Origin of the sequence: Thermobispora bispora DSM 43833, assembly GCF_000092645.1 — a bacterium.
Classification (GTDB): domain Bacteria; phylum Actinomycetota; class Actinomycetes; order Streptosporangiales; family Streptosporangiaceae; genus Thermobispora; species Thermobispora bispora.
On sequence record NC_014165.1, the window covers coordinates 2,864,900 to 3,787,645 of the forward strand.

Annotated in this window: 770 protein-coding genes, 16 tRNA genes, 2 rRNA genes, 6 pseudogenes and 2 riboswitches (1 of these 796 running past the window's edge); of the genes and pseudogenes, 336 read left to right on the top strand and 458 right to left on the bottom strand. The window is 72.6% G+C overall.

The genetic code is table 11. The features are described 5' to 3' along the window. Positions 1 to 23: 23 nt before the first annotated feature. From TBIS_RS12130 to nadD, 6 genes are all read right to left on the bottom strand, one after another. A tRNA-Ala gene (locus TBIS_RS12130) sits at positions 24 to 96 on the bottom strand. A gap of 76 nt (positions 97 to 172) precedes the next feature. Beyond that, the gene (locus tag TBIS_RS12135) at positions 173 to 568 is read right to left on the bottom strand and encodes a hypothetical protein (protein WP_013132684.1); all 396 of its coding nucleotides are present in this window, start codon (positions 566 to 568) and stop codon (positions 173 to 175) included. Continuing rightward, on the bottom strand, positions 565 to 915 hold the full coding sequence (locus TBIS_RS12140; protein WP_013132685.1) for a hypothetical protein: 351 nt from the start codon (positions 913 to 915) through the stop codon (positions 565 to 567). Before TBIS_RS12140 ends, TBIS_RS12135 begins: the two co-directional genes overlap by 4 nt. A 657-nt stretch (positions 916 to 1,572) precedes the next feature. Beyond that, on the bottom strand, positions 1,573 to 2,196 hold the full coding sequence (locus TBIS_RS12145; protein ID WP_013132687.1) for a histidine phosphatase family protein: 624 nt from the start codon (positions 2,194 to 2,196) through the stop codon (positions 1,573 to 1,575). 22 nt (positions 2,197 to 2,218) lie between these two features. Next, complete coding sequence (gene rsfS, locus TBIS_RS12150) at positions 2,219 to 2,623, bottom strand: ribosome silencing factor (RefSeq protein WP_013132688.1); 405 nt, start codon at positions 2,621 to 2,623, stop codon at positions 2,219 to 2,221. 195 nt (positions 2,624 to 2,818) lie between these two features. Continuing rightward, positions 2,819 to 3,436: a nicotinate-nucleotide adenylyltransferase gene (gene nadD, locus TBIS_RS12155; protein WP_013132689.1), complete on the bottom strand. Its 618-nt coding sequence runs from the start codon at positions 3,434 to 3,436 to the stop codon at positions 2,819 to 2,821. A gap of 89 nt (positions 3,437 to 3,525) precedes the next feature. Here nadD and TBIS_RS12160 point away from each other — a divergent pair, with 89 nt between their 5' ends. Further along, positions 3,526 to 4,536: a M48 family metallopeptidase gene (locus TBIS_RS12160; RefSeq protein ID WP_013132690.1), complete on the top strand. Its 1,011-nt coding sequence runs from the start codon at positions 3,526 to 3,528 to the stop codon at positions 4,534 to 4,536. 44 nt (positions 4,537 to 4,580) lie between these two features. Here the strand turns inward: TBIS_RS12160 and TBIS_RS18250 are convergent, their stop codons facing one another. The 25 genes from TBIS_RS18250 to TBIS_RS12285 all read right to left on the bottom strand — a co-directional run bounded on the left by TBIS_RS18250 (position 4,581) and on the right by TBIS_RS12285 (position 39,044). Next, positions 4,581 to 6,182, bottom strand: a complete 1,602-nt coding sequence (locus TBIS_RS18250) for a serine/threonine-protein kinase (RefSeq protein WP_013132691.1) — start codon at positions 6,180 to 6,182, stop codon at positions 4,581 to 4,583. A gap of 142 nt (positions 6,183 to 6,324) precedes the next feature. Then, complete coding sequence (locus tag TBIS_RS12170) at positions 6,325 to 7,581, bottom strand: glutamate-5-semialdehyde dehydrogenase (RefSeq protein ID WP_013132692.1); 1,257 nt, start codon at positions 7,579 to 7,581, stop codon at positions 6,325 to 6,327. A gap of 14 nt (positions 7,582 to 7,595) precedes the next feature. After that, positions 7,596 to 8,720: a glutamate 5-kinase gene (gene proB / locus TBIS_RS12175; protein WP_013132693.1), complete on the bottom strand. Its 1,125-nt coding sequence runs from the start codon at positions 8,718 to 8,720 to the stop codon at positions 7,596 to 7,598. Between the two features lie 10 nt (positions 8,721 to 8,730). Further along, positions 8,731 to 10,083: a GTPase ObgE gene (gene obgE / locus TBIS_RS12180; RefSeq protein WP_013132694.1), complete on the bottom strand. Its 1,353-nt coding sequence runs from the start codon at positions 10,081 to 10,083 to the stop codon at positions 8,731 to 8,733. An 84-nt stretch (positions 10,084 to 10,167) separates the two neighbouring features. Further along, on the bottom strand, positions 10,168 to 10,425 hold the full coding sequence (gene rpmA / locus TBIS_RS12185) for a 50S ribosomal protein L27 (protein WP_013132695.1): 258 nt from the start codon (positions 10,423 to 10,425) through the stop codon (positions 10,168 to 10,170). Positions 10,426 to 10,474: 49 nt separating this feature from the next. Further along, positions 10,475 to 10,789, bottom strand: coding sequence for a 50S ribosomal protein L21 (gene rplU / locus TBIS_RS12190; protein WP_013132696.1), 315 nt, complete (start codon positions 10,787 to 10,789; stop codon positions 10,475 to 10,477). 181 nt (positions 10,790 to 10,970) lie between these two features. Then, positions 10,971 to 13,943 carry a ribonuclease E/G gene (locus tag TBIS_RS12195; RefSeq protein ID WP_013132697.1) on the bottom strand — a complete coding sequence of 991 codons (2,973 nt, stop codon included), beginning with the start codon at positions 13,941 to 13,943 and terminating at the stop codon, positions 10,971 to 10,973. A 174-nt stretch (positions 13,944 to 14,117) separates the two neighbouring features. Then, positions 14,118 to 14,843, bottom strand: coding sequence for a TIGR03936 family radical SAM-associated protein (locus TBIS_RS12200; RefSeq protein ID WP_013132698.1), 726 nt, complete (start codon positions 14,841 to 14,843; stop codon positions 14,118 to 14,120). Between the two features lie 93 nt (positions 14,844 to 14,936). Next, positions 14,937 to 16,859, bottom strand: coding sequence for a TIGR03960 family B12-binding radical SAM protein (locus tag TBIS_RS12205; RefSeq protein ID WP_013132699.1), 1,923 nt, complete (start codon positions 16,857 to 16,859; stop codon positions 14,937 to 14,939). A gap of 381 nt (positions 16,860 to 17,240) precedes the next feature. After that, the gene (gene rodA, locus TBIS_RS12210) at positions 17,241 to 18,401 is read right to left on the bottom strand and encodes a rod shape-determining protein RodA (RefSeq protein ID WP_013132700.1); all 1,161 of its coding nucleotides are present in this window, start codon (positions 18,399 to 18,401) and stop codon (positions 17,241 to 17,243) included. Positions 18,402 to 18,407: 6 nt separating this feature from the next. After that, a complete protein-coding gene (gene mrdA / locus TBIS_RS12215; RefSeq protein ID WP_013132701.1) occupies positions 18,408 to 20,468 on the bottom strand; it encodes a penicillin-binding protein 2 in 2,061 nt (686 codons plus the stop codon). Further along, the gene (gene mreD / locus TBIS_RS12220) at positions 20,465 to 20,977 is read right to left on the bottom strand and encodes a rod shape-determining protein MreD (RefSeq protein WP_013132702.1); all 513 of its coding nucleotides are present in this window, start codon (positions 20,975 to 20,977) and stop codon (positions 20,465 to 20,467) included. Before mreD ends, mrdA begins: the two co-directional genes overlap by 4 nt. Next, positions 20,978 to 22,078: a rod shape-determining protein MreC gene (gene mreC, locus TBIS_RS12225; protein WP_013132703.1), complete on the bottom strand. Its 1,101-nt coding sequence runs from the start codon at positions 22,076 to 22,078 to the stop codon at positions 20,978 to 20,980. Positions 22,079 to 22,301: 223 nt separating this feature from the next. Beyond that, a complete protein-coding gene (gene mreB / locus TBIS_RS12230) occupies positions 22,302 to 23,333 on the bottom strand; it encodes a rod shape-determining protein (protein WP_013132704.1) in 1,032 nt (343 codons plus the stop codon). Between the two features lie 198 nt (positions 23,334 to 23,531). Continuing rightward, entirely contained in the window at positions 23,532 to 23,942 is a 411-nt protein-coding gene (ndk, locus tag TBIS_RS12235) for a nucleoside-diphosphate kinase (RefSeq protein WP_013132705.1), read from the bottom strand. Between the two features lie 119 nt (positions 23,943 to 24,061). Further along, a complete protein-coding gene (locus TBIS_RS12240; RefSeq protein WP_013132706.1) occupies positions 24,062 to 25,621 on the bottom strand; it encodes a hypothetical protein in 1,560 nt (519 codons plus the stop codon). Between the two features lie 11 nt (positions 25,622 to 25,632). Then, entirely contained in the window at positions 25,633 to 25,989 is a 357-nt protein-coding gene (locus TBIS_RS12245; protein WP_013132707.1) for a DUF4233 domain-containing protein, read from the bottom strand. Next, the gene (locus TBIS_RS12250) at positions 25,986 to 27,332 is read right to left on the bottom strand and encodes a bifunctional folylpolyglutamate synthase/dihydrofolate synthase (RefSeq protein ID WP_013132708.1); all 1,347 of its coding nucleotides are present in this window, start codon (positions 27,330 to 27,332) and stop codon (positions 25,986 to 25,988) included. Before TBIS_RS12250 ends, TBIS_RS12245 begins: the two co-directional genes overlap by 4 nt. 1,059 nt (positions 27,333 to 28,391) lie before the next feature. Further along, positions 28,392 to 29,934, bottom strand: a 16S ribosomal RNA gene (locus tag TBIS_RS12255). A gap of 661 nt (positions 29,935 to 30,595) precedes the next feature. Beyond that, positions 30,596 to 33,271, bottom strand: a complete 2,676-nt coding sequence (locus tag TBIS_RS12260) for a valine--tRNA ligase (protein WP_013132710.1) — start codon at positions 33,269 to 33,271, stop codon at positions 30,596 to 30,598. Positions 33,272 to 33,455: 184 nt separating this feature from the next. Continuing rightward, positions 33,456 to 34,739 carry an ATP-dependent Clp protease ATP-binding subunit ClpX gene (gene clpX, locus TBIS_RS12265; protein ID WP_013132711.1) on the bottom strand — a complete coding sequence of 428 codons (1,284 nt, stop codon included), beginning with the start codon at positions 34,737 to 34,739 and terminating at the stop codon, positions 33,456 to 33,458. A 194-nt stretch (positions 34,740 to 34,933) separates the two neighbouring features. Next, complete coding sequence (locus TBIS_RS12270) at positions 34,934 to 35,599, bottom strand: ATP-dependent Clp protease proteolytic subunit (RefSeq protein ID WP_050760517.1); 666 nt, start codon at positions 35,597 to 35,599, stop codon at positions 34,934 to 34,936. Next, on the bottom strand, positions 35,596 to 36,249 hold the full coding sequence (locus TBIS_RS12275) for a ClpP family protease (protein WP_013132713.1): 654 nt from the start codon (positions 36,247 to 36,249) through the stop codon (positions 35,596 to 35,598). Before TBIS_RS12275 ends, TBIS_RS12270 begins: the two co-directional genes overlap by 4 nt. A gap of 351 nt (positions 36,250 to 36,600) precedes the next feature. After that, complete coding sequence (gene tig, locus TBIS_RS12280; RefSeq protein ID WP_013132714.1) at positions 36,601 to 37,992, bottom strand: trigger factor; 1,392 nt, start codon at positions 37,990 to 37,992, stop codon at positions 36,601 to 36,603. Positions 37,993 to 38,186: 194 nt separating this feature from the next. Next, positions 38,187 to 39,044: a helix-turn-helix domain-containing protein gene (locus TBIS_RS12285; RefSeq protein ID WP_013132715.1), complete on the bottom strand. Its 858-nt coding sequence runs from the start codon at positions 39,042 to 39,044 to the stop codon at positions 38,187 to 38,189. A 363-nt stretch (positions 39,045 to 39,407) separates the two neighbouring features. On the opposite strand from TBIS_RS12285, the gene TBIS_RS12290 reads away from it, so the two are divergent. Then, entirely contained in the window at positions 39,408 to 39,800 is a 393-nt protein-coding gene (locus tag TBIS_RS12290; RefSeq protein WP_273368335.1) for an ATP-binding protein, read from the top strand. Between the two features lie 152 nt (positions 39,801 to 39,952). Here the strand turns inward: TBIS_RS12290 and TBIS_RS12295 are convergent, their stop codons facing one another. The 3 genes from TBIS_RS12295 to TBIS_RS20170 all read right to left on the bottom strand — a co-directional run bounded on the left by TBIS_RS12295 (position 39,953) and on the right by TBIS_RS20170 (position 43,290). Then, on the bottom strand, positions 39,953 to 40,165 hold the full coding sequence (locus tag TBIS_RS12295; RefSeq protein ID WP_013132717.1) for a hypothetical protein: 213 nt from the start codon (positions 40,163 to 40,165) through the stop codon (positions 39,953 to 39,955). 583 nt (positions 40,166 to 40,748) lie between these two features. Next, positions 40,749 to 41,405 carry a YdcF family protein gene (locus TBIS_RS12300; protein ID WP_013132718.1) on the bottom strand — a complete coding sequence of 219 codons (657 nt, stop codon included), beginning with the start codon at positions 41,403 to 41,405 and terminating at the stop codon, positions 40,749 to 40,751. Positions 41,406 to 41,658: 253 nt separating this feature from the next. Further along, positions 41,659 to 43,290 (bottom strand): LLM class flavin-dependent oxidoreductase, encoded by a 1,632-nt coding sequence (locus TBIS_RS20170; RefSeq protein ID WP_013132719.1) that lies wholly within the window; start codon positions 43,288 to 43,290, stop codon positions 41,659 to 41,661. Between the two features lie 115 nt (positions 43,291 to 43,405). Between TBIS_RS20170 and TBIS_RS12310 the strand changes: the two genes are divergently transcribed. Continuing rightward, positions 43,406 to 43,912: a MarR family winged helix-turn-helix transcriptional regulator gene (locus TBIS_RS12310; protein WP_013132720.1), complete on the top strand. Its 507-nt coding sequence runs from the start codon at positions 43,406 to 43,408 to the stop codon at positions 43,910 to 43,912. A gap of 1,184 nt (positions 43,913 to 45,096) precedes the next feature. On the opposite strand, the gene TBIS_RS12315 is transcribed toward TBIS_RS12310, so the two are convergent. Next, on the bottom strand, positions 45,097 to 45,300 hold the full coding sequence (locus TBIS_RS12315) for a hypothetical protein (RefSeq protein ID WP_013132722.1): 204 nt from the start codon (positions 45,298 to 45,300) through the stop codon (positions 45,097 to 45,099). A gap of 179 nt (positions 45,301 to 45,479) precedes the next feature. Then, a riboswitch (adenosylcobalamin (AdoCbl) riboswitch) is annotated at positions 45,480 to 45,628 on the top strand. Positions 45,629 to 45,631: 3 nt separating this feature from the next. Between TBIS_RS12315 and TBIS_RS12320 the strand changes: the two genes are divergently transcribed. The 6 genes from TBIS_RS12320 to TBIS_RS12345 all read left to right on the top strand — a co-directional run bounded on the left by TBIS_RS12320 (position 45,632) and on the right by TBIS_RS12345 (position 51,732). After that, positions 45,632 to 45,844, top strand: coding sequence for a CbtB domain-containing protein (locus TBIS_RS12320; RefSeq protein WP_041431547.1), 213 nt, complete (start codon positions 45,632 to 45,634; stop codon positions 45,842 to 45,844). 9 nt (positions 45,845 to 45,853) lie between these two features. After that, positions 45,854 to 46,633 carry a CbtA family protein gene (locus TBIS_RS12325; RefSeq protein ID WP_013132724.1) on the top strand — a complete coding sequence of 260 codons (780 nt, stop codon included), beginning with the start codon at positions 45,854 to 45,856 and terminating at the stop codon, positions 46,631 to 46,633. A 172-nt stretch (positions 46,634 to 46,805) separates the two neighbouring features. Continuing rightward, on the top strand, positions 46,806 to 48,878 hold the full coding sequence (locus tag TBIS_RS12330; protein WP_013132725.1) for a VWA domain-containing protein: 2,073 nt from the start codon (positions 46,806 to 46,808) through the stop codon (positions 48,876 to 48,878). Between the two features lies 1 nt (position 48,879). Then, positions 48,880 to 49,482: a cob(I)yrinic acid a,c-diamide adenosyltransferase gene (gene cobO, locus TBIS_RS12335; RefSeq protein WP_013132726.1), complete on the top strand. Its 603-nt coding sequence runs from the start codon at positions 48,880 to 48,882 to the stop codon at positions 49,480 to 49,482. Between the two features lie 59 nt (positions 49,483 to 49,541). Continuing rightward, positions 49,542 to 50,903, top strand: a complete 1,362-nt coding sequence (locus tag TBIS_RS12340; protein ID WP_206771204.1) for a cobyrinic acid a,c-diamide synthase CobB — start codon at positions 49,542 to 49,544, stop codon at positions 50,901 to 50,903. Positions 50,904 to 51,468: 565 nt separating this feature from the next. Beyond that, positions 51,469 to 51,732 carry a cell division protein SepF gene (locus TBIS_RS12345; protein WP_050760519.1) on the top strand — a complete coding sequence of 88 codons (264 nt, stop codon included), beginning with the start codon at positions 51,469 to 51,471 and terminating at the stop codon, positions 51,730 to 51,732. A gap of 177 nt (positions 51,733 to 51,909) precedes the next feature. On the opposite strand, the gene TBIS_RS12350 is transcribed toward TBIS_RS12345, so the two are convergent. Then, positions 51,910 to 52,551, bottom strand: coding sequence for a precorrin-8X methylmutase (locus TBIS_RS12350; RefSeq protein WP_013132729.1), 642 nt, complete (start codon positions 52,549 to 52,551; stop codon positions 51,910 to 51,912). Beyond that, positions 52,548 to 53,651 (bottom strand): nitrate/sulfite reductase, encoded by a 1,104-nt coding sequence (locus TBIS_RS12355; protein WP_013132730.1) that lies wholly within the window; start codon positions 53,649 to 53,651, stop codon positions 52,548 to 52,550. Before TBIS_RS12355 ends, TBIS_RS12350 begins: the two co-directional genes overlap by 4 nt. 58 nt (positions 53,652 to 53,709) lie before the next feature. Next, positions 53,710 to 53,831, top strand: a riboswitch (cobalamin riboswitch). A gap of 57 nt (positions 53,832 to 53,888) precedes the next feature. Here TBIS_RS12355 and cobN point away from each other — a divergent pair. Both cobN and TBIS_RS12365 read left to right on the top strand, forming a co-directional pair. Then, a complete protein-coding gene (gene cobN, locus TBIS_RS12360; RefSeq protein ID WP_013132731.1) occupies positions 53,889 to 57,479 on the top strand; it encodes a cobaltochelatase subunit CobN in 3,591 nt (1,196 codons plus the stop codon). Between the two features lie 65 nt (positions 57,480 to 57,544). After that, positions 57,545 to 59,023, top strand: coding sequence for a precorrin-2 C(20)-methyltransferase (locus tag TBIS_RS12365; RefSeq protein ID WP_050760685.1), 1,479 nt, complete (start codon positions 57,545 to 57,547; stop codon positions 59,021 to 59,023). On the opposite strand, the gene TBIS_RS12370 is transcribed toward TBIS_RS12365, so the two are convergent. Together TBIS_RS12370 and TBIS_RS12375 are read right to left on the bottom strand one after the other, a co-directional pair. Next, positions 59,014 to 59,586, bottom strand: coding sequence for a GNAT family N-acetyltransferase (locus TBIS_RS12370; RefSeq protein ID WP_013132733.1), 573 nt, complete (start codon positions 59,584 to 59,586; stop codon positions 59,014 to 59,016). The two genes, TBIS_RS12365 and TBIS_RS12370, sit on opposite strands and share 10 nt — an antisense overlap. Beyond that, the gene (locus TBIS_RS12375; RefSeq protein WP_013132734.1) at positions 59,567 to 60,991 is read right to left on the bottom strand and encodes a helix-turn-helix transcriptional regulator; all 1,425 of its coding nucleotides are present in this window, start codon (positions 60,989 to 60,991) and stop codon (positions 59,567 to 59,569) included. The genes TBIS_RS12370 and TBIS_RS12375 overlap by 20 nt, the downstream gene beginning before the upstream one ends. A 449-nt stretch (positions 60,992 to 61,440) precedes the next feature. Between TBIS_RS12375 and TBIS_RS12380 the strand changes: the two genes are divergently transcribed. Then, complete coding sequence (locus tag TBIS_RS12380; RefSeq protein WP_148231522.1) at positions 61,441 to 61,749, top strand: ATP-binding protein; 309 nt, start codon at positions 61,441 to 61,443, stop codon at positions 61,747 to 61,749. A gap of 51 nt (positions 61,750 to 61,800) precedes the next feature. Here TBIS_RS12380 and TBIS_RS12385 read toward each other — a convergent pair whose 3' ends face one another. The 4 genes from TBIS_RS12385 to TBIS_RS12400 form a co-directional block, all read right to left on the bottom strand. Further along, entirely contained in the window at positions 61,801 to 62,535 is a 735-nt protein-coding gene (locus tag TBIS_RS12385) for a cobalt-precorrin-6A reductase (protein WP_013132736.1), read from the bottom strand. Continuing rightward, positions 62,520 to 63,275: a precorrin-4 C(11)-methyltransferase gene (gene cobM, locus TBIS_RS12390; RefSeq protein WP_013132737.1), complete on the bottom strand. Its 756-nt coding sequence runs from the start codon at positions 63,273 to 63,275 to the stop codon at positions 62,520 to 62,522. Before cobM ends, TBIS_RS12385 begins: the two co-directional genes overlap by 16 nt. A 289-nt stretch (positions 63,276 to 63,564) precedes the next feature. Continuing rightward, positions 63,565 to 64,803, bottom strand: coding sequence for a bifunctional cobalt-precorrin-7 (C(5))-methyltransferase/cobalt-precorrin-6B (C(15))-methyltransferase (locus TBIS_RS12395; protein ID WP_013132738.1), 1,239 nt, complete (start codon positions 64,801 to 64,803; stop codon positions 63,565 to 63,567). Continuing rightward, on the bottom strand, positions 64,800 to 65,186 hold the full coding sequence (locus TBIS_RS12400) for a pyridoxamine 5'-phosphate oxidase family protein (protein WP_013132739.1): 387 nt from the start codon (positions 65,184 to 65,186) through the stop codon (positions 64,800 to 64,802). Before TBIS_RS12400 ends, TBIS_RS12395 begins: the two co-directional genes overlap by 4 nt. 107 nt (positions 65,187 to 65,293) lie before the next feature. Between TBIS_RS12400 and cobF the strand changes: the two genes are divergently transcribed. Then, a complete protein-coding gene (gene cobF / locus TBIS_RS12405; RefSeq protein WP_050760686.1) occupies positions 65,294 to 66,022 on the top strand; it encodes a precorrin-6A synthase (deacetylating) in 729 nt (242 codons plus the stop codon). A 1,424-nt stretch (positions 66,023 to 67,446) separates the two neighbouring features. Further along, positions 67,447 to 68,070, top strand: a complete 624-nt coding sequence (locus TBIS_RS18255; protein ID WP_050760520.1) for a site-specific integrase — start codon at positions 67,447 to 67,449, stop codon at positions 68,068 to 68,070. A 1,168-nt stretch (positions 68,071 to 69,238) separates the two neighbouring features. Here TBIS_RS18255 and TBIS_RS12415 read toward each other — a convergent pair. The 6 genes from TBIS_RS12415 to TBIS_RS20240 form a co-directional block, all read right to left on the bottom strand. Continuing rightward, positions 69,239 to 69,568 (bottom strand): hypothetical protein, encoded by a 330-nt coding sequence (locus TBIS_RS12415; RefSeq protein ID WP_013132742.1) that lies wholly within the window; start codon positions 69,566 to 69,568, stop codon positions 69,239 to 69,241. A 351-nt stretch (positions 69,569 to 69,919) separates the two neighbouring features. Then, the gene (locus TBIS_RS12420; RefSeq protein ID WP_013132743.1) at positions 69,920 to 73,126 is read right to left on the bottom strand and encodes a type I restriction endonuclease subunit R; all 3,207 of its coding nucleotides are present in this window, start codon (positions 73,124 to 73,126) and stop codon (positions 69,920 to 69,922) included. Continuing rightward, positions 73,123 to 74,328, bottom strand: coding sequence for a restriction endonuclease subunit S (locus tag TBIS_RS12425; RefSeq protein WP_013132744.1), 1,206 nt, complete (start codon positions 74,326 to 74,328; stop codon positions 73,123 to 73,125). The genes TBIS_RS12420 and TBIS_RS12425 overlap by 4 nt, the downstream gene beginning before the upstream one ends. Next, positions 74,321 to 75,943, bottom strand: coding sequence for a class I SAM-dependent DNA methyltransferase (locus tag TBIS_RS12430; protein ID WP_013132745.1), 1,623 nt, complete (start codon positions 75,941 to 75,943; stop codon positions 74,321 to 74,323). The genes TBIS_RS12425 and TBIS_RS12430 overlap by 8 nt, the downstream gene beginning before the upstream one ends. A gap of 11 nt (positions 75,944 to 75,954) precedes the next feature. Next, on the bottom strand, positions 75,955 to 77,877 hold the full coding sequence (locus tag TBIS_RS12435; RefSeq protein ID WP_050760522.1) for a DNA methyltransferase family protein: 1,923 nt from the start codon (positions 77,875 to 77,877) through the stop codon (positions 75,955 to 75,957). A gap of 272 nt (positions 77,878 to 78,149) precedes the next feature. Continuing rightward, on the bottom strand, positions 78,150 to 78,431 hold the full coding sequence (locus tag TBIS_RS20240) for a transposase (RefSeq protein WP_148231684.1): 282 nt from the start codon (positions 78,429 to 78,431) through the stop codon (positions 78,150 to 78,152). Between the two features lie 411 nt (positions 78,432 to 78,842). Between TBIS_RS20240 and TBIS_RS20105 the strand changes: the two genes are divergently transcribed. Continuing rightward, on the top strand, positions 78,843 to 78,974 hold the full coding sequence (locus TBIS_RS20105) for a hypothetical protein (protein ID WP_013132747.1): 132 nt from the start codon (positions 78,843 to 78,845) through the stop codon (positions 78,972 to 78,974). Between the two features lie 54 nt (positions 78,975 to 79,028). Here the strand turns inward: TBIS_RS20105 and TBIS_RS12440 are convergent. Beyond that, positions 79,029 to 79,099, bottom strand: a tRNA-Gly gene (locus TBIS_RS12440). A gap of 90 nt (positions 79,100 to 79,189) precedes the next feature. Here TBIS_RS12440 and TBIS_RS12445 point away from each other — a divergent pair. Next, a tRNA-Pro gene (locus TBIS_RS12445) sits at positions 79,190 to 79,263 on the top strand. Positions 79,264 to 79,487: 224 nt separating this feature from the next. Here the strand turns inward: TBIS_RS12445 and TBIS_RS12450 are convergent. The 4 genes from TBIS_RS12450 to TBIS_RS12465 form a co-directional block, all read right to left on the bottom strand. Further along, positions 79,488 to 79,904, bottom strand: coding sequence for a VOC family protein (locus TBIS_RS12450; protein ID WP_013132748.1), 417 nt, complete (start codon positions 79,902 to 79,904; stop codon positions 79,488 to 79,490). 91 nt (positions 79,905 to 79,995) lie between these two features. Next, positions 79,996 to 81,042, bottom strand: coding sequence for a phosphotransferase family protein (locus tag TBIS_RS12455; protein ID WP_050760523.1), 1,047 nt, complete (start codon positions 81,040 to 81,042; stop codon positions 79,996 to 79,998). Between the two features lie 469 nt (positions 81,043 to 81,511). Beyond that, positions 81,512 to 83,095: a long-chain fatty acid--CoA ligase gene (locus tag TBIS_RS12460; protein WP_013132750.1), complete on the bottom strand. Its 1,584-nt coding sequence runs from the start codon at positions 83,093 to 83,095 to the stop codon at positions 81,512 to 81,514. A gap of 175 nt (positions 83,096 to 83,270) precedes the next feature. After that, the gene (locus TBIS_RS12465) at positions 83,271 to 85,223 is read right to left on the bottom strand and encodes a helix-turn-helix domain-containing protein (RefSeq protein ID WP_013132751.1); all 1,953 of its coding nucleotides are present in this window, start codon (positions 85,221 to 85,223) and stop codon (positions 83,271 to 83,273) included. Between the two features lie 1,418 nt (positions 85,224 to 86,641). On the opposite strand from TBIS_RS12465, the gene TBIS_RS12470 reads away from it, so the two are divergent. The 10 genes from TBIS_RS12470 (at position 86,642) to TBIS_RS12515 (ending at position 96,148) form a co-directional block, all read left to right on the top strand. Continuing rightward, positions 86,642 to 87,166 (top strand): flavin reductase family protein, encoded by a 525-nt coding sequence (locus tag TBIS_RS12470; RefSeq protein WP_013132752.1) that lies wholly within the window; start codon positions 86,642 to 86,644, stop codon positions 87,164 to 87,166. 25 nt (positions 87,167 to 87,191) lie between these two features. Continuing rightward, complete coding sequence (locus tag TBIS_RS12475; protein WP_013132753.1) at positions 87,192 to 88,472, top strand: acyl-CoA dehydrogenase family protein; 1,281 nt, start codon at positions 87,192 to 87,194, stop codon at positions 88,470 to 88,472. After that, entirely contained in the window at positions 88,469 to 89,518 is a 1,050-nt protein-coding gene (locus TBIS_RS12480) for a phosphotransferase family protein (RefSeq protein WP_013132754.1), read from the top strand. Before TBIS_RS12475 ends, TBIS_RS12480 begins: the two co-directional genes overlap by 4 nt. 45 nt (positions 89,519 to 89,563) lie before the next feature. Continuing rightward, positions 89,564 to 89,908 carry a hypothetical protein gene (locus TBIS_RS12485; protein WP_013132755.1) on the top strand — a complete coding sequence of 115 codons (345 nt, stop codon included), beginning with the start codon at positions 89,564 to 89,566 and terminating at the stop codon, positions 89,906 to 89,908. Positions 89,909 to 90,238: 330 nt separating this feature from the next. After that, complete coding sequence (locus TBIS_RS12490) at positions 90,239 to 91,333, top strand: LLM class flavin-dependent oxidoreductase (protein ID WP_013132756.1); 1,095 nt, start codon at positions 90,239 to 90,241, stop codon at positions 91,331 to 91,333. A 390-nt stretch (positions 91,334 to 91,723) separates the two neighbouring features. Further along, on the top strand, positions 91,724 to 92,848 hold the full coding sequence (locus tag TBIS_RS12495; RefSeq protein ID WP_013132757.1) for an LLM class flavin-dependent oxidoreductase: 1,125 nt from the start codon (positions 91,724 to 91,726) through the stop codon (positions 92,846 to 92,848). A 48-nt stretch (positions 92,849 to 92,896) separates the two neighbouring features. Then, the gene (locus tag TBIS_RS12500) at positions 92,897 to 93,706 is read left to right on the top strand and encodes an alpha/beta fold hydrolase (RefSeq protein WP_013132758.1); all 810 of its coding nucleotides are present in this window, start codon (positions 92,897 to 92,899) and stop codon (positions 93,704 to 93,706) included. A 99-nt stretch (positions 93,707 to 93,805) separates the two neighbouring features. Continuing rightward, positions 93,806 to 94,570 carry an SDR family oxidoreductase gene (locus tag TBIS_RS12505; protein WP_013132759.1) on the top strand — a complete coding sequence of 255 codons (765 nt, stop codon included), beginning with the start codon at positions 93,806 to 93,808 and terminating at the stop codon, positions 94,568 to 94,570. 132 nt (positions 94,571 to 94,702) lie between these two features. Beyond that, the gene (locus TBIS_RS12510) at positions 94,703 to 95,182 is read left to right on the top strand and encodes a nuclear transport factor 2 family protein (RefSeq protein ID WP_013132760.1); all 480 of its coding nucleotides are present in this window, start codon (positions 94,703 to 94,705) and stop codon (positions 95,180 to 95,182) included. 357 nt (positions 95,183 to 95,539) lie between these two features. Continuing rightward, entirely contained in the window at positions 95,540 to 96,148 is a 609-nt protein-coding gene (locus TBIS_RS12515) for a TIGR03086 family metal-binding protein (RefSeq protein ID WP_013132761.1), read from the top strand. Between the two features lie 73 nt (positions 96,149 to 96,221). Here the strand turns inward: TBIS_RS12515 and TBIS_RS20245 are convergent, their stop codons facing one another. Further along, entirely contained in the window at positions 96,222 to 96,299 is a 78-nt protein-coding gene (locus TBIS_RS20245) for a 50S ribosomal protein bL37 (protein ID WP_420883181.1), read from the bottom strand. A gap of 562 nt (positions 96,300 to 96,861) precedes the next feature. Here TBIS_RS20245 and TBIS_RS12520 point away from each other — a divergent pair. Continuing rightward, complete coding sequence (locus tag TBIS_RS12520; RefSeq protein ID WP_050760524.1) at positions 96,862 to 97,878, top strand: VldE C-terminal domain-containing protein; 1,017 nt, start codon at positions 96,862 to 96,864, stop codon at positions 97,876 to 97,878. A 268-nt stretch (positions 97,879 to 98,146) separates the two neighbouring features. On the opposite strand, the gene TBIS_RS12525 is transcribed toward TBIS_RS12520, so the two are convergent. After that, on the bottom strand, positions 98,147 to 99,451 hold the full coding sequence (locus TBIS_RS12525; RefSeq protein ID WP_013132763.1) for a M50 family metallopeptidase: 1,305 nt from the start codon (positions 99,449 to 99,451) through the stop codon (positions 98,147 to 98,149). Positions 99,452 to 99,660: 209 nt separating this feature from the next. Continuing rightward, entirely contained in the window at positions 99,661 to 100,767 is a 1,107-nt protein-coding gene (locus TBIS_RS12530; protein WP_013132764.1) for a PP2C family protein-serine/threonine phosphatase, read from the bottom strand. A gap of 431 nt (positions 100,768 to 101,198) precedes the next feature. On the opposite strand from TBIS_RS12530, the gene TBIS_RS12535 reads away from it, so the two are divergent. Then, positions 101,199 to 101,435, top strand: a complete 237-nt coding sequence (locus TBIS_RS12535) for a hypothetical protein (RefSeq protein ID WP_013132765.1) — start codon at positions 101,199 to 101,201, stop codon at positions 101,433 to 101,435. Here TBIS_RS12535 and TBIS_RS12540 read toward each other — a convergent pair. After that, entirely contained in the window at positions 101,399 to 101,866 is a 468-nt protein-coding gene (locus tag TBIS_RS12540) for a ribose-5-phosphate isomerase (RefSeq protein ID WP_013132766.1), read from the bottom strand. The genes TBIS_RS12535 and TBIS_RS12540 overlap by 37 nt on opposite strands. A gap of 122 nt (positions 101,867 to 101,988) precedes the next feature. On the opposite strand from TBIS_RS12540, the gene def reads away from it, so the two are divergent. Further along, the gene (def, locus tag TBIS_RS12545) at positions 101,989 to 102,477 is read left to right on the top strand and encodes a peptide deformylase (RefSeq protein ID WP_013132767.1); all 489 of its coding nucleotides are present in this window, start codon (positions 101,989 to 101,991) and stop codon (positions 102,475 to 102,477) included. Positions 102,478 to 102,483: 6 nt separating this feature from the next. Here the strand turns inward: def and TBIS_RS12550 are convergent, their stop codons facing one another. Continuing rightward, positions 102,484 to 103,890, bottom strand: a complete 1,407-nt coding sequence (locus TBIS_RS12550) for an aldehyde dehydrogenase family protein (protein WP_013132768.1) — start codon at positions 103,888 to 103,890, stop codon at positions 102,484 to 102,486. Between the two features lie 388 nt (positions 103,891 to 104,278). Here TBIS_RS12550 and pepN point away from each other — a divergent pair, with 388 nt between their 5' ends. Both pepN and TBIS_RS12560 read left to right on the top strand, forming a co-directional pair. Further along, a complete protein-coding gene (gene pepN / locus TBIS_RS12555) occupies positions 104,279 to 106,846 on the top strand; it encodes an aminopeptidase N (protein ID WP_013132769.1) in 2,568 nt (855 codons plus the stop codon). 126 nt (positions 106,847 to 106,972) lie between these two features. After that, positions 106,973 to 107,944 carry a hypothetical protein gene (locus TBIS_RS12560; RefSeq protein WP_013132770.1) on the top strand — a complete coding sequence of 324 codons (972 nt, stop codon included), beginning with the start codon at positions 106,973 to 106,975 and terminating at the stop codon, positions 107,942 to 107,944. 15 nt (positions 107,945 to 107,959) lie between these two features. Here the strand turns inward: TBIS_RS12560 and TBIS_RS12565 are convergent, their stop codons facing one another. Then, positions 107,960 to 109,387 carry an amidase gene (locus tag TBIS_RS12565; protein ID WP_013132771.1) on the bottom strand — a complete coding sequence of 476 codons (1,428 nt, stop codon included), beginning with the start codon at positions 109,385 to 109,387 and terminating at the stop codon, positions 107,960 to 107,962. A 169-nt stretch (positions 109,388 to 109,556) separates the two neighbouring features. On the opposite strand from TBIS_RS12565, the gene TBIS_RS12570 reads away from it, so the two are divergent. From TBIS_RS12570 to TBIS_RS12580, 3 genes are all read left to right on the top strand, one after another. Further along, positions 109,557 to 110,420 (top strand): nuclease-related domain-containing protein, encoded by an 864-nt coding sequence (locus TBIS_RS12570; RefSeq protein WP_241019701.1) that lies wholly within the window; start codon positions 109,557 to 109,559, stop codon positions 110,418 to 110,420. 57 nt (positions 110,421 to 110,477) lie between these two features. After that, positions 110,478 to 112,316 carry a dihydroxy-acid dehydratase gene (gene ilvD / locus TBIS_RS12575; protein WP_013132773.1) on the top strand — a complete coding sequence of 613 codons (1,839 nt, stop codon included), beginning with the start codon at positions 110,478 to 110,480 and terminating at the stop codon, positions 112,314 to 112,316. 348 nt (positions 112,317 to 112,664) lie between these two features. Then, positions 112,665 to 113,156 carry a helix-turn-helix transcriptional regulator gene (locus tag TBIS_RS12580; protein ID WP_013132774.1) on the top strand — a complete coding sequence of 164 codons (492 nt, stop codon included), beginning with the start codon at positions 112,665 to 112,667 and terminating at the stop codon, positions 113,154 to 113,156. A gap of 335 nt (positions 113,157 to 113,491) precedes the next feature. On the opposite strand, the gene TBIS_RS18720 is transcribed toward TBIS_RS12580, so the two are convergent. From TBIS_RS18720 to TBIS_RS12595, 3 genes are all read right to left on the bottom strand, one after another. Next, positions 113,492 to 113,704: an FmdB family zinc ribbon protein gene (locus TBIS_RS18720; protein WP_013132775.1), complete on the bottom strand. Its 213-nt coding sequence runs from the start codon at positions 113,702 to 113,704 to the stop codon at positions 113,492 to 113,494. Between the two features lie 155 nt (positions 113,705 to 113,859). Next, the gene (locus TBIS_RS12590; RefSeq protein WP_013132776.1) at positions 113,860 to 114,681 is read right to left on the bottom strand and encodes a GNAT family N-acetyltransferase; all 822 of its coding nucleotides are present in this window, start codon (positions 114,679 to 114,681) and stop codon (positions 113,860 to 113,862) included. A gap of 19 nt (positions 114,682 to 114,700) precedes the next feature. Continuing rightward, complete coding sequence (locus TBIS_RS12595; RefSeq protein ID WP_013132777.1) at positions 114,701 to 115,210, bottom strand: HNH endonuclease; 510 nt, start codon at positions 115,208 to 115,210, stop codon at positions 114,701 to 114,703. 309 nt (positions 115,211 to 115,519) lie between these two features. On the opposite strand from TBIS_RS12595, the gene TBIS_RS12600 reads away from it, so the two are divergent. Beyond that, entirely contained in the window at positions 115,520 to 117,592 is a 2,073-nt protein-coding gene (locus TBIS_RS12600) for a prolyl oligopeptidase family serine peptidase (RefSeq protein WP_013132778.1), read from the top strand. Here TBIS_RS12600 and purU read toward each other — a convergent pair. The 4 genes from purU to TBIS_RS12620 form a co-directional block, all read right to left on the bottom strand. Beyond that, on the bottom strand, positions 117,576 to 118,424 hold the full coding sequence (gene purU / locus TBIS_RS12605; protein WP_013132779.1) for a formyltetrahydrofolate deformylase: 849 nt from the start codon (positions 118,422 to 118,424) through the stop codon (positions 117,576 to 117,578). The genes TBIS_RS12600 and purU overlap by 17 nt on opposite strands. Positions 118,425 to 118,840: 416 nt before the next feature. Continuing rightward, positions 118,841 to 120,859: a tetratricopeptide repeat protein gene (locus tag TBIS_RS12610; protein WP_013132780.1), complete on the bottom strand. Its 2,019-nt coding sequence runs from the start codon at positions 120,857 to 120,859 to the stop codon at positions 118,841 to 118,843. Between the two features lie 151 nt (positions 120,860 to 121,010). Further along, the gene (locus TBIS_RS12615; protein WP_013132781.1) at positions 121,011 to 121,517 is read right to left on the bottom strand and encodes a GNAT family N-acetyltransferase; all 507 of its coding nucleotides are present in this window, start codon (positions 121,515 to 121,517) and stop codon (positions 121,011 to 121,013) included. Between the two features lie 25 nt (positions 121,518 to 121,542). Further along, entirely contained in the window at positions 121,543 to 123,054 is a 1,512-nt protein-coding gene (locus tag TBIS_RS12620) for an NsdA family TPR-like regulatory protein (RefSeq protein WP_482255527.1), read from the bottom strand. 440 nt (positions 123,055 to 123,494) lie between these two features. Between TBIS_RS12620 and TBIS_RS12625 the strand changes: the two genes are divergently transcribed. From TBIS_RS12625 to TBIS_RS12635, 3 genes are all read left to right on the top strand, one after another. Beyond that, entirely contained in the window at positions 123,495 to 123,755 is a 261-nt protein-coding gene (locus tag TBIS_RS12625; protein ID WP_013132783.1) for a hypothetical protein, read from the top strand. Between the two features lie 433 nt (positions 123,756 to 124,188). Then, on the top strand, positions 124,189 to 125,202 hold the full coding sequence (locus tag TBIS_RS12630; RefSeq protein WP_148231523.1) for a mechanosensitive ion channel family protein: 1,014 nt from the start codon (positions 124,189 to 124,191) through the stop codon (positions 125,200 to 125,202). Between the two features lie 493 nt (positions 125,203 to 125,695). Next, on the top strand, positions 125,696 to 126,085 hold the full coding sequence (locus TBIS_RS12635) for a globin (protein ID WP_013132785.1): 390 nt from the start codon (positions 125,696 to 125,698) through the stop codon (positions 126,083 to 126,085). Positions 126,086 to 126,493: 408 nt separating this feature from the next. On the opposite strand, the gene TBIS_RS12640 is transcribed toward TBIS_RS12635, so the two are convergent. The 5 genes from TBIS_RS12640 to TBIS_RS12660 form a co-directional block, all read right to left on the bottom strand. Further along, positions 126,494 to 126,931 carry an acyl-CoA thioesterase gene (locus tag TBIS_RS12640; RefSeq protein ID WP_013132786.1) on the bottom strand — a complete coding sequence of 146 codons (438 nt, stop codon included), beginning with the start codon at positions 126,929 to 126,931 and terminating at the stop codon, positions 126,494 to 126,496. A gap of 71 nt (positions 126,932 to 127,002) precedes the next feature. Next, entirely contained in the window at positions 127,003 to 128,667 is a 1,665-nt protein-coding gene (gene ettA, locus TBIS_RS12645) for an energy-dependent translational throttle protein EttA (protein WP_013132787.1), read from the bottom strand. Between the two features lie 10 nt (positions 128,668 to 128,677). Continuing rightward, positions 128,678 to 129,979: a GGDEF domain-containing protein gene (locus tag TBIS_RS12650; RefSeq protein WP_148231524.1), complete on the bottom strand. Its 1,302-nt coding sequence runs from the start codon at positions 129,977 to 129,979 to the stop codon at positions 128,678 to 128,680. A gap of 608 nt (positions 129,980 to 130,587) precedes the next feature. After that, positions 130,588 to 131,229 carry a nucleoside/nucleotide kinase family protein gene (locus tag TBIS_RS12655; RefSeq protein ID WP_013132789.1) on the bottom strand — a complete coding sequence of 214 codons (642 nt, stop codon included), beginning with the start codon at positions 131,227 to 131,229 and terminating at the stop codon, positions 130,588 to 130,590. A 97-nt stretch (positions 131,230 to 131,326) separates the two neighbouring features. Continuing rightward, complete coding sequence (locus TBIS_RS12660) at positions 131,327 to 132,901, bottom strand: PucR family transcriptional regulator (protein ID WP_013132790.1); 1,575 nt, start codon at positions 132,899 to 132,901, stop codon at positions 131,327 to 131,329. Between the two features lie 287 nt (positions 132,902 to 133,188). Between TBIS_RS12660 and TBIS_RS12665 the strand changes: the two genes are divergently transcribed. Together TBIS_RS12665 and TBIS_RS12670 are read left to right on the top strand one after the other, a co-directional pair. Continuing rightward, on the top strand, positions 133,189 to 133,638 hold the full coding sequence (locus TBIS_RS12665) for a nucleoside deaminase (RefSeq protein WP_013132791.1): 450 nt from the start codon (positions 133,189 to 133,191) through the stop codon (positions 133,636 to 133,638). Between the two features lie 85 nt (positions 133,639 to 133,723). After that, entirely contained in the window at positions 133,724 to 135,118 is a 1,395-nt protein-coding gene (locus tag TBIS_RS12670; protein ID WP_273371950.1) for a purine-cytosine permease family protein, read from the top strand. 133 nt (positions 135,119 to 135,251) lie between these two features. Here the strand turns inward: TBIS_RS12670 and TBIS_RS12675 are convergent, their stop codons facing one another. The 7 genes from TBIS_RS12675 to TBIS_RS12705 form a co-directional block, all read right to left on the bottom strand. Continuing rightward, entirely contained in the window at positions 135,252 to 135,824 is a 573-nt protein-coding gene (locus TBIS_RS12675) for a single-stranded DNA-binding protein (RefSeq protein WP_013132793.1), read from the bottom strand. 369 nt (positions 135,825 to 136,193) lie between these two features. Beyond that, positions 136,194 to 137,822, bottom strand: a complete 1,629-nt coding sequence (locus TBIS_RS12680) for a GTPase family protein (protein WP_013132794.1) — start codon at positions 137,820 to 137,822, stop codon at positions 136,194 to 136,196. 73 nt (positions 137,823 to 137,895) lie between these two features. Next, positions 137,896 to 139,959 carry a GTPase gene (locus tag TBIS_RS12685; RefSeq protein ID WP_013132795.1) on the bottom strand — a complete coding sequence of 688 codons (2,064 nt, stop codon included), beginning with the start codon at positions 139,957 to 139,959 and terminating at the stop codon, positions 137,896 to 137,898. Positions 139,960 to 140,018: 59 nt separating this feature from the next. Next, positions 140,019 to 141,251: a uroporphyrinogen-III C-methyltransferase gene (gene cobA, locus TBIS_RS12690; RefSeq protein ID WP_013132796.1), complete on the bottom strand. Its 1,233-nt coding sequence runs from the start codon at positions 141,249 to 141,251 to the stop codon at positions 140,019 to 140,021. A gap of 99 nt (positions 141,252 to 141,350) precedes the next feature. Then, on the bottom strand, positions 141,351 to 142,433 hold the full coding sequence (gene cobT, locus TBIS_RS12695) for a nicotinate-nucleotide--dimethylbenzimidazole phosphoribosyltransferase (RefSeq protein ID WP_013132797.1): 1,083 nt from the start codon (positions 142,431 to 142,433) through the stop codon (positions 141,351 to 141,353). A 9-nt stretch (positions 142,434 to 142,442) separates the two neighbouring features. Further along, complete coding sequence (locus TBIS_RS12700; RefSeq protein WP_013132798.1) at positions 142,443 to 143,357, bottom strand: sirohydrochlorin chelatase; 915 nt, start codon at positions 143,355 to 143,357, stop codon at positions 142,443 to 142,445. A 586-nt stretch (positions 143,358 to 143,943) separates the two neighbouring features. Continuing rightward, complete coding sequence (locus TBIS_RS12705; protein ID WP_083785270.1) at positions 143,944 to 144,402, bottom strand: GNAT family N-acetyltransferase; 459 nt, start codon at positions 144,400 to 144,402, stop codon at positions 143,944 to 143,946. A gap of 208 nt (positions 144,403 to 144,610) precedes the next feature. Between TBIS_RS12705 and TBIS_RS12710 the strand changes: the two genes are divergently transcribed. Next, positions 144,611 to 145,030: a DUF2795 domain-containing protein gene (locus TBIS_RS12710; protein ID WP_013132800.1), complete on the top strand. Its 420-nt coding sequence runs from the start codon at positions 144,611 to 144,613 to the stop codon at positions 145,028 to 145,030. Positions 145,031 to 145,235: 205 nt separating this feature from the next. Next, positions 145,236 to 146,306, top strand: a complete 1,071-nt coding sequence (locus TBIS_RS12715) for a baeRF2 domain-containing protein (RefSeq protein WP_013132801.1) — start codon at positions 145,236 to 145,238, stop codon at positions 146,304 to 146,306. Here TBIS_RS12715 and TBIS_RS12720 read toward each other — a convergent pair. Further along, positions 146,271 to 147,287 (bottom strand): LysR family transcriptional regulator, encoded by a 1,017-nt coding sequence (locus tag TBIS_RS12720; protein WP_013132802.1) that lies wholly within the window; start codon positions 147,285 to 147,287, stop codon positions 146,271 to 146,273. The genes TBIS_RS12715 and TBIS_RS12720 overlap by 36 nt on opposite strands. Before the next feature lie 98 nt (positions 147,288 to 147,385). Here TBIS_RS12720 and TBIS_RS12725 point away from each other — a divergent pair, with 98 nt between their 5' ends. After that, entirely contained in the window at positions 147,386 to 148,594 is a 1,209-nt protein-coding gene (locus TBIS_RS12725) for a pyridoxal phosphate-dependent aminotransferase (RefSeq protein WP_013132803.1), read from the top strand. Positions 148,595 to 148,692: 98 nt separating this feature from the next. Continuing rightward, entirely contained in the window at positions 148,693 to 149,409 is a 717-nt protein-coding gene (locus TBIS_RS12730; protein ID WP_013132804.1) for a DUF4328 domain-containing protein, read from the top strand. A gap of 12 nt (positions 149,410 to 149,421) precedes the next feature. Here TBIS_RS12730 and TBIS_RS12735 read toward each other — a convergent pair whose 3' ends face one another. Both TBIS_RS12735 and TBIS_RS12740 read right to left on the bottom strand, forming a co-directional pair. Then, positions 149,422 to 152,889: a DNA polymerase III subunit alpha gene (locus TBIS_RS12735; protein ID WP_013132805.1), complete on the bottom strand. Its 3,468-nt coding sequence runs from the start codon at positions 152,887 to 152,889 to the stop codon at positions 149,422 to 149,424. Between the two features lie 58 nt (positions 152,890 to 152,947). Further along, positions 152,948 to 153,214 (bottom strand): DUF6504 family protein, encoded by a 267-nt coding sequence (locus TBIS_RS12740; RefSeq protein ID WP_013132806.1) that lies wholly within the window; start codon positions 153,212 to 153,214, stop codon positions 152,948 to 152,950. Between the two features lie 347 nt (positions 153,215 to 153,561). On the opposite strand from TBIS_RS12740, the gene TBIS_RS12745 reads away from it, so the two are divergent. The 3 genes from TBIS_RS12745 to TBIS_RS12755 all read left to right on the top strand — a co-directional run bounded on the left by TBIS_RS12745 (position 153,562) and on the right by TBIS_RS12755 (position 158,348). After that, positions 153,562 to 154,521 carry a quinone oxidoreductase family protein gene (locus tag TBIS_RS12745; protein ID WP_013132807.1) on the top strand — a complete coding sequence of 320 codons (960 nt, stop codon included), beginning with the start codon at positions 153,562 to 153,564 and terminating at the stop codon, positions 154,519 to 154,521. Between the two features lie 681 nt (positions 154,522 to 155,202). After that, positions 155,203 to 157,710 carry a PEP/pyruvate-binding domain-containing protein gene (locus TBIS_RS12750; RefSeq protein WP_013132808.1) on the top strand — a complete coding sequence of 836 codons (2,508 nt, stop codon included), beginning with the start codon at positions 155,203 to 155,205 and terminating at the stop codon, positions 157,708 to 157,710. Further along, a complete protein-coding gene (locus TBIS_RS12755) occupies positions 157,707 to 158,348 on the top strand; it encodes a TetR/AcrR family transcriptional regulator (RefSeq protein ID WP_013132809.1) in 642 nt (213 codons plus the stop codon). Before TBIS_RS12750 ends, TBIS_RS12755 begins: the two co-directional genes overlap by 4 nt. A 253-nt stretch (positions 158,349 to 158,601) precedes the next feature. Here the strand turns inward: TBIS_RS12755 and TBIS_RS12760 are convergent, their stop codons facing one another. Both TBIS_RS12760 and TBIS_RS12765 read right to left on the bottom strand, forming a co-directional pair. After that, positions 158,602 to 158,973 (bottom strand): thiol-disulfide oxidoreductase DCC family protein, encoded by a 372-nt coding sequence (locus TBIS_RS12760; RefSeq protein WP_013132810.1) that lies wholly within the window; start codon positions 158,971 to 158,973, stop codon positions 158,602 to 158,604. Between the two features lie 9 nt (positions 158,974 to 158,982). Beyond that, on the bottom strand, positions 158,983 to 159,936 hold the full coding sequence (locus TBIS_RS12765) for a cobalamin biosynthesis protein (protein WP_013132811.1): 954 nt from the start codon (positions 159,934 to 159,936) through the stop codon (positions 158,983 to 158,985). A 140-nt stretch (positions 159,937 to 160,076) separates the two neighbouring features. Between TBIS_RS12765 and TBIS_RS12770 the strand changes: the two genes are divergently transcribed. After that, positions 160,077 to 161,798 (top strand): serine/threonine-protein kinase, encoded by a 1,722-nt coding sequence (locus TBIS_RS12770; protein ID WP_013132812.1) that lies wholly within the window; start codon positions 160,077 to 160,079, stop codon positions 161,796 to 161,798. Positions 161,799 to 161,992: 194 nt separating this feature from the next. Beyond that, positions 161,993 to 162,066: transfer RNA gene (locus TBIS_RS12775), tRNA-Arg, on the top strand. A 441-nt stretch (positions 162,067 to 162,507) separates the two neighbouring features. Here the strand turns inward: TBIS_RS12775 and TBIS_RS12780 are convergent. From TBIS_RS12780 to TBIS_RS12795, 4 genes are all read right to left on the bottom strand, one after another. Then, complete coding sequence (locus TBIS_RS12780; RefSeq protein WP_013132813.1) at positions 162,508 to 163,161, bottom strand: DUF3800 domain-containing protein; 654 nt, start codon at positions 163,159 to 163,161, stop codon at positions 162,508 to 162,510. A gap of 567 nt (positions 163,162 to 163,728) precedes the next feature. Further along, on the bottom strand, positions 163,729 to 164,337 hold the full coding sequence (locus tag TBIS_RS12785; RefSeq protein ID WP_013132814.1) for a DUF305 domain-containing protein: 609 nt from the start codon (positions 164,335 to 164,337) through the stop codon (positions 163,729 to 163,731). A gap of 451 nt (positions 164,338 to 164,788) precedes the next feature. After that, on the bottom strand, positions 164,789 to 165,862 hold the full coding sequence (locus TBIS_RS12790; protein WP_013132815.1) for a M20 family metallopeptidase: 1,074 nt from the start codon (positions 165,860 to 165,862) through the stop codon (positions 164,789 to 164,791). A 2-nt stretch (positions 165,863 to 165,864) separates the two neighbouring features. Next, positions 165,865 to 166,860, bottom strand: coding sequence for a LacI family DNA-binding transcriptional regulator (locus tag TBIS_RS12795; RefSeq protein WP_013132816.1), 996 nt, complete (start codon positions 166,858 to 166,860; stop codon positions 165,865 to 165,867). A 211-nt stretch (positions 166,861 to 167,071) separates the two neighbouring features. Between TBIS_RS12795 and TBIS_RS12800 the strand changes: the two genes are divergently transcribed. The 7 genes from TBIS_RS12800 to TBIS_RS12830 are packed head-to-tail and all read left to right on the top strand — an operon-like array spanning position 167,072 to position 173,489. Next, complete coding sequence (locus TBIS_RS12800; protein ID WP_013132817.1) at positions 167,072 to 168,040, top strand: ABC transporter substrate-binding protein; 969 nt, start codon at positions 167,072 to 167,074, stop codon at positions 168,038 to 168,040. 4 nt (positions 168,041 to 168,044) lie between these two features. Beyond that, on the top strand, positions 168,045 to 168,809 hold the full coding sequence (locus TBIS_RS12805) for an ATP-binding cassette domain-containing protein (RefSeq protein WP_013132818.1): 765 nt from the start codon (positions 168,045 to 168,047) through the stop codon (positions 168,807 to 168,809). Continuing rightward, positions 168,806 to 169,822, top strand: coding sequence for an ABC transporter permease (locus TBIS_RS12810; RefSeq protein WP_013132819.1), 1,017 nt, complete (start codon positions 168,806 to 168,808; stop codon positions 169,820 to 169,822). The genes TBIS_RS12805 and TBIS_RS12810 overlap by 4 nt, the downstream gene beginning before the upstream one ends. After that, complete coding sequence (locus TBIS_RS12815) at positions 169,792 to 170,868, top strand: phosphotriesterase family protein (RefSeq protein WP_242384272.1); 1,077 nt, start codon at positions 169,792 to 169,794, stop codon at positions 170,866 to 170,868. Before TBIS_RS12810 ends, TBIS_RS12815 begins: the two co-directional genes overlap by 31 nt. Beyond that, positions 170,865 to 171,614 (top strand): glutamine amidotransferase, encoded by a 750-nt coding sequence (locus tag TBIS_RS12820; protein ID WP_013132821.1) that lies wholly within the window; start codon positions 170,865 to 170,867, stop codon positions 171,612 to 171,614. Before TBIS_RS12815 ends, TBIS_RS12820 begins: the two co-directional genes overlap by 4 nt. Position 171,615: 1 nt before the next feature. After that, entirely contained in the window at positions 171,616 to 172,557 is a 942-nt protein-coding gene (locus TBIS_RS12825) for a nucleoside hydrolase (RefSeq protein WP_013132822.1), read from the top strand. Further along, on the top strand, positions 172,554 to 173,489 hold the full coding sequence (locus tag TBIS_RS12830) for a ribokinase (RefSeq protein ID WP_013132823.1): 936 nt from the start codon (positions 172,554 to 172,556) through the stop codon (positions 173,487 to 173,489). Before TBIS_RS12825 ends, TBIS_RS12830 begins: the two co-directional genes overlap by 4 nt. 182 nt (positions 173,490 to 173,671) lie before the next feature. On the opposite strand, the gene alc is transcribed toward TBIS_RS12830, so the two are convergent. From alc to TBIS_RS12865, 7 genes are all read right to left on the bottom strand, one after another. After that, the gene (gene alc, locus TBIS_RS12835; RefSeq protein ID WP_013132824.1) at positions 173,672 to 174,817 is read right to left on the bottom strand and encodes an allantoicase; all 1,146 of its coding nucleotides are present in this window, start codon (positions 174,815 to 174,817) and stop codon (positions 173,672 to 173,674) included. After that, positions 174,814 to 176,244, bottom strand: a complete 1,431-nt coding sequence (allB, locus tag TBIS_RS12840) for an allantoinase AllB (RefSeq protein WP_013132825.1) — start codon at positions 176,242 to 176,244, stop codon at positions 174,814 to 174,816. The genes alc and allB overlap by 4 nt, the downstream gene beginning before the upstream one ends. A 52-nt stretch (positions 176,245 to 176,296) precedes the next feature. Beyond that, positions 176,297 to 177,424, bottom strand: a complete 1,128-nt coding sequence (locus TBIS_RS12845; RefSeq protein WP_013132826.1) for a glycerate kinase — start codon at positions 177,422 to 177,424, stop codon at positions 176,297 to 176,299. Between the two features lie 57 nt (positions 177,425 to 177,481). Then, a complete protein-coding gene (gene pucL, locus TBIS_RS12850; protein WP_013132827.1) occupies positions 177,482 to 178,387 on the bottom strand; it encodes a factor-independent urate hydroxylase in 906 nt (301 codons plus the stop codon). A 479-nt stretch (positions 178,388 to 178,866) separates the two neighbouring features. Next, positions 178,867 to 179,232 carry a helix-turn-helix domain-containing protein gene (locus tag TBIS_RS12855; protein ID WP_013132828.1) on the bottom strand — a complete coding sequence of 122 codons (366 nt, stop codon included), beginning with the start codon at positions 179,230 to 179,232 and terminating at the stop codon, positions 178,867 to 178,869. Next, a complete protein-coding gene (locus tag TBIS_RS12860) occupies positions 179,225 to 179,470 on the bottom strand; it encodes a thiamine-binding protein (protein ID WP_013132829.1) in 246 nt (81 codons plus the stop codon). Before TBIS_RS12860 ends, TBIS_RS12855 begins: the two co-directional genes overlap by 8 nt. Then, on the bottom strand, positions 179,467 to 180,804 hold the full coding sequence (locus TBIS_RS12865) for a DUF6986 family protein (protein ID WP_013132830.1): 1,338 nt from the start codon (positions 180,802 to 180,804) through the stop codon (positions 179,467 to 179,469). The genes TBIS_RS12860 and TBIS_RS12865 overlap by 4 nt, the downstream gene beginning before the upstream one ends. 249 nt (positions 180,805 to 181,053) lie before the next feature. Between TBIS_RS12865 and TBIS_RS12870 the strand changes: the two genes are divergently transcribed. Then, a complete protein-coding gene (locus TBIS_RS12870) occupies positions 181,054 to 181,824 on the top strand; it encodes an IclR family transcriptional regulator (protein ID WP_013132831.1) in 771 nt (256 codons plus the stop codon). Between the two features lie 275 nt (positions 181,825 to 182,099). Here the strand turns inward: TBIS_RS12870 and TBIS_RS12875 are convergent, their stop codons facing one another. The 3 genes from TBIS_RS12875 to TBIS_RS12885 all read right to left on the bottom strand — a co-directional run bounded on the left by TBIS_RS12875 (position 182,100) and on the right by TBIS_RS12885 (position 186,641). Next, positions 182,100 to 183,377 carry an NAD(P)/FAD-dependent oxidoreductase gene (locus TBIS_RS12875; protein ID WP_341849550.1) on the bottom strand — a complete coding sequence of 426 codons (1,278 nt, stop codon included), beginning with the start codon at positions 183,375 to 183,377 and terminating at the stop codon, positions 182,100 to 182,102. 91 nt (positions 183,378 to 183,468) lie between these two features. Beyond that, positions 183,469 to 185,004, bottom strand: a complete 1,536-nt coding sequence (locus TBIS_RS12880; protein ID WP_013132833.1) for a PucR family transcriptional regulator — start codon at positions 185,002 to 185,004, stop codon at positions 183,469 to 183,471. 188 nt (positions 185,005 to 185,192) lie between these two features. Beyond that, positions 185,193 to 186,641, bottom strand: a complete 1,449-nt coding sequence (locus tag TBIS_RS12885; protein ID WP_206771177.1) for a B12-binding domain-containing radical SAM protein — start codon at positions 186,639 to 186,641, stop codon at positions 185,193 to 185,195. A 1,010-nt stretch (positions 186,642 to 187,651) separates the two neighbouring features. Between TBIS_RS12885 and TBIS_RS12890 the strand changes: the two genes are divergently transcribed. Beyond that, entirely contained in the window at positions 187,652 to 188,266 is a 615-nt protein-coding gene (locus tag TBIS_RS12890) for a 5-oxoprolinase subunit B family protein (protein ID WP_013132835.1), read from the top strand. After that, on the top strand, positions 188,259 to 189,197 hold the full coding sequence (locus TBIS_RS12895; RefSeq protein WP_013132836.1) for a 5-oxoprolinase subunit C family protein: 939 nt from the start codon (positions 188,259 to 188,261) through the stop codon (positions 189,195 to 189,197). The genes TBIS_RS12890 and TBIS_RS12895 overlap by 8 nt, the downstream gene beginning before the upstream one ends. A 90-nt stretch (positions 189,198 to 189,287) precedes the next feature. On the opposite strand, the gene TBIS_RS12900 is transcribed toward TBIS_RS12895, so the two are convergent. Together TBIS_RS12900 and TBIS_RS12905 are read right to left on the bottom strand one after the other, a co-directional pair. Next, complete coding sequence (locus TBIS_RS12900) at positions 189,288 to 189,833, bottom strand: hypothetical protein (RefSeq protein WP_013132837.1); 546 nt, start codon at positions 189,831 to 189,833, stop codon at positions 189,288 to 189,290. Positions 189,834 to 189,975: 142 nt separating this feature from the next. After that, positions 189,976 to 191,349: an L-serine ammonia-lyase gene (locus TBIS_RS12905; RefSeq protein ID WP_041431560.1), complete on the bottom strand. Its 1,374-nt coding sequence runs from the start codon at positions 191,347 to 191,349 to the stop codon at positions 189,976 to 189,978. Positions 191,350 to 192,007: 658 nt separating this feature from the next. On the opposite strand from TBIS_RS12905, the gene TBIS_RS19445 reads away from it, so the two are divergent. Beyond that, on the top strand, positions 192,008 to 192,148 hold the full coding sequence (locus TBIS_RS19445; protein WP_013132839.1) for a hypothetical protein: 141 nt from the start codon (positions 192,008 to 192,010) through the stop codon (positions 192,146 to 192,148). Here the strand turns inward: TBIS_RS19445 and TBIS_RS12910 are convergent. From TBIS_RS12910 to TBIS_RS12940, 7 genes are all read right to left on the bottom strand, one after another. Then, positions 192,115 to 193,533, bottom strand: coding sequence for a GH1 family beta-glucosidase (locus TBIS_RS12910; RefSeq protein ID WP_013132840.1), 1,419 nt, complete (start codon positions 193,531 to 193,533; stop codon positions 192,115 to 192,117). The two genes, TBIS_RS19445 and TBIS_RS12910, sit on opposite strands and share 34 nt — an antisense overlap. A 145-nt stretch (positions 193,534 to 193,678) precedes the next feature. Next, positions 193,679 to 195,052: an aminobutyraldehyde dehydrogenase gene (locus tag TBIS_RS12915; RefSeq protein ID WP_013132841.1), complete on the bottom strand. Its 1,374-nt coding sequence runs from the start codon at positions 195,050 to 195,052 to the stop codon at positions 193,679 to 193,681. Further along, positions 195,049 to 196,725, bottom strand: a complete 1,677-nt coding sequence (locus TBIS_RS12920; RefSeq protein WP_013132842.1) for a thiamine pyrophosphate-dependent enzyme — start codon at positions 196,723 to 196,725, stop codon at positions 195,049 to 195,051. Before TBIS_RS12920 ends, TBIS_RS12915 begins: the two co-directional genes overlap by 4 nt. Further along, complete coding sequence (locus TBIS_RS12925) at positions 196,722 to 198,047, bottom strand: MFS transporter (protein ID WP_013132843.1); 1,326 nt, start codon at positions 198,045 to 198,047, stop codon at positions 196,722 to 196,724. Before TBIS_RS12925 ends, TBIS_RS12920 begins: the two co-directional genes overlap by 4 nt. 13 nt (positions 198,048 to 198,060) lie before the next feature. After that, positions 198,061 to 199,707, bottom strand: coding sequence for an amidohydrolase (locus TBIS_RS12930; RefSeq protein ID WP_013132844.1), 1,647 nt, complete (start codon positions 199,705 to 199,707; stop codon positions 198,061 to 198,063). 14 nt (positions 199,708 to 199,721) lie between these two features. After that, positions 199,722 to 201,410: an urease subunit alpha gene (locus TBIS_RS12935; RefSeq protein ID WP_013132845.1), complete on the bottom strand. Its 1,689-nt coding sequence runs from the start codon at positions 201,408 to 201,410 to the stop codon at positions 199,722 to 199,724. Continuing rightward, complete coding sequence (locus TBIS_RS12940; protein ID WP_013132846.1) at positions 201,407 to 202,009, bottom strand: urease subunit gamma; 603 nt, start codon at positions 202,007 to 202,009, stop codon at positions 201,407 to 201,409. Before TBIS_RS12940 ends, TBIS_RS12935 begins: the two co-directional genes overlap by 4 nt. A gap of 120 nt (positions 202,010 to 202,129) precedes the next feature. Here TBIS_RS12940 and TBIS_RS12945 point away from each other — a divergent pair, with 120 nt between their 5' ends. After that, the gene (locus TBIS_RS12945) at positions 202,130 to 203,512 is read left to right on the top strand and encodes an RsbRD N-terminal domain-containing protein (RefSeq protein WP_148231526.1); all 1,383 of its coding nucleotides are present in this window, start codon (positions 202,130 to 202,132) and stop codon (positions 203,510 to 203,512) included. Here TBIS_RS12945 and TBIS_RS12950 read toward each other — a convergent pair. Both TBIS_RS12950 and TBIS_RS18260 read right to left on the bottom strand, forming a co-directional pair. After that, positions 203,509 to 204,249 (bottom strand): acetoacetate decarboxylase family protein, encoded by a 741-nt coding sequence (locus TBIS_RS12950; RefSeq protein WP_013132848.1) that lies wholly within the window; start codon positions 204,247 to 204,249, stop codon positions 203,509 to 203,511. The genes TBIS_RS12945 and TBIS_RS12950 overlap by 4 nt on opposite strands. Positions 204,250 to 204,360: 111 nt before the next feature. Beyond that, complete coding sequence (locus tag TBIS_RS18260) at positions 204,361 to 206,127, bottom strand: serine/threonine protein kinase (protein ID WP_158306186.1); 1,767 nt, start codon at positions 206,125 to 206,127, stop codon at positions 204,361 to 204,363. A 165-nt stretch (positions 206,128 to 206,292) separates the two neighbouring features. Here TBIS_RS18260 and TBIS_RS12960 point away from each other — a divergent pair, with 165 nt between their 5' ends. The 3 genes from TBIS_RS12960 (at position 206,293) to TBIS_RS12970 (ending at position 208,719) form a co-directional block, all read left to right on the top strand. Next, positions 206,293 to 206,832, top strand: a complete 540-nt coding sequence (locus TBIS_RS12960) for an XdhC family protein (protein WP_013132850.1) — start codon at positions 206,293 to 206,295, stop codon at positions 206,830 to 206,832. Between the two features lie 580 nt (positions 206,833 to 207,412). Continuing rightward, positions 207,413 to 208,066 (top strand): SIS domain-containing protein, encoded by a 654-nt coding sequence (locus TBIS_RS12965; protein ID WP_013132851.1) that lies wholly within the window; start codon positions 207,413 to 207,415, stop codon positions 208,064 to 208,066. After that, positions 208,063 to 208,719, top strand: coding sequence for a D-sedoheptulose-7-phosphate isomerase (locus TBIS_RS12970; RefSeq protein WP_013132852.1), 657 nt, complete (start codon positions 208,063 to 208,065; stop codon positions 208,717 to 208,719). Before TBIS_RS12965 ends, TBIS_RS12970 begins: the two co-directional genes overlap by 4 nt. A gap of 229 nt (positions 208,720 to 208,948) precedes the next feature. Here the strand turns inward: TBIS_RS12970 and TBIS_RS12975 are convergent, their stop codons facing one another. The 10 genes from TBIS_RS12975 to TBIS_RS13015 all read right to left on the bottom strand — a co-directional run bounded on the left by TBIS_RS12975 (position 208,949) and on the right by TBIS_RS13015 (position 216,721). Beyond that, positions 208,949 to 209,218, bottom strand: a complete 270-nt coding sequence (locus TBIS_RS12975; protein ID WP_013132853.1) for a HypC/HybG/HupF family hydrogenase formation chaperone — start codon at positions 209,216 to 209,218, stop codon at positions 208,949 to 208,951. Next, positions 209,196 to 209,609 (bottom strand): hydrogenase maturation nickel metallochaperone HypA, encoded by a 414-nt coding sequence (locus TBIS_RS12980; protein WP_013132854.1) that lies wholly within the window; start codon positions 209,607 to 209,609, stop codon positions 209,196 to 209,198. Before TBIS_RS12980 ends, TBIS_RS12975 begins: the two co-directional genes overlap by 23 nt. A gap of 3 nt (positions 209,610 to 209,612) precedes the next feature. Continuing rightward, positions 209,613 to 209,720, bottom strand: a complete 108-nt coding sequence (locus TBIS_RS20250; protein ID WP_013132855.1) for a DUF6893 family small protein — start codon at positions 209,718 to 209,720, stop codon at positions 209,613 to 209,615. A 5-nt stretch (positions 209,721 to 209,725) separates the two neighbouring features. Continuing rightward, the gene (locus tag TBIS_RS19375) at positions 209,726 to 210,586 is read right to left on the bottom strand and encodes a hydrogenase maturation protease (protein WP_206771178.1); all 861 of its coding nucleotides are present in this window, start codon (positions 210,584 to 210,586) and stop codon (positions 209,726 to 209,728) included. 3 nt (positions 210,587 to 210,589) lie between these two features. After that, positions 210,590 to 211,621, bottom strand: a complete 1,032-nt coding sequence (locus TBIS_RS12990) for a hypothetical protein (RefSeq protein WP_050760529.1) — start codon at positions 211,619 to 211,621, stop codon at positions 210,590 to 210,592. Between the two features lie 2 nt (positions 211,622 to 211,623). Continuing rightward, the gene (locus tag TBIS_RS12995; RefSeq protein ID WP_013132856.1) at positions 211,624 to 212,280 is read right to left on the bottom strand and encodes a DUF6084 family protein; all 657 of its coding nucleotides are present in this window, start codon (positions 212,278 to 212,280) and stop codon (positions 211,624 to 211,626) included. An 82-nt stretch (positions 212,281 to 212,362) separates the two neighbouring features. Continuing rightward, positions 212,363 to 212,599: a hypothetical protein gene (locus TBIS_RS13000; protein ID WP_013132857.1), complete on the bottom strand. Its 237-nt coding sequence runs from the start codon at positions 212,597 to 212,599 to the stop codon at positions 212,363 to 212,365. Then, the gene (locus tag TBIS_RS19545; RefSeq protein WP_013132858.1) at positions 212,596 to 213,834 is read right to left on the bottom strand and encodes a DUF5947 family protein; all 1,239 of its coding nucleotides are present in this window, start codon (positions 213,832 to 213,834) and stop codon (positions 212,596 to 212,598) included. Before TBIS_RS19545 ends, TBIS_RS13000 begins: the two co-directional genes overlap by 4 nt. 15 nt (positions 213,835 to 213,849) lie before the next feature. Continuing rightward, positions 213,850 to 215,646 (bottom strand): nickel-dependent hydrogenase large subunit, encoded by a 1,797-nt coding sequence (locus TBIS_RS13010; RefSeq protein WP_041432289.1) that lies wholly within the window; start codon positions 215,644 to 215,646, stop codon positions 213,850 to 213,852. Between the two features lie 19 nt (positions 215,647 to 215,665). Further along, positions 215,666 to 216,721: an NADH-quinone oxidoreductase subunit B family protein gene (locus TBIS_RS13015; RefSeq protein ID WP_013132860.1), complete on the bottom strand. Its 1,056-nt coding sequence runs from the start codon at positions 216,719 to 216,721 to the stop codon at positions 215,666 to 215,668. A 643-nt stretch (positions 216,722 to 217,364) separates the two neighbouring features. On the opposite strand from TBIS_RS13015, the gene TBIS_RS13020 reads away from it, so the two are divergent. The 5 genes from TBIS_RS13020 to TBIS_RS19910 all read left to right on the top strand — a co-directional run bounded on the left by TBIS_RS13020 (position 217,365) and on the right by TBIS_RS19910 (position 225,252). Next, on the top strand, positions 217,365 to 218,582 hold the full coding sequence (locus TBIS_RS13020) for a site-2 protease family protein (RefSeq protein WP_013132861.1): 1,218 nt from the start codon (positions 217,365 to 217,367) through the stop codon (positions 218,580 to 218,582). A gap of 333 nt (positions 218,583 to 218,915) precedes the next feature. Continuing rightward, positions 218,916 to 219,503 carry a sigma-70 family RNA polymerase sigma factor gene (locus TBIS_RS13025; protein WP_050760530.1) on the top strand — a complete coding sequence of 196 codons (588 nt, stop codon included), beginning with the start codon at positions 218,916 to 218,918 and terminating at the stop codon, positions 219,501 to 219,503. 278 nt (positions 219,504 to 219,781) lie between these two features. Continuing rightward, positions 219,782 to 220,948, top strand: a complete 1,167-nt coding sequence (locus TBIS_RS13030; protein WP_013132863.1) for an endonuclease domain-containing protein — start codon at positions 219,782 to 219,784, stop codon at positions 220,946 to 220,948. 681 nt (positions 220,949 to 221,629) lie between these two features. Further along, a complete protein-coding gene (locus tag TBIS_RS19905) occupies positions 221,630 to 224,296 on the top strand; it encodes a helicase HerA domain-containing protein (RefSeq protein ID WP_050760531.1) in 2,667 nt (888 codons plus the stop codon). Further along, positions 224,221 to 225,252 carry an ATP-binding protein gene (locus TBIS_RS19910; protein WP_050760532.1) on the top strand — a complete coding sequence of 344 codons (1,032 nt, stop codon included), beginning with the start codon at positions 224,221 to 224,223 and terminating at the stop codon, positions 225,250 to 225,252. The genes TBIS_RS19905 and TBIS_RS19910 overlap by 76 nt, the downstream gene beginning before the upstream one ends. A gap of 336 nt (positions 225,253 to 225,588) precedes the next feature. Here TBIS_RS19910 and TBIS_RS13055 read toward each other — a convergent pair whose 3' ends face one another. Further along, the gene (locus tag TBIS_RS13055) at positions 225,589 to 226,857 is read right to left on the bottom strand and encodes an extracellular catalytic domain type 1 short-chain-length polyhydroxyalkanoate depolymerase (protein WP_013132867.1); all 1,269 of its coding nucleotides are present in this window, start codon (positions 226,855 to 226,857) and stop codon (positions 225,589 to 225,591) included. Positions 226,858 to 227,652: 795 nt separating this feature from the next. Between TBIS_RS13055 and TBIS_RS13060 the strand changes: the two genes are divergently transcribed. Continuing rightward, positions 227,653 to 229,146: an endo-1,4-beta-xylanase gene (locus TBIS_RS13060; RefSeq protein ID WP_013132868.1), complete on the top strand. Its 1,494-nt coding sequence runs from the start codon at positions 227,653 to 227,655 to the stop codon at positions 229,144 to 229,146. Positions 229,147 to 229,715: 569 nt separating this feature from the next. Further along, entirely contained in the window at positions 229,716 to 230,063 is a 348-nt protein-coding gene (locus TBIS_RS13065) for an SPW repeat domain-containing protein (protein ID WP_013132869.1), read from the top strand. Positions 230,064 to 230,203: 140 nt separating this feature from the next. Here the strand turns inward: TBIS_RS13065 and TBIS_RS13070 are convergent, their stop codons facing one another. The 9 genes from TBIS_RS13070 to TBIS_RS13110 are packed head-to-tail and all read right to left on the bottom strand — an operon-like array spanning position 230,204 to position 239,648. Continuing rightward, a complete protein-coding gene (locus tag TBIS_RS13070) occupies positions 230,204 to 231,193 on the bottom strand; it encodes a UDP-glucuronic acid decarboxylase family protein (protein WP_013132870.1) in 990 nt (329 codons plus the stop codon). Continuing rightward, positions 231,190 to 232,182 (bottom strand): glycosyltransferase family 9 protein, encoded by a 993-nt coding sequence (locus TBIS_RS13075; RefSeq protein WP_013132871.1) that lies wholly within the window; start codon positions 232,180 to 232,182, stop codon positions 231,190 to 231,192. Before TBIS_RS13075 ends, TBIS_RS13070 begins: the two co-directional genes overlap by 4 nt. Then, positions 232,173 to 232,853, bottom strand: a complete 681-nt coding sequence (locus TBIS_RS13080) for an SDR family oxidoreductase (protein ID WP_013132872.1) — start codon at positions 232,851 to 232,853, stop codon at positions 232,173 to 232,175. Before TBIS_RS13080 ends, TBIS_RS13075 begins: the two co-directional genes overlap by 10 nt. A gap of 39 nt (positions 232,854 to 232,892) precedes the next feature. After that, positions 232,893 to 234,278, bottom strand: coding sequence for a D-glycero-beta-D-manno-heptose 1-phosphate adenylyltransferase (gene rfaE2, locus TBIS_RS13085; RefSeq protein WP_013132873.1), 1,386 nt, complete (start codon positions 234,276 to 234,278; stop codon positions 232,893 to 232,895). After that, positions 234,275 to 234,826 (bottom strand): D-sedoheptulose-7-phosphate isomerase, encoded by a 552-nt coding sequence (locus TBIS_RS13090; protein WP_013132874.1) that lies wholly within the window; start codon positions 234,824 to 234,826, stop codon positions 234,275 to 234,277. Before TBIS_RS13090 ends, rfaE2 begins: the two co-directional genes overlap by 4 nt. Before the next feature lies 1 nt (position 234,827). Continuing rightward, complete coding sequence (locus TBIS_RS13095) at positions 234,828 to 236,021, bottom strand: glycosyltransferase (RefSeq protein ID WP_013132875.1); 1,194 nt, start codon at positions 236,019 to 236,021, stop codon at positions 234,828 to 234,830. Next, positions 236,018 to 237,049: a glycosyltransferase family 9 protein gene (locus tag TBIS_RS13100; protein WP_013132876.1), complete on the bottom strand. Its 1,032-nt coding sequence runs from the start codon at positions 237,047 to 237,049 to the stop codon at positions 236,018 to 236,020. Before TBIS_RS13100 ends, TBIS_RS13095 begins: the two co-directional genes overlap by 4 nt. Beyond that, on the bottom strand, positions 237,046 to 238,011 hold the full coding sequence (locus tag TBIS_RS13105) for a glycosyltransferase family 2 protein (protein WP_013132877.1): 966 nt from the start codon (positions 238,009 to 238,011) through the stop codon (positions 237,046 to 237,048). Before TBIS_RS13105 ends, TBIS_RS13100 begins: the two co-directional genes overlap by 4 nt. Further along, the gene (locus TBIS_RS13110; RefSeq protein ID WP_013132878.1) at positions 238,011 to 239,648 is read right to left on the bottom strand and encodes a carbamoyltransferase family protein; all 1,638 of its coding nucleotides are present in this window, start codon (positions 239,646 to 239,648) and stop codon (positions 238,011 to 238,013) included. Before TBIS_RS13110 ends, TBIS_RS13105 begins: the two co-directional genes overlap by 1 nt. 227 nt (positions 239,649 to 239,875) lie before the next feature. Between TBIS_RS13110 and TBIS_RS13115 the strand changes: the two genes are divergently transcribed. The 3 genes from TBIS_RS13115 (at position 239,876) to TBIS_RS13125 (ending at position 241,921) form a co-directional block, all read left to right on the top strand. After that, positions 239,876 to 240,406 carry a D-glycero-alpha-D-manno-heptose-1,7-bisphosphate 7-phosphatase gene (locus tag TBIS_RS13115; protein WP_148231527.1) on the top strand — a complete coding sequence of 177 codons (531 nt, stop codon included), beginning with the start codon at positions 239,876 to 239,878 and terminating at the stop codon, positions 240,404 to 240,406. 28 nt (positions 240,407 to 240,434) lie between these two features. Then, the gene (locus tag TBIS_RS13120) at positions 240,435 to 241,394 is read left to right on the top strand and encodes a glycosyltransferase (protein WP_013132880.1); all 960 of its coding nucleotides are present in this window, start codon (positions 240,435 to 240,437) and stop codon (positions 241,392 to 241,394) included. Between the two features lie 98 nt (positions 241,395 to 241,492). Beyond that, positions 241,493 to 241,921: a hypothetical protein gene (locus tag TBIS_RS13125; protein WP_013132881.1), complete on the top strand. Its 429-nt coding sequence runs from the start codon at positions 241,493 to 241,495 to the stop codon at positions 241,919 to 241,921. 27 nt (positions 241,922 to 241,948) lie between these two features. Here the strand turns inward: TBIS_RS13125 and egtD are convergent, their stop codons facing one another. From egtD to TBIS_RS13145, 4 genes are read right to left on the bottom strand one after another with little or no spacing between them, the layout of a single operon-like run. Beyond that, complete coding sequence (gene egtD, locus TBIS_RS13130) at positions 241,949 to 242,908, bottom strand: L-histidine N(alpha)-methyltransferase (RefSeq protein ID WP_013132882.1); 960 nt, start codon at positions 242,906 to 242,908, stop codon at positions 241,949 to 241,951. Then, positions 242,905 to 243,636 (bottom strand): ergothioneine biosynthesis protein EgtC, encoded by a 732-nt coding sequence (gene egtC, locus TBIS_RS13135; protein WP_013132883.1) that lies wholly within the window; start codon positions 243,634 to 243,636, stop codon positions 242,905 to 242,907. Before egtC ends, egtD begins: the two co-directional genes overlap by 4 nt. Beyond that, entirely contained in the window at positions 243,637 to 244,956 is a 1,320-nt protein-coding gene (egtB, locus tag TBIS_RS13140) for an ergothioneine biosynthesis protein EgtB (RefSeq protein ID WP_013132884.1), read from the bottom strand. Next, entirely contained in the window at positions 244,953 to 246,011 is a 1,059-nt protein-coding gene (locus tag TBIS_RS13145; RefSeq protein WP_241019715.1) for a glutamate-cysteine ligase family protein, read from the bottom strand. Before TBIS_RS13145 ends, egtB begins: the two co-directional genes overlap by 4 nt. A 470-nt stretch (positions 246,012 to 246,481) precedes the next feature. Between TBIS_RS13145 and dapD the strand changes: the two genes are divergently transcribed. The 4 genes from dapD to TBIS_RS13165 all read left to right on the top strand — a co-directional run bounded on the left by dapD (position 246,482) and on the right by TBIS_RS13165 (position 249,197). After that, positions 246,482 to 247,450 carry a 2,3,4,5-tetrahydropyridine-2,6-dicarboxylate N-succinyltransferase gene (dapD, locus tag TBIS_RS13150; RefSeq protein ID WP_050760533.1) on the top strand — a complete coding sequence of 323 codons (969 nt, stop codon included), beginning with the start codon at positions 246,482 to 246,484 and terminating at the stop codon, positions 247,448 to 247,450. Between the two features lie 104 nt (positions 247,451 to 247,554). After that, on the top strand, positions 247,555 to 247,737 hold the full coding sequence (locus tag TBIS_RS13155; protein WP_013132887.1) for a hypothetical protein: 183 nt from the start codon (positions 247,555 to 247,557) through the stop codon (positions 247,735 to 247,737). Between the two features lie 136 nt (positions 247,738 to 247,873). Continuing rightward, positions 247,874 to 248,203 carry an ArsR/SmtB family transcription factor gene (locus tag TBIS_RS13160; RefSeq protein ID WP_013132888.1) on the top strand — a complete coding sequence of 110 codons (330 nt, stop codon included), beginning with the start codon at positions 247,874 to 247,876 and terminating at the stop codon, positions 248,201 to 248,203. Continuing rightward, positions 248,196 to 249,197: a cation diffusion facilitator family transporter gene (locus tag TBIS_RS13165; protein WP_013132889.1), complete on the top strand. Its 1,002-nt coding sequence runs from the start codon at positions 248,196 to 248,198 to the stop codon at positions 249,195 to 249,197. Before TBIS_RS13160 ends, TBIS_RS13165 begins: the two co-directional genes overlap by 8 nt. A gap of 170 nt (positions 249,198 to 249,367) precedes the next feature. Here TBIS_RS13165 and TBIS_RS13170 read toward each other — a convergent pair whose 3' ends face one another. Together TBIS_RS13170 and TBIS_RS13175 are read right to left on the bottom strand one after the other, a co-directional pair. Then, positions 249,368 to 251,203 (bottom strand): glycoside hydrolase family 6 protein, encoded by a 1,836-nt coding sequence (locus TBIS_RS13170; protein ID WP_013132890.1) that lies wholly within the window; start codon positions 251,201 to 251,203, stop codon positions 249,368 to 249,370. 247 nt (positions 251,204 to 251,450) lie between these two features. After that, positions 251,451 to 251,702: a hypothetical protein gene (locus tag TBIS_RS13175; protein WP_013132891.1), complete on the bottom strand. Its 252-nt coding sequence runs from the start codon at positions 251,700 to 251,702 to the stop codon at positions 251,451 to 251,453. 446 nt (positions 251,703 to 252,148) lie between these two features. Here TBIS_RS13175 and TBIS_RS19915 point away from each other — a divergent pair, with 446 nt between their 5' ends. Together TBIS_RS19915 and TBIS_RS13185 are read left to right on the top strand one after the other, a co-directional pair. Then, entirely contained in the window at positions 252,149 to 254,431 is a 2,283-nt protein-coding gene (locus TBIS_RS19915; RefSeq protein ID WP_013132892.1) for a fatty acid desaturase, read from the top strand. 86 nt (positions 254,432 to 254,517) lie between these two features. Next, positions 254,518 to 255,495, top strand: a complete 978-nt coding sequence (locus TBIS_RS13185; RefSeq protein ID WP_013132893.1) for a malate dehydrogenase — start codon at positions 254,518 to 254,520, stop codon at positions 255,493 to 255,495. A gap of 302 nt (positions 255,496 to 255,797) precedes the next feature. On the opposite strand, the gene TBIS_RS13195 is transcribed toward TBIS_RS13185, so the two are convergent. Together TBIS_RS13195 and TBIS_RS13200 are read right to left on the bottom strand one after the other, a co-directional pair. Beyond that, positions 255,798 to 256,709: a phosphotransferase enzyme family protein gene (locus TBIS_RS13195; RefSeq protein ID WP_013132895.1), complete on the bottom strand. Its 912-nt coding sequence runs from the start codon at positions 256,707 to 256,709 to the stop codon at positions 255,798 to 255,800. Continuing rightward, entirely contained in the window at positions 256,706 to 258,154 is a 1,449-nt protein-coding gene (locus TBIS_RS13200) for a helix-turn-helix domain-containing protein (RefSeq protein WP_013132896.1), read from the bottom strand. Before TBIS_RS13200 ends, TBIS_RS13195 begins: the two co-directional genes overlap by 4 nt. Positions 258,155 to 258,406: 252 nt before the next feature. On the opposite strand from TBIS_RS13200, the gene TBIS_RS13205 reads away from it, so the two are divergent. Continuing rightward, positions 258,407 to 258,691 carry a hypothetical protein gene (locus TBIS_RS13205; protein WP_013132897.1) on the top strand — a complete coding sequence of 95 codons (285 nt, stop codon included), beginning with the start codon at positions 258,407 to 258,409 and terminating at the stop codon, positions 258,689 to 258,691. A gap of 263 nt (positions 258,692 to 258,954) precedes the next feature. After that, positions 258,955 to 260,310 (top strand): cysteine--tRNA ligase, encoded by a 1,356-nt coding sequence (gene cysS, locus TBIS_RS13210; RefSeq protein WP_013132898.1) that lies wholly within the window; start codon positions 258,955 to 258,957, stop codon positions 260,308 to 260,310. A gap of 291 nt (positions 260,311 to 260,601) precedes the next feature. Here the strand turns inward: cysS and TBIS_RS13215 are convergent, their stop codons facing one another. Beyond that, positions 260,602 to 261,705 carry a glycosyltransferase family 4 protein gene (locus TBIS_RS13215; RefSeq protein ID WP_013132900.1) on the bottom strand — a complete coding sequence of 368 codons (1,104 nt, stop codon included), beginning with the start codon at positions 261,703 to 261,705 and terminating at the stop codon, positions 260,602 to 260,604. Positions 261,706 to 261,854: 149 nt separating this feature from the next. On the opposite strand from TBIS_RS13215, the gene TBIS_RS13220 reads away from it, so the two are divergent. The 3 genes from TBIS_RS13220 to TBIS_RS13230 all read left to right on the top strand — a co-directional run bounded on the left by TBIS_RS13220 (position 261,855) and on the right by TBIS_RS13230 (position 267,642). After that, positions 261,855 to 262,673 carry a PIG-L deacetylase family protein gene (locus TBIS_RS13220; RefSeq protein ID WP_013132901.1) on the top strand — a complete coding sequence of 273 codons (819 nt, stop codon included), beginning with the start codon at positions 261,855 to 261,857 and terminating at the stop codon, positions 262,671 to 262,673. A gap of 138 nt (positions 262,674 to 262,811) precedes the next feature. Continuing rightward, the gene (locus TBIS_RS13225; protein ID WP_013132902.1) at positions 262,812 to 263,882 is read left to right on the top strand and encodes a lysylphosphatidylglycerol synthase transmembrane domain-containing protein; all 1,071 of its coding nucleotides are present in this window, start codon (positions 262,812 to 262,814) and stop codon (positions 263,880 to 263,882) included. Between the two features lie 388 nt (positions 263,883 to 264,270). After that, positions 264,271 to 267,642 carry an ATP-binding protein gene (locus tag TBIS_RS13230; RefSeq protein WP_013132903.1) on the top strand — a complete coding sequence of 1,124 codons (3,372 nt, stop codon included), beginning with the start codon at positions 264,271 to 264,273 and terminating at the stop codon, positions 267,640 to 267,642. Between the two features lie 381 nt (positions 267,643 to 268,023). Here TBIS_RS13230 and TBIS_RS13235 read toward each other — a convergent pair whose 3' ends face one another. Together TBIS_RS13235 and TBIS_RS13240 are read right to left on the bottom strand one after the other, a co-directional pair. Next, the gene (locus TBIS_RS13235; RefSeq protein ID WP_013132904.1) at positions 268,024 to 268,548 is read right to left on the bottom strand and encodes a DUF1349 domain-containing protein; all 525 of its coding nucleotides are present in this window, start codon (positions 268,546 to 268,548) and stop codon (positions 268,024 to 268,026) included. A gap of 503 nt (positions 268,549 to 269,051) precedes the next feature. Then, complete coding sequence (locus TBIS_RS13240) at positions 269,052 to 269,879, bottom strand: TrmH family RNA methyltransferase (protein WP_013132905.1); 828 nt, start codon at positions 269,877 to 269,879, stop codon at positions 269,052 to 269,054. Positions 269,880 to 270,215: 336 nt separating this feature from the next. On the opposite strand from TBIS_RS13240, the gene TBIS_RS13245 reads away from it, so the two are divergent. The 11 genes from TBIS_RS13245 to TBIS_RS13295 all read left to right on the top strand — a co-directional run bounded on the left by TBIS_RS13245 (position 270,216) and on the right by TBIS_RS13295 (position 280,259). Continuing rightward, a complete protein-coding gene (locus TBIS_RS13245; RefSeq protein WP_241019717.1) occupies positions 270,216 to 271,898 on the top strand; it encodes a substrate-binding and VWA domain-containing protein in 1,683 nt (560 codons plus the stop codon). A gap of 297 nt (positions 271,899 to 272,195) precedes the next feature. Then, positions 272,196 to 272,552, top strand: coding sequence for a hypothetical protein (locus TBIS_RS13250; RefSeq protein ID WP_013132907.1), 357 nt, complete (start codon positions 272,196 to 272,198; stop codon positions 272,550 to 272,552). 359 nt (positions 272,553 to 272,911) lie between these two features. Continuing rightward, a complete protein-coding gene (locus TBIS_RS13255; RefSeq protein WP_241019718.1) occupies positions 272,912 to 273,646 on the top strand; it encodes a glycosyltransferase family 2 protein in 735 nt (244 codons plus the stop codon). Beyond that, positions 273,643 to 274,590, top strand: coding sequence for a glycosyltransferase family 2 protein (locus TBIS_RS13260; RefSeq protein ID WP_013132909.1), 948 nt, complete (start codon positions 273,643 to 273,645; stop codon positions 274,588 to 274,590). Before TBIS_RS13255 ends, TBIS_RS13260 begins: the two co-directional genes overlap by 4 nt. Positions 274,591 to 274,853: 263 nt before the next feature. Next, positions 274,854 to 275,681: a polysaccharide deacetylase family protein gene (locus tag TBIS_RS13265; RefSeq protein WP_041431576.1), complete on the top strand. Its 828-nt coding sequence runs from the start codon at positions 274,854 to 274,856 to the stop codon at positions 275,679 to 275,681. Between the two features lie 134 nt (positions 275,682 to 275,815). Beyond that, positions 275,816 to 276,358, top strand: coding sequence for a hypothetical protein (locus tag TBIS_RS13270; RefSeq protein WP_013132911.1), 543 nt, complete (start codon positions 275,816 to 275,818; stop codon positions 276,356 to 276,358). A gap of 166 nt (positions 276,359 to 276,524) precedes the next feature. Continuing rightward, entirely contained in the window at positions 276,525 to 278,012 is a 1,488-nt protein-coding gene (locus tag TBIS_RS13275) for a serine/threonine-protein kinase (RefSeq protein WP_013132912.1), read from the top strand. 130 nt (positions 278,013 to 278,142) lie between these two features. Then, entirely contained in the window at positions 278,143 to 279,111 is a 969-nt protein-coding gene (locus TBIS_RS19550) for a DUF2510 domain-containing protein (protein WP_013132913.1), read from the top strand. Positions 279,112 to 279,131: 20 nt separating this feature from the next. Continuing rightward, positions 279,132 to 279,728, top strand: coding sequence for an oligoribonuclease (gene orn, locus TBIS_RS13285; RefSeq protein ID WP_013132914.1), 597 nt, complete (start codon positions 279,132 to 279,134; stop codon positions 279,726 to 279,728). Between the two features lie 71 nt (positions 279,729 to 279,799). Next, positions 279,800 to 279,875: transfer RNA gene (locus TBIS_RS13290), tRNA-His, on the top strand. Positions 279,876 to 280,034: 159 nt separating this feature from the next. After that, the gene (locus TBIS_RS13295) at positions 280,035 to 280,259 is read left to right on the top strand and encodes a helix-turn-helix domain-containing protein (RefSeq protein WP_013132915.1); all 225 of its coding nucleotides are present in this window, start codon (positions 280,035 to 280,037) and stop codon (positions 280,257 to 280,259) included. Between the two features lie 71 nt (positions 280,260 to 280,330). Here the strand turns inward: TBIS_RS13295 and lat are convergent, their stop codons facing one another. Further along, entirely contained in the window at positions 280,331 to 281,605 is a 1,275-nt protein-coding gene (gene lat, locus TBIS_RS13300) for an L-lysine 6-transaminase (protein WP_013132916.1), read from the bottom strand. Between the two features lie 324 nt (positions 281,606 to 281,929). Here lat and TBIS_RS13305 point away from each other — a divergent pair, with 324 nt between their 5' ends. After that, the gene (locus TBIS_RS13305) at positions 281,930 to 282,775 is read left to right on the top strand and encodes a spermidine synthase (protein WP_013132917.1); all 846 of its coding nucleotides are present in this window, start codon (positions 281,930 to 281,932) and stop codon (positions 282,773 to 282,775) included. A gap of 332 nt (positions 282,776 to 283,107) precedes the next feature. On the opposite strand, the gene TBIS_RS13310 is transcribed toward TBIS_RS13305, so the two are convergent. After that, entirely contained in the window at positions 283,108 to 283,377 is a 270-nt protein-coding gene (locus TBIS_RS13310; RefSeq protein WP_013132918.1) for a 4a-hydroxytetrahydrobiopterin dehydratase, read from the bottom strand. Between the two features lie 128 nt (positions 283,378 to 283,505). Here TBIS_RS13310 and TBIS_RS13315 point away from each other — a divergent pair, with 128 nt between their 5' ends. Continuing rightward, complete coding sequence (locus tag TBIS_RS13315; RefSeq protein WP_013132919.1) at positions 283,506 to 284,762, top strand: DUF4032 domain-containing protein; 1,257 nt, start codon at positions 283,506 to 283,508, stop codon at positions 284,760 to 284,762. Here TBIS_RS13315 and TBIS_RS13320 read toward each other — a convergent pair. Continuing rightward, the gene (locus TBIS_RS13320) at positions 284,734 to 285,267 is read right to left on the bottom strand and encodes a 2-thiouracil desulfurase family protein (protein WP_013132920.1); all 534 of its coding nucleotides are present in this window, start codon (positions 285,265 to 285,267) and stop codon (positions 284,734 to 284,736) included. The two genes, TBIS_RS13315 and TBIS_RS13320, sit on opposite strands and share 29 nt — an antisense overlap. A 288-nt stretch (positions 285,268 to 285,555) precedes the next feature. Here TBIS_RS13320 and TBIS_RS13325 point away from each other — a divergent pair, with 288 nt between their 5' ends. Continuing rightward, positions 285,556 to 286,980 carry an MFS transporter gene (locus TBIS_RS13325; protein WP_206771179.1) on the top strand — a complete coding sequence of 475 codons (1,425 nt, stop codon included), beginning with the start codon at positions 285,556 to 285,558 and terminating at the stop codon, positions 286,978 to 286,980. Positions 286,981 to 287,018: 38 nt separating this feature from the next. Here the strand turns inward: TBIS_RS13325 and TBIS_RS13330 are convergent, their stop codons facing one another. The 4 genes from TBIS_RS13330 to TBIS_RS13345 are packed head-to-tail and all read right to left on the bottom strand — an operon-like array spanning position 287,019 to position 290,091. Beyond that, positions 287,019 to 288,080 (bottom strand): ABC transporter ATP-binding protein, encoded by a 1,062-nt coding sequence (locus TBIS_RS13330; RefSeq protein ID WP_206206608.1) that lies wholly within the window; start codon positions 288,078 to 288,080, stop codon positions 287,019 to 287,021. Next, positions 288,077 to 288,886, bottom strand: a complete 810-nt coding sequence (locus TBIS_RS13335; RefSeq protein ID WP_013132923.1) for an ABC transporter permease — start codon at positions 288,884 to 288,886, stop codon at positions 288,077 to 288,079. Before TBIS_RS13335 ends, TBIS_RS13330 begins: the two co-directional genes overlap by 4 nt. Before the next feature lie 24 nt (positions 288,887 to 288,910). Then, positions 288,911 to 289,675 carry a molybdate ABC transporter substrate-binding protein gene (modA, locus tag TBIS_RS13340; protein ID WP_013132924.1) on the bottom strand — a complete coding sequence of 255 codons (765 nt, stop codon included), beginning with the start codon at positions 289,673 to 289,675 and terminating at the stop codon, positions 288,911 to 288,913. A 32-nt stretch (positions 289,676 to 289,707) separates the two neighbouring features. Continuing rightward, positions 289,708 to 290,091, bottom strand: coding sequence for a TOBE domain-containing protein (locus TBIS_RS13345; protein ID WP_013132925.1), 384 nt, complete (start codon positions 290,089 to 290,091; stop codon positions 289,708 to 289,710). A 418-nt stretch (positions 290,092 to 290,509) separates the two neighbouring features. Between TBIS_RS13345 and TBIS_RS13350 the strand changes: the two genes are divergently transcribed. After that, a complete protein-coding gene (locus TBIS_RS13350; RefSeq protein WP_050760535.1) occupies positions 290,510 to 291,100 on the top strand; it encodes a Dps family protein in 591 nt (196 codons plus the stop codon). 341 nt (positions 291,101 to 291,441) lie between these two features. Here TBIS_RS13350 and TBIS_RS13355 read toward each other — a convergent pair whose 3' ends face one another. Continuing rightward, positions 291,442 to 291,678, bottom strand: coding sequence for a hypothetical protein (locus tag TBIS_RS13355; protein WP_013132927.1), 237 nt, complete (start codon positions 291,676 to 291,678; stop codon positions 291,442 to 291,444). 176 nt (positions 291,679 to 291,854) lie between these two features. On the opposite strand from TBIS_RS13355, the gene TBIS_RS13360 reads away from it, so the two are divergent. Further along, positions 291,855 to 292,604: a DUF998 domain-containing protein gene (locus TBIS_RS13360; RefSeq protein ID WP_158306187.1), complete on the top strand. Its 750-nt coding sequence runs from the start codon at positions 291,855 to 291,857 to the stop codon at positions 292,602 to 292,604. A 207-nt stretch (positions 292,605 to 292,811) separates the two neighbouring features. Here the strand turns inward: TBIS_RS13360 and TBIS_RS13365 are convergent. Further along, positions 292,812 to 292,884 (bottom strand) — tRNA-Lys (locus tag TBIS_RS13365). 596 nt (positions 292,885 to 293,480) lie between these two features. Next, positions 293,481 to 294,248, bottom strand: coding sequence for a nuclease-related domain-containing protein (locus TBIS_RS13370; protein WP_013132929.1), 768 nt, complete (start codon positions 294,246 to 294,248; stop codon positions 293,481 to 293,483). Between the two features lie 152 nt (positions 294,249 to 294,400). Here TBIS_RS13370 and TBIS_RS13375 point away from each other — a divergent pair, with 152 nt between their 5' ends. Further along, entirely contained in the window at positions 294,401 to 294,991 is a 591-nt protein-coding gene (locus TBIS_RS13375; RefSeq protein WP_013132930.1) for a TetR/AcrR family transcriptional regulator, read from the top strand. A 90-nt stretch (positions 294,992 to 295,081) separates the two neighbouring features. Here the strand turns inward: TBIS_RS13375 and TBIS_RS13380 are convergent, their stop codons facing one another. The 4 genes from TBIS_RS13380 to TBIS_RS13395 are packed head-to-tail and all read right to left on the bottom strand — an operon-like array spanning position 295,082 to position 299,601. After that, complete coding sequence (locus TBIS_RS13380; RefSeq protein ID WP_013132931.1) at positions 295,082 to 296,236, bottom strand: acyl-CoA dehydrogenase family protein; 1,155 nt, start codon at positions 296,234 to 296,236, stop codon at positions 295,082 to 295,084. Next, on the bottom strand, positions 296,233 to 297,405 hold the full coding sequence (locus TBIS_RS13385; protein WP_013132932.1) for an acyl-CoA dehydrogenase family protein: 1,173 nt from the start codon (positions 297,403 to 297,405) through the stop codon (positions 296,233 to 296,235). Before TBIS_RS13385 ends, TBIS_RS13380 begins: the two co-directional genes overlap by 4 nt. Before the next feature lie 27 nt (positions 297,406 to 297,432). Beyond that, positions 297,433 to 298,647, bottom strand: a complete 1,215-nt coding sequence (locus tag TBIS_RS13390) for an acyl-CoA dehydrogenase family protein (protein WP_013132933.1) — start codon at positions 298,645 to 298,647, stop codon at positions 297,433 to 297,435. Next, positions 298,648 to 299,601 carry a phosphotransferase family protein gene (locus TBIS_RS13395; RefSeq protein ID WP_050760536.1) on the bottom strand — a complete coding sequence of 318 codons (954 nt, stop codon included), beginning with the start codon at positions 299,599 to 299,601 and terminating at the stop codon, positions 298,648 to 298,650. A 360-nt stretch (positions 299,602 to 299,961) separates the two neighbouring features. On the opposite strand from TBIS_RS13395, the gene TBIS_RS13400 reads away from it, so the two are divergent. After that, positions 299,962 to 301,095, top strand: coding sequence for an FAD-dependent oxidoreductase (locus tag TBIS_RS13400; protein WP_013132935.1), 1,134 nt, complete (start codon positions 299,962 to 299,964; stop codon positions 301,093 to 301,095). A 200-nt stretch (positions 301,096 to 301,295) separates the two neighbouring features. Here TBIS_RS13400 and TBIS_RS13405 read toward each other — a convergent pair whose 3' ends face one another. Further along, complete coding sequence (locus TBIS_RS13405; protein ID WP_013132936.1) at positions 301,296 to 302,132, bottom strand: DMT family protein; 837 nt, start codon at positions 302,130 to 302,132, stop codon at positions 301,296 to 301,298. Between the two features lie 403 nt (positions 302,133 to 302,535). Here TBIS_RS13405 and secA2 point away from each other — a divergent pair, with 403 nt between their 5' ends. Then, positions 302,536 to 304,791, top strand: a complete 2,256-nt coding sequence (secA2, locus tag TBIS_RS13410) for an accessory Sec system translocase SecA2 (RefSeq protein ID WP_204251939.1) — start codon at positions 302,536 to 302,538, stop codon at positions 304,789 to 304,791. Positions 304,792 to 304,927: 136 nt separating this feature from the next. Here the strand turns inward: secA2 and TBIS_RS19920 are convergent, their stop codons facing one another. Continuing rightward, positions 304,928 to 305,563: a hypothetical protein gene (locus TBIS_RS19920; RefSeq protein WP_013132938.1), complete on the bottom strand. Its 636-nt coding sequence runs from the start codon at positions 305,561 to 305,563 to the stop codon at positions 304,928 to 304,930. 375 nt (positions 305,564 to 305,938) lie between these two features. On the opposite strand from TBIS_RS19920, the gene TBIS_RS13420 reads away from it, so the two are divergent. Continuing rightward, a complete protein-coding gene (locus tag TBIS_RS13420) occupies positions 305,939 to 306,679 on the top strand; it encodes a ribonuclease HII (protein ID WP_050760690.1) in 741 nt (246 codons plus the stop codon). Between the two features lie 308 nt (positions 306,680 to 306,987). Here the strand turns inward: TBIS_RS13420 and TBIS_RS13425 are convergent, their stop codons facing one another. Beyond that, entirely contained in the window at positions 306,988 to 307,176 is a 189-nt protein-coding gene (locus TBIS_RS13425; protein ID WP_013132940.1) for a hypothetical protein, read from the bottom strand. Between the two features lie 72 nt (positions 307,177 to 307,248). Next, the gene (locus TBIS_RS13430) at positions 307,249 to 307,656 is read right to left on the bottom strand and encodes a VOC family protein (RefSeq protein ID WP_013132941.1); all 408 of its coding nucleotides are present in this window, start codon (positions 307,654 to 307,656) and stop codon (positions 307,249 to 307,251) included. Positions 307,657 to 307,887: 231 nt separating this feature from the next. Between TBIS_RS13430 and TBIS_RS20110 the strand changes: the two are divergent. The 3 genes and pseudogenes from TBIS_RS20110 to TBIS_RS13440 form a co-directional block, all read left to right on the top strand. After that, positions 307,888 to 308,061 (top strand): annotated as a pseudogene (locus TBIS_RS20110) (pyridoxamine 5'-phosphate oxidase family protein); the annotation flags it as partial. Positions 308,062 to 308,186: 125 nt separating this feature from the next. Next, entirely contained in the window at positions 308,187 to 308,342 is a 156-nt protein-coding gene (locus TBIS_RS20115; RefSeq protein WP_280938080.1) for a hypothetical protein, read from the top strand. Further along, on the top strand, positions 308,342 to 309,343 hold the full coding sequence (locus TBIS_RS13440; protein ID WP_041431587.1) for a zinc-dependent alcohol dehydrogenase family protein: 1,002 nt from the start codon (positions 308,342 to 308,344) through the stop codon (positions 309,341 to 309,343). Before TBIS_RS20115 ends, TBIS_RS13440 begins: the two co-directional genes overlap by 1 nt. Positions 309,344 to 309,491: 148 nt before the next feature. Here TBIS_RS13440 and TBIS_RS13445 read toward each other — a convergent pair whose 3' ends face one another. The 3 genes from TBIS_RS13445 to TBIS_RS13455 form a co-directional block, all read right to left on the bottom strand. Then, positions 309,492 to 309,965: a CBS domain-containing protein gene (locus TBIS_RS13445; RefSeq protein ID WP_013132943.1), complete on the bottom strand. Its 474-nt coding sequence runs from the start codon at positions 309,963 to 309,965 to the stop codon at positions 309,492 to 309,494. A gap of 40 nt (positions 309,966 to 310,005) precedes the next feature. Next, a complete protein-coding gene (locus TBIS_RS13450) occupies positions 310,006 to 310,659 on the bottom strand; it encodes a CBS domain-containing protein (RefSeq protein ID WP_013132944.1) in 654 nt (217 codons plus the stop codon). Positions 310,660 to 310,957: 298 nt separating this feature from the next. Next, on the bottom strand, positions 310,958 to 311,176 hold the full coding sequence (locus TBIS_RS13455; protein ID WP_086014807.1) for a hypothetical protein: 219 nt from the start codon (positions 311,174 to 311,176) through the stop codon (positions 310,958 to 310,960). Positions 311,177 to 312,005: 829 nt separating this feature from the next. Between TBIS_RS13455 and TBIS_RS13460 the strand changes: the two genes are divergently transcribed. Genes TBIS_RS13460 through TBIS_RS13470 form a run of 3 tightly spaced genes read left to right on the top strand, consistent with a single transcriptional unit; the run spans position 312,006 to position 315,208 of the window. Then, positions 312,006 to 313,250 carry a sugar ABC transporter substrate-binding protein gene (locus tag TBIS_RS13460; RefSeq protein ID WP_013132947.1) on the top strand — a complete coding sequence of 415 codons (1,245 nt, stop codon included), beginning with the start codon at positions 312,006 to 312,008 and terminating at the stop codon, positions 313,248 to 313,250. A gap of 22 nt (positions 313,251 to 313,272) precedes the next feature. Continuing rightward, positions 313,273 to 314,325 carry a carbohydrate ABC transporter permease gene (locus tag TBIS_RS13465; RefSeq protein WP_013132948.1) on the top strand — a complete coding sequence of 351 codons (1,053 nt, stop codon included), beginning with the start codon at positions 313,273 to 313,275 and terminating at the stop codon, positions 314,323 to 314,325. A 1-nt stretch (position 314,326) separates the two neighbouring features. Beyond that, positions 314,327 to 315,208, top strand: a complete 882-nt coding sequence (locus tag TBIS_RS13470; RefSeq protein WP_013132949.1) for a carbohydrate ABC transporter permease — start codon at positions 314,327 to 314,329, stop codon at positions 315,206 to 315,208. Positions 315,209 to 315,417: 209 nt separating this feature from the next. Here the strand turns inward: TBIS_RS13470 and TBIS_RS13475 are convergent, their stop codons facing one another. Continuing rightward, positions 315,418 to 315,642, bottom strand: coding sequence for a hypothetical protein (locus tag TBIS_RS13475; RefSeq protein ID WP_013132950.1), 225 nt, complete (start codon positions 315,640 to 315,642; stop codon positions 315,418 to 315,420). Positions 315,643 to 315,820: 178 nt separating this feature from the next. Here TBIS_RS13475 and TBIS_RS13480 point away from each other — a divergent pair, with 178 nt between their 5' ends. The 3 genes from TBIS_RS13480 to TBIS_RS13490 all read left to right on the top strand — a co-directional run bounded on the left by TBIS_RS13480 (position 315,821) and on the right by TBIS_RS13490 (position 318,852). Next, positions 315,821 to 317,179: a helix-turn-helix domain-containing protein gene (locus TBIS_RS13480; RefSeq protein WP_013132951.1), complete on the top strand. Its 1,359-nt coding sequence runs from the start codon at positions 315,821 to 315,823 to the stop codon at positions 317,177 to 317,179. Positions 317,180 to 317,318: 139 nt separating this feature from the next. After that, positions 317,319 to 317,954, top strand: a complete 636-nt coding sequence (locus TBIS_RS13485) for an FMN-binding negative transcriptional regulator (protein WP_013132952.1) — start codon at positions 317,319 to 317,321, stop codon at positions 317,952 to 317,954. A gap of 211 nt (positions 317,955 to 318,165) precedes the next feature. Then, on the top strand, positions 318,166 to 318,852 hold the full coding sequence (locus TBIS_RS13490; RefSeq protein WP_013132953.1) for a hypothetical protein: 687 nt from the start codon (positions 318,166 to 318,168) through the stop codon (positions 318,850 to 318,852). 645 nt (positions 318,853 to 319,497) lie between these two features. Here TBIS_RS13490 and TBIS_RS13495 read toward each other — a convergent pair. The 6 genes from TBIS_RS13495 to TBIS_RS13520 all read right to left on the bottom strand — a co-directional run bounded on the left by TBIS_RS13495 (position 319,498) and on the right by TBIS_RS13520 (position 326,891). Next, positions 319,498 to 320,004 (bottom strand): hypothetical protein, encoded by a 507-nt coding sequence (locus TBIS_RS13495; protein WP_013132954.1) that lies wholly within the window; start codon positions 320,002 to 320,004, stop codon positions 319,498 to 319,500. 1,050 nt (positions 320,005 to 321,054) lie between these two features. Further along, the gene (locus TBIS_RS13500; protein WP_013132956.1) at positions 321,055 to 321,558 is read right to left on the bottom strand and encodes a hypothetical protein; all 504 of its coding nucleotides are present in this window, start codon (positions 321,556 to 321,558) and stop codon (positions 321,055 to 321,057) included. A gap of 328 nt (positions 321,559 to 321,886) precedes the next feature. After that, positions 321,887 to 322,411 carry a hypothetical protein gene (locus tag TBIS_RS13505; protein ID WP_013132957.1) on the bottom strand — a complete coding sequence of 175 codons (525 nt, stop codon included), beginning with the start codon at positions 322,409 to 322,411 and terminating at the stop codon, positions 321,887 to 321,889. Between the two features lie 506 nt (positions 322,412 to 322,917). Then, positions 322,918 to 323,592: an HAD family hydrolase gene (locus TBIS_RS13510; protein WP_013132958.1), complete on the bottom strand. Its 675-nt coding sequence runs from the start codon at positions 323,590 to 323,592 to the stop codon at positions 322,918 to 322,920. 173 nt (positions 323,593 to 323,765) lie between these two features. Next, the gene (locus TBIS_RS13515) at positions 323,766 to 324,509 is read right to left on the bottom strand and encodes a dienelactone hydrolase family protein (RefSeq protein WP_013132959.1); all 744 of its coding nucleotides are present in this window, start codon (positions 324,507 to 324,509) and stop codon (positions 323,766 to 323,768) included. Positions 324,510 to 324,791: 282 nt separating this feature from the next. Further along, positions 324,792 to 326,891: a UvrD-helicase domain-containing protein gene (locus TBIS_RS13520; protein ID WP_013132961.1), complete on the bottom strand. Its 2,100-nt coding sequence runs from the start codon at positions 326,889 to 326,891 to the stop codon at positions 324,792 to 324,794. Positions 326,892 to 327,088: 197 nt separating this feature from the next. Between TBIS_RS13520 and TBIS_RS13525 the strand changes: the two genes are divergently transcribed. From TBIS_RS13525 to TBIS_RS13535, 3 genes are read left to right on the top strand one after another with little or no spacing between them, the layout of a single operon-like run. Continuing rightward, positions 327,089 to 332,257, top strand: a complete 5,169-nt coding sequence (locus TBIS_RS13525) for a DEAD/DEAH box helicase (protein WP_013132962.1) — start codon at positions 327,089 to 327,091, stop codon at positions 332,255 to 332,257. Then, the gene (locus TBIS_RS13530; RefSeq protein ID WP_013132963.1) at positions 332,254 to 335,091 is read left to right on the top strand and encodes a helicase-related protein; all 2,838 of its coding nucleotides are present in this window, start codon (positions 332,254 to 332,256) and stop codon (positions 335,089 to 335,091) included. The genes TBIS_RS13525 and TBIS_RS13530 overlap by 4 nt, the downstream gene beginning before the upstream one ends. After that, positions 335,088 to 339,104 carry an Eco57I restriction-modification methylase domain-containing protein gene (locus tag TBIS_RS13535; RefSeq protein ID WP_013132964.1) on the top strand — a complete coding sequence of 1,339 codons (4,017 nt, stop codon included), beginning with the start codon at positions 335,088 to 335,090 and terminating at the stop codon, positions 339,102 to 339,104. The genes TBIS_RS13530 and TBIS_RS13535 overlap by 4 nt, the downstream gene beginning before the upstream one ends. Positions 339,105 to 339,528: 424 nt before the next feature. Here TBIS_RS13535 and TBIS_RS13540 read toward each other — a convergent pair whose 3' ends face one another. From TBIS_RS13540 to TBIS_RS13550, 3 genes are all read right to left on the bottom strand, one after another. Continuing rightward, positions 339,529 to 340,710: an MFS transporter gene (locus TBIS_RS13540; RefSeq protein WP_013132965.1), complete on the bottom strand. Its 1,182-nt coding sequence runs from the start codon at positions 340,708 to 340,710 to the stop codon at positions 339,529 to 339,531. 54 nt (positions 340,711 to 340,764) lie between these two features. Next, on the bottom strand, positions 340,765 to 341,202 hold the full coding sequence (locus tag TBIS_RS13545) for a MarR family winged helix-turn-helix transcriptional regulator (protein ID WP_041431591.1): 438 nt from the start codon (positions 341,200 to 341,202) through the stop codon (positions 340,765 to 340,767). Positions 341,203 to 341,544: 342 nt separating this feature from the next. Beyond that, entirely contained in the window at positions 341,545 to 342,087 is a 543-nt protein-coding gene (locus TBIS_RS13550; RefSeq protein ID WP_013132967.1) for an RNA 2'-phosphotransferase, read from the bottom strand. A gap of 152 nt (positions 342,088 to 342,239) precedes the next feature. Here TBIS_RS13550 and TBIS_RS13555 point away from each other — a divergent pair, with 152 nt between their 5' ends. The 3 genes from TBIS_RS13555 to TBIS_RS13565 all read left to right on the top strand — a co-directional run bounded on the left by TBIS_RS13555 (position 342,240) and on the right by TBIS_RS13565 (position 344,360). Continuing rightward, positions 342,240 to 342,767, top strand: coding sequence for an EVE domain-containing protein (locus TBIS_RS13555; RefSeq protein WP_148231530.1), 528 nt, complete (start codon positions 342,240 to 342,242; stop codon positions 342,765 to 342,767). A gap of 225 nt (positions 342,768 to 342,992) precedes the next feature. Then, positions 342,993 to 343,760 carry a VOC family protein gene (locus TBIS_RS13560; protein ID WP_013132969.1) on the top strand — a complete coding sequence of 256 codons (768 nt, stop codon included), beginning with the start codon at positions 342,993 to 342,995 and terminating at the stop codon, positions 343,758 to 343,760. A gap of 222 nt (positions 343,761 to 343,982) precedes the next feature. Beyond that, positions 343,983 to 344,360: a rhodanese-like domain-containing protein gene (locus TBIS_RS13565; RefSeq protein ID WP_013132970.1), complete on the top strand. Its 378-nt coding sequence runs from the start codon at positions 343,983 to 343,985 to the stop codon at positions 344,358 to 344,360. A gap of 430 nt (positions 344,361 to 344,790) precedes the next feature. On the opposite strand, the gene TBIS_RS13570 is transcribed toward TBIS_RS13565, so the two are convergent. Beyond that, the gene (locus TBIS_RS13570; RefSeq protein ID WP_013132971.1) at positions 344,791 to 345,387 is read right to left on the bottom strand and encodes a nucleotidyltransferase family protein; all 597 of its coding nucleotides are present in this window, start codon (positions 345,385 to 345,387) and stop codon (positions 344,791 to 344,793) included. Between the two features lie 219 nt (positions 345,388 to 345,606). Here TBIS_RS13570 and TBIS_RS19450 point away from each other — a divergent pair, with 219 nt between their 5' ends. Continuing rightward, a complete protein-coding gene (locus tag TBIS_RS19450) occupies positions 345,607 to 345,756 on the top strand; it encodes a GPGG-motif small membrane protein (RefSeq protein ID WP_013132972.1) in 150 nt (49 codons plus the stop codon). 120 nt (positions 345,757 to 345,876) lie between these two features. On the opposite strand, the gene TBIS_RS13575 is transcribed toward TBIS_RS19450, so the two are convergent. The 3 genes from TBIS_RS13575 to TBIS_RS13585 form a co-directional block, all read right to left on the bottom strand. Next, entirely contained in the window at positions 345,877 to 346,605 is a 729-nt protein-coding gene (locus TBIS_RS13575) for a metallophosphoesterase family protein (protein ID WP_013132973.1), read from the bottom strand. Continuing rightward, positions 346,602 to 346,850 carry a BON domain-containing protein gene (locus TBIS_RS13580; protein ID WP_013132974.1) on the bottom strand — a complete coding sequence of 83 codons (249 nt, stop codon included), beginning with the start codon at positions 346,848 to 346,850 and terminating at the stop codon, positions 346,602 to 346,604. The genes TBIS_RS13575 and TBIS_RS13580 overlap by 4 nt, the downstream gene beginning before the upstream one ends. Before the next feature lie 248 nt (positions 346,851 to 347,098). Continuing rightward, on the bottom strand, positions 347,099 to 347,494 hold the full coding sequence (locus tag TBIS_RS13585; RefSeq protein WP_013132975.1) for a ChaB family protein: 396 nt from the start codon (positions 347,492 to 347,494) through the stop codon (positions 347,099 to 347,101). A gap of 88 nt (positions 347,495 to 347,582) precedes the next feature. Here TBIS_RS13585 and TBIS_RS13590 point away from each other — a divergent pair, with 88 nt between their 5' ends. Next, on the top strand, positions 347,583 to 348,095 hold the full coding sequence (locus tag TBIS_RS13590) for a shikimate kinase (protein WP_242384273.1): 513 nt from the start codon (positions 347,583 to 347,585) through the stop codon (positions 348,093 to 348,095). A gap of 12 nt (positions 348,096 to 348,107) precedes the next feature. Here TBIS_RS13590 and TBIS_RS13595 read toward each other — a convergent pair whose 3' ends face one another. Both TBIS_RS13595 and TBIS_RS13600 read right to left on the bottom strand, forming a co-directional pair. Next, the gene (locus TBIS_RS13595) at positions 348,108 to 348,575 is read right to left on the bottom strand and encodes an ATP-binding protein (protein ID WP_013132977.1); all 468 of its coding nucleotides are present in this window, start codon (positions 348,573 to 348,575) and stop codon (positions 348,108 to 348,110) included. A 335-nt stretch (positions 348,576 to 348,910) separates the two neighbouring features. Further along, positions 348,911 to 349,126, bottom strand: a complete 216-nt coding sequence (locus tag TBIS_RS13600; protein WP_013132978.1) for a hypothetical protein — start codon at positions 349,124 to 349,126, stop codon at positions 348,911 to 348,913. A gap of 383 nt (positions 349,127 to 349,509) precedes the next feature. On the opposite strand from TBIS_RS13600, the gene TBIS_RS13605 reads away from it, so the two are divergent. Beyond that, positions 349,510 to 350,685: a cytochrome P450 gene (locus TBIS_RS13605; protein WP_013132979.1), complete on the top strand. Its 1,176-nt coding sequence runs from the start codon at positions 349,510 to 349,512 to the stop codon at positions 350,683 to 350,685. A 127-nt stretch (positions 350,686 to 350,812) separates the two neighbouring features. Here TBIS_RS13605 and cydC read toward each other — a convergent pair whose 3' ends face one another. The 8 genes from cydC to TBIS_RS13640 form a co-directional block, all read right to left on the bottom strand. Further along, positions 350,813 to 352,552 (bottom strand): thiol reductant ABC exporter subunit CydC, encoded by a 1,740-nt coding sequence (cydC, locus tag TBIS_RS19555; RefSeq protein ID WP_013132980.1) that lies wholly within the window; start codon positions 352,550 to 352,552, stop codon positions 350,813 to 350,815. After that, positions 352,549 to 354,207, bottom strand: coding sequence for a thiol reductant ABC exporter subunit CydD (cydD, locus tag TBIS_RS19560; RefSeq protein WP_013132981.1), 1,659 nt, complete (start codon positions 354,205 to 354,207; stop codon positions 352,549 to 352,551). Before cydD ends, cydC begins: the two co-directional genes overlap by 4 nt. Continuing rightward, positions 354,204 to 355,220, bottom strand: a complete 1,017-nt coding sequence (gene cydB, locus TBIS_RS13615) for a cytochrome d ubiquinol oxidase subunit II (protein WP_013132982.1) — start codon at positions 355,218 to 355,220, stop codon at positions 354,204 to 354,206. Before cydB ends, cydD begins: the two co-directional genes overlap by 4 nt. Before the next feature lie 14 nt (positions 355,221 to 355,234). Beyond that, on the bottom strand, positions 355,235 to 356,644 hold the full coding sequence (locus TBIS_RS13620; protein WP_013132983.1) for a cytochrome ubiquinol oxidase subunit I: 1,410 nt from the start codon (positions 356,642 to 356,644) through the stop codon (positions 355,235 to 355,237). 841 nt (positions 356,645 to 357,485) lie between these two features. Continuing rightward, positions 357,486 to 357,558, bottom strand: a tRNA-Lys gene (locus TBIS_RS13625). Positions 357,559 to 357,758: 200 nt separating this feature from the next. Further along, a complete protein-coding gene (locus tag TBIS_RS13630; RefSeq protein WP_013132984.1) occupies positions 357,759 to 358,331 on the bottom strand; it encodes a hypothetical protein in 573 nt (190 codons plus the stop codon). Positions 358,332 to 359,799: 1,468 nt separating this feature from the next. Continuing rightward, positions 359,800 to 360,075: a hypothetical protein gene (locus tag TBIS_RS13635; RefSeq protein WP_013132986.1), complete on the bottom strand. Its 276-nt coding sequence runs from the start codon at positions 360,073 to 360,075 to the stop codon at positions 359,800 to 359,802. Positions 360,076 to 360,137: 62 nt separating this feature from the next. Further along, complete coding sequence (locus TBIS_RS13640) at positions 360,138 to 361,139, bottom strand: NADP-dependent oxidoreductase (protein ID WP_013132987.1); 1,002 nt, start codon at positions 361,137 to 361,139, stop codon at positions 360,138 to 360,140. Between the two features lie 135 nt (positions 361,140 to 361,274). Here TBIS_RS13640 and TBIS_RS13645 point away from each other — a divergent pair, with 135 nt between their 5' ends. Then, a complete protein-coding gene (locus TBIS_RS13645) occupies positions 361,275 to 361,646 on the top strand; it encodes a phage holin family protein (protein ID WP_013132988.1) in 372 nt (123 codons plus the stop codon). Between the two features lie 302 nt (positions 361,647 to 361,948). Here the strand turns inward: TBIS_RS13645 and TBIS_RS13650 are convergent, their stop codons facing one another. The 4 genes from TBIS_RS13650 to TBIS_RS18860 form a co-directional block, all read right to left on the bottom strand. After that, on the bottom strand, positions 361,949 to 362,659 hold the full coding sequence (locus tag TBIS_RS13650) for a hypothetical protein (RefSeq protein WP_013132989.1): 711 nt from the start codon (positions 362,657 to 362,659) through the stop codon (positions 361,949 to 361,951). Between the two features lie 352 nt (positions 362,660 to 363,011). After that, a complete protein-coding gene (locus TBIS_RS13655) occupies positions 363,012 to 364,178 on the bottom strand; it encodes a CynX/NimT family MFS transporter (protein WP_013132990.1) in 1,167 nt (388 codons plus the stop codon). A gap of 377 nt (positions 364,179 to 364,555) precedes the next feature. Next, complete coding sequence (locus TBIS_RS13660; protein ID WP_013132991.1) at positions 364,556 to 366,178, bottom strand: thiamine pyrophosphate-binding protein; 1,623 nt, start codon at positions 366,176 to 366,178, stop codon at positions 364,556 to 364,558. After that, positions 366,175 to 366,468: a hypothetical protein gene (locus TBIS_RS18860; RefSeq protein ID WP_050760539.1), complete on the bottom strand. Its 294-nt coding sequence runs from the start codon at positions 366,466 to 366,468 to the stop codon at positions 366,175 to 366,177. Before TBIS_RS18860 ends, TBIS_RS13660 begins: the two co-directional genes overlap by 4 nt. A 166-nt stretch (positions 366,469 to 366,634) precedes the next feature. Between TBIS_RS18860 and TBIS_RS13670 the strand changes: the two genes are divergently transcribed. Continuing rightward, a complete protein-coding gene (locus TBIS_RS13670; protein ID WP_013132992.1) occupies positions 366,635 to 367,420 on the top strand; it encodes an IclR family transcriptional regulator in 786 nt (261 codons plus the stop codon). 297 nt (positions 367,421 to 367,717) lie between these two features. Next, the gene (locus TBIS_RS13675) at positions 367,718 to 368,629 is read left to right on the top strand and encodes an aldo/keto reductase (protein WP_013132993.1); all 912 of its coding nucleotides are present in this window, start codon (positions 367,718 to 367,720) and stop codon (positions 368,627 to 368,629) included. Between the two features lie 208 nt (positions 368,630 to 368,837). On the opposite strand, the gene TBIS_RS13680 is transcribed toward TBIS_RS13675, so the two are convergent. Then, positions 368,838 to 369,509 (bottom strand): TetR/AcrR family transcriptional regulator, encoded by a 672-nt coding sequence (locus tag TBIS_RS13680; protein ID WP_013132994.1) that lies wholly within the window; start codon positions 369,507 to 369,509, stop codon positions 368,838 to 368,840. A gap of 416 nt (positions 369,510 to 369,925) precedes the next feature. Here TBIS_RS13680 and TBIS_RS13685 point away from each other — a divergent pair, with 416 nt between their 5' ends. Next, the gene (locus TBIS_RS13685; protein ID WP_013132995.1) at positions 369,926 to 371,236 is read left to right on the top strand and encodes a GH1 family beta-glucosidase; all 1,311 of its coding nucleotides are present in this window, start codon (positions 369,926 to 369,928) and stop codon (positions 371,234 to 371,236) included. Here the strand turns inward: TBIS_RS13685 and TBIS_RS13690 are convergent. Both TBIS_RS13690 and TBIS_RS13695 read right to left on the bottom strand, forming a co-directional pair. Next, positions 371,225 to 372,109, bottom strand: coding sequence for a coiled-coil domain-containing protein (locus TBIS_RS13690; RefSeq protein ID WP_013132996.1), 885 nt, complete (start codon positions 372,107 to 372,109; stop codon positions 371,225 to 371,227). The two genes, TBIS_RS13685 and TBIS_RS13690, sit on opposite strands and share 12 nt — an antisense overlap. A gap of 475 nt (positions 372,110 to 372,584) precedes the next feature. Next, complete coding sequence (locus tag TBIS_RS13695; protein WP_013132997.1) at positions 372,585 to 373,349, bottom strand: alpha/beta hydrolase; 765 nt, start codon at positions 373,347 to 373,349, stop codon at positions 372,585 to 372,587. Positions 373,350 to 373,582: 233 nt separating this feature from the next. Between TBIS_RS13695 and typA the strand changes: the two genes are divergently transcribed. Both typA and TBIS_RS13705 read left to right on the top strand, forming a co-directional pair. Next, positions 373,583 to 375,436, top strand: coding sequence for a translational GTPase TypA (gene typA / locus TBIS_RS13700; protein ID WP_013132998.1), 1,854 nt, complete (start codon positions 373,583 to 373,585; stop codon positions 375,434 to 375,436). Positions 375,437 to 375,898: 462 nt separating this feature from the next. Further along, entirely contained in the window at positions 375,899 to 376,513 is a 615-nt protein-coding gene (locus TBIS_RS13705) for a superoxide dismutase family protein (protein WP_013132999.1), read from the top strand. 214 nt (positions 376,514 to 376,727) lie between these two features. On the opposite strand, the gene TBIS_RS13710 is transcribed toward TBIS_RS13705, so the two are convergent. From TBIS_RS13710 to TBIS_RS13720, 3 genes are all read right to left on the bottom strand, one after another. Beyond that, positions 376,728 to 378,254: a helicase HerA-like domain-containing protein gene (locus tag TBIS_RS13710; RefSeq protein WP_013133000.1), complete on the bottom strand. Its 1,527-nt coding sequence runs from the start codon at positions 378,252 to 378,254 to the stop codon at positions 376,728 to 376,730. Further along, a complete protein-coding gene (locus TBIS_RS13715; RefSeq protein ID WP_013133001.1) occupies positions 378,251 to 379,072 on the bottom strand; it encodes a polysaccharide deacetylase family protein in 822 nt (273 codons plus the stop codon). The genes TBIS_RS13710 and TBIS_RS13715 overlap by 4 nt, the downstream gene beginning before the upstream one ends. A gap of 357 nt (positions 379,073 to 379,429) precedes the next feature. Further along, positions 379,430 to 380,008 carry a helix-turn-helix domain-containing protein gene (locus TBIS_RS13720; protein WP_013133002.1) on the bottom strand — a complete coding sequence of 193 codons (579 nt, stop codon included), beginning with the start codon at positions 380,006 to 380,008 and terminating at the stop codon, positions 379,430 to 379,432. An 84-nt stretch (positions 380,009 to 380,092) separates the two neighbouring features. Here TBIS_RS13720 and TBIS_RS13725 point away from each other — a divergent pair, with 84 nt between their 5' ends. Next, the gene (locus TBIS_RS13725) at positions 380,093 to 380,929 is read left to right on the top strand and encodes a DMT family transporter (protein WP_013133003.1); all 837 of its coding nucleotides are present in this window, start codon (positions 380,093 to 380,095) and stop codon (positions 380,927 to 380,929) included. A gap of 286 nt (positions 380,930 to 381,215) precedes the next feature. On the opposite strand, the gene TBIS_RS13730 is transcribed toward TBIS_RS13725, so the two are convergent. Beyond that, on the bottom strand, positions 381,216 to 381,812 hold the full coding sequence (locus TBIS_RS13730; RefSeq protein ID WP_050760540.1) for a sigma-70 family RNA polymerase sigma factor: 597 nt from the start codon (positions 381,810 to 381,812) through the stop codon (positions 381,216 to 381,218). Positions 381,813 to 382,518: 706 nt separating this feature from the next. On the opposite strand from TBIS_RS13730, the gene TBIS_RS19925 reads away from it, so the two are divergent. Further along, a complete protein-coding gene (locus tag TBIS_RS19925) occupies positions 382,519 to 383,868 on the top strand; it encodes a glucuronyl esterase domain-containing protein (RefSeq protein WP_013133005.1) in 1,350 nt (449 codons plus the stop codon). Continuing rightward, positions 383,865 to 384,134, top strand: coding sequence for a cellulose binding domain-containing protein (locus TBIS_RS19930; RefSeq protein ID WP_013133006.1), 270 nt, complete (start codon positions 383,865 to 383,867; stop codon positions 384,132 to 384,134). Before TBIS_RS19925 ends, TBIS_RS19930 begins: the two co-directional genes overlap by 4 nt. A gap of 97 nt (positions 384,135 to 384,231) precedes the next feature. Here TBIS_RS19930 and ftsY read toward each other — a convergent pair whose 3' ends face one another. The 11 genes from ftsY to recG form a co-directional block, all read right to left on the bottom strand. Further along, positions 384,232 to 385,407 (bottom strand): signal recognition particle-docking protein FtsY, encoded by a 1,176-nt coding sequence (gene ftsY, locus TBIS_RS13740; RefSeq protein ID WP_013133007.1) that lies wholly within the window; start codon positions 385,405 to 385,407, stop codon positions 384,232 to 384,234. Positions 385,408 to 385,979: 572 nt separating this feature from the next. Continuing rightward, positions 385,980 to 389,684 carry a chromosome segregation protein SMC gene (gene smc, locus TBIS_RS13745; RefSeq protein ID WP_013133008.1) on the bottom strand — a complete coding sequence of 1,235 codons (3,705 nt, stop codon included), beginning with the start codon at positions 389,682 to 389,684 and terminating at the stop codon, positions 385,980 to 385,982. A 310-nt stretch (positions 389,685 to 389,994) separates the two neighbouring features. Continuing rightward, on the bottom strand, positions 389,995 to 390,189 hold the full coding sequence (locus tag TBIS_RS13750; protein ID WP_013133009.1) for a hypothetical protein: 195 nt from the start codon (positions 390,187 to 390,189) through the stop codon (positions 389,995 to 389,997). A gap of 186 nt (positions 390,190 to 390,375) precedes the next feature. Then, positions 390,376 to 390,645: an acylphosphatase gene (locus TBIS_RS13755; RefSeq protein ID WP_013133010.1), complete on the bottom strand. Its 270-nt coding sequence runs from the start codon at positions 390,643 to 390,645 to the stop codon at positions 390,376 to 390,378. Between the two features lie 286 nt (positions 390,646 to 390,931). Then, on the bottom strand, positions 390,932 to 391,816 hold the full coding sequence (gene mutM / locus TBIS_RS13760) for a bifunctional DNA-formamidopyrimidine glycosylase/DNA-(apurinic or apyrimidinic site) lyase (RefSeq protein ID WP_013133011.1): 885 nt from the start codon (positions 391,814 to 391,816) through the stop codon (positions 390,932 to 390,934). A gap of 12 nt (positions 391,817 to 391,828) precedes the next feature. Next, positions 391,829 to 392,608 (bottom strand): ribonuclease III, encoded by a 780-nt coding sequence (rnc, locus tag TBIS_RS13765; protein WP_050760541.1) that lies wholly within the window; start codon positions 392,606 to 392,608, stop codon positions 391,829 to 391,831. 281 nt (positions 392,609 to 392,889) lie between these two features. Further along, a complete protein-coding gene (gene rpmF / locus TBIS_RS13770) occupies positions 392,890 to 393,069 on the bottom strand; it encodes a 50S ribosomal protein L32 (RefSeq protein WP_013133013.1) in 180 nt (59 codons plus the stop codon). A 1-nt stretch (position 393,070) separates the two neighbouring features. Further along, positions 393,071 to 393,643, bottom strand: coding sequence for a YceD family protein (locus TBIS_RS13775; protein ID WP_148231532.1), 573 nt, complete (start codon positions 393,641 to 393,643; stop codon positions 393,071 to 393,073). 51 nt (positions 393,644 to 393,694) lie between these two features. Continuing rightward, entirely contained in the window at positions 393,695 to 394,171 is a 477-nt protein-coding gene (gene coaD, locus TBIS_RS13780; RefSeq protein WP_013133015.1) for a pantetheine-phosphate adenylyltransferase, read from the bottom strand. A gap of 16 nt (positions 394,172 to 394,187) precedes the next feature. After that, positions 394,188 to 394,757, bottom strand: a complete 570-nt coding sequence (gene rsmD, locus TBIS_RS13785) for a 16S rRNA (guanine(966)-N(2))-methyltransferase RsmD (RefSeq protein WP_013133016.1) — start codon at positions 394,755 to 394,757, stop codon at positions 394,188 to 394,190. Between the two features lie 234 nt (positions 394,758 to 394,991). After that, on the bottom strand, positions 394,992 to 397,160 hold the full coding sequence (gene recG / locus TBIS_RS13790; RefSeq protein ID WP_206206635.1) for an ATP-dependent DNA helicase RecG: 2,169 nt from the start codon (positions 397,158 to 397,160) through the stop codon (positions 394,992 to 394,994). Positions 397,161 to 397,424: 264 nt separating this feature from the next. Here recG and rpmB point away from each other — a divergent pair, with 264 nt between their 5' ends. Further along, positions 397,425 to 397,610, top strand: a complete 186-nt coding sequence (rpmB, locus tag TBIS_RS13795; RefSeq protein ID WP_013133018.1) for a 50S ribosomal protein L28 — start codon at positions 397,425 to 397,427, stop codon at positions 397,608 to 397,610. A 452-nt stretch (positions 397,611 to 398,062) separates the two neighbouring features. Here the strand turns inward: rpmB and thiD are convergent, their stop codons facing one another. The 3 genes from thiD to TBIS_RS13810 form a co-directional block, all read right to left on the bottom strand. Further along, positions 398,063 to 398,869, bottom strand: coding sequence for a bifunctional hydroxymethylpyrimidine kinase/phosphomethylpyrimidine kinase (gene thiD / locus TBIS_RS13800; protein ID WP_013133019.1), 807 nt, complete (start codon positions 398,867 to 398,869; stop codon positions 398,063 to 398,065). 166 nt (positions 398,870 to 399,035) lie between these two features. Continuing rightward, the gene (locus TBIS_RS13805; protein WP_041431596.1) at positions 399,036 to 400,202 is read right to left on the bottom strand and encodes a hypothetical protein; all 1,167 of its coding nucleotides are present in this window, start codon (positions 400,200 to 400,202) and stop codon (positions 399,036 to 399,038) included. Between the two features lie 146 nt (positions 400,203 to 400,348). Next, positions 400,349 to 401,308: a thiamine-phosphate kinase gene (locus tag TBIS_RS13810; RefSeq protein ID WP_083785275.1), complete on the bottom strand. Its 960-nt coding sequence runs from the start codon at positions 401,306 to 401,308 to the stop codon at positions 400,349 to 400,351. A gap of 62 nt (positions 401,309 to 401,370) precedes the next feature. Here TBIS_RS13810 and TBIS_RS13815 point away from each other — a divergent pair, with 62 nt between their 5' ends. Both TBIS_RS13815 and TBIS_RS13820 read left to right on the top strand, forming a co-directional pair. Then, entirely contained in the window at positions 401,371 to 401,604 is a 234-nt protein-coding gene (locus TBIS_RS13815) for an Lrp/AsnC family transcriptional regulator (RefSeq protein WP_013133022.1), read from the top strand. A gap of 45 nt (positions 401,605 to 401,649) precedes the next feature. Beyond that, entirely contained in the window at positions 401,650 to 402,069 is a 420-nt protein-coding gene (locus TBIS_RS13820; RefSeq protein WP_241019728.1) for a DUF3515 domain-containing protein, read from the top strand. A gap of 23 nt (positions 402,070 to 402,092) precedes the next feature. Here the strand turns inward: TBIS_RS13820 and TBIS_RS13825 are convergent, their stop codons facing one another. The 3 genes from TBIS_RS13825 to TBIS_RS13835 all read right to left on the bottom strand — a co-directional run bounded on the left by TBIS_RS13825 (position 402,093) and on the right by TBIS_RS13835 (position 405,200). After that, positions 402,093 to 403,208, bottom strand: coding sequence for a D-alanine--D-alanine ligase family protein (locus TBIS_RS13825; protein WP_041431602.1), 1,116 nt, complete (start codon positions 403,206 to 403,208; stop codon positions 402,093 to 402,095). Between the two features lie 89 nt (positions 403,209 to 403,297). After that, on the bottom strand, positions 403,298 to 404,305 hold the full coding sequence (locus TBIS_RS13830) for an NAD(P)H-dependent glycerol-3-phosphate dehydrogenase (protein WP_041431604.1): 1,008 nt from the start codon (positions 404,303 to 404,305) through the stop codon (positions 403,298 to 403,300). Between the two features lie 40 nt (positions 404,306 to 404,345). After that, positions 404,346 to 405,200, bottom strand: coding sequence for a lysophospholipid acyltransferase family protein (locus TBIS_RS13835; RefSeq protein WP_013133026.1), 855 nt, complete (start codon positions 405,198 to 405,200; stop codon positions 404,346 to 404,348). Positions 405,201 to 405,280: 80 nt separating this feature from the next. Between TBIS_RS13835 and cofC the strand changes: the two genes are divergently transcribed. Further along, the gene (gene cofC / locus TBIS_RS13840) at positions 405,281 to 405,940 is read left to right on the top strand and encodes a 2-phospho-L-lactate guanylyltransferase (protein ID WP_013133027.1); all 660 of its coding nucleotides are present in this window, start codon (positions 405,281 to 405,283) and stop codon (positions 405,938 to 405,940) included. Positions 405,941 to 406,043: 103 nt separating this feature from the next. On the opposite strand, the gene TBIS_RS13845 is transcribed toward cofC, so the two are convergent. Further along, the gene (locus tag TBIS_RS13845) at positions 406,044 to 407,525 is read right to left on the bottom strand and encodes an MFS transporter (RefSeq protein ID WP_013133028.1); all 1,482 of its coding nucleotides are present in this window, start codon (positions 407,523 to 407,525) and stop codon (positions 406,044 to 406,046) included. A gap of 191 nt (positions 407,526 to 407,716) precedes the next feature. On the opposite strand from TBIS_RS13845, the gene TBIS_RS13850 reads away from it, so the two are divergent. Next, positions 407,717 to 408,445, top strand: a complete 729-nt coding sequence (locus TBIS_RS13850; RefSeq protein ID WP_013133029.1) for a TetR/AcrR family transcriptional regulator — start codon at positions 407,717 to 407,719, stop codon at positions 408,443 to 408,445. A 70-nt stretch (positions 408,446 to 408,515) separates the two neighbouring features. After that, positions 408,516 to 408,734, top strand: a complete 219-nt coding sequence (locus TBIS_RS13855; protein ID WP_013133030.1) for a hypothetical protein — start codon at positions 408,516 to 408,518, stop codon at positions 408,732 to 408,734. A 541-nt stretch (positions 408,735 to 409,275) separates the two neighbouring features. Here TBIS_RS13855 and TBIS_RS13860 read toward each other — a convergent pair. From TBIS_RS13860 to leuC, 3 genes are all read right to left on the bottom strand, one after another. Further along, positions 409,276 to 409,572 carry an HU family DNA-binding protein gene (locus tag TBIS_RS13860; protein WP_013133032.1) on the bottom strand — a complete coding sequence of 99 codons (297 nt, stop codon included), beginning with the start codon at positions 409,570 to 409,572 and terminating at the stop codon, positions 409,276 to 409,278. A gap of 292 nt (positions 409,573 to 409,864) precedes the next feature. Further along, entirely contained in the window at positions 409,865 to 410,452 is a 588-nt protein-coding gene (gene leuD, locus TBIS_RS13865) for a 3-isopropylmalate dehydratase small subunit (protein WP_013133033.1), read from the bottom strand. A 71-nt stretch (positions 410,453 to 410,523) separates the two neighbouring features. Continuing rightward, positions 410,524 to 411,912 (bottom strand): 3-isopropylmalate dehydratase large subunit, encoded by a 1,389-nt coding sequence (gene leuC, locus TBIS_RS13870; protein WP_013133034.1) that lies wholly within the window; start codon positions 411,910 to 411,912, stop codon positions 410,524 to 410,526. Between the two features lie 135 nt (positions 411,913 to 412,047). Between leuC and TBIS_RS13875 the strand changes: the two genes are divergently transcribed. Together TBIS_RS13875 and TBIS_RS13880 are read left to right on the top strand one after the other, a co-directional pair. Further along, on the top strand, positions 412,048 to 412,773 hold the full coding sequence (locus TBIS_RS13875) for an IclR family transcriptional regulator (protein WP_013133035.1): 726 nt from the start codon (positions 412,048 to 412,050) through the stop codon (positions 412,771 to 412,773). Positions 412,774 to 412,825: 52 nt separating this feature from the next. After that, positions 412,826 to 414,598, top strand: coding sequence for a hypothetical protein (locus TBIS_RS13880; protein ID WP_013133036.1), 1,773 nt, complete (start codon positions 412,826 to 412,828; stop codon positions 414,596 to 414,598). A 613-nt stretch (positions 414,599 to 415,211) separates the two neighbouring features. On the opposite strand, the gene TBIS_RS13885 is transcribed toward TBIS_RS13880, so the two are convergent. The 5 genes from TBIS_RS13885 to TBIS_RS13905 all read right to left on the bottom strand — a co-directional run bounded on the left by TBIS_RS13885 (position 415,212) and on the right by TBIS_RS13905 (position 418,202). Beyond that, positions 415,212 to 415,287: transfer RNA gene (locus tag TBIS_RS13885), tRNA-Glu, on the bottom strand. 15 nt (positions 415,288 to 415,302) lie between these two features. Next, positions 415,303 to 415,378 (bottom strand) — tRNA-Glu (locus tag TBIS_RS13890). 46 nt (positions 415,379 to 415,424) lie between these two features. Then, positions 415,425 to 415,496 (bottom strand) — tRNA-Gln (locus TBIS_RS13895). 569 nt (positions 415,497 to 416,065) lie between these two features. Further along, complete coding sequence (gene gltX / locus TBIS_RS13900) at positions 416,066 to 417,397, bottom strand: glutamate--tRNA ligase (RefSeq protein WP_050760694.1); 1,332 nt, start codon at positions 417,395 to 417,397, stop codon at positions 416,066 to 416,068. Between the two features lie 28 nt (positions 417,398 to 417,425). Beyond that, positions 417,426 to 418,202 carry a fumarylacetoacetate hydrolase family protein gene (locus tag TBIS_RS13905; RefSeq protein WP_013133038.1) on the bottom strand — a complete coding sequence of 259 codons (777 nt, stop codon included), beginning with the start codon at positions 418,200 to 418,202 and terminating at the stop codon, positions 417,426 to 417,428. A 150-nt stretch (positions 418,203 to 418,352) separates the two neighbouring features. Here TBIS_RS13905 and TBIS_RS13910 point away from each other — a divergent pair, with 150 nt between their 5' ends. Continuing rightward, a complete protein-coding gene (locus TBIS_RS13910) occupies positions 418,353 to 418,697 on the top strand; it encodes an antibiotic biosynthesis monooxygenase family protein (protein ID WP_013133039.1) in 345 nt (114 codons plus the stop codon). A gap of 366 nt (positions 418,698 to 419,063) precedes the next feature. Beyond that, positions 419,064 to 420,578 carry a heparinase II/III domain-containing protein gene (locus TBIS_RS13915; RefSeq protein ID WP_013133040.1) on the top strand — a complete coding sequence of 505 codons (1,515 nt, stop codon included), beginning with the start codon at positions 419,064 to 419,066 and terminating at the stop codon, positions 420,576 to 420,578. Positions 420,579 to 420,597: 19 nt separating this feature from the next. Here TBIS_RS13915 and cimA read toward each other — a convergent pair whose 3' ends face one another. Further along, positions 420,598 to 422,178 carry a citramalate synthase gene (gene cimA, locus TBIS_RS13920; RefSeq protein ID WP_013133041.1) on the bottom strand — a complete coding sequence of 527 codons (1,581 nt, stop codon included), beginning with the start codon at positions 422,176 to 422,178 and terminating at the stop codon, positions 420,598 to 420,600. Between the two features lie 255 nt (positions 422,179 to 422,433). Between cimA and TBIS_RS13925 the strand changes: the two genes are divergently transcribed. Beyond that, on the top strand, positions 422,434 to 423,084 hold the full coding sequence (locus tag TBIS_RS13925) for an O-methyltransferase (RefSeq protein ID WP_013133042.1): 651 nt from the start codon (positions 422,434 to 422,436) through the stop codon (positions 423,082 to 423,084). A gap of 12 nt (positions 423,085 to 423,096) precedes the next feature. On the opposite strand, the gene TBIS_RS13930 is transcribed toward TBIS_RS13925, so the two are convergent. The 3 genes from TBIS_RS13930 to serA form a co-directional block, all read right to left on the bottom strand. Next, a complete protein-coding gene (locus tag TBIS_RS13930; RefSeq protein WP_013133043.1) occupies positions 423,097 to 424,188 on the bottom strand; it encodes a branched-chain amino acid aminotransferase in 1,092 nt (363 codons plus the stop codon). A gap of 137 nt (positions 424,189 to 424,325) precedes the next feature. Further along, positions 424,326 to 425,372: a 3-isopropylmalate dehydrogenase gene (locus TBIS_RS13935; RefSeq protein ID WP_013133044.1), complete on the bottom strand. Its 1,047-nt coding sequence runs from the start codon at positions 425,370 to 425,372 to the stop codon at positions 424,326 to 424,328. A 1,004-nt stretch (positions 425,373 to 426,376) separates the two neighbouring features. Next, on the bottom strand, positions 426,377 to 427,966 hold the full coding sequence (gene serA, locus TBIS_RS13940) for a phosphoglycerate dehydrogenase (protein WP_013133046.1): 1,590 nt from the start codon (positions 427,964 to 427,966) through the stop codon (positions 426,377 to 426,379). Between the two features lie 320 nt (positions 427,967 to 428,286). Between serA and TBIS_RS13945 the strand changes: the two genes are divergently transcribed. The 4 genes from TBIS_RS13945 (at position 428,287) to TBIS_RS13960 (ending at position 432,414) form a co-directional block, all read left to right on the top strand. Further along, complete coding sequence (locus tag TBIS_RS13945) at positions 428,287 to 429,225, top strand: hypothetical protein (protein ID WP_013133047.1); 939 nt, start codon at positions 428,287 to 428,289, stop codon at positions 429,223 to 429,225. Between the two features lie 300 nt (positions 429,226 to 429,525). After that, positions 429,526 to 430,896 (top strand): MFS transporter, encoded by a 1,371-nt coding sequence (locus TBIS_RS13950; RefSeq protein ID WP_050760695.1) that lies wholly within the window; start codon positions 429,526 to 429,528, stop codon positions 430,894 to 430,896. A 115-nt stretch (positions 430,897 to 431,011) separates the two neighbouring features. Continuing rightward, on the top strand, positions 431,012 to 431,761 hold the full coding sequence (locus TBIS_RS19160) for a CAP domain-containing protein (RefSeq protein ID WP_013133049.1): 750 nt from the start codon (positions 431,012 to 431,014) through the stop codon (positions 431,759 to 431,761). 116 nt (positions 431,762 to 431,877) lie between these two features. Next, positions 431,878 to 432,414, top strand: coding sequence for a DUF1707 and FHA domain-containing protein (locus TBIS_RS13960; protein ID WP_013133050.1), 537 nt, complete (start codon positions 431,878 to 431,880; stop codon positions 432,412 to 432,414). A 351-nt stretch (positions 432,415 to 432,765) separates the two neighbouring features. On the opposite strand, the gene ilvC is transcribed toward TBIS_RS13960, so the two are convergent. The 5 genes and pseudogenes from ilvC to TBIS_RS13985 all read right to left on the bottom strand — a co-directional run bounded on the left by ilvC (position 432,766) and on the right by TBIS_RS13985 (position 440,235). Beyond that, positions 432,766 to 433,758, bottom strand: a complete 993-nt coding sequence (gene ilvC, locus TBIS_RS13965; protein ID WP_050760696.1) for a ketol-acid reductoisomerase — start codon at positions 433,756 to 433,758, stop codon at positions 432,766 to 432,768. Positions 433,759 to 433,807: 49 nt separating this feature from the next. Then, complete coding sequence (ilvN, locus tag TBIS_RS13970; RefSeq protein WP_013133052.1) at positions 433,808 to 434,332, bottom strand: acetolactate synthase small subunit; 525 nt, start codon at positions 434,330 to 434,332, stop codon at positions 433,808 to 433,810. Between the two features lie 40 nt (positions 434,333 to 434,372). Beyond that, positions 434,373 to 436,136 (bottom strand): annotated as a pseudogene (locus TBIS_RS13975) (acetolactate synthase large subunit); the annotation flags it as partial. Between the two features lie 300 nt (positions 436,137 to 436,436). Further along, a complete protein-coding gene (locus TBIS_RS13980; RefSeq protein WP_013133054.1) occupies positions 436,437 to 439,124 on the bottom strand; it encodes a putative bifunctional diguanylate cyclase/phosphodiesterase in 2,688 nt (895 codons plus the stop codon). A 184-nt stretch (positions 439,125 to 439,308) separates the two neighbouring features. Continuing rightward, the gene (locus TBIS_RS13985) at positions 439,309 to 440,235 is read right to left on the bottom strand and encodes a 2-hydroxyacid dehydrogenase (RefSeq protein WP_013133055.1); all 927 of its coding nucleotides are present in this window, start codon (positions 440,233 to 440,235) and stop codon (positions 439,309 to 439,311) included. Positions 440,236 to 440,294: 59 nt separating this feature from the next. Here TBIS_RS13985 and TBIS_RS13990 point away from each other — a divergent pair, with 59 nt between their 5' ends. After that, positions 440,295 to 441,491: a PQQ-dependent sugar dehydrogenase gene (locus tag TBIS_RS13990; RefSeq protein ID WP_148231533.1), complete on the top strand. Its 1,197-nt coding sequence runs from the start codon at positions 440,295 to 440,297 to the stop codon at positions 441,489 to 441,491. Between the two features lie 11 nt (positions 441,492 to 441,502). On the opposite strand, the gene TBIS_RS13995 is transcribed toward TBIS_RS13990, so the two are convergent. The 5 genes from TBIS_RS13995 to TBIS_RS14015 all read right to left on the bottom strand — a co-directional run bounded on the left by TBIS_RS13995 (position 441,503) and on the right by TBIS_RS14015 (position 449,226). Continuing rightward, positions 441,503 to 443,461, bottom strand: a complete 1,959-nt coding sequence (locus TBIS_RS13995; RefSeq protein ID WP_013133057.1) for a VanW family protein — start codon at positions 443,459 to 443,461, stop codon at positions 441,503 to 441,505. A gap of 143 nt (positions 443,462 to 443,604) precedes the next feature. Beyond that, positions 443,605 to 445,110 (bottom strand): Asp-tRNA(Asn)/Glu-tRNA(Gln) amidotransferase subunit GatB, encoded by a 1,506-nt coding sequence (gene gatB / locus TBIS_RS14000; protein ID WP_013133058.1) that lies wholly within the window; start codon positions 445,108 to 445,110, stop codon positions 443,605 to 443,607. Positions 445,111 to 445,277: 167 nt separating this feature from the next. Further along, on the bottom strand, positions 445,278 to 446,777 hold the full coding sequence (gene gatA / locus TBIS_RS14005; RefSeq protein ID WP_013133059.1) for an Asp-tRNA(Asn)/Glu-tRNA(Gln) amidotransferase subunit GatA: 1,500 nt from the start codon (positions 446,775 to 446,777) through the stop codon (positions 445,278 to 445,280). Continuing rightward, positions 446,774 to 447,073: an Asp-tRNA(Asn)/Glu-tRNA(Gln) amidotransferase subunit GatC gene (gatC, locus tag TBIS_RS14010; protein ID WP_013133060.1), complete on the bottom strand. Its 300-nt coding sequence runs from the start codon at positions 447,071 to 447,073 to the stop codon at positions 446,774 to 446,776. Before gatC ends, gatA begins: the two co-directional genes overlap by 4 nt. A gap of 92 nt (positions 447,074 to 447,165) precedes the next feature. After that, positions 447,166 to 449,226 (bottom strand): putative bifunctional diguanylate cyclase/phosphodiesterase, encoded by a 2,061-nt coding sequence (locus TBIS_RS14015; protein ID WP_041432346.1) that lies wholly within the window; start codon positions 449,224 to 449,226, stop codon positions 447,166 to 447,168. A gap of 397 nt (positions 449,227 to 449,623) precedes the next feature. Here TBIS_RS14015 and TBIS_RS14020 point away from each other — a divergent pair, with 397 nt between their 5' ends. Next, on the top strand, positions 449,624 to 450,994 hold the full coding sequence (locus tag TBIS_RS14020) for a glycoside hydrolase family 6 protein (protein ID WP_013133062.1): 1,371 nt from the start codon (positions 449,624 to 449,626) through the stop codon (positions 450,992 to 450,994). 1,433 nt (positions 450,995 to 452,427) lie between these two features. Here the strand turns inward: TBIS_RS14020 and TBIS_RS14025 are convergent. The 7 genes from TBIS_RS14025 to TBIS_RS14055 form a co-directional block, all read right to left on the bottom strand. Further along, positions 452,428 to 453,600, bottom strand: a complete 1,173-nt coding sequence (locus TBIS_RS14025) for a 4-hydroxybenzoate 3-monooxygenase (protein ID WP_041432351.1) — start codon at positions 453,598 to 453,600, stop codon at positions 452,428 to 452,430. Beyond that, a complete protein-coding gene (gene pcaDC / locus TBIS_RS14030) occupies positions 453,600 to 454,781 on the bottom strand; it encodes a bifunctional 3-oxoadipate enol-lactonase/4-carboxymuconolactone decarboxylase PcaDC (protein ID WP_013133064.1) in 1,182 nt (393 codons plus the stop codon). The genes TBIS_RS14025 and pcaDC overlap by 1 nt, the downstream gene beginning before the upstream one ends. Next, entirely contained in the window at positions 454,768 to 456,162 is a 1,395-nt protein-coding gene (pcaB, locus tag TBIS_RS14035; RefSeq protein WP_013133065.1) for a 3-carboxy-cis,cis-muconate cycloisomerase, read from the bottom strand. The genes pcaDC and pcaB overlap by 14 nt, the downstream gene beginning before the upstream one ends. Beyond that, positions 456,149 to 456,721 carry a protocatechuate 3,4-dioxygenase subunit alpha gene (gene pcaG / locus TBIS_RS14040; protein ID WP_013133066.1) on the bottom strand — a complete coding sequence of 191 codons (573 nt, stop codon included), beginning with the start codon at positions 456,719 to 456,721 and terminating at the stop codon, positions 456,149 to 456,151. The genes pcaB and pcaG overlap by 14 nt, the downstream gene beginning before the upstream one ends. After that, positions 456,718 to 457,494, bottom strand: coding sequence for a protocatechuate 3,4-dioxygenase subunit beta (gene pcaH, locus TBIS_RS14045; protein WP_013133067.1), 777 nt, complete (start codon positions 457,492 to 457,494; stop codon positions 456,718 to 456,720). Before pcaH ends, pcaG begins: the two co-directional genes overlap by 4 nt. Positions 457,495 to 457,649: 155 nt before the next feature. After that, positions 457,650 to 458,405, bottom strand: coding sequence for a CoA-transferase subunit beta (locus TBIS_RS14050; protein ID WP_013133068.1), 756 nt, complete (start codon positions 458,403 to 458,405; stop codon positions 457,650 to 457,652). Continuing rightward, positions 458,402 to 459,217 carry a CoA transferase subunit A gene (locus tag TBIS_RS14055; RefSeq protein WP_013133069.1) on the bottom strand — a complete coding sequence of 272 codons (816 nt, stop codon included), beginning with the start codon at positions 459,215 to 459,217 and terminating at the stop codon, positions 458,402 to 458,404. The genes TBIS_RS14050 and TBIS_RS14055 overlap by 4 nt, the downstream gene beginning before the upstream one ends. A gap of 218 nt (positions 459,218 to 459,435) precedes the next feature. Between TBIS_RS14055 and TBIS_RS20175 the strand changes: the two genes are divergently transcribed. Beyond that, positions 459,436 to 461,241, top strand: a complete 1,806-nt coding sequence (locus TBIS_RS20175) for an IclR family transcriptional regulator domain-containing protein (protein WP_013133070.1) — start codon at positions 459,436 to 459,438, stop codon at positions 461,239 to 461,241. 186 nt (positions 461,242 to 461,427) lie between these two features. Here the strand turns inward: TBIS_RS20175 and ligA are convergent, their stop codons facing one another. Both ligA and TBIS_RS14070 read right to left on the bottom strand, forming a co-directional pair. Beyond that, positions 461,428 to 463,626, bottom strand: coding sequence for an NAD-dependent DNA ligase LigA (gene ligA / locus TBIS_RS14065; RefSeq protein WP_013133071.1), 2,199 nt, complete (start codon positions 463,624 to 463,626; stop codon positions 461,428 to 461,430). Between the two features lie 69 nt (positions 463,627 to 463,695). Then, on the bottom strand, positions 463,696 to 464,703 hold the full coding sequence (locus tag TBIS_RS14070; RefSeq protein ID WP_013133072.1) for a methionine synthase: 1,008 nt from the start codon (positions 464,701 to 464,703) through the stop codon (positions 463,696 to 463,698). Positions 464,704 to 464,722: 19 nt separating this feature from the next. On the opposite strand from TBIS_RS14070, the gene TBIS_RS14075 reads away from it, so the two are divergent. Further along, positions 464,723 to 465,355, top strand: coding sequence for an MBL fold metallo-hydrolase (locus tag TBIS_RS14075; protein WP_013133073.1), 633 nt, complete (start codon positions 464,723 to 464,725; stop codon positions 465,353 to 465,355). Positions 465,356 to 465,404: 49 nt separating this feature from the next. On the opposite strand, the gene mnmA is transcribed toward TBIS_RS14075, so the two are convergent. After that, a complete protein-coding gene (gene mnmA / locus TBIS_RS14080) occupies positions 465,405 to 466,493 on the bottom strand; it encodes a tRNA 2-thiouridine(34) synthase MnmA (protein WP_013133074.1) in 1,089 nt (362 codons plus the stop codon). 98 nt (positions 466,494 to 466,591) lie between these two features. Here mnmA and TBIS_RS14085 point away from each other — a divergent pair, with 98 nt between their 5' ends. After that, entirely contained in the window at positions 466,592 to 467,632 is a 1,041-nt protein-coding gene (locus tag TBIS_RS14085; protein ID WP_013133075.1) for a DUF695 domain-containing protein, read from the top strand. A gap of 77 nt (positions 467,633 to 467,709) precedes the next feature. Here TBIS_RS14085 and TBIS_RS14090 read toward each other — a convergent pair whose 3' ends face one another. The 14 genes from TBIS_RS14090 to glgP all read right to left on the bottom strand — a co-directional run bounded on the left by TBIS_RS14090 (position 467,710) and on the right by glgP (position 486,985). Next, a complete protein-coding gene (locus TBIS_RS14090; protein ID WP_050760698.1) occupies positions 467,710 to 468,858 on the bottom strand; it encodes a cysteine desulfurase family protein in 1,149 nt (382 codons plus the stop codon). Positions 468,859 to 469,444: 586 nt separating this feature from the next. Beyond that, positions 469,445 to 470,398: an electron transfer flavoprotein subunit alpha/FixB family protein gene (locus tag TBIS_RS14095; RefSeq protein WP_013133077.1), complete on the bottom strand. Its 954-nt coding sequence runs from the start codon at positions 470,396 to 470,398 to the stop codon at positions 469,445 to 469,447. A gap of 16 nt (positions 470,399 to 470,414) precedes the next feature. Beyond that, complete coding sequence (locus TBIS_RS14100; RefSeq protein ID WP_013133078.1) at positions 470,415 to 471,194, bottom strand: electron transfer flavoprotein subunit beta/FixA family protein; 780 nt, start codon at positions 471,192 to 471,194, stop codon at positions 470,415 to 470,417. A 581-nt stretch (positions 471,195 to 471,775) separates the two neighbouring features. Continuing rightward, positions 471,776 to 473,026, bottom strand: coding sequence for a serine/threonine-protein kinase (locus tag TBIS_RS14105; RefSeq protein WP_013133079.1), 1,251 nt, complete (start codon positions 473,024 to 473,026; stop codon positions 471,776 to 471,778). A 43-nt stretch (positions 473,027 to 473,069) separates the two neighbouring features. Continuing rightward, positions 473,070 to 474,923 (bottom strand): serine/threonine-protein kinase, encoded by a 1,854-nt coding sequence (locus tag TBIS_RS14110; protein ID WP_013133080.1) that lies wholly within the window; start codon positions 474,921 to 474,923, stop codon positions 473,070 to 473,072. Further along, entirely contained in the window at positions 474,910 to 477,039 is a 2,130-nt protein-coding gene (locus tag TBIS_RS19935) for a serine/threonine-protein kinase (protein WP_013133081.1), read from the bottom strand. The genes TBIS_RS14110 and TBIS_RS19935 overlap by 14 nt, the downstream gene beginning before the upstream one ends. A 96-nt stretch (positions 477,040 to 477,135) precedes the next feature. After that, the gene (locus TBIS_RS14125; protein WP_013133082.1) at positions 477,136 to 477,651 is read right to left on the bottom strand and encodes a YbaK/EbsC family protein; all 516 of its coding nucleotides are present in this window, start codon (positions 477,649 to 477,651) and stop codon (positions 477,136 to 477,138) included. Between the two features lie 97 nt (positions 477,652 to 477,748). Next, positions 477,749 to 478,603, bottom strand: coding sequence for a M55 family metallopeptidase (locus tag TBIS_RS14130; protein WP_013133083.1), 855 nt, complete (start codon positions 478,601 to 478,603; stop codon positions 477,749 to 477,751). Further along, a complete protein-coding gene (locus TBIS_RS14135) occupies positions 478,588 to 479,814 on the bottom strand; it encodes a DUF6395 domain-containing protein (RefSeq protein ID WP_013133084.1) in 1,227 nt (408 codons plus the stop codon). The genes TBIS_RS14130 and TBIS_RS14135 overlap by 16 nt, the downstream gene beginning before the upstream one ends. A 6-nt stretch (positions 479,815 to 479,820) precedes the next feature. Continuing rightward, the gene (locus TBIS_RS14140; protein WP_013133085.1) at positions 479,821 to 480,183 is read right to left on the bottom strand and encodes a hypothetical protein; all 363 of its coding nucleotides are present in this window, start codon (positions 480,181 to 480,183) and stop codon (positions 479,821 to 479,823) included. A gap of 47 nt (positions 480,184 to 480,230) precedes the next feature. After that, entirely contained in the window at positions 480,231 to 481,004 is a 774-nt protein-coding gene (locus TBIS_RS14145) for an enoyl-CoA hydratase/isomerase family protein (protein ID WP_013133086.1), read from the bottom strand. Positions 481,005 to 481,055: 51 nt separating this feature from the next. After that, positions 481,056 to 482,093 carry a glycosyltransferase family 4 protein gene (locus TBIS_RS14150; protein ID WP_148231534.1) on the bottom strand — a complete coding sequence of 346 codons (1,038 nt, stop codon included), beginning with the start codon at positions 482,091 to 482,093 and terminating at the stop codon, positions 481,056 to 481,058. Positions 482,094 to 482,118: 25 nt separating this feature from the next. Next, complete coding sequence (locus TBIS_RS14155) at positions 482,119 to 484,332, bottom strand: amylo-alpha-1,6-glucosidase (RefSeq protein WP_013133088.1); 2,214 nt, start codon at positions 484,330 to 484,332, stop codon at positions 482,119 to 482,121. Between the two features lie 61 nt (positions 484,333 to 484,393). Then, positions 484,394 to 486,985: an alpha-glucan family phosphorylase gene (gene glgP, locus TBIS_RS14160; protein WP_013133089.1), complete on the bottom strand. Its 2,592-nt coding sequence runs from the start codon at positions 486,983 to 486,985 to the stop codon at positions 484,394 to 484,396. Positions 486,986 to 487,391: 406 nt separating this feature from the next. On the opposite strand from glgP, the gene TBIS_RS14165 reads away from it, so the two are divergent. From TBIS_RS14165 to TBIS_RS14200, 8 genes are all read left to right on the top strand, one after another. After that, entirely contained in the window at positions 487,392 to 489,437 is a 2,046-nt protein-coding gene (locus TBIS_RS14165) for an alpha-1,4-glucan--maltose-1-phosphate maltosyltransferase (RefSeq protein ID WP_013133090.1), read from the top strand. A 26-nt stretch (positions 489,438 to 489,463) separates the two neighbouring features. Further along, complete coding sequence (gene treS / locus TBIS_RS14170; protein ID WP_013133091.1) at positions 489,464 to 491,197, top strand: maltose alpha-D-glucosyltransferase; 1,734 nt, start codon at positions 489,464 to 489,466, stop codon at positions 491,195 to 491,197. After that, a complete protein-coding gene (locus TBIS_RS14175) occupies positions 491,194 to 492,561 on the top strand; it encodes a maltokinase N-terminal cap-like domain-containing protein (RefSeq protein WP_013133092.1) in 1,368 nt (455 codons plus the stop codon). The genes treS and TBIS_RS14175 overlap by 4 nt, the downstream gene beginning before the upstream one ends. 49 nt (positions 492,562 to 492,610) lie before the next feature. Next, the gene (gene glgB / locus TBIS_RS14180; RefSeq protein ID WP_013133093.1) at positions 492,611 to 494,791 is read left to right on the top strand and encodes a 1,4-alpha-glucan branching protein GlgB; all 2,181 of its coding nucleotides are present in this window, start codon (positions 492,611 to 492,613) and stop codon (positions 494,789 to 494,791) included. Positions 494,792 to 495,174: 383 nt separating this feature from the next. Continuing rightward, on the top strand, positions 495,175 to 496,803 hold the full coding sequence (locus TBIS_RS14185; protein WP_013133094.1) for a glycosyl hydrolase family 18 protein: 1,629 nt from the start codon (positions 495,175 to 495,177) through the stop codon (positions 496,801 to 496,803). Positions 496,804 to 497,276: 473 nt separating this feature from the next. Further along, the gene (sppA, locus tag TBIS_RS14190) at positions 497,277 to 498,968 is read left to right on the top strand and encodes a signal peptide peptidase SppA (RefSeq protein WP_013133095.1); all 1,692 of its coding nucleotides are present in this window, start codon (positions 497,277 to 497,279) and stop codon (positions 498,966 to 498,968) included. A gap of 316 nt (positions 498,969 to 499,284) precedes the next feature. Continuing rightward, positions 499,285 to 499,701, top strand: a complete 417-nt coding sequence (locus tag TBIS_RS14195) for a hypothetical protein (RefSeq protein ID WP_041431616.1) — start codon at positions 499,285 to 499,287, stop codon at positions 499,699 to 499,701. Beyond that, positions 499,698 to 502,415: a KGGVGR-motif variant AAA ATPase gene (locus tag TBIS_RS14200; RefSeq protein ID WP_013133096.1), complete on the top strand. Its 2,718-nt coding sequence runs from the start codon at positions 499,698 to 499,700 to the stop codon at positions 502,413 to 502,415. The genes TBIS_RS14195 and TBIS_RS14200 overlap by 4 nt, the downstream gene beginning before the upstream one ends. A gap of 411 nt (positions 502,416 to 502,826) precedes the next feature. Here TBIS_RS14200 and TBIS_RS14205 read toward each other — a convergent pair whose 3' ends face one another. From TBIS_RS14205 to TBIS_RS14220, 4 genes are all read right to left on the bottom strand, one after another. Continuing rightward, positions 502,827 to 503,318 carry a flavin reductase family protein gene (locus TBIS_RS14205; RefSeq protein WP_013133097.1) on the bottom strand — a complete coding sequence of 164 codons (492 nt, stop codon included), beginning with the start codon at positions 503,316 to 503,318 and terminating at the stop codon, positions 502,827 to 502,829. 106 nt (positions 503,319 to 503,424) lie between these two features. Further along, positions 503,425 to 504,630, bottom strand: a complete 1,206-nt coding sequence (locus tag TBIS_RS14210; RefSeq protein WP_013133098.1) for an acyl-CoA dehydrogenase family protein — start codon at positions 504,628 to 504,630, stop codon at positions 503,425 to 503,427. Between the two features lie 249 nt (positions 504,631 to 504,879). Continuing rightward, positions 504,880 to 506,538, bottom strand: coding sequence for a class I adenylate-forming enzyme family protein (locus TBIS_RS14215; protein ID WP_013133099.1), 1,659 nt, complete (start codon positions 506,536 to 506,538; stop codon positions 504,880 to 504,882). Next, the gene (locus TBIS_RS14220) at positions 506,535 to 507,488 is read right to left on the bottom strand and encodes a cyclase family protein (RefSeq protein ID WP_013133100.1); all 954 of its coding nucleotides are present in this window, start codon (positions 507,486 to 507,488) and stop codon (positions 506,535 to 506,537) included. Before TBIS_RS14220 ends, TBIS_RS14215 begins: the two co-directional genes overlap by 4 nt. A gap of 157 nt (positions 507,489 to 507,645) precedes the next feature. On the opposite strand from TBIS_RS14220, the gene TBIS_RS14225 reads away from it, so the two are divergent. From TBIS_RS14225 to TBIS_RS14235, 3 genes are all read left to right on the top strand, one after another. Beyond that, positions 507,646 to 508,503 (top strand): TetR-type transcription factor C-terminal domain-containing protein, encoded by an 858-nt coding sequence (locus TBIS_RS14225; protein WP_013133101.1) that lies wholly within the window; start codon positions 507,646 to 507,648, stop codon positions 508,501 to 508,503. A gap of 144 nt (positions 508,504 to 508,647) precedes the next feature. After that, positions 508,648 to 510,252, top strand: coding sequence for a sigma factor-like helix-turn-helix DNA-binding protein (locus TBIS_RS14230; protein ID WP_013133102.1), 1,605 nt, complete (start codon positions 508,648 to 508,650; stop codon positions 510,250 to 510,252). 424 nt (positions 510,253 to 510,676) lie between these two features. Continuing rightward, positions 510,677 to 511,318 (top strand): TetR family transcriptional regulator, encoded by a 642-nt coding sequence (locus TBIS_RS14235; protein WP_013133103.1) that lies wholly within the window; start codon positions 510,677 to 510,679, stop codon positions 511,316 to 511,318. Between the two features lie 486 nt (positions 511,319 to 511,804). On the opposite strand, the gene TBIS_RS14240 is transcribed toward TBIS_RS14235, so the two are convergent. Continuing rightward, positions 511,805 to 512,827, bottom strand: coding sequence for a GDP-mannose 4,6-dehydratase (locus TBIS_RS14240; protein ID WP_013133104.1), 1,023 nt, complete (start codon positions 512,825 to 512,827; stop codon positions 511,805 to 511,807). 251 nt (positions 512,828 to 513,078) lie between these two features. On the opposite strand from TBIS_RS14240, the gene TBIS_RS14245 reads away from it, so the two are divergent. The 3 genes from TBIS_RS14245 to TBIS_RS14255 are packed head-to-tail and all read left to right on the top strand — an operon-like array spanning position 513,079 to position 516,130. After that, a complete protein-coding gene (locus TBIS_RS14245) occupies positions 513,079 to 514,317 on the top strand; it encodes a glycosyltransferase family 4 protein (RefSeq protein WP_041431621.1) in 1,239 nt (412 codons plus the stop codon). Positions 514,318 to 514,358: 41 nt separating this feature from the next. Then, on the top strand, positions 514,359 to 515,072 hold the full coding sequence (locus TBIS_RS14250; protein ID WP_013133106.1) for a class I SAM-dependent methyltransferase: 714 nt from the start codon (positions 514,359 to 514,361) through the stop codon (positions 515,070 to 515,072). Continuing rightward, positions 515,069 to 516,130 (top strand): glycoside hydrolase family 15 protein, encoded by a 1,062-nt coding sequence (locus TBIS_RS14255; RefSeq protein ID WP_013133107.1) that lies wholly within the window; start codon positions 515,069 to 515,071, stop codon positions 516,128 to 516,130. The genes TBIS_RS14250 and TBIS_RS14255 overlap by 4 nt, the downstream gene beginning before the upstream one ends. 81 nt (positions 516,131 to 516,211) lie before the next feature. Here the strand turns inward: TBIS_RS14255 and TBIS_RS14260 are convergent, their stop codons facing one another. Further along, on the bottom strand, positions 516,212 to 516,844 hold the full coding sequence (locus TBIS_RS14260; protein WP_013133108.1) for a class I SAM-dependent methyltransferase: 633 nt from the start codon (positions 516,842 to 516,844) through the stop codon (positions 516,212 to 516,214). Between the two features lie 207 nt (positions 516,845 to 517,051). Here TBIS_RS14260 and TBIS_RS14265 point away from each other — a divergent pair, with 207 nt between their 5' ends. The 3 genes from TBIS_RS14265 (at position 517,052) to TBIS_RS14275 (ending at position 518,967) form a co-directional block, all read left to right on the top strand. Then, positions 517,052 to 517,240 (top strand): ferredoxin, encoded by a 189-nt coding sequence (locus TBIS_RS14265; protein ID WP_013133109.1) that lies wholly within the window; start codon positions 517,052 to 517,054, stop codon positions 517,238 to 517,240. 77 nt (positions 517,241 to 517,317) lie between these two features. After that, positions 517,318 to 518,403: an alcohol dehydrogenase catalytic domain-containing protein gene (locus tag TBIS_RS14270; protein ID WP_013133110.1), complete on the top strand. Its 1,086-nt coding sequence runs from the start codon at positions 517,318 to 517,320 to the stop codon at positions 518,401 to 518,403. 75 nt (positions 518,404 to 518,478) lie between these two features. Further along, the gene (locus tag TBIS_RS14275) at positions 518,479 to 518,967 is read left to right on the top strand and encodes an MSMEG_6728 family protein (RefSeq protein WP_013133111.1); all 489 of its coding nucleotides are present in this window, start codon (positions 518,479 to 518,481) and stop codon (positions 518,965 to 518,967) included. Between the two features lie 454 nt (positions 518,968 to 519,421). On the opposite strand, the gene TBIS_RS14280 is transcribed toward TBIS_RS14275, so the two are convergent. From TBIS_RS14280 to TBIS_RS14305, 6 genes are all read right to left on the bottom strand, one after another. Continuing rightward, a complete protein-coding gene (locus TBIS_RS14280; protein WP_013133112.1) occupies positions 519,422 to 520,429 on the bottom strand; it encodes a sugar phosphate isomerase/epimerase family protein in 1,008 nt (335 codons plus the stop codon). A 33-nt stretch (positions 520,430 to 520,462) separates the two neighbouring features. Beyond that, positions 520,463 to 521,629 (bottom strand): Gfo/Idh/MocA family protein, encoded by a 1,167-nt coding sequence (locus TBIS_RS14285; RefSeq protein WP_013133113.1) that lies wholly within the window; start codon positions 521,627 to 521,629, stop codon positions 520,463 to 520,465. 18 nt (positions 521,630 to 521,647) lie between these two features. After that, positions 521,648 to 522,712 carry an ABC transporter substrate-binding protein gene (locus tag TBIS_RS14290; RefSeq protein WP_013133114.1) on the bottom strand — a complete coding sequence of 355 codons (1,065 nt, stop codon included), beginning with the start codon at positions 522,710 to 522,712 and terminating at the stop codon, positions 521,648 to 521,650. Positions 522,713 to 522,841: 129 nt separating this feature from the next. Further along, positions 522,842 to 523,888: an ABC transporter permease gene (locus TBIS_RS14295; protein ID WP_013133115.1), complete on the bottom strand. Its 1,047-nt coding sequence runs from the start codon at positions 523,886 to 523,888 to the stop codon at positions 522,842 to 522,844. Further along, entirely contained in the window at positions 523,885 to 525,393 is a 1,509-nt protein-coding gene (locus TBIS_RS14300) for a sugar ABC transporter ATP-binding protein (RefSeq protein WP_013133116.1), read from the bottom strand. Before TBIS_RS14300 ends, TBIS_RS14295 begins: the two co-directional genes overlap by 4 nt. Beyond that, complete coding sequence (locus TBIS_RS14305) at positions 525,390 to 526,619, bottom strand: ROK family transcriptional regulator (protein ID WP_013133117.1); 1,230 nt, start codon at positions 526,617 to 526,619, stop codon at positions 525,390 to 525,392. The genes TBIS_RS14300 and TBIS_RS14305 overlap by 4 nt, the downstream gene beginning before the upstream one ends. Positions 526,620 to 526,868: 249 nt before the next feature. Between TBIS_RS14305 and TBIS_RS14310 the strand changes: the two genes are divergently transcribed. Then, a complete protein-coding gene (locus tag TBIS_RS14310) occupies positions 526,869 to 527,615 on the top strand; it encodes a beta-phosphoglucomutase family hydrolase (RefSeq protein ID WP_013133118.1) in 747 nt (248 codons plus the stop codon). Beyond that, positions 527,612 to 530,086 carry a glycoside hydrolase family 65 protein gene (locus tag TBIS_RS14315; protein ID WP_013133119.1) on the top strand — a complete coding sequence of 825 codons (2,475 nt, stop codon included), beginning with the start codon at positions 527,612 to 527,614 and terminating at the stop codon, positions 530,084 to 530,086. The genes TBIS_RS14310 and TBIS_RS14315 overlap by 4 nt, the downstream gene beginning before the upstream one ends. 240 nt (positions 530,087 to 530,326) lie before the next feature. On the opposite strand, the gene TBIS_RS14320 is transcribed toward TBIS_RS14315, so the two are convergent. After that, positions 530,327 to 531,433 carry an MBL fold metallo-hydrolase gene (locus tag TBIS_RS14320; RefSeq protein WP_013133120.1) on the bottom strand — a complete coding sequence of 369 codons (1,107 nt, stop codon included), beginning with the start codon at positions 531,431 to 531,433 and terminating at the stop codon, positions 530,327 to 530,329. Positions 531,434 to 531,587: 154 nt separating this feature from the next. On the opposite strand from TBIS_RS14320, the gene TBIS_RS14325 reads away from it, so the two are divergent. The 4 genes from TBIS_RS14325 (at position 531,588) to TBIS_RS20120 (ending at position 537,379) form a co-directional block, all read left to right on the top strand. Then, positions 531,588 to 532,244 (top strand): B3/B4 domain-containing protein, encoded by a 657-nt coding sequence (locus tag TBIS_RS14325; RefSeq protein WP_013133121.1) that lies wholly within the window; start codon positions 531,588 to 531,590, stop codon positions 532,242 to 532,244. Positions 532,245 to 532,426: 182 nt separating this feature from the next. After that, a complete protein-coding gene (locus TBIS_RS14330) occupies positions 532,427 to 536,086 on the top strand; it encodes a multifunctional oxoglutarate decarboxylase/oxoglutarate dehydrogenase thiamine pyrophosphate-binding subunit/dihydrolipoyllysine-residue succinyltransferase subunit (protein ID WP_013133122.1) in 3,660 nt (1,219 codons plus the stop codon). Positions 536,087 to 536,197: 111 nt separating this feature from the next. Next, entirely contained in the window at positions 536,198 to 536,374 is a 177-nt protein-coding gene (locus tag TBIS_RS19460; protein WP_013133123.1) for a DUF6104 family protein, read from the top strand. Positions 536,375 to 536,635: 261 nt separating this feature from the next. Beyond that, positions 536,636 to 537,379, top strand: coding sequence for a PadR family transcriptional regulator (locus TBIS_RS20120; RefSeq protein ID WP_013133124.1), 744 nt, complete (start codon positions 536,636 to 536,638; stop codon positions 537,377 to 537,379). Between the two features lie 42 nt (positions 537,380 to 537,421). On the opposite strand, the gene TBIS_RS14345 is transcribed toward TBIS_RS20120, so the two are convergent. Both TBIS_RS14345 and TBIS_RS18275 read right to left on the bottom strand, forming a co-directional pair. Beyond that, the gene (locus tag TBIS_RS14345; protein WP_013133125.1) at positions 537,422 to 538,381 is read right to left on the bottom strand and encodes a zinc-binding dehydrogenase; all 960 of its coding nucleotides are present in this window, start codon (positions 538,379 to 538,381) and stop codon (positions 537,422 to 537,424) included. Between the two features lie 222 nt (positions 538,382 to 538,603). After that, a complete protein-coding gene (locus tag TBIS_RS18275; protein ID WP_013133126.1) occupies positions 538,604 to 539,047 on the bottom strand; it encodes an SSI family serine proteinase inhibitor in 444 nt (147 codons plus the stop codon). Positions 539,048 to 539,256: 209 nt separating this feature from the next. Here TBIS_RS18275 and TBIS_RS14355 point away from each other — a divergent pair, with 209 nt between their 5' ends. The 4 genes from TBIS_RS14355 (at position 539,257) to TBIS_RS18875 (ending at position 545,568) form a co-directional block, all read left to right on the top strand. Further along, the gene (locus TBIS_RS14355; RefSeq protein WP_013133127.1) at positions 539,257 to 540,363 is read left to right on the top strand and encodes a trypsin-like serine peptidase; all 1,107 of its coding nucleotides are present in this window, start codon (positions 539,257 to 539,259) and stop codon (positions 540,361 to 540,363) included. A gap of 348 nt (positions 540,364 to 540,711) precedes the next feature. Then, entirely contained in the window at positions 540,712 to 542,361 is a 1,650-nt protein-coding gene (locus tag TBIS_RS14360; protein WP_013133128.1) for an ABC-F family ATP-binding cassette domain-containing protein, read from the top strand. A gap of 697 nt (positions 542,362 to 543,058) precedes the next feature. Beyond that, positions 543,059 to 544,144, top strand: a complete 1,086-nt coding sequence (locus TBIS_RS14365) for a trypsin-like serine peptidase (RefSeq protein WP_013133129.1) — start codon at positions 543,059 to 543,061, stop codon at positions 544,142 to 544,144. Positions 544,145 to 544,446: 302 nt separating this feature from the next. Then, positions 544,447 to 545,568, top strand: a complete 1,122-nt coding sequence (locus tag TBIS_RS18875; RefSeq protein WP_148231535.1) for a trypsin-like serine peptidase — start codon at positions 544,447 to 544,449, stop codon at positions 545,566 to 545,568. A 51-nt stretch (positions 545,569 to 545,619) separates the two neighbouring features. Here the strand turns inward: TBIS_RS18875 and TBIS_RS14380 are convergent, their stop codons facing one another. Further along, the gene (locus TBIS_RS14380; RefSeq protein WP_013133131.1) at positions 545,620 to 547,023 is read right to left on the bottom strand and encodes an NsdA family TPR-like regulatory protein; all 1,404 of its coding nucleotides are present in this window, start codon (positions 547,021 to 547,023) and stop codon (positions 545,620 to 545,622) included. A gap of 225 nt (positions 547,024 to 547,248) precedes the next feature. Then, positions 547,249 to 548,433, bottom strand: a complete 1,185-nt coding sequence (locus TBIS_RS14385) for an NAD(P)-dependent malic enzyme (RefSeq protein ID WP_013133132.1) — start codon at positions 548,431 to 548,433, stop codon at positions 547,249 to 547,251. A gap of 262 nt (positions 548,434 to 548,695) precedes the next feature. Here TBIS_RS14385 and TBIS_RS14390 point away from each other — a divergent pair, with 262 nt between their 5' ends. Beyond that, positions 548,696 to 549,223, top strand: a complete 528-nt coding sequence (locus TBIS_RS14390) for a CGNR zinc finger domain-containing protein (RefSeq protein WP_013133133.1) — start codon at positions 548,696 to 548,698, stop codon at positions 549,221 to 549,223. Between the two features lie 153 nt (positions 549,224 to 549,376). Here TBIS_RS14390 and TBIS_RS14395 read toward each other — a convergent pair whose 3' ends face one another. Then, a complete protein-coding gene (locus tag TBIS_RS14395; protein WP_013133134.1) occupies positions 549,377 to 549,700 on the bottom strand; it encodes a S24 family peptidase in 324 nt (107 codons plus the stop codon). 83 nt (positions 549,701 to 549,783) lie between these two features. Here TBIS_RS14395 and sodN point away from each other — a divergent pair, with 83 nt between their 5' ends. From sodN to TBIS_RS14410, 3 genes are all read left to right on the top strand, one after another. Beyond that, positions 549,784 to 550,188 carry a superoxide dismutase, Ni gene (sodN, locus tag TBIS_RS14400; RefSeq protein WP_013133135.1) on the top strand — a complete coding sequence of 135 codons (405 nt, stop codon included), beginning with the start codon at positions 549,784 to 549,786 and terminating at the stop codon, positions 550,186 to 550,188. Positions 550,189 to 551,047: 859 nt separating this feature from the next. Next, positions 551,048 to 551,473: an ATP-binding protein gene (locus TBIS_RS14405; protein WP_013133136.1), complete on the top strand. Its 426-nt coding sequence runs from the start codon at positions 551,048 to 551,050 to the stop codon at positions 551,471 to 551,473. Beyond that, positions 551,470 to 552,270: an RNA polymerase sigma factor SigF gene (locus TBIS_RS14410; RefSeq protein WP_041431628.1), complete on the top strand. Its 801-nt coding sequence runs from the start codon at positions 551,470 to 551,472 to the stop codon at positions 552,268 to 552,270. Before TBIS_RS14405 ends, TBIS_RS14410 begins: the two co-directional genes overlap by 4 nt. A 19-nt stretch (positions 552,271 to 552,289) precedes the next feature. On the opposite strand, the gene TBIS_RS14415 is transcribed toward TBIS_RS14410, so the two are convergent. Next, positions 552,290 to 552,718: a hypothetical protein gene (locus TBIS_RS14415; RefSeq protein ID WP_013133138.1), complete on the bottom strand. Its 429-nt coding sequence runs from the start codon at positions 552,716 to 552,718 to the stop codon at positions 552,290 to 552,292. Positions 552,719 to 552,802: 84 nt separating this feature from the next. Here TBIS_RS14415 and TBIS_RS14420 point away from each other — a divergent pair, with 84 nt between their 5' ends. Both TBIS_RS14420 and TBIS_RS14425 read left to right on the top strand, forming a co-directional pair. Beyond that, positions 552,803 to 553,771 carry a diacylglycerol/lipid kinase family protein gene (locus tag TBIS_RS14420; RefSeq protein ID WP_013133139.1) on the top strand — a complete coding sequence of 323 codons (969 nt, stop codon included), beginning with the start codon at positions 552,803 to 552,805 and terminating at the stop codon, positions 553,769 to 553,771. Between the two features lie 288 nt (positions 553,772 to 554,059). Next, complete coding sequence (locus tag TBIS_RS14425; protein ID WP_013133140.1) at positions 554,060 to 554,314, top strand: WhiB family transcriptional regulator; 255 nt, start codon at positions 554,060 to 554,062, stop codon at positions 554,312 to 554,314. A 60-nt stretch (positions 554,315 to 554,374) separates the two neighbouring features. Here TBIS_RS14425 and TBIS_RS14430 read toward each other — a convergent pair whose 3' ends face one another. After that, positions 554,375 to 555,838: a sensor histidine kinase gene (locus TBIS_RS14430; RefSeq protein ID WP_013133141.1), complete on the bottom strand. Its 1,464-nt coding sequence runs from the start codon at positions 555,836 to 555,838 to the stop codon at positions 554,375 to 554,377. 464 nt (positions 555,839 to 556,302) lie between these two features. On the opposite strand from TBIS_RS14430, the gene TBIS_RS14435 reads away from it, so the two are divergent. From TBIS_RS14435 to TBIS_RS14445, 3 genes are all read left to right on the top strand, one after another. Further along, positions 556,303 to 557,031 carry a GntR family transcriptional regulator gene (locus TBIS_RS14435; RefSeq protein ID WP_013133142.1) on the top strand — a complete coding sequence of 243 codons (729 nt, stop codon included), beginning with the start codon at positions 556,303 to 556,305 and terminating at the stop codon, positions 557,029 to 557,031. 266 nt (positions 557,032 to 557,297) lie between these two features. Further along, the gene (locus TBIS_RS14440) at positions 557,298 to 557,711 is read left to right on the top strand and encodes a protein-tyrosine phosphatase family protein (protein ID WP_041432374.1); all 414 of its coding nucleotides are present in this window, start codon (positions 557,298 to 557,300) and stop codon (positions 557,709 to 557,711) included. A 154-nt stretch (positions 557,712 to 557,865) separates the two neighbouring features. Then, positions 557,866 to 559,512 (top strand): acetolactate synthase, encoded by a 1,647-nt coding sequence (locus TBIS_RS14445; protein ID WP_013133145.1) that lies wholly within the window; start codon positions 557,866 to 557,868, stop codon positions 559,510 to 559,512. A 3-nt stretch (positions 559,513 to 559,515) separates the two neighbouring features. Here the strand turns inward: TBIS_RS14445 and TBIS_RS18280 are convergent, their stop codons facing one another. Further along, complete coding sequence (locus tag TBIS_RS18280) at positions 559,516 to 561,117, bottom strand: serine/threonine-protein kinase (protein WP_013133146.1); 1,602 nt, start codon at positions 561,115 to 561,117, stop codon at positions 559,516 to 559,518. A gap of 326 nt (positions 561,118 to 561,443) precedes the next feature. Here TBIS_RS18280 and TBIS_RS14455 point away from each other — a divergent pair, with 326 nt between their 5' ends. Continuing rightward, positions 561,444 to 561,821, top strand: coding sequence for a thioesterase family protein (locus TBIS_RS14455; protein ID WP_013133147.1), 378 nt, complete (start codon positions 561,444 to 561,446; stop codon positions 561,819 to 561,821). A 12-nt stretch (positions 561,822 to 561,833) separates the two neighbouring features. On the opposite strand, the gene TBIS_RS14460 is transcribed toward TBIS_RS14455, so the two are convergent. The 7 genes from TBIS_RS14460 to TBIS_RS14485 all read right to left on the bottom strand — a co-directional run bounded on the left by TBIS_RS14460 (position 561,834) and on the right by TBIS_RS14485 (position 567,271). Beyond that, positions 561,834 to 562,046: a biotin/lipoyl-binding carrier protein gene (locus tag TBIS_RS14460; RefSeq protein ID WP_013133148.1), complete on the bottom strand. Its 213-nt coding sequence runs from the start codon at positions 562,044 to 562,046 to the stop codon at positions 561,834 to 561,836. A gap of 380 nt (positions 562,047 to 562,426) precedes the next feature. Beyond that, positions 562,427 to 563,710, bottom strand: coding sequence for an HD-GYP domain-containing protein (locus TBIS_RS14465; protein ID WP_013133149.1), 1,284 nt, complete (start codon positions 563,708 to 563,710; stop codon positions 562,427 to 562,429). Continuing rightward, positions 563,707 to 565,062: an HD-GYP domain-containing protein gene (locus tag TBIS_RS14470; RefSeq protein ID WP_013133150.1), complete on the bottom strand. Its 1,356-nt coding sequence runs from the start codon at positions 565,060 to 565,062 to the stop codon at positions 563,707 to 563,709. The genes TBIS_RS14465 and TBIS_RS14470 overlap by 4 nt, the downstream gene beginning before the upstream one ends. A 63-nt stretch (positions 565,063 to 565,125) precedes the next feature. Beyond that, a complete protein-coding gene (locus TBIS_RS19330) occupies positions 565,126 to 565,263 on the bottom strand; it encodes a hypothetical protein (protein ID WP_158306188.1) in 138 nt (45 codons plus the stop codon). Between the two features lie 104 nt (positions 565,264 to 565,367). Then, a complete protein-coding gene (locus TBIS_RS14475) occupies positions 565,368 to 566,279 on the bottom strand; it encodes an NAD-dependent epimerase/dehydratase family protein (RefSeq protein WP_013133152.1) in 912 nt (303 codons plus the stop codon). Between the two features lie 81 nt (positions 566,280 to 566,360). Next, positions 566,361 to 566,627 (bottom strand): mycothiol system anti-sigma-R factor, encoded by a 267-nt coding sequence (gene rsrA, locus TBIS_RS14480; RefSeq protein WP_013133153.1) that lies wholly within the window; start codon positions 566,625 to 566,627, stop codon positions 566,361 to 566,363. Further along, on the bottom strand, positions 566,624 to 567,271 hold the full coding sequence (locus TBIS_RS14485; protein ID WP_083785280.1) for a sigma-70 family RNA polymerase sigma factor: 648 nt from the start codon (positions 567,269 to 567,271) through the stop codon (positions 566,624 to 566,626). Before TBIS_RS14485 ends, rsrA begins: the two co-directional genes overlap by 4 nt. A 219-nt stretch (positions 567,272 to 567,490) precedes the next feature. Between TBIS_RS14485 and TBIS_RS14490 the strand changes: the two genes are divergently transcribed. Next, positions 567,491 to 568,231, top strand: a complete 741-nt coding sequence (locus TBIS_RS14490; protein WP_013133155.1) for a class I SAM-dependent methyltransferase — start codon at positions 567,491 to 567,493, stop codon at positions 568,229 to 568,231. A gap of 25 nt (positions 568,232 to 568,256) precedes the next feature. Here TBIS_RS14490 and TBIS_RS14495 read toward each other — a convergent pair whose 3' ends face one another. Beyond that, positions 568,257 to 568,589, bottom strand: coding sequence for a TraR/DksA family transcriptional regulator (locus tag TBIS_RS14495; protein WP_013133156.1), 333 nt, complete (start codon positions 568,587 to 568,589; stop codon positions 568,257 to 568,259). Between the two features lie 208 nt (positions 568,590 to 568,797). Further along, a complete protein-coding gene (locus tag TBIS_RS14500) occupies positions 568,798 to 569,559 on the bottom strand; it encodes an SOS response-associated peptidase (protein WP_013133157.1) in 762 nt (253 codons plus the stop codon). A gap of 259 nt (positions 569,560 to 569,818) precedes the next feature. Between TBIS_RS14500 and aroA the strand changes: the two genes are divergently transcribed. From aroA to TBIS_RS14520, 4 genes are all read left to right on the top strand, one after another. Beyond that, complete coding sequence (aroA, locus tag TBIS_RS14505; protein WP_013133158.1) at positions 569,819 to 571,168, top strand: 3-phosphoshikimate 1-carboxyvinyltransferase; 1,350 nt, start codon at positions 569,819 to 569,821, stop codon at positions 571,166 to 571,168. Between the two features lie 22 nt (positions 571,169 to 571,190). After that, positions 571,191 to 572,246 carry a ribosome small subunit-dependent GTPase A gene (gene rsgA, locus TBIS_RS14510; RefSeq protein ID WP_013133159.1) on the top strand — a complete coding sequence of 352 codons (1,056 nt, stop codon included), beginning with the start codon at positions 571,191 to 571,193 and terminating at the stop codon, positions 572,244 to 572,246. A gap of 428 nt (positions 572,247 to 572,674) precedes the next feature. Beyond that, positions 572,675 to 573,460 (top strand): histidinol-phosphatase, encoded by a 786-nt coding sequence (gene hisN / locus TBIS_RS14515; protein ID WP_086014830.1) that lies wholly within the window; start codon positions 572,675 to 572,677, stop codon positions 573,458 to 573,460. A gap of 382 nt (positions 573,461 to 573,842) precedes the next feature. Next, positions 573,843 to 574,697: an NAD(P)H-binding protein gene (locus TBIS_RS14520; RefSeq protein WP_013133161.1), complete on the top strand. Its 855-nt coding sequence runs from the start codon at positions 573,843 to 573,845 to the stop codon at positions 574,695 to 574,697. 44 nt (positions 574,698 to 574,741) lie between these two features. On the opposite strand, the gene TBIS_RS14525 is transcribed toward TBIS_RS14520, so the two are convergent. Together TBIS_RS14525 and TBIS_RS14530 are read right to left on the bottom strand one after the other, a co-directional pair. Further along, positions 574,742 to 575,536, bottom strand: coding sequence for a fructosamine kinase family protein (locus TBIS_RS14525; protein ID WP_013133162.1), 795 nt, complete (start codon positions 575,534 to 575,536; stop codon positions 574,742 to 574,744). Beyond that, complete coding sequence (locus TBIS_RS14530) at positions 575,523 to 575,981, bottom strand: low molecular weight protein-tyrosine-phosphatase (protein WP_013133163.1); 459 nt, start codon at positions 575,979 to 575,981, stop codon at positions 575,523 to 575,525. The genes TBIS_RS14525 and TBIS_RS14530 overlap by 14 nt, the downstream gene beginning before the upstream one ends. A gap of 180 nt (positions 575,982 to 576,161) precedes the next feature. On the opposite strand from TBIS_RS14530, the gene pstS reads away from it, so the two are divergent. The 4 genes from pstS to pstB are packed head-to-tail and all read left to right on the top strand — an operon-like array spanning position 576,162 to position 579,909. Beyond that, positions 576,162 to 577,256 carry a phosphate ABC transporter substrate-binding protein PstS gene (pstS, locus tag TBIS_RS14535; protein ID WP_013133164.1) on the top strand — a complete coding sequence of 365 codons (1,095 nt, stop codon included), beginning with the start codon at positions 576,162 to 576,164 and terminating at the stop codon, positions 577,254 to 577,256. A 3-nt stretch (positions 577,257 to 577,259) separates the two neighbouring features. Continuing rightward, a complete protein-coding gene (gene pstC / locus TBIS_RS14540; protein WP_013133165.1) occupies positions 577,260 to 578,240 on the top strand; it encodes a phosphate ABC transporter permease subunit PstC in 981 nt (326 codons plus the stop codon). Continuing rightward, the gene (gene pstA / locus TBIS_RS14545; protein WP_013133166.1) at positions 578,237 to 579,130 is read left to right on the top strand and encodes a phosphate ABC transporter permease PstA; all 894 of its coding nucleotides are present in this window, start codon (positions 578,237 to 578,239) and stop codon (positions 579,128 to 579,130) included. Before pstC ends, pstA begins: the two co-directional genes overlap by 4 nt. Before the next feature lie 2 nt (positions 579,131 to 579,132). Further along, a complete protein-coding gene (pstB, locus tag TBIS_RS14550) occupies positions 579,133 to 579,909 on the top strand; it encodes a phosphate ABC transporter ATP-binding protein PstB (protein ID WP_013133167.1) in 777 nt (258 codons plus the stop codon). A 449-nt stretch (positions 579,910 to 580,358) separates the two neighbouring features. Here pstB and rrf read toward each other — a convergent pair. Continuing rightward, positions 580,359 to 580,475, bottom strand: a 5S ribosomal RNA gene (gene rrf, locus TBIS_RS14560). 373 nt (positions 580,476 to 580,848) lie between these two features. Between rrf and TBIS_RS14565 the strand changes: the two genes are divergently transcribed. After that, positions 580,849 to 581,247 (top strand): hypothetical protein, encoded by a 399-nt coding sequence (locus TBIS_RS14565; protein ID WP_013133168.1) that lies wholly within the window; start codon positions 580,849 to 580,851, stop codon positions 581,245 to 581,247. Between the two features lie 73 nt (positions 581,248 to 581,320). Here the strand turns inward: TBIS_RS14565 and TBIS_RS14570 are convergent, their stop codons facing one another. Next, entirely contained in the window at positions 581,321 to 582,913 is a 1,593-nt protein-coding gene (locus TBIS_RS14570) for an ABC transporter substrate-binding protein (RefSeq protein WP_013133169.1), read from the bottom strand. Between the two features lie 191 nt (positions 582,914 to 583,104). Between TBIS_RS14570 and TBIS_RS14575 the strand changes: the two genes are divergently transcribed. Both TBIS_RS14575 and TBIS_RS14580 read left to right on the top strand, forming a co-directional pair. Beyond that, positions 583,105 to 585,114 carry a sensor histidine kinase gene (locus TBIS_RS14575; protein WP_013133170.1) on the top strand — a complete coding sequence of 670 codons (2,010 nt, stop codon included), beginning with the start codon at positions 583,105 to 583,107 and terminating at the stop codon, positions 585,112 to 585,114. Beyond that, positions 585,111 to 585,485 (top strand): DUF742 domain-containing protein, encoded by a 375-nt coding sequence (locus TBIS_RS14580; RefSeq protein ID WP_013133171.1) that lies wholly within the window; start codon positions 585,111 to 585,113, stop codon positions 585,483 to 585,485. Before TBIS_RS14575 ends, TBIS_RS14580 begins: the two co-directional genes overlap by 4 nt. Positions 585,486 to 585,515: 30 nt before the next feature. Here the strand turns inward: TBIS_RS14580 and TBIS_RS14585 are convergent, their stop codons facing one another. From TBIS_RS14585 to TBIS_RS14665, 17 genes are all read right to left on the bottom strand, one after another. Beyond that, positions 585,516 to 587,255: a hydantoinase B/oxoprolinase family protein gene (locus tag TBIS_RS14585; protein WP_013133172.1), complete on the bottom strand. Its 1,740-nt coding sequence runs from the start codon at positions 587,253 to 587,255 to the stop codon at positions 585,516 to 585,518. Continuing rightward, entirely contained in the window at positions 587,252 to 589,261 is a 2,010-nt protein-coding gene (locus tag TBIS_RS14590) for a hydantoinase/oxoprolinase family protein (protein WP_013133173.1), read from the bottom strand. Before TBIS_RS14590 ends, TBIS_RS14585 begins: the two co-directional genes overlap by 4 nt. A gap of 44 nt (positions 589,262 to 589,305) precedes the next feature. Continuing rightward, positions 589,306 to 590,712 (bottom strand): PucR family transcriptional regulator, encoded by a 1,407-nt coding sequence (locus TBIS_RS14595; RefSeq protein ID WP_013133174.1) that lies wholly within the window; start codon positions 590,710 to 590,712, stop codon positions 589,306 to 589,308. Between the two features lie 20 nt (positions 590,713 to 590,732). Next, complete coding sequence (locus TBIS_RS14600; RefSeq protein ID WP_013133175.1) at positions 590,733 to 591,779, bottom strand: ABC transporter ATP-binding protein; 1,047 nt, start codon at positions 591,777 to 591,779, stop codon at positions 590,733 to 590,735. Then, positions 591,776 to 592,564: an ATP-binding cassette domain-containing protein gene (locus tag TBIS_RS14605; protein ID WP_013133176.1), complete on the bottom strand. Its 789-nt coding sequence runs from the start codon at positions 592,562 to 592,564 to the stop codon at positions 591,776 to 591,778. The genes TBIS_RS14600 and TBIS_RS14605 overlap by 4 nt, the downstream gene beginning before the upstream one ends. Further along, positions 592,561 to 593,424 (bottom strand): ABC transporter permease, encoded by an 864-nt coding sequence (locus TBIS_RS14610; protein ID WP_013133177.1) that lies wholly within the window; start codon positions 593,422 to 593,424, stop codon positions 592,561 to 592,563. The genes TBIS_RS14605 and TBIS_RS14610 overlap by 4 nt, the downstream gene beginning before the upstream one ends. Continuing rightward, positions 593,421 to 594,437 (bottom strand): ABC transporter permease, encoded by a 1,017-nt coding sequence (locus TBIS_RS14615; RefSeq protein WP_013133178.1) that lies wholly within the window; start codon positions 594,435 to 594,437, stop codon positions 593,421 to 593,423. The genes TBIS_RS14610 and TBIS_RS14615 overlap by 4 nt, the downstream gene beginning before the upstream one ends. A gap of 3 nt (positions 594,438 to 594,440) precedes the next feature. Beyond that, complete coding sequence (locus tag TBIS_RS14620; protein WP_242384350.1) at positions 594,441 to 596,021, bottom strand: ABC transporter substrate-binding protein; 1,581 nt, start codon at positions 596,019 to 596,021, stop codon at positions 594,441 to 594,443. Between the two features lie 80 nt (positions 596,022 to 596,101). Then, complete coding sequence (locus TBIS_RS14625; protein WP_013133180.1) at positions 596,102 to 597,661, bottom strand: hydantoinase/oxoprolinase N-terminal domain-containing protein; 1,560 nt, start codon at positions 597,659 to 597,661, stop codon at positions 596,102 to 596,104. Then, positions 597,658 to 598,728: a DUF917 domain-containing protein gene (locus TBIS_RS14630; protein WP_013133181.1), complete on the bottom strand. Its 1,071-nt coding sequence runs from the start codon at positions 598,726 to 598,728 to the stop codon at positions 597,658 to 597,660. The genes TBIS_RS14625 and TBIS_RS14630 overlap by 4 nt, the downstream gene beginning before the upstream one ends. Positions 598,729 to 599,154: 426 nt before the next feature. After that, positions 599,155 to 599,231: transfer RNA gene (locus TBIS_RS14635), tRNA-Met, on the bottom strand. Between the two features lie 101 nt (positions 599,232 to 599,332). After that, the gene (locus TBIS_RS14640; protein ID WP_013133182.1) at positions 599,333 to 600,169 is read right to left on the bottom strand and encodes a PhzF family phenazine biosynthesis protein; all 837 of its coding nucleotides are present in this window, start codon (positions 600,167 to 600,169) and stop codon (positions 599,333 to 599,335) included. Between the two features lie 93 nt (positions 600,170 to 600,262). Continuing rightward, positions 600,263 to 600,336: transfer RNA gene (locus TBIS_RS14645), tRNA-Met, on the bottom strand. 291 nt (positions 600,337 to 600,627) lie between these two features. After that, complete coding sequence (locus TBIS_RS14650) at positions 600,628 to 603,546, bottom strand: UPF0182 family protein (protein WP_013133183.1); 2,919 nt, start codon at positions 603,544 to 603,546, stop codon at positions 600,628 to 600,630. A gap of 203 nt (positions 603,547 to 603,749) precedes the next feature. Then, positions 603,750 to 604,796, bottom strand: a complete 1,047-nt coding sequence (locus tag TBIS_RS14655) for a YlbL family protein (protein WP_013133184.1) — start codon at positions 604,794 to 604,796, stop codon at positions 603,750 to 603,752. A 30-nt stretch (positions 604,797 to 604,826) separates the two neighbouring features. Continuing rightward, a complete protein-coding gene (locus tag TBIS_RS14660) occupies positions 604,827 to 605,252 on the bottom strand; it encodes a molybdenum cofactor biosynthesis protein MoaE (protein ID WP_013133185.1) in 426 nt (141 codons plus the stop codon). Between the two features lie 46 nt (positions 605,253 to 605,298). After that, positions 605,299 to 606,369, bottom strand: a complete 1,071-nt coding sequence (locus tag TBIS_RS14665) for an NAD-dependent epimerase/dehydratase family protein (RefSeq protein ID WP_041431641.1) — start codon at positions 606,367 to 606,369, stop codon at positions 605,299 to 605,301. 82 nt (positions 606,370 to 606,451) lie between these two features. Here TBIS_RS14665 and TBIS_RS14670 point away from each other — a divergent pair, with 82 nt between their 5' ends. From TBIS_RS14670 to TBIS_RS14680, 3 genes are all read left to right on the top strand, one after another. Then, a complete protein-coding gene (locus tag TBIS_RS14670; RefSeq protein WP_013133187.1) occupies positions 606,452 to 607,762 on the top strand; it encodes a zinc-dependent metalloprotease in 1,311 nt (436 codons plus the stop codon). A gap of 137 nt (positions 607,763 to 607,899) precedes the next feature. Next, positions 607,900 to 608,466, top strand: a complete 567-nt coding sequence (locus TBIS_RS14675) for an NUDIX hydrolase (protein WP_013133188.1) — start codon at positions 607,900 to 607,902, stop codon at positions 608,464 to 608,466. Further along, positions 608,463 to 609,458, top strand: coding sequence for an endonuclease/exonuclease/phosphatase family protein (locus TBIS_RS14680; protein ID WP_013133189.1), 996 nt, complete (start codon positions 608,463 to 608,465; stop codon positions 609,456 to 609,458). Before TBIS_RS14675 ends, TBIS_RS14680 begins: the two co-directional genes overlap by 4 nt. A 44-nt stretch (positions 609,459 to 609,502) precedes the next feature. On the opposite strand, the gene TBIS_RS14685 is transcribed toward TBIS_RS14680, so the two are convergent. Continuing rightward, positions 609,503 to 610,015 carry a M48 metallopeptidase family protein gene (locus tag TBIS_RS14685; RefSeq protein ID WP_050760549.1) on the bottom strand — a complete coding sequence of 171 codons (513 nt, stop codon included), beginning with the start codon at positions 610,013 to 610,015 and terminating at the stop codon, positions 609,503 to 609,505. 198 nt (positions 610,016 to 610,213) lie between these two features. On the opposite strand from TBIS_RS14685, the gene TBIS_RS14690 reads away from it, so the two are divergent. Beyond that, positions 610,214 to 611,278 (top strand): ThiF family adenylyltransferase, encoded by a 1,065-nt coding sequence (locus TBIS_RS14690; protein WP_013133191.1) that lies wholly within the window; start codon positions 610,214 to 610,216, stop codon positions 611,276 to 611,278. Further along, a complete protein-coding gene (locus tag TBIS_RS14695) occupies positions 611,275 to 612,588 on the top strand; it encodes an ABC1 kinase family protein (RefSeq protein ID WP_013133192.1) in 1,314 nt (437 codons plus the stop codon). The genes TBIS_RS14690 and TBIS_RS14695 overlap by 4 nt, the downstream gene beginning before the upstream one ends. Before the next feature lie 125 nt (positions 612,589 to 612,713). On the opposite strand, the gene TBIS_RS14700 is transcribed toward TBIS_RS14695, so the two are convergent. The 5 genes from TBIS_RS14700 to TBIS_RS14720 all read right to left on the bottom strand — a co-directional run bounded on the left by TBIS_RS14700 (position 612,714) and on the right by TBIS_RS14720 (position 616,695). After that, complete coding sequence (locus TBIS_RS14700; RefSeq protein ID WP_013133193.1) at positions 612,714 to 612,896, bottom strand: hypothetical protein; 183 nt, start codon at positions 612,894 to 612,896, stop codon at positions 612,714 to 612,716. Between the two features lie 32 nt (positions 612,897 to 612,928). Next, on the bottom strand, positions 612,929 to 613,192 hold the full coding sequence (locus TBIS_RS14705; RefSeq protein WP_013133194.1) for a WhiB family transcriptional regulator: 264 nt from the start codon (positions 613,190 to 613,192) through the stop codon (positions 612,929 to 612,931). Positions 613,193 to 613,313: 121 nt separating this feature from the next. Continuing rightward, a complete protein-coding gene (locus tag TBIS_RS14710; protein ID WP_148231539.1) occupies positions 613,314 to 613,622 on the bottom strand; it encodes a hypothetical protein in 309 nt (102 codons plus the stop codon). A 119-nt stretch (positions 613,623 to 613,741) separates the two neighbouring features. Then, entirely contained in the window at positions 613,742 to 614,623 is an 882-nt protein-coding gene (locus tag TBIS_RS14715) for an acyl-CoA thioesterase (protein ID WP_013133195.1), read from the bottom strand. Between the two features lie 23 nt (positions 614,624 to 614,646). After that, the gene (locus tag TBIS_RS14720) at positions 614,647 to 616,695 is read right to left on the bottom strand and encodes an ATP-dependent DNA helicase UvrD2 (RefSeq protein WP_013133196.1); all 2,049 of its coding nucleotides are present in this window, start codon (positions 616,693 to 616,695) and stop codon (positions 614,647 to 614,649) included. 367 nt (positions 616,696 to 617,062) lie between these two features. Here TBIS_RS14720 and TBIS_RS14725 point away from each other — a divergent pair, with 367 nt between their 5' ends. Together TBIS_RS14725 and TBIS_RS14730 are read left to right on the top strand one after the other, a co-directional pair. Continuing rightward, positions 617,063 to 617,791, top strand: coding sequence for an alpha/beta hydrolase (locus TBIS_RS14725; protein ID WP_158306189.1), 729 nt, complete (start codon positions 617,063 to 617,065; stop codon positions 617,789 to 617,791). 376 nt (positions 617,792 to 618,167) lie between these two features. Beyond that, on the top strand, positions 618,168 to 618,416 hold the full coding sequence (locus TBIS_RS14730) for a mycoredoxin (protein ID WP_013133198.1): 249 nt from the start codon (positions 618,168 to 618,170) through the stop codon (positions 618,414 to 618,416). Positions 618,417 to 618,840: 424 nt separating this feature from the next. Here the strand turns inward: TBIS_RS14730 and nudC are convergent, their stop codons facing one another. Continuing rightward, on the bottom strand, positions 618,841 to 619,752 hold the full coding sequence (nudC, locus tag TBIS_RS14735; protein ID WP_013133199.1) for an NAD(+) diphosphatase: 912 nt from the start codon (positions 619,750 to 619,752) through the stop codon (positions 618,841 to 618,843). 120 nt (positions 619,753 to 619,872) lie between these two features. Here nudC and TBIS_RS14740 point away from each other — a divergent pair, with 120 nt between their 5' ends. The 4 genes from TBIS_RS14740 to TBIS_RS14755 are packed head-to-tail and all read left to right on the top strand — an operon-like array spanning position 619,873 to position 625,509. Next, positions 619,873 to 621,081 (top strand): ATP-grasp domain-containing protein, encoded by a 1,209-nt coding sequence (locus TBIS_RS14740; RefSeq protein ID WP_013133200.1) that lies wholly within the window; start codon positions 619,873 to 619,875, stop codon positions 621,079 to 621,081. Continuing rightward, complete coding sequence (locus TBIS_RS14745) at positions 621,078 to 622,718, top strand: IucA/IucC family protein (RefSeq protein ID WP_013133201.1); 1,641 nt, start codon at positions 621,078 to 621,080, stop codon at positions 622,716 to 622,718. The genes TBIS_RS14740 and TBIS_RS14745 overlap by 4 nt, the downstream gene beginning before the upstream one ends. A 22-nt stretch (positions 622,719 to 622,740) precedes the next feature. Continuing rightward, a complete protein-coding gene (locus tag TBIS_RS14750; RefSeq protein ID WP_013133202.1) occupies positions 622,741 to 624,408 on the top strand; it encodes an IucA/IucC family protein in 1,668 nt (555 codons plus the stop codon). A 6-nt stretch (positions 624,409 to 624,414) separates the two neighbouring features. Then, entirely contained in the window at positions 624,415 to 625,509 is a 1,095-nt protein-coding gene (locus TBIS_RS14755) for a type III PLP-dependent enzyme domain-containing protein (RefSeq protein WP_041431650.1), read from the top strand. Between the two features lie 62 nt (positions 625,510 to 625,571). Here the strand turns inward: TBIS_RS14755 and TBIS_RS14760 are convergent, their stop codons facing one another. The 11 genes from TBIS_RS14760 to TBIS_RS14810 all read right to left on the bottom strand — a co-directional run bounded on the left by TBIS_RS14760 (position 625,572) and on the right by TBIS_RS14810 (position 642,867). Further along, entirely contained in the window at positions 625,572 to 628,958 is a 3,387-nt protein-coding gene (locus tag TBIS_RS14760) for an ATP-dependent helicase (protein WP_013133204.1), read from the bottom strand. Continuing rightward, a complete protein-coding gene (locus TBIS_RS14765) occupies positions 628,952 to 632,176 on the bottom strand; it encodes an ATP-dependent helicase (protein WP_013133205.1) in 3,225 nt (1,074 codons plus the stop codon). Before TBIS_RS14765 ends, TBIS_RS14760 begins: the two co-directional genes overlap by 7 nt. Before the next feature lie 424 nt (positions 632,177 to 632,600). Next, positions 632,601 to 635,498 carry a CDP-glycerol glycerophosphotransferase family protein gene (locus tag TBIS_RS14770; protein WP_013133206.1) on the bottom strand — a complete coding sequence of 966 codons (2,898 nt, stop codon included), beginning with the start codon at positions 635,496 to 635,498 and terminating at the stop codon, positions 632,601 to 632,603. Beyond that, positions 635,495 to 635,872: an MGMT family protein gene (locus TBIS_RS14775; protein ID WP_013133207.1), complete on the bottom strand. Its 378-nt coding sequence runs from the start codon at positions 635,870 to 635,872 to the stop codon at positions 635,495 to 635,497. The genes TBIS_RS14770 and TBIS_RS14775 overlap by 4 nt, the downstream gene beginning before the upstream one ends. After that, entirely contained in the window at positions 635,860 to 636,231 is a 372-nt protein-coding gene (locus tag TBIS_RS14780) for a hypothetical protein (RefSeq protein ID WP_013133208.1), read from the bottom strand. The genes TBIS_RS14775 and TBIS_RS14780 overlap by 13 nt, the downstream gene beginning before the upstream one ends. A gap of 102 nt (positions 636,232 to 636,333) precedes the next feature. Further along, on the bottom strand, positions 636,334 to 637,554 hold the full coding sequence (locus TBIS_RS14785) for a S8 family serine peptidase (RefSeq protein WP_013133209.1): 1,221 nt from the start codon (positions 637,552 to 637,554) through the stop codon (positions 636,334 to 636,336). Continuing rightward, complete coding sequence (locus TBIS_RS14790) at positions 637,548 to 638,369, bottom strand: hypothetical protein (RefSeq protein ID WP_242384275.1); 822 nt, start codon at positions 638,367 to 638,369, stop codon at positions 637,548 to 637,550. The genes TBIS_RS14785 and TBIS_RS14790 overlap by 7 nt, the downstream gene beginning before the upstream one ends. A 57-nt stretch (positions 638,370 to 638,426) precedes the next feature. Continuing rightward, positions 638,427 to 639,662 (bottom strand): S8 family peptidase, encoded by a 1,236-nt coding sequence (locus TBIS_RS14795; RefSeq protein ID WP_013133211.1) that lies wholly within the window; start codon positions 639,660 to 639,662, stop codon positions 638,427 to 638,429. Further along, on the bottom strand, positions 639,656 to 640,360 hold the full coding sequence (locus TBIS_RS19335; protein WP_158306190.1) for a hypothetical protein: 705 nt from the start codon (positions 640,358 to 640,360) through the stop codon (positions 639,656 to 639,658). The genes TBIS_RS14795 and TBIS_RS19335 overlap by 7 nt, the downstream gene beginning before the upstream one ends. A 298-nt stretch (positions 640,361 to 640,658) precedes the next feature. After that, on the bottom strand, positions 640,659 to 641,837 hold the full coding sequence (gene moeZ / locus TBIS_RS14805; protein WP_013133213.1) for an adenylyltransferase/sulfurtransferase MoeZ: 1,179 nt from the start codon (positions 641,835 to 641,837) through the stop codon (positions 640,659 to 640,661). A gap of 127 nt (positions 641,838 to 641,964) precedes the next feature. Further along, complete coding sequence (locus TBIS_RS14810; RefSeq protein ID WP_242384351.1) at positions 641,965 to 642,867, bottom strand: alpha/beta fold hydrolase; 903 nt, start codon at positions 642,865 to 642,867, stop codon at positions 641,965 to 641,967. A 357-nt stretch (positions 642,868 to 643,224) separates the two neighbouring features. On the opposite strand from TBIS_RS14810, the gene TBIS_RS14815 reads away from it, so the two are divergent. The 5 genes from TBIS_RS14815 to TBIS_RS14835 all read left to right on the top strand — a co-directional run bounded on the left by TBIS_RS14815 (position 643,225) and on the right by TBIS_RS14835 (position 649,370). Then, positions 643,225 to 643,743, top strand: coding sequence for a hypothetical protein (locus TBIS_RS14815; RefSeq protein ID WP_013133215.1), 519 nt, complete (start codon positions 643,225 to 643,227; stop codon positions 643,741 to 643,743). A gap of 293 nt (positions 643,744 to 644,036) precedes the next feature. Next, on the top strand, positions 644,037 to 644,600 hold the full coding sequence (locus TBIS_RS14820; protein WP_013133216.1) for a hypothetical protein: 564 nt from the start codon (positions 644,037 to 644,039) through the stop codon (positions 644,598 to 644,600). A gap of 297 nt (positions 644,601 to 644,897) precedes the next feature. Continuing rightward, complete coding sequence (locus TBIS_RS14825; RefSeq protein ID WP_013133217.1) at positions 644,898 to 645,428, top strand: hypothetical protein; 531 nt, start codon at positions 644,898 to 644,900, stop codon at positions 645,426 to 645,428. A gap of 2,235 nt (positions 645,429 to 647,663) precedes the next feature. Next, entirely contained in the window at positions 647,664 to 648,110 is a 447-nt protein-coding gene (locus TBIS_RS19340; RefSeq protein ID WP_013133219.1) for a hypothetical protein, read from the top strand. Between the two features lie 927 nt (positions 648,111 to 649,037). Beyond that, positions 649,038 to 649,370 carry a hypothetical protein gene (locus tag TBIS_RS14835; RefSeq protein ID WP_013133220.1) on the top strand — a complete coding sequence of 111 codons (333 nt, stop codon included), beginning with the start codon at positions 649,038 to 649,040 and terminating at the stop codon, positions 649,368 to 649,370. 463 nt (positions 649,371 to 649,833) lie between these two features. Here TBIS_RS14835 and ku read toward each other — a convergent pair whose 3' ends face one another. Then, the gene (gene ku / locus TBIS_RS14845) at positions 649,834 to 650,694 is read right to left on the bottom strand and encodes a non-homologous end joining protein Ku (RefSeq protein ID WP_013133221.1); all 861 of its coding nucleotides are present in this window, start codon (positions 650,692 to 650,694) and stop codon (positions 649,834 to 649,836) included. A gap of 162 nt (positions 650,695 to 650,856) precedes the next feature. Between ku and ligD the strand changes: the two genes are divergently transcribed. The 4 genes from ligD to TBIS_RS14865 all read left to right on the top strand — a co-directional run bounded on the left by ligD (position 650,857) and on the right by TBIS_RS14865 (position 653,026). Then, positions 650,857 to 651,738, top strand: a complete 882-nt coding sequence (ligD, locus tag TBIS_RS14850; protein ID WP_013133222.1) for a non-homologous end-joining DNA ligase — start codon at positions 650,857 to 650,859, stop codon at positions 651,736 to 651,738. Between the two features lie 68 nt (positions 651,739 to 651,806). Beyond that, positions 651,807 to 652,007 (top strand): hypothetical protein, encoded by a 201-nt coding sequence (locus TBIS_RS14855; RefSeq protein ID WP_013133223.1) that lies wholly within the window; start codon positions 651,807 to 651,809, stop codon positions 652,005 to 652,007. A gap of 73 nt (positions 652,008 to 652,080) precedes the next feature. Beyond that, a complete protein-coding gene (locus tag TBIS_RS14860) occupies positions 652,081 to 652,701 on the top strand; it encodes a TetR/AcrR family transcriptional regulator (protein ID WP_013133224.1) in 621 nt (206 codons plus the stop codon). Between the two features lie 94 nt (positions 652,702 to 652,795). Next, positions 652,796 to 653,026 carry a DUF3107 domain-containing protein gene (locus tag TBIS_RS14865; RefSeq protein ID WP_013133225.1) on the top strand — a complete coding sequence of 77 codons (231 nt, stop codon included), beginning with the start codon at positions 652,796 to 652,798 and terminating at the stop codon, positions 653,024 to 653,026. A 241-nt stretch (positions 653,027 to 653,267) separates the two neighbouring features. On the opposite strand, the gene TBIS_RS14870 is transcribed toward TBIS_RS14865, so the two are convergent. After that, positions 653,268 to 653,927, bottom strand: coding sequence for a ferritin-like fold-containing protein (locus TBIS_RS14870; RefSeq protein WP_041431659.1), 660 nt, complete (start codon positions 653,925 to 653,927; stop codon positions 653,268 to 653,270). Between the two features lie 316 nt (positions 653,928 to 654,243). On the opposite strand from TBIS_RS14870, the gene TBIS_RS14875 reads away from it, so the two are divergent. Continuing rightward, positions 654,244 to 656,100 (top strand): DEAD/DEAH box helicase, encoded by a 1,857-nt coding sequence (locus TBIS_RS14875; RefSeq protein WP_013133227.1) that lies wholly within the window; start codon positions 654,244 to 654,246, stop codon positions 656,098 to 656,100. Positions 656,101 to 656,521: 421 nt separating this feature from the next. Continuing rightward, positions 656,522 to 657,400 (top strand): alpha/beta fold hydrolase, encoded by an 879-nt coding sequence (locus tag TBIS_RS14880; RefSeq protein ID WP_013133228.1) that lies wholly within the window; start codon positions 656,522 to 656,524, stop codon positions 657,398 to 657,400. Between the two features lie 9 nt (positions 657,401 to 657,409). Here TBIS_RS14880 and TBIS_RS14885 read toward each other — a convergent pair whose 3' ends face one another. From TBIS_RS14885 to TBIS_RS14895, 3 genes are all read right to left on the bottom strand, one after another. Continuing rightward, the gene (locus TBIS_RS14885) at positions 657,410 to 658,330 is read right to left on the bottom strand and encodes a RecB family exonuclease (protein WP_013133229.1); all 921 of its coding nucleotides are present in this window, start codon (positions 658,328 to 658,330) and stop codon (positions 657,410 to 657,412) included. A gap of 9 nt (positions 658,331 to 658,339) precedes the next feature. Next, on the bottom strand, positions 658,340 to 659,047 hold the full coding sequence (locus TBIS_RS14890; protein WP_013133230.1) for an MBL fold metallo-hydrolase: 708 nt from the start codon (positions 659,045 to 659,047) through the stop codon (positions 658,340 to 658,342). Between the two features lie 117 nt (positions 659,048 to 659,164). Next, on the bottom strand, positions 659,165 to 659,812 hold the full coding sequence (locus TBIS_RS14895; protein ID WP_013133231.1) for a DUF6758 family protein: 648 nt from the start codon (positions 659,810 to 659,812) through the stop codon (positions 659,165 to 659,167). A gap of 73 nt (positions 659,813 to 659,885) precedes the next feature. Here TBIS_RS14895 and TBIS_RS14900 point away from each other — a divergent pair, with 73 nt between their 5' ends. Then, on the top strand, positions 659,886 to 660,290 hold the full coding sequence (locus tag TBIS_RS14900) for an NUDIX hydrolase (protein ID WP_013133232.1): 405 nt from the start codon (positions 659,886 to 659,888) through the stop codon (positions 660,288 to 660,290). Positions 660,291 to 660,583: 293 nt separating this feature from the next. Here the strand turns inward: TBIS_RS14900 and TBIS_RS14905 are convergent, their stop codons facing one another. From TBIS_RS14905 to TBIS_RS14915, 3 genes are all read right to left on the bottom strand, one after another. Continuing rightward, on the bottom strand, positions 660,584 to 663,445 hold the full coding sequence (locus TBIS_RS14905; RefSeq protein WP_013133233.1) for a hypothetical protein: 2,862 nt from the start codon (positions 663,443 to 663,445) through the stop codon (positions 660,584 to 660,586). Positions 663,446 to 663,569: 124 nt separating this feature from the next. Next, complete coding sequence (locus TBIS_RS14910) at positions 663,570 to 664,475, bottom strand: CPBP family intramembrane glutamic endopeptidase (RefSeq protein WP_013133234.1); 906 nt, start codon at positions 664,473 to 664,475, stop codon at positions 663,570 to 663,572. A 307-nt stretch (positions 664,476 to 664,782) separates the two neighbouring features. Continuing rightward, positions 664,783 to 665,721: an HpcH/HpaI aldolase/citrate lyase family protein gene (locus TBIS_RS14915; RefSeq protein ID WP_013133235.1), complete on the bottom strand. Its 939-nt coding sequence runs from the start codon at positions 665,719 to 665,721 to the stop codon at positions 664,783 to 664,785. A 299-nt stretch (positions 665,722 to 666,020) separates the two neighbouring features. Between TBIS_RS14915 and TBIS_RS14920 the strand changes: the two genes are divergently transcribed. The 3 genes from TBIS_RS14920 (at position 666,021) to TBIS_RS14930 (ending at position 667,731) form a co-directional block, all read left to right on the top strand. Then, the gene (locus TBIS_RS14920) at positions 666,021 to 666,623 is read left to right on the top strand and encodes a biotin transporter BioY (RefSeq protein ID WP_013133236.1); all 603 of its coding nucleotides are present in this window, start codon (positions 666,021 to 666,023) and stop codon (positions 666,621 to 666,623) included. A 219-nt stretch (positions 666,624 to 666,842) separates the two neighbouring features. Further along, on the top strand, positions 666,843 to 667,172 hold the full coding sequence (locus TBIS_RS14925) for a hypothetical protein (RefSeq protein WP_013133237.1): 330 nt from the start codon (positions 666,843 to 666,845) through the stop codon (positions 667,170 to 667,172). Positions 667,173 to 667,335: 163 nt separating this feature from the next. Next, positions 667,336 to 667,731, top strand: coding sequence for a hypothetical protein (locus TBIS_RS14930; RefSeq protein WP_013133238.1), 396 nt, complete (start codon positions 667,336 to 667,338; stop codon positions 667,729 to 667,731). A gap of 199 nt (positions 667,732 to 667,930) precedes the next feature. On the opposite strand, the gene TBIS_RS14935 is transcribed toward TBIS_RS14930, so the two are convergent. After that, the gene (locus TBIS_RS14935) at positions 667,931 to 668,932 is read right to left on the bottom strand and encodes an EamA family transporter (protein WP_013133239.1); all 1,002 of its coding nucleotides are present in this window, start codon (positions 668,930 to 668,932) and stop codon (positions 667,931 to 667,933) included. Positions 668,933 to 669,018: 86 nt separating this feature from the next. Between TBIS_RS14935 and TBIS_RS14940 the strand changes: the two genes are divergently transcribed. The 3 genes from TBIS_RS14940 to TBIS_RS14950 are packed head-to-tail and all read left to right on the top strand — an operon-like array spanning position 669,019 to position 671,874. Next, complete coding sequence (locus TBIS_RS14940; protein ID WP_013133240.1) at positions 669,019 to 670,227, top strand: magnesium transporter MgtE N-terminal domain-containing protein; 1,209 nt, start codon at positions 669,019 to 669,021, stop codon at positions 670,225 to 670,227. Further along, the gene (locus TBIS_RS14945) at positions 670,220 to 670,690 is read left to right on the top strand and encodes a DUF1003 domain-containing protein (RefSeq protein ID WP_013133241.1); all 471 of its coding nucleotides are present in this window, start codon (positions 670,220 to 670,222) and stop codon (positions 670,688 to 670,690) included. Before TBIS_RS14940 ends, TBIS_RS14945 begins: the two co-directional genes overlap by 8 nt. A 47-nt stretch (positions 670,691 to 670,737) precedes the next feature. Then, positions 670,738 to 671,874 (top strand): Mrp/NBP35 family ATP-binding protein, encoded by a 1,137-nt coding sequence (locus TBIS_RS14950; protein WP_013133242.1) that lies wholly within the window; start codon positions 670,738 to 670,740, stop codon positions 671,872 to 671,874. 546 nt (positions 671,875 to 672,420) lie between these two features. Here TBIS_RS14950 and TBIS_RS14955 read toward each other — a convergent pair. From TBIS_RS14955 to sigE, 3 genes are all read right to left on the bottom strand, one after another. Next, positions 672,421 to 672,783: a sec-independent translocase gene (locus TBIS_RS14955; RefSeq protein ID WP_013133243.1), complete on the bottom strand. Its 363-nt coding sequence runs from the start codon at positions 672,781 to 672,783 to the stop codon at positions 672,421 to 672,423. A 137-nt stretch (positions 672,784 to 672,920) separates the two neighbouring features. Then, entirely contained in the window at positions 672,921 to 673,499 is a 579-nt protein-coding gene (locus TBIS_RS14960; protein ID WP_013133244.1) for an anti-sigma factor family protein, read from the bottom strand. Then, complete coding sequence (sigE, locus tag TBIS_RS14965; RefSeq protein WP_050760706.1) at positions 673,496 to 674,101, bottom strand: RNA polymerase sigma factor SigE; 606 nt, start codon at positions 674,099 to 674,101, stop codon at positions 673,496 to 673,498. Before sigE ends, TBIS_RS14960 begins: the two co-directional genes overlap by 4 nt. A 186-nt stretch (positions 674,102 to 674,287) precedes the next feature. Here sigE and TBIS_RS14970 point away from each other — a divergent pair, with 186 nt between their 5' ends. Beyond that, a complete protein-coding gene (locus TBIS_RS14970) occupies positions 674,288 to 674,917 on the top strand; it encodes an O-methyltransferase (RefSeq protein ID WP_013133246.1) in 630 nt (209 codons plus the stop codon). Positions 674,918 to 674,952: 35 nt separating this feature from the next. Here the strand turns inward: TBIS_RS14970 and TBIS_RS14975 are convergent, their stop codons facing one another. Together TBIS_RS14975 and TBIS_RS18755 are read right to left on the bottom strand one after the other, a co-directional pair. Beyond that, positions 674,953 to 676,392: a leucyl aminopeptidase family protein gene (locus TBIS_RS14975; RefSeq protein WP_013133247.1), complete on the bottom strand. Its 1,440-nt coding sequence runs from the start codon at positions 676,390 to 676,392 to the stop codon at positions 674,953 to 674,955. An 84-nt stretch (positions 676,393 to 676,476) separates the two neighbouring features. Further along, positions 676,477 to 676,644 carry a DUF3117 domain-containing protein gene (locus TBIS_RS18755; protein WP_013133248.1) on the bottom strand — a complete coding sequence of 56 codons (168 nt, stop codon included), beginning with the start codon at positions 676,642 to 676,644 and terminating at the stop codon, positions 676,477 to 676,479. A 243-nt stretch (positions 676,645 to 676,887) separates the two neighbouring features. On the opposite strand from TBIS_RS18755, the gene TBIS_RS14985 reads away from it, so the two are divergent. Next, a complete protein-coding gene (locus TBIS_RS14985) occupies positions 676,888 to 677,709 on the top strand; it encodes an enoyl-CoA hydratase/isomerase family protein (protein ID WP_013133249.1) in 822 nt (273 codons plus the stop codon). Here TBIS_RS14985 and TBIS_RS14990 read toward each other — a convergent pair. Continuing rightward, the gene (locus TBIS_RS14990; protein WP_013133250.1) at positions 677,675 to 678,250 is read right to left on the bottom strand and encodes a DNA-3-methyladenine glycosylase I; all 576 of its coding nucleotides are present in this window, start codon (positions 678,248 to 678,250) and stop codon (positions 677,675 to 677,677) included. The two genes, TBIS_RS14985 and TBIS_RS14990, sit on opposite strands and share 35 nt — an antisense overlap. Beyond that, positions 678,244 to 678,654, bottom strand: coding sequence for a hypothetical protein (locus TBIS_RS14995; RefSeq protein WP_013133251.1), 411 nt, complete (start codon positions 678,652 to 678,654; stop codon positions 678,244 to 678,246). The genes TBIS_RS14990 and TBIS_RS14995 overlap by 7 nt, the downstream gene beginning before the upstream one ends. A gap of 45 nt (positions 678,655 to 678,699) precedes the next feature. Here TBIS_RS14995 and TBIS_RS15000 point away from each other — a divergent pair, with 45 nt between their 5' ends. The 4 genes from TBIS_RS15000 to TBIS_RS15015 all read left to right on the top strand — a co-directional run bounded on the left by TBIS_RS15000 (position 678,700) and on the right by TBIS_RS15015 (position 681,886). Beyond that, positions 678,700 to 678,975, top strand: a complete 276-nt coding sequence (locus tag TBIS_RS15000; RefSeq protein ID WP_041431664.1) for a hypothetical protein — start codon at positions 678,700 to 678,702, stop codon at positions 678,973 to 678,975. A gap of 214 nt (positions 678,976 to 679,189) precedes the next feature. Beyond that, on the top strand, positions 679,190 to 680,245 hold the full coding sequence (dapE, locus tag TBIS_RS15005; RefSeq protein WP_013133252.1) for a succinyl-diaminopimelate desuccinylase: 1,056 nt from the start codon (positions 679,190 to 679,192) through the stop codon (positions 680,243 to 680,245). A 309-nt stretch (positions 680,246 to 680,554) separates the two neighbouring features. After that, positions 680,555 to 681,301: an LOG family protein gene (locus tag TBIS_RS15010; protein ID WP_013133253.1), complete on the top strand. Its 747-nt coding sequence runs from the start codon at positions 680,555 to 680,557 to the stop codon at positions 681,299 to 681,301. Between the two features lie 9 nt (positions 681,302 to 681,310). Next, positions 681,311 to 681,886, top strand: coding sequence for an LOG family protein (locus TBIS_RS15015; protein WP_013133254.1), 576 nt, complete (start codon positions 681,311 to 681,313; stop codon positions 681,884 to 681,886). A 318-nt stretch (positions 681,887 to 682,204) separates the two neighbouring features. Here the strand turns inward: TBIS_RS15015 and TBIS_RS15020 are convergent, their stop codons facing one another. The 4 genes from TBIS_RS15020 to fdxA form a co-directional block, all read right to left on the bottom strand. Then, positions 682,205 to 682,981 (bottom strand): hypothetical protein, encoded by a 777-nt coding sequence (locus tag TBIS_RS15020; protein WP_013133255.1) that lies wholly within the window; start codon positions 682,979 to 682,981, stop codon positions 682,205 to 682,207. Positions 682,982 to 683,019: 38 nt separating this feature from the next. Beyond that, a complete protein-coding gene (locus TBIS_RS15025) occupies positions 683,020 to 683,670 on the bottom strand; it encodes a DUF4178 domain-containing protein (protein ID WP_013133256.1) in 651 nt (216 codons plus the stop codon). Positions 683,671 to 683,681: 11 nt separating this feature from the next. After that, positions 683,682 to 684,761 carry a succinyldiaminopimelate transaminase gene (dapC, locus tag TBIS_RS15030; RefSeq protein ID WP_013133257.1) on the bottom strand — a complete coding sequence of 360 codons (1,080 nt, stop codon included), beginning with the start codon at positions 684,759 to 684,761 and terminating at the stop codon, positions 683,682 to 683,684. A gap of 119 nt (positions 684,762 to 684,880) precedes the next feature. Next, on the bottom strand, positions 684,881 to 685,207 hold the full coding sequence (gene fdxA, locus TBIS_RS15035; protein ID WP_013133258.1) for a ferredoxin: 327 nt from the start codon (positions 685,205 to 685,207) through the stop codon (positions 684,881 to 684,883). Positions 685,208 to 685,825: 618 nt separating this feature from the next. On the opposite strand from fdxA, the gene TBIS_RS15040 reads away from it, so the two are divergent. The 6 genes from TBIS_RS15040 to TBIS_RS15065 all read left to right on the top strand — a co-directional run bounded on the left by TBIS_RS15040 (position 685,826) and on the right by TBIS_RS15065 (position 695,119). Then, positions 685,826 to 686,908, top strand: a complete 1,083-nt coding sequence (locus tag TBIS_RS15040; RefSeq protein WP_013133259.1) for an ABC transporter substrate-binding protein — start codon at positions 685,826 to 685,828, stop codon at positions 686,906 to 686,908. Positions 686,909 to 687,020: 112 nt separating this feature from the next. Then, the gene (locus tag TBIS_RS15045) at positions 687,021 to 687,797 is read left to right on the top strand and encodes a class I SAM-dependent methyltransferase (protein WP_013133260.1); all 777 of its coding nucleotides are present in this window, start codon (positions 687,021 to 687,023) and stop codon (positions 687,795 to 687,797) included. Positions 687,798 to 687,898: 101 nt separating this feature from the next. Next, positions 687,899 to 690,412, top strand: a complete 2,514-nt coding sequence (locus TBIS_RS15050) for a hypothetical protein (RefSeq protein WP_013133261.1) — start codon at positions 687,899 to 687,901, stop codon at positions 690,410 to 690,412. 3 nt (positions 690,413 to 690,415) lie between these two features. Continuing rightward, on the top strand, positions 690,416 to 692,479 hold the full coding sequence (locus TBIS_RS15055) for a UvrD-helicase domain-containing protein (protein ID WP_013133262.1): 2,064 nt from the start codon (positions 690,416 to 690,418) through the stop codon (positions 692,477 to 692,479). A gap of 49 nt (positions 692,480 to 692,528) precedes the next feature. Then, positions 692,529 to 694,394 (top strand): sigma factor-like helix-turn-helix DNA-binding protein, encoded by a 1,866-nt coding sequence (locus tag TBIS_RS15060; RefSeq protein WP_013133263.1) that lies wholly within the window; start codon positions 692,529 to 692,531, stop codon positions 694,392 to 694,394. An 11-nt stretch (positions 694,395 to 694,405) separates the two neighbouring features. Next, on the top strand, positions 694,406 to 695,119 hold the full coding sequence (locus tag TBIS_RS15065; protein WP_013133264.1) for a cysteine--tRNA ligase: 714 nt from the start codon (positions 694,406 to 694,408) through the stop codon (positions 695,117 to 695,119). Between the two features lie 6 nt (positions 695,120 to 695,125). Here TBIS_RS15065 and TBIS_RS15070 read toward each other — a convergent pair whose 3' ends face one another. Further along, positions 695,126 to 695,569 carry a DUF6113 family protein gene (locus TBIS_RS15070; protein ID WP_013133265.1) on the bottom strand — a complete coding sequence of 148 codons (444 nt, stop codon included), beginning with the start codon at positions 695,567 to 695,569 and terminating at the stop codon, positions 695,126 to 695,128. A gap of 10 nt (positions 695,570 to 695,579) precedes the next feature. Next, a complete protein-coding gene (mshB, locus tag TBIS_RS15075; RefSeq protein WP_013133266.1) occupies positions 695,580 to 696,488 on the bottom strand; it encodes an N-acetyl-1-D-myo-inositol-2-amino-2-deoxy-alpha-D-glucopyranoside deacetylase in 909 nt (302 codons plus the stop codon). Positions 696,489 to 697,000: 512 nt separating this feature from the next. Here mshB and TBIS_RS15080 point away from each other — a divergent pair. The 4 genes from TBIS_RS15080 (at position 697,001) to TBIS_RS19590 (ending at position 700,103) form a co-directional block, all read left to right on the top strand. After that, positions 697,001 to 699,058, top strand: coding sequence for a S9 family peptidase (locus tag TBIS_RS15080; protein WP_013133267.1), 2,058 nt, complete (start codon positions 697,001 to 697,003; stop codon positions 699,056 to 699,058). A 236-nt stretch (positions 699,059 to 699,294) separates the two neighbouring features. Further along, positions 699,295 to 699,528, top strand: coding sequence for a helix-turn-helix domain-containing protein (locus tag TBIS_RS15085; protein ID WP_013133268.1), 234 nt, complete (start codon positions 699,295 to 699,297; stop codon positions 699,526 to 699,528). Then, positions 699,529 to 699,762, top strand: a complete 234-nt coding sequence (locus tag TBIS_RS19585) for a Clp protease N-terminal domain-containing protein (protein ID WP_206771180.1) — start codon at positions 699,529 to 699,531, stop codon at positions 699,760 to 699,762. A gap of 125 nt (positions 699,763 to 699,887) precedes the next feature. Beyond that, complete coding sequence (locus TBIS_RS19590) at positions 699,888 to 700,103, top strand: Clp protease N-terminal domain-containing protein (protein ID WP_206206719.1); 216 nt, start codon at positions 699,888 to 699,890, stop codon at positions 700,101 to 700,103. Positions 700,104 to 700,272: 169 nt separating this feature from the next. Here the strand turns inward: TBIS_RS19590 and TBIS_RS15095 are convergent, their stop codons facing one another. The 3 genes from TBIS_RS15095 to TBIS_RS20255 all read right to left on the bottom strand — a co-directional run bounded on the left by TBIS_RS15095 (position 700,273) and on the right by TBIS_RS20255 (position 702,425). Continuing rightward, complete coding sequence (locus TBIS_RS15095; RefSeq protein WP_013133269.1) at positions 700,273 to 701,142, bottom strand: hypothetical protein; 870 nt, start codon at positions 701,140 to 701,142, stop codon at positions 700,273 to 700,275. After that, positions 701,130 to 701,813: a hypothetical protein gene (locus tag TBIS_RS15100; RefSeq protein WP_013133270.1), complete on the bottom strand. Its 684-nt coding sequence runs from the start codon at positions 701,811 to 701,813 to the stop codon at positions 701,130 to 701,132. The genes TBIS_RS15095 and TBIS_RS15100 overlap by 13 nt, the downstream gene beginning before the upstream one ends. A 330-nt stretch (positions 701,814 to 702,143) precedes the next feature. Then, complete coding sequence (locus TBIS_RS20255) at positions 702,144 to 702,425, bottom strand: Arc family DNA-binding protein (RefSeq protein ID WP_148231542.1); 282 nt, start codon at positions 702,423 to 702,425, stop codon at positions 702,144 to 702,146. A 129-nt stretch (positions 702,426 to 702,554) separates the two neighbouring features. Between TBIS_RS20255 and TBIS_RS19180 the strand changes: the two genes are divergently transcribed. From TBIS_RS19180 to TBIS_RS15145, 9 genes and pseudogenes are all read left to right on the top strand, one after another. Then, on the top strand, positions 702,555 to 702,827 hold the full coding sequence (locus TBIS_RS19180; protein WP_013133272.1) for a hypothetical protein: 273 nt from the start codon (positions 702,555 to 702,557) through the stop codon (positions 702,825 to 702,827). Continuing rightward, on the top strand, positions 702,824 to 703,261 hold the full coding sequence (locus TBIS_RS18285) for a hypothetical protein (protein WP_013133273.1): 438 nt from the start codon (positions 702,824 to 702,826) through the stop codon (positions 703,259 to 703,261). The genes TBIS_RS19180 and TBIS_RS18285 overlap by 4 nt, the downstream gene beginning before the upstream one ends. A gap of 23 nt (positions 703,262 to 703,284) precedes the next feature. Beyond that, a complete protein-coding gene (locus TBIS_RS15115) occupies positions 703,285 to 704,505 on the top strand; it encodes a helix-turn-helix domain-containing protein (RefSeq protein WP_013133274.1) in 1,221 nt (406 codons plus the stop codon). 392 nt (positions 704,506 to 704,897) lie between these two features. Then, a complete protein-coding gene (locus TBIS_RS15120; protein WP_148231543.1) occupies positions 704,898 to 705,185 on the top strand; it encodes a hypothetical protein in 288 nt (95 codons plus the stop codon). 89 nt (positions 705,186 to 705,274) lie between these two features. After that, positions 705,275 to 705,460, top strand: coding sequence for a hypothetical protein (locus TBIS_RS15125; protein ID WP_041431675.1), 186 nt, complete (start codon positions 705,275 to 705,277; stop codon positions 705,458 to 705,460). A 19-nt stretch (positions 705,461 to 705,479) separates the two neighbouring features. Beyond that, positions 705,480 to 705,941: pseudogene (locus TBIS_RS15130) on the top strand (RNA-guided endonuclease TnpB family protein); the annotation flags it as partial. A 1,132-nt stretch (positions 705,942 to 707,073) separates the two neighbouring features. Continuing rightward, positions 707,074 to 707,874: a hypothetical protein gene (locus tag TBIS_RS15135; RefSeq protein WP_013133277.1), complete on the top strand. Its 801-nt coding sequence runs from the start codon at positions 707,074 to 707,076 to the stop codon at positions 707,872 to 707,874. A gap of 9 nt (positions 707,875 to 707,883) precedes the next feature. Further along, positions 707,884 to 709,785, top strand: a complete 1,902-nt coding sequence (locus TBIS_RS15140) for a fumarate reductase/succinate dehydrogenase flavoprotein subunit (protein ID WP_013133278.1) — start codon at positions 707,884 to 707,886, stop codon at positions 709,783 to 709,785. Further along, on the top strand, positions 709,785 to 710,540 hold the full coding sequence (locus TBIS_RS15145) for a succinate dehydrogenase/fumarate reductase iron-sulfur subunit (RefSeq protein WP_013133279.1): 756 nt from the start codon (positions 709,785 to 709,787) through the stop codon (positions 710,538 to 710,540). Before TBIS_RS15140 ends, TBIS_RS15145 begins: the two co-directional genes overlap by 1 nt. Positions 710,541 to 711,225: 685 nt before the next feature. Here the strand turns inward: TBIS_RS15145 and TBIS_RS15150 are convergent. The 10 genes from TBIS_RS15150 to ychF all read right to left on the bottom strand — a co-directional run bounded on the left by TBIS_RS15150 (position 711,226) and on the right by ychF (position 726,075). Continuing rightward, positions 711,226 to 712,182: a hypothetical protein gene (locus TBIS_RS15150; protein WP_013133280.1), complete on the bottom strand. Its 957-nt coding sequence runs from the start codon at positions 712,180 to 712,182 to the stop codon at positions 711,226 to 711,228. A 90-nt stretch (positions 712,183 to 712,272) separates the two neighbouring features. Beyond that, positions 712,273 to 712,659: a (deoxy)nucleoside triphosphate pyrophosphohydrolase gene (locus tag TBIS_RS15155; protein WP_013133281.1), complete on the bottom strand. Its 387-nt coding sequence runs from the start codon at positions 712,657 to 712,659 to the stop codon at positions 712,273 to 712,275. Between the two features lie 12 nt (positions 712,660 to 712,671). Beyond that, complete coding sequence (locus TBIS_RS15160; protein WP_013133282.1) at positions 712,672 to 713,817, bottom strand: C40 family peptidase; 1,146 nt, start codon at positions 713,815 to 713,817, stop codon at positions 712,672 to 712,674. Continuing rightward, entirely contained in the window at positions 713,814 to 714,461 is a 648-nt protein-coding gene (locus TBIS_RS15165) for a hypothetical protein (protein WP_013133283.1), read from the bottom strand. Before TBIS_RS15165 ends, TBIS_RS15160 begins: the two co-directional genes overlap by 4 nt. A gap of 21 nt (positions 714,462 to 714,482) precedes the next feature. Next, the gene (locus tag TBIS_RS15170) at positions 714,483 to 716,450 is read right to left on the bottom strand and encodes a type IV secretion system protein (RefSeq protein WP_242384352.1); all 1,968 of its coding nucleotides are present in this window, start codon (positions 716,448 to 716,450) and stop codon (positions 714,483 to 714,485) included. A 2-nt stretch (positions 716,451 to 716,452) separates the two neighbouring features. Next, positions 716,453 to 718,930: an ATP-binding protein gene (locus TBIS_RS15175; RefSeq protein ID WP_050760553.1), complete on the bottom strand. Its 2,478-nt coding sequence runs from the start codon at positions 718,928 to 718,930 to the stop codon at positions 716,453 to 716,455. A gap of 112 nt (positions 718,931 to 719,042) precedes the next feature. After that, on the bottom strand, positions 719,043 to 721,823 hold the full coding sequence (locus tag TBIS_RS15180; protein ID WP_013133286.1) for a conjugal transfer protein: 2,781 nt from the start codon (positions 721,821 to 721,823) through the stop codon (positions 719,043 to 719,045). A gap of 21 nt (positions 721,824 to 721,844) precedes the next feature. Beyond that, entirely contained in the window at positions 721,845 to 722,135 is a 291-nt protein-coding gene (locus tag TBIS_RS15185; protein WP_013133287.1) for a hypothetical protein, read from the bottom strand. Between the two features lie 50 nt (positions 722,136 to 722,185). After that, a complete protein-coding gene (locus TBIS_RS15190) occupies positions 722,186 to 723,202 on the bottom strand; it encodes a conjugal transfer protein (RefSeq protein ID WP_013133288.1) in 1,017 nt (338 codons plus the stop codon). Between the two features lie 1,784 nt (positions 723,203 to 724,986). Then, complete coding sequence (gene ychF, locus TBIS_RS15205) at positions 724,987 to 726,075, bottom strand: redox-regulated ATPase YchF (RefSeq protein WP_013133290.1); 1,089 nt, start codon at positions 726,073 to 726,075, stop codon at positions 724,987 to 724,989. Between the two features lie 211 nt (positions 726,076 to 726,286). On the opposite strand from ychF, the gene TBIS_RS15210 reads away from it, so the two are divergent. Both TBIS_RS15210 and TBIS_RS15215 read left to right on the top strand, forming a co-directional pair. Then, positions 726,287 to 727,618 (top strand): DNA recombination protein RmuC, encoded by a 1,332-nt coding sequence (locus tag TBIS_RS15210; protein WP_013133291.1) that lies wholly within the window; start codon positions 726,287 to 726,289, stop codon positions 727,616 to 727,618. A gap of 9 nt (positions 727,619 to 727,627) precedes the next feature. Beyond that, positions 727,628 to 728,140: a DUF6542 domain-containing protein gene (locus tag TBIS_RS15215; protein WP_013133292.1), complete on the top strand. Its 513-nt coding sequence runs from the start codon at positions 727,628 to 727,630 to the stop codon at positions 728,138 to 728,140. 305 nt (positions 728,141 to 728,445) lie between these two features. On the opposite strand, the gene TBIS_RS15220 is transcribed toward TBIS_RS15215, so the two are convergent. Next, entirely contained in the window at positions 728,446 to 729,417 is a 972-nt protein-coding gene (locus tag TBIS_RS15220; RefSeq protein ID WP_013133293.1) for a 4-hydroxy-3-methylbut-2-enyl diphosphate reductase, read from the bottom strand. A gap of 107 nt (positions 729,418 to 729,524) precedes the next feature. On the opposite strand from TBIS_RS15220, the gene TBIS_RS15225 reads away from it, so the two are divergent. Continuing rightward, positions 729,525 to 730,175 carry a DUF8129 domain-containing protein gene (locus tag TBIS_RS15225; RefSeq protein WP_013133294.1) on the top strand — a complete coding sequence of 217 codons (651 nt, stop codon included), beginning with the start codon at positions 729,525 to 729,527 and terminating at the stop codon, positions 730,173 to 730,175. Between the two features lie 87 nt (positions 730,176 to 730,262). Beyond that, positions 730,263 to 731,471: an exodeoxyribonuclease VII large subunit gene (xseA, locus tag TBIS_RS15230; RefSeq protein WP_013133295.1), complete on the top strand. Its 1,209-nt coding sequence runs from the start codon at positions 730,263 to 730,265 to the stop codon at positions 731,469 to 731,471. 243 nt (positions 731,472 to 731,714) lie between these two features. On the opposite strand, the gene asnB is transcribed toward xseA, so the two are convergent. Next, positions 731,715 to 733,550 (bottom strand): asparagine synthase (glutamine-hydrolyzing), encoded by a 1,836-nt coding sequence (gene asnB, locus TBIS_RS15235; protein WP_013133296.1) that lies wholly within the window; start codon positions 733,548 to 733,550, stop codon positions 731,715 to 731,717. Positions 733,551 to 733,703: 153 nt separating this feature from the next. Here asnB and TBIS_RS15240 point away from each other — a divergent pair, with 153 nt between their 5' ends. After that, complete coding sequence (locus TBIS_RS15240; RefSeq protein WP_041431682.1) at positions 733,704 to 733,943, top strand: exodeoxyribonuclease VII small subunit; 240 nt, start codon at positions 733,704 to 733,706, stop codon at positions 733,941 to 733,943. 201 nt (positions 733,944 to 734,144) lie between these two features. Here the strand turns inward: TBIS_RS15240 and TBIS_RS15245 are convergent, their stop codons facing one another. Further along, positions 734,145 to 734,738: a DUF4245 domain-containing protein gene (locus tag TBIS_RS15245; protein WP_013133298.1), complete on the bottom strand. Its 594-nt coding sequence runs from the start codon at positions 734,736 to 734,738 to the stop codon at positions 734,145 to 734,147. A 120-nt stretch (positions 734,739 to 734,858) separates the two neighbouring features. Beyond that, complete coding sequence (locus tag TBIS_RS15250) at positions 734,859 to 735,491, bottom strand: TetR/AcrR family transcriptional regulator (RefSeq protein WP_013133299.1); 633 nt, start codon at positions 735,489 to 735,491, stop codon at positions 734,859 to 734,861. A 151-nt stretch (positions 735,492 to 735,642) separates the two neighbouring features. Here TBIS_RS15250 and glpX point away from each other — a divergent pair, with 151 nt between their 5' ends. After that, positions 735,643 to 736,683 carry a class II fructose-bisphosphatase gene (glpX, locus tag TBIS_RS15255; protein ID WP_013133300.1) on the top strand — a complete coding sequence of 347 codons (1,041 nt, stop codon included), beginning with the start codon at positions 735,643 to 735,645 and terminating at the stop codon, positions 736,681 to 736,683. Between the two features lie 214 nt (positions 736,684 to 736,897). Here glpX and TBIS_RS15260 read toward each other — a convergent pair whose 3' ends face one another. Continuing rightward, a complete protein-coding gene (locus tag TBIS_RS15260; protein WP_241019751.1) occupies positions 736,898 to 737,545 on the bottom strand; it encodes a DUF1707 SHOCT-like domain-containing protein in 648 nt (215 codons plus the stop codon). A gap of 106 nt (positions 737,546 to 737,651) precedes the next feature. Between TBIS_RS15260 and TBIS_RS15265 the strand changes: the two genes are divergently transcribed. Next, positions 737,652 to 738,893 carry an MFS transporter gene (locus TBIS_RS15265; protein WP_013133302.1) on the top strand — a complete coding sequence of 414 codons (1,242 nt, stop codon included), beginning with the start codon at positions 737,652 to 737,654 and terminating at the stop codon, positions 738,891 to 738,893. Here the strand turns inward: TBIS_RS15265 and iolD are convergent. From iolD to TBIS_RS19185, 7 genes are all read right to left on the bottom strand, one after another. Next, positions 738,857 to 740,728 (bottom strand): 3D-(3,5/4)-trihydroxycyclohexane-1,2-dione acylhydrolase (decyclizing), encoded by a 1,872-nt coding sequence (gene iolD / locus TBIS_RS15270; RefSeq protein WP_013133303.1) that lies wholly within the window; start codon positions 740,726 to 740,728, stop codon positions 738,857 to 738,859. The genes TBIS_RS15265 and iolD overlap by 37 nt on opposite strands. 46 nt (positions 740,729 to 740,774) lie before the next feature. Then, on the bottom strand, positions 740,775 to 741,587 hold the full coding sequence (gene iolB, locus TBIS_RS15275; protein ID WP_013133304.1) for a 5-deoxy-glucuronate isomerase: 813 nt from the start codon (positions 741,585 to 741,587) through the stop codon (positions 740,775 to 740,777). Further along, complete coding sequence (locus tag TBIS_RS15280) at positions 741,584 to 742,471, bottom strand: class I fructose-bisphosphate aldolase (protein ID WP_013133305.1); 888 nt, start codon at positions 742,469 to 742,471, stop codon at positions 741,584 to 741,586. The genes iolB and TBIS_RS15280 overlap by 4 nt, the downstream gene beginning before the upstream one ends. Further along, positions 742,464 to 743,408, bottom strand: coding sequence for a 5-dehydro-2-deoxygluconokinase (gene iolC, locus TBIS_RS15285; RefSeq protein ID WP_013133306.1), 945 nt, complete (start codon positions 743,406 to 743,408; stop codon positions 742,464 to 742,466). The genes TBIS_RS15280 and iolC overlap by 8 nt, the downstream gene beginning before the upstream one ends. Continuing rightward, the gene (locus tag TBIS_RS15290) at positions 743,405 to 744,268 is read right to left on the bottom strand and encodes a TIM barrel protein (protein ID WP_013133307.1); all 864 of its coding nucleotides are present in this window, start codon (positions 744,266 to 744,268) and stop codon (positions 743,405 to 743,407) included. Before TBIS_RS15290 ends, iolC begins: the two co-directional genes overlap by 4 nt. Continuing rightward, on the bottom strand, positions 744,265 to 745,251 hold the full coding sequence (locus tag TBIS_RS15295) for a Gfo/Idh/MocA family protein (protein WP_013133308.1): 987 nt from the start codon (positions 745,249 to 745,251) through the stop codon (positions 744,265 to 744,267). Before TBIS_RS15295 ends, TBIS_RS15290 begins: the two co-directional genes overlap by 4 nt. A gap of 1,052 nt (positions 745,252 to 746,303) precedes the next feature. After that, positions 746,304 to 746,492, bottom strand: a complete 189-nt coding sequence (locus TBIS_RS19185) for a hypothetical protein (protein WP_013133309.1) — start codon at positions 746,490 to 746,492, stop codon at positions 746,304 to 746,306. A 228-nt stretch (positions 746,493 to 746,720) separates the two neighbouring features. Here TBIS_RS19185 and TBIS_RS15300 point away from each other — a divergent pair, with 228 nt between their 5' ends. The 4 genes from TBIS_RS15300 (at position 746,721) to TBIS_RS15315 (ending at position 753,583) form a co-directional block, all read left to right on the top strand. Next, entirely contained in the window at positions 746,721 to 748,376 is a 1,656-nt protein-coding gene (locus tag TBIS_RS15300; RefSeq protein WP_013133310.1) for a fumarate hydratase, read from the top strand. Positions 748,377 to 748,448: 72 nt separating this feature from the next. Continuing rightward, positions 748,449 to 749,834: a serine/threonine-protein kinase gene (locus tag TBIS_RS18290; protein ID WP_013133311.1), complete on the top strand. Its 1,386-nt coding sequence runs from the start codon at positions 748,449 to 748,451 to the stop codon at positions 749,832 to 749,834. A 41-nt stretch (positions 749,835 to 749,875) separates the two neighbouring features. Next, complete coding sequence (locus tag TBIS_RS20125) at positions 749,876 to 752,176, top strand: serine/threonine-protein kinase (RefSeq protein ID WP_013133312.1); 2,301 nt, start codon at positions 749,876 to 749,878, stop codon at positions 752,174 to 752,176. Positions 752,177 to 752,188: 12 nt separating this feature from the next. Next, on the top strand, positions 752,189 to 753,583 hold the full coding sequence (locus TBIS_RS15315; protein ID WP_013133313.1) for a class II fumarate hydratase: 1,395 nt from the start codon (positions 752,189 to 752,191) through the stop codon (positions 753,581 to 753,583). 148 nt (positions 753,584 to 753,731) lie between these two features. Here the strand turns inward: TBIS_RS15315 and TBIS_RS19190 are convergent, their stop codons facing one another. From TBIS_RS19190 to TBIS_RS19955, 3 genes are all read right to left on the bottom strand, one after another. After that, positions 753,732 to 754,508: a hypothetical protein gene (locus TBIS_RS19190; RefSeq protein WP_148231545.1), complete on the bottom strand. Its 777-nt coding sequence runs from the start codon at positions 754,506 to 754,508 to the stop codon at positions 753,732 to 753,734. 667 nt (positions 754,509 to 755,175) lie between these two features. After that, entirely contained in the window at positions 755,176 to 757,128 is a 1,953-nt protein-coding gene (locus TBIS_RS15325) for a glycosyltransferase family 2 protein (protein WP_013133315.1), read from the bottom strand. Between the two features lie 85 nt (positions 757,129 to 757,213). Continuing rightward, positions 757,214 to 757,930, bottom strand: coding sequence for an aggregation-promoting factor C-terminal-like domain-containing protein (locus TBIS_RS19955; protein ID WP_013133316.1), 717 nt, complete (start codon positions 757,928 to 757,930; stop codon positions 757,214 to 757,216). Positions 757,931 to 758,181: 251 nt separating this feature from the next. Here TBIS_RS19955 and TBIS_RS15335 point away from each other — a divergent pair, with 251 nt between their 5' ends. Genes TBIS_RS15335 through TBIS_RS15345 form a run of 3 tightly spaced genes read left to right on the top strand, consistent with a single transcriptional unit; the run spans position 758,182 to position 760,843 of the window. Then, entirely contained in the window at positions 758,182 to 758,856 is a 675-nt protein-coding gene (locus TBIS_RS15335; protein WP_013133317.1) for a response regulator transcription factor, read from the top strand. Beyond that, positions 758,853 to 760,301 (top strand): sensor histidine kinase, encoded by a 1,449-nt coding sequence (locus TBIS_RS15340; RefSeq protein ID WP_013133318.1) that lies wholly within the window; start codon positions 758,853 to 758,855, stop codon positions 760,299 to 760,301. Before TBIS_RS15335 ends, TBIS_RS15340 begins: the two co-directional genes overlap by 4 nt. Beyond that, complete coding sequence (locus tag TBIS_RS15345; protein WP_013133319.1) at positions 760,298 to 760,843, top strand: hypothetical protein; 546 nt, start codon at positions 760,298 to 760,300, stop codon at positions 760,841 to 760,843. The genes TBIS_RS15340 and TBIS_RS15345 overlap by 4 nt, the downstream gene beginning before the upstream one ends. A gap of 4 nt (positions 760,844 to 760,847) precedes the next feature. Here TBIS_RS15345 and TBIS_RS15350 read toward each other — a convergent pair whose 3' ends face one another. From TBIS_RS15350 to TBIS_RS15375, 6 genes are all read right to left on the bottom strand, one after another. Then, positions 760,848 to 762,158 (bottom strand): RNA 5'-3' helicase PhoH2, encoded by a 1,311-nt coding sequence (locus TBIS_RS15350; RefSeq protein ID WP_013133320.1) that lies wholly within the window; start codon positions 762,156 to 762,158, stop codon positions 760,848 to 760,850. Between the two features lie 249 nt (positions 762,159 to 762,407). Next, a complete protein-coding gene (locus TBIS_RS15355) occupies positions 762,408 to 763,169 on the bottom strand; it encodes an isoprenyl transferase (RefSeq protein ID WP_013133321.1) in 762 nt (253 codons plus the stop codon). 621 nt (positions 763,170 to 763,790) lie between these two features. Next, on the bottom strand, positions 763,791 to 765,587 hold the full coding sequence (locus TBIS_RS15360; RefSeq protein WP_013133322.1) for a phosphoenolpyruvate carboxykinase (GTP): 1,797 nt from the start codon (positions 765,585 to 765,587) through the stop codon (positions 763,791 to 763,793). A gap of 767 nt (positions 765,588 to 766,354) precedes the next feature. After that, the gene (locus tag TBIS_RS15365) at positions 766,355 to 767,713 is read right to left on the bottom strand and encodes a C40 family peptidase (RefSeq protein ID WP_013133323.1); all 1,359 of its coding nucleotides are present in this window, start codon (positions 767,711 to 767,713) and stop codon (positions 766,355 to 766,357) included. 123 nt (positions 767,714 to 767,836) lie between these two features. Further along, the gene (greA, locus tag TBIS_RS15370) at positions 767,837 to 768,340 is read right to left on the bottom strand and encodes a transcription elongation factor GreA (RefSeq protein WP_013133324.1); all 504 of its coding nucleotides are present in this window, start codon (positions 768,338 to 768,340) and stop codon (positions 767,837 to 767,839) included. Positions 768,341 to 768,416: 76 nt separating this feature from the next. Next, entirely contained in the window at positions 768,417 to 768,854 is a 438-nt protein-coding gene (locus tag TBIS_RS15375) for a DUF4307 domain-containing protein (RefSeq protein WP_013133325.1), read from the bottom strand. Positions 768,855 to 769,011: 157 nt separating this feature from the next. Between TBIS_RS15375 and mca the strand changes: the two genes are divergently transcribed. From mca to TBIS_RS15390, 3 genes are read left to right on the top strand one after another with little or no spacing between them, the layout of a single operon-like run. Next, on the top strand, positions 769,012 to 769,872 hold the full coding sequence (gene mca, locus TBIS_RS15380) for a mycothiol conjugate amidase Mca (protein ID WP_204251893.1): 861 nt from the start codon (positions 769,012 to 769,014) through the stop codon (positions 769,870 to 769,872). Between the two features lie 9 nt (positions 769,873 to 769,881). Next, positions 769,882 to 770,079 carry a hypothetical protein gene (locus TBIS_RS15385; RefSeq protein ID WP_013133327.1) on the top strand — a complete coding sequence of 66 codons (198 nt, stop codon included), beginning with the start codon at positions 769,882 to 769,884 and terminating at the stop codon, positions 770,077 to 770,079. Further along, the gene (locus TBIS_RS15390) at positions 770,076 to 770,375 is read left to right on the top strand and encodes a GNAT family N-acetyltransferase (RefSeq protein ID WP_013133328.1); all 300 of its coding nucleotides are present in this window, start codon (positions 770,076 to 770,078) and stop codon (positions 770,373 to 770,375) included. Before TBIS_RS15385 ends, TBIS_RS15390 begins: the two co-directional genes overlap by 4 nt. A 12-nt stretch (positions 770,376 to 770,387) precedes the next feature. Here the strand turns inward: TBIS_RS15390 and TBIS_RS15395 are convergent, their stop codons facing one another. Beyond that, positions 770,388 to 771,530: a hypothetical protein gene (locus TBIS_RS15395; protein ID WP_013133329.1), complete on the bottom strand. Its 1,143-nt coding sequence runs from the start codon at positions 771,528 to 771,530 to the stop codon at positions 770,388 to 770,390. Positions 771,531 to 771,888: 358 nt separating this feature from the next. On the opposite strand from TBIS_RS15395, the gene TBIS_RS15400 reads away from it, so the two are divergent. Next, positions 771,889 to 774,993: an ATP-binding protein gene (locus TBIS_RS15400; protein WP_013133330.1), complete on the top strand. Its 3,105-nt coding sequence runs from the start codon at positions 771,889 to 771,891 to the stop codon at positions 774,991 to 774,993. Between the two features lie 32 nt (positions 774,994 to 775,025). On the opposite strand, the gene TBIS_RS15405 is transcribed toward TBIS_RS15400, so the two are convergent. Both TBIS_RS15405 and TBIS_RS15410 read right to left on the bottom strand, forming a co-directional pair. Continuing rightward, on the bottom strand, positions 775,026 to 775,868 hold the full coding sequence (locus tag TBIS_RS15405) for an ABC transporter permease (RefSeq protein ID WP_013133331.1): 843 nt from the start codon (positions 775,866 to 775,868) through the stop codon (positions 775,026 to 775,028). Continuing rightward, on the bottom strand, positions 775,868 to 776,839 hold the full coding sequence (locus TBIS_RS15410; RefSeq protein ID WP_013133332.1) for a daunorubicin resistance protein DrrA family ABC transporter ATP-binding protein: 972 nt from the start codon (positions 776,837 to 776,839) through the stop codon (positions 775,868 to 775,870). The genes TBIS_RS15405 and TBIS_RS15410 overlap by 1 nt, the downstream gene beginning before the upstream one ends. 377 nt (positions 776,840 to 777,216) lie before the next feature. On the opposite strand from TBIS_RS15410, the pseudogene TBIS_RS15415 reads away from it, so the two are divergent. Then, positions 777,217 to 779,209 (top strand): annotated as a pseudogene (locus TBIS_RS15415) (thioredoxin domain-containing protein). 87 nt (positions 779,210 to 779,296) lie between these two features. Here TBIS_RS15415 and TBIS_RS15420 read toward each other — a convergent pair. Then, positions 779,297 to 781,456 carry a transglycosylase domain-containing protein gene (locus TBIS_RS15420; protein ID WP_013133333.1) on the bottom strand — a complete coding sequence of 720 codons (2,160 nt, stop codon included), beginning with the start codon at positions 781,454 to 781,456 and terminating at the stop codon, positions 779,297 to 779,299. A gap of 167 nt (positions 781,457 to 781,623) precedes the next feature. Then, positions 781,624 to 782,088, bottom strand: coding sequence for an Lrp/AsnC family transcriptional regulator (locus TBIS_RS15425; RefSeq protein ID WP_013133334.1), 465 nt, complete (start codon positions 782,086 to 782,088; stop codon positions 781,624 to 781,626). A 99-nt stretch (positions 782,089 to 782,187) separates the two neighbouring features. Between TBIS_RS15425 and hppD the strand changes: the two genes are divergently transcribed. The 3 genes from hppD (at position 782,188) to trpS (ending at position 786,485) form a co-directional block, all read left to right on the top strand. After that, complete coding sequence (gene hppD / locus TBIS_RS15430; protein WP_013133335.1) at positions 782,188 to 783,291, top strand: 4-hydroxyphenylpyruvate dioxygenase; 1,104 nt, start codon at positions 782,188 to 782,190, stop codon at positions 783,289 to 783,291. A 439-nt stretch (positions 783,292 to 783,730) separates the two neighbouring features. Beyond that, positions 783,731 to 785,230 carry a M1 family metallopeptidase gene (locus TBIS_RS15440; RefSeq protein WP_013133337.1) on the top strand — a complete coding sequence of 500 codons (1,500 nt, stop codon included), beginning with the start codon at positions 783,731 to 783,733 and terminating at the stop codon, positions 785,228 to 785,230. Between the two features lie 274 nt (positions 785,231 to 785,504). Then, positions 785,505 to 786,485, top strand: coding sequence for a tryptophan--tRNA ligase (gene trpS / locus TBIS_RS15445; RefSeq protein WP_013133338.1), 981 nt, complete (start codon positions 785,505 to 785,507; stop codon positions 786,483 to 786,485). A 92-nt stretch (positions 786,486 to 786,577) separates the two neighbouring features. Here trpS and ilvA read toward each other — a convergent pair whose 3' ends face one another. Both ilvA and TBIS_RS15455 read right to left on the bottom strand, forming a co-directional pair. Continuing rightward, complete coding sequence (gene ilvA, locus TBIS_RS15450; protein ID WP_013133339.1) at positions 786,578 to 787,792, bottom strand: threonine ammonia-lyase; 1,215 nt, start codon at positions 787,790 to 787,792, stop codon at positions 786,578 to 786,580. Between the two features lie 120 nt (positions 787,793 to 787,912). Beyond that, entirely contained in the window at positions 787,913 to 789,106 is a 1,194-nt protein-coding gene (locus tag TBIS_RS15455; protein WP_013133340.1) for an FIST signal transduction protein, read from the bottom strand. A gap of 164 nt (positions 789,107 to 789,270) precedes the next feature. On the opposite strand from TBIS_RS15455, the gene TBIS_RS15460 reads away from it, so the two are divergent. From TBIS_RS15460 to TBIS_RS15470, 3 genes are all read left to right on the top strand, one after another. Next, entirely contained in the window at positions 789,271 to 790,680 is a 1,410-nt protein-coding gene (locus tag TBIS_RS15460; RefSeq protein ID WP_013133341.1) for a sigma 54-interacting transcriptional regulator, read from the top strand. Then, entirely contained in the window at positions 790,677 to 792,638 is a 1,962-nt protein-coding gene (locus TBIS_RS15465) for a vWA domain-containing protein (protein ID WP_013133342.1), read from the top strand. The genes TBIS_RS15460 and TBIS_RS15465 overlap by 4 nt, the downstream gene beginning before the upstream one ends. A 169-nt stretch (positions 792,639 to 792,807) precedes the next feature. Beyond that, positions 792,808 to 793,233, top strand: a complete 426-nt coding sequence (locus tag TBIS_RS15470) for a hypothetical protein (protein ID WP_041431692.1) — start codon at positions 792,808 to 792,810, stop codon at positions 793,231 to 793,233. Here the strand turns inward: TBIS_RS15470 and TBIS_RS15475 are convergent, their stop codons facing one another. Then, positions 793,234 to 794,373 carry a cystathionine gamma-synthase gene (locus tag TBIS_RS15475; protein WP_013133344.1) on the bottom strand — a complete coding sequence of 380 codons (1,140 nt, stop codon included), beginning with the start codon at positions 794,371 to 794,373 and terminating at the stop codon, positions 793,234 to 793,236. It abuts the gene before it with no gap. Between the two features lie 25 nt (positions 794,374 to 794,398). Then, a complete protein-coding gene (locus tag TBIS_RS15480) occupies positions 794,399 to 795,769 on the bottom strand; it encodes a cystathionine beta-synthase (protein WP_013133345.1) in 1,371 nt (456 codons plus the stop codon). A gap of 115 nt (positions 795,770 to 795,884) precedes the next feature. Here TBIS_RS15480 and TBIS_RS15485 point away from each other — a divergent pair, with 115 nt between their 5' ends. The 3 genes from TBIS_RS15485 (at position 795,885) to TBIS_RS15495 (ending at position 799,659) form a co-directional block, all read left to right on the top strand. Then, entirely contained in the window at positions 795,885 to 796,874 is a 990-nt protein-coding gene (locus TBIS_RS15485) for an SGNH/GDSL hydrolase family protein (protein ID WP_013133346.1), read from the top strand. A 47-nt stretch (positions 796,875 to 796,921) separates the two neighbouring features. Next, a complete protein-coding gene (locus TBIS_RS15490; RefSeq protein ID WP_013133347.1) occupies positions 796,922 to 798,286 on the top strand; it encodes an outer membrane protein assembly factor BamB family protein in 1,365 nt (454 codons plus the stop codon). A gap of 152 nt (positions 798,287 to 798,438) precedes the next feature. Beyond that, entirely contained in the window at positions 798,439 to 799,659 is a 1,221-nt protein-coding gene (locus TBIS_RS15495; protein ID WP_013133348.1) for an acetyl-CoA C-acetyltransferase, read from the top strand. Between the two features lie 393 nt (positions 799,660 to 800,052). Here TBIS_RS15495 and TBIS_RS15500 read toward each other — a convergent pair whose 3' ends face one another. The 3 genes from TBIS_RS15500 to TBIS_RS15510 form a co-directional block, all read right to left on the bottom strand. Further along, the gene (locus TBIS_RS15500) at positions 800,053 to 800,463 is read right to left on the bottom strand and encodes a PPOX class F420-dependent oxidoreductase (protein WP_013133349.1); all 411 of its coding nucleotides are present in this window, start codon (positions 800,461 to 800,463) and stop codon (positions 800,053 to 800,055) included. A gap of 141 nt (positions 800,464 to 800,604) precedes the next feature. Continuing rightward, positions 800,605 to 800,826: a DUF4287 domain-containing protein gene (locus tag TBIS_RS15505; RefSeq protein WP_013133350.1), complete on the bottom strand. Its 222-nt coding sequence runs from the start codon at positions 800,824 to 800,826 to the stop codon at positions 800,605 to 800,607. A 190-nt stretch (positions 800,827 to 801,016) separates the two neighbouring features. Further along, positions 801,017 to 801,862 (bottom strand): Bax inhibitor-1/YccA family membrane protein, encoded by an 846-nt coding sequence (locus TBIS_RS15510; RefSeq protein ID WP_013133351.1) that lies wholly within the window; start codon positions 801,860 to 801,862, stop codon positions 801,017 to 801,019. A 597-nt stretch (positions 801,863 to 802,459) separates the two neighbouring features. On the opposite strand from TBIS_RS15510, the gene TBIS_RS15515 reads away from it, so the two are divergent. Beyond that, on the top strand, positions 802,460 to 803,932 hold the full coding sequence (locus TBIS_RS15515) for a sensor histidine kinase (protein ID WP_013133352.1): 1,473 nt from the start codon (positions 802,460 to 802,462) through the stop codon (positions 803,930 to 803,932). Between the two features lie 350 nt (positions 803,933 to 804,282). On the opposite strand, the gene TBIS_RS15520 is transcribed toward TBIS_RS15515, so the two are convergent. The 11 genes from TBIS_RS15520 to mfd all read right to left on the bottom strand — a co-directional run bounded on the left by TBIS_RS15520 (position 804,283) and on the right by mfd (position 818,514). Continuing rightward, positions 804,283 to 805,563, bottom strand: a complete 1,281-nt coding sequence (locus TBIS_RS15520) for an MFS transporter (protein ID WP_013133353.1) — start codon at positions 805,561 to 805,563, stop codon at positions 804,283 to 804,285. A gap of 243 nt (positions 805,564 to 805,806) precedes the next feature. After that, positions 805,807 to 805,882, bottom strand: a tRNA-Leu gene (locus tag TBIS_RS15525). A gap of 1,209 nt (positions 805,883 to 807,091) precedes the next feature. After that, on the bottom strand, positions 807,092 to 808,456 hold the full coding sequence (locus TBIS_RS15530; protein WP_013133354.1) for an NAD(P)/FAD-dependent oxidoreductase: 1,365 nt from the start codon (positions 808,454 to 808,456) through the stop codon (positions 807,092 to 807,094). A gap of 246 nt (positions 808,457 to 808,702) precedes the next feature. Beyond that, on the bottom strand, positions 808,703 to 809,509 hold the full coding sequence (locus TBIS_RS15535) for a uracil-DNA glycosylase (protein ID WP_013133355.1): 807 nt from the start codon (positions 809,507 to 809,509) through the stop codon (positions 808,703 to 808,705). A 470-nt stretch (positions 809,510 to 809,979) separates the two neighbouring features. Next, a complete protein-coding gene (locus TBIS_RS15540) occupies positions 809,980 to 810,915 on the bottom strand; it encodes a Ppx/GppA phosphatase family protein (protein WP_013133356.1) in 936 nt (311 codons plus the stop codon). Continuing rightward, on the bottom strand, positions 810,912 to 811,427 hold the full coding sequence (locus tag TBIS_RS15545) for a DUF501 domain-containing protein (RefSeq protein WP_013133357.1): 516 nt from the start codon (positions 811,425 to 811,427) through the stop codon (positions 810,912 to 810,914). The genes TBIS_RS15540 and TBIS_RS15545 overlap by 4 nt, the downstream gene beginning before the upstream one ends. Positions 811,428 to 811,443: 16 nt before the next feature. Next, entirely contained in the window at positions 811,444 to 811,848 is a 405-nt protein-coding gene (locus TBIS_RS15550) for a septum formation initiator family protein (RefSeq protein ID WP_013133358.1), read from the bottom strand. 69 nt (positions 811,849 to 811,917) lie between these two features. Further along, the gene (eno, locus tag TBIS_RS15555) at positions 811,918 to 813,198 is read right to left on the bottom strand and encodes a phosphopyruvate hydratase (protein WP_013133359.1); all 1,281 of its coding nucleotides are present in this window, start codon (positions 813,196 to 813,198) and stop codon (positions 811,918 to 811,920) included. A 139-nt stretch (positions 813,199 to 813,337) separates the two neighbouring features. Further along, a complete protein-coding gene (locus TBIS_RS15560) occupies positions 813,338 to 814,333 on the bottom strand; it encodes a nucleoside triphosphate pyrophosphohydrolase (RefSeq protein WP_013133360.1) in 996 nt (331 codons plus the stop codon). A gap of 21 nt (positions 814,334 to 814,354) precedes the next feature. Beyond that, positions 814,355 to 814,960 carry a SurA N-terminal domain-containing protein gene (locus tag TBIS_RS15565; RefSeq protein ID WP_013133361.1) on the bottom strand — a complete coding sequence of 202 codons (606 nt, stop codon included), beginning with the start codon at positions 814,958 to 814,960 and terminating at the stop codon, positions 814,355 to 814,357. A gap of 59 nt (positions 814,961 to 815,019) precedes the next feature. After that, positions 815,020 to 818,514: a transcription-repair coupling factor gene (gene mfd, locus TBIS_RS15570; RefSeq protein ID WP_013133362.1), complete on the bottom strand. Its 3,495-nt coding sequence runs from the start codon at positions 818,512 to 818,514 to the stop codon at positions 815,020 to 815,022. Positions 818,515 to 818,679: 165 nt separating this feature from the next. Here mfd and TBIS_RS15575 point away from each other — a divergent pair, with 165 nt between their 5' ends. Both TBIS_RS15575 and cysC read left to right on the top strand, forming a co-directional pair. After that, complete coding sequence (locus TBIS_RS15575) at positions 818,680 to 819,417, top strand: methyltransferase domain-containing protein (RefSeq protein WP_041431696.1); 738 nt, start codon at positions 818,680 to 818,682, stop codon at positions 819,415 to 819,417. A 306-nt stretch (positions 819,418 to 819,723) separates the two neighbouring features. Then, the gene (gene cysC / locus TBIS_RS15580) at positions 819,724 to 820,941 is read left to right on the top strand and encodes an adenylyl-sulfate kinase (protein ID WP_013133364.1); all 1,218 of its coding nucleotides are present in this window, start codon (positions 819,724 to 819,726) and stop codon (positions 820,939 to 820,941) included. Between the two features lie 97 nt (positions 820,942 to 821,038). Here the strand turns inward: cysC and TBIS_RS15585 are convergent, their stop codons facing one another. Next, positions 821,039 to 822,073 carry a glycoside hydrolase family 26 protein gene (locus TBIS_RS15585; protein WP_013133365.1) on the bottom strand — a complete coding sequence of 345 codons (1,035 nt, stop codon included), beginning with the start codon at positions 822,071 to 822,073 and terminating at the stop codon, positions 821,039 to 821,041. A gap of 447 nt (positions 822,074 to 822,520) precedes the next feature. On the opposite strand from TBIS_RS15585, the gene TBIS_RS19350 reads away from it, so the two are divergent. From TBIS_RS19350 to TBIS_RS15610, 3 genes are read left to right on the top strand one after another with little or no spacing between them, the layout of a single operon-like run. Beyond that, positions 822,521 to 822,826: a hypothetical protein gene (locus TBIS_RS19350; protein WP_158306192.1), complete on the top strand. Its 306-nt coding sequence runs from the start codon at positions 822,521 to 822,523 to the stop codon at positions 822,824 to 822,826. Further along, on the top strand, positions 822,823 to 823,725 hold the full coding sequence (locus TBIS_RS18300; RefSeq protein WP_013133367.1) for a hypothetical protein: 903 nt from the start codon (positions 822,823 to 822,825) through the stop codon (positions 823,723 to 823,725). Before TBIS_RS19350 ends, TBIS_RS18300 begins: the two co-directional genes overlap by 4 nt. Continuing rightward, the gene (locus TBIS_RS15610) at positions 823,722 to 824,576 is read left to right on the top strand and encodes a sulfotransferase domain-containing protein (RefSeq protein WP_013133368.1); all 855 of its coding nucleotides are present in this window, start codon (positions 823,722 to 823,724) and stop codon (positions 824,574 to 824,576) included. Before TBIS_RS18300 ends, TBIS_RS15610 begins: the two co-directional genes overlap by 4 nt. Positions 824,577 to 824,707: 131 nt before the next feature. Here the strand turns inward: TBIS_RS15610 and TBIS_RS15615 are convergent, their stop codons facing one another. Beyond that, on the bottom strand, positions 824,708 to 826,207 hold the full coding sequence (locus TBIS_RS15615; RefSeq protein WP_013133369.1) for a serine/threonine-protein kinase: 1,500 nt from the start codon (positions 826,205 to 826,207) through the stop codon (positions 824,708 to 824,710). A gap of 313 nt (positions 826,208 to 826,520) precedes the next feature. On the opposite strand from TBIS_RS15615, the gene TBIS_RS15620 reads away from it, so the two are divergent. The 4 genes from TBIS_RS15620 to TBIS_RS15635 all read left to right on the top strand — a co-directional run bounded on the left by TBIS_RS15620 (position 826,521) and on the right by TBIS_RS15635 (position 829,508). Further along, on the top strand, positions 826,521 to 827,309 hold the full coding sequence (locus tag TBIS_RS15620; protein WP_013133370.1) for a hypothetical protein: 789 nt from the start codon (positions 826,521 to 826,523) through the stop codon (positions 827,307 to 827,309). A 101-nt stretch (positions 827,310 to 827,410) separates the two neighbouring features. Continuing rightward, on the top strand, positions 827,411 to 827,911 hold the full coding sequence (locus TBIS_RS15625) for a hypothetical protein (protein WP_013133371.1): 501 nt from the start codon (positions 827,411 to 827,413) through the stop codon (positions 827,909 to 827,911). 154 nt (positions 827,912 to 828,065) lie between these two features. Continuing rightward, the gene (locus TBIS_RS18305) at positions 828,066 to 828,593 is read left to right on the top strand and encodes a hypothetical protein (RefSeq protein ID WP_050760558.1); all 528 of its coding nucleotides are present in this window, start codon (positions 828,066 to 828,068) and stop codon (positions 828,591 to 828,593) included. 378 nt (positions 828,594 to 828,971) lie between these two features. Next, positions 828,972 to 829,508, top strand: a complete 537-nt coding sequence (locus tag TBIS_RS15635) for an NUDIX hydrolase family protein (protein ID WP_041431700.1) — start codon at positions 828,972 to 828,974, stop codon at positions 829,506 to 829,508. Positions 829,509 to 829,756: 248 nt separating this feature from the next. Here TBIS_RS15635 and TBIS_RS15640 read toward each other — a convergent pair whose 3' ends face one another. From TBIS_RS15640 to TBIS_RS15685, 10 genes are all read right to left on the bottom strand, one after another. Continuing rightward, positions 829,757 to 831,100, bottom strand: a complete 1,344-nt coding sequence (locus TBIS_RS15640) for a sulfotransferase (protein WP_013133374.1) — start codon at positions 831,098 to 831,100, stop codon at positions 829,757 to 829,759. 110 nt (positions 831,101 to 831,210) lie between these two features. Next, positions 831,211 to 832,470, bottom strand: a complete 1,260-nt coding sequence (cysN, locus tag TBIS_RS15645; RefSeq protein ID WP_013133375.1) for a sulfate adenylyltransferase subunit CysN — start codon at positions 832,468 to 832,470, stop codon at positions 831,211 to 831,213. A gap of 94 nt (positions 832,471 to 832,564) precedes the next feature. Then, complete coding sequence (gene cysD / locus TBIS_RS15650) at positions 832,565 to 833,479, bottom strand: sulfate adenylyltransferase subunit CysD (protein ID WP_013133376.1); 915 nt, start codon at positions 833,477 to 833,479, stop codon at positions 832,565 to 832,567. A gap of 10 nt (positions 833,480 to 833,489) precedes the next feature. Then, on the bottom strand, positions 833,490 to 834,266 hold the full coding sequence (locus tag TBIS_RS15655) for a 3'(2'),5'-bisphosphate nucleotidase CysQ (protein ID WP_013133377.1): 777 nt from the start codon (positions 834,264 to 834,266) through the stop codon (positions 833,490 to 833,492). Continuing rightward, positions 834,263 to 835,690, bottom strand: a complete 1,428-nt coding sequence (locus TBIS_RS15660; protein WP_050760711.1) for an exopolysaccharide biosynthesis polyprenyl glycosylphosphotransferase — start codon at positions 835,688 to 835,690, stop codon at positions 834,263 to 834,265. Before TBIS_RS15660 ends, TBIS_RS15655 begins: the two co-directional genes overlap by 4 nt. Before the next feature lie 274 nt (positions 835,691 to 835,964). Next, entirely contained in the window at positions 835,965 to 836,594 is a 630-nt protein-coding gene (pth, locus tag TBIS_RS15665) for an aminoacyl-tRNA hydrolase (protein ID WP_013133379.1), read from the bottom strand. 78 nt (positions 836,595 to 836,672) lie between these two features. Next, a complete protein-coding gene (locus TBIS_RS15670; protein ID WP_013133380.1) occupies positions 836,673 to 837,245 on the bottom strand; it encodes a 50S ribosomal protein L25/general stress protein Ctc in 573 nt (190 codons plus the stop codon). A 121-nt stretch (positions 837,246 to 837,366) separates the two neighbouring features. Beyond that, positions 837,367 to 838,347, bottom strand: coding sequence for a ribose-phosphate diphosphokinase (locus tag TBIS_RS15675; protein ID WP_013133381.1), 981 nt, complete (start codon positions 838,345 to 838,347; stop codon positions 837,367 to 837,369). 183 nt (positions 838,348 to 838,530) lie between these two features. Further along, positions 838,531 to 840,009 (bottom strand): bifunctional UDP-N-acetylglucosamine diphosphorylase/glucosamine-1-phosphate N-acetyltransferase GlmU, encoded by a 1,479-nt coding sequence (gene glmU, locus TBIS_RS15680; protein ID WP_013133382.1) that lies wholly within the window; start codon positions 840,007 to 840,009, stop codon positions 838,531 to 838,533. 191 nt (positions 840,010 to 840,200) lie between these two features. Next, a tRNA-Gln gene (locus TBIS_RS15685) sits at positions 840,201 to 840,271 on the bottom strand. Positions 840,272 to 840,657: 386 nt separating this feature from the next. Here TBIS_RS15685 and TBIS_RS15690 point away from each other — a divergent pair. Next, on the top strand, positions 840,658 to 841,596 hold the full coding sequence (locus TBIS_RS15690) for an acyl-CoA desaturase (protein ID WP_013133383.1): 939 nt from the start codon (positions 840,658 to 840,660) through the stop codon (positions 841,594 to 841,596). A 157-nt stretch (positions 841,597 to 841,753) separates the two neighbouring features. Then, positions 841,754 to 842,707: a TetR/AcrR family transcriptional regulator gene (locus tag TBIS_RS15695; protein ID WP_204251894.1), complete on the top strand. Its 954-nt coding sequence runs from the start codon at positions 841,754 to 841,756 to the stop codon at positions 842,705 to 842,707. A 119-nt stretch (positions 842,708 to 842,826) separates the two neighbouring features. Here the strand turns inward: TBIS_RS15695 and TBIS_RS15700 are convergent, their stop codons facing one another. After that, the gene (locus tag TBIS_RS15700; RefSeq protein WP_013133385.1) at positions 842,827 to 843,585 is read right to left on the bottom strand and encodes a trans-aconitate 2-methyltransferase; all 759 of its coding nucleotides are present in this window, start codon (positions 843,583 to 843,585) and stop codon (positions 842,827 to 842,829) included. Positions 843,586 to 843,654: 69 nt separating this feature from the next. On the opposite strand from TBIS_RS15700, the gene TBIS_RS15705 reads away from it, so the two are divergent. From TBIS_RS15705 to TBIS_RS15715, 3 genes are all read left to right on the top strand, one after another. After that, complete coding sequence (locus tag TBIS_RS15705; protein WP_041432443.1) at positions 843,655 to 844,173, top strand: MarR family winged helix-turn-helix transcriptional regulator; 519 nt, start codon at positions 843,655 to 843,657, stop codon at positions 844,171 to 844,173. Positions 844,174 to 844,505: 332 nt separating this feature from the next. Continuing rightward, on the top strand, positions 844,506 to 845,594 hold the full coding sequence (locus TBIS_RS15710) for a trypsin-like serine peptidase (RefSeq protein WP_242384353.1): 1,089 nt from the start codon (positions 844,506 to 844,508) through the stop codon (positions 845,592 to 845,594). 438 nt (positions 845,595 to 846,032) lie between these two features. Beyond that, on the top strand, positions 846,033 to 847,859 hold the full coding sequence (locus tag TBIS_RS15715; protein ID WP_013133388.1) for an ABC-F family ATP-binding cassette domain-containing protein: 1,827 nt from the start codon (positions 846,033 to 846,035) through the stop codon (positions 847,857 to 847,859). 119 nt (positions 847,860 to 847,978) lie between these two features. Here TBIS_RS15715 and TBIS_RS15720 read toward each other — a convergent pair whose 3' ends face one another. Then, the gene (locus TBIS_RS15720) at positions 847,979 to 848,179 is read right to left on the bottom strand and encodes a hypothetical protein (protein WP_013133389.1); all 201 of its coding nucleotides are present in this window, start codon (positions 848,177 to 848,179) and stop codon (positions 847,979 to 847,981) included. Between the two features lie 346 nt (positions 848,180 to 848,525). Between TBIS_RS15720 and TBIS_RS19200 the strand changes: the two genes are divergently transcribed. Next, positions 848,526 to 849,086 (top strand): hypothetical protein, encoded by a 561-nt coding sequence (locus TBIS_RS19200; RefSeq protein ID WP_148231546.1) that lies wholly within the window; start codon positions 848,526 to 848,528, stop codon positions 849,084 to 849,086. Positions 849,087 to 849,550: 464 nt separating this feature from the next. On the opposite strand, the gene TBIS_RS19960 is transcribed toward TBIS_RS19200, so the two are convergent. Continuing rightward, positions 849,551 to 851,113, bottom strand: a complete 1,563-nt coding sequence (locus TBIS_RS19960; RefSeq protein WP_013133391.1) for a trypsin-like serine peptidase — start codon at positions 851,111 to 851,113, stop codon at positions 849,551 to 849,553. Between the two features lie 20 nt (positions 851,114 to 851,133). On the opposite strand from TBIS_RS19960, the gene TBIS_RS19205 reads away from it, so the two are divergent. After that, on the top strand, positions 851,134 to 851,433 hold the full coding sequence (locus TBIS_RS19205) for a hypothetical protein (RefSeq protein ID WP_148231547.1): 300 nt from the start codon (positions 851,134 to 851,136) through the stop codon (positions 851,431 to 851,433). Positions 851,434 to 851,978: 545 nt separating this feature from the next. Here TBIS_RS19205 and TBIS_RS15735 read toward each other — a convergent pair. The 3 genes from TBIS_RS15735 to TBIS_RS15745 form a co-directional block, all read right to left on the bottom strand. After that, the gene (locus tag TBIS_RS15735; protein WP_013133392.1) at positions 851,979 to 852,950 is read right to left on the bottom strand and encodes a 4-(cytidine 5'-diphospho)-2-C-methyl-D-erythritol kinase; all 972 of its coding nucleotides are present in this window, start codon (positions 852,948 to 852,950) and stop codon (positions 851,979 to 851,981) included. Positions 852,951 to 853,136: 186 nt separating this feature from the next. Next, the gene (gene rsmA, locus TBIS_RS15740; RefSeq protein ID WP_013133393.1) at positions 853,137 to 854,003 is read right to left on the bottom strand and encodes a 16S rRNA (adenine(1518)-N(6)/adenine(1519)-N(6))-dimethyltransferase RsmA; all 867 of its coding nucleotides are present in this window, start codon (positions 854,001 to 854,003) and stop codon (positions 853,137 to 853,139) included. A 35-nt stretch (positions 854,004 to 854,038) separates the two neighbouring features. Then, the gene (locus TBIS_RS15745; RefSeq protein WP_013133394.1) at positions 854,039 to 854,896 is read right to left on the bottom strand and encodes a TatD family hydrolase; all 858 of its coding nucleotides are present in this window, start codon (positions 854,894 to 854,896) and stop codon (positions 854,039 to 854,041) included. 309 nt (positions 854,897 to 855,205) lie between these two features. Between TBIS_RS15745 and TBIS_RS15750 the strand changes: the two genes are divergently transcribed. From TBIS_RS15750 to TBIS_RS15760, 3 genes are all read left to right on the top strand, one after another. Next, a complete protein-coding gene (locus TBIS_RS15750) occupies positions 855,206 to 855,652 on the top strand; it encodes a hypothetical protein (RefSeq protein WP_013133395.1) in 447 nt (148 codons plus the stop codon). A 92-nt stretch (positions 855,653 to 855,744) separates the two neighbouring features. Continuing rightward, a complete protein-coding gene (locus TBIS_RS15755; RefSeq protein ID WP_013133396.1) occupies positions 855,745 to 857,286 on the top strand; it encodes a multicopper oxidase family protein in 1,542 nt (513 codons plus the stop codon). Between the two features lie 14 nt (positions 857,287 to 857,300). Then, positions 857,301 to 858,167, top strand: coding sequence for a F510_1955 family glycosylhydrolase (locus TBIS_RS15760; protein WP_013133397.1), 867 nt, complete (start codon positions 857,301 to 857,303; stop codon positions 858,165 to 858,167). A gap of 72 nt (positions 858,168 to 858,239) precedes the next feature. On the opposite strand, the gene metG is transcribed toward TBIS_RS15760, so the two are convergent. Together metG and TBIS_RS15770 are read right to left on the bottom strand one after the other, a co-directional pair. Beyond that, a complete protein-coding gene (gene metG / locus TBIS_RS15765) occupies positions 858,240 to 859,832 on the bottom strand; it encodes a methionine--tRNA ligase (RefSeq protein ID WP_013133398.1) in 1,593 nt (530 codons plus the stop codon). Between the two features lie 214 nt (positions 859,833 to 860,046). Next, on the bottom strand, positions 860,047 to 861,285 hold the full coding sequence (locus TBIS_RS15770; RefSeq protein ID WP_013133399.1) for a glycosyltransferase family 2 protein: 1,239 nt from the start codon (positions 861,283 to 861,285) through the stop codon (positions 860,047 to 860,049). A 96-nt stretch (positions 861,286 to 861,381) separates the two neighbouring features. Between TBIS_RS15770 and TBIS_RS15775 the strand changes: the two genes are divergently transcribed. Then, positions 861,382 to 862,875, top strand: coding sequence for a hypothetical protein (locus TBIS_RS15775; RefSeq protein WP_013133400.1), 1,494 nt, complete (start codon positions 861,382 to 861,384; stop codon positions 862,873 to 862,875). Here the strand turns inward: TBIS_RS15775 and rsmI are convergent. After that, on the bottom strand, positions 862,851 to 863,675 hold the full coding sequence (gene rsmI / locus TBIS_RS15780) for a 16S rRNA (cytidine(1402)-2'-O)-methyltransferase (protein ID WP_013133401.1): 825 nt from the start codon (positions 863,673 to 863,675) through the stop codon (positions 862,851 to 862,853). The two genes, TBIS_RS15775 and rsmI, sit on opposite strands and share 25 nt — an antisense overlap. 205 nt (positions 863,676 to 863,880) lie before the next feature. Between rsmI and TBIS_RS15785 the strand changes: the two genes are divergently transcribed. Both TBIS_RS15785 and TBIS_RS15790 read left to right on the top strand, forming a co-directional pair. Next, a complete protein-coding gene (locus TBIS_RS15785; protein WP_148231719.1) occupies positions 863,881 to 865,389 on the top strand; it encodes a dolichyl-phosphate-mannose--protein mannosyltransferase in 1,509 nt (502 codons plus the stop codon). Between the two features lie 236 nt (positions 865,390 to 865,625). Continuing rightward, entirely contained in the window at positions 865,626 to 866,942 is a 1,317-nt protein-coding gene (locus tag TBIS_RS15790; protein ID WP_013133403.1) for a hypothetical protein, read from the top strand. A gap of 171 nt (positions 866,943 to 867,113) precedes the next feature. Here the strand turns inward: TBIS_RS15790 and TBIS_RS20260 are convergent. Next, positions 867,114 to 867,627, bottom strand: a pseudogene (locus TBIS_RS20260) (DUF4188 domain-containing protein). Between the two features lie 85 nt (positions 867,628 to 867,712). Here TBIS_RS20260 and TBIS_RS15800 point away from each other — a divergent pair. Continuing rightward, complete coding sequence (locus tag TBIS_RS15800; protein WP_013133406.1) at positions 867,713 to 868,420, top strand: MerR family transcriptional regulator; 708 nt, start codon at positions 867,713 to 867,715, stop codon at positions 868,418 to 868,420. A 17-nt stretch (positions 868,421 to 868,437) separates the two neighbouring features. On the opposite strand, the gene TBIS_RS15805 is transcribed toward TBIS_RS15800, so the two are convergent. From TBIS_RS15805 to galU, 9 genes are all read right to left on the bottom strand, one after another. Beyond that, a complete protein-coding gene (locus TBIS_RS15805) occupies positions 868,438 to 868,746 on the bottom strand; it encodes an RpnC/YadD family protein (protein ID WP_013133407.1) in 309 nt (102 codons plus the stop codon). A gap of 104 nt (positions 868,747 to 868,850) precedes the next feature. Beyond that, positions 868,851 to 869,774: an RpnC/YadD family protein gene (locus TBIS_RS15810; protein ID WP_013133408.1), complete on the bottom strand. Its 924-nt coding sequence runs from the start codon at positions 869,772 to 869,774 to the stop codon at positions 868,851 to 868,853. Positions 869,775 to 870,518: 744 nt separating this feature from the next. After that, a tRNA-Ala gene (locus tag TBIS_RS15815) sits at positions 870,519 to 870,592 on the bottom strand. Between the two features lie 47 nt (positions 870,593 to 870,639). After that, positions 870,640 to 871,299, bottom strand: a complete 660-nt coding sequence (sepX, locus tag TBIS_RS15820) for a divisome protein SepX/GlpR (protein ID WP_013133409.1) — start codon at positions 871,297 to 871,299, stop codon at positions 870,640 to 870,642. A gap of 283 nt (positions 871,300 to 871,582) precedes the next feature. Further along, positions 871,583 to 872,245: a GNAT family N-acetyltransferase gene (locus tag TBIS_RS15825; protein WP_013133410.1), complete on the bottom strand. Its 663-nt coding sequence runs from the start codon at positions 872,243 to 872,245 to the stop codon at positions 871,583 to 871,585. A gap of 63 nt (positions 872,246 to 872,308) precedes the next feature. Beyond that, positions 872,309 to 872,803 (bottom strand): MogA/MoaB family molybdenum cofactor biosynthesis protein, encoded by a 495-nt coding sequence (locus TBIS_RS15830; protein WP_013133411.1) that lies wholly within the window; start codon positions 872,801 to 872,803, stop codon positions 872,309 to 872,311. Between the two features lie 44 nt (positions 872,804 to 872,847). Continuing rightward, positions 872,848 to 873,324, bottom strand: coding sequence for a cyclic pyranopterin monophosphate synthase MoaC (moaC, locus tag TBIS_RS15835; RefSeq protein ID WP_013133412.1), 477 nt, complete (start codon positions 873,322 to 873,324; stop codon positions 872,848 to 872,850). Then, positions 873,321 to 874,505, bottom strand: a complete 1,185-nt coding sequence (gene glp / locus TBIS_RS15840; protein WP_013133413.1) for a molybdotransferase-like divisome protein Glp — start codon at positions 874,503 to 874,505, stop codon at positions 873,321 to 873,323. The genes moaC and glp overlap by 4 nt, the downstream gene beginning before the upstream one ends. Positions 874,506 to 874,510: 5 nt before the next feature. Continuing rightward, positions 874,511 to 875,416, bottom strand: a complete 906-nt coding sequence (gene galU, locus TBIS_RS15845) for a UTP--glucose-1-phosphate uridylyltransferase GalU (protein WP_013133414.1) — start codon at positions 875,414 to 875,416, stop codon at positions 874,511 to 874,513. A gap of 24 nt (positions 875,417 to 875,440) precedes the next feature. Here galU and TBIS_RS15850 point away from each other — a divergent pair, with 24 nt between their 5' ends. The 5 genes from TBIS_RS15850 to cpaB all read left to right on the top strand — a co-directional run bounded on the left by TBIS_RS15850 (position 875,441) and on the right by cpaB (position 879,655). Beyond that, entirely contained in the window at positions 875,441 to 876,016 is a 576-nt protein-coding gene (locus tag TBIS_RS15850; protein WP_013133415.1) for a 5-formyltetrahydrofolate cyclo-ligase, read from the top strand. 40 nt (positions 876,017 to 876,056) lie between these two features. Beyond that, on the top strand, positions 876,057 to 877,553 hold the full coding sequence (locus TBIS_RS15855; protein WP_013133416.1) for a potassium/proton antiporter: 1,497 nt from the start codon (positions 876,057 to 876,059) through the stop codon (positions 877,551 to 877,553). Positions 877,554 to 877,669: 116 nt separating this feature from the next. Further along, positions 877,670 to 877,945, top strand: coding sequence for an FmdB family zinc ribbon protein (locus TBIS_RS15860; protein ID WP_013133417.1), 276 nt, complete (start codon positions 877,670 to 877,672; stop codon positions 877,943 to 877,945). Positions 877,946 to 878,219: 274 nt separating this feature from the next. Next, positions 878,220 to 879,014 (top strand): S-methyl-5'-thioadenosine phosphorylase, encoded by a 795-nt coding sequence (locus TBIS_RS15865; protein WP_013133418.1) that lies wholly within the window; start codon positions 878,220 to 878,222, stop codon positions 879,012 to 879,014. Between the two features lie 2 nt (positions 879,015 to 879,016). Continuing rightward, positions 879,017 to 879,655, top strand: a complete 639-nt coding sequence (gene cpaB, locus TBIS_RS15870; RefSeq protein WP_013133419.1) for a Flp pilus assembly protein CpaB — start codon at positions 879,017 to 879,019, stop codon at positions 879,653 to 879,655. A gap of 423 nt (positions 879,656 to 880,078) precedes the next feature. Here cpaB and TBIS_RS15875 read toward each other — a convergent pair whose 3' ends face one another. Together TBIS_RS15875 and TBIS_RS15880 are read right to left on the bottom strand one after the other, a co-directional pair. Continuing rightward, complete coding sequence (locus tag TBIS_RS15875; protein ID WP_013133420.1) at positions 880,079 to 881,155, bottom strand: D-alanyl-D-alanine carboxypeptidase family protein; 1,077 nt, start codon at positions 881,153 to 881,155, stop codon at positions 880,079 to 880,081. An 89-nt stretch (positions 881,156 to 881,244) separates the two neighbouring features. Next, on the bottom strand, positions 881,245 to 882,192 hold the full coding sequence (locus tag TBIS_RS15880; protein ID WP_148231548.1) for a hypothetical protein: 948 nt from the start codon (positions 882,190 to 882,192) through the stop codon (positions 881,245 to 881,247). A gap of 145 nt (positions 882,193 to 882,337) precedes the next feature. Here TBIS_RS15880 and TBIS_RS15885 point away from each other — a divergent pair. Further along, a tRNA-Arg gene (locus TBIS_RS15885) sits at positions 882,338 to 882,410 on the top strand. 352 nt (positions 882,411 to 882,762) lie between these two features. On the opposite strand, the gene TBIS_RS15890 is transcribed toward TBIS_RS15885, so the two are convergent. After that, on the bottom strand, positions 882,763 to 883,254 hold the full coding sequence (locus TBIS_RS15890) for a hypothetical protein (RefSeq protein ID WP_013133422.1): 492 nt from the start codon (positions 883,252 to 883,254) through the stop codon (positions 882,763 to 882,765). Between the two features lie 238 nt (positions 883,255 to 883,492). Between TBIS_RS15890 and TBIS_RS15895 the strand changes: the two genes are divergently transcribed. Further along, on the top strand, positions 883,493 to 883,750 hold the full coding sequence (locus tag TBIS_RS15895) for a hypothetical protein (protein WP_041431708.1): 258 nt from the start codon (positions 883,493 to 883,495) through the stop codon (positions 883,748 to 883,750). A gap of 113 nt (positions 883,751 to 883,863) precedes the next feature. Next, complete coding sequence (locus TBIS_RS15900) at positions 883,864 to 885,054, top strand: NAD(P)/FAD-dependent oxidoreductase (protein ID WP_013133423.1); 1,191 nt, start codon at positions 883,864 to 883,866, stop codon at positions 885,052 to 885,054. On the opposite strand, the gene TBIS_RS15905 is transcribed toward TBIS_RS15900, so the two are convergent. Then, positions 885,029 to 885,895, bottom strand: a complete 867-nt coding sequence (locus TBIS_RS15905; protein WP_013133424.1) for an RNA polymerase sigma-70 factor — start codon at positions 885,893 to 885,895, stop codon at positions 885,029 to 885,031. The two genes, TBIS_RS15900 and TBIS_RS15905, sit on opposite strands and share 26 nt — an antisense overlap. Positions 885,896 to 886,256: 361 nt before the next feature. Between TBIS_RS15905 and TBIS_RS15910 the strand changes: the two genes are divergently transcribed. From TBIS_RS15910 to TBIS_RS15920, 3 genes are read left to right on the top strand one after another with little or no spacing between them, the layout of a single operon-like run. After that, positions 886,257 to 886,970 carry a TetR/AcrR family transcriptional regulator gene (locus tag TBIS_RS15910; protein WP_013133425.1) on the top strand — a complete coding sequence of 238 codons (714 nt, stop codon included), beginning with the start codon at positions 886,257 to 886,259 and terminating at the stop codon, positions 886,968 to 886,970. Continuing rightward, a complete protein-coding gene (locus TBIS_RS15915) occupies positions 886,967 to 887,896 on the top strand; it encodes an ABC transporter ATP-binding protein (RefSeq protein ID WP_013133426.1) in 930 nt (309 codons plus the stop codon). The genes TBIS_RS15910 and TBIS_RS15915 overlap by 4 nt, the downstream gene beginning before the upstream one ends. Further along, complete coding sequence (locus TBIS_RS15920) at positions 887,893 to 889,545, top strand: ABC transporter permease (RefSeq protein ID WP_013133427.1); 1,653 nt, start codon at positions 887,893 to 887,895, stop codon at positions 889,543 to 889,545. The genes TBIS_RS15915 and TBIS_RS15920 overlap by 4 nt, the downstream gene beginning before the upstream one ends. 488 nt (positions 889,546 to 890,033) lie before the next feature. On the opposite strand, the gene TBIS_RS15925 is transcribed toward TBIS_RS15920, so the two are convergent. The 10 genes and pseudogenes from TBIS_RS15925 to TBIS_RS15965 all read right to left on the bottom strand — a co-directional run bounded on the left by TBIS_RS15925 (position 890,034) and on the right by TBIS_RS15965 (position 899,924). Further along, positions 890,034 to 891,179: an acyl-CoA dehydrogenase family protein gene (locus tag TBIS_RS15925; RefSeq protein ID WP_013133428.1), complete on the bottom strand. Its 1,146-nt coding sequence runs from the start codon at positions 891,177 to 891,179 to the stop codon at positions 890,034 to 890,036. A 94-nt stretch (positions 891,180 to 891,273) separates the two neighbouring features. Continuing rightward, positions 891,274 to 892,563 (bottom strand): MFS transporter, encoded by a 1,290-nt coding sequence (locus TBIS_RS15930; RefSeq protein WP_013133429.1) that lies wholly within the window; start codon positions 892,561 to 892,563, stop codon positions 891,274 to 891,276. A 100-nt stretch (positions 892,564 to 892,663) separates the two neighbouring features. After that, the gene (locus TBIS_RS19605; RefSeq protein WP_206771182.1) at positions 892,664 to 893,005 is read right to left on the bottom strand and encodes a MaoC/PaaZ C-terminal domain-containing protein; all 342 of its coding nucleotides are present in this window, start codon (positions 893,003 to 893,005) and stop codon (positions 892,664 to 892,666) included. 4 nt (positions 893,006 to 893,009) lie between these two features. Further along, entirely contained in the window at positions 893,010 to 893,447 is a 438-nt protein-coding gene (locus TBIS_RS19610) for a MaoC family protein (protein WP_206771183.1), read from the bottom strand. Next, positions 893,444 to 894,610 (bottom strand): acyl-CoA dehydrogenase family protein, encoded by a 1,167-nt coding sequence (locus tag TBIS_RS15940; RefSeq protein WP_041431709.1) that lies wholly within the window; start codon positions 894,608 to 894,610, stop codon positions 893,444 to 893,446. The genes TBIS_RS19610 and TBIS_RS15940 overlap by 4 nt, the downstream gene beginning before the upstream one ends. Positions 894,611 to 894,636: 26 nt before the next feature. Next, positions 894,637 to 895,404, bottom strand: coding sequence for an enoyl-CoA hydratase/isomerase family protein (locus TBIS_RS15945; RefSeq protein WP_013133431.1), 768 nt, complete (start codon positions 895,402 to 895,404; stop codon positions 894,637 to 894,639). Further along, the gene (locus TBIS_RS15950) at positions 895,401 to 896,789 is read right to left on the bottom strand and encodes an amidase (RefSeq protein ID WP_013133432.1); all 1,389 of its coding nucleotides are present in this window, start codon (positions 896,787 to 896,789) and stop codon (positions 895,401 to 895,403) included. The genes TBIS_RS15945 and TBIS_RS15950 overlap by 4 nt, the downstream gene beginning before the upstream one ends. Next, a pseudogene (locus tag TBIS_RS19965) lies at positions 896,782 to 897,467 on the bottom strand (SDR family NAD(P)-dependent oxidoreductase). The gene TBIS_RS15950 and the pseudogene TBIS_RS19965 overlap by 8 nt, the downstream one beginning before the upstream one ends. A gap of 40 nt (positions 897,468 to 897,507) precedes the next feature. Continuing rightward, positions 897,508 to 898,323, bottom strand: coding sequence for an alpha/beta fold hydrolase (locus tag TBIS_RS15960; RefSeq protein WP_013133433.1), 816 nt, complete (start codon positions 898,321 to 898,323; stop codon positions 897,508 to 897,510). After that, positions 898,320 to 899,924: an AMP-binding protein gene (locus TBIS_RS15965; RefSeq protein WP_013133434.1), complete on the bottom strand. Its 1,605-nt coding sequence runs from the start codon at positions 899,922 to 899,924 to the stop codon at positions 898,320 to 898,322. The genes TBIS_RS15960 and TBIS_RS15965 overlap by 4 nt, the downstream gene beginning before the upstream one ends. Before the next feature lie 160 nt (positions 899,925 to 900,084). Between TBIS_RS15965 and TBIS_RS15970 the strand changes: the two genes are divergently transcribed. Both TBIS_RS15970 and TBIS_RS15975 read left to right on the top strand, forming a co-directional pair. Then, positions 900,085 to 900,756, top strand: coding sequence for a TetR/AcrR family transcriptional regulator (locus TBIS_RS15970; protein WP_013133435.1), 672 nt, complete (start codon positions 900,085 to 900,087; stop codon positions 900,754 to 900,756). Positions 900,757 to 901,873: 1,117 nt separating this feature from the next. Next, positions 901,874 to 902,542: a DUF4328 domain-containing protein gene (locus TBIS_RS15975; RefSeq protein WP_158306194.1), complete on the top strand. Its 669-nt coding sequence runs from the start codon at positions 901,874 to 901,876 to the stop codon at positions 902,540 to 902,542. Between the two features lie 381 nt (positions 902,543 to 902,923). Here TBIS_RS15975 and TBIS_RS18330 read toward each other — a convergent pair whose 3' ends face one another. Together TBIS_RS18330 and TBIS_RS19355 are read right to left on the bottom strand one after the other, a co-directional pair. Next, positions 902,924 to 904,012: a hypothetical protein gene (locus TBIS_RS18330; RefSeq protein ID WP_013133437.1), complete on the bottom strand. Its 1,089-nt coding sequence runs from the start codon at positions 904,010 to 904,012 to the stop codon at positions 902,924 to 902,926. 303 nt (positions 904,013 to 904,315) lie between these two features. Continuing rightward, on the bottom strand, positions 904,316 to 904,456 hold the full coding sequence (locus TBIS_RS19355; protein ID WP_158306195.1) for a hypothetical protein: 141 nt from the start codon (positions 904,454 to 904,456) through the stop codon (positions 904,316 to 904,318). 76 nt (positions 904,457 to 904,532) lie between these two features. On the opposite strand from TBIS_RS19355, the gene TBIS_RS15990 reads away from it, so the two are divergent. The 4 genes from TBIS_RS15990 (at position 904,533) to TBIS_RS16005 (ending at position 908,092) form a co-directional block, all read left to right on the top strand. Beyond that, positions 904,533 to 905,183 (top strand): hypothetical protein, encoded by a 651-nt coding sequence (locus TBIS_RS15990; protein WP_013133438.1) that lies wholly within the window; start codon positions 904,533 to 904,535, stop codon positions 905,181 to 905,183. Next, on the top strand, positions 905,183 to 905,713 hold the full coding sequence (locus tag TBIS_RS15995; protein WP_013133439.1) for an OmpA family protein: 531 nt from the start codon (positions 905,183 to 905,185) through the stop codon (positions 905,711 to 905,713). Before TBIS_RS15990 ends, TBIS_RS15995 begins: the two co-directional genes overlap by 1 nt. A 236-nt stretch (positions 905,714 to 905,949) precedes the next feature. Further along, complete coding sequence (locus TBIS_RS16000; protein ID WP_013133440.1) at positions 905,950 to 906,423, top strand: carboxymuconolactone decarboxylase family protein; 474 nt, start codon at positions 905,950 to 905,952, stop codon at positions 906,421 to 906,423. 340 nt (positions 906,424 to 906,763) lie between these two features. Further along, positions 906,764 to 908,092 (top strand): TrpB-like pyridoxal phosphate-dependent enzyme, encoded by a 1,329-nt coding sequence (locus tag TBIS_RS16005; protein ID WP_013133441.1) that lies wholly within the window; start codon positions 906,764 to 906,766, stop codon positions 908,090 to 908,092. Positions 908,093 to 908,444: 352 nt separating this feature from the next. Here the strand turns inward: TBIS_RS16005 and hypB are convergent, their stop codons facing one another. From hypB to TBIS_RS16020, 3 genes are all read right to left on the bottom strand, one after another. Then, positions 908,445 to 909,230 carry a hydrogenase nickel incorporation protein HypB gene (gene hypB, locus TBIS_RS16010; RefSeq protein ID WP_013133442.1) on the bottom strand — a complete coding sequence of 262 codons (786 nt, stop codon included), beginning with the start codon at positions 909,228 to 909,230 and terminating at the stop codon, positions 908,445 to 908,447. A gap of 6 nt (positions 909,231 to 909,236) precedes the next feature. Continuing rightward, positions 909,237 to 909,575, bottom strand: a complete 339-nt coding sequence (locus TBIS_RS16015; RefSeq protein ID WP_013133443.1) for a hydrogenase maturation nickel metallochaperone HypA — start codon at positions 909,573 to 909,575, stop codon at positions 909,237 to 909,239. A gap of 222 nt (positions 909,576 to 909,797) precedes the next feature. Continuing rightward, entirely contained in the window at positions 909,798 to 910,856 is a 1,059-nt protein-coding gene (locus TBIS_RS16020; RefSeq protein WP_013133444.1) for an AraC family transcriptional regulator, read from the bottom strand. Between the two features lie 285 nt (positions 910,857 to 911,141). Between TBIS_RS16020 and TBIS_RS16025 the strand changes: the two genes are divergently transcribed. From TBIS_RS16025 to TBIS_RS16080, 12 genes are all read left to right on the top strand, one after another. Beyond that, positions 911,142 to 911,678 (top strand): DUF1641 domain-containing protein, encoded by a 537-nt coding sequence (locus tag TBIS_RS16025; protein ID WP_013133445.1) that lies wholly within the window; start codon positions 911,142 to 911,144, stop codon positions 911,676 to 911,678. A gap of 79 nt (positions 911,679 to 911,757) precedes the next feature. Then, entirely contained in the window at positions 911,758 to 912,729 is a 972-nt protein-coding gene (locus TBIS_RS16030) for an NADH-quinone oxidoreductase subunit B family protein (protein WP_013133446.1), read from the top strand. Between the two features lie 60 nt (positions 912,730 to 912,789). Next, positions 912,790 to 914,388 (top strand): nickel-dependent hydrogenase large subunit, encoded by a 1,599-nt coding sequence (locus TBIS_RS16035; RefSeq protein WP_206206781.1) that lies wholly within the window; start codon positions 912,790 to 912,792, stop codon positions 914,386 to 914,388. 124 nt (positions 914,389 to 914,512) lie between these two features. Next, positions 914,513 to 915,328 (top strand): hydrogenase maturation protease, encoded by an 816-nt coding sequence (locus TBIS_RS16040; RefSeq protein WP_013133448.1) that lies wholly within the window; start codon positions 914,513 to 914,515, stop codon positions 915,326 to 915,328. Further along, a complete protein-coding gene (locus TBIS_RS19210; RefSeq protein WP_013133449.1) occupies positions 915,328 to 915,591 on the top strand; it encodes a hypothetical protein in 264 nt (87 codons plus the stop codon). The genes TBIS_RS16040 and TBIS_RS19210 overlap by 1 nt, the downstream gene beginning before the upstream one ends. Before the next feature lies 1 nt (position 915,592). Continuing rightward, positions 915,593 to 916,843 carry a tetratricopeptide repeat protein gene (locus tag TBIS_RS16050; RefSeq protein WP_206206783.1) on the top strand — a complete coding sequence of 417 codons (1,251 nt, stop codon included), beginning with the start codon at positions 915,593 to 915,595 and terminating at the stop codon, positions 916,841 to 916,843. A gap of 325 nt (positions 916,844 to 917,168) precedes the next feature. Beyond that, on the top strand, positions 917,169 to 918,038 hold the full coding sequence (locus TBIS_RS16055) for a NifU family protein (RefSeq protein ID WP_013133451.1): 870 nt from the start codon (positions 917,169 to 917,171) through the stop codon (positions 918,036 to 918,038). Next, the gene (locus tag TBIS_RS16060) at positions 918,035 to 919,177 is read left to right on the top strand and encodes an NHL repeat-containing protein (RefSeq protein WP_013133452.1); all 1,143 of its coding nucleotides are present in this window, start codon (positions 918,035 to 918,037) and stop codon (positions 919,175 to 919,177) included. The genes TBIS_RS16055 and TBIS_RS16060 overlap by 4 nt, the downstream gene beginning before the upstream one ends. Beyond that, positions 919,174 to 921,525, top strand: coding sequence for a carbamoyltransferase HypF (hypF, locus tag TBIS_RS16065; protein ID WP_013133453.1), 2,352 nt, complete (start codon positions 919,174 to 919,176; stop codon positions 921,523 to 921,525). Before TBIS_RS16060 ends, hypF begins: the two co-directional genes overlap by 4 nt. A gap of 2 nt (positions 921,526 to 921,527) precedes the next feature. Beyond that, positions 921,528 to 921,812 carry a HypC/HybG/HupF family hydrogenase formation chaperone gene (locus TBIS_RS16070; RefSeq protein ID WP_013133454.1) on the top strand — a complete coding sequence of 95 codons (285 nt, stop codon included), beginning with the start codon at positions 921,528 to 921,530 and terminating at the stop codon, positions 921,810 to 921,812. Further along, a complete protein-coding gene (locus TBIS_RS16075) occupies positions 921,809 to 922,543 on the top strand; it encodes a HypC/HybG/HupF family hydrogenase formation chaperone (protein ID WP_013133455.1) in 735 nt (244 codons plus the stop codon). The genes TBIS_RS16070 and TBIS_RS16075 overlap by 4 nt, the downstream gene beginning before the upstream one ends. After that, on the top strand, positions 922,540 to 922,746 hold the 5' end (the start) of the coding sequence (locus TBIS_RS16080) for a D-sedoheptulose-7-phosphate isomerase (protein WP_013133456.1). It continues 465 nt past the right edge of the window; the window shows 207 of its 672 coding nt (coding positions 1-207); its start codon is at positions 922,540 to 922,542; its stop codon lies beyond the right edge, outside the window. Before TBIS_RS16075 ends, TBIS_RS16080 begins: the two co-directional genes overlap by 4 nt.

Below are 922,746 nucleotides of genomic sequence, written 5' to 3' on the forward strand. Positions count from 1 at the left end.
CGATCAGGGGTGGCCTCCGCCGGTGGAGCTATGGGGACTCGAACCCCAGACCCCCTCCATGCCATGGAGGTGCGCTACCAGCTGCGCTATAGCCCCGGAAGTCGCGTTCAGTTTACTGGAAACCCGGCGTAGCCGGTAATCGGCGCCGCCGCCCGGGCACGGCCACCGGCCGTCAGCCGGAGGACCGCTTCTTGAACAGCCAGTACAGGCCGATCACCGGCAGCACGAGGGGCACGAAGCCATAGCCGCTGCCGTACCCGGACCAGACCGTCGCGCGCGGGAACGCCTCGGGCTGGGTGAGGCTCAGCGTGCCGATGATCAGCACCCCGGCCAGCTCGATCAGGCATGCGGCGAGCGCGACCTTCCGCGCGCCGGTCGCGAGCGCGACGGTGAGCACGATGTAGACCACCGCGGCGAAGGCCGAGAGCAGGTACGCGACCGGCGCCTCGGCGAAGCGGGTGGCGATCTGCACGGCGGCACGGGCGGAGGCGGCGAGGGCGAACACCGCGTAGACCGCGACGAGCACCCGCCCGGGCCCCGAGCGCACGGCGTGTTCCACCTGACTCATCCGGCATCCCAGATCTGCAGCAGTCTTCCGAGCATGACCGCGACGGTGAACGCGCCGACCGCGATGACCCCCGGGCCCCAGCGAGTGCGCTCCGCCCGCCCCCACCACACGGCGGCCGGCGGGATCACCAGGACGGCGAACAGGTAACCGAGGAAGGTCGCCTTCTCGGTCACCCGCCCGAGGCCGGACAGGGCCATGGCCGCCTGCACGAGGAGCGAGAGCTCCAGCAGCACGAGAGCCGCCATGAGCACGACACCCATGGGACGGTTCCTGATGGCGGTGATCAACGCGATCAGGGCGACCAGCAACGAGGCGCCGATGAGAGCGCCCGAAAACGCACCGTTCATGATGCGCCATCCGTCGGGGACATGACCTGTAGCGTACCGGCCGGGCGCGGCGCCCCGTGATCGAGGGGAAGGCCGGACAGGACCGGCCGGGTGATGCGGCACCCGGCGGCCGGCGGCCCCGAGGGGCTCGGCACACACGCCGAGGGCCGGCTTTCCCGGCTCTGTGTCCTCACCGGCGGGGCCGGCGACGCCTCGCGAGCCATCCCGAGAGCCGGCGTCCCGTCCGGGCGGGCAGAGCGCGCCGTCCTCGCCGGTGCTCGTTGAGCCGTCCCGCGGGTCGATGCTCCGGTTCAGCGGGCGATTACGGCACCCGGCCCGGCAAGGCAGGCACCACCTCGCGAGCCATCCCGAGAGCCGGCGTCCCGTCCGGGCGGAAGAGCGCGCCGTCCTCGCCGGTGCTCGTTGAGCCGTCCGGCGGGCCGATGTCCCGGCCCGGAGGAAAGGCACGGCGCACGGCCGGGCAAGGCCGGCGGCGCCTGATGAGCCACCCTGCCGGCCGGTGTCCCGGCCCATGCGGGCGAGCGCGGTGGCCGGTCCGCCAGAGCAGGCGGCACCGCGTGAACCGCCCCGGCGAGAGCAAGGCCTGGGCCTGGCGGCCGGTCCGGCAGCGCCGGCAGGACGGGGCGGGCGGCGCCGCGAACCGCCTCCGCGGCCCGGTCAGCCGTTCGGGGTGTCGTCGCTGCTGACCGGTTCGGGCAGGGTGCCCGCGTTGTGCTCCAGGAGGCGCCAGCCCTTGGCGTCCTCCTCGAGGACCGACCAGGAGCAGTTCCCCAGGCCGCCGAGCACCGACCAGAGCTCCTGGGGCAGGCCGAGCAGCCGCGCGATGCCGAGCCGGATCGCCGCACCGTGCGAGACCACGACGAGCAGGCCGCCGTCGTCGAGCTTCGCCCGCCACCGCAGGATCGCCCCGGCGACCCGTTCGGCCACGTCGGCCGGGTCCTCTCCCCCGGGGGCCTCCCACTTCTCGTACTCGACCGGCCAGCCGGCCTTGATCTCCTCGCGGGTCAGCCCTTCCCACGCGCCGCCGCCGCGCTCGCGCAGGTCCTTGTCCACGAAGATCTCGAGGTTGGTGAGCCGGGCGAGCGGCACGGCTGTGTCGTACGCGCGGCGCAGATCCGATGAAACGATCATCGTCGGCCGCAGTGCGGCGAGCAGGGACGCGGCGCGCTCGGCCTGGGCGACGCCGACCTCGTTGAGGGCGATGTCCGAGTGCCCTTGGAAGCGATGCTCGACGTTCCACACCGTCTGCCCGTGCCGGAGGCAGACCACCCGGCGGCTCATGCCGCCTCCTCACGGACCCGGCTCACGCCTCGGCTCCATGCGCGCGCTGGGCGGCCGCCAGGGCGACGCTCTCCGGCAGCTGGATGGGCGGGCAGTCCTTCCACAGGCGCTCCAGGGCGTAGAAGCGGCGGTCCTGCTCGTGCTGGACGTGCACGACGATGTCGAGGTAGTCGAGCAGCACCCAGCGGCCCTCGCGCTCGCCCTCCCGCCGGACCGGCTTGGCGTCGGCCTGCACCCGCAGGCGCTCCTCGATCTCGTCCACCACGGCGCGGACCTGGCGGTCGTTCGAGGCCGAGCAGAGCAGGAACGCGTCGGTGATGACGAGCCGGTCGCTCACGTCGTACGCGATGATGTCGTCGGCCAGCTTCTCCGCGGCCGCCTCGGCGGCGATGCGGATGAGCTGGAGCGATCTCTCAGATGCGGTCACGATACGGTTCTGTCCTCCATTGACGGCTCTATCAGAGTGCCCGGTCGGTGCCCACCGGACAACCGTCTTTCCCGGACTTGACCCTATCGGGGGTTATGGGAGCTCCAGTTCGGCCGCGCTCGCCGCGCCGCCCGGGAACGCGCCGCGCCCGCTCGGCCGGCCGTACGCGCCCCGCGGAGCCCACCGGAACGCGCATCAGGGGTCCCGGTAGAGGCCGCGCTTGTTGATGTACTGCACGATGCCGTCGGGCACGAGGTACCAGATCGGCTCCCCGGCCGCGACCCGCTTGCGGCACTCCGACGAGGAGATGGCGAGCGCGGGGACCTCGATCAGGGTGACCTTATCTCTGGGCAGCCCCGGGTTGCGGAGCGTGTGCCCCGGGCGGGTGCACCCGACGAAGTGCGCCAGCTCCAGCAGCTCCTCGGTGTTGCGCCAGCTCAGGATCTGCGCGAGCGCGTCGGCCCCAGTGATGAAGTACAGCTCCACGTCCGGCCCGTAGATGGCCGAGATGTCGCGCAGCGTGTCGATCGTGTAGGTCGGCCCCGGCCGGTCGATGTCCACCCGGCTCACCGAGAACCGGGGGTTCGAGGCCGTCGCGATCACCGTCATGAGGTAGCGGTCCTCGCGGGACGACACGGTCCGGTCGGCCTTCTGCCACGGTTGCCCGGTCGGGACGAACACCACCTCGTCGAGATTGAAATGGTGCGCCACCTCGCTCGCCGCCACCAGGTGACCATGGTGGATCGGGTCAAAGGTGCCGCCCATGATGCCCAATCGACGGGTAATGCCCCCATTCTTCATGCGACGGACCATAACGTGTCCACTCAAATCACCCGAAAACCGCCCCATCTTGATCACTAGAGCGCCGCGCGCCTCCGGGCGATGGGACATAGCATGCGGGCATGACCACTCCCGACCGCAAGCGCGTACAGCTCCCCGATATCAGCCCGCGGGCCTACGAGCACCCGGCCGACCGCTCCGCACTGGTGGCGATGCGCTCGCTCAGCGGGTTCGACTCGGTGCTCAAGCGGATGTCCGGGCTGTTCAGTGAGCGCCGCCTGCGCCTCATGTTCCTGGCATCCGCCGTCCGCTGCACCGATACCCAGTTCCGCGCGCTCCACGACATCGGCCGGGATTGCGCCTACATCCTCGACCTGCCCAAGGTCCCGGAGATCTACGTCCAGCAGGACCCCGTGGCCCGCGCGCAGGCGATCGGCTTCGACGAGCCGTTCATCGTCGTCTCGACCGGGATGCTCGACCTGATGGACCAGGAGGAGCTGCGGTTCGTGGTCGGGCACGAGACCTCGCACATCCTCTCCGGGCACGCGGTCTACGGCACCATGCTCGCCCTGCTCACCCGGATGGCCGCCCGCGTCGCCTGGATCCCGCTCGGCTACATCGGCCTGCGGGCGATCGTCGCGGCGCTCGAGGAGTGGCAGCGCAAGGCCGAGATGTCGGCCGACCGGGGCGGCCTGCTCGCCGGGCAGGACCCCGACGCCGCGCTGCGCGCCCTGATGAAGATCGCGGGCGGGTCGCGCCTCCACGAGATGAACATCGAGGCCTTCCTCGACCAGGCCCGGGAGTACGACACCGCCGGCGACGTGCGCGACGGCCTGCTGAAGGTGCTCAACCTGCTCGGGACCACCCACCCGTTCGCGGTCACCCGGGTGGCGGAGCTCGACCGGTGGCGGCGCAGCGGGCAGTACGCCGCGATCCTCTCCGGCGACTACCCGCGGCGGCGGGACGACGGGCACGTCAGCGTCACCGAGGAGATCAAGGCGGCGGCCGAGTCCTACCGCCGGGCGTGGACGGAGTCGCAGGACCCCTTCGTCGGCCTGCTCCGGGACGTCGCCGAGGGCGCGGTCCACGCGGGCGAGCGCATCTTCAACCGGTTCGCCCGCCGGAGCGGCTGAACACCGGGGAGAGCCCGATGCCCGGCCGCCCCGGCGGCCGGGCCCTAGACGACCAGCGACACCGCCTGCACGGCCAGCGAGCAGAGCGCGACGAAGCCGCCGAGCAGCGCGAGCGTCCGCAGGTCGGTACGGCGCAGCGCGGGGAGCGAGGCGCCGGCCCGCTCCACCTCCCGCCCGATGATCAACGCGCTCACCGCGCCGAACGCGAACCCGGCGATCGTGACCGGCATCACCTGGGTCCACCACTCGGGCGGGAGCTGCCCGGTCCCGGTCACCGCCCACAGCGTCGCGAACCCGGCGATCGCGGCCGGCAGCCCCGGCCAGCAGACCACCGTGACCAGGGACCCGGCCAGAAGCAGCGGGAACGTCAGCGCGCGGAGCACCAGGCGGGTCCGCGGCGAGGAGCGCCTGCGCACCAGCCAGTGCCCCACCCACAGGGCCCGCACCACGGCCGAGGACGCCGCCGTGATCGCGAACGTGGCGAGCGGGTAGATCACGGAGACCACCACGCCGGGCACCGCGAGCAGCGCGAGCACGGCGAGGGCGGCGTGGCCGCCCGGGCGGCGCAGCCGCTTGGTGGGCTCCACCGGCTCCGCCGCCGTCGCCTCCTGCGCCACCGCCTCGGCCGGGCTCTCGCCCGCCCTGGCCCGGCGATCGGCAGGATCCCGCGGCCTGGCGAGCGCCACCGCGCCCCCTTCGGCCCGGAGCGCGCGCTCCTCGGCCGCCTGGCCCGCCCCCTCCGGCTGCCGCTCCCGCGCCGCCGGTACGGTCGGCCGTACCGGAACGCGCACCGGCCGGTGCGGCCGGGCGGGCCGGACCGCCGCGGGGCCGATACGGCGCTGAGGATCGCCGACCGCCCTGGCGAGCCGGGCGAGCCGGTCGGCGAGCACGGCCGCGGTCGGGCGGCGGGCCGGGTCACGGTGCAGCGCCGCGCGGATGAGCGGCAGCAGCGCCGGCGGGACCCCGGCGAGGTCCGCCTTGCCGTTGAGGATCGCGTACATCTGGGCCTCCGCCGAGCCCTCCCCGAACGTGGGGCGCCCGGTCGCGGCGAACGCCACGGTGGCGGCCCAGGCGTGCACGTCGGCCGGCTGCCCGGCCGGCTGGTTCGCGAACAGCTCGGGCGCGCTGTAGCCGGGGGTGCCGAGGAAGGTCCCGGTCTCGGTGACCCGGGTCGCGTCGACCACCTGGGCGATACCGAAGTCGATCAGCACCGGCCCCCGCTCGGCGAGCAGCACGTTCGCCGGCTTGACGTCCCGGTGCACGATGCCGGCCGCGTGGATGACCGCGAGCGCGGCGGCGAGCCGCTGGGCGAGCCGGATGAGCTCCGGTTCCGGGAGCGGGCCGCCCCGCCGCACCGCCTCGAGGAGGGTCTCCCCCTCGATGTACTCCATCACCAGGTACGGCCGGTCGCCCGAGAGGTGGGCGTCGAGCACCTTGGCGACGTGTAAGCTGTTCACCCTCCGCAGCGCGCGCACCTCGCGCTCTAGCCGTAACCGCGCCGCCGGATCGTCGACCGGGTCCCGGAGCAGCTTGAGGGCGACGCGTTCGCCACGGCGGCTCGCGGCGAGGTAGACCTCGCCCATCCCACCCCGGCCCAGGCGCTCGAGGAGCACATACGGACCGACCCGTCCCAGACGTCCAGCCATAGGTGCGCTAACCCTAGTGGGCGTTGCGGGCGAATCGGCGGAGGCGCGCCGGCGGCCGGCGGGGAATTCCCGGCCGCGCCCGCCACCGCGCGGTTCCGCCGGCCGCCGATCCGGCCTCGGCGGCGCGCCGGGTCGCCGTGGCTCAGCCCCGGACCTGCCCCTCACCCGTGTAGATCCACTTGGTGGAGGTGAGCTCGGGCAGGCCCATCGGGCCGCGGGCGTGCAGCTTCTGCGTGGAGATGCCGATCTCGGCGCCGAACCCGAACTCGCCGCCGTCGGTGAACCGGGTGGACGCGTTCACCGCGATGGCCGCCGAGTCGACCAGGGCCGCGAACCGGCGGGCCGCCTCCAGGGAACGGGTCACGATGGCGTCCGTGTGCCGCGAGCCGTACTTGCGGATGTGCGCGATCGCGTCGTCGAGCGAGTCGACCACCGCGGCCGCGATGTCGAGCGACAGGTACTCGGCGTAGAAGTCATCCTCGGTGGCGGGCACCACATCGGCGCTGTAGGCGCGCACCCGCTCGTCCCCGTGGACGGTCACCCCGGCGTCCTTGAGCGCGGCCAGCGCCCTGGGGAGGAACTCGGGGGCGACGGCCGCGTGCACGAGCAGGGTCTCGGCCGCGTTGCACACCGACGGGCGCTGGGTCTTGGCGTTGATCAGGATCCGCAGCGCCATGTCGAGGTCGGCGTCGGCGTCCACGTAGACGTGGCAGTTGCCCACGCCGGTCTCGATCACGGGGACGGTGGACTCCTCCACCACGCTGTTGATCAGCGACGCGCCGCCGCGGGGGATCAGCACGTCGACGTACTCGCGGGCCCGCATGAGCCACCGCGCCGACTCCCGGGTCTGCCCCGGGACGAGCTGCACGGCCCGCTCCGGCACCTCGGATCCGGCGAGCGCCCGCTGCATGATCCGCACCAGCGCGGTGTTCGAGGCGTACGCGCTCGACGAGCCGCGGAGCAGCACGGCGTTGCCGCTCTTGAGGCAGAGGGCGGCCGCGTCCACGGTCACGTTGGGCCGCCCCTCATAGATGATCCCGATGACGCCGAGCGGTACCCGGACCTGGCGGAGCTCCAGCCCGTTCGGGAGGGTCGTGCCGCGCACCACCTCGCCCACCGGGTCGGGCAGATCGGCGATCTGGCGGACGGCGGCGGCGATGGCCTCGATCCGGCCGGCGTCGAGCCGGAGGCGGTCGATCATCGCCGCGGAGGTCCCGCTCTCCTCCGCCCGGGCCACGTCCTCGGCGTTCGCCTCGATGATCTCGTCGGTGGCCGCGACCAGCGCGTCGGCGATCCTCCGCAGCGCCGCGTCCTTCGGGGCGCGGGGCAGCGGCGCCAGCTCCGCGGCGGCCTCCCGCGCCGCCTGCGCGACCTTCACCAAGTCCTCTGCCTCAGACATGCCTCGCGCTCCCGTCACTCGTCGTGTGGATCCAGTATGACGATGTCGTCCCGGTGGATCAGCTCACGCTGGTACTCGGGGCCGAGCGCGCGCGCCAGCTCCCGCGTGGACCGGCCGAGCAACTCGGGGATCTCGGCCGCATCGTAGTTCACCAGCCCTCGCGCCACCCGGGTACCGGACAGATCGCACAGATCGACCGGATCACCGGCGGCGAAGTCGCCCTCGACCTTGACCACGCCGGCGGGCAGCAGGGACTTGCGGCGCAGGACCACGGCGGCCACCGCGCCGTCGTCGAGGTAGAGCCGGCCGCGGCCGGTGGTGGCGTGGGCGAGCCAGAGCAGCCGGGTGCCCGGGCGCCGGCCGCTCGGGTGGAAGAACGTTCCGACCTCGGCGCCGGCGAGGGCCTGGGCCGCGTACGCGGCCGCGGTGAGCACCACGGGCACCCCCGCACCGGTGGCGATCCGCGCCGCCTGCACCTTCGTGATCATCCCGCCGGTGCCGACGCGGCCGGAGGTGCCGAGCTCCACGCCCTTCAGGTCCTCCGGCCCCCGGACCTCGGTGATCCGGCGGGCGCCGGGACGCCGGGGATCGCCGTCGTAGAGGGCGTCGACGTCGGAGAGCAGCACCATCCCGTCGGCGTGGACGAGGTGGGCCACGAGCGCGGCGAGCCGGTCGTTGTCCCCGAACCGGATCTCGTCGGTGGCGACCGTGTCGTTCTCGTTCACGATCGGGACGATGCCGAGCTCGAGCAGCTTGGTGAGGGTCCGCTGGGCGTTGCGGTGGTGGGACCTGCGCATCATGTCGAAGGCGGTGAGCAGCACCTGCCCCACGCGCAGGCCGTACCGGGCGAACGACGAGGTGTACCGGGCGACGAGCAGCCCCTGCCCGACCGAGGCGGCCGCCTGCTGGAGCGCGAGGTCCTTCGGCCGGTCCTTCAGCCCCAGCGGGCCGAGGCCGGCCGCGATGGCGCCGGACGAGACGAGCACGATCTGGGTGCCGTCCAGCCTGCGGCGGGCGAGCACGTCGACGAGCGCGTCGATCCGGTCGACATCGATGGTGCCCTGGTCGGTCGTGAGCGAGGACGACCCGACCTTGACGACGAGCCGTTGGGCCGTGCCGATCCGACTCCTGTCCGCCATCACGCCCCCGTTAGCTGATCCTGCTGTCCGTACCCCGGGGTCCCAGGACACGCGGCGGCCCGCTCTCCGACGGATGCCAGTCGAACACGTAGCCGCCCTCCAGCGGGCCGATGATCACTTCGGCGCCGGGGCGCGCCCCGGCCTTCTCCAGCGCCTCGTCGACGCCGAGCCGCTCCAGGCGGTCGGCGAGGTAGCCGACGGCCTCGTCGTTGCCGAAGTCGGTCTGCCGGATCCACCGCTCCGGCTTCTCCCCGGTCACCTGGAACACGTTGTCGCCGATCTGCCGCACGGTGAAGCCGGGATCGCCGAGCGGCTTGGGGCGGATGATCTGCCGCGTCGGCTCCTCGGGCGGCCGGCTCGCCCGCGCCTGCTCGACCATCTCGGCCATCGCGAACGCCAGCGGCCTGAGCCCCTCCCGGCTGACCGCGGAGACCGCGAAGACCCGCAAGCCCCGCTCCTCGAACATGGGCCGGACGAACTCGGCGAGCTCCCGCGCCTCGGGCACGTCGACCTTGTTGAGCACGACCATGCGCGGCCGGTCCTGCAGCCTGCCGTACGCGGCGAGCTCGGCCTCGATCACCTCGAAGTCGCTCACCGGGTCGCGGTCCGGCTCCATCGTGGCGCAGTCGAGCACGTGCACGATCGTGGAGCAGCGCTCGATGTGGCGGAGGAAGTCGTGGCCCAGGCCCTTGCCCTGGGAGGCTCCGGGGATCAGCCCGGGCACGTCGGCGACGGTGAACACCGACTCACCGGCGGTCACCACGCCGAGGTTGGGGACGAGCGTGGTGAACGGGTAGTCCGCGATCTTCGGCCGGGCGGCGGAGAGCGAGGCGATGAGGGAGGACTTGCCGGCGTTGGGGAACCCCACCAGCGCCACGTCGGCGACGGTCTTCAGCTCCAGGAGGAGCTCGGCCTCCTCGCCGGGCTCGCCGAGCAGCGCGAACCCGGGCGCCTTGCGCTTCGGGCCGGCCAGGGCGGCGTTGCCGAGCCCGCCGGCGCCGCCCCGGGCGGCCACGTACCGGGTGCCGATACCGACGAGGTCGACCAGGACCTCGCCGGTCTTGGCGTCCTTGACCACGGTGCCGTTCGGGACCGGGAGGACGAGGTCCTCACCGCGCGCCCCGTCCTTGTGCGATCCCATGCCCGGCCGGCCGTTGCCGGCCCGCCGGTGCGGGCGGCGGTGGTAGTCGAGCAGGGTGGACGTGCTCGCGTCCACCTCGAAGATCACGTCACCGCCGCGGCCGCCGTTGCCGCCGTCGGGCCCGCCGAACGGCCGGTACTTCTCCCGGTGGATGGAGGCGCAGCCGTTGCCGCCGTCACCCGCCTTGACGTACACCACGACGCGGTCCACGAATTCGGCCATCAGCTGCTTTCCCTCCAGCGAAAAACGATGAGGCGGATCGAAAGGCCGATCCGCCTCATCGGTACGCGTCAGCTTCCGGGCGGATCACTCCGCGACCGGGATGATGCTCACGGCACGACGGCCGCGCTTGCGGCCGAACTGCACGTGACCGGCTACCAGCGCGAACAGCGTGTCGTCGCCGCCGCGCCCGACGTTGTCACCCGGGTGGAAGTGCGTGCCACGCTGGCGCACGAGGATCTCACCGGCGTTCACGAACTGACCACCGAAGCGCTTCACACCGAGGCGCTTGGAGATCGAATCGCGGCCGTTCCGGGTGGACGATGCGCCCTTCTTGTGTGCCATGACTCACTCCCTATCGGGGGTAATCGGGGGTCTCGTCCCCCGGGGATACCTACTGTCCGGGGTTGATGGCCGTGACCTTCAGCCTGGTGTAGCGCTGGCGGTGGCCCTGCCGCTTCTTGTACCCGGTCTTGCTCTTGTACTTGAGAATGCGGATCTTGGGACCCTTGACCTCGCCGAGGATCTCGGCCGTCACCTGGTACTTGCTCAGCGTGGCGGCGTCGGTGGTGACATCGCCGTCGTTGACGACGAGCACCGCCGGCAGCGACACCGTGGAGCCCACCTCGCCGGCGATCCTGTCTACCTCGAGGACGTCCCCGACGGAGACCTTCTCCTGCCTGCCGCCGCAACGAACGATCGCGTACACCGCGAAACCCTTCTCCTGGCTAACTGCTGAGATGCCGCGCCCCGCATCCAGCTGTCGGTAACACGACCGGCGATCCGGGCAGGCGCGCGAAACCAAGCGCGCCACTCAGGCGCGCCGGTTGCCTAGGGTACCGGATGACCGGCTCCTAGGTCGAACCGGGCGGAGCGCCGGGGTGGTTTCCTTACTCCGCCGCCTTTCCGCGGGAGCGCCGCCCCTCACGGGCGCGCCCGGCCGCGGCACCGTCATCGACGGGGATGGAATCGGTGACGGTCTCCCGCACGGTGCTGGTGGCCGCGACCACCGACGTGCTCTTGTTCTCGGCGGCGGCGGCGAGCTTCTCGGCCACGGCCTTCTCGATCGCCATCTTGCCCTGCGTGCCGCGCGGCTCCGGCTTCTCGACCGGCTCGGACGAGATGATGATGCCCCGGCCGTTGCAGCACTCGCAGGGCGTCGAGAACGCCTCGAGCAGGCCCTGCCCGACCCGCTTCCGGGTCATCTGGACCAGGCCGAGCGAAGTGACCTCCGCGACCTGGTGCTTGGTCCGGTCACGGGACAGGCACTCGAGCAGCCGCCGGAGCACCAGCTCGCGGTTGCTCTCGAGCACCATGTCGATGAAGTCGATGACGATGATGCCGCCGATGTCCCGGAGCCGGAGCTGGCGGACGATCTCCTCCGCCGCCTCCAGGTTGTTCCGGGTGACGGTCTCCTCGAGGTTGCCGCCCTGGCCGGTGAACTTGCCGGTGTTGACGTCGATGACCGTCATCGCCTCGGTCTGGTCGATCACCAGCGAACCACCGGAGGGCAGCCAGACCTTCCGCTCCAGCGCCTTGGCGATCTGCTCGTCGATCCGGTAGGCGGTGAAGACGTCGGTCTCCTCGTCCCACTTCTTCAGCCGATCGAGCAGGTGCGGCGCGACGTAGCGGACGTACTCCTCGACCGTGTTCCACGCCTCGTCGCCCTGGACGATCAGCGTGCTGAAGTCCTCGTTGAAGATGTCCCGGACCACCCGGATCATCAGGTCGGGCTCGCCGAGCAGCAGCTCCGGCGGGCTGGCCGTCTTCGCCTTGCGCTGGATGCTCTCCCATTGCGCGGCGAGCCGGGCCACGTCGCGGCTGAGCTCCTCCTCGGTGGCGCCCTCGGCCGCGGTACGGACGATCACCCCGGCGTTCTCCGGCATCACCTTGCGGAGGATCTGCTTGAGCCTGGCCCGCTCCTTGTCCGGGAGCTTCCGGGAGATCCCGGTCATCGAGCCGTCCGGCACGTAGACGAGGTACCGGCCGGGCAGGGTGATCTGCGACGTGAGCCTGGCCCCCTTGTGGCCGATGGGGTCCTTGGTGACCTGGACCAGCACCGACTGGCCGGACTTCAGCGCCGCCTCGATCCGCTTGGGCTGGCCCTCCAGGCCCGCGGAGTCGAAGTTCACCTCGCCGGCGTACAGCACCGCGTTGCGCCCCTTGCCGATGTCGACGAAGGCCGCCTCCATCGAGGGGAGCACGTTCTGCACCTTGCCCAGGTACACGTTGCCGACGTATGACCGGTTCGACTCACGGTCCACGTAGTGCTCGACGAGCACGCCGTCCTCGAGCACCGCGACCTGGGTCCGGCCGGCATTGCGGCGGATGATCATGATGCGCTCGACGGACTCCCGCCGGGCGAGGAACTCCGACTCGGTGAGGATCAGCGGGCGCCGGCGGCCGAGCTCCCGGCCCTCCCGGCGGCGCTGCTTCTTCGCCTCGAGCCGGGTGGACCCGCGGACGCCCTGCACCTCGTCGAGCAGGCTCGAGCTCGGCTTGGCCGTACGGGGCGCCCGGATGCGGATCACCGTGTTCGGCGGATCGTCGGGCGTCGGCTCGATCTCCTCGGTGGACCGGCGGCGGCGGCGACGGCGGCGGCGCGACGTCCCGGTGGCCTGCTCCGCTTGCGCGGCCTGCTGCTCGGTGGCGGTCTCAGAGGTGGTCTCGGCCGGCTGCTCCTCGGCCTCGGCCTGCTCAGTGGAGGTCTGCTCAACGGAGGTCTGCTCGGCGGCGGGCTCCTCCTCCGCCGGCCGCTCCTCCTCGGCGGCCGCCCCGGAGCGTCCGGCGGCCTCGGCCGATGTCTTCTCCGGCTCGGGCTCCGGCTCCTGGGCCTCGGTCTCGGCCGCCTCCTTGGCCCGGGACCGGCCCCGGCCGCCACGGCGGCGGCGCCGGCGGCGCGGCGTGGCGGTCTCCTCGCCTGCCTCCTCCGCGCGCTCGGCCTCGGCGTGGTCCTCGGCCTCCTCCGGCTCGTCCGACGCGGCCCGGCGCGAGAGCGGTATGGCGGCCGCCGGGTCGGGCGGCTGGAAGATCGGCTGGAACAGCGACGCCGGTGACTGGAACGTCACCTTGGGGACCGCCGGGCGCTCCGCGGAGTTGTTGAAGCCGAACGGATCGGTCACCACGTCGGGCCGGACCACACCGGTGGACCGCTCCGCGGCCGGCTCGCCCTCCCGGGCCTCGGTGGCCGCGGCCCCGGGCTCGGCAGGCTCCTCACCGTGGGCGTCCTCCGCCGGGCCGATCCGCAGGGCGGTCGCGACCTCCTCCACGGCGGCGGTCATCACGCTCGGCACGGCCTGGCCGGACCGGGTTCTCCTTCTGATCCGGCGCCGCCTGGTCGGCGAGGCCCCCGATTCGGTCCGCTCACCCGCGAGGGCCGGCTGCGCGGACTCCGCGCGGTCGTCCTCCGGCTCCGCGGTCCCGGCCTCCGGCTCGGCCGATGCCGCCCGGGCCGCCTCATCGGCCACGGGCTCGGGTCTTGCGCTCTGCTCCGCCGCCCCGCCGGCGGTCTTCTCCGCCGGCTCGGTGGCGGGCCGCTCGGCGGCCGGTGCGCTCTCCTCGTCCTCGACCGCTCCAGCGCTGCGCCGGGCGCCCTTGATCGGGCGCGCGACCGGCTCACTCACCTTGTGGTCCGCCCCGGCGGGCACCGTGGTCACCTGTACCGGCGGCGGCACGTCCTCGGGCTCGGGCGGCGGCCCGGCCGGTCGGCTCGCGGCCCGCCGGCGCGGCCTCGCCGCACGCGCCTCCGGCTCGGACGGAGCCTCGCTCGCCCCCGAGCCGTTGTCACGGTCTTCTGTTGTGGCGTCTGTTATCGCGTCACGATCAGAGCTCACAGCCCTGTCGAAGGGCTCGTTTTCGAGCATGCGGGCGTTCTCCCGTCAGCCTCCGGGCGCATCCGGGCGCCGCACGGAGGCTCTCGTCTCTCGAATCCGCCGGGCTCCCCAGCGGGGCCGCGGCGGCAAGTCTTCCCGTACGGTCGTGTCCGGTGGATCGGGGCACTGAGCACGGCGCCTCGAGACAAATCCACCCAACACTCCTTAATCAGATCCGGCACGATCGCTCGCGAACGGGTCGGCGGGCTCACCGGTCACCTCGTCGAGCGGCCCCTGCGCCAGCCTGGTCACCTCCGGGGGCGACGGCGGCTCGAAGCCGGCCACCAGACGCAGCCCAGTGAGCACATCGTCGGGCCGGACGGCGGGTGTGTCGTGCCGAACAACCATACGAAGTATGACACAGACAGGAACAGTCTCCTGGCCTGCTGTATTTCCCGGGTTGCCAAGGGTGAGCGACAGAACGGCCTGACGGGCGTCGAAGCGGCGCATCCCCTTTTTCGTCATGCGCTCGACCTCGACCCGGTCGGCGGTGAGGAACTCCTTCACCGCCCGCTCGGCCGCGGCCGGATCGGCGTCCGGAAGCCGGACCTCCCACACCGAGGCCTCCAGCCGATCGGCGAGGTTGCCGCCCCGCGCCTCGACGACCTCGATCACGTCGATCCCCGCGGGCAGGGAGGCATCGAGATCGTCACGGACCCGCCGTGGGTCGCACGGCTCGCTGACCGCGATCTCGAGGTACTCCGCCTCACTCGCCACCGCGGTGGGGGCTGCGCTGGCGTACGAGATCCTCGGGTGCGGGGTGAACCCACCGCTGTACGCCACCGGGATCCCGGCCCGCCGTACGGCTCTCTCCATGGCACGCGAGATGTCCCGGTGGCTCGCGAAGCGCATGCGGCCCCGCTTCGCGTACCGCACCCTCAAGCGCTGCACCACCGGCTCGGCCGGCCCATCGGGAACTGGTCTCAGGGTCTCGCCGTCCTTCCGGTCCGTCGGCTGTCTTTCACGTCGCCGCCGTCGCGCCGATCAGCGCACGATCAGCGGCAGCAGTTTCTTCCCGGTCGGGCCGATCTGGATCTCCGTCCCCATGGTGGGGCAGACACCGCAGTCGTAGCACGGCGTCCAGCGGCAGTCCTCGACCTCGCGCTCGTTGAGCGCGTCCTGCCAGTCCTGCCAGAGCCACTCACGATCCAGACCGGCGTCGAGGTGGTCCCAGGGGAGCACCTCGTGCTGGTCGCGCTCGCGCGTCGTGTACCACGCGACGTCGACCGGCTCGTCCGCGAGCGCCCGCTCCGCGGCCTTCATCCACCGCTCGAAGGAGAAGTGCTCGCTCCACCCGTCGAAGCGGCCGCCGTCCTCCCACACCGCGCGGATGACCTTGCCGACCCGGCGGTCACCGCGGGAGAGCAGGCCTTCGATGATCGAGGGCTTGCCGTCGTGGTAGCGGTAGCCGATCGCCCGGCCGTACTCCTTGTCGGCGCGGAGCGCGTCGCGGAGGGCGCGCAGGCGGCGATCCACGGTCTCGTGGTCGCACTGCGCGGCCCACTGGAAGGGAGTGTGCGGCTTGGGCACGAACCCGCCGATCGACACCGTGCAGCGGATGTCCTTGGACCCGGTGACCTCCCGGCCCGCCTTGATCACCTTCCGGGCGAGGTCGGCGATGGCGAGCACGTCCTCGTCCGTCTCGGTGGGCAGCCCGCACATGAAGTAGAGCTTCACGTGCCGCCACCCCTGGGCGTACGCCGTGGTGACCGTGCGGATCAGGTCCTCCTCGGTGACCATCTTGTTGATCACCTTGCGCATCCGCTCGGTCCCGCCCTCCGGGGCGAAGGTGAGCCCGGAACGGCGCCCGTTCCGCGAGAGCTCGTTGGCCAGGTCGATGTTGAACGCGTCCACGCGGGTGGACGGGAGCGACAGGCCGACGTGCGTGCCCTCGTACCGGTCGGCGAGGCCCTTGGTGATGTCCCGGATCTCCGAGTGGTCCGCGCTCGAGAGCGAGAGCAGGCCCACCTCGCTGAAACCGGACTCCTCAAGGCCGACCCGGACCATCTCGCCGATCGTGGTGATCGACCGCTCCCGCACCGGCCGGGTGATCATGCCGGCCTGGCAGAAGCGGCATCCCCGGGTGCACCCGCGGAAGATCTCCACGCTGTAGCGCTCGTGCACTGTCTCGGCCAGCGGGACGAGCGGCTTCTTCGGGTAGGGCCACTCGTCGAGGTTCATGACCGTGTGCTTGTACACGCGCGACGGCACGCCGGGGCGGTTCGGGACGACCCGCTTGATCCGGCCGTCCGGGTGGTACTCGACGTCGTAGAACTTGGGGACGTACACCCCGCCGGTGGAGGCGAGCCGCATCAGCAGCTCGTCGCGGCCGCCTGGCGAGCCCTCGCTCTTCCACTCGCGCACGATCTCGGTGATCGCGATGACGATCTGCTCGCCGTCGCCGAGCACTGCGGCGTCGATGAAGTCGGCGATGGGCTCGGGGTTGAACGCGGCGTGGCCCCCGGCCAGCACGATCGGGTCCTCGTCGGTCCGCTCCACCGCGTTGAGCGGGATCCCCGCCAGGTCGAGCGCGGTGAGCAGGTTCGTGAAGCAGAGCTCGGAGGCGAACGACACGCCGAGGATGTCGAAGGCGCGGACCGGCCGGTGCGCGTCGACCGTGAACTGCGGGAGGCCCTCGGCCCGCATGAGCGCCTCAAGGTCGGGCCAGACGGCGTAGGTCCGCTCGGCCAGCGTCCCGGGCAGCTCGTTCAGGATCTCGTAAAGAATCTGAATACCCTGGTTGGGCAGGCCGACCTCGTACGCGTCCGGGTACATGAGCACCCACCGCACGGTCGCCTCGTCCCAGTCCTTGACGGTCGAGTTCAGCTCGCCACCGACGTACTGAATGGGCTTCTGCACCTTGGGCAGGAGCCGTTCCAGGCGGTTGTAGAGCGACTCGACTGACATGACTTCAGGGTATCGGCTCTCCGCCGGAGAACATGCCGTCCAGGCCGCACACCTGACCGGATCGCCCGCATTTGCCCTGCCTGCGGCATGGAAAATTCCGCGCGGCCAGGTCGCGAGCGCGCCGACGTGTTCCCGCATGCCGGCCGCGAGCGTGCCGCGGTATTCCGCGCAGCCCGGCGGCGCGCCGCTGGATTCCGCCGAGGCCGGCCGCCAGCGCCCCGCCCTCGTAGGCTCCGCAAGCCGGCCGCGAGCACCTCACCGCCGCATCCCACCACAGGCCGACAGCGGACGGCCGCGCCTCCGGGTGGCGCGCGGCACGCCGTACCCGGACGCGCCGGTCCGCCGCCGGATCCGGCGCGGCGCCCGCTTCGGGACCGCGGGCTACAGCGGGCGGCGCACGTGGATGGCCTGCAGCAGGCCCACCGCGATCATGTTCGCGAAGGTGGCCGTGCCACCGTACGAGACGAACGGCAGCGGTACCCCGGTGATCGGCATGATCCCGATGGTCATGCCGATGTTCACCAGGGACTGGAACGCCAGCCAGGCGACCAGGCCGCCGGCGACGAGCGCGGCGAACCGGTCGTTGCACTCCCGGGCGATCCGCACGCCGCGGAGCAGCACCACGCCGAGCAGGAGCACCAGGGTGACCGAGCCGACGAAGCCGAGCTCCTCTCCGGCCACCGTGAAGATGAAGTCGGTGTGCTGCTCGGGCACGAACCGGCCGGTCGTCTGCCCGCCGTGGAACAGCCCCTTGCCGAACAGCTCCCCGGACCCCACCGCGAGCAGCGCCTGCGTGCTGTTGTAGCCGATGCCGCGCGGGTCGGTGGAGGGGTCCATCAGCGCGGTGAACCGCGCCATCTGGTACGGCTTGAGCAAGTTGAGGTGCCAGACCGCCACCGCGGTGAGCACGCCCGCGGCCAGCCCGGCGAAGATGAACCGTTTGCGCAGACCGGAGAACACGATCATCGCGCCCATGGTCGCGGTCAGCATGATCGTGGTACCGAGGTCGGGCTGGCACATGACGAGGAACGCCGTGACGCCCCAGACCGCGATGCAGTACGCGACGTTGACGTAGCGCGGGCGGTCCTTGGTCCCCTCGGCCGTGGGGGTGAGCAGGCTCGCCGCCATCACCACGAGCGCCGGCTTCGCCAGCTCGGCGGGCTGTACGGCGAAGCCCCCGCCGAGCTGGATCCACGACCGGGTGTTGTTGATCGTCGCCCCGAGCGGGGTGAGGACCAGCACCAGACCGGCGAGGGCGACGCCGTAGATCAGCGGCGCCCACCGGCGCAGCCAGCGGTAGTCGACCACCGACACCACGCTGTAGAGGGCGAGGCCGGCGCACACGTTGATCACGTGCTTCTTGGCGAGCGCGGTCGGCTCGGCCGAGTCCCAGGTCCGGGTGGACGACCAGACCAGGAGCGTGCCGAGCACGCTCAGCGCGAGGACCGCGCCGAAGAGCACTCCGTCCATCCGCCGGAGCGGCGAGCTCCGGCCCACGGCCCGCCGGACGAACGACGAGCGCGCCCGCAGGGTCTCAGCCATGGCACCTCACTGAACGGCCGCCCCGTCCTTGATCACCGGAAGCCGGGCCGGGGGCTGCCCGCCCGGCAGCGCCGGCTTGCGCGGCTTGCCGTTCTCGTCCTTGCCGATGCCGTAGATGCCCTCCCAGATCCGCCGCGCCGCGGGGGCCGCGGTCGACGCGCCCCAGCCGCCCTGGGAGACCACGACCACGGTCACCAGGCGCGGGTCCTCGGCCGGTGCGAACGAGGCGAACCACGACGTGTCCGCCTTGCCCCAGACCTCGGCCGTGCCGGTCTTCCCGCCGACGTTCACCTGGTCGAACGGGAAGCCGCGGAACGCGCCGGCGGCCGTTCCGTCGGAGGCGACCTCGCTCAGGGCCTTGCGGATGTAGTTGCGCACCTCGTCGCTGATCGGCAGCTTGCCCTCGACGGGAACCGGGATCTCCCGGACGAGCGTGCCGTCCGGCCGGAAGAGCGCCCAGCCGACGCGCGGGCTGCGCAGCTTCCCGTCGCCGACCAGCGCGGCGTACGCCCGGGCGAGCTGGAGCGGGGTGACGAGCACGTCACCCTGCCCGATGGAGAAGTTCACCGCCTCGTAGGCGTGGAAGATGTGGCCCTCGACGCAGTTCTCGTGGGCGAGGCGCTTGGCGAAGGCGGCACGGGCCTTGTCCTTCATCTCCGGGTAGCCGGTCTTCGCCCGCCGGCACATCTCGTCCCGGGTCGACCGCCACAGGTCGAGCTTCCACCGCCGGTCCGGGATCAGGCCCGCGGCCTCGCCGGGCAGGTCGATGCCGGTGCGGCGGCCGAACCCGAAGGCGCGCGCCATGTTCGCCATGGTCTCCTTGGCGCCGGGCTTGGCCGTGTTGCCGCCGTCCTTGCGCCACATCTCGTGGCCCGCCCGGTAGAACACGGTGTCGCACGACTTGACCAGGGCGGTGTGCAGGGTGATGGACCCGAGGCTCATCCCGCCCGCGTTGCTGTACGCGCGGCCCTCCGCGGTGTACGAGCTCGGGCACGGGTAGGTGCCGTGCAGCGGGTACCCGTCGGCCACCATCGCCGCGACCGAGCTGATCTTGAAGGTGGAGCCGGGGGCGTACTCACCGCGGATCGCCCGGGAGATGAGCGGCTTGCCCGACTTCTCGGACAGCAGCCGCTGGTACTCCTTCTCGGAGATGCCACCGGTCCACACCGCGGGGTCGTAGGTGGGCCGGCTCGCCATGGCGATCACCCGGCCGGTCTTCACGTCGAGCACCACGGCCGCGGCCCCGTCGGCCTGCGGCGCGTCCCGCATCGCCTGGTCGAGCGACTTCTCCACGATGGACTGGACCCGCGCGTCGATGCTGGTGACCAGGATGTCGCCGGGCACGGGCGCGACCCGCTCCTGCTCCGCGATGACCTTGCCCATCCGGTCCACCTGGACCCGGCGCAGGCCGGGCTTGCCGCGCAGCTCCGCGTCGTAGGTGGCCTCGAGGCCGTCACGGCCGGTGAGGTCCACGCCGGAGAAGCTCGCCTTGAGGCCTTCGCGCTGCTCGAGCTCCTTCTGGGTGACGGGCTGCAGGTAGCCGAGGAGCTGGGCGGCGTCCTTGCCGTTCGGGTAGTCGCGGACCGCCTGGATCTCCGCGGTCACCCCGGGGAACTCCTCCTGGCGCTCCAGGATCTGCATCGCCTGGCGCGGGTTCACCCGGTCGGTGATCGGGATCGGGGTGTACGGCGACCCCGGCCAGCAGGGCTTGGACACGCCGGGACCGCACGCCCGGATGCGCTCCTTGATCCGCTCGTACGGCATGCCGATGACGGACGAGAGCTTCCGGAGCACCGCCTCCCCGCCGTCCGGCATGCGCTCCAGCCGGGACCGGTCGACCGAGACCACCAGGGTGGTGCGGTTGCGGACCAGCGGGCGGCCGGACGAGTCGAGGATGGCCCCGCGGAGGGCGGGCGTCCGCACCTCACGGGTCCGGACCTCGGCCGCCAGCGTCACGTACCGTGGCCCCTGCACCACCTGGACCTGCCAGAGCCGGACCACCAGCACCACGAGCATGGCGATGATCAGCACCTGCAGGCCGAAGAGCCGTCCCCGCAACCGTGTCATGCGGTCCCCCGTCTCCAGTTCGTGACCAACCGGGTGCCGCCGCTCCGCCTCCGGCCCTGGTGGAGGCCGCCCACCGCCCACAGCACGGCGGGGAGCACGATGAGATCGCACAGGGCCTCCCGTGGCCATGCGGTGCGGAGCGTCTCCCACGTCGCCCCGGGGGTGCCGAGGAGCGCGCCCACCCCGAGGACCAGGGCGGGCGCGGCCACGGTGCACAGCGCCACCGTGACGAGCGGGAGCTGCCCGCCCACCCGGCCGGCCACGTAGCCCAGCGCGCACAGCACCAGGGCGTACTGGCCGAGCGTGTGGTCGGAGGGCGGGAGCAGGTCGTAGGCGAGCCCGCCGAAGAAGCCGATCACCGCGCCGGCCACCGGATCGCGGAACACGGCGAGGGAGAGGACGACGAGGATCACCAGGTCGGGCGCGAACCTGCCGAACAGCGGGTTCACCACGCTCACCTGGAGCACCAGCGCGGCGAAGAGGAGCAGCGCAGCGGTCAGGTTCCTCATTCAGGCCCTCCCGTCCTCACGCCGGTCGCCGGACGGTGCGCCGCGGCGCGCCGCCGGCCGGGCGTCCTCGTCCGCCGATTCCTCGTCGCCGAGCGGCCCGAGGTCCCCGGCCTCGCCGTCGCGGCCGCGCCGGTCGGCCAGGGCGTCGTCCGCGGACGCGGCGGCCTCCCGCCGCCGTTCCCGCTCCCGGGCCTCCGCGCGCCGGTCCGCGGCGTCGTCCCGCCGGGGCTCCGGCGGGAGCACGGCGTCGCGCGGATCGCGCTTGGGTCCCTCGACCACCACCCCCACCACGTCGAGGGTGGAGAAGTCGGTGAACGGCCGGACGTAGGCGGTCCTGACGAGATCCCCCGGTGTGTTCTCCACCCGCTCGATCACACCGATCGGCACGCCGGCGACGTACGGCCGGCTGCGCAGCGACCCCATGGACACGAGCCGGCGGCCGGCGCTGAGCGACACGGTCGAGTCGAGGGCGCGGAACTTCACGAAGTTGTCGCCGCCCCCGGCCTCGCCGAGGCCGCTCACCACCCCGATCTCGTTGCCGCCCTCCAGCCGGGCCCCCACGGAGACGGACGGGTCGGTGAGCAGCGCGACCGTGGACATGTCCGCACCGGCGCGGACCACGCGGCCGACCAGACCGTGCTCGGAGAGCACCGTCATGTCGGCGCGCACCCCGTCCTTCGTCCCCGCGTCGATCTCGACGGTCTCCGCGAATCCGGGGATGGACCGCCGGGCGATCACCACGGCGGGGACGACGCGGTAGCGGCCGAGACCGGCGAGCCCGAGCATCCGGTCGAGCTTCGCGGCTCGGCTGCCGTCCAGGCGCTGCGCCGCCAGTTCACTCCTGAGCCGGGCGTTCTCCTTGCGCAGATCGGCGATGGCCTGCCGCGCTCCCGGTGCGTCGCGGACCATGCCGACGAACTCGGTGATCGGCCTGGCGACCGCCGCGCCGGCCCGCTCGAACGGCCCGAAGAGCGCGGCCACCGTCTCACGTACGGGACCGAGGACGTGCCCCTGCCCGGCCCGTCGGTCGACCGTGATCAGGACCAGCGCGGCGACGATGAGCAGGCCGAGCGCCAGACGGGCACGTCGGGTCTCTCTCATGACCGCTCCTTACTCATTGGGCTCGGTGTGCGGGCCCGCTCGCCATGGCGGCGCGGAGCGGGCCCGGCCCTGGTCGCTGTCTGTCGATGCCGGCGCCCGCCGATACCGGCGTCGGCGGACGCCCGAAACGGGCGAGCCCGGCCGGCCCGCGCACCGGTGCCGGCGAACGGCCGCGGCCCGGCGCGCCGGCGGGCACGGGCGCCCTCGCGCGTGCCCGGCCGGGTTAAGTGGCGGGCTCCTGGATGAGCACCTGCCGGAGCGCTTCGAAGTCCTCGACGCACCGCCCCGAGCCCAGGGCCACCGAATCGAGCGCGTTGTCGGCGAGGTGCACCGGCATCCCGGTCTCCTCGCGCAGCCGGTCGACCATGCCGTGCAGCAGGGCGCCCCCGCCGGTGAGCGCGATCCCGCGGTCCATGAGGTCGCCCGAGAGCTCGGGCGGGCACTTGTCCAGCGTGGTCTTGACCGTGTCGATGATCAGGTTGATCGGCTCGGCCAGGGCGCGGCTGATCTCCTCGGCGGAGACGACGACCGTCTTCGGCAGCCCGGTGACCAGGTCCCGGCCGCGGATCTCGGCGTGCATCTCCCTGCCGTTCGGGTGCGCCGACCCGATGGCGATCTTGATCTCCTCCGCCGTGCGGTCTCCCAGCATGAGGGAGTACTCCTTCTTGGCGAAGGCGATGACCGCCTGATCCAGCTCATCGCCGGCGACCCGGATCGACTGGCTGGTCACGATGCCGCCCATGGAGATGATGGCGACCTCGGTGGTGCCGCCGCCGATGTCGACCACCATGTTCCCGGTCGGCTCGTGGACGGGCAGCCCCGCCCCGATCGCGGCCGCCATCGGCTCCTCGATGATGTAGACCCGCCGGGCGCCGGCCTGATAGCCCGCCTCCTTCACCGCGCGCTGCTCGACCGCGGTGATCCCGCTGGGCACGGCGATGACGATCCTGGGGCGGAGCAGGCGCTGACGCCGATGCACCTTTTGGATGAAGTACCTGAGCATCCGTTCGGTGACATCGAAGTCAGCGATGACTCCGTCCTTCAGCGGCTGGACGACCTCGATGTTGGTGGGCGTCCGGCCGATCATCCGTTTCGCCTCTATCCCAACCGCGACGATCTTGCCGGTCTGGACGTTGATCGCGACGACGGAGGGCTCGTTCAGGACGATTCCGCGTCCTCGCGCGTAGACGAGTGTGTTCGCCGTGCCGAGGTCAACCGCCAGGTCACGGCCCAGGAGTGAAAGCTTGCTGCCCATGCGGAAGGAAGCCTTCCTTGCAGGTGGTTAGCCGGGATAACGCATCGCACTCGAATCGTAACCTCGCGTAATCATGACTTGGCACATCGCTCTCTCAGGCCCTGGGAAAATCGCCGGGACCCGGTCCAGGGATCAGTCACCTGTCCGGAAAACTACGAAAGGCCCCGGTTTGAACCGGGGCCTTCGCCATGGCAAGGGCTAGAAACGGTCAGGAAAGAAGATCTTGATTTCCCGGGCCGCGGACTCCGGCGAGTCCGAGCCGTGGACCACGTTCTCGCCGATGCTGAGGGCGAAGTCGCCGCGGATGGTGCCCGGAGCCGCCTTCACCGGATCGGTGGCGCCGGCCAGGGCGCGGAAGGCCTCGATCGCCCGCGGTCCCTCGACGACGAGCGCCACGAGCGGACCGGAGGTGATGAACTCCACGAGCTCGTTGAAGAACGGGCGCTCGGCGTGCTCGGCGTAGTGCGCCTTGGCCGTCTCGGCATCGAGCGTGCGCAGGTCCATCGCCACGATCTTCAGGCCCTTGCGTTCGATGCGGCTGATGACCTCTCCGATGAGACCGCGACGGACCCCGTCCGGCTTGATCAGGACAAGCGTACGCTCGGACACGGCTCTCTCCTTGTTCTCGAACTGCAAAGTCACGATCGCCCCAGCCGCGTCGCGCCCGGCGCCGAACGCGAGCGGACCGCGGGAGCGAGCGGGCTCCGGGAGCCCCAACGCACCGCAGCTTACCGGTCCGAGATCGGCCCTCCGGCCAGACCGCCGCCTTCCTCCGGGGAGCGGGTGGGCGCCGGGATGACCACCTCGCCGTCTCCCCGCGCCGGTTCCGGCCCGGCGGCGGCCGCCGTGGCGGCGCCGCTCCGGCGCGCGAGGAGCGCGGCGAGCACGATGATCGCGACCACCACGAAGCCGGTGGCGAGCGCCCACAGGTGCAGCGCCTCGACGAACCGGTTCACCACCATGAGCTTGGTGGGCACCGCCTCCCCGAGGCCCATGAGCTGGTAGACCTGGGCGGCCGTGCCGAGCAGGAAGCCCGCGAGCACCCCGCCGAGGCAGAGCGCCAGGGCCGCCAGGGCCGAGCCGGGCCGCGCGAGCCGGAACGCGCCGAGCAGCGTCACCGCCGCCCCGGCGGCGAGGAGCGCGAACGGCAGGGTGAGCGGCGCGCCGGACGGCGAGGGCACGATGATCCGGATCGCGGCGAGGCCGGCGACCACCGCCACCAGGCCGAGGGACGGTGCCTTCTCCGCCAGGCTCTCGGGCGCGAGGGCGGTGCCGATGGCCGCGCCGAGCGCCACCACCGCGGCCACCGCGAACGGGATCCACAGCTCCTTCAGCCCCGGGCCGCCGACCCCGCGCAGCTCGATGATGGTGACCTGCGCGGTCGCCGGGAGGATGACCAGCCCGGTCCCGAGGGCGGCGAACGCGGGCGTGCGCCCGCCCCGCGGCTCGGGCGGGAGCAGGGCGCCGAAGGCGAGCAGCACGATCACCGCGGCCACGGCGCCGGCGATCACCAGGTACCAGGGCCAGCCGAAGCTCATGCCGACGCTCAGCGCGGCGACCACGACCCCGAGCAGGCACACCACCACCAGCCGCCGCCGCGCCGCGGCCGGATCCTCGCCGGCCGAGCCGCTGTCCGCGGCGGCGCCGTCCTCGTCGTCCCGGCGGGCGTCACCGGCGATGAGCCAGAGCACGAGGTAGGCGGCGGCGAGCACCAGCGCCACCCCGGTGAGCAGCGGGTACGGCTGGAGCGTGATCCGCCAGGAATCGGCGCCGTCGAGCGGCCACAGCGCGAGCGCCTGAGCGGTGACCATGCTGGCCGCGAGCGCCGCTCCCCAGATCGCGAGCAGGATCCGCCACCGCGGGCGCTCGTAGACCGCGGCGAGGGTGGCGGTGACCAGCACCCCCGCCCCCACCCCGTGGAGGGCCCGGAGCACGCCCACGGTCGCCACGGAGTTCGCGTAGCCGCCGGCGACGTCGGCGAGCGCGAGGACGATGAGCCCGGCCACGGCCATCGGCGCCGCGCGGAACCGGCGTACCGCGAGCATGGCGAGCGGCACGGTCAGCAGCATCGCCGGGAGCGCCAGGCCGTGCATCCGCATCATGTCGATGTGCGAGATGCCGGGCGGAAGTAAGGTCGCCACCAGCGAGATCGTGTTCGGGATCGCCACGACCGCGAGCGGGAGCGCGGCCGCGATGAGCAACCCGATGACGATGTCGAGCAGCAACGGTACGCGTGCGGCACGGACCGCCGTTGCGGTCCGCGACTGCGGAACGGGAGGGACGGCCATGCCTGCCGACTCTAGCGCTTTGTCGCCGTCTCGACACGGTGAGCGACAAATATGGCAGCAATCCACAGGCCGGCGAAGATCGCGCCGAGGACGAACATGACCGGGACGACGAACCCCAGCAGGAACGCGAGCACCTGAACGACGCTCCCGGCGACGTACGCCCAGGGATACCTGAGGAGCCCGGCCACGATCGCGCACCCGAGCGCGAGCCCGATCCCGACCGTCACCGCGAGCGCCGGCTCCACCTTGTTGATCATGATGGCGACCGGGGTGGAGAGGGCGACGACGATCGCCTCCATGCCGAGCACGCTCGCCCCGAGCCGGCGCATGCCCGGGGTCACGGTGAACCGCGTCCTCTTGCCGGTCATCGGCCCGCCTTCAGCAGGATGCCGGCCTCACCGACGGTCACCACGGAACCGGTGACCACCACGCCGGAGTCGAGGGGGTCCCCCTCGTCGGCGAGCGCGACGGCGAGGTCGATCGCCTCGTCGAGCCGGGCCGCCCGGCGGACGCGATCCTCCCCGAAGACCTGCTCCGCCCGCTCGGCGAGTTCCTCCACGCTCATCGAGCGCGGGGAGGAGTTCCGGGTGACCACCAGCACCTCCACGACCGGTTCCATGAGGTCGAGGACCGCGTCGACGTCCTTGTCCCGCATCATCGCGAGCACGGCGATGATCCGGGAGAAGCCGAACGACTCGGTCAGCCCTTCCAGCATGGCCGTCATGCCGTGCGGGTTGTGCGCCGCGTCCAGGATCACGGTGGGGCTGCGGCGCGCCACCTCCAGCCGGCCGGGGCTCTGCACCTCGGCGAAGGCCTGCTGGACCACCTCGCCGCCGAGCGGCTCGTCCCCGCCGGTGAGCGCCTCGACCGCGGCGAGCGCCGTGGCCGCGTTCCCCGCCTGGTGCGCGCCGTACAGCGCGAGGAAGACGTCCTCGTAGACGCCCTTCAGCCCTTGGAGCTGGAGGAGCTGGCCGCCCATCGCGAGGTCGCGGCGGCGGACCCCGAACTCCATCTCCTCGCGCGCGACCGTGGCGCGGACCTCGGCCACGCGCCGCATGAGCACCTCGGCCGCGGGGAGCTGCTGCTTGGCGAGGATGGCCGTCGCGCCCGGCTTGATGATCCCGGCCTTCTCCTTGGCGATCGAGGCGAGGTCGGGTCCGAGGTAGTCGGTGTGGTCGAGCGCGATCGGGGTGATCACCGCGACCGCCGCGTCGGCCACGTTGGTCGCGTCCCAGGCGCCGCCCATGCCCGCTTCGATCACCGCCACGTCGACGGGGGCGTCGGCGAAGGCGGCGTACGCCATCGCGGTGAGCACCTCGAAGAAGCTGAGCTTGCCCACCTTGGCGTCGACCATCTCGATGTAGGGCTCGATGTCGCGGTACACCTCGACGAACCGCTGCGGGCTGAGGGGTTCGCCGTCGACCGCGATGCGTTCGCGCATGGTGATGAGGTGCGGGCTGGTATACCGGCCGACGCGAAGGTTGCGCGCGCGCAACAGCGACTCGATCAGGCGGGCGGTACTGGTCTTGCCGTTGGTCCCCGCGATGTGAATCACCGGGTAGGCCTTGTGCGGATCGCCTAGGAGGTCCATCAACGCCGCGATCCGCTCCAGAGTGGGATCGAACGCCCACTCCACCCCGCGGGCCATGATCGCTTGCTCAACGGCACGGTATTCCACGCCATCAGCGTACGGGCTCGCGGGGAGCGCCATGACCAGGGCCGCGTCCGGGAACCCCGGTGCGCCCTTGGGATTCCCAGGGCGTGCCGACGTCGCCGCGCCTCCCGGAGCCGGGTTCGGGCCGGTACGGCCGCCCGCCGGGCGATCCGGCCCGGCTCCGCTGATGGGCGTGTCCGTGCCGCATGAACGGCACGTTCGGGCCGTGGGAAGGGCACGTCTGGGACGCCCGCGAGACGAGCCCGGCTCAGGCGTCCGGCGATGAAGGCGTGGCTACGGCCTCTTGCTCGCGATCGGAGCGCTTCATCAGAACATTTCCAGATCAGAGCGCTTCCGGCCGGGAGGTGAGCACGTAGATGACGGACCGACGTCAGATCACCGGCCATGAGAACACGGTTCCCCGCCCGAATACGGAACAGAGCCGTCCCAGCCGCGCCGACGATGAAGGCCCAGCGGTGAAGGCATGGTTCCGGCCTCGCCCGTGAACAGAGCGGTTCCGAAGCAGAGCGCTTCCGGCCGGGAGGTGAGCACGTCAGGTCACGGACCGACGTCAGGTCACCGGCCGTGAGAACACGGTTCCCCGCCCGAATACGGAACAGAGCCGTCCCGGCCGCGCCGACGAGGAAGGCCCAGCGGTAAGGGCATGGTTCCGCCCTCGCCCGTGAACAGAGCGGTTCCGAAGCAGAGCACTACCGGCCAGGATGTGAACACGTCAGGTCAAAGACTGAAGTTAAGGTCACGTTTCGTGAGAACGGTCTCCCAGCCGAATCCGGAAAGGAGCGATCCCGTACCGCGCCGGCGATGAAGCGGCGGCGGAGGCGGATGGGCAGATTCGGGAAATGCGACGCCGTGCCCGTTCCCTCAAAACCCGACAGTGTGCCCGACCAGACCACAAACCCCGAAACCGGCTTCCCCACCAGCGGCGGCCGCATAACGACCGCCACAGAAAATGGTCATCACCAGCCCAGGCTCGTGTGCCCGGCCGACTAACCAGCGCTCCACATTCACCCACAAACTCAGCCCCAACTCCAGCCGCCCACCGGTCACAGTGAGCCGGCCCTTTTATCACACAGGGGCTTAAGGGGTGCACCTTAGAAAGGAGGTGATCCAGCCGCACCTTCCGGTACGGCTACCTTGTTACGACTTCGTCCCAATCACCGACCCCACCTTCGACGGCTCCCTCCCCAAGGGGTTGGGCCACCGGCTTCGGGTGTTGCCGACTTTCAGGACGTGACGGGCGGTGTGTACAAGGCCCGGGAACGTATTCACCGCGGCATTGCTGATCCGCGATTACTAGCGACTCCGACTTCATGGGGTCGAGTTGCAGACCCCAATCCGAACTGAGATCGGCTTTCTAAGGATTGGCTCACCCTCACGGGATCGCGACCCGTTGTACCGACCATTGTAGCATGTTTGCAGCCCAAGGCATAAGGGGCATGATGACTTGACGTCATCCCCGCCTTCCTCCGGGTTGACCCCGGCAGTCTCCCATGAGTCCCCACCACCCACAAGGGGCGTGCTGGCAACACAGGATGGGGGTTACGCTCGTTGCGGGACTTAACCCAACATCTCACGACACGAGCTGACGACAGCCATGCACCACCTGTGCCAGGCGCCCGAAGGCACCCCGCATCTCTGCGGGATTTCCCGGCATGTCAAACCTTGGTAAGGTTCTTCGCGTTGCATCGAATTAAGCAACATGCTCCGCCGCTTGTGCGGGCCCCCGTCAATTCCTTTGAGTTTTAGCCTTGCGGCCGTACTCCCCAGGCGGGGCGCTTAACGCGTTAGCTACGGCACGGGAACCGTGGAAAGCCCCCACACCCAGCGCCCAACGTTTACGGCGTGGACTACCAGGGTATCTAATCCTGTTCGCTCCCCACGCTTTCGCTCCTCAGCGTCAGGACTGGCCCAGCAAGCCGCCTTCGCCACCGGTGTTCCTCCTGATATCTGCGCATTTCACCGCTACACCAGGAATTCCGCTTGCCCCTACCAGCCTCAAGCCCGCCCGTATCCGCCGCAGACCCACGGTTGAGCCGTGGGCTTTCACGGCAGACGCGGCAGGCCGCCTACGAGCTCTTTACGCCCAATGAATCCGGACAACGCTCGCGCCCTACGTATTACCGCGGCTGCTGGCACGTAGTTGGCCGGCGCTTCTTCTGCAGGTACACGTCAACTTCGTCCCTGCTGAAAGAGGTTTACAACCCGAAGGCCTTCATCCCCCACGCGGCGTCGCTGCGTCAGGCTTCCGCCCATTGCGCAATATTCCCCACTGCTGCCTCCCGTAGGAGTCTGGGCCGTGTCTCAGTCCCAGTGTGGCCGACCACCCTCTCAGGCCGGCTACCCGTCATCGCCTTGGTAGGCCGTCACCCCACCAACAAGCTGATAGGCCGCGAGCCCATCCCCGGCCGGAACCCCACAAGGGGGAACCTTTCCACCACCACCCATGCGAGCAGCGGTCATATCCGGTATTAATCCCGGTTTCCCAGGGCTATCCCAGAGCCAGGGGCAGGTTGCTCACGTGTTACTCACCCGTTCGCCGCTCGGCTCCACACCCAAAAGAGTGCGGTCCTCGCTCGACTTGCATGTGTTAAGCACGCCGCCAGCGTTCGTCCTGAGCCAGGATCAAACTCTCCACCGATAAACCTCAAACACACGGGAAGAAAATCCCGGCGACACCACCACGGCACCGCCCACCGACACAGCGAGCGGCACACCATGGCAGCCACAATCACCCACCACGACAACACCAGATCACGGCGTCATCGCGACAGCGCCCAATGCACTGGCTTTTGACACACTGTCGAGTTCTCAAGAAACGGGCCCCGGCACCACGACCCGAAACCCCGAAGCCCCGAACCTGGAACCCACCGGGATTTCACGCCCTGGCCCGAAACAGCCCTCCGATTCTCACCAGACCCGAAACCGGTGTCAAACCGACCCAACCGCGGCGGCACTTGACACCAACCCCGACACCGGCAGGAATCAAACGGCCGAACCTCGCCCGAGGCAGCCCTTTGAACTTACCGCAGATCGCGAATTCCGTCGAATCGGATCACCGGCGCAGGAAAACCGGCGCCGGAAACCCGTGGCGAGAGCCGGGTGGCCGCCCTCGATGGCGATGTCGATCCTCGGCCGCGGCCGCGGTCTCCTCGCCGCCGAAGCCGGCCATCCGCTCCTCGTCGCCGGCCGCGGGGAGCCGCCCCGGACAGCGGCGGGCCGGCCCGCTCACCGTACCGCCCAAGACGCCTCGCCTCTCGCCGCGTCCCAGGCCGCGCGGACCGGCACGGATACCCCGGCCGTCACCCGGACAGCGCGGCGAGCCGGGCCTCCAGCCGGGCGATCTCCTCCTGCGCCTGGGCGGCGCGCCGCCGGACCTTCTCGACGGCCTCGGCCGGCGCCTTGGCGAGGAACTGCTCGTTGGCGAGCTTCCCGCTGGCCTGCGCGTACTCCTTCCGCGCCGCGGCGAGGTCCTTCTCCAGCCGCCTCCGCTCCGCCGCCAGGTCGATGGCGCCCGCGGTGTCGATCTCCACGGTGACGGCCCCCACCTCGAGCCGGGCGGTCGGGGTGAACCCCTCCCCCGGCGGGTCCAGCCGGACCAGCGAGCGGATCGCCGGCTCGTGCGGGGCGAGAGCCGTACCCGCGAGGTTCAGCCGGGCCGCCACCCGGCTGCTGGGCTTGAGGCCCTGGTCGGCGCGGAACCGGCGGACCTGCGTGACCAGCTCCTGGAGCTCGGCGATCTCCTGCTCGGCGGCCGGGTCGGCGAGCTCCGGCGACGCGGCCGGCCACGGGGCGATCATGATCGATTCGCGCCCGGTGAGGGCGCGCCACAGCTCCTCGGTCACGAACGGGATCAGCGGGTGGAGCAGGCGAAGGAGGGCGTCGAGCACGTGGCCCAGCACCCGCTTGGTGTTCTCGGCCACCTCCCCGCCCGCGGCAAGCTGGGTCTTGGCGAGCTCGACGTACCAGTCGCAGACCTCGTCCCAGGCGAAGTGGTACAGGGCGTCGCAGACCTTGGCGAACTCGAACTCCTCGAACGCGGCGTCCACCGCCGCGATCACGGTCTGCAGGCGGGAGAGGATCCAGCGGTCCGCGGTGGTGAGCCGCTCCCGCTCCGGCAGCCCGGTGGAGACCGCGCCGTTCAGCAGCGCGAACCGGGTGGCGTTCCAGATCTTGTTGCAGAAGTTCCGGGACCCGGCCGCCCACTCCTCACTGATCGCCACGTCCGAGCCCGGGTGGGCGCCCCGGAGCAGCGTGAACCGGGTGGCGTCGGCCCCGTAGCGCGCGATCCAGTCGAGCGGGTCGACCACGTTGCCGAAGAACTTCGACATCTTCTTGCCGAACTGGTCGCGCACCATGCCGTGCAGGACCACGGTCCGGAACGGCGGCCGCCCGTCCATCGCGTACAGGCCGAACATCATCATCCGGGCGACCCAGAAGAACAGGATGTCGTACCCGGTGACGAGCACGGTCGTCGGGTAGAACCGGGCCAGGTCGGGCGTCTCGTCCGGCCAGCCGAGCGTGGAGAACGGCCACAGCGCGGAGGAGAACCACGTGTCGAGCACGTCCGGGTCCTGCGTGTAGCCGGCCGGCGGCTCCTCGTCCGGGCCCACGCACACCATGTCGCCGTCCGGGCCGTACCAGACCGGGATCCGGTGCCCCCACCAGAGCTGCCGCGAGATGCACCAGTCGTGCATGTCGTCGACCCAGTCGAAGTAGCGCTTCGCCATGTCCGGCGGGTGGATGCGCGTCCGTCCGTCGCGCACCGCGTCACCCGCGGCCTTGGCGAGCGGCGCCACCTTGACGAACCACTGGAGCGACAGCCTGGGCTCCACCACGGTGCCGCACCGGGAGCAGTGGCCCACGGCGTGCAGGTAGGGGCGCTGCTCGCGGACGATCCGGCCCTGCTCGCGCAGCGCGGCCACCACGGCCGGCCGCGCCTCGAACCGGTCGAGGCCGAAGAAGGGGCCGTGCGCGGTGATCGTGCCGCGCTCGTCCATGATGACGATCGACTCCAGCGAGTGGCGGCGCCCGATCTCGAAGTCGTTGGGGTCGTGCGCGGGGGTCACCTTGACCGCGCCGGTGCCGAACTCCGGGTCGACGTGCTCGTCGGCCACGATGGGGATCTGCCGGCCGGTGAGCGGGAGCTCGATCCGCTTGCCCACCAGATGGGCGTAGCGCTCGTCCTCCGGGTGGACGGCGACCGCGGTGTCCCCGAGCATGGTCTCCGGCCGGGTGGTGGCCACCACGATCTCGGTGTCGCCCGAGCCGTACCGGATGTAGACGAGCTCGCCCTCGTCCTCGGTGTGGGTGACCTCGATGTCGGACAGCGCGGTGAGGCAGCGCGGGCACCAGTTGATGATCCGCTCCGCGCGGTAGATGAGCCCGTCGTCGAAGAGGCGCTTGAAGATCGTCTGCACCGCCCGGGAGAGGCCCGGGTCCATGGTGAACCGCTCGCGGGTCCAGTCGACGCTGTCCCCGAGCTTGCGCATCTGCGCGAGGATCTTGCCGCCGGACTCCTCCTTCCACCGCCAGACGCGCTCGACGAACGCCTCCCGGCCGAGGTCGTGGCGGGACAGGCCCTCCTTGGCGATCTCCCGTTCGACCACGTTCTGGGTGGCGATGCCGGCGTGGTCCAGGCCCGGCAGCCAGAGCGTCTCGAAGCCCCGCATGCGCGCCCGCCGGACCAGGGCGTCCTGGATCGAGTGGTCGAGCGCGTGCCCGACGTGGAGGGACCCGGTCACGTTGGGCGGGGGAAGGACGATGCAGTACGGCTCACGCCCGCTGCCCGGGTCCGCGGTGAAATACCCGTTCGATACCCAGCGCTCGTAGGTCTTGGTCTCGACGTCGGCGGGCGAGTACTGGGTGGGCAGGTCAGGCGTGGTCACGATGACCAATTCTATGGCCGGGCACGGCGGCGGAGGCCGCCACGGATCGTGGCCGGGCGCGGCGGCGCCCCATCCGGTGGCGCTCCCCATCCGGCGGGGTGGCCCGGTGGCGAGGTGGGCCCGGCCTCGCCCGGGGTACGGCCCACGGCCGGCCGGAGACGTGCGGGTGGTCACGCGGCGGCCGGCACCGCGATGGGCCGGTCACGGCGGTGCGTTCCCGACCCCCGGTCGACACGGCCCGGCCCGGGTGGCGGACCGGACCGGCGGGAGCGCGTCAGGCGGACTTCTCCCGCGGCGTGCGCTGCTGCTTCACCTGGTACTGGTCGCGCGGCACCAGCGTCGGGTTGACGTTCTCGAGCACGACCTCCCGGGTGATCACCACCCGGGCGATGTCCTGCCGCGACGGCACCTCGTACATCACGGAGAGGAGGACCTCCTCCATGATGGCGCGCAGCCCGCGGGCGCCCGTGCCGCGCAGGATCGCCTGGTCGGCGATCGCCTCCAGGGCGTCGTCGGTGAACTCGAGCTCGACGTTGTCAAGCTCGAAGAGGCGGCGGTACTGCTTGACGAGCGCGTTCTTCGGCTTGGTGAGGATCTGGATCAGGGCGTTCCGGTCGAGGTTGTGGACCGACGTGATCACCGGCAGCCGGCCGACGAACTCCGGGATCATGCCGTACTTGAGCAGGTCCTCCGGCATGACCTCGGCGAAGATGTCCGAGGAGTCCATCTCCTCCCGGGAGCGGAGCACGGCGTTGAAGCCGATGCCCTTCTTGCCGATCCGCTGCTCGATGATCTTCTCGAGCCCGGCGAACGCACCGCCGCAGATGAACAGGACGTTGGTGGTGTCGATCTGGATGAACTCCTGGTGGGGGTGCTTCCGCCCGCCCTGCGGCGGCACGCTGGCGGTGGTCCCCTCCAGGATCTTCAGCAGCGCCTGCTGGACGCCCTCACCGGAGACGTCGCGGGTGATCGACGGGTTCTCGCTCTTCCGAGCGATCTTGTCGACCTCGTCGATGTAGATGATGCCGGTCTCGGCCTTCTTGACGTCGTAGTCGGCGGCCTGGATGAGCTTGAGGAGGATGTTCTCCACGTCCTCGCCGACGTACCCGGCCTCGGTCAGCGCCGTCGCGTCCGCGATGGCGAACGGGACGTTGAGCATCTTGGCCAGGGTCTGCGCGAGGAGCGTCTTCCCCGACCCGGTCGGGCCGAGCAGCAGGATGTTGGACTTGGCGAGCTCCAGGCCGTCGTCCCGGGCGCGGTTGCCGGACTGGATGCGCTTGTAGTGGTTGTAGACCGCTACCGAGAGCGCCTTCTTCGCCTTGTCCTGGCCGACGACGTACGAGTCCAGGAATTCGTAGATCTCACGCGGCTTGGGGAGGTTATCCCACTTGGGCTCGGAGGATTCCGCGAGCTCCTCCTCGATGATCTCGTTGCAGAGCTCGATGCACTCATCGCAGATATAGACGCCTGGTCCAGCGATGAGCTTCTTGACCTGCTTCTGGCTTTTCCCGCAGAACGAGCACTTCAGCAGGTCTCCCCCGTCGCCGATGCGTGCCACCCCAGATTCTCCTTTGCGTGGGACCGTCCCTGCTGCCGCGGTGGGTACTTCGTCCCCGGCCGGGTGACCGGTGCGACGACGTATCCCGCTCAGCTTTCGACGTTACCGCCTTCAGAGCCCTCCGGAAGCCCTCCGGCGGTGAGTCGCACCGGAACGCGCCCGGGGTTCGGACACTGTTCCGGTGCGGCAACCTCTCAGGACGCAGCGATCGCCGCCGGGCGCTTCTTACGGGACGGGATGATATCGTCCACCAGACCGTATTCCTTCGCCTCCTGGGCGGTGAGGATCTTGTCCCGCTCGATGTCCTTGCGGATCTGCTCGGGCGACTTGCCGGTGTGCTTGGCGATGATCTCCTCGAGCAGGGACCGCATCCGGAGGATCTCGCGGGCCTGGATCTCGATGTCACTGCCCTGACCGCCGCCCTCGGTGTACGGCTGGTGGATCAGCACCCGGGCGTTCGGCAGCGCGAACCGCTTGCCCGGCGTCCCACCGGCGAGCAGCACCGCGGCGGCCGAGGCGGCCTGGCCGAGGCAGACCGTCTGGATGTCGGGCCGGACGAACTGCATCGTGTCGTAGATCGCCGTCATGGCGGTGAACGAGCCGCCCGGCGAGTTGATGTAGATGCTGATGTCGCGGTCCGGGTCCAACGACTCCAGGGTCAGCAGCTGGGCCATGACGTCGTTGGCGGACGCGTCGTCGATCTGGACGCCAAGGAAGATGATCCGGTCCTCGAACAGCTTGTTGTACGGATTCATCTCCTTGACGCCGTACGACGTGCGTTCGACGAAGGAGGGAAGGACGTAGCGGCCGTTGATCTCTCCCGGCCGGTACAGCGCACTCACTTGAGAAGCTCCACTCATGAGACGGGGCCCTGCGAGGGCACCTGACGCGCACTACGGACGACGTGGTCGATGAAACCGTAGGCCTTTGCCTCTTCGGCCGTGAACCAGCGGTCGCGGTCCGAGTCACGCTCGATCTGCTCGACCGTCTGGCCGGTGTGGTAGGCGATCCGCTCGGCGAGGGTCTTCTTCACGTACAGCATCTGCTCGGCCTGGATCGCCACATCAGCCGCGGTACCGCCGATGCCGCCCGACGGCTGGTGCATCATGATCCGGGCGTGCGGCAGGGCGTAGCGCTTGCCGCGGGTGCCGGCGCACAGCAGGAACTGTCCCATCGAGGCGGCGAGGCCCATCGCGACCGTGCAGACGTCGTTCGGCACGTACTGCATCATGTCGTAGATGGCCATGCCGGACGTGACCGAGCCACCCGGCGAGTTGATGTACATCCAGATGTCGCGCTCTTCGTCCTCGGCGGCGAGGAGCAGCAGCTGAGCGCAGATGCGGTTGGCCACCTCGTCGGTCACCTGGGAGCCGAGCACCACGATCCGCTCGCGCAGCAGCCACTGGTAGAGCTGATCTTCGAGGCGGCTCGGGAAGTCGTCCCGGCTCCGGGCTTCGATGCCCGAGAAGCCCGAGCCGAGCGGCGGGAACAAGGTCGGCGGGCTGCTCACAGCGTCACCTTCCGATGCGTCGAATGATTGGCCTTGCTTGCGACCTTAACGCGCAGGGCAGCCGGCTCACGCCCTCTCCGGGTGCTGTTCGCTGTCGGCGCAGGTGGCCGCGGCCGGGTCACCGCACCGTGGCCTGCACCGCCGTACCGGCACCCCGCGCGGCAGTGCCGTCCGGCGAAGGCCGGCGGTCGCTCCGCTAGGCATTTCCCAATTTTGTCGGGACTTATCCGGACTTATGACTGAAGACCCCCGGCACGCCGATCAGGCGGCGGGGGTCTTTCCCGTTCCGGTACGGCCGGGCGGCTCCGGCCCGGAGAACCGGGTCTCCGGCGGCGCGAGGCGCCGCGGAGATCAGCTCTCCGAGCCCTTGTCGTCCTTGTCTTCCTTGTCCTGCTCGCCCTCGGCCTGCTCCTGCTGGGGGTTGAGCTCGGCGTAGATCGCCTTGAGGTCGACGTCGTTGCCGTCCTCGTCCTTGACCTTGGCCGCGTCGCCGAGGAGGGTCTTCGCCTTCTCCCGGGCGATCTCCATCATGGCGAGCGTGAGCTGGTTGGTGTCGGCCAGCTGCTTGGCGAGCGTGTTCGGCGCGACGCCCATCTGCATGGCCTGGCGGACCACGAAGTCGGTGAGCTCCTGCTCGCTGACGCCGAGCTCCTCGGACTTCACGATCTTGTCAAGGACGAAGCCGGCCTTGAGCGCCCGGGCGGCGGTCTTCTCGATCTCGGCCAGGCGCTCCTCCTCCGTGGTCTGGTAGAGGCGGAAGAACGCCTCCCGGCTCAGCCCGCTCTGGGCGATCTGCTGGTCGAGGTACTGCTTCCGGGCCTCGATCTCGACCTTGAGCGCGCTCTCCGGCAGCGGAATGTCGATCTTCTCGAGCAGCGCGTCCAGGGCCTTCTCCCGGGCCTGCCGGACCTGCTCGATCAGCTTGTTCCGGCGCACCTGGGCGCGGATGCTCTCCTTGAGCTCGTCCAGGGTGTCGAACTCGCTGGAGAGCTGCGCGAACTCGTCGTCGAGCTCCGGCAGGACCTTCTCCTTCACCGACTTGACCTTGACGATCACGTCGGCTTCCTGGCCGGCGTGCTCACCGCCGACGAGCGTGGTGCGGAAGGTCTTCTCCTCGCCCGCCGACATCCCCCGGAGGGCGTCGTCGAGCCCCTGGAGGATGGAACCGGCTCCCACCTCGTAGGAGACGTCCGATGCCTGCTGCTCGTCGAGGTTCTCGCCGTTGATCTCGGCGCGCATGTCCATCACGACGTAGTCGCCGTCCTTGGCCGGACGGTCCACGCCGGTGAGGGTGGCGAAGCGCTGGCGGAGCGCGTCGAGCTGGGCGTCGACGTCCTCATCGGTGACCTTGGCGCTGCTCACCACGACCTCGGTGCCCTCGAAGTCGGGCACCTCGAAGGCCGGCCGGACGTCCACCTCGGCGGTGAACTCGACCTGCTCCCCGTCCTCGATCTTGGTGACCTCGATCTGCGGCTGGCTGACCGGGAACAGGTCCTGCTCGTCGACGGCCTTGCTGTACAGCTTGGGGATGGCGTCGTTCAGCGTCTCCTCGAGAACCACCGCGCGGCCGAAACGCTGTTCGATGATCCGGGCCGGCACCTTGCCTGGGCGGAAGCCCGGCACCCGCACCTGCTTCGCGACCTTCTTGTACGCGGCCTGCAGGCTCGACTCGAGCTCCTGGAACGGCACCTCGACGGTGAGCTTGACCCGGGTAGGGCTGAGCTCCTCGACAGCGGTCTTCACGGGGTGGTCTCCTTGATCCGGCATCTGGCATCGCGGACGCGTCTGCACGGCGCTCCGGCGAGACGCGCACCGCGCCCACCTTGAGGGGCGCACGCGTCAACCGCCTCGGTACGACCGATTCGGGCACGCTCGACCGCGACGGACGTCCTGCGCCAGACGCAGTCTAGAACAGTCGGGAGCCTGGGAGCGACAGCTCACAGCTCCGCCATCAACCGGTGGAGCATGTCGACGGTCTCCGACGGCGTCGTGCTCACCGCGCAGAGCCGCTCCATGACCTCGGTGTAGCGGTCGAGCTCCTCGGGTTTGTCCAGGTAGAGCGCGCTGGCGAGCTGCTCGACGTACACGATGTCGGGCAGCTCGGGGTCGGCGAACCTGAGGATGCTGAAGGCCCCGCCCTCGGCCGCGTGTCCCCCGGAGCTGAATGGAACGATCTGAATCGTGATGTTGGGGCGTTCCATCATCTCGATGAGGTGCCGGAGCTGGCCGCGCATCACGTCGGCGCCGCCGATGGGCCGGCGGAGCGCCGCCTCGTCGATCACCGCCCAGAGCATGGGCGGGTTCTCCCGCTCCAGGATCAGCTGCCGCTCCAGGCGCATCTGCACCCGCCGGGCGATCTCCTCGGGCCGCGCGCCCGCCATGATGACCGCCCGCGCGTACTCCTTCGTCTGGAGCAGCCCGGGGACGAACTGCACCTCATACGTGCGGATGCGCGACGCCGCCTCCTCCAGGCCGACGTATGCCTGGAACCACGAGGGGAGCAGGTCGTTGTAGCGGTACCACCATCCCGGCTCGTTCGCCCGGTTGACGAGGTCCATGATCTGGTTGCGCGTCGCCTCGTCCTCGACGCCGTACAGGGTGAGCAAGTCGGAGACGTCGCGCTCCTTGAAGCCGACCCGCCCTCGCTCCATCCTGCTGATCTTCGATTCGGAAGCGCGGATCCACTTCCCCGCCTCCTCACGGCTGATGCCCCGGTTCTCACGGAGCTTGCGGAGCTGGGAGCCGAGGAGAATGCGGAGGGCGGTGGGACCCGATCCGGAATGGATCTGTGTCACGGCGTCTCCCTCATTGCAGATCTCAGATCGCGCCCCTCATCGCGGCAGTCAGGCGCAGCCCGCACGACACCCAGCCCACACAGTTTCGCCAGATCCGGCCGCTCTGACAAGGTCTCCGCTCGGTAATTTTCGCCTCGGTGCAAAAGTCCTTCCGCGACCCGCTGATGCACGTGCATCCGCTCTTGCCGTCAACCGAGAACGTATTCCATCATGTCCAAGGCGCATATCCATCCGACGACGAACTGACCACCCGCCAGGGCAGGAGGTACGGGCGACATGCCGAAACGGCCCATATCGGCCTGCCCGGCGGTCGGTGAAGCCGATTTCACCTCCCTCTCCGCACGCGCCAACGAATCCGACAAACTGACGTATCACTTACGGAGTCAGCCGGAGTCTGTGGCCGAAGCCCGGGCGCTCACCCGGGCGGCGCTGCTGCGCTGGGGGCACCCTGAACTCATCGAGGACGCCACGCTCATCGTCTCCGAGCTGGTGACGAACGCGATCCGCTACGCCCACGCCCCGGGCCGCGGCCGCACCGGCGATCCGCTCACCCTCGTGCTGCTCCGGGTCGCCTCGCACGTCCTGCTGGCCGTCGGCGACCCGAGCCCGCGGATCCCCGCGCGGGCGGAGCTCGACGACGCCTCGGAGCACGGCCGCGGGCTGCACATCGTCGACACCCTGAGCAAGGCCTGGGGCTGGGAGCCGCGCCCCGGCGGCGGCAAGGCGGTGTGGGCGCTGCTGTCCGCCGAAGCCTGAGCGCCTGGCCGCCTCAAGGCCGGCCGGGTGCCGGCGTACGGCACCGCGACGCCGTCCCACGGGGCTTCCCCATCCCCGGCTCGCCGGCGGCACCCGCGGCCGATGAAGGTGGGGCGTCCCCGGGAGGGCCACCGTTCTCCTGTCTCACTCCCTCACTCCGGCGTGCCCTCGTTCTCCCGATCGCGAGGTCTGCGGCGCTGGAAGGAGGCCACCGGGAAGCCGTTGACCCGCAAAGTGATCTTGCCGCCCAGGAGATAGTAGACGAAGAGGAGCACGCAGACGAGGAGGATGAACAGCACGGCGAGCCCCGCTACCAGGAGGAACTCGCGCTGATCAGGGGTGAGCTCGAGCGGCACGAGATACATGGCGTCCCTCATTCCGCCGTACCGTTCAGGGCATTCCGCCGTACCTTGCGGCGCATCGGAAAAGCCTCAGGCCGGTGCCGGATTCCGCGGCGCCGATCCGGCGGGCGCGGCAGGGAGTTCCGCCGGGCGGGATATCCGATCTCCGCACGACGATGACTCCGACGGGGCGATGGCCCAGGCCATCGCCCGTTCCACCCGCGCGCGACCGCTAGCGCGCCCGCGCACCGGCCGGGCACAGGCGACCGCCTTACCGGACAAAGGTTGCGATCGCGGCCGAAAAACTCAGCGAAATGATAGCCGAACTCAGGCGGGCGATACGGGCAATTCGCCTTTCGCCGAGGTTCACATCTCTCAGCCCGCATCCGGTTTCATCGCTGAGGCAATATATTTCATTTGTTGTTAGGTGATTACGCATTCATCCGTACAATTGAGAAACCGCACCCTGCGGTCCCGTATCCGCCGCTCGATCATGCCGAACGCCACCGCCCGTCACCCGTACGCCGGTTGACCGCCACGGCGAGGCCTCGGCGGAGCGACGAACGGGGTGAGCGGACTCAGGCCGCGGGAGGCGGCCGGCGACGCGTCAGCCGATGAGCCGCCGCGTGTATCCGGCGGCCACCAGCCGCCGGTACGCCGCGAGCACCTCCGTGGGCACCTCCTGCGGGATGGCGAAGCCGCGCCCGGGATACTCGATGATCCGCTGGGTGTCCCCCACGATCATGTTGATCACCCGGTCCGCGTCCCCGATCGCCCGGAGGTACTCCGCGAGCGACACGGGTTGCGAGGCGCAGACCACCTCGACCTCGGGCCACAGCCTCCGGCACGTCGCGTACGCCCTGCGCTCCTGGTAGGGCCGCGAGATGAGGGTGACCGACCTGACCTCGATCCCCAGCTCGGCGAGCAGCTCGCGGGTGAACGCGATGTTCTCGCCCGTGTTGGTGGCCCGGGTCTCCAGCAGGATCGCCTCGCCGGGCACGCCCAGCTTCACGGCCTCCTCGCGGAAGTGCACCGCCTCCCCGCGGGGGAACCGCTCGATCGTGGTGGGCGCGTTGGCGCCGGTGAAGACGATCCGCGGGAAGAGCCCGTTCCGGTAGAGGTCGGCGGCGCACCGCGCCACGCCGATGTCGTGGCCGCCCAGGCCGATGCCGATGTCGGTCCGGCGCGGCTCATGGCGCATGCGGTGGTAGTCCCACAGCGTGAGCAGGTCCGGCCAGAGCTCCGCGGGCACCGCCTCGGTCATCAGGGTCTCCTCGGTCACGACGGGGACGCGCCCGGCCCGGCGTGCGCGGCGGCGTCCCCGGCCGGACACCATGACCGGCCGTCATCGGGAAGGCTGCCCGGCCGGGCGCACCCCGTCACCGGCGCCCTGGCCGGATGCGGCCGGCGGGGCCCGGCCGTACGGCGCCTTGCCGGCACGGGGAGGCCGTGACGGCTCGGATCAGGGACGCCGTCGTGCCGGCGGGCCGCCGCCCGTGCCCCGCTTTCCCGCCCGCTTACCGCCGGGAGCGGCGGAGGGCGTGCACCTGGCCCGCGTAGAACCCGTAGCGGGCCAGCGGTTCCACGAGCTCCCGCTCCTCGTAGGCCAGGTGGGAGAGCAGCACGTCGGTGAGCAGGTCGACGGCGTCCTGGAGCGGGGTGAAGTCGCCCGGGTGGGTGATGAACTCGACGAGCGCCCGGTCCACGTCGTTGAGCACCCTGTGGATGACGTGGTGTTCCTCGGTGAGCCGGTCGATGACCGGTTCCAGTTCCTTCTCCTGGGCGCGCAAGTGCGGGAAGACCGCGTCGTCCTCCAGCGTGTGGTGCTGGGTGACCACCCGGCAGTAGGCGGCGCAGTAGGCGCCCAGACTCCAGTTGTGCTGACGCAGGCTCATCTCGTTGATCGCCGACCGGGCGTCCCCCGCGCTCAAAGCGCCCTGCCGTACCTGATCGATGAGCTCCCGCAGCCGGCGGAGCTCGGCGCGGAGATGGTCGTGGACGTCGATGAGGTGCCGGCCGAGCGCCCGGGACACGTCGTCGTAGACGACATCCGGGCCGGATTCGGGGCGGCTGGGGCGAGTGTCCTCCCCCAGCAGCTCCCGGCTGCGCGGGTGGAGGCGGGTGCCGTCGTCGGGGGTCGGGGTCACGCCCAGCCGGTCGTACTGGCTCTGCCCGGGAGCCGCATCCGGCGCCTGCGCGGGCTGGACGGGAGGCTCGGCCACCAGAGCGGAACCGGGTGATTCCGCGGTGCGGGGGCGTTCCCGCTCCTTGGCGACGAGCTCGCGGACCGCGGGGGCCACCTCGCCGCCGAAGCGTTGAATCGTCTCCGGATCGTCGCTGCCGAGGATGAACACACTGATGCCGTACGCGAGGGCGAGTTCGGTGAGTTCCTCCACCCACTGGTCCGCGGGCCCGGTGAGGAACCCCTGCGAGGACCGGGCGAACACCCCGTTGACGTTGAGCAGGCGGCGGATCGCGGCGGGGTCGCGGCCCTCCGCGGCGGCGGCCTCATCGATGATCTCGTTACCGCGGGCGAGGTCGTCGAGGCCGGACAGGTAAGGGACGCTGGGGAGCCAGCCGTCCGCGGCACGGCCGACGAGGCGGAGCATGCGCGGCTTGTAGGCGCCCAGCCAGATCTCGATGGGATGGGCGGGTGCGGGGCCGCGCTTCGCCCCCGCAACCCGGTAGTGCTCGCCGTCGACCTTTAAGACGCCGCGTTCGTCCGTGTTCCAGATGCCGCGGATGATCTCGATCGCCTCGGCGAGCGCCTGCACGCTCTGCCCCGGGGTGAGACGGCGGCCTCCCATGGCCACGATCGCCTCCCAGAACGCGCCCGCGCCGAGGCCCAGCTCAACCCGGCCGCCGCTGAGCAGGTCGAGGCTGGCCGCGCTGCGCGCCAGGACGGCGGGCTGGCGGAGCGGCAGGTTGAGCACGTTGCCCGCGAGGGTAATCCGCGACGTGCGGGCGGCCACGTAGGACAGCAGGGTCCACGTGTCGAGGAACCCGGGCTGGTAGGGGTGGTCTTGGAAGGTGACCAGGTCGAGCCCGGCCTCCTCGGTGAGCTGAGCGAGGCCGATGACCCGCTCCGGGTCATCGTTGGCCGGGGTGAGGAAAGTGCCGAAACGCAGTTCGTGGCCGTAGTCGGTCATGGGCGGTCTCCCCGATGACGATGCCGGGACATGGCGTGCCCGACAGCGTTTCTGTTGACAAGTCAACCTTATCCCGGCATACGCCGTTGGATGACCCGTCAACTACCCTGGGGGCATGGGCGACGGCATCCCCCTCACACCGCGGGAACGCCGCGCGTGGACCAGCTACCAGCGCATGAGCGCCGCGCTGCAGGCACACCTCCAGCAGAGCCTCCACCGTGACTGCGGGCTGTCCCTGGCCGACTACGAGGTGCTGTTCGCCCTTTACACCAGCCCGGAGGGACGGCTGCGCGCCCTCGACCTGCGCTGCGCCCTCGGCTGGGAGAAGAGCCGCCTCTCCCACCAGATCCGCCGCATGGCCGAGCGGGGACTGCTCTGCCGGGAACCCAACCCCGCGGACGCCCGCAGCGCCGTCGTCTGCATCCTCGACAAAGGCCGGAAGGCCATCGAAAAGGCCGCCCCCGAATACCTGGCCCGGCTCCGCGCCGACTTCCTCAACCTGCTCACCCCGGCCCAGCTGGACGCCCTCACCGAGATCAGCGAAACCGTCCTCACCCACCTGATTCACCAGGAACACGAACGGGAACAGGACGGCGAAGACGCCACGGGCGACCAGCCCTGACATCTGCATGGATGTATCCGGCTGCGCTGGTTTCCCCCGATGCGGCGGTCCTTCTCCGCCGAGCAAGCGGTGGGCTTGAAGACGTAGGGAAACAAGCGGTGGGCTTGAAGACGTAGGGAAAGTGGTAACAGCCCAGGTCAGACGGACACCGCCTGCCGGCGGACCGCTCTGGCGTTGCTCTTGCGCGCCGTCGCGCTCGTTGCCGGGCACGGCACGAACCTGGAAGCCTCCGCGAGGAGCACACCCACCGCTACTACAGCGGCGCCGGCCTCAAGGAGCCGATGGCCAGCATGGGGTCACTCCTCGCCCCGGGCCGCGCAGAGCTATATGCACGCGATCCACGAGCGGGACAAGGGTGATCGCCCAGGCCCTCCGGCAGGCCTTCAAGGCCGCCGCCGAGCCGAAGATCGCCAACCGATTTGGCACGCAAATGGCACGGAAGATCGAAAACAGGGGGTGAAAGCACGAAGGCCAGGCCGCCCGCATGGGCTCTGACCTGGCCTTTTGTCATTAGAGCGGACGACGGGAATCGAACCCGCGTCACCAGTTTGGAAGACGTGGGGACCTCAACCTGGCCACCAACGGCGACACGCACTTGGCCGTTGACAACTGGGGCCCTTCGCACGGCACCAGATCACGAAATCTAGAGACGGCGAGCGTGGCGACGGTGTCGCCACGCTTTCGTATTTCCTCTGCCCTGGATCGGGTCTTCTCTCTGCTGGACCCTGGCTGAAGCGAGTTTCGAGCTCCGCCCCCGGTGGCACCGCGGGTCGGCGCCTCCCGCGCTCCGGGTCGAGCTGAGCGTTTCCGTATGGGGATAGCGAATAGCGACACTGTTCACTATCCATTTTTTCGTTATTTTAGTCACCGCCTCGTCGCCGCTGGGCAGCCGGACCCGCCTAACCGGGCAGGTCCGCCGCAGCTCGGCCCACTCCGCGGACGGTGCCAGCAGGCCAGGGGTTGACGAACGGATAGTCTGGTGTCCTGCGTCTGATCTCGCTTACGCTGCCTCCAGGTCTGTGACGTACGCAACTCGGATTCCGGCGGCGGGCCGCGGATCGCGTGGCGGTTTCCGTAAACCGGGCCATGCCGGGCTCGGCCTGCCGCTTGTGTTCGCCATCCGTCCCGCCGCGTCCGCTTCGGCGGCGCGCGGCCGGGCGCGCCTCGCCAAGGGATGAACTCCGCTAGTAGGGGCGGCCGGTGCCCTCGCCGGCAAGGTAGGCGCCGTCGTCGGCGTCGGCCCGGCCGGACCCAGCGTCGGGGTCGTCCTCGTTCGAGGCCACTCGCTCCAGGTCGGCGCTCACGTGCCCGGGGCCCGCGTCCGGGGCTGCGGGCCAGGACCGCTCGCGCGGCTCCCGGCGGCCCTCGTCGTCCCTCGCACCGCTCACCGGTCCTCCCCTCACGGCCACGTCTCGGTGTCGTGCCCGAGGGCACCACTGCCCGCGTCGCCGCGCCCCCATGCCGGTCTGACCTGGCCCTGACCGGCCCATGACCGGGTCCGGCGGCGGGTGCCCGCCCGCGGGTACGGCCGGGCCGTACGTTGACGGGGATTGCGGGCCACGGTACGTTTCGAGGGAGTTCGCGGCGGTTCAAGGGAAATCCGGTGAGAGGCCGGTGCGGACGCGCCACTGTATCCGGGACGTCGATCCCGGGAGCCAGGTCGCTTGAACCGTCGTGGGACCTCACCGTATGGGCGCGTTATCCCAGAAGGAGGCACTTGTGAGCGATCTGTCCGCTCCGTCGTCCATTCCCTCGTCTGTTCCCTCGTCCTATCCCCTGGCACGGCTGCGGCCCTGGCTGCTCGCCGTCCCCGTTCTGCTGCTCCTCGCCTACCTGGTGCTGATGGACAACGGAGCGGTCTCCCGGGCGGGCCTGCTCCTGCACGAGCTGATGCACGACGGCCGGCACCTGCTCGGCGTGCCCTGCCACTGAGGGCACCCCATGACGATCCGCACCCTGGTGGCCAGGGGCCTGCTCGTGGGCCTGCTGGCCGGGATCCTCGCGGGCGCGTTCGCCTTCCTCGCCGGCGAGCCGCACGTGGAGCGCGCGATCGTGCTGGAGGAGGCGGGCGCCGCGGCCGGGGAGGGCGCGACGGCACACGGTCACGATCACGGTCACGACCACGGCGGAGCGGCGGGTCACTCGCACGGTGCCGGGGTCGTGGTGAGCCGGCCGGTGCAGCAGGCCGGCCTGTTCCTCGCCACCGGGCTCTACGGGCTCGCCGTGGGCGGGATCTTCGCGCTGGTGTACGCGGGGCTGCGGGGGCGCGTCGGGCCGCGCAACGACGGCCTGCTCGCGATCGTCGCGGCCGGGACCGCGTTCCTCGCGATCGTCCTCGTCCCGTTCGTGAAGTACCCGGCGAACCCACCCGCCGTGGGCGATCCGGACACGATCGACGAGCGCACCCTGCTGTACCTGGTGATGGTGCTGGTCGGGCTCGCCGCGACCGCGGTCGCGGTGGGCACGGCCCGCCGGGCCGGGCCCGATCCGTGGCGGCGCTGGACGGCCGCGGTGACCGCCTTCCTCGTGCCGGTGGTCGCCGCGTGGCTGCTGCTGCCGCCGGTCGACGAGGTGCCCGAGGGCTTCCCGGCCACGTTGCTGTGGGACTTCCGGCTCGCCTCGCTCGGCACGCAGCTGGTGTTCTGGTCGGCGCTCGGCGTGCTGTTCGGCCTGCTCACCGAGCGCGCCACCCGGCGGGCGGCGGTCGCCCCGGCCGGGTAGACCGCGTGCCGCGCCCCGGCGCGTGCCCCGTGCGGCCACCGCGCGGACGCCGTGTGCTCCCGGCCGCGCCGCCGCCCGCCCGGTCCCCGGTCTCCGCCGACGCGGCGCGCCGGGCCCCCGGCGCGGACGGCGACGGCCGCCGGCTCCCATGTCCCCCGAGCAAAGGCGTTCGATGATCAACTTTCCGTTCAGCGCCGTCGTCGGGCTCGACGACCTCAAGCTCGCGCTCCTGCTCAACGCGGTCTCGCCCCGGGTCGGCGGGGTGCTCGTGCGCGGCGAGAAGGGCACCGCCAAGTCGACGATCGTGCGCGCGCTCGCCGCGCAGCTGCCGCCGGTCGACGTGGTCGCCGGGTGCCGGTTCGCCTGCGACCCGGACGCGCCGGATCCGGGCTGCCCGGACGGGCCGCACGAGCCCGGCGCGCCGCGGGTGCGGCGGCCCGCCGCGCTCGTCGAGCTGCCGGTCGGCGCCTCCGAGGACCGGCTGGTCGGCTCGCTCGACGTGGAGCGGGCGCTCACCGAGGGCGTGAAGGCGTTCGAGCCCGGCCTGCTCGCCGCGGCGCACCGCGGCGTGCTCTACGTCGACGAGGTGAACCTGCTCCACGACCACCTGGTGGACCTGCTGCTCGACGCCGCCGCGCTCGGCACCTGCCACGTCGAGCGGGACTCGGTGTCGGTCCGGCACGCGGCCCGGTTCCTGCTCGTCGGCACGATGAACCCGGAGGAGGGCGAGCTGCGGCCGCAGCTGCTCGACCGGTTCGGGCTCACCGTCGAGGTGCGGGCCTCCCGGGACCCGGACGAGCGGGCCGAGGTGGTGCGGCGGCGGCTCGCGTTCGAGGCCGACCCGGAGGGGTTCGCGGCGCGGTGGGCCGGGCAGGAGGCGCACCTCGCCCGGCGGATCGCGGCGGCGCGGGACCGCGTCCCGCACGTGCGGCTGCCGGACGCCCGGCTGCGGCAGATCGCGGCGGTGTGCGCGGCGTTCGAAGTGGACGGGCTGCGCGCGGACCTGGTGACCGCGAACGCGGCGATCGCGCACGCGGCCTGGCACGGCCGGGACACGGTCACCGCCGCGGACGTGCGCACGGCCGCCCGGCTGGCGCTGCCGCACCGGCGGCGGCGCGACCCGTTCGACGCGCCCGGCCTCGACGAGGACCTGCTCGACGAGCTGCTCCGCCGGACCGAGCCGGACGACGAACCCCCGGACGATTCGGGCGGCGGGCCGTCCGGCGGGCCGGACGGCGACGGCGGCGGGGCGGGCGACCGGCCGCCGGGCACGCACCGCGCGTCCCCGCCCGACCGGCCCGATCCCACCGGCCCGCCGCCGGACCGCGCCCCGCCGCGCGGTGGCCCGGCCCCGGAGGCGGCCGGGCCGCGGGACGGCGCGGTGCCGGGCCACGGCGAGGATGAGCCCGCACGCGCGGCGGGCCCGGCCGCGGGCGGCCGGGTGGCCGGGGTGGCCGCGCCGTACCGGGTGCCGCTGCTGCGCGTGCCGGGGTTCGGGGCGGGCGCGGCCGGGCGGCGGTCGCGCGCCCGGGGCCGGTACGGCCGCGGCATCGGCGCCCGCGTGCCGCGCGGCCCGGCCCGGGACGTGCACGTGCCCGCGACGCTGCTCGCCGCCGCCCCGCACCAGCGGCGGCGCGGCCGCACCGGACCCGGGCTGCTGCTGCGCCGCGGCGACCTGCGCGAGACGGTGCGCGAGGGCCGGGAGGGCAACCTCGTGCTGTTCGTGGTCGACGCGAGCGGCTCGATGGGCGCGCGCCGCCGGATGACCGCGGTGAAGACCGCGGTGCTGAGCCTGCTGCTCGACGCCTACCAGCGGCGGGACAAGGTCGGCCTGGTCACCTTCCGCGGGACCGCCGCCGAGGTGCCGCTGCCGCCGACCTCGTCGGTGGAGGCCGGGGCCGCCCGGCTGCGCGCGCTCGCCACCGGCGGCCGCAGCCCGCTCGGCGCGGGCCTCGCCAAGGCGGCCGAGGTGCTGCGGGCCGAGCGGCTGCGCGACCCGGCCCGGCGGCCGCTGCTCGTGCTCGTCACCGACGGCCGCGCCACCGACGGCGACGCCGCCGACCGCGCCGCCCGCCTGCTGACCGGCACGGCGTGCGTGGTCGTCGACTGCGAGACCGGCCCGGTACGGCTCGGCCTGGCGGCCCGCCTCGCCGCCCGGCTGCGGGCCACCCTGCTCCCCCTCGACGCGCTGTCCGAGCCGGGCGCCGCCGTACCCGCCCGGCGAGCCCACGCGAAGGCGGTGTGAGATGCCACAGGGAAGGCCACCGGTGATCCCGGACGACGGGCTCACCACCCGGCAGCGGCGGAACCGGCCGCTGGTGATCGTGCACACCGGCCCCGGCAAGGGGAAGTCCACGGCCGCGTTCGGCATGGCGCTGCGCGCGTGGAACCAAGGCTGGCCGATCGGGGTGTTCCAGTTCGTCAAGTCGGCGAAGTGGCGCACCGGCGAGGAGCGCGCGCTGCGGCTGCTCGGCGCGAGCGGCGAGGGCGGCACGGTCACCTGGCACAAGATGGGCGAGGGCTGGTCCTGGCTGCGGCGCTCCGGGACCGGGCACGACCACGCGGCCCAGGCCCGGGAGGGCTGGGAGCAGGTGCGGCGGGATCTGGCCGCCGAGACGTACCGGTTCTACGTGCTCGACGAGTTCACCTACCCGCTCGCCTGGGGCTGGGTGGACCTCGACGACGTGCTGGAGACGCTGCGGGGCCGGCCCGGGTACCAGCACGTGGTGATCACCGGGCGGAACGCGCCGGAGCGGCTGGTCGAGGCGGCCGACCTGGTGACCGAGATGGGCAAGATCCGCCACCCCATGGACCGTGGGCAGAAGGGCCAGAAGGGCATCGAGTGGTAGCGCCGCCGGGGCCCGCGGCCGCCGGGGCGGCCCGCCGTACCGACGCCGCCGTGCCCCGGCTGGTGATCGCCGCGCCGTCGTCCGGGGCGGGCAAGACCACGGTGGCGACCGGGCTCATGGCCGCGCTGCACGCGCGCGGCCTGCGGGTGTCGCCGCACAAGGTGGGCCCCGACTACATCGACCCCGGCTACCACGCGGTCGCCACCGGGCGGCCGGGCCGCAACCTCGACCCCTTCTTGGTGGGCGAGGACCTGGTCGGGCCGCTGTTCCGGCACGGCGCGCGCGGCTGCGACGTCGCGGTGGTCGAGGGCGTGATGGGGCTGTTCGACGGGCACGCCGGCCGGGACTTCGCCTCGACCGCGCACGTGGCCCGGCTGCTCGACGCCCCGGTCGTGCTCGTCGTCGACGCCTCCCGGGCGGGCCGCTCGGTCGCCGCGCTGGTGCACGGCTTCGCCACCTTCGACCCGCGGGTACGGCTCGGCGGGGTGATCCTCAACCGGATCGGGTCGGACCGGCACGAGGAGCTGTGCCGGGAGGCGCTCGCGGGCTACCCGGTGCTGGGCGCGATCCGCCGCGACGAGGCAGTGGCCACCCCGTCCCGGCACCTCGGCCTGGTCCCCGCGGCCGAGCGCGGCGCGCCCGCGGTCGACGCGGTGCGGCGCATGGGCGAGCTGGTGGCCCGCTGCTGCGACCTCGAGGCGATCGTCCGGCTCGCCCGCGCCGCGCCGCCGCTCGGCGCGGCCGCGTGGGATCCGGCGGAGGCGCTCGCCCGCGCCGCGGGCGGGCGGGGCGAGCCGTACCGGCGCTCCGGCACGGTGGTGGCGGTGGCGGGCGGGCCCGCGTTCACCTTCGGCTACGCCGAGCACGTGGAGCTGCTGCGCGCCGCCGGGGCCGAGGTCGCGGCCTTCGACCCGCTCCGGGACGAGGCGCTGCCCGAGGGCACGGCCGCGGTCGTGCTCGGCGGCGGCTTCCCCGAGGTGTACGCGGACCGGCTCGCGGCGAACGAGCGGCTGCGCGCGGCGCTGGCCGCGTTCGGCGGGCCGATCGCCGCCGAGTGCGCCGGGCTGCTCTACCTGTGCCGGGAGCTCGACGGGCGGCGCATGTGCGGCCGCATCCCGGCCGCGGCGCGGATGACCGACCGGCTCACGCTCGGCTACCGGGAGGCGGTGGCCCGCCGCGACTCGCTGCTCACCCGGGCGGGCGAGCGGCTGCGCGGCCACGAGTTCCACCGCACCGTGGTCGACCGGGTGCCCGACCCGCTGCTGTGCTGGGACGGCGGCGCCGACGGCTTCGGCGACGCCCGCCTCACCGCCACCTACCTGCATCTGCACTGGGCCGGGAAGCCGATCCTGGCGCACCGCTTGGTCGCCGCCGCTGCGAAGTACCGGTGGCGCTCCGCGCGGGCTCGTCGCCCGTCCTGACGGCGAGCCACGCAGCGGCCACCGGCATTGCCGTTCGGAACGGGCGAGGTCGCGGCGTGGCCATCGCGAGCCAAGGGTTCGTACCGTCACGACCGCGAATGTCCGCCGAGCGCGCGCCCCTGTAAGCCGTAGCGAACTCCGCGCGAGCAGGTGCGCTCGTCGGCCGCGAGTCCCGGCTCGGCAAGGGCGGCTTCGGCGACGGCCGTCGCAGCCGGAGGCCCGATGTGGGCCGGGGAGGTACGCCGATTCCGGCGGGGCGGCCGGGCCGTCGGTCACCGATCAATCGGCCAATGGAAACGAAACGGATTCAGTTACCGGAGTGACGGGGATAAAGATCTGATTTGCCCACCAATGTGAAGCGTTCTCGCTACCATCTCCACCACTGCCGTGTCAGGTACCACCGGGCGGGCCGGCATGGAGCCGCACGGCTCGTATAGGCCTGCGAAGACCTGACCCAGGGTCGGTGACGCAGGACATGCCGCATGCGCGGCGTACGTCGAATCCCCGGTGCCCTCGCGCCGGGGACCGTATCCCAGGTGACCACCACGACACGAAAGACCCACCCGTGATCAAGAAGCTGCGGCCCAAGGACTACAACGACGCCTTCTACGTGGGGCACTGCTTCCGCAGCGGCACCGCGGTCGTCATGGACGTCTCGCACCTCCCCGACGACGTGGCCAGGCCGCTCGTGGACTTCTGTGCGGGCCTGGTCTACGGGCGAGGCGGCGACATGGAACGGCTCGACCGGAAGGTGTTCCTGCTCCAGCCTCCGGCGCGGCCCCGGATCGCGGCCGCCCACATTCCCGATCTCGCCCACATCGCGGACTGATCGGAAAATGCCGCCCACCGCCTCCTGTGCCGGTATCGCCCACCGGCACGCCGCCCCGCCCGCGGCGCACCGATTACCGCCCACTGCGACGAGAAAGTTTCAACCGCCCGTGGCGGGCCGCTGAGCGGTGACCAGGTACCCCGCCTCACCGACCGACGCCGCGCCGTACCGCGCGGCTCACTCGCGTTCGCAGGCGATGGCGTTGACGGCCGCGGCGGCGAGCGCGCTGCCACCGCGGCGGCCGTGCACCACCAGGTAGTCGAGGCCACTATGGACGAGGGCAAGCTTCGACTCGGCCGCGCCGACGAAGCCCACCGGGATGCCGAGCACCGCCGCTGGCCGGCCCGCTCCTTCGGCCACCAGCTCGAGCAGCCGGAACAGCGCGGTCGGCGCGTTGCCGATCGCGACCACCGAGCCCGCCAGCCGGTCCCGCCACAGCTCCAGCGCGGCCGCGCTCCGGGTGGTGCCGAGGCGCTCGGCGAGCTCGGGCACCCGCGGGTCGTTGAGCGTGCAGACCACCTCGTTGCCCGCGGGCAGCCGCCGCCGGGTGATGCCGGAGGCGACCATCTCGGCGTCGCACAGCACCGGCGCGCCCGCCCGCAGCGCGGCCCGCGCCCGGGTCACCACCTGCGGCGACCAGGCCAGGTCCCGGACGAGGTCGGTCATCCCGCACGCGTGGATCATCCGCACCGCGACCTGGGCCACCTCGGGTGGCAGGCCGTCCAGGTCCACCTCGGCCCGGATGGTGGCGAACGACCGCCGGTAGATCTCGGCGCCGTCCCTGATGTAGTCGAACGGCGGCCCGGCGTACCCGGTCACGGCCCCTCCTCCCGGTAACCGGTGGCGGTCGCCACCATCTGCCGCACCCGGCCGCGCGGCAGCCCGCAGCGGCGCTCACACCCGGACCAGTGCACCGGCACCTCGGCGGGCGCCGTCCGGGCGCGCACCCACGCGGCCGCGTCCGCGCGCACGTCGGCGAGCGCCCGGGCGCAGCCGGGCAGCCCGGTGCACGCGGTCACCCCCACCCACGGCGACCGCGGGTCGGTGACGAGCCCGGCCGCCACGAGGCCGTGCCGTACCGCCTCCGGGTCGGCCACGTCGCGGACCACGACCGTGCGCCACGGCGTGAACCGCACCTCGGCGGCGAGGCCGGCGATCGCGTGCGCCTGCTCCGGGGTGAGCCGCCCCAGCGGCACGAGGGCCTGTACGGCGAGCCCGCCCGACGGCTGCGCCACCACGCCCGGCTCGCGCGGCTGCGGCGGTGCCTGCCGTACCTCCCCGGCCGTGCCGCCGAGCGCGGCGGCGATCCGCGCCGGGCCGTCGGCGAGCTCGGCGATCCGCCACTCCGTGGTCCGCAGCCGCAGGAACGCCTCGGCCGCGTCGAGCATCGTCGGCACGGCCCGCTCCGGCGGCACCGCCAGCCCGGCGTCCCGCCCGGCGAGCAGCAACCGGCCCGCGGCGTAGGTGACGTCCGCATCCAGCCCCAGATCCCCGATCGAGAACAGGAACCGCCCGGGCAGCCGGGCCAGCCCCGGGCGCGCGCACAGCTCGCGGTCGAGCGCGTCCACCAGGTCCGCCTCCCCGAACGGGGAGGCCACGATGTTGCGCACCCGCTCGTGCGTGGCCGACGGCAGCAGGCCCGCGGCGGCGATGCGCGCGGCGAACGCCTCGGCCGCCGATCCCCCGCCCGGGACCGTCCCGGACAGGCCGCGGACCTGCACGTTCCCGCGCGAGGTGAGCTCGATGACGCCGTTGCCGAGGGTCGCCGCGCAGTCGGCGAGCACCCGCAGCTGGTCGGCCCGGATCAGGCCGCCGGGCAGCCGGACCCGGGCGAGCGGCCCGTCGGCGGCCTCGTGCACCTGCAGCGCCCCCGGACAGGCGTCGGGGCGGGTTCGTCCGGGAGCGTCGGGCTTGGGCACGAGATGGATGGTAACGCCGGATCTTGCCGTCGTAGGCTAAGGGCAGGCGGCGGTACGGAGGAAGCCGGTGCGAATCCGGCGCGGTCCCGCCACTGTCACCGGGGAGCGAACCCCAGCGATGGCCACTGCCCGTCCGGGTGGGAAGGCCGGGGCGAGCGTCGATCCGGGAGCCAGGAGACTCCGGCCGTCGTGACACCCCGCGACACGGGGCGAGGACCCCGAGGGAGGTATTGCGGCGTGCCCGTTGTTCTGCTGCTGTCCACGTCGGACACGGATCTGCTCAGCGCCCGGGCGAGCGGCAAGCCCTACCGGCTCGGCAACCCCGCACGGCTCTCCGTGGACGATCTGCCCGACCTGCTCGACGGCACCGACCTCGTCGTCGTACGCCTGCTCGGCGGTCGGCGGGCCTGGGAGGAGGGCCTCGATGCGCTGCTCGCCGGGCCGCGGCCGGTGGTGGTGCTCGGCGGCGAGCAGGTGCCCGACGCGGAGCTGATGGAGCTGTCCACGGTGAGCGGCGGGGTGTGCGCCGAGGCGCACGCGTACCTCGCCTACGGCGGGCCGGCCAACCTCGCCGAGCTGCACGCGTTCCTGTGCGACACGCTCCTGCTCACCGGGTACGGCTTCGCGCCCCCGCAGCCCACCCCCGCCTGGGGCGTGCTCGAGCGCGAGGCCCGCGACGTCGACGGCCCGGTGGTCGGGGTGCTCTACTACCGGGCCCACCACGTGGCCGGGAACACCGCGTTCGTCGAGGCGCTGTGTCGGGCGATCGAGGAGGCGGGCGGGCGGCCGCTGCCGGTGTACTGCTCGTCGCTGCGGGCCGCCGAGCCCGGCCTGATCGAGGCGCTGCGCGCGGCCGACGTGCTCGTGGTGACCGTGCTCGCCGCGGGCGGCACCCGGCCCGCGCTGGCGGGGGCGGGTGGCGACGACGAGGCCTGGGACGTCGGCGCGCTCGCCGAGCTTAACGTGCCGATCCTGCAGGCGCTGTGCCTCACCACGAGCCGCCGCGCCTGGGAGGAGAGCGACGACGGCCTCTCCCCGCTCGACGCGGCCGCGCAGGTGGCGATCCCCGAGTTCGACGGGCGGATCATCACGGTGCCGTTCTCGTTCAAGGAGTTCGACGCCGACGGCCTGCCGCGCTACGTGCCCGACCCGGAGCGCGCCGCCCGGGTGGCGGGCATCGCGGTACGGCACGGCCTGCTCCGTCGTACCCCGCCCGCGGAGCGGCGGGTCGTGGTGATGCTGTCGGCCTACCCGACCAAGCACGCCCGGCTCGGCAACGCGGTCGGCCTCGACACCCCGGCGAGCGCGGTACGGCTGCTCGCCGCCCTCGCCGCGGCGGGCTACGACCTCGGCGACGGCCTCCCCGGGGTGGCCGAGCAGGACGGGGACGCGCTCATGCACGCGCTGATCGCCGCGGGCGGCCAGGACCCGGACTGGCTCACCGAGGAGCACCTCGCGGGCAACCCGGTGCGGATCTCCGGCGCGGCCTACGCCCGCTGGTTCGCCACCCTCCCCGCCGACCTGCGCGAGGCGGTCGAGCGGCACTGGGGGCCGCCGCCGGGCGAGCTGTTCGTGCACGAGGGCGACATCGTGCTCGCCGCGCTGCGCGCCGGGAACGTCGTGGTGATGGTGCAGCCGCCGCGCGGCTTCGGCGAGAACCCGATCGCGATCTACCACGACCCCGAGCTGCCGCCGAGCCACCACTACCTCGCCGCGTACCGGTGGATCGCCGACGAGTTCGGCGCGCACGCGATCGTGCACCTGGGCAAGCACGGCAACCTCGAGTGGCTGCCGGGCAAGTCGGCCGCGCTCTCCGCCTCGTGCGCCCCCGACGCCGCACTCGGCGACCTGCCGCTGATCTACCCGTTCCTCGTCAACGACCCCGGCGAGGGCACCCAGGCGAAGCGGCGGGCGCACGCGGTGCTCGTCGACCACCTCGTGCCGCCGATGGCCCGCGCCGAGACCTACGGCGACATCGCCCGGCTGGAGCAGCTGCTCGACGAGCACGCCACGGTCGCCGCGCTGGACCCGGCGAAGCTGCCCGCGGTCCGCGCGCAGATCTGGACGCTGATCCGGGCGGCCCGGCTCGACCACGACCTCGGGGTGGCGGACCGGCCGCACGACGCCGAGTTCGACGAGTTCCTGCTGCAGGTCGACGGCTGGCTGTGCGAGGTGAAGGACGCGCAGATCCGGGACGGCCTGCACGTGCTCGGCCGGGCCCCGGAGGGCGCCGACCGGGTGAACCTCGTGCTCGCGATCCTGCGCGCCCGCCAGATGTGGGCGGGCCGCCGCGCGCTGCCCGGCCTGCGCGAGGCGCTCGGCCTCGCCGAGGACGGTACGGCGGGCCGGGCCGAGGTGGACGCGGCCGAGGCGACCGCCCGCGCCCTGGTCGAGGCGATGGAGGAGCGCGGCTGGGACGCGGCCGCCGCGCCCCAGGTCGCCGCGGCGCTGCTGCCGGACGCCGACGCCGACCGCCGGGAGACCGTGGCCAGGATTCTCGCCTTCGCCGCGACCGAGGTGGTGCCCCGGCTGCGCCGTACCACCGACGAGATCGACAACGTGCTGCACGCGCTCGACGGCGGCTACGTTCCGGCCGGGCCGAGCGGGTCGCCGCTGCGCGGGCTGGTGAACGTGCTGCCGACCGGCCGCAACTTCTACGCCGTGGACCCGCGGGCGGTGCCGAGCCGGCTCGCCTGGGAGACCGGGCAGGCGATGGCGCGGTCGCTGCTCGAGCGGTACCGGGCCGAGCACGGCACCTGGCCGCGCTCGGTCGGGCTGTCGATGTGGGGCACGAGCGCAATGCGCACCGCCGGGGACGACGTGGCCGAGGTGCTCGCGCTGCTCGGGGTGCGGCCGGAGTGGGACGAGGCGTCCCGCCGGGTGATCGGGCTGGAGCCGATCCCGCTCGCCGAGCTGGGCCGGCCGCGGATCGACGTCACCATGCGGATCAGCGGGTTCTTCCGGGACGCGTTCCCGCACGTGGTGGCGATGCTCGACGACGCGGTCCGGCTCGTGGCCGAGCTCGACGAGCCGGACGAGGACAACTACGTGCGCGCGCACGTGCGGGCCGACGACCGGGGCGACCGGCGGCGGGCCACGCTGCGGATCTTCGGCCCGGCGCCGGGCGCGTACGGGGCCGGGCTGCTGCCGCTGATCGACAGCCGCAACTGGCGGGACGACGCCGACCTCGCCGAGGTGTACGCGGTGTGGGGCGGCCACGCCTACGGTCGCGACCTCGACGGGGTGCCCGCCCGGGCGGACATGGAGAACGCGTACCGCAGGATCGCGGTCGCGGTGAAGAACGTCGACGTGCGCGAGCACGACATCGCCGACTCCGACGACTACTTCCAGTACCACGGCGGCATGGTCGCCGCGGTGCGCGCGCTCACCGGCCGCTCCCCCGCGGCGTACCTCGGCGACACCACCCGGCCGGACGCGGTGCGCACCCGCACCCTCGCCGAGGAGACCGCGCGGATCTTCCGCGCCCGGGTGGTGAACCCGCGCTGGCTCGCGGCGATGCGCGCGCACGGCTACAAGGGCGCGTTCGAGCTCGCCGCCACCGTCGACTACCTGTTCGGCTACGACGCCACCACCGGGGTGGTCGCCGACTGGATGTACGACCGGATCGCCGCGGCCTACGTGCTCGACCCGGAGAACCGGGCGTTCCTGGCCAAGTCGAACCCGTGGGCGCTGCACGGCATCGCCGAGCGGCTGCTCGAGGCGGCCGAGCGCGGCATGTGGGCGAACCCGGACGCCGGGATCCTCGAGGGCGTGCGCCGGGTCTACCTCGAGACCGAGGGCGACCTCGAGGACGCCACCGGCCGCTGAGCCGCTGCTTCCCTTTTGTCCCTCGTTTCCCCCGCCCCAGGCAGCAAGGACCCCAGGTGAGCACCATGACCGGACGTCTGTACGGAGTCGGCCTCGGCCCCGGCGACCCCGAGCTGATCACGGTGAAGGCCGCGCGGCTGATCGGCGAGGCCGACGTGATCGCCTACCACGCGGCCCGGCACGGCCGCAGCATCGCCCGCTCGATCGCGGAGCCGTACCTGCGGGCGGGGCAGATCGAGGAGCCGCTGCTGTACCCGGTCACCACCGAGACCACCACTCACCCCGGCGGCTACCAGGGCGCGCTCGAGGACTTCTACGCCGAGTGCACCGCCCGGCTCGCCGCCCACCTCGACGCGGGCCGCACCGTGGTCGTGCTGTGCGAGGGCGACCCGCTCTTCTACGGCTCCTACATGCACCTGCACAAGCGGCTCGCGCACCGCTACCCGGCCACCGTGGTGCCCGGGGTCACCTCGGTGTCGGCCGCGGCCGCGGTGCTGGGGCGGCCGCTGGTGGAGCGCGACGAGATCCTCACCGTGCTGCCCGGCACGCTGCCCGCCGGCGAGCTCGCCGACCGGCTGCGGCGCAGCGACGCCGCGGCCGTGCTCAAGCTGGGCCGCACCTTCGAGAAGGTGCGGGACGCGTTCGCCGCGGCCGGGCGGCTCGACGACGCCTGGTACGTGGAGCGGGCCACGATGGCCGGCGAGCGGGTGGCCCCGCTGCGGGAGGTCGACCCGGACGGCGTGCCGTACTTCTCGCTCGCGCTGCTCGCCGGGCCCGGCGGGGGCGCGGTCCCGCCCGAGCCGCCGCGGCCCGCGGTGGCGCCCGAGGTGGTCGTGGTCGGCCTCGGCCCAGCCGGGCGGCCCTGGCTCACCCCCGAGGCGCAGGAGGCGCTGGCGAGCGCCACCGACCTCGTCGGCTACGGGCCGTACCTCGACCGGGTGCCGCCGAACCCGCGGCAGCGCCGCCACCCCACCGGCAACCGGGTCGAGGCCGAACGCGCCCGGCACGCGCTCGAGCTCGCCCGCGAGGGCAGGCGGGTCGCGGTGGTCTCCTCCGGCGACCCGGGCGTGTTCGCGATGGCGAGCGCGGTGCTCGAGGCCGCCGAGGACTACCCGGACGTGCCGGTCCGCGTCGTGCCCGGCATCACCGCCGCCCAGGCCGTGGCCGCCCGTGCGGGCGCCCCGCTCGGCCACGACTTCTGCGTGCTGTCCCTGTCCGACCTGCTCAAGCCGTGGGAGGTGATCGCCGAGCGGCTCACCGCCGCCGCCCGCGCCGACCTGGTGATCGCCATCTACAACCCGGCCTCCCGCCACCGCACCTGGCAGCTCCCGGCCGCCCGCGACCTGCTGCTGGAACACCGCTCCCCGGACACCCCGGTGGTGATCGGCCGCGACGTCGGCGGCCCGGAGGAGAGCCTGACGGTGACCACGCTCGCCGCCCTCGACCCGGCCACGGTCGACATGCGCTGCCTGCTCATCATCGGCTCGTCGACCACCCGCGTCACCACGCGGGGCACCGTCTACACCCCGCGCCGCTACCCCTGACCACCCCGCCCGGCCGGGGCGGCCAGGTCGCGCAGCATCACCGCGAACACCGGCGCCCCGGGCAGCGGGTTCCGCTTCTCCGCCACCTTGCGCCACCCCCACTTCCGGTACGCGGCGAGCGCGGGCGCCGCGGCCGGGAGCACGGTCAGCGTCGCCCGCTCCTCGGTCCGCCCGGCGAGCAGCAGGTCGTGGATGCGCTCGGCCACGTGCCGCCGCCGCCACGGCGCCCGGACCAGCAGCTCGACCACCGCGAAGGTACGCCCCGGCCACTCCGCGGTGACCTCGTCGGGCAGCGGCGTCAGCAGGCCGCGCCACCACGGGGTGGTGGGCTGCAGCGTCACGCCGAAGCCGAAGCCCACCAGCCGCCCGTCCGCCCGCGCCGTGATCAGGCGGAATCCCTCCTGGCGGCGCTGCACGTCGAAGCGCTCGCGGAACAGCCGCTCGTGCTCCGCGCCCCACCGGTACGGCGGCTCGCCGTACACCTCGCGGTAGACCGCCGCCAGCTCCGCCACCGACTCGGCGGCCCGCTCGCCGTCGACCGTCTCAAACTCCGGCTCGGACAATCTCCCGCTCCCTGTGCGGCGCGGCCCGCCGCAGGTGGTCGCGCAGCCGATCGCGGAACTCCGCGGCCTCGCGGCAGTCCGGATGACGGCGGGCCAGCGCCGCGTCGAACCGCACGAACCAATCCACCACCAGCGATGATCGCGCCTCTTCTGCGAGCCGCAAAGCGCCGGTCGCCGCGGCCGCCGCCTCCGCGGGCTCTCGCTGGGAGAGCCGTACCCTCGCGAGCCGTATCTCGTCGAGGATCCGGCTGCGGGTGTAGCCCGGGACCCGGGCCGCCCGGGCGTTCGCGGTGTGCCGCTCGGCCCGCGCGGCGTAGCGTCGCCACCGCCGCGGCTCGGCGCTCGCGAGGGCCAGCTCGGTGTAGGCGTTGGCCGCCAGGCAGTCGACCTCGGCCTGATTGAGGTAGTGCAGCCAGTCCGGGCGGGGCTCGCCGCGCGCCTCCTGCCAGACCTCCACGCACGCCTCGGCGCTGCGCACGGCGTTGCCCGCCTCCCGTTCGCCGAGGTGGGCGTAGGCGCGGGCCTCCAAGCCCAGCAGCTCGGCGCGCACCGCGTCGTGGGCGACACCGTGCGGCAGGCCGTACAGCGCGGTGCGGGTGAGGTTCAGGCTGTCGGTGTAGTTGCCCAGCGCGGTGGAGAGCTGGGTCATGTCCCCGATGATCTTCGCGCCGAGCGCCGGGGCCGCCGCCTCCCGGCAGGCGTGCAGGGCGAGTACGTAGTGGCGCTGCGCCATGCCGTGCAGCCCTTGGTCGTACGCCATCCATCCGGCGAGCTGCGCGAGCTCCGCGGCCGCCTGGAACAGCCGCCGGGTGGTCTCGGGGTCGTGCCGCTCGGTCAGGCTTTCGGTGACCGCGTTCAGCCGGCCGACGACGGCCTTGCGCCGTAAACCTCCGGCGCCGGACGCGTCCCAGCGGCGGAACAGCACGATCGCCTGTTCCAGCTCGCTGATCGTCTCGGGCGTTGGCTCGATCGCGGCGGCCGGCGCGGGTAGGCCGACCACCCACTGACGGATTGGTTGCACCAGTGCGGATCCGCTCAATACCGCCAACCCGGCGACCACCTGCCGCCGGGACACGATGTCGTAGGCGGAGAAACCCTCCAGCATGCGCACGGCCTGCTCCTCGGTCAGCGAGAAGTCGAACGGCGCCGAGGAGTGCGCGAGGCGATCCGCCCGGCCGGGCACCGGCGCGACGTCGGCCAGCAGGGACTCCAGCTCCGCCGCGCTGACCTTGAGCAGCGCGGCCAGCCGGGGACGCAGCCACGGCTGCGGCTCGGTCTCGGCCCGCTCCCAGCGAGCCACGGTAGAGCGTTCGACGTGCAGCGCGTCGGCAAGATTTTCCTGCGTGAGGCCGAGGGCCTTACGCCGCTGAATAAACCGGACCCGCTTGAGGTGCACAATCCTCACCCCCGGTCCCCGCCTTTACCCGGGCGGCCAGATCATGAATGTGCCCTGGTCACCGCCTACGATGCCGCATTTTCGCCCCATTCGATGCCCAAAACCGCTCTGGAGCCGCCCCTTGCCCCACTGGTTTGCTGCCTGCGGAAAGACGGCGCGTCAGGGAGGACGCACGTGTGCAACGGCGACGGAACGGGTCACCTGCTCGATGAGCATCATGCGGTCGGGAGCGCAGTGCTGCGCCGCAAATCCGGCTACTTTGATAAAACGGATGAATTGCAAAAAGGCTACCCCACTCCCGCATTTTCCGCGAAAGAGACATCAGTCCCATCCTGCCGGTACGCCCCGGTTATGTGGAGTTGCCGGTGGCTCCGATCGCCCCCTCGCTCGCGCGTTCCCACGTCTCCCGCGCGCTGGCGTCGTGAGGGCTGGCGCGACTCGACGACACCGTGCGGCTCGTGGCGAGCGAACTGGTGACGAACGCGATCAAGGCGAGCGGGTGGACGCCGCCCGGCGACGACGCGGCCGCCCCCGCGGCCGCCGTACCGCAGGCGCACGGCACCATCTGGATCGGCGTGTATCGGTCCCTGTACGACGTGGTCGTCGAGGTGTGGGACCCCAGCCGGGAGCCGCGCATCCTCACCCCGGACTTCGACGACGACCACGGACGCGGCTTGTGGCTGGTCAGCCAGGCGGTGCGGCGCTGGGGCTACCGCCGCCCGGTGACCGGCGGGAAGTGGGTGTGGGCCGCGATCGCCGCCGACTGACCCGATCGGCGGCGCGCAGCAGGCCGTCCCGGCGCCCCGTGGCCGCGGCGGTCAGGACCGGCCCAGGACCCAGGCGAGGGCGGCCTCGACCGTGTCGGCGGTGGGCACGCCCGCGGGCGGGGCGGGGCGGTCGACCATGAGCACGCGCAGGCCGAGCTCCCGGGCGGCGGTGAGCTTGGCGGCGGTCATCGGCCCGCCGCTGTCCTTGGTGACCAGGGTGTCGAGGCGGTGGCGGCGGATCAGCTCGCGCTCGTTCTCCACGGTGAACGGCCCGCGGTCGAGGACGACCTCGACGTTCGGGGGGATCGGCGGCTCGGGTGGGTCGACCGAGCGGGCCAGGAACCACACGTCGGCCCGCGGGACGAAGACCGGCAGGCTGCGGCGGCCCGTGGTGAGGAATGTCCGGCTGCCGGGCGCGAGGCGGGCCGCGGCCTCCTGCAGCGAGGGCACCCGTTCCCAGCGGTCGCCGGGGCCCTCCCGCCAGCCGGGCCGGCGCAGCACGAGCAGCGGCACGCCGGTGCGCGCCGCGGCCTCGGCCGCCGCGGCGGTCATCCGGGCCGCGAACGGGTGGGTGGCGTCGACCACGGCGGCGATGCGCTCGGCGCGCAGCCAGGCGGCGAGGCCGTCCGGGCCGCCGAAGCCGCCCTGCCGTACCTCGCCGGCCGGGAGGCGCGGGTTCGCCACGCGGCCGGCGAGCGAGGTGATCACGTGCACGCCGCGGGCGACGAGCGTGTCGGCGAGGGCGCGGGCCTCGGCCGTGCCGCCGAGGATCAGGATCCGGCGCACGGGCGCTCCCGGGCCGGGCTGTAGAGGTGGCTGTCGGGGAACTCGGCCGCGGTGAGCGCCCGCCCGACGATGATCACCGCGGTACGGCGCACGCCCGCCTCGCGGACCTTGGCGGCGATGTCGGCGAGCGTGCCGCGCAGGATCCGCTCGTCGTCGCGGGAGGCGTACGCGACCACGGCGACCGGGCAGTCCGGGCCGTAGTTCGGCAGCAGCTCGGCCACGACCGCGTCGATGCGCTGCACCGCGAGGTGGAGCACGATCGTGGAGCGGCTCGCGCCGAGCGTGGCGAGGTCCTCGCCCGGCGGCATCGGCGTGGCGCGGGCGGCGGTGCGGGTGAGGATCACCGTCTGAGCGACGCCGGGCACGGTGAGCTCGCGGCGCAGCGCGGCCGCGGCGGCGGCGAACGCCGGGACGCCGGGGACGATCTCGTACGGCACGCCGAGCGCGTCGAGGCGGCGCATCTGCTCGGCGACCGCGCTGAAGATCGACGGGTCGCCGGAGTGCAGCCGGGCCACGTCCTGGCCGCGGGCGTGGGCCGCGGCGATCTCGTCGATGATCTGGTCGAGCGTGAGGTTCGCGGTGTCCACCAGCCGGGCGTCCGGCGGGCACTCGGCGAGCAGCTCGCGCGGCACGAGCGAGCCCGCGTACAGGCAGACCGGCGCGGACCGCAGCAGCCGCAGGCCGCGCACGGTGATCAGGTCGGCGGCGCCGGGACCGGCGCCGATGAAGTACACGGTCATGATCCGCCCCTCTCGGTCGTGGCCCGCGCGACGCCGATCCGCGGGACCGGCCCGCCGGCGTCGCCGATCGCCGCCCTCGCGGCCCGGGCGCTCCCCGGTCGCGACCGGCTCGGCGGCACTGGCTGCCCGGCGCGCGGGGACCGGCCTTCCGGCCACGCCGCGGCCATCGCGACGCCACGGGCCGGCGCGGGCCGCGGCCATACCGGTCCGCTGGACGGCCCGCTCCCGGCGCGCCCGCCGCCCGCCGCCACGGTCACCGCCCGGCCGCGTGCCGCGCGCAGGGCCGCGGTCACGAGCCGTCCCGCTTCGTCACCGCCCAGATGGTCACCGGCATCGCCGCCCGCCACCCGGTGAACCCGCCCACCGGCGCGGCCCGCTGTACGGCGAGCCGGACCAGGTCGCCGCCGAGCCTGCCGTACCAGTCCGCGAGCACGGCCTCGGTCTCCAGCGTCACCGCGTTCGCCACCAGCCGGCCGCCCGGGCGGAGCGCGGTCCAGCAGCGCTCGATGAGGCCGGGCACGGTGGCGCCGCCGCCGACGAACACCGCGTCGGGCTCGGGCAGGCCGTCGAGCGCGTCCGGGGCCCGGCCCTCGACCACCTGGAGGGCGGGCACGCCGAGGGTGTCGGCGTTGCGCCGGATGCGCGCGGCCCGCTCCGGGTGGCGCTCGATCGCCACGGCCCGGCACGCGGGGTGGGTGCGCATCCACTCGATCGCGATGCTGCCCGCGCCCGCGCCCACGTCCCACAGCAGCTCGCCGGGGAGCGGGGCGAGGCGGGACAGCGTGACCGCGCGGACCTCCCGCTTGGTGAGCCGGCCGTCGTGGTCGTAGGCGTCGTCGGGCAGCCCGGGCACCCGGGGCAGCGGCTCGGCGCCCGGGTCGAGGGCGCACTCGATCGCGATCACGTGCAGCCGAGTGGGCCCGGCCTGGGCGGCGGGCCGTACCGACTCGGTGGCGGCGCCGAGGTCGGACAGCACGGTGACCCGGCTCGCCGCGTAGCCCGCCTCGCCGAGCAGGCGGGTGACCGCCTCCGGGGAGGAGCCGAGCACGAGCACCCGGCGGCCGGGGGCGAGGGCCGGGCGGAGTACGTCGAGCGGACGGCCGACCGCGCTCACCACCTCGACCTGCTCGACCGGCCAGCCGAGCCGGGCGCAGGCGAGCGAAACCGAGGAGACGTGCGGCAGCACCCGGACCTGGTCGGCGCCGAGCAGCCGGACCAGGGTCGAGCCGATGCCGTAGAACATGGGGTCGCCGCTGGCGAGCACGCACACCTCGCGGCCCGCGAACGACTCGAGGAGCGGTTCCAGGTTGGGCAGCAGCGGCGAGGGCAGCACCACCCGCGACGGCGTCCCGGCGGACCGCGGCGATCCCCCGCCGGACGGCTCAGGGTCCGGATCCGGGACCGGGTCGGGGACGAGGTCGAGCTGCCTGCGGCTGCCGAGGAGCACATCGGCGGCGGCGATCGCCCGACGGGAGGCGGGGGCCAGCCCGTCCCAGCCGTCTGCGCCGATGCCGACGACGGTGATCATACAGTGCCGAGGACACGGGTGACCTGAATCTCCAGGACCACCCGGTCCGGGTTGGGCCGGGGCTCACGGTACCGGGCCGCATACCGCCGCTCGGCGTCGGCGACCTCCTCGCGGCCGGTGCGGATGGTGGCGACCCCCACGAGCGTCGACCAGCGCCGCCCGTCCACCTGGCAGAGCGCCACGTTCGGCGCGCCCGCGGCGATCAGCCGGGCCTTGTGCGACCGGCGCGAGGTGATCACCCGGACGATGCCGTTCTCCAGGTCGAGCGTCGCGCCGACCGGCACCACGTGCGGGGTGCCGTCCGGGCGCACCGTGGTGAGGGTGCACAGGTGCCGTTCACGCCAGAACTCGGCGAAGTCCGTGCCTCGCTCGGACAGGTTCACGTGCCTCCTCGCCCGCGCGTCCTTTCCGGGCCCGTCCCCGACGGCCCGGCTAACCTGATCAGACGCTTCCACATCGTACAAAATCGTGGCATGGCAGACTCGTGGTCGTGAAGCGGCTTCTCATCATCGGCATCGGCGCGGGCGACCCCGACCACCTCACCATCCAGGGCGCGAAGGCGATCGCGGCGGCCGACGTGTTCTTCCTCATCGACAAGGGCGAGGAGAAGGACGAGCTGGTACGGCTCCGCCGACGGCTGATCGAGGAACACGGCCGCCCGCCGTACCGGATCGTCGAGGGCCGCGACCCGGAGCGGGACCGCACCGCGGCCGCGTACGCCGAGGCGGTCGAGAACTGGCGGGCCCGGCGCGCCGAGCTCTACCGGCGCATGATCGAGGACGAGCTGCCGGACGGGCAGACCGGGGCCTTCCTCGTCTGGGGCGACCCGGGCGTGTACGACAGCACGCTGTCGATCCTCGGCCGGCTGCCCTACGACTACGAGGTGATCCCCGGCATCAGCGCGATCTCCGCGCTCACCGCCCGGCACCGCACCACGCTCACCCGGGTGGGCAGCCCTGTGCACATCACCACCGGCCGCCGCCTCGCCGAGCAGGGCCCCACCGCCGACGACATCCTCGTCATGCTCGACTCGCGGTGTGCCTTCGCCGAGCTGACCGACTACCACATCTACTGGGGCGCGTACCTGGGCACGCCGGACGAGATCCTCATCGAGGGCCCGGTCGCGGAGGTCGCCGACCGCATCCGCGAGGTCCGGTCCGAGGTGCGCGCCCGCAAGGGCTGGATCATGGACACCTATCTGCTCCGCCGCCCGCGCTAACCCGGCGCGCCGGTGCCGGGCCGGTTGCGCGGGAGGAGTCCCCGGTCGCCGACGCCCTCGCCCACGCCGACCAGACCACCGGCCCGGCCAGGACCGAGTCGGCATCTGGGAGCGGCCGACCGAGGCGCGGGCCCGCCACGGCCCGACGGCGCACGACCGGGCCCACCGGGTGGGCGAGCCGTACCTGCCGGCGGTGGCCGAACGGGTCGAGCGGCGGCCACGGCGGCGCCGGTCCTCGCCGTCATCCGGTGACGCCCGGAGGCATGTTCCGGACATCAGGCGCCGGGTAGCCACGCATATGCCGAGCCGGGTGCGCCACCGGGATGACGGGGATCACGGATGAGCGCTGGGCCGCAACTTGGCGATCTGGAGTGGCGTCAGCAGGAGCCGGGGAGACCGGACGAATGCGGTTTCGCGCGCTCCCGTGGTACCGGCTGGGTGACGCTGGAGGCTTTCGAGGGCTCCTGCCGCCGTCTTAACCCTGCTGTTCTTTGCTCGCCTCGATGATGGTGCGGTCTGCAGGGAGCCCTCGAGGAGCAGCAGGCCGGTGACGAAGGTCAAGCCTGGCTTCGCGCACACCTTGCTTTCGTGACTTTCCTCACGCGCCGGTCGCCCTGCCTGCACAGCCGGGCTTGCCCGCAGGAACCGGTCTGCTGGGCTCTGCCTGGGTCGATGGCTAGACGGGAAGATCACCCCCACGATTCCCACGCTCGGAATCTTGGCGGCTTCCTGGAGCCGGATGCCCCGGGGGGTTTGGGGCGGAGCTCCGATGCCCAGCATCCGCATGCTGTCCGATTGCTATTGCGCAACGGAGGTCTCGTGTGTCTCCTTGTGACGATGGTCTAAGCCACTCGGGTGGCAGATCCAGACTGGCACGATGCACGATGTGGCTGCGTGAGGTTGCGGTTGCTGTATGCATTGCTGGGCAGCAACCCTCGTCCGATGGCCAGCCCTTGTTATCCGGTGCCAAGTGACCCCGGACCGCAGGGCCGCCAGGCCCGAGGACCGGAAGCCGCGCGGCAGTCCATACACGACACGCAAGGCCGCACCAGCGACGGTCCCTGGCCGTCGGCGAGGCCGCTGGCCTTCCCACCACTTGCGCTAGCCCTACGCCACCCGGCTGCGGGAAGGCGGCGCAGATCCATGCCTTGCTCGGCCACGCCTCCCTGGAGACTACCCCCGCTCCTCCGCACCGGCACCGCCGACCAGGCCGCCGTGGTCGAACACGCGTCTTGGAGCAGTAGTAGCCCGAGAAGCACAGGTCGCGGTGACTTGCGCTGGGCGTCGCCTCCCAATCTGGATGACTCGCGCCGACCCACGGTCCCCCCCTCCCGCCCCCCACGCGCGCGCTGAACAGGATCGCCTGGGCAGAAGGTGGCAATCCGTCATGCCATCCCGGGCCAGCGACCGCGACCGCCGAGCAGCTGCGAACCTTCCTGGCCGTGGCTCGGCAACACCGGCTGTTCGCCTTCTTCCATCTCGCGGCCTACACGGGCGCTCGTCGCGGCGAACTGCTCAACCTCCGGTGGTCTGATGTCGACCTCGACGCCTGCGAGATCACCATCACCGGCTCGGCGGCCTTCATCGATGGGGAGCGCATCGAGGGGACAACCAAGACCGGGAGAACCCGCGTAGTGTCGATCGACGAAGGCACCGTCCGAGTGCTCAAAGAGCATCGGAGGCAGCAGGCGGCCGACAAGCTCCTTGCCGGGGAGCAGTGGCGCGGCACCGATGACCACGTGTTCACGACCGGATGGGGTGACCCGATCCACCCGGACACGGTGTCATCTCTCATGAGGCTTCTGATCAAGAGCTATAACAACCCGAAGGACGGCCCGAAGCCCGCCGAGCCCCTTCCGCGCGCACGGCTTCACGACCTCCGGCACATCCACGCGACCACGCTCCTCCTGGCCGGTGTTCCCGTGCATGTGGTCGCGGCCCGCCTCGGCCATGTCGACCCGTCCGTTACGCTCCGCGTCTACGCCCACGTCATCCGAGCGGCCGAAGCCTCAGCCGCCGAGATCTTCGCCAAGGCGATCGAGACGTAGTGGGAGCCACCCTTGTTAGCAAGGGTGTTAGCAAAGGGTCCGGATGATCTAGGAAGCACAAAGGCCCGCTTCCAGGTTTCCCCTGGTCACGGGCCTTTTCATAGATGCGCGGCCGAGAGGACTCGAACCCCTAACCTTCTGATCCGTAGCAAGATCACTGATGTCCACAGGTGTCTACGGCTGACATAAGCGCCTGCTCAGAAGAGGTGACCGGCCTCGGAGATTCCACAGTTGTCCATGGTCGTCCAGGGTTGTTGTTAGCACCTGCGTTAGCAAGATCAACAGATGGAGAGGCTCGGTTAGGCCGACCGGTTACCGTCGCCATTGGAGGATCTTCATCGCCTCGAGTACATCGGTGACGACATGGTCGGTCATCGCCGAACAGCATGACCACGGACCCCGGCGATTGGGCAAGGCCCGGCGTCCACCAGGAGTGACGAACGACCCAGCTAATGGTGCTCTGGAAGGACCCGAACCTCACGTTGCGATCCCTGCAGGGGTAATGAGCAAACCCGTGTACGCCCACGGGCGTGCGCGTGTGGCGGTGGGGGTTGCGGTAAAGCAGCCCTTGATCGATGGCCAGCCCTTGTTATCCGGTGCCAAGTGGACCCGGACCGCAGGGCCGCCAGGCCCGAGGACCGGAAGCCACGCGGCAGTTAACGAGCACCCTCTTTAGGAGAGCGGTGATCATATGGCCACCACCGGTGGCTTGAGCTGCGAAAACGCCCGTATGGGGCTGCGCTTCCCACAAGATCATTTCGCGAATGTCCCATGAGACGGGAGGCTGGAACCCTCCGTGCCAGCCTGTGGCGGGACAGCGAAACGGACGGTCCTGATAGCCGGATGACGGTGGTTGCGATTGCGAAATTTGTATGGCAAACGTTGTGGGCTGACCGCGGCGCTGTCTGCTGATGCCGACCATCGAGCACGCTGAACTGTGTGACTCGTATGCAATGCAGCGCCTGCGCACGGAACGGGCATGCTCCGCCCATGATCTTGAACAGCGGAGGCATTGTGCTGAGGGCGTGCGGTGCGCCATGTCGACTCCCTGAAGGGTCGTCGCCGATTTTCGGTCAGCCTGATGGGCACCCGTGTCGGGATGGACACCGTAAACGCGCGCCCGACCCCGGTGCGGCGGGGCGGGCGCGCGCTTACCGCGCCGGTTCGCTCAGCCTACCTCCGGGTCCCGGCCCTGGATGATCTGGCCAGTGCTGGTGAGGAGCACGTTCACACCGAGCGCGTCGTGGTCGTTCGGCCGCTCAGCTGGGACAACGCGCAGCCCTGCCGCAGCGAGAGACTTGGCGACGAACTCGGCGGCGGGGAGGTGCTGCCCGTCGGGGACATCGAGGTAGATACGGACGCAGCCGTGCTGTTCGAAGAGACATATGCGCCAGCGCCCGTCATTGCTGGGCGGGAGGTGGTCGGTGGTTTCGACGAGCTCGATCTCGGGCAGCGATAGAGCGGACCGAGCGGCCTCCAGAATATCGTGAGTATTCACTTTTCTTCCTTCCTCGGAAGGGTGAATTCTTTGTGATTAAGGGTAGAGGAAAATGCCTCGTCATTTGTAATGCCGAGGCGCTCAGGCGGTCGTCCAATTCCCGCTCCACCGCATTCGAACCGGTCGCCTGGTCTACCAGGCGACCACCACGCGGCCCGCCCAGCGCCATGTTTGCAACGTCTGCTTGACAAGGGCGCGACATGCCCGACCACCCGGCCGCGAACGGCAGGCCGAACCGAGCGGGCGGCCTGACGCGCACGCAGCCGTCCGCCCGGTTTCGCCCACAGGTTCCATTCGCATGAACCCTCGGCGCGCTGCTTCCCCCGCGTCGGTGCCGCCGAAAACCGGGTACTACCGGCTGGCTTCGGGTGACCAGTCCTCGGCGAAGGTCTCCATCTGCCGAATGACCAGGTCGATGGCGGCTGGCGCGGCGTCCGGCGGGTAGCCGTGCTTGGCAAGCAGCCGCTTGATAATGGTGCGGAGCTTGGCGCGCACATCGTCGCGGGAGACCCAGTCGACGGTGACGGAGTTGCGTACCGTCCGCACAAGGTCGCGTGCGATGTCGGCGAGTACCCCTGGGCCCATCTCCCTGACCGCTGCCTCGTTTTGCGCCACGGCGTCGTAGAAGGCCAGCTCGTCCTCGCTCAGCGGGGGATTGAACGCCTTGCCGCGGTCGGCGTCGGCGGCTACCTCCTTGGCCATGGCCACCAGCTCGGCGATGATCTCGGCCGAAGTGAGGTGCTGGTTGGTATACCGGTTCATCAGCTCGATCAACCGGTCGGAGAAGGTCTTCTGCCGCACCACGTTGTGCCGGGTGACCCGGCGCATCGTCTGCTCGATGGCCCGCCGCAACGCCTCGATCGCGAGGTGGGGCGTCTTCGAGGCCCGCAGACGCTCCAGGTACGCTTCGTCCAGGTGGGATAGGTCGGGCCGGTCGATGCCGGCGGCTTGGTAGATGTCGGTGACGCCTCCGGCTTCGATGATCCCGGCGGTGAGCTGCTTGAGGTAGAGCGCGATTTCGGCTGGGATCGGCAGGCCGCGGGCCCGGCGGTCTTCCACGTCGAACTTGGCCATCCAAACCCGTACGGCCTGGAAGAAGGCGATGTCGTCGCGGTAGGGGTTGAGCTGGCCGCTGCTGGCGCACAGCGCGTAGAGCCGGTCCAGCCTCGCCGCCGCCTTCCGGAACCTTTCGGCGAGGGTGTCCTCTCCGGGCTCGACCTGGTTTTCGGGCAACGCGGGATTACGCAGGTAGTTGACGGTGCCGAGCACGGCCTCCCGGTAGGCCTTGTCCGACTTGGCCGCCAGCTTGCCGCGCCAGTCGTACCCGCGCAGGATCACGTTGCAGATCACGTCGTGCAGGTCGCGGACCTGGGCCACGACCTCGTCGATGTCGCGGCCCACCGGCCTGGTGTCCTGGTCGTCTTGGGTGTACTCGGCCAGGGCTTCGTGCAGGCTCTGGGTGACCGGCGCGTAGCCGACGAGCAGGCCGTCCTGCTTGGCCCGGAAAGGGCGGTTCACCCGGGCGAGCGCCTGCATCAGCGCCGCCCCCCGCATCGGCTTGTCCAAGTAGAGGGTGTGCAGCGGCGGGGAGTCGAACCCGGTCAGCCACATCGACTGGACGATCACCAGCTCCAGCTCGTCGTCCGGATCCTTCGCCCGGCGCTGGATCACCTTGAGCTGCGACGGCCGGCGCACGTGCTTCCTGATGTGGGGCTCGTCCTTGGGGTCGCCGGTGTAGACGACCTTGATCTTGCCCTTGTCGTCGGCGTCGGCATGCCACTCCGGGCGCAGCGCGATGATCTCCTCGTACAGCCGGGCGCAGATGTCCCGGGTGGCGCAGACGATCAGCCCCTTGCCCGGGCCGTCGATGAACTTGCGCATCTGCGCGGAGCGCGCCTCCCAGTGGGAGACCAGGTCGGCGGCGAGCTTCTTCAGCCGGTCCGGGGCGCCGTAGACGGCGTTCATCACCGCCACGCTGCGCTGGATGCGCTGCCGTTCCGCGTCGTCCAGGCCCGCGGTGATCTGGTCGGCCCGGTCGTCGATCACCTCGGGGTCGACATCCTTGGGCAGGCTCACCGGGATGAGCCGGCTCTCGTGGTAGACGCGCACGGTGGCGCCGTCGTCCACGGCCCGGGTCAAGTCGTAGATGTCGATGTAGTCGCCGAACACGTCGCGGGTGTTGCGGTCGGCCTCGGAGATCGGCGTGCCGGTGAAGGCGACGAACGTGGCGTTGGGCAGGGCGTCGCGCAGGTGCCGGGCGTACCCGTCCAGGCTGTCGTAGTGGCTGCGGTGCGCCTCGTCGACGATGACGATGACGTTGCGCCGGTCGGACAGCAGCGGGTGGGCCTGGCCCGCCTCCCGCTCCTCCTTGGTGCGGCCGAACTTCTGCAGCGTGGTGAAGATGATGCCGCCGGTACGGCGGTTGAGGAGTTCGGTACGCAGGTCGTCGCGGGTCGCGGCCTGCACCGGCTTCTCCGGCAGCAGCTCGCTGGCGAGGAAGGCCGAGTAGAGCTGGTCGTCCAGGTCGGTGCGGTCGGTGATGACGACGATGGTCGGGTTGCCGAGGCTCGGGTGCGTCATGACCTGGTGGGCGTAAAGCTCCATCTCCAGCGACTTGCCCGAGCCTTGGGTGTGCCAGACCACCCCGGCGCGCCCATCCCGCCGGGTCGCCTCGATGGTCTTGCCGACGGCCTTGCTGACCGCGAAGTACTGGTGCGGCTTGGCGATCCGCTTGGTCGTCCCGCCCGGCGTCTCGGCGAACGCGACATAGCCGCGCAGGATCTCCAGGAAACGGCTCTGCTGGAACAGGCCGTGCAGCGCCAGGTTCAGCGCCAGGTCCTCGTCGCGGGTCGGCGGCTGCGGCACCGGCCGGCCCTCGTCGTCCACGTTCCACGGCGCGAAGTGCTCGAACGGCGTGAACGCCGTGCCGTAGCGGGCCGTGATCCCGTCGGAGACCACGCAGACCACGTTGGCGCGGAACGCCAGCGGCAGCTCGTCGACGTACGTGCGCAACTGCGCGTACGCCCCCTGCAGGTCGGCGTGCGCGTCCCCGGCCTTCTTCAGCTCCACCAACCCGACCGGCAGGCCGTTGAGGTACAGCACCACGTCGAAACGCCGCCGGTGCTCGCCCTCGACCACCGCCACCTGGTTGACCGCGAGGAAGTCGTTGGCCTCCGGCTCGCGGAAGTCGACCAGCCAGATCGTCGGGTTGTGCTCCGCGCCGTGCTCGTCGGTGTAAACCACCGACCGGATGCCCTTGGTCAGGAACTCGTGGATCCGGCGGTTCTCAGCCAGGGCATCCCGCGACCTGGCGCTGGTGACCTCCATGAGCGCGTCGTCCACGGCGGACGGCGGAAGCTGCGGGTTGATCCGGGCGATCGCGTCGCGCAGCCGGCCGGGCAGGATCAGCTCCGACCAGGACTCGCGCTCGCCGGACCCCGGGGCGATCGCCTTGCCCTCCAGCGGCTGCCATCCGAGCTCGCCCAGGGTGCCCATCGCCAGGGCCTCCCACCGCGCCTCGGACAGGTCGCGGAGCGGAGGGGCGAAGTCAGTCGTCACAGCGCCTCCTCCACTGCCTTTTCCGCGTCGCGTACGCGGAGTTCGCCGGATATCAATTTGGGCAGGAGCGTGTCGCGGAGCTGCGCGAGATTCTTTGACTCCGCATCGAGAGATTTCATGTGTGCGAATGCCGCAGACGCGGCCTCACCGAACGCAGCCATGCTGGTCGGATCCGGAAGCCTGACGGTGAATCCGGCCAGTTGCGACGCGGAAACCCGCTGCCGTCCAGACGAGCCGACCATGTTCTGAATGGCGTAGCTCCGAAAACGTGGGCTTCGAGCAAGGAAGTACGGCAAGTGGACAGGGACACCTGCGCGAGCACGCATGACGATGAACTCAGTGGAGCCGATACCCGTCTCACCGTCTTCCATGAAGTCGATGAAGGCTGTCTTTCCATTCTCCAGACACGGAGTGATGCGTGCCATCACCGTATCGTTATTTGCGAAGCGTGTGCCCGACTTCGGCTCTCGTCTGGACCATTCCCGCACACGAGCTGTTGAGGTTGGAACAGATGACATGTCGAGGTAGACCGCATCGGTGGTACGGGGAGCCGGCACCGATGGATTGAATTCGATCAGCTCGGAAACAGCCACGCCTTCCCCAGGCGCAGGCTCGACGTCGACTCGAAGCTCCTCGAAACGAAGTCTGAGCAGCGACTCGTAGGTCACGGCGATCCGCTCGTTGACCGCGATCTTGTCGTCCAGCGCGCCGAGGATCGCCGCGGTCACATGCTGCTCGCGCAGCGGGGGAAGCTCTCCAAGTTGCAAGCTGCGGATATCGCCGACGTTTAGGTGAGGAACCGTAGAGCCTTCCGCGCGGATGCGCATTCTCTCCTGCAGTGCAGGGCTGAGCAGGAGATAATGCAGAAAACGCGGATCGATCTTCAGCGGATCGGGGCGCAGCAACACCGTGCGCTGCCCGAGACATACCCGGCTGTTTCCATCGAGCAGCGCGGCCTCACCGACAGGGGCCTCGCGGGTAAGAATTATGTCGTCCTTCTGCGGGACCGCACGCGCCGTCCATTTCTCATACGTCGCTCGATCAACTCTCTTGGCGGCGTCCAGGAGAAGACGACCGTTCTTGATGCAGGGAGTCCCTACGGAGTAGCCGTATTCCGTACCTCGTGGTGCGGCAGGCGCGGTCTTGTGTTCACAGTCGGTGATTTGAAGGCACACGTCCGCAAGGGTCAGGTGCTCACCCATCGATCCCCTCCAACTGCTCGCGCACGACCTTCTCCAGCCGGGCTGACTCTTCGAAGTGGGCGTACAGTTCCTTGGTGAGCCGGGCGATCTTGTCGGCGATCGGCTCGTCGTCCTCGTTCTGGACCTCGGGCGCGCCGACGTACCGCCCTGGCGTCAGGACGTGGTCGTGCTGGCGGATCTCCTCAAGCGTGGCCGAGTAGCAGAAGCCTGGCACGTCCTCGTACTTCAGGTTCTTGGCGCGAGCCGAGGCGGTGCCCCGCCAGGCGTGGTAGGTGTCGGCGATGCGGGCGATGTCGTCGGCGGTGAGGACGCGCTCGGTGCGGTCGACCATCGTGCCCATGTTCCGGGCGTCGATGAACAGCACCTCGCCGCGCCGGTCGGCCAGCCGCTTGGCGCCTTGCGGGCTTTTGTCCTTGTCGAAGAACCACAGGCAGGCGGGGATCTGGGTGGTGCGGAACAGTTGCGGCGGCAGGGCGACCATGCACGAGACCAGATCGGCTTCGACGATGGCGGCGCGGATCTCGCCTTCGCCGGACTGCTTGGAGGACATGGAGCCGTTGGCGAGCACCACGCCGGCGGTGCCGCGTTCGGCGAGCTTGGAGATGATGTGCTGCAGCCAGGCGAAGTTGGCGTTGTTCGCCGGGGGTGTGCCGAAGCGCCACCTGGGGTCGTCCACCTGCCGCGACCAGTCGGACATGTTGAACGGCGGGTTGGCGAGGACGAAGTCGGCCTTGAGGTCGGGGTGCTTGTCCTCGCGGAAGGTGTCCGCCCAGCGGGGGCCGAGGTTGCCGCTGATGCCGTGGATGGCGAGGTTCATCTTCGCCAGCCGCCAGGTGCGCTCGTTGGATTCCTGGCCGTAGACGGCGATGTCGTCCTTGTGCTGGATGCCGCGGTGGGCGATGACGAACTTCTCGGCCTGCACGAACATGCCGCCCGACCCGCAGCAGGGGTCGTAGACGCGCCCGGCGTACGGCTCCAGGACCTCGACGAGGAGCTTGACCACGCTGGCCGGGGTGTAGAACTCGCCGCCGCGCTTGCCTTCGGCGCGGGCGAACTTCTCCAGGAAGTACTCGTAGACCTCGCCGAGCACGTCCCGGGCGGGCCGGTCGCCGTGGCCGGTGAAGCGGGCGTCGCCGATGAGGTCGACCAGTTCGCCGAGGCGGCGCTGGTCCACGTTGTCCCGGTTGAAGATCTTGGGCAGCACGCCGGCGAGCGACTGGTTGGACTTCATGATCGCGTCCATGGCCCGGTCGATCAGCTCGCCGATGCCCTCGCTCTTGGCGTGCGCGGCCAGGTGCGACCAGCGCGCCTCTTCCGGCACCCAGAAGACCCCGTGGCCGATGTACTCGTCCTTGTCGTCGAGGAACATGTCGAGCCGGGACTCGGGGATGCCCTGTTCCAGGATCTCCTCGCGGATGGCCTCGCGGCGCTCCTCGAACGCGTCCGAGACGTACTTGAGGAACACCAGGCCCAGGACGAAGTCCTTGTACTGGGCGGCATCCATGGACCCGCGCAGCTTGTCCGCGGCCTTCCACAGGGTGTCGCGCAGGTCGGCCATGGTGGGCATGCCCGGCAGGGCCGCCTGTTCGGTGGCCTTTTTCCTCCTGGGTGGCATGGTGCTCCTTCTCACTGATCCGTGATCGGTGTCGATGCGATGGTCAGGGTTCCGTTGCTGAGGCCCGCGGCGGTGATGCGGCACACCTCGTCGAGCAGGTCGATTTCGCGGCGAGCGAGCCGGCGGCGCTCGTCCGCCACGGCGAGCAGTTCGTCGAGTCGCCGCACCTCGGCGGGCGGCAGCAGCGGGATGCAGAGCTCATCCAGCCGCGAGGCCGGGCGGACCGCTCCCGCCGCTCGGGTTCCTGCGTGGCCGGCGGCCAGGAGCGCGGCGAGGACCCGTGGGGTGAGCTGCTGGCGTTCCTGTTCCGGGATGCGCAGGATCCGGGCCGGGAACTCGACCACGGAGAACCCGTCGTGGTCCACGTGCACGCCGAAGCGCGGCGACATGGTCACGATCACGTCGCCGGGCTCGGTGAGCCGGGCCCGCGGGTACTTCTCGGCCAGCACGGCGCGGTCCACGGTACGGGCGCCCACCGGCGACGCGCCCGCGATCTCGGGCGCGCCGAGCACGGCGTGCTGCCCGTCCGGGATGACGTCGCTGGCCGCCAGTCGGGTCCCCTTCACCATGATCAGCCGCTGGGTCTTGACCAAAGCGCCGATGGCGGCTGTCGGCACCGGCGATCCCGACTCTCGAACGGCCAGGCCGCTGCGTACCTGAGGGCGGGAGACGGCTTGCGGATCGGCGATCCGGTGCAGTTCGGACTCCAGGTCGTACACCCGCGCGATCGTCTCCTTGGCGGCGACCTCGCGGATGGCAGGCGGACGCCGGGCCGTCAGTCGCACCCGGGAGGAGGTCAGGCTGGAGACCGCGACCTGTACGGCGATGGCCCGGCTGTGGTCGTTCGGCTGGTACCCGTCCCGCCGCCAGGTGACCACGTCCCAGATCAGGGTCTCCACCACGTCGTCGGTGAGCGCCCGGTCGGAGACGTCGGCGAGCAGCACGCGCCCCTGCCAGGGTGAGGGCTCCTCCCGGCGCAGCACCCACAGCGCGGTCTGGTAGCCGGGCCGGAACGGCACCAGGCCACCGGGCAGGTGGATCACCGCCTCCACCCGGCCGCTGGCCAGCAGCTCGTTCCGGGTCCGGGCGGCGGGCCGGTACGGCGGGAGGCCGTCGACCAGGACGTCGGCGGGGCCGAGCACCACGGTGGTCTGGCCGGGGGCGAGACCGTCGGTCAACTCTTTCACCGTGGCCAGCGGGTTCTCCTGGGGGCGTTCCTCCAGAGGAACGTACGGCAGGCGGGTGACAAGCACGTCGGCTGGCAGCGGCGGATCGCCCGGGCAGCGGATGTCGATGTCGTGCGGCGGAATCCCGTGGACGACCAGCCGGCGGCGGGCGATCCTGGCCAGGAAGGGGTCCGGCTCGGCCCCGGTGAACACGGGGAAGCTGTCTTCGCTGAGCTGCCCGAGCACCGCGACCAGCAGGTCACCGGCTCTCGCCGCGGGGTCGGCCACCCGTACCGTCCCGAACTCCTCGGCGTGCTCGCGGGCGCCGGACAGGCCCGCGATCAGGCGGGCCAGTTCGGGGGTGACCGCGTCGAGGTAGAGGTCCGCGACGTTGAGCCGCCCCCGGACGGCCAGCAACCGTTCGAACGCCTGGCGGCACCCCCACGCGGCCTCGATCAGTTCGTCGACCACCGAGGCGAGCCATCCGGCGTCGTCCGGGAGCGCCCGAATCTCTGACAGCAGGAGCGCATCCTGCGGGTCCGCTTCCGCCGCCCGCTCCTTGAGCTGGGCGATCGAGTACTCCTGGAGCAGTTCGTCGTCGAGGTGGCGCAGGCAGATCAGCGCCGTGGCCGCGGCCACCAGGTCCTTCGCCGGCATCTTCGCGCCGAGGCAGCCGAGCAGGTAGAGCCCCAGGTCGGCCTCGATCTGGCCGCGCTCCGCGCGACCGGTTTCGACGAGCCAGTCGACGACCTGGCGTGCGTCGAACAATGGGCGGCTGGCGTCGCCGCCGATGGGCGCAGGGAAATCACGGTAGCGGCGACGCCACGTGGTTACGACCGGGCGGTGCACGCCAGCGAGTTCCGCGATCTCGGGCATGGAGATGGGCAGTATCCCGTCCACGTGCATGTCGGGCACTGGCCACCTCCTGCCTGCGATCAACAGAAGCCTCCCGGAGCTACTGCGTGCCCTCCGGCACGGTGGTCGATCATGCTAGCGATAGGAGCTATTCATGGCAATTCGATAACTGATATCCGGGGTTATCAGTATCTCGTCACAGATATTCCGGTAGATGTAGGGGGGCGTCCCGACTCAGGCCGAGGAGCCCGGACGGAGCCAAGACCGCTTAGAAGGCTGGTGTGGTCGTTGCGGTTGCTCCAGGTGAGGACCACCGTTAGCGGACAGCCGGTCCCGTCGTAGGTCAGATGGATCATGTACGTCGATCCACCCCTGGGCGTGGTCCTCGGGTTCGTGCTGGCTCGGGTTCCACCTTTCTCGGCGGCTCCGGTCTCGCTCTGGTGAGCCCGCACGATCGTGGAGTCAATAGCCGCTCGACGTGAGGCTTAGCTCGGGAATCTAGTTCTGGCTTTCTGGTTTGCCTCATCGAAGCCAAGAGCGATCGCCGTCAGTGGTCGGAGCGCGCAGGCGGCGCTGGCCGGGACCGGCCGAAGAGCCGCATGCCTGGCCAGCGCCGACCGGCGCGCGAAGGCGGGCCGCCGTAGGCGGCTCGCCCTTGAAGACGTAGGGAAAGTGGTAACAGCCCAGGTCAGACGGACACCGCCAGCCAGCGGACCGCTCTGGCGTTGCTCTTGCGCGCCGTCGCGCTCGTTGCCGGGCACGGCACGAACCTGGAAGCCTCCGCGAGGAGCACACCCACCGCTACTACAGCGGCGCCGGCCTCAAGGAACCGATGGCCAGCATGGGGTCACTCCTCACCCCGGGCCGCGCAGAGCTATATGCACGCGATCCACGAGCGGGACAAGGTGATCGCCCAGGCCCTCGGGCAGGCCTTCAAGGCCGCCGCCGAGCCGAAGATCGCCAACCGATTTGGCACGCAAATGGCACGGAAGATCGAAAACAGGGGGTGAAAGCACGAAGGCCAGGCCGCCCGCATGGGCTCTGACCTGGCCTTTTGTCATTAGAGCGGACGACGGGAATCGAACCCGCGTCACCAGTTTGGAAGACTGGGGCTCTACCATTGAGCTACGTCCGCATGCGGCCGGTTTCCGTCTCTACTAGACTTCATCCGGCTGCCAGGGCGTAAGCGTACCGGACTGACCGGGCGCTTGCGTACTCGGTGCTCCGGGGCGTGGCGCAGCTTGGTAGCGCGCTTGCTTTGGGTGCAAGAAGTCGCAGGTTCAAATCCTGTCGCCCCGACTGCCATGCGGTGCGCCGGGTGCCGCGGCCGTCCACGTCACACGGTGGCCGCCCCACCGCGGCCACACTCCCGGGCCCGCGATCACCGAGCCCGGCACCACGACGTTCTTCTTCTCCCTCTCTCTGTTGCCGGGCCCACCCATGCCTTTCTCCGCAGCCGGGCCGCGAGGCACGCGTCAGGCGGCCGCCCGGGCGGCACGCCCGCGCCCACCGGTACGGCCGGCTCAGCCGCCCGCGTCCTCCCCGCCCTCGTCCTCCGCGACGTACGGGTGGGTGAGGAACTCGAGCGAGTGGCCGTCCGGGTCGTCGACGTAGAGCCCTCTCCCGTGGAACCGGTGGTTGATCCGCTGGGGCTCCCGGTGGTGAGGATCCGCCCAGTACGGCAGGCCACGGGAGACGATCCGCCGGTGGATCCGGTCGAACTCGTCATCGCTGACGAGGAACGCCAAGTGCTGCGGCACGATCCGGTCCGGGTCGACGAGCGAGTCCGCGTAGTCGATCGTGACCCCGTTGGCGAGCCGTACCGTGGCGAACGGGCCGAAGGCACCGGGCTCAGGAGCACCGAGCAGATCGGTGAGGAACCGGGCGGAGGCGAACCGGTCGGTGCTGTGGACGATGGTGTGATCCAGTCGAGCGGCCATGGCACACCCCCTGGTCGGCCGCGTACGGCGATGCCCCCTGGATCCGACTCTATGCGAGCCCGCCCGGCCACCCCCGTCCGGGAGCGTGGGCTCAGGCCCCGCAGGTGGCGCGGGCGCGGGCGAGCAGCCGCGGGACCGTGGTCTCCATCTCCGCGAAGAAGCCGTCGTCCGCCGTCCCGCTGATCCAGCGCGTGTAGCTCATCTCCAGCACGGTGGCGAGCTTCCACAGGGCGAGCGTGATGAACCACGGGAGCGCGTCGGCCCGGCGGCCGGTGGCCTCCTGCCACCGCTCGGCCAGCACGGCCCGGTCCGGCAGGACGTCGCACTCCGGGACCAGGTTCGGCACGGGCGTGGGCTCACCCGGCTGCGGCCAGAGCGCGAGCAGGTAGCCGAGGTCCGCACGGGGATCCCCGGTCGTCGCCATCTCCCAGTCGAGGACCGCCGCCACCCGGGGCGCGCCGTCGGCGTCGCGCGACACCACCAGGTTGTCGAGCTTGTAGTCCCCGTGCACCACGGCGGGCGGCTGCTCCTCGGGGATGTTCCGGGCGAGCCAGTCGGCGACGACGTGGAAGTCGGCCAGGTCCCGGGGTGCGGCCGCCGGGTCGCCGGTGAGCCGGGATCTGCCGTGCCACTGCGCCCGCCACCGGTCGAGCTGCCGCCCGAGGTACCCGTGCGGGCGGCCCAGCCGGGCCGCGATCAGCGCCTCGCAGGGCGCGGTGTGCACCTCGGCGAGCGCGTCGATGACCTCGCCGGCGAGCCAGTCGGCCTGGCCGGGCGAGCCGAGCCAGGACGGCATCCGGTCGCGCACCACGATGCCGGGGACCTCCTCCATGAGATAGAACGGCACGCCGATGACGCCGGGGTCCTCGCAGGCCGCGACGACCCGGGGCACCCGGACCCGGTGGGCGCCTTCGCCGAGGATGCGCAGCACGCGGTACTCGCGGAGCACGTCGTGGGAGGTCGGCAGGAGTTCCCCCTGCGGCGGCCGGCGCAGGATCCAGGCTCGGTCATGCCCCTCCCGGCTGACCCGGTACGTGAGATTGGAATGGCCAGCGTTGATCCGCCCGACCTGGATTCGCCCGAAACCCGGCAGATTCTCATCGAGCCAGGATACGAGCCGGGAGATATCGAATTCCACGATGGGAAACCTTTGTGTGCCGATATCGCCGGTGAGCCGCAATTCAGTCATATGTTCAGGGTAGAGAAAAAGGATTATTCAATTTTCAACTCGATTGTCGAGTTCTCCAACGCGAACGCATCGTGCATCGCCGTACCGGGGGCGGATCGGACGCCCCGCGCCGGCCCGCGGGCACGCAACCGGCGGGGCAGGCCGGTCGCGATACGTTCGCAGGCGGTGGAGGAACCCGGCGGCCGGCCCGCCGCAACGGGACCGGCCGGCCGCTCCGCGAGATCAGCCCGCTCGGCGGATCACCCGGGTGACGCCGCGAGCTCACCGGCCCAGGCCAGGCCACAGACCACCCGCCAAGGGCCATGCCCACGTCGGCCGAGCGGCGCCGCGGTCACAGGGCCCGGGCCATGCCGCGGATCACCGGCAGGCCGCGCCGCACGCCGGCCGGGCGGTACCACGGGTCACCGGTGTCACGCCCTCACCCGGGCCGCTCATCGAGGAGGATCCGCGCGTACCGCCGGCGCAAGGCGCGTTTGTCGATCTTCCCTACGCCGGTGCGCGGGAGCTCGTCCACCACGAGGATCCGGTCGGGCTGCCACCAGCGGGCGAACCGGTCGGCCAGGCTCCGCCGCAGCGCCTCCTCGTCGACGCGGTGCCCCTCCCGCGGGACGACGAGCGCGACCGGCCGCTCCTGCCACCGCGGGTGCTGGACCCCGACGACGGCCGCCTCCCCCACCTCCGGGTGCTCCAGCAGCGCGGCCTCGAGGTCGGCGGGGCTGATCCACTCGCCACCGCTCTTGATCAGATCCTTCTTGCGGTCCACGATGCGCAGCCGGCCCGCGGGGTCGATGGTGGCGATGTCGCCGGTGCGCAGCCAGCCGTTCCAGAACGACTCCGGCGACTCGTCGCGGTAGTAGCGGGTCGCGGCCCACGGACCCCGGATGACGAGCTCGCCCCGGGAGGTGCCGTCCCAGGGGAGCTCCCGGTCGGCGTCGTCGAGCAGCTTCCACTCCAGCCCGGGCAGCAGGCGGCCCTGGGTGATGTCGGCCGCGCCGTCGTCCTCGCCCGCGGTGATCCGGCCGTACGACGCCATGGGCGACAGCTCGGTCATGCCCCAGCCCTGGTAGACCGGGACCTTGAGCACCTGCTCCAGCTCACGGACCAGCGCGGGGGACGGCGGCGACCCGCCGAGCACGAGCGCCCGCAGCGTGGAGACCCGGCGCCCGGTCTCCTTGACGTGCCGCAGCAGGTCCGCGGCGACCGTGGGCACCATCCCGGTGTAGGTGACGCCCTCGCGCTCGATCAGCTCGGCGATCCGCTCCGGCGTGGGGCGCGCCCCGGGGAGCACCTGCTTGGCGCCCACCATGGTCGCGGCGAACGGGACGCCCCACGCGTTGGCGTGGAACATCGGCACGACGTGCAGCACGGTGTCCCGCTCCGAGATCGCGTGCCCGTCGGCGAGGCAGGCCGCGAAGGTGTGCAGGAAGAGCGTCCGGTGGGTGTAGGGGACGCCCTTGGGCCTGCCGGTCGTGCCGGAGGTGTAGCAGAGCACGGCGAGCTCCTCCTCCGCGGTCGGGGGGAACTCCGTCACGGGGCGGGCCCGCGCGAGCAGCTCCTCGTAGCCGGGGTACCCGTCGGGGCCGTCCCCCGGCCGGTCCCGCATCACCACGACCTTGATCGCCGGGCGCGCGTCGAGGACCGGGCGGATCTGCGGGAGGAGGCTCTCATCCACGAACACCACCCGGTCGCCCGCGTGGTCGAGGATGTAGCCGATGTCGTCCTGGGACAGCCGGATGTTGAGGGTGTGGAGCACGGCGCCCACCGCGGGCACCGCGAAGTAGAGCTCGAGATGGCGGTGGTGGTTCCACGCGAACGTGGCCACGCGGTCGCCCCGGCCCACGCCCAGCTCGGTGAGCGCGCCGGCCAGCCGGTGGACCCGCTGGGCGTAGTCGGCGTAGGTGTACCGCACGACCTCGTCCCCGTACGAGACGATCTCCTTTCCGGGGAAGAAGTCGCGGGCCCTCAGCAGGAACTTGGTGAGGACGAGCGGGTACTCAGGCATGTTCACCAGCCCCACGTCGCTAGCAGTGGACCGTCGGCCGCGCACCGGTGCTCCGGCGGGGCGTCAGGGGCGGTACGGCTGACGCGCGCCCGTACCGGCCCCGGCCCCGCGTGGCTCGAAGGTAAGGATCGGCGCGGTGGCTCGGCCAGGTGCCGCCGGCCGCGGGCTTGTGGGGTCACACAACCTGGGACCCGGCGGCGGGTACGGCCGGCCCCGACGCCTGGCCCAGCGGCCCGCCCGAGGCGAAGTCGAGGATCTGGAACGCCAGGCGGGCGGTGAGGAGCATGTCCATCCGGTGCGGGTCGAGCGACCCCATCTCGCGCATCTTCGCCAGGCGGTAGCGGATGGTGTTCTCGTGCACGCCCAGCAGCTCCGCGGCGCCCCGCACCTGGCCTTCGGCCTGCACGTAGGCGCGGAGGGTCTCGACGAGCTGCCCGCCGGTGCTCTCGTCGTACCGGGCCAGCGGGCGGACGAAGTCGGTGGCGAAGCGCACCGCCTCCTTGAGCCGGTTGCTGTTCACGATCAGGCGGAACAGGCCGAGGTCGTCGGCGAAGAGCAGCCCCCTGGACCAGTTGAAGGCCGTGGTGAGCTCCTCCAGCTCCCGGATCTCGCGGTGCGCGAGCGGGAAGTCGCCGACCCGGCGGCACACACTGGAGACCAGGACCTTCTCGATCTTGAACTTGGCGCTGAGCTCGCGCAGCAGCGCCTCGAGGCGCCGGCGCACGCGCCGCAGCGCGGCCGGCTCGGAGCCACCGGTGAGCCGGACCAGGGCGATGTCCGAGCCGGGGACCCCGATCACCGGAGGCTCCGGCATGCCGAGGCCGCGCCCCAGGGCCCGGGCGAGGACGGCGCGCCGGGCGGTCCGGGGCGTGGCGGGCTGGCCGTCCGCGTAGCAGAACCTGACCAGGACGTACGGGCTGCGCAGGTCGATCCCGAACTGCGGCGCCCGGCGCATGAGCTGCTCCTCGTCGCGGGTGCCGCGGAGCAGGTCGCTGAGGAAGTCCTCCCGGGCCTGGCCCTCCGCCTCGATCTGGCGGCGCTCGGAGAGGACCTGCAGGGCCATCACGACCGCCCCCTGCTCGGCGATCTTGGTGTCCAGGTCGGTGATGGCGCGCCCGATCTCCACCACGCCGAGGTAGCCGGCCGGGCGGCCCTCGGTCATCAGGACGCAGAGCAGGTGCCGGCTGCCGAGGCCGACGGCGAGCGTGGGCGGGATGATCGCGGACGGGCGGTCCGCGTTGAGCTCGTTGATGACCGCGGCGACGGACGGCATCTTCAGGACCCGCTCGGGGATGACCGGCGCGCTCTGCATGGCCATGCCCGGTGGCGCGGCCCAGGCCATGACGTCGAACCGGGGGTTGTAGAGGACCACAGGCCGGTTGAGCAGCCCGCTGAGCATCTGCACCGCCCGGTTGAGGTCCGCGCCCTCGAGCACGGCGCGGACGAGCTGCTCGTGGACGTTGGTGAGGTGCTCCAGCGTGCGCTTCTGCCGGGTGAGCTGGATGGCCTGGGCCCGGAGCCTGTTGTGCAGCACGGCCTGCTGCACGACCAGCGCGGCCAGGCTGCCGAAGAGCTCGGCCACCTCGATCTGGACGGGGTCGTAGACGTGCGGGTCCTGCTCGTTGTCGACGTAGATGATGCCGATGACCTCGCCGGCGACGACCAGCGGGACGCCGAGCATGTCCCGGACCCGCCAGCGCACCATGGTCTTGTGGATGGTCCGGGGGTCCTGCTGGGCGTTGACCACGAGCACCGCGGACCGTGATTCGACGATGTCCTGGGTGAACCGGTCTCCCTCGATGCCGGAGACCAGGATGCGGATCTTGTCGCCGATGTCCCCCTCGGTGGCGCTCCACCCCGCGGCGCCCTGGAACTTCCCGTCGTCCCGGCGCAGGTAGACCGAGCACCGTTTGACCCCGAGGAGGTGGCACAACCGGCTGCCGATCACGGTGAGGATCTCGTTCAGGTCGGCCGAAGTGGTCGCATGGACCGCGACCTCCTTGAAGACCTCCAGCACCTCGTTCCAGTGGGCGGGCCGGGGCCGCCAGGCGGCGTCCCGCTGCCCTTCCCCACACGGCTCGGTCTCTCCCTGCCACGGTACGGCCACAATGGGCGCAGGAACGTGCATGACCACCACCCTTCGAGCTCGACGCCCGTCGCCGACAAGGCCGCTGCACTGACTGTGGGAGTGGGCACGCGCGAATCACGCGGGCCCGGGCGCATCACGATCGCTCGGGTGAGTGGTGAACGGTGTGGAGACGGCGATCACGGCACACTCCGGCGTCGGTGACCCTGGCTGTGTTGCCAGCGATCGTGACACGCACCCGGCGCCGATGGAAGAACCACTGTCGACTCCTACAATTCACGTCAAAATTCCGGCGAATGGTGACACAGAGCTGGATTGCCGGTCGGCGTCGTATGTGCTTGCGAGTTCGCCGCACCGGATGCCGCCGCGCCGTGCGGCGCCGCCCGCCGGCGGGTGACGCACCGCTCTCCCACCGATGACGGCCGGCCCATCCACGGCCGCCATCGGCCGGTCTTCCGAGCGCCGGCTCATGACCGGCGTCGTCGCAGGCGTGCCCGGCCGTGCTCGGGCCGAAGCACTCCTTGCGAAGACCTGATTCGTCCGGGTCGGCGGCCTCCATGACCGTGGGGTGCCCGCAGTCGCCGGGTGGTGTCGTCGCAGGAGCCGGTGAGCACCCGCCCCGGGCGCCTGCCCCGGACCGGCCCGCGATACAAGCGGTCCGCCGCGCGGCCCGCCCGGAGCCCGGCGATGACAGGGAGACGGCGAAATCCGAATTCTTTACCCGGTTTTCCGGCGCGCGAATCCCGCTCGGGCGCACTCCCCGCACCCCAGGGCCGGTACGGCCCGGCCGTACCGGCGCGTTTCGCCGTACCGGCACGCGATCGCTGTGGAAATCCACAAGCACCGGTTCCACGGCCGCTTTCCGGGCCGAATTGCCGCGGTTATGTTGCGGGTGCCGGATACGGAATCTCCCCGTTTTCCCGGTGAATCCGTGACCTGCCGATGGGACGAACGAGTATGGCCAGCGAACACCCTCCGGGCGGTACGGCACCGGCCACGGTGCGCCCGCACGCGGCCCGGGCGGCCGCCACGGCGGCGTTCCCGGCCGGCCGCTCCGCGGTCCCCCGCGAGCACCGGGCCGCGGTGGACCGGATCACGCCGAGGCCCCCGTACCCCCGGTCCGCCCCACCGGTCGGCCGCGCTCCGCGGGCTTGGCGAGCGGGCGGCCCGGCGGACCGGGCGCCGCTCGGCGGCCCAGGCGGACGCGGCCATGGTCCGTCCGCCGGCACCCCCTGACCACCCTGCCCCGCACGGCCCGCCGCGCCTCCCGGGACGACCGCCGGGGGCGGGGCCGGCCGTACCGAGGCGGCCGCGGCCCGGTCTCCCGGTACCGGCCCCGGTGAGCCCGCACCCGCCCCGGTGGATCGCCCGCCGGCGGCCCGCACGGGACACCGCCGAACCGGTCGCCTCTTCCGCATTCCCCCGACCGAACCGGCCCCTGCCGGTGCTTGGAGGACACCATGACGGCCCAGGCATCCATCGAACTCGACACGGTGGCATTCCGGGAGACCATGAGCCGCTTCGCGAGCGGCGTCACGATCGTCACCACGGTCGACGAGGCGGGTGTGTCCTGGGGGTTCACCGCGAGCGCGTTCTGCTCGCTCTCCATGGATCCGCCGCTGGTGCTGGTCTGCCTCGACAAGCGGGCGGACTGCCACCCGGTCTTCCTGCGCGCGGAGCGGTTCGCCGTCAGCATCCTGCGGCTGCACCACCGCGAGCTGGCGGTGCGCTTCGCCACCAAGGGCGCCGACAAGTTCGCCGGCGGCCTGTTCCGCGGGTTCGGCGCTCCCCCGCTGCCCGTCGTGCTCGACGCGCTCGGCGTGGTGCTCTGCCGTACCCACGCGCGGTATGACGGCGGCGACCACACGATCCTCATCGGCGAGGTCGAGGAGGCCGTCGCCGGAGAGGGCAAGCCGCTCGTCTACCACAACCGCGGTTTCCGCTCGCTCCTCCCGCAGTCCGTCTCGCTGACCGGCCGCCGCTGAGGCGGCCTGCTGAAAGGGTCGTCCGATGGCGTGGGACTTCTCCACCGAGCCCGAGTTCGAGAAGAAGCTCGCCTGGGTGCGCGAGTTCGTCCGCGAGGAGATCTATCCGCTCGAGACCCTCGATCTCGACCACCACACGTTCCGCCGGCTCGCCCGTCCCCTGCAGCAGCAGGTGAAGGAGCAAGGGCTGTGGGCCGCGCACCTCGGCCCCGAGCTGGGCGGGCAAGGGTTCGGCCAGGTCAAGCTCGCCCTGCTCCACGAGATCCTCGGAGCCAGTGACCTGGCGCCGTTCGTGTTCGGCAACCACGCCCCGGACTCGGGGAACGCCGAGCTGCTCGCCCTGGCGGGGACGCCCGAGCAGAAGGAGCGCTGGCTGTACCCGCTGCTCGAGGGCGAGCTGCTCAGCGCGTACGCGATGACCGAGCCGGGCACGGGTTCGGACCCGAAGCAGCTCACCACCTCGGCGCGGCTCGAGGGCGACGAGTGGGTCATCAACGGGCACAAGTGGTTCGTCGGCAACGCGTCGCGCGCGGACTTCCACATCGTCATGGCCGTGACCGAGCCCGAGGCCGACCCGCACCACCGCATGTCCATGCTCATCGTGCCGACGTCGACACCGGGCATCCGGATGCGCGAGCTCGGGAACATGCACGCCCCGGACGGCCGGCACCCGCTCTGGTCCCACTGCGAAGTGTTCTACGAGGACGTCCGGGTGCCCCGCGAGAACCTGCTCGGCGGACGCGGTGAGGGGTTCGTGCTGGCGCAGAAGCGGCTCGGCCCGGGCCGCATCCACCACGCGATGCGCTGGCTCGGGGTCTCCCGCCGGGCGTTCGACATGCTCTGCGAGCGTGCGGTGAGCGTGAGCGTCCACGGCAGCCGCCTGGCCGACAAGCAGACCATCCAGAACTGGGTGGCGGACTGCGCGGCCCAGATGGAGGCGGCGCGCCTGCTGACCCTGCAGGCGGCGTGGCGGATCGACAGGTACGGGGCCTCCAACGCCCGCCTCGACATCTCGATGATCAAGTACTTCGGGGCCGCGGTCATGCACGACGTGATCGACAAGGCGCTGCAGGTGCACGGCTCCCTGGGCTTCTCCACCGACATGCCGCTGGAGCAGATGTACCGCTGGTCGCGCGCCGCCCGCATCTACGACGGGCCCGACGAGGTGCACCGGGTCACCGTGGCCAAGCTCCTGCTCCGCCGGTACCAGCCGGTCGAGGTGCCCACCGAGCACGTGCCCACGCGCCGCGAGGCCGCCCTGCGGCGGTTCCAGGCCCAGCTCGAGCTGCTCACGGAGAACATGTGACCGCGAACGCCCACCCCGGCGCCGCCGGAACCGCCACCGAGCCGGAGCGGCTCGCCTCGTGGCTGCGCGACCGGCTCGGCCTGCCCGCCGACCGGGTGTCGCTCACCCCTCTCACCGGCGGCAACTCCAACGAGACCGTCCTCGTGTCCGCGGGTGACCGGCGGTTCGTGCTGCGCCGCCCGCCGCGCGACCCGCTCGCCCCGTCCGCGCACGACATGGGCCGCGAGCACCGGCTGCTCCGCGCGCTGGCGCGCACCGACGTGCCCGCGCCCCGCCCGGTGGCGTACTGCGCCGATCCGGAGGTGATCGGCGCGCCGTTCCTCCTCATGGAGTTCATCGCGGACGGCGTGTCGCTGACCGACCGGCTGCCCCCGGCCTACGCCGGCGCCCCGGACGCGGTGGGCGAGCTCGGCCGGGGCATGGTGCGGGCGCTCGCCACCCTCCACCGGGTCGACTGGCGCGCGGCCGGCCTGGAGGGCTTCGGCCGCCCGCAGGGCTTCCTGGCCCGGCAGGTCGGCCGGTGGCGGGCCCAGCTCGACCGCTACCGGGTCCGCCCGCTGCCGCTGTTCGAGGAGATCGCCGCCTGGCTGGAGCGGAACCGGCCCGAGGAGCAGCCGCCCACGCTGATGCACGGCGACTTCCACCTCGACAACTGCCTGTTCTCCGCGCACGAGCCGCGGCTGCTCGCGATCATCGACTGGGAGATGGCCACGGTCGGCGATCCCCTGCTCGACCTCGGGCTCGCGCTCGCCTTCTGGGGGCCGCGGCCGATCCAGGAGTGCGCCATGCCGCGCATCCAGGCGGTCTCCCGGGCCCCGGGGGCGCCGTCGCGGGAGGAGCTCGCCGCGGAGTACGCCGAGCTCACCGGCCGGTCGATCGAGCGGCTCGACTACTACATGTGCCTGGCGTTCTGGAAGCTGGCCGCCATCGTCGAGGGGGCCTACGCGCAGCACGTCAGCGGGCGGCTGAACACCGAGTACGCCGCCGCGCTGGAGCGGGACGTCCCCCGGCTCCTGGAGGAGGCGGCGTGCATCGCGGGGCTGTGACCATCGCCGGGGGCGCCCGGCGGCCGGAGTGAGGGAGGAGGCCACATGTACGTGCTCGTCCGCATGCAGGAGGACCCCGCCGCGGTCACCCTGGAGGAGCCCGCGGACTGCACGCGGTTCCACGTCGCGGTCGAAGGGGACGGCGACGAGGAGGCGCTGCGCCGCGCGCTCACCGGCTCGGGGTTCGGCCGGCTCGTCAGCCGCGATCAGGCGTACATCGAGGTCGAGACGGTGCGCCGCCTGGCCCGCGGCCGGGTGGACGACGGCTGGCCGGAGCGGTTCCAGGCGATGCTCGAGTACGCGGCGCGCAAGGGGTGGCTGGACGAGACCGGCACCGCGATCGCGGCGCACTGCGAGTGGCAGACGGCGGCGCGGCCGGCCACCGGCTGAGCGGGCCGGGCGGGACGGCGCGGCGCCGGCCGAGGTGGACGGCACGGCGGCTGAGCGCCCGGGAGGACAGGGCAGCGGCTGATCGCCCGGGGACGGCAGAGGCTGAGCGCCCCTGGGCGGCAGCGGCGGCGACGAACGACCTGAGGCGCACCGGCGCGCGGCACCCGGACGACCTGCGGCGCACGGTGCGGCGCCGGCCGTACGGCCGGAGGCGAGGCGGCGCCGGCCGGTTGGACGAGTCGACAGACCGCCGGGCGCGCGGGGATGGCCCGGCGGCGGGCCGGGCCGGGGTAATGGAGACCGGCAACGTCGATCCCCGAGGAGAACGCCATGGCCGCTGACCAGCCGACCTTCGGCCTGTGGTACGACTTCCGCAACCCGGAGCGATGGCGCCGGTCCTTCACCGACATGTGCCGGGAGACGCTCGACCAGATCACCTGGGCGGAGAGCCTCGGTCTGGAGTCGGTGTGGCTCACCGAGCATCACTTCTGCGACGACGGCTACACGCCCTCCCCGCTGGTGCTGGCGGCGGCGATCGGGCAGCGCACCACCCGGATGACGATCGGCACCAACCTCATCGTGCTGCCCCTGCACAACCCGGTGCGCATCGCCGAGGACGCCGCGACGCTGTCGCTGCTCACCGGGGGCCGGTTCCGTCTGGGCGTCGGCCAGGGCTACTGGCAGACCGAGTTCGCCGCGTTCGGCCGGGAGCTGCGGTACCGCCCGAGCCTGCTCGAGGAGGGGGTGGCGCTCATCCGCCGGGCGTGGTCGGGGTCCCGTGAGCCGTTCACCGGCAAGCGGTTCACCTTCCCGGACCTGCCGATCACGCCGGTCCCCGAGCAGCGGCCGCCGCTGCTCGTGGGCGCCATGCAGCCGCGCGCGATCGAGCGGGCGGCCCGCATCGCGGACGGGTTCCTCAGCACCCAGAACCAGCACCAGGAGACCTACCTGGAGGCGGTGGCCCGGCTCGGCAAACCGGTGGCGGAGGCCCGGATCTACGCCGGCCAGTGGGCGATCATCGCGGAGGATCCGGAGCGCACGTGGGCGCGGATCGGCGACCACGCCCTCTACCAGCTCAACGAGTACGTCTCCTGGGGCGCCTTCGGCCCGCCGGAGTCCACGCCGCGGTTCGAGAACCGGGACCAGATCATCGCGGCCGGCGCGTACCGGTTGTGGGACGCGGACACCGCCGTCCGGGAGCTGACCGAGCTGATCCGCAGCCGGCCGCAGATCAAGGACCTGCACTTCTGGGCGCAGCTCCCGGGTGAGCCGATCGAGAGCGGGTGCGAGCGCATCGAGTACCTCGCCACCCGGGTGATCCCCCAGGTCCGGGCCCGGCTCGCCGCCCTCGCGGAGGAGGACGCGCGCTCCGCCGTGGCGGGCGCGCCGTCCGCCACGGCGGGCACCGCGCCGGGCCGCGCCTGACCTCCCCGCGGTCCGGGCCGGTGGCGCCGATTTCCGGGGGTGGGTTCCGGCGCCACCGGCCTCTTCCCTTTCCGGGCGGAGAACGCGCGGAATTCCCCCCGGTCCGCTCATCGGGAATTCCGGCCGTGCCTTCGCCGGTTCCTTTTCCCCGGACCGCTTTGCACGGGCGCCGGTTCCCGTCCGCCTTTCTCCGCGGCCCGAAGCCGTCTTTCACCACCGCCGCGCATCGCCGTCTTTCCCCGCCCCGGTCATCGGCTCGCCGTGCGCCGGCCGTACCCGGCCGAAGCGGCTTTGTATTCCTCTACAGAAACGGAAATCCGCCGATCTGGACACGCCGAATTCGAGAACTATGGTCGGTCCTATCCGCGAACCCCCTGAAAGGAGCCCGAGGTGAAGTTCGGCGTTTTCTACGTGCTCGAATGCCCGGACCACGACTACCAGCGGGCGTACAAGGAGATGTTCGAGCAGATCGAGTACGCGGAGAGCCTCGGCTTCGACGAGGTCTGGCTGGCCGAGCACCACGGCACCGACTACGGCACCATGCCCTCGCCGCAGGTCACCGCGGCCGCCATCGCCCAGCGCACCGAGCGGATGCGCATCGGCCTCGCGGCCAGCATCATCACGTTCGACTGGCCGGTCCGGGTCGCCGAGGACTACGCGATGATCGACGTCATGTCCGGCGGCCGGCTCGACTTCGGCGTTGGCCGCGGCTACCAGCCCGCTGAGTTCCGCAACATGGGGAAGGGCGACAAGCAGGCGGTGAGCCGCGAGATCTTCAACGAGTCGCTGGAGATCATCCGCGGCCTGTGGACCAAGAGCCCGGGCGAGACCTTCTCCTACCACGGCAAGCACTTCACGCTCGAGGACGTCGACATCCGGCCCCATCCGGTGCAGAAGCCGCACCCGCCGATCTACATCGCGTCGATCAGCCCGGAGACGTTCAAGCTCGTCGCCGAGCAGGGCTACAACATGCTCGTCACGCCGACGCTGATGACCCTGCCGGAGCTGAAGGAGTTCGTGGTCGACGCCAAGCGCCGGCTCATCGCGCAGGGGCGGGATCCACTCTCCCTCGACTTCCCGATGAACTGGCAGATCCACCTCGCCGAGTCCGACGAGGAGGCGCTCGCCAACACCGAGAAGGCCTTCGGCTGGTACTTCAAGACGGTCATGGACCTGGTGCCGCAGGGCGCCAACGTGCCGAAGAGCTACGAGCGGTACGCCGAGCTGGCCAAGGCCGCGAAGGAGGCCGGCGGGCTCACCGTCGACGGCCTGCGCGAGGGCGGCATCGTCTACGTCGGCACCCCGGAGGGCCTGGTCGAGGAGATCAAGGCGCTGCACGATGAGATGGGCCTGCAGCACCTGATCTGCTGGATGCGGTTCGGCGGCCTGGAGCACGAGAAGGTGATGAACTCGCTCCGGCTGTTCGCCGAGCGGGTGATGCCGCACTTCAAGGACCTGGAGCCCGTGGTCCCGCGGGCCCTCCGCGACGAGGGCGTCGTGGCCGCGCGGCAGTGACCGATTCATTCCCACAACCCGCTGGGTGGCCGGCAGAGGGGAGCCATCATGGCCTACTTGGAAGTCGAGGACTCGCGGCGCATCTACTACGAGCACCACGCGGGGCCGGGGCGGCCGGTGGTCCTCGTCCACGGCTGGGGCGTGACCGGGCGGTGCTGGGACACCGTGCTGCCCGCGCTCCTCGCCAACGGCAACGAGGTCGTGGTGATCGACCAGCGTTGCTGCGGGCGCTCGGACAAGGACTTCGCCGACGTGAGCATCGACGCGCTCGGCTCCGACGTGGTCCGGGTGGTCGAGGCGCTCGGGCTGCGGAAACCGGTGCTCAACGGCTGGTCGCTGGGCGGCGCGGTCGTGGTCGACGCGGCCGCCAAGCTGGGGGCGAACCTCGGCGGGCTGGTGCTCACCGGCGGCGCCACCCCCCGCTACACGTCATGCGAGGACTGGCCGTACGGCGGGTCGCCCGCCGACCTGGAGGCGACGCTGGCCGCGATCGGCGGCAACCGGGCCGAGGTGCTCAAGGGCGTGGCCGGAGCGGTGTGCCACACGGACGTCGGCCAGGCGACGGTCGACTGGATGTGGCTGATGTTCCTGGAGGCGGGCCCGCGCGCGGATGAGTCGCTGCGCGACCTCGGCCGGGTCGACCAGCGCGAGACCATCGCCACGCTCGACGTGCCGGTGCTGCTCCTCGCCGGCCGGCACGACACCTTCGTCCCGTTCGACGCGATCAAGACGTCGGCCGGGATGTTCCCCAAGGCGCGGCTCGTCGCGTTCGAGGAGACCGGCCACGCCCCCTTCCTGGAGGAGGGCGAGAAGTACCGGAGTGAGCTGCTCGCCTTCCTCAACGGACTGGACGGCTGAGCCCGCGTCCCGCCGTGCCGCCCCCGCGCCGGGTGGGCGGCACGGCGTCTCCTGGGCTTCGGCACGGTGTGCGGATTCGAAGGAAGGTGGTGCTCAGGCGTGGCGACGTGGGTGGTGACCGGGGCTTCGCGGGGGATCGGCCGGGCCGTGGCCGAGCGCGTGCTGCGGGACGGCGACCGGGTGGTCGCGCTCTCCCGCAAACCGGATCCGGAGGGCTGGCCGGCCGGGCACGCGGACCGCGTGCTCGCCCTGGCGGCCGACGTGACCGACCCCCGGTCGCTCGACGAGGCGGCGCGGGTGATCGAGGAGCGGTGCGGCCGGGTCGATGTGCTGGTCAACAACGCCGGGCTGCACCGCGGCGGGAAGGTCTCCCGGCTGCCGCGGGAGGACTGGGACGCGGTGCTCGCGACCAACCTGACCGGCCCGCTCGAGGTCACCCGCCAGTTGCTCCCGCTGCTGGGCGAGGGCGCCAGCATCGTCAACGTCGGGGCCGTGGTGGGGCTGCGCGGTTTCCCGGGCGATGCGGCGTACGCCGCGTCCAAGGCCGGGCTGAGCGGCCTCACCCAGGTGCTCGCGGTGGAGCTCGCGCCCCGCGGGGTGCGCGCCAACCTGGTCATCCCCGGTCTCGTCGACACCGAGATGACCTCGCAGCTCTCGGCGCGCGCCCGGCAGCGCATCGTGGACGCGATCCCCCTGGGCCGGGCCGCCGCCGAGAGCGAGATCGCCGAGGTGATCTGCTGGGTCGCGCGCGCCACCTACATGACCGGTGCGATCGTGCCCGTGGACGGCGGGCTGCTCGCCACCTTCGGCGGGACCACGGCCCCGCGCGCGGGGGCCGGTACCGGGCCGTCCGGCGACCGTTGAGCCCGGCCGTGAATTCCGGGGGATCGTCCGCGCCATTCCGCCCCGCCATTCCATTCCGTACGGCCGGCATGTTCCTTCCGTACGGCCGGCGCGGGCGATCGGCCATTGATTCGGCGAAGTCGGGAGAAGACCATGTCCGCTGCGGAACTGACGATCGAACGGCGTCTCGACCGGATCGAAAGCCGGTTCGCGATCGGCGATCTGGTGTCGGATTACTGCCACGGCGTGGATAAACGGGATCTCGACCGTTTCCTCGATATCTGGCACGAGGACGCGGTTTGGGAGATCGGCCCGCCGTTCGGGAATTTCGCCGGCAAGGCGGAGATCAAGCGCGCCCTCACCGACCTGATCTGGCCGGCGTGGCGGGAGACGCACCACTGGACCACCAACCTCGTGGTGCGCTTCCTCGACGACGACCACGCCGAGGGGGTGTGCGACGTCAACTGCACCGGGGCGGCCGACCCGCAGGACGTGATGCAGATCGTGGCGGCCACGTACACCGACCGGTATGAGCGCCGGGACGGGCGGTGGGGGATCGCCAGGCGCCACGTTGAGATGTTCTACTTCAGCCAGGTTCCGGGCGTCGATCTCGTCCCGCCCACGTACGGCTGACGCGCCGGGGCGGCCTGCCGCTCCGGCCACCGGATGAGCGCGGGCCGCCCGTGGCCGGGCCCCGGTCCGCGGGCGCTCCGCGCCGGTCGGCATCCGGCCCAGGCCGGGAGGAGCGCCTCCGCGGCGGCCTGCCCGGAGCGCGGTTCCGGCCCCGGTACGGCCCGCCGCATCGGCCGGGGCCGGACACCGCCGTGCCGCCGGCGCGGCATCCGGGGTTCCACCTCGCCCTCCCCCTCCACCGGAAGCCGCGCTCTCTCCCCCGCCGGGAGCGGCGCTCGCCTCCTTCGCCGTAGCCGCGAGACCGGCAGGGGAAAGAGTTACGTTCGAGTTGGGAGGCTCCTTACCGAGGAGGGGGAGATGATCGATATTCGCGACGCTTACCGGCGGGCGTTGCACGATTTCGGCGAACGGCTCCACCTCGTACGGGATGATCAGTGGGAGCTCCCCACCCCCTGCGTCGACTGGGACGTGCGGGAGCTGGTGAACCACCTGGTGAACGAGAACCTGCTCGCGCCCGAGCTGCTGGCGGGCCGGCGGATCACCGACATCGCCGGGATGTACGAGGAGGACGTGCTCGGCGATGACCCGATCAAGGCGTTCGAGGTGTCGGCGCAGAACGCGGTCGAGGCGGTCTACGCGGAGGGCGCGCTCACCAGGGTCGCCCACCTCCCCTTCGGCGACGTGCCGGGCAGGGAGTACATCAGCGAATTATTCGCGGACGCGCTGATCCACACCTGGGATCTCGCCCACGCGATCGGGGCCTCCGAACGGCTCGATCCCGAGCTCGTGGCGTCCTGCGCGGAGTGGTTCGAGCGGACGCGGGAGGACTACCAGGAGACGGGACTGATCGCGGAGCCCGTGAACGTGCCCGAGGACGCCGACCAGCAGACCCGCCTTCTCGCCGCCTGGGGCAGGGTGCCGGCGCCACGGTCCGGAACCGCGGCGCGGCGGCGGGCGCCGCGCTGATCTCCGGGCGGACGGGCTCCCGCGGAAGCCGCCCGGTCTCCCGGCGGTGCGGTGCGCGGCGCACCCCGCGGCGTCATCGATAGGTCGGGCGCTTCCCGTGGTTCGCCCGCTTCTTCTTCCGCGCCCTCGCCTTCCGCGCTCGCTTCGCCATGGCGCACGACCTCTCTGCCGGGCTGTTCGTCGGACGCTTCCACTGTCCCTCCGTGCCTCTTGCCCGGCAAGAGGGATTCGTACGCGCAACCGGATCCGCTCCTCATGGGCACCGCCCCGGTGCCCATGACGCCGGGCCACCCCCGCGGCCCGGCGTCCATCACCAGGTCACCCCGGCGTTACCGGGTCACCCCGGGCCTGGCGTCCCACCACCCCGTCACCCTGGTGTCCATCACCGGGTCACCCGCCCGGGGGCTCTCCCCGGGTCGCCCGCCGTCCTGGGCATCCCACGCCCGGATCCCGGCCCGCACCGCACCGCCCGCCCGGCACCCCGGCTCGCCGGCGGCCGGCCGGGCCCTGCCACGTCCGCCGCGGCCGTACGGCGAGCGCCGGTCGCCCGGGAGATCCAAATGCCCGGAGAGATTCCAGATAACAGATTGATCTCCGGTTGATTGCTGTTCGGACTGGCGACGCGTCATGCACCTCATTACCATCATTCGCACCAACCGCCACAGCCGGCACGGGCCGCGGTATGCCGGCGGGCTGTGCGCGGGTTGATGCGCGTGTGCGCGATACGCCGCGAAACGCACTCCCCACGCGCGAAACCAGCCCGGTCGGACGGAGAGGAGTGGGCCCTGTCCCGCGCGTTCCCCCTGCTCGTCGGTGCTCTCGCTCTGGCGCTCCTGCCCGCTACGGCCGCCACCGCCGCCCCAGCCGAGCCCAAGCCGAGCGTCAAGGAGCTCAAACGGCAGCTCGACGAGCTGGAGAGCCGGCTCGACCGGCTCATCGCCGACTACAACGCCAAACGCGTCGAGCTCGCCAAGGCCAAGGAGGCGGAGAAGGCCGCCAAGAAGCGGCTCGAGAAGGCGAAGGCCGAGTACGAGGCGGTCCGGCGGACGCTGCGGGACATCGCCATGATCCGCTACCAGACGAGCTTCGGGTCGCCGATCCCCGCGCCGGATCCCGACGATGCGGCGCTCACCCAGAACCTGGTGGCCGAGCAGGCGGCGAGGCTGCAGCGCTTCGCCGAGGTCCGCGAGGAGCGGCGCCGGGCGGCGGCCGAGGCCAAGGCGCTCCGGGAGCGCGTGGCCGATCAGACGAAGGCCGTGGCCGGCCGGCGCACCGAGGCCGAGAAGCTGATCCGCGAGATCAAGGAGAAGATGGACAAGCTCGTCCCGGTGGCGCCGGGCCGGCGCCCGGGAGGCTGGGCGCACGAGCTGCCGAGCGGGCCGGACAACATCACCCCGCGCACCCGGTTGATGCGTACGGAGATCCTCAAACGGTTCGACCTGCGGTACCCGGTCGGCTGCTACCGCCACGACACCATGGGCGAGCACCCGCTCGGCCGCGCCTGTGACTTCATGCTCAGCTCGGGCGGTGCGATGCCGACCCCCGAGATGCAGCGGCTCGGCGACGAGATCGCGGAGTGGGCCATCAAGAACGGCCGGAAGCTCGGCGTCAAGTACGTGATCTGGAAGCAGCGGATCTACCACATGGCCCGGCCCGGGTGGCGGCTCATGGCCGACCGCGGCGGGATCACCGCCAACCACTACGACCACGTGCACATCTCGATGTACTAGGCCCGGTGCTCTTCGCCGGGCCGGGGCCGCCCGGCGCTTCGCGCGTTCCGGCTCCGCGGCGCCTCCGCGGACACCGCCTGCCGGCGAAACCGCTCTGGCCCGCCGTCGCGCCGGTCATCGGGAACGAAACCCGGAAGACTCCCGGGGGGGAGCGCACCGCCGCCACCACGGCGGCGCCCGGCCCGCTCGTCCGCGGCCGGGCCGGACCGCCATGGCCCGGCCGGATCCGCCGGGCTCCCGGGCGCCGTCACACAGGGGGCGAGCGCGCCTAGCCGAGGATCCGGACCGGGTTCACCAGGTCGACGTAGATGAGCAGGCCGCCCATGATGAGCAGCAGCAAGGCCATCACGTAGGTGAGCGGGAGGGCCTTGGCGACGTCCACGTACCCCGGTGTGGGCCTGCGCAGCAGCCGGGCGATGCCCCGCTTGATGGCCTCCCAGATCGCCCCGGCGATGTGGCCGCCGTCGAGCGGGAGCAGCGGGATGAGGTTGAACATGCCCACCGCGAGGTTGAGCCCGGCGAGCAGGTTGATGAACACGACGATCTTGTTCTCGAGGGGGATCTCGGACGAGGCGATCTCACCGCCGATCCGGCCCGCGCCGACGATCCCGATGGGCCCGTTGGGGTCACGCCGCTCCCCGGAGAACGCGGCGTGCCAGACGCCCACCATCTTCTCCGGGATGCCGACGATCGCGGTCGCGGTGCGGGTGGTGAGCTCCCACATCTGATTGAGCACGTACCCCGGCCCCTGCCGCTCGATCACCACGGTGGGCGTCACCCCGAGGAAGCCCACGTTCTTCTCGATCTTGTCCGGGTCGTCGAGCGAGGGGCGGTTCTGCGCGATCAGGTCGACGGTGAGGGTCATCCGCTCGCCGTCGCGGACGATGCCGATGGTGGTCCGGCCCGCGCCATGGGCGCGGATCAGCCGGGTCGCCTCCTCCCAGGACTCGACCTCGACCCCTCCGACGGCCACGATCCGGTCCCCGGGACGGATGCCCGCCTTGGCGGCCGGGGTCAGCGGGTCGTCGGGCCGGCAGTCCCGCTTGCCCGCCTCCGCGGTCGGGATGACGCACTTCGACACCGAGGACACGGTCGGCTTGAGCACCTGGACGCCGAACCCCATGGCGACGACGCAGAAGAGCACGAAGGCGAGCACGAAGTTCATCGCCGGCCCGCCGGTCATGATGATCAGCTTCTGCCACCAGGGTTTGCGGTAGAACACCCGGTTCTCGTCGCCCGGCCTGATCTCCTCGGAGGCGGCCGCCCGGGCCGATTCGATCAGCCCCTGCCAGGGGCCGGTCGAGACGCGCCTGAGCTTGTTCGGGTCGTCGGAGGGCCGCGGGGGCAGCATGCCGACGAGCCGTACGTAGCCCCCGAGCGGGATCCACTTGATGCCGTACTCGGTCTCGCCACGCCGGCGCGACCACAGCGTCGGCCCGAACCCGACCATGTACTGGGTGACCCGAACGTTGAACAGCTTGGCCGGAAGCAGGTGGCCGATCTCGTGCAGGGCGATGGAGACCAGCAACCCGACGAAGAGGATCACGAACCCGGCCACGAAGAGCCAGCTCATGAGCGCGTCCCTCCGGGTCGGACCAGGTGGTATGCCGAACGTCGCACCCTTCGAGCGTAGCCGACCGCGCTCCGCGTGATCCGTGGCCGGAACCGGCGGGCGGGCCGTACGGCCCGGCGCTCACGCCGCGCGATCCCCGGCCCCGGCGGGCTTCCCGGGAGCGCGCGATCACGGCTCCCGCGGCGGTGGACGCCGGATGAGCGCCCCGGCTACGGGCGCCAGATGAGCACCATGGCGCAGTCGTCGTTCTGCCCGGCCGACATGGTCTGCACGAGCTGGCGGGCCCGGTCCTTGAAGCCCGAGGCGAACTGCCGCTCGGCCTCGCCGAGCAGCCGGTCGAGCCCGCTGTCGATGTCCCGGCCCGGCTGCTCGACCAGGCCGTCGGTGAAGAGCATGAGCGCGTCGCCCTTGCGCAGCGTGCCCGAGTCGCTCTCGCAGTGCAGCTCGGGCACCACCCCCAGCACGACGCCCTTGGCCGTGGAGACCCGCCAGACGCCCGAGCCGGAGTCGAAGCGCACCGCGGGCGGGTGGCCCGCCGAGGTGATCACGTACTCCCCGGTGCGCAGATTGAGCCTGAGGTGGACGGCGGTGACGAAGCCCTCATCACCGAGCTGGCGGTGCAGGTAGGCGTTGCACGCGCCGAGGAAGTCCTCCACCGCGCCGAGCAGGCCGCCGAACACCCCCGACAGCATGAGCGCGCGGGTCCCGGCGTCGACGCCCTTGCCGGCCACGTCGACGAGCGCGACCTCCACGCGGTCCCCGTCCCGCATGGACACCACGAAGTCGCCGCCGAAGGAGGACCCGCCCGCCTGCTTGAGCACGACCTTGCCGTCCCAGTCCTTCGGCAGCTCCGGTAGCTCGCTCTGCCGCTTCAGCCGGTCGCGGAGCTCCAGGAGCATCACGTCGCCCCGCAGCCCCTGAACCCCGAGCTTGCCCCGGGTGCGGGCCATGACCCAGGCGAGCGCCGCGGTGAACACCATCGTGATCAGCACCCCGGCGCCCACGCTCCCCGAGACCGCCCCCATGTACGCCAGGGCGGCGGCGACCACGCAGAGCAGGATCCCCAGGCTGGGCGGCCGGAGCTGCAGCCCGCCGAGGAGCGTGACGAGCACCAGCAAAGAAGGGGAGAACCAGTACGCGGAGACCTGGGCGCCGAGCACACCGATGATCACGGTGACCGCGATCAGGGTGAGGAGCAGGTTGCGCTCCCTGGCCCATTTCTTCCTCAGAAAACGAACCAGCGGCACCAGGAACGGGACGCGCACCAGGAACGCGCGCAGGCGGGGAGGGATCAGCGGTGCCGATTGGAACGTCATGATGGCCTTGACTGTACTCCTCCGCCCCCTAAGACGGCAGCCGCTTGACCACAGCTAGATCATCGGGCCTGATGACCCGGCCCGCCCGCGCCGGCGGGCCGGCGGAGCCGCCGATGACCTCCCGTTCCCGGCTCCCGGTGGGTGCTTGCTCTCGCGGTCCCGGGCTCCCGATGGGCCACCGAGGTCGCCTGGCGTCCCTCCCGTGACGCGGTCCCCTCAGACCGCGCGGGCCCGGCCGTCATACCGTCAAGCGATCCCGTACTCAGGCCGTCCCGACCCGGGATCCCGGTAGGGCTCAGGGCGCCCCGGTTCTGGGGTCCCAAGGAAGGCGCACACCGCCCGGCCACGGCCGCCGGCGGGTCGCTCGGCCGCCGGGTGCTCTCCCGGTCCCGGGCTCCCGGCGGACCGCCCCGATCTCGTACCCTCGGGGCATGGCACTGCGGCACCTGCAGATCACCCCGGCCGTCGCGATGCGGGCCCGCGACGTGTCCCGGCCCACCCGGCGGCACGAGGAGGAGGCCGACCGGCGGCCGCTCCGCGACGAGGTGTCCCGGCGAAGCGGCCGCGGCAACGGCGAACCCCGCCCGGGCCGGGCCGCCGACCGGCGGCCCGGAGGGACCGGCGGAGCCGCTCAGGGCAGCGGAGGCAGCTCGCCCGTGGACTCGTAGCCGGCGATCTGCCCGATCCGCCGGACGTGCCGCTCGGCACCGGAGAACGGCGTGGAGAGGAAGACCTCCACGAAGCGGATCGCCTCCTCCGGGGTGTGCATCCGGGCGCCGATGCTGATCACATTGGCGTCGTTGTGCTCCCTGGCGAGCCGGGCGGTCTCCTCGTTCCACACCAGGGCGGCGCGGATGCCCCGCACCTTGTTCGCGGCGATCTGCTCGCCGTTCCCGGATCCGCCGATGACGATCCCCAGGCTGCCGGGGTTCTCCGCCACCCCGCGCGCGGCGCGCAGCACGAACGGCGGGTAGTCGTCCTCGGGGTCGTAGGTGAACGGACCGCAGTCCTCTACCTCGTGGCCTCGCTCCTTGAGCCAGGCGACGAGACGGTTCTTCAGCTCATGGCCGGCATGGTCGGCACCGATGTAGACACGCACGGTAGAAGAGTCTCCCAGCCTCCGGGCCGCGGCGCGGCCACCGCCCCTCCACTACAGTAAGAGGCGCCACCCACTCGTGGTCCTTACCCCGCCTGTGGCGGCCACCCCCACCGAGGAGCGTCATGCACGAGATCCGTCACATCGGCGACCCGGTGCTGCGCACCCCCGCCGAGCCGGTCACCGAGTTCGACCGGGAGCTGCGCCGGCTCATCGACGAGATGTTCCAGGTGATGTACGCCGCCGACGGCGTGGGGCTCGCCGGGCCGCAGATCGGCGTGGGCAAGCGGGTGTTCGTCTACGACATCGTCAACCGCAAGGGCCACGTGGTGAACCCGGAGCTCACCATCGACGACCCCGAGCAGATCGTCGCCGAGGAGGGCTGCCTCTCGGTCCCCAGCAAGGAGACCGGCAAGCCGCTGTACGCGCCGACGCCGCGTGCCGCGGGGGTCACCCTGCGCGGGTTCGACCGGCTCGGCCGCCCCATCACCGTGAAGGCGCGGGGCATGCTCGCCCGGTGCTTCCAGCACGAGTTCGACCACCTCAACGGCACGCTCTACGTCGACCGGCTGCCCAAGGAGGAGCGCCGCCGGATCCTGCTGCAGACCCCCTGACGGGCGTCACCGCAGCACGGCCTTGACCTCGAGGTACTCCTCCAGGCCGAACTCGCCGAGCTCGCGGCCGATGCCGGACTGCTTGTAGCCGCCGAACGGCGCCAGCACGTTGAACTTGCCGCCGTTCACCGCCACCTGCCCGGCGCGCAGCCGCCGCGCCACCTCGAGCGCCTTCTCGTCGCTCTCCGCCCACACCGCGCCCGCGAGGCCGTACGGCGTGCCGTTGGCGATGGCCACGGCCTCGTCCTCGTCGCGATAGGGGATCACCGCGAGCACCGGGCCGAAGATCTCCTCCTGCTCGATCGTCATCCCCGGCGCCACGTCGCTGAAGATCGTCGGCTCGACGTAGTAGCCGCGCTCCATCGGGTTGCCCGTGCCGCCGGTCACCAGCCGGGCGCCCTCCTCCAGGCCGCGCTCGATGTAGCGGACCACCCGCTCCCGCTGGGCGGCCGAGACGAGCGGCCCGAGCCGGGTGCCCTCGGCGAACGGGTCCCCCACCGGGTACTTGCCGGCGAAGCCCGCGGCGAGCCGTACCGCCTCCGCATAGAAGTCCTGGTGGACGAGCATGCGCGTCCACGCCGAGCAGGTCTGGCCCGAGTTCTGGAACGCGCTCGCCACCCCGACCTTCACCGCCCGCTCCAGGTCGGCGCCGGGCAGGATCACGTTCGCCGACTTGCCGCCGAGCTCCAGGGCCACCCGCTTCACCGTCTCGGCCGCGAGCGCCGCCACCCGCCGGCCGGCCCGGGTCGAGCCGGTGAACGACACCACGTCCACCTCGGGGTGCGCGGCGATCGCCTCGCCCACGACCGGGCCGTAACCGCTCACCAGGTTGAACACGCCGCGCGGCAGGCCGATCTCCTCGAAGACGCCGGCGAGCGCGTAGGCGGCGAGCGGCGCCACCTCGCTCGGCTTGAGCACGATCGTGCACCCCGCCGCGAGCGCCGGGGCCACCTTGCAGACGATCTGGTGGAGCGGGTAGTTCCACGGGGTGATCGCCCCGACCACGCCCGCGGGCTCCTTCAAGATCTGGGCGTTCCCCACCGTCCCGGCGTCGAAGGCGTACCGCTGCGCGATCTCGGCGTACGACGAGAGCACCATGGCGGGCATCAGCGTCTGCACCTTGAGCGCGAACTGCAGCGGAGCGCCCATGTCGGTCGCGATCGTCCGGGCGATCTCGTCGGCGCGCTTGGTCAGCAGGTCCGCCGCGGCGGCCAGGTACTTGGCGCGTTCGGCCGGGGGCGTCTCCGCCCAGGAGGGGAAGGCGTCGCGGGCGGCGCGCACCGCCGCCTCCACGTCGTCCGGGCTGCCGGCCGGCACCCGGTCGATGACCTCCTCGGTCGCGGGATTGATCACATCGATGGCCTCGTCCGAGGCGGACGGGACCCAGGCACCGTTCACATAGAGCTGACGCATGGGCCCATCCTCCCCCGCCGGCGCGGAAACGGTAAGGGGTCACCCGCCCGGGACGGCCCGCCGGGAGGGCCCGATCCGGACCGACGCGCCCGCCGCCGGCCCGATCCCGCGCCCGGCAGGGCGCCGCGCTGCCCCGCTCGCCGAACCCGGGCAGGGGCGCGAACGCCGGGCCCGCCGCCGCGCACCGGCCCCGGCCACCGGGCCGGGCCGATCGGTGCGCCGCGGGGCGCGAACGCCGGCCGTGGGCGACCGCCCGCGCCCCGCCCGCCACCTGCGGAGACGGATCATGCAATCACGCGGTGCCGCCGGGGCATGGCAGGATGCAAGGCGATCCCTTTCGCGACGGGGCGTCGGGGAATCGGGGGACCGAATTCGAATAGGAGAAGGTGTGGCAGGCAATCTGACACGTGACGAGGCACGGGAACGGGCCCGGTTGCTGAAGGTCCACTCCTACCAGGTCGAGCTCGACCTGACCGAGGGTGAGGAGCGGTTCGAGAGCATCACCACGGTCACCTTCACCTGCAACCGGCCGGGCGCGGACACCTTCATCGACCTGGCCGGCGCCAAAGTGCGCAAGGTCGAGCTGAACGGCAGAGAGCTCGACGTCCGCGCCTACGACGCGGAACGGGGACGCTTCCCGCTGCCGGACCTCGCCGAGCACAACGTGCTGCGCATCGACGCCGACGCCTCCTACATGCGCACCGGCGAGGGTCTGCACCGTTTCGTCGACCCGGTGGACGGCGAGATCTACCTGCACAGCCAGTTCGAGACGGCCGACGCGCACCGGATGTACGCCTGCTTCGACCAGCCCGACCTCAAGGCGACGTTCGAGCTGACCGTGCTCGCGCCGTCCCACTGGGAGGTGGTATCCAACAACCCGCCGGACTCGATCGAGGAGCTGGAGGAGCACCGCGGCCGGCACGGCACCCTCCAGGCCGCCAAGCGCTGGCACTTCCCGCCGACGCCGCCGATCTCGACGTACATCACCGCCCTGATCGCCGGGCCGTACGCGGTCGTGCGGGACGAGCACGACGGCATCCCGCTCGGCATCTACGTGCGGCGGTCGCTCGCCCAGTACCTCGACGCCGACAACATCTTCCAGGTCACCAAGCAGGGCTTCGACTTCTTCCACCGGGTCTTCGGGCTGCGGTACCCGTTCAAGAAGTACGACCAGCTCTTCGTGCCCGAGTTCAACGCCGGCGCCATGGAGAACGCGGGCGCGGTCACCTTCCTGGAGGACTACGTCTTCCGGTCCCGGGTCACCGACGCGATGGTGGAGCGGCGCGCCGAGACCATCCTCCACGAGATGGCGCACATGTGGTTCGGCGATCTCGTCACCATGCGCTGGTGGGACGACCTCTGGCTGAACGAGTCCTTCGCGACCTACATGTCCGTGCTCTGCCAGGCCGAGGCCACCCGCTGGGGCAAGGGCGCGTGGACGACGTTCGCCAACGTGGAGAAGGCGTGGGCGTACCGGCAGGACCAGCTCCCGTCCACCCACCCGATCGCGGCGGACATCCCGGACATCCGGTCCGTCGAGGTCAACTTCGACGGCATCACGTACGCCAAGGGCGCCTCGGTGCTCAAGCAGCTCGTCGCCTACGTCGGCCTGGACAACTTCCTCGCCGGCGTGCGCGACTACTTCAACGAGCACAAGTGGGGCAACACCACCCTGCAGGACCTGCTGACCGCCCTCGAGCGCACCTCGGGCCGGGACCTGAGCTCCTGGTCGAAGGAGTGGCTCGAGACCGCGGGGGTGAACACCCTGCGGCCGTCGTTCACCCTCGACGATGAGGGCCGGTTCGCCTCCTTCGAGGTGCTCCAGGAGGCCCCGGCGGAGCACCCGACGCTCCGCTCGCACCGGATCGCCATCGGCCTCTACTCGATGCAGGACGGCGTGCTGAAGCGGACCAAGCGGGTGGAGCTCGACGTGACCGGCGCCCGCACCGCCGTGCCCGAGCTCGTCGGCGAGCGCCGGCCCGACCTGGTGCTCGTCAACGACGACGACCTCACCTACGCGAAGATCCGGCTGGACGACCACTCGCTCGCCACCCTGGTGAACGGCGGGATCACCGCGTTCGAGGACTCGCTCCCCCGCGCCCTGTGCTGGGCGGCCGCGTGGGACATGACCCGCGACGCGGAGATGGCCACCCGGGACTACGTCAAGCTGGTCACCTCGGGCATCGACTCGGTGCGCGACATCACGGTGGTGCAGAGCGTGCTGCGCCAGGCCCGGCAGGCCGTCCAGCAGTACGCCGACCCGGCGTGGCGGGCGACCGGCCTGGCCGAGCTCGCCTCCGCGCTGCGCCGCCTGATCGCGTCGGCCGCCCCGGGCTCAGACCACCAGCTCGCGTACGTCAACGCCCTCGCCGCGGTCGCCACCTCCCCGGAGGACCTCGCCTTCCTGCGGGGCATCCTCGACGGCACCTCCGTGCCCGAGGGCCTCACCGTCGACACCGACCTGCGCTGGACCCTCACCCACGCGCTGGTCGTCGGCGGCGTGCTCGGCGAGGCGGACATCGACGCCGAGCTGGCCAGGGACGCCACCGCGACCGGTGAGCGCTCGGCCGCGATGTGCCGGGCCGCGATCCCCACGCCCGAGGCCAAGGAGCGGGCCTGGGCCTCGATCATCGGCGGCAGGCTGAGCAACGCGGTGCTGCGCTCCACGATCCTCGGGTTCGTCGACCCCCACCACGTCGAGCTGCTCGAGCCGTACGCGGAGAAGTACTTCGCGGAGGTCGACCGGATCTGGCGCGAGTGGACCTCGGACTCGGCGCAGAACTTCGTGGTCGGGTGCTACCCGGCGCTGCTCATCCGGCCGGAGACGGTGCAGCGGACGCACGAGCACATCGAGCGCGCCCAGCCGCCGGCGGCGCTGCGGCGGCTGCTGCTCGAGGGCGCCGACGGGATCAGCCGGGCGCTGCGCGCCCAGGCCAAGGACGCCGCCGCGGCTTGACGCCCGTCCCACCCACGGTGGTGCCCGGCCCCGGCCGGGCACCGGCCCCGGGGCGGCCGCGCGCCCTCCGGCCCGGTACCCCCGGGGCCGGTCATTGCCAGCCACCGTGGCAGGAGAGTGTGTGCCGTGGACTCCGCACGTGACGTTCTCATCGCCCTCGCCCGGCGGTACGCGTTCGGCGACGTGGGGGCGCTCGCCCGCGCGGTCCTCCCGGACGGCGAACCGGCCCGCCGGGTGGCCGCGGTCTGCGAGTTCGGCCACCGCCTGCTGACGCTCGACGCCGAGGACTTCGCCAGCGACGCCGACGCCCGGTCGATCCCCGCCGACCTGCGCCGGCGGGCCCGGGCCTGCCACATGCCGCAGACGCCGCGCCAGCGGCCCCGGGGCGCCATGGACTCGATGCGCCCGGTCTTCGCCCTGCTCCTCGAGGTGATCGCCATCCGCTGGCGGCGACGGGAGCTGAGCCCGATGATCGCGGCCGTGCACATCGCGAGCGAGTACCTGCCGCTCCTCGCCTTCGAGCCGGTCCTGGGCCACGCCGGCGACCCCGCCCGGTGGCCGGCGGGGTTACGGGCGGCCGGGAGCCGGTTCGGGGTGATCGGCGACCGCGAGTGCGCGCACACCAAGGTGGAGCAGTCGGCGGTGGAGCGGACCCTCCGCGTGGCGCACGAGCCGCAGTCCGGGTGGCTGGCCTACCTCGACCGCCAGCACAGCCACGTGGCCCACGCCCTCGCCACCTGCGTGGCCCGGTGCCGCCGGCCGTGCACGGCCATGGACTGGGTGAGCGACCGCGACGACCTGGCGGACCGGTGCGCGGCGGCGCTCGCCTTCGCCGACAGCCCGCTGGTCCGGCTCCGCCACGCCGCACCGGTGGGGCACGGCTTCGGCGTGCCCTCCCCGGAGGAGGTCATGGAGGCGTGGTCGCGCAGCCGGGAGTCGCTGGCCCGGCGCGGCGGCGCCGGCAAGGCGGCCGAGGAGGAGGACGGGTTCCCGCTCCCCGGGCTGCCCAGCCTCTTCTCGGCGATCGCCGCCGCACCGGTCGAGCCGTCCACGCTGCTCGCCGACGTCGCCGCGCACCTGGTCGACCTGCTGAGCTGAGGAGGCCGGGCCGGCTCACCAGACCGACGGGCGCCGGTCTCCCCAGAAGCCGCCGACGGCCGCCTCGATCTGCGCCGACAGCGAGATGAGGGTGCCCTCGTCCCCGAACCGCCCGGCGAGCATGACCCCGATGGGCAGCCCTTCGTCGGTCCAGTGCAGCGGGAGGTTGACCGCGGGCTGGCCGCTGACGTTGTACACCGCGGTGAACGGCGCGAACCGCTTCATCCGCTCGAAGGTCTGCTCCGGGTCGTCCCCCTCCTCGAACCAGCCGATCGGCACCGGCGGCTGGGTGAGGGTCGGGGTGAGCACCGCGTCGTAGGCGTCGGTCGCCTGCAGGGCCAGCCGGGTGGTGAGCTGGAGCGAGGCCTGCGCCTGCAGGAACTCGGGGGCCGTCACGGCGTGCCCGCGCTCCCGCAGCCAGGCGGTGATCGGCCGCAGCTTGTGCTCGTTCTCCTTGGCCACCGGGTGCATGCAGGCGAACGTGTACCACATCTTCACGAACTCCGGCACGGTCTCCGCGCCGAACGGCGGGGTGACCTCCTCGACCTCGTGCCCGAGCGAGACCAGCAGCTCGGTGGCCTTCTCATAGGCGGCGAGCACGTCGGGGTGGACCTCGGCCTCGGGGACCGCGGGCGTGGCGTGGCGGGCGATCCTCAGCCGGCCCGGCTCCCGGCCCACGTAGGCGGAGAAGGAGCCGAGCTTCGGCGGCGGCGCCCAGTAGTGGTCGCCGGGGTTGTTGTGCGCCATGGCGTCGAGGAGCGCGGCCGCGTCCGCGACGGTCCGGGAGATGGGGCCGTTGGTGGAGAAACCGGCCAGGTCGGGGATGATCGGGCCGGAGGAGATCCGGCCCCGGCTGGGCTTGATGCCGTACAGCCCGCAGGCCGAGGCGGGGATGCGGATCGAACCGGCGCCGTCGCTCCCGTGCGCGACCGGGGCGAGCCCGCCGGCGACCGCAGCCGCCGCTCCCCCGCTCGACCCGCCCGCCGAACGGGAGAGGTCCCAGGGCGTGCGCGCCGGAGGGCACACCGCGGGCTCGGTGTAGCAGGGCAGGCCGAACTCGGGGGTGTTGGTCTTGCCCACCATGATCGTCCCGGCCTCGCGGAGCCGCTCCACCACCGCGTCGTCCACGGGCGCCACGAACCCCTCGTACGTGGCCGAGCCGAAGTAGATCGGCACGTCCTTGACGAGGTTGAGGTCCTTGATCGGCACGGGTACGCCGAGCAGCGGGGGGAGGTCCTCCGGCGGCTCGCGGAGCACGCGCGCCTCCTGCTCGCGCGCCTGATCCAGGGCCCGCTCCGCGGTGACGGTGACGAACGCGCCGAGCTCACGGTCGAGGCGTTCGATCCGCTCCAGGTAATGCTCGGTTATCTCGACGGGTGAGAGCTCTTTCGACCGGACCGCTTGTGCCTGTTCGAGGGCGGTGAGATCGTGAATCTGTGCCACGGATGGAACCGTATGCCGGTCCCGCGGGAATATCCAGACACCGCTCGCGCGGGAGCATCCGGGCGAGAATACCCCTGGCGTACGGCCGGGCACCGGCGGATGCGGGGCGACAAAAGTATGAACTGGATAACACTAGGCAACCCCCGGAGGGCTCATTACGGTGAGTGACGTGGGAACCGGTGCGTCGTCCGACAACGGCAACGACACGCCGCCGATCTGGGGCGGCGGCGATCAGTCGCCCGGCCCGTCTCGCCGGCCGGAGCCGAAGGGCCCGCTCGCGCACGTGCCGATCGGGCGGGTGTCCGCGCAGAGCCTGCTGAGCGACCCGAGGTACCGTCACCTGCGCCGCCGCGTGATCCTCGCGCTCGCGGTCGGGATCGTCGTGTGGCTCCTGCTGCAGAGCTGGCGGGTCGGCGTCACCGCGGCGATCATCGCGGCGATCGCGGACGCGATCCAGCAGGCGCGGATGGACTCGTCGATCCCCGCCTGGCGGCGCGCGTCCTCGGCCGAGCGGCGCACCGAGCACCAGCTCCGGCGGCTGGAGCGGAAGGGCTACCGCACCCTCCACGCCCGGGCCATCCCCAACAGCGACGCCCAGATCGACCACCTCGTCATCGGCCCCACCGGGGTGTACGCGGTGGACTCCGAGAAGTGGGACCGGCGCCTCCCCGTCCGGGCCCAGGGCCACCGCAAGCTGTTCCACGGCCCGTTCAACAAGAAGGACCGGCTCAACGAGGCCCGCTGGGAGGCCCAGCAGGCGAGCGAGCTGATCAGCCGGGAGCTCGGCCGGGAGATCACGGTCATCCCCTCCCTGGCGATCTACGGGCCGCCGGTCCCGTGGCGGACGCTCACCATCCGGGACGTGGACGTCTTCTCGGGCGGCTTCGTCCGCAAGTGGATCACCAAGCGGGAGAGGTCCCTCACCCCGGACGAGATCGACGCCATCTACCGCGCCGCCGAACGGGTGCTGCCGCCCCGCTACCCGGTGGACCCGGCGCCGTCGTCTCGAACCGTGGGCAACATGTCTCGATAGCCGACCGGGTGGCCGTACCATTTGAAGACTCACAGGTCTTCGGATGGAGTTTCGCTCATGCCCGCTCTGAGATCTCGTACGGTCACCCACGGCAGGAACATGGTCGGCGCCCGGGCGCTGCTCCGCGCCGCGGGCGTGGCGGGCGAAGACTTCGGTAAGCCGATCATCGCGGTCGCCAACAGCTACACCCAGTTCGTCCCCGGCCACGTCCACCTGCGCGAGGTCGCGGACGTGGTGGCGGACGCGATCCGCGCGGCCGGCGGCGTGCCGCGGGAGTTCAACACGATCGCGGTCGACGACGGCATCGCCATGGGCCACGACGGCATGCTCTACTCGCTCCCCTCCCGGGAGCTGATCGCCGACGCGGTCGAGTACATGGTCAACGCCCACCGGGCCGACGCCCTGGTCTGCATATCCAACTGCGACAAGATCACGCCGGGGATGCTGCTCGCCGCGTTCCGGCTGAACATCCCGACCGTCTTCGTCTCCGGCGGGCCCATGGAGGCGGGGAAGACCCCGGGCCGGAAGCTCGACCTGATCGACCCTATGATCGCCTCGGCGGACGACAGCGTCTCGGACGAGGAGCTGCTCCGGATGGAGGAGGCCGCGTGCCCGACCTGCGGGTCGTGCAGCGGCATGTTCACCGCGAACTCGATGAACTGCCTCACCGAGGCGATCGGTCTGGCCCTGCCCGGCAACGGCACGCTCCTCGCCACGCACGCCGCGCGCAAGCGGCTGTTCGAGCAGGCCGGGCGGCTCGTCGTCGAGCTCGCCAAGCGGTACTACGACGAGGACGACGAGTCGGTGCTCCCGCTCAGCATCGCCACCCGCGACGCGTTCGAGAACGCCATGGCGCTCGACATCGCCATGGGCGGCTCGACCAACACGATCCTCCACCTGCTCGCCGCGGCGCGGGAGGCGCGCGTCGACTTCGGGCTCAAGGACATCAACGAGCTGTCGCTGCGGGTGCCCTGCCTGTGCAAGGTCGCCCCGGCCACCTCGAAGTACCACGTCGAGGACGTGCACCGGGCCGGCGGGGTCCCCGGCATCCTCGGCGAGCTCGACCGGGCCGGCCTGATCCACCGGAACGTCCACACCATCCACTCCTCCTCGCTCGCCGAGTACCTCGCCAAGTGGGACCCCCGGTCCCCGGAGGTGACCGAGGAGGCGATCGAGCTCTGGCACGCGGCCCCCGGGAACCGGCGGACCGTCAAGGCGTTCTCGCAGGACGCCCGGTGGGAGACGCTCGACCTCGACCGCGAGCAGGGGTGCATCCGGGACATCGAGCACGCCTACACGCGGGACGGCGGCCTCGCCGTGCTCTACGGCAACCTCGCCCCCGAGGGCTGCGTGGTGAAGACGGCCGGGGTGGACGAGTCCATCTGGAGGTTCTCCGGCCCGGCCGTGGTGTTCGAATCCCAGGAGGAGGCGGTCGAGGGCATCCTCGGCGACAAGGTGAAGCCGGGCGACGTGGTGATCGTCCGGTACGAGGGCCCCAAGGGCGGGCCGGGCATGCAGGAGATGCTCTACCCGACGAGCTTCCTCAAGGGGAAGGGCCTCGGCAAGGTCTGCGCGCTCATCACCGACGGGCGGTTCTCCGGCGGCACGTCCGGGCTGTCCATCGGGCACGCCTCCCCGGAGGCGGCCGCGGGCGGCACCATCGCCCTGGTCGAGAACGGCGACATCATCGAGATCGACATCCCGAACCGGTCGATCGAGCTGAAGGTCTCCGATGAGGAGCTCGCCGCCCGCCGTGAGCGGCTCCTCGCCGAGCTCGGCGGGTACCGCCCGCGCAACCGGAATCGCCCGGTCTCCGCGGCGCTGCAGGCGTACGCGGCGCTCACCACCTCGGCGTCCACCGGCGCCTCGCGGGACCTCTCGCAGCTCTCCCGGTGATCCACCGGACCCGCAAGGGGTCACGCGCAGCCCGTACGTGACAGCCGGTGTGCCGGGCGCGGCCTGCCCACCGCCCACGAGGCCGCAGGGCCGCGCCCGGGCAGCCGATGGCGGCTTCGGGCCGCAGCGCGCGTGAACCGCCCGGGTCCAGCCGCGCCCGGCGTCGCTGGCCGCTTCCCCGCCGTGCGGCCGGGCCCCGGCGCGAGCGAGACTCGGTAGCGCGGGAACGACGGACCGCCGTCCGGGGCCGCGCGTCGGCGCGCCCGGCTCACGGCCACCGCGCGGAGTTGCGGCGCAGCTCGAAGACGCGTTCGAAAAAATGTCAGTGGCCGTCGTTATCGTCGGATCATGGCCACCACCGCACAGCACCCGTTGACGGCCGCCGAGATCGCCGCCATCGCGCTGTCGCTCGCCCACCTCGGGACCGGGCCCCAGTCCGTGACCGCCCGTCGCGGGCTGCGCCAGGTTCTCGACCGGCTGGACGCCGGAGACGGCGTCGTCGCCACCACGCTCGCCACCCTCACCGCACCGCTGCCCGCCGACGTGGCCCGCCGCGCCAGGGTCGCGGCGAACGCGATCACCTCCCGCCGGGTGGTCCGCCTCCACTACCGGGACGCGTCCGGCCGGCACACCGCCCGCGACATCGAGCCGGTGACCTGCCTGGTCCACCGGGACTTCTGGTACCTGGTCGGCTGGTGCCGGCTGCGGCGCGGGATCAGGGCGTTCCGGTTCGACCGGATCGTCGCCATCGAGCCGACCGACCTCCCGGCACGGCCACGCCTGCCCGAGCACTACCTGCCGTTCCAGGGCCGGAGAGCGGTCCACGCCACCGCGGCCTGAGGCGTCCGCCGCTCGCCGCCGGCCGCCGCCCAGCGAACCGGCCGGGCGCACAGGTCATGGCCCGGTTGCCTCGGAGGCCGCCACGGGGACCGGCGGAGATCCGCCAGGGAGATCCACCGCCCGGTGATGGCGGGAGGGCTCCGGGGCGACCGGGCCTACCGGCCCGCCGGGGTGAGGCCGGCGGCTCTCCGGTGCCGGATACGGCAAACCTCGACCGGATACGGCAAGCCTCGAGATGAACGCGTATGCGGCGCGTGGGGGAACGCGCGGCGAAGGATGCGGGGCGGGTCCGCCGCGCCGGCGTCACGCCGGACGGCAGGGAACGAAAGCGTGGATCAGCCGCGGGCGCAGCACCCGCCGCCGCAGCACCCGCCTCCCCCGCCGCCGGACGGGCCGGAGGCCCTGCCGGTCACCGCGACGGAGGAGAGCAGCTTCACGGTGTCATCGTGGCCGCAGGGGCAGGTCGCCGGGTCGTTGGCCTCGGCCATCGGCCGGCTGAGCTCGAACGTCGAATCGCACGTGCGGCAGCGGTAGTCGTAGCGAGGCATGTCTCTAGGGTAGGGCGACCGGTCACGGCCGACGCCACGGGATCCACACCGGCCGGAACGTCCGCCCGGCCGTTGCGTGCGCGTGCCGGAACCGGCCCGGCGTGCCCGCTCAGGCCGCCACAGTCTGCCGCTGCGGAGCCTGCCGGACCGGCGGGCTAACCGAAGTGGATCGTGGCGTAGTCCCCGACCGGCCGGTACCCGAGCCGCAGGTAGATCGAGTTCGAGGTCTGGTTCGCCAGGTCGCTGATCAGCAGCACCTCGGCCGCCCCGGACTCCCGCGCGCGCAGGCTCGCCGCGCGGGTCACCGCCGTGCCGTACCCGCGGCCCCGCAGCTCCGGCGGGGTGTAGACGGGGCCGACCCGGGACATGCCGGCGATGGGCGCGGTGACCCCGGCCATGGCGACCCGCCGGCCGCCGTCCTCCCACCAGATCAGCTCCTCGCGGTTGATCCGTGCGGCCACGACCGGGGCGTAGTCCGCGGTCGACCCCGGGTCCGCCTCCTCATGGAACCGCCGGAACCACCGGATCGCCTCGTCGAGCTCCGCGGTGGTGATCGTGCGGGCCGAGCCCGGGACGTCGCAGGGCGCGAGCCGTTCCAGCCGGTAGAGGCGCTCGGCGCGGCGGCACCGCTCCGGGCGCCACCACGAGCGGGCGAAGGTCTCCACCGCCTCCACCGGGCCGGTCACCCCGTCGACGGCCCGGTCCAGCTCGATGAGGTCGCTGGCGAGCAGCGGGAGCGCGGCCTGCGGCATGCCGCTGGCCAGCAGCAGCGGGTACGGCGGGCAATGGCTCACCGCCCCGATGACCGTGCCGTTCTCATCCTCGAGCCAGCCCAGGAGCGGGTTCTCGGCGAACATGCCGGCCCGGCACCGGTGCAGCACGGTCAGCGGCACCGTGTTGCGCACCGGGTCGGCGAGCAGCCACGGCTCGGCCGCGGCCGCGTACTCCTCGACCCGTGGGGTGAAGACCCACCTCATCGGTGCCCGGCGGCCGGTGTCAGGCCGCCCACTCGTTGAGGTAGGGCGCCCACTGCGGGTCGCCGTCGAACTGCGCGCCGATGAGCCGCCAGTGCGCCCCGCGCGGCACCGCGGGGGTGACGCGGAGCGTCCACCCCAGCTCCTCCAGCAGCTTGTCGGCCTTCTTGTGGTTGCAGGCCGCGCACGAGGCCACGCAGTTCTCCCAGGTGTGCTGACCCCCTCGTGATCTCGGCACGATATGATCAATGGTCTCCGCCCGCTGCCCGCAGTAGGCACAGCGGTAGTTGTCCCGCCGCATCAGCGCGGCCCGGGTGAGCGGGATGCGCGAGCGGTACGGGATGCGGACATAGCGGCGAAGGCGGATCACTGAGGGAACGAGGAGCGTCATCGTGGCCGAGCGGAGCATGGCACCCCGCCCGTCATGGTGCACGACCTCCGCCTTCTCCCTGAGGACGAGCACCACCGCGCGGTGCAGGGAGAGCGTGGTGAGAGGCTCGTAGGTGGCGTTGAGCAGGAGTACCTGGCGCATCAGCCGACCTCCCCCCAGCCGTCGGCTGTGCGCCACCGTTGCGGTCCTTGCTGGGACCCAGATGCTTCCGTCACAGGGACCTCCGCCAGACGGCCCAGCGGATCGTCACCACGGCGCCGCCCTTCCCCAAGTGTGGCCTTGACGGCGGCCCTTGCGCCACCCCATTTACGACTGTGGAGCCGGCGAGCAGGGCGCCGTGCATCTTATGCCCCACGAGTCGTCTTTTTACTCCCGGCTGGCCCGGATCGCCGCACGTCCGCGGCTTGCGCGGGCGCGCCGCACCGCGTCCCCGTGTTCTAGAGTGCCAGCATGACGCGACTGCCCTATCCGCCCGCCCGCCGCGACGACGTGGTCGATGAGCTGCACGGAATCGCCGTTCCCGACCCGTACCGGTGGCTGGAGGACCCCGACGATCCGGCCGTGAAGGAGTGGCTCGACGCCCAGGAACGGCTGTTCCGCTCCGCCGAGCTGGAGGGACGGGAGTACTTCCGCGACCGCGTCGCCGAGCTGATGCGCTCCGGGGCGGTCCGGTCGCCCGTGTGGCGGGGCGAGCGCCGGTTCTTCACCCGCCGCCTCCCCGATCAGGAGCACGCCATCCTCTATGTCGCCGACGGCGCGGGCGAGCGGGTGCTGATCGATCCGATGGCCCTCGACCCCTCCGGGCTCACCACGCTCGACACCTACCAGCCGGACAAGGAGGGGAACCGGCTCGCGTACCAGATCTCGACGGGCGGCGACGAGGAGTCGCGGCTCTACGTGCTCGACGTCGCCACCGGGCAGGTGATCGAGGGGCCGATCGACCGGTGCCGGTACTCCCCGGTCGCCTGGCTGCCCGGCGGCGAGGCGTTCTACTACGTGCGCCGGCTCCCGCCCGACCAGGTGCCGGCCGGCGAGGAGCAGTACCACCGCCGGGTCTACCTGCACCGGGTCGGCACGTCCCCGGACGAGGACGTGCTGATCTTCGGCGAGGGGATGGAGAAGACCAACTACTACGGGGTGTCGGTCTCCCGGGACGGCCGGTGGCTGACGATCTCCGCCTCGCGCGGTACGGCGCCGCGGAACGACCTGTGGATCGCCGACCTGTCCGCGTCCTCTCCGGAGGCCCCGCGGCTGGTGACCGTGCAGGAGGGGGTCGACGCCCGCACGGGCCTGCACTTCGGGCGTGACGGGCGGCTCTACGTCTTCACCGACCTCGGCGCGCCGCGGGGCCGCATCTGCGTGACCTCTCCGGAGCACCCGACGAGCGAGCACTGGCGCGACCTCGTGCCCGAGGACCCGGTCTCCGTGCTCAGCGACTTCGCGATCCTCGACGACCTGCCGGAGCCGGTCATGCTGGTCGGCCGCACCCGGCACGCCATCTCGGAGATCACCATCCACGCGCTGGAGACCGGTGAACGGATCGGCGAGGTCCCGCTCCCCGGCCTCGGCTCGATCGGGGCGATCACCGAACGGCCCGAGGGCGGTCACGAGGCCTGGTTCACCTACACCGACAACGTCACGCCGACCACCGTGTACCGGTTCGACGCGCGGACCCGGGAGACCACGCTCTGGGAGGCCGCGCCGGGGGCCGTGACGGTGCCCGAGATCACGACCGAGCAGGTGGTGTACCGGTCGAAGGACGGCACCGAGGTCCGCATGCTGGTGATCTCCCGCCCGGGTTCCGGCCCGCGGCCCACCATCCTCTACGGCTACGGCGGGTTCGGCATCTCGCTGAGCCCCGCGTACTCCGCCTCGATCCTCGCCTGGGTGGAGGCCGGCGGCGTGTACGCGATCGCCCAGCTCCGCGGCGGCGGCGAGGAGGGAGAGGAGTGGCACCGCGCCGGGATGCTCGGCAACAAGCAGAACGTCTTCGACGACTTCCACGCCGCGGCCGAGCACCTGATCGCCACCGGCGTGACCACCCCGGAGCGGCTCGGCATCTGCGGGGGCTCCAACGGCGGCCTGCTGGTCGGCGCCGCGATCACCCAGCGGCCGGAGCTGTACGCGGCGGCGGTCTGCTCCGCCCCGCTGCTCGACATGGTCCGCTACGAGCGGTTCGGGCTCGGCGCGACCTGGAACGTGGAGTACGGCACGGCCGACGACCCCGAGCAGTTCCGCTGGCTGTGGTCGTACTCGCCGTACCACCACGTCCGGGAGGGGGTGCGCTACCCGGCCACCCTGTTCACGGTCTTCGCCTCGGACACCCGGGTGCACCCGCTGCACGCGTGGAAGATGACCGCCGCCCTGCAGCACGCCCAGGCGGGAGACCGGCCGATCCTGCTGCGCAACGAGGCGGACGTCGGCCACGGGCCGCGCGCGGTGAGCCGATCGGTGGATCTCGCCGCCGACCAGCTCGCCTTCCTCGCCCGCCACACGGGCCTGCGGATCAGCGGTAGAAGATGATGGTCTTGTTGCCGTCGAGCAGCACCCGGTGCTCGGCGTGCCACCGCACCGCGCGGGCGAGCGCCTGACACTCGAGGTCACGGCCGATCGCGGCGAGGTCCTCCGGGGTGTGGGTGTGGTTCACCCGGGCCACCTCCTGCTCGATGATCGGGCCCTCGTCGAGGTCGGCCGTGACGTAGTGCGCGGTGGCGCCGATGAGCTTCACCCCGCGGGCGTACGCCTGGTGGTACGGCCTGGCGCCCTTGAACGACGGCAGGAACGAGTGGTGGATGTTGATCATGCGCCCGGCGAGCTTGTTGCACATGTCCTCGGAGAGGATCTGCATGTAGCGGGCGAGCACCACCAGGTCGGCCCGGTAGTGCTCGACCAGGGCGAGGATCTCCGCCTCCTGCTTGGGCTTGGTCTCCGGGGTGACCGGCAGGTGGTGGTAGTCGATGCCGTACGACTGGGTGAGCGGGCGCAGGTCGGGGTGGTTGGAGACCACGGCCACGATCTCGATCGGCAGCAGGCCGGAGCGCACCCGGTAGAGCAGGTCGTTGAGGCAGTGGCCGAGCTTGCTGACGAGCACGAGCACCCGGGTCTTCACCGACCGGTCGAAGAGCTCGAACTCCATGCCGAACTCGGGGGCGAGCGCGGCGAAGGCGCTCCGGAGCTCGTCGATGCCGAGGTCGGTCGCGAACTGGACCCGCATGAAGAACCGCTGCGCGTCTGGGTCGCCGAACTGCTGGCTCTCGGTGATGTTGCAGTCGCGCTCGGCCAGGAGACCGGACACCGCGGCGACCACGCCGGGCCTGTCTGGGCAGGACAGGGTCAGCACGTACTCAGCGCTCATGTTCTTCCTCGCCGGGGGATGCTCTTTTTCCGTCCCAGGGTAGGGGCATTCGCCGCGAGAGATGGAACGCTTTCCGGCCCGGCCCAGGTCCGCGGCCGGCCCGCGGGCGCACGCACGCGGTCCCGTGTGCGGCGCTTCCGGCCCGGTACGGCACCGCGGCATGACCGCGCGGTCCCGATGAGGGCCGCGGGGCGCTCCGGCGGGGGACGGCCGCATCCGTCCAGGCCCACCGGCCGGACCACACTCCAGGGCATCGCCGCCGGCCGTGCGATGCCGCCGCCGGTCCGCCGGGGCGCATCGCACCGCACCGGCCGGCTCGGGTCGCCTCGTCGAGCGCCGCGCGGCCGCCGGCACACCCCTGGCACCAGCCAGTCTTGACGGCCCGCGCCCCTGGCACCGGGCGGCCCGGGCACCGGTCAGGCGGTCCGCCGCGGGGCGTGCCGGCGCAGGGCGAGGTCGATGTCGGGGTCGTCCGGGTCGAGGGCGTGCGCCCGCTGCAAGTCCCGTACGGCCTCCTCGGTCCGGCCGAGCGCGAGGAGTGCGGTGGCGCGGTTGTAGAGCAGGGCCGCGTCCTCCCCGAGCTCGATCGCCCGGGTGAGGTCCTCCACCGCCCCCTCGGCGTCACCGGTCTCGTACCGGAGCATCGCCCGGCCCGCCCAGGCGGAGGCGAGGCCGGGCGCGGCCGACACCGCGAAGTCGAAGGCCTTGCGCGCCTCCTCGGTCCGGCCGGCCGCCGCCTCGAGCGCCCCGAGCAGGGCGTGCAGGTGGGCGTTGCCGGGGTCGATGACCAGGCCGGCCGCCACGTCGCGCCGGGCCGCCTCGGCCTCGCCTTGGGACTCCAGGATGCTCGCCCGGTTGACGTAGGCGTCGAGGAAGCCGGGGTCCAGCTCGAGCACATAGTCGAGGTCGGCCTTGGCCCCGTCCAGGTCGCCCTGGGCCAGCCGGAGCTCGGCGCGGTTGTAGTAGAGCTCCGGCGTGGGCGGGCTCACCCGCATCGCGGTCTCGTAATCGGCGAGGGCCTCCTCGGTCCGGCCCAGCTCGAACAGGAGGTTGCCCCGGTCGACGTAGTTGTCCGGGTAGGCCGGGTCGAAGGCGATCGCCCGGTCGAAGTCCCGGAGCGCCTCCTCCTTCCGGCCCATCCGGGCGAGGAGCTGCGCCCGGTTGGCGTAGAGCACCATCTTGTGCACCGGGTGCGCCTCAGGCGGCAGGTCCCGCTCGGCGAGGTCGATCGCCGACTGAACCAGGTCCAGGGCCGCGTCGATCCGGCCTTCCCGCAGCTCGATCAGCGCCCGGCCGTTCTGGTCGAACCCGAGCTTGAACGCCCGCTCGCGCGGGTCGGGCAGCAGGGTCGAGATCGCGATCGCCTCGTTGATCCATCCTCTGGCGCGCTTCAGGTCCCGGTGCGCTGCGTCCCGGTACCGGGCGTCGAGCATGGCGATGCCGTACGCGGACGCGGCGTGCACGACCGGGTCGACGCTGACCCGGCGGGCCTGCTCGAACAGCTCGTAGGCGCGCTCGGTCTCCCCCAGCCCGCTGAAGGCGAACGCCGTGCGCTGGGTGAACTTCCACCACAGCTCGGAGCCGGGCTCGGCGAGCCGCAGCCCGCGCAGGCCGAGCTCGGTGACGGCGTGGAGGAAGCCCTCGGACACGCAATGGTCGAGCGCCTCCCACAGGGCCTGGAGCGCAGCCTCCCGGTCGCCGCTGTGCTCGAGGTGGTAGGGCACCGCGCCGAGCGCGTACTCGCCCGGCCACGCGCCGCCCGGCTCGCCCCGCAGCTCGGCCGCGCGCCGGGCGTGCCGCCGGGCCCGCTCCTCCTCGGGGAGGGCGAGATAGGCCCGGTACGCCTCGGGGTCGTCCGAGGTGCCGTCGGAGGCGATGTAGTCCTCCGGCGGGCCGTCCGAGGCGGCCGCCCGGACCACCTGCAGGCCGTCGGGCGGAGGCTCCGGGGAGCCGATCGCCAGGGTGAGGTTGCCCACCCGCCGCGCCAGCACGCCGAGCAGCTCCCGGTCGGTCGGGTCCGCCTCGTGGACGTTGTCCACGGCGAGCGCGGCCGGCTCGGTGAGGCACGCGCGGACGAACTCCGCGATCCCGTTCGCGAGCCAGAGGGTGCGCCGCGGCGCGGGAACGAGGATCCGCTCGTTCTCCGGAAGCCGGGCGGCGACGCTCTCGTGGCGCGCCGGGACCACGGCGCGCAGATCCGGGGCGACCGCCCGGATCTCGATGTCGTGTGCCGCCACCAGGTCGGGGGAGCGCTCCAACGCGACCGGCACGAGCGCGCGCAGCAGCGCGCCGCCGATCGTGTACGGACCGCGGAGTCGGCGATGGCCGTTGAGCACGGGCACCACCAGCGGCGGAAGGTCGAGAGAGCGGAGCCGCTCCGTGCGATCGCGGGACCGCTCGCCCCAGACCCAGAGGTGGCGATCCCCGCCGATCAACCCTTGTGGATGGCGCTGGACGAACCGGTCAGCCGCACCATGCCGGGCTTGCGAATCCTGATCTTCTTCACTGTGCCTCGCTTCTCCACTTCTCGCGACAAGCCAAGGCACAAGTATTCAAACCGTTCAAGAAATAGCAAGTCCACGCGTGTCAATCAGACACACAAAATGGTGACAACTCCGATATCAAGTACTTCTCGCCATAAAGGACGACATTTTCGCCGCGTTTCTCCCGCCGTAATTCCCGCCACCCGGCCTTCCGGTACAGCTCCAGCGCAGCGGTTTGCCGAAGCGTCGTATCCCCGCGGAGCACCGCGTAGCCGAGCTCGCGGGCCCGCTGCTCCAGGGCGAGCATGATCTGCGTGCCGTACCCGCGGCGCTGGTGGTCGGGGTGCACGCGAAGCCGGCACATCTCGGCCGTCCGGTCGTCGATCCGGCGCAGGCCGCCCATCGCGACGATCCCGGCGCCCTCCACCTCCCCGACCAGGAACTCCCCCCGGTTGGCGAGGTACACCTCGGTGATGCGCGGAAAGTCGTCGTCGTAGTAGACGCCGTCCCCCGGCACCAGGCCGACCTGGGCGAGGGCGATCTGATGCAGCGTCCACACCGCGTCGAGGTCGGACCAGCGGTACCGGCGGATCCGCAGCGGTTTCGTCATCCCTGAACGCCTTCCCTCCGCCGGATCACGTCGGCCTCACGGCGAGCCCCGTCTCCGTGGTGTCGATCGCCCGCTCGGCGAGCAGCTCGCGGAAGCTCTTGAGCTTGGGGAGTTCGCCGTACTTCGTCTGGATCTTCTTGATCAGGTCATAGGCCGGGCGGAGCAGCAGCTCGGTCCGGAACTCCTTCTCGATCTGCTCGATCGCGTCGATGCCCAGGTCCAGGGCACCTTCCACGTCGCCCTCCAGCAGCCGGCACAGGGCCTTGTCGAAGCGGATCAGCGTCTGATCGAGCAGGTCCTCCTTCTGGTACTTGTGCAGCGCCTGCTCCAGGATGACCTCCGCCTCCACGGTCTGGCCCAGCCGGACTAACACGTCACCCTGGTAGAAGTAGAGCTGCCGCTCGGTGTAGCCGAAGGCGGGATTCTCCCGCTCGCTCGCGCTCATCTGCGCGAACGCGGCCCGCGCCCGGTCCAGGGCCCGCCTCGCCTGCTCGGCCGCCTCCTTGTTCGAGCCGGAGTTCGCGGAGAGCATGGCGAGCGCGCGCGCCTCGACCACGGGGGCCATCGCCCGGGCGGCGCAGGGCGTCTGCCCGGCGAGGTCCCGGCTCTTCCGGGCCAGCATGAGCGCCTCGCGCGGATCCCCGTAGTACAGGGGAACCAGCGCCTCGCGCGCGGTCACCCAGGCGCGCAGCGCGCGGTCACCCGTCTCGTCGGCCGCGCTGCGCGCGGTGCGGAAGAAGGCGCGCGCCTGGCGATGGTCGCCGAGGTCGATCATGATCATCCCGCACAGGCCGGCGAGCTGCGCGGCCATCCGGCACAACCGCTCCTGCACGTCGAGCGGCTGCCGCTGCTCGATGGCCCGCCGTACGGCGGAGAACTCGAGCAGCACGTCGCACAGCAGCCGGAGCGGCGGCGTGTTCATGTACTGCCTGCCGAACCCGCCCGTGGCCTGCTCCCATTGATCGAGCATCGCAGGGGACACGGTGGCCTTGGCCATGGCGTCGTCCATCTGCCGCCGGAGGTTCTCCACCGCGCGGAGCACCTGGCTGTCCAGGGCCGCCGCTCCCGTGGTGCCGGCGAGGAGCTTAAGCAGCGTCCTCCGTAGCACGTTCTCGTCCTCCTCGCCCCCGTCCGCACCGGCGTCGCCGCCCTCCGGCGAGGCCGGTAGGTCACGCGGCCCAGGGAATATGTCAGGCCTTCGCTCTGGCTGATCCCCCCCACCTGCCGCTCCGGTGATCGTGTGGGCTTTCCCGCAGATGCACGGCCCCTCGATTCCCAGGGACAGCGGTTCGACCCGGTAGACCAGGCACAGGTAGTGGAGGTATTCGGGACCGGGGCGCTTCATGCCCGACTCGTAGGCGGACAGAAGCGTCTCCCCTATACCGGGCGGGGGTTTTCCGTCTCGCTCGAAAAGAGCACGCACCTGTTCGATGACGTCCGCGAGCGCGATGCCGTGGGCCAGCCGGTGGGCCTTGATGCGCGTCGTGCCGAATTTCGGCTGGCAGGTTTCGTAGATCTCGTCGGCGATCTGCGCCATGCTCCGGCCGAGCGCCAGGCCGCGCGCCCGGATCCGGCGCGCGATCTCCGTCTCCTTACGCTGTTTCCCGGACGTCCCGGCCCCCCTGGTACGGCCGGCCGCGCTTCGCAGCCCAGGGCTCACCACGGGTCGTTAACCCCCTTCACCGAGAGTGACCCGAGCATCGCACTCTGCTCACACATAATGCTGGACCAAAATTGGCTTAGCCAAGTACCTACGCGGGATTGCGCCGACTAAGGATCGTCCCCCGGCAGATGTTTTTCTTTCAACTACCTTGCACGATCCTGCACCCACCGCCGACGACGGCTCATTGACCGGGCCAGCGCGTTGCGTAGTGTTTGGCCACGGCACGAGGTTGCACCCCGAAAACGACCTGGACAACCTCTCGTCGCCGAAGTGAGCGGCCCCTGAACACACAGGTAAGGAGGAGGTGCGCGGCGGTGGAGGACGATGATCTTGGCCGGCTGGAGCGACTGGCCGCCGAGCTCGAGTCCCGAGGCCTGATCGCCCGGGTGGTGCGCCGCCCGTCGGGCAGCCCGTACGTGCGCGTCATCAACCCGAACGCGACCAGCCTCACGGAGAACGTGGTCTGCCGCGCCGCTGACTACTGGTGGTCCTGGGGCGAACCGATGCACCGAGCCGACGACCCGGCGGGAGCGGCTACGAAGGTCGCCCGTGTGCTCGCCGCGGTCGGCGAATGACCGGCGCGCGGGGTGATCCGTCACCCCGCGGTGCGCCGGCACCACCGCGGTCCGCCGGTGCCGGCCATGCCCTTGGTGCGGAGCGTTCCGGCGCGGAACGTTGAGGGCATGGCCGGTCTCGCGGCACCCCACCCGGCCACGCCACCGGCGCGTCCGGGTGACGCCCGGCCCGGCTCTCGCCGCAAGGCCGGTGCCGGGCGGACGGGGCGATCCCCCTCGGAGAACGGCGGGGGCGTTTCCGGGTGCGTGCCCCGCCCTGCCCTCCGTCCTGGAGCACCCGCCCGGGCGACGCCCGGGCCGCGGGCTCCCATCCCGGCGGCGCCGACGGAGGGACGGTCCGGTTGGCGACATGAGCTAGGTTTAGCTTGATCACGCTGCATTCGTTGCCCACCGAACCGATCCGAGGGGGATCCGCCTCGTGTGCCCGCTTACGTTGGCTCTAGCGGCGACACCCAGCCCGAGCCCGAGCACGACCGACATCCTCCCCGACGCGGAGACCGCGGCGAGAACGTTCCAGGCGGCCTGTGAGAACAACGAAGGGCTGTTCTGCACGGTCCTCAACGCGCTGCTGCCGGGCCGGCAGTTCCCGAGCTGGATCACCCTCGTGGCGGGGATCGTCGACGGGCTGCTCATGCTCGTCCTGATCTTCGCCATCGCGCTCGTGATCCGGAACCTCGTCCACCGGCTGATCACCAAGCTCACCCTGCGGGCCGGAGAGGGCGTGCTGCCGGAGCGCCTGCGCAACCTCACCCCGCTCGGCGGCGAGGCGAGCGTGGCCATCCTGACCGAACGCCGCCGGGCCCGGGCGGAGACCATCGGCTCCGTCCTGCGGAGCCTCGCGTCCGTGCTGATCCTCGGCACCGCCACCCTGATGGCGCTCGCCCGGCTCGGCGTGGAGCTCGCCCCGCTGCTCACCAGCGTCGGCATCATCGGCGTCGCGGTCGGCTTCGGCGCCCAGGAGCTCGTCAAGGACTTCATCTCCGGCATGTTCATGCTCCTGGAGGACCAGTACGGCGTGGGCGACGTGATCGACACCGGGGTGGCGACCGGCACGGTGGAGGCGGTCACACTCCGCATCACCCGGCTGCGCGACGCGGACGGCAAGGTGTGGTACGTGCGGAACGGCACGATCACCCGGATCGGCAACGAGTCGCAGGGATGGTCGCGGGCCCTGGTGGACGTGCCCGTTCCCCCGGACACCGACGTGGCGGAGGTCCGCGAGCTGCTCAGGAGCGTGGTCGCCGAGCTCTGGAAGGACCCGGAGTACCGCGACAAGCTGATCGTGGAGGAGCCCGAGGTGTACGGCCTCGAGCAGATCTCCGGCTCGTCGGTGATCTTCCGGATCAGCGTCAAGGCGGCGCCCACGCACAAGCTGGAGGTCGCCCGCGAGGTGCGGATGCGGGTGAAGCGGGCGTTCGACGAGAAGGGGCTCGCCTTCGCCGGGTGAGCACCGGTACGGCGTCGCCGTACCGGTTCCGCGGTGACGGATCCCACCGGCGATGGGCGGCATGAGGCAGGTCATCCGTCCGCGGCTGGGCCCCGGACGAGGGCGCAGAACCGCTCGCGATCGGAACCGGGATCCCCGGCCTACCGGCGTGTCGGAGTGCGGGCAGGCCACCCCACCGGGCGGGTGAGCACCGGTACGGCATCGCCGAACCATAGGCGGCGACAACGCGCAGGCCTGCCGGCGACGACCGTCGAGGGACGCCCGGCGGGGTGAGGGCCGGTATGCACCGGCACGGCGGTCGGCGAGCGCGGCGAGCGCCCGTTGCGTGGCCGCCGGGGACGCCGTGCGCACCAGGTGAGCCGGCGGCCCGACCCCACCACTCTCCGGATGAGCCACCGGGCAGCCCACACCGCTCCCCCCGTCGAGCCATCGGGCGGCCCGGCCGTACTGCTCGCCGGGTGAGCCATCGGGCGGGCTGGCCTACGCTGAAACGGTGACCACCGAGCAGACCGTGTCCTTCTACGAGCAGATCGGCGGTGAGGAGACCTTCCGCCGGCTCGTCCGGAGGTTCTACGAGGGCGTGGCCGGCGATCCGGTCCTGCGCCCCCTCTACCCCCAGGACGAGGAGGAGTTCGCCAGGGCCGAGGAGCGGCTGCGGCTCTTCCTCATGCAGTACTGGGGCGGGCCGCGGACGTACAGCGAGCAGCGCGGTCACCCGCGGCTGCGGATGCGGCACGCCCCCTTCGTCATCGGCGAGCGGGAGCGCGACGCCTGGCTCAAGCACATGGGCGACGCGCTGCGCGAGCTGAACCTGCCCCCCGAGCAGGAGAAGACGTTCTGGGACTACCTCGTCTACGCCGCCCACAGCCTGGTGAACGCCTGACCCACCCGGGCACCGCCCGCCCGGGTGGGCCCGCCTAGGCGCGCCCACATCCCCGGGGCGGTGCCCGCGCGCCGCACGGCCGGGGAGGCGGACGGCCGCGTGGCCGATCCCGCGGTCGCGGCCGGGGTCCCGCCTGCGTCGAGGCCGAGCCCGGTCACGCCGCGGCACGGGCCGGAGCGCCGGCGGGCCGGTCCTCGGGAGACCGGGGACCGGCGGCCCACGCCGGCCGGCCCGGCATCGCTCAGCGATCGTGACGTGGAGCGGTGCGCACCGCGGCGAGCGACCGGCTCCGCATCCCGGTAGCCCGCGGGTCGGCGCCGACGAGGGTCCCAGAAGGACGCCCCATGCCGGACCATCGCCCGGACCGGCCCCGAGCCGGCGGCCGTCCGGCCCGGCGAGCCGGTCGGCTCACTCTCCGTGGTAGAAGCGGCGGAGGTAGGCGAGCTCGTCCTCCTCGAACCTGCGCGGCCGGGCCTGGGCCGCGTCATAGGCGACCACGACGGTGCGCGCCTCCGCGTAGAGCGTGGCGTCGTCCCGGATCTCGTAGGACAGGGTGAAGCGGGCCGGCTTGATCTCGGTGATCCACATCTCCACCCGTACCGGATCGGGCCGGAAGTTCAGCGGCCGCCGGTAGTCGATCTCATGCCGTGCGATCACGATCCCGCGGAGCGGGCTGATGCCCTCCCGCATGGGATCGAGGATGAACATGGCCACCCGGGCGTCTTCGAGGTAGTCGAAGAACCGGACGTTGTTGACGTGGCCGTAGCTGTCGATGTCGGCGAACCGGACCTGGCGTTCGTAGACGTACAGCTTCGCGGTGGTGGCAGGGGAAAGCACTTCGGACACGGCGGAAAACTATCCACTCGCGCCCCCCGGGCTCACCGCGGGGGGCGCGGTGCACGACGACCTGACTCCGCTCAGTCGCGGGTCAGCTTGCGGTAGGTGACCCGGTGCGGGCGGGCAGCCTCCGGCCCCAGCCGCTCGATCTTGTTCTTCTCGTAGTCGGCGAAGTTGCCCTCGAACCAGAACCAGTTCGCGCCGCCCTCCCAGGCGAGGATGTGGGTGGCGACCCGGTCGAGGAACCACCGGTCGTGCGAGGTGATCACCGCACACCCGGGGAACTCCAGCAGCGCGTTCTCCAGGCTGGAGAGCGTCTCGGTGTCGAGGTCGTTGGTGGGCTCGTCGAGCAGGAGCACGTTGCCGCCCTGCTTCAGCGTGAGGGCGAGGTTGAGCCGGTTGCGCTCACCGCCCGAGAGCACCCCCGCCGGCTTCTGCTGGTCGGGGCCCTTGAACCCGAACGCCGCGACGTACGCCCGGGACGGCATCTCCACCTGGCCGACCTTGATGTAGTCGAGCCCGTCGGAGACGACCTCCCAGACGGTCTTCTGCGGGTCGATGCCGGCCCGGTTCTGGTCGACGTAGGAGATCTGGACGGTCTCGCCGATGGTGATCGTGCCGCTGTCCGGCTTCTCGGCACCGACGATCATGCGGAACAGGGTGGTCTTGCCCACGCCGTTCGGGCCGATCACGCCGACGATGCCGTTGCGCGGCAGGTCGAAGGAGAGGTTGTCGATGAGCAGGCGGTCGCCGTAACCCTTGGTGAGGTTCTCGGCGCGGATCACCGTCGTGCCCAGCCGCGGGCCCGGCGGGATCTGGATCTCGTCGAAGTCGAGCTTGCGGTACTTGGCGGCCTCCGCGGCCATCTCCTCATACCGCTTGAGCCGGGCGCGGCTCTTCGCCTGGCGGGCCTTGGGGTTGGAGCGCACCCAGGCGAGCTCTTCCTCGAGGCGCTTCTTCCGCTTGGCGTCCTTCTGCCCCTCGATCTTGAGCCGGGCGGCCTTCGTCTCGAGGTAGGTGGAGTAGTTCCCCTCGTAGGGGTAGGCGCGGCCGCGGTCGAGCTCGAGGATCCAGTTCGCGACGTTGTCGAGGAAGTACCGGTCGTGGGTGACGGCGAGCACGGTGCCGGGGTACTTCTCCAGGTGCTGCTCCAGCCACTGGACGCTCTCGGCGTCCAGGTGGTTGGTGGGCTCGTCGAGGAGCAGCAGGTCGGGCTGCCGGAGCAGCAGCTTGCACAGGGCAACGCGCCGGCGCTCACCACCGGAGAGCTTGGTGACGTCGGCGTCGGGCGGCGGGCACCGGAGCGCGTCCATGGCCTGTTCGAGCTGGCTGTCCAGGTCCCACGCGTTGCGCCGGTCGAGCTCGTCCTGGAGCCGGCCCATCTCCTCGAGCAGTTCGTCGCTGTAGTCGGTGGCGAGCCGCTCGGCGATCTCGTTGAACCGGTCCAGCATCGCCTTGGTCTCGGCGACGCCTTCCTCTACGTTGCCGAGCACAGTCTTGGACGGGTCGAGCTTCGGCTCCTGCTCGAGGATGCCCACGGTGAAGCCGGGCATCAGCCGGGCCTCGCCGTTGGACGGCTGCTCGAGCCCCGCCATGATCCTGAGCAGCGTCGACTTGCCCGTGCCGTTCGGGCCCAGGACGCCGATCTTGGCCCCGGGCAGGAACGACAGCGTGACGTCGTCGAGGACAACCTTGTCGCCATGCGCTTTGCGCACGCGCTGCATCGTGTAGATGTACTCCGGCATGCCTCCAAGCCTATGGGATGACGCCGGCCGCACCGCCCGTCCCATCCTGAGGCGGTATGACAGGGGTGGCGGGCAGGCAGATGCGGTCCCGGCCCAGCTCCTTGGCGCGGTACAGGGCGAGGTCCGCGGCGGCGAGCAGGTCGAGCAGGTCGTCGCCGTGCAGGTTGAGGACGGCGATACCGGCGGAGACCGTCACGGTGACCGTCGCCTGCTCGGCGGTGACGACCATCCTGCCGATCTGCGTGCGCAGCCGTTCGGCGACCCGCCGCGCCTCGTCCAGGTCGGCGCCGGGCAGCAGCACGACGAACTCCTCACCGCCGAACCTGCCCACCACGTCGTACTCGCGGACCTGGCTGCGGAGCACCTGGGCCATCTGGATCAGGACCTGGTCGCCGACGAGGTGCCCATAGGTGTCGTTGACCTTCTTGAAGTGATCGATGTCGACCAGGATGACCGCGAGGGTCTGGCCGGCCCGCTGCGCCCGGACGATCTCGGTGTCGGCCTCGCGCTGCCAGGCGGACGCGTTGAGCAGGCCGGTCTTCGGGTCGGTCCGCGCGGCGGCCTGGAGCTGGGCGTGGAGCAGGGTGCGCTGGAGGAGCACGATGGGAGGCAGCAGGAGCGGCAGCAGCCCGAGCCCGATCCCGCAGACCACCGCGACGACGACGCCGAGGCAGAGCTCGACCACGTCGAGCAGGAGCCGTTCCCGGTCCCACAGCACCTCGGCCCACCGGCCCTCGGGGTCGGCCGCGTGCGCGGCGACCGCGACGAGCGCGGTGTTCAGCACGGTGAAGAGGCCGGCGCACGCCACCGCCACGGCGATCGCCCGCGCCTCGCCCCCGATCAGCTCGGACGGCTCGGCCCATCGGTGGAAGAGCACCGACGCGGTGCCCGCGGAGAGGCTGATCGCGGCCGCGCTGAACACACGGCGGTACAGGACGGTGGCCCTGACCCGGAGCTGGAGCAGGACCTGCAGCGGGATGGGCGCCGCCAGCGCGTAGAGCGGCGGCAGGAGGAACGCCGCGGGCAGCCACCAGGCGGAGAGGAAGTCCCGGGTCACCCCGGCCGGCATGCCGAGGCGGCGGGTGGCCTCGATGCAGACGGTGCCCCCGGCAATGAGCGCGGTGAAGGTGAGGACGTCGGCGAGCCGGATCGGGGTCGATGTCGCGGCGGCGGCGATCGCGGCGACGTCGACCACGACGACCGCGCACAGGTAGGAGACGAGACCACGGGACTGGGCCAGAAGCGGCCAGCGGGTCCGTCCCCCTATCGCCCGCCGTGGCGCTCTTGCGGTGGTGTTGCCGGAAGCCGTCATGCGCGCCCCCCACGACTCCCATGAACGTATCTTACGATACGTAACACGATAGTTGCGGAGTGTGCTTTTGGGCAGGGAGACGATACCCGGTATGACCGCCGTCACATCCTGAGGAAGGTACGGAGACGCCCCACGGCCGCCGGAGCGGGCCATGCCAGACCTGCTCCGCGCGTCCCGGACGGCCAGCGTCCTCACCCCAGGGTCTCGGGTCAGTGATCGCCGTAGCGGATGGCCGTCGCCCTCCTACGCCGAGGCGGCCCGCGAGATGCGTCCTTCTCGCGCCGCGGATGGAGGCCATCCTCACCGGCCCCAGGGTGTCCGGCGGGATGTGTTCGATGGCCGGCGTCGTCCCCTACCGCCGGGCGACCCGCGATATGCACGCTACGCGGGCCCGGATGGCCGACGGCCGAGCCGGTCCCAAGGTGCCCGGCGGGATGTGTTCGATGGCCGGTTACCCCTGCCATCGGGACGGTCTGCGAGCCGCCCGGATCCGCCCTCTCACCGGCGGCGATGCGGACCGCACCGCGCTTTGCTCTCTCTCGGGGTACGGCGCGGGCGGACCGGTGACCGCGCGCCAACCGGAGGGCGCCTCCCCCAGCGTGGGCGGGTCAGTCCCAGGGCAGCCGGACCAGCAGGTCGGCCTGGTCGCGGGTCCCGGCGATGAGCTCGGCGTTGCGCTGGTCGCTGCCGAGCGCCCACGCCCGGGCCTCCTCGGGTGACTTTCCGCACGCCTCGTGCCGGGCGATGAGGCGGGCGATGCGGGTGTCCTCGTCCGGGTCGCAGTACCAGACCTCGTCGAGCAGGCCGCGCACCGCGGCCCAGTGCCCGATCCGCAGCAGCAGGTAGTTGCCCTCGGTCACCACCAGGGGCGTCTCGGGCGGGACCGGGATGGCGCCCGCGATCGACTCCTCGATCTCCCGGAGGAACAGCGGGGCGTACACGGTGGTCCGCTCCTCGCGCAGGCGGCGGAGCAGGGCCACGTATCCGGCGGCGTCGAAGGTGTCGTGGGCGCCCTTGCGGTCGCGCCGGCCGAGCCGGAGCAGCTCGGCGTTGGCCAGGTGGAAGCCGTCCATCGGCACCAGGCAGGCGTCGCCGTTCAGCGCGATCACGATCCGCTCGGCGAGGGTGGACTTGCCGGCCCCCGGCGGGCCGGTGATGCCGAGGATCGTCCGGGTGCCCCGCCGGGCCAGCTCCCGCGCCCGCGCGAGCAGGGCGTCGAAGCTCGACTCCACCCGAGGCGTCACGCGCACCTGTCGTCTCCTTCCTCCGGTGACCATGATGGGCGAGCCGCCGCGCCGAACGCGCCGGGGGATCGGCGGCCGGGCGGCGGGTGGAGGCCTGTCGCGCTCACCGCGACGAGGCCCGGTTGGTCGGGTCGAGCCCGGTGCGGAGCCGCCAGGCGAGCAGCGCCAGGCTGAGCGCGGTGCGCCGCTCGTGGTCGGCCAGCGGGAGGACGCCCACCACGGCCTCGATGCGGGCCAGCCGGTTGTACAGGGTCTGGCGGCGGATGCCGAGCGCGGCCGCCGCCCCGGTCTTCGACAGCCCGTGGGCGAGGTAGGCGTCGAGGGTGCGCACCAGGTCGGTGCCGTGGGCCGCGTCGTAGTCGAGCAGCGGGCCGAGCTGCTCGCGGAGGAACCAGCCCAGCTCGACGTCCCGGTCTAGGCGCACCAGCAGGCGGTGCACGCCGACGTCGCGGCTGAGGAGCACCCGGTTCCGGGCCCCCAGTCGCCGGGCGATCCCCACCGCCTCCCGGGCCTCGGTGAGGGACCTGCCGAGCGCGGTCACCTCCCCGGGCGCCCCGGCCGCCACGGCCAGCAGGACGTGGCCGCGCCCCAGCTCGCCGGCGATGGTCCCCAGCCGGGCGCGCAGTTCCTCTTCCCCGTCGGGCGCGGCCGCGACCGCGAGCACGTCGTGGTCGACCTCGGCGACCAGGCACGGGCCGAAGGCGGCCCGGATCGCGGCCGCCGCCTCGGCGCGGATCGCGTGGGCCGACGCCCGCCGCTCCACCGCGACCGCGAGGCCGAACACCGGCCTGCCCGGGGTGAGGGAGAGCCCGGCCAGCTCCCCGCGGCCGGTGAGCTCGTCCGCCGGGATGGCGCGGCCGGAGAGCAGGTCCTGGATGAGCGCCTGGGCCATCCGGTCGCGGTCCGCCAGGTCTCCGGTGCGCAGCAGCTCCAGGGCGACGGCGGTGGCGGCCCGCTCCAGCACGGCCGCGCGCCGGGCGGTACGGCGGCCCGCGAGCAGCAGGGTGCCCCAGAGCTGGCCGTGCACCGACACCGGGTGGGCGAGCCAGCCGCGGCCTTCGGGGTCGAGCCGACCGGATGCGGCCACGGGGCCGTCGGGGGTGGCCGAGGCCACCAGGCGGCCGTCCGTGGCGACCAGGTGGGCGGGGCAGCCGGCGAGTGCGGCCACGGCGGCGAGCAGTTCGGGCAGGCCGCGCCGGTCCAGCACCGCACCGAGCAGCTCCTGCCAGATCAGCTCCCCGCGCCGCAGCGAGGCGACCCGGCGCCGGAGCAGCAGCTCGTGGAAGGCCTCGACCAGGGTGACGAAGGGCACGACCCGGTGGAGGGCGATGAGCGGCAGGTCTCTGCGGCGGGCCGCCTCGAGCACCGGAGCGGGTATCTCCCCGAAGGTGCGGCCCAGCTCCAGGGCGAGCGCGCTCAGTCCCGCGTCGGCGAGCGCGTCCACGTAGGCGGCCTGGGCGCGCCGGCTGTGCCCGTGCAGCCCGAGGCCGGTGGTGAGCAGCAGCTCGCCGCCTTGCAGCAGCGAGCCCATCTCGTAGACCTCGGAGGAGTGCACCCAGCGGATCACGCAGCTCGCGGGGTCGCCGTGCACCACCTCGGGCGCCGCCGCGGCGAACTCGGGCAACGCGAGCACCTCGGCGAGGGTGGGAAGGGTCCGGCGGGTCGCGTGCCCCGTCATCTTCCGGCTCACGGGTTGGTCGCCCCTGCGGCGCGCGGCCGCCTCCGGTCCGGCCGGCGGGCGCCCGGTGGGCGGGGCGGCCTCTTCCGCGCGGGAGGGGGCCGGCGATCCGGACGGATGGCGTGCTGGCACACGTTCAGTGTCAAGTCGCCTGGACGTTCTGTCCATCGAAAGGCTTCATGGCTTGACGGAATGCCCCTTGTCGGGTTCCGCCCGCGCCACGGACCATCGGGCGACATCCAGGGCCACTTCGCTGACGGTTTGGACTCGACGAGGAGGACGTACCTGTGAGCGACGACCGGTACATGCGTCTGGCGATCGAGCAGGCCCGCATCGGCCTGTCCGAGGGCGGGATCCCGATCGGCGCGGCGCTGGTGGCGGATGGCGAGGTGCTCGGCGTCGGGCGCAACCGGCGGGTGCAGGAGGGCAGCGCGATCCGGCACGGGGAGACCGACTGCCTGGAGAACGCGGGACGTCTGCCCGCCCGGGTGTACCGCAAGTCGACGCTCTATACGACGTTGTCGCCGTGCCATCTCTGCGCGGGCGCGGTCCTGCTGTACGGGATCCCCCGCGTGGTGATCGGCGAGAACCGTACGTTCACCGCCTCGGAGGGCCTGCTCCGCCAGCACGGTGTGGAGCTCGTCGTGCTGGACCTCGACGAGTGCGTCCAGATGATGCGCGAGTTCATCGCCGCCAATCCCGCGCTCTGGAACGAGGACATCGGCGTGGAGGACTGACCCCCACCCCCCACGAGGAGGGCCCGTGAGCCACGTGCTGACCACGCCCCCGGATGCCGCCCACGGCGCGCACGCCTTGGATCCGGTGGCGGACTCCCAACGAGTGTCTACCGCGATGCACCAGTTCTGGATCTGGGCTGGTGCGAACATCGCGCCGATCAACTGGGTACTCGGCGCGCTCGGCATCGTGCTGGGCTTGAGCCTCGCCGACACCGTGCTGGTGCTGGTGATCGGCAACGTCATCGGCATGTCCGTGTTCGGCTTCTTCGTGCTGATGGGCCAGCGCACCGGGGTGAGCCAGATGGTGCTGGCGCGCAGCGCGTTCGGCCGGCGCGGCGCGTACCTGCCGGCGATCATCCAGGGCGTCATCTCTGCCGGCTGGTGCGCGATCAACACGTGGATCATCCTCGACCTGGTGCTCGCGCTGTTCCAGCAGATCGGCATCCGGGGCGGCGTCGAGCTGAAGATCGTCATCGTCCTGGTGGTCATGGCCGCGCAGGTGCTGATCGCCGCCTCCGGTTTCCGGGCGATCGCGGTGTTCGAGAAGTACACCGTGCCGGCGACGATCCTCGTGCTGATCGCGATGACCGTGGTCGCCTGGACCCGGCTGGGCGTGGACTGGGGGTACGCCGGGGACGGGCTGACCGGGAGCGCGCGGATCAGCGCGATGAGCACGGTGATGACCGCCATCGGGATCGGCTGGGGGATCACCTGGCTGGCGTACGCCTCGGACTACTCCCGGTTCGTGCCCCGGGACATGCCCAAGCTCAAGCTGTACGCCGCCAGCACGCTCGGCCAGTTCGTCCCGGTGATCTGGCTGGGCGTCCTGGGCGCCACGGTCGCCACGATCAGCCGGCAGGCCGACCCCGGTCAGCTCATCGTGAACGCCTTCGGCGCGCTGGCGATCCCGGTGCTGCTCCTGGTCATCCACGGCCCGATCGCCACCAACATCCTCAACATCTACAGCTGCTCGTTGTGCGCGCTGACGATCGACTGGAAGCTGTCGCGGAAGACCGTCGCCTACGGCGTGGGGGTCTTCGCCACGGCCTTCACGATCGTGCTGGTGTTCCAGGACAACTTCGCCCACGCGCTCGACGCCTGGCTGGCCGGCCTGATCATGTGGGTGTCGCCGTGGGCGACGGTGATGGCGGTCCACTACTACGGGTTCCGGCGTCAGCGGATCGACGTGGACGCCCTCTACGACCCGCCGGGGAGGTCGCGGCTGGGCGACGTCCGCTGGGGCGCGCTCGTCTCCTTCCTCTGCGGTCTCGCCGCATCCTGGTGCTTCGCGTACGGGATCCCGGAGCTGCTGCAGGGGCCGGGCGCGAGGATGCTCGGCAACATCGACCTGTCCTGGCTGGCGGGCTCGCTGGTCGCGGGCACGTTGTACGCCGTGCTCGGCCGGGTCTGGGACGGCGGGCACCGGACACCGGCGGAGACGGGCACGAGGCCGGCGGAGGCCCGGCAGGAGAGCCGGTAGGAGACGGCGCGTAACAGACCGGTGCGACACCCCGCACCCGGGGCCCGGCGCGGCGGCCGCCGCGCCGGGCCCTCGCCATGACCGCCCGCCACCCGCAGCGGTGCTCGCCACGGCGGAACGTGCGGCGCTCCGCTCACGCGGCCATCGGCTCCGCATCCTCCGCTCCCCCGATGTCCGCCTCGCCGGCCGCGCCGGCTGCCGGTCCGGCGGAACGCCCTGGATCCGGGCCGTCCTCGGCTCCGGTCCCCGGCGCCCGGGAGCCGCGGCCGTCGATCAGCTCCCACTCCCGCGTGGCGTCCTCCATGGCCCGCCGTTCCTCGTCGTTCGGCTCGGCAGGGGCCAGGGCGCGGGCCGGTTTCTCGAACGTGGCGATGCCCCACTTCAGGTCGTGGCCGACGGAACTCGCCTCCACCTCGGCCCAGAACCGGGGTTCGCCGTCGCGCTCGAACTGTTTGATCCGCAGCTTGCCGTACACGAGGACGGGCTGCCCCTTCCGGATGGACTGGTGGACGTGGTCGGCGAGCCCGCGGTAGCAGCGGACCGTGTAGAACGTCGTGTCCTTGGTCTGCCAGGTGTTGGTCTGCGGGTCGAGCACCCGCCGGTTGACGGCCACCCGGATCGAGGTGACCCGCGATCCGTCGCTGAACCGGTACTGCCGCGGCTCGTCCGTGACGTTGCCGCTCAGGGTGACGTAGACGTCGCTCATGAACATGCGCCTCCCGCGGGCCCGGACCCCCGCCGGGCCCTGGAGACACACTGGCGCGCCGCGCCCTCCGGCACGACGCCGGAACCGCGTTCTGTGGATATCCGTGGGCGCTCACCGCACGGAATGGACATCCGCGTGCCGCTGTGGCCGGCCGGCCGCGGCGCGGCCGAACGGGCCAGGCGGCACGGACGGGTGCCAGCGCCGCATGGAAAGGGGTGCCAACGCCAAACGAAGCAGGCACCAACGCCACACGGAGCGGGCCTAACGCCACATGGAACGGGTGCCAGCGCCACGAAGCGGACGCTAACGGCACACAGAGCAGGCGCTAGCACCACATGGAACGAGGGCCAGCGCTGCACGCAGCGGGTGCTAACGCCGCACGGAGCCGAACGCCTCGAAGAACTCGTTGTACCGCCGCAGCTCCTGCTCCACCGGTTCGATGACCATGCGCTGCGCGAGGTCGGCCACGCGGCGGCGCATCTCCCGCTCCATGCGCTCCCGCTCCTTGCCCGCCTCGAGCACCACGAAGTTCTTGCTCGCCACGGCGGAGAGCAGGCCGAGCCCGAGGACGCACACCACGATCAGCCCCAGCCACGGCAGCAGGCTGACGTCCGAGAAGAACGGGGACGGCGGCCGGGCCACCTCGAACACGCCGTACGCGAGGATCGCGCCGATCAGGCCGAGGCCGGCGACGAACACCGCCACCAGCGCGTACTGCCAGACCTTCAGCAGCCACCACCAGCGGGGCACCCGGTCGAGCGGCGGGGTGAGCGAGGAGAGCTCCCGGGAGAGCGCCTCGGGCAGCTCGGCCGACCGCGACCGCGCCACCTCGCGCACCCCGGCGCGCCAGGCGTCGGGCATGCCGTCGGTGACCGCCTCGGTGAGGTTCTCCACGGCCCGCTCGACCTCCGCGGGCTGCGCGCCCACCGAGCTCCCCACCAGGGAGCGCAGCTCCTCCCGCAGGTTGCCCAGGCGCAGGCTGCTCACCGGGTCGGGCCGGAGCTTCGCCGCCCACCGGGCGTACGGCCAGCCGACCCACTCGATCGAGCGCACGCCGTACAGGTTCTCCATGGTCTCCCCGATCGCGGAGACGCCGACCGCGTCGCAGAGCGCGTCGGTGAGGGCGCCGCGCCGGGCCGCGTCCACCTCCGGTTCCACGGGCCGGGCGCCGGAGAGCTCCTTGGCGAGCCGCGGCGTGAGCTGATCGAGGTCGGCCTCCAGGCGCTCGTAGGCCGCGCGGCGGGAGGCGACCGCCTCGGCGAGCACGTCCGTCAGCTCGGCGATGCCCTGGCCGGTGACCGCGGAGGTGGCGATCACCCGCGGGTTGGCGAGGCCCTCCCGCTTGAGCAGGTCCCGCAGGTCCGCCAGGCACTCGGCCTGCTCCTCCGGGCTGAGCCGGTCGCACTGGTTCAGCACGAAGACCGTGACGGCGTCGTGCCCGGCGAGCTCGGTGACGTACCGCTGGTGGATCGAGGCGTCGGCGTACTTCTGCGGGTCGAGCACCCACACGATCAGGTCCGCGGCCTGGATCAGCCGGTGTGCCTCGTGGTCGGTGAGCGCCCGGATCGAGTCGTGGTCGGGCAGGTCGAGGAGGATGAGCCCGTGGAGCCGCTCCTCGCCCTTGTCGAGCGCGCTCGCCCGGGCGAACCGGTGCCGCCACTGGATCTGAAGCCAGTCGAGCAGCGGGCCGGCGCCGTCCATCCCCCAGACACAGGCGTGGGTGCGGGCGGTGGTCGGCCGGCGGACCCCGGTGGGCGAGAGGTCGAGCTTGGATACCGCGTTGAACAGCGAGGACTTCCCGCTGCCCGTTCCCCCGGCCAGCGCCACGACCGTGTGCTGCGGGGAGAGCTGGAGCCGGTCCCCGGCGCGCGCGAGCAGGCGGCCCGCCTCGGCGAGCAGGGCGGGGTCCAACCGGCCCTGGCCGAGCTCCACGACCTTGGCGAGGGCGGCGAGCCGGTAGCCGAGCCCGTACCGCGTCGTGGTGTCTGCCACGCTCATCTGCCCTCCACCGTCGTGCCGGGGGCGCACCCGATGGCGCGCGATGTCGTGATCGGCGTCATGATCGAGTGGATCATCGGGCGGCCTCGAGGTTGTACGTAGCCTGGTACAGCCGGGTGGCGGCGGCCTCGTCCGGGATCCCGGCGCTGTCGAGCGCGTCTACGTAGCGGAGCATCTCCTCGTCGAAGAGCAGGCGGATCCTGGCCCGCAGGTCGCTGCGGGCCTTGGCGCTTATGTTGCGCAGTGACTCGGCCCCGAGCAACCTGCGCAGCAGGCGTTGCGGCAGCGCGCCCTTGCCGTCCGCGACGTCGCTGGTGCCGTAGCCGAGCAGGCCGACCATGAAGATGAGCGCGAGCGAATCGATGTCGAACGAGACGATCTTGGCGACCGATCGCTTCGCCACGCCCTCGGTCCGCATGAGCTCGGTGACGTAGTCCTGCCACGCGGCGACCGACGCCGAGGTCCGCTCCGCGAAGTCATCCGCGGGCCGGCCGAGCGCCGGGGTGACGAGCCGGTCGCCGACGCCGGCCCGCTGCCCCCACCGCTGGGCGACCTCCTCGGTGGCGCGCTGCGCGGCGGAGAGGATCACCGCTTCGAGCGCCTTGGCCATCGCCGACCGCAGCGCCTGCAGCCGTTCCGGGCTCCGCTGCCGGCCCTTGCCGCCGCGGCGGAGCTGGATCGTCCGCATCAGGTCGCCGGAGCCGGCGAAGTCCTGCCAGCGCGCCAGCGCCTCGCCCTGCAGCAGCGATCCGTTCCGGGTGGCCTCGTCGATCTCGGCGATCGCCCCCATGTAGGCCGCGTCCACGTCCGCGCGCAGGTCGGCCCGGAGCGCCACCTGGGCCTCCAGGTGCCGGGCGAGTGCGGGCAGCCGCGACTTGAAGCTGTTGAACACGCCGTTGAGCGTCGCCTTGACCGCGGCCTCACGGCGCCGGTCGTCGGCGGAGAACTCGGAGAGCCACGCCCGCAGGTCGGCGATCTCCTCGTCCGCCAGCCGCCCGTCCCGCACCGTGGTCTCGTGGATCACGAAGCGCTCGACGTCGCCGAGGCCGTACTCGTCGAGCATCCGGCCGTAGTGCTTGAGGATCACGTCCCGGGACTTCGCCGGCACCCGGGAGACGACGATGATCAGGCGCGCGTTCCGCTCCTTGGCCCGGCGCAGCAGGCCCCACGAGGGCGCGTCGGCGTACCGGGCGGCCGTGGTGACGAACATCCACAGGTCGGCCGCGTCGAGCATCCGGTGCGCGATCTCGTGGTTCTGCTCGACCACGGAGTCGATGTCGGGCGTGTCGAGCAGGGCGATTCCCCGGGGCAGCTGATCGGAAGAGGCGAGTATGATCCCATCCGGACCGGCGTCCGCCTGCTGCCCCTCGTACTTGGGCACCCCGCTGAGCAGCTCGCCGCGCGCGTACCAGTCGTGGTCGTCGGGGTGGCACACGAGCACGGGGATCGAGGTGGTCGGCCGGCGCACCCCGGTGACCGCCACGCGCTTCCCCGCGATGGTGTTGACCAGGGTGGACTTCCCGGCCCCCGTGGACCCGGCGACGACGATGAGCGCGGGTGCCGTGCTGTACCGCACCCGGGGGATCACGTAGTTGTCGATCTGCGCGAGCAGCGCCGCCTGCGCCTTGCGCGCCTCCTCGGCGCCGGGCATGTCGAGACCGAAGTGCAGCGCCTGCACCGCGGCGCGGAGCTCGGCGAGGGCGTTGGTCAGCGCGGCCGAGACCTCCGAGGGCAGCGCCTCTTCGCGCACCCGGACGCCGTCCGCGCCGGTCTGCCCCGCGTCCTGCTCCCGCGCCTCCCCCGCCTCCGGCTGCGGCGTCGCACCGCTCTCCCCCGCCTCGGGCTGCGGCGTCGCACCGCTGTCCTCCGCCTCCGCGGCCGGCTGCTCCGCCGCGTCCGGCGTCCCGGTTCCGGCGGCGTCCCCGCCGTCTTCCGCTCCGGGCGGTACGGCGTCGCGCTCACCGGCGGGCGGCGCCTCCGCTGCCTCGCGGTCGTCCGCTCCGGTGGCCTGGGCGGGTGCGCCGTCCGCAGCCGGGGAGCCGGCGACCGGGGCCGGTTCCGCATCGCGGACGGCCGGGAACGCGATCGTCCGCTCCTCCGGGCTCTCGGGGCGTTCGGCCGGCGGCTGATCCGTCATCGGACCGCCGGACGGCTCGACGATAGGCCCCCGCTCCGGAATGTCCCTGGCTGCCGACTTCACGGGACCCGCTCCGCTCGCACTGACTCGATCTCCTGGCCGACGTTGACGACATCGCCGACGATCACGACCGCCGGCGGCCGTATCCCGACTGCGGCCACCCGCTCCGCCACCGTGGACAGCGTCGCGCGGACAGATCGCTGGGTGGGAAGCGTACCGTCCTGTACCACCATTACGGGAGTATCCGGTGAACGTCCGTATTGCCGCAGGGTGTCGGCGACCTGACTGATCCGCTCGACGCCCATCAGAAGTATCAGCGTTCCCTTTGATCTTGCCAATCCGGCCCAGTCCACCGTGGACCTGGGATCACCCGGTGGAACGTGGACCGAGATGACGTGGAAGTCCTGGGCCAGCCCGCGGTGCGTGACCGGCACGCCGGCCGCCGCCGGGACCGCGACCGCGCTCGTCACCCCGGGCACCACGGTGACCGGAATCCCCGCCCGGGCGCAGGCGAGCAGCTCCTCCGCGCCGCGGCCGAAGACGAACGGGTCGCCGCCCTTCAGCCGGACCACGAACTTGCCCTTCCGGGCCCGGTCGACGAGCAGCTCGTTGATCTTCTCCTGCGGGAGGGCGCGGCCGTACGGGACCTTGGCCGCGTCGATGAGCTCGACGTCCGGGGCGAGCTCGTCGAGCAGGGCCCGCGGGGCGAGGCGGTCGGCGATCACCACGTCGGCCTGGGCGAGGAGCTGCCGGCCCCAGACCGTGATCAAACCGGGGTCGCCGGGGCCTCCGCCGACCAGGGCGACCCCGACCGGCTTGGCCCGGTGGCGCCGGGCGTCGATCGTGCCGTCGCGGAGGGCGCCCACGACGACGTCACGAATGCCCGCGGCGCGGCGGGGATCGCCCCCCGCGGTGACCGCGACGCTCACCTCGCCGACCCGGCCGGTCGCGGGGGTCCAGGCCGCTGAGGCCTCCCGGTCGTCCGCGCGCACGCACCAGATCCGCTTCGCCTCGGCCTCGGCGGCCACCGCGGCGTTCACCTCGCGCCGGTCGGTGCACGCGTGCACCAGCCACGCGCCGTCGCAATCGCCCACCTGGTAGGGGCGGCGCACCCACTCCACCCGGCCGGCCGCGATGAGGTCGTCGAGGGCCGGGGTCACGCTCGGGGAGACGATGGTCACGCGGGCACCGGCGTCGAGCAGCGCGGGGACCCGCCGCTGGGCGACGCGTCCGCCGCCCACGACGAGGATCCGCCGTCCCTCGAGGCGGAGGCCGAGCAGATAGGGCGCCATGACCCCAGTCTCCCTAGCGTGTCAAGGTCACCTTGTTAGAAGGCAAACTACCTGCTGCGCCGCACGGTCACCCAGGGTTGGCGGAGTGTGATCACCCAGTCAGGAGTTCTTCTCCGACACCCCTGCCGAGTCGAAGGTCGCGACCTCGTGCATGACCCGGGCGGCCGCGCAGACCAGCGGGTGGGCGAGGAGCCCGCCGGTTCCCTCGCCGAGGCGGAGCTCCAGGTCCACGAGCGGGCGCAGGCCCAGGGCGGCGAGCGCGGTGGCGTGTCCCGGCTCGGCCGAGCGATGGCCGGCGAGGCAGTAGTCGATCGCCCGGGGGGCGAGCCCGGCCGCGGCGAGGGCGGCCGCGCCGGCGATCACCCCGTCGAGGATGACCGGGACCCGTGCGGCGGCGCCGCCGAGGATGAACCCGGCGATCGCCGCGTGCTCCAGCCCGCCGACCGCGGCGAGCGCCCGCAGCGCCGCCTCCGGCCCCTCGGGTACGGCTCCCGCCCCGAGCCCGTTCACCTCGAGGGCCTGCCGTACCACATCGATCTTGTGGCGGTGCGTCGCGTCGTCGATGCCGGTGCCGCGCCCGGTGACGCGGGCCGGGTCCTCACCGGTGAACGCGGCGATCAGCGCCGCCGAGGCGGTGGTGTTCGCGATCCCCATGTCCCCGGTGATCAGGCACCGGTGCCCGGCGGCCACCAGGTCGCGGGCGATCTCGCGGCCGGTGGCCAGGGCCTGGGCCGCCTGCTCCAGCGTCATGGCCGGGCCCTGGGAGAGGTCGGCCGTGCCGTACGCGACCTTGCGGGAGAGGAGGCCGGGGGCGGAGGGGAGGTCGGCGGCCACGCCCACGTCCACGACGGTCACCGACGCGCCGACCTGGTTGGCGAACGCGTTGGCGACCGCCCCTCCGGCGGCGAAGTTCGCCACCATCTGGGCGGTGACCTCCTGCGGCCAGGGGGTGACCCCGCGGGCGTGCACCCCGTGGTCGCCGGCGAAGATGGCGAGCGCCGCCGGCGCCGGCAGCGGCGGAGGACAGGCGCCGGCCATCCCGGCGAGCCGTACCGCGACGTCCTCAAGGACACCGAGGGAGCCACGGGGCTTGGTGAGGCGGTCCTGATGCGACCGGGCCTCGGCCATCGCTCCCTGGTCGAGCGGGCGGATCCCCCCGATCATCTCCTCGAGGACGGTCATGCTCCTCCTTCACACCGCACTGCGCATACCGGGCCAGGAGAGCGTATCGCCCCCGGTTTCCGGAGTGATCGGGCGGCGTTCCCCTCGGGGATCGGCGGTGAGGGCCCCCTGGCCGGTCACGGCCTGGCCCGCGCCGGCGAGGGCCTCCTCGTACCGGTCGATGACCAGGTCGGCGAGGCCTTCGCAGTCCCCGATCACCTCGGCGCACCTGATGTCGAGCCCTTCGTGGTTGGCGGCGTAGGCGAGCGCCTGGGCCCAGATGCGCTCCAGTACGGCGCCGGCGAAGAGGAAGTACGGCAGGACGATGACGCGCTTCGCGCCGAGCCGGCGGCAGCGCTCCAGGCCGCCGGGCACCCCGGGGCGGGCGTCGGCGACGTAGGCGGTCTCCACCGTGAGCAGGTCCGAGGCGTGGGTCTCCCAGAAGAGCCGCGAGACGCGGTGCACCTCGGCGTTGGCCGCCGGGTCGGCCGAGCCGTGGCCGACCAGGACGACCGCCGTCTCGGCCGGGCTGATCTTCTCGGGGGCGTCCCCGCTGACGAACCGCGGCATCTCGGCCTGGGCGTCGGCGAGCCGCTCCGCGAGGAGGGAGAGCACCCGCGGGTCGGGGCCGAGCGGGCGGGCGAGATCGCATTCGAGCTCGGGGTGGCGCTCCCGTTCCAGGGCCAGGGTGCCGGGGACGTCGCCCAAGGCGGGCCGATGGGCGGTGAGGCTGAGCGGGACCACGACCACGTGGTGGTGGCCCTGGGCGACCAGGGAGTCGACGCATTCACCGATCGGTGGCCGGGCGCCCGCGGCGAAGCCACCGGTCACCTCGGCGGTCACCCCGTCAAGCCGGCAGCGGAGGCGATGGACGAACCTGCCGAACTCGGCCACTCCGGCCTCATCTTGGACACCGTGGCCGATGAGCAGCAGCGGCGGTTTCATACCTGATCTCCCATGCCTCTACCCAGCGAGTACGTGATCGGGACCGCGCGGGTTCCTTCTACCCAATCATTGGATGTCACTTGACCGGGAGGTCCGAAAACGGGCCAATTCTTTACTGGTTGACCAAATTTCCATGTCCACCATGCCGAACAGTACGGAAAAGCGGTGGCGACCGGGACGGATGAGCCGGGGGATACGCGGGGGAATCCCGATTCTCCGTTCCGCCTCCCGCCGATTCGGTCGCCACTTCACGGCCGGCGCCCCTTAGGGCGGCGCGCGGCGGCCTGCGCCGGAGGCCGTCCCGGCGGGCGGCGGTCACCAACCGTACCGCCTCGGCCGCGGCCCCGGGAGAGGGTCCCCCGGGGCCGATCGCAGCCGTGCCCCGGACCGGTACGCCGGCCGTGCCCAGGAGCAGGTCCGCCGCCATGCTCACGGACCGGTGCGCCGCCATGTCTGAGAACGGTCGGCCGCCACGCCCGGGAACCGGGTCCGCCGCCACGTCCAGGGGCCGGTCAGCCGCCACGTCCAGGAGCCGGTCGGCCGGCATGCCCGGGAGCCGGTCCGCCGCCGCCGTGCCCGGGCGCCGCTAGGGCCGCGCGTCCTCGCGGACCAGACCGAACACCACCAGGTCGTGGACGCCGTCCTCGTCCACCTCGGCCCCGGGCTCCACCCCTTCCTTGACGAAGCCGGCCTTCTCCGCCACCCGGAGCGAGGCGATGTTGTCAGGCCGCGCGCGGAGCCGGATCTTGTTGAGCACGCCGGTGCCGAGCAGGTGACCGGCGAGCCCGCGCAGCGCCTCGGTCGCGTACCCGCGCCCGCGGTGCTCCGGGTGCACGCCGTACCCGACCTCGGCCGTGCCGGTCTGCGGGTCGGCGTTGTACACGCTGATCGACCCGACGATGCCGTCCGGCGTCGCCATGGCGAGGTGGATGCCCTGGCCGGACCGCGGCAACTCGTGGATCCCGTCGGCGAGCCAGCGGTCGACCTCGGCGGGATCCTCGGGCGCCCCGGGCGGGAGGGCCGTGTCCTGGACGCCCGCCGCGATGACCTCCCGTACCCATCCGGCGTCCGCCGGATGGGTACGGGAGGAGCACGAGCCGCCCGGTGCCGATGGTCAGTCGCTCGTCGAACATGATCACCTCATTCGGTCGCCGTTGGGTACGGGGAACCCTGCCCGGCCGCCCGGGCTGATTCGGGCCGGGCAAGCCGGGTAGGAGGTCGTCAAGTGACCCTAGACCAAGGGAGTGGGCGCCATGGGCGTGCAACGGGGGAGCGCCAAACACGGGCGGATCCGCGACGAATCGCACAAACGCGAGACGCTGGGGCTGGTCCGCGGCGCCGGCACGAGCCGCGCCCAGGATTGGCGCGATCCGGAGGAGCCCGCCGAATGGGAGGACGCGCTGGAGCCGCACCGGTACCCGCCCGGTCATGAGCCCGGCACGTCCCCCGGTATCACGCCCGCGGACGTGGAGCGCCGCAGCACCCTCGCCAAATGGCTGAGCGATACGGGCTTCCCGGCCGACAAGGAGCGGATCCTCGCCCACGCCGAGCGCAGGAACGCACCCGACGGCGTGGTCGACGCGGTGCGGCGGCTCCCCGACGAGGTGGAGTTCCACACCGTCGGCGAGATCGCCGAGACGCTCGGCCTCGGCACGGAGCGCGAGCGCTCGTGACCGGGGCGGGCGCACCGCCCGCCGACTGGCCGGGACGCCGTGCGAAAGCCGCGCGAGAACCCGCGCGGGAACCAGCGCGAGACCCGTGCGAGAGCGGCGCGCGGGGGACGCCCCATGGGCGCTGCGAGGGGCCGCGTGCCCGCACCGCGCGCCGGCACGGAGCTCAGCAGGGACGCGAACCGGGACGCCGTGACCGGAGACAGCAGTGAGACTCGACTTCATCCGGCCGCTGTACGACCGCCCGGGGCCGTTCGCCTCGGTCTACCTCGACACCGACCGCACCGCCGCGCCGGTGGTGACCGTCCTGCCGCGGCGCTGGGCCGCGCTCAAGGAACGGCTGATCGCGTCCGGTGCGCCGGCCGCCGTGCTCCGCCCCATCGAGGAGCACGTGCTGGAGTCGGTGCACGGCTCACCGGGGCTCGCGATCATCGCCGAGGGCGGCGAGATCGTGCTCTGCGAGCCCTTGCCCGTCCCGCCCCGGCGGGAGACGGCGCGATGGTCGCCGCTCCCCCACGTGATGCCGCTGCTCGCCCAGCGCCGGGAGGAGGTGCCGCACCTCGAGGTGCTCGCCGACCGCACCGGCGGCGACGTGATCGTCGTGGCCGGGGGACGGCGCCGGGAGCTGCTGATCGAGGAGGCCGCCGAGGGGCGGATCCAGAAGACCGGTGAGGGCGGCTGGGCGCAGTACAACCTCGAGCGCGAGGTCGAGGAGACCTGGCGGCGCAACGCGGCCGCGGTCGCCGCGGCGGTGGACCGCGAGGCGGCCGCGATCGGCGCCGAGCTCATCGTGCTCGCCGGTGATCCCAAGGCCCGGGCCCTGGTGGCCGACCACCTCGGCAAGGAGTCGAAGAAGCGGCTCACCATCGCGGAGCACGGCAGCCGCGCCCCGGGGGCCGAGCGCTGCCACTTCCGCGCCGAGGTGGAGCGGGCGTGCGCGGAGTGGAACGCCCGGCGCAAGGCCGAGCTGCTCGAGGCCTACGCGGCCGGGCCGTACGCGACCGGCCTGCAGGAGACGGCGCGGGCGCTGCGGGAGCGGCGGGTGCAGACGGTGCTGCTGCGGGACGAGCCGTCGTCGACCGCGACCGTCTGGATCGGGCCGGAACCGGACCAGCTCTCCACGGACCGGTCCGAGCTGGTGGTCTGGGGCGTGGCGGACCCGGTGGAGGATCGGGCCGACGCGGCGCTCGCCCGGGCGATCGCCGCGACCAACGCCGAGCTGTGGTTCGTCGACGAGATCGAGTCACCCGACGGGGTGGCCGCCGTGCTCCGTTTCTGACGCCTCCCCCGGCGCCGGGGAGGGGCCCGCCGGGGCATGCGGCGGCGCGGCGGGCGCGAACCGGAGGTGACCGATGTCGCCGGCGAGGTAGCGGGCCGCGGCGGTGAGCGCCCGGAGCATCGCCGCCACCGACGGCCGCCGGACCGCCGACCTCCGGGTGACCGCGTAGACGCCCCGCTCGATCGGCTCGCCGGGGAGCCGGCGCACCGCGATCCCGCGCGGGCCGGCGGCGAGGGTGAGCGCGGGCACCGCGGCGATGCCGATGCCCTTCGCCACCAGGCCGAGGATCGTCGCCAGCCCTTCGAACTCCCAGGCGATCGGCGGGGTGCCGCCGACGGGGGCGAGCAGCCGTTCCACGGCGGCGCGGGAGGGCTCGCCCTCCGGGGTGACCATCCACGGTTCGTCCCGCAGGGCGGCGAGGTCCACGGGCACGGCCGGGTCCGCCACGGGGTGGTGGCGGGGGACGACGAGCACCAGCGGATCCCGCAGCAGGGGGAAGGCGGCCAGGGCGGGCTCCTCGGGCGGCTCCGGCCGCCAGTCGTCGACCACGGCGATGTCCGCCTCGCCCGACTCCACCTCCCGCCGGGCCAGGCCGGAGCGGCTCTGCCGCAGCCGCAGGGAGAGCTCCCGGTGGCGGCGCAGCAGCCGGGCGAGCGCGGGCGCGAACGCCATGGCCCCGGTGGGGAAGGCGGTGACCACCACCCGCCCGGAGGGGGTGCCCGCGTGGGCGGAGAGGTCGGCCTCGGCCGCCTCCACCAGCTCGAGGATCCGCTTGGCGTGCTCGACCAGGCGCCACCCGGCGTCGGTCAGCTCGGCGCTGCGCGAGGTCCGGTCGAGCAGCACGGCCCCGGCCTCGCGCTCGAGCGTGGCGAGCTGCTGCGAGACGGCCGACGGGCTGTACCTGAGGGCCTTGGCCGTGGCGGCGATGCTGCCCCGCCGGGCGAACTCACACAGCAGCGCCAGCCGATGGATGTCAAGCATCGGTTTTCCTTATTCTCGGCGTCGAAAAGCCACGCTTGTGCTGATGCTTCCGCGCGCAGCAGCCTAGAACCGGCTCGACCTTAGCCGGAGGAAAAGTCATGGACGTCGCCATATCAGCCACCCTTGCCGCGAACGAGGAGGTCGCGCGGAGACGCCGCGCGGGGCAGCGGATCCTCAACCTCGCCTTCGGGGAGGCGGGGCTGCCGGTGCACCCCGCGCTGCGGGACGCGCTCCACCAGGCCGCGGGGAGCAACGGCTACGGCGAGGTCGCCGGCTCCCGCGCGCTGCGCACGGCCGCGGCGGGCTACTGGACGCGGCGCGGCATCCTCGCGGACCCCGGCCTGGTCGTGTGCGGGCCCGGGAGCAAGCCCCTGCTGTACGGCATCCTGCTCGCCCTCGGCGGGGACATCGTGCTGCCCCGGCCGAGCTGGGTCAGCTACGCAGCGCAGGCGGAGCTCGCCGGGGTGCGCCCGATCATGGTCCCTCCGCCTCCCGGCGAGGGAGGGGCGCCCGATCCGGGCGGGGTCGAGGCGGCCGTCACCGCGGCCCGGGCGGAGGGCCGGACGGTCCGGTCCCTGCTGCTCACCCTGCCGGACAACCCGACCGGGCGGCTGGCGCGGCCGGAGACCGTGCGGCGGCTCGCCGAGCTCGCCCGCGAGCTCGACCTGATCATCATCTCCGATGAGATCTACCGCGACCTGGTGCACGACCCCGCGGCGGCCTTCCTCAGCCCGGCCGAGGTCGCCCCCGAGCGCACCGTGGTCACCACCGGCCTGAGCAAGAGCCTCGCCCTGGGCGGCTGGCGGATCGGGGTCGCCCGCCTGCCCACGCCCGGCCTGCACCGGCGCCTGGTCGCGGTGGCCAGCGAGATCTGGTCGAGCCCCACGGCGCCCGTGCAGCACGCCGCCGCCTACGCCTTCGGAGAGCCGCCCGAGCTGGTCCGCCGGATCGCCGAGAGCCGCCGGCTGCACGGGATCGTGGCGCGGGCGGTCGCCGCGCGGTTCGCGAAGGCGGGCGCGCGCGTGCCCCCGCCCCAGGGCGGCTTCTACCTCTATCCGGAGATCGACGGCTTCCCCGGCCCGGAGGAGCTCGCCGCGACGCTCCTCGATCGGTACGGCATCGCCGTACTGCCGGGAACGGCCTTCGGGGACTCCCCCACCGCCCCGCGGGTGCGGGTGGCGACCAGCCTGCTGTACGGGGAGACGGACGAGCAGCGCCTGGCCGCGCTCCACGCGGCCGACCCGCTCCGGCTGCCCTGGATCGCGGCCGGCCTGGAGCACCTGGAGGAGGCGCTGGCGCGCCTGTGATCCGCGCCGGTGCGCCTGGCCCCGCCGCGGCCCGCTGATTGAGCAGGATGCTCCCGGGATAGGAGTGAATCGTGGGTCGTAGCGGGGGGAGATTCACGATGCGGTCCGCGTGGTCACCGGTGAGCCGATCGGCGACCGTCGTCTACACCGCCCTGGCGGCCCTGGTGGTCGCCGTGGCCGGGCTCGCCGTCTTCGAGGAGACGAGGGGCCACCGGCTCGCCCGGCGGTTCGCCGCGATCGGCGGGGACCCGACCGCGCCCGGGGCGCACCAGCTCCTGGGGGAGGTCACCGTCTTCGCGCTCCTGGTGATCGCGGTCGCGGTGTCGGCCGCCGGGGCCGGGGCGGCCCTCCTCGCCTGGCTGCGGCGGGTACGGCCCGGCACCCCGGCTGTGGCGCTGGCCGCGGTGTGGCTGCTGCCGGTGGTGAACCTGGTGGCGCCGCCCTTCCTCATGGACCGGGCCTGGCGCGATGCCGCCGCGGACGGCCGCCCCGGCCACCCTGGGCGAGCCGGCCGGGCCGGTTGGCTGGTGCTGCTCGGGTGCTGGTGGCTGAGCTGGCTCGCCGCGCTCGCCGTGGTGTTCTTCCGGCCGGCCCGGGTGGACCGGGAGCTGACCGGGGTGGATCTGACCACCCTGGGCTCGGTCGCGATCGCCGCCGTCCTGTGCGCGGCCGCGGTCCGCGAGATCACCGAGCGGTGCGAGGGCCGCGTGCCCGGGAGCGGCCGGTGGATCCGCCGGCATGGCGCGGGCGCGGCACCGGCCACGGGCCACGGGCGGTTGGCCGGCCACCGGCGGCCGATGGGCACCGGCGCCTGAGCCGTCCGGCGGTCACCACCCCGGCGGCGGGCCGGAGCTCCCCGAGCTGGCGTGCCAGAGCCGGCGCGAGGGCCCGGCCAGGAACGGCCCCTGCCGGACCCCGGGAGGCGGCCCGATGTCGGAGTAGGGCGAGAGCCGGAACCCGTTCGCGTACTCGATGGGCCGCCCGCGCACGCCCTCGCCGGAGGCGGGTGTCTCGTTCAGCACGGCGCGGACGGCCTCGATGCCCTGAGTGCGCCACAGCCGGTCGAGGTCGAGCAGGTTCCAGCAGTTCAGCGCGCGCAGCGAGACCGCGCGCCGCCCGGTCCGCCTGATCACCCCCTTGGCGACCAGCAGCCACGAGCCGAACACCGTGGCCGCCGTGTGCGCCTGCACCGACTCGAAGAACGTCAGGTCGATCGGGCCGGTGGAGTCGTCGAGCGTGGTGAAGATGATCCGCTGCCCGGAGCGCACCGCCGGGGTCTGGGTGGCCACCTTGGCCCCGGCGACCACGACCTCCGCGCCGTTGCGCCGGCTGAGCAGGTCCTTCGCCCAGGTCACGCCGATCGCCTCGAGCAGGTCGCGGTGGAAGCCGATCACATGGCGGGAGACGTCCATGCCGAGGATCTCGAGCTCGGCCTCGACCGCCTCGGCCTCGGTCATCTCCGGCAGCTCCCCCGGCGTGATCCGCTCGGTGAACCCCATGGGGAGCTGCCCGGTCGCACCGGCCGAGGCCCGCTCGAGGGCGCCGACCTGCGCGATCAGGTCGCGCCTGGTCAGCCGGCCCGGCCGCCACCGGGGCTCGCCCGGGCGCAGGCCGTAGATCGAGTCGAAGCCGCCGACCGCCACGATCCGCTCGGCGACCGGGCGCGACGGCCGGGCCCGCTCCCAGAAGTCCGCCAGCGAGGTGTACGGCCGGCCGGCGACCATCCGGTCGACCTCGGCCTCGCTCACCCCCTTCACCGCGGAGAACGGCACCCGCACCCCGTACCCGCGGCCGATCGCGGCGATCCCGTCCCGGCCCTCGGCGGGCGGGCCGGTCCGTTCGACCAGCCAGGTCTTGCCCGAGCGGTTCACGTCGAGGGGCAGGACCTGCACCCCGCACTGCCGGGCCTCGTCGATGATCGCCCGGTTGGGGTACATGCCGGGTTCGTGGGTGAGCACCCCGGCGAAGAAGGCGGCGGGGTGGTGCCGCTTGAGCCACGCCGACTGGTAGGTGGGGAGGGCGAACGCGGCGGCGTGCGCCTTGCAGAACCCGAACGCGCCGAACGCGTCGATCGTCCGCCAGACCCGCTCGATCGTCTCCTCGCCGTACCCCTTCTTCCGGGCGAGCGGGACGAACCAGGCGCGGACCTCTTCGCGCCCCTCCGGCGTGTCCAGGGCGCGCCGGGCCCTCTCCGCCTCGGACAGCCCGCACCCGGTCATGATGTCGATGACCCGCAGGACCTGCTCGTGGAAGATGACCACGCCGTGGGTCTCCCGGAGCGCCTCCCGCAGGTCCTCGTGCGGGTAGCTCGGGGCGCGGAACCCGTGCCGCGCCTCCAGGTAGGGCGTGACCATGTCGGAGTTGACCGGCCCCGGGCGGAAGAGCGAGATGTCCACGATCAGGTCGTGCATGGTGCGGGGCTCCAGCTTGCCGACGAGCTCCCGCTGCCCGGGCGACTCGATCTGGAAGCAGCCGAGCGTCCGGCCGGCGCAGATCAGATCGAAGGTCTCCGGGTCGTCCCGGGGGACGGCGTCCAGGTCGATCCTCCGGCCGTCGACCCGCTCGACCTCCCGGACCGCGTACGCGAGCGCGGACTGCATCCGCACGCCGAGCACGTCGAGCTTGAGCAGCCCCGCGTCCTCCACGTCGTCCTTGTCGAACTGGGACATGGGGAAGCCCAGCATGCTGGGCTCCACCGGCGTGCGGTCGCGGAGCCCCGAGTTGCCGATCAGCACCCCGCACGGGTGCATCGCGATGTGCCGGGGCAGCCCGTCGAGCCGTTCGGCGATCCGGAACACGGTCTGCAGCGCCCGGTCGTTCAGCCCGCTGCCGCGCAGCTCGGGCAGGTCGGAGAGCGCGGCGCGGATCTGCCCGGCGCGGATGTGCGGGAAGGCCTTGACGATGACGTCGATCTCGTGCGGCGGCAGCCCCATGGCCGCCCCGACGTCCCGGATCGCGCTGCGGGCCCGGTAGGTCTCCACCATCGAGACGCAGGCCATCCGGGCCTCGCCGTACCGGTCGAGGATGGCGCGGTAGCAGTCGAGGCGCCGGGCCGACTCCACGTCGATGTCGATGTCGGGCAGGCCCTTGCGGCCCTCCGAGAGGAACCGCTCCATGAGCAGGCCGTGGTCGAGCGGGTTCACCTCGCCGATGCCGATCAGGTAGTTGACCAGGCAGCCCGCGCCCGAGCCGCGGATGGCGCACCGGATGCCCATCGAGCGGATCATGTCGGTGATCCCGGCGACCGCGAGGAAGTACCCGGAGAGCCCTTTCCGCTCGATGATCGACAGCTCGGCGGCGAGCCGCCGCCGCGCCTCGGCCGAGCGGGCCAGGCCCCGCGCGGCCAGCCCCTCCTCGCACCGGTGCCGCAGCCGCCGGACCGGGTCCCCATCGACCTCGGGCAGGTGGAGCCGGGGCCGCACCGGGTCGAGGAGGGGGACGATCTCGACGGGGTCGAGCACGCACCGCTCCGCGACCCTCCGGGTCTCGGCGAGCAGCCGCCCGGCGCGGTCGCGGTCGCCGCCGCAGATCCGGAGGGCCACCCAGGCCATCTCGGTGCTGTCCTTCAGGTAGGCGTGCGCGGTCGGGTGGTCGATGTGCCGCGGGTGGAGGGGCACGCGCTTGCGCGCCGCGTCGAGCACGTTCCCGACCTGGTGGTCGGCCGCGTCCAGGTACCGGACCGTGTTGCTGAGCACCGCGGGGACGCCCGTCGCGTCGGCCAGCCCGATCATGCGGGCCGCCGTGTTCGCGTCGCGGTGGCCGTAGAGGTCGGCCACCTCGACCACCACGTCCGGCACCGCGGACCGCCATGCGTGGAGCAGCGCGGCGGCCTGCCGATCCCGCCGCTCGGCCACCGCCCGGCCGACGTCGGACGCCGGGCCGAGCAGCACCGTCAGCAGGGGCTCGCCCCCCGGCCCGGCCGCGTGCTCGGCCACCGTCTCCCGGGTGACGTACGGCTCGCCGCGCCGCCGGTGGGCGGCGGTGACCAGCCGGCACAGCGCGGCCCAGCCGCCGGAGCGGGCGAGCACGACGATCCGCTCCCCGTCCGCGCCGCTCCCCCGGCCCCGCTCCGGCCGCGCCGGGCCGAGCGCGAGATCGACGCCCGCGATCGGGGCGATCCCCCGGGCATGGCACGCCCGGACGTGCTTGATCACGCCGTAGAGGCCGTCGCGGTCGGTCAGCGCGAGCATGTCCATGCCGTGCTCGGCCGCGCGGCGGGCGAGCGCGTCGGGGAACGCCGTGCCGTACCGGAACGAGTAGGCGGACGCGGTGTGGAGATGGGTGAAGGGATTCATCGGTGACCTCTCCCCTGCCCCCGATCCGGAGCGGTCGCCATGGCCCGGAGGGCCGCCATCAGTCCCATGCCCTCAGCAGCAGCCATCCACCGCTCGCCGTGTCGAACCTCAGCTCGTAGATCCCGATGTCCCTGCCGGTGACCGCCTCCACCCGCCAGAACCGCCGCTCGCCGGGATCGGCGTCCGTGGTCCGCCACCACTCCCGGGCGGTCACCCAGTGGTCCTGCACCGCCCGGACGAGGTAGAGCCGGTCGCGCCAGACGAACCGGGCCGGGCGCCCCTCCCGGAGCCACACCTCGATCGGGTCGCCGTAGAGTCTGCTCATGTTCCCTGCTCCCTGATGGCATCGATCGCCACCCGGGGGAAGGCGGGCGGACGCGGCAACGATTCGAACGGATTCGAACATACGTTCCAGTCAAGATCGAACGCAAGTCGGCGCGCCGCTCCCCGGCGGCCGCCTCCTCGCGCAGGCGGTGGCCGGCGAGGAGCACCGGGCGCGGGATCCGCGCCGGTCTTCACCTTCGACGCCGCCGAGAGGGGGCCGTCGGACGCGCGGCGGTCTCGTAGCGGCTCAGCGGGACCCACCACGGCGGCGTCCGGTCACCACGGGAACAATGGGGAGAACCTCGCGGTTGTGGCCGACGGGAAAACGGCCCGTGGACAGGAGAACAAATGCACGCGATCGTGGTCTCGACGTACGGTGATTCCTCGGTCCTCGACTACACCGAGCGTCCCGACCCGCAGCCCGGCCCCGGCGAGGTGGTCGTCGACGTGGCGGCGAGCGGCGTCAACTTCATCGACGTCTACCACCGGGAGGGCCGCTACCCGCTCCCGCTCCCCCTCATCCCGGGATCGGAGGGCGCCGGCACGGTGACCGCGGTGGGCCCGGGGGTGACCGACATCGTGCCCGGGGACCGCGTGGCCTGGGCCGGGGTGATCGGCTCCTACGCCTCGAAGGCGGTCATCCCGGCGGAGCGGGCCGTTCTGCTGCCCGACGGGGTGTCGGCGGAGCTCGCGGCCGCCGTCATGCTCCAGGGGATGACCGCGCACTACCTCACCCACTCCACCTACGCCATCAAGCAGGGCGACGACGTGCTCATCCACGCCGCCGCCGGCGGCATGGGGCTGCTGCTCACCCAGATGGCGAAGCTGCGCGGCGCCCGGGTGATCGGCACGGTCTCCACCCCGGAGAAGGAGAAGCTCGCCCGCCAGGCCGGCGCCGACGAGGTGATCGGCTACGAGGACTTCGCCGCCAAGGTCAAGGAGATCACCGGGTCGGGCGTCCACGTGGTCTACGACGGCGTCGGGGCCGCGACGTTCGAGGGATCGCTCGCCTCCCTGCGCCCGCGCGGCCTGCTCGCGCTGTACGGCGCGGCGAGCGGCCCGGTCCCGCCGTTCGACCCGCAGCGGCTCAACGCCGCCGGGTCCCTCTTCCTCACCCGCCCTTCGCTCAACCACTACATCGCGACCCGGGAGGAGCTGCTGTGGCGGGCCGGCGACGTGCTCGGCTGGGTGGCCTCGGGCGCGCTCAAGGTGCACATCTCCCAGCGCTACCCGCTCGCCGAGGCGCGGCGCGCCCACGACGACCTGCAGGCCCGGCGGACCACCGGGAAGCTGCTGCTGATCCCGTGATCACCGGCCCGCCGGTCTCGTGATCAGCGGCCCGCCGATCCGCGTGATCAACCGGCTCACCCGTTCTCGTGATCATCGGCGGCCGGTCCGGCGCCGGCCGCCGCACCTCCTCTGCCGGCTCTGACTGCTCTGATCTGACGGCTCTGACGGCCGCCCCGTGGACGGCGGTCCCGGCGGCGGCCGGGCCCGCCGTCCACGGCCCTCCGCACCATGCGCCCGTCGCGTACGTGACGGCCCGGCCCGCCGTCCACGACCCCTCCGGAACGCACCGCCCCGCCCGGACGCGGGAGTACGGCGAGTGCCGCCGCCGCGAGGACGCGGCCCATCCGGCGCGCCTCAGACCTCATGGCCCTTCGCTCGATAAGGCCCTTCGCGCGATCCGTGACCGGCCACGTCTCCTCGCAATAGAGAACGTTGCGTTCCTTACATTTGCGGGCCTATGTTTAGAGAACGATCCGTTCTCTGAAAACCGAGGGGCGGCATGGACCGAGGCCCTGACCTCGCCCGACCCGGGCCGACGCGGGCGACACCCGGAGCGCACGGCCGGTACGCCCCTCTCCGCGGGCGACCGCGGATCGCCCGCGGGCCGGCACGCCGCGTGACCACGCCGCGCCGGGAGGCCGCCTCGGTGCCTGCCGGGCATCCGCCCCGACCGCACCCCCCGAATCCGAAGGAGCCGACGTGACACCGTTCGTGGTGCCGCTCACCGCGGTCGGGCGCGACGACCTCGCGCTCGCCGGGGGCAAGGGCGCCAATCTCGGCGAACTCATCGCGGCCGGCCTGCCGGTCCCGGACGGCTTCGTCGTGACCACCGCCGCCTACGCGGAGCTGATCGACCGGTGCGGGATCGCCGAGCGCATCCCCCGCCTGCTCGACGCCGGGGACGGCGCGGGGATCCGCGCGGAGTTCGCCACCGCGGAGATCCCCGCCGCCATGGCCGAGGCGATCACGGCCGCGTACCGGGAGCTGGGGCAAGGCCCGGTCGCGGTGCGCTCCAGCGCCACCGCCGAGGACCTGCCCGGGGCCGCGTTCGCCGGGCAGCAGGACACCTACCTCAACGTCGAGGGCGACGACGCGCGGCTCGACGCGGTGCGCCGTTGCTGGGGCTCGCTGTGGACCGACCGCGCCATCGCCTACCGCCGCCGCCTCGGGATCGGCCCCGAGCAGGTGCGGATCGCGGTCGTCGTCCAGCGCATGGTGAACCCCGACGCCGCGGGGGTGATGTTCACCGCCGACCCGGTGAGCGGGGACCGCGACCGGATCGTGGTCGATGCCTCCCCCGGGCTCGGCGAGGCCGTGGTCTCCGGCCGGGTCACCCCGGACCACTACGAGCTCGACCGCCGCGGCACCGTGCTCGCCTGGACGCCCGGGCGGGCCGAGGTGGTCGTCCGCGCCGCCGCGGGCGGCGGCCTTGCCGAGGAGGCCGGGCAGGCCACCGGGGAGCGGCTGCTCGGCGACGCCGCGCTCGCCGGGCTCGCCCGGCTCGGCGTCGCCGTACAGGATCGGTTCGGCAGGCCGATGGACATCGAGTGGGCGCTCGCCGGCGGTCGCGTCTGGCTCGTCCAGGCCCGCCCGATGACCGCGCTGCCGCCGCCCCCGGTACGGCTCAACGCCATCCAGCGCAGGCTGGGCGAGATGCTCCTCGACTACCTGCCGACCCGGCCGTACCCAATGGACATGAGCACCTGGATCCCGTACGGCCCGGCCGGGATGATGGCCGAGGTCGCCCGCAGCCTCGGGGTGCGCGGCCTGTTCGAGGGCGCCCTGGAGGAGCAGGACGGCGTGGTCTACCGCATCCTGCCCCGCCCGCCGCGCCTCACCCCGAAGGCGCTCGCCGCGCCGTTCCTGCTGCTGCACCGGGCCGGGCGGTTCGATCCGGCGCGCTGGACCGAGGATCCGCGGTTCACCGGCTTCCTCCGCGAGGTGGAGCGGCTGCGCGGGCTCGACCCGGCCGCGATGCCCTGGCCCGAGCTGATCCGCCTGCCCCGGCGGGCGCTCGACGCGGTGCGGCCGATCACCGAGCTGCGCCGCGACTACCTGCCCCGCGGCGCCCTCATGGTCCTCCGGCTGGTGGCGGCGCTGCTACCGCTCGGCGCCGCCGCGATGTGGGCCGACCTGCTGGCCGGTGCGCGGACCCGCACCGAGGACGGCAACCGGGCGCTGGAACGCCTCGCGGCCCAGGTGCGCGAGGACCCGCGGCTCAAAGCGGCCGTGGACGCGCTCGACCTCGACCGGGTGAAGGGGTTCACCGGCTTCTGGGCCGAGTTCACCGCGTTCCTCGCCGAGTACGGCCACCGCGAGACCGGCAGCCCGGTGCTCGCCTCCTCGCCGACCTGGGAGGAGACGCCCGAGGTCGTGCTCGGCATGCTCAAGGTGCTCGCGGCGTCGCCGCCGTCCCCCTCCGCCGGCCGCTCCGGCGAGGCCGAACGGCGGCTGCGCGCCCACCCCTGGCTGCGCTCCCCGCGGCGGTGGGCCCGGATGGCCCGGCGGATCGCCGCGGCGCGCACCGCGTGGGCGTTCCGCGAGGACACCCACTTCTACTTCACGATGCCGCTGCCGGTGCTGCGCCGTGCCCTGCTCGAGATCGGCGCCCGGCTGCGCGACGCCGGCGTGCTCGAGACCGCCGAGGACGTGTTCCACCTGCGGCTGGAGGAGGTGGAGGCCGCGGGCGACCCGGCCACCATGCCGCGGTCGCGGCGGGAGGAGCTGGCCGCCACGGCGCGGGCGCGGGCGGCCAGGCGGCAGGAGCTGGCGGGCGTGCGGCTCATCGACCCCCGCGCGGTCTACCCGGACCGCGGCGACCTCGGGGACGCATTGGTCCGCGGCACGCCCGGGGGCGGCGGCACGGTCACCGGCCCGGTGCGGATCATCCGCGACCCGTCGGAGTTCGGCCGCCTCGCCGAGGGCGAGGTGCTCGTCTGCCCGAACACCAACCCGTCCTGGACGCCGCTGTTCCAGCGCGCCGCCGCGGTCGTGGTCGACGCCGGCGGGATCGGGTCGCACGCCGCGATCGTCGCCCGCGAGTACGGCCTGCCCGCCGTGCTGGGCACGGCCACCGGCACCGCCGTCCTGACCGACGGGCAGATGGTCACCGTGGACGGTGACGCCGGGGTGGGTCAGGAGCGCCTCATGATCGCCGTGCCCCGTTCCGGAGAAGCTCGTGAGACCGTCCGTGGAGGTGAACGGTGACCGCCGGGGAGGAGACCGATCACCGCAGGCGGCCGCGGCGGCGCGGCGCCGCCCTGGACGAGGCCATCTTCCAGGCCGTCCTCGACGAGCTCGCCGAGGTGGGCTACGCGCGGCTGACCATGGAGGGGGTCGCCGAGCGGGCGCGGGCGGGCAAGGCGTCGCTGTACCGGAGGTGGCCCACCCGCATCGAGCTCGTGATGGACGCGGTCTACAGCCGGTTGCCCGACCCGTCGGCCCCGCCGGACACCGGTAGCCTGCGCGGCGACCTGCTCGCGCTGCTCCGCGGCAACGCCGAGGCGCTCGCCGGCCCGGCCGGGGAGGCGCTGCGCGGGCTGCTGAGCGAGGCGCTCGCCGGCTCCGACGCCATCGCGCGGGTCCGCCGCAACTGGCAGGGCGCGAGCCTGCGGATCACCCGGGAGATCCTCCGCCGTGCGGTCGACCGGGGCGAGATCGACGCTTCCGCGGTCACCGATCGCCGCCTGGAGACCGGGCATGCCCTGCTGCGCTACCACTTCCTCTTCCACGGCCCCCCGATCCCCGAGCACGTGATCACCGAGATCGTGGACGAGGTCCTGCTCCCCTTGTTCCGCTCTCCCCCGCGCCCGCCGCCCACCGATCCGGGCACGGCCGGCGGCTAGCCGTACGCCGCCGAGCTCCGCCGCACCGCAGGGAGGACACCGGCATCTTCAGGTGAGCTCCTCCAGACCGCGGCGTGCCTCGTGGTAGCCGGTCAGCCGCCCGGTCTCCACCACCGGTGCCACGGCGCCATGGCGCGGCGCCGGCCGGTGCCCCGCGGTACGGCCGGCCCGGCCACTTCGGCGGGGCGTCTCTTTCCCGGATCCGGATGGGTTCCGCGGATCCCCGATGGCGGGCGAGCCCCGTGGTGCGGCGTCAGGCGCAGAGGCAGAACGCGCCGGGCAGCCGGGTCCGGTAGCGGGCCACCACCCGGTAGACCGCCTCGGCCAGCCAGCTCACCGGCGGGAGCAGCATCGTCCGGCCGAGCGCCCGCCACCCGCGCGTGGGCTGCAGGGCGAGCACCACCGCGATCGCCCGCGCGCCCTGCGCGTGCAGCCCGCGCGGGCCGACGAGCTGCACGGACGTGGCCGCCTGCTCCCGGGTGAGCCCGATCGTCTCGAGCGGGATGGACTGCCAGGCGCGGACCAGGGGCATGTACGGCAGCAGCCTCCGCCCCAGGTTCACGCACGTCTGGCAGAACCCACAGTTCCCGTCGAAAACCAGCAATACCTGGTCAGCGTGGACCATGTCCCGAATCTAACAACCGCGCCGGCGGGCCCGTACGGCCCGGGCGCCCGCGGCGAGGACCACCGCGGCGAGCGACACCGCCCGGCTCAACCGGACGGCCCGCCGGATGTCCCCGGCCGAGGGGCGCGGCCCGTCGCCGAGCTCCGGCCGGTGCTCCACCCGTTCCCCGTAGCGGTTCGCCCCGCCGAGCCGTACGCCGAGCGCCCCGGCGAAGGCCGCCTCGCACCGGCCCGCGTTCGGGCTCGGATGGCGGTGGCCGTCCCGGCGGAGCACGGCGGCCGCCCCGCGCGCGGAACCGCCGGCCGTACCGGCGAGGAGCACGGTGAGCCAGGCGGTGAGCCGGGCGGGCACCAGGTTGGCGAGGTCGTCGAGGCGGGCCGCCGCCCAGCCGAACCTCGCGTACCGCGGTGAGCGGTGGCCGACCATCGCGTCGAGCGTGTTGACCGCCCGGTAGGCGAGCAGCCCGGGCACGCCGAGCACCGCGCCCCAGAACAGCGGCGCGACCACCGCGTCGGAGGTGTTCTCCGCCAGCGACTCGACCGTCGCGCGGGCGAGCTCCCCGGCGTCCAGGCCGGACGGGTCGCGGCCGCACAGGTGCGGGAGCCGTTCGCGGGCGGCGCGGAGGTCCCCGGCCTCCAGGGCGCCCGCCAGGTACGCGCCCTCCTTCTCCAGCGTGGTGCCGCCGAGCACCGCCCAGGTGGCGGCGGCCGTGACGGCCGCGCGCGCCAGCGGCCGGGAGCGGGTCAGCCGGTCGGCGATCACCCCGAGGCCCGCGGCGGCGCCCACGCAGCACGCGGTGTAGAGCACGCCGCGGGACCGGGAGTCTCGGTGGATCCGCCGCTCGAGGGCCGCGGCGGCGCCGCCGAACAGGGCGACGGGGTGTCCCCGCCGGGGGTCGCCCGCCAACCGGTCGATCAGAGCGCCGAGGAGGATGCCGGTCGCCGTCGGGCTGCGCTGGAGCATGGCGGCATTCTCCCGTAGACCGGGCGATCGGGATCACAGAGCCGCGCCGCGGGTCCTTGGGAGCGTTCCACGGTTGCGATCAGGTCAGACTCGTTCCCATAAGGATCACTTCGCGGGGCATTGTCGCTAAGCTGCCCCCCGTGAACCAGATCGGGCGGTATCGAGTGCTGCGGACCCTCGGCAAGGGCGGGATGGGCACCGTCTACCTCGCCGAGGATCCATCAGGGCAGCAGGTCGCCATCAAGGTGATCAATCCGGAATTCAGCCAGCACGAATCGTTCCGGATGCGGTTCCGCCGCGAGGCCGAGGCCGCCCAGCGCGTGCGCCGGTTCTGCACCGCCGCCGTCCTCGACGCGGCGCTCGACGGCGACCTGCTGTACGTGGTGACCGAGTACGTGCCCGGCCCCAACCTGGAGGAGGCGGTCCGCCAGCATGGCCCGCTGCGCGGATCGAGCCTGGACGCCCTCGCGGTGAGCGTGGCGACCGCGCTCACCGCGATCCACGCGGCCGGCGTGGTGCACCGGGACCTCAAGCCGTCGAACGTGCTGCTCTCCCCGGTCGGCCCGCGCGTCATCGACTTCGGCATCGCCCGCGCGCTCGACACGCTCGGCGGCATCACCGGCACCGGCGAGCTGATCGGCACGCCGCGGTACATGGCCCCGGAGATGCTGCGCGGGGAGCCCGTCACCCCCGCCTGCGACGTGTTCTCCTGGGGCTGCCTGGTCGCCTTCGCCGCCAGCGGGCGGTCGCCGTTCCCCGGCGACACCATCCCGTCGATCATCTACCACATCATGAACACCGAGCCTCAGCTCGACGGGCTGGAGCCGGGGCTCCGGGAGCTCGTGGTGGCCGCGCTCGACAAGGACCCGGCCCGCAGGCCGACCGCCCAGCAGCTCCTGGACCAGCTCGTGGGCCGGTCGACCCCGCCCGAGCAGATGGTGCAGCAGGCCTGGCAGCAGGGCGGGCTGACCCTCCCCCAGCAGACCGTCCCTCAGCACCCCGAGCGGACCCTGCCCTACGAGCCGGCCGGGGCGGCCACCGGGCAGCCCCAGGCCACCCTGGCGTACACCCAGCACACGCCGCCCGCGCCCACGTCGCCTACGACGCCCGTGAGCACGACCGTTGCCAAGGGCGACCGCGGCGGTCGCGGCCGCAACCGGCTGCTCGGCGTGATCGCGGCCGCCGCCGTGCTCATCGGCGGCGGCGTGGCCGTGTGGAAGATGGTGGTGCCGAGCGGCCCGCCCACGGACCTGCCGCTGCTCTGGCAGGACGACTTCACCTACGACTCCAGCGGGTGGCCCGGCGGCAGGTTCAGCTCCACCAACCGCTACGAGGACGGCTGGTACCACGTCGAGTCCAGCTTCAACAAGGAGCAGCGGGTGGCGGCGCCGATCCCCTTCGACACCGGGAAGCAGGCCTCGCCCGCGCCGACGCCCGGCCCCTCGCTCCCGCCCGTCCCCTCGACGCTGGTCATCAGCGCCGACGTGGCCGTCAAGGAGGTCGAGGGACAAGGGGAGTACGGCCTGTACTGCCGGGGGCAAGGAGGCCACACCTACTACGAGTTCGTCCTCGACACCGCGGGCAACGCCCGGATCCGGCGGGTCGCCGACAGCGCCGGCGGCAACCTCACCGAGCCGGTGAAGGTCGAAGGGCTGAAGGACACCGTCCGGATGGTCGCCGCGTGCGAGCAGAGCGGATCGGCCGTCAAGCTGGGTCTGTGGATCAACGGGAAGCAGATCCACTCGGTCAAGGACCCCAACCCGCTCAAGAACGGCACGGTCGGGGTGTTCACCCGGATCTCCGACGGCGCTACGGAGCTGCACGTGGCCTACGACAACTTCGAGCTCCGCGGCGGGGATTAGCGCATCCGGCGTGGTGTGCGCGCTTCCACGGCGGGGAGTGGGCCGTCCGCCCTGGTAGGCGCTCCGTGGCGGGAGCGGGTCATCCGGGCCCGCGCGCGGCCTGGGCGGAGCCGCCGGCAAGATCATCGATCTTGGCCCGCCGGGCGGGAGGCGGCTTCATTCTCACTCGCCGGATCATGCACAATTGAGCGGGAGCGCCCTTAGCTCAGCTGGATAGAGCATCGGACTTCTAATCCGACGGTCGGGGGTTCGAATCCCTCAGGGCGCGCGTCACGTGAGCATGGGACGGCCCTGCCCGGCGGTGCGTCGCGGGCGGGGGTAGGGCCGTTTCTCGCCCGGGCACCGCTCACCGCCCGGAGCTCATCCTCTGAGCGTTCTAGCGAACATGGCGCGTCGCCGGCCGGGCGACCGTGAACCTCCCGTCGACCGGCATGCCGGGCGTGAGTTCCTGATCGTCGAGCGCTAAGACCCGCCGGCGCCGGGATGACCGCCGTACCGCTCACCCGGTCATCACATCGAGCACCCGGCCGGTAACGAAGAGATAAAAATACGTATACGGCCGAGCAACGATGTTATGCCATCGTGACCGAAGCGATTGACCCGTCCACGGCGAAGGCATGTACTGAGTAGTGGCCAGTGACAAGAGGTCCAGGGGACCTCTTCCCTGTTCAGGGATAGCTGGTCACACTCATTTTCGACCGATTTTCCTTTATGCCCGGCCCCACGGCAGGAACTTGCTCTTCAAGGTCGGCACCACCGCCCACAGATACGTCCGGTCATCCCGCTCCAATTGCCGCTGCACCGCCCACAGCCCATAATCGGCGACTTGCAGTCCCCAGCTCGTGGCCGCCTCCCAATGACAGACCACGACGTTGCGCAGCGGCGGGGCGTGATCGTCGCACACCCGGTCGATCGCCTGCCGGAACGCCTTCTTGCGCGCCGCGGTGCCCAACGTGGCCACGATCACATAGAGCGTGTCACCCTCGGTGGTGCACCGCTTGGCGACCTCCTTGAAATGCAGATACCAGGCGAGCTCGTATAAATACGCTTCACCCTTCGCCCGTACGCTCTCGAACGCCTTGGCCTTCGCCAGGAAGGTGAAATCGAACCGCGGCGCCTGACTTTTGATCACCTTGTACACGTCGGCGCGGGTCTGCGGCCGGTCGTTCTTGGCGTGGTAGCCCTTCGGCAGCTCGACCCCCTTCTGGGCGTGGATCAGCCGCAGCCGGCATCCCTGGGCCATGGCCTCGTCATGGTTCGTCGTGTACGTGGCCGTCCCGATCCCGAAATACTTCGATCCACCGTTGGCGACGTCGTAGTCCAGATTGCCGGTTTCATCGGCGTACATGAAAACCTCGGCCACGAGCCGCCTCCTTTCTCGGAGAATCGGGATCGATCTCGGTCGCCGCTCGGCCTATTGCTCACGTTCTTCCGGCCATCGCCCGGTTCCGTCCCGTTCACGAGCAGGTCACCGAGTCATGTGACGCCTCGGGCGTCTTCTCAACGTGACATACCGCGCGGCACCGAATCGGTAATCGAGACCATAGAGCAAGTGATGCCTTACGGCGCACCGGCTCCGGCTGCGATCCGGTTTCCCGCCTAAGCGAGATCAATAAAGCGATAGCAATTGTCGCCATTAACGGCTTATGTCAGGCATACGCGTTTCGTTACACTACGACGCTGGTCTGTCATGGACTTCACCGCAGACGAAGGCTCCGGCGGCCGCCATCGGATTCCCGTACGGCCACGCAACGATGGCATGAGCCGCCGAGGTCCTCTGCGGAATCCGAGCCGGTGTACCACCGCCTCCGAATTCAGCCGGAGAGGCGGGTGCCTTGGTGACGGGAGCGGGCCGCTTGGTGTCGTGACGGAAGGCGAAGAGCCGGCCGGGCGGCACGCTGAGAGCGGCGGCTCAACGCGCAGCCCCGCGTCACAGGCGCTGGAGCAGCCGCTCCATCTGGTCGATCTCGGCCTGCTGGCCGCGCTCGATGTCCTTGGCCAGCTTGACGGCCTCGGGATTCGCGCCCTCCCGCTGTTCGGTCCGGGCCATCTCGATCGCTCCCTTGTGGTGGGCGATCATCAGCTGAGCGAACAACCGGTCGAACCGGGCTCCCGAGGCGGCCTCGAGCTCGGCCATCTGCTGGTCGGAGAGCATGCCCGGCATCGGGTGCCCGGCGTGCCCGTCGTGGCCGGACGGTTCGGGCCTGCTCCACGCGTGGAGCCAGCGGCGCATCAGCGCGATCTCCGCGGCCTGGGTCGACTTGATCGTGGCCGCCAGCTCCTTGACCTCTGGATCGGCGGCGCGGGTCTCGGCGAGCTCGGCCATGTCCACGGCCTGCTCGTGGTGGGGGATCATCTGCTGCGCGAACCGCACGTCCGCCTCGTTGAAGGTGGCCGACGGCCGGGTGGCCGCGGCGCGGCCACCGGACCCGGCCGTGGTGGCGGTGTCGGCGCCGCAGGCGGTGAGCAGGGCGAGGGCTCCCAGGGCCGCGGCGGCGGACAGGGCGATCCGGTGGGCGGCGAACGCGGTGACGGGCATGGTGGTCCGGTCTTCTCTCGGTGTTCCGGGCCCCGGCGGCGGGCGAGCCGGGGCGGTGCCGCGGGCGCGCACAGCGACAACCGGCCGGGCGCGTCCTGGCGGAGGACGTTAGCCGCTCCCCCGCTCGGCGAAGGTGAGGCCGCCCATCATCCGGCCACTTCAGGGACCACTCTTTGCCCCGGCATGAACCGCCCGGCCGGGCATGTCCGCGAGCGGCAGTGCACCCCGAGCATGGGCAGGCCACGGATTCACGTCACGTTCGGGCCCCGTTCGGCCGCACGCCCCACGAGCGGTCCGGCCACGCCCGTGCACGCGGGCCCGGCAGGCCCGCGCACGCGCAGGCCGTCCGATCATGTTCGGCACCCAACACCGGGAACCGGGCACGCCCGAGAACGCGCGGGCCGCCGTGCCGTACGCCGGCGTCAGCCGGCGCACCAAGCACCCGGCGCGGTCACGCGGCGGCCTGGGCGAGCACGGCGCGGTAGATGCCGACCGCCTCCTCGATGCGGCTCACCCGGCAGTGCTCGTCGGTCACGTGGGCCTGGTCCGGCTCCCCCGGGCCGCAGATCAGGGTGGGCGGGTCGCCGAGCGCGGGCCGGAGCACGGACGCGTCGGTGAAGTAGGTCGCCGCCCCGGTGGGCTCGCCCGCCCCGGCCGCGACCAGCCGGGCCACCCAGGGGTCCTCCGTCGGGGTCCACACCGGCGGCAGGTCGAGGAGCACCGCCAGGTCGATCTCCTCCCCCAGCGCCCCGGCGAGCTCGGCGCGGGCCGCGGCGTGGTCCTGCCCGGCGACGGTGCGGACGTCGATGGTCGCCTCGGCCCGGTCGGGGACGGCGTTGGTGCCGGACCCACCGGCGATCGTGCCCACGTTCAGCGTCGGCGCGCCCATCCACCGGTGCGGGGCGACGCCGAACCGGAAGTCCCGGGCGGCCAGCACGGCCCGGGCGAGCTTGTAGATCGCGTTGTCGCCGAGGTGCGGCATGGAGCCGTGCGCGGCGGTGCCGTACGCGGTGGCGCGGAGCCACAGGGCCCCCTTGTGCCCGGGTACGACCCGGTTGGCGGTGGGCTCGGCGATCAGCAGCACGGCGGCGGGGGCGAGCACCCCGCGCGCGGCGAGGTCGGCGGCGCCTTCGCACCCGGTCTCCTCGCCCCAGGTGAGGGCGAGCTGCACGGGCACGTCCGCCGGGCACTCCGCGGCCGCCGCGACGATGGCGGCCACCCCGGCCTTCATGTCGCTCGCGCCCCGGCCGTAGAGCAGGTCGCCGTCGCGCTCGGCCGCGAACGGGTCGTGGCGCCACGCTTCCGCGCCGAGCGGCACGGTGTCGAGGTGCCCGGAGAGGGTGATGAACCGCTCGCCCCGGCCGCGCCGGGCGACCAGGCCGGTCCGCCCGGGGGCGGCGGAATGGAGCTCGACGGCGTATCCGGCCTCCTCCAGCCGGCCGGCGAGCAGCTCGGCGGCCCGCTGCTCGCCCCCGGCCACGGTCTGCAGGCGGATCAGCTCCCGGGTGAGTTCCACTGCGTTCATGATCACTTCTCCGGTCGGGTCGTCCCGCGGACGACGAGCTGGGGCGCCACCGCGATCCGGCGCAGGCCGGGCGAGGTGCGGGCCTCGGCGAGCACCCGCAGGGCCTCCCGGGCGAGTTGCTCCCGCGGCTGGCGGACGGTGGTGAGCGGCGGGTCGGACAGCTCCGCGTATCCGATGTCGTCGAACCCGGTGACGGCGACGTCGTCGGGCACGCGCAGGCCGTGGGCGCGCAGGCCGCGGAGCATGCCGATGGCGATCTCGTCGTTGCCGCAGATCACCGCGTCGGGGATCCGCCCGCCGGTGCAGATCAGCTCGGCCGCGCGCTGCCCCCAGGCGGCGCTGAACTCGCCGAGGAGCACGTCGGTGACCTGCACCCCGCCTGCCCGGGCCCCGCGTTCGAAGGCCGCCAGGCGCAGGCGCGCCGAGGAGTTGGTGAGCTCCGATCCGACGAAGGCGAGCCGTTTCGCCCCGCCGGCGATGACGTGCTCGACCGCGAGGCCGATGCCGATCTCGTCGTCGACCCCGACCCAGTCGCTCACGCCGCCCTCGACGTACCGGTCGAGCTGCACGAGCGGTACGGCTTTCGCCGCCTCGACCACGGCCGGCCGGCTCCGTTCCATGTCGCAGGGGCTGATGATGAGGCCGTCGACCTTGCGCTCGACGAGGACCCGCAGGCGGCGCTCCTCGACCCGGGGGTCGTACTGGGCGTCGCAGAGGATCAGCTCCCGGCCGGAGCGCTGCAGCTCGTACTCGACGGCCTGCACGATCTCGGGGAAGAACGGGAGGGTGATGCTCGGGACGACCATGCCGACGGTGCGCGTGGTCTGCTCCCGCAGCGCCTGGGCGACGGCGTTGGGCCGGTACCCCAGCTGTTCGGCGGCCGCGACCACCCGGGCGACGATCTCCGGGGACACCTTGCGCCGCCCCGACAGCGCCCGGGAGGCCGTGGCGATGGAGACCCCGGCGTGGGCGGCGACTTCGCGGAGCGTGACGGCCATGCGGATAACGTTTTCCTAACGACTCCCCCGCCTGGAGACTGGGTTGGGCGGGCATCACCTGCGTTGACGCCCGATCATACCCCCGAACACAAGGATCTTGACAGAAACGAACGGACAAACCGCCCTTGACTTGGACAAAGACGGAGGGATAGCGTCCACCCCCAAGCGGGACAAACGTTTTCCCAACCCTCAGCCCGGAAGGAAGATCACCATGGCCCGGAGATTCCGCCTGTTCCGCGCCGCGGCGGTGCTCGCCGCGACGGCCTTGCTCGTCCCCGCCTGTGGCAGCGGGGACTCCGGTGGAGAATCCGGTGCCGGCAAGCCACGCGTCGGGCTGGTTCAGATCAACCAGCAGGCGATCTTCTTCAACCAGATGAACGAAGGCGCCCAACAGGCCGCCAAGGAAGTGGGCGTCGACCTCACGATCTTCAACGCCAACGACGACCCGGCCAAGCAGAACGAGGCGATCGACAACTTCGTCCAGCAGCAGTTCGACGCCATCATCGTCGTGGCGATCGACGTCGAAGGCGTCAAGCCGGCGATCCAGGCCGCCAAGGAGGCCGGCGTGAAGATCATCGCGGTCGACGCGATCGTCGACTCCCCCGCCGTCGACACCCAGGTCGGCGTGGACAACGCCAAGGCGGGTCAGCAGATCGGCGAGTTCGTCAACGAGTGGGCCAAGGAGCAGAACCTCTCCGCGCCCAAGATCGGCATTGTCGGCGCGCTGAACTCCTACATCCAGAACGTCCGAAAGGACAGCTTCGAGGAGACCGTCACCAAGGCGGGCGCCCAGATCGTCCAGACCGTGGACGGCCAGAACCGCCAGGAGGCCGCCCTCACCGCCGCCGAGAACCTCCTCACCTCCCGCCAGGACCTCGACGCCGTCTACGCGACCGGTGAGCCCGCCCTGCTCGGCACCGTGGCGGCGATCAACTCCCAGCAGGCCGGGGACCGGGTCAAGGTCTTCGGCTGGGACCTCACCAAGGAGGCGATCGCCGGGATCGACGCCGGCTTCGTCGCGGCCGTGGTCCAGCAGGACCCCAAGACCGAGGGGTATGAGGCGGTCAAGGAGGCGTACGCCATCGTCAACGGCGCGGAGCCCAAGAAGCGCATCGACGTCCCCGTGGAGATCGTGACCAAGGAGAACGTCGACCGCTTCCGCTCCATCTACGGAGGCTGACCGGATGACGGGCACCCAGGCACCCGACCGGGTCCTGATGCAGGACATCCGCAAGCGCTACGGCATGGTCGACGCCCTGCGCGGGGTCACCCTCCGGGTGGCGCCCGGCGAGGTCGTCGGCCTGGTCGGCGACAACGCGGCGGGCAAGTCCACCCTGATGAAGATCCTGGCGGGTGCGGTCGTGCCCGACTCGGGGCGCATCTTCTTCGACGGGCGGGAGGTGTCCTTCACCTCCCCCCGCGACGCCCGCGAGCTGGGCATCGAGATGGTCTACCAGGACCTGGCGCTCTGCGACGACATCGACGTCGCCGGGAACCTGTTCCTCGGCAGGGAGCCGCGCCGGTTCGGCGGCCTCGTGCTCGACAAGCGGCGCATGCACCGGGAGGCGCGCGAGCACCTCGACGCGCTCAACATCCGCATCCCGCTCACCGACCTCCCGGTGCGCGACCTGTCCGGCGGCCAGCGGCAGGCCGTGGCGATCGCCCGGGCCGTCACCTTCGGCCCCAAGGTGCTGATCATGGACGAGCCGACCGCGGCGCTCGCGGTGAGCGAGGTGGAGACGGTGCTCCGGCTGATCCGCACCGTCTCCGAGTCCGGGGTGAGCGTCATCCTCATCACCCACCGGCTGCAGGACCTGTTCGAGGTCTGCGACCGGCTGTGCGTGATGTACGAGGGGACGCTCCGCGCCGACCTGGACGCCCGGACCACCAGCCTGGAGCGCCTGGTCGCGGAGATCGTCGGTCACGGCGGAAACGAGCGTGCGGCATGAGCACTCCCACCACCGTCCCCGCCAGTGAGCGGATCGTCACCACGAGATCGGCCCGGCTGCGGGCGTTCATCGGCCGGCACATCCAGGTCATCGCGATCGCCGCGGTGCTGGTCGTGCTCGTGGTGTTCTTCAGCGCCACGGCCGACCGGTTCATGACGGTCGGGAACATCCTGAACCTGCTGCGCCAGATCGCGCCCACGCTGATCGTCGCGGTGGCGATGACGTTCGTCATCACCACGGCGGGCATCGACCTGTCCGTCGGGTCGATCGTCGCGCTCACCGGATCGCTGCTGGCGATCCTGATCGACACCGGCGTCGACCCGTCGCTGTCCTTCCTCGCCGTCCTCGCCCTCGGTGCCCTGGTCGGGGCGGTGAACGGCTGGTTCTCCTCCTACCAGGGGCTGCCGCCGTTCATCGTCACCCTCGCCACGCTGTCGATCATCCGCGGTACGGCGCTGCGGGTGACCGAGGGCTACTCCACCCCGATCAAGGACGGCGGATGGGTGCTCCAGCTCGGCCAGGGGCGGCTGCTCGGGGTGCCGATCCCGGCGATCCTCGCGGTCGTGATCGCCGCCGCCGGATGGTTCGCGCTGACGAGCACCCCGTTCGGGCGGTACGTCACCGGCCTGGGCTCCAACGCGGAGTCGCTGCGGCGCAGCGGCGTGGAGATCCGCCGCATCGGCTTGATCGTCTACGTGCTCACCGGCCTCGCCGCGGCGCTCGCCGGGGTGCTGGTCGCCACCCGGCTCGCCTCGGGCTCGTCCAACGCCGGCGTGGGCTTCGAGCTCGAGGTGATCACCGCGGTGGTGCTCGGCGGCACCAGCCTCTTCGGCGGCCGGGGCTCCATGCTCGGCACGATCCTCGGCGCCCTCACCCTCGGGGTGATCTCCAACGGCCTGGTGCTGCTCCACGTGTCGCCGTTCTACGTGCAGATCGTGCAGGGGAGCATCCTCCTCCTGGCGATCTTCGGCAACACCAAGCTGTGGTCGAGGTTCGGGACCGCGAAGCGATGACCGTGCACGTGCAGACGGTGCTCGGCGCGGTGCCCGCCGCGGAGCTCGGCATCACGCTCTTCCACGAGCACCTGCTCAACGACGGCTCGTCGGCCTGGCATCCGCCCGCCCCCGGGGACGCCGAGGGCGAGCGGATCGCCCACGAGCCCATCCGCATGGAGTTCCTCGGCCGGCTGCGCGAGGACCCGTACCTGTCCCGGCACAACGTCTCCCTCGACGACCCGGAGCTCGCCGCGGAGGAGGCCGCCCGGTTCGCGGCCCGCGGCGGGCGGACCATCGTCGAGGTGACCCCGGAGGGCCTGGGCCGGGACCCGCGCGGCCTGGTGCGGATCGCCCGGGCGACCGGCCTCCACGTGGTCATGGGCTGCGGCTTCTACCTGGAGCGCTCGCACCCCGCCCGGGTGCGCGGCATGTCCGTGGAGGACGTGGCCGAGGAGATCGAGCGGGAGGTGCGGGAGGGCGTCGCGGGCGTCCGGCCGGGGGTGATCGGCGAGATCGGCGTCTCCCCGGCCTTCACCCCCGCGGAGGAGAAGGTGCTCCGCGGGGCCGCCCGCGCCCAGGCCCGCACCGGGGTGCCGCTCTCGGTCCACCTGCCCGGGTGGGTACGGCACGGCCACCGGGTGCTCGACATCGTGGCCGAGGAGGGCGGCCGGCTCACCGCGACCGTGCTCGGCCACATGAACCCCTCCCTCGACGACCTGGAGTACCAGACCTCGCTCGCCGACCGCGGGGCGTGGCTCGAGTACGACATGTGCGGCATGGACTACCACTTCGTCGGCGAGGGCCAGTCCCCGTGCGACGAGGAGAACGCCCGCGCCATCGCCCGCCTCGTCCGGTACGGCTACCGCGACCGGCTGCTGCTCTCCCAGGACGTCTTCCTCAAGACCATGCTCGTCCGCTACGGCGGCCGGGGTTACGCCCACCTGCTCGACAGCTTCATCCCGCGGCTGCACCGGCACGGGCTCACCGCGGACGACACCGACCATCTGCTCATCGCCAACCCCCGGGCGGTCTTCGAGACCGCCGCGAAAGGAGAGGACGAATGACCCGCGTGCTGGTCGCCGGCGAGTCGTGGGTGAGCGAGTCCACGCACTACAAGGGCTTCGACTCGTTCACCACGACCACCTACCACACCGGTGTGGGCCCGCTGCGCGACGCGCTCACCGCCGAGGGCATCGAGGTGGTGCACATGCCGGCGCACGAGGTGCCCCAGCACTTCCCCGGCTCCGTGGAGGAGCTCTCCGCCTATGACGTGGTGGTGCTCTCCGACATCGGCGCCAACAGCATCCTGCTCCACCCCGACACCTGGCTGGCGAGCAAGCGCACCCCGAACCGGCTCAAGGTGCTCGCCGAGTGGGTCGAGCAGGGCGGCGGCCTCGCCATGGCCGGCGGCTACCTGTCGTTCCAGGGCATCGAGGCCAAGGCGGCGTTCCGCGGCACCCCGGTCGAGGCGGTGCTCCCCGCCGTGATCTCCCCGTACGACGACCGGGTCGAGGCCCCGGAGGGGGTGGAGCCCAAGGTCGTCGACCCGGACGACCCGATCGTCGCCGGCCTGGAGACCACCTGGCCGGCCCTGCTCGGTTACAACCGCTTCGGGCTCCGCGACGGCGCCCGGCTGATCGCCGCCGTCGGCGAGGACCCGCTGCTCGCCGTGCGCGAGGTGGGGCGGGGCCGTACCCTCGCCTGGGCGTCGGACGTCGGCCCGCACTGGTGCCCGGACGAGTTCACCGCCTGGCCGGGCTACCGCACCCTGTTCGGCCGGGCGGTCCGCTGGCTGGCCCGGGAGCTCTGACGTGGCCACCCCGGTCATCCTCGACTGCGACCCCGGGCACGACGACGCGCTCGCCATCATGCTCGCCGCCGCCGACCCGGCGATCGACCTCAAGGCGATCACCACGGTGGCGGGCAACCAGACGCTGGAGAAGACGTCGCTCAACGCCCGCCGGGTCTGCACGCTCGCCGGGATCACCGGCGTGCCCGTGGCCGCCGGGTGCGACCGGCCGCTCGCCGGCGCCCTGGAGACCGCGGCCGACGTGCACGGGGAGAGCGGCCTCGACGGCCCCGAGCTCGGCCCGCCCACCGTGCCCCTCGCCGGGGAGCACGCGGTCGACCTCATGCACCGCATCCTCCGGGAGAGCCCCGAACCGGTCACGATCATCGCGGTGGGGCCGCTGACCAACGTCGCCACGCTGCTGCGCCGCCACCCGGAGGACGCCTCCCGCATCCGCGAGCTGGTCGTCATGGGCGGCAGCATCGAACGGGGCAACCACACCCCGTACGCGGAGTTCAACGTCTACGTCGACCCCGAGGCCGCGGCCGAGGTGCTCGCGAGCGGCCTGCCGGTCACCCTCCACGGGCTCAACGTGACCCACCAGGCCCTGGTCACCCCGGACGTGGTGGACCGGTTCCGCGGGCTGGGCACCCGGCTCGGCGAGGTCTGCGCCGAGCTGATGACCTTCTTCGGCGGCACGTACCGGCGGCTGTGGGGCTTCGAGGCGCCGCCGCTGCACGACCCGGTCGCGGTGGCCTACGTGATCGACCGGAGCGTGGTCGAGTGCGTGCGGGCCCCGGTCCGCGTGGAGCTGGAGGGGGCGTACACCCGCGGGGCGACGGTCGTCGACCTCCACCGCCGCATGGGGTGGGAGCCGAACGCCGACGTCGGCATCACCCTCGACCGCGACCGGTTCTGGGAGCTGATGATCGCCGCGGTCGAGCGCCTGGGGGGCCGCGCATGAGCGGGGTGGACGTCGCCGTCGTCGGCAGTGTCAACCTCGACCTCACCGTGCCGGTGGGGCGGGTGCCGCGGCCGGGCGAGACCGTGCTCGGCGCGGACGCCCGCCGCGGGCCGGGCGGCAAGGGCGCGAACCAGGCCGTGGCGTGCGCCCGGCTCGGCCTGCGCACGGCCATGATCGGCTGCGTGGGCGAGGACGCGGACGGGGGGATGCTCGCCGAGCGGCTCCGCGCGGAGGGCGTGGACGTCCGGCACCTCGTCCCGGTGCCCGCGCCGACCGGCCTCGCGATGATCATCCTCGAGGAGGGGGACGGGGAGAGCACGATCGTGGTGAGCCCGGGCGCCAACGGCCGGCTCGACGCCGGCCGGGTGCGCGCGGCCGAGGGCACGATCACCGGCGCGCGGGCCGTGCTCGCCCAGCTCGAGATCCCGATCCCCGCCGTGGCCGAGGCCGTGCGCCTGGCCACCGGCACGGTCGTGCTCAACCCCGCCCCGGCGCGGCCGCTCCCCCGGGAGCTGCTCTCCCGGGTGGACGTGCTCGTCCCCAACCGGCACGAGCTCGCCGTCCTCTGCCAGGCGCCCACCCCGGAGAGCCCGGATGAGGTGGCCGACCTCGCCCGGAGCCTGCTGCCCGGCGGGCCGCGGGCGGTCGTGGTCACCCTCGGCGCCGACGGGGCCATGGTGGTCACCGCCGACGGCGTGGCCCGGGTGCCCGCGGTGCCGGTGCGGGCGGTGGACGCCACGGCCGCCGGGGACAGCTTCTGCGCCGGCCTGGTGGCCGGGCTGCTCGCCGGGGAGCCGCTCGCCGAGGCGGCGGCCCGGGGCTGCCGCGCCGCCGCGGTCACGGTCTCCCGGCCCGGGGCGATCGACGCGCTGCCCACGGCCGCGGACCTCGCCGCCCCTCCCGCGCCCGGCCCCGCCGCCTCGCCGGCCTGACACCGGTACGGCCCGGCCGTACCGGCCCTCCGGCGGCGTGACGGTCGCGGGCGCGTCCGCCGAACGGGGGCATGCCGAGACGTGCGCGCCCGCCGGGCGTGCCGAGGCGCCGGGCGGGCGCGCTGCCCCACCGGGCCGGTGAACCGGTCCCGGGCCGGTGACGTGCGCGATCCCGGCCGGGGTCAGCCGAGCAGGGCGGCGCGGACCGGTTCGGGCAGCGCGTCGAGGCCGGGGAAGGGCCGGCGCGCGACGAGCGCGGCCGCGTCCTCGCCGCTCAGCCCGGCCTCCCCTTGGAGCACGGCGCGGGCGTGACCCCCGGGGAGCAGGTTGAGCCAGCGCAGCACCAGCTCCTCCCGGGCGCCCGGCGCGAGCTCCCCGTGCACGCGGAGCCGGGCCAGCCCGCCGTCGGGGTACACGTCGAGCCGCACGTGGGTCACCGCGCGGGCCGGGTCGGTGCGGAACCGGTGCCGGGTGTCGGGCTGGAGCCGGGTCCGCGGCACCAGGTCGAACCACGCGCCCTCGTCCGCGAGGTCGCCGGTGCGCGCGTCGATGCCGCGCAGCCGGGCCCACCCGGGCGCGTTGCCGAGGAAGTACGAGGTGTCGAGCTCGACCAGCCGCACGTGCCCCGCGGCGCCGAGCCGTACCGTGACGTGGTCGTTGCCGCCGTCGCGGCGCCGCGCGTTCTCCCACCCCTCGCCCATGTGCCGGGCCCGGCCGGGCAGCAGCAGGTTCACCGGCGAGGAGTAGAACATGTTCGAGCAGTCGACGATCGTGCCGCCGTTCTCCAGGGCGGCGAGGTCGACCGTGCCGATGAGGAACCGGGGGTCGGGCACCGGCTCGCCGTGGACCCGGAACCGGGCCACCCCGCCGTCCGGGTAGATGGAGAGCCGGACGTGGGTGAAGCACCGCTCCACGGCCACGGGGTACCGGTTGGCGTGGTCGCCCTGCGCCGGTGACTTGGGGACGAGCGGCACCCACTCGGCCTCCGCGAGCTCGGCCGGCGAGGGGTGGCCCTCGACGCTCGCCGCCTCGACCGAGACGTACGGCGGGTAGTTGCCGCGGAAGTACGCGGTGTCCACCACCACCCCGCGCACCACGCCGGGGACCCCGAGCCGCACCACCGCGTGGTCGTGGCCGGGCTCCCGGCGGCGCCGGGTCTCCCACCCGTCGTACACCTTTCCCTTGTGGCCGAACGCGGCCGGGTCGAACACCGGCGGCTCGGGCTTGATCAGGTTCTCCCGCTCGGCGAAGAACTCGTCGTTGGCGTACACGACGCTCCCGCCGAGGGCCCGGGAGGCGAGGTCGGGCAGGTGCGTGAAGTCCGTCATGCTTCCCCTCGTCTGAGCAGCCGGCCGGCCGGCTCGCCGCCCACCTCGGCGCCGCGGAGCCAGGTCCGCCGGACCACCCCGGTGAGCGTCCGGCCGGCGTACGGGGTGATCGGGTTCCGGTGGTGGAGGCGGGCGGGGTCCACGGTGAACTCCTCATCCGGGGCGAACACGCAGAAGTCAGCGTCGTACCCGACCGCGATGCGGCCCTTCCGCCGCAGCCCGGCGATCTCGGCGGGCCGTTCGGCGAGCCAGCGCGCCACGTCGCGGAGCGTGTGCCCGCGCCGGCGCGCCTCGGTCCACACCGCGGGCAGGCCGAGCTGCAGCGAGGAGATGCCGCCCCAGGCGAGGCCGAAGTCGCCCGCGTCGAGGCGCTTGAGGTCGGGGGTGCACGGCGAGTGGTCGGAGACCACGCAGTCCACGGCCCCGCGGGCGAGCCCGGCCCAGAGCCGCTCCCGGTGGGCCGCCTCCCGGATCGGCGGGCAGCACTTGAACTGGGTGGCGCCGTCCGGGATCTCCTCCGCGGCGAAGGTGAGGTAGTGCGGGCAGGTCTCCACGGTGATCCGGACCCCGTCGCGCCGCGCCGCCTCGATCATCGCGAGCGCGTCCGAGCTCGCCAGGTGGAGGATGTGCACCCGGCACCCGGTGGCGGCCGCCGCCTCGATCACCCGGGCGATCGCCGCGTCCTCGGCCCGGCTGGGCCGGGAGGCGAGGAAGTCCCGGTAGCGCCGGCCGCGGGCCGCCGGCGCCCGCCCGATCTCGGCCGGGTCCTCGGCGTGGACGAGCACGAGCCCGCCGAACCGGGCCACCTCGGCGAGCACCTCGGCGAGCAGGGCCGGGTCGAGGTGGCCGAACTCCTCGACCCCCGAGTCGATGAGGAAGCACTTGAAGCCGAACACCCCGGCCTCGTGCAGCGGGCGCAGCTTGCCGAGGTTGCCCGGTACGGCGCCGCCCCAGAAGCCCACGTCCACGTGGCACCGGCCGGCGGCGCTCGCCCGCTTGGCCTCGAGCGCGGCCGGGTCGACGGTCGGCGGGACGCTGTTGAGCGGCATGTCGATGAGGGTGGTGATCCCCCCGGCCGCGGCCGCCCGGGTCGCGGTGGCGAAGCCCTCCCACTCGGTGCGGCCGGGCTCGTTGACGTGGACGTGGGTGTCGACCAGGCCGGGCAGCAGGACCACGTCGTCGCCGTACTCGACCACCCGGTCCCCGGTGAGCGCGGAGCCGAGCGGCTCGACCGCGGTGATCCTCCCGCCGGTGACGCCGATGCACCGGCCGGTCTCCCCGGCGCCGGTGATGACCCGCCGGGCCCGTATGACGAGGTCGTGGCGGCTCGTGGTGTCCTCCCTGTGTCGTGCGGTGGCGGTGTCCGCCGCCCGGGCGGGGCGCCCCTGGCGGAGCACCGCCGGGTGGTGCACCGGTCCCCGCCGCATGGGGGCGGCGCCGGCCGTACGGGCCGTTCCGGTACGGCCGGCCGGGGCGGGGTCACGCGGCCCGGAGGTGCCGGGCGGCGATCAGCTCCGCGGCCCGCTCGAGCAGCGGGCCGGCCTCGGCCATGCAGCGGTCCGGGTCGGGTTCGAGGTCGGTGAGCGGGTAGGCGGCGTCGATGCCGATCCGGGCGAGCTCGGCGGCGGTGAGCGTGCACCGGCCGGCCACGGCGACCACGGGCACCCCGTGCTCGCGCGCGGCCGCGGCCACGCCCGCCGGGGCCTTGCCGTGGAGGGTCTGCGCGTCCAGGGACCCCTCGCCGGTGACGACGAGCGCGGCTCCCTTGACCGCCGGCCGGAAGCCGAGCACGTCGAGCAGGAGGGCGATGCCCGGGCGCAGGGTTGCCCCGAGCACGGCGACCGCGGCGAACCCGACCCCGCCCGCGGCCCCGGCACCGGGCGTCTCGGTGCGGTCGGCCCCGGTGGCCGCGGTGACCAGCTCCGCCCACCGGGCGAGCCCGGCATCGAGCACCGCGATCTCGGCCGGGCCGGCCCCCTTCTGCGGGCCGTACACCGCGGCGGCGCCGCGCGGGCCGAGCAGCGGGTTGTCGACGTCGCAGGCGACGGTGAGCTCCACCTCGCGCAGCCGGGGGTGGAGCCCGGTCAGGTCGATCCGGGCGAGGTCGCGCAGCGCGGCCCCGCCCGGGGGGAGCTCGTTCCCGTCGCGGTCGAGGAGCACGCCGCCGAGGGCCTGGACCATGCCCGCCCCGCCATCGGTGCAGGCGCTCCCGCCGATGCCGAGGACCAGGCGGGCGCAGCCCGCGTCGAGGGCGGCGGCCATGACCTCGCCGGTGCCGCGGCTGCTCGCCCGGAGCGGGTCCGGGCGCCCGCCGGGCAGCCGGGCCAGCCCGGACACGTCGGCGAGCTCCACCACCGCGGTGCCGTCCCGCTCCGCGTACGCGGTGTCCACCGGCTCCCCGGTGGGCCCGGTCGCGCGGACCGGCACCCGCCGGAACCCGGCGGAGATCACCGCGTCGAGCGTGCCCTCGCCGCCGTCGGCCACCGGCAGCGTCGCCACGGACAGCCCGGGTACGGCACGGCGCAGGCCGGCGGCGACGTGCCGGGCCACCTCAGCCGCGGTGAGGGAGCCTTTGAACTTGTCCGGGGCGACGACGACGTGGGGCATTCCGGTTGCTCCGCGGTCCGGGCCGCCGCGGTGGCGGCGGGCTCGCTGCCGACCCTGTCAGCAGAAGCCGGGCGTGGCAAGCCAGGCCTCGGGCGCCTCGGGCACGTCGTCGCGCACCACCGACGCCTCGATCAGCCCGTACGGCCGGTCGGACGCGTAGAACACCTCGCCCGGGTTGTCGAGGCCGAACGGCTGCAGGTCGACGAGGAAGTGGTGCTTGTTCGGGGCGGAGAGCCGGATCTCCGCGATCTCCGGGTGGGCCTCGAGCACCGCGCTGCCCATGGCGTACAGCGTCTGCTGGAGCGCGAGGCTGTGCACGGTGGCGAACTGCCGCAGCAGGATCGACCGGACCGAGGCGAAGGTCTTGTCCCAGTCGACGTCGGTGGTGAGGTACCGCCACCGGGTGTGCAGGCTGGTGGCGAGGATCCGGTCGTGGGTCTCCTCCAGGGTGGTGTACTCGTCCTTGAGGAAGCCGTGGAACTCCGACCCCGTGGTCTTGGCGATGATCAGGTCGGAGATGCCGGAGAGCACCCAGGCGCGGCGCTCATCGCCCCGGCCCTCGACGGTCACCACGGTGGTGCGGGTGCCCTGGCCGCGGCGGACGAAGCCGTGGTCGTGCCCGGTGCCGTCGACGTCGATGCGGTCCCAGGCGTACTCCTCGATGGCGATGCGCGCCCCGGTGGCGGCCGGGACCTGCCGGAGGAAGTGGTCGCCGAGCGTGAGCGCGAAGTCCTCGATCGCCCGGATGCCCTCCTTCTTGGCGAGGGCGTAGACGGTGTTCTTCTGGGTGTCGGTCGGCAGCACGTGCGACTGGTCGCCGGTGACGTGCGCGTCGGTGAAGTCCCCGCGGAGCGCGGTCCACACGTTGAGGTCGCGGACCTCATGCCGCGGCGTGTCCCGGTAGACCCGGAACACGCGGACCTCCGCCTTGCCGTACTGGTTGCGTCCGAGGACGATGGCCATGATCAGCTCCTAGGCAGGTCGACGTGGCCGAAGCGTGCTGCGGCACGGTGCGCACCGGGCGCGTCTTCCTGTGGCCGAGGAGGCGGACGCCCGGCCTCCCGCCTCGATCACCGGGCGCCCCTCCTCGGCTCGGAGCCTAAGTTCGCGATCAGCCATCGTCAACAGTTTGTTGAAGAATTGCCCCGATCGGCGGCACATGATGACAGATGTCGCTGTTGCAGGAGGAAATGGGACGATCAACGCCGACGGAGTGCCGACGATCAGCGCCGACGGTGGTCGAACGTCCGCAGGGCCGCGGTGAGACGGACGATCAGCGTTGACAGCGGATGAACCTCGCCCGCGACCGAGGTGGACGAGGCACCTGGCACCCTGGGTGAGCCGGCGATCCCAAGGCCGACAATCCCCACGGACGCGGCCGGTGATCGGCGCTGGCCGGTCTGACCGCCGATGAACAGGGCGACGACGAGAGACGTGGCCGATCAGCGCCGGCCGCGGTTCAGGTAGTTGTAGACGGTGAACCGGCTCACCCCGAGCGCCTCGGCGACCAGCTCCGCCGACTTGCGGAAGGCGAACGCCCCGCGCTCCTCCAGCAGCCGCACCGCGCGCTGCTTGGCCGAGCGGGGCAGGTCCCGTAACGGCCCGCCGAGCTCCCGCTCCACCTCGGCGATGAGCCGCTCGAGCCCACCACCTGGGTCGGGCAGCCGGACCCCGGCCACCGTCTCCCCCTCCCAGACCAGCGGCACGTCACCGGCCTGGATCTCCTCGGGGGCCACCACCTCGCCGCCCACCCGTTCGACCAGCGGGAGCACCGCGGCGACCAGCGGATGCGAACGGGGATCAGCCATCGGTCTCCCGCTCGACCTGCACGGTCACCCGGGTGGCGCCGTTGGCGAACGCGGCCGCGAGCACGGAGTTGAGGACGGAGAGCACCCGGTCGGCCTCACCCTGGACCATCGTGCCGAGCGGCCCGAACTCGCAGGTCAGCCCGGACGCCCGGGCGGCCTCGAACGCGCTGGTGGCGTGCGCGGGCGGAGTGCCCTCGCCGACGAAGGGTTCGGTGGTGAACTCCGCGATGAGCCTCATGGCCGGAGACTACCGCCCGGCCGACCCGGGCGCCCGGCGGTCGGAGCGCCCGGCGCCGCCGCACCCCCGGGCGCCTCGCGCCGGTAGAAGCGGTCGAGGGCCGCGCGGTCCAGGCCGGTGAGCCGCTCGACCTCGTCCGCGCCGAGCGCGCCGCAGTCCAGCCCGCGGATCAGGTACCCGGCCAGTGCCTGCGCGGTGGCCGGCTCGTCGAGCACCTGCGAGCCCGCCCGATCGGCGTACGCGCGCAGCCGGGCCGCGGCCGCGGGCAGCCCGTCCCGGAAGAAGGCGTAGGTGGCGAGGAACCGGGTGGGGAGCTGGGCCGGGTGCAGGTCCCACCCCTGGTAGAACCCGCGCTCCAGGGAGCGGCGCACCAGCCGGGCGTGGAGCCGCCACGCGGCGCGCACCGTGCCGGGGTCGCCGACCGGGAGCACGTTCGTCGAGCCGTCGGACAGCCGCACCCCGGTGCCGGCCGCGGCCGCCTGCATCACCGCCTTGGCGAAGTCGGCGGCCGGGTGCTCCATGCTCTGGTACGCGGCGGCGATGCCACAGGCCGCGCTGTAGTCGTAGGTGCCGTAGTGCAGGCCGGTGCACCGGCCCTGCGCCGCCTGGATCATCCGGGCCACGGTGGCCGTGCCGTCCGCCGCGATGATCGACTGCGGGGTCTCGATCTGGATCTCGAACCGCAGCCGCCCCGGCGGCAGGCCGTACGCCTCCTCGAGCCGCTCGCAGACGAACACCATCGCCTCGACCTGCTCGACCGCGGTGACCTTGGGCAGGGTGACGACGAAGCCCTCGGGGAGCCCGCCGGCCTCGGCCAGGCCGCCCACCACCAGGTCGAGGGTGCGGATGCCCCGCCGCCGGGTGGCCGCCTCGAGGCTCTTGAACCGGATCCCGACGTACGGCGAGCGCGCGTGGCCGGCGGAGGCGAGCTGCTCGACCACGCGCCGCGCGTCGGCGTCCTCCCGTTCGTCGCCGCGGTGGCCGTACCCGTCCTCGAAGTCGATGCGGAGGTCCTCGATCGGCTCGGTGGTGAGCTTCGCCTCCACCCGCTCGAGCAGCTGCTCGGCGAGCTCCGGGTCGATCTGCGCCGCCTCGGCGACGGCCGCCAGGCCCCCGTGCTCGGCCGCCGCGGCCAGCGCCTGGGCGCCCCACTCCGCCACCAGGTCCGCGTGGTAGCGGTCCGCCGGGACGTAGACCGTGTGCACCGGCTGGCGGGTGCCCGGGTCCCCCGGATAGCACCGGGTGAGGCGGGCGTCGGCGTCGGCGAGCCGCGCGTCGACCTCGGCGAGCACGTCCTCGCCGAGCCGGCCAGCGCCTGGGGCGTTCTGGGTCAACGTTGCCTCCTCGCACGTGGCGGGCGGGGCGGTGACGCGGCCTTCATGCGGCGGACGTCTCCTCGCGCGGCCTGGCCGTGTCGTCTTCGGCCGGCCGCCGCGCCGGACGGCGGTCTGGCGTCACCGGTCGCCGGACCGTGATCCTTCTGTATGGTGAACGATCCCTACCGCGTTACGGAAGTTCGCGCTCCAGGGGGCGACCTGCGGTAGTAGGCTTTTCAGTATCCGGAAAAGCGGCGAGGGGGTAGCGTGGCGGCGAGCGAGCAGGCCGAACGCACCGGCGGCGTCCAATCGGTGACCCGGGCCTTCCAGGTGCTGGAGGCCATGGCCGAGTCAGACGGGCGGATCAGCCTCTCCGCGCTCGCCACCGCCTGCGACCTTCCGCTGCCCACCATCCACCGGCTCGTCCGCACGCTCACCGACCTCGGGTACGTGCGCCAGGAGCCCTCCCGGCAGTACGCGCTCGGCCCCAAGCTGATCCGGCTCGGGGAGAGCGCCAGCCGGCTGCTCGGCACCTGGGCGCGGCCCCACCTCGCCGAGCTCGTCGACACCCTCGGCGAGACCGCCAACCTCGCGATGCTCGACGGGGACCGGGTGGTCTACGTCGGCCAGGTCCCCTCCCGGCACTCGATGCGGATGTTCACCGAGGTCGGCCGGAAGGTGTACGCCCACTGCACGGCGGTGGGGAAGGTCCTGCTCGCCAACCTCCCCGCCGAGCAGGTGCAGGAGATCCTGCGCCGCACCGGCATGCCCGCGCAGACCGAGCACACGATCACCGACCCGGAGCGGTTCGCCGAGGAGCTCGACCGGATCCGGGAGCGCGGCTACGCCACCGACGACGGCGAGCAGGAGGTCGGGGTCCGCTGTGTGGCCGTGGCCGTGCCCGGCGGCCCGGCCCAGATGGCCATCTCGATCTCCGGGCCGGTGACCCGGATGACCGACGAGCTGGTCGCGCGAGCCGTACCGCTGCTGCAGAAGGCGGCGGCCGCGCTCGCCGCCGACCTCACCCAGCGCTCCTAGCCCGCGCGGTGACCTTGAATTCGGTGCGGTTACGGCGAATCCGCTGGCCAGCAGGTCTGCGGAATGGCGCCGGTCCGCCGTGGCAACGCCAGCGACACCTCCGATGCCTGGGGCATCGGCGATGGCCGCCGCCGCCTCTCTGACCGGGATCTTCGGCACTCCGTCGGGCGATCGTCCGCCGGAAAAGCAAACGGCCCCGTTCGCGGGGCCGGTCGCCGCGATCATGCGGCGCCGACGGCGAACGGGGCCGGAAGCGAGATTCAGCCGGGAGCGAGTCAGCGCGTGGGGTCGAAGTCCCACAGGGCCGCGGGCTGCTTGCCGGTGACGATCTGCTCGGCGAGCGCGCGCCCGGTGACCGGTCCGTGGGTGAGCCCCCACATGCCGTGGCCGCCCGCGACGAACACGCCGGGGACCCGGGTGGCCCCGACGAGCGGCCTGCCGTCCGGGGAGACCGGGCGCGGGCCGACCCACATGTCGGTGATCCCGTTCCAGTCGACCCCGGTGAGCAGCGGCCGGGCCGACTTGATGATGGCGTCGATGCGGCGCTGCACCAGCGGGTCGTCCGGCCCACGGAACTCCATGGTGCCGGCGACACGGAGCTTGCCCTGGTACGGCGTGCACGCCACCCGCACGGCCGGGAGGTAGATCGGCCCGGGCACGGGCTTGTCGGTCGGGACGGTGAAGGAGTAGCCACGCCCGGCCCGCACCGGCACGCGGACGCCGAGCTCCTTGCCGAGCCGGTTGAGCCAGGCGCCGGTGGCGACCACGACGACGTCCGCCTTGATGGTCTCGTCACCGGTGGACCGGACGAGGATGCCGTTGAGGGCCGGCCGGATCTCCGTCACCTCGAAGCCCGACCGGATCGTGCCACCGCGCGCGGTCACGGACTCGGCGAGCGCGTGAGTGAAGCGTCCGGGATCGACGTACCGCTGCCCATCCAGCCGGACTCCGGCCCGCACCTGGGTGGAGATCTGCGGTACCCGGCTCCTGAGTTCATCGCCGGTGAGCGCGGCGTACTCGATCCGCATCCCGGACTCGTTGATGCGCTTGAGCTCGTGCAGCAAGGCCGCGGCCTGCCGCTCGGTCTCGAAGGCCGCCGTGATCGGGGCTTCGATCGTGGGGGCCTCGACGCCGTTCGAGGTGAGGTAGTCGAACGCCTCCAGGCACTCCTCGTTGAAGGCGAGGTTGGCCCGTACGGCCCGGCCCCACGAGCGCCAGGTGCAGTTCGCCGCGAACCTGAGGAGGAACGACCAGAGCCCCGGGTCCGGGGTGGCCGGCACGTGCAGGGGCGCGCCCGGGTCGAGCAGCGAGCGCAGGCCGTATCGCAGGACCCCTGGCTCGTTGAGGGGGATGGCCAGGCCGGGGGAGAGATATCCGGCGTTGCCCCACGACGCACCGGCGGCGACCCCACGGCGGTCGACCACGGTGACCTCTACGCCGTGCTCCTGCAGGAACCAGGCGGTGGAAAGCCCCACCACACCGGCACCGATCACGACTGCCGTACGCGGTCCGGCGATGTCCATGAACCTGTCTCCACTCTGCCGCTGCCTTATGTTCTCCAGCTTTCCCCCGGCCGCGCGGAAAGGGTCTGTCAAAGTCGCACAAGTGCCCGGCAAGGGCTTGTCCGGGAGGAACAACCGCAGGTCATCCCTGGTGCACCGCCAGGGCGATGATCATCGCGAGCCGCTTCTCGGGGCGGTGCAGCTCGAGGTTGGTGATCTCGGCCATCCGCCGCAGCCGGTACCGCACCGTGTTCGGGTGGATGCCGAGCCGGTCGGCCACCACGGCGAGGTCCCCCTGCGCCTCGAGCCAGGCGCGGAGGGTGGGGATGTACTGGGTGCCGTGCTCGGCATCGTACCTGGTCAGGTCGGCGATGGGGCTCCTGGCGGGGGTACGGCCCGCGGCGGCGGCCGCCCGGAGGCGCTGCAGCAGGATCTGGTCCCACGCGTCGTCGTAGACGATCGCGCGCGGGGCGTCCGGGCGGGCGGTGCCGAGCGCGAGGCTCTCGTCCGCCTCCCGCCGGCTCGCGGGGAGCTGGGCCGGCTCGGCCGCACCCCCGACCCCGGCGTGCACGGTGACCTGCCGCGGCAGGGCCTCCGCGATCATGTTGAGCCAGTTGAGCGCGGGGCCGGGGTCGGTCCCGCACGGCAGCACGGTGTAGAGCGTGTTGCCGAACAGCGCGCTGCGCCCGGGCCGGGACCAGCCGAAACCGGTGGTGGCGCGGTCGTAGGCGAGCATGATCCCGGCGTGGCGCTCCTCACCGATGTGCGCCTGGAGCGCGATCACCCGGAACTGCCCCTCCGGCAGGCCGAGCCCGCTGAGCACCCGGGGCGTGTCCGCGGTCCCCTCGATGAGCTGGAGCACGAGGTCGGCCTCGACCTGCCGTTCCAGGTCCGCGCTGACCCGGGAGCGCAGCAGGTGCTGGGCGACCGTCCGGGCCCCGGCGAGCAGGGCGGCCCGGCGGTCCCCGGTGAGCGGCTCCTCGCACTCCACCCAGATCGACCCGAGCAGCTCGCGCCCGGCGCGCACGGCCACGACCATCCGCCCGCGCAGGCCGTGCTCCGGCGACGGCTCCACGAAGAGCGGCTCGTCCGAGGTCGCGAGGTGGGCGAAGACCCCGCGCTGCTCGAGCAGCCGGCGGGTGGGCTCGGGCACCCGGCGGCCGAGGATCGTCTCCAGCCGGGCCGGGTCGGCGGCGTGCTGGGCGCCGGAGTACGCGAACACCCGGGACATCTGGTCTTCGATGGTGACCGGGTGGCCGACCGCGTCGGCGAGCCGGTCGGCCAGGGCGAACAGGTCGGACGGGCCGTGGGCGGCGCCGGGGCGGCGGCCTTCGAGCACCAGGCCGTAGACGGCGCCGACGAGCTGGCTCCAGCTCACCGCCGGTTCCACGAGCAGTACGGCGACGCCGCCGGCGTTGGCCTGCTCGAGCACGTCGCGCTCGAGCGGCGGGGTGCCGCGGACCAGGACCACGGCGGCCGACGCCTCGCGGGCCAGGCGGACCGCCTCGGCCGCGGACTCCACGCCGACGGCGAGGAACACGTCGCCGGTCTCGGCGCGCGGCGCGGCCGGGTCGTGGAGCACCACGCTGCGCAGCTCCACGTCCCGGGAGGCCGGGGCGCAGCAGAGCCGCGCCCCGAAGCCGCCGAGCACGTTCACCAACCGATCGAGCTTGAGCATGAGCCGCGCGCCCGCCTGTCCTGTGCTGAGCCGTACCGGCAGGTCGCGTGGGACCGCCGATCAAGCGCAGCGTACCCGGAGCGCGGCGGGCCGTGACCGTCCCACCCGGGCGGGACCGAGACGCGAGAACCGCGCCGGGCGAAGGCCGTCCCGCCCCGGCCTGCCCCGCGGGCCGTCGCGGCCCGCTCTCAAGCCGGTGACGTGTGCGAGCCGGCCGGTTCGATCTCCCTGGCGACCGTTTCCCTGGCGACCGGCTCGTCCGGTTCGGCCGCCTCCTCCACCGCGGGGTGGGCGCCGAACCCGGCGAGGATCGCCTCGAGCGTGGGCAGCAGCCGCCCGACCTGCTTGGCCCGGATGACCAGGTCCCACAGCGGCTCGAACTTCTTCCACCCGGCGGCGTACGCGGCGTGCCGCAGCCGGCCGCGCAGGGTCGGCTTGGTGGCGGCGCCGCGGAGGATCGACCCCCACCGGTAGAAGTCGCGGTACGCCCGCCAGTAGCCCTCCTCCAGCTCCTCCGGGGTCATCCGCGCGGGCCGGAAGACGGCGTGCCGGGTGTCGTAGAGATCCCAGTCGTGGTGGAGGATCCGGCCCGCCCGGGCCATCCGGTCGTAGAGCCGGGTCCCGGGATAGGGCGTGAGGATGTGGAAGGTCGCGGTCTCGATGCCCTGCTCGATCGCCCACTCGACGGTCCGGTCGAAGACCGAGGTGTCGTCCTCGTCCATCCCGAACACGAAGCTGCCGTTGACCATGACCCCGTGCTCATGGAGCCGCCGGATCGCCGCCTCGTAGTCGCGGCCGATGTTCTGCCACTTGCGCTGCTCGGTGAGGTTCGCCGAGCTGAGCGTCTCGAACCCGACGAAGAGGCTGCGCAGACCGGCCTCGACCGCCTTCTCGAGCAGCCCGGGGCGGAGGACGGACTGCACCGTGCCGGCCGCCTGCCACAGCCGGCCCATGCCGCGCATCCCGTCGAAGAGCGCGGCGGCGAACCGCGGGTTGCCGAAGAGGTGGTCGTCGAGGAAGTACAGGTGGCGCCCGGGGAGCCGGTCGATCTCGGCGAGCGCGGCGTCGACCGCCTGGGTGTAGAAGGACTTGCCGCCCTTGAAGAACGCCTCCTTGTAGCAGAAGTCGCAGACGTGCGGGCAGCCGCGGGAGACCACGATCGAGTTCGGCACCAGGTAGCGCCGCCGGTCGATCAGGTCGCGCCGCACCGGCGGGAGCGTGGCCAGGGTGCGTTCGGTGGAGTCGTACCGGGGCGCCGGGTGCCCCGCCCGGAAGTCGGCGAGGAACCTCGGCCAGGTGTCCTCCCCCGGCCCGCAGAAGATCGTGTCGGCGTGCCGGGCCGCCTCCTCCGGCAGCGAGGTCACGTGCAGCCCGCCGAGGCAGACGTACGCGCCCTTGGCCCGGTAGTGGTCGGCCAGCTCGTACGCCCGCTTCGCGGAGGTGATGTAGACCTGGATGACCACCAGGTCGGGCTCGTCGGCGAGGTCGATCTTCTGCACGTGCTCGTCGGTGATCGTCACCTCGTCGTCGGGGTCGAGGTACCCGGCGAGGGTGGCGAGGCCGAGCGGCGGGAAGAGCGAGTACTTGATCGGCCGGAAGAAGGGTGACGTCGCCTCGGTGAGGGCCGGCAGGATCATCTTCACACGCACGCCCGGTTTGACCCGGAATTCGGGCCGCGGGTTCGCGACGATTCCGGTCAGGTATGAGGAGATCACGATTCCGCTGCCGGTCCGTGCCGCCCCGTCGGGCAGCGGCGAAGGTCATCGGGGCGGCGAGACGCCCGCGGATGGGAAGGGAATCCGCTCGGCCCGCAGACGATCGGCGTCGGTCCGGCGCCGGTGACCGCCACGGCGGCCGGACCCGGCCGGCCCGGCCATCGCAACGGGCATGCGGCGGCCGCCCACGGCGGGGCGGCCCCGCGCCGCCCGCGAGACGAGGAGCACGTCCAGGTCACTGGCCGGTTCGCGGCCGCCGAGCACGGAGGACCCGTGCAGGTAGGCGCCGATGGCCGTGGCCCCGGCACGTCGCGGGCCAGATCGGCGACCCGCTGAAGCTGATCCACTCCGCCACCGTATCCCGGCGAGGCCGGTTACCGCCCCTGCGCCCGAGGCACCTGGGCTGCCAGGGTATCCTTCGCCGGCCGGCACGGCTCACCGGCCGGTACGGCACCGCACCCTGCGCCGGGGAAGCGCGGCTCTGCCGGGCGATCGCCGACGCCGCCGCTCAAGTGGCGGATCGCGGCGGTGAGCGCTCAGCACCCCACCGGCCGCCTCCCGGCCCGCGTACGGGAAAACCGTCCCTCGCCCGCTGGGCGCCGCGGAGCACCCCGCGCCTCCGGGCCGGCGTACGGGAAATCCCCTTTCCCCCGCCGCCGGGCATATCCGGGCGACCGGGAATGCGGGAGCCGATTCACCCGGCGATCCGCCCTTCGCGTCCATTCCTCTCGCGTGTCATCACAGATGACGTGCCCGCGCACACCATCTGACCAGGTGCGCGGCCGACGCGAATTCGATGGCGAAAAATCGCCGCACGCGCTCCCTATTGCATTTCTCCGGGCTTTATCGCGCACATCCCGCCGTGTGACGCGTACGCCAGAATGTGAAGAAGACCGCCCTCGGCGCCGCGCACGGGAGGAGGGACGAGCACGGTGGACCTGCGGCACTGCGGCGACGGCGCGCTCCTGGTGGAGCTGAACGGCCTCGACGAGGTGCTCGCGCTCTACGACGCCCTCTGCGCCGACCCGCCCCACGGGGTCACGGACATCGTCCCCGCCGCCCGCACGCTCCTGGTCCGCTTCGAGCCGCCGGCGACCGCGGCCACCGTGGAGACCGCGGTCCGTACGGCCCGGCCGGCCGGGCGGGGCCGGTCGCACCGGGTCGAAGTGATCATCCCGGTCGTGTACGACGGCGCCGACCTGGCGGACGTGGCCGCCCACACCGGGCTCGACGAGCGGGAGGTGATCGCCGCGCACACCGGCCGGCCGTGGACCGTGGCGTTCTGCGGGTTCGCCCCCGGCTTCGGCTACCTCACCGGCGGGGACCCCCGGCTCACCGTGCCGCGACGGCCGACGCCGCGGGTGCGGGTGCCCGCCGGCTCGGTCGGGCTCGCCGGGCCGTTCAGCGGCATCTACCCCCGCGAGTCCCCCGGGGGATGGCAGCTCATCGGGCGCACCGAGATCGCGCTCTGGGACCCCGAGGCGAGCTCGCCGGCCCTGCTCCGCCCGGGCACCCGGGTGACGTTCCGCGAGGTGCGCGATGGCTGAGCCGTCCCACCGCGTCCCCGGCGGGGCCTCCTCCCCCGGCGGCCGGGCGCTGCTGGTGCTGGCGACCGGCCCGCTCACCACGGTGCAGGACCTCGGCCGGATCGGGCACGCCCATCTCGGCGTGGGGCGCTCCGGCGCGGCGGACCGCGGCGCGCTCCGGCTCGCCAACCGCCTGCTCGGCAACCCCGAGGGCGCGGCCGGTCTGGAGATCACCCTGGGCGGGCTCGAGGTGCGCGCCCACGGGGACCTGGTGATCGCGCTCACCGGCGCCCGCTGCCCGGCCGTGCTCACCGACGCGTCGGGGCGCAGGAGGCCGGTGGGGCACCAGGCGGTCGAGCGGCTGCCGGACGGTGCGACGCTCCGGCTCGGCACCCCGGCCCGCGGGCTGCGCACCTACCTCGCGGTGCGCGGCGGCCTCGACGTCCCCGCGGTGCTGGGGTCACGGTCCACGGACACCCTCTCCGGGCTCGGCCCGCCGCCACCGAAGCCGGGCACGCTGCTCCCGGTCGGCCCGCCACCGGACCGCTTCCCCACGGTCGATCTCGCCCCGGTGCCCGAGCCCGCGGACGGCGACCTGGTCCTCCACGCGATCCCCGGCCCCCGGGACGACTGGTTCAGCCCCGCCGCCCTGCAGGCGCTCTGCGCGGAGCCGTACGAGGTGACCCCGGAGAGCGACCGGGTGGGCATGCGGCTGCGCGGGCCGTACCTGGAACGGGTGCGCCGGGATGAGCTGCCGAGCGAGGGCATGGTCTCCGGGGCGCTCCAGGTGCCGCCCTCTGGGCAGCCGACGCTGCTGCTCGCCGACCACCCGGTGACCGGCGGGTACCCGGTGATCGCCGTGGTGCTCGGCCGGGACGTGGACCGGGCCGCGCAGGCCCGTCCCGGGCAGCGGATCCGGTTCCGCCTGGTCCGCCCGGGCCGCCTCCGCTGATCCGCGACCGCCCGCCGCCCGAGAGCCCCGCGCGACGGACCCGCCCGTGCGGGTGCGGGCCGTACCGGACGGCCGGCCGTACGGGGCCGCTCAGGCGGACGATCCGGCGGTCACGCCGGCGCGGTCGGGCACGACGCGGGGCAGGCCGCGGAGCCAGCCGTCGAGGTCGGACGGCCACCACCGCCCGGCCGAGAGCCGGCCGAGGGCCTCGGTCACGGCCGACACCGACGCCTGGCAGGGGATCACGCGGGACGGCGCGGCCCCGGCGAGCACGCCGAGCCACCAGTGCCGCCGGGTCTCCGGCAGCTCCCCGGGGTCGAGCACGATGTAGTAGTCGGGCAGGACCAGCCGGTCGGCGCGCAGCGCGGCCAGCGTGCTCTCGATCGCGACCTCCAGGCCGCCCACCGGCTCCGTGCCGTCGAAGAAGCCGGTCCAGGCGTCGGCGACCTCGGCGAGCGGGTCGGCGTCGTGCACCACGTAGGTCGCCGCGGACTTCGCCAGCAGCTCGGTGATCTCGGCGGGCGACCGGTCTCCCCGGACGACCGCCCGCACGTTGTGCAGCCCGTCGAGCCCGGAGACCACCTCCGCGGCGCGGTCCCCGGCCACCACGACCACAGTGCTGCTCAGCCGCTGCATACCTTGGGAGTCTAAGCGGCCGGTCCGCCCCGGCCGCGGTCGTGATCGCCCATCGGCCGAGCGGCCGGGGCATCACCCATCCGCCGACCGGCCGGGGCGCCCGCCCGGCGCGCGGCCGCCGCCCGGCCCGCCGGCCGGCGGGTCAGCACTCGATGATGTTGACGGCGAGGCCGCCGCGCGCGGTCTCCTTGTACTTGTCCTTCATGTCCGCGCCGGTCTCCCGCATGGTCTTGATGACCTTGTCCAGGGACACGTGGTGGGTGCCGTCCCCGCGCAGGGCCATCCGGGCCGCGGTGACCGCCTTGATCGCGCCGACGGCGTTCCGCTCGATGCAGGGGATCTGCACCAGCCCGCCGACCGGGTCGCAGGTGAGCCCAAGGTTGTGCTCCATGGCGATCTCGGCGGCGTTCTCCACCTGCTCGGGCGTGCCGCCGAGCACCTCGGCGAGCCCGCCCGCGGCCATGGAGCAGGCGGACCCCACCTCGCCCTGGCAGCCGACCTCGGCGCCCGAGATCGAGGCGTTCTCCTTGTAGAGCACGCCGATCGCCCCGGCGGTGAGGAGGAACCGCACCACCCCGTCCTCGTTCGCCCCGGGGACGAACCGCATGTAGTAGCTCAGCACGGCGGGCACGATCCCGGCGGCGCCGTTGGTGGGCGCGGTCACCACCCGGCCCCCGGCGGCGTTCTCCTCGTTGACCGCGAGCGCGAACAGCGTGACCCAGTCGAGCGCGACCAGCGGGTCGGCCGGGTCGGCCCGGCCCTCGAGCGCGCGCCGCAGCGCGGGTGCCCGGCGCCGCACCTTCAGCCCGCCCGGCAGCACCCCTTCCCGGGTGGATCCGCGCTCGATGCACTCGCACATCACCCGCCAGATGCGCAGCAGCCCGTCCCGGATCTCCCGCTCGCTGCGCCAGGCCTGCTCGTTGGCGAGCATCACCCCGCTGATGGGCAGGCCGGTGGCCTGGGTGTGGGCGAGCAGCTCGGCGGCGGTGCGGAACGGGTACGGCACCGGCGTGGTGTCCGGCACGACGCGCGCCGCCCCGGTGGCCGCCTCGTCCACGACGAAGCCGCCGCCGACCGAGTAGTAAGTGCGCTCGCAGAGCTTCTCGCCCGCCGCGTCCCAGGCGGTGAAGATCATGCCGTTCGGGTGGTACGGCAGGCTGACACGCCGGTGCATCACCAGGTCCTCGTCCTCGGTGAACCGCACCTCGCGCTTGCCGAGCAGCCGCACGCGCCCGCTCTCCCGGATCCGCGCCACGGCCGGGTCGACCTCGTCGGGGTCGACGGTCTCCGGGTCCTTGCCCTCCAGGCCGAGCAGCACGGCCTTGGGGCTGCCGTGGCCGTGCCCGGTCGCCCCGAGCGAGCCGTACAGCTCGGCGCGGACCCGGTCGGTCCGGTCGAGCAGGCCGTCGTGGAGCAGCCGTTCCACGAAGCTCTTGGCCGCGCGCATCGGACCCACGGTGTGCGAGCTCGATGGGCCGATGCCCACCTTGAACAGATCGAAGACGCTGAGTGTCACGGCGTTCTCCCCGACGCATCCGGCGACGCCCAGAGACGGTCCCGCCACGCAGGCCGCCTGGGTACGGCACGGCACCCCGGGCCGCGGCGGGGGGCTCGCGGATTTCGAGCCGCCCGGGTGGCCCGGCCGGGCGCGGGCCCTCGCGCGCGCTCACCGCCGCCCGGGCGGCGGAGGCCGCGTGGGCTCCTGGGCTCGGCCATCGCGGGTGCTCCTCGCGGTCGTGGCGGACGTGATGGGTGGCGGTCTGGGACCGGCCGGATCGGCAGCGTACAGCGGTTCGCCGATCCGGGCACGCCCGGCCCCCGCGGGCGGGCCGTCCACCCGGCGGGGCGGCGCGGCGGGTGGACGGCCCGCACCAGGACAACAGACTCAGGGAAACGCCGGGGACACGGCGTGGTCACGGTTCGCGGCGCCCGGATGAGGCCGCGATCCACGATCACCTGGTACGGCGTCCGCACGGTCCGCGGCGACGGGTCCGGTGTGACGGGTCCGCTGCGCAAGGGTTCACCGTGGTGGGTTCGCGGCGGCGACCGATGGGACGTATTGTGAAGTTTCTGCCCGTCAAGGCGCATTTGCCCTGATCAGCGTGGTATTGTGCCCTGCCAAACAGGCAGAGCCTGTCCCCACCGAACCCCCACCCGACAGGAAGTCAAGCCCGATGAGCGTGCACGTGCACGTCCGTGTGACCGCGGGATTCGCCGTGTCCGAGGACGGCGAGCTCGTGGAGACGACCCGCTGCCAGTGCGGCGCCACCTGGACGAAGACCTACCGCGTCGAGGACGGCGAGCCCGAGCGCTGATCCGGGCCCGCGGGCGCGTGCTCCCGGAGGAACGCGCGCAGCCAGTGGAAGCTGGCCTTCGGCGTCCGGGCCTGGGTGGCGTAGTCGACGTGGACCAGCCCGAACCGGGCGGCGTACCCTCGCGCCCACTCGAAGTTGTCCAGCAGCGACCAGCAGAACCAGCCGCGGACGTCGACCCCGTCGGCGATCGCGTCCGCGAGCGCGGCGAGGTGGTCGCGCAGGTAGGCGATGCGCCCGTCGTCCTGCAGCGTGCCGTCGTCGCCGTAGCCGTTCTCGGTGATGTAGATCGGCGGCAGCCCCGGGTAGCGGCGGGCGAGCCAGGTGAGGGTCTGGTGGAGGCCTTCCGGCTCCACCGGCCAGCCGAGCCCGCTGGTGCGCACCCCTTCCGGGACCACCGTGCGCGCGCCGATGTCGGCCGCGGTGCGCCGCGCCGGGTCCGGCTGCTCGTACGGCGCGGCCGCGGCGTGGATCCGGTAGTAGTAGTTCACCCCGAGGAAGTCGAGCGGGGCGCCGATGATCTCGAGGTCCCCCTCCCGCCGGAACGAGAAGTCGGTGATCGCGCCGAACGTCTCGGCCATGTCCTCGGGGTAGCGGCGGCCGAGGAGCGGGTCGGTGAACTGCCGGTTGACCAGGAGGTCCATCCGCCGGGCCGCGGCGGCGTCCTCCGGTGCCGGGCCCGCCGGGACGGCGGGCGACATGTTGAGGGTGATGCCGACCCGGAGCCCGGGGCGCCCGCGGAGCCGCTCGGTGGCGAGCCCGTGGCCGAGGAGCAGGTGGTGCGCGGCGGCGAGCGCGCCGTGCCCCTCGCGGGCGCCGGGCGCGTGCCTGCCCTCCGCGTACCCGGCGATCGCCGAGCAGTACGGCTCGTTGAGCGTGATCCAGTACCTCACCCGGTCGCCGAGCGCGCCGGCGACCACCTCGGCGTAGTCGGCGAAGCGCTCGGCGGTGTCGCGGACCCGCCAGCCGCCGCGGTCCTCCAGCGCCTGGGGCAGGTCCCAGTGGTAGAGGGTGACGAACGGCTCGATGTCCCGGGCGCGCAGCTCGTCCACCAGCCGGCGGTAGAAGTCGAGGCCGCGCTGCTCGACCCGGCCTGCGCCCTCGGGCAGCACCCGGGGCCAGGCCACGGAGAAGCGGTACGCGCCCACGCCGAGCTCGGACATGAGCGCGACGTCCTCCCGCCAGCGGTGGTAGTGGTCGCAGGCGTGGTCGCCGGACTCCCCGCGGGCGATCGCGCCGGGGACCCGGCAGAAGACGTCCCAGATCGACGGTCCCCGGCCGTCGGCGTCGACGGCCCCCTCGATCTGGTACGCGGAGGTCGCCGTGCCCCAGACGAACCCCTCGGGGAACGCCCCCGGCGCCAGCGGGCGCTGCTCGGCCGCCGTCATCTCGTTCGCCCCTCCGTGACGTCCCGGGGATCGCCCCGGCTCGTGGGAGCGATCCCACGGAGCCGATCATACGAGCCCCGCCCGGGGCGGCCGGTCAGCGCTGGCTGATCATCACGTGCTTGACCCGGGTGTAGTCCTCCAGGCCCTAGACGGACAGGTCGCGCCCGATGCCGGACTTCTTGTACCCGCCGTGCGGCATCTCCGCGATGATCACCTGGTGGCAGTTGACCCAGACCGCGCCGAAGTCGAGCTCGGCGGAGAGCCGCATCGCCCGGCCCACGTCGCGGGTCCACACGCTCGAGGCGAGGCCGTACGGCACGCCGTTGGCGAGCGCGATCGCCTCCTCCTCGGTGCGGAACGGCTGCACGGTGACCACGGGCCCGAAGACCTCCTGCTGGACGATCTCGTCGTCCTGCCGCACCCCGGTGACCACGGTGGGGGCGTGGAAGAAGCCGGGCCGGTCGATCCGGTGCCCGCCGGTCACCACGGTGGCGTGCCCGGGGAGCCGCGCGAGGAAGCCGGCGACCCGGTCGGCCTGGGCGGCGTTGTTGAGCGGCCCGTAGTAGACGCCCGGCTCGTCCGGGCCGCCGGTCGTGGTCCGCTCGGCCGCCCCGGCGAGCGCGGCGACCAGGTCGTCGTGGATCCGCTCGTGGACCAGGACCCGGCAGGCCGCGGTGCAGTCCTGGCCGGCGTTGAAGTACGCCGCCTCGGCGATCCGCTGCGCGGTGTCCGCGACGTCGACGTCGTCGAAGACGACCGCCGGGGCCTTGCCGCCCAGCTCGAGGTGGACGTTCTTCACGTCCGGCGCGGCCGCGGCCATCACCTCGGCCCCGGCCCGGGTGCTGCCGGTGATCGCCACCATGTCCGGGCGGGGGTGGGCGACGAGGGCGCGCCCGGTGTCCCGGTCACCGCAGACCACGTTCACCACGCCCGGCGGGAAGACCTCGGCGCAGAGCCGGCCGAGCAGCACGGTCGACCAGGGGGTGGTGTCGCTCGGCTTGAGCACCACCGTGTTGCCCGCGGCGAGCGCCGGGCCGATCTTCCACACCGCCATCATCAGCGGGTAGTTCCAGGGGGTCACCTGGGCCACCACGCCGACCGGCTCCCGCCGGATCAGGGAGGTGTGGCCGGCCGCGTACTCCCCGGCCGCGCTCCCCTCCAGGGTGCGGGCGGCGCCGGCGAAGAACCGGAGCTGGTCCGCGGAGCGGAGGATCTCCATGGCGCGCGTGGTCTCCCGGGGCTTGCCGGTGGACCGGACCTCCGCGTCCAGCAGCTCATCGGCGCGCGCCTCGACGAGGTCGGCCAGGCGCAGCAGGAGGCGCTGCCGCTCCGCCGGGGTGGTGCGCCGCCAGGCGGCGAACGCCCGCGCGGCCGCGGTCACGGCCGCGTCCACGTCGGCGGCCGACGACCGGGGCGCCGTGCCGTACACCTCGCCGGTGGCCGGGTCGACGAGCTCCATCCGGCCGGCCGCGCCGGTCTCCTCACCGGCGATGATGTTGGTCAGCGTGACGTCGGTCATTCCTCCTCCAGTCGGGCGGCGCGGAGGCCGGCCACGGTGGTGCCGGGGGCGAGCCGCCCGGGGTCCATGCGCAGGTCGATGACCGCGGCCTTGCCCGAGCCGAGGGCCCGGCGGAGGGCGGGGCCGAAGTCGGCCGTCCGCTCCACGGTCTCCCCGTGGGCGCCGAAGGCCCGCGCGTAGGCGGCGAAGTCCGGGTTGACCAGGTCGGTGCCGGACACCCGCCCAGGGTAGGTGCGCTCCTGGTGCTGGCGGATCGTGCCGTACGTCCCGTTGTTGTGGACCAGGATGACCGGGGCGGCGCCGGTGGCGATCGCGGTGGCGAGCTCCTGGCCGTTCATCAGGAAGCACCCGTCCCCGGCGACGGAGATCACCCGCCGCTCGGGGAAGAGCAGCGCGGCCGCGATCGCGGCGGGGACGCCGTACCCCATGGAGCCGTTCCGCGGCGCGAGCTGGGCCGGGTAGGCGCGGTACGGCAGGAAGCGCTGCGCCCAGAGCGCGTGGTTGCCCGCCCCGAAGGTGATGATCGCGTCCTCCGGCAGCGCGGCGGCGAGCTCGCCGTAGACGGCGTTGAGGTCGAGGGCGTCCCCCTCGGGCACCGGGGTCCGGTAGGCGAGGTGCTCGGCCCGCGCCCGCTCGGTCTCGGCGAGCCAGGCGGGCGGCCCGCCCGGGAGGAGGTCGCCCACCGCGGTGGCGAACGCCTCGGGCGAGGCGAGGATGGCCAGGTCGGGCCGGTGGGTCAGCCCGGGCACGTCGGCGTACGGCAGGACCTGCACGAGCGTCCGGCCCGGCCGCGGGGTGAGCAGCTCGAACCCGTCGGTGAGCACGTCACCGGGCGGGCAGCCCACGCAGATCACCAGGTCGGCGTCGCGCAGCCGGGCGGCGAGCCGGTCGTCCCGGCCGTACCCGAGCGGGCCCACGTAGCTGGGCGAGTCGTTGTCGATGAGGTCCTGGCAGCGGAAGTCGACCGCGACCGGCAGCGCCCACCGCTCGGCCCACTCCTGCAGGCCGCGCACGGCCCGGGCCGTCCACCGGCCGCCGCCGGCGACGACGATCGGCCGCTCGGCGGCGGTGAGCAGGTCGTGCAGGCGGACCAGCTCGGCGTCGGAGACCGCCCCCTCGGGCACGGGGATCGGGTCGGCGTCGGCCACCGCCGCCTCGTCGGTGAGCATGTCCTCGGGCAGGCCGAGGACCACCGGGCCGGGCCGCCCGGAGCGCGCGGCCGCGAACGCGCGGGCCACGTGCTCCGGGATCCGGGCGGCGTCGTCGATGGTCTCCACGAGCTTGGCGTGCGAGCCGAAGGTGGCCCGCAGGTCGATCTCCTGGAAGGCGAACCGGTCGCGGTGGCCGCGCGGGACCAGGCCGACGAAGAGCACGAGCGGCGTGGCGTCCTGGTGCGCGGTGTGCAGCGCCACCAGGGCGTTGGCCGCCCCGGGGCCCCGGGTGACGAAGCACACCCCGGGGTCCCCGGTGAGCTTGCCGTACGCCTCGGCCATGTAGGCGGCGCCGCCCTCGTGGCGGCAGACGACCAGCCGGATGGGCGACCCGTGCAGCGCGTCGAGCGCGGCGAGGTAGCTCTCCCCCGGCACGCAGAACGCCATGCGCACCCCGTGCCGGTGGAGCTGGTCGACGAGGATCCGGCCGCCGGTCCGCGGGCTCGGGTGTTCGCCGGTCACCGGTGGCTCACCGCCACTTCGTCGACGGTGGCGCCGAAGAACCGGCGGCGGCGCAGGACCGCGCCGGCCCCGGCGGAGCCCACGGTGGTGATCAGGGCGATCACCGCGAGGAGGACGGGCGGCACCCAGGCGGCCTGGCCGGTGCCGGCGAGCAGCGACTCGGTGATCAGCGGGACGAGGCCGCCGACCACGCCGGCGAGGTTGTAGGACATGGCCACCGCGCTGTAGCGGCTCTCGTCGGTGAACATCTGGGCGACGAGCGCGCCGATCGGGGCGTACGGGATGGAGACCACGGCGAAGCCGAGCGAGACGCCGAGCACGATGAGCGCGGTGTTCCCGGTGCCGACCAGCCAGAACACGGGGAAGGCCGCGATGATCGTGGCCACGCCGCCGAGGGCGCAGACCCGCCACGCGCCGATCCGGTCGGCGAGCAGGCCGAACACCCAGAGGATGACGATCTCCACCACGGCGCCGACCAGGGTGGCGTTGAGCATGACCGACTTGGCCACGCCGAGCTTGGCCGTGCCGTAGTTGATCATGAAGGTGGAGACGAGGAAGAACCCGCCGATGCCGAGGACCGCGGCCATGACGCTGAGGCCCATCCGGGAGGACGAGGTGCGCAGCGCGGTGATCAGCGGGAGCCGCTCGCGCTTGTTCTCCGCCATGACCTTGCGGAACAGCGGGGACTCCTCGATCCGGACCCGCAGGTAGAGGCCGACGAACAGCAGGAGGAACGCGGCGAGGAAGGGGATCCGCCAGCCCCAGGCGTAGAACTGGTCGTCCGGCAGCAGGCCGACCAGGGCGAACGCGCCGCTGGAGAGCAGGGTGCCGGTGGGCGAGCCGAGCTGGGGGATCGCCGCGTACAGTCCGTGCCGCTTCTCCGGGGCGTGCTCCAGGGTGAGCAGCATGGCGCCGCCCCACTCACCGCCGACCGAGACGCCCTGCAGGAAGCGCAGGGTCGCGAGCAGGATCGGCGCGGCGATGCCGATGCTGTCGTAGCCGGGGAGCAGGCCGATGAGCCCGGTGGCGCAGCCCATCAGCACCACGGTGATGATCAGGGCCTGCTTGCGGCCGTGCCGGTCGCCGATGTGGCCGAAGAGCGCGGCGCCGAACGGGCGGGCGATGAAGCCGACCGCGAAGGTGGTGAACGAGGCGATCGTGCCGATGACCGGGTCGAGGGACGGGAAGAACAGCTTGTTGAAGACCAGCGCGGCGGCGGTTCCGTAGAGGAAGAAGTCGTACCACTCGAGGGCGGTGCCGACGTACGCCGCGATGGCGAGACGGCGGATGTCCCGCTGCTTGCTTTCCATGGCGATGGACATGGTCACTCTCCTGTCAGCCCGCCAGGCCGGCGATGTCGTGCACGATGTCGCCACCGACCACGGTGGCCAGCACGGTGATGCCGCCGATGCGGGTGGGGGGTACGGTGAGCAGGTCCTCGGAGAGGACGACGAAGTCGGCGAGCTTGCCGCGGCTGAGGGTGCCCTTGCGGTGCTCCTCGTGCACGGCGTAAGCCGATCCGACGGTGTAGGCGCGCAGGGCCTGCAGCGGGGTGAGCGCCTCCTCGGGGTTGAACGGCGCTCCGCTGGCGGTCCGCTGGTTGACCAGGTCGTGGATGCCGAGCAGCGGCGCCCCCGCCACCACCGGGCAGTCGGAGCTGCCGGGCAGTTCGATGCCGGCCTCCAGGAAGGAGCGCTGCCGGTAGCAGCCCTTGGCGCGTTCGGGGCCGAGCGCGCGAAGCATGCCGTCCCCGATCTCGGAGATGAACCGGGCCTGTGGCACCGGGACGACCCCGAGCCGGGCGATCCGCGCCACCTGCTCGCGGCTGGTGACCGCGCAGTGCTCGATGCGGTGCCGGACGTCGGGGCGCGGGTGCTCGGCCTGGGCCGCCTCGTAGGCGTCGAGCACGATGTCGATGGCGCGGTCGCCGATCGCGTGCGCGGCCACCTGCCACCCGAACCGGTGGGCCCGCAGGATGAAGCCGCGCAGGACCTCGGGCTCCTCCTGCAGGGAGCCGCGGTTGCCGGGGTCGCCGGCGTAGTCGCAGCACATGGCGGCGGTGAGGCCGATGAGCGAGCCGTCGGCGAAGAGCTTGACCGGGCCGACGGCCAGCCACTCGTCCCCGATGCCGGTGCGCACCCCGAGGTCGAGTCCGAACCACTCCCGCCCGGGCTCGAACGCCCCGGTCTCGTGCAGGTTCGGCGCGCCGGGCATCAGGGTGGCGCGCTGGAGCAGCAGCCCGCGCTCCCGGGCGGCCTGGAACGCGGCGAGGTCGGCCGCGCCGTTGCCGACGAGGCCCGCGCCGATGCCCGGCTCGGTGAAGCTGGTCAGCCCTTCGGCGGCCGCCGCCCGGGAGGCGAGGCCGATCGCGGCGACGAAGTCCTCGAAGGCGATCGGCCGGAGCACCCGGTCGGCGAGCTCCTGGGCCTGCTCGGCGAGGAGGCCGTCGGGCAGGCCGTCGGCGTCCCGGCCGACCGTGCCGCCGGGCACGTCGGGCACCTGGCGCAGGTCGGTGAAGCCCATCCGGGCGAAGGCGGCGGTGTTCGCCACCCCCATGTGGGCGGAGCAGTGCCGCAGCCAGACCGGGCGGCCGCCGGACACGGCGTCGAGGGCCGTCCGGGTGGGGTGGGCGCCGAGCTTGTTCTGGTCGTAGCCGGTGCCGATCACCCACGCGTCCTCGGGGAGCTCGGCGGCGCGCTCGGCGACCTTGGCGTACAGCTCGTCGAGGGTGCGCACCGCGTCCGCGCTCAGGTCGAGCTCCCGCATCCGCTGGCCGCGGAGGCTGAGGTGGTGGTGGGCGTCGTTGAACCCGGGCACGACCGGCGCCCCGCGCAGGTCGACGACCCGGTCGGCGCGCAGGCCGTCCAGCTCCTCGTCGAGCCCGGCGATCCGGCCGGCGAACACGCCGAGCCGGGTGGCGTGCGGCCGCTCCGGGTCGAGGGTGGTGAACCGCCCGTTGACGAAGAGGACGTCGAGTCGCATGGCCGGTTCCTCGGTCAGGCGATGTGGTGGAGCTGGGCGAGCGGCACCCGCGTGGCCGGCTCCACCCGCACCGGCTCGCCGTCCACCAGGACGGGCTCGGGGCCGGGCGGGACCTCCACGCGCGGGGTCGCGGTGTTGCGGCACATGTCGGCGCGGGTGAGGCCGCGGGCGTCGCGGATCGGCGCGTACCGCAGGCCGGGCGGGAGCGCCTCGCGCGCCTCGGCCGACTCCAGCGCCTCCCGGGCGACGAAGACCCGGCCGAGCCGGGCGGGCGCGTCGCCGAGCCCGCCGAAGTACGGCCGGTAGACCCGGGGCTGGGTGAGCCGGGTGGAGCCCGATCCGCTGCCGGACACCCCCCAGGCCACGAACCCGCCCTTGATCACGAGCTCGGGCTTGGTGCCGAACCAGGCCGGGTGCCACAGCACCAGGTCGGCGAGGCGGCCGGGCCGGACGCTGCCGACCTCGTGGGCGATGCCGTGCGCGATCGCCGGGTTGAGGGTGAGCTTGGCGAGGTACCGCAGCACCCGGGCGTTGGCGGGCCGGTCCGGGCCGCCCTCCCCGGCGCGCAGCGCCTGCAGGTGGGCGAGCTGCCAGGTACGGCGGGCGGTCTCGGCCACCCGGCCCATGCCCATGGAGTCGGAGTTGACGATGCTGATCGCGCCGATGTCGTGGAGCGCGTTCTCCGCGGCGATGGCGTGCTCGCGGATGCGGCTCCGGGTGACCGCCACGTCGCTCTCGATGTGGTGGCTCTGCCGGTGGACGGTCATCGTCATCGGGAAGAGCTCCCCGACCGTGTTCGTGGTGTAGGGGATGGTCGGCGTGGTCGAGGAGGGGATGATGTGCGGCTCGCTGAGGATCTCCAGCAGGTTGGGGTGCCCGCCGCCGCCCTCCACGTGGTACGCGTGCACGGTGCGGCCGCGGGTCGCGGCGATGGTGTCCGCGAGGTAGCCGGACTCGTTCATGGAGTCCGTGTGGAGCGCGACCGGCAGGTCGGCCTGCTCGGCGACGGTCAGGCAGGTGTCGATGGTCCGCGGGGTGGCCCCGAAGTCCTCGTGGATCTTGAAGCCGCCGGCGCCGGCGAGCACGGCCGCCTCGAGCAGCGCGGCGGAGCTGGACGAGCCACGGGCGAGGAAGGCCACGTTGAGCGGGGTGCCCCGCCAGGCGGACATGAGCGTGTGCAGGTTGTGGGCGGGGTTGACGCCGACGTCCCACACCCCGCCGAGGCCCATGCCGACGACCGTGGTGACCCCGGAGGCGAGGGCGGCCGGGGCGATCTCCGGCGAGGAGAGGTGGACGTGGGAGTCGATGATGCCGGGGGTGCAGATCAGGCCCTCCCCGGTGACGATCGCGGTGTGGGAGCCGATGACGAGCTCCACGTCCGGGACCAGGTCGGGGTTGCCGCCGCGGCCGACCGCCACGATCCGGCCGTCCTTGACGCCGATGTGGGTCTTGCGGACCCCGAGGAGCGGGTCGAGCAGGACGACGTTGGCCACGACGAGGTCGAGGGCGGAGTCGCCGGACGCGCTGGGTGAGGCGAGCAGCCCGTCGCGCAGCGTCTTGCCGCAGCCGCCGAGCAGCTCATCGCCGTAGGAGGTGTCGTCGGCTTCGACCTCCACCCAGAGGCAGGTGTCGCCGAGCCGGATCCGGTCACCGGTGGTCGGGCCGTAGAGCGCGGCGTAGGTGCGCCGGGGGATCGTGGTCACGGTGTGCTCTCCTGAGGGGCGCTCTGCTGAGGGGCGGTGGCGACGAGGTCGACGAGGCGTTCCTCACCGGGCGGGAAGGCGAGGGCGGTGCCGGCGGGGATGTCGAGGCGCATGCCGGCCGCGGCCTCGCGGTCGAAGACGAGGGCGGCGTTGACCTCGCTCAGCGGGAAGTGGGAGGAGACGTAGACGGTGCGGTCGCCCTCGTTGCGCACGGCGATCCGGATCCGGCGGCGGCCGGTGTTGATCGGGATCTCGCCGTCGGCGGTCCGGATCGCACCGGGGTCGTCCCCGGCCGGCGGGCCGATGGGCTGGTCCACGGCGACCAGCGCGGTGCCGTTCGGGAACAGCGCCTCCACCTGAACATGCGGCACGAGCGCGGGCACGCCCTCCATCACGTCGTCGGCGGTGAGCACGGACCGGGCCGCGGCCACGACCTCCTCGAGGGAGGCGCCGTCCCAGGCGAGCTCGAGGATCTCGTCGCAGATGAGCGCGATCGCCTCGGGGGCGTTGAGACGGCGGCCGCGGGCGCGCCGCCGGCGGGCGAGCTCGGCGAGGGTGAAGATGGTGAGCCGCTCCTGCTCGCGGGGTGTCAGATGCACAGCGCCAGGCGCCCTTTCCTCATCGGATGCGCGGGGTTCGGTACGTCCATCCAATGTGACGTGCGTCAATGATCGAGCCAACGTCTATGCGCAGCGGAATGAGGTTACATAATTGTGCATATGAACAATGAGCCGCCGATCCCTCCCCCGGGCGTGCGCCGGGTGCTCCTCCAATGCCTCGACGACGTCGACGCGATCGTCGACCGGTGGATACAGCAGGTCCGCTCGATCCCGCCGTACGGGGCCGGGCGGGTGGACGAGGAGGACCTGCGGAACACGGCGCGCCAGGTCCTCGGGCTGCTGCTGCGGTACGTGGCGGGCATGCCCGTCGCCGACGAGCTCGCCGCGGTGTCCCGGCGCGTCGGCGAGCGCAGGGCGCAGCAGGGCGTGCCGCTCGACTCGCTGCTCGACGCGGCCCGGCTCGACTTCCGGGTGCTGTGGGACGCGCTGATCAGCCGGACCCCGGAGCGGGACATGGCCGACCTCGCCGGCGCGGCGCACCGGGTGTGGGAGGTGGTCGAGCGCCACGTCACCGGGATCATGGCGAGCTACCAGCGCACGGTCCTGGAGATGGGCCGGATGCGGCAGGACGAGCGGCGCGCCTGGTTCGCCCGGCTGCTCGACAACAACGGCCGCAACCCCGACGTGGTCCGCGACGCGGGCCGGGTGCTCGGGTTCACCTCCACGGCGCGGTTCATCGCCGCCGTGGCCGACCCCGACTCCGGTGCGGCCCTGCGCCAGGCGGCGGCCGCGCTCACCGCCGCCGGGATCCGCTGCCACCGGCACGAGGCGCCGACGGGGGACATCCTGGTCGCCCAGCTCCCCACCCGGTCCGCCGACCCGGAGGGCGCCGTGCTCCGCGAGCTCGCCGGTGTCGCGTGCGGGGTCTCCCCCGTGGTCACCGGGCTCGCCCGGGTGCCCAAGGCGGTACGGCTGGCCGCCGCGACCACCCGGACCCTCGGCACCGGCGGCCCGGCGGGGCCGCGCCGGCTGGAGGACGCCTGGCTGGAGGTGCTCGCCGCGCACACCCCGGAGATCGCGGCCGAGCTCGCCGAGCGGGTGCTCGCCCCGCTGGAGCGGATCCCCCTCGCCGAGGCGGAGCGGCTGATCGCCACGGTGCACGTCCACGTGTCCGGCTCCGGCTCGATCGGCGACACCGCGGCCGCCCTGTACTGTCACCGCAACACCGTGCAGTACCGGTTCGGGCGGTTCCGCGAGCTGACCGGCCGCGACGTGCGGGTGCCGCAGGACGCCGCCGTGGTCGCCCTCGCCCTGCGGGCGGCCGCCATGGGGTTCGGGGAGTTCACCGGGCCGTTCGCGGAGATGGTGCGCGGCGCGGTGACCGGGGGTGCGGCCGGGCCCGCGCCCCCGGCCGAGCGGCCCCGGTGGGTCTCGCCGCCGGGCGCGCCCAGGCGGGTGGCGGCTCCTCGATCCACAGGGCATGCCGCCGCGCGCCCAGACGGGCAGCGGCTCCTCGATCCACAGGGCACGCCGCGCGCCTAAGCGGGCAGCGGCTCCTCGATCGACAGGGACAGGCCGCCGAAGGTGACGGTGAGGAAGGCGTGCTTGGGCAGGCCCAGCTCGCTGAGCTCCTTGGCGATGGGGTGGTTGCCGAGCCGGATCAGCGCGCCGCCGGGGCGCAAGCGGACCCCGCGCACACGGAACGACCAGGGGACCCGGCGGGTGACCCCGTCGAGGTGGGTGAAGGCGACCGGCGCGGTCAGCCAGGGCCATCCGATGGGCGGGTCCGGCACCGGGATCCCGGGGCGGACGAGCATGTCGAGGACGAGCCGGCCGTCCTTCTTGAGCACGCAGCGCTTGTACGGGCCGCTCAGCCGCAGGTCGATGGTGGCGAGCTCCTTGGGGAACCCCCAGATCGCCCGCCCGGCCTCGAAGGTGAACTCCTCGTCGACCGGCATCCAGTGGACGATCGCGCCCGCCGAGCGCAGGTCGCGCAGCACGCTGAGCGCGCCGCGCCGGCCCGATCCGCCGCCGGGCGGACGGGCGAGGAAGGCCATCGCGAACTCGTGGTAGGCGCCCAGGTCGCCGTCACGGTACTGGGCGAAGGCGAGCGTGCAGACCGCCCGGCCGGGCAGTACCTCGACCGCGTCGAGACCGGAGTAGGCGAGCACGGCGCGGGCCGCCTCGGCGCGCACCAGGTACACGGCGGCGCACGCCGTCGCATCGCGGATCCGCACCGGTGTCCCGACCCGGCGCCCCCGGATGAGATGGCTCGTCATAGGTCCAGTACAGCAACGGACGCGGCATGAACGCACTGGGCCACACCGGCGGGTTCGCCTCCCGCAGGGCGGACCGTACCCGCACGGCGGGCCGTTCCAATCACCGCGGCCTCAGCGGCGGACGTATGCGTAGCAATAGTTGGACTTGCCTTTGAACCGGTGGAAGGCGCGCGGGTGCCGGTAGCGCCACCGGCAGCCGGCGTCCAGCTGCGCCTGGGTGAGGCGCATGACCTCCCCGGTCCGCCGCTTGACGCAGTACGCCCCCGGCTGCGGGGACTCCCGGTACTCCACCCAGTCCCAGCCGAGCGACTTGCAGTAGGCCGTGAAGTGCCCGGGCCCGAGCTCGACGAGCCGCGGATACCGGGTCGGCCGCCGGGGCGAAGGCCTGGGCGATGGCGTGGCGGACGGCGTGGGCGTGGCCGATGGAGGAGACGGCGGGGCCGAGGTGGCCCGTGTGGGCCGCGGGGACGGCGCGGCGGTGGAGGGCCTCACCGTTGGCGGTGTGGTGGCCGGCGCCCGGGTCGGGACCGTCTGGGGCACGGTGCCGGGCCGCCGCACGACCGTCGTCACCGACGTCCTGGTGCGGACCGCGGTGGGGCTCGGCCCGGCCGGCGTGACAGCCGCCGACCGGGTGGTGGTGGGAGCCTGTGAGGCGGCCACGGTCGCCGCCATGGCGGCGCGCGGGGAGGTCGACGCCGCGGCGACCCGCTGCGCCTGCCCGCCGCCGTTGGGCAGCAGGGCGGCGGCGAGGGCGACCCCACCGGCGGAGACGAGCACCGCCGCGCCCGCGGCGACCGCGCCCCTGCGCCACGGGCTCACCGGCCGGGTGGTGAGATGCGGAGCGGCCGGTGGTTCGGTCGGCGGGCCGTCCGCCGGGTCGCCGGTCCGCCGCGCGGCCGGATCGCCGGTCCGCCGCACCGGTGGACCGTCGGCCGGATCGCCGGTCCACAGCACCGGCAAGCCATCGGCCGGATCATCGGCCCGCCGCGCCGGCGGCTCCGCCTCGTCGCCCGCCGGCGGGATGGGAGACGGCCGGCCGCCATCGGTCCCGGCGCGCTCCAGGTGCGGGACCGGGGTGGTGCCGCCGACCAGGCGGTCGAGGACGTGGCGCGCCGACGGCCGCTCGCCGGGCTCTTTGGCGAGGCAGGCGGCGAGCAGGTCCCGCAGCGGCGGCCCGATCCCGCCGAGGTCGGGCTCCCCGTGGAGGATCCGGTTCATGATCGCGGGAATCGAGTCCTGGCCGAACGGCGGGCGGCCGGTGGCCGCGAAGACCATGGTGGCCGCCCAGGCGAAGACGTCGACGCTGAAGCCGAGCGTCCCCCCGATGAGCTGCTCGGGCGCCATGTAGGCGGGCGTGCCGATGATCTGGCTCGCCACGGTGCTCACCCCGGCGAGCGCCTTGGCGATGCCGAAGTCGATGACCCGCGGGCCGTCGGAGCCGATGATGACGTTCTGCGGCTTGAGATCGCGGTGGACGATCCCGGCGTCGTGCAGGGCGACCAGGGCGGTGGCCGTGGCCACGGCCAGCCGTTCCAGGGCGCTGCCCGTGCGCGGCCCCTCCGCGGTCACCACCTGCTGGAGCGACGGGCCGGGCACGTACTCGCTGACGATGTACGGCCGGGTGCCGTACATGCCGTAGTCGAGGACCTGCGCGGTACAGAACCTCGCCACCCGCTTGGCCGCCTCGAGCTCCCGGGCGAAATGCGCGTGGACCGTCTCGTCGCGCCCGATCGGGGCGTGGAAGAGCTTGATCGCCACCGGCTCGTCGGCCGGGGACCGGGCGAGGTAAACGACCCCCTGTCCCCCTTCGCCGATCCGCGCGGTGATGCGGTATTCGCCGAGCCGATCGGGGTCTCCCGGCTCGAGCGGCTGTGTCACGGGCATCGATCCTCCGGCGTGGCGGCTCACGAGATGACTTTAGGCTTCAATACCCGCGTGCGCCGCTCACCCGAAGGCTAATTCAGCGTCCAGCCAAGGCATTTCTCGTCGCTTCTCATGGTTTGCCAGGGTTTCGTGTTCCGGGATTCATGAGAAACTGCTGGCATGACCCATATGCCCGGTAACGGGTCGGCCGAGCACGACCCCGCGTGCGCCGTCGCCCACGGCACGGCGGTGGAGGAGCACACCGACCGCACCCTCGTCGCGGTGTTCGCCTCCCCGGTCGCCGAGTACCTGCTGCGCTACGGCCCGGACCTCGGGTTCCGCTGCCTCCTGCTGGAGCCCGATCCGGAGCGCGCCGCCCGGGCCGGCGGGTCCGCCCCGGTGGCCACCCGGCTCACCGAACCCCTCGACGAGACCGCCGACGTGGTGGTCACCGACCACCACCGCGAGGAACTCGGTCCGGTGCTGCGCGAGCTGCTCGCCCACCGGTGCCGCTGGATCGGCGTGATGGGCAACCCGCGCCATCCGGCGCCGCACGTCGCCGCCCTCACCAGGCTGGGCGTGCCGCCGGAGGAGATCGCCCGGATCCACCGGCCGATCGGGCTCAACATCGGCTCGCACACCCCGCCGGAGATCGCCATCGCCACGCTCGCCGGGCTGATCGCCGACCGGAACGGCCGGCCGGGCGGCTTCGTCTTCTGAGCCTCCGCCGACCCACGCCGGCGGCCGTCGCGCCGGTGTCTCCCCGCCCGCGACCGGTTCCATGAGCCGTTCGACGCCTGGCTCTACCGGCCGAGGACCCCGGCCCGGGCCCTGTGAGGCGGGTCCTCCACTGGGAACCTCCCTCGGGTCCCTCCGGTCCGGCGGGCTCTCTCCGGCCGCCGGGTCGCTCCTGGCCGGAACCGACGGCATCCCTGCCCGGCGGCCCGGCCCCGGCACCGGCGGGAACCCCCGGTATTTCCACGCCTTTTCCCACCCGGGGCCTTTCACCGGGCGCGCATCCACCGCGGGCGGTGTTCTGCGGCTCCTCGGCACGCCTCCGGCCAGGCTCCATGCCGTTACCCGTGGTTCACGGCTTTGCCGTACTCCTGCTTTTCCGCCATGTCAGGTCGATTTGGCAATTGGCGGCAGATATACCTTTGCCCGGCTTTCGCCGCTGTTTTCGCCGGGTATTCACCGGGCACCCGCCGGTGAACGGCGCACCGAAATCGATCATGAACACCGCCGGGTGATCGGGACGGGAACGGCCGGCCGGCGGGCCGGCCTGGCAAGGAGGGAACGCATGGCCACGGCGCTCGCTACGGCGGCCGCCCGCCGGGCCGGCCCCGGCCTGGCGGTCACCGCCGACGCCGGGCGGATCGCCCGGGCCGCCCACGCCATGGCGGCCCGGTTCCAGCGGGGCGGCAGGCTCCTCACCTTCGGCATCGGGCTGGCCGCCGCCGACGCCGCCCACGTGGCCGTGGAGTTCGCCCACCCGGCCATGGCCGGCAGGCGCGCCCTGCCGGCGATCCCGCTCGCCGCCGACGCCTGCGCGCTCACCGCGTCCGGTGGGAACGGCTCCGGTCCGCTCACCGCGCAGCTCCGGATGCTGGGCCGGCCGCACGACATCGCGCTGGGGATCCTCGGCCCCGGCCGCCCGGACGGCGACGTGCCGGCCGCGCTCGCCGCGGCGCGCGAGATCGGCATGCTCACGGTGGCGCTCGCCACCGGGGAGCACGCCGACCGGGATCCGCGGGAGGACGGCACGGACCCGGCCCGGGCGAGCGCCTCGCCCGGCACCGCCGCGACGCCGCTCGCCGCCCATCTGCTCGCCGCGCGGAGCGGCGATCCGCTCATCGTCCGGGAGATCCACCTCACCATCGCCCACCTGCTGTGGGAGCTGGTGCACGCCTTCATGGAGCAGCCGGACCTGCTCGTGGTGGAGGCGCCCCGATGACCGCGCACCCGGGCGCCGGGCCGGACGCTCCGCCGGGCGCTCCCGGGCTCCACCCCTTCCCCGGCTCCGGCGAGACCGGGCTCGACGGGGCGCTCGCCACGGCGGCCCGGCTCGTCGAGGAGAAGGCCAAGGAGATCATGAGCCTGCGGGAGCGGGTGCTCGAGCGGTTCGCCGACCGGCTGCTCCCCTGCGCCGCCGCGATGGCCGCGGCCTTCCGCGGCGGCGGGCGGCTGTTCGCCTTCGGGACCGGCGGGTGCGGCGCGGACGCCCAGGCCGTGGCCCACCTGTTCCGGAGCGGCGGCCGGGGCCTCCCCGCGCTCCGGCTCCCCACCGACGTCGCGTACGTCACCGCGCTCGGCGGCGGCGCCGGGAGGGTCTTCGCCCGGCAGATCGCGGCCCTCGGCGCACCGGGCGACATCGCGGTGGCCCTGGCGACCTGCGACACCGGTGACGTGGGCGAAGGCCTCGCCGAGGCGAGGCACCGGGGCATGGTCACGGTCGGGATCGCCGGTCCGGGAGGCGAGCGGATGGCCGAGGGCGGCGTCGTCGACCACCTGTTCGTGGTCCCCTCGTCCTCGGTGCACCGCGTCCAGGAGGCGCAGGCCACGATCTGCCACGTGCTGTGGGAGCTGGTCCACCGGGCAATGGGGTGAAGCCGTGGGGCACCGGCCCGGCCGGCGCCTCGGCATGGCCGGGCCGGGGTGCGTGCGGCCGGGCGTCCGCCCGGCGGTGGGATCGCGGTCGCGGCCGGCCGGCCCGGCGATCGGCGGCCGGCGCACGCCGGCGGCCGGGTCTGGGCGCGGCGACGGGCGTGCGCTCCGGCGAGCACCCGCGCCCGCCGGAGTACCGGTGCGCACCCGCGCGGCCTCCCGGCCGTGCGCGTCAGACGGCCGGCTCCGTGACGGCGTCGATCCCACCGGAGCTCGCCCGCCCCATCTCCTCGAGGTAGCCCCGGACCGCGTCCGCCTCCTCCGCGGAGAGCTTGGTGAGCGCGAACCCCACGTGGACGAGGACCCAGTCGCCGATCTCGAGCCCTTCGTCCCGGAGCAGCCCGATGTTGATCCGCCGCCGCTCGCCGCTCACGTCGACCACGGCGAGGTCCGGCTGATCCTCGACGAACCCGACCAGCTCACCGGGGATGCCGAGACACACGGTGCTCCCCCTCCCCCGGCACGGGCGCCTCCCCCGGCGCCGCCGTGCGCCACCCGGGCTCCGCGAAGCGGAGCGACTCGAGGACCAGCTCATCCCCGCCGCTGACCTCGACGTCGGTGGCGCCGCAGTACGCGCAGGCGGCGACCGGGTCGAGCGTCTCCGACCAGCGGCCGCACGCCCGGCAGTCGACCGAGGCGGGCGTGATGACGACGTCGACGGCGGCGCCCGCGGCCGCCGTGCCCTCCGACGCGATGGCGAACGCCTGGCCGAAGGCCTTCTCGGTCACCGCGTGCCGGGCGCCCACCCGTACCCTCGCGCCGGTCACCCGGCGGCCCGCGGCGCGCCGCTCGATCAGGTCGACCAGGCCCTCACAGATCCCGAGCTCGTGCATCCGCTACATCCGGGTCATCTTCACGTAGCGCTTCAGCTCCGGCCACTCCATGGCGGTGATCACGATCACCCCGCAGAGCGCGAGCAGCCCCAATATCCGCAGCTTCCGCATCCCGGTCACTCCTTTCCTCGGCCGTCCATCCGGTGGTCCCCGCCGTCCTGCCGGTCCCCGCCGTCCTCCTGCCCGTCCGGCCGATCGCCGGCCAGGTCCAGCGCGAGCGTCCGCGCCAGGTCCACGGCCGCGTCCACGGCGCCGCGCACCGGCGCGCTCAGCTCGGTGACGAGCTCCTCGCCCGGCGCGCCGGTGGGCACCACCGCGGGTTCGCAGCACAGCACCAGCACCCGCTCGGGCAGCGGGCCGAGCTCCCGCGCGAGCAGCAGGACCCGCACCGGGTCCATGCCGTGGGTGGCCACCGGAACCCCGTCCCCGTCCGGGAGCTCCGGTTCGAGCACGGTGAGGGTTCCCGGTGCCTCACCGCGCCGAGCGGCGTCGATGAAGAGCGCGCCCCGGTAGCCCTGCTGCAGGGCGAAGACGAGGTCCATGCCGCGGATGCCGAAGTCGACCACGTCCACCCCGGGGATCGGCCCGAGGGCGGCGAGCCGCCGCGCCACCTCGACCCCGAACCCGTCGTCGCCGAGGAAGACGTTGCCGATCCCGGCGACGAGGGCCCGGCCGGTGGCCCGCGCACGTTCCACCGGCTCGACCTCGTCGGTCCGGTAGAAGAAGCGGTGGCCGGGCATCCGCGCCTCGCCCAGGTCACGCCCGGGGTCGTCCTCCAGGGTCACCGCGAGCAGGAACTCCCCCGTGTCGTCCTGCTCGATGCCCTCGACGATCGCGATCCGGCCGTCCAGGACCAGGTCGAGCACGTCCCCGCGGGCGCGGGGGCGCAGCCGGACCCTGCTCCCCACGCCGAGCGTGACCCCGTTCACGACCACGGTGGCCGGGCCGGGCGACGCCATGCGCGTCCAGAAGTCCACCCGTCACCTCCCCGGCCCCGCGGCGCGGACGTCCCGGAAGACGCCGTGCAACCGCATGAGCTGCTCAGGGGTGAGCGAGGTGCACCGGTCGAGGATCTCCCGCGCCCGGGGATCACCGGCCCTGATCTCCCGGTGCTCCTCGTCGCTCAGCGCCAGGATGCTCAGGGTGAGCAGCTTGTCGATCTCGGTGGCGTCGAAGAGGTCGCCCGGGCTCTCCGGGGCGACCTTCGGGTGGTCGTAGAGGATGATCGGTGCGGAGAGCATCGTGCTCCGGTCGCCCTCCGCCCCGGCCAGCACCGGCCACAGGCCGATGTTGCGGCAGCGTTCGGCGTGCTCGCGCAGCTCGTCGGGCGGGTCGATCAGCGAGACGAACCGCCCGCCCGCGCTGTAGAGCACGACGTGGGCGGAGACGAGGGTCCGCTTCGCCACCTCGGCGCGGGTCCCCCCGGACCAGGGCGTGGTGTTCGACACCACGGCGGTGAGCCGGTAGAGCCGCGGGGCGAGGCGCTCGGCGCTCACGTCGAGCCGGCAGCCGAGCGCCTCCCACGTGGCCACGGCCGCGCCGACCCGCCGCCCCGCCGCGTCGGTGAGCCACTCCGTCTCCCGGCCGGCCGGGACCGTGGTGTCCTGCCGGTACGGGGACCGGGCGAGCTCGTCGAGGACGAGCCCGGCGGCCGTCACCTCGCGCTCGATCGCCTCCTCCCGGGGCAGGTGCGGCTGCCCGTCCACGATGAGCTCGGGCACGGGCTCCAGGCCCCCGCCGTCGAGCCGGCGGGCGAGGTCCCGCTGGACCACGTGGAGGAACCGCACGCCCACGTCGACGGTGTCGTCCGGCCCGGCCTCGATCAGGCACTGGGTCTGGGTCTGCCACAGGTCGCCCGGGTGCTCCCTGGCGAACGGCTCGGGGTAGACGCCGCCGAGCAGCCAGCGCCGCTGGTTCTTCAGCGCGGACTGCCGGTACGGCCACAGCAGGTAGCCCTCGTACAGCACGGCCCGGGCGATCCGCCGGACCTCGTCACCGACGCGCTCCACCATGGTCACTCACCGCCCGCCCGCAGCAGCGCGTCCACGGTCTCGTCCCAGCTCAGCAGGGTGTGGCGCACCCGGTAGGCGTACAGCCGGTCGAACACCTCCCGGCTCAGCCGCAGCCAGGCGCTGGACGGGAAGTAGCGGTCCATCACGTCCCGCCACACCCGCACCGGCATGCGGTGCTCCGCGCCGGTGCCGTGCGGGATCCGCGCGGCGAGCAGCCTGCCGTCCGCCTCATAGAACACGGTCCCGGTGAAGAGGAACTCCAGCGGGACCTCCCCGTCGGCGAGGCAGTGCAGGTACTTGGTGGCCGCCACGTCGAAGTCGTAGGTGCACGGGACGTCCACGGCGGTGACCGTGCTCCCGGTGAACGGGGGCACCTGGGTGACCGTCTGCGCCCATTCCAGGGCGTGCAGGGTCCTGCCCCACTCCGCGGGCGGGCCGAAGAGCTCGGCGAGCCGTTCCTTCTCCTCCGCCGTGTGGGTACGGCGGGGCGCGGCGATGCGGATCCGGGTGGTGAGGAGCACGGACCGGACGTCGCCGTCCCCGTCGATCCGCAGCAGGAACCGGAGCGTCGGTGAGGCGGCGAACCCCACCGCCTCGGCGCCCTCCACCGTGATCCGCAGCCGTGGCGGGCTGGCCGCCTCGGGCAGGACCGCCGTCATCCCGTTCGCACCTTCTTCCGTGTCGTCTGCTTCGCCGTCTGCTTGCCGATACCGTTCACGTCACCGCACGCCCGCGCCCCGCTCACGGCGGGGAGATGTTCGGCATCCTGCGGTCGATGGGGTTGCGCAGCTCGGGGTTGATCCCGGTGGACCGCTCGGCCGTGGAGCGCCCGTCGGGCAGGTGCCCCGGCTGCATCTCGTAGTGGCCGGGGGCGTTCCCCTCGAGCACGCCCTTGGTGTGGGACGGGTCCTGCGGCCGGGCATCCGGCCGGCCCACCCTGAGGGCCTCGGACGGGCGCGTTCTCCGCTTGAAGATCACGATGTGACCCCTTTCTCGAGCAGGTGCTCGTGCCCCGCCGGCCCGCGCGCCGGCACCGGTTCGGCGATGGCGCGCAGGTCGGCGAAGTACGTCGACAGCCGCCGCCAGACCTCCGATCCGCCGGTGAACCCCCGCCAGCCGGACCTGAGCAGGCCGACGAGCGAGTAGCAGTCGTCGATGGGGAGCAGCCAGTGCTCCCGGGCGCCGCGGACCCGGTTGACCAGCAGGGCCTCCACGTCCTCGGTCAGCCCGGCGAGCACGGGGTTGTCCCGCACGAGCCGGTCCCAGACGTCCTGGTCGCAGTCGGCCTCCACCACGCCGGCCGGGCTGGGGTAGCACACCTCGACGCGCCCGTCGCCCGAGACCTTGCGCAGGAACGCCATCTGGACCGGGATGTTCAGCGCCGCCCAGGTCTCGTCGTCGAGGGCGAAGCCCGTGAGCAGCCAGCGGCGGTCCGGGACCAGGCGGTAGCGGCCGCCCCCGGCCGCCGGGTCGGCGAAGAGCACCGCGCACGCCCGGCATGCGCAGCGCGGCTGGCGCGCGGTCCGATCGAACAGGTGCCGGTGGGCGGCCTCGAGCGGCTCGGCGCACAGCTCGCACCGGATCTCCGGGTCCGGGCGCCCGGTGGCGTCCGGGCCGGGCGCGCCGGCCGGCCGGGCCTCCGCCCGGACGGCCGCCGCCGCGTGCCCGCCCGGCTCCCGCGACCCGTCCACCGCCACCGGCCGGGTACCGCCGTCCGCGGCCCGGCGGCGCAGGCTCTCCACCGGGATGAGCGCCGGCCCGGGCCCCGCCTTCTCGATCTCCACCCGTTCGATCTCCGGCGCCGCGTCCCGCACCGCCTCCTCAACGGCGGCGCGCACCGCGTCCGCGGACGGGCCGCACCCGGCCGCGCGCACCCGCACCCGGGCCGCACCATCGGCCAGGGCGGCGAGCTCCGCGGTCACGCCGAGCCGCCGGGCGGCCCGGCCGACCGCCTCCTCGACCCGGTCCCGCACGCCGAGCGGGTGGAGGTCGTGGAGGAGCAGCAGGCTCCCGACCAGCTCATCGGAGGCGAGCCGTACCGCGAGCTCGTCGCCGCCCTCCGCGCGCACCACGGCGAGGATGCGCGCCAGGCCGTCGCCGTACAGGCCGAGCAGCGCGTTGATCAGCTCGACCACCGTGCCCCTCGCGCCGGGCTCCGGGAGGGAGACCGCCCTTTCGAGCAGCTCCTCGATCCGCCGGGTGCGCTCGTCCATGGTCCCAGGCCCGTCCTAGCCGGAGAGGTTCGCGCCGAGCGTCGGCGAGTGCACCTTCCGCACCACCCGGCCGCCGCCGAGGTACATGTGGACACCGCACGGCAGGCAGGGATCGAAGCTGCGGACCGTGCGCATGATGTCGATCCCCTTGAAGTCCTCCGGCCCGTTCTCCTCGAACAGGTGCATCCCCTGCACCGCGTCCTCGTACGGCCCTGGCGTGCCGTAGACGTCCCGCGGGCTGGCGTTCCACGGCGTCGGCGGGTACGGGTGGTAGTTCGCGATCTTGCCGTCGCGGATCACCATGTGGTGGGAGAGCACGCCCCGCACCGCCTCGTGGAACCCGCAGCCGATGGCCTCGTCGGGCACCTCGAACTCCTGGAACACCTTGGTCCGGCCGGCCCGCACCTCGTCGAGGGCGCGCTCGACGAAGTGGAGGGCGACCGCGGCCGAGTACGCGATGAAGTAGGCGCGCGCCCGGTTGCGCTCGATGGTGTTCGACCACTTTGGAACGTGCCACTCGAAGCTCATCTCCGGGAACGACGCGCTCTTCGGCAGGTTGATCTGCACGCTGTGCCCGGTGGCCCGGACCGTCCCCGTGTCGACGAGCCCGGCGAGCGCGGTGGTCCACAGGCGGGCGAGCGGCCCGCCGCCGGTGTCGAGCGCGAGGTAGTCCCCGGTGCGGGAGTCGTACCAGCGCGGGCTCATCACCCAGCTGTACTTGCCGTTCTCCAGGTCGCGCTTCTGCGGCCGCGGCAGCGTGGTCTGGTTCCACGGATGCCGCTTGTCCACCGGGTTGCCGAGCGGGTCCCGGGTGACGAACGTCTCCTCGTTCTCCCAGTCGTCGTAGTAGGAGCTGCCGAGGAGGATCCGGATCCCCAGGTTGATGTCGACGAGATCGGTGGTGCGCAGCTCGCCGTCGAGCACGATGCCGGGGGTGACGAAGTTGCGCCGCCCCCACTCCCGCATGTTCCGGTAGTCGTAGTCCACGTAGTCCGGGTCCTGGAACGCGCCCCAGCACCCCAGCATGATCCGCCGCCGGCCGACCTCCTCGTACCCGGGCAGCGCCTCGTAGAAGAAGTCGAACAGGTCGTCGTTGAGCGGGACCGCCTTCTTGACGAAGTCGATGACCTTGAGCAGCCGGGCGAGGTAGTCGGTGAACACCTGCGGCGTGGGCACGGTGCCCACCCCACCCGGGTAGAGGGTGGACGGGTGCACGTGCCGCCCCTCCATCAGGCAGCACATCTCCCGGGTGATCCGGCTCATCTGGAGCGACTCCCGGTACATCTCGCCGCTGAACGGGTTGTACGCCCGCATGATGTCGGCGATCGTCCGGTAGCCGTGGATGTGGGCCCGGGGCGCCTCGGTCGTCTCCGCCCTGCGCAGCAGGCTCGGGTTGGTCTGCTTGACCATCTGCTCGCAGTAGTCGACGAAGACGAGGTTGTCCTGGAAGAGGGTATGGTCGAACATGAACTCCGCGGCCTCGCCGAGGTTGATGATCCACTCGGCGAGCGGCGGCGGCTTGATGCCGTACGCCATGTTCTGAGCGTAGATCGAGCAGACCGCGTGGTTGTCGCCGCAGATGCCGCAGATCCGGCTGGTGATGAAGTGCGCGTCCCGCGGGTCCTTGCCGCGCATGAACACGCTGTACCCGCGGAACACCGACGAGGTGCTCTTACACTCGACGACCTCGCGGTTCTTGAAGTCGATCTTGGTATAGATCCCGAGGTTCCCGATGATCCTGGTGATCGGGTCCCAGGACATCTCAACGAGCTCCCGAGCCTCCTCCTTGGCCCGGGCGCGCTCGGTCCGCATGGCCACTTTCGCGTCCCCCTCAGTCCATCCCGGCGCGCCAGCGCGGGTTGTAGCCGCTGGTGAGCTCGGGGCGGTTGTGATGCCACTTGGGCTCTTTGTTCACGGTCCGGTTGGTGATGGAGCGGAGCTTGCGGATCAGCCGCCCGTACCCGATGTTCATCAGCGCCGCGGAGATCGCCCCGCCGGGCGGCTGGTCCATGAACGGCATGAACTTGTCCGGGAAGCCGGGCATGGTGCACCCGATGCAGATGCCGCCCACGTTCGGGCAGCCGCCGATGCCGCCCATCCAGCCGCGCTTGGGGACGTTGCAGTTGACCACCGGACCCCAGCAGCCGATCTTCACCTGGCACTTGGGCGAGTTGTAGTCCATGGCGAAGTCGCCCTGCTCGTAGTAGCCGGCCCGGTCGCACCCCTCGTGCACGGTCTTGCCGAAGAGCCAGGTCGGGCGGAACTGGTCGTCGAGCGGGATCATCGGCGCCCGGCCCGCCGCCTGGTAGAGCAGCCAGGTCAGGGTCTCCATGAAGTTGTCCGGCTGCACCGGGCACCCGGGGACGTTGACGATGGGCAGGCCGCCCTTCGAGCGGAAGTCCCTGCCCAGGTAATCGACCAGCCCCATGCACCCGGTCGGGTTCCCGGCCATGGCGTGGATCCCGCCGTACGTGGCACAGGTGCCCACGGCGACCACGGCCCACGCCTTCGGGGCGAGCCGGTCGATCCACTGGTTCAACGTGATCGGCTGGCCGGTGAGCGGATCGTTGCCCATCGAGGTCCAGTAGCCCTCGCCGTTGATCTGCTCGTTGGGGATCGACCCCTCGACGACGAGGATGAACGGCCCGAGCCGGTCCTCGGCGGCCTGCCGGAAGACGGTCAGGAAGTCCTCCCCCACCTCGGGCGCGAGCACCTTGTTGTGCAGGTGGACCTTGGGCAGGCCGGGAACGAGGCCGAGCACGACGTCCTCGATGCTCGGCAGCGACGACGCGGTCATGGAGACCGTGTCCCCGTCGCAGCTCATGCCCTCCGAGGTCCACAGAATGTGGATCTCGTCGATCGCGGTCTCCGTGGCGGCTGTGGTCACGGCGCGCTTCCCTCCCCCCCATCCGGTCTCGGCGCGGCTGCCCCCGTCCAGCGCCGAATACCGTGCGTGACTGCGCGCTGCAGATAGTGAGCAAATCCGCGGTAGGAAGGTTTCCCGTCCATTTCAGGCGCTAACCGCCCGCCGGACCGCGGGATGGACAGATCTCCCCCATGATCATTTACGCGGTATTGACCGATCGGCCGGCCATTCCGGGAGGTGCCGCCGCGGATCCGGGCACGGCCGAGGCCACGTCACCGTCATGGCGGCCTCCGCGCCGTACCGCCGTGGATCTCGGGTCGCTCGCGGGCCCGGGCGGCGGAACCGTGGCCGTGGCGCCCACGGGCGAGGCCCGCCGCACGCCGCGCACAGGGCCGCGCGCCGCACTCCGCACGCATGGCCGCGCGGGCCACCTCGGCGAGCGCACCCCTGGCGCACCGGTGCGGCCGCTCGCGGCCGGCGCCGCCGCCTTCCGGCACGGCACCGGCGGGTCTCCCCGGTCACCCCTGGTACGGCCGGCCGGCGGTTTCGGAGCGGGTGACGCGGCCGCTTTAGCACGTGACCAAGCACACGGCAAGAGTTCGTATTCCGTCGCCCTGAGGACGGGTATGGCTCTTATGAGGCCATGAGGCCTTAAGGAGGCAAGATGCGTTCCTCAGTGCACCTCGGCCGCATTTTCGGAGTTCCGGTCGGGATCAACTGGAGTGTGCTCGTCATCATCGCGATCCTGGTCTTCGGGCTCGCCTTCGGCCGGTTCCCGTTCGACTACCCGGGCCTGCCGTCCTGGGCGTACCTGCTGGCCGGCGTGGTCGCCGCGCTGCTCTTCCTCGGCTCGCTGCTCGCGCACGAGCTCGCGCACGCGGTGATGGCCAAGCGGCACGGCATCGAGGTGGCGGGCATCACCCTGTGGCTCCTCGGCGGGGTGGCCGAGCTGCGCGGGGAGTCCCGTACCCCGGCCGCCGACTTGAAGATCGCCGGCATCGGCCCGCTGACGAGCATCGCGGCCGGGGTGGTCTTCGGGATCGCGTGGTGGCTGGTCGACTCGTTCGGCGGCCCACCGCTGCTCGCCGGGATGTTCGGCTACCTCGCGGTGGTCAACGTGATCCTCGCGGTCTTCAACCTCATTCCCGCCGCGCCGCTCGACGGCGGGCGCGTGCTGCGCGCCGCGCTGTGGCGGCTGTGGGGTGACCGGGTGCGGGCCGCCGTCGCCGCCGCGCGGGCGGGCCGGGCCTTCGGCTACGGGCTCATCACGCTGGGCTTCATCGAGATCTTCTTCGGCGTGGGCTTCCAAGGGCTGTGGCTGATCCTGCTCGGCCTCTTCCTGGTCCACGCGGCGAGCGCCGAGGAGCAGCAGACCCGGCTCGGGGCGTCGCTGCACGGCGTGCGGGCCGCCGACGTGATGTCGGAGCACCCCATCGTCGCCCACCCGGACGAGACCGTGGCCGAGCTCATCGACCGGCTCGTGCTGCGGCACCGCATGTCCACCTACCCGCTCGTGGACGAGCGGGGCGTCTTCCAGGGCCTGCTGACGCTCAATCGGATCCGGCAGGTGCCCCGGCCCGCGTGGACGACGACGCGGCTGGGGGACATCGCCTGCCCGGCCCCCGAGGTGCCGCAGGCACGGCCGGACGAGCTCTTCACCGACCTGCTCGCCCGGATGAACGGCGCCCCGGACGGGCGGGCCGTGGTGCTCGACGCGGAGCACCGCCTGATCGGCCTGATCACCCCGCGGGACATCAGCCACATGATCCAGACGGTCGACCTGCGCAGCGCCCACCCCTACCACGCGCCGCGCGGCGCCGACCTCACCGGGGCGTTCCCCCCTTCGGGCGACACCGGCCACGACCACCCGAGGGCCGCCTGAGCCCGGCGAAGGCGAACGGGCCGGTCCCGGCCGGACCGGCCCGTTTCCGCTGACCGAGGTATTACCTTTACCGATTCCGGCCGTCCTGTCTCCGGCGGGCACGCTCCCGGCCGGCGGCGCGACGGTCGCGCCCGCCGCCGCATCGGGTCACGATCCCGCCGGTCGCATCCGCCGGGCACGGTAACGCCCGGCTTTACCGGCCGGGCTCCCCGGCGCGCGCCGTGTCGAGCCGGGAGCCGGGGGTACGCGTCTTCTATCCGGTCTTTGGTGACACGGCCTCGGCGGAGGTGAGACCCCGGCGAGGTCATGGACCTGCCGGAGGGGGGAACGGCCATGGCCGAAAATTCGGGGCAGCGGCTCCAGCGGCTCCGGTTCGAACGCGACGCCCTGCCGTACCTCGACCAGATCTACGTGGGCGCGCTCCGGTTGACGGGCAATCCCGCCGATGCCGAAGATCTCGTGCAGGAGGTCTACGCCCGGGCGTTCAGCAACTTCCACCAGTTCGAGGAGGGCACGAACCTCCGCGCCTGGCTCTACCGCATCCTCACGAACACGTACATCAACATCTACCGCAAGCAGCAGCGGCAACCCCACCGGGCGGCGACGGATCAGGTCGAGGACTGGCAGCTCGCCAAGGCCGCCTCCCATGAGTCGAAGGGGCTGCGGTCCGCGGAGACCGAGGCGCTGGACGCGTTCGCCGACTCCCGGGTGAAGCGCGCCCTTGGAGAGCTCCCCGAGGAGTTCCGGATCGCCGTCTACCTCGCCGATGTCGAGGGCTTCTCCTACAAGGAGATCGCCCAGATCATGGACGTCCCGATCGGCACGGTCATGTCCCGGCTGCACCGCGGGCGCAAGCAGCTCCGGCGGAAGCTCGAGGACTACGCCGGCGAGCTCGGGCTGATGCGGTACTCGAGCTCCTGACACCGCAACCGCGCCCGTACGGCCCGGCGGCGGCGCGCACCCCCGGGCGTCGTTCCGCGCGATGGCTCGGCACCCGCTCGTACGGCCGGGCGCCCGCGGCCCGGGGATGATCGGCTCCCTGAGCAGGGCGCGGACGGCCCGGCCCCGCGGTTCGCGGCCGCGGGGCAGCTTTCGATTAGATGTAGAGATTGCGAAATATCACCACATGGCTGGCCGCCGCGGGATAACCTCTGGCCGATTCGGAGCATCCGCGGAGCTGACATCACCAGAGGATCGACGTGGCGAGCGCGTGGGCGGAGCTGCCGACCGGCCGCGTGGTGCGGCTGACCGGTGCCGACGCCGAGGCCATCGCCTTGGCGATCGAGCCTTTGCCCGAGGCGGCACCGGCGATCATCACCTGCCGGCCCCGCCCGGCACGCACCACCGTGGAGCTGGTGACCGCCATCCTGGACGAACTGGAGCGGATCGCCATCGGCCTGTTCCCCGCCTGGCTCCCCGGCGCCACGGGCATCACCGGGACGGGTGGCGCGAACGTCCCCGCGGTCCGCGCGCTCGCGCTCCGGGCTGCGGCCGCCATCCCCCGCTTCGCGCCGTTCCTCGCCGACCTCGCCGAGCGCTCCCTGCGGCGCACCACGGGCGTGCGCAGCCGGTTCGCTCCCGAGGTACGGGCGGGCGGCCTCGCCCGGGTGCTCGCCACCGCCTACCAGCGGCGCGGCGTGGCGATCCTCATGAACGTGCCCGCGCGGCTCTCCCCCGCCGAGGCGGACGTGCTCGCCGCCGCGTGCGACTGGCTCGCCTACCGCGGGGGGTACGGCGTCTGGCTCACCGGCGGCCCGCTCCCCACCGACCGCGTGGAGACCGTCACCATCACGCTCCCCGCCGAGCTCGAGCTGCTCCGCCGTACGCTCCCGCCCACGGAGCACGAAGACGACGCGCTGCCCGTGGTGGGGTATCCGCCGATCGCCGGGCAGCCCCATCCCGCGAGCACGGCCGAGCAGACGCTGGAGCGCGCGCTCGCGGAGTGCCCCTGGGCGGCCGGGCGGGCGTGGAACCAGACCTACCAGTCGGACCCGCTCGTCAACCCCATCCGGATCGACCTGCTGTGGCGCGCGGAACGGCTCGCCGTCGAGATCGACGGCCCCGAGCACGGCCGGCCGCTCCGGCGGGCGGCCGACCAGCAGCGCGACCTCCGGCTGAGCCAGGACGGCTACACCGTGCTCCGGTTCACCAACGACCAAGTCCTCACCGACATCGACAACGTTCTCAACCGGCTGCGGCACACCCTCGAGGCTCGCCGGTCTGGAACGCTCGAAGGAATAGACCATGTCCGACACGACCCTCTCGCTGCGCCAGAGCGCCCTGCTCCTGGTGCTGATGGCCGAGGACCGCGAACTGTCCAACCTCGAGCTCAAGGAGCGCTATGGCGTGACGCTCGACGGCGCTGACCGCAGGCGGCTGAACGACCTCAAGTTCGTCGAGAGCCGCAAGCAGGGCCGCGCCTTCGCCCACGTGCTCACCGATCGCGGCTGGCGCCATGCCGGCGAGATCGTGCAGGGCGGGCTGCCCAGCGCGGGTTCCGGATCGGGTGGCAAGGCGGTCGAGGCGGCGCTCCGGGCGATCGTGGGAAACCTTGGCCGGGGTTTGGAACGCAACAAACTCAGCCTCGCCGACCTCTTCGGCCAGGAGGAGAACCTCGGGCCCACCACGCGCGCGGAGTGCCCGGCCGCGGATGTCACCTCATCAGGCGCGCCGGCGGCACCCCGAGCCTCCGGCAGCGCCTCACCCGCGTCCTCCACCGCCGCGACGGCCACCGATAACGCGCCGGGCGCCGACGCGCCCGGCGGATCGGGCGTGCCGCCGACGGACCAGGACATCGAGGCGCGGATCCGGACCGCCTATCGCGAACTGGTAGGAGGGTCCGCGGCCTGGGTGAGTCTCTCCCGGCTCCGCCCGCTCCTCGGCGGCGACGTGACCAAGGCCCAGGTCGACAGAGTACTGCGCCGGATGAACCGGATGCCCGACGTGCAGATCGTCCCGGAATCGAATCAGAAGGTCCTCACCAAGGAAGACCGCGCGGCCGCCGTGCGCATCGGCAACCAGGCCAAGCACCTCATCCGGATCGGAGCGTGATCGTGGATCGGGAACGGGCCGCCCTGCGGGCGCTCAGGCTGAACTACGCACTGACCTCCGACGATGTCTGGCGCCCGTCACCCTTTCACCTGGAGAACCTGAACCGGGGCGTCGCCGAGACCGTGCTCGCCGGCCTGGCCGAGGCGCGGGAGAGCGCCGACGCGAGCCCGATCGGCGTCGTGATCCAGGGCCAGCGAGGGTCGGGCAAGACCCACCTGCTCGGCTGGGCCCGGCAGCAGGTTCAGGCCTCCGGCGGGTACTTCTTCTTGGTCAGCCTGCTCGACGCCAAGACGTTCTGGGAGAGCGTCCTGCTCTCCGTCCTCGACGGCCTGGCCCGTGAGGGCGCGGACGGCAGACCACAGCTTCAGACCGCCGTGGAGCGCCTCGCCATGCTCGTGGGCGTGCCCCGCATGGAACGGCGGGCCCTGCTCGGGCAGCGGACGCTCAGCCGGGAGACGCTCGACACCTTCATCATGGCCCTGCGCCAGGTGAACCGTCAGGTGGCCGCCGAGACTCAGGACACCGCCCGGGCCCTCGTGCTGCACGCCTCGGACGATCTCGCCGCCCAGGCCGTCGGAGAGGCCTACCTCAGCGCGATCCCGGAGAGCGAGCCCGGGGAGCGCGCCCAATGGGGAATCCGCCCGGTCGAGAAAACACCGCAGGAGCTCGTGCGCGATCTGTCGCGTCTCCTGGCGCTCACCGGCCCGTCCCTCATCGCCGTCGACCAGCTCGACACGCTCGTCGCCCAGTCCGCGCTGTCCACCGATCGCCAAGGCGAGCTGGACTGGCGGTACAAGCTCACCGTCGAGCAGGTGGCCGGCGGCCTGATGACGCTCCGGGAGGTCACCCGCCGCACGCTCACCGTGGTCTCGTGCCTCCCCGCCACCTGGGCGGTGATCAAGAGCGTCGCCACCGACACCGTGCAGGACCGGTTCCGGGAGACGTTCACCCTCACCTCGCTCCCGGATCCGGAGACCGGACGGGCGCTCGTGGAGAAGCGGCTCACCGCGCAGTACCAGGACATCGGGTTCACCCCGCCCTACCCGACCTGGCCGGTCAAGCCGTCCGCCTTCGAGGACGCTCCTGACTTCACCCCCCGGCAGCTCCTCATCACCGTCGACCGGCACATCCGGTCCTGCCTGGAGACCGGCCGGATCACCGAGCTCGAGCGGCTCACCGACGAGCACGCGGACCACTACACCGCTCCGCCCGCGGTATCGGACGAGCGGCTCGCCGCCCTCGACACCCGGTTCGCCGAGCTGCGCGCCGCGGCCCCCGACGCCGCGGCGGCGCTCGACCCGGCGACCGAGGACGCGGTGCTGCCGCGGCTGCTCGCCGACGGGCTGCGTGCGTGGATCATCGAGCAAGGCGCGGCCGGGCGGGAGTTCACCGTCGATCCACCGCCCAGCGCCAAGGCGCCTCTCCACGCCCGCCTGCGGCGGATCCTCGACGAGCAGAACGAGGACGAGCTCCACTGGAGCTTCCGCGGGATCGCCGCCACCCACCACAGCGCCGCCCTGACCCGGCTGCGCAATGCCGCGGTGGCGGCCGGGCTCAGCCCCGACGTCCCCAAGCGGCGGCTGTTCATCCTCCGGAACCGGGGGTGGGCGAAGGGCCAGCGCACCCAGGACGCCCTCTCCGCGCTGGAGCGGGCGCACGGCAAGGTCCTCCCGCTGGAGCTCGAGGACCTGAAGATCATGTCCGCGCTGTCGCAGCTCCTCGCCGCCAACCCGCCGCACCTGGAGGCCTGGCTCGTCGCGCGGAAGCCCACCTCGCAGATCAAGATCTTCGCCGAGGCGCTGCGCGATGCCCTCACCTCGCCTGAGGTTCCCGTCACGCCGTCCGGAACCAGTGAGTGGGAGGCGCAGGCGTCGGCGGCGCCCGCGGCCGTACAACAGCCGACGACCGCGCGGTCCGGTACCGGCGCCCTGCCGCTGGACGGTGCCGCCATACCGCCGACCGAGCCGGTGCCGGGCACTACCACCGCCACTGAACCCGCGGCCGGCACCCGCATGCTCACCGAGCCGGGAACCACCGTTCCCACCGAATCCATGGCCAGCGCCACCGTGCCCGCCGATCCTCGGGTCGAGGCGGGGCCCACCGGGCTGTCTCATACCGGCGGCCTGCTGCAGGACGGCACCGCCGTACCGGTCAGCGATCCCGCGGCCGGTGCCGTGGCGTCGGCCGGGTTCCCTGGTGCGAACGGCTCGGCGCAGTACGGCACCGCCGTACCGCTCGCCGAGCCTGTCACCCACACCGCCGTACCGGCCGGAACAGGTTCGATCGCACCGACGCCCGCTGCGCCGGCGGCCGCCGTCGGCATCCGTCCAGGCGCTCCGGTCCCGTCCACCACCGGCGGGGCCGGTGCCGCCACGGGCGATCCGGTCATCGCCATCGGCGCGTCGGCGATCGACGGCAGGCCCGTCACGATCAACCTGAGCGCGCTGCGGCGGCACACGGCGATCTTCGCCGGGTCCGGGTCGGGGAAGACCGTGCTGATCCGCCGGCTGATCGAGGAGTGCGCCCTCCGCGGGGTCAGCTCGATCGTGCTCGACCCGAACAACGACCTCGCCCGGCTCGGGGACCCGTGGCCGGAGCCGCCGCCGGGCTGGGCGAGGGCGATGCCGCGCTCGCCGCCGAGTACCTCGCCCACACCGACGTGACGATCTGGACCCCGGGCTCGGAGAAGGGGCGCCCGCTGCACTTCCCGCCGCTGCCCGACTTCGCCGCGGTCGCCGACGACCCGGATGAGTTCCAGGAGGCGGTGGACACCGCGGTCGCCGCTCTCATCCCCCGGGCCAAGCTCGACGGGAACGCCAGCAAGGCCCACCTCGGCCGGGCCGTGCTCCGCGAGGCGGTCATCCACTACGCGCGCAACGGCGGCACGGACCTCACCGGCCTGATCCGCCTGCTCGCCGCACTGCCCGATGGGGTGAGCATCATCGACGGCGCCAGCAAGATCGCCGCCGATATCTCCCAGCACCTGCGGGCGGCGATGGTGAGCGATCGGCTGTTCGCGGGCAGCGGTGAGCCGGTCGACCCGGCCACGCTGCTCACCCCGCCGCCCGGGAAACGGGCCCGGGTGTCGGTGATCAGCTTCGTCGGGCTGGAGTCGGACGTCCAGCGGCAGACCTTCGTCAACCAGCTCCAGATGGCGCTGTTCTCCTGGATCAGGCGGCACCCGGCCGGAGACCGGCCGCTGGGCGGCCTGCTCGTGATGGACGAGGCGCAGACCTTCGCGCCGTCGGGGGCGATGACCCCGTGCACGCAGAGCACCCTCACCCTCGCCTCCCAGGCGCGGAAGTACGGCCTCGGCCTCATCTTCGCCACCCAGGCGCCGCGCGGCCTGCACAACCGGATCTCCGGGAACGCGGCGACCCAGTTCATCGGCCTGCTCAGCAGCCCGGCGCAGATCCGGGCCGCCAATGAGCTGGCCATCGCCAAGGGCGGGCGGGGCCTCGCCGACATCGGCCGGCTGCGGCCCGGCGAGTTCTACGCGGCCGTCGACGGCGGCGCGTTCGAGAAGGCGCGCACGCCGTTCTGCCTGAGCCACCATCCGCGCAGCCCGCTCACCAAGGAAGAGGTGGTCGCCCGCGCGGCGGCCGGCCGGGCCGCGTAGGAGCCGGCGGGCCGGTCGCCCCGGTGACCTCTCCCTCCAGGGCACCGCCCCGGCCCTGGAGGGAGCGGCTCACCCGGCCCGGAGCCCGCGCGGGCCCGGCGGGTCGCCTCGGATGACTCCACCTGGTCCGTCGCCCGGCACCGCACGCACCGGCCCTTCTCGCCGGCCGCGGGCGGAGCCCCGGCCACCGGGCGACCGGCCTGGCAGGTCGGCAAGCCCACCCTGAAAGACGGGGGACCGCCTCCGGTGCGGCGGTGCCGTACCGGAGGCGGCCTGGGCGAGGGTCAATCAGTCCACTGGGAGATCACCGGTTCCAGGCCGGCTCGGGGCGGGGGATCAGCTCGCCGTGCAGGTGAGGGAGGAGGAGAGCTGACCGGTGCCCGAGCCGAGGAAGCCGAACGAGGTGGAGCCGCCGGCCGGCACGTTGCCGTTCCAGCTCACGTTCCGGACGGTGACGTTCGAGCCGCTGGTGGACAGGTCACCGTTCCACAGCTGGGTGATGGACTGGCCGCTCGGCAGGGTCCACTGAACGGTCCACCCGTTGATCGGCGAGGAGCCGGTGTTCTTCACGGTCACCTCGGCCTGGAAGCCGCCCGGCCACTGGTTGACCAGCGCGTACGTGGCCTCGCACGCCCTGCCCGCCGGCGGCTGGGACGGCGACGGCGAGGGCGAGACCGGAGGCTGCGACGGCGATGGCGAGGCCGGAGGCGCGGGGGTGGAGCCGTCCAGGCCGAAGAAGCTGATCGCGTAGGCCGCCATTCCCGGATGCGGCAGATCGTGGCCGGCCCCCTGGATGGTCCACGCCTCGACCTCACCGGAGCCGTAGACCCGCCGGACCCAGTTGGGCTGCGGGTACTCGGTGCGGGTGGGGGTCTGGCTGATGCCGAACACGTTCGTCCACTGGTCGACCTGCTCCTGCAGCATGCCGTAGTTGAGCACGTTGTCGTTCGTGCCGTGCCAGGTCATGACCCGCGGCCGGGGCCCGGTGTAGCCGGGGTAGGCGTTGCGGACCAGGTCACCCCACTGCTGGGGCGTCTTGTCCCCGCACCCGGCCGGTCCGAAGCAGCCGTACGGGATCCCGGCGAAGGGGGCGCCGGCCTTGAACACGTCCGGGTAGGTGGCGAGCAGGTTGTTGGTCTCCATCGCGCCGGACGAGAAGCCGGTGGCGAACACCCGCTCCGGGTCGGCGTTGTAACGCTGGAGCACGTACCGGACCATGGAGACGATCGACACGGGGTCGCTGCCCCCGTCGTGGCGCAGCGCCTCGTTCGACCAGACGTCGAAGCAGTTCGTCATCCCGCCGATGCTCTTGTTCGCCTGCGGGTAGATGACGATGAAGCCGTACCGGTCGGCCAGCGACGCGAACTCGGTGCTCTGGTAGAAGCCGGTTGCGGTGCCGTTGCAGCCGTGCATCGCCACCACAACGCCCGGGTTCGGCGCGAGGGCGTTGGGGACGTACAGGTACATCCGGAGGTTGCCCGGGTTAGGGCCGAAGTTGGTCACCTCGGTCAGGGCCGCGGCCGACGCCGCCGGCCCGGGCATCACGAGCGCGAAGAGTGCCGCGAGCAGGGCCGCGGCACGGGTGAGTTTCCAGAACCGCCTCATCCTTCCGCCTTCGCTGGGGGGATCGCGAGAAGCGCCTCATGCATGGGAGGGGACGCGGCGCAGGCGGCGGTACGGACGGGCACGTGCGCCTCGTGCCCGCTCACGCCGGGAAAGCGGTCACCGGCACGGCGTTCCGGCCGGGGTGTCCGGGCCGGATCGGCCGGTGGGCTGCCGCGCCCGTCGCCGTACCTCGGCTTTCCGCCGATGCCGGCGATGTGGTCGCCGCCGGCTCGGTGCCGGCGGGCGGTTTCGCTGGCGGTGCCGCATTTCGGCGAGCCGGATCCTCCCGTCCTCTCTCGTCTTGCCGTCTCTCGTCTCGTCGTCGCGGTGGCGGGTGGTGTGGTCGGAGCACACACCAAGACCGGGCCTCCGTCAAGGTTCGCCGCCCGCGTGCCCGTCGTTTCACCGCGGCCACGCCGGTTCACCTGGGATTTCACATGCGGTTCGCGGTCCGGGAAGACCCGGATGTGAAATTTTCACGGCCGCCATGCCGTACACCGGCCGCGCCTGCTGTCGGAGCGCTTCGAAAGTTTCTGCCCCGGGCACCGCGCTGTGAACTCGGTCACGACCTGCTGCTTCGTCCCCGGGGTACGAAAGTTTTCAGCGGGCTATTGACAAGTTTCGGGCATGTTTCCACACTTGCTCTGCAAGCGGCCCCGCCGATCACGCGGTGGTGCACAAGCCGGCGGGACCGTGCTCCGACGCCGTGGTGGTGTGCGCCTGCGGGCGCGGCGTCGATCCCGCGGGAGCTCCCGCGGTCCCCCCCTTTCCCTGTCCCTGTATGGAGGCTCAGGCATGGGCGTGAACGCCTTCCCCAGACCCGGAGCCCGGCGATTCACCGGCCGGCTGCGCCAGGCCCTGGCCGCGGCCACGGTGGGCGTGGTCGGTGTGGTCACGGCCTTGACGGTGTCCCAGCCCGCCAGCGCAGCGGCGAGCACGCTGGCCGAGGGTGCCGCGCAGCACGGCCGGTACTTCGGTGTGGCCATCGCCGCGAACAGGCTGAACGACTCGGTCTACGCGAACATCGCGAACCGCGAGTTCAACTCGGTGACGGCTGAGAACGAGATGAAGATCGACGCCACCGAGCCGCAGCCGGGTCAGTTCAACTTCTACCAGGCCGACCAGATCTTCAACTGGGCGCGCCAGCGCGGCAAGCAGGTCCGTGGCCACACCCTCGCCTGGCACTCGCAGCAGCCGCAGTGGATGCAGAACCTCAGCGGCCAGGCGCTGCGCCAGGCGATGATCAACCACATCCAGGGGGTCATGGCCCACTACCGGGGCCAGATCCCGATCTGGGACGTGGTCAACGAGGCGTTCGAGGACGGCAACTCCGGCCGCCGGCGCGACTCCAACCTCCAGCGCACCGGTGACGACTGGATCGAGGTCGCGTTCCGCACCGCCCGCCAGGCCGACCCCTCGGCCAAGCTCTGCTACAACGACTACAACATCGAGAACTGGAACGCGGCCAAGACCCAGGCCGTCTACAACATGGTGCGGGACTTCAAGGCCCGCGGTGTGCCCATCGACTGCGTCGGCTTCCAGTCGCACTTCAACAGCGGCAACCCGTACCCCTCCAACTTCCGCACCACCCTGCAGCAGTTCGCGGCCCTCGGCGTCGACGTCGAGATCACCGAGCTGGACATCGAGGGCGCTCCGCCCCAGACCTACGCCAACGTGATCCGGGACTGCCTGGCCGTGCCTCGCTGCACCGGCATCACCGTCTGGGGTGTCCGCGACAGCGACTCCTGGCGCTCGTACCAGAACCCGCTGCTGTTCGACGGCAACGGCAACAAGAAGCAGGCCTACTACGCGGTGCTCGACGCTCTGAACGAGAACGTCCCCGGCACTCCGCCGACCTCGCCGTCGCCGTCGCAGCCGCCGGTCTCGCCGCCGCCGGGTGGTGGCGGTAGCGGCCAGATCCGGGGCGTCGGCTCCGGCCGGTGCCTCGACGTGCCCAACGGCAACACCGCCGACGGCACCCGCGTGCAGCTGTGGGACTGCCACAGCGGCTCCAACCAGCAGTGGACCTACACCTCCTCCGGTGAGATCCGCATCTTCGGCAACAAGTGCCTGGACGCGGGCGGCTCCGGAAACGGTGCGATCATCCAGATCTACAGCTGCTGGGGCGGCAACAACCAGAAGTGGCGGCTCAACTCCGACGGCACCATCGTCGGCGTGCAGTCCGGCCTGTGCCTGGACGCCGTGGGCGGCGGCACCGGCAACGGCACCCAGCTGCAGCTGTACTCCTGCTGGGGCGGCAACAACCAGAAGTGGACCTGGACCTGGTGATCGCCCCGTGGGCTGATTGACCCTCGCCGAGGCCGCCTCCGGTACGGCACCGCCGCACCGGAGGCGGTCCCCTGTTTTTCAGACCCCCCTGCTTCCGGGGATAGCGGTCCCCTGTTTCCGGGGATGGCGCTTCTTTGTTTCGTTTTCGGGACGGTCAGGACCGGTCACGGGAGGAAGGCTCCGGCATCCCCTTGCCCGGTGGCCCGGGCCCCGTGCCTGCCTTCCAGGCCGGTTGTACTCCGACACCCAGACCCCTTGGATTGCCAGGCCGGACGCCCGCTGGCCGGGGCTCCGGCGGCCGCCGAGGTAGGCCGGTCCGCGCGTTGCCGAGCAAGATTCCGAGTAACGGACACGGTCGGAGCCAGGTGGCTCACCGCTCCCGCTACCGGGGCGAGGCGGGCGGTCCACGGGCAGCTCCCGAAGAGAACAGCGCACCGCCTGTCATGGCCGGCGGTGACCACGGCGCCGCGGCGTTAGGTGACCCTCACGGGCCGGACAATTGACCGGGCGGTCAATCAAGCGGACCGTTGGGGTCAAACATCCGCTTATCCCATGTCACGGAGGCACGGATGGGTCTTCCGAGATCGCTGTCCGACATCGTCGCCCTCCTGGCCGGCCTCGCCTCTGTGCTCGCACCGTTCATCTGGGCGAGCGACGCCGCGGCCGCCACTCAGCCGCTCCTCCTGCTCGGGGCCCTGCTCGTGGTCTCCGCCCTGTGGTCCCTGGTCGGATCGGGCGGCGCGAGCTCCTGGGTCACCGCCGCCTTCGCCGCACTGCTCTTCGTCTCCCCCTGGGCCTTCGGTTTCGACGGCGACGCGGCCGCCGCCTGGACCGCCTGGGCCGCCGGCGCCATCGCCCTCATCGTCGGCTTCGTGACCTCTCTGCAGGCCCGGACCCCGGCGTCCGCGCACAGCTGACCCAACTCCGGGCCCGAGGCGCCCGGCCACCCGGCCCGCGCCCGGCCCCTGCCACCTCCCCGGTGCGGCCCTTCCCGTCGTCTTCCGGTCGGCGGCGGGAGGGGCCTTGGCATGTCGGGCCCGGAGCACACGCTCGCGGTTCACCGCGCCATCGAGTACGGCACGGCGAGCTCCTCGGCGAACCACGCGATGGTGCGGCGCAGCCCGGTCCGCGGGTCGACGCGCGGCCGCCACCCGAGCAGCTCGGTGGCGAGCGTGATGTCCGGCCGGCGCACGGCCGGGTCGTCGGTGGGCCGCGGGACGAACGTGATCGGCGACGAGGACCCGGCGAGGTCGCGGATGGTCTCCGCCAGCTCGAGCATCGACATCTCGGCCGGGTTGCCGATGTTGACCGGGCCGGGGAAGCCGCTCGCGGCGAGCGCGAGGACGCCCTCGACCGTGTCGTCCACGTAGCAGATCGACCGGGTCTGGCTGCCGTCCCCGGTCACGGTGATCGGCTCTCCGGTGAGCGCCTGGCGGATGAACGTGGGGATCGCCCGGCCGTCGTGCGGCCGCATCCGCGGGCCGTAGGTGTTGAAGATCCGGGCGATCGCGGTGTCCGTGCCGCGCGCGTTCCGGTAGGCGGTGGTGAGCGCCTCGGCGTAGCGTTTCGCCTCGTCGTAGACGCTGCGCGGCCCGACCGGGTTGACGTTGCCCCAGTACGTCTCCCGCTGCGGGTGCTCCAGCGGGTCGCCGTACACCTCGCTGGTGGAGGCGAGGACGAACCGGGCGTGCTTCTCCGTGGCGAGCTCGAGGGCGTGCCGGGTGCCGAGGCTGCCGGCCTCGAGCGTCTCGATCGGGTGGCGCAGGTAGTCGGCGGGGGACGCGGCGGAGGCGAAGTGCAGCACCAGGTCCACCTTCCCGGGCACGTCGGCGCCTTGGGTGAGGTCGCAGCGGACGAGCCGGAACGCCGGGTCGCCGATCAGGTGCCGCACGTTCCGGAGCGACCCGGTGAGGAGGTTGTCGAGGCAGATCACCTCGGCCTCCAGGCCGATGATCCGCTCGCACAGGTGAGACCCGAGGAACCCGGCGCCGCCGGTCACCACCACCCGGTTCCCGCGCAGCCTCCCCCGTGATAAGGCGTCGGTCATCGTGGGCTCACCTCCAGTAGCCGGCGCGCCGCGGCGAGCACCTCGGGCACCCCGATCCGCAGCAGCCCGTCCGAGGGCCGGTCCGCGTGCGGGTCGCCGGGGATCCCGGCCCAGAGCGCGATGTGCGGGCCGCCGGGCGGCGGGCCCCACCGGTCCGGGGAGACCGGGCCGAAGAGCACCACCGACGGGGTGGCGTACGCGGTGGCGAGGTGGGCCACCCCGGTGTCCCCGCAGATCACCAGCCGGGCGTGGGCGATGAGCGCGGCGAGCTCGGGCAGGCCCGTCCGCCCGGCGAGTACGCACCCGTCCGGCAGGCCGGCGAGCCGGGCCACCCGCCGGGCGATGCCGATCTCCGCGGTGCCGCCCGTGACGACGATGGGGTGCCCCAGGCGGCCGAGCTCGGCCGCCACCTCGGCGAACCGCTCCGGCGGCCACCGTCTCGCCCCGGAGGCGGCGCCGGGGTGGATGACGATCTCCCCGCCGCGCAGCGGGCTGCGGCCCGGGTCGCGCAGGGCGAGGTCGCCCGGGTCCGCCGGGATGCCGTACCAGGCGAGCTGCGCGCACCACCGCCGGACCTCGTGCATCTCCTCCCGCCACGGCGGCCCGGCCACCCCGGGGATCCCGGGGTGCGCGTGGGTGAGCAGCCGCCCGGGCCGGGTGCGGCACAGCGCCAGGGTGCTCTGCGGGCCGCTGCCGTGCAGGTTGACCGCCACGTCGGGGCCGCGCCACGGCACCGGGCCGGGCCCGCTGACGTCGAGCAGCTCGTCGACTCCGCCGATGAGCGGCAGCAGCCCGGCGAGCCGGGCCGGGGCGGCGAGCACGAACCGGTGCCCGGGGTGGGCGCGGCGCAGGGCCCGCAGCGCGGGCACCGCGGTGAGCAGGTCGCCGAGCCCGAGCCCGCGCAGCGCGAGCAGGACGGGGCGGCCCCGCGCCGCGGCGCGGACGGGCGCCGTCGCCGCCGGTGCCGTGCGGTGCGCGGTCAGGGCCATGAGGTCTCCGTGCCCGGGCAGACGACCAGCTCCCTCACCTGGCAGGACGGCGGCCGGCCGAGCGCGTAGACGATCGCGTCCGCGACGTCCTCCGGCCGGCTGAGCGTCACGCCCGGGCCCGGCCGGTACTTCTCGTCCCGGCCGTCGAAGAACGCGGTGCGCATCCCGCCGGGGATCAGCAGGGTCACCCCGACCTCGTCCCCGAGCTCGGCGGCGAGCGCCCGGGTGAACCCGACCACGCCGAACTTGCTCGCGCAGTACGCGGTGGCGTCGCTCACCGCGCGCAGCCCGAGGGTGGAGGCGACGGTCACCACCGTGCCGCGGCTGCGGCGCAGGTACGGCAGGGCGGCCCGGACCACCGCGGCCGTGCCGATGAGGTTGACCCGGATCACCCGCTCCCACCGGTCGGCGGGCACGTCCTCGAGCCGGCCGCACACGTCGATGCCCGCGCACGTCACCACCCCGTCGAGGCCGCCCGCCCGCTCGGCGAGCTCGCGGACCGCGCGCTCGGCCTGGTCCCGGTCGGCGAGGTCGGCGCACACGTGCTCCACGTCCCCGGCGCACGCGCGCAGGTCGATGACGAGCGGCCGCCCGCCCGCCTTGGCGACCGCCTCGACGGTGGCCCGGCCCAGGCCGGAGGCGCCCCCGGTGATCAGTACGGTTCCCAGCATCGGATGTGCCCCTTTCCTCATCGGTCCGCCGTGCGGGCGTCAGGCGGCGCTCCGGGCGGCCGCGATCAGCCGCGTGGTGGAGTAGCCGGGCAGCGTCGGCAGGATCACGACCTCGCCCCCGGCCCGCCGTACGGCCTCCGCCTCGGGCAGCGGCCGGCCGGCGTAGTCGCCGCCCTTCACCCACACGTGCGGGCGCAGCCGCTCGACCACCCGCTCCGGGGTGTCCTCGTCGAAGACGGTCACCGCGTCCACGCACGCCAGCGCGCTCACCACCTCCACCCGGTCCCGCTCCGGCACCACCGGGCGGGTGGGTCCCTTGAGCCGGCGGACCGAGGCGTCGGAGTTGAGGCAGACGATGAGCGCGTCGCCGAGCGCCCGGGCCCGGCGGAGCAGGCTCACGTGCCCGGCGTGGAGCAGGTCGAAGCACCCGCCGGTGGCGACGACCCGCCCGCCGGCGGCCCGCACCGCGTCGGCGACCTCGAACGCCGGCGCCCCGGGCGGGACGAGCCGCCCCGCGCCGGTCACCGGGTCGCCGGGTGCGGGGCGGCGGAACGCGGCCGCACCGCCTTCGGCCACGAACCGGGTGGCCTCGCCGACGGCCGCGGTGACCGCGTCCTCGATCCCGGCCCCGCCGGCGAGCGCGGCCGCCGCCACCGCGGCGAACGCGTCACCGGCGCCGCAGGCGTCCCGGCCGGCGAGGGCCACCGGCGCTGGGATAGGTGCGCAGCCGCCGTCCCGGCGCGCGAGCACCGCGCCCCGTTCGCCGAGGGTGACCGCCACCGCTGCCACCCCGAGGCGCCGCACCAGGTGCCGGGCGGCCCGGTCCGGCGGCGGGCCCGGCGGGCCGGGGAACGCGGTGGCGCACAGGGCGGCCGCCTCCGCCTCGTTCGGGGTGACGAGCGCGCACCACCCCGGCGGCGGCGCGCCCCGCGGGTGCGGGTCCCAGACGATGGGCGCGGTGAGCCCGCGGAGCAGCCCGGCGCAGGCCCCGGCCACCCCGCCCCCGTAGTCGGCGACCAGGATCGCCCCGGCACCGCGCAGCGCCGCGGCCGCCCGCTCCGCCGCCGGGCCGTCGGCCGGCCGCGGCCCGCCGCGCCCGGCGTCGATCCGCAGCAGGGTCTGGCCGCGGGCGCGCACCCGGACCTTGCGGACCGTGGTGCCGTGGAGCGGGAGCCGTACCAGGTCGACCGGGAGCAGCTCCGCCAGCCGGTGCCCGGCCGGGTCCTCCCCGAGCGCGGTGATCAGCACGACCTCCGTCCCGCCGCGGGCGGCGAGCGCGGCGGCCAGGCCGGCGCCACCCGGCCGGTGGTAGGCGGACGGGTCCTCGACCACCGGCACCGGGGCCTCGGGCGACAGGCGGGAGGCGTCGCCTTCGAGGTCCACGTCGAGCAGGCAGTCTCCGATGACGACGACGGGCCCTCTCACGCGCCTGCCTCCTCGATGACGTCGCAGAGCATGTGGATCACGGTGAGGTGCACCTCCTGGACGATCGCGACATCGGGCTCGGGCACCGCCACCGCGTCGTCGCAGAGCACGGCGAGCGGGTTGGGCGCCGGCCCGGTGAGCGCCCAGGTGGTGAGCCCGCACTCGCGACCGGCGGCCGCGGCGGCGAGCACGTTCCCGCTCGCCCCGCTGGTGGACAGGCAGATGAGCACGTCGCCCGGCCGGCCGTGCGCGCGCACCTGCCGGGCGAAGACCTCGCCGGGCCCGAAGTCGTTGCCGATCGCGGTGAAGCTGGAGGCGTCGGCGTGCAGCGGGATGGCCGAGTACGGCCGCCGGTCCGACCGGTACCGCCCCACCAGCTCGGCGGTGAGGTGCTGGGCCTCGGCGGCCGAGCCCCCGTTGCCGCAGGCGAGCATCCGCCCGCCGCCGGAGAGCACGGCGGCGAGCTTGAGCCCCCAGGCCTGGATCTTCGGCGCCTCCCGGTCGAGGGCGTGCAGTGCGGTGCGCAGCCTGGCCAGATGAGGGTGCATGTCAGCCTCCCACCACGGCGAGCCGCCCGAGCCGGCCGAGGATCGCCTCGCGGTAGACGGCCTCGGTCCGCGCCGCCACCGTCGCCCACCCGTACCGGGCGCGGGCCCGCCGCACCCCGGCCGCGGCGAGCGCGGCGCGGAGGTCGGGCCGGGCGAGCAGGTCGCCCAGCACCCGGGCGAGGGCGCGCGGCCGCCGGGGCGGGATGAGCACCCCGCAGCCGGCGACGGTATCGAGGTGGCCGCCGACCGCCGAGGCGACCACGGGCACCCCGCAGGCCATCGCCTCGAGCGGCACCATGCCGAACGGCTCGTACCAGGGCACGGTCACCACCACGTCGGCCGAGCGCATCAGCGCGGGGACGTCGCCGCGGGCGACGCTGCCGATCAACCGCACCCGGTCCGCCAGGCCGCAGGCGTCCGCCAGCGTGGCGAGCCGGTCGGCCTCCTCCTCCCCCGGCGCGCCGCCCGCGATGATGAGCTCGGCCCCGGGCGTCTCGCACATCGCGCGGATGATCGTGTCCACGCCCTTGCGCGGCACCAGCCGGCCGATGCTGAGGATGCGCGGCCGGTCGCCGCGGGGCGCGACCGGGCCGTCCGGGCGGAACAGCCCGAGGTCGACCCCGCAGGGCACCACGGCGATCTTCCCGTGGGGGACGCCCATGGCCGACAGCTCCCGCACCTCGTCGGTGCAGGTCGCGATCACCGCCTGGGCGCGCCGGCCGATCTCGCGCTCGATGCCGATCCGCTCGGGCGGGCTGCCGTCGGCCGCGCCCTGCCACCGCCGCTTGACGGTGCCGAGCGCGTGGTAGGTCTGCACCACGGGGACGCCCATGGGCTCGGCGGCGAGCAGGGCGGCGTGCCCGCTCATCCAGAAGTGGGCGTGCACGACGTCCGGCCGGTCGGCCGCCCACCGGTGGTGGAGGTACGCGGCGAACTCCGGCATGTACGGCAGCAGCCGGTCCTTGGAGATGGGCTCCGCCGGCCCGGCGGGCACGTGCTCGACCGTGACCCCGGGCGCCATGGCCCGCCGGTCCGCCCGCCCGGGCTCGGTCCGCCGGGTGTACACCGTGACCTCGTGGCCGCGGAGCGCCAGGGCGCGGGCGAGCGCGGCGACATGGACGTTCTGCCCACCGGCGTCCACACCGCCCAGCGGGGCGAGCGGGCTGGCGTGCTCCGAGACGAGGGCGATCCTCATGGGACACACTCCTTCACGGTGGAGAGACGGCGGACCGCCTCGACGATCTGTTCGGCACGGACCGAGGAGAGGCAGGGGTGGCCGGGGATCGGGCAGATCCGCGCCCGGCTCCCCCGGCACGGCGCCGCCTGGTCGCCCAGGATCACGGCGGGCACCCGGTACGGCGCCCAGCGGGCGGCCGGCACCACCGGGGCGAACAGGCTGACCACCGGGGTGCCGACGGCGGCCGCGAGGTGCGCGGCCCCGGTGTTGGGCGCGACCACCACCGAGGCGGAGGCGAGGACGGCGGCGAGCTCGCGGAGCGTGGTGCGGCCGCCTAGGTCGACGGCGCCGGCCGCGGCGACCAGACGGGTGAGCGCGCGCTCCCCCGGGCCGCCGGTGACCACCACCCGCTCCCCCGCCCGCACGAGCGCGGCGACCGCCTCGGCCCACCGCTCGGGCGGCCAGGTCCGGGCCGGGGCGCTCGCCCCCGGGTGGACGGCCACGTACCCGGGCGGGCCGGCGAGGTGCCGGGTGTCCGGCAGCGGCCCGCGCACCGCGAGCCGGCCGTCGTCCCCGTCGGGCAGGTGGAACCCGGCGGCCCGGGCGAGGCCGAGCATGCGCTCGGGCTCGGGCACGTCCACGGTCTCGTCCACCACGTGGCGGACGTCGAGCAGGGTGCCGGGGTAGTCGGCGCTGATCGCGGCGATGCGGGGCGTGCCGGCGAGCCGGAGCAGCAGCGCCATGGGCAGCGCCGACTGATGGAACGACGTGAAGATCAGTGCCTGGTCGGGGGCGATCCGCCGCACCGCGGTGATCAACCGGGCGGCGTGCGCCTCGGTCACCGGCACCCGGCCGGGGTCGATCCACGGGGTGCGCCATTCGAGGACCTCGTCCACGCCGGGCAGCAGCTCGGCCGCGGCCCTGCCGTACGGCCCGGCGAGCAGCACGACCCGCCGGGCGCCGGCCGCGACCGCGCGGACCGCCGGCCCGGCCAGCAGCACGTCGCCCGCGTTGTCGGGCCGCACCACGAGAACGGTCCCGGTCACCTCGCCCCTCCCGTCCGGAGCGCCACCTCCGCCCCGAGCCGGTACGCGCAGGCGGCCGGCGGGATGAGCACGCTCGTCACCGCCATGCGCAGGATCTCGCCCGGGGTGCGCGGCCCGGGCGCGATCCGCGCCCAGGCGAACTCGGCGGTGAGGGCGAGCCAGGCGAGGCCGGCGATCCGGGCCGCCGCCCTTCCGGCGCGCCTCCGGTGCGCGCCCATCGCGGTGAGCGCCGCGGCGAACAGCCCGCAGAGCGTGGTGAGCACATGGCGGCTGAGACGTCCGGGCGGCGCGCCGGAGGCGGCCCGCCACCCCGGGCCGTGCAGCCGCCGCATCAGCGCGTCGTCGGCGTTGCCGCGCTGGCGGCGCAGGCTCGCCCAGAACCCGTCGTCCCGGACCGGGTGCACGGTCACCCGCTCCCCCCGGACCAGGGTGAACCCGGCGCGCCGCACCCGCAGGGCGAGGTCGGAGTCCTCCCGGTAGGCGCGGGGGAACCGCTCGTCGAACCCGCCGACCGCCTCGAGCGCCCGACGGCGGTAGGCCATGTCCGCGGTGGCCCAGCGGGCGGTGGCGAGCCCGGCGGTGTTCCGCTCCTCGTCGGTGGGCGGGCGGCCGGGCGGCAACGGTACCCGGATCCGGCCCTGGCTTCCGGCGACATGCCCGGGGAGCCCGCCCAGGTCCCGGGCGAGCGCCCCGGCCCACCCGGGTGCGGGCACCACGTCGTCGTCGAGGAAGACCACCCACGGGGTGGTGGCCGCCCGCCAGCCGGCGTTCCGCGCCGCGGCCGGCCCGCGCCCGCCGGTGGCGAGCACGCGCACCCCGTCCGGCACGGGGAGCGGGGTTCGGGCGTCCCTCCGGTCGTCGACCACGATCACCTCCGGGCCGGGGCCGATGGCGGCGAGCGCCGCGGCGAGGCTCGGCCGGCCCACCGTCGGGATCACCACGGTGACCTCCGGGCCGGCCATCACCGGAACACCTCCCCCCGCCGCACGAGGTACGGCCCGAGCGCGAGCACGTCCACCGGGGCCGAGCCGAAGCACTCCAGGGCGTCCCGCGGGTCGTCGACCATGGGCCGGCCGGCGGTGTTGAGGCTCGTGTTGACGAGCACGGGCAGCCCGGTGCGCGCCTCGAACTCCTCCAGCAGCCGGGCGAGCAGCGGCTCGCGCCGCCGGTCCACCGTCTGGATGCGCGCGGTGCCGTCGACGTGCACGACCGCGGGGATCAGCTCCCGCCAGCCGGGCCGCACGTCGTGGATGAAGAGCATGTACGGGCTGGTCAGCGGCCCGCGGGTGAAGATCTCCCCGGCCCGTTCGGCGAGCACCATCGGGGCGACCGGCCGGAAGGGCTCGCGCCCTTTCACGTCGTTGAGCCGCTCGGTGTTGGCCGCGTGGCCCGGGTGCGCCAGGAGCGAGCGGTGGCCGAGCGCCCGCGGGCCGTACTCGGCGCGCCCCTGGAACCAGGCGACGATCCGGTCCGCGGCGAGCTCGGCGGCGACCGCGGCGGCGAGGTCGTCCGGCCGCTCGTACGGCACGCGCGCCCGGTCGAGCCATGCGGCGAGCTCCTCGTCGGTCCAGCCGCGGCCGAGGTCCGCGCCGTCCATCGGGGTGATCGGCTCGCCGTGCTCGGCGGCGAGGTGGAGGGCCCCGCCGAGCGCGGTGCCGGCGTCGCCGGCGGCCGGCTGCACCCAGACGTCGTCGAAGGGCCCCTCGGCGAGCAGCCGGGTGTTCGCCACGCAGTTGAGCGCCACCCCGCCGGCCATGGTGAGGTGGCGGGCGCCGGTGCGGGCGTGCAGCCACCGGGCGAGGTCGAGCAGCACCTCTTCGAGCCGGGCCTGCACGCTCGCGGCGAGGTCGGCGTGCTCGCTCGTCCACCGCCCCTCCTCGGTGGGCGGCTTGGCGAAGGCGTGCCAGTCGATCGGCTCGACGTGGAAGCCGCCGTCCCCGGTCGGGCGGATGAGGTCGCGGAACGCCTCCAGGTGGCGCGGCTCGCCGTACGCGGCGAGCGCCATGACCTTGTACTCGTCACTGGAGCGCTGGAAGCCGAGGTGCTCGGTGAGCTCCTCGTACATGAGCCCGAGCGAGCTGGGCAGCTCCTGGGCGGCGAGCACGGTGAGCTCACCGCCGCGGTGGTGGCCCGCCAGGTGGGACGCGGCCTCGCCGCGTCCGTCGCAGACCAGCACGGCCGACTCCGGGTACGGCGCGGCGAGGCAGGCCGATGCGGCGTGCGCGACGTGGTGCGGCACGAACCGCACCTGGGCGGGGTCGAGGCCGGGGAGCGCGGTGGCGAGGAAGTGCGGGGCGCGGCGCGCGTAGCGGGTGCGCAGCTCCTCCCAGTGCCCGTCCAGGCCCGCCTGCCCGGGCCGGACCAGGGCGGGGTCGTAGGAGTACGCCACCCCGTCGAGGTCCTGCGGGCGTAACCCGGCCTGCCGGAGGCACCAGGCGGCCGCCTGCTCGGGCAGCTCCCAGGCCGAGAACGGCACCGGGCGCTTGCCGTGCTTGCGGCGGCTGAACCGCTCCTCCTCGGCCGCGGCGACGATCCGCCCGTCCACGACCAGCGCGGCCGCCGGATCGTGGAAGATCGCGTTGATCCCGAGGAAACGCATCGGCGACCCCTCCGTTGCGCCGGAGTCCCGGGGGTGGTTGCCGAGGAGAGCCCGTCAAAACCCGCTTTTGCCGACGGCTGGCTGAATTAAGGAAAAAAACCAAATGGAACGCCGTGGGCCGGCGCGGCGCCCCGTTTGCCCCCGCGGCCCGTGGGTAGCCCACGGCCGTGAGGGGTTCCCCGAGCGCACGGCCCGCCCGGCCGCCTGGCGCCCGGGTGCCGGCGGCGGTGCTGTTCGACCGGGACGGGACGCTCATCCGCGATGTGCCGTACAACGCCGACCCGGGGCGGGTGGAGCCCATGCCCGGGGCGCGCGCCGCGCTCGACCGGCTCCGCCGGGCCGGGGTGCGGGTCGGGGTGGTCACCAACCAGTCGGGTGTGGCCCGCGGTCTGATCAGCCCGGCCGAGCTCGCCGCGGTCAACGCCCGGGTCGAGGAGCTGCTCGGCCCGTTCGACGTGTGGCAGGTCTGCCCGCACGGCGCGGCGGACGGGTGCGCGTGCCGCAAACCGGCCCCCGGGCTGGTGCACCGCGCCGCGGCCGCGCTCGGTGTCACCGCGGCCGACTGCGTGGTGATCGGCGACATCGGCCGCGACGTGGCCGCCGCGCGCAACGCGGGGGCGCGGGCGATCCTCGTGCCCACCCCCGTGACGCGCGCCGCGGAGGTGGCGGCCGCGCCCGCGGTCGCGGCCGACCTCGCCGCCGCCGTGGAGCTGGTGCTCGCCGGCGGGCCGGTCACCGGCCGCGGGTGGGCGCGGTGACCGCGGTCGCCGGAAGGGCGGTGAGGCGATGCGGATCCTGGTCTGGCACGTCCACGGCGCGTGGACCACGTCGTTCGTGCAGGGCGGGCACGAATACCTGGTGCCGGTCACCCCGGACCGGGGCCCGGACGGCCGCGGCCGGGCCGTGACCTACCCCTGGCCGGAGTCGGTGCGCGAGGTGCCGTACGACCGGCTCGCCGGCGAGGAGGTCGACGTCGCCGTCTACCAGCGCCCTCATGAGATCGAGCTCGCCCGCCGGTGGCTGCGGCGCACCGTGCCCGGTGTCTACGTGGAGCACAACACCCCGGCCGGGGACGTGCCCCGGACCCGGCACCCGCTCGCCGACCGGGACGACATCCCCCTGGTCCACGTCACCCACTTCAACGCCCTGTTCTGGGACTCCGGCCGGGCCCCCACCCGGGTGATCGAGCACGGCGTGGTCGACCCCGGCCACCGCTACACCGGGGAGCTGCCCCGGGCGGGGGTGGTCATCAACGAGCCGATCCGGCGGTGGCGGGTGGCGGGCACCGACCTGCTGCCCGCGTTCGCCGCCGCGGCGCCCCTAGACGTGTTCGGCATGCGGGTCACCGGGCTGCCCGCCGCGCTCGGCCGGGCCGGGGAGCTGCGCGTGCACGAGGACCTGCCGCAGCGGGTGATGCACGAGCGGCTAGCCCGCCGCCGGGTCTACCTGCACCCCTACCGGTGGACCTCGCTCGGCCTCGCGCTGATCGAGGCGATGCTCCTCGGCATGCCCGTGGTCGCGCTCGCGGCCACCGAGGCGGTGGAGGCGGTGCCGCCCGAGGCGGGCGTGGTCTCCACCCGGCTGCCCGTCCTGGTCGAGGCGGTGCGGGAGTTCACCGCCGACCCCGAGCTCGCCGCCCGGGCCGGCAAGGCGGCGCGCGCGGCCGCGCTCGCCCGGTACGGCCTCGGCCGCTTCCTCGCCGAGTGGGACCGGTTGCTGGAGGAGGTCGTGCGCGCGGCCCGGTGAGCCCCGCGACGGTGCCCCGGGCGTGGCCGGTGCACGTTTTACCGAGAACGGCACAGGCCTGGCACTAGGCACAGATCCCGCCGGGAACCGGATCCGACATGATGCGGTACCTGGTGAACGGCGCGCTCGGCGGGGCGCTCGCGACCGCCGTGTACAACGCGATGGCGATCGCCGGTGACCGGGCGAGCATGCTCCGGCGGGCGGGACGCCCCCGGCGGAGGACCGCCGCCGAGGAGGACGCGCTCGACGCGATCATCCAGTACGCGTTCGGCGCCGGATCGGGCGCGCTGCTCGGGCTGCTCTCCGCGGGGCGCCGGCTCCCCCTCCCGGTCGGCGCCGCGTACGGCATCGCCGTCTGGCTCGCGGCCCTGCGGCGGCGGGTGACCGGCATCGGCGCGTTCCCCGCCGCGCCGGACGGCCCGGGCCGCCTCGCCCTGCCCCTCGCCGGGCACCTGCTCTGGGGCACCGCGCTCACCATCGCCCTCAACCGGCTCCGGCCGGCCGGGCCGTACGGGCACGACCGGTGAACCGCGGTCCCGCAGGGCGGCCGGAGGTCAGTCGCGGGGCGCGGCCAGGGTGAGGCCGTAGTCGCCCGCGGGGTCGGTGTACCAGCGGAGCACGGAGAAGCCCGCCCGCGCCAGCTCGGCCGCCACCCCCTCCGGGCGGAACTTGGCGCTGATCTCGGTCCGCATCTCCTCGCCCGGCTCGAACCGCACCACCATGCCGAGCGCGCGGATCTCGACCTCCATGGCCCGGGTGGCCCGCAACCGCATCTCGATCCACTCGTGGTCCTCGTCGTACCGGACGATGTGCTCGAACGCCTCCGGCTCGAAGGCGGCGCCGAGCTCCCGGTTGATCACCCGGAGCACGTTGCGGTTGAACTCGGCCGTCACCCCCAGCGGGTCGTCGTAGGCGGCGAGCAGCCGCCGGGGATCCTTCACCAGGTCGGTGCCGAGGAGCAGGGTGTCCCCCGGCCGCAGCAGGGCGCGCAGGTCCTTCAGGAACACCTCCCGCGCGGCCGGCGGGAAGTTGCCGATCGTGCCGCCGAGGAAGGCGACCATGCGCCGCTCCGGCCCGGACGGCAGGGTGAGCCGGCGTTCGAAGTCGGTGCGGACCGGTTCGATGCGGACGCCCGGGTAGCGCGGGGCGAGCCGGGTGGCCGCGCCCTCCAGCACCGACCGGTCCACGTCGACCGGGACATAGGCGCGCAGCGTGCCCGCGGTGGCGAGCGCGTCGAGCAGCAGCACGGTCTTCTCCGCGCTCCCCGACCCCAGCTCGACGAGCGTCTCCGCCAGGGCGAGCCGGGCGATGCCGGCCGCGTGCCGGCGCAGGATCTCCAGCTCACGGCGGCTCGGGTAGTACTCGGCGAGCCGGGTGATCCGCACGAACAGCTCGCTGCCCACCTCGTCGTAGAACCACTTGGGCGGCAGCCACTTGGGGACCGCGGTGAGCCCGGTGCGGACGTCCTGCTCCAGCGCGTGGCGGAGGTAACCGCCGTCGAGAAGGTCGATCATAGGTCGCTCCCGGAGTCGATCGGTGTGATGCGCACGCCGTCGGGGGTCGCGAACACGAGCGAGCGGTCCGGGACCGGCTGCCAGCCCGGCCGGTCGTCGAGCGGTTCGCTCGCCACGAACACCCCGTCGCCGGCCTCGTCGACGCGGGTGAAGAGGGTGTCGCCCCACGCCACCGCGGCGATCTCGGTGCCCCCGCAGAGGAGCACGTTGAGCCGGGCCTCGGGGTCGGCGGCGGCAGCCTCGGTGACGATCGAGGCGAGCGCGTCCTCGGGCGGCGCGCCGGCGCGCAGCCGGGCGAACACGGCCGACGCGAGCACGGCCGAGTCGCACGGGCTCTCCGGTGCGGTGGCGAGCGGCCAGACCGCGTCCCGCCGGACCTGGCCGTTGTGGCTGAGCAGCCAGCGGCCGCCGGTGAACGGCGCGGTGGCCGCCTCCTCCACCGGCATGCCGCGCGTGGCGGACCGGACCGCGCCGATGAGGCAGGTGGAGCGCCCGGTCCGGGCGATGCCGGCCAGGCCGGGGTCGGCCCAGATGGGGATCGGCCGGCGGTAGCGCACCGGCTCGCCGAGCGTCCCGTCGTACCAGCCGACGCCGAAGCCGTCCGCGTTCACCGTGCCGTGGCGCTGCATCCGCGGCGCGTACGCCTGCCGGTACAGGCCGTGCTCCGGTTCGCTGAGCAGCCAGGTGAGCGGTTTGGGCGAGCCGAGCCAGGCGGCGTGGCGGCACATTCAGTCCTCCGATCGGGCGCAGCGGAAACCGGCGAAGATCTGCCGTCTGATCGGGAAGTCCCAGTTGCGGAAGGTGGTGCGGGCGACCGTCGGGTGGGTGGCCCAGGAGCCGCCGCGGAGCACCCGGTACGTCTGGCCGAAGAAGACCTCGCTGTACTCCCGGTACGGGAAGCTGACGAACCCCGGGTACGGCCGGAACCAGGAGTCGGTCCACTCCCAGACGTCGCCGATGAGCTGCTCCACCCCGTACGGGCTCGCGCCCTCGGGGAACGCCCCCACCGGGGCGGGCCGGGCCGCCCGGTGACCGAGGTTGGCCTCCGCGCCGGTGGGCGGGCGGTCGCCCCACGGGTAGGTGCGGCCGCCGCACGCCTTCTCCCATTCGGCCTCGGTGGGGAGGCGCTTGCCCGCCCAGCGCGCGTAGGCGTCGGCCTCGTACCAGCAGACGTGCTGGACCGGCTCGTCCTCGGGCACGGGCTCGAGCCGGCCGAACCTGGTCCGCCACCAGGAGCTCCCGTCCCAGGTCCAGAACAGCGGGGCGGACGTGCCGGTGCGCTGCACCCACTCCCACCCCTCCGGGTGCCACAAGCGCGGGTCGCGGTACCCGCCGTCGGCGATGAACGCCGCGTACTCGCCATTGGTCACCGGGTACCGGTCGATCCAGTAGCCGGGCAGGTAGATCTGGTGGGCGGGCCGTTCGTTGTCGTACGCCCAGGGGGCGGCCGAGGTGCCCATGGTGAAGACCCCGGCGGGGATGTAGACCTCGTCCGGCTTGGTCCGGCCGCGGGAGGGCGGGGTGGGGTCGTCCCGGACGATCCCGGGCCGCCCGGAGAGCTGGAGTGTGGCGAGCATGGTCTCGTCGTGCTGGTGCTCGTGCTGGATGACGAGCCCGAAGACGAACCCGTCGGCGCAGAGCGGCCGGCGGTCCCGCGGGTCGAACCGGTCGAGCACGTCGAGGACCCGGGAGCGCACCGTGGCGAGGTACCGCCGCGCCTCGTCCGGCCCGAGCAGCGGCAGGGACGGGCGCTCGCGGCGCGGGTGCTTGAACGCGTTGTACATGTCGTCGATCTCGGGCCGCAGCGGGGTGATCCCGGCGGCCGCGCGCAGCACCCAGAGCTCCTCGTAGTTGCCGACGTGCGCCAGGTCCCAGACCAGCGGGGACATCAGCGGGGAGTGCTGGCGGACGAGCAGGTCGTCGTCGGCGTCGGTGTAGGCGAGGGAGCGCTCGCGCGCGGCGGCGAGCTCGGCCGCGATCGCCTCCTTGAGCGCGCCGGGCTCGGCCGGGCCGGTGGGCGCGGTCGGGATGGTGCCGTGCTCGGTCATGCCAGGACCTCCTCGGTCGGCGCCGCCGCGGGCGCGCGGTCGAGGCGCGCGGCGGCGAAGGCGGTGACCCGGTCGATGAGCCGCCGGCCGGCCCCGAGCCGGGGCAGCGCGTCGATGGCGGCGTGGAAGCAGGCCGCGGCGGCCCGGTGCAGTTCGGGGTCGGCGAGCCCGGACCGGGCCGCGTCGAGCCAGCGGTGGCTCACCGGTGCGGCGTGCTCCAGCGCGCGGGCCGCCGCCCGGTCGTCGGTGATGAGCGCGTAGACCACCGCCGCGCAGACCGGCCAGGCCGCCGGGGGTTGCGCGTCGAGGTAGCGGATCTCCAGCCAGCCGCGCGGCCGTACCGGTGGGAAGAGCGTGGTGGCGTGGTAGGCGAGGTCACGGCCGGACGGCGGGCGCCCGGCCACGGCGGCGAAGTCGCGGAACCGCGAGCCGTCGAGCACGGGGACCAGGCCGCCGTCCCGCGTGCGGACCATCATGAGCCTGGCGTGGCTCAGGTAGCGGGCCCAGTCGGCGACCGGGTCGCCGCTCGCGGGGACCGGCGCGGTCCGGGTGGGGTCGAGGTGGGACCAGATCGCCTGGCGGGCGGATGCCCACCCGGCGGCGGGTGAGTTGGCGAAGGCGGCGACCAGGGCCGGGCCGAGCAGGTGCGCCCGCTCCCATCGGACCGCGGGCTCGTCTCCGATGTCGAGGTTGACCTGGATGGAGGCGGTGGAGCACATCATGAGCGGGCCGTACGGCTCGCCGAGGAAGGCGGCCATCGCGTCGTAGCGCGGCTCGTGGAGCTGGCGCACCGGTGGCCGTACCAGGTCGAGCGCGGTGGCGCCGAGCACCAGCCCGGCTTCGCGGAGCGCGCGCCGTGCCACGTGGACGTCCGCGGTGAGGTCGGCGATGACGCCCGGGAACGGGCCGGGCGGGCTGGAGAGCTCGAGCTGGCCGCCGGGTTCGAAGGTGACCCGGCTGCCGCCGGGCAGGCGCGGCAGCGCCGCGCGGATCCGTTCGATCGGTACCGTACGGTTGGGGGCGGCCCGGTCGAAGACCGGGAACTCGAGTTCCACGCCGATCCGATCCGTGGTGGCTCCGTGGAAGCATCTGCGAGCGTAGGCCAGTACGTCGGTCATGCCTCCCCCATCGGAGTCGACGTGGACGGCCGCCCCAACCGGACTGGCAGTCTGCCCGCAAAATAGACGTTTAATCACATACGGCCATCAAGCCGACATATGTCCCATAGCGGGATATAACTCGCATACTTCAAGGAGTAGAGCGTCACAGGCCCCAGAGACCCGCACGCCGCCGGCCTCAGGCCATGCGGTGCGGCGGATCGCCGGCATCCACCCGCAGTCGATCATGGGCACGACGTCGTCATGCCGGTATGGCCCGGCGGAGGCGGTCCGGCGCCCGGTCGGCACCGGCGGGCGGGGCAGGCGACCAGGAGGGCGTCGGGCCAGGTGGCCCCGGTTCCGCGGGTCGTCCACAGGCCGATACGACGCCGCAGAGGTGATCCCCCGCTGCCGGTAGCGTGGGACACATGACAGCGAAGGACTCCATGGCCTCCGGCGCGTACGGCATCGGTCTGGCGACGATCACCGCCGACGGCACTGTGCTCGATACGTGGTACCCCTCCCCCGCGCTCGGCGAGCCTCCGCTCAAGGGCACCGAGCGGCTCGACCCCGCGGAGCTCGACGAGGAATACGCGGCCCTGGTGGGCCCGGACCCCGACCGCGGGGTCGAGGTCGTGGCGGTGCGCACGGGCATCGCCCGGCTGTCCGATCCCCCGGCGGACGCGCACGACGTCTACCTCCGGCTGCACCTGCTCTCGGCCCGGCTGGTCCGGCCGCACGGCGTGAACCTCGACGGGATCTTCGGGCTGCTGTCGAACGTCGTGTGGACCAACTACGGGCCGTGCCCGGTCGAGGGGTTCGAGAAGATCCGGCTCCGCCTCCGCGCCCGCGGGCCGGTCACCGTGTACGGCGTGGACAAGTTCCCGCGGATGGTCGACTACGTGGTGCCCACGGGGGTGCGGATCGCCGACGCCGACCGGGTACGGCTCGGCGCCCACCTGGCCAGCGGCACCACCGTGATGCACGAGGGGTTCGTCAACTTCAACGCCGGCACGCTCGGCGCCTCCATGGTGGAGGGCCGGATCTCCGCCGGGGTCGTGGTCGGCGACGGCTCGGACGTCGGCGGCGGCGCGTCGATCATGGGGACCCTGTCCGGTGGCGGCAAGGAGGTCATCTCCGTCGGTGAGCGGTGCCTCCTCGGCGCCAACTCCGGGATCGGCATCTCACTGGGAGACGACTGCGTGGTGGAGGCCGGGCTCTACGTCACGGCCGGCACGAAGGTGACCCTGCCGGACGGGACGATCGTGAAGGCCCGGGAGCTGTCCGGCCGGTCCGGCCTGCTGTTCCGCCGCAACTCGACCACGGGCGCGGTCGAGGCGGTGCCCCGCAACGGCGAAAAGATCACCCTTAACGCCGCGCTTCACGCCAACGATTAGGCAACCGGAAACCAGGACATTTTCCCAGAGAAGCCCCTGAACCATCCCTGAACTTCGCCGTCCGCCCTGGGATCCGAGGGCGGACGGCCCCTACGGTGAGGGGCATGGGACGCATCCTTCTCTACGCCGCGCTGGCGATCGCGGCCTTCTTCCTGCTCGGCTCGCTGATCGGCTTCGTCTTCACGATCGTGAAGTGGCTGCTGATCATCGGGTCCATCACGCTGATCGTTTGGGCGGCGATCAGGTTCACCAGTGAACTGGGCCGCGGCCCCGACCGCACCCGCTGAGCCCTCGGGGGGAGCGTGGCGGCCGGCGGTCGCCGCCCTGTGGTGACACCGGGTGGCCTTGTCGCCCAGCAGCCGCACCGTTACGCTTGCTTATATGAGCATGTGTTCATATGAAGATGTGGCGGACGATAGCAGAGTGAGCACCGTCAAGGCCGCCCTCCCCCCGGAGAGCGCGATCGAGGGCCTCGCCGAGGTCTTCGGGCTCCTCTCCGACCCCGGACGGCTCCGGCTGATGGCGGCCCTGCTCGAAGGGGGCGAGATGTGCGTGCGGGACCTCGCCGCGGTCTGCGGCCAGAGCGAGTCGGCCGTCTCCCACGCGCTGCGGCTGCTGCGGCTCAACCGGGTGGTGAAGGTGCGCCGCGCCGGCCGGATGGCCTACTACCGGCTCGCCGACTCCCACGTGCGCATGCTGTTCGACCTCGCCCTCGCGCACGTCACCCACGGTGAGGAGAGCGAGCGTGGGTAAGGCGAACGGCGCCGCCGGAGCGCACCCGCACGGGCACGGACACGGCCACGCGGGTGGGCACTGGCACGGCGTCGGAGCCGACGCCGACAAGCGCCTGCTCACCCTCGCGCTCCTGCTGATCCTGGGGTTCATGGCCGCCGAGGTCGTGATCGGCCTCATCGCCGGATCGCTCGCCCTGCTGTCCGACGCCGGGCACATGCTCACCGACGCGGCGGCGATCGCTCTCGCGCTCGTCGCCATGCGGATCGCCGCCCGCCCGCCGAAGGGCGGATTCACCTACGGGTTCAAGCGGGTCGAGATCATCAGCGCCCAGATCAACGGGATCACCCTGCTGCTGCTCGCCGCCTTCTTCGCCGTCGAGGCGGTCCGGCGGCTGGTGAACCCGCCGGAGGTGACCGGGGAGCTCGTGCTCGCCACCGGAGTGGCGGGGATCGCGGTGAACCTGGCGGCCACCTGGCTGGTCGGCCGGGCGAACCGGCGCAGCCTCAACGTGGAGGGCGCCTTCCAGCACATCCTGAGCGACCTGTACGCGTTCATCGCCACGGCCGTGGCCGGCTTCGTCGTCTGGCTCACCGGCTGGACCCGCGCCGACGCGATCGCCGCCATCGTGGTCGCCGCCCTCATGCTCAAGGCGGGCTGGCGGCTGGTCAGGGACGCGGGCCGCGTGATCCTCGAGGCCGCGCCGGCGGGCATCGCGCCCGCGGCCGTCGGGCGCCGCATGGCGGCGATCGAGCACGTCGTGGAGATCCACGACCTGCACATCTGGGAGGTCACCTCGGGGTACCCCGCGCTCTCCGCGCACATCCTCGTGGCCCCGGGCGCCGACTGCCACGCCGTACGGCAGGCCACAGAGGCGATGCTGCGCGCGGAGTACGGCATCACCCACACCACGCTGCAGATGGACCACGCACCCGAGCGGATTCTCAGGATCCGCGGCAGGGACGATCGGGACGGCGACGCGGACGGGTCCTGCCACCTGGAGGGGGTGGGATGAGCCGCGCCGACCAGAACGAGCGATGATCCACCGCGCCGAGGCGCGCGGGCGGACCGGAGGAGATCGGACGGAAAGGTCAAGGGACGTAGCCTAAACGGGGCGGGCCCCGCCACCGGGTCACGGTGGCGGGGCCCGCTGCTGGGGTCAGCCGTTGCGCCGTGCTGAGACCGTCAGTCGAGCGGCGGGTAGGCGTTCCGCATCAGCTCCTGGAACTGAGCGGAGAACCAGTGACCGGAGATCGGCGCGTTCGGGAGGGCACCGGTCTTGTTGTAACCGTTCAGCGAGTTGCCCTCGTAGGTCGGGTCGCACATCCGGTCGAAGCTCTTGCCCTCGTCGTTCGGGATCTCCTCGCTGGCGCCGTCCGACTCACCCGGCGGCTTGACCCAGACGTAGGCGTCGATTCCCGGAGCGGGGTTGGCGCGCGGCCGCTCGCCGAGGCCGGCACCGGCCTGGTTGCACCAGTTGCCGGCGTGGATCCGGCGGTCGATCCGCGACTCGTCGACGAACTTGTTCACGTCGGTGGCGCTGCTGGGCCCGGTCGGCCGGTCGGGGCCACCCCACCCGTTACGGGAGGTGTCGATCAGCATGCCGATCGTGTTCCGGAAGCCCTTGGCGATCAGGGCGTTCCGCAGCGCCTGCGCGAAGGACTGCTCGTCGACGTACTGGTTCCAGTCCACCCACTTGGACTGCCGCACCGTCACGCCGTTGACGGTCGTGTTGATGTTGAAGTAGGGCTCCACCGTGGCGGAGTAGTTCGCCGTGTTCACGATGAAGCCGTCCACGCCGTCCACGCCGTACTGGGTGCCGGCGATCGTGGAGTAGAAGAGGTCGACGGCCGGGCCGAAGTTGGTGTCCCAACCAAGCCAGCCGTGGTGGGCGGCGTCAACGTAGATGTAGACGTTCGGGATCGCACGCAGCTTGTTGATCGCGTACTGAACACCCTGAACGTACGCCCCCGACTGCTGCGCCTCCCGGCACTTCTCGTGGCTGTTGACGTTGGTGATCAGGTTCGGCAGCGAGTCGGGCTCGAGGATCGCGACGATCCGAAGGTTGCGGTACTTCGGATCGGACATGATCTCCGCGATCGGATCGATGTACTCGGACTTGTACCGGTTGAGACCGTTCTCCGAGATCAGCAGCTCACCGTTGGAGGCGAGCGCGGAGCAGTCGCGGTTCGGCAGGTTGTAGATGACGACCTGGATCGTCAGCGGCTTGGAGCCGTTCGCCTCGTCCTGCTCGACGGCCTCGTTCAGGTGCTCGCGGAGCCCCATCTTGCCCGCGCCCTCGATCGCCGCGATCCGGTCCAGCCAGACCGCGGTCGAGGTGTTGGCGACCCGCGAGCCACCCGGCTCGGACAGGGCGTTCGCCCGCCACTCGGGGTTCACGTACCCGTCGGCACCCTCGTAGGGGTTGTCAACGCGGCCGCCAGGCGGCGGGGAGACCGGCGGGGACACCGACGGCGACGGCGAAGGCGACACCGAAGGCGACGGCGACACCGAAGGCGACGGCGAGACCGACGGCGACGGCGACACCGGCGGGGTGACCGGAGGCGTCACCGGCGGACTGGACGGCGTGCCGTTGCAGGCGACACCGTTGATCTTGAAGTCGGTCGGCGTCGGGTTGCTCCCGCTCCAGGAACCGTTGAAGCCGATGTTCACCGACCCGCCGCTCGGCACCGACCGGTTCCAGTCGAGCGAGGTGGCGGTCACCGACTGGCCCTGCTGCGACCAGTTCGCCGACCAGCCGTAGTCGACCCGCTGACCGCTGTCGGGGAAGGTGAACGTGAGGGTCCACCCGTTCAGCGCGTCACCCAGATTCTGGATGGTGAGGTTGACCGACATGCCGCCCGGCCACTGGTTCTGCTCGTACGTGACCTTGCACGCGATCGCAGCGTTCGCCGTGGTGGCCGTGGCGACGGCCATCGTGGAGCCAAGCGCCAGCCCGGCGGCCGCGATCGCGATGCGGCTTGCCAGGGAGCGTTTGGCTCCGGAAAGGCTGAGTCGCATGTGCTGCGTCCTCCTGGGGGTTCGCACGGGAGATTGGGAGCGCTCCCACAGGGGACAATAGGCATCGCCGTACCGCGCGTACAGACGCGCCGGGAATCGGCGGCCCGCGTCCCGGCGCGAACCCCTCCGAACTGCGCATCCGTGGCGGTGCGCCCGAAAAACCCCTGCGCACCGACGTGAAATTTTCAGCCTGCCGACCGGCGATGCGGTCACCGCCCGCCGGTCGATGGAGCGGGCGCCCCCGGCGTCAGAACGTGCTGAGCCTCGCCGTGGTGTAGGGGGACAGGCGGGCCCCGACCACGTGCGAGAAGTTGATGACGTAGCGGAAGGTGTCCGGCTCGCCCGGGTGCGAGACCTCCAGGGTGACCACGCTCCCCCGCTCCATCCAGGTGAGCAGCTGCTCGGTGGAGGGCGGAGTCCCATGGAGGCGCAAGATCAGCTCCTTCTCCTTGCCGACGCTCAGCAGGTAGAGCAGCGCGGCGGGTTCGTTCTGGGACATGCCTCCTCCTCAGCCGGCCTCGGCTCGAGCCGCGCGCCATCCGGCCGTTCGCGTGCTCGCCGGGCGGGGCGAGTCGCCAGGCGGCGGGCCATGGACGGTCCTCACCCGGCCCGGTCCCGCGCCCGGACGGCGCGGCATCCGGGACCCTTCCCGCTCACACGCGGGCGGAAGCGCCGCGGAGGCTCCGCCAGGCGGAAACGTCGCGAAGGCTCCCCAGGCGGAAGCGCCGCGTGGGCTCCCCAGGTGATCCACGGCGTCGCCGGGCTCAGGATTCGATCGACGGCTCATTACCGGTCCTGGGCGACCCGCTGCACCTATCGCGACCTTCCCTCCCATTTCTCCTGGGTAGGACGACTACCGGCCGTTCCGCACGGTCCCGCCGTGTGCGACGGCCCGCATCATGCTGACCGCCCGTTTCTACGCCGATCGCTGTGGGAGAAGGCTCCGTGACCCGGCAATCGTTCGCATGGGCCCCGGCGCGGGGACAGGCCGTGCTGCGGGCCCTGGAGTCCGCCGCCCGGGTGCTCACCACCCCGTTCCTGCCCGAGGACTACCTGGAGCTCTTCGACCCGCTGTGGTCGCTGGAGGAGCCGCGCGGCCGGATCGAGGCGGTGATCCCGGAGACCGCGGACGCGGCGACCCTCGTGATCCGGCCGAGCCGGGGGTGGCGGCCCCACCGCCCGGGACAGTGGGTGCGGATCGGGGTCGAGATCCGGGGCAAGTACCACTGGCGTACCTTCTCGATCTCGTCACCTCCGGAGCGGGCCGACGGCCGTATCACGATCACGGTCAAGGCGATCGCCGGCGGTCTGGTCTCGAACCACCTCGTCCGGCGCGCCGCCCCGGGGACGATCGTCAGGCTCAGCCGGCCGGAGGGCGAGTTCGTCCTCCCGGATCCGCTCCCGCCGCGCCTGCTCTTCCTCACCGCGGGCAGCGGCATCACCCCGGTGATGGCGATGCTGAGCAGCCTGTTCGCCCGGAGCACCGTGGACGGCGGCCCCACCGGGCCCGATGTGGTCCTCGTGCATTCGGCGCCCACCCGGGAGAACGTGATCTTCGGTGAGCGGCTGAGAAGGCTCGCCGGCCGATCCCCCGGGCTCCGGCTCGTCGAGCGGCACACCCGGGTCGAGGGCCGGCTCTCCCCCAGGGACCTGGCCGGCATCTGCCCGGACTGGACGGAACGCGACGTCTGGGCCTGCGGGCCGCCGGCGATGCTCGACGAGCTCGCGGCGTACTGGCCCGGGCCCGCGGATCGGCTGCACATGGAGCGGTTCCGCCTCGCGGTCGCACCGGTCACCGGCGCGGGCGGGACGGTCCGCTTCACCGCGAGCGGCCGCGAGGCGACGGCCGACGGCCGGACACCACTGCTCGCCGTGGGCGAGGCGGCCGGGGTGCTGATGCCGAGCGGGTGCCGCATGGGCATCTGTCACGGCTGTGTGGTGCGGCTCCGCTCCGGCCGGGTGCTCGACCTGCGCACCGGCGTGGTCCACGGCGAGGAGGGCGACCTCATCCAGACCTGTGTGTCGGCCGCCGCGGGCCCCGTCGAAAATCGAGATCTGAAAGGGAGCGCACCCATGCCTGCCGTACCGGAACTGACCCCCGAGGAGCTGGAAGAGTTCGGCCGGGAGCTGGACCGGATCCGCACGGAGGTGATGACGAGCCTCGGCGAGGAGGACGCCCGGTACATCCGGGGCCTCGTCGCCACGCGGCGCGGGCTGGAGGTCGCCGGCCGGGCGCTGCTGTTCGCCTCCTGGCTGCCGCCCGCGTGGCTCGCCGGGACCGCCGCCCTCGCCACGGCGAAGATCCTCGACAACATGGAGATCGGCCACAACGTCCTGCACGGCCAGTGGGACTGGATGGGCGATCCGAAGATCCACTCCACGACCTGGGAGTGGGACATCGTGGTCCCCGCCGACCAGTGGAAGCACTTCCACAACCTCGTCCACCACACCTGGACGAACGTGTTCGGCAAGGACCGGGACATCGGGTTCTCCGCGATCCGGATCACCCCGGAGCAGCCCTGGCATCCGATCTTCCTGGCGCAGCCGCTCTACACCGCGCTGCTCGCGCTGTTCTTCGAGTACGGCGTCGCCATCTACGACGCCGAGCTCGAGCGCGTGCCCTCCGGGAGGATGGACCTGAAGGAGGCCCTGCGCCGGCTCCGGGGCGTCGCGCGCAAGGCGCGACGGCAGATCGTGAAGGACTACGTGGCCTTCCCGCTGCTCGCCGGCCCGGCCTTCCTGCCGGTGCTGCTCGGCAACCTCACCGCGAACATGATCCGCAACGTCTGGGCCCACACGATCATCTTCTGCGGCCATTTCCCGGACGGCGCCGTCTTCTTCACCGAGGAGCAGATCGAGAACGAGACCCGGGGTGAGTGGTACCTCCGCCAGATCCTCGGCTCGTGCAACATCAAGGGCGGCCGGCTCTTCCACATCATGACCGGCAATCTCAGCCACCAGATCGAGCACCATCTCTTCCCCGACATGCCGAGCAACCGCTACGCCCAGATCGCGCCCCGGGTCCGCGCGCTCTGTGCGCGGTTCGGCGTGCCGTACCACACCGGCTCCCTCCTCCGGCAGGCGGGCTCGGTGTGGAAGAACATCCTGCGGCTGGCGTTCCCCAGCCCGGCGGGCCGGCCGGAGCGGGCCACCGAGCCGGCGGCCCCGGAGACCGCGCCCGCCGCGGAGGGAGGGGCCGTCCACGGCCGGTACCAGGCGGTCGCCTAAGGTTGGTCACGGGTGCCCTCACGCGGGTGGCAGGACCCGGATGGATAGCATCCGGGAAGTCTGAAATATCGCGATTGGGGATCGTCATGACCGTCAAAGTGACCGTCACCGGCGCGGCCGGACAGATCGGGTACGCGCTGCTCTTCCGCATCGCCTCGGGCCAGCTCCTCGGCCCCGACGTACCGGTGAGGCTCAGCCTGCTGGAGATCACCCCCGCGCTGAAGGCGGCCGAGGGAACCGCGATGGAGCTCGACGACTGCGCGTTCCCGCTGCTCCGCGGGGTGGACATCACCGACGACCCCGTCAAGGCGTTCGATGGGGCGAACGTCGCCCTCCTCGTGGGCGCCCGCCCCCGCACCGCCGGGATGGAGCGCAAGGACCTGCTCGAGGCGAACGGCGGCATCTTCGGGCCGCAGGGCAAGGCGATCAACGACCACGCGGCCGACGACATCCGCGTGCTGGTCGTGGGCAACCCGGCCAACACGAACGCCCTCATCGCCAAGGCCCACGCCCCCGACGTCCCGGCCGACCGCTTCACCGCGATGACGCGGCTCGACCACAACCGCGCGATCTCCCAGCTCGCGCAGAAGCTGAACGTCCCGGTGACGGACATCAAGAAGATGACGATCTGGGGCAACCACTCCACCACCCAGTACCCGGACCTCTTCCACACCGAGGTGGGGGGCAAGATCGCCGCCGAGCTGGTCGAGGAGGAGTGGCTGCGCGACACCTTCATCCCGACCGTGGCCAAGCGCGGCGCCGCGATCATCGAGGCGCGCGGCGCGTCCTCGGCCGCCTCCGCGGCGAACGCCGCGCTCAACCACGTCTACGACTGGGTGAACGGCACCCCCGAGGGCGACTGGGTCTCGGTGGCGCTCCCCTCCGACGGCTCCTACGGCGTGCCCGAGGGCCTCGTCTGCTCGTTCCCCGCGGTGTCGCGGAACGGCCGCTGGGAGATCGTCCAGGGCCTGGAGATCAACGAGTTCTCCCGGGAGCGCATCGACGCCTCGGTCCGGGAGCTGATCGAGGAGCGCGACGCGGTCAAGGCGCTCGGCCTCATCTGAGCCGTCCCTCCTGCGGCCGCCCGGCGCCCGTGACGTACGCCGGCCGTACGGCGGGCGCCGCGCGGCCCTCCGGGCAGGGGCGCTCCGCAAGCAGGACGCCCTCCCGGAAGCGCGAGACCCTCCGCAGCGCGAGGCGTCCGGAAACGCCCGGCCGGGCACACCCGCTCATCGGCGCCACCGTGGTGCGCCCCGAGAGGTCTTCGACGATCACGTCCATCAAGGGCGACCCGGACCAGAGCGGCCGAGATCCGACAACCCCGGCGCAGCCGCGGGCACCCCGATTCCGCGGTGCGGAGGCGCGGTCACGCCGGCGCGGACAGGTACCAGCGCGCGTACCCGTCCCCGCGGGTGAGCGAGTCGAGCCTGCGGGGCAGCTCCTGCCGGGAGAACGGGTCCCGGGCCGCGTTGCGGATGTGCACGCCCACCGCGTACATGTCCCGGACCTCCATCAGGGTGCTGAACCCCGGCCACAGCCGCAGGTCCGTGCCGTACGCGCTGGCGAACTCGTCGACCTCGGCGGCGGAGAGCCCGAACCGCCGGTGCCCGTGGTAGGTGTGCACGAGGTCCCACTCCCGCGGCCCGATCGCCACCCCGTCCCAATCGCACAGCACCACGTGGCCGTCCTGGCAGCGCAGCAGGTTGTCGATCCACGCGTCGCCGTGGAGCAGGACCGGGGCGCCGGTGGTCTCCAGGTCGCGCCAGCGGCAGGTGAGCTCCTCGATGCGGTCCTTGAGCCACGCGCGCTGGTCGGGGGTGAGCACCTCCGGACGGTGCTCGACCGCCTGCCGTACCTCGGCGAGCGGGTCGGTGAGCCGCCGCAGCGCGATCGGGGGCACCGGCTCGCGGTGGAGCAGGCGCAGCACCCGGCCGAGCTGCCGGGTGGTCGGCCGGCCGGACGCGGGCACGTACCGCCAGAAGGTGACCGCGTGCCCGTCCCACTCGATCGGCTGGTCCGTGATCTCGTCCGCCGGGCGGACCGTGGGGAAGCCCCGATCGGCGAGCCAGCGGGCCACGGCGAGCACCACCGGCAGCCGGGTGAGCGCGTCCGGCGAGGTGGAGATCCGGACCACCATGTCGCCGCGGAGCTTGAACACGGCGTTGCTGCGCAGCCGGAGCAGCTCCGCCCCGTCCGCGTCGAGCCCGACGTGCTTGCAGACGTCCCGCAGGATGGTGAACGCCTCATCCGCGAGGGTGGGCTGCGTCGGCGTCGTCACCGGCCGGCCCCCGGGGCGGCTGCCATCACGAACGGAGACGCGGACTCGGCGAGCATCCGCCGGAGCTCCTGCACCGCGGGGTGATCCGGGTCCGTGCCGTCGAGCAGGCCCTTGGCCCGGCTCACCACGATCGAGGTGCGGTGCTCGGCCGGCACCAGCCGCAGCGCGTCGGCGGCCATCCGGCACGCCTCCTCCCGGTTCCCCTGGCGGGCGACGTGTGCGGCCTGATCGAGCATGATCAGGGCGGGGTCGATCGTCTGGAAGCCCGGGGAGGACTGCCCGTCGATCCCGTTGATCGCGTCGGTCTCCCCCAGCTCGATCAGCGTGCCGGTCCGGTAGAACTTCATCCGCTTCTCCGTGAAGACGAAGGCCAGGTCGTCCTGGTTGGCGCCGCGCATCCGGGCGAAGATCCGCTCCGCGTCGGCCAGCGCGGCCTTGGCCGCCTCGGTCTCCCCCAGGCGCGCCAGGGCGCGCGCCTCGGCCGCCGCGGCGAGGGCCGCCGGTGAGCTCGGCGCCGGGCCGGCCAGGGACCTGGCCTCGCGGGCGAGCCTGACCGTCTCGCCGGGGTCGCCGTAGTAGTAGAGGAGCATGGTCTGCTGGGCCCGGACCAGCGCGCGCAGCCGCAGGTCGCCCACGTCGTCGGCGGCCGCGCGCGCCGTGCCGTACCAGGCGTGCGCCTGGTGGGTGTCGCCCAGCTTCATCAGCGCGTCGGCGGCGAGCAGCGCGAGCATGGTGGTCGCGGTCAGCAGCCGGCGCTGGGCCGAGAACGGCTGCCGATCGGCGTTGAGCCGGTTGATCTCGGAGAGCTCGAGCATCACCCGGCAGAGCATCGGCATCGGCGGCGTGCTCATGTACTCCCGCCGGTACCGCAGCACCTGCTCATCGAGCCGGTCGAGCCGGTCCTCGCTCACCGTGCCGGTGGCGAGCGTGCGATCGAGCTCCTGCCGGGTGCTCTCGACGGCCGCGAAGAACCGGCCGTCGGGCACTCCGTCGAGCAGCGTCTGGTGGAAGAGCGCGCGCCGCTCCAGATCCTCCGAGCTCCAGGATCCCTGCTCCTGCCCCGGGCCGGGCGGGACGATCCGCAGGCCCGCGTCGTCGTCCTCGCAGTAGTCGGCGGCGAGGCCGAGCCGGATCGCGTTCGCCTTGTAGAGCCGGGCGAGCAGGTCGATGGTCTGCGGCCGGGGGCGCGCCCGGTTGTTCTCCCACGCGTTGAGCAGATCGATGTTCGCCCGCGGCAGGCCGAGGCCCTGCCGCTGGCACATGCTCTCCAGCTCCTCGATCGCCTGCCGCGCCGACCAGCCGCGCGCGAGCCGATGCGCCTTGAGCAGGCTCACCCCGCAGCATCCGTGGATCGCCTGGGCGGTCTGCCACAGGGTCCACCCCCGGGTCTCCGCCTCCTGACGCCATCGTCGAGCACATGACGGGGGGTGCTCTCCACGGGCCATCTCCCTTGACCTCCACCGTGGAGTTCCGGCTGCGGGAATGGTTCCCGCGGGTCGATCACCTCACGCCCCCATCATGGAACCGTTATGCGTCCGTGCCCAGCGGCATTCGCGGCAGTTCCGCGGAATATCTACGAAACTCTGGGTTTACCAACGGATCGCGGCCGGGCGGTCCGTTGCCCCGGGGATTCCCCGAGGTCCACCCTTGCCTGGTGAGTCTCATCGTCCCCCTGGGAGTCCTCTCGGAGGCCCACGATGACAGCGGATCGCGATCCGGCGATTGAGCATCTGGAACGGCTCGCGGCTCAGCTCGAGGCTCATGCCTTCCAGGTGCGCCTGTCGGCACCTGAGGATGGTTCTCCGACTCTGCGCGTCATCAACCCGATGGAGCCGTCGATGGCCGAGGACGTGCTCGCGTCCGATATGAACGACGGTGAGTGGTGGTATTGGCTTTCCTGGGGCGGCCGCATCGGCCACGCCTCCGACGTCGTCACCGCCGCCGAGCGCATCGCGAGCGTCCTGTACGTGACGCGCCGGTGAGCGGCGCGGGATCCGCTCCCGGCAGCACCCGGCCCCGCCGGACCAGGCCGGATGAGACCGGATGAGCACGGCGGAGCCCACCCACACCCCGGCCCCGGGCGGCCTGTCCCGGCCGTCCCCCGCACCACCCGGGACGGGCCGCCCGCCGCCGGACGTCCCCGGTACCGCGCGCGAACGCGGCTTCCGGAACACCGTCCGGCACGATGCGCTTCCCGGCGCGCGCCGGTCGACAGCCGGCCGATCATCCTCCTACGCTGAGGGGGGTGGGTCTACGCCTTTATGACACATTCCACCGAGCCGTACGAGAATTCTCACCGCGCATTCCCGGCCGGGTGTCGATTTATCTCTGCGGCCCGACGGTCGTGACCCCGCCGCACGCCGGGCAGATGAGGTCGCAGATCGACTTCGATATTCTGCAGCGCTGGCTCAAATTCCGCGGATATGACGTCCTGCTGTGCCGTAACGTCACCGACGTCGAGGACAAGATAATCGGCAGGTCGATTTCCGAGGGCACGCCGTGGTGGCGGATAACCGATTCCGTCTACCGGATGTTCGACCGCGCCTTCGCGGACCTCGGCTGCCTGCCGCCCAGCGTGGAGCCCCGCGCCACCGGGCACATCCCCGAGATGATCGAGATGATCGAGGAGCTCCTCGCCCGCGGTCACGCCTACGAGCACGACGGCGACGTCTACTTCTCGGTCGCGTCCTATCCGCGGTACGGCGCGCTCTCCGGCCAGCGGATGGAGCGCCTGCGGGTCACCGAGCGGCCCGCGCGGGGGAAGCGCGACCCCCGCGACTTCACCCTGTGGAAGCGCGTCGACCTGGGCGAACCGGTCTGGGACTCGCCCTGGGGCAAGGGCCGGCCCGGCTGGCACCTGGAGTGCTCGGCCATGGCCCGCCGGTATCTGGGCCCGGCGTTCGACATCCACGGCGGCGGATCGAACCTGATCTTCCCGCACCACGAGAACGAGCTGGCCCAGTCCCGGGCCCTGGGCGACGAGTTCGCGCGCTTCTGGGTGCACAACGGCCAGGTGACCTACGGCGGGGAGAAGATCCGCAAGCGCCTCGGGGATCCGTTCGCCGTCCCGGCCCTGCTCGGCCGGGTCCGCCCGGTGGAGCTCCGCTACTACCTCGCCGCGGCCCACTACCGCTCCCGTCTGGAGTTCTCCCTGGCCGCCCTGGAGGAGGCGGCGGCCGCCTACCGGCGGATCGAGCGGTTCGTGCTCCGGGTGGGCGCGGACCGCAGCCCGGTGCTCCCCCACCGGTTCGCGGAGGCCATGGACGACGACCTGAACGTGCCGCGCGCGCTCTCCCTCGTCCACGCGGCGGTGGCGGAGGGGAACGCCGCCCTGGTCACCCGCGATCACGTGGCCGCGGCCCGGATCTGCGGGTCGGTACGGGCGATGCTCGACGTGCTCGGCCTCGACCCGCTGAGCGAGCACTGGGCGGGCGGAGAGCCGCTGGAGGAGATCGCGGCGGCCGTGCTGCGGCTGGTCCGCGAGCTCGCGGCGGAGAGCGCGGATCGCGGGGACCACGAGACCGCCCGGGCCCTGGAGCGCCGGATCGAGCTGGCCCTGGCGGGCGGGCCGGCGCTCCGGCAGCCGGCGCTCGTCACCTGACCGGGGCGGCACCGGAGGGCCTCGTTCGCGTTCCGTGACCTTTCCGACAGCGACGGTTTATATGGAGAGGGTGAAGCAGGCCGTTTCTTGGGAATGTTGTGGTCACGGCGGAACGAAGGAGGTCCACGTGAGAAGGATCCGGATCGTGCGGCGGCCGCGACCGCAGCGGCAGCCCGAGCCCCTCGACCTGCGCACCCCGTCCGGCCGCATCCTGCCGTACTGATCCGGTGCCCGTCCGGCCGGATCGCCCCTGCGTGATCCGGTGCCCGGCCGTACGGCGCCGCGGGAGGGTCAGCGGCGGGCGAGCTCGTAGCAGCGGTCGAACCCCTCGAGCACGGCCGGCCAGGAGCACGCGACCGGCTCCACCTCCCGGTTGTGCTCGGCGATGGAGCGCCGCAGGTTCGCGTCCCGGACGAGCAGGGCGATCGCCGACGCCAGCTCGTCGAAGGTGCGGCCGAGCAGGCCCTCCTTCCCCGGACGGACGAAGTCGGCGACCCCGCTCTGGGCGCGGGCCACCACCGGGACCCCGGCCGCCCGGGCCTCCAGCGCGGCCAGGCCGAACGACTCGCGCGGGGCGGGGGCCACGAACACGTCCGCGGAGGCGAGCAGCTCCTTGATCCGCTCCCGGTCGAACCTGCCCGGGAGCGAGATCCAGTCGAGCCGGCCGGACCTCAGGTACCGCTCCATCCGCCCCCGCGCCGGGCCGTCGCCCACGATCGTCGCGCGCATCGCGATCTCCGGGGGGACCTTGCCGCGCGCCGACTCCAGCAGCTTGAGCAGCCGCATCGGCTGCTTGCGCGGGGCCAGCCGGCCCACGGCGACGATGTGCACCGGCCGGCCGGCCTCATCCTCCGTGGGCTCCGCCGGGCGGGCGGGCCGCCACGCCTGCACGTCGAGCCCGTTCGACACCACGCGCACCGGGACGCCCGGGCCGCAGACCGCGCGGATCGGGCGCGCGGCCGCCTCGCTCACCGCGGTCACCACGAGCCCCCACCGCCGCCAGCCGAAGGCCGCCTGCAGCGCCCGGTAAACGCCCCGGGTCACCGGATCCCACATGCTGTGCACGGTGACCACGGCCGGCAGCCGGGCCAGCATCGCCGCCCGCACCCCCATCCAGGCGAACGGCGACACCGCCCCGGTGTGCACGTGCACCACGTCCGGCGCCCGGTCGGCCATGAGCCGCAGCAGGCGGGAGGTTCCCCGGGGGTGCACGGGCAGCTCGAACGGCAGCCCGGCTACGATCCGGTGCACGCCCGGCGCGGCCTCGCCCGGGGTCGCGGTGACCACCTCGACCTCGTGGCCCGCCTCGCGCTGGACCCGGACGAGGTCGGCGACCTGCACTTCGATACCGCCCAGCCTGGGCAGATAGCAGTCGCTCACGTGAAGGATCCGCACCGGGCCAGACTGGCAGAGCGCGGGACGTCCATCAAACCCCGCGCGGTATTCGAAGGCCGGCGCCGCCCGCCCGAACCGTCATGGGATCATGTGCGCCGGACCACAACGATGCGTTGGTGGAGGACGATGACGACCTTCCGCGGAGCGATATGAGCACTGCGGTGTTCTTCCACGCCCATCCGGATGACGAGGCGCTGCTCACGGCCGGGACCATGGCGATGCTCGCCGCCCAGGGGCACCGGGTCGTGCTCGTGGTCGCGACCGCCGGGGAGCGCGGGCTCGCCGATCTCCCGCAGGGCGAGGAGCTGGGCCAGGTCCGGATGCGGGAGCTGCACAAGTCCGCCGCCGTGCTGGGGTGCGCCCGGGTGGTGCTGCTCGGCTACGCGGACTCCGGCCTGGGGCTGGACGGCGGCGTCGCCGAGGACCGGCCGGAGAACGCGTTCATGGACGCCGACGTCGAGGAGGCGGCCCAGCGGCTCGCCACGGTCCTGAAGGAGGAGTCGGCCGAGCTGCTGACGATCTATGACCCCGCCGGCGGGTACGGCCACCCGGACCACGTGCAGGTGTACCGGGTGGGCACCCGGGCGGCCGAGATCGCCGGCACGCCGATCGTCCTGGAGGCGACGGTCAACCGCGATCTGCTCCTGGCCGGCCTGCGGGTGGCCTCCCGGTTCTACCCGTCCCTCGACATCCGGAGCTTCGAGAGCGCCTACACCCCGGCGGAGGCGATCACGCACCGGGTCAACGTGCGCAGGTACGCCAAGGCGAAGCGGGCGGCGATGGCCGCGCACGCCACGCAGACGACCGGTGGGGACGGCGCGCGCACCCTTGGCGCGTTCCTCCGGATCCCCGGCCCGCTCTTCCGGTTCGTCTTCGGCACCGAGTGGTACGTACGCCGTGACCTGCCGCCGGGGACCCGGCTGAAACACCCCTTCGACGATCCGAAGGGGGTGGGATCCTCCGCGTAGCCTTGCGGGATCCTCCGCGTTGGGGAGCGGGGGTCCTCCGCCGAGTGGAGCGGGGATCCTTCGCGGTGCGGATCCCGTGACCTGCGGGGCCGGGCAGACTGGGTAGGACGGCACCGGCGACGACGGGGGGACATCGTGGTGAAGAGCAGGTGGGCCAGGGTCGCGCTCTCCGCGATGTCCTTCTCGCTCGCCGTCGCCCTCGTGGTCTACCTGCCGCAGATCCTGCACGTGTTCACCGGTGCCACGGTGCACTGGCACGAGATCATCGCCGAGTTCCGCCGGCTCGATCCGCCGATGATCGCACTGATGGCGGTGCTCTGGCTCGCCAGCCTCTGGGCGTACACGTTCGTGATGACCGGGTCGCTCCCCGGGCTCACCCACACCCAGGCGCTGATGATGAACGCGGCGGGGAGCGCGATCAGCAACCTGCTGCCGTTCGGCGGCGCCGCGGGGGTGGCGGTGACGTTCGGCATGGCGCGGAGCTGGGGGTTCGGCGCCGGCGCCTTCGCCGTCTACACCCTGGTCTCGGGGATCTGGAATTCGCTGTTCCGGTTCATCCTCCCCGCGGTGGGGATCGTGTGCCTGCTGGTCGCCGGCAAGACGACCGATCCGGCCGTGGTGACGGCCGGGTGGACCGGCGCGATCTCCCTCCTCGTGCTCGTCGCGGCCGTGGCGGCCGCGCTCTACTCGACCCGGGCCGCCGGCCTGCTCGGCCGCTGGCTCGACGCCCTGCTCCGGCTCCTGCCGCGGCGGATCCGCCCGGCCGACGGCGCGGCGTCGGCGAGGCTCGCCCGGCTCCGCCGGGACACCGCCGAGATCATCCACAAGAACTGGGCGGAGCTGAGCGCGGGCATGATCGGCTTCCTGGGGCTGCAGTGCCTGATCATGTGGTGCTGCCTGGCCGCCACCGGCACCTACCCCGGCCTGGCCGAGACCATCGCGGTCTTCGCGCTCAGCCGGGTGCTCACCACCGCGCTCGTCACCCCGAGCGGTGCGGGGATCATGGAGAGCGGCGTGGCCGCCCTGCTGGTCGGCGCGTTCGGCCAGCCGGCGAGCGGGGCCACGGCCGCCGCCATCCTGTTCGGCTTCTGGACGTACACCATCGAGATCCCGTGGGGCGGGCTGGCGCTCGGCGGGTGGGCGCTGCTGCGCGGCCGCCGGCCGGGGAACGCCTCCCCCGCGCTCTCCGAGCACGCCCGGCTGCCCTGACCCGGGGCACGCCGGGATCCGCGCTCCGGACCGCCCCATGCCCCGCCCGGCTCCACGCCCGGATGGCCCGCCCGCCCCGGTGCCTCGACCGGCCATGCTCGATCTGGCTCCGCGCCCGGGCCGCCCCATGCCCGATAACGGCTCCGCGCCCGGGCCGGCCCGGCGCCCCGCCCGGCGGCGCTGGGACCGGTTCCGGTGCGTCCCGGCGGGGCTCCCGGCCGGCCAAGGCGCGGGTCGCCTCCACCGCTCCGGCCGCACCCTCGGCGCCCGACCTGGGGCCCGTAATCCGGCCGGCCGCCGACCAGAGCGGGCTGTCCCGCAGGTAATAGGGCCCTTCTGGGAGAACTGCTTGTGCCGCCATACGGACGCGCATACCGTTGCGGCTGACATGGAGCTGCGAGCGGCGACCGGCGGCCGGAGTGAGCGAGCGATCGGCGAGGTGCGCTTCCGGGTTCTCGGGCCGGTGGGTGCCCAGGCCGGCACCATCGAACTCGATCTCGGCGGGCTGCGCCAGCGTGCCGTGCTCGCCCGCCTGCTCGTGGCCCGGGGCAAGGTCGTCCCCGTCCGCACCCTGCTCTTCGATCTGTGGGACGACGACGCGGCGCGGAACGCGCTCTCCAGCCTGCAGGTGTACGTCTCCCGGCTGCGCCGGGTGCTCGAGCCGGACCGGCCGCGCGGCGGCCCCAACCGGCTGCTCGTGACGGTCGCCTCCGGGTACGCCCTGCGCGCCGCACCGGATCAGGTGGACGCGCTGCGCTTCGAGGACGCCGTCCGCACCGCCGGGGAGCGGCTCGCCGAGCGCCCGCAGGCGGCGCGGGCCGCGCTCGAATCCGCGCTCGCCTCATGGCGGGGCACGCCGTACGCGGACTTCGCCGAGGAGCCGTGGGCCGAGGCGGAGGTGGCCCGGCTCAACGAGCTGCACCTGATCGCCCGGGAGCGGTACGCGGACGCCGGGCTGCGGCTGGGCCTGCACGCCGAGACCGTGCCGGACCTGGAGGCGCTCACCGCCGAGCAGCCGCTCCGCGAGGAGGGCTGGCGGCTGCTCGCGCTCGCCCTGTACCGGTGCGGGCGGCAGGGGGATGCGCTCGCCGCGCTCCGCCGGGCGCGCGCGATCCTCGCCGAGGAGCTGGGCATCGACCCCGGGCCCGCGCTGCGCAAGCTGGAGTCGGACATCCTCGCGCAGTCGCCGGAGCTCGACCTCGCCCCGCCCCGGCAGGTCGTGGAGCTCAGCCCCACCTGGCCGCCGAGCGAGGCCCGGCCGGCGGACGTGCCGCCCCTGGAGCCGGAGGTGTTCGTCGGCCGGGACGCCGAGCTGGCCGCGCTCACCGCCGCCGTCCCCCGGGTGCTCGCCGGCCGGTTCACCGTCGCCCTGGTCCACGGCGAGCCGGGGGTCGGCAAGACCACGCTGGTGCGGCGGCTCACCGAGCGGCTCGGCGGGATGGGGTGGGTGACCGCGACCGGGGCCTGCCCGGACGGCACCGCCAACCCGCCCGGCTGGGCGTGGGCCGAGGCGCTGCGGGCGCTCGTCGCGCAGCGCGGCGCGGGCGAGTACGCGACCGTGCTCGGCCCGCTGCTCGACGACACCGCGCCGGAGGCCGGGGACGACGAGGCGGCGGGCGGGTTCCGGCTGACCCGGGCGGTCGGCGGGTACCTGTCGGCCGTGGCCCGGGAGGCGCCGCTGCTGATCGTGGTGGAGGACCTCCACTGGGCCGACGACCAGACGCTGGCGCTATTGCGCGCCCTGCCGAGCCTGCTCGCGGCGAGCCGGGTGCTGCTCGTGACCACCTACCGGGACGGTGAGCTCACCGGCCCGCAGCAGGACGTGCTCGCGGCGCTCGCCCGGCTGGACCCGATCCGGGTCGGGCTCGACGGGCTCGACGCGGAGGCGGTCGCCGAGCTGGTCCGCGCGACGAGCGCGAGCGAGGTGGACGACGAGATCGTGGGCGCCATCGCGGAGCGCACCGGCGGCAACCCGTTCTTCGTGAAGGAGACGGTCCGCCTCTTCGAGGCCGAGGCCGACATCACCAAGGTGCCGTCCGGGGTGCGGGACGTGCTGCGGCGGCGGATCGCCCGGCTGCCGGAGCGGGCCCAGCAGGTGCTGCTGCAGGCCGCGGTGATCGGCCGGGACGTGGACGTGGACCTGCTGCTCGACGTCAACGGCGACGAGGAGGCGGTGGTCGAGGCGGTCGAGGCCGCGCTGCTCGCCGGCCTGGTCACCGAGCCCGGGCCCGGGCTGCTGCGGTTCGACCACGACCTGGTCCGGGAGACGATCTACTCCGACGCCTCCCTGCTGCGCCGGTCCCGGCTGCACGCCGCGGTCGCCGCCGTGATCGAGCGGCGGTCCCCGAACGACGTGGCCGCCCTCGCGCACCACTACGACGCGGCGGGCACCTCGGAGACGGCCGAGAAGGCGATGCGGTACTCGGCCCTCGCGGCCGAGCAGGCGGAGCGCCGGTTCGCGCACCGGGAGGCGGTCCGGCTCTGGCGGCAGGCGATCACCGCGTTCGACCGCGCCCACGGCGGCAAGGGGCCGGTGCGGGAGCGGCTCGAGCTGCAGCTCAGGCTGATCAAGGCGCTCGCGCTGAGCGGCGACATGGCCGCGGCGCGCGCCGAGCGGCGGGAGGCCATGGAGGCGGCGCTGCCGCTCGGCGACCTGGCGCTGACCGCCCGGATCACGGCCGCGCTCGCCGTGCCGTACAAGGGGTTCGCCCGGGACTTCACCCGGACCGCGTGGGAGATCGTCGACATCACCGAGCGGGCCCTGGTCGAGCTGCCGGCGGACGAGCGGTCGCTGCGGGCCAGCCTGCTCGCCACGCTCGCGCTCGAGCTGGAGGGGTCGGCCACCGAGCGCGGCTACCAGGCGTCGCTGGAGGCCGAGGAGCTCGCCCGGGCGAGCGGCGATCCGGCGCTGCTCGCGATGGCGCTCAGCGGCCGGCTGCGCCAGTCGTACACGCTGCCCCAGGTGGACGAGCGGGAGACGATCGGCCGGGAGCTGCTGCGGGTCGGCGCGGAGTCCGGGCAGGTGGCGGTCGAGGTGCTCGCCCACCTGGTGCTGCTGGAGTGCGCGGCCGCCCGGGGTGACTTCGCCACGGCCGACGAGCACCTGGCCCAGGCCGACCTGCTCGGGCGGCAGTACGACCTGCCCGCCCCCGCGGCCGTCGGCGCGTGGTACGCGGGCCAGCGGCTGATGATCGCCGGGGACTACGCCGCGGCGGAGCGGGCCTACCGGAACGCGGCGCGGCTGACCGCCAAGGCCGGCATGCTCGAGGGCCGCCAGGACCTGCCGCTGATCGCCACGTTCTGCCTGCACCTCGTGGCCGGCCGGGCCGCCGAGTTCGTCGAGCCGCTGAGCGAGGCGCACCGGCGCGGCGCCAAGTGGACCCCGGACCCGTACGCGCTGGCGCTCGCCTCCGCCGGGCACATGAAGGACGCCCAGGCGGTGGCCCGGTCCAAGGATCCGGTCCGCACCGACTTCCTCTACGAGCTCGCCCTCATCTGGCGCGGGCTCGCCGGCGTGCTGCTCGGCGACGCCGAGCGCGTCCGGGAGGCGTACGAGAGGCTCCGGCCATTCGACGACCGGATCGCCGGCGCGGGCACGGGGGTGGTGGCGCTCTGGCCGGTGGCGCAGACGCTCGGCGATCTCGCGGCCTGGCTCGGCCTGCCGGCGCGGGAGCACTACCGCAAGGCGCTCGCGGTCGCCGGGCGGGTGGGGGTGCCCCGGTGGGCGGAGGAGGCGCGGCGCGCCCTGGCGGGCCGCTGACCCGGGTACGGCGGCGGTCCGGCGGTCCGGCCGCCGGGGAGACCGTCCCGCCGGACCGCGCACCGGGTTCGCCAAGGCCCTGGGCCGCGAACCGATCGGCCGATCGCTCCCCTTCACGAACCGCTCCTGCGACCTTCGCGAACCACTCTTGGGATAGGGCGCGCCGCTTGCGGCGTGCTTAACGCGGGCTTGCCGAGCCGCGCAGGTGCCCGCGCCACCATTGACCGCCATCCGGGTCCGCTGACCCGGCGGCGGGCCAGGCCACGCCCGGCCACCTGCCGATGGCGTCACGGTCCGCGGCCGGCCGAGCGCACGACGCCGGGCCCATTCGCCGGGTTCGCCGTCGTCGCGCCGGCCGGCGCGGTCTGGCGCGCAGCGGGGTCAGCTGCCGTCGCGCAGCCCGGCGGGGGCGGCCGGGACGAACGTCACCTGATCGAAGGTGACCTCGCACCCGGGCCCGGTCGGTGACTGCGCCTCGAACCCCACCAGTGCCGGCGCCGACGGGTCGCCGAGGCGGAAGTAGCGGACCAGGTGCCAGAAGGCTCCGTCGTGGCTGGCGTGGAACGCCCACGCCTGCCCCAGCCGGGACACCCGCAGCCACACGGCGTCGCCGTCCACGGTGAACGCGTTCGCGTCGTCCGACTCCCCGCGGGTCACCACGGTCACCACGGTCGGCGCACCCTGTGGGGAGAGCTCGAAGCAGAGCTTGGCCCACGTCCGCTCGCCGGACCAGACCAGCAGCACCCCGGCGTCGTACGTGTGGGCCAGCGTCGCGCGCACCCGGGCGGCGAGCTGGAAGTCGCCGGCCGGGGCCGGACCGAGCAGCCTTGGCGCGGTGAGCACCGGCTCGCCTCCGGCCGGATCGATGAACATGTCGGTACGCTCGCCGGCCGCGACCGTCAGCACGCCACCGTCGATCCTGCCGCTGACGGGAGGACCTGCCAGGAGAGGGCGACCGGGAGCCCGGGGATCGAGATCGGGGACTGCATTCCCGGGAGTTTATTCACGATCACCGAACCCGGGCAGGGAAACAGAGATATCCGATCCGATGCGAACAATGCCGACAATTCCCTCCGGCGGTGGGCCTGGTTCAGTCCTCCGGCGGTGGACCTGATCCGGAGTCGCACGTCGAGACCCTGGGCCGGGGCGCGCATCGAGGCCGCGGTGACCGATGGCCCGGGCGCGGTGGTCCCGCCACCGGCGGAGGCGATGCGGTGGCCCACGTCCCCCGCCGGCCCGCCGGAGGCGGCACGGTGCCCCCTGTCTCCTGCTGAGGTGGGCGGGCCGGGGATGAGCCAAGGCGATGCGGTGGCCGGCGTCCCCCGCCGGCCCGCCGGGCGTGCGGCCGGCCCAGGCGTCGCCCGGTCCGGCCAGGACCGGATCCGGCGTCGCCGGGGCGCGCGGCCGGGCTAGCGGCCGCGCATCAGGCCGTGGCAGGCGATCGCCGCCGCGGCGACCACGTTGAGCGAGTCCACCCCGCGCGCCATGGCGGCCGGGCTCATCGGGATGCACACCCGCTCGTCGGCGAGGTCCAGCCAGCGCGCCGAGAGCCCGTCGCCCTCCGAGCCCAGCAGGAGCGCGACCCGCTCCCCCAGCTCCGCCTCGTGGAGCGGGACGGCCGACTGGTCCGGGGTGAGGGCGAGCAGCCGGAAGCCCGCGGCCCGGACCTCGCCGAGCCCGTGGTACCAGTCGTCCATCCGGGCGTACGGGATCGCGAACACCGCGCCCATGGAGACCTTCACCGCCCGCCGGTAGAGCGGGTCGGCGCACCGCGGGGAGAGGATGATCGCGTCCACCCCGAGCGCCGCCGCGCATCGGAAGATCGCGCCGACGTTCCCGTGGTCGACGAGGTCCTCGAGGATGAGGATCCGGCCGGGCGGTCCCTCACCGGAGCCCGGGCCGGTGAGCAGTCCGGCGACCGAGGGCAGCTCGGGCCGTTCCACCGCGGCGAGCGCGCCGCGGTGGACCTGGAAGCCGGCGATGCCGCGCATCACCTCGTCCGAGACGAGGTAGGTGGGGACGTCCCCGATCACGTCGGCGAGCCGGTCGAGCCACTTGGCCGTGGTGAGCACCGAGCGGAGCCGGTGGCCGGTGGCGACCGCGCGCCGGATCACCTTCTCTCCCTCGGCGATGAAGAGCCCGCGTTCCGCCTCGAGGCTCTTGCGCAGCTCGGAGTCGCGCAGCCGTACGTAGTCGGCGATCCGGGGATCGGCTGCGTCGTCGACCGGGATGACCACGCGCCAAAGGGTACGGCCGGATGGGACCGTTCCGGACACTCACCGGCCGGACGAGGGGCGCGGCGGTACCCCACGAATCCCCGCAATCTCCATATCAAGGTATCGACTGCGCCTTTCACATAAGTAACACAAGCCTGTATGTTTCCCTAAGCATCACGGGCGGGGATCTCCCGTGATCACGTGACGAGCCTGAGCCGGAAGGACACGAAGAGGTCACCCGTGGGCGGAAGGCACCGCACTGACGAATTCGACGACCTGACTTCGCAGAAGGAGCAATCACCACGCCGGCGGGCGGGCACGGGCACGGTCCTCGCTCCCCTCGCCGGATCGATCGCCTTGGCCGTCCTGTGCAGCGTCGCTGCCTACGTCGTGGTCCAGAAGAACCCGAGCTGCTCGTCCTCGGACACGATCAAGCTCTCCGTCGCCGCCTCCCCGGACATCCACCCCGCGGTGCAGAAGGTCGCCGACCGGTTCGCCAAGGAGCCCAAGGACGTCGACGGCAAGTGCGTGTCGGTCTCCGTCAAGGCGGTCGGCTCGGCCGACGTCGCCAACGCCATCGCGGGAACCGGTCCCACCCGCGCGAAGATCGACCCGGACGTCTGGATCCCCGACTCCAGGATCTGGCTCGCCCGCCTCGCCAAGCAGGGGGTGCCGGCGCCGAAGCCCGCCGGCAGCGCGGCGTACTCCCCGATCGTGATGACCGCCTCGAAGGCGGGCGCCGAACAGCTCAAGTCAGTGTTCAACCCGGCGAGCTGGACCGCGTTGATGAGCGCCGCCAACGCGGCCAACCCCGACGGCCTCTCCCGCAAGATCCGGGTGCTCGGGCTGGACCCCACGCAGAACGCGGCCGGGCTCGGCGCGCTGATCGCCGGGGCGAGCGTGCTCAAGGCGAACAACGGCGGTGACGACCTCTTCGTCGGCGTGCTCCGCCGGCTCGTGGACAACACGGTGCCCACCCCGGACAGCATGTTCGCCACGCTGACCAAGGCGTCGGCGCGGGTCCCGGTCGGGGTCGCCAGCGAGCAGGCGGTCTGGGCGCACAACATGAAGACCTCGCCGTCGAACCCGGCCGTCGCGCTCTACCCCGCCGAGGGGACGATCATCCTCGACTACCCGATCATCGTCCGCACGAAGGACAGGAACCTCCGCAAGGCGGCCGAGCTGTTCACCGCCGAGCTCACCTCGGACGCCGGGCGGAAGCTGGTGCAGGAGCACGGGTTCCGCACCCCGGACGGCAAGGGCGGCAGCCTGCTCAAGCCCGAGAACGGGGTGAGCGCGAAGAAGCCGGCCGAGATGCCGCTGCCGGACAACGCCTCGATCAACAAGGTCGCCCAGGCGTGGAACCAGCTCCGCATGGGCACCCGGCTGCTCGCGCTCCTCGACATCTCCGGGACGATGCTCCTGCCCGCGGACCGGACCGGGGTGAGCCGGATGGACGCGATCAAGAACATCACCCGCGAAGGGCTGCGGCTCTTCCCGGACAAGGCCGAGATCGGCACCTGGGTCTTCTCCGACAACCTGCGCGGCCAGGGCGTCGACTGGAAGGAGGTCGTGCCGATGGGGCCGCTCGGGGCGCAGATCGGGGGCATGACCCGCCGCGAGTACATCGAGAAGACGCTGCGCGAGGTCAAGGCGATCCCGACCGGCAACACCGGCCTGAACGACACCTTGTGGGCGGCCTACCAGAAGATGCTCAAGGAGTACACGCCCGACAAGGTCAGCACGATCCTCCTGTTCACCGACGGGGTGGGCAACGACGACCCGAACGGCGGGATCTCCAACGAGGAGATCCTGCGCAAGCTCCGGCAGGCCTACGACCCCAAGCGGCCGGTCAGCATCCTGATCATCTCGGTCAACACGACCAAGGACGAGGACCGGGCGCAGATGACCGCGATCGCCAAGGCCACCGGGGGCGCCGCGTACTTCCCGCAGTCGGTGCTCGAGATCCGCAACATCTTCCTCAAGGGCTTCGCCCGCCGGCTGTGCGCGCCCAACTGCCCGGGCTCGGCGCAGTCGTAGCGGCGCCGGACGGCGAATGATCGCAGGGGCCGTGCCCGGCCGGTCCGATCCGGTCGGGTACGGCCCCGCCCGTCTGCGGTACCGACCGGGGCGCACTGCGCCGACCGGTGATAACGGCACAGGCTCGACTTTGCCGTCCTATCTGCTCTGCGCCGCTCCTATGGGATAGGATCCCAGATTCCAGAGGGAACTTTGACAATTCCGTGGGTGGAACGTGACAACTGCACGGAATTGGTATGGGATCTCTCTGTTCGCCCTCTACGGGATCAAGATTCACATTCGGAGCATTCAAGATCGATGACCGGAAAGCGCCTCGCCGTCACGCTGCCACTCGCCGTGGCCTGCGCGGCCGGTGCGGTGTTAGCGATCGCCGACGTGCGGACCCCGCTCCGCACCGTCCTGGCCCCGCTCTTCCTCGCGGTGGTCCCCGGGGCGGGAGTGGCCGGGCTGCTCCGCGGCCGTGATCCGCTCACCACACTCGCCGTCGCAGGGGCATCGAGCCTCGCGATCAACATCATCGTCGCCGAGGCCATGCTCATCTTCGACGTCTGGTCGTACCGTGCCGGGGTGGTCACGGTCGGGATCCTCGGCCTCTTCCTGTTCGTGCTCCGTCTGATCTACCGGGGAGGGGCGTCAGCGGCACAGCGAACCTGAACGGCTTCCCGAGCAGCGGGCGCCGGCCGGACCGGGAAGGCCCTCGCGCGGCGAAAGCCCAATCACACAGATCTCATCGGCATGCCGGCATAACGGAAATCACATGTCCGGCATAGCCGATAAAGATCATTAAACGGGGATTCGCCTACTCAAAAGTTTACGCAAGGTAAATCCAAAAATTGATCTTTCCGGTTTCGATCTTCCCTAGATCAATTAGCGAAGGAAAATCGATCTATATGAGCGCCAGGACCCCCCACAGAACCCCCCATAGGAGCGTTCTCTCGGTCTCGGTCAACGGCTCCGGCAACGCTGTGGAGCGTTTCACCCCCCTTGGGCCGCTGATAGCGATCAGCCCCACGGTGAGCGTCGTCGTGCCGGCGAAGAACGAAGCCAAGAACCTCCCCCACGTGTTCTCCACCATCCCGTCCTGGGTGCACGAGATCGTGCTGGTCGACGGGCACTCGACCGATGGCACCCCCGAGGTCGCCAAGCGGCTCCGGCCCGACGTGCGGGTGGTGCACCAGCGCGGCAAGGGCAAGGGCGACGCACTCGCCGAAGGACTCGCCGCGTGCACCGGGGACATCATCGTCATGATCGACGCGGATGGCTCGACCGACGGACACGAGATCATCCGGTTCGTCAGCGCCCTGGTGAGCGGTGCCGACTTCGTCAAGGGCTCCCGATACCTCGCGGGCGGCGGGAGCGCGGACCTGACCCTCTCCCGCCGGCTCGGCAACAGCGTGCTGCGGTGGATCGTCAACCGCCTCTTCGGGACCCGCTACACGGACCTCTGCTACGGCTACAACGCGGTGTGGGCCCGGCACGTGCCGCTGCTCCGGCTCGACTGCGACGGGTTCGAGGTGGAGACGGTGATGAACATCCGGGCCGCCCTCGCCGGCCTCCGCGTGCACGAGGTCCCCAGTTTCGAGCAGCCCCGCATCCACGGGGAGAGCAACCTCCGCGCGGTGCGGGACGGGTTCCGGGTCCTCCGGACGATCATGCGCGAGTGGCGCGGGCGGCGGCGGTTCACCGCGTCGGTCCCGGCCGTGGCCACCGTGGGCGCGGTCGCGGCGGACGACAGGGGAGCCGCATGAGCCGACGGACGTCGGTGATCATCTGCGTCTACACCGAGGATCGCTGGGAGGACATCGGCGCTGCGGTCGAGTCGGTCCGGCGGCAGCGCCGCCAGCCGCACGAGCTGATCATCGTGGTCGATCACAACCCCGACCTGTGCCTGCGGCTGAAGCGAGAGCACCCCGACGCGATCGTGGTGGAGAACGCCCAGGCGCGCGGGCTGTCCGGCGGCCGGAACACCGGCGTGGGGATCGCCACCGGCGACCTGGTGGCCTTCCTCGACGACGACGCGATCGCCGACCCCGGATGGCTCCACGCGTTCGAGGCGGCCTTCGCCGACCCGGCCGTGGTGGCCGTCGGCGGGTTCACCCGGCCCCGGTGGGCGACCGGCCGCCGCCCGCGCTGGTTCCCCGAGGAGTTCGACTGGACGGTCGGCTGCTCCTACCGGGGGATGCCGGCCCAGCGGTCGCGGATCCGCAACGTGATGGGCGGCAACGCGGCCTTCCGGCGGGACGTGGTGATCGAGGCCGGCGGGTTCCGCACGCACATCGGGCGGAGCGTGCGCGGCCGGGCCAGCCGTCCCCTCGGCTGCGAGGAGACGGAGCTGTGCATCCGGATCACCCAGCGGCGCCCCGGTTCGGTCATCCTGTTCGAGCCCGCCGCGGTGATCGAGCACAAGGTGACCGCCGAGCGCGCGCGCTTCGCCTACTTCCGGGCGCGATGCTTCGCCGAGGGCCTGTCGAAGGCGCTCGTCACGGAGAGCGTCGGCGCCCAGGACGGGCTGTCGAGCGAGGTGAGCTACGCCACGCGGACGCTCCCCGCCGGTGTGCTCCGCGGGCTCGGCGACGCCGTACGGGGGGACCTCGCCGGCCTCGGCCGCGCCACCGCGATCATGGTCGGGCTGGCCTGGACCGCGTGCGGCTACCTCGGGGGCCGGATCCGGTCGGCGGTCTCCGCGCGGTGAGCGACCGGCCCGTTCCCCCAGAGCGCCGGGAGACCGCCCGGCGGCGGTCTGCCACGCGGTCCTCCGGCACGGCGGAGCGCCGGGCCCGCACATCGTCCTCACCCTCAGGCGCACAGGCGGACGGGCGCGTTCCCTCTTCTCTCTTCCACAGGCCCGGCGCCATGGCGCACACTCGGTCCAACGATCCTTTCCGGACGACCCCATGGAAGGGAGGAGCGCGCGTGCTCCCGCCTGACGGCAGGGGGCCACGTGCCACGTCTCCGATGACACGCGTGCCCATCCTGATGTACCACTCGATCACCGACAGCCCGACGCCGGTGACCCGGCGGCACGCGGTACGGCCGGCCGACTTCGCCGAGCAGATGGCCTACCTGAAGGAGAGCGGGTTCACGCCGATCACCTTCGGCGACCTCGCCAGCGCCCTGGGCCTGCACGGGCCGCCGTTACGCGGCGAGCCCGCGCCCCGGCTTCCCGACAAGCCGATAGTGATCACCTTCGACGACGGCTACGCGGACTTCCACGACACGGCGCTCCCCGTGCTCGACAAGTACGGCTTCCGCTGCACGCTCTTCCTGACCACCGGGTGGGTGCGGGACGCCGGAGCCGCCGCGGCGGGCCGGCCGCCCGGCCCCACACTGTGCTGGAGCCAGGTCCGCGAGGCCGCCGACCATGGGGTGGAGATCGGCGGGCACAGCCACAGCCACCCCCAGCTCGACCAGCTCCCCACCGAGGCGATCCGCGCGGAGCTGCGGGACAACAAGGCCCTGCTCGAGGATCTGCTCGGCCGGCCGGTGACCACGATGGCCTACCCGTTCGGGTACCACAGCGCCCGGGTCCGGGAGGAGGTGGTGAGCGCCGGGTACGCCGCCGCCTGCGCGGTGCGCAACGCGGTCGCGGCGATCGACCGCTGCGACGCGCTCATCCTGCCCCGGCTCACCGTGGGCCCGAGCACCTCGATGGCGCGGTTCCGCCTGCTGGTCCACGATCGGGGGATCCCCCTGATCTACCTCAAGGAGCGCATCCTCACCGCCGGTTATGCGGTGGTCCGCCGCGCCAAGTACGGCCTCAATCGGATCTCTACGCGCCGGTAAGATTCCGCTCCCCCAGGTGTCAGCCATGCCGCGATCGGGGAAAAACTTCGCGACCGCGGATTAGAGGGGGCATTGTGGCCCAAGCATGGCTGCCTGGCACCTACCGACTTCCCTCCACTGAGGACTTCGGACCGATGCTCGGCGGAGCTCCCCGGGTCGTCTGGTTCATCTGGCCGGCCGATCCTACAGCGGTGTCGGCCCGGTCGGTGGCGCAGCGGCTGCTCCAGCTCAAGTGCCCTTCCCACCTGGTGTGGAACCCGGTGACCGGGGAGATCGCCCAGATGCTGCCGCCCACCCGTGCGGCGTGCGGGCTGCCGCGCGAGCGGGGCAGGAACGGCCGTGTCTGCATCCAGATCCGGGTGATCGGGTCGTCGCACGAGCCGTTCACCGACACCAAGCTGGAGCGGCTGGACGAGATCCTGGCCTGGCTCGATGCGTGGCACGTGCCCAGGAAGTGGCCGGCCGGCCCGCCGCTGCCCTACCCGCACTCGCTCACCGCGGAGCGCAGCACCCGGCTGTGGGCGCAGGGCGGGCACTTCGGCCATTCGCAGGTCCCCGGGGCCCACGACGGCGATCCCGGCAAGATCGACATCACCAGGATCGTGGGGAACGGCGCGCCCCGCCTGCAGCTCCCGGCCCCGCGCGAGGACTACCGGGTGCTGGAGGAGGTGGGGTGAGGCGGCGGCCCGCCGCCTACCACGGCTGAACCGTCGCCGTGGGACGCCATGGCCCGGCCCGGGCCCGCCGGACCGGGCCATGGGGGAATCCGTTACTCTCCCGTGCCTGGGAGCCGAGCCTCACTAAGCTAGGTCTCGGCGGGGGCCCGGCGATGAGGAGACCGCGATGTACGGCCATACGGGTTCCTGGCGCGTCCCCGGCTACACGGAGATCCGGGAGCTCGGTACGCGCGGCGGCGGCAGAGTCGTGCTCGCTCGGCGCGACGCCGACGGCGTGCTCGTAGCGATCAAGTACTTCTCCGGCGAGCTCTCCGCGGACCTGCGCTTCATGCCCAGGCTGCGGCACGAGGCACGCCAGCTCGCCGCGATGGACCCGCACCCCCATATCGCGCGGATCCATGACTGCGTCGATTCGCGGCAGGGCGCCGCGATCGTGATGGAGCTGGTCAACGGCGTCTCGCTCCGCGCGATGCTCCGGTCGCACGGGCCGATCGGCCCGGAGGCCGCGCTCACCGTGCTCAAGGCGTCGCTCCTCGCCTTGGCCGCCGCCCACGAGATCGGCGTGCTCCACCGGGACTACAAGCCGGAGAACGTGCTGATCGAGGGCGACGGCACGGTCAAGCTCGTCGACTTCGGCGCCGCGCCGCCGTCCGAGCCCGCGGACCCGGCGGACGCCCCGCCGTACCGGGCCCCTGAGCAGTGGCTGAACGGCCTGGCCACTCCGGCGAGCGACATCTACGCCGCCACGGTGGTCTTCTTCGAATGCCTCACCGGAACCCGGCCCGCCCGTGCCGGCGGCTCCCCCGGCCAGGGCCGGCCGATCGATCCCGCCGCCGACCGGCTTCCCCCGTCGCTGCGCCGCCTCATCGAGCGCGGCACGGCCGGCCGCCCGTCCGACCGGCCGCAGTCGGCGGCCGCCTTCGCCGAGGAGCTCACGGAGATCGCCACCGCCGGGTACGGCCCGGAGTGGGAGGTGCGGGGACGGCAGCGGCTCGCCGCGCTCGCCGGGCTGCTCGACGCCTTCTTCCCGCTCGGCGGCGAACCGGACGATCGGTTCGACCCCCTGCCGGCGCGGCCCCGCGGGGCGTTCGCCCGGGCGGGGACGCGGATCGCGCTGCTCTGCACCGGGCTCGCGGTGATCGCCGGCGGCGCCGCGATGGCGCTGCACCCGGGGGACGGCGCGGGCCGCCCGGGCGCGCCCGCGACCACCGCGACCGTGCCGGCCGTCCCTCCGGTGCCGGACCGGGCCACGGCCGATCCCGTCGTCGCCGAGCCGGAGGTCACGCCCACCCCGGCGCCGCGGACCAGCGCCCCGGCCTCGCCGGCACCGCCGACGCCCACGCCGCCGGGGTCCACACCGCCGGGGCCCACGCCGTCGGCGCGGCCGCAGCCCTCGCCCACCGTGCCGCCGAGCCGTACCCGGCCCCCGGCGTCGCGGCCCAGCGCCGCGCCCACCAAGAGGACGAGCCCGGTCCAGTCACGGCGCGGCACCGGCACGCCGCGGCCGGAGAGCCCGCCCGCGGACAACCCCGGCTCGCCCGATCCGGTGATCATCGACCGGATGCCCGACGTGACCTCGCGGCCGGTGACCACGGCGCCGTCCCGCCCCGGGACCACGCCGCCCCAGAGCCCCGGTGGCGGGAGCCCGTCGTGACCGGCGGCCGCGAGCGGCCGTGCGATGGCGGCGTGCGGCCGGCACGGCCATGCCGTCGGCCGGGCGCGGGCCGCGCAACCAGAAAAGGACCAGGTTTCGCTGAAAGTGCCGATTCATTAGTGTGACGCGCATGACGACGACCCCCGCTGGCTGGTACCCCGATCCGTACGGCTCGCCGCTGCTGCGCTGGTGGGACGGCACCCAGTGGACGGAGCACACCCATCCCCCGGTGGCCGGTCAGTCGCCGCCGCAGCCCGGCCGGCCCCAGCCCGCTCAGCAGCCCTGGCAGCCGCAGCCGCCGGCCGGCCCGGGGCCGTGGCCCGGGCAGCCCGCCCCCATCCCGGCTCCGGGCATGGGCGCGCCGCCCCGATCGTCGATCTGGGCGTGGATCGCCGGCGGAGCCGCGCTCGTGGTCGTCCTCGCGCTCATCCTCGGCGGCCTGCTGGTCTTCCTGAACCGGGACACCTCGACCGCCGCCCAGCGGCCCGCGCCCACGGGCCCGCTGGACTCGGTCGTCCCCCAGCCCTCGCCGTCCGAGGACCCGCTGCGGCCGGCCCAGCCGTCCAACGGCCGGATCGACGACCCGGTGACCGGTCTGTCGTACCTGTTCCCCGGCGCCCCGTGGCAGCCGCTGACCGTCCGTCCGCAGAGCCAGCCCGGCACGCCCATCTGGAGCAGCGGCTACTACGCGGTCTCCCAGGAGAACTACGACGGCCGGGGGAACCAGTGGATCGGGTCGATCTTCGCCGGCATCCTGCCGGAGTCGTTCTCGTATGACGGGCCGCAGGACCTCAAGAAGGTCGCGGAGTCGCTCCTCCCCCGCTACGAGAGCGAGTTCTACCCGGTCGAGCACAAGACCAAGGTCGTGCGCAGCGAGGCCAAGAAGGTCGGCGACCGGGAGGGGTGGCTGATCGAGTTCGAGCTCGACTTCTCCGAGGCGTCCCGGACGTACGGCCTGGCGTGGAAGAGCGAGCGCGGGGCCTTCGTTCTCGTCGATCGGGGAGCCGGGCAGCTCCCCGCGCTGATGTACCTGTCCATACCGGAGAACCTCGATCAATCGGTGCTCACCCGGGTCCTCGACTCGCTCGAAGCCCGGTGAGCCGGGACTACCCTTGAGCCATGACTGACCCGCTGGTCTGGATCGACTGTGAGATGACCGGGCTCGACCTCACCCGGGACGCGCTCGTCGAGGTGGCGTGCATCGTGACCGACGGCGAGCTGAACCCGGTGGACGAGGGCGTGGCCGTGGTCATCAAGCCGCCGCCGGAGACCCTCGAGCAGATGTCCGACGTGGTGCGCGAGATGCACACCGCCTCAGGGCTGCTCGACGAGCTGGCGGGCGGGGTCACGCTCGCCGAGGCCGAGGCGACCGTGCTCGGCTACATCCGCTCTCACGTCCCCGAGGCCAAGAAGGCCCCGCTCTGCGGGAACTCGATCGCGACCGACCGGGCGTTCCTGGCGCGGGACATGCCCCTCGTCGACGCCTACCTGCACTACCGGATGGTCGACGTCTCCACGATCAAGGAGCTCGCCCGCCGGTGGTACCCGCGGGTGTACTTCGCCTCCCCGGAGAAGCAGGGCGGGCACCGTGCGCTCGCCGACATCACCGAGAGCATCCGGGAGCTGCGGTACTACCGCGCGGCGATCTTCGTTCCCCAGCCGGGCCCGGACTCGGCGGCCGCCCGTGAGGTCGCCGAAGCGGTCTCTCGCTTCTGAGGCGCGGCCGTGGAGCAAACAGCCTCGAATTACCGCTACACTTTCTATCGGCACCGCGCACTGCGGTCATGGTGGGTGTAGCTCAGTTGGCAGAGCACCAGGTTGTGGTCCTGGGTGTCGTGGGTTCAAGTCCCATCACTCACCCCAGCCGGTGACGGCCGGTCCGGAAGGACCGGCCGTCCGCTTTTCTCTGGCTTTTCCGGCCCGAGCCCATCCCGCCGCCACCGGTCGATGGGCTACCGTGAGTTTCACCAGATACGCCGCGCGGGGGCCTCGGCGATCGTAGGGCTCTTTGACGGAGGCCGGATGAGAGTCGAAAACCGCAGCAAGAGCGTGCTCAGCAAGCGGGAGACCGAGGTCATGGAGCTGATCGCCTCCGGTCACTCCAATGGCGAGATCGCTCGGCGTCTCTTCCTGAGTGAGAAGACCGTCAAGAACCATGTGAACCGGATCTACGCCAAGCTCGGCGTACGGTCTCGCACGTCCGCGATCGGACGGTGGCGCGCCACGGCCGGCGAGCCCGAGGGCTGACCGGGGCTCGCTGAAACGCCGCGCGCCGCGTCGCCCGGACCGGGCGGCGCGGCGCGGCGAGGCCACATGCTTCAGCGGGAGGCGAGGACCTTCCGCAGACCGGCGATGCCGTGCTCGAGCTCCTCGGGCTCGATGTTCAGCGGCGGGCGGAGCCGTACCGACCGCTCCCCGCAGGGGAGCATGAGGATGCCCTCCTCCTCCCGGAGCCGGGTGATCACGTCCCGGTTGTCCGGGACGTCGAAGGCGCACATGAGCCCGCGGCCCCGGGCGTTGCTGACGAGACCCTCCGCCTCCAGGCTCTTGAGCATCCCGAGGAGCTTCTCCCCGAGGATGCCGGCCCGCGGGATCAGGCCGTCCCGCTCGATGATCTCGAGGATCCGGCGGGACCGCACCATGTCGACGAGCCCGCCGCCCCAGGTGGAGTTGATCCGGCTGCTCACCCGGAACACGTTGTCCGGGACGAGGTCGACCCGGCGCCCCGCCATGATCCCGCCGACCTGGACCTTCTTGGCGAAGGCCACGATGTCCGGCTCGAGGCCGAGCTGCTGGTAGGCCCACGGCGTCCCGGTGAGCCCGACGCCGGTCTGCACCTCGTCCACGATGAACAGGGCCTCGTACTCGTGGCAGAGCGCCTGCATCGCCTGAAGGAACTCCGGCCGCATGTGGTTGTCGCCGCCCTCGCCCTGGATGGGCTCGGCGATGAAGCACGCGATGTCGTGGGGGAACCTCTCGAACGCCTCCCTGGCCTGCGCGAGGGCGCGCCGCTCCGCCTCCTCCACGTCGCCGAAGTGGATCGCCGGCACCTCGATCCGCGGCCAGCCGAACTTCGGGAACCGCTCGGTCTTCACCGGGTCGGTGTTGGTGAGCGAGAGCGTGTACCCGCTGCGGCCGTGGAAGGCCCGGGTGAGGTGGAGCACCTTGGTGCCGAGCGCGGGGTCGCGGCCGTGGGCCTCGTTCCACCGGCTCTTCCAGTCGAACGCGCACTTGAGCGCGTTCTCCACGGCGAGCGCGCCGCCCTCGACGAAGAAGAGGTGGGGGAGCTCGGGGTCACCGAGCACCCGCTGGAACGTCTCGACGAACTCGGCGAGCTCGACCGTGTACATGTCCGAGTTGGCGGGCTTGTTCGCCGCGACCCGGCCGAGGTAGGCGAGGAACTCCGGGTCGTCGGCGAACGGATTCATGCCGAGCGGCGACGAGGCGTAGAAGGTGTAGAAGTCCAGGTAGCGCCGGCCGTCCCTCGCGTCGACCAGCCAGGCTCCGGAGCTCTTCTCCAGGTCGAGCACCAGATCGAACCCGTCGACGAGCAGATGCCGCGCGAGGGTCTCGTGTACAGCGCTGGGGTCCATGTCGCCTCCGCGTCACACCAAGGGGCAGGATGATTCCCTCACTGGCGGCATTCTATGTGAAGACTTTCCTGATAAATCCATCTTCTTCCGGATGATTTTGCGCTTCGGGATCATGCCTGCCGCGTACGGATCCCGCCGGTGCGGCATCAGCGGGCGCTCCGCCACGCTCCCGGGAAGGCGGCATCGGCCCGCGTGCGCGGTTCACCCGGACCGATCCCGGCGGCGGCGAGGGATACCCGGCGGCGGTCGCCGCGGCGCCGGGATCCGGGCGCGCGCGGCCCGCGGTACGCTGCTCGGCCGGGCCCGGGTGTGGGAGGAGGTCGTGTGGCGAAGCGGACGAGAGAGCCGGTCCCCGGCCGGTATCCGGTGGCCGGCGGAGAGGTCGAGCTGCTCCGCGATCTCGACCGCCCGGACGGCTGGATGATCGTCGTGAACGGGGTGCCGCAGTCCTACGTGGACCTGAGCGACCCCACCTACCTGGACTTCTCGTACGTCCAGCTCATCGCCCTCGTGATCGACGCCCTGCCGGAAGGGCCGCTCGACGCCGTCCACATCGGCGGGGGCGCGTGCACCATCCCGCGGTACATATCGGCGAAGCGCCCGGGCTCCCGGCACATCGTGGTGGAGCCGGACGCCGCGCTGGTCCGGCTCGTCCGGGAGCAGCTCCGGCTCAACTCGGTCCCCCGGCTGAAGGTCCGCGTGCTCGACGGCCGCACCGCCGTGGCCGCCCTGGCCGACCGGTCGGCCGACCTGTTCGTGCTCGACGCGTTCACCGGCGCCTCCATGCCGGTGGAGCTCGCCACGGTCGAGTACATGACCGAGGTCGCCCGCATCCTGCGGCCGGCCGGGACCCTGGTGGTGAACGTCGCCGACGGCAAGGGGCTGCCGTTCGCCAAACGGCTGATCGCCTCGGTCCGCGCGGCGCTCCCCCACGCCGCGCTCCTCGCCGAGCCCGGGATCCTGCGCGGCCGGCGGTTCGGCAACGTGATCGTGGCCGCCTCCGCGGCCGAGCTGCCGCTCGGGACGCTGACCCGGCGGGCGGCCGGCGGGCTCACCCAGGCGAGGTGCCTGGCGGGCGACGACCTCACCCGGCTCATCGCCGGCGCCGCCCCCATCCGCGACGGCGACCCCGTGCTCTCCCCCGTGCCGCCGCCCGGCCTGTTCACTTAGGCATCGCCCGGGCTCCGCGCGCCACCGGGCCGGGCGTCCTGCGACCGGCGCCCGGCCGGGACCCCGGGGCATCACCCGGTCGGCTTGGCGTCATCCGGGCCGCCCGGCCCCATCCGGGCGGGAGCGCTGACGCGGATCTTCCGCAAGCCCAGGAGTCCGGGTGGTGGTCGACGCGCTGCGGGTGAACTCCGCGAGCCGTCCCTGCCACCGGCCGGCGATGCCGGTCGGCACCATCACGTGCGCGGGCTCCCGCCATGGACCGGGACCCGGGCCTGCCCCGGACCACCGGAGGCCGGCCGTCCCCGGCGGAGCCGTACGCGGAAGACGCGCCGCTAGGAGGCGTTCGCCACCCCGTGGGCGGCGAGGATGCCGTCGATCCGCGCGGCGAGCGTGTAGTCGAGGTCGGTGAGGGCGCCCGCGTCGTGGGTGGTGAGCGCGAAGTGGAGCGTCCGCCACCTGATGTCGATGTCCGGATGGTGGTTGAGCGCCTCGGCCTGCTCGGCGATCTCGTTCACGATGGCGATGGCGGTGCGGAAGTCCGGGGCCACCACGCTCCTGCGCAGGGTGTTGCCGTCCCGCCGCCACTCCGAAGCGTCGTACATGCCTCCAGCACATCACGAACCGCGCGGCCGCGGCCAGCAGGGCCCCGGATCGCGGCGCCGCGGGGTGCCCCAGGATCGCGCGGATCATCGAGACTGGTATCCGGCAAGAGCCGCGGGAAGGAGGATCCGTGCCCCTGCAGATGATCGGTACGCCGAGCGACCCCGGCCTCCTCCGGCTTCCCTGGGAGATCCCCCTCGCGGAGTGGCCCGGCCACCACCTGGTGACGCTGCCCCGCGGTATCTCCCGGCACGTGGTGCGCTTCGTCCGGATCTCCGGGCACGTGTACGCGATCAAGGAGATCTCGGAGCGGTACGCCAAGCGGGAGTACGAGCTGCTGCGCGACCTGGTCCGGCTCGACGTCCCGGCCGTCGAGCCGGTCGCGATCATCACCGGCCGGACGGCCGAGGACGGCACGCCGCTCGACTCAGCGCTGATCACCAAGCATCTGCAGTTCTCGCTCCCCTACCGGATCGTGCTCTCCGGCGGCTCGGTCCGCCCCGACACGCTGACCCGCCTGCTCGACGCGCTCGCCGTGCTGCTCGTCCGGCTCCACCTCGTCGGGTTCTACTGGGGCGACTGCTCGCTGTCGAACACCCTGTTCCGGCGGGACGCCGGCGCGTTCGCCGCGTACCTCGTGGACGCGGAGACCGGGGAGCTCCACCCGGCCATCAGCGAGGGCATGCGCGAGCACGACATCGAGGTGGCGCACATGAACATCTACGGCGAGCTGCTCGACCTGGAGGCCGGCGGGCTGCTGCCGCAGACGGTCGACCCGCTCGCCTTCGCCGACCGGCTCACCGAGCAGTACGGCAAGCTCTGGGCCGAGCTCACCCAGGACGAGATCGTCGAAGAGATGGACTGGCACCGGGTGGATCAGCGGATCCGCCGGCTCAACTCGCTCGGCTTCGACGTGGCCGAGATGATGATCCGCCGCAAGGCCGGCACCTCGCGGCTGCTCGTCCGGCCGAAGGTGGTGGACGCCGGGCACCACCAGCGCCGGCTGCTCCGGCTCACCGGCCTCGACGTGGAGGAGAACCAGGCGCGGCGGCTGCTCAACGACCTCGACTCGTTCCGCGTCTCGAACGGCCTGCAGCACGAGGACGAGGCGATCGTCGCCCACCGCTGGCTCGCCGAGGTGTTCCAGCCCGTGGTGAACGCGATCCCCCCGGAGCTGCGCCGCAAGCTCGAGCCCGCGCAGATCTTCCACGAGGTGCTGGACCACCGGTGGTTCCTGTCGGAGGCGGCGGGACGGGACGTCGGCCTCGAGACGGCGGTCCGCTCCTACATCGAGAACGTGCTGGTCTTCAAGCCCGACGAGAAGGCCATCCTCCCCACCGCCGAGGGCGGGGAGGCCATCACCTCGTCCTCGGCTCCGGCCGAGTGACCGGGCCGGACCGGGCGGTGAGCTCCTCCAGGTACGCCGCGGCCTCCGGGATCCGGTCCTCGCTGAACACGCGGACGCCGTGCCGCTCCAGCAGGGCGGTGGTCACGCCCTGGCCCGGCGCGGTCCGGCCCTGGAAGGTGCCGTCGTAGATCCGCAGCGAGCCGCAGGACGGGCTGCCCTCCTTGAGGATCGCGATCCGCGCCCCGGCCTTCCGCGCCGCCTCCAGCGCCCGGCGGGCGCCGGCGAGGAAGGCCTCGGTCACGTCCTCGCCCGTGGCGGTGCGTACCCGGGCCGCACCGGAGAGCACGGCCTCGCCCCCGGCGCCGCCCTCGATCTCCGCGGGCGGGCGGGGCACGGGAAGCCCGCCCTCGACCTCCGGGCAGAACGGGACGAGGCGGCCCTCGGCCCGCCAGCGGGCGAGCAGCTCGTCGTGGCTGGTCTTCGCCCGCCCGTCGTACCGCACCGGCCGGCCGAGCAGGCACGCGCTGACGAGAATCCGCTCCACCCGTCCATTCTCGCCGCGGGCCGGGCGTGCTCGGCACGCGCCGAGGGCCGCCGGGGCGCCTCGCGCACCACCGGCGATCCCCGCCCGGCCGGCCGCGGGGCCCGGCGGAGGCTCGGCGGCGCATCGGCGGTGAGGGCAAACCGGGGGCCGGGCGCAGGGCCCGGCCGGGCGAGCCGGGACGGGCGGGCGGGCCGGCTCGGGCGCTCGGATACGCCCGGCCCGGGTACCCATGTAACCGTCACATCGGACAATAAGGTTGTGTTAGGGCAACTAACCAATGCCGTGCCCATGAGCCGCCGGAGACGGATCCTCGTGCTGTGCGTGTGCTGCACGAGCCTGCTCATGGTGGCCCTGGACAACACGATCGTGAACGTGGCCCTCCCGGCCCTCGGCGAGGACCTGCACGCCCCGCTCTCCGGGCTCCAGTGGACCATGGACGCCTACACCCTCACCCTCGCCGGGCTGCTCATCCTCTCCGGCTCGGTGGCGGACCGGATCGGGAGGCGGCGCGTCTTCCGCACCGGGCTCCTGATCTTCACCGCCGGCTCGCTGCTGTGCGGCATAGCGCCCAACCTGCCGGGGCTCGTGGCCTTCCGGGTCGTGCAGGCGGTCGGCGGCTCCATGCTCAACCCCGTCGCGCTCTCGATCATCACCACCACGTTCACCGACCCCAAGGAGCGCGCCCAGGCGATCGGCGTCTGGGGCGGGGTGGCCGGGATCAGCATGGCCCTCGGCCCGCTCACCGGAGGCGTGCTCACCGAGACGGCCGGCTGGCGGGCGATCTTCTGGATCAACGTGCCGATCGGCCTGCTCGCCTGGGTGCTCACCGGTCGGTTCGTGCCCGAGTCGAAGGCCAGGCGCCCCCGCGCGATCGACCCCGTCGGCCAGCTCCTGATGATCACCCTGCTCGTGTCGCTGACCTACGGGATCATCGAGGCGCCGCACGCCGGCCGGGCGGTCGGCCTCGGCTGCGGGGCCGTCGCCGCGGCCGCCCTCGCGGCGCTGGTGTGGTACGAGTCCCGCCGCCCCGAGCCGCTCATCGACGTGCGCTTCTTCCGCAGCGCGCCGTTCTCCGGGGCGGCGGCGATGGCCGTGCTCGGCTTCGCCGCGCTGGGGTCGTTCCTGTTCCTCACCACGCTCTATCTGCAGCGGCACCGCGGCCTGACCGCGTTCGAGGCCGGCCTGTGCACCCTGCCGCTCGCGCTGACCGCGTTCGTCGTGGCGCCGCTCGCCGGCAGGCTGGTCGGCACCCGCGGGCCGCGGGCGCCGCTGGTCGTGGCCGGGGTCTGCTTCGCGGTCACGGGAGCCCTGCTCACCAGGGTGACCCTGGACACCCCCCTGCCGCCGCTGCTCGCCTGCTTCGCGCTGTTCGGCCTCGGGTTCGGCATGCTCAACCCGCCGGTGACGAACACCGCGGTGACCGGGATGCCCGCCGCCCAGGCCAGCGTGGCGGCGGCGATCGCGTCGACGAGCCGCCAGGTCGGTCAGTCGCTCGGCATCGCCATCGCCGGGTCGATCGTCGCCACGGCCGCAACGGCGTCCGGCTTCGTCCGGGCCGCCCACGCCGCATGGTGGATCAACGCGGGGTACGGCGCGCTGATCCTCTGCCTCGCCGTCATCACCACCGGACGGTGGGCGCGGGGGACGGCGCAGCGCACCGCGGCCCGGCTGATGGCGGACGAGCCCGTGGGCTCCACGGAACGCCACCGGTGACCGGCCGTGCCCGCCCCGGCGGCCACCCGGGGCCGGGCTCACTCCGGGTAGGCGTGGGTCTCGGTGGCCTTCACGGCGACCCACACCCGCTGGCCGGGCAGCAGGCCGAGCTCGGCCACCGCGGCCGCGGTGACGTCGGCGAGCACGCCGACCGGCCCGTCCACCGCGATCCGGTACCCGTCGCCGTGCCGCTCCAGGCCGGCGATCGTGCCTTCCCAGAGGTTGCGGGGCGTCCCGTCCGGTCTGCCGCGGAACAGCGCCACGGCCGAGGGCGGGAAGGCCACGAAGGCGGGCCCGGTGAGCTCCTCGGCCACGCTCAGCACCACCCGCTCCCCCGCCCGGCCGGTGACCGTGACCGCACGCCCGTCCGCCGTCCCCCGGTAGAGGTTGAGCCCGACCAGCCGGGCGACGTAGTCCGTCCGGGGGTGGCGGGCGACCTCGGCGGGCGTGCCCTGCTGGACGATCGAGCCGCCCTCGATCACCACGATCCGGTCGGCGAGCGCCATCGCGTCGAGCGGGTCGTGCGTGACGAGGACGGTCGCGCCGTCGAAGCCCTCCAGGTGCCGGTTGAGCCAGGCGCGCACCTCGAGCCGGGTGTACGCGTCGAGGGCGGCGAAGGGCTCGTCGAGCAGGAGCAGCCGGGGCCGGGTGACCAGGGCCCGGGCGAGGGCCACCCGCTGCGCCTGGCCGCCCGACAGCTCCCGCGGCTTGACGCCGGCCCGCTCGGCGAGGCCGAACCGGCCGAGCCACTCCCGGGCGATCTCCCGGGCGCGCGCCTTGGGCGTCCCCCGGCAGCGCAGGCCGAACGCCACGTTGTCGAGCACGGACAGGTGGGGGAAGAGCCGGTGGTCCTGGAAGACCATGCCCACGGAGCGGCGCTCCGGCGGCAGGGTGTGGATCGGCTCGCCGTCCAGGACGATCTCGCCGTGCGAGAGCCGTACCAGGCCGGCGAGCGCGCGGAGCGCGGTGGTCTTGCCCGCGCCGTTGGGGCCGAGCAGCGCCACGACCTCGCCGGCCGCGGCCTCGAGCGGCAGGTCGAGCCGGAACCCCTCCCGCGCCACGTGCAGGCGCGCCCGCAGCACCGTGCCCCCTGCGCTCATGTGCCCAGCCATCGGTCACGGAGGACGGTGAGCACGCCGGCGGAGACGGCGAGCAGGATCAGGCTGAGCACGATCGCGGCCTCCGGGTCGGTCTCCATGGCGAGGTAGACGGCGAGCGGCATGGTCTGGGTGGTGCCGGGGAAGTTCCCGGCGAAGGTGATCGTGGCCCCGAACTCGCCGAGCGCCCGCGCCCAGCACAGTACGGCTCCCGCGGCCACCCCGGGCGCCACGAGCGGGAGCGTGACCCGCCGGAACACCGTCCACCGGGACGCCCCGAGGGTGGCGGCCGCCTCCTCGTACCGGGGGTCGGCGGTGCGGAGCGTCCCCTCCACGCTGATCACCAGGAACGGCATGGCGACGAACGCCTGCGCCATGATCACCGCGGTGGTGGTGAACGGCAGGGTGACCGCGTCGGCGAACCACCGGCCGATCAGCCCGGTCCGGCCGAACACCAGCAGCAGGGCCACCCCGCCCACCACGGGCGGGAGGACCATCGGCACCGTGACGAGCGCCCGCACCAGCGACCGGCCGGGGAAGGGCACCCGGGCGAGCAGCCAGGCGAGCGGCACGCCGAGCAGGAGGCACACCGCCGTGGCCGCGGTCGCGGTGACCAGGGAGAGACGGAGCGCCTCCAGCACCCGCGGCTCGGCGAGCCGGGCGGGCAGCGTCGCCCACGGGGTCCGGACGATGAGGCCGAGCAGGGGCACCACCAGGTACGCCAGGCCGAGCGCCGCGGGGACGGTGAGCGCCCACGGCGCCCGCCGGGCCGTCCCGGCCGGCCGGTCGCCGATCCTGCTCCCGCCCATCAGACGATCACGAACTCCCGCGCGCTAGACGACCACGAAGCCGGCGTCGCGCAGCACCTGGCGGCCCCGGTCGGAGAGGACGAGGTCGACGAACTCCCGCGCCAGCCGCCGATCCCCGGGCCGGGGGGCGACCGCGATCTCGTAGTCGGTGGCGCCCTCCTCCGCCTCCGGGAACTCGATGCCCTCGACCTCGCCGGCCGCCGCTTTGACGTCCGTACGGTAGACCAGCCCGGCGTCGACCTCTCCCAGGGCGACCTTGGCCAGCGTGGCCTTGACGTCCCGCTCCAGCGTCACCGGGGCGACGGTGACCCCGGCGGCCCGCAGCGCCCGGGCCGTGGCCGCGCCGCAGGGCACCTGTTCGGCGCAGAGCGCCACCTTGACCCGGGTCAGGTCGCGCGCGCTCCGCACGTTCGCCGGGTTGCCCTTGGGCACCGCGATGATCGGCACGTTCCGGGCGAACACCGTGGGGGACGGGGCGCCGGACATCCGCATGGTCTCCGGGCTCGCCGCGGCGAACACGTCCGCGGGCGCGCCCTGCGCGATCTGCTGGGCCAGGGTCGAGCTGGCCCCGAAGTTGAACCGGACGGTCACCCCGTCGTGCTCGCGCTCGAACAGCTCGCCGAGCGCGGAGAACGGCTCGGTGAGCGATGCGGCGGCGAGCACGGTGAGCTTCGCGCCGATCTCGCCGCCGCCCCGGCCGGCGTCCCGGCCCCCGCCGCAGGCCGCGGCCGCCAGCAGCGCGAGCGGCAGCAGCAGCCCGGCGATCCACCGCACCGCCGATCGTCGCACCTGCACCTCCCACACGCTCCCGGCGGCGCCCGTCAGGCCCGCTCGACGAGCACGTTGGTGGCCTTCACCACCGCCACCACGACCACCCCCGGCTCCAGGCCGAGCTCGTCGGCGGACTCCCGGCTGAGCAGCGAGACCACGCGGAACGGGCCGGCGGCGATCTCCACCTTCGCCATCACGCCGTCCTTCACGACCTCGGTGACGATGCCGCGGAAGCGGTTGCGCGCCGACGAGGTGGCGAGGCCGTTCTCGTCCCGGCCCGCCTGGGAGCGGGCGAACTCGGCGAGGTCCCGCCCCGAGATGATCCGGTGGCCGTGCTCATCCCGCTGGGCCGGGAGGCGCCCGGCGTCCACCCACCGCCGCACGGTGTCCGCGCTCACCCCGAGCAGGGCCGCCGCCTCGCTGATCCGGAACATATTCCGAGAAGGTAGATATCGCAGATACCAGGATCAATAGCCATTTTCGCCCGCAAGTATCAGAAGACTTCGTCGATTCCTACGGCAGGTGCGAGACATGCGCCTGCGCACGGCACCGGCCGTACGGCATGCCGTGTCGCCACGGTGGGGACGCGAAGGTTCCGCACCCCCATTCCTGCGGCGGATGCGAGGCACGTGCCTGCGCGCGGCACCGGCCGTACGGCATGCCGTACCGCGGCGGCGGTGAGCTCGCGAGGCCTTCGCGCCCGGACGCCCGGATGCGCGCTGGTGAAGGGCCGGAGGGTGCCCGCGCCTTGGCCTGGGCCCGCCCGCGACCCGGCGCGCCGGCCCCGGATCGGCACCGTGAGACCGTCCGATTTCTGGGCATATGCCCGTTTGGAAGTGCCACGTCCATGCGATGCGGGGAGGAAAGTTGGCCGCCAACCATCCGGGCGCGAGCAGCCAGCCGTTGCTGCACCAGAAGGGCGCCGAGATTCAGCGGTTCGGGACCGTCCGCGACTTTCCGATCGGCCTGTCCAGGGAGGCCCGGGAGTACTCCTGCGAACGGCTCAACCAGATCCTCGCCGACACCCAGATCCTCTACAGCCTGTACAAGAAGCACCACTGGCTGATGCGGGGGCCGACCTTCTTCCAGCTCCACGAGCTCCTCGACAAGCACGCCCGCGAGCAGCTCGCGCTCATCGACAAGATCGCCGAGCGGATCCAGACCCTCGGCGGTGTCGCGGTCGGCGACCCGCGCCAGGTGGCCGAGCTGACCGTGATCCCCCGGCCTCCCGACGGGGTCGAGGAGGTCCCGGCCATGCTCTCCCGGCTGCTGGAGGCGCACGAGACGATCCTCGTCGCCGCGCACGACGCCGCCGCGCGCACGCAGGAGAAGGGTGACGACGGGACCAGCGACCTGCTCGTGTCGGACGTCATCCGGACCGGGGAGATGCAGGTCTGGTTCCTCGGTGAGCACCTCGTCGACACGCCGATCATCCGGGTGTGACGCCCGCGCCACGCCCGTCTCGCGCCGCGAGCCGACGCCCTGGAGAAGCACGTTCGCCGGACCGCCCTGTGCCGGCCGCCGGTGACCCGATCCCGCGATCACATCTCCCGGCGCCGCCGCTCGGCCGGCCGGCTCGCCGCCGGCGCGGCCGGGGTGGTCCTGTGCCGGTGACCGCCCACCGGGCCTGCGACGGAACCCGTGGGCCTCCACCGGATGGTTCGGTATCCGGGACGGCGTACCCGCCCCGCGCGGCATCGCGCCGGACGGCCACCGCCGGCTTCCGTGCCGCGGTCTGCCGCCGGCGCCAGAACCGATCACCGTGCCGGCGGCGTCAGAACCGATCACCGCAGCGCCGCGTCACCGCCGCGGTTCTCGAGCGCCTTGTTGATCGCCTCCACCATCTGCTCCCGGGTGTAGGTGCCCTCGGGGGTCTCGTTCAGGAGCACCAGCACATCGGAGGAGAGATCGAGGTGCGCCGACGCGACCCGGTACACGTCTCTGCGGGTGGCCAGGTCGCGATCGCGGTACACCTCGTCGATCACCCGCTGCAGCCCTTCCAGCGCCACGCGGTCGGACATGGTGCCTCCCTTTCGTCGCCCATCACCGCCCTTACCCCGTGGAAGCCGAGGCACGCACCGAAGGAACGCCGCTCCCTCGCTCAGTGCGGCCCGCGCCGCCGGACCGCTCCGCCTCAGGACGGGCGCTTGTCAACCTAAGTTGACGCAGGGTCTGTTGTCAACTTATGTTGACAGGCATGAACGGTCTCGCGAACACCGGGGTCTTGCTGGCCGAAGGGCCGCCTCCGCCCCGGAAGCCGGACAAGGCGACGCGACGGTCGCTCCTCGGCGGCATGCTGGCCGGCCCGCTGTTCACCGTCGCGTACCTGCTCGAAGGCGCGATCAAGCCGGACGGCTACGACCCGCTGCGCCACCCTGTCAGCTCACTCGCGCTCGGCGAATTCGGCGGGCTGCAGACGGCGAGCTTCATCGTGGCGGGCGTGCCGTCCCTGGCCGGCGCCGCCGGCCTGCGCCGCGCGCTCCGCGCCGCCCCTGGGCCACGCAGGGGCGCACGGTGGGGGCCGCTGCTGCTGGGGATCTGGGCGGCCCAGCTGGTCTGCATGGGGATCTTCCGCACCGACCCGGTGAGCGGCTACCCGCCGGGCACTCCCGCTGCGCACGAGCAGTACTCCGGCCCGGCCGCCGCCCTGCACGACGCCATCGCCATGCTCGGCTTCGTGGCGCTGGCCGCCGCCTGCGTGGTCTTCGCCGTCCGCTTCGGCGTACGGCGCAGGCCCGGCTGGGCGGCCTGCTCGGCCCTCAGCGCCCTGGGCTTCCTGGCCACGATGGCCCTCGCCATCGCCGCCTTCGAACAGGTCGAGCCATTGACCGCCTACGGCGGCCTGTTCCAGCGCATCGCGATCACGATCGCCTGGTGCTGGCAGACCCTCCTGGCCGCGCACACGCTGCGCGCGCTGCCGGACGTGCCGGCGACGAGCTCGGACTGACCTCGTCCCCCGGCAGGTCCCGTGCCCGCCGAGCCATCCGGCGGGCGTCCGCGTCCCGGAGGCAGCGATCGCCCCTTCTGCGGAATGCGTCCGGCGGGAACGCTGATCGACACGTCCGCGACGCCGACGGCGTCGAGTGGTATGCCGGAAAGCGCCGTACACCGGAAAAGATCAGGCCGGGTACGGACATACCCGGCCTGTCATGTGTGCGCCGCCAGGGACTCGAACCCCAAACCCGCTGATTAAGAGTCAGCTGCTCTGCCAATTGAGCTAGCGGCGCTAGGGCAGTTAGAGAGTAGCGTACGCGGAACATCATGCAAAATCGGGCGCCCTGCCGCGCCCTTTCGCCCGGTTCGCGGGCACGCGCAGACGGGTCACCGCGCGTCCGTCGGTGCAGGCAGGCGCCCGGATGGGTCACGAGCACGCTCGGGCGATTCACCGGCGCGCTCCGGTGCTCGAACGGCTCGCGCACGCGCTCCGGTGGTTCACGGGCGCTCGAACGGCTCGCACACGCGCGCGGGAGGTTCACCGGCTCGCCGGTGATGACCCGGCCCTGCGTCAGGGCTCGCGCACGCACGGGCGGTTCACGGGCGCACTCGGGCGATTCACCGGCGCGGATGGTTCGGGCATGCTCCGGTGGGGCCGCCGGACCCCGTCGCACGGGGAAACGCCGGCCCGGCCCGCGGGCGCGCGTTCCGCCCCCCGGATCGGCCGGGAGGCGTGCCCGCGGACGGTGGCCCGTACCGCGCTCCGGCGCGGCCGGCCGTACCGGACCGGTGCCGGTCCCGGCGTGCCGGGATCCCGCCCGCGGCCGGCCGCAACCCGCCGCGGCCCGTGCGCCACGCCCGCCGAGGCGGCCCCACCGGCCGGAGACGGTCAGAACATGCGCCGGAGCATCAGGGCGGCCGTCCGGGCCAGCAGGTCGATCTGCTCGGGCGTCAGCGTGGCGTCGCTTTGGCTCCGGATCCACCGGGCGACCTTGCGCGGGTAGGCCACGGTCAGCCCTTCACCGCTCAGCACGCCGCTCCTCGACTCGATCTTCGCGCCGTGCACGGCGAGCACCGGGGCGACGGAGACGTCCAGCCCGGTCTGCTCGCGCAGCATCTCGGCGAGCGAGGTGGTGGCCTTGATGAGGTCCTTCGCCATGGACGTGCCGTACTTCTCGCCGAAGAACAGCCGCTCGCCGTACTTGGCGACGTAGGTGCCCGGCTCCCAGGCCTCGTTGTCGACGATCCACACCCCGTTCGGCCCGATGACCAGGTGGTCGATCGAGGCGGCGCCCGGCACGGCCCGGCCGTCCATGACCCGGTAGCCGCGCCGGTTCAGCCCGAGCCGGAGCAGGGGGCCGGTGATGTCCTGACCCCGGCGCTTGCCCCGCCACACCGCGGTCCGCTCATGGGCGCGCCAGGCCACGAGGAAGTCGATGAACGCGGCGCCCCCGCCCACCACCAGGCCGGTCAGGAAGAAGTCGAGCCCGAAGCGGATGCCCAGCCAGACGCCGAACGCCATGCCGGCCACCCCGATGAGCAGCCGCTTGCGCAGCCGCTTCTTACGTCCGCTGACCCACGCGGTCTCGTAGTAGTACTGGGGCGACGAGCCGCCGAACCTCTCGTCGCTCGGTACGTAGATGGACTCACCGGGCACGCGATCTCCCCACACTGGTTCCAGTGATTCTTCTCTGGAATACCCAAGCGGGTTTCACGCCTCCTAGGTAGGGAGGTCTTCGATTCACCGATGTGGACATCCGCTGACCGACCAGTCGGTACGCTAGAGCGCAGGAGAAGAGGGAGGCCGGGATGGCACGTGACGCGACCGTAGCGGAACCCGTGAGGAACCGTCTGCTCGCCGAGGCCACCCGGCTGTTCGCGGAGCGGGGCTTCGAGGGGACGTCGGTCCAGGAGATCGTCGCGGCGGCGGGCGTCACCAAGGGCGCCATGTACCACTACTTCGACTCGAAGGACGACCTGCTCGCCGAGATCTACGCCCGCGTGCTCCGCATGCAGATGGAGCGGCTGGTCAAGTTCGCCGACTCGGACGCCCCGGTGGAGGAGCGGCTGCACGCCGCGGCGATGGACGTGATCATCACCTCCATCGAGAACCTCCCGGACACCAAGATCTTCTTCCGCTCCACCCACCAGCTCGCACCGGACGTGTACAAGATGGTGCGGGCGCAGCGCCGCCGCTACCACGAGCGCTTCCGCGACCTCGTGCTCGAGGGCCAGCGGGCCGGGGTGTTCCGCGACGACATCCCGGCCGACATGGTGGTGAACTTCTTCTTCGGCTCCGTGCACCACCTGAGCACCTGGTACCACCCGGACGGCGAGCTCTCCGGCGAGCAGATCGGCCGCTACTTCGCCGACCTGCTGCTGCGGGCCCTGCGCCCGTGACCGGTGCCGGGCGGTGCCCGGTCCGCAGGGGTTGAAGGGGGATGCCGAGGCCGGCGCCCCGGCCGCGCCCGCCGGTGGCGGGCGGCCCGGTCAGGACACCGGCCCCGGAAGGTCTGCGAGCCCGGCGAGGGCGTTCCGATGGTCACCCGGCGTGCCGAGCGCGATCTCATCGGCCTTCGCCCGCTTCAGGTACAGATGAGCCGGGTGCTCCCAGGTCATCCCGATACCGCCGTGGAGCTGGATGCACTCCTCGGCCGCGTGCACGGCCACGGTCCCGCAGTGCGCCTGCGCCACCGCGACCGCGGTGGCCACCTCACCGCTCCCGGCCGAGCCCGCGCCCCAGCAGGCGAGGTGGGCCGCGGCGTTCCGCGCCGCCGCCCGCGCCCCCACCACCTCGAGCCACAGGTCGGCCAGCCGGTGCTTGATCGCCTGGAACGACCCGATCGGCCGGGCGAACTGCTTGCGCTCCTTGACGTACGCGACGGTGGTGGTGAGGCACCAGTCGGCGATGCCGAGCTGCTCCGAGGCGAGCAGCCCGGCGCCGGTCACCAGGGCGTCCCGGACCGGCCCGTCCCCCTCGGCGACCACCTCGGCCGGTGCCCCGCCGAACGAGACCGTGGCGATCGGCCGGGTGAGGTCGAGCGAGGTCACCGGGGTGATCGACACCCCGGGGGCGGTGCGCTCCACCGCGCACAGCGCCCGGCCGCCCGCGTGCCGTACCGGGACGAGCAGCACGTCGGCGACCTCCGCGCCGATCACGCCGGTCACCGTGCCCAAGACCGTGCCGTCCGCGCCGAGCTCCACCGCGGGCTCCGGCGGCCGGTACGGCGACGCGGCGAGCGAGACCGCGAGCGCCGCGGTCGTCTCCCCGGACGCGAGCCGGCCGAGCAGGTCCCGGGCGGCCGGCCCATCGCAGGCGAGCAGGGCGCTGGTGGCGAGGACGGCGCTGCTGAAGAACGGCACCACGGCGACCGCGCGGCCGAGCTCCTCGAGGACCACGGCGGCCTCCCGCGCCGAGGCGCCCGCCCCGCCCAGCTCCTCGGGGACGAGCAGCCCGGCCGCCCCGATGTCCCGGGCGAGCGCCGTCCACAGCTCGCTGTCGTACGGCACGCCGCCGGACGCGGCCGTGTCGGCCCGGGCGAGCACGGCCGCCGGTCCGCTGCGGTCGGTGAGCAGGTCGCGCACGGCGGCCCGCAGCTCCTCCTCGACCTCGGTGTAGAGCAGGCTCATCGTAGGGGCGCTCATCGGGGGAGGTCCTTCCAGGCGACGTCCTTGTCCGTGCGCGGCTCGGGCGGCAGCCCCAGCACGCGCTCGGCGATGATGTTGCGGAGGATCTCGGAGGTGCCGCCCTCGATGGAGTTGCCCTTCGCGCGCAGGTAGCGGTAGCCCGCCTGGCGCCCGGTGAAGTCCACCCGGTCGGGGCGGCGGAACGTCCAGTCGTCGTAGGTGAGCCCTTCCTCGCGGAGCAGCTCCACCTCCAGGCCGGTGAGCCGCTGGTGCAGCCGGGCGAGGGCGAGCTTCATGCCCGAGCCCTCCGGGCCGGGCTGACCGGCGGCGAGCTGCTCGCGCAGCCGGGCCCCGGTGAGCCGCAGGACCTCCGCCTCCACCCAGAGCGCGAGCAGCCGCTGGTGGAGCTCGTGGGTGCGCAGCTCGGGCCGCGACCGCCACGTGGCGGCGACCACGTTGATCATCGACCGCCGGCTCTGGGCGCCGCCGATGGCGACGCGCTCGTTCATGAGCGTGGTCTGGGCGACCCGCCAGCCCTCGCCGACCTCGCCGAGCCGGAGCGAGTCGGGCAGCCGGACGCCGGTGAGGAAGACCTCGTTGAACTCGGCCTCACCGGTGATCTGCCGGAGCGGCCGCACCTCCACCCCGGGGGCGTGCATGTCGCAGATGAAGTAGGTCAGGCCGCGGTGCTTGGGCACGTTGGGGTCGGTGCGGGCGACCAGGATCCCCCAGCGGGCCCGGTGCGCGACCGAGGTCCACACCTTCTGGCCGTCGATCACCCACTCGTCGCCGTCCTTGACCGCGCGGGTGGCGAGCGCGGCGAGGTCGGAGCCGGCCCCGGGCTCGCTGAAGAGCTGGCACCAGACCTCCTCGCCGGTCCATAACGGCCGGAGGAAGCGCTTCTTCTGCTCCTCGGTGCCGAAGGCGAGGATCGTCGGGGCCGCCATGCCGAGCCCGATGCCGATCCGGCCGGGGTCGTTGTCCGGGGTGCCCTTCAGCTCCCGTTCCACGACGGCCTGGAGCTCGCGCGGCGCGCCGAGGCCGCCGAGCCCTTCGGGGAAGTGCACCCAGGCGAGCCCGGCGTCGAACCGGGCCCGCAGGAACTCGAGCCGGTCCATGCGCGCCGGGTCGTGCTCGGCGAGGAACGCGCGGCAGCGTTCCGCCACGGACTCCTCATCCCATGTCACGTTGGCAATCACCTCCTCGGTCCGGGCTCACGGCGTCTCGGTGAGATACCGCTTGAGCTCCCGGCGGGCGAGCGAGCGCTTGTGCACCTCGTCGGGTCCGTCGGCGAACCGCAGGCTGCGGGCCGCCGTCCACATCGGGGCGAGCGGGAAGTCCTGGCTCAGCCCGCCGGCACCGTGCACCTGGATCGCCTTGTCGAGGATCCACTCGACCGTCGAGGGCACGACGATCTTGATGGCCTGGATCTCGGTGTGCGCCCCGCGGTTGCCGACCGTGTCCATCAGCCAGGCCGTCTTGAGCACGAGCAGCCGGATCTGCTCGATCCGCACGCGCGCCTCGGCGATCCAGTCCTGGACCACCCCCTGCTCGGCGAGCGTCTTCCCGAAGGCGGTACGGCTGAGCGCCCGGCGGCACATGGCCTCCAGCGCCCGCTCGGCCATGCCGATCAGCCGCATGCAGTGGTGGATGCGGCCGGGCCCGAGGCGGGCCTGCGCCATGGCGAAGCCGCCGCCCTCCTCGCCGAGGAGGTGGTCGGCGGGGACCCGCACGTTCTCGAAGATCACCTCGGCGTGGCCGCCGTGGTCGCGGTTCTCGTAGCCGAAGACCGACATGCCGCGCTTCACGGTGAGGCCGGGGGTGTCGCGCGGCACGAGGACCATGCTCTGCTGGCGGTGCGGCGGCGCGTCCGGGTCGGTCTTCCCCATGACGATGAAGAGCTTGCAGCCGGGGTTCATCGCGCCGCTGATGAACCACTTGCGGCCGTTGATGACGTACTCGTCGCCCTCTCTCCGGATCGAGGTGGTGATGTTGGTGGCGTCGGAGGAGGCCACGTCGGGCTCGGTCATGGCGAAGGCCGAGCGGATCTCCCCGTTGAGCAGCGGCTCGAGGTAGGCCTTGCGCTGCCACTCGCTGCCGAAGTGGGCGAGCAGCTCCATGTTCCCGGTGTCCGGGGCGGCGCAGTTGGTGGCCGCCGGGGCGATCGCCGGGGACCGGCCCATGATCTCGGCGAGCGGGGCGTACTGCAGGTTGGTGAGGCCCGCGCCGTACTCGCCCGGGAGGAACAGGTTCCACAGCCCGCGCCGGCGCGCCTCCGCCTTGAGGTCCTCGAGGATCGGCGGCGGGCTCCAGCCGCTCTCCGCGGCCTGCTCCTCGAAGATCGGCTCGGCCGGGTAGACGCACTCGTCCATGAACGCCAGCAGCTTGGCGCGCAGCTCCTGCGTGGTGGCGTCGTACTCGAAGTCCATTCACACCTCCGTGAGGCCGCGGGCGACCAGCCGGCCGACGTGCTCGCCGATCTCGGCGAAGCCCTCCCCGACGGTGAGCCCTTGGGTGTAGCGGAAGTGGATCCCCTCGGCGATGACCGCGAGCTTGAAGCAGGCGAGGCCCAGGTACCAGCCGAGGCGCGAGACGTCCCGGCCGGTGGCCTCCGCGTAGTGGGCGACGATCTCCTCCGGGTTCGCCATCTCGCCCTTCTCCTCGGAGTCGAGGTCGATCGCCTCGTCCCCGTAGAGCAGGAAGAGGGCCAGGTCGGTGAGCGGGTCGCCGAGCGTGGACATCTCCCAGTCGAGGACGGCCCGGACCTTGCCGCCGGCGATGAGCGTGTTGCCGAGCTTGAAGTCCCCGTGCACGATCGCCGGGGCGCCGGACCGGGGGATGTCGCGGGAGAGCCGCTGGAACAGCTCGTCGATGCCGGGGATGTCGCGGCTGCGCGAGGCGTCGAGCTGCTTCTTCCACCGCCTCACCTGGCGTTCCAGGTAGCCGTCCGGCCGGCCGAAGTCCGCGAGGCCCACGCTCTCCGGCGGGATCGAGTGGAGCGCGGCGAGCACGTCGATGAGCTCGTGCGCGAGCGCGGGGGTCATCGGCGGCCGCTCCCCCGCCACGTGCTCCATCACGTAGAAGGGGGCGCCGATCACCTCGGGGTCCGTGCAGAGGTGGTACGTCCGGGGCACGGGCACCGGGGTGTCCCGGAGCGCGGTCATCACCCGGTACTCCCGGCCCATGTCGTGCGCGGTGGCGAGGACGTGCCCGAGGGGCGGCCGGCGGACGACGTACTCCGCGGTGGCGTCCCGTACCACGTAGGTCAGGTTGGACTTGCCGCCGGTGATCAGTTCGGCGGTCAGCGGGCCGCGGGTGAGGCCTTGATCCTCCAGGTACGCGGCGAGGCGGGTGAGGTCGAGCCCGGGCGGGTCCACGTTCACCGCTCCAGGATACCGACCAGCCGGTATGTTGGTAAGCCCTCCCCCTCAGGCGCCCGAGCCGTACCGGCGGCGGGCGGCGTGACCGCGGCCGGGCCCGCCGGTCCGCCTCGGACGGCCACCGCGGACGGCGCGTGCCGCTCGGCCTCGATCGCCCGCCGCGAGCAGAACCCGCGCCTCGCGCGTGCCCATGCCCCGCCGCACGCCGGCCGCTCCTCGGCGCACGCCGGCACCACGCCGCGCGCGCCCGTTCCTCGCCGCACGCCCCGGACGGCGACCCCGCGCGCCGGCGCGCTGAGGCCGGGGCGTAGCTTCGGTGCGGAAGGACCGGGCGCTTTCGGACCGGCGGAACGGAGGGACGGCATGGCGCACGCGGTGGTGATCGGAGCGGGCATCGGCGGGCTGACCGCGGCGGTCGCCCTGACCCGGAAGGGGTGGTCGGTGACCGTGCTCGAACAGGCGCCGTCGATCGAGCCGGTGGGGCTGGCCCTGGCCCTCGCCCCGAACGCGCTGCGCGCGCTGGAGCACCTGGGCCTCGGCGACGAGGTGCGCGCCTTGCCCGGCCTGCGGGGCGAGGTGGGCATCCGCCGGTCCGACGGCCGCTGGCTGGTCCGGGTGCCGGGCGAGGCCGCCGCGGCCCGGTACGGCCACCCCGTGGCGCTCATCATGCGCCCGGACCTCGTGGACCTGCTCGCCCGCCGGCTCCCGCCGGGGTCGCTGCGCACGGGCGTCCGCGCCGAGTCCGCCGATCCGGCCACCGGAACCGTCACGACGACGGCCGGTCCGTTCGAGGCCGACCTGGTCGTCGCGGCCGACGGGATCCGGTCGCGGATCCGGGGAGCGCTCTTCCCCCGGCATCCGGGGCCCGCGTACGCGGGGGTGACGAGCTGGCGCATGGTCGTGCCCGCGCCCGGGCCGGTGCAGGCGGCCGAGTCCTGGGGGCACGGGCGGATCTTCGGCGTGGCGCCCATGGGCGACGGCCGGGTGTACTGCTATGCGACGGCGGCCGTGCCGCCCGGCGGGCGCGCGCCGGACGAGCGCGCGGAGCTCGCCCGGCTGTTCGGGGACTGGCACGACCCGATCCCGGCGCTGATCGCCGCGGCGGGCCCGGATTCCGTGCTCCGGCACGACCTCTACTGCCTCGACCGGCCGTTGCCCGCCTACCACCGGGGCAGGGTGGCGCTGCTGGGCGACGCGGCGCACGCGATGACCCCGCACCTGGGCCAGGGCGCGTGCCAGGCGATCGAGGACGCCGTGGTCCTCGCCGCCCGGGTCGCCGCCGGGGGCGTCACCGCCGGGCTCGCCGCGTACACCGCGGAACGGCTGCCGCGGGCGACGCGGATCGCCCGGCGCTCCCGCTCGCTCGGGCGGCTCAGCGGGCTGCGCGCCACGCCCCTGGTGGCCCTCCGCGACACCGTGACGTCCTGGACGAGCCGGCTCGGCCCGCTCGCCCTCCGGCAGATCGACGAGCTGTTCCGCTGGGCGCCGCCCGCGTGATCCGATGCCCCGCGCCCGGCTCCGGGCCCGCACCGGCGCTCCGCGGAGCCTTCGGCACCGGGCACGGTGGGGCGATCAGGGCCGGCTCCGCACCCCCGCTCCGCGGGGCCTCCGGCACCGGCGCGCCGGGGCGATCAGGCCCATCGCGCTCCCCGGGGCGATCCCGCCCGGCGGGTACGGCACGCGGGCGTACGGCCCGGCTACACGGCGGCGGCACCGGACCGGTCGGGGGCGAGCCGGGCGAGCGTGATCGTGCCGCCGACCAGCAGGGCGCCGGCGAGCAGGGCGGGGATCGCCCTGCCCCAGCCGGTGGGCAGCGTCTCCCCGAGGAGGAACGCCCCGGCGGCCACGGAGAGGAGCAGGTCGACCACCTGGACGCTCGCGTAGGCGATGCCGAAGTAGCCCAGTGCGTACGACCGCTGCAGCAGCACGAACGCCCACACGAGCAGCACCGGGATCACGAAGGTGAACCAGTGCAGCGCGCTCTTCGGGTCGGTGAGGACGTGCCCGCCGACGGCGCGCGCGAAGGTGGACACGGTCGCGATGACCGCGCCGGCGCCGACCGCGGTGAGCACCGCCGCGATCGGGCCGCGCATCCGGCGGGCGGCCGCCGACGTCACCGCCACGATGACCCCGACCCCGGCGAGCAGCCCCACCGCCCCGGCGTCGGTCAGCTCAGGCGTGTCGCCGCTGACCGGGATGAGCAGGATCAGCCCCAGTAAACCGATCGCCACCGCCACCGAACCGGCCAGCTCGGCCGGGCGTGGCCGCCTGCCGTGCAGCATGGCGGCGAGCGGGACCGCGAAGACCAGGGTCGCCACGCTCACCGGCTGGACGGCGACGAGCGGGGCCAGGCACAGCGCCAGGCCGTGCAGGCACGCGCCGGAGAGGCCGGCCACCCCGCCGAGCCACCAGCGGGGCCGGCGGACGAGCGCGAGCGTCGCCCCGGCGGTCACGGCCTCACGCTGCTGCAAGGCGGCGCCGAGGGCATATCCCAACGCCCCGATGAGGGCGATCAGCACGCCAATCCACGTCATATGGGGAGGAGCACGTAGTCGCTTGGGGTCACCCCGCAAGCTTAGGGACAAATATCCACTCCGTCGTCACAAACCCCCTCAGTACCCGCCACGATCTCCGCGTGACCGGCCCGGATCGGCGTGCCGCGGCGGATGCCGCGAGACGACCACGCCCGCGCCTCCGGGCACGTCCGCCAGGGCGGACGCGCGGTGCGGCCGATCGCCCGACGGCGCCCGTGACGTACCCGGACCGCCCGGTGGGAAACCTTCAGGACGCTCGCCGGGGGCGGGCGGGGCATGGCGGCGGACCGGCCGCCCGCGCCGGGGCGCGCGCCGGAGCCCGGGCCGGAGGGCCGGGACCGTGGGACGATGGACGCCCGGGAACCGGGCGGGCGGAGGAGTCGTTGGAGCCGGCATGGCGCGGATGGGTGTGTGGATCAGGCGGTTCCTCGGCCGTCCCGGTGACGTGGACATCGGGCCGTACCGGCGGCTGGTCGCCGAGGCCGGCGCGCTGGCGGACCGGGCCGGGCGGGTGACCGACCTGCGGTCCGCCCTGGCAAGCGCCCCACCCGCCACGGCGGAGTTCTGCGCGCTCATGCGCGAGGCGGCGCACCGGGCGCTCGGGCTCCGGCCGCACGACGTCCAGCTCATCGGCGCGCTCGCCCTGCTCGACGGCCACGTGGCCGAGATGGCCACCGGCGAGGGCAAGACCCTGGTGGGCGCGATCGCGGCGGCCGGGTACGCGCTGCGGGGCGAGCGGGTCCACGTGGTCTCGGTCAACGACTACCTCGCCCGGCGGGACGCCGAGTGGATGGCCCCGCTGTACGCGGCGGTGGGCCTCACGGCCGGCTGGATCGCCGCGACCTCGTCCCCCGGGGAGCGCCGGGAGGCGTACGCGCGGGACGTGACGTACGCGGCGGTGAGCGAGCTCGGCTTCGACGTGCTGCGCGACCGGTTCGTCACCGACCCGGCCGACCTGGTGGTGCCCGCGCCGCAGGTGGCGATCGTGGACGAGGCCGACTCCGTGCTGGTGGACGAGGCGAGGGTACCGCTCGTGCTCGCCGGATCGGCGGCCCCGGGCACGGCCCTGCCCGAGCTCGCCGCCCTCGCCCGGCGGCTCGTCCGCGGGTACCACTTCACGATCGACGGCGAGGGCCGGAGCGTCCACCTCACCGCCAAGGGCATCGAGACCGTGGAGAAGGCCCTCGGCATCGACGACCTGTACGCGGACCCCGCCATGGTCACCCAGGTCAACCTCGCCCTCCACGCGCACGCGCTGCTCAAGCGCGACGTGGACTACATCGTCCGGGACGGGCGGGTGCACCTGATCAACCCCTCGCGCGGCCGGGTGGCGGTGCTGCAGCGGTGGCCGGACGGGCTCCACGCGGCCGTGGAGGCGAAGGAGGGCCTGCCGCCGTCCGAGACCGGGGAGATCCTCGACTCGATCACCGTCCAGGGCCTGCTCGGCCGGTACCGGCGGCTCTGCGGCATGACCGGGACCGCGCTCGCCGTGGGCGAGCGGCTCCGCGAGTTCTACGGGCTGCGGATCGCGGTGATCCCGCCCAACCGGCCGTGCGTCCGGGTCGACGAGCCGGACCGCGTCTACGCCACGGCCGCGGACAAGGAGGAGGCGATCGTGGCGGAGATCGCCGCCCAGCACGCCACCGGCCGCCCGGTCCTGGTCGGCACGCTCGACATCGCCGAGTCCGAGCGGCTCGCGGCCCGGCTGCGCGCCCGGGGCCTTGACGCGGTGGTGCTCAACGCGAAGAACGACGCCGAGGAGGCGAGGATCATCGCGCAGGCGGGACGGCGCGGGGCGATCACCGTCTCCACCCAGATGGCGGGCCGCGGCACCGACATCCGGCTCGGCGGTCACGACGGGGCGGAGGAGGCCGAGGTCACCGCGCTCGGCGGGCTCTATGTGATCGGCACGGGCCGGCACGAGAGCAGCAGGCTCGACGACCAGCTCCGGGGCCGGGCCGGCCGGCAGGGCGACCCGGGCGGCTCGGTGTTCTTCGTCAGCGGGGAGGACCACCTGCTCACCGCGTACGCGCCCGGCGAGTCCCTCCCGCCCGCGGACGAGGACGGCCGGGTACGGCACCGCGGCGCCGCGGAGCTCATCGCCCACGCCCAGCGGGTGGCCGAGGGCGTGAACCTGGAGATCCACCGGAACACCTGGCGGTACACCCGGGTGATCGAACGGCAGCGGGACCAGGTGCTCGGGTACCGCGACCGCGTGCTGCACGGCGACGCGGCGGCCGTGGCCCTGCGCGAGGCGTGCCCGGAGCGGTACGCGGAGCTGTGCGCGGCGTTCGGCGCCGAGGCGGTCGGGCGGGCGGCCCGGCAGATCGTGCTGTACCACCTGGATCGGTGCTGGAGCGAGCACCTCGGCTTCCTGAGCGACCTGCGCGAGGGCATCCACCTGCGCGCGCTCGGCCGGCTGGATCCGCTGGAGGAGTTCAACCGGGAGGCGGTGCCCGCGTTCCGCGCCATGCTCGCCGAGGTGGAGCGGCGCGCCCGCCGGAGCTTCGCGGAGGCCGACCTCACCGCGGACCTCGCCGACCAGGGGATGCGGCGGCCCGCGGCGACCTGGACCTACCTGGTGCAGGACAACCCGTTCGGCTCGGAGTGGGACCGGGTCCTCCGCCACGTCGCCGGCCGGGTGCGGCGCCGCAGGTAGCCCGGCGGGTGCCCGTGCGGGCGGGCCGCTGCCCGGCCACTGGAGCGGATCATCCGGTGGCCCGGCACGCCCGGTCAGGTGCGGCGGCCGGGCAGGTGGCCGCCAGGACGCCCGGAGGCGCCCGGCGCGCGCCCGGTCAGGCGGTGCGCGTCCGCGAGGAGCACGGGAGGCCGAGCACCGACTTGGCGGCGCACAGGAGCGCGCACACGATCATCCAGATCTCGAGCGCGCTGAGGGCGATGACGGCCTCGGGCCCGGCTGCCGGCCCGAGGGTGATGCCGGCGAGCGTGATGCGCTCGGCGGACGCGCCGCCGCCCCCGCCGATGAGCGCGGAGAGGCAGAACGGCGACGGTTGGGAGTCGTCCTTCACCCGGTAGGCGCCGCTGGCGAACGGCCTCGGCTCGCCCTTGATCCCGGGTCCGGAACCCCACTCGGTGATCACGTACTCCACCTGGATGTGGCCGATCCCGCCGATCCCGTCCACGGTGAGCGACTCGGGGTTCCAGGTGCCGCCGGTGAGCTCGGCGAAGGTCTGCCCGTCGAGGTCGAGCATGACCCCCTTGCTCGACGGGATCCCCGGGCCGCGGTCGCCGATGAAGAACTCGGCCTTCTTTCCCTGGTACAGCACGTACCCCTTGGTGCCGAGCGGCCAGCTCGGGCTGGCGGCGAGCCCTTTCTGCATCGGCAGGCCCGAGGCCGGGAGGCCGGTGTCCCCGTTGATGCCCGAGCCGTCGTCCCAGAAGTACGAGGCCGTGGTGCTGCCCCGGTACATCACCAGCTCACCCCCGTCCGGACAGGCGGCCGCGTCGCCCGTCGCCTCCGGGGATGCCGGTTGGGCCGGGAGCGCGATCGGCGCCGGCGGGTTCGGTGCCGATCCGTCAAGGCCCGGCACCGAACCCGCCGCGAGGGGGAGGATGCTGGGGAGTTCTCGGTTGACCACGATGACCTTCAAGGGGATCTGTCCGGTTGGTCATGCTTTGGCAATCCGGACACTAGACCACTAAACGCCCAAACTGCTAGATCTGGGCACGGATCTTTACCTTTTTGCATAAAAGGTAAAGACAGGGTCAAGCGGATCTATGGTTTCGGCCCGCGGGGAGCACGCCGCCGGTGCGAAGATGTCCCCGTGCCGAACCCTGAGGCGATCATCGATGAGCCGCCCGCCGCGGACCGGGCCGGGACCGCGCCCGCGGACCGGACGGCGGGTTACGCGATCGAGGAAGAGCTGCGCGCCGCCGGCGCCGTGCGCATCGCCGGCCTCGACGAGGTGGGCCGGGGAGCCTGGGCGGGACCGGTGGTGGTCTGCGTCGCGGTCACCGATCTCAGCCCGCCGCCCGAGCTGCCCGGCCGGGGCGGGCGGAGCGTCCGGCTCACCGACTCCAAGCTGCTCACCCGCGCCAGCCGCGAGGCGTTCGCCGAGGTGCTCCCGGGCTGGCTGAACTGTCACGGGATCGGCGAGTCGAGCCCGCAGGAGATCGACGAGCTCGGCATGACCGAGGCCCTGCGCTTGGCCGCCGAGCGGGCGCTCGCCGCCCTGCCGTACCGGCCGGACGCGATCATCCTCGACGGCAAGCACGACTTCCTGCGCGGCCCGTGGACGGCGCGGTGCGAGGTGCAGGCCGACCGGCGCTCGGTGAGCGTGGCCGCGGCCTCCGTGCTGGCCAAGGTGTACCGCGACCGGCTCATGGCGGCGCTGGGCGAGGAGCACCCCGAGTACGGCTTCGCCGACAACGCGGGCTACCCCTCCCCCGTGCACCGGCGGGCCCTGGCCGAGCACGGGCCCACCCCGCACCACCGGCTCTCCTGGTCGTACCTGGACGCGCTGCCCCGCTGGCGGCACCTGCGGAAGCACCGCGGCGCCGGGCCGGACCAGCTCGCCCTGCTCTAGCCGGTCACCGCCCCTGCCCCGGCCGCGTCTCCCGGCGTTTCCCGGTCGCGCCCTCCGGCCGGTCACCCAGGCTCCGGCCGCGACTTGCCCGGCCCCGGGGCGACATGCCGGCTCCGGCCACCGCCGGCCCCGGGCGCCGGCCGCGGCATCCCGAGCCTGCGGCCCCGCTCATACCCGGCGCCGGCCCGTACGGCGCGGCCGTCACCGCCGGGCGCCGCCATCGCCGGGCACCGCCATCGCCCGTCTCACGGGGTCGGCGGCGTCCCGCACGCACGTCCCGGCCGGCAGGCCGTCCGATCAAGGTGCGATCAGCCTTTCGGCTCCGGCGGCCGTACCTCGTCTACGTCGATGCCGTGCTCCGCGGCGAGCCGCATGAGGTTGTCGAGCCTGCCCGTGTGCACCTCGATCCCGTAGTCATCGCCCTCTGCCTCGGCCCGCCGTATCTCCTCACGCACCTCGTTGAGGCGCGCGCGCAGCTCAGCGGCGAACTCGCTCATCTCCCCTCCACAGCTCTTCCGCAGCGCCGTCTATGGGACAGATGGGAATAGGTAGGGATAAAACACCACAAGTTACTCTGCTGGCAAGTGCAGGTCACGCCGGTCTCGCCGGAGGGGATGTCCCTCAGGGACCTCGACGAGCACGATGGGCGTGCCATCGGGGTCCTCGATCCACAGCTCGATGAGCCCCCACGGCTCCCGCCTCGGCGGGCGGCGGATCGGCACCCCGGCCGCCGCGAGCCGTTCGTGTTCCGCGTGCACGTCGCGGACCTGCAGCCAGATCTGCACGTGTGATCCGCGCCCGCCCTCCGATCTCCCGGAGACCTCGAGGAACCCCTGCCCGAGGAAGAAGACCACGCCCGGGTCGTCGGCGGGGCCGAACTCCCGGTAGACCGCGAGGCCGAGGACGTCCCGGTAGAAGCGCAGGCTCGCCGCCCGGTCGGCGGGACGGATGAGGATCCGGCTGCTGAGTACCTCCATCAGACCCTCCTCCCCGAGGCCGGTGCCCGCCCGGCCCGCCTGCGCACGGATCTTTTGCACCCTACCGGCATGACGGCGGATCAAACATGAACGAGGGCCGCGAGACCGGATGAATCGGTTTGATCACTCCGGTATGCGGTAGAGGATGGAAGCGGCGGGGTGGTCGCCGCCGCCGTGCGACGCGGGTACGGCCGGCGGACGCCGCGGGCATGTGATCACCGGGAGGTGCGGATGACGGAAGACGCTGGGCTCGCCGGTGGCCGGACCGGCCGGCCGCGGCTGACGGAGCTCGACCGCGAGGAGTGCCTGCGGCTCATCAGCCCTGGCGGAGTCGGCCGGATCGCCTTCACCACCCCGACCGGCCCGATGATCCTTCCGGTGAACTACCTCATCGACCAGGGGAACGTGCTCATCCGCACCGCCTTCGGCGGCCCGATGGACGAGAACCTCCGCACCGGTGTGGCGGGAGCCGAGTTCAAGTCGCCTTCGAGGTCGACCGGCTCGATGAGACGACCAAGGAGGGGTGGAGCGTGCTCATCCGGGGCGGCGTGCACCACCTCACCGCGGAGGCCGAGCGCGCCGCCGCGGCGGCCGCCGGGCTGGAGTCATGGGCCGGTGGCGAGCGGGAGCTCTACCTCACCATCACACCCATCGAGATCAGCGGACGGCGGATCGTACACGCATGATGGACGCCTGGGTGGTGGCCCGTCCGGGCCCGATCGCGACGAACCCTTTGGAACGCACCCGGCTGCCCGTACCCGAGCCGGGGCCGGGTGAGCTGCTGATCAAGGTCGAGGTGTGCGCGGTCTGCCGCACCGACCTGCACCTCGCCGAGGGGGACCTCCCGCCGCGGCGGCCCCGTACCGTGCCCGGCCACGAGGTCGTGGGGCGGGTGACCGCCCTCGGCCCGGGAACGGAGGGCCCGGCGCCCGGCACCCGGGTCGGCGTCGCCTGGCTCCGCTCCACCTGCGGCGAGTGCCGGTACTGCCGGCGGGGCGCGGAGAACCTCTGCCCGTCCTCCACCTACACCGGCTGGGACGCCGACGGCGGGTACGCGGAGTACCTCACCGCGCCCGCCGACTACGTCTATCCGCTCCCCGAGGACCTCCCGGCCGAGAAGCTCGCCCCGCTGCTGTGCGCCGGGATCATCGGCTACCGGGCGCTGCTCCGCTGCGACCTGCCGCCGAGGGGCAGGCTCGGCATCTACGGCTTCGGCGCGTCCGCGCACATCACCGCGCAGATCGCGATGGCGCAGGGCGCCTCCGTGTACGTCATGACGAGATCGCCCGCCGCGCAGGAGCTGGCCAGGGAGCTCGGCGCGGTGTTCGTCGGCGGGAGCGCGGACACGCCGCCCGAGCCGCTCGACGCGGCGATCCTGTTCGCCCCCGTCGGTGAGCTGGTGCTCCCCGCGCTCGAGGCGCTCGACCGGGGCGGCACGCTCGCCGTGGCGGGCATCCACCTCACCGACATCCCCGTGCTCAACTACCAGAGGCACCTGTTCCAGGAGCGGACCCTGCGCAGCGTCACCGCGAACACCCGCGCCGACGGCCGGGAGTTCCTCCGCCTGGTGGCCGCCCACCCGCCCCGGATCACCACGACGCCCTACCCGTTCGACGCCGCCGACCGGGCGCTGCAGGACCTCGCCGCGGACCGGGTCAACGGTGTCGCGGTCCTCCTCATGGAGTGACCGCGGCCGAGGGCGACCGCGGCGCACGGCGGTACGGGCCCTGCCCCGGGCTGGGGCGGCCACGGCCCGGAGCACCGTACCCGGCGCCCCTGGGACGCGCCGTCATGGCTCGCGGCCCCGGCGTTCCGGGACACGCCGGCGGCGCGGCTCACGGGGTGCGCGGCGGCAGCACCGGCTCCAGGTGGAACATCCCGCCCCGGACGTCGGCAGATCCCTGCCCGGGCGTCGCCCGGCCGGCGAGGGCACGTACCAGGTCCGTGGGGGTGATCAGCCCGGTCACCATCCCGTCCGGTCCGACCACGCAGGCCACGGTGCCGGAGTCGAGCATCGCGGCGGCGACCTGGGAGATCGGGGTGTCCGGCGACACCTGCGCGCAGGAGCACTCCCCCAGCAGCCGCGCCACGGGGATCCGGGACTGCTCCGCCGGGCCGCCGGACCAGTGGGCGGCCAGATCCTCCCGGCTGAGCACGCCGACGAGCCGGCAGGAGGAGTCCACCACCGGCAGGTGGTGCACGCTGGCCCGGCGCATCAGCTCCCACGCCATCAGGGGCGACTCGTCCGGCTCCACGGTGACGACCAGCCGGCTCATCACCTGATCCGCCGTCATGGCCTCGACGCTCATCGTCGTCCTCCCGGGGTGTTCGAGGTGGCGTACGGGCTGGTCACAGCAGCGCCGGCCGCTCACCGGGGGCGTCGACCGTGAAGGACAGATCGCACGCGACGTCCACGACCCCGTCCACCGCCAGGGCCTCGCGCAACAGCTCGGCGACCCGGGAGCGGTCCTCGACGGTCCCGGTGATGGAGACCACGCCGTCGTGGACGGCGACCTCGCACCGGCCCGCGTAGCGCTCGGCCACCCGGAGCACCTCCTCGCGGATGTCCTCCGGCCTCCGGCAGAAGATCGACAGCAGGTCGATCCGCCGGACGATGCCGACGAGGCGGCCGTCGGGCTGCACCACCGGAAGCTGGTCGACGTGGTTCTCCTCCATCAGCGCGACCACGTTCTGCACCGTCGAGTCCTCGGTCACGGTGACCGCGGGCGTCCGCATGAGCGCCTCGACGGTGAGGGCGTTCGCCTTCCTCCGGAGCCGGCCGCCCCCGAGTACCTCGAAGAACCCGCCGTTGATCCGCCGTGTGCCGGGCTTGGGCAGCAGATCGCTGATGCAGACCATGCCCGTCACCCGCTGCTCGTGGTCGACCACGGGCACGGCGTCGACGCGAAAGCGGCGCAGGGCGTTGACCACGTCCAGGAGCGGGGTGTCCGGCCGGACCGCGACCACGAACCTGTTCATGATCTCTCGGACCTGCATCGCCATGGCGCCCCCTTCCGCCGCTTCCGGCCTCCGTCCGGGCGGGAGCGGCCAACGTCACCGCGTTCTGTGACCTACAGCCCCATGCCCTGACGAACAGGTCCTAACCGGACAAATAGCCATTCAGTACGGCTAGCCATTCAGTACGGCAAGATTCGCCGGGCAAGGTCACCACCGCGGTCAAGGAGCGCATCGGCCCGCGCCGCCGTCCACCGGCGGGGTCACGGCCGGTCGCGAACGCCGAGGCCATCGGCGGCGCGGGCGGCACGGCCCGCGGCGCCGTACCGGGAGGGGAGGACCGCCGTCACCCGCCGGACCGGCCGGACGATCCCGGCCGGATCTCGTCCGGGTGGACGTGCATGCACTCCCCCGTGCCCAGGCACATCGCGCACTCCTCGGTCACCCGGACGAAGACGATCTGCCCCGACTCGTCGACGTGGGGCTTCTCCGGCGTCCACACCTTGGTGCCGCCGCACCAGCGGCACGGCAGATCACAGTGGTGCGCGCCCTCTGCTACCTGCATTTCCCGCTCCCGCCGCATACATGGCAATCCTCTCTCGAGTCCACGAAGATGACCGTTCCGTCCTGCTGCCTGCGCGGCCGCTCGTAGGTGATCTTTCCTGTCCCGTCACAGTGTCCACAGTCGGGAGCCTGCTTGACCATGGGTCCTCTCCTGGAACCGAAGGATCGCGACGCACGGCGGCGCTCTCCGCCGGCGGTCGCCGGCCACCGGGCGGGGCCGGGACAGCGGTTCAACCGTACGCGCGGCGTCACGCTCCGGTGGCCCGAACGGCGGCATCCGCATGGGTCACCACGGCGGCCGCGGCCCCTTATCCGACCGAAACCACGGAATGAAACCAAATTGCGACAGAAGGGTGACAGACACCACGACACAAGGTCTTGACATAGAGACCCTGTTTTCAATGAATTTGTGCCGTCGGTTGTGATTTCTTGTTAAAGATCCACAACCATCCTGGAAGGATCGCCCATGGCCGAAACGACCGGAGACGTCGCCACGGTGCCCCGCAGCACCCGACGCCGGCATGGACCGCTTACCCGGCGGCTCACGGTGGGGGACCGACATTCCGCTCCGGTCGCCACGCCGACGCCGGACGCGTTCATCCGGCCGACGGTGCCCGGCTGATCCCCGACCGGCCGGATCCGGTGACGCCGGATCCCCCGGCGGATCACTCTCAGTGGCGCTACCCGTCAGCACCGGAAAGCCCGGCACCACGGCGGCCATGACCAGCGGGTCGTCAGGCGAACGCATCGGGAGCGCGGCCGCCGTCCGGGCCGTCGGCCTCCCCCACAAGGGGCGATCACCTAGCGTCTGAAGAGATCAGGAAACGCAGATGAACTCACGTACTCGGATCGCGGCACTCGGCGCCGCCTGTGCCGCCCTTCTGTCCTTGGCGGCTTGCGGTAAGGGATTCGACGACCAGGGCAGCGAGCAGACCCAGCAGAGCAGCGGCCCCGCTCAGCTGCAGGTCCTCATCGGCTCCTCCGGCGACGCGGAGACCAACGCGGTGCGGCAGGCGGCCGAGGAGTGGGCGAAGAAGAGCGGCGCGACCGTGACCGTGACCCCGGCCCAGGACCTCGCCCAGCAGCTCGGCCAGGCCTTCGCCGGGGACAACCCGCCGGACGTCTTCTACGTGGAGGCCTCGCGGTTCGCCGACTACGCCAGCGTCGGCGCGCTCGAGCCGTACGGTGACAAGCTCTCCAACGCGGAGGACTTCTACCAGAGCCTCCGCGACACGTTCACCTACGACGGCAAGCTCTACTGCGCGCCCAAGGACTTCTCCACGCTCGCCCTGGTGATCAACGATGACCTGTGGGCCAAGGCCGGGCTCACGGAGAGCGACGTGCCCAAGACCTGGGACGAGCTCACCGCGGTGAGCAAGAAGATCAAGGAGAAGGGCATCACCCCGCTCGTCGTGGGCGACACCCGCGACCGGATCGCCGCGTTCATGGTCCAGGCCGGCGGCTGGATCATCAGCCCGGACGGCAAGCAGGCCACGGCCGACTCCCCGGAGAACCTCAAGGCGCTCGAGTACGTCCAGGGCCTGCTGAAGGACAAGCTCCTGCAGTACCCGAAGCAGGTCGACGCCGGCTGGGGCGGTGAGGCCTTCGGCAAGGGCAAGACCGCGATGACCATCGAGGGCAACTGGATCAAGGGCGCGCTCAAGGCCGACTTCCCCGACGTGAAGTACTCGGTCCACGAGCTGCCCGCCGGCCCCGCGGGCAAGGGCACCCTCTCCTTCACGGTCTGCTGGGGCATCTCGGCGAAGAGCAAGTACAAGGAGCAGGCGATCGACTTCGTCGAGCACATGACGAGCCCCGAGCAGCAGATGACCTTCGCCCGCGCCTTCGGCGTCATGCCGTCGCGCCAGTCGGCCCGCGACGCCTACACCAAGGAGTTCCCCGAGGACGCCGCGTTCCTCAACGGCGCCGACTACGCGCACGGCCCGGTGAACGCGCCGAAGATGGACAGCGTCCTCGCCGACTTCGACACCGGCCTGCAGCAGCTCGCCACCACGTCGCCCAAGCAGCTGCTGGAGCGCCTCCAGAAGAACACCCAGGCGGCGCTCGGTGGCTGACCCGGTACCCCGGAGGACCGCCATGGCCGATGAGGCCATGGCGGCCTCCCGCCGTGGGCTCAGTGCCAAGGTGCGGGAGAACATCGCCGGCTGGCTCTTCGTGGCCCCGGTGGTGATCATCCTCGGCCTGTTCCTGCTGGTGCCCATCTTCATGGCGCTGTGGGTGAGCCTCACCGACTGGAACGGGCAGGGCAGCCCGTTCCGCTCCGGCGTGCCGTTCGTCGGGCTCGACAACTACCGGAGGTTGTTCGCCGAGGAAGGCCTGACCCGTCAGGACTTCATGACGAGCATCCGCAACAACCTCTACTACGTGGCGATCGTGGTGCCGCTGCAGACCGCGCTCGCCCTCGGGCTCGCGATGATCGTCAACAGCAGGCTCAAGGCCAGGACGTTCTTCCGCGCCGCGTTCTACTTCCCGTCGGTGACCAGCTCCGTGGCGATCAGCGTCGTCTTCCTCTTCATGTTCACCGGCTCCGGCGCGGTGAACAGCCTGCTGCGGATGCTCGGCATCACCGGGCCGATGTGGTTCAGCGACGCCCGCGGGGTGCTCCACCTGTTCCTCGACTGGCTCGGGCTGGTGGACATCGAGAACCCGCCGGAGGCGCTCACCAGCGGCGGGCCGTTCGGGCTGACGTGGTGGGAGTGGCTGTCCGGGCCGAGCGTGGCGATGTGCACCATCATCGCGCTCGTCATCTGGACGACCTCCGGCACGTTCATGCTGATGTTCCTCGCGGCGCTGCAGGACATCCCGGTGAGCCTGGAGGAGGCGAGCCTGCTCGACGGCGCGGGGCGCTGGCAGCGGTTCCGGTACGTCACCCTGCCGCTGCTCAAGCCGACGATGTTCCTGGTGCTCACGCTCGGCCTGATCGGCACCTGGCAGGTGTTCGACCAGGTCTACGTGATGAGCCAGGGAGACCCGGCCAAGACCACGCTCACCCCGGCCTACCTGTCGTACCGGGCCGCCTTCCGGAGCTTCGAGTACGGCACGGGCGCGGCGATCTCGTTCGTGCTGTTCTTCATCATCGTGGCCCTGACCGTGCTCCAGCGCTGGGTCATGCGGACGAGGAGGTCGTGAGGTGGCGAAGGCATCCCGCAGGAGGGCCGGGCAGAGCGGCCCGGTGATCCGCTCCCGGTCGCGCGCCTCCACCTTCGTCGGCTACTTCCTGCTGTTCACCATGGGGCTCGTCTACCTGTATCCGTTCGTGATCCAGGTGGCGAACTCCTTCAAGACCGAGCCGGACGCGGCGGCCCACCCGCTCTCGCCGATCCCGGACCCGTTCTCCCTCGGCGCATACGAGCGGGCGTTCGTCCACACCGACATGCCGCTCTGGCTGGCGAACTCGGTGTTCGTCACGCTGGTCGTCACGGTGGGACGGGTCCTGCTCGACTCCATGGCCGGGTACGCGCTCGCCCGGATCCGCTTCCGCGGGCGTGGGGCGATCTTCGCCGGGATCATCGCGGTGATGGCGGTGCCCGGCGTGGTGCTGCTCATCCCGAAGTTCCTGGTGCTCAACCAGATCGGGATCTACGACAGCTACACCGCGCTGATCCTCCCGACGATCGTCGACGCGGCCGGGGTCTTCATCATGAAGCAGTTCTTCGAGTCGCTGCCGGCGAGCGTCGAGGAGGCCGCCCGCATCGACGGTGCGGGCATCTGGCGCATCTTCTGGTCGGTTGCGCTGCCCATGGCGCGGCCCGCCCTCATCACCCTCACCATCCTCTCGTTCCAGGGCACCTGGAACGAGCTGACGCACACGCTGGTGGCGGTGCAGAGCCCCGAGCTGTTCACGCTCCCCCGGGGCCTGGCCGACCTGGTGAGCGGCTCGCTCGGCGCGGGCACCCAGTACCCGCTCAAGCTCGCGGCCGCGGTGCTCACCACGATCCCGGTGGCCGTCATCTTCATCGTCTTCCAGCGGTACTTCATCCGCGGGGCCAACGAGGGCGCCGAGAAGGGCTGATCACGACCCATGCCCGGCGGCCGTGCGGCCGCCGGGCGGCGGGGCCGCGTCAGGCAGCGGCCGTGCACCCGGGCCGGCGGCCGGCCCATGCCGTACCCGGCCCGGGTCGGCGCACCGCCACGGGCCCCGGGCCGGGGCGGATCCCGGCCACGCACCCCGGCCCGCGGCAGGCCCCGGCCGTGCGCGAGGCTCCGCGCACGGCCGACCCGCTAGTGCGCACCACCCTTTTCCGCCGCGGCCGCCAGGAGCCGTTCCTGCGCGGCGAGCTCGGCGGCGAGCGTCTCGGGGTCGTCGGCGTCGAGCGTCATCGCGCACCCCATCCGGATGGCATCCAGGCCGATCGTCCCACGCCGCGTCGCCCACCAGCGGCCCAGGTCCGATCGCCAGATGATCCAGTCGGCGCGGAATCGGGCGATGTCGTCAGCTGCGGTCATGTGCCAGTCTCTCCATCGGCTCTGCACTCGGTGGGAGCTCGGTGGGTGCAAGCCAACCGCGTTCCCGGCGCGTTGAGTATCCGCCAGAGCACGGCCAATTACAACCAGTAGTCGTCCGATCACAGATTTGTGCATACTCTCGTCTGCAACCTGACCTCGACCGCTAGGGGTGCGTCACATGCCGGTCAAGCGCCGCTACCCGCCGAACCGGCAGCTCGCCTGGGAGCGCCTGCAGCGCGGCTGGTCGTACGAGGAGCTCTGCGAGCGGATCCGGCGGTCCATGCGCGGCAGCGGTGAGACCGACACCGGGCTCACCGCGAACACCGTGTGGCGCTGGGAGACCGGCGAACGATGGCCCGACCCGCGGTACCGGAAGCACCTCGTGACCATCTTCGGGAAGCCCGCGAGCGAGCTCGGGCTGCTCACCCCCGACGAGCTCGCGATGCGCCCCGTCGGCGAGGTGGTGCGAGAGATACGGAGGCTGCTGAACATGATCGCCGACCAGGTGGAAGGGATGGACCGCGCCACGTTCCTGCGCGGGCTCCTCGGCGTGGGCGTGCTCGGCCCCCTGATCGGCGACGGGTCCGGGCACCGCTCCCCCGAACCGCGGGGCAAGGTCGACCCGGACACCGCCGAGGCGTACGCCCGGGTGGTGGACCAGCAGGCGGCGCTCTACTGGACCGCACCGCCCGGCGAGATCTTCCAGGCCTCCGTCGCGCACACCCGGCTCGGCCTCGGGCTGCTCCGCACCGCACCGGCCGGGCCGGTACGGGAGACGCTGGCCCACGCCGCCGCCCGGTCGGCGCTGCTGTCGGGCCGGACCGCCTTCTTCGACCTCGACGATCCGGGAAGCGCCGCCCGGCTGTTCAAGATCGCGCTCGCGGCCACCAAGGAGTGCGGTGACCACCCGCTGGCCAGCGCGGTGCTCGCCCACGCCGCCTTCGTACCGGGGTTCGCCGGTGAGCACTCCTCCGCCTTCGGCCTGCTCGAGGCGGCCTTCGCCCACGCCTGGCACGGCGTCGGTCCGCTGACCAGGGCATGGCTCCACTGCGTCGCGTCGGAGATCGCCGCCCGGTGCGGCCGCCCCAAGGAGTGCATGCGCCACATCGACCGCGCCGACCGGGCCGTCGACGGGCGCGGGGAGGACCCGGGCTGGCTGGACTTCTTCGACACCGCCCGGCTCGACGGGTTCGCCGGGTACAGCGCGCTCATCGCCGGGCAGCACCAGGAGGCGGCCCGGCGCCTGCGGCGCGCCCTGGACGGTCTCGGGCCCAACGGCGGCAAGCAGCGCTCGGTGCTCCTCGCCGATCTCGCCGCCGCGCACGCGCCCACCGACCCCGACCAGGCCGCCGCCCTCCTCGGCCGGGCGGTGGACGCGCTCGAGGAGCGCTGGTACGCGGTGGGGCGCGACCGGGTCAGCGGCGTGCTCCGCACCCTGCCCTCCGGCGCCGCCACGAAGGCGCTCGGGGAGCGGCTCGACGAGCTCGACCGGCGAGCCCCGCTCCCCGGCCTGGCGGCGGAAGCCCTGCCGGGCTGACCGGGCAACCGTCCCTGAGCCTGGCCGCGGGCCGCCGTGGCGGCGCGGCAGGTCCGATGGCTCACCCCCGGCAAGCGCCCCAAGGCCGGACAGACCGGCGAATGCATACTGAAGTGATCGAGCGAGCAGGGGGTGGGATGTGTACATTCCAGCGCACTTCGCGGCGGATGAGGCATCCGTTGAGCGGCTGCTGGCCGACCACGGCGCGGCCGACCTGGTGACCGCCACACCGCGCGGGCTGATGGCGACCCCGCTGCCGTTCGTCTACGACCCCGGGGTGGGTGAGCGGGGGGCCCTGCTCGGGCACATGGCGCGCAACAACGAGCACTGGCGGCTGCCCGCGCTCGGCGAGGCGTTGGTGATCGTGCGGGGCCCGGACGCGTACGTGAGCCCGTCGTGGTACGCGACCAAGGCCGAGCACGGCCGGGTGGTGCCCACGTGGAACTACGTCACCGCGCACGTCTACGGGGACCTCGTCATCCACGACGACGAGACCTGGGTGGCGGACGTGGTGCGCCGGCTGACCGACCACCACGAGGCGGGCCGCGCCAAGCCGTGGTCCGTGGACGACGCACCGCCCGGCTACATCGCCGGCCAGCTCCGGGCCGTCGTGGGGGTCGAGGTGGTGATCAAACGGGTGGAGGCGAAGTTCAAGCTCAGCCAGAACCGGCCGGCCCGCGACATCGCCGGGGTCATCGCCGGTCTCGAGGCCGATGGCCGGACCGACGCCGCCGCGGCCGTCCGCGAGCACGCCCCGCAGGCCGCGCGGCGGTGAACCACGGATCACGTCGGCCACGGGTCACGTCGGCCGGCGGTGGCCGGCTCGCCCTCTTCAGCGGTGTTCCGGCGAGTCCACCGTGCGGGTCGCATGGCGGTGAGGCATCGGCGGCGCCCGGAGAGGATCGGCGGGCTCGCCCGCCGGCGCAGCGGCGCGTCCAGGAGTCCCTGAGACACGTTCGAGTTCGATCGATCGCATCGCCGAATCGATGACGGAAATCATCCGCATTTTGGTCATATCGATCTTGTGCGCCGGGTTGGCCTCCTGCCAGATCAGCGAGGCGGAAAGGGAGGACTTCGAGAGAAGAGCCCTCAGCCATCTGAGCCAGAAGTATGATCAGAACTTCACCATCATCAAGAGCGAATGGGATCATGAATCCCGGCTATGGGAGGCATCGGTCCGCAGCCCAGAGCATCCGCACTTGAGAATCACGGTCAGCGAGTACCGCGATAAGAGCCTGCGAGATGATTATCTGCCCCTGCTCTGGCTGGAGCAGGCGAAGCCGGTGCTGAATCCCCTGATTCAGGACACGTTCCCATCCGGCGACTACGCCATCACCTTCTCTTGGATCCCGACAGACGCCTTCGCCGCGGCCGGGCCCGCGTGGAAGAGGAATCAGTATCCGACCTACCATGAGCCGGCCAAGAAGGGCCAGATCAGACTCAGCCTGGCCATTTTCATCCATCGACTCGTCGAGAAAAAGGACCTGGCACAAAAGGCGTTCACCTTGAGACAGAAGCTGATGGCGGCCGGGATCATGAAGACCGCCCTTTATCTCAGTTACGGCGGGGAGATCACGGAAAACCGGGGTGACTTCTTTCAGAGGCGATCGCTGGACCTGCCCTTGGAGAAGATGGACTCCGTGGAGTCCATCATCCAGGCCATGCGAGAATGAGCCCACGAGCTCAACGGCTCGCGGGCTTTTCGCCTGGCCATCGCCGAGCTCTTGATCGTTGAGCGAAGTGGGCCGATCCGGGCAGGTCTCCCATGGGTGAACAGGCCGGCCTGCTGTCCGGTGAGCGTGAACATCCCGGCGCGAGGAGACCGTTCCGCTGAGGCGACCGCCGCAGAGATCGCGCCCGGGAGCATTGCCGCCGCAGGAGAGCCCGCCGGTACGGGCAAGGCCTCGCCGGCGGGTGCGCGCTCTCCGGTCCCGATGAGCGTCGGAACATCGGTATCCCCTCCCCGAGGCGGCCGACCGGCAACGGGCCGACGAGACCACGCCGGACCTCCGGCCGGGCATCCCCGGCTGAGCACGTTGCGCTGATCGCGAACCGGGCCGAACCCCTGAGGGGACGCTTCCGTACGAAGACCCGACGAGGGCGATCAGCCAACCGACCCCGAGGACGTCGACCAGAACGCGCCACCATGCGCCGCGCTGACCGGTGCGGTTCATGCCGGCCTCTGACGCTTTCTCGGGGTGGGGCTAGGGGGACGTGCTCCGGCGGGGCGGCGTCCCGGGGAGACTGCCAGCGGACTCCGGGACGCCGCCCGTCTCGCAGGCTTCCGCCCGTGCCCGGCGCACGGGCGGAACCGCTCGTCAGGTCAGGACACCGCCCACGCAGAACGTGGACGTGGTGTGGGTGAGGCCGTAGTGCTTGCCCCAGTAGATCCGGCCGGTCGCCATGATGCAGCCCCGGGGGACGTGAAGGCGCACGGTGCTGGTGCGGCCCGTGTACCACCCGGCCCGGTAGTCGGACTGGAGCTGCCCGATGCACTGCCCGTGCCGCTTGCTGGGCGACGAGCAGATCTTCACCCTGATCAACATGTGCTTGCGGGTCCCCCAGGTCGCGTAGGTGGAGTTGAGGAAGGCGCAGACCGTCCTCGTCCGCGCGTCGTAGAAGACGTGGATGTACGCGGCCTTGAGCATCTCCCGGGTGTAGAGCGCGTGCCGCATGACCCGGACGCCCGGGCAGGTCGGCAGGGCCGAGGCGGCGCTGACCGAGGCCGGGGCGGCCGACGCCGGCTCGGCCGTGGCCACGACCGTGGCCGCCGACATTCCGGCGAGCAACACCGCGGCGGCGGGAACGGCGACCAGAGAACGCATGGCATACCTCCTTGCGCCATCGCAGGAATGGATCGGATTTCGCCGCCACGTTAACCGCGTGTTCCAGCGGAAAACCAGAAAGAGCGCGGAGAATGCAACAACCCGAAAATTGCCTGCAATAACCGCAATATTGCATCGCCGGGAATCGGGTCTCACCGCATCGTCGCGCGGGTGCCCGGGCGGGCCGCCGCGGGGAGCGCGGGAGCCTGCACGGCGCCGGAAGCGCGCCCTCCGGCTCGCCCGAGCCGGCCCACCCATGGCCGTCACACCTTCAGTACCAGGGAGAACGATCCGAGGCCTCGCCGGAACGCCCGCGCCATCCCCCACCGGTCCCCGTTGGCCGCCGACGGCCGGCCGAGGCGATCCGCCCGGTGACAAAGGCGGTGCGGGGAAACCTGCGATATACGCCGGAGCCCGGGGGCGCGGATTATCGCCGTGCGGCGGTGCGGAGCGGATAGGCGGTCTCCGGCACCGGAGAACCGGCGGGTTGAGAAATGGACGTCAGCGAAATAGGCGTCGGTGATCGGAATCGCGCGACCACCCGGATGCACGATTCAGACACGAAAGCCCGGCGGGCATGAGAAAGGCCCGGCCCGCGCCCGGCCGGTGACCGGGCCGCATGCGGGACCGGGCTGTTCGGTTCACTCCGGGTGTGACCGGCAAGCGGACGGCGGCCGGCGCGGTGGTTCCGTGACCCTCCGGGTGAGGATCCTTCGGCCGCCCCTGCCCCCGCCGTCGTCGTCACGGCCGCTACCGGCGTCCGTCCTCACACGGCGTTCCAGGCGGGTACGGCCGCGACCGGCATGCCGTACCGCTCGAACAGAGAACACGCGCCCGGCGACCGGCGCACGGCCGCTGGGCGCGCCGGCACGAACACTCGACTCCTGTCACGCCGAGCTCTGTTCGAGCTCTGTTCAAGCCGGGCCGATCAACGAGCGGTCGCGGTATCCCGAGGCGCGTTCCGGCAGGGCGTGCCGGGCGCCGCCGCGCGGGCGAGCGCCCGGAGATGCCGGTCACCGGCCCTCGTTCAGCTGGCCGGGCCGCGCCGGTTCACACCCATCCCCCGGAGCTGCGCACGCAGAACGCCTTGGTCGTGCTCTCGCCGCGCTGCCCACCCCAGGAGACGGTGCCGACCGCCTTGACGCAGCCCTTGGAGAGGTTGACGGTCAACGTGCCGCTCCGGCCGCTGTACCAGCCGCTCCGGGACGGGGTGGCGAGCGACGTGAGGCAGTACCCGTTCACCAGGCCCACGCAGTGCCACAGCCGGAGCGACATGTGCTTCCGGATGCCCCACGTGGCGTAGGTCGAGTTGACGAACGCGCAGGCCCGGCCCGTCCGCTTGTCGTAGAAGACGTGGATGTACGCGGCCTTGACCTTGCGGTTGGTGTAGATCGGCTGGCGCATCACCCGCACGCCCGGGCAGCTCGGCAGGGCCGAGGCGGCGCTGGCCGAGGCCGGGGCGGCCGACGCCGGCTTCGCGGTGGCGACGACCGTGGCCGCCGACGTTCCGGCGAGCAACACCGCGGCGGCGGGAACGGCGAGGAGAGAACGCATGGCATACCTCCTTGCGTCGCGGAAGGGGATTGCGGAGATCGACTTTCCGCCGCAACGGTAACCACGGGTGCGCAACGCATGACAGAGGGCAACAATCGCGCAACTTTGCGGCTTTGTTGCACCCGCGGCTACCTGCGTTATTGCGAGCGGCTCCGGTTCACCGCCGGTTGCTCGAGCCCGTCTTCCCCGGGGTGGCCGGGCTCCGGATGCGGGCTGCTCCCGGTGTGGGTTCCGGGTGCCACCCCGCGGGTGCGCACCCGGAACGCCGTCCATATCACCGACGGTCGGCTCCGCGCTTAGCGCGCGCCGGGCAGTGCGATTGGTTCACTCACCCGAAAACCCACCGAGCCGCACCCCCAACCCCGAAGAACTTGGACGGGGTGACGCTCACGCCGGAGTGCTGGCCCCAGGAGACGCCGCCCTCGGCCTTGAGGTAGCCGCTGCTGGCGAGGCGGAAGTGCACGGTCTGGCTACGACCGCTGTACCAGCCGCTCCGGCTGCCCCACTGACGCTGTCCAGGGCAATGCGCGTACCAAGAGCTGGGGGCACTGCAGTACCTCAAGGTGATCACCATGTGCTTCCGGGTTCCCCAGGTGGCGTTGGTGGAGTTGATGAACGCACAGGCGATCCTCGTCCGCTTGTCGTAGAAGACGTGGATGTACGCGGCCTTGAGCCCGCGGGTGGTGTAAACGGGGTGGTGCATGATCCGGGTGCCCCGGCAGGTCGGCAGGGCCGAGGCGGCGCTGACCGAGGCCGGGGCGGCCGACGCCGGCCTCGCGGTGGCCACGACCGTGACCGCCGACGTCCCCGCGAGCAATACCGCGGCGGCCAGACCGGAGATCAGCTGACGCATGGACTGCTCCTTTCCAACTGTGCCGGGAATCGGCTGACCGGCTTTCCGGCCGCAAATCTAGCCATGCGCGGTAATGCGCGATAGAGATTCGGGACTGTGCAATTTTGCACCTGAATCTGCCTGCGTTTCCCCGGCCCGGTGACAAATTGCACTGACAAACGGAAGGGCGCTGCGACCTGCGGGGATCCGCTCGACCGGCTCACCCGGGCGCGGGACGAGACCCCTACCGGCGACCGCACCGCGGTACGGTCACGGGGCATCGGCCGAGCACGCTTGCGGCCTGCGGTACGAGACGATGGCCGCGACCGCCATAAAGGGACTTCCAAGCACGAGAAGCCCGCCGAAGGTAATGGACGAAAAACAAGGAGTCGCTATCACGCCGGGCCCCGCGAATATGGAATCGCCGTCATCGGCGAAGAGATCTCACTCCACCGGCCGCGGTGCGCACCGGCCCGCCACCGCCCAGGTGAGCGCTCCCCAGGCGGCTCGGCGGCGAGGATCGGGGCTCAGCGCCGCGCGCCGGCCTCGTACTCGGAGTTGTGCTTGCGCACGAGCCCGGGCAGCTCGCTGAGCGCATCGATGCGGAACAGGCAGCGCTCGGCCACCCCCGCCGGATCGAGGATGTGGGCCCACGGGCCCCGCCGTACCAGAGCGGTCCGCAACCCCACCTCCAGGGCGGGCCGGATGTCGTTGTCGATCCGGTCCCCGACGTACAGCACGGCCTGCGGCGGGCACCCGGCCTCGGCGACGACGCGCTCGAAGAAGCGCCGGTCCGGCTTCTCCACCCCCCAGCCGTCGGACGTGCCGATGACGTCCACGGGCAGGTCGAGCGAGCGCAGGATCCGCTCGGCCCGGGCCGTCTGGTTGCCGGCCACGCCGACCCGCAGCCCCATGGCCTTCAGCTCGGCCAGGCAGGGCCGGGCGTCGGGGTAGAGGTTCTCCTCGCCGAACGTCTCCGGCTGCCCGGCGCGGGCGCGGCGTTCCCGCTCCTCGGTGAGGTCGAACCCGGGCCGGAAGTGCTGGAACACCTCCCGGTAGTCACCGCCGCGCGCGAGCACCGCGCCGAAGACCGCGGAGAAGGTGTGCCGGGGGACGCCGAGCCAGTCGGCCCAGGTGCCGTACTCGTGGGTCTCGTCGACCAAAGTCTCGCCTACGTCGAAGAAGACCGCCTCGATCCGCATCCCGCCCATCCTGTTCGGTCAATGGGTTCCCACTGGCACCCTACGTACCTTGGACGGGCGAACGCGGAGATTCGATCACACTGCCCGGTCGTCCCCAGGCCGCCCGCCGTCCGCGCGGCCCGTGCCGTACGGCGCGCCGGGCCGTACGGCACGAGACCGGGCCGTGGCACGGGTCAGGCGGCGGCGCCGTGGCGGGCGGTGAAGTCGAGGATGCGGCGCCACGCGTCGGCGCAGGCCTCTTGCCACTCGCCGAACGACCGGTCGAAGAAGGAGTGCGGCGCACCCGGGTAGGTGTGCGCCTCGTACGGCACGCCGGCGGCGGCGAGCTCGGCGGTGAACGCGGTGAACTCCTCCGCCGGGGTGACCGCGTCATCGCCGGCGAGGAGGAGCAGCATCGGCCGGCGCATCCGCGGGATCACGTCGCGGACCAGCATCGGCCGGCCGTAGAAGCCGATCACACCGGCGAGGTCCACGTCCCCGGCGGACAGCCGCCACGACTGGCTGCCGCCGAAGCAGAAGCCCACGGTGAAGGCGGGCCCGGTGACCCCGCGCCCGGCCAGGTGCTCGAGCGCCACCGTGACGTCGGCGGCCACGTGCGCGGGCTCGACCTTGGGGATGTGCTCCCGCCACGGGAAGTCGTCGGGGCGCTCGTCGTCCTCGGTGGTCCGCCCGAACCAGTCGATCGCCACCGTGGCGAACCCGGCCTCGGCGCACCGCACCGTGAGGTCCCGGTAGTACGGGTGCAGCCCGCGCACGTCGGGCAGCACGATCATCCGGCCGCGCGGCGTCCGCCCGGGCAGCGCGAAATGCGCGGGAAGCCGGCTGCCGTCGGACGAGGTCAGGGTGATCGGGCCGTGCTCGGCGACCGGGCCGATCTCCGGTGGGGCCGGTGGCCTGCTGTCGTTGCTGTGGCACATGGTTCCACTGTGCGGCATGGCGCGCCGGGCGTGCCACAACGCCCCGCCGGGTGCCGAGCCGCGCGGAGACGGCAGGTGAACCCGGTCGGGGGCGCAATCCCCGCAAGCGGCGACATCGCCGCGGCCGGGTACGCCGAATCCGAGGCGCTCGGCGCGCTGGCGGCGGTGACCCCGCCGCCGAGAGCACCGTCCGGGTGACCGGCGGTGGTGCGCCTTCGGGAGCCGATACGCTCCGCCGGCACCGCCCGCCAACGATCCGGGCAAGCCCATCAATCAAGCCCATCAATCAAGGGGGAGGAACCGGCTGGGGCTGCCGTGCCAGGAGACCGCGAGCTCCTCCCGGGCCCGGGTGCAGGCGACGAAGAGCACGCACCGTTCCCGCTGGAGATCCTGCTGGTGGGCGACGGGGTCCTCGTCCTCCGCGGTGATGGCGGACTGCGGCGGCATGAGGTGGTCGCTCACCCCGATCACCGCGACGCACCGGAACTCCATGCCCTTCATCCGGTGCATGGTGCCCACGCTCACCGCGTCCTCGCCGGGCTGCCGCTTCGCGAGGGAGATCGCGGGGATGCCGCAGCTCTTCAGCTTGGTGACGGCCTGGTCGGCGAGGATGTTCGACCGCGCGGCCACGCCGATGTGACCGGGCATGACCCCGTGGTCCAGCCACCGCCGGACGGTCGCGACCAGCGCCTCCAGCTCGGCCGGCTGGTTCGGGTAGCCGTTGAGCATCGGCTCCTCGCCGTGGACCTCCGCCCGGTATCCGGCGAGCGTCTCGACCCCGCCGTTCATGTCGTCGATGGGGCCCTCGCCGAGGAGCTTGAGGCTCCAGCGCAGGATCTCCGCGGTCGTGCGGTAGCTGATCTTCAGCCGGGTGGACCGCCCGGTGACGTCGATGCCGAGCTGCCGCAGGGAGAGCCGGTGGCCGTAGATCCGCTGGTGCGTGTCGCCCGCCAGGAACAGGTCGTCGGGGCCGGGGATGGCCGCGGCCCGGATCAGCCGCCAGTGCCACGGGCTCAGGTCCTGCGCCTCGTCGACGATCACGTGCCGGTACGGCTTGCGCTCCCCCGCCTGGAGCAGCCGGGTCGCCTCGAGGCAGATCGTCTCGTACGTCCAGACGTTGTCGGCGCGTAGGCCCTCGGTGAAGGCGGTGACGGCCTCCCAGATCTGCGCCCGCTGCAGCGCCCCGAGTGGCCTGCCGCGCCCGGGGCGGGGTGCCCGCTGGTACTCCTCCAGAGAGGTGATCCCCTGGCTGAGGATCACCTGGCGCCACTCGTTGGCGAGGAACGTCTCGTTGAACCGGGACGGCAGGCCGAGCTGCCGCATCACTCGCTTCCAGCGCGACGTCACATCTTCTTCCGGCAGTACGGCGAGGCTGCCCTTGCCGCCGGTGACGAGGCGGTACGCAAGGCCGTCGATGTGCCGGATCTCGATCCGGCGCAGCACGGCCTCGTCGTCGATGAGCTGCCGGAGGGACTCCTCCATCGTGGCGGGCAGCGTGCGGATGTAGGTGGTGAGGAGCACGGAGCGCTCCTCGTCCGACCGCTCTGCCAGGTGCTTGGCACGGTGGAGCGCGACGACGGTCTTGCCGGTGCCCGGACCGCCCGTGACCTGCGCCGGCCCGCTGAAGGAGCCGTAGGCGACATCGCGCTGCACGGGATGGAGGTAGACGCGCCACAGGGCGAAGGGCTTGGCGAAGGCGTGCATCAGCTCTTCGGGCCCGCTGACGAGGAGGACCTGCTCGGGGGAACGTTCCACCGCCGCGGCGACGTCCTCGCGGTCGATCTGCTCCGGCTGGACGGCGGGCGCGGGGAGGCAGGCCCACACCTCGTCCACCGTCATGCCGGAGGCGAGCCCCACGAGCACGTCGTGCTGCTGCTTGGGGAAGAAGGCCTGCGCCTTGTCGAGCTGCTCCTCGGTGGTGAACGTGCGGGCGAGCGCGAGCACCTGCTCGTCGATGCCGAGGCGGCGCAGGTCCGCGTCGCTGACGTGGGCGAGGAGCGGCCGCGCGGCCGTGGGAGCGGACGGGAGGGCGCGGGAGTGCTCCTCGATCGCGACGAGGTCGCGGAGCTCGATCGCCCCGGTGGCCGCGTTCACCGTGACCACCCGCCGGCTCGCCCACTCGTACGCCTTGTCGTGCGGGAGCACGTTGAGCAGGACGTACAGGTCCCCGCGTTCCGGGGCGAGCACGACGCCGCGCCAGAAGTCCGTGATGCGGATGGTCCGCATCCTGTCGTCCCGGGCGTTCTTCACGGCCTCGAGGTGCAGCCCGGCGTACGTGGCGTGTTCGAACTTCGAGAAGACCTCGATGACCTGGTCCTGAACTGGCTTCTCCAGCTTGACGAAGTCCCGGAGGAACTCCCGGTAGACCCCGAGCCGCGCCATTTCCCTACCCTTCGCGTGCTTCTTCAATTACCGACCGCGATCATATCTACACAGACCGCCATAGTCAGTGTGACAATTTCATAAAGCTCAGGTAGCGGTAATCAGTTATCAATATCCTTACTGGCACACTTCATTCACAAACCAATAGAAGCCGACATACGGCTCACTACCAGACATCAGGAAAGTAGTGGCCTGGCATGGACGTCTTCCGCGTGCACGAACGGCTCATCGCCGACTACGACGCGTTCACCACATCGTTGGTCCACGTCCGCGACAAGCGGATCGCCGAGCATCTCGCGGAGGAACGCCAGGCAAAGGTCCGCTGGCCCGACCCGTGGGTCTCGCTCAACCCCAGCTTCGCGCCCGGCGGAACGATCACCGAGCTGGTACAGGAAGGCCTGTTGCACCCGACCTGTGACCGGCTGTTCCGCATCAAAACCGACTGGAACGATCCAGGATCCCGCCCGATCGCCCTCCACCGGCACCAGCGAGAGGCCGTGGAGGCCGCCCGGGACGGCGGCAGCTACGTGCTGACGACGGGGACCGGATCCGGCAAGAGCCTCAGCTACATCCTGCCGATCGTCGACTCGGTCCTCCGGGACCCCGCCCCGGGCCGGGTCAAGGCGATCGTCGTCTACCCGATGAACGCGCTCGCCAACAGCCAGCTCCACGAGCTGCGCCGCTTCCTGGAGTGGGGGCTGGCCAAGCACGAGCGCCCGGTCACCTTCGACCGTTACACCGGCCAGGAGAGCCAGGAGGAGCGGGACCGGATCCTCGCCCGCAAGCCGGACATCCTGCTCACCAACTACGTGATGCTGGAGTACCTGCTCACCCGGCCCCGGGAGCGCGACCATCTGATCGCAGCGGCGCAAGGGCTGCGCTTCCTCGTCCTGGACGAGCTCCACACCTACCGGGGACGACAGGGCGCGGACGTGGCCTTGCTGGTACGGCGCCTGCGCGACGCGTGTAACGCTCCAAACCTCCAGTGCGTGGGCACCTCGGCGACCATGGCCACCACCCGGACGTTCGCCGAGGCGCAGCAGGTGGTGGCCGAGGTGGCGAGCCGACTGTTCGGCACCACCGTCACCGCCGACCGGGTGATCGGCGAGACCCTGGTCCGGGCGACCGCGGACAAGGACCCGACCCCGGCCGAGCTCACCGCCGCCATGGCGAAGGCGGGCAGCGGCCGGTCCTACCTCGAGCTCGCCGAGGACCCCCTCGCCTGCTGGATCGAGTCCGAGTTCGGGCTCACGGCCGAGCCGAGGACCGGCAGGCTGGTCCGCAAGCGCCCCACCAAGGTGGCCGACGCCGCCGAACGGCTGCACCAGGCCACCGGCCGCCCCGCCGAGGAGTGCCGGGAGGCGATCGAGAAGGTCCTCCAGGAAGGGGCCCAGGCGGAGCACCCGGAGACCCGGCGGCCGCTGTTCGCGTTCCGGCTCCACCAGTTCCTCTCCAAGGGCGACACCACCTACGTCAGCCTGGAACCCGAGGACCGGCGGTACATCACCAGCCAGTACCAGGTGAGCGTCCCCAGGGAGCGGAACAAGATCCTCCTCCCGCTCGCCTTCTGCCGGGAGTGCGGTCAGGAGTACGCGGTCGTCACACGCGGCAAGGACGGCCGGTACGGCCCCCGCCAGGAGGCCGACGCCTCGGGCGGCGACGCGGTCAACGGCTACCTGTACATCAGCAGCACGCATCCCTGGCCGGCCGACCCCGTGGCGGAGGGCCGGTTGCCGGATTCCTGGCTGGAGCCGACCGCGGACGGCGGGGTTCAGGTGCGCCCCTCGCTCGCCGATCGCCTGCCCAAGGAGGTGTGGCTCAGCCCGGAGGGGAGGGAGGTGCCGCCGGGCGAGGGCCTCCGCACGTGGTACATCCCGTCACCGTTCCGCTTCTGTCTGCGGTGCCGGGTCTCGTACGAGCAGAGCCGGGGCAAGGACATCGCCAAGCTCGCCACGTTCGCCAGCGAGGGCCGCAGCTCGGCCGTGTCGATCATCAGCACCAGCATCCTGCGGAGCCTGCGGGAGGAGCGGGATCACGGTCGGCTCGGCAAAGAGGCCTGCAAGCTGCTCACCTTCGTCGACAACCGGCAGGACGCCAGCCTCCAGGCCGGTCACCTGAACGACTTCGTCCAGGTGGCCCAGGTGCGGGCCGCCCTCTACCGTGCGGCGAAGGCGGCGGGAGAGGACGGGCTGCGCCACGACGAGCTCGCCCAGCGGGTGGCCAAGGCCATGAACCTGCCGCTCACCGCGATCGCGCAGAACCCCGAGGTGAAGTTCGGCCAGCGGGACGCGGTGCTCAGGGCGTTCCGCGGGGTCCTCGCCTACCTGATCTACCTCGATCTCGAGCGCGGCTGGCGCATCACCATGCCGAACCTGGAGCAGACCGGGCTGCTCCGGTTCGATTACGTCGCCCTGGGCGAGATCGCCGCGGACACCGAGCACTGGGCGGGCACGCACCCGGCGCTGCGCGATGCCGACCCCGAACTGCGGGAGGAGCTGGCGCGGATCGTGCTCGATGAGATGCGCCGGGCCCTCGCGGTGGACGTGGACGTTCTCACCCCGGAGGGGTACGAGCGGATCTACAAGCAGAGCACGCAGCATCTCACCGAGGCGTGGGCGCTGCCGGAGAGCGGCCGGGACACCGCGCGCATCGTGTTCGCCCGGACGAACCGCCCGGGCCAGAGCCGCGACTGGATCAACTTCAACGGGCGCACCCTGCTCGGCAACTATCTGCGCCGTCACAACACGTTCCCGCACCTCGGGCGGCGGCTCACCGTCGAGGAGGCCGACCGGGTGATCGCCGATCTGCTGGGCGCGCTCGAGAAGTACGGCCTGCTCACCGTGGTCGAGGAGAGCCCCGATGGCGCCATGGGCTACCGGCTGAAGTCCTCCGAGCTGATCTGGCTGGCCGGCGACGGGGAGACCGGGGCCACGGACCCGCTCCGCAAGACCGTGGACCCGGAGGTGGGCACCCGGGTCAACCGGTACTTCCGCGACCTGTACCTGCGCATCGCCGAGGAATTCGCGGGCATCCGCGCGGCCGAGCACACCGCCCAGGTGCGGGCGGAGGACCGCCAGGAGCGCGAGCAGCGGTTCCGCGACGGGGAGCTGCCTCTCCTCTACTGCTCCCCGACCATGGAGCTCGGTGTCGACATCGCCACCCTCGCCACGGTGGCCATGCGCAACGTCCCGCCGACGCCGGCCAACTACGCCCAGCGCTCCGGCCGCGCAGGCCGGAGCGGCCAGCCGGCACTGATCACCACGTACTGTTCCACCGGCAACGCGCACGACCAGTACTACTTCCGGCGCAGCGACCTCATGGTCGCCGGCAGCGTCCAGCCGCCGCGGCTCGACCTCACCAACGAGGACCTGATCCGCTCTCACGTGCACGCGATCTGGCTCGCCGAGACCCGCGCGGACCTGCACAGCCGGATGACCGACGTGATCGACGTCTCGCGCCCGGGCCTGCCCCTCCACGAGCACCTGCGGCTGCAGCTCGCCGACGAGGGCGCACGCCGCCGCGCCGTGCAGCGCGCGAAGGAGGTGCTCGCCACCCTCCTGGAACGGGAAGGGCTGGAGCGGAGCGCCTGGTGGTACGACGGCTGGATCGAGGACACCGTGCGGGCCGCGGCCGAGAGGTTCGACGCGGCCTGCGACCGGTGGCGGGACCTCTACCGGGCGGCCCTCGCCGAGCAGGAGGAGCAGAACCGCCGCGTCCTCGACCACGCCACCACCCCGCAGGCCCGCAAGGCGGCCCAGCGGCGCCGGGAGCACGCGGAGAACCAGCTGCGGCTGCTCAAGAACGAGGACGGCGAAGGGCAGTTCAGCGACTTCTACACCTACCGCTACTTCGCCTCAGAGGGCTTCCTCCCCGGGTACTCGTTCCCGCGGCTCCCGCTCGCCGCGTACATCCCTGGGACCAGGCTGGGCGGGACCTACGTGCAGCGCCCCCGGTTCATCGCGATCAACGAGTTCGGCCCCGGCGCGCTCATCTACCACGAGGGGCAGCGCTACCAGGTCGTCAGCATCCAGGTGCCGACGGGTGAGTCCGGCGAGGTCGCCACGACCGAGGCCCGGATCTGCGCCTCGTGCGGGTACTGGCACGACCGGGAGGCGGGCGTGGACCGCTGCGTCGAGTGCGACGCCGAACTCGGCGGGTCCCTCGCCGGCCTCATGCACCTGCAGACCGTGCACACCGTGCGGCGCCAGCGCATCTCCTCCGACGAGGAGGAGCGGCGCCGCGCCGGGTTCGAGCTGCAGACCACCTACCGGTTCAGCACGCACGGCGCCCGCTCCGGCCGCCTCCAGGCGGAGGTACGGCGCGGGGACGAGCCCTTGGCCACGCTCGTGTACGGCGACACCGCCACCGTGCGGGTGATCAACCTCGGCCGCAGGGGCCGCCGCAACCGGAACGACATCGGCTTCTGGCTCGACCCCGTCCGCGGGCAGTGGCTCAGCGAATCCAAGGCGGCCGACCGGACCCCGGAGGACGACGGGCTGAGCTCCACCGAGGACGTCCAGCGGAGCATAAAGGTCGTCCCGTTCGTGGAGGACCGCAAGAACATCTGCGTGATCCGGCTCGCCGATCCCGTCGATGAGCAGGTCGCCACCACGCTCCGGTACGCGCTGGAGCGCGGGATCGAGGCCGAATTCCAGCTCGAGGACGCCGAGCTGACCAGCGAGGCGCTGCCCGACCCGGCGGACCGCGGGCGGATGCTGTTCATCGAGAGCGCCGAGGGCGGAGCCGGCGTGCTCCGCCGGTTGCACGACGAACCGGACGCCCTCGCCAGGGTGGCCAGGCGCGCACTCGAGATCATCCACTTCGACCCTGATACCGGCGAGGACCGAGGGCACGCGCCCGGGGCCCGCGAGCGCTGCGAGCGGGGCTGCTACGACTGCCTGCTCTCCTACACCAACCAGCCCTGGCACGCCGCCATCGACCGGCACAAGGTCGTGGACCTCCTCCGCGCGCTGGCCTCGTCCACGACCGTCCCGGCCGGCGGTGCGCACCGGACCGCCGAGGAGCACGCCGCGAGCCTGCTCGGCGCCGCGGAGAGCGGGCTCGAGCGCGACTTCGTGGAGTTCCTCCGGGCCGGGGGCTACCGGCTGCCGGACGGCGCGCAGGAGTTCATCTCCGAGGCCCGGGCCAGGCCCGACTTCGTCTACCGCACCAAGGGCGGGAACATCGCGATCTTCGTGGACGGCCCGCACCACGACGCGCCCCACGTGAGCGAACGCGACATGGAGGCGGAGGACCGGCTCATGGAGCTCGGGTGGCTGGTCATCAGATTCCGGTACGACGACGAGTGGGACGAGATCGTGCGCAAGTATCCGAGCGTCTTCGGCACCGGGAGGAGCGGCCGATGAGCTACGCTCCCGGTTCGCTGGTGGCCGCCCGCGGGCGTGAGTGGGTCGTTCAGCCGGGCGGCGACGAGCGGTTCATCCTCGCCCGCCCGCTCAACGGCGACCCCGACTTCGAGGCCTGCCTGTTCGCCCACGAGGTCTCCGACGCCACGTTCCCCCCACCGACCGCTGACGAGGTGGGCGACAACAGCGCGGCAGGGCTGCTCCGGACGGCGCTGCGCATCGGGTTCACCTCGAGCGCCGGGCCGTTCCGCTCGCTCGCGTCGATCGCGGTGGAGCCCCGGCAGTACCAGCTCGTCCCGCTGCTGCTGGCGCTGCGCATGCCGACCGTGCGCCTGCTGATCGGCGACGACGTCGGCATCGGCAAGACCATCGAATCGTGCCTGATCGCCAAGGAGCTCATGGAGCGGGGCGAGGCGAACGGGCTGACCGTGCTCTGCTCCCCCGCGCTCGCCGAGCAGTGGCAGGCCGAGCTGCGCGACAAGTTCGCCATCGAGGCCACCCTGGTGCTGCCGTCCACGGCGACCCGGCTCGAGCGCGACCTGCGGCTCGACGAAACGATCTTCGACCGGCACCCGGTGACCGTGGTCTCGCTCGACTTCATCAAGTCCGACCGCCGGTATCAGCAGTTCGTCCGGACCTGCCCGAACCTGGTCATCGTCGACGAGGCGCACACCTGCGTCGCGGCGGGCACGTCCAGCCGCCAGCGCCAGCTCCGGTACCGGCTGCTGCAGGAGCTCGCCGCCGACCGCGATCGGCACCTCATCCTGGTCACCGCCACCCCGCACAGCGGCGATGAGGAGGCCTTCCGGAACCTCATCGGCCTGCTCGATCCCAAGCTGGCCACACTCGACCTCGACGATGTCAAGGGCCGGGAGACGCTGGCCCGGCACTTCGTGCAGCGCCGCCGCCGCGACATCCGCCGCTACCTCGACCAGGACACGCCCTTTCCCTGCGACCGTCAGGTGCGCGAGGTCGGCTACTCGCTCACCGGCGAGTACGCCAAGCTCACCCGGCAGGTGCTCGCCTACGCCCGGGAGACCGTGCGCAAGCCCGGCAGCGGTTTGCGCCAGCGGGTCTCCTGGTGGTCGGCCCTCGCATTACTCCGGTCCGTGGCCTCCTCGCCCCGGGCCGCGGCGGCCGCGCTGGAGACCAGGTCCGCGACCGCGGCCGCGGAGACCGCGTCCGAGGCCGACGAGCTCGGCCGCTCCAGCGTCCTCGACTTCACCGAGGAAGAGGGCCTGGAGGGCCTCGACGCGGCGGCCGGCGGCCGCACCGGTGAGGACGACGACGTCGAGCGGCTCAAGCGGCTGGCCCGAGCCTTCCGGAAGATCGAAGGCCCGCAGGAGGACGCGAAGCTGGCCGCGCTGATCTCCGAGGTCAAGGAGCTCCTCGACGACGGATACGACCCGGTCGTCTTCTGCCGGTTCATCCCCACGGCGGAGTACGTCGCCGAGCACCTGGCGGCCGCCCTCGGCAAGAGGGCACAGGTCCGCCACGTGACCGGGCAGCTTCCCCCGGAGGCGCGCCAGCAGGTCATCGAGGACCTGGGCAAGGAGAGCGGCCGGCGCGTGCTGGTGGCGACCGACTGCCTGTCCGAGGGCGTGAACCTGCAGGAGCTCTTCCAGGCGGTCATCCACTACGACCTGGCGTGGAACCCCACCCGGCACGAGCAGCGGGAGGGCCGGGTCGACCGGTTCGGCCAGCGCAAGGAGATCGTGCGCGCGGTCACCCTCTACGGCCTCGACAACGGCATCGACGGGGTCGTCCTCGACGTCCTCATCCGAAAGCACCAGACCATCGCCCGGCAGACCGGTGTCGCCGTGCCCGTCCCGGCCGGCAGCGACGACGTCATCACCGCGCTGGTCGAGGGCGTGCTGCTGCGCGGCGAGGAGAGCCAGGAGCAGCTCGCCCTGGACCTCGGCGTGACCCGCACCCGCGACCAGGTGCACCGGGCCTGGGAGAGCGCGGCGGACCGCGAGTCGAAGCTCCGCACCAAGTACGCGCACTCCGGCATCAAACTCGAGGAGGTCCAGCGGGAGCTCGCCGAGATCCGCGCCGCCCTCGGTGTGCCCGCCGACGTCGCCCGGTTCGCCCGGGAGGCCCTCTCCGGGCTCGGCGCCATCATCGACTCCCATGAGACCGGGTTCCGGGCCGACATCAGGCAGTTTGCCCCGTCCGTACAACACGCACTCGGGCTGAGCGGGACCGAGACGTTGGACTTCCACCACGACGTCCCGGCACCGCCCGGCGGCCACGCCCTGGTCCGCACCGACCCGATGGTCCGTGCCCTCGCCCGGACCGTGCTCGACATGGCGCTGGAGGGTGAAGGCCCGGCCCGGCGCTGCGGGGTCATCCGTACCCGCGCGGTCTCCGCCCGCACCGTGCTCCTGCTCGTCCGGTACCGCTTCCACGTCAGGCTGCCCGGCCGTACCGGCACCCGGACGATCGTCGCGGAGGACGCGCAGATCCTCGGCTACCGGAGCGGTGCGGCGGGCCGGGAGTGGCTCACCGACGACGAGATCTCGGCCCTGCTCACCGCCGAACCCGAGAACACCCTGCCCGAACTCGTCCGCCGCGCGGCCGAGCGGACCCTCGCCGAGATCGTCAGCGAGATCGAGGACGAGTCGAACGGAACGGTCCGCCGCGTGCTGACCCCCGAGTTCGAGACGGAGCTGAACGCCCGCGGTGACGCGCTCGCCGCCCGGCTCGCCGAAGCGCACCAGCGCGTCCGCGGCGCGGCCGGCGCGGCCACGAGAGGACTGAAGGTGATCGCCAACCGTCCCGCCGACGTGCTCGGCGTCTACGTCTACCTCCCCACGGGTGATGCCCGATGACGAACGCCTACCTCGCCGTCGACGTGCACGGCGGCCTGCTCTCGCACGACGTGCTCTCGCGGATCGCCACCGCCGACCGGGAACTCCCCGGCATGCGGCCCGAGGACTACCACCTCGCCGCGTCCGAACGGCTCGGTGACGCCGCCAGCCGCCGGTGGGACTACCTGCTCGGCGCCTACCGGGCGTTCCGGGAGCGGCTGGCGAAGCTGCCGGAGGGAGACGCCGCCACCACGCTCACCCGGGAACGCTGGCTCCTCGTGCTGCTCAGCGAGCTCGGCTTCGGGCGGGTGCCGTACAACCGGGGCAGCCTCCACGCGGGCGGCAAGGACTTCCCGATCTCCCACCTGTGGCACAACGTGCCGATGCACCTGCTGGGCTGGCATACCCCGCTCGACAAGAGCGTGCCCGGAGTGAGCAAGCGGGCGCCGCAGGCGATGCTCCAGGAGTTCCTCAACCTCTCCGACGACCACCTGTGGGGGGTGCTCTCCAACGGGCGGCGGCTCCGCATTCTGCGCGACTCGACCTCGCTGGTCGGCTCCGCGTACATCGAGTTCGACCTCGAGGCGATCTTCGACGGCGAGCTCTACTCCGAGTTCGTGCTGCTCTACACGCTGCTGCACGCCTCGCGCTTCGAGCTGATCGCCGGGGACGACTCGGCGCCCACCTGCGCGGACTGCTGGCTGGAGAAGTGGCGCGCGTACGCCCAGGAGACCGGGGTGCGCGCCCGCGACCAGCTCCGCAACGGCGTGAAAGAGGCCATGGAGGAGCTCGGCAGCGGCTTCCTGAGGGCCAACCCGGAGCTGCGGGAGCAGCTCGCCTCCGGCCGGCTCAGCCGCAAGGACTTCCACCACGAGCTGCTGCGCCTGGTCTACCAGCTCATCTTCATCTTCGTCGCCGAGGACCGCGGCGCACTGCTCGACCCGGCCGCTCCCCAGGAGGCCAAGGACCGCTACACGGCGTACTTCTCCAGCCGCCGCCTGCGCCGCCTGGCGGTCCGCCGCGCCGGCGACTGGCACAGCGACCTGTGGCGCTCGACCGCGATGGTGATCGCGGCGCTCGGCAGCGACAACGGCCTGCCCGAGCTCGCCCTGCCCGGGCTCGGCGGCCTGTTCTTCCGGGTGTCCGACGACCGGCGCGGCCTCACCGGCGAGCCGCGGCCCGACCAGCTGCTCCGGTGCACCCTGCCCAACAACGCGCTGCTCACCGCGGTGCGGAAGATGTGCACGGTCAGGGACAAGGACGGCCGGCCGCGCGATGTCGACTTCCAGCACCTGGGGGCCGAGGAGCTCGGCAGCGTCTACGAGTCGCTGCTGGAGCTGGAGCCGTACGCCGACACGAACGGCACCGGGCCGAGGTTCAAGCTCCGGGAGAAGGTCTCCGGGAACGACCGGAAGACCACCGGGTCGTACTACACGCCCGCACCGCTGATCGAGGCGCTGCTCGACAGCGCGCTCGACCCCGTCATCGACGAGCACGCCAAGTCCGGGAACCCCGACGACCTGTTGAAGATCACGGTGTGCGACCCGGCCTGCGGCTCCGGCCACTTCCTCGTCGCCGCGGCCCGGCGGATCGCCAAACGGTACGCGGCCATGGTGACCGGTGAGAGCGAGCCCGTGCCATCGGCCGTGCGCGAGGCGATGCGGAAGGTCGTCGCCCGGTGCATCTACGGCGTGGACATCAATCCGCTCGCCGCCGAGCTGGCCAAGGTCTCACTGTGGATCGAATCGCTCGAGCCCGGCAAGCCCCTGGCCTTCCTCGACGCGCATATCAAGGTCGGCAACTCCCTGCTGGGTGTCACGCCCGCGCTCCTGGCCCAGGGCATCCCCGACGAGGCGTTCCAGCCGATAGAGGGGGACGACAGGAAGATCGTCTCCGCGGTGCGGAAGCAGAACGCGGAGGAGCGGAGGGGCCAACAGACGCTGTTCGATTCCGGGGAGTGGATTGGGAACAAGAGGCTGGCCGAGCAGGCGCTGGCGCTGGCGGCCATGCCCGCCTCCCGGATCGCGGACGTGCGGGAGCAGGAGCGCCGGTTCCGCGAGTTCCAGAACTCCGAGGAGCTCGTCCGGGCGCGCCGCATCGCGGACGCCTGGTGTGCGGCGTTCGTCTGGCGCAAGAACGCCGACGCCCCGCCCGCGATCACCACGGATGCCCTCTGGCGGCTGCAGGCGGGCGGCACCCTGCCCGAACCGGTCGAGAAGGAACTTGACCGGCTGGTTCAGCGATACCGCTTCTTCCACTGGCACCTGGAGTTCCCGGAAATCTTCCGGGTGAACGGCTCGGCAGTGGACCTCAACCCGGACACCGGCTGGGCGGGCGGCTTCACCTGCGTGCTCGGCAATCCGCCGTGGGAGAAGGTGAAGCTCTCCGAAAAGGAGTTCTTCGCCTCCCGCGATGAGGCGATCGCCACTGCGGGCAACAAGGCGGCCCGCGAGAAACTGATCAAGGCGTTGGCCGAGTCGGAGGATGGGCGAGCGCTCTACCGGGAGTTCATCGACGCCAAACGGCAGGCCGATGGCGAAAGCCATTTCGTGCGCAGATCCGGGCGTTACCCGCTGACGGCGCGGGGAGATGTGAACACCTATGCGATCTTCGCCGAGAACAACCGGACCCTGCTCCACCCGCGCGGCCGACTCGGTGTGATCGTGCCCACCGGCATCGCCACCGACGCCACCACCCAGCACTTCTTCAAGGACCTGGTGACCACCCGCTCACTGGTCTCGCTCTATGACTTCGAGAACGCGAAGGGGATTTTCGGACAGGTACACCGGAGCTACAAGTTCTGCCTGCTCACGGTGGCGGGACGCGCTAGCCGCGTGGATCAGGCCGAGTTCGCCTTCTTCCTGCACGATGCGGCGCAATTGAGCGACGAGGAAAAGCGATTCACCCTGACATCTGATGAGATCAGGCTGCTGAATCCGAACACCGGCACCTGTCCGATTTTCCGCTCGCGTCGCGATGCTGAGATCACTCTCGGCATCTATCGCCGCGTGCCGATCTTGATCAAGGAAGGCGATGAGGACGGCAACCCGTGGGGAATCAAATTTATGCGCATGTTCGATATGGCGAACGACTCACATCTCTTCCGCCCGAGCGAGGCTAATGGGGAGACCCTGGAGAGCATGTTCGCCGACGGCTGGCGGCTGGAGGGCAACGTCCTCGTAAAGGGCGAGGAGCGCCTGCTCCCGCTGTACGAGGCCAAGATGCTCCACTACTACGACCACCGCTGGGCCACTTACAATCCCGATGGTTCCACTCGCGAACTCACCCTAACTGAAAAACTGAACCCGGATTACGTAGTACTTCCGCGCTATTGGATATCAGAGGCGGACATTGAAGAAAAGCTACAAAATAAGGGCTGGAATCACAAATGGCTATTGGGATGGCGTGACATAGCTCGGGCAACCGATGAACGAACTATGATCGCATGCATCTTTCCTCGAGTGGCGGTTGGCCACAAGCTGCCGCTCGCGCTAGCCCATAGAGCGGAGTTACTTAGCGCGATTTGGTCCAGCTATGTATTTGATTTTGTAACCCGTCAAAAGGTGGGCGCAACATCGATTACCTATTTCTATGTGAAACAATTTCCAACATTATTGCCTGAAACTTTCAACGAGAACACCCCTTGGGAATCTAAGGATCCCCTGAGTTCATGGATGTCAACACGCATAATCGAACTCTATTACACATCCCACGCAATGAAACCAATCGCACGAGATCTCGGCGATGAAGGACCGCCATTCGTATGGGACGAAAACCGGCGTGCGCTTATCCGGGCCGAGCTCGACGCAGCATTCTTCCACCTCTATGGCGTCGCTCGGGACGACGTGGACTACATCATGGAGACGTTCCCGATCGTCAAGCGCAAGGACGAGGCGAAATACGGCGAGTACCGCACCAAGCGGTTGATCTTGGAGATCTACGACGCCATGCAAGACGCAATCGATGGGCGCAGGCCGTACCGAACGCCGCTCGATCCGCCTCCCGGCCACGGTCCGCGCCACCCGGCCCGCTGAATGTGATCAATTTGGACATTCGAACAGCTCGGCTTACGGGCGCCCCATCCTCATCCCGCCCAGCAGCGCTACGAGAAGCCGGCCCGCCGCTGAGCGCACGCCCGCGAGATCGTGCGTGCGGCGTTCTGCGCGCCCGTGACCTCGTCCCTACCAACCGCCTCGGTGCCTGATACGGCATCGGCGGGTGCCAGCCGCTGGTCGGCACATGTACCGGGACGGGCAGGTATGCCTGGCCGCCTCGGGGCATTGCCGCGACGTCCGAGCGGGTGTCACCCTGGCGCTCTTAGAGAAGGGCAGCGCGATAGCGGCTGGAGTCGGAGCCGCGCGTTCATCACCGGATGATCGATCCTAGTGACACTCCGTTATGACAATGCGACGCCCGCCTCAGGCGGCACCCGGGCGTGCTCTCCGCCGCCGATGCCGGTCAGCCCGCCGACCTCACCGGTTCGTGCTGCTCGGCGGCGGTGCGGCCGGTGAGGTGGCGGCGGGTGGCGGCCAGCACACCGACGCCCAGGAGGACCGCCGCGGCGCCGACCCAGTACGGCAGGTGCACGTTCACCTGCTCGCCGAGCCAGCCCGCCAGCCACGGCGCCAGGGCCGCACCGGAGAACCGCACGAAACTGTAGGCGGCCGAGGCCACCCCGCGTTCGACCGGTGCCGCGGTCATCACGGTCTCGGTGATCAGCGTGTTGTTGATCCCGATGAACAAGCCGGCCACCACCACGCACGTCGCCAGCACCGCCTTGACGTCCGTGCCCAGCGCCATCACCACCAACGTCGCGGCGAGCGCGATGAGGTTCCACAGGAGAACCGGGAGCGTGCCGAATCGGGCCTGCAGCCGGGGCGCGGCCACCACCGAGGTGAACGCCAACGCGACACCCCAGCCGAAGAAGATCAGCCCGATCTGGTGGGCGGTCATGTCGAGCGGGAACGGGGTGAACGCCAAGAGGGCGAAGAAGCCGAAGTTGTACAGCAGCGCGGTGATCGCGACACCGAGCAACCCGCGATGCCGCAGCGCCCGGAACGGATCGGCCAGCGTGGTCGCCCGCGCGGAGCGCGGCGTCGGCGGCAGCAGCCATGCGGTCACCAGCAGCGCCACCGCCATCAGCGTGGAGACCCCGAAGAAGGGCCCTCGCCACGAGATCGAGCCGAGCACACCGCCGACCAGCGGGCCGACCGCGATGCCCAGCCCGAGTGCGGCCTCGTAGAGGATGATCGCCTGCGCCACCGACCCGCGCGCCGCGTTGACGATGGTGGCCAACGCGGTCGCGATGAACAGCGCGTTGCCGAGCCCCCACAGGGCGCGCCAGCCGACGATCCCCAGCACGGTGTCGGACATGCCGGCCAGCCCCGCGCCGGCGATGATGACCGCCAGCCCGGCCAGCAGCGTGCGCTTGGCCCCGATCCTGCTGGCCACCGCGCCGGTGATGAGCATGGCCACTCCCATCACCGCCATATAGCTGGTGAAGAGCAGCGATACCTCGGACGGCGTCGCGTTCAGGGATTCGGCGATCGGCTTGAGGATCGGATCGACCAGGCCGATGCCCATGAACGCCACCACGCAGGCGAAGGCGACGGCCCACACGGCCTTGGGTTGACGCCACATACCGGCGAAAGCTCCTCTTCGGTTGCCGGGGATCTCTTGCGGGATCTCGCGAACTCAGCGAGCCGTGACCGGCGCGGACACCTCGTCGAGCAGCCGGCGCAAGATGCCGACGGCGGCCCTGAGCGTCGCGCGCTCCTCGGGGTCGAGGCGTTCCAGATAGGGGTCGATCACGGCGCCACGCTGCACTCTGGCCTGTCTCAGCGTCTCCGCGCCCTTGGGGGTGATCCGGATGAGCACCGCCCGCCCGTCGCTCGGGTCGACGGCCCGGGATACCAGGCCCGCCTCCTCCAGGCGGCGGACCTGATTGGTCATCGTCGGCTGCGAACAGTGGTCGAGCGCGGCCAGGTCGGAGATCCGGGCCTCGCCCTGGTCCTCGATCGTCGACAGCAACCGGGCTTGGGCGTACGGCAGCGGCAGCCGGGCCCGCTGGGTGGCGAGCCGGTTGAGCCGGGCCACCACCGCCAGCAAGTCAGCGCCGAGACTCTGCGACATGTTCATCAAAATTACATAGTTGCTCTATGTAATACAAGACCGGACAAGTTGGAGCACAAGCAGTGACCGGGACGCCGGCACCCCGCGCAGCGGTTCGCCGCCGCCCGGCGAGTTCGCGCAGACCACGGCGGCACCGGGCGGCCACGCGGCTCCACCCGGTCACGGCCGGGCCCGCACCACCGGTACTCTCCCAATGGCCCGGCGCCGCGGTGCGGCATCGGACGGGATCATCCGGTGCCGCCGGGCCGGAACCGTGCACCCCGGCATCGGCGCACCGGCGCGCGCGGCGATCGGCCGATCCCCTGGTCCGCCGGGCCGGGGCCGCGGAGCGGGAATGGATGTTCAGCCGGGGAATCGGATGAACTGGGGTGGGACGTGGTGGACGAGCCACACGCCGTTGGCGCTCACCCGGAACTCATGCCCGGCCGCGTGCATCGCACCGGCCTCCACGACGAGCACCACCGGCTCGCCCCGGCGCGCTCCGACCGCGCGGGCGGTCTCGCGGTCCGGGGAGAGGTGCACATGGTGGCGTCCCATCCGCCGGAGCCCTTCCATGCGGATGGCGGGCAGGTTCCGGGCGACCGTGCCGTGGTGGAGCAGCGGGGGCGGCTCGACGACCGGCAGGTCTAAGTCGACGGGCACCGTGTGCCCTTGGTTGGCGCGGATCCGGTCGCCGTCGATCATGAAGCGCCGCTTGTCGTTGCGGGCGACGACCTCCTCCAGCTCCTCCCGGGAGATCGGGAACCCGTGCGCGGCCGTCGCGGCCAGCAGCGCGTCGATCTCCACCCAGCCGTGCGCGTCCAGTTCGATGCCGATGCGCTCGGGTCGGTGGCGCAGGTGTTTGGCCAGGTACTTCGAGATCCGTACCAGCCGCCGCTCGTCCACTGCCGCGCCTCGCCTGAATCCTCGCACCGTCCTACTCGGCAGTGTGACATCCCGGCCGGACCGGATCGCCCGGTTTCGCCCCGGTCGCCTCGGGATCATCGCACCTCGGCCGCGCTACCACCGACGAGAGGGCCTCCGATACGGTGCCGATCGTGAGCGCGTACCTGCTGATCCTCAGTGAGCGTGAGGCCGTCGCCTGGGTGTTACGGGAGTCGCGGATGGCGTTCCCGCCGACCAACCGAAGCGAGGTCAACCGGCTCAAGCCGGGAGACGAGCTGTTCATCCTCACCACCCGAGGGTGCTGGCACAACCCCACCCGGGACCGCACCCGGGTCATCGGTCTCGCCACGGTCGCCTCAGAGGTGGTCCCGTACGATCGGCCGATCGGCATCGCCGGCCGGGAGTTCACCCGTGGCTGCGAGATCAGGGTCCATGCGCTGGCGCCGTACCTGACGGGCGTGGAACTCGTGCCTCTGGTCCCGCGCCTCGCCGCATTCCCGGACAAGCGTCCCGGTGCCTGGTCGATCCGGCTCCGGCGGCCGCTGCTGGAGATCGGCGAGCCGGACGCCGCCCTGCTCAGGGAGGAGCTGGCCGCCGTGACCATAAGCCCGGATGTCGCGATCCCCGGATACCTGGCCGCGATCCGGCCGGTGGGCAAGGCAGCAGGCGCACGCGGTTAGACGCCCGGTCGTCATCGCCGGTACGGCCTCCTCGTGACCGCGTCCGCGCACAGGGTCCCGAGTCGCCCGGGGCGATCGAGGGGTGTCCGGGCTCACCGCCGGACATAAGACGAACCGGAAATTGTCGGTGACGGGTGCCATGCTGCGGCCACCCGAAGCGATCTGGCGCAGCCTCCGCCCAGGAGACGGCTCCGGACCCGATGCACCGCACGAGGAGGACCCCTCATGGCCACGACGCGACACGCCCCGGGAACACCGAGCTGGATCGACCTCGGGACACGGGACATCGAGGCGACCGTCGGCTTCTACGGCGCCGTCTTCGGCTGGACGTTCCTGTCGCTCGGCGCGCGGGCCGGAGGCTACGGATTCTTCCAGCTCAACGGGCGAACGGTGGCAGCCGCAGGGCCGCTGGTCCGGGAGAACGACGTACCGGCGTGGACCGTCTATTTCGGGGTCACCGACGCCGACGCGACCGCCGGATCGGTCGAGCGGGCGGGAGGGGTCGTCCGCTTCTCGCCGATGGACGTGTTCGACAACGGGCGGATGGCCGGTTTCACCGACCCACAAGGGGCGGCGTTCGCCATCTGGCAGCCGCGCAAGGTCCAAGGCCTCGACGTGGTGGGCTGCCCCGGAGCGCTGCTGTGGGTGGAGCTGCACACCTCCGACCCCGCCGCAGCGCGCGCCTTCTACGGCTCGCTGTTCGGCTGGCGCTACCACGAGACACCGGTGGAGAACTTCACCTACACCCGGGTGAGCCCTACCGGCGACGAGAAGGACGCGTTCGGGGGGATCACACGGGTGGAGTCGGACGCGCCGCGGCCGTACTGGCTGCCCTATTTCCAGGTCACCGACGCAGACGCGGCGGTGACGGCGGCCGAGCGGGCGGGCGGCAGTGTGATCATGCCGGTCGAGGAGGTGAAGGGGGTGGGCCGGATGGCCATGCTCGCCGACCCGCACGGAGCGCGCTTCTCGGTCATGACCCCCGCCTGGTGACCCGGTCGGTCATGACCCCCGCCTGGTGCCCCGGTCGGTCATGACTCCCGTCTGGTGACCCGGGCGGCCGCGCGGCTCCGCCGTGCCCGGCCGGAGAGCCGCCACTGATCCTTTGCCTTTCCACACCCAATGCTGCGTTCCGTATCACGGAACCGTCCGGGGACCCTGGCATACCCCGCCGTACATTCGGATGGCATAGGGGAACCAGGGGGGATAGCGCACATGAGGTTGTGGAACCGGCTGGTCCGCGGGAACACGCCGGGACAGCGCAAACGCGTCGACGTCTTCGAGGCCCACCGGATGCAGCAGCAGGAGGGCGCCGTGCTGGTCGACGTCCGGGATCGCCACGAGTGGGCGGCGGGCAGCGCTCCCGACTCCCGGCACATTCCCGTGGACCAGATCGTGGAGCGGCGCAGCGAGCTGCCGTTGTCGGCCACCGTGCTCACGATCTGCCGTTCCGGTGCTCGCTCGGCGCGTGCCGCCTCGCTGCTCCGGGCCTCCGGATTCGCCGCCATCGACGTCGTGGGGGGCATGCTCGCCTGGCAGGCGGCCGGGCTGCCGGTGGTGACCGCGGACGGCGAACCGGGCCGGGTGATCTGATCCGGCGCCGAGGCGGCCCGGCCGCATCCCGGACCGGGCCGCCGGCCTGCAACGGGTCGAGCCACCGTGCAGCGTGCCCGAATTGGACAACAGGCGGACGACCGAACTACACGCGGACGACCGGACAACACGCGGACGATTGGACAACGCGCCGGGCCGCCGTACAACGGGCCGAGCGATCATGCAAAGGCCGAGGTCCGCGGCAACGCTGCCGGATGCTCGGCCTTAAGCCGCCCGCGGGACCGGTCAACCCCAGCGCAGTGAACCGGCTCGGCCGTACCGGTCCGTACCGGCAGAGGCGCCACGGACCGGGAACAGGCCTCACCCCGGGTCGACCGGACCACGACCGCTTCTCCGGTGCCGGCCGGCCACAGGGCACGGCTGCGGTGCGATCGGGAGGCGCGATCCGGCCGAAGGCGCCCTCCGCGGGCTACGGCCAGGTACTGCCCGCCGAGGCAGAGGTCGGCTCGATGATGTGCAATCGCTCGAGCAGGACCACGAAGGTCGACGCGTACGGCGAGGACGCGACGATCGAGGCGACCCGGTCCCAGTCGACCTGTTCCCGCATCGCCCGGACCATGGGCAGCAGCGCGCCGTAATCACAGGTGTGCTCGGACAGGGGGAGCAGCCAGCTCACCACGAGGTCGGTGGCGTTGAGCACGGGGAGGCTCACCGCGGCCGTGTTGAGCATCTCCGCCCGCGCGATCATCTCCTCGGTCACCGGGCGGTCCGCCAGGGAGAAGATCAGATCGACGAGCACGCCCGCCTCGTCGAAGGCCTTGACCAGCCAGTCCTCCGGAGGCCGCACGATCCGGAACCCGAGGCCCTCGAGGGTCTTGGTGGCGAGCGGAACGTCCTCCGGGACGAGCACGAAATCGACGTCGTGCAGCGAGGGCGCGGCACCACGCGCATACCCCGCGCACCCACCGGCCAGGGCGAAGCGCACCCCGGCCTCTTTCAGGCCGGCACCGGCGCGTTTGAGGGTCTCGAGAATCGCGTCGGTGACGGCGTGACCGTGACTGCCCACTTACCGGCACTCCCCGGGTAAGCGGCCCGCAAACAATCGATATCCGAGAAAGAAGCCCTTCGATCAACGCGCAATCCGATCACGTCCACGGAATCGCGCAAGCGCCTCTTCGACTGCGATACCGCGCGATTAGGAGCCGGCATCACTCCGATCTCCATACGGCTTCCCGAGACGCCCGGCCTCATGTTACGAGCCGATTTTCCCGGGCAGAGTCAAACCATGGCTACCCTGCTATGGATAATCGCGGTGATCTTGGTGATCGCCGGCATCTACGTCATCATCGCGCGCCGGCAGATCCTGTGGGGAATCGTGCTCATCATCCTCGGATTCCTCGTGGGCCCCGGAGGCATCAGCATCTTCCGACCATGACCGAGCTGAGCCGTACGGCCTGCGCTGACCCTCCATCCGGTGATCCGGCGCGGGCTTCCGGCGGCTTTCCTCGCGGACGCGCCGGCGCGTTTTCCGCGGCCGCGTCCCCGGGACGCTCGCTCAGTGGGAGTCGTGGTCCATGCAGTAAATCGCGTACGCGTGTTTGATGACGGGAACCGCGACGTTGCGAACCATGATCCCACCGGGGGTCACGCCTTTCTCCGTTCCGGCGTGCGCGTGGCCGTGAACGAACAGATCCGCCCCTTCGGAATCGGCCGCCTCCGCCAGAAGGTAGCTGCCGAGGAACGGATAGATCTCCGGCGGCTCCCCCATGAGCGTGTCCTTCACCGGCGAATAGTGGCTTAAGACGATCTTCCGGTCGGCGTCGAGATTCCGCAGCTCGTCGCGCCACCGCTCGGCGATCTCCCGGGTGTGCCGGACGAGCGCCTTGGTCTGGGGTTCGCCGAACTCGCTCGCGCACTTGCCCGCGAATCCGCCGCAGTAGCCCTTTCCCCCGACGACGCCGACCCGTACCCCGTCGATGGTGAGGACCACGCTCTGGTCGTCGAGGACGATGATCCCGGCGTCCCGCAGGATCGACATGATCTGCCGTTGCGCGTCGGAGTGGTAGTCGTGGTTGCCGAGCACGGCCACCACCGGGACCGGGAGGCCGCGCAGCTCGTCGGCGACCACCTTGCCCTCTTCGACCGTGCCGTGCCGGGTGAGGTCGCCCCCGACGAGCAGCAGGTCGGCGCGCCGGTCGATGCCCTCGAGCCTGCTCCGGTACTGGCCGCGCAGGTCCTCACCCATGTGGATGTCGGCGACGGCGGCGATCCGCAGCTCCCTCACAGGTGCTCCTCCTCTCCGGGATCGCGTACCTCGACGAGGGTGAGCTCGTTGTGCACGCGAAGCCCGGGGGCCGCCTCCCGTGCCACCTGCTCGATCTCGCGGCGCCGTTCGGCGCCCGAGACCTGCCCGCGGAGGTAGACGTGCTCCCCCCGGACGTCCACCCGGATGCCGAGCTCGTTCGTCCGCGCGTCCTCGGCGAGCGCCCGCTGGACGCGGGCGGCCACATAGTGCGGTGCCTCCTGCATGACCACCCCCTCGCGCTTCCGGTACGGCCCGCCCGGGCTTGGCTGGGTGGCCTCTCGGCCATTGACGTGGGATCACTCTTCCAACCCACCCGCGGCCGGCCCGGCCCGCCCGGGGCCGGTATGGGCGGCCTCTCGGCCATCGGCGTGGGATCGCTCTTCCAGCCCGGCCGGGGATCCCCCGGCCCGGCCGGGCGGCGATCCGCGACCGGCGCCGGGACGCTCCCTGCCGGTCATGTCCCCTGGCGGGGTCACTTCCTGGCCTTCGCCGTGGCCCGGCGGTTCGCCTTCTTGATCGCGTCGACGAGCTCGTCCTTCGTCATCGTGGACCTGCCCGCGATGCCGAGCCGGGAGGCGATGCCGCGCAGGTGCTTCATGGGCGCGTTGGCGTTCACGCCCTCGGCGGTCGTCCCCGAGGCCGGGGTGCTCTTCTCGGCCTGCTCGTCGGAGGGGCCTTTGGCGGACTTCGGCTCCCAGTGGTCGCCGACCTTCTCGAAGGAGTGCTTGAGCGCCGCGAACGCGGTCCGGTGGGCCCGCTCCCCCTCTCCGTACGTCTCGACGGCCGAGTCGTGCGCCTTGATCCACGTCTCCTGCGCCGCTTTGGGCGAGCGCTGGAGGGTGGAGGGTAGTTCCTCTCGTCCTGGCATGGTCGCGCCCCCTTCGGGTGCCGTCGTCACGAGCTATGCCCGGCTGGACGGCTTCAAACCTGGGGCCGGAGCGGGCACCATGGCTTGCGTGATCGATTCGCCGGTGGTGGTGACCGGGCTGATGGGGGCGGGGAAGACGAGCGTGGCCCGCCTGCTGGCCGAGGCTCTGAGGCGCCCGTTACGCGATAACGACGACGATCTCGAGGCCCGGTACGGCATGACGGCGGCGGCGATCGCCGCGGAGTTCGGCGCGGATGAGCTGCACGCCCGGGAGAGCGCGGTGCTGCGGGAGGCGCTGGCCGCCCGCCCTGTGCCGGTGATCGCGGCGGCGGCGAGCACGGTCGAGGACCCGGCATCGCGCGCGGCGTTGCACCGCGCGTTCGTGGTGTTCCTCGACGGCCCGCCGGCGGTCCTCGCCGAGCGGATGCTGTCGAGCCCGCACCGGCCGCACTTCCAGCCGGACCTGGTGGCCATGCTGACCGAGCAGCGCGAGCGGAGGCTCCCTTGGCTGCGCGAGGTGGCCGATGTGACCGTGGACTGCGGGTCGCGTACGCCGGAGGAGATCAGCGCGGAGGTGCTGCGTCACCTCGGCGCAGCGTGACGCCAGGAGGGTTCAGCAGACCACGATCTGGGAGTCCGCCGGGTTGGGGATCCGCTGCGCGGTGGCGGTTCCCGCGAGAAACCAGACGGTCTTGCCGCCCCGGGCGGAACGGGCGACTCCCCAGTCGTCGGCGAGCTCGTGCACGATGAGCAGCCCTCGCCCGTCGGTGGCGTCCGTGCCGACCTCGCGCATCCGGGGCAGACCGTCGCCCTGATCGAAGACCTCTCCGCAGACCCAGGTGCCGTTGGTGCCGAGCCGGAGGATGAACACGCTGCTGCCGCCGTGCCGGATGACGTTGGTGACCAGCTCGCTGACGATGAGCGAGCAATCGTCGATCAAACGATCCAGCCCCCACCGGCCGAGCTCACGCCGGACCACCGATCGCGCCGCCGCCACGCTCCTGTCGACTGCCGGCAGGAGGCACTCGACGGTCCGCACGGGTGGCGTGTCGAGTGGTACCGCTCCGAACGGGCGAGTCACTGCGCCTCCTTCAACGATGGGAGCGCTCCCACAGCTCACGATACGCACCCGAGGGACTGATGTGAACGGCATCTGACGAAAAAAGCGTCCAATTGTTACGCCGCCCACCGTGAGGTTCGCCCGGCATCGGCGGGCCGCCCCGGACGAGTGCCCAGCTCACCTCATATCGCACCGGCTTCTCATCCACCACGGGAGCCATCCGGGCCGGCCACACCTCATGATCAAGAAACAGAATGAAATTTAGTGAAATGCGGGTGCGGCCCGCCGTGACCCGCGGCGCACTGACCGGCCGCCCGGGGTCCGCGGCGTCACCGGGCGAGCCGCTCCTGACGGCGTCACCGGGCGAGCCGCTCCTGGGTGCTGAGCTGTGAGCGCAGCTCCTCGGGGCTGTCGCCGGATGCGGTCATGACCAGCCCTTGGTCGATCTCGGCCCGGGAGAGGGACCTCGTCAGACGGGTCGCGTACCAGCGGCCGGCGTCGCTCCGCCAGATGGACCAGCGTCCCGCGTACTCGCTGCGCAGCTTCTCCCATTCGGCGTCGTCGGACCGCACTCGCCACCACCCCCACGGCCGGCACCACAAGAGCCGTGTTCATCCCGATACGAACCGTAGTCACCGGCCTTCTCCCCGGCGGGGGCACTCCCATGAGCGGCCTGGCGGTGATTTTTCCGCCATGAAAAAGAAATTTGATTCCTGCCCGAATCTCACCTGCGCTTTAAATTTCTCCGCCGATCCCGCAGGCCGCCCCGCCCGCCATCGGAAACGCGGCGCCGTAGGCCCGATCCGCCGCACCGCACGGCCCGACAAACGCACACAACAGCACTAAAGCCGACAAACCATGCAATTTCCACGCAAATCAATCAGCCGACACCGTTGGGCCGCGCCGGATCCGGGAGACAACCCTCGTCGTTCACCGTACGGAAGGGGATCGTCACATGCCCGGACTTCCTCGGTTGCCCTTCGAACGCTCCGATCCGCTGGAGGTCTCCCCCGCCTACGCCGAGCTCCGCGCCACCGCGCCGATCGCGAAGGTCCTCACCGCCGCGGGCGACGAGGCGTGGCTGGTCACCGGCTACGAGGAGATCAGGCAGATCTTCGCCGACCCCAGGTTCGGGCGGTCGCATCCGGTCCCGGAGGACGCGCCGCGCCTGTCGAACAGCGCCCTGATCGGCGGCCCGGTCGGCGACTACGCCACCGAGGAGGAGATGCACACCAAGCTGCGGCGGCTGCTCGCCCCCGCCTTCTCCGCGCGCCGCATGGCCGCGCTCTCGGTGCGGATCCAGGGGCTCGTCGACGACCTCCTCGGCCGGATGGCCGAGCAGGGGCCGCCGTGCGACCTCCACGCGTGCCTGTCGGTGCCGCTGCCCGTCCAGGTGATCTGCGAGCTGCTGGGCGTGCCGTACGAGGACCGGGACAGGTTCCGCGGGATCGCGGTGGAGATGACGGACCTCTCCGACCCGGAGCGCTCGGCCGCGGCCATGCGCGAGATGAACGAGTACACCTACGAGATCGTCAAGGCGAAGCGGGAGAACCCCGCCGAGGACGTGTACTCCGAGCTCGCCGCGGCCGACCTGCCCGAGGAGGAGATCGCCATGATCGCCGGCGGGCTCCTCTTCGCCGGGCACGAGACCACGGTGAACCAGATCGACTATGGCGTGCTGCTGTTGCTGCGCAACCCAGGCGAGCTCGACGCCCTCCGCCGCGACCCGTCGCTCGCCCCGGGCGCGGTCGAGGAGATCATGCGGATGGCCGTGCCGAGCCAGCACGGCCTGCTCCGGTACGCGCACGCGGACGTCGAGGTCGGCGGCGTGCGGATCAAGCGAGGCGACCTGGTGGTGCTCGCCACGTTCGCGGCCAACCGGGACCCGCGGGTCTACCCGGACCCCGAGCGGTTCGACATCCGCCGGGAGACGACCCACCCGCACGTCGGGTTCGGCTACGGGGCCCACTACTGCCTGGGGGCGAGCCTCGCCCGGGTGGAGCTGCAGGCGGTGTTCGGCACGCTCTTCCGGCGCTTCCCGGAGCTCCGCCTCGCCGTGCCGTACGAGAGCCTGTCGCGGCGGGCCGGCGCCCTGACCGAGGGGTTCAGCGAGCTCCCGGTCACCTGGTGAGGCGCGGCCCGCCACCAGCGGCGGAGTGGAGACGGCCGGGGCCGGCCCCGGCCCCACCGGCCGGCCCCGGCTCCCTGCACCCCCGCGGGCCAGGGGGACCGAGCGGCCCGCGGGGTCGGCAGGAGCTTCAGCAGAGGATCTCGTCGTGCTCGCGCTCGCGCAGCCACAGCGTCCGGTAGATCCCGGGCCGGGCGACCAGCTCGTCGTGGGTGCCCCGGTCGGCGACCCGGCCGTGGTCGAGCACGATGATCTCGTCGACCTGCTCAAGCCCGGCGAGCCGGTGGGTGACGAGCAGGGTGGTGCGGCCCTCCGTGGCGGCGAGCAGGTCGGCGGTGAGCTCGTCGGCGGTGGCGATGTCGAGGTGCTCGGCCGGCTCGTCGAGGAGCAGCACCGGGAAGCCGGCGAGCAGCGCCCGGGCGAGCGCGATGCGCTGCCGCTGCCCGCCGGAGACCTGGGCGCCGTGCTCGCCGACATAGGTGTCGAGCCCGTCGGGCAGCGACTCGACCCAGTCGAGCAGGCGGGCCCGGCGCAGCGCCTCCCGCACCTCCTCGTCGGTGGCGTCCCGGCGGGCGAGCCGGATGTTCTCCCCGATCGTGGTGGCGAACAGGTGCGCGTCCTGGGCGCACAGGCCCACCACGCGCCGCACGTCCTCGCCGGCGAGCTCGCGCAGATCCACCCCGTTGAGCGTGACCCGGCCCCCGGCCGGCTCGAGGAACCGGAGGAGCACGGCGGTGAGCGTGGTCTTGCCCGACCCGCTCGGGCCGACCACGGCCACCCGCCGCCCCGGGGTGAGCTCCAGGCTCACCCCGTCGAGGGCGTACGGCCCGCCGGGCGTCCACCGGGCGCGCAGGTCCTCGACCCGGATCTCGTACGGCGGGGCGGGCAGCGGCGCCGGGTCGGCGGGCTCGCGCACCGGCTCGGGCCGGTCGAGCACGGCGAACACCCGGGTGGCCGACCTGCGGACCCGCCCCAGGTACTGCGCGGCGACCGGCAGCCCGGCCACCGCCTCGAAGGCGGCGAGCGGGAGCAGGGTGATCACCGCGAGCAGCACCCCGTCGAGCCGGCCGGAGCGGACGGCCGGCACCCCGGCGGCGAGGGCGAACCAGACCGCGAGCCCGCCGGCGAGCGCGGAGACCGCCGCACCCGCGCCGGCCATGGCGGCCGACCGGCCCAGGGCCCGGGTGAGCTCCCGGTCGATCCGGGCCGCCTCGGCGAGCCGGGCCGGGGCCGCGCCGCAGGCGATGAGCTCGGCCGCGCCGGTGAAGGTGTCGACCACGTGGGCGGTGAGCTCGCCGCGCAGGTCGGTGGTGCGGCGCTCCACCCGGGCGGCGACCAAGGCGGAGAGCCAGGGCGAAACAGCGCCGGCGAGGAGCAACCCGGCGAGGAGCGCCGCACCGGCCTCGGGCAGCAGGAGCCAGGAGAGCCCCACCGAGGCGCCACCGACGACCACGGCGACCGCGTACGGCAGCAGCGCGCGGAGGTAGAGGTCCTGGACCGCGTCGACGTCGGCGACGAGGCGGCCGAGCAGGTCGCCCCGGCGCAGCGGCAGCCCGGCCGGGGCGAGCCGCTCCAGCCGCTCGTAGATCTTGGTCCGCAGGTCGGCGAGGATGCGCAGCGTCGCGTCGTGGCTGACCAGGCGCTCCAGGTAGCGGAACACGCCGCGGCCGATGCCGAACGCGCGCACGGCCACGATCGCGACCATGAGCGTCAGCACCGGCGGGTGCTGGGCGGCTCGGGAGATGAGCCACGCGGAGGTGGCCATCAGCCCGGTGCCGCTGGCGAGCGCGAGCACGCCCAGGATGAGGGCGAGCCCGAGCCTGCCGCGGGCCGGGAGGGCGATCGTGATCAGGCGGATGATCGGTCTCATCTGGTCACCACCCCCGCCGGCTCCACCCGGGCCACGCGGTCGGCGAGCGCGGTGAGGGCGGGCCGGTGTGCGACGAGCACCACGGTGCGCCCGGCCGCGAGGCGGCGCACCGCCTCGACCACGGCGGTCTCGCTCTCCAGGTCGAGGTTGGACGTCGGTTCGTCGAGCAGCAGCAGCGGGGCGTCCCGCAGGAACGCCCGGGCGAGGGCGATCCGCTGCCGCTGCCCCGCGGACAGGCCGGCCCCGCCCTCGCCGAGGGGCGTGTCGAACCCCTGGGGCAGCGCGTCGATGAACTCCTCGGCGCAGGCGGCCCGGGCGGCGAGCCGTACCTCCTCATCGGTGGCGTCCGGCCGGCCCAGGCGGATGTTGTCGGCGACCGTCCCGGTGAACAGGTACGGCCGCTGCGGCACCCAGGCGATGTGCGACCGCCAGGCGTCGAGGTCGAACTCGGCGAGGTCCTGCCAGTCGACTAGGACCCGGCCGGCGTCGGGCCGGACGAACCCGAGGAGCACGGCGAGGATCGTGGACTTCCCCGCCCCGCTCGGCCCGGTGAGCGCGACGGTCTCCCCGGGGTGGATGGTGAGCGAGAACCGGTCGAGCGCGGGGGCCTCCCGGCCCTCGTACGCCACCATCACCCCCTCCAGGCGGATCGTCGCCCGGGCGAGATCCGGCACGTCGGTGCGGGTGCCGGAGGGCGGCGCCGGGGTCTCGAGCACCTCGAAGACCCGCTCGGCCGCGGCGAGGCCCTCCGTGCTCGCGTGGAAGTGCACGCCGACCTGGCGCAGCGGGAGGTACGCCTCCGGGGCGAGGATGAGCACGAGCAGCGCGGTCTGCAGGTCCATCTCCCCGCCGACCAGGCGGAGGCCGATGGAGACGGCGACCAGGGCCACCGAGATCGTGGAGAGCAGCTCCAGGACGAGCGCGGAGAGGAAGGCGATCCGCAGGGTGGACATGGTCGCCTTGCGATAGTGGTCGGTGACCTCGCGGATCGTGCGCGCCTGCGCCTTCGCCCGGCCGAACACCTTCAGGGTGGGCAGCCCGGCGACCACGTCGAGGAAGTGACCGGCGAGCACGGAGAGCGTCCGCCACTGCCGCTTGGTCACCTTCTCGGTGGCGAGGCCGACCAGGATCGCGAAGATCGGGATGAGCGGCAGGGTGAGGGCGATGGTGAGGGCGGAGAGCCAGTCGCCGAGCAGGATGCGCAGGCCCACGGCCGCGGGGACCGTCACCGCGAGCACGAGCTGCGGCAGGTACCGGGAGAAGTACGCGTCGAGCGCGTCGATCCCCCGGGTGGCGAGGGTGGCGAGCTCGCCGCTGCGCTCCCCCGACAGCCAGCGCGGGCCGAGCCGCATCGCGTGCTCGAGCAGCCGCCGGCGGAGCTGCGACTTCACCGCGGCCGAGGACCGGTGCGCGGCGACCTCCTGCAGCCACACCACGAGGGTGCGGCCCGCGACCACCGCGAGCAGGAGCAGCATGGGGGTGCGCAGCTCGGCGAGCCCGGCCCCGCCGAGGAACGCCTTGGTGATCGTTTCGGCGAGCAGTGTCGCCTGGGCGATGATCAGCCCGGCTGCCGCGGTTCCGAGCAGCACCGACAGGGCGAGGTACGTCCGGGTGGTCCTCGCGTACCGCAGCAGCCGGGGATCGAGCGGTTTCACCGTGCCGTCTCAGCGATCTTGTCGGGGATCTGCGCGACGCTGATCCGCTTACGGAACACCCAGTAGGTCCAGCCCTGGTACAGGAGCACCAGCGGCGTGAAGATGATCGCCACCACCGTCATGATCTGCAGCGTGTACGGGGTCGACGCGGCGTTGGTGGTGGTGAGGCTGTACGCGGCGTCGATCGTCGACGGCATCACGTTCGGGAAGAGCGCGATGAACAGCGTCGCGACCGCGCACACGATCGTCAGGCCCGTGCCGGCGAAGGCCCAGCCCTCCCGGCCGCGGGCGTTCGCGATCGCCGCCAGCACCAGCCCGGCCGCGGCCACGGCCACGGTGAGCCAGGTGATCGGCTTGCCGTACTGGAGCTGGGTGATCACCAGGAAGAGCCCGCCCACCACGATGGTGGCGAGCACGAGGCGGCCGGCGATGCGGTTGGCCCGCTCCCGCACCTCGTCCGTGGTCTTGAGCGCGAGGAAGAGCGCGCCGTGCAGGATGAACAGGACGAGGGTGGTGAGGCCGCCGAGCAGGGCGTACGGGTTGAGCAGATCGAAGAACGTGCCCACGTACTCCCGGTCGGCGTCGATCGGCACGCCGCGGACGATGTTCGCGAACGCCACGCCCCAGAGGAAGGCGGGGACGACGCTCCCCCAGAAGATCGCCTGGTCCCAGCGGCGGCGCCACCGCCGGTCCTCCCGCTTGCTCCGGTACTCGAACGCGACGCCGCGCACGATCAGGGCGAGCAGGATGAGCAGGAGCGGCAGGTAGAACCCGCTGAACAGGGTGGCGTACCACTCGGGGAACGCGGCGAAGGTGGCGCCGCCCGCGACGAGCAGCCACACCTCGTTGCCGTCCCAGACCGGCCCGATGGTGTTGATGAGCACCCGGCGCTCGGCGTCGTTCTTACCGATCACCGGCAGCAGGGCGCCGACCCCGAAGTCGAAGCCCTCGAGGAAGAAGTAGCTGGTCCATAGGACCGCGATCAGGATGAACCAGATGGTCGTGCCCTCCATCGTGACACCCCTCCTCAGTAGGCGAACGTCAGCGATCGCCCGGAGCCGGAGTGGTCCTCGTCGGTCGAGGGCAGGACCTCGGCCTCAGAGGGCGGGCCGGCCTTGGCGTACCGCACCAGCAGACCGATCTCGATGACCATGAGGACGCCGTAGACCACGGTCAGCGCGATGAGCGAGGTCAGCACCGAACCGGCGGAGACACCCGGCGACACGCTCGCCGCGGTGGTCAGCACGCCGTACACCGCCCAGGGCTGCCGGCCCATCTCGGTGAAGATCCAGCCGAAGGTGTTGGCGAGGAACGGCAGCAGGATGGCGAGCATGCCGATCCGCCACATCCACGGGCTGTTCGGGAACCGGCCGCGGCGGGTGACCCACAGCCCGACGGCGGCGATGAGCGCGGTCAGGAACCCGATGCCGACCATGAACCGGAAGCTCCAGTAGCTCACCGGGATGTTCGGCCGGTAGTCGCCCGGGCCGTACTTCGCCTCGTGCGCCGCCTGGAGGTTGTTGATCCCCTCGACCTTGCCGTTGAAGTCGCCGGTGGCGAGGAAGGACAGCACGCCGGGCACCTTGATGCTGAACACCTCTTCGCTGCCGTCGAGCGTCCCGATGGTGAACAGCGAGAACGGCGCCGGCTGCGAGGTCTCGTAGAGCGCCTCGGCCGCGGCCATCTTCATCGGCTGCTGCTCGGTCATGACCCGGGCCTGGATGTCACCGGTGATGATCACCCCGACCGCGGCGATGAGCGAGACGACGAGCCCGAGCTTCAGCGACGGCCGGAACACGTCGGTGTGCTTGCGCCGGGCGAGGTGCCAGACGCTGATCCCGGCGATGAACAGGCCCGCGGTGAGGAAGCACGCGGTGATCGTGTGCGGGAACGTGATGAGCAGCGTCGAGTTGGTCAGCACGGCACCGAAGTCGGTGAGCTCGGCCCGCCCGGTCGCCTCGTTGATGCGGTACCCCACCGGGTGCTGCATCCAGGAGTTCGCGGCGAGGATGAAGTAGGCCGAGAGCGTGGTGCCGAGCGCGACCATCCAGATCGTGGCGAGGTGGAGCTTCTTGGGGAGCCGGTCCCACCCGAAGATCCACAAACCGAGGAAGGTCGACTCGAGGAAGAACGCGAGCAGCCCTTCGATCGCGAGCGGCGCACCGAAGATGTCACCGACGAACCGCGAGTACTCGCTCCAGTTCATGCCGAACTGGAACTCCTGCACGATGCCGGTGACCACGCCCATCGCGAAGTTGATGAGGAAGAGCTTCCCCCAGAACTTCGTGGCGCGCAGGTACACGGTCTTGCCCGTGCGCACCCAGGCCGTCTGCAACCCGGCGACCAGCGCGGAGAGCGCGATCGTCAGGGGAACGAAGATGAAGTGGTAGACGGTCGTGATGCCGAACTGCCACCGGGCTATGTCTAGCGGGTCCATCACCCAGCCCTCCCGAACTACTACATGCTGTAGTACTACGAATCGTAGTAAAGAATTCCCGGCCCACGGTTACGCAAAGGTGTTAGGTCGCTCACACAGTGCAATCGATCACACGTCGGACGGCGGCTCGGCGGAACCGCGGCGGGCGCTCCCCGGCCGGGAGGACCACCCGCCGGACCTGGCCTTTCTCCGGGTCCCGCCTCGGCTCTCGCCGGCCGGGCACGCGGCCGGGCGCGGGCCGGGGGTGACGCACCTCACCGGACACGGCGCGTGGCGGCCGGCCCGCGGCCGGCATCGGGAGGCGGAGCGGGGATCACGGTCGCCGCGGTACGGCGCCGCGCGCGCCGGGCGGACCCCGGAGGGGGCGCCGGGAGAGCCGGAGCGAAGAGCCGGATGGGCGCTGAGCCCGGCCGGCGGTGAACGTCCCACCGGGACGCCGAAGGGCCGTAGCGGGCGGGAAGCGGCCGGGAGGAACCCGCGGCCGCGGCGATCATCCGCGGGCCGTCAGGGGGTGAGAAGAACCATCAGGGCGCGAGAAGAAGCGAGGGCGGGAAGAGCCGTCAGGGGGCGTGGAGAAGAGGCAGCCGGGAAGGGCCCGAGGACGTCGCCGTCGGGGATCCCGCCACGGCGTCCTGGGATCATCGGGCACCGGCGACCGCCGGGCCGAAGGGCGCAGGCCGCCGAGGCGGTGCGGCCGATCGCCGCCGCGGCCCGGCCCCGCCGCGCCCGTCACCCGGCCTGTCGGGCTCCGGGGCGGCGGCGTTCCGGCCGGGCGGCGGCGCGGAGACATGAGCCCGGACATGAGAAAACCCCGGGCCGATCGGCCCGGGGCGTGCCGTCGTGCGCCGCCAGGGACTCGAACCCCAAACCCGCTGATTAAGAGTCAGCTGCTCTGCCAATTGAGCTAGCGGCGCTCGGCTGTGCGTAACATTAGCAGCCCTCGCGGCGCTACGCACATCAGGCGGGGCGGTGGGATGGGCCGTGCCGCGCCGGCGACGCCACGACCAGGGCGGGACGTCCCTCCGGTGCCCGGGCGAACGGCCTGATCACCTGGGCGCCGCGCGCCCTGAGGAGAGACCTGATCACCACCGCCACGCACATGATGAAGCCTTGATCACCACCGCCACGCGCCCGCGGAGAAGGGCAGCGGATGGTCCCGGTGGCCCGGGCCGTCGCCCCACTTGGTGATGACGTACTCGACCTCGATGTGACCCTCACCGCTGGCGACGGTGAGCGTGTCGTGGTTCCACTCGCTCCCGGTGAGCTCGGCGAAGGTCATCCCGTCGATGTCGAGCATGACCCCGCGCTCGGAGGGGATACCGGGGCCGCGGTCGCCGATGAAGAAGCGGGCCTTCTTTCCCTTGTAGATGATGTAGCCCTCGGTACCGAGCGGCCAGCTCGGGCTGGCGAACAGACCCTTCTGCATCGGCTTGCCGATCGCCGGCATGCCGGTGTCCCCCTGCCGCCCGGATCCGTCGTCCCAGAAGTACGAGCCCTTGGTGACGCCGCGGAGCAGGATCTGTTCGTCCTGGGTGCTCTCCGCCGGTGCCACCGCGGCCGCCCGGCCGGTCGGTGCGCTCTCCGAAGCCGAAGCGGTCCCCGCGAGCGTCGTCGCGGCGAGCAGGGCTCCGATGAGGGTGCCAAAGGTCTGTGCGGTTCGGTTGTTGCGCAGAGCGGTCAGAGTCATCGCAGAGAGTGCGGTCGGGTACGAGGTCAGCGCCGGCCACGATCGCAACGTGGGTGTGGGTGCGAGGTACGTGGCGGCCGGCGGGGGCGGGCCTGGGGCGGGAGAATGGTTCGGTCCCATGGCCCGCCGTGAGCTGGCGCACTGGCGCGTGGCCATACGCCCCGGGGCGGCACGGTGACGATCAGGTGATGATCACGGATTCCGTGCCGTCCGGCTTCCGCTTCTCGGGTGCTGTGCGATCTCCTTACAGGATGATCCGCCTTCACTTGCCGATGACGTTACCCGACAGGTCACGACAGAGCAAAGCAAAACACCCGAAAACGCCAGAAAATCTACCAAACACCCTCAAAGGATGGTTAAGGCCGCCATGATCTGGGTATCCCGCGCGCATCGACCATGATCACGCGCCGGAGACGGCCGCTCCGCCCCAAAGCCACGGCACCCGCAGGCGCACGCCGGGAGGATCGGCAGGCCGCTAGGGCACGTCAGACCGCGCCTCGGGCTGCGGCGGCGGTGCGGAGCGTGGCCGCGCGCCCCGCGCCGGTCCTGGGCGCGGCGGGAGCCGCGGTGCCTACGGCGAGCCCCTTCCCGCTCCGGCCGGCGGTGCGGCCGGAGCGGGCACGCCGGACCGCGCATCGGGTGCGCGCTCGCACCGGCCGGGCGGAGGTCCGCGGCAGCCGCGGCCAGCGGCGGTCTCGGCCAGCGGTGGGGACCCTCGGCCACCGGACGAGGGCCGTCCGGCCTCCGACCGGGAGGCTCGGTCGGAGGCTCCCGCATACCCGGCCTGGCCCCACCCGTGGCGCGGGAGCGGTGCGGCCGCGGGCGGAGCGGCAGGCCCCGAACTCAGGGGCGGCCCGCAGAGCGCGGGAATCCATCCGGCGGCGTGATCGCATCGGGCGTGCCGCCCGACGGGCCCAGCGCATCAGCGTGGCGAGATCATCGGCAGGACGCATCAGAACGGCACGAGCATCGCACTACGCCAGAGAACGGCGAGATCGGTGCTGCCGCCGGGCGATTCCGTACGGCGAGATCGCTGCGATTCCGTACGAGCGGAGATCTGTGCCGTGTCCGAGCGAGCACCCGGTTGGCGCGGCACCCCGCGAGAGACGGCACGAGCGGCGCATGAAAAGATCGGGGCCGGGTAGCCCCCCCAAACTACCCGGCCCCGTTCGAGTCGCCGGAGCCGGGCAGTCCCCCAACTACCCGGCCCCGGTACAGCGGTTCCGCCAGGCGTTGCCCTCCCCAAAGGCAACCGGCGGCGCCCCGCTCGAACGCGGTTCCCCCATCCGCGTTCTTCTTCACAAAGCCTGTGGTCCCCGCTCTCCCGAGGAACACCTTCAGAGTACAAGGGGCCATGTCATGGGTGTGTCATGCGAAGGTGGATTTTCTCCCTACCGAACCTGACCTTCCTTGACCTGCGCGAGACCTCGGCCGGGCCCGCCCACGGCCGCTGAGTCCCCACCCACGGTCAGGCGTCCGGGTGGTGGGAGAGGTACTCCAGGTAGATCGGCCGGAGCGCCTCACCGACGTCCCCCTCCCCCGCCGACAGAGCGTCGCTGATCAGCGCTGCCACCCGGGTGAGGTCGTTCGCCGCCTCCTCCCCGTGCCCGCTGGCCGCCTCCGCCACGGGGATCGCCTTGAGCAGCCGCCAGAGAAAGCCCACGTCACCGTGGCGTACGGCATGGCGTACCGCGCGATGGTGCAGCTCCCGCGTGGGGAGGTCCTCGAGCCGTTCGTCGTCCACGCCGCCTCACCCCCTGGGTGGGCCTTCCCCGGGCGGGCCCGCGCCAAGCGGCCGGCGACCGGTCAGAGCCGGACGATCATCTTGCCGATGTTCTCGCCGCGGAGCATCGCGAGGAACGCCTCGGGCGCCTGGTCGAGCCCTTCCGCCACCGTCTCCCGGTGAACGATCTTCCCGTCGCGCACCAGCGGGCCGACCTCGTCGAGGAACGCGGGGAAGCGGTCGTAGTGGTCGCTCACGATGAACCCGCGGAGGGTGAGCCGCTTGCCGATGGCCTGGACGAGGTTGCGCGGCCCGGGCGGCGGCTCGGTCGCGTTGTAGACCGCGATGGCGCCGCACATGGCGACCCGGCCGTACGGCCGGAGCGCGGCGATGGCGGCCTCCAGGTGGTCGGCGCCGACGTTGTCGAAGTAGACGTCGATGCCGTCCGGGGCCGCCTCCTTGAGCAGATCGCGCACGGGTCCCCGCCGGTAGTTGAACGCGGCGTCGAAGCCGAGCTCCCCGGTCACGTGGGCGACCTTCTCGTCGGATCCGACGCTGCCGATGACCCGGGAGGCGCCCTTGAGCCGGGCGAGCTGCCCGGCCAGGCTGCCCACCGCGCCGGCGGCGGCCGAGACGAAGACCACGTCGCCTTCCTTCATCCCGGCGATGTCGAGCAGCCCGACGTACGCGGTGAGGCCCGGCATGCCGAGCACGCCGAGGTAGGCGGAGGGCGAGACCCCGGGTATCCGGGGCACCTTGCGCGCCGCGGCGGCGTCGAGCACGGCGTGCTCCCGCCAGCCGAAGTCGTGCAGGACCAGGTCGCCCGGTGCGAAACCGGGGGCCTTGCTCTCGAGCACCTCGCCGATGGCGCCGCCGGTGAGCGGCTCACCGACCTGGAACGGCGGGACGTAGGACTTGCCGGCGTTCATCCGGCCCCGCATGTACGGGTCGACCGACATGAACACGTTGCGGACGAGGATCCGGCCGTCGGCGGGCTCGGGCAGCTCGGCCTCGGCGACGGCGAAGTCGTCCGGCCGGGGCCAGCCGGTCGGCCGGGCGGCGAGAAGGACCTGACGGGTCTTCATGGTCGCTCCTATCGCTCTCGGGCCCCGTGGCCTTCGGGGCCTCGATCTGGTCGTGCCCGCGGCGGCGGTGTCCCGCCCGTGCGGTGGCCGATGCCGGCCACGCGCATGCGGCCGCGGCATGCCAGGATCCTTCATGTGAAGGTCATCATCAAGATCTTGGTGGTCGCCGCGTCGCTGTGGGCCGCCACGCAGCTGGTGAGCGGCATCACGGTCACGGCCGAGACCCCGCTCGAGGAGGTCCTCACCCTCCTGGCGGTCGCGCTGATCTTCGGTGTCGTGAACGCGGTGCTCAAGCCGATCATCAAGACGATCGGGTGCGCGTTCTACGTGATCACGTTAGGCCTGTTCGCCCTGGTGGTGAACGCCGCCTTGCTGCTGTTCACGGGCTGGCTGGCCAGGCTGTTCGATCTCGGCTTCCACGTCGAGGGGTTCTGGGCGGCCTTCTGGGGCGCGATCGTGATCTCCGTGGTGAGCTGGCTGCTCAGCCTGGTCTTCGGCGACGACTGACGACCCCTCCCCCGGGCCTCCGGCGCCGCCGGCCTCCGCCTGAACGGCCCGCGGCCGCACCGCCGCCGGCGCCCGGCCCGCCCCATGGCCCGCCCCGTCGCCGTACGCCCCGGCCCGGAAATGGCTCACGATACGGCGAGAGGCACCCGCGATACTCCCCGGCGGCTTCCGGCCGGAACGTGACAACCGTCCGCTGCTCCGGGCCGAACCGGCCGGCCGTCACGCACGCGCCGGCAGGGCGCCGAGCGCGCCGCGGAGCGGGAGCGCCGCCCGTAGCGGAACAGGGCGGCGCGGTGCGCTGCTCAGCGGCGGACGCAGCAGGTCACGCAGGGATCGGTGCCCGGGATCCGGATCCACAGGCAGCACGTGCGGCGGCGGTAGCCGTCGCCCTCCGGCACGATCAGCCCGTCCACCGGGGATCCGATCGTCTTGAGCAGCCGATCGGCGTCCGCATAGGAGCCGAGCATGACGAGCGGCCGGACGATCGCCTCCGCCGTCGACCCCCAGAGCGTGCGCTCGCCGACCCGCGCGATCGCGTTGAGCGCCTTGATCACCGGCTGCTGGCCCTCGAGGAGGGCACCCCGGATCGCGATGGCGAGATCGGGCACCACGACCGTCCCCGGCGCCCCGGCGAAGGAGTCGTCGGGGAGGACGGCGACGGTCACGTCCCGCGCCGCGATCGTCACGCCCGCGGGGGACGGTCTCACCAGCGTGTCCTCCAGCCGCATCAGCGGCACCCGCCGGATCCGCGCCCAGCCGAGGACCATCGGCAGCGTGTGCCAGAAGCTGTACGCCTTCCACAGCAGCGCTGCCGCCACGTGCCGGGACGCGCCCCACCGGACCTCGGTCTCCGCCACCAGGTCCTGCAACGCCTCGTACGGCTCGCGCACCAGGTCACTGGCGCGGATCCACTCGGGGGAGTCGTGGGTCACCAGGTCCGGGAGGACCCCGAAGCCGTCGCCGTACTCGGCCTCGAGGCTCCGCAGGTTCTCCGCCACCGCTTCCAGTAGCACGGTCGCCTCCTCTTAGGTAAGGCTTACCTTAATGGAGAACCGGGAGGAGATCCATCCCAGGTCGGGCCGGATCGGGTGAACGTTCGCCAGACGGGCGCCAACGCGCGGCAAGCCCGGCTCGGCATGGGCGAGCATGGCCTCCAGAAGGACGCACGGAACACGGCACGGCCGCGCAGCCCCGCCCGCATGGGCATCCCGGCCGCGCCCCTGAACCGGCCCGCCGACCGGAGATCGACGCGACCCCATGCCACAACGGGGCGATCTGGATCATGCGGCAGCGGACCGGGTACGGCGCATGTGTCTGAGGGCCGGGTAGGGCCGGAGACATCAGCCGCCCCGGATGCGCCGGCGGCTACGCCGTGGCGGGCCGGGGCCGGCCGGCGAGCACGCCGGCGGCGAGCTGGAGCAGGCAGACGCCGATCCCGGCGAGCAGCGGCACGGTCCACCCGCCGGAGACCTGGTGGATCAGGCCGATCGCGACCGGGCCCAGCGCGGCGAGCACGTACCCGATCGACTGGGCGATGGCCGAGAGCGCGGTCACCGAGGCCGGGTCGGGCGCCCGCTGCGCGATGATCAGCAGAGCGAGCGCGATCGAGGCTCCCTGGCCGAGCCCGAGCACGATCATCCAGAGCCACGGCAGCGTGGTGGGCAGGAGGAGCACGCAGGCGTACCCGGCGGTGGTGAGCAGCGCGGCGGCCGCCACGTGCGGCGCCTGGGAGCGGGCCCGCCCGGCGTGGACGGGCACGGTGAGGGTGGCCGCGATCTGTGCGAGGTTGGTCAGCCCGAGCAGGTACCCGCCCTGATCCGCGGGGAGCCCCGCGTCGTGGAAGATCGTGGGCAGCCAGGCGAGCACGATGTAGAAGGTCATCGACTGCAGGCCCATGAACGCGGTCACCGCCCAGGTCGTGGGGCTGCGGAGCAGCGTCCCGTACGGCCGGTGGCCGGTGGGCCGGCCGGCCGCGGGCTGCGGCCGGAGGGCCTGCGGCAGCCAGAGCAGGGCGGCCACCGCGGCGAGGACGGCGGCCGAGCCGAGCGCGGCCCGCCAGCCGACCCTCCCGGCGAGCGGGACCATCACCGCCGAGGCGGCCGCGGCGCCGGCGACCAGGCAGGACACGTAGATCCCGGTGAACGTGCCGATCCGGTCCGGGAAGTGCTGCTTGCACACGGCCGGCATGGCCACGTTCATGATCGCGATCGCGGCGCCGGCGAGCACCGCCCCGCCGTACAGCGCGGGCGGGCCGTCGAGGCTGCGGAGCACGACCCCGGTGCAGAGCAGGAGCAGGGCGACGAGCACCGTGCGGTCGAGCCCGATGCGCCCGGCGAGGGCCGGGGCGAGCGGGCCGAGCAGGCCGAGGCAGAGCACCATGACCGTGGTGATCGCCCCGCCCGCGGCCGGGCTCAGGTGCAGCTCCGCCATGATGTCGCCGAGCAGCGGCGAGACCCCGGCGAGCGCGGGCCGCATGTTCCACGCGATGAGCACGAACCCGGCGATGAGCACAATGCGCCCGCGGTTGCTCATGAAACCTCGCATCGCCCGCCGAAGGCCTCGCCGGTTCTCCTGCGTCGTGACCACTGCTCAGAACGGGTGTTCCGCGATCTCGCCCTGCATGATGACCCACTAAGTGTAGGGGAAGGCCTCGGCGTCGGCCCGGGCGCCCCGACCGGAAGCCGGTGCCGGTGCCCGAGGCGGCCGCGCGCTCCTCGGACGAGGCGGCGGCCCCGCCGTCCTCAGGGCCGGCGATCGTCCTCCGGGCCGGCGATGCCCGCCCGGCCGGGCTCGTGGCGGGCTCGATCACCGGGGCGTGCCCGGCCCGGGAGGTCCGCGGGCCGCCGCCGTGGCCCCAGCCGGCCCGGATCCTCTCATCGAGCGGCATCGCGCTTCGCGCTTCCGGCCGTTCACGGGTGGAACTCGGCGTCGGGGGCGACGCCGATGTCGAGCAGGAGCGGCTCGGTGCGGGAGGCGAGGTCCGGGACGATCTCGTCGAGCACGGCCACGAGCCGGTCGTGGGTGTCGATCCGGATCGCGGGGCAGCCGAACGAGCGCGCCATGGCCGAGAGGCTCACCTCGGGGAACGCCGGCCACGGCACCCGGGCGGCGCCCGGGCCGCCGGCGTGCCGTTCGGCGAGCCGGTCCATGATCGCGTACCGGCCGTTGGCGAGCACGACGATGAGCGCGCCGATGCGGTAGTGCGCCGCGCTCCACAGCGCCTGGATGCCGTAGATCGCCGAACCGTCGCCCACGACCGCCACGACGGGCCGCTCCGGGAGGGCCATGCGCAGGCCCGCCACCGCGGGAAGGGCGAACCCGAGCCCGCCCATCGCCGCGGAGAGGAAGCCGAGCGGCCGGCGGGCGGGCAGCAGCCGGTGCAGGTCGGCACGGGAGGAGGGCGCCTCCTCGATCACGACCGTCTCCGGCGGGAGCCGGCGCGCGAGCTCCTGGAGGACGTGCACGGCGCGGAGCGGCGCACCGGGGGCGGGCGGCGGTACGGCCCGCCGGTCCGGCCCGGCCACCTCCCGCCGGCGGCGCGCGGCCGGGATGAGCCGGGCGAGCCGGGCGCAGACCGCGGCCGGGTCGGCGAGCACGGCGAGCTCGGCCGGGCTCCGGTGCACCTCGGCCGGGTCATCGCTCACCACGGCGATCCGGGTGCCGGGCTCGACGAGCGGCCCGGGATCGTAGGGGTAGTGCCGGAACACCGGGGCGCCCACGGCGAGGACCACGTCGTGGCCTTTGAGCGCGCGGCGCTGCCCGCCGCGGTCCGCGGGCAGCACCCCGGCGAACTGCGGGTGGTCCTGTGGGAAGCCGGCCCGGGCGCCGAACGCCTCCTGCCAGACCGGGCAGCCGAGCCGCTCGGCGAGCTCGGTGAGGGCCGCCCATCCCGCGGGCGAGTCGGCCCCTGCCCCGGCGACGAGCACCGGGTCCTCCGCCTGGGCGAGCAGCGCGGCGAGCGGCGCGATCTCCTCGTCGGCCACCGCGGCGGGCCGGAGCACCGCGGCCGGGGCGGCCTCGACCGTGCCGTCCCACGGCGCCGACCAGTCGTCCATCGGCACGATCACGATCGCCGGGCCGCGGCCGGTGACGGCCTCGTGCGCGGCCCGGGCGATCGCGCCGGGCACGTCCTGGGCGCGCACCGGCTGGTCGGTCCAGACCGGGTACTCCCCGGCGAGCCCGTGCAGCCGCCCGGCGAGGAACGGCTCCAGGGCGAGGTGCCGGCGGTCCTGCTGCCCGACGAGGACCACCAGCGGGGCGCGGTTGACCCGCGCGGTCGCGATCGCGGAGACCGCGTTGCCGAGCCCGGCGGTGGTGTGGAGCACGGTGAGCGCGGGGCCGCGGCCGGCGAGCGCCCAGCCGGTCGCCATCCCGACCACCGACCCCTCGTGCAGGGCGAGCACGAACCGCAGGTCCTCCGGCAGGCCGGCGAGCAAGGGGATCTCGGTCGAGCCGGGGTTGCCGAAGATCGTGGTCATCCCGGTGCGCCGCAGCACCTCGAACGCGGCGTCCCGGACCGTGCCCGTGCTCACCGCGCCCCCTTGGCCCGCTGGATCCGGGCGCACCCGTGGCCGCGGAGCCCGGCGAAACCGCGCGGCGACCGGGTGCCGATCCGGTCGCGCATCGCGGACAGGTCGATCTTGAGGTCTTCGAGCGCCATGGTCAGGGAGGAGGACGGCACGATCATCCGCTTGCCGACGTGGACGGCCTCGTCGATGTCGTGGGTGACGGGGAGCGTGGTCATGCCGGGCCGCTGCCGGAGAATGAGGTTCTCGAGCTCGGCGCGGGTCCGGGCGGCGACGGCGAGCGGTGCATCGAGCACTCCTTGGTTCGCCAGGCGAACAAATGTTCTGAATGCGGATGCGTCGACTGCACGCTACGCGCCGGAAAACGTCGCGTCAATACCGAAGTGGTGCCGGATTAGACTCGATTCGCGCTGAGGATCACCGTTCGTTGCGCGAACACGCCGGCCGGGAGGTGCGCGGCCGATGGCCGATGAGTTCGTCCAGTCGCTGGCCCGGGGTCTCGCCGTCATCCGGGCCTTCGACGCCGGGAGCCCCGAGCTCACCCTGAGCGAGGTCGCCCGCAAGACCGACCTGCCCCGGGCGGCGGCCCGCCGCTTCCTGCACACCCTGGTCGAGCTGGGGTACGTGCGGACCGACGGCCGGCGCTTCGCCCTCACCCCGCGGGTGCTCGAGCTCGGGTACGCCTACCTGTCCAGCCTCTCGCTCCCCGAGGTGGCCCTCCCCCACCTGGAGCGGCTCGCCGCCGAGGTGCGGGAGTCGGCCTCCGTCTCCGTGCTCGACGGCAGCGAGATCGTCTACGTCGCCCGGGTGCCGACCAAGCGCATCATGCGGGTGGCGATCGCGATCGGCACCCGGTTCCCCGCGTACTGCACCTCCATGGGCCGGGTGCTCCTCGCCGGGCTCCCGCCGGCCGAGCTCGACGCCTACCTGGAGCGCGCCACCTTGACCGGGCTCACGCCGTACACCATCACCTCGAAGGAGGCCCTCCGCGCCGAGCTGGACCGGGTGCGGGCGCAGGGGTGGGCCATGGTGGACCAGGAGCTCGAGGAGGGCCTGCGGTCGATCGCCGCGCCGATCAGGGACGCCGCCGGGCGGGTGGTGGCCGCGGTCAACGTCTCCTCGCACGCGAGCCGGACCACCCGCGAGTCCATCCGCCGCGACCTGCTCCCGCCGCTGCTCGCCACCGCCGCCCGCATCGAGGCCGACCTGCACGCGACCCGCTCCGACGGCGGGATCAGGCTGCGCTGACCCGCCGCGCCGGCCGCCCCGGAGCGCTCCGGTTCTCCCGCTCCGCCCCACCGGGCGGAGCGGTCTCGCTCGGATCGCCGCCGACCGGGTGGGCGACCGCCCGGGCCGAGGCATCCGATCGCCAACCCGGACCGGAGCACCCGACCGGTGACCGGACTGAGGAACCCGATCGGAGAGACGCGCCGCCGTACGCCTGCCGGGCGGGTGAGGCGATCGGCGCGGTCCTCCCTTGCGCCGGCCGCCGGTGATCGCAAACGGGTTGCGCGGAAACACCCGATCGATTGCAAGGTAGGCGGCATGAGAATCGCATTAGGGACCATCCCGTTCGGGACCACCGTTGACGAAGCGACCTCCTTCGCCATCCTCGACCGGTTCGTCGAGTCCGGCGGGAAGATCATCGACACCGCCAACAACTACCCGTTCTGGCTGGAGGGGGCGACCGGCGACGAGAGCGAGACGACCATCGGCCGCTGGCTCGCGTCGCGCGGCAACCGGGACCAGGTGGTGATCAGCACCAAGTGCGGGGCGCGCCCGACCGTCCCCGGGGACCGGACGCTCGCCTCCGCCGAAGGGCTTTCGGCCAAGGCGATCCGGTCCGCGGCCGAGGGCAGCCTGCGCCGGCTCGGGGTGGACCACATCGACGTCTACTGGGCCCACCTCGACGACCGGTCGGTGCCGCTGGAGGAGACGGTGGCCACCCTCGACGAGCTCGTGCTCGCCGGGTGGGTGAAGGAGGTGGGCGCGAGCAACCACGCCACCTGGCGGCTGGAGCGCGCCCGGTCCCTCGCCGCGGCCCGCGGGTGCACGCCGTACACCCACGTGCAGCTCCGCTACTCCTACCTGCGTCCCCGGCCGGGGGTACGGCTCCCCGGGGACGGGCACGTCCACGCGACCGAGGAGACGCTCGACTACGTGCGGTCCGAGGAGAACCTGACGCTGTGGGCCTACACCGCGCTGCTCAAGGGCGCCTACGCGGGCCGGCCGCTGCCCGAGCACTACGACCACCCGGGCACGGCCAAGCGGCTGGCCGTGCTCGACGAGGTGGCCCGTGAGCTGGGCGCCACCCGGAACCAGGTGGTGCTCGCCTGGCTGCGGGCGCAGGACATCATCCCGGTCGTGGGGGTGAGCTCGGTGGACCAGCTGGAGGAGCTGCTCGTGGAGGTCGAGCTCGAGCCCGAGCTGCTCGACCGCCTCAACGCCCCGGCCTGACGCGCGGTCCCGGCCCGGGCGGGGCGTGACGAGGCTCCGGCCCGGGCGAGGCGGGGATGTCCCAGGCATCGGCCCGGGCGAGGCCGGGATGCCCCGAACCTCGGCTGGGCGAAGCAAGGATGCCCCGGTCTTCGGCCCGGGCGCGGGCGGCGCCACCGGACGCCGCGACGGCGCGTGGCCGGGGGGCCGCGCACCGGGCCGGGCGGGGTCAGGCGAGGTAGCCGACGAGGTAGGCGCGGACGAGGCGCTTGGCCTCGGCGATGAGGTCGGGGTCGCCGTCCGGGTGGGCGCGGAAGGCGAGCTTGAGCACGGCGTCGGCGGCCTCGACCGCCACGACGAACGCCCGGGCGAGGCTCTCGCTCGGCGGCACGCCGAGCAGGTCGACGACGAGCGAGCGCAGCCGGTCCGCCACCACCACGTTGTTCTCCAGGGCGGCGTCGAGCAGCCGCTTGGTCCCGGGCAGCTCGGGGCCGCCCGGGGTGGTCCGCACGTCCCCGAAGTCGACCGCCCCGAACCCGGGCACGGTCCGCTTCATGGTGACGAACTCGTCGATGGCCAGGTCGACGGCCTCCGACCAGTCCGACAGCCCGGCCGCGGTGAGCCGGGAGGCGAGCCGGTCGAGGTAGCTGTCCAGGTTCCGCAGGGCGAGCGCGCGCACCAGCGACTGCTTGTCCGTGAAGAACTGGTAGAAGGTGCCGATCGGCACCTCGGCCCGGCGGGCGACCTCCTTGGTGGTCAGCCGGTCGTACCCCACCTCGTCGAGCAGGAGGGCGCATTCGTCGAGCATCCGCTTGACCCGTTCCTGGCTGCGGCGCTGGGCGGGGAGCCGGCGCAGCGGTGGCCCGGCGAGGTGGCGTGCGGTGGCGCCGTGGGAACCCATGCCGCCATTCTCCCTCCCCCCGGCCGCCCTCCCGGCGGGGGCCCGCCTGGCCCATCAGGCCGGCTCCCCCATCCGCCCGGCTCACCGGACCATCCGCAGGCCGCCCCTATCCGCACCGGCTCACCGAACCCATCCGCGGGCCCGCCGCCCCGGTCCGCCCGGCTGCCGGGCATCCCGCCGGCACGCATCCGCGCGCGCCCAGACCCATCCCCCGGTCAGCCGCACCCCTCCGCCCAGAGCGCCGGGCTCACCGGCCGGCCTCCGGAACGCCCCGCGCGGGGTGTCCCGCCCGCCGAGACGCCGGGTCCATCCGGCCCGGCCCGCGAGCCCGCTCCACCGGGCCCTTCAGCGGCTCAGGGGCGCGGGGTTATCATGAGCATCCCTCATGATTACCGGCCGGGGGGAGAGTGGTGCCCATGTTCCTCTGGGGTGCGGCCACCTCGTCCTACCAGATCGAGGGAGCGGTGCGGGAGGACGGCCGTGGACCGTCGATCTGGGACACCTTCGCGCACCAGCCGGGCCGGATCAGGGACGGGCACACCGCCGACGTCGCCTGCGACCACTACCACCGCTGGCCCGAGGACGTGGCGCTGCTCGCCGAGGCCGGTTTCAACGCCTACCGCTTCTCCATCGCCTGGCCGCGGATCCAGCCGACCGGCCGGGACCCGGTCAACCCGGCCGGCCTCGGCTTCTACGACCGGCTGGTGGACGCGCTCTGCGAACGGAACATCACCCCGGTGGCGACCCTGTTCCACTGGGACCTGCCGCAGGCCCTGGAGGACGAGGGCGGCTGGCTCAACCGCGACACCGCCGCCCGGTTCGCCGACTACGCGGCGCGGGTCGCCGAGCGCCTCGCCGACCGGGTCGGCATCTGGATCACGCTCAACGAGCCGTTCGTGCACATGGTGTACGGCTACGCGCTCGGCGTGCACGCCCCGGGCCGGACGCTCATGCTGGACGCGCTCCCGGTCGCCCACCACCAGCTCCTCGGCCACGGCCTCGCCGTACCGGCGCTCCGGGCGAACGGCGCGGCCAAGGTGATGATCACGAACAACTGCACGCCGGTGTGGCCGGCCTCGGACTCCCCGGAGGACCGCGCCGCGGCCGAGGCCTACGACATCCTGCACAACCGGCTGTTCAACGACCCGGTGCTGCTCGGCTCCTACCCCGACCTGTCGGCGTACGGCGGCCTGAACTGCGTCCGGGACGGGGATCTGGAGATCATCGCCCAGCCGCTCGACGGGCTCGGGATCAACTACTACACGCCGACCCGGGTGTCCGGGCCGGGCTCGGACGGCCTGCCGTTCCGGCTCGAGGAGATCACCGGCTACCCGCGGACCGCGTTCGGCTGGCCGGTCGTCCCCGACGGCCTGCGCGAGCTGCTCGAGTCGCTCGCCCAGCGGTACGGCGCGGCGCTCCCGCCCGTGTACATCACCGAGAACGGCTGCTCCTACGACGGGATCGACGACCGGGAGCGGATCGACTACCTCGCCGGCCACATCGCCGCGATGCGGCGGGCCGAGGGGGTGGACGTCCGGGGGTACTTCGTCTGGTCGCTGCTCGACAACTTCGAGTGGGCCGAGGGCTACCACCAGCGGTTCGGCCTGGTGCACGTCGACTTCGCCACCGGCGCGCGCACCCCGAAGGCTTCCTACCACTGGATGCGGGACCTGATCCGCGGCGGCGCCGGGAACGGGCCGGAGCGCGAAGGCGGGTCAGAGCACTGAGACGTGCACGTGGTCCCAGTGGTTCGCGGTGACGCTGCCGCGATCCGCCATGGGCCGCCAGCCGGAGCCGGTGCGCAGGTCGTAGTAGCGCTGCTTCCAGATGATGTACATGATCCCGTACCGCCGGGCGTTCTGGATGCACCACTGGGCGATCGCGTCGCCGCGCGCCAGGCCGGTGGCGTCGGGCATCCGGCCGCCGCTGCTCACCATGAAGTCGCAGGCACGGCCCTTGCCGTGCTCCCCGGGGTCGCCCGGCCGCAGGCAGCCGTACCCGTGCGGCAGGGCGAACTGCCGGAGGATCGCGTTCCGCACGGTGATCATGCGCGGGGTGAGCCCGGTCCCCGCGTCGGGGGTCTGGAAGCCGAACCGCCTCAGGAGCCGCTCCACCTCGCTCCGTTTGCTCTGCAGCTCCTTGATCTGCTTGCGCAGTTTCTCGATCTCGGCCTCGGCCTTGGCCGCGGCCTTGCGCTGCTCGTCGAGGAGGCGCTGGACGTTCTTCAGCCGCTCGGCCCGGTGCAGGGCGAGGTAGGTGACCGTGGCGAGCGTGCCCGGGTCGCCGTTGGCGGCGAAGAGGTGGACGCCGTCGACGGCGCCGCCCATGTACGCAAGCTGCGCGAACTCCACCAGCTTGCGCCGCGCGGTGCGTAACTGGGTGCGCAGCCGCTTCACCCGGGTCGTGGCCTGCTGCGCCTTCCGCCGGGCCTCCTCCAGGTCGAGGATCGTCCCCCGGTAGCGCTTCTCGAGGTCGTCGGCCTGCTTGGTCAGCTCGCGGAGCCTGGCGTCCGGATCGGCGGGCGCGGCCGCGGCCGGCGCCGCCATGCAGGCGGCGAGCATCGCGATGGCGGCCAGCACCGCCCCGATCCGAAGCAGCACGCAGCCTCCGCTCCGACCGAACCCGGGGAAGCCGATCTGTCGGCTAATGCACCAGAAGATTCTGATGTTTCTGATGTGGTTTATAGCAACCACAATGCCCGGCTGCCGGGCAAACCACGGACCCGGTGCGCCCCAGAAGACCCGGTTCCGGCCGGTACGGCGGCGCCGTCGTCACGGCATTCGGGGCGCGGGCCGGAACCGGCGGATCGGCCGGATGGAGCGGGTCACCGGCGGGGACGGACGCCCCACCGGTGACCCGCACGGAGCCGGCAACCCCTCGGATCGATCGGAGACCGCGGCCGTCGCCCGGCGGCCCGCGTCCCCCTTGGCCGCCGGGGCCTCGCCGGCCGGTGGGTTCCCCCATCTCCCGCGCGGCATGAGGGTCCCGCCCAATGCGCCCCCGCGGCACTGGGCCACACCGGGGTGTGCACCGGCCGGCGCGTGCGCGAGTCCCGACACCCGCAATAGACGACGCTCAACCGGAGATGGTTCGCGTGATCCATCCGGCGATCCGGCGGATCAGATCCGGGGTGGCGGCCGCCTCGGCGTGGCCGTACCCGGGCTCGATCCACAGCTCCTTGGGGTCGCGGGCGTTCTCATAGAGCTGGCGGGCGTGCTCGACGGGGAAGAACGCGTCGGCGTCGCCGTGCACGATCAGCAGCGGGGTCGGCGCGATCATGTGCACCACCTCGTGCGGCGCGAGCGGCACCACCTCCCAGCGGCCGTTCCCCGCGATCCTGGTCCGCTTCACCGCCCGCACCACCAGCCGGCCGTGCCACCGCTCGATCGCCCAATGAACCTGGCGCATCGGCGTGGTGTCCCGGTAGTACCAGCGGGCCGGCCCGCTCACCGACACCACGGCGTCGACGCCGCCGTGCAGCGCCGCGTGCCGGATGGCCACCGCGGCGCCCATGGAGAAGCCGATCGTGGCCACCCGCCGGTACCCGATCGCCCGCGCGTGCTTCACCGCCACGTCGAGGTCGAGGATCTCCCGGTCTCCGACGGTCGTTTGCCCGGACGAGCGCCCGTGGCCCCGGAAGTCGAACGAGACCACGCCGCCGAACCGGGAGAGGAGCTGGGTGATCCGGCGGGTCGGCCGCTCCCGCCACGAGCCGGTGAACCCGTGCGCGACCACGATGCCGAGCTCGAGCGACCCGTTCGGGGTGTGCGCCGCGTCGAGGCGCACCCCGTCCGCCGTCCGCAGCGTCGCCGGGTAGACGGGAGACCATGCCACGCCCACGACCCTATTCACCCTCCTCGCGGCCGGGCCGGCCCGAGGTCCGGTGGCCGGCGTCCTCGCTCCAGGCGATACGGGTTCTCCCCGCCGATCCCCGGCGCAATCCGGGGCCGCTGCTCGGCGGCGGGAGCCCTCACGGCCATCGAATACAATGACCAGGCCGCTCACGACGGCCGATGCGTTTCTCTCCCACTCCGGGGCGCAACGATCCACCTCACCGCAGAACGAGACCGACCATGCCTTTGCTGACCCGCGACGACCTGCGCAACATCGCGATCATCGCGCACGTCGACCACGGGAAGACCACCCTGGTGGACGCCATGCTGTGGCAGTCCGGTGCGTTCCGCGCCAACCAGGAGGTCGCCGAACGCGTCCTCGACTCGATCGACCTGGAGCGGGAGAAGGGCATCACGATCCTCGCCAAGAACACGGCGGTACGGCACGGCGGGATCACGTACAACATCATCGACACCCCGGGCCACGCCGACTTCGGCGGCGAGGTGGAGCGCGGGCTGTCCATGGTGGACGGGGTCGTGCTCCTGGTCGACGCCTCGGAGGGTCCCCTCCCGCAGACCCGGTTCGTGCTGCGCAAGGCGCTCGAGGCGAAGCTGCCGGTGATCCTCTGCGTGAACAAGGTGGACCGCTCCGACGCGCGGATCCCCGAGGTCGTCGACGAGGTGTACGAGCTCTTCATCGACCTCGGCGCCACCGAGGAGCAGATCGAGTTCCCGATCGTCTACGCCTCGGCGAAGGCCGGCCGGGCGTCGCTCAACCGGCCGGAGAACGGCACGATGCCCGACTCACCGGACCTCGAGCCGCTCTTCCAGACGATCGCGGAGACGATCCCGCCGCCGGTCTACGACCCGGACGCGCCGCTGCAGGCGCACGTGACGAACCTCGACGCCTCCAGCTACCTCGGCCGGATCGCGCTCTGCCGGGTCCACCACGGCACGATCCGGAAGGGGCAGACCGTCGCCTGGTGCCGCACCGACGGGAGCGTGCAGCGGGTCAAGGTCACCGAGCTGTTCCTCACCGAGGCCCTGGAGCGGAAGCCGGCCGCCGAGGCGGGGCCGGGCGACATCATCGCGATCGCCGGCATCCCGGACATCATGATCGGCGAGACCCTGGCCGATCCCGACGATCCGCGCCCGCTCCCCCTGATCAAGGTCGATGAGCCGGCGATCTCGATGACGATCGGGGTGAACACCAGCCCGCTCGTCGGCAAGACCAAGGGCACGAAGGTGACCGCCCGGCTGGTCAAGGAGCGCCTCGATCGGGAGCTGGTCGGCAACGTCTCGCTCCGGGTGCTCCCGACCGACAGCCCGGACACCTGGGAGGTGCAGGGCCGGGGCGAGCTCGCGCTGGCCGTCCTCGTGGAGCAGATGCGGCGCGAGGGCTACGAGCTCACCGTCGGCAAGCCGAGGGTCGTCACCAAGATGATCGACGGCAAGCTGCACGAACCGGTCGAGCGGCTCACCGTCGACTGCCCCGAGGAGTACCTCGGCGCCGTGACCCAGCTCCTCGCCCAGCGCAAGGGCCGTATGGAGAACATGATCAACCACGGCACGGGCTGGGTCCGGATGGAGTTCGTGGTGCCCGCGCGCGGCCTGATCGGGTTCCGCACCGAGTTCCTCACCGAGACCCACGGCACCGGCATCGCGCACCACGTGTTCGAGGGGTACGAGCCGTGGTTCGGGGAGCTGCGCACCCGCACCACCGGGTCCCTGGTGGCCGACCGCGCCGGCAAGGTGACCTCGTACGCGATGCTCAACCTGCAGGAGCGGGCCACGCTCTTCGTCTCCCCCGGCACCGAGGTGTACGAGGGCATGGTGGTCGGGGAGAACTCCCGCCCCGACGACATGGACGTCAACATCACCAAGGAGCGGAAGCTCACCAACATCCGCTCGTCCACGGCCGAGGAGCTGGAGAAGCTGACCCCGCCGCGGGTCATGACGCTGGAGCAGGCCCTGGAGTTCATCCGCGACGACGAGTGCGTGGAGGTCACCCCGGACAGCGTGCGGATCCGGAAGGTGGTGCTCGACGCCGCGGAGCGCGCCCGCGCCGCCGCCCGGGCCAAGCGCCGCGGCTGAGCGCCGGTCGAGCCGTTTCCGGCGCCGCCGCGGGCGATCGCCCCGCGCCGGCGCCTCCAACGGACCCTTCCCGGCGATCGCCCCGTACCGGTACCTCCGGCGGACCTCTCCCGGCGTCGCCCCGTACCGGTACCTCCGGCGGACCTCTCCCGGCGTCGCCCCGTACCGGCGCCTCCGGCGGACCTTTGCCGGCGGCCGCCGCGGGCCGGCGGCTCGCTCCCGGTCCCTCCCGCCGTGGCCTTTCGTCACGGCCTCTCGGATGACCGCCCCCTTCCCGCGGCTCCCGCGGTCGGGCCCGGGCGATCGGCCGGCCTTGCCGCGTCGCCCTGCCGTGGCCGCGCCCGCCCGGCAAGAACGCGGTAAACCGTCGGCCAAGAACGGCGTTTTCCCCCCGCCCGGCCGGCCCGTGCCGTGCTCTGCTGTCGCCGGAACCAGCAGCGCCGTTCACGGAGGAGGCGACTCATGTTTCGCGCGACCTACCTGGCCCTCGCCGCCCTGGGGCTCACCGCGACCGGCGCGGCGGCACCGGCGGGTGACGCACCGCGAACGGGCTACCAGCCCCGGGTCATCGCAGGAGCCGTGATCAAGAACGCGAAGGGCAAGACCCTCGGCACCTTCCAGCTCGAGGCGTACGGCCGCGGCAAGTCCCGGGTCACCGTGCACGTCCGCGGGCTCACCCCGGGGTTCCACGGCTTCCACATCCACAACACCGGGGTGTGCGACCCCAAGTCGATCGATCCGGCGACGGGGAGCCCGTTCGCGAGCGCCGGCGACCACCTCGGCCACGGCAAGGCGCTGCGCCACCCCGCGATCGGTGACTTCCCGCCGATCCTGGTGAACTCGGACGGCACCGCCTACATGACCGTCGTCATCGACCGGATCCCGCGGCGGCGGCTCGCCGACCGGGACGGCAGCGCGGTCATCATCCACGCCAAGCCGGACAACCTCGCGCACATCCCGGACCGGTACACCCACCCCAAGGACAGCACCGGCACCAAGGGACCGGACGAGGCCAGCCGGCGGACCGGTGACGCGGGCGCCCGCGTCGGCTGCGGGGTCATCGAGGTCGTGGACTGACGCGGCCGGTGACCCACCGGCGGCCCGAGACCGGGCCCTCGCCAGGCGGCCCGCGCCCGGGGCACCCGGCGGCCGACGCCGCGGACACCCCGCCGGTGGCCCGCGCTCAGGGCGCGCGGCGTCCGAGACGCCGGAGAGGCGGCCCGGCCCGGGGCACCCCACCGGCGGCCGGACGCCCGGGACCGGTCCGGCGGGCGGCGCCCAAGGCGCGCGGTCAGCGGCGACGGCGGCGCACCGTGCCGAACACGGACCGGGCGATCTCCCGGCCCAGCGCGGTCGCCGCCGAGCGGGCGAGCGACTCCAGCCCCTTGGCGGAGAACACCCGCTCGAGCGGGGACGGCTCCGGCCGGCCGGGCCTCCCCTCCGGCTCCGCCCGCCTCTCCCGTGACCGGCCGGACGCCGGCTCCCCGGCCCCGGGTCCGGCCGCGCTGAGCCGGGCGGCGAGCAGCTCATAGGCGGACTCCCGGTCGACCGCCGTGCCGTACACGGCGGTGAGCGGGGACGCGGCGACCACGCGCCTGATCACTTGCGGGTCGGACGGCGCCATGCGGGACCGCGGCGCCCGCAGCCGGGTCCGGGCCACGGGGGTGGGCGCCCCGGTCTCGGAGAGCACGGTGACCACGGCCTCCCCGATGCCCAGCCCGGTGAGCACCTCCTCGAGGTCGTAGGAGGAGCGCGGGAACGTGGAGACGGTCGCCTTCAGCGCCTTGGCGTCCTGGGGGGTGAAGGCGCGCAGGGCATGCTGCACCCGGGCGCCGAGCTGGGCGAGCACGCCGGCCGGCACGTCCTCGGGGGTCTGGGTGACGAAGAACACGCCGACCCCCTTCGAGCGGATCAGCCGCACGGTCTGGACGAGCGCCCGCAGGAACGCCTTGGACGCGTCCTCGAAGAGCAGGCCCGCCTCGTCGAAGAAGAACACGAGCTCGGGCCGGTCCGGGTCACCGACCTCGGGCAGCCGCTCGAACAGGTCGGCGACCAGCCACATCAGGAAGGTGGAGAAGAGCCGCGGCCGGTCCCGCACCTCGGGGAGCTCGAGGATGGAGACGATCCCCCGGCCGTCCGGGGTACGGCGCAGCAGGTCGCGCACGTCGAACTCGGGCTCGCCGAAGAACACGCCCGCGCCCTCGGCCTCGAAGGTGGTGAGGCTGCGGAGGATCACACCGGCCGTCGACCGCGACAGCCCGCCGATCTCGCGCAGGGCCTCCGGCGTGTCGGCGAGGTAGCGGACCACCGCGACCAGGTCCTTCAGATCGAGCAGCGGGAGCCCGTTCCGGTCGGCGAAGTGGAAGATCAGCCCGAGCGAGGACTCCTGGGTCTCGTTGAGGCCGAGCACCTTCGCGAGCAGGGTCGGGCCGAAGGACGTCACGGTGGCGCGCAGCGGCACGCCTTCGCCGAGGCCGCCGAGCGAGAAGAACTCCACCGGGCAGGCGGCGGGCGACCAGTCCTGCCCCACCTCGGCGGCCCGGCTGAGCACCCGCTGCCCGGGCAGGCCGGGCGACGCCATGCCGGACAGGTCGCCCTTGACGTCGGCGAGGAAGACGGGGACGCCCGCCGCGGAGAGCTGCTCGGCCATGAGCTGGAGCGTCTTGGTCTTCCCCGTCCCGGTGGCCCCGGCGATGAGCCCGTGCCGGTTCATCATGGCGAGCGGGAGCCTGATCCGCTCGGCGGGGTCGATGGTCCCGTCCTCCCGTACCAGCGCGCCGAGCTCCAGCGCCGGGCCCGCGAAGTCGTAGCCCTTCATCGCTTGACGTACTGCTTCCCGGGGGTGACGTCGCCGAGCAGCTCGGAGACGGTCACGTAGGTGTACCCCTTGCGGTCCAGCTCGGCGAGGATCCGGGGGACCGCCTCGATCGTGGTGGCGTGGATGTCGTGGAGGAGCACGATGTCGCCGGGCTTGGCCTGGGCGGCGCGCTTGGCGACCGTGTCGGCGTTGCGGTCGCGCCAGTCGAACGTGTCGAGCGTCCAGAGGATCTGCGCGAGGCCCGCGTCCCGCGTCACCTTCTCCACCCCCTGGCCGGTCGCGCCGTACGGCGGGCGCATGATCCGCATCCGGACCCCGGCGACCTCCATGACCACCTGCTGGGTGCGGTCGAGCTCCTCCCGGACGCCTCCCGCGGAGAGCCCGGTGAGCGCGGGGTGGCTCCAGGAGTGGTTGCCGATCTCGTGCCCTTCGGAGACCATGCGCCGCACGTACCCGCGCGTGGTCTCGTCCTGGTCGACCATCCGGCCGAGCACGAAGAAGGTGGCCCGGGCGTGGTGGGCCGCGAGGATGTCGAGCAGCCGCCCGGTCTCCTCACCCGGACCGTCGTCGAAGGTGAGCGCCACGCACTTGAGCCGACTGCAGTCGATCGTCCTCGGTGGCGGGGCGACCGGCAGGCGCGGGCCCGGCCAGTCCCGCTGCGCGGAGACGAGCCGCATCCCGATCAGGTCCTGGGCGGGCGGGGTGCGGTGGCGGAACACGCGCTTGGGGCCGGGTGCGGTGGTCGCCGGCCGGGTGGGCTCGGCCATGCCGCATCCCGCGAGCAGCAGCAGCGCCAGCAGAACCGACCGTTTCCGCATGGAACCCCCTCCCGGCCGGACGGGCGGGCGGAGGCCGCCCGCCTCGTTCCCCCGTGCGTGTGGCACATATCGGACCTCGACTGACCGATGCCGACATATGCGGCACGGCGATTTCGTGCCCAGCTATCGGCGTTTCACGGTGTCAGCGGGCCGGGGCGGTAACGCCCGGGGAACATGGCGTCCGGTCATCACGAGGGTGTTCCGGGAGTGTTCGAGGCGCGGCGCGGCGCCCGGCCCGAGGCGGCCGGTGCCGCGTGATCATCGTCTTCCGTGGAGACTCCCCGGTCGGCCGTGCCGGGGGTACGCGACGCGCCGCGGTCAACCGGATCTTCACCGACCGGCGAACGATCTCTGGGGTCAGTCCTCGACCCGGTTCGTCGGCTCGGTCACCACCATCACGAAGCGGACCGGCCCCTCGCCGTGGTTGGCGTACCGGTGGGGCCGGTCGGCGCTGAAGACCACGGCCGCGCCCTCGCCGATCGTGTGGCTCTGGCCGTACACGGTGAGGGTGAGCTCCCCCTCGAGGACGGTGAGCATCTCCCGGGTGCCCGGCGGGTGCGCGTCCCCGTCGTAGTGCTCACCGGGGCCGAGCCGCCAGTCCCACAGCTCGAGGATGGCCGGCGCGTCGGAGCCGATCAGCAGCCGCGCCGAGCTGCTGGCGCCGTGCTGGAAGGTCACGGCCTCGGACGGCTGAACGATCCGCACCACCGGGACGTCGGCGACTTCGACCAGCCGGCCGATGCTGACGCCGAGCGCCTCGGCGATCCGGTTGAGGGTGTTGATGCTGGGGTTCGTCCGGCCCTGCTCGATCTGGATGAGCATGCCCCGGCTAACCTTCGACCTGGCGGCCAGCTCGTCGAGGGTCATCCCGCGCTGGCCCCGCAGGCTCCGCACGTTCGCGGCGATCGCGGCGTTGATCGTCTCGGGGTCGGGCATGGGTACAGTCTATTATGCTTTAAAGTTAATTTATTGTACTTTCGACGATCTCTTGTGGCCCCGACGGCTCCCGGAGGTCGCACCGTGACCGTGGCCGCGCTGGCGACGGCGGCCGCCGCCATCCTCGGCACCGCGGACTTCCTCGGCGGGCTCGCCGCCCGGCGCTCCCGCCTCATCGCCGTCGTCCTCGTCTCGCAGCTCGGCGGCCTCCTGGTGACCGGGCTGCTGCTCTCGCTCCTCCCCGGCACGCCGAGCGCCCCCGCCCTGCTGTGGGGGATGGCCTCCGGCGTCACCGGCGCGACCGCCATCGCCCTCTTCTACCGGAGCCTCGCCGCCGGCGTGATGTCCGTGGTCGCCCCGGCCACCGGGGCCACCAGCATGGCGGTGCCCGTGCTGATCGGCCTCGCCCTCGGGGAGCGCCCGTCCCCGCTCGCCATCGGCGGCATCGCCGCCGGGCTCGCCGCCGTCCTGCTCGTCGGCCAGGACGGCAGGCGATCGCGGACCGGGTCCCTGACCGGCCCCCTCGTGGGCGGGATCCTCGCCGGCGCCGGCTTCGGCGGCTCCTATACCCTGCTCAAGCTCGCCCCGGCCGACGCCGGGCTGTGGCCGCTGCTCGGCGGACGGGCCTGCTCGGTCCTGCTGGTCGCGCTCGTCGCCGTGGCGGCGCGGCGGAGCCCGCGCCCGGCGCCGGGGTCGCTCGCGGTGACGCTTCTCGCCGGGGTGCTCGACGCGACGGGGATCGCCCTCTACCTGCTCGCCGTCCAGCAGGGCATGCTCAGCCTGGTCGCCCCGCTGGTCTCCCTCTACCCGGCGAGCACGCTGCTGCTCGCCCGGTACGTGCTCGGGGAACGGCTGAGGCCGGTGCAGATCACCGGGGTGGCCTGCGCCCTGGGCGCGATCGTGCTGATCTCCGTCTCCTGACCGTGCCGTCGCCGCCGCAGGCGGCCGGGCGGGCGTACGGCCGTGCGCCCGGGTGGGTGCGCCCGCGTGTCTCGGTGCTGCGCGTTCTCCCAGGCCGGATGGTGGTACCCCGGCGCGTTCCCCCGCGCGTCCGGGTGCCGCCCGGGTTCCGCGTCGCCGCGTGCGGCACACCGTACGGCACGGCGGCGCGGCCGGGCCGGGTCATGCGCGCCCGACCGGGTCAGGCGGCCGGCCGGGTCAGGCGGATGGCCGACTCGGGCAGCAGACCGGGCCGGGCTCGGCCGGATCAGGCGGCCGCCGGCTCCGGCTCGGCCGCGCTCACCAGGCCGCCCTCGCGGGCGTAGTCCTTCAGCATGGCGCGCAGCTGCTTGCGGCCGCGGTGCAGCCGGGACATGACCGTCCCGATGGGGGTGCCCATGAGCTCCGCGATCTCCCGGTAGGCGTACCCCTCGATGTCGGCGAGGTAGACGGCGATCCGGAACTCCTCGGGGAGGGAGCGGAGGGCGTCCATCACGACCGAATCGGGGATCTGGTCGAGCGCCTCGGCCTCGGCCGACCGCAGGCCGGTGGAGGTGTGCGACTCGGCCGCCGCGAGCTGCCAGTCCTCGATGTCCTCGGCGGCGGAAAGCTTCGGCGAACGCTGCTTCTTGCGGTAGTCGTTGATGAAGTTGTTGGTGAGGATCCGGTGCAGCCACGCCTTGAGGTTCGTCCCCGGCCGGAACTGGTGGTACGAGGTGTACGCCTTGGCCACGGTCTCCTGGACCAGGTCCTCGGCGTCCGCCGGATTCCGCGTCAACCGCATCGCCGATGCGTAGAGCTGCCCGGTGACCGGCATGACCTCGCGCTCGAGCCAGACCCGCCGCTCTTCGTCGGTCGAGATCATTTCATCCCCCCTGGAGAAACCCCGGAGCCTGAGAATCATGCGCGCATGCCCGGCCATCGACGGCACACGAGCATTCCAACGCGGGTGTAAGCGCAGCGTTAGGGCTCGTCTCTGAGCTACGTCTCACCGCGACAGGTCAGACGGTCGCCCTCGACCCTGCCTGACCGGTCCTCATCGAGGCATGCCGGAAGTCGTACGGAACGTCGGGCTGATCACGCGGTCACACGCCGCACTACCCCGAAAGCGGTCGGCTCGCAACTGATCTAGGTCTCACAATTGTAACACTTCAGCCCGCGACCGGTAAAAGGACCGCCTATGGGGCACCGGTGACGCTCGCCGAGCGGTCTCCGCCGCCGGGGCCGTAGGCCACCGGGCCGCGGACCCGCGCACCGCTCGCGCGCCCCATCCGCCAGGCCTGCCACGCTCCGCGCTCCGCCGAGCCGGCGCGTGTTCGCCTGCCGCCGTTCGCCCGCCCGCCGCGGGCGGACGGATCACGCCATCCGACGATCCGGCCTCACCCCGCCTGATCGAGATCGCGGTCACCCACGCGAATCAGTACAACCGCCTTACTTGCACTTTTATTTCATCGATCCACACCGCTGACCTTGCGCAAGGTCCGGCCGTGTCAGGGCTCGATTGACACCTTGAAAAGTCGAACTTGACGCTCGACGGTGGTGGTCCAATCTCACGTGGAAGGAGAGCCCAGGTGAAGAGCCACTCGGGCCGCTCCACGATCCGATCGGCGGTCGCCGTGCTCGCGGTGGCGGCGACCTGCGCGGTCGGTGGAGCGTTGACACCGGGCGCTCAGGCGGCCGTGGTCACCGCGGCCGTGGAGGACGACGGCACCGGCTGCCCGGTCCCGGACACCGGTGACCTGGCGAGCACTCCCCTGCTGCCCGACCCCTTCCGCAAGCTCGGCACGCGCATCACCACCAAGGCGGAGTGGCGGTGCCGCCGCGCGGAGATCAGGAAACTGGCGGAGCGGTACGTCTACGGCACCAAGCCCGGAAAACCGGCGAGCGTCACGGGTTCGGTCACGCGGAACGGCATCACCGTCAACGTGTCGGAAGGCGGCAGGAGCGCGAGCTTCTCGGCGAGCGTCGACCTGCCGAGCGGGAACGGCCCGTTCCCCGCCGTCGTCGTCCTGGGCGGGCTCGGCGCGGACACCGCCACCATCAAGGCGGCCGGTGCCGCGGTCATCGGCTTCGACCCGTACTCCGTCGGGCGGGAGAACACCTCCCGGAGCAACAAGCAGGGCGCCTTCTACACCCTCTACGGCTCCTCCAGCAGCACCGGCCTGCTCGCCGCCTGGGCCTGGGGCGTGAGCCGCATCATCGACGTCATCGAGCAGTCGGACGGCTCCATCCTCAAAGCGGACGCGATTGGGGTCACCGGGTGCTCCCGGTTCGGCAAGGGCGCCTTCGTGACCGGCGCGTTCGACCAGCGCATCGCGCTCACCATGCCGATCGAGTCCGGCACCGGCGGCGTCCCCATCTTCCGCGGCGTGGCCCGGGAGAGCGGCGCCCAGCCGCTGAGCAGCGCGTACAACGAGCAGCCGTGGCTCGGTGACGCGTTCGGCTCGTTCACCGGCGACCCGGCGCGGCTGCCGGTGGACACGCACTCGATCATCGGCATGATCGCGCCGCGGGGCCTGTTCATCATGGAGAACCCGCACATCGACTGGCTCGGCTCCCGGCCCGGCAGCGTCGCCGCCCTGGCCGGAGCGGAGATCTACAAGGCGCTCGGCGCGGAGGACAACATCAGCTACTGGTCCAACGTCCAGGACGGCACGCACTGCGCCGCGCGCGCCGAGTGGCGGGACCCCCTGCAGCGGAACATCCGCAAGTTCCTGCTGAAGACGGGCGACGATACGGGCGTCTTCAACATCTCGCCCAACGCACGGGCGACCTGGCGGGGTGGCGGGACTGGACGACCCCGGTCCTCAGCGACGACGGTGGGACGCAGCCGTCGCCGAGCCGGCCGCCCACGAGCCCGAGCCCGTCCCCGACCGGCAACCCGCCGCCCGGGCAGTGCTCGGCCACGCTGCGCGTGGTGAACTCCTGGAACGAAGGCTGGCAGGGCGAGGTCACGGTCCGTGCCGGGAGCACGCCGATCAACGGCTGGACCGTGCGCTGGACATGGCCCGGATCCCAGAGCATCACCCAGCTGTGGGGCGGTGACCATCAGCCGTCCGGATCCGGGACGGTGACGGTGCGCAACGCACCGTGGAACGGCTCGCTCGGCGCCGACGCGAGCACGACCTTCGGCTTCCTCGCGTCGGGATCGCCGGCGACCCCGGCGGCCACCTGCACCAGCCCGTGACCCCGTAGGTCTCACCGGACACCCCCACCGGGTGCACCGACAGGGCCCGTGGTACGTCGCGTACCACGGGCCCTGTGCACGATCGGTGGCCGCCGGCTCAGTCCCCCACGATGGCGTCGACGAACAGCTTCGGATCGAACGGGGCGAGGTCGTCCGGGCCCTCGCCGAGACCCACGAGCTTGACCGGGACGCCGAGCTCCCGCTGCACCGAGATCACGATGCCGCCCTTGGCCGTGCCGTCGAGCTTGGTCAGCACGATCCCGGTGACGTCCACCACCTCGGCGAACACCTGGGCCTGGCGCATGCCGTTCTGCCCGGTGGTCGCGTCGAGGACGAGCAGGACCTCGTCGACCTGCGCCTTCTTTTCGATGACCCGCTTGATCTTGCCGAGCTCGTCCATCAGGCCGACCTTGGTGTGCAGGCGGCCCGCGGTGTCCACGATGACCGTGTCGACCTTGTCGGCGATGCCCTTCGCGACCGCGTCGAAGGCCACGGAGGCCGGGTCGGCGCCCTCAGGCCCGCGCACCACGGCGGCGCCCACCCGTTCGCCCCAGGTCTGGAGCTGATCGGCGGCGGCGGCGCGGAACGTGTCCGCGGCGCCGAGCAGCACCTTCTTGCCGTCCCCGACCAGGGCCCGGGCGAGCTTGCCCGCGGTGGTGGTCTTGCCAGTGCCGTTGACCCCGACGATCAGGACGACGGCCGGGCGCTCCCCGGTCGGCTCCGTGCGCAGCGTGCGGTCGAGGTCCGGGCCGACCTGGGCGAGCAGCTCCTCCCGGAGCAGGGCACGCAGCTCCTCCTCCGTTCGGGTGCCGAGCACCTTCACCTTCGTGCGCAGGTTCTCCACCATCGCCCGGGTGGGCGCGACCCCCACGTCCGCGGTGATCAGGGTCTCCTCGATCTCGTCCCAGACCTCGTCGTCGAGCCGGTCCCTCGACAGCAGCTCGAGGAGGCCCCGCCCGATCACGTTCTGGGAGCGGGCCAGGCGGCTGCGCAGCCGTACCATCCGGCCGGCCGACGGCGGCGGAACCTCGATCGCGGGTGGCTTGACCAGCTCCTCGGCCGGTGGAGGCGGCACGGTGGTCGTCGCCGTCCCGGCGGCCTCCTCTTCCTCGGTCGCGGCCGGCCGGCCCGGTGCCTCGGCCGCGGGCGTCTCCGGCGGTGCCGGCACGCTCGGCGGCCTCCGGGTCTTCGGCCGGAACAGCAGGAAAACGCTCACCAACGCCAGGGCGGCGATGGCGACCACCAACACCAGGTAGCCGATGTACTCCTCCACACCATGCAGTCTCCCAGACGACCAGGGGTGCCCGGCCCAACCCCGGGGGTGCCGGCCCGGACTCGCGTGGCAACCGGCCGGCGGCCGGCCAGGGCACGGCGGCGATCCGGGCCCCGGGCATTTCCCTGCTCAGTAGCCCTCGCGGGCGTCGCCGGCCCGTACCTCGCATGGAGGAGCAGCCGAAGGCGGGCGGAACACGGCGGCGTGGCCGACCCCGGGCGCTCCCGGACGGGCGTCGCCGATCCGGGCGGTCCCCGCTCGATGGTCCCGGCGGGCGTCACCAGCCCGGACTCGCACGGGGGACCGGCCGACGGCGGGACGGCGCATACCGACGTGCCCGGGCCCGGGCGTTTCCCGTGCCCGACGGTCCCCGCGGTCCGGCTCGGGACTTCCCCGGTACGGGTGGTATCGGGACGGGACAGCGGCGGTGGCCCGCGATCCGGGCGGCATGGTGAGCGCGATCAGCCGGGCCTGGTGGACCGCGCCCGGGCGGGGCGGCGTGCCCCGCCCGGACCGTGTGGCATCGGTGGCCGGGCACCCGCCCGGGCAGCGTCGTCAGCGCATCTGGGGCGTCACTCGCGCAACCGCTGGCTCACCACCTGGCTCACCCCGCCGCGCATGGTCACGCCGTACAGCGCGTCGGCGATCTCCATGGTCCGCTTCTGGTGGGTGATGATGATGAGCTGCGAGGTCTTCCGCAGCTCCTCGAACAGGGTGAGCAGCCGCTGGGTGTTGGTGTCGTCGAGTGCCGCCTCCACCTCGTCCATCACATAGAACGGCGACGGCCGGGCCTTGAAGATGGCGATGAGGAAGGCGACCGCGGTGAGCGCCCGCTCCCCGCCGGAGAGCAGCGAGAGCCGCTTGATCTTCTTCCCCGGCGGCCGGGCCTCCACCTCGACGCCGGTGTGGAGCATGTCGTCCGGGTCGGTGAGGATCAGCCGGCCCTCACCGCCCGGGAAGACCCGCTGGAAGATCTGCGCGAACTCCCGCGCCACGTCGTGGAAGGCGGAGGCGAACATCTGCTCCACCCGCTCGTCGACCTCCTTGACGACGAGCATCAGATCCCGCCGGCTCTTCTTGAGGTCCTCCAGCTGCGAGGTGAGGAACGCGTGGCGCTCCTCCAGCGCGGCGTACTCCTCGAGCGCGAGCGGGTTGACCTTGCCGAGCTGGGCGAGCCGCCGCTCGGCGGTCGCGGCGCGCTTCTCCTGCTCCTCCCGGACGTACGGCACGGGCGGGTCGCCGGGCACCGGGACGTGCGGGCCGTACTCGGCGATCAGCGACTCGACGTCGAGGCTGAACTCCTCCATGGCCCGCTTCTCGAGCTGCTCCAGGCGGAGCCGCCGCTCGGTCCGCGCGACCTCGCTGCCGTGGGCCCGGTTGACCAGGGCATCGAGCTCGGCGCCGAGCTCCCGGACGCGGCCCCGGACCGTCTTGAGCTCGGTCTCGATGTGCTCGCGGGCCCGTTCGGCGGCCTCCCGCTCCTCGGCGGCGAGCGCGAGGGACCGCTCCACGGCCTGCAGGGCGGTCTGGGCGCCGCGCACCACCGCGGCGGCCGTCTCGGCCTGCCTGCGGCGGCGGGCCCGCTCTGCGGCCAACCTGGCCCGCTCCACCCGCTCCCGCTCCGCGGCGCGCAGCAGGGCGTCCGCGCGGCCGGCGATCCCCTGGAGCCGCTCTTCCACGGTCCGGACGGCGAGCCGGGCCTCCAGCTCCGCCTGCCGGGCCGACTCGCAGGTCGCGGCGAGCTCGTCGCGGGTCTCGGTGGTGACCTCCTCGGTCAGCTCGGCCGCGTACTCCTCCTCGGCCAGCCGCTCTTCCAGCTCCACGACGGCGGCCAGGGCCTCCTCGCGGGCCTGCTCCGCGCCCCGCACGGCCTGCTCCAGCCGGGCGACCTCGTCGGCGGCCGCGTTCGCCGCGGCCTCCAGACCGGCCAGCCGGCGGGCCGCGTCGGCGGCGGCCTGGTCGGCCTCCCGCTGCCTGCTCCGCAGCCGGTCGAGCGCCGCCTGGGCGGCGTTGAGGCCCTGCTGGGCGGCGTCGACCCTGCTCTGGGCCGCCGCGGCGGCCCGCTGGGCCTCGGCCACGCGCTCCTCCGCCTCGGCGACGGCGTTCCGGCACTCCTCCTCGGCGGCGAGCGCCTCGGCGAGCGCCCGGGCGTTGCGCTCCGCCTCGGCCTGGGCGGCGGCGAGGCCGGCGGCCGCCTCGTCGAGCGCCCGCCGCATCTGCAGCACCGAGGTGCGGCCGCCCGGGCCGCCCTGGGCCGCGTACGCGCCGAGCACCTCACCGGCCCGGGTGACCGCCCGCAGCCGCGGGTTCGCCTCGACCACCTTGCGCGCGGTGACGAGGTCGGGGACGACGACCACGTCGGAGAGCAGCGCGGCCACCGCCGGGCGCAGCGCTTCGGGCGCGGTGACGAGATCGGCGGCCCACTCCGCGCCGGCGACCGGCGGCTCACCGGGGTGACGGGCCTCCGTGGCGTCGCCGGCGATCAGCAGCGCGGAGCCGCCCCCGCCGGACTCGCGCAGGTGCTCCATGGCGGCCACGGCCGCGTGGAGCGAGGCCACGGCCACGCCGTCGACCGCGAGCACGGCCGCGATCGCCGCCTCGGCCCCGGGCGCGACGGTGAGCAGGCCGGCCACCGGGCCGAGCACCCCGGGCAGGCCGGCGCCGAGCAGGGTCGCGGCCCCGTCCGTGGGCTGGTTGAGGCTCAGCTCGAGCGCCTCCCGGCGCGCCTGCAGCGCGGCCACCTTGCGCTGCGACTCCTGATCGGCCGCCACCGCGGCGGCGACCGCCGCCTTCGCCGCGGCGAGCGCCTCCTGCGGGGCGGCGAGACCGGCCTTCACCCGGTCCACCTCGGCCTCGGCCTGCGCGGCAGCCGCCCGGGCCTCCTCCACGGCGGCGCGGGCGAGCTCCACCTCCTCCTCGGCGGCGGCGAGCTCGGCCAGGAGCCGCTCATCGACCTCCGGCTCGGCGAGCGCCTGCGCCTCGAGCTCGGCCCGCGCCTGCTCGGCCCGCCGCCGCGCCTCCTCGAGCGCCCGGGAGAGCCGGCCGATCTCCTCGTCGGCCGCCCGGGCCCGGCTGCGCGCGGACTCCACCTGGCCGCGGAGGGCGGCGAGCGCCTCGCGCCGTTCGGCCGCGGCGCGGGCCGCGGCGGCGAGGCGGCGTTCCTCGGCCGCCAGGGCGTTCTCCGCCTCGGCGCGGTAGTCGACGGCGGCGGCCAGCCGGGCGTTCGCCTCCTCGAGCTCCTGGGCGAGGGCCTCCTCCTGCGCGCGCGCCTCGGCCGCCTCGCGTTCGAGCTCCTCGGGGTCGCGGCCCCAGCGCTGGACCTGCGCGGCCTCGGCGGCGTGCCGCTGCCGCTCCGCGGCGAGGCTCTCCACGCTGCGCAGCCGCTCCTTGATGGCGGAGAGCCGGTAGTAGGACTCCTGGGCCGCCTTGAGCCGCGGCTCGGCCTCGCTCGCCGCGGCCTCCAGCTCGGCCTCCACGCGCTGGCTCTCCGCGAGCTGGGCCTCGACCTCCGCGCGCCGGGCCCGTACCGCGGCCTCGTCGGCCTCCTCCCGCCGCAGCTCCTCCCGCAGGGTCACCACGTCGTCGGCGAGCAGCCGCAGCCGCGCGTCCCGTAAGTCGGCCTGGATCACCGCGGCCTTCCGGGCGATCTCCGCCTGCCGGCCGAGCGGCTTGAGCTGGCGGCGCAGCTCGGTGATGAGGTCCTGGAGGCGGTTGAGGTTGGCCTGCATGGCGTCGAGCTTGCGCAGCGCCTTCTCCTTGCGCTTGCGGTGCTTCAGGACGCCCGCGGCCTCTTCGATGAACGCCCTGCGCTCCTCCGGCCCCGCGTGCAGCACCTGGTCGAGCTGCCCCTGCCCGACGATGACGTGCATCTCGCGGCCGATGCCGGTGTCGGAGAGCAGCTCCTGGATGTCGAGCAGGCGGCACGGGTCACCGTTGATGGCGTACTCGCTCTGGCCGGACCGGAACATCAGCCGGCTGATGGTGACCTCGGTGTAGTCGATCGGCAGCGCGCCGTCGGAGTTGTCGATGGTGAGCGTGACCTCGGCGCGGCCCAAGGGCGGCCGGCTGGCGGTGCCGGCGAAGATGACGTCCTCCATCTTGCCGCCGCGCAGCGACTTCGCGCTGTGCTCGCCCATCACCCAGGCGAGCGCGTCGACGACGTTGGACTTCCCCGACCCGTTCGGCCCGACCACGCAGGTGATGCCGGGCTCGAACCGAAGGGTCGTGGCGGAGGCGAAGGACTTGAAGCCGCGAAGGGTCAGCTTCTTCAGGTACATGCGCTGCCCCCTCCCAGCCACCTGTGTTCGGGGGAAGACTACCGTCCCTGAAGGACACCGGTGTCACATAAGGCTCGCTGAGCCCGCGAGCAACGCGGCTTATGTCCTATAACGAACGGATCGTTTCGTTGCGCGCGGACGGCTCACGCCGAATGGGAAGGTCTCTTGGCGAAGGGCGAAGGCTCATCGACCGGCGCCTGGAATTCTCGTTTCGAAATGCGCCGGGGAAAGTTAAAGAATCAAAAGATTCATCAGGAAACGGCAAGGGACGCCGTTCGGGCGTCCCTACGACTGTCCTTCCGCCGCTCTGTCAGGTGAGAGCGGGCTCACGGTCCTCCAACCGGACCAACGCGTCCTCACGCGCCTGCGCGGTGAGAGCGTCGTTCTGCGCCTGGAGCCGGGTGAGTTCTGCCTCCAGATCCCGGATGCGCTGCTGAAGACGGCGCAATTCGGAGACCATACGAGGATCAGGACCGCCGACGTGGCCAAGTAGAGCCTTCGCCATGGTAAAGGGTCCTCCACGCTGAGTGACCAGACTATTTGCGCACTTCAAGCCGCGGGAGGGTGCGCTTAGTACCTCTCAAGAGTCGCACCGGCACTGGAGGGCGGTCAAGCTGAACGCTCCGAGCTAGCCTACCGGTGAACACTCCCAAGTGATAAATATACCTGACTCACTGAGTTTACGGGAAGGCTACCGGATCCCGAACCCCGTGATCCCGCCCTTGGCGTCACTCCAGCGCTCGGTGACCCCGGTGACCTCACCCGGGGTGTCGCCGCCGCGTAAATGATCGAGCAGCTTCTGACATGATTCCCGCGGGCCTTCGGCCACGACCTCAACCCTGCCGTCGGACAGGTTGGCCGCCCACCCGCACAGACCGAGCTCGAGCGCGCGGGCGCGGGTCCACCAGCGGAACCCCACTCCCTGCACTCGACCACGGACCCACGCCGTCAACCGGACCACGACTACCAGTATCCAGATCGGCCGCTCCCGTGACCAGCCGCGCCGGCCGCCAGGTCACCGGCAGCCGCGCCGGCCGTCCCCGTGGGCTCCCGTCCTCCCCGGCGGCCCGGCCACGCCGGCGGCGCCTCCATCCCTGAGGTACGGGTCGCTCGGGACGGCGCCGATCCCTTACCCACCGGTGGCGCCGGTCCAGGGCACGCCGGGTCACCGCACCGCCGCGGGAGGCCGACTCGGGTGAAGCCCGGCCACGGCGCGGTACGCGGCTCGCGGACGAACTCCCGGGTGTTCACGGCCGGGCGTCGCCCGGCCACGGCTGGCACTTCGGGCAGCTATAGGACGACCGGTTCATGAACGGGTCGCGCCGCACCGGCGCGCCGCACCGCGGGCACGGCTCGTCCTGCCGGCCGTACACCGCGAGCGAGCGGCCGAAGTAGCCGCTCTCCCCGTTGACGTTCACGTACAGGCTGTCGAACGACGTGCCGCCCTGCGCGATCGCGTCGGTCAGCACGGCCCGGACCTGGGCGAGCAGCTCGGTGACCTCGGCCGCGGTCAGCGTCTCCGTGGCCCGCGCCCAGTGCAGCCGCGCCCGCCATAACGCCTCGTCGGCGTAGATGTTGCCGACCCCGCTGATCAGCGACTGGTCGAGGAGGGCGCGTTTCAGCCCGGTACGGCGCCGCGTCAGCCGGTGCGCGAACCCGTCGTCGTCGAAGGCCTCCTCGAGCGGGTCGGGGGCTATGTGCGTGATCGGCTCGGGCACCCGGCGGCCGTAGGCGCTCGCCAGCGGGGCGACGAGCATGTGGCCGAACGTCCGCTGGTCGACGAAGCGCAGCTCCGGGCCGTCATCGGCGAAGCCCAGCCGCACCCGCAGGTGCCGCTCCGCCGGCGCTCCCCGGTCGGTGAGCAGGAGCTGCCCGCTCATGCCCAGATGGACGACGAGGGCCTCCTCCGCCTCGCGCGGATCGGCCGGATCGCCGTCGCCGAGCGGCAGCCACAGGTACTTGCCGCGGCGCTCGGCGGAGAGCAGCGGGCGGCCCTTGAGCCGGGCGGGGAGGTCGCCCGTGTTCCGGCGGACCGACCTCGGGTGCAGCACCTCGGCGGACGCGATCGCCCGCCCGGCCACCCAGCGCTCCAGCCCGCGCCGGATGACCTCGACCTCGGGAAGCTCGGGCATCCGCGGTCCCGGTCAGGACTCGCCGGTCCCGGCCCCGCCCGCGGGCTCCCCGGTGCGCTGCGCGCCGCCGTCCTCCGCCTTCCCGGCCTTCTCCTTCGCGTCCCGCATCGCCCGGATCGCGGTCCAGGCCGCCTCGGCCGCCTGCTGCTCGGCCTCCTTCTTGCTCCGCCCCGTGCCCTTGCCGTACTCCTTGCCGCCGACGCGGACGGTCGCCACGAACGACTTGGCATGGTCGGGGCCGCTCTCGTCCACGTGGTACTCGGGCACGCCGAGCGACTCGGCCGCGGTGAGCTCCTGCAGCGACGTCTTCCAGTCGAGCCCGGCGCCGAGCGAGGCCGACCGCTCGATGAGCGGGTCGAAGAGCTGGTGGACCACCCGGAACGCCTCGTCGAGCCCCTTGTCGACGTAGACCGTGCCGATGAGGGCCTCGAGCGTGTCGGCGAGGATCGACGACTTGTCCCGGCCGCCGGTCCCCTCCTCGCCGCGGCCCAGCCGCAGGTACTTGCCGAGGTCGAGGCTGCGCGCCACGTCGGCGAGCGCCCGCATGTTGACCACGGCGGCGCGCAGCTTGGCGAGCTGCCCCTCCGGCATGTCGGGGTGGTTGCGGTACAGCGTGTCCGTCACCACCAGGCCGAGCACCGAGTCACCGAGGAACTCCAGGCGCTCATTGGTCGGCAGGCCGCCGTTCTCGTAGGCGTACGAACGGTGCGTCAGCGCCTGCTCCAGGATGTCAGGGCTGAGCTCCACGTCGAGGATCTCGCCCAGCTCCTGCCGGACGATCTCCACGTCCACCGGCTTACTGCCCGATGCGGCCACGAACGTCCTCCTCTTGCTCCACGCGCGGCAGGACGGCGCAGAGAGGCCGGTGGATCGGAGGAGCCCGAAGGCGTGGTGGGCGCCGGGCCGCCGGGGTCCGGGGCCCCGGCGTCCACCACGGCCGCGGGCATGCCGTACACGGTCTCCTCGGTCCGGCCGCCACGCCGCGTGTACTCGGCCTTCTTCACAACAAGGTAACGCCGGCCGAATCGTTTGACGATCCGGCCGGCGACGCCTGTGGTCGAAAATCCGTGTGCTCAGTCCGCCGGGGTGTAGACCTGACGGCGGTTGTAGGTGCCGCACGTCGGGCACGCCGTGTGCGGACGCTTGGGCGAGCGACACTGCGGGCAGCTCACGAGCGCGACCGCGGCGGCCTTCCACTGGGACCTGCGGGCGCGCGTGTTGCTCCGCGACACCTTCCGCTTGGGGACGGCCACGTCAACCCTCCTGATCTCGTTTGTTCTCCAGAACCAGACCCTGCAGCGCCGCCCAGCGTGGGTCGATCCTCTCGTGCCGGTGATCCGGGCCGGCCTCTGCCAGCTTCACCCCGCAATCCGCGCACAGACCGGGGCAGTCAGGGGTGCAGACCGGGCGCAACGGCAGCGCGAGCACCACCGCGTCACGGAACAGCGGCTCCAGGTCGAGGAGCTCGCCGTCGAGGACGAAGTCGTCCTCGGACGCCTCCTCCGCCGAGTAGAGGTACAGCTCCTGGAAGTCGACCTCCATGTCGTAGGCCAACGGATCCAGGCAGCGTGAGCACTCTCCACGCAGCGGTACCCGTGCCGTGCCCGTGACGAGCACGCCCTCCATCACCGCCTCGAGCCGGATGTCCGGCCTGATCTCGGCGTCCTGGGGGACGCCGATCATCCCGACGGCCAGATCCGCCGGCGCCGAGAGCACCGGCTTGATCCGGACCATCGATCCCGGCTGCCGTCCCAGCTCATGGGTGGAGATGATCCAGGAGGACCGGGAATCGAGGATGTGCGGGTTCATCCGGCTCTCATCAGGCATGGCGAATCACCGCCGTCGTGCAGGCTGAGACTCAAGACTACCAGCCAGTCCTCAGCCCCTGAGCCGTGCTTCCAGCCGCTCACGAACCAGGTCGGGGACCAAGCCGGATATGTCACCACCATACCGGGCGATTTCCTTCAGCCTGCTCGACGACAGGAAGGAGTACTCCGGGTTCGTCGACATGAACAGGGTCTCGACCCCGGACATCCGGTAGTTGAGCTGGGCCATCTGCAGCTCGTAGTCGAAGTCGCTCACCGCCCGCAGACCCTTGACGATCACGCGGATGTCGTGCTGCCGGCAGAAGTCGACCAGCAGGCCGTGGAACTTCTCCACCCGGACGTTGTCGTACTCCTTGGTCACCTCCCGGAGCATGTCGATGCGCTCATCGATCGTGAAGAGGGCCTGCTTCTCGATGTTGATCAGTACCGCGACGATGACCTCTTCGCAGAGGTTGGCGGCCCGGCCGATGATGTCCAGGTGTCCGTTCGTGACGGGGTCGAAAGACCCTGGGCAGACGACGCGACGCACTGCGCACCCCCAAATTTCAGAGGTTCCCGGCTGCGCGACCGTACCAAATCGCCGCAACCCCGTACCTGCGGACCCTGTCTGCCACAAAGCCCGGCGGCCATTCCAGGTCTTTCCCCCGTGACTCCCGCTCCACGGCCACGAGAGCCCCTCCGGCGAGCCAGCCGTTGTCCCGCAGCGCGATGAGCACCTCGATGACCTGCTCATCCGGGAGGGAGTACGGCGGATCGGCGTAGACGAAACCGTACGGCTCGGCGCAGCGGCGGCGCACGAGCCGCTCGACCTTCTCCTGGCGGAGCACCGCACCCGGGAGCCCGACGGCCTCGATGTTCGCCCGGATGGCCCGCGCCGCCCGCGGGTCCGCCTCCACGAGCAGCACGTGCTCCGCACCCCGGCTCAGCGCCTCCAGCCCGACGGCGCCCGAACCGGCGTACAGGTCGAGGACGCGGACCCCCTCGAGGGTGCCGAGCACCGACAGGACCGTGGCGAACAGCCCTTCCCGGGCCCGGTCGCTCGTCGGCCTCGTGTCCTTGCCGGGCGGAACGGTGAGCCTGCGGCCCTTCGCCAATCCCGCGATCACCCGTGTCACCCGTTCATTGTCCCGCCGGCGCCCGGTGCGCCCGACCCGGCGCGCGGTCGACGGCCGGGCGCGCGCTCTTCCGGCGGCCGTCTCAGGCCGCCCAGGCGTCACCGGCCGGCCGTGCCCACCCCGCACCACCGCCCCGGTGCGGGAACGCACGGCTGGGCCCGACGGGGCGCCCCGGCCCACACCCCGGCCGGCCGGTCGAACGCACGGCCGCATGCGGGAGCGCGGAGGAGCAGGTCACCCCTTCTCCAGGAAGCGCGCCCGATCGTCGGCGAGGAGCGCGTCCAGCTCGGCGCGCAACGCCGGATGCCCGGCGAGCTCCGGGTCACGGGAGAGCAGCTCGGCCGCCTCGGCGCGCGCCGTCTCGATCAGGTCCTCGTCCCGCAGGAGCTGCAGCAGCTTCAGCGACGACTTGCGGCCGGACTGCGCGGCCCCGAGGATGTCCCCCTCCCGGCGCTGCTCGAGGTCGACCCGGGAGAGCTCGAATCCGTCGAGCGTCGCGGCCACCGCGTCGAGCCGCCGCCGCGCCGGCGTGCCCGCGGGCGCCTCGGTCACCAGCAGGCACAGCCCGGGCAGCCTGCCCCGGCCCACCCGGCCGCGGAGCTGGTGGAGCTGGGAGACGCCGAACCGGTCGGCATCCATGATCACCATCACCGAGGCGTTCGGCACGTCCACCCCGACCTCGATCACCGTGGTGGCGACCAGGACGTCGATCTCCCCCCGGGAGAACGCCCGCATCACCGCGTCCTTCTCCTCCGGGGGCAGGGCGCCGTGGAGCGTCCCGATCCGCAGGTCGCGCAAGGGCCCCTCGCCGAGCATCCGGGCGACGTCGAGCACGGCGAGCGGCGGCCGGCGCTCCTCGTCCTCGCCGGTCGCCTGCTCCTCCTCGGCGCCGCCCTCCTGATCGCCGATGCGCGGGCAGACCACGTACGCCTGGCGGCCCAGGGCCACCTCCTCGCGGATCCGCTCCCAGGCGCGCTCGAGGTAGTGCGGCTTCTCGGCCGCGGGCACCACGTGCGTGGCGATCGGCGCCCGGCCGGAGGGGAGCTGGGCGAGGGTGGAGACCTCCAGGTCGCCGAAGACGGTCATCGCCACCGTGCGGGGGATCGGCGTCGCCGTCATGACGAGCACGTGCGGCCGGCCTTCGCGCGCCTTCATGCGGAGCGCGTCCCGCTGCTCCACGCCGAACCGGTGCTGCTCGTCCACGACGACCAACCCGAGGTCGGCGAACTGGACCTGCTCCTGGAGCAGGGCGTGGGTGCCGATCACGATCCCCGCTTGGCCGGACGCCGCGGCGAGCAGCGCGTTCCGCCGGGCCGCCGCCCCCATCGAACCGGTGAGCAGCACCACGCTCGTGCCGCCGAACACGCCCCCGGTGGCGAGGTCGCCGAGCAGGTTCGTGATCGACCGGTGGTGCTGCTGGGCGAGCACCTCGGTGGGGGCGAGCAGGGCGGCCTGGCCGCCGGCGTCGACCACCTGGAGCATGGCGCGCAGCGCCACCACGGTCTTGCCCGCGCCGACCTCGCCCTGGAGCAGCCGGTGCATGGGGTGCGGGCGGGCGAGGTCGGCCGCGATCTCCTCGCCGACCTTCCGCTGCCCCTCGGTGAGCTCGAACGGCAGGCGCTTGTCGAACTCGCTCAGCAGCCCGCCGTCGCGCGGCGGGCGCGGCTTGGCCGCCCATTCGGACGCGGTCATCCGCCGCTTGAGCAGGGCGAGCTGGAGCAGGAACGCCTCGTCGAACGCGAGCCGCCGCCGGGCCGGGGCGATGTCCGCCTGGCTCGCCGGCCGGTGGATGCGGCGCAGCGCCTCCTCGAGCGTGACCAGCCCCTGCCGCCCGCGCACCTCGGCGGGGAGCGGGTCGTCCACGCTGAGCACGTCGAGCACGGTCCGCACGGCGCGGCGGATCTTCCAGCTCGCGAGCCCCTGCGCCGACGGGTAGATCGGGACCGGGGCCGCGGCGAACTCCTCCGCGGTCTCCCCCGACTCGTCGAAGAGCTCGTACTCGGGGTGGGTGAGCGTGACCCGCCGGGTCCGCGGCGTGGTGAACACGTCGACCTTCCCGGCGAACATCGCCTCCGTGCCCGGGGTGAGCCGCTGCTCGGCCGCGTGCCCGCCCTTGCCGAAGAACGCGAGGTGGAGCTTGTCCGTGCCGTCGGTGACCACGACGTCGAGCCAGGTGCCCCGGCGGTTCTTCATCGGGCGGCGCATCACCGAGGAGACCCGGCCCACCACGGTCACGTGCTCCCCGTGCCGGAGCGAGGCGATCGGCGTGAGCTCGCCGCGCTGCGCGTACCGCCGGGGGTAGTGCCGCAGCAGCTCACCGACGGTCCGGATGCCCAGCGCGCTCTCCAGCGACGCCGCGGTACGGCCCAGCACCCGCGTGAGCGGCTCGTCGAACCTCGTCACGGCTCCCATTCCTACCCTGTGCGGCCGACACCCGGCGCCGCCCACGCCCGGATTCCGGGCCGCTCCGGCCCGCGCCGTACGGCCGCCACCGCACCCCGCATGCGCTAACGTTGACGAACCGACGGCAGGCGCCGTTTGGCGTGCACCGGCCGGCATCGGATATTCTCGTTTGGCCAGCCGGTTGTCCCGGCGCGTTTCGCTCGGAGTTCACCGCCGCCGCACCCGGCGCCGGGCCGATCGACTGATCCTGAAGGAGCGATTAACGTGGCTGCCGTCTGCGACGTCTGCGCCAAGAAGCCGATCTTCGGCAACAACATCTCGCACTCGCACCGCCGGACCCGGCGCCGCTGGAACCCGAACATTCAGCGGGTGCGTGCGAAGATCAACGGCACCTCCAAGCGGCTGAACGTCTGCACCGCGTGCCTGAAGGCGGGCAAGGTCACCCGCTGACCGAGAGCGTTCGCTGAGCCCGTCGCCGGTCGGTGACGGGCTTTCGCATGCCCGGGCATCGGCGACCCGCCCGGGCCGTGCGTTCTGCCGGGGCCTCCCTCATTCCCAGGTGCGGATGCTCCCGGCGTGCGGCTCCCGGCGGTGTGGGCGCTCCCGCCGGCTTTCCGCGCGCCCCCGCGCCCGCGTCGCCGTACGTCTCGGCCGCCGTGCGCGCCATGGTCTCCACCGGGCCGCGCCATCCCCTGGCCGCGCCATCCCCGGCGTGCGGGACCAGGCGCCGGCGGCGTCGCCCGCCGCGAGTGACCACCCTGAACCCTCCTTGCCGGGTATCGGCTCCCGGCGTTCCCTGCGCGCCATCCGGCGGCGTCCCCTGCGCTCGGCATCGCCGTACGTCCCGGCCGCGGAAAACGGACCGGCCGCCCGGTGGCACCGGGCGGCCGGGTGCGAAGCCGTCAGCCCTGACGCCAGCGCCAGGCGTGGTCCACGGGACCGATCCCCGCGCCCAGGGGGAAGCCGTTCGCGATGGCCCCGGTGATGTACTCCTTGGCCTGCCGTACCGCCTCGGGCACGTCGGCGCCGAGGGCGAGGTAGGAGGCGATCGCCGAGGCGAGCGTGCAGCCGGTGCCGTGGGTGTGCGGGGTGTCGATCCGCTGGGCGTGGAACCGGTGCTCGCTCGTCCCGTCGGTGAGCAGGTCGACGGGCTCGCCCGGCAGGTGCCCGCCCTTGATGAGCACCCACTTCGGGCCGAGCGCGAGCACGGCCTCCGCCGCCCGGGGCAGGCCGTCCTCGTCCTCGACCTTCACCCCGGTGAGCTGCTCGACCTCCCACAGGTTGGGGGTGACCACGGTCGCCAGGGGGAGCAGCCGCGACTTGACCGTCTCCACGGCCTCGGGGGCGAGCAGCCGGTCACCGTGCTTGGACACCCCGACCGGGTCGACCACGACGGGCGCCGTGACCCCGGCGAGCACGTCGGCGACGGTCTCCACCAGCACGGGTGAGGCGAGCATCCCGGTCTTGATCGCCTGCGCGCCGATGTCGCCGAGCACCGACTCGAGCTGGGCGCGCACCGCCTCGGGGGGAAGCTCCCAGTACCCCTGCACGCCGATCGAGTTCTGCGCGGTCACGGCGGCGATCACGCTCATGCCGTGCACGCCGAGCGCGAGCATGGTCTTCAGGTCGGCCTGGATGCCTGCGCCACCGCCGGAGTCCGAGCCCGCGATGGTGAGCACGCGCGGAGGAGTCATCGTCATATGCCCCATCAAACCGTAAACCTGGCGGTAAGCCACCTTCGGCCGGCTGAAACGCCGCCCCCGGACGTCCGGATCGCCGCGTCCTCGTCGCCCGGCCGCGCCGTCCAGGGCCGCTCCGGCCGGTGAGCGGGCGCGGGCCGGCCCGGCGGCATAGGCCGGGGGTATGGGCCGGGGCTCAGCGGGCCGTGACCGCGCACTCGCCGCCCGCGAGCGCGCACTCGGTGGGCGGCCACGGCGCGCCCTCGGCCTCGAAGGCGATCCGCCGCTCCTCCCCCGCGGCGAGCGGCTCGGCCGACCGGATGGTCAGCGTCCTGCCGCGCTGCCGCCATTCGGCGCCGTCGAGCGCGGTCACCCTCCCGCCGACCCGCAGCGTGACCGTCCATCCGGGCAGGTCCCGGGTGGCGCGCACCACCAGCTCGGCCCGGTACCCGGTGTCGTGGGCGCCGGTGACGGTGAAGCGCAGCAGCACGCCCGGGGTCACGGCGCCCGCGCCCGGTGCGGCGCCCGGCCGCGGCCCGCTGGCGTCCGGGTACGGCAGGCGGGCCGCGCCCTCGGCCGGCCCGGTCTCCTCCCGCGGGGCGGGGAGGTCCGGCTCGGCGCGGGTGTCCGGTGCCGCCCGTCCGGTGTCCGAGCGTCCTTGCGGCGCTTCACCGGCGTCCCCCGCATCGGCGCCGGCCTGCCGCGGGGAGGTGGGGGCCGTGGCGCGCCCGGCCGCCAGGGGAGCCGCCGTGGCGTCCGCCGGCCCGGCGGTCGTGGGCGCGGGCCGCGGCTCCGGGGAGGCGTCCGCCGGTTCGGACGGCGCGGTGGCCGGGGGTGCGGAGGGCGTGGCGGCCGAGCCCGGGAGCGGGGTCTCCGGGGCGGCCGAGGCGTCGGGCCGCTCCTCCTCGGCGGGCCCGGACGTGGGGAGCGCGTCCCCGGCGGCCGAGGTGACGCAGCTGGTGTACGCGTCGCACGTCGCCGATCCGGAGGGGGCCATGGTGAGCTCGTACCGCTGGCTGATCAGCCGTACGCCGCCGGCGGTGACCCCGATCGCGAGCAGCACGGCGAGCGCGGTGGTCACCGCGAGGCGGCCCGGCCGCCGCGGCGCGCCGGCCGGGCCGGCGGAGTCCTGGGACGGCCCGGCGGTCCCGTTCCCGGACGGGCCTCGCCGTGCCGCGGCGATGGTCTCCCGGCCCGGCGATGCTCCACCGGCGGACCGGCCGGTGGCGGCGGCCGTGTGCTCGGCGTCGAGCCGTTCGGGGGCGAGCTCCGCGTAACCGAGGCGCGCGGCGGTGGGCGCGATGGGGGCGGTGTCCCGTCCGTCCGCGTGGTCCTGGGGCGGTGCGGGCAGCCGGTACGTCACCTCGCCCGGCCTCTCCTCGGGGATCGCCGGACCTCGGCGCGGGGCGTCCGGCGTCTGTCGATCTGCCGAGTGGCGGCCCATTACGGTCCTTCCTGTCGACGACCGCCAACTCTTATAACAGATCTAATACGCATTTGTCACAATTTTCACAGTCGGAAGTGATCCCACCCGCCCTGGGAGACCCGGCGGCCGGCGACCTGCACGCCCTCCCCCTCGGCAACCTCACCGATGATCGTCCACCCGGACGGCAGGCGCACCTCACGGGGGAAGGTCGCGGCGAGCGCGTGGTCGTCGCCGCCGGTGAGCACCCACTCGAGCGGATCGGCGCCCAGCTCGGCCGCGGCCTCGGCGAGGCTCCCGGGGACCGGCAGCGCGGCCGGGTCGATCGCGATCGCCACCCGGCTCGCCTCGGCGATGTGGCCGAGGTCCTGCACCAGGCCGTCGCTCACGTCGATCATCGCGGTGGCGCCCAGCCCGGCCGCCTCCGGGCCGCGCCGGTACGGCGGTCGCGGCCGCCGGTGCGCGTCCACCAGGGCCGGCCGCCACGGGCCTCCGGGGTCGTCCGCCCGGCCGGCCTCGAGCAGGGCGAGCCCGGCCGCGGCGTGGCCGAGCCGTCCCGTCACGGCGACCACATCACCGGGCCGGGCCCCGGAGCGGGTCACCGGCGCCCGCCCGCCGAGGTCACCGAAGGCGGTCACCCCGAGCACGACGATGTCCGAACGGGACATGTCGCCGCCCACCACCGAGGCCCCGGCCTCGGCGCACTCGTCGCGGAACCCGTCGGTGAGCGCGTCCAGCCAATCGAGCCCGGTGTCGGCCGGCGCGCCGAGGCCGACGACGATCCCCGTCGGGACGGCCCCCATCGCGGCGACGTCCGCGAGATTCTGCGCGGCCGCCTTCCGGCCGATGTCGTATCCGCTCGACCAATCGCGGCGGAAATGCCGCCCCTCGATCAGCAGGTCGGTGGTCACCACGACCCGCCCGTCGGGGGCCCGGAGCACCGCGGCGTCGTCCCCCGGGCCGACGAGCACGTCCGGTTTCTGGAAAAGCCTTCGGGAAATACGGCTAATGGCGCCGAACTCACCAAGTTCACCAACCGTAATAATGGCACCCCCAGAGCTTTCCGGTACGGTTGACCGCCGGTACTCGTCTCTACTCGGAGGACGTCATGGTGCAGGCCTACATCCTCATCCAAACCGAGGTGGGCAAGGCGGCCGGCGTGGCGCAGACCATCGCCTCGATCCCCGGTGTGCTCCAAGCGGAGGGTGTCACCGGCCCCTATGACGTGATCGTCCGGGCGGAGGCGAGCGACGTGGACCAGCTCGGCAAGCTGGTGGTCGCCCAGATTCAGGCGATCGACGGCATCACCCGTACACTTACCTGCCCGATCATCCACATCTGAGGAGAGCATTCCACGGACGGGCAGGCGATGCGGAGAGTCGCGCGCGTGGCAGGGACGATGGCGGTGCTGGCGGCCCTGGCCGGGTGCTCCTCGACCGTACGGGTCGACCCGCCTACCCCCTCGGGGGAGGCCGCCGAGGCGTGCCGCAGGCTCGCCGGCGTGCTGCCCGCCACGCTCGACGGCGCGAAGCGGACCCCCTCCGAACCGGCCTCGCCGTACGTCGCGGTCTGGGGCGGCGGGGAGATCACCCTGCGCTGCGGTGTGCCGCGCCCCGCGAACATGGAGCCCACCGCAGAGGTGGCCGACGTCAACGGCGTCGGCTGGTTCCAGGACCCGAGCCGCCCGCTGCTCTTCACCTCGGTGAACCGGGTCGCCTACGTGGAGGTGACGATCTCCCGGGAGCACGCCCCCGGGAACGTCCTGGTCGACCTCGCCCAGCCGATCAAGCAGGCCATCCCCGAGTGACGCCGCCGTCCGGCCGCACCCGCTCAGCGGAGGCCGGGCGGGCGGCGCAGCGCGAGCTGGATCAGCCGGTCGATCAGCTGCGGGTACGGCAGGCCGGTCGCGGCCCAGAGCTTGGGCGCGACCGACTGGGCGGTGAAGCCGGGCATCGTGTTGATCTCGTTGACGATCAGCTCGCCCGAAGGCGTGTAGAAGAAGTCGACCCGGGCGAGCCCTTCGCACCCGAGCGCCTCGAAGGCCTGGACCGCCAGGGCCCGGACCCGCTCGGAGACGCTCTCCGGCAGGTCGGCCGGGGCGTGCAGCTCCATGCCGCCGTCGAAGTACTTCGCCTCGAAGTCGTAGAACTCGTGGCCCTCGGCGACCACCACCTCGCCGACCACGCTCGCCTCCGGCGGGGAGTCGCCGAGCGACTCGAGCACCGCGCACTCGACCTCCCGCCCGGGGATCGCCGCCTCGACGAGCACCTTGGGGTCGTGCTCCCGGGCGGCCTCGATGGCCTCCTCGAGCCCGGCCGCGTCGTGCACCTTGGTGATGCCCTGCGACGAACCGGCCCGGGCCGGCTTGACGAACACCGGCCAGCCGAGGTCCCCGGCCTCCTTGAGCACCCTCGCCCGGTCCACGCGCCAGTCCCGGTCGCGGACCACCACGTACGGGCCGACGGGCAGCCCGCTGGCGCGGAGCACGAGCTTCATGTACGCCTTGTCCATGCCGATCGCGCTCGCGAGCACCCCGGAGCCGACGTAGCGCACCCCGGCCATCTCCAGGAGGCCCTGGATGGTCCCGTCCTCCCCGAACGGCCCGTGGAGCAGCGGGAACACCACGTCGACCTCGCCGAGAGCCCGCGGGATCTCCCCCGGCCGGAGGGCGACGAGCGAGGCCGAGTGCGTGGGGATCGCGAGAGCGTCGCCGGTCTCGTCCACGGTCGGGAGGCGGCCGGATTCGATCGCGTACCGCTGCCGCTCGGAGGCGAGGACCCAGCGCCCGTCCTGGGCGATGCCGATGGGGATGACCTCGTACTTGCTCTGGTCGATGGCCTCCAGCACGCTCCCCGCCCCCAGCAGGGACACGGAGTGCTCGGAGTTCCGGCCTCCGAAGACCACCGCCACGCGCACGCGTGACCGGCTCTCGCGATCGTGGTTCATGTCGTCCGACCCTATCGCCTCCGACGGGAGAAATCGCCGGTCCACGGGCGCCGCTCCCGGCGGGAACCGGGAGCGGCGCCCGGTCCGGCTCACAGACCGTACCGCTCCGGTTTCGGGGTGCGCGACATCAGCATCGCGGCCGCCTCCCGGGGGTCCAGCCCCTTGTGGACCACACCGACCACCACCTCGGTGATCGGCATCTCCACGCCGTGCCGGCGCGCCAGCTCGAGCACCGACTCGCAGGACTTGACCCCCTCGGCGGTCTGCTTGGTCGCGGCGACCACCTCGTCCAGGCTCATTCCCCGGCCGAGGTTCTCCCCGAAGGTGCGGTTGCGCGAGAGCGGCGAGGAGCACGTCGCCACCAGGTCGCCCATGCCGGCGAGGCCCGCGAACGTGTGCTGGTCCGCGCCGAGGGCGGCCCCGAGGCGGGCGATCTCCGCCAGGCCGCGGGTCATGAGCATGGCGCTGACGTTGTCCCCGTAGCCCATGCCCACCGCGACCCCGACCGCGAGGGCGATGACGTTCTTGACCGCGCCGCCGAGCTCGACCCCGATCACATCCGGGTTGGTGTAGGTGCGGAACCAGGGCAGGTGGCAGGCCTCCTGGAGCCGGCGCGCCACGTCGTGGTCGGTGCAGGCGACCACGGTCGCCGCCGGCTGCCGCTGGACCAGCTCGCCGACGAGGTTGGGCCCGGAGACCACGGCCACCCGGTCCTCGGGCACCTCGGCCACCTCCCGGATGACCTCGCTCATCCGCTTGCAGGTGCCGAGCTCGATGCCCTTCATCAGGCTCACCATCACGGCCCCGTCCGGGATGGCCGGTTTCCACGCCTTCAGGTTCTCGCGCAGCGTCTGGGCCGGCACCGCGAGCACGACGTAGTCGGCGCCGTCCATCGCCTCCGCGGGGTCGGTGGTGGCGCGCAGCCCGTCCGGCAACCGGAAGCCCGGCAGATAGTCGGGGTTCTCACGCCGTTCGTTGATCGCCTCGACGACCTCCGGCCGCCGTGCCCACAGTGTCGTGCGGGTGCCCGCCTCGGTGAGGATCGCCGCGAACATCGTGCCCCACGAACCAGCGCCGAAAACGACAGCCCTGCTCACTGGCCGCACCCACTCTTTCCATGTCCCTGACGCCCGGTCATCACCGTACGGCCCGCCGGTCGCCGCCGGCGTTCTTCGGGTCGTACGGCTCGGCCGGGGGCTTCTCCTGACGGATCTCGGCGAGCAGCCCGGTGATCGCGGCCATGATGTCCGCCGTGGCCTCACGGAGCAGCGAGGCGGTCATCGGCCGGCCCGCGTACGCGGACAGGTCCACCGGTGGTCCGACCCGGACCTGGAACGTCTTGCGCGGGAACAGCCGCGGCTTCTTCTCCCCGTACGGCAGCAGCTCCTGGGCGCCCCAGTGGGCGACGGGGATCACCGGGGCCCCCGTGGCGAGGGCGAGCCGGGCCGCGCCGGTCTTCCCGACCATCGGCCACAGGTCCGGATCACGGGTGATGGTGCCCTCCGGATAGATGATCACGCACGCGCCCTCGTTGAGCCGTTCCTCGGCGATCTTGAGGGAGAGCGTGGCGTCCGTGGTCCCGCGGTGCACCGGGATCGCCTGAAGCCGGTCGATGATCCGGCCGAGAACGGGGACCTTGAACAACGACGCCTTGGCCAGGATCACCGGCCAGCGGCCGTTGTTGTAGACGAAGTGCCCCAGCAGCACCGGGTCCGTCCAGGACAGGTGGTTGGCCACGAGGATGACGCCGCCCTCGCGCGGCAGCTGGCCGGTCGCCCAGTCGTGCCTGAGCAGCAGCCGGGAGAGCGGCCGGATGATGAGCGCGGCCAGGATCTCCCAGAACAGGGGCGGACGGCCGGGGCGACGGCGACCTGATCGGCGCCGGTCCGCCTGGCCGGCCGGTCCGGGAGCCGTGTCCGTTCTCTCGCTCTGCTGGGCGGCGTTCGGCGCCTGCCCCTGCACGTCGTGTTCTCGCTCGCTGGGCTGGCTCACTTGCTCTCCAAGGTCACCGGTGATGTCCGCACAAGTCTCCCGGTTCGCCCCACAGCATGTCGAGGCGGGATGCTGACAGCATGCATCGCCTGCGCTGGACCATTGTGGTCCCGGTCAAGACCTTGATCCGGGCCAAGACACGGCTCGCCGCCGCGGCCGGGCCGTACCGGACCGACCTGGCGGTGGCCGTGGCGAGCGACACGGTCGCGGCGGCGCTGCGCTGCCCGCTCGTGGCGCGGGTCATCGTGGTGACCGCCGACCCCGTGCCGGCGGAGCGGCTCCGGACGCTCGGCGCGCACGTGGTGCCCGACCCGGACCGAGGTCTCAACGTCGCGCTCCGCACCGGCGCCGCCGAGGCGGTACGGCTCTCGCCCGGGACCCCGGTGGGCGCCCTGCAGGCGGACCTCCCCGCGCTGCGCCCCGCCGAGCTCTCGGTGGTGCTGGACGCGGCGCTCGAGTTCGATCAGTCGTTCGTCCCCGACGCCGCCGGGGTGGGCACCACGTTCTACGGCGTCCGGCCCGGGGTCGCCTTCCGGCCCCGGTTCGGGGGCGAGTCCCGGGCGAAGCACCTCGCGGGCGGTGCCAAGGAGCTCGCCGTCGACGGCATCCCCTCGGTGCGGAGGGACGTCGATACGGTAGCCGACCTGCTCGAGGCCCTCGCCTTGGGAGTCGGCCCGGCGACCGCCGCGCTCGTCCCGCGGCTCGGCCTGGACGCGGCGGCGCGCGGACACGACGGGTGACGCCATCCCTGCCGGCTGTTGAGACGCCCGGGACCCGGCGGCGCGCGGACACGACCGGTGAGGACGGCCGGCTCGCCGCGGCCGGGCCGGCCGTCCGCGACGGTCAGCCGGCCGGGACCGCCTCCGGGGCGTCCTCGGGCTCGCGGGCGTGCCGGGGCAGGAGGCAGGAGAGCGCGAGGGCGGCCGCGAACATCGCGATGATCACCCAGACGGTGGTCTGCATGGCCCGGTCGAAGTCGGCCGCCATGGGGGCGTCACCGAGCAGGTCGAAGAAGACCGTGCCGATCAGGGCGACGCCGAGCGCGCCGCCGAGCTGCTGCACCGCGGTGAGCGTGCCGGACGCCGACCCGGTCTCCTCCGGCTCGACCCCGGCGAGCACGATGTCGAAGAACGGGGCCATGACCATGGCCTGGCCGACGCCGGTCACGGCCAGGGCCGGGACGAGCTGCCACGGGGTGAGCCCGAGGCCGGCCCAGTGGAGCGTGAGCAGCAGGCCGAGCATGCCGAGGATCTCGATGAGCAGGCCGAGGTGGAGCACCGCGCGCCCGAAGCGCCGCAGGGCCTGGGCGACCCCGAACCCGGCGACCGTCCCGATCGACCAGGGCACCATGGCGAGACCGGCCTGCAGCGTCGAGTAGCCCAGGCCGACCTGGGTGAAGACGTTGAACACGAGGATGAGGCCGATCATGGGCGCGAAGAACGCGAGCATGGTGAGCAGCCCACCGGCGAAGGCCCGCTTGCGGAACAGGCTCGGTGTGATCAGCGGGTCGCCGCCCCGCCCGGTCTTGCGCGCCTCGTACCGGCCGAAGAAGGCGAACACCGCGGCGGAACCGGCGATCATGAGGAAGGCCCAGAGCGGCCAGCCGTGCTCGCGGCCCTGCACAAGCGGGTAGATGACGAGGAACGCGCCGAGCGCGGCGAGCAGGACGCCGGGGATGTCGAGCCGCGGCCGGTCCGCAGACCGCGTGCCGGGCAGGAAGCGCACCCCCGCGAGCAGCGCCGCCATGCCGAGCGGCAGGTTGATCAGGAAGATCATGCGCCAGCCGGTGCCGAGGAGGTCGGCCTCCACCAGCCAGCCGCCGAGGATGGGGCCGCCGACGGAGGCGAGGCCCATGACCGGCCCGAACATGCCGAACGCCGCCTGCATCTCCTTGGGCGGGAACATCTCCTTGATCATGCCGAGCCCCTGGGGCAGCATGACCGCGCCGAACGCGCCCTGGATCACCCGGGCGGCGATCAGCACCCCGGGGCTCCAGGCCAACCCGCAGAGCAGCGAGCCGAGGGTGAACCCGGCGGCCCCGATGAGGAACATGCGCTTGCGGCCGGCGATGTCGCCGAGGCGGCCGCCGGTGATGAGGCCGACGGCCATGGCGAGGGTGTAGGCCGCGCCGAGCCATTGGATGGTCGACGGGCCGCCGCCGATGTCGGCGCGGATCGACGGCGCCGCGATGTTGGTGATCATCCCGTCGACCATGTCCATGACCTCGGCGGCGAGGATCACGAAGAGCGCCGCCCATCGCCATCGGTACGGCGCGGCGCCCGGTGGGGCGGGGGGCGGTACGGCCGCCACGTTGGTCTGGTCCATGACCCCTTCCTCGGTGGTGAACAATGTTCAGTAGAAGTGAGCACCGATCAGTGATCTGAGCGTTGTTCAATGACCTGTGCGGCGTTCACGATATAACGCGAACAGCGGAAAGACAAGATATATCTCGTTCACCCCGGCCGCGCCGGCCGTACCGGCGGATCACTACGATGGGCGGGACGGCGGGAGGTGTGATGACGGAGGAGGGCATCCCGGCACCGCCCTGGGAGCGTCCGCGCAAGCGAACGGTGCCGGCGCGCGTCCCGCTGACCAGGGAGCGGATCGTGGACGCCGCGTTCGCCGTCCTCGATCGCGATGGCTACGAGAAGCTGAGCATGCGCCAGGTCGCCGCCGAGCTCGGCGTCGCGGTCTCAGCGCTCTACGCGCACGTGAGCGGCAAGGACGAGCTGCTCGACCTGATGTACCACCGGCTGTTCGACGGGATGGAGGTGCCCGACCCCGACCCGGACCGCTGGCAGGAGCAGCTCAGGGAGCACATGCGCGGCATGCGCGCCCGGCTGCTGCGGCACCGGGACATGGCCCGGATCTCGATGGGCCGGGTGCCCTTCACCTCGGAGCTGCTGCCGCACGTGGAGAGGCTGCTGGCCATCCTCCGGTCCGCAGGCCTGCCGGACCGGGTCGCCGCGATCGCCGGTGATCTGATCTCCACCTACGTGGAGGGATTCGTCCTCGCCGAGGAGATCTGGCAGGAACGGCTCCGGACGGAGCGGTTCTCCTGGGACGACGTCCGCCGGGAGCTGCAGGAGTACTTCGCGTCCCTCCCCGCCGACCGCTTCCCGAACATGATCGCGCTCGCCGACCTGATGATCCAGGAGTCGAACGACTACCGGTTCGAGCTGGGCATGGAGATCCTGCTCCGCGGCCTCGCCTCCTACGTCACCGAGCCGCGGGCGAACGGCTGAGCACGGTCGTAGCGGGGCCGGGCACGCGCCGGGCGCGCGTACGGCCGCGCGGCGCGGTTAGGCTGGCCGCGTGCAGGCCACGGTGAAGTCCTTCGACCCGGAGACCCGCTCGGGATCGGTCTTCCTCGACGACGGAACGGAGCTGCCCTTCGGCCGGGAGGCGTTCGATGCCGGGCCGCTGCGCCTGCTGCGTCCCGGGCAGCGGGTCGGCATCGTCATGGCCGAGGGCCGGATCACCTACATCACGCTCTCGACCTTCCCGGTGCCGGAGTCACCCGGATCCGGCTGACCGGACGGGCCGGGACGCGGGCCCGGATGGCCCGGGCATGGGCCGATGGATCGGCCTGCGCGCCCGCAGGATCGGGCGTGTTGCCGATGGACCGCGTCGCCGGCCGGACGGACCAGGTATGTGAGCCGGCCGACCGGACGTGCGCCGATGGACCGGGCGTGGGCCTGGATCGACATGGTGTGCGTCCGCTGGACCGGCTGCGAGCCCGGATGGGCCGCGTGTACCCGGCGAATCCGCATGTAGCCGATGGACCGCGTCGCCGGCCGGACGGACCAGGTGTGTGAGCCGGCCGACCGGACGTGCGCCGATGGACCGCCTGGGCCTGCATCGGCCGGACGTGGGCTCGATGGGCCGACTTCCAGCGGATGGACCGCGTGAGCCCGGACCGGCCTGGTGTGAGCCTGATATGGCTGCGATCCCGATGGGCCGGGCGTGCACCTTACGGACCACGGCGGGTGCCGGATGGAGCGGGCGTGAGCCGGGAAGACCGGGCTTGAGCGGCGCCCACCTACCGGGCGCCGCTCGCGGCGTCGGCGACCGGTTACTTCTTCTTGGCGGCCTTGCCCCCGGCGTTGACGAGCTCCTTGAACTCGGCCCCCGGCCGGAACCGGGGAGCCCAGCTCTCCTCAACCTTGATCGGGGCGCCGGTGGAAGGGTTGCGAGCGGTGCGGGCGGGCTTGTGGACCATCTCGAAGGCGCCGAAGCCGGTGATCGACACCTTGTCCCCCCGGGCGACCGCGTTTTGGATCGTCTCGAGGACCGCGTTGACCGCCTCGGTGGCCGTCTTCTTGTCTCCGACGCGGTCGGCGATCGCCTCGACGAGTTCCCTCTTGTTCATTTGTTCCTCCCCCTTACGCGGTTGAAGGTAGGGGACGAAATCACTGGACTCAATCACTGGGGGGCATGTTCGCCGCTCGGCGTGTCGGCGGCGCCCTCCCAAATGGGCGGGGAACGCGCCGAACCGGGCACCGGGCGGGCGGTCCGCGTCGCCTCGTCACTGCTCGCGGATAGCCGTGTCAAGCGCGTTATTTCCCCTTCCAGCGGGGCTAACGCGCTTTCCGGCCGTCGGAGAACGCGAAAGCGGCGATGCGCCGGTCGCGCATCGCCGCCTCAGGAACCGCCGGGATGGGTCACAGGGTCGTCGGGAGCCACGGCTGGCGGCGCTTCTCGTACGCCTCGATCTCGGCCTCGTGGCGGAGGGTGAGGCCGATGTCGTCGAGGCCCTCCATGAGCCGCCAGCGGGTGTAGTCGTCGATCTCGAAGGGGTACACCTGGTCGCCGGTGCGCACCTGGCGCTCGACCAGGTCCACGGTGATCTCGGTCTTGGGCTCGGCCTCGGTCAGGTCCTGGAGGCGCTCGACCACGTCCTCGGGGAGCACGACCGGGAGCAGGCCCTGCTTGGTGGCGTTGTTCCGGAAGATGTCCCCGAAGCGCGGCGAGATGACCACGCGGAAGCCGTACTGCTGGAGGGCCCAGACGGCGTGCTCACGGGAGGAGCCGGTGCCGAAGTCCGGGCCGGCGATGAGGATCGAGGCCCCGTCGTAGGCGGGGTTGTTCAGGACGAAGTCGGGGTCCTCCCGCCACGCGGCGAACAGACCCTCCTCGAAACCGGTGCGGCTCACCCGCTTCAGCCAGACGGCCGGGATGATCTGGTCGGTGTCCACGTTGCTGCGCCGCAGCGGTACGGCCCGGCCGGTGTGTGTGGTGAACGGTTCCATCAGCTTTCCTACGCTTTCGGTCGGTACGGGAAGGCCGGTCGGCGGCGCGCCCGCGGGGGCGCGCCGGATCGTCACAGCAGGTCGGCCGGGGCGGTGAGCCGCCCGGTGACCGCGGTCGCCGCGGCCACGGCCGGGGAGACGAGGTGGGTGCGGCCGCCCTTGCCCTGCCGCCCCTCGAAGTTGCGGTTGGAGGTCGAGGCGCAGCGCTCGCCCGGCTTGAGGGTGTCCGGGTTCATGCCGAGGCACATGGAGCAGCCGGCGGTCCGCCACTCGGCGCCGGCCGCCTTGAAGATCTCGTCGAGGCCCTCGGCCTCGGCGGCGCGGCGCACCTCCATCGACCCGGGGACGATGAGCGTGCGGGTGACGACCTTGCGGCCGCGGAGGATCTCGGCGGCGGCGCGCAGGTCCTCGATCCGGCCGTTGGTGCAGGACCCCACGAAGACGGTGTCGATCTTGATCTCCCGCAGCGGCGTGCCGGGGGTGAGCCCCATGTACTGCAGGGCCCGCTCGGCCGCCGCCCGCTCGATCGGGTCGTCGAAGTCGTCGGGCGAGGGCACGACCGAGTCGAGCGGCGCACCCTGACCCGGGTTGGTGCCCCAGGTGACGAACGGCGAGAGCGTGGTGGCGTCGATCTCGACGACCTTGTCGAAGACGGCGTCGTCGTCGGTGCGCAGGGTCTTCCAGTACTCGAGGGCCTGCTCCCACAGGGCCCCCTTCGGGGCGTGCGGGCGGCCCTCCAGGTACGCGAACGTGGTGTCGTCCGGCGCGATCATGCCGGCCCGGGCACCGGCCTCGATCGACATGTTGCAGACGGTCATCCGGCCCTCCATGGAGAGCTTCCGGATGGCCTCGCCGCGGTACTCGACGATGTGGCCCTGGCCGCCGCCCGTGCCGATCTTCGCGATGATGGCGAGGATGAGGTCCTTGGCGGTCACGCCGACGGGGAGGTCGCCCTTGACCTCGATCGCCATGGTCTTCGGCCGGTAGGCGGGGAGCGTCTGGGTGGCGAGCACGTGCTCGACCTCGGAGGTGCCGATGCCGAAGGCGAGGGCGCCGAAGGCCCCGTGGGTCGAGGTGTGGGAGTCACCGCAGACGATCGTCATGCCCGGCTGGGTGAGCCCGAACTGCGGGCCGATGATGTGCACCACGCCCTGGCCGGGGTCGCCCATCGGGTGGAGCCGGATGCCGAACTCGGCCGCGTTCTTGCGCAGGGTCTCGACCTGCGTGCGGGAGATCGGGTCGGTGATCGGCCCCAGGACGGTCGGGACGTTGTGGTCCTCGGTGGCGATCGTGAGGTCGGGGCGGCGTACCTTCCGGCCGCTGAGACGCAGACCGTCGAACGCCTGCGGGCTGGTCACCTCGTGGACGAGGTGCAGGTCGATGTAGAGCAGGTCGGGTTCGCCCTCCGCGCGGCGCACGACGTGCTGCTCCCAGATTTTCTCGGCCAGTGTGCGACCCATGGCTCCGACGACCTCCTCGCGTTCCGCCTCCGGATGTCTCTCATTGTGAGACGACGTTTCGTTATACGGACACACTATGCGGGATTCCCCATCAGCGCATTTGCGTCTCGGATTTCGAGACGGCAGTATCGGGGTATGGACAACTCTAGCGGGGTCGGAGTACTCGATAAGGCCGTTCTCGTACTCAACGCACTGGAGGCGGGCCCCGCGTCCCTCGCGCAGCTCGTTCAGGCGACCGGCCTGGCCCGGCCGACGGCACACCGCCTGGCGGTGGCACTCGAACACCACCGTATCGTCTCGCGCGACTCCCAGGGACGCTTCATCCTCGGGCCGCGGCTCGCCGAGCTGTCCAGCGCCGCCGGTGAGGACCGGCTGCTCGCCGTGGCCACCCCCGTCCTCACCCAGCTCCGCGACATGACCGGCGAGAGCGCCCAGCTCTACCGCCGGCAGGGGGACGAGCGGGTCTGCGTGGCCGCCGCAGAGCGGACCAGCGGCCTGCGCGACACCGTGCCCGTCGGCGCCGCCCTCCCCATGACGGCCGGATCGGCGGCACAGGTCCTGCTCGCCTGGGAGGAGCCGGAGCGGCTCCACCGCGGCCTGCGCGGCGCCAAGTTCACCGCCGCGACGCTCGCCAGCGTCCGCCGGCGAGGGTGGGCGCACAGCGTCGGGGAGCGCGAACCGGGCGTGGCGAGCGTCTCCGCGCCCATCCGCGGCGCCGGGGGCAAGGTGATCGCCGCCATCTCCGTCTCCGGCCCCATCGAGCGGCTCACCCGCACGCCGGGCCGGCTGTTCGCCAAGCCGGTCGTCGCCGCGGCCGAGAAGATCACCGAGGCGCTGCGCCGGTCCGACGGCGGTTATTGATCGGCGGCGAATCGATTAGGGCACCTCGAGGTGTACGGCCTAGTCTGGCGGGGTGAGCGAGCACATCGAGGCGGCCACCGCCGAACTGCGTCCGCTGCTTGAGGACTTCATCCTCTGGGCGCCCGAGCACGCGCCCGGTGGCGATCCCACCCTGGTCGGCCCGGCGGTGCTCTGGCACCGCCTCGTCGCGAGCGACGACGTGGGCCGGTGGACGCGGGACCAGCTGCGCGCCGTCCTGCTGGAGCAGGTGCCCCAGGTCGTGGAGCACCGGGCAGCGGCCGAGGGCATGCTGCCCGCGCTCGGCGCCTACCTGCGGTTCCTCGACGCGACCGGGCGGCTCTCCCCGGGGTCCGATCCGCTCGAGGCGCTGCTGGCCGAGCTCGATGCGCTCGAGGACGACTTCCTCGCCGCCGTCGACGCCGCCGCCCCGGGCCGCGGCGCGGGCGCGGACGAGGACGAAGACGGGTACGACGACGAGGACGCCGGCGAAGCCGGAGAGGCCGACGACGACGTCGGCGACGACGACCTCGGCGAGGCGGGCTCCGGTCTCGGCGACTTCGAGCCGTTCGCCGACGAGATCGCCGAGCTGCCCGCCATCCGGCTCCGCTCCGACGCCGAGCTCGCCGAGGCGGCCCGGCGCGCCCCGCTGATCGCCCAGGCGCGGGACCTGGCGCTCTGGGTGGGCACCGGGCGGAAGCTGGGCGAGAAGACCCTGCTCAGCGACGACGAGCTCGCCGATGCGATGCGGACGCTCGGGCTGGCCGACCCCAAGCGGCTGTGGAACCTGTGGAACCTCGCCGTCGATCTGGAGTTCCTCGTCCCGGAGGGCGAGGACGCGGTCAGCGCCGGCTCCGACGTGGCCGACTGGCCCTTCGACGATGACGACGACACCCTCGACGTGTGGATGGCGGGCCTCCGGTCCATCGACTACGGCGACCCCGAGCTCGACGACGAGGACCTCACCGTGGCGCTCTCCGGGCTCACCCGCGCGCTGCTGATCCGGCTGCTCCTGGCCGGCGGCTCCCGCGCGCTGCCTGGGCTGCGGGACGAGCTCGGCGCGGCCGCCGCGGAGTGCGACGACCTCGGCCTCGACGCCTGGGCGGCCGCCGGCGACCCGCTCGCCCCGGTGCTCTCCTGGCTGACCGGGTACGGCATGGTCACCGTCGAGGGGGACCCCGAGGAGGGCACGGTCACCCTCACCCCGCTCGGCACGGAAGGCCTCGTCCACCTGCTGGAAGACGAGGACATCGAGGTGGACGCCCGGCCGGCGGTCGACGTGATGAGCGCGCTCGACCTGCTGGTGTGCAGCGCGGACCTGCCCGAGGAGGAGGCCGATCGCGAGTTCGCCGCGTGGCTCGCCCTGCGCAGCCCGGCCGAGGCCGCGGCTGAGCTGCTCTCGGCCGCCGCGGTGGACGAGTCCGACGCGCTCGTGCGGGTCCAGGCGGCCAGCCTGGTGGGCACGCTCGGCGAGGCCGCCGTCCCCGCCTGGCGGGAGGCCCTCGCCCGGCCGTCGCTGCGGCCGTACGCGGTGACCCACCTCGCCCAGCTCGGGGCCGAGGGCGCGCCGCGGCCGACCCGGGCCGACACGCACTGGCTCATTCTCGACATGTGGACGATCGCCCACGAGCTGGGCCGCACCGAGTTCCTCAGCAGCCTGCACGACATCGGCCCGGTGCCGGCGCTGCTCGGGCTCCTCGACACGATCTGGAAGGTGCGGCATCCGCACCTGGAGCGGCTGCTCGAGGCGATCGCGGCGACGCACGAGGATCCGCGGGTGGTCAAGGCGGCGCGCCGGGCGCTAGTGAGAGCACGCGCCGGCGAGTGACCACCTCCGCGCCCGCGTGAGCCGTACGGCACGGCTCCGGCGCGCTCAGGAGGCCGGGAAGCGCCCCAGGACGCCTGCCCATGGTCTTTTGCGCGTCGGGCCGCCACCGCCCGGCCAGGACGCGCGGCACGCGCGTGCCCGGACGGATCGAGGCCGCCCCAGCGGTTCGATCGACCTCCCGGGGCACGTGCGTGCGCGGAGGGGCGTGCATGCCGGGTGCGCGGGGCGGTGCGCGCGGCTCCTCTCCCCCACCGAGAAGCGGCGGGCCTCTCCCCTCCTCGAGAAGACGGTGATCACCATCGGCCGGCCCGCCCACGCCACGGGCACGGCACGCTCTCCGTGGGCGGCGGGGACGTGCGTGCCGCGGGTGTGCCGCCGGGGTCGTTCCCCGGCACGGCTGGGCCGCTCGCGAGGATCGCGGACGCCCTGGGTGACGCGGTAAGCCGTCCCTGAGGCGCCGGGGCCGCTCCCTGGCGGCGGGGCGCCGGTCGGACGCCGGGCGGGCGTTCGGGACGATGCTTCCGGGATGGTGGAGATCGGTGGAGAAACACAAACGCCGCCTCGAACGGGCGGCGTTCTGACCGTGGACGACGGGATCTCGCGTCCGCAGTGCTGGTAGTCCCGAGCGGATTCGAACCGCCGTTACCGCCTTGAGAGGGCGGCGTCCTAGGCCTCTAGACGACGGGACCTCGTGTTCGCAGTGCTGGTAGTCCCGAGCGGATTCGAACCGCCGTTACCGCCTTGAGAGGGCGGCGTCCTAGGCCTCTAGACGACGGGACCTCAACACTGCGTGTTGTCAACAAAGGATCCCCTTACAGGGAACCAGCTGGGGTACCAGGACTCGAACCTAGACTAGCGGAGCCAGAATCCGCCGGGCTGCCAATTACCCCATACCCCATCGCTCGCGGCTGTTGTGTTCCGCTCGCTGCCTCGAAAGGATAGCCCAGATCGGCCGGACCACCAAAACGAAAGCCCGCCGATCCGGCCATCGGATCGCGAATCGCCGCCTCCGCGGACGCCCGGACGGACGAAACCGCAGGTCAAAGGGTGTCTCCTCCTCCCACCGGGTCCCTCGCGCCCAGACCGCGCAGAACGCCTGAGCCGGGATCCGCGTCTTCCTTCCCACCACCCCGGTCCTCGGCGCCCGTGCCCGCCCGTTGCGGCCTCCCGGGCGCCTCGGCGCCCCGAGACCCCGCGGGCCGGGCGCGACCCGGCGGCCCGGCCCGCGCCGTACCGCGCGCCCCTCGCGCGGGCCGTATCACGCGCCCATTGCGCGGGCCGTACCGTGGGGCCCGCGCCGCGGAGCGGGCCGGGAGAGGCCGGCGCCGCGCGAGCCGTACCGCCGGCGGAGACATCCGGCCTCCGGGTCGATGCCCGGCCCGGCGCTCCCGCGGGGCATCCCGGAAGCGCACGCACGCCGGTCGCCGGCCGGCGGTCGCCTGAGGCGCGAGAGCCGTACCGGGAGGCTCAGGCGGAGAGCTTGGCGAGCGCGGCGCGCACCCGGGCGAGGGAGCGCTCCCGGCCGAGCACCTCGATCGACTCGAACAGCGGCAGGCCGACGGTCCGGCCGGTGACCGCCACCCGCACCGGCGCCTGCGCCTTGGCGAGCTTGAGCCCGTGGGCCGCGCCCACCTCCTCCAGCGCCGTCTTGAGCGCCTCCGGCGTCCACTCCACCGACTCCAGCCGCTCGGCGTACTCGGCGAGGATCTCGGCCGCGCCGGGCTTCATCGCCTTGTCCCAGGAGGCCTGGTCGAAGACCGGCTCGTCGAGGAAGAGGAAGTCGACGTAGTCCCGGATCTCGGAGAGCACGGAGATCCGGGTCTGCGCCAGCGGGGCGACCCGGGCGAACACCTTCCGGTCCCAGGAGGGGTCCAGGTACGGCTCGCAACGGGCGGCGAAGTCCTCCGGCGAGAGGGCCCGGATGTACTCCCCGTTGAACGCGCGGAGCTTCTTCTCGTCGAAGAACGCCGGCGACGGGTTGACGTCCTCCAGCCGGAAGCACTGCACCATCTCCGGCCACGGCATGATCTCCCGATCGCCGCCCGGCCCCCAGCCGAGGAGCATGAGGTAGTTGACCATCGCCTCGGGCAGGTAGCCCTCCTCGCGGTAGGACTCGAGCGCGACCTTGTCCCGCCGCTTGGAGAGCTTCTGCCGCTTCTCGTTGACGATCACGGGGACGTGCGCCCACACCGGGGGCCGCGCGCCGAGCGCCTCCCACAGGAGCTGCTGCTTGGGCGTGTTCGACAGGTGCTCCTCGGCCCGGATCACGTGGGTGATCCGCATCTCCATGTCGTCGACGACGTTGGCGAGGATGAACAGCGGCGAGCCGTCCCCGCGCACGATGACGAAGTCCTCCATCGCCGCGTTGGGGAACTCCACCCGGCCCCGGACCACGTCGTCCACGACGGTGACCCCGTCGTCCGGGGTGCGGAACCGGATCGCGCCCTCGGTCAGGCCCCGGTCCCGGCAGTACCCGTCGTACCCCTGGTACTCGGAGCCGGTCCTGGCCTTCACGTCGTCCCTGGTGCAGGTGCAGTAGTAGGCCTTGCCCTCGCTGAGCAGGCGCTGGGCCGCCTCGCGGTGGAGCTTCTCGTACGAGGACTGGAAGTACGGCCCCTCGAAGTGCGGCGACTCCTTGCTGATGCCCAGCCAGGCGAGGGCCGAGATGATGCCCTCGGTCCACTCCGGCCGGTTGCGCGACTGGTCGGTGTCCTCGATGCGGAGGACGAAGGTGCCGCCGTGCCGCAGGGCGAAGGCCCAGTTGTACAAGGCTGAGCGGGCACCACCGACGTGGAACATGCCGGTGGGCGAGGGGGCGAAACGCACCCTAATCACGTGTGATCACCCGGTTAGTGAGAGTTCCGATTCCTTCGATGCTGACGCTCACCTCGTCGCCCACGGCCATCGGGCCGACCCCGGCGGGCGTCCCGGTCAGGATGACGTCGCCGGGCAGCAAGGTCATCACCGAGCTCACGAACTCGATGAGCGCGGGAACGTCGTGGATGAGCTGCGCGGTGCGCGCGCTCTGCTTGACCTCGCCGTTGAGCGTCGTGGTGATCGCGATGTCGGACGGGTCGAGCTGGGTCTCGATCCACGGGCCGAGCGGGCAGAACGTGTCGAACCCCTTGGCCCGGCCCCATTGATCGTCCTTCGCCTGCAGGTCGCGGGCGGTCACGTCGTTGGCGCAGGTGTATCCGAAGACCACCTCGGCGGCGCGGTGCCGTGGCACCTCACGGCAGAGCCGCCCGATCACGACGGCGAGCTCGCCCTCGTAGTCGACCCGTTCCGAGAGCTTCTGCGGGTAGACGATGCCGTCCCCGGGGCCGATCACCGCGGTGCTCGGCTTGAGGAAGAGGATCGGCTCCTCCGGCGGCTCGCTCCCCATCTCCCGTGCGTGCTCGGCGTAGTTCTTCCCCACTGCGACGATCTTGGTGGGGAGGATCGGGGCGAGCAGCCGGACGTCCGCGAGCGGGTAGCGCTTGCCGGTGAACTCGACCCCGCGGAAGGGGTGACCGGCGATCTCGGCGATGACCTCGCGCTCGTCCTCCTGCTCCACGGCCCCGAACGCGACGGCGTCACCCTTGGAAAACCTCGCGATACGCACGTCATGAGCCTAGTGCCGCCGCCGGGGAGCGACGGCCGGGACGCACGCGCGTATCCACAGGTCCGGCCACCATCCCGGGGACCTGGCGGGCGTGACCATAAGCTGGCCGTGGGAAGGGACGCCTGGAGAGGCGAGTCGAAGGAGCCGCACGTGTCGGTTGTGAAGATCAACGTGCTCACCGTGCCGAAGGAGCGGCGCGAGGAACTGGAGAAGCGCTTCGCCAACCGGGCCGGGATGGTCGAGTCGTCCGACGGGTTCGAGTGGTTCGAGCTGCTCCGGCCGGTGGAGGGCACCGATCGGTACCTCGTCTACACCCGCTGGCGCAGCGAGGAGGACTACCAGCGGTGGACGCAGAGCGAGGCGTTCCAGGCGGGCCACGCCCAGACGGCCGAGCAGGGCGCGGGCCACGGCCACGGGCACGGGCCGGCCGCCGTCGCCGCCGAGCTCTGGTCGTTCGAGGTCGTCGAGTCCGCCGGGCCGAAGCAGCAGTCCTGACCGGGTGGTGGGCCGGGCGGCGGCCCGGACCGGGCGGCCCCGCGCGCAGTCCTGCGTGTGCAGGATCCGGCCGCCGCCGGCCTGCGTCACCGGGGAATCCCGGCACGCCTCAGCAGGTCCTGCCGTGCATCCGAGCCGGCCCTGCCGGCACGCTCCACCGGCCTCGCCGCCAGAGGCGACACGCGAGACCTACCGCATGCGTGACTGACCCCGGCGCCCCTGAGGCGGCCCGCCGCGCCATCCGAGCCGGCCCTGCCGGCAGGCCGGAACTCGGCCTGGGCACGTGAGTGACCAGAGTGATTTGACCGAACCATTGTGATTCGGCAGCATGGTCCGGCCCCTGAGCGCTTCGGAAGGGAGCCGGGCGTGCGCAGATCGGTTCGCTCTCTCGGCCTCCTCGCCGCCCTCCTGCCGGTGCTCTGGACCGGTGCACCGGCGCAGGCGCAGACCACCGCGGTCAAGCAGACCGCCGAATGCCAGGGCGACTGGCTCCCCGCCACGCCCACGTCGGCGGAGATCATGAGCGGGAAGCTCTCCCTGCTCGGCCTCCCCGCCGTCCCGGTGGGCAAGGACGTCAACTGGCGGATGGACCCGTACCGGAACCGGTCCTGGCAGATGGTGTTCCACTCGCTGCGCTGGATGGCGCGGCTGGTCGCCGACTACGAGACCACCGGCGAGACCGCCTACCTCAAGCGGGCCATCGAGATCGCCAAGGACTGGGTGGCCGACAACCCCTACGGCGGGCGGAACACGTCGAAGTACGCCTGGGACGAGCACCCGATCGCGCTCCGCGCCCCGGCCTTGGTCTGCCTCAGCCGGCACCACTCCGCCTCGTGGCTGACCAAGACGCTCGCCCGGCACGCCAAGCTGCTCGCCGATCCGCGCAACTACGAGGCAGGGCACAACCACGGCCTCGACCAGGACATCGGCCTGCTCCGGATCGGCTGCCGCTACCGCAACACCTCATGGCAGCGGCTCGCCGTCCGCCGCATGGTGCGCTCGATGAAGCTCGACATCGACTCCCAGGGCGCCCTGCTTGGTGCCGATCGGGGACGGCGCGGCCGACGTGCAGGCACCCCGGCTCCCCCGCCCGGCCTCGAAGGTCCAGGTGTACCGGGCCGGTTACGTCTTCGGCCGCACCGAGTGGGACGACCGGGACTCCGCCTTCTACTCGATCTGGTTCGCCCGGGGCGCAAGTTCCACGGGCACGACGACCACCTGAGCGTCACCTACTACGCCCAGGGCCGGTCCATCCTCACCGAGGCGGGCTTCCACTCCTACGAGAACAGCGCGTACCGGAAGTGGACGATCAGCCCGGAGGCCCACAACGTGCCGATCGTCGTGGGCAAGCGGTTCCGCCCTAAGGCGCGGACCTCCCTCGTGGGGAAGTCGATCCGCGCCGACCGGCAGTCGTTCACCCTCACCGACAAGGCGTACGGGGTCCGCCGGACCCGGTCGGTGCTGGTCAACCACGGTGACGACCTGCTCGCCGTGCTCGACACGGCGGGCGGCGACCTGCGCAACCTGTGGCACTTCGACCCCGGGCTGAAGGTCGCCTCCTCCTCGGGCGGGAAGGTGGTGGTCACCGACGGCGACTGGCGCGCCACCCTGGTGCAGCTCGCCATGCCGTCCTGCAAGCCGATCACCGGGCAGCGGGTGGTGATCGGCCAGAGCCGGCCCATCCAGGGCTGGGTCTCCCCCTCCTACCTGAAGAAGGTCCCCGCGCCGGTGGTGATCTCGCCGGCCGCCCGGTCCCTGCTCACGATCCTCGTGCCGGGAACCGGCGACCCGGAGGTCACCTGCGCCAAGGGCAAGGTGACGGTGCAGACGCCCGGCGGCGCGGTCACCCTGCGGGTCGGCTCCTCCGGCACCCTGGCCTAGGCGGTACGGCCCGCCAGGGTCAGGGTGCGGTGCGCCCGGCGCGGAGCAGGCCGTAGGTGACCGCCTGCTCGAGGGCCTGCCAGGACGCCTCGATGATGTTCTCGTCGACGCCGACCGTGGACCACTCGCCGTCGGTGTCGCTCGACGTGATCAGCACGCGGGTCACCGCGCCCGTGCCGTGGCTGCCCTCGAGGATCCGGACCTTGTAGTCGATCAGCTCGACCGCGGCGAGCTCGGGGTAGAGCCGCTCGAGCGCGACCCGGACCGCCTTGTCGAGCGCGTTCACCGGGCCGTTGCCCTCGCCGGTCGCGATGATCCGCTCGCCCTTGGCGTTCAGCTTCACGGTGGCCTCGCTCACCACCTCGCCGTCCGGGCGGCGCTCCACGATCACCCGCCACGACTCGACCGTGAAGTAGCGGGGCCGCAGCTCACCGACGGTGTCCCGGAGCAGCAGCTCGAACGACGCGTCCGCGGCCTCGAAGGTGTACCCCTGGGCCTCCAGCTCCTTCACACGTTCCACGAGCGCAGTGGACTGCTCGCGGGTGAGCTCGTAGCCGAGGGCGCGGCCCTTCAGCTCGACCGAGGCCCGGCCGGCCATGTCCGAGACGAGCATCCGCATGTCGTTGCCGACCAGGGCGGGGTCGATGTGCTGGTAGAGCATCGGGTCCACCTTGATCGCCGACGCGTGCAGGCCGGCCTTGTGCGCGAAGGCGGACACCCCGACGTACGGCTGGTGGGAGTTGGGGGTGACGTTGGTGATCTCACTGATCGCGTGGGCGATGTGGGTGAGCTCGCGGAGCGACTCCGGCGGCACGAGGTCGTAGCCGCGCTTGAGCTGCAGGTTGGCCACGACCGTGAAGAGGTTGGCGTTGCCGGAGCGCTCGCCGTACCCGTTGGCGCAGCCCTGCACGTGGGTGGCCCCGGCCTTGACCGCGGCGAGGGTGTTCGCCACCGCGCACCCGCTGTCGTCGTGGCAGTGGATGCCGATCCGGGCGCCGGTGGCGGTGACGGCCTCGTGCACCACATCGGCGAGCTCGTCGGGGAGCATGCCGCCGTTGGTGTCGCAGAGGGCGACCACGTCGGCGCCCGCCTCGGCCGCGGTGCGGATCACCTCCAGGGCGTACGCGGGATTGGACCGGTAGCCGTCGAAGAAGTGCTCGGCGTCGAGGAAGACCCGCCGGCCCTCGGCGCGCAGGTGGGAGACGGTGTCCCGGATCATCTCGAGGTTCTCCTCGAGCGTGGTGCGGAGGGCGAGCTCCACGTGCCGGTCGTGGCTCTTCGCGACCAGCGTCACCACCGGCGCCTCGGACTCGCGCAGCGCGGCCACCAGCGGGTCGTCCGCGGCCTTCATCCCCGGCCGGCGGGTCGAGCCGAACGCGGCGAGCTGCGCGTGCTTCAGGTCGAGCTCGGTGCGGGCACGCCGGAAGAACTCGGTGTCCTTGGGGTTGGCGCCCGGCCAGCCGCCCTCGATGAAGCCGACGCCGAGCCGGTCCAGGTAGCGGGCGATGGCGAGCTTGTCGGCGACGGTCAGATTGAGCCCTTCTTGCTGAGCGCCGTCGCGCAGCGTCGTGTCATACACGTGGAACCTGTCGTCAGCCATCTTCCCGATCTCCTTAAGGTCTCGACACGCCGCCGCGCTCTGCCCAAACAAAAAGACCCCTCACGGACGTGAGAGGTCTGCGCGCCGGCGTTGTCCCTTCTTCAGCCGGCGCGCCTGCCAATAATCAGCAGACCGCAGGACATCGGTTTCTCAGTCTGCCACACGGGCTCCGCGCTTGGCACGTCGATCTGCGCGGCCGTACGGACGTGTCCCAGGTCAGCGGCCCGCTCACCCGCCGCGGCTAGGGTGAATGGCATGAAATCAGCCGCGTTCCTGTCCCCGGCCCTGGCCGAGTACCTGGTCGCGCACGCGACCCCGCCCGACGACCTGCTGCGCTCGCTCGCCGAGGAGACCCGGCGGCTGACCGGCGAGCAGGCGAGCCTGCAGATCTCCCCCGAGCAGGGGACGCTGCTCACCATGCTCGCCGGGCTCAGCGGGGCCAGGCTGGCCGTCGAGGTGGGCACCTTCACCGGGTACTCGTCGATCTGCATCGCCAGAGGGCTGCGCCTCATCGCCTGCGACGTGAGCGAGGAGTGGACCTCGGTCGCCCGCAGGTACTGGGAGCGGGCGGGCCTCACCGGCACGATCGAGCTCCGCCTGGGCCCGGCCGCCGAGACGCTGCGCGCCATGCCCGACGAGGAGGTCATCGACTTCGCCTTCATCGACGCGGACAAGGGCGGCTATCCGGTCTACTACGAGGAGCTGCTGCGGCGGCTGCGGCCCGGCGGCCTGATCGTGGCGGACAACACGCTGCAGGGCGGCCGGATCACCGATCCGGCCGCCGGGGGCACGGTCCCCGCCATGCGGGAGTTCAACGACCTCGTCATCCGGGATCCCCGCGTGACCAGCGTCCTGCTCCCCTTCGGCGACGGCCTCACCCTCATCCGGAAGAACGGCGGGTCGTAGCGGCTCCCCGGTTCAGCAGATCTTGTGGATCCAGTTGTGGGTGTCGGGGCGGGTGCCGAACTGGATGCCCACGAGCTCCTCGCGGATCCGCATGGTGACCGGGCCGGGGGTGCCGTCGCCGATGGTCCACTCGCGGTCGACGCCCTTCACCTTGCCGACGGGGGTGACCACGGCCGCGGTGCCGCAGGCGAAGACCTCGGTGAGCTCACCGGACTCGGCGGCGGACTGCCACTCGTCGATCGAGATCTTGGACTCCTCGGCCCGGTAGCCGAGCTCCCCGGCGAGGGCGAGGATCGAGTCCCGGGTGATGCCCGGCAGGAGCGTCCCGGTGAGCGGGGGCGTGATGAGGCGGTCGCCGAACACGAAGAAGAGGTTCATGCCGCCCATCTCCTCGACCCACCGGTGCTCGAAGGCGTCGAGCCAGACCACCTGGTCGCAGCCGTTCTCCACCGCCTGCTGCTGGGCGATGAACGCGGCCGCGTAGTTGCCGCCGCACTTGGCGAAGCCGGTGCCACCGGGCGCGGCCCGGGTGTACTCGGTGGAGAGCCAGACCGAGACCGGCTTGACGCCGCCGGAGAAGTACGAGGCCGCCGGCGAGGCGATCACCATGTACTTGTAGCTGCGCGACGGGTGGTTCACCCCGAGGGCGACCTCCGTGGCGATCATGAAGGGCCGCAGGTAGAGGCTGTGCCCCTCGGTGGAGGGCACCCAGTCGCGGTCGGTCTGGACGAGGAGTTCGAGCGACCTGACGAAGACGTCCTCCGGCAGCTCGGGCATGGCCATGCGACGCGCCGATCGGTTGAAGCGCGCGGCGTTGGCGTAGGGCCGGAAGGTGACGATCGACCCGTTGACCTGCCGGTACGCCTTCAGCCCTTCGAACAGCTCCTGCGCGTAGTGGAAGACAGCGGTCGCCGGATCGAGGGTGAGCGGACCGTACGGCTGGAGCCGCGCGTCGTGCCAGCCGCGCCCCTCGGTCCACTCGATGCAGATCATGTGGTCGGTGAAGACCTGCCCGAAGCCGGGGCTCGCCAGTACCCGCTCACGCTCGGCCGCGGACCGGGGGTTCGGGTTGAGCTGCACATCGAAGCTGAGGTGAGTGGTCATGGCGAGGATCCCTCTCTCGACGGTGTCGAGTTGTTTGTCACGACGAAACTAGGGCATCGGGCGGAGAAGAATAAAGCGCACGGCGGCCTCACCGGGCCGCCGTGCGCTCTGCCCAACGGGTCGGCGAGCGGCCCGGGTCAGCCGGCTACTCGGGCGGCGATGTCGTCGCCGATCTGGCTGGTGCTCCGGGCGGCCCACGCCCCCTGTCGTTCGACGAGATCGTCGGCGACGGCCTGCTCGATCGCGGCCGCCGCCTCGCTGAGGCCGAGGTGGTCGAGGAGCATCGCGACGGACAGGATGGTCGCGGTGGGGTCGGCCTTGCCCTGGCCCGCGATGTCCGGCGCGCTGCCGTGCACCGGCTCGAACATCGACGGAGCGGTGCGGGAGGGGTTGATGTTGCCGCTCGCGGCGAGGCCGATGCCCCCGGCGATCGCGGCGCCGATGTCGGTGAGGATGTCACCGAAGAGGTTGTCGGTGACGATCACGTCGAACCGCTCCGGCTGGGTGACGAAGAACATCGAGGCCGCGTCGACGTGGCAGTAGTCGGTCTCGACCTCGGGGTACTCCGGCTTGAGCCGCTCGACCGTGCGGGCCCACAGGTCGCCCGCGTAGGTGAGCACGTTGGTCTTGTGGACGAGGGTGAGTTTCTTGCGCGGCCGCTGCCTGGCCTTCTCGAACGCGTACCGCACGACGCGTTCGACCCCGTAGGCGGTGTTCAGCGACTCCTGGGTGGCGATCTCGTGCGGCGTGCCCTTGCGCATGACGCCGCCGGCCCCCGCGTACGGCCCCTCCGTGCCCTCGCGGACGACGATCATGTCGATGTCCTCGGGGCGGGCCTGGCCGAGCGGGGTCGCCACGCCCGGGAACAGCTTGACCGGGCGCAGGTTCACGTAGTGATCGAGCTCGAAGCGGAGCTTGAGCAGCAGGTCGCGCTCGAGGATCCCCGGGGGGACGCTGGGGTCGCCCACGGCGCCGAGCAGGATCGCGTCGTAGCCGCGCAGCTCGTCGAGCACCTCATCCGGGAGGACTTCCCCGGTGGCGTGGTAGCGCTTCGCACCCAGATCGTATTCGGTCGTCTCGACCTTGACCCCGGTCGCGTGGAGCACCTTGAGGCCCTCAGCGACGACCTCGGTGCCGATCCCGTCGCCGGGGATCACGGCCAGACGGATGTTGCTCGACTCCATGCCGGTACCTTACCTGTCCGTCTCGGCTAACGAACGCGAACGTCTCACCAGCCGGGCGACCCGCATCGATCGGCCGGCACAGCGATGATAAGGGTCACCCCACGGGCATGGAGTCAGCGCTGCGGCGGTCCGCCGTTGTCGCGGCGGTCGAGCGCCATCTGCAGGGCGGCCGCGGCCTCGTTCTCCTCGTCCTCGGGACGGTTCCAGGGATACGTGTCGGACATGGCGGTCTCTCGCTTCGTGGTGCGGATGGGCTGAGCACGAACAGGGCTCGAGGCTCTGACGTGGATGTTTCGGAGGTTCCGGCGGTCGCTGGGACGCGGATCGCGCGTCTGGAGGGCCGCTCAGCCGATCTCCGGCCCGGCGCCCGTTTCACCGCGGCCGGAATCACAACGTGGCGCGGCAGGCGATATGGGTGGACACCCGAAACGCCATCGCAGAACAGCGTACCTCAGACTCTGCTAGGACGACCTACTATCTCATTCATTGAGACAGCCGTCCGTGAGACGTGCCATCGCGGCGGCGCCGTACCGGCCTGGCGGGCCGGTGCCCTCGCGCCCGCCGTACGGCCCGGCGCGGCGGTGAGGCTCCGGAGCGGGCGCGCGGGCGTCGGCGCGGAGAGCCGGAACCGGTACGCGAGATACGCCGCGGGATCCGGAACCCGGAACCGGCGCGGAAAAGCAGAGAGGGCCCTCCTGCCGAGGTCCGCGACCACGGACCCCGGCCCGGAAAGCCCTCGATCGTCCGCCGGGCGCCGCTCAGCGGCGCCCGCTCGGCGTTCCATCGGATCAGACCGGCCGGAGTGCTGGCCGGCCAGACCGGCCGAAGCGCCCACCGGTCAGGCCGGCTGGAGTGCCATCCGGTGAGGCCGGCCGAAGCGCCACCCCATCAGACCGGCCGGAGTACCACCAGGTCAGACCGGCCGGAGTGCCATCCGGCCAGGCCGGCTGGAGTGGCATCCGGTCGGACCGCCGAAGCACGACCCGGCGAGGCCGGCCGGGGTGCTACTCGGTGAGGTCGACCGAACGGCCGCTCTCGGCGCCGATCTCGCCCACGATCTCCTCGACCAGCTCGGACGGGATCGCCGAGTCGACGGTGAGCGCGATGAGCGCCTTGCCGCCCTTGACGTTCCGGGAGACCTGCATGGACGCGATGTTGATGCCGTGCTCGCCGAGGATGCGGCCGACCACGCCGACGATGCCCGGCCGGTCGATGTAGGTGAAGAACGCGAGGTGGTCGGTCGGCTCGATCTCCATGGCGAAGCCGTTCACCTCGACGATCTTCATGATCTGGCGCGGGCCGGAGAGGGTACCGGAGACCGAGACGGTCCGGCCGTCGGCGAGGATGCCGCGGATGGTGATGAGGTTCCGCCAGTCCGGGCTCTCCGCGCTGGTGACCAGCTCGACGCTCATCCCGCGGTCCTTGGCGAGCAGCGGGGCGTTGACGTAGGTCACCGCGTCCTCGACCACGTCGGTGAACACGCCCTTGAGCGCGGCGAGCTCGATGACCCGGACGTCCTTCTCGGCGATCTCGCCGCGGACCTCCACGTCGAGCCGGGAGGCCACCTCGCCGGCGAGCGCGGTGAAGATCCGGCCGAGCTTCTCGGTGAGCGGCAGGCCGGGCTTGATCTCCTCGGCGATGACCCCGCCCTGCACGTTCACCGCGTCGGGGACGAACTCGCCCGCGAGCGCGAGCTTGACGCTGCGCGCGACCTGGGTGCCCGCCTTCTCCTGGGCCTCGTGGGTGGAGGCGCCGAGGTGCGGGGTGACCACGACGTTGTCGAACTCGAACAGCGGGCTTTCGGTGCACGGCTCCTTGGCGAACACGTCGAGCGCGGCGCCGGCGACCCGGCCCTCCTTGAGCGCGGCGTAGAGGGCGTTCTCGTCGATGATCCCGCCCCGGGCGACGTTGATCAGGCGGACGGTCGGCTTGACCAGCTGCAGCTCCCGGTCGCCGATGAGCCCGATGGTCTCCTTGGTCTTCGGCAGGTGGACCGTGATGAAGTCGGACCGGCGCAGCAGCTCGTCGAGCTGGACCAGGCGCACGCCCATCTGCGCCGCCCGGGCCGGCTGCACGTACGGGTCGTAGGCGAGGAGCTCGACCCCGAACGGCTGGAGACGCTGCGCGACGAGCTGACCGATCTTGCCGAGGCCGAGGATGCCGACCACCTTCTGATCCAGCTCGACACCGGTGTACTTGGAGCGCTTCCACTCCCCGCCCTTGAGCGCGGCGTGGGCCTGCGGGATGTTCCGCGCGCTGGCGAGGATCATCGCGACCGTGTGCTCGGCCGCGCTGGTGATGTTGGAGGTCGGCGCGTTCACCACCATGACGCCGGCCTTGGTGGCGGCCTCGACGTCCACGTTGTCGAGGCCGACGCCGGCGCGCGCGATCACCCGGAGCTTGGGCGCGGCTGCGATCACCTCCGCGTCCACCTGGGTGGCGCTGCGGATGATCAATGCCTCCGCCTCGCCGATCGCGGACAGCAGCGCGGTCCGGTTCGAGCCGTCGGTGTGCCGAACCTCGAAGTCAGCGCCGAGAACGGCGAGACCTGCTTCGGATATCTCTTCTGCGACGAGTACGACCGGCTTGTTCACTGGCGAGTCCTTCGGGATGCGACGGCACGAACAGGCGTTGAGTTTATCGAGGGCTGAAGACCGCGCCTTGGCGCGATCCGGCATGTGAGACGGGGGCCCGCGGCCGCACCCCGGGCATGGGCGTCCTCCCCAGGCCAGCGGGGTGCGAGGGAAGCGAGAACGCGTTCTTATCCCTTACCCGGCTCCCCTACCGCCCGACTCCACGATATATCCACGATTGGAGCGATCCAGCGCGAGGCTGTGATGGCAGTTGGTGTTGATCGCACCTAATCTTGATGATTAGCCTGATTAGCCGTGATTCAGCCCCTATTGTTCAGGCTATGAGCATCGGGAACCCCTCGCTGAGCAACATTCTCGCCCGGCGCGGCAGCCCTCAGGAGTTGCTCGCGGCCCTCGCCGAGTGGGGGATCCTGGTGGCCGTCCGCCCTGACCGCTCCGTGGTGCTGGGCACGAACCAGAACCGAGAACGTGTTCTGCTCGGGTACACCGGTCCGGCGGCCTACGCCCTGCATCGGGGCGGTCACACGCTCTCGCCCTGCGACGCCGACACCATCCTGGACATCCAGCGGGTCACCGGTGTCCGGGAGCTCGTGATCGACGCGGCCGGTCCGGCCGCGGCCGCAGTGCCCATCGACCACCTGCGGCGCTTCCTCGAAGAGCGCCGCGGCGGCGCGCACGCCCTGTTCGGCACGCGATCGTCCCCCGCTCCCTCCGCGTACGCCACGGGCGCCATGGCCACCGTGACCCGGACGGACACGGCACCGCCGCCACAGGCGAGCGTGCCGGCCCCGATCCCGCCGCTCTCCCCCGCCCCGGCCCGGCCGGCGCCCTCCCCGGCCCCGGCGACCTCGGTCCCCGCGTCCACGCCCCCCGTTCCCTGGGTCCCCGCCCCACGGCCCCACCTCTCCGGGGCGATGCAGGTCGTCGACCCCGGCTACCGCAGGACGAACCACCCGATCCTCCCCGCGCTCCGGGTGGCCCTCGCCGAGCTGCTCCGCGACTACCCGTCCGTCCACCACGTGTGGATCTCGGAGGCGCGGACGGTCTCCGGCTCGTGGGGGATCATGCTGGGGGTCAAGGTGCACGGGTACCCGGCGGACGACGTCGTCAAGGACCTGCACCGGCGGGTCCGCGCCCGGCTCCCGCAGCTCGCGGCGAGCGGGGCCCCGGTGCTCATGGCGCGGGTCGCCGACGCGAACACCGAGCGGCGGATGATCGAGATCGGCGCGCACGTGGTCTTCGCCGACACCACGGGCTGACCGGGCGGACCCCGCTCCGGCCGGTCCGCCGATCGCGTCCGCCGGCGTGCCGCTCATCGAGGCGCCGGTGCCCGCGTGCGCTCTCGGAACGGATGAGGCCGCCCCCGCCCGGATGGCGCGGCGGCCGCACGCCCGGCGGCACCGAGCGAGGGCGACGCATGCCCGGCGAACCAGGCGGACCGGCGCGTCCCGCTCCGGCCGACGCCGGCGCGCACACCCGAGTGACGGCGATCCCGGCGCGCGTTGCACCGGACAAACTAGGACTTTCGGACGGGCGCTCGCTCGGCTTCAATGGTCGCCATGATCTCCCCGGCGGCCCCTGACTCCCCCACCACGGTTCCCTTCCGCGTGCGCCTCGGGTACGCGGTGGGCTCGTTCTGCACGGCCAACTTCCTGACCATCCCGGGCCTGCTGCTCCTCTACTACATGACCGAGCTCCTCGCGGTACCCGCGTGGCTCGCCGGAATCGTCCTCTTCCTCCCTAAGGCGTGGGATCTGCTGCTCAACCCGCTGGTCGGCCAGTGGTCGGACCGCACCCGCTCGCGCTGGGGCCCGCGCCGGCCCTGGCTGCTCGCCGGCGCGGCCGTGCTCCCCGTGTCGTTCGCCGCGATGTTCGCCGGCCCGCCGCTCACCGGGACCGCGGCCGCCGCGTACGTGGGCGCGATGTTCCTCGTGGCGGCGACCGGTTACGCGCTCTACGAGGTGCCGTACAAGGCGATGCCGGCGGAGATGACCACCGGCTACCACGAGCGCACCCGGCTCCTCGAGTGGCGGATGATCTTCGTCGGCGTGTCCGTGGCGCTGAGCGGGATCGTCGCCCCGATGATCGCCGGGAATTCGCTCTCCGGCTACCGCCTCATGGGGATCGTCTTCGGCGCGATCCTGCTCGCCGCGATGCTCGGCTCGTTCTTCGGCACGGCCCGCGCGCCGTACGTCGGCCCGGAGACCACGGGGACGCTGCGGGCGCAGCTCGCCGCGCTCCGGTCGAGCCGGCCGTTCCTGCTGCTGCTCGGCTTCAGCTCGGCGCAGAACCTCGCGGTGGGGATCATGCTCGCCGGTGCCCCGTACTTCGCCGCGTACACGCTCGGCGACCCGGGCGGCACCAGCGCGGTGTTCGCCGCGCTCGTCGGGCCCATGCTCGTCACGAACCAGCTCTGGACCCGGGTGGCGCGCCGGCTCGACAAGCGCGGCGCCATGATCCTCGCCGGGGCGTTCCTCACCGTGGGCGGCCTGATGGTGATCGCCACGCCGGTGCTCGGCGCCGCGTACGCGTACCTGGCGGTGTTCCTCATCGGGCTCGGGTACGCCGGGGTCCAGCTCCTGCAGTACTCCATGCTCGCCGACGTGATCGCCCACGACTCCGCGGTCAGCGGGGAGCGCCGCGGCGGGGTCTTCACCGGCCTGTGGAACGCGATCGAGAACGCGATCTCCGCGCTCGGGGCGACCGTCTACGGCCTGGTGCTCGGCATCGGCGGCTTCATCTCCTCCGATCCGGCGACCCCCGTGGCGCAGCCGCACGGCGCCCTCGTCGCCGTGCTCGTCGGGGTGAGCGTGGTACCCGCCGTGATCGCGTTCACCGGCGTGCTGCTGACGCTCAAGTACGACCTGACCGCCGATCGGTTCACCGGGCTGCAGCCCGGCCGTCCGGCGGAGCGGCCCGCCGCACGGTGATATTGAACGTGACGAACGTGATCTAAGTGTTAATTGGAAGAAATTAGACATGTGAGAAAAATGTGTACAATAATGGCCCTTCCATCCAGGAGTCGCCCCCCACTGGAGGAAGGCTGTGAAGAGAGCGCTCGGACTCGCCGTGTCCCTCAGCGGAATCGCGATCCTCGCCCCGGCGGCACCGGCGCAGGCGGCGGTCCCCGACGAGTGCCGGGTGACCGCCGGCACCCCGCGCCTCGCCGCGGACGGGATGATCAAAGCGACCGGCACCCGGACGGGGTGCCAGGAGCCGGCGACGCTCCGGGTGCGCATCTGGAAGGTCCTCACCGGCCCGGACCGGGCGGTGAAGAGCGTCGTCTCCCCGCCCGGCGCCGGACGGCTCACCGCGTCGGTGCGCTGCGCCAACGGCGTCTTCTACACGACGGTCACCGACTCGCTCGGCCGCGTCGCCCGGTCGAAGGCGGTGCGGCTCTCCTGCACGACCGTGGGCACCGCCATCGAGAACGAGGTGGTGCGCCTCACCAACCTCGAGCGGGCCAAGGCGGGCTGCAAGCCGCTCGTCCACGACCGCCGGCTCCGGCAGGCCGCCTACGCCCACTCAGCCGACATGTCGGCCAGGAACTACTTCAGCCACACGTCCCTGGACGGGCGCACCTTCGTGGACCGGATCGAGGCGACCGGCTACCGGTACACGGCACTGGCCGAGAACATCGCCAAGGGACACCCCACGGCCCAGGCCGTGGTGCGCGGGTGGATGGACAGCCCAGGGCACCGCAGCAACATCCTGGACTGCCGCTTCACGCACATCGGCGTAGGATACGTCAAGGCCGGAGGCCCGTACTGGACCCAGACCTTCGGCCGGTCCTGACGGCCACGCCGCCGGGCGGACCACGACGGCGGTGATCACGCAGCCGTGCCCGGGAAGAACGACAGAATGACGCGATCTTCTGGACACTTCAGGTCACTCCGTCGGATACTCCAATCATGAGCGTTCCCCCGGTTCGTGCCTCGGACGGGGATCGCGACCGCGCGCTCAACGAGCTCCGCGACCGTGCCGCCGAGGGCCACCTTTCGATGGACACCTTCATCGGACGGGTGGAGATGGCGCTGCGGGCGAAGAGCCGGGGTGAACTCGACGAGCTGGTGGCCGATCTTCCCCAGCGCGGACGCTGGCGTAGGAAGATCACGGAGGCGGTCGCCTCGATCTCCGACCTCACCCACCGGATCGAGGCCGCGTGGCGCCGCCCGCGGCTGCCCAGGCTGGCCCTGCCCGCCGACGGCCGTACCCGGTACATCGTCGGCCGCGCGCCCACCTGCGACCTGGTGCTCACCGACCTCACGGTCTCGCGCGTCCACGCCGAGCTGCGCCGGGTCGACGGCACCTGGGTCGTGGTCGATCTCGGGTCGATGAACGGCACCAGGCTGAACGGGTGGCGGCTGCTCGGGCCGGCCACCGTGCGGCCGGGCGACGAGGTCGCGTTCGGCGACTGCGCCTTCCTGGTGACCATGCCCGCCGCCTGACGCGGCCCGTCCGCGTCGCGCAGCGCCGTCTCCTCAGGCGGCGCGCCGTCTCGTCACACAGGGCCGTCGGTCACCGAGGGAACGGCGTCACGCAGGGCTCGTCCGCGCAGGCAGCGCCTCGCTTCGCACAGAGCCCGACACAAGCCTGCCGGTCGCACAGCGCCCATCCGCCGCACAAGGCCGTCGGTCCTACAACGCAGGGCCCGTCCGCGCGATGCGGGCCCGTCCACGCCTTCGGACCCGCCGCCGCGGACGGGCTCCCGCCTGCGTTCCGGGCGGCGCAGCGGACGCCGAGAAAAGGGCGGCGCCGCCCACGGCGGCGCCGCCCGGTTCACGGACCCTCGAAGAAGCTCAGGCGTCCTCGTTCTTCAGCCAGCTCATCATCGGGCGGAGCTTGGCACCGGTCTTCTCGATCGGGTGCGCGGCGAGCTCCTCCCGGTACCGCTTGAACGAGGCCTGGCCGGAGTCGAACTCCTCGATCAGCTCGCGGACGAAGCTGCCGTCCTTGACCTGCTCGAGGATCTTGCGCATCGCCTGCTTGGTCTCGTCCGTGATGACCCGCGGGCCGCGGGTGTAGCCGCCGTACTCCGCGGTGTCGGAGACCGACCAGTACATCTTGCCGATGCCGCCCTCGTACATGAGGTCGACGATCAGCTTCATCTCGTGCAGGCACTCGAAGTAGGCGACCTCCGGCTGGTAGCCGGCCTCGATCAGGGTCTCGAACCCGGCCTTGATCAGCTCGGAGATGCCGCCGCACAGCACGGCCTGCTCGCCGAACAGGTCGGTCTCGGTCTCCTCCGCGAAGGTGGTCTTCAGCGCGCCGGCCCGCGTGCCGCCGATCGCCTTGGTGTACGACAGGACGAGCGGCCAGGCGTTGCCGGTCGCGTCGCGCTCGACGGCCACCAGGCACGGCACGCCACGGCCGGCCGTGAACTGACGGCGGACCAGGTGGCCGGGGCCCTTGGGCGCGACCATGGCCACGTCCACGCCCGCCGGTGGCTCGATCAGGCCGTAGCGGATGTTGAGGCCGTGCCCGAAGAAGAGCGCGTCGCCCTCGACGAGGTTCGGCGCGATGTGCTCGGCGTAGAGGCTGCGCTGGACGTGGTCCGGCGCGAGGATCATCACCAGGTCCGCCTCTTCGGCCGCCTCGGCCGGGGTGACCACGCGGAGCCCGTCGGCCTCGGCCCGCTCCCGGCTCTTGGAGCCCTCGGGCAGGCCGACCCGCACGTCCACGCCGGAGTCCCGCAGGCTCAGGGCGTGCGCGTGGCCCTGGCTGCCGTACCCGATGACGGCGACGTGGCGGCCCTGGATGATCGACAGATCGGCGTCGTCGTCGTAAAAGATCTCAGTCACATGCGTGCCTTTCGCGCTTGACGGTTGCTCGTCCGTACGGCTAGGCGCTGCGCTCGAGCGCGCGCAGCGAGCGGTCGGTGATGGACCGGGACCCACGGCCGATGGCCACCATGCCCGACTGCACGAGTTCCTTGATGCCGTACGGTTCGAGGACCCGGATGAACGCCTGCAGCTTGTCGCTCGTACCGGTGACCTCGATGGTCACCGCGTCCGTGGCCACATCGACGCAGCGCGCTCGGAACAGGTTTACCAGCTCCAGGACGTGCGAGCGGCTCTCCGCGTCGGCCCTGACCTTGATCAGCATCAGCTCGCGCTGGACCGACTGGGCCGGGTCCAGTTCAACGATCTTGATGATGTTGATCAGCTTGTTGAGCTGCTTGGTGACCTGCTCGAGCGGGTGGTCCTCCGCGTTGACGACGATCGTCATCCGGGAGATCTCCGGGTGCTCGGTCGGCCCCACGGCGAGCGACTCGATGTTGAACCCGCGGCGGCTGAACAGCGCGGCGACACGGGCCAGGACCCCCGGCTTGTTCTCGACCAGCACCGACAGTGTGTGATGGCTCATTGCGCCCTCTCCTTCGCGTGGGCCGGGTCGCCGCTTCCTCTCATTCCTCGCTCTCCCACTTCGGCGCCATGTCACGGGCGTACTTGATGTCGTCATTGCTGGTCCCGGCGGGCACCATCGGCCAGACCATGGCGTCCTCGTGGACGATGAAGTCGATCACGACCGGAACGTCGTTGATCTCCATGGCCTTGTTGATCACGGCGTCGACGTCCTCGGGCCGCTCGCACCGGAGGCCGACACAGCCGTACGCCTCGGCCAGCTTCACGAAGTCGGGGATGCGCTTGACCCGCTGCAGGCTGGTGTTCGAGTAGCGCTCATCGTAGAAGAGCGTCTGCCACTGGCGGACCATGCCCAGGTTGCCGTTGTTGATGAGCGCCACCTTGATCGGCACGCCCTCGATCGCGCAGGTGGCGAGCTCCTGGTTGGTCATCTGGAAGCAGCCGTCGCCGTCGATCGCCCACACCGTGGCGTCCGGCCTGCCGATCTTCGCGCCCATGGCCGCGGGGATCGCGAAGCCCATGGTGCCGGCGCCGCCGGAGTTGATGAACGACCCCGGGCGCTCGTGGCTGATGAACTGCGCCGCCCACATCTGGTGCTGGCCGACGCCGGCGACGTAGATCGCCTCAGAGCCGACGATCGCGCTCAGCCGCTCCATGACGTACTGCGGCGCGAGCGAGCCGTCGTCGTACTGCTCGTACCCGAGCGGGTAGCGCTTCTTGTAGCCGTTGAGCAGCTTCAGCCACTCGGTGTAGTCGCCCCGGCGGCCCTGGCTCTGCTCCTGCCGCACCGCCGCGATCAGCTCCTTGAGCACCTCCCGGCAGTCGCCGACGATCGGGACGTCGGCGTAGCGGTTCTTGGAGATCTCCGCCGGGTCGATGTCCGCGTGGATCACCTTCGCGTGCGGGGCGAAGCTGGACAGCTCACCGGTCACCCGGTCGTCGAACCGCGTGCCGAGCGCGATCAGCAGGTCGGACCGCTGCAGCGCGCCCACGGCCGAGACGCTGCCGTGCATGCCCGGCATCCCCATGTGCAGCGGGTGGCTGTCCGGGAACGTGCCGCGGGCCATGAGCGTGGTGACGACCGGGATGCCGGTCATCTCCACGAGCTGGCGGAGCTCCGCGGAGGCGCGGGCCTTGTGCACCCCGCCGCCGACGTAGAAGACGGGCCGCTTCGCCTCCATCATCAGCCGGGCCGCCTCCCGGATCTGCTTGGAGTGCGGCCGGGTGACCGGCCGGTAGCCGGGGAGCTGCATCACCGGCGGCCAGGAGAAGGTGGTGGTGGCCTGGAGGGCGTCCTTGGCGATGTCCACCAGCACCGGGCCGGGGCGGCCGGTGGAGGCGATGTGGAACGCCTCCGCGATGGTCCGCGGGATGTCGTCGGCGTTGGTGACGAGGAAGTTGTGCTTGGTGATCGGCATGGTGATGCCGGAGATGTCGGCCTCCTGGAAGGCATCGGTGCCGATCAGCTTGCTGGACACCTGCCCGGTGATCGCCACGATGGGCACGGAGTCCATGTAGGCGTCGGCGATCGGGGTGACGAGGTTCGTCGCGCCCGGGCCGCTCGTCGCCATGCAGACACCGACGCGGCCCGTCGCCTGCGCGTACCCCTCGGCCGCGTGACCGGCGCCCTGCTCGTGCCGGACGAGTACGTGCCGTACCTTGGTGGAGTCGTAAAGCGGGTCGTAAGCGGGAAGGATGGCACCGCCCGGGATCCCGAACACCGTGTCGACTCCGACGTGCTCGAGCGCCCGGACCAGGGCCTGAGCACCTGTCATCTGTTCGGTCATCGGCTCGTACCTCGTGGCTGAGCTGGGATTTCGCTGACATAAAAAATGCCCCGACCGCTTTGCGGATCTGGGGCGCGCAGCGCAGGACCGAGCACTTCGTCAGGCTGCGCGCCTGCGAAGTACTACGAGAATCCCACGCATCTGCATGGGACCAACGATAGACCGTCGAACGGCCGCCACGTCAAATCTTCGAACACTCATCTCACGATTTGAGACACCGAGGTGGACAACGGGCGGCACGGCGCTCTCCGCGCCGGTCGCGCGCCGGGGTCCGGCCGGCGTCGCGGCGGCGACCGATGGGCCGTACGGCACCGGCGGCTACGCGGTGCTCTGCAGGCCGATGCGCCGCAGGGAGTCGACGCGCCTGGCCGCCATCGGGCGGGAGACCAGGTAGCCCTGGCCGCGGGGGCAGCCCATCTCCCGCAGCAGCTCGAGCTGCTCCGGCCGCTCGATGCCCTCGGCGACCACGACCAGCCCGAGGTCGTGGCCGAGCCGCACGATCGTGCGGGTGAGCAGGGTAAGGGTCTCGTCGCGCCCCAGGCCGGAGACGAACGACGGGTCGATCTTGATCATGTCGACCGGGATCTGCCGCAGGGAGGCGAGCGAGGCGTACCCGGTCCCGAAGTCGTCGATCGCGAGCCGTACCCCGAGGGAGCGCAGCTCCGCGAGCTTCTTCATCGTCTCGTCCGCCCCGGCGACGAGCATCTCCTCGACCACCTCGAGGGTGAGCGCGCCGGGCGGCAGGCCGCTCTCCTCCAGGGCGCCGGCCACCTTCTCGACGAACCTGGGGTCGTTGATCTGCCGGGCGGACAGGTTCACCGACAGGCCGATGTCCCAGCCCGACTCGCGCCAGGCGACGACCTCCCGGCACGCCTCCCGGAGGATCCACTCGCTGAGCGAGACGATCACCCCGGTCTCCTCGGCGATGCCGAGGAACTTCTCCGGGGGGACGAAGGTGCTCCCCCGCCACCACCGGACCAGCGCCTCGACCGCGGTGACGTTGCAGGTCTCGAGGTCGACCACGGGCTGGTACTCGATGGTGAACTGCTTCTCCGCGACGGCGCGCTGGAGGTCCGAGGCGAGCTCGAGGCGCTGCAGCACGCTGGCGTGCATGTGGGTCGCGAAGATCTCGACACGGCGCCCGCCGAGCTCCTTGGCCCGGGACATGGCGACGTCGGCGTTGCGCAGCAGGTCCCCGGTGGACTGGCCGTCCTCGTCGAACGCGACCCCGACGCTCGCGGTGAGGGCGACGTCCCGGTCGGCCACCCGGAACGGCTCGGCCGACACCGCCCGGACGAGCCGCTCGGCGAGGTCGATGACCTGGGCGTCGCCGGGCTTGGTGCCCTCCACCAGGACGGCGAACTCGTCCCCGCCCCACCGGGCGAGCGTCGCCCCCGGCCCCACGGCCGAGCGGAGCCGCCGCGCCGCCTGGCCGAGCAGGTAGTCGCCGCTCGCGTGGCCGACGGAGTCGTTGACCGCGGTGAAACCGTCGAGGTCCACGAAGATCACCGCGGTACGGCCGGCCCGGTGGTCGAGCGCCTCCCGGACCCGCTCCTCGAAGTAGGAGCGGTTGGGCAGCCCGGTCACCCCGTCGTGGAAGGTCAGGTGGGTGACCTGGTTGCGCAGCGCCACCTGGTCGCTCAGGTCCCGGACGGTGATCAGGACGAGGTCGTCCCCGAGCACGTGCCGCGTGGCCACGGACTCGGTCGGCCGCCAGGTGCCGTCGGCCGCGCGGAAGCGGCAGCCGATCCGGCGGCTGCCGTGCGGCTCCACCCCGTCCTCGTCGGCGGCCATCCGCTGCAGGAGCTGCTGGACCGCGGGGACGTCCTCCGGGTGGAGGTAGTCGGCGATCGACGCGTTGACCAGGTCGGCGGGCCGGTGCCCGTAGGTGGCGACCCCCGCCACCTCCTTGATCACACCGTCGAGGTCGCAGACGAACATCAGGTCGCCGGTGGACTCGGCGAACTGCCGGAGCTGCCGGTCGCCCAGGTCGATCAGGTCGCGCATGCCCGCCGTCTCCACGAGCAGCACGAACAGCCGGCCGAGCAGGACGAGGACGATGGAGCCCTCGATCACCGGGAGCACCGGGTTGCCGCTCCCGCCGAGCGCGTACACCACGGTGGCGACCGTGGCCACCGCCGCCAGGAGGAGCGGCCCGGCCGCGCCGAGCGGGATCGGCGGCGGGCGCCTGCGCAGCGGCAGCGGGCCGGCCCATGGGGTGGCGGCGAGGACGACGAACATCGCGGGCGCGGCGAGCACCGCGGGCAGCGGCGGGACCTCACCGTCGAGCCGGGCCAGCGCGGTGGCGAACTCCCCCAGGGTGACCGCGGCGAGGACCCCCAGGCCCACCACGCCGACCAGCCGCCGCCGGGACGCGTGCAGCACGGCGGGCGCCACCGAGCTCGCGGAGAGCAGGCAGACGATCGAGGGGGCGAGCGTGACGAAGAACGTGCCCGCCTCCTCCGCCCGGGTGTAGGCGTGGCCGAGCAGGACCACCCAGAGCAGGCTGAGGACCGAGCCGGCGGCGAGGTAGGCGTCGATCGCCTGCCCGACCGGCCCCCTGGTGTACGCCGCCGGCCGCACCGAGACGCCGACGCCGATGGCGAGCAGCAACGACGCCACCGGCATGAGCAGGTCGGCGAAGGTGAGCACGAACGGCGTCCCCTCGGCCACCGGCCGGAGCAGGGTGCCGAGGATCCACATGACCGTACCGGAGGTGAGCCAGCGCCAGGCGCCGGGCGCCCGCCGGTCGGCGAACCGGGAGGAGGCGGCGAACAGGAGGGACACCGCCGCGGCCAGCCCGGCGGCGACCCCGGCGCCGGTGGTCACCGCCGAGGAGGCCTCACCGCCGGCCAGAGCGGCGCTGAGCCAGAGGACGCCGATCCCGGCCGCGGCGAGGAACGGGACGGCGCCGCGCCGCCGGCCTCCCCGCCCCGCGGACTCCGTGTCCGTCGTCTCTGACGGGCTGGCCGTGGCGTCGTCGCCATCGGTGGGGTGCGGTGTCACTGCCCCTCCCGTATCTCGACTCGGCCCAACTCTCCCCGGTCGTCAGTGTGCGCACAGCAGCTGATCACGATGCGGAACAACCGCCGAGTCGTCACCGATCTGATAACCGGCTGTGCACGATGAGTTCCACCGTACGCACCGCAGGTCACGGGGCAGCCACGTTCCGGAATCCTTCGCGGTGCGATCAGTAATGCCCGGTGATCATGTTATCGAGCGGCCGACCGGAGAGAAATCGGACGACCTGATCGCGCACGAGGGCGCGCATCCGCCGCCGCGACGCCGGAGTGCTGCCGGCGACGTGCGGGGTGATGAACACGCCGGGCGCGGTCCAGAGCGGGTGGCCGGGCGGGAGCGGCTCGATCGGCGCCACGTCGAGGGCGGCGAGCAGCCGGCCGCGGTTGAGCTCGGCGAGGAGCGCGTCGGCGTCGACGACCGAGCCCCGCGCGGCGTTGACCAGGAGGGCGCCGTCCTTCATCCGGGCGAGGAACTTCGCGTCGACCATGCCGGCCGTCTCGGCCGTGGCCGGGACGACCAGCACGACCACGTCGGCCCGCGGGAGCAGGTCGGGCAGCTCGTCCACGCCGTGCACGCCCTCGGCCTTCCGGGCGGTCCGCGCCACCCGGATGATCTCGACGTCGAACCCGGCGAGGCGGCGCTCCACCGCCTTGCCGATGGACCCGTACCCGACGATCAGGACGGTGGAGTCGGCGAGCGCGCGGGTGTGGTGGTAGTCCCACTTCTGGCGCGCCTGCGCGGCGGCGAAGTGGGGGAACTCCCGCAGCACCGCGATGATCGCGCCGACCACCCACTCGGCCGTCCCCGCGTCGTGCACGCCGCGCGCGTTGCAGAGCGTCACGCCCTCGGGCACGTGTGGGATGTAGGGGTCGACGCCGGCGGTCACGGTCTGGATCAGGCGCAGTCTCACCATCCGGCGGAGCAGTCCGGGGATGTCCGGCGGGGGGACGAGCGGGGGCACCCAGACCTCGACCTCCTCGGGCGCGCCGGGGAGCGGCCCGCGGCCGTCGTAGATCAGGCACTCGACCGGGGGGATCCCCTCCGGGAGATCGGAGAGCGTGTCGGCGATGTCCTGCGATGGAACCCAGATCTTCACGCCCACCAACCTAGGCCCCGCCGGCGGGAAGCAGGATGGAGGGGAGCAAGGAGGGCGTCATGACAGGTCACTGGGCCGAAGATCCATACCGGCCGGGCGGCGCGCCCGGTGCCGTACGGCGGGGACGCCACGGGCCGGTCCCCGGTCCGGGCGGGCGGCGGGCGCGCCCGTTCGCCGTGGTGGTCGCGCTGGTCGCCGTGCTCCTGCTGGGCGCCTGCACGGCCGCGCGGCAGGCCGAGGGGCCCGGCCCGGCGCCGCCGCGCTCCGCGTCCCCGGCCGCCGGTTCACCGGCCGGGCTGCCGGCCGCGCCCCGCGTGCTCGCCACCGGGCTCGCGGTGCCTTGGGGCATCGCGTTCCTGCCGGAGGGCGACGCGCTGGTGACCGAGCGGGACACGGCCCGCCTGCTGCGGATCACCCCGCAGGGGAAGGTCACCGAGGTCGGCGTGGTCGAGGGGGTGTCGCCGAGCGGTGAGGGCGGGCTGCTCGGGGTCGCGGTCTCCCCCACCTACCCCAGGGACCGCTTCATCTTCGTGTACGCCACCACGGACCGGGACAACCGGATCATCAGGTACCGCTACGACGGCCGGCTCGCCGACCCCGTCGCGATCGTGACGGGCATCCCCAAGGGCGGGATCCACAACGGCGGCCGGCTCGCCTTCGGCCCGGACGGCTACCTGTACGCCTCGACCGGCGATGCGGGCGAGGCGTGGACCGCGGCGAACCGGGACTCCCTCGGCGGGAAGATCCTCCGCATGACCATGGACGGCCGGCCGGCGCCGGGCAACCCCTTCGGCACGCTGGTCTGGTCGTACGGCCACCGCAACGTGCAGGGGATGGCCTGGGACGACGAGGGCCGCATGTACGCGACCGAGTTCGGCCAGAGCACCTTCGACGAGATCAACCTCATCGAGAAGGGCCGGAATCACGGCTGGCCGGAGGTCGAGGGGGTGGGTGACCGCGCCGGGTACGCCGACCCGATCGTCACCTGGTCCACCGATGAGGCGTCCCCGTCCGGGCTGGCGTACGCGAACGGGTCGCTGTGGGCGGCGTCGCTCCGCGGCGAGCGGCTCTGGCAGGTCCCGCTCACCGACTCCGGCCGGGTGGGCCGGCCCGTGGCGCACTTCACCGGCGAGTACGGCCGGCTGCGCGCGGTGGCCGTGGCCCCGGACGGCACGCTGTGGGTGAGCACGAGCAACCGCGACGGCCGCGGTTCGGTCCGCTCCGGCGACGACCGGATCCTGGTGATCCAGCCGTGACGCCGCGCTGATCAGCGGCAGGTCACGCCGGCCTTGGGCGGGTACACGGCCCGGAACACCCGCCGTTCGGCCACGGTGCCGCCGTCGCGGAGGATCCGGGTGACCGTGACGGTGACCCCGGGTCGGCCCGGCGTGGGGGTGCAACGGCGGCCGCTCCGCTCCACCGTGGGCGGGGCGCCGGTCACGCTGCGCACCGGTCCCTCGATCCGCACGTCGTACCGTTTGGTGCTCCAGAGCGTGATCCGCAGCGAGCGGGGGCCGGCGTCGGCCCAGACGAGCACGCCGTACGGGGAGTCGTTCCGCCAGCGGAGGTCCGGGGCGGGGTAGGCGACGGCGGCCTCGAGCATGAGCGGCGAGCCGGGGGCCTCGGGGGTGGTGTACTCGGCGATCTGCAGCCCGGCGCGGAGCGCGGCGTTGAGCATCGCGGTGGCGAACCGGGAGACGCCCGGCACGTCGCTCCCCGTCCGCCCGCCGGCCACGGTCGTGCTGGCCGGGCCGGTGAAGCCGGGGTCTCCGTCGCGCCGGCCGAGCACCGTGTTGAGCGAGAACGTCTCCCCGGGCCGCACGAGCACGCCGCTGACGCGGCGCGCCGCGGCCCGGATGTTGGCGGCCTCGGCCGGGTCCGGGCCGTACGCCAGGGTGAACCGGCCGATCTCCTCCTTGACCCCGAGCCGGAGCACCTCCTGGTCGGTGACCCGGGGCGGCCCGGCGGCGATGAGCACCCGGACCGTGCGCTCCCCGCGGTCGAGGGCGCGCACCACGTCGGCGGCGAGCCGTCCGGTGTCGATCCGCTTCCCCGGCCGCCCGCGGACGAGCACGGGCCTGCCGTCCCGCACGGTGAGGGAGGCGTCCCGGCCGGCCTCCGCGGACGGGATGAGGCGCCGCTCGAGGTCCGGGGCCGCGGCGGCGGCGTCGAAGACCGGGCGGAGCACGCCGCGGTCGGGCGTGAACCTGAGGTGCCGGGCGAGCTCGGCGGGCGGCAGGGTGACCGAGCCCCGCCCGTCGGTGAGCGTGAGCGGCGCGGCGACCGCCCGCTGCGCCCACGCCAGCGCGCGCCGCACCTCGGCCCGGCTCACCTGCGGCTCGGTCCGCCGGGGCCGGACGACCACCACCCGGCCCCGCAGGTAGGCGGCGACGAGGTCGGCGGCGACCCGCTCCCGGTCGATCCGCTCGCTCTCCCGCGGGTAGATCGGCACGGGGGTCACGCCGCGGAACACCACGCCGCCCTCCTGGCCGGGGTCCTCCAGCACGGCGGCGACCTTCAGCTCCACGGTGAGCGCGAGCCGGGAGCGGTCGACGGAGATCGCCGGCTCGATGTCCCGGCCGCCGGTGAGCGCGGCCCACACCTCGGCCGGGCTCGGGAACCCGGTCGGCGCCCGGGCCACGGTGGCCTCGGCGTCGAGGTCGATCCCGGCCTCCTGCGGTTTGACCAGGAGCCGCCGACCGCCCTCCTCGACGATGATCGGCTCCCGGGCCTTGGCGTACAGCCGCTCCCGGATCCGGTCGGCCGCCGCGGCGGCGCTGAGCCCGCCGAGGTCCACGTCGAGCACCCGGAAGCCCGGTGGGATCCGCCCGGCCATGAGCACGGCCGGCACCAGGTAGGCGAGCGCGAACACCGTGGCGATCCCGATGAGCCAGGCGCGGAGCGGGCGCCGCCTCGGCCCGGGCGCCGGGCGCGGCGCCGGGGTGATCCGCGGCTCGGCGCTCTTCTTCTCCTCCCGGGCGACCGGCCACGGCTCGATGCCGTCGGCGGGCGGCGGCACGGCGGGCCGCTCCGCGTCCTCCCGGGCGGGCGTGGGCGCGGGAACCGGCGGCGCGGCGTCGATCGGCTGCCCGGCGTCGATCGGCGCGACGCCGCGCGGGAGTGAGGCGTCGCCCGGCCGCACCGGGTGCTTATCCGGTGGCTTGGGGTCGGGGAGCGCGGCGAATTGATCGGTGGACGGCTCGGTGGGCGGTCCGGTGTTGCGCACGCCTCCGTCTCCTCCTGCTCACGGACGGCCACGGCCGGTCATGCGCTTTGCGGCATTTGCCACGAAAGTACACCGGCGCACGATGTCACCGCAGCCGGCCCGTCACCATCCGGTCTCCGCGACCGCGCCGCGGCGGCGCGTGCCTAGCCTTGGACGCCGAGCCGCTCCAGGATGAGCTGCCGGGCCCGGGCGGCGTCCGCCTTGCCGCGGCTCGCCTTCATCACGCCGCCGACCAGCGCGCCCACCGCGGCGATCTTGCCGCCGCGCACCTTCTCCGCCACCTCGGCGTTCTCGGCGATCACCTTGTCGATGAGCGCGAGCAGCTCGCCCTCGTCGCTCACCACCCGCAGGCCGCGCTTCTCCACCACCTCGTCGGGCTCACCCTCGCCGGCGAGCACGCCCTCGAGCACCTGGCGGGCGAGCTTGTCGTTGAGCGCCCCCGAGGCGACGAGCTCGGTCACCCGGGCGACCTGGGCGGGAGTGATCGGCAGATCGGCGAGCGCGACCCCCTGCTCGTTCGCCCGCCGGGCCAGCTCGCCCATCCACCACTTGCGCGCGTCGGCCGGCGGGGCCCCGGCCGCCACCGTGGCCTCGACCAGGTCGATGGCGTCGGCGTTCCGCATCGCGGCCATGTCGAGGTCGGAGCAGCCCCACTCCTGCTGCAGCCGCTTGCGGCGCACCGACGGGAGCTCGGGCAGCTCCGCCTTGAGCCGGGCGACCCACTCCGGGTCGGGCGCGATCGGCAGCAGGTCGGGCTCGGGGAAGTACCGGTAGTCCTCCGCCTGCTCCTTGGACCGGCCGGGCGTGGTCTGCCCGGTGTCCTCGTGGAAGTGGCGGGTCTCCTGGATCACCCGGCCGCCCGAGGCGAGGATCGCCGCCTGGCGCTCGATCTCACCCCGGACCGCCCGCTCCACGCTGCGGAGCGAGTTGAGGTTCTTCGTCTCGGTCCGGGTGCCCCACTCCGCCGCGCCGCGCGGCTTGAGGGAGACGTTCACGTCGCAGCGGAGCGAGCCCTGCTCCATGCGCACGTCGGAGACGCCGAGGGCCCGCATGAGCTCGCGCAGCTCGGCGACGTACGCCCGCGCCACCTCCGGGGCGAGCCGGTCCGCGTCCGGGATCGGCTTGGTGACGATCTCCACCAGCGGGATGCCCGCCCGGTTGTAGTCGACGACCGAGTAGTCCGCGCCGTGGATCCGGCCGGAGCCGCCGACGTGGGTGGACTTGCCGGTGTCCTCCTCGAGGTGGACCCGCTCGATCCCGATCCGGAAGGTCCGGCCCTCCACCTCGACGTCGAGGTACCCGTCGCTGCAGAGCGGCTCGTCGTACTGGCTGATCTGGTAGTTCTTCGGCATGTCCGGATAGAAGTAGTTCTTCCGGGCAAACCGACACCACGACGCGATCGAGCAGTTGAGCGCGAGACCGATCCGGATCGTCGACTCGATCGCCTTCTGGTTCGCCACCGGCAGCGAGCCCGGCAGGCCCAGGCAGACCGGGCAGACCTGGGTGTTCGGCGGGGCGCCGAAGGTCGTCGGGCAGCCGCAGAACATCTTCGACGCGGTGCCCAGCTCGACGTGCACCTCCAGCCCGAGCACCGGCTCGAAGCGCTCCAGCGCCTCGTCGTACGGCATCAGCGTGATGGTGTCAGCCATAGCGGAAACCTGGATTCTCCACGGTGTTCATCTATCGGTTCACCAGTGGCCGTCGCCCTCTGGCGATGTTCTGCGGCCGATCCGGAACGCCCGGCGGTCGCGCCCGGCCATCCTGACCGGCCGCCCTGCGATGCCTCCGGCGGTGCGCCGCCCGGCGGACCGCCGGCTCAGAGCGCGGGCGCCTTGGCGAGGAGCGGGCCGCCCCAGCGGCTCTCGAACGCCTTCTCCAGCGCGGCCGCGACCCGGTAGCACCGGTCGTCGGAGAGCACCGGCGCCATGATCTGCAGCCCGACCGGGAGGTCGTCCTCGTCGGCGAGGCCGCACGGCACCGAGATCGCGGCGTTCCCCGCGAGGTTGCTCGGGATCGTGCACAGGTCGGCGAGGTACATCGCCATCGGGTCGTCCACCCGCTCGCCGATGGGGAAGGCCGTGGTCGGCGTCGTCGGCGAGACCAGCACGTCGGCCTGCTGGAAGGCAGCCTCGAAGTCCCGCATGATCAACGTCCGGACCTTCTGGGCCTGCCCGTAGTAGGCGTCGTAGTAGCCGGACGAGAGCGCGTAGGTGCCGAGCATGATGCGCCGCTTGACCTCCGGGCCGAAGCCCGCGGCCCGGGTGAGCGCCATGACCTCCTCGGCGCTGCGGCTCCCGTCGTCACCGACCCGCAGGCCGTACCGCATCGCGTCGAACCGGGCGAGGTTGGACGAGCACTCGGACGGCGCGATCAGGTAGTACGCGGGCAGGGCGTAGGTGAACGCCGGGCAGGAGACCTCCACGATCTTCGCGCCGAGCGACTCGAGCAGCTCGACGGCCTCGGTGAACCGGGCGAGCACCCCCCGCTGGTAGCCCTCGCCGCCCTCGCCGCCGAGCTCCTTGACCACGCCGATCCGCACCCCGGACACGTCGGCCTGCCGGGCCGCCTCCACCACCGGCGGCACCGGGGCGTCGATCGAGGTGGAGTCGAGCGGGTCGTGGCCGGAGAACGCCTCGTGGAGCAGCGCGGCGTCGAGCACGGTGCGGGCGAACGGCCCCGGCGTGTCGAGCGAGGAGGCGAACGCGATCAGGCCGTACCGGGAGGACCCGCCGTAGGTCGGCTTCATCCCGACGATCCCGGTGACCGCGGCGGGCTGGCGGATCGAGCCGCCCGTGTCCGTCCCGGTGGCGAGCGGGACCTCGTACGCGGCGACCGCCGCCGACGACCCGCCGGACGAGCCGCCGGGGACCCGGGACGTGTCCCACGGGTTGCGGGTCGGGCCGTAGGCCGAGTTCTCGGTGGACGAGCCCATCGCGAACTCGTCGAGGTTGGTCTTGCCGATGATGACGAGCCCGGCCTCGCGGAGCCGGCGGGTCACGGTCGCGTCGTACGGCGGGCGCCAGCCCTCGAGGATCTTCGACCCCGCCGTGGTGGGCATGTCGACCGTGGTGAAGACGTCCTTGTGCGCGATCGGCACGCCGGCGAGCGGCCCGAGCCGCTCACCTCGGGCGATGCGCTCGTCCACGGCGCGGGCCTGCGCGAGCGCGGCCTCCGCGTCGACGTGGAGGAACGCGTGGATCTCGCCGTCGACCTCGGCGATGCGGTCGAGGTGGGCCTGGACGACCTCAACGGCGGAGACCTCGCGGGATGCGATAAGGCCGCCGAGTTCGGCGGCCGTCTTCTTGATCAGGCTCATGCCTCCTCCCCGAGGATCCGCGGGACTCGGAATCGGTTGTCCTCCACGGCGGGCGCCCCGGACAGCGCCTGCTCCGGTGTGAGGCCGGGCCGTACCTCATCGGGCCGGAACACGTTGGTCAGCGGAAGCGCGTGCGAGGAGGGCGGTATGTCGTCGGCCGCGACCTCGGAGACCCGGGCGACCGCGGCGACGATCTGATCGAGCTGCGCGGCGAAGTGGTCGAGCTCCTCGTCGGTGAGCGCCAGCCGGGAGAGCCGGGCGAGGTGAGCGACCTGATCGCGGGTTATGGCGGACATGAGTCGTCGAACCCGTTTCATGTGAAACGACGATGCGGACTCTCTCATCCTAGGCCCGTGCCCGAGCGCGGCCGACGGAACGGCGCGGCGGGTCAGGGTGAGGCGAGCCGGGCGCCGTCCCGCGGCCGGTCGAGGAACGCGCTGCTCAGCCGGGCGCGCAGCCAGACCGTGGCCTCGTCGGCCGCCATCGGCTCGGCGAGCCACCAGCCCTGGCCGGCCTGGCAGCCGAGCTTGCGCAGGCGCACCGCGATCTCGTGCGACTCCACGCCCTCGGCGACCGAGCGCAGCCCCAGCGAGCGGACCAGATCGACGATCGAGCGGACGATCCGTTCGTCCTCCCGGGACTCGGCGATCCGCCGGATGAACGAGCGGTCGATCTTCACCTCGGAGACCGGCAGCCGCTGGAGCCGTACCAGAGAGGAGTACCCGGTGCCGAAGTCGTCGAGCGCGAGCTCCACCCCGAGCCGGGCGAGGGTGCCGATCGTCTCCGCGGTGAAGGCCTGCTCGGTCATGAGGATGCGCTCGGTTACCTCGAGCTGGATCGCCCGCGCCGGCAGGCCCAGCTCGGCGAGCCCGGCCTCGAGCTGCTCGGGGAGGCCGGTGTCGAGCAGGTCCCGGGCGGAGACGTTCACCGAGACCGGCACCTCGAGGCCGTCGCGCCACCACCGCGCGGCCTGGTCGAGCGCGCGCCGCAGCACGATGTGGGTGAGCTCCCGCATGAGGTAGGACTGCTCGGCGAGCGGGACGAAGTCGGCGGGCGAGATCGGCCCGCGCTCCGGGTGCGACCAGCGGACCAGCGCCTCCATGCCCTCGACCCGGCCGTCGGCGAGGTTCACCTTGGGCTGGTAGTGGAGCTCGAGCTCGCCGGCGTCGATCGCCCGCCGCAGGTCGCCGAGGAGGCTGAGGCGCTCGGGCGAGTTGCGGTCCTTGCCCGGGACGTAGAACTCCACGCCCGTGCGGTTCTCCTTGGCCAGGTACATGGCCACGTCGGAACGTTGCAGCAGCAGCTCGAAGTCGGGCGCGTGGTCCGGGTAGAGCGCGATGCCGATCGACGCGTCCAGGTCGAAGGTCATCCCCTCGAGCCGCACCGGCTCGCTGAGCGCGACCCGGAGCCGGGAGGCGACCTCCTTGGCCGCCTGCGCGTCCCGGATGGACGGCAGGAGCACGGCGAACTCGTCGCCGCCGAGCCGGGCCACCATGTCGCCCGGCCGCACGCTGTGGGTGAGGCGGTAGGCGATGATCTGCAGCAGCCGGTCGCCCACCGGGTGCCCGAGCGTGTCGTTGACCTCCTTGAACCGGTCTAGGTCGAGCAGGAGCAGCCCCACCCGCTCGCCGTCCCGGGCCGCGGCGAGCGCCTCCTCGGTGCGCAGGATCAGCATCTTGCGGTTGGGCAGCCCGGTGAGGCCGTCGTGGGTCGCCTGGTGGTCCCGGCGGATGGAGAGCGAGGCGGTGAGGTACACCGCGGCGACCGGCATGACGAACAGCGGCACCAGGGCGGGGGAGTGCGCCATGACCACGGCGACCAGCGGGGCGAGGCCGAGCAGCGTGCCGTGGCCGAGCACCTGGGGGCCGAGCGAGGTCCGGAGCACCCGGGTGAACGGCCGCCTCTCGTGGAGCGCCACGGCGACGAACTCCAGCAGGGTGCGGACCGTGAAGTACGCGGCGCCGGCGAGCACGATCATCGGGATGTCCCCGCCGTCGGGCGTCCACGGCGCGCCAGGGCTGGGATGGATCCCGAACGCACCGAAGACGACTGACGCGGCCGTGCCCGCGAGCGTCGCCTGGGCGACGGCGAACATCACCTGCTGCCAGGACTGCCGGTGGACCAGCCCGCTGATGAACACCGCCGCGGTGTGGAGCAGCACGGTCATCGGCAGGCCGTAGTACATGAGCGCGGCGAAGGTGAACATCGAGGCCGTCGGCACCCGGCCGGTCTGCGGGGCCGAGGTGACCATGACCGGGCGTAACTCGCCCAGCACCGCGAAGGCGAGGAGGATCCACGGCAGCGGCTCCCGGGCGGCCTGGGTCAGCTCGCCCAGGCCGAGCCGGGTCTGCGCCACGGCGATCGCCACCAGGCCGGCCACGATCACCCCGGTGAGGTAGGTCCACAGGGGCGATCCGGGCCGGGGCCGCATATCGCGGGTTTCGGTCATCCGGGCGAGGCCGACCGGATCCCGGGGCTGTGCCGCGGCCTCGGCGGACGGCGTGAGCCAGCGCGGTAGCGCAAACGACATAAGGCTGCGAGAAGGTGTCATAGGTAAGAAACCTCCCAGGAGGTCACTATGGGAGGGTACGGCCTCCGGGCCACTTCCCGAAACCGGTTGCGCACCGTCAGTTACCGAGATTTCGCCCAATCCCGCCATTGGACCCGGTCCGTACGCAGAGCTGAAAGTTTCACCCGGACCGGACGGCCGCCCGTCCGGATTCCTGCGGTTTCGCCACGCCTCGCCCGCAGCCGCGCTTGAGGCCCTTCTGCACGCGACACCGGCTCCCTACCATCCGAGAGACCGGTTATGGGAGCGCTCCCACACTACTGGAACGGAGTGTCTCATGTCTCGAATAAGGCGCTTTTTGGCCACAGCGCTCGCCGCGGCCACCGCCGGCGTGGGGGCGATCGTCACCGCCATCGCCTCGGCCGGCCCCGCTCACGCCTATGACTCGCCCTTCTACGTGGACCCGCAGAGCAACGCGGCCAAGTGGGTGGCGGCCAACCCCAACGACCCCCGGACGCCGGTGATCCGGGACCGGATCGCCGCGGTGCCGACCGGCCGCTGGTTCGCCAACTACAACCCCTCGACCGTGCGCGCCGAGGTCGACGCGTACGTCGGCGCCGCGGCCGCGGCCGGGAAGATCCCGATCATGGTCGTGTACGCCATGCCGAACCGGGACTGCGGCGGGCCGAGCGCGGGCGGTGCCCCCAACCACACCGCCTACCGCGCCTGGATCGATGAGATCGCCGCCGGCCTCCGCAACCGCCCGGCCGTGATCATCCTGGAGCCGGACGCGCTCCCGATCATGACCAACTGCATGAGCCCCAGCGAGCAGGCCGAGGTCCAGGCCTCCATGGCGTACGCGGGCAAGAAGTTCAAGGCCGCCTCGTCGCAGGCGAAGGTCTACTTCGACGCCGGCCACGACGCCTGGGTCCCGGCGGACGAGATGGCCTCCCGCCTCAGGGGCGCCGACATCGCCAACAGCGCGGACGGCATCGCGCTCAACGTCTCCAACTACCGGTACACCTCGGGCCTGATCTCGTACGCCAAGAGCGTCCTCTCGGCGATCGGCGCGTCGCACCTGCGCGCGGTCATCGACACCAGCCGGAACGGCAACGGCCCGCTCGGCAGCGAGTGGTGCGACCCGCCGGGCCGCGCCACCGGCACCTGGAGCACCACGGACACCGGCGACCCGGCGATCGACGCCTTCCTGTGGATCAAGCCGCCGGGTGAGGCCGACGGGTGCATCGCCACGCCGGGTGTCTTCGTCCCGGACCGGGCCTACGAGCTCGCCATGAACGCGGCGCCGCCCACGTACAGCCCGTCGCCCACGCCGAGCAGCCCCTCCCCCTCGCCGTCCCAGAGCGACCCGGGTTCGCCCTCGCCGTCGCCGTCCCAGCCGCCGGCGGGCAAGGCGTGCGAGGCCACGTACGCGCTGGTCAACCAGTGGCCGGGCGGCTTCCAGGCCGAGGTGACCGTGAAGAACACCGGCTCCTCGCCGATCAACGGGTGGACCGTTCAGTGGACCCTGCCGAGCGGCCAGTCCATCACCCAGCTGTGGAACGGTGACCTGTCCACCAGCGGCTCGAACGTCACCGTCCGGAACGTGAGCTGGAACGGCAACGTGCCGGCCGGCGGCTCCACCTCGTTCGGCTTCCTCGGCTCGGGCACCGGCCAGCTCTCCTCCTCCATCACCTGCTCGGCGAGCTGATCTCGCGCTCAAGCCCGGCGCGTGCCGTACGCCGCCTCGCCGTACGGCACGCGCCGCTTCCTTTCTCCAGGGAGCACGTTCCCTCCTCCGGAGATCAGGAGTGGGGCCACCCTTTCGCGCTGATCAGCGGCGATGCAGGCGGGTGTGGTTCCCCGTGAGCCTGGCGGCGGCCGACCTGGGACACCAAGCTCGGCCGCCGATGGAGGTGGGTGACATCTCCATGACCTGGTGACGTCGTCGATCTGGAAGAGCGTCGATCCGGGAGACGGCGGAACTCACCGAGGGCTCGGAAAGCTCCCTCTGGGCACCGAATCCGAGGAGCCGGGCGGAGAAGTCAGGTCAGGCCGGGGCGTCGCGTATGAGTTGGCTCGAACATCCGTCGGCGTCGCGGCCTGTCCTCACCACGCCAGGTGGCGACTCCTGGTCGGGTACGTGCCACCACCGGCCGATATGCCGATTTGACAGGATGCCGCCACCTGCAATCCCGAACGTCCGCCACCCATCGGCACACGTAGGCGTCTGAACATGGGGCAGAAGGCGATCGCGCGTGGCCTCCCTCAAGGCGGACCCAGCCTGCGCCGCCTGTACAGGTTCAGCTCGTTCCGATTCGGCCGACCGGACCCGCCATCCATTCGCCATGCCCACCTAACGGCGGCTGAAGGAGCGTCATGCCGGACACTGGTAGCTGTGGCGACGACGAGCTGCGAGTGACCACGCTTATGCGCGTTGCCGTACTCCCGACCAGTGAAAGGCGGCCCAGATCAGACAGATCGTGGTCATCCATCAACCATAACGAGGAATCGGTTTATACAGCTCATCAGGGGAACAGCGGGATATTATCCAACGTGCACGCACATGGGAGATATATGCCATGACGGCCTCCCCGGCCGCCGGCCCGGATAACAACAGAAACGGAAGAGGCCAATAGACGGAGCCGGTCCATCAAAATCGGGGCTCCCGGCAAAGGGATGGCAGCGATCAACGAGGCCCACCCATACACAGACAATACATGCGCTGATTTAGCGCGCGAAGCCGGTAACCTACCCCTTTTCGCATCCTCTAGATCCGCCGGCAACCGCTCTTCGTATTCACGCGGCCACGGCGTGATCGTCCAGAAAAATGCGTTGCAGATGCGATCCGGATTGAATCTCCACACTCCAAACCTCTGAGGCTCCGACTCGCGCTCCCGTGTTGGCTTCTCAGGCGACCCCTATCTCGATGGACCCCAGGGGTCAGGCCATGCCCACCCACCCGGACCTGCCGCGGGTCTGCGAGGTTCGGCCCTCTCCCCCATCACTCGCTCGGCGAACCGATCCCGGCACGAGCCGGCGCGTGCCGTACGCCGCCTCGCCGTACGGCACGCGCCGTTCCGTGTCCAACGCTCAGCGGGGCCTCACCGTGGCTCTGCCAGAGGAGCGGGCCCCTTCCCCGGTTCAGTAGAGGGGCAGGCCGGTGTAGTTCTCGGCGAGCTCGGCCGCGGCGGCCCGTGAGGTGACGATCCGCTCGAGCTGGGCGAGCTGCAGCCGGGTCTGGAACGGGGTCTGCTCCGGGCCGAGGTGGAGGGTGGTGGTCATGAAGTACGAGAAGTGCTCGGCCCGCCAGACCCGCCGCAGCCGGGTGTCCGAGTAGGCGTCGAGCAGCTCACTCGACCCGGTGGTGTGCAGGTAGATGAAGGCGCGGGCGAGCACCGCCACGTCGCCGAGGGCGAGATTCAAGCCCTTCGCCCCGGTCGGGGGGACGATGTGCGCGGCGTCGCCGGCGAGGAAGACGCGCCGGTGGCGCATCGGCTCGGTGACGAAGCTGCGCATCGGCAGCACCGCCTTCGAGGTGATCGGCCCTCGCTCGAGCTTCCAGTCGCCGTCGATGGCGAAGCGCGCGTCCAGCTCGTCCCAGATGCGGTCGTCCGGCCACTCGTCCACGCCGGAGCCGTTCGGCACCTGCAGGTAGAGCCGGCTCACCGTGCGGCCGCGCATGCTGTGCAGGGCGAAGCCCCGCTCGGAGTGCGCGTAGATCAGCTCGTCGCAGGAGGGCGGCACGTCGGCGAGGATGCCGAGCCACGAGTACGGGTAGACGTGCTCGTACGTGGTGATCGCCCCGCGGATCGCCTCCCGGGTGATGCCGTGGAAGCCGTCGCAGCCGACCACGTACTCGCAGGTCAGCGTCTTCTCCCGCCCCTCGTGGACGAAGTGGATCACCGGCCGGTCGGCGTCGATCCCGGTGATCGCGGTCGCGGTCGCCTCGAACAGCAGCGGGGTGCCGTCCTCGAGGTGGAGCCGGATCAGGTCCTTCACCACCTCGGTCTGGGCGTAGACCATCACCCGGCGGCCGCCGGTGAGGGACGGGAAGTCGATCCGGTGGGAGCGGCGGGCGAACCGCAGCTCGATGCCGTCGTGGACCAGGCCCTCCCGGTCCATGCGCTCCCCCGCGCCGCATTCGCGCAGGATGTCGGCGGCGCCCTGCTCCAGGATGCCGGCGCGCTGCCGCTGCTCGACGTACGCGCGGTCGCGGCTCTCCAGGACCACGCAGTCGATCCCGGAGCGCCGCAGTAATCGGGCCAGCAGCAGACCGGCCGGCCCACCGCCCACGATCCCGACAGTGGTGCGCATCATCCCTTCCCTTCCTCTCGCAGGACTCGGTCGGCGACGGCGAACGCGGTGTTGGCCGCCGGGACCCCGCAGTACACGGCCGTCTGCAGCAGGACCTCCCGGATCTCCTCGGGGGTGAGCCCGTTGCGCAGGGCGGCCCGGACGTGCATGGCGAGCTCCTCGTAGTGGCCGCGGGCCACCAGCGCGGTGAGCGTGATGCAGCTGCGGACCCGGCGGCTCAGCCCGGGGCGGGTCCAGATCTCGCCCCAGGCGTACCGGGTGATGAGGTCCTGGAACGGGGCGGTGAAGGCCGTGGCGCCGGAGATCGCCCGGTCCACGTGCTCGTCGCCGAGCACCTCCCGCCGCACCGCCATCCCCGCGGCGTACCGCGCGGCGTCGCCGTACGGGCGCTCCCCCGCGAGGTGGCCGAGCATGGCGGCGAGCACCGGGGCGGGGCGCTCGACGTTGGCGAGGTGCGCGGCGCCCGGGATCTCGGTGAGCGCGGCCCCGGGGATGCCGTCGGCGAGCTCGCGGGCGTGCGCGGGCGGGGTGGCCGGGTCGTCCCGCCCGGCGATCACCAGGGTGGGCGCGGTGATCCGCCCCAGGTCGCCCCGGAGGTCGTAGCCGGCGAGCGCGTCGCAGCAGGCCGCGTAGCCCGCCGGGTCGGCGGCGCGCAGGTCGGCGAGGAGCGCCTGGGCCGCCGCGGACCCGGTGAATCCGGGGGTGAACCACCGCGCGGCCGCGGCCTCGGCCAGCACGCCCGTGCCCTTCTCCCGGACCAGCGCCGCCCGTTCGTGCCAGCCGGCCGGCTCGCCGAACCGCGCCGAGGAGCAGACGAGGATGAGCGAGCCGACCCGCTCGGGATGGTGGACGGCGAGCCAGGCGCCGACCGCGCCGCCGATCGAGATGCCCGCGTACGCGAACCGGCCGATCCCGAGCCGGTCGGCCAGGTCGAGCACGAGCCGGGCCAGGTCGGCGATGGTGGCCGTCCCGGGCTCCGTGCCCGGCAGCAGCCCGGCCGGGGACCGGCCGTGGCCGGGCAGGTCCCAGCGGATCACCCGGTGGTCGCGGGCGAGCGCGGGCACCTGGGGGTCCCACACCGCGAGCGAGGTGCCGAGCGAGGGCCCGAGGATCAGCGGCGGCGCGTCCTCCGGACCGTCGATCACGTGCCCCGGGATCCGTGTTCCGTCAGTCGTCGTCATGGTTCCGCCTCGCCCGTAGCGCGCGGTCCACCAGCGGGCCGGCCGAGCCCAGGTACCGCGCTGGATCGGTCAGGTCGTGCAGCGGCTCGTCGGGGAGCGCGGCGGCCGCGGGACCGGCCCGCAGCGCGCTGCGCAGGTCGGCCCCGTCGCGCACGGCGCGCACCGCGTCCCGCACCACCGCCCGCGCCCGCTCCCGGCCGAGGAGCGGGGTGAGGGCGGCGGCGATCCGCTCGCTCACGATGAGGCCTCGGGTGAGGCCGAGGTTCTCCCGCATCCGCTCCGGGTGCACCCGCAGCCCTTCGGCGAGCCCGGCCGCCGCCTCGGCCGCCCCGCCGACCAGGCGCAGCGCCTCGCGCAGCGGCTGCCACTCGGCGTGCCAGGCCCCCGGCGGGCGCTCGTCCTCGGCGGCGAGCGAGCCGTACAGCGTCGCGGCCAGGGCGGGGACCTGCCGGGCCGCGGCGGCGATCAGCACCGAGGCGACGGGGTTCGCCTTCTGCGGCATGGCCGAGGAGCCGCCGCCCGCGCCCTCGGAGACCTCGCCGATCTCGGTCCGGGAGAGCACGAGCACGTCGGCGGCGAGCTTGCCCAGGGCGCCGGCGGTGAAGGCGAGCGCCCCGGCGAGGTCGGCGATCGGGGTGCGCAGGGTGTGCCACGGCAGCACCGGCTCGGCGAGCCCGGTCTCCGCCGCGTAGGCGGCGAGCAGCCGGGGGCCGAGGTCCGCGGCCGCATCGGGCCCGGCGTACGCGTGGAAGGCGGCGAGCGTGCCGCCCGCGCCGCCGAGCTGGACGGGCAGGGCGGCGCGGACCGCGGACAGGCGCGCGGCCGCGGCGCGGACCAGGGTGAGCCAGCCGGCCGCCTTCAGCCCGAACGTGGTGGGCACCGCGTGCTGGGTGAGGGTACGGCCGGGCATGGGGGTGTCCCGGTGCGCGGCGGCGAGGCCGGCGAGCGCCCGCTCGGCCCGGCCGAGGTCGGCGAGGACGGGCTCGAGCGCCCGCGCGGTGACGAGCATGAGCGCGGTGTCCCAGATGTCCTGGCTGGTGGCGCCGCGGTGCACGTACTCGGCGGCGGCCGGGTCCCGCTCGGCCACGGCCGCGGTGAGCACGGCGACCAGGGGGATGACCGGGTTGCCGTCGGCCCGGGCGCGGAGCGCGAGCTCCCGTGGGTCGGCCCCGGCGAGGCCGGCCGCGGCCTCGGTCACCGCCCGGGCCGCGGCGGGCGGGGCGAGGCCGGCCGTGGCCAGGGCGCGGGTGAGCGCGGCCTCGGCGTCGAGCATCGCGCGGAGGAACGCGGCGTCTCCGGTGGCGGCGGCCGCCGCGGACCCGGCCCAGACCGGGGCGAGCAGGCCGACGTCGGCCGCCGCGTCACGCTCATTCGAAGGCAAGGAACACCGTCTCCTCGTGGGTTCCGTCACCCTGCAGGCGGATGTCGAACCGGAACACGCGCTCCCCCTCCGGTACGGCGAGCAGGGTGGCCCGGCGCTCCGGCGGGAGGGAGGACAGCAGCGGGTCCGCCTCGGGGTCGGTCCGGTCCGGCAGGTAGACCCGGGTGTAGAGCTGCCGGAGCAGGCCGCGCGCGAAGATGCAGACGCTGATGTACGGCACGCCGCCCGGCGGGAGGGTGCGGAGCAGGTAGTGGCCGTCCTCGTCGACCGGCACGCGGCCGAACCCGGTGAACTTCAGGTGGTTCCGGCCGATCACCTGGCCGGTTACCGGGTCGCGGCGCAGCGAGCCCGGCGCCCCGGCGCGGGATCCGTCCGGCGCGGGCTGCCAGAACTCCAGCAGCGCGTCCTTGACCGGGTCCCCGGCGCCGTCGTAGACGCACCCGTGCACGGTGATCGCGTCCGGGTGCCAGGGCGGGGCGATGTCGCCGCCCCCGGTGAACGGCAGGGCCAGCCCGAAGTAGGGGCCGATCGTCTGGGACGGGGTGGGTGGCAGGGTCATCGCCCCTCCTCCATGTAGGTCGCGTCCGGGCCGTCGAGCACGATGTCCCAGCGGAAGCCGAGGGCCCACTCGGGCCGGGACAGGTCGTGGTCGTACGTGGCGATGAGCCGGCGGCGGGCGTCCTCGTCGGGGATGGACTGGTAGATCGGGTCGAACGGCAGCAGCGGGTCGCCGGGGAAGTACATCTGGGTGACGAGCCGCTGGGTGAACGCCGTGCCGAAGATCGAGAAGTGGATGTGCGCCGGCCGCCAGGCGTTGGTGTTGTTCCGCCAGGGGTAGGGGCCGGGCTTGATCGTGATGAAGGTGTACCGGCCGTCGTCGTCGGTGAGGCAGCGGCCGTACCCGGTGAAGTTGGGGTCGAGCGGGGCGGGGTGCTGCTCCCACTGGTGGGCGTAGCGGCCGGCCGCGTTGGCCTGCCAGATCTCGACGAGCTGGCCGCGCACCGGCCGGCCGTTCCGGTCCACGATCCGCCCGGTGACGATGATCCGCTCGCCGATCGGCTCGCCCGGGTGCTGCCGGGTGAGGTCGGAGTCGAGCTCGGTCACGTCGGTCTCCCCGAAGACCGGCCCGGTGAGCTCGACGGCCTCGGGGTCGCGCGGCACGACGAGCCGCTGCTTGGGGTGGCGCAGCACGCTGCCCCGGTACGGCGGGAAGTCGAGGAGCGGGTGGTCGCGGCGGGGCGCACCCTCCGCAACCGACTTGGCGTAGGCGCGGTGGATCTCGGCGATCTCCTCGTTGATCGCCTCCTGGGTGGGCAACTCCACTGCCGGCATGGGGTGGCCTGCCTTTCTCGATCGGGGGGATTGAGCGGGGGTTCGAGCGGGGCGTGCCTCGGGGAGGGCCGCACGGGGACCCGCCGGTGGCGCGCCGCCCGGGCGCCCGTTCCGGGCGGTGCGCGGCCCGGGCCTCGCCGGAGCCCGGCCCGGCGTCATGCGGAGGCGGCCGTGAGCGCGCGGAGCGCGGCGAGCTCCTCGGCGGTCGGCGGCTCGGTGGTGCGGACCTGGTCGGCGATCTTCAGCGGCCATCCGGTGGCGGCCCGGACCTGCTCGATGTCCACCCCGGGGTGGACGTCGGTGAGCACGAGCTCGGCGGTGTCCGGGTCGGGGCGGAGGATGCCGAGGTCGGTGATGACGGCGACCGGCCCCTTGCCGCGCAGGCCCAGCCGCTCCCGGTCGCCGCGGCCGGTGCCGTGCCCGACCGAGGTGATGAAGTCGAGCCGCTCCACGAACCCGCGCGGGGAGTGGCGGAGCACGATCAGCACCTCACGGCAGTTCGCCGCGATCTCCGGGGCGCCGCCGGCTCCGGGGAGGCGGATCGGCGGGCGGCCGGGTCCCCGGTCGATGAGGGTGGTGTTGATGTTGCCGAACCGGTCGATCTGCGCGGCGCCGAGGAAGCCGACGTCGATCCGGCCGGCTTGGAGCCAGTAGTTGAACATCTCGGGCACGGAGACCACGGCGTCGGCGGTGTCGGCGAGCTCGCCGTCGCCGATGGACAGCGGCAGCCGCGTGGGTTTCGCGCCGAGCGCTCCCGACTCGTAGATGAGGACCAGGTCGGGGCGGACGGTCCGGCGGGCGAGGTTCGCGGCCGTGCTGGGGAGGCCGATGCCCACGAAGCAGGTGCGCGCACCGGCGAGCGCCCGGGCCGCGTTGATGCTCATCAGCTCGTCGCGCGTCCAGTCGCTCATCGGGCCACCGCCTGCAGGACGTTCTCGCGCAGCCAGGTCTGGAACCGCTCGCGGTCGCGGGAGATCTCGTCCCACGCTCGGTAGAAGGCGTTGTCGCGGACCGAGTAGCCCGCCGCGTACGACGGGTGGGCGCCGCCGGGGACCTCGGCGACCGCGGTGACCACCCAGCTCGGCAGGATCACGCCCCCGGGCCGGGGTTCGAGCTCGTCGACGATCTCCTCCACGGTGACGAGGACCCGCCGGGCGGCGAGGGCGGCCTCCTTCTGCACCCCGGTGAGCCCCCAGAACTGGACGTTGCCCTCCCGGTCGGCCTGCTGGGCGTGGATCACCGTGACGTCGGGGTTGATCGCGGCCACGGCCGCGAGCTCCTCCCCGGTGAACGGGCAGGTGATCGTGGCCACGGTGTCGGTGCGGGTGGCCAGGTCACTGCCGCGGTAGCCGCGGAGCACGGCGAACGGCAGCCCGGAGGCGCCGGCCACGTAGCGGTTCGCCATCCCGGCGTGGCTGTGCTCGTCGAGCTCGAGCGGGCGCGGCCAGCCGTTCTCCACGGCGTCCCGGAAGCGGTGGAGCGAGCCGACGCCCGGGTTGCCACCCCAGGAGAAGACGAGTTTGCGCACCAGGCCGGCGCCGATGAGCTGGTCGTAGATGAGGTCGGGGGTCATCCGGATCAGGGTGAGGTCGGTGATCCCCTGCCGGATGACCTCGTGTGCGGCGGCGAACGGGATCAGGTGGGTGAACCCCTCCATGGCGACCGAGTCGCCGTCGTGGATCAGTTCCGCCACCGCCTCGGACAGCGTACGGATGACTGCCATGCCTTTCGTCCTCACCGGCGAGCGGCGGGCCGGACCGGCCACACCGTGCCTTGTTCGGCTGGCGAACTTTAGTTCGCTATCGTGACTCGAGTGTGGCCAACCGGTGGACGGGTGTCAATGGCGGAGCCGGGGCGGGCGGTACGGTTTCCGCGGAAACCCGAGGTACGGCTGAGCCGATTGCGGCGCGGGAGACGCGAGCCAGCGAAACGGAGATCGCGATGGACGGGACGGGTGGCACCCCGAGCGCGGCCTTGGCCGAGGACCCGCCGGAGGAGGCGGTCGGCCCGCTCATCCGCGGGCTGGCCGTGATCCGGCACCTCACCCTCACCGGTGGCCGCCGGGTGGTGAGCGAGCTGGTCCGGGAGACCGGGCTCGCCCGCTCCACGGTCGACCGGATCCTCGGCACGCTCGCCCGGCTCGGCTACGCGCGGCTCGGCGAGCGGGAGGTGGCGCTCGCGCCCCCGCTGATGGAGCTGGGGAACGCCTACCTCGCGGCGTCCCGGATCCCCGCCCTGCTCGGCCCGATCGCCGACCGGCTCGCCGAGGAGCTCGACGAATCGGTCTCGATCGCCGTGCCGGACCGGGACGGCGTGCGGTTCGTGCACCAGATGCCGCGCCGGCGCACGATGTCGGTCACGTTCCACGTGGGCGACCTGCTGCCCGCGGAGAGCGCCGCGCCGGGGGCGCTGTTCGCCGCCCACTGGTCCCCGGCCGACTGGGAGCGCTGGCGCGCCCGGGTGGCCGAGGACCCGGGGTACGCCTCCTTCCCGGTGCTGCCCGACGGCACGGCGCGGGGCGCCGGCACCTTCGCCGCCCGGGCCGAGCGGGCACGGGCGGACGGCTGGTCGGTGGACGATCAGCAGATCGAGCCCGGGCTGATCGCGGTCGCGGTCCCGGTGCGCGATCCGGACGGGCGACCGCTCTGCGCCCTGAGCGTGGTGAGCCACACCAGCCGGCACACCGCCGGGTCGCTGCGCGACGCCGTGCTCGGCCGGATGCGGGAGACGGCCGCCGCCATGGAGCGCGCGCTCGCCTCACCCTCCGGCGCGCCCGGTGGCGCCACCCCGGCGGGGGTGGACGAGGCGGGCGGCCCGGCCGCCGGCGCGCCATCGGCGACGCCGTCCGGTGCGTCAGCGGAGACGCCGGCCGACGCGCCAGCGGACCCGGCGACCGGAGCGTCTGCGGAGACGGCGGCCGGCGCGGCGGGGCAGCGGGAGCCCGGTGCCGAGGATCGGGCCACCGGCCCCGAGTACATCGAGTCCTTCGCCCGCGGGCTGCGGGTGCTCACCGCCTTCGGCGCGCGGACCGAGGCGGTCTCGCTCACCGAGCTCGCCGAGCTCACCGGGCTGCCCCGGGCCACGGTGCGCCGCGCGCTGATCACCCTGACCCACCTCGGATACGTGGCCGCGGAGGGGAGGCTCTTCCGGCTCACCCCGCGGGTGCTCGACCTCGGCTTCCCCTGCCTCGCCCGGCTCACCCTGTCGCGGATCGCCCTCCCCCACCTGGCCTGGCTCAGCGCGCAGGTGAACGACTCGGCGTCGATGGCCGTGCTCGCCGGAGACGAGATCCAGTACGTGGCGCGCGTGCCCACGGTGCGGATCATGAGCGTCGACATCACCGTGGGCACCCGGTTCCCGGCGTACGCGACGTCGATGGGGCGGGTCCTCCTCGCCGGGCTGCCGCGGGAGGAGCGCGACGCGATCCTCGCCCGCACCGACCTGCGGCCGTTCACCCGCCGGACGATCACCGGCCGGGCGCGGCTCGCCGCCGTGCTCGACCGGACGGCGCGGGACGGCTACGCACTGGTCGACCAGGAGCTGGAGGACGGGCTGCGCTCGATCGCGGTTCCGGTGCGCGACCGGGCCGGGAGGGTGGTCGCCGCCGTCAACGTCTCCAGCCATGCCGCGCGCCGGACCGCCGAGCAGGCCCGGGAGGCGGTGCTCCCCCTGCTCAGGCGGGCGGCGGCCCGGATCGAGCACGACTACCACATCGCCACCCGGTTCGCCCGCATCCCGGTGGCGTGACGCCGGCTCTCTGAACCATTGGCCCGACGCACGAGGTCCGCCCGTATCCCGGTGGCGTGACGCCGGCCCGGTGAACCGTCGATCCTCGCGGCCCGGCTCGCCTCCGGCCCGCCCCGGCATCACGGCACGATCGCCCGCCCCGGCATCACGGCACGATCGCCGGGTCATTCCCGTCGCGGCGGAAGGTCAATCCTCGCCGACGACGGCCACCTCGCGGGCGGCGTCCGGCCCCTTCTCCAGCAGAACCTGGAAACCCTGCTCGTCGAGGCGCGGGATGCCGAGCTTGACCGCCTTGGCGTACTTGGAGCCTGGGTTCTCCCCCACGACCACGAAGTCGGTCTTCTTCGACACCGAGCTCGCGACCCGGCCGCCCCGGCTGGTGATCGCCTCCCCCGCCTCGTCCCGGGTGTAGCCGCTGAGCGTCCCGGTGATGACGAAGGTCAGGCCCTCCAGCGGGCGCGGCCCCTCGGGCACGGCGGGCTCCTCGTCGGCCATGCGCACCCCGGCGGCGCGCCACCGTTCGATGATCTCCCGGTGCCAGTCGACGCTGAACCACTCCTTGATCGCGGCGGCGATCACCGGGCCGATGCCCTCCACCGCGGCGAGCTCCTCCTCCGAGGCCGCGGCGATCGCGTCGATCGAGCGGAAGTGCTCGGCGAGCGCCCGGGCCGTCGGCGGGCCCACGTGCCGGATGCTCAGCGCCACGAGGATCCGCCAGAGCGGCCGCTGCTTGGCCTGCTCGAGCTGCTCGAGGAGCTTCTCCGCGTTCTTGCTCGGCGCCCCGGAGACGGTGGCGAAGAACGACACCACCTTCGGCTCACCGGTCTGCGGGTCGAGCTTCGGCAGCCCGGTGTCCGGGTCGCGGACCACCGTCTTGATCGGGAGCAGCCGGTCCATGGTGAGGTCGAACAGGTCGGCGTCGGTGCGGATCGGCGGCTCCTGCGGCGGGAGCGGCTGGGTGAGCGCGCTCGCCGCGACATACCCGAGCCCTTCGATGTCGAGCGCGTCGCGCCCGGCGGCGAAGAAGATCCGCTCCCGGAGCTGCGCCGGGCAGGACTTGGTGTTCGGGCAGCGCAGGTCGGCGTCGCCCTCCCGCTCGTAGGCGAGCCGCGTGCCGCACTCCGGGCAGTGCGTCGGCATCACGAACTCGCGCTCGCTGCCGTCGCGCAGGTCGACCACCGGCCCGACGATCTCGGGGATGACGTCGCCGGCCTTGCGGAGCACCACGGTGTCGCCGATCAGCACGCCCTTCCGCTTGACCTCGAAGGCGTTGTGCAGGGTGGCCCGCTCCACGGTGGACCCGGAGACCACGACCGGCTTCATCACCGCGTACGGGGTGACCCGGCCGGTCCGCCCCACCCCGACCTGGATGTCGAGCAGCTTGGTGGTGACCTCCTCGGGCGGGTACTTGAACGCGATCGCCCAGCGCGGCGCCCGGCTGGTGGAGCCCAGCGCCCGCTGCACGGCGATCCGGTCCACCTTCGCCACCACGCCGTCGATCTCGTATTCGGGGTCGTGGCGGTGCTCCCGGTAGTACGCGATGTACTCGCGGATGCCGCCGAGGTCCTCGACCACCCGGTAGCGCTCGCTCACCGGCAGGCCGAGCTCGCGGAGCCGCTCGTAGACGGCCGACTGGCTCTCCGGCGGGTCGCCGCCTTCCCACACGCCGACGCCGTGGACGATCATCTTGAGCGGGCGCTGGGCGGTGACCCGCGGATCCTTCTGCCGGACGGAGCCTGCGGCCGCGTTGCGCGGGTTGGCGAACGGCTGCTTGCCGGCGTCGAGGAGCTGCTCGTTCAGCCGCCGGAACCCCTCGACCGGGAGGAAGACCTCGCCGCGGACCTCGAGGAGGGACGGCACGCCGTCGCCGGTGAGCCGGTGGGGCACGTTCCGGATCGTCCGGATGTTGGGGGTGATGTCCTCCCCGGTCCGCCCGTCGCCCCGGGTGGCGGCGCGCACCAGGCGGCCGTTCTCGTAGACGAGCGCGACCGCCAGCCCGTCGATCTTCAGCTCGCAGAGGAAGGGGCCCACGTCGGCGCCGTAGAGCCGCTGGATCCGGGCGTGCCAGGCGGCGAGATCCTCATCGCTGAACGCGTTGTCCAGGCTCTCCAGGCGCCGCAGGTGGGTGACCGGGGTGAACTCCGTCGAGATCGCGCCCCCGACCTTCTGGGTGGGCGAGTCCGGGGTGCGCAGATCCGGGTACCGCTCCTCGAGCTCGCGGATCTCGCGCATCCACGCGTCGTACTCGGCGTCGCTGACCGTCGGCGAGTCGAGCACGTAGTAGCGCCAGTTGGCCTCCTCGATGAGCTCGGCGAGCTCGGCGTGCCGATCGCGTGCCGCCGGGGGCGCGGCAGCGGTCCGCACCTGGTAGTCCTGCTCAGTCACGTCGCGCGCCTCCCCTCTCGACGGGCAGGAACCCACGGTAGCGCCGCCGGCCGACATCCGGCGCCGAGGTCACTCCTCCCCGGGATCCTCCCGCAGCACGCGCGCCGCCTTCCGGCACGTGGCGAGGGCGTCCTTGGCGTACGCCGGCGAGGCCCCGGCGAGACCGCACACCGGGGTGAGCACCACCTGCGTGGCCAGCCGCGCCGGCGGGAAGCCGAGCCTACGCCAGAGCTCGATCGCGGGCCTGGCCACCACGCCGATGTCCGGGAGCCTGGAGTCCGTCCCCGGCACGACCCCGAGGAAGAACGCCACCCCCTTCTCGATCGCCTCGCCGATGGGGTCCTCGTCCTGGCGGCGCAGCAGCGACGCGTCGCAGGAGATCCCCCGCGCCCCGGCGGTGCGGATCACCTCGAACGGCACCCCGGCGGCGCAGCAGTGGACGACCGGGAACGCCTCCCCGCACGCGGAGATCACCGTCTCCAGCCGCTCACGCACGATCATCGGCTCGACCGCGGGGATCCTGCCGAAGCCCGAGGCCGTGGGGACGCTCCCGGCGAGCACGCGCGGCAGCTCCGGCTCGTCGAGCTGGACGACGAGCCGCGCCCCGGGCACCCGGCGCGCCACGTCGGCGAGGTGCTGGGCGACCCCTTCGGCCAGGGACTCGGCGATGTCCCGTACGGCTCCCGGGTCGACGAGCGCCTTGTGGCCGTACCGGAGCTCGATGGACGCGGCGAGCGTCCACGGGCCGCACACCTGAACCTTGAGCGGCCCCTGGTACTCACGGGCGATCTCCTCCAGGCCGTCGAGGTCCCGGCGCAGGTGGTCGGCGGCCCGCTTGGCGTCCCGCCCGGGACGGTCCGTGAACCGCCAGCCGGAGGGGTGGACCTCGGCGTGCAGGTCCACGAGGAGCGAGGCGCTCCGGCCGATCATGTCGGCGCCGACGCCGCGCCCGGGGAGCTCGGGCAGGTACGGCAGGGACGTCTCACCGAAGGCCATGCGGATGGCCTCCATGTGGTCCTCGCCCGGGTGGGAGCCGACCCCCGTGGCGGCCGCCTCGTCCCACGGATACTCGTTCACGGGGACTAGCTTAGGGAGCGTGAGAATCACCAAGCTCGGACACGCGTGCTGGCGGCTGGCCAAGGACGGCTCGGTCCTCGTGATCGACCCCGGCTCGTTCAGCGGAGGCGAGCCGCTCGACGGCGCGCAGGCCGTGCTCATCACCCACGAGCACCCGGACCACGTGGACGTGGGGCTGCTCGCGAGCGCCCCGCCCGATCTGGAGATCTACACCTGCCAGGCGGTGGCCGACCGGCTCTCCGATGTTCCGGCCCGGGTGCACGCGGTGCGCGAGGGGGACGCGTTCACCGCCGCCGGGTTCTCGGTCAGGGTGTTCGGCGAGTGGCACGCGCCGAACCACCCGGACCTGCCCGTGGTGCAGAACGTGGGCTTCTTCATCGACGAGGAGGTCTTCTACCCGGGCGACGCGCTCACCGTGCCGGGCGTCGAGGTCCCCACGCTGCTCGTGCCGACCAACGCGCCCTGGCTGAAGACCTCCGAGATGGTGGAGTACCTGCGCGCGGTCCGCCCCGCCCGGGCCTACTCCACCCACGACGGGCTGGTGAACGAGATCGGGCTGCGGCTCATCGACGGCTGGCTGGAGATGGAGGCCGGCAAGCAGCGGGCGGACTTCCGCCGCATCCCGGTCGGGGAGTCGGTCGAGCTGCCCTGAGCCCGCCGGTCGCGGCGAGCGGGCCGGGCCCCTCGCCGGCCCCGCCGGGTCAGCCCGCGGCCGAGGCGATCGTGGCCGAGCCGATCACCATGTCGTCCTGGTAGAGCACGGCGGCCTGCCCCGGGGCGACGCCGTACGCGGGGGTGTCCAGGTCGATGTGGAGCCGGCCCTCCTCGACCCAGGCGCGGCAGCCGTACACCTCGCCGTGCGCCCGGAGCTGCACGCTGCAGGTGATCGGCTCGTACGGCTCGGCCACGGGCCCGTTCCACACCGGCCGCTCCCCGATGATCCGGGTCACCTGGAGCCGGCTGCGCGGCCCGACCTTCACCGTGTTGGAGACCGGCTCGATCGACAGCACGTACCGGGGCCGGCCGTCCGGTGCCGGGCGCTCGAGGCCCAGTCCCTTCCGCTGCCCGATCGTGAACCCGTACGCGCCCCGGTGGGTGCCGAGCACCTCTCCGGTGAGCGCGTCCACGATGGGGCCCTCCGCGGTCCCGAGCCGCTCGGCGAGGAACGCCCGGGTGTCGCCGTCGGCGATGAAGCAGATGTCGTGGCTGTCCGGCTTGTCGGCCACGGCGAGCCCGCGCCGGGCGGCCTCGGCCCGCACCTCGGCCTTGGTCGAGCCGCCGAGCGGGAAGATCGCGTGCTTGAGCTGCTCCCGGGTGAGCACCCCCAGCACGTAGGACTGGTCCTTGCTCGCGTCCACGCTCCGCCGCAGCACGCCGTCGATGAGCCGGGCGTGATGCCCGGTGGCGACGGCGTCGAACCCGAGCGCGAGGGCCCGGTCGAGCACCGCCGAGAACTTGATCTTCTCGTTGCAGCGCAGGCACGGGTTCGGGGTGCGGCCCGCGGCGTACTCGCTGACGAAGTCCTCCACCACGTCCCGGTGGAACCGCTCGGCCATGTCCCACACGTAGAACGGGATGCCGATCACGTCGGCCGCGCGGCGCGCGTCGCGGGCGTCCTCCAGGGTGCAGCAGCCCCTGGCGCCGACCCGGTGGGAGCGTGGATTGGGCGACAGGGCCAGGTGGACCCCGACGACCTCGTGGCCCTCCTCGGCGATCCGGGCCGCGGCCACGGCCGAGTCCACGCCACCCGACATGGCGGCGAGCACGCGGAGCTTCCGTCTGGCACCCATGACGGTTCCGAGACTACCCCGGGCCCCGGCCTCCCCAGGCCGCGCGCGGTGGGGGCCGTGTTGGCACCCGGCCGGGCGACCTGGGAGGATGCGAATCCGTGCGACTGTTCGGACGAAAGAACGAACCCGACGACCCGGCGGAGGCCATAGCCCGGTTCTGGAGCTGGTGGGAGGAGAACCGGCCGGCGCTCGACCGGCACGCCGCCTCCGGGGACACCGAGGCGCTCGCCGAGCTGCTCGGCCCGGCCGTGGCCGCGCTCCACCCCTCGCTGATCTGGGAGGTGACCCCGGGCAAGGGCGCCCTGCACGCCCTGGTGGTGAGCGCGGCGGCCGATCCGGAGCTGCGGCCGCTCGCCCACCGGTGGGCGAAGGCCGCGCCGCCCGCGGACGCGTTCTGGGAGTTCTACCCCTCCCGGCAGGCGAGCTCGCAGCCGGAGGAGGTCTCCTTCGAGGTGAACGGGCTGACGCTCGACCTCGGCCGCCTGGTGATGGCGCTGCACGTGCCGCCCGGCTCTCCCCGGGTGAACATCACCGCCTACCATCCGATCTTCCCGGACCTCGACGATGACACCCGGATGGAGGCGACCCTGCTCGCGCTGGACCGGCTGCTCGGCGAGGACGAGGTGGCCCGCTGGGTGGGCGACATCGTCCCGGCCGCGTCCGAGCCGATCGACGCCTTCGCCGCGATCCACCTGCCCGCCGTGGTCGCCGACGTCGCCGAGGGATTCACCGAGGAGCAGTGGGTGGCGCTCGAAGGGCGCACGAACACCGGCCGGCGGCTGACCGCGGCCGCGCGCTTCCCGCTCCGCCCGGTGGACTTCCCCCTCTACGACCAGCACATCGCGATCACGCTGCCGTACCGGGACACCGACGATGAGGGCCAGCCGGTGGGCGGTTCCGCCGAGGCGCTGCGCGAGTTCGAGGAGCGGCTGGTCAAGCGGCTCACCGAGCTCGGCGACGCCGTGCTCGTCGCGCACGTAAGCGCGGAGGGCTGCCGGGTCCTGCACGTCTACGCCGACCCGGAGGGCGGGGCCGCGGAGGAGCTCAGGCGGCTCGCCGCCGGGTGGCCGGAGGGCCAGGCCGGCGTCGACGTGACCGCCGACCCCGCGTGGAGCGCGGTCGCCCCGTTCCTGTCCTGACCGGGATGCGTTCCTGCCCCTGACCGGGCCGCGCGGGCCGGCCGGTCCGGGGTGCCCGCCGGTCCGGGCGCCGGGGATCAGGTGAGCCCGGCGCGCCGCGCCCGCTCGACCACCTGGCCGATGACCTCGGCCACGTGGTCGATGTCCGCCTTCGTGGAGGTGTGGCCCAGGGAGAAGCGCAGCGACCCCCGCGCCTGCGCCGCGTCGCGTCCCATCGCCAGCAGCACGTGGGACGGCTGGGCCACGCCGGCCGAGCAGGCCGACCCGGTGGAGCACTCCACCCCCTTGGCGTCGAGGAGCATCAGCAGGGCGTCGCCCTCGCAGCCGGGGAACGAGAAGTGCGCGTTCCCCGGCAGCCGGTCGACGGGGTCGCCGTTGAGGATCACGTCCGGTACGGCCTGGCGTACCCGCTCGATCAGGTCGTCCCGGAGCGCGGCGAGCCGCTCCGCGGTCGCCGCCTGGTTCTCCACCGCCACCCGGATCGCCGCGGCGAAGCCCGCGATGGCGGGCGCGTCGAGCGTCCCGGACCGGATCTCCCGCTCCTGGCCGCCGCCGTGCAGCACGGGCACGGGCTCGATACCGCGGGCGAGGAGCAGCGCCCCGGAGCCGATCGGGCCGCCGCACTTGTGACCGGAGACGGTCATCGCGTCGACGCCGGAGCCGGCGAACGAGACCGGGAGCTGGCCGACGGCCTGGACCGCGTCGGTGTGGAAGGGGATCCCGTACTCGTGCGCGATCGCGGCGAGGGCGGGGATCGGCTGCACGGTCCCCACCTCGTTGTTCGCCCACATCACGCTCACCAGCGCGACGTCATCGGGGTCGCGCTCGATGGCGGCGCGGAGCGTCTCCGGGTCGAGCCGCCCGTGCTCGTCCACCTCGAGGAGCTCGACCGCGGCCCCCTGGGTGTCGGCGAGCCAGCGGGCCGGATCGAGGACCGCGTGGTGCTCGACCGCGCTGATCAGGATGCGCGGCCGCTTGCGCGCCCAGAACAGCCCTTTGATCGCGAGGTTGTTCGCCTCGGTCCCGCTCGCGGTGAACACCACCTCGCTCGGGCGGGCCTCCAGGGCGTTCGCGATGGTCTCGCGGGACTCCTCCACCACGCGGCGTGCCCTGCGGCCGGATGAATGGAGGGATGAGGGGTTGCCGACCTGCCCGAGCTCCGCGGTCATCGCGGCTATCGCCTCTGGAAGCATCGGCGTGGTTGAGGCATGGTCAAGATAGGCGATACCCACAGCCCCTCCCCCTAATGGAGCACTCGCTCCCAGGGTAACCGCGGCCCCGGGCTCCGGATCTCCCGGCTCGCGCCCGGACCACCGGTCGGCCCGGTCGCGACCGCCCATCCGGCCCCGGCGCCGGGGATCCGCGGCCTCTCCCGCCGGAGCGACGATCACACGCCCGCGGGGTACGGAAGCCCTGATCTTGAGGCATCACCCCCCGCGGTCCGCCGGGCCGGGCTCCATATCGGCCGCCCCGGAGACTCTGCCCGTTCGCCGTGCGCGCCAGGCCGCTCCAGAGGACGAACGCCGCCTCGGCGAGAGAGACCGCGTCAGGCGAAGAGCAGGCTGGCGATCGCGCCGGGCGTTGGAACGCGAGGCCGGGCGCAGAGAAGCGAGGACGACGGCTGCCTGAGAGAAGCCGGGGCCGCGCCCGGACGAAGCAAAACGGGAGCCGGGTGAAGAGAGCGGGGACCGCGCCGGGCGAAGAGAAACAGCCGGGCGAAGAGAAACAAAGGGAAAAGCGGCGCCGCGTGCGCGGCGCCGCTTCCACGCCAGACCACCGCACTCGTTCCGCCTCGCGGCGGAAGGCGGGAGGTCACTTGCGCTTCTCGATCTCCTCGATCAGCTGCGGCACGACCTTGTGCAGGTCACCCACCACACCGAAGTCCGCGATCTCGAAGATCGGCGCCTCCGGGTCCTTGTTGATCACCACGATCGTCTTCGAGGTCTGCATACCGGCCCGGTGCTGGATCGCGCCCGAGATGCCCGCCGCGATGTACAGCTGCGGCGAGACCGTCTTACCGGTCTGCCCGACCTGGAACTGGTGCGGGTACCACCCGGCGTCGGTCGCGGCCCGGGAGGCGCCCACCGCGCCACCGAGGGAGTCGGCCAGCTTCTCGATGATCCCGAACCCCTCGGCCGAGCCCACACCGCGGCCACCGGCGACCACGATCGCCGCCTCGGTCAGCTCCGGGCGGGCGCCCTTCTCCTGCGCCACCCGCTCGACGATCCGCGCGGCCTTGTCCGCGTCCGACAGGGCCACCTCGACCCGCTCCTCGGCGGCCGCGCCCTGGGCGGCGACCGGGGCGGTCGCGTTCGGCCGCACCGCGATGATCGGCGTGCCCTTGGTCACCCGGCTGCGGACGTTGATCGCCCCACCGAAGATCGACTGCTCGGCGACGAACCCCTCACCCAGGCCGACGGCGTCGGTGATCACGCCGGAGTCGGTGCGCACCGCCAGCCGGCCGGCGATCTCCTTGCCCTCCGGCGTGGCCGCGATCAGCACACCGGCGGGGGACTTCTCCCCGATCAGCTTGGCCAGCAGGGCCACCTTCGGGGCGACGACGTACCCGGTGATCTCCTCACCGTCGGCGACGTAGACCTTCTCCGCGCCGTACTCGGCCAGCTTGGCCTTCGCCGCCTCCGAGTACCCGGGGCCGGCCCACACCGCCGACGGGGCGCCCAGCTGCCGGGCGAGCGTCAGCAGCTCCAGGGTGACCTTCTTGACCTCGCCCTCGACGTGCTCGACAAGAACCAGAACCTCAGCCATGACCAAGCTCCTCAGCTCAGATGAACTTCTTCGACGCGAGGAACTCGGCGATCTTCACGCCGCCGTCGCCCTCGTCCTTGACGACCGTGCCGGCCGCGCGAGGCGGCGCGGCGGCGAACTCCACGACCTCGCTCCAGGCGTTGGCCAGGCCCACCTGGTCGGCGGCGATCTCCGCGTCGGCGATGCCGAGCGTCTCCACCGGCTTCTTCTTGGCCGCCATGATCCCCTTGAACGACGGGTAGCGCGGCTCGTTGATCTTCTCCACCACCGACACCACCGCCGGCAGCGACGCCTCGACCTTGTCGAAGCCGTAGTCCGTGAGCCGCTGGATGGTGATCGCCGACCCGTTCACCTCGACCTTGTTGGCCAGGGTGAGCTGCGGTACCCCCAGCCGCTCGGCCAGCATGGCCGCCAGCACGCCGGTGCGGGCGTCGGTGGACTCCGAGCCGAGGATGACCAGGTCGAAGCCGATCTTCTTCAGCACCTGCGCCAGCGCATAAGAGGTGGACAGCGCATCCGACCCGTGCAGGGCGTCATCGCACAGGTGAACCGCCTTGTCCGCCCCCATGGCGAGCGCCTTGCGGATGGTGTCGGTCGCCTTGGCCGGGCCCATGGTCAGGACGGTCACCTCGCCCCCGTGGGCCTCCTTCAGCCGCAGCGCCTCCTCGACCGCGTACTCGTCCAGCTCGTTGAGGACGCCGTCGGCGGCCTCACGATCGAGGGTCTTGTCATCGGACTTCAGCTTGCGCTCGGTCGCCGTGTCGGGGACCTGCTTCACGCAGACGACGATGTTCATGGCCGGTGGCCGACCTCCCCTTTTCCCTTCGGCTGACGCCGCGATCATCGGTACGTGCGGTGGGGCACGCATCCCTTAGAGTGCCAAAGCATGTCTGAGCGGCTTGACGAGGGGTGGCCTCAAGCGCGCTCATGCACTCCCACGCTAGGTTACTCACGAGTAGCCTAACGGCAAGCCCTGTGATCTGCACTCCGGCCCCGATTGATCACGCCGCACAAGTCGATCATCCGCCATCACACCACACCGACGGATGGTCTGGAACCGGGCACAGACCGGATCGGCCGACGATGGGCTGCGGCACCCCACGGCGTCCCGGCGCCCGTACGGCACCCCGCGCCTCGGCCACCGGACGGGCGCACCGGGACGCGGCCCAAGGCCCCACGGCGATCGCCGGCACGGGACACGGCCCAAGGCCCCACGGCGATCGCCGGCACGGGACGCGGCCCGGGACCCGCGGCGATCGCCGGCACGGCGCTCCACCATCCGGCGTCGCCCCGCGCCACGCGCCACGGCCGTCCGAGGCCACCGGATCCCGCCGCGCCGTACGGCCCGGCGGGACGATCGCGGCGAGCCGGGCGGCGTCACCCGGCGGCGACCAGGCCGATCAGGACGGCGAGCACCGCGCCGACGGCGAGCAGCAGGGTCGTGGTGCTGAACAGGCTGCTCAGCAGGGCCCACACCGCCACGGCGCCCGTTCCCCCCACCGCGTCCGTGAGCACCCGGTCCCGGGCCCGCTCGAACATGCCGAGCCCGGCGTCGGCGAGCACCACGAGCCCGTAGAGCACGAGCAGGAGCAGGGAGAGCTCGGGGAGGTGGGTGCGCGCGGCCGAGGCGAACAGGCCGACCACCAGGGCGGAGCCGATGATCCACCGGCGGTGCACCTTGCGCCGGTGCCGCCGGCGCGCCTCCTCGGCCGCCGAGGGCGGCCGGCCACCGGGACGCCACTCCCGGGTGGGCTCATCGGCGGGGTTCCGGGCGGGGAGCGTCCTGGTCCGCGGCACCGCCCGCCGCGGCGGCGCCGACTGCGCCGCGGCGGCGTTCCCCCGCACCTCCGCCTCGATCCGCGCCACCACCTCGGCCGCCGTCGGCCGGGCCGCCGGGTCGGCGGCCATGCAGTCGACGAGGATCGCGGCGAGCCAGGGCGGCACCCCGGACAGGTCGGGGTCGTGGTGGACCACCCGGTAGGCGACCGCGGTCGGCGGCCCGGTCCCGTACGGCTGCCGCCCGGTCGCGGCGAAGGCCAGGGTCGCCCCGAGCGCGAACACGTCGGCCTCCGGCCCGGCCGCCTCCCCGTCGATCACCTCGGGGGCGAGGTAGCCGGGCGTGCCCACGACCAGCCCCGACGCGGTGACCGAGGCCGACTCCAGGGCGTAGGCGATCCCGAAGTCGATCACATAGGGCTCGCCGTCGGCGAGGATCACGTTCGCCGGCTTGAGGTCCCGGTGCACCACTCCGGCGGCGTGGATGGACGCCAGCGCCCGGGCGAGGCCGCGGGCCAGCCGGACGAGCCCGTCCCCCTGGATCGGTCCATCCTCCGCGATCACCGTGCTGAGCGGGCGGCCCTGGATGTACCGGGTGACGAGGTACGGCCGGGGTCCCGTGAGCGAGGCGTCGAGGATCTCCGCCACGTGCGGGCCGCGCACCCGGCGCATGGTCTCCACCTCGCGCGCCAGGCGGGCGAGGGCGAGGGAGTCGGCGGCGACGTGCGGATGGAGGACCTTGATGGCGACCGTGTGCCCCTCGGGGTCGAGGCCCAGGTACACCTCGCCGAACCCACCCGAACCGAGAGTCGAAAGGAGGCGGTACCTGTCCAACTGCTCCGGCGCGCCCATCCCGCTCCTCCTCGGTCCCGCGGCCGGCGGCCCGTCCCGCCGGTCAGTTCCAGAAAGTGAGGGAGCTCAATCCGATCCTGTCCATGATGTCGCCGATCACACCACTGATCAGGTTGACGACCGTGTCCTCGCCCTTCCTTTTAAGGACGCTGACCACCTGGGTGATCGCGACCGTCGGCGGGCGCCAGGGCGCCCAGTGGGCGTCCGCCGAGAGCGCGATCATCGACGTGAACAGGGCGAGGACCGCGGCCACGATCAGGAGCACCCTCGCCGCGCCCGGTGTCCTGATCACCGCGCTCAGCGTCCGGGAGACCGCGGCGCGCGGCGCGGCCCCACCGGGGAGGATGAACAGCCCGGCGACGAACGCCCCGGCCGCGTAGGCGGCCGCCGGGTCGGTGCCGAGCCGGCCGATGTAGGTGAGCACGCCCCAGACGCACATGGCGAACATCGCGGCGAGCGGCACGTGGACGAGCGTGGCCAGCCCGCTCTTCACCACCGCCCACGGAGTGCGGAAGATCACGAAGAACGGATCGGTGATGCTGCTCCCCCGGACCGCGCGGCGCCGGGAGACCTCGCCGAATAGGTGGTACCCGACCCGCAGGCAGAACGTGGCCACGATCGCGAACAGGCTCACGGTGACCGGCACCATGCAGGCCAGGGCCACGAGGATCACCAGGAGCAGGGCGGCGAGCATCGGATGCCGCTCCCGGATCGCGGCCCGCTCGCCCGGCCACGTCCGGGGCGGGGCGGCCGGCGGGGCCGGTGGCGCCGCGGGCGGCGGGAAGACGCGCGGTGGCGGGACCGCTCCCGGGTGCCCGGCGACCCACCGGTCTTGGAACGGCGGGCCGGCCACCCGCTGGTCCTGGAACGGCGGACGCGGGGGCGCCGCGGGCGGGGCCGCGTGCCCGGCCGGCGGCGGGGCGTAGGCGGCCGGGGCCGCGGCGGCCCGCTCGGCCGTCACGTAGTTCACCGGGGTGAGCAGGTCGGAGAAGTCGTCCGGGGCGCGCGTGCCGCCGAGCACCTTGGTCTCGCCCAGCGTCGACGCGTCGAGGAGCTTGGTCGAGCCGTCGCGCGCCTGTTCCTGCAGCTCGGCCACGGTGGGGTCGAGCTTCCGGGCGAGCCGGAGCAGCTCGGCCGCGGTCGGGCGGTCCGCGGCCTCCTTGGCGAGGGCGAGCCGCAGCCAGCCGCGCAGCCAGGCGGGGGCGAGGTCGAGCTGGGGCTTGCCCTCGAGGATGTTGTAACAGACCGCCTCGAACGCCCCCGATCCGAAGGGCGGCTGGCCGGTGGCGGCGAAGAACACGGTCCCGCCGAGCGCGTGGATGTCGGCCGCCTGCGTGATCTCCGCCCCGCGGATGATCTCGGGCGCCAGGTACCCGGGGGTGCCGACGAACATCCCGGTCTGGGTGAGCCGGGTGGCGTTCACCAGGTGGGCGATGCCGAAGTCGATGACCACGGGATCGCCGTCGACGAGGATCACGTTCGCCGGCTTGAGGTCGCGGTGGATGACGTCGGCCGCGTGGATCGCCACCAGGGCCTCGCAGAGCCCGCAGGCCAGTCTGATGATCGCGTCGTCCGGGAGCGGGCCGTCCTCGAGCACGGTGTCCTCGAGCGTGCGCCCCGGCGCGTACTTCGTCACCACGTACGGCGTGGGCCCGGTGAGGTCCGCGTCGACGAAGGCGGCGACCCGGTCGCTGCGCACCCGGCGCATGGTGTCCACCTCGCGGATGAGGCGGTCCCGCGCCTTGAGGTCGGACGCCACGTGGGGGTGGAGCACCTTCACGGCGACCTCGGCCCCCGACGGATCGAGGGCGAGGTGGACCACCCCCATGCCGCCCTCTCCCAGCCTGCGGATCAGGCGGTACGGGCCGATCCGCTCCGGAGCCTCAGTAGCCGACATGCCGTCCCCCGGTTTCCGCTTGGTCGCGCAGCTCCTTCAGACGATCTATCACTGACTGAACGTTGAAGGGAGGCGCGAAGTGCCCTGACGTCTCCTTACCCGTGAACGTGCCGAGCGTGAGCGCGGCGAACAGCGCCGTGACCGCGCCGATGCCCAGGACCACGGCCTTGGCCGTTCCCCCGTCGGGCACCAGGGCGGCGAGCGTCCGCTCGAGCTGGCCGGTCGGCGCGCGCACCCCGGGCCCGGCGCAGACCGTCCAGAGCGCCACGGCGAACCCCCAGCTCACCGCGGCGGAGGGGTGCATCGCGGTGACCAGGCTGTTGAGCAGCAGGGTCACCGCCGTCCCGAGCAGCGCCCCGTACGGGATGAGGGCGATCGTCACCAGGGCCGACCTGATGAGCGCGGCCGGGTCGGCGAGCACGCGCAGCACGCCGGCGGAGCCGGCCGGGTGCCCGGCCGCGAGCCGCCGGTGCGCGATGTCGGCGGCGCGCAGCAGCACGACCGCCGGGAGCGTGATCAGCAGGGCCGGCTTGGGCATGAGGACGGCGAGCAGCCCCAGCGCGGCGAAGGTCAGCGCGGCCCCCGCCCGGTACACCCGGCCCCCGGCGGGCGCGGGCCGCGGGGTGGGGAACGGCGGCGGCGGTGCCGTGTCCGGGAGCTCGGAGGGGCGCAGCCGGAGCGTGGGGTCGACCTCCGGGCCGTGCGGCTCGCGTGGCGGCAGCCCGCCGGCCGGCCGCCCGCGGTCGGCGTACGGGTACGCGCCGGCCTGGCGGAGCTCCGCCGAGGTGACCCGCCGGGTCGGGATGTCCCCCTCGGCCAGCCCGGGGCCGGGGTGCGAGGGCGGCGTGTGGGGCGGGTGCGCGGGCGGCTGCGGGGTGACCGGGCGGGAGTGCGCCGCCGGGGCCGTCCGTGCGCCCGGCGCGGTGCGCTGCCCCTCGGCGGGGGGCGCGCTCGCGCGGCGCAGGTCGTCGCCGGTCACCCGCACGGTCGGGAACGGGTCCCCGGGCCCGGTCGTGGCGTCGCCGGTCCCCGGCGCGGCGGGCCGGTCCGCGGACATGCCGGTCTGCGGCATCGCGACCATCCCGGTCTGCGGCATCGCGACCATGCCGGTGTGGGGCATCGCGGCCGTCCCGGCCTGCGGCGGGGCCGCCATGCCGGTCTGCGCCGCCGCGGCCCCGGCCGGGGGCGCGGCCGTCCCGGGCGCGGACGGCGAGGTGACGGCGGGGCGCGTCCGGGCGCCGGTGTCCGGTGCGGCGGGGCCACCGCCCGCCTCGCCGAGGTTCGGCACCGTGGTGATCATGTCGGGCCTGCGGGGCGCGCCGGACGGTGACCGTAACCGGGCCACCCACTGGGCGAGCTCGGCCGCGGTGGGGCGCTTCTTCGGGTCGCGGTTGAACGCGGCGCGCAGCACGGGCTGGAGGATCGGGGGCGCGGCGTCGATGTTCGCCCGCCCCGAGGTGATGTTGTAGAAGATCATCTCCAGCGTGCCGGTGCCGAACGGCGGCTCCCCGGTGGCCGCGAAGAGGATCGTTCCGGCCCAGGCGTGGATGTCCACCTCGGGGCCGGCCTCGCCGCCCTGGATGATCTCCGGGGCGAGGTAGCCCGGGGTGCCGATGAACATGCCGGTCTGGGTGAGCCGGGTGGCGTCGACCGCCTGGGCGATGCCGAAGTCGATCAGCACGGGGCGGCCGTCGACCATGAGCACGTTGCCGGGCTTGAGGTCGCGGTGCACGACCCCGGCCGCGTGCACGGCGGCGAGCGCCTCCGCCACCCCATGGGCCACCCGGAGCAGGGCGTCCAGCGGCAGCGGCCCCTCTTCCTTTACGATCTTGTCGAGCGAGGGACCGGGAACATAGCGGGTGACGATATAGGGGCGGTGGCCGGTGACGTCGGCGTCGAGGACCTCGGCGATGTACTCGCTGCGCACCCGGCGCATGGTCTCGACCTCGCGGGACAGCCGCCGGCGGGCGACGTCGTCCCCCGCCACCTCCGAGCGCAGCACTTTGAGGGCCACCTGCCTGCCGTACGGGTCGAGAGCGAGGTGGACCACTCCCATACCGCCCTCACCGAGCCGCCGCAGCAACCGGTATGGGCCCAGACGCTCGTCTTCTTTCATTGCCTAAGCACCATACCGACACAATGAACGCCCATGCTTGCACCATCTCGCCACAAGTCCGCTCATGGCAATGACCGGCAGTCCGGACATGGGCCATCAAAGAGCCAGGGATAGGACCTCTGCTCCGGTCGCCTCGACGAGCGCCGCACCGGAAAGCGCCAGCTTGGAGCGGCGCAGCCCGCTGCCGATCACCACGAACGGCCGGCGCGTAACGTTTTCATCAACGAGCACCGGCCAGTCCTCCGGCAGCCCGATGGGCGTGATGCCGCCGTACTCCATGCCGGTGAGCGACACGGCCTCGTCGTGCGGCGCGAACGACGCCTTCCTCGCCTCGAGGTGGCGGCGGACCACCCCGTTGATGTCCGCCCGGTGGCTCGCGAGCACCATCACCGCGGCGTACCGGGTCTGGCCGCCGCGCTTCGCGGCGACGATCACGCAGTTCGCGGAGTCCTCCGGCGCGACGCCGTAGTGCGCGCAGAAGGCGGCCGTGTCGGCGAGCTCGGGGTCGATCGCGGCCACCTTGGCGTCGATCCCCTTGGCGGCCACGGCCTTGGCCGTCGGCTCGGCGAGCAGGTCGGGCCGGTCCGCGGCCGGCACCCATTCGAGAGCCACTGCGCCCTCCCTTCACTCGGGCGGGCCGGCGTGCGCGCCCTGAGGCGCGGCACCGGTCCCGCGGGCCTGTCACGCTGACCACGGTATCCGCCCGGGATCACCCGTAGATCCCGCTGCCGCAGGCCACCCCGCCGCCGATCATCGAGAAGATCCCGAGGAGCGCCATGATCTCGTGATAGTCATCGGTGGTGAACTCGGTGTGGCGGGGCCCGGCCCGGCGGACCCCGGGCACGATCGCGCACGCGGCCGCGATCGCGGTCGAGTTCCACTCCACCCCCAGGGTGTACGGCGGGGGCACCACGTACGGGCGGAGCTCACCGAGCCTGCCGAGCGCCCGGGCGGCGGCCTCGCGGATCCTCCGGTGGGCGGCCTCGGGCGGGAGCAGCTCGGCGGAGAACCGGTCGATGCCCTTCTTGACCGCGACGGTCTCCACGTCCCCGAGCACCTCCCGGGCCTCCTCGCAGGCCGCCTCGTCCCCGGTCACGAGCGCCACGGGCACGCCGAGCGAGCCGGCGAAGCCGGCGACCAGCCGCGTCTCGCCGCAGATCTCGCCGTTGAGGTAGAGGTTGTGGATCTCCTTGCCCATCCACGTGTGGTTGAGCACCCCGTGGGCGACCCCGGCGCGCGCGTGGTACCCGATGAAGAACGCTGCCGCGAAGTCCGCGGTCAGGCCGTGCCCCATCCGGTACGGCTTGCCCGGCCCTCTGATCAGCGTGGCCCGGGGGTCGAGCAGGTCGATCCGGAGGTTCTTGGTCGAGCCGTGCGCGTCGTTGACCACCACGGCCCCGGCGCCGGCCGCGAAGGCGCCGTCGATCGCCGCGTTCGCGTCCCCCGTCATCAGCTCGCAGCCGCGCTCGTACCCCCGTCCGCCCTGCACCATCTCCTCGGGGTCGGTGAGGCCGGTCACCCCCTCCATGTCCACCGACAGGTAGATCTTCATCGCTCCCCCCACGTCTCCACCTGGCGGGCCTGGTCCTCGGTCATCAGGCCGACCTTCTGCACCAGGCGTGTCTCGACCTGTTCCCGCCAGGGCGGGGGGATCTCCTCGAGCGCGGGGGGATAGTAGTGGTCGAGCCAGCTCGTGGACTCGATCGTCGGCGCGAGGTACTGCGCGGCCTTGGCGAACGGGGTGTGCTCGATGCCGGGCACCCGGGCGCAGCCGTAGGCGACCATCTCCTGCCCGCCGTACGGCGGAGGCTGCTGCCACTTGCGCGCGGGGACGCTGTCGGCGGTGAGGGTGGTGCGGAGCGGGCGGCGCTCGATCGCCGCCTGGATCAGCTCCTTGTACAGGCACTTGCCGCACCGGCCGCACGGCCCGTCCCCGGAGCCGCGCAGGCACCAGCGGACCAGGTCGCGCAGGTCGGACTCGAGCGCGAGCCGCATGGTGACGGCCTCGCTCACCCCGCCGACCGGGAGCACCATGGGCAGCCCGGCCGCGGCGAAGAGCCGGCCCCACTTGCCGTGCGCCGCCCACATCGGGTTGTCCGGGGTGTACCGGTGCACGTAGCGGCCGCCGCCGAGCCAGCGGGAGCCGAGCTCGTACCCGAGCGCGACGCCGCCGAGGTCGAGCTCGTCGGCGAGGAGCAGCGCGCCCACGGTCACCGCGTGGTGCTCCGGGTATCCGGGGCGCGGGAAGCTGAGCACGAACTCCAGGTCGGACTGGACGACGGTCACGTCCCGGCCGGTACGGCGGGCGAGCTTGGCGAGCACGTCGGAGCGGTAGTGCGTCCACCGGTTCGGCACCCTGGGGTGGCTCACCCGCTGGAAGTGCACGAACGGGACGTCCGGGAAGATCGACGCCACGGCCATCGAGTCGGCGCCGCCGCTGTAGGAGAGGGCGAGGCGGCTCCCGGACCGGGGGTCCTCGCCGACCGGCCCGGCGTCCACGCCCCACCCGGTGCGGAGCGCCTCGGCGACCGCGGGGGAGATCGGCCGGTCGAAGGTCACCCGCCGCCGGGTCCACGGCGCCGCCACGGTCCACGCCGCCACGGCGAGGAGGTCGGGGTGGACGCTCGGCACCGGGTACGGCAGGCGGACGTGGCAGGAGTTGGTGCGCAGCTCGAGGCGCTGGCCGTCGGTGCAGGTCCCGGTGGTCTCATCCTCGGGGTCGAGCAGGAAGGCCAGCCGCCAGACGCCGTCGTCGTGGGTCCACGTCACCCGCACGGATCGCTACCCCGCCTGCCGCGCCTCGGTGGCCAGGCGCGCCCGCAGCTCGTCGATGGCCTGCCAGACGCGCACCTCGTTCTGGAGCACCTTGTCGAGCGCCGCGGCGGTCTCGGTCGCGAGGCGGTGCGCCTCGGCCACCCGGGGATCGGAGGCCGGCGCGGCCTGGGCCGGCCGCCCTTCGGCCGCCTTACGGAGCCGGTCGACCTCCTCGCGCAGCCCGACGAGCTCGCGGCGGAGCATGTTGATCTCCCAGAGCGTGTCCTTGATGTCCCGCCGGTGGGAGGTCGCGGTGACGTACCGGGCGTCTAATCGGGCCAGCAGCCATCTCCGCACGGGCGCGAGCGCGCGCACGACGATCCGTCTCATGTACCGCCACAATAGCCGCAATGTTCACGGCTCGGCGGCCTTGAAGATCACCGTCCGGTGAACGTGGGCCGGCGCTTCTCCGCGAACGCGGTCAGGCCCTCCCGCGCGTCCTGCGTGGCGAACAGCCCGGAGAACTGCAGCCGCTCGATCTCCAGGCCGGTGTCGAGATCGGTCTCCAGGCCGCGGTCGATCGCCTGCTTGGCCGCCCGGAGCGCCACGGCGGGCCCGTTGACGAAGCGGGCGGCGAGCTCGCGCGCCGCCGGGTACACCTCGGCGTCCGGCACCACCGTGTCGACGAGGCCGATGGCGAGCGCCTCGGCCGCGCCCACGTGCCGGCCGGTGAAGATCAGGTCCTTGGCCTTGGCGGGCCCGATGAGCCGGGACAGGCGCTGCGTCCCCCCGGCCCCGGGGATGATCCCGAGGGTGATCTCCGGCTGGCCGAGGGTGGCGCCCTCCCCGGCCACCCGGAAGTCGGCGCAGAGCGCGAGCTCGCACCCGCCGCCCAGCGCGTACCCGTTGATCGCGGCGATGACCGGCTTGCCGATCCGCGCGACCGCGGTGAAGCAGTCCTGGAGGACCCGGGAATGGGCCGCCATGTCCGCGTACGACATGGCGGCCATCTCCTTGATGTCGGCGCCCGCGGCGAACACGTGCTCCCCGCCGTAGAGGATGACGGCGTGGACCTGCGGGTCCGCGTCGGCGATCCTGGCCGCCTCGGCCAGCTCGAGCTGCATCTGCCGGTTCAACGCGTTGAGCTTGGGCCGGTTCAGCCGGATGGTCGCGATGTGCTCGGCGACCTCGACCCCGACGAAGTCCCCCATGCGCCGTCATCCTCCTTCGCTCGCTTCAGGGCACCACGATAGAGGCGCGCCTCAGCGAGCCAGCGGAAGCGTGCGCCGCGACGGGCGGATCGGGGCGCGGGCCGCCACCTTCTGGTAGATCCGTTCGTACCCCTCGACCATCACGGAGACGTCGAAGTTCGCCTCCACATGGGCCCGGATCGCCCGCGGGTCGAGCTCGTCGACGGCCTCGATCTTGGCGGGGATCTCGGCGAGGTCCTCGCAGACGTACCCGGTGACCCCGTTCGCCACCACCTCGGGCACCGACCCGCGGTTCAGCGCGACGACCGGGGTGCCGCAGGCCATCGACTCGATCATGACCATGCCGAACGGCTCCTCCCACTGGAGCGGGAAGACCAGGCACCGGGCCTTGGCGTACAGCTCCCGCTTGAGCGTCGCGTCGGCCTCGCCCACGTACTCGGCGTCCGGCCCGAGCAAGGGGCGGACGTACTCGTTGAAGTACGCGTGCTCGATCTCCTCGGTGAGCTTTCCGGCGAGCACGATGCGCCGGCCGGCCGCCCGCGCCGCCTCGATCGCGAGGTGGGCGCCCTTGGTCATGTTGAACCGGCCGATCCAGAGCACCCAGTCCTCTTTGCGCTCGGTGTACGGGAAGGTGGAGACGTCCACCGCGTTGTGGACGCGCCCGACCCAGTTGAGATCGGGGGCGTTGGCCCGCTGCGCCCAGGAGATCGCGACCAGCGAGATGGCCTTGCCCATCGCCCGGTAGACGTCACCGAGCTCGCCGGTGACGTCCCCGTGACAGGTGACCACCGTGGGCGCGGACCGGCCGCCGGCGCTCAGCGGGCCGGCCAGCGAGTGGTCGTGGATGACGTCGGGGTCCAGTTCCTCGAGCAGGCGGTTGACCCGGGCGGCGTGGAGCACCTCGGGCAACGGCTCACCGATGCGGGACGACGGTGGCGTCTCGTAGGTCCGGTGGTCCACCCCGTCGCCCGCACCGATCAGCGTCACCTCGTGCCCACGCCGCCGCAACCCCTGGGTCAGGTCGGCCACCATGGACTCGATGCCGCCGTACGCCTTGGGCGGGATGTCGTACCACGGCGGCGCGACCATCGCGATGTGCAATCTCTCGTGAGCGCTACGCTTTCTCCCTCCGCTGCTCGTCGTCATTCAGCTCCTCCACATTCCGGTCGTCCGCGTGGCCGCCGGTGCCGTCGACGAGGACGCTGAGGGGCGGGCGGGGCTCGTAGTGGACGGTGATCCGGGAGGGCAGCCCGATCACCTCGGTAGTGCCGTCCTCGCTCACCACCACGTCGACCCGTTCGCCGGCGAGCGGCAGCCCGGTCACCCACAGCTCACCGAACTCCTTCGGCAGCGCCGGGGCGATCCACGCCTGGCCGTACGGGATCCAGGGGTCCAGCCGCAGCAGCGACCGCAGCATGTGGATCGGGCTCGCCGCCGCCCACGCCTGGGGGGAGCAGGACGTGGGGTACGGCACCGGCACCGGGAATTCCTTCCTGTCGAACCCGCAGAACAGCTCGGGAAGCCTGCCCCCGAACTCCTCGGCCGCGTCCAGGAGCCCCAGCGTGACGCGCTGGGCCTCCTCTACGAAGCCGTACCGGACCAGTCCGGAGACGATCAAGGCATTGTCATGTGGCCACACCGACCCGTTGTGGTAGCTCATCGGGTTGTAGGCGCCCATGTTCGAGGCGAGCGTCCGGATGCCGAAACCCGTGAACATCTCGTCCGACATGAGGTGGTGGACCACCGACGGCGCCTTGTCCTCGTCCACGATCCCGGTCCACAGGCAGTGGCCCATGTTCGACGCGAGGCTGTCGATCGGCCGGCCAGCGCCGTCGATCCCGACCGCGTAGTAGCCCCGGTCGGGCAGCCAGAAGAGCTCGTTGAAGAGGCGGCGGATCCGGTTGGCCCGCTGGGCGCACCGCCGGGCGGTCTCCTCGTCGCCGGCCTCCACCGCGAAGTGGTATCGGGCGGTGTACGCCGCGTAGACGTACCCCTGCACCTCGGCGAGCGCGATCGGAGCCTTGGCCAGTCTCCCGTCCGCGTAGTTAATGCCATCGAACGAGTCTTTCCAGCCCTGGTTCTGCAGCCCCTGGTCCGTCTTCCTGCGGTACCAGAGCAGCCCCTCGATGGGCCCCTGTTTTTCACCGTACTCTTCGATCCACCGGAGCGCGGCGTCGGCCGCCGGCAGCAGCTCGTCGACCGCCTCATCGTGCAGGCCCCAGCGGCGTAGCTCGCCGAGGAGCATCACGAACAGCGGGGTGGCGTCGACCGAGCCGTAGTAGCAGGAGCCGCCGTGGACGGAGACCTGGGTCTGCACCCCGGACCGCAGCTCGTGCGGGATCTTCCCCGGCTCCTCCTCGGTGATCGGGTCTTCCTTCTTGCCCTGCAGCTCGGCGAGGCGGCGGAGCGTGCCGAGCGCGAGCGACTGGTCGAGCGGGAGCGCCATCCACGAGGTGAGCAGGGAGTCGCGGCCGAACAGGGTCATGAACCACGGCGCCCCGGCCGCGATCGTCGGCGGCTGGTCCGGCTTGTCCTGATCGAACAGCCGGAGCGAGCCCAGGTCCTCGCGGGACCGCTCGAGCGCCCGGGCGAGCGCGCGGTGGGTGGTGCGGACCCGGGGGATGTCCCGGTCCCAGGCGGCGAACCGCACGGCCGGCTCCGCGCTCTGCACCGGGAAGTGCGCGGAGAACCGGGCCTGGACCTCCTCCCCGTCGATGATCGGGTTGGCCTGGATCTTCGTGGACCACTCGCCCCGGGCCGGGACCACGACGCGGAAGGAGAGCCGGCCGGGGGCGACGAGCGCGTCCTCGGTCCGGAGCACCACGCCCCGGGACCTGCTGGGGGAGAAGATCCGCAGGGTGCTCCCCTCGGTGACCGTGTCGACGTCGTGGACGTGCTGGACGCGGCCCACCTTCACCTCGAACAGGTCGGCGATGTCCGAGGCGAGGTGGATGTTCACCAGGCAGCCCACGGTCTCGTCCGACTCGTTGCGGAGCCGGATGTCCTCGCGGAGGCCGCCGCCCACGTACCGGTCGCGGACCACGAGCAGCGTGCTCTCCGCCCGCCCGGGACGCGGCTGGGTCCGCCCGATGAACCGGGCGTGGTACGGCTGGTCGGAGAGGACCTGCAGCGGCTCGACGGGGACGTCGTCGATGCGCAGCTCCCAGCGGGAGAGCAGCCGGGTGTCGGCGTGGTAGACGCCCTGCGCCCCGCCGGAGACGATGTCGCCGGTCCTGGTCGACACACAGAACGAGGTCCCCTCGACCAGCGTCACCGTCGTGTCGCCGAGCGCCGCGGGTTGTCCCTCGAACGTCCACGCGTTCGTCATGATTCACTCCTGATATGGCAAGTGACGCCGGCTCACGGCCGGCATGGATCGTCGAAATGGATCAGCGGAGGGTTCCGTTCGTCATGCCCGCCGGCTCCTCCGGCACGGCGATCAAGCCGAGTTCGGCGGGCGCCGCCAGCAATGGGTGCGACGGCACGACACGGACGGTGTAACCGAATGCGCCGGTCCGATCGAGGGGGATCACCCCGGCGTACCGGGCGCGGCCGTCGTCGTGGATCGTCTCCATCGTCAGCGTGACGTGATCCGGGCGGATCAGCTCGTCGTGCGCGCCGACCCGGCCGTAGACCGCCTGGACCTCGACGTCCTCGGGGCTCAGCTCCCCGAGCGCGACCGTGGCCGTGATCTTCAGGCGGGTGCCGAGCTCCGGGGTGTCGCCGGCCCCGGAGCCTTCGACGTGCTCGACCCGCACCCCCGGCCAGGCCCGCGACACGCGCACCTTCCAGGCCGCGAACCGCTTGGCGTTCCGGTGGTCATCCGCGGCGAACTCCCGGGCCGCCTTCGCCGCCGGGGTGTAGAGGTCGAGCACGTACTCCTTGAGCATGCGCCCGGCCAGGACCTTCGGCCCGAGCGAGCGCAGCGTGTGCCGGACCATCTCCAGCCAGCGGCGCGGCAGCCCGTCGGCGGTGCGGTCGTAGAACCGGGGCGTGACCTCGCGCTCGAGGAGGTCGTAGAGGGCCGCCGCCTCGAGCTCGTCACGCCGGTCGGGATCCGCCACGCCCTCGGCGCTTGGGATGGCCCAGCCGTTGGCGCCGTCGAACCACTCGTCCCACCAGCCGTCCCGGATGGAGAGGTTGAGGCCGCCGTTGAGCGCGGCCTTCATCCCGGAGGTGCCGCACGCCTCGAGCGGGCGGAGCGGGTTGTTCATCCAGACGTCGGCGCCGGCGACGAGCACCTGGGCGAGCGCCATGTCGTAGTCGGGCAGGAACACGATGCGGTGCCGCACGCGCTCCTGGTCGGCGAACCGGACGATCTGCTGGATGAGCCGCTTGCCGCCCTCGTCGGCCGGGTGCGCCTTCCCGGCGATGACGATCTGGACGGGCCGGTCCGGGTGGAGCAGCAGCGCCGTGAGCCGCTCCGGGTCGCGGAGCATGAGGGTGAGCCGCTTGTACGCGGGGACCCGGCGCGCGAACCCGATGGTCAGCACCTCCGGGTCGAGGACCTGGTCGACCCAGCCGAGCTCCGCCTCCGCGGCGCCGCGCCGGAGCCAGGCGCGCTTGAGCCGCTTGCGCGTCTCCGCCACCAGCCGGGTGCGCAGCCGGCAGCGCACGGCCCAGAGGTCGGCGTCGGAGAGCCGGTCCACCCGCTCCCAGCCCCGCTCGTCGCCCACCCCGGTGAGGTGGTCGCCGCCGATCAGCTCGAGGAGCTCGCGGGCCATCCACGTGGGCGCGTGGACGCCGTTGGTGATCGAGCCGATCGGCAGCTCGTCGAGGTCGAACCCCGGCCACAGGCCGCGGAACATGGCGCGGCTCACCTCGCCGTGGAGCCGGGAGACGCCGTTGACCCGCTGGGCGAGCCGCATGCCCATCACGGCCATGTTGAACACCGAGGGGTCGCCGCCGGGCCCGGGCTCGGCCCCCAGCTCCAGGACGTTCGCCACGTCCACGGTCGGCCAGGCGCTCCCGCTGAACTGGCGCGCGATCATGTCGGCCGGGAACCGGTCGATGCCGGCCGGCACCGGGGTGTGCGTGGTGAACACCGTGCCGGCGCGCACCGCCTCGAGCGCCTCCGCGAAGGAGAGCCGCGCCTCGGTGAGCTCGCGGATCCGCTCCAGGCCGAGGAAGCCGGCGTGGCCCTCGTTGGTGTGGAACACCTCGGGCTCCGGGTGGCCGGTGATCCGGCAGTACGCGCGCACCGCCCGCACCCCGCCGACGCCGAGGAGCAGCTCCTGCCGGAGCCGGTGGTCGCTCCCGCCGCCGTAGAGGCGGTCGGTCACGTCCCTGGCCATCGGGTCGTTCTCCGCGATCCCGGAGTCGAGCAGCAGTAAGGGCACCCGGCCCACCTGGGCGACCCAGATCCGGGCGCGCAAGGGCTGCGCGCCGTCGAGGGTGACGCAGACCGTGGCCGGGGTGCCGTCCGCCTCCCGCAGCAGGGTGAGCGGGAGCCCGCCCGGGTCGAGCGACGGGTAGTGCTCCAGCTGCCAGCCGTCCGGGGAGAGCGACTGGGTGAAGTAGCCGTGGCGGTAGAGCAGGCCCACCCCGATGATCGGCACACCGAGGTCGCTCGCCGCCTTCAGGTGGTCGCCCGCGAGGATGCCGAGGCCGCCCGAGTACTGCGGGAGCGCGGCGGCGATGCCGTACTCCGGGGAGAAGTAGGCGATCGCCCGGGGCGCGTCCTCCAGCGACTGGTACCACCGCGGAGCGGTGAGGTACTCGCGGAGGTCATCGGCGGCGTCGGCGAGCCGGCGCAGGAACCGCCGGTCCGCGGCGAGCTCGAGCAACCGGCCGGTCTCCACCGCACCGAGCAGGGCGACCGGATCGTGGCCGACCCGCTCCCATGCCTCCCGGTCCACGTCGGCGAAGAGGTCCAGCGTCTCCGGGTGCCATGACCAGCGGAGATTCCGCACCAGCTCGGCCAGCGGCGCCAGCTGAGGAGGCAGGGACGTCCGTACGGTGAAGCGCCGAATTGCTCTCACGGGGCTGACCTTAATTAGTCGGCACCGCGGCACGCGACAGGAACGCTCCACCGGCCGGACCGGGGTGCGCCCGCGCGGCCGCCCTCTTGCATGTCGCTCCTATCCCCTACCGCATCCGGCAAAGCCCAACGAACGTCATAGCTCCGGTCCACCTCGCACCGCCCACGATCAAGAAATGGCCACGGACCGCCCGAACGTCTCGGAACGGGCAACGCCGCACCGGGAGAGGGTAAGTATGGACCTGTGCGGGCACGCCGGATGACGGGTACGTTACCGCCTCGGCGGCCCGCGGGGGGAGCCGGCGGTGCGGCCGGGAGACGGCCCAGGGAGAGCCGAGGGAGACGTGCACCATGACCAGCGACGAGACCCACCGGCGCCGGGCCCGGCGCCCCTAGGTAAGGCAGCGATGATCGGACGAATCCCCATCCTCGACCTCCACCCCGTCGTCGACTGCGGGCGGTGGCCGGCCAAGGCCGTCGCCGGCGAGACCTTCGAGATCAGCGCGACCGTGTTCCGGGAAGGGCACGAGGCGGTCGCGGCCGGCGCCGTGCTCACCGATCCGTCGGGCAGGCAGGGGCGGGTCCTGCCGATGCGCGAGATCGCCCCCGGCACCGACCGGTGGAGCGTGACGGTCTCGCTCCCCGACGAAGGGCTGTGGTGGTTCCACGTCGAGGCGTGGGGCGATCCGATCGCCACCTGGCTGCGGGACGCCGGCATCAAGATCCCCCGGGGGATCGACGCGGAGCTCATGTGCGAGGAGGGGGCCCGGCTCTTCGAGCGCGCCGCGGCGGCCGTGCGGCCGGACGACTGCCCGGGCCCGGAGCCCTGCGCGCACGCCGCCACGCTGCGGGAGGTGGCGGAGCGGCTGCGGGACGAGCACCTCGACCCGCGGGCCCGGTTCTCGGCCGCGCAGCTCGCCACCACCGCGGAGGCGATCGAGGCGCACCCGCTGCGGGAGCTGGTCACCCGCTCGGAGCGGTACCGCATCCGGGTGGACCGCCGGCGGGCGCTGTTCGGCTCGTGGTACGAGTTCTTCCCCCGCTCCGAGGGCGCGATCGTGCCCGGGGAGTGCGGCGTCCCGGCCGACGCCGGGATCACCCCGCGCTCGGGGACGTTCCGGACCGCCGCCGAGCGGCTGCCGGCCATCGCCGCGATGGGCTTCGACGTGGTCTACCTGCCGCCGATCCACCCGATCGGGTTCACCGCCCGCAAGGGGCGGAACAACACGCTCACCGCCGGGCCGCACGACCCGGGGTCGCCGTGGGCGATCGGCTCCCCGGCGGGCGGGCACGACGCGGTCCACCCCGACCTCGGCACGATCGAGGACTTCGACGCGTTCGTGGCGCGGGCGCGCGAGCTCGGCCTGGAGGTCGCGCTCGACCTCGCCCTGCAGTGCTCGCCCGACCACCCGTGGGTGAAGGAGCACCCCGAGTGGTTCACCAAGCGGGCCGACGGGTCGATCGCGTACGCGGAGAACCCGCCCAAGAAGTACCAGGACATCTATCCGCTCAACTTCGACAACGATCCGGAGGGGCTCTACCAGGAGGTCCGGCGGATCGTCCGGTTCTGGATGGACCACGGGGTGCGGATCTTCCGGGTGGACAACCCGCACACCAAGCCGGTCCACTTCTGGGAGCGGCTGATCGCCGACATCAACGCCACCGATCCGGACGTGCTGTTCCTCGCCGAGGCGTTCACCCGCCCGGCGATGCTGCAGACCCTGGCGAAGATCGGGTTCCACCAGTCGTACACGTATTTCACCTGGCGGAACACGAAGGCGGAGATCGAGGAGTACCTCACCGAGCTCGCGCACCGGACGGCGCACTTCCTCCGCCCGAACCTGTTCGTGAACACCCCGGACATCCTGCACGAGTACCTGCAGCACGGCGGGGTGCCGGCCTTCAAGATCAGAGCGGTGCTCGGCGCGCTCCTGGGGCCGACCTGGGGGATCTACTCGGGGTTCGAACTCTGCGAGAACACGCCACTACGCCCGGGGAGCGAGGAGTACCTTGATAGTGAGAAATATCAGTACAAGCCGCGCGACTGGGCGGCGGCCGAACGGGAGGGCCGCAGCATCGCCCCCTTCATCACCCAGCTCAATCTCCTGCGGCGGGCGCACCCCGCGCTCCAGGAGCTGCGCAACCTGCGGTTCCACCACGTCGACCAGCCGGAGCTGATCTGCTTCTCCAAGCGCCTGCCCGGGCCGTACGATCCGGCGACCCGGCGGCACGGGCTCGGCGACGTGGTGCTCGCCGTCGTCAACCTGGACCCGCACCACACCCGGGAGGCGACCGTCCACCTGGACATGCCCGCCCTCGGCCTCGACTGGAACGCCGAGTTCATCGTCGACGACCAGCTCTCCGGCGAGTCGTACCGCTGGCGGCAGGCCAACTACGTGCGTCTCGACCCGCACATCTGTCCCGCCCACGTCTTCACGCTCCGCCACCCGTGAGCACGACCGCACCCGGGAGTCCACAGGTGAACCCGACATCGCAGCCCGGTCACAGCCGGCCGGTTCCCGACACCTTCACCCACGAGCAGCCGCGCGACCGGTTCTGGTACAAGCGCGCCGTCTTCTACGAGGTGCTGATCCGCGGCTTCTACGACTCCAACGGGGACGGCACCGGTGACATCCCCGGGCTGATCCAGAAGCTCGACTACCTGCAGTGGCTGGGCGTCGACTGCATCTGGCTGCTGCCGATGTACAAGTCACCGCTCCGGGACGGCGGGTACGACATCTCCGACTACATGACGATCCTGCCCGAGTACGGCGACCTCGGGGACTTCATCATGCTGGTCGACGAGGCGCACAAGCGCGGGATCCGGATCATCGCCGACCTGGTGATGAACCACACCAGCGACCAGCACCCGTGGTTCCAGGCGTCGCGCCACGACCCCACCGGGCCGTACGGCGACTTCTACGTGTGGAGCGACACCGACGAGCGGTACAAGGACGCGCGGATCATCTTCATCGACTCGGAGTCCTCCAACTGGACCTACGACCCGGTGCGCGGCCAGTACTACTGGCACCGGTTCTTCCACCACCAGCCCGACCTCAACTACGACAACCCCGCGGTGCAGGAGGCGATGCTCGAGGTCATCCGGTTCTGGCTCGACCTCGGCATCGACGGGTTCCGGCTCGACGCGATCCCGTACCTCTTCGAGCAGGACGGCACCAACTGCGAGAACCTGCCGCAGACCCACGCGTACCTCAAGCGGATCCGCGCCGAGGTCGACCGGCTCTACCCCGACCGGGTCCTGCTCGCCGAGGCGAACCAGTGGCCGGCCGACGTGGTGGAGTACTTCGGCGACCCGGTCACCGGCGGGGACGAGTGCCACATGGCGTTCCACTTCCCGCTGATGCCGCGCATCTTCATGGCGGTCCGGCGCGAGTCCCGCTACCCGATCTCCGAGATCCTCGCCCAGACACCGAAGATCCCGGAGAACTGCCAGTGGGGGATCTTCCTGCGCAACCACGACGAGCTCACGCTCGAGATGGTCACCGACGAAGAGCGCGACTACATGTACGCGGAGTACGCCAAGGACCCCCGGATGCGGGCGAACGTCGGCATCCGGCGCCGGCTCGCCCCGCTCCTGGAGAACGACCGCAACCAGATCGAGCTGTTCACCGCGCTGCTGCTGAGCCTGCCGGGCTCGCCCGTGCTCTACTACGGCGACGAGATCGGCATGGGCGACAACATCTGGCTCGGCGACCGGGACGGAGTCCGCACCCCGATGCAGTGGACCCCGGACCGCAACGCCGGGTTCTCCGACGCCGACCCCGGCCGGCTCTACCTGCCGGTGATCATGGACCCGATCTACGGGTACCAGGCGATCAACGTCGAGGCGCAGCAGAAGAGCCCCGGCTCGCTCCTCCACTTCACCAAGCGGATGATCGAGATCCGCAAGCGCCACCCGGTCTTCGGGCTCGGCCACTTCACCGAGCTCAACTCCTCCAACCCGAGCGTGCTCGCCTTCGTCCGCGAGCTCGGCGACGACCGGGTGCTCTGCGTCAACAACCTCTCCCGCTTCCCCCAGCCGGTCGAGCTCGACCTGCGCCGGTTCGAGGGCGTCACCCCGGTCGAGTGCATGGGCGGCGTGCCGTTCCCGCCGATCGGCGAGCTGCCGTATCTCCTGACGCTCCCCGGGCACGGTTTCTACTGGTTCACCCTGCCCAAGCCGCAGGGCGCGAGCGCCACCGAGGAGGAGTGACGAGAGGGCTGCCCGACCTGCTCGCCGGCTGGATCACCGGGCAACGGTGGTTCGCCGGGAAAGGGCATGCCGTCGACGCGCTCGCCATCGACTCCCTCACCGAGCTCCACGGCGGTGATCCCGCGCTCCTCCACCTGATCGTCTCGGTACGGCAGGCCGACCGCCGCACCCGCTACCAGCTCCCGATCGGCCTCCGGGCCGAGCTGCCCGGCCGGCTGCGGCACGCCCTGATCGGCGCCTGCACCTGGCGGGGCCGGCAGCGGTACGCGTACGACGCCGTGCACGACCACGTGCTCACCGGGCGGCTGCTCGCTGGCATGGCGGACGAGCTGACGGTGGGCGCCTTGCGGTTCCACCGCGTCCCCGGGGCGGAGATCGACCCCACGCTGCGCGGCAGCGTGCTCACCGCCGAGCAGTCGAACACCTCCCTGGTGTTCGGGGAGGCCTACATCTGCAAGCTGTTCCGCCAGCTCACCCCGGGCGTCAGCCCCGAGCTGGAGATCGTCATGGGCCTCGCGGCCGCCGGGTCGGCCCACATCGCGCGGCCGTACGGCTGGATCGAGGGGGACGTCGGCGGCGAGCCGACCACGCTCGCGATCATGCAGGAGTACCTGGCCGGGGCGGCCGAGGGCTGGACCATGGCGCTCGCCAGCGTCCGCGACCTCTACGCCAGCCCGCCCGGCCTCTCCGCCGCGGACGCCGGCGGCGACTTCGCCCCGGAGGCGTTCCGGCTCGGCGGCGCCACCGCCGAGGTCCACGACCGGCTCGCCGAGGTCTTCCCGACCGGGTCCATGTCGCCGCGGGAGATCAAAGCGCTGATCGACCGGCTCCACCGGAAGCTGGAGCAGGCGGTCGGCGCGGTCCCGCGGCTCGCCCTGTACGCCGGCGTCGCGGCCGGCGCGTTCGACCGGCTCGCCGGCATCACCCACGGCATGCCCGTGCAGCGGGTGCACGGCGACTACCACCTCGGGCAGGTGCTCCGCACCCCCGCCGACTGGGTGGTGCTGGACTTCGAGGGCGAGCCGGGCCAGCCGCTCGCCGAACGCCGGGCGCTCGACTCGCCCATGCGGGACGTGGCCGGGATGCTCCGCTCGTTCGACTACGCGGCCCGGCACCTGCTCGTCGGCCACCCGCACGCCGACGCGCTCGAGGGCCGGGCCCGGGAGTGGTCGGAGCGCAACCGCGCGGCGTTCCTCGAGGGGTACGCGGCCGCGGGCGGCCCGCTCACCGGCGACGACATGGTCATGCTGCGGGCTCTGGAGATGAGCAAGGCGGTCTACGAGGTCGTCTACGAGGCCCGGAACCGGCCGGACTGGCTGCCGATCCCGCTCGCCGCCTTCACCCCGGGCCGGGACGCTCCCTGAACCTCCGTTCGCGGTGGTGACGGCGCCCCGAATCGGGCAGGGTTATGACATGGATCTCGATCGGCTGGCCGCCGGCGCGCACCACGACCCGCACTCGATCCTCGGCGCGCACCCCGGGCCGGAGGGCGTCACGATCCGCGCACTGCGGCCGCTCGCCGAGAAGGTCGAGGCCATCGTGGACGGCACCGCCCACGAGCTGCGGCACGTCGCCCACGGGGTGTTCGAGGTGACCATCCCCGGGCTGGACAAGATCCCGGACTACCGGCTGCGGATCACCTATCCGGGCGCGCCGCCGTACGAGACGGACGACCCGTACCGGCACCTGCCGACCCTCGGCGAGTTCGACCTGCACCTCATCCACGAGGGCCGGCATGAGCGGCTGTGGGAGGTGCTCGGCGCCCGGGTCATGCGGCACGAGGACGTCGACGGCACCGCGTTCACCGTGTGGGCGCCGAACGCCCGCGGCGTCCGGGTGATCGGCGACTTCAACCACTGGGACGGCACGGCCTGCCCGATGCGCTCGCTCGGCCGGTCGGGGGTGTGGGAGCTGTTCCTCCCCGGGGTCGGGCCGGGGGCCCGGTACAAGTTCCAGGTCCTCGGCATCGACGGCGTGTGGCGGGAGAAGGCGGACCCGATGGCCCGCCGGACCGAGGTCCCGCCGGCCACCGCGTCGATCGTGGAGCGGTCCGCGTACGAGTGGCGGGACGCGGAGTGGATGGCCGCCCGCGCCCGGCGGGATCCGCTCACCGGGCCGATGAGCATCTACGAGGTGCACCTCGGCTCGTGGCGGCCCGGGCTGTCCTACCGGCGGCTCGCGGTCGAGCTGGTCGAGTACGTCACCGAGATGGGCTTCACCCACGTGGAGTTCCTGCCGGTGGCCGAGCACCCGTTCGGCGGGTCGTGGGGCTACCAGGTCACCTCGTACTACGCGCCGACCGCCCGGTTCGGCACCCCCGACGACTTCCGCTACCTGGTGGACGAGCTGCACCGCGCCGGCATCGGGGTGATCCTCGACTGGGTGCCCGCGCACTTCCCCACCGACGAGTGGGCGCTCGCCCGGTTCGACGGCACCCCGCTGTACGAGCACGCCGACCCGCGGCGGGGCGAGCACCCGGACTGGGGCACCTACGTCTTCGACTACGGCCGGAACGAGGTCCGCAACTTCCTCGTCGCCAACGCGCTCTACTGGCTGAAGGAATTCCACATCGACGGCCTGCGCGTGGACGCCGTCGCCTCCATGCTCTACCTCGACTACTCGCGGCGCGAGGGCGAGTGGACCCCGAACATCCACGGCGGCCGGGAGAACCTCGAGGCGATCGCCTTCCTGAAGGAGCTGAACACGGTCTGCTACCGCGAGGTGCCCGGGATCGTGATGATCGCCGAGGAGTCCACGGCCTGGCCGGGCGTGTCCCGCCCGGTGCACCTGGGCGGGCTCGGGTTCGGCCTGAAGTGGAACATGGGCTGGATGCACGACACGCTCAAGTACCTGTCGCACGACCCGATCCACCGGCAGTACCACCACCACGAGGTGACCTTCTCCCTGGTGTACGCGTTCTCGGAGAACTTCGTGCTGCCGCTCTCGCACGACGAGGTCGTGCACATGAAGGGGTCGCTGCTCGCCAAGATGCCCGGGGACGAGTGGCAGCGCTTCGCCAACCTGCGCGCGCTCCTGGCGTACATGTGGGCGCACCCGGGCAAGCAGCTCCTCTTCATGGGCGGGGAGTTCGGCCAGGGCGCGGAGTGGTCGGAGGCGCACGGCCTCGACTGGTGGGTGCTCGACTTCGAGTACCACCGGGGCGTGCAGCGCCTGGTGCAGGACCTCAACCGGATCTACCGGGAGACGCCGGCGCTGTACACCCGGGACTTCACCCCGGACGGGTTCCGGTGGATCGAGGCGAACGACGCGGCGCGGAACGTGCTGGCCTTCCTGCGCTACGGCTCGGACGGCTCGGTGCTCGCCTGCGTGGTGAACTTCGCCGGCATCCCGCACGAGGACTACCACCTGGGCCTGCCGGTGGGCGGCCGGTGGGAGGAGATCCTCAACACCGACTCCTTCCTCTACGCGGGCAGCGGGGTGGGGAACCTCGGCGCGGTCGAGGCGTCCGCCACGCCGTGCCACGGCCTGCCCTACTCGGCCCGGCTCCGCCTGCCGCCGCTCGGCGCGCTCTGGCTCCGGCCGGCCACGGGGTCCCCGGCGCGCGAGCGGGACGCGGACGGCCGGTCCGGCTGAGCGGCGGGCCCGGCTCCGGGGCCCGAGCAGCGAGGGCCGGATGAGGTCGCCGGTGTTCATCGCCATCCGGGGTTCCCTGGGCCCATGCAGCGGGGCCGGACGAGGTGGCCGGTGTTCATCGCCATCGCGGACCCCGGGCGCGCGAAGCGGGGGCTCGATGACGCCCGGCCGTTCCACCGCGGCGCCACGATGCCGCCCCGCCACCATCCCTGAGCCGTACAGGCCCCGCCAGCATCCCGGAGGCTCAACAGGCCCGGCCACCATTCCGGGGGCCCAAAACGGGGCGAACGCATTGACGCGCCACCGCGGCGGGCTTACCCTGCGGTCAAACTGATAGGAAACTTTCCTATCAGATAGAACCGATCCCCTACCTGGAGTGACCGTTGCGACGATTGCTGCTCGGGCCCCTGCTCGCGGGGGCAGCGCTCCTCGCTCCGCTCGCCATCGGGACCGCGACCGCCGCCACCCCGGCGACCGCCACGTACTCCACGGACTCTGACTGGGAGACCGGCTTCCAGGGCAAGTTCACCATCAAGGCCGGGTCCTCCACCCTGCAGAGCTGGACGCTCGAGTTCGACGTGCCGCCCGGCACGACGATCAGCTCCGCCTGGGACGCCCGGATGACCAGGAACGGGAACCACTACACGTTCACCAACCCGACCTGGTACGAGCCCCTCGCCCCCGGGGCGTCCACCACCTTCGGCTTCATCGGCGCGCCCGGTGGCGGCTTCACCCCGCTGAACTGCACGCTCAACGGCCAGCCGTGCTCCGGCGAACCCGGCTCCCCCGGCCCGTCGCCGACCTCCTCCCCCTCCCCCACCGTCAGCCCGAGCCCGTCCCCGCCGGTCAGCCCCAGCCCGTCGCCGACGGTGACCACGTCCCCCAACCCCGGCGGTGACAAGAAGATCGTCGGCTACTTCACCGAGTGGGGCGTCTACGGGCGCCAGTACTTCGTCAAGAACCTCGTCACCAGCGGCACCGCCTCCAAGATCGACTACATCAACTACGCCTTCGGCAACGTCACCAACGGCCAGTGCGCCATCGGCGACTCGTACGCGGCGTACGACATGGCCTACACCGCGGAGAACAGCGTGGACGGCAAGGCGGACACCTGGGACACCGGCGCGCTCCGCGGCAACTTCAACCAGCTCCGCAAGCTCAAGGCCATGTACCCGCACATCAAGGTCATCTGGTCGTTCGGCGGCTGGACCTGGTCGAGCGGCTTCGCCGAGGCGGCCCGCAACCCCGAGGCCTTCGCCGAGTCCTGCTACCGGCTGCTGAAGGACCCGCGCTGGGCCGACGTGTTCGACGGGATCGACATCGACTGGGAGTACCCGAACGCCTGCGGGCTGAGCTGCGACACCAGCGGGCCGGACGCCTTCCGGAGGCTCATGGCCGCGCTCCGCGCCAAGTTCGGCCCCGACTTCCTGGTGACCGCGGCGATCAGCGGTGACGGCACCTCGGGCGGCAAGCTCGACGCCGCGGACTACGCCGGCGCGGCGCAGTACGTCGACTGGTACCTCGTCATGACGTACGACTACTTCGGCGCCTGGGCGGCGACCGGGCCGACCGCCCCGCACTCGCCGCTCACCTCCTACAGCGGGATCCCCACGGCCGGCTTCTACGCGGACGCGGCCATCCAGAAGCTGAAGAGCAAGGGCATCCCCGCGAACAAGCTCCTGCTCGGCATCGGCTTCTACGGCCGCGGCTGGACCGGGGTCACCCAGAGCGCGCCCGGCGGCACCGCCACCGGCCCGGCACCGGGCACCTACGAGCAGGGCGTCGAGGACTACAAGGTGCTCAAGACGAGCTGCCCGGCCACCGGGACCATCGCCGGCACGGCGTACGCCCACTGCGGCAACAACTGGTGGAGCTACGACACCCCGGCGACGATCGCGGGGAAGATGGACTACGTCAAGAACCAGGGCCTCGGCGGCGCGTTCATCTGGGAGTTCAGCGGTGACACCGCCAACGGCGAGCTGGCGGCCGCCGTGGCCGGCAACCTCCGGTAGCCACGCCGCACCCTGACGCCTCCGATCCCCCTCGGGAATCCCTAGGGCGACCCAGGATCCGCGGCGGTCCCGCCAGGGCGTTCCGGGACCGCCGCGGAAGCCCACCCCCTCCACAGGCCCCCGCCACCCCCTCCGGCGGGGGCCTTTCCGCGCTCCCGCCCGCCGCTCCGGCCCGCCGTCCCGCTCGCCGGGTACGGCCGCGCCGCCGTACCGGCGCCTGTCCCCGCGACGCGCGCGAGGCGTCCGGCCGGCCGCCGATGGGTCGGTCGCTTTCATCGCCCTCGCGACGCCGCGCGAGCCGTCCGGGGCGCGGGGGCGAGAACCCGGACCGCGCCGGGCGGGCGGCGGCGCGATGAACCCCGGGAACGGGCGCGGACCAGGGCGGCCCGGCCGCGGGCTTTACGGTCTTTATCGGTCTTTGCCCACAGCGGATCCCGCGAGCACCTTCCGATGGATCCCTTAGGGTGGCCTTTATGGAGGCGACGAGGACGATCGGACAGACCCTCGAGAAGCTGCGGCGGCAGCGGAGCGCACCCTTGGTGCTCGAGCTCGACCTGACCATGGGGATCGTGGAGGGACCGCCCGCGGACCCGCTCGGCGCGATGCTGTCGATGCGCAAGATCCGCCTCGACGACGTGCTCGCCGGGCTCAACCGGGCGCGCCGGGATCCCCGGGTCAAGGCGCTGCTGGTGAAGATCGGCAACGCGCCGCTCGGGCTCGGCATGGTGCAGGAGCTCCGGACCGCGATCATCAAGCTGCGGGCGGCCGGCAAGCGCACCATCGCCTTCGCAGAGTCGTTCGGCGAGGTCAGCACCGGGACCGTCCCCTACTACCTCGCCACGGCCTGCGACCGGATCTACCTGCAGCCCTCCGGCGACGTGGGCCTCACCGGCCTCTCGGTCGAGACCCGGTTCCTCCGCGACGCGCTCGCCAAGGCCGGGGTGGAGTTCCAGCTCGGCCAGCGGCACGAGTACAAGACCGCGGCGAACGTGTTCACCCAGAACCACATGACCGAGCCGCACCGCGAGTCGACGGCGCGCATCGTCGAGTCCGCGATGGAGCAGGTCATCGAGGGGATCGCCCAGGGCCGCCGGCTCGACCCCGCGCGCGTCCGCGAGCTGGTCGACCGCGGGCCGTTCCTCGGCGCCGAGGCGGTGGAGGCCGGGCTCGTGGACGGCCTGAAGTACCGGGACGAGGTCTACGCGGAGACCGTGGGCGAGGACGGCCGGCTCCGCTACGTCACCCGGTACGCCAAGGAGGCGGCGGCCAAGCGGCTGCCGCACCCGGGGGCCGGCGCGGTCGCGCTCATCCACGGCATCGGCCCGATCCGGCTCGGCCGCAGCGGCCGGTCTCCGCTCGGCGCGAGCGGGTCCATGGGCTCGGACACCATCTGCGCCGCGTTCCGCGCCGCGCGCAAGGACGACAAGATCAAGGCCGTGGTGTTCCGGGTGGACAGCCCGGGCGGGTCCTACGTCGCCTCCGACGCGATCTGGCGGGAGGTGCTCCTCACCCGCCAGGCGGGCAAGCCGGTGATCGTCTCGATGGGCGACGTCGCCGCCTCCGGGGGATACTTCGTCTCCATGGCCGCCAACGTGATCTTCGCGCACCCGGGCACGCTCACCGGCTCGATCGGCGTGTACGGCGGCAAGCCGGTGATCAGCGAGCTGCTCGGGAAGCTCGGCGTCACGTCCGAGGCGGTCTCGATGGGCGAGAACGCGGAGATGTTCTCCACCAGCCGCGAGTTCTCCGCGGCCCAGTGGGAGCGGCTGAACACCTGGCTCGACCGGGTCTACGAGGACTTCGTCACCAAGGTCGCCGACGCCCGCGGGCTGAGCAAGGACCACGCGCACGAGCTGGCCAAGGGCCGGGTCTGGACCGGGGCGGACGCCGTCCGCAACGGCCTGGTCGACGAGCTCGGCGGGCTGGAGGACGCGCTCGCCCTCGCCCGGAGCAGGGCGGGGCTTCCCGCCACCGCGCCGGTGCGGATCTACCCCCACCTGAACCCGCTGGAGCGGATCCGGCCGCCGGAGTCGAGCGAGGACCGGTCGGCCGCCATGGCCCGGCTCCGGGTGGAGGCGTGGGGCCCGTTCGCGCGGCTCGCCGGGGAGCTCGGCCTGCCCGCCTACGGGCCGCTCCTGCTCCCCGGCCAGTGGGTGATCCGCTGAGCCGGACGGGTCCGCGTACGGCCGGGCCGCCCGGGGCGGCGGCCCGGACACACCCGAGGTGGCCGGGCCGTGCGGGTGTGCGGCCGGCCCGCCCGGAGCACACGGCCGGGACCTCCCCCACCACCCGCAGCACATCCTCTGCACCGAGGCCGCCTCTGGCGCGGTGCCCGGCGCGTCGCGATTCGGCTTGCCCGCGCCTCCGCCACCGGGGCGCGAAGCCGCCCGCACCGTCGCCGACGGCATGCGCAAACGCGGCCATCGACCGATTCGACATTCCAGGTGTGGGAAAAGCCGACTGCCCTTACCATCGCTTTCCGTGGCGGTGGAGGTCGGCTGGCGCCAGCTTCGGGCGAGCTTTATCTCGCAGAACGAGGCCGTTCAGCAGATGGCGGAGGGGCCTCCGGCGGCCCTGCTGCTTTTCTACAGTGTGGAGTGCGGGCTGAAAGCGTCGTTACTCCGTCGTCTTAAGCTTCACTCTACGGCTCAGTTGCGTCCGGAATTCCGCCGGCACGACCTGCACCGGCTGGCGAAGGAATTGCGCCTGCCGCCTACCTTGTGCGATCGCATGCAGCGATCCTGCCCATCGCAGCATGACCAGAAAACGCGGATTTCTTTCGAAGACCTGCACCAAGCATGGCGATACGGGCATGCCCTGCAGCGGGACGAGGAGAAGCAGGCGATCCAAGTGTTGCGTGAGCTGAGGGACTGGTATCAGGGAGAATTGAGGGCATGATGCCCGACGTCACGGACTCCGTCCCCGAGCACATCTACACCTGGGTGGATGTGGATGCCCACCTGGAAAAGCTCGCACTCTATAAGCGGTGGCCGGAATGGCTCCACGAGTGCGACGCATTCTGGGACGGCCTCGAAGTGACCGTCGCCCCGGCGGTTTCCGCCGAGGAAGTGCTCCGGTGGCTCGGGGAGCGATTCGGGGTCGGGTCCATTGTCAGGGACGAAGGGCCACCTGCCCTGCGCCTCGACGACATCCCTGGGCGCCCCTCCCGGAGGCTGCTTCCGATCACGATCAACCACCGCGAGCCTGAGGCCCACCGACGCGAGCCGCGATGGCGTGAGCGCCGCATCGTCCGCAGCCTCGGCGAGCCGCTGCCACCGCCGGAGTCCCATCTCCCACATGGCGTCCGGATCGCCGCCTTCCATTCCTACAAGGGAGGCGTGGGCCGTACCCTGCACGCAATCGCACTGGCCGACGCTGTGGCCCGCAAGGGCGGCCGCGTACTGCTGATCGATGCCGACCTGGAGGCTCCCGGCATCACCTGGATGCTCGCCGGTCACGGCAAACGCGTGGACTTCAGTTACGAGGACTTCCTGGCGCTCCTGCACGCTTCCGCTGACGGGCGTCCGGACGAGGCCGTCTCCCTCGGCGCCGCCTATCTGCCGAACCAGGCGTTCGACAACGTCATCGTCATGCCGACGCGGCGATCCCTCGCCGATATCGCACCACCCAAGATCGAACCCACTGATCTCCTCACGGCGGATCGGCCCATCTACTACCTGACGGAATCCCTGGCCGAGCTGGCCGCCGCATTGCATGCGTCCACCGTGCTCATCGACCTTCGCGCCGGCGGCAGCGAACTGTCGGCTCCCATCCTGCTCGACCCCCGGGTACAGCGGGTCTTCGTCACCACGGTCAGCGAGCAGTCATTGCACGGCACGGAGCGGCTCATCCGGGAACTCGGGCGACGTGCCCCGTCACGGAAGGGCGATCCGGCGAGCGCGATCATCATCACCCAGTTCCGGGAGCAGGCCGACCGATCGCTGGTGATCGAAGCGGCGGCCCGGTTGCGGGACGCGATCGCCACCACCCTGCAGCCGGAGCCGAATGAGGGCGAGGACATGACGGTCGACAACGACGTGGTGGTGGAGCCCACGCTGAGCGCGTTCCAGGATCACCTCCTTGCTCTCCCCGCCAACTGGGACGCGGTGATCGCACTCGCCCGACGCCAGCAGCTTCCGCAGCTCTTGGAGACGCTGGCAGAGGACCTCGCCTCCCCTCCGGCGGCGGCCGAGAGCGCGGATGAGTCGTTCCAGCAGAAGAGCTCCGAGGACGAACTGGCGCAAAGGCGCGAGCGACTGGAAACGTTCGCGAGGCGGCTGGCCTACGCCGAGACCGCCGACAGCACTGGCTTCCTTCCGACCGAGTCGCTGCGGAACCTGCTCACCTCGCATCGCACCGAGCCGCCGCTCTGCGTGGTGGTGGGCGCGAAGGGGTCCGGGAAGACGTTCACGCAGGTCCAGATGTGTTTCCGGGAGACCTGGCAAGGCTACGCCGAAGCTGTGGGCGTGGACAACGTGACGTTGGACGCCCGGCTCGCCCCGGTCTTCGTCTCCCGGCATCTGCAGGACCGCACCTCCGAACGGATCAGAGAGGTGCAGAAGCTCGCTTGCGCATCCCCCGGCGCCGAACCGGCGAGCCAGCTCGAGCTCCGTGACCTCATCGACACATCGCTGCGGTCCCCACTGTCCGACCTCGAGTGGCGGCGCGTGTGGCTGACCTGCATGGCCCGGGCGGTGGGCATCGAGGCGTCACCCGAGGACGTCGAGGAGAGGCTGGTCGACTTCTCGCGCACCTCGACGAGGATATTCCTCATCGATGGCCTCGAGGATCTGCTCCAGGAATTCGTCCGGAACGACGCGCAACGGCAGGCGCTCCGGGTTCTCCTCGTCGACTGTCTCGAATGGCTCCGTAGCCTCCGCGGCCGTCCGCTCGGCCTCATCATTTTCATCCGGCGCGACCTCGTGCAGGCCGCGATCAAGCAGAACAGCGCCCAATTCCTCGCGCGTTATCGCGACTACGAGCTCAAATGGAATCCGGCAGAGGCCCTGCGGCTTACGCTGTGGGTGACTCAGCAGGCCAAGGCACTTTCACAGGTGGCGTCCAAGGCGATTCGGCAGGCGAGAGACGAGGACCTGAGCCGCCTGCTCATCCCGGTCTGGGGCGAGAAGATGGGATCGCCGCGCTCGCGAGAAGCGCGGTCCGACAGGTGGTTCCTGGCGGCGTTGTCCGACTTCAACGGCCAGATTCAGGCACGAGATATCGTGACGTTCCTGGCCGAATCGGCGGCAGGCTCGGTCTCCGACACGCGCTACACGGACCGGCTGCTCATCCCCAGCGCCATGCGGAACGCACTGGTGACGTGTAGCAAGGAAAAGATCAGAGCCATCAGCGAGGAGAGCCCACAGGTGGGCGAGCTACTCAAACGCCTTGACGCGCTAGAGGCGGACAAGAAGCGCATTCCGTTCAGCCCGAATTCCGTGGGGCTGTCGAGTGAGGAGCTCGAAATTCTCGCATCCAACGGCGTCGTCTTCCGCGAAGAAGACCAGTATTGGATTCCGGAGATATTCCGCCACGGCCTCGCCTTCAAGGTGGTCGGCCGGCCCAAGATTCTCGCGATCGCGAACCAGGTTCGGCAGCGCAACTTCGACTGACCATCGAGCGACCCGTCGGAGGCAGCGCACGGTGGTCAGGTAGCCCTTGCCGGCCGCTGCCGCGCCGCCGGTCCGCGAATTTGGGCACTAGCCAGGCCTTCGCGTGCGATAGTTCTCATTCGCGCAGTAGCGATGCCGTGACCTCGCCCGCCTCGAGCCCGTCCGGGCCCGCCGAGCGGCCGACGATGGGCACCGGGCGCACCGGCGCACCTCGCCGGAGTTCGGGGCGGACCGCCGGGCGAGCCGTGCCCGCCGGGATCGGGCCGGACCATCGCCGGTCGGTACCGGCCCGGTCGCCGATGGCTGGGATCGCCGGGCATACCGGCGGGGCGGGCCCGCCGATCAGGACCGGGGTCCCTGGCACGGTCGGGACGCTGGCCCACTTCACGGCCGGCGCCGAGGCCGGGGCGGTCAGGTGACCGCGCGGTAGCGGGAGCGCAGCCGTACCAGCGGCGCGCGGGTGGCGTCCACGTAGTCGACCCCGAGCACCTCGCCGATGAAGAGCGTGTGGTCCCCGGCCGGGACGACCTGCACGCTCTCGGCCTCGAGCGCCGCCACCCCGCCCTCGACGATGAGCGCGCCGCTGTGCGCGCCGCGGTGGTGCGCCACGCCGGCGAGGAGCAGCCGCGCGCTCGGCCGGCCCGGGGTGGCGAACCGGGAGGCGATGGCCTGCTGGCCGTCGGCGAGCAGGCTCGCCGCCCAGCGGTCCCGGCGGAGCAGCACCTCGGTGACGTAGCTCTGCGAGGCGATGCTCACCAGCACCAGGGGCGGCTCCAGGGAGACCGACATCAGCGACGAGACCGTGGTCCCGATGTCGTCTCGCTCCTCCTGGACCGTGATCACCGCCACCCCGGCGGCGAGCTGCGCCATGGCCTCCCGGAACGGGCCTTCCAGTGACGTCACTCCGCCCTCCGTTCCCTCGGACTCCGGCGATCCACGCTAAAGCCTCGTGCCGGAGCCCGCGGCACCCCACCGCCCGCACACGCGGCCGCCGGGGCGGGCGGCGCGGTCAGCCCACGTACGGGTAGGCGCGCTTGAGCTCCTGACGGGCCACCGAGCGGAGGTGGACGGCGTCCGGGCCGTCGGCGATCCGCAGGCAGCGGGCCCAGGCGTAGAAGTACGGGAGCACGGTGTCCTCGGTCACCCCCATGCCGCCGAACACCTGGATCGCCCGGTCGATCACCTGGGTCGCCATGTTCGGCGCGGCGACCTTGATCGCGGCGATCTCGGTCCGGGCGCCCTTGGCGCCGTACCGGTCGATGAGCCACGCGGTCTTGTAGACGAGCAGCCGGACCTGGTCGATCTCGATGCGCGACCGGGCGATCGCCTCCTGGACGCTGCTGAAGGACGACAGGTGCTCGCCGAACGCCACCCGGGACTTCGCCCGGTCCACCATCAGCGCCAGCGCCCGCTCCGCCATGCCGATCAGCCGCATCGCGTGGTGGATCCGGCCGGGGCCGAGCCGCGACTGGGCGATCATGAAACCGTCGCCCTCGTTGCCGAGGAGGTTGGCCGCGGGCACGCGCACGTTCTGGAAGAGGATCTCCGCGTGGCCGTGCTGGTCGTGGTAGCCGAAGATCGGCAGGTCGCGCACGATCGTCACCCCGGGCGTGTCCCGGGGCACGAGGATCATGGACTGCTGCCGGTGCGGCTCGGCGCCGGGGTCGGTCTTGCCCATCACGATGAAGACCCGGCAGCGCTCGTCGAGGGCGCCGCTCGTCCACCACTTGCGGCCGTTGATCACGTACTCGTCGCCGTCGCGGACGATCTGCGCCGTGATGTTGGTGGCGTCCGACGACGCCACGTCCGGCTCGGTCATCGCGAACGCCGAGCGGATCTCCCCGGCGAGCAGCGGCTCCAGCCACCGCTTCTTCTGCTCCTCGGTGCCGAAGCGGTAGAGGATCTCCATGTTCCCGGTGTCCGGCGCCTGGCAGTTGATCGCCTCGGGCGCGATCACCGGTGACCACCCGGAGATCTCGGCGATCGGGGCATAGTCGAGGTTCGACAGGCCCGAGATCTCGGGCAGGAAGAGGTTCCACAGCCCGCGCCGCTGCGCCGAGCGCTTCAGCCGCTCGACCACCGGCGGCAGGGCGTGCGGGTCGTGCTCCGCCCGCCACCGGTGGTACTCGGGCTCGGCCGGGAACACCTCCTCCCGCATGAAGTCCCACATCCGGGCGCACAGCTCCTCGGCCTTGGCCGACAGCGCGAAGTCCATCCGGTCCCCCTCTCTCATCCGCTTCGATCGAGCCGGTGGAGGCCTGGCGGGCGTGACGGCCCCGCCGCCATGATCGGGCCATGCCCGGCGCCGGTCACCCGGCCCGGCGCCGGGGTGCCCGGCACCGTGCGACCGCACGGCGATGGGCGGCCCACCACCGTGCGGTCGCACCGGTTCCCGGCGGCCCGCGCCGGGGCCGCCTGCAGTCACCGGCCGCCGCGGGCGGTCCGGTGCCCAAGGTCGTCACGCTCACCTGTTCCGGAGTTCGCGCCGCAGGATCTTGCCCGTGGGCGTCTTCGGCAGCTCGTCGAGGAACTCGATCATCCGCGGGTACTTGTACGCCGCCATCCGGGCCCGGCAGAACTCGATCAGCTCCTCCTCGGTCGCCTGCGCGCCCGGCTTCAACGACACGAAGGCCTTGACCGTCTCGCCGCGGTACTCGTCGGGGACCCCGACCACGGCGGCCTCGCGGACCGCCGGGTGCTCGTAGAGCACGTCCTCGACCTCCCGCGGCCAGACCTTGTACCCGGCCGCGTTGATCATGTCCTTCTTCCGGTCGACGAGGTAGAACCAGCCGTCCTCGTCCATGAACCCGACGTCGCCGGTGCGCAGCTCACCGCCGGGCAGGCTCTCGGCGGTCGCCTCCGGCTTGTTCCAGTAGCCGGGGATCACCTGCGGGCCGGAGGTGACGATCTCGCCGACCTCGCCGGGCGGGAGCTCGCGGCCGTCGTCGCCGACGATCCGCACCACGGTGTTGAACACCGGCACGCCGACGGAGAGCGCGCCGGTGTTCGGGTCGACGGGCGCGCGCCGGCCGAGCGGCACGGCGTGCGACGGCGAGTTGGTCTCGGTCAGCCCGTAGATGTTGTGGATGTAGATGCCGGTCTTCTCCAGGAACGCCTCGGTGACCGCCGGCGGGATCGGCGCCCCGCCCGAGTAGATCATCCGGAACGAGGACCAGTCCTCCTTGGTCACGCCGGGGAGCTGGGAGAGGCTGATGAACACGGTGATCGAGCCGACGGTGAAGGTGGGCCGGTGCTCCCGGATCGCGTCCATCACCACGTTCGGCTCGAACCGGTGCGCGATGATCAGCGGGCAGCCGAGGAGCAGCGCTATCCCGACGTGGCCGACCAGCCCGGTGATGTGGAACAGCGGCGCCACCCCGAGCACGCTGTCCTGCGGGGTGAGGCCCATCCAGTCCCGGTAGGTCTGGCTGTTGAACGCCATGGTGCGGTGGGTGTTCATCGCCCCCTTGGGCACGCCCGTGGTGCCCGAGGTGTAGGTGAGCACCGCGACGTCGTCGCCGCTGGGCCGGACCGGCTCCGGCCGGCGGCCCCGGTACCGGGCGATGAGCTCCTCCAGGTCGAGCGTGCCCTCGTGCCGGGCGCGCACGGTGGAGGCGAAGAGCCGCGGGTCGTCACGGGTCTGCCCGTCGAGCGGCGAGCAGGTGACCACGGTCTCCACCGCGGTCTCGCCGCTCGCGATCACGTCCCGGGCCACCGCCGCGTAGAGCTCCTCCAGGCAGACCAGCGCCTTCGCGCCCGAGTCGGCGAGCAGGTAGGCGAGCTCGCGGTGCTTGTTCATGGGGTTCACCGCGACGGCCGCGCCGCCGAGCTTCCACGCCGCGAGCAGCGCGATCACGAACGCCGGGTTGTTCTGCGTGTAGACGGCGAGCCGGTCGCCCCGGCCGAAGCCGCGCTCGGCGAGGGCGGCGGCGAGCGCGTCCGACCGTTCGTCGAGCTCGGCCAGGGTGAGCGCGCCGTCGAAGTACTTGATCGCGATGCTCTCCGGGGCCCGCCGTACGGACGCCCGGAACAGGTCGAGCATGGTGTCGAACTCGGGGGCGATGTCCGCGGGCACCCCGGCGGAGTAGAGCTTGAGCCAGGGACGCTGCGCGTAGACGCTCATTTGATCACCACGGGGTTGACGGGGGAACCGGCGGCCTTGCGGATCTTCAGCGGGGCGGCGACGTAGAGGAAGGTGTACTGCCCGTCGGCGGCGCAGTCCTCGGCGAGCCGCTCCAGGTCGCAGATCTCGGTGAGCACGACGCCGAGGTTGCGCATGAGCGCGCAGTGCAGGGGCAGGGCCACGCCGTGGTTCGGGTCGATGGTCACCTCGTTGGCGATCGTGTCGGTGACCAGGTTGGGGATCTCCATGTCGGCGAACCACTGGACGAGCTCGGGGCTGTAGACCAGGCCGGGCTCGCAGAAGTCCTCGTAGAACTTCTCGCCCTGCTCGTAGAAGAGCCGCAGGAAGTTCGTGCGGATGATCAGGATGTCGCGCTTCTCGATCGAGGTGCCCTGGGCCTCGGCGCAGGCCATCAGGTCCTCGTGGGTGAAGGTCTCGCCCTTGTCGAGGTTCGTCTTCCCGCGGAAGCGGGCCATGTCGAGGAGGATGCCCCGGCCGACGACGCCGCGCTCGGCGATCGGCTCGACGCTCGCCTTCTCCAGACCGCCGATGGTGGTGCGCGCGTCGTACCCGTTCCAGATCTGCCCGCCGTACCAGACGTGGCCGAGGGCGTCGTACTGGGTGGACCCCTGGAGGAAGGCGTCGATCTTGTCGTCCGCGTAGTGCAGCCCGCCCGGGAACTGCGGGGCGTCGTCGCGGTCCCAGCTCGACTCGTCGAGGATCATGGTCCGCTGGGCCGGGGTACGGCCCGGCCAGACCGGGTCGCCGCTGGGATGCCCGATGACGCGCTGCAGGGTGAAGACCTTGCCCGACCTGATGTGCCGGACGCCGCGGAACACCTCATCGGCGGTGAGGTAGTTCAGCGCGCCGACTTCGTCGTCATCCCCCCATTTCCCCCAGTTCTTCGGAGCGTCGCGGAGCAGTTCCTCCATCGTGGGGATTTCGGTCATGGGGGCACCCCCTCCTGACGAGGCAAACGGATCGTTCACTCGGTCGCCCGCGTGTGGAAGCCAAACTCGCACCGGATTAACTGCACGTCAAGGCTTGATTTTTCGGGATTTATCCGGTGAGGGGATCGACAGGGCTGTGTTCAGCTAGGCTGAACACATGTCCGCAATGGAGGAACGTGGCCGAATCGGCCGGGCCATCCGGCGCGCCCGCCGGGACCGTGGGATCTCCCTGCGGGAGCTCGCCCGGCTCGTGGGGGTGAGCCCGGGCACGATCAGCGCCATCGAGAACGGCAAGACGGGGATCACCATCGCCCGGCTCAGCCGGATCGCCTCGGCGCTCGGCGTCCCGCCCGCCGCCCTGCTCGAGGAGCCGCCCCCGGAGCGCGCCGCGGGCCCGCCGCCGGGCGCCGGGGAGCCCGGGGAGTGGCGGCACTTCGCCCCGCTGCCGATCGACGGGGTGCTCGCCGCGGCGATCCGCTCCTTCGTCGCGACGGGCTACCACGGCGCGAGCATGCGCGACATCGCCCAGCAGGCGAACATGAGCGTCCCCGGGGTCTACCACCACTACCTGAACAAGCAGGAACTGCTGGTGCGGATCCTCGACATCGCCATGCAGGACCTGATCTGGCGGGTGGAACGGGCGCGGGACGAGGGGACCGGGCCGCTGGAGCGGATCGCACTGGTCGTCGAGGCGCTCGCGCTGTTCCACACCCGGCGCAGCGACCTGGCCTTCATCGGGGCGAGCGAGATGCGCAGCCTCGAGCCGGAGAACCGCCGGAAGATCGCCGCGATGCGCGACCACGTCCAGCACGTCCTCGACCGGCTCATCGACGAGGCCGTGGCGGAGGGCCGGGTCGAGGCCGAGGACGCGCGGATGGCCGGCAAGGCGATCGCCACCATGTGCACCAGCCTGCCGAGCTGGTTCCGGATCGGCGGGCCCATGACGCCCGAGGAGATCGCCAAGCAGTACGCGCGGTTCGCGCTGGGCCTGCTCGGGGCGAAGACCGGCGGCTGATCCCGTCGCCCCGGATATCCACGTAAGACATAGGAGAAATCCGGATTACCCCCCACCTTGTGCATTGACGGACGAAGTCCTGCATGATTACCCATGAAGGGCGCCTGACAGCCCGCCAGTCACCGACGTCACAGGAGCCGGGTCGTGACCGCATCGCTCATGGGTCAGCAGCGGTCCCGGGGCGAACTGATCGCCCAGCTCTATGAGCGGCACGCCGCCGGGCTGTTCGCGTACTGCCACGACCAGCTCGGCGACCCCGACTCGGCCTCCGACGCGGTGACCGCCGTGTTCACCCAGATCCCGGCGGCCGAACCGCCCCGCGCCGCGCTGTACGCGCTCGCCCGCCGGGAGATCTTCCGCCGGGACGTGCGCCGCCCGGCCCCCGCGGTCGATTCGGCGATCGACCCGATCGCCTCGCTCATCGACCGGGTGTTCCGCGAGATGCCGCCGCACCAGCGGGAGGCCCTGCTCCTGGCCGCCGTGTGCGGGCTCACCCCCGCCGAGCTCGCCGCCGTGCTCGACGTGGCCCCGGACACCGCCGAACAGCTCACCGCCGGGGCGCGGAACCGGTTCACCCGGTCCCTCCGCGCCGCGGTGACCGCGGCCCGCTCCGCGCCGTACACCCCGCCGGAGCTCATCGCCGCGTACGACGCGCTCGAGATGGCGCGGGTGGAGGACGTGCTCGCCCGGAAACCGTGGCGCCGCCCGACCGCGAGCCTGCGCAACCGGGTGCTCGGCATGACGGGTGACCTGGAGCCGGCCCCGCCCCCGGACCCGCAGTGGTCTGGGACCGGTTCGTGGCCGGCCATCCCGCCGCTCGCCCCGGCCGAGCCCGGCCCGATCACCGGCCCCATCACCGGACCGGTGAGCACGGGGACGGCTCTGGAGCGGGACGAGGCGAAGACCGAGCCGATCCCCAAGGTGAGCGAACCGAGCCCGTCCGGCGGGCGCCGTCGCCGGTCGCGCGCCGCGCCCGCGACCGGCGCCCCGGCCGCGGAGGCGCCCACGGCGTCCGGCCCGCAGACTCAGGAGATCCCGGCCGTGCCGGCTGTCGCGGCCGGTACGGCCCCGGCCGCTCCCGGCGTTCCGGCCCGGGAGACGCCGGCCGTACCCGAACCGCCGGTCCACGGGCTGACGGACGCTCCCCCGCTCTGGACGCGGGACGGCATCGCCGCACCAGGGGCCGCGAACCGGGGCGCCCCGGCGGCACCCGGCACCCCGGCCCGGGAGACCGACCCCGCATCCGGCGGCCCCGCGGAGGCCACGGCCCATGGGGAGCCCCGCCCCAAGGAGGCCGCGGGGGCCGCCCGGGAGACCGTCACCGCCCCGGAGAGCCCGGCACGGGAGACCGCGTCCCGTCCGGAGACCCGCTCCCGGGAGGCCGGGCCCACCGCCACGGAGGACCGGCGGCAGGCCGACGACTCGTTCGACGCGTTCCGCCCCGCCGAACGGAAGGCGTCCACCGCCACGCCCGGCACCGGCGCGCCGGAGGACGCCGCATCGGCCGGGGAACCCGCGCGGAAGCCGGAGAAGACCCGGCGCCGGCCGGATGCGTCGAGCCCGGCCACCGGGAAGGGGCCCGGAGGCCGTGACGCGGACCGCGGCGACGGCGGTACGGCCGGGCAGGAGCGGGTCCGGCCGAAGCGGGAGCGCCACCACGACTGGCTGTGGGAGCTGGCCGGGCTGCTGCTCTGCCTGCTCATCGCCTTCCTCGTGTTCACCCTGGTCCCGGGCTTCACCGGGCCGTAGCGGGTCGACGCCCGGCCGGTGCGCGGCCCATGACGGCGCACGCCGGCCCGCGCCGCCCGAGGCCCCGGCCCGGTGCGGCACCGTACGCGCACCCGGCCCGCGCTCCGCCGGCCGGCGCACCTCCTCGGCGACGTGGACGCCCGGCCCGGGACGAGGCGCCTTCCCCGCCCGGCCCAACCGATCCGGCCCCGAGCGTGCCGAGCCGATCGATCCGGGGGCCGTGTGAAACAGGTTCCGATGGCGAGGCGCGCGGGCCGGCCGTTTCCGGGCGCCATACCCCGGATTAGAACGGTTTCTAATAACGCCCGCGCCGTAACCCACCCGATATCAGTGTGAAACACCCCGAAACGCCTGGTAGGTCGGGGTTCCATGGTGACCGGTCAGTAACCGTCCACACGGCTTTCCGATCAGATAACGTGTTTCTATGCGTGCCTCGCGAGCAGTGGCGGACGCCGCGGTGTCGAAGCCGGAGCGACGGACCGGCACGGACGATCAGCCGGTCGTCAGCGGTTCGCGGGTGCGAAGCCAGCACCAGCGGCGCAGGCGCATCGTCCAGGCCGCCGCGGCGCTCGCCTCGCGCGGCGGGGTCGAGGCCATGCAGATGCGGACGGTCGCCGAGCGGGCCGGCGTCGCCCTCGGCACGCTCTACCGCTACTTCCCGTCCAAGATGGACCTCATCGTGGCGGTGGTGAGCGAGGAGATCGACCTGCTCGAGTCGAGCATCGAGCGCCGGCCGCCGAGCTCCCCCTCCCCCGCCGGGCGCGCCACGGACGTGCTCATGCGCGCGGCACGCGGGCTGATGCGGGAGCCGGAGCTCGCCGACGCCCTGCTCCGGTCGCTCATCACCTCCGAGGTCGGGATGACCTTCAGCGACCGGCTGGCCGCGCTGGTGCTGCGGGCCGCCGGCATCGTTCCGGACAGCGAGCCAACGCCCGAGCAGGTGGCGATCGCCGACGCGCTCGCCAGCTTCTGGGTCCACGAGCTGCTCGAGCTGCTGCGGGGGAACCGCACCTACGACGAGGCACAGCAGCGGATCGAGGCCGTGGCGGCGCGCCTGCTCCCCTGACCCGCGCCGCCCGTCGCGTGAGCCGGCACGCTCCGGGACCGGCTGAGGTACGGCCCGGCACCACGGTGGCGTACGGCCCGCCGCAAGACGGCCCGGCTCGACCGGACCAAGGACCCCGCGCGCATCGGGACCGTGCTGACCTGCCATCCGGCACCACGGAGCCATACCGCCTGCCGACAGAACGACCCTGCTCGACCGGTCTGCCGCAGGATTGGCGGCCGGCCCGGCGGCCGGCCGGCCGTCAGATCCGGCGCCCGCCCCGGCGACCGGCCTGACGGGGACCGGGCACCTGGTCGTGCATCCGGCCCGCCGCACGCCGGACACCCGCCGGCATCCGGTGCCGTGCCCGGGCGCACGATCGCCCTCTCAGCAGTAGGGCGGAGACGGCGCCGTCCGATCGGCGGCTCACCCGCCGGCCCACGCCGCGCGAGGCCCGGACGGCAGGGCACTGAGCGGCGCGGCGCACGGCCCACCGGGCCGGCCCGCTCACCAGGCCAGATCGTGCTCCGGGTCGCGCCCGCTCGAGAGGAGCCGCAGGTCGGACTCGACCATCATCTGGACCAGCTCCTCGAACGAGACCTTGGGCTCCCAGCCGAGCTGGGTCTTCGCCTTCTTCGGGTCGGCGCAGAGCAGGTCCACCTCGGCCGGGCGGTAGAGCGACGGATCGGTGACCACGTAGTCCCGCCAATTGAGGCCGACCGTGGCGAACGCGACCTCCACGAGATCGCGGACCGAGTGCATCCGGCCGGTGCCGATGACGTAGTCCTCGGGCTTCGGCGCGGTGACCATGAGGTGCATGGCGCGGACGAAGTCGCCGGCGAAGCCCCAGTCGCGGCGGGCGTCGAGGTTGCCGAGGCGCAGCTCCTTGGCCATGCCGAGCTTGATCCGCGCGACCCCGAGCGAGACCTTGCGGGTGACGAACTCCACCCCGCGCCGGGGCGACTCGTGGTTGAAGAGGATCCCGGAGACCGCGAACATCCCGTACGACTCGCGGTAGTTCTGGGTGAGGAAGTGCCCGAACGCCTTGGCCACGCCGTACGGGGACCGGGGGTGGAACGGGGTGAGCTCGGTCTGCGGGGTCTCCCGGACCTGCCCGAACATCTCCGACGACGAGGCCTGGTAGAACCGGATCTGCCCGCCGGTGGGGGTACGGGAGGCGGTGATGCCGGAGCAGACCCGGATCGCCTCCAGCATGCGGAGCACCCCCATGCCGGTCACCTCGGCGGTGAGCTCGGCCTGTTCCCAGGACATCGGCACGTAGGAGATCGCGCCGAGGTTGTAGACCTCGTCGGGCTGCACCTTCTCGACGGCGGCGATGAGCGAGCCCTGGTCGAGCAGGTCGCCGCGGATGAGGCGGACGTCTTTGAGCAGCTTGCGCACCCTGGCCACGCGCGGGTTGGCCTGGCCGCGGACGAGGCCCCAGACCTCGTACCCTTCCCTCAGGAGATGCTCGGCGAGATAGGAGCCGTCTTGACCGGTGATGCCGGTAAGCAGCGCGCGCCTGGCCAACGGTTCCTCCTGTTGTGCCGCAAGTTGTCTTGTGAGGCGAATGTACCGCCTTGACCCTCTCTCGCCGAGGGGGCACGTGGTGACCAGCCCTTGTAGAACGTGTTATACCGAATATGATTCGACTACATTAATGGTGCTGGTATGTCACGGTATGCCCCATGTGGTTAGCCATTTCACGACTCTTCGGATCTCTGGGTGAATGGTAGGGTTCACGGGCGACCCATGTGGGCACGGCGGGAAAGGGGTACCTCTTGACGGAGAGGCTGCGAGTCGCCCTGCTCTCCTATCGCAGCAAGCCCACATGCGGCGGCCAAGGGGTGTACCTGCGCCATATCAGCCGTGAGCTCGTCGCGCTGGGACACCACGTCGAGGTCTTCTCCGGCCAGCCGTACCCCGAGCTCGAGGACGGGGTGATCCTCAACAAGGTCCCCAGCCTGGACCTCTACCGTGACGACGACCCCTTCCGCACCCCCAAGCGCGAGGAGTACCGCGACTGGATCGACCGCCTCGAGTACATCACCATGCGGCTCGGCGGCTTCCCCGAGCCGCTCACCTTCAGCCTCCGCGCGTACCGGGAGCTGAAGAAGCGGATCGGCGACTTCGACGTGGTGCACGACAACCAGACCCTCGGCTACGGCCTGCTCGGCATCAAGCGGCACTTCCCGGTCGTCGGCACCATCCACCACCCGATCAGCGTGGACCGGCGGATCGAGCTCGCCAACGCCACCGGCTGGCGGAAGCTCTCCCTGCGCCGCTGGTACGGGTTCGTGCGGATGCAGAGCCGCGTCGCCCCCCGGCTCAACCCCATCCTCACCGTCAGCGAGTCATCGCTCCTCGACATCCACCGCGACTTCAACGTGCCCCAGTCCGCCATGCGGCTGGTCCCGCTCGGCGTGGACACCCGCTACTTCCACCCCCGGCCGGACCTGCCGCGGCGCCCCGGCTCGATCATCGCCGTGGCGAGCGCCGACTCGCCCATGAAGGGCGTCTCCGTGCTGCTGCGGTCGGTCGCCAAGCTCGCCACCGAGCGGGACGTCCACCTCACCGTGGTGAGCAAGCCATCGCCCGACGGGCCGACCGAGCGGCTCGTCGGCGAGCTCTCGCTCCACGACCGGGTGCGGTTCGTCCACGGGATCTCCGACCAGGAGCTCGCCGAGCTGATCGCGACCTCGGAGATCGCGGTCGTCCCCTCCCTGTACGAGGGGTTCTCCCTCCCCGCGGTCGAGCACATGGCCTGCGGCACGCCGCTGGTGGCCTCGCGGACCGGGGCGCTGCCCGAGGTGGTCGGCGACGCGGCGGTACTGGTCACCCCGGGCGACACCGAGGAGCTCACCGCCGTGCTGCGCCGCCTGCTCGACTCGCCTGAGGAGCGCGCCGAGCTCAGCCGCAAGGGCCACGAGCGCGTCATGGAGCGCTATGCGTGGCCGGCGGTGGCCCGGCGCACCGTGGAGGTCTACCGGGAGGCCATCGCGGCCCACGCCGCCCGCTGACCCACCCCGAGCACGGATCACGATCACGAAAGGTAGGGCGAGTGCTGACCGTCGACTTCGACCGGCTGCCCGTAGGGCCGGGGAACCGGGTTCTCGACCTGGGTGCCGGGGGTGGCCGGCACGCCTTCGAAGTGCTGCGCCGGGGCGCCGACGTGGTCGCGTTCGACATGAACGCCGAGGAGCTGGCCGGCGTGCGCGCGATGTTCGCCGCGATGGTGAAGGAGGGGCAGGTCCCGCCCGGCGCCAGCGGCGACACGGTGGTCGGCGACGCGCTCGCCATGCCCTTCCCGGACGCCAGCTTCGACCGGGTGATCGCCGCCGAGGTGCTCGAGCACATCCCGGACGACATGACCGCGATGCGGGAGATCGTCCGGGTGCTCAAGCCCGGCGGCCTGGTCGCCGTCACCGTGCCGAGCTTCCTCCCCGAGCGCATCTGCTGGGCGCTCTCCGAGGAGTACCACACGGCCCCCGGCGGGCACGTCCGGATCTACACGCTCGCCGAGCTGAAGGCCAAGCTGAAGGCCTGCGGCCTCCGGGTGGGCCCGCACCACTACGCCCACGGCCTGCACTCGCCGTACTGGTGGATCAAGTGCGCCGTCGGGGTGAAGAACGACGACCACCCGCTCGCCAAGGCCTACCATGAGCTCCTCGTGTGGGACATCGTGAAACGGCCCCGGATCACCCGGCTGGCCGAGGCAGTGCTCAACCCGCTCATCGGCAAGAGCGTGGTGGTCTACGCCCGGAAGCCGGCATGAGGCGGCTTCCGGAGGTCGGCGGCATCATCACCGCCGAGCAGGTGCTGCAGACCGCGGAGAGCATCGCCGCCATCCAGGAGCCGGACGGCGGGGTGCCGTGGCCGGAGGGCCACGTCGACGCGTGGAACCATATCGAGTGCCTCATGGCGCTCACCGTCGCCGGGCTGACCGAGGAGGCCCGGAAGGGCTTCGACTGGCTGGTACGGCACCAGCGCCCGGACGGCTCCTGGCCGCGGAAGCTCGTCCGCGGCGAGCCGGTGGAGACGGCCGGCGAGTCGAACCACGCGGCGTACATCGCGGTCGGGGTCTGGCACGACCTGCTGATCACCGGGGACGAGGACTTCGCCCGCCGGATGTGGCCGACCGTGGTCCGCGCCCTCGACTTCGTGGTCGGGCTGCAGACCCGCCGCGGGGAGATCCTCTGGCTGCGCGAGCCCGACGGGACCCCGGCCGACTATGCGCTGCTCACCGGGTCGTCCTCGATCTACCAGGGGCTGCGCTGCGGCGCGCTGCTCGCCGAACGGCTCGGCGACCCCCAGCCGGACTGGGAGGTCGCCGCGGACCGGCTCGGGCACGTGATCGCGCACCACCCGGAGGCGTTCGCCGACAAGAGCCGGTTCGCCATGGACTGGTACTACCCGGTCCTCGGCGGCGCGGTCCGCGGGGAGGCGGCCCACCAGCGGCTCGACGAGGGGTGGGCGACGTTCGTGGTGCCCGGGCTCGGCGTCCGCTGCGTCTCCGACCAGCCGTGGGTGACCGGCGCGGAGTCCTGCGAGCTCGTGCTCGCCCTCGACGCGGTGGGCCGCCGGGAGGAGGCCCTGCGGGTCTTCGCCGACATGCAGCACCTGCGGCACGAGGACGGCTCCTACTGGACCGGCTGGCAGTTCGTGAACCGGCGGCACTTCCCCCACGAGCGCTCCGGGTACACCGCGGCCGCGGTGATCCTCGCGGCCGACGCCCTGGCCCGGGCGACCCCGGCCTCGGGCCTGTTCCGGGACGCGGGAGGCCACCTGGTCCGCGCCGTGGGCGAGTGCGGGTGCGAGATCGCCCGCGCCTGAGGCCGGGCCGGCTCGGCCGAAGAGGCCGGTCAGCCGAAGAGGCCGGTCAGCCGAAGAGGCCGGCTCAGCGGAGGGGCCGGATCAGCCGAAGGGCCGGTCCGTGCGCTCCAGGACGCGGAGCGAGCCCACCACGCGGACCTCTTTGAACGCGCCGGAGGCGAGCGCGCGGAGGTAGACGCGGTAGGGGGCCTGGCCGCCGTCGGCGGGGTCGGGGTAGATGTCGTGGAAGACCAGGGCCCCGCCCTCGATCACGTGCGGCGCCCAGCCCTCGTAGTCCTGGGTGACCGGCTCCTCCGAGTGGCCGCCGTCGATGAACAGCACGGCGAGCGGGGTGTTCCAGTACCGCGCCACGGTGGCCGAGTCGCCGACGATCGCGATCACCTCGTTCTCCAGGCCGGCGGCCTCGATCGTCTCCCGGAAGAACGGCAGGGAGTCCATCCGGCCGGTCCGCGGGTTCACCAGCTCGGGGTCGTGGTGCGGCCACCCCGGCTGTATCTCCTCCGAGCCCCGGTGGTGGTCGACGGTGAACACCACCGTGCCGGCCAGGCGCGCCCCGGCGCCGAGGTACACGGCCGACTTGCCGCAGTAGGTGCCGATCTCGCAGATCGGCCCGCGGGAGCCGTACGCCCGGGCGACCTCGAACAGGGCGAGCCCTTCCTCGGGCGGCATGAAGCCCTTGACCCGTTCCGCGACCTCGCGGAGCTCGGCGGGCATCGTCACGGGCGTCTCCCCCTTTCCCCTAGGCCGGTTCGATCGGCGCGTGGCGGTCTTGATCGCGCGCCGTCCGCTGGCGACGATCGCTCTTGTCCGCAGTCCTGGAACATGTTCTACTTCACATCGTCGGCGACCGGCGAGGCGGCCGGGCCCTTCCGCGGAGGACCGGCCGGCCGAGCCGCGGGACCGGCCACCGGAGGAGCCCACATGAAGATCAAGGTCAACTACGAAGCCTGCGAGGCCAACGGCGTCTGCATGGGCCTCGTGCCCGAGGTGTTCCACCTCGACGAGGAGGACCAGCTCCACGTGCTCATGCCGGAACCTCCCGCCGAACTGCTCGACCGCGTCCGCCACGCGGTGCGGTCCTGCCCCAAGGCCGCGCTCTCGCTCGAGTGAGGCCCCCAAGGCCGCTCTCGCCCGAGCGAGGGCCGGATGCCCCCCCAGCGAACCATGCGACGAGAGGGAGGTCGCGCATGCGCGGCGCGCTCTTACACCAGGTCGGGGACGACACGCTCGACATCCGTGACGACTTCACCCTCACCCCGGTCGGCCCCACCGATGTGCGGGTGCGCATCCGGGCGACCGGGGTCTGCCATTCCGATCTGTCGGTGATGACGGGCGTGCTGCCCATGCCGCTGCCGGTGCTCCCCGGCCACGAGGGCGCCGGCGAGGTGGTGGAGGTGGGCGACCACGTCACCTCCGTGCGCCCGGGCGACCACGTCATCATCAACTGGACGCCCGCCTGCGGTGACTGCACCTACTGCATCGGCGGCCAGCCCACCCTGTGCACCACGTTCCTGGCGAAGAGCTTCCGGGAGCCGCGGTTCCGCTTCGACGGCGACCGGCCCGCGTACGGCATGGCGGGGTGCGGTACCTGGGCGGAGGAGATCGTCATCCCCTGGCAGGGCGCGATCAAGATCGACCCCGGCGTGCCGTTCGAGATCGCCGCGCTGATCGGGTGCGGGGTGACCACCGGCCTCGGCGCGGTGGTCAACACCGTGAAGGTGCGCCCGGGGTCGACCGTGGCGGTGGTCGGCTGCGGCGGGGTCGGCCTCTCGGTGATCCAGGGGGCCCGGATCGCGGGGGCGGCCACGATCCTCGCCATCGACCCCCTGGAGTCCAAGCACGCGCTCGCCAAGAAGGTCGGCGCCACCCACGCCTGCACCCCGGACCAGCTCCCCGACGCGATCCAGACCCTCACCGGCGGGCTCGGCTTCGACTACGGCTTCGAGGTGGTCGGCAAGTCGGCGGCGATCATGACCGCCTGGCAGGCGACCCGGCGCGGCGGCGACGTGGTCATCGTGGGCGCCGGGGCCATGGACGACATGGTGCAGCTCTCCGCCTTCCAGCTCCTCTTCGACGGCAAGAACATCCTCAGCTCGCTGTACGGCGACGCCGACGTGCGCCGGGACTTCCCGCGGTTCGCGCGGATGTACCAGGCGGGGCTGCTCGACCTCGACAGCATGATCAGCGCCCGGATCACGCTCGACGACCTCAACGACGCCGTGGCCGCGCTGCGGAGCGGTGAGGTGCTCCGCCAGGTCGTGGTCTTCGACTGACCGGCCGGGGCGGACGGGCGGGTCCGGCGCTCCGGCCCGGGGATTTCCGGGCCGGAGCGGGTAGCCCGTCACAACGTGCAGACCTTCCTGCCCTACCCGGGCTTCGCCGCCACCGCGCGCGTCCTCGACCTGCGCCGCCTCGGCCGGCAGCGGGTCGAGGCGCTGATGGTGCTCCGCGCCCTCACCGTCCCCGGGTACGGCTGGCAGCACCACCCCGCGGTGCGGATGTGGGAGGGGTACGAGGAGGCGCTGGCCCGCTACGGGCTGGAGATCTGCGCGGCATGGGCCGCCCTGGGCCACACCGACACCTGTGCGGCCGCGATCTGCGACCGGCTCCGCGCCGACTTCGGCATCGCCGCGCCCCGGACCCAGGCCGAGCTGGGCGCGGCCGGCGATCTTCCTCCGTGGCTGGGCGACCCGGCCTTCCACCGCAGCCACCGCTCCGCGCTGCTCCGCAAGAACCCCGGCCACTACCGGCGGTACTTCCCGGACGACCCGGACGACCTGCCCTACGTCTGGCCGCTCTCCGACCGGCCGCGCTCGCGCCCGCGCGCCGGCGGGTGACGGCGCGGGCCGGCGCCCGGGGATGACCGCCGGGGCGTGCCAAGGACCGGGCCGTGCCGCCGGGCCGCCGCGCGCGGACCGGCGGCACGGCCGTGGCAGAGGACGGCATCCCGGCGAGCCCCGGCCGTGGCGCCGCGGCGCGTCTCCCCGGGCGGGACAAGGCCCGGCCCCGCGACAGGGGCCTCCCGGGCCGGGCCCCGGGCCCGGCCGGGGCCGGGACGGGCCGAGAGCGCTCAACCGGGCCGAGGACGCCCGGTCGGCCGGCCGGGCCGGGGCGGCACCGGGGCGCCCGCCGGGCCGCGGGGAGGCCGGCCACGGCCCACGGCGGGCGCCGCACGCCGGGAGGCGTCCGCTCAGGACCGGGGGCGCGCCCGGTCGGGACGGGCGGCGCGCCCGGTCGGCGGCGAGGAGAACGCCGGGGACACCCCGGTCAGGACGAGCCGGGGACCCCCGGTCAGGACGAGGAGAACGCGGCGTCGAACGCGGCCGCCGGCGGGGTGATCGCGTTGAGGCGGCGGATGAACTCGAGCGCCTCCGGCGCGCCCTGCAGCCGGTCCATCCCGGCGTCCTCCCACTCGATGGAGATCGGGCCGTCGTAGCCGATGGCGTTGAGCGCGCGGAAGCACTCCTCCCACGGCACGTCGCCCCGCCCGGTGGAGACGAAGTCCCACCCGCGCCGCGGGTCCGCCCACGGCAGGTGGGAGGAGAGCCGCCCGCGCCGGCCGTTCCCCACCCGCACCTTGGCGTCCTTGCAGTCCACGTGGTAGATCCGGTCGGCGAAGTCGAGGATGAACCCGGCCGGGTCGATGTCCTGCCAGACCATGTGCGAGGGGTCCCAGTTCAGGCCGAAGGCGGGCCGCCGCCCGATCGCCTCCAGCGTCCGCACGGTGGTCTCGTAGTCGTAGGCGATCTCGCTCGGGTGCACCTCGAGGGCGAACCTCACCCCGACCTCGTCGAACACGTCGAGGATCGGGTTCCACCGGTCGGCGAAGTCCCGGTAGCCCGCCTCGATCATCGACGGGGGCACCGGCGGGAACATCGCCACCGTGTGCCAGATCGACGACCCGGTGAACCCCACCACGGTGGAGACGCCGAGCCGGGCCGCCGCCCGCGCGGTGTTCTTCATCTCCTCGGCCGCGCGCCGCCGTACCTCCTCCGGGTCACCGGAGCCCCAGACGCGCGCGGGCAGGATCGCCTTGTGCCGCTCGTCGATCGGGTGGTCGCAGACCGCCTGGCCGACGAGGTGGTTGGAGATCGCCCACACGCCGAGGTTGTACTTGGCGAGCACCTCCCGCTTGCGCTCCACGTAGGAGTCGTCGGTGAGGGCCTTCTCGACGTCGAAGTGGTCGCCCCAGCAGGCGATCTCCAGGCCGTCGTAGCCCCACTCCGCGGCGAGCCGGCAGACCTCCTCGAACGGCAGGTCCGCCCACTGGCCGGTGAACAGCGTGATCGGTCGCGTCATGGTCACACCCGCTTTCCGGTGGGCCGGTCAGGTTCACAGGTCGGTCCAGCGCGAGCCGTTCGCCGCGCTCTCCTCGACGGCGGCGAGCACCCGCTGCACCTGCAGGCCGTCCTCGAACGACGGCGACGGGTCGGTCCCGGTGGCGATCGCCTCCAGGAAGTCCTTCACCTCGTGGACGAAGGTGTGCTCGTAGCCCAGGCCGTGGCCCGGCGGCCACCAGGCGCCCGCGTAGGGGTGGTGCGGCTCGGTGGCGAGGATCCGCCGGAACCCGGCGTCGGGCTCGGTCGCGTCGCAGAACCACAGCTCGTTCATGGCCTCGAAGTCGAAGGCGAGGCTGCCGAGCGAGCCGTTGACCTCGATCCGGAGCGCGTTCTTGCGGCCGGTGGCGAACCGGGTGGCCTCGAACGAGCCGAGCGCCCCGCCGTCGAACCGGCCGATGAACAGGGCGGCGTCATCGACCGTGACCGGCCCCTTGGCCCCGGTACGGCTCTCGCCGGCCAGGCCGCTCGACTCCTCGGCGAGCGGCCGCTCCTTGATGAAGGTCTCGGTGAGGGCCGACACCCCGGTGAGGCGCTGGCCGGTGATGTACTGGGCCAGGTCGATGATGTGCGCCCCGATGTCGCCGAGCGCCCCCGAGCCGGCCTTCTCCTTCTGCAGCCGCCAGACCAGGGGGAACTCCGGGTCGACGATCCAGTCCTGCAGGTACTGCGCGCGGACGTGCCGGATCTCCCCGAGCCGCCCTTCGGCGACGTACCGCCGGGCGAGGGCGACGGCCGGGACGCGGCGGTAGTTGAAGGCGACCATGGCGCGCACGCCCTTGGCCGCCGCCCGCCGGGCGGCCTCGGCCATGGCCTCGGCCTCGGCCACGGTGTTGGCGAGCGGCTTCTCGCAGAGCACGTGCTTGCCGGCGTCGAGCGCGGCGATGGCGATCTCGGCGTGGGAGTCGCCCGGCGTGCAGATGTCCACGATCGCGATGTCGTCCCGCTCGACGATCCGCCGCCAGTCCGTCTCCACGGACGCCCAGCCGAGCCGGGCGGCCGCGGCGGCCGCCTTCTCCGCGGAGCGGCCGCCCAGCGCGGTCATGACCGGCCTGACCGGCAGGTCGAATATCGCGCTTACCCCACGCCACGCCTGCGAGTGGACGCGCCCCATGAACGCGTACCCGACCATGCCGACCCCGAGCGCCGGCCTGTTGTCCATCACGTGATCTCCCCCAGATCAGGATTCGAATCCGAGCGGCAGGTACTTGTCGACGTTCTCCCTGGTCACGGTCTCCGAGGCGAGCGTGATCGACTGCGGGACCTCGTTCTCGACCAGGTCGCTCATGCCCTTGCCCTGGGCGATCAGCCGGGCGATCTTGATCGCCGACCCGGCCATGGTGGGGCTGTAGGTGACCGTCGCCTCCAGCACGCTCGTGCCGGACTTGATCTCCCGCATCGCGTTCGCCGACCCGGCGCCGCCGACCATGAAGAACTCGTTCCGGCCCGCCTCCTTGATCGCGGCGAGCACGCCGACGCCCTGGTCGTCGTCGTGGTTCCAGATCGCGTCGATCTTCTTGTGCGCCTGGAGCAGGTTGCTCGCGACCTGGGTGCCGGACTCCACGGTGAACTTGGCGTCCTGCTGGTCGGTGACGCTGTAGCCGTACGTGCGGAGCGCGTCGGCGAATCCCTTGCTGCGCTCCTGGGTGAGCGGGAGCGTGGCGATGCCCTGGATCTCCAGGATCACCGGGTCGGTCACGCCCTTTTCCTTGAGCTTCTTGCCGATGTAGTGACCGGCGGCCACGCCCATGCCGTAGTTGTCGCCGCCGATCCAGGTGCGGTACGAGAGCTTGTCCGGGAAGATCCGGTCGAGGTTGACGACCGGGATCCCCGCCTCCATGGCCTTGCGGGCGACCTGGTTGAGCTGCTCGCCGTCGTTCGGCAGGATCACCAGGACGTCGACCTTGGCCTGGATCAGCGACTCGACCGCCGAGATCTGCTGGTTGATGTCGTTGGTCGGCTCGACCGGCCGGAACTCCACGTCCGGGTACCGCTTCGCCATCTCCTCGGCGTTCTTCGCGATCGCCGCGATCCACCCGTGGTCGGCCGCGGGCGCGGAGAACCCGATCACGACCTTGGGGCCCGGCTGGTCGTTGTCGGTGCCCGCCAGGGCGGCCTGCTGGGCCGGGGTGGACGAGCTCTGCGCGGGCTCATTGCCGGTGCAGGCGGTGAGCAGGGCACCGGCGCCGACGGCGGCTCCGCCGAGCAGGAAGCCGCGCCGGCCGAGGGGGCGGTGCAGGGACACGAGAATCCCTCCTTCGGGTCGGGGGGTGCAGGGGAAACCCGTTGGTACGGAGTCGGTCCGCGGTGATCGAGCGGGGAAGTCCGCGGTGATCGAGCGGGAACGCGCGATGGGCGATCGCCGTGCGCAGGGCTAGGTGCGGGCGGCGGTCAGGGCGCGCCGCTGGAAGAGCACGGCCACCACGATGATCAGTCCCTTCGCGATGAGCTGGTCGCTGGTGTCGAGGCCGTTGAGGATGAACAGGTTCGTGATCACCGTGAAGACCATCAGGCCGAGGATCGAGCCGATGATCGTGCCGCGGCCGCCGGAGAGCAGGGTGCCGCCGATGATCACGGCCGCGATGGCGTCGAGCTCGTAGAGGTCGCCGTGGGTGCTCGACCCCGTGGTGGTCCGGGCCATGATGAGGATCGCCGCGATGCCGCAGCACAGGCCGGAGAGGGCGTACAGCAGCATCGTGTGGCGCCGCACGTCGATGCCGGCGAGCCGCGCCGCCTCCGGGTTGCCGCCGACCGCGTAGGTGCGCCGGCCGAAGGTGGTACGGCTCAGCACGAGCCAGCCCACCAGCACGACGGCCGCGAAGATGTAGACGAGCAGCGGCAGGCCGAGCACCCGGGTGGTGGAGAGCTCCACGATCGCCTGGTTCTCCGGGCGGATGAGCTGGGTCTTCCGGTCGGAGATCCGCTGGGCGAGGCCGCGCGCCGCCACCAGCGTGGCGAGGGTGGCGATGAACGGCGCCATCCGGCCGTACGCGACGAGGAAGCCGTTCACCAGGCCGGCGCCGGTGCCGACCAGGATCGCGCACATCGCCATGACCAGCGGCCCGTACGACTGGGTGGCGAGCGTGGTCGCCCAGACCGAGGCGAGCGCCATGATCGCGCCGACCGACAGGTCGATGCCGCCGCCGATGATGACGAACGTCATCCCGACGGTGATCACGCCGATGGTCGAGGCGAGCGCGAGGATGCTCACCAGGTTCGACGTCGTGGCGAAGTTCTCGGGGGCGGTCACCAGGCCGACCACGGCGAGCAGGAGCAGCACGGCGACGAGGCCGAGGTGGTGGTTCCGGCCGATCCGGCCGAGCAGCGCGGCCCCGGGCCACGCCTGCCGTGCCGCGGCGCGCCCGGCCGGCCGCTCATCGACCGGCGGGCTGACCTCACCCGGTGCGCGAGCGTCCGTCACCTCGCACTCCCCTCCATGATCATGTCCAGTACGGTGCGTTCGTCCAGGTCGCGGGCGTCCCCCTCGTGGATGACCGCGCCCTCGCGGAGCACGAGCACCCGGTCGGCGAGGCCGAGCACCTCGGGCACCTCGCTGGAGACGAGCAGGACGCCGATGCCGTCGTCGGCGAGGCGGCGGATCAGCCGGTAGAGCTCGGCCCGCGCCCCGATGTCGACCCCGCGGGTGGGTTCGTCGAGGAGGAGCAGCCGGCGGCCGTCGCCGAGCCACCGGGCGAGCACGGCCTTCTGCTGGTTCCCGCCGGAGAGCGTGCGCACCGGCCGGTCGGGGTCGGGCGGCCGGATGTCGAGCGCCCGCACCAGCCGCTCGGCCTCGGCGCGCTCCCGGCCGCGGTCGATCCAGCCGAGCCGGGAGAACCGGTGGAGGCCGGCGATCGTGATGTTCCGCCCGACCGTCTCGTGCATGAGCAGCGCCTGCGCCTTGCGCTCCTCGGGCGCGAGGCCCATGCCGAGCCGTACCGCGTGCACGGTGCTGCCCGGCCGTACCGGGGCGCCGTCGAGGAGGACCCGGCCCGCGGCCGGGCGGCGCGCGCCGTAGATCGTCTCGATGATCTCGGAGCGGCCGGAGCCGACCAGCCCGGCGAGCCCGACGATCTCGCCGGCCCGCACGGTGAACGAGACGTCGGTGAAGTGCCCGGGCAGGGTGAGGTGCTCGACCCGGAGCACCTCGGGGCGGCCGTCCAGGGCGCCGGGCTCCGGGCGGGGCGGGAAGACGTACTCCACGTTCCGCCCGGTCATGAGGGAGACGATCGTGGCGGTGGGGGTGGTGGCGGCCGGGAGGCCGACCGCCGCCGCCTTGCCGTCCTTGAGCACGGTGACCCGGTCGCCGATCTCGCGGATCTCCGCGAGCCGGTGGGAGATGTAGATCACCGCGACGCCCTGGGCGGTGAGCTCCCGGATGATCCGGAACAGGTTCGCGACCTCGTCGTGCGCGAGCGCGGCCGACGGCTCGTCCATGACGATGAGGCGGGCCCGGCGGGACAGGGCCCGCGCCATGCTCACCACCTGCTTCGCCGCCGCGGGGAGCCGCCCGACCTCGGCGGTGGGCGGCAGCTCGGGGTGGCCGAGCCGCTCGAGCAGCTCCCCGGCCGCGCGGTTCATCCGGCGGCGCCGGAGGAAGCCGAGCCGGGCGCTCTCGTGGCCGAGGAAGATGTTCTCCGCGACCGTGAGCCCGTCGACCAGGTCGAGCTCCTGGTAGATCGTGGAGATCCCGGCCTTGATCGCCGCGGTGGGCCCGGTGAACCGCACCGGCTCGCCGCCGAGCACGATGGTGCCCGCGTCGGGCCGGTGCGCCCCGGACAGGATCTTGATGAGCGTGGACTTGCCGGCGCCGTTCTGGCCGAGGAGGCAGTGCACCTCCCCCGCCCGCACCTCGAGATCCACCCCGTCGAGGGCCCGGACCCCGGGGAACTCCTTGACGATCCCCCGCATCACCAGCAGCTCGCTCACCGGTACGCACCCCTCCGCGCGGTGATCCGGGGGCCGGTGGTGGACGGCGAGGCGGAGAAGACGTGGTCGGTGATGAGCCGGGCGCCGCCGATCACCCCCGCCCGGTCGCCCAGCTCGGAGAGGACGATCGGCAGGTTGCCGGTGGCGAGCGGGAGCGACCTCCGGTAGACCACGCTCCTGATCTCGGCGAGCAGCACGTGGCCGATCCGCGCCACCCCGCCCGCGATGATCACGAGCCCGGGGTTGAAGAAGCTGACCAGGCTGGCGAGCACCTGGCCGACCTTCCGCCCGCCGTCCCGGATGAGCTTGATCGCCGCCGGGTCGCCGAGCGTGGCCGCGGCCGCGACGTCCTTGGCGGTGAGCTCGCCCGTGGCCGCGAGCCGCTCGGAGAGGTACGGCGAGCGCGGGGCGATCTTCACGGCCTCGGCGGCGAGCGCGGCGCCCCCGAAGTAGGCCTCCAGGCAGCCGGTGTTGCCGCACTTGCAGGTGGGGCCCTGGTCGTCCACCCGGATGTGCCCGATGTCGCCGGCGCTGCCGGACACCCCGCGGTAGATCTTGCCGCCGACCACGATCCCGCAGCCGATGCCGGTGCCGATCTTGACGAGCAGGAAGTCCTCGACCTGCTTGGCGAGGCCGGAGTGGAGCTCGCCCATGGCCATGAGGTTGACGTCGTTGTCCACCACGGCCGGGCAGCCGAGCTCCTGGCTGATCACCTCGCGCACCGGGTAGCGATCCCAGCCGGGCATGATCGGCGGGGCCACGGGCACGCCGTCGCGGAAACTGACCGGGCCGGGCACGCCGATGCCCGCGCCGTGCAGCGTGGTGAACACCCCCTGCTCCTGGAGCTTGCCGAGGAGCGTCACCGCGCGGTCGAGCACGGCGACCGGGCCGTCCCGCACGTCCGCGGGCTCGCCGATGTGGCCGAGGATCTCCAGCTCGCCGTTGGTCACCGCCACGTCGATCGACGTGGCACCGATGTCGATGGCGGCGAACCTGAGGTGCGGGGAGAGCCGCACCATCCCCGATCGCCTGCCCCCGCGGGATGCGGCCAGCCCGGCCTGCTCGACCAGGCCCATCTCGATGAGGCGATCGAGTTCGGCGTTGAGCTTCGATCGGGACAGCTCGACGAGGTCGGCGATCTCGGCCCGGGACCGTCCTCCGTCGCGCAGCAGGCGGAGCAGGGCCTCCTGGTGGACGTTCTCGGCACGGACGGCGTTTCGCTTCACGGCTCCTCCGGCGATGACGGCGGAGTCATTAAGCCGAAGGTAAGCCGCTTTGGCCGGTATGTGAAGATGCTTTGTGCCGCAGCTTTATAACTTTCGTCGTTTTCAGCAAAAGTTGGGTGCGCATCTGCGATAGCCCGGCCCGGAGGGCGCCTCGTACCGGCGAATGCCGCCCGATCCGCACTAAACCGGCGGCCGTGGGTAGACCCGTGGAGAGCGCGGCGGCGTCACGCCACGCCATCGGGGGAGACGATGCTCGGGATGCCCGACCGGGTCCGCGGGTGCCTGTTCGACATGGACGGCGTGCTGACCCGCACCGCCACGGTCCACGCGGCCGCGTGGAAGCGGATGTTCGACGAGTTCCTGCGGGCCCGCGCCGAGCGGACCGGCACGCCGTTCGAGCCGTTCGACGAGGTGGCCGACTACGACCGGTACGTGGACGGGCGCGCCCGGCTGGACGGGGCCCGCGCCTTCCTCACCGCCCGGGGCATCCGGCTGCCGGAGGGCTCACCGGACGACCCGCCGGGCGCCTGGACCGTGCACGGGCTCGCCGCGCGCAAGAACGAGCTCGTGCAGGCGGTGCTGAAGGAGCGGGGCGTCGAGGTCTTCGACGGCTCGGTGCGGTACGTCCACGCGGTCCGCGAGGCGGGCCTCGCCACGGCCGTGGTCTCGGCGAGCGCCAACGCCGGGCACGTGCTCAAGGCCGCCGGGATCGACGGGCTCTTCGACGCGCGCATCGACGGCGTGGTCGCCCGGCGGCGGGGCCTCGCCGGCAAGCCGGCCCCGGACATGTACCTGGCGGCCGCCGAGGCGCTCGGGCTCACCCCCGGCGAAGCCGCGGTCTTCGAGGACGCCATCGCCGGGGTGGCGGCCGGCCGGGCCGGCGGTTTCGCGCTCGTCGTCGGCGTCGACCGGGCCGGCCAGGCGGCCGCGCTGCGCGAGCACGGGGCCGACCTCGTCGTCACCGACCTCGCCGAGCTGCTGGAGCCGTCATCATGATCCGCCACCCCGCCTTCGCCTGCGATCCGTGGCAGGTCTGCGAGAAGACCCTCTCCCTCGACGTCCTCGCCCAGACCGAGTCGATCTTCGCCCTCTCCAACGGGCACATCGGCCTGCGCGGGAACCTCGACGAGGGCGAGCCGCACGCCCTGCCCGGCACCTACCTCAACTCGGTCTACGAGCTGCGGCCGCTGCCGTACGCCGAGGCGGGGTACGGGTACCCCGAGTCCGGCCAGACGGTGGTCAACGTCACCAACGGCAAGCTGATCCGGCTGCTCGTGGACGACGAGCCGTTCGACGTCCGGTACGGCACGCTCCACGAGCACGAGCGGGTGCTCGACATGCGCGCCGGCACCCTGACCCGGCGCGTCCGGTGGTGCTCGCCCGCGGGCGGGCACGTCCGGATCACCTCGACCCGGCTGGTCTCGTTCACCCACCGGGCCGTGGCCGCGATCAAGTACGAGGTCGAGCCGGTCGATCGGCCGCTCCGCGTGGTCGTGCAGTCGGAGCTGGTGGCGAACGAGACCGTCCCCCGGATCGACGCCGACCCCCGGGCCGGGGCGCTGATCCCGACCCCGCTCGTGCTGGAGGAGAACATCCCGGCCGCGGAGGGCGCGGCCGTCATGGTCCACCGCACCCGGGTGAGCGGGCTGCGCGTGGCCGCCGCGATGCGCCACGAGGTCGACGGCCCGCAGGGCACCCGGATCGAGGCCGACGGCGAGGGCGACGTCAGCCGCGTCACCGTGGCCACCCGGCTGCTCGCCGGGCAGCGGCTCCGGCTGATCAAGTACATCGGGTACGGCTGGTCGGCCGTCCGCTCCCGGCCCGCCCTCCACGACCAGGTGGTCGCCGCGCTCGCCGCCGCCAAGCTCACCGGATGGGACGGCCTGTGCGCCGAGCAGCGGGAGTTCCTCGACGAGTTCTGGGCGGGCGCGGACGTGGAGCTCGAGGACGACGAGGAGGTGCAGCAGGCGGTCCGGTTCGGGCTGTTCCACCTGCTCCAGGCGGGCGCCCGGGTGGAGCAGCGCCTCATCCCCGGCAAGGGGCTCACCGGGTCGGGCTACGACGGCCACGCCTTCTGGGACACCGAGGGCTTCGTGCTCCCCGTGCTCACCTACACCTACCCCCGGGCGGCGGCCGACGCGCTCGCCTGGCGGCTGTCGATCCTGCCGAAGGCGCGGGCGCGCGCCGCCCAGCTCGGGCTCGAGGGGGCCGCCTTCCCCTGGCGGACGATCAACGGGGAGGAGTGCTCCGGCTACTGGCCGGCCGGGACCGCCGCCTTCCACGTCAACGCGGACATCGCGGACGCGGTGATCCGGTACGTCGACGCCACCGAGGACGTCGGCTTCGAGCGCGACGTCGGCCTGCCGCTGCTCGTCGCCACCGCCCGGCTGTGGTGCTCGCTCGGCTTCTTCGGCCCCGACGGCCGGTTCCGCATCGACGGCGTCACCGGCCCGGACGAGTACAGCGCCATCCGGGACAACAACGTCTTCACGAACCTCATGGCGCGGCGGAACCTGCTCGCCGCCGCGGCCGCCGCCGAGCGCTACCCGGCCGACGCCGAGCGGCTAGGGGTCGCGCCGGAGGAGATCGCCGGCTGGCGGAAGGCGGCCGGCGCCATGTACATCCCGTACGACGAGCGGCTCGGGGTGCACCCGCAGCACGAGGGGTTCACCCAGCACGAGGTGTGGGACTTCGCCTCCACCAGGCCGGAGCAGTACCCGCTCATGCTCCACTTCCCGTACTTCGAGCTCTACCGCAAGCAGGTGGTGAAGCAGGCCGACCTCGTGCTCGCGATGCACCTGTGCAGCGACTGCTTCACCCCCGAGCAGAAGGCGCGGAACTTCGCCTACTACGAGGCGCTCACCGTCCGGGACTCGTCGCTGTCCGCCTGCACCCAGGCGGTGCTCGCCGCCGAGGTCGGGTTCCTGGAGCTCGCCTACGCCTACCTCGGCGAGGCGGCCCTGATGGACCTGCGCGACCTGCAGAACAACACCAGGGACGGGGTGCACATGGCCTCGCTCGCGGGCGCGTGGCTCGCCCTCGTCGCCGGGTTCGGCGGGATGCGGGCGGACAACGGGGTGATCCGGTTCGCGCCGCGGCTCCCCGCGCTGCTGCGCCGGCTCGCGTTCCGGCTCCGCTACCGGGGCCGCCTGCTCGCCGTCGAGGTCACCCCGGAGCGGACCGTCTACCGGCTGCTCGACGGGCCGCCGCTGACCATGGTCCACTACGACGAGGAGATCACGCTGAGCGACGAGGCCACCCGGCCCACCCCGGAGGTGCGGCCGCCGGACATCGAGATCCGCCAGCCTCCGGGCCGGGAGCCGCTCCCCCGCGTGCCGTTCCGCGGCTGCGCGGCGCTGCCCGGGCGCTCCCCGGCCGCGGGCGGACGGCCGGGGCCCGCGGCCGGTCCCGGGGATCGCAAGGGACCTGAGGCCGGCGGCCGGGCCGGAGACCCGGAGACGGCCTGAGCCCGCCCACCAGGCCGGCGCTCCCGAGACGGCCTGAGAACGGGGGCGGGGCCGGAGGCCAGACAGACGGACCTGAGCCGACCGGCCGGGCCGCAGGACCGGACCAGGCCATGCCGGGCCGGCGACGGGCCGCCCACGCCGGGCCACCGCTCCCGGGCGGCCGGCGGCGCCGCCCGGGCCGGCACGCCCGGCGGCTCCCGTGGCGTACCGGATCATCCGCCGGGGGCGCCGCGGCCCGGCTCACGAATCGGCCGGGTACCAGAGGTCGGGCTCGCCGGGGGTGCGGGTGATCCGGCCGCGCGACTCGAGCAGCACCAGGTGGGCGAGGGTCTCGTTGTTCGCGGCCCGCTGCATGAACGTCGGGATCTCCTCCCACGGCCGCGACCAGGTCAGCCGGGTGGTGACGTCCCAGCAGGTCGTGCCGGGCGCGGCGGCCACGGCGTCCGCGACCTCGGCGAGCCGTTCCTCGTGGTGCTCGATGAGGTACGCGATGCGGCCGGACAGCTCGCGGAACCGGTACTCGTGCGCGGGGAGCACCTCCTCCACGTCGAGGGCGTCGAGCGCGCGCAGCGCGTCGAGGTAGTCGGCGAGCGGGTTCGGCGCGGACTGCGGGTGCACCGCCACGTTGGGGGTGATCCTCGCCAGCACGTGGTCCCCGGAGAACAGAAGCCGGCGCTCCGGGTCGGCGAAGCACAGGTGGCCCGGGGAGTGCCCGGGGGTCCACACCGCGCGCAGGTCCCAGCCGGGCAGGCCGATCCGCTCGTCGTGCTCGATGAGCCGGTCCGGCATGGCCATGGACACGAAGCTGCGGATCATCATCGAGGCCTCGGCGAGCTCCTGGGCGGTCATCTGCGGCACGCCGCACCGGACGAGGAGGTGGAGCTGCTCCTCGGCGAGCTTCTCCATCGCGTCCTTCTCGTACCGGTCGTGGATGAGCCGCGCGTCGGCCGGGTGGAGGCCGATCCACGCCCCGGAGGTCTCCCTGATCCGCCCGGCGAGGCCGTAGTGGTCGGGGTGCATGTGGGTGACGAGCACGGCCTTGACGTCGGTGATCGCGTAGCCGGCGGTCCGCAGCCCGGCCTCGAGCGCCTGGTAGGCCTCCTCGGTGTTCCAGCCGGCGTCGATGATGGCCACGCCGTCGGGGAGCTCCAGCGCGTAGACCAGGACGTACCGGAGCGGGTTGATCGGGATCGGCACCGGTATCGACCACAGCCCGGGCCGCACCCGCTCGACCTCGGGCAGCGCACCGGAGATCCACGCCTCGTGCTGCCTGGGGCTCGCGGGCGTCACGGCGTTCCTGGCGCCGCTCCCGGCGCCCTTCCCGGCGTTCTTGGCGTTCTCGACCATGCACCCCGCCTCTCTCCGCTGTCGTCCGAGAACGATTCTCTCCTTGAACAGAATGTCGTTCTGCTACGGGCCCGCGTGATCGTGGGGCCGGAGCCCGGATCCGGGGAAAATCGCCGGGGAAACATCGGAATCCCGCCGGCGATAGGCTGGCCGGATGATCGACCGGATTCACGTGGACGACGCGGTCACCGCGCTGCGACCCGACTTCGCCGTGCTCGCCGTCTGCGCGTACGGCCTGGCCAACGGCCCTTCGGACGACCGATCCCGCGCCTGGCTCGCCGAGGCCGCGGAGCACGCCGCCCCGCTCGACGACCCCCGGCTGGAGGCGTGGCGGGACGCGTACCGGTCGTTCGGCGCGAAGCCGAGCCGGACCAGGCCCTCGGTCGACGCGCTCACCCGGCGGAAGCCGCTCCCCGAGATCAACCTCGTCGTCGACGCCTACAACGCGGTCTCGGTACGGCACTGCCTCCCGATCGGCGGCGAGGATCTGCGCCGCTACCAGGGGCCGGCGCGGCTGGTGCGGGCGGCCGGGGACGAGCCCTCGGAGGACGCGCTCGGCGCGCCCGAAATCGGGGAGGTAATCTGGCGTGACGACGCCGGCGTCACCTGCCGCCGGTGGAACTGGCGGCAATGCGTCCGGACCAGGATCACCGAGGAGACCGTCGACGCGCTCTTCCTGCTCGAGCGGCTCGAGCCGCTCACCCTGGAGGAGCTCGCGGCGGCCGGGGACGCGCTCGCCGCACTGCTCGCCGAGATCACTCCGGGCGTGCGGGTCGAGTCGCGGCTCATCGTCGCCGGCGGGTCGCGATGAGCCGGGTGGGACGGACTACCCCCCAAAGTGGCTAGGGGTGAGTGACTCGTTCTGCCGATCCTGGAAGGATGGAATACACGGGCACCTTTGTCCCGCTTACCTGACCGTGCAAGGCGAGTAGCCTTGGAGTCGGTTCTTCCTAAAACATCAACGCCGATCAGCGGAAGAGGGCGATTTCCGCCGTGTCGTCTCAGTCGTCGCACACAGACCCCCTGGCGAGCTTTGGGCAGAACGAGTGGCTCGTCGATGAGCTGTACCAGAAGTACCTCGAAGATCCAGAATCCGTGGATCGAGCGTGGTGGAACTTCTTCGCCGACTACGGAAGTGGGGTACACGCTCCGCCCAAGAGCCCGGCTGAGTCCACGAACGGCAAGATCGCAGCCGCTCCCGCGCCACCGTCCGCACCTAAGGCCCCGGTGAAGCCGGAGGAGAAGAAGGCACCGGCGGCGAAGCAGGCGGCGCCGATCCCGTCCGGTGCCACCGAGGAGCGGCTGCGCGGCGCCGCCGCCCGCACCGCGCAGAACATGGAGGCCTCCCTCGCGGTGCCGACGGCGACGAGCGTGCGCGCCATCCCGGCGAAGCTGCTCATCGACAACCGCATCGTCATCAACAACCACCTGCGGCGCGGCCGCGGGGGCAAGGTCTCCTTCACCCATCTCATCGGCTACGCCGTGGTGAAGGCCCTCAAGGCGATGCCGGAGATGAACTACTCCTACGCCGAGGTGGACGGCAAGCCGGTCCTGGTGAAGCCGGAGCACGTCAACCTGGGCCTCGCGATCGACGTGCAGCGGGAGGACGGGAGCCGCCAGCTCCTGGTGCCGTCGATCAAGAAGGCGGAGACCATGGACTTCCGCCAGTTCTGGGTGGCCTACGAGGACGTGGTGCGCCGGGCCCGGGCGGGCAAGCTCACCGTCGAGGACTTCCAGGGCACCACGATCACGCTCACCAACCCCGGCACCATCGGCACCGTCCACTCGGTGCCGCGCCTCATGCCCGGCCAGGGCACGATCATCGGGGTCGGCGCCATGGAATACCCGGCCGAGTACCAGGGGGCGGCCGAGGAGACCCTGGCCCGGCTCGGGATCAGCAAGGTGATGACCCTCACCTCGACCTACGACCACCGGATCATCCAGGGCGCCCAGTCGGGTGAGTTCCTCCGGCTGATCCACCAGCTCCTGCTCGGCGCGGACGGCTTCTACGAGGAGATCTTCGAGTCGCTCCGCATCCCGTACGAGCCGGTGCGCTGGGTCCAGGACATCCAGGCCGACCACGACGACGACGTGGCCAAGTCGGCCCGGGTGATGGAGCTGATCCACGCCTACCGGGTCCGCGGCCACCTCATGGCCGACACCGACCCGCTCGAGTACCGCCAGCGCAAGCACCCGGACCTCGACATCAACTCGCACGGCCTCACCCTGTGGGACCTGGAGCGCGAGTTCCCCACCGGGGGCTTCGGCGGCCGGCCGCGGATGAAGCTCCGCGACATCCTCGGCGTGCTCCGCGACTCGTACTGCCGGACGATCGGCATCGAGTACATGCACATCCAGAACCCGGAGGAGCGGGCCTGGATCCAGGAGCGGGTGGAGCGGCCGCACCCCAAGCCGAGCCGCGACGAGCAGCTGCGGATCCTCCGCCGGCTCAACACCGCCGAGGCGTTCGAGACCTTCCTGCAGACCAAGTACGTCGGGCAGAAGCGGTTCTCCCTCGAGGGCGGCGAGTCGCTGATCCCGCTGCTCGACTCGGTGATCAGCGAGGCGGCCAAGTCCCGGCTCGACGAGGTCGTCATCGGCATGGCCCACCGCGGGCGGCTCAACGTGCTCGCCAACATCGTGGGCAAGTCGTACGCGCAGATCTTCAGCGAGTTCGAGGGCAACCTCGACCCGCGCAGCGCGCACGGCTCCGGTGACGTGAAGTACCACCTCGGCGCCACCGGCGACTTCGTCGCCCCCGACGGCAGCAAGATCAAGACGTCGGTGGTGGCGAACCCGTCGCACCTGGAGGCGGTCGACCCGGTCCTCGAGGGCGTGGTCCGGGCCAAGCAGGACCTGCTCGAGCGGGGCGGCGGCGAGGAGGGCTTCACCGTCCTGCCGATCCTCATCCACGGCGACGCGGCGTTCGCCGGCCAGGGCGTGGTGGCCGAGACGCTCCACCTGTCCCAGCTCCGCGGCTACCGCACCGGCGGCACGGTGCACATCGTGGTGAACAACCAGGTCGGCTTCACCACCAGCCCGACGAGCTCCCGCTCCTCGGTGTACGCCACCGACGTCGCCCGGATGATCCAGGCGCCGATCTTCCACGTGAACGGCGACGACCCCGAGGCGGTCGTGGCCGTGGGCCGGCTCGCCTTCGAGTACCGCCAGGCGTTCCGCAAGGACGTCGTGATCGACCTCGTCTGCTACCGGCGGCGCGGGCACAACGAGACCGACAACCCGGCCTTCACCCAGCCGCTGATGTACGACCTGATCGAGGCGAAGCGGTCGGTCCGCAAGCTGTACACCGAGCGGCTGATCGGCCGCGGGGACATCACGATGGAGGAGGCCGAGCAGGCGCTCCGCGACTACCAGGAGCAGCTCGAGCGCGCCTTCACCGAGACCCGCGAGGCCGCCAGGAACCCGGTCGAGTTCGACGCCTCCCGCATCACCCAGGGCGAGGACCGGGTCCCGTGGTCGCACGAGGACACCCCGACGGCCACCACCGAGGACGTGATCAAGCGGGTCATCGACACCCAGATCAACCTGCCCGAGGGGTTCACGGTCCACCCGCGGCTCGCCCCGGTGCTCCAGCGGCGCGCCACCATGGTCGCCGAGGACGCGATCGACTGGGCGACCGGCGAGCTCATCGCCTTCGGCTCGCTGCTCATCGACGGCCACCCGGTCCGCCTGGTCGGCCAGGACTCCCGGCGCGGCACCTTCGGCCAGCGGCACGCGGTGCTCATCGACCGGAAGACCGGCGCGGAGCACACCCCGCTGAAGGCGTTCGACCACGGCACCACGAAGTTCTACGTGTACGACTCGCTGCTCAGCGAGTTCGCCGCGATGGGCTTCGAGTACGGCTACAGCGTGGCCCGGCCGGACGCGCTGGTGATCTGGGAGGCCCAGTTCGGCGACTTCGCCAACGGGGCGCAGACGATCATCGACGAGTTCATCTCGTCCGGTGAGGAGAAGTGGGGCCAGCGCTCCTCCGTGGTGCTGCTCCTGCCGCACGGCTACGAGGGCCAGGGCCCCGACCACTCCTCCGGCCGGATCGAGCGCTACCTGCAGCTCTGCGCCCGGGACAACATGACGGTGACCGTGCCGTCCACCCCGGCCAACTACTTCCACCTGCTCCGCTGGCAGGTGCTCTCGAACCGGCGCAAGCCGCTGATCGTGTTCACGCCCAAGTCGCTGCTGCGGCTCAAGGCGGCCACGTCGGCGAAGCACGAGTTCACCTCGGGCTCCTTCAAGCCGGTGATCGGCGACGCGAAGGTGGACCCGGCCAAGGTCCGCACCGTGGTCCTGTGCACCGGCAAGTTCTACTACGACATGCTCGCGCGCCGGGAGAAGCTGGGCCGCGACGACATCGCGCTCGTCCGCATCGAGCGGCTCTACCCGTTCCCGGAGCGGCCGCTCAAGGCCGAGCTCGCCCGGTACCGCGACGACGTGGAGCTGGTGTGGGCGCAGGAGGAGCCCATGAACATGGGCGTCTGGCCGTACCTCGCGCTCAAGATGGTGGAGAAGCCCGACCTGTTCGGCGGCCGGACCCTGCGCCGGGTCTCCCGCCTGCCGAACTCGTCGCCCGCCACCGGCTCGCAGCACAAGCACGAGTCGGAGCAGGAGGAGCTCCTCCAGCAGATCTTCGGCTGACGCAGGCGGCGTGGGGAGGTCCGGCCCGGCGGCCGTCCGGGAGGACCTCCCCCGCGCGTGGTCTGCCGTCTCCAGCACCGAGACTGCCGTCTCCAGCACCGAGAGGCACGCATGTACTTCACGGACCGAGGGATCGAAGAGCTCGTCGAGCGGCGCGGTGAGGAGCAGGTCAGCATGGTCTGGCTCGCCGACCGGCTCCGCGAGTTCGTCGACCTCAACCCCGAGTTCGAGACCCCGGTCGACCGGCTGGCGACCTGGCTCGCCCGGCTGGACGACGAGGAGGAGTGACCGGCCGGGCGGTCCGCCCGGAGGCCGGGCCCGCGGGCCGGCCGGTCCCCGCCGGCGGCGCCGTACCCCTGGGCGAGCGGTGACGGTCCCGCGCGCCGGACGCACGGCGTCTAGACTTGGGTGCGACGCGATATATCGTGTCTTCGTCCGGGAACTCCCGGCGTGATCGGCCGTGGCCGGCCGGCGCGGCGGCCCCGGCTCACGCCCGGCGAGCACCCCGGCTCGGCGGCGGACCTGTCATGACCATGCGGAGGAGAGGGCATGAGCCCGGTTTTCGGGCACGGCCGGCTCAGGCTGTACCTGTTGAAGCTCCTTGAGGAGAGCCCACGGCACGGGTACGAGGTGATCCGGCTGCTCCAGGATCGCTTCCTCGGCGTCTATTCGCCCTCGCCGGGAACGATCTATCCCCGCCTCGCCCGGCTGGAGGAGGAGGGCCTCGTCACCCACGAGGTCGTGGACGGCAAGAAGGTCTTCACCATCACCGACAAGGGCCGGGCCGAGCTGCGCGCCCGCATGGACGAGCTCGCCGAGCTGGAGCAGGAGATCACCGCCTCGGTCCAGGACATCGCGCGGGAGCTCAAGGAGGACGTCCGGCAGACCGTGCGCTCCCTGCGCCAGGAGCTGACCCGGATGGCCCGGAACGTGGGGCGCGACGCCCGGAACGGCGCCTGGACGGAGATCGAGCGGGAGTTGCGGCGGCACGGCGGCCAGGCCCAGGACGAGTGGCGCCGCCAGATGGAGGAGTGGAGCCGGCACACCCGGCGGCTCCGCGCGGAGGGCGAGCGCTGGCAGCGGGAGTTCCGCCGGATCTGGGAGGAGATCTGGCCGCCGACCGGGCGGCCCGGCCCGGCACCGGAGGACGAGTTCGGGCGGTCGCTCGCCGACTTCGTGGCCCGGGTGCACCGGGACGTCTGCGCCGGCGGGATCACCGAGGAGGAGCTGCGGCGCTGCCAGGAGATCCTCGACGAGGCGGCGCGGCGCATCGGCGAGACGCTCCGCCGCTGAGGCCCGTCCCGGGCGGAGCGGGCCGCCGGGACGGGCCCGGGGTCAGAGCGTGAAGACGATTTTCCCGAAGATGTCGCCCTGGAGCATCGCGGCGAAGCCCTCCTCGGCGCGGGTGAGCGGCAGCACCCGGTCGATCACCGGACGGGCGCCGGTCTGCTCGAGGAACACGGCGAGCCGGGCGAGCTGGTCCCGGGTCCCCATGGTCGACCCGACGATCGACTTCTGCAGGAAGAAGACCTGCGCGAGGTGCGTGGGGGCGACGTGCCCGGTCGTGGCCCCGGCGATCACGATGCGCCCGCCGGGCTTCAGCGCGTTGATCGAGTGGCTCCAGGTGGCGGCGCCCACGGTCTCCATCACCGCGTCCACCCGCTCCGGCAGCCGCGCCCCGGGCTCGAACGCGCGGTCGGCGCCCAGCTCCAGGGCCCGGGCCCGCTTCTCCTCGGACCGGCTGGTCACCCAGATCCGGTAGCCGCCGGCCCGGCCGAGCACGATCAGCGCGGTCGACACACCGCCGCCCGCGCCCTGGACGAGCACGGTGGACCCGGGCTCCACCCCGGCCTTCTCGAACAGCATCCGGTACGCGGTCAGCCAGGCCGTGGGGAGGCAGGCGGCCTCCTCGAAGGAGAGGGCGGCCGGCTTCGGCACCAGGTTCCGCTTCGGCACGACGACCCGCTCGGCGAACGTGCCGTCGTACACCTCCGACAGCAGCGACCGCTTCGGGTCGAGGGTCTCATCCCCCTCGCCCGAGCCGATCACCGCGTGGACGATGACCTCGTTGCCCTCCTCGTCCAGGCCGGCCGCGTCACAGCCGAGCACGATCGGCAGCCGGTCCTGGCTGATGCCCACCCCGCGCAGGGTCCACAGATCGTGGTGGTTGAGCGAGGCGGCCTTGACGGTGACGGTCGTCCACCCCTCCGGGACCTCCGGCTCGGGGCGCTCCCCCAGCGTCAGCCCTTCCAGCGGGTTGTCGGGGTTGGTCTTCGTAGCGGTTACGGCGAACATGGCCGAACCCTACCCGGGGGCCGTACGCCCATCACGATCGGGATCCGCGATCACGGGACGGCCCCCTGCCGTGTCCGGGCGCCGGCGCGCCCGTCGATCACGGGAACTCCCCCATGCCGCGTCCGGGCCCGGCGGGAGCCGTGACGCGAAAGGGCCCGGTGGCGTGGCACCACCGGGCACCGCGTTCCCGCCGTCTTTACGCGGGTCATACGACCGCCGTGGTCAGATCTTGAACAGGTCCCCCTCGACGGCCTCCATCTGGCACCGGTTGCCGAAGGTGCGCCGGAGCCAGAACTGCCGGCCGTCCCAGATGCCGCTGGCGGTGACCGTGACCGGGTCGTACAGCATCGAGCAGGCCACGTCGGCGCGTGGCTGGAGCGCGGTGATGTCGCCGCCCACCCGCTCCAGGGCCGCGCAGACCGTGTCGGCGTGCGGGTGCGAACCGCTGACCGACCGGCAGTCGACGTCCACGGTCTTGGTGGGATTCCCGGACCCGGTGCCGGGCTCGATGCTGATGGTCACCGCGCGCGTCGGCGCGTTCGCCGGGTCGGCGGCCTGGGCCGACGGTTGCGCGGACGACTGCGGCGGTGCGGGCTCCGCCATGGCGGGCGTGGCGAGACCGGCCCCCAGGGCGGCACCGGCTAGGAGAACAAGGAGTGACTTCATGCGCTTCCCCCCGTTTCGCTGGCAGCAGCTTCACCGCCAGGGGCCCCCGCCGCAAGCATCCACTCCGCAGGCTTAGTTAGCTCTGACGTCACGGAGACTTCTTTGGTTCCCCCCGTTCCATAACAACAAGGACACAACACTAGGCCAGGTCAGTACCCGTCTGAAAAAATTGCCCCTTAGTTTCCAGATCTCCAGCAGGGAAGGTGGCCATGTTCGGGCGACTCGCGCTCCGGAAGGGCGGCATCGCCGCCGCCGTGTGCGCGGTCGCCGTGCTCGCCCATCCGGGGACGCCGGCCGTGGCCTCGCCGGCGTCCCAGCAGCAGAGCGCGAGCCGCGCCGCGGCCACCAGGATCCAGGCGTACCCGCTCGCCCCGACCGCGGCCGATAGGCAGCGGGTCGCCGCGTACTGGAGCCCGGAACGGCTGAAGCGGGCGAGCAGCTACGAGCCGCGGACCAAGCCGTCCTCGTCCACCCGGGCGATGAGCTCATCGGCGGAGCTCGCGCCCGCGCGGGCCGCGGTCACCGCCGCCGGCCCGGCCGCCGCGGCCGCGGCGAGCGCCCCGCCCATGGTGGGCAAGGTCTTCTTCAAGGTCGGGGACAAGGAGTACTGGTGCTCCGCCTCGGTGGTGCACTCGCAGCACCGCAACCTCGTGGCGACCGCGGGGCACTGCGCCTTCGCCCTCAACCAGAACAAGCCGGTAGAGAACTGGATCTTCATCCCGTCGTACCGCGACGGCAAGGCCGACGCGGGGATCTTCGTCGGCCACACCCTCTACATGCACGAGGACTTCTCCGGCAAGGGCGACTTCGACCGTGACTACGCGTTCGTCACGGTGCACCGCGGCTTCGCCTGGCAGCCGTACACCGTCGGCGGCAAGGTCCAGTACCGGATGGTGGACGTGGGCCGGCTCGAGGACAAGGTGGGGGCGTTCCGCTTCGCCGCCAACCTGTCGCTCGGCCGGAAGGTCACCGTCTTCGGCTACCCGGCCGGGGCGCACCCGGACGGCAGCCGGCCGTACTCGGGCCAGTCGGTGGTGTCCTGCGCGGGCACGACCGAGCGCAAGACCGTCAAGGCCCCGACGTGGCAGCTCGAACGGGGCGTCCGGCTCCCCCACTGCGGCTTCACCTCGGGCGCGAGCGGCGGCCCCTGGGTGGTGGGCTACAACGCGGTCACCCGGACCGGCTACCTGGTCGGGATCACCAGCCTCACCTGGAACCTCAACGGCGGCGGCCGGCTGAACGCGATCTCGACCCCCTACTTCAACGCGGCCGCGCGCCTGGTCTACCTCCGGGCCGCCCGCCAGGCCACCGGCTGATCCGGGCCGCCACTCCCCCTCCCCGGCCTTCCCACGCCCCATCGCCGCCGTGGTGGCCGGATGCCCCCGCCGGCGCAGGCCGGATAATCCGTTGCCCCGGACATGCGCGGTGGGTAAGGTCGGCGGCGAACCGTAGTCGCCGAAGGGAGCACCCGAGTGGAGAGCTGAGGTCCGGCACCGCGACCGCCGCCGCGACGCATGCCGTCGGCAGCGGCGTCGCCTGAGACCTCGGCATGGCTCTCTCGCGCGCTTCCGTTTCCCGGGTGCCCCGGCATTCCGTCCGTGGCGCGTTCGCGGTGTCTCCGCCGTTTCCGCCCGTCATCCCAGGAATGCCGAGGAGGCCCCACCGTGTCTTCTTCGTCTTCTTCGTCGTTCTCCATCGTCTGCACGGAGCTGTCGTTCTCCTGGCCGGACGGCACGCCGGTGTTCGATCGGCTCGACGTCGCGTTCGGGCCCGGCCGTACCGGGCTGATCGGGCCGAACGGATCCGGCAAGTCGACGCTGCTCCGGTTGATCGCCGGTGAGCTGCGGCCGGTGTCGGGCACGGTCCGCGTGGCGGGTGACGCCGGGTATCTGCCGCAGCACCTGCCGCTCGACGTCGGCCGGACCGTCGCCGAGCTGCTCGGCATCGCGGAGGTGCGCCGGGCGCTGCGCGACCTGGAGCGCGGGGGGTTGTCCGAGGCCGAGCTCGCCGAGCGGTACGCGGTGATCGGCGACGACTGGGACGCCGAGGAGCGGGCGCGCGCCGAGCTCGACCGGCTCGGCCTGGGGCACGTCGGGCTCGACCGCCCGCTGGGCACGCTCTCGGGCGGTGAGGCCGTCATGGTGGGCCTCGCCGCGCAGTTCCTGCGGCGGCCGCGGGTGCTGCTGCTCGACGAGCCCACCAACAACCTCGACCTCGACGCCCGGCACCGGCTCTACGACGCGGTCGCGGCGTGGCGCGGCGTCATGGTCCTGGTGAGCCACGACCGGGCGCTGCTCGACCGCGTCGACCAGATCGCCGACCTGTCCCGCGGCCGGATCCGGATGTTCGGCGGCAACCTGTCCGCCTACGAGGAGGCGCTCGCCGCCGAGCGGGAGGCCGCCGAGCGGGAGCTGCGCAATGCCGGGGCCGAGGTACGGCGGCAGCGGCGCGAGCTCATCGAGGCCGAGACGCGGATCGCCCGGCGGTCCCGGTACGGGGCGAAGATGTACGCCAACAAGCGCGAGCCGAAGATCGTCATGAACGCGCGCAAGCGCGAGGCCCAGGTCTCGGCGAGCAGGCTGCGCGCGCTGCACCAGGACCGGCTCGCGGCCGCGCAGCGGCGGCTCGCCGAGGCCGCGGAGGCGGCGCGCGAGGATCCGGCGATCCGCATCGAGCTGCCCCGCACCGAGGTCCCGGCCGGCCGCACCGTCGCGGTGCTGGAGGAGGTGACGACCCCGGCCGGGCATCCGCCGGTGCGGCTCACCCTCCGCGGCCCGGAGCGGATCGCGCTGCTCGGCCCGAACGGGGCGGGGAAGACCACCCTGCTGCGCACGATCACCGGTGAGCTCGCCCCGGCGGGTGGGACGGTGCGGGTCACGGTCGACGGCGTGGGCTACCTGCCCCAGCGGCTCGACGTGCTCGACGGGTCGCGCAGCGTGCTGGAGAACGTGCGCGCCGCCGCGCCCGGCGCCTCGGTGAACCGGATCCGCGCGGAGCTCGCCCGCTTCCTGTTCCGCGGGGACCGGGCCGAGCTGCCCGCCTCGGCCCTGTCCGGCGGGGAACGCCTGCGCGCGGTGCTCGCCACGGTCCTGCTCGCCGAGCCGCCGCCGCGGTTGCTGCTGCTCGACGAGCCGACCAACAACCTCGACATGCCCGCGGTGGACCGGCTGGTCGAGGCCCTCGCCGCCTATCGCGGCGCGCTCGTCGTCGCCTCCCACGACCTGCCGTTCCTCGCCTCGCTCGGCATCACCCGCTGGCTGCGCCTGACGCGGGAGGAGGGCCTTGCGGAGATCGATCCGCCGGACCCGTGGTGACGGTGCCCCGTCCCGCGCGGCGGCACGGCCGCGTGGGTGGCGTGATCCTCATCGCGGTGCCATGCCCGGATCCCGCACGGCCGGGCAGCGCCGCCTCGAGCGCAGCACGTGCCGGCGCCGCACCGCCGGCGGCGTCGCCTGCGGGCCGTGAAGCGCTCGTCCGGTGACGCCGTCCTTGGAAGTGATTCCGTACGCGCGCCGGACCGGGAGCGGCCGAGGTCCGGCGCGCATGCGCGCCCTCGCCCGGGACGGTGCCGAACCAGAGCCCGGATGGGCGCGTCACACCCTGACGAGCGGGCGTTCACGGGTTCACGTCCCCGCCGCCGGCCCGCCGGAAAGGGCGCTCAAGCATTTGTCCAGATTGGAGCGGTTTAGACGAACAACTCGGCCAATCGGTGCCATCCAGACTATGTGATTTTGCTCACATCCATCGCCGCCGCCAAGACCCGCCGCAGCCGGCGCCCGCCGGCGCCCGCATCCACCGGAACCGCCGTTCATCAGCGGATTCGCCGCCTTCACTCCACCTAGGAATGGCTCAGGGGTGAATGTCACGGATGGATAACGCCGCCGGGCCGCCGACGGCGGGGCCGGGAAAGCCGAGCGCCCACGGTCGCCGACGGTTAGGTTCTTTGACATCTCTTTACTGGCGCTTGAGGCGAAGAAGACCGTCTCACGACAGACCGAGGAGAGAGGTTCTTTGAAGCGCACCATCGCCGCCGGCGGCGCCATCGCCGCCGTCAGCCTGCTGGCCGCCGGCCTCGCCACCCCCGCCGAGGCGGCCAGGAGGACCGTTGCCGCTGACAACCTCGCCGCGACCAACTACGCGGCGTGGCAGGTCCTGAAGTACTGGTGGAACGAGCGGGCGTCGCGGTTCCAGGCCGCCACGCCGTACAACGTGGAGACGTCCGTCCCGTCCCGGCACATCCGCACCGGCGGCGGGCTCGCCGACAGCAAGCCCGGCCTGGTCTCGCCCACCGGCGGCGCCGGGAAGGCGACGGGCAAGGCCAAGAACGTCAACCTGCCGCGCACCGTCGGCAAGGTGTTCTTCACCGGCGCCGACGGCAAGCCCCACTGGTGCACGGCGACCGCGGTGCACTCGCAGTACCGCAACCTCGTCGCCACGGCCGGCCACTGCGTCTACGACACGCGGAGCAACCGGCCGACCCTCCGCAACTGGGTGTTCGTGCCCGGGTACTACAAGGGCAAGGCCCCCTGGGGCATCTACGTCGGCAAGACCGCGTACACCCACTACGACTTCGACGTCTACCACGACGGCGACCGCGACTACGCGTTCGTGACCGTCTACAACGGCGTCACCGTGACCGGCTGGGACCGCCGGAAGCGGCTGCCGAAGATCAAGGACGTCGGCCGCCTGGGCGACAACGTCGGTGGCCAGGGTCTCGCCTACAACCAGAAGATCGGCACGTACCACTACGTCTTCGGCTACCCGAGCGGGTCCCACCCCGACGGCAACCGGGCGTTCACCGGTCTGACCCTCAAGTGGTCGTACGGCAAGACCTTCCGCGTCCAGGCCCCGGCCATCAAGGGTGAGGAGCTGATCGGCATCCGGTCCTCCTTCACCGGCCAGGGTGCCATCGGCTCGGCCTGGCTGCTCAACTACTCCAGCGCCCGCCGGCTCGGCTACCTGAACGGTGTGACCATCGGCGTCTCCGACACCGACGGCAACCAGCGGTACGACACCAGCATCTCGCCGTACTTCGACGGCGAGACCTACCAGGTCTACAAGACCGCCGCCAGCCGGTGGTCCGGGCGGATCGCCTGATCCCCGGCGGGACACCGAGCTGACGGTCTTCTCCTCCGGCAGGGCCCGGCCGAGCCGGGCCCTCTTCCTATTCCGTGCTCTTCCGTCTCGTTCCGAGATCGTTTCCGGCGTGACGCTCCGGCGCTGTATGTTCCGTTGCGATCCCCTTCACTGACGCATGGGGCGCAGCAGCGTTCCACGTACAGCGCGAGGAGTCTCCGTTGCGACGCATCCCGATATGGGGTCTCTCATGGGGTGCGGCGGCACTGATCGGGCTGATCGGGTCGCTGGTGCCGGCGCCCGCACTGGCCTACGACATCACCGTGAGTGCCCCCCTCACCTCGGAGGCGCAGGCCGCCTCCGTGCTCACCTACTGGCTGCGAGACGGCGGCCGCGCCCTCGAGGCGGCGACGCCGTACCGTCCGGACATCGCCATAACGCCCCGGCGGGTCCTCCTGGGCGGCCCGCATCCCGACGGCCGGCCGGGTTCGGTGTCCCCGGGCACCGCACAGCGCGTGGCCCCGGCGTCCGCCAAGCACGTCGGCCCGCCGAGGACGCTCGGCAAGGCGTTCTTCGTCGGCGCGGACGGCAGGCCGCACTGGTGCTCGGCGACCGCCGTGCAGTCCACGCATCGCAACCTCGTCGCAACGGCGGGACACTGTGTATTCGACCCGGCATCGGGCAAGCCGCACCGCCGGTGGATCTTCATCCCCGGCCACCAGCGCGGCAGGTTCCCGTACGGGATCTTCCTCGGCAAGCAGGCCTTCACCCACCGCGACTTCGCCAAGTACCGGGACGCGGACCGGGATTACGCCTTCGTCGCCGTGTACGACGGGCTCGCGCCTCGCGGCGAGGTCGACCTGGCGAACCGGGCCCGGTACGCCGCCTTCACCGGCGGCATCGCCTACCGGGTGAAGACCGGCGGGACCACCCGGTACGTGGGCGTCACGCTCACCCGCACCGGACGGCTCGGTGACCTGGTCGGTGGGCAGGGGATCGCCTACAACCTGCTGCCCGGGCGATCGGTCCGCCTCGCCGGCCATCCGGCGCCCGCCCCGGGCAAGACCCGGGCCGGTGGCGGAGACCAGACCGCCGGCGCGCCGGCCCTCTGGTCCGGCCGGACGTTCAAGGCGGAAGACGCGGCCATCAAGGCGGAGCTCCTGCTGGGCGTCCGCTCGACGGCCCCGTCGCTGGTGGACGGCGCTCTCTGGCTCACCGGCTACCGGAAGAGCACGGGCCTCGGCTACCTCAACGGCATCACCATCGCCACCGCGGCGCGGGACGGCGCCGGCGTGTCGCCGTACTTCGACGGGGAGCTGTTCACCGTCTACACGGCCGCCCGGGCGGCCCGGGCGGAGCCGATCTCGTTCGGGCGCACGGCCAAGGCCGGGGAGCGCGGCACCGGCACCGCGGCGGGACGCGGGGGCGGCTCCGGATCGCGATGACGTCGCCCGCGGCGATCCGCGTGGCGGGGCCGATCCGGCGGACCGGCGGATTCAGACCATGACCGTAGCGCGCCGCCCGGCGTGGTCGCCGCTGTGGCCGCCGGCGTACTCCCCCACCCGCTCGAGCAGCTCGGCGACGCACGGCTCCGTGGCGTGCGGCGCGAACCGCCGCCGCATGTCGCGCACGTACGACCGGGTGCGCGTGGACCGGATGCCCTTCGCCAGGTCGAGCGCCGCGGACGCGGCGGAGCACGCCTCCTCCAGCTCCCCCTCCTGGAGCAGGGCGGAGGCGAGCAGGGAGAGGTTGAACATCTTGCCCCGGACGAACCGCCCGTCCATGATCAGCGAGCGCCGGGCGTGGGCCACCGCCTGCGCGCCGTCGCCGAGGTCCCGCAGGCAGTGCGCGACCTTGGCCGAGAGGTAGGCCTCGTCGAAGTAGCGGATCCAGGCGGGCTCGTTCTCCGGGGAGCGCCGGTCGAAGGCGCGCTCGGCCTCGTGCAGCGACACGGCGCAGGACGACCTGTCCCCGAGGAGCGCGAGCGCGTGCGCCTCCAGCACCCGGGCCTCGGCGAGCAGGGAGTACACCCCCGAGCGCCGGGCCGCCACCGCGGCCGCGCGCGCCAGCTCCAGCCCGTGCTTGGGGTGCCCGATGTAGATGGCCTGGTGGCTGAGGCCGGCCAGGATCTCGCCCCCGAGCCCGTGGTCGCCCGCGCTCTTGGCGAGCCCGAGCGCGTGGAGCAGGTACCGCTGGGCGAGGCCGTGCTGCTCGAGGTCGTAGGCCATCCAGCCGGCGAGCCGGGTGAGCTCGGCCGCGGCCGAGGCGAGCTCGCGCCCGGTCGCCTCACCGTACGAGCCCTCGCGCAGCAGCGGGGTCACGGCGGTGTGCAGGTAGCGCACCACCGGCCCCCGGATGTACCCGCCCCCGTACCGGTTGTCCAGCTCGCTGAACGAGCGCGTTACCTCGCGGATCGCGGCCACGTCGGCGACCCCGACCCGGCGCGGGCCCGAGGCGGAGATCCGCTCGCCGGCCGGCTCGGCGAGCCACCGGATGATCCCGGCCGAACCGGCGCCGATCACGAAGGTGGAGTCGAGCAGGAACCGGCGTCGCTCGACGTCGGCCTTCCACAGTGCGGTCACGCTTGCCACACCCTCCTCCCACGTCGTGGGGAACTCCTGTCCCAGGTCGAGAGGGATGGCTCCACGCGATGGGCAGGTGTCCGCAGCGGCCACCCGCGGCCCGAGCCGCGCGAGGGAGACCGTCACCGGCCCGGCCGGCTCCGGCTCACGCGGTCCTGGGATCCGGTACGGCATGGCGCCGGACCGGGGTCTCCACGGCGGGATCTTCGGGAGCCGACGGGCCGAGCCGAGGATGCTCAGCAGGCGGGCCAGGCCCTTCCGGGCCCGCCCGGGCTCGGCGAGGCGCCGCGCACGCGGCAGCTCGGGGGGACGTCGCATCGCTCTTCACCAGGACAGGCACAGCCATCGGTAACGGAGAGCTCTCTTTATAGCACGGAGCGTGATTATCTAAAGGGATTCCCATGCACAACGGCGTGTCGGTCAACGGAACGCAACGAGCCGTGATCACTGGGTGATCACGGCTCGTGCGCGTCGTGCGTTCGCGGTCGTGCGGGGTAAGCGATTCAGGAAACGAGTGCGACGGGGATCGTCACCGGCGGATCGTCACCGGCGGGCGACGCCGTCCTCGCGCGCCTGGCGGGCGACCGCCTCGGAGACGGCGGGGACCACCCGGGGGTCGAACGGCGACGGGATCACGTACTCCTCGGAGAGATCGTCTCCGACCACCTCGGCGAGCGCGTTCGCCGCGGCCACCTTCATGTTCCCGGTGATGTCGGTGGCCCGCACGTCAAGGGCGCCGCGGAAGACCCCGGGGAAGGCGAGCACGTTGTTGATCTGGTTCGGGTAGTCCGAGCGGCCGGTGGCCACCACCCGGGCGTACCGGGCGGCCACCGCGGGATCGATCTCGGGCGTGGGGTTGGAGAGCGCGAAGACGATCGCGTCGGGCGCCATGGAGGCGATGGCCTCCTCGGAGACGGTCGCCCCGGACAGCCCGATGAACACGTCGGCGCCGGCCAGCGCCTGCTCGGCCGACCCGGTGAAGCCCGCCTTGTTGGAGTCGCGGGCCAGGGCCTCCTTCACCGGGTTCATCCCCCCGCGGCCCGGGTACAGGATGCCCTTCGAGTCGGCGACCGCGATGTCGCCGATGCCGGCGTTGATGAGGATCCGGGAGACCGCCACCCCCGACGCACCGGCGCCGGCGACCACCGCGCGCAGATCGGCGAGCGAGCGGCCGGTGAGCCGCGCGGCGTTCTGGAGGGCGGCGAGCACCACGATCGCGGTGCCGTGCTGGTCGTCGTGGAAGACGGGGATGTCGAGCCGCTCACGGAGCCGGCTCTCGATCTCGAAGCACCGCGGCGCGCTGATGTCCTCCAGGTTGATCCCGCCGAAGGACGGGGCGAGACGCACCACGGTCTCGACGATCTGATCCACGTCGGTGCAGTCGAGGGAGATCGGCACCGCGTCGATCTTGCCGAACTCCTTGAAGAGCAGCGCCTTGCCCTCCATCACCGGCATCGCGGCGGCCGGGCCGATGTCGCCGAGGCCGAGCACCGCGGTCCCGTCCGTGACCACGGCCACGACGTTCGAGACCCAGGTGTAGTCGGTGGCCAGTTCCGGATTCTCGGCGATCGCCGTGCAGACACGCGCGACCCCCGGCGTGTACGCGAGGGACAGATCGCCGGTGTCCCGAACCGGAACGGTGGAACGAACCTCCAGCTTGCCTCCGCGATGCAACGCGAAAGCCGGATCGAGATCGAGAGATTGCAGTGATGCAGGTGAAACGGTCACAGCGACCCCAGTGTCAGAGACTTACCTTCGGTAGACGCCGCGGATCGGGAGGCCCAGGCTTCGGTAGCCGCCGGTCGCCTTCCTCGTCGCCGGTCGTCTCAGGAAGAGGTACGGGGGTCACCCGTTTTTCGATTGTGCCACACGGCGAAACAGAGGCTTTTAAAGAGGCAACAGATCATTAGCCTACCGGTGTTCCCCTGTGATCCGCCACATGTAATACTCGGGCGAGTAGTGATCTCTTACCAAGACCGTAGGCGTCCCAGTGGATTTGACGTCGTACGCCGAACTGGCCGTCGTGCTGGTCAATCGGGGGGACCGACTCACGGGCCTCGGTGAGCTGCGCAGGTTACTCGAAGAGCACGGGCGCTCCGCCGCCGCCGAACGGGTCACGCGACGCGACCTCAACGCACTGCTCGAACTCCGCGAGGAACTGTCCGAGGTTTTCCAGGCCGCCGCGCGCGGCGAGGAGGAGGACGTCGTCGAGCGGATCAACGGGCTCTTGGTGCGCCACCCCGTCCACCCCCAGATCTGCCGCCACGACGGGCAGCGCTGGCACATGCACCTGACCGAGAGCGGCCGGGTGTCCGACGCCCTCGCCGTCGGATCGGTCATGGGGCTGGCGACCGTCATCACGACCCTGGGCGTGGACCGGCTCGGGGTGTGCCAGGCCGCCCCGTGCCGGAACGTCTACCTCGACACCTCGTCGAACAAGTCGCGGCGGTACTGCTCGGAGCGGTGCGCGAGCCGCGCGAACGTGGCCGCCTACCGGGCGCGCAAGCGCGGCGCCTGATCGCGGCGGCGCGGGCGCGAGCCCGCGCCGGGCCGTCCGCGGGCGAGCACCCGGGCCGTCCGCGAGCACACCGCGCCGTTCACGAGCGCGCGCGCCGGGCCGCTCACGAGCGCGCGCCGGGTCGTGCATGGGGCGAGCGCGCCGGCCGGGCGCTCAGCCCGCGTGCCACGCGGGCGGGGGGAACCGGAACGCCGGCCGGGGCCAGTAGCGGAGGATGACCCTCCCGACGATCTCGCGCTCGGGCACCGCGCCGAAGTCCCAGCTGTCCTGCCGCCCGGGCGCCGACTGGTTGTCGCTCTCCAGCCACCACCCCTCCGGCATCAGCCGGAAGGCCCGCTTGACGATCAGGCCGTGCGGCCGCCTTGCCACGACCAGGTCCCCCGGCCGGATCGGGGCGCCGCGCCGTACCAGCAGGCAGTCTCCCGGGCGCAGCGCCGGCAGCATCGACTCGCCGGCGACACGGACGGCGATGAGCACGTCGCCTCCACCGTGAAATACGCGAACGGGTAACGTCGGTTCTGGACCAATGCTGTGATCAGCATTCCTAGGAAGGACTTCAGATGCTCGCACGACTGCTGCGACCCAGGCACGAGGTCTCCGCGCACTGTGACCTGCCCTGCGGCGTGTACGACCCGGCGCAGGCCCGCATCGAGGCCGAGTCGATCAAGGCGATCATCAAGAAGTACGCCGAGAACGAGGACCCGGTCTTCCGGACCCGTGCCCTGCTCATCAAGGAGCAGCGGGCGGAGCTGGTGAAGCACCACCTGTGGGTGCTCTGGACCGACTACTTCAAGCCGCAGCACCTGGAGAAGTACCCCCAGCTGCACCAGCTCTTCTGGGAGGCGACCAAGCTCGCCGGCGCCGCCGGCGCGAAGGGCACGGTGGACCCCGCCATCGCCGACCAGCTCCTCGCCAAGATCGAGGAGATTTCCAAGATCTTCTGGGAGACCAAGCAGGCCGCCTGAGTTCGCGCACGGGGTGGGCCGGGCCGCTCGGGCCCGGCCCGCCTTGCTTTCTCACGGGTGTCTCCTCACGCCCCGGTGTCTCTCCCGGGCTCCGGGGCGTCCACCAGCGGGCTCCCGCGGGGCTTCCGGGCATGGCCGTGACCGAGATCGGGCCCACCATCCCGCCGCGCGGGCTCCCGCGGGCCTCCGGGAACTCCCCCGGGTCCACGGCGGCACTCCGCGCGGGTTCGGGCGGGCCCACCGGCCCGGCGCCCGGCCGCCCGCCCGGCCCGGCGTGCTCCGGAGGCGTGCCGTACCGGATGTGATCGGGCGGGAGGTTCCGCGGCCACCCCGGGCCGGCGGCATGGGCTCCGCGATCGGCGGAACGCTCACCGCCGTGGGCCGGGGAGCCGCTGCACGGCGCGCCCCACGCGGGGACGGAGCCGAACTCGCCGGCGGAGGCCGGACCTGGGTGCCGCGGCACGCACCCCGCGCAGAGGCCGGAACCGAGGGCCTCAAGGTCCGGAACCGGGAGCAGTACGGGCCGGCCGGAGCCGAGGGTGGTTCGCACACCGCGGAACCGGTTCGCGGGCCGCGAAACCCTTGACCGCGCGGTGTGCGAGCGGGCCGTCAAAGCGACGGCAATGCCACCGCCAATCACACGTCATTCCCGCACGGAGGCGGGTTGCGGCCGCTTCCGCGCGCCCGGTTCGGCGGCATACGGAAATCAGCGGCACAGCGGCGCGATAAGCCGAGGAATTTACACGTAGATATCCCCAAGGATCACCACAATCGGCGCGTCCCAGAGAAGCACCCTCGCACAACTGGCGGTAGGTTGCAGACAGCGGCACTGAGCCGCCTCGAAGGGGCGAGGAGGAACGTGACCGAGGAAACCGAGACGCCTGCGGTGGATGTGACCGGGGTGCGTGACGTGGTGAGCGTCCGGCTGCCAGCCGTGAGCGCTTATCTATCCGTGCTGCGAACGGCGACCGCCGGATTGGCGGCCCGTCTCGATTTCACCCTCGATCAAATCGAAGACCTCCGCATCGCGGTGGACGAGGCCTGTGCGATGCTCCTTCGGCACGCGGTACCGGGTACCGATCTCCGGGCGGAGTTCGAGCTCTCGGGCGAGGAGATGACGGTCCGCGTCGAGGTCACCACGCTGGGGGCCGTCTCGCCCGACCGCGAGGGCTTCGCCTGGATGGTGCTCACGGCCTTGGCCGACGAGGTGGAGGCCATCGGCGGCGAGGGCGACTCCATGGCGATCGTGTTGCGTAAGCGCAGAACCTTGGCGAGGCCGGCGTGACGGAGAGGACGAGTGCCATGACCTCCGGCGACTCGGCTGTGCCGGACCGCGTGCGCGCACGCGTGCTCTTCGCGGAGCTGGCGCAGCTGCCGCCGGACGATCCCAGGCGTCAGCGAATTCGTGACGAGCTGGTGGAACTCCACATGCCGCTCGTCGAGTACCTCGCCCGCCGGTTCCGCAACCGAGGCGAATGGCTCGACGATCTCACTCAGGTCGCGACGATCGGCCTGATCAAGTCGATCGACCGGTTCGACCTGAGCCGCGGGGTGGAGTTCTCCACCTACGCCACCCCGACGATCGTCGGTGAGATCAAGCGTCACTTCCGGGACAAGGGCTGGGCGGTCCGGGTGCCGCGCCGGCTGCAAGAGCTCAAGCTCTCGCTGACCAAGGCGATCAGCGAGCTGTCCCAGCGGGAGAGCCGGGCGCCCACCGTCGCCGAGCTCGCCGAGCACCTGCAGATGAGCGAGGAGGAGGTGCTCGAAGGGCTCGAGTCGGCGAACGCCTACTCCACGGTCTCCCTCGACGCTCCGGACTCGGGCGACGAGGACGCGCCGGCCGTGTCGGACTCGCTCGGCATCGTGGACGAGTCGCTCGAAGGCGTGGAGTACCGGGAGTCGCTCAAGCCGCTGCTGGAGCGCCTGCCGCCGCGGGAGAAGCGGATCCTGCTGCTGCGGTTCTTCGGGAACATGACCCAGTCCCAGATCGCGAACGAGCTGGGGATCTCGCAGATGCACGTGTCGCGGCTGCTCGCCCGGACACTCGCTCAGCTCCGCGAGGGGCTGACCGCGGAAGACTGAGCGCCCCGGATCCTTCCGCTCACCGGCGGGAGGATCCGGGCGCGCCGGGCGGTTCGTCCTCTCCGATCAGGGCGCGCGTGGACGATGGGGCGAGGAGGAGGACGAACGCGCTCACCGCGGCGAGCGCGAGCGGGACGCCGTAGGCGTACTGCTCGGCCCGGATGAGCATGATGGCGACCGGCAGCACGAAGAGCTGGATGACCACGGCAGGGCCGCGGCTCCAGCGGTCCGTCCGCCACAGGCCCCAGGCGACCCAGAGCAGGGCGGCACCGGTCGCCAGGCCGAACCCGGCGAGAGCGATCGAGGAGACCAGATCGGCCGGCGTGCCGATGAAGGTCTCGACGAGCACGTACCCGGCCATGACCAGGGTGAAGAGGCCCTGCGCGGCGACGATGGCCGCGGCCGCGGTGACGGTGCCGGGACGCCCGGCGACGGAGCTGCTGGTCACGGGTCAACCTTATCGGCCTGGTCCGTCCCTCTGCGCCCGAGGCGCCGGCCGTGGTTCCGGTGAACCGTTCGTTACGCTTGCCGCATGCGGGCTCTCCTCCTCGTCAATCCCAAGGCCACCTCGACCAATGAGCGCGTCCGGGACGTGCTGATCCGGGCGCTGGAGAGCGAGGTGGACCTGCACGTCGAGGAGACCGCCTACCGGGGCCACGCGAGGTCCCTCGCGAGCGGGGCGCACGCCGAGGGGTACGGCGCGGTGATCGTGCTCGGCGGGGACGGCACGATCAACGAGGCGGTCAACGGGCTGCTCACCGCGGAGCCGGATCGGCCGGCGCGCGAGCGGCCGTTGTTCGCCGCCATCCCCGGGGGGAGCGCCAACGTGTTCGTGCGGGCCCTCGGCCTGCCGAACGACCCGGTCGAGGCGACGGGCGCGGTCCTCGAAGCGCTCGCCGCCGGGCGGCGCCGGACCATCGGCCTGGGGCAGGCGATCTGGCGCGAGGAGAGCGCGGGCGTCAGCCGGACCGTCTCCCGCCACTTCACCTTCTGCGCCGGGCTGGGGTTCGACGCGGAGGTCGTCCGGGCCGTGGAGGGGATCCGGAGCACCGGGCAGCGGGCCCTGCCGACCCGGTACGTGGCCACCACGGTCCGGCGCTTCTTCGTGACCGACCGGCGCCACCCCGCCCTCCGGCTGACCCGCCCGGGCCACCCCGACGTCGACGGCATCTTCCTGGCGATCGTGTCGAACACCGCGCCGTGGACGTACGCCGGATCGATCCCGATCAACCCGACCCCGCTCGCCTCGTTCGAGACCGGGCTCGACCTGCTCGGCCTCAAGCGGATGTCGCTGCCGGCGGTCCTGGGGCTCGCCCGGCAGATCATCGGGCCGCGCGAGTCGTTACCGAAGGGTGAGCAGCTGGTGCAGCTGCACGATGTGACGGAGTTCACGCTCGCCGCCTCGCGGCCGGTGGCGTTCCAGCTGGACGGCGACTACCTGGGCGAATACGAGTCGGTGACCTTCCGGGCCGTGCCGGATGCACTACAGGTCGTCGTGTGATTGATTACCCAACGTAATAGTGTGACTTATCCGACACCCTCAATCGCCAAAACCTTGCCACAAACCCCTTGTGTGCGCCTGCAATCGCTGAAAAGCTGAGTGTGACGTCGGAACGTAGGACGTTTGGGTGACCGCCCGACGCCAACCGCCGACCCCGCGATCACCGCGCCGACCCCGAACCAACGTGGATCGGGTACTCGTCCGCGGTACTTAGTGAAGTTCTTCACAAAGTTTGACCGGCCCTATGGAGCCGCCCGCCCGGCTCCGCTGCGAAGGAGTTGACAACGCATGGACTGGCGCCACCGAGCTGCCTGCCGTGACGTGGACCCCGAGCTCTTCTTCCCCATCGGGAACACCGGCCCCGCGTTGCTGCAGATCGAAGAGGCGAAGCAGGTCTGCCGTCGGTGCCCGGTGATCGACGCCTGTCTCAAGTGGGCGCTGGAGACCGGCCAGGACGCCGGGGTCTGGGGCGGCCTCAGCGAGGACGAGCGCCGCGCGCTCAAGCGCCGTGCGGCCCGCGCCCGCGTCCGCGCGCTGGCCTGAGCGGCCCGGGGTCCGGCGGCCGGAGCACGGCATCTGCCCCCGCTCCCGCCCGGCGCGTGGTCAGGTCCAGGACTGGATGGGGATGCTGACCTTGACCTGAGTCCCTCCCCCCGGCCGCGCCGAGAGCTCCAGCCGCCCGGACAGCTCGGAGACGACCAGCGTCCGGACGATCTGCAGGCCCAGGCTGCCGCTCGACTCGAGATCGAAATCGGCGGGCAGGCCCTTGCCGTCGTCGGCGACCACGAACTCGAGGTGGTCGGTGGCGCGCGACGCCACGACCTCGATCCTCCCGGACCGGTGGGCGAACCCGTGCTCCACCGCGTTCTGCAGCAGCTCGGTGAGGACCATCGCGATCGGCGTGGCCACCGCGGCCGGCAGGACGCCGAAGCTGCCGGTCCGCGCGGTCACGACTTTCGCCACCGACACCTCGGCGGTCATCTGGATCACCCGGTCCGCTATGTCGTCGAACGCGACCATCTCCTCCGGCATCTGCGCCAGGATCTCGTGAACGATCGCGATCGATCCGACCCGGCGGACCGCCTCGTGGAGCGCTTCACGCCCCTCGGGGTTGGTGAGCCGCCGGGCCTGCAGCCGGAGGAGCGCCGCGACCGTCTGCAGGTTGTTCTTGACCCGATGGTGGATCTCCCGGATCGTCGCGTCCTTGGTGAGGAGCTCGCGCTCCCGGCGGCGCAGCTCGGTCACGTCGCGGACGAGCACCAGGGCGCCGATCCGGCCCTCACCGACGATCAGCGGGATCGCGCGGAGCTGCACCACGGTGCCGCGGTTCTCCACCTCGATCTCCTTCGGCGCCCGGCCGCTCGCGACGAGCATGAGGTCCTCGTTGATCGGCTCGTCGGAGTAGCACAGCTCGGCGGTGGTCCGCCCGAGGTCCGCCCCGAGCAGGTCGGCGTGGAGGCCCAGCCGGCGGTAGGCCGAGAGCGCGTTCGGGGACGCGTACGCCACCCGGCCCTCCCGGTCCAGCCGGAGCAGCCCGTCGCCCACCCGGGGCGACCTGACCAGGTTCGGCTCCTCCTCGATGAACGGGAACCGGCCCTCGGCCACCATCTGCGCCAGGTCGGCGGCGCTCTGCAGGTAGGTGAGCTCGAGCCGGGACGGCGTACGGGCGGACGAGAGGTTGGTCGACCGCTGGACGACCCCGATGACCGGGCCGCCGACGCCCCGCCGTACCGGGATGCTCTCCTCCCGGACCGGGATGCCGCTCGACCAGTCCGGCTCGCCCTCCCGGCAGATCCGGTGCTCGTACCACGCGACCTCGAGCAGGTGCCGCTGTCCATGGGCGAGCCGCGTGCCCACCACGTCGTCGTGGTAGACGGTCGGCCCGGTGGTCGGCCGCATCTGCGCCACGGCGACCCACCCCTTGTCCCTTGTGGGGAGCCAGAGGATCAGGTCGGCGAACGACAGGTCCGCGAGGAGCTGCCAGTCGGAGATCAGCGAGTGGATCCACTCCACGTCCGCCGGCCCGAGCGCCGTGTACTTGGTGATCAATTCCGTGAGAGTGGGCACAAGTGCATCATGCGTCCGATTCCGGCCCGAAGGCCAATCCGCCCCGGCTACCTGGCAATATGCATCCATGGCACGGTCCTATCGGTTGTCGTGCACAATCCGGATCCTCCGCGCCGCCGGCGGCACGGGCGCGCGGCGCGTCCCTCGGATCCTGAGCCCCGAATGCCCGCCGAACCGCCCCGGCACCGTGACGGCACGGGAAGGAGGCGTGCGCGGCGCCCATGCGCGGGCCCGTGGCGGGATCGCCGCCGCGGGCGGCCGGCGGCCGGCCGGCGCCACCGGCCGCGCCCGGTCGCGGTCCACGCGGGCGCGCCCCCTTGCGCGGACCCGCGAACGCCCATGGGATGCTTCCGTCCACCGGCTGTGCCCCGGTGCCGGTTACGGTTGACCGGCCGGGCCGGCGTGAGGTCCGATGATCTCGCGGTGGTCAGCGGTACCGCCGTGGCGAATTCGAAGGTGGACATGTGACGGAGCACAGCGACGAATCTCCCCGGGTTCCGAAGTACTACGAGGTCAAACGGCGCCTCCTGGAGCTGACCAAGACCCTGCCCCCGGGCAGCGCGCTGCCGCCCGAGCGGGCCCTGGCCGTGCGCTTCGAAACGTCCCGGACGACGGTTCGCCAGGCGCTCGCGGAACTGGTGATCGAGGGCCGGCTCAAGCGGATCCAGGGCAAGGGCACGTTCGTGGCCCAGCCCAAGGTCGCGCAGGTGCTGCAGCTCACCTCCTACACCGGGGATCTGCGCACGGCCGGTCTGGAGCCCGACACCAAGATCCTGGACATCAGCTACATCAGCGCGGACGAGACGCTGAGCCGGCGCCTGGGCATCAATCCCGGTGGCCGGGTGCTGCGCATCCACCGTCTCCGGCTCGCCAACGGGGAGCCGATGTCCATCGACACCACCCACCTGTCCGCCCGCCGGTTCCCGCGGCTGCGGCGTGAGCTGGAGGCGCACTCCTCGCTCTACGAGACGCTGCACAACGCGTACAACGTGCGGCTCACCGACGCCGAGGAGACCATCGAGACCGTGCTCGCCACGCCGTACGACGCGAAGCTGCTCGGGGTGGACGTCGGGCTGCCGCTCTTACTGCTGACCCGGCACGCGTTCGACGCGGACGGCATCCCGGTCGAGTACGCGCAGTCGCTGTACCGGGGCGACCGGTACAAGTTCGTCACCCGGCTCCGCCGGCCCTAGGAGCGGTACGGCCGGGCCGGGCGCACGCGGCCGGGAATCGGGGGCGTGGGCGAGGTGAGGGCGCCGATGGGCCGGGGCATATCGCCGGACGGGCCGCCCCGGCACCGGACGGGGGACGGCGTATGCAAAGAATCCATTACCCTGTGTCATTTCATCATCACCGTGCGCAGTATGACACGGTGCCGCACCACCGGGGAGGGGATGTGAGCCACGGGGAGCCCGGCGCGCACACGAGAGCGGACGGCGACGCCACCTGGGATCCCGCCATGCCGGGGGTGCTCCGCCTGCCCTCGGGCCGGCTGGTCCGCGGCAGAGGGCTGCGGCGGCCGCTCCCGCCCGGCCCGGCGCCCGCGTTCGCACTCTATCTGCTCGGCCGGCGGCCGCCGCCCGTCCCCTGGGAGCACCGGTGGATCCGCTGGCCCGATCTCTGGCTGCCGCGCGATCCCGCGGCGGCGGTGGAGGCGCTACGGGAGGCGTGGGAGCGGGCGGCGTACGAGCGCGTGGAGATCGCCTGCCGGGGCGGATACGGCCGCACCGGCACGGCCCTCGCCTGCCTCGCCGTGCTCGACGGGGTGCCCAGGTCGGAGGCGGTGGCCTACGTGCGCGCGAACTATGCGAGCCGCGCCGTGGAGACGCCCTGGCAGCGCCGGTTCGTCACGCGGTTCCCGCTGCTTCCCTAGCCGCGTCCGCGGGCCCGCCATCGCCGCGGAGGGGGATGCCGGTCCGTCACACGCCCGGCCCCGGTCTCCCGCCCGTCGGCGGCGGTTCGCGCGCGTCCGCACCGCCGGAGGGTGAGTCTGGGCAGCAAAGTGACTCACTGGTAGGTTCCCGGGCATGGAGTCCTCGAAGCACGCAGGCGATGTCGCGGTCGCCGTCGCCAAGGCGTACGGCGCCGAGACGATGTTCACCCTGTCCGGCGGGCACGTGTTCCCCCTCTACGACGGCGCGGTCCATGAGGGCATGCGCATCGTCGACGTCCGCCATGAGCAGAGCGCGGTCTTCGCCGCCGAGGCGACCGCGCGGCTCACCCGCAAACCCGGGCTCGCCGTGCTCACCGCCGGGCCCGGGATCACCAACGGGGTCTCCGGGATCGCCACCGCGCACTTCAACGGCTCGCCGGTGGTGGTGCTCGGTGGCCGGGCGCCGCGCTCCCGCTGGGGCTCGGGCGCGCTGCAGGAGCTCGACCACCCGCCGCTCGTCGAGCCGGTCAGCAAGCTCGCCTTCACCGGGTCGGGCGCCGATTCGATCGGGCAGGACGTGGAGCGCGCCTTCCGCACCGCCCTCGAGCCGCACCGCGGGCCGGTCTTCCTCGACTTCTACATGGACGACCTGTTCGCCCCGGCGCAGGAGTTCACCCCGCGGCCGGAGGTGCCGAAGGGGCTCGACCCCGACCCGGACGCGCTCGCCGGGATCGCCCGGCTGCTCGCCGAGGCGGAGCGGCCGGTGCTCGTGCTCGGCTCCGACGTGTGGCTGAACGCGGCCGAGCAGGCCGCCCGGGAGTTCGCCGAGGAGTGGCGGATCCCCGTGGTCCTCAACGGCCAGGGCCGGGGCATCCTGCCCTCCGGGCACGAGCTGCTCGTGACCCGGGCCCGGGGTACCGCGTTCGGCAAGGCCGACCTGGTGCTGGTGGCCGGCACCCCGCTCGACTTCCGGCTCAACTACGGCTGGTTCGGCGGCAAGGACGGCGCACCGCTCGCCCGGGTGGTCCACATCGTGGACGCCCCGTCGCAGATCGCCACGCACGTCGGCCTCTCCGGCTCGGCGGCCGGTGACCTCACCGCCGTCTTCCGCGGCCTCGCCACCGCCTGCGGCACCGCCGGGGTGAACCCCGGGAAGTACGACCCGTGGCTGACCACGCTGCGCGACACCGCGGCCGCGGCGATCGCCAAGGACGCCGAGCTGCTCAACTCCGACGCCGACCCGATCCACCCCATGCGGATTTACGGCGAGCTGAACAAGGTGCTCGACGACGACGCCGTGATCATCGGGGACGGCGGCGACTTCGTGTCCTACGCCGGGAAGTACCTCGAGCCGCGCCGGCCGGGCAACTGGCTCGACCCGGGCCCGTTCGGCTGCCTCGGCACCGGCCTCGGCTACGCGATCGCCGCCCGGCTCGTCCGGCCGTCCTCGCAGATCGTGCTGCTCCTCGGCGACGGCGCGGCCGGGTTCTCCCTGATGGACGTGGACACCCTGGTACGGCACCGCCTCCCGGTCGTGATGATCTGCGGCAACAACGGCATCTGGGGCCTGGAGAAGCACCCCATGCGGCTGCTGTACGGCTACGACGTGGCGGCCGACCTGCAGCCCGCGTGCCGCTACGACCAGGTGGTGGCCGCGCTCGGCGGCGCCGGCGAGCTGGTCACCTCGCCCGACGAGATCGGCCCGGCGCTGCGGCGGGCGTTCGAGGCGGACGTGCCGTACCTGGTGAACATCGCGACCGACCCCGAGGTGGCCTATCCGCGCAACACCACGGGGGTGTGACGCTCACGGCGAGGCCGGCGGGCTGGGCGGCACGACCGGGCTGCCCGACGGGCTGGGCGTCGGCGACGGCGACTCGCACGCCTGCTTCGGCACGGTGATCGTCACCGTGGAGTTCTCGGGAACCTTCGCCCCCGCCGCCGGCTGCTGCGCGGTCACCGTGCCGAAGCACTCGCCGGTGCCGGTGTAGGTGACCTTCGGCTGGAGCCCGAGCTGCGTCAGCCGCACCTTCGCCGAGCGCTCGACGAGGCCGATCAGCTTCGGCACGGTGACGAGGTTCTTGCTCGGGCTCGGCGAAGGCGACGGTGACGGGCTCGGCGACCGGCTGGGAGACGGGCTCGGCCGGGGCGAGGGCGGCCGGTACTGGGTGATCGTCGGCCGCGGGGTCGGGGTGGCCGTCCGGCGCCGCAAGGTCCGGGACGGCGTCACGGCCGGCGACGACGTGGCCCAGGTCACCTGCGGCGTGCTGGGCTCGGGGGCCGCGGAGCCCGCGGAGGCGAGGGTCTTCATCCCGGCGGCCGCGAGCCCGACCACGACCGCGCACCCGGCGATGCCCGCGACGATCGGCCCGGCGACCCCCCGCTTCCGCTGCCGCCGGGCCCGGCGGGCCGCACGCGTGTCGTGCCGCGGCGACACCACGGTCGACGCGTCCTCGTCCCGGTCGTCCGGCCACTCCTCCCGGGTGCCGAGCCGCTCGTCCGGCCCGTGCCCGGGGTGGCTCTCCGCGGCCGGGCGGACGGCCTGGCCGGGCCGGTACGCCTCCCGGGACGACCCGCTGATCGCCTCGATCGCCTGCCGTGCCGCCTGGCTCATCGCCTCGGCCGAGGGCCAGCGGTGCGCCGGGTCCTTCGCCATGGCCCGTTCGACCACGGCGCGCACCGGGCCGGGCACGTCGGGCGGCAGCGGCGGGGGCTGGTCCCGGATGTGCTTGAGCGCGATGGCCACGGGGGAGTCGCCGTCGAAGGGCCGGTGGCCGGCCAGGCACTCGTACGCCACCACGCCCAGGGCGTAGATGTCGACGGCGGGGGTGACGGGGTAGCCCTCGGCCTGCTCGGGCGCGCAGTACGCGGCGGTGCCGAGCACCATGCCCGCGTCGGTCAGCCTGCTGCCGCCCTCGGCGCGGGCGATGCCGAAGTCGGTGAGCACCAGGGTGCCGTCCGAGCGGACCAGGAGGTTCCCCGGCTTGACGTCCCGGTGGACGATGCCCGAGTCGTGGACCGCCTGGAGCGCGGACGCGGCCTGGGCGATCAGGTCCATGGTCGGCTCGGGGCCGATCCGGCCGAGGCGGGTGAGCAGCCGGTCGAGGGGCTCGCCGTCGACGAACCGCATGACCAGGAAGGCGGTCGGCCCGTCGCCGGGGACCTCGGTGACCCCGTAGTCGTACACGTCGACGACACCGGGGTGGTTGATGGTCGCCATCGCCCGGGCCTCGTTCTGGAAGCGGACCGCGAACCCCGGTTCGTTGAGGCGGCCGGGGAGGAGGACCTTCACCGCGACGGTACGAGCCAGGACGGTGTCCTCACCCCGCCAGACCTCGCCCATCCCCCCGGCACCGAGCCGGGCGTCCAGCCGGTAACGCCCTGCCAGGGTCGTCCCTTGGGCCACCATTTACGGCCAGTACCCCCTATGTCACTCCACCCCCGAAGGCTGTCCAAGAAAAACACGTCAATATCGCGTGGCGATATCGATGGGATCACGGAATCCTGAACGAGCAGGGCTTCCACTTCGGGGTCGGAATCCGAGCCTATCGGGTATCCGCCCCCATCGCCGTTCGACGGCGGGCAAACCGTTCCAGACGGCCCCGTCCTGCCACGCGGCGCACGGAGGCCGTGGCATGACGTACCGGATCAGCGGCGGGCCGGGGGCGCGCCGCCATGATCACGGTAGCCGCCCACGGCCCATAACCCAAGCCGGCCGCCTAATAGGCTTTCCCCATGACGCTCGCTCCAGGTCTGCGCGCCACGGTCTCCGTAACGGTCGGGCAGCCGGACACCGCGATCCAGGTGGGCAGCGGCGACGTCCCGGTGCTCGGCACGCCACGCCTCCTCGCCCTCGCCGAGGGGGCCACCGTCCAGGCGGTCCGGCCGCACCTCGAGGAGGGGAAGACCACGGTGGGCACCAAGGTGGTGCTCGAGCACCGTGCGCCCTCCCCGATCGGCATGGACGTCGAGGTCACGGCCGAGCTGACCGCGGTCGAGGGCCGGCGGCTGGTCTTCTCCTTCACCGCCGTCGACCGGGCCGGCACGCTGCTCGGCACGGGCACGATCGAACGCGTCGTGGTCGACCGCGAACGGTTCCTCGCCCGGCTGTGAGGGCCCGCGGCGTCACTCGATGACCGCGATGAGGTCCCCTTCCCGGACCACGTCGCCCTCGGCCACCTTGATGTGGGTGACCGTGCCGGGCTCCTCGGCCACGACGGGGATCTCCATCTTCATCGACTCGAGGATGACGATCGTGTCGCCCTCTTTGACGACGTCGCCCTCCTGGGCGACGACCTTCCAGACGTTCGCCACGATCTCAGCGCATACCTCGACCACCCGGAACTCTCCTTCGCTAGCGATGTAGCAGATCAGGCCTTCCTCGTCCGGGAGACCGGCCCGGTGTCGCCGTCCCCGCTCACGGATCTCTGGCGGTCAAGCAGCGCGGCGCGGCCAGGTGATCGAACCGGCGATCTCGCCGCGGCCGGCGGGAGGAGTGAGTCGGACACGAGCCCACCTTAAGGCGATCCGCGCCGCCGCCGACCGCCCGTTTCCGACTGAACACCGGCGATCAATCTGTAGGTTCGCCACAAATAACCCACAACCGGCACGCACTTGGGACGGCTGGAATGCGACCCATGCTACAAGCCGATCACCGTGCGGTCCGGCAGGCGAGCGCCGGAAAGATCCCCGCGGCCGGCCCCGGGCGCGCCGCGTGATCAGATGCGGGGCGTGATCGGCACCATCCGCTCGACCACCCGGGCCAGCGCCTCGACCACCTGCGGGTCGTACTCGGTCGCCGAGGCGAGCCGGAGCCGTTCCAGCGCCGCGGCGGCCCGGTCCCGGTCGGTCGAGCCGCTCACCAGGTCGTCGTAGGCGTTGGCGGCCTTGATGATCCGGCTCGCCATGGGCGGCGCCTCGGCGCGCGAGTCGCACTGCCGCCGGACGATCTCGGCCACGTTGTGCAGCACCCCGGTCTGCTTGATCACCTCGGCCCCGAGCTCGGCGATGCGCCGCGCCTGCGCGGGGTCGACGAGCACGGTCGCCCCGCCCGGGATCGGGTCCCGGAGCGAGAGCTGGCCGATGTCGTGCATGAGCGCGGCGTACTCGAGCTCGAGGAGCTGCGGCTCGGACATGCCGAGCTCCCGCCCGACCGCGACGGCGAGCTGGCTGACCCGGCGGGAGTGGCCGGGCTCGACGTAGCCGCCGACCTCGGTCACCCGGCTGAGCGCGCGCACGGTCTGCAGGTACGTCGCCCGGATCCCCGCGTACTTACGGAAGGCCACCTGGGTGACGAGCAGGGGCGCGGCGAACGCCGGGAGCGCGGTCATGCCCATGCTGTGCGAGGCGAGGGCGAGCAGGATGCCCGACGAGCCGACCGCGGCGCCGAGCGGCACGGCCATCCGGATCTCGTCCCGTACGGCGACGCCGAACGCGGTCGCGACCTGCTCGACCCGGAGCATCGCCGCGATCACGGTGTCGACCGCGAGCATCGCGACCACGAGGGCGGCCATCACGCCGAGCGCCGGCCACCAGTTGCCGTCGTCCCGGGCGATCCGGTGGAGCGGCTCGGCCAGCGGGCGGTAGGCGAAGGCGAGGAGCGAGCCGGACAGGAGCCGCCGCGCCATGGCGTCGAGCCGGGGCGGCCGGCCGACGGCGACGTGCGGGAGCGCGCCGGCGATCATGCCGACCGCCATGACCGCGACGACCTGGAGGGCCGGGTGCTGCACCTGCCGGCCGCCGACGTCGAGCAGCAGGGCGTAGCCGAGGGCGGCCGCCGTGGAGACCGGGGCCACCTCCCGGTTGCCGGGCATCATGAGCCGGGCGAGCTCGCCCGCGGCGATCAGCGCGCCGAAGCCGACCGCGATCGGCGGGTCGGCGAGCCCGGTGACCGCCGTGTGCGCGATGCCCGCCACGATCAGCGCCCCGGCCGCGCAGATGAGCAGGAGCTGCCCGGGCTGCGGCTGCTGATCGGGGCGCAGGGGTAGCCGCCGCCGCTTCATCGCTCGGACCCCACCTGGATCGGCGCCGTGGGGTCGTCGTGGTCCCGGACCGCGGTCTCGGCGGCGTCGGCGGGCGGTGGCCCGGACACGGTCTGCGGCGGGTTCCATCCCTTCCGCTCGAGGGCCTTGATGAAGGCGTACACCATCTCCGGATCGAACTGCGTGCCGGCGTTCTTGCGGAGCTCGGCGACCGCGACCTCGATCGGCTTCGCCTTCCGGTAGGCCCGGTCGGAGGTCATCGAGTCGAAGGCGTCGGCCACGGCGATGATCCGGGCGAACTCCGGGATCTCCGAGCCGGCCAGGCCCATCGGGTAGCCCTTGCCGTCGTACCGCTCGTGGTGGTGCATGATCCCGGCGAACGCCTCATCGAGGAAGTCGATCCCCCGGACGATCTCCAGCCCGCGCATCGGGTGGAGCTGGATCGCGGCGATCTCCTCCTCGGTGAGCTTGCCCTCCTTCTGCAGGACCTTGGTGGGCACGCCGAGCTTGCCGACGTCGTGGAGCATGCCCGCGTACCTGATCGCGCGGAGCCGCTCGGTGCCCATCCCGATCTCTTCAGCGATCATCGATGAGGCCAGGGAGACGCGGGTGCAGTGCCCGCGGGTGTAGTAGTCCTTGGTCTCCACCGCCTGGCAGAGCGCGGCGATGGTCGCGTCGTACGAGCGCTGCTCGGCGTGGTAGTGCCCGAACGCCCAGCGGGCCACGAAGAGCGGGAGCAGGACGAGCACCGCCGAGATCGACTGCACGGTCACCCAGAGCGCGGCGATCAGCAGGCCGAAGACCGCGTACCCGACGTACGACCCGAGGAACTGGACCATGGGGCGGAGCAGCACCTGCCCCCGGCCCACCTCGCGGGCGAGCCGCACGATGACCGCGGTGAGCACGAAGTTGACCGCCACGAACGCCACCGTGGCGGCGGAGTAGGGGATGAGGATGCCGGGGAAGTCCTCGACCTGCGGCAGCCCGACCTCGCCCCCGGCGCGGAGGAACGCCCAGCCCGCCGCGTAGCCGCAGATCACGTACTGGGCGCCGTTGAACAGCCGCTTCACCAGGGGGATGCCCGGCCGTACGCTCACCACCGCGGTGAGGCCGACCAGCGCCGCGCCCACCGGTCCCACGAGCACGACCGCGGCGAGCGCGGCCGAGTAGCTCACCGAGACCGCGACGTGCGGGACGTTGAGCAGGGTCGGGGCGGACTCACAGAGGAGGAAGAGCAGCCCCAGGACGAGGGTCGTCGACCAGTCGCCCGCGGAGAGGGCTCCGGGTTCGAGCAGGTCCCCGGCGAGCAGAAAGGCCGCCGCTCCGGCGAGCGTGACGACATAGACCTTGGCAGGCCACGGCAATTCCCGCACTACGGCCACCTCTCGGGCGGAAGGGACCCGGACGCGCGCTCAGCGGCGGCCCGCTGCGAGCGATCAAATCCAAGAAATACCCGTCGGCGGCCCGCCGATCACGCCGGCCGTCATTATCGCCGTAGTGAGCAGCGCCAGCCCAGTCAGCAGTTTGAGAATGGTGTCGCGTTTCATGCGCCGCCTCCCGTTGGTGTCGCCCATTCAGGCTACAAAACCGGGTGCCCCGGGCCAGGGATGTCGGCGCATCGCAGCCAAACCGTAATCAACCAATCACGCCCTGTGTCATTTGTCGTGATTACGGTTTTTCACTGGCCGCGCGCCCAATCAACGGTGATCTTAATTCCGGTGGGCAGGTCGTAGCGGGGACGCCAGCCGAGCCCGTCGAACGCGGGCCCCGGGTCGACGGCCATGGCCGGCAGGTCGCCGAGCCGCGGAGGAGCGAAGCGCGGCTCGTCGGGGACGCCGGCCGCGGCGGCGACCAGCGAGTGCAGCTCCCGGTCGGTGGTCTGCACCCCCGTGCCGATGTTGAACCGGCGGCCGTCGCCGTCCGGACCGCAGGCGCGGGCGAAGGCGTCCACCACGTCCGCGACGAACACGTAGTCCCTGGTCTGGGTGCCGTCGCCGTACACGACCGTGGGCTTGCCGTTGAGCAGGGCGTCGGTGAAGATCGCGACGACCCCGGCCTCGCCCTCGGGGGACTGGCGGGGGCCGTAGACGTTCGACAGCACGAGCGTGGTGTACTCGAGCCCGTAGAGCGCGCGGTAGGTGGCGAGGTAGAGCTCACCGCCGAGCTTGGACGCCGCGTACGGCGACCGCGGATCGGGCGTGGCGTCACCGGGCACCGGGAGCTCCTTCGGCCGGCCGTACACGGCGACCGACGAGGCGTACACCACCTTGCGCGCCCCGGACCGCCGCGCCGCCTCGAGCACGTTGATCGTGCCCTCGACGTTGACCCGGGCGTCGTGGACCGGGTCGGCGACGCTCTTGCGCACGCTGATCTGCGCGGCGAGGTGGCAGATCACCTCGGGCCGCCACCGTGCCGCGAGGTCCTGGAGGGCGGGGTCGCGCACGTCGATCTCGTGGAGCTCGGCCGCGGGGTTGCGATGGCGCCCCGAAGAGAGATCGTCGACCACCAGAACCTCATGGCCGTCGGCGAGCAGCCGGTCCACCAGGTTCGACCCGATGAACCCGGCACCGCCGGTCACCAATGCCCGCATTCTCCACCTTCCTGCACGCGATACCGGGTGATCCTAGCGGGCAGGGGCACCGATGGGCCGGGGAAATCCGCCCGGCCCCGGCTAACCGTCGAGCTCGACCCTGAGCTGCTCGATCCGCACCATGATCTTGGTGCGGAGGGCGGCCGGCACCGGCTCGCACCCGCACTTCTTCGCGATGAGCTCCTTGATCGCCTGTTCCAGCCCGTACTCCTCGAAACACGGCCCGCACTCGGCGAGGTGCCTCCTGATCTCGGCGCACGCCTCGCCGTCGAGTTCCCCGTCGAGGTACGTGTAGACCTTCTCGAGGACCTCCGAGCATGGAGTGTCGTGATGTTTCCCGCAGCTCATCGCCCCTCCCCATCCTGCGGCTCACCGGGACCGCCGGATTTCGGCCGCAGGAGACCTCGCTCATGTGCGTAGTCTTCGAGCAACGCCCGCAGCTGCCGCCGGCCGCGATGGAGGCGCGACATCACGGTCCCGATCGGAGTGCCCATGATCTCCGCGATCTCCTTGTACGGGAAACCCTCGACATCGGCGAGGTAGACGGCGATACGGAACTCCTCGGGAAGCGCGGCGAGCGCGTTCTTCACGTCGCTGTCCGGCAGGTGCTCCAGCGCCTCGATCTCGGCGGACTTCAGGCCGCTGGAGGTGTGCGACCCGGCCCGGGCGAGCTGCCAGTCCTCGATCTCCTCGGTGTCGGCCTGCTGGGGCTCTCGCTGCTTCTTGCGGTAGCTGTTGATGAAGGTGTTCGTGAGGATGCGGTAGAGCCAGGCCTTGAGATTGGTCCCCTCCTGGAACTGGTGGAAGGAGGAGAACGCCCGGACGAAGGTCTCCTGGACGAGATCCTCCGCGTCCGCCGGGTTCCTGGTGAGCCGGAGCGCCGCGGAGTAGAGCTGGTCGAGGTATGGCATCGCGTCGCGCTCGAAGCGCTCGCTGCGCTGCTTGAACGTCTCCTCTGCCGTCTTGGTGACGGGACCCACCTCCCTCAGCATCGTGCCGTCGGGCAGAGCATATCGATCCGCCGTGACCTGCCCGGATGGGGGCGCCGGCACGGACCGCGCCGTCACGCCCAACTCCAACAGGTGAGGCCTGGAGTCTGTTCCCGGCGGGGTTTAAGGTGACGAACACCCGGGTGCGGAGCGAGACGATCCCCGATCCGCTCTGGCTCCGCTGCCTCGCCCCCATGGCCCGATGACGTGCAGGAGCCGCTCGTGCAGCCCATTCCGGCCAATGCCCCCAGCGACGCGGGCGCGCTCGAGCCGTACTGGACCTTCTACGGCGCCGTCGTCGCCGAGCAGCTCCGCCGGTGGCTGCCCACCCGCCCGTCGCTCCTGCTCGACCTGTCCGGCGGACGTGGGCGCTGGCCGGCCCAGGCGGCCCGGGCCGGCCACCGTGTCGTCGAGGTCCTCGGCTTCCGCCACGCCTCCGAACGGCGGCCGCGCGACACCGTGACCGGTGTCCGGCGGGTCCGCGCCGACGACCTCGCCTTCCTGCCGGACGCGTGCGTCGACGGCGTGATCGCCGAAGAGCGCGTCCTGTCGTTCGAGCTCATGACCGAGTCGGTCGTCGAGGACGTGGCCCGGGTGCTGCGCCCGGGAGGCCGCGCCCTGCTCTGCGTCGACTCGCTCGTCCTCGGGATGGCGATCCTCGCCGAGCAGAGCTACTGGGCGCACCTGTGCCAGACGACCGACGTCATGCTCGTGCCGTGGCCGGACGGCAGCATCACCCGGTGCTTCTCCAGCGCCCAGCTCCGGGAGCTGATCACGAGCACCGGGCTCGAGGTGGAGTGGATCAGGCCGCGGACCGTCCTGTCCCCCTCCATGATCGACCACGTGATCCGCTCGGGAAGCGGGTCGATGGAGCGGCTCGTGCGCACCGAGCTGGAGGCGGAGCCCGACGACCATGACACCGTCGGGATCCACCTCGTCGCCAGCGCGCGCAAGCCGCTGTGACCGATCAGCGTCCCGCTGTGACCGATCAGCGCCGCCGCTCCAGCTTGGACTGGCACTGCACGCAGCGATCGGCCTCCGGCCTGGCCTCGAGCCTGCCCTCCGGGACGAGCTTGCCGCAGTCGACACAGCGCCCGTAGATGCCCTCGTCGAGCCGCTTCAACGCGGCGAGCACGGCGTTGCGCTGCCGCGTGGCTGCGTCGAGCATGGCCTGGGTGTGCTCGGCCTGAACGAGCTCGGCACCCACGTCGGACGCCGCCCGCTCACCGGTGACGTCCGCGGTGCCCTTCAGCAGCGTGATGGAACGGTCGAGCTCGCGAAGCATGGTCTCCAGGCGCATACGCGCGGTTGCGACATCCACGGGATCCGCACCTCCGGAACGGGGGAAACCCGCCGCCGGATCTCCGCTCACCATGCGGGGATCAGGGAATCTCGGCGGGTGTACCGCTTTCCAGTCGGATGCCCAGTTGGCCGCTTACTTACACCACCGAATTACGACATGAGAGGGATGTCTCATACGCGAGTTTGGGACGGCCATTTCCTGGGGCCGGCCATTCCTCAAGCCGGCATCAAAAGAGCATGACGTCGCCGGCACCCTGGTTTATTTCGACCGGTTTGATAAGTTCGGGACCATTGTTGCGGACGCTGTTCACCCGGGTGGAGACCGGGTGCGCGCGCAGCCGTCCCGGGTCGGCGGGGATCAGCAGCGCCGCCGGGTCCGGGAACTCCGGGTCGAGCCAGTCCGCCCAGCGGTCCCGGTCGAGCAGCAGCGGCATGCGGTCGTGGATCCGGCCCACCCGGTCCTCGGCCGTGGTCGTGATCACGGTGCAGGTGCACAGCCACCGCTCCGGGTCGTCCGGCGGCCGGTTCGGATCCCGCCAGAACTCGTACAGCCCGGCCATCGCGAGCACCCCGCCGTCCGCCGGATGGATGAAGTAGGGCTGCTTCCGGGTCTCCCCCGGCCGCTCGCCCGGCACCGGCATCCACTCATAGAACCCGTCGGCCGGGATCAGGCAGCGCCGCGACGCGAAGGCGGCCCGGAAGGCCGGCTTGACCGCCACCGTCTCGATCCGCGCGTTGATCATGCGCGATCCGATCGAGGGATCCTTCGCCCAGCTCGGCACCAGGCCCCAGCGGACCCGCCGGAGCTGCCGCACCGGCCGCAGCTCCGCGCCCCCGGTCTTGGGGATGCGGCAGAGCACCGCGTAGACCTCCTTGGTCGGCGCGACGTTGTAGTCCGGGGCGGGCTCGTCCTCCACCCCGTCCAGCTCGACCTGGAACTCCTCGAGCAGCTCCGCCTTCTTCCGCGCCGAGACGTATCTGCCGCACATGCCTCCAGCCTGCCACCCGGCACCGACGAACGGCGGTGCCCGCGCGCCGGACCCCGGACCCGCCGGGCCGGCCGGAGGAGCCTGCCGTCCCGGTGCGCGCCTGAAGCCGGCCGCCGGCGACGGCGAGGTTCGCGGCCGCCGCCCGTGTGATCGCGGCCCGTCCCGGGCCGGACCCGGCCGCGACCGCCGGGGCCGCGCCGCGGCTCCGCCCGGGATCACGGTTCGGGCCGCCGCCTCGCCCCCCGATAAGCTTGCCTACATGGCCTCTCCGCAGTCGGAACCCCGCGGTGCCCGGGCGCTCTGGCCGGCCCCGGTGGCCGCCGGACCCGTCGACGCGACCGTCCGGCTGCCCGGATCGAAGTCGGTGACCAACCGCGCGCTGCTGCTCGCCGCGCTCGCCGACGGCCCGAGCTCGATCCGGCGGGCCCTGCGCAGCCGTGACACCGATCTCATGGCCGCCGCGCTGCGCGCGCTCGGCGCGGAGCTGACCCCGTCGGACGAGAGCGCCTCGAGCGTGGACTGGACGGTCCGTCCCGGCCCGATCCGGGGCGGCGTCGCCATCGACGTCGGCCTCGCCGGGACCGTGATGCGGTTCGTCCCCCCGGTCGCCGCGCTCGCCGATGAACCGGTGTCGTTCGACGGCGACCCGGCGGCGCGCAGGCGGCCGATGGGGCCGATCCTCGGCGCGCTCCGCGCGCTCGGGGCGCACGTCGAGGGCGACGCGCTCCCGTTCACGGTGCGGGGACCGATCACCGGCGGCGAGGTGGTGCTCGACGCCTCCTCGTCCTCGCAGATGGTGTCGGGCCTCCTGCTCGCCGGAGCCCGGTTCGAGAAGGGCGTCACCGTACGGCACAGCGGGCCGCCCGTGCCGTCCATGCCGCACATCGAGATGACCGTGCACATGCTGCGGCAGGCCGGCGTGGCGGTGGACGACTCGGAGGCCGACGTGTGGCGGGTCGAGCCCGGCCCGATCCGCGCACGTGACCTCACCGTGGAGCCGGACCTGTCGAACGCGGCCCCGTTCCTCGCCGCCGCGCTCGTCACCGGGGGCACGGTCACCGTCCCCGATTGGCCGGAGCGGACCACCCAGGCGGGCGACCGCCTCCGCCACCTGCTCGCCGAGATGGGCGCCACCGTCACCCGCGTCCCCGGCGGCCTGCGGGTGAGCGGATCCGGCCGGATCGCCGGGATCGAGGTGGACCTGCACGACGTGAGCGAGCTCACCCCGACGATCGCCGCGCTCGCCGCGCTCGCCGACGGGCCGTCGCGGATCACCGGGGTGGCGCACATCCGCGGGCACGAGACCGACCGGATCGCCGCGCTCGCCACTGAGATCAACCGGCTGGGCGGGGACGCCCGGGAGACCGAGGACGGCCTGGAGATCCACCCGCGGCCGTTGCGGGGCGGCGTGTTCCGCAGCTACGACGACCACCGCATGGCCACGGCGGGCGCCGTCATCGGCCTGGCCGTGCCCGGGGTCCAGGTGGAGAACATCGCGACGACGGCGAAGACGCTGCCGGAGTTCGCCCGCATGTGGGCGGAGATGCTGGGCGAGGCGGGGGACGATCCGCGGGAGGACGCGCCGGGAGGCGCGGTGACGCAGGAGTGAGGCCGGGCGGACCGCTCACGGAATGGGATCGGCGCTGAAACGCTACTACGACGAAGACGACGTCAGGGTCAGGCGGAGCGGCCGGAAGTCCCGGCCGCGGACCCGGATCCGCCCGGCCCACGCGGACGCTGTCGATGGTTTCGTGGTGGCCGTCGACCGCGGGCGGTACACCTGCCTGGTAGGGGGTGGCCTCCCGGGCGGCGACCGGGACCAGGAGGGCCGGACCGGCCCGGAGGACAAGGACGAGCGGGTGCTCGTCGTGGCGATGAAGGCCAGGGAGCTTGGCCGCAAGGGGATCGTCGTCGGTGACCGCGTCGCCCTCGTGGGGGATGTGTCCGGGCGGCCGGACACGCTCGCCCGGATCGTCCGGGTGGCCGAGCGCAGGTCGATCCTCCGCCGGACCGCCGACGACACCGATGACGTCGAGCGGCCGATCGTGGCCAACGCCGACCAGCTCGTCATCGTCACGGCGCTCGCCGACCCTCCCCCGCGCCCGCGCATGATCGACCGGCTGCTGGTGGCGGCCTACGACGCCGGGGTGGACCCGCTGCTCTGCCTCACCAAGTCGGACCTCGCCCCGCCCGATGAGCTGCTGGAGATCTACCGGCCGCTCGGCGTGCCGTACGTGGTCGTCTACAAGGGCGGGCCGCTGGACGAGCTGCGCGAGCGGCTGGCCGGCCGGGTGAGCGTGCTCGTCGGCCATTCGGGCGTGGGCAAGTCGACGCTGGTCAACGCGCTCGTGCCGAACGCGCAGCGCGTGGTGCAGGAGGTGAACGCGGTCACCGGCCGGGGCAGGCACACCTCCACCTCGGTGGTCGCCCTGGAGCTGCCGGAGGGCGGCTGGATCATCGACACCCCCGGGGTGCGGAGCTTCGGGCTCGCCCACGTGCCGGCCGAGACCGTGCTCGCCGCCTTCCCCGACCTGGTGGACGCGACCGCCGACTGCCCCAAGGGCTGCACCCACCTCGGCGACGGGTGCGCGCTCGACGCGTTCGTGGCCGAGGGCGGGGCCGACCCGAGGCGGCTCGACTCCCTCCGGCGGCTGCTCGCGAACCGGATGAGCATGGACGAGTCCTGATCCGGCCCGCCGCCGGCCGCCGCGCAGCCCGGGACCGGCGGCGGCCACGGGGCCGGCCATCGGCCGCGTGCCCGAGCGCCGCCGACCGGGACTCTGCTCCCAGAGCCCGGCCGACGGGGACACCTCCGAGCCCGCCGACCGGGACTCCTCCCAGAGCCCGGCCGGCCGGGTCCGGCGGATGCCGGGCCGGGCGGGTACCGAAGCCCGCCCCAGGGCCGGAGGGATGCCGAAGCCGGGCCCGGGGATCGCGCAGATGCCGAAGCCGGGCCCGGGGATCGCGCGGGTGCCGGAGCCCACGGGAGCCGGGCGCCGCGGCCGCCCGCGGGCGCTCACCGCCCGCCGCCGCGCCGGCCGTACGGCCGATTCCGGAAACATCCGGTACGGCGGAGCACTGCTGTGCCCGACCGTGACGCGCTACCGTGGGCCCCGTGGAGGGATACCGCGACGATCTGCATCTCGCGCATCTGATGGCGGACGCGGCGGACGACATCACGATGCGCCGGTTCAAGGCCGTTGACCTGCGAGTCGAGACCAAGCCCGACCTCACCCCAGTCAGCGACGCCGACCGGGCCGTGGAGGAGGCGATCCGCAACACGCTCCGCCGGGCCCGCCCCAGGGACGCCATCGTGGGCGAGGAGTACGGCGGCGCCGGGTACGGCGCGCGTTCCTGGATCATCGATCCGATCGACGGCACCAAGAACTTCGTCCGCGGTGTCCCCGTTTGGGCGACGCTCATCGCGCTGGTAGAGCACGGGAGGATCGTCGTCGGGGTCGTGTCCGCGCCCGCGCTCGGCCGCCGGTGGTGGGCGGCCCAGGGCGGGGGCGCGTGGACCGGCCGGAGCCTGGCCAAGGCGACCCGCTGCCAGGTGTCGTCGGTCGGCCGGCTCGGCGACGCCTCCCTGTCCTTCTCGGACCTGGAGGAGTGGGAGAAGCAGGGGCGGCTCGACGCCTTCCTCGGGCTCACCCGGGAGGTGTGGCGCACCCGGGCCTACGGCGACTTCTGGTCGCACATGCTCGTCGCCGAGGGGGCGGTGGACATCTCGGCCGAGCCGGAGCTGTCGCCATGGGACATGGCCGCCCTCACGGTGATCATCGAGGAGGCCGGGGGCACCTGCACCGGGCTGGACGGCACCTCCCCGCTCGAGTCCGGCAGCCTGGTCTGCACGAACGGGCTGCTCCACGGGGAGGTGCTCAAGCGGCTCTCCTCCTGGTGAGCGGTGGCCGGTGGTGGCGGTGGCGTTCGCCATCGCGAGGACGGGCGGGTCGCGCTCGGTGAAGCCCGCGCGCGGGCGGCCGGTGCGCGGCCGGTAAGCAGTGCGCCCCAGCCACCTGCGTGAAGCCCGCGCGGGCGGCCAGTGCCGCCTGCACGGCAGCCCCATCCCTGCCGAGGACGTGAAGTCCGCGCGCGGGTGGCGGTGCCCTAGGCGCGGTCGATGCGCTCGAGAGGCCGTGGCGGGGCGCGTGCGGGAAGGCCGTTCCCCTCGTCCCAGGTTATCCAGGGCGGGCCGTACGCGCACGGGCGTCCGGCACCGTCCCGGCGCTCCGGGACCACGAGCACCCGCCATCCCCATGGCGATCGGGATAAGAGGAGAACGCATGACCATCGCGATCATCGGCGCCACCGGCAAGCTCGGCGGCCTCACCATCGACGCCCTGCTCCAGCGGGGCGTGCCCGCGGACGGCATCCTGGCCCTCGGCCGCAACACCGAGCGCCTCGCCGCGCTCGCCGAGCGCGGGCTGCGCACCGCCCCCGTCGACGTGGACGACGTCGCGGGCACCGCCGCGACGCTCTCCGGCGTCGAGCGGCTGCTCCTGATCTCCTTCGACGACCTCGGCACGCGCGTGCCCAAGCACGGCAACGCCGTCGAGGCCGCCCGCCGGGCCGGGGTGGGCCACCTCGTGTACACCTCGGTCCTCAACGCGCCGGCCTCGCCCCTGGCGCTCGCCGCCGACCACCGGGCCACGGAGGAGCGCATCACCGCCTCCGGCATCCCGGCGACCTTCCTCCGCAACGGCTGGTACACGGAGAACCACTGGCCGGACTTCACCGCGGCGCGCGAGCACGGCGTCATCGCCAACAGCGTCGGCCCCGGCCGCATCGCCAGCGCCCCGCGCCGGGACTACGCCGAGGCCGCCGCCGTCGTGCTCACCACCCCCGGCCACGAGGGCAAGGCGTACGAGCTCTCCGGCGACGTCGCGTGGAGCTTCGCGGAGTTCGCCGCCGCCGCGCAGGAGGTGCTCGGCACCCCGGTGCGCTACGAGGAGCTCACCCCCGAACAGGAGCGCGAGCGGCTGATCGCCGCCGGGCTCGACGAGAACACCGCGGGCTTCGTGACCAGGCTCAACGCCGACATCCGCGCGGGCGCGCTGGCCGCCACCCCCGGTGAGCTCGCCCGGCTCATCGGCCGGCCGACCGAGCCGCTGGCCGAGACCCTGAAGACGTGGGTCTGATCCCCGGGTGAGGCCGGGCCGGCCGTACCCGCCGGACGGGCCGGTCAGAGCGCGAGCACGTCCCGGGCCGCGCTGAGCAGGCTGCTGCGGTACGCCTCGCCGAACAGGCAGACGTGCACGGCGAGCGGGTGGAGCTGGTGGAGCGGGATCCGCTGCCGCCAGCCGTCGGCGAGCGGCGCCGCCTCCCGGTACGCGCCGAGGATCGTGCCGAGGTGCGGCGCGCCGAAGAGCGAGAGCATGGCGAGGTCGGTCTCGCGGTGGCCGCCGTGCGCGGCGGGATCGATCAGCACGACCCGCTCGCCGGTCCACAGCAGGTTGCCGTTCCAGAGGTCGCCGTGGATCCGGCTCGGCGGCTCGGCCGGCCCGCACACCTCCGGCACCCGCTCGCACGCCTCCTCGAGGAGCTCGACGTCGAGGGCGGAGAGCCGCCCGCGGTCCCGCGCGAGCCGTACGAACGGCAGGACCCGGCGGGTGACGTAGAACTCCGGCCAGGTGGGCGCCGGGGAGTTGTCCATCGGCAGCTCGGCGATGGTCCCCGGCCACGGCGCGCCGAACGACTCCGCCCCGAAGGCGTGCAGGGCGGCGAGCTCGCGCCCGAACCGCTCGGCCGCCTCGGCGGTGGGGCGGCCGGTCTCGATCCACTCGAGCACGAGGGTGTCCTCGCGGACCTCGATCACCTCGGGCACGGCCACCGCGCCCGCCTCGGCGAGCCAGCGCAGGCCGGCCGCCTCGGCGGTGAAGTCCGCGCCGCGCTTGACGAAGACCCGGCGGCCGTCGCCGAGCCTGCCCTCGTGCAGCGTCCAGGCGTGGCTTCTGCCGAGATCTCTAACGATCTTCAAAGTGCTTGGCCACTCCCTCGGCGGCGGCCTCGATCATGCGGAGCACTTCGACGAAGCCCTCCCGGCCACCGTAGTACGGGTCGGGTACCTCGGCGCCCTCGGGTGCCGCGGGGTCGAAAGAGCGCAGCAGCCGCACGTCGGCGCCGGGCGGCGCCATCCGCAGCAGGGTCTGCAGGTTGTGCCGGTCCATGGCGAGGACCAGGTCGCGCTCGGCGAACCACGCGGGGTCGAACTGGCGGGCCCGGTGCCCGGAGCCGTCGTAACCGTGCTCGGCGAGGGTCGCGAGGGCCCGGGGGTCCATGGGCTCACCCACGTGCCACCCTCCGGTGCCGGCGCTGTCCACCTCGACGTCGAGGCCGCGCTCGGCGAACACGTGGCGGAGCACCACCTCCGCCATGGGCGAGCGGCAGATATTGCCCATGCAGACCACGCAGAGGCGCTTCATCGATCTACTTCGTCTCCTGCGTTGACCTGATCGGACGGTCATCCGATACGCCGCTAACAGCCTAGTCCAGCGCGTTCATCCGCCGTTCACCCTCGCCCATCCGCAGTTCACCCTTGCCTCGCGTTTCGGTCAATTTCGATCTTTATCGTCCCTCGCGTTGACGTGATGGGAGGGAAGACTGTGAAACACGCAGGCCGGCTCACCGTAGCCGCCATCGCCGGCGCGCTCATGCTCGCCTCGTGCGGCACCGATGCCAACACGACCTCCGGAGCCGGCACGATCACCCCCACGGGCGGCGGGCTCACCGGCACCATCAACGCCGCCGGCTCCTCGGCGCAGGCGAACGCGATCGCGGAGTGGAAGAAGTCCTTCCAGGCGGCGAACCCGGGGGTGGAGATCAACTATCAGCCGAGCGGCTCCGGCGCCGGCATCCAGGCGTTCATCCAGGGCACCGTCGCCTTCGCCGGCTCCGACTCGGCCCTGAACGACGAGAAGGGCGAACCCGCCCAGGCCGACGCCCGGTGCAAGACCGGCAAGGCGATCAACCTGCCCATGGTCATCGGGCCGGTGGCCGTGATCTACAACCTTCCGGGTGTCGACGGGCTGCGCCTCTCCCCCGCGACGCTCGCCGGCATCTTCAACAGCGAGATCACCAAGTGGGACGCCCCCGAGATCAAGGCGGAGAACCCGGGCGTCTCGCTCCCCTCCATCCCCATCCAGGCGTTCCACCGCTCCGACGAGTCCGGGACCAGCGACAACTTCACCAAGTTCCTGAAGGCGACCTCGGACTGGCCGTACGAGCCGGGCAAGGCGTGGCCGCCCGAGGCCAAGGGCCAGGGCGCGAAGGGGTCCGACGGCATCACGGCCGCGGTCAAGAACACCGAGGGCGCGATCGGGTACGTCGAGCTCTCCTACGCCGAGAACGCCGGCCTGCAGAAGGCTGCGATCAAGAACGGCGCGGGCGAGTTCGTCGAGCTCACCCCGGAGAGCGCGGGCAAGACGGTGGAGGCCGCCGAGATCACCGGCACCGGCAACGACCTCAAGCTCAAGATCGACTACGCCACCGACGCCCCGGGCGCCTACCCCATCGTGCTCGTGACCTACGAGATCACCTGTGAGAAGGGGCTCCCGGCCGAGGAGGCGAGGCTCGTGAAGGCCTTCCTCGAGCACACCGCGAGCGACCAGGGCCAGCAGGTGCTGCGCGATCTCGGCTACGCGCCGCTCCCGGCCGGCCTCCTGGAGAAGGTCCGTACCGCGATCGCGTCGATCTCCTGACCCATGGCCATCCTCGTGAAGAGCACCGCAGGCGGGCAGGCCGTGCGCCGGCCCGCCTTCCGGCGCGGCAACGGGGACCGCGTCTTCCGCCTCCTCGCCACGGCGGCCGGGATCACGCTGCTCGCCATCATGGCGGCGATCGCGGTCTTCCTCGTCGCCGAGGCGATCCCCGCGCTCCGCGCCAACACGGCGAACTTCCTCACCGAGCTCACCTGGCAGCCCAACGCGGCCGAGCCGGTCTTCGGCATCGGCGCGCTCGCCTTCGGCACCCTGCTGAGCTCGTTCCTGGCGCTCGTGATGGCGACGCCCGTGGCCGTGGGCGTGGCGCTGTTCATCTCCCACTACGCGCCGCGCCGGCTCGCCGTGGTCCTCGGGTACGTGGTCGACCTCCTCGCCGCCGTGCCGAGCGTGGTGTACGGGCTGTGGGGCGCCACGTTCCTCGTCCCGTTCATCGTGGAGCCGTCGCGGTTCCTCAACCGGTACCTCGGCTGGATCCCGCTCTTCGGCGGCGACACCGTCGTCGGCAGGAGCATGTTCACCGCGTCGATCGTCCTCGCGATCATGATTCTGCCGATCATCGCGGCGATCTCCCGCGAGGTCTTCCTCCAGGTGCCGCGGGCGCACGAGGAGGCCGCGCTCGCCCTCGGCGCCACCCGCTGGGAGATGATCAAGATGGTGGTGCTGCCGTTCGGGCGGCCCGGTGTGATCAGCGCGGCCATGCTCGGGCTGGGCCGGGCCATGGGCGAGACCATCGCGGTCGCCCTGATCTTCCCGGCGACCTTCACCGTCTCCTTCCAGATCCTCGGCCCGACCGGGAACAGCATCGCGGCGAACATCGCGAACGGCTTCGGGGAGGCCACCGACCTCGGCCGGGGCGCGCTCATCGCCTCGGGCCTGGTCCTCTTCCTGATCACGCTCGCCGTGAACATGGCCGCCCGGCTGATCGTCGCCCGCCGCGCCGCGTACGCGAGGGCCGTGGCATGAGCGCGCCGATGCCCACCGGCCTCCGGCCCGTGCCGGCCGTACGGCGGGCCAAGGACCGGTTCGTGCAGGCCCTCGTCTGCCTCGCGTTCGTGCTCGCCATCATCCCGCTGCTCGCCGTGCTGTGGATGGTGGTGCGGAACGGCCTGGCCCGCTTCGACCTGGAGTTCTTCACCCACTCCATGCGCGGCATCGGGGCGCGGGACGCCGGGGGCGGCGCCTACCACGCCATCGTCGGCACCCTCGAGCAGGTGCTGCTCACCTCGCTCATCTCGGTGCCGATCGGCCTGTTCACCGCGATCTACCTGGTCGAGTACGGCGCGGGCGGGCGGCTCGCCCGGATCGTCGGGTTCTTCGTCGACGTCATGACCGGGATCCCCTCGGTGGTCGCCGGGCTGTTCATCCTGGCGTTCTGGATCCTCGCCCTCGGCATGCCGTTCTCCGGGTTCGCCGGGGCGCTCGCGCTGTCGATCCTGATGATCCCGGTGGTGGTCCGGTCGAGCGAGGAGATGCTCCGCCTGGTGCCGCGCGACCTGCGGGAGGCGGCGTACGCACTCGGCGTCCCCAAGTGGCGGACCATCGTCCGGGTGGTGCTGCCCACCGCCCTCCCCGGCCTGGTGACCGGGGTCATGCTCGCCGTGGCCCGGGTGGCCGGGGAGACCGCGCCGCTGCTGCTCACCGTCTTCTTCACCGACTCGATCAACCACGACCCGTTCCACGGCCCGCAGATGGGGCTCCCGCTCTTCGTCTTCGATCAGGCGGGCCGCCCCTCCGACACCGCGATCGACCGGGCGTGGACCGGCGCGCTCACCCTGATCCTGATCGTCATGCTGCTCAACCTCGTGGCGCGCGCCATCGCGTGGTGGCGCTCGCCGGCGAAGAGAGGATCCTGACCGTGGCCCAGCAGATCGAGGTCTCCGATCTCACCGCTTACTACGGGTCGCACAAGGCGGTCGAGGGCATCACCATGACCATCGAGCCGCGGACGGTGACCGCGCTCATCGGCCCCTCCGGCTGCGGCAAGTCGACGTTCCTGCGCACCCTCAACCGGATGCACGAGGTCGTCCCGGGCGCGCGGGTCGAGGGCAAGGTCCGCCTGGGAGACGAGGACATCTACGCCCCGGACGCCGACCCGGTCTCGGTGCGCCGCACCATCGGCATGGTGTTCCAGCGGCCGAACCCCTTCCCCACCATGTCGATCTTCGACAACGTCGCGGCCGGGCTCCGGCTGAACGGCCGGATCCCGAGGTCGGAGCTGGAGGGGATCGTCGAGGAGTCGCTCAAGGGCGCCAACCTGTGGCACGAGGTCAAGGACCGGCTGCACAAGCCCGGCGCGAGCCTCTCCGGCGGTCAGCAGCAGCGGCTGTGCATCGCGCGGGCCATCGCGGTGCGGCCCCAGGTGCTGCTCATGGACGAGCCGTGCTCCGCGCTCGACCCCATCTCGACGCTGGCGATCGAGGATCTGATCGGCGAGCTCAAGCGGGAGTACACGATCGTCATCGTCACCCACAACATGCAGCAGGCCGCGCGGGTGAGCGACAAGACCGCGTTCTTCAACCTCGCCGGCCCGGGCCGGCCCGGCCGGCTGATCGAGATGGACGACACCCGGAAGATCTTCACGAACCCGTCCGTGAAGGCGACCGAGGACTACATCACCGGTCGCTTCGGCTGAGGACCCCGAGGCACGGGGACGGAGATCAGGGGGACCACGGGAACGCCGCCCGGCTCCCGCCCGGCACGGCCGGTCCGCGTCCGGTACGGCCCGGCGGGGGCCGGGGCGAGCACGGGGATCACCGTGAGCGAGACCGCGCCCCGGTGATGCCCCGCGACATCGGCGAGCCGAGGGCCTGATCGCGGCGGCCCGTTCGGCCGCCACCTCCCCCGGCTGGGCCACCTCGAAGCGGGAGGACCAGCGGACCGAGGTGCGCGCGATGCCCTGGACGGCCGGTCCCCTGGGGAGCCCGTCATGACGCGAGGCCGCCCGGCGGGCCGTACCGCCGCTCGGGTCGCCGCGCGCGCCTTGCGGCGCACCGCGGCCGGGGGCGGCCCCGGCGTCCCCGACGGGCGCGGAAAAGTGAAAGGCCACTCCGGATGGAGTGGCCTTTCACTGAAAAAGAAAATGCCCGGCGGCGACCTACTCTCCCACACCCTCCCGGGTGCAGTACCATCGGCGCTGGAAGGCTTAACTTCCGGGTTCGGAATGTGACCGGGTGTTTCCCTTCCGCTATGACCGCCGTAGCGGTTCTTAATATAGCGCACTCCGCGCGCGGCGCGCACATCGCGGATGTGATCTACGTCTCACCCACCGCCTGGATCTTCATCCCCCGGTCCCCCTGCGGGCGCACGGTCCTCCGCGGCACCGATGGTTGCCCCAGAAAACTTTCGCCTGCATGACAACCTCCGCCACCTCTCGCGTGTCTACTTGACGCCTGCGGCGATCGGCGGAGGCGCCGGGCACCACCGCGGTGCCCGGTTCCCGCGATGACGGGCCGGCCGTACGCACGGCCGGACGGCCGCAGGCGAACGCCCCCGCGCCACGGACGGCATGCGGGAGCCTCTTCCGGCGCGCCACCCGGCCGCCCGGACTCCCGACGGTGGAGGTGCCCATTCGATGACGCGCTCGGAGTTCGACGACATCCGCGCCCACATCGCGGCCGAGGACAGGCCGGACGAACTGCTCCTGCTCGCCACGGATCTCCTGGACGACCTCGAACGCGTCCGCACCCGGGAGGCCCTGCTGCGCTCCCTCTACCTGGGGCTGCTCACCGCCGCGCGCGCCACGGTGGCCGCCCGGGCGGCCGGGCACCCGGAGCCGCTCGTCTTCCTCGTGCACGAGCTCGCCAAGCACGGGCAGCTCCCGGAGGACGGGCAGGCGGAGCGCATCCTCGCCGACGCCACGAGCGCACAGGAGCTGATGGCGGCCGCCGTGGACGATCCCTGCCCGCGCCGGCACCAGCGGCCCGGCCGGCCCCGGCACTGCGGCGGCGTGAGCCGCGCGCTGCGGACCTGACCGGGCCGGGGCCCGCCCGGGCGGGCCGATCGGCCGCCCGGGATGAGCGATCACCCGTTCGGGATGGGGCCGATCAGCCGCTCGGGATGAGGTCGTAGACGAAGACCACGTTCGGGTAGGCGGGGTTGTCGGTGTAACCGCGGACGCTGCCGAGGTAGGCGCGCTGGTAGTTCATGACCCACGGCACGGCGGCGACCGCCTTCTCCTCGAGCAGGATCTTCTGCAGCTCGGCGTAGGCCTTCTGCGCCTTGTTCCGGTCCGTGGCCACGATCGACGGGAGCCGGTCGATCTTGGAGTCGACGGTCCAGTCCTGCAGGTAGGTCAGGTTGAAGGAGATCGGCTCGGCGCTGCGGAACACGTTGCGGAACCAGGAGTAGGCGTCCGCGTAGTCCGGCCACCAGTACATGACGAAGATGTCCTGGCGCTTGGCCGGGTCCCGGGACTTGCCCATGTTCCACTGCGGGATCCACTGCATGGCCCGGGTCTCGAGCGTGACGTTGAGCTGCTTGAGGGTCCTGGCCATGCTCTCGGCGAGCTTCCGCTCCTCCTCGTCGCCCTGGGCGTAGGTGAGGACGAGGCGCAGCTCACGCCCGCCGGGGCCGTACCCCGCCTGGCGGAGCAGCTCGGCCGCGGCGGCGAGATCCTGCTTGGGCTCCATCCCGGGGGTGTGCCCGAGCAGACCCTCGGGGATCAGCCCGCTCGCCAGGGTCCCCGCGCCCTGCAGCTCGGCGATCACGCCCCGGTAGTCGATGGCCTTCTGGATCGCCTTGCGCACCCGCACGTCCCGCAGCGGTCCCGAGGCGGTGTTGAAGAGCACGAGCATGTTCTGGAACGACGGGACCTGCAGCGTGCGGATGCCCGCCGTCCGCTTGGCCTGGGCGAAGAGCGCGGGGCTGATCCGCTCCACGAAGTTGACCTCACCACGGAGCAGGAGCTGCCAGGCCCGCTTCTGGTCGGGGACGATCCGCCACTCGATCCTGCGGTATTTCGGGCCCTCCCAGCCGCCCCAGTACTTGTCGAACGCCCGGAGGACGAGCTCGTTCTCCTTGCCCTTCCGCCAGGTATCCACCGTGTACGGCCCGGTACCGGCGTCCCGGCCCTCGTTGAACCACTCCTTCAGGTCCTTGGAGCCGGCGGCCCGGGTGTCGTAGATGTAGGCCGCGTAGTCGGCGGAGGCGATCAGGTCGAGGGGGGCGGCGTACTTCAGCCGGAACTCGACCGTGAGCTCGTCCTTGACGGTGATGGTGTCGACCACGTCCCAGATGTAGGCCGCGCCGGCGGCGAGCCGTCTGGTCCGCTCGATCGACTCCTTGACCGCGGTCGCGTCGAGCTGCCTGCCAGTGTGGAAGTACACGCCGCTGCGCAGCTTGAAGGTCCACACCTTACCGTCGGCCGAGCGGGTCCAGCTCTCGGCCAGCCTCGGGGTCGCGCGCTTGGTCACCGGGTTGTAGAACGTCAGCGACTCGTAAATGTTCTGCATCGCGCTGATCTCGTTGGAATACGAGGTCGCCGGATCCCAATCGGTGACCAGCTCGAGATTGTCGGCGATGACGAACGTGGCCTCCTTGGCGCGGACCACGTTCTCCCGAACGTCCGTCCGAATCTCACCGGTACCGCAGCCGACCAGGGCCAATAAGGCGACCCCGAGAATGAGGCAACGGCGCATGCTGCGGTCCTTTCCACCGTGAGCTACCATGATCGAAGCTACCGCAAGATCATCCTATGGGAGGAAATTTCCTACACGTACGTTTCAATGGGCCCATTGGAAACATGCCGCTGCTAGGCTCTCCCTCGCCTCAGCGGTCCTCCCGTGTGGCTGCCCGGTTTTCGCCCCCTCCGACTCGATGATTAGGTGCCATGGCTCCCTCTAAGCGAGATCGGCCGATCAAGATCAAGCTGATCGGCCTGCTGCTGGTGCCGCTCATCTCGCTCATCGTCTTATGGGTGGTCACCGCCGGGGTGACGCTCGCGGACAGTCTCCGGATGCGCACCTACAAGACCCTCTGGTCCACCCTCCGGCAGCCGGCCGACGCGCTGATCGTCGAGATCCAGCGGGAGCGTCTGGAGACCGCCCGGTACCTCGGCGCGCCGACCGCCGCCAACCGGGCGAGCATGAACGCCCAGCGGCTGCGCACCGACGCCGCGCGGAACCGGGTGCACAAGCTCGCCACCTCCGAGGAGTCGCGCTCGGCCACCACGGAGGAGATGCGCGCGGACGCCGACACCATGCTCGCCGGCCTGAAGCGCATCGACGAGATCCGCGGCGAGGTCGACGAGGGGTTCGCCGACCGGCTCCGGGCGATCGAGACGTTCGGCCTGGTGAACGACTCGATCTACCAGATGCACAACAGCCTGGCGATCATCAACGACATCCCGATCTACCAGCAGTCCCGGGTGATGATCTCGCTGGGGTACGCCAAGGAGCTGCTGAGCCGGGAGCAGGCGATCATCGCGGTCACGGCCACGAGCCGGATGACCGAGGAGGAGCACAAGCTCTTCACCCAGCTCGTCGGGCACCGCCGGTTCCTCATCGACCAGGCCCTCCCCGAGCTCGAGGAGAGCCTGCGGCGGATGCACGTCAACCTGATCAGCACGCCGCAGTACCAGCGGCTCCGGATCCAGGAAGAGCAGATCGTCGCGGGCGACCGCCTCGGGCCGCAGGAGCGGCGCGCCTGGCAGACCACCTCGGACGAGATCACCAACGCGTTCCAGCGGCTGCAGAACGAGGCGGGCTCTGTCCTCGCCGCCCGGGCCGAGCCGATCGCCGACGCGATCGTGTGGCGGGCCGCCCTCACCGGGAACCTCGGTCTCGTCGCGGTGCTCGCCTCGGTCCTCATCTCGCTCTGGGTCGGGTCCCGCCTCTCCCGGGAGCTCGCCCACCTCCGCCAGGCGGCCCTCGAGCTGGCCAACGTACGGCTCCCGCGGGTGATCGAGCGGCTCAAGAAGGGCGAGGACGTCGACGTCAAGACCGCGGCCCCGCCGATCCAGACCGTCGGCCGTACCACGGAGATCCAGGACGTGGCCCGGGCGTTCTCCACGGTGCAGTCGACCGCGGTGGAGGCCGCGATCGGGCAGGCCCGCCTGCAGCGCGGCGTCGCCCAGGTCTTCCTCAACCTCGCCCGCCGCAACCAGACCCTGCTGCACCGGCAGCGGACCCAGCTCCACTCCATGCAGCGGAACACCACGGACCCGGAGATGCTCGAGGAGCTCTTCCGCCTCGACCATCTCACCACCCGCATGCGGCGCCACGCCGAGAACCTCATCATCCTCTCCGGCGCGCCGGCGGGCCGGGCCTGGCGCAAGCCGATCCCCATGTACGACGTGGTGCGCGGCGCGGCCGCCGAGGTGGAGGACTACCAGCGGGTGAACGTGCTCCCCATGGCGGAGCACGCGCTCGACGGGAGCGCGGTCGCCGACGTCATCCACCTGATCGCGGAGCTCATCGAGAACGCGACGGTCTTCTCGCCGCCGCACACCCAGGTGACGGTCCGCGGCGAGCTGGTGGGCACCGGCTTCGTCGTCGAGATCGAGGACCGCGGGCTGGGCATGTCGCCCGAGCAGATGGCCGAGCTCAACGAGCGCCTCGCCAACCCGCCGGAGTTCGACCTCGCCGACACCGACCGTATGGGGCTGTTCGTGGTCGCCAGGCTGGCGGCCCGCCGCGACATCAAGGTCACGCTGCGGCCTTCACCCTACGGAGGGACCACCGCGATCGTGCTCATCCCGTCGTCGCTCATCGACTTGCCCAAGGACTCCGACCTTGCCCGCCTGGCCGCGGAGGAGGTCACCCCGGAGGACATCATCTACGCCCCGATCCGGCAGGGGGAGCGCAAACCCGAGGACCAGCCGGGTGAGGAGGGATCGTGACCGAGCGCGAGAAGGATCATCAGTGGCTGGACGAGGAGGCCGGCCCGGTCGTGCCGGCCTACGCCCTGACGCGGGGCCGGACCAGGCCGTCCAACCAGGCGATCGACGTGCTCGCCATCGTCACCGCGACCGGCGGGCCCACCCCGGTCAGCCTGGGCCCGGAACAGTGGATGATCCTCAGCCTCTGCGCCCGGCCGACCCCGCTCGCCGACATCGCGGCCGCGATCGACCTTCCGCTCGGTGTGGTGCGGGTGCTCGTGAGCGACCTGCACGAGCAAGGCCTGCTCCAGGTGCGCGAGCCGTCGAACGTGGCCCGCTTCCCCAACGTCGCCCTCCTGCGCGAGGTGATCTCCGGCCTGAAGGCGCTGTGACCCGCACCCTCAGGCCGGAGATCCGTCCGGTCAGAGCGCGTGGGGGTAGTACCGCCGGGCGTGCTCCGGCGTGATGTACCCCTCGCGCAGGTCCCTGCGCACCGCCTCCGGGTCGCGCTCCGCCGGCGGGCCGTACCCGCCGCCCGAGCCGGTGCGCAGGTGCACCACCGACCCCTTGGGCAGGAAGATCCGGGTCTTGAGCGCGTAGTCCACGCGGCGGCCGTCCGGGTACTCCACGGTGAGCCGGTTGGGCCGCCCGGGGAGGCCGCCCTCCAGCCCCCACGGCGCGAGCTTGGTCCGCGCCAGCCCCGAGGTGAGGTACTGGTCCTCCAGCACCCGGAAGGACAGGTCCAGCCCGAGGCCGCCCCGGTGCCGCCCGGGGCCGCCCGAGTCCTCGGCGAGCGCGAGCCGCTCGATCCGCCAGGGGTTGCGCACCTCCCAGACCTCGGCCGGGGTGAACCGGGTGGCCGACTCGGAGATGTACATCAGCGCGCTCGCCCCGTCGGCGTGCCGGGACGCCCCCTGGCCCACCGGGTGCGGCGCGCCGTCCGCCCACGGCTCACCGGTCGCCTCACGGTTCCCCCACCACACCAGCGCGTTGATGTCGCCGCCGCTCGCCGCGGGCACCCCGCCGGGGACCGCGTCGGCGAGCGCGCGGATGATCAGCTCGATCGCGTGGTCGGACGGGATGCCGTACATGAAGCAGGGCGCCGGCCGCACCGGGTGGAAGAGCGATCCGCGCCGGGTGACCACCTCGAGCGGGCGGAAGTGCCCCTCGTTCGGCTGCTCCCCGGCCCCGGCGAGGAAGGCGACGGCGATCCGCGCCGCGGCCACCGTGGAGGGGAGCGGGCAGTTGATCGGGCCGCCGACCTGGTCCGGGCAGTTGGTGAGGTCCACGGTGACCGACGACCCCCGCACCGTCACCTCGACCCCGAACGGGATCGGCTCGTCGTTCACCCCGTCCGAGTCGATCACGCTCTCCGCCCGGTACACCCCGTCGGGGAGCCGCTCGAACCAGCCCCGCACCAGCGCCTCCCCGTGGGCGTACATCCGGGCGACGCAGCGGCGGAACGTGTCCAGGCCGTATCGGCGGATGAGCGCCACGAGCGCCTCTCCCCCGGCCCGCGCGCCGGCGACCATCGCGTTGATGTCGCCGATCACCGCCTCCGGCATCCGGCTGTTCGCCAGGATCATCCGGTAGACGTCGCTCACCAGCCGCCCGGCGTCGTAGAGCTTCACCCCGGGGAAGATCGTGCCCTCTTGGAAGACGTCGACCGTGTCCGTGCAGTACGGGTCCTTGCCGCCGATGTCGAGCCAGTGCGCCTTGATCGCCGAGTAGCCGACGAGCACCTCCTCGTCGCCGTGCCCCTCGTCCGGCCGGGGCTGGTAGAAGATCGGCACGATCATGGCCGCGTCCTGGGGGTGCGAGCCCGTGCCGTACGGGTCGTTGTAGAGGATGACGTCGCCCGGGGCGAGCGCGTCCGGCCCGCCGACCCCCTCCACGGCCTCCCGCACGCAGAACCCCAGCGTGCCCATGAACGCGGGCAGCGTCGGGGCCTGCGCGAGCATGCACATGTCCGTGTCGTAGAAGGCGACGGCGAAGTCGAGCGCCTCGTAGATGATCGGCGAGAACGCGGTGCGGATGAGCGACTGCTTCATGTGCTCGGCCGCCGCGCACAGCGCCTGCCGGATGATCTCCGTGGTCACCGGGTCGGCACCGTCGCCCAGCCCCGGGTTGACCTCGGTGAAGGTCGTGCGCACGATCGTCATCCGCGGTCCTTCCTGGTGATGATGAGGCACCCGGTCGGGTGCGGCTCGGCGATGAAGCCCGCGTCGAGGTAGGTGGTCGTCGTGGGCTCGGCCACGAGGGCCGGCCCCGCGATCGGCCCGGTCAGCCCGGACCTCGGCACCACCGGCGCCTCGACCCAGGCGCGCGACCGGAACGACCAGAGCCGCCGGGTCCCGGACGCCGTCTCCCCGGACGGCGGGACCGGGATCAGCGAGCGCGTGCCGTCGAGCACCACCCGGCTCGTGGCCCGCACCGTGACCACCTCGAGCGGGTCGGGGAGCCGGTGGCCGAAGGCGCGGTGGTAGGCGTCGGTGAACCGCGCCCGGATCGCGGCCACGTCGTCCCGCCCGAGCAGCACCGGGATGGTGAGCGTGTGCTCCTGGCCGCGGTGGCGCAGGTCGAGGTGGAGCTCCCGGACCTCGCCCTCCTGGGCCAGCCGCTCGAAGAGCGTGCCGGCGAGCCGCTCGATCTCCGGGAGCGCGGCGTCGTCGAGCGGGCGGACCAGGGTCCGGGCGGCGGAGCGGACGATGTCCGCCTGGACCAGGCCGACGGCGGAGAAGTTGCCCGCGTTGGGCGGCACCACCACGGTGTCCACGTCGAGCTCGTCGGCGAGCAGGCAGCCGAAGAGCGGGCCGGCCCCGCCGAACGCGACGATCGCCGCGCCGCGCGGGTCCACCCCGCGCTCGACCGTGATGCCGCGGACCGCCTGGGCCATGTGGGCGGCGGCGATCCGGATCACGCCCTCGGCCACCGCGTCCACCCGGTCGATCCCGGTCGGCCCGGCGAGCCTGGCGAGCGCGGCCGCCGCCTTCTCCGCGGAGAGCGTGATCCCGCCGGAGAGGCGGTCGGTGGGGATCATGCCGAGGTGCAGCGCCGCGTCGGTGACCGTGGGCTCGGTCCCGCCGCGCTGGTAGCAGACCGGCCCGGGGTCGGCGCCGGCGCTCCGCGGCCCGACCCGGAGCAGGCCGCCGTGGTCGGCGTACGCGATCGAGCCGCCCCCGGCGCCGATGGACCGCACGTCCACCCACGGGCTCTGCAGGGGCAGCCCCACCACCTCGCCCTGGAAGAGCAGGGGGAGGGTGCCGTCGACGATCAGGGTGGTGTCGAAGCTGGTGCCGCCCACGTCGGCGGCGATCACCGTGCCGAGGCCGAGGGTCCCGGCGAGCCGGGCGGAGGCCACCGCCCCGGCGACCGGGCCGGAGAGGATCGTCTCGAACGGCCGGGCCATCGCCTCGGCGATGGTGAGCGCGCCGCCCCCGGACCGGGTGATGAGCAGCTCGCCGGTGAACCCGCGCCGGCGCAGCTCGGCCTCGAGGTTCCGCAGGTACGGCCCCATCCGGTGGCGCACGAGGACGTCCACGACCGTGGTGCAGGTCCGCTCGTACTCCCGGTACTCCCCCGACACCTCGTGGGAGAGCGAGATCGGCCCGGTGAACCCGGCCTGGCGGACCAGCTCGGCCGTGCGCAGCTCGTGCTCCGGGTTGGCGTAGGAGTTGATCAGCACGATCGCGATCGCGTCCACGCCCTCGTCCATCAGCAGCCGGGCGGCCCGCCGTACGCTCTCGGGGTCGAGCTCGCGCACGATGGAGCCGTCGGCCGCCACCCGCTCCAGCACCTCGGTGCGGAGCCGCCGCGGGACCAGCGGGGGCGGCGGGGTCCAGAACAGGTCGTACGGGTCGTCCCGGTCACCGCGCCGGATCTCCAGCACGTCGCGGAAGCCGGCCGTGGTGATCAGGCCAACGGTCGGACCCTGGGCGCCGGCGCGCTCGAGCAGCGCGTTCAAGCCGACCGTCGTGCCGTGGACGAAGTGGCGGCAGCGCGCGAGCTGCTCGGCGGAGACGGCCGCGTCGACCGCCCCGAGCACCCCGAGCTCGGGCGCCGCCGGGGTGGTCGGCCGCTTGGCGACCCTGATGTCCCCGGTCGCCGCGTCGTGCAGGACAAGGTCAGTGAAGGTTCCGCCGACGTCCACTCCGATGACCGTTGCCATGCCCTGCACGGTACGGCCGGGCCGGAGCGGGCGTCGATGTGCCGTCACGACGACGCGGCCGGGCGGGTTGTCCCCGGGGCACACTCGCGCTCGAGCACGATGTGGCAGGCGAGCTGGAGGGCGAAGCGGGTCTCCGGGTCGGACAGGTCGGCGCCGAGCGCCGCGGTGATCCGCCGGATCCGGTGCGCCACCGCGTTCGGGTGGAGGTTGAGCACCTCGGCCGCCCGGCTCCGGGAGCCCCAGTGGTCGAGGTACGCCTTGAGCGTGGGGATGGCCTGCGCGCTGAGCGGGCCGAGGCCGGCGAGCGGGGCGAGCATGTCCCGGGCGGCGAGCACCGCGCTCTCGCTGCCGCACACCTCGGTGAGGATCGCGTGGGCGCCGAGCCGGTCGAACCGCACCACCTCACCCGGGGCGGCGCGGCCGGCCGCCGCCCGCGCCTGGACCACGGTGCGCCGGAGCCCGTCGGGCCCGGCCTGCAGGGTGCCGATGCCGATGCCGAGCGGGGGCAGGCCGTCGGTCACCGGGAGGGCGGCGGCCCGCTCATCGGTGGTGAAGATCACGAGCAGCCCGTCCTGCCACCGGACGACGAGCGGCGGCGCGGTGAGGTCGGCCGGGTCCAACGCGGCGGCCGCGCCCGCGCGGACCCGGCGGAGCAGGGCCTCGTCCGCCCGCGGGGCGCGCAGGAAGACGGCCACGTGCCGGCCGTCCACCGGCACCCCCTCGCGCCGGGCCTGGCGGGCCGCGGCCCGCACGTCCTTCTCCGGGGCCCGGAGCAGCGCGAGCAGGGCCTGCTCCCGGGCGCGCTCCCGGGCCCGGGCGGCGGCGCGCACCCGGCCGAGCATCGCGGCGACCACCCCGGCGACGATCGCGGCCGCCGGGTCCTCGCCGTACCAGCGCACGTAGCCGTCCGGGCGGCCGTCCACCCGGATCACCGCGTTCTTCGCGGCCGGCTCGGCGATCTCCGCCACGCCGTACTCGGCCCCGATCGCGGCCGAGGCGACGCGGAGGATGTCGCCCTCGCTCGCGCCCTCCATGGCGCCGAGCCGGTCGATCGCCTCCCGCGTGCGGCTGAGCAGCAGGTCGGGGTCGGCGCGGAGGGCGTCGCTGAGCCCGAGCACGGTCTCGGAGAGCGACTGCTCCGAGCCGCCGGCGAGCAGGGCGACCCCCACCCGCCGGGCGAGGTCGACCACGTCGGGCGCGGTGCTGGCCGGGCCGGGGAGCACGAGCGCGGCGAGCCCGCGCCGGCCGGCGGTCCGGAGCGCGCCGAGCACGTCGCACCCCTGGGCCGCGTTCCGGGAGAGCACGGCGAGCGCCCCGACCGGGGCCGAGTCCAGCTCCCGGATCTCGTCCACCAGCACGACGCTCCGCACCGGCCGGGCGTCCCACGGGCCGGCGATGAGGGTGAGCCGGCGGCCGGCCGGGGTGCGGAGCAGGTCGCTCACATGGCGCATCGGGTCCTACCTCGATCCGTTCAGCGGCGTCTCCTGCGCCGCCACAGGCCGCGGCTGCGCCGCAGCCGGGCCCGCCGCCGGGCCTCGACGGGCGTGCCGGGCGCGCTGAGCTCGAGCACCGTCTTGGCGCGGTGGCAGGCGACGTTCCGCGTCCCGACCCGCTTGAGCCGCGGCGCCTCCTCCTGGCAGCGGTCCACGGCGAACGGGCAGCGCAGCCGGAACGGGCAGCCGGTGGTGGCCGGCGCCGCCTCGGTCCGCCCCGCGGGCTTGGGCGGCTCGCCGCCGATCCGCGGCACCGCGTCCCGCAGCGCGAGCGTGTAGGGGTGGGCCGGCCGGGTGAGCAGGTCGAGCGTGGCCCCGCTCTCCACCACCCGCCCGGCGAACATCACGTGCGCGGTGTGGCAGAGCCGCGCCACGACCCCGAGGTTGTGGCTGATGAGCAGGTAGCCGAGCCCGCGCTCCGCGGCGAGCCGCTCCAGCAGGTCGAGGATCCGCGCCTGCACGGTGACGTCGAGGGCGCTGGTCGGCTCGTCGAGCACGAGCACCCGCGGGTCCACCGCGAGGGCCCGGGCGATCGCCACCCGCTGCCGCTGGCCGCCGGAGAGCTGGTGCGGCCGGCGCTCGGCGAGCGCCGCGTCGAGCCCCACGTCGGCGAGCAGCTCGGCGATCCGCTCCCGCCGCTCCTTCCGGTCCATCCGGTGGTGGACCTGGAGCGCCTCACCGATCGACGCGCCCACGGTCATCCGGGGGTTGAGCGCCTCGCTGCCGTCCTGGAAGACCGGCTGCACGTTCCCCCGGAACTCGGTCCAGCCCTTCCGGTCGAGCTCGGCGAGGTCGCGGGAGCCGTACCGGATCGCGCCGGAGCGCGGGCGGAGCAGGCCGAGGAGGGCGCGGGCGAGGGTGGTCTTGCCCGAGCCGCTCTCCCCGATCAGGCCGACGCCCCCGCCGGCGCCCACGGTGAGGCTGACGTCGTGCACGACCGCCGTGCCGCCGTAGCCGAGGGTGACCCGCTCGGCGCTCAGCACCGGCGGCTCGGGTGCCTGGTCCGTACCGTTCACGCGGGTCATGCCTGCACCTCCGCGGAGTGCCCCGGCAGCCGGGGGACGGCGGCGATCAGGTCCTTGGTGTACTGCTCGCGCGGCCGGGCGAACACGCCGGCGGCCGGGCCGCTCTCCACCACGGCGCCGTCCTTCATCACCACGACCCGGTCGGCGATCGAGGAGACGAGCGCCAGGTCGTGGGAGACGAGCAGGACGGCAAGGCCGCGCTCCTCGTGCAGCCGGCGGAGCACCGCGACCACCTCGGCCTGCACGGTCACGTCGAGCGCGCTGGTCGGCTCGTCGGCGAGCAGCACCTCGGCCCCGAGCGCGAGGGCGAGCGCGATGGCGAACCGCTGCGCCTGCCCGCCGGAGACCTGGTGGGGGTAGCGCCGCAGCACCTCGGGCGGGAGCAGCACGTCGGCGAGGGCCCGCTCCGCCCGGGCCCGGGCCTCGTCCCCCTTCACCCCGTGCCGGGCGAGCGCGCGGCGCATCAGCGTGCCGAGCCGCATGGTCGGGTTGAGCGCGGACTGCGGGCTCTGCAGCACCAAGGCCACCGTGGAGCCGCGGATCCGCCGCAGCTCGGCCGGCCCGGCGGCGAGCACGTCCACCCCTGCGACCGTGATGCTCCCCGTGACGGCCGCCCCCTCCAGCAGGCCGAGGATCGCCAGCAGGGTGGTGGTCTTGCCCGAGCCGCTCTCCCCGACGATCGCGACGCACTCCCCGCGCGCCACGTCGAGCTCGGGCACGGTGGCGATCACCCGGTCGCCGATCCGGACCTGAAGGTCGCGGACACTGATCAGTGCGTCGCTCATCGGGCCAGCCTCGCCCTCAGCCCTTCGCCGAGCATGTTGCAGGCGAACGCGGTGATCAGGATCGCGAGCCCGGGGAAGGTCACCACCCACCAGTTGGTGGTGAAGAGCGCCTGCCCCTGCTCGACCATGAGCCCCCACTCGGCGGTCGGCTCGTGCGCGCCGAGGCCGAGGTAGGAGAGGGCCGCCGCGGTGAGGATCACCCCGCCCCCGTCGAGGGAGAGCTGGACCAGCACCGGGGTGAGCGCGTTCGGCAGCACGTGCCGGAAGACGATGAGCGGCGCGGGCACGCCGAGGCACCGGGCGGCGTCGACGAACCCCCGGGTGGCGACCGAGGAGGCCACCGAGGCGGTCAGCCGGGTGTACCACGGCCACCAGGTGGCCGAGATGGCCACGATCACCGTGGTCACGCTCGGCTGGAGCACCACGGCGAGGGCGAGGGAGAGCAGGAGCGCGGGGAACGCCAGGAACACGTCGGTCACCCGCATGATCACGTCGCGCACCCAGCCCCCGGCGTAGCCGGCCACGACCCCGAGGATCACGCCGACCGTCCCCGAGATGGCGAGCACCGCCACGACGATCACGAGCGAGGTGCGCGCGCCGAACAGCACCCGGCTCAGCACGTCCCGGCCGACCTGGTCGGTGCCGAACCAGTGCTCCGCGCTCGGCGGGAGCAGCGCCTCGGTCGGGTGGGTGGCCGAGCCGCCGTCCTCCGGGTAGGGCGCGATCCACGGCGCGAACACCGCGGCGAGCACGATGATCCCGAGCAGCACCGCCCCGGCCACGGCGAGCCGGTCCACCCCGGCGAGCCGGGAGAGCGGGGTACGGCGCAGCGTGGGCAGGGCGCCGGCGGGGGCCGTCATCGCACCCTCACCCGGGGGTCGATCACCGCCTGGAGCAGGTCCACGGCGAGGTTGACGAGCACGTACAGCGTGGCCACCAGGAGGGTGACCCCCGCGATGGCCGGGGTGTCGAGCGCGCGGATCGAGTCGGCCGCGTACCGGCCGAGGCCCGGCCAGTTGAACACCGCTTCCACCAGGAAACCGTTCACGAGCGAGTAGGCGAAGACCAGCGCGAGCAGGGTGAGCACGGGGTTGAGCGCCGGCCGGAGGGAGAACCGGGTGAGCACGGCCGTCTCCCCGAAGCCCAGGGCCCGCTCCAGCCGGGCGTGGTCCCGGGCCGACTCCTCGATGAGGGTGGCCCGGGTGAGCTGGGCGACCACGCCGGCCGGGTAGGCGGCCATCACCGTGGCCGGCAGCACGAGGTGCCAGAGCGTGCTGGTGAAGATCGGCCAGTTGCCGGTGATCAGCGCGTCCACGATCGTGATCGTGGTCCATTCGCGGAGCGGGCTGGTCTGGTCGAGGTTCTGGTCGTACTCGCCGGCCACCGGGAACCAGCCGAGCTTGCTCGCGAACAGCGTCTGGAGGGCGAGCGCCAGCCAGAACACCGGCACGGAGACCGCGAGCATGGACGACAGCCGGATCGACAGGTCGGGGAGCCGCCCGCGGTACCGAGCGGCGAGCACGCCGAGCGGGATCCCGGTGACCACCGCGATGATCAGCGCCGCGCCCACCAGCTCGAGGGAGGCGGGGAACGCCTGCATCAGGTCCTCGAGCACCGGCCGCTTGGTGTGCAGGCTCACCCCCCAGTCCCCGGTGACCAGGTCACGGGCGTAGTTCCACAGCTGCACCGGGAGCGGGTCGTCCAGCCCGAACTGGGCGCGCACCCGGGCGAGCTGCTCGGCCGTCGCCTTGGGCCCGGCGTACGCCACGGCCGGGTCACCGGGGACCAGCCGGGTGACGATGAAGGTGAGGACGACCACGCCGGCCACGACCAGGGCGGCCTGGCCGAGCCGGCGGGTCAGGTATCGCACCATCTGTCAGGCTGCGGGCTTGAGGTCGTAGACGAACACCACGTTCGGGTAGGCCGGGTTGTCCACGTACCCCTGGACCGACTTGGCGTAGGCCCGCTGGTAGTTGACCACGTACGGCACGGCCACCGCGGCGTGCTCGTCGATGATCTTCGCCTGCAGCTCGGCCGCGGCCTTCTCCGCCGCCGCCGGGTCGGTCGCCATGAGCTCGGGCAACCCGTCGATCGCCTCGTCGACCTTCTTGTCCTTCAGGTAGGAGAGGTTGAAGGAGATCTGGTCGTCGGGCGTGCTGCGGAACACGTTGAAGAACCACGAGTAGGCGTCGGCGTAGTCCGGCCACCAGTACATGACGAAGATGTCCTGGCGCTTCTCCGGGTCCTTCGCCTTGCCCTGGTCCCACTGGGTGTTCCACTGCAGGGCCTTGGCCGACAGCTTCACGTTGAGCTTGTCGAGCGTGGAGGAGAGCAGGGTGACCAGGACCTGCTGGTCGTTGTCGCCCTGCGCGTAGGTGAGCTCGAGCTCGAGCTGCTTGCCGCCCGGCCCGTAACCGGCCTCCTTCAGCAGCGCCTCGGCACCGGCGAGGTCCTGCTTGGGCGTGCGGCCGGGGACGTGGCCGAGCAGGCCCTCGGGGACGAAGCCGCTGGCGGCGACGCCGGAGCCCTGGAGCGCGGCGAGCAGGCCGTCGTAGTCGATCGCCTTCTGGATCGCCTTGCGCAGCCGGACGTCCTTGAGCGGGCCGCTGGCGGTGTTGAACAGCAGGAGCAGGTTCTGGAAGGACGGGGTCTGCGAGGTCTGGACGTTCTCCGCGGAGCCCGCCTGGGCGAAGAGCTGCGGGTTGAGGCGCGGCACGAACGAGACCTCACCGCGCTGGAGGAGCTGCCAGGCGGTGGTGATCTCGGGCGTCACCCGGTAGGAGACCTTCTTGTAGTGCGGGCCGTCCCAGCCGCCCCAGTACTGGTCGTAGGCCTTCAGGGTCAGCTCGACCTCTTCGCCCTTGCGCCAGCTCTCGACCGTGTACGGGCCCGTGCCGGCGTCGTTGCCCTCGTTGAACCACTTCTTGAGGTCGTCGGAGTCACCGTCGACCGCCGTGGTGTCGTAGATGAAGGCCGCGTAGCCGGACGAGGCGACCAGGTCGAGCGGCACCGGGTACTTGAGCTTGAACTCGAGGGTGAAGTCGTCCTTCGCCTCGATCTTGTCGACCGCGTCCCAGATGTAGGCCGCGCCGTCACCGATCTTCTTGGTGCGCTCGATCGCGGCCTTCGCCGCCTTGGCGTCGAGCGGCTTGCCGGTGTGGAAGGTCACCCCCTGGCGCAGGGTGAAGGTCCACTTCTTGCCCTCATCGGAGGAGGTCCACGAGGTCGCCAGCAGCGGCTCCGCCTTCTTGGTCTGCGGGTTGTACCGCGTCAGCGTCTCGTAGATGTTGTGCATGGCGATGATCTCGTTGGAGTACGAGCTCGCCGGGTCCCATTCGGTCACTACCTCGAGGTTCGGGACGTAGACGAACGTGGCGTCGGTCGGGGCGCCGGACGCCGCCGGGGATTGGGAGCCCCGGACCTGTCCACCGGCGCACGCGGTGGCGGTCAACGCCATCGCCACCACGGCTCCCGCCGCTAGGAGACGCTTGTGCCAGCGCATATGAGGGGGTTCCTTTCGAGGGGATTCCTTTCCTATCACGGCATTCCGGCGAGCGGTCCGGCGGCCTTGACGTGCAGGCGGACCGCGGGTTCGGGGAGGTAGCTCAGGGGGATCTCGCTGAGCTCGACGATCCGCACGGAGGCGGGGTCGGCCCCGGCCGCCACGGCGCGCGCGGCCGCCTCCTCCTTGGCGCTCTCGAGCGACGCGGCCCGCTCGGCCGCGTCCCGGGCGGCCGGCACGATCGTCTCGAACCGCCCGCCGGCGAGCGCGATCGCCGCCCCCACCGCGTTGGCGACCTCGGAGTGGGCGGGCCGGAGGACCTCCCGCACCCCGGGGATGCGGTCCGGGAGCAGGAAGGCCGCGCCGCCGACGGCGACGAGCGGCAGGTCCGCCTTGCCGAGCGAGACGCGATCCACCGCGTCGGCGATGAGCTCGTCCGCCACCCGCACCGCGGCGGTGAGCCGGTCCCGGGCCTCCGCGGGGACGGGGCGGGTGCCCACGGACCCCCGGCCGGCCGCCACGGCCGCGTCGGTCATGGTCGGGGTGGAGCCGCCGAACACCAGCGCCTCGGTGGCGACCCGGTAGCCGACGGACCGGGGGGCCTCCCGCGGGTCGCCGAGCGTGTCGATGATCGTGCCGCCGCCGAGGGCGATGGAGAGGATGTCGGGCATCCGGAAGTTCGTCGTCACCCCGCCGATCTCGACGGCGGCGGACGACTCCCGGGGGAACCCGGCCACCAGCACGCCGAGGTCGGTGGAGGTGCCGCCGACGTCGGCGACGATCGCGTCGGCGACGCCCGACAGGTGGGCGGCGCCGCGCAGCGAGTTCGCCGGGCCGGAGCCGATGGTGAGCACCGGGTAGCGGGCCGCGTACTCGACGCTCATCAGCGTGCCGTCGTTCTGGGCGAAGAACGTCTCGACGGCGAGGCCCCGGGCGGCCAGGGCGGCCTCGAGGGCCGCGGTGACCTCGCGGGCCACGCCGTACAGGGCCGCGTTGAGCACGGTCGCGTTCTCCCGCTCCAGCAGGCCCAGCGTGCCGATCTCGTGGCTCAGGCTCACCGGCACGTCGCCGAGCTCCTCCCGGACGATCTCGCGGACCCGCAGCTCCTGGTCCGCGCCGGCCGGGCTGAACACGCCGGTGACCGCGACCGCATCGGCCGGCGTCTCGGCGAGGAACCGCCGGATCGCGTCCTCGTCGAGCGGGGCGATCTCCCGCCCGTCGACGAACCGGCCGCCGCGCACTATCGCCGTCCCCGCCACCACGGCCGCGCGCAGGTCCTCGGGCCAGTCGCTGAGCGGTGGCACGGACGTGGTCGCGGGCGCGCCGAGCCGCAGTACGGCGACCCGCCCGAGGGAGCGGCGCTCCAGGATCGCGTTGGTGGCGTGGGTCGTGCCGAGCATGACCCGGGTGACCTGCCGGGGGTCGGGGATCGCCGCGAGGACGGCGTCGAGGGCGGCGCAGAGCCCGCCGGTCACGTCGGGGGTGGTGGGGCGCTTCACCTTCGCCACCACACGCCCCGCGGCGTCGAGCACCACTGCGTCGGTGTTGGTGCCGCCCACGTCGATCCCGACGCGGAGGGCCGCTCGCTCGCTCATGGCGCGATCGTCTCCACCGGCAGATGGTCGAGGTCGTAGCCGAAGGCGCGTGGGCCGGCGATCTTGAGGCCCTCTGGGGTCCGCCAAAGGGGATCGCAGGGCCACGCGATCACGGTCACGCGCTGACCATAGCGGAGGTTTTCGGTTTGGATTGCAGAAGCCGTGAGAGTATCCACAATTGTGATCAAATCGGGCACGATAGCCCGCACTCGGTCGTTCTCGATCGCGACAAGGTTCTCGTTCTGGATCTCGACGGTGAGCCGCCTGCCGCGGTCCTCACCGGTGCCCTCGATCACCACGGTGCCGCGCGCGAACCCCCCGGTGGTCCGCCGCTCCAGCTCGGTGAGCTTGCCGGTGATCAGCCGGGCCGCGCCGAGCTCGGCGATGAGCGCGGCGAGCGGGTCCCGCGCGCCCTGCGTGGCCCGGCCGATGGCGATGGCGCGCCGCACCGTCCCGCGGATCGCCCCCCGGGCGAGCTCGCCGGCGGTGAGGATGTAGTCCGCCATGAGCGCGCTCGAGCCGGCCGCCACGCACACGGCCCGCGCCATCCGCTCCGACCACACCCCGTCGATCGGCCGGATCGTCACCACGTTGCCGACCGCGTCGGCCATCACGACCGGGGTCGGCGGGATGCCGGCCACGTTCATCGACACCATCTGCACTTCGGGGAAGGCGCGGCCCATCGCGTCCGCGTCGAGCAGCGGCAGGCCGAGGCGGGCCGCCCAGGCCACCGGGGCGACCCCGTTCGCCCCGCCGATCTCGGAGGACATCACCGCGGCCGGGGGCCGCCCGAAGACCCGCTCCACCTCGTCGCGGATCAGGACCGGCTCCTCGGCGGCGGCGATCATCTCGTGGCTGACCGTGGGGGCGCCGATCCCGGAGAGCGGCAGCACCAGCGCGTCCGGGTCGAGCTCCTCAAGGGACACGAGCGGCACCTCACCGTACGCGCTGATCGCCCGGCGCGCGGCGATGGCCGCGGTGCGCACGTCGCCTCCCCCGCCGGTGCCCAGTACGGCGCAGCCGCGGGCGAGCGCGTCGACGTCGTCCATGGTGATGCGGGCCATCATGCGGGGGAGCCTTCACCACCGGGCCGATCGGACTCAATGTCACCTTCTGACACCGATAGGACAGGCGTTGTCGTTCCGCGACAAAACAGCCACCGGGGACGACAGGGCGGGGCCCGCCGGCGAAGCCGAGGCCCGCCGAACGCGCAGGTCACGGGCGTTCTGGAACGATCTACGGCGGATCGCCGGGCGCGGGGAACCCGGAGGCGGAGCGCGGCGCACGGCGGGGCCCGCCGCTCGCGAGCACCGTGGGCGCACGCCGATGGCCCGGAAACGCGCGGGGCGAGGCGGGCGAGCGGCACGCCGGTGACCAAGGCCCACCAATGGCCCGGAAACGCGCGGGCGCGGGCCCGGAAGAGGCGGCGGCCCGGAAACGTCGGCCGGGAAACGCGAAGGCCCGGAGGAGGAACCTCCGGGCCTTGCGCGACCTGGTAGCGGGGGCAGGATTTGAACCTGCGACCTCTGGGTTATGAGCCCAGCGAGCTACCGAACTGCTCCACCCCGCAGCGACATAGGTCATGATACCGGCAGGCGGAGCATGGTTCGTCCAGCGAGCGCCGGCGATCCGGGCGCTTCGGCGTGATCAGCGGAGGAAGCTCCGGCGCGATCAGAGGAGGAACTCACCGCGGGCGACCGGCACGGCCGAACCGCCCACCTCCACCGCGTCGATCCGGTCCCCCTCCCCCACCGCGCGGGCGTACAGGGTCGACGGGCGGCCGATCTCCGCGCCCTGGCTGATCTCGATCAGCTCGCCGAAGGGGATCCGGCCGTGCCGGGCGAGGTGGACGGCGAGCGGGCCGGCCGCCGACCCGGTCGCCGGGTCCTCGACGATGCCCAGCCCGGCGCCGAACATGCGCGTCTTCCACCGCTTCCCCGACCCGGCGAAGCAGTTCACGCCGATCGCCCCCAACCGGCCTAGCGCGGTGAGGTCGGGCCGCAGCCCGGCCACCTCCTCCTCGCTCTCCAGGGCCACGTACACGTGCCGCGGCCCGTTGTCGTAGACCTCGACCGGCAGCGCGGAGGACGACACGCCGAGCGCGGCGAGCAGCTCCTCGGTCCGGTCGAACGGCGCCCAGGTGGGGATCGGCTGGCGCATCCGGCCGGAGGTGAGCCGGTCCCCGGCGCGCTCGAACTCCACGGTCACCGGCCCGGAGCCGGTCTCGAGCACGATCCGGTCGAGCCCGTCGCGCTCGGCCAGCACCCACGCGGTGCCGAGGATGGGATGGCCGGCGAACGGGAGCTCGGTGCCCGGGGTGAAGATCCTCACCCGGGCGTGCCCGCCCTGCTCCGCGGGCAGCACGAACACCGTCTCCGACAGGTTCATCTCCCGGGCGAGCCGCTGCATCCGCTCCTCGGGCACGGCCTGCCCTTCGAGAAAGACGGCGAGCTGGTTGCCCTCGAGCGGCCGGTCGGTGAAGACGTCGACGATCACATAGGGGTGCATGAGCGCGGAAACTATCCGGACCGGGAATACCCGGTCAACGACTCTCTCCATATGCGAGAAGCCCTCCGGCCGGGCCGGAGGGCTTCTCCTTCGTAGCGGGGGCAGGATTTGAACCTGCGACCTCTGGGTTATGAGCCCAGCGAGCTACCGAACTGCTCCACCCCGCAGCGCCATCAATGACAACGCTGATGAGGCTAGCGATGATTCCGCCGTATCGCAAACCGAAATGACCTTCGGCTCCGGGCGCCGCACCCGGGCCGGGGCGTGGGCGGGCCGGGCGACCCGGGCATGCCGCGGGCCCGTGCCCGGCGGCGCCTCCACCGGCCGCCCCGGCCGGCCCGAACCGGGTCCGGGGCACGGCACGCCGGCTCCGGTGCGTCCCATCCGGGCCGCTGGGCCGTCGCGGGGCTCGGGTGGCGGCCGGAGACCACGGCCGCCACCCGCCCGGAAGCGTGCCGTCAGCCCGTGGGCGACGGGCTCGGGGCCGGTGTCGCCTCCGGCGTGGGCTCCGCCGTGGGCGGCACCGTGGGCTGCGCGGTCGGCAGCGCGGCCCGGGCCCGGCCCAGCTCGTCCAGCGCCTCCTTGAGCGCCTTCTGCGCCTCGCCGTACTTGGCCCAGTCGACCGGGTTCGCCTCGAGCGCCGCCTGCGCGTCCGCGTACGCCTTCTGCGCCTTCTCGATCAGCGAGGCGAGCGAGCCGGAGAGTTCCCGCTGCTCCTGCTCCTGCTGCTCCCGCTGCTCCTCGGCCGGGCGCTGCACCTGGCCCGTGTCGCCGAAGATCTGCGTCAGCGCCTCCTCCAGGGTGTCGGCCGAGCCGACCTTGTTGCCGTACATCACCAGCACCCGGCGGAGGATCGGGTACGGCTCCTGCCCGGCGCCCGCCGGAGCCTGGACGTACACGGGCTCCACGTAGAGCAGCCCGCCGGCGAACGGGAGCGTGAGCAGGTTGCCGTAGAGGATCTGCGCCTTACCGAGGCCGAGGATGTTCAGCTCCCCGGCGAACCGGTTGGTGAAGGTGTTCTGCACCTGGCCCGGGCCGGCGATCTTCGTGCTCGCCGGGATCCGCAGGATGCGGAGCTTCCCGGGCGGCCCGGACGACACATCACCCGACATGAACGCGGCCAGGTTCGCCGCCCGCTGCCGCGGCACGAAGGTCGTGGTGAGCGAGAACGTCGGCTCCGACGCGCCCGGCATGGTGATCGACAGGTAGTAGGGCGGCTGCTTGATGTTCCGCTCGCCCGACGACGGGTCGTCCGGGACGTTCCAGAAGTCCTGGCCGTTGTAGAAGGACCGGGCGTCGGTGATGTGGTACCGGGACAGGATGTCGCGCTGCACCTTGAACAGGTCGAGCGGGTAGCGCACGTGCTCCAGGAGCTGCGCGCTCATCTCGCTCCGCGGCTTGATCAGCCCCGGGAACACCTTCTTCCAGGTCTTCAGCACCGGGTCGTCCGCGTCCCACTCGTAGAGCGTGACCGTGCCGTCGTAGGCGTCCACGGTCGCCTTCACCGAGTTGCGGATGTAGTTGATGTAGTCACGGGGCTGCGCCGTGATCGCCCGCAGATCGGTGGAGGTGTCCCGGATCATGTCCGAGAGGCTCCGGCTCTGCGAGTACGGGTACTGGTTCGACGTGGTGTACGCGTCGATGATCCAGACGATCCGCCCGTCGACGATCGCCGGGTAGGGGTCGGAGTCGAGGGTGAGGAAGGGCGCCACCTTCGCCACCCGCTGGGCGGGATGCCGGTCGTAGAGGATGCGCGACTTGTCGGTGATGTCCCGGGAGAGCAGCAGGTTCATCTCGCCGTAGCGGATCGCGTAGAAGAACCTGTTGATGAAGGAGCCCACCGGGACCCCGCCCTTGCCGGTGTAGTTCGTGTTCGCCTGACCGGTCTGGTCGTTCCCCGGGTAGTCGAGCTCCTGGGGCTTGTCCGGCTTGCCACCGACGATCACGTAGTCGAGGCTGCGCTCACCGAAGTAGACGCGCGGCTCCTTCAGCCCGGTGGTGGTGACCAGCGGGCCCTCGACCGGCATGTTCTTCGCGTCGAAGTCGGGCAGGCCGTCGGAGGTCACCCGGTTCCCCGGGGCGGCCACGAACCCGTAGCCGTGCGTGTAGACGAGGTGGCGGTTGATCCAGTTGTTGTACCCCTGGGGCGGACCGGTGATCTCGCGGACCGCGACGATGTGGTCCCGCACGGTGCCGTCCGCGTCGCGGTACCGGTCGACGTCGAGCGACGTGGGGAAGTCGTAGAAGCCCCGGATCCGCTGCTCCTGCTGGAAGGTCTTCGCCACGAGCGCCGGGTCGAGGAGGCGCACCCCGGAGACCGACTTGTCCCGGGCCACCTGCGCCGCCTCGGGGTTGCCCTCCCCCGGATACGACTCGATGACCGTATCGGCCACGCCGTACGCCTTGCGCGTCGCCTCGATGTTCCGCGCGATGTACGGCTCCTCCTTGGCCTGCTGGTTCGGCCGGACCTGGAACTGGTCGACCAGGGCCGGGTACACGCCGCCGATGAGCACCGCCGAGAGCACCATCAGCCCGAAGGCGACCCCCGGCCACATGCCGCCGGGCCGTACCACCCCGGCGAAGAAGATCGCCGCGCAGATCACCGCGATGACGGCGAGGATGCCCTTCGCCGGGAGCACCGCGTTCACGTCGGTGTACGAGGCCCCGTGCACGAAGCCGCGGTGCGAGAAGACCAGCTCGTACCGGTCGAGCGCGTACGCGGCGGCCTTGAGCAGCAGGAACACGCCGAGCAGCACCGACAGGTGCACCCGGGCCGCCCGGGTTGCGCGCACGCCACCCGGGTTGAGGATCCGGAACCCCCCGTACAGGTAGTGGACGATCGCCGAGACGACGATCGACAGGATGACGGCCGTGAACAGGAACGTCAGGACCTGGCGCAGGAACGGCACGGTGAACATGAAGAACGACACGTCGAGCCGGAACTGCGGGTCCCGGTCCCCGAACCGCGTCGCGTTCGCGAACTCCAGCCAGGTCTTCCACTGCCCTGCGGCCCACGAGCCGGTGAAGAGCGCGAGCCCGCCCATGGCGATGAGGAAGACGAGCCGCCGATGGGGGTCGAGCGACTGGCGGTACCGGTCGGCGCCGTGCGGGGCGCCGAGCACCGACGGCCCGAACATGGGCCGCACCCGATAGGCGAGCAGCGTGTTGCCGGCGACGATCCCGGTCATCAGCAGCGCGCCCACCACGAACAGGACGCCCTGCGTGACGAGCATCGTCGAGAAGACCGAGGTCAGGTCGACCGAGTCGTACCAGAGATATTCGGTGTAGAGCCCGGTGAAGATCAGAATTAACACCACGATCGCCGCGAGGGCGATCATGACGGGTACGATCAGACGCGGCCTTCTGGGCAAGCGCATCGCCCGTCCGGCTCCGGGGCTACGGAAGCTCAACGCCCACCCCTTGCTCGGAATCCACGTGGTTCACGACGGCGAACGCACGGGATGCCGCGCGTTCGCGTTCCCAACTTAGCGCCCGGTCCGGCCGGAACCGCCCAGGCCGGCCGAGGGGGACGCTTCAACGCCAACGAAGCAGCCCGCGCCAAGGTTCCCACCGCCTCCCGTCACCCCGCCGGGCAGGTGGGGACCTCACCGGACCCGGTGCGCAGCGCGTCCAAGGCCTTGATCGCCCCCTCCAGCGTCTCGACCTTCACCAGGCGCAGCCCTTCGGGCACGGCCCGGACCGCGTCCGCGCAGTTCCCCGCCGGGGTGAGGAAGATCGTCGCACCGGCCCGCTTGGCGCCGATCATCTTCTGCTCGATGCCGCCGATCGCCCCGACCTTCCCCGACGGGTCGATCGTGCCAGTGCCGGCGATGGACTTGCCGCCGGTGAGCGACCCGGGCGTGAGCTTGTCGTAGATGCCGAGCGAGAACATCAGGCCGGCGCTCGGCCCACCGACCTCGCCCACGTTGATGTCGACCTTGAACGGGAACTTGTAGGAGACCCGCATCTGGATGCCCACCATCGTCTTGCCGCCCTCGCCCGCGATGGTCCCGACCGTCAGCTCGGTCGCCTTGCCATCGCGGTTGACGGTGATGCGCACCTTCTCGCCCGGCTTGTGGCGCTGCACGGCCTTCACCGCGTCCTCGAGCTCGGTCACGGGGTGCCCGTCCACCGCGGTGATCTCGTCACCGGGCTTGAGCACGCCGTCGGCCGGGGCCCCCTTGTCGGTCGCCACCACGGAGATCGCCCGCTTCACCGGGATCTTCAGCGCGTTGAGCGCCGCCAGGGTGGCCACCTCCTGGGAGTCGAGCATCTCCCGGGAGTTCCGCTCCTGGACCTCCTTCGCCGACGTGTCGCGCGGGAAGAGCGTCTCCTCGGGGACCACGGCCACCGCGGGGTCGAGCCAGCCACGGAGCGCGGTGATCAGGTCGATGCGCCGTCCCGGCCCGCCTTGGTAGGCGACCGTGACGAGGCTCAGCTTCCCGTCGGTCGGGTAGGTCTGCCGCCCCGAGATGCTGATGACCGGCTTGCCGTTGTGCTCCCCCAGCGTGTCCTCGGTCGGCCCGGCGCTCAGCACGACGTACGGCACCGGCAGCAGGGCCCCGATGATCGTGAGCACCACGGTGAGGAGGCCCGCCACCACAAGGGTCAGCGCGTGTCGGGACATGCCCGAACTCTATGCGGTCCGGTGCCGGGTTCAGTCACACGCGCCGACCCACTCGGCGCTCCCATCGGCGAAGACCTGGTGTTTCCAGATCGGCACCTCGCGCTTGAGGTCGTCGATCAGCCGCCGGCACGCGGCGAACGCCTCGGGCCGGTGCGGGGCGGCGGCCGCCGCCACCACCGCGATGTCCCCGAGCTCCAGGTCGCCCGTCCGGTGGACCACGGCGAGCGCGGTCACCGGGATGTCCCGGGCGACCCGCTCCGCCACCTCACGCAGCCGATCGGCCGCCGTGGGGTGGGCCGAGTAGGAGAGCCGGGCCACCCGCTTGCCGTGGTCGGTGTCCCGCACCGTGCCCACGAAGACCGCCGTACCACCGGCCCCGTGGTCGGCGACGGCGCGCAGCACCTCATCGACGGAGAGCGGCGTGTCCCGGACCGCCGCCAGCCTGATCACGTCCATCGCACCGAGCCTAACCCGGACGGAGTGTCACGGACGCCGCTTCGTATCACGGACGCCGCTTCCGCCGCGCGACGTGGACGATCGCCGCCGTGCCGATGATCGCGGCCGTGGCGCCCGCCGCGGTGATGGTCGCCTCCTTGCCGGAGAGCCGGCGGCCGACCACGGCGTGCCGGCCCTCGGAGAGCGCGAGCAGCTCGCGCAGGGCGGCCTCGTTGGTCCACGACGGCTTCCACCCCACGGCCCGGAGCGAGGCGCAGTCGACGACCCACGGGTAGACCACGTACTGCAGGTCCACGGCCGGGGTGGGGGTGATGCCGAGCCGGTGGAGCCGCTGCGCCGTGCCGAAGGTGAGCCCGGCCGGCAGCTCGAGGCGGCGCAGCCCGGAGATCTCCTCCACCTGGTCCATCTCCAGCCAGCCGTCGCAGCCCACGGCCACGACCCCGGAGACCTTGCCGAGCGCGGCCAGCTCGAGCGCGGAGACCAGGTCGTCGACGTGGCAGAACTGCCAGCGCGGCAGGCAGCCCTTCACCACGAGCAGCCGGGGCGCCTCGAAGTGGCGGGTCACCACGGTGTCCACCCCCGGGCCCACCAAGGCGGCCGGCCGCAGCACGGTCACCTCCAGGCCCGGGTGCGAGCGGAGCGAGCGCCGCGCCAGCGCCTCGATCTCCAGGAAGTCCCCCACCAGGCCGGTGCCGGTCTCGGCCGAGACGGGCGCGTCCTCCGGGAGCGGCACCGGGTTGTCGGGGGCCGCGCCGTACACCATCGCGCTGGTCACCAGCACGACCCGGCGGACCCGCGCCGCCGCGCACGCGGTCAGCGTGGTCTGCGCCGCCCGGAGGTTGTACCTGCGGCGCTCCACGGGGTCGGAGTCGAGCGACTGATCCATGCCGAGGTGGACCAGCACGTCGACGTCGGAGATCCGGTTCGCCAACAGCGGATCGCGGATGTCGAGGACCCGCCACGTCACGTTCGCTACGTCGCCGCGCTGGTCGTCGATGGCCACGACGCGCCGGAAATCCGCAGACGAGGCCACTCTCGCCAGGAACGCCCGGCCGACGCCGGTGGCGGCGCCGGTGACGGCGATGACGGGTGGACGCTGGCGTTTCGAGGTCGGCACGAGGTCCTCACTTTGCACTGACCCGCCTCACGGCGGATAACGTGGCGACTGTGGACTCCTCCATCCTGCATGAGGTGGCGCGGTGACTGACCTGCCTGGTCGCGGAAACGACCCGAACGAAGACCCATTCGCCATATTCGGCAACCCACAGCAGTTCGCCGCCGTCATGCGGCAGATCGCCGACATGCTGTCCGCGGCGGCCTCCTCGGACGCCGGGCCCGTCAACTGGGAGATGGCCAAGAACATCGCCCGGCACGCCGTGGTCGCGGGGGGAGATCCGAGCGTCATGGAGGGCGAGCGGCGGCAGATCGTCGACGCCCTCAACCTGGCCGACCTGTGGCTCAACGAGGTGACGGTGCTGCCGAGCGGCCTGGTCAACCCCCAGGCGTGGAGCCGCTCGGAGTGGATCGAGCGGACCATCCCGGTGTGGAGGCAGCTCTGCGAGCCCATCACGTCGCAGATGGTGGAGACGATGGGCGGCACGCTGAGCGCCGCCGGGCTCCCGCCCGAGGCGCAGGCGATGGCCGGGCCGCTGATCGGCATGCTGAAGCAGATGGGCGGGATCCTCGTCACCCAGCAGATCGGCCACGCCATCGGAACGCTCGCCCGCGAGGTCGTCGGCTCCACCGACATCGGCCTGCCCCTGTCCGATACGGCGGCGCTGCTCCCCGCCGGCATCGCGGAGTTCAGCCGGGGCCTGGAGATCCCCACGGAGGAGATCCGGCTCTACCTCGCCCTGCGCGAGGCCGCCCACCACCGGCTGTTCCAGCACGTCCCGTGGCTGCGCGCCCACCTGCTCGGCGCCGTCGAGGAGTACGCCCGGGGGATCACGGTGGACGTGGCCGCCCTGGAGGAGAAGATCCGCGGCCTCGACCTGAGCGATCCGGCGCAGCTCCAGCGGGTGCTCGGCGGCGGGGAGCTGCTCAAACCGGAGGAGACCGAGCGGCAGAAGGCCGCGCTCGCCCGCCTGGAGACCACCCTGGCGCTGGTGGAGGGCTGGGTGGACACGGTGGTGAACACCGCGGCCCAGGGCCGGCTCCCGTCGGTCGCCGCCCTCGCCGAGATGCTGCGCCGCCGCCGCGCCACGGGCGGCCCGGCCGAGCGCACCTTCGCCACGCTGGTCGGACTGGAGCTGCGGCCCCGGCGGCTGCGGGAGGCGGCCGCCCTCTGGAAGGCCCTCGGTGACGCGCGCGGCACGGAGGGCAGGGACGCGGTGTGGAACCACCCCGACCTCATGCCCAGCGCCGACGACCTCGCCGACCCGCAGGCGTTCCTCAGGGGCGAGACCGAGTTCGACCTGTCCCGTCTCACCGAGGAGCCCGGCCCCGCCGAGCCCACGGAGGAGGACGGCGACCAGAAGGGCGACCAGGGCGGCGATCGGGACCGCGGCTGACCGCGCGCGGACCGCGCCGTGACCGCGCGGGCGCCGTACCGGGACGCCTGGGGCCGCGCGACCGCGCGGGCGCCCGGCCGGAGCGCGCGGTCGCCCGGCCGCGCATCGGGGCCGCGTACCCGGGATAGGCTGCGGCGGTGACCCTGCATCGAGACGCTCGCACGGTCCTCACCGGCTGGACGGCGCCCACCCCGGAGGAGGAGCGCCTGCGCCGGGAGTTCCTCGCCCATCTCGACGCGCACCCGGACGCGATGCTCCGGGAGTGCGCCGCCGGCCATCTCACCGCGACCACGGCGGTGCTCTCGCACGACGGCGCCCGGGTTCTGCTCACCCTGCACACCAAGGCCCGGATGTGGCTGCCGATGGGCGGGCACTGTGAGAACGGCGACGCCACGCTCGCCCAGGCCGCCCTGCGGGAGGCCACCGAGGAGTCGGGCATCCCCGGGCTGGTCCTGCTCGGCGGGCCGCTCGCCCTCGACCGGCACAAGGGCTGGTGCCACCGGCCGTTCCGGTGGCACCTCGACGTCGAGTACGGCGCGGTGGCGCCGCCGGACGCCGAGACGATCATCAGCGACGAGTCGCTCGACCTGCGCTGGTTCCCCGTCGAGGAGATCCCCGAGCCGACCGACGAGGCCACCAGGCGGCTCGTCCGCCGGGCGCGGGCCCGGTTGCTGGCGGAGCGGGGTGCGCGCGCCGGATCATGACGAGAACCGGAGCGAGCGACGTCGGCGGCGTCGTCCGGGCCCCGGAGCGCCGGCGGCGGGTCTCCCCCTGGCTCGCCTGGCTCGTGGTCGCGCCGTTCCCGGCCTGGGCGGTGGCCCGGCTCGCCGGGCTCGACCGCGTCCCGCTGCTCGTCGAGGCCATGGCGGCGACGCCGTACGCGGCGGTGGGGTCGCTGATCGCGCTGCTCGTCGCGGCCGCCGCCCGGGTGCGCGGCGCGATCGCCGTCGGCCTGGCGACGGTGCTCACCATGGCCGCCATGGTGGTCCCGCGGGCGCTCCCCTCGGCGCCGGCGGCGACCGGGCCCGCGCTCAAGGTCCTCACCGCGAACCTGTTCTTCGGGCACGCGGACGCCCCGGCCGTGGTGGCGCTGGTCCGCAGGCTCCGGCCCGATGTGCTGAGCCTCCAGGAGCTCACCCCGCGCGCGCTCGCGGCCCTCGACGCGGCCGGGCTCGGCGAGCTGCTGCCGTACCGCCACACCGAGGAGGGGTGGGGCGCCTCGGGCGGCGGGATCTTCTCCCGGTACCCGCTCACCGAGCAGCCCGGGTTCTCCCCCGGCGGCGGGCACGCCATGCCGCGGGCGCGGTTCACGCTCCCCACCGGCCAGGCGGTCGAGATCGTGAACGTGCACACGGTCGCCCCGCTCGGGCCCGCGGTCGCGGACTGGCGGGCGCAGCTCGCCGCGCTGCCGCGCCCGGAGCCGGGGGTGATCCGCGTCCTCGCCGGCGACTTCAACGCCACCCTCGACCACGCCGATCTCCGGAGGGTGCTCGCGGCGGGGTACGCGGACGCGGCCGACGCCACCGGGACCGGGCTCGTGCCGACCTGGCCGAGCGGCCGGCGGCTGCCCCCGCTGATCACCATCGACCACGTGCTCTACGACCGGCGGGCCTCCGCGGTGCGGACCGAGGTGCACACGCTGCCGTTCACCGACCACCGCGCCTTCTTCGCCGAGCTGCGCCTGCCCGGCCGGTGACGGGGCGCCCCGGCGGGCGGCGCGGGCCGATCGGGCGGTGGGGGTCAGTCCTCGGCGAGGCCGTTGGCCGCCATGGAGAAGCCCTCGAGGAAACCCCTGGCGCGCTCGGCGCGCGGGTACCGCTCGACGAGGGCCCAGAACTCCGGCCCGTGGTGGGGCACGAGCAGGTGGACCAGCTCGTGCATGATCACATAGTCGACGACCCAGGAGGGCATGCCACGGAGCCGGGACGAGATCCTGATCGTGCCGTGATCAGGCGTACAGGAGCCCCACCGGTGCCGCTGATTGTCCACCCAGCGTACGCTCACCGGCGTGGCCTTGCCGTCCAGGTATCGGGCCGACAGCTCCAGCGCCCGGTCGAGCAGGTCGTCGTCGCTCGGCCGCCGCCGCTGCTCCTTGGCGGCGAGCCGGTCGAGCATACGGCGGATCCAGTGCTCCTCGTCCGCTTCGCTCAGGCCTGCCGGCAGCAGCACGATGGTCTTGTCGCCATCGCGGTACGCGGATACGGTTCGCCGCCGCCGTGCGCTCCGGCGAACCTCGACACTCTCGGGGGGCACATATGCACGGTAGCCGACGCAGGCGGATTTCCACAGTGGGGCGGGAACGTTTTCCCTGGTCATTCGGGGGAAGGTGATCTTTCTCGCCCGCACCCCCTGCCGTTCTCTGCTCGCACCAGCCACGATCACCCCGCAATTATCCACAGCTCACGGGCGTCGCGGCCCCGGCCATCGGCCGGTGTGGCAAGGTCTGGCGTCATGAGACCTCGCCTCAAGCGCGCCCTGCGCCGCATCGACCGCGACGCGCGCACGATCCAGTTCGGGGTGCACCCGGCCCAGGCCGTCGTGCTCGGTGACGTCGAGCCGGCCGTCCGGAGGCTGATCGACAGCCTCGACGGCACCCGGACCCTCGAGCAGGCCATCGCCGAGAGCGAGCTGACCGAGCGATCGGCCCGCGAGGTGATCGGCATGCTCACCCGGCACGGGGTGCTCGAGGACGCGTCCGCCTCGCCGGAGCCGCTCGCCCGCCTCACCGTGGCGGAGCGGGACCGGTTACGCCCCGATCTCGACCGGCTCTCCCTCACCTGTGACGACGGAGGGATGGGCGCGTTGCGGGCGCGGAGAGCGGCGCACGTCCGGGTGCACGGCGCCGGGCGGGTGGGCGCCCAGGTGGCGGTCCTGCTCGCCGCCGCCGGGGTGGGGAATCTGTGCGTGGTCGACCCCGGTACGGCACGGCATGAGGACGTGGTGCCGGGCGGGCTCGGCTGGGACGACGTCGGGCGGGCGCGTGAGGACGGCGCGGTCGCCGCGGCCCGGCGGATCGCCCCGAGCGTCAACGCCTGGCCGGGCCGTACCGCGTCACGGCTGAGCGACCGGGCGTCCCGCCCCGACCTGGTGGTGCTCGCCCCGGTCGGCCCGCTCGACCCGGCCCTCATCCGGGAGCTCGGCGAGGAGGGGATCCCGCACCTGCTCGTCACCGCGTACGAGGGACGCGGATCCGTGGGGCCGTTCGTGCTCCCCGGTGTCACCCCCTGCCTGGTCTGCCTCGAGCTCACCCGGCGGGACCGCGACCCGGGCTGGCCGATGGTGGGCGCGCGGCTCGGCGGCTACCCCGGCGGCGAGATCGCCTGTGACACGGCGCTCGCCACCCTGGTCGCGGCCGAGGCGGTCATTCAGGTACTCGCCTACCTCGACAGGTCAAGTGTGATGAAAGGCACACTCGACGTTCTCCCCGACGGGCATTGGCGTCACCGCACCTGGGATGTCCATCCGCAATGCGCATGTGGTCGAACGGTCACGGCATCGCTGACAATGGTCGAGTGAGTGACCTGCCCCGCCGCGCCGTGACCCGTTCGGCCAAGATGGCCACGCTCCCCCTCGGGTTCGCCGGCCGTGCCGTGCTCGGGCTGGGCCGCCGGCTCGGTGGCGCGTCAGCGGAGATCGTGACCCAGGAGATCCAGCAGCGCACCGCCGAGCAGATCTTCAAGGTCCTCGGCGAGCTCAAGGGCGGGGCGATGAAGTTCGGTCAGGCCCTCTCGATCTTCGAGGCCGCGCTTCCGCCGGAGATCGCCAAGCCGTATCGGGCGACCCTCACCCGGCTCCAGGAGTCCGCGCCGCCGCTCCCGGCGGCGACCGTGCACCGGGTGCTCGCCGAGCAGCTCGGGGACGGCTGGCGCGACTACTTCAAGGAGTTCGACGACAGGCCGACCGCGGCGGCCTCGATCGGGCAGGTGCACCGGGCGATCTGGCATGACGGGCGCCAGGTCGCGGTGAAGATCCAGTATCCGGGCGCCGGGCAGGCGCTGATCTCGGATCTCAACCAGCTCTCCCGGATCGGCAGGCTCTTCGCCGTGCTGCTCCCCGGGATGGACGTCAAACCCGTCCTCGACGAGATCAAGAACCGGCTTTCCGAGGAGCTCGACTACCTGCGGGAGGCCGAGGCCCAGCACGCGTTCGCCCAGGCGTTCCGGGACGACCCGGACTTCCTCATCCCCGACGTGGTCGCGGCGAACGAACGGGTGCTGGTGAGCGAGTGGCTCACCGGGACCCCGCTTTCCAAGATCATCGAAAGCGGGACCAAGGAGCAGCGCGACCGCGCCGGCCTGCTGCTCGTCCGGTTCCTCTTCTCCTCCCCCGCGCGGGTCGGCATGCTGCACGCCGATCCCCACCCGGGCAACTTCCGGATCACGCCCGACGGCCGGCTCGGCGTGCTCGACTTCGGCGCGGTCCACCGGATGCCGGACGGCTACCCCCCGGTCGTCGGCACGCTCATCCGGATCTTCATCCAGGGGGACATGGAGACGGTCGTGCGCGGGCTGCGCGAGCAGGGCTTCATCCGGCCCCACATCGAGGTCGACGTCGAGGCGCTCCGCGCCTTCCTCGCCCCCTACGTGGAGCCGGCGCGCGTGGAGGAGTTCACCTTCAGCCGCGAGTGGCTGCGGCAGCGGGCGGCGAGTGTCGCCGATTTCCGGCCGGACAACGTGATCCGGCAGCTCAACCTGCCCCCGTCCTACGTGATGATCCACCGGGTCCACGCGGCCGGGGTCGGCGTGCTCTGCCAGCTCGGCGCCACGGCCCGGTTCCGCGACGAGGCCGTGCGCTGGCTTCCCGGCTTCGCCGAGGTCGCCCGGTGAGCTCCGGTGCCCCGGCGGGCCGCCCGGGCCCGCGTCCGGGGCGCGGACGGCCGCCCGCGTGATTCAGGTCTCGGCGAGCGGGCCGGCCTCCGGCCCGGACGGCCGAGGCCGGCACCGCGACCGGGTCATAACCGGGACAGGGCCCGGTCGAGGCGGCGGGCAGCGCGCTCGACCTGGCGGCGCGCCCGCTGCGCCGCCACCAGCCGGCTGACGATGCGCTGCTCCTCCGCCTCGCGGCGAAGAGCCCGTATTCGGTCATCGCTCAGTTCGTGGAGCACATGGGGCGGTGCGATCCAAGAACCGTACATCGCTGCGTCCTTTCGATCGAGGGTCGTGACGGTCAGGCGGCGACGGGCGACTTACGCGGACGCCCGCGCGGCCGCTTCCGCGGGACGATGGTCCCCCGGACGATGAGCTCGCCGCCCCAGACGCCCCACGGCTCGGCACGCTCCAGCGCGTGGGCGAGGCAGGCCTTCCGGATCGGGCAGCCGCCGCAGAGCGCCTTGGCGAACTCCACCTCCTCGGGCGACTCGGCGAACCAGAGATCAGGATCGGAACGGCAAGGGAGGTCGGCGTCGCTCAGGTCAATGACCGGGGCCGCCATGTGTGTCTCCTCTTTGATAGCTGCGGACTTGTGGTTCCTCGGGTTGGCCGGACCCACGGCAGTGCCAAAGAAGAAGGCCGCGGATCCCGGCGTCGGATCCGCGGCCTGGGGCGAAGGCCGGTCAGGGTCTGACCGGTTCACTCCAGGCGCAATGCGGACCCAGCGCCCCGCCGTCGTCGATGCGGTCGGTCTGCTCGTCGTTCATCGGCCGGCCGAGAAGAGCCGTTCCGTTGACATGCGCGCTGTAGCCGGACACGTCACCGGCGAGAGCGAGGGACACGTCACCGGCGCCGGCGAGCAGAGCCGGGCCGGCCTCGGCGGATGCGAGAAGCTGGCCAGAGGCGCGAAGCGCCAGATCGGCCCACGCGCGATCAGCGGCGAAGCATGCCGGAGTGAGCCACGGCGCAGTGACCTTCATTGGGCTGATCACCGGGGCTCACCTCCAATCCATGCGACGGCTTGACAGCGTCAAGCAGACCGTTCAACCGGGTCGATCAAGACCCTAAACGCGCGCTCGCGAGCGAGCAACTTATTTTCTACCTGCGATTTTTACAGTTTCGTGACATCGCTGACGCGAATCAAACATTCTTGGACCACCGAGACGGCGAGCTCACCCGAGGCCGTGAACATCTGGCCGCGCGCCAGGCCGCGGGCGTTCCCCGCCCATGGCGTCTCCTGGTGGTAGAGCATCCACTGGTCGGCGCGGAACGGGCGGTGGAACCACATGGCGTGGTCGAGGGAGGCGGTCGCGGTCATCCGCGGCGACCGCCAGGAGAGCCCGTGGGCGAGCAGCACGGTGTCGACCAGGGTGAAGTCCGAGGCGTACGCGGCGAGCACGACGTGGATCAGCGGGTCGTCGGGCAGCCCCTCGTCGTAGCGGAACCACACGCTCTGCTCCGTGGCCCCGGTCTCCCCCTCGCCACTTCCCCACGGCAGCCCGTTGACGTAGCGGAGGTCCACCGGCCGCGGCCGGGAGAGCAGGTCGCGCCAGTTCGGGTCGTCGCCCACCACGGCCTGCAGGCGCTCCTGGATGGTCGGGACCTCCTCCGGCGGGGGCACCGCGGGCATCCCCACGGCCTGGTGGGCGAGGCCCTCCTCGTGGATGTGGAAGGAGGCCGACATCGAGAAGATCGCCTTGCCGTGCTGGATGCCGGTCACCCGCCGCGTGGTGAACGAGCGCCCGTCGCGCACCCGGTCGACGTGGTAGACGATCGGCACGGACGGGTCACCGGGCCGGATGAAGTAGGCGTGCAGCGAGTGGACCGCCCGCTCCGCCGGGACCGTACGGCCGGCCGCGACGAGCGCCTGGGCGGCCACCTGGCCACCGAACACCCGCTGGATCTGCTCGGCCGGGCTCCGCCCGCGGAAGATGTCGAGCTCGATCTGTTCCAGGTCGAGCAGGTCGAGGAGTTCCTTGAGCGCCGGGTTCACGGGGCCTCCAGCAATCAGGGGGATTACTCACCAGTAAAGGTATCTTCCGCCCGGCACAGACCCAGCACGGCCTCGCCGTACCGGTCGAGCTTCGCCCGCCCGATCCCGGCGATGGCGAGCAGCTCCTCCTCCGACCGCGGCACCCGCTCCGCGATCGCCTGCAGGGTGAGATCGGTGAAGACGACGTACGCGGGCACCTTGGCCTCCTTGGCGACCTTCGCCCGCCAGGCCTTGAGCCGCGCCAGGAGCTCCTCGTCGTAGTCCGCCGGGCAGGTGAGGCACCGGCCGAGCTTCTGCTCGGCGGCCTTCACCAGGGTCCGGCCGCAGATCCGGCAGAGCACCGGCCCGGCCTGCCGCGGGCCGCGGGCGAACCGGGCGGGCCGCTCCTCCCGTACGGCCCGGGCGGACCGGGTGAGGCCGTCGAGGAACCGGGACGGCCGCCGGGAGCGGCGCCCACCGGGCGACCGGGCGAGCGCCCACGACAGGTGGAGGTGCTCGCGCGCCCGGGTGATGCCGACGTAGAGCAGGCGGCGCTCCTCCTCGATCTGCTCGGGCGTCTCCGCGTGCACGATCGGGAGCATCCCCTCGGTGAGCCCGACCAGGAAGACCGCGTCCCACTCCAGGCCCTTGGCCGCGTGGAGCGAGGCGAGCGTCACCCCCTCCACGGACGGGGCGTGCTGCTCGGCCGCCCGCCGCTCCAGCTCGGCGACGAACTCGGGCAGGCCCGCGCCCTGGACCGCCATGTCCTCGGCGAGCTCGGCGAGCGCCTTGAGCGACTCCCAGCGCTCCCGTGCCGTCCCACCGGTGGGCGGCTCCGGGGTGAGCCCGATGCCGCCGAGGATCGCGTGCACGGCGGGGGCGAGCGGCTCGGGCTCGGCCGCCCGGGCCGCGCCGCGCAGCAGCACCATGGCCTGCCGTACCTCGGGGCGTTCGAAGAACCGCTCCAGCCCGTGCAGCACGTACGGCACGCCCGCCTCGCCGAGCGCCTGCTCGTACGCCTCCGACTGGGCGTTCACCCGGAACAGCACGGCGATCTCCTTCGCCGGCACCCCGCGCTCGATCAGCCGCTTGATGGTGTGCGCGACCCCGCGCGCCTCGGCGGTCTCGTCGTCGTACTCGGTGAAGACCGGCTCGGGACCGTCCGGCCGCTGGGAGACCAGCTCCATCCGGTGCGGCGAGCCGGCGATCACCCGGTTGGCGAGCGAGACCACCTGGGGGGTGGACCGGTAGGTGCGGACCAGCCGGATCACGGTGGCCGACGGGAACTCGGCGGAGAACCCGGTGAGGTAGTGCGGGGTGGCTCCGGTGAAGGAGTAGATGGTCTGGTTGGGGTCCCCGACCACGCACAGGTCGTCCCGCCCGCCGAGCCAGGCGTCGAGCAGCAGCTTCTGCAGCGGGTTGACGTCCTGGTACTCGTCGACCACGAAGTAGCGGTACTGCCCGCGGATCCGCGCCGCGACCTCCGGGTGCTCGGCGATCATGGCGGCGGTGAGCTCCAGGATCGTCTCGAAGTCGATGAGGTGCCGCTCCCGGCGCCGCTCCTCGTACGCCGCGTAGAGCCGGGCCACCTCCTCCGGGGGGAGCGGCGGGGTGCGCCGGGCCTTGGCCGCCGCGGCCGGGTAGTCCTCCGGCCCCACCTGGACGACCTTCGCCCACTCGATCTCGGCGGCGAGGTCCTTGAGCTCGCCGCGGTCCACGCCGCCGCGCACCCCACGGCTGACCTCGGCGAGCAGCGGCAGCTTCGATTCGATCACCTGGGGCATGCGCCCGCCGATCACCATCGGCCAGAAGTAGCCGAGCTGGCGCAGCGCGGCCGCGTGGAAGGTGCGGGCCTGCACGCCGGGGGCGCCGAGGGCGCGCAGCCGGTGCCGGAGCTCGGCCGCCGCCCGGGTGGTGAAGGTCACCGCGAGCACCGACTGCGGCTCGACCACCCCGGTGCGGACCGCGTAGGCGATCCGATGGGTGATCGCGCGCGTCTTGCCGGTTCCCGCGCCGGCGAGCACGCACACCGGGCCACGGACCGCGAGGGCCACCTCACGCTGCTCGGGATCGAGCCCTTCCAGGATGTCCACGGTGTGCGATCTCCCAACATGCGAGCCGGATCATGTTGCTGGCATCATCCTTCCAGCAGCACGCCGCGTGTGTCCCGTCCAGGGCACGCGAAGGCAACACGGGAGGAAACGCATCGTGAAGAGAGCGGCGCGGACGGCGATCGGCACGGCGGTGCTCGCCGTGGCCACCCTGGCCACACCGGCCGGGGCGAACGCCGCAGTGAATCAGGGTGCCGCCGGCACGCCCACTCCCTCCGCGCCGGCGGCATCGCCCTCGGCGTCGCCGTCCCCGGCGGCCCAGCAGCCCTCGCCCAGCCCGAGCCCGTCCCGCAGGGCTTCCGGCATCAAGATGCGCTCGTACGCGTACGGCCGCCACCCTCACCAGCGGATGGACGTCTGGTGGCACCCGACCGGGCGGCCACGGCCGGCGATCTTCCTCGTCCACGGCGGGTGGTGGTCCGGCGGCAGCCGGCTCGCCCTGACCTCGCTGAGCCGGAGCTACGCCCGGCTGGGCTACACCGTGGTCAACGTCGACTACCGGCTCTCCGGGGTGGCGTCGTGGCCGGCCCAGCGGAACGACGTGATCACCGCGATCGAGCTCGTCCGCAAGCACGCCCGCCGGTTCAACACCGACGCCAACCGCTACGTGGTGCTCGGCTTCTCCGCCGGTGGGCACATCGCCGCGTCGGTCGGCACGTACGGCAACGGCCGCCCCGGCCTGCGCGGGGTCGTCGGCATCTCCCCGGTGGTCTCCCCGCTCACCGCCTACTCCGACGGCGAGGACCTGTTCGCCACCGCCCAGCAGCGCCGGCTCCGCGACGCGGCCGTGCAGCTCGCGGGCGGCTGCACGCCCACCGAGTGCCCGGACACCTGGTCGAGCATGGAACCGGCCTTCCACGCCTCGCCGGGCGACGCGCCGCTGTTCACCGCGCACTCGGAGCGCGAGTTCGTGCCGCCGTACCAGAGCGAGCTGCTGAAGCAGGCGCTCGGCGAGGTCGGCGTGCCGATGACCGTGAAGGTCGTCCCGGGCACCGGGCACAGCTCGGCGGTCTACCGCCACCCCGGGGTCTCCGCGAGCGTGCAGGCGTGGATCGCGGCGCGGCTCGGCCGCCGCTGAACCCGCCGAGGGGGCGCACGGTGGCCGGCCCGCCGGCGGGGGCACCGGTGGCCGGCCCCGCCGGCACGCGATCGGCGAATCCTGCCCCGGCGCGCCCGCGGTGAACCGTCCTCGGGCACGAGCTTCGGTGAACCGGTGAACCGGTGCGCCGGCGCCCGCCGCCGCACCCCGGACCGCCGGCGCCGGCCGCGCACCGGACCGCCTGCGCGAACGGTGCACCGGACCACGGTGCCGAGGGCGCCGGACCACCGGCATGCACCGCCGGGCCCCGGGCCCACCGGGCCGCAGTAGGGCCGGCGGGAACAAACGCCGCGCGGAGATCGGTTGCCTATGACGCCCAGGTGGAGATCCTGCGGCGAGCACAGAAAGGACGACGATGGCGCTGACCGTCTACACCACGAGCTGGTGTGGCCCCTGCCGCCGGCTGAAGAGCCAGCTCACCCGGGAGGGCATCCCGTTCGAGGAGATCGACGTCGAGCGTGACCCGAAGGCCGCCGAGTTCGTGATGAGCGTCAACAACGGGAACCGCGTGGTGCCGACGGTCGTGGCCGACTGCCATGTGATGACCAACCCGTCGATCGCCGAGATCAAGCGGCACCTCGAGGGGGCCTGCCAGGCCGCCTAGCCGGACGCCGGCCCGGTCATCCAAGGCGGCCGGCCGGTCCTCGGGCCCGGTCGGTCCAGGGCGGGCGGCCGAGCCTCGGGCCAAGTCAGTCCAGGGCGGGCGGCCGAGCGCGGGACCGGACATCGGAGGCGGCCCGCCCATCGCAGGACCGGAGCCTCGCCGCGGCGGTCCATGCCGGACCGGCCCACCGCGGAGGGGGCCCGCCCGCATCGAGGCGGGAAAGGCCGCCTTGAAGCAGGTGGCCGTCACGCCCCGGAGCAGGTGGCCGTCACCGGCCGGGCCACGGCGGAGAGGCGCCGGGTCCGGCGTCCCCGCCCCTGCCGGCGGCCGGGCGGCCCGGACCGGTTCCGGTGAGCGGCTCCGCTCCTGCGCTCGCGCGTGCCCTCCGCCCCTTGCCCACGACGAGGCGCACGGCCACGGCGCGCTACCGCCAGGTGCCGGCACCCGGGAGCGGCCCGCCGTACCAGGTCTCGATGAGCCGGCGGGCGATCGACACCTGGGGCGGCAGGGCGAGCTCGCCCGCGTCGAGCGCGGCGGCGAGCTCCTCGCGGGTGACCCAGCGCGCCTCGGCGATCTCGGCCGGGTCCGGGTGGAGCTCGGTGGTGACCGCGCGGGCGAAGAAGCCGAGCATGAGGCTGCGCGGGAACGGCCATGGCTGGCTGCCCAGGTAGCGGGGGTCGGTGACGGTGATCCCCGCCTCCTCCTTCACCTCGCGGATCACCGCGTGCTCGAGCGACTCGCCCGGCTCGACGAAGCCGGCGAGCACCGACATCCGGCCCTCCGGCCACGACGGGCCGCGGGCGAGCAGGGCCCGGTCCTCGTCGTCGTGGACGAGCATGATCACCGCGGGGTCGACGCGGGGGAAGTGCTGGCTGCCGTCCTTCGGGCAGACCCGGACGTGGCCCGCTGCGGTGACGTCGGTCCGGGTGCCGCACCTCGGGCAGTACTCGTGGGTGGCGTGCCACTCCTCCAGGGCGACCGCGTAGACGAACAGCCCGGCGTCCCGGTCGTCGAGGAGCGCGGCCGCGCGGCGCAGCCCGGTGACCTCCCCGGGCGGGAGCGGCGCCCGCACCGCGAAGTACGCCACGCCGTCCTCGTCCACCCCGAGCAGGTACCGCGGCCCGGGCGGGGCCTCCGCGGGCGGCAGCAGCACGAGCGCGGCGCCGTCGCCGTACCGGTGGATCAGCGTCCTGCCCTCGTGCACGACGAGGACCCGGGTCTTCTCCTCCGCCCACGCCTGCTCCAGCCACCGCTCGTCGTGGCGCAGGGCCGCGGCGCGGTCGATCGAGGTCCTGGAGAGCAGCAGGGGTCCGAGCAGGCGGTCCGTGGGTCGCACGGCTTCATCCTCGCACGCCCGGCGGCGGGAACACGCGCGAGCCCGGCTGCGTCACCGCCGCGCAGTGATCTTCCTCCGGTTTACGATTCGTACTTAGGTTCGCCTCACGGAGGAGCCTGCGTGCGGTTATACCTCACGGCGCTCAACCCGACCGGGTCGGTGCTCGACGGGTTCCTGCCCGCGGCCGCGGCGCTGGGGTGGGACGTCACGATCCTCACCGACCGGCCCGAACGGTATCCGGAGCACGAGGCCATCGCGACCGACGTACGCGACCCCAGGGCGATGATCGACACGATCATCGGTCACCACCCGCCCGATGTGATCTTCTCCGACTCCGACCACATCCAGGCGGAGACCGCGCTCGTCGCCGAGTACTTCGGGCTGCCGGGCAAGGACTGGCGCGCGTGCGCCACCGCGAAGAACAAGTCGCTCATGCGGCGGCGGCTCGCCGCGGTCGAGCCGGTCCGGTCGGTACGGCTCCCGCCCGGCACGGCCCCGCCGGCGGACCTGCCGTACCCGGTGGTGGTCAAACCGGCGCTGGGCGTGGCGAGCGAGGACGTGTTCCTCGTCCGGGACGAGGCCGAGCTCGCCGACGCGATCGCCGACATCCGGACCCGGCGGCCGGACGACGTGCTGGTCGCCGAGGAGTACCTGGAAGGGCCGCTGTACACGCTCGAGACCCTGGGCGACGGCCACGCCACCTGGATCCTCGGCGGGTTCCGCACCACCCTCGGCCCGCTCCCCCGCTTCATCGAGGAGCGCCTCGACTGGTCGCCCGAGCGGCCCAGGGGGCACCTGCGCCACCTCGCCACCGCGCTCGCCACGGTCGGCGTCGGCTTCGGCGCGTGCCACACCGAGTACGTCGCGACCGAGCGGGGACCGAGGATCATCGAGATCAACTACCGGCTGATCGGCGACGACTGCGGGTTCCTCCTCGCCGACCTCCTCGGCGTGCCGGTCTTCGAGTGGATCCTCCGCGTGCACGCCGGCGAACCGCTCTCCGCGCTCCTCCCCCAGGCCACCACCGGCCCCGGCCGCTCCTTCGCCACCCCGCCCGCGCTCCGCCGGGACGGCGTGCACGGCACCGCGCTGAGCCTCGTCGCCGGGGAGTCCGGCGTGATCACCAGCGCCCCTCCGGCCGTGGCCGGCGAGCGGCGGGGCGACGTGCGGCTCTGGCACCGCCCCCTCCGCGCGGCCGGCGACCGGATCACGGTGACCGGCACCAACCGCGACTACCTCGGGATCGTGCGCGCGATCGGCCCCGACCGGGCGAGCGTCGACACCGCCCTCGCGTCGTTCTGCGCGGACCACCCTTGGGTGATCGCATGACCGTGGCCGGCGAGCTGGAACGGCGCCTCGCCGCCCGCGTGCTGAACACGCTGCTCCGGGAGAACTACGGGTCGATCGCCTCCCGGGTGACCCGGGACCGGCGCGGCCCCGCGCTCGTGCTCGCCTCGGGCCGGCGGGTACGGCTCGCGCCGGGCTGGCCGTTCCAGGACTTCGCGGTCCGGGAACCCGGCGGGGCGGACCCCGGGGACGGCGGGCCGCCCGGGCTCGGCGAGGTGCTCCAGACGCTGGCCGCGGTCGCCGACCCGGCCGACGCCCCAGGGGTGGCCGCCTTCGAGCGGGAGTGCCGGGACGCGCTCGCCGCGATGCGGCTCCACCACGAGCACCGGGACGAGCTGGCCGCCCGGCTCACGGCCGCCGGCGGGCCCGGCCCGGGCCGGGCCACGATCTTCTACGAGACGCTCGCCGCCACGGTGGACCACCCGCTCTACCCCACCGCGCGCTGCCGCCGCGGGCTCACCGCGGCCGAGCTGCTCGCCTACGCCCCCGAGTTCGCCCCGGAGTTCGCCCTCACCTGGGCGGCCGTCCCCCGGGAGCGGGTCACGCTCGGCGCGCCCGGCCTGCCACCGTGGTGGCCGGGGTGGGCGGACGTCGGCCTCGACCCCGGGCTCGCCCGCGGGCACGTGCTCTTCCCCGTCCACCCGCTCACGTTGCCGCTGGCCGGGCGCATCGCCGGGGTGATCCCCGCGTCCGCGCCGTACCTGACCGTGCGGCCCACGCTCTCCATGCGCACGGTGGAGGTCGGCCCGCGCACCCACCTGAAGCTGCCTCTGCCCACCAGCACGCTCGGCCTGCGCAACCGGCGGTCGATCAAACCGGGCACGCTCCGGGACACCGCGCTCGCCGAGTCGCTGCTCCGCGAGGTCCTCGCCCGCGAGCCCGGGCTGCGGGTGGTCCCCGCCGGGGAGCAGTGCCACGGGCACGCCGGCCACGAGTACCTCGGCTGGCTCGTCCGCGAACTGCCCGAGGGGGAGATCGTCTCCGTCGCCGCCCTCCTCGCCGAGCTCCCCGGCGGCCGGGGCGGGGAGCGCCGGCTCGTGCTGCACGACCTCGCCGACCGGTTCGCCGGCGGCGACCCCGCGGCGCTGCTCCGCGACTACCTCGCCGTGCTGCTGGAGTGGAACGTCACCCTCTTCGTCCGGTACGGCATCGCGCTCGAGGCCCACCAGCAGAACCTGGCGCTGGTCTTCGGCGACGGCCCCATGCGGCTGCTGGTGAAGGACAACGACGGCCTGCTCGCCTCCCCGGCCCTGCTGCGCGCGGCCGGGCTCCCGGTCCCGGACTTCACCGACGAGCGCATGCTCACCGACGACCCGCACGCGCTCGCCGACCTCTTCGTCACCATCACCCTCCACCTCGCCGCGATGGCCGTGGCGTACGGCGCGCTGCCGGAGCGCGCGGCGCCGATGGTCCGGGAGGCGCTCTCGGCCGCGCTCGCCCCGTTCGGCGACGACCCGATGGCCCGGCTGCTGCGCGCCCGCACGCTCGAGGCGGACCGGCTGGTGGCCAAGTCGATGCTGATCGCCGGCACGCTCGTGGACAAGCGCCGCACCGGCGCCCGGGACGTCAACAAGTACTACGGCACCACCGGCCCCAACTACCTCCGCTTCCCGTCATGAACCCCACCCCGAGGGACTCCCGATGTCGGACACCGTGCGCGCCCGCCACCTCGCCCTCGCCGAGGAGGCGACCGTGGCGGCCCTGCTGCGCTGCTGCATCCGCGAGATCGCCGGCCCGCGCGGCCGGGTGCGGACCGCCGGGCCGTACCTGACCGCGCGGATCGCCGGCACCCCGGTGCGGACCCGGGCCGGCGGCGGGATCGCCCTGCGGTTCACCGGGCCGGCCGAGCTGCTCGAGGGCGGGTCGTGGCGGCGGCTCACCTCGGCCGAGCTCGTCGGCCTGATCGAACGGGAGCTCGGCGCGGGCGGCGAGGTGAACGACGAGTTCGGCGCCCAGGTGGCCGCGAGCCGGGACGCCATCGCCGCGCTGCTCGCCGCCCGGGAGCGGGCCGACCCGCCCGCCGACCCCTGGCTCGCCTCCGAGCAGGCGCTGGTGACCGGCCACCCGTTCCACCCGTCGCCCAAGGCGGGGGTGGCCGCGCCCGGGTACGCGCCGGAGGCGCACGCGCGGTTCCGGCTGCGGCTGCTCGGGGTCCGCGCCGACCTCGTCGCCGAGGGCGGGGACACCGCCGTGCTCGACCGGCTCGGGCTCGCGCCGCCCGGGTACGTGCCGCTCCCCGCGCACCCCTGGCAGCTCGAGCTGCTCGCCCCCGACCTCGCCGGGCCGCTCGCCGACGGCCGCCTCATCGACCTCGGTCACTGCCCGGGCCTGGCCGTCCCCACCTCGTCGGTCCGCACCGTGTACCACCCGGGCACCGGGGTCTGCCTCAAGTTCAGCCTCAACGTGCGGATCACCAATTGCGTGCGGAAGAACGCCTGGTACGAGCTGGCCGGCGCGGTGGAGCTCACCAGGCGGCTCCGCCCCGTCTTCGACGAGCTGGCCGGCCGGCACCCCGGCACCCGGTGGCTGCCCGAGCCGGGCTACCGCTCCGCCGCGCTCGGCACCCGGCTGCTCGAAGGGCTCGGCGTGATCGTGCGCTCCGCTCCGTGGCAGGTCTGCGGCGCCGGGGTCACCCCGCTCCTCGCCGGCGCCCTCGCCGCCCCGCCGTACGGCCCGGCCGCGTCCGCCGGGGCGCCGCCCGGGGTGCCGGAGGCGGTGCGCGCCCGCCGGGCCGCCGACCCGGTCACCTGGTGGCGGGCGTACGTGGAGCGGGTCGTCCCGCCCGTGCTCGACGCCTACGCCGACCACGGGGTCGTGCTCGAGCCCCACCTGCAGAACGTGCTCATCGGCGTCGACGCGGACGCCCTCCCCGCCGAAGTGATCTTCCGCGACCTGGAGGGGACCAAGCTCGTCGCCGGCCGCCACGACCTGTCCGGGCTGCCCGCCCGGGTGGCGGCGGCGCTCACCTACGAACCCGAGCGCGGCTGGAACCGGATGGCCTACTGCCTGGTGGTCAACCACCTCGCCGAGGTCGCCGCCACCGTGGCCGCCTCCGCCCGCGACGCCCGGCGCCCGGAGCACCGCGAGCGGCTCCTCGGGGAGCTCTGGGCGGTCGCCGCCGAGGTGGTCGCGCGGCACGCCGGCGGCCGGCCCCCGGTGCGGGAGCTGCTCTCCCGCTGCTCGCTCCCGGCCAAGGCCAACCTCGGCGTGCGCTGGCGCCGGGCGGCCGACCGGGCCGCCGGATACGTCCCCGTGCCCAACCCGTTCGTGCGCGCCGGCTCGGCCGGCCGGTCAGGAAAGGCCTGGTGATCGGAGATGGACGTGCCCGCGGGGGTTCGCGCGATCGCCGAGTCGCTCGGCGAGATTCCCGCCTACGTGTACGACCTGGACGGGCTCCGCCGCCACGCGGCGGCCGTGCGCGACGCGATGACGGGAACCCAGATCCACTACGCGGTGAAGGCGAACCCCGACCCCAAGGTGCTGCGCGCGCTCGCGCCGTACGTCGATGGCTTCGAGGTGGCGTCCGCCGGCGAGTTCCAGCGGGTCACCGAGGTGGTCCCCGGCATGCCGGTGAGCTTCGGCGGCCCGGGCAAGACCACGGACGAGCTCGCGCTCGCCCCCTTGGTCCACCGCTGGCACGTGGAGAGCCCGGCCGAGCTGCGCCGGCTCACCGGCCCGGCCGACATCCTGCTCCGGGTGAACCTCGGCGTCCCGGTGGAGGGCGCGGCCCTCACCATGGGCGGCGGGGCGACGCCGTTCGGCATGGACCCGGAGGGCGTGGCCGAGTGCCTGCGGCTGCTCCCCACGTCCCGGGCCCGGCTGCGGGGCGTGCACGCCCACCTCGCCAGCGGCCTCGACGCCCCCGCCCTCCTCGAGATCGCCCGCGCGGTGCTGGAGTACGGCCGCGGGCTCGGGGTGGCCGAGTTCAACCTCGGCGGGGGCATGGCCGTGGACTACCGGCGGCCGGGGAACCGGTTCGACTGGGCGGCATACGGGGAGGGCCTGCGGCGGCTCGCCGCCCCCGGGGAGACGCTCCGCATCGAGCCCGGCCGGGCCCTCACCGCCTACTGCGGCTGGTACCTCACCACGGTCATCGACGTGAAGCGGGTCCACGGCGAGCGGTTCGCCGTCCTGTCCGGCGGTACCCACCACCTGCGGACCCCGGTCACCAAGGGCCATGATCAGCCGTTCACCGTGATCCACCGCGGCGCGGGCGGCCGCCCGGAGCCCGAGCCGGTCACCCTGGTCGGGCGGTTGTGCACCCCCAAGGACGTGTTCGCCCGCCGGGTCCCGGCCTCGCTCGCGCCCGGGGACGTGGTCGCGTTCGCCATGGCCGGGGCGTACGCGTGGAACATCTCCCACCACGACTTCCTGATGCACCCCAAGCCGGAGTTCCACTACCTCGGCTGACCCGGGCCGGCCCCGCGGCGGCCCGGGACGGAGCGGACGTGCCGCGCGGGCGGGCCCCGTGGCTACTCGGCGGGGATCCGCTCGATGAGCGCGGTGAGCCCGGCGGCGTCGAGCAGGTCGACCGGGCGGTGGGTCTCGTTGTACCGCACGTAGTGGAAGGCGGCGGAGACCTTCTCCAGCGGCACGCCGGCGAGCGCCGACCAGGCGAGCCGGTAGGCGGCGAGCTGGACCGCCGCGGCCTCGGCCTCCTCGCCCTGCGGCCGCCGCCCGGTCCGCCAGTCCACCACCACGTAGCCGTCCCCTTCGCGGAAGACCGCGTCCATCCGGCCGCGCACCAGCCGGTCGCCGATCACCATCTGGAACGGCACCTCCTGGTCGACGGGCGTACGGCGGGCCCACTCGCTCCGCTCGAACAGCTCCTGCAGCTCGGCCAGGTCGGCGTCCCCGGACTGCTCGTCGGCCGCCCCCGGGAGGTCGGACTCGTCGAGCAGGCGCTGCTGGCCCCAGCGGGTCTCCAGCCACCGGTGGAAGGCGGTGCCCCGGCGGGCGTGCGGGGCCGGCTTGCGCGGCAGGGGGCGGCGCACGCTCTGGGCGAAGGCCACCGGATCCGCGGCGAGCGTCACGAGCGAGGAGACGGTGAGCCGGTCCGGCAGCTCGACGACCTGCCCGGCCCGGTGGTGGTGCTCCGCGCGCTCCCGCAGGAGCAGCTCGGTGTCGCGCGCCCAGGCGCGCATCCGCTCCCGGTCCTCCGGGGAGAGGTCGCCCACCGGGTCGGCGAACACCGCCCCGGCCGTGTCCCGCTCCGCCTCCGCAGCGTCTCGCTCCGCCCCGGCCGCGTCCTGCTCCGCGCGGGCCGCCAGGGCCTCCTCCACCAACCGGGCGCCCTCGCGGACCGGGTCCGGCACGCCCACCTGCGGCCAGTCGGCCCGGGGCGGGTCGGCGAGCAGCGGGTTCTCCTCCTCGTCCCCGTCCCACCAGCGGGCGACCTCGGCCCCCTTCGCGCGGATCTCCTCGAGGAACATGGACGGCTCGAGCGGCCGGGAGGAGGTGCCCCAGCGGAAGCCCGACGCGACCAGCAGGTAGTGCGCCCGGGTCACCGCGACGTAGGCGAGCCGGCGCTCCTCCAGCAGGTCGCGGGTGCGGCAGTCCTCCTCGAACGCGGTGAGCGCGTCCCGCTCAAGGCTCGGCAGCCGCGGCAGGTCCGTGCGGTCGCCCCGGAGCGGGTAGGGCAGCTTGCGGGGGTTCTCGGTCCACCTGGGGTTCGTCACCGGCGCCGCGGGGAAGAGGCTGCCCTTGGTCACCCATCCCTTCTGCGTGGTGGCCTGCGACAGCCCAGGCACGATCACGACCGGCCACTCCAGGCCCTTGGCCATGTGCACCGTCATCAGCTTGACGGTGTCGGTCTCGCCGACCTGCCCGGCCTCGGCGGTCTTCAGCCCGAACTCCTCGGTCTCCGCCGCCTTCAGGTAGGCGAGGAAGGCGCCGAGCGTCCCGTCCTCCGACTCCCCGGCGAAGCGGGCGGCGATGTCGAGGAAGGCGTCGAGGTCCGCCCGGGCGGCGAGCGGGTTGCCGCCCTTCGCGGCCACCTCGATGTCGAGCCTGAGGCGGCGCTCCACCTCGCCGATCAGCTCGGGCAGCGGGCGCCCGGCGTGGGCGCGGAGCGCGCGCAGCTCCAGGGCGAGCGCGGGCAGCCGCTCCCGGGCCCGGGGGGAGAACCGGGCCAGCCAGTCGGGCCGGTCGGGCAGCTCGTCGAGCGCGTCGATGAGGTTGCCCTGCTCCTCGGCGAGCTCGGCGACCGCGTTCTCCAGCGGGTCGCCCTCGCGCCGCCCCTCCCGCAGCTCCTTGGTGAGCTCCCGGGCGAGGTCGCCGAGGGTCTTCAGGTCGGCCGGGCCGATCCGCCAGCGCGGCCCGGCGAGCAGCCGGAGCAGCGCGTCCCCCGCCGTGGGGTCGTAGAGGGCGCGCAGCGTGGCGACGATGTCCGCCACCTCGGGCACCATGAGCAGGCCGCCGAGGCCCACCACCTCGACCGGGATCCCCCGGTCCTCCAGCGCCCGGCGCAGCGCGGCGAACTGCGACCGCTTGCGGACCAGGATCGCGATGTCCTTCGGCGAGACCGCGGGCCGGTCCGGGTCCCGCTCGCCCTCCGGCCACGGCAGCCCGTCCGGGGCGCCTTCACGCGGTACGGCCACGCCGAGCGAGGACCCCGCCGCGGCCGCGCCCTCCCCCCGGAGCAGCCCGTCCACCAGGCCGGCGATCCACTCCGCCTCCTCCTCGGCGGTCCGGTGGAAGGCGCAGACCACCCGGCCGCGGCCGCGCCGGTTGGGGCCGGGCGTGAGCACGGGGACCTCCCGGGCCTCCGCGCGCAGCGGCTCCTGGATCCTCGCGGCGACGCCGAGCACGCGCTCCCCGTTGCGGAAGCTGACCGACAGGCACTTGACCGGCGCCGGCTCGCCCGTGCGCGTGGGGAAGTGCCCCGGGAACCGCAGCAGGTTGCCGGCCGAGGCGCCGCGCCATCCGTAGATCGACTGGCAGGGGTCGCCCACCGCGGTCACCGGGTGGCCGCCGCCGTAGAGCGCGCGGAGCAGCTCGAGCTGGGCGTGGCTGGTGTCCTGGTACTCGTCGAGCAGCACCACGGCGTACCGCCCCCGCTCCACCGCCCCCACCTCGGGGTGCCGGAGCGCGATCCGGGCGGCGAGCGCCACCTGGTCGCCGTGGTCGAGGAGCCCGCGCTCGCGCTTGAGCCGCTGGTAGGCCTCGACCAGCGGGAGGAGCTGCTCGCGCACCTCCTGCCGCTCGATCACCTTGCGCTGAGCGGCGATCGGCTTGCCGGGCAGCTCGGCGAACCGGTCGCGCAGCCAGCGGCCGAACCCGCGGACGTCGTCCGGTTCGCAGAGGTGCTCGGCGAGCTCCCCGGCGAGCTCGAGCACGGCGGCGGTGACGCTCGGCGGGGTGAGGTCGACCTTGTCCATGGGCCCGTCGTACTGCCCGACCACCTGGGCGGCGAGCTGCCAGGCGACCGCCGGGGTGGCGAGCCGCATGGCCGGCTCAAGCCCGTCGCGGAGCGCGTGGTCGGTGAAGAGCCGGGCCGCGTAGGCGTGGTAGGTGGAGACCGCCGGCTCGTGATCGAGCAGCTCCGGCGGGATCAGCCCCGAGGCGGCGAGCTGGCCGAGCCGCTTGCGGACCCGCTCGGCGAGCTCGGCCGCGGCCTTGTTGGTGAAGGTGAGCCCCAGCACCTGGTCGGGCCGGACGAACCCGTTGGCGACCAGCCAGACGACCCGCCCGGCCATGGTCTCGCTCTTGCCCGACCCGGCGCCGGCCACCACGACCATGGGCTCGAGCGGCGCCGCGATCACCTCCGCCTGCTCCGGGGTGGGGGCGGGGATGCCCAGCTTCGCGGCGATCTCCTCCGGGCTGAGGATCGGCTTCTGCGGGGCCCGCACGGTCAGCACACCTGTCTTCCTTGGTCGTTGATCGGGCAGACGATCTTCGCCGCGCAGGTGCGGCACCCGTCGTTGGCGGTGGCGGTGAACACGCTCCCCGCCATCCCCCGGGCCACCGTGGTGACCAGCCGCTCGGCCCAGCCCGGGTCCGGGTCGTCGGCGAGCGCCCGCTGGGTCTGCTCCACGGCGCCCCGCTCGGCCGCCTTCCCCACGTGCAGCAGGGACGCGCCCCCGGGGGAGCGGGCGAGACCGTGCCGCTCGAACGCGCCGAGCAGGGCGGCGAGCTGGTAGACCCCGAGCTGGGGGTGCCGGTCGATCTCGTCGTTCTTGGGCTTGCCGCTGCCGGTCTTGATGTCGACGATCACCGGCCGGCCCTGCCGGTCCCGCTCCAGCCGGTCCACCCGCCCGGTGATCAGCACGCCGGGCCCGACCCGGGCGGTGAACGGCTCCTCCACCGCGACGAGCTCGCGCACCCGCTCGCGCTGCCACCGGGCGAACCGCTCGATCATCCCGACCGCGGCCTCGCGCTGCTTGCGGTTGAACCACGCGCCGCCGAAGTCGAACCGGTCCCACACGTCGTCGAGCCGCCGCACCAGGTCGGTCTCGTCGCCGCCCTCGGCGGCGAGCGCGGCGATCGCGTGCACCACCACGCCCACGTGCTGGTTGGGACCCCCGTTGCCGGTGCCCACCGCGGTCTCGAGCAGCCACCGCAGGGCGCACTCGGTGAACCGCTCCACGGCCGACGGGGAGACCCGTACGGCACCGTCCGGCCAGGTGAGCGGCCGGTCGTCGGAGAGCTCGGTGAGCGCGTACCACTCGCCCGGGGCGGCCCCCGGCACGCCGGCCCGGGCCAGCCGGGCGAGGTGGGCGGCGGCCGCGCGGCGCACCGGCTCGGGGCGCTTGGGGTCGCACACCGCGGCCCGCAGGTCGGCGACGAGGGCCGGGAGGCTGAGCCAGCGCATCCGGTCGTCGACGGCGGCCGGCTCCGCCCCGGCGGGCAGCAGCTCGGTGAGGAAGCGCGACGGGCGCTCCTCGGTGTCCGCGCCGCCCACCGCGGTCACCACCAGCCGCCGCCGCGCCCGGGTCACCGCGACGTAGAACAGCCGCCGTTCCTCGTCGAGCAGCCGGGAGGTGAGGGCCGCGGCGGCCGCCCGGTCGCCCTCCGGCATCGACCGGTCGGTGAGCTCGACGAGCTCGTCGACGCCGAGGAGCGACCCGCGGAGCCGCAGGTCGGGCCAGATCCCCTCCTGCACGCCGGCCACCACGACCACGTCCCACTCCAGGCCCTTGGCGCGGTGGGCGGTGAGGATGCGCACCGCGTCGCCCTCGGGGGCGGCCTCGGCGAGCGTGTCTCCGGCGATCTCCCGGTGGAGCAGATCGTCGAGGAACACCTCCACGCCCGCCTTCGGCAGCCGGTCGGTGAAGCGCGCGGCGTGGTCGAACAGCGCGACCACCCCGTCGAGGTCGCGGTCGGCCTGGGCCCCGCGGGTCCCGCCGGCGAGGCTCTCGGCGGTCCACCGCTCGGCGAGGCCGCTCGCCTGCCAGATGTCCCAGAGCACGTCCTCGGCGGGGCGGTGCCGCCGCACCCCCTCGCGGGCGATGGCGAGCAGGCGGGCGACCCGCTCGGCCGGCGCCGCAATGTGCGGCTCGACCCCGGAGAGCTCGCGCGGGTCGCGTAACGCGGCGATGAGCAGCTCGTCGGAGGAGCGCGGGGTGAACGGCAGGGTGGCCTGGCCGTCGGCCTCGGCCGCGGCCGCGGCGGCCTCCTGCTCGGCGGCGCGCAGCGCGCGGCGCAACCGGCGCACCCCGATCACGTCCGTGCCGCCGAGCGGCCCGGTGAGCAGCTCCTCGGCCGTGCCGATGTCGAGCGCGGCCGGGTTGACCGCCACCCGCAGCAGGGTGATCAACGGGCGCGCCCCGGGCTCCTGGACGAGGGGCAGCTCGTCACCGGCGACGGCGACCGGTACCCCGGCGGCGCTGAGCGCGCGCCGCAGCAGCGGCACCTGGCGTACGGCGGTGCGCACCAGGACGGCCATCCGGCGCCACGGCACCCCGTCGATCAGGTGGGCCCGGCGCAGCACGTCGGCCACCACGGCCGCCTCCTGGCTCGCGCTGCCGGCGATGAGCACCCGCACCTCGCCGGGCTCCAGCCCGTCCGCGGGGACGAGGTCGCGGTGCCCGCCCGGGTCACCGGCGGGCGCCACCGTGGGGGCGGGCGCGGCGGGCAGCCGCGCCGCCACGCGCCGGGAGGCCGCGAGCAGCGCCTCCCCGAAGCGGCGGCACTCCCGCAGCGCCACGACCGGGGCCGGGCGGCCGTCCCGGGTCCGGAACCGCTCGGGGAACCGCATGATCGCCCCGGGGTCGGCGCCGCGGAAGCCGTAGATCGACTGGTCGGGGTCGCCGACGACGATCAGCTCGCGCCCGTCCCCGGCGAGCTGCTGGAGCAGGAGCTCCTGCGCCGGGTCGGTGTCCTGGTACTCGTCGACGAGCACCGCGTCGTAGGCGTCCCGCTCCCGCCGCCGGGCCGCCTCGTCGCGGAGCAGCCCCGCCGCGGTGCGGATCAGCTCGGGGTAGTCGATCGTGGGCACCGGGTCGACGTCGAAGCGGTCGTGGTAGCGGTTGAAGAACCGCCCGGCCGCCTCCCAGTCCGGCCGGCCGCGCTCCCGGCCGAGCCGTACCAGCGCGTCGCCGTCGAGCCCGCGCTCGGCCGCGCGGGAGAGGAAGTCGAGCAGCTCCTGGGCGAACCCGCGGGTCTTGAGCAGCTCCCGCATCTCGGCCGGCCAGTGCCGGGCGCCGTCCTCCAGCTCACCCTGGAGAAGCCGCCGGATCTCCAGCAGCCGCTCGGGGGCGGTGAGCAGCCGCGGGGGCGGCTCGCCGCGGAGCACGGCGGCGCGGCGCAGCAGCGCGTACGCGTACCCGTGGAAGGTGAAGGCGAGCGGCGACCTGGTGGTCCGCTGCAGCCGGGCCGTGATCCGCTCGCGCAGCTCCTCCGCGGCCTTGCGGCTGAAGGTGAGGACGAGGATCCGTTCCGGGGCGATGCCGCGCCGTTCGACCCGGTGGACCACCGCCTCGACGATGGTCGTGGTCTTCCCCGTGCCCGGTCCGGCGAGCACGAGCAGCGGGCCGCCCTCGTGCTCGACCACGGCCCGCTGATGGGGGTCGAGCACGGGCGCCGGGCGCCGTGCCACCCCGCCGCGGCGCACCAGGCGGTAGTTCTGACCGGTCACAGCTCAGCATTCCACCAGATGAACGCGGTGGCCGGGCCCGGATCCCCGGCGCCGGCCCGTCATCCACCGCGGGGAGCCCTTCGGCTCCGCCGCCTGCGGCCCTGCCCGGATCCCGGATGGCGGGCCGTGACCCGCCGGGCGGACACCTGGGACCGTGCCGGTGCGTGCCGGTGCGCACTCCCGGTGGCGCGCCGGCCGGCCTCCCGCCGCCGCGACCGGGGCACCGCCGTCACCGGCCTCCGCCACGCCAGGGCGCGCACGGGCGGCCCGGGACGCGCACCCCCACGGGGCGCGAGGCTCCACCACGCCGGGTGACCGGCCGCCGCCCGGGGAGCCGGGAGGACGGCGGCCCGCGAGCCGGAACGTGCGCACCCCTCGCGTCAGGACGCCGGCCCGCTCAGGTGAGGCCACCGGCCCGCTCGGGTCAGGAGGCGAACATCCGCTCCACCAGGCAGGCGGTCGCCTTGCCCTTCTCGAACGCGGCGTAGGTGCGGGCGAACGCGGCGTAGCGGTCGGCGTGCTCCGCGGCGACCGTGTCGATCTCGCGCAGCGCCCGGATCACCTCGGGCGAGGTGTCGAACCGCGGCCCGGGCCGCTCGCTCTCCAGGTCGAGGTAGAGCCCGCGGGAGGACCGGTACTTCTCCAGGTCCGGGGTGAAGAGCACCACCGGCCGCCCGGTCACCACGAAGTCGAACACGACCGACGAGTAGTCGGTGACCAGCACGTCGGTGATGAGCAGCAGGTCGGCCATGTCCGGGTACGTGGTGACGTCGTAGGCGAACCCGTCGTGCGGGGGCACGTTCGGATACGCCTGCATCATGTGGCCGCGGACCAGGATCACGTGGTCCTTGCCGAGCACCCGCTTGGCGTCGGCGAGGTCGAGCCGGACCGAGGCGCTCCGCCGGTCGTAGTCCCGGAAGGTGGGCGCGTAGAGGATCAGGCGCTTGCCCTCGGGGATCCCGATCCGCCGCCGGACCTCGGCGGCGAGGACGTCCCGGTCCGGGGCGAGCAGCACGTCGTTGCGCGGCAGGCCGGCCTCGAGGAACTCGCCGTCGTAGCCGAAGGCGCGGCGCAGCACCCCGGTGGCCCACGGGCTCTGGGAGAGCAGCAGGTCCCAGCCCCGGACCTCGATCGCCTGCCGGTGCCAGGCCGGGGGCCGCGGGTCGCGCTTCATGTGGGGCTGGTCCCGCCCGATGTGCTTCAGCGGCGAGCCGTACCAGGTCTGGACGACGAACTGGTCCTCACGGCTGCGGAACCACTGCGGCAGGAAGCCGTTGGTCACGATGCGCGCGGCGCGGGCGAGCACCTCGTAGTGCTCGCGGCTGCCCTCCCGGACGACGGTCGGGACGATGCCGTCGCCGAGGCCGAGCTCGCGGGAGCCCGGCGGGACGAACGCGCCGTCCCGGACGATCCAGACGAGCTCGCCGTCGTGGCCGCGCCGTACCAGCTCCTCGTAGACCGCGCGCGGGCTGTCCGAGTAGCTGCGGCCGTCGTAGGAGATGAAGACGGTGGCGTTCCGGAGCGGGCGCTTCCGCTCGGCCGGGTAGAAGTTGCGGCTGAGCGCCCACACCCCGGCCGCGCTCCGCTCGTCACCCGGCCGGTCCTCGGCCGCGACGATCACCGGCACGTCGTACCGGGTGGCCACGAACCGGTACACCCGGCCGCCGATGGTCCGCGGGTCCTCGTCGAGCCCGTCGAGCGCGGCGTGGTCGAACCGGGCCGGCACCATGGCCGAGCCGCCGGTCTTGCCGCGCGGGGCGACGGAGATGTGCCACGTGCCCTCGGCGAGCGGCACATCCCAGCCGAACCGCGGCATGGCGTTCGGCCGGAACTCCACCGAGAACTCGTCGCCGTCGCGGCGCAGCGGCACGCGCAGCTGCAGGCCGGTCCGGTGCCGCAGCACCAGGTCGCGCTCGCCGTCGTCCGGGTGGGGGTACCGGCCGGAGAGCCGGAGCGTGTCCCCGTCCCACTCGGCCGAGGTGATCACCGGGAGGATCTTGTGCCCGGAGATCACCACGCGGTCGCGGCGGTCGCGCTGGACGGTGATCTCCCGGTCGCCGACGATGAACCGGCTCTCCGGGGCGCCCTCGAGCATCACGGTGGCGGCCGGGTCGCCCTTGGGCTCGACCCACAGCCGCCGCGCCTCCGCGTTGAGCACGCTCTGGACGGCGAGGGTGAGCGAGAAGCGGGTGCCGCCCTCGACCGGCGTGAAGTCGGCCGACATGCGGTGGCCGCCCACCCGGGCCTTCCCCTTCGTGATCGGCCGGCCGGGCAGGAAGCCGGTGAGCGTGAGGTCGTCGCCGTCCAGCCGCGCCTCGGTGAGCCGGGCCCGGGTCGGCTGGAGCACCACCTGGAGGGCCTTGTCGGAGGTCCACACCGGGCGCACCCACCAGCCGGGCTTCACCTGCATCCCGTCCGGGCGCTCGGTGCGGCCGATCGCCGGGCCGCGCAGCGGGCCCCGTGACCGGGCCATCCGGCTCCAGATCGCGATCTCCGCCCGCCAGGTCGTGGTGTCCTTCACCGGGTACCGCCGGCGGAGGAGGCGCTTGGTGCCCCGGACGACCGCGCGCAGCGCGGCCCGCCAGCGGAGCGCGCGCGGGTTCAGCTCGGCGGTGAAACCGGACCAGTCGTAGTTGCACCCGGGCTCCTTGGCCTCGTGGGTGGCCTCGGGCCGGTGGATCCGCGTGGTCTTCAGGCGGACCGGGGGCAGCCAGCGCGGGCCGCGCAGCACCACCGTGGCCCGGTTGAACCGGCGGCTGCGGACCGAGAGCCCGGCGAGGTAGGCGTAGCCGGTGATGCGGAGGCGGCCGTCCTCCCAGGTGATCTTGTCGATCTTGGTCACCGGCACGAGGTCGGCGGCGCGGAGCCGGAGCAGGGCCGGGTCGTCCACCTCCACGGGGAGCTCCGCGTACCAGCGGAAGCCCTTCCGCACCCGCTTGGACGGCTCGGCGGCAGCGGCGGCGAGCTTGACGAGCGCGTCGCTCTCGGCGAGCTCGGCGGGGTCCTTGGTCTCGATGAGGTGGTAGGCCACGCGCCGGCCGACGGGCAGCTCGCGCTTGACCTTGGGGTCAACCTCGGCGAGGTACGGCCGGAGCGCGTCGATCACCTGGCGGCGCCGGGCCGGGCCGCGCTTGGCGGCCGCGTCGAGCCGGAGCCCGATCGCCCCGGTGAGCACCTCGCGATCGACCTCGGCCCGTTCCGCCTTGGTGAGGCCGTCGGAGCGGACCAGGGCGATGAGAGCCTCGAGGGACTCACCCCGGTCATAGAGCTCCTGAACAGCCCGCAGCCGATCGGCGACGGTGTCGCTCGTGCGCGCCGTCATCGGGGAGCCACCACCCTTCCGCGACCGGTGTCTTTGAGATGGTAATCCGGCTCGGCTTCCTGCCCGTTCCACCGAGCAATCCGCAAATCCACCCGATCCCCACGAAACGGGACGCCCTCCGCTCGCAACCTGGCGAGACACTCTTCGGCCAGGTGCGGCGCGGGCCTACCGTCGGCCCGGATCACCCGCCACCAGGGGACGGCCCCGCCCCACTCGGCCATGACCCGGCCGACCTGCCGGGGGCCGCCCTCACCCAGATACTCGGCCACGTCGCCGTAGGTCATCACCGTGCCCGGCGGGATGCGCTCGACGAGGTCGAGGACCCGTTCCGCGAACGGCGGGGGGACATGACGATCGGCGCTCACGCGCTCCATTCCACGGGCCCGGCGGCGATGATCTCCTCCACCTTGCCGAACTCGTACGTCGAGGACCCGTTGACCTGCTCGACGATGCCGTCCCGGATCCGGTACGTCTCGCCGTCCTCCCCGATCAGGCGGGCCCCCACCAGCTCGGTGAGGCGGGCGAGCTGGGCGACATGCCAATCCGAGACCGGTGTGCCGGAAAGCCGCCCGGACCAGACGGCGACCTGATGGGCCGAGTCGCCGTGCCGCGCGACCACCTCGGCGGTCTCGGCCGATCCGCGCAGCTCGAACCCGGCGTCCGACGACAGCACGCTCGCGAGTTCGGCGTAACCGAGCGGTGCGTCGCGCTCGACACGCAGCTCATACCCCATGGGGGGCGACATTAGCGAAAACCGGTCGGGTCGTGTGCCGGGATAGGGCGCGTGGCGCGGTGACCGCATCCGAAATGCTGCCGAATGGCGGCCATTGTGTGATCACCGGCGGCGGAGCGCCACCGTGGCCGCGCCGAGGCCGAGGACGCCGAGGAGCACGGCGATCCCGTAGATCGACAGCCGCACCGGGTCGGGCCCGGGGCGCTCGGGCGGGCCGGGCGGCGGCCCGTCGCCGAAGTGCGCGTCGTCCTGTACCGGGACGCTGCCGCGATAGGCGGTCAATTGCCCGGCCTTATCCAGGGCGGCTGCGGCGTTCACAACACCAAAGCCGACATTTTCGTCATATCGCTCGGTCGATCGCGCGGTTTCGGTCATGGCCCGCGCCACCATTTGGGGCGTCAGTTCCGGATATTTCGCCTTTATCAATGCAGCGACGCCGGCGACCATCGCCCCCGCCACCGCGGTGCCGGAGGCCGTCGCGCCGCCGGCGACCGGCACGTCCACCCCGGGCGCCGCGACGAGCACCGAGAGGTTGCCGCTGCTCTCCGGGGCCTTCGCCCCGTTCCGGCCGGCGGCGGCCACCCCCACCACGCCGGGGTAGCCGGCCGGGAACCGCCAGTACGCGCTCCCGGTCCGCCGGGCGGGCTCCGACCGGCCGTCGTCCCCGGCCGGCGCGACCAGGACCGCGCCCCGCTCGAGCGCGTACGCCACGGCCTCGCGCTCGGCCCGGCCGACCCCGTGGTGCGCGACCGGAATGTAGATCACCGAGGCGCCCCGGTCGGCCGCGTACCGGATGGCCCGGGCCAGCGGATCGTCGAGCCACAGGCCGGTCTCGCCCGGCTCGGAGACGTCCGCGCGCCGCGGCTCCGGCACCGGGACGGAGAGGATCGTCGCCCCCGGGGCCACGCCCGTGACCCCGCCCGCGCGGCCGCTCCCCGCGATCAGCCCGGCGAGCGCCGTCGCGTCGGCGGCCCGGCCCGGGGTCTCCCCGGGCGTGGGCTCGGCCGGCTCACCGTCGCCCGGGCCCGGCCTCTCGCGCAGCAGATACCGCATCTCAGGCCCGCGCACCACCTTGCCGCCGAGCCCGGGCACGGCCTCCGGGTGGCGGGACCCGATCAGGGCGACGGTCACGCCCGACCCGTCGGTGACCCGCCACGCCTCGGGCGCGGCGATCGCGTCGAGCGGCCAGCCGCCGGGCTCGGCGCGCGCCGGGCCGGACGCGAAGAGCACGGCGAGCAGCGCCGCGCACCCGGCCAGCGCCCGCAGCGCCCGGCCGCCCGCGGACGCCCGCGGGGTCCGCCCGCCCGCCGGCGCGGTCAGCACTCGTTCCCCTTGGTGCAGCGGGGGACCTCGGGCGGTTCGCCGAGCGCCCGGGCCACCCGACCGGCGATCGTCTCGGCGAAGGGCTCCATCTCGCTGTGCACCGGCTCCTCCTGGGCGACGTCCGCACGGGTCCTGCCATCGGCGTACCCCACGGCCGAGAACACGATGTACGGGCCGGTGGCCACCCACCCGGTGCGCTGCCGCTGGTCGGCGCCGAACCGGTCGGCCACCGTGCCGGGGAAGGCGACGGGGCGCACCCCCGCCCGGCCGTCCGCCCGGAGCTCGGCGGTCGCGCTCGCCCGGGCCTCCTCGCTCTCCATCACCGCCACCCCCACGGTGACCGCGAAGGTCGCGCTCTGGTCCACGTACGTGGCCCGGAGCAGGGTACGGCAGCCGTGCCTGCGCAGCACGGCGGCGACCTGCGGATCGGTCGCCGCGTCGCACGCCGCCTCGGGCGCCACGCCGACCCGCCGGGCGTACAGCCGCGCCTGGCCGAGCCCGGCGTACGGGAGCTCCTCGGGGAAGACCATGCCGATCGGCCAGGCCCGCCAGCGGCGCGCCACGTCCTCGGCGATGTACTCGGCGCGCTCCGCGCCGGTGAGCGGGCGGGGCCGGGTCTCCTTGATCAGGCCGACCGAGCCGAGCAGCACGTCGAGCGCGGCGACGGCGAGCACGACCGCCATGATCGCCAGGTAGATCGAGCGCAGCCGGATCCCGCGCTCCAGCCGCTCCCGTTCGCGGGCCTCCCGCGCCGTCTCCAGGGCCTTCGACGTCGACCAGGGGCGTGCCCGGACCCGGCCGGCGGACGAGCCCACGGGTCCCCGCCGCCGTCCGGAAGGCTTTCCGGGCAGGTCGCGCGGCATAGTCCGATGCTACGTCGGCAGCCCGGTCGGCCGAGGGCTCAGCGGCACGGGCGCGTCGCGCCCGGCCGTACGGCGGCGCCGCAGCACGGCGACCACGGCCACCCCGCCGGCCGTGCCGGTGAAGGCCACGGCCGCGACGCCGAACCTGACGGCGACCGCGCGGCGGTCGCGCCGCACCAGCGTGATGGGGCCGGCGGCGGGGGCGGTCGCCCGGATCGGCAGCCGGGGGTCGCGCACGCCCCGGCCCGAGGCGGTGAACCGGTGCCCGGCGAGGGCCGCCGCCGCGGTGAGCGCCCGGTAGGCGTGCACCACCCCGAAACCGGTGCCGGTGTTGTAGCCGCCGCTCCGCACCGGGGACGAGCACAGGGCCTGGGCGACCAGGGCGGGCGGCAGCTTCGGATAGCGGGACTTGATCAGCGCGGCCACCCCGGAGACGAGGGCGGCGGCCTGGGAGGTGCCCCGGCCCACCCAGTACTCGTCGCCCGGCCCGGCGCCGAGCACGTCCACCCCGGGCGCGGCCACCATGACCGACGAGTTCCGGGTGGAGAACGGGGCCCGCTGCATCTCCGGGGTGACCGCGGCCACCGAGATCACCCCGGGGATCGCGGCCGGATAGGAGTACGGGGCGGTCCGGCGGCCCTCGCCCGCGTTCCCGGCCGCCGCGACCAGCACCACGCCCTTGGAGATCGCGTAGCGGATCGCGTCCCGCTCCTCCTTGGTCGGCCGGTCCTTGGAGAGCGACAGGTTGATCACGTCCGCGCCATGGTCGACCGCGTACCGGATGCCCTTGGCCACCACGCCCTCGAACCGGGGGTCGCGGTTGAACTCGCGGAACCCCGGCTCCTGGTCCTCCAGCAGCACCCGCACCGAGAGCACCTTCGCCTCCGGGGCCACGCCAATGACGCCGTCGGCGTTGCCCGGGCCGTGCCCGTGCCCGGCGATCAGCGACGCCATGTACGTGCCGTGGAGCCGCGGGGGCGCGACCCCGCGCGGGTTGGCGCCCGCGGTGAAGTCCTTGCCCGTGATCACCGAGCCGGCGAGGTCGCGGTGGTTAGGGTCCACCCCGGAGTCGAGCACGGCGACGATCACCCCGCGGCCGCGCGTTATCGTCCACGCCTGGGGCACGCCGAGCATGCGGAGCACCCGCTCCTGGGTGGCCCGCACCTGGTCGGCGGCGGCCGTACCCGGGACGAGCGGCACGGTGCAGAGGGCGGCGGCCACGGCGCAGGCGAGCCGTTTCAGCATCGCCACTCCCGGGGGCGCGCGCAGTCCGGGGTGGGCGGGGCGGTGAGCGCCTCCGCCACGCGGGCCCCGAGATCCGCGGTGAAGGCGAACATGGCCGTCCGGGGCTTGCCCACGGCGGCGGCCGGCCGTCCGTCCACCTGGCCCGCCGTGGTCAGGACCAGGTAGGGGCCCGCCTGCCGTACGGTGGCGGCCTGCCGGCTCGCGGCGGTGAACCGGTCGGCGACCGTGCCGGGGAAGGCGACGGGGAGCAGCCCGGGCGCCGGGGCGCCGTCCGCGGGGAAGGCCGCCTTCGCCGCGGCCGCCGAGCGGTCATCGGGGAAGACGGCGACCCCGACCGTGACCACGATCCCCTGGAGCGCGTCGAGGTAGGTGGCGCGGAGCACGGCCCGGCACCCGGCGTCGCGCAGCGGCTTCCGGAGCCGGCGGTCGACGGCGGCGTCGCACGAGTACCGGGAGGAGACGCCGACCCGCCGGGCCTGCTCGGTGCCGCCCAGCTCGTTGGTGTACGGCAGGCGCGCCGGGAAGATCCGCCCGCTCGGCCAGACCTCCCAGCGCCGGGCGACCTCGGCCGCGGAGGCCCGTTCGATCTCGGCAGGGCTGGGGCCGCGGACGAGCTCGTGGACCGCGGCGGCCGCGGCCACGCCCGCCACCGCCGCACAGATCAGGCTGAAGGCGGCGGCCAGGACGAGGCCCGGCACAGCACGTCTCTCCCCCACCATGCCTCCGCTCGGCCCAGGTGCCGGATCCATTCAGCGACCTTAACGCCACGAAGGAGTCTTCTTCACCACAAAGCACACATAGCCCAGCACCGGTCGGGCGCCCTGCATCCTCGGGCCGGGCACCTGCCGCGCACTCCGCGCCCCGGGGCCGCGGGGCCGCACGGACGGCGGGCCAGCCGGCGGGTCCGGCGCGCCGGGCGCGGGCATGGCGCCGGCGCGGAAAACGGCCGCCGTCCCTCCGATGAGACGGCGGCCGCTCGTCAGGCCGGCGTACGGATCAGTACTCCGGCAGGCTCGGGTCGACGTTCTTGATCCAGCTCAGGATGCCGCCCCCGACGTGGACGGCGTTGGAGAACCCGGCGTTCTTCAGCACCGCCAGGACCTCGGCGGACCGGCCGCCGGACTTGCAGTGCAGGACGATCTTCTTGTCCTGGGGCAGCCGCTCCAGCGCCGAGCCGTTCAGGAACTCGCCCTTGGGGATGAGCACCGCGCCCGGGATGCTGCAGATCTCGTACTCGTTGGGCTCGCGGACGTCGATGAGCATGATGTCCTCGCCCCGGTCGAGCATCGCCTTGAGCTCCTGGGCCGTGATCGTGGCGTCGGCCGCGGCCCGCTGCGCCTCGTCCGAGAGCGCGCCGCAGAACGTCTCGTAGTCGATCAGCTCGGTGATCGTCGGGTTCTTGCCGCAGATCGCGCACTCGGGGTCCTTGCGGACCTTGACGTCGCGGTACTTCATCTCCAGGGCGTCGTAGATCATGAGGCGGCCCACCAGCGGCTCGCCGATGCCGGTGATGAGCTTGATCGCCTCATTGACCTGGATCGCGCCGATCGACGCGCAGAGCACGCCGAGCACCCCGCCCTCGGCGCAGCTCGGCACCATGCCGGGCGGCGGCGGCTCGGGGTAGAGGCAGCGATAGCACGGTCCATGCTCCGCCCAGAACACGCTCGCCTGGCCGTCGAACCGGTAGATCGAGCCCCAGACGTACGGCTTGCCGAGCAGCACCGCGGCGTCGTTCACCATGTAGCGGGTGGCGAAGTTGTCGGTGCCGTCGACGATCAGGTCGTAGCCGGAGAAGATCTCCATCACGTTGTCCGTCGTCAGCGACGTGTTGTGCACGACGACGTTGACGAACGGGTTGATCTCCCGGACTCTGGCGGCCGCCGACTCGACCTTGGGCCGGCCGACGTCCGACTGGCCGTGGATGACCTGCCGCTGCAGGTTGGACTCGTCGACGACGTCGAAGTCGATGATGCCGAGGGTGCCCACCCCGGCCGCGGCGAGGTACATCAGGGCGGGAGAGCCGAGGCCGCCCGCACCCACACACAGCACTTTGGCGTTCTTCAGCCGCTTCTGACCGGTCATGCCCACGTCGGGGATGATCAGGTGGCGCGAGTAGCGGCGCACCTCGTCGACCGTCAGCTCTGCTGCCGGCTCTACCAGTGGTGGCAACGACACAGTTTCACTCCCGGTTTCGTGCCAATGGTCGCCCTCGGCTCCATGGGGCCCTGTCAAGCATCAGTGACAACCCAACCGCGGCGCTTCCGCATTCCTTCCTGGTCGCGGCGCTTCGGCGATCAGTGCGTCACGCGGTCCGCCGGAGCGGGGTGCGGGCCCGGCCGATGTGCTGCCGCGCCTCCCACGCGACCACGCGGGGGACCTCCATCTGCGCCACGTGCCCGATGCGCGGCAGCCTGACCACCCGGATGTCGGGGAAGGTCCGGGCCGCCCGCAGCGCGGTATCGGGGTGGACCAGCCGGTCGCGCAGGCCGTAGATGGCGAGGGTGGGCGCGGTGACCCGCGCCGCCTGCCGCCACAGGTTCTGCGGGCCGGTCCGGAAGTACTCCTTCACCAGCGCCCGGGCGCACCCGAGGAGCGCGGCGTCCGCGTACGGCAGGTCGTCCCGCCGGCGCAGCTCCTCCACCGCCTCCCGGTACCGGTCGGGGTGGACCGCCGAGGGGTCGGCGAAGCACATCCGCATCGACTCCCGCACCCGCAGGTCGGCCGGGATCGAGCTGAGCCGGCCGATCAGGAAGTCCCCGACCACCGGCAGCGCGGAGAGCGCGACCCGGGCCGGGCCGTACCGGGGGCGCAGGTCGGGAAGCGCCGGCGAGATGAGGGTGAGGGAGGAGACGAGGTCCGGCCGGGTCGCCGCCACCCGGACCGAGATCGCCCCGCCCATGGAGTTGCCGAAGAGGTGGACCGGGCCGCCGACGCGCTCGATGAGCCGCACCACCGCCCGGGCGTGCGCGTCGAGCGAGTAGTCGCCGCCGGGCGGCTCCGGTGAGTGGCCGGACCCGGGCAGGTCGACGGCGATCCCGCGCACCTCGCCGGCGAGCTCCGCCATGAGGTCGGTCCAGTTGGTGGCCGAGCCCGCCAGCCCGTGGACGAAGACGGCCGTCTCCTGCGGTCCTTCCGGGGTGGTCCGGACGTGCAGCCGCATGTCCCCGATGTCGAGGTACTCGCCCGGCCACGGGGGAATCGGCACCGCGCGCAACGTCGTCCTCCTTTCCGCTTCCCGCGGCATGACGATAGCCGCCGCGGCTACCGGCGGGTACGGCCGGGATACCGCACGGCCGGACAAAGCGCCGAAAACGCACCTATCGGGACATTTCAAATTAGACGTTGCGGCTATTTCCCCACAAAGTGCCCGGTAGCCATCCAACGTAGTCAATAAAGCGATAAGCGAAAGGCAAGAGCCGCTGATCGCCGTTTGTCGCTCGGACGCCGCGGAAATCAACCCAATGCAGTGATGATCCGAAAGGATCATCCGAAAGCGCATTTTCCACTTCATATAGAAAATGCGGAGAGTGTCAGGGCAGCAATCCTTCAAGGGGGAAACGACATGCCCAAGGTGAACAAGTTTGTCGGGGTTCTCGCGATGAGCGCCGCGCTCACCGGCGGCGCCGTCGCGCTGGGCACCGCGGCGACCACGGTGGCCGCCGACGCCGCGACCGTGTCGGCCGTGCAGATGCAGAACCCCCACGCTTTCGTGCTGAAGCGCAAGAAGAAGGGTGCCAAGAAGAAGAACAAGAACAAGCAGTGGCAGCGCGAGCAGCAGCACCAGAAGCAGAACCAGTTCCTGCTGCGGGACTTCACCCTGGTGCTCACGCCGTTCCAGAAGTCTGAGAACGACTCGCGTGCCCTGCCGTACAACTGGCAGTACGGCCAGACGCAGTCGATTCCGTGGAGCCAGCAGCGCTCGTTCGTCGAGAACGAGAACAAGCCGCGGGACGAGCAGCGGACCAAGGTGAAGCCGGAGCAGGAGATCGAGCGGGAGCAGGTGCTCCTCACGCCCACGACCACTCCGGGCACCCCGATTCCGGCCGTCACGGTGACGGTCACCGCTTCGCCCATCACCTGATCTCTCGCGCGTGGTGCCGGCCGACCGATGACGCGGTCCGGCGGCACCACCGCACCTGAGTGGAGTGCGAGAACGCCGCGACGCCGCAGCGTCACGGCTTCCCATCGGTTCTCCTCGCCGCGTGCGCCGATGAGGCCACGTCGCGCGGGTGCCCCGACGGCGAGCCCGGCCATCCCGGCACCGGATCCCGGTCGCCGCGCCGCCGGTCATCCCACAGTGGCAAGGGAGCGGCGGCTCGATGGATCGGCCGGGCGAGCCGGGGCGATCGGATCCGTTCCAGAGGAATTGAGCGCATGTCCAGGTTCAAGAACCTGGCCGGCATGCTCGCGATCAGCACCGCGATGACCGGTGCGGCCGTCGCGATGACCGCCATGACCGGTGCCACCGCCGGCGCCGCCACCGTGATGGGCGGCTACGTGCCCGCTCCGAAGCGGGTCGTGCGGCCGGTCTACCGCCCGGTCCACGTCACCAAGCCGGCCAAGAAGGCCAGGAAGAAGAACAAAAACAAACAGTGGCAGCGCGGGCAGCAGCACCAGAAGCAGAACCAGTTCCTGCTGCGGGACTTCACCATTGTGATCACGCCGTTCCAGGCGTCCGATAACGACTCGCATGCCCTGCCGTACAACTGGCAGTACGGGCATTCGGAGTCGATTCCGTGGAGCCGGCAGCGCTCGTTCGTCGAGAACGAGAACGAGCCGCGGGACGAGCAGCGGACCAAGGTGAAGCCGGAGCAGGAGATCGAGCGCGAGCAGGGGCGCACCTCACGCAGGGCCATTCCGCACTCACGCCGGACCAGTCCGCGCACCCCGATTCCGGCCGTCACGGTGACGGCCACCGCTTTCGCGCCTTGCATCTGACCGATGACGCGGTCCGGCGGCACCACCGCACCTGAGTGCGGCCACCACACCTGAGTCGAGCGCAAGAACGCCGCGACGCCCCGGCGTCACGGCTGCCAACCGGTCTTCCCCGCGGCGTGCGCCGATGAGGCCACGTCGCGCGGGTGCCCCGACGGCGAGCCCGGCCATCCCGGCACCGGATCCCGGTCGCCGCGCCGCCGGTCATCCCACAAAAGCGAGGGAGCGGCGGCTCGATGGATCGGCCAGGCGAGCCGGGGCGATCCGATTCCGTACAAGGTACAAGGAGGAATTGAGCGCATGTCCACCTTCAAGAACCTGGCCGGCATGCTCGCGATCAGCACCGCGATGACCGGTGCGGCCGTCGCGATGACCGCCCTGACCGGTGCCACCGCCGGTGCCACCACCGTGATGGGTGGCTACGTGCCCGCTCCCAAGCGGGTCGTCCGGCCGGTCTACCGCCCGGTCCACGTCACCAAGCCGGCCAAGAAGGTCAAGAAGAAGAAGAACAAGAACAAGCAGTCGCAGCGCGCCAAGCAGTGGGAGGAGCAGAGCCAGTTCCTGCTGCGTGACTTCACCCTCGTGATCACGCCGTTCCAGAAGTCCAACTCGCACTCCGGCGCTCTGCCGTTCAACCAGCAGTACTCGCACAACACCACGCTCCCGTACAACCACCAGTTCGACTACTCGCGGCTGGTCAACGACCCGACGGCCAAGCAGAACACCAAGGTCAAGCCCGAGCAGGAGATCGAGCGGGAGCAGATCGGGGTCACGCCCACCGTCGACGCGACGGCCACTCCCACGGTGACCGTGACGGTCACCCCGATTTGATCCGGTTGATCCGGTAGCGAGGGAGGCGGCGCGTCAGCCCGCCACCTCCATCGAGATGATCGGCCCGTGCGCGCCGGCGGCCCTGCCGGTGCGCACGGGCTCCCATGTGCGCTCCCGAACCGGGAAATGTCGGCCGTATGCGCTTCTGCGCACCGTGAAACCGCGGTGGCGGCATTGACCCCACCGTCAGACGGGTGTCGTATGCACACGCACACCTTGAAACGGGGCCGCAGGCGCTCCCGCACATCGGGAAACGGGTGCCGGACGCACTCGCACCCCCTAAGGCAGCGGTCATAGGCACCCCGGAACACCTGAAACAACGGCCGCATCCGCTCCCGCACACCGTGAGACGGGTGCCGATGCACCGCACCCCCTGAAACGGTGACCGCGTGCGCTCCCGCACATCGGGAAACGGGGCCGTGTGCGCTCCCCCACGCGCTCTGGCCGGTGGCCGTGAGCCCGCCTCCGGACACCGTGGCGGCCGTGGTCGGTCCCGACCGGCCACGCCGCGCCGGGGAGGTGAGCCGCACCGGCCCGCCATACGCGGGCCCCGGTGGCGCGGTACTCCTTCCCCGTGCTCTTCGCCGCCCGGTCAGGTGGCGCGCTCCGGCGGGCCGTCGCTTCTCGGCGGCCCCTCCACCGCCCGGGGCTGGTACTCCGCCCCGGTCTCGCCCGGCCGCGCGAACCGCCCCCGTCCGTCCTCATACCGGAGCTCGTACGCACGGCGGAATCGGGCCGATGCCCGGGCCCGCGTCGTCCCCACGCGACCTTGGACAGAGCCGGGCCTGCACCGGAGGCCGTGCGCGAACGGCCGGCGCAGCGTGAACAGCCACTCGTGGCCGCGCCGATGATCAGCGCCTGTGTCATCTGTCATCGACCCACGTGGCCCCGCACGCGCCGCGATCGCCGATGGCATCGGCATCCGGCGGCCGCTGCGCGGCTCGGCGTCCACGGCCGTCCCGGCCCACCGGGGCCGAGGGATCAGTCGATACCGGTACGGCTTAGGCACACGCGCGCTATGGCCGTCCTGGACCGGTCCGGCGTCTTCCACGGGAACGCCGGGGACGGATACGGTGCGCGTGATCGAATGGCGTCCTGACCGCCCGAAGCGGGAGCGGATCGCAGGGATCATCGGGTGAGGGGTGGCCGTTGGCACCTGTCCCCGCGGCAGCGCGTGCCCGCCAGGCCCTCCCCGTGAACGGCCCGCGACCGGTCAGCTGAAGTCGAGCTCGGGCGTGCGAGCACCGTGCGGCTCACCGGCCAGGCTGCTCCATGGTCACGGAGGTTGAACAGGTGTGAGCCTACGGCGTGGCGCGGGGTAGGGCGCGCACAGTGCTGATCTGGCCGTGCGAGCGCGGGCTGATCCACACGGCGCCCGGCCTCGGTTCGTTCGCTGCGCCCATGATCAGATGTTGCGCCCAAGGTCAGGGCGAGCAGGCGAGACGCGGCCCACGGGCCTTCCGGGGGCACCGGCTGATCCTCTTCTTGGTCACCGCACTCATTCGCCCGCCTTCCCCTGGCACGCCGCTTCCCTGGTATGCCGATTCCCTGGTAACCGCGCCCATACGCCCGCCTGCCGAGCCGCCTCCGTGCCGTGTGCGGGCCGGCGCCCCATGACCCACCCCGCACGGCGGACACGCCCATGCGCCCCGATGCGGGGATCCCACGGCCCCACTGAGCCGGTTCACCGCGCCTGGACACGGATGAGCCACGACACGGATACGGGTGCCTCTCGTCATGGGCGGCCTCTCGCACCGTCCTCCGGCTCAGGCGCGTTCCACCGCTCCGTCTCGCGGGCCCTGAGTGACCGGAAGGCCGCCGGCCGCGCGCTTCCGCGCCGAGCCGGTCGCTCCTCCTCCATCCGGTCGAGGTCCGCGCGGCCGAGGGGTTGCCGCGCCGTACCGGACGACGGCGGCGTGCCGGCCCGGCCTGGCCGGCACGGGACGGCAGGCCCGCGGCCACCGCACGCCGCGACGCCCGCATAGGTGGCAATGCGCATTAGCCGGACGGATGAAGCGGACATTTGCCCACAAAAGTGGCGCTCAACACATAACGCTCTCCATAAACCGACAATAGTCCACCAAAAAGGACAGACAGTCGTTTATGGCGGCAGGGGCCAGGAAATCAACCAGGCACCGAGAGGATGGCTCAATACCGGCCATCAGGACATTTCTCAAATTGCGAGAAATGTTGGCGGACAAAGGGCACATGAATCCTGTCAAGGAGGAAAACGTAATGCCCGCTGTGAAGAACATCATCGCTGGTCTGGCCTTCGGCACCTTCGTCGCCGGTGGGGCGCTCGCCCTCGGTGCCACCGCCGCCAGCGCCGCCGACCTTGAGGACAACGGCCTCCTGCCGACCAACGGCACGGTGCTGCCGATCGTGATCCAGCCCGAGGACGACCACCACCACCACGTGCGGGACCACCGGAACTTCTTCGACCGCGACCACAACAACTGGTGGCACAACAAGAACTGGTGGAACCAGAACGCCTGGAAGGACAGCTACAACGACACCTCCGGCTTCGGCATCGTCGCCAAGGACGTCGCCATCGGCTTCCAGGACAAGACCAACCGGGACGACCACTGGTTCAACAACTTCTGGTTCAACGACAACAACTGGTGGAACCACAACAACAACTGGTGGAACGACCGCCACGCTCACGACCACATCGAGGAGTGAGACCGAGGGGCACGGCTCCGGCCGATCCCCGTGACGACGAGGCCGGGATCAGGCCGTCGGCAGAACGCCGAGGTGGTGGCGCAGGGTAAGCGCGGGCTACCCCTCCACTCCAGGTAGCCGATGCGAGCGTCATCGATCCCGACCCAGAAGTACATATCCACGCAGTGCACGCAGGGCTCCGGCGGAGGAGGACTCCGCCGGAGCCTTCGCCATTTGCGGCGGCCGCTCAGGCGGCCGCACCGCACCCCCGGCCACGCCGCCGACCGGCCACACCAGCGACCGTGTGGCACCGGCCTACCGTGACGTACCACCGGCCGCACCGCATCGCCGACCGCGCCGCACCACCGGACGGTGTGGCCGCCCTACCGTGGCGCACCGCCGGCCGCGCCGTGCCACGCCCGGCGGCAGACCCCCACGCCCCGGGACACCGGGTCGAGAGCACGGGAACCGGCACGCCGGATCGCCGCATCACGGGCTCTGGAACCGCGTGAGACAGCCGCCCCCTGCGGCCCGCGCCGCCCGTTCCCCGGTTCCCGGATGGCAGGCCGTACCGTACGCCGGAGCCGGGTGAGGACGCCCGCCTCGCCGTACGGCATGCCGTATGCGGCGCACGCCATTGGCGGGTCCGGTCATCCGGGCACGAAATCCGGAATGGCCACGCAATCCACTGGGATATCGCGCGGCACCATGTACCCACGACCGGAATCGCCGAATCAGCCGGCCCAGGATGAGAAAGTCATTGATCGGCGAAGAATTCTTATAGAGCGGAAACACTTCCCCAAAGATCAAGCCCCGCGTTTGTTCAGCCAGCACCTCGGTAATATCCGACACTGCGGGACATACAAGGCATACGTGATATTCATGACATTCCACACCCAGTGGGGATCCCGCGAAATGGGCAGCCGATCCTTGCGAGGAGGACACGAAATGCCCAGAATTCGCAATCTGCTCCTCGGAGTGGCGGTGGGTGCCGCCGTGAGCACCGGTGCCGCCGGCATCGCCACCCTCACCACGGCCACCGCGGCGAACGCCTCACCGCTGCCCCAGAGCAGCCACGGCTGGCACGGCCCGCACTGGGGCTGCTGGGGCTGGCACACGCTGCACGCCGCGAAGAAGTGCCAGTGCCACAAGAAGACGAGCCACTACAAGAAGAAGCACTACAAGACCGGCCACAAGCACGGCGCGCTGAAGCAGATCAGCAAGGATGACGCCGTGGTCATCATCGCGACGGGCGACGCGGTGGTGGACTACGAGGACTGATCGGATCGGCGATCGCCCGTTCCCGCTGTGACGGGCCGGCCGGGCTGGGGACGCGGGACAGCCGCATCCTGACCGGCCGGAACGTCACGCCACCGCACCTGAGAAGAAGAAGCTCCGGCGGACGCCGGTCCGCCGGAGCGCCCGCCCGTACGGGATCGGCCGCGGCTTCCCCACGCCGCCCCGGGCGACCCCATCCCCCACCTCGCACGGATGGACTCCCCACCCGCGGACGGATCGGAATCGGACGTCATCCCCGAGCGATCCGCGGAAGCCATCCAAAGGAGCGATCCGGGTCCCGCCGCTCCGTTCCGGCCGGAGACGCCACCCGGCTCCGGCCCCGGCACGTTCCGGGCGGAACGCCACCTCTCCGGCTCCGGCCCCGGCACGTTCCGGGCGGAACGCCACCTCTCCGGCTCCGGCCCAGAGCACGGGCCGGTACCACCGACCGGTACCCGTCGTCCGCTCAGGCCGACCGCTTGGCCCGCCGCTTCCGCGGCGCCTTCTCCTCGCCGGCCGCGGGCTCCTGCTCCGCCTGCCGGGCGGCGCGCGCCCGCTCCCGCTTCGCCGCCTCGACGCTGGCCCGCAGCGCGGCCATGAGGTCGACCGCCGGGCGCTCCTCGGCGGGGGCCTCGGGGGCGACGACCTCCTTGCCCGCAACCTTGGCCTCGATCACCTGCTGGAGCGCCTCCCGGTAGGCGTCCGAGTAGGCCGTGGGGTCGAAGTCCTCGACCATCGTCTCGATCAGCGACTCGGCCATCTTCAGCTCCTGCGGCCGGACCTCCACGGTCTCCTTCAGGAACGGGAAGGCGGCCTCCCGCACCTCGTCCGGCCACAGCATGGTCTCCAGCACGAACACCCCGTCACGGACGCGGAGCGTGGCGAGCGACTCCCGCTGCCGGAGCGCGATCTTGACCACAGCGACCCGGCCGGACCGGGCGAGCGCGTCCCGGAGCAGCACGTACGCCTTGGTCCCCTGCGCCTCGGGCTCCAGGTAGTACGACTTGGCGAAGTAGATCGGGTCGATCTGATCGGCGGAGGTGAACTGCAGCACGTCGATCCGGCGGGAGGTGCTGAGCGGCAGCTCGGCGAAGTCCTCGTCGGTCAGGATCACGACCTCGCCGGTGGGCAGCTCGTACCCCTTGGCGATCTCGCCGTACGGGACCTCCGCGCCGTCGACGGAGCAGACCCGCTTGTACTTGATCCGCCCGCCGTCGGTGCGGTGCACCTGGTGGAAGGTGACGTCCTTCTGCTCGGTCGCCGGGTACAGCTTCACCGGGATGGTGACCAGCCCGAACGAGATGGCGCCCTTCCAGATGCTCCGCATGCTCACATTCTCGCTTCTTCGTTCGAAATCGGATCCGGGTGCTACAAGAGACTCGCCTCCTGGGCAGGTACCCACTGCGGCGGCGCCGTACCAGGCCGCCGAGCCGCGTGCGGCGGCCCCGTCCCCGGACCGGGCGGGCCCCCGAGGCGGAAGGAGCCGGAGATGACGGCGAACGTGCGGGTACGGGTGGACGGCCGTGACCTCGCCCTGAGCAACCTGGACAAGGTCCTCTACCCCGACACCGGCTTCACCAAGGCGGAGGTCATCGACTACTACGCCAGGATCGCGCCGGTGATGCTCCCGCACCTGCGGGACCGGCCGCTCACCGTCACGCGCTACCCGGACGGCGCCGGCGGGGAGGGCTTCTACGAGAAGAACGCCCCCGCGCACACCCCCGACTGGGTCCGTACCGTGACCCTCCCGGCCAAGGGCAGCACCAAACAGCGCGACCGGATCGACTTCGCGCTCGTCAACGATCTGCCCACCCTGGTCTACTACGCCAACCTGGCCGCGCTGGAGATCCACGTCCCGATGTGGCGGGTCGGCGCGGACGGCACGCCGCTCCCCCCGGACACGCTCGTCTTCGACCTCGACCCCGGCGCCCCGGCCACGATCGTCGACTGCTGCCGGGTCGCCCTGCTGCTCCGCGACGCGCTCGCCGGCGACGGCCTGACCGGCTGCGTGAAGACCAGCGGGAAGAAGGGCATCCAGGTTTACGTTCCATGGGAGCGCGGGCACGGCACCGCCGAGTACGCCCGGCGGCTCGCCAGAACGCTCGAGGCGGAGCACCCCTTCGTGACGAGCGTGATGGCGAAACGGGCCCGGCCGGGGAAGGTGTTCATCGACTGGAGCCAGAACAACCCGGCGAAGACCACCATCGCCCCGTACTCGCTGCGGGCCGGCCGGCTGCCCACGGTCTCCACGCCGGTGCGGTGGGCGGAGGTCGAGGCGTGCGACAGCCCGGACGCGCTCACGTTCACCGCCTCCGACGTGCTGGAACGCGTGGCCGAGCACGGTGATCTGTTCCAGCCGGGCCGTGCTTAGCCTGAGCGGCCCGCGGGCCGTAAGGTGGACGTGTCGCTGCAAGCCTTTCGAACGGGAGGACGTGCCAGATGACCGAGAAGGACGCGCTCGACGAGGTCGAGGAGCTCTCGATCGAGGCCCCCGAGGCGGACGCGGTCGAGCAGCACCGGCCGGTCACCGTCCCGGAGCAGGACCGTCGCCTTCCGACGCGGATCCCGTTCGACGCCGACCCGGCGGACGTGGCGGACCAAGAGCGTGAAGTCGACCTCGATGACGAGGACTATCGCTGACCTGCGTTACCGGCGCGTAGGATGAGCCCCCGGGGCGGCGAGCCCCTGTAGCACACCGCACGAGGAGACTGCCGTGACCGCTACCCCGGACGCCAAGCCCCGGGGCACCCGGCTCCCCCGGATGGCCCGTCGCCGTCAGCTGCTGCGCGCGGCGCAAGAAGTGTTCGTGGAGAACGGCTACCACGCGGCCGCGATGGACGAGATCGCCGAGCGGGCGGGCGTCAGCAAGCCGGTTCTCTATCAGCACTTCCCGGGGAAGCTCGAACTCTACCTCGCCCTGCTCGACCAGCACGTCGACGACATCGTGGCCCGCTGCCGGCAGGCGCTCGCGTCGACGACGGACAACAAGCAGCGCGTGTACGCGGCGATCAACGCGTTCTTCGACTTCGTGTCGAGCCAGGGAGAGGCGTTCCGGCTCGTGTTCGAGTCGGATCTGCGCAACGTGGCCGCCGTGCGTCAGCGCATGGAGCGCTCCCTGCGCGAGTGCGCGGACGCGATCAGCCAGGTGATCCAGGAGGACACCGGCTGCTCCGCCGACGAGGCCCACCTGCTCGGGGTCGGCCTGGTCGGCATGGCCGAGGTCAGCGCCCGTTACTGGCTGCGCAGCCACGGCTCGATCCCCAAGGACGCGGCCGTTCAGCTCATCGCCCGGCTCGCCTGGCGGGGCATCAGCGGTTTCCCCCGCACCGGCTGAGGGGCCGCTGTTCGCTTGACGCGATCCGACGCCCCAAGGCCGTGCTCGGCGATGACCATGGGTAGGGACCGGCCTACGGCGAAAGGGGAGCCGCATGGAAGTCAAGATCGCCATACGAGCGGTCCACCGGGAACTGGTCCTGGAGACCGACCTGACGGCCGACGAGATCGAGGAGCAGGTCCGTCAGGCGCTCGCCCACGACAAGGGCGTCTTCTCGCTCACCGACACCAAGGGTCGCCGCGTGGTGATCCCCGTGGCGTCGCTCGGCTTCGTCGAGATCGGCGAGGACGAGCAGCGCCCGGTCGGCTTCGGCGGGACGCTCTGACGGCTCCTCACCGATCGCCGTACGGCACGGCGGCGGATCGCCGCGAGGCGATCGTCAGCACGACATGAGCGGGCGGCCTCCCGCACGGGCGGTGAGGCCGCTTCCGTTTTCGGGCGCTTCCGGCCGGGCGCTTCCGACCGGACGGGGCACGCGTCCGCCACGCGTACCGGCCGGCCCCGGCGGCCGGACGAGCGGCCCGTATCCGCCGGGACGCCGGCCCGCGACCGACCCCGCTCCGCGCTCAGGGGCCCGGGGTGAGCCCGAGCGCGCTCATCCGCTTTCCGTGCTCCTCGGTGAGCTGCGCGAACAACTTGCTGATCCCGGCCAGGTCCTCACCCTCGCCCGCCACGAGCAGCGCGGCGAGCTGCGGGCGGGCCACCGCGACATGGTGGGCCTGGGCGAGCGCCTCCCCCACCAGCCGCCGGGCGTAGAGGGCGAGCCGCCCGCTCAGCCGGGGATCGGCGTCGAGCGCCGCGCGCACCCGCTCCACCACGAACTCCGACCGATCGTCCTCGGCGAGCACCTGCTCGACCAGCTCCCGGATCTCCGAGTCGGCACGCCGGGCCGCCTCACGGTAGAAGTCCCCGGCGATCCCGATGCCCACGTACGCCTTCACCAGCGCCTCCGGCCAGTCCTTCGGCGTCGTGAGCCGGTGCCACTCGTCGATGGCCCCGACGAACGGGGCCATCGCCTCACCGGGATCGATCCCGAGGGACTCGAGCTTGTCGCGCAGCAGGCGGAAGTGCCGGTGTTCGTTGGCGGCCACGTCGGCCAGCGCCGCTCGATCGTTCAGCGTGGGGGCGTGCGCGACGGCGTCCTCGGCCATCCGGAGGAACGCGGTGAGCTCCCCGTACGCGAGCACGCCCAACAGATCCACGGTGCCAGGAGCGCAATCAGTCATGGCTGCAGGGTACGTTCCCCGGGCGCACCCCATCCGCGCCGCTCCGGCGTGCCGTACGGAACCGGAGGTTCTACCGTGCGGTTCTTGGCGTCTTTCCCGGGAAAGGTGCTGAAATCCGCGGCAGGTTGTGGTATCGAGTAGACTGATCCGTGAAGGCGCGACCGCACTGTGTTGATCCGGGGGTTTCGTTTCCCTGGATCCGGAAGTGGGGAGGCCGCGGTCGCTCATCACGATGAGGGCGTGACAGACCGCCGTGGACGTGGACCGGGAAGGATCTGCCGGCCAGCATGTCCCGGAAGATCCGCCTTCACACCGATTGAGGCAGGCAACCCTGACGAAGACGTTCCGAGACCTGGGTGTAATCCCGGAGATCGCAGATGCCCTGGAGACCGAGGGCATCGTCACACCGTTCCCGATCCAGGAGATGGCCCTGCCCCTGGCACTGTCCGGGCAGGACATCATCGGGCAGGCGCGCACCGGAACGGGTAAGACGTATGCCTTCGGCATTCCGACGCTCCAGCTCATCGGCAAGCCGAGGAAGAACCGCAAGAAGCCCCGCGGGCTGATCCTCGCGCCGACCCGTGAGCTCGCGCTGCAGGTCACCGAGGATCTGGTTCTCGCCGCCGGCAAGCTCGGCACGCGGATCACCACCGTGTACGGTGGCCGCGCCTACGAGCCGCAGATCGAGGCGCTGAAGAACGGTGTCGACGTGGTCGTCGGCACGCCGGGCCGGCTGCTGGACCTGGTGAACCAGAAGCACCTCGATCTCAGTCAGATCGCCATCCTCGTCCTCGACGAAGCGGACCGCATGCTCGATCTCGGGTTCCTCCCCGACATCGAGCGGATCATCAAGCTGCTGCCCGAGAAGCGGCAGACGATGCTCTTCTCGGCGACCATGCCGGGGGAGATCGTCGCCCTCTCGCGCCGCTACCTGAACCGGCCCACCCACATCCGGGCGGAGATCGCGGAGATCGAGGCGGAGACGAAGCCGCGGACGACGCAGTTCGTCTACCGCACGCACCGCATGGACAAGATCGAGATCCTCGCCCGGGTACTGCAGAGCACCGAGCTCACGCTGGCGATGGTGTTCTGCGAGACCAAGCGGGCCTGTGACATGGTGGCGAACCAGCTCCGCGACCGGGGCTTCGCCGTGGCGGCCGTCCACGGCGACCTGAGCCAGAGCCAGCGCGAGCAGGCCCTGCGCGCCTTCCGCAACGGCAAGATCAACGTGCTCGTCGCGACCGACGTGGCGGCGCGCGGGATCGACGTGGACGACGTCACCCACGTCATCAACTACGACCTGCCGCAGGACGAGAAGACCTACATCCACCGCATCGGCCGCACCGGCCGCGCCGGCCGGTCCGGGGTCGCCATCACGTTCGTCGAGTGGACCGAGCTGGCGCGGTGGATGCTCATCAACAGCGCGCTGGGCCTCGGCATCCCGGACCCGGTGGAGACCTACTCGAGCTCGCCGCACCTCTACAGCGACCTCCACATCCCCGAGGGCGCCAAGGGCGTGCTGCCGCGCGACCAGCGGGTGCGCGCCGGGCTCGAGGCCGAGGAGCTCGACGACTCCGGCGACACCGGCCGCTCCCGGTCGCGTGAGGACCGGGAGGAGCGGCGGTCGTCCCGCAGGGAGCGCCGCCGTACCCGGGGCGGGCGCGCCCAGCAGACCGCCGAGCCGGCCACGGCGCCGTCCGCCGAAGCCCAGGACGGAGCCCAGGAGATCAAGCAGAGCGCGGCGGAGAGCACCTCGGGCCGGCGGAGCCGGCGGGGGGCGAACCGCGCCGCGCTGAGCGACGCGCTCGCCGACATCCCGGCGGTGGGCGCCGAGCCCGCGCCGGAGCCGGCCGAGAGCGAGCCGGAGGGCAAGCCCGCCCGCCGCGGGACCCGCCGTTCGGCGGCGAGCGAGGAGCTCGCCCAGACCGACCGGCGCGCGGCCGACCGGGCGGACACCGACGCAGATGAGGGGGCCGACCAGCCGGTGGACGAGAGCATGACCGACCGGGTCACCAGGCCCGAGCCGGAGCGGATCATCCCGTCGAGCCCGTTCGAGGTGGTGTTCCGGGCGCCGGTCCTCGCGATCGACGACGAGGACGATGACACGGCGCCGCCCGTGATGCCGGAGCGCCCGGCGTCGCGCCGCCGCCGTTCGCGGTCCCGCCGCCGCTGACCGGTCGCCCCAATGGGTGGCGGCTTCTCTCACCCAGCGGGTATGACCAGGCCAAGGAGGCGGAAAGATGATCACGGTGACCGCCGTGCGGCTCGCGGCGCCGTCACCCCCGGAAATGCGGGGTATGGTGGTGGCGCGTGAGCGGACACGGGCTTACCACATGGTCGGAGGTTCGGGCGTCGTCGGCCGCTGCGGTCGCGACGGACTCTCCCGGGCGCCGTGCCGCCGCCCCCGACGTGGCGGAGTCCGGCCGGTTGCGCACCCCATGCGGGCCGCGTACCCCCGGAGGCCGGCCGAGGCTCCGCTCCGGACCGCCGCAGCGTCTCCCGCTGCCGGGCGAGCACGGAGTACGGCGCCGGCCGCGTGACCGCGGTAGGCAACGGAACCAACCGACTCTACCGAGCAGGGTGGAGGATTTTTCGTGAGTACGCCGCGTTTCCTGACCCTCCCCCCGGGTGTCAGCGTTAAGCAGATCGAAACGCCGCTGGGCTCGTTCGCCGCCTTGGAGGCCCTGCCCGTCAACGGGGTGGCGGAACGCTGGCCCGCCCTCCTCGTGCCCGGGTACACGGGCAGCAAGGAGGACTTCCTTGCGATCCTGCAACCGCTCGCCCAGGCCGGCCGCAGGGTGGTCGCCATCGACATGCGCGGGCAGTACGAGACGCCGGGGCCGGACGACCCAGCGGCGTACACCTGCGCGGCCCTCGGCGCCGACGTAGCCGCGGTGGCCGAGGTGGTGGGACAGGGCGAGCCCGTGCATCTGCTCGGCCATTCGTTCGGCGGCCTGGTCACCCGGGAGACCGTGCTGAAGGGGTCGGCCAAGCTCGCCTCGTTCACGCTGATGAGCTCCGGCCCGGGGGCGATCGTGGGCCCGCGTGAGCGCCTGGGCCGGGAGCTGCTCGCCGAGCTCCCCGAGCACGGCATCGACTACATCTGGGCGAACCGGCTTGAGCCCGACGCGATCAACGCCGGCGTGCCGGAGGAGATCATCGCGTTCCTGCGCAAGCGGCTGCTCGCCAACAACCCCACCGGCCTGGTCGCCATGGCCCATGAGGTGCTGAGCGCGCCGGACCGGGTGGACGAGCTCGCCCGGTGCGGGCTCGACATCCTCGTCCTGTACGGCGAGCACGACGACGGCTGGCCGCCCGAGCTCCAGGCGGAGATGGCCCGCCGGCTCGACGCGGAGTGCGTGGTGATCCCCGGCGCGGTCCACTCGCCGGCCGTCGAGGCCCCGGAGACCACGGCACACGCGCTCACCAGGTTCTGGAACACCGCCGAGGCCCGCATGATCCAGCGCGGCTGAGCCGCCGGATCAGCCGTCGGCCTCGGCCTCCTCGGCCAGGCCGTCCCACGGCCGGCGGTCGGGCGAGGCCGCCCGGCCTTCGGCGCAGTGGCGGCGGAAGTCGCACCACGAGCAGAGCGGCCCGGGGTTCGGCGGGAAGAGACGGTCGATCTCCGGCGGTACCCCGGCCGCGGTGCCGCCGTCGCGCGCCGGCCGCTCTCCGGCGCGCCGCCGGGGCGCCCGGCCGGCCCAGGCGCGGTACGCCTCGTCGGCGGCCGCCGCCTCCTCGGCGATCTCCTCGGCCCGGCGCAGGTGCCGGGCGAGCGAGTCCTCGGTGTGCTCCCATGCCGCGACCGCGCCGGTCGGCACGTGGTGGAGCTCCACCCGGGAGCAGGGCAGGCGCAGCATCCGGGACGCGGAGATCGCGTAGATCGCCAGGGCCAGCGAGCTCCGGGCGTCCTGCTCGGTCGGCGGCCTCCGTCCGGTCTTGTAGTCCACCACCACGAGCTCGCCGTCCCGGTGGTCGATCCGGTCCACCCGGCCGGAGACCGTGATCACCTCGGTGCGCGTGGCGACGACCCGCTCGACCCCGACCGGCTCGCACGCCGGGTCGAGCGTGCTCACGTACGCGGCGACCATCCGCCGGGCGCGCTCCCGCCACTGGGCCGACTGCTCCGCGTCGCGGAAGCCGTCCGTGATCCACACGCCCGCCACCAGCTCGGCGGCGGTCGCCGGGGTCCGCCGCTCGTACGGCGCGCGCCACCAGGCGGCGAGGGCGTTGTGGACCGAGGCGCCCAGGCTGTTGTGCGCCCACGGCGGCCCCTTGGGCGGGGCCGGCCGGTCGAGGTAGGTGAAGCGGTATCTGCGCCGGCAGTCGAGCCAGGTGTTCAGCCGGGACGGAGTGCACGAGTAGAGCCGCCTCGGCGTGATCCCGAGGCCGAGCTGCTCCATGATCCTCCGCTACTCGTCGGCCGTCAGCTTGATCCCGGACGCGGCCGTGCCGTCCGGCAGCAACGGCACCTCGGGGCCGGAGGACTCCATGAGCGACCCGGAGACCCACTTGTCGAACTGCGGCTCGACGTCGCCGATCGTGAACTCCTCCCCGTGCGCGGGGAGCACCCGGGTGTCGTGCGGCAGGGTGAGCAGCCGCTCCCCGATCACGGAGAGCTGGTCGGCGAGCGCCGGATACTCGTCGCCGAGCTTCCCGGGGCCGTCGGCGAGGAGGGTCTTCCCGGTGAAGACCACGCCGAGCTGCTCGCAGTAGAGCGACACCCCGCCCGGGGTGACCCCCGGCGTCTCGAGCACCTCGAGCTCCACGTCGGCCACGGAGAAGACCCCCTCGTCCTCCATTTCGACGTCGGGCCAGGTCTCCTCCCAGGTCTGCCGCCACAGGCGCTTGTCCTTGGGATGGAGCGCGATCACCGCCTCGTCCTTGGCGGCCACCTCGATCGCGGCGTCCACGTGGTCCGGCAGGCCATGGGTGCAGATGACCGCGAGCACCTCACGGTCGCCGACCTTCTCCAGGATCTTGTCGGCGTCCCGCGCGGGGTCGATGACGATCACTTCCTCGTCATCCCCGACGATCCAGGTGTTGTTCTCGACGTTGTACTCGACGCCCTCGATCTCGACCGGGCCCGAGGTCACCACTCGCTCGATACGCGCTGTCACGGTCAGAACCTTACTATCCGCCCCGGCGGGACGCCGTGCTCCTGAGAGCACCGGGAGGCGGACGCCGCGGCGCGGCCCGCGCGCGGGCCCGCAGCTCGGTGATCTCCGCGCGGCCCGCTACGCCCGGTTCCACTGCAGGCGGGGGGAGAAGGCGCCGAACGGCAGGTCGAGCGCTTGATCGTCGTCCCGCAGGTCGCGCAGGGTGAGGTCCTCGAGCTCGATCAGGCAGCCCACCTCGGCCGGCCACGTCACCGTCCACACCCAGTTGCCGAGCGCCTCCCCCACGTAGGCGGCCCGGTCGCCCGGGACGGCGGCGCCCGCGCACCAGAGCGCGACCGTGTGGCCCCGCAGCTCGATCGTGGCGTGCGGCGGGCCGGTGGCGAAGCCGTCCCCGGGGTCGGGGCCGGGCAGCCCGGCGAAGTTCGCGCCGAGGCCCACCCCCGGCTCCTCGGCGATGATCAGCATGTCGGCGGGGCCGTGGAGCACCGACGGGCCGGTGAGGGCGACCACGCTCGCCCGGAACCGGGTGCGCTCATCGCCCGCCGCGGCGAAGCCGCTCACCAGCCAGTTCGCCGGGAGCGGCCAGGGCAGCCAGACCGGGACCCGCGCATTGCTCGTCAGCGCCTCGAGCGCGCCGTTCGACGGGCGCCAGGGCGGCTGCAGCGGGAGGACGTCGCCGTGCGCGTCGCACCGCCAGGCGCTCGACCAGATATTCGGTTCATTCAGCGGCCCGAAGCACCGCGGGCATACCGGCGCGCCCCTCACAGTCGATCACCGCGCTTCCGGAGATGTGCTTACGTCAAGGGTACGCCCGTATACCCCGCTTACCCTGGATGAGGTGGAAACGATCAGGTGCGTCGGCGCCATCGTCGTCGGCGCGGACGGCCGGCTGCTGCTGATCCGGCGGGGGAATCCGCCGGGCGCCGGGCTCTGGTCCCTCCCGGGCGGCCGTGTCGAGCCCGGGGAGACCGACGAGCAGGCGCTCCGGCGCGAGCTGCGCGAGGAGACCGGCCTCGAGGTGGCCGTCGGCCCCCTCGCCGGAACCGTGGAGCGCCCCGGCCCGGGCGGAATCGTGTACGAGATCCACGACTACCTGGCCACCGTCACGGGCGGCCGTCTCGCCCCGGGGAGCGACGCGTCCGCGGCGCGCTGGTGCTCGCCGGCCGAGCTGCGCGGGCTCCCGCTCACCGAGGGCCTGCTCGACGCGCTCACCGCCTGGGGAGTCCTCGACACGCCCGTGTGACCCTGGCCGGGCATGGCCCCGTCCGGGCAGAACGGCGGAGGGCGACCGGATGTCCCCGGCCGCCGCGCCCCCGGCCATGCGATGCCCTCAACCGTACGACTCGCCCTCGCCGAGCGGCTCGTCCGTCGACCGTGCGGCTCGTCCGTCAACCGTGCGGCTCGGCTTCGGGCGAGCCCACCCGCGCCCCGCGCCGCCCGCCTGGGGGCCCGGCCGTACCGCCCCGCCGCTCGCTTCAGGCACCTGCCGCGCCGCCATGGCACACCGCTGGGCTCGGCCGTACCACCGCGGGGAGGTCAGCCGCCGGCCGCGGCCACCGTGGTGCGCCAGACGATGACGTGCTCGCCGTCCTCGTCCGCGGATCCCCCGACGCCCACCACCCGGTCGCCCGAGGCGGCGACCAGGCCGAGCCACTGGTCGCCCGGGCCGCCGAGGGGTTCCGCGGTCAGCGGGTGGCGGGTCCACGCCAGCCCGTCCGCGGAGAGCCACACCGTGCCGTCCCCGGCGCCGGCCGCGCCGTCCGCGCCCACCGCGACGAGGCCGCGGGCCGTGACCGCCACGTCGAGCACGGCGGCGGTCTCCTCGGCCGGCGGCCGGCCGTACCGCCAGGTCGCGCCGCCGTCGGTGGAGACGGCGGAGAACGGGCGGGCGCCGTCCCCGGTGGCGGCGGTGCCGAGCACCACGAGCGCCGACCGGACGCTCACCACGCGGTGCAGCGCCGCGGAGCGCGCCCCCGGCGGGAGCACCCGGGCCGCGGCCGTCCACGCTCTGCCGTCGGCGGAGCGCCAGACGATCCCGGTCTCCCGCCCGTCCCGGCCTGCCGAGCCCACGGCGGCGAAGCCGTCCGGGGTGGCGGTGACGCCGGCCAGTCGCACGCCGGCGCCCTCGTCCGGCAGGCTCTCCGCCGGGATGCGGGCGAACCGGGTGAGGTCCGCGGAGAACCACAGGGCCGGCCGCGCCCCGTCCGGGCCGTGGTCCTCGCCGGCGATCACATACCCCTGAGGGCCGGCCGCCACCGCGACCGGCGCGAGCGCCGGGTGATCGGCCGGCGCCTCGATCTCGGGGCCGGGGCGCCACGTCCGGCCGTCCGCCGAGGTGACGAGCAGCGGCCTGGTGAGCGCGGGCTCGGGCGTGGTGCTGCCGACGGCGAGCCAGCCCTCCGGGCCGTGGGCCACCCCGGTGAGCTCCTGCCGGCCCGGTCCCGACAGCGGGCCGGCCGGGCCGGCGGCCGCCCATCCGGCGCCGTCGCGGGCGGTCCAGATCGCCGCGTCGCCGTCCGCCGAGCCCACGGCGACGAACGTGCCGCCGGCCGCCGCGAGGTCCGCGACCTCCCCGGCATCCCGGCGCAGCCCGGCGATCCGCTCCGGCGGCACGGCGGTGACGGAGCCGCCCGCCCGCGCCGTGACCAGGACCGGGAGGTTCTCCACGTCGCCCCGGCCGCGCCGGTCGCCGCCCGCGACCAGCAGCCCGGCGCCGGTGATGGTGAGCCCGCGGAGCGTGCCGGGGATCTCGCCGAGCTCCGCGGCCCGGGTCCAGGCTCCGCCGTCCGCGCTGGTGTACGCCGTGTACCGGCCCCACTCGGTCTCGACGAGCGCGGCGACCCCGGCCTCCGACGCGCCCACGGCGCGCACCCCCGGCCCGTCCGGGCCGAGCCCGCCGATCGCCCCGCACCCGGTCCACCGCCCGCCGTCCGGCGAGCAGTACACCGGCACCCGGCCGTCCGCGGTCCGCTGCCGGACCGGGACGAGGACGAACCCCCGCTCGGTCGCGGCGAGCGCGCCCGGTTCCGCGCGCACGCCGGGGAGCGAGCTCTCCCCCGCCCGCCAGGTGCGGCCTCCGTCGTCCGACCGTAAGACCACCGAGGCGGAGCCGCCCGCGTCCGCGAGCGCCACCACCCGGTCCCCGCGCATCGCGATCGCGGCGATCCCGCCGATCCGCCCGGGAAGGCCGCCGCGGTCGTCCACCCGGGTCCACCGCTCCCCGTCGGGCGATAACCACACCACCGGGCCGGGGGTGCCGTCCGGGCGGGTGGTCACCCCGGCCGCGGCGAACCCCTGCTCGCCGCCGGCGAGGTCGCTGACCCGGTCCCCTGGGGCGAACGCGGCGAGCCGGGCCGGATCCACCGGGGTCCACGACCGGCCGTCCGCGGACGTCCACATCGCGTGCCCGGCCCGCCCGGTGGCGTCCGTGCCGACCGCGAGCCAGCGTCCGCCGCCGCTCGCCACCCGGCCTACCGCGCCGGCCGCTCCCGCGGCCGGGCCGAGCGTACGGCCGGCCTCCCAGGTCTCGCCCTCGTCCGGGGAGACCAGGAAGAGCGGCCTGGGCCGGGGGCCGGTGGTGTCGCTCCCGGCCGCCACGATCATGGAGCCCGCCGCGGCGACGGCGTTGAGCACGTGGCTGCGGCCGCCCCGCGCGGGGAAGGCGGCATCGGCCACCAGCCCTTCCCCGCCGGTGAGCCACCCGCCGTCCGCCGTCCCGCTCCGGAGGGCGAGCAGGCCGAGGGCTCCGGCGGCGAGACAGAGCGCGGCCACCACGGCGAGCACCACCGGCCTGCGGAGCAGGCCCCGGCCGTGGGCCCGCGCCGCCGCGGCGGGCGGCCGCCCGGGCACCGCGGGGAGGCGCGCAGGCCGGCGCACGGGCAGCGGCGGCGCCGCGGTGCCCTGGGCCGCGCGCGTGCCGCCGGCGTCCTCCTGGGAGCCCGCCCGCGGCGGGCCGGGGTCGGCTCCGGTGGAGCCCGCCCGGGGCCTGCGCGGCGGGCCGATCGCGACCAGGACATCGGGCCGGTCCGTCAGCCGCCGCGGCCTGCCGTCCGGCCGGATCCCGGCGGACAACGGGTCCCCGGGCCGCGCCGTCTCCCCCGGGCCCGCCTCGCCGTACGGCGTCGCGGGGTGTTCCGGCCCGGGTGCGGGCCCGGATGATCCGTCCCCGGCCGGCCGGGCCGTCTCCTCGGATTCACCCGCCCGCTCCGGCGCGGGCTCGGGGTGCGCGCCCCCGGGCCCCTCGGGCACCGGCCCGGCGGCGAACGCCCACGGGGGCGGCGCCGGCGGGGTGTGGTGGAGGGTGAACGGTGCGCCGTGGCTCGGCCGTGACCCGTCGGCCGGGTTCTCCTCGTCTGCGGTGGGCTGGGGGTCGCGGTCGTGTGGGCCCGACGAGGCCACGCTCACTGCCTCCTACCCGAGCGGCGTTCCGGTGCTCACGCGTGCGGCGTTGAAGATCTCGATCGATCTCTTACCCCGCCATGGATCCGCGGCAACACACGAGATCCCGCCGGGGCGGGGCGCGTCAGACCGCGTACCGGACGGCGCGCCTCCGGGCCATGGCGACGACGAGCACGAGGAAGACCACGAACTGCACGATCGTCCCGCTCAGGGTCTGCCAGGGAAGCGAGCCCTGCTCGAGCGCGCCCTCCAGATCGCCGGTCGCGGCGACGAACCCGAAGGCCGCCAGGTTGTTCACCGTGTGCAGGGCGATGGGCGCCTCGAGCCCGCCGGTGCGGATCGCCAGCCACCCCATGAGCACGCCGAACCCGAAGACGTACAGGATCCCCCAGTCGGTGTAGCCGTGGAGCGCGGTGAACGCGATCGACCCGAGGATGATCCCCGGCCACGGGTTGCCCAGGTAGGCGCCGAACGCCTGGATGACCCAGCCGCGGAAGAAGTACTCCTCGGCGGCCGCCTGGAACGGCACGAGCAGCAGGATGAGGACCGCCGCCGGGAGGAACGTCTCCCAGCCCGCCCAGCGCAGCCCGGGGTCGAGACCGGTGAGCGCCATGGTGACGATCTCGGCGGCCTGGCCGAGCGCCACCGCCGCCACCGCGACCAGCAGGCATCGGCCGAGCCAGTCCCAGCGCAGGCGGAAGGCGACCGACGAGAGCGAGCCCGGTGGCCGCCGCTGGACCAGCCACGCGGCGAGGTACACCACCGGGATGCCCATGGCGATCACCGCGAGGTTGATCCCGAGGTTGAACAGCGGGTCGGCGAACACCCGGCCGTCGTCGAAGACCATCGGCACGCCGGCCAGGAGCGAGATGGCCATGGCGAGGGTGGCGAGCAGCACCGTGCCCGCCAGGAAGCACACCACGATGAAGAGCGTGCCGACGATGGGCCGCCACCACCGGTGCACCGCCGTGCGGGCGAGCTGGTCGTAGGTGGTCCCGGGCGGCGGCGGCACGGTCCACGGGAGCCGCATGCCCGGTGGCCGCCATCCGGGGTACGGCGAGGACCCGTACGGCCACGGATGGGGCGGCTGGTAGGGCCCGTGGTACGGCCCCCGCGGTGGTTGCACCGGATACGGGGCGCCGTAGGGATGGGAACCCTGGTGCGGGCCGTGGTAGGGGCCTTGCCACGGTGCCGGGCCCTGCCACGGCGTGGGGCCGTGCCACGGCGCGCCCGGTGAAGGTCGGCTCATATGTCCATTCTTCGCCATTACCGGCCACCCCTACCCTCGCCCTGCGCGACCATGGCGCGCCGTTCCCCGGAGGGGTGAGCCGCGGCGGTCACCCGGGAGGGGTGAACCGCTTGGTCCGGGTGAGCCCGGCGGCCCGGCCCTTGGCCGCGACGACCAGGGCCATCTTCCGCGACGCCTCGTCGATCATCTCGTCGCCGAGCATGGCGGCGCCGCGCCGCTCCACGGTGGTGTAGTACTCGTACGCCTCGAGGATCAGCTCGGCGTGGTCGTAGTCGTCCTGCGACGGGGAGAACACCTCGTTGCCGGCCTCGATCTGGGAGGGGTGGAGCACCCACTTGCCGTCGAACCCGAGGGCGGCGGCACGGCGGGCCGCACGGCGGAACCCCTCCACGTCGCGGATCTGCAGGTACGGGCCGTCGATCGCCTGGAGGCCGTGGGCGCGGGCGGCCGTGAGGATCCGCATCAGGACGTAGTGGTAGGCGTCGCCCTCCTCGTAGCCGGGCGGCTGCTCGCCGACGACCAGGGTGCGCATGCCGATCGAGGCCATGAAGTCCGCGGGCCCGAAGACCAGCGTCTCCAGCCGCGGCGACGCCGCGGCGATCCGCTCGGCGTTCACCAGCCCGGTGGCGTCCTCGATCTGGGCCTCGATCCCGATCCGGCCCACGGGCAGCCCGGCCGCCCGTTCGACCTGGCCGAGCAGCGTGTCGAGCCAGACCACGTGGGACGGGTCGCTGACCTTCGGCAGCATGACGCAGTGGAGCCGGTCGCCGGCCGCCTCCACGACCTCGATCACGTCGCGGTAGCTCCACCGGGTGGTCGCGTCGTTGACCCGCACCGCCACGGTCTTGCCCGTCCAGTCGCCCTCGCGCAGGGCGGCCACCACGTTCGCGCGGGCCTCTTCTTTCACGGCGGGAGCGACGGAGTCCTCCAGGTCGAGGAAGACCTCGTCGGCGGCGAGCGTCTGTGCCTTCTCCAGGAACCGCGGGTTGCTCCCCGGCACGGCGAGGCAGGTACGTCGAGCGCGCATGGCCCACACCGTAGCCGGATGGGCCGCGCCCGGCGGAGCCCGGGTGGCGGGTTCCGGGCCGTGGTGGGCGGCGGGTTCCGGGCCTTGGTAGGAGTGCGACAACGGCGACCGGCATCAGCACCGGGTTTGGGCCGGGCGATCGGCCGGAGGAATGTAGGTCACCGACAAATCAGGTCGATCGTTCTTTGAAGTCTGGACGGTAGGGTGCGCCCCGATCCGGGCGAACAATGGAAAACCGGTGACATCCTCCGCGCCCGACCGGGCGCCGGGCAACGTGCGTCTCACACAGGGAGCTATCGATGGTCAACGCCGCCGCGGGGGCACGCCCCGCCGTCCTCTCCGACCTCGTCCCCGGGGTACCCGCCCTTCCCGGAACGGCGGGCGTCCGGGTGCGCGACGCCGCCTTGGTGGTGGCCGGCGCGGTCCTGACCGGACTCTCCGCGCAGCTCAGCGTCCCGATCCCCGGCTCCCCCGTCCCGGTCACCGGCCAGACGCTCGCCGTCCTCCTGGTCGGCGCCGCGCTGGGTCTGCACCGCGCGCTCCTCAGCATGCTGCTGTACGTGCTCGCCGGCATCGCGGGCGTGCCGTGGTTCTCCGATGGCTCCTCCGGGTTCGGCGGGGCCACGTTCGGGTACGTGCTCGGGTTCATCGCCGCCGCCTCCCTGGTCGGGTGGCTCGCGCAGCGCGGCGGTGACCGCACCGTGCTCCGGACCATCGGCACGATGGCCCTCGGCAACCTGGTGATCTACTCCTTCGGCCTGCCCGTGCTCGTCGCCACGACCGGCATGGACCTCGGCACCGCCCTGGTCAAGGGCGCGGGCGTCTTCGTCGTCGGCGACCTCATCAAGATCGTGATCGCGGCCGGCCTGCTCCCCGCCGCGTGGAAGCTGGCGAGCCGCTGACCGTTCCGGCCTCCCGGTGCGCCCCGGCCCGCGCGCGGGCCGGGGCGCCGTCATGTCCCGGGCCTGACGCCCGGGTCAGGAAGACCTCCCGTGCTCCGCTGGACCGCGGCTCCTCCGGCTCCCGGTAGGGGCGCAGGTCGGCGCGGAAGCACGAGCCCCGCTCGCCCGCGACCACGAGCGTGCCGCCGTGGGCGCGGCGTTCCCCGGGGTACGGGCCGCGTGATCGTGGCGGACGAGAGCGGCGAGGTCCGCGTGGTGGACGGCGGCAAGGCCCCGGCCGGCTCCGGCGGCGCGGGCTGCCCGGCCCCCGGCGCCGGCGGGCGCCCGGTCAAGACCGTGGAGGTGAAGGACGGCAAGGTCTACCGCGACGGCGAGGAGATCGGCCGCGTGCCCGGCGATAGGAAGGCGCCGCTGACCGTGTCCGTGGTGGACGGGGAGGTCCGCATCGGCGAGGACGGCCGGCCTGCGGCCGGTGCCCGCGCCACCCGCCGGGCCGGCGCCGGTGGCGAGGCCGGCGGCCCGGCCGTCGCCTGCGTCGAGGACCGCTGAGCCCGGACCCGGTGACGGCGCCGCTCGGCGTCCCGGTGACCGGGTGCCCGCCGCCGGTCCGCGTGGGCCGGCGGCGGCACGGTCCGCGCCGTGGCGGGGTGCGGGTGACGCCCCGGCCCGCGCACCGGTGGGCGCCCGGTCGTGAGACGCTGGCGTCGTGAGCATGCCGCTGATCGAAGAGGGTGCGAAGAGATCGAGCGTGCTGTGGCTCGGGCTCCCCGCGGGCTGGCGGCTGGCCTGGCATGTCTGGCACGACGGCGCCATCTACGTGGTGACCGGCGGCGGGGAGCAGGAGCTGCCCGGGCTGACCGAGGCCGCCGAGGTGGAGGTCGTCCTCCGGAGCAAGGACAGCGGCGCCGAGCTGGTCCGGTTCCCCGCGTCCGTGGCGGTGGTGGATCAGGCGTCCGCCCCGGAGGCGGTGGCGGCGCTCGCCAAGGAGCGGCTCAACGCGGCCGACCCGGCGCACCTGATGGAGCACTGGGCCCGGCACGCCGCCGTGGTACGGCTCACGCCCCGACCGCGCGCCACCACGCACGAGCCGGGCGCCACCGCGCATTAGCAGGGCATACCACGGGCTAACCGGGTAGCGCCGCGCACCCGCCGGGCACCACGGGCTACCGGGCGGCGCGCGGGGGAGCCGGGAGCCACCGCGGGTGAGCCGGGTGCCGCTCTGGGGAGGCCGGGCGGCACTCCGGGGAGACCGGGCGGCGTGGCGAGGAACCCGGCCCGGCCGTGCCCCTCGGCCGCGCCGGTCGGGCTCACGCCTGGTCCGCGGAGCGTTCCAGCACCTGGGCGGCCGCGGCGGACCGCCCGGCCGTACACGACGGCTCCGGGTGGGCCGCCCCGGCCGGTCCGGCGTGCGCCGGGCGGGCGGTGGCCGTCTGGGCGACCAGGGCGCCGGCCAGCAGGATCACCCCGCCGATGATCTGCCAGGTGCCGAGCCGCTCCCCGAGCAGGACCCAGGCGATGAGCGAGCCCGCGACGACCTCGATGGACGCGACCGTGGAGCCGACGGCCGCGGAGAGCCTGCGCACCGCGGTGACCCCGGTGACGTACGCGGCGACCGTGGCGACGAGGATGAGGCAGCCGGCCGCGGCGATCGCCGGCAGGGTCCGGTCCCCGACCGTCGCGGTCCCGGTCAGGGCCGCCCAGGGGATGTCCCACGGGCGGGCGATCGGCAGGTACACGACGGCCGCGCCCAGCATGCCCCAGCCGATGAGGCCGAGCGTGTCGATGTCCTCTCCGAAGGAGTCGCTCATCAGGAAATATCCGGCACAGCACGCGGAGGCGAGGACGCCGAGCAGCAGCCCGATCGGGTCGAGGCGCATCCCGTCCCAGATCTGCACGACGATCGCCAGCCCGAGGATCGCGACGAGCGCGCCCAGGTAGGCGGCGCGCGGCAGCCGTACCCGCCGGACGAAACGCACCCAGAGCACGACCAGCACCGGGGCGGTGTACTCCATGAGCAGCATCACCCCGACCGGCAACCGGGTGATCGCGACGAAGAACAGGCCCTGCACGGCCGCGATCGCGATCAACGCGTACGCGGCGACGAACGGCACGCGGCCGCGGGGGATGCGCAGGGCGCCCGGCTTGACGAGCGCGAGCACGGTGACCATGATCAGCCCGGCTCCCGCCATGCGGATCCACGCCGCCTCCAGCGGGGTGAGCCCGGCCCCGCCGAGGAACTTCCCCATCGGTCCTGAGAAGCCGAAGCAGAAGGCGGAGAGGACCGCGATCGCCAGGCTGGCTGCCTTCATGCGAACCTACCCATGTAATTGCCAATAACCCGCGTTGATCCTGTCATATGCCGGGCGAACTACACATCTTTGCGTAACCTGACAGGGTGAATCGGATCTTCGTGGCCCGGCTGGCGGGCATGGCGGTCTTCGACCCGGCCGGTGACAAGATCGGCCGGATCCGGGACGTCGTGATCGCCCTGCGCGGCAGGCTGCCCCCGCGGGTGCACGGCTTCGTGGTCGAGGTGCTCCCCCGCCGCAGGGTGTTCCTGCCGATCACCCGGATCACCAGCATCGAGGCGGGCGCGGTGATCTTCACCGGGAAGCTCAACGTCCGCCGCTTCGAGCGCCGGGCGATGGAGACCCTCGCGATCGGCGAGCTGCTCGACCGCCACGTCGAGTACCGGGGCGAGCGGGTGATCGTCCAGGACCTCGCCATGGAGGAGCAGCACCCCTCCGAGTGGCTGATCACCAAGGTGGCGATCCGGCGCGGCACCCGCCGCCGGGGTGAGACGCTCATCGTCAACTGGGACGAGGTGAGCGGCTTCGAGAGCGTCCCGGAGGATCAGGGCGCCGCCTACCTGCTCGCCGCCTTCGAGGAGATGCCCCCGGCCGACCTGGCGAACATGCTCCACGACCTGCCGGGCAAGCGGATGGCCGAGATCGCGGCCGCGCTCAGCGACGACCGGCTCGCCGACGTGCTCGAGGAGCTCCCCGAACGGGACCAGGTGCTCGTGCTGAGCCGGCTGCGCGAGGACCGGGCGGCGAACGTGCTCGAGCAGATGGGCCCGGACGACGCGGCCGACCTGCTCCAGGAGCTCCCGCCCGACCAGGCCGAGCTGCTGCTGAAGCTGATGGTCCCCGAGGAGGCGGAGCCCGTTCGGCGGCTGCTCACCTACAGCGGGAACACCGCGGGCGGCATGATGACCACCGAGCCGGTGATCCTCCCGCCGACCGCGACGGTCGCCGAGGCCCTCGCCCACATCCGGATCGAGGAGCAGACCCCCGCGATCGCCGCCCAGGTGTTCGTGACCCGCCCGCCCACCGAGACACCGACCGGGAAGTTCCTCGGCACGGCCCACTTCCAGCGGCTGCTCCGGGAACCCCCGTCCACCCTGCTCGGCAAGGTGCTCGACGTCAGCGTCGACCCGATCGGGCCCGACCTCACGGTCCTGGAGGTGGCGCGCTACCTCGCCACCTACAACCTGGTCGCGGTCCCCGTCGTGGACGACCTGGGCCGCCTGATCGGCGCGGTTACCGTGGACGACGTACTCGACCACATGTTGCCGAAGGATTGGCGGGAGAGAAATGACTGATCGGCTCGATCAGCCACGCGAGCTGGCCCCGGTCCGCCTGCGCATCCACTACGACCCCGAGGCCTTCGGGCAGCTCTCCGAACGGATCGCCCGGTTCCTCGGCACCGCGCGGTTCATCGTTTACATGACCGTGTTCATCGCCATATGGCTGGTGTGGAACACCGTCTTCCCCGCCAGGTTCGACCCGTACCCCTTCATCTTCCTCACTCTGATGCTCTCCCTCCAGGCCTCGTACTCCGCGCCGCTCATCCTGCTCGCGCAGAACCGGCAGGCCGACCGCGACCGCGTCCAGTACGAGCAGGACCGGATCGCGGCCGCGCGGACCCAGGCCGAGATCGATTACCTCACCCGGGAGATCGCCGACCTGCGCCTCGCCATCCGCGAGATGGCGACCCGGGACTACATCCGCGCCGAGTTCCAGCGGCTCCGGGAGGAGTTGAACGAGCGGGGTTCGGGATCCTGACCGCCCCGGGTGTCTCCGCACGCCCGCCGAGTCCATAGCATGGAGGCATGGCACCATCCCTTGAACAGATCAAGGCCGCGCTGGCCACGGTTCAGGATCCGGAAATTCGCCGGCCGATCACCGACCTCGGCATGGTCAAGAGCGTCGATGTCGCGCCGGACGGGGTGGTGCGCGTAGGCGTCTACCTCACGGTCGCCGGATGCCCGCTCCGCGACCGGATCACCCGGGACGTGACGGCCGCGGTCTCCAAGGTCGAGGGCGTGACCAAGGTCCACGTCGACCTCGACGTGATGAGCGAGGAGCAGCGCAAGGAGCTGCAGGCCAAACTCCGCGGCTCGCGCGGACCGGAGAAGGAGATCCCGTTCGCCAAGCCGAACTCGACCACCCGCGTGCTGGCGGTGGCGAGCGGGAAGGGCGGCGTCGGCAAGTCGTCGATCACCGTCAACCTCGCCGCCGCGATGGCCGCCTCCGGGCTGAAGGTCGGGCTCATCGACGCCGACATCTACGGCCACTCGGTGCCGCGGATGCTGGGCGTCACCGACCGCCCCACCAAGGTCGAGGACATGATCATGCCGCCGGTGGCGCATGACATCAAGGTGATCTCGGTGGGGATGTTCAAGGCGGGCAACAGCCCGGTGATCTGGCGGGGCCCGATGCTCGACCGGGCGCTCTACCAGTTCCTCACCGACGTCTACTGGGGCGATCTCGACGTCCTGCTGCTCGACCTGCCGCCGGGGACCGGCGACATCGCGATCTCGGTGGCGCAGCGGATCCCGACCGCCGAGATCCTCGTCGTCACGACCCCGCAGCTCGCCGCGGCCGAGGTGGCGGAGCGCGCCGGTTCGATCGCCGCGCAGACCCACCAGCACATCGTCGGCGTGATCGAGAACATGGCGTGGCTGCCCTGCCCGCACTGCGACGAGCGGATCGCGGTCTTCGGCGAGGGCGGCGGCCAGGCCGTGGCGGACGCGCTCGGCCGCACCCTCGGGTACGAGGTGCCGCTGCTCGGCCAGGTGCCGATCGACATGCGGCTCCGCGCGGGCGGCGACGAGGGCAAGCCGGTGGTGCTCTCCGACCCCGACGCCCCGGTCTCCGCGGAGCTGCGCCGGATCGCCGCCGGGCTCGGCAAGCGGCGGACCGGCCTCAAGGGCCTGCGGCTCGACGTGAGCCCGGTGCGGCGCTGAGCGGCCAGGGCCAGGTCGCCGCACGGCCGCACGGAGCGCGATCCCGGCCGGCTCGCCACGGTCACACCACGGCATTCCCGGCCGGGCCGGTACGGGCGTCCGGTGTTCCGGCCCGCGCGTGCCGCGCCTGATCGCCTCACGGTCGTATAGCGCGACCCGATCACGCCGGCCTCAGGGGCTATGCATGGCCGGACCGCGTCGGCTACATGGATCGTCGGACCGCCGGCCCTCGTGGTGGTACGGAACGTCCCGGCACGGTCGCACGGAGCCACCCCATCACGTCGGTCTCAGGGGCGCATGGATCGCCGGGATCGTCCGGCCTTAAGGCCACATGGTCGCCGGGACCGCGTCCGGTCTCAGAGTCGTACGGAACGTCTCGGTGGCCTCGCGGTCGACCGAGCCACTCGATCACGCCGGCCTAAGGGGCATATGTTTGGCCGGACCACGTCGGCTCACATGGACGCCGGGACCGCGCCCGGGCCCCTCAGGGCCTACGGAACGTCCCGGTGGGCTCGCCCGAAGGCTCGTCCGGAAGAGCGCGCCCGGTCAGGTCGCCTCGGGGTCGTACGGCGGGATCTCGCCCACCCCCAGCTCGGGCTTCGCGGGCTGCGGATTCGGCACGGCGGTCGCGGTGGCCGCGGTGGCCGGGGTGGCGTTCCAGTCCCGTTCCAGGTCGTCGAGCAGGTGCTTGCGGACGAAGTTCCGCGGATGCAGGTCCGCCGGGTCGAAGTCGGCGAACTCCGGCCCGAGGTTCGAGCGCAGATCGGCCTTGGCGTTGTTCGCCAACCGCCGCAGCTCCCGGAGCGCGCGGGCGGCCTGCTGTGCCGCCTGGGGGAGCTTCTCCGGTCCGAACACCAGCAAGGCGATCACCACGAGCATCAGGATCTCGGGCCAGCCCAGTCCGAACACGGTGAACTCCTCCTGCGGCAACGTCTGGCTTCAGACTAACGCCACCCGCCGGGGCTCCGGACGCCGCCGGAGCGCCTCCGGGCGGCGGCCCGCCGGAACGGGGGCGCTCGCCGGTGACACCGCCCACCCGGGCCGGTTCAGCGGGACTGGGTGGGCGTGGCGCTGGGCGACGGGCTGGGCGACGGAAGGACCGCGGGAGTGGTCTGCACCCGCTGGAACGGGGACTGGTGCACCGGCGGGACGAACATCTCGCCCGGGGCCGGAGCCGGGTGGGAGCCCGCGCCGTTCACCAGGAACAGCGCGCCGAGCGCCATGGCCGCCGAGGCCATGCCCACCGCGACGTACGCGGCACGCCGATGCCGCGCCGGCCGGCCCGGGCCGTAGCCACCGGCGCCGCGCGCCGGGCGGTTGTCGAGCGGCCCCGGTCCGTGCATTCCAGGAAGCCCGGTGGTGCCGAAGACCGGGCGTCCGGGAAAGGGCCGCACTCTGGGCGGCAGTGGATCACCCGGCTCGGCCATCCGCAGCAGTGACATCGTGAGGTCCGCCGGCATGGCCGGCGGTTCGAGGGAACGGAGCCGGTTCTTCAGCATCCGCATCGACTCGACCTCGGCACGGCATTCCGCGCAGAAGGTGAGGTGCGCCAGCGCCCGTTCCCGCTCCGCATGGCTCAGCTCTCCGTCGATGAGCGCGGAGACGCGTTCGCCGAGATGACTCATCGTCCCTCCCTGCTGACCGTAGGGGGGGTCTGGTCGCCTTTTCGGTTCTCGGACGGCGCCCGGTGCTCGAGAGCCTCCCGAAGCTGGGCGCGGCCGCGGTGGATCCGGCTGCGCACGGTGCCGAGCTTCACGCCGAGCGTCGCGGCGATCTCCTCGTAGGAGAGCCCTTCGATGTCACAGAGCACCACGGCCGCCCGGAACTCGGGTGCCAGGGCATCGAGCGCCGCCTGGATATCTGGTTCGAACTGTGCGTCATGGTATGCCTGCGCCGGGGATGGTTCGCGGCCGTGCAGGCGCTCGGCCGCCTCGTCGGCCAGCCCTTCGAACCGGATGCGCTGCTTGCGCCGGGCCATGTCGAGGAACAGGTTGGTCGTGATCCGGTGCAACCAGCCCTCGAACGTGCCCGGGGTGTAGTTCGACAGCGAACGGAACACCCGGACGAAGACCTCCTGGGTGAGGTCCTCGGCGTCGTGCACGTTCCCGGTCAGACGGTAGGCGAGCCGGTACACCCGGGCGGAATGCGTACGCACGATCTCTTCCCAGGTCGGGGGGGTCCAACCTGGCAAGGCCGCCGCCTCAGCCTGGTGGTCGTCCACCGGCATTCCTCTCTGCACGGTCGTCGCTACCGCCATAGTGCCTGGTTCCGTCCCCTCCTGCGCGCCCCGGCCCGATAGTGACCCGATCGAAACCGTTCATTGCGTGCAACGCTTCCCGTGGGCCCTCTGGTTCCCGATCCGTCCGGTCTCCCCTAGGCTGCACGGCAGATGAGGCAGGGGAGGGAGAGGCCGATGGTGACACCGGCCAGCCTGGAATTCGCGGAAAGGTTCGTCCCGGAGGACGAGATCCTGCTGTCCGCCCGGCAGCGCGCCAACGAGGTCGGGGCGTACCCGGTCATGCCGGGGTGCGGGGCGGCGCTCTGCTTCCTCGCGACCGTGCTGGACGCCCGCGCGGTGGTGGAGATCGGCACCGGTTGCGGCGTCTCGGGCCTGTGGCTGCTCCGGGGCATGCGCCCGGACGGCACGCTCACCAGCGTGGACGTGGAACCCGAACTCCAGCGCATGGCGCGGCAGACGTTCGCGCAGGCCGGGTTCACCGGCAGCCGGGTCCGCCTGATCGGCGGGCGCGCGCTCGACGTGCTGCCCCGGCTCGCCGACGGCGGGTACGACATGGTCTTCTGCGACGCCGCGAGGTCCGAGTACCTCGCCTACCTGGGCGAGTCGCTGCGGCTGCTCCGGCGGGGCGGGGTGGTCGCCTTCAACGGCCCCTTCTACCACGACCAGGACCTCGAGCCGATCCGCCGCGACCCCGACACCCTGGTCATGCGGGAGCTCACCAAGCACATCCGGAACGAGGAGCGGCTCCGGCCGCTGCTGCTGCCGCTCGGGGAAGGGCTGCTCGCCGCGGTCAAGGTGGCCTGAGCGTCCGGGACTGGGCACCGTCCCCCGCCCCCGGCTCACCTGGACGCGGGCGCGGCCGGCCCCGTGCCCCATGCGGCGAGGTAGCGCAGGAGCAGCCGCACCCCGAAGCCGGTGCCGCCCTTGGTGATCTCGGCCTCGTCCGCCGCCGACCGGGCCGGTCCGGCGATGTCGAGGTGGGCCCAGGGCCGCCCACCGGTGAACTCGCGCAGGAACAGCGCGGCGGTGATCGAACCGGCCGAGCCCGTCTCGTCGCGGTCGACGTTGGCGAGGTCGGCGATGTCGGAGTCGAGCATCCCCCGGTAGTCCTCGACCAGCGGCATCCGCCAGAGCCGCTCCCCGCTCTCCTCCGCGGCGTGGAGCAGCCCGCGGGCGACCGCGTCGTCGGTGGCGTAGAGCGCGGCGTGGGTCTGCCCGAGCGCCACCCGGGCCGCGCCGGTGAGCGTGGCGATGTCGATCATCACGTCGGGGTCGAGCTCCCGGTGCGCGTACGCCAGCGCGTCGGCGAGCACGAGCCGCCCCTCGGCGTCCGTGTTGAGCACCTCGACCGTGCGCCCGCCGTACTGGGTGATGACGTCGCCGGGGCGCTGCGCCGAGCCGGAGAAGGCGTTCTCCGCGCAGGCGACGAGCCCGGTGACCTTGACCGGCGCCTCCAACGCCGGCAGGGCGCTCAGCACCCCGAGCACGGCCCCGCCGCCCGCCATGTCGGTCTTCATCAGCTTCATGTTGTCGGTGGGCTTGAGCGAGAGCCCGCCGCTGTCGAAGGTGATGCCCTTTCCGGCGAGCACGACGTGGCCGCGCGCCCCGGGCGGCGCGTAGCTCAGCTCGATCAGGCAGGGCGGGTGGACCGACCCCTGCGCCACCGCCCGGATCCCGCCGAACGGGGCGAGCTCGTCCCCCTCCCACACGCGTACGGCGAGGCCGGCGTCGGCGGCGATCTCCCTGGCCTGTTCGGCGAGCCAGGCCGGCGTCTTCACCGACGACGGGGTGTTGATCAGATCCCGGGCGAGGCCGGTGGCCCGGGCGATCACCTCGCCCCGGCGCACCGCCCGCTCGTCCGCGCCGACCAGCTCGATCCGGCGCACCGGGGCGGTACGGCTCGCGCCGATGGTGAACGTGTACCCGGCGAGCAGGGCGCCCTCGGCGAGCGCCGCGCCGTCGTCATGGTCCGGCAGGGTGATCTGGAGCCGCTCGCGGTCCTTCGCCTTCCGCGCCAGGGCGGCCCCCGCCTTGCGCAGCTCGGCGGCCGAGCCCGCGCCGATCCCGTAGAGCAGGACCCGGCCCACGCCGTCGCCGCGGGGGACGGGCACCTCGACCACCTCACCGGCCTCGCCCTTGGCCTGGTAGTGGTCGAGCAGCGCGGTCACCGGCACCGGTAAGTCGATCTTCGGGGGCGAGTCCGGCCCGAACGGCACGGCGACCAGCTCCGCGTCACCGCCGGGACCGTGGACGACGGCCAGTGTGGTGGCGATGGGCACGAAGACCTCCCAAGAAAACGGCCCCGGCACGGAGGGGCATCCCCGTCGCCAGGGCCCGAAGCATCATCTGGCCGGCCGAAGGGTTCAGCCGACCGCGTTCTTCAGCGCGTCACCGAGAGCGTTGGCCTCTTCCGGCGAAAGCTCCACGACCAGGCGGCCTCCACCCTCAAGGGGGACCCGCATGACGATGCCCCGTCCTTCTTTGGTGACCTCCAGCGGACCGTCACCGGTCCGCGGCTTCATCGCCGCCATGCGTGTATCCCTTCCCGCGTAGTCGGCTGCCCCGAAGGGTAACCGGCGTATTCACGTTTCTGTGATGTCTTATTATCCCGCCTCCGGACGCAAAAGGGTAACGGACCGGCTGCGTTCAGCCGATCATCGTCCGGAAAATCACCCCTGTCCTAGGTCGGCGAAGCGGTGGATCGTACCGTTGTCGAGTGGGAGGCGGCTTCGCCGCCGCAGTGTCCGTGACCCCCGCGACCCGAATGGAGCCACATGACTGCCTCCACCGGTCAGACCGCCGGCACGCCGACCCGCCCGCTCGTCCGGTACGAGGTCGGCGAGGCCGTCGCCACCATCACCCTCGACCGCCCCGAGGCGATGAACGCGCTCACCGACCGGCTCAGGGGTGAGCTGCACGCCGCCCTGCGCCGGGCGGCCGAGGACCGCTCGGTCCGGGCCGTGGTGCTCACCGGGACCGGGCGGGCGTTCTGCGCCGGCCAGGACCTGCGCGAGCTCAGCGGCGCGGTGGAGCAGGGGCAGGGCATCGGGGACCTGGTGCGCGAGCACTACAACCCCCTGGTGCTCACCATCACCGGCATGCCGAAGCCGGTCGTGGCCGCGGTCAACGGGGTGGCCGCCGGCGCCGGCGCGGCGCTCGCCTTCGCCTGCGACTTCCGGGTCGCCGCGGACACCGCCAGGTTCGTCATGGCGTTCACCGGGATCGGCCTCGCCCCCGACTCCGGCGCCTCGTGGACGCTGCAGCGGCTGGTCGGCCCGGCCCGGGCCAGGGAGATGCTGCTGCTCGGCGACCCGGTGGACGCGGCCCGGGCGCTGGAGATCGGCCTGGTGACCCGGGTGGTCCCCGCCGATGAGCTGCCGGCCGCGGCCCGGGAGCTCGCGCTGCGGCTCGCCCAGGGCCCGACCCTCGCCTACGCCGCGACCAAGCGGTTGCTGGACCACGCCGCCGCCAGCACGCTCGAGGCGGCGCTGGACCGCGAGGCGGAGCTGCAGGAGGGGCTCGTGCGCACGGCCGACCACGCGGCCGCGCGCAAGGCGTTCCTCAACAAGGAAAGGCCGCGCTTCGAAGGGCGTTGACCTCCTCGCGCACCCAGCACCCGGCGACGTGGTCGTTGACGATGCCGATCGCCTGCATGAGCGCGTAAACGGTGGTCGGGCCGACGAACCGGAAGCCGTGCCGCTTCAGCTCCTTGGCGAGGGCCCGGGAGGCCGGGGTCTGCGACGGGACGTCGGCGAGGGACGCGGGCGCGCGGGAGACCGGCTCGGCGTACTTCCAGACCAGCGCGGACAGGCCGCCGGGGAGCTCGAGGGCGGCGCGGGCGTTGACGATCGCCGCCTCGATCTTGGCGCGGTTCCGGATGATCCCGGGGTCGGCCAGCAGCCGCTCGACGTCCCGCTCGCCGAAGGCGGCCACCGCGGGGATGGAGAACCCGGCGAAGGCGGCGCGGAAGTTCTCCCGTTTGCGGAGGATGGTGAGCCACGACAGGCCGGACTGGAACGCCTCCAGGGTGAGCCGCTCGAACACGCGGTCGTCGCCGTGGACCGGCCGCCCCCACTCCTCGTCGTGGTAGGCGAGGTAGTCCGGTGCCGAGGTGGCCCAGGCGCAGCGGGTCACCATGACTCTTCCGCGTCCGCCCGGTCGTCGGACCAGCGCTCCGCCGCGGGCTCCCCGGCCTGCTGCGGCACCCCGCCCGGGGCGGAGAAGACCCGTGGCCGGTTGCGCGACCGCTCGGCGAGCAGGTCCGCCACCCGCCGTTCCAATAGCGCGATCCGCTCGTCGCGCTCCCGGAGCGCGACGGCGACCCGGCGCAGGGTCTCGTCGACGTGGTTCGTCTGGTATCCGACCAGGCTGATCGGTAACCGCAGCGCGGCCACGTCGGCCGCGGTGAGCCGGTCGGCGCCGGGGAGGTCGAGCGTGGGCTCGTCGGGCGGGAACACGGCGAGCTCGCCGCCGTGCCCCAGCGAGACCGCCACCACGCAGCCGATGACGGCGAGCCCGGCGACGATGAGGAGAACCAGCATGATAGGGAATCGTGCCACAGCGGCCGGGGATGCGAGCATGGAACCATGAGCCAGGTCATCGGCCCTGACGTGGAGCTCGACCCGGGGTGGGTGGAGGCCGGGTCGCTCGCCGAGGCGTCCGAGCTCGCCCGGGCGGGCCGTACCGTCGCCGTCACGCTCCCCGAGGACGAGACCGAGGCGATCGCGACCGCGGTCGCGTACGCCTGGGCGGGCGCGACCGTGTTCCGCACCTCCCATCCCGCGGTACGGCAGGCGCTCGACATGACCGAGGTGCTGCTCGGCCGGCGGCCGCCCGCCCTCGCCCGGCGCGGGCTCGCCTGAGGCCGCGCCCACGCGCCCGGTCCTCGCGGCCGCAAGACCGCCGTGGGCACCGCGCCCGCGCGCGCCCCCGGTCCGGCGGGAGAGACCCGCCTCCTCGGCACGCGCATCACCCCTGCCCCGCCTGCGCCCCTGGTCCCGCGGTGCGCGCGATGGCCGCCCCGGGTGCCGCCCAGGTGGTACGGCATGGCGCCGGCGGGCGCTAGGGTCAGGAGCCATGCGGCTTGACCTTGCCCAGGACGTGGGCGCGCTGACGGCGCGGCTGGTGGACATCGAGTCGGTGAGCGGCGCCGAGGAGGAGCTCGCCGACGCGATCGAGGAGGCGCTCCGCTCGCTCGGGCACCTGAGGGTGCTGCGGGACGGCAACAGCGTCGTGGCCCGGACCGAGCTGGGCCGCGCCGAGCGGGTGGTGATCGCCGGGCACATCGACACCGTGCCGGTGGCGGGCAACCTGCCCAGCCGGCTCGAGGGCGACCTGCTCTACGGCTGCGGCGCGGCGGACATGAAGAGCGGGCTCGCCGTCCAGCTCAAGCTCTGCCTGCTCACCGAGCCCAACCGCGACCTCACCTTCGTGTTCTACGACTGCGAGGAGGTCGAGGCCGAGCGCAACGGGCTGCTGCGGCTCACCCGCCGCCACCCCGACTGGATCACCGGCGACTTCGCCGTGGTGATGGAGCCGACGGACGGGGAGATCGAGGGCGGCTGCCAGGGCAGCCTGCGGGTCGAGATCGTGGTGCCGGGCGCCCGGGCGCACAGCGCCCGGTCCTGGGAGGGCGTGAACGCCATCCACGCGGCCGAGCCGATCCTCCGGATCCTCAACGAGTACGAGCCCCGGCGCCCGGTCGTCGACGGCCTGCAGTTCCGCGAGGGCCTCAACGCGGTCGGCATCCGGGGTGGCGTGGCCGGCAACGTGATCCCCGACGAGTGCGTGGTGACGGTGAACTACCGGTTCGCGCCGGACCGGACCCTGGAGGAGGCGTTCGGCCACGTCAAGGAGCTGTTCGGCGGCTTCGAGGTCCGGCTCACCGACGGGGCGCCCGGCGCCCGGCCGGGGCTCGACCACCCGGCCGCCGCCGCGTTCGTCGCGGCGATGGGCGGCACGCCGCGGGCGAAGCTCGGCTGGACCGACGTGGCGAGGTTCTCCATGCTCGGCATGCCGGCGGTCAACTGCGGGCCGGGTGACCCCAACCTCGCCCACACCGTCGGGGAGCACGTGAGCCTGGCGAAGATCGCCGACTGCGAGCGCCGGATGCTCGCCTGGCTGACCTCCTGAGCCCCCGCCGCGGACGCGGCGCGGCGATGGGACGGGAAAGCGGCTCTCCACGCCGGGCCGTCGAACGGGAAAGCCGCTTTCCCTCCCGAGCAGCACCCTCACCCATTGGACGCGGCCGTCCGCCGCCGCGGTTCCGCGTGTCCGCGGCGGGCCGGATCGCCGCCCGGCGGGCCAAGGGCGGAGCGCCGCCCGGCGGCACCGCGGCCCGGGGCGGAGCGCCGCGTCACCCGATCCCCCCGTATCGCGCTCGTCACGGAAAGGAGGAGGCGCGCCCGGGCCGCACCGCGGCACCGGCGCGCCGGTGATGTCATGGCCGATCGCCGCATCGAACGCCGGCCCGGTCAGCTGCTGCTCCGCGGCGACATGGTCCCCCCGACCACCTACGACCAGCGGCTGCTCGATCGCCGCGGCCGGACCGACTGGCTCCACGAGGACCCCTGGCGGGTGCTGCGGATCCAGTCGGAGTTCGTCGAGGGCTTCGGCGCGCTCGCCGAGCTGCCGAAGGCGGTGACCGTGTTCGGCTCCGCCCGGACCCCGCAGGACCACCCCGACTACGAGCTCGGCGTGCGGCTGGGCGCCGCGCTGGTCAAGGCGGGCTACGCGGTCATCACCGGGGGCGGACCGGGTTTGATGGAGGCGGCGAACCGGGGCGCCTACGAGGCCGGCGGCATCTCCGTGGGGCTCGGCATCGAGCTCCCCCACGAGCAGCGGCTGAACGACTACATCAACCTCGGCATCGAGTTCCGGTACTTCTTCGTCCGGAAGACGATGTTCATCAAATACGCCTGCGGGTTCGTCGCCCTCCCCGGTGGGTTCGGCACGCTGGACGAGCTGTTCGAGGCGCTCACCCTGGTGCAGACCCGGAAGGTGACCTCGTTCCCGGTCATCCTGATGGGCTCAAAGTTCTGGTCCCCGCTCATCGACTGGGTCCGCACCACGCTGGTGGACACCGGCAAGCTCACCGAGGAGGAGGCCGGCCTGATCTCGCTGACCGACGACCCCGACGAGGCCGTGCGGATCATCATCGCGGCCGAGCGCCGGAACAACGGTCAGTAGGGTTGCATCGTGTACGTCTGCGTGTACTGCTCCTCCAGCGAGAAGATCGATCAGAAGTACCGGGACCTCGCGCGGGACGCGGGCACCGAGCTGGCCCGGCGCGGCCACACCCTGGTGAGCGGCGGCGCGAAGGTCTCCTGCATGGGGGAGATCGCCCGGGCGGTGCGCGCCGCGGGCGGCCGCACGATCGGCGTGATCCCCCGGGCGCTGGTCGACGTGGAGATCGCCGACACCGATGCCGACGAGCTGATCGTCACGGCCGACATGCGGGAGCGCAAGGGCGTGATGGACGCCCGCTCCGACGCCTTCCTGGTGCTGCCCGGCGGCATCGGCACGCTGGAGGAGCTCTTCGAGATCTGGACCACCCGGGTGCTCGGCCTCCATGACCGCCCGCTGGTGGTGCTCGATCCGTGGGGGTTCTTCGCGCCGCTGCGCGAGCTCGTCGCCCGGATGCACGCGGAGGGGTTCACCCGGCCCAACGTGTTCGACGTGATCGCCTGGGCGGCAACGATCGAGGAGGCCTTCGAGCTGCTGGAGAAGGGGGCGCGGGAGACGGCGGGCGGCGTGGCCGGGCGAACCCCCTGACCGGGTGCTTTCCGGCCGGGCGGCCCACCCGGCCCGAGGGCGTTCCCGACGGGCGGCCCGCCGCACCGGCGACTGCGCTGACCGGGTGAGCCCTCTTGACCGGGCGGTCCTCCGACCGGGCCGGCCCTGATGACCGGCGGTCCCCCGACCGGGCCGGCCCCGATGCCCGGGCCGTCCCCCGACCGGGCGCTCCTCCCGGCCGGGCGAGCCCACCTGACCGGGCCGGGGCTGCTGACCGGGCGGGCTCTCGCACCGGGTGGGCTCCAGAGCGGGCTCCGGTGCGGCCGGCGCCTCCGGGCGCCGGCGCTCCGCCCGGGGTCAGGCGATCTGGACCATCCGGGGGGCCTTGCCGTCGGCCTCGATCCAGCCGTCCCGCCCGGACTCCGCGGTCCAGGTGACCCCGTCGTACCGGACCTCGCGCAGGCCGTACTTCTGCGCGTGGGTGACGTACCAGGTGGCGATCAGCCAGCCGTGCTTCGGCGCCCAGTCGGTGCCCAGTGCCCGGATGAGCTCGCGGCGCGCCTCGTCGGGGCGCGGGGTGACCGGCTCGTCCGGCGGCGGGTACCAGCAGTGCACCGCCCTGGGGATGCGGCCGCTCAGCGCGGCGGCCAGGATCTTCGCCGCCTTCTCGTGCTGCGCGTAGGCGGAGCCGTCCGCGGACCGCTGCACGGCCTGGGCCGCCTCGTGCAGCGGCATGCTCTGGTAGTTCGGGACCTTCTCCAGGGCGGCGAAGAACTTCCGCGTCGCGTAGACGGGGTCCAGGAGCTGCTCGACCGTGCCCCACCCCTGCGAGGGCCGCTGCTGGAACACCCCCACCGAGTCGCGGTCGCCGTAGGGCAGGTTCGCGAGCTTCGACTCCTGGAGCGCGGTCGCGTAGGCGATCTGCAGCGCCCGCTCGGGCAGCTTCCGCCGGGCGGCGACCGCGGCGATCGTGGCGGCGATCTGCGCCTGCTCGAGATCGAGATCCAGGGTGCCGTCCGGTGTGGTGACCAGGCAGTGTTCACCCACCGCGAACGGCCGGATCCGCTGGAGGAGCTGGTACGCGCCGTAGAACATACCCGTCCCGAGCAGGACGACGATGACCAGGACGGTCACGGCGGTACGAGAGAGGCGCCACGTCACGCCCCAGAAATCTACCCTCCGGGCCGGGTGGCTCGTTCTACGGTGATCGTTCCCGGGGGCAGCGGCTGGGCGTAGCACGCCTCCCACCTGCCGCCCTGCGCCCGCTGGAAGGAGAGCATCCGCCCGTCCGCGGACCGGTAGTCGGCGAAGTCGAGCAGGCCCCGGTCCGGGAAGCCGGTGATCCCCTCGGAGCGGAACGCGGCAGTGCCACGTTCCACGGGATGGAACTCCACCCCGTCCACGATCAGCATGCGCTTCGCCGGGATCATGCCCTCGGTGGGGATCGGGGTCCAGAGGATGACGGCGAGGTGGCTGACGTCGCCCCCGTCACCGCCGCGCCGCTCCTCGACGGTGAGCGACCGGACGCGCCGGTCGGCGTCCTCGAGGAAGTACTCCGTCCAGTTCTCGCCCTGCCAGGTCACGGTGAGCGCCCCGATGCACCGGTACCGCGTCCCCTGGACGCCGACCGTGTCACCCACCCTGATCGTCCGGGGATCGAGGTATCCGGGCTCCCCGGCAGGGGCCGCCGCACCCGGGGCGGCCGGCTTGCCGGAGGGCTTGGGGGGTGCCGCGAGAGAACGCCCGATGCTGGCGATCATGAGGAACGCGCCCAGCACGACGATCAGGGTGACGGCCACCGCGATCACGACCGCTGCCACCATGGCGGGGGATACTACTTCAAACGGTCCACCGCCGCTGCAATGCGCTCGTCGCTCGCGGTGACGGCGATGCGGACATAACGGCGGCCGGCCGGGCCGTAGAACTCACCGGGCGCCACGAGGATCCCCCGTTCGGCGAGCGCCCGGACCTGCTCCCAGCAGTCCGTGCCGTTCGTGGCCCACAGGTAGAGCCCGGCGACCGAGTGCTCGATGATCCATCCGGCCCGCTCCAGGGCCGGGCGCAGCGCGGCCCTGCGCCGCGCGTACCGCTCCCGCTGCTCTTCGGCGTGCCGGTCGTCGTCGAGCACGGCCACCATGGCCGCCTGGACCGGGGCGGGCACCATCATGCCCGCGTGCTTGCGGATCTCCAGGAGGCGCCGCACCAGCTCCGGGTCCCCGGCGATGAACCCCGCCCGGTATCCGGCGAGGTTCGACCGCTTGGAGAGCGAGTGCACGGCGAGCAGCCCTTCGTGGGAGCCGCCGCAGACCTCGGGGTGGAGGATCGAGACCGGGCGCTCCTCCCAGCCGAGCTCGATGTAGCACTCGTCGGACGCCACCACGGCGCCCCGCTCCCGCGCCCACGCGACGACCTTGCGCAGGTGCTCGGGGGGCAGCACCCGGCCGGTCGGGTTCGACGGCGAGTTCACCCAGACCAGCGCCGCCCGTTCCGGTCCCAGGGCGAGCAGGCCGTCCGCCGGGTACGGCTCGGCCCCGGCCAGCCGCGCCCCGACGTCGTAGGTCGGGTACGCGAGCTCCGGGAAGATCACCCGCTGGCCCGGGCCCACCCCGAGCAGGGTGGGCAGCCAGGCGACCAGCTCCTTGGAGCCGATCGTGGGGAGAACCGCCGCCGGGTCGACGGTGACCCCGTGCCGGCGTCGCAGCCACCGTGCCGCCGCCTCGCGCAGCCGCGCCGTGCCGTACGTCTGCGGATAGCCGGGGCTGTTCGCCGCCTCGGCGAGCGCGCTGCGGGCGACCTCGGGTACCGGATCCACCGGGGTGCCGACCGAGAGGTCGACGATTCCTCCGGGATGCGCGCTCGCCAGCTCCTTGTAGGGCGCGAGCCGATCCCACGGGAAATCCGGCAACGCGATCACGTGGTCCCCCAGTCAGTGCACGGTGACGACGACCGGCCCATGGCCGCGGCATGGGCCGTGCTACCGCGGGGTCACCGCGGGCTCAGGTGAGCGCGGCGAGCGTGCGGAGACCCCGGCGGTCAGTGCTCCCCGCCCTGCGGCGGGAGCGCGGCGACGATGGGGTGATCTTTGTTGATCTTGCCCAGCTTCGAGGCGCCGCCGGGTGACCCGAGGTCGTCGAAGAACTCGACGTTCGCCTTGTAGAAGTCCTTCCACTGCTCGGGCAGGTCGTCCTCGTAGTAGATCGCCTCTACCGGGCAGACCGGCTCACACGCCCCGCAGTCCACGCACTCGTCGGGGTGGATGTAGAGCATGCGCTCGCCCTCATAGATGCAGTCGACAGGGCACTCCTCGACGCATGCCTTGTCCAGGACATCGACGCAGGGCTGCGCGATGACGTACGTCACAACGGGCTCCTTCTCGGGTGGCGCGACTCGACCTCGGTCGCTAGCCCTAGTATTGCCCTTCCCTGTTTCATGCCGGAACAGTAGGGGTCCTTCCGGGCGCGTCGCAGATCTTTCACCACGGCGCCCGGAATTCGATGTGCGCCGGCGTGCGGCGATCGCGGCGGGCTTTCCGGGCACGCCCGGAATCCCATGTTCCCCACCTCGGCCGGCGGCAGGGTCCGTCGAGCGCGCCGGGAACCCGGACCCGGCCTGGCGATCCTCGGCCGGCACCGGGCGCCTCCGGGCATCGGCGGGAATCCCGGCGCACGAGGCGGCGGCCGCCCCCGGTCACCGCCGGCCGTCCGCGGACGCGCCGGGGATCCCGGCATGCCCGCCCTGGAGGGCGCGACGCCGGCCCTTCCGGGAGCTCACCGAGGGCATGCGCCGGGATGTCATCGGTGGGGTGCCGCCGGGAGCGCGCCGGGCGACGGCCGGTCGCGCGGAGGCCGGCACGGCGAACGGCCGTGGGAGAACCATGGGGGAACCGTGGCCGGGACGGGGAACGGGTGAGTGCCGGCTCGGTAATCCCCCCGCGCGCCTCCTCGACCATGAGGTGAGACCGCCCCGACGATACGCTGCGTGACCATACCCGTGCGCATCGTAGTGACCGTCCTCGCCGCGGTGGCCGTGTGCTCGGCCGCGTGCTCGTCCCAGCCGCCCAAGGAGGAGCGGCCCAAGCCGGTGAACCCGCGGGCCGCGAGCCTGCGCGAAGGGTTCGGCAGCATGGACCGGCTGGTGGAGGCGGCGAAGCGGGAGGGCACGCTCAACGTCATCGGGCTCCCCGAGCACTGGGTGGGGTACGGCGAGCTCCTCGACCGCTTCGCCAAGAAGTACGGCATCACCGTCGTGCGGCTCGAACCGGAGGCGAGCAGCGCCCGGCAGATCGAGACCGCCGCCCAGCGGAAGGGCGCCGGCAACGCCCCGGACGTGTTCGACCTCAGCCTCGAGGTGGCGGTGGCGAACGCCGGGCGCTTCGCGCCGTACAAGGTGACCACCTGGCAGGACATCCCCGACGACCTCAAGGACCCCTCGGGGCGCTGGTACGCGGCCTACGGCGGGTACATGTCGATCGCCTACGACTCCGCCCGGATGCGCCGGCCGGGCTCGTACGCGGCGCTGCTGTCGCCCGGCGTCCGGGTGGCGCTGCCCGGCGACCCGCTCACCTCGGCGTCGGCGTTCAACGGGGTCATGGCGGCGTCCCTGCGGAACGGGGTGCCCGACCCGGCGCGCGCGGTCGACTTCTTCACCCGGCTCAAGCGGGACGGCATGCTCGGCCGGCCGGAGCAGGCCACGGCCGTGATCGACTGGGACTTCCTCAACGTCGCCCGGGCGGCGGCCCGCGGCGGCGGGTGGCGGGTGACCGTGCCGGAGAACGCGGTCCTCGCCGCCTACTACCACCAGGCGATCAACAAGGACGCCCCGCACCCGGCCGCGGCCCGGCTGTGGCAGGAGTTCCTCTTCTCCGACGAGGCGCAGAACATCTTCCTCCGGGCGCACGCCCGCCCGGCGCGGATGGAGGCCATGGAGATGCGCGGCACGCTCGACCGGGGGGCGGCCGAGCGGCTCCCCGCCGTCTCCGGCGCCCCGGTGACGCTCACCATCCCGCAGCAGGACGAGGCGAAGGCCTACCTGCAGCGGCACTGGGCGCGGGCGATGGGGTAGCGCACGCTCGCATGTAGCGCATGCTCGTATAAATCATGAAGAAGTACGGCATAAGGCCTTAAAGTGGGACGTCGTCTTAAAGATCAGGCCTTGTGCCAGAAGGCGAGCCAGCGTGCGCTACGAGATCCCCGGCACCATGCGGTGGAACGCCCAGGCCTACGACAGCTCCTTCGGATACGTCTCCGCGCATGGCGCCCCGCTCCTCGACCTCCTCGACCCCAAGCCGGGTGAGCGGGTGCTCGACCTCGGCTGCGGGACCGGGGTGCTCACCGCGGAGATCGCCGCGCGCGGTGCCCATGTCCTCGGGATCGACGCCTCCCGGGCCATGATCGAAGCGGCGATGGCCAAGTACCCGGGCCTGGAGTTCACCGTCGGCGACGCCCACGACTTCACCGTGGCCCATCCGTACGACGCGGTGTTCTCCAACGCCGCGCTCCATTGGATGAGCCGCGACCCGGACGCCGTGATCTCCTGCGTCCGGATGGCGCTGCGGCCGGGCGGCCGGTTCATCGCCGAGATGGGCGGCGCCGGGAACTGCGCCTCGCTCATCTCCGCGATGAAGACCGCCTGGCGGGAGTACGGCCTGCCCGAGCCGGAGCTGCCCTGGTACTTCCCCACCCCGGCCGAGTACGCGCTCCGGCTCGAGCGGGGAGGCTTCACGGTCCGGCTGCTCGAGTACTTCGACCGTCCCACGCCGCTCACCGAGTGCCCCAACGGCGCAGCCGACTGGGTGCGGATGTTCGCCGGCCCGCTGCTCCAGCGGGTGCCGCCCGAGCTGGTGGACCCGCTGCTCCGGCGGGTGAACGAGCTCGCCGCTCCGGCGCTCAGGCACGAGTCCGGCTGGATGGCCGACTACGTCCGGCTCCGCTTCGCCGCCCAGCGGCGCTGACGGTATGGTGCGTGCCTCATCTAGTGGTCTGTGGGCACTCCTCGCACACTGACCACATTTGCCAGACTATGAGTCTGGTCTCGTGAAGTGATGGGGAACGCATGAACTTCTGCCTGAGTGACCTGGTGCCACCCCTGCGCTGGAGTGACACCTCCCGCATCGAACTTCTCGTTGACCAGACCGGCCTCCCTCCCGCCTGGTGGCGCTCCCTGCCGCTGGAGCGGGTGCTCGCGGTGTTCGACGCGGACGCGCTCGCCGAGCTCCTCACCGAGCTCGCGCTGGAGCACTGGCCGGCGGCCACGATCGGTGACGTGCTGCCCGCGCTGTACGTGCTCGATCCGGAGGAGGCCGACGACCCGCAGGTGGCGATCGCGCTCGACCGCGCCGGGTCCTGGCCGGGGCTGCTCTCGCTCACCGGCCGGGAGCTCGCCGACCAGCCGTTCATCAAGGCGCGGCCGGTCCTGAACGCGCTGTTCGCCGCGGTCTTCCACCGGTTCTCCCCCGTGGAGGGGCGGGACGAGGAGCCGCGCGACGGGCACCGCGTGCCGGCCGCCGGACCGGTGGAACGGCGGGACGAGCCCGTGGCGCGGGCCGCGGCGGCCCCCATGCCATCCGGCCCCGCAGCGGCGGCCGGCCCCATCACCCCCATCCGAGACCAGGAGCCAGCGGCCGTGCCCGCCGCCTCCCCGGAGGCCGCCGGACACCCCCAGGCCGGTCCCGCCGTGCCCCCGCACCCCGGTGGGCCGCAGCCGCTCGCCCCGGCGGCCGGGCCGGCGCAGGCCGCACCGCAGCCGGTCGCCGCCGAACCGGCACCGGCCGCGGCCCAGCGGCCGCCCGCGGAAGCGCCGCAGGCCGCACCGCAGGCGGTTCCCGCCGAAGAGCCGCAGGCCGTACCGCAGGCGGTTCCCACCGACGGACCGCAGGCGGCACCGCACCAGGTCCCGGCCGAGGCGCCCCTGGCCGGGCCGCAGCAGGCGCCCGCCGAGCCACCGCAGGTCCCGCAGCACGTTCCGGCCGAACCGTCCTCAGCCGGGCCGCAGCACATGCCCGCGGAACCGCCTCCCGCCGCACCGCAGCAGGTCCCCGCCGGGCCGCAGGCGCCCGCCGCCCCGCCGCAGGCGGCCGGGCCATCGCCGGCCGTGCCGCAGCAGCCCGCCGCGGAGCATCCGCCCGCCCAGCCACCGGATCACGCGGGCGTGGCTCCGGCGGCCGCCGCGGGTGAGCACGCGCCCGACGCCGCGGCCGTGTCGGGCGAGGCCGGCGCACCGGCCCACGCCGAACCGGCCGTCCCCGCGCAGACCGGCCCGGACCTGCTCGCCCTGATCGACGCCGCGTTCGCCGACCTCGACGACTGCACCTGGATGGTCGCGCAGAACGTGGTCTTCACCGACGCGCCCACCGCCCCCGAGGAGCTCGCCAAGCTGCTCGCGGTCCCGCCCGACGCGATCCACACCATCGAGATCGGGCTCCGCGTCCGGCTGTCGGACTGGCTCGCGCTCCCCGAGGCCGTGCCGTACCGCGAGCACCTCAACCGGGTGGTCGAGTACCTCGGCAAGGCGGCGCCCAAGCGGCGGCTGATCGAGGCGGCCGACTGGCACAAGCGCCGGCTCCGCTCGCTCGACGTGCCCGCCTGGCACTTCGTGCTCGCCACGCTCCCGGGCTACCGGGTCCACGGCGACTGGCTGGTCTCCGGCGACCTCGCCGAGCTGCGCGAGCAGACCCTGCGCCTGATCGCCGAGGTGGGCGGGCCGGTCCCCGCCTCCCGCGCGGTCGAACTCGTCAGCACCCTCGGCATCCGCCCCGAGGTGGCCAAGGAGTGGCTCGACACCGTACCCCAGCTCAGGGTCCAGCGCCCGGCCGGGCAGCCCGCCCCGAACGCGCAGCCGGTCCCGGAGGGCGCTCCGGCGGCCGGGAACGGGGCGACGCCGCCCGGGAACGGTGTCCCGGCCCCCGGGGCTCCGGTGCCGGGGGACGCTCCTCCGGCTCCTGGGAACGCTCCGCCGGTGGCAGGCGAGGGCGCGCCTCCGGAGCCCGTGCCCGAGGCCGGGGAGGGGGCCGTGCCGGGCCCTGAGGCCGCCGACGCACCGGAGCGCGGCCGGGGCCCGCTCAAGGACGTGGCGCTCACCCGGCGGTGCTTCCGGGACCCGGACGGGCACTGGTGGCTCCGGGTCGACGTCACCGCCGAGCACCTCCAGGGCGAGGAGGTCGCGCTCCCCACCGGGTTCGCCGCCTACCTCGGCCTCTCCCCGGGCGAGAGCCGTACCGTGCGGAGCGCGTTCGGCGACCTCACCCTCTCCTGGCAGAACGGCCCGACCCTCGGCTCGCTCGAGCGCATCCTCGCCGAGGAGTCCGCCGAGGTCGGCGGGCACCTCTTCCTCACCGTCTCCGGCGAGGGCATGCTCCGGGTCCGGTACCTCGCCCCGGCCGCCAACGGCGAGCCGACCGCCCGCGCGCTCCGGCTCGCCGGGTACACCGCCCCCGGCAGCACCGAGGAGCAGGCGATGCGGGTGATCGCGACCAGGATCGGGCTCACCGGCGGCCCGGTCGGCCGGGACGAGGTGCTCGCCCGGCTGCGTGAGCGCGGAGACCGCGACCTGCTCTCCCTGCTGGGCTAACTCGTGCCTCGGCTCGCGATCTCCCCGCGGTTCGCCGAAGGGTTCCATGCCCTGCCCGAGCGGATCTGCCAGGAGGCGCTCGTCGCACTGCGGCGGTTCCTCTGCAACGCCCCCACCGCGCCGTACCCGGAGAAGGTGCGGGGCGGCCGGGACGCGAAGGTCGCCACGCTGCGGCTCGCCGAGGACCACCGCGCCGTGGCGGTACGGCAGGGCGACCTCCACTGGCTCGTCTCCGTCGGCACGGACGCCGAGGCGTGGTCCTTCGCCCGGCGGCACCGGTTCCGGGTGAACCCCGCGATCGGGGTCGTGGAGACGTGGGACGCCGAGGGCCTGGAACGGATCGAGCCCGCCCTGCGCCGGGCGGCCGAGGCCTCGGACGAGCGGCTGTTCGCCGGCTTCTGCGACACGGACCTGCTCGCCATCGGCATCGATCACCGGCTGCTCCCGCTGCTGCGGCTGATGACCGCCCAGTACCACCTCACCGCCATCGAGCCGCTGCTGCCAGTGAGCCAGTACGCGCCGCTCGCCGTGCTCGCCGAGGGCGGGTCGCTCGCCGCGGCCTGGCGGGCGCTCGACTGCTGCCGGACGCCGGTGACCGGGGAGATCGACCCCGACGACCTCGCCGCGGCCCTGCGGCGCACCCCCGGGGAGGCGGCGTTCGCCGCCGACCCCCGCGACCTGGAGCGGATCCTCACCCTCCCGCTCTGGGCCACGTTCCTCCACCCGCAGCAGTACACGTACGCCACGTGGCCCCGGTATGACACCCCGGTGCTCGTCACCGGCGGCGCGGGCAGCGGGAAGAGCGTCACCGCGCTCCACCGGGCGGCCGTCCTCGCCCGCGCCGGCGCCGGCCCGGTGCTCCTCGTCACGTTCTCCCAAGGGCTCGCCGCGGAGATGTCCCGGCGGCTCGACATGATCCTCGGCGGCGACGACGCGGCGCGGAGCCGGGTCGAGGTGATGAACGTCGACCGGCTCGCCCACCGCATCGTGGCCGAGGCCGAGGGCCGGCCGCCCAAGGTGGTCGGCGCCGCCGACTACGCGGGCCTGTGGCAGGAGGCCCGGGCGGGCGACCGGTTCGGCGCCGCCTTCCTGGTGCGCGAGTGGGAGCAGGTCATCCTCGCCCAGGACCTGCGCACGCTCGAGGAGTACCAGGCGGCGCCCCGGCCGGGGCGGAGCGTGCCGCTCGACGCGGACGACCGGGAGCTGGTGTGGAACGCGATCCAGCACGTGGCCGGCCGCCTCCGCGACTCCGGCCGGCGGACCCTGCTCCAGCTCGCCTCCGACGCGGCGAACCTGCTCGGCCGCGCGGTCGGCGACCTGCTCGGCGAGGAGCAGCCGGAGCGCCGGCCGTACCGGCACATCGTGGTCGACGAGGCGCAGGACCTCCACCCGGCGCAGTGGCGGCTGCTGCGGGCGGCCGTCCCGGAGGCGCCGAACGACCTGTTCATCGTCGGCGATCCGCACCAGCGGATGTTCGACACCCGGATCGCCCTCACCGACATCGGCATCCCGGTGCGGAGGTTCCGGCTCAAGCTCTCCTACCGGCTCTCGCACGAGGTCCTCTCCTGGAGCGCGCGGCTCCGCGGCGGCCTCGCCGACGGTCTCGTCCCCAGCCACGCCGACCTGGGCGGCTTCCGCGCGCTGCGACACGGCCCGCGCCCGATCGTGCGCGGGTACGTCTCCCCCGAGGCGGAGATCGCCGGGCTCGTCTCCCTGGTCGCCGAGTGGATCGACGAGGGCGTGCCCGAGGACGAGATCGCCGTCACCGCGCGCACCCCGCAGCTCGTCGCCACCGCGCGTTCGGCCCTCCGCGAAGCGGGCATCACCGTAAGAGTGATGGTGCTCCACGGCATGAAGGGGCTGGAGTTCCGCCGGGTCGCCGTGATCGGCGTGGCGGATGGGGTCATCCCTGCGCCGGACGCGCTGACCCCGGCCGAGGAGGATCCGGTGGCGAGGGCACACGACATGCAACGCGAACGCGGACTGCTCTACGTGGCATGTACCAGGGCGAGCGAGATGCTCTATGTGTCCTACTCGGGCGTGCCCAGTCCCTTCCTGCCCCTATGATCGCCTAGGCTGAACAGCGGATGCACAAGCCCCTTGCGGTTGGACCCGGATGAACCTGAGCCTTTGCGACATCGTGCCTCCCCTGCGCTGGACCGCCCCCAGCCAGGTCGAGCCGATCGCGAGCGACCCTGGGCTCCCCGACGCATGGTGGCAGGCGCTCCCGATCGACCGGGCGTGTGCGGCGGTCGGAACCGCGCAGGTGGCCTCCCGGCTCGCGGACCTCACCGCCGCCTGCTGGTCGCACCTGATCCTCGGCGACATCCTCCCCCTGCTCAGGTTCACCCATCCCCGGGAGAGCCTGCAGACACCCGGTCAGCGGGAGCGGGTCCACGCCATCTTCACCGAGGTGCTCGAGCGGCTGCTCGCCACGGAACACCAGCCCGAGCAGGCCCCCGCCGCGGCGGTGCCGCCCGCCGTGCCGGAACGCCCCCTCCCCGAGATCATTGATGAGATCTTCGCCGAGCTGGACGACCGGCAGCGGGCCATCGCGCGGGACCGGCTCTACGCGGACCCGTCCCAGCCCGGGGAGGCCGGCCAGCGGGCCACCCTCGACGAGCTCGCCCAGCGGTTCTCCGTCACCAGGGAGCGGATCCGGCAGATCGAGCGCGATCTGCGCGAGCACGTCGAGCAGTGGCTCACCACTCCCCAGGCCGCCCCGCTCACCGCGCACCTGTCCTGGCTGCGCTCCCGGCTCGGCTCGGCCGCGCCGATCGACGACCTCGCCGCCGCAGTGCCGTGGCACCGCACCGAGCTCACCACGCTCGGCATCCCGGCCTGGCGGTTCGTGCGCAGCCTGCTCACCGGGTACGAGCAGGTGGACGGCTGGCTGGTGGCGGGCGGCGCCGAGGAGCTGCGGGAGAAGACCCGGCAGCTCTTCGCCGACGGCCCCAAGCCGCTGGAGGAGGCCGTCTCCATGGTCGCCCAGCTCGGCATCCGCGAGGACGTGGCCGAGCGCTGGCTCGGCTCCATCCCCCAGCTCCGGGTGCTCGGCGGGCACGTCGTCCCCTGGCCGCGCAACCTCGCCGACAAGGTGGAGGCGGTGCTCTCCGTGGCCGGCGCCCCGCTCAGCCCGGAGGAGATCCAGGAGCGGATCGGCGAGGACCACAGCGCGGCCGGCATCCGCACCCAGCTCACCTCCGACCAGCGGTTCATCCGCCTCGACCGCAACAAGTACGGCCTGCGCCGCTGGGGCGGGGAGGAGTACCTCGGCATCCGGGAGATGATCGTCCGGGAGATCGAGCGGGCCGGCGGGGAGGCGCCGGTGAACGCGATCGTGGACCGCATCACCTCCCGCTACGACGTGAGCGAGAGCTCCGTCCGCGCCTACGCCGGCGGCCCCGGGTTCGAGCGCACCCAGCGCGGCTGGATCCGGGTCGCCCAGCAGGAGCCGGCCGAGCCGTACCACCCGCGCCGGGACGTCTCGCTGACCCGCCGGTGCTTCCGCAGCCGGGACGGCCGGTGGTGGCACCGGATCGACGTCAACGCCGAGCACCTGCGCGGGTCGGGGTCCCCGCTCCCCACCGGCTTCGCCGCGTACCTGGGGATGTCCCCCGGCGGGCAGCTCACCGCGGCGGCCGCCTGGGGCGGGGTCGTGATCAGCTGGCACAACCAGCCCACGATCGGATCGATCCGGCCGCTGCTCGCCGAATGCCGGGCCAAGGAGGGCGACCACGTCTTCCTCACCGTGAGCGACGGCAAGCTCCTCACCCGGTTCCTGCCGGCCGCCGCGCCGACGCTCCCCCCGCTCAACCAGGCGCTCCACCTCATCGGGTACACGGCACCGGTCGCCTCCGAGGCGGACGGGCTCCGGCTGATCGGCGCCCGGATCGGGCTCCCCGAGGGCGCCACCCGGGAGCAGATCCTCGAACGGCTCCGCGAACGCGGCGACCGCGACATCCTCCAGCACTTCACATAGGGGTTCGGGCCATGCTGCGGTTGCACGACGATCGGGCCGCCGAGCCGCTCACGCTCGCCGGGCCCGGCACCCTGCGGATCCGCGTCCACGACCCGGTGGGCCTCGCCGGGCTGCGCCCCCTCCTCCTCGCCGACCTGGTGCGCCGGTCGGCCGAACGCCGCCGCATCCGGGCGCTGGTCTTCTGCGACGATCCGGGCGAGGAGCTCCGCACGGCCGCGCTCACCGTCAACATCCCCCCGCCGGCGCCCTGGGACGGCGCGGCGGGCCCGCGGATCGACCTGCACATCACCGGCCCCGGCGCGGACTGCGACGGGGAGGGCCGATGGATCCGCTGCGGGGAGCTGCGCGCCGCGATCGCCTCCCCCGCCGAGCTCACCGCGGCCGGCCTCGACCCGCTCGCGGTACGGCTCGCCCTCCTCGCCCACGGCCACCGGCCGCCGGTCGACCTCACTGACGAGGCGCTCCGCGACGCCGCGGCCGAGCTCGCCCGGTGGCGGCGGCGGGTCGCCGAGTGGGCCGAGTCCCCCAGCCATCCGATCGACCAGGGGCACGCCGAGCGCATCCAGCGGGCCCTCGACGACGACCTTGACACGGCGGCCGCGCTCCGGCTGCTGCGCGAGCTCGAGCACGACGAGTCCGTGCCGCCCGGGTCGCGGTTCGAGACCTTCATCCACTTCGACCGGGTGCTCGGCCTCGACCTCCCGGCCGAGATCGGCAAGATCTGACCCGGGCTACGACCGGCCCGCCCGCAGGAGCCACGACCCCGACGAGGGGGCCAGCGCCACGGCCAGCGCCATCACGACCGCCCCGCCGTACAGGTAGAGGTAGCCGGCGAGGTCCGCGGCGATGACGAAGTCGCCCGCGCGGTGCTTCGTCGCCAGCGCGAACGTGGCGATGAACCACCCCACGGCGGGCACCGCGGCCGCGATCTTCCCGCGGTTCAGCCTGCCCATGGCGTACGGCACGGCGAACAGGACCACCAGCCAGCCCAGCGCGGCGACCGGCACGTCGCCCAGGTACCAGGAGTGGTGGAACGCGCCGACCACGCCGAGCGCCAGGCCGAGCAGCGCGAGCATGCCGTACGCCGCACCGGCCAGCGCGCCCGCGGCCGGGCCCGGCGGGGCCGGGGTGGCCGCGTCGCCGCCGGCCGCCACCGGCGCCGTCTCCTCGGTCATGCGGCCGAGGTTAGCCGATGCCGGCGAACAGGTCGGTCTCCAGGAGGCGCGGTCCGCCCAGACCGCCCTCCCCGGCGGGCACGCCCGCCACCCGCGGGCCCGGCGTGCCCGCCTTCAGGGTGAAGAACTCGACGCCGAGGACCTCCCGCCCGATGCCGTTGGAGAGCGCGAACCACGGCTCGTGCACCATGACCTGCGTGGCGTGCGCCCGCAGCGCGGCGAACTTCGCCGGCAGGTGCGCCCGGGCGTCGATCTCGGTCGTGACCTGCGCGTCGTCGCAGCCGAACGGCAGCTCGTCCACGCTCGCCACCCGGGTGAACGGCATGTCCGCCCCGCGCATCGCCTCGACCCCCCGCCGCAGCACCGACCTCGGCTGCGCGGTGTGGTACACCTTGGCGATCCGCCACGGCTCGCCCCCGGGGAAGGCCGGATCCGCGGCGAGCTCGTAGGCCCGCCAGGAGACCCGGTGCGCCTTGATGTGGTCCGGGTGCCCGTAGGTGCCGTTCTCGTCGTAGGTGACCAGGACCTGCGGCCGCACCTCGCGGATCACCTTCACCAGCTCGGCCGCCGCCTCGTCGAGGTCCGCCTGCCAGAAGCAGTCCGGCCGCAGGTTGGACGGGGCCCCCATCATCCCGGAGTCGCGCCACCGGCCCACCCCGCCGAGGAACCGATGGTCGGTGACCCCGAGCGCGGCGCACGCCGCGGCGAGCTCACCGATCCGGTACCGGCCGAGGGTGTCATCCCGGTCCGCGGCGTGGTGCGCCAGCTCGGGCGGGATGATCTCCCCCTCCTCGCCGAGGGTGCAGGTCACCAGCGTCACGTGCGCGCCCTCGGCCGCGTACCGGGCGATCGTCGCCCCGGTCTCGATGGACTCGTCGTCCGGGTGGGCGTGCACGAACAGCACACGACGGTCGGCCATGCGCCCGAGCCTAACCGGGGGGGAGTCACGCGGAACGCAGGGGGCCGGGAGCGACCGATCGGGTCCCCCGGCTCGCCGTCCTCGCCCGGAGGACCCGCACGTCATGCGAGGGGCCGAGGCGGCCGGTCGTCCCCGCCGTCCCCGCTGTGAGAGAGCGCGGACACGCGGGGCCCGGACGGCCGGTCACGTCCGGGCTCGCCCTTCTCGCCCCCAAGGAGAGCCGCACGGTGCGCGAGGGCCGGGTGGCCGGTCGTCCCCGCCCCGCGTGGGCGCCACACGCCGAAAGCCGGGATGGCCGATCGGGTCCGGGCTCGCCTACCTCCCCCTAGGGGAAACCGCGCGGCATGCGGGGAGCCAGAGGGGCCGGTCGTTCCGCCGTCCCACCCGCGTGGGAGCCGATGCGGCACGCCAGGAGCCGGGATGACCGGGCGCGTCCGCCGAGCTCGCCGTCCCGGCCGCGGGGGGAGCCGCGCGGCACGCCGGGCGGTCACCCGGTGGCAGTATGGGGTGACATGACGGAGAGCTTCCCGCGGCTGCACGCGAAGACCAGGCGGTTCACGCTCGGAGTCCCCCGGGACTTCACCATCTCCCCGGCCGGCGACCGGGTGCTCTTCCTGAGAACGAGATCCGGCACCGACCCCGTGACCTGCCTGTGGGAGCTCGACGTCGCGACCGGGGAGGAGCGGCTGATCGCCGACCCGCGCACGCTCGGCGCCGACGAGGAGAACCTGCCGCCGGAGGAGCGGGCCCGCCGCGAGCGCAAGCGGGAGGCGGCCGGCGGCGTGGTGGCCTACGCCACGGACGAGCGGGCCGGCAAGGCCGTCTTCGCCCTCTCCGGGGAGATCCACCTCGCCGACCTGGCCACCGGCGAGGTCCGCCGCCTCGCCACCGCCGGGCCGGCCGTCGACCCGCGCCTCGACCCGCAGGGCACCCGGGTCTCCTACGTCACCGGCGGCGCCCTCCACGTCATCGACCTCGCGACCGGCGCGGACACCGTGCTCGCCGAGCCGGAGAGCGACACGGTGACCTACGGCCTCGCCGAGTTCATCGCCGCCGAGGAGATGAACCGGATGCGCGGGTACTGGTGGTCGCCCACCGGCGACCGCCTGCTCGTGGCCCGGGTGGACGAGTCACCGGTCGCGCTCTGGCACATCGCCGACCCGGCCAACCCCGACCGGCCGCCCGTCCCCCAGCGCTACCCCGCGGCCGGCACGGCGAACGCCGAGGTCACGCTCTTCGTGATCGGGCTGGACGGATCCCGGGTCGCCGTGCCGTACGAGCAGGAGTACCTGGTGACCGCCCGCTGGGACCGGCACGGCCTGGTGATCGTGACCCTCTCCCGGGACCAGCGGAGCATGCGCCTGCTCGCCGTGGACCCGGCGACCGGGGCGACCACCCTGCTCCGCGAGGACACCGATCCCGCCTGGGTGGAGATCATCCCCGGCGTCCCGGCCCGGCTCGATGACGGCCGGCTCGTCTGGGTGGCCGACGCCGAGGGCGGCCGCCGCCTGATCATCGGCTCCGAGCCGGTGACCCCGCCGTCGCTCCAGGTGCGCGCGGTGGTGGACGTGGACGGCGACACGGTCCTGTTCCAGGCGAGCGGCGAGCCGACCGAGATCCAGCTCTGGCTCTACTCCGGTGGGCGCATCAGCCCGCTCACCACCGAGCCGGGTGTGCACGCGGGCCGCCGCACGGGCGGGGTGAGCGTGATCAGCCGGCAGAGCCTCGACACCGAGGGCGTCTCCGTGACCGTGGTGCGGCCGGACGGCTCCACGGTGCCGGTGCGGTCCGTGGCCGAGCGCCCCGGCATCGAGCCGCGGGTGACCCTGCTGCGGGCCGGCGACCGCGAGCTCACCACCGCCGTCCTGTTCCCCTCGTGGCATGTGCCCGGATCGAAGCGGCTCCCGGTCCTCATGGACCCGTACGGCGGACCGCACGCCCAGCGGGTGCTCGCCGCCCAGCGGATGTTCCTGGAGCCGCAGTGGTGGGCCGAGCAGGGCTTCGCCGTGGTGGTCGCCGACGGCCGGGGGACGCCCGGGCGCGGCCCCGCGTTCGAGCGGGAGATCCGGCACGACTTCACCATCGCGCTCGAGGACCAGGTGGACGCCCTCCGCGGGGTGGCCGAGCGCTACCCGGACGACCTGGACCTCTCCCGGGTCGCCATCCGCGGCTGGTCGTTCGGGGGGTACCTCGCCGCGCTGGCCGTGCTGCGCCGCCCGGACGTGTTCCACGCCGCGGTCGCGGGAGCGCCGGTCACCGACTGGCGGCTCTACGACACGTGCTACACCGAGCGGTACCTCGGCCACCCGGACGAGGGGCACTACGAGCGGTCCTCGCTGCTCGGCGACGCCGAGAAGCTGGAGCGGCCGCTGCTGCTCATCCACGGCCTCGCCGACGACAACGTGGTGGCCGCGCACACGCTGCGGCTCTCCTCCGCGCTGCTCGCCGCGGGCCGGCCCCACACGGTGCTGCCTCTGTCCGGGGTCACCCACATGACCCCGCAGGAGGTGGTCGCGGAGAACCTGCTCCTGCTCCAGCTCGACTTCCTCAAGCGCGCCCTCGGCCTCTGACCATTCGGCGCGCTCGACCGGCCCGGTCCGGGGTCCTTCCCCGGACCGGGCCGTATCGCTCCTGGGGCCTGGGCGCAGCGGTGCCGGCGCCCGGAGCCCGCTCAGGCGGCGGGACCGGCGCATCGGTCCGGGACGGCCGATTACCCCATGCCGGCCAGACGGAAATCTGGAGACCCGCCCCTCGGACACGTCAACCTAGGTTGACATCCGGAGGCGCGTCAACCTAAGTTGACAGCATGGACGAGACGGTGAAACTCGCCGGGGAGGCGAGCAGCCGCGACCCTGCGGTGGGGCTGCGCGCGGTACGGGCGCTGCGCACGCTGGTGGAGCGGCTGGAGGCGCTGCAGGTGGCGAACGCCCGGGAGGCGGGATGGTCCTGGCAGGACATCGCCTCGGTGCTGGGCGTCTCCCGTCAGGCGGTGCACAAGAAATACGCGGGCAAGTCGGGTTTGCTGAGGCGGGAGAGGTAGATGTTCGAGCGGTTCACCAAGGAAGCTCGGCAGGTGGTGATCAGCGCGCAGGAGGAGGCCAAGCGGCTGCGCCACGACCACATCGGCACCGAGCACCTGCTGCTCGGCCTGCTCCGCCAGACCGGGACGCTCTCGGCAGAGCTGCTCAACCGGCACGGGCTCGACCACGACCGGGCCTCCCAGGCGGTCGTCCGGCTGCTCGGACCGGGCAGGAGCTCGACGCCGACGCCCTGAGATCGATCGGGATCGACCTGGACGCGGTACGGGAGAAGGTCGAGGCCGCCTTCGGCCCGGGTGCGCTCGAACGCCGTCCCCCCGAGCCGGGACGGCGGCGCGGCATCGGCCTCATCATCCCCTGGTTGAAGACCCAACACCTCCCCTTCAGCGGCCGGGCGAAGAAGGTCCTGGAGCTGTCGCTGCGCGAGGCGATCGCGCTCGACTCCACGGCGATCCGCGACGGGCACATCCTGCTCGGCCTGCTGCGGGAGCGGACCGGCATGGGCGCGCGGATCATCGCCGGCGCCGGGATCGACCTGGACTCGTTCCATCAGGAGGTCCGGTCCCGGCTCCGCTGACGCCTCGGGCGTCAGCCGCGTCCGAGGACCTGGCGTGCCGGGTGCCGGAGGGGAGACGTCACTTGCGGCGCTCATCACCGGCGGCACGACCTTGTCGCAGCCGGGGGCGGCCGCCGTGACCGCGCGTGGGCCGGCCCGGGATGTGCCGGGGCGGATACCGCCGTTGGCGTCACACTCCACCGTGCTCCCCCGGTTCGCTCATCACCTGGGCCACCCGGTCGCGCCAGTCCGCCTCACCCGCGACGCAGGCGGCCGGCGGGAGGAGCGAGAGGCAGCCGGCCCATGCGTCGTGCCGGAGCCGGACCCACGCCGCACCAGGCAGCGCCGCATCCGCCGGAACCGCGGCGGAGACTTCCGGCCCGGGCACCGGGATCTCGGCGGGCACGGCGTGGGCGCCGCCCCGCGGCCGCAGGCGCTCATCGGCGAGCACGCGCCGGACCAGCACGCCAGCGAGGCCGATCACCAGATGGAACCACCCGGGAACGTGATGCTCCCGCAGGTCACCGGCGCGCAGCTCGGGCAGCCCGAACCGGGACAGCCCCGCGGTGCACATGAGGTACCGCCCCTCGCCGTCGCCGCTGATCGTCACGCTCACCCAGTCCTCGACGCGGAGGTCCGTCGGCCCGCGAGGGTGGTCCGGGCGCCACGGCTCGGGCAGGAGGATGGATCGTTCCACATCGATGGCGATGCCGCCGGTGAGGCCCCTGATCCGCTCGATCGCCTCGGCGCAGACCCACAGGTGGTCGGGCGCCCAGCCGGGCGGGGCCGTACAGGTGACGGACAGATGGCCGCGCGTGCGCTCCAGGAGCACGGGGACCAGCGGATCGACGCCCGGCGAGCAGTGGGGGCAGGACAGCCGGGAGATGACCGGGGCGAGGGACGGATCGCGTCCGTCGATCTCCTCGACGCGGCAGTCGACGCCGTCGGGGAGGTCGCGGGGCCGCGGGACCACCGCCTCGGTGAGCGGCCGCTCGGGCGCCGCCACCACGCAGGTGATGCTCACCCGCGATGGGATGGATAAGAGGATCAGCTCGGCCATGTCCTGCCTTCCCCGTGGTGCGCGGTGGTGTACCCCCACGCGGTGCCGTCCGGGCGGTAGTCGAGCGCGTGCAGCACATCCGCCGGCGTCCACCCCGCGCGGAACCACGGCGTCAGCAGGCGGGCCAACCGGTCGGCGCGTATGCGGCGCAACACCAGCGACCGTGCTCGCATTTGCTCCAACGCCAGGGTTACCCCTTTCGCCCCTTTTGGGGTCACCCCCAGTGGCCACAGCGTGTCCCGGGTGACGTGCGGTGGTGCGAGCGTGCCGGGGCGCGCCCGGGACGGGGAAGGTTTTTCATCTGTGAGGACTCTGGTGGGGGTCCGAGTTTCCTCCACAGCACAAGGCGTGGCGAGCACGTACTCGGCCGCGCGGTTTCCCGTGGTGTCGTCGCCGGCGGGCCGGTAGCGGGGGGTGGACCCGTGCTCGACGATGCCGAGCAGCCGGTGGTGGACGAGGGAGGCGATCCACCGGGCGACGGTGGAACGTGACAGGCCGGTCAGGGTTTGGATGCGCGCCCACGTGGGCCGGGTGGTCATGGACGCCCACGATGCGTGCCGGGCGAGCACCCACGCGATGGCGAGCACGTTGCGGTGGGCGTCGGCGCGCAGCCGGGCGGTCGCCGGGTGCGCTTGGACCGCGCGAATCCATCCTGCCCTGCGACGATGCACGCCGTGACCCCTCGGGCACGGCCTGTAGCACCGTGAGGCGTCGATCACTGATGCCGGGCACGGCCGACACGCCGACCGAATTGGGCGTGACTAGCCGCCCCGGGAGCAAAGCGCTTATGATGGCTCCCAGGCATACGAGCCGGCACGGCGGCCGACCGCTAGGACGCCACCCACGAGAAGGGCCAGGGGGTGGCACCACGGCAGTCCGCCGGGCCGGGATGGCTTGTCAGGGTCTCCGCGCGAGTGCTTGCCGGCAGAGCGCGGGGACCCTAAGGCTTTCTTATGGGGTTGTGGGGTTCCGCCACCCGCCCCCGGATGGCCGTCCTCCTCTTACGCGGCTACGTGAGCACCATCGAGCAGCGGAAGCGGCTCCTGCTCACCCGCCTTGCCGCCCGGTGGGGCGTCCAAGGGTGGCAGGTCGTAACCCATCGCCTCGGCAAGCCGGGCCACGAGCACGTCGTTGACCGACCAGCCAAGCCTCCGGGCCTCAGCCTCTAGACGGGCTCTCATGCCCTCCGGCAGCCTCGACGGGAACCGGACGAGCGGTTCCCCCCACTTCGGCGCCGGCCCAGGCTTTCCTCGGCCTCGTCTCAGCCGTCCACTGCCTCTCATGGCACCAAATTATGGCGATCCCTGATTCACAATGCCAGTCGAACACGCCGACGGAATCAAACGCGTGTGACTCGGCCTTGTCCGCCGAACCACTGCCAAACCCTGGTATGGCGCGGGTACCCTCTCGGTATGGCCGATAGCACGAGAAGTGGGCGCACGAGGAAAGTCACGATCACCCTGCCCACCGAAGCCGTCGAAGCGCTTGAACAGGCGCGCGCCGCCGGCACCATCCCGTCGGTGTCCGAGTACGTCGCCGAAACCGTGTGCGCCCGGCTCGACCGCGAGCGGTGGCTCGCCGAGTGGCGCAAGCTCACCGGTGAACCGGACCCCAAGGCCGCCGCGTGGGCTGACCAGGTCATCGCCAAGCACTGCCTGCCGGGGAGGATGCGCAAAGCCTCGTGACCACCAACCCCCCAGACCAGCTCACCGGGATGGTCCTCGACGCCGCCGTCCTAGTCGATCTCGTCACCACACCCCTGTACACGGCCGCCTTCGCACACCGGGCGGCCGTCCACGGCGTCACCCTGCTCGTCCCCGCGGCCGCACTCGCCGAAGCGTGGCAGACCATCCACGGCCACGCCAACACCGACCACGCCGGCATCGAACGGCTGAACCTGTTCCTCGCCAGCCCCCTGGTCGTGGTCGAACCCCTTGACGAGACCACCGCCCGGCGCATCGGCGAACTCGCGGCCGGCCGCACCATCACCCCGGACGTGCCCGCCGCGCACGTCGCGCTCGCGTGCCGCACCCGAGGCTGGTCGGCGCTCGCCGGGGAACCGGCCCGCGTGCGCGCAATCGACCCCACCGTGGAGGTGGTCACACTCCCCGGCACCTAACACACCCCCCTGGGAGGCACCCCATGACCGGTTACGACGACCCAGGCGCCCAGTTGCGTGCACTCCGGCAGCAGCTCGGCTGGAGCCAGGAGGAGCTTGCCAACCGGGCAGGGCTGAGCACCGGCGTCATCAAGAAGATCGAGGGCGGGGGCACCGCCCGCATGGAAACCCTGCGGGCGCTCGCCAGGGCGCTCGGCGTGCACACCGTGTGGTTCGTCCGCCCCGGCAGCCCGGCACCGACCGTGGACAACGGCAATGACGCGGTTCTGGCGGACATGCGCGCCGCGATCCTGCCCCCGGTCGGGCTCGACGGGCGCCCCCTCGGCACCGCCGACCACGACGACGTGCACCTGCCCCGCCTCGCCGACGCGGCCACCGAGGCCAACCACATCTACCACGCCGACCGGTACGACGACCTGGCCCGCCTGCTACCCGGGCTGATCCAATCCGCCCACTACCACGTGAGCGCGCTCGACGGGCCCGACCACCAGCGGGCACGCCGGGTCCGCTCCGCGCTCCTCGGCCTCGCCGGCCGGTACCTGATCCAGGTCCGCGCCCACGACCTGGCCATGACCGCGTTGCAGCGGGCGGCCGAAGACGCGGCCGCCATCGGCGACACCCCCCTAGCCGCGGCCGCGGTCACCTGCCAGGCGTGGGCCATGCTCCGCCAGGGCCGGTTCGCCGAGGTCGAGAACCTCTGCGCGCGCACCGCCGACACCGTGGAGCCGCGCATGTCCAAAGCCACCCCCGACGAGCTCGCCGCGTGGGGGTGGCTCCTCATGCGAGCAAGCTCCGCCGCGATCCGCAACAACCGGTCGGAGGAGGCGAGCGAGTACCTCGCCCTCGCCGAAACGGCGGCAACCCGGCTCGGCCGCGAACACGACCTAGCCGGCCAGTACCGGTTCGGCCCGGTCACCGTCGCCCTGCTCCACCCGGAGAACGCCATGATCGAGGGCCGCCCGGACCTGGCGTTGCAAGCGCTCACCCGTATACCCAAGGGCGCCGGCCGGACGAACCCCTCATCGTGGAACCGGGCATCCCTCGAGCGCGCCCGGGCACTCGTCCGCGTAGGTGACCTCGACAAGGCCACCGAAGTCCTCACCAGGTTGCGCCGCCAACACGGGCAGTGGCTCCGCTACCAGCAGGCCGCCCGGGACGTCACCACCGAGCTCGTGCAAGCACGCACGCGGCCGCTCACCCCCGCGCAACGCGACCTTGTGGACTTCCTCAACCTGACCATTTAGGCCAACCCATGTAGGTGGGGGACACGTAACGTGCCCCTTCCACCTCCACGAAGGCGAAACGGTCACGGTGCGCATCTGGCCCCCCACCCGGGGCGCGCCTACGGTGGCATGCGTGCACAACCCACCCGCACCCGGGGGCGACCCCGGCTTATGGCCAACGTGTGCCGAGATCACCCAAGCCGACTTCTTCCCCGGCTGGGTGATCTACCGGGAACTTCTCCCCGGCGGCCGGCACGGCGTCTGGGTAGCCGAGCACACCACCGGGCGCGCACTCCGCGCCCCGGACATCACCGAGTTACGCATGCTCCTACTCGTGGAGGAGGGCGATGACCGCACCGACCATCACAGCCCCGGCGGGCGCACCGGCGCAGTCACGGCGAACACCCACGGTGGTGGACGTCGCTCGCACGCTGTTGGGCATCCTTGAGCGCACCCACCACATCACGGGCCGCCTCCACACCAACCCGGGCGCCCCCGGGGTCGCCCTGCTCACCCTCGGCGAGGTCAACGTCTGGGTCTACCCCCACGAAGTCCGGTGGGACTCCGGGCACCGTGACCCGCGCACCGGGCGCCCAAGCTGCGTCACCATGCCCCACACCAACCTGGCCCTGGTGGCGGCGCAGGTCGCAGCACGCTACAAGCTCCAGGCCGGGACGGCGGCCACCACCGGGCAGCGGTGACCGCCCGCGCCCGGTTACTCGGCGCGCTCGGGCTACTCCACCACCCGCGCACACGATCTACCTGGCGGTACACCCACCCCCAGCACGGCGTGTGGGAGATCACCATCACCGGCCTGCTCGCCACCCAAACCCACCACCCCACCAACGGCAAGGTCACCCGCACCCGCCACCTAGTCACCCGCCGGCGAGCAGCCGACTGGCTCACCCACCGCCACACCGCACTCCACAAAGCGGGTTGGCAGCTCGACACCATCCAAGCCTCGACCACCATCTAGCCCGGCCGCCCCACAAGCACGGCTTGTTCGCGAGAACCAAGTGATCGCCGTGGAAGACCTGACCGTCCGCAACATGGTCAGAAACGGGCGGCTGGCCCGCGCCATCTCCGATGCGGCCTGGCGGGAATTCCGCTCGATACTGGAGTACAAAGCGGCCTGGTATGGCCGCGAGGTGATCGCGGTGGACCGCTGGTTCCCCAGCAGCAAGCTGTGCAGCGCGTGCGGTGCCCTGCAAGACGCCATGCCGCTGAACGTCCGGCAGTGGACCTGCCCCTGCGGGGCAACCCACGACCGGGACGTTAATGCTGCAAGGAACATCCTCGCCGCTGGGCTGGCGGAGAGGTAAAACGCCTGTGGAGCTGGTGTAAGACCTCAAGGGCTCAAGCCCGGCGGGCGACCGGCTGTGAAGCAGGAAACCCAACCCGTGAGGGTTGGAATCCCCTCCCTTCAGGGAGGGGAGGAAGTCAATAGGGGAGCGTGATGCTGCGGAGTACGGCGTCGTCGGTGCGGTTCACGGCATGAGCCTGGCGGCTCTGCGGGCACCCACCGGAAACCGAACGTGATTCTGTGGAAACTCGGTTTCCCCTCCGGCCTCACGCGGCGCAATGTTTTCCACAATCACGCCTGATAGTTATTGATTCGATAGCGAACGGCTATCGAAAACGCTCCAGGCGATTTCCGGCATCACCCCTCCACCCGTGCGATGAATATCACACCGAGGAACCAGGGAATTCGCCGATCTTCACCGTACGCCGCTTAATCCCGCCCGGCGAACAATCTCCATCGCCGGGCGTATCGCGCAACACCCCGCGCATCCCGCCGATCGGGGACGCGCTCCCATCCACAGGCCCCACCCCCACACGAGATCGCCGACATCGCTGGCTCTACGCTTGGTGGACATGCGGCTCCAGGGATCCCTCGGCATGGTGCGGGCAGAGCGCCGGGCGCCCCGATCCCTGGCCCGGAGCGGGCGCCTCCCCGGCCCCGGTCGTCCGATGACGGCCCGGCCGGACCAGGATCGCGCCGCCGGCCGTCGGGCCGCCCGGCACGGTGCCGATGTGCCATCCGGACTCCGCGGCGGCGTGGGATCCCAGGTGAAAGAGCCGGCGCCCCGGTCCGGGCGTCACGGGTACGAGGGTGCGGCGGGCCATGCCACCGCGATCGCCCACCCCTCCCCCGGCGCGAATTCGATCATGCGAGACAATGAGACGCCCACCCCGGCTCCGGCCCGCAGGGTGGACGTGGACCGGGGAACGCGGCCGGCGATCGCGGATCACGCTTCCGGGGAAGCGACGATCGGGCGGCACCGGCGCGGTGGCGCGGCGGCACCGCCGCACCGGGGCGGGACACCCCAGGCCGTTCGCACGGCACCCGGACATGCACAAGTGGATTTGAGGAGTTCACCCGGGTAGTACTGTGGACCCACGGAGCGATAACCGCGAGAAGAAAAGAGAGCCATTCAACGAAAAGTGACAGGAATCACACTGAGGAGCGGTGACCTGCTTCACGGTTCGTGATTCGCTCGTCGTAACGTTTCCCCACAAAAGACGCGCACCACGGAAGAGTGCGATATTTCCGGCGCGCGTGCAGTCAGTGAGGGTGAGAGGTCTCCGATGCCCCAGACAACGGCCGAGAGCCCGGTCAGAAGACAACGTGCACAGCTACGGGTGCGCACCCTGCGTACGGACAGGTGGTGGCTCGCACCAGCCGCTTCGTTCACCGGCATCCTGGCGTTCTTGATCTACGGCTTCTGGGCGATGTTCGACCCCAGCTACTACGCGGCGCCGTACATCGCCCCGTTCGCCTCACCGTGTCTCGCGACCTCGTGCCCCGAGGGCGCGACCTTCCTGGGCTGGACTCCGGTGGGCGACTGGTTCGGGCTGTCGCCGAGCCTGCTGATCCTCGCCTTCCCCGCGGGCTTCCGGTTCACCTGCTACTACTACCGGAAGGCCTACTACCGTTCGTACTGGCTCTCCCCGCCCGCCTGCGCGGTGCAGGAGCCGCACAAGAAGTACACCGGTGAGACCAGGTTCCCGCTGATCATGCAGAACATCCACCGGTACTTCTTCTACGTCGCCGCCATCATCGGTCTGATCCTCTTCTACGACGCGATCCTGGCGTTCCGCGACGCGGACGGCAATTGGGGCCACGTGGGGCTCGGCTCGATCATCCTGCTGGTCAACGCGATCCTGATCCTGGCGTACACGTTCGGGTGCCACTCCTGCCGGCACATCACGGCGGGCCGCCTGAACAACTTCTCCAAGCACCCGCTGCGGTACAAGCTCTGGACCTTCGTGTCCAAGCTCAACGCCCGGCATCAGCAGTTCGCGTGGGCGTCGCTGTTCTCCATCATGATCGCCGACTTCTACGTCCGGCTGGTCGCCAAGGGCATCATCAACTTCCCGTTCGCATAAGGATTCACCGTGGAGCGTCACGAATACGACGTCGTCGTCATCGGAGCCGGCGGAGCAGGACTCCGTGCGGCGATCGAGGCGCGGCAGCAGGGCAAGCGGACGGCGATCGTCTGTAAGTCCCTCTTCGGCAAGGCCCACACGGTCATGGCCGAAGGCGGTGCCGCCGCCGCGATGGGCAACGTCAACCCGAACGACAACTGGATGGTCCACTTCCGCGACACCATGCGCGGAGGTAAGTTCCTCAACAACTGGCGGATGGCCGAGCTGCACGCCAAGGAGGCTCCCGAGCGCGTGTGGGAGCTGGAGGCGTGGGGTGCGCTCTTCGACCGCACCAAGGACGGCAAGATCAGCCAGCGGAACTTCGGTGGCCACGAGTACCCTCGCCTCGCCCACGTCGGTGACCGCACCGGCCTGGAGCTGATCCGGACCCTCCAGCAGCGGGTCGTCGCCCTGCAGCAGGAGGACCAGCGGCTGCACGGCGACCCCGAGGCGTACATCAAGGTCTTCCCCGAGACCACGATCACCCGGCTGCTCAAGGACGGGGACCGGATCGCCGGCGCGTTCGGCTACCGGCGGCAGACCGGCGAGTTCATCGTGTTCGAGGCGCCGGCCGTGGTGCTCGCCACCGGCGGCATCGGCAAGTCGTACGCGGTCACCTCGAACTCCTGGGAGTACACCGGCGACGGGCACGCGCTCGCGCTGCTCGCCGGCGCCGGCCTCATCAACATGGAGTTCATCCAGTTCCACCCGACCGGCATGGTCTGGCCGCCGTCGGTGCGGGGCATCCTGGTGACCGAGTCCGTCCGGGGTGACGGTGGTGTCCTGCGGAACTCCGAGGGCCGCCGGTTCATGTTCGACTACATCCCGGAGGTCTTCAAGGACAAGTACGCCACCACCGAGGAGGAGGCGGACCGCTGGTACACCGACCAGGCGAACAACCGCCGGCCTCCGGAGCTGCTGCCCCGGGACGAGGTGGCCCGGGCGATCAACGCCGAGGTGAAGGCCGGCCGCGGCTCCGAGCACGGTGGCGTGTACCTCGACGTCTCCACCCGGCTCTCCCCGGAGGAGATCAAGCGGCGGCTGCCGTCGATGTACCACCAGTTCAAGGAGCTCGCCGACGTCGACATCACCAAGCAGCCGATGGAGGTCGGCCCGACCTGCCACTACGTCATGGGCGGCGTGGAGGTCGACCCCGACACCGCGGCGGCGTCGGTGCCCGGCCTGTTCGCGGCCGGTGAGGTCGCCGGCGGCATGCACGGCTCCAACCGCCTCGGCGGCAACTCGCTCTCCGACCTGCTCGTCTTCGGCTGCCGGGCCGGCGCGGGCGCGGCCGCGTACGTCGACAAGCTCGACAAGCGGCCCAAGGTCTCCGAGGAGAGCATCGAGGCGGCCAAGGCCGAGGCGCTCGCTCCGCTGGAGCGGAAGACCGGGGAGAACCCGTACGAGGTCCACCAGGAGCTCCAGCGCACCATGAACGACCTCGTCGGCATCATCCGGCGCGCCGACGAGATGACCGAGGCCCTCCAGGCCATCGAGAAGCTCAAGGAGCGGGCCAAGAACACCGCCCCGGCCGGTGGCCGGGTCTACAACCCGAGCTGGCACCTCGCCCTCGACCTGCGCAACATGCTGCTGGTCAGCGAGTGCATCGCCCGGGCCGCGCTGATGCGGGAGGAGAGCCGCGGCGGCCACACCCGCGACGACTTCCCGAAGATGTCGCCCGAGTGGCGGCGTCGCCTGCTCGTCTGCACCGCCGACCCGGACGGTTCCAACGTCAAGATCGAGGTCAAGATCCAGCCGTCGATGCGTCCCGACCTGCTCCTCCTGTTCGAGCGGTCCGAGCTGGAGAAGTACCTCACCGAGGAAGAGCTGGCTGAGTACGACGCCGCGGTCGCCGCGGCCAAGGAGTCGTGATGGGACACAAGGCGAAGTTCCGCGTCTGGCGCGGCGAAGGTGGGGAAGGCCAGCTGGAGGACTACACCGTCGAGGTGAACGAGGGCGAGGTCGTCCTCGATGTGATCCACCGGCTGCAGGCCACCCAGGCCCCGGACCTCGCGGTCCGCTGGAACTGCAAGGCGGGCAAGTGCGGCTCGTGCTCCATGGAGATCAACGGGCGGCCGCGGCTCGCCTGCATGACCCGGATGTCGACCTTCGACCCGAACGAGACGATCACCGTCACGCCGCTGCGGACCTTCCCGGTGATCAAGGACCTGGTCACCGACGTCTCGTTCAACTACGAGAAGGCGCTGCAGATCCCGTCGTTCACCCCGCCGTCGAACGTCAAGCCGGGCGAGTTCCGGATGCAGCAGGTCGACGTCGAGCGGTCGCAGGAATTCCGGAAGTGCATCGAGTGCTTCCTGTGCCAGAACGTCTGCCACGTGATCCGCGACCACGAGGAGAACAAGCCGGCCTTCGCCGGTCCGCGCTTCCTCATGCGGATCGCCGAGCTCGACATGCACCCGTACGACACGCTCGATCGCAAGAACGCGGCGCAGGAGGAGTTCGGCCTCGGCTACTGCAACATCACCAAGTGCTGCACCGAGGTCTGCCCTGAGGGCATCAAGATCACAGACAACGCGCTGATCCCGCTGAAGGAGCGCGTGGTCGACCGGAAGTACGACCCGCTGGTCTGGCTGGGCTCGAAGATCTTCAAGCGTTCCTCGAGCTGAGCGAGGCCCTTGTGGAAGGCGCCGGCCGGGTACGGCCGGCGCCTTCTGCCGTTTTCGGCGACCACTACGCGGCCATCGATGAGGCGGCCGTCGCGGGCGTTGCCCGGCCGGTCTTCCCGCCGATCGCGTCCACCCCGCGGGCCGCTCTCCCCAGTGCCCGCCGACCGGGCCGGCCCCGTGCCCTTTCGCCGGCCACCGTCCCGTGCGCCGGTCCGGCCGCACCGCGCGCGAGGGGGTCCACGGGCGAACCGAGCTCTGATCGTCCGCGGTCGCGCCGCACACGCGAGGGACCGACGAAAGTCCAAGGCCAGTCGCCATGAAGCCCTTCAGCCGCGCGCCGCACACGTGAGGAACCCACGAAAGTCCTAGGCCGGTCGCTGTGGCCGCGCCGCCGCGCTCAAGGACCCAGGGCGCCATGAACGGCGAGCGGAAAACCCATCACACCACGCCGCATACGCAAGAGACCCACGAAAGTCCAAGCCCATCGCCGTCAAGCCCCACGGCCACGCCGCACGCGCTCAAAGACCCAGGGCGCCATGAAGGCGAACGGAAAGCCCCATCGGGCCGCGCCGCACATCAAGCCCCGACCACCGCGCCGCGCCACGCATGAGAGGTCCACGACAACCGCTCTGCGGGCCCGCTCGGCACACGCGGCGTCCCCACCGTGGGAGTGCCGGACGGCCGCTCAGCGGGTGGGCTCGGCGGGGTGCCGGGGCTCGTCCGGGTCAGGGCCGTCGAGCTGCTCCACCGGGGCGACGATCGTCTCGTCTCCCGCCGTGCCGTACGCCTGTGGGCGCTGATCCCCGTACGCCGGGTACCCCGGCTGGTACGCCTGCGGGTGGCCCTGGTAGGCCTGCGGGTACGCCTGCGACGCCTGCGGGTACCCCTGCGGCGGCATCGGGCCGTACCACTGCGCCACCGGGTAGACGATCGGATAGGGCTGCACCGGGACGTAACCGATCACCGGTGAGTACATCTGCCCCGCCGGATGCCCGGCCGCGGCGTCGGGCCGCGCGGGGACCGCGTGCCGGCCCGCGGCGGCGTGCGCCATCCTCCGCAGCCTTCCCTCCAGGACGAACCAGGCGAACAGCGCGAGCAGCGCGAGGATCGCCGCGGGGATCGCGAGCCGGTGGCTCAGCGTCACCTTGTCGTACTCGGGGGGCGCGTCCCGGATCTCGACCGCGGCCGTCTGCGGGTTCGGCTCCGCGAACGACACCACCGGGCTCGGCGTGGGCGACGGCTCCGTGGCGGTCGGCAGCGAGACCGACGGCTGGGGCACCTCCACCGACGGCTCCACCGACGGCGTGGTGATCGCCTGGGTCCGCTCCTCCGGCGTCGGCAGGGCCGGCAGGGTGACGGTGGCGGTGGGCAGGGGCACCGCGGTCGGCGACGGGGTGATCGTGACGGTCCGGGTCACCACCGGCTCCGGCTCCGGGCTGGTCGGGCCGACCGTGGGGGTGATCGTCTGGGTGACGGTCACCGTGACGGCGTCACAGGGCTGGCCCGGGGCGCACGGCTCGATCGGCTCGTTGTCCGCCGCATCCGCCCGGATCATGAACCCGGCGAGGACCACGATCAGCCCGGCGAGCAGCACGGAGGCGGTCGCCGATAACGCGGCTCGCACCCATGCGCGCCCGTTCACCGTTCGCCTCCGCGAAGCCTCAGGTCCGTCCAGACGAGGATCATCCTAATTGGACCGACCCGCCGTGAAGATCACAGTAAGAATGACATTTCAGCTCCAGAGCAGTTCCTCGACCGCCGCGATCACCGGGCGGTCGGCCGGGAGCCACTCCACGTCGTACAGCTCGTCCCGCGCGAGCCAGCGCAGCGCGAGATGCTCGTGCGGGCGGGGGATGCCCAGCGTGATACCGGCGAGCCAGACCCGCATGACATAGCCGTTCGGCAGCGGCCAATCGGCCCCCACCTGCCGCCCGAGCGCGATCTCGATGCCGAGCTCTTCCTCACACTCGCGCGCCAGGGCCTGCTGATCGGTCTCCCCAGGGCCGACCTTGCCGCCCGGGAGCTCCCACGCACCCCGCAGCTCGGGGGGCGCGGATCGCTGTGCGGCGAGCAGCCTGCCGTCCTGGACGATCGCGGCCCCGACGACCACCTTTCGCATCTTCACCGCCGATCACGTCATCGACCTCTTGAGCTGCGCGAGCACGTACTCGTTCTCCAGCGGGCGGGTGAAGCCGACGAGGTTCGGCCGGTCGCGATAGGTGGTCACCTTGATCGGCCCGCAGCGCGCGCAGCGGGCCTCGACCATCTTGCCCGGCGCGACGACCAGCCCGACGTGCCCGGGACGGTCGATCGACGTGCCCGGACCGGCGTTGAAGAACACCAGGTCGCCCGGCCGTTCGCTGCCCGGCTCGATCCGGACGCCGAACGGCCACTGCTCGAACGTCGTCCGCGGGATCGTCAGCCCGGCATGCCGGTAGGCCATGTAGACGATGCCCGAGCAGTCGAAGGCGTCCGGCCCCGTCCCACCCCACCGGTACGGCTTGCCGCGCTGCGCCAGAGCATATTCGAGAATTTTCTTCACTACTTCATCGGTGGCCGCGTCCAGGTAGCCGGGCTGGCAGAACGGGTCGGCCTCGGGCGGGGCCCCAATGTCCCCGGTGGCCGAGTACCGCCGGGCGATCTCCAGTACCTGGTCGACGTACCAGGTGGCCCGGTTGTAGACGAACAACGCCCGCCGCAGGTCGTCGGGGGCGCCGTTGCGCTTGAGCATCCGCGCCGCGCCGAGGATCGCGTCCGCGGGCTCGTAGACGTCCGCGTACCCGTCGCCGTTGCCGTCCGAGGCGTAGCCGTTGACCTTCTCGGTCATCTTGATCTTCGGCTTGCCGCCCCAGGTGCTGATCAGGAACTGCATCGGCCCGGCCGCGCCGGCGTAGTTGGTGCCGCTCTTCACCCCGGGCAGCGTGGAGCGGCCGTGATCGGTCTCACGCTTGCCGATGGCGGCGAGCACGTTCCACTGGACGCCGACCTCCTGCCCGAACTTCTTGTACAGCTCCAGGTAGTCGGGCGGGATGTCCTCCCGGGCGGTGCTGGAGACGTCGGCGTCCGAGATGGACGTATCCGTGCAGCTCTGCCGCGACCCCCCGCCGAAGAGACCGGAGGGGAGCGGGGTCATGAGGATGAGCGAGGCGAACAGCACCAGGGGCATCAGCCCGCCGACGACGATCACGAGCCGCCAGGGGATCGCGCTCTCCCGGCGCGGGCCGGGGAACGGCCGGTACCCCGGCCGCAGCGGCGGCAGGCCCGGTGGTGCGCTCACGGGGCGGAGTCTCCCTCCTGACCGGCGCTCGCGGGCTGGATGTCGTAGACCCGCCAGTCGTCTCCCACCCTGATCACGGTCACCGCGTAGTCGTCGTTCTCCTCCCGCTGGCCGCGGGTGTCCGTCACCCGCCGGGTCAGCCGTACGACGAAGGTCACCTGCTGCGCGGACATGTCGCGGATCAGCGACACCTTCGCCGACCCCTGCGAGACCACCTGGTCGGCACGGTTCTGCTGCACCGCCGCCGGGTCGGTCACCGCTCGGGTGAGCTGCTCACCCAGCTCCTGGGTGGCGAACGCCTTGAGCCGCTCCGCCACGGTCACCGGGTCCTCGTCGTGCCGGAAGGTCCCGTACGCCGCGGTGAACCGGCGGGCGAGATCGGCGGCTGCGCCGAGCTCCTCCCGCGACAGCGGCAGGTAGGCGTAGACGTCGAAGGTGGGCGGCGTGGTCGCCACCCGGGAGGGGGCCGGGCTCGGCGCGGGGGTGGACACGGCCGTGGTGGCGCTCACCGCGCGCTCCCCCGGCTCGTCGCGCCCGGCCTGCGGCGGCGGGCTCATCGTGAGGTAGATGCCGGCGGCCGCGAGCACGGCGACGAGCCCGACGAACGCCGCCACCTTCACCCGGTCGTTGCTCGATGTGGTCATGGGGCGTCACGTCACCGGCGGTCAGTCGCCGGACCTCCGATCGGCCTGCTTGGCCCAGAAGAGGGCGGGGGCGTCGCCGGGCGACCTGGCGGCGTCCCGGCGGGGCAGCCACAGCGGGGGCGGGGTGGCGTGCGATCCGCCGTCGGCCGCGGACCGGCCGCTCCCGCCGGATAAACCGCCGTTCGCGGCGGCGCCGCTCACGGCCGAGGCGCGCCCGCCGACCCGGGACCCGCCGAGGTTGAGCGGTGGGGCGCTCCCCGGGCGCGGCGCGGTGCCGGCCGCCTTCCGCCGGCCGGGCTGCCCGTCCGCGTCCAGCGGGGCCTGCTGCCCACCGGCCCGGGCGCCCTGCCCGGGCGCGCCCTCCTCGGCGCGGAGCCGGGACTGCGCCACCGCGGCCGCGGCCGCCCCGCTCGCCGCCATCGCGGTCGCGCCGAGCGCCGTCTCGGCCTTGCGCAGCCCCCAGCGCCCGGCCCGGGCCGGGGAGATCGGCGGCAGCACCCCGCCCACCCGGCTGAGCGTGGGCGCGGTGGCCGCCTCCCCCAGCACCCGCGTGGTGATCGTGTGGCCGTCGATCGAGGCGAACAGGTGCTGGAACGGCCGCCGGTAGAAGAAGACCGCGATGGTGAGCAGCGCCATGAACAGGATCTGCATCCCCCACGGCAGCCCGGTGGAGATGATCAGGGCGTAGCCGTACACCAGGATGCCGAGCGCGAGGGCGAGCACGGCCTGGCGGAGCAGCGTGCCGATGAGCATCTCCAGCCATCGCATCGAGATGATCCGCCCGGAGCCCGGGTGCACGCCGATCAGCAGGAACACCGGCCCGAGCATGATGAGGAGCAGGAAGCCGACCTTGAGCACGAGCAGGGAGACCGCGACCAGGAATATCAGCACGCCGGCGACCATGGCGGCGATGAACGCGCCGATCGCGATGCCGAGGCGGCTGGTCCAGTCCTTCCCCTGGAGCAGGTAGAACACCGGGGTCTTCTCCAGGGGCTTGACGATCTCCTCCTCGAACCGCTTCTGGTGGGCGTCCCCGGTGGGGAGCTGCTTGGCCGCCTGCTCCTCCTTGTCGATGGCCTGGATGTCGAGGAGCTTGGCGCCGTACTGGCGCACCAGCGGGTCGTTCGGGTCGGCGGTGCCGAACTCGCCCATGAGCCAGGGCTTGCACACCAGGGTGGACCAGAGCGCGTCGGCGTTCTGCGCCACCCCGGGCGTGCCGGGCTGGCCGTACCCGCCGCCCTTCACCTCGGCGGTGGTGTCGCCCTTGACCGGCAGGCAGGAGGTGCCGCTCGCCCCGGGCAGCCCGGCGAAGGCCGAGTTGATGATCTCCCCGGTCTTGTCGGTCACCGCCTTGCCGAGCCCGGTGAAGTCGCCCGGCCGGCTGAAGAACCAGATCGCCACGGTGACCGCGAGCACCATCCAGATGACGCCCTCGGTCGTGGTGGTCGCTCGTTTGCGGATCAGCCCGTACCAGGCGAGCCAGATCGCGCCGAGGATCACGATCGGCCGCAGGTACGGCCAGTACATGGCGTTGGCCAGGTTGACGACGATGTCGTCGACGACCTCTTTGATCGGCTTGAGCGGGCCCTCGGTCGCCGCCGCCTGGTAGGTGGTGATCGTCACCCGGTCGATGGCCTTCGCCCAGGAGAAGACCGTGTTCGCCCAGGCGTTGCCGAGCACGGCGGCGATGTCGGAGCACCCGAGGTCGTAGGTGTGCCAGAACTGGCCCGCCATGCCGTACCGGTCGTAGTTGGTCAGCTGCGCGGTGCCGCCGGGGGTGTCGGTCTCCGGGGGCGGCGGCTGGACCAGGCCGTCCACCCCGCCGCCGACGATCTCGGGGGCGAGGTCGGACGACAGGTCACAGGGCCCGATCGCGGTGGCGACGCGTGTGGGCAGGGCGATGGGCAGCGCCACGAACGCCGCGATGAGCACGAGGAGCACGGCCAGCTTGCGGCGGCCCTTCAGCCGGCCGAGACCCTTCCTGCGCACCCTCAAGACCGCACCTCCTGCGCGACCTCAGACCGACCACCGGTGCCCCCGTCAACATGATCATGCCCATCGCCCGGCTTTTCGCGCGTGGGGTTCGTGTCGAACCACCGCAGCAGCTCCTCCGAGATCAGGTCGACCCCGATCCGGCCGGCCCGGCCGTCAAGATCCCGGAAGATGCACTCCCCGTTGCCCAGCGAGCGCAGCACGGCCTTGTGCTCCTCGGACGGATCCACGCCGAGGAGCTCCATCACGTGCTCCACCTCCACCCGTTCGGTCGAGCGGAAGGCGAAGACCGAGGAGAGGCAGTTGGTCACCTGCTCGTTCAGCAGGTCCCCCGCGTTCTGCGAGACCAGCACCAGCGCGGTGTTCCGCGACCGGCCCATCCGGGAGACCTCGGGCACGAGCTTGGCGCCCTCCGGGGTGGAGGTGATCGCCCACGCCTCGTCCAGGAAGATCGCCTTCGGTGTCCGCCGGTCGAGCCCGTTCATCAGCCGCCGGGCGAACTGGGACACCAGGTAGAGCAGGGCGACCGAGAGCCGCTGCTCGTAGGAGTAGTCGTCCCGCGGTGTCACCACGTCGGGGAGGGTCAGCCCGTCCAGGGTGAAGACCGTGGTCCACCCCTCGATGTCGATCCGCTCGCCGCCCGACGGGTCGAAGCAGAGCCGCGCCAGGTGCATCTCGGACATCGACCGCAGCACCGCGCCGAGGTTCTTCGACGCGGCGTCCGGCGCCCGCTCCAGGTACTCCACGACCTTGCCGAGCGACGGAGACGGCTCGGCCGAGACGGCCGCGACCGCCTGGATCATCGCGGACTCCCGCTCCTCCGACATCCGCGGGAGGAGCAGCCGGAGCGTCTCGGTGGCCATGGTCCGCTTCGCCGCGATGTCGTCGCCGAAGGAGAACGGGTCGAGCAGGCCCGGGGCCGCCGTGCCCAGCGGGATGATCCGCGCCTTCCGGCCCCGCCGCCGCAGCAGCTCGACCAGCGACTGGGCGTCCCCCTTGGGGTCGATGACCACGATGGTCACCCCGCGCAGCGCCATCTGGTAGATCAGCAGCATCGCGAGGGTGGTCTTGCCGCCGCCCGGCTCACCGGTGATCGCGATCGCCGTCGGGCGGTTCCGCGCCGCCGCCACCAGCGGGTCGAAGTGGACGACGCTCCGCGCCCGCCCCAGCGTCTCCCCGATGTACGGGCCGATCCACCCGGCGTTCGACTCGTCCACCCGGTCGCCGAGCTCCACGGTGGCCGTGGCCATGCCGCCGGCGATCGTGCGGAGCGGCTGCCGCTGGGCGTACGCGTTGACCCGCAGCCGCTCCCCCGGCAGGGACTCGCAGAACAGCGAGAACTGGTCGCCGGTGGAGTTGACCACGTCGATGCCGAGGTCGCGGTAGTGCTCGATCACCGCCTCGACCCGCTGGATGCACATCTCCTCGGTCGGGGCGCTCACGCTCAGCCGGTGCCAGCCGTACACGAACGGCAGGCGTTCCTTGGTGATGCCGTGCTCCAGCGCCCGGGCGGCGTCGATCTGCTCGGCGAGGGCGAGCGGCGCCTCGGCCCCCGCCTCCCGGATGTGGATGTCCATGTCCCGGGCGTGCGCGAGCTTGCGCGCCACGTCCTTGCTCGCGCGCACCGGCGGGATCAGCCGCATCCGGCTCGACACCTCGACCGGGAAGGGGAGCTGGTCGGCGAAGTGCAGCCAGGGTTCGCCGTCCGGGAACGGCATGAGGTCGGGGAACCGGGCGAACGACAGGAAGGCGACGTACGCCTCGCCGTACGGCTGCTCGATCCGCAGCAGGGAGCGGCCGTTGTGGATCTGGCCCTCGACCAGCGCCTCGATCTCGCCCCTCCCCCAGCGGCGGCGCGGGGTCGCCGAGGGCCGCTGGTCGCCGAGCCCGCCGGACGCGGCGTGCTGGAACAGCCAGGCGATCTCGTCGGAGGTGGCGTGGCGGGCGTAGAGCGCGCTCGAGGCGAGCGCCCGGCCGAGCCGCTCGGCGGCCTCGGTCCACCGCTCGATCTCCCGCTCGGGCACGTGGTCGTCCTCGATGCCGAGCGCCTTCTCCCCCCGCTGGTACAGGCCGAAGAGCTGGGCGAGCACCCCGGTGCCGAGCTGCGCGCCACGCGGGCCGAGCCGGACCCCGAGGTAGACCTCCTTGGTCCAGAAGTCCTTGGCCCAGACGTGCCGGTACATCTCCTCCAGGTACTCGCGCCAGCCCGGGCCGCCGTCGGAGGTGGCGTCGAGCGCCATCGCCCACTCGGCGGCCGGGTAGGGCCGGTGGGCCACCCGCAGGTGCACCTCGGCGTCGGGCATCCGGATCGCCGCGAGCGCGATCGTGATGTTGTTCGCGAGGGCCTCGCGCTCCTCGGGGGTGAGGAACTCGTAGCTCACGGTCGGCAGCCGGAAGTAGGCCCACGCCGCTGAGTCGGTGAGGAGGATGCGGTCGTCGAAGTACCGCACGGCGAGCCGGCTCCTGGCCCTGCTCATCGGTCACCCACCAACTTCCCCGTCCACGGTTGCACGCACCCGTCGCCGCCCGCCCGGCGCGGTCCCCCGCGCGGTCCGCTCGCACCCGTCGAGCCGGGCACCGCCCCTGGGCTCACTTGGCGACCTCCTCCTGGGCCTGGATCGAGGCGAGCGTGCTCACCAGCACGCCCGCCAGGGCAACGTACGCTCTGCGGCCGCTCATGCGCAGGTGATCGAGATCGACCGGGCCGGGCCGGCCAGGGGCGAGCGCGTCCTCCCAGGGCACCCGGACGATCGCCCGGCATCGGCCGCTCGCCACCGCCTCCGCCTGCTCGACGTCGGCGAGGCTGCGCCGGCTCACCCCGTTGACCACCAGCACCGCGCGGCGCCGCAGCTCCGCGCAGCCGTGCCCGTCGAGCCACTCGAAGGTCATCGCGACCGCGTTCGCCGCGTCCTCGCTCGCCGGGGCGACCAGCACGAGCTGGTCGACGTACGGCAGGAGCCGCCCGGCGACCGCGGCCGCCGGGTCGATCACGGTGATCCGGTAGTGCCGGTCGAGCACGGCGAGCGTGCGCCGCCAGTCGGCGAGGAAGGAGAGGTCGGCGAGGCGCTGCGGCGCGTGCACGTCCGGGTCGGCGCCCACCACCTCCAGCCCGGACTCGCACCGGCTGGTGAACGCCCGGATGCCGAGGTAGCCGGTGACCGTCTCCGAGCTCTTCAGCAGGGAGGTGAGCGTCTCCGGCGACTCGGCCGCGATCTTGCTGGTGAGCGTCTCCTCACCGCTGTTCGCGTCGAGGGCGACCACCCGGTCGTCGCGGTAGCGGGCGAGCGTGTGCCCGAGCATGAGCGCGGTGGTCGTCTGCCCGGCGCCTCCCGCGCAGCCCAGCACCATGATCCGCCGGCTCTCGGTGAGCGGGGTGCGGGCCCGCTCGATGTCGAGCTCCATCGTGTCGGTACGGCTCCCGCCCACGACCACCTGGGCGAGCCGCCGCCAGCCGCCCGAGGAGCCGCGCCCCACGACCGCCTCCACCCGGCGGAGCCGGACCGGCTCCTCGGCGGAGCCCCGGCCCTGGGCGACCAGGCCCGGCGGGCCGCCGGGCGTGACGGGGTCGGTGACCGCCCGGATCGTCACCCCGGGTGCGGGCTCCCGGGGTTCAGCGGAGCCGGGGCCGCGGTGCGGAGCGGTGCCGGAGGCCGGGCGGCGGGCCGGGGAGTCCTGCGGCCCGAGCGGGCGCGGCCGGCCCTGCCGCTCCTGTGCCCCGGGGCGGGGCGCAGGCGGCGGGTAGGGCCGGGGCGGGCGGCCCTTCCGGTGCTGCTCCCAGGCCTTCCTCCGCCACTCGGCCGCGTCGTCGCCCGCGTCCTGGGCGGCGGTGTCCTCCGGTTCCGGCCGGGCGGGATCGGTGGGCTCGGGATCGGACCGGGCGGCCGGTTCGGCGGGCCGGGCCCGCTCCGCCTCGGGGCGGGCATCGGCCCGGTGGGGCCGCTCGCCGTCGCCGGGGTGGGCCTGCTCGTCGCCGTGGCGCGCGTCATCGCGGTGGGCCGGCTCGCCGCCGGGGCGGGTGTGCTCGTCCCCGCGGGCCGTCTCGCCGCGCCGCTCCTCGGCGGGACCGGGCGTGCTCCCGAGATCCGCCCGGTCGTCCGCGGTGCTCGCGGCGCGGAGCGGGATGACCGTCCGCTCGGCATCCCTTGGCGCTGGGTCCGATGCCGTCGGTGCGGGGTGCGGGGCCGGCTCCGCGTCGGCGGCGCCGGTCCGGTGGGTCCGCTCCCGGCCTGCCTTCCCCCGCGGGGATTCGGCGCTCGCGGCCAGCCTGCGCAGCCGGCGGATGGTCTCGGCGCCCAGGAACGCGGCCTTCCGGCTCGGGACGTCCTCGTCCGGGGAGCTCGGCGCGTCCTCGTCCGGGGAGCTCGGCGCGTCCTCGTCCGGGGAGCTCGGCGCGTCCTCGGCCACGGACGGCGCCGGCGGTGGCGCGGGCTCGGCGGCCTCCGCATGCGCCCGTGCCGGAGACGGGGCGGCCGGCTCCACCGGTGCGGGGGCCTGCTCCGCCTGAGGCGGCGCCGCGACCTCGGCCGGTCCGGTGTCCGGAGCCCGGGAGGAGAGCGCGGCCGCTGCGGCGTCCGTCCGCGCCTCCGCGGGAGCCCCGGCCGCATCGCCGGCCGGCGCGGTGGCCTGCCGAGCCAAGGCGACGACGGCGGGCCGGGTGGCGCCCGTCTCCACCGGCTCCGCAGCCCCGGCCTCCCGCTCCTCCGGCGCGGAGGGCTCTCCCGAGCGGGACGGTGACGCCACCGGGAGCGGCAGCGGCGGGGCCGCGTCCGCGGTCCGCCCGGCCGCCCGGCGCGGGGCCGGCCGGACGTCCGCCACCGTCGCCTGCTCTTCGGCGGTCCGGTCACCGGCCGCCCGGTGCGGGGCGTCCCCGGCGTGCCGTACCTGGTCCACGGTGACGGGCTCGGCGAGCGGTACGGCCGCGGCGCCCTGGAGGAGCGCCCGCGCGGGCAGGGCGTCGCGCCGGAGCAGCGGGGCCCGCACGGCGCCCCGGGCCGCGACCTGGGCGCGGGAGCGCCAGACCCGCACGGTGAACGCGATCTCGTCGGGCTCCCGCTTCGGGGCCATCCGGCACCACGTCCGAGGCTCCACCAGGTAGCGGAGCTGGGACTGGAGCAGCTCGGTCAGGCGCTTGCTCTCGATCACCGGCCGGGTGGAGAGCCAGGTCAGGACGCCGGGCGGCACCAGGTACACCACGTGCCACGGCGCGTCGAACGGCAGCCCGACCAGCCAGAGGAGGAGCCACCAGGGGACCGAGACACCCACGAACACCCCGATCCAGACGATCGGAAGCGGCATGGGGAGCCGGAGGTCGTACAGCTTGTACAGCCGCTTCTCGATCCGCCAGATGTTGGTGTACGTAGGTAGGTCCACCCGACTCTCCCCTCCGCGTGATCACTTGATGCCCAGCGCGGTCGCGATGGCCTTCGCCGTCACCTCGATGATGTTCGGCACGTAAAAGATCACGCCGATCCCGATCGCGAGCAGGATGAACTGCACGAACTTCGTGATCTCGCGGGTGAAGAGGAAGAAGATGGCCACCACGGAGACGACGGCGAGGAAGAGCGGGGCGAAGAACCTCCGCAGGAAGTCGGCGAGGCCCTCGGTGTCGATACCGGGGGTCGGCGGGGGTGACGTGGGCGCGGCCAGGTCAATGAGGCCGTCCACCAGCGTTTGCAGAATCAATTCTCGCCCTCCCGGGGGAGTGGAACAGCGATGTCATGATCGAGCATGCGCTACCCCGCGGACCGATGCGCACCTTGGATGTCCTTGACGAACCACTTGCCACCCTGCTTCTCCATGGTGAGCCGGTAGGCCTGCTCCAGGCTCGCGGGCTCCGTGACCGGGTCGCCGGGGGTGGCGCTCGGGGCGGGCGTCGCCTGCGACTCGACGGCCCACACGACGACGGCGGTGACCACCCTGCTGTCCTCCGGGCCGGGCGGCACGATGACGTCCTTGAGCTGGGCGAGCGTGATCCCGCCGCCGAACCCCTCGATCGGGGCCCCGTTCACCACGTACCGCTGAAGGTCGACCTGGTCGCCTGCGGCGTACGCCTTGAAGAACCCCTCGAGCTGCGGGCGGAGCTCCGCCTCGGCGGCCGAGTCGCGGTCCGGCTCCGGGAGCTGCGGCAGCCCCGCCGGGCCCGAGGCCGGGAGCATCGCCGGCCGGCCCGAGACCACGAACCTGCCCCCGTCGTGGTAGATCGGCACGGAGAGCAGGCCCCGGGTGCCGCCCGACTGGTACATCACGGTCACCCGGGCGTTGTTGGCGTCGGTCACCTCGATGCCGGCGAACTGGAGGGCGCCCGCCGACATCCGCCCGTACCCGTTCCAGCCGAACTGGGCGTCCGCGCCTTCGGGGAGGAACGGCCGCAGCCGCTCCGCGCGCTGCTGCGGGTTGGCCGCGTCGTAGTTGAGGTAGACCGCGGCGAACTGAATGGCGAACGCCGCCCCCTGGGTGACCGGGAACCCGAGATCGCTCGGCGTGGCCGAGGTCGCGGGAGCCCCGGCGTCCCCGCGCATCCGCTCGAACGGCGCCCGCACCCCGTTGACGACGATCACTATGATCAGGGCCCACAGGATGGCGCGGCCGATCCAGACCAGCCAGCGCCCTCCACCGCCGCTCCAACCGCCGGCGCGCCGGAACGAGGCGCCGTGCGCGGCGTCCCCCCGATCAGCGGCGTCGGGAGGATACGACTCGGGGTCGCCAGCGATCCGCCGCGGATTCTGCTGGACCGTTGACCTGCGAGTCATCACGCCTCCGCTCGCGCCTTTCCCCCTTGCCGGCGCGGTGTCTCACTCTCGATCCGGTTAGCCGTATCGAATTATTCACTCTAGCCGTCTGGTCAATTCTTCCAGGTAAGCCACGCCCATGGTGCAAGCATCGCCGTGAGCGAGCAAACCAGGTCTAGATGCCGTTGAGACGGCCCACTCCTATCCACTCCGGCGGAAAAGCGCGTTGCGCCTGGCCAGGGCGTTCTCGGATTACCCCACCGCCATGTATTGCTATCCCGGCGTTCCGTCCGGGTGCCGTACGGGCGGCGCGCGCCATCCCTGCTGCAGGCTCCTCGGGTGCGCGACCTGCGGCGTTCGCCCTGATGGGCCGCCTCTGATGCCGCGCCGTGGCGCTCCCCGTCACCGGGCCGTGCCGCCGTCCGCCGCGCGGGCGTCCGGTACGGCGATGCCGTACGGCCCGGCACGGGAGCGCGGTGTACCGCGGGCCGGCACGGCCGGGCCTCCGGTGGGCGCGGTCTCCTCGGCCATGCCTCCGGCGCCCGTCCCGGTGGGCGGCCTGGTGCCCGGCCGTACGCGCCCGGCGAGCCGTACCGCCGCGCCGCGCGAGGCGGCAGCGCGATCGCAGTGCGCGGCCTGCATCAGGGCCACCGGCGACCGGGCATCACCACCCGCCCGGGACGGCCACACCACTGAAGACACCTTTCATCCCCTATCGGGTTTCCCACGGTTTCCGCGAGGGTTCTTTCCCAGGAAATGGCCGTTCAATTGCGGTTTAATCAGCCCAGAGACGGGGGAATGGCGCGAAGGGTGATATCCCAGTGACCCGATAACCGGTTCCATCGGCCGGCGCTCCGGTAATCGCCCGCTCACGGTTCCGTGCCGGCACGTGCACCGCATGCCGGTCATCCGGTATTCGCGCTTTTCTTCCCGGCCGGATCGGCCCGCCGCCGAGCCCGCCACGGCGTGCATGTTTCCGCGAGGCGTATCGCACGCGGCGCGCCGAATGGCCGGGATCAGGCGGAAAGGACGAGGTGAGGGCGGTGGCCCCCGGGGAGAGACCGGCCACCGCGGGAGCCCGCGGACCGGCCCGCGGCTCATCCGGGCGCGCGAGGGGTGCTCGCGCTGACGGCACGGCGCCGTCCGCGGCCGGCCCATCGGGGCGCGCGAGGGTTGCACCGGGCATACCGCCGAGGAGCGCTCGCGCATCACCCGGAGCTCCACGACGTGGTGGCGCACCACGTGAGCGCGATGACCGTGCCGGGTGAGCGTGATGACCGTGCCGGCCGCGGCCGCGCGCGGTCGGGCGCCCTCCGATCGGAGATGACGGGGCGGACGCGCACGCGGCCCCACGGCGGCGCCGCCCGCCCCTGACCTTTGCGGACGGCGCACCGGATGGCGGCACAGGGCACGGCCTCCGGCACGCGAGAGCCCGCGCGCAGCCACGGCATCGACCCCGTGCACAGCACGGCATCGACCGGCTCCGGCCGCGCAGAGAGGACGGCCGCATGCCGGCATCGCCCCGGCGGCCGGGACGTCCCGGGGATCCCGGTCCGGAGGACGGCTGCGGCCCAGCACGTGACCGCGGCGTCGTTCTGGCCGGTGGAGGCGCCGGGCCGGCCGGACGCCGGCGCCTTCGGCATCCCCGGCAGCACGGTGGACACGCAGTCCCAGCGGCTCGCGAGAAGACCCGAGACGCCCGGGCGATGATCATCCGCGAAAAGACCGCCGGAGGGACGGCAGCCGGGGGCGAGCCCGTCAGGCCGCGCGACCGCTCAGAGGTGACCGCTCAGCGGTGCGAGCGCTCAGACGTTGAACCGGAACTCGACCACGTCACCGTCCTGCATGACGTAGTCCTTGCCCTCCATCCGGACCTTGCCCGCCGCGCGCGCCGCGGCCATCGAACCGGCCTCGATCAGGTCGTCGTACGAGACGATCTCGGCCTTGATGAAGCCGCGCTGGAAGTCGCTGTGGATGACACCAGCCGCCTCCGGAGCGGTCGCGCCCTTGCGGATCGTCCAGGCGCGCGCCTCCTTGGGCCCGGCGGTGAGGAAGGTCTGCAGGCCGAGGGTGTGGAAGCCGACCCTGGCGAGCTGCGCCAGGCCGGACTCCTCCTGGCCGACGGAGCGGAGCAGCTCGGCCGCGTCCTCCTCGGGCAGCTCCACCAGCTCCGCCTCGAGCTTGGCGTCGAGGAACACGGCCTCGGCCGGGGCGACCAGCTCCGACAGGCGCGCCTTCAGCTCCTCGTCGCTGAGCTGGTCCATGGAGGCGTTGAACACGTACAGGAACGGCTTCGCGGTGAGCAGGTGGAACTCGCGCAGGTCGGCGAGGTCGATCCCGGCGCTCTTCGCCCCCGCGTACAGCGTGGTGCCGCCGTCGAGCAGCTTCGCGGCCGCCTCGACCGCCTCGAGCACGGCCTTGCGCTCCTTGAGGTGCGTGGCCTCCTTCCTGAGGCGCGGCAGCACCTTCTCGATGGTCTGCAGGTCGGCGAGGATCAGCTCGGTGTTGATCGTCTCGATGTCCCGCTGCGGGGAGATGTCCCCGTCCACGTGGGTGACGTCGGGGTCGTTGAAGACCCGGATGACCTGGCAGATGGCGTCGGTCTCCCGGATGTGGGCGAGGAACTGGTTGCCCCGGCCCTGTCCCACGGACGCGCCCCGGACCAGGCCGGCGATGTCCACGAACTCCACCTTCGCCGGGACGATGCGGGCCGAGCCGAACATCTCGGCCAGCTTCTCCAGCCGTGGATCCGGCACGCCGACGATGCCCACATTGGGCTCGATCGTGGCGAACGGGTAATTCGCCGCCAGAGCCTTTGCGCTCTTGGTCAGCGCGTTGAACAGCGTGGACTTTCCGACGTTGGGCAGGCCGACGATGCCGATGCTCAAGCTCACGTAGGCCGAGTCTACGGGCTGCCGAGCGCATGCCGGACCACGGCCACCCGCCGGCGGGCCCCGGACCGGCCGGAGCGGGCCCCTGATCCGGTACGGCACGGCCGCCCGGCGAGGGCATCGGCACCCGCGATCCTCGCCCGTACCGCGCCGCCTGCGCGCGCCTCCCGGCAGGGCCGCCGGTTGGCTGAAATCATACGAATCCGTGGACGTCATGGCTTTGCTGCTCGGGCTCGCCATCGGGCTCGCCGCCGGGCTGGTCATCGGCGCCGCGCTCGCCCGGGCGCGCACGGCCGGCGCGGCGGCCGAGGTCGCCGCCCGGATCGCGGAGGCGGAGGCGCGGCGGCGCGCCGCCGAGGAGAAGGCGGCCTACGTGGAGTCCCAGCTCACCGAGCGCTTCCAGGCGATCTCCGCCCAGGTGCTCGACGCGAGCAACCGGCGCTTCCTCGAGCTCGCCGAGAGCAGGCTGAACACCACGCGGGCGGAGGTGGCCGGGGACCTCGAGCAGCGCCGCCAGGCGGTCGAGACGCTGATCACCCCGATCAAGGAGACGCTCGCCAAGGTCGAGAGCCGGCTGCGGGAGAGCGAGGCCGGCGCCCGGGCGGCGCGCGCCGAGCTGACCACGCAGATCGAGCTCGTCCGGCGCAGCTCGGAGGAGCTCAAGGCCCAGACGGCCGCGCTGGTCCGGGCGTTGCAGCGGCCCGAGGCGCGCGGCCGGTGGGGCGAGCTCCAGCTCCGCCGGGTGGCGGAGCTCGCCGGGATGGCCCGGTTCTGCGACTTCGACGAGCAGGCCGGCGCGGCCACCGGGGACGGTGCGGTCCGCCCGGACATGGTGGTACGGCTCAGCGGCGGCAAGAACATCGTCGTCGACGCGAAGGTCCCGCTCAGCGCCTACCTGGAGGCGGCCCAGGCCGCCGACCCGGACGTGGCCGCCGCCCGGCTCGACGCGCACGCCCGCCACCTGCGCGAGCACGTCGACCGGCTCGCCGCCAAGGCGTACTGGCAGGCGTTCGACCCGGCGCCGGAGTTCGTGGTGCTGTTCATCCCCGGGGAGGCCTTCCTCGCCCCCGCGCTGGAGCGCGACCCCGAGCTGCTCGAGTACGCCATGCGCAAGCGGGTGCACATCGCCACCCCCACCACGCTGATCACGATGCTGCGCACCGCCCAGTACGCCTGGCAGCAGGAGGCGATCAGCGAGCACGCCAAGACGGTCCTCCGGCTCGGCAAGGAGCTGTACGAGCGGCTCGGCCGGCTCGCCCGGCACCTCGACGAGCTCGGCAGGGCGCTGGGGCGGGCGGTGACCGCGTACAACCGGACGGTCGGGTCGCTGGAGAGCCGGTTACTGGTGAGCGCGCGGCGGCTGCACGAGCTCGGGCTCACCGACGGCCCGCTCGAGGCGCCGGCCCAGGTGGACCAGGCGCCGCGGCAGGTCGTGCCCCCCGAGGCCGGCGACGCCGCGCTACCCGCGCTTGACGAAGGTGAAGAGAGCGTAATCTCCCCGCCCCTGTCCCGCCAGAACGGTAAATTGACCCGCGACTCGGCCTAAGGGGGCTCGATGACAGGCACCGATCAGCCACGGCTCAGGCTCACGGCCCGCGGGGCGGTCGTCGTGCTCTTCATGATCTCGCTGCTCGGCCAGTTCCTCGCCCCCGGCCCGGTGTTCGTCATCGGCTGCGTCACCGTGGTGCTGCTGGTCCACCGCCGCGACCTGCTCGCGCTCGCGGTCACGCCCCCGCTGGTGTTCTTCTGCGCCGCCCTGTTCGTGGAGTTCATCCGGGCGCTCGGCTCGGGCTCGATGCTCCAGGCGCTCGGCCTCGGGCTGTTTACCACGCTCTCCTCGGCCGCGCCCTGGCTCTTCCTCGGCTCGGCGCTCACCCTCGTCCTCGCCTGGCCGCGCGGTCTTCCGGCCAACGTGCGGGAGCTGCGCCGGGAGCTGAGCCGCGGCGCGAACCGGCCCGGGGCCGGGAAGCGGCGCGGGCCGCGCCGCCGGAACCGGCGGAGGGGTTTCGACCCGGAGCCCGAGGGCTACTTCGAGCCGCGCCTGTACGGCAGGGCGATCGAGGACTGAGCGGGTCACGCCGGCCGGTCCGTGGGCCGTACGCGGCGCCGGCGATGCCGGCCATACATGGCACGGTCGCCGACGGCCGCAGACGGGTATGGCGGGCAGTCGTGCCGCTCGTACCGCGCCATGAGGCCGGCCGAAAACCGACTCCCCCACATCGGTCCGCGGCGGCCCGGAGGTCGGCACCGTCGATGGTGACCGGGAACGGCACCGTCCGATCCCGGCGCCCGCCGGGATGCCGACCGGCCGCCGGACTTCAGGTCGCCGACCGGGATACCGCCGCCCGTCGGGGATCCGCGCGTCGCCGGCGCCTACTTGGCCACCGCGCGCAGGTCGCGGCGCAGCTCGTACGGGAGGGCGAAGCGCATGTGCTCCTCGACCGCCTCGACCTCCTCGACGTCGGTGAAGCCGCTCTCGGCGAGCCGCTTGAGCACGCCCTGGACCAGCTCCTCGGGGACCGAGGCGCCGCTGGTGAGACCGACCGTGGTCACGCCCTCCAGCCACTCCTCGCGGATGTAGGAGGCGTCGTCGACGAGGTGGGCGGCCTTGGCCCCGTAGGCCTTGGCCACCTCGACCAGGCGCTTGGAGTTGGAGGAGTTGGCGGAGCCCACCACGAGGACCAGCTCGCACTGCGGGGCGATCCGCTTGACCGCGGCCTGCCGGTTCGAGGTGGCGTAGCAGATGTCGTCGCTCGGCGGGTCGATCAGGTTCGGGAACCGCTCGCGGAGCCGGGCGACGGTCTCCTTGGTCTCGTCGACGGAGAGCGTGGTCTGGGAGAGCCAGACCACCTTGTCCGGGTTGCGGACCTGGACCTTGTCCACGCCGTCGAGCCCGTCCACGAGCCGGATGTGGTCCGGGGCCTCACCCGTGGTGCCCTCGACCTCCTCATGGCCGGCGTGGCCGATGAGCAGGATGTCGTAGTCCTTCGCCGCGAACCGCTTGGCCTCGTTGTGGACCTTGGTGACGAGCGGGCACGTGGCGTCGATCGTCTTCAGCCCGCGCGCGGCGGCCTCCTGGTGGACGGTGGGCGCCACCCCGTGGGCCGAGAAGATCACGATGGCGCCGTCGGGGACCTCGTCGAGCTCGTCGACGAAGATGGCGCCCCGCTCCTCGAGACGCTTCACCACGTGGGTGTTGTGCACGATCTGCTTGCGCACGTAGATGGGGGCGCCGTAGCGGTCGAGGGCCAGTTCGACCGTCTGCACCGCCCGATCCACCCCGGCGCAGTACCCCCGCGGCTTGGCGAGGAGGACACGGCGGGGTGCGGGGCTCGGTGACTCCATGGTCCTAATGGTATGGGTTCCTATGCTATGGGGAGCGTCACCCGCCTCTTGACCATGGTCTTGCGACACTGGATGTGCGAAACCGATCTTCTGCCCCAGGAGCCGCGATGTCCGTCCTCAGAGACATAGCCAAGCAGGTCCGCGACGCGATGGAGAACCGCGAGCGGCTGCTGGAGAAGGCGAAGGATCTGCCGGTTCTCGTACTCCAGGCCGTCCTCGTGGCCGTCGGGCGGGCGCTGCAGTTCGGTGACGGGGTCAAGTCCCAGCTCAAGCGCTTCACCGGTGAGAGCCCGGACGGCGTCCGGCCGGCCGAGACCGAGCCGGCCGCACCGGAGGCGGAGGAGCCCAAGGCGGCCCGCCGGGAGCCGGTGATCTTCGCTCCGCCGCCGTCGCAGCCCAAGGAGCCTCGCCCGGAGACGCCGACGGTGACCGTGGCGCCGCCGAAGGAGCGCCCGGCCGAGGAGCGGGTGGCCGAGGAGCCGGCCGCCGCCGCGCCCGAGCCCGAGGCTGAGCGGCCCGCGCCGGCCGGGAAGGCCGAGGCACCGGCCGAGGGCGCCGCACCGGCCCCCGCCGCGGAGGTGGCCGAGCCGTTCCCCGGCTTCAGCGAGATGTCGCTCCCCTCACTGCGCGCGCGGCTGCGCGGCACCACGGCCGAGCAGGTGCAGGCGTTCCTCGACTACGAGCGGGCGCACGCGAACCGGCCCGACGTGGTCGGCATGTTCGAACGCCGCCTGGCGAAGCTGCGCGCCCAGGGCTGACGGGCCCGGAATCGTCGGGGCGAGCGGTTAGCCTCCCGGGGGTGACCCGCCCCCGGGCGGGCCGCGAGCGTCGAGCGAGGAGGGCACGTGACCGCGAAGACGTCCCCCGAGTCACCGTTGCCGATCCGGTCGGTGCTGCAGATGGTGGCCCAGTGGATCGGCCGGCTCGGCACCGTGTGGGTGGAGGGGCAGATCACCGAGCTCACCGCCCGGGGCGGCACGGTGTTCCTGACCCTGCGCGACCCGGTGGCGAACGTCTCGGCGCGGGTCCTCTGCTCCCGTTCCGTCTACGAGGCGACGGTGCCGCGGCCCGTGGACGGGGCGCGGGTGGTCATGCACGTCAAGGCGGACTTCTACGTCAACAAGGGATCGTTCGCCTTCACCGCCCTCGAGATCCGGCCGGTGGGCATCGGGGAGCTGCTGGCCCGCCTGGAGCGGCTGCGCCAGACGCTCGCCGCCGAGGGGCTGTTCAACGTGGAGCGCAAGCGCCGCCTGCCGTTCCTGCCGCGGAACATCGGGCTGATCTGCGGGCGGGGCTCCGCGGCCGAGCGGGACGTGCTGGAGAACGCCCGGCGGCGCTGGCCCGCCGTCCGCTTCACGGTGGAGCCGGTGGCCGTGCAGGGGCCGTACGCGGTGGCGGAGATCATCGAGGCGCTGCGCAAGCTCGACGCCGACCCGGGGATCGATGTGATCATCATCGCGCGGGGCGGCGGCTCGCTCGAGGACCTGCTGCCGTTCTCCGACGAGGCCCTGGTCCGCGCGGTCGCGGCCTGCCGTACCCCGGTGGTGAGCGCGATCGGCCACGAGCAGGACACCCCGTTGCTCGACCTCGTCGCCGACCTGCGGGCCTCCACGCCGACCGACGCCGCCAAGAAGGTCGTGCCGGACGTCGGTGAGGAGCTCGCCCTGATCCACCAGCTCAGGGAGCGGGGCCGCCGGGTCATCGGCGGGTGGATCGCCCGGGAGAGCGCGTGGCTCGAGGCGGTGCGCTCCCGGCCGTCCCTCGCCGACCCGCTCCGGGAGATCGACCGGCGGGCCGAGCAGATCGACTCGCTGCGCGACCGCTCCCGGCGCTGCCTGGCCGGCATGCTCGACCGCGCGGCCGACTCGCTCGAGCACCTGCGCGCCCGCCTGGTGGCGCTCTCGCCCGCCGCGACCCTGCAGCGCGGCTACGCGATCGTCCAGCGCCCGTCCGGTGAGGTGGTACGGCTGGCCGGGGAGGTGCGCCCGGGCGACGAGCTCAGCGTCCGGTTCTCCGACGACCGCGTCACGGTGATCGCCTCGGATCAGGGGTGAGGCAAGGCGCCCGCCCCGAGGCCGCCGTGCTCGCCTCCGGAGTCGCCGTGGCGCTCCCCTCGGGCCGGCCGCGGCGCGCACCGCGGTGTTCACGCCGGAGCAGGAGTGATCGGCCAGGGGACGGCCTGAGCAGGCCCCGCCCGCGGCACCGGCGCGGGATCGGCCCGGCCCGCGGGGAACGGTCCGGAGCGGTGGCCGCGATGGAAGGCCGGGTCGCCGGATCGGCCCGGCCCATGGGGACGGTCAGAACAGGACGCGCGCCCGGTAGCGGCCGAGCCAGGCGTTGAACTGCAGGAACCACTCCAGCGGCGCCCGGGCGCCGTTCCCGGCCGGGCGCTCGCCGAGCACCCGCCGGATCTTCGCCACGTCCACGAACGGCTCCGCCGGGAAGCTCCCCTCCGCGAGCAGCTCGGCCGCCCGCTCGCGCAGCCGGTGTTCGTAGCCGGGATCCTGGATCGAGGGGTAGGGCACCTTGCCGCGCTCGAGCACCGAGCGCGGCAGCAGGTCGGCCACGGCGGCGCGCAGCAGGCTCTTCTCCCGGTGGTCGAAGGTCTTCATCGACCACGGGGCGTTGAACACGTACTCGACGAGCCGGTGGTCGCAGAACGGCACCCGCACCTCGAGGCCGACGGCCATGCTCATCCGGTCCTTGCGGTCGAGCAGGAGCTGCAGGAACCGGGTGAGGTGGAGGTGGCTCAGCTCCCGCATCCGCCGCTGCACGCCGTGCTCGCCGGGGAGCACGGGCACCTCGGCCAGGGCGGTGCGGTATTCATCGCGCTGATAGGCGGCGATGTCGAGGGCGCGGAGCAGCCCGTCGTCGAGGAAGGCGCCCCAGTCCCACTGCCGCCTGAGCTCGGGGAGCGCGAGCCAGGGGAAGGTCTCCGCGCCGACGGCACGGGGGTCGTGGAACCACCGGTACCCGCCGAACACCTCGTCGGCCGACTCCCCGGAGAGGGCGACGGTGGAGTGCCGCCGGATGGCGGCGAAGAGCAGGTAGAGCGAGGTGTCCAGGTCTCCGGTGCCGACCGGCAGGTCGCGGGCCCGGAGCACCGCGGCCCGCGCCCGGGGGTCCATGAGCTCGGCCGAGCTCAGCACGATGTCGGTGTGACAGGTGCCGGCGTGCCGTACGACCTCGTGGACGAACGGGGCGTCCGGGGTGTCGCGCATCGCATCCGGCCGGAAGTGCTCGGCGTACCCCACGAAGTCGACCGCGAACGAGCGGACCTTCCCCCGCTCCCCGGAGAGGCGGGCGGCGAGCGCGGTGACCGCGCTGGAGTCGAGGCCGCCGGAGAGCAGCGTGCAGAGCGGCACGTCCGCGATGAGCTGGCGGGCGATGATGTCCTCCAGCAGCTCGCGCACGGTGCGGACGGTGGTGTCCAGGTCGTCGCGGTGCTCCCGGGCCTCCAGGCGCCAGTACCGGTGGGTGCGCACCCCGGTGCGGCCCACGGTGACCAGCGAGCCGGGGAGGACCTCGTGCATGCCGCGGAAGATCCCGTGCCCCGGGGTCTTCACCACGGCGAGCAGCTCCCGGAGCCCGTCGAGGTCGAGGACCGGTTCGGCGAGCGGGTTGGCGAGGATCGCCTTGGGTTCGGAGCCGAACAGCACCCCGTCGGGCGTCGGGAAGTAGTAGAGCGGCTTGATGCCCATCCGGTCCCGGACGAGCAGGAGCTCCTGCCGCGGGATGTCCCAGATGGCGAACGCGTACATGCCGTTGAGGCGGGTGGCGAGGTCCGGGCCCCACTCCAGGTACGCCTCGAGGACGACCTCGGTGTCGCTCCGGGTGCGGAAGCGGTGGCCGAGCCGGGTGAGCTCGTCGCGCAGCTCGCGGTAGTTGTACACCTCGCCGCTGTAGACGAGCACCGCGATCGGGCGGCCGTCCCGCTCCGCGACCATCGGCTGGCGGCCGCCCTCGATGTCGATGACGGCGAGCCGGCGGTGGCCGAGCGCGGCGTGCGGGGCGAGCCACACGCCCTCGTCGTCGGGTCCCCGGCAGGCCATGGTCTCGGTCATGGCCTGCACGGTCTCCCGCTCCCGCCGGAGATCGCGCCCGTGGTCCACCCAGCCGGTGATGCCGCACATGACAGCCCCGGTGGGTGGTATTTCCTCACCTCACCCGCACATGGCCATGAGTCTGCATAGTGACGACAATTTCGCCGTTTCACGTTCGCCACGGCCGGCGCGGCCGGCGTACGGCACGGCACGCTGTCGGTTCCGGCGCCTATCGTGAGGGGCGTGGCTGAGGAGAAGGACCGACCGTCGTACGAAGAGGCCCGGGAGCAGCTCATCGAGGTGGTGCGCCGCCTGGAGGCCGGCGGGCTCACCCTGGAGGAGTCGCTCGAGCTGTGGGAGCGGGGCGAACGGCTCGCCGCGATCTGCGAGGAGTGGCTCCAAGGGGCGCGCGCGAAGCTCGCGATGGCGATGGCGCAGCGCGAGGAGCCTCAGCCGGACGGCAACGGCGAGACGCCCTTCTGATCCTGCTGAGCCCCGGTGCGCCTCTGCCCGGCGAGCCCTTGCTCCGGTTGGGGGCCCGCCTCTGATCCGGTGGCCGTCGCCGGCCCGGGAGTGCGCGCCGGCACCTGTTCTAGGAACCGGCGGCCGTCACCGGCCCCGGGGAGGGGCCGTCATCCGCTCTGGGAGCCGAGGGCCGTCGCCGGCTCGGGACCCGTCCCCGGATCAGCCGGTGGGCGTGGACGCCGTGGCCGAGGGGGTGGCGGCCGGCGCGGACGTGGAGGGCGCCGGGGACGTCTTGGGCACCGGGGTCAGGATCTGGGCCAGGGCGGTGAGCTCGTCCCAGTCGGCGGTGCCGGTGACCACGACCGCGTGCTCCGGGGAGATACGCACCAGGGACCGCTGGTTCTTGTCCTCGCGCACCCGCTCCTGCCAGGTGACGCCGTTGATCTGCCGGCTGCCGCTCACCTTGTCGGTGTTGGCCATGCGGTTGGCGAACACCTCGGGCGGCTGCTCGTTGCTCTGCGCGACCATGGCGTGCTGCCGCTTGGCGGTGGCGAAGCCCAGCCGCCAGGTGACCGTGCTCCCGTTGCGGGTCAGGTTGGAGCTGGTCGGCACCCACTCGGGCGGCTCATGGCTGGGCGCCACGATCTCGTACGGCGCTGCGGCGGCGGCGTTGGCCTTGTCGATGGAGTAGTTCACCCGGGGGATGTGCTCGCCACGGCCCTGCGGCATGCAGGCGTGCAGCAGCAACGCGACGCCGACGCAGACGAGCATCGCCCACACATAACCTGCGATGCCCTGGGTCACTCCTCGCACGTCAAAGGAGCCTACCCGCTGCCGGAACCGGTCCCGGCCCCGGTGGAGCCCTGCCGGGGTCGCCGCACCGTTCCGCGCGGCGGAGTCTCGGCCGCCGCTGCTCGCGGCTATGCCGTCGGGTCAGCAGGACAGGTTCGCCGCCTCCTGATGCCCGGAGGCCACCGACCTGCCCATGACCTCGATGATCCGCAGCGCACGCTCCGCCATCGCCCGGGCGGCCTCCGGGTTCTCCTGGTGGGTGACCTCCTGCACGACCGCGGCGAGCGCACCGGTCAGCACCACGACGAGCTCGTCCTCGTCGGCGAAGAGGGCGGCGGTCCGCCTCGTCCACTGGCGCAGGTGATCGCGCAGGGTGACCTCGAAGCCGGGCGGGGTGTCCCCGTGGAGGAAGAGCGCGGCGAGGTCGCGCTCGTCGAGACACCCCTCGAGGTAGGCCCGCGCCCCGGCGAGGAACAGCGACATCGGGTCGGTCCGTCCCGCGGCTCGCGCCTCCTTGATGGCCCGCTTCGACCGCTGGGTCTGCCGGGCCTGGAACTCCTCGAACAGCGCCAGGTAGAGGTCCGCCTTGCTGGAGAAGTGGTGGTAGAGGCTGCCGACGCTGGCGCCGGCCCGGGACACCACCTCGGTCACCCCGGCCTCGGCGAACCCCCGGGTGATGAAGACCTCCTTCGCCGCGGTGAGCAGGGCGCTGCGGGTGGCGGCGCCGCGCTCCGACGTGCGGACTCCGACCGTTCGCTGGGTGTCGGTGCTCATGACCGCGACGATATCCCCATGGCGCGTCCCGTGGGCCCCGCCGGCTCGTAATGGCCTCTGACCTGCTGCAACAGGTTCAGACCAATCAGACAAGAGGCGGTCAGAGAACTTACGATCTGCTAACGAGGGGATTCTTACCGTAAGGGGAGATATGTCTGATCACGTGCCAGCCGCTCTCGCGACCGGAAGCGCTCCCGACCGCAACCTCGCCCTTGAGCTGGTCAGGGTGACCGAGGCCGCCGCGATGGCCGCGGCACGCTGGGTGGGCCGCGGGGACAAGAACGGCGCGGACGCCGCGGCGGTGAACGCCATGCGCCAGCTGATCAACACCGTGTCGATGCGCGGCGTGGTGGTGATCGGGGAGGGTGAGAAAGACCACGCCCCGATGCTGTACAACGGCGAGGTGGTCGGCGACGGCACCGGTCCGGAATGCGACGTGGCGGTCGACCCCATCGACGGTACCCGCTTGTGTGCCATGGGCATGAACAACGCGATCTCGGTGATCGCGCTGGCGGAACGGGGCTCGATGTTCGACCCGTCCGCCGTTTTCTATATGCAGAAGCTGGTGACCGGCAGGCAGGCGGCCGACAAGGTGGACATCGAGGCGCCGGTCGCCCACAACATCAAGGCCGTGGCCAAGGCGAAGGGCGTGAAGCCGTCCGACGTGACCGTGGTGATCCTCGACCGGCCGCGGCACGAGACCATCGTCCGCGAGATCCGGGAGACCGGGGCGCGGATCAAGTTCATCACGGACGGCGACGTGGCCGGTGCGATCATGGCCGCCAGGAACGGGACCGGCGTCGACCTCATGCTCGGCATCGGCGGCACCCCGGAGGGCATCATCGCGGCCTGCGCGATGAAGTGCATGGGCGGGGTCATCCAGGGCAAGCTCTGGCCGCGTGACGAGGACGAGCGGCGCAAGGCCCTCGACGCCGGGCTCGACCCGGACCAGGTGCTCACCACGGACGATCTCGTGCGCTCGGACGACGTGTTCTTCGCCGCCACCGGGATCACCGACGGCGAGCTCATGCACGGCGTCCGCTACCAGGCCGGCGCCGCGGTGACCCACTCGCTGGTCATGCGGAGCCGCTCCGGGACGATCCGGAAGATCGAAAGCGAGCACCAGCTCACGAAGCTGGGCGCGTACAGCGCGATCAACTTCGACGCCGCGGTGCTCCCGGACGCGCCCTGACGGGTCCTGACGGTCCGCGCGACGCCCTGACGGTCCCGCGCGACGTCCTGACGTTTCCGGCGTGACGCTCTGACGGTTCCGAGGCGACGTCCTGACGGCTCGCGCTCGGGCATCCGCGCGCTCCAGCGCCGCGCCGGTGCGCGCGCCGCACGGCCGTGCGGGCGAGCCCGTACGGCCGGGCCGCGGAGCGCCGCGGGCCGTCACGCCGGAGCGCTCAGGCGCGCCGGAACAGGCCCTTGCGCGGGCGCCTGGGCGACCGGGCCACCACCCGCCCGCCGAACACGAACCCCGCCAGCTCGATCACCGGGCCGTCCGGCGGGAAGCCCTCCGCCCCGCGCGGGGGCCGTACCTCGTTCTTGAACGACGTGATGTGGGCGCCCGGGGCGGTGACGATCCGCAGGCCCTCCGGGACGATGAGCGTGACCGTCCCCATGAGCACCGCGAGCCGCACGACCACGTGGCGCGAGCGGAGCAGCGCGTCGCACAGGTCCATGGTCACCTTGCCGCCGAGCGCGGTGACCGGCACCTGGGTGGGGACCACCCACCGCCCGCCGCGGGTCTCGCTGCGGAAGAAGGCGGTCACCGGCCGGTCGTCGAGCAGGAAGGGCCGCTTCTCCGGGGGGACCAGGTCCGCGGTGAGCTCGGCGAGCTCGCCCAGCGTGCGCGCGGCGTAGGCGCGCTCCATGCGCTCGGTGTGCTCCTCCAGGGTGAGCCGGCCGTCACCGGCCGCGTCGGTGAGGATGGCGATCACTCGTTCGCGGTCCGCGTCCGATGCGCGCAACCGGGCGGGCTCGACCTCGTCCATCCGCCGCGGCCCCAGGAAGGCGGAGAGCCATCCGCCGGCAGGGAACTCGCTGCTCACGCTACGAGCGTATGCCGTCCGGCGCGCGGGCGGGACGGCCATTGACCGCGGCCCTTGTGATCTCTACCCTGGCGGCCAAGCAAAACAATGTTCTAGGGAGGTCGCCGTGCCCCACCCTCGCGACCGCCGGGCCCGGCTCGCCACCTCCGCCGTCTTCTTCGTCCAGGGGCTCACCTTCGCCGGCCTGCTCACCCAGGTGGCCGCGCTGCAGCGCCGGCACGGCCTCACCGACGGGGAGCTCGCCATCCTGCTGCTGTGCGTGCCGCTGATCGCGGGGGCGGGAAGCGCCCTCGTCGGCGCGCTCGCCGCCCGGCACGGCAGCCGCCGCCCCCTCCGCGCCGTCCAGCTCCTCATCTGCCTCGCCGCGATCGCGGCCGGCTTCGCCCCGGACACGGCGGTGCTCCTCGCCGCGGTCGCGGTGTTCGGCCTCGGGCTCGGCGGGGTGGACGCCGGGATGAACATGCAGGCGGTCGCGGTGGAGCGCCGGTACGGCCGGCCGATCCTCACCGGCTTCCACGCGGTGTGGAGCGGGGCCGCCGTGCTCAGCGCGCTGTGGGCCTCCGCCGCGGCCGGGATCGGCCTCGGCCTTGGGACCACCATCGCGGCCGTGCTCGGCCCCGCCGCGATGCTCGCCCTGGTCGCCTCCACCCGGCTGTACGGCCCCGCCGAGGAGCGCGAGCTCACCGCCCTGCAAGGCACACCCGGCCCCGGCGACCCGCCGAGGCACGGCGCACCGGCGTGGCGGCCGCTCCTCCCGCTCTGCCTGGTGATGGCCTTCCTTTACGTCGGTGACTCGGCGGTCGCCAACTTCGGCTCGGTCTTCATGGACCAGGCCGTGTCCGCCGAGCCGTACCTGGTGCCGCTCGCGCTCGGCGCCTACCAGGCGGCCACGTTCGCGGTGCGGGTGGCGGGCGACCACGCGGTGCGCAGGTTCGGCCCGGTGGCGATCGTCCGGGCCGGCGCCGTGATCGCCGCGGCCGGGTTCACCGCGATCGTCACGGCGCCCGGCGCGGTGTGGGCGATCACCGGGTTCGCGCTCACCGGGATCGGCCTATCGGTGATCGCCCCGCAGGTGTTCTCCGCGGCCGGGCGGCTCGACCCGGGCGGCACCGGGATCGCCGTCGCCCGGGTGAACATGTTCAACTACCTGGGCTTCATCATCGGGGCCGCGCTCGTCGGCGGGCTGGCGGATCTCGCCGGCCACCGGGTGGCGTTCGCCGCCCCGCTCGCCCTCATCGCCGCGGTGACCGGGCTCGCCCGCGCCTTCCGGTCCGGCGCGGGCGCCGCCGCCACCGGGTCCCCGGCGCCGCGTCAGCCGGCCGTGCCGCCCTCCGAGGGCCGCACGTAGGGGAGCTGCTCCCGCTTGGCCTGCTCGTACCGCTCGCGGATCTCCGGCACGCCGACCTCGGCCACGGGCACGTCCCACCAGGCGCCGGAGTCCGGCACCCAGCCCGGCACGGTCTCCACGTACACCACCGTGGTCCGCTCCGCCTCCACCGCCTTGGTGAGCGCGGCGCGCAGCGCACCGGGGTCGCTCGCCCGGATCACGTCGGCGCCGAGGCTCGCCGCGTTCGCCGCGAGGTCGACCGGGAGCCGCCTCCCGTCGAGCTCGCCCGAGGCGCCGCGCGCCCGGTACGCGGTGCCGAGCCGCCGCCCGCCGACCGACTCCGAGAGGTTCCCGATCGACGCGAACCCCTGGTTGTCCACGATGACGATGACGAGCTTGACGCCCTCCTGCACGGCGGTGGCGATCTCCTGGCCCATCATCAGGTACGAGCCGTCGCCGACGAGGACGAACACCTCCCGCTCCGGCTGGGCGAGCTTCACGCCGATCCCGCCGGCGATCTCGTAGCCCATGCAGGAGTACCCGTACTCGAGGTGGTAGCCGCCCGGCTCCCGGGTGCGCCAGAGCCGGTGCAGGTCGCCCGGCATCGACCCGGCCGCGTTGAGCACCACCCCGCCGGTCTGCAGCGCGATCTCGTTCACCACGCCGAGCACCACCGCCTGGCAGAGCGCGTCCCCGCCGTAGGCCCGGTCGACCTCGGCCTGCCACTCGGCGGCGAGCCGGGCGGCGCGGGCGGTCCACTCCTCGTCGGCCCGCCAGGCGCCGGCGAGGGCGTCGTCCAGGGCCTCCAGGGCCGCCCGGGCGTCGGCGACGAGCGCGATCCCGGAGTGCTTGGCCGCGTCGAATGCGGCCACGTTGACGTTCACGAACCGCGCCTCGGGGTTGAAGAGCGTGCGGGAGGCCGTGGTGAAGTCGCTGTAGCGGGTCCCGATCCCGATCACCAGGTCGGCCTCGCGGGCGAGCGCGTTCGCGGCGGCGGTGCCGGTGTGGCCGATGCCGCCGACCGCGCACGGGTGGTCGTACGGCAGCGCGCCCTTGCCCGCCTGGGTCTCCCCCACCGGAACGCCGTACCGCTCGGCGAACTCACGCAGCCGCTCCCACGCCTCGCTGTACCGCACCCCGCCACCGGCGACGATCAGCGGGCGGCGGGATTCCCGGATCGCCGCCACGGCCCGGGCGAGCGCGGCCGGCTCGGGCACCGGCCGGGGGATATGCCAGACCCGCCGCTCGAACAGCTCGGGCGGCCAGTCGTACGCCTCGGCCTGCACGTCCTGCGGGAGCGCGAGCGTCACGGCGCCGGTCTCCGCCGGGTCGGTGAGCACGCGCATCGCGGCGAGCAGCGCGGACGGGAGCTGCTCCGGCCGGTTGATCCGGTCCCAGTACCGGCTCACCGGCTTGAAGCAGTCGTTGACGCTCACGTCGTAGGAGCGGGGGTCCTCCAGCTCCTGCAGCACCGGGGAGGCCGCCCGGGTGGCGAAGATGTCCCCCGGGAGCAGCAGCACGGGCAGCCGGTTGATGGTCGCCAGGGCCGCGCCGGTGACCATGTTCGTGGCCCCGGGCCCGATCGAGCTGGTGCAGGCGAACGTCGACAACCGCGCCGTCTGCTTGGCGTACGCGGCCGCCGTGTGCACCATGGCCTGCTCGTTGCGCACCAGGTAGTACGGCAGCTCCGACCGGGTGCCGGCCCCCTGCGCGGCGAGGGCCTGCCCGATCCCGGCGACGTTGCCGTGCCCGAAGATGCCGAGGCAGCCCTGGATGAGCCGCCGTTCCACGCCGTCGCGCTCGGTCCACTGATTGCCGAGGAACCGCACCAGCGCCTGCGCCACCGTGAGTCGCATCATCACTCCCGCGAAAGAGCCGCGCGCGCCGCCGTTCCGGCGGTGCTCACTTGCCGAACGGCACCCTGGGATCGATCGGCTGGTCCGCCCACGTCGACCGGATCCAGGCGTGCCGAGGATCGTCGCAGAAGGCCATGGACCGCTTCTCCCCCGGCCCCGCGAGCACGTTGAGGTAGTACAGGTCGTACCCGGGGGCGGCCATGGACGGGCCGTGGTAGCCGCGCGGCACCAGGACCACGTCGCCTGCCGACACCTCCGCGAGCACCTCGTGCGAGCCGTACACCCGCTGGTAGCCCGGGCCGCCCTCGAAGTAGTAGATCTCCTCGAGCACCGCCTCCTGCCCGCCCGGCGTGTCGTGCTTGTGCGGCGGGTACGACGACCAGTTCCCGCCCGGGGTGAGCACCTCGACCGCCATGAGCTTGTCGCACTCGAACGCCTCGGGCGCGCAGAAGTTGTTCACCTGCCGGGTGGCGTGGCCGGCGCCCCGGATCTCCACCGGCACGTCGGCGGCCGGGCCGTACCGGACCGGCAGCCGCCGGGTGGCCTTGGCCGACGGCAGGGCGATCCGCCCCTGCCCGGTGATCCGCACCGACGCCTGGATGGGCAGGTAGGCGAAGTCGGTGACCGAGGCGAACACGGAGGACCGGCCCGCGAGCTCGATCCGCTCCCCGTCCGCGACCACCTCGCACGACCCGGCGAGCGGGACGACCAGCATCTCCTCGTCCCCGGTCTCGAACTCGATCGGCTCACCGGTCAGGTCGGCGATCCGCAGCCCGCAGTAGGTCCAGCCGGCCCGCTCCGGGGTGATCAGTACCGACCACGGTCCCTCGCTCGCCGTACCGAACGGAATGTAGGTCATCTCCCGGCTCCTTCGAGCAGGCCGACCACGGTGTCCACGGCGGCCGCGACGTCGTCGTCCGGCGGGTACAGCAGCGCCCGGCCGACGACGAGCCCGCGCACCCCGGGCAGCCGCAGCGCGTCGGCCCAGGTCTGGTAGGTCTCGTCGGGGGACTTGGTGGGATCACCGCCGAGGAGCAGCGTGGGCAGCGTGGTCGCCTCCATCACCCGCTCCATCTCGTCGATGACCGGGATCTTCAGCCAGGTGTGCGCGGAGGTCGCGCCGAGGGCCTGGCCGACGTGGATGGCCCGGATGACCCCTTCGGCCGAGTAGTCGTGCGTGACCCGGCCCCCGCACCGCCGCGACCAGAACGGCTCGAGCATCGCGGTGAGCCCGTGCCTGGAGAGCTCGGTGATGGCGCGGGCGCAGCTCTCCAGGGTGTCGGCCGTCCGGTGGTCGTCGACCCCGATCCGGCAGAGCATCTTCCCGCCGTCGAGCCCCATCGACACGATCGCCTCGGTGTCGTAGGCCGTGAACCGGTCGTCGAACTCGAACACCGCGCCCTCGACGCCGCCCCGGTTCATCGAGCCGAACACGACCTTGTCGTCGAGCGCGCCGAGCAGCAGCAGGTCCTCGATCACGTCCGGGGTGCCGAGCACCCCGTCGACCCCGGGCCTCGACAGGGCGACCATGAGCCGGTCGAGCATGTCGAGCCGGCTCGCCATGGCCATCGGCCGGCCGCCGACGCCGAGCGCACCGCGGGCCGGATGGTCGGCCGCGATGATCAGCAGGCGGTCGCGGTCGCCGAGCAGGGGTCTGCGCCGCCGCTTGGCGGCCGCCTCGGCGATCCGCTCCGGCTCCCGCACCCGGGCGTCGCGCAGCCGCCGATAGTCCTCCTCACGCATGGGTCTCCCTTGCCAGAATCGCCTCGACCTCCTCGGTGGTGGGCATCGCCGGCGCGCAGGCGAGCCGCCCGGCCACGATCGCGCCCGCCGCGTTGGCGAACCGGAGCGTCCGCTCCAGGGGCCACCCGGCGAGCAGCCCGTGGCAGAGCGCGCCGCCGAACGCGTCGCCCGCGCCCAGCCCGTTGACGACCTCGACCGGCACCGGTGGCACGGTGACGGTCTCCTCCCTGGTCATGCCGAGCACGCCCGCCGACCCCTGCTTCACCACCGCGAGCTCGACCCCGGCGTCGAGCAGGGCCTTCGCCGCCTCGTGCGGGTCCCGGGTCCCCGTGGCCACCTCCACCTCGTCGAGGTTGCCCACCGCGACCGTGACGTGGCCGAGCGCCCGGCGCACCAGCTCCGGTGCCTCGGCCGGGTCGGGCCAGAGCGTGGGCCGGTAGTCGAGGTCGAGGACGGTGAACCGGCGGCGGTCCCGCACCTCCCAGGCGGCGAAGTGCGCGCTCCGGGACGGCTCCTGGGAGAGGCCGGTCACCGTCGCCCAGAACAGGTCGGCGCCGGCGATCGCGTCCCGGTCGAGCTCGTGCGGGTGGATCTCCAGGTCGGGGGCCTTCGGCCAGCGGTAGAAGAAGATCGGGAAGTCCTCCGGCGGGCGGATCTCGCAGAACGTCACCGGGGTCGGCAGGCCCTCGACCGGGGTGACGTACCGGTCGTCCACCCCGTAGCCGCGCAGCGCGTCGTGGATGAACTCGCCGAAGGGGTCGGCGCCGGTCCGGCTGATCACGGCCGCGGAGCGCCCGTGCCGGGCCGCGGCGACGGCCACGTTCGCCGGGCTGCCGCCGAGGTACTTGCCGAACGTCTCGACCTCCCGGAGCGAGACCCCGACCTGCAGGGGGTAGACGTCCACCCCGATCCGGCCCATGGTGAGCACCTCGGTCATGCCACGCTCCTGAGGTAGGCGAGGCTCGCCGCCACGTCGCGGATCGGGCCCTCCCCCGGCGGCGGGTCCGCGTCGAGCATGACGTCCTGCTCCATCACGTACCACCCGCGGTAGCCGGCGGAGCCGAGCCCGGCGACGATCCGGGGGATGTCCACGTCGCCCTGGCCGAGCGGCCGGTAGACGCCCTGCCGTACCGCCTCGGTGTAGGTGAGCCGCCCGGCGCGCACCCGCTCGGCGAGGGCGGCGTCGGCGTCCTTGAGGTGGACGTGCGCCACCCGGCCCGGGTGGGCGGCGGCGATCTCCGCGGGGTCGGCGCCGCCGATCAGCAGGTGCCCGGTGTCCAGGCAGAGCGGTACGGCGCAGCCGTCGAGGACGCGGCGCACCTCCGCCGCGGTCTCGACCATGGTGCCCACGTGCGGGTGGAGGGTGACGAGCGGCCCGCCGGCCTCCGCCGCCTCCGCGGCGATCCGGTCGAGGCGGCCGAGCAGCAGGTCCCAGCCGGCCGCGTCGAGCCGGGGCCGCTCGTCGTAGCCGTCGAGCCCGGTGGCGGCGGCGAGCACCATCACCTCGAGGTTCTGCTCCCGGAAGGCGGCGAGCCGCTGCCGCAGGCCGGGCAGCGGGTCGAACCCCGGGTCGTGGAGCACCACGGGGACGAACCCGCCGATCGCCTGCAGGCCGTACCGGGCGAGCAGCGGATCGCGCTCCTCCGCCGGCTCGGGGAGGAAGCCGTCCGGGCCGAGCTCGGTGGCGCTCAGGCCGAGGGACCGCATCTCCCCCAGCACCCGCTCCCGGTCGAGCTGATGCCCCCACCCGGGGACCTCGCACACGCCCCAGGAGATGGGGGCTCCGGCGATCCTCACGCGATCACCTCCGTGACCTTGACCGGGCGGTTCTCCCGCCGGGAGAGCTCGGCGGCCTCCGCGATGTAGAGCGCGGCGAGCGCGTCCTCGACCGTGCACGGGCTCTCCCGCTCCCCGCGCACCGCCTCGACGAAGGCGACCATCTCCCGCACGTACGCGGGCTCGAACCGGGTCTGGAAGTCCGGCCACGGCGGATCGGTGGGCTGGAACCCCTCGGCCGAGTGGAGCGGCGCCCGCCGGTCGAGGCCGACCGCCCAGGTCTTGCGGGTGCCGGCGAGCTCCATCCGCACGTCGTAGCCGTGGCCGTTGTACCGGGATCCCTGCAGGGTGACGAGCGTGCCGTCGGTCATGGTGAGCACGGCCGCGCTGTTGTCCACGTCCCCGGCCTCGGCGAAGAAGGACTCCCCGCGGTTGGCGCCGGTGGCGTACACCGTCGCCACCTCCTGCCCGGTCACCCAGCGCAGGATGTCGAAGTCGTGGATGTGGCAGTCCCGGTAGATGCCGCCGGAGGTGGGGATGTACCCGGGAGCGGGCGGCCGCGGGTCGGCCGTGAGCATGTGCACCCGGTCGAGCCGCCCGATCTCCCCGCTGCGCACCGCCTCGCGCGCCGCCATGTACCCGGCGTCGAACCGGCGCTGGAAGCCGATGTGGACGAGGACGCCCGCCTTCTTGGCCGCTTCGAGTACCTGGAGGGTGCCCTGGAGGTCCACCGCCACGGGCTTCTCGCAGAACACCGGCAGCCCGCGCCGGAAGCTCTCGAGCAGCAGAGCCGCGTGGGTGGCGGTGGGGGTGGCGATCACCACGGCGTCGGTGCCGAACGCGTCCCCCACCCGGACGTTCAGCCGCTCGGCGATCTGCTCCGCTCGCGCGCTGTCGGCGTCGGAGACCACCACCTCGTCGATGACCCCCTCCGCCGCCAGCCGGGCGAGGGTGGTCGCATGGAGCGCGCCTATCCGCCCGAGACCCAGCACACCGACCCTCATCACGACCCTCCTGGACTCCGGCAACCGGGTAAGGCTCCGGTTCACTGTTGTAGGTCCCCAGAGACTTTCACGTCAATAGTTTGTCAGGACATTCTGACGATCTATCATGTTCGCCCCGGTGAGCGGGCTCCCGGCGCGCGGGACCGCTCGACGAGCCGCCCGGGGCCGATGGGCGGTGCCGGGCTCCCGAGCCGGGGACGATGGGCCGTGCCGGGCTCCTGGCGCGCGGCCGCGCGGCGGTTCGATAGGAGTGCGGCGAGCCGGGCCGGGCCACCGGCGGGCGGGGATGCGCCGGGACCGGCGGGAGGCAGGAGGGGAACCGGGAGCCCGGATCCCGGCTGGCGGTGGGCGGTACCGCGCGCTATGGGCCGACCCACGCCGGCGCACCGTGCAGGTACGGCATGGCGGAGCGCGGGCGCGGTGCGGGATCACGCGCCGCGGCCGACGGCAGGAGCGGGCGGATACCGGGGCCGGGTGGCACACCCCGGCGCGTCACCAAGGGCCGGGGCGGCACGCCTCGGCGCAGGGCGAGCCGGCGGACGCGCGCGGACGGTCAGGCGTACGGCCCGCCGCATCGGGGAGCACGGGATGGTTCAGCGGGCGGGTATCCGGCATGCCGCGGCGGGCGGTATCCGGAATGGCTCAGCCGAGGCATGCGGCACCGGCCGGGCGGCATGCCCAGGCTGACGCGGGGAACCACCGGGCACCCGTCAACGCTCACTGCGCATACGCAAACACGCAGAGCAAGGGAGCGGGATCTGGGAGTGGGAGGCGCATGCTCGGCGGGATGCGGCGACTCCGTCCGATGAACACGGCCGCGCACGGCGCGCTCGGCGGTCATCAGCCGCGCTGCTCGGCACGGCGCTCGGCGGGAGGGCTCGGTGTCACCGAGCCGTACGCCCGGCGGTGGGACGCTCACCCCGCGCCGTGGCCGGGAGGGTGCTCTGCGCCGGTCTGGCGGCGCGGATGCAGCGCCTACCCCGGACCGTACGCCCACCGGATGGGGCGCGGGCCGCGAAAGGAGGCGGGCTCTCCGACGCCCGTGGTCGATGTCACCGGCGGCCGGCGACCTTCTCCTCTTCTTCCTCCTTCCGCTTGGCCCGCACCTTGTCCCGGACGATCCACCAGCGGAACATCTCACCGCGGTCGGTCGCGCGGACCACGACGGTGAGCAGCAGGATGCTCAGACCGAGCAGAACCCCGGCGCCGAACAGAATCATCAGCAGTACTGCGCCATTCATGGCTCCCCCTCACCATGGATCCTTGCTGCCCGGCCGCGCTTCACACATGTTTTCTGTCAAAGGTCCGCAAAATCGTTCCAAGTGGGATAAAACATCCTCTGATCGTCCCGTCCGGGGGCCGTACCGGCCGCTGATCGGCCGCACCGTACGCTGGGGGAGGACCCCCGACGTGCCCTGGGAACGTGGTTAGGGGCCGTGGGCAGGACTGACAGAGCAGAGGACCGAGGGATGCCGGAGTTCGAGTACACCGACCTGCTGCCACTGGGACCGGACGAGACCGAGTACCGCCAGATCACCGCGGACGGCGTGCGGGTGGTCGAGGCGGCCGGGCGGACCTTTCTGGAGGTCGAGCCGGAGGCCCTGCGGCTGCTGACCGAGACCGCGTTCCACGACATCTCGCACTTCCTGCGGGCGTCTCACCTCGCCCAGCTCAGGAAGATCATCGACGACCCGGAGGCGAGCCCCAACGACCGGTTCGTCGCGCTCGACCTGCTGAAGAACGCGTGCATCGCGGCGGGCGGGGTGCTCCCCATGTGCCAGGACACCGGCACCGCGATCGTCATGGGCAAGCGCGGCCGGCACGTGCTCACCGACGGCCGGGACGCCGAGCACATCAGCCGCGGCGTCTACGACGCCTACACCAAGTTCAACCTGCGCTACTCCCAGATGGCGCCGCTCACCATGTGGGAGGAGAAGAACACCGGGAACAACCTCCCCGCCCAGATCGAGCTGTACGCCGAGGACCCGTGGGGGCGCCCGGACGAGTACAAGTTCCTCTTCATGGCCAAGGGCGGCGGCTCGGCGAACAAGTCGCTGCTGTTCCAGGAGACCAAGGCGATCCTCAACGAGAAGCGGCTGCTCGCCTTCCTCGAGGAGAAGATCCGCTCGCTCGGCACCGCGGCCTGCCCGCCGTACCACCTGGCGATCGTGGTGGGCGGCACCAGCGCGGAGTACGCGCTGAAGGTGGCGAAGTACGCCTCGGCCCGCTACCTCGACACGCTGCCCACCGCGGGCTCGCCGCTGGGCCACGGCTTCCGCGACCTGGAGCTGGAGGAGAAGATCCTCAAGATCAGCCAGGACCTCGGCATCGGCGCCCAGTTCGGCGGCAAGTACTTCTGCCATGACGTCCGGGTGATCCGGCTGCCCAGGCACGGCGCCTCGTGCCCGATCGCGATCGCGGTGAGCTGCAGCGCCGACCGGCAGGCGGTGGCGAAGATCACCCGGGACGGGGTGTTCATCGAGCAGCTCGAGATGGACCCGGCCCGGTTCCTGCCGGACACCACCGAGGACGAGCTCTCCGACAACGTGGTGAAGATCGACCTCAACCGCCCGATGTCGGAGATCCGCGCCGAGCTCTCCAAGTACCCGGTGAAGACCCGGCTCTCCCTCACCGGCCCGCTCGTGGTCGCCCGGGACATCGCGCACGCCAAGATCGCCGAGCGGCTCGACCGCGGTGAGCCGATGCCGCAGTACCTCAAGGACCACCCGGTCTACTACGCCGGCCCGGCCAAGACCCCCGAGGGGTACGCCTCCGGCTCGTTCGGCCCGACGACCGCCGGCCGGATGGACTCCTACGTGGAGCGCTTCCAGGCCGCCGGCGGCTCGCTGGTGATGCTCGCCAAGGGCAACCGGTCCCGCCAGGTGACCGAGGCGTGCAAGAAGTACGGCGGCTTCTACCTCGGCTCCATCGGCGGTCCCGCGGCCCGCCTCGCGCAGGATTGCATCAAGAAGGTCGAGGTGCTCGAGTACCCGGAGCTCGGAATGGAGGCGGTTTGGAAGATCGAGGTCGTCGATTTTCCCGCTTTCATCGTCGTCGATGACAAGGGGAACGACTTCTTCCAGGACACTTCCGGACCCGTGCTCACCATCGGCCGCCGGAACTGACGGGTGCCGCCGCCAGTCAAGAGTTTTGACAGATGAACTCAACAATTTCCCGGCATGGTGTCTACAGGTCGCATGGCACAAATCGGTAAGCTGCAGCCCATGCGTGCGCCCTCCGGATACCTGTTGGCCGGGCGCTACCGGCTCATCGAGCCGGTCGGCCGCGGCGGGATGGGCACCGTCTGGCGAGCCCGTGACGAACTGCTCGACCGGGAGGTCGCGGTCAAGGAGGTACGCCTTCCGAACATCCTCGACGAGGATCTGCGTGCCGAGCTGTGCGCGCGGACCGAACGGGAGGGCAGGGCGACCGCGATGGTCACGCATCCCTCCGTGATCACGGTCTTCGACGTGATCACGGAGGATGACCGGCCGTGGATCGTGATGGAGCTCCTCAAGGCCAAGTCCCTTGAGGAGCTCGTCCGGCTGGAGGGCCCGCTGCCCCCGCACCGGGTCGCCAAGATCGGGCTGCAGCTCGTCGGCGCGCTCCAGGCCGTCCACGCCAAGGGGATCCTGCACCGGGACGTGAAGCCGAGCAACGTCCTGGTCGACAGCGGCGACCGGGCGGTGCTCACCGACTTCGGCCTCGCGGTGCTGGAGGGCGACACCTCGCTCACGCAGGCGGGCATCGTGCTGGGCTCGGCCGGATACATCGCGCCGGAGCGGATCCTGGGCGCGAAGGCGAGCCCCGCGGCGGACCTGTGGTCACTGGGCGCCACGCTCTACACGGCCGTGGAGGGACACGGCCTCCACGGCCGCCGCAACGCGGCCGCCGCGCTCGCCGCGCTCACCAACGGCGCCCCGATCCCGATGGAGCGCGCGGGGCCGCTCGCCCCGATCCTGCGCGGGCTGCTCCAGATCGATCCCGCCTCCCGGCTCGACAGCGAACGCGCCGCGGCGATGCTCGCGAAGGTCGCGGCCGGGGGCACCGTGGACGAGCCCCGCATCCCCGGGCCGCAGGCCCTGTCCCCCGGCACCGCCCCCGCCGGCGCCCAGCGGCCGCGGCCCCGCGGGCTGCACCGCGCCGACGGCGGGCGGACGCTCCGGACGGACGCGAAGCCGCCCCGCGAGAGCGGCGCGTCCTCCGGCACCCCGTACGGCCACCCGCAGCCGGCCCACCCGCGGCCCGCTCACCCGCAGTCCCGGCCCCCGCAGCTCTCCTGGCACTCCGGAGGCCCCGGCGAGCGGCAGCGGCCGCAGCCCGCGGTCCCGGGCCGCCACGCGTCCTCCGGGAGCGCCCACCGCGCCGCCGGGCAGGCCCCGTCCCGCCCGCCGCAGCGGGAGACCGGCCGGCACCGCATCGTCGCGCAGCCTCAGGCGGCGTCCCCGCAGCGCCGCCGCAGCGAGGGCGTCCACCGGAAGCCGTCGGGATTCTCCGTACGGCTGAACGCGGCGAAGCAGGCAATGGCTCGGATCACCCGTCTGGTGCTGCAGGGGAAATGGCGGCAAATATTTAGCAAGTAACTCGAAAGCCATAATCAGCGCCAATCGCTATCTTTTGTGCCATGCCCGAACAGCAACCGCGGCTGCTCGCGGGCCGCTATGAGCTTCGTACGGTGATCGGCCGGGGAACGATGGGCGCGGTCTGGCGCGCCTTCGATCGATCACTCGGGCGCGAGGTCGCCGTCAAGGAGATCCGCCAGGACGCGGCGCTCAGCCCCGAGCAGCGGCGGGAACTGCGGGAACGCATGATCCGGGAAGGCCGGATCGCGGCCAAGATCCGGCACCAGTGCGTGGCGACCGTCCACGACGCGATCGAGGTGGACGGCCGGCCGTGGATCATCATGGAGCTGATCGACGGCCGGTCCCTGGAAAAGGTGATCGAGGACGAGGGACCGCTGCCGCCCCGGCTGGTGGCGGAGATGGGGTGCGACCTCCTCGACGCGCTGCGCACCGCGCACTCCCTGGGGATCCTGCACCGGGACGTCAAGCCGGCGAACGTCCTGATCACCGACACCGGGCGGGTGGTGCTCACCGACTTCGGCATCGCCAAGGCGGACGGTGACAGCCCGCTCACCCAGACCGGCATGGTGATCGGCTCCCCCGGCTACACCGCCCCCGAGCGGGTCCGCGGCGAGCACACCGGCCCGGAGTCCGACCTGTGGTCGCTCGGCGCCACCCTGTACTTCGCCGTCGAGGGACGGCCCGCCTTCGAGCGCGCCTCGGTGAGCGAGACCCTCGACGCGCTGCTCACCCAGGACGCGCCCCCGCCCACCCAGGCCGGCCCGCTGCGGCCGATCATCGAAGGCCTGCTGGTGAAGGACCACCGCAAGCGGCTCACCGCGGAGCGGGCGGCCATGATGCTCCGGCTCGTCGCCGACACCCCCACCGGCGACCTCGCCGCGGTCCGCGCCGACTCCGGCCCGGCCCGCCGTCCGGGCTCCTCCGCCGCGCCACGGCCGCCGGCACAGCCCGGCCGCTCCCCGGCGCCCGCCCGGCCGGAGACGGCCGCCGCCGAGGATCAGACCATCGTCATGCCCATCCGCCCGCCGGCCGCCCCCGGCTCCCCCGCCCCGGCCGCCGGCGGACCCGCCGCGCCGGGCCAGGGCGCCGTCCCCGGGCCCGCCACCACCGGCCAGGCCGCCGTCCCCGGGCCCGCCACCGCCGGCAGGGCCACCCCGGCCTCCGGATCCGCCACACCGCACGGGCCCGCGGCTCCGTTCCCCGGGCCGGCCGCGCCGGGCGATCGGGCGCCGGCCCCGCCACCCGGCCCCGGCACGCCAGGCGGCGCACCCGCCGTACCCGCCGCGGCCGCTCCGGACGGCCCACGACCCGGCACCGCCACCGGGCCCGGCACCGCCTCACGCCCGCCCGCGGCGCCCGGGTCCGCCTGGGCGGACGCCGCACCGCCGCCACCGGCCGGCGACGAGACCGGCGGGCCGATCGGCGCCCACGACGTCACCGTCCCCCGCCGCCTGCCCACGCCGGGCCACCCCGGCGCTCCGGCCGGCCCTGAGCGGCCCGGCCCGGCCGCGCCCCCGCCCGCCGGTGCGCCGCAGATGCCGACCGGCCCCGGCCCGGCTCACCCGGACCATGCCGGGCAGGGCGCACCCGCCCCCGCCGCCGGCCCCGTCCCGGCCCCGGCGGCCTCCGGGCCCGAGACGGCCCCGCAGCAGGGGAGACCGCGCGGGCTCGGCACCGACCTGTTCGCCATGCGCGGGCCGAAGCCGCCCGACGTCGGGCATCGCGTCCGGGTGCTCGTGCTGATGGGGCTGTCCGTCCTCGCCTTCATCCTCCTGGTGATCGTGGCGATGGCGGCCTTCGGCGAGTCACGCCGCACGGGCACGGACGCCCAGGGCGTGCGGGTGCTGGTGAGCCTGCCGGGCCTGCCCGGGCAGGTCCCGCTCACCTCCCCCTCCCCCGGCATGCGCCGGCACACGGCGACCGGCTTCACCATCGACGTGCCGGCGCGGCTCCGGGTCACCCCGTCCGACCGGGGCGTGCTCTTCCACGAGAACGGCCTGCGCATCCGGGTGACGCAGGCCGCACGGCCGGCCGTGACCGCCCTGCAGGCGGCCGAGGACGCGGCGGCCAAGGCGCGGTACCCCGGCTACACGCTCATCCGGGTCAACCCGGTGCGGCCGTCGCCGTACCCGCAGGCCGAGGCGGCCGACTGGGAGTACACCTACCGCTCCGGCGGCACGACCGTGCACGTGCTCAGCCGCTGGGTGGCCGCCCCCGGCGGCGTGCCGTACGTGATCTCCTGGTCGGCGCCGGAGCGCGCCTGGGCGCGGCACGCCACGGAACGGAACATTGTCCTGGAGTCGTTCCTGCCGACCGCCGGGAGCACGCCCGCGGCCACCTGATAGGACAGATCCATGGACGAGTATCGCGTCGAGCACGACTCCATGGGCGAGGTACGGGTACCGGCGCGTGCCAAGTGGCGGGCGCAGACCCAGCGGGCGGTGGAGAACTTCCCGGTATCCGGCCAGGGCCTGGAGCCGGCGCACATCGCCGCCCTTGCCCGGATCAAGGCCGCCTGCGCGAAGGTGAACGCCGCGTACGGCGTGATCCCCCGCGACATGGCCGAGGCGATCCAGGAGGCCGCGCAGGAGGTGATCGAGGGACGCTGGAACGACCAGTTCCCCGTCGACGTCTTCCAGACCGGGTCGGGCACCTCGTCCAACATGAACGTCAACGAGGTGATCGCCACCCTCGCCGAGGAGCGGCTGGGCCGTCCGGTGCACCCGAACGACCACGTCAACGCCTCCCAGTCGTCCAACGACGTGTTCCCGTCCTCGATCCACATCGCGGCGACGGAGATGGTGGTGCACGGGCTCACCCCAGCCCTGGAGCACCTCGCCACCGAGCTCGAGGAGAAGGCGGCCGAGTTCGCCGACGTGGTGAAGGCCGGCCGTACCCACCTGATGGACGCCACGCCGGTCACGCTCGGCCAGGAGTTCGGCGGCTACGCCACCCAGATCGAGCTGGGGATCGAGCGGCTGCAGGCGGTGCTGCCGCGCGTCGCCGAGCTCCCGCTGGGCGGCACCGCGGTGGGCACCGGGGTGAACGTGCCGGGCCCGCGCTGGGCGGCCGACGTGATCGAGGAGCTGAGCCGGATGACCGGCCTGCCGTTCACCGAGGCGCGGGACCACTTCGAGGCGCAGGGCGCGCGGGACGCCCTGGTCGAGCTCTCCGGCGTGCTCAAGGTGATCGCGGTATCGCTCAACAAGATCGCGAATGACCTGCGCTGGATGGGGTCGGGGCCGCGCACCGGGCTCGCCGAGATCAACCTGCCCGACCTGCAGCCCGGTTCGTCGATCATGCCGGCGAAGGTCAACCCGGTCGTCCCCGAGGCGGTCACCATGGTCGCCGCGCAGGTCATCGGGAACGACACCACGGTCACCCTCGCCGGGGCCTCCGGCGCGTTCGAGCTCAACGTGATGCTCCCGGTGATCGCCCGGAACGTCCTGGAGTCGATCCGGCTGCTCACCAACGTCTCCCGGCTGCTCGCCGACCGGTGCGTCAGCGGGATCACCGCGAACGTGGCGCGGCTGCGGGAGTACGCCGAGTCCTCCCCGTCGATCGTCACCCCGCTCAACCGGTACGTCGGGTACGAGGAGGCGGCCCGGATCGCCAAGCAGGCGCTCCAGGAGGGCAAGACGATCAAGCAGGTGGTGATCGAGCGCGGTCACGTGGCGGCCGGCCGGATCACCGAGGAGGAGCTCGACCGGGTCCTCGACGTGCTCGCCATGACCCGCCGCCCCACCTGAGCTCAGCACGACGGCCGGTCAAGAACGGAGCATCTGCGAAAGGCGCGGCCTCAGTGTCTGGCCTTGGGGTGGCAGGGCGCTCTCAGGCGACGCGAAAGCGACATCCGGCCGCGGGCGGCGCTCCCAAGGCTTACCGGCAGGCGAACTGTCACTCGCGGACCCAGGTGGTGAGCTCGAATTCCACCGTGGGGATCGTATTGCCGATTCCCGCGTTGTAGGCGATGTTCGTTATGGTCGCCCGTGCCACGCGCCCGGTCTGGGTGATCGCGCAAAGCGCGGCGCCCACCTCGAACCCGACCTCCTCAGCGCCTGCACCCTTCTCAATGTTCAGGCTACCGAGCGACGCCGCCGACGCCGCTGCCGCGCACTGTTCCGGGCCGGCCTCCGCGCCCTTTCTCAACAGGCCGACAGAGGTGTTCTGACGCACGATCAGATTGGCATCGGCGCAAGTCTCATAGACCATGTCTATGGCGTCCCGTTGCGCCTGGCTGAGCTCACTCGCATTGGTCACCCGGCGAGTGATGGGATTGTCTCCACCGGTAGGACTCCCGTCGAAGTCGACGGCAATGTAAGGACTGCAGGTCCTGCCGTCGTGAGCGCTCCGGATGGTGAGCGGAATACCGGAATGCTCAAGGCGGTACGATCCCGATTCGGACGTTTCCGAAGGGGCAGGACCACTGTCCGCTGAATTCTCTGCCCCGGTACCCGGCGACGTGGCCACATGGCCGCCCTGGACGAGCACGCTTCGGCTCGGGCTGTGCGTCGGTGAATCAGAGATGATCGGCTCATTCGGCCCGCCTCCGAGCAGCGGGATGAGCCCGACTGCGCAAGAAATCATCCCGGCGAGCCAATGGCCGATCTCCAGCGGGTGGGGTCGCCGATCCTCCGGGTGACGCACCCGGTTCACCCGCATGATTATGGCCACTGCGAGAAGTATGCAACCAAGGACCAAAAATACGTAGAGAAACGGGTGATTCATCAGGCCCCCTCACACAGCCGAGGAGAGACAGGATCACCTGGGGACGCCAGTTTATAGATTGAACCCGCTATTGGTGTATCAATCACGCGTGCATGACCGATCGCCGGCGCGGCCGACTCATTCGCAGTCACGCGAGAAAACACTTTGAAGCGGGGAACCGCAGCTCGATCGAGCCGGGTATGGCTCCGCAGCCCTCCGGTGATGTCTTCGCCCCACCTCGCATGCCACACGCGAGGAGGCCAGGGTGACCGCATGAAATGTGCGGTTGAATGCCGTTGAAAGGTTCAGACCGATTCGGTCGAGCGGCCCTCCGCAGCCGTGTCCACGGCTCTGCGGCTGCGGGCGGCGGCGAGCGAGTCACCCACCCCTGACCGGCCGGCTCCGGCGCGACGACGTGCCGCACACGGGGGCGAACAGACCGGAACCACCGGCCGGCGCGGCACCGATCGGAAGAGGCCTGGCCACAGGCGGGAACGCCTGTTGATGGACGGGCCGGGGCGTTCGTGGTGTCGCCAGCAGGCCGCCGGCCCGCCGCGATGGGCGGCCGGGTCCTGCGGCTCGCGGCCCACGGTGGGCACCGGCCCGCCGTAGCGGGCGGGCGGCGAGCAGCCGGTCAGGCGGGGATCCGGGCCCTGGATCGGACCCCGGCCAGGCGGCGCAGCCGTACCGCGACCCGCCGCACCAGCGAGGGCGCGGGGCGCACCGACGTGGGCGCCACCCGGACCTGCCCGCCGCGCCCCACCTCCAGGGCGAAGCGCAGGTCGACGTCCTTGCCGCCGGCCCGCAGGGTCGGCAGCCAGGAGCCGGGGCCGAGGAACTCCTCGGTGCTCACCCGGTTCACCGGCACCTTGGCGACCAGCTGCCCGGCGAACCGGCCGGGGATCCCCGGTTCGACGAGGGCGGGCACCACCATGGCCCGGCCGCGCCCCTGCCGCTCGCGGAGCACCAGCTCCACCGGGGGACCGCCGCTCGGCGGCACGTACGGCACGGGCACCACCACGAACGCGTGCCCCTCCTGCTGGATCACCGAGGCCCGCGAGGAGACCAGGGCGATCGACTCGGGGAACGACCGCGGCTCCACGCAGACCCCGAGCTCGCCGCGCTCGGTCCAGCACGGCACCACGAGCCGCCGCATCGGCTCGGCGAGCACACCGGCGCAGGTCAGCCGCACGTCCGGGCGGGCGACCCTGGCCCGGCCGGGGTGGAGGCCGCGCATCCGGACGTGGACCTCCCACACCCCGGGGCCGAGCGGCCGGCCCAGCGCGGCCGTGCCCACGTCGAGCCGCGCCTGGCCGCTCACCCAGATCCGCACCCCGTCCCCGAGGTCGGTGCTGCCCACCGAGCTGGTCACCGGCACCAGGTAGGTGTCCCCGGTGGCCTCGTCGCGGACGTACACCTCCAGGCGGGTCCGCCGTACCGCGTCGGTGACGTCCACGGTCTCCGCGGGGAACAGGTCCGCGAGCTGCGCGGGGGGCGACCACAGCAGGCGGCCGTCCTCCTCCCGGAACCGCATCGGCCGGCCGTCGGCATGGAGGATCTCGGCGCCGAGGTCGAGGACGAGCACGCCCTGCTCCCAGCGCATGTCGCGCAGCTCGGCCCGGAACCTGGTGCCGCGCAGCGCCTGGCCGAGCACGGCCAGCGCATCGGGCCGGTCCCGGCGGAGCAGGGCGGCGCGGGCCCGGTGGTGGAGCGGGAGGTGCGCGTCCACGGTCTCGGGCACCCGCTCCAGGGTGAACCGGCGCAGGAACGAGAAGAGCACGGCCCGCTCCTCCGGGCCGGCGGCGAGGTAGCGCCCGCCCAGCCGGCGCAGGCCGAGCACCCGGTACCAGTGCGCGTAGATCCGGTCCCGCCGGACGCCGGGCTCGGTGTGCGCGTCGATGGCGTCGAAGATCGCGTTCAATCCGTCGAAGAGCGCCTCGGCGGACGGCTGCTCCTCCGCGGCCGGTCCCAGGTGGCAGCAGACCTCGTCGGCGAGCACCGTGATCACCTTTGCGCTGAGGTACGCCTTGGTGACGAAGGTCTCCTCCGACAGCGGGCGATCGGGGAAGCGGAGCTGGCGCGCCTCGAGGAACTCGCGGCTGAACAGCTTGTGCGCGGTGGGCAGGGCGAGGAGGTGGTCGCGGAGCACGTCGGCGCGGATCCGGCTCTCCGCGAAGGCGGCCGGCGGCACGGCCCCGGGGCGCCGGTCGGCGAGCCTGCCGACGAGGATGTCGGCTCCGGACGCCACGGCCATGCCGTACATCCGCTCCAGGGCGCTCGGCTCCAGGCGGTCGTACTGGTTCATCAGGTAGACGTACTCGCCCCGCGCCACGGAGAGCCCGACGTTGCGGCCGCGGGCCGGCGAGCCGGTGTGGTCGAGGTGGAGGACGCGGACGTTGGGCCGGAGCTCGGCGATCGCGTCCAGCCGCCGCAGGGTCCCGTCCGTGGAGCCGTCGTCCGCGAAGATGAGCTCACACTCCTCCGGCGGCAGCGACTGATCGAGCAGCGACCGCAGGCACGCGCCGAAGTCATCGTTCGTCAGGCCGGGGTTCGACACCGGTACGACCACGCTGACCTTCACACCCATGAGGCCCAGGGTGCAACGCGGGCGGCGGCGGCTCGATCAGGCTTGCCGAAAGGTCAAGCAAATCTGACCAGAGTTTCGACCCCGCTCAGTACCAGCCTTTGGCCTGCGAGTGGGCCCACGCGGCGCACGGCGTGCCGTACCGGGCGGCGATGTAGTTGAGACCCCACTTGATCTGGGTCGCCGGGTTGGTCTGCCAGTCCGATCCGGCGCTCGCCATCTTGTGCCCGGGGAGGGCCTGGGGGATGCCGTAGGCGCCGCTGTAGCGGTTCATCGCCCGCTCGTTCCAGCCGCTCTCCTTGTCCCAGAGCCGCTCCAGGCAGCCCCACTGGTCGCCCCAGCCGCGCGCCTCGGCCATCTGCTTGCCGATCGCCTTGTTGCTGCCGGGGTTGGGCGTCGAGCCGGGCGGGAAGTTGTACGGCGCGAACCCTCCGCCGCCGGGGGCCTGCTTGACGATCTTCACCGGGGAGAGCTCGACCTCGCGGTTCTCGCGGAGGGCCTTGAGCCGCTGCTTGCGGTAGGCCTGCACGGCGTGGGCCTTGAGCGCGTCGCTCTCCGGGTTGGGCGCGTACGGGTCCGCGGCCGCGGCGATGGCCAACGGGTCGAGCGGCGTGTGGGGCGCCTTGGCGTTCTCCCGTGCCGTGTGCACGAGGTACGCGGTGCCGCCGGCCAGGACGGCGACGCTGACGCCGAGGATCGCGATCCGCTTGGGAGTCAGCCAGCGGGGGGTGGACCGGGCGCGCGACCTCCGGGCGTGGGCGCGGGACGCGGGCGCGCGCTCCTTTAGTTGCTGACCTGAGCTCACGGCCTACGAGCTTGCCGTAACTTGACGATCTTCGCAGCCTGATCGGGCGACTGGATTAGGTTTTCACGGCTTTAGCACTGGTCACTGCAGTTTTTCACTGTATGTGATTTTTGTCACATGGATTCGTTTCAATGATCATTACCGCACGTCCCGGAATCCCGGCACCCCCGACTCTCGGCGCGGCCACCGTCTGTTTACGCTTGAGTTACGTTAACTGGGGAGTTTGACGGTATCCGCCCATAATTGTCCACGTGGCAGGCATCCTTCTCGTCGAAGACGACCCTTCGGTCCGGACCGGGCTGGAGCTCGCGCTCACCCGGCAGGGTCACTCGGTGACGTCGTGCGCGACGGGTGAAGAGGCGCTCGACCACGTGCGCACCCGCCGTCCCGAGATCGTGATCCTGGACGTCATGCTCCCGGGCATCGACGGGATCGAGGTCTGCCGTCGCATCCGCAAGATCGACTCGCTTCCGGTCATCCTGCTCACCGCGCTCGGCGACGACCTCGACGTGGTGGTCGGGCTTGAGGCGGGCGCCGACGACTACGTGGTGAAGCCCGTGCAGCCGCGGGTGCTCGACGCCCGGATCCGCGCCATCCTCCGGCGCGTGGAGTCGGTCCCGGCCGACCGGCTCACCTTCGGCGACCTCGTGATCGACCGGGGGGCGCTCAAGGTGACCCTGAAGGGCAAGGAGGTCCACCTCACCCCGACCGAGCTGCGGCTGCTCCTGGAGCTCGTCCGCCACCGGGACAAGGTGCTCAACCGCCGCTACCTCCTCCGCACCGTCTGGGATCACGGCCACGTGGGCGACTCCCGGCTCGTCGACACCTGCGTCCAGCGGATCCGGGCGAAGATCGAGCCGGTGCCCTCCGAGCCGAGGTACATCCACACCGTCCGCGGCTTCGGCTACCGGTTCAGCCCTCCATGACCTGGCTGCCCACCAGTCTCCGCGCACGCCTGGTGATCACCTTCACCCTGGTGGCCATCAGCGCATCCGTCATGGTCGCCGGGCTCGGCTACCAGCTCGTCCGCCGGGAGCTGCTCGGCCGGGTGGAGCAGCACACGGTGGCCGAGGTCCGCGACACGCTCTCGACGATCACCCTGCCGATCGGCACCGCCGACGTGGTCTGGGCGAGCGGCTCCACCATCACCGACGGCGACCTGCGGGACCTCGTCGCCGCGCTCGACGGGCCGCGACGCGACGTGATCATCACCTACGGCCACCAGTGGCGGGCGAGCCCCGACGCCCGGGTCACCCTGGCCGACGTGCCCGACCAGCTCCGCTGGCGGGCCGCCCAGCGCCTGGTCTACCAGCGCATCCGGGTACGGGATGAGCCCTACCTGGTGGTCGCCGCCCAGATCCACCGCGTCAACCACAACGGCCAGCCGAAACCGACCGGGCTCACCGGCTACGTGTTCCTCTCGCTCAGCAACGAGGAAGAGGTGCTCACCCGGCTCCGCACCTCCCTCGCGCAGGCCGGGCTCATCACGCTGATCATCGCGCTCAGCGTCGCCCTGTTCTCGGCGCGGCAGGTCCTCCTCCCGGTGCGGCGGCTGGGCGCGGCGGCCCGGGCCCTGGGCGCCGGCGAGCTGCACGTCCGCCTCCCCATCCGGGGACGCGACGAGCTCGCCGAGCTCACCGCCACGTTCAACGAGACCGCGGCCGCGCTGGAGCGCACCGTCTCCGAGCTGCGCTCGCTGGAGTCCATGTCCCGCCGGTTCGTCGCGGACGTCTCCCACGAGCTGCGCACCCCGCTCGCCGCGATGACCGCGGTGACCGACATGCTCTCCGAGGAGGCCAAGTCGCTCCCCGACGACGTCGGCGAGGCCGTGCAGATCGTCATCCGGGAGATCGAACGGCTCCAGGTGCTCGTCGACCACCTGATCGAGATCAGCCGCTTCGACTCGGGGGCCGCCGTGCTCCGCCAGGAGCGGGTCGACGTCGCCGACACGCTCACCGACTGCCTCGAGATGCGGGGGTGGGCGGACCAGGTGAAGCTCAACGTGCCGAGCGGCCTCACCTTCCTGCTCGACGCGCGGCGGTTCGACGTGATCATCGCCAACCTCGTCGGCAACGCGCTCCGGCACGGCGCCCCACCGGTGATCGTCACCGCGCGCCTCGTCGAGGACGGCCTCGAGGTCCTGGTCCGGGACCACGGGCCGGGCATCCCCAAGGAGGCCCTCCCCCACGTCTTCGACCGGTTCTACAAGGCGGGCGCGGACCGGGCCCGGAGCGACGGCAGCGGGCTCGGCCTCGCCATCGCCAAGGCCAACGCCGAGCTCCACGGCGGCTCGATCACGGTGGAGCTGTGCGACCCCGGCACGCTCTTCCGCGTGTACATCCCGCGCTGGCCGGAAGGAGGCGGTGGATGAGCCGGAAGGCCCGCACCCTGCTCGCGGCGGCACTGCTCGCCTCCGCCACCGCCTGCGGAGTGGAGCCGTCCCCGATCAGCGACGCCGGCCCGGCCCCGGTGATCAGCGGCCCCACCATCCTCGCCCGGATCTACCTGGTCCGGAACGGGAAGCTCTGGCCGACCACGGCCGCCGTGCGGTCGCCGCACGTGAGCGACGTCATGCAGGCGCTGTTCAACGCCAAGGGCAGCAAGGACAAGGGCATCGGGACCGAGCTGAGCGGGCTCACCCTCTCCCAGGTCCAGCTCGTCCGCTACAGCGCCGAGGCGGGCGGCCGCAACGACCCCGACAACACCCTCGGCCTGCGCATGCGGCTCTTCGTGAGCGGCCGGAAGATCTCCAGGCTCGCCATGGCACAGATCATCTGCACGGCGCGGCTCAGCCCGGAGATCTGGGCCGTGGAGATCGCCCACGTCACGCCGAAGGGCACCGGGTCGCTGAAGACCCACACCTGCCGGGAGTACTGGGAGCTGGCCACGGGCAACGACCAGCTCCCGCCCTGACGCCTCAGATCGTGATGTCCTGGAGCATCTCCGTGACGAGCGCGGCGATCGGCGACCGCTCGGACCTGGTCAGCGTGATGTGCGCGAAGAGCGGATGCCCCTTGAGCTTCTCCACCACGGCGACCACGCCGTCGTGCCGGCCCACCCGGAGGTTGTCGCGCTGCGCCACGTCGTGGGTGAGCACGACCCGGGAGTTCGACCCGATCCGGGAGAGCACGGTGAGCAGCACGCCCCGCTCGAGCGACTGCGCCTCGTCCACGATCACGAAGGCGTCGTGGAGCGAGCGCCCCCGGATGTGGGTGAGCGGCAGGACCTCGAGCATCCCGCGATCGAGCACCTCCTCGATCACCTCGGGGCTGGTCACCGCGCCGAGCGTGTCGTAGACCGCCTGGGCCCACGGGCCCATCTTGTCGTTCTCCGTGCCCGGCAGGTACCCGAGCTCCTGGCCGCCGACCGCGTACAGCGGCCGGAACACGATGATCTTGCGGTGCTGGCGGCGCTCGAGCACGGCCTCCAGGCCGGCGCAGAGCGCGAGCGCGGACTTGCCCGTCCCGGCCCGGCCCCCGATCGACACGATGCCGATCTCGGGGTCCATGAGCAGGTCGAGCGCGATGCGCTGCTCGGCCGACCTGCCGCGGAGGCCGAAGACCTCCCGGTCCCCGCGGACCAGCCGCACCGACTTGTCCGGTGTGACGCGGCCCAGCGCGGAGCCGCGGGTCGACAGCAGCCGGAGCCCGGTGTGGCACGGCAGGTCGCGTGCCTCGGCGAGCTCGATGGTGCCGTGCTCGAAGAGCATCCTCAGGTCGTCGTCGGTCACCTGGAGCTCGGCCATGCCGGTCCAGCCGGACTCGATGACCATCCCGGCGCGGTACTCCTCCGCGTTGAGGCCGAGCGACGCCGCCTTGAGCCGCATGGGCAGGTCTTTCGAGACCAGCACCACGTCGCGGCCCTCCGCGGCGAGGTTCTGCGCGACCGTGAGGATGCGGCTGTCGTTATCCCCCGAGCGGAGTCCGGCCGGGAGGACCGCCGGATCGCTGTGGTTGAGCTCGACCCGGATGGTCCCCTCTCCGATCGGCACCGGTTGATCCAGGCGCCCGTGCCGCACCCGGAGGTCATCGAGGAACCGGAGCGCCTCACGCGCGAAGTAGCCGAGCTCCGGGTGGTGGCGCTTGGCCTCCAGCTCGTTGATGACCACGATCGGGATGACGACCTCGTGCTCGGCGAAGCGGCTCATCGACGCAGGGTCGGCGAGCAGCACGGAGGTGTCGAGAACGTAGGTGCGGGTCTGGGTCGGGTTGCTCGAGGACACTGCCACGCGTTCTCCCCCGGGTGCCCGGTGCGGGCACCCTGCGTTGTGCTGGTGGTGAACGGACCGGACCCGTGCCCCGCCGGAGCGGGCAGGGTTTCCGGCCCTCCCCGCATGGTCATGGCGCAAGGACGGGCCCTCTCCCGAGGTGATGGGCGCCGCCGAACGGCTCGGCGACGGCTCCCCTCCCACGGTACGTAACGAAACCTCCAGGCCCAAGAGGCATTTCGTGACCGGGAAGTGACGTTACGGCCCGTGTCAGATGCCGTACCGACGGTGACGCGCGGCGTACGAGCGGAGTGCCCGGAGGAAGTCCACTTTGCGGAAGTCAGGCCAGTAGGCCTCGCAGAAGTAGAACTCGGAGTGGGCGCTCTGCCAGAGCAGGAATCCGGAGAGCCGCTGCTCTCCCGACGTACGGATGACGAGGTCCGGGTCGGGCTGGCCGCGCGTGTAGAGATGCTTCGCGATGTGCTCCACATCGAGGATCTCGGCGAGCTCCTCGATGGTCGCGCCCTTGCTCGCGTGCTCCTGGAGGAGCGAGCGCACCGCATCAGCGATCTCACGCCTTCCTCCATACCCAACCGCAACGTTCACAATCAGCCCAGGACGGTCGGATGTGGCTTCTTTGGCGTACTTGAGCACGCGAGCGGTGTGATCGGGGAGCAGATCGAGCGCTCCCATGGGGTTGAGGTGCCAGCCCTGCGCGACCAGGTCCATCACGAGGTTCTCGATGACCCGCAGCAAGGACTCGAGCTCGGACTTGGGCCGGCCGAGGTTGTCGGTGGAGAGCAGCCAGAGCGTCACGATCTCGACGCCGACCTCCTTGCACCAGACCAGGAGCTCGGAGATCTTGTCGGCGCCCTTCTGGTGTCCCCGGCTCACGTCGCTCAGGCCCATGGCCCGCGCCCACCGGCGGTTGCCATCGACGATCACGCCGACGTGCCGGGGGATCTTCGCCGAGGCCAGCTTCCGCTCGAGCCTGCGCTCATACACCTTGTAGATCAGATCGCGCACGCTCATGCGGGTCCTCTTCCTCGAGCACGACCTCTGATTCGGACCGGCTGGGTTCGGCCGACAGGAGCATTATCCGACTTAATCGGCGTGCCTTGGCCTGTTCTGTGCGGGATGGGGCCTGTCATCGGGCGCCGTACCGCGGGCGGGCGCGGGCCGAACCCCCGGTGATTCCGCCGTGGGCGAACATGCCTGGTCAGCGGAGTGCCGGCGGGCGCGGTTTCGGGCGTGGCGGGCGCGCGGACCGGCCGAGCCCGCCGGGGAGGTCCCGCCGGCGGGAGCGACGGCGTACGGCCGGGCGCTCCGCGGGCGGGTGCCCGCCCGGCGCGGATGGGCAGCACCCGTGAGCACCCGACCGGTGAGGCCGGGCGCCCGGCGGCGAGGATGCGTGCCCGCCCCGGCGGCGGCAGCGGGCGCGGACAGGGCGGGCGACCCTCCCGGCACCGGCCTGATGGCATGCCATGCGGCGTGCCGAGGCGCACCGGGCCCACCGGGATCGGCGGGCCCGGCACCGGCATATGGGCACCGGGGACGCCCCGGAGGGCACCGCGGATCGCGTGGGGCGTCCCCGGAGACGGTGGGCCGGGGGCACGGGCGGCGCGGCCGGGCGCCGCCGGCTCACCCCCGGGCTCAGCCGAGACGCTTCACCAGGGCGTGGTACTCGTCCCAGAGCTCGGACGGCGTGTGGTCGCCGAAGGTCTCGAGGAACGGCGGGATCAGCTCCGCCTCCCGGCGCCACTCGTCGACGTCCACGGTGAGCAGGGCCTTCAGCCGCTCCTCGGGCAGGTCGAGCCCCTCGGTGTCGATCGTCTTGGGCAGGTTGCCGATCGGGGTGGCCACCGCCTCGGCCGTGCCGTTCAGCCGCTCGACGATCCACTTGAGCACCCGGCTGTTCTCGCCGTAACCCGGCCAGAGGAACTTGCCGTCGGCGTCCTTGCGGAACCAGTTCACGTAGTAGATCCGCGGCAGCTTCTCCGGATCGGTCATCTTGCCGATCTTGAGCCAGTGGGCGAAGTAGTCGCCCATGTTGTAGCCGCAGAACGGCAGCATCGCGAACGGGTCCCGGCGGAGCTCACCGACCTTGCCCTCGGCGGCCGCGGTCTTCTCCGAGGCCACGTTGGCGCCGAGGAACACGCCGTGCTGCCAGCTGAACGCCTCGGTGACGAGCGGCACCGTGGTCGCCCGGCGGCCGCCGAACAGGATGGCCGAGATCGGCACGCCGTTCGGGTCCTCCCACTCCGGCGCGATCGTCGGGCACTGCGAGGCCGGCACGGTGAACCGCGCGTTCGGGTGGGCGGCCGGCTCGGGGCTGTCCGGCGTCCAGTCCCGGCCCCGCCAGTCGATCAGGTGCGCGGGCGGCTCATCGGTCAGGCCCTCCCACCAGACGTCGCCGTCGTCGGTGAGCGCGACGTTGGTGAAGATGCAGTTCCCCCAGAGCGTCTTGATCGCGTTGGCGTTGGTCGACATGCCGGTGCCCGGCGCCACCCCGAAGAAGCCGGCCTCCGGGTTGATCGCGTACAGCCGGCCGTCCGGGCCGAACCGCATCCAGGCGATGTCGTCGCCGATCGTCTCCACCTTCCAGCCGGGGATGGTCGGCTGGAGCATCGCGAGGTTGGTCTTGCCGCAGGCGGAGGGGAAGGCCGCCGCGATGTACCGCGGCTCGCCCTCCGGCGGCGTGATCTTGAGGATGAGCATGTGCTCGGCGAGCCAGCCCTCGTCGCGCGCCATCACGCTCGCGATCCGCAGGGCGTAGCACTTCTTGCCGAGCAGCGCGTTGCCGCCGTAGCCCGAGCCGAACGACCAGATCTCCCTGGTCTCCGGGAAGTGGCTGATGTACTTGGTCTCGTTGCACGGCCACGGCACGTCGGCCTGGCCGGGCTCGAGCGGCATGCCGACCGAGTGGACGCACTTGACGAAGTCGCCCCGCTCCTCGATGAGGCGCAGCGCCCGCTCGCCCATCCGCGTCATGATCCGCATCGACACCGCGACGTACGCGGAGTCGGTGAGCTGGACGCCGAGCTGGGAGATGTTCCCGCCGAGCGGGCCCATGCAGAAGGGGATCACGTACATGGTCCGCCCGCGCATGCAGCCCTTGAAGAGGGTGGCGAAGGTGCGGCGCATCTCGTCGGGCGCGATCCAGTTGTTGGTGGGGCCGGCGTCCTCCTGCCGCTCGGAGCAGATGAAGGTGCGGCTCTCCACGCGTGCGACGTCGCTCGGATCCGAGGCGGCGTAGAAGCTGTTCGGCCGCTTGGCGAGGCGTTTGAAGGTGCCCTGCTCCACGAGCAGGTTGGTCAGCCGCGTCCACTCCGCTTCGGAGCCGTCACACCAATGGATCCGGTCGGGTTGGGTGAGCTCGGCGATCTCCTTGACCCACTCGACGAGGCCGGTGTGGGTGGTGGGCGCAGAAGTCTCCACTGGCACAGACACGGGACCGCTCCTTCAAATCTCGCTGGGCCAGATCATCTTCAATGATGAATAGCCACCCGATCCAATTGGCCTAGACCAACCAAGAGCGCATGATGTTGAACCGGCAATTTTCACCGCCGGTTCGATCTCATGCTTCCCGCGTGCGCACGTAAGAAGCCCCCGGAGTCTAATCGGATCTTACCCGCTTTTCGCGGCCTTAAAGGAGGGGCACCGGTTTCCTCGATGATCTCGACTGGTATAGTCCAAATGATTTGGTCTAGACCTCGAGCGAATTCCTGCGCGGCACCGCACCCGTTCCACCGTAACGGATGATCGATCATTCCCCGGAAGATCTCGCAGGTCAGAGCGGTATGCAATGCCCCGGCACCCGATGATCCGCAATTCCCGCCGGAAAACCGGGCTGGACGCCGATCATCGGATCGGAAATCGTTCACCGCTCAGCGGTAGGGCCGAAGGTCCCGGGAAGATGTGGTGAACATCACTTCGCCTTCCGGCTCGCCGGCGGGCGCGATCCTTCCGGGCCGATCACGCCTCTCCGCCGGCAATCCGATCGCCGATCGCGCCGGGCCGTGATCTGGGCAACAAAAGACTGGCCGGCGCGGTAAATCGCGGGGCCCGCACCCGCGGCGGTGATTTCTTTCCGGCGTGTTTCCCGCGGTTCTCCACCGGGTTTCGCGCGGCCGCGGACGGCCCGGCGGCTCAGGCCATGGGCACGCCGGGAAGGCCGGCGAGCGCGGGTCCGTGGTGTGCGCCGGGCCGGCGGAGGCTCAGCCCACCCGCGCGGCGGCCTGCGGGCTGACCCGGACGGCGCCCGCGAAGTTCCGCAGGTAGATCTTGCTGATCTTCACCACGTCGCCGCGGCGCGGGGCGTGGAGCATCATCCCGTTGCCCCAGTAGATCGCCACATGCGAGATGTAGCCCGGGTTGGTCGGGTCGTTGCGCCAGAACAGCAGGTCCCCCGGGCGGGCCTCGGCGAGCGGGATCCGCGGCCCGGTCGCCCACTGCTGCGCGGCCACCCGGGGCATGCGCACCCCGGCCTGCCGGTACGCCCACTGGACCAGGCCGGAGCAGTCGAAGCCGTCCGGGCCCTCCGCGCCCCAGACGTACGGGCTGCCGAGCTTGCTCGCCGCGGCCCGGAGGACGGTCTGGACCTGCTGCGCCGTCAGGAAGGCGCTCTCCGGCCACGCGGTCCGGCCCTTGGGCGGGACCACCACCGGATTGATCACCACCACCTGGGTGCCCTTGGGGAGGATCTTCCGCAGCCGGGCGCGCAACCGGGCGCTGTCGGTCTTGGGCGCGCTGACCACCAGGGCGTTCCCCTCGGGCATGCCGAGCTCCCGGGCGGTCCGCCGGGACACGATGGCGGCGATCGACCCCATGCCGACCGTGGCGTACGCCCCGACGCGCAGCCGCAGCCCGCCCGCGGCCACCGTCGAGCCGAGCGCCACCCCGCCGTCCCGGCCGAGGTCGAACGAGACCGCCATGGCCCCGTCGGCGATGTTCTGCCACAGCGTGTCCGAGCGCGCGGTGACCTCCGGGGTGAACGACCGGAAGGTGGACGGGTCCACCCCCATGGTCGGCACCCGCTTGCCGTCCACCCGGATCTCGGCGGCGTCGGCGACCTCGGCCGCCGCCACCCCGGGCGTGCCGCGCACCGCAGCCACCACCTCGGCGCCGAGGGGCCGCTCGGCGACCACGAGCACGTGCGGCGCGTGCAGGCGCTGCAGGGGGGCGACCGGCGAGCCGCCCGTGGGCTGGTCCGACGGCCGGGCGGGCTCGCCGGCCGTGCGCTCCGGCACGGGCTCCCGGCGCTCCGCGGCCGCATCGCCGCTCCCCGCGGCGTTGCGCTGCAGCGCCGCCCACGGCCGCTCCCCCACGGCCGCGCGCCGGCCGTCCGGCCCTTGCCAGCCCGCGAGCAGCACGACGTCGGCCACGACCACGGAGCCGAGCAGCACGGCGATGACCTGCACGGTCCGGCGGAGGTGCGCCGCCCGCCGCGCGGGGTCGCGGCGCCACGGCCTGGGGCGGTAAGCGAGGTCCTGGCGGATCTCGGCGGCGATCCGGGCGAGGCCGCTCCGCGACGGAGCGGAGCCAGGCGCCCGGTGGTCGAGCACGGCTCCCGACACCCCTTCCCTGACCCGGCTCAGAAGATCAGGTCCGAGAGTGCCGCAAAGGCCGGGAACCCGCAACGAATCGTGGGATTCCCGGCCTTTCAAGGGCTCTTGGGATTCGCCGGTCTCAGCGGCTCGTCACTTGCTGCCGACGTACGGCACGGCCTCGAGGATCTCGACGGAGCGCTGCTTGCCGTTGGGCAGCGTGAAGGTGGCGCGCTCGCCGACCTTCTTGCCGGTGATGGCCTTGCCGAGGGGAGAGTTGGGCGAATAGACGTCGATGGGGACTCCGCTCTCTTCCCGGGAGGCCAGGAGGAAGGTGACCTCCTCGTCTTCTCCGTCGAAGCGCACCGTGACGGTCATGCCCGGCTCCACGATGCCGTCGTCGGCCGGAGGCTGACCGACCTTGGCGTTCTCCAGGATCTCCCGGAGTCGGTAGATCCGGGCCTCCAGCTTGCCCTGCTCGTCCTTGGCGGCGTGGTAGCCGCCGTTCTCCCGCAAATCACCCTCTTCCCGGGCAGCTTCGATCTTCTTGGCGATCTCCGCACGCGCCGGGCCCGTAAGGTACTCGTACTCCGCCTTGAGGCGGTCGTACGCCTCCTGCGTCAGCCAGGTGACTTTGTCGTTCTGGGAGACGGCCACGGGCTCTCCTTGCTTCCGTAGGTCAGTCGAAAGGCGGTGTCAACGCCTTCGAGCGCTTCCCCGTATAAAGCTTCCACTATACGAGATCACAGTTCGTGACCCGTATCCCCACGGCCTGCCCGGTGGTCCTCAGCCGTTCGGTCACGGTCACCTTGGAATCCCCGGCGGGAATCCGGACTTCACGGCTGCCGACTTCCATACGATAGGTATCGATCGCCTGCACGCGGCAGACGGCCGCTCGATCGGCGGGCTTGCTCACCGACATCGTGATCTCCGTCGAGTCCGGTGAGAGCGCGCTGATCCTGATCACCTGGGCGTCCACGATCGGGTTCCCCCGGGAGATCAGCAAGACGGTCCCCCAGCCGACGACCAGCATCGCGACCACGAGGCCGATGATGAGGTACCCCAGGATGCGCCCACGGCCGGCCGGCCGGCTCGGAAACTCGCCAGGAGTGCCGAGTATCGGGCGGAACTGTTGTCCGTTCCCCTGGGCGCTAGCCTGATCGCTGGACATCCGTGGGTCTCCTGGATCTGCCGGTCCTCGATGATCGTTCTCAGGCCGCGAACGGCGACCACGAGCCGTTGATCCGCGCGGCACGGCCTGAATAACTACCCTTCTCCCAACGCTACTAGACACCCTGAGGAGTCCCGTGAGCGAGCCGTTGAGACTTATGGCGGTCCACGCACACCCCGACGACGAGTCGAGCAAGGGCGCCGCGACCATGGCGCGTTACGTCGCCGAGGGCGTCGAGGTCCTCGTCGTGACGTGCACCGGCGGTGAGCGCGGTTCGATCCTCAACCCGAAGATGGACCACCCGGACGTCCTGGCGAACCTGCCGGAGATCCGCCGCCAGGAGATGGAGAAGGCGCGGCAGATCCTCGGTGTCCAGCAGCGCTTCCTCGGGTTCGTCGACTCCGGGCTCCCCGAGAGCGAGGACGAGCCGCTGCCCGAAGGGTGCTTCGCGGTCCAGCCGCTCGAGGTCGCGGCCCGGCCGCTGGTGGCCGCCGTCCGTGAGTTCCGGCCGCACGTGATCCTGACGTACGACGACGACGGCGGGTACCCCCACCCCGACCACATCATGACCAACCGGATCTCGGTCGAGGCGTTCGAGGCCGCCGGCGACCCGGAGCGCTACCCCGGCACGGGCGACCCCTGGCAGCCGCTCAAGCTCTACTACCACATGAGCTTCACCAAGGAGCGCTTCGAGGCGCTCCACGCGGCCATGGCCGCGCGCGGTCTCGGCTCGCCGTACGCCGACTGGATCGCCCGCTGGGAGGACCGCCCGCGGAAGTGGGAGGTGACCACCCGGGTCCACTGCGCCGACTACTTCGAGATCAGGGACCAGGCCCTCCTCGCGCACGCGACCCAGATCGACCCGGACGGCTACTGGTTCGCCTGCCCCCTGGAGATCCAGAAGGAGGCGTGGCCGACCGAGGACTACCACCTCGCGCGCTCGCTGGTGGACACCATCCTGCCGGAGGACGACCTGTTCGCCGGGATCCGCGCCGAGGTCTCACCGGCCTGCCCATAAGCTGAGGGTGTGGATGCGTATCTCAGCGGGCTGACCGCCTTTCTCATCACCCTCGCGCTCGCGGTGGCCCTCGTCCTGCTCTACAGGTCGATGAGCCGGAAGATCACCAGGATCCAGCGGTCGCAGGAGCAGGACGGCGCGGAAGGCGCACCGCGCAAGGACGGCGAGGAGGGCGCGAAGAACCGGTCACGGGACGCCGGCCGATGAGCGAGGTCGTACGGAACGAACAGGCGCGGCGGTACGAGATCTTCGTGGAGGGTGAGCGCGCCGGGCTCCTCACCTACCGGCTGAGCCCGGGCCGCATCGAGTTCCCGCACACGAAGGTCGATGAGCGGTTCGAGGGCCGGGGCCTGGGCAGCAGGCTGGTCCGGGCCGCGCTCGACGACGCGCGAGCCGCCGGGCTGAAGGTCGCCCCGACCTGTCCCTTCGTCGCCGCGTACATCCGCCGCCACCCGGAGTACCGGGACCTGGTGGCCGACGACTGCGCCGACCTGGTGCGCTGACCCGGCCTCCGCTCACCCGGGGGACCAGGCGCGCTCGAGCGCCTTCGGCAGGCCCCACCAGCCCAGCGGGGTGAGCACCTCCGAGCGGTCCACGATCCCCAGGTGCGCCCACAGCGGCGTGACCACGCTGAACAGCTTCTCGATCGCCTCGATGTCCTCGGGCTCGTCCGCCTCGGCGAAGCCGTCCTCCGAGTCCGCGATGAACCGGGCGAGCCGTTCCGGTGAGGCGAGCACCCCGGGACCGCGGCGGACCAGGGCGACGACCGCGGCGAGCCAGTCGGTGTACTGGATGGCGCAGAGCGAGGCGAGGATCGAGTCCTCCCGGCTGAGCTCCCCGTCGATGAACCGGGCGGCGTCCGCCTCGCCCGGGAGGCCGGTGGCCGGGGCGACCAGGCCGGCGGCGACGGTGAGCCACAGCTCCTCATCGCTCTCCGGGATCCCGTCGGCGCCGAAGCCGGTGCAGGCGCGGAGCACGGTGCCCGGATACCCCGGCGCGGCGAGCGTGGCCCTGAGCCGGGCCGCGGCCGAGCGGAGCTCCTCCTCCGGGCAGGGCGGCTCGGGCAGGTCCTCCAGGAGCCGCCGCAGCTCGCTCAGCGCGAACTCCTCCTCTTCGTCCCAGACGGCGTAGAACTGCCGGTCCTGCTCGTCGTTGACCTCCTCGCTCGGAATCCGGCCGTCCGGGAGCGGCGTGTTCAGCCAGCGCTCCTGGAGCTCCTCATAGGCCCGGCGCGCCTCCGGGTCCCCGGCCACGAGCGCGTCCGGATCGATCTCCCCGGCGGCGAGCCGCTCCTCCAGGAACGCCACCAGGCGGGCGTACATCTCCGAGGCGACCGGGCCGCGCTCGTCCTCCGCCGGCCACAGGAAGAAGCTCCGGGTGAGCATGATCGGCTCGGTGCCGCTCGCCTCCAGCCAGCGCTGCACCTCCCCGACCGTCGCCACCCCGGCCTCGATCCGGGTGAGGATCTCCCTGGCCGACCGCCAGAACGCGGTGGAGAGCGGGTTGCCCGCGGCGGTCAGCTCCCGCTGCAGGTCGGGCAGGGCGACGAGCGCCTGAGCCGACGGTACGGCCAGCAGCGCGCGGGCCACGTCGCGCCGGGTGAGCGCCCACGGCGGGCGCCCCGAGTGCCGCACCGCGAAGTCGAGGTCCAGTCCCACAAACGCAACCTACCCCGGAGCGGTGCGCCACGCTCGGTTCGCGCGCTGTGTCGCGGTCACCGTCGCCCGCCCACACGATCACGACGCCCGCGCTCACGACCACAGGTGCCCGCCCCCGCGATCGCCCGCGCCCGCGCTCACGACCACAGGCACTCGCCCCCGCGATCGCCGGCGCCCGCCCTCGTGATCACAGGACCCGCACTCGCGGTCACCGGCGCCCCGTCCCCGCGATCACCGGCGCTCGCCCGCCACGGTCCGCGGAGCCGCCCCAGCCCCTTGGGAAGCCGGCCCCGCTCCCCGGTCCGTCGCGCCGATCATGCGCGGCCGGCGGTGGCGCGGCGGAACCTAGACTGGAGCCATGCCGATCGACCTGCGCCTGCTCGGCGACGCACGGTGGCAGGATCGGCCCCTGGTCGGTGCGCGGGTGCAGGCGCTGCTCGCCGCCCTCGTGCTCGCCGGCCGTACCGTGAGCGCCGAACGGCTGATCGCGGAGGTCTGGGGAGTCGACGAGCCCGCGAACCCGGTGAAGGCACTGCAGGTGCTGGTCTCCCGGGCGAGGTCGATCGTGGGAGCCCAGACCCTCACCACCGAGGACGGCGGGTACCGGCTCCGGGTGCCGCCCGACCGGATCGACGCGGACCGGCTGCACGCCCTGGCGGGACGCGCTGAGGCGCTGCTCGCCGTGGACCCCGCCGCGGCGGCCGCGGTGGCCCAGGAGGCGCTCGCGCTCGGCGCCGGGGCGCTGCCCCCGGAGGGCGAGGGGCCGCTCGCCGAGTTACGCCGGCGCGCCGCGGACGACCTGGCGGCCGCACGGGTGGTGCTCGCCCGGGCGCGGAGCCGTACCGGAGACCACGCCGCCGCGCTGGCCGAGCTCGACGAGGCGGTGCGGGCGCGTCCGGACGACGAAGGGCTCCTCGCCGACCTGCTCCGCAGCGAGGCGGCGGTCCGCGGAGTGGGCGCCGCGCTGGACCGGTTCGCGCGCTACCGCTCCGGCCTGCGCGACCGGGTCGGCGCCGACGTCGGACCGGAGCTGCGGCGGGTCCACCACGAGCTGCTGGCGCTCGACCGCCCGGTGCGCTCCGGCGTGCGGTTCGACCCCACCCCGCTGCTCGGGCGGGACGACGACCTGCGGCGGGTGCGGTCCCTGCTCGCCACGTCCCGGGTCGTCTCGATCACCGGGCCGGGCGGGATCGGCAAGACCCGGCTCGCCCACGCCGTCGCCCGCGAGGCCCCGCAGCCGGTGGTGCACTTCGTGGAGCTGGTCGGCGTGACCGCGGCCGAGGACCTGCTCGGCGAGATCGGGTCGGCGCTCGGCGTCCGCGACTCGGTGGCCGGGCGCCGGAGGCTCAGCCCGCGGCAGCTCGCCGACGTGCGCGCCCGGATCGCCCGGCAGCTCGACCTCGCTCCGGCGCTGCTCGTCCTCGACAACTGCGAGCACCTGGTGGAGGCGGTCGCGGACCTGGTCGCCTACCTGATCGCGACCACCCGGGACCTGCGGGTGCTCACCACGAGCCGCGCGCCGCTGGCGATCGCCGCCGAGCGCGTCTACCCGCTGCCCCAGCTCGGCATGGCCGACGCCGTCGCGCTGTTCCGCGACCGCGCGACCGCGGCCCGGCCCGGGGTGCGCCTCGACGAGGACGACGTGCGCGCCGTCGTGGGCCGCCTGGACGGCCTGCCCCTCGCGATCGAGCTCGCCGCCGCCAAGGTGCGGGTGATGTCGCCGGCGGAGATCGCCCGCCGGCTCGACGACCGGTTCGCCCTGCTGCGCGGCGGCGACCGGAGCGCCCACGCCCGCCACCAGACCCTGCTCGCCGTGATCGACTGGTCGTGGAACCTGCTCGGCGAGCGGGAGCGCCGCGCGCTGCGCCGCCTGGCGGCCTTCCCGGACGGCTTCATCCTCGAGGCCGCGGAGCAGGTGCTCGGCGGTGACGCCCTCGGCGCGGTCGAGGAGCTCGTGGCACAGTCCCTGCTGACCGTGGTGGAGACCGCCGACGGCGTCCGGTATCGCATGCTGGAGACCGTGCGCGAGTTCGGCCGCATGCGGCTCGACGCGGCCGGCGAGACCGCGGAGGCGCGGGCCGCCGTGCGGGCCTGGGCCGTCGCCTACGCCGACCGGCACGGTGCGCGGCTGCACTCGCCGGAGCAGGCCGACGCGGTGGACCGCCTGCGCGCGGAGGAGACCAACCTCAGCGACATCCTGCGGGAGGCGCTCGACGAGCCCGACCCGGAGGCGGTGGTGGTGCTGTTCTCCACGCTCGCCGGCTACTGGGCCATCCGCGGGGACTACCTGCGCGGCCACACCCTCACCGCCGCCGTCTCCGCCGCGCTGGACGGGTGGACGCCGCCGCCCCGGCTCCTCGACCGGACCCGGGTGACCCTCGCCGTCGCCCTGTTCCACGCGGTCTTCTTCTCCCCGGACCACGCCCGCGCCCTGGCGTCGATGCTGTCCGGGCTGGGCGCCGACTCGGAGAACCCCAACGTCCGGGCCATGACGACCGTGGTGCTCGCCCTGATGTCGGATCCCGACAGCGGCTTCGCCGCACTCGCCGGCGACCCGGACCCGTTCGTCCGCCAGATCGCCCTGCACCTGATGAGCCACGGCCTGGAGAACTCCGGGGACCCGGCCGGCGCGATCGAGACGGCCCAGGCCGCGCTCGAGCTCACCGGGGAGGAGGACGGTCCTTGGCAGCGGGCCATGCTGCACACCCTGCTCGCCCAGCTCCACGCGCAGTTCGGGGACCGCGCCGCCGTCTCCCGGCACGCCGCCGCGGCGCTCCCGGTGCTCGAGCGGCTCGGGGCGGTGGACGACGCCGTCCAGCTCCGGGCCACCGTGGCGATGGCGGCGCTCGCCGAGGGGAACCGGGACGAGGCCGCGCGGATCATCGCGGAGCTCACCGAACCCGGCGCGGAGGACGGGTTCGGCCTCTCGGCCGGGATCTGCCGGGCGCAGCTCGCCCTCGCCGACGGCGACATCGCGGAGGGCCTCCGGCGGCACCGCGAGATCGCCGAGGCGCTCCGGAGCAGGCACGCCCCCGGCGCCCCCGACGCGTTCGCGCCGTGGGCCATGTACGGCGAGGCCGTCGCGGTCGCGGCGTTCGCCCAGTACGGCGAGGGCGACGACGGGGCGGACCTGTTCGAGTCGCTGCGGGCGAAGGTCGCGGACCTGTTCGCCGTGGACCGCACGTTCCTGGACTTCCCGGTGACCGGGATGGTGCTCGCCGCGCTCGGCATCTGGGGCCTGCTCAAAGGGGCGCTGCCGGCCGAGGACGCGGTGCGGCTGCTCGTCCTCGCCGACCGGTTCGCGTACAACCGGATCACCCCGGTCCTGCACTGGCCGGTGCTCACCGCCCACGCCGAGCGGGTCGCCCCCGGCCTGCTCGCCCGGATCGAGGCGGAGTACGGCGACCGGCGCGGTCCCGGCCTGCTGGCCGAGGTCCGCGCCGTGGTGGCGCGGGTGGCGTGACGCCACCCGGTCCGGCGCCGCGCCACCCCGGCCTACATCTTGCGGGCGTACGAGCGGACCGCGAGCGGGGCGAACACCGCGATCACGACCGCGCAGCCGGCCAGCGCCCAGCCCACGTCGGCGGTCACCGCGCCCTCATTGAACAGCGCCCGCACCGCGGAGACCACGTGCGAGACCGGGTTGACCCGGACGAACGCCTCCAGCCAATCGGGCAGCGTCTCGGCGGGGACGAAGGCGTTCGACAGGAACGTGAGCGGGAACATGATCATCATGGAGTAGCCCTGCACGGCCTGGGCCGAGCGCGCCAGCGTGCCGAGCCAGGAGAAGATCCACGCCAGCGACCAGCCGGAGACCACGGTGAGCGCGATGCCGGCGACGCAGCCGGCCACGCCACCGCCGGGCCGGTACCCGATGGCCAGGCCGGTGAGCAGGGTGAGCACGGAGGCGATGCCGTACCGGAGCAGGTCGGCGATCATGGGGCCGGCGAGCGGGGCGAACCGGGCGATCGGCAGGGACTTGAACCGGTCGAAGACCCCCTTGTCCATGTCCTCCCTGAGCTGCACGCCGGTCGCCATGCAGACGGTCAGGGCCGTCTGCGCGAGGATGCCGGGGATCAGCACCGGGAGGTAGTTCTCCACGCTGCCGGAGATCGCGCCGCCGAAGATGAACGCGAACATCGCGGTGAACAGCAGCGGCTGGATGAGCACGTCGAAGAACTGCTCGGGCTTGCGGCGCATCTTCACCAGGGCCCGCCACGCCATCGCCATGGTCTGCGCCACGGTCTCCCGGGCCGTGGGGTGGGGCGTGGTGCGGGCGAGCACGGCACGCGGGTCGATGCGCGGCGCGTCCCGGGTGACGTCGATCGAGATGGTCATCAGGCCGCCTCCTCCGTGCGGGCTTCGTCATCGGTTCCGTGGCCGGTCAGCACCAGGAAGACCTGGTCCAGCGTCGGCTTGGCGACGCTCATCGAGGAGATGCCGACGCCCGCCTCGCGCAGGCCGATCAGGATGTCCGCGGCCCGGTCGGGGTCGGGCAGGGGGACGTTCACGCGCCCCGACTCCGGGGTGAGGACCGGGTCCTCGCCGAGCAGCCGGCGGACGACGCCCGCGGCCGTGGCGAGGTCGGCGTCGTCGGCGAGCGTGAGCTGCAGGGTCGAGTCGCCGACCTGGGTCTTCAGCTCGTCCGGGGTGCCTTCCGCGATCTTCCGGCCGCGGTCGATCACGGCCACGCGGTCGGCGAGCTGGTCCGCCTCGTCCAGGTACTGGGTGGTGAGGAGGATCGTGGCGCCGCCGGAGACCAGCTCGCGGATGACGTCCCACATCTGGCCCCGGGTCCTCGGGTCGAGCCCGGTCGTGGGCTCGTCCAGGAAGATCAGGGGCGGGCGGGTGATGAGGCTCGCCGCGAGGTCCAGGCGGCGGCGCATGCCGCCGCTGAACTTGGCCACCATCCGGTCGGCCGCCTCCGCCAGGCCGAAGCGCTCGAGCAGCTCGTCGGCGATCGCCCGCGCCCGGGCGCCGGGCAGGCCCTGGAGCCGGGCGAACAGCCGGAGGTTCTCCCGGGCGGTCAGGTCCTCGTCGACCGAGGCGTACTGGCCGGTGACGCCGAGCAGCTGCCGCACGCGGTGGGGCTCCCGCCGCACGTCCACGCCGAAGATCTCCGCGCGGCCGCCGTCGATCGGGAGCAGGGTGGCGAGCATGCGCAGCATCGTGGTCTTGCCCGCCCCGTTCGGGCCGAGCACGCCGAAGATCTCGCCCTGCCGTACGTGCAGGTCGACGCCGTCCACGGCGCGGAAGTCCCCGAACTTCTTCACCAGGCCGTCCGCCCGGACGGCGCTGGGGTCCGTCATGACGCGCCTCCTCTCTCGCACCGGGTGTTTCCCGGCTCGGCCCCGAGTCTGGGCGCCGCCGGCTTCGGCGCGGCTTCACGCCGCCTTCATCCGGTGCCCGGCGGTTTCACCGGACGCGGAAGGCGAAGGGAGCGGGCACGCCGAGGTCCGGCGCTCCGGCCGCATCCGTCCGGTCATGCGCCCGGCGTCTCGTCCGCCCGGCCATTCGCCCCGCACCGCGTCTCGTCCGCCCGGGCGCGCGTCTCCCGCCGGGGCTCCAGGTCGCGTACGGCCCGCCGTGCCAGCCGGGCCGGATCGGGACGGGCCCGGGCCATTTCCGTCCCACGGTGTGACACGGGCCGGGCCATTCCGCCCCGCCGTGTGAGAGTCTGGGTGGTATGAACCGGCTCGGTGGGCAGATGTCGCCCTACCTTCAGCAGCACGCGTCCAATCCGGTGGATTGGTGGCCGTGGGGAGAGGAGGCGATGCGCGAAGCGGCCAGGCGGGACGTGCCCGTGCTCATCTCCATCGGGTACTCGTCCTGCCACTGGTTATCCGCTTCCGTGGTGCCATGTGATGGCCCGTGAGTCCTTCGAGGACGAGGCCACCGCCCGGCTCATGAACGAGCACTTCGTCAACGTCAAGGTCGACCGCGAGGAACGGCCGGACGTCGACGCGGTCTACATGGAGGCCCTCCAGGCGATGACCGGCCAGGGCGGCTGGCCGCTCACCGTCTTCGCCACGCCCGAGGGCCACCCGTTCTACGCCGGGACCTACTTCCCCAGGGACCAGTTCCAGCGGCTGCTGCGCGCCATCGCGCGGCTGTGGCGCGAGGACCGGCCGGCCCTGCTGCAGCAGGGGGCGCGGCTGGCGCAGGCGCTCCGCGAGCGGGCCGAGCCGCCGTCCGGGCCGCTGCCGGACGAGGAGACCCTGGACCAGGCGGTGCGCACCCTCGCCGGGAGCTTCGACGAGCGGCACGGCGGGTTCGGCGGCGCGCCCAAGTTCCCGCCGTCCATGGTGCTGGAGTTCCTGCTCCGGCGCGGCTCGCCCGAGGCCCTCGCCATGGCGGAGCGGACGCTGGAGGCGATGGCGCGCGGCGGCATCTACGACCAGCTCGGCGGCGGGTTCGCCCGCTACAGCGTGGACGAGGCGTGGGTCGTGCCGCACTTCGAGAAGATGCTGTACGACAACGCCCTGCTGCTGCGGGTGTACGCCCACTGGTGGCGGGCGACCGGGGCGCCCCTCGCCCGCCGGGTGGCGCTGGAGACCGCCGGATGGCTGCTCCGGGAGATGCGCACCCCCGAGGGAGGCTTCGCCTCCGCCCTCGACGCCGACAGCGCCGGCCCGGACGGTAGGCACGGTGAGGGCCTGTTCTACATCTGGACCCCGGCCCGGCTCCGGGAGGTCCTCGGCGAGGAGGACGGCCGCTGGGCGGCCGGGGTGTTCGGGGTGACCGAGAGCGGCACCTCCGTGCTCCGGCTCCCCGCCGATCCGGACGACGACGAGCGGTTCCAGCGGGTCCGCACCGAGCTGTGGCGGGCGCGGGAGCGGCGCCCGCGCCCGGAGCGGGACGACAAGGTGGTCGCCTCGTGGAACGGGCTCGCCATCGCGGCCCTGGCCGAGGCCGGTGCCCTGTTCCGCCGGCCCGACCTGATCGAGGCCGCGCAGGGCGCGGCCGCGCTGCTCGACGAGGTCCACGTGGCCGGCGGGGACCCGGTCCGGCTGCTGCGCGCCTCGCGGGACGGCCGGCCGAGCACCGCGGCCGGCATGCTCGAGGACTACGCGAACGTGGCCGAGGGGTTCCTCGCCCTCTACGGCGTGACCGGCGAGACCCGGTGGTTCCGCCGGGCCGGCGACCTGCTGGAGACCGTGCTCACCCGGTTCCCCGACGGGTCGGGCGGGTTCTACGACGCCCCGGACGACGGGGATCGGCTCTTCCAGCGTCCCCGGAGCCCGGTCGACGAGGCCACCCCCGCGGGCCGGTTCGCGGCCGCGGGTGCGCTGCTCTCCTACGCCGCGCTCACCGGCTCGCGGCGGCATCGGGAGGCGGCGGAGGGCGCGCTCGGCGTGGTCACCCGGCTCGCCGGACGGTTCGCCCGGTTCGCCGGCTGGGGCCTCGCCGTGGCCGAGGCGGCGCTGCACGGCCCGGCCGAGGTGGCGATCGTCGGGCCGCGGGACGACCCGCGCACCCAGGCGCTCCACCGCGCGGCCCTGATGTCCGGCTCCCCCGGCATGGTCATCGCGCTCGGCACGGGGGACGCCGCGGACGTCCCGCTGCTCGAGGGGCGCGGCATGATCGACGGCCGGCCGGCCGCGTACGTGTGCCGCGGCTTCACCTGCCTGGCGCCGGTGACCGACCCGCGCGAGCTGCGCGCGCAGCTCGCCCGCTGAGCGGGCCGCCGGTCTCCGGCCGTGCGCGGGCGGCCGGGAGCCCGCCGGCCGCGGTGGCGAACCGTTCGCCGAGCGTGGTGGGCCCGCCTACCACCCCGGGACCGGCTCCATGTCGTCCAGGCCGGGCCAGCCGTCCCCGCGGTCGAAGCCGCCGCCGTCCCGGCCCCCGGGGCCGCGGTCCCCCGATCCGTCGTCCGGCCGGCCCTCGCCGGGACGGCCGTCGCCGGGCCGTTCGGCGGGCTGCTCGCCGCCGGGGCGGTCGCCTTCGTCACCGGCGCCGTCCCCACCGGTCTCACCGCGCGGCTCGGACCGGTCCGCGCCGGCGTCCCGGGCGCGGTCCTCGGCGCCCGGCGTGGGGGCCGCGTCCGTGGGCTCCTCGGTCGCCTCCGGCTCCCGCGGGCCGGTGGTGGCGTAGGAGCCCCAGTGGCCGTTCCAGGTGACCGGCGGCGGGAACTCCTTGACCGGCTCGCCCTCCAGGGCGGCGCTCATGAAGTGCCGCCAGATCTGCGCGGGGAGCGTGCCGCCGTACAGCTCGCCGTACCCGGGGATCTCCACCGGCTTGTTGTCGTCGCGGAACATGTTGACCGCGACCGACAGCTGCGGGACGTACCCGGCGAACCACACCGCGGCCGACTCGTCGGTGGTGCCGGTCTTGCCCGCGGCCGGGCGGCCGATACGGGCCGCGGTCCCGGTACCGCTGTTGATCACCTGCTCGAGGGCGTAGGTGACGTCCGCCGCGGTCTCCTTGCGGAGGACCTGCCGCCCCGGCGAGGAGAACGTCCTGGTCACCCCGTTCGCGTCGACCACCGAGCGGACCACGTGCGGGGCGTGGTAGACGCCCTCGGCGGCGAAGGTGGCGTAACCGGCCGCCTGCTGGACCGCGCTCACCGAGGCGGTGCCGAGCGGGAACGTGGGGTACGGCCGCTGCGCGGCGAGCTGCTCGGCCGGGATGCCGACCGCCTCGGCGACCGCGGCCACCTTGTCCAGCCCGACCATCCGCCCCAGCTCGACGAAGGCGGTGTTGACCGAGAGCCGGGTCGCCTCGATGAGGTTGATCATTCCGTAGGACTTGCCGCCGGCGTTGGGGATCCGGTCGGAGCCGATCCGGAGGGGGGAGTTGCCGTTCACCCAGGTGGCCAGGCCGTACCCCTCCTCCAGGGCGGCGGCGAGCGCGTACGGCTTGAACGTGGAGCCGGCCTGGACCTTCGCCGAGAACGCGTTGTCGTACTGGTAGCTCTCGTACCTGCCGCCGTAGAAGGCGACGACCTCCCCGGTCGCGGGGTCGACCGCGGCGAGGCCGGTGCGGACCTTCTTGGGGGTGTTCTCCGGCAGCACCTCCTCCACGGCCTCGCGCGCCAGCCGCATCAGCCGCTTGTCGAACGTCGTGATGATCTTGAGGTTGCCCCGGTCGATGTCCTCGTCGGTGTAGCCGTGCCGGTTGAGCTCGGACCGCACCAGGGCGAGCATGTAGCCGTCCTGGCCGCCGAGCGACAGGGAGGGCTTGCGCTTCGCCAGGGTGGGGAAGGTCAGCCGGTCGGCCTCCTCCCGGGTGAGCGCGCCGATCTCCACCATCCCGTTCACCACCGCGCGCCACCGGGCCTTGGCGGCCTCCAGGTCGGTGCCGGTGGGGTTGGCGAACCGGCTGGGCTGCTGGATCACCGCGGCGAGGTAGGCGGCCTCGGCGGGGGTGAGGTCCTTGACGTCCTTGGCGAAGTACGCCTCGGACGCGGCCTGGATGCCGTAGGCGCCCCGGCCGTAGTAGATCGTGTTGAGGTACTGCTCGAGGATCCAGTCCTTGGACTTGGAGCGATCCACCTTCAGCGCGATCATGATCTCCTTGAGCTTGCGCGAGATGGATCGTTCCTGGCTCAGCCCGCTGTAGTAGTTGCGCACCATCTGCTGGGTGATCGTCGAGCCGCCCTGGAGCTGGCGGCCGGTGAGCGTGGACCACACCGAGCGGGCCATGCCGCTGAGAGAGATCCCCTGATCCTGGTAGAACGTCCGGTTCTCCGCGGCGATGACGGCGTTGCGGACCACGTGCGGCACCCGGGAGAGCGGCACGATCTTCCGGTTCACCCCCTGGCGGGCGAGGACCGTCTTGCCGTCCCGGTAGTAGATGACCGAACCCTGCGCGGTGGCGAGCTCCTGGGTGGTCCCGGGGATCGGAGTGAGCGCCCAGAGGACGCCGAAGCACACGATGAAGGCGCAGATCCCCACTCCGGCGGTGAGGAGGAGGGTCCGGAGCACTCGCCTGCGTCGCCGGACCGGCTCGCCGGCCGGCCGCGCCTCCGCAGCGGCGTCGCGATGGGAACCGTTATCCACCCGATACCCCCGAAGATTCGCTTCCCCCTATGTGACCTGGGCGGACTGATTAACGGTAAACGATGGATAACGGTACCCGAGCCTCAGGACGCTCATTTCGCCGCGGCCCGGACGAGCGGCAGGGTGCGGTACGGCACCGGCGTGTCGAGGGCGATCACCGACGAGGTCCGCTCGATCCCCTGGACGTCGACGATGCGGTCGATCACCCGCTGCAGGTCGGCGTTGCTGCGGGCCACCACCCGGCAGAGCATGTCGGCCGGGCCGGTGATGGTGTGCACCTCGAGCACCTCGGGGATGGCGGCGAGCTGCTGGGCCACGGGCGCGTGCCCGCCGGCCTGCCGGATGTGCAGGGTCACGAACGCGGTCACCCCGTAGCCGAGCGCGGCCGGGTGGATGTCGGGGCCGTACCCGGTGATGACCCCGCGCTGCGCGAGCCGGTCGAGCCGCGCCTGCACGGTGCCGCGCGCCACGCCGAGCCGGCGGGAGCATTCGAGCACGCCGATCCGGGGCTCGGCGGTCAGCAGAGCGATGATTTTCGCGTCGAGCTGGTCAATCATGACACTTTTGTCTCCATGATCCGCGAATTCCCTGTGCAAATTGTCTAGTAAAAAAGTTCAGTCTTGCACAATTTGGCCAACCGACTCGACAGTTGACGCATGACCGACGTCTTCCCTCTTCACGGCATGGATGCGGTGGTCTTCGCCGTCGGCAACGCGAAGCTCGCCGCGCACTTCTACGCCACCGCCTTCGGCATGCGCCTCGTCGCCTACCGCGGCCCGGAGACCGGCTGCCGGGACGAGGTCTCCTACGTCCTTGAGTCCGGATCCGCGCGCTTCGAGCTGCGCGGCGCCGTACGGGCCGGCACCCCCCTCGCCCGGCACGTGGCCGAGCACGGCGACGGCGTCATCGACCTCGCCCTCGAGGTGCCGGACGCCGCGGCCGCCTACCGGCACGCGGTCTCCAAGGGCGCCAAGGGCCTCGTGGAGCCGCACGTCGTCGAGGACGAGCACGGCAAGGTCGTGCTCGCCGCCATCGCCACCTACGGCGAGACCCGGCACACCCTGGTGGAGCGCTCCGGGTACCACGGCCCCTACCTGCCCGGGTACGTCGCCGCCGACCCGATCGTGCCGCCGCCCAACGTCAAGAACGGCCGGCTCTTCCAGGCGATCGACCACTGCGTGGGCAACGTCGAGCGCATGGACGAGTGGGTCGAGTTCTACGAGCGGATCATGGGCTTCACCAAGATGGCGGAGTTCATCGGCGACGACATCGCGACCGAGTACTCGGCCCTGATGTCCAAGGTCGTCGCCGACGGCACCCGGAAGGTGAAGTTCCCGCTCAACGAGCCGGCGACCGGCAAGCGCAAGTCGCAGATCGAGGAGTTCCTCGAGTTCTACGGCGGCCCCGGCGTGCAGCACGTCGCGCTGCTCACCAACGACATCATCGCCGCGATCGACCACATGAGGCAGGCCGGCGTGGAGTTCCTCGACACGCCCGACGCCTACTACGACGACCCCGAGCTGCGCGCCCGGATCGGCGAGGTCAGGGTGCCGATCGAGGAGCTCAAGAAGCGCCGGATCCTGGTCGACCGGGACGAGGACGGCTACCTGCTCCAGATCTTCACCAAGCCCGTGGGCGACCGGCCGACGTTCTTCTTCGAGCTGATCGAGCGGCACGGCTCCCTCGGCTTCGGCAAGGGCAACTTCAAGGCGCTCTTCGAGGCGATCGAGCGGGAGCAGGCCCGCCGCGGCAACCTCTGACGCCCCCTCCTCCACCCGCGTCGGCCGAGCGTTTACGGCTTCTCTGCCTTCGCTCTGCTTTGCCCGGAAGGCGGCGGGGTGACCAATCCACCCATGGAAGCACCGCCGCCTCCGGGCACCGTCCCCGGTGAGCCGCACACCCCGTGGTCCCCGCCGCCCTCCGGGCCGGCCGCCCTGCCGCTCGCCGGCCGATGGCGCCGCCCGTTCCCGGGGATCATCGGCGCGCTCGCCGTCGTGTCCCGCACCGGCCCGCTCACCCGGAACGCGTGGCCCGGCGCCCGGCCCGGGCCACGCCCCGGGCACGCCCCCGCCGCGAGCGCGCCCGCCTTCCCGATCCACATCGACCGCCGCGAACCGGACCGCCACGGCGACGCCGCGCGGACTCTGGTGGTGGATACCGGAGCGATGGCTCCGGTCACGCGTTAAGGTGCCTCGAAGTATGTGCGCTGCAATCCGCCACCGCAGATCACTCCGCGTGACGCTCTGCCTGGCATCGCTCGGGGCGGCCGTCGCGTGCGCCGCCTCCCAGGGGGCGGCGACCACGGCGTCCCCAGGGGCGGTGGCCACGGCCGCTCCGTCCGCCAAGGCGGTCGCCACCCCGGGCACGGCCGTCACCCCGGCGGGCAAGCCGCCCACGGTGGGCGCCCCGGGGATCGGGGACCCCGACTTCCCGTTCGACGGCAACGGCGGGTACGACGTCCGGCACTACACCCTGAAGCTCTCCTACGACCCCGCGACCAGGCGGCTGGCGGGCAGCGCCATCGTCAAGGCGAAGGCCGTACAGGATCTGGACGCCTTCAACCTCGACCTGCGCGGGCTCCGCGTGGACCGGGTGACCGTCGACGGCACCCCGGCCGGGTTCCGGCGCGAGGGCGACGAGCTGGTGATCCAGCCCGCCGCGCGGATCGCCAAGGGCGCGAGGTTCACGGTCCAGGTCGACTACGGCGGCGAGCCCCAGCCGATCCGGGAGGACGCCTCGCTCGGCGTCTACGGGTTCATCGCCACCACGGACGGGTCGTTCGTGACCAACGAGCCGAACGGGGCCAAGACATGGTTCCCGTCGAACGACCACCCGGCCGACAAGGCCACCTTCACCTTCGAGATCACCGTGCCGGACGGCGTGACCGCGATCGCGAACGGGGAGCTCGTCGCCGAGCGGAAGGCGGGGGACGGGAAGAAGACCTTCGTCTGGCGCGAACGCCACCCGATGGCGACCTACCTCGCCACGATGATGACCGGGAAGTTCGAGGTCCGCACCGGGACCACCGGCAAGGGAATCCCGATCTACACCGCGGTCGACCCGGCCTTCCGCGGCTCGCTCGGCTACCTCTACGAGGAGACCAAGCGGCTCACCGACCACTGGACCACCGTGTTCGGGCCGTACCCGTTCTCCTCCACCGGCGGGGTGATCGACAACTTCACCGCCGGGTACGCGCTGGAGGTGCAGACCAAGCCCGTCTACGGCGGCTTCGTCCCCCGGACCGGGACCATCGCCCACGAGCTCGCCCACCAGTGGTTCGGCAACAGCGTCACCATCGCCCGGTGGCGCGACCTGTGGCTGAACGAGGGGTTCGCCACGTACGCGGAGTGGCTCTGGTCGGAGCACCGCGGCGAGGCCACCACCGACCAGATCTTCCGCCAGTACTACACGCAGGCCTCCGACCAGATATGGCGCCATCCGCCCGCGGTGGCGCGGCCGAACAACCTGTTCCACGCCTCGGTCTACAAGCGCGGGGCGATGACCCTGCACGTCCTGCGCCGGACCATCGGCGACGAGAAGTTCTTCCGGCTGATCCGGGAGTGGACCGGCGCCAACCGGCACGGCAACGTCACCACCGAGCAGTTCATCCGGCTCGCCGAGGAGATCTCGGGCAAGCGGCTCCAGGAGCTGTTCGACGCCTGGCTCTACCAGCCGGGCCGCCCGGCCCAGGTCCCCTGAGGCGGGTCGCCGGGCGCTCCGCCGGCGCGTTCCCGGCCGGTACGGCCGGCGCCCGGGACCGGCCGCGCCCCGAATGAACCGGGTGGGGCGGTGGTACCGTACCCGTATGCGGATGATCGCTGTGCTTCTCGGCTGGTGGCGCCCCTGACGGGGCGGCACGGGTCATCCGCGTTCACCTGATCGATCGGGCCGCCCGAGACGGGCGGCCTCGCTGTGTGCACGGCGTCCTCGGCGGCCCGGCCGGGCGGCTCCCATCCGGAAGGGAGCGATACCGATGCCACGGCGCCTCACCGGCTTCACCCCGTCGGGCGACCTGCACATCGGCAACTACTTCGGGGCGATCGCCCCGATCGTCGCCCGGCAGGCCGACGCCGGCACGGTGGTGTTCATCACCGACCTGCACGCCCTGACCCTGGAGCACGACCCGGCCCTGGTGCGCCGGCGCACCCTGGAGTTCGCCACGCTCCTGCTCGCGGCCGGCGTGGACCCCACCGCCTGCCTCCTGGTCGTCCAGTCGCACGTGCCCGAGCACACCGAGCTCCACTACCTGCTGGAATGCGTCACCGGGTACGGCGAGGCGAGCCGGATGATCCAGTTCAAGGAGAAGTCCCGCCGCCAGGAGCGCGTCCGCCTCTCGCTGCTGACGTACCCGGTCCTGATGGCCGCCGACATCCTGCTGTACGACACCGACGAGGTCCCGGTCGGCGAGGATCAGCGCCAGCACGTGGAGCTCGCCCGCGACCTCGCCCAGCGGTTCAACTCCCGCTACGCCCCGGTGTTCACCGTCCCCACCGCGGTCAACCCGCCCGTGGCCGCGCGGATCATGGACCTGGCCTCCCCCACCGGCAAGATGAGCAAGTCGGCCCCGAGCCCCGCGGGCGTGCTCCGCCTCCTCGACCCGCCCGACGTGCTGCGCCGCAAGGTGATGCGCGCGGTCACCGACCCCGGCACCACGGTCGCCTACGACCCGGACGCCAAGCCCGGCGTGTCGAACCTGCTCGCCATCCTCTCCGCCTGCACCGGCACCGGCCCGCACGAGCTCGCCACGGGCTTCGGCGGCTACCGCGAGCTCAAGCAGGCCGTGGCCGACGCGGTGGTGGCCACCGTCGCCCCCGTCCAGCGGCGCTACCACGACCTGGCCCGCCACCCGGAGCACGTCCGGGAGATCCTGCGCGCCGGCGCGGAGCGCGCCCGCGACCTCGCCGCCGCCAAGGTCCGCGCCGCCAAGGAGGCCATCGGCCTTATGCCCGCCTGACGCCCGCCGTCCCGCTCGGGAGCCGTACGGAGACTCACCCGGGAGCCGTACGGAGGCTCAGGAGCCCGCGAGGAGAAGAGCCCAACGGAGGTTCAGGAGAAGAGCACGGTGTGGCCGTCGCGGCGCAGGGCGGCGAGCACCTCGTCACAGTGGTCCGGGCCCCGCGTCTCCACCTGGAGCAGCACGTCGGTCTGGTCGAGGTGGAGCCGGGCGCCGATCCGCTCGTGGACCACGTCGAGCACGTTCGCGCCGAGCTCGGCGATCCGGGTGAGGAGCCCGGCGAGCGCCCCGGGCCGATCGGCGAGGCGGACCCGGAAGGACAGGTACCGCCCGGCGGCGGCGAGGCCGTGCCGGAGCACCTTGGCCAGGAGCAGCGGGTCGATGTTGCCCCCGGAGAGCACGGCGACGACCGGCGGCTCGAACGCGTGCGGGTGGTCGAGGATCGCGGCCACCGCGGCGGCCCCGGCGGGCTCGACGAGCAGCTTGGACCGCTCGAGGCAGAGCAGGAGCGCCCGGGACAGCGACTCCTCCGAGACCGTGACCACGCTGTCCACCAGGGAGTTCACCAGCGCGAACGGCAGCTCGCCCGGAAGGCCGACCGCGATCCCGTCCGCCATGGTCGGCGCGGGATCGACCTTCACCGGGTGGCCCACGGCGAGCGACGCCGGGTAGGCGGCGGCCTGCTCGGCCTGCACACCGACGATCTTGATGTCCGGGCGGAGCGCCCGCGCGGCGAGCGCGATCCCGGCCGCGAGCCCGCCGCCGCCGACCGGCACCACGATCGTGGCCACGTCGGGGAGCTGTTCCACGATCTCCAGGCCGATCGTCCCCTGCCCGGCCACCACGTCGGGGTGGTCGAACGGGTGGATGAGCACCGCTCCGGTCCGCTCCGCGTGCTCCTTCGCCGCGGCCAGCGCGTCGTCGACCGTGGTCCCGGCGAAGACCACCTCGGCGCCGTACGCCCGGGTGGCCTCGACCTTCGGCAGCGGGGCGCCCTCCGGCATGAACACCATCGCCTTCGTGCCGACCAGCGTGGCGCCGAGCGCGACCCCCTGGGCGTGGTTGCCCGCGCTCGCCGCCACCACGCCCCGGGCGCGCTCCTCGTCGGTGAGCTTGCGGATCCGGACGTACGCGCCGCGGATCTTGAAGGACCCGGAGCGCTGCAGGCTCTCGCACTTGAGGTGGACCGGCCCGCCGACCGCCTCGGAGAGGACACGGGAGTGGACCAGTGGCGTCCGCACGGCCACGTTCTCCAGCAGCGCGCGTGCGGCGACCACATCGTCGTACGTCACATATGGGGCAGCCATGCGCCCATCATCACAGCCCTCCGGGTGCGGCGCGGACACCACCGGGCCCACCGGCCGCAAAGTTTGCGCCACTCCGGTGGCTCGCGGGATCGGCCTGCGGACGTCACTCATGGCGGCCGGTCACGACAGCTGGGCGAGCCCGCCCTCCGAGGAGAAGACCAGGAGCGCGGCGGAGCAGCCGTGCACGTGGTTGTGCCCGGCCACCGGCCCGACCTCGCCGGCGGCGAAGAACCCGGCCACCCCGATCGGCCCGAGCGCCTCGCGCACCGCGACCGGATCGTGGTCGGCGGTGCCGAACATGGCGGACCCGCGGCCGTTGCAGCAGATCAGCAGCGCCCCCTCTGCCCGGCCGATCATCGGCTTGTGCTCGTCGAGGATCGCGCGGAGGTCCTCGTCGGCGGTCTCGGCGTCCCGCACCTGGAAGCGGACGGTGCGGCCGATCTCGAGCATGTCGCCGATGGCCACCGACTCCCGCTCCGGGTCGATGCCGATCACCCCGCGGATGAGGAAGTCCCCCCGCTCCTGGCGCTCGGCGTACTCGTCCATCACCACGCCGATCTGTAAGCCGGCGGCGACCAGTTCGCGGTCCTCCTCGTCGAGGGCGCTCACGATGTCCTCCAGCCGGGCGAGGGCCGGCTCCCCGGCCAGCTCGAGCAGCAGGTTCTCCTGCGCCCGGGTGACCACCATGGACGGCCCGATCGGGCGGCAGCCCTGGCTGACCATGGCGGTGACGTTCACCGGCCCGCTGATCACCGCGCCGACCGCGCCCTCGGTGTACACCTCGCCACCGGCGAAGAGCCGGACCGACCCGGGCCCCTGCCACCCGTTCGCCAGGCCGCCGACGATCGGCAGGCCGCCGATCACCTCGCCGGACCGCTCGACGAACGCGTCCACCGGGAAGCTGTACGGATCGGTGAAGAGGATCATCGCCCGGTCGGCCGGTCCCCGCTCGGGCAGGCCGACCACCACGAAGCGGTCCTCGGTGCGGAACGTCTCCAGCGCGAACGTGGTCACGGCCGCCTCGCCGAAGCACGCGGCGAGGGCGCTCACCGCCGGCCGGAGCTCGATCCCCCGGTCGCCTCCGATCACGCCCGTGGCGCTGCACCCGATGACCTCGGCGGTGGGCGCCATGTCCATCACCCGCAGCCCGGCCCGGCCGACCTCGTCGGGATCCTGGCCGCAGATGAAGAAGCAGAGCAGGTCCGGAGGTCCGGAGAGCCCGGCCAGGGCCCGCCGCACGGCGGTCTCCGCCGCCTCCTCCAGGTCGCCGCCCACGGCGAGACCGTCGGCGAAGCGGCAGGTCAACACCGCCATCGTCTCGCCTCCTCGTGTCACCGGCTGGGTGGGTCGTCCTTGCGATTCCTCCCCACTACGGGCGGGTCAATCCATGCGGACGGCCATCGGATTGCCGAGTCACGGGATTTTGATGCGGAAATCGGGGATGTCCGGCCCGGTGCTGCCAACGTAGGCTCGACAGCGTGCACAAATCGCCCACGCCTGCGCCCAGGACCCTGCGAGAGCTACGCGAGAGCGGGCACCGTTACCGGACGGTCAAGGCCGAGATCCGGGAGAACCTCCTCGAGCGGCTCAGGTGCGGCGAGCCCCGCTTCCCCGGCATCGTCGGCTTCGACGACACGGTGCTGCCGCTCTTGGAGCGCGCCCTGATCGCCGGCCACGACGTGGTGCTCCTCGGGGAGCGCGGTCAGGGCAAGACCCGGCTCATCCGCACGATCGCCGGCCTGCTCGACGAGTGGACCCCGGTGATCGAGGGCTGCGAGATCAACGACCACCCGTACGCGCCGGTCTGCGTCCGGTGCCGGCGGCTCGCCGCCGAGCTCGGCGACGACCTGCCGGTCGCCTGGCGGCACCGGGACGAGCGGTACGGCGAGAAGCTCGCCACGCCGGACACCTCGGTGGGCGACCTCATCGGCGACGTCGACCCGATCAAGATCGCCGAAGGCCGCACCCTCGGCGACCCGGAGACCGTCCACTACGGGCTGCTGCCGCGCACCAACCGCGGCGTCTTCTCGGTCAACGAGCTGCCCGACCTCGCCGAGCGGATCCAGGTGGCGCTCCTCAACGTGCTGGAGGAGCGCGACATCCAGATCCGCGGCTACAACCTGCGGCTGCCGCTCGACATCCTCCTCGTGGCGAGCGCCAACCCCGAGGACTACACCAACCGGGGCCGGATCATCACCCCGCTGAAGGACCGGTTCGGCGCGGAGATCCGGACCCACTACCCGCTCACCATCGAGGACGAGCTCACCCTGATCCGCCAGGAGGCCGATCTGGAGTCCCTCGGCGCGGAGCTCCCGAGCCACCTGGTCGAGGTGATCGCCCGGTTCACCCGGCTGGTCCGCGAGTCGACCGCGGTCGACAGCCGCTCGGGGGTCTCCGCCCGGTTCGCCATCGCGGCCGCCGAGGCGGCCGCCGCCTCCGCGGTACGCCGCTCGGCGATCACCGGGGAGCACCCGCCGGTCACCCGGATCTGCGATCTGCCCGGTGTGGTGCACACCCTGCGGGGGAAGGTGGAGTTCGAGATGAGCGAGGAGGGGCGGGAGACCGAGGTGCTCGCCCACCTGCTCCGCCGGGCCACGGCCGAGACGTTCCGCGCCCACCTGGGCGGGGCCGATCTCACCCCGATCGTCGAGCGGTTCTCCGAGGGGATCCGGGTCGAGTCGGGTGAGCTGGTGCCCGCGGCCGAGCTGCTCCGCGGCATCGGGAAGGTGCAGGGCCTGTCGGAGCTCATGACGCGGCTCGGCATGGGCGACGGCGGTGAGTCGCCCGGCCACGCCGCCGCGGCCCTCGAGTTCGCCCTCGAAGGGCTCTACCTGACGCGCCGGCTGTCCAAGGACGAGGTCCCCGGAGGGGTGGTCTACCGGACGTGACCAGGTACGTCTACGGGAAGTACCGCGACGGGCCCGACCCGCTCGCCCCGCCGTACGACGTGCGCGCCGCGCTCGACGAGATGGGCGACGCGATCCTCGCCGGCGCCAGCCCCATGGACGCGCTGCGCGACCTGCTCCGGCGCGGCCTCCCCGGCCCGGGCGGCCGCCGCGGCCTGGACGACCTGCTCCGCGAGGTGCTGCGGCGCAAACGCGAGCTCAAGCAGCGCACCCGGCTCGACGGGACGCTGGAGCGGGCCCGGGCCCTGCTCGACAAGGCCATCGGCCAGGAGCGCGCCGAGCTGGACCGGATGGCCGCCGACCCCGCCCAGGCGGCGGACGCCGCGTTCCGCCGGGAGCTCCTCGACGGGCTCCCCCCGGACACCGCCCGAGCCATCCGCGAGCTCGCCGGCTACGACTGGCGCTCGGACGCCGCCCGCCGCACCTTCGAGGAGCTGCGCGCCCTGCTCCGCGCCGAGGTGCTCGACAGCCGGTTCCGCGGCCTGCGCGACGCGCTCGCCGACCCGGATCCCGCGATGCTCGAGCGGGTCCGGCGGATGGTCTCCGACCTCAACGACATGCTCGAGCGGGACGCGCGGGGCGAGCACACCCAGGACGAGTTCGACGCGTTCATGCGGAAGTACGGGGACATCTTCCCCGAGCGGCCCCGGAACCTGGAGGAGCTGGTCGACCAGCTCGCCCGCCGCGCCGCGGCCACCCAGCGGCTGCTCGCCTCGCTCACCCCGGAGCAGCGGTGGGAGCTCAACGCGCTCATCGAGCAGACACTCGAACAGGCCGGGCTCGCCGAGGAGATGCGCCGGCTCAGCGACACCCTCTACGCCCGGCGCCCCGACCTCGCCTGGACCGGGCAGGAGGAGGTCTCCGGGGAGGCCCCGATGTCCATGGGCGACGCGGTCACCGCGCTCGAGGAGCTCGCCGACCTCAACGCGCTGGAGAGCGCGCTGCGCCAGGACTATCCCGGCGCCCGGCTCGACGACATCGACGAGGAGATGGTCCGGCGCGCGCTCGGGCGCTCGGCCGTGGACGACCTGGAGGCGCTCCGGCGGATCGAGCGGGAGCTGGAGGCCCAGGGCTACCTGCGGCGCACCCGGGGCAGGCTCGAGCTCACCCCCAAGGCGGTGCGCCGGCTCGGGGAGAGCGCGCTGCGCCGGATCTTCTCCTCGCTCGAGACCGGCGGCCGGGGCGAGCACGACCAGCGGGACGCCGGGTACGCGGGCGAGCCCACCGGCACGAGCCGGCCGTGGCGGTTCGGCGACGAGCAGCCGATCGACGTGGTCCGGACCGTGGTGAACGCGGTACGGCGCGGCGGCCGGCCCCCGGTGACCCTCTCCGTCGACGACTTCGAGGTGGTGGAGACCGAGCGGCACGCCGCGGCCGCGGTCTGCCTCCTGATCGACCTGTCGTACTCGATGGCGCTGCGCGGCACCTGGGCGGCGGCGAAGCAGACCGCGCTCGCGCTGCAGTCCCTGGTGTCGACCAGGTTCCCGCAGGACGCGGTGCAGATCATCGGGTTCTCGAACTACGCGCGGGTGCTGCGGCCGGACGAGCTCGCCTCGCTCGACTGGGACATGGTCCAGGGCACCAACCTCCACCACGCCCTGCTCCTCGCCGGGCGCCACCTGGACCGGCACCCGGACTTCGAGCCGGTGGTCATGGTGATCACCGACGGGGAGCCGACCGCGCACCTCATGCCGAACGGGGTGCCGCGGTTCGAGTGGCCGCCGTCCCAGGAGACGATCGCGCTCACCCTCGCCGAGGTGGACAAGATGACCCGGCGGCGGGCGACGATCAACGTGTTCATGCTCGCCGCGGACGAGCGGCTCAAGGCGTTCGTCGAGGAGATCGCCCGGCGCAACGGCGGGCGGGTGTTCTCCCCCAGCCCGGACCGGCTCGGCGAGTACGTGGTGCGCGACTTCCTCCGGGCCAAGGCGCGGCGGTGACCCATCGGCCGGCCCGCGCCGGGCCGGCCGGGGAGGGCGCGGCACCCTACGGACGGAGCCGCGACGGCCCGGCGCACCGGGCGCGGGCGGTGGGCCGGCGGGCGAGGCATCCGGAGCGATCTCCGCGCGGCCGTTGGGGATCGGGGTGGCCGCCGAATACGCTCACGCCATGTCCTTCATCGACACGCTGCTCCTCGTGCTGCACATCGGCATCGCGATCTTCGCCCTGGGGCCCCTCACCGCGGTGACGAGCATCACGCCCCGATACATCCGGGCCCGCAACGTCGAGGTCCTCCGCTACCTGAACCGCTCGACCCGCCGCTTCGGGCTGCTCTCCATCGGCGTGTTCCTCTTCGGGGCGCTGCTCGGCCGGTCCGACCTCGGCCTGCCGTACCTGTCGATCTCGATGACCCTGTTCGTGGTCGCCGCCGTCCTGCTCGTGATCATCGAGCGCGATCAGCGCGCGGCGATCCGGGCGCTCTCCTCTGAGTCCACCGCGGACGACGCCAAGGTGCAGACCGGGCGGATCGCCGCGCTCTCCGGCATCACCGCCCTGATCTGGCTCGTCGTGCTGGTGCTGATGGTGGTGTACTGATCAGCCGAGCGCCTGGGCGAGGTCGGCGAGCAGGTCGTCGATGGTCTCGATGCCGACCGACAGCCGGATGAGGTCGGACGGGACCTCGAGGGGCGACCCGGCGGCCGAGGCGTGGGTCATCCGGCCCGGGTGCTCGATCAGGGACTCCACCCCGCCGAGCGACTCGCCGAGGGTGAACAGGCGGGTCCGGCCGCAGATCTCGACCGCCTCCTCCTCGCCGCCGGCGACCCGGAACGACACCATCCCGCCGAACCGCCGCATCTGCTTCGCCGCCACCTCGTGGCCGGGGTGGCCGGGCAGCCCGGGGTAGAGCACCTGGGTCACCCGCGGGTGCGCGCGCAGCATCTCCACGACGCGCTCGGCGTTGTCGCAGTGCCGCTCCATCCGGACCGCGAGCGTCTTGAGCCCGCGCAGCACGAGCCACGCGTCGAACGGTCCGGCGACCGCGCCCATCGCGTTCTGGTGGTAGGCGAGCCGCTCCCCCAGCTCGGTCGAGCGGACGATCAGCGCGCCGCCGACCACGTCGGAGTGGCCGCCGATGTACTTGGTGGTCGAGTGCACCACCACGTCCGCGCCGAGCGCGAGCGGCTGCTGCAGGTACGGCGAGGCGAACGTGTTGTCCACCACGAGCAGCGCGCCGGCCTCGTGCGCGATGCCCGCGAGCGCGGCGATGTCCGCGACCGTGAGCAGCGGGTTGGTGGGCGTCTCCACCCAGATCACCTTGGTGGTGTCCCGCACGGCCGCGCGCACCGCGTCGAGGTCGCCCATCGGCACCGGCTCGTAGGCGAGGCCCCACCGCTCGAGCACCTTCGCGAACAGCCGGTAGGTGCCGCCGTACGCGTCGTCCGGGATGAGCACGTGGTCCCCGGGGCGGCAGACGGTGCGGATCAGCGTGTCCTCGGCGGCCAGGCCGGACGCGAACGCCAGGCCGCGCACGCCGCCCTCCACCGCGGCGAGGGCCTCCTCCAGGGCCGTCCTGGTGGGGTTGGCCGAGCGGCTGTACTCGTACCCGGACCGCAGCCCGCCCACGCCGTCCTGCTTGTAGGTGGAGACCGCGTAGATGGGCGGGACGACCGCGCCCGTGTGCGGGTCCGGCTCCTGACCGGCGTGGATCGCGAGGGTCTCGAAACCGTGGTTCATGTCGACGAGGGTATCCGTTCGCGGGTCAGTGGTTGGCGAGGAAGGCGAGCAGGTCCTGCCGGGTGAGCAGCCCGGCCGGCTTGCCGTCGTCGAGGACCACGGCGGCGTCCGCCTTCTCCAGCGCGGCCACCGCGCGGGAGACCGGCTCGCCCGCGCCGATCATCGGGAGCGGCGGGGACATGTGCAGGTCGACCCGGTCCTCGGCGCGCACCTTCCCCCGGTACAGGCCCTCGAGCAGGTCGCGCTCGATGATGGAGCCGACCACCTCGGCCGCCATCACCGGCGGCTCCTCCTTCATCACCGGGAGCTGGGAGACGCTGAACTCCCGCATGATCGAGATGGCCGTGCCGACCGTCTCGTGCGGGTGGACGTGGACGAACTGCGGCAGGTCGCCCGGCTTGCCGGCGAGCACGTCCCGGACGAGCCCCTCCTCGCTGGGCGTGGTGAGGAACCCGTAGTCGGCCATCCACTCGTCGTTGAAGATCTTCGACAGGTAGCCGCGGCCGCCGTCCGGGAGCAGCACGACGATCACGTCGTCCGGGCCGGCCTTGGCGGCCACCCGGAGGGCGGCGGCGACCGCGAGCCCGGACGAGCCGCCCACGAGCAGCCCCTCCTCCCGGGCGAGCCGGCGGGTCATCAGGAACGAGTCCTTGTCGGAGACCGCGATGACCTCGTCGCAGATCGTGGTGTCGTAGGTGGCCGGCCAGATGTCCTCGCCCACGCCCTCGACGAGGTACGGGCGCCCGGTGCCGCCCGAGTACACCGACCCCTCGGGGTCGGCGCCGATCACCTTCACCCGGCCGCCGGAGACCTCCTTGAGGTACCGGCCGGTGCCGCTGATCGTCCCGCCGGTGCCGATGCCGGCGACGAAGTGGGTCACCTTGCCCTCGGTCTGCTCCCAGATCTCCGGCCCGGTCGAGTGGTAGTGGCTGGCCGGGTTGTCCGGGTTGGAGTACTGGTCCGGCTTCCACGCGCCGGGGATCTCCCGGGCGAGCCGATCGGAGACCGAGTAGTACGAGTCCGGGTGGTCCGGCGGGACCGCGGTCGGGCAGACCACCACCTCGGCCCCGTAGGCGCGCAGCACGGCGATCTTGTCCTGCGCGACCTTGTCCGGGCACACGAACACGCACCGGTACCCTTTCTCCTGGGCGGCGATGGCGAGCCCGACGCCGGTGTTGCCCGAGGTGGGCTCGACGATGGTGCCACCGGGCTTGAGCGCACCGCTGCGCTCCGCCGCCTCGATCATCCGGACCGCGATCCTGTCCTTCACGGACCCGCCCGGGTTGAAGTACTCCACCTTCGCGAGCACCTGGGCGGACAGACCCGCCGCCACCCTGCGCAGCCGGACGAGCGGGGTGTTGCCGACCAGCTCGATCAGCGAGTCATGAACGCGCACCGGATGACCACCTTCGTTTTCCGAGGGCTTGCCTGACAGACCGCGCCCGAGCAGTCGGAATGGTGACGACGGCTCGGCTAGTTTCTTTTTCAAACCGTATCGTGACCTGGGGGACATGCGGGTGATTCGGACATCGAGCGCGGCGCGAGCTGCCCGCCGCATCGTCACCGCGGCCGCCCTCGGTGGAGGCGGCCTGACCGCACTCGGCGCTCTCACGTACGGCCTGCTCATGGCAGAGGCGCAACTAGCGCGCAAGATCGTCGGCCGTCCCCACGGCGCCGAGGGACCGCCGTCCGACGGTGTCTACGGAGAGGAGTTCGGGTTCTCCGGTGAGCCGATCAGGATGGCGTTCCTCGGCGACTCCACATCGATCGGGCTCGGCATGAAGCGCCCCGACGACACGCCCGCCGTGATCATCGCGCGCGGCCTCGCCGCCGTGGCGGAGCGGCCGGTACAGCTGAGGGTGCTCGGCCGGTCCGGTGCCCGCTCCGCCGACCTCGAAGGCCAGGTGGACCGGGCGCTCGAGGCCGACCCCGACATCGCATGCATCTTCATCGGCGCCAACGACGTGACCAACGCCACCCCGCCCGCGCAAGCCGTACGGCACCTGCAGCGGGCGGTGCGCCGGTTGCGCGAGGCCGGGGCCGAGGTGGTCGTCGGGACCTGTCCCGACCTCGGCACGGTCCGGCCGATCGCCCAGCCCCTCCGGTGGATCACCCGGCGCTGGTCACGGCACCTGGCGGCGGCCCAGACGGTCGCGGTCATCGAGGCCGGCGGCCGGACCGTCGCCTTCGCCGACATCCTCGGGCCGGAGTTCGAGGCGAACCCGGCGGAGATGTTCGGACCAGATCGTTTCCATCCATCTGCGCAAGGCTACCTACAAGCCGCGTACGCAGTGCTACCGTCTGTATGCGCCGCGTTGGGGTTGTGGCCTGAGCCGGAACCCGGGCGCGTCGAAGGATCCGAATACCTCTTGGCGGCCATGGCCGTGGAGGAGTCCGGCAGCGAGGTCACCGCGACCCGCGTCGCCGGCCGGGAGAGCGGCCCACAGGGACGGTGGGCGTCACTGCTGCGCCGGCGGAGCGGGCCCATGCCGAGCACCTGAGCACGGTTACTCTCCGCGGCCAGGCCATCACCCCCCGTAGGAGCGACATGACCTGGCCGCATCGGAGACCCGCTCTGAAGCTCGCGTTAACCGCCCTGCTCGCGGGCGGGACCCTGGCAGGCTGCTCCAGCAGCGACGGAACCTCATCCGAAGACAGCAGGCTCTCCTGGGTGAACACCCAGGTGAACGTCGTCAGCCGCACCGTCGCCGGGGCGGGCGTCGCGGCGACCACCTCGATGAAGCCGGACGGCACGCTGGAGACGGTCGTGCTCGACCTCACCAGCGGCAGACGGCTGTGGGCGCAGCCCGCGACGATGGTGGGGCGGCTGCCCGGCATGGGCGTGCAGGCGCCGGCGATCGTCGAGACCGGCGCGAACCAGGCCGTGGTGGTCGCCCTCGACCCGCCCCAGCGGCGGGGGCAGAAGGCCACGCTGGTGGCCCGGGAGGCGCGAACCGGCAAGCAGCTGTGGACCCGGCCGGTCCACTCGACCTTCGGGCCCCAGCGCTGCGGGCCGTACGTCTGCCTCTCGGAGAACACCGCGCTCTCCTCGGCGCGGATGGTGGTGCTGGACGCCAAGACGGGGCAGCAGCGGTGGCGCCTGCCCGGGATCGCCGAGGTCGAGTGGTCGAACGGGTCCCGGGTCGTGGTGCTCCGCCTCGCCTCCCACCCCGTGCTCGAGTCGCGCCGGCTGACGGACGGCGCGACCGAGTGGCGGCTTCCGATCGAGCAGGCCCTCGGCCCGGGCGTCGACCTGTCGGGCGGGTGGGCGTTCGGCGCGACCGGGGACCGGCTGGTCGGCTATGTGGCGCCGCACACGAACCCGCGGACCGGGCGGACCTCGGCCTTCGGCCTGTTCGCGGTCCGGCTCGCCGACGGCGTGGTGGACTGGATCCGGCCGTCGGTGGTCCGCGTCTACCCGAGCGGCAACCCGGCGTTCGCCCCGGTGGTCCGCCCGGTGGACGAGCAGGGGCAGTACGGCGGGTTCGCCCGGCTCGACGCGCAGACCGGGCGGGTGCTCGGGCAGATCACCCCCGGGCAGATACCGGGGACCGGGTGGTGGCTCGCGTTCCCGCCGACCATGGACAAGCTCGGCTTCCTCAAGCGGAACGCGCCCGGCTCGGTCTTCGACCTCGCCACCGGCGAGCCGACCCCGGTCAAGGGCGCGACCGGCTGGTCGTTCTGCGTCACCGACCCGGAGCCGCTCCCGCTGAAGGGGATCACCCCGGGGTTCTACTCGATCGCGGCGCTGTGCGAGTTCGACCTCGCCACCGGCAAGAAGATCAGCTCCTCCAACCCGCCGCCGTCCTGGTTCACGGGGAGCTTTGGCGGCTGGCGGCTCTGGCGGGACGAGAAGGGCGCGCTGCACGCGATCAAGGACGGCACCCCGACCGCCCCGGGGATGTACAGCTGACCGGTCCGGCCGCGCGGCAGGGGCCGGGAGGCTGTGCACCAGTACAAAGTTCTATCCTTCTCGTCCCTGAGCGCGGCCCGTCCCTTACCGATGGGTAGCCTCAGGCATGAACAGGCCGCCACCGGTGGCCGGGAGCACGCAGGGAGAGGTTCATGCCCGAGGCTGTCATCGTGGCCACGGCGCGGTCGCCGATCGGCCGCGCCTTCAAGGGGTCGCTCAAGGACATGCGTCCCGACGACCTCACGGTCCAGATCATCCGCGCCGCGCTCGCAAAGGTGCCGCAGCTCGACCCGAACGACATCGACGACCTGATGCTCGGGTGCGGCCTGCCCGGGGGTGAGCAGGGCTACAACATGGCCCGGGTGGTCGCGGTCCTGCTCGGCCTCGACAACGTGCCGGGCACCACGGTGACCCGGTACTGCGCGTCGTCGCTGCAGACCACCCGGATGGCGTTCCACGCCATCAAGGCCGGCGAGGGCGACGTGTTCATCTCGGCCGGGGTGGAGATGGTCTCCCGCTACGTCAAGGGCAACTCCGACTCCCTCCCCGACACGAAGAACCCCCTCTTCGCCGAGGCCGAGGCCCGGACCGCCCGGGCCGCCCAGGGCGAGGTGGACGGCTGGCACGACCCGCGGGAGGACGGCGAGCTGCCGGACATCTACATCGCGATGGGGCAGACCGCGGAGAACGTGGCGGCGCTCAAGGGCATCTCGCGCCGGGAGCAGGACGAGTTCGGGGTGCGGTCGCAGAACCTCGCGGAGAAGGCCCTGGCAAACGGCTTCTGGGAGATGGACATCACCCCGGTGACCCTGCCCGACGGCACGGTGGTGAGCAAGGACGACGGCCCGCGGCCGGGCACGACCTATGAGGTCGTCTCCCAGCTCAAGCCGGCGTTCCGCCCCAACGGCACGGTCACGGCCGGCAACTGCTGCCCGCTGAACGACGGAGCGGCCGCCGTGATCGTCATGAGCGACACCAAGGCCGCCGAGCTGGGCATCACCCCGCTCGCCCGGATCGTGTCCACGGGCGTCTCCGCGCTCTCTCCGGAGATCATGGGCCTGGGCCCGATCGACGCGACCCGGCAGGCGCTGAAGCGCGCGGGGATGTCCATCGACGACGTCGACCTGGTCGAGATCAACGAGGCGTTCGCCGCCCAGGTGATCCCCTGCTACCGCGAGCTCGGCATCGACATCGACAAGCTCAACGTGAACGGCGGCGCCATCGCGGTGGGCCACCCGTTCGGCATGACGGGCGCCCGCATCACCACCACGTTGATCAACAGCCTCCGCTTCCACGACAAGACCATCGGCCTGGAGACGATGTGCGTGGGCGGCGGCCAGGGCATGGCGATGATCCTGGAACGGCTCTCCTGACGGCCGCACCGCACCGCTCTCCGACGGCCGCACCGCAGCCGGCCGTACCGCACCGCGAGCCCCGGTGCACGAGACCTCCCGCGCGCCCGGGAGCGGGCCGGTTCCGGCCCGGGCCGTACGGCCGGCGGGCACCGGCGGCTCGGGGAGCGCGTGAGCGGCGCATCCGGCCGGGGTCCTGAGGAAGCGCGGGCGCCGGCGCGAAGGAGTGCCCGAACACCAGGTGCGCGCCTGCAGCGCGCCACGGCGCCCGCGTCCGGCGCGCGGGCGCGCGTGAGGGCAGACGGCGCGTCACGCGCGCGCCCGGATCAGGGCTCCGGCCGTGCGGAACGGCGGGCGTGGGGACGTTCCGGCGCGCGGGGCTCCCCCGTCCGCCGCCGGGGCGCCTCCCGTGTGTCACCCGTGGTGGTCGGGGCCGGCCCGGAGCGGCGTGACCCGGATGATGACGCGCCGCTCGCGCTCCATCGCGGCCCGGTAGTCGTCCCAGTCGGGGTGCTCTCCGCTGATGCCCCGGTAGTAGGCGATGAGGTGGTCCATCGCCTCGGGGAGCGAGATGACCTCGGCGGCGCCCTCGACCTGGATCCAGGGGCCGAAGAACGCGTCGGTCATCACGGTGAGGAAGACCTGCGGGTTCCGCCGCAGATTGCGTGTCTTGACCGCGGTCTCGCGGCTGCTGATCACCAGGTGACCCTCCGCATCGCAGCCCACCAGCACGGGGGACATCTGCGGACGCCCGTCGGCATGCCAGGTGAGCATGACCGCGCGGTGATTGGCCCTGATGAACTCACGCGCCTTTTCGAGATCCATATCACAATGATGCACCCGCGCCTGCGGAAGACGCGGGTGCGTAAAATCACACGGGCAGCCGAATCACGCGGTCAGCAAAAGGATTACCGGCGTTCCACGGCGTTTCGGGGATACCGATCGATCGATTTTCAGCGAATCGATCTACCGCCAGGTACGCTGCCGCTCGTGCTCCCGGACGATCGCGGCCGAGTACCCGCGGCTGATGCGGTACTCCTCGGCGAGCCAGTTGGCCCGCTCCTCGCAGCGGAGAAACGATGGCCCGTTGTCTATGATTTTGAACCACTCTCGGAGATCTCGCCCGGTGACCTCCTTCACCCGGGCGATGAGCTTGCTCTGCGTCTCCGGCGAGTGGTTCATGGCCATTGTGCCACCTCCACGGGAAAAGCTGCTTCGAGTCTCAGTGCATCACCGTGGCACGGAATTTGCAAGACCCAACCGTCACCGGCGTCACGGCTCCTTATAGATCAAAATTTGACCGCCGTTCATGATCTCCCTGGTCGGGGCACGAAAAAGCGCTCCCCGGGCGCCGGGGAGCGCTCATTTGTGTGATCAATTACTCATTATCTCCGCTGAAGTACTGGAGGAAACGCAGGATCTCCAGGTACAGCCAGACGAGGCTCAGGGTCAGGCCGAAGGCCATGAGCCAGGAGTACCGCTCCGGCAGGCCCATCTGGACGCTCTGCTCGATGTCGGCGAAGTCGAGGAGCAGGAAGAAGCAGCCCAGCAGGATCATCAGCAGGCTGAAGATCCAGCCGAGCGGGCTGTCGGTGCGCAGGCCGAGCCCGCCGTCGACGAAGAAGCCGGCGATCCAGTTGAGCAGCATCAGCCCGACGGCGGCGAAGCCCGCCGCGACGACGAACTTGGTGAACTTCGGCGTCGGCCGGAAGATCCGGAGCGCGTAGACGGCGAGCGTGCCACCGAAGGCCACCATCGTGCCGAGGACGGCCTGCACGACGATGCCGTGGAAGATCGCGTCGGCGACCCTGCTGATCACGCCGATCGCGACGCCGTAGGCGACCGCGTAGCCGAGGATGAGCGCCGGGTTGGTGCTCTGCCGGAACGACACGATCAGCCCGAGGACCAGGCCGACGAGGGCGGCCAGCCCGGCGACGCCGGGGCCGAGGTTGAAGTACCACGCCAGGGCGGCCGAGAGGACGAGCGTGCCCAGCATGGTCAAGCCGCGCACGACCACGTCGTCGATCGTCATCGGCCGCGCCGCCGGCGGCGCGTACGGCTGCGCCCCGTACGGGTGAGCGCCGTAGGGTTCCGCCCCGTACGGCGGGGCGTAGGGCTGGCCACCGTACGGCGGGGTGCCGTACATGGCGCCCGGCGGGGGCGTGGTCCAGGTGGACCGGCTGAACGTGCCGGTCCGGCTGATTATCGGGTTCCTGCTCGCCATCGCTCCTCCACGACGCGACTCGCTGATCAGCCGTTCAGGTGTCGGCTGCCACGCATGGTGCCCGTAGAGCCGTCCACCGGACAAGTGGCGCTCCCGGTATCCCTGTCCCCAACGATCGAGTGCCCGGGGAAGTTCCACCGGGCCGTCTCGGCTCGCCGATCCGGCGGGCCGGGGCCGCCCGCTCGATGGACCGAGGCCGCCCGCGGACCGCGCTCGGTCGTCGTCATCCGCCACGGGTTCCCCGGCCCGGAGGGGTCTTCCTGCGGCCACCGGTGCATGGCCAAACGGACCAAACTGGGATACTTCCTTTACTTGAACTACTCAGCTTTAGTGTTACCGTTCAAAGGTGAGTTGCGGAAGGCTAGGGCCGTTCACCGCATCGCGGCGGCGCAACGCCGAATCATGGCCTCGCCCAGGTGGCCGGCCCTTTCCCGCCAGTGCTCACCGGTGGGTTCGACCGATCGCGTCCGGACGACGAGCGCAGACCGGTACGGCGGCTTTCGTCGAGCTTGCGGCAACCCACCGGCCCACCGGCCGGTATCGACCCCACCGGTATGTACGGCCGGTGCTCCAGAGCCGGAGGAGCCATTGCGTGGCATGCATCGCCTGATTCGGCGACTACCCTTACCCGTCCCCTCGTCCCAACCGCTCCGCGCCAAGATCACGGTGCTGGTGGGGCTGCTGACCGTGCTCTTACTGACCCCGCTCGCCGTGCTGGCGAGCATGCTCATCCAGCAGATGGTCACCTCCACCGCCTGGAAGGAGACCCGGCAGCAGGTGATCGTCACTCAGACGGAGCTGCGGGCCGGGCGGCTCACCGATCCGATCGAGCCCAGCGTCCCCGGGGTCGACCTCGTCCAGGTGGTCGACGCCAAAGGGCGTGTGATCGCCGCCTCGGAGGAGGCACGTTCCCTGCCGCCGCTCGCCTCCACCCTGCCCACCCCGGACGAGCCCCAGCGTGACCTGCAATCGTGCCCCCAGGAGGACGCGGGCCCCTGCATGCGGGTCTCCGCGCTCCGGGTGGACGGCGCCTCATCGCCGACGGTGATCTACGCGGGGAGGCCGGCGAGCGCCCTCACCGAGGGCACCAACCTGAACCTGATCCTCGCCGCGCAGGTGGCCCTGGTCACCCTGCTGACCGGCTGGGGGACGTGGAAGCTCGCCGGAGGCATTCTCCGGCCGATCAACGACATCCGCGGCACGCTGAACGCGATCAACGTCAACGATCTCAGCGCCCGGGTGCCCACCCCGGACGGCGATGACGAGATCATCCGGCTCGCCCACACGGTGAACGACACGCTGGACCGGATCGAGCACGCCAAGCAGGTCACCGAGCGGCTCTACCGGCGGCAGCGCGAGTTCACCGCGGACGCCTCCCACGAGCTGCGCACCCCGCTCGCCGGGATCCGCGCCCGGCTCGAGGACGCCAAGCTCCACCCGGCGGAGACCGACCTGGAGGAGCTGGTCGACGGCGCGCTGGGCGACGTCGAACGGCTGCAGGCGATCATCGACGACCTGCTCTTCCTCACCCGGGTCTGCGCCGCCGATCCGCGGAAGATGGAGCTCATCGACCTGGGCGAGCTCGTCCGCGCGGAGACCGCCGCCCGCGAGTGCCCGGTCGAGGTACGGCTGGACCTCGACGGCCTGACCACGATCAAGGCGGTGCGCAACGAGATCGCCCGGGCGTACGTCAACCTGATCGACAACGCTCAGCGCCACGCGAAGCGGATCATCGAGGTCGAGGTCCGCACCGAGGGCACGTACGTCGTGGTCAGCGTGGGCGATGACGGCCCCGGCGTTCCCGAGGACAAGCGCGAGTGGATCTTCGAAAGGTTCGCCCGGCTCGACTCCGCCCGCAGCCGCGACCGCGGCGGCACCGGCCTGGGGCTGACCATAGTGCGGGACATCGCCGTCGCGCACGGCGGCACGGTGACCGTGGACGAGTCCCGGTACGGCGGCGCCCGGTTCGTGGTACGGCTCCCGCTGGTCCCGGGGTACTCGTCGCCGGACGGCGCCGGACCCGCCGATGCGGACCGCCGGCCGTCCGCGGCGCCCCACCGCGGCGGGTGACGGGCGCGCCCGGCCGGGCCGCCGCCGGGTGAAGCCCCGCGCGTGGCCCGCGACCTCGATCGCGTCCCCCGGTCGCGGGGATCGCGATGCTCGGCTTCGCCACCCGGCTCGCCCTCCAGTCCCGTTGGCACGGGCTCTGCGGGCAGGAACCGGGCGGTTGGCGGCGGAGAGACGCCGTCCCGAGGCGTACGGGCTCTGCGGACACGACGCGGGCGGGCCGGTCATCGTTCGTGATCGAGGCGCCCGCACGGGCCACCCGGGCAAAGGTTGGCGGGCCGCGGCGGCATCGCGAGCTCAGGTCCCCGGCGCGCGGGAGGACGGGCAGCCGATGCCGGGGCGGGCGGCCGCCGTCACCCCGATCCCCGGGCGCGCTTCCGCGCCGTCAGGATCAGCAGCGGCACCAGCGCGGCGATCGCCAGGACGGAGAGCCCGGAGAAGCCGGTGACGCTCAGGGCCGGGCCCGCGGCGAGCGCCGCGACCGCCCCGCACAGGTTCGACAGGGCGTCGACGCCGCCCTGGGCGGACGCCCGGGCCTCACCGGAGACGGCCGAGCCGAACTCGGCCGAGGCCGCCACGGTGACGAACGACCAGCCGAGACCGAGCAGGAAGAGCGAGACGACGATCCACGCGGTGTCGGCGGGCCGGATCGCGCCGATGACGAGCGAGGCGACGAGGATCCAGGTCCCGGCGGCGATGGTGCGGCGCGGGCCGAGCCGGTCCGCGAGGTGGCCGACCACGGGCGAGAACGCGAACATGCCGAGGACGTGCAGGCTGATGGTGATCCCGATCATCGTGATCGACCCGCCGTGGTGGGCGAGATGGACCGGGGTGGCCGTCATGACCCCGAGCATCACGCCGTGGGCGGTGAGGATCGCGATGACGGCGAACCGCGCCACCGGATTCCCGCCCAGCTCGGCGAGCATCGGCCTGATCCGGCCGGACGCCTTCCCCGGCGGCGCCGGGGTGGGCGCCGCGTACCGCTCCCGCAGCCGCAACGGGTCCGGGCGCAGCCAGGCGAAGACGATCAGCCCGGCCACGGCGAGGCAGACGGTGGCGATGAGGAACGCGCCCGCGTAAACGTTCAGGCCGACGAGGTCACCGACGAACCGGCCGGGGGCGCCGAGGCTGGGGCCGAGGACCGATCCGATGGTCCCCGCCCACACCACCTGGGCGAGCGAACGGCCCGCGTGCTGCGGCGCGGCGAGGTCCGTGGCGGCGAACCGGGCCTGCAGGCTGACGGCGGTGCCGGCGCCGATGGACAGCAGCCCGAGGAACAGCGGGACGACGAGGTCGGCCTGGGCGGCGGCGACGAGCAGCGCGCTGCCCACCGCGGCGGTCCACCACCCGGCGGTGAGGGCGGCGCGGCGGCCGTACCGGGCGGCGAGGTTCCCCAGCGGCAGGCCGAGCAGGGCCGCGCCGAGGATGCTCGCGGTGCGGGCGAGACCCGCCCAGGCGTCGCTGCCGGTGACCTCTCCGGCGAGCAGCACGCCGATCGAGGGGGCGATGCCCACGCCGACCGTGCCGATGGCCTGCATGACCGTCAGCACGGTCATCGTGCGGCGCTGCACACGGGCGGCTTCCGGGGGCGGGGCGTGCCGCACCGCGCCGGCCGCCGGTCGCGCTCCGTCCATGGGGAGGAATCCTCGCGATAGGGGAACCGATGTGCGCCGGCCGAGGGATACGGTCGCGGGCCGGCGCGGGCTCATCCCATCATGGCCGGGTGCGAGCCGTGCCCGGGACGCGGGGCCGGGCCGCACGTGGGGGCGTCGCCGCGATGCCGTACGGCGCCCTGCGGCGGGTGTACGCCATCGAACCGGGTCACGGCAGGGCCGCTGAGCCGCGGAAAGGCCGCCCGTCTCGCGCCGCCGCATGCGTGGTGCCCCCGGTGGGACTCGAACCCACACCACAGCCCTTTTAAGGGGCTTGCCTCTGCCATTGGGCTACGGGGGCGCCGTGATCATATGTCACAAATCGCCGCTGTGTACGCGGATTAAGGTTTTAACTCCGCATATCCCCGGCTTTGCGGGGGATGGAACCCGCCGGCCCATGGTGGCGAGGTAACAACACGGTGCGGCGATCGAGCTCACCGGCCCGGACCGGCCGCGCATCCTCCGCTGCGCCGGCGTTCCCGTACGGCGCCCGCTCCACCGGGTTCCCGAAGCCGTGCACGGAGCGCCAGCTTAGCCCGAACCCCGAGGGCGCCGGACCCGAGATCGCAGGGAAGGCACCGCCGCCCACGGCACGGCCGAGGGCCGGCGAGAGCGGGCCCCGGGCCGTCTCGGCGGCGGTGATCGGCGAACGTCGCGGCGCGGAGACCACCCCCTCCGGATCCGGCTTCGGCCTCCATCACATATCGCCGGACCGGCACCGCGCAATGGAAAGGCCGTGCCATGCCCGCACCGGCCGTCCCCCAACGGCCGGGCCGTCCCCGGACGGCCGCCCCGAAGGCCGCCGTGCGGGCCGTCCGCCCGCGTCCGCCTTCGCCTCCGCACCCAGCGATAGACGTACCTCACCAGCGGCCGTCGAACCGCCCGGCGGCCACTCCCGCGGGGCCCGGGTGGGCGAGCCGGCCCGGGTACCCGGTGGGCGGAGCCGGCCGGCGCGCCAGATCTTCCACCCCGGGGTGCCCGCCGGGGCCTTCCGCCACGGATCGCCGGATCTTCTCCCAGAGGTGGCCGGGGCCCTCCCCTGCCTTCTCCCAGGGGTGGTCGTGGAGTGCCGGGCGTCTCCGTGGGCGGGCCGGGCCCCCGACCGGCCCGCCCGTACGGCTGCCGCCCGCCGCGCTGTGCCGCGGCGCCATGGCCGCGGCGATGCGCCGCAGCCGCCTGGCCGCCGCTGTGCACGGCAGCCGCCGGCCACGGCGGTGCGCCGCGAGCCCGGCCGGACCGGATCAGACCCTCCCCCGGCGTGCCCGATCCGGCCGCCCGCGAAGGGACGCCCCAGGTGCCGCCCGGCGGCCGCGTACGCGGCGCACGGGCATGCGTGACGGCCCTCGGCCGCGTCACCGAGCCGCGGTTGGCCCGCCGTGCCGGGTGTCCAGGGGGAACACCCGGCACGGCGGGAGCTCGTGGGTGCCGCCGCCCTCCCCGGTGCGGCCGCCGGCCGCGGCCGAGCGCGGCCGGCCCGGCCCCGGATCCCGGCCGCGGGACCGGGCGGGCGTCAGCGCTTGCGCCCGCTCAGCGCCGCGGCCCGGAACACCTCGCGCGGGTTCTCCAGCTCGCCCAGCGAGATCGTCTCCCGGCGGAAGAACAGCGCCAGCGTCCAGTCCATGACCACGCGGGCCTTCCGGTTGAACGTGGGGATCCGCAGCAGGTGGTAGGTCCGGTGCGTGAACCACGCCGGGAAGCCGCGGAGCTTGATGCCGTAGACGTTCGCGACGCCCCGGTGGAGGCCGAGGCCGGCGACCGAGCCGACGTACCGGTGCCGGTACTCCTTGAGCTCCCGGCCGCGCAGGTAGGCGACGATGTTGTCGGCGAGCACCTTGGCCTGCCGTACCGCGTGCTGGGCGTTGGGCGCGCAGTACTTGCCCGGCTGGGTGACGTCGGGCACCCCGGCGATGTCGCCGGCGGCGAACGCGCCCTCGACCCCGTCGACGGTGAGCCGGGTGGTGGTCTTGATCCGGCCGTTCTCGTCGAGCGGCAGGTCGGTCGAGTCGACCACCGGGCTCGCCTTGACCCCGGCGGTCCACACGATCGTGGCGGCCTCGAACTCGTCACCGTCCGACGTCTTCACCAGACCGCCCTCGCAGGACTCGAGGAGGGTCTTCATCTTGAGCTCGATGCCGCGCTCGCGGAGCTGCTCGGCGGTCCACTCGCCCATCTCGGGGCCGACCTCGGGGAGGATGCGGTCGCTCGCCTCGATGAGGACCCACCGCAGGTCCTTCTCCTCGATGGTCGGGTAGTACTTGATCGCGTCCGAGGTCATGTCCTGGAGCTCGGCGAGGACCTCGATGCCCGCGAACCCGCCGCCGACCACGACGAAGGTGAGCGCGCGCCGGCGCACGTCGGGGTCGTCGCTGGAGTCGGCCCGGTCGAGCAGCGCGAGGACCCGGTTGCGCAGGGCGATCGCCTCACCGATGGTCTTGAAGCCGATCGCGGCGTCGGCGAGGCCGGGGATCGGCAGCGTCCGGGAGATCGACCCGGCCGCCATGACGATGATGTCGTAGTCGAGCTCGCGCGCCTGGCCGACCGGCGGCTGGAAGACCAGGGTCCGGCGCTCGTGGTGGACCTTCGTCACCATGCCGTTGAGGATCCGGATCTTCGGGAGCACCCGGCGCAACGGCGTCACCACGTGGCGGGGCGAGATGTTGCCGGCCGCGACCTCGGGGAGGAACGGCTGGTAGGTCATGTAGGACCGCGGGTCGATCAGCGTGACCCGCACGCTGCCGTCACGCAGCTCGCGACGGAGCCTGCGCTGGAGGCGCAGTCCCGTGTAGAGGCCGACGTAGCCGCCGCCCACGATGACGATGTGCTTCGACTTGCGGTTCACCACGGTGCCCTTCGTCCCGGCTGCTTGTGAAAGCATTCACAAGCTTAGGTGCCGGTAGGGCGTCCACGCCAGGACTAAACAGGACAAATTCGATAGAAATTCTCAATCGTTCAAGATTGACGATCTTTTATCGTAAAAGATCATGAATATTTCTCGCTGGAACGGTATCTCTTGTGAAATCTTTCACAAGATCCCTGGTTGCCAAGCCGGCCCAGGCCGCGCAGGCCTGGGTCAGCCGGCGGAACGACGTGACGCCGCCGTGCCACCAGGGCGGCCGCGGAGCTACCTCCGGCTCTCGCGCGCGAGCGCGACCGCGCGGCTGAAGACCGCGTCGAGCATGTCCGCCGTGACCCGGCCGGTGAAGGTGTTCTGCTGGCTCGGGTGGTAGCACCCCAGCAGGGTCACCTTCGCCCCGCGGTACTCCAGGGCGACCTCGGCGCCGTGCCCGAACCGGGGCCGCCGCGGCGGGCGGGTGAACCCGGCGTCGGCGAGCGCGGGCCAGAGCGCGTCCCAGGCGAACCCGCCCAGCGCGACGATCACCCGCACCGACTCGGCGACCAGGGCGAGCTCCCGGGAGAGCCACGGCCGGCAGGCGTCCCGCTCCTCGCTGGTCGGCCGGTTCGCCGGCGGGGCGCACCGGACCGCGGCCAGCACCCGGGCGCCGAGCAGGCGCTGCCCGTCCGCCGCGTGGGTGCTCGTCTCCTGGGCGGCGAGGCCGGTGCGGTAGAGCGAGGCGAACAGCCAGTCGCCGCTGCGGTCACCGGTGAAGATCCGGCCGGTCCGGTTGCCGCCGTGCGCGGCGGGGGCGAGCCCCACGATGACCGTGTGCGGCCGCTCCTCCCCCCAGCCGGGCACCGGGCGGCCCCAGTACCGCTCGGTGGCGAACGCCCGCCGTTTCACGTCCGCGACGGTCTCCCGCCACTCCACCAGCCGCGGGCAGGCGCGGCACACCGACTGCCGGGCGGTCAGCTCGCCGAGCGTACGGCTCTCCGCCGCGAGCTTGGCGACCTCGGCCGCCCCGTGGGCGACGGGCGTCTCGGGAGCCGCCGGGTCGCCCGGCCATCCGGAACCGGGAGGAACGAAGCTCATACCACCGATCGTGCCAGCTCCCCGGACCCGGTGAGCCCCTTCCGGGCGGGGAGCCCGCGCCGTTCCGGTCCGGCCCGGGCCAGCCCGCCGGGCGGGTACGGCTCGCACGGGACGGGCGGCGCCGGGAGGACAGGCCGCGGGTACGGCCCGCACGCGGAGGACAGGCCACGGGTACGGCTCACACGCGACGGGGCGGCTGAGACAGGGCACGGGTACCGCTCACGCGCACGGGGCCCAAGCAACACGGGACGGCATGCCCACCCGGCTCGGGATCGCGGGCGCCCCCACCACCGGGACGCCCCTTTGCCGGTGGGAGACCCGACGTCGTCGTCACCCGCCCGGGGGCGCCGTGGGGAAGGAGCCGGCGGCCGATCCGGGCGGGTGACCTGGCGTCCGCCCTGGGCCCGGGGGAAGGGGGACCGGGCCTTCCGGCCCGGCCGCGTGGCCGCGGGCGGACGCCGCTGGGAGGCTCAGCCGAGCGACCAGGCGATCCCGTCGAGGATGTCGTGCTCGCTCACCAGGACCTCGCGGAAGCCGTACCGCTCGACGATGCGGTCGAGGATGAGCGCGCCGCCGCCGATCACGTCGACCCGCCCGGGGTGCATGACCGGGATGGCGGCCCGCTCCGCGCGGGGCATCCGCAGCAGCCGCTCGGTGACCGCGTGAACCTGCTCGGCCGGGATGCGGGAGTGGTGGATGCGCTCCGGCTCGTAGGCGGGGAGCCCCAGGGCGATGCCGGCCACGGTGGTGACCGAGCCGGCCAGCCCGACCAGGGTCCGGGCCCGCCGCACCGGCACCGCGGCCTCGACCCGGTCGAGCGCCGCGTCGATGTCGGCCACCGCGGCCCGCACCTCCGCCGGATCGGGCGGGTCGCCCGCCAGGTGCCGCTCGGTGAGCCGGACGCACCCGATGTCCACGGAGAGCGCGCCCTCGACGCGGTCCGTCCCGACCACGAACTCGGTCGAGCCGCCGCCGATGTCGGTCACCAGGTACGGCCCGCCCTCCGGCGCGACCTGCGGGCCCAGGCCGCGGGTGGCGCCGGTGAACGAGAGGTGGGCCTCCTCGGCGCCGGAGATCACCTCGGGGTCCACCCCGAAGATCTCGCGGACCCCGGTGACGAACTCGTCCCGGTTCTCCGCGTCCCGGGTCGCGGAGGTGGCGACCACCCGGACCGGGATCCGCTCCCCCGCGCGGGTGTGCTTCTGGATCAGGTTCGCGTAGCCGCGCAGCGCGGCGAACGTCCGCTCCAGGGCCTCGGGGGCGAGCCGCCCGGTCCGGTCCACGCCCTCGCCGAGGCGGACGATCTCCATGCGGCGCTCGACGTCGGCGAGCCCATCGGCGGAGAGGTCCGCGATGAGCAGCCGCACCGAGTTGGTCCCGCAGTCGATGGCCGCGACCCGCTTCATTGCAGCCTCTCCTCCGGCACGCACGGGCCCTTCGCCCACCATTCGGGAAGCTGCTCGAGCGCCTCCCGGCCGAACGGGTTCACGCCGGGGACGGCGAGCTCGTGCGCGACCAGCGCGTGGAGGCACTTGACCCGGGTGGGCATGCCCCCGGCGCTCTGCGTCCCCTCGGGCAGCGGCTCCACGCCCTCCTCATGGGCCGCCCGCTCCCGCCGGGTCAGGTAGTCCTCGTGGGCGGCCCGGTAGGCGGCGGCGAGCTCAGGGTCCTCGGCGAGCCTCGCCGTCATCCGCTTCATCAGGCCGGACGCCTCGAGCCTGCCGATCGCCGAGGCGGCCCTCGGGCAGGTCAGGTAGAACAGCGTCGGGAACGGGGTGCCGTCGGGCAGCCGGGGCGCGGTCTCCACCACGTCGGGGAGCCCGCACGGGCACCGGTGCGCCACCCGCCGCACCGCGCGCGGCTCCCGCCCGAGCTGCTCCCGGATCGCCGCCAGGTCTTTGGGATCCACGGATCTCACGCGGCCAGGACCCTCCTCATCGCTCCGCCGCCTCGACCGTCCCGCCGCCGCGGTCGGCCGCCTCGACCGACCGCCACAGCGTGATGTACCAGGCGGGCCGGCCGGACTTCTTCTCCCCCTTCTGCTCCGCCGCGTCGCCCGCGTTGCGGTTGAAGACCACGTAGCACTTCGCGCCCACCTCGCAGTAGTGGAGCCGCTCCTTGGCGAGGCGCTTGATGTACTCCGGGTCCTCGAGCATGCGGCGGCGCTCCTCCAGCTCGCGGAGGCGCTGCAGGGCCCGCGCCTGCTGCTCCTCGAGCTGGGCGATCTGCCGCCGCTGGGCGACGTACTCCCGCACGGGGTAGGCGAGGGACATGGCGATCGCGCAGACGACCACCGCGAGGATCGCGGCCCGCCCGGTCAGCTGCGATCGCTTCGCCATCGCTCCTCCCTCCTGCCGTGCGAGCGGGGTCGTCCCCGCTCCGGCGCCGTTGCCGGATGCGGGGAAACGTTACCGCCGGAACCGGGGGAACGCCGAACGGCCCGCGTACCGGGCGGCGTCGCCGAGCAGCTCCTCGATCCGCAGGAGCTGGTTGTACTTGGCCACCCGCTCCGACCGGGCCGGGGCACCGGTCTTGATCTGGCCGCAGTTGGTCGCCACGGCGAGGTCGGCGATCGTGGTGTCCTCGGTCTCACCCGACCGGTGGCTCATCATGCACCGGTAGCCGTTGCGGTGGGCGAGGTCGACGGCGTCGAGGGTCTCGGTGAGCGTGCCGATCTGGTTCACCTTGACCAGCAGCGCGTTGGCCGCGCCCTCCTCGATGCCGCGCCGCAGCCGCTCCGGGTTGGTGACGAACAGGTCGTCACCGACGAGCTGGACCTTGTCCCCGAGCGCCGCGGTGATCGCCTTCCAGCCCTCCCAGTCCTCCTCGTTGAGCGGGTCCTCGATGGAGACCAGGGGGTAGGCGCCGAGGAGCTCCTCGTAGAAGGCGATCAGCTCCTCCGACGAGCGGCCCTTGCCCTCGATCGTGTAGACCCCGTCGGAGTGGAACTCGCTCGCGGCCACGTCGAGGGCGAGCGCCACGTCGTCGCCCGGCCGGAAGCCGGCCCGCTCGATCGCGCTCATGATCAGGTCGAGCGCCTCCCGGTTGGACGGCAGGTTGGGCGCGAACCCTCCCTCGTCGCCGAGGCCGGTGGCGTACCCCTTCTCCTTGAGCACGCTCTTGAGGGCGTGGTAGGTCTCGACGCCCATCCGCAGCGCCTCGGAGAAGGTCTCCGCCCCGATCGGCGCGATCATGAACTCCTGGATGTCGACGTTGGTGTCGGCGTGCGCCCCGCCGTTGAGGATGTTCATCATCGGCACGGGCAGCACGTGCGCGTTGGGGCCGCCGATGTACCGGAAGAGCGGCAGGTCGGCGCTCTCCGCCGCCGCCTTGGCCACGGCGAGCGAGACCCCGAGGATCGCGTTCGCGCCGAGCCGGCCCTTGTTCGGCGTCCCGTCGAGGTCGATCATCGTCTGGTCGACGACCCGCTGCTCCTCGGCCTCCAGCCCGATGATCTCCTCAGCGATCTCGTCGGTGACCCCGAGGACGGCCTTCTCCACCCCCTTGCCGAGGTAGCGGCGCTTGTCCCCGTCACGCAGTTCCACTGCCTCGAACTGACCGGTCGAGGCACCGCTCGGCACGGCGGCGCGTCCGGTGCTGTAGTCCTCGAGCAGGACCTCGACCTCCACGGTGGGATTGCCCCGCGAGTCGAGGATCTCGCGGGCGGTAACGGCCTCGATGGCAGCCACGAATGCTCCTAAGCACTATCGCGGGCGGGTTTGCGCATCGAGCCTATCGGTCCCCGCCCCCGCACGCGGTCGCCACGCCCGCGGACGGGCGGCCGCGGCGGGGCGACCGGCCCGCACGCTCCCCCGCACGGCCAACCGATCAGTCGTCGCGGCGCCCGTCCCCCGGCCCGGAGCGCCGCTCGTTCCGCTCCCACTCCTCGACCCGGCCGCGGTACTCCCGAGCCGCCGCCCGCAGCTCGGCCTCCGGGTCCAGCCCGTCCGCCACGGCCTGCCGTACCAGCGCGAACAGGCGGGCGCCCAGCGGGGAGGACAGGTTCTCGGCGAGCTCGGCGGGGACGCCGCCCCGGGCCGCCCGGCGCAGGAGCTGCGCGGCGAGCGAGAGCGCGGGCTGGCCCATGGGCACCCCGGCCAGCACCGAGTCCGGCTCGCCCTTCGCCGCCCGCTCGGCCGCCTTGATCGCCTCCCAGTTGTCGCTCACCTCGTCGGCGCCGGAGACCTTGACCCCGGAGAACACGTGCGGGTGGCGGCGGACGAGCTTGTCCACGATGCCGACCGCGACGTCGTCGATGTCGAACCCGTCCTCCTCGGGCGGCCGCTCCTGGGCCACCCGGGCGTGGAAGACCACCTGGAGCAGCAGGTCGCCGAGCTCCTCCCGGAGCGCGCCGCGGTCCCCCTGCTCAAGGGTCTCCAGCACCTCGTACGCCTCCTCGACGAGGTACGGCGCGAGCGACTCGTGGGTCTGCTTGCGATCCCACGGGCACTCCCGGCGGAGCCGGTCCATCACCCGGACCAGGTCGAGCATCCGCGCCCCGGGCAGGTCGTAGGAGCCGGGGACGACCTCGATGACCGGCGGCTCGGCCGAGGCGAGCGCCGCCCGGCCCACCGCGCGCATCAGGTCCTCCTCGCCGTCCTGGGCGGCGAGCCAGACGATCGTGGCGTCCCGGCACTCCGCGACGAGCGCCGCGGGGTCGGGCTCGACCACCTCGACCCGGATCCCCGCCTCCTCCAGGTAGGGCAGGTACGGGTGGCTCTCCGATCCTGTCAGGACCCGGCCGCGCTGGAGCGCCTGCCACGCCGCCGGGGTGAGCAGCCCGGGCGGGACCCGCGGCGACGTGGTGACCACGAGCAAGGGCATAGGCTCACCCTAGCCGGGCGATCAGCCCAGCGGCCCCTCGGTGGGAACCGCCCCGAACCGGTCGTCCGGGACGAACCCCCGCTCCGGATCCCACTTGCCGTACCTCGGGTTGAACCTGACCGGCACCGCCGCGTCCGCCTGCTCGACCAGCTTCCGGTACGCCTGGTTCTGGCTCTCCTCGTCCTGCCCGGCGCCGAGCCGCTGGACCAGGGTCTGCTGGATGAGCATCGCGCGGATCGCGTCGTCCCGCATGGACGGCGGGATGCCGTTGACCAGGAGGATCTTCTCCATCTCCTTGTCGCCGCCGCGGGCGATCACCGTGTCGTCGACCTGCCGCTGGGTGATCGTGACGCCGGCGCGCTTGCCGTACTCGATGAACTGCTTGGCGTTCGCCATCCGGTACAGGACCATCTGCGGCAGGGAGAGGCCGAAGCCGAGCTGACGCTCGGTCATGCCGTTCCTGGCGAGCGCCTTGTGGAACTCACGGACCTGGGCGTCCAGTTCGCTCGAGGAGATGCGGTAGTTGCCCACGTATGCCGCGGTCCCCGCCTGCTGGACACCGCAGCCGCTCAACGCCACGCCGGCCACGACCGCGGCCACGGCCATGCGCACACGGTTCGACTTCACGATGTGATTCCTCTCGACGACAGCGCACTGTCCGCCAGTCACCGGCTTCGATCCGCCGGTCACTGTACTCGTGCCGGTTCCAGGAATAGTGCCTCGACCAGGTCGGCACACCATTTCAGCAGGTCGAGGTCGCGCAGCGGCCGGCCCCCCACCGGTTTGGTCATCGGGACCGGGACCAGCAGGATCTCGGTCGCCTGCTTGTAGATCGCCTTCGGGTAGAGCCGCTGCAGCCGGACCCGCTGTGAATCTTTCAGGGTCACCGGCGAGAACCGGATCTGCCGGCCCTGCAGCGTCACGTCGGTGAGCCCGGCCTCCCGCGCCTTGATCCGGAAGCGGGCGACCTCGAGCAGGTTCTCCACCTCCTGCGGCGGCCGGCCGTACCGGTCGGTGAGCTCCTCGCGCACCGCGGCGATGTCCTCCTCCGACTCGATCGCCGCGATCCGCTTGTACGCCTCGAGCCGGAGCCGCTCCGAGGTCACGTACTCGTGCGGCACATGGGCGTTGATCGGCAGCTCGACCTTGACCTCCGGCCGCTCCTTCGGGGCCTGCCCGGAGAGCTTCGACTTCTGCTCCTCGACCGCCTCCGCCATCATCCGGACGTACAGGTCGAACCCCACCCCGGCGATGTGGCCGGACTGCTCGGTCCCCAGGATGTTGCCGGCCCCGCGGATCTCCAGGTCCTTCATGGCCACGTACATGCCGGCGCCCATCTCGGTGTGCTGGGCGATGGTGGCGAGCCGCTCGTGCGCGGTCTCGGTGAGCGGGACGTCCGGCGGGTAGAGGAAGTACGCGTAGCCGCGCTCCCGGCCCCGGCCGACCCGGCCGCGGAGCTGGTGGAGCTGGGCCAGGCCGTAGCTGTCCGCCCGGTCCACGATCAGCGTGTTCGCGTTCGGCACGTCGAGGCCGGACTCCACGATCGTGGTGCAGACGAGCACGTCGTAAGCCCGCTCCCAGAAGTCCACCATGATCTTCTCGAGCTGGGCCTCGTTCATCTGCCCGTGGGCGACCGCGATCCGCGCCTCGGGGACCAGCTCGGCGAGCCGGGCCGCGACCCGGTCGATGCTCCGCACCCGGTTGTGGACGAAGAACGTCTGCCCGTCCCGCATCAGCTCCCGCCGGATCGCGGCCGCGATCTGCTTCTCGTCGTACGGCCCGACGAACGTGAGCACCGGGTGCCGCTCCTCGGGCGGCGTGAGGATCGTGGACATCTCCCGGATGCCGGTGAGCCCCATCTCCAGGGTCCGCGGGATCGGGGTGGCCGACATCGCGAGCACGTCCACCTCGGTCCGCATCCGCTTCATCGCCTCTTTGTGCTCGACGCCGAACCGCTGCTCCTCGTCGACGATGAGCAGGCCGAGGTCCTTGAACTTCACGTCCGGAGAGAGCAGCCGGTGGGTGCCGATCACCACATCGACGGTGCCCTCCCGGAGCCCGTCGAGGGTCTCCCTGATCTCCGCGTCGGACTGGAACCGGGACAGCGGCCGCACCGTCACCGGGAACCCGGCGAACCGCTCGCCGAACGTGGACAGGTGCTGGTGCACCAGGAGGGTGGTCGGCACCAGGACCGCCACCTGCTTGCCGTCCTGCACCGCCTTGAACGCCGCCCGGACCGCGATCTCGGTCTTGCCGTACCCCACGTCGCCGCAGATCAGCCGGTCCATCGGGACCGGCCGCTCCATGTCCCGCTTGACCTCCTCGATCGCCTCGAGCTGGTCCTTGGTCTCGACGTAGGGGAAGGCGTCCTCCATCTCCCGCTGCCACGGGGTGTCCGGGGAGAACGCGAACCCGGGCGAGGCCATGCGGGCCGAGTACAGCCGGATCAGCTCGGCCGCGATCTCCCGGACCGCCTTCCGCGCCCGGCTCTTGGTCTTCTGCCAGTCCGAGCCGCCCATCCGGTTGAGCGTGGGCGTCTCCCCGCCGACGTACCGCGTGACCTCGTCGAGCTGGTCGGTGGGCACGTAGAGCCGGTCGCCCTTGGCGTACTCGATCACCAGGTACTCGCGGGTGGCGCCCTGGACCGTGCGCTGCACCATCTCCACGTACCGGCCCACGCCGTGCTGCTCGTGCACCACGTAGTCGCCCGGCTTGAGCTGGAGCGGGTCGACCATGTTCCGCCGCCGGGACGGCAGCCGCCGCATGTCCTTGGTCGACGCCTTCTGCCCGGCCACGTCCAGGTGGGTGAGCACGGCCACGTCCGGGGTGACGAAGCCGTGGGCGATCCGCCCCGTGGTCACCTGGACCACGTCGCGGACCGGCCCGTCCGCGACCTCCGGCACCAGCCGCGCGGGCACGTCCACCCCGCGCAGCAGCTCCACCAGGCGCTCGGCCGGGCCGTGGCCCTCGCTCAGCAGCACCACGGTCTTGCCCGCCTCGAGCCAGCCCTTGATGTCGGCGAGCGCCCGCTCGGTGTCCCCCCGGTACTGGTCGACGCCCTGGACGTCGAGCTCCACGCCATCCCCGAACGGCGCCACGCTCCACCACGGCCGGCCCAGCTCACGGGCGTGGGCGTGCACCTCCTCCAGGGTGCGGAACGCCACCGCGTCGAGGTCGATCGGCGCCTCGCCCCCGAGGGCCGCGGTGATCCAGGACGCCTGCTTGAACTCCTCCGCGGTCCGCACCAGCTCCTGGGCCCGGCCGCGGATCCGCTCCGGGTCGCAGACCACCACCGCCGACCGGACCGGCATGTGGTCGAGGAGCAGGTTCATCTCGCCGGCCAGCACCGGCGCGAACGTCTCCATCCCCTCCACCGGCACGCCGTCGGCGATCTGGTCGAGCACGTCCTTCAGCGCCGGGTACTCCCCCGCCAGCTCCCGGGCGCGCCGCCGTACCTCCTCGGTGAGCGGCAGCTCGCGGCAGGGCGGGGCGAACAGCCCCTCCGGGGCGACCTCGAGCGAGCGCTGGTCGGCCACCTTGAACCAGCGGATCTCCTCGACCGTGTCACCCCAGAACTCCATCCGGAGCGGGTGCTCCTCGGTGGGCGGGAACACGTCGACCAGCCCGCCGCGCACCGCGACCTCGCCCCGCCGCTCCACCATGTCCACCCGGTGGTAGCCGTTGTCCACCAGGCGGGCCACCACCTCGTCGAGGTCCGCCTCGTCGCCGGGGCGGAGCCGTACCGGCTCCAGATCGCCGAGCCCGGCCACGATCGGCTGCAGCACGGCCCGGACCGGGGCCACGACCACCCGAAGCGGACCGGCGGCGGGGTCGCCCTCGACCGGGTGGGCGAGCCGCCGCAGCACGGCGAGCCGGCGGCCGACCGTGTCGCTCCGCGGCGAGAGCCGCTCGTGCGGGAGCGTCTCCCAGGCCGGGAAGACGGCGACGCCGCTCTCGTCCATGAGGCTGTCCAGCGCGGCGGCGAGGTCCTCGGCCTCCCGCTCGGTCGCCGTCACCGCGAGCACGGGTCGGATCCGGGCGAGCGCGGCGACGACGAACGGCCGCAGCGCGGCCGGGGCGATCAGCTCGGCACCGGGGTGCGAGGACTCTTTCGCCTCCTCGAGCGTCGCGGCCAGCCTCGGTTCAGCGGAAACCAGGTCAAGAAGTCCGGAAAGAGACATCGATGCCTTCTGCAGCGCATGACGGCGGGGACCCGCGCCGGAGTAGGGGTCCGGATAACCAGGCTACGCCCCCTCGTGCCCGGCGCGGTCCGGCCTCGGCGGGGCGCCGAATGTCGCGGCGGCAAATCCCCTACCGCGCGCACCGTTGTCATTACGCTCGGTGACATGGCTTCTGAGGTTCGATCAGCGTCCGCATTCCAGGACGACGTGTTCAGCCAGCGGGTCCGGGAGCAGTGGACCGAGCAGCTCGGCCGGCGGCTCGACATCCTCATCGCCGGGTGCGGGGGCAACGGCGCCACGCTCGACGTCGACCAGTGCGACCCGCGGATCGTCGGGGTGGACGAGGACCTCCCCCCGCTCCGCGCCCGCACCGCCGCCCGCGAGGACCTGGAGTCCTGGTCGCTCGGCGACCTGCGCCTGGTGCCGATCCCGCCCCGCTCCTTCGACGTGGTCTACGTCTGCTTCCTGCTCGAGCGGGTGCGCAACGCCGAGCTGATCCTGGACCGGCTGGTCGACGCGCTGCGCCCCGGCGGGCTGCTGCTGCTCCGGATGCGGGACCGCGGATCGGCCTACGGCTTCTGCGACCGGATGACCCCGGAATGGCTGCGGCGGATGCTCTGGCGGCGGCTCTGCCCGCCCGGCTCGGTGGGGCCGCTCCCCGCGGTCTACGAGCCGGTCACCTCGCGCGCGGGCATCCAGGCGTACTGCCTCAAGCGCGGCCTCATGATCGCCGAGGACTACTCCGCGATGAGCGGGCCGGCGCGCCGCGGCCCCCACGCCGGCCTCGTCGGCTTCGTCTGCCGGGCCGTGTCCGCGCTCACCAACGGCCGGCTCAACGGGGCCGAGGACGAGATCGCCATGGTGATCCGCCGCCCGCAGAACCACTTCGCCCGCATCATCTAGGCCACGTCCGGCGGCGGGCGATCCCCGGCGGCGGATCGTGCCGGCCGGGTGATCCGGGGCGGCACGCGCACCAGGGCATCCGGGCGGCCTGCGCGGCGGCCGTCCGGGGACCGTGGTCACCCGGACCGCGCTACGGCGCTCACCCGGAGCGCGGCACGGCCTTCACCCGCACCGCGGTACGGCCGGGCGCCGAGGTGCTCCCCCGGACGGCGGTAAGGCCGGGCGCGGACGGCGGAACAGGGGCCGATCACGGTGCGCAGGGGGTAAGGTTCGTGGGATCCCCACCCGCCGAGTGGAAGCTGAACCATGACCGAGTGGACCCCCGACGTCCGTGAACTGGCCGATCTGGAGCTGCTGCTTTCCGGCGCGTTCGCGCCGCTGACGGGTTTCCTCACCTCGGCCGAGGCGCATGCGGTCGCCGAGCACGGCCGGCTGCCCGACGGCACCCCGTGGCCGGCGCCGATCCGGATCACCCTCCCCGAGGAGATCCGGCCCGGCGACCGGGTCACGCTCAAGGACCCCGAAGGGGCGCCTGTGGCCGTGATGACCGTGCAGGAACGGGACGGCCGGTACGCCGCCGGCCCGGTCGAGGCCCTCGAGCGGCCGTCCTACGGGCCGTTCGCCCGGCTGCGCCGTACCCCCGCGGAGGTGCGCAAGGAGCTGCCCGACGGGGAGGTGCTCGGCGTCACCATGCGCGGGCCGCTCGACTCCACCGCCATCGAGGACATCGCCGCGACCGCCGAGGAGCTGGACGCGGCGGTGGTGCTCCTGCCGCTCTCCTTCGGGGAGCGCGGGCCGGCCGTGGTCCGGGCCGCGCTGAAGGCGGCCGACGCCCTGCCGGGGGCGATGGTGGTGGCGGTGCCGCTCGCGCCGCGCGAGACCCCCGAGATCGACCTGGAGCTCCGCGAGCACGTGGCGCGCAACTACGGCGCGACCGAGCACTACCCCGGCCCGGAGCCGGTGGAGATCCCCGGGCCGCCGCACCGCCGGGGCCTCGTGGTGTTCTTCACCGGGCTGTCCGGGGCCGGCAAGTCCACGATCGCGCGGGGCGTGCGCGACGCCCTGCTGGAGCGGGGCGGGCGCACGGTCACCTACCTCGACGGCGACGTGGTGCGCCGGCTGCTCTCGGCCGGGCTCGGCTTCTCCCGGGAGGACCGGGAGCTCAACATCCGGCGGATCGGGTTCGTCGCCGCCGAGGTCGCCCGGCACGGCGGCCTCGCGCTCTGCGCGCCGATCGCGCCGTACGCGTCCACCCGGGCCGAGGTCAGGAAGATGGTCGAGGAGGTAGGCGGCGACTTCCTGCTCGTCCACGTGGCGACCCCGCTCGAGGAGTGCGAGCGCCGGGACCGCAAGGGGCTGTACGCCAAGGCGCGGGCCGGGCTGATCCCGTCGTTCACCGGGATCTCCGACCCCTACGAGGAGCCCGAGGACGCCGACCTGGTGATCGACACCACCCACATGACCGTGGAGGAGTCGGTGGCGATGGTGCTCGACACGCTCGTCTCCGGCGGCTGGGTCCGCTGAGCCGTGCTCCGGCCCGGCCACCGCGGTGGCCGCCCGGCCCGCCGCCCGGTCATCCGGCCGCCGCGGCGGCGTGCCGTGCCCGGCCGGCGGCGGACGCTCACCCGGCCGGGACCCGGGTGGCGGTGAACCGCGGATTCCGGGCGAGCCGGGCGAACGCCCGCCCCGCCGCGGGCGTGGTGTCGAAGCGGGTGTCGCCCCGCGCCGGTGAGTCCGCGTAGATCAAGGCCTTGAGCTGCGGATAGTGGGTGATCTGCCGGTCGGCCGACGCGAAGACGTCCCGCTTGTGGCGCGGCGCGCCGGGCCGCTCGGCCACGCCCCACTCGGCGAGCATGATCGGCTTGGCCGGGAAGCGCTCCTGGAGCCAGTGGTAGAACCCCGGCCGGCCGGGGCGCGCCGCGGCCATCAGGCCGGCGAAGTCGGTCACCCGCTCCCCGGCGTACGGGGTGAACGCCACCCAGTCGACCACGTCGTCACCCGGGTAGAGCCGCTCGAACCAGGGCTTCGCCGTCCAGCCCGGCGCGCCCGTGTAGGTCAGCACGGTCACCGCGTTGCGGACCCCGCGCTCCCGCAGGCGGTTGACCACGTGCCGGAACATGGCCGCGTAGTCGGCGGCCGACCGGCCCGGGGCCTGCCGTACCTCGCCCTCAGGCCTGGCGTCGATCGCGAGGAAGAACCGGTGCGGGAAGGTGCGGGTGATGTGCGCGGCGAGCCGGTCGATCCGGCGGTCGATCGCGCCGCCCGCCACCTCGGCCCAGGTGCGGTCGGGCGCGGGCTTCCAGCTGATCAGCAGCAGCCGGCCGCCCGCGGCCACCTGCCGTTCCTGCTTGGTCGGGAACGGCTCCGCGCCGCGGTGGGTGACGTGCACGATGTCCGCCCGGCGGCCCATCCGCCGCTCCGCGCTCTCCACCGCCCGCCGCAGCGTGGTCCCGGAGGAGGTGTCCGGGGCGATCCCCCACCACGCCCCGCAGGTGGGGATGAGCCGCTCCGTCGCCACGCAGGTGCCCGGGGTGCGCAGGTCCACCGAGGGCGCCCGCGGCTTCGCGTCCCTGTCCCCCGGCGCCCCCGAGGCGGCGGTGCACGCCGTGACGCTCGCCCCGATGATCAGTACGGCCAGGCCGACGGTTCGCCGCATGGTACCCCCCGTTCCGGCAGACCTTCGCTCTGGACGGACCCGGGCGGCGGGAACGGGCCCGCGCCCGGGTGCCATGGCCCCCTGAGAAGAAACCATCGCGCAATGCGGCCGCGCGCGCCGGGAATTTCCACGAGGCCGTGGGCCCAAAATTCCCCCTAAAGCCGTTCATTCCTCTCCTTCGGCCCGTGGGAAATCTTGAATGGCCCTTAGCGAAATCACCGGACCGGTTTATAGTTTCGAGACCCGGGCGTTCCCGGGCACCGGTCCGGCGAGCTCGGCCGCGGCCGCCCGTGCGGCCGGGCGGCCCATGCGCATGGCGGTGGACGGCGGGGAAACGGCCGATCAGCGGTGCCGCCACGCGCGGCGGTGCGGGTACGGCGGGGCCGGCGGCGCGCCGGTGGACGGACACGAGACGGAGATCGGAGACGGCACCCCGGAATGCGTGTGATGCTCGATTTCACCCCACAGTCACGACTCGCGCGATTCGTCGCTGTCATGGCTGATCGGATCGTGAAAAGCGCGGAGGGGTCACGAATTCCCGGGATGACGAATATCTCAGGGAATTTCGCGATGCCGTCGGCGATATGCGCCACCGCGGCGCCGGCGGGGCCGGGTGCCGCCGGTCTTCAGGCCGCGGTGGGTGACGCCCGGAGGCGCCCCGGCGGCGATCCGCGCCGGGCGTTTCCGGTGCCGGGCGCCGCGCGCGCCGTCCGCGGCGCGGCCCTGCCCATCCGGCCGGGGTGGATCCGGTGAGGGCGCGGGCGAGCCGCCCGTCCCGCCCGCTCCGCCGGGTGGGGCAGCGCGGCGAGCACGCGCTCGACTCCTACCTGAGCGAGGTGCTCGGCCAGCCGATCCGCACGGTGGAGCACGGTCCCCGGGCCGGCGACCGGCCGATCCGGTGGGCGTACGGCGAGGCGGACACCCAGCTCGGCCTGGTCAAGATCGGATCCTCGGCCCGGGACCGGGAGCTGGTGCGGCACGAGGCCGAGGTCCTGCGCATGCTCGCCGACCGGCCGCTGAAGGTGGTCGTCCCGCCGGTCGTGCTGCACCACGGGGAGTGGGACGGACGGGAGGTGCTGCTGCTCTCCCCACCGCCCACCGGCTCCGGCAAGGTGCCCGCCGGCCTGCTCCACGCGGCGATCGCCGAGATCGCCGGTCTCGGCCGGGCGCCCGGCGGCGGGTCGTCCTCCGGGTTGCCCCTCGCCTGCCCGGAGCCCGGCCGGGCGGACGGCCCGGCCGCCGGCGGCCCGGCGGTGCCGTACCTGGGCCTGGACGCGGAGCGCCACCCCGACGGTTTCGCCTGGCACGGCGACTTCGTCCCGGCGAACCTCGCGGCGGGCGCCGACGGCCGGCTCTTCGTCGGGAACTGGGAGCGTTTCGGCACCGGCGTGCCGTTCGGGTTCGACGCCCTGCACCACTTCTTCCACCGCGCGCTGCGGCGCATGGGGCCGGCCGAGGCGGCCCGGGCCTGCGTGGCCCAGGCGGGGATCACCCTCGAGCCGTTCGGGCTCTCCTCGCCGCAGGCGCGCCGCACGGCCGCGCACTACCTGATCACCCTCGCCGACCGGCACCACCGGGACGGCCACGAACCGCTCGGCCCGCCCTCGGCCTGGCTCACCCCGCTGATCGATCAACTGGAGGCCCTGCCGTGAAGGCGACGCTGCTGCGCTCGGTGCACGCGGTCTCCCACACCACCGTCCGGCTCACCGGCGCGGCGCGCCTGCTCCCGTCCTTCCTCATCGTGGGGGCGCAGCGGTGTGGCACGGCCTCGCTCGCCCGCGCCCTCGCGCGGCACCCGCTCATCCTGCCGCCCGCCTCCGGCCTCGGCGTCCACTACTTCGACGCGGCCTACCACCGGAGCCTGTCGTGGTACCGGGCGCACTTCCCGCTCAAGGCCACCGCCGTGGCGCTCGCCCGCCGGTACGGCCGGCGGCCGCAGGCGTTCGAGTGCTCCCCCTGCTACCTGTTCCACCCGCTCGCCCCGGCCCGGATCGCCTGGAACCTCCCCGAGGTCAAGCTGATCGTCATGGTCCGGGACCCGGTCGAGCGGGCCTACTCCGCGTACGCGCACGAGCGCGCCCTCGGCTACGAGCCCGAGCCGTCGTTCGAGCGGGCCCTGGAGCTGGAGCCCGAGCGGCTGGCGGGCGAGGCGGAGCGGCTCTGCGCCGACCCCTACTACGTGAGCCACGCCCACCGGCACCACGCCTACCTGGCGCGCGGGAGGTACGCGGAGCAGCTCTCCCGCCTGGAGATGCTCTTCGGGCGGAGGAGGATCCTCGTGCTCGACGCCGGGGACTACTTCCGGGAGCCGGAGCCGGTCTACCGGCGGGTGCTGGAGTTCCTCGGGCTGCCGGTCATGGCGGTGCCGCGGTTCGAGGTGGTGGGCGCCCGGCCGCGCCCCGCCATGCCGGAGTCCGTGCGCCACCGGCTCCGCGAGTACTTCGCCCCCTGGGACGCCATGCTCGTGCCATGGCTCGGCGCGGAGCCGTCCTGGCGGCGGTGACCGCGCCTCATGCCCGGCCACCGGCGCCCGCCGGCGCGGCCGCCCCGGGAGGCCACGGTGACGGGCGCCCGGCCGCGCGGACCGGGTGGGAGGCGCGCCGTCATCGGCCGGCCGGGCCGGCACCGGGCGGATCAGCCGGCGTGCGGGGACGCCGCCACCTCGGCATCGCCCACGCTCTGCGCCAGCTCACCGATCCGGCGGCGCAGCTCCGTCAGCAGCCGATCATCGGACGGGAGGCTCCCCGATCGCTCGTCGAGCAGCTCGCGCAGCAGGCGCAGCGCGTGGGCGTCCTCCCCCAGGTACGCGTGGCAGTCCGCCTCGCGCAGGCGGCACCGGAGCACCCGCTCGTCGCCGGGCCCGAACCGCCGGGCCAGATCGGCCGCGAGGTCGCGGAAGGCGTGCGCGGCCGCGCGGTAGTCGCCGCCGTCGAAGAGGACATTGGCCCGGTGGAGGCGCAGGTCGAGCACCTCGGGATCGTCGGCCCCGAAGGCCTGAGCCGCCTTCTCGATCGTGGTTCCGAGCAGCTCGTCGGCCTGGCCGTACCGGGACTCCCGGACGAGCGACACCGCCTCCCGGCGCACCCGGTCGAGGTCCTCCCGGCGCACCCGGTCAACGTCCTCCCCGCGCACGCGGTCGAGATCCTCCCGGCGCGGCCCGCCGGCGGCGACCGGGCTCGCGGGCCGCTCCGCCGCGGCCTCGCCCCGGGAGACCAGGATCCGGCTGACCGCGTTCGCGTACATCCGCACCGGGCTGGCCCCGGCGTGGGTCACCCCGGGGAGGTGGTCCACCTCGGTCACGTACGGCAAGAGCCGATCGTGCACCACGGCCGCGCTCTCCGGGCGGTCCTCGGGCCGCTTGGCGAGCAGCGATCGGATGAGCTCGTCGAGCTCCGGCGGCGCGTCCGGCCGGAAGGCGCGCACCGCTGGGGGCGCCGCGTGGATGTGCTGCTCCTTCACGCTGAACTCGCTCGTCCCGATGAACGGCGGCCGCCCGGCGAGCATCTCGAACAGCACGCAGCCGAGCGCGTACAGGTCGCTGCGCGGGGTCAGCGTGGCCGCGTGGATCTGCTCCGGCGGCATGTACGCCGGGGTGCCGAGGACCTGCCCGGTCTGAGTGAGCTGGGAGACGGCGGGGTCGCGCAGCAGGCCCAGGCCGAAGTCGACGACCTTGACCGTTCCATCCGAGCGGACCATGAGGTTGGACGGCTTGAGGTCCCGGTGGAGGATCGACAGCTCGTGGATGGCGCTCAGCACGGCCGCGACCTGGGCGCCGATCGCGGCCGCCCACCCGATCGGCAGGGACTCGTGCTCCGGGATGATGTCCTGCAGGCCGACGCCTTCGATGAACTCCATCACGATGAAGTGGCGGCGGCCGCTCTCGTCGTCGAACACGCCGAGGTCGTAGATGGCCGGGACCCCGGGGTGGTTCAACCGGGCCATGATCCGCGCCTCGCGCTGGAACCGGCGCTCCAGCTCGCGATCGGGGTAGTCGTCCGGGAAGCGGATCAGCTTGACGGCCACCCGGCGATCGAGAACGGTGTCCCGGCCTTCCCAGACCGTGCCCATGCCGCCGCGGCCGAGGTGGACCGGCTCCAGCTCGTACCGGCCGTGAATGACCGTGCGCTCAGGCACCACGCCTCCGAATGGGACGGAGTGATCGGCATTACGAATCTACTCCGAACGCGGGTGCCGCTCCGGGCCGGTGATCCCGCCGGGCGCTGGAGCGCGGACATCCCGCTCCCGGCGTCGCCGGGTGATCCGCACCGGCACCGGCCCGACCCGCTCCTGCTCATTCCCTGAATACGAGAGGATGAGTTGTGTACTTAGTTCACGTTATATATGCTCCTGAACACCACATTCCCCGTTGCCACTGTGCACCCGCCCGCGCATCGGGCGGTCGGCAGACCGGCTCGGCATCGAGACCGAACCCCAACCGGAGGAGGCCATGCATCAGCAGCCGGGCCCTCATGCGTCACCCGGCCCCCAGGTGTACGGCCCGGCCGTACCGCGGCGTCATCCGCCGCGCCGGCGCGGTGCCATCCGGAGCGCGGCCGCCGTCCTCCCGCTCGCCCTGCTGGTCGCCTGCGAGCCCGCCGACACCGGCGAGCGGTCCGCGGTCCGGACGGATCTGATAACCCGGGCCACCGCGACCGCGCCCGGGGGAACCGGAGGCCGCACGGCCACGGCGTCCCGCGGCTCCGCCCGCACGTACCGCGGAACAGGCAGCAAGGTCCTCGAACTGCGCAAGAGCGACCGGCGGGAGATCTGGCTGGTGACGCTCACCCACGACGGCCGCTCGAACTTCGTGGTCACGCCGCTCGCGTCCGGCGGCGGCCCTCGCGCCTCCATCGTCAACGAGATCGGCCGCTACCAGGGGACGGTGCTGCTCAACGAGCGGACCGGCGACGAGACCGCGGCGCTGCGGGTCGAGGCGGACGGCGCGTGGACGGTGACCCTCAAGCCGCTGAGCATGGCCCGCGTCTGGTCGGGCGGCCGGGTGACGGGCCGCGGTGACGACGTGCTCGCGCTGGTACCCCCGAACAAGGGCCTCACGGTCGTGGAGATGCGGCATTCCGGCCGGGCCAACTTCATCGTCCAGGCGTACCGCGCGGGCGACGTGGAGTACCTGGTCAACGAGATCGGCACCTGGCGCGGAGAGGTGCCGCTGCCCAAGGGAACGATCCTCATCACCGTCGACGCCGACGGCGACTGGACGTTCCGCAAGCTCGGCTGACAACGGGCCGACGGCCGGGTGGTGCCGGCCATCCGCGGGCGGCGGCGCGCCGTGTCAGGCAGCGCCCGGAACCCCAGGTGACCATCGACGGGAAAGGAAGCATGGCGGAACAGCGGAAGGGCGACCTGTGGTGGCCGGCCGCGCTCATCGCGGCCGTCGTGGCGGTCGGGGCACTGGTCTCGGACGGCGACGAGGGCGCGGGCGTCGAGCTGCGCCCGGACGGAGGGCCGACGCTCTACGGAGTCCAGGCCAGTGCCGCCGGAGCCACGCCCAATCCTTCCGGTGGAACGTTCCGCGACGCCTGGCATCTGTACACCACCCTCCGGGAGCGCGGCGCCGGGTGCGAGCGGCCCGAGCGGTACACCCTCGAGCGGATTCCCGCCACGATCCCCGACCGGGAGGCCGTTCGCTGCTGGACCGGCATCGGTCACGTGATCATATACGTGAGCCCGGGCCGGCATTACGACCTGCGACAGGCCTCCTGGGCACACCTGGATGGATCAGCGGTTTTCGGGGAGAACTGGGTCATCATCACCGGCGAGGATCCCCGGTTCAGCGGCGTCGTGCAGTCCCTGGTGGGCGGCCACGTCTACCTGCGGTGACGACGGCCAGAACAATGGTGCGATTTTCGTCATATTGCGCCTAACAACATTATTTCGACATTCCAGTAAATATCGCCATGGATGCCTCGCCGAAAGATGCGGGTCGATGAATTCCACCGATTCATCGGATATCGATGCGGGAAAATCATGCCTCGTGCGAATACCACCGCGGATCGCCCTCGCCGTCGCCACGCTGGCCGCGTTCCTCACCGGTTGCGGCATGGTCTTCCTCCCGGTGCCGCGGAGCGCGCCCACCACCTCCGGTGGTCCCGGGCCCGCCCCTGCCTCCGAGCCCGCCGCCACCTCAGCGCCGCCGGCCGAGGTGGACGAGGGCGCCGATGCGCGGCGCGGCACCGATCTCGCGGGCTGCGCGGACGCCCACTGCACCGTGACGGTACGGCCCGGCGACCGCCTGCCGATCGACCCCGGCTTCGGCGTGGCCGCGATCACCGTCGAGGCCCTCGGCGATGAGGAGATCCTGCTGATCTGCGAGGGCTCCATCGGCATGCTGAGCGCCCGCGGCAGGAACGTCCGCATCTCCCAGCACTGCGTGAACGGCCGATGCCGGGGCGTGGCCCGGATCACCCTCGCCGTCGGCCAGCCGGGCCGGATCAACGACATCCGCATGTGGGTGGAGGCGGTGACCCCGTCGCAGGCCGTCCTGAGCCTGAGCACGGAATGAGGCCGCACCGGAGCGATACGCCGGCACCACGCCCATCGCCCATGGCGGCCGGTATCACACCCGGGACGGCCGGCACCACGCCCATGACCGCCGGTACCGCACCCAGGACGACTGGCACCGCACCCCGGCACCACGCCCGTGACGACCGGTACCGCACCAGCACGGCCGGCACCACGCCCATGACGACCGGTACCACACCCGGCCGCGATCCGAGGGAGCCCTGCCCACGATGTCTCCTGCCTTCGGGCGCCCCCGGGCTTCGGACGGTGCGCGGCCGTCCCCGGCCGCTTCATGGAACGTCATGCCGCCGTGGCGAACCTGCCGGGACCCGGGATTCACCACCGCCGCCGGCGCCCGGTCGCACAGTACGATCGAGCAGTGACCGAAATTACGGAAACCGCACCCGGGTGGCTCAGCCCCGAGGAGCTCGAGCTGACCCGTGCCCGGATGCCGATCCTCTATGTCGATGCCGTGCCGGTACGGGTCGACAGTTCGGGGATGGTCACCCATGTCGGCCTGCTGCTGCGCATCGGAGCGGACGGGACCATCACCCGGGCGCTCGTCTCCGGCCGCGTCCTCTACCACGAGCGGGTGCGCGACGCGCTCATCCGCCACCTGGAGAAGGATCTGGGCCCGACCGCGCTGCCCAACGTGCCCGCCTCACCCCAGCCGTTCACCGTCGCGGAGTACTTCCCGACGCCGGGCATCACACCGTTCCACGATCCCCGGCAGCACGCGGTCTCCCTCGCGTACATCGTGCCGGTCGCGGGTGAGTGCCGTCCCCGGCAGGACGCGCTCGACTTCGCCTGGTTCACGCCGGAGGAGGCCGTCTCCCCGATGGTGCAGCAGGAGATGGCCGGCGGCCAGGGCATCCTGGTGAAGCAGGCTCTCGCCCATGTCGGGCGCTTGCCCTGAACGGCCTGGCGGACCGGGCGCCCGCCAGGCGCGGTCAGGGGACTCGATCACCTGAAAGCAGGCGGGATCGGCTCGGTCAGCCGTTGCAGCCGCAGCTGCACCCCTGCGCACAGGAGCACGACGAGCCGTGCCCGCACGAGCAGTCGCGCATGGTCTACCTCCCGACATGACCGGAAGTTCCAGCTCACCGTAACCCGCCACAAGATCGCCGGGAAGGGCGCGTAACGGCAGAAGTCTCTTACCCGCGATCACTGCCGGTCGCCGGCGGTTCCCACCGCGGCGGTCTCTCGAGCCGTGCCCATCCCGGAGTCCTCCTGGGCGGCCGCTACGGCGGCGCTCTCCCGAGCCATCCCGATCCCACGGTCCTCCAGACCGGGCCCCGCCGCGGCGTTCTCCCGGACCATGCCCGCTCCGGCGCGCTCCGGGGCCGTCGCCGTCCCGGGGCCCTCCCGGACGGCCTCGACCCCGGCGCGTTCCCAAGCCGCCTTCCCCCAGGCCGCCGCGCTGCGCTCTGAGGCCGCCCGCATCTCGGCGCCGCCCTGGACCGGCTCCGGCTCGAGGTTCTCCCGGGCACTGCCCGCCACGGTGTGCTCCGGCGCCGGCGCGGGCCCCCGCACCGTCCCCGGCGTGTGCCCCTGCGCCGTCCGGGCCGCCGTGCCGTCCCGGCGTCCCTTGGCCTTCCCCGTTCCCCCGTGCCACCGGATGAGGTGGTAACCGTACCGGAGCAGGAGCGGCCAGGTGAGCGCGGTGATCAGCCACCGGTGCGCCCGCGGTAGCTCGGCGCCGCGCTCACGGAACCGGATCCGGCCGGGCGCGAGCCGGCGCGGTGTCCCGGAGACGGTGTGCGCGACCCCGAGGCGCGCCTCCCGGCCGTCCAGGAAGGTGAGCGGGTGGGGCGGCAGCTCCAGCTTCCCGATCAGGTCGGTGAGCGTCTCCCGGGGGCGGTGGAGGAGGTCCTCGTAGCGGACCGAGACCACCTGCACCCCCTTGGCGCGCAGGATCTCGAAGGCGAGGTTCTCGGTGAGCCAGTGGATCGCCGCCTTGACCGGCGCCCAGCGGGCGGCGAGCCCGCCGCTCCGGGCCTTGCGCCGCCAGGAGGCGGCCACCGCCCGCGGGTCGCGCACCACGTGGACGACCCGCAGGTCCATGGTGGCGGCGAGGCAGTAGGCGAGCGAGGCGCGCCGGCTGGCGTCGATGACCGCGCGCGCCCCGGTCACCTCGGCGGCCGCGGTGTAGATCCGGGAGTACGCGAGCACGTAGTCGGCGAGCTCCGCCTCCCGGGAGATGAGCCCGAGGAAGAGGATGGGGATGCGGCGGGTGCGGTCCACCCGGTACCGCAGCCGCAGCAGCCGATCGGCGTGGCTCTCCCGCCACCGGCCGAACGCCCGGGCTCCGACCCTCCCCCAGAAGGAGCACTCGGAGAACGCCTGCCCGCACCCGCAGGGTCCGTCGGCGTGGACGCCGCGCGTCCACAACCGGACGACCTGCCCGAGCGGGGTCACCTCGGGGAGCTCACCGAGCAGGCGCTCGAGCAGCGCCGTGCCGCTGCGTTCCAGACCACCTACGAAGATCACCGGCTGCGCGTCGGCCACGTGCCCTCCACCATCGGCGTTCGGAACGCGACGAGGCTAACCGGGCACGTGATCGCGACACCGGCGATCTTTCCGAGGATCTACGGGATGCTTGCCGAAGCGGGAGATCCTCAGTGGCAGTCCACGATCATGCCCGCGCCCACCGTGCCGTTGGTGGCCTCGTCGATGAGGATGAACCCGCCGGTGAGCCGGTTGCGCGCGTACGGGTCGACGAACAGCGGCTGCGTGGTGCGGAACGTGACCCGCCCGATCTCGTTGAGGCCGAGCGAGGTGGCGTCGTTCCGGTGCAGGGTGTTGATGTCGAGCCGGTACTGCACGTCGCGGACCAGGGCCTTGACCGTGCGCGTGGTGTGCTTCATGAGCAGCCGACTGCGCGGCTGCAGCCGCAGGCCGTCGGCCATCCAGCAGACCATCGCGTCGATCTCCTGGGCGACGTGCGGCTGGTTGTGCGGCCGGCAGATCATGTCGCCGCGGGAGATGTCGAGGTCGTCGGCGAACCGGAGCGTCACCGACATGGGCGGGAACGCCTCCTCGACCGGCCCGTCGAACGTGTCGATCCCGGTGATCGTGGTGGTGAGGCCGGAGGGCAGGTGGAGCACCTCGTCCCCCGGCTTCAGCACCCCGCCGGCGACCTGCCCGGCGTAGCCCCGGTAGTCGTGCAGCTCCCGGTCGGTCGCGCTGTGCGGCCGGATGACGTACTGCACCGGGAAGCGGACGTCGACGAGGTTCCGGTCCGAGGCGATGTGCACGTGCTCGAGGTGGTGGAGGAGCGAGGTCCCCTGGTACCACGGCATGTTCTCGGACCGGGAGACCACGTTGTCGCCGTGGAGCGCGGAGATCGGGATGAAGGTGAGGTCGGTGATGTTGAGCTTGGTGGCGAACCCGGCGAACTCCTCGCGGATCTCCTCGAACCGCTCCTCTGAGTAGTCGACCAGGTCCATCTTGTTCACCGCGAGCACGAGGTGGGGCACCCGCAGCAGGGAGGCGAGGAACGCGTGCCGCCGCGACTGCTCGAGCAGGCCCTTGCGCGCGTCCACCAGGATGATGGCAAGGTCGGCGGTGGAGGCGCCGGTCACCATGTTCCGGGTGTACTGAATGTGCCCGGGGGTGTCGGCGATGATGAACTTGCGCCGCGGCGTGGCGAAGTAGCGGTAGGCGACGTCGATGGTGATGCCCTGCTCCCGCTCGGCCCGGAGCCCGTCGGTGAGCAGCGCCAGGTCGGTGTACCCGGTGCCGCGGTCCCGCGAGGTCCGCTCCACGGCCTCGAGCTGGTCCTCGAAGATCGCCTTGGAGTCGTAGAGCAGCCGCCCGATCAGCGTCGACTTGCCGTCGTCGACGCTGCCCGCCGTGGCGAACCGAAGGATGTCCATCACCTGTGCCCTCCAGCGTCCGTACGGCTCTCGCCGGCGGCGTCCGCGAGCCGCCCGTTCCCGTTCTCCGCGGCGACGCGCCGATCGATGGCCATCAGAAGTACCCCTCCCGCTTGCGGTCTTCCATGGCGGCCTCGGAGAACCGGTCGTCGGCGCGGGTGGCACCGCGCTCGGTGATCCGGGTGGCGGCGATCTCGTCGATGATCTCGTCCACCGTGGACGCGGTGGAGAGGATCGCCCCGGTGCAGGTCATGTCGCCGACCGTGCGGTAGCGGACGGTCGCCTCGAAGAGGGGCTCGTCCTCGCCCCGCTGGACGTACTCGGAGTCGGCGAGCAGCATGCCGTCGCGCTCGAAGACCATGCGGCGGTGCGCGAAGTAGATCGACGGGACGTCGACGCCCTCGCGCCGGATGTAGTGCCAGACGTCGAGCTCGGTCCAGTTGGAGAGCGGGAAGACCCGGATGTGCTCCCCCGGCCGGATCCGGGTGTTGTAGAGGTTCCACAGCTCGGGCCGCTGGTTCTTCGGGTCCCACTGGCCGAACTCGTCCCGGAAGGAGAAGACCCGCTCCTTGGCGCGGGCCTTCTCCTCGTCGCGGCGGCCGCCGCCGAAGACCGCGTCGAACCGGTGCTCCTCGATGGCGTCGAGCAGCGTGACGGTCTGCAGCCGGTTGCGGGAGGCCCGCCGGCCGGTCTCCTCGACCACCCGGCCGGCGTCGATGGAGGCCTGGACGGAGGCGACGATGAGCCGCAGGTTGAGCTCGGCGACCTTCTTGTCGCGGAACTCGATCACCTCGGGGAAGTTGTGCCCCGTGTCCACGTGCATGACCGGGAAGGGGATCGGCGCCGGCCAGAACGCCTTCTCCGCGATGCGCAGCATGACGATGGAGTCCTTGCCGCCGGAGAAGAGCAGACAGGGCCGCTCGAACTCGGCGGCGACCTCACGCATGATGTGGATCGCCTCGGCTTCGAGCACGTCTAGCTGCGTCAACGTGTAGTCATGCTGAGCCATCAGGCTTCCTTCAACTCGGCGGGCGGGACAGGTCACGCACCCCGGCGAGCAGCATCGGCGCCACACCCGGTAGGGAAACCAGGATATCGGGGAGGAATGGATCCGGGCGATTGTAGGCGAGCGGGGACCCGTCGATCCGGCTGGCGTGCGCACCGGCCGCGAGGGCCACGGCGACCGGTGCGGCCGAGTCCCACTCGTACTGGCCACCGGCGTGAAGGTACGCGTCCACCTCACCGGTGAGCACCGCCGCGATCTTGGCGCCCGCCGAGCCGATCCGCACGAGCTCGGCCCCGAGCATGTTCGCCAGCTCCACGGCGATCTCCGGGGCCCGGGAGCGGCTCACCGCGATCCGGATCCGGCCGCCGGACGGCCGGTCGGGCAGGCGCGGCGGGTCCGCGGTGGTGAGGGTGATCCCCTGGGCGGGCAGGGCGACCGCCCCGGCCGCGAGCTCGCCCTTCTCCCACAGCGCGACGTGGACGGCCCAGTCGGTGCGCCCGGGCTCGGAGAACTCGTTGGTGCCGTCGAGCGGGTCGATGATCCACACCCGGTCGGCGGAGAGCCGCCGCGAGGCCGCCCGCTCCTCCCGGGTCGCCTCCTCGGACAGCACGGCGTCGCCCGGCCGCAGCCGCCGGAGCGCGTCGGTGAGGAAGCGGTGCGACGCCCGGTCCCCCGCGTCGCCGAGCGCCTTCTCGTCCGCGAACCCCACGCGGGCGCGGAGCTCCACGAGCCGCTTCCCCGCCTCGGTGGCGAGTTCGGCGGCGAGCATGTGATCGTCCCGTGCCGTCATCCGTTCCTCGCGCTCCCGCCCAGCACGACCGCGGTCCACGTCTTCCAGAGGATCTGCAGATCGAGCATGAGCGACCAGTTCTCGACGTAACGCAGGTCTAAACTAACCAATTCCTCCCAAGACAGGGCGGAATTCCCGGCCACCTGCCACAGCCCGGTCATCCCCGGGCGGATGAGCAGCCGCCTGCGCACGTCGTCGCCGTACCGCGCCACCTCCCCGGGCAGCGGGGCACGCGGCCCCACGAGCGACATGTCGCCGCGGAGCACGTTGAGAAACTGCGGCAGCTCGTCGAGCGAGTGCCGCCGCAGCCGGGCGCCGAGCGGGGTGATCCGCGCGCCCGGGTCCGGGGCGGCCGGTCCCGGCCCGTCGCCGGGCGGCCCGTCCGCACCGGGGCCCGTGTCCTGCCGCACGGTGCGGAACCGCAGCAGTGTGAACACCCTGCCGTCCCGCCCGACCCGCTGCCGCCGGGTGAGCACCGGCCCGGGGCCGCTCGCCCGTACGGCGACGGCGATCACCACGAGCAGCGGGGCGAGCACGAGCAGCGCGAGCGCGGCGACCACCCGGTCGAACGCGTCCTTGAGCAGCCGGTTGGCCCCGGCGAGCCGGGGGCGCTCGACCCGGAGGAGCGGAAGGCCCGCCACCGGCCGGATCACGGTCCGCGGGCCGGCCGCGTCGAGCAGCGCCGGGGCGACCATGAGCTCGGCCTGGCAGTGCTCCAGCCGCCAGGCGAGCCTGCGGATCGCGCCGCCGTCGAGCTCGGGGCAGGCGAGCACGGCGACGACCTCGGCCCCGGCCTGCTCGACCACGAGCGGCACGTCGGTGACGTCCCCGAGCACCGGCACGCCCGCGATCCGCGTCTCCCCCGGCGCCGCCTGGGTGGGGAGGCAGACCGCCACGACCTCCAGGCCGTGGTGGCGCTCCCGCCGCAGCCGGCGGATCAGCTCGGTGACCGCCGGGGGATGACCGACCGCCACGGTCCGCCGCATGCCCTCGCCGGTGCGCGCCCGCCTCCGGTAGAGCCGGCGGCGCAGGCCGTACCTGGCGCAGAGGGCGAGCAGGGTGGCGAGCGGCAGCGCGATCAGCACGTAGCCGCGGTCCAGGTCCGCCCCGGTGAGGAAGACGGCGAGCGCGACGGCCGCCACCGCGGCGCACCCGCACCGTGCGACCCGGCGGAACTCCTCCACGCCCCCGCCGAAGACCCGGGGGTCGTACGCCTGGCTGAGGCTCGCCGCGCCGATCCACAGCAGCGGCAGCACCCCGCTGAGCACCGCGTACGGCCGGGTCTCGGCGTCGATCTCCCCGAACCGCAGCCCGAACGCGACTCCTCCGGCGAGGAGGGCGCTGAGCATGTCGGCGACGGCCGCCTGCCGCCGGCATCGGCCGATCCACGCCGCGCGCCCCGCGGCCCGGCCCGGTGGCGGCATCCGCGACAGCCCGAGCGTGACCTCCGGCGCATCGCCGTCCAGCACGCGCCCCTCCCGCGTGTCTCTTGGTAATCGTATGACCACGCATTGTAGCGAAACACGGCACGGCCGGGCCGCGGGCGGACCGGAGGGGTGCGTGCGCGGCTCGCCTCGGCGGGGCCTGCCTGCCCCAGCGGGCGGGTTCTCAGCGGGCCGCCCGCCTCAGTGGGCCGGGTTTCAGCGGGCTACCCCCGGGCCGGGCCTCAGCGGGCCGGGTCTCAGCGGGCCGCCGGCCTCAGCGGGCAGACCGGGCCGGGTAGAGGTCGCTGCCGTGGAACTTGTTCTGCGTCGCGGCGAGGCCCTCGGTGAGCAGCGACTCCACCATGTCGGCCGCCCGGTCGATGAGGAACGGCAGGTCCTTCCGCTCGGCCGTGGCGAAGTCGCGCAGCACGTACGTCGCCGGGTCCATCCGCCCCGGCGGGCGGCCGATGCCGAAGCGGATCCGCGAGTAGTCGCGCGTCCCCAGCGCCTTGGTGATCGACTTCAGCCCGTTGTGGCCGTTGTCCCCGCCTCCGGTCTTCGCCCGCAGCGCGCCGAAGGGGATGTCCAGCTCATCGTGGATCACCACGATGTTCTCCGGCCCGATCTTGTAGTAGTCGGCGAGCGCCTTGACCGGGCCTCCGGAGAGGTTCATGTAGGAGAGCGGCTTGGCGAGCACGACCGGCACGCCGCTGAGCCGTCCCTCGGCGACCTGGGCCCGGGTCTTGTGCACCGTGAACCGGCCGCCGATCCGGTTCGCGAGCTCGTCGGCCACCATGAACCCGGCGTTGTGCCGGTTCATCGCGTACTCGGGGCCGGGGTTGCCCAGGCCGACGATGAGCCAGCGGCGGGGCGTGCTCTCCGGTGCGAGCTCAGAAGCGGGCATCACGTCTCCTCATACGGAGAAGTCCTCCACAGGGATTCCCTGTGGAGGACCCTCGCAGGTCATGCGGTAAGCGTCAGCTCACTCCTCGGCCTGCTCCTCCGCGGGGGCGGCGGTGGCCGGGGCCTCGATCACGTGCAGCACCAGCGCGTCGGGGTCGCCGGCGAGGCTCACGCCCTCCGGAAGAGCGAGGTCGCGGGCGTGGACGGTGAAGCCCACGTCCTTGCCGGTGACGTCGACCTCGACGCTCTCCGGGATGTGGGTCGCCTCGGCCTCCACCGGGACGGCGACGAGGAGCTGCTCCACGATGGCGCTGCCGATCGGGTCGCCGGTCACGGTGACCGGAAGCTCCACGGTGACCTTCTCACCGCGGTGGACGCGGAGCAGGTCGACGTGCTGGAGGAACCCCTTGATCGGGTCGCGCTGGACGCCCTTGGGCAGCGCGATCTCGTCGATCCCGTCGCCCTTGAGCCGGATGAGGACGTTCGGCGTGCGCAGCGCCAGCAGCAGGTCGTGACCGGGCAGGGTCAGGTGCTTGGGCTCGGTGCCGTGACCGTAGAGCACGGCGGGAACCTTGCCGCCCCGGCGCAGCTTGCGGGCGGCGCCTTTACCGAACGCGGTACGCGGTTCAGCGTTGATGACGACCTCGGACACGGCACACTCCTAGGGATTTCTCGATGGAATGACTGCTTCGAGCGCTCACCCTCACCCGCCCTAGCGGAAGGCGTTACGAGCGCGACCGGATCAGCCTACCGGCTGATCCGCGGGTTCGGGGTCAGCTGTCCCCTTCGAACAGGCTGGTGACCGAACCGTCGGTGAAGATCTCGATGATCGCCCTGGCGATCAGCGGGGCGATCGACAGCACGGTGAGATTATCGAACCTCTTCTCGTCCGGGATCGGCAGCGTGTTGGTGACCACCACCTCGGAGATGCGGGAGTTCTTCAGCCGGTCGACGGCGGGGTCCGAGAACACGGCGTGGGTCGCCGCGGCGATCACGTTGGTGGCGCCGTGCTCGTAGAGCGCCTCGGCCGCCTTGCAGATCGACCCGCCGGTGTCGATCATGTCATCGACCAGCACGCAGGTCCGGCCCGCGACCTGGCCGACCACCTCGTGCACCTTCACCTGGTTCGCCACGTCCAGGTCGCGGCGCTTGTGGATGAAGGCGACCGGCGTGCCGAGCGTGTCCGACCACCGCTCGGCGAGCCGTACCCGGCCGGTGTCCGGCGAGACGATGGTCGTGGTCGCCGGGTCGAGCTTGCTCCGCAGGTAGTTGACGAGGACGGGCATGGCGAACAGGTGGTCGACCGGCCCGTCGAAGAAGCCCTGGATCTGCGAGGTGTGCAGGTCGATCGACATGAGCCGGTCGGCGCCGGCCTGCTTGAACAGGTCGGCGATGAGCCGCGCGGTGATCGGCTCCCGGCCCCGCCCCTTCTTGTCCTGGCGCGCGTAGCCGTAGAACGGCATGATCACGGTGATCCGGCTCGCCGACGCCCGTTTGAGCGCGTCCACCATGATCAGCTGTTCCATGATCCATTTGTTGATCGGGGCGGTGTGGCTCTGCATCACGAAGGCGTCGCACCCGCGCACCGACTCCAGGTAGCGGACGTAGATCTCGCCGTTGGCGAAGTCCCGCAGGGCAGTGGGCGTGATCGGGACGCCGAGGTGGGCAGCGACCTCTTCGGCGAGCGCGGGATGCGCCCGTCCGGAGAAGAACATCAGGTTCCGCTCGCCGGTTCTCCGCTTGCCGCTGCTCATGCCGCGCTCCTCACCTGTTGAGCCTTCTTGTCTTCCACCGCTCGGCCGAGCCTTGGCACGCTCGCCGAGCCGCTGTGGTCGCTCACGGTGTCGCCCTCCTGCCCCGGCTCACGGGTGTCGGCCGCGCTTCGCCAGGCTTCATTGACCTTGTTCGATCCCGTGGTACGGCACCGCCGTACCGGCTCACTGTTCGCTCGACCCGGCGCCCTCGCCCGCGCCGTCCTCGCGTTGCCCGCGCGCGAGCAACGCCCGCTGAGCGGCCTCGTCGGACGGGGTTCCCGGCCGTCGGCGCCGCACCCACCCTTCAATATTGCGCTGCCTGCTCCGGGCGACCGCCATGGCGCCGGGAGGCACGTCCTGCGTGATCACCGAACCGGCCGCGGTGTAGGCGCCGTCGCCGATGGTGACGGGGGCGACGAGCATGGTGTCACTGCCCACCCGCACGTGATCGCCCACCACCGTGTGGTGCTTGTTCACGCCGTCGTAGTTGACGAAGACCGTGGACGCGCCGATGTTGCTCCCCACCCCGATCGTGGCGTCGCCGACGTAGGTGAGGTGGGGGACCTTGGAGCCCTCGCCGATCTTGGCGTTCTTGGTCTCCACGTACGTGCCGATCTTGCCCTTCCGGCCGAGCACGGTGCCGGGCCGCAGGTAGGCGAACGGGCCGACCGACGCCTCCGGGCCGATCACGGCCTGCTCGCAGACGGCGTTCCGCACCACGGCGCCCTCGCCGACGACGGTGTCGGTGAGCGTGCACCAGGGGCCGATCTGGGCGCCCGTGGCCACGGACGTCGTTCCCTTGAGCTGCGTCCCGGGGTGGAGGACCACGTCCGGTTCGAGGGTGACCCCCGCGTCGATCCAGGTGGTGGCGGGGTCGACGATGGTCACGCCGGCGCGCATGTGCGCGCGGAGGATGCGGTCGTTGAGGATCCGCCGCGCCGCGGCGAGCTGGACCCGGTCGTTGACCCCTTCGATCTCCTGGTGGTCTCCGGCGACGTGCGCGCCGACCCGCAGGCCGTCCTCGCGGAGGATGGCGACCGCGTCGGTGAGGTACTCCTCGCCCTGGGCGTTGGCGGTGCCGACGCGCCGCAGGGCGTCGGCGAGGACCGCGCCGTCGAAGGCGTAGACGCCGGAGTTCACCTCCCGGATGGCCCGCTCCTCCGGGGTGGCGTCCTTCTCCTCGACGATCCTCAGTACGGCACCGCCGGGGCCGCGGACGATCCGGCCGTACCCGGTGGGGTCGGGCACCTCGGCGGTGAGGACGGTGACGGCGTTGCCCTCGCGCTGGTGCCGCTCGAGCAGGCCGGCGAGGGTCTCGGTGCGCAGCAGCGGCGTGTCGCCGCAGGTGACGATGATGGTCCCGGTGATCGGCCCCTCCGCCTCGAGGACCGTGCGCACGGCGTGCCCGGTGCCGTTCGGCTTCTCCTGCACCACGTGGCGGGCCTCTGGCCACTCGGCCGCGAGGTGGTCCGCGACCTGTTCCCGGCCGTGGCCGATGACGACGATCAGCCGTTCGGGGTCGAGTGCGCCGGCTGCGGCGAGCACGTGATCGACGAGCGCGCGCCCACAGATCTCGTGGAGGACTTTGGGGGTCTTCGACTTCATCCGGGTGCCCTCGCCTGCGGCGAGGACGAGGACGGCGGCCGGGCGCTGCACACTCACGGCTTGAGCTCCCTCGGCATCGCTGCTGGTGACGGGTAGGAACGGCTCAGCGGTCACGGGAGGCGTCACCGGGTCGCCGCTCGACAAGGTTGAGCTTACCCGCCGTCCGATTTGATCGATTTCGGGTCCCGGTCCCAATTCCGCGCTCGGCCGGCCCACCCGGCCGGCCGAGCGCGGACCGGGGTGATCGGCTCCCGGGGGAGGATTCGAACCTCCGTTGACAGAACCAAAATCTGTAGTCTTGCCACTAGACGACCCGGGATTGAATGCCTGTCCTAGTTGTCAATTTTGCCGGAATCCCGGCAGTGGCTTTCCTCGCTCAGGATACCGAGCCGACCCCTCGTCGCGCTCGCCCAATCCGCCTCAATCTCACCTCCGGGCGCACGGCCGCCCTCCGGCAGCGGCGATCCATCCACACCCATCCATCGCGCGGAATCCGGCCTGGCCTGGGTACATAGCGGGACACCGCGGCGACTCGGGCCCGCCGATCGGCCAAGCCTCGCCCATTAACAGATCGCGCCCGGTTCGGCAAGTCGCGGAACCGCCATCGGTCCCGTCCCCGGGCGTCATCCTTCCGACAGTCGCACGGGGCACGGGAACAACTTACGATGGCGTAAGTTACGGTCCCGTAGCCTAATGAGGTGGCCCATGACAGTACTCACCGAACGACCGGGCCGGCAGCCGAAGCCGGAGTTCGAACCGGAGAAGAAGACCAAAGGGATGCTCGCCGTCTTCTTCCTGGTCGTCACCGTCCCGCTCCTCGCCCTGGTGGCGGCCGTCCCGGTCGCCTGGGGATGGGGCCTGACCTGGACCGACGTCGCGATCGCCGTCGGCTTCTACGTGTTCTGCGGGCTCGGCGTCACGGTCGGGTTCCACCGCTACTTCACGCACGGCTCCTTCAAGGCCAACCGCCCGCTCAAGCTGCTCCTCGGCATCGCCGGGAGCATGTCGCTCGAGATGTCGGTGATCGACTGGGTGGCCACGCACCGCAAGCACCACAAGTACTCCGACAAGGAGGGCGACCCGCACTCGCCGTGGCGCTTCGGCACGAGCTTCCGCGCGGTGTGCAAGGGCCTCCTCTACGCGCACATGGGGTGGATGTTCGAGGCCGACCGGGTCAACCGGTCCCGGTACGCCCCGGACCTGCTCAAGGACCCCGACGCGCTGCGGCTGCACCGGTGGTTCCCCGCCATCGCCACCGCCTCCGTGCTGCTCCCGCCGGTGATCGGCGGGCTGATCACCTGGTCCTGGCAGGGCGCGCTCACCGCGTTCTTCTGGGGCTCGCTCGTCCGGATCGGCCTGCTCCACCACGTCACCTGGTCGATCAACTCGATCTGCCACGTGTTCGGCAAGCGGCAGTTCGCCTCCCGCGACGAGTCGGGCAACGTCTGGTGGCTCGCGCTCCCCTCGTTCGGTGAGTCCTGGCACAACCTCCACCACGCGTACCCGGTCTCGGCCCGGCACGGCGTGCTCAAGGGCCAGATCGACCTGAGCGCCGGGCTGATCCGGGCGTTCGAGAAGCTGGGCTGGGCCTACGACGTACACTGGCCCGATCCGGCGCGCGTCGCCGCGAAGCGCATCGCCTGAGCGCGCGGCGCGGCTCCGATGCGGCCGCCCCGCCCCGTACGGCGGGCGGCCCAGGCCCGTGCCCACCCCTGCCCTGCCGTGGCACGGCCCACCGAGGCCCGGCAGGGCGGGAGTCATGATGGAACCTGTGAGCGAGTCCGCCAAATCCCGACGACGCATGACGGGTGCGCAGCGGCGTGAGCAACTGATCGAGATCGGCCGGGCGCTCTTCGCCGAGAAGGGCTTCGACGGCACCTCGGTCGAGGAGATCGCGGCCCACGCGAAGGTCTCCAAGCCCGTGGTGTACGAGCACTTCGGCGGCAAGGAGGGCATCTACGCGGTCGTCATCGACCGGGAGATGCGGCGGCTGCTGAGCCTGATCACCCAGGCGCTCTCCGCCGCCCATCCCCTGGCGAAGCTCGAACGGGCCGCGCTGGCCCTGCTGCAGTACATCGAGGAGAGCAGCGAGGGCTTCCGCATCCTGGTGCGCGATTCGCACGCCGCCTCGGGCACGGGCACGTTCGCCAGCCTGATCAGCGACATCGCGAGCCAGGTCGAGGACGTGCTCGCGGAGGAGTTCCGGGAGCGCGGCTACGACCCCCGCCTCGCCCCGATGTACGCGCAGATGCTGGTCGGGATGACCGCGCTCACCGGCCAGTGGTGGCTCGACGTGCGCACCCCGCCGCGGGAGGAGGTGGCCGCGCACCTGGTGAACCTCGCCTGGCACGGCCTCACCGGCCTCCGCCCGGACCCGGTGCTCACCACGGCCACGGCGGACCTCGCGCTCACCCCGGATCCGGACGCCCCGGTGGTGCGGCCGTCGGAGCGGTACTTAAAAGAGCTGGAGAAGGCGCACGAGCGCCGGCTGAAGAAGCTGGAGAAGGCCCGCGAGCGCGAGCTGAAGGAGCTCGAGAAGCTGCGCCGGGAGCGGGAGAAGGCCCGGGAGCGGGAGCGCCGCCAGCGCGAGAAGGCCCTGGAGCGGGAGCTCAAGCAGCGGCAGAAGGCCGAGCGCGAGCAGGAGAAGCGGCGCGAGCGCGAGGAGCGGGAGCGCGCCAAGCGCGAACGGGAGCGGCGGCGTGAGGAGCCCGCACCGGTGGAGGCCGCCGGCGAGGGCGTCCCGCCGGCCGGCTGAGCGGCTCCCCCGGAGCGGGCGGCGGCGCGCTCAGGCCGCGTGGAACGCCGGCGAACCCGGCGCGGTGGCCCGACCCCGGGTGAGCCGCCCGGGGCCCCGGCCGCCCGCGGGCCAGGCGTTCACCGGTGCGCGACGACGAAGATCCTCCGGAACGGGAACGGCGTGCCGTACGGCTTGCGCGGGTAGGCCTCGCCGAGGACGCGCGCGCAGTCGGTGAGGAACTCCTCCCGGCGGCCCGGGGGCAGCCGGTCGAGCATGGGCCGCAGCGCGGTGCCCTTGACCCAGTTGAGCACCGCGTCCTCGCCCTGCAGCACGTGCAGGTAGGTGGTCTCCCAGGCGTCCACCGCGCAGCCGGCGCCGGCGAGCAGGTCCAGGTACTCCTCCGGCGTGCCGACCGGGGCCTCCCGCACCAGGTCGCCGAGCTCGGCGCGCCACTTGGTACGGCACAGCTCCCTGATCAGCACGTGGCTCGGCGCGTCGAAGTTGCCGGGCACCTGGAAGGCGAGCCAGCCGTCGCCGGCGAGGTACCCGACCCAGCGGCGGACCAGGTCGCGGTGGCCGGGGACCCACTGGAGCACCGCGTTGGAGACGATCACGTCGACCGGTCGCGGCGGCCGCCACTCCCGGATGTCGCCCACCTCGAAGGTCGGTCCGGGCGGGGCCTTGGCGAGCATGGCGGGCGACGAGTCGATCCCGTGCACGGCCGCGCCGGGCCACCGGCGGCAGAGCGTGGCGGTCAGCTCGCCGGTGCCGCAGCCGAGGTCCACCACGTACTCGGGGTTCTCGGCGGCCACCCGGCCGACGAGGTCGAAGAACGGGCGCTGCCGCTCCGCGGCGTAGCGCCGGTAGACGCCCGGGTCCCAGATGTCGGTAGTCACGCCACCCCCCTTGAATCCTGTGACCGCGAAATATCTTGACATCAAGACAGATAAACTCGGTACATGACCATGACTGGGCGCGTCGAGGATGAGGTGGACCGGCTGGTCTCGGCGTGGCGGAAGGAGCGTCCTGACCTCGATGTGTCCCCGCTCGAGGTGCTCAGCCGGATCTCGCGGCTCAGCAAGCACCTGGAACGGGAGCGCCGGGCCGCCTTCGCCGCCCATGGCATCGAGTCGTGGGAGTTCGACGTGCTCACCGCGCTGCGCAAGGCCGGCGAGCCGTACGAGATGAGCCCGGGAGCGCTGCTGCGGGCGACCCTGGTCACCTCGGGCACGATGACCAACCGGATCAACCGGCTGGTGACCGCCGGGCTGGTCACCCGGCACCCCGACCCCGAGGACCGGCGCGGGGTCTTGGTCCGGCTCACCCCGGCCGGGATGGAGCGGGTCGACGCGGCCCTGGCCGATCTGCTGCGGCGGGAACAGGAGCTGCTGGCCGGTCTCGATCAGGAGGAGCGGCGCGCGCTGGCCGATCTGCTGCGCCGGCTGCTCATCCCGCTCGACTCATCCGAGGGCGGGACGCGCTGATCCGGCCACACCATCCAAGATCGATCTGTCTCTTTTGACCCAGTTCGACGCGGGCACCCCGCCTCTTGGTTTCACAAATCCTGTGTGATTTGTGTCACACATGAGGATTGACCAATCGATCACCTTCCGTGACCATCGCCCAGATCGACCGTAAATGATCAGCGGAAACTCGCCGCAAACCGGGGCGAGAGAGCGCCTATGGGGCCGCCTCACCCACAACACGGATCCCTTACGAAACACGGGTTCCTCGTATAGCTTTCTGATCGTCCTTTCCTGACGTTTGAGGCGCAGGTGACGCCTCACGACAGACCAAGGAGAAGACCGTGAAGCGCATGATCGCTCTCGGCGGCGCCGTGGCCGGCATGCTGGCCTACGCGGCTTTCGCCGCCCCGGCGGCGACCGCCAAGTCGGTTCCCGCTCCGAAGACCCTGGCGCAGACCAACTTCGCGGCCAAGCAGGTGGCGGCCTTCTGGTTCGCCGAGCGTGCGGCCAACCTGCAGAAGGCCACGCCGTACGCTGTCGAGACCACGGTCTCGACCAAGGTGAAGCACAAGTCCACCGTGCCGACCGGCGCGGCCACCACCAAGCCGGGCCTGGTGGGCTCCAGCGGCGACCAGAAGCAGTCCTCCGCGACCGCGAAGAACGTCAACCTCCCGCGGACCGTCGGTAAGGTCTTCTTCATCGGTGCGGACGGCAAGCCGCACTGGTGCACTGGTACCGCTCTGCAGGGCCGGTACAAGAACATCGTCGCGACCGCGGGCCACTGCGTCTTCGACGTCAAGCGGAACCGCGCCACGCTGGACCGCTGGGTCTTCGTCCCGGGCTACTACAAGGGCAAGACCCCGTGGGGCATCTACGTCGGTAAGACGGCGTACACCCACTACGACTTCTCCGTGTACGAGGACGGCGACCGCAACTACGCGTTCGTCACCGTGTACAACGGCGTCCAGGCCGAGTGGGAGAAGCAGGGCCGCCGCTGGAAGCTCACCCTGAAGGACGCTGGTCGCCTCGGCGACAACGTCGGTGGCCAGGGCCTCGCCTACAACCAGAAGCTCGGCGCCCAGCCGGTCTTCGTGTTCGGCTACCCGAGCGGGTCGCACCCGGACGGCAACTTCGCCTTCACCGGCCAGACCCTCAAGTGGTCGTACGGCAAGCCCTTCGCCGCCCAGGCTCCGGCGCAGAAGGCCGAGAACCTGCAGGGCATCAAGTCGGCCTTCACCGGTGAGGGCGCGCTCGGGTCGGCGTGGCTGCTCAAGTACAGCAACGCCACGCGGCTCGGCTACCTCAACGGTGTGACCATCGGTGTCGCCGACACCGACGGCAACGGCCGCTACGACACCAGCGTGTCGCCGTACTTCGACGGTGAGACGCTGCAGGTCTACCAGGCCGCCGAGAAGAACTGGTCCGGCAAGATCGTCTGACGTTGGTCGTCGGACGACCCTTGACGTGACGGGAAAGGCCCGGCCGGCCCTCCGGCCGGGCCTTTTCTCATGCCCACGTCTTCTCCTGCCCCCACCCGTCCCGCCGCGGAGCCGGCCGCATCGACCGGGACGTCCCCCATGCCCGGCCGGCAGCCGTCAGGCTCTCTCTCCCACGTCCTCCCCGTACGGCGCCCGGCCTCCCCGAGCCGGCCAGGGCGTCCGTTATCGGGCCGCGCATCGCGACCTGGTTCGAGGAGGTCGCCTCCCACGGCCCGGGACGCCGCATGGGCCTTCGCGGCAGGACGGCGCCCGCCCGGCGACTCCCTGGGATTCCGGCCGGCCGGGCGCGAGGAGAGCATCGCCCGCCGTACCGGCCATGGGCACACGGGCGGACGCCGCACCAGAGGGCACATCGGGGGCGGATACCCTTGATCCACGATGAACCTGGTCAACCTCGAATCCGTCTCCCACGCGTACGGGCCGAAGCGGCTGCTCCATAACGTCTCCCTCGGCATCGGGGCGGACGACCGCATCGGCGTCGTGGGACGCAACGGCTGCGGGAAGACCACGCTCATCTCGGTCATCTCGGGAGAGCTGCGGCCCGATGAGGGCCGGGTCACCCACGCCCGTGGGCTGCGGATCGGCAAGCTCTCCCAGCGGGATGAGCTCGACCCGGACGCGACCGTGCGCGACCTCGTGCTCGACGGCCGGCCCGAGCACGAGTGGGCCGCCGACCCCCGGGTGCGCGAGGTCGTCGCCGCCCTGCTCGGGAGCGTCGATCTCGGGGCCAAGGCCGGAGAGCTCTCCGGCGGCGAGCGCCGCCGGGTCGCCCTCGCCCGCGTGCTCGTCAGCGAGCACGATCTGATCATCCTCGACGAGCCCACCAACCACCTCGACATCGAGGCGATCACCTGGCTCGCCCGGCACCTCAACGCCCGGCGTACCGCGGTGCTCGTGGTCACGCACGACCGGTGGTTCCTCGACGAGGTGACCACCCGCACCTGGGAGGTCGTGGACGGCTCGGTCGAGCGGTACGAGGGCGGTTACGCCGCCTACGTGCTCGCCAAGGCCGAGCGGGCGCGCCTGGCGGAGGCGGCCGAGGCGCGCCGGCAGAACCTGCTGCGGAAAGAGATCGCGTGGCTGCGCCGTGGGCCACCGGCCCGGACGTCCAAGCCGAAGTTCCGCATCAAGGCCGCGGAGGCGCTGATCGCCGACGTGCCCCCGCCCCGCGAGACCGTGGAGCTGGTGCGGTTCGCCACCGCGCGGCTCGGCAAGACCGTGATCGACCTGGAGGACGTCACCCTCCACGCCGACGGCAGCGGAGCGGGCCCGCGCGTGCTCGACCGCTGCACCTACCGGTTCGGCCCGGGCGACCGGATCGGCCTGATCGGGGTGAACGGCGCGGGCAAGTCGACGGTGCTGCGGCTCCTCGCGCAGGAGATGCGGCCCACCTCCGGCCGGGTGGTGCACGGCAAGACGGTACGGCTCGCCCACCTGTCGCAGGACCTGTCCGAGCTCGATCCGCGGCGGCGGGTGCTGGAGTGCGTCGAAGAGGTCCGCAAGCACGTCCGCGTGGGCAAGAAGGAGTGGTCGGCCTCCCAGCTCCTGGAGCGCCTCGGGTTCCGCGGTGAGGCGCAGTGGAAGCCGGTCGGCGACCTGTCCGGCGGGGAGCGGCGCCGGCTCCAGCTCCTCCGGCTGATCATGGCCGAGCCGAACGTGCTCCTGCTCGACGAGCCCACCAACGACCTGGACATCGAGACGCTCAACGAGCTGGAGGACCTGCTCGACGGCTGGCCGGGCACGCTCGTGGTGGTCAGCCACGACCGCTACTTCCTCGAGCGGGTGACCGACCACTGCGTGGCCCTGCTCGGCGACGGCAAGCTGTCGCTGCTGCCCGGCGGGGTGGACGAGTACCTGCGGCGGCGGGCGGCCGGGCAGGCCGTGTCCGCCCGGGCCGCCTCCGGCTCTTCGGCCGCGGCCGCCGGGGGCCGGGGGGACGCGCGCGCGGCTGCCCGGAACGGTGCCCAGGCCGGCACGCTCTCGGCGAAGGAGCAGCGGGAGCTGCAGAAGGAGCTGAGCCGGCTGGAGCGGCAGCTCGACCGGCTCAGCGAGCAGGAGGCCCGGCTGCACGCCGAGATGGCCGCGGCGGCCACCGACTACGCACGCCTGGCCGAGCTCGACGCCGAGCTGCGCGAGGTGGTCGCGCAGAAGGAGACCGTCGAGGCCGAATGGCTCGGCATCGCCGAGCGGCTGGAGGCCGGCTGACGCGATCGGGGTCACGGCTTGCTCAAGGTCGAGGTCTCCCTTCCGCTACATCGAGGTCTCCGCGGACGGCGGCACGCCTGGGAGCAGGCCGGTGACCGGATCGACGGCACCACCGACGGTCAGCGGACGGACCTGAGCCGAAGCAGGCCGCCGCCGGCGACCACCGCCCCGGAGAGCAGCACGACGTAGGTGTCGTGCCACTCCGGCGGGCGCGGCCGGCGCACGGACATGCGCGCCGAGGCGTCCACCGCGCCGATCACCGCCGGGCCGTCGAGTCGATCGACGAGAACGACGGGCTCGTCACCGTCTCCTTCAGCCATCGCTGACGAACGGGCCCTCTGGGAGTTCCCAGGGGCCCGTTTCGCGCCGAGCCACCGGTCACGACGTCGGTCCCGATCGCCCTTGTCGCCCGTCAAGGGGCGTCCGGCCCGCTGAAGCGCCCGCGCGGTCGGTCACGCCGGTAGCGCTCCGCGGTGAGGCGCTGCCACTCCAGCAACACCGGTCCCGCGGACTCCAGCCGGCTGGGCGGCACCTCCGGGCACCGGAGCCTCCGCGGGTTCCGGTGCCCTCCGCGGGGTTCGGGTGCCATGTGCGCCACGATACGCGGCGACCGCATCCCACCGGAATCCCTGCGGATGGCGGCCTTGCCCCGGTAGCGTGGTGCGCGTGCTGATCGCCCGGTCCGCCGCTGAATGCCACCTATACATGGATCTGCACCCGTGCCGGTGCGGCAACCTCGACTTCGAGCCGGCGCACTGGCTGGAGCTGAACGGCGAACACCTGGTGGCCCGGTACGAGGGAACATGCCCCGGCTGCGGCACCAAGCGGTCATTCGAGTTCGTGCTGGATCCCGAGATCCCGCCGCTCCCTCCGGCGTTCGGCGGCGACCGACCGTCCCAGATCATCGATCCCGGTCAGTTCCTGTACGTCAGTCAGCAACTGGCCAGCGCCGTGCCGGCGGACCCCGCGGAGCTCGGTCCGGACGAGGACCTGTGGGAGGCCAAGGAGCTGCTGCGGACGGCGATCGCGGCGCTGGAAGAGGTGCTCAAGTTCAGCCGACCGGGTGCCCGAGGAGGCGTTCACCTCGCCGGAAGGATGGTTGATCTACCAGCGGGAGCCGGGCCGGTTTCGGCGCCGCCGGCTCGAGGCGGTGCTGGCCGCGTACCGTCGCATCCTCCAGGCGTACGGCGGCTAGCGCGCTCCCTCAGGGGGGCCAGGTGCTCCTGACGGCCTCCCCACGAGGCGCCCGGCACTGGTAGACGCCGTCATCGACTCCGGTACGAGCTGCGGCGTTGGGGCCGGATCGGCCGTCGCCTGCGGCAGACCGTCGAGACGTTCGCCAAGGTCGAACGGGACGTGGCCCAGAACGGGCGGGCGTGCCGGGGACAGGGCGCCGCGCGTTCCCGGACCACGCTCACGATCTCAACGTTCCATGTCCAGGCGAGGTATCCGGCGAGATGGAAGCCGGCTTTCCGGAGCGGCGATCAGGGGGGCGTCAGCGGTCCCGCGACCGTGAGCGCGAGCCGTCACGCAGGGCCTTCCGGTGATCGGCCGGCAGAGCGGATCGGTGATCGCGGGAGCGGAAGCGCGTATGAGAGGGAGCGCATAAGGAATAAGGTGCGCGTGCACGAGAAAAGGCCCGGCTGGCTGCCGGGCCTCTCCCGCTACGTCAGGGGATCGCCTGGTGGATGTCAGACGATCTTGCCGGACCAGTTCTTCTCGGCGGCCTGGTAGACCTGCAGCGTCTCACCGTCGAAGTACGGCGAGAGGCTGGTGTCGTAGCGGCCGTTGCCGTCGGTGTCGGCGACACCGATGGTCACACCGTTGAGGTAGCCGAGCCGCGTGGCGTTGCTGTACTTGAGCAGCCACGCCGACCCGAGCGCGCCCTCACCGGTGAAGGCCGACTTGATGCCCTGCAGGTTCTCGGCCTTCTGCGCCGGAGCCTGGGCGGCGAAGGGCTTGCCGTACGACCACTTGAGGGTCTGGCCGGTGAAGGCGAAGTTGCCGTCCGGGTGCGACCCGCTCGGGTAGCCGAACACGAACACCGGCTGGGCGCCGAGCTTCTGGTTGTAGGCCAGGCCCTGGCCGCCGACGTTGTCGCCGAGGCGACCGACGTCCTTGAGGGCGACCGAGACCTCGCCCTTCTGGTACTCCCACTCCTTGACGGTGACCTTGTAGTCAACGTCGAAGTAGGCCCAGAAGGTGGCCTTGTAGTACTTGTCCGGACCCGGCTGGTCCTTCTTGAAGTAGAAGGCGGTCTGCTTGGTCGCGTCGGACGGGTGGTTCCAGTGGTCGCGGTGGATCCAGCCGAACTCCCTCTTCGAGACCTCCTCGACCTTGACACCCCAGGTACTGTCGTCGTACAGCTTGCTGCCGACGCCCGCACCCTTGGCGAAGTCCTCCAGGGTCTTCCGAGCGGTGTTGATGGTGGCGGGGTCGACCGCGATCTGGGCGACGCTCGCGTTCTCGACCTTGATCGAGCCCGGAGTGCCGCGCCGGACCTTGGTCGTGTAGTCGATCACCTTCTCGATCTTGGCGCCCCGCTTGGCCGCCCGGCGAGCCTGGCTGTAGGTCTCGAAGACCTTCTCCTTGGTGACCAGCTTCCGGCCACCCTTCTCCTTGGTGACGTCGACCTGGACACCGTTGTAAACGGTGACGAACGCGTAGTTCCGGTCGTAGTCCTCGTAGACGGAGAAGTCGTAGTGGGTGTACGCCGTCTTACCGACGTAGATGCCCCACGGGGTCTTGCCCTTGTAGTAGCCCGGGACGAAGACCCACTTGTCGAGGGTGGCCTTGTTCCGCTTGATGTCGAAGACGCAGTGGCCGGCGGTGGCGACCAGGTTCTTGTACCGGCCCTGCAGGGCGGTACCGGTGCACCAGTGCGGCTTGCCGTCCGCACCGATGAAGAAGACCTTACCGACGGTCCGCGGGAGGTTGACGTTCTTCGCGGTCGCGGTGGACTTCTTGTCGCCGCTGGAGCCCACCAGGCCCGGCTTGGTGGTGGCCGCGCCGGACGGCACGGTGGACTGGTGCTTCGTCGGCTTCAGGATGGTCTCGACGCCGTACGGGGTGGCCTTCTGCAGGTTGGCCGCACGCTCGGCGAACCAGAAGGCCGCCACCTGCTTGGCCGCGAAGTTGGTCTGCGCCAGGGTCTTCGGAGCGGGAGCCGACTTGGCGGTCGCGGCCGGGGCGGCAACGGCGGCGTAAGCCAGCATGCCGGCCACGGCACCGCCGAGAGCCAGAGTGCGCTTCACGGTCTTCTCCTTGGTCTGTCGTGAGGCGTCACCTGCGCCTCAAACGTCAGGAAAGGACGATCAGAAAGCTATACGAGGAACCGGTGATACGTAAGGGGATTTCCGATAAGCCCGAGGCGGGCGGGGAGGCCGTGAGCAGCGCCGGGCCGCCCGACCGAATGGCGTTCTACCTGATCATTAAGGTTTCATCACGATCGACTTCACCCAACGTGATCGATCAGGAACATCTGATCTGTGATGCAAATCACACGATCGAGACGAAACCGAGCCGCATGGTGATCACGTCAAAAGCGGCACAAACTGGACATTCGTTCAACTGATCACCGGGCCGGCACCCGCACCTGACGGCCCTCGGAAGCCCGCCCACGCCCGCCAGGACTCCCGGAAGGTCACGTGCCGGCCATGGCGGCGGCCGGTACGCGGATCGGCGGGCCGGATCTCCTGCGCCGCACGCGCCGGTTGGTCGCCGCGTGCCAGGGCTTCAGCCGGCGGTCCTGGGTGCCGGCGCCGATGGGCGGGGGCCGGGGCGGATGCGCCGGAGGTGGTGCCCATGGCGGGCGCAGGCGACGTCTTCGACGTGATGGTGATCGGCGCCGGTCTCGCCTCCGCGGAGCCGCGGGCTCCGCGTTCTCCGCTGCGGGCGGTGGTCTCTTGCGCCGCACCGCTCCGGGCGATGACGTCCGCGAACGCGCCGGCGGCACCCAGCCCGCCGGTACGGCCGCCGCACGTGATCCGCACCACCGGTGACACGGCCGCCGCCCGTGCCGATGCAGCGGCGGAAGGGATTTCGCGTCGAAAGGCAACGGCCGGCCGCGGACGCCGGCCGGCCGCTCAGCACACGGTCAGCCGGCCGCTCAGCACACGGTCACGGGACGAGCGCCGCTCCCTCGACCGGCCCGACGGCGGTCACCGCGGAACGGCAGACCCCGGAGTCGGCGAGCCGGGTGGCGAGCTCGGCCGCGTGCTCCCCGGAGCGCGCGAGGAACGCGCAGGTCGGCCCGGAACCGGAGACGATCGCGCCGAGCGCGCCGAGCGCCCGGCCGGCATCGAGCGTGCGGGCGAGGTCCGGGCGGAGCGAGAGCGCGGCCGGCTGCAGGTCGTTGGCGAGGGCGCGGCCCAGCGCTTCGGCGTCGCCGGTGCGGAGCGCGGCCAGCAGCGGCTCGCTCGCCGCCGGCTCCGGCACCCCCGCCTCGGCGGCGGCGCGGAGCCGGTCGCACTCGCCGTACACCCGGGGCGTCGACAGCCCGCCCTCGGCGAGCGCGAACACCCAGTGGAACGTCCCGGAGGTCTCCAGCGGGGTCAGCCGCTCCCCCCGGCCCGTGCCGATCGCGGTGCCGCCGAGCAGCGCGAACGGAACATCGCTGCCGAGGTCCGCGGCGATCTCCATGAGGTCCTCGCGGGGCAGGCCGAGGCCCCACAGCTCGTTGCAGGCGACCAGGGCGCCGGCCGCGTCCGCGCTCCCCCCGGCCATGCCGCCGGCCACCGGGATCGTCTTGCGGATCAGCAGGTCGGCGCGGTAGGTGCGCCCGGCCGCCGCGGCGAGCGCCTTCGCCGCCCGGACCGCGAGGTTGTCCTCGCCGAGCGGCACCTCATCGGCGGACTCGCCGAGCACCTTCACCGTGATCGGCCCGGCGCCCGGATCGGCCGGCTCGGTGGCCGTCACCTCGTCGAAGAGGGAGACGGCGTGGAACACGTTGACCAGGTCGTGGTAGCCGTCCTCCCGGAGCGGGCCCACGGCGAGCTGCAGGTTCACCTTGGCGGGCACGCGCACGGTCACCCCGCCGAGCGCGGTGGACGGGGTCCGGATCTCGCCGACGTGTCGGTTCGCAGCAGGCACGGTCCCCGAGCCTAACGCCGCCCGCCCCTAGAGCAGCTCGCGAACCCCTCCGGATATCGCCGAAAGACCGCCAGGCGATGAGAAAGGACGGCAAATCCGATCTGCCGGAAACGGCACGCCGCAGCGGGCCTGCGAACCACGGCCCCGGCCGGCACGGCCATGGCCCCGGCCGGTACGGCCACCGGGTCAGCGGCCGGGACGGTGCTCGGCGATCCGGGCGAAGTCCTCGATGGTGAGCCGCTCCCCGCGGGCCGACGGGTCGATCCCGGCGTCCCGCAGCGCCCGCTCCGCCCCGGCCGCGCCGCCCGCCCAGGGGGCGAGCGCGGCGCGCAGGGTCTTACGCCGCTGGGCGAACGCCGCGTCGACCACCGCGAACACCTCCTCCCGGCTCGCCGTGGTCTTCGGCGGGTCCCGGCGGACCAGCGCCACCAGGCCGGAGTCGACGTTCGGCACCGGCCAGAACACGCTCCGCCCGACCGATCCGGCCCGCCGTACCTCGGCGAACCAGGCGATCTTCACCGACGGCACGCCGTACAGCTTTGACCCGGGCTGGGCGGTGAGCCGGTCGGCGACCTCGGCCTGCACCATGACCAGGCCCCGGCGCAGCGACGGCAGCACGGCGAACAGGTGGAGCAGGATCGGAACCGCCACGTTGTACGGCAGGTTCGCCACCAGCGCGTCCGGGGCCACGCCGAGATCCTCCGGCCCGATCCGCAGCGCGTCCGCCCGCACCACGCGCAGCCGGCCGGCCACCTCGGGGGCGTACTCGGCCACGGTGACCGGGAGCCGCTCCGCGAGCACCGGGTCGACCTCCACGGCGACCACCTGCGCGGCCTCCGGCAGCAGGGCGAGGGTGAGCGAGCCCAGCCCCGGCCCGACCTCGAGGACGACGTCCTCCGGCGTGACCTGGGCGAGCCGGACGATCCTGCGGAGCGTCCCGCCGTCGATCACGAAGTTCTGGCCCAGCCGCTTCGTCGGCCGGAGGTTGAGCAGCTCCGCGAGGGCGCGCACGTCGGCCGGCCCGAGCAGCTTCACGCCTCCAGTCTCCGGCATCGGCGAGTCCGCGCCCGCCGCACGACCGGCCACCGTCACCAGGCCCCGAAGGCCCGCTCGCCGTTCGCCATGATCGCCGTGGCGAGGTCGGCGACGTCCATCCCCTTCACCTCGGCGAGGCACCGCAGGGTGAGCGGGATCAGGTACGGCGCGTTGGGCTTCCCCCGGTGCGGCACGGGCGGGAGGTAGGGGGCGTCGGTCTCCACCAGCAGCAGCTCCTTGGGGGCCACCCGGGCCGCCTCGCGGAGGTAGCCCGCGTTCTTGTAGGTGACCGGGCCGGAGAACGACATGTAGTACCCGGCGGCCGCGCACCGCTTCGCCAGCTCGGCGTCCCCGGAGAAGCTGTGGAATATCACCACATCGGGGGCGCCTTCGGCGGCGAGCACGGCGAGCACGTCCTCGTGGGCCTCGCGGTCGTGGATCACCAGCGCCTTGCCCGTCCGCTTGGCGATCTCGATGTGCGCGCGGAAGCTCGCGTGCTGGTCCTCGCGGGACGCCCAGTCGCGGTAGTAGTCGAGCCCGGTCTCGCCGACCGCCCGCACCCACGGCAGCCGGGCCAGCTCCTCTATCTCGGCGAGCGCCTCGGGGGTGGCGGAGTGGGCCTCGTTCGGGTGGATCGCCACGCCCGCGTACACGTCCGGGTGGGCCTCGGCCGCGGCGGCGCTCCACCGCGAGGAGGGAAGGTCGTAACCGATGGTGACCAGCCGGGTCACCCCGACCGACTTGGCGTCGGCGACGATCGTCTCGACCGTGGACCGGGCCGCCTGAGCCGCGAGGGCGACCGGATCACCCGAGGAGGCCTTCCGATTGCCGACCATGATGTCCAGGTGGCAGTGGCTGTCGAACACCTCGGCCGGCAGCGGCTCCGGTTTCGCTGGGAGCTCGTGCGACATGCCACCCAACCTACCGGGCCCGCGGGCGCCCGCCGTCTCACGCGCGCCCGGTCCCGGCCCTCCGCAGGAGAACTCCGGGCCCGCGTGGCCGCGCGGTACGAGTGAAGGAAGGCCCTCGGCCCAGGCCGGGCGCCGGGGAACCGCCGGCCCGCATCACCGTGCGGTACGGCCAAGGGGTGTCCTGGCCGGCCACCGGGGAACTCCGGCCCCGGATCGCTGTGCCGTACGAGCACAGGGTTACCCCGGCCGGCGCCGGGGACCGCCGGGCGCCGAGGGGAGACCGCGGAGGCCCCACGATACGATGCGGCCATGTTCGATCGGCGGGAGGCCGGCCGGAGCGCGCTGCTCGTCGCGCTCGTCAGGTTCGTGCTGCTCGCGGCCACGCTCGCCGGGCTCGCCGTGAGCCATGCCGCGGTGCAGCCGTGCGGCGCCTCCCTGCCGATGGTGAGCGTCTCGTCTTCTCTCCCCATGGCGGCCGTCCCGGCGGCCGGCCATGACGCCGGGGGACACGCCGGTCACCTCCCGGCGGCGCCGGCCGGGACGGCCGATCAGGATCCGGGGCATACGGTCCCGTTCGTGCTCTGTCTCGCGGTGATCGCCGTGCTCGGGGTCGCCGTGGCGCTCGGCCTGATCCGCGCCGACTGCCTGCTCGCCGGCATCGCCGATGGGCGGGCACGGCCCGCCGGGCCGCCCGCCGTCCCCGGGGCGTCACCGTTCGCCCTCTCCCTACGGCGCGTCACGGTGCTGCGCGTATAGCGGCTCCGGCCGGGGCGGGGCGGTCGCCCGGACCGCACCGCCGTCCGGTCCGCGGAACCGCACGTCCACCGACCGACCGTGAGTGAGCCGATATGTCAGCGATCGATCGTCGGCTCTTCCTGCGCGCAGGCCTGGCCGCCGCGGGAGGAGCGTTCCTTGCCGCATGCTCCCGGCAGACCTTCGTCACGCCCGGCGGCCCCGAGGTGCGCGCCGCCGAGGCGGCCCGCCGCCCCGGCCCGGTCCGCGAGTTCCAGATCATCGCCCAGGAGGGCGAGGCGGACCTCGGCGGGGTCACCGTGCGCACCTGGATGTACGGCGACCGCCTGCCCGGGCGGCCGATCAGGGTCCGGACGGGCGAGGTCGTCCGGGCCCGCCTGGTCAACCGGCTGCCCGAGGAGACGACCGTCCACTGGCACGGCCTCGGGGTGCGCAACGACGCCGACGGCGTTCCCGGGGTCACCCAGCCGCCCGTGGCGCCGGGAGCGGAGCACACCTACGAGTTCACCGCGCCTCACCCCGGCACCTACTGGTTCCACCCGCACCACGGCACCCAGCTCGACCGGGGCCTGTACGCCCCGCTCATCGTGGAGGATCCGGCCGAACCGCTGAGCTACGACGACGAGTGGGTCGTCGTGCTCGACGACTGGCTGGACGGCGTGACCGGCACGCCGGACGAGGTGCTCGCCGAGCTCACCGCGATGGCGAAGATGGGCTCGGCCGGCCACGGCGGTCACGGATCCGGCGGACCCGGCCATGGCTCCGGCCATGATGGCCACGCACCCACGCCGTCCGCCTCCGGCAAGTGGCCGCACATGATGATGAACGCGGAGAGCGACCTGCTCGGCGGGGAGGCCGGGGACGTCTACCACCCGCACTACCTGGTCAATGGCCGGGTCGCGGCCGCGCCGGAGACCTATCAGGCCAAGCCGGGCACCCGGGTGCGCATCAGGCTGATCAACGCGAGCGGGGACACCGCCTTCCGGGTCGCGCTCGGCGGCCACCGGATGACCGTGACCCACACCGACGGCTTCCCCGTGGAGCCGGTGGAGACCGACGCCCTGCTGATCGGCATGGGCGAGCGGTACGACGTGCTCGTCACCCTCGCCGACGGGGTGTTCCCGCTGGTCGCCGCGGCCGAGGGCAAGCGGGCCGCCGCCCGCGCCCTGGTGCGCACCTCGGCGAAGGCCCGGGCGCCGAAGGCCGATGCCCGGCCGGCCGAGCTCGAGGGGCGCATCCTCTCCTACGACCGGCTCGTGCCCGCCGACGCGGTACGGCTGGCCGCCAAGGCACCGGACCGCACCATCACCTTCGCGCTCACCGGGAGCATGGCGAAGTACGACTGGGCGATCAACGGCCGGCCGTACGACCCCGAGGTGATCGAACCGGTCCGGTCCGGCGAGCGGGTGCGGATCAGGTTCGTCAACGGGACCCTGATGTGGCACCCCATGCACGTGCACGGGCACACCTTCGCCCTCGGCGAACGGGGCGTACGCAAGGACACGGTGATCGTCTTGCCGGACGCCACGGTGACCGTCGACTTCGATGCCGACAATCCGGGCATCTGGGCGGTGCACTGCCACAACATCTACCACGCGGCGGCCGGCATGATGACCCTCCTCGGCTACCAGGTGTGAGGGGAGGACGGCGAATGATCACGAGACTCCGCCTCATCGCCGCCGCGCTCCTGCTCGCGGGCGGGCTGACCGCCTGCGGTGCCACCGGGGAGCCGGGCGAACCCGCGCCCAGCGGGCAGGACACCGGCGTCGGGCACGTGCACGGGCTGGGCGCCGACCCGGCGACCGGCAAGGTGTACGTCGCCGGGCACTACGGCCTGTTCACCGTCGAGCGGGGGAGGCTGGTCCGCGTGGGCGACCAGGACGCCGACTTCATGGGCTTCACCGTCGCCGGTCCGCGGACGTTCTACGCGAGCGGCCACCCGAGCGCCGAGGACATAGCGAACGGGGCGCAGCCCCACCTCGGTCTGATCCGCTCCACCGACGCCGGGCGCACCTGGACCCAGATCGCCCTGGCCGGCAAGGCGGACTTCCACGCGCTCGAGGTCGCGGGCGAGGAGCGGATCTACGGCTACGACAGCCAGACCGGGCAGGTGTGGCGGGGCGACGGCGGAAGGCTCACCCCGGCGGCCCGGCTCGACCTGCTCGACCTGGCGGCCGGGCCCGCGGATCCCGGCACCGTCTACGCGACCACCCCCGAAGGGGTCATGATCAGCACGGATGCCGGGATGACCTTCCGCCCGCTGCGGGGCGCGCCGCTGCTGATGTTCCTCGAGGTGACCGACGACGGCCACCTGATCGGCGTGGACACCGACGCGCGGATCCGGGTGAGCACCGACCGCGGCGCCACCTGGGCGGCCAAGGGCGCCCTGCCCATGCCGCCGGTCGCCTTCACCGCCGTCTCCCCGCAGCGGCTGCTCGCCGCCGCGATGGACGGCTCGGTGTACGAGTCCACGGACGGTGGGGCGAGCGTCACGAGGATCGCCGCGCCCACCGCGTGAGCCCGCGCGGGCGCCGTACGGCTTCCGGCCCGGGGACGGCCACCGGCCCGGGCCGCGGGCCGGAAGCCCCGGTCAGGCCTTGGACTCCTCCAGGCGCGGGAACAGCACCTCACCCTTGACGATCCGGGCGCCGGCGGGCAGCCGGCCCCACTGCGCCACCTCGCCGATGCGCTGATCGGCGAGCGGGCCGAGGTGCGGCTCGGCGCCGAGCGAGGCCCACAGCTTGGCACAGGCCACCGGCATGACCGGGTTGAGCAGCACCGCGATGCCGCGCAGCGCTTCGGCCGCCGTGTAGAGGATCGTGGCGAGCCGCGCCCGGGCCTCCGGCGAGTCGTCCTTGGCGACCTTCCACGGCTGCTGCTCGGTGAGGTAGCCGTTCACCTGCTTGATGAAGTCGAAGATGGCCCCGATGCCGCCGGAGAAGTCGAGGTTGTCGCCGATCATGCGGTCGGCCTGCTCGGCGGCGGCGGCGAGCCCGTCCGCGATCGCCTGCTCGGCCGGTCCGGCGTCCGTCGCCTCCGGCAGCGTCCCGCCGAAGTACTTCCCCACCATCGCGGCCACCCGGGACGCGAGGTTGCCGAAGTCGTTGGCGAGCTCGGAGGTGTACCGCGCGGCGAAGTCCTCCCAGGAGAACGAGCCGTCCTGCCCGAACGGGATCGCCCGCAGGAAGTAGTACCGGTACGCGTCGACGCCGAAGGTCCCGGTGAGGTCGCGGGGCGAGATGCCGGTCAGGTTCGACTTGCTCATCTTCTCGCCGCCGACCATGAGCCAGCCGTTGGCGAAGATCTTCTTCGGCAGGGGCAGGCCGTTCGCCATGAGCATGGCCGGCCAGATCACGGCGTGGAACCGGAGGATGTCCTTGCCCACCAGGTGCACGTCCGCCGGCCAGGTGGACCGGAACTTCTCCTCGTCGGAGCCGTAGCCGACCGCGGTCACGTAGTTGAGCAGGGCGTCGACCCACACGTAGATCACGTGCTTGGGGTCCCACGGGATCGGGATGCCCCAGGTGAACGTGGACCGGGAGATCGACAGGTCCTGCAGGCCCTGCCGTACGAACTGGACGACCTCGTTGCGGGCGGAGGCGGGCTGGATGAAGTCCGGGTTGCGTTCGTAGTGCTCCAGCAGGCGCTGGCCGTACGCGGAGAGCCGGAAGAAGTAGTTCTCCTCCTTCAGCCACTCGATCGGGCGCTTGTGGATCGGGCACAGCTCGCCCTCGAGCAGCTCACCCGGAGACTTGTACTCCTCGCACCCGACGCAGTACGGACCCTCGTAGCCGCCCTTGTAGATCTCCCCCTTGTCGTACAGGTCCTGGACGAACTCCTGCACGCGCTTGGTGTGCCGCGGCTCCGTGGTCCGGATGAAGTCGTCGTTGGCGATCTCCAGGTGCTCCCAGAGCGGCTTCCAGGCGGTCTCGACAAGCTTGTCGCACCACTCCTGGGGAGTCGTGCCGTTCGCCTCGGCCGTGCGCATGATCTTCTGGCCGTGCTCGTCGGTGCCGGTGAGGAACCACACCCTCTCCCCCCGCTGGCGATGCCAGCGGGTGAGCACGTCGCCGGCGACGGTCGTGTAGGCGTGGCCCAGGTGAGGAGCGTCGTTGACGTAGTAGATCGGCGTCGTGACGTAGAACGCCGACTCCCCGGATCCTGTCGTTCCTGTAGCCGCCATGCCGAAATCCTATCGACCCTGTGCGGATGCCTTCGCGTGACCGCCGGAGCCTGTGGACGACCAGGCGGCGGAGGACCGGATCCGGCCGGCGGCACGGCCCGGCCGGCGCGCCACCGCGCCGCCGTGGGCCGTCCGGATCACACGAGGCTCGGCGCCCGAGCCGTCCCGCTCGGGCGCTCTGATCGGTCCGGCTCAGACGCCCTGGGCGGTCCGCTCAGGCGCTCTGGGCCGTGCCGGCCACGGAGGAGTCGCGGGCCACCGCCTCGGCGGCCTCCTCGGCGGCGGAGGCGGCGACGTCCACCGCGGTCTCCTTCGACCGGCGGATGCCGAGGATGCTCACGAACAGCGTGGCGAAGATGGTCTGGCAGCTCATCATGAACGCGGTGGCCGACGGCACCACGAGCCGGAGCGACTCGGCCGGGATCAGCTCGCCGAAACCGCGCTCACCCCAGTGGACGAGCGAGGCGATCAGGCCGCCGAAGCCGGCGACCGCGAGCAGCCCGCCGACGAGCAGCCCGCGCTCCAGGGTGATCACGTCGACCAGCCGCCGCACCCGCTTGTCCTGCGGGAGGAAGCCCTCCTCGGCCGCGTACACCTTGGTGAAGATCGCGAACAGCACGGCCTGGTAGCCGATCACGACCATGGCCGAGGCACCGACCAGGGTGTCGACGTCGAACCCGAGCTCGCCGATGAAGACCGGGCCGGTGGAGAGCGCGATCCCCATGATCAAGCCGATGGCCATCAGCACCAGGCCGGGGATGAGGAACAGCCAGCGCGGGCTGTACAGCAGCAGGAAGCGCAGGTGGCGCCAGCCGTCCCGCCAGGAGCGCAGGTGCGGCGGGCGGGACCGGCCGTCCGGCGAGAGCGTGGTCGGCACCTCCCGGATGTCGAGCCCCTGCAGCGTGGCCTTCACCACCATCTCCGAGGCGAACTCCATGCCCCCGGTCTGCAGGCCGAGCCGGAGGATCGAGTCCCGGCGGAAGCCGCGCAGGCCGCAGTGGAAGTCGCCGACCGGGCTGTTGAAGAAGAGCCGTCCGATGAACGACAGGACCGGGTTGCCGAGGTAGCGGTGGAGCGGGGGCATGGCGCCCGGCGCGATGCCGCCCTTGAACCGGTTCCCCATGACCAGGTCGGCACCGTCCCGCAGCTCCTTGATGAAGGGCATCAGGTTGGTGAAGTCATAGGAGTCGTCCGCGTCTCCCATGATCACGTACTTGCCGCGGGCGGCGCGGATCCCGCCCATGAGGGCGTTGCCATAGCCCTTCTCCTCAACGTGGACCACCCGGGCACCGGCGTCCCTCGCGAGTTGCTGGGAACCGTCCGTGCTCCCGTTGTCAGCGACCACAACCTCGCCGTTGATCCCGTGCTCGCGCATGAACCCGATCGCCTTGGTCACACAGGTCGCAACGGTCTCGGCCTCGTTGAGGCAGGGCATGACTACGGTAAGTTCCACGTCGCAACTCCTCGCATATGACGGCAGGACACCAATGATGCCCGCTTCCTCGCCGGACCACGGTCAAGTCCCCAAAAGGGCTGGCATCCTGTAACCATGGTCGCGGTCGCCGATCCTCCTTCACTCGGCGCCTCCCCGGTACGCCGCGGGTGGGGCCGGGTCACCGCGCCGCTCCGCCGGCATCGGGTCTTCGTGACCGCACTCGGCCTGGCGGCCGTCCTGCGGATCATCACCATGCTCGGGTTCGGCCCGGCCATGTGGTTCAACGACTCGTACGACTACGTGTCGGTGGCCCTGCGCCCACGGCCGCACCCGATCCGCCCGGACGGTTATGCATTCTGGCTGCTTCTGCTAAAGCCGCTGCACAGTTTCGCCTTCGTCGTCTTCACCCAGCACGTGATGGGGCTGGGGATAGGCGTACTGATCTATGCGGTTCTGACCAAGAAATTTGGGACCCCACGCTGGGCGGCGACGCTCGCGGCCGCGCCGGTGCTCTTCGACGCCTACCAGATCCAGCTCGAGCAGCTCATCATGTCGGACACGCTCTTCACGCTGCTCGTGGTGGGCGTCATCGTCGTCGTGCTCTGGCAGACCCGGATGTCGTGGCAGGCCGGGGCAGCGGTCGGGCTGCTGCTCGCCATGGCCGCGCTGACCCGGAGCGTCGGCCTGCCGATCCTCGCCCTCGTCGTCTGCTACCTCCTGGTCAAGCGGGTCGGGTGGCGGCCGATCACCGCCATGGTCGTCACCTGCGCCACCCCGGTCCTCGCGTACATGGGCTGGTTCAAGGCGGTCAACGGGCAGTTCGCGATGACCAACAGCGACGGGGTGATCCTCTACATGCGCACCTCGCTCTTCGCCGACTGCCACAAGATGGGGCTGGACAAGCGCGAGGACCTCGAGCTCGCCCTGCTGTGCATCAACACCCCGCCCGAGCAGCGGGAGCCGTCCGCGCAGGCCTACCTGTGGTGGGACGACCAGAACCAGCTCCACGTGTTCGGCTCGGGCATGAAGTTCATCCCCGAGATCAACGCCAACGCGAGCGAGTTCGCCAAGCGCGCCATCCTCGCCCAGCCCGGCGACTACCTCGCTACCGTGGCCAAGGACTTCTTCCGGGCCTTCCGGTGGGACCGCCCCCGGTTCCCGGACGCCAAGACGTTCCTGCAGTACGAGTTCGGCAATCCCTACACCCTGAAGATCCCCAAGTGGAGCTCCTACCAGAGCACCACAGACCGGGACGTCGAGGCGTACGAGCAGGGCCCCGCGGCCACCCGGATGGTCTCGCCGTGGTCGGACATCATGATCGCCTACCAGAAGGTGGTCCGGCTGCCCGGGACCGTGCTGGGGATCCTGCTCCTCATCGGCCTGTACGGCGTGGCCGTACGGTGGCGTGAGCTCGGCGGGCCGGTGCTGCTCCCCTGGCTCGCCGCGGTCGGCCTGATCCTCGCCCCGGCGGCGACCGCCGAGTTCGACTACCGGTACCTGCTGCCCGCCGTGCCCCTCGCCTGCCTCGCGGCCGCGATCGCGCTCACCCCGCGGCGGCACGCGCCCGTGCGGCCGTTCCGCCGTCAGCGGCCGTGGATGGCGTTGTAGAGATCCCGTTTCGGCACCCCGGCCGACCTGGCCACCTCGGCGATCGCGTCCTTGCGCGGCACACCGGCCGCCTCCCGCCGCGCCACCTCGGCGATGAGCTCCGCCATGTCGGGCGGGGCCGCGTCCTCGGGCGCCCGCCCGGCGACGACCAGGGTGATCTCGCCCCGCACCTCGCCCGACGCCCAGGAGAGCAGCTCGGCGAGCGTGCCGCGCCGTACCTCCTCGTAGACCTTGGTGAGCTCGCGGCACGCGACCGCCGGGCGGTCCGGCCCGAACGCCTCGACCATCGCCTCCAGGCAGGCGCGCAGCCGGTGCGGCGCCTCGAAGAAGACCATGGTCCGTTCCTCGCCGGCGAGGGCGGCGAGCCGCCGCGCCCGCTCCCCGGGCTTGCGCGGCAGGAACCCCTCGAAGCAGAACCGGTCGCACGGCAGGCCGGAGACCGCGAGCGCGGTGGTGACCGCGGACGGGCCCGGGACCGCGGTCACCGGGACGCCCTCCGCCACGGCGAGCCGGACCAGCCGGTACCCGGGGTCGGAGATCCCCGGCATCCCGGCATCGGTGATCACCACGACCGTACGGCCCTCGCGCAGCGCCGCGAGCAGCTCGCCGGACCGGGCCTCCTCGTTGGCGTCGAAGTAGGAGACGACCCGGGCGGTGAGGGTCACCCCCAGCTCGGCGGCGAGCCGCCGCAGCCGCCTGGTGTCCTCCGCCGCGATCACATCGGCGGTCTCGAGCGCCTCGCGGAGCCGCGGCGAGGCGTCAGCGAGCCGCCCGATCGGAGCCCCAGCCAAGACAAGCACTCGTCCACCCTATGACTCGATGAAAGCTTCACGGAGCTAGGCCCGGATATCCCCAATCGGCGCGTACGCCGTGTTCTCTCGGGGCCACGACAGTACGCTGTCGGGCGTGGCGGTGACCGATTCTCCTTACAAGGCGTTCGAACAGCCCGAACAGACGACGGATGGCTCGGCCCCCGTCTCGCTGCGCGAGCGGCTGGTCCCACCCATGCCCGGCAGCGTCCTCTGGGGATGGGTCGGCCCGATCAGCGTGGCCCTCTTCGGGGCCGTCCTGCGGTTCCTGCGGCTCGACACGCCGCACGCCGTGGTCTTCGACGAGACCTACTACGCCAAGGACGCGTTCGCGACGATCAAGTACGGCGCCGAGCGGCAGTTCGTCGAGGGCGCGGACAAGATGCTGCTCGCCGGCAACGAGAACATCTTCAAGCAGTGCGCGAACGTTCAGGACTGCGCCGCCTACGTGGTCCACCCGCCGCTGGGCAAGTGGATGATCGGCCTCGGGGAGATGATCTTCGGGGTCAACCCGTTCGGCTGGCGGTTCGCCGCCGCGCTGTTCGGGGCGCTGTCGATCCTGATCATCGCCCGGGTGGCCCGCCGGATGACCCGCTCCACGCTGCTGGGGTGCGCCGCGGGCTTCCTCCTCGCCCTGGACGGGTTGCACTTCGTGCTCTCCCGTACGGCGCTGCTCGACATCTTCCTGACGTTCTGGGTGGTCGCCGCCTTCGCCTGCCTGGTCGCCGACCGGGACCACATGCGCAGACGGCTCGCGGACTGGCATGAGGCCTTCCTCGCCGGCAACGCGCCCGCTCAGCCGTCGCTCGGCTGGCGGCCCTGGCGGCTCGCCGCCGGGCTCTGCCTCGGCGCGGCCACGGCCACCAAGTGGACCGGCGTGTTCTTCATCATCGCCTTCGGGGTGATGTCCCTGCTCTGGGACGCCGGGGCGCGGCGGGTCGCCGGGCTGCCCAGGCCGTACCTGGGCCGGATCCGCGACCTGTCGCTCGCCGCCACCTGGCTCGGGGTGGTCCCCGTCCTGACCTACATCGCCTCGTTCGCCGGCTGGTTCGCCACCCCGAACGGGTGGGGCCGCAACTGGGAGACCGCCGTCGCCAAGGGCCCGGTCGGCTTCGTGATCGACTCGCTGGGCTCGTGGTTCACCTATCAGAAGCAGGTGCTCAGCTTCCACACGGGCCTCGCCTCCCACCACCCCTACCAGTCCCAGCCCTGGCAGTGGCCGCTGCTGCTCCGGCCGGTGGCGTTCTTCTACGAGACGCCGCAGACCTGCGGCGAGCCCAACTGCTCGTGGGCGGTGCTCGGCACCGGAACCCCGGTGATCTGGTACGGCGGGCTCATCGCGATCCTCGCCATGGTCGCCTGGTACGTGTCCACCCGGGACTGGCGTGGGGGTGCGGTGCTCCTCGGCTACCTCGCCGGTTGGCTGCCGTGGTTCTACTTCGCGATCGCCGACAACCGGACCATGTTCCTCTTCTACGCCCTGCCGATGGTGCCGTTCATGGTCCTCGCGATCGTGCTGGTCTTCGGGCTCATCATCGGGCCGCAGGATGGGGAGCCCCGCCGTAGGACCGCGGGCGCGGTGGCCGCCGGCGCCTTCGCCCTGCTCGCGCTGGTGAACTTCGGCTGGCTGTACCCGATCCTCGCCGCCGAGCCCATCCCGTACGAGGCCTGGCACGCCCGGATGCTCTTCAGGTCCTGGATCTGATCTTCGAGCCGGGACCCTTGAGCCGACCGGCGGCGGAATCCCGGGTCCGGCCGCTCCCGGATCCGGCCGGTCGGGCGCTCCCGGATCCGACCGGCCGGGTGCCTCCGGATCCGACCGGACCGGCACTGCCCGATCTGACCGCCGGGCGCTCTCCGATCTGACCGGCCGGGCCGAACATGGTCACGCCGGGCGGGCAACCGTCGCCGCCGGCGGGGCCGGTAGGGCAGACTTCGGTCATGCCCGCACCTGACGTGGCCGCCCTCCTCGCGGAGCTGGAGCGCACCGAACCGGAGCTCGCCCGCGCGGCACGGCTGGCGATCGACTGGCTCGCCGGCGGCAGGGCGCTGGAGACCATCAGCCAGCTCGACCTGTGCGAGTTCCTCTGGTACACGCTCCCGCTCAAGATCAGCGGGGACCGCTTCTCCATCGCGCGGGCACTGGGCGAGCTGCTCCGGCTGGGCGGGCTGTACCGGTACGCCGCGATGTGCCGGTCGCGCACCACAGCCCGGATCCTGCGGACCTACGCCAGGGACGGCGAAGAGGCCGGGGTCGCCGCCTACCACCGGGCCCTCAAGACCACCGGGGTACTGCCGCCGGACACCTCCGAGCTGACGTGGAGCTCCATCATGGGGCCGGAGGAGGGCCGCGCGCACGCTTCATGCGCCGCGGCGCTCGAGCTCGCCATCGTCGCCGGCGAGATGACCCCCGACGAGCGGGCCGGCCGGGAGCGGCTCACCCGGAGGTGGCTCACCACTCCCCGGGCCGAGCTCGGCGGCGACTGCTGGCTCGACCGCGTCCACGGGGAACGGCTCAACCGGTGGGTGCTCGGGCACGGCTCGGCCCGGCGCGAGCTCGCCGAACCCTTCGAACTCCGGTTGCACGCCCCGATCCCGGTACCGCGCGAACCCCATCTCGAGCCGCTGCGCTGGCTGCTCGAGCTCGCCGAGAACGGCATTCCACTGACCGAACGGCTCAACCTCGCCCGGGCGGTCGCGGTCGAGGCCGTGGCCCGCTTCGGGTGGGAGGTCCTCACGTCCGGCTCGGTCCGCAGCGAGACCGAGGTGCCCGCGCTCACCAGCCTGAAGCTGATCGCGATCGACGACCTCGGCGCGCTCCGCCGTACCGGCAGAAGGCTCGTGCTCACCCGGAAGGGCCGGAAGCTCCTCGCGAACCCTGAGGCGCTGTGGAGCACCATGGGCAGGGTGCTCCTCACGTTCGCACGGCGGCGGGTGGATCATCGGTTCGAGGTCTGCGCCCGCGAATCGGCGCTGATGCTGGTCGCCGACGGGCCGATGGAGGCGGACGAGCTGTACGCCCAGGTCGCCGCGGTACTGAGCGACGAAGGGTGGCGTACGTCCGAGGGGACCGCGGTCACCCACATCGAGGTGGCCCGCCCGCTCAACGAGCTACGGCTCCGCCTCGACGCGCTCCGCCTGCGCACCGACCCCAGGTGGAACGCCTCCTGGCGGCTCACCCCGGTCGGCCGGGCGGCCGCGCTCGCCGCGTTGCGCGCCTACGCCCTGCGCCCGCGCCGCTACCTCGGCGACGAGTGAGCCGAGCCCCTGGGCGGTCGCCCGGGCAGGGCCGATCTCGTCACTTCGGAACGGCGCGCGCTGAGTGAGCCGCCCGGGCCGGCGCCGCCGTACTCGGCGCTGCGCGTCACCACGGTGCACGCCGTCACGCCGGCGACGGATCGGCGCCGCCGCATCGGCGTATCACGGTCGTCAGTGCCGCGTCGCGGTCGCGCCCGGTGGGCGGTGGTCGGACGCCGGCCCTGACGGGCTCCACCCAGAGACCGCCAGGCGATCGGCCGCCCGGTTGCCGAGCTCCCGCGCGGGCACCAGCTCGGCCGCCGCGCCGAGGCCGAACGGCGGCATGTTCCCGTAGAGGGTCTCGTACCCGCGCACCGCGTAGGTCTCGTGCCAGATGCCCACGGCCCCGCTCTCGTACGCCCGCCGGTAGAAGCTTCCACGCCGGCCAGTGGTGGGCGTCCGGATCCCTGGCGTAGCGGAGAAGCTGCTCCATGCTGCGCCAGTACTGGACCATCATCACGGTCCGCCACCTGACGAACGTCTCCACGCCGAGCAGGCCACTGGACGGGTCGGCGTACAGCTCCTTGAGCATCGGGGCCATTTCCCTGGCGACCGGGAACCACGTGCGCACCGCGCGCAGCTTGTTGATCCGCATTCCGATCAGGAAGACGACGAAATCGCCCTCGATCTTGGCGCTCTGCCGCATGCCCCCTCCATTGGGTAGCTCCACTATCCAACAATTGGATAGTAAAGCTATCTAGCGGGTGATTGGCAAGCAGTACTATCCAGCCATGCGGATCTCCGAGCTGAGCGCCGAGTCCGGGGTGCCCATCGCGACGATCAAGTACTACCTGCGTGAGGGACTGCTGCCCCCGGGTGAGCAGACGGCGGCGACCCGGGCCGAGTACGACCGGTCACACCTGCGCAGGCTCCGGCTCATCCGGGCGCTCCTCGAGGTCGGACGGCTCCCGCTCGCGACGATCCGCACGATCATCACGGCGGTGGAGGACGAGAGCCTGAGCCTCCACGACATGCTGGGCTTCGCTCACCATGCGCTGGCCCGGGTGGAGCAGCCGCCGAATCCGGATGACGAGGACTGGCGCGAGGCGAAGGAGATGGTCGATCGGCTCATCACCGAGATGGGCTGGAACGTGGACGCCTGCGCCCCGACCCGGGACGAGCTCGCGTGGACGCTCGTCACGCTCAAGCGCCTGGGCATGCCGGCCACACAGGACGACCTGATCCCGTACGCGAAGGCCGCCGATGATCTGGTCAGGTCATACGACATGAAGAAGATCCCTCTCGACGCCCCTCGCGACACCCTCGTCGAGGCCGTGGTGGTCTACGAGGTCCTGTACGGCAAAGCGTTCGACGTGCTTCGCCGCCTCGCCCAGGAGTCCGAGTCGGCACGGCTTCTGGGCGGCTTCCCGGCCGGCACGCCCGCTTCCTCCGGCGCACCGGACCGGCCATCGTCCGCCGGGCGGGATCAGGAGGCTTGATCGTCCGTTCGCCACAGTCAGGCGAAGAGCTCCTCGGCACGGTCAACGATCACCGCTCGCCGCACCCACGACTCCAGCACCTCCGGATCGGTGCACCCGGTGATCCGCTCCCGAACCTCCGCAGAGACCTCCAGACCACGGGCCTCCAGCACCGCCAACAGCGCCACCGCCTCACCCTCGGCACGGCCCTCCGCACGGCCTTCGGCGCGGCCTTTGGCCTCTCCTTCTTTGCGACCTTGCTCGAGTCCTTCGGTGCGGCCTTGTTCGATCCAGTGGGACAGGTACTGGCGGGCGATGCTCTCGTAGTCGTAGCCGGTGGTGATCACGATCTCCCCTACGTGCCCGGGTGTCCCCGCGCGTCCCGCGATCGGCGTTCGGCCCGGCCTGATGGCGTCCGGCACCTGCTGATCGCGACCGGTCACAGTTCCACTCAGGCGAAGAGCTCCTCGGCACGGTCAACGGTCACCGCTCGCCGCACCCACGACTCCAGCACCTCCGGATCGGTGCACCCGGTGATCCGCTCCCGAACCTCCGCAGAGACCTCCAGACCACGGGCCTCCAGCACCGCCAACAGCGCCACCGCCTCACCCTCGGCGCGGCCCTCGGCACGGCCCTCCGCACGGCCTTCGGCGCGGCCTTTGGCCTCTCCTTCTTTGCGGCCTTGTTCGATCCAGTGGGACAGGTACTGGCGGGCGATGCTCTCGTAGTCGTAGCCGGTGGTGGTCACGATCTCCTCCAGGTGCTTGCGCGCCACATCGGGTAACACCGCGAACACATAGTGCAGATACAGTTTCGCCCGTTCGGGGTCGAGGGTGTCCAGCGCCGCGACCATCGCCTCAAGCGCCGGGGTGATGCCGGGCTCGCCGGCGTGCATGACCGTGGAGAGCACGGCAAGCTCGGGGCTGGCCTTGGCCCGGGCCGGGTCGGTGATCAGGGGGATGGTGCCCGGGTGGACCACGAGCGGGGTGATCAGCCCACTCGGGCCGAGGGGGATGGCGCGTTCGCACCACCGGGCCACCCCGGGGTCGGCACAGATGATCAAAAGGGCGGTGGCGCATTTCAGCCGTGCCCGCAGGGTGGTGGCGTATACGGGCCAGCTGAAGCGTTTGCGAGCGTCGCGGTGTTTTTGCACCTCGACGATCAACGCCATCGTGGGCCCGCCTTGGGCGTCTCGCAGGACGACGACGGAGTCGGCGCGGAATTCGACGGGTGCGGTTTGGGTGCAGTCGACCGCCTCGACCGTGGCGGTGGCGTATGAAGGGTGAATGCCGGCGGTCTCCCGGAGGAGTTCCACGGCGATGGCGGGGCGGTTGCGGATGAATTCGATGGGCATTTCGTGGTCGATCCTTGGCACGCGCCGCAGATTACGCTGAGTATCGATATGGTTTCACAACGTCACAACCATGCTGTGGAAAACTCCCGCTCACCCCAGGAGGGAAATCCTTCGACCGCACCGAATACCAAATCAGAAGAAGCACCCCGAATCGCCCTGCCAGCCCGGCCTGCCGGTACGGAACGACTTCGACGGCGTGCCGAGAAACACCCGCGCGATGTGAGCGAAGACCGGAACCACGCCCGCAGCCGCTCCCGCGGGCGGTCCTTCGCGCGCGCTCCGTCGCCCGCGGCTCCGCCGTGCCCGCCTCGTGGTGAGCGCACAGCGGTACGGCATGCCGTGCCCGGCGGCCACCGGATCAATGGGCGACCCCGCGCAGGCGCTGAGCGGATCGACGAGATCGCAGGTACCCGCAAGGGCACCGCGACAGCCGTACCAAGGACTCAAAGGTGGGGACGGAAGCGAAGCGGCTCCAGTGGGAGGACCTGCTCCTCGCCGGGGAGCGGGTGCGGGTCATGGATTGGTCGCTCGCCTGCCGCGGACCGGCGTGGGCCGACGTGGCGATCCTCGTCCACCGGCTCATCATGGCCGGTCACCCTCCGGAGCGGGCGGAGCGGATCGCCGCCCGGGGCCCGCCTGGCGTACGGCTCGCCGGGCGCGGTGACCGGCCTGGCCGCGGTGCGGGCGCTGTCCGTCGCCGAGGCCCGGATACCTGCAGAAATGAGGGAGGCCGCTCCCGGATCGGGAACGGCCTCCCACCTTCTGTGGAGCTAAGGGGATTTGAACCCCTGACCCCTTCGATGCGAACGAAGTGCGCTACCAGACTGCGCTATAGCCCCACGACGCCAACTAGGTTAGCAAATCTCTGGCGGTGTTGTGTCAACCGTCAGTCTCCGACGGCACGGCGGTCGTCGGAGTACTGGTCGTACAGCGGGACCCGCTTGCGCGTCTCGAACCGGACGACCTCCGCGTCCCTGGCCATGGCGGCACGCCGGCGTGCCCGCTCCCGGCGCAGGCGCGCGGCGCGGGCGCGTGCCTCGCGCTCCCGCCGCTCCTGGTCCAGCTTGGCCGCGGCCCGGAGCAGGGCGAGATAGAAGAGCAGCACCACGGCCGCGGGCGAGACCGCCCACCAGGGAATCAACCGGAAGGCGGCGGTGGCCACCGAGGCGACCAGAAGCAGCACGCACATGAACAGCCCTCTGCGGCGGCGGGCGATGACGCGCGCCCGGCGCCTGCCCGGGCTGAGCCGCGGCTTGCGGGCCGGTGCGTCGCCGGCCGGGGGAGCCGCGGCGCCGGAGTGCTCCGGAGCCTTCCCCTCGGGCGGGACCTCGACCGTGTCCTCACCGGTGGCGGCGGGTGCCCGCTCCTCGGCCGCCTCGGGCTCCGCCGCACCGTCCGGTTCCGTGCTCGTGCCCGGGGCGGCCTCCTGCTCCTCGGCGGGGTGCTCGTAGGCCACCTCGTCGTTGCGGTCCCTGCGCAGCCACATGGGCAGCAGCACGGCCAGCCACATCACGACGATCGCGAGGTAGAGGAGGGCGCTACCCATGCGGCCTCCTGCGGGCACGGTGAACCCGCCCGGGGACTGGTATCTGCTGAGCGGTGTTCACGTCACGCACGGTAAGCCTGGATGTCACTGCATGACGAGCATTGAGTCCGGTGTGTCGCCAGATCGTCAAAGCAGTTCATGTAATTCGATCCCGAGCAGCGCCGATCTAACGGGTGATTTGCCGCCATTGACCGCGTTCGCGAACGTTCGTGAACACCGATCGACCGGGCGTGGCCGCATGTCGCGCGGACCACGCACCGGCCCTGTCGCTCCGCTCAGGCGCCTATCCGGGGTTACCGGGGTTCCCCGTCCCTTGGCGGCTCTTCTGCGCCACCAACGCCTCTCTCGTACGGCGCCACCGGGGCAGCAGCCCACCCGGCACGTCCTCGACCGTGAGCGCGTAGCAGATGTGGTCGCGCCAGGCGCCGTCGATGTGGAGCTGACGCCGGCGTATGCCCTCCTCGCGGAATCCGAGCTTCTCCACCACCCGTCGGCTGGCGTGGTTCTCCGGCCGGATGTTCGCCTCGATCCGGTGGAGGCCGACCGTGAAGAAGCAGTGATCGACGGCCATGGCGAGGGCGGTGGGGATGATGCCCCGCCCGGCGAGCGCGCCGTCGATCCAGTAGCCCACCTGTCCCGATCTGGCCGAGCCCCAGACGATGGCTCCCACGGTGAGCTGACCGGCGAACGCGCCCTCGTACGTCACCACCCAGGGCAGGGCGATTCCCTGGCGTGCCTCACGGCGCAGGGTGGCGACCATCGAGATGTACGGCCCGAGCCCGGTCCGGAACAGCGGGGTCTCCGGATTGCTCGGCTCCCAGGGCCGCAGCCAATCCGCGTTGCGCAGCCGGACGTCTCGCCACTCCCGCACGTCTCGAAGACGCAGTGGCCGCAGCCCGACGGGGCCCTCCGTCAGGGTCACCGGCCAGCCGCGAAATCGGTCCACCTGTCAATCATCCATCCATGAGGGCCCGCCGCGCTACCAGGGTTCCCATCTGACCTTACGACCTCACCGCGGGTGGTCGCCACCGTGAAGCTGCTCCACGACGTGGCGCAGGATCGGGGCGAGCACCGCCATCCCGTCACGAACCCCACCGGGCGAGCCCGGGAGGTTGACGATGAGGGTGGTGCCCGCGTGGCCGGCGATCCCGCGGGAGAGGATGGAGGTCGGCACCTTCTCCCGGTTCACCTGCCGTACGGCTTCCGCGATGCCGGGGATCTCCCGGTCGATGACGCGGCGGGTCATCTCGGGGGTGAGGTCGAGCGGGGTGACCCCGGTGCCCCCGGTCGTCACGATCACGTCGTACCCCTGGGCCACGCCCTCGCGCAGCGCCGCCTCCACGGGCTCGCCGTCCGGCACGACCCGCGGCCCGTCGACCTGGGCGCAGCCCGCCTCGGTGAGCAGGGCGGCGAGGATCGGACCCGACCGGTCCTCGTAGACCCCTGCCGCGGCGCGATTCGAGACCGTGATCACCAATGCCCGCACGTCGGTGCCTTCCTCCATCCCTCTTGTGTCCGGCCGTCCGTGCCGATCGGGAACGCCGTGGCTCAGGCGCGGCCCGGCCGGACCCAGTGGCCGGTCTTGCCCCCGGTCTTCTCCTCGACCCGCACGTCGCTGATCACCGCCGCGGGGTCGACGGCCTTCACCATGTCGACCACGGCGAGCCCGGCGACGGCGACGGCGGTGAGCGCCTCCATCTCCACGCCGGTCCGGTCGGCGGTCTTCACCCGTGCGCTGATCTCCACACCGCTGTCGGCCACGGTGAGCTCGACATCCACCCCGTGCAGGGCGATCGGGTGGCAGAGCGGGACGAGGTCCGGGGTGCGCTTCGCGCCCATGATCCCGGCGATCCGCGCCACGCCGAGGGCGTCCCCCTTCGGCAGATCGCCCGCGCGCAGCGCGGCGACCGCCTCGGGTGAGAGCAGCACCCGGCCGGTCGCCGTGGCCGTGCGGGCGCTGACCTCCTTGCCCGAGACGTCGACCATGCGCGCCGCCCCGGACTCGTCGAGGTGCGGCAGGCTCACAGCGGGATCACCTCCACCTCCGCCCCTTCGGGCAGCTCGGTCACGTCCTCCGGCACCACGATCAACGCGTTCGCCGTGGCGAGCGCCGCGAGCCGGTGGGAGCCCTGCCCGGTGACCGGGGTGACGGTGCCGCCGGAGAGCACCCCGCGGGCGAACGACCGCTTGCCCGCCGGCGACCGCACCGGCCCCGTGACGGTCGCGCGCACGGTCTCCGGCGGCCCGGCGGGCAGCCCCTGCATCGCGCGCAGGGCCGGCTCGACGAAGAGCTTGAACGAGACGAACGCGGAGACCGGGTTGCCGGGCAGCGCGAAGAGCGGCACGCGGTCCGGGCCGACCAGGCCGAACCCTTGCGGCATGCCGGGCTGCATGGCCACCCGCTCGAACACGACCTCCCCGAGAGGGGCGAGCGCCTCCTTCACCGGCTCGTACGCCCCCATCGACACCCCACCGCTGGTGATCACCACGTCGGCGCGGAGGAGCTGGTCTTCGAGGCGGTCGAGGAAGAGCTTCGGATCGTCGCCGACCACCCCGGCACGGAACCCGTCCGCGCCCGCCTCGCGCGCGGCCGCGGCGAGCATGAAGCCGTTCGCGTCCCAGATCCGCCCGGTGCCGAGGGGGGTGCCCGGCTCGGCGAGCTCCGCCCCGGTGGAGACCACGGCGACGCGCGGGCGCGGCCGTACGGTCACCCGGCGGCGGCCGGCCGCGGCGAGGATGCCGAGCTGGGCGGGGGCGATCCGGGTGCCGGCCCGGAGCACCGTGTCCCCGGCCCGGACGTCCTCCCCCGCCGGCCGGACGGCGTGCCCCCGCGCCACCGGGCGGTCGATGGTGACGCGGGCGGTGCCGCCGTCCGTCCACTCCACCGGGACCACGGCGTCGGCGCCGGCCGGCAGGGGGGCGCCGGTCATGATGCGGGCGGCGTGCCCGGGCCCGATCGCGTGCACGCCGCCGTCACCGGCCGCGATGTCGTCGACCACGGGCAGGGTGACCGGGGCGGAGGCCACGTCCTCGGCGCGCACCGCGTAGCCGTCCATCGCCGAGTTGTCGAACGGGGGCAGCGGCACCGGGGCGGTCACGTCCTCGGCGAGCACGGTGCCGAGGGCGTGGTCGAGGTCGATCTCGAGCGGGGCGAGCGGCCGCACGGCCGCAAGGATGTCGGCGAGATGCCGGTCGACGGATTTCATGATCTTCAGAGTCCTCGCTGGTCGAGGAACCGGCGCAGCCAGGGGAGGAACTCGGGGGCGAGGTCCTCGCGTTCGGCCGCGAACTGCACGACCGTTCGCAGGTAGTCGAGCTTGTTGCCGGTGTCGTAGCGGCGGCCCCGGAACAGCACGCCGTGCACCGGGCCGCCCTCGTCGGGGCCGCGCGTCGCGAGCGTGCGCAGCGCGTCGGTGAGCTGGATCTCCCCGCCCCGGCCCGGCGGGGTGTTCTCCAGCACCTCGAACACGGCCGGGTCGATCACGTAGCGGCCGATCACCGCCCAGTTCGAGGGGGCCTGGCCGGCGGGTGGCTTCTCCACGAGGTCCGTGACGCGGACCACGTCCTCCTCGTCGGTGGGCACGACCGCGGCCGCGCCGTACCGCGTGATCTCCTCCGGGGACACCTCCATGAGCGCGACGACGCTGCCGCCGTAGGTGCCGCGCACCTCGATCATCCGCTTGAGGAGGGGGTCGCGCGGGTCGATGATGTCGTCGCCGAGCAGGCAGGCGAACGGTTCCCGTCCGACGTGCTGCTTGGCGCAGAGCACGGCGTGGCCCAGCCCGCGCGGCTCGCCCTGCCGTACGTAGTGCATGGTCGCCAGGTTGACCGGCTCCGTGATCTGTGACAGCCGCTCCTCGTCACCCTTGGCGCGGAGCAGGTGCTCCAGCTCGTACGCTACATCGAAGTGATCCTCGATGGACCGCTTGTTGCGGCCGGTGATGACGAGCACGTCGAGCAGGCCGGCGGAGACCGCCTCTTCGACGACGTACTGGATCGCCGGCTTGTCGACGATCGGCAGCATCTCCTTCGGGGTCGCCTTCGTCGCGGGCAGGAAGCGGGTCCCGAGACCCGCGGCGGGCACCACGGCCTTGGTCACAGGAGCGAAGTCACCCATGCTTGAACACTAACTGGAGCGGCGATGGATAAGGCGAACCTGCGACGGCGGATCCTGGCCGCCCGGGCCGGCCTGAGCGAGGAGACCCTGCGGACGTCGGCGGCCGCGACGCGCGAGCTCCTGCTCGATCAGCCCTGGGTGCAGATGGCCGGGCTGGTGGCGTGTTACTGGTCGATCGGCACCGAGCCCGACACCCACGGGCTGATCCTCGCGCTGTGGAAGCACGGCGCCACGGTGATGCTGCCGGTCCAGCGGCCGGACGGCGACCTCGACTGGGCGGTTTACGACGGGCCTGACTCCCTGGCGCCGGGGCCGTACGGAATCATGGAACCGGTGGACGAGCGACGCGGGGTGGACGCGATCCGCACCGCATCGCTGGTGATCGTGCCCGCGCTCGCCGTCGACCGCTCGACCGGGGTACGGCTGGGCCGCGGCAAGGGGTCCTACGACCGGGCGCTCGCCAGGGTGGGGCCGCACACGCCGACGGTCGCGCTGCTCCACGAGGGCGAGCTCCTCGATGGGGTCCCGGCCGAGCCACACGACCAGCGCGTCCGATATGTGGCGCTACCTGGCGAACTAATCCTGTTAGGTCATCCATAATCGGGAGTGCCGGAAAACTCGCTGGAGAGGGCGGACCGAACTGAACGTCTGGCTGCTGCTGTCCGCGACTGTCGTCATAGCGGCCATCGCGTCGGTTCGGATCGCCTATCGCACCGGCCTGCCCAGCCTGCTGATCTACCTCGCGCTCGGCATCCTCCTCGGCGAGGCAGGGCTCGGCATCCAGTTCGACAACGCCGAGCTCGCCCAGCAGCTCGGGCTCATCGCGCTCACCGTGATCCTCGCCGAGGGTGGCCTCACCACCGACTGGAACCGCGTCCGCGACGGCGTGCCGCTCGCGCTCATCCTCGCCACCCTCGGCGTCGTGGTGAGCTTCATCGTGCACGGGGTGGCTGTGCACTACCTGCTCGGGTTCGACTGGCGCATGTCGCTCCTGGTCGGCGGGGTGATCGCCTCCACGGACGCCGCCGCGGTCTTCTCCGTGCTGCGCCGGCTCCCGCTGAAGCCCAAACTCGGCGGCATCCTCGAGGCGGAGTCGGGCTTCAACGACCCGCCCGCGGTCATCGTGGTCATGCTGCTGAGCCAGGCCGCCGACCCGACGCCGTCGATCGGCGAGCTCCTGCTCGGCGGCCTGTACCAGCTCGGGGTCGGGACCATCGTCGCGTTCGTGGCCGGCCCGCTCGGGGTCCAGGCGCTGCGCCGGGTCGCGCTCCCCGCCTCCGGTCTCTACCCCATCGCCGTGCTGGCGCTCGCCTTCATCGCCTACAGCGGGGCGGCGCTGCTCGGCGGCAGCGGCTTCCTCGCCGTCTACATCGCCTCGATCATCCTGGGGAACGCGCGCCTGCCGCACCGGACCGCCACCCGCGGGTTCGCCGAGGGCGCCGCCTGGCTCGCCCAGATCGGCCTGTTCGTCATGCTCGGCCTGCTGGCGAGCCCGTCCGAGCTGCCCGACGCGCTTGTCCCGGCCTTCATCGCCGGCCTCGCGCTGATCCTGATCGCCCGGCCGATCTCCGTGGTGGTCAGCGTGCTGGTCGCGCGGCTCACCCGCTTGGGCTCGGTGACGCTGCCGGAGCTGGTGTTCCTGTCCTGGGCCGGCCTGCGCGGCGCGGTGCCGATCGTGCTCACCACGATCCCCTGGGCCGCCGGCGTACCCGGAGCCCAGGAGCTGTTCGACATCATCTTCATCATCGTCGTGGTGTTCACCCTGCTGCAGGGCCCCACCCTGCCGTTCGCCGCCAAGCTGCTCAAGGTGACCGCCGAGGACGAGGCGCGCGAGGTGACGATCGAGGCCGCGCCGCTGGAGGAGCTCAAGGCGGACGTGCTCCAGGTCCGGATCCCGCCCGGGTCGCAGCTCCAGGGGGTGGAGATCTTCGAGCTCCGGTTGCCGCCGGACGCCAGGGTTCCCCTGGTGGTGCGGGACGGCAGCCCGTTCGTGCCGTCGCCGTCCGACCGGCTCCAGGTCGGCGACCAGTTCCTTGTGATCATTCCGGCGGCCCACCGGGAGCAGGTCGAGCGCCGCCTGCGCGCGGTGAGCCGCCGCGGCAAGCTGGCCGCCTGGTACGGCGAGCGCGGCGACTGAGCTTCGCCGCAGGTCAGCGGGTGGGAATCCGGGAGGTCCGGAGTGGCGTTCACTCGTGGTGATTGCCTACCATTAGCAATCGGCTTTGTAGAGTGCTAGCCACTTTGGAGGAACGCGTGCCCACGTATCAGTACGTCTGCACCGCTTGCGGTGAGCGGCTGGAGGCCGTGCAGAAGTTCACGGACGATCCGCTGTCCGAGTGTCCCTCCTGCAAGGGGAAGCTCCGCAAGGTGTTCTCGGCCGTGGGCATCGTGTTCAAGGGGTCGGGCTTCTACCGCACCGACAGCCGGGCCTCTTCTTCGTCCACTGATTCGTCGTCGAGCGGTTCCTCGTCGAACGGCTCCGCGTCGTCGAAGGAGCCGGCCTCCTCGTCCAGCTCCTCCGCCGCCTGAGACCGGGCTTTCTGCGCGTTCCGCGCACTGATCCCCGTCCTCGCCGTTTCTCGCCGCCGCGTGGACCGGCGCGTCGCCGCCTGAGCGGGCGGTGGGCCAGCGCGTCGCCGCTGAGCGGCCGGTGGACCGGCGCGTCGCCGTGGCCGGCGGGTGCGGGCCCGGGAACCGGTACCGAGGTGCCCCTTCCGGTGAACCGCGACCGGCCGGGGCCGGTTTTCCACAGGAGCCGGCGGGGAACGGAGCAGGGCGTGCCCGCCCCGCTAGGGTCGGCGGCATGGCGGAGCTCGCAGAGATCGGAGTCATCGGCGGATCGGGGTTCTACTCCCTGCTCGAAGACGCCGAAGAGGTCGCGGTGGACACGCCGTACGGCCCACCGAGCGACAGGATCACCTTGGGCCGGATCGGCGGCCGGTCGGTGGCCTTCCTCCCCAGACACGGGCGCGGCCACGTCCACCCGCCGCATCGCATCCCCTACCGGGCGAACATCTGGGCGCTGCACTCGCTCGGCGTGCGCCAGGTGCTCGCGCCCAATGCGGTGGGGTCGCTCAGGACCGAGTACGGACCGGGGACGCTGGTCATCCCCGACCAGCTCGTGGACCGGACCTCCGGGCGCATCCAGACCTTCTACGACACCGGCGGGGCGGTCCACGTGCCCTTCGCCGACCCCTACTGCCCGCACGGGCGCGCCACGGCGGTACGGGTGGCGCGAGAGGCGGGGTGGGAGACGGTCGACGGCGGCACCATGGTGGTGATCGAAGGCCCCCGGTTCTCCACCAGGGCCGAGTCGCAGTGGTACGCGTCGGCCGGCTGGACGGTCATCGGCATGACCGGCCACCCCGAGGCCGTGCTCGCCCGGGAGCTGGCCATTTGTTACACCTCGATCTGCCTGGTGACCGATCGCGACGCGGGCATCGAGGCCGGGCAGGGGGTCACCCAGCAGGAGGTCCTCGCGTTCTTCCGGGCCCATGCGGGCCGGCTGCGCGCCCTGACCAAGGAGATCGCGGCCGCCCTGCCGGCCGAACGGACCTGCCCGTGCGCCACGGCCCTCGACGGCATGAAGCTCCCCTGACCATGCGCCGGGCGCGTCTCATCCTCGCCCGCCATCGGCGGCTCCTGGCCGCGCTCCTCGCGGGGATCGCCGCGGTGTGCGCGCTCCACCGGCTCGCGCCGCCTCGCGGCGTCCCGGTGCTCGCCGCGGCCCGCGACCTGCCCGGCGGCCGGCTCTCCGCATCCGACGTCACGGTGGTACGGCTCCCGCCCGATGCGCTGCCCGACGGGGTGCTCCGCCCGGGAACCCCGATGGCCGGGCGGGTGGTGGCCGGGCCCATGCGCCGGGGCGAGCCCATCACCGACGTCCGGTTGCTCGGGCCGGGGATCCTGCGGGCCCAGGGGCAGGGCCTCGTGGCCACGCCGGTGCGGATCGCCGATGCGCGGGTGGCCGAGCTGCTCTCCCCCGGTGACGTGGTCGACGTGCTGGCCGCCTTCGATGGGGCCGCACTCGGTGGCGCGTACCCGGACGATGCGGCGTCCGGCGGTACGGCCGCGCCGGCGTCAGCTCCCGTGGCACGGCAGGTGAGGGTGCTGGCCCGCCCGCCGGGCGGGGACGGCGAGGGTGCCCTGCTCGTGCTCGCCACCACGGTGGATCAGGCGGCCCGGCTCGCGCACGCTCAGGCCCACGGCCGGCTCGCGGTCGCCATCCATCCGCGCTGAGGCGTACGGAGAGGCTTCGCGGTCGTTGGCAGAGCGGCCGGAAGGCTCCGGTGCCAGGAGGTTCTGGGGCCGGGGCTGGGTGGCCGCCGTGATGCGCGGCCGCACGACCTTTTCGCCCGCACCGGTCAGCTTTTCGCCCACACCGGTCGGCTGCGAGTGCGGAGGTGTGAGAGCCGCGGAGGGTGTGAGAGCGCGCTGCGGGCCGTGGCCGGTGACCGCGTCGAGTACCCCTGGGCCGGCCGGAGTGAGGCTTCGGCTTTCCGGTGGCGGGCGTGTGCCGCGTGACGCCGCGGTGTGCCGCGTGACGGCGAGGTGTGCCGCGTGGTGGCTGGGTGTGCCCGGGACCACGACCGGTTCACCGGTGAAGGCCGGGGCTCACCGCTGGGATGCCGGAGCGTTCACAGCCTGGGGGACCGAGAGCGTTCACAGCTGAGAGGCCGCGAGCTTGGGGTCGTACTCCCAGTGCCAGGGTTCGAAGGGGCTCCGGTAGGCCCAGTCCGGGTGGAACCAGCCGAACCGCTTGGCGTTCGCCTCCATCCAGTTGAACTCGGCGGAGCGGAAGATCTGGATGCCCCCGCACAGGTCGACCGCGAGCCCGTACCCGTGGTTGCTGCGGCCCGGGACCGCGGCGTAGCCGGGGCGCCGGTAGTAGATGGCCTGCTGCTCGGCCAGGCTGCGGTACGCGTCGGAGACGCACAGCGGCCGCCCGAACCGCTTACGGAAGGCGAGATCGAGGTCGGCGAGCGCGATGGCGGCGTCCGCGCGGAGCAGCTCGTTCGGCTTGCCCGGCAGGGGGCAGAGGACCTCCCGCGGCAGCAGGCCGTTGGGGTACTGCTCGGCGAGATCCACCTTGGTCGGGTCGCACCCGCCCTGGTTCGACTTGTTGATCTTTACGCCGATCTTGATCAGCTTCTGGGTGAGGGTCTTGACGAGCGCGGACGACCGCTTGCGCAGCATGTCGATCTCCGCGTTGACCTGGGCCTGCTGCAGGAGGTTCGCCGAGCGGAGCCGCTGGGCCTCGGCGGCGAGCCGCTCCTGCCGCCGGAGCATCTGCTCGGCGCGCCCCAGGACGTTGTTGCGCCCGGCCACGAGGTAGTCCACGTCGCTCATCGCCCGCAGCGTCGCCGTGCCGTCCCCCGAGGTGAGGAACGGGCTGAGCCCCCGCATCGTGGGGTTCTGGTAGACCGCCGTCACCAGCTCGACCAGCGGCCGGCGCATCTTCCGCAGCTCCTGGTTGGCCTTCTGGAGCTCCTCCAGGGTGGCGGCGAGCTTCCGCTGGGTCACCGTCTGCTGCTTCCGCCGGGCCTCCAAGGTCTTCGTCGCCTCCTCGAGCTCCCGGTACGCCTGCTGGGCCTGGCGCCGGAGCTCGGTCAGCGTGACCGGTTCCTTCTTAGCGGTCCCGGCGGCTGCAGCGTGTGCGGTGCCGTACGAGACGTTGAGCAATACCGAAGTCAGCACCGTGGTGACCGCGATCAGCGGAGCTGATCGGGTAAAGGACACGACTGACTCCTTCGTTTGCCGACCTGTGACCTCGAGTCGGCACGCACGTTACTACAGAGTCATGAGTGCTTGGTGAGTCCGATCGGAGCTCACAGGGTGAGCACGCCCGTGAGGATGGGCTGCATGGGCGCCGGTGCGGCTCCACCGGGCGTTGGCGCGAGATCGCGGTGCGCGGCGGGGGCATCGCTGCGCGCGACCGGGACCCCGGAGCCCGTGGGCGCGGCATCGCTGCGCATGGGCGCGATCTCGCCGCGGAGGGTGGAGACGCCGCCGGTGGGCGTCCGGCAGATCCGCCACACCAGGATGCCGGCCCGGTCCTTCACGCAGGCCGGGACCGGTTGCGGCGCCGGCTGCGCCGGTGCGGGCTGTGAGGGGGCCTGCGTCTCCTCCGGCCGGTCGTTCTGCTTCTCCCGTCTCTCGTCCCGCTTCTCGTCCCGTCGCTCGGCCGGCCGCTTCTTCGCCCGGGCCGCGCCCGACCGCAGTGCCGCGAACGGTGGCCGGATGATCGGCTTCGGCAGGGTCTGCTGGATCAGCCCTTCGTACACGGTCATCGGGCCGGGCGATTGCGGCATCCGGGTGGGGTTCAACAGGCCGTCGCGTGCTTCTTTCGGCGGTGCCTGCCCGCCGCCGCTCCGGGGCACGGAGCGGTCCCGGGTGGCGGTCTGCCCGGCGGCCGGGGCCGCGAGGGCGGCGTCGCCCGTGGTCGTGGTCGCACCGGTGCGGACGCCCTGCCCGGTGCCGGCCATGCCGCCGCCCTGGTGTGCGGTGTCCCCCGCGTCACCGGCGGCCGGCCTGCCCGGCCGGGGCGGCACCTGAGTGGGTGGCGACGGCGGTAAGAGGGAGAGCATGCCCATCGGCGCGGAGCGCGCCATCGGCGACTGTGCCGGATCACCCGCCCGGGCCATGCCGGCTGCCCTCTCCGGGTAGCCGGTGACGTCGGCCATGAACATGCCCGAGGCCAGGATCCCCGGCGCGATCAACGCGGCGAGCAGGCCCACTGGGCGGACACGAATACCTCTGCGCGTCGTCTTCGTCACGTTCAGTGACGGTAGACACGGAGTGCGCACCCGGACGCCGCGGCTTGACAGGGCTTTACCTGACCCAGGCCCGCGGATGACCCACGCTACTTGCGTCAGGGGTGCGCGAGCCCGACCGCCGATTCGCTAGGCTTATTCTCTGCAAGCCTCCGTAGCTCAGGGGATAGAGCACCGCTCTCCTAAAGCGGGTGCCGCAGGTTCGAATCCTGCCGGGGGCACTCCTCTCACCTCGACAGATGCCCGCTGAACCGGGCGTTCCATCGACCTTCCGCCGTGGGCGGCCGTGCGCTGGAAGCAGGTAGGGATCGCCGCCCGCGGAACGTTCACGGAACGATCTCGGAATCGCCTGTCCAGGTCGCTCCCTGACCAGCGAAAGGCCCGGACCACGCCGGGCCTGTTCCAAGATCGGATGACGGGCCCGGCGACGAGAAGAGCCCTCCCCGGCGTGCGGTGGAGGGCTCGGGACTCGGTCGAGAGCATGCCCCGGGGATCCGGACCGTTCCAGCGCTCAAGGACTCCGCAGGTCACCGCGTGAGCACCGCACGCCGCCGAACCTCCAAGGGCCGGGCATCAGCCGAAGCAGTCCTGGTTCCTGAGGAGGATGCCGAACTCGGTGACCTTGCCCCTCTTGACCTCGAAGGCGTACTGCGCCTTGCTGTTGCCCGGCACCCTGACCCGGTACAGGCCGTACATGTCCTTCTTGATGCCCGGGTAGGCCACCTTGAGCTGCCGGAAGGTGGACCCGAGCCTGATGCCCCGCGGGGTCTTCATGCCCTTACCGGCGTAGATGGCGGCCACCCCGACCCGCGGAGAGATCCACACGCCCGCCTTGTTCTTGGGGGTCCGGAACTTCTTCAAGTCCCAGCCGGAGCAGCCACCGCCACGACCCGGGAACTTCTGAACCAGCAGACCGGTGGCCCTGGCCTGCTTCAGGCTCATACCGAGCTTGAGCGTTCCATATCCGTACGGCCCCAGCGTCGGGTTCGCCTTGGCCGAGGCCGCGGTGGCGCCGCTGACCACCAGCGACCCGGCGAGGACCGAAACCATGATCATCTTCTTCATGCCACTAGCATGGCGGGACCGTGTTCCGCTCTTGATCACGGGTTGCGGTTTACGGGCGGGACGGCGGGTGACCGAGGGCGACCTGAAACCTCATCGTCGGCTCGTTCGGCATGGAGTCGGAACCGCCGCGGCGACCCGGTTCCCGGAAACCGCTCCTCTGCATCCCCGACGTGACGACGTGCCACGCCGCGCCGGACCCGTTGCACGTGGTGCACCGGCATCAGGCGGGCATGGGCGCGTGGTGTACGCGGGCGTCGACATCAAGAGCCGTCGTGCCGTGGTCGAGCTCGTCCCCCCGGCGCACGACCCGGGGTTCCGCTGCGCCGGCCGGGACATCCGCGCCCGGCCGTACGAGGAGATCATCGCGCTGCGCCCGGAGTGGCACGCCGGCGCCGACGACAAGGGAAAGATCACGATCGTCTGCATCGTAGGCCGCAAGGACGAAGCCCGCATGAGCACCGGCGGCCCGCATCTCTGGATCGGTCCCACTGCTTAGGTGCGACACCACTGTGACCAAGGTCACTCGAAGGCCACCTCACGCCGGGAGCGCCTGTCCCGTCCGTGCCGGTGAACGTGCCCCGATCGGGGCGCCCGGCGGAGGAAGATGAGATGACGCCCACAACGATCGTCGTGCTCGGCGGCGGCTACACCGGCGTGATGAGCGCGATCCGCCTGGCCCGGCGCACCCGCCGCACCCGCACCCGGGTGATCTTGGTCAACCCGTCCGACCGGTTCACCGAGCGGCTGCGGCTGCACCAGATCGCCACCGGCCAGCGGACGGCCGACCACCGCATTCCGGCGCTGCTCCACGGCACCGGCGCCGAGTTCGTCCGTGGCCGGGCCACGCACCTCGACCCGGAGCGGCGCGAGGTCCGCATCGCCGGTGACGGCGGCGAGCGGACGCTCGGCTACGACTACCTGGTGTACGCCCTGGGTGCGGTCACCGATACCAGCGTGCCGGGGGTGGACGCGCACGCCCACACGCTGGACGACGCGGAGGCGGCGCACCGCTTCGCCGAGCGGCTGGCCGAACTCACCCACCGAGGCGGCACCGTCGCGGTGGTGGGCTCCGGCCTCACCGGGGTCGAGGCGGCGGCCGAGATCGCCGAGGGCCATCCGAACCTGCACGTGACGTTGCTCGGCAGCGCGGAGCCGGGCTCGATGATGGGCGCGAAGGCACGCCGGCACCTGCTGGGCGCCCTTGACCGGCTCGGGGTGGAGATCTGTACCGGGGTCCGGGTGACCAAGGTGCCGCCGAACGCGGTGGAGCTGAACGGCGGTGAGACGGTACCGGTGGACGCGGTGCTGTGGACGGCCGGGGTGGTCGCCGCCCCGCTGGCCCGGGCGGCGGGCCTCACGGTGGACGACCGGGGCCGGGTGGTGGTGGACGCGACCCTCGCGTCGGTGTCGCACCCGTCGGTGTACGCCGTCGGGGACGCCGCCGCCATCCGGCAGTCCTGGGGCATGATCCACGGCACCTGTCAGAGCGGCGTGCCGTCGGCCGCGTACGCCGCGGACGCCATCGCCCGCCGGCTGCGCGGTAAGCGGCCCAGGCCGTTCCGGTTCGGATACGTGCACCAGCCCGTCAGCCTCGGCCGCCGCGACGCGGTCGTCCAGTTCACCCGGCCCGACGATACGCCGGGCCGGTGGTGCCTGACCGGACGGGCGGCGGTCGTCTACAAGGAGGCGGTGACACGGAGCCCGGCCGTGATCTATCGGCTGTCGCGGTGGCTGACCATCCCGGCCCGGGCACTGGCCCGCACCGGAGGACGGGCTAACCGGCCGGTCGCAGCCGGGTGAGCTTGTCCGGGTTGCTGATCAGGTGGATGGTGTGCACGGCCCCGCCGGCCAGGTGCAGGGTGATCGCGGCGACCGGCGTCGTGCCCGAGTAGACCACGATGCCGGGGCCGCCGTTCAGCTCCACGATCTCCGCACGCGGATCGGCGGGCGCACGGCCGGCGAAGGTCACCAGCGCCCGCGCCACCGATTCCACGCCGACGATGGGCTTGCGCGGTGCGGGCGCCTTGCCGCCGCCGTCGCTGATCAGCGTCACCTCCGGCGCCAGCACGGCCATGAGCCCGGCCAGGTCGCCGCCCGCCGCGGCGGCGAGGAACCGCTTGGTCACTTCCGCCCATGTGGTCCGGTCCGTGTCGTACCGGACGCGCCGCCGCTCGACGTGCTCGCGGGCTCGGCGGGCGGTCTGGCGCACCGAGGCCTCGCTGCGCCCGACCATCTCGGCGATCTCTCCGTAGGAGTAGCCGAACGCCTCGCGCAGCACGAAGACCGCCCGCTCCAGCGGCGACAGCGATTCGAGCAGCAGGAGCATGGCGGTCGAGACGGTGTCCGTGAGCGCGACGTTCTCCGCGATGTCGGGCGTGGTGGCGATGGGCTCCGGCAGCCATGGCCCGACGTACTCCTCCCGCCGTGCCCGGGCGCTGCGCAGCCGGTCGATCGCCAGGCGGGTCACCACCCGCACCAGGTACGCCTCCGGGTCGGCCACCTCGGCCGGGTTCACCGCGGACCAGCGCAGCAAGGCGTCCTGCACCACGTCCTCGGCGTCGCCGGCCCGGCCCAGCATGCGGTAGGCGATCGCGAACAGCCGATCCCGGTGTTCGCCGAAGCGGTGCGCGTGCCCGCCCAAGGCGCGTAACCCTTCACTCCATGGCTTCCACAGCGATCACGGCGAGTCTGCCGCCGCCTCCGGCGCGGGTCCAGATCTCAACATCAGGGCATATCCTCGGCCCGCACAGGCCGCGGTGCACCACGGAACGCTGCGCGCTCGCCCGATCGGCAGATGGATGGACGCCGGCTCACCCGGCTCGGTGAGAGAGACCCGTCGGCGAGCAGGCCTGGCGACCGCGGCGAGACCGCACACCCCAGCCCTGGCAAGCCGTGGTACGGCGCTCGCTCACACGTCCGCCTGAATCGTTGACAGGGGACTGAACGCGATTTAGCCTGAATCACGTTCAGCGTACTGAGTCGAGTTCAACCAGATCGCGCTCATGACAGAGGACGGCCGGAGCAGGCGGAGACGAACGTTCGACGATCCCGATCGCACGGCGCGAGCCCGGATCCGGGACGCCGCGATCGCGCGTTTCGCCGCCCAGGGGGTGGCCGCCACCAACCTCAAGGACATCGCCGCCGACGCGGGGGTGTCGACCCCGCTCGTCATCCACCACTTCGGCTCGAAGGAAGGGCTCCGGGCCGCCTGTGATCAGTACATCGCCTCCTGGATCAGGGAGCGGAAGACCGCGTCGATGACGGCCGGCAAGGACCTCGACCCCTTCCTGGCGCTCCGCGACGCGCTCGACGGCACACCGGTCATCGCCTACCTCGCCAGGACGATCGCCGACGGTTCCCCCCACGTGGACCAACTGATCGACGAGATGGTCGAGGACTCGCTGACCTACCTGGCCGAAGGGGTCGAGAAGGGGCTCATCAAGCCGGCCGAGAACCTCCGGGAGCAGGCCTCGCTCATATGCGTGTGGCTGCTGGGCGCGCTCGTCCTCCACAAGCACGTCAAACGGCTGCTGGGGATCGACCTGATCGAGGGCGACCCTCACTCCCTGATCAAGTGGATGCGGATCAACCTCGAGGTCCTCGCCAAGGGGGTCATCGCCGAGGACTTCTACGACACGTGGCGGGACGCCTTGCAGGCAGCCGAAGCGCAGACCGCCGCCGAGCGCGGCGACGACGCAGACCGGGAAACGCCATGACCGTTGCCATCGCCACCTCTGGACTCGTCAAGACCTTCGGGGCGACGCGGGCCCTCGACGGGCTCGATCTCACCGTGCACGCCGGAGAGGTCCACGGCTTCCTGGGGCCGAACGGCGCCGGGAAGTCCACGACCATCCGGATCCTGCTGGGCTTCATCCGGGCGGATTCCGGCTCGGTCACCGTGCTCGGCGGTGATCCGTGGCGCGACGCGGTGGCGCTGCACACCCGCATGGCGTACGTGCCGGGCGACGTCGAGCTGTGGCCCAACCTCACCGGCGGGGAGATCATCGATCTGCTCGGCAGGCTGCGCGGCGGCTTGAACCGGAAGCGCCGTGACGAACTGATCGAACGGTTCAACCTCGACCCGTCGAAGAAGGGCCGCACGTACTCCAAGGGCAACCGGCAGAAGGTCGCCATCGTGGCCGCGCTCGCGTCCGACGCGGAGCTGCTGCTGCTCGACGAGCCGACGTCCGGCCTCGACCCGTTGATGGAGGTCGTGTTCCAGGACGTGATCCGCGAGGCCAAGGAGGCGGGCCGTACCGTCCTGCTGTCCAGCCACATCCTCGCCCAGGTGGAGAAGCTCGCCGACCGGGTCAGCATCATCCGGAAGGGCAGGATCGTCGAGTCCGGAACGCTGACCGAGATGCGGTACCTCACCCGGACGTCCGTGGAGGCCGACACCGCCGCCCCGGTGACCGGGCTCGACCGGCTGCCGGGGGTGCACGACGCCGAGGTCGACGGCACCCGCGTGCGGTTCTCGGTGGACGGCGCCCACCTCGACGGGGCGATCAAGCACCTGAGCGGGTTCGGCATCCGCGCGCTCACCTGCCACCCGCCGACGCTCGAGGAGCTCATGCTCCGGCACTACGGCGACGAGCTCACCGCCGAGACCAGCGGGCGGCCGCGCGAGGGGGTGAGGGGATGACCGCGACCGCCACCCCCGCCATCGGCCGTACGGCCAGGCCGGCCGCCGGAGGCGCCCTGGCCGGAACGGGCCTGCTGCTGCGCTTCGCCCTGCGGCGCGACCGCGTCCGCATCCCGGTGTGGCTCGCCGCTCTCGTGCTCGGCACGGTGTGGCCCGTGACCGCCTTCCGGGAGGTGTACCCGACGGAGGCCGCGCGGCAGGCCGCGGCCGCCACGATGAACAGCCCGGCCGGGCTGGCGTTCTCCGGGCCGGCGCACTACCTGAGCGACTACCACTACGGCTCGATGGTGAGCCACCAGGTGCTCGGCTTCCTGGCGATCTTCGTCGGGATCATGAGCGTGCTCCTGGTTATCCGGCACACCCGGGCCGAGGAGGAGGCGGGGCGGGCCGAGCTCATCCGGGCGGGCGTGGTGGGGCGGCACGCACCGCTCGCCGCGGCGCTGATCCTGGCGACCGCGGTGAACCTCGCCCTCGGGCTTCTGCTCACGGTGGCCGTCGGGTCGACCGGGCTGGAGGGGGTGACCTGGGAGGGGTCGCTGCTGTACGGCGCGGCGAACACGGCGGCCGGGATCACGTTCGCCGGGGTCGCGGCGGTGACCGCGCAGCTCACCGAGCACTCCCGGGGCGCGTCCGGTATGGGCCTCGCGGTGGTCGGGGCGGCCTATCTCGTGCGGGCCGCCGGTGACTCCGCGGACAGCGGGCTGTCGTGGGCCTCGCCGATCGGCTGGATCCAGCAGACCTTCGCCTACCTCGACGACCGGTGGTGGCCGCTGCTGCTGAACCTGTCCACGGCGGCGGTGCTGACCGCGATCGGGTTCCGGCTCAGCCTGCGCCGCGATCTCGGAGCCGGTATGCGGGCCGCCCGGCGGGGACGGCCGGCCGCCTCCCCCATGCTCACGACCCCGCTCGGCTTCGCGCTGCGCCTGCACCGGGGCATGCTGATCGGCTTCGCCGCCGGCATGGTCGCGCTCGGCGCCTCGTACGGGACGTTCCTCGGCGACATCGAGGAGATGTTCCGGGACGTCGAGCTGCTGCGGAACGCGATGGCGCAGCTCGGCGGGGCCACGGTCACGGACCTCTACGTCACCATGGTCATGACGATCCTCGCGATCGTCGCCGCGATCCACGTGGTGCTCACGACGCTGCGGCCGCGTTCGGAGGAGACCTCCGGCCGGGCCGCGTCCGTGCTGGCGACCGGGCTGTCCCGGACCGGCTGGCTGGGCAGCCACCTGGCGGTGGCCGTGGTGGGCGGACCGGTGCTGACCGTGCTGTCGGGCCTGGCGTTCGCGGCGGCCGGCGCGCCCGTCGCCGAGGACGGCGGCCTGCTCGGGAAGCTCCTCGCGGCCTCCGCGGCCTACACCCCTGCCCTGTGGGTGACCGCCGGTTTCGCGGTGGCCCTGGTGGGGTGGCTGCCCCGGGCGACCGCGCTGGCGTGGGTGCTCGTGGCGTACGCCGGGGTGATCGGGTACTTCGGGATGATCCTGGACATCCCCGACTGGCTGACGAACCTATCGCCGTTCAGCCACATCCCCCGGCTGCCGGTCGACGAGTTCCGCTGGGCTCCGCTGCTGATCCTCACCGCGATCGCGGCCGGGCTCATCGCGGCCGGGCTGTACGGCTTCCGCCGCCGCGACCTCGACAGCAAGTGAGCCTGGACAGGCCGCGGCGTTCCCGGGCGCTGGGGCACCGCCGCGGCGTGACGCGCGCTGCCCGACCCGATCGGCGGCCAACGATCCGGTGACCTTGGGCCACCCGCCGCGGCAAGAGCCCGGCCCGCCACGCCCGGCGGACGGCCGGCCCGCCGGGCGTCCGCATCCCACGGTGCCCGAGCACGGCGATAAGTGACGGGCGGGTCCCCGGAACCGGGGACGAGGTGCAATCCCAGTGCTCGAGCCTGACGGTGACGGCCGGGTCGCGGACGCCCGGGACAAGGTGTGCGCCCCGGCGCCCCGGCCGCGGCGATGACCCATGCGCCGGACCACGCCTGCGTGCGGGCGGCCACGGTGCGCGTGCCCCACCCGACTCTGTGCACCGTGTCCCCACCCACGGAGAACCCGAAGGTTTCCCTGGACGGGAAGGACCCTGCCACGCAGGCGCGATCCGGGCGCATGGGTCGACCGGAGATCACCCGAGCCGGTCAGAGGCCGAACGACCGGCCGATGATCTCACGCTGGATCTCATTGGTCCCGCCGTAGATGGTGGCGCCCAGGGCCATCCGGACGTGCTGGACCATGGTGAACTCCGTGGAGTACCCGTAGCCGCCCATCATCTGCATGCCCTCCAAGGCCATCGCCTTGGCGACCTCGGTCGCCTTGAGCTTCGCCATGGACGACTCCCGGGTGAGCGGCCGGGTGCGATCCGGGTCATCCGCCTGCCTGGCCACCGAGTAGACCAGCAGGCGCGCATACTCGATCTCGGTGGCCAGATCGGCCAGGCGATGTTTGATCGCCTGGAACGATCCCACGGGCCGCCCGAACTGCCGACGCTCGCGCACGAACTCCAGGCAGTCGTCGAACGCCCGCTCGGCGATGCCCAGCGTGTTCGCCGCCAGGATCAGGCGCTCGGTGTCCAAACCGACCATGAGCTGCCGCCACCCGGCGTCGACCTCGCCGACCACGGCGTCCTCCGGGAGCACGCAGTCGGTGAAGTAGAGGTCGTTGACCTCGGGCCCGTTCATGGTGTCGATCGGCTTGATCGTCAGCCCGGGGGTCTCCCTCGGCACATGGAACATCGTCAGGCCGTGGTGCTTCTTCTCCCCCTGCGACGTCCGGGCGACGAGCAGGATGCCGTCCGCGGCGTGCGCGTTGGTGCACCACGTCTTCTGCCCGTTGATGACCCAGCCGTCCGAGGTGCGCTCCGCGCGGCAGGTGATCGCCGCCGCATCGGAGCCGGCCTCCGGTTCCGAGATCGAGATCGCCATCGCCGCCCCCTCGGCGATCCGGCCGAGCACGGCTCGCTTGAGGGGTTCCGCGGCGAACCTGTTGTAGATGCCGCCGACGATGAGCGTGGTGCCCAGCCACGGCAGGGGTGCCATGCCCCGGGCGAGCTCCTCGAGGAGAATGCACAGATCGACGTGGTCGCCGCCGGCTCCGCCGTACTCCTCGGGGAGGTTGATCGCCGCCCAGCCGAGTTCGGCGATCTTGCGGTTGAGTTCCATGCTGTGGGCCTCGCGGCCACCATCGGTCAGCTTGTCGCGCTGTTCCTTGGTGCCCACCTCCCGGCGGCAGAACTCACGGACCGCCTCGGCGAAGGCCTTTTGCTCATCGGTGAAGTCGAGGGGCATGGCATCCTCCTGCCACTGAACAGATCGGGGGTACGTCGCCCGCGCTACGTGGATCTCACGCGCACCGCACGCGTCGGCTCAGGAGACCGCGACCTCAACGCCCTGCTCCTCTTCGGCCGGTGCCTTCGGCCGGACCACGAGCGCCGAGGTGATCGAGATCACCACGGTCGCGATCAGCAGGACCGGCAGCGGCCACCAGTGGGCGGACCCGTCGGGCGGCACGAGTGCCGTGGCGACGATCGGGGTCGGGCCGGCCCAGGCGACCCCGGCGAAGGCGCTGCACAGCGCGACCCCGCTGTAGGTCCGAGGTGAGGCTGGACACCACCGCATAGGTGGGCGCGTGCCCGACGACCAGCGCGACCGTGAACGCGATGGTCATGAGCAGCATGTTCCCGCTGTCGAAGAGCAGGAACATCGGGAACGCGAAGACGGCGGTGAACACGGAGCCGATGAGGAACATCCGCCGGGCCGGGAACCTGTCGGACAGCACCGCGAACCCGAGCATCGCGAACAGGTCGATGGTGCCGGCGATGAGCAGGATGATCAGCGTGTCGCCGCGCGTGAACCCGTGGACGTTCGTCGCGAGCGTGAGCATGTAGGTGGTGATGAGGTAGAAGAGCACGATGACGGCCGCCTGCAGGCCGATGCCGGCGAGGACCCGGCCGGGCATGGTCCGCAGGACGTTCCCGATCGGGTTCCGCTGGACCGCCCCGGCCTTCTTGACCTCGGAGAAGTCGGTCGTCTCCTCGACGCCGAGGCGGATCATCATGCCGACCACCACCAGGACGAAGCCGGTGAGGAAGGGGATCCGCCATCCCCAGCTCATCAGGTCCTCGTTGGGCAGGCGGGCGACGAAGTACATGACCGTGGTGGAGAGCACCAGGGCGAGCGGGCTGGCGACCTGCGGGGCGGACCCGTAGAACCGGATCCGGTTCTTGGGGGCGTGCTCCACGCTCATCAGCACGGCACCGCCCCACTCACCGCCGATGGCCACGCCCTGCAGGAAGCGCAGGATGGTCAGGAGGATCGGTGCCCAGACACCGATCTGCTCCCACGTCGGCAGCAGGCCGATCAGGCCGGTCGAGCCGCCCATGATGCTGAGCGTGGCGATGAGCGTGGCCCGGCGGCCGATGCGGTCTCCGAGGTGACCGAAGACGAAACCGCCGACGGGCCGGGCGAGGAACGCCACGCCGAACGTCCCGAACGACGCCAGGAGCCCGACGCGGGAGTCGAGCTGGGGGAAGAAGATCGAGGAGAAGACGAGGGTCGCGGACGTCGCGTAGATGAAGAAGTCGAACCACTCGATGGTGGTGCCGACCAGGCTGGCGACGTACGCCCTTTTCTGCTGCCCGGTGCCGAAGGCCGGGGCCTGGGGGGTGTTCATGGCATACCTCTCGGGGGGTGAGACCTCTCGGGGGTGAGAGAGTCAGGGGGATATGGCAGGCGGATTCGCCGGCGGGGCACGGCAGCGGATCCGCCGGTGCTCAGAAGCGCGCGTAGCCGTTGGAGAGCACGGTTGCGGCGTCGCTCCGCGCCTCGAACGCCAGGCCGGAGTCGTCCGGCCGGGCGACCAGGTTCACCGTGCCGCCGGGGAACACGGGAGCCGCGAACCGCACGCTGAGCTCCTTCAGCTCCCACGGCCGGCGGTCCGCCGCGGCGGCGAGCTCCCGGGCCGCGATCCCCAGCGTGCACAGCCCGTGCAGGATGGGCCGGTCGAAGCCGTAGGAAGCGGCCACCTCGGGGTCGATGTGCACGGGGTGCCGGTCGCCGGTGAGCCGGTAGAGCGCCGGAAGGTTCTCGTCGATGTGAACCCTCCGCTCGAACACCGGTTCATCGACCGTACGGCGCGGCGCCGACGGGCCGCGGTCCCCACCCCAGCCACCGCGACCGGGCAGGAAGATCGAATACACCGCGGTGAACTGGGCGCACTCCACGACTATGTCCACCATCGCGGCCTTGCCCTTGTCCCAGACGTTCGCGCATGTCGAGCGTCCCGGACGGGGCGAAGGCCTCATGGACGGTGAGGATCTGGGCGGCGTGGAGCGATCTCAGGCGATCGTAGACACCGAGATTCCCCGCCTTTTCCACGGCCCACAATCCGAGGCCGAGCCCGAAGGTCGGCAACACCTTCAGATCCCGTTCGTAAACGAGCTCGAGCTCGGATGCTTTCGCGCCGACGCACAGCGCGTACAGAATCGCATCGGAGTCGGTGTACGAAACGGTGCGCCGGCCGAGATCGTAACCGGCGAGCTCCGCGAGTTCCGTCATTTGAACGCCCCAATTCCGGTGATCGACTGCCCGAGCACCAGCGTGTGCACCTCGTTGGTGCCTTCGTACGTGTAGACCGATTCGAGGTTGTTCATGTGGCGGATCACCGGGTATTCGAGGGTGATCCCGTTCGCGCCGAGCATGGCGCGGGCCTCGCGTGCCACGTGCAGCGCCTGCGCGACGTTGTCCTTCTTTCCGAAGCTGATCTGCGCGGGCGTCAGCTCACCGGCGTCCTTGAGCCGGCCCAGATGCAGCGCCAAAAGGTGGGCGCGGTTCACCCGGATGAGCATGTCGGCGAGCTTGCTCTGGGTGAGCTGGAACGCCGCCAGCGGTTTGCCGAATTGCGTGCGGGTGAGGGTGTAGTCGAGCGCGGCCTCATAGCAGCTCCGCGCGGCGCCGACCGCGCCGAAGAGAATTCCGAAACGCGCCTCGTTCAGGCACGAGAGCGGGCCTTTCAACCCGACGATCCCCGGCAATACCGCATCGCCGGGAACTCGGACGTTGTCCAGAACCAGCTCGGAGGTGACCGAGGCCCGCAGCGACATCTTGTGCCGCACGGTGTTCGCCGTGAATCCCGGGGTCTTCGTGTCGACGATGAACCCCCGGACGCCCTCGTCGGCGCGCGCCCAGACGATGGCGACATCGGCGATCGAGCCGTTGGTGATCCACATCTTGGTGCCGTTGAGCACCCAGTCGGATCCGTCACGGCGCGCCACGGTGCGCATGCCGGCGGGATCGCTTCCCGCGTCGGGCTCGGTCAGGCCGAAGCAGCCGATGACCTCCCCGGCCGCCATCCGCGGCAGCCACTCCTGCTTCTGCTCTTCTGAGCCGTACTTCCAGATGGGGAACATCGCCAGGGAGCCCTGCACCGAGACGAAGCTGCGCAGGCCGCTGTCCCCGGCCTCGAGCTCCAAGCACGCGGTGCCGTAGCTCACCGCGTTGAGCCCGGCGCAGCCGTACCCGGACAGGTGCATGCCGAGCAGGCCGAGCTCCCCGAATTCGGTGGCGAGTTCCCGGGGGAATTCACCGCGTTCGAACCAGCCGGCCACCTCGGGCAGGATCCGGTCGGTGACGAACTCCCGGACCGTGTGCGCGATCATGCGCTCTTCGTCGCTCAGCAGCTTTTCGACGCCGAGGAAGTCGCGGGGATCGGGGCGTGCCATTGAAACGGACAACGTGGGGTCCTTCACTACTCGGTCGGTCGGGAGGAGGCGGACGGGACATGCCGTTGCCGGGCCGCGGCGACGAGACTCCGGCGCTCCGGGCTCGCCAGGAGCTCAACGCGCACCTTCTGCCAGAGGGAGTCGGCGTACCTGCCCTCGTCGAGCTCGCGGAGCAGCCGGCGCGTCGCGCCGACCGCCGCCTTGGGCAGGGCCGCGATCGAGCGGGCCAGCTCCAGTGCCCGCTCCCTGGCGTCGGGGTCGGCCCGGTGGGTGGCGATGCCCGCTTCGACGGAGGCCACGGCGTCGAACCGCTCGGCCAGCAGCAGCATCCGGGTGACCGTGGCGCGCGGCAGCGTGGCGTGCATCCGGCGGATGGACTCGGGGTTGTAGAGGAGGCCCAGTTCCACCGCCGGCACGCGGAAGCAGGCCTGCGGGCCGGCGACACGGAGGTCGCAGGAGAGCGCGAGCTCCACCGCGGCTCCGATGCAGGGACCGGAGACCGCCGCCACCGTCGGCACTGGAGCGTTCCGAAGGGCGGTGCACGCGGCGCTGAGTTCGCGGTCGAACTCCAGATCCGACGGCGTTCCGGTGAGGTCGGCGAAGTCGGCGCCCGCGCTGAACACGGGACCGGTGGCGCTCAGCACCACCGCGCCCACGTCCGCGGGCATCGGCTCCACCATCTCGCGCAGCGATCGCAGCAGCGCACGCGAGAGCGCGTTGCGCCGCTCCGGCCGATCGAGCCGGATCTCGAGCACGCCATCCAGCCGGTGCGCGACGATCGCCGATCCGGTCATTTCGGCGTTCCCGCGAGCGTCTCCGCCATCCAGCGCTCACGCACCGGACGGTGATCGAACCCGAGCGCCTCCTCGAGCTCCTCGGCCACGTTGAGCAGCAACGCGTCCGCGCCGCAGCGGGCGACGAGCTGGGCGCCGATCGGCAGCCCGTCCGCGAGGCCGGCCGGCAGGCTGATCGCCGGCGTCGCCGCCACGTTGAACGGGGCGGTGAACGGGAACGCCCCCCAGAGCCAGTCGACGTCTTCCCCGGCGATCTGCGTGGGGCGCTGCCGGTGCGGGAACGCCACCGTGGCCACCGTCGGGGTCAGCACCACGGAGTAGTCCTCGAAGAACCGGTCCACGCGCCGCCGGAACTCGACCAGCCGCTCCCTCGCTCGGGCGACGTCGGCGCTCGTCTGCCGCGCGGCCGCCCGGAGCGTGGCCAGCATGTACCGGGTGAGGAGCTCGGGACGCTGCAGCAGGTGCTGACGCTCCCGCAGCTCGTCGTCGAGCACGAGCGGGCCGAAGATCTCCTGCCAGCCGCCGATGGGGACGTCGCACTCGACGACGTCGTGGCCGAGATCGGCCAGGATGCGGGCGACCCGCTCGACCGCGGCCCGTACGGGCGCTTCCACGGGCCGGCCGCCGGGCCGGGCGCAGAACCCGATGCGCAGCCGCGGGGGCGTCTCCCGGGCGAACCGCCGCTCGGCGAGCACTTCGGTCACGACCCTGGCGTCGTCCACCGTCCACGCCAGCGGGCCGGCGGTGACGAAGTCCGTCATGGCCCGGAAGCCGCGCTCGTCGGGGCAGGTCCCGGTGGTCGGCTTGAACCCGACCAGGCCGCAGAACGCCGCCGGGATCCGGATGGACCCGCCGCCGTCCGAGCCGAGCGCGGCGGTGGCCAGGCCCCCGCCCACGGATGCGGCGGCTCCCCCGCTGGACCCGCCCGAGGTACGGGAGGGATCCCAAGGGTTCGCGGTGTCCGGGATGAGCAGGTTCTCGTTCGTGGCCGAGTGGCAGAACTCCGGCACGTTCGTCTTGCCCGGGATGACCACCCCGGCCCGCCGGAGCCGGGCCACCGCGCCGGAGTCCGAGCGGACGATCCGGCCTCTGCAGGTCAGCGAGCCGAACGTGGTCTCATAGTCGGCGAGGTCGAAGGCGTCCTTGATGGACACCGGAACCCCCAGCAACGGCGCGCGCTCGCCGCGCCGGTAGCGTTCGGCGGCCTCCTCGGCCTGCCGCCGGGCCAGCTCCGGGGTGCAGGTGATGTAGGCGTGGAGCTGCGCGTTGACCGCGTCGAGCCGCGCCAGCAGCGCCTCCGTGACCTCGACCGGGCTGAGCGTCCCCTTCGCGTACGCGGCGGTGAGATCGCGTATTCGCCAGTACACCGGCTGCTGCTCAGCCAACGGGATACACTCCCCCGCTGATGCCGTAGACCTCGCCGGTGATGTAGCCGGCCTCCGGGCCGACGAGGAAGGACACCAGAGCCGCCACGTCCTCGGGGCGCCCGACTCGGCCGACCAGGGAGCGCTTCTCGGCGTATCCCTCGAAGAACTCGTCCGGGTAGATGCGGCGGAGGAACTCGTTGTAGATGAGGCCGGGCGCGATCGCGTTGACCCGGATGCCGAACCGCCCGTTCTCGGCCGCGGCGACCCGGGTCAGGGCCAGCACGCCGGCCTTCGCCGCTGGGCCTGCATGATCGGCAGGGCGTAGCGCATGGTGTAGAAGGTGCCGTTGAGGTCGACGTCCAGGCAGCGCCGCCACGTCTCACTCGACATCTCGGCGACCGGCTCGATCTTGCTCCAGCCGGCGTTGTTGATGAGGACGTCGAGCCGGCCCTTGCGCTCGGCGATGTCGGTGATGACGGACCGGACGGCGGACTCATCGGTGACGTCCAGCAGGTAGGAGGAGAACTCCCGCCCGAACTCGGAGCTCAGCTTCTCCGTCTTCTCACGGAGCCGCCGCTCGTGGATGTCCGTGACCACGACGTCGAATCCGTCGGCGGCGAGCCGGTGCGCGACGGCGGATCCGATTCCGGCACCGGCGGCGGCGGTGACGAGGGCGACCTGGCGTGACTCCATCATTCCTCTTTTCCGTGCGGTTTCCGTGCGGTGCTCGGTGACGTCACTTCTCGACGCACTGCCGGAGCACGTCGACGGTCCGCTCCGGCTGATCGATCAGCATCAGATGCCCGGCCTCGGCGATCTCCCGGTACTCGGCGTGCTCGATCGCGCCGAGAATGATGTCCGCGGCCTTGCGCGGGCAGAACGTGTCGTGCTCGGCGCCGATGACCGTCACCGGCGTCTGCGGAGTGATCGCCTCAAGCTCCGGGGTGAGCGGATTCCCGGACAGCGAGGCCATCGCGGTCGCCGCGTTGATGTACCCGGCACCGTCGCCGACCGCCTCGACCCTCTCCCGGGTCACCGCGTCCACATCGACCGCGGTGTTGTGCAGCGCCGCTGCGGTGTCCGAGCGGAGCGCGGCGGCCTGCGCGGCCTTGTCCCCGCCGCGGAACAGCTCGATCCGCTCCGCGTAGAACCCCGCCGCCGCGCGGCCGACGACGCTGGACGTGCCCATGACAACGGCGTGGCGCACCAGGTCGGGGCGGGCCGCGGCCGCGGAGAGCACCACGGTGCCGCCCAGGGAGAATCCGACGCCCACGGCCGGCCCGGTCACCTGCTCCAGGAAGGCCAGGAAGTCGTCCCGGAGCTGAGCGAGGGTGCCCTGGGCGTCGCCCACCGTCGTCCGCCCGTGCCCGCGCAGGTCATAGGCATAGGTGGTCACCTTGGTGAGGCCTCGCTGTACGGGTTCCCAGCTCCGCCCGTCCTGGGCGAGCCCGTGCACCAGGACGACGGGAGGACCGTCACCGGCGCGGGTGTAGTGCACCTCGATGTCGTTCAGGGTCACCTTGTGCTCGGTGATCCCGCCGCCGGAACTCATGATTCCCCCTCTTGCGCGACCATTTCCCGGAGTACGTTCTTGCGGATCTTTCCGGCCGGCGTCTGCGGCATGTCGGAGACGATGACGAGCGATTCCGGCCAGAGCCTGCGCGGAACTCCCTGTCCGGCGAGCCATTCGGTCAGCTCCGCCAATGTCGGTGCCTCGCCGCGGGGCTCTATGACCGCGCAGATCCGTTCGCCGAGCCGTTCATCCGGCCGGCCGACGACGGCGACCCGGGCGATCTTCTCGTGTTCCGCGAGCGCGTTCTCGATCGGCACCGGGGCGATGTTCACGCCGCCCCGGATGATCAGGTCCTTGAGCCGACCGGTGATGCGCAGATAGCCGTTCTCGTCGACGACGCCGAGATCACCGGTCCGGAAGAATCCGTCCTTGGTGAAAGACGACCGGTACAGCGCGTCCTGCCCCACGTACCCGAGGAAGAGCGAGGGCGTCCGCATGACCACCTCGCCTTCGGTGCCGCGCGGGGCGATCTCGCCGTCCTCGGTGATGACCTCCAGGTGAACGCCCGGCAGGACCTTCCCGCAGCTATTGGCGATCAGTTCCGGCGGGTCGTCCGGGAGGCTCGAGGTGGCGCCGCCCTCGCTCATCGCCCAGATCGATGCGACGAGGGTGTTCGGCATCTCCTGCCGGGCGCGCTCGATCAGCTCGGGTGGGACCGGCGCACCACCGCACAGGAAGACCTCCATGTCGGCGAGCTTCGGCTCCGGCGAATCCCACTCCGCGTTGACGAGATCGACCAGGAAGGGAGTGGCGGCCACGGTGATCGCGCACCGGTGCCGTGCCACGAGCTCCAGCGCGCGCCGGGGGTCCCACCGGTCTTGGATGACCAGTTCCGCACCGGTCAGGATCGACATCCTGACCCCGTGCCAGAACCCGGTACTGTGCCCCAGGGGTGAGGGCATGAAGATCGATCGGGCACCGGTGACGCAGTACCGCTCGATGACCCCCTGGTTGTAGGCGGCGAGGCTGTCCTCGGAATGGGCGATGGCCTTGGGGTGCCCGGTCGTACTCGAGGAGAAGAGGATGTGCGCGGTCCCCGGGGGCAACTCCGGGGTGGACGGTTCCGGGCCGGTGAAGTCCGCCCAGGTCCGCTGCTCCTGGTCGCCTTCGATGAGCAGCACGTGCAGGCGGCGGCCGAGCTGTTCCGCCACCTGCTTCGTCTCGGTGGCGAAATCACGGCCGCGGTGGCGGGCCGGGCAGACCAGCGCCTTGGCGCCGACCAGCTGAGCGGTGTAGGCCAGGTGCCCGGGATCGCTCGTCACCGGCGCCGTCGCGGGGATCAGATCGGCACGGACGGCGGCCAGATGGACTGCGAGCCACTCCGTCCAGTTCGGCATGGCGATGAGCACGACGTCACCGGGAGCGAGGCCCCGGGCCCGCATCTCGCCGCCGATCGCGTCAGCGAGATCTCGCAGCTCGGCCCGGGTCAGCCGGTGGCCGCGGTCGTCGATGACCGCGGTCTTGCCCGGGTCCTGCCGGAGAAGTTCTTGGAAGGCCTCCTTGACGTGGGGAAGCCGGCGCGGTGGCTCGGCATGCCCCGCGGAGGCCTCGGTGGTGACGGCGACCTCACTGGTGTCCACGTGACTTCCTTCGACGCGAGAGGCGACTGCCGCGGTGGATGGGCAGCTCGATTCTGTGGCCCGCCCTACCGCAAGTCAAGAGAGTGACATCGCTTTTTTGAAAAGGCGATGTCGCTATCACGATGGCCTGCTACGATCAGTGCCGAGGGAGAGGAGGGTGATGGCGCACACGCCGAGCACCGCCAAGGGCAGGAACACCAGGGCGCGGATCCTGAGCGCCGCCCGGCAGGTCTTCGGTCGCGACGGATACGTCGGCACCACCATGAGCGCGGTGGCTTCAGAGGCCGACATGTCCCTGGGAGGGCTCTACCGGTACTTCCGGGACAAGGAAGACCTGTTCGCCGCCCTCATCGCGGACACCCATGAAGAGCTCTTCCAGGCCAGCGGCAACACGCCCCACGACCTCGCCACCAGCCCATACGAGGCCATCCTCGAGGCCAACCAAGGCTACCTGACCCACTACCACCGGAACCGCGACATCATGCGGACCCTGGTCGAGGCGGCGAGCGTGGAAGAGCGGTTCCGCGACTACTGGTGGGAGATGCGCAACCGCCACATCGCCCGGTTCGCCACGGCGCTGAAGGTCAAGTGCGGCATCGAGGAGGTCGATGGCCTGGCCGTGGACGACCTCGCCGAGGCGGCGGCGTGCATGGTCGAGCAGTCCGCCTACGTCTGGTACGCACAGGACCGGCTCCGCGAGGCGACCATGCCCATCGACCGGGCGGCGCGCATCGTGACCCGGATCTGGTACAACGCGTTCTTCGGCGGCGAGACGCCACCCGCCGGGCGAGGGTCGCACCCCGGCGAACGGTACGCCACGGCCGACGCGTGATCCCGCCCCGCGGCGGGCGGTGGGGCATCCGTGGGAACCGGCCCCGGCCGGCACGGCCGCGCTCGTAGCGGATCATGTCGCACGCCCGGGCTGAGACGTGCCCGGCGGCGCCGGTGCGGCGGTTCGCCGGCGCACGCGGCCTGACAGCGCGTATCCGGGCCGGGAGCGTCCCGCATCATCGGCTCGGCTCCTCCTCCCCTCCAGCCGTGTCCCCGGGCGTCCACCGCGCGTCTGCTCAGGGGCCATCCCGCATGCCGACCCGGCCGGGCACGCAGGTGCTCGCGGATGAAAGGAATGCCGGTCGATCGGGCCCTCGTGCCGGCCCCGCACGCCCGCCTCCCTCGGTCGCGCGCCGTGCCGGCACGCCTCCGCCACCCCAGCGCCCGCCCCGCTCCCCGCGACCCCCGGCGATTCCGGTCAGTGTGCCGGTCCCCGCATGACGGTGCCGCCGGTCACGAGCGGAGTGCCCACCGCCGGCGCCGCCTCGGCCTCCGGCGATGCCGTCAGGCCGGCAGCTGCCGAACGCGCCCCAGAGCCGCCGCGGCCGTACCCCGTCACGGTGGGGTGATAAGGGATGACTTATCGCGACCCCTCCCGTTTCCGACCCTAGGATGATGATCCGCAAGGGTTTCGGGTCAGGAACGGAGACAGCCGGATGTAAAGCGCCCGCGGGCTCACCGCTCGCCGTCGGCTGTCGCTGAGGCGCTATCGCTAAGGAGTTCAGGTGTATCCCCCTCCGCCGTCCACCCCCAATTCACCATGGCCGCCGCCCCCTCCGGGGCAGGTGCCGCCGCCGGCCGGGCCGGAACCTCACCCTGGATCCCAGGTCCCGCCCTCCGCCGGGCCGGGGTATCACCCCGGATCCCAGGTTCCGCCTGCGGGGCCGGGACCTCACCCGGGAGCTCAGGTTCCGCCGCCGGCCTATCCCCCACCGGGCGGCGCCGGCCAGCCGCACGGCGGCCCCGCCCAGCCGCACAGTGGCCCCGCCCAGCCGCACGGTGGTCCCGCTCAGCCGCACGGTTACCAGCCGCCCATGCCCCCGCCGCCGGGGGCCTACGGGCAGCCCATGCCTCCCGCACCGGGACCGCACCCGGCGGCGCCCGCGCAGCTCCGGCCGGTGCGCGGACTGAGAACGGCCGCCGTCGTCATGCTGGCCATCGACGCCGTGGTGTGCCTGATCGCGTCGATCATCGACGTGGAGCGCGCCGCGCTCATCCAGCGGATCATCGACGACGAGCCTGTCGAGATCGAGGAGATCAAGGCCAGTGACGCGCTCTATGCGGCCTCGGGCCTGCTGGAGCTCGCCGTCTATTTCGTCACGGCCGTCATGTTCCTGATCTGGCTCTACCGGGCCCGGATCAACGCGGAGCTGCTGAGCCCGTGGCCGCACCGGCGGAGCAGACCGTGGGTGATCTGGGGATGGATCGTCCCGATCATCAGCCTCTGGTTCCCCAAGCAGATCGTCGATGACATCTGGGCGTCGTCCCAGCCCGGTGTCCTGGCGCGGTCCCGGGATCTCGCCTCGGCACCCCGATCCGGCCTGATCTGGGCATGGTGGCTGGCGTGGGTGTTCAGCCTGTGGATCGGGCAGGTGTCGGCCCGGCTGTTCCGGAAGGCCGACGAGCTCCCCGAGCTCAAGCAGGCGGCGCAGATGGACATCTTCCTCAACTTCGCGACCATCGTCGCGGCGATCCTCGCCATCGCGGTCGTGCTGTCGATCACCCGGCACCAGGAGAACCACCGCCTGACCGCGATGTCACCGTGGCAGCCGCACCCTCCGATGTGACCCCGCTGCCCGGCCGTGCCGGGCGCGGCGGGTTCGCGGCCGCCTGCCGGCGCGGACGCCACCCGCGATAGACCACCGCGCCTTCCCGCACCGCCCCCGCGCCCTCCCACGCCGGCCGGGGACGGCCCGCCGTACGGGCACACCCCGCGGCGGCGAGCGGCGCGCCACGCATCACGCCAGGCCGGTTCCCCGCGCCGGCCCCGCCGGTCCGGTACGGCATCGCCCGCGACGGCACGCCGTACCCACCGACGGCCTGGGCACGATCGGGCGGCCGGGTCCCCCGGACACCGGAGCGCGGACCGCCGCCCGGGCACGCCCCGGTCGCCACTCGATCAGGCCAAAGGAACCCGGGCCCTGGCCGAGCCGGCCGAGCTCCCGCCATCACGGCAGGTCGGGCTGCCAGATGACGCGCTCGGGGTAGACGTGCGCGATCGGGGAGAGCCGGTATCTGCTGCCCTCGGTGGCGTCCGCGTCGAACACCCAGCCGACCCCTTGGTACGCGAACGGGGTGGCCTGCCGGGCCGCGGTGCACCGCTCGGGGTCCGTCACCACCGTCTGGCCCGGCGCCACGGTGAGCACGTCCGTTTCCCGCATCCCGGGGCACGGATTCCACGAGTCGGCCCGCACGTACTCCAAGCGCGCCTTGACCTTCGACGGCGCCTCCCCGCGATTCTCGATCTTGAGTGCGAAGAGGATCCGGTCCGCGTCCACCCGGGCGCAGACCCGCCAGAGGACCTCGTCCGGTCCGTCATAGGGGGCACTGCACCGGCTGTCCCCGCCGAGGGTCCCCTTCTCCAGGCCGGCGGGTGCCGCGGACGACATCCGGGTGATCGGTGTGGCCGGCACGGAGGAGGATCCGGACGCGCGAGGATCCTGCGGCCGCTCACCCACCACGATGGCCGCTCCCACCGTGGCGGCGAGGGCGACCACCGCGCCGCCGACGGCGAAGGTGCGCCGCGTCAGCCATCCATGCAGGCGCCGCCACCGCGGCGTCGCTCCGTGGCCGGCCGCGGGAACCGCTCCGTCCGCGGGCGGGGCGGGAGCGCGGTCCGCCGCCCGGCCGGTGTCTCCGTCCGGGTACGGCACGGCCGCTGCGGGGGCGGTGGCGGCCTGTGGTGCGGCGCCGGTCTGGGGTGCGGCGGCGCCGTTCATGGAAGTTTCGAGATACTCGGCCGCCCGTGCTCTCCAGCGCTGATGCGGCTCAAGCCGCTCGCGCGCCCGGTCCACCCGCTCGGCGAGCCGGATGAGCCGTTCGGCGTCGGCGCCCGGTAACCGCAGCGCTTCGGCGATCTTCTCGGCCAAGCCGGCGCCGGGCAGGGCGATCCGGCTCGACCAGATCTGCTTACGCCCGCTGAGCCAGCGGGAGATCCGGGACTCATCAGCGGATACCCCCAGATCGCGCAGCCGCTTGACGAGCACCTTCGCCGGTAGGCCCGCCCGATCGACGACGGCCCGGAACTCGCCGGACACTCATCCAGCGCCGTGCCGAGATCGTCGGCCAGCTTCTCGAAGCCCACCTCCGCGTCGTGCATTGGGTCGGCTCCCCCTCGCCCCGTCGTACCGCAGCCCGATCTACGCAGGTCACTGCACCGGACCCGGAATTCGCGCCACGCCGAACCCGCGGCGGCCGCTGTGGCGGCGAACACCGCGGTGGCCTGTGGCGAACCTTCACCGCCAAAGCTAGATCAAATCACTGGGGAGATTGAGCATGATCAGAAAAGTCGCCTTACCGATCGCACCTCGGCCGCGAAGCCCAGGCCCTGGGACGCCACGTCAGACGAGCGACGCCGACCTCTCCCGGCTCTGGATCCGCAGCGGCCCGGATGGCCTGATCACCCAGGTCCAGGGCCGTTGCCGCGAGGCGCCCATGCCGGCCGCGGATGGCTTGAGGATCTTCTTCTCTCCGCGCTGCACCGGCACGCAATAGGTCAACTCATTGGCTGACTAATCTATCGGTTGCCAAGTAAATGGTCATTTAGGAGGGTGATTAATGGGTCGCCGGACTTGGATACCCGGCATCCTCGTCCTCGCGTTGACCCTCTCCGGCTGCGGCATGCTCGGTTTTCAGGGCGACGTCAGCGCGCGGGACGTGTCGCAGACGGAGAGCAGGGCGGAACAGAACACCACCGAGGACCGGGAGCAGAACACCCAGGACGCGGAAGCCCAGGCTCAGCGAGACGCCTCCGCGGAGCAGGCGGGCTCGGCCACGCCCGGGGTCGCGGACACCTCCAAGGCGATCATCAAGGCGACCTTCGACGCGCCGTTCGCGCCCAACGGGAAAGTGGACGTCGCCATTCACAGCTTCAAGCGCCGCGGGAAGCTGGTGGACCTGGTCTTCTCGCTGACGCCGCGCCTCCCCGAAGGGCAGGAGCACCATGAGAAGCAGCTCAGCCCGTTCGACATCCTGGGGGATCAGAGCTTCACCGTCACCTTGATCGACACCGTGAACATGAAGCGGCACGTCGTGGTCAAGGACTCCCGGGGCAAGGAGCTCAAGCCCGACGACGTGTGGACCGAGACCCACCTCGGTCAGCCGATGGTGCTCACCTACACCTTCGCGGCGCCGCCGGAGAACGTCACGAAGATGGACGTGCACATCGCGAACTGGGCGCCGTTCACCGACGTCCCGCTGGAGTCGTGATGTGGCGGGCATTCGCCGCACTGCCGCTCCTGCTGACCACCCCGAGCCCGGAGCCCTCGGTGCCGCCCTCGGCGATCCAGGAGTCGATCAGGGACCTGGCGGTCTCCGACTTCATCCGTGACCTGACGCTCACCATCGAGCCGCTGGAGGTGGAGACGCAGGTCGGCGACCGGACCACGGTGTCGATCTCGTCGGACGTGCTCTTCGCCTTCGACAAGGCCGACCTCACCGAGGTCGCCAAGCGCCGGATCGCCGAGCTCGCCAAGCGCCTGCAGAACGTGAAGGGCGTGGTGCTGGTCGAGGGGCACACCGACGCGCTCGGCTCCGCGGCGTACAACCTGCGCCTGTCCCGGCTCCGCGCCAACGCGGTCAAGGAAGAGCTGAGCAAGGCGGTCCCCGGCCTGCAGATCAAGGCCGTCGGGTACGGCGAGACCCGCCCGATCGCGCCCAACAAGACGAAGGACGGCAAGGACAACCCCGAAGGCCGGGCGAAGAACCGCCGGGTGACCATCTCCTACCGGGGTGGCTGACCGTTTCCCGGGGTAGGGCCTACTCCGCGGGCCGCCCCGGGTGCCCGGTGCTCCCGGCCGTCTCCGCCGGCCGGGAGCGGCCCGCTCACGAACGGAACCGGGAAGCCGCTCACCACCGCGATCCGTCCACGGCCCAGGCCTCCTGCCGCTGTGCTCGGGCATGGAGCGTCGCGTCACATTCCGGCGCGCCGTTCCGCCGGAGAGGCGTACCGGTCGACAACGGCAAGGAGTGCGCCATGGAGCCACGGTTGGACCTGCTGAGCACCCGGGCCGGCGGCGACCTGTTCACGATGCTGGTCTCGGCGAACAACGCGCTCGCCGCCTCGCCGCTGCCGCGGGCCACGCAGGAGCTGGTGAAGATCCGCGCCAGCCAGATCAACGGTTGCGGGTTCTGCGTCGACATGCACACCAAGGAGGCGGCGCACGCCGGGGAGAGCCCGGTGCGCCTCAACCTGATCGCGGCGTGGCGGGAGGCCACGGTGTTCACCGGCGCCGAGCGCGCCGCCCTGGAACTGGTGGAGCAGGGCACCCGGCTCGCGGACGCGGCCGGTGGCGTGACGGACGAGGCGTGGGCGGACGCCGCCGAGCACTACGACGAGGAGCAGCTCGCCGCCCTGGTGTGCCAGATCGCCCTGATCAACGCCTTCAACCGCCTGAGCGTCATCGTCAAGCGGCCCGCCGGTTCGTATCGGCCCGGCCGGTACGCGTGACCCGGCGGTCTGGCCGGTACACGTGACCCGCCGGTCTGGCCGGTACACGTGACCCGCCGGTCTGGCCGGTACGCGTGACCCGGCGGCCCGGCCGCCGACGTTCCGGCCGGCCTCGCCCGGAAACGGGCCGGCCCTCGGCGTTTCCCGCCCTGGGCGCGGGCGGCCCGGCGGGCGGGAGCGCGGAGGGTCCCACCGCCGCGCCGCGCTCCTTGGGCGGCCGGCGAGCCGGCCCCGGCCCGCGCGCCGAGGCGGGGGATTCCTTCCGGCTTGTGAGACAAGCCATACCACGATCCGGACAGATCCGCTTGGACGAGCAGCTCCGGTGCGCCAAACTGGGGCGATGATCGACCTACCTCGTCACTGGTACAACATCCTGGCCGACCTGCCCACCCCTCCCCCGCCTCCACTGCACCCGGGCACCCTGAAGCCGGTCGGACCGGACGATCTGGCGCCACTGTTCCCGATGGAGCTCATCGCCCAAGAGGTGAGCACCGACCGGTTCATCGAGATCCCGGAGGACGTGCTCGACATCTACCGGCTCTGGCGGCCCACCCCGCTGATCCGGGCGCGGCGGCTCGAGCGCGCCCTCGGCACCCCGGCGCGGATCTACTACAAGTACGAGGGCGTCTCCCCCTCCGGCTCGCACAAGCCGAACACGGCCGTGCCGCAGGCGTACTACAACGCCAAGGAGGGGATCAAGAAGCTCACCACCGAGACCGGTGCCGGGCAGTGGGGCTCGTCGCTCGCGTTCGCGTGCGCGCAGTTCGGCCTGGAGTGCGAGATCTGGATGGTCCGCTCCTCCTACGACCAGAAGCCGTACCGGCGCACGCTCATGCGCGTGTACGGCGCGACCGTGCACGCGAGCCCGTCCCCGGTGACCGAGGCGGGCAAGAAGATCCTGGCGGAGAACCCGGACTCCCCGGGCAGCCTCGGCATCGCGATCAGTGAGGCGGTGGAGGTCGCCGCCGCCTCGCCGGACGCCCGGTACGCGCTCGGCAGCGTGCTCAACCACGTGCTGCTCCACCAGACCGTGATCGGTGAGGAGGCCCTGCGGCAGCTCGCGGAGCTCGGCGAGACCCCCGACCTGATCATCGGCTGCACCGGTGGCGGCTCCAACTTCGGCGGGCTGGTCTTCCCGTTCCTCCGGGAGAAGCTCCAGGGCAAGATCAACCCGGTGATCCGGGCGGTCGAGCCGGCCGCGTGCCCGTCGTTCACCCGCGGCACCTACGCCTACGACTTCGGGGACACCGCGGGGCTGACGCCGCTGCTCAAGATGCACACGCTCGGCCACGACTTCGTGCCCGACCCGATCCACGCCGGCGGCCTTCGGTACCACGGGATGTCGCCGCTGCTCTCCCACGTCTACGAGCTCGGCCTGTTCGAGGCGGTGACCCGGAACCAGACCGAGTGCTTCGAGGCGGGGGTGCGGTTCGCCCGCGCCGAGGGCATCATCCCGGGCCCGGAGCCGACGCACGCCATCGCCGAGACCATCGCCGAGGCGCTGCGCTGCAAGGAGACCGGCGAGGAGAAGGTGATCCTTACCGCGCTGTCCGGCCACGGCCACTTCGACCTCGGCGCCTACGACCGGTACCTCTCCGGCGAGCTGGAGGACTTCACGCTGCCGCCGGAGCGCATCGCGGAGTCCCTGGCCACCCTGCCCAAGGTCTGACCGCTCGTCCGGAGCGGTCCGCGCGCCCGGCGCCACCCCGTGCCGTACGGCACGGCCGGTGCGCGACGGCCGCGCGGCGAGGTGGGCCCGGCCTGCCCAGGTCCGCCGTGGACGGGCCGGGCCCGCCGTTCCGGCCGGGCGGGATCCGGTGCCCACGGCCGTTCGGTTCCGGGCGTACGGGACCGGGTGCCTACGGGTGCCCGGGCCGCTCCGGGCGTACGGGACGGAGTGCCCGCCTTCCCGGGGCCGGTCCGGGCGGACGGGCGGAGTCCCGCGGCTCCGCGCCCGTGATCAGTGCGGACCGGGTGCGGCTCAGGACCGGGGATGGCGAGCCGCGGGTCCGCGCCGGTGATCAGGGCACCCGCTGCCGGGAGCCGAGCCCGCTCAGCCAGGCGCACCACTCGTCGATCCCGGTGCCGTTCTTCACGCTGGTCTCGATCGTGGCCGCCGCCGGGTTGACCGCGCGGAGGTTGGCGTAGAAGGCGTCCAGGTCGAAGTCGAGGTACGGCAGCAGGTCGATCTTGTTGACGATGACGAGGTCGGCCGTGCGGAACATGATCGGATACTTGAGCGGCTTCTCCTCGCCCTCGGTGATCGAGTAGACCATCGCGCGGGCGTGCTCGCCGACGTCGAACTCCGCCGGGCAGACGAGGTTCCCGACGTTCTCGATGACGAGGAGGTCGAGCTCGTCCAGCGGCAGGGACGGCAGGGCGGAGCGCACCATGGGGGCGTCGAGGTGGCACTCGCCGCCGAAGCCCTTGCCGGTGTTGACCAGGGCGATCGCCGCGCCGAACCCCGCGAGCCGGTCCGCGTCGAGGCTGGTCTCGATGTCGCCCTCGATGATCCCGATCCGCATCCGGTCGCTCAGCCGGCGCAGCGTCTCCCGGAGCAGGGAGGTCTTGCCGGCCCCGGGGGACGACATGAGGTTCACCACGGTCACCCCGGCCGCGGCGAAGTCGGCGCGGTTCGCCGCGGCGGTCCTCTCGTTCTCGCCGAGGATCCGCTCCAGCACCTCGACGCGTTCGGCACCGGTGGCGTACCCCGAGTGGTCACCCACGTCACGGGCCGCCGCCTCACCGGGCGCGCCGACGTGGCCGTGGCCGTGCCCGTGATCGTCATGCCGGTGGAACCGTCCCATCGGTGCTCACTCCTCCGCGAGTTCCAGCGACGTGATCAGGAATTCCTCCCCCGAGACGATCTCCACCCGCTGGCTCCCGCACCCGCCGCAGAGCAGGATCGGCGCGGTGATCGTCTCGGTGTGCTCGCACTCGGTGCAGCGGATCCGCGCGGGCACGTGCTCGACGCGCAGCTCCGCCCCGTCGAGCGGGGTGTCCTGGGTGACCAGGGACCAGCAGTAGACCAGGGTGTCGGGGACGATCTGCCGCAGGTGGCCGACCTTGACGTTCACGGCGCGCACCCGCCGCTCCCCCGCGTGCTTGGTGACGACGCCGAAGATGGACTGGCAGATCGACAGTTCGTGCACGGTTCGGGCTCCCTGGGTGTCACGCCGGGTTGCGCCGACGTTACCGGTTCACGCCGTCGTCACGCCACCATCGGCCGCGTGTGCCTCTCCCGCGGTCCGGGCCCCGCCAGCCGTCCGGCCCCTCCGCCGGCCCGGCTCGCCGGGAGCCCCGCGGCCCCGGTCGCGCCACGCGCCATGCGCCCGCCCCTCCCGCGCGCCGGCTCGGGCCGCGCGGGAGGCGGCTCACGACCCGCGGCGCAGGGTCTGCGACGGTGACTCGCCCCAGCGCTTGCGGTAGAGCGCCGCGAAGTTGCTCAGGTGGGTGAACCCCCAGTGCTCCGCGATGTGCGTGACCGTCACCCCGTCGGAGGGGATCGCGTCGAGGAGCTCCTCACGGGCACGTTCCAGACGGCGGTCGCGCAGGTAGGCCATGGGGGTGGTGCCGAGCTCGGCGCGGAACCCCTGCTGGATCGCCCGGACGCTCATCTTCACGTGGCGGGCGATGTCCTTCATGGTGATCGGCTCACGGAGGTTCGCCTCGATGAAGTCGAGCGTCTCGCGCACCGCCCGCTTCATCGGCCGGGGCGCCGGGCGCACGAGCTGCTCGTGGTAGTTGGACGGCTGGACGAAGAGCAGGCTGCTCATGATCAGCTCTTCGAGCGAGCCGATGCCGTGCCCGCGCCGTAACAGCGAGCCCGGGCGGAGGATCTCGGTGCTCAGCAGCTGGATCGCCCCGTTCCACCGCACCGCGGTGTCGGTGAACAGGTCCATCTCCGGCTCGAAGACGATCGGCCGGTTCACCGTACGGCCGAGCAGCCGGGTGAGGAACCGGACCAGCGCCTCCTGCTCGATCCGCATGATGAGCTGGGGCGAGTCGTGGTCGAACCGCATGGTGAGCGCCTGCCCGGGCGAGGTGACCAGGGCGTGGGTGGAGTTCGCCTCGACCGTCCGGTCGCCGAGCCGGCACACGGCCCGGCCGTTCATCGGCATGTGGACCGCGTAGTAGGGGCCGAGCTTCGGGAACTCCACGGTCGCCGCGACGTGCAGGTCGAGGTAGAGCATGGACACGTTGCGGAGCCGTACCCCGTGGAGGCTCGCGGCGAAGCCCTCCGTGGCCGTGACGGTGAGGCGGTTGGCGGATAACGCCTTGCCGATCAGTTGCGACGCCTCGGCCGGATCGTCCGTGTAGAAGATCTCGCGGCCTTCCAGCGCCCGGGGGATCCCCCGCGACCGGGCCCTGGGGCGCACCGGGTGGGACGTGCGCCTGGCGTCGATGAAACCGAACTTGGCCAATCGGGTCACGCTCAGCTCCTCCCTCCGCCCATGGGAGCCGGACGGCGACGGCCGGACCGAACGGAGAGCGGCCGGACAGGCTCCACGGTGCCACTCACTATGGCGGTTTTCTCACCACGCTCGGTGTCTTCGCCTGACCGCCAAGAGTCATTCGCAAATATGACAACGCGTGCGCCTTTGCGATAGCCAGCCCATGTAACGCGTTCCTAACCTTTGGTTACGGGCAGCCCTCATTCCTGTGAGTTTCGTATCCCTTCACCACGAGTTGAAGGGCGACCTTCCGTGGAGGTGCTTGTGGCACCTGACAGCCAGGTCATCGCCCCGAGGACCAGCGAAGCCCTGCTGGCGAAACTCAACGAGCCCCGGGTGGCCGAGGCGCTCTACGACCTGCTCGACCACCTCGACCTGCTGGCCGTCCTGGTCGAAGGCCTCGACGCGCTGGCCCGCCGCGGGGACACGATCGCCGGCAACCTCACCAAAGCCGTGGGGGAGCTACGCCTGGCGGTGTCCACGACACCCGAGGCACTGAAACCGATCGACCTTCCCAAGCTGGCGTCGAGCCTGCGCATCCTCTTCGCCGCCATCTCCGACGCCACCCCCGGCCTGGAGGCGCTGTTCAGATCCGATCTCACCGACCCCCGCGTCGTCGAGGTCGTCTCCATGGCCTCCCGTGCGCTCCGCAAGGGCGCCGAGCAGGACAAGCGTGAGCCCGTGACCTCCTGGACCGTCTTCTCGCTGCTGCGGGTGCTCAAGGACGAGGACGTCGCCCGCGGGCTCGGCTTCCTGGTCCAGGTGGCCAAGGCGCTCGGCCACGAGCTCAACCACGGCTGACCACGCGGCGGCCCGCCATCGCCGTTTCCCCCTCATCGCCCCCGGGGCGTGGTCCGGAGATTCTTCGGGAGGAGATCCCATGTCATCAGTGCTGTGGCTCCAGGGCGGGGCATGCAGCGGGAACACCATGTCGTTCCTGAACGCCGACGAGCCGAACGTCGTCGACCTGATCACCGACTTCGGGCTGGACCTGATCTGGCACCCGTCGCTCGGGGCGGAGCTCGGCGACAACGCGCAGAAGCTGTTCTGGGACTGCGTCGAGGGCCGGCGGCCCCTCGACATCTTCGTCTTCGAGGGCACCGTGATGCGAGGCCCGAACGGCACCGGCCGCTACGACATGTTCGCGGGCCGGCCCATGAAGGACTGGGTGACCGACCTGGCGGCCGCGGCCCAGATCGTGGTCGCGATCGGCGACTGCGCGTGCTGGGGCGGCATCCCGGCGACCGAGCCGAACCCCACCGACTCCACCGGCCTGCAGTTCCACAAGCGCGAGCGCGGCGGCTTCCTCGGCCCGGACTTCCGCTCCAAGATGGGGCTGCCCGTGATCAACATCCCCGGCTGCCCGGCGCACCCCGACTGGATCACGCAGGTGATCGTGGCGCTCGCCACCGGGCGCGCCGGCGACATCGCCCTCGACGAGCTGCACCGGCCGCAGACCTTCTTCAAGACGTTCACCCAGACCGGGTGCACCCGGGTTCAGTTCTTCGAGTACAAGCAGTCCACCCCCTCCTTCGGTGAGGGAACGCGCACCGGCTGCCTCTTCTACGAGTTCGGCTGCCGCGGCCCGATGACGCACTCGCCGTGCAACCGGATCCTGTGGAACCGGCAGTCCTCCAAGACCCGCGCCGGCATGCCCTGCCTGGGCTGCACCGAGCCGGAGTTCCCCTTCTTCGACCTCGCCCCCGGCACGGTGTTCAAGACCCAGAAGGTCAGCGGCGTGATCCCGAAGGAGATCCCCGAGGGCGCCGACCACCTCACCTACATGGCGCACGCGGCCGCGGCCCAGATCGCCGCCCCGCAGTGGTCCAAGGAAGACATGTTCGTCGTCTGACGCCGGCGACGGCGCCCCGCAGTCGGCCATTAGGAAAGGACTGAGCCCTCAATGTCAGTGATGGACCTTCAGGTGAGCCCGCTCGGCCGGGTCGAGGGCGACCTCGATGTACGGGTGACGCTGGAGGACGGCGTCGTCACCTCGGCGTGGACCGAGGCCTCGATGTTCCGGGGCTTCGAGATCATCCTCCGCGGCAAGGACCCCCAGGCCGGGCTGATCGTCTGCCCGCGCATCTGCGGCATCTGCGGCGGCAGCCACCTGTACAAGTCCGCGTACGCGCTCGACGTCGCCTGGCGGACCCACCTCCCGCACAACGCCACGCTCATCCGCAACATCTGCCAGGCCTGCGAGACCCTGCAGAGCATCCCGCGGTACTTCTACGCGCTCTTCGCCCCCGACCTCACCCACAAGAACTACGCGAACTCCCCGCTCTACGACGAGGCGGTCCGGCGGTTCGCCCCCTACGTGGGCACCAGCTACGGCCCCGGCGTGGTGCTCTCCCAGAAGCCGGTCGAGGTGTACGCCATCTTCGGCGGGCAGTGGCCGCACTCGAGCTTCATGGTCCCCGGCGGGGTGATGTGCGCGCCCACCCTCGCGGACGTCACCCGCTCGATCGCGATTCTCGAGCACTGGAAGGACAACTGGCTCGAGAAGCAGTGGCTGGGCTGCTCCATCGACCGCTGGCTGGAGAACCGCACCTGGGACGACGTGCTCGCCTGGGTGGAGGAGAACGAGTCCCACTACAACAGCGACTGCGGGTTCTTCATCCGCTACGCGGTCGACATCGGCCTCGACAAGTACGGCGCGGGCGTGGGCAACTACATCGCCACCGGCACCTACTTCGAGCCGTCGCTGTACGAGAACCCGACGATCGAGGGCCGGAACGCGGCGCTCATCGCCCGGTCCGGCGTCTACGCCAACGGGCAGTGGTACGAGTTCGACCAGGCCCGGATCCGGGAGGACGTCACCCACTCCTTCTACGAGGGCACGGGAGCGCTCCACCCGTTCGAGGGCGAGACCAAGCCGATCGACCCGGAGGTCGGGCGCAAGCAGGGCAAGTACAGCTGGGCGAAGTCGCCGCGGTACGACGTGCCCGGGCTCGGCCACATCCCGCTGGAGGCGGGCCCGCTCGCCCGGCAGATGATCGCCGGCGGCCCGGACGCGGCCCCGCACCAGGACAGCGACCCGCTCTTCGTCGACATCGTGAAGTCGATCGGCCCGTCGGTGCTGGTCCGCCAGCTCGCCCGGATGCACGAGGCGGCGAAGTACTACAAGTGGGTGCGCTCCTGGCTCGACCAGCTCGACCTGCACGACAGCTTCTACACCAAGCCCACCGAGTACCCGGAGGGCAAGGGCTTCGGGGCGACCGAGGCGGCGCGCGGCGCGCTCGCCGACTGGATCGTGATCGAGAATGGCAAGATCGCGAACTACCAGGTGATCACTCCGACCGCCTGGAACATCGGGCCGCGGGACCGCGAGGAGGCCCTGGGCCCCATCGAGCGCGCCATGGTCGGCGCCCGGGTCACCGACCCGGAGGACCCGGTGGAGCTGGCCCACGTGGCCCGCAGCTTCGACTCCTGCCTGGTGTGCACGGTGCACGCCTACGACGGCAAGACCGGTCGCGAGCTGAGCAAGTTCGTGATCAACGGGATGGTCTGACGCGGCGCCCGGGCGGACGCGCGGCCTGCGCCGTCCGCCCGGCCCCGCGGCGACCCCGGCGGACGGGCGCGCATCGCCCCACCTGCCGTGGGCCGGTCATCGCGACGAGTTGGGGGTGAATCGCATGACGCGGCTCCACCGGGAGCCGGCCGAGGGCATGGAGGCGAGCGGGTGCCGGGTGCTCATCGTCGGGTGCGGCAACCTGCTCCGCGGCGACGACGGGGTGGGGCCGATCCTCATCCGGCATCTGTGGGAGCGCGGCATCCCCGATGGCGCGCAGATCGTCGACGGCGGCACCGCCGGGATGGACATCGGGTTCCGCATGCGCGGCGCCCGCAAGGTCGTGATCGTCGACGCGAGCCGGACCGGGGCCCAGCCCGGAACGATCTACCGGGTCCCCGGCCCGGCCGTCGAGCAGCTCCCTCCGCTGGAGGGCATGAACACCCACTCCTTCCGGTGGGATCACGCGCTCGCCTTCGCCCACTGGCTGCTCAAGGACGAGTACCCCGAGGACGTGACCGTGTTCCTGATCGAGGCGGAGCGCGTGGATCCGGGCGCCGAGCTGTCCCCGGCGGTACGGCGGTCGATGGAGAGGGTGATCGAGATCATCGAGGAGGAGTTCCTCGCCGAGCTGGGGCCGCCCGGCCGCCCGACGGTCGAGTTCACCGCGGACGGCTACCTGCGGATGGGCCCGGACCTCGCCGCCCGCCACTTCCCAGGCGGGTCGGCGGTGGCGGTCCGCCGGGCGGGCGAGCTGTGGCTGTACCCGCTGCGCGGGCCGCAGGCGGGCGGGCTTCCGCTGAAGCAGCGCACCCCGGCCGGTGACCGGTCCGTGCTGGTGCGGGAGGCGCTCGACGACCGGGTGCCGGTCGGCACCCGCACCGCCGTCTGGGACGGCCTGCACGGCGCCCTGCGCATCCCGCTCGACGCGGGGGCCTGATGGGGCGCGACGGCGAAGGGGGCGCGCCCCGCCGAGATCGGGAGGACCGCCGGCCGCGCCCGGCCCGGGACCCCGGTGACCTCGACCGGACCGTGGACACCGTGGTCGTGCCGGACAAGGGCCGGTGGGCCGTCGACCTCATCGTGATGTCCCGCGAGTCGGTGGTACGGCACCGCATCTCCGTCCACCCGACCAAGGAGCGCGCCGAGATCAGCGCCCGGATCATCAAGCGGACCGCCGACCGTGACCTGGGGGGCCGTTGAAGTGAGTCAGCATGTGATCGCCGGGGCCCGGACCGCGCCCGTGGTACGGCCCCAGCCGCTCGGGGCGTTCCCGCTGCCCGCGGGCCTGTTGCTCATCCCGGGCGGGGAGGAGACCGAGCCGTGCCGGAAGGAGCTGGTGGCCGGCCGGATCCCCGCGCACTGGCCGGCCGCGCTGCGCGCCCACGAGCTCGCCTTCGCCGGGGACCTCGCCGGGGCGCGGGAGGCGCTCCGCGGCGACGACCCGGTGACCCGGTACAACCGGTTCGTCATCGACCCCGAGGGTGAGGACGAGGAGCGCCTCCGCGCGGACCTCGGGGAGCCGCTCGGCGCCCTGGTCGACCTGGTCCGCTTCACCCTGGGGCGCACGGACGAGCCGCCCGCGCTCGGCGCCGCGGACGGGGAGATCGCCGCGCTCATCCTCTCCGCCCAGGCCACCCACGCGGTGAGCCGCGGCGAGCCCGGGCTCGCGCTGCGGCTGCTCGGCGACGCGGTACGGCTCGCCGAGGGCGAGTCCCCGGCGCTCGCCGGGGTGCTGCTCGGCGCGGCCGCGGACATCCGCAAGGGCGCCGAAGGGCCGAGCCCGGAGGTGGTGGCCGAGCTGCGCCGGGCGCTCGGCCTGCTCAAGGACACCGACCTGCGGGTCGGGCAGGCCGAGCTCCACCTGGCCCTCGCGCTGACCCTGCACGAGGCGGCCGGAGGCCGCCGCGACCTGCTCGTCGAGGCGGTCCGCGAGTACCGCGCGGCCCTGCGGCTGGTGACCTCCGAGGAGGCGCCGGAGGTGTGGGCGGCCGCGCACCTCAACCTCGCCACCGCCTACCTCACCATGCCCATGACCGAGGCGTCCGACCGGCTGCGGCAGGGCATCGCCGTGCAGTCGCTGCGCTCGGCGCTGAAGGTGTACCGGCCGGAGACCCACCCCCGGCAGTGGGCGAGCGCGCAGCTCAACCTCGCCAACGCCCTGGTCTACGCGCCGTCCCGCCACCGGGAGCAGAACCTGCGCGAGGCGGTCGAGCTGTATGAGGCCGTGCTCAAGGTGCGCGACGCCGGAAGCGACCCGCTGGGGCGCGCCCGGGTGCTCGCCAACCAGGGCAACGCGCTCGCGCACCTCGGCATGTTCGGCGAGGCCCGGGAGCGGCTGCACGAGGCCCGGTCCCTGTTCGCCGCGTGCGGTGACGAGGAGGCGGTCCGCACGGTCGACGGCCTCCTCGGGGAGATCGCGGCGCACACCGGCGCGGGCACGGCGGAGGGGTAGGGCCGATGGGCTTGCGCCTGCCGTACCGGAGCCCCGGACTCCCGCCACTGCCCCGGCCTCAGGGGCGACACACCGGCGAATCGGGCGAGATGCCTACCGATCCGCAGGTCACGGGCATATGGTGGGGCACTACCGAGGCGGTCGCCCGCGGCGCATGCCGCGGCCGCCGTCCCGGTGGTGCGGTCGGCACGGCCTCATGCGCGCTCGGTTGCGGCGGCTCCGGGACCGTGCCCGAGGTCCGGTACGCGGGAAGGGCCGCCACCGATCAACCGCCCGGGCGATCGGGGCGCTGAAGCCGGCCGAGCGGTACGGAGGGGAAGGCACGATGAGCACGACCGCGCAGACCACGAGCATCACCGAACTCGCCGAGCGGGTGGACGAGGCGGCGCGCCGGGTGGCCGGGCTCGACCCGGAGGCGCGGAAGGCCGCCGAGGAGCTCAAGGAGGCGGTGGAGGCCGTCCACCGCGCCGGGCTGATCACGATCGTGCGGCGCATGCGCGCCGACGAGCGGGCGCGCGAGCTGCTCTTCGAGCTCGTGGACGAGCCCGAGGTGCGCATGCTCTTCATGCTCCACGGCATCATCCGCCCGGATCCGATGACCGAGGCGTCCCGGGTGATCGACGCGATCCGGCCGATGGTGCGGTCCCACGGCGGCGACGTGGAGCTGGTCCGGGTCGAGGACGGGGTCGCGTACGTCCGGCTGAAGGGCGCCTGCACCGGCTGCTCGGCCCCTGCCGTGGCCCTGCGGGAGGGGATCGAGGAGGCGCTGATCGAGCGGGTGCCCGCGATCACCAGGGTCGAGGTGCTGCCCCCGGAGCCGTCGCCGGTGCTCATCCCGCTGAGCGCGGTGCGGTTCGGCCGGGACGATGGCTGGGTACGGGCCATACCGGTCGAGCAGGTCCCGGACGGCCGGATCACCCCCCTTCACCTGACCGCCAAGGACGGCACCGAGCAGGAGGCGATCGTGGTCCGGCTGGGCGACCGGTTCACCGCGTACGTCAACGAGTGCGCGCATCAGGCCATGCCGCTCGACGACGCGCTGCTCGACCGGGAGGCGGGCACGATCACCTGCCCCTGGCACGGGTTCAGCTTCGACGCGGAGTCCGGCGAGTGCCTGAGCATGCCCGGCGCGCAACTGGAACGGCTTCCGCTCCGCATCGACGACGGCCACGTGTGGATCAAGGTCGGCTCATGAGCGCGCCGGAGGTCATCGAAGGGGACGTGGCCGCGGGCTGGGCACCGCGCACCTGGCTCGGCGCCCCGGCGCCCGGCGGCCTCGCGCTGCCCCCGGCGGCGCCGACGATGGCCTGGCTGTACTCGCCGCGCGGGGTGTACCTCGACGACCGGCACCTGGTGGTGGCCGACTCGGGGAACCACCGGGTGCTGATCTGGCACGGCGTCCCGGAGGAGGACGAGCGGCCCGCCGACGTGGTGCTCGGCCAGCCCGACGGCACCAGCGAAGGCCCGGCCGCGGGCGGGCGCGGCCCCGAGCACGGCCTCCACCTGCCGACCGGGGTGCTGATCCACGACGGGCGGCTGATCGTCGCCGACGCCTGGCACCACCGCGTGCTCATCTGGGACGAGGTGCCGCGCCGGTCCGGCCGGCGGCCCGACCTGGTGCTCGGCCAGCCGGACCTCGGCTCGGCCGAGCCGAACCGGGGCGGGGAGTGCTCGGCGCGCTCGATGTACTGGCCGTACGGCGTGGCCGTGGTGGGCGGCCGGTTCTATGTGGCCGACACGGGCAACCGGCGGGTCCTCGGCTGGGCGGGCGGAATCCCGTCCTCCCCGGACGAGCCGCCCGACCTGATCCTCGGCCAGCCCGGCCCCGCCGAGCGCGAGGAGAACCGCGGGGAGGGGGTCGGCCCGGCGAGCTTCCGCTGGCCGCACGGCATCACCGGCACGCCGGAGCTGCTGCTCGTCGCCGACGCGGGCAACCACCGGGTGCTCGGCTGGCGCCCGCACCCCGGCGGCGACCGCGGCGCGGACCTGGTGCTCGGCCAGCCGGACCCGTACACCGCGGCGGAGTTCCCGTACGGGCCGCAGCGGGCGGACCGGCTCCGCTTCCCCTACGCGGCCTCCCTCGACGGGGATCGCCTCGCGGTGGCCGACACGGCCAACAACCGGATCCTGCTCTGGCACGGCGTGCCCACCGCCTCGGGGCAGGCCGCGGACGCCGTGCTGGGGCAGCCGTCCTTCACGGCGAACGGGGAGAACCGGTGGTCCGGCGTGGCCCGGGACACGCTGTGCTGGCCGTACGGGCTGTGGCTGCACGGCGACCTGCTGGCCGTCGCGGATTCGGGGAACAACAGGGTCGTGATCTGGCAGCGGGCATGACGCACACGAGGGAGCTTCCCAGGACGGCCGGCGGCCGCGAGACCACGCGGCGGCTCCGGCTGACGGTCGAGGGGGTCGTGCAGGGGGTCGGCTTCCGGCCGTTCGTCTACCGGCTCGCCACCGAGCTCGGCGCCACCGGGTTCGTCGGCAACGACTCCCGGTCGGTCTTCGCGGAGATCCAGGGGCCGGAGCCGGTGGTGGACGAGTTCCTCCGGCGGCTGCGGGCCGACGCGCCGCCGCTCGCGCGGATCACCGCGGTCCGCTCCGAGGCGATCCCGCCCGACCCGGCGGAGACCGGGTTCCGGATCGTGGCCAGCCGGGACGCCGGCGGCGCCCGCACCCTGGTCCCCCCGGACGTGGCGGTGTGCCGCGACTGCGTGCGCGAGCTGTTCGACCCGGCCGACCGGCGGTACCGGCACCCGTTCATCACCTGCACCAACTGCGGCCCCCGGTACACGATCATCCGGTCGCTGCCGTACGACCGGCCGGCGACCACCATGGCGGGCTTCCCGATGTGCGACGCGTGCGCCGCCGAGTACCACGACCCCGCCGACCGGCGCTTCCACGCCCAGCCGCTCTGCTGCCCGGACTGCGGGCCGCGGCTCACCCTGCGCACTCCGGACGGGGTGGTCGAGGGCACCGACGCCGCGCTCGCCGCCGCGCAGCGGCTGCTCGCCGCGGGCCGGATCGTCGCGGTGAAGGGGGTGGGCGGCTACCACCTCGCCTGCCGGGCCGCGGACGAGCGCGCGGTGCGGACCCTGCGGGAGCGCAAGGCGCGGGCCGGGAAGGCGTTCGCGGTCATGGCCCGGGACCTGGCCACGGCCCGGCGGCTCGCCGGGATCGGCCCGGCCGAGGCCGCCGCGCTCACCGGGCCGGCCGCGCCGATCGTGCTGCTCACCCGCCGGCCGGACGCGCCCGTGGCCGAGGGCGTCGCCCCGGACAACCCGCTGATCGGGGTGATGCTCCCCTACTCCCCGCTGCACCACCTGCTGTTCGCCCCGGTCCCCGGCGAGGCGGGGTGGGTCCCCGACGTGCTGGTGATGACCAGCGCCAACGTCTCCGACGAACCGATCTGCTTCGACGACGAGGACGCCCGCACCCGGCTGCCCCGGCTCGCCGACGCCGTGCTCACCCACGACCGGCCGATCCACGTGCCGTGCGACGACTCGGTGATCCGGATCGTGGACGGGGAGGAGCTCCCGATCCGCCGCTCGCGCGGCTACGCCCCGCCGGTCCGGCTGGGCCGCCCGGTCGAGCCGGTGCTCGCCGTGGGCGGCGAGCTGAAGAACACCCTCTGCCTCACCTCGGGCCGGCAGGCGTTCTGCTCGGCGCACATCGGGGACATGGGGAGCCTGGACACGCTCCGCGCGGTCGAGCGGTCGGCCGCTCACCTCGCGGACCTGTACGACGTGCGGCCCGCCCACGTCGCCGCCGACCTGCACCCCGGCTACCACACCCGGCGCTGGGCCGAGGAGCGGGCGGGCGACCGGCCGCTCCACCTGGTCCAGCACCACCACGCGCACGTGGTCTCGCTGCTCGCCGAGCACGACCGGGTCGGCGAGCCGATCATCGGGGTCGCCTTCGACGGCACCGGCTACGGCACCGACGGGACCGTCTGGGGCGGCGAGGTGCTGCTGCTCGGCCGGGACAGCCACCGGTTCACCCGGGTCGGGCACCTGCGCCCGGTGCCGCTGCCCGGCGGCGACGCCGGGGTGCGCAACCCCTGCCGGATCGCGCTCGCCCACCTCGCCACCGCGGGCATCCCCTGGGACGACGACCTCCCGCCGGTGCGGGCCTGCGAGGCGGCCGAGCTCCGCGTGGTGCGCGCCCAGCTCGACCGGGGGTTCGGCTGCGCCCCGTGCACCAGCATGGGGCGGCTGTTCGACGCGGTCTCCTCCCTGCTGGGGGTGCGCCACCGGATCACCTACGAGGGGCAGGCGGCGATCGAGCTGGAGGCGCTTGCCACCACCGCGCAGGGGACCCCGCCGCCGCTGCGGATCGAGGTCGGCCCGGACGGGGTGCTCGACCCCGCTCCGCTGCTCCACGGCCTGGTGGCCGGGCTGCGCGACGGCGTCCCGGTCGCCGACCTCGCCGCCGCCTTCCACGAGGCGGTCGCGGTGGCGGTCACCGAGCTGGTGACCCGGGCCGGCGAGGAGCACGGGGTACGGCTCGCCGGGCTGACCGGGGGCGTGTTCCAGAACGTGCTGCTGCTGCGGTCCTGCCGGGATCGGCTGCGATCGGCCGGGTTCGAGGTGCTCACCCACCGCGTCGTACCGCCCAACGACGGTGGGCTCGCCCTCGGGCAGGCGGTGGTCGCCGCGCTGCGGGCGAGTGAGAAGGAGGAGTGACCATGTGTCTCGGCATTCCGGGAAGGATCGTCGAGGTCTGGGAGGAGCGCGGGACCAGGATGGCCCGCGCGGACTTCGCCGGGGAGACGCGGAAGGTGTGCCTGGCGTACCTGCCCGACCTCCAGGTCGGCGACTACATCCTCATGCACGCCGGGTTCGCGCTCACCCGGCTCGATGAGGAGGACGCGCTCGCCACCCTGGAGCTGATGCGGCGGTACGAGGTCATCGACGCCGCCCCGGCCCAGGAGGAGGCCGCCCCGGCGCGGGAGGAGGCGGTGACCCGATGACCGCGCCCGTCATGCCGGAGCAGCCGCTGGACGAGGCGCTCGCCGCCGACCTCGCGGCCACCTCGCTCAGCCTCGCCCGCCGGTTCGCCGCGGGGGCGACGCTGTGGAGCCTGTCGCCCGCCTGGGAGCCGCACGCGAACCACATCGCCGTGGAGTTCGTCCACCCGGTCATCGTCGGCAAGCGCGCGCTGCCCGCGGTCGCGCTCACCGGCCCGGACCCGGTCGGCCTGGCCCGGGCGTCGGTCCGCCCCGGTGACGTGATCCTCGCGGTGGCCACGGCCGGCGACCCCGTGGTGCGGTCGGTGATGCGCCGCGCCCCGGCCTGGGGGACGACCACGATCTGGATCGGCCACGGTCCGCGGCCGCCGGCCGGCGCGGCCGACCACGTGCTCTGGCTGGACGACCCCGACCCCCGCACCCCGGTCACCGGACGGTTCGTCCTCCTCTACCACCTGCTCTGGGAGCTCACCCACGTCTGCCTGGAGCACCCGGGCCTGCTCACCGAGCCCGAGGCCGGGTGCGACGGCGAGGTCTGCGTCACCTGCTCGGACGAGGGCCGGCTCGGCGAGGTGATCTCCGAGGCCCCGGACGGCCGCACCCTGGTCCGCACCGCGGCGGGGCAGGAGCTCGTGGACACCATGCTCGTCGCCCCGGTGGCCCCGGGCGACCTCGTCCTGGTCCACGCCGGGACGGCGATCAGCCGGATCGATGAGGAGGGTGAGGCGCGATGAGCGCGGACGGCACCGGTTTCCTCTACCCGTTCCTCGGGGCGGCGGAGCGGGACGCGGACTCGCTCCTGGCCGACCTGGCGCGCTCGGCGCGGGAGAAGGCCGCGGAGAGCGCGGCGCTGCAGCGGGCCACGATCGCCGAGTTCGGTGAGCTGGTCGAGAAGGCCGCGGCGGAGATGGCGCCGCGGTTCGCCGCCGGCGGCCGG

What these genes read in the sequence shown, in the direction of transcription:
- TBIS_RS13460 (WP_013132947.1), top strand. Translation starts at nt 312,006, where the DNA reads ATGAACTCACGTACTCGGATCGCGGCACTCGGCGCCGCCTGTGCCGCC.
- TBIS_RS12580 (WP_013132774.1), top strand. Translation starts at nt 112,665, where the DNA reads ATGGCCACCACCGCACAGCACCCGTTGACGGCCGCCGAGATCGCCGCC.
- TBIS_RS13405 (WP_013132936.1), bottom strand. Translation starts at nt 302,132, where the DNA reads ATGACGTGGATTGGCGTGCTGATCGCCCTCATCGGGGCGTTGGGATAT.
- TBIS_RS19935 (WP_013133081.1), bottom strand. Translation starts at nt 477,039, where the DNA reads ATGAAAGAAGACGAGCGTCTGGGCCCATACCGGTTGCTGCGGCGGCTC.
- TBIS_RS15920 (WP_013133427.1), top strand. Translation starts at nt 887,893, where the DNA reads ATGACCGCGACCGCCACCCCCGCCATCGGCCGTACGGCCAGGCCGGCC.
- TBIS_RS12465 (WP_013132751.1), bottom strand. Translation starts at nt 85,223, where the DNA reads ATGCACGTTCCTGCGCCCATTGTGGCCGTACCGTGGCAGGGAGAGACC.
- TBIS_RS15575 (WP_041431696.1), top strand. Translation starts at nt 818,680, where the DNA reads ATGGCTTCTGAGGTTCGATCAGCGTCCGCATTCCAGGACGACGTGTTC.
- TBIS_RS15995 (WP_013133439.1), top strand. Translation starts at nt 905,183, where the DNA reads ATGTGGCGGGCATTCGCCGCACTGCCGCTCCTGCTGACCACCCCGAGC.
- TBIS_RS15520 (WP_013133353.1), bottom strand. Translation starts at nt 805,563, where the DNA reads ATGGACGGAGCGCGACCGGCGGCCGGCGCGGTGCGGCACGCCCCGCCC.
- TBIS_RS13090 (WP_013132874.1), bottom strand. Translation starts at nt 234,826, where the DNA reads ATGCACCCTCATCTGGCCAGGCTGCGCACCGCACTGCACGCCCTCGAC.
- gltX (WP_050760694.1), bottom strand. Translation starts at nt 417,397, where the DNA reads ATGTTCCACGTCGGTGGTGCCCGCTCAGCCTTGTACAACTGGGCCTTC.
- TBIS_RS12270 (WP_050760517.1), bottom strand. Translation starts at nt 35,599, where the DNA reads ATGAGTGGAGCTTCTCAAGTGAGTGCGCTGTACCGGCCGGGAGAGATC.
- TBIS_RS14640 (WP_013133182.1), bottom strand. Translation starts at nt 600,169, where the DNA reads ATGCACCCCTATGTGATCGTCGACGTCTTCACCGACCGGCCGCTCGAG.
- TBIS_RS14055 (WP_013133069.1), bottom strand. Translation starts at nt 459,217, where the DNA reads ATGGCAGTCATCCGTACGCTGTCCGAGGCGGTGGCGGAACTGATCCAC.
- pcaG (WP_013133066.1), bottom strand. Translation starts at nt 456,721, where the DNA reads ATGACCCTGCCACCCACCCCGTCCCAGACGATCGGCCCCTACTTCGGG.
- TBIS_RS12830 (WP_013132823.1), top strand. Translation starts at nt 172,554, where the DNA reads ATGAGCGGGGTGGACGTCGCCGTCGTCGGCAGTGTCAACCTCGACCTC.
- TBIS_RS13540 (WP_013132965.1), bottom strand. Translation starts at nt 340,710, where the DNA reads ATGTGGCGTCAACCCAAGGCCGTGTGGGCCGTCGCCTTCGCCTGCGTG.
- TBIS_RS15925 (WP_013133428.1), bottom strand. Translation starts at nt 891,179, where the DNA reads ATGCCCCTCGACTTCACCGATGAGCAAAAGGCCTTCGCCGAGGCGGTC.
- TBIS_RS13935 (WP_013133044.1), bottom strand. Translation starts at nt 425,372, where the DNA reads ATGGAGTCGAGCAACATCCGTCTGGCCGTGATCCCCGGCGACGGGATC.
- TBIS_RS18720 (WP_013132775.1), bottom strand. Translation starts at nt 113,704, where the DNA reads ATGCCTCGCTACGACTACCGCTGCCGCACGTGCGATTCGACGTTCGAG.
- TBIS_RS14265 (WP_013133109.1), top strand. Translation starts at nt 517,052, where the DNA reads ATGAAGATCAAGGTCAACTACGAAGCCTGCGAGGCCAACGGCGTCTGC.
- TBIS_RS13265 (WP_041431576.1), top strand. Translation starts at nt 274,854, where the DNA reads ATGACACGCGTGCCCATCCTGATGTACCACTCGATCACCGACAGCCCG.
- TBIS_RS14210 (WP_013133098.1), bottom strand. Translation starts at nt 504,630, where the DNA reads ATGGACTTCGCGCTGTCGGCCAAGGCCGAGGAGCTGTGCGCCCGGATG.
- TBIS_RS13155 (WP_013132887.1), top strand. Translation starts at nt 247,555, where the DNA reads ATGGGACGCATCCTTCTCTACGCCGCGCTGGCGATCGCGGCCTTCTTC.
- TBIS_RS14605 (WP_013133176.1), bottom strand. Translation starts at nt 592,564, where the DNA reads ATGAGCGACGCACTGATCAGTGTCCGCGACCTTCAGGTCCGGATCGGC.
- TBIS_RS13860 (WP_013133032.1), bottom strand. Translation starts at nt 409,572, where the DNA reads ATGAACAAGAGGGAACTCGTCGAGGCGATCGCCGACCGCGTCGGAGAC.
- TBIS_RS15930 (WP_013133429.1), bottom strand. Translation starts at nt 892,563, where the DNA reads ATGAACACCCCCCAGGCCCCGGCCTTCGGCACCGGGCAGCAGAAAAGG.
- TBIS_RS14610 (WP_013133177.1), bottom strand. Translation starts at nt 593,424, where the DNA reads ATGACGGCCCCCGCCGGCGCCCTGCCCACGCTGCGCCGTACCCCGCTC.
- TBIS_RS13020 (WP_013132861.1), top strand. Translation starts at nt 217,365, where the DNA reads ATGCGTTCCTCAGTGCACCTCGGCCGCATTTTCGGAGTTCCGGTCGGG.
- TBIS_RS15010 (WP_013133253.1), top strand. Translation starts at nt 680,555, where the DNA reads ATGGCCGATCGCCGCATCGAACGCCGGCCCGGTCAGCTGCTGCTCCGC.
- TBIS_RS14770 (WP_013133206.1), bottom strand. Translation starts at nt 635,498, where the DNA reads ATGACGGCGCGCACGAGCGACACCGTCGCCGATCGGCTGCGGGCTGTT.
- TBIS_RS14585 (WP_013133172.1), bottom strand. Translation starts at nt 587,255, where the DNA reads ATGACGATCGTGCGCACGACCTTCACCGAGGTCAACCCGGGGCTGGGC.
- TBIS_RS12595 (WP_013132777.1), bottom strand. Translation starts at nt 115,210, where the DNA reads ATGCGCCAGGTACTCCTGCTCAACGCCACCTACGAGCCTCTCACCACG.
- TBIS_RS12170 (WP_013132692.1), bottom strand. Translation starts at nt 7,581, where the DNA reads ATGTCTGAGGCAGAGGACTTGGTGAAGGTCGCGCAGGCGGCGCGGGAG.
- pth (WP_013133379.1), bottom strand. Translation starts at nt 836,594, where the DNA reads ATGCCCGCTTCTGAGCTCGCACCGGAGAGCACGCCCCGCCGCTGGCTC.
- TBIS_RS13025 (WP_050760530.1), top strand. Translation starts at nt 218,916, where the DNA reads ATGGCCGAAAATTCGGGGCAGCGGCTCCAGCGGCTCCGGTTCGAACGC.
- TBIS_RS14935 (WP_013133239.1), bottom strand. Translation starts at nt 668,932, where the DNA reads ATGAAGGCAGCCAGCCTGGCGATCGCGGTCCTCTCCGCCTTCTGCTTC.
- TBIS_RS15115 (WP_013133274.1), top strand. Translation starts at nt 703,285, where the DNA reads ATGACCGGTTACGACGACCCAGGCGCCCAGTTGCGTGCACTCCGGCAG.
- TBIS_RS15890 (WP_013133422.1), bottom strand. Translation starts at nt 883,254, where the DNA reads ATGAAGAAGATGATCATGGTTTCGGTCCTCGCCGGGTCGCTGGTGGTC.
- TBIS_RS13175 (WP_013132891.1), bottom strand. Translation starts at nt 251,702, where the DNA reads ATGTCCCAGAACGAACCCGCCGCGCTGCTCTACCTGCTGAGCGTCGGC.
- TBIS_RS14705 (WP_013133194.1), bottom strand. Translation starts at nt 613,192, where the DNA reads ATGGCGGCCCCGGTCATTGACCTGAGCGACGCCGACCTCCCTTGCCGT.
- TBIS_RS14590 (WP_013133173.1), bottom strand. Translation starts at nt 589,261, where the DNA reads ATGGCAACGGTCATCGGAGTGGACGTCGGCGGAACCTTCACTGACCTT.
- TBIS_RS19180 (WP_013133272.1), top strand. Translation starts at nt 702,555, where the DNA reads ATGGCCGATAGCACGAGAAGTGGGCGCACGAGGAAAGTCACGATCACC.
- TBIS_RS14730 (WP_013133198.1), top strand. Translation starts at nt 618,168, where the DNA reads ATGGCGCTGACCGTCTACACCACGAGCTGGTGTGGCCCCTGCCGCCGG.
- TBIS_RS15145 (WP_013133279.1), top strand. Translation starts at nt 709,785, where the DNA reads ATGGGACACAAGGCGAAGTTCCGCGTCTGGCGCGGCGAAGGTGGGGAA.
- TBIS_RS14865 (WP_013133225.1), top strand. Translation starts at nt 652,796, where the DNA reads ATGGAAGTCAAGATCGCCATACGAGCGGTCCACCGGGAACTGGTCCTG.
- TBIS_RS19185 (WP_013133309.1), bottom strand. Translation starts at nt 746,492, where the DNA reads ATGAATGGCGCAGTACTGCTGATGATTCTGTTCGGCGCCGGGGTTCTG.
- TBIS_RS14625 (WP_013133180.1), bottom strand. Translation starts at nt 597,661, where the DNA reads ATGAGCGAGCGAGCGGCCCTCCGCGTCGGGATCGACGTGGGCGGCACC.
- TBIS_RS19610 (WP_206771183.1), bottom strand. Translation starts at nt 893,447, where the DNA reads ATGACGGAACTCGCGGAGCTCGCCGGTTACGATCTCGGCCGGCGCACC.
- TBIS_RS12960 (WP_013132850.1), top strand. Translation starts at nt 206,293, where the DNA reads ATGACCCATATGCCCGGTAACGGGTCGGCCGAGCACGACCCCGCGTGC.
- TBIS_RS14870 (WP_041431659.1), bottom strand. Translation starts at nt 653,927, where the DNA reads ATGACTGATTGCGCTCCTGGCACCGTGGATCTGTTGGGCGTGCTCGCG.
- TBIS_RS20105 (WP_013132747.1), top strand. Translation starts at nt 78,843, where the DNA reads ATGCACGCGATCCACGAGCGGGACAAGGTGATCGCCCAGGCCCTCGGG.
- TBIS_RS13205 (WP_013132897.1), top strand. Translation starts at nt 258,407, where the DNA reads ATGACAGCGGATCGCGATCCGGCGATTGAGCATCTGGAACGGCTCGCG.
- TBIS_RS13925 (WP_013133042.1), top strand. Translation starts at nt 422,434, where the DNA reads ATGAAATCAGCCGCGTTCCTGTCCCCGGCCCTGGCCGAGTACCTGGTC.
- TBIS_RS12730 (WP_013132804.1), top strand. Translation starts at nt 148,693, where the DNA reads ATGCGGTCCGCGTGGTCACCGGTGAGCCGATCGGCGACCGTCGTCTAC.
- mshB (WP_013133266.1), bottom strand. Translation starts at nt 696,488, where the DNA reads ATGGCCGACCGTCGTGTGCTGTTCGTGCACGCCCACCCGGACGACGAG.
- TBIS_RS20175 (WP_013133070.1), top strand. Translation starts at nt 459,436, where the DNA reads ATGGACGGGACGGGTGGCACCCCGAGCGCGGCCTTGGCCGAGGACCCG.
- TBIS_RS15865 (WP_013133418.1), top strand. Translation starts at nt 878,220, where the DNA reads ATGGCGGAGCTCGCAGAGATCGGAGTCATCGGCGGATCGGGGTTCTAC.
- TBIS_RS13125 (WP_013132881.1), top strand. Translation starts at nt 241,493, where the DNA reads ATGATGCGGTACCTGGTGAACGGCGCGCTCGGCGGGGCGCTCGCGACC.
- dapD (WP_050760533.1), top strand. Translation starts at nt 246,482, where the DNA reads ATGACAGCGAAGGACTCCATGGCCTCCGGCGCGTACGGCATCGGTCTG.
- TBIS_RS16070 (WP_013133454.1), top strand. Translation starts at nt 921,528, where the DNA reads ATGTGTCTCGGCATTCCGGGAAGGATCGTCGAGGTCTGGGAGGAGCGC.
- TBIS_RS12470 (WP_013132752.1), top strand. Translation starts at nt 86,642, where the DNA reads ATGACGGCCCAGGCATCCATCGAACTCGACACGGTGGCATTCCGGGAG.
- TBIS_RS14100 (WP_013133078.1), bottom strand. Translation starts at nt 471,194, where the DNA reads ATGAACATCGTCGTCTGCGTGAAGCAGGTCCCCGACACGGCGACCGAG.
- TBIS_RS15790 (WP_013133403.1), top strand. Translation starts at nt 865,626, where the DNA reads ATGCCCGCACCTGACGTGGCCGCCCTCCTCGCGGAGCTGGAGCGCACC.
- TBIS_RS13825 (WP_041431602.1), bottom strand. Translation starts at nt 403,208, where the DNA reads ATGAACCACGATCGCGAGAGCCGGTCACGCGTGCGCGTGGCGGTGGTC.
- TBIS_RS15720 (WP_013133389.1), bottom strand. Translation starts at nt 848,179, where the DNA reads ATGGCTGAAGGAGACGGTGACGAGCCCGTCGTTCTCGTCGATCGACTC.
- TBIS_RS15900 (WP_013133423.1), top strand. Translation starts at nt 883,864, where the DNA reads ATGACGCCCACAACGATCGTCGTGCTCGGCGGCGGCTACACCGGCGTG.
- ligD (WP_013133222.1), top strand. Translation starts at nt 650,857, where the DNA reads ATGACGGCGAACGTGCGGGTACGGGTGGACGGCCGTGACCTCGCCCTG.
- TBIS_RS15710 (WP_242384353.1), top strand. Translation starts at nt 844,506, where the DNA reads ATGATCGCTCTCGGCGGCGCCGTGGCCGGCATGCTGGCCTACGCGGCT.
- TBIS_RS13990 (WP_148231533.1), top strand. Translation starts at nt 440,295, where the DNA reads ATGACAGGTCACTGGGCCGAAGATCCATACCGGCCGGGCGGCGCGCCC.
- TBIS_RS14260 (WP_013133108.1), bottom strand. Translation starts at nt 516,844, where the DNA reads ATGCCCGCCGAGCTCCGCGAGGTCGCGGAACGGGTCAAGGGCTTCATG.
- nadD (WP_013132689.1), bottom strand. Translation starts at nt 3,436, where the DNA reads ATGGTCCGTCGCATGAAGAATGGGGGCATTACCCGTCGATTGGGCATC.
- TBIS_RS13230 (WP_013132903.1), top strand. Translation starts at nt 264,271, where the DNA reads ATGGAGCTGCGAGCGGCGACCGGCGGCCGGAGTGAGCGAGCGATCGGC.
- cobT (WP_013132797.1), bottom strand. Translation starts at nt 142,433, where the DNA reads ATGACCGTCCTCGAGGAGATGATCGGGGGGATCCGCCCGCTCGACCAG.
- TBIS_RS13450 (WP_013132944.1), bottom strand. Translation starts at nt 310,659, where the DNA reads ATGGCGATGCAGGTCCGAGAGATCATGAACAGGTTCGTGGTCGCGGTC.
- TBIS_RS14315 (WP_013133119.1), top strand. Translation starts at nt 527,612, where the DNA reads ATGATCCGCCACCCCGCCTTCGCCTGCGATCCGTGGCAGGTCTGCGAG.
- TBIS_RS15410 (WP_013133332.1), bottom strand. Translation starts at nt 776,839, where the DNA reads ATGACGGACCCCAGCGCCGTCCGGGCGGACGGCCTGGTGAAGAAGTTC.
- pucL (WP_013132827.1), bottom strand. Translation starts at nt 178,387, where the DNA reads ATGGCCATCGTCCTCGGACGCAACCAGTACGGCAAGGCGGAGGTCCGC.
- TBIS_RS13535 (WP_013132964.1), top strand. Translation starts at nt 335,088, where the DNA reads ATGACGAACGCCTACCTCGCCGTCGACGTGCACGGCGGCCTGCTCTCG.
- TBIS_RS12490 (WP_013132756.1), top strand. Translation starts at nt 90,239, where the DNA reads ATGGCCGCTGACCAGCCGACCTTCGGCCTGTGGTACGACTTCCGCAAC.
- TBIS_RS13270 (WP_013132911.1), top strand. Translation starts at nt 275,816, where the DNA reads ATGCTCGGCGGAGCTCCCCGGGTCGTCTGGTTCATCTGGCCGGCCGAT.
- TBIS_RS15155 (WP_013133281.1), bottom strand. Translation starts at nt 712,659, where the DNA reads ATGCGAAAGGTGGTCGTCGGGGCCGCGATCGTCCAGGACGGCAGGCTG.
- TBIS_RS14425 (WP_013133140.1), top strand. Translation starts at nt 554,060, where the DNA reads ATGGACTGGCGCCACCGAGCTGCCTGCCGTGACGTGGACCCCGAGCTC.
- TBIS_RS15095 (WP_013133269.1), bottom strand. Translation starts at nt 701,142, where the DNA reads ATGGCCGAGCTGATCCTCTTATCCATCCCATCGCGGGTGAGCATCACC.
- pstA (WP_013133166.1), top strand. Translation starts at nt 578,237, where the DNA reads ATGAGCGCGCCGATGCCCACCGGCCTCCGGCCCGTGCCGGCCGTACGG.
- TBIS_RS12310 (WP_013132720.1), top strand. Translation starts at nt 43,406, where the DNA reads ATGGGCGACGGCATCCCCCTCACACCGCGGGAACGCCGCGCGTGGACC.
- TBIS_RS13730 (WP_050760540.1), bottom strand. Translation starts at nt 381,812, where the DNA reads ATGATCTCGACCGACGAAGAGCGGCGGGTCTGGCTCGAGCGCGAGGTC.
- TBIS_RS12475 (WP_013132753.1), top strand. Translation starts at nt 87,192, where the DNA reads ATGGCGTGGGACTTCTCCACCGAGCCCGAGTTCGAGAAGAAGCTCGCC.
- TBIS_RS13875 (WP_013133035.1), top strand. Translation starts at nt 412,048, where the DNA reads ATGGACAACTCTAGCGGGGTCGGAGTACTCGATAAGGCCGTTCTCGTA.
- TBIS_RS13065 (WP_013132869.1), top strand. Translation starts at nt 229,716, where the DNA reads ATGGGTCTTCCGAGATCGCTGTCCGACATCGTCGCCCTCCTGGCCGGC.
- TBIS_RS12365 (WP_050760685.1), top strand. Translation starts at nt 57,545, where the DNA reads ATGACCGGACGTCTGTACGGAGTCGGCCTCGGCCCCGGCGACCCCGAG.
- TBIS_RS12810 (WP_013132819.1), top strand. Translation starts at nt 168,806, where the DNA reads ATGAGCACTCCCACCACCGTCCCCGCCAGTGAGCGGATCGTCACCACG.
- cpaB (WP_013133419.1), top strand. Translation starts at nt 879,017, where the DNA reads ATGCGCCGGGCGCGTCTCATCCTCGCCCGCCATCGGCGGCTCCTGGCC.
- TBIS_RS14780 (WP_013133208.1), bottom strand. Translation starts at nt 636,231, where the DNA reads ATGGGGTATGAGCTGCGTGTCGAGCGCGACGCACCGCTCGGTTACGCC.
- TBIS_RS12790 (WP_013132815.1), bottom strand. Translation starts at nt 165,862, where the DNA reads ATGAACGCAGTGGAACTCACCCGGGAGCTGATCCGCCTGCAGACCGTG.
- TBIS_RS15475 (WP_013133344.1), bottom strand. Translation starts at nt 794,373, where the DNA reads ATGAACCACGGTTTCGAGACCCTCGCGATCCACGCCGGTCAGGAGCCG.
- TBIS_RS14110 (WP_013133080.1), bottom strand. Translation starts at nt 474,923, where the DNA reads ATGTCGGCTACTGAGGCTCCGGAGCGGATCGGCCCGTACCGCCTGATC.
- TBIS_RS12965 (WP_013132851.1), top strand. Translation starts at nt 207,413, where the DNA reads ATGGCCACGGCGCTCGCTACGGCGGCCGCCCGCCGGGCCGGCCCCGGC.
- TBIS_RS12735 (WP_013132805.1), bottom strand. Translation starts at nt 152,889, where the DNA reads ATGAATCCCTTCACCCATCTCCACACCGCGTCCGCCTACTCGTTCCGG.
- TBIS_RS13605 (WP_013132979.1), top strand. Translation starts at nt 349,510, where the DNA reads ATGCCCGGACTTCCTCGGTTGCCCTTCGAACGCTCCGATCCGCTGGAG.
- TBIS_RS13520 (WP_013132961.1), bottom strand. Translation starts at nt 326,891, where the DNA reads ATGGCGCGGCTCGGGGTCTACCGGGAGTTCCTCCGGGACTTCGTCAAG.
- TBIS_RS12925 (WP_013132843.1), bottom strand. Translation starts at nt 198,047, where the DNA reads ATGTCCATCGCCATGGAAAGCAAGCAGCGGGACATCCGCCGTCTCGCC.
- TBIS_RS15215 (WP_013133292.1), top strand. Translation starts at nt 727,628, where the DNA reads ATGACAGGCACCGATCAGCCACGGCTCAGGCTCACGGCCCGCGGGGCG.
- TBIS_RS13950 (WP_050760695.1), top strand. Translation starts at nt 429,526, where the DNA reads ATGATCTCCCCGGCGGCCCCTGACTCCCCCACCACGGTTCCCTTCCGC.
- TBIS_RS13845 (WP_013133028.1), bottom strand. Translation starts at nt 407,525, where the DNA reads ATGGACCAGACCAACGTGGCGGCCGTACCGCCCCCCGCCCCACCGGGC.
- TBIS_RS14015 (WP_041432346.1), bottom strand. Translation starts at nt 449,226, where the DNA reads ATGACCGAAACCCGCGATATGCGGCCCCGGCCCGGATCGCCCCTGTGG.
- TBIS_RS13335 (WP_013132923.1), bottom strand. Translation starts at nt 288,886, where the DNA reads ATGGGCGGGAGCAGGATCGGCGACCGGCCGGCCGGGACGGCCCGGCGG.
- TBIS_RS12725 (WP_013132803.1), top strand. Translation starts at nt 147,386, where the DNA reads ATGGACGTCGCCATATCAGCCACCCTTGCCGCGAACGAGGAGGTCGCG.
- TBIS_RS13400 (WP_013132935.1), top strand. Translation starts at nt 299,962, where the DNA reads ATGGCGCACGCGGTGGTGATCGGAGCGGGCATCGGCGGGCTGACCGCG.
- TBIS_RS13545 (WP_041431591.1), bottom strand. Translation starts at nt 341,202, where the DNA reads ATGTCGCAGAGTCTCGGCGCTGACTTGCTGGCGGTGGTGGCCCGGCTC.
- TBIS_RS13250 (WP_013132907.1), top strand. Translation starts at nt 272,196, where the DNA reads ATGACCGGAAAGCGCCTCGCCGTCACGCTGCCACTCGCCGTGGCCTGC.
- TBIS_RS19585 (WP_206771180.1), top strand. Translation starts at nt 699,529, where the DNA reads ATGTTCGAGCGGTTCACCAAGGAAGCTCGGCAGGTGGTGATCAGCGCG.
- TBIS_RS15655 (WP_013133377.1), bottom strand. Translation starts at nt 834,266, where the DNA reads ATGACGGCACGGGACGATCACATGCTCGCCGCCGAACTCGCCACCGAG.
- egtC (WP_013132883.1), bottom strand. Translation starts at nt 243,636, where the DNA reads ATGTGCCGCCACGCCGCCTGGCTCGGCTCGCCCAAACCGCTCACCTGG.
- TBIS_RS15690 (WP_013133383.1), top strand. Translation starts at nt 840,658, where the DNA reads ATGACAGTACTCACCGAACGACCGGGCCGGCAGCCGAAGCCGGAGTTC.
- TBIS_RS12950 (WP_013132848.1), bottom strand. Translation starts at nt 204,249, where the DNA reads ATGACGAGCCATCTCATCCGGGGGCGCCGGGTCGGGACACCGGTGCGG.
- TBIS_RS12880 (WP_013132833.1), bottom strand. Translation starts at nt 185,004, where the DNA reads ATGCTCAAGCTCGATCGGTTGGTGAACGTGCTCGGCGGCTTCGGGGCG.
- TBIS_RS14150 (WP_148231534.1), bottom strand. Translation starts at nt 482,093, where the DNA reads ATGGTCGCGCCGCCGTGGTACGACATCCCGCCCAAGGCGTACGGCGGC.
- TBIS_RS14960 (WP_013133244.1), bottom strand. Translation starts at nt 673,499, where the DNA reads ATGAGTCATCTCGGCGAACGCGTCTCCGCGCTCATCGACGGAGAGCTG.
- iolC (WP_013133306.1), bottom strand. Translation starts at nt 743,408, where the DNA reads ATGACCGAGGTGCTCACCATGGGCCGGATCGGGGTGGACGTCTACCCC.
- TBIS_RS14345 (WP_013133125.1), bottom strand. Translation starts at nt 538,381, where the DNA reads ATGTTCGCCGTAACCGCTACGAAGACCAACCCCGACAACCCGCTGGAA.
- TBIS_RS14920 (WP_013133236.1), top strand. Translation starts at nt 666,021, where the DNA reads ATGGTCAACGCCGCCGCGGGGGCACGCCCCGCCGTCCTCTCCGACCTC.
- rpmA (WP_013132695.1), bottom strand. Translation starts at nt 10,425, where the DNA reads ATGGCACACAAGAAGGGCGCATCGTCCACCCGGAACGGCCGCGATTCG.
- TBIS_RS12300 (WP_013132718.1), bottom strand. Translation starts at nt 41,405, where the DNA reads ATGACCGAGGCGGTGCCCGCGGAGCTCTGGCCGGACCTGCTCACGCTG.
- TBIS_RS15025 (WP_013133256.1), bottom strand. Translation starts at nt 683,670, where the DNA reads ATGGTGGCAGCGGTCGTGATCGCGGTGGCCGTCACCCTGATCGTCGTG.
- TBIS_RS14930 (WP_013133238.1), top strand. Translation starts at nt 667,336, where the DNA reads ATGCCGCTGATCGAAGAGGGTGCGAAGAGATCGAGCGTGCTGTGGCTC.
- lat (WP_013132916.1), bottom strand. Translation starts at nt 281,605, where the DNA reads ATGGACCCCAGCGCTGTACACGAGACCCTCGCGCGGCATCTGCTCGTC.
- TBIS_RS12140 (WP_013132685.1), bottom strand. Translation starts at nt 915, where the DNA reads ATGAACGGTGCGTTTTCGGGCGCTCTCATCGGCGCCTCGTTGCTGGTC.
- TBIS_RS15940 (WP_041431709.1), bottom strand. Translation starts at nt 894,610, where the DNA reads ATGGCACGCCCCGATCCCCGCGACTTCCTCGGCGTCGAAAAGCTGCTG.
- TBIS_RS19445 (WP_013132839.1), top strand. Translation starts at nt 192,008, where the DNA reads ATGAGCGTGCACGTGCACGTCCGTGTGACCGCGGGATTCGCCGTGTCC.
- glp (WP_013133413.1), bottom strand. Translation starts at nt 874,505, where the DNA reads ATGAAATCCGTCGACCGGCATCTCGCCGACATCCTTGCGGCCGTGCGG.
- TBIS_RS15060 (WP_013133263.1), top strand. Translation starts at nt 692,529, where the DNA reads ATGAACCTGAGCCTTTGCGACATCGTGCCTCCCCTGCGCTGGACCGCC.
- TBIS_RS13105 (WP_013132877.1), bottom strand. Translation starts at nt 238,011, where the DNA reads ATGGCCGGCCCGGAGGTCACCGTGGTGATCCCGACGGTGGGCCGGCCG.
- TBIS_RS14855 (WP_013133223.1), top strand. Translation starts at nt 651,807, where the DNA reads ATGACCGAGAAGGACGCGCTCGACGAGGTCGAGGAGCTCTCGATCGAG.
- TBIS_RS12620 (WP_482255527.1), bottom strand. Translation starts at nt 123,054, where the DNA reads ATGGCGCAGATCGCCGACGAGATCTACGAAACCTGCCAGCCGAAATTC.
- hppD (WP_013133335.1), top strand. Translation starts at nt 782,188, where the DNA reads ATGACCGACGTCTTCCCTCTTCACGGCATGGATGCGGTGGTCTTCGCC.
- TBIS_RS14750 (WP_013133202.1), top strand. Translation starts at nt 622,741, where the DNA reads ATGTCGGACACCGTGCGCGCCCGCCACCTCGCCCTCGCCGAGGAGGCG.
- TBIS_RS15705 (WP_041432443.1), top strand. Translation starts at nt 843,655, where the DNA reads ATGACTGGGCGCGTCGAGGATGAGGTGGACCGGCTGGTCTCGGCGTGG.
- TBIS_RS12330 (WP_013132725.1), top strand. Translation starts at nt 46,806, where the DNA reads ATGATCAACTTTCCGTTCAGCGCCGTCGTCGGGCTCGACGACCTCAAG.
- ilvD (WP_013132773.1), top strand. Translation starts at nt 110,478, where the DNA reads ATGCCCGCTCTGAGATCTCGTACGGTCACCCACGGCAGGAACATGGTC.
- TBIS_RS14440 (WP_041432374.1), top strand. Translation starts at nt 557,298, where the DNA reads ATGCCGGGGGTGCTCCGCCTGCCCTCGGGCCGGCTGGTCCGCGGCAGA.
- TBIS_RS14565 (WP_013133168.1), top strand. Translation starts at nt 580,849, where the DNA reads ATGACGCGCTCGGAGTTCGACGACATCCGCGCCCACATCGCGGCCGAG.
- obgE (WP_013132694.1), bottom strand. Translation starts at nt 10,083, where the DNA reads ATGGCCGAATTCGTGGACCGCGTCGTGGTGTACGTCAAGGCGGGTGAC.
- cofC (WP_013133027.1), top strand. Translation starts at nt 405,281, where the DNA reads ATGCATCGCCTGCGCTGGACCATTGTGGTCCCGGTCAAGACCTTGATC.
- mreB (WP_013132704.1), bottom strand. Translation starts at nt 23,333, where the DNA reads ATGGGCAGCAAGCTTTCACTCCTGGGCCGTGACCTGGCGGTTGACCTC.
- TBIS_RS15390 (WP_013133328.1), top strand. Translation starts at nt 770,076, where the DNA reads ATGAGCGAGGTCGTACGGAACGAACAGGCGCGGCGGTACGAGATCTTC.
- TBIS_RS14105 (WP_013133079.1), bottom strand. Translation starts at nt 473,026, where the DNA reads ATGGGCGCGCCGGAGCAGTTGGACAGGTACCGCCTCCTTTCGACTCTC.
- TBIS_RS19450 (WP_013132972.1), top strand. Translation starts at nt 345,607, where the DNA reads ATGGCTACCCTGCTATGGATAATCGCGGTGATCTTGGTGATCGCCGGC.
- TBIS_RS14650 (WP_013133183.1), bottom strand. Translation starts at nt 603,546, where the DNA reads ATGCGCTTGCCCAGAAGGCCGCGTCTGATCGTACCCGTCATGATCGCC.
- TBIS_RS13525 (WP_013132962.1), top strand. Translation starts at nt 327,089, where the DNA reads ATGGACGTCTTCCGCGTGCACGAACGGCTCATCGCCGACTACGACGCG.
- TBIS_RS14095 (WP_013133077.1), bottom strand. Translation starts at nt 470,398, where the DNA reads ATGGCTGAGGTTCTGGTTCTTGTCGAGCACGTCGAGGGCGAGGTCAAG.
- TBIS_RS14145 (WP_013133086.1), bottom strand. Translation starts at nt 481,004, where the DNA reads ATGGGGGACTTCGTCGGGGTCGAGGTCGCCGAGCACATCGCGACCATC.
- TBIS_RS12800 (WP_013132817.1), top strand. Translation starts at nt 167,072, where the DNA reads ATGGCCCGGAGATTCCGCCTGTTCCGCGCCGCGGCGGTGCTCGCCGCG.
- TBIS_RS13495 (WP_013132954.1), bottom strand. Translation starts at nt 320,004, where the DNA reads ATGCGTTCTCTGGTCGCCGTTCCCGCCGCCGCGGTGTTGCTCGCCGGA.
- TBIS_RS12700 (WP_013132798.1), bottom strand. Translation starts at nt 143,357, where the DNA reads ATGAAACCGCCGCTGCTGCTCATCGGCCACGGTGTCCAAGATGAGGCC.
- TBIS_RS14835 (WP_013133220.1), top strand. Translation starts at nt 649,038, where the DNA reads ATGCCCAGAATTCGCAATCTGCTCCTCGGAGTGGCGGTGGGTGCCGCC.
- TBIS_RS14985 (WP_013133249.1), top strand. Translation starts at nt 676,888, where the DNA reads ATGACTGCCTCCACCGGTCAGACCGCCGGCACGCCGACCCGCCCGCTC.
- iolB (WP_013133304.1), bottom strand. Translation starts at nt 741,587, where the DNA reads ATGACCTACATTCCGTTCGGTACGGCGAGCGAGGGACCGTGGTCGGTA.
- dapE (WP_013133252.1), top strand. Translation starts at nt 679,190, where the DNA reads ATGCGGCTTGACCTTGCCCAGGACGTGGGCGCGCTGACGGCGCGGCTG.
- TBIS_RS12805 (WP_013132818.1), top strand. Translation starts at nt 168,045, where the DNA reads ATGACGGGCACCCAGGCACCCGACCGGGTCCTGATGCAGGACATCCGC.
- TBIS_RS13670 (WP_013132992.1), top strand. Translation starts at nt 366,635, where the DNA reads ATGGCCGATGAGTTCGTCCAGTCGCTGGCCCGGGGTCTCGCCGTCATC.
- sppA (WP_013133095.1), top strand. Translation starts at nt 497,277, where the DNA reads ATGGAGGCGACGAGGACGATCGGACAGACCCTCGAGAAGCTGCGGCGG.
- rodA (WP_013132700.1), bottom strand. Translation starts at nt 18,401, where the DNA reads ATGGCTGAGACCCTGCGGGCGCGCTCGTCGTTCGTCCGGCGGGCCGTG.
- TBIS_RS12195 (WP_013132697.1), bottom strand. Translation starts at nt 13,943, where the DNA reads ATGCTCGAAAACGAGCCCTTCGACAGGGCTGTGAGCTCTGATCGTGAC.
- TBIS_RS15915 (WP_013133426.1), top strand. Translation starts at nt 886,967, where the DNA reads ATGACCGTTGCCATCGCCACCTCTGGACTCGTCAAGACCTTCGGGGCG.
- TBIS_RS15325 (WP_013133315.1), bottom strand. Translation starts at nt 757,128, where the DNA reads ATGGGTGTGAAGGTCAGCGTGGTCGTACCGGTGTCGAACCCCGGCCTG.
- TBIS_RS13715 (WP_013133001.1), bottom strand. Translation starts at nt 379,072, where the DNA reads ATGCGGAAACGGTCGGTTCTGCTGGCGCTGCTGCTGCTCGCGGGATGC.
- rsgA (WP_013133159.1), top strand. Translation starts at nt 571,191, where the DNA reads ATGGGATCGGCGCTGAAACGCTACTACGACGAAGACGACGTCAGGGTC.
- TBIS_RS13490 (WP_013132953.1), top strand. Translation starts at nt 318,166, where the DNA reads ATGACGGAAATCATCCGCATTTTGGTCATATCGATCTTGTGCGCCGGG.
- TBIS_RS18755 (WP_013133248.1), bottom strand. Translation starts at nt 676,644, where the DNA reads ATGGCGGCGATGAAGCCGCGGACCGGTGACGGTCCGCTGGAGGTCACC.
- TBIS_RS19920 (WP_013132938.1), bottom strand. Translation starts at nt 305,563, where the DNA reads ATGTACCGGGGCAGCACCACGGCCTCGTACTTCTGGGACGACGGCTCG.
- TBIS_RS14165 (WP_013133090.1), top strand. Translation starts at nt 487,392, where the DNA reads ATGATCGGACGAATCCCCATCCTCGACCTCCACCCCGTCGTCGACTGC.
- TBIS_RS14285 (WP_013133113.1), bottom strand. Translation starts at nt 521,629, where the DNA reads ATGGACAACAGGCCGGCGCTCGGGGTCGGCATGGTCGGGTACGCGTTC.
- TBIS_RS19550 (WP_013132913.1), top strand. Translation starts at nt 278,143, where the DNA reads ATGACGACGACCCCCGCTGGCTGGTACCCCGATCCGTACGGCTCGCCG.
- asnB (WP_013133296.1), bottom strand. Translation starts at nt 733,550, where the DNA reads ATGTGCGGCATCACCGGCTGGGTGGACCACGGGCGCGATCTCCGGCGG.
- TBIS_RS19210 (WP_013133449.1), top strand. Translation starts at nt 915,328, where the DNA reads ATGGGGCGCGACGGCGAAGGGGGCGCGCCCCGCCGAGATCGGGAGGAC.
- TBIS_RS18250 (WP_013132691.1), bottom strand. Translation starts at nt 6,182, where the DNA reads ATGGCTGGACGTCTGGGACGGGTCGGTCCGTATGTGCTCCTCGAGCGC.
- TBIS_RS19330 (WP_158306188.1), bottom strand. Translation starts at nt 565,263, where the DNA reads ATGGGCGACACCAACGGGAGGCGGCGCATGAAACGCGACACCATTCTC.
- TBIS_RS14945 (WP_013133241.1), top strand. Translation starts at nt 670,220, where the DNA reads ATGACTGATCGGCTCGATCAGCCACGCGAGCTGGCCCCGGTCCGCCTG.
- secA2 (WP_204251939.1), top strand. Translation starts at nt 302,536, where the DNA reads ATGGGTGTGTGGATCAGGCGGTTCCTCGGCCGTCCCGGTGACGTGGAC.
- TBIS_RS13775 (WP_148231532.1), bottom strand. Translation starts at nt 393,643, where the DNA reads ATGCCTGATGAGAGCCGGATGAACCCGCACATCCTCGATTCCCGGTCC.
- TBIS_RS15910 (WP_013133425.1), top strand. Translation starts at nt 886,257, where the DNA reads ATGACAGAGGACGGCCGGAGCAGGCGGAGACGAACGTTCGACGATCCC.
- TBIS_RS12515 (WP_013132761.1), top strand. Translation starts at nt 95,540, where the DNA reads ATGATCGATATTCGCGACGCTTACCGGCGGGCGTTGCACGATTTCGGC.
- TBIS_RS15135 (WP_013133277.1), top strand. Translation starts at nt 707,074, where the DNA reads ATGCCCCAGACAACGGCCGAGAGCCCGGTCAGAAGACAACGTGCACAG.
- TBIS_RS12245 (WP_013132707.1), bottom strand. Translation starts at nt 25,989, where the DNA reads ATGACCGGCAAGAGGACGCGGTTCACCGTGACCCCGGGCATGCGCCGG.
- TBIS_RS13445 (WP_013132943.1), bottom strand. Translation starts at nt 309,965, where the DNA reads ATGAGCGTCGAGGCCATGACGGCGGATCAGGTGATGAGCCGGCTGGTC.
- TBIS_RS13580 (WP_013132974.1), bottom strand. Translation starts at nt 346,850, where the DNA reads ATGCAGGAGGCACCGCACTATGTGGCCGCCCGCGTCCAGCGGGCGCTC.
- TBIS_RS15295 (WP_013133308.1), bottom strand. Translation starts at nt 745,251, where the DNA reads ATGAGGGTCGGTGTGCTGGGTCTCGGGCGGATAGGCGCGCTCCATGCG.
- TBIS_RS13585 (WP_013132975.1), bottom strand. Translation starts at nt 347,494, where the DNA reads ATGCCAGGACGAGAGGAACTACCCTCCACCCTCCAGCGCTCGCCCAAA.
- TBIS_RS14025 (WP_041432351.1), bottom strand. Translation starts at nt 453,600, where the DNA reads ATGCGCACCACTGTCGGGATCGTGGGCGGTGGGCCGGCCGGTCTGCTG.
- TBIS_RS12650 (WP_148231524.1), bottom strand. Translation starts at nt 129,979, where the DNA reads ATGACGGCTTCCGGCAACACCACCGCAAGAGCGCCACGGCGGGCGATA.
- leuC (WP_013133034.1), bottom strand. Translation starts at nt 411,912, where the DNA reads ATGGGTCGCACACTGGCCGAGAAAATCTGGGAGCAGCACGTCGTGCGC.
- ilvN (WP_013133052.1), bottom strand. Translation starts at nt 434,332, where the DNA reads ATGAGCCATCACACACTGTCGGTGCTGGTCGAGAACAAGCCGGGGGTC.
- cobO (WP_013132726.1), top strand. Translation starts at nt 48,880, where the DNA reads ATGCCACAGGGAAGGCCACCGGTGATCCCGGACGACGGGCTCACCACC.
- smc (WP_013133008.1), bottom strand. Translation starts at nt 389,684, where the DNA reads ATGTACCTGAAGAAGCTGACCCTTCGCGGCTTCAAGTCCTTCGCCTCC.
- TBIS_RS15485 (WP_013133346.1), top strand. Translation starts at nt 795,885, where the DNA reads ATGCGGGTGATTCGGACATCGAGCGCGGCGCGAGCTGCCCGCCGCATC.
- ettA (WP_013132787.1), bottom strand. Translation starts at nt 128,667, where the DNA reads ATGCCGGAGTACATCTACACGATGCAGCGCGTGCGCAAAGCGCATGGC.
- TBIS_RS14630 (WP_013133181.1), bottom strand. Translation starts at nt 598,728, where the DNA reads ATGATGGCCCGCATCACCATGGACGACGTCGACGCGCTCGCCCGCGGC.
- TBIS_RS12135 (WP_013132684.1), bottom strand. Translation starts at nt 568, where the DNA reads ATGAGTCAGGTGGAACACGCCGTGCGCTCGGGGCCCGGGCGGGTGCTC.
- TBIS_RS13710 (WP_013133000.1), bottom strand. Translation starts at nt 378,254, where the DNA reads ATGAAGGGCTACGACTTCGCGGGCCCGGCGCTGGAGCTCGGCGCGCTG.
- TBIS_RS15470 (WP_041431692.1), top strand. Translation starts at nt 792,808, where the DNA reads ATGTCCTTCATCGACACGCTGCTCCTCGTGCTGCACATCGGCATCGCG.
- TBIS_RS15405 (WP_013133331.1), bottom strand. Translation starts at nt 775,868, where the DNA reads ATGACCATCTCGATCGACGTCACCCGGGACGCGCCGCGCATCGACCCG.
- TBIS_RS15220 (WP_013133293.1), bottom strand. Translation starts at nt 729,417, where the DNA reads ATGGAGTCACCGAGCCCCGCACCCCGCCGTGTCCTCCTCGCCAAGCCG.
- TBIS_RS14950 (WP_013133242.1), top strand. Translation starts at nt 670,738, where the DNA reads ATGGCACCATCCCTTGAACAGATCAAGGCCGCGCTGGCCACGGTTCAG.
- TBIS_RS15375 (WP_013133325.1), bottom strand. Translation starts at nt 768,854, where the DNA reads ATGTCCAGCGATCAGGCTAGCGCCCAGGGGAACGGACAACAGTTCCGC.
- def (WP_013132767.1), top strand. Translation starts at nt 101,989, where the DNA reads ATGCACGAGATCCGTCACATCGGCGACCCGGTGCTGCGCACCCCCGCC.
- TBIS_RS13815 (WP_013133022.1), top strand. Translation starts at nt 401,371, where the DNA reads ATGGTGCAGGCCTACATCCTCATCCAAACCGAGGTGGGCAAGGCGGCC.
- aroA (WP_013133158.1), top strand. Translation starts at nt 569,819, where the DNA reads ATGGCCTCTCCGCAGTCGGAACCCCGCGGTGCCCGGGCGCTCTGGCCG.
- TBIS_RS15620 (WP_013133370.1), top strand. Translation starts at nt 826,521, where the DNA reads ATGCATCAGCAGCCGGGCCCTCATGCGTCACCCGGCCCCCAGGTGTAC.
- TBIS_RS14155 (WP_013133088.1), bottom strand. Translation starts at nt 484,332, where the DNA reads ATGACGAACGCGTGGACGTTCGAGGGACAACCCGCGGCGCTCGGCGAC.
- cimA (WP_013133041.1), bottom strand. Translation starts at nt 422,178, where the DNA reads ATGGCTGACGACAGGTTCCACGTGTATGACACGACGCTGCGCGACGGC.
- TBIS_RS12860 (WP_013132829.1), bottom strand. Translation starts at nt 179,470, where the DNA reads ATGAGGCTCATCGCGGAGTTCACCACCGAACCCTTCGTCGGCGAGGGC.
- TBIS_RS14820 (WP_013133216.1), top strand. Translation starts at nt 644,037, where the DNA reads ATGTCCAGGTTCAAGAACCTGGCCGGCATGCTCGCGATCAGCACCGCG.
- TBIS_RS14420 (WP_013133139.1), top strand. Translation starts at nt 552,803, where the DNA reads ATGCGGGCTCTCCTCCTCGTCAATCCCAAGGCCACCTCGACCAATGAG.
- mca (WP_204251893.1), top strand. Translation starts at nt 769,012, where the DNA reads ATGGCGGTCCACGCACACCCCGACGACGAGTCGAGCAAGGGCGCCGCG.
- allB (WP_013132825.1), bottom strand. Translation starts at nt 176,244, where the DNA reads ATGCGGCGGGGACCGGTGCACCACCCGGCGGTGCTCCGCCAGGGGCGC.
- trpS (WP_013133338.1), top strand. Translation starts at nt 785,505, where the DNA reads ATGCCACGGCGCCTCACCGGCTTCACCCCGTCGGGCGACCTGCACATC.
- gatC (WP_013133060.1), bottom strand. Translation starts at nt 447,073, where the DNA reads ATGTCCGCCATAACCCGCGATCAGGTCGCTCACCTCGCCCGGCTCTCC.
- TBIS_RS15495 (WP_013133348.1), top strand. Translation starts at nt 798,439, where the DNA reads ATGCCCGAGGCTGTCATCGTGGCCACGGCGCGGTCGCCGATCGGCCGC.
- TBIS_RS15660 (WP_050760711.1), bottom strand. Translation starts at nt 835,690, where the DNA reads ATGCCGCCACCGGGCCGGGCCGCGGGGCGCGCGGCGTGGATCGGCCGA.
- TBIS_RS13685 (WP_013132995.1), top strand. Translation starts at nt 369,926, where the DNA reads ATGTTCCTCTGGGGTGCGGCCACCTCGTCCTACCAGATCGAGGGAGCG.
- TBIS_RS13075 (WP_013132871.1), bottom strand. Translation starts at nt 232,182, where the DNA reads ATGGCCCTGACCGCGCACCGCACGGCACCGGCGGCGACGGCGCCCGTC.
- TBIS_RS13675 (WP_013132993.1), top strand. Translation starts at nt 367,718, where the DNA reads ATGAGAATCGCATTAGGGACCATCCCGTTCGGGACCACCGTTGACGAA.
- TBIS_RS12820 (WP_013132821.1), top strand. Translation starts at nt 170,865, where the DNA reads ATGACCCGCGTGCTGGTCGCCGGCGAGTCGTGGGTGAGCGAGTCCACG.
- TBIS_RS12145 (WP_013132687.1), bottom strand. Translation starts at nt 2,196, where the DNA reads ATGAGCCGCCGGGTGGTCTGCCTCCGGCACGGGCAGACGGTGTGGAAC.
- TBIS_RS14215 (WP_013133099.1), bottom strand. Translation starts at nt 506,538, where the DNA reads ATGAGCGTCTACGCGCAGCGTCCCTGGCTCAAGCTCTACTCCGCCGGG.
- TBIS_RS13480 (WP_013132951.1), top strand. Translation starts at nt 315,821, where the DNA reads ATGCCGGTCAAGCGCCGCTACCCGCCGAACCGGCAGCTCGCCTGGGAG.
- TBIS_RS14600 (WP_013133175.1), bottom strand. Translation starts at nt 591,779, where the DNA reads ATGACCCGCGTGAACGGTACGGACCAGGCACCCGAGCCGCCGGTGCTG.
- TBIS_RS15800 (WP_013133406.1), top strand. Translation starts at nt 867,713, where the DNA reads ATGCGGATCTCCGAGCTGAGCGCCGAGTCCGGGGTGCCCATCGCGACG.
- pstC (WP_013133165.1), top strand. Translation starts at nt 577,260, where the DNA reads ATGGCCATCCTCGTGAAGAGCACCGCAGGCGGGCAGGCCGTGCGCCGG.
- mreC (WP_013132703.1), bottom strand. Translation starts at nt 22,078, where the DNA reads ATGAGAGAGACCCGACGTGCCCGTCTGGCGCTCGGCCTGCTCATCGTC.
- TBIS_RS13170 (WP_013132890.1), bottom strand. Translation starts at nt 251,203, where the DNA reads ATGCGACTCAGCCTTTCCGGAGCCAAACGCTCCCTGGCAAGCCGCATC.
- TBIS_RS14500 (WP_013133157.1), bottom strand. Translation starts at nt 569,559, where the DNA reads ATGTGCGGCAGATACGTCTCGGCGCGGAAGAAGGCGGAGCTGCTCGAG.
- TBIS_RS12915 (WP_013132841.1), bottom strand. Translation starts at nt 195,052, where the DNA reads ATGACCGACGTCACGCTGACCAACATCATCGCCGGTGAGGAGACCGGC.
- TBIS_RS15500 (WP_013133349.1), bottom strand. Translation starts at nt 800,463, where the DNA reads ATGGATCTCGAAAAGGCGCGTGAGTTCATCAGGGCCAATCACCGCGCG.
- TBIS_RS13295 (WP_013132915.1), top strand. Translation starts at nt 280,035, where the DNA reads ATGAGAGTCGAAAACCGCAGCAAGAGCGTGCTCAGCAAGCGGGAGACC.
- TBIS_RS13390 (WP_013132933.1), bottom strand. Translation starts at nt 298,647, where the DNA reads ATGGACTTCGAGTACGACGCCACCACGCAGGAGCTGCGCGCCAAGCTG.
- TBIS_RS13930 (WP_013133043.1), bottom strand. Translation starts at nt 424,188, where the DNA reads ATGACCACTCACCTCAGCTTCGATGTGCAGCTCAACCCGAACCCCCGG.
- TBIS_RS15750 (WP_013133395.1), top strand. Translation starts at nt 855,206, where the DNA reads ATGTTCGATCGGCGGGAGGCCGGCCGGAGCGCGCTGCTCGTCGCGCTC.
- TBIS_RS13510 (WP_013132958.1), bottom strand. Translation starts at nt 323,592, where the DNA reads ATGCGGATCGAGGCGGTCTTCTTCGACGTAGGCGAGACTTTGGTCGAC.
- gatB (WP_013133058.1), bottom strand. Translation starts at nt 445,110, where the DNA reads ATGGCTGACACCATCACGCTGATGCCGTACGACGAGGCGCTGGAGCGC.
- sepX (WP_013133409.1), bottom strand. Translation starts at nt 871,299, where the DNA reads ATGGGTAGCGCCCTCCTCTACCTCGCGATCGTCGTGATGTGGCTGGCC.
- TBIS_RS12885 (WP_206771177.1), bottom strand. Translation starts at nt 186,641, where the DNA reads ATGATCCTGCCGGCCCTCACCGAGGCGACGTCACCCTTCTTCCGGCCG.
- TBIS_RS15945 (WP_013133431.1), bottom strand. Translation starts at nt 895,404, where the DNA reads ATGACCGGATCGGCGATCGTCGCGCACCGGCTGGATGGCGTGCTCGAG.
- sigE (WP_050760706.1), bottom strand. Translation starts at nt 674,101, where the DNA reads ATGCCGGTGGACGACCACCAGGCTGAGGCGGCGGCCTTGCCAGGTTGG.
- TBIS_RS12525 (WP_013132763.1), bottom strand. Translation starts at nt 99,451, where the DNA reads ATGAGCTGGCTCTTCGTGGCCGGGTTCGTGATCCTCTTCGTCGGGTTG.
- TBIS_RS14995 (WP_013133251.1), bottom strand. Translation starts at nt 678,654, where the DNA reads ATGCTGGTTCTCCTCATCGTCGCCGGGCTCGCCGTCATCGGCTGCGTG.
- ilvA (WP_013133339.1), bottom strand. Translation starts at nt 787,792, where the DNA reads ATGGCTGCCCCATATGTGACGTACGACGATGTGGTCGCCGCACGCGCG.
- TBIS_RS12535 (WP_013132765.1), top strand. Translation starts at nt 101,199, where the DNA reads ATGGCACTGCGGCACCTGCAGATCACCCCGGCCGTCGCGATGCGGGCC.
- gatA (WP_013133059.1), bottom strand. Translation starts at nt 446,777, where the DNA reads ATGAGCCTGATCAAGAAGACGGCCGCCGAACTCGGCGGCCTTATCGCA.
- TBIS_RS13455 (WP_086014807.1), bottom strand. Translation starts at nt 311,176, where the DNA reads ATGCAGGTAGCAGAGGGCGCGCACCACTGTGATCTGCCGTGCCGCTGG.
- TBIS_RS13200 (WP_013132896.1), bottom strand. Translation starts at nt 258,154, where the DNA reads ATGGCCCGTGGAGAGCACCCCCCGTCATGTGCTCGACGATGGCGTCAG.
- TBIS_RS14660 (WP_013133185.1), bottom strand. Translation starts at nt 605,252, where the DNA reads ATGGACGTGATCAGGCTGGCGGCGGTCCGGGACACGCCGCTCTCCGTC.
- mutM (WP_013133011.1), bottom strand. Translation starts at nt 391,816, where the DNA reads ATGCCCGAGCTTCCCGAGGTCGAGGTCATCCGGCGCGGGCTGGAGCGC.
- TBIS_RS14825 (WP_013133217.1), top strand. Translation starts at nt 644,898, where the DNA reads ATGTCCACCTTCAAGAACCTGGCCGGCATGCTCGCGATCAGCACCGCG.
- TBIS_RS12425 (WP_013132744.1), bottom strand. Translation starts at nt 74,328, where the DNA reads ATGGGTGAGCACCTGACCCTTGCGGACGTGTGCCTTCAAATCACCGAC.
- TBIS_RS13430 (WP_013132941.1), bottom strand. Translation starts at nt 307,656, where the DNA reads ATGGAGGTACTCAGCAGCCGGATCCTCATCCGTCCCGCCGACCGGGCG.
- glpX (WP_013133300.1), top strand. Translation starts at nt 735,643, where the DNA reads ATGTCTGATCACGTGCCAGCCGCTCTCGCGACCGGAAGCGCTCCCGAC.
- TBIS_RS14990 (WP_013133250.1), bottom strand. Translation starts at nt 678,250, where the DNA reads ATGGTGACCCGCTGCGCCTGGGCCACCTCGGCACCGGACTACCTCGCC.
- ku (WP_013133221.1), bottom strand. Translation starts at nt 650,694, where the DNA reads ATGCGGAGCATCTGGAAGGGCGCCATCTCGTTCGGGCTGGTCACCATC.
- purU (WP_013132779.1), bottom strand. Translation starts at nt 118,424, where the DNA reads ATGAGCGCTGAGTACGTGCTGACCCTGTCCTGCCCAGACAGGCCCGGC.
- TBIS_RS12900 (WP_013132837.1), bottom strand. Translation starts at nt 189,833, where the DNA reads ATGCAGCGGCTGAGCAGCACTGTGGTCGTGGTGGCCGGGGACCGCGCC.
- TBIS_RS13425 (WP_013132940.1), bottom strand. Translation starts at nt 307,176, where the DNA reads ATGAGCGAGTTCGCCGCTGAGCTGCGCGCGCGCCTCAACGAGGTGCGT.
- TBIS_RS13465 (WP_013132948.1), top strand. Translation starts at nt 313,273, where the DNA reads ATGGCCGATGAGGCCATGGCGGCCTCCCGCCGTGGGCTCAGTGCCAAG.
- TBIS_RS12945 (WP_148231526.1), top strand. Translation starts at nt 202,130, where the DNA reads ATGAACAATGAGCCGCCGATCCCTCCCCCGGGCGTGCGCCGGGTGCTC.
- TBIS_RS14815 (WP_013133215.1), top strand. Translation starts at nt 643,225, where the DNA reads ATGCCCAAGGTGAACAAGTTTGTCGGGGTTCTCGCGATGAGCGCCGCG.
- TBIS_RS12990 (WP_050760529.1), bottom strand. Translation starts at nt 211,621, where the DNA reads ATGGTGGAGCGCGTCGGTGACGAGGTCCGGCGGATCGCCCGGGCCGTG.
- TBIS_RS14570 (WP_013133169.1), bottom strand. Translation starts at nt 582,913, where the DNA reads ATGCGCCGTTGCCTCATTCTCGGGGTCGCCTTATTGGCCCTGGTCGGC.
- TBIS_RS13750 (WP_013133009.1), bottom strand. Translation starts at nt 390,189, where the DNA reads ATGGCGAAGGCTCTACTTGGCCACGTCGGCGGTCCTGATCCTCGTATG.
- TBIS_RS14775 (WP_013133207.1), bottom strand. Translation starts at nt 635,872, where the DNA reads ATGGAGCGCGTGAGCGCCGATCGTCATGTCCCCCCGCCGTTCGCGGAA.
- TBIS_RS12845 (WP_013132826.1), bottom strand. Translation starts at nt 177,424, where the DNA reads ATGCCCCACGTCGTCGTCGCCCCGGACAAGTTCAAAGGCTCCCTCACC.
- TBIS_RS14755 (WP_041431650.1), top strand. Translation starts at nt 624,415, where the DNA reads ATGGACGTGCCCGCGGGGGTTCGCGCGATCGCCGAGTCGCTCGGCGAG.
- TBIS_RS14140 (WP_013133085.1), bottom strand. Translation starts at nt 480,183, where the DNA reads ATGAGACGGATCGTCGTGCGCGCGCTCGCGCCCGTGCGGAGATGGCTG.
- TBIS_RS15050 (WP_013133261.1), top strand. Translation starts at nt 687,899, where the DNA reads ATGAACTTCTGCCTGAGTGACCTGGTGCCACCCCTGCGCTGGAGTGAC.
- TBIS_RS14700 (WP_013133193.1), bottom strand. Translation starts at nt 612,896, where the DNA reads ATGTACGGTTCTTGGATCGCACCGCCCCATGTGCTCCACGAACTGAGC.
- TBIS_RS19460 (WP_013133123.1), top strand. Translation starts at nt 536,198, where the DNA reads ATGTACTTCACGGACCGAGGGATCGAAGAGCTCGTCGAGCGGCGCGGT.
- TBIS_RS13680 (WP_013132994.1), bottom strand. Translation starts at nt 369,509, where the DNA reads ATGGGTTCCCACGGCGCCACCGCACGCCACCTCGCCGGGCCACCGCTG.
- TBIS_RS13060 (WP_013132868.1), top strand. Translation starts at nt 227,653, where the DNA reads ATGGGCGTGAACGCCTTCCCCAGACCCGGAGCCCGGCGATTCACCGGC.
- TBIS_RS15165 (WP_013133283.1), bottom strand. Translation starts at nt 714,461, where the DNA reads ATGACCACATCGAGCAACGACCGGGTGAAGGTGGCGGCGTTCGTCGGG.
- TBIS_RS14970 (WP_013133246.1), top strand. Translation starts at nt 674,288, where the DNA reads ATGGTGACACCGGCCAGCCTGGAATTCGCGGAAAGGTTCGTCCCGGAG.
- TBIS_RS15070 (WP_013133265.1), bottom strand. Translation starts at nt 695,569, where the DNA reads ATGACCGAGGAGACGGCGCCGGTGGCGGCCGGCGGCGACGCGGCCACC.
- TBIS_RS15540 (WP_013133356.1), bottom strand. Translation starts at nt 810,915, where the DNA reads ATGAAGCGGGTCGCGGCCATCGACTGCGGGACCAACTCGGTGCGGCTG.
- leuD (WP_013133033.1), bottom strand. Translation starts at nt 410,452, where the DNA reads ATGGAACCGTTCACCACACACACCGGCCGGGCCGTACCGCTGCGGCGC.
- TBIS_RS12550 (WP_013132768.1), bottom strand. Translation starts at nt 103,890, where the DNA reads ATGCGTCAGCTCTATGTGAACGGTGCCTGGGTCCCGTCCGCCTCGGAC.
- TBIS_RS12295 (WP_013132717.1), bottom strand. Translation starts at nt 40,165, where the DNA reads ATGTATCTCGTGCCGCTCGAGCTCACCCCTGATCAGCGCGAGTTCCTC.
- TBIS_RS14220 (WP_013133100.1), bottom strand. Translation starts at nt 507,488, where the DNA reads ATGACCGAAATCCCCACGATGGAGGAACTGCTCCGCGACGCTCCGAAG.
- TBIS_RS15280 (WP_013133305.1), bottom strand. Translation starts at nt 742,471, where the DNA reads ATGCGTGAGGAGGACTATCGGCGGCTGCGCGACGCCCGGGTGCGGGAG.
- TBIS_RS15250 (WP_013133299.1), bottom strand. Translation starts at nt 735,491, where the DNA reads ATGAGCACCGACACCCAGCGAACGGTCGGAGTCCGCACGTCGGAGCGC.
- TBIS_RS12675 (WP_013132793.1), bottom strand. Translation starts at nt 135,824, where the DNA reads ATGAGCGACGTCTACGTCACCCTGAGCGGCAACGTCACGGACGAGCCG.
- TBIS_RS13120 (WP_013132880.1), top strand. Translation starts at nt 240,435, where the DNA reads ATGCGGATCCTGGTCTGGCACGTCCACGGCGCGTGGACCACGTCGTTC.
- TBIS_RS14325 (WP_013133121.1), top strand. Translation starts at nt 531,588, where the DNA reads ATGATCGACCGGATTCACGTGGACGACGCGGTCACCGCGCTGCGACCC.
- TBIS_RS20250 (WP_013132855.1), bottom strand. Translation starts at nt 209,720, where the DNA reads ATGCGGAAGCTGCGGATATTGGGGCTGCTCGCGCTCTGCGGGGTGATC.
- TBIS_RS12910 (WP_013132840.1), bottom strand. Translation starts at nt 193,533, where the DNA reads ATGACGGCGGCCGAGCAGCGCCCGCTGGCGCCGGGGGCGTTCCCCGAG.
- TBIS_RS14455 (WP_013133147.1), top strand. Translation starts at nt 561,444, where the DNA reads ATGACGCTCGCTCCAGGTCTGCGCGCCACGGTCTCCGTAACGGTCGGG.
- TBIS_RS14615 (WP_013133178.1), bottom strand. Translation starts at nt 594,437, where the DNA reads ATGGTGCGATACCTGACCCGCCGGCTCGGCCAGGCCGCCCTGGTCGTG.
- TBIS_RS13530 (WP_013132963.1), top strand. Translation starts at nt 332,254, where the DNA reads ATGAGCTACGCTCCCGGTTCGCTGGTGGCCGCCCGCGGGCGTGAGTGG.
- TBIS_RS15490 (WP_013133347.1), top strand. Translation starts at nt 796,922, where the DNA reads ATGACCTGGCCGCATCGGAGACCCGCTCTGAAGCTCGCGTTAACCGCC.
- TBIS_RS15560 (WP_013133360.1), bottom strand. Translation starts at nt 814,333, where the DNA reads ATGCCCTTGCTCGTGGTCACCACGTCGCCGCGGGTCCCGCCCGGGCTG.
- TBIS_RS16005 (WP_013133441.1), top strand. Translation starts at nt 906,764, where the DNA reads ATGATCGACCTACCTCGTCACTGGTACAACATCCTGGCCGACCTGCCC.
- TBIS_RS15210 (WP_013133291.1), top strand. Translation starts at nt 726,287, where the DNA reads ATGGCTTTGCTGCTCGGGCTCGCCATCGGGCTCGCCGCCGGGCTGGTC.
- TBIS_RS13345 (WP_013132925.1), bottom strand. Translation starts at nt 290,091, where the DNA reads ATGTTCCGGATCAGCGAGGCGGCGGCCCTGCTCGGGGTGAGCGCGGAC.
- TBIS_RS16055 (WP_013133451.1), top strand. Translation starts at nt 917,169, where the DNA reads ATGAGCACGACCGCGCAGACCACGAGCATCACCGAACTCGCCGAGCGG.
- TBIS_RS14530 (WP_013133163.1), bottom strand. Translation starts at nt 575,981, where the DNA reads ATGAAGCGCCTCTGCGTGGTCTGCATGGGCAATATCTGCCGCTCGCCC.
- TBIS_RS14795 (WP_013133211.1), bottom strand. Translation starts at nt 639,662, where the DNA reads ATGCTGAAACGGCTCGCCTGCGCCGTGGCCGCCGCCCTCTGCACCGTG.
- TBIS_RS15515 (WP_013133352.1), top strand. Translation starts at nt 802,460, where the DNA reads ATGCATCGCCTGATTCGGCGACTACCCTTACCCGTCCCCTCGTCCCAA.
- TBIS_RS15355 (WP_013133321.1), bottom strand. Translation starts at nt 763,169, where the DNA reads ATGAGCGTGCGCGATCTGATCTACAAGGTGTATGAGCGCAGGCTCGAG.
- TBIS_RS12970 (WP_013132852.1), top strand. Translation starts at nt 208,063, where the DNA reads ATGACCGCGCACCCGGGCGCCGGGCCGGACGCTCCGCCGGGCGCTCCC.
- TBIS_RS12530 (WP_013132764.1), bottom strand. Translation starts at nt 100,767, where the DNA reads ATGACGTTCCAATCGGCACCGCTGATCCCTCCCCGCCTGCGCGCGTTC.
- TBIS_RS12660 (WP_013132790.1), bottom strand. Translation starts at nt 132,901, where the DNA reads ATGACGGGGCACGCGACCCGCCGGACCCTTCCCACCCTCGCCGAGGTG.
- TBIS_RS15585 (WP_013133365.1), bottom strand. Translation starts at nt 822,073, where the DNA reads ATGCGGCGAACCGTCGGCCTGGCCGTACTGATCATCGGGGCGAGCGTC.
- TBIS_RS13705 (WP_013132999.1), top strand. Translation starts at nt 375,899, where the DNA reads ATGTTTCGCGCGACCTACCTGGCCCTCGCCGCCCTGGGGCTCACCGCG.
- TBIS_RS18280 (WP_013133146.1), bottom strand. Translation starts at nt 561,117, where the DNA reads ATGGTGGCCCAAGGGACGACCCTGGCAGGGCGTTACCGGCTGGACGCC.
- TBIS_RS14620 (WP_242384350.1), bottom strand. Translation starts at nt 596,021, where the DNA reads ATGGCGTTGACCGCCACCGCGTGCGCCGGTGGACAGGTCCGGGGCTCC.
- TBIS_RS16035 (WP_206206781.1), top strand. Translation starts at nt 912,790, where the DNA reads ATGGACCTTCAGGTGAGCCCGCTCGGCCGGGTCGAGGGCGACCTCGAT.
- TBIS_RS14255 (WP_013133107.1), top strand. Translation starts at nt 515,069, where the DNA reads ATGAGGCGGCTTCCGGAGGTCGGCGGCATCATCACCGCCGAGCAGGTG.
- TBIS_RS12685 (WP_013132795.1), bottom strand. Translation starts at nt 139,959, where the DNA reads ATGACGGATCAGCCGCCGGCCGAACGCCCCGAGAGCCCGGAGGAGCGG.
- TBIS_RS13475 (WP_013132950.1), bottom strand. Translation starts at nt 315,642, where the DNA reads ATGACCGCAGCTGACGACATCGCCCGATTCCGCGCCGACTGGATCATC.
- alc (WP_013132824.1), bottom strand. Translation starts at nt 174,817, where the DNA reads ATGACGGACTTCACGCACCTGCCCGACCTCGCCTCCCGGGCCCTCGGC.
- TBIS_RS12785 (WP_013132814.1), bottom strand. Translation starts at nt 164,337, where the DNA reads ATGCCCGTCACCGCGTTCGCCGCCCACCGGATCGCCCTGTCCGCCGCC.
- TBIS_RS13220 (WP_013132901.1), top strand. Translation starts at nt 261,855, where the DNA reads ATGAGCACTGCGGTGTTCTTCCACGCCCATCCGGATGACGAGGCGCTG.
- iolD (WP_013133303.1), bottom strand. Translation starts at nt 740,728, where the DNA reads ATGCGACTCACGGTGGCGCAGGCGCTGGTGCGGTTCCTCGGCAATCAG.
- TBIS_RS12720 (WP_013132802.1), bottom strand. Translation starts at nt 147,287, where the DNA reads ATGCTTGACATCCATCGGCTGGCGCTGCTGTGTGAGTTCGCCCGGCGG.
- TBIS_RS15625 (WP_013133371.1), top strand. Translation starts at nt 827,411, where the DNA reads ATGGCGGAACAGCGGAAGGGCGACCTGTGGTGGCCGGCCGCGCTCATC.
- TBIS_RS13380 (WP_013132931.1), bottom strand. Translation starts at nt 296,236, where the DNA reads ATGAGCGCCCCTACGATGAGCCTGCTCTACACCGAGGTCGAGGAGGAG.
- TBIS_RS13960 (WP_013133050.1), top strand. Translation starts at nt 431,878, where the DNA reads ATGAGCGTTCCCCCGGTTCGTGCCTCGGACGGGGATCGCGACCGCGCG.
- TBIS_RS15960 (WP_013133433.1), bottom strand. Translation starts at nt 898,323, where the DNA reads ATGAGTTCCGGCGGCGGGATCACCGAGCACAAGGTGACCCTGAACGAC.
- TBIS_RS12740 (WP_013132806.1), bottom strand. Translation starts at nt 153,214, where the DNA reads ATGAGCAGACTCTACGGCGACCCGATCGAGGTGTGGCTCCGGGAGGGG.
- TBIS_RS13185 (WP_013132893.1), top strand. Translation starts at nt 254,518, where the DNA reads ATGACCGTCAAAGTGACCGTCACCGGCGCGGCCGGACAGATCGGGTAC.
- TBIS_RS12205 (WP_013132699.1), bottom strand. Translation starts at nt 16,859, where the DNA reads ATGTCAGTCGAGTCGCTCTACAACCGCCTGGAACGGCTCCTGCCCAAG.
- TBIS_RS12590 (WP_013132776.1), bottom strand. Translation starts at nt 114,681, where the DNA reads ATGAGGTGGGTCTTCACCCCACGGGTCGAGGAGTACGCGGCCGCGGCC.
- TBIS_RS14485 (WP_083785280.1), bottom strand. Translation starts at nt 567,271, where the DNA reads ATGCTGAGGGAGGTGGGTCCCGTCACCAAGACGGCAGAGGAGACGTTC.
- TBIS_RS13655 (WP_013132990.1), bottom strand. Translation starts at nt 364,178, where the DNA reads ATGAGCAACCGCGGGCGCATTGTGCTCATCGCCGGGTTCGTGCTCATC.
- TBIS_RS13080 (WP_013132872.1), bottom strand. Translation starts at nt 232,853, where the DNA reads ATGCTGGGAACCGTACTGATCACCGGGGGCGCCTCCGGCCTGGGCCGG.
- TBIS_RS14310 (WP_013133118.1), top strand. Translation starts at nt 526,869, where the DNA reads ATGCTCGGGATGCCCGACCGGGTCCGCGGGTGCCTGTTCGACATGGAC.
- pcaH (WP_013133067.1), bottom strand. Translation starts at nt 457,494, where the DNA reads ATGCCGGCAGTGGAGTTGCCCACCCAGGAGGCGATCAACGAGGAGATC.
- TBIS_RS16000 (WP_013133440.1), top strand. Translation starts at nt 905,950, where the DNA reads ATGGAGCCACGGTTGGACCTGCTGAGCACCCGGGCCGGCGGCGACCTG.
- TBIS_RS15675 (WP_013133381.1), bottom strand. Translation starts at nt 838,347, where the DNA reads ATGAGCAGCGGCAAGCGGAGAACCGGCGAGCGGAACCTGATGTTCTTC.
- TBIS_RS13330 (WP_206206608.1), bottom strand. Translation starts at nt 288,080, where the DNA reads ATGAGCGCAGGGGGCACGGTGCTGCGGGCGCGCCTGCACGTGGCGCGG.
- TBIS_RS15175 (WP_050760553.1), bottom strand. Translation starts at nt 718,930, where the DNA reads ATGAGCAGGGCCAGGAGCCGGCTCGCCGTGCGGTACTTCGACGACCGC.
- TBIS_RS12500 (WP_013132758.1), top strand. Translation starts at nt 92,897, where the DNA reads ATGGCCTACTTGGAAGTCGAGGACTCGCGGCGCATCTACTACGAGCAC.
- TBIS_RS14355 (WP_013133127.1), top strand. Translation starts at nt 539,257, where the DNA reads ATGTTCGGGCGACTCGCGCTCCGGAAGGGCGGCATCGCCGCCGCCGTG.
- TBIS_RS15850 (WP_013133415.1), top strand. Translation starts at nt 875,441, where the DNA reads ATGGATAAGGCGAACCTGCGACGGCGGATCCTGGCCGCCCGGGCCGGC.
- cydC (WP_013132980.1), bottom strand. Translation starts at nt 352,552, where the DNA reads ATGAGACCGATCATCCGCCTGATCACGATCGCCCTCCCGGCCCGCGGC.
- TBIS_RS15775 (WP_013133400.1), top strand. Translation starts at nt 861,382, where the DNA reads ATGGTCGCGGTCGCCGATCCTCCTTCACTCGGCGCCTCCCCGGTACGC.
- TBIS_RS13630 (WP_013132984.1), bottom strand. Translation starts at nt 358,331, where the DNA reads ATGACTCTGACCGCTCTGCGCAACAACCGAACCGCACAGACCTTTGGC.
- TBIS_RS15345 (WP_013133319.1), top strand. Translation starts at nt 760,298, where the DNA reads ATGAGCCGGAAGGCCCGCACCCTGCTCGCGGCGGCACTGCTCGCCTCC.
- cobA (WP_013132796.1), bottom strand. Translation starts at nt 141,251, where the DNA reads ATGGCGCCCTATCTGCTCGGCCTCCGCCTCGAGGGACGGCGGATCCTC.
- TBIS_RS12745 (WP_013132807.1), top strand. Translation starts at nt 153,562, where the DNA reads ATGCACGCGATCGTGGTCTCGACGTACGGTGATTCCTCGGTCCTCGAC.
- TBIS_RS19340 (WP_013133219.1), top strand. Translation starts at nt 647,664, where the DNA reads ATGCCCGCTGTGAAGAACATCATCGCTGGTCTGGCCTTCGGCACCTTC.
- TBIS_RS13275 (WP_013132912.1), top strand. Translation starts at nt 276,525, where the DNA reads ATGTACGGCCATACGGGTTCCTGGCGCGTCCCCGGCTACACGGAGATC.
- metG (WP_013133398.1), bottom strand. Translation starts at nt 859,832, where the DNA reads ATGGCGGCTACAGGAACGACAGGATCCGGGGAGTCGGCGTTCTACGTC.
- TBIS_RS14225 (WP_013133101.1), top strand. Translation starts at nt 507,646, where the DNA reads ATGTCCGCAATGGAGGAACGTGGCCGAATCGGCCGGGCCATCCGGCGC.
- TBIS_RS15065 (WP_013133264.1), top strand. Translation starts at nt 694,406, where the DNA reads ATGCTGCGGTTGCACGACGATCGGGCCGCCGAGCCGCTCACGCTCGCC.
- glgB (WP_013133093.1), top strand. Translation starts at nt 492,611, where the DNA reads ATGGATCTCGATCGGCTGGCCGCCGGCGCGCACCACGACCCGCACTCG.
- TBIS_RS16040 (WP_013133448.1), top strand. Translation starts at nt 914,513, where the DNA reads ATGACGCGGCTCCACCGGGAGCCGGCCGAGGGCATGGAGGCGAGCGGG.
- TBIS_RS19545 (WP_013132858.1), bottom strand. Translation starts at nt 213,834, where the DNA reads ATGGACGAGCGCACCCGGCGGATCGAGGAGCTGCTCGAAAGGGCGGTC.
- TBIS_RS13720 (WP_013133002.1), bottom strand. Translation starts at nt 380,008, where the DNA reads ATGCCCGACCCCGAGACGATCAACGCCGCGATCGCCGCGAACGTGCGG.
- TBIS_RS14465 (WP_013133149.1), bottom strand. Translation starts at nt 563,710, where the DNA reads ATGAAGCGGCGGCGGCTACCCCTGCGCCCCGATCAGCAGCCGCAGCCC.
- TBIS_RS15455 (WP_013133340.1), bottom strand. Translation starts at nt 789,106, where the DNA reads ATGGCGGTGTTGACCTGCCGCTTCGCCGACGGTCTCGCCGTGGGCGGC.
- TBIS_RS12450 (WP_013132748.1), bottom strand. Translation starts at nt 79,904, where the DNA reads ATGGCCGCTCGACTGGATCACACCATCGTCCACAGCACCGACCGGTTC.
- TBIS_RS14050 (WP_013133068.1), bottom strand. Translation starts at nt 458,405, where the DNA reads ATGAGCGACTGGACGCGCGACGAGCTGATGAGCATCAACGCGGCCCGG.
- TBIS_RS15505 (WP_013133350.1), bottom strand. Translation starts at nt 800,826, where the DNA reads ATGGCCATGAACCACTCGCCGGAGACGCAGAGCAAGCTCATCGCCCGG.
- TBIS_RS14655 (WP_013133184.1), bottom strand. Translation starts at nt 604,796, where the DNA reads ATGTCCCGACACGCGCTGACCCTTGTGGTGGCGGGCCTCCTCACCGTG.
- TBIS_RS13640 (WP_013132987.1), bottom strand. Translation starts at nt 361,139, where the DNA reads ATGAAGACCCGTCAGGTCCTTCTCGCCGCCCGGCCGACCGGCTGGCCC.
- TBIS_RS12240 (WP_013132706.1), bottom strand. Translation starts at nt 25,621, where the DNA reads ATGGCCGTCCCTCCCGTTCCGCAGTCGCGGACCGCAACGGCGGTCCGT.
- TBIS_RS13110 (WP_013132878.1), bottom strand. Translation starts at nt 239,648, where the DNA reads ATGCGTTTCCTCGGGATCAACGCGATCTTCCACGATCCGGCGGCCGCG.
- TBIS_RS13440 (WP_041431587.1), top strand. Translation starts at nt 308,342, where the DNA reads ATGGACGCCTGGGTGGTGGCCCGTCCGGGCCCGATCGCGACGAACCCT.
- TBIS_RS13945 (WP_013133047.1), top strand. Translation starts at nt 428,287, where the DNA reads ATGAGCATCGGGAACCCCTCGCTGAGCAACATTCTCGCCCGGCGCGGC.
- TBIS_RS14475 (WP_013133152.1), bottom strand. Translation starts at nt 566,279, where the DNA reads ATGCGGGCATTGGTGACCGGCGGTGCCGGGTTCATCGGGTCGAACCTG.
- TBIS_RS15530 (WP_013133354.1), bottom strand. Translation starts at nt 808,456, where the DNA reads ATGCTTTCACAAGCAGCCGGGACGAAGGGCACCGTGGTGAACCGCAAG.
- TBIS_RS14725 (WP_158306189.1), top strand. Translation starts at nt 617,063, where the DNA reads ATGGACGTCTGGTGGCACCCGACCGGGCGGCCACGGCCGGCGATCTTC.
- TBIS_RS15550 (WP_013133358.1), bottom strand. Translation starts at nt 811,848, where the DNA reads ATGGCGAAGCGATCGCAGCTGACCGGGCGGGCCGCGATCCTCGCGGTG.
- TBIS_RS15300 (WP_013133310.1), top strand. Translation starts at nt 746,721, where the DNA reads ATGCCGGAGTTCGAGTACACCGACCTGCTGCCACTGGGACCGGACGAG.
- TBIS_RS14680 (WP_013133189.1), top strand. Translation starts at nt 608,463, where the DNA reads ATGACGAGAACCGGAGCGAGCGACGTCGGCGGCGTCGTCCGGGCCCCG.
- mnmA (WP_013133074.1), bottom strand. Translation starts at nt 466,493, where the DNA reads ATGGGTGCCAGACGGAAGCTCCGCGTGCTCGCCGCCATGTCGGGTGGC.
- TBIS_RS12930 (WP_013132844.1), bottom strand. Translation starts at nt 199,707, where the DNA reads ATGCGACTCGACGTCCTCTTCGTCAACGGGCGGTTCACCACCCTCGAC.
- TBIS_RS12430 (WP_013132745.1), bottom strand. Translation starts at nt 75,943, where the DNA reads ATGCCACCCAGGAGGAAAAAGGCCACCGAACAGGCGGCCCTGCCGGGC.
- TBIS_RS13095 (WP_013132875.1), bottom strand. Translation starts at nt 236,021, where the DNA reads ATGAGGATCGCCCTCGTCTCGGAGCACGCCAGCCCGCTCGCCCCGCTG.
- TBIS_RS15970 (WP_013133435.1), top strand. Translation starts at nt 900,085, where the DNA reads ATGGCGCACACGCCGAGCACCGCCAAGGGCAGGAACACCAGGGCGCGG.
- TBIS_RS14020 (WP_013133062.1), top strand. Translation starts at nt 449,624, where the DNA reads ATGTCTCGAATAAGGCGCTTTTTGGCCACAGCGCTCGCCGCGGCCACC.
- TBIS_RS20120 (WP_013133124.1), top strand. Translation starts at nt 536,636, where the DNA reads ATGAGCCCGGTTTTCGGGCACGGCCGGCTCAGGCTGTACCTGTTGAAG.
- cysC (WP_013133364.1), top strand. Translation starts at nt 819,724, where the DNA reads ATGACCGAGTGGACCCCCGACGTCCGTGAACTGGCCGATCTGGAGCTG.
- TBIS_RS14885 (WP_013133229.1), bottom strand. Translation starts at nt 658,330, where the DNA reads ATGGAGCAGCTCGGCCTCGGGATCACGCCGAGGCGGCTCTACTCGTGC.
- TBIS_RS12895 (WP_013132836.1), top strand. Translation starts at nt 188,259, where the DNA reads ATGGCTGAGCCGTCCCACCGCGTCCCCGGCGGGGCCTCCTCCCCCGGC.
- TBIS_RS14745 (WP_013133201.1), top strand. Translation starts at nt 621,078, where the DNA reads ATGACCGTGGCCGGCGAGCTGGAACGGCGCCTCGCCGCCCGCGTGCTG.
- thiD (WP_013133019.1), bottom strand. Translation starts at nt 398,869, where the DNA reads ATGGGGCATATGACGATGACTCCTCCGCGCGTGCTCACCATCGCGGGC.
- TBIS_RS14595 (WP_013133174.1), bottom strand. Translation starts at nt 590,712, where the DNA reads ATGCGCCATGTGAGCGACCTGCTCCGCACCCCGGCCGGCCGCCGGCTC.
- TBIS_RS12325 (WP_013132724.1), top strand. Translation starts at nt 45,854, where the DNA reads ATGACGATCCGCACCCTGGTGGCCAGGGGCCTGCTCGTGGGCCTGCTG.
- TBIS_RS15340 (WP_013133318.1), top strand. Translation starts at nt 758,853, where the DNA reads ATGACCTGGCTGCCCACCAGTCTCCGCGCACGCCTGGTGATCACCTTC.
- rsrA (WP_013133153.1), bottom strand. Translation starts at nt 566,627, where the DNA reads ATGAGCTGCGGGAAACATCACGACACTCCATGCTCGGAGGTCCTCGAG.
- TBIS_RS15425 (WP_013133334.1), bottom strand. Translation starts at nt 782,088, where the DNA reads ATGATTGACCAGCTCGACGCGAAAATCATCGCTCTGCTGACCGCCGAG.
- TBIS_RS12710 (WP_013132800.1), top strand. Translation starts at nt 144,611, where the DNA reads ATGGGCGTGCAACGGGGGAGCGCCAAACACGGGCGGATCCGCGACGAA.
- TBIS_RS13515 (WP_013132959.1), bottom strand. Translation starts at nt 324,509, where the DNA reads ATGTGCCACAGCAACGACAGCAGGCCACCGGCCCCACCGGAGATCGGC.
- TBIS_RS15440 (WP_013133337.1), top strand. Translation starts at nt 783,731, where the DNA reads ATGTGCGCTGCAATCCGCCACCGCAGATCACTCCGCGTGACGCTCTGC.
- TBIS_RS13055 (WP_013132867.1), bottom strand. Translation starts at nt 226,857, where the DNA reads ATGAGGCGGTTCTGGAAACTCACCCGTGCCGCGGCCCTGCTCGCGGCA.
- TBIS_RS13070 (WP_013132870.1), bottom strand. Translation starts at nt 231,193, where the DNA reads ATGACCGACGCCTTATCACGGGGGAGGCTGCGCGGGAACCGGGTGGTG.
- TBIS_RS15225 (WP_013133294.1), top strand. Translation starts at nt 729,525, where the DNA reads ATGTCCGTCCTCAGAGACATAGCCAAGCAGGTCCGCGACGCGATGGAG.
- TBIS_RS13350 (WP_050760535.1), top strand. Translation starts at nt 290,510, where the DNA reads ATGCGGGGAGGAAAGTTGGCCGCCAACCATCCGGGCGCGAGCAGCCAG.
- TBIS_RS14280 (WP_013133112.1), bottom strand. Translation starts at nt 520,429, where the DNA reads ATGACGCGACCGATCACGCTGTTCACCGGCCAGTGGGCGGACCTGCCG.
- TBIS_RS15400 (WP_013133330.1), top strand. Translation starts at nt 771,889, where the DNA reads ATGCCGATCGACCTGCGCCTGCTCGGCGACGCACGGTGGCAGGATCGG.
- egtB (WP_013132884.1), bottom strand. Translation starts at nt 244,956, where the DNA reads ATGACCGAGCACGGCACCATCCCGACCGCGCCCACCGGCCCGGCCGAG.
- TBIS_RS12260 (WP_013132710.1), bottom strand. Translation starts at nt 33,271, where the DNA reads ATGGGGAGCGCCACCGGATGGGGCGCCGCCGCGCCCGGCCACGATCCG.
- TBIS_RS12250 (WP_013132708.1), bottom strand. Translation starts at nt 27,332, where the DNA reads ATGGCGCTCCCCGCGAGCCCGTACGCTGATGGCGTGGAATACCGTGCC.
- proB (WP_013132693.1), bottom strand. Translation starts at nt 8,720, where the DNA reads ATGGCGGACAGGAGTCGGATCGGCACGGCCCAACGGCTCGTCGTCAAG.
- TBIS_RS14200 (WP_013133096.1), top strand. Translation starts at nt 499,698, where the DNA reads ATGATGCCCGACGTCACGGACTCCGTCCCCGAGCACATCTACACCTGG.
- TBIS_RS12995 (WP_013132856.1), bottom strand. Translation starts at nt 212,280, where the DNA reads ATGACGGCGGTCCTGCCCGAGGCGGCCAGCCCGCCACGGCTGCGGATC.
- mreD (WP_013132702.1), bottom strand. Translation starts at nt 20,977, where the DNA reads ATGAGGAACCTGACCGCTGCGCTGCTCCTCTTCGCCGCGCTGGTGCTC.
- TBIS_RS15510 (WP_013133351.1), bottom strand. Translation starts at nt 801,862, where the DNA reads ATGGCGAGCAGGAACCCGATAATCAGCCGGACCGGCACGTTCAGCCGG.
- TBIS_RS14520 (WP_013133161.1), top strand. Translation starts at nt 573,843, where the DNA reads ATGACCATCGCGATCATCGGCGCCACCGGCAAGCTCGGCGGCCTCACC.
- TBIS_RS12510 (WP_013132760.1), top strand. Translation starts at nt 94,703, where the DNA reads ATGTCCGCTGCGGAACTGACGATCGAACGGCGTCTCGACCGGATCGAA.
- typA (WP_013132998.1), top strand. Translation starts at nt 373,583, where the DNA reads ATGCCTTTGCTGACCCGCGACGACCTGCGCAACATCGCGATCATCGCG.
- TBIS_RS12680 (WP_013132794.1), bottom strand. Translation starts at nt 137,822, where the DNA reads ATGAGCGTGGCAGACACCACGACGCGGTACGGGCTCGGCTACCGGCTC.
- TBIS_RS20255 (WP_148231542.1), bottom strand. Translation starts at nt 702,425, where the DNA reads ATGAGAGGCAGTGGACGGCTGAGACGAGGCCGAGGAAAGCCTGGGCCG.
- TBIS_RS12460 (WP_013132750.1), bottom strand. Translation starts at nt 83,095, where the DNA reads ATGCCTGAGTACCCGCTCGTCCTCACCAAGTTCCTGCTGAGGGCCCGC.
- TBIS_RS14270 (WP_013133110.1), top strand. Translation starts at nt 517,318, where the DNA reads ATGCGCGGCGCGCTCTTACACCAGGTCGGGGACGACACGCTCGACATC.
- TBIS_RS12765 (WP_013132811.1), bottom strand. Translation starts at nt 159,936, where the DNA reads ATGCTCCAGCGCAGCCCGACGGCGACCGGCATCCTCCTCGGCGCTCTG.
- TBIS_RS15085 (WP_013133268.1), top strand. Translation starts at nt 699,295, where the DNA reads ATGGACGAGACGGTGAAACTCGCCGGGGAGGCGAGCAGCCGCGACCCT.
- TBIS_RS15830 (WP_013133411.1), bottom strand. Translation starts at nt 872,803, where the DNA reads ATGGAGGAAGGCACCGACGTGCGGGCATTGGTGATCACGGTCTCGAAT.
- TBIS_RS18275 (WP_013133126.1), bottom strand. Translation starts at nt 539,047, where the DNA reads ATGAAGTCACTCCTTGTTCTCCTAGCCGGTGCCGCCCTGGGGGCCGGT.
- TBIS_RS15315 (WP_013133313.1), top strand. Translation starts at nt 752,189, where the DNA reads ATGGACGAGTATCGCGTCGAGCACGACTCCATGGGCGAGGTACGGGTA.
- TBIS_RS12760 (WP_013132810.1), bottom strand. Translation starts at nt 158,973, where the DNA reads ATGGTCCACGCTGACCAGGTATTGCTGGTTTTCGACGGGAACTGTGGG.
- TBIS_RS14320 (WP_013133120.1), bottom strand. Translation starts at nt 531,433, where the DNA reads ATGGTCGAGAACGCCAAGAACGCCGGGAAGGGCGCCGGGAGCGGCGCC.
- TBIS_RS13310 (WP_013132918.1), bottom strand. Translation starts at nt 283,377, where the DNA reads ATGTACGACGCTTCGGAGTGGCGGCGGGACGGCAACACCCTGCGCAGG.
- pcaDC (WP_013133064.1), bottom strand. Translation starts at nt 454,781, where the DNA reads ATGACGACGACTGACGGAACACGGATCCCGGGGCACGTGATCGACGGT.
- TBIS_RS15990 (WP_013133438.1), top strand. Translation starts at nt 904,533, where the DNA reads ATGGGTCGCCGGACTTGGATACCCGGCATCCTCGTCCTCGCGTTGACC.
- TBIS_RS12615 (WP_013132781.1), bottom strand. Translation starts at nt 121,517, where the DNA reads ATGACGAAACCGCTGCGGATCCGCCGGTACCGCTGGTCCGACCTCGAC.
- TBIS_RS16075 (WP_013133455.1), top strand. Translation starts at nt 921,809, where the DNA reads ATGACCGCGCCCGTCATGCCGGAGCAGCCGCTGGACGAGGCGCTCGCC.
- TBIS_RS20245 (WP_420883181.1), bottom strand. Translation starts at nt 96,299, where the DNA reads ATGGCGAAGCGAGCGCGGAAGGCGAGGGCGCGGAAGAAGAAGCGGGCG.
- TBIS_RS15785 (WP_148231719.1), top strand. Translation starts at nt 863,881, where the DNA reads ATGCCCGGCAGCGTCCTCTGGGGATGGGTCGGCCCGATCAGCGTGGCC.
- TBIS_RS18290 (WP_013133311.1), top strand. Translation starts at nt 748,449, where the DNA reads ATGGCACAAATCGGTAAGCTGCAGCCCATGCGTGCGCCCTCCGGATAC.
- TBIS_RS12160 (WP_013132690.1), top strand. Translation starts at nt 3,526, where the DNA reads ATGACCACTCCCGACCGCAAGCGCGTACAGCTCCCCGATATCAGCCCG.
- TBIS_RS12600 (WP_013132778.1), top strand. Translation starts at nt 115,520, where the DNA reads ATGACGCGACTGCCCTATCCGCCCGCCCGCCGCGACGACGTGGTCGAT.
- cysN (WP_013133375.1), bottom strand. Translation starts at nt 832,470, where the DNA reads ATGGACATCCTTCGGTTCGCCACGGCGGGCAGCGTCGACGACGGCAAG.
- TBIS_RS15760 (WP_013133397.1), top strand. Translation starts at nt 857,301, where the DNA reads ATGATCACGAGACTCCGCCTCATCGCCGCCGCGCTCCTGCTCGCGGGC.
- rsmA (WP_013133393.1), bottom strand. Translation starts at nt 854,003, where the DNA reads ATGCCGGAGACTGGAGGCGTGAAGCTGCTCGGGCCGGCCGACGTGCGC.
- TBIS_RS16060 (WP_013133452.1), top strand. Translation starts at nt 918,035, where the DNA reads ATGAGCGCGCCGGAGGTCATCGAAGGGGACGTGGCCGCGGGCTGGGCA.
- cobM (WP_013132737.1), bottom strand. Translation starts at nt 63,275, where the DNA reads ATGACCGTGTACTTCATCGGCGCCGGTCCCGGCGCCGCCGACCTGATC.
- mrdA (WP_013132701.1), bottom strand. Translation starts at nt 20,468, where the DNA reads ATGACACGGTTGCGGGGACGGCTCTTCGGCCTGCAGGTGCTGATCATC.
- egtD (WP_013132882.1), bottom strand. Translation starts at nt 242,908, where the DNA reads ATGATCGACCTTCTCGACGGCGGTTACCTCCGCCACGCGCTGGAGCAG.
- TBIS_RS15190 (WP_013133288.1), bottom strand. Translation starts at nt 723,202, where the DNA reads ATGACTCGCAGGTCAACGGTCCAGCAGAATCCGCGGCGGATCGCTGGC.
- TBIS_RS15695 (WP_204251894.1), top strand. Translation starts at nt 841,754, where the DNA reads ATGACGGGTGCGCAGCGGCGTGAGCAACTGATCGAGATCGGCCGGGCG.
- TBIS_RS13850 (WP_013133029.1), top strand. Translation starts at nt 407,717, where the DNA reads ATGACGGAGGAGGGCATCCCGGCACCGCCCTGGGAGCGTCCGCGCAAG.
- TBIS_RS13325 (WP_206771179.1), top strand. Translation starts at nt 285,556, where the DNA reads ATGAGCCGCCGGAGACGGATCCTCGTGCTGTGCGTGTGCTGCACGAGC.
- TBIS_RS12395 (WP_013132738.1), bottom strand. Translation starts at nt 64,803, where the DNA reads ATGATCACCGTCGTCGGCATCGGCGCAGACGGCTGGGACGGGCTGGCC.
- hypB (WP_013133442.1), bottom strand. Translation starts at nt 909,230, where the DNA reads ATGGGACGGTTCCACCGGCATGACGATCACGGGCACGGCCACGGCCAC.
- TBIS_RS13565 (WP_013132970.1), top strand. Translation starts at nt 343,983, where the DNA reads ATGAGGTTGTGGAACCGGCTGGTCCGCGGGAACACGCCGGGACAGCGC.
- hypF (WP_013133453.1), top strand. Translation starts at nt 919,174, where the DNA reads ATGACGCACACGAGGGAGCTTCCCAGGACGGCCGGCGGCCGCGAGACC.
- TBIS_RS14910 (WP_013133234.1), bottom strand. Translation starts at nt 664,475, where the DNA reads ATGCGGCTCCCGTGGACCGTGCCGCCGCCGCCCGGGACCACCTACGAC.
- mfd (WP_013133362.1), bottom strand. Translation starts at nt 818,514, where the DNA reads ATGTCTCTTTCCGGACTTCTTGACCTGGTTTCCGCTGAACCGAGGCTG.
- TBIS_RS13375 (WP_013132930.1), top strand. Translation starts at nt 294,401, where the DNA reads ATGGCACGTGACGCGACCGTAGCGGAACCCGTGAGGAACCGTCTGCTC.
- TBIS_RS14690 (WP_013133191.1), top strand. Translation starts at nt 610,214, where the DNA reads ATGAGACCTCGCCTCAAGCGCGCCCTGCGCCGCATCGACCGCGACGCG.
- sodN (WP_013133135.1), top strand. Translation starts at nt 549,784, where the DNA reads ATGCTCGCACGACTGCTGCGACCCAGGCACGAGGTCTCCGCGCACTGT.
- TBIS_RS13620 (WP_013132983.1), bottom strand. Translation starts at nt 356,644, where the DNA reads ATGGACCCGCTAGACATAGCCCGGTGGCAGTTCGGCATCACGACCGTC.
- TBIS_RS19350 (WP_158306192.1), top strand. Translation starts at nt 822,521, where the DNA reads ATGCTCGATTTCACCCCACAGTCACGACTCGCGCGATTCGTCGCTGTC.
- TBIS_RS13500 (WP_013132956.1), bottom strand. Translation starts at nt 321,558, where the DNA reads ATGCGTTCTCTCCTCGCCGTTCCCGCCGCCGCGGTGTTGCTCGCCGGA.
- TBIS_RS14445 (WP_013133145.1), top strand. Translation starts at nt 557,866, where the DNA reads ATGGAGTCCTCGAAGCACGCAGGCGATGTCGCGGTCGCCGTCGCCAAG.
- TBIS_RS13355 (WP_013132927.1), bottom strand. Translation starts at nt 291,678, where the DNA reads ATGTCCGACCGCGTGGCGCTGGAAGGGCTGCAGCGGGTGATCGACGAG.
- TBIS_RS15535 (WP_013133355.1), bottom strand. Translation starts at nt 809,509, where the DNA reads ATGAGCTTCGTTCCTCCCGGTTCCGGATGGCCGGGCGACCCGGCGGCT.
- TBIS_RS15755 (WP_013133396.1), top strand. Translation starts at nt 855,745, where the DNA reads ATGTCAGCGATCGATCGTCGGCTCTTCCTGCGCGCAGGCCTGGCCGCC.
- TBIS_RS12795 (WP_013132816.1), bottom strand. Translation starts at nt 166,860, where the DNA reads ATGGCCGTCACGCTCCGCGAAGTCGCCGCCCACGCCGGGGTCTCCATC.
- TBIS_RS12485 (WP_013132755.1), top strand. Translation starts at nt 89,564, where the DNA reads ATGTACGTGCTCGTCCGCATGCAGGAGGACCCCGCCGCGGTCACCCTG.
- TBIS_RS13560 (WP_013132969.1), top strand. Translation starts at nt 342,993, where the DNA reads ATGGCCACGACGCGACACGCCCCGGGAACACCGAGCTGGATCGACCTC.
- TBIS_RS13360 (WP_158306187.1), top strand. Translation starts at nt 291,855, where the DNA reads ATGAACGGTCTCGCGAACACCGGGGTCTTGCTGGCCGAAGGGCCGCCT.
- TBIS_RS14235 (WP_013133103.1), top strand. Translation starts at nt 510,677, where the DNA reads ATGCGTGCCTCGCGAGCAGTGGCGGACGCCGCGGTGTCGAAGCCGGAG.
- TBIS_RS12980 (WP_013132854.1), bottom strand. Translation starts at nt 209,609, where the DNA reads ATGCACGAGCTCGGGATCTGTGAGGGCCTGGTCGACCTGATCGAGCGG.
- galU (WP_013133414.1), bottom strand. Translation starts at nt 875,416, where the DNA reads ATGGGTGACTTCGCTCCTGTGACCAAGGCCGTGGTGCCCGCCGCGGGT.
- TBIS_RS14380 (WP_013133131.1), bottom strand. Translation starts at nt 547,023, where the DNA reads ATGCGACGTCCCCCCGAGCTGCCGCGTGCGCGGCGCCTCGCCGAGCCC.
- TBIS_RS16030 (WP_013133446.1), top strand. Translation starts at nt 911,758, where the DNA reads ATGTCATCAGTGCTGTGGCTCCAGGGCGGGGCATGCAGCGGGAACACC.
- TBIS_RS15000 (WP_041431664.1), top strand. Translation starts at nt 678,700, where the DNA reads ATGAGCCAGGTCATCGGCCCTGACGTGGAGCTCGACCCGGGGTGGGTG.
- cydB (WP_013132982.1), bottom strand. Translation starts at nt 355,220, where the DNA reads ATGGAGGGCACGACCATCTGGTTCATCCTGATCGCGGTCCTATGGACC.
- TBIS_RS13010 (WP_041432289.1), bottom strand. Translation starts at nt 215,646, where the DNA reads ATGCGGACCGAGCGCGCCCGGGCCAAGGAGGAGGCTCGGGAGCTCGTT.
- TBIS_RS14915 (WP_013133235.1), bottom strand. Translation starts at nt 665,721, where the DNA reads ATGCGCGCTCGACGTACCTGCCTCGCCGTGCCGGGGAGCAACCCGCGG.
- orn (WP_013132914.1), top strand. Translation starts at nt 279,132, where the DNA reads ATGACTGACCCGCTGGTCTGGATCGACTGTGAGATGACCGGGCTCGAC.
- TBIS_RS20125 (WP_013133312.1), top strand. Translation starts at nt 749,876, where the DNA reads ATGCCCGAACAGCAACCGCGGCTGCTCGCGGGCCGCTATGAGCTTCGT.
- TBIS_RS14575 (WP_013133170.1), top strand. Translation starts at nt 583,105, where the DNA reads ATGGCTCCCTCTAAGCGAGATCGGCCGATCAAGATCAAGCTGATCGGC.
- TBIS_RS20170 (WP_013132719.1), bottom strand. Translation starts at nt 43,290, where the DNA reads ATGACCGACTACGGCCACGAACTGCGTTTCGGCACTTTCCTCACCCCG.
- cysD (WP_013133376.1), bottom strand. Translation starts at nt 833,479, where the DNA reads ATGGCTCAGCATGACTACACGTTGACGCAGCTAGACGTGCTCGAAGCC.
- TBIS_RS15715 (WP_013133388.1), top strand. Translation starts at nt 846,033, where the DNA reads ATGAACCTGGTCAACCTCGAATCCGTCTCCCACGCGTACGGGCCGAAG.
- TBIS_RS15745 (WP_013133394.1), bottom strand. Translation starts at nt 854,896, where the DNA reads ATGTCGCACGAGCTCCCAGCGAAACCGGAGCCGCTGCCGGCCGAGGTG.
- TBIS_RS13260 (WP_013132909.1), top strand. Translation starts at nt 273,643, where the DNA reads ATGAGCCGACGGACGTCGGTGATCATCTGCGTCTACACCGAGGATCGC.
- TBIS_RS13505 (WP_013132957.1), bottom strand. Translation starts at nt 322,411, where the DNA reads ATGCGTCAGCTGATCTCCGGTCTGGCCGCCGCGGTATTGCTCGCGGGG.
- TBIS_RS12855 (WP_013132828.1), bottom strand. Translation starts at nt 179,232, where the DNA reads ATGGCTGATCCCCGTTCGCATCCGCTGGTCGCCGCGGTGCTCCCGCTG.
- TBIS_RS15080 (WP_013133267.1), top strand. Translation starts at nt 697,001, where the DNA reads ATGACGGAGAGCTTCCCGCGGCTGCACGCGAAGACCAGGCGGTTCACG.